The organism is Streptomyces sp. LX-29 (genome assembly GCF_029541745.1).
In the GTDB taxonomy this organism is placed as follows: Bacteria; Actinomycetota; Actinomycetes; order Streptomycetales; family Streptomycetaceae; genus Streptomyces.
Genome location: NZ_CP089746.1, coordinates 57672 through 980417 on the forward strand (window position 1 = coordinate 57672; position 922746 = coordinate 980417).

Sequence of the window (922746 nt, forward strand, 5' to 3'; positions counted from 1 at the left end):
CGCAAAAGGGGGCCCCGGCTGGAGAACCGGCCGACCACGCCATCGGCCGGTCCCGCGGCGGGCTGACCACGAAGATCCACCTCGCGGCCGACGGCGACTGCCGGCCCCTGGCCTTCGTCCTCACGGCCGGCCAGGCCGGCGATGCACCCGCCTTCGGCGAGGTCATGGCCCGTCTGCGCGTTCCCCGCCGACGTGGACGACCTCGCACCAGGCCGGACGTCGTCCTGGCCGACAAGGCGTACTCCTCACGTGCGATCCGCGAGCATCTACGCCAGCGCGGCATCCGGGCAGTGATCCCCACCCGGGCGGATCAGCGCGGCCACCGGCTGCGTCGCGGCAGACACGGTGGGAGGCCACCCGCTTTCGACCGTGACGCGTACAAGCAGCGCAATACCGTCGAGCGGTGCATCAACCGCCTGAAGCAGTGGCGAGGGATCGCCACCCGCTACGAGAAGACAGCGGTCATCTACCTGGCCGGACTCCACATCGCGGGCATCTTCCTCTGGTCCGCTCGGTGATCCAAACGAAACCGCCTAGGGTGACGGTGATCTCGCTGGTGGGTGTATCCCGGTGTCATGCGGTATCCCGATGGGGGTGGCCTGACCGCGTTGCAGCGGACTCAGCGGGAGCATGTGCGGTTTGAGGTTGCCGAGTTATTCGCGCAAGGGGTTGCGCCGCCGCAGGTCGCGCGACGGCTGCGGGTCTCGCGGAAGTCCGCGTATGCCTGGCACGCGCGCTGGCGGGACGGTGGCACGGAGGCTCTGTGTTCCAAGGGGCCGCCGGGGCCGCCCGGGGCGGCCGTCGCGGATGAAGCCAGGCTGGCGGGCCTGGCTGGCCTGCGAGCTGGAGAAGGGGCCGGCCGCGCATGGCTGGCGGAGGACCAGCGGTGGACGCTGACCCGGGTGGCCACCGATGATCGCGCGGCGCTTCCACGTCCGCTTCAGCCCGGCGCAGACCTGGCGCATCCTGCACCAGATGGGCTTCACCGTGCAGGTCCCGCAGCGGCGAGCCGCCGCTGCGGGACGAGGACGCGGTGGCCACGTGGATCAGGGAGACCTGGCCGCGGGTGGAGAGACGATGAGGGACCAGGACGCATAGCTGTGCTTCGCGGATGAGTCGGGGCAGGTGCTCCGGCCACCGAAAGCACGGACCTGGTCCCCGCGCGGCCACACGCCCTGCGTCACCGTCCGGGCCGGAGGCTCGGGACGTATCTCACTGGCTGGTCTGGTGTGCCGCAGGCCGGGCCGGCGCACCCGGCTCATCTTCCGGATGCTGGTGCACCACGGCCGCAAGGGCGAGCGGAAGGGGTTCCGAGAGAGGGACTTCGCCGCGTTGCTTGACGCAGCTCACCAGCAGCTTGGCGAGCTCATCGTGGACCTCAACCCGGCCGAGGGCGTGTGGGCACACCTGAAGGACAGCCTGGGAAGCCTGGCCTCGTGCAGCCTCGACGAACTCGCCGCACTGGCCCGCACACGCCCGAAACGCATGCATTACAAGCCCAGCCTACTGAACGGATTCATCGCCGAGACCGGACTCATCCCGACCCCGCCATGACGTCACCCCGAACCGAAAACCTCAGTAGCCAAGTCCGGCGCGGAGACGTACGAGGCCCGGATGACCGGAAAGATGAGGAGTCCAGCGACGGCCATGGAATACCTGGGATCCATTGACGAGCGGAAGGAAAGGGCTCGTGAGGTTTTCCGCCCAGCAGGGGTCCTTGCGTGCGCGCCACCCAGGTCGAGGCCGCGGGCCCTTCCGGCAAGGCTCACCGACCGGTACAGCCCTGAGCCGACGCCGGATCGTCCCCCGTCGGCGCGGCGAGGCGGCGCGTCCAACAGCCCTGTGCGCGGCACACGAGTTGCTGCGTGCGGCAAGCGGCACAGGCGCGGGATCACGGGGAGGGGGCGATGCCGTAGTCGGAGAGTCCCACGACGGAGTCAGGCCGGCAGGCGCCAGCTCGGTCCCTTCGGGTCGCCGAGCCACACGGTCTGGTCCCACTCGGTGACGGTCATCCCGAATGCCGTCTGATCAGGCGCGCCCTCCTTCTCCCATAGCGCAAGGGCGTCCTCGACCTGGTCCCACAACTGCAGTGGGCCGTCCTGGTGAACGGTCCAGCCGTCACCATGGGGCTCCGTCCATGCCTGCGAACCGGTCGCCACGTCGATGAGGGCGATGCCTTCTCCAGTTCGCACCAGCTCGGCCGAGGGGGCTGCCAGCTGCGCGACGAACTGGGCCGTCCAGTCGTCCAGCAGTTCCGGGCTGACGCGCGCGTTGCGGATGGTTCCGGGGTGCGGGTAGAAGGTGGGCCGGGGCGGGCGCTCGTGGGGGCGGGCAAGCATGTACGAGACCTTTTCACCGGTGAAGCGTCCGCGGGCGACCCCTTCCTCGTCGAGGACGAGGCGGATCAGGCCGGAGGCGAGCATCCAGCCGCTGATCGTGGTGACGATGCTGCCGCCGTCGCGGAGCTGCCACAGCCATGACGGCGGAATGGTGCGCACCGCGCAGGTCGCGATGACGCTGTCGTAGTCGGCACCGTCCTGGTATCCGCGCAGGCCGTCACCGGTGATGAGGTGGGGAGAGCAGCCGGCGGCTTGGAGCTGCCGTGCGGCGGTCGCGGCCAAGCCCTCGTCGTACTCCACGGAGCACACGGCTTCGTCGCCGAGCCGGTGACACAGGATGGCTGTGGAGTAGCCGGTTCCGGTGCCGATTTCGAGGACCTTGTCTCCCTCGCGGATGTCCGCGAGTTCGAGCATCCGCAGGACGAGGGACGGCAAAGTGCTGGAAGAGGTGGGGCGTCCCGAGAGAGGGCCGAGGGCGCTGCTTGCGCTGATGCCCTCGACCTGAGTCACCCACGTGGTGTTCGAATAAACCCGCCGGAGCCACTCGTCGTCGCCGAGCTGGTCGCGGTGGACGGGTTCCCACTGGGTGCCGTTCGGTCGAAAGACGGTGTCCCCCAGAAAAAGTTCGCGGGGCACGGCCTCGACGGCTGATCGCCAAGCTGGGTCGGTGAGCTGGCCGCCTTGGGCAAGCTCGTCGGCGAGGCCCTGGCGGAGAGAGGTGCTGCTGGTCATCGGCGGTCCCGGTCGGGGTGCTGAAGTTGGTCGGCGATGGCTGTGGTGATCTGGCTGGTGATCGGGGTAGGGAACCATGCGAACTGGCCGTTGGGGTTGCACTCGTAGAAGTGCCACATGCCGGAGGCGTCGAGCCCGAAGTCGAAGGCGCCGTACGTCAGGCCGAACGCCGCGAGGTAGTCGCGTACGCCCTTCGCCACGTCGGGTGGTGTGTTGATCAAGGCGTAGGAGAGGTCGTCGTAGTGCCGGCGCCAGTCCAGGCCGGGAGAGCCGTCGATCCGAACCGCGAACAGGCGGTCGCCGACGGCGGTGAGCCGGATGTCCGCGACCTTGTCGACCCGTTGCTGGAACAGGTGCATCGTCTTGTTGACCCCGGCGTCCAGGTCCTGTGCCGCTACTTCCTCGACCCAGACCGTCAGTCCGCGCCCTTGCGAGTCGGTGTAGTCGCTGTTGTACAGCGGCTTGTAGACAGCCGGCCCGTGCTGGGCCACGAATCGCCGGGCCTCGTCCACGTCGTTCGTCAGGAGCGTTGGCGGAACGCGCAGCCCGCACCGCGCAGCCGCAGCGAGCTGGGCAGGTTTGTACTCGGCGACTCGGTTGCGCCACGGATGGTTCACATAGTGCGCGCCTGGCAGCGCGGCCAGGATGCCGCCGAGCCCGTAGCGGGCCTGGTCTACACACCACAGGGCGTCACGGTCGTCGAGGCCAGTCGGTGCGGCGTAGGGACGTGGCCGCCGCCAGTACACCGAGCGCACCCTGTCCAACGCAGCAACCCGCGTCCCTGTGCGGATCTCGCCGGCAAGGCCGAAGTCGCCGACCTGTGCCCTCACGGTGACTGCGGCCGGAAAGTCCGCCGGGTCGAGCCGGACCACCGGCACTCCCCTGGCTCCAGTGACACCCGCCAGAGCTCCTCCGAGACGCGCACGTCAAGCTCGGAGCAGCCGGGGGTAGACGGCGGGTACGCGCAGTTCCAGGACGTCGATGGGAACGCCCGGTCCCTGCCGCTGCGTTCCCCCGAGCCCACGGTTCAGCCTGTCTCCACCTGCTCCGGTGTGGCCATGGTGCCGATCTCAACACATCGGCACCAGGCGATGTCCGCCGCGTCGATGAAGGGCTCGCGCCCGTCTCCGGCGGGAGTCGCGAGCGTGCCGGCGCGGACGTCCGAGAGGAAGAAGTCGGGGGCGTCGAAGTCCTGCGCGAACCAGCGGGGGCGCAGCACCGTCCACTCCAGGCCCGAGGCCCGGACGGCCGCCTCCGTCTCCGGTATGCCACCGTCGCCGGGGTCGATACCGCGCACCGAGAGCTGGACGATCCGGCGGACCTCGGCGGCCTTCGCCCGCGCCACGAACTCCGAGCGCTCGGGCGGGCCGAGCGTCTCGATGGGGACGAGGTAGACGGCCTGTACGCCGGAGAGCGCCCGGGTCTGGGTGGCAGGGTCGGCCCAGTCGAAGCGGATGGCCGTCGGAGCGGGAGGCGGCGCGGACGGTGTGGCCGAGGGCGTGCCTGCTCGATCTCATCGCAGCCGAGGTCGAGCACGATGAGCCGGGGCGGCAGGTGGTGCTGGACCGCTTTCTGGATCTCCTCCTGGATGCGGGCGCCGCGCTCGTGGTTCGCTCGCCCCGACAGCACCCCGCCGACCGGGTACCGGGCGCTCGCCGGCCCGGAGATCGGGCAGGTGCTGCGGTCGTTGCACGAGGGCCCGGCCCGCCCGTGGACGGTCGCTTCGCTGGCGCACGAGGCGGGCATGTCCCGTACCGCGTTCGCGCGCCGCTTCTCGGCCCTGGTCGGCAGGCCCCCGCTGACCTGTCTGACGGAGTGTCCTGGACCTATCTGACGGAGTGTCCTCGCCGCGAGAGTCAGGCTCCTGTGCCGCTGTCCCCGCTCGAACCGCTGTCGCCGCCGGACCAGCTGTCGCTGCCCGCCGTCTCGCTTGGTCCAGAGTCACCGCCGGATCCGCTGAAGGCGTCGGACCACCATGCGGAGGAGTCGCCGGCGACCGTGCCGACGCCGCAGTCTGCCAGCACCTCGCAGACCGGCTGATCGCCCAGGGCGCCGATGCCGTCCAGTGCCAGTGCCAGGGCGATGCCGCCACCGGCCTCGGCTGCCGCGCCGGTGGCGTACGGCGAACGGTCACGCCGGGCACCGTGCAGGACGTCCCGGCCAAGGGCGGTGGCGGGAACGGGGTCCGGAAGGACGGTGTCGCCGACCATGCGGCACAGCAGGCCGGCGAGGCACATCAAAACCACTACGGTCAGGCCGTACCACGCCATGGTTTTCGCGTCAGCGATCTCGCCGGCCCGGGCGAATCCCATGAACGTCACACCCGTCGCGAGGACCGCGAGCACCGGGTAGATCCTGGCGCACAGCCGGAGCAGGAGATGCCCGAGGCGGAGCCGCGTGCCCTGTGCGGTGTCGTGGGCCAGGCCTCGGTGGACCAGGGATTCGCCGATGGCCGCGATCTCCTGGTTGGCGATCAGTCGGCCGCGGAGATCCCCCAGGGTGACTGCGCCTGCGTGGCGCCCTGCTTCGGCGTGTTCGTCGGTGATCGCCCGTTCGGCCGGGGTCCGCGGCAGGCTGTCGGCGGTGAGACGGACCTTCCCCTGGGCGTCGACCCTCAGCAGTCCGTCCTGCTCCATGGTGAGCAGGGCGGTGTCGACGGTCCGCGGGGCGCCGCCCTGGAGCCAGGCGATCTCCAGGACCTCGCGCGAGGCCCCGCCCGCGGCGGGGCGGGTGCCCCAGTGCGCGGCGGTCGTCACCGCCGGGAGATCCGGGGCGGGGGTCGTACGGCGGGCGGCGCGGCGAGCGTGGGCCTCTGCCCGCCAGCCGTAGACGGCGCACACGACGGCCAGGGCGTAGCCCGGCAGGAGCAGGAAGTATCCGAAGGACATGGAGGATTCGTTTTCCCAGGTGGTGTGGAGAAATGAGTGCAGGGGACGTGGGGGAACCGGGTCGGCCGCGGCCTGTGGGGGCTACGGACATGCACCGAGCCGGCGCACCGCCGTCCCTCCGTAGGGAGAGCCCACCATGCGGCGTGGCGGTTCCGGCGGGCTTACCTCGGCCGGCCGGCAGGTGCCGGCGGGCCGACACCTGGCGCGAGGACGCTGCCGCGCACGTGCGGCTCCCACCCGCCCTCAGGACGGGGTACGACGGCGGGGCCGCGTCACTGGTGATGGACTGGTGCGGGTCGGCGGCCAGGGTGAAGCAGAAGCCGGTGAAGGGGCTGTCGCGCCTGGGAACCGCCCACCCTGGCGAGAGGCGCATCGTCCCGAGTCGCGGCGTTCCGTCGGTGCGCCGGCCGCAGCAGCGCCCCATAGAGTTGGCCGACGGAGCAAGGTGCAGCCGAGACAAGGGGGACGAGCGTGCCAGCGACCGGGACAGCCGGAGCAGCGGAGATCTCTGAGCGAGCAGTCGCTTCCGCTCCCCCGCCCGCGCGCGCACGCACGCTGGGCTCCCTGCTGTGGGCGGTGCTGATCCCGCTGGTGACCGTCGTGGGTGCGTTCCTCGCCCAGCTCCCCTGGCTCCTGTGGGCGGGGGCGGTCATCGCGCTCGTCGCGGGCGCGGCCGCGGCCATCGTGGCGGGCGGCGTCTGGCACCGGGCGGGCGCCGCGACCCTGGCGACCGTCGCCACCTTTGCGCTTGGGCTCTTTGCGGGACCCACTCTGTATGAGACGTACGCCAAGCGGTACGGCGAGAAGGTGGACGCCGTGGTGGCCGACACCGGGAGCCGGGCCAACCTCAAGGGGACCGAACTCGACGTATGCCGCGTGGTCGACACCTCGGGCACGGTCCAGGACCTGTCCAACCAACAGAACTGCCACGGCCAGTTCAAGCCGAGGCAGCACGTCATCCTGTTCGAAGACCCGCTCGGCGTCCTTGACCCGTGGGTCGAGGCCACGGACAACCGCGGCCTCGACACCGTCAGTCTGTCGGTCACCGGCGCCCTGTTCACCATCACCGCCGCGGGCGCTGTTCTCCGCGGGGATACGGCGGCGCTCGAACCAGGAAGTGACGGCGAAGAAGCTCCGCACATACGGCCCCCCGCGGCGATCGGAGGCGTAGGCCCCGGCGCGCCGCACCGTGGATGGGCACCTGTGACCGAGGCGGACGACCCGGCACGTGCGCCTCACCCACATGCCTCATCATCAACGCGCCCCCGACCGGCTCAGTCCGGGTACCGGCGTCCTCCGGCAGGTCCAGGACCTCGTCAGCAGCCGGGGTTGCCGTTCTTCGGAGCCCGCCCGTGGTGCTTGCACGTGTTGACGGTGTGGACGAGTGTTTCGGGGGTGGTGCTGTTGGAGGCGTAGTCGGCGTCGCCGGAGTAGGTGGCGGTGATGGTGTGGCTGCCGACGGTCAGGTGCCTGAGGGCCAGTCGGGCGGTGCTGCAGTTGCGGACGCTGGGCTTGAGCTCGGACGTGCCCGCGACGGTGCCGTCGACGGCGAAGGTGACGTTGCCGGTCGGGCGGGGTTCGCCCGGTCCCCCGGCACTGGCCCGGCTGGGCCAGCCGCGCCTTCCCCACGGTCGCTGTTCGGTGGCCACCGACGTTGTGAGCAGGGCCCTATGGCGGGGAGTACCGGTCTGCGATCATGCACCGATGGGAGCGGGAGGCGAGCACGCACGGCTGTGGACCGCGGTCGGCAGTCCGCAGGTGGAGCTGCTTGCTGCTCGATTCGAGCGCTTCGCGTTCGACCGACACAGCCACGAGCAGCTCTCCGTCGGCGTCATCGAACAGGGCGCGGAGGGGCTGCACATGGCCGGCGAGAAGGTCGTGGTGCCCGCCGGACAACTGGTGATCCTCAACCCCGGCCAGGTGCACACCGGCTTCGCCGCCGCGGAGTCCGGCTGGCGGTACCGGATGTTCTACTTCGACACCGCGATGGTCGACGAACTGGCCCGCGAGCACCTGGGGGTTCCGGACGTCTGGTTTCCGGAGACGGCCGTACGGGACGCAGGGCTGTTCGCCCGGCTGCGCCGCGTCCACCGGGAGCAGGAGCGCGCCGCCGATCCCCTCACCGCCGAGTCCCTGCTGCTCGGTGGCCTGGGCGCGGTGCTGCGGCGGCATGCCCGCACCGGCAGGGCGTCCGCCGCCAGGCCGCCGCGCGACGTGCGCCGCGGTCCGGATCTGGCCCGGCAGCTGCTGCACGACCGGTGGACCGAGCCCGTCACCGTCGCTGAGCTCAGCGCCGCCGCGGGCATGCCGCGGGCCACGCTCATCGCCGCCTTCCGCCAGGCGTACGGGCTGCCGCCGCACGCCTATCTGCTGCGGCTGCGCGCCAACCGGGCCCGCCGCCTCCTGCTGGCCGGGCAACGGCCGGCGGAGGTGGCGGGCGCCGCGGGCTTCGCCGACCAGGCGCACCTGACCCGGGTCTGCAAGCGGTACTTCGGGGTCACGCCGGGAGCCATCCGTCACTGAGCCCCTGAGCCCCTGCGTTCCGTGGAAGCTTCCGCGACTTTCGTTCAAGACCACGGCCGGTCACCACCGCAAGGCTGTGTGCCCGGTCGTACAGGCGAGAGACGAAAGGCGACTGGAACACATGATCTGGGCGATAGCGGTGTCCCCGCTCGTCATGGTGCTGGGAATCATCACCGGTCTGCGCCGGCCGGCGCACTGGGCGGCGGTCGCGGGCACCGCGCTGGCGGCGGTGCTGATCTGGTGGCTGCCGGACTTCACGCTGCCCGACGCGGCGCTGGCGACGGGGGCCAGGGCATCTGGTCTGCTGGTGCTCAACGCCGCCGCGGTGATGCTGCCCGGCGTCTACCTCAGCCAGGTGCTCACCCGTCGGGAGGTGCACCGATCGCTGCAGGATTGGGTGCGCGGGCTGCCGCTTCCCGGACCGGCGAAGATCGCCCTGGTGGTGGCGGGCATCGCGCCCACCGTGGAGGCGCTCACCGGCTTCGGGGTGTCGCTGCTGGTCACCGTGCCCGTGCTGCTCGCCCTGGCACCACCCCCGACCGCCCTGCGGCAGGCCATGCTCGGCATGAACATCATGCCGTGGGGCACCCTCGGCCTCGCCACCGTCATCGGTGCCGCGCTCACCGGCACGGAGACGGCCACCCTGGGCACCGCCACCGCGGTCGCCAGCGGCCTGGTCTTCCCGCTGGTGACGGTGTGGGCGGCGCTGCTGGCCGGCCCGCGGCGCCGGTTCCGTACCGCCGCCATGGCAGCGGTCGCGGGCGCCACGCTCTCGCTCGGGCTGCTGGCGCTCAACCTGATGGGCGTGGTCCAACCGGCGGGCGTCCTGGCGGGGTTGCTCACCACGACCATCGGACTGGCGCTCTGCGCCACCCGTCGATCCCGCTTCGGCGCGGAGACGGCCCGACTCCGGTCCGGCGCGGAGCCCACCGGTTCCCGCTTCGACGCGGCGCCCGCCGGTGGGCTGCTGCCGCCGCGTGCGGTCCTGCGCGCGTACGGCCTCGTCCTCGGCGGTATCGCGCTCACGCGCGCGGCGAAGGCCATCGGAGTCCCGACCGTGGAGCTGCACGCGGGTGGCGCGAGCTTCGCGCTGCTGTCCTCACCGGGCCTGCCCCTGCTGGCCGCCGCCCTGCTGCTGGACCGCGGCCGCCCGCACGGACCGGACGCCCGCGCCGCGCTGGCCCGCGTCGCTCGGCCGCTGCTCGCCCTGACCGGATTCGTCGCCCTCGGGCGGCTGATGGCGGACAGCGGCATGATCGGGGAGCTGGGTGCGGCGGTCGCCGGGGCGCCGCCGCTGGTCACCGCGCTGGCCGCGCCCGCGCTCGGCATGCTCAGCGGCTTCATCACCGGCTCGAACGTCGGCGGCAACGCGATGATGATGCCGCTTCAGGAGCGCCTCGCCGGGAGCGGCGCAGGGCTCGACACCTGGTTCGCGGCCCTGCAGAACAGCGCCGCGGGCCACGCCGTCTTCACCTCACTGCCGATGATCATGCTGATCCTGGCTGTGGCGGGCGACCGCGCGAAGACCGCGGACGTCTCAGAGCACACGCTCCTGCGCTTCGGCCTCCGCGTGGCGGCCGCCGTATACGCCACACTGGCGGCCACGGCGGTGGTCCTCGTCCTGTACGCCTGATCCCCGATTACCGACCACACCACCGGCCTGCCGTTCGCCGGCGGGCCGGCCGGTCGAGTTGCTCACCGACAGCACCGACCGCAGCGCCACCTGGGCCGCGCCGGTACGTGATTCCGCCGGGCGGGGGATCGTCGAGATCTCCCTCGTCGCGATCTTCCTCGTCGCGCCGGCGATCGTCCTCGGCACCCGGCCGGCGCGACGGCGCAGCCAGCACCTCGTCGAGGCGGCCAAGCGGCTGGGCATCCGGTTCCGACGCGGGTCCGGACGGTTACCCGCACGCACCCGACGGGACGCCGGACGCCCCGGCGGGCCCGTCACCCGCACGCCCGGGCAGCTGCCCCGGCCCCCTTTCAGCCCGGGCTGGATCGAGGTGTGGGCCTGGGCGTGCCGGGGGCATGGCCTTCCTGCTCCACTACGAGCCGGCCAGGGCCTACGAGCCACCCCGCTGCCATGGCTGCTGACCCGGCGGTTCCGCCACGCCCAGGAGCTGCTGGAGACCACCCCGACACCATCGACACCATCGCGACGGCCACCGGCATGGGCACCGCCACGACGCTGCGTCGCCACTTCGACCGCACGGTCGGCGTGCCTCCGGACACCTACCGTCGCACCTTCCGTTCGGGGAACCGCTCTGGCCTCGACGGCAGCGAGCAGCGCCCATGGCCCCGAGTCGACTGAGTCGACGTCAACGAACACCACGGGATCCCCGTGGGCTCCTTCGGCCACGCTGACCGACACCTGCCATGCTCGCCGCTGACGGGCATCGGGCCCCTTCCCCCTCGCGGGCTGTCGCCTGGGAGGGGGAAGGGGCCCGCATCACCTGTCTCTACTTCCTGTACTTGTAGCCCCAGTCCTGGAGGTACTCGTTGTCGTCACAGTAGGCGAACGAGGGCGTCCGCTCCTTCTGCCACGGACCGTAGTGCGTCCTCCAGGCGGACTTCGGCGACGTCTTGCTCACCGAACACCAGACCTTGGCCCGCACGTAGCCTCCGTGCTGGGTGAGGTCGTGGCAACCCACGAAGCTGTAGCCGCCCAACTTCAGGTGGCCCCATGGGTGTTCCACACAGTTCGGGGCCTTGGCCCGCTTGTCAGCCGTGCTCTCCGCGACGGCGTAGGACGGCGCGGTCGCTGGCGCGCCCTTGGGGTCGATCGTGGCGGCCTGGGCGGTGAAGGTGTTGCCACCCGTCTCGGCAGTGCCGGACTCCCCGGCCGGCACCGAGGTCGTCGCGGCCGGCGGCGCGGGCTGGTGGTGGTCTGCCTGTGCCGTGCCGGACAGGACGCCGACTCCCAGAACGGTGATGGTGGCGATGGTCGTGACAGTGCGTCGGACCTGCGAGGGATCCCCCTGATGGTGCGAATGGTCGTGTCGCCGCTTCGGCACGGTCTCCTGGCGCGCCGGAAGCCGATCGGGCGCGCCGGCACCGTCCTCGGCGGCAGCTGTCAGCCAGCCTGCCGGAGATACCGCCGGGCGTCGTTCGCACAGCCTCCACAGTGCTTAGCACTGAGTCCACGGGGTCGCCCCAGGGCCGTGGAGGGCTTGGTGCCGGTAGTCCCTCGGGGGCATGCCGTAGGCGGTGCGGAAGGCGCGCGTGAAGTCGGCGGCGCGGATGAAGCCCCAACGGGCGGCGATGGCGTGGATGGTGCTGGAGCACATCGCGGGGTCGGCGAGGTCCCGGCGGGCGCGTTCCAAGCGCTGCCGTCGAATCCAGGTCGCGATGGTCTCCTGCTCGGCCTGGAAGAGACGGTGCAGATAGCTGGTGGAGATGTTGTGCGCGGCGGCGATCGCACACGGGGTCAGCCGCGGGTCGTGCAGGTTCCGTTGGGCGTAGGCCCGAATGCGCAGCACCAGCGTTCGACTGCGGGATTCCGGCGGAAGGGAACGGTCGGCGTCCAGGACGTGGGCGAACAGTGCGGACAGCAGGTCGATCACGACCGTTCCCAGTCGGGGGCCGTCGCATGGCTGGTAGCAGCTGGTGTCCGCCGCCAGCTGGGTGAGGAACTGTACGAGCAGGGCACCGATCCCCTCCCGTCCGGACATCCCCTGGGCGAACAACCGGTCCACGCTGTTCCGCGGCAGGTGCAGCAGCGACTTGGGGATTTCGATGCCCAGGCCCGAGAACAGATCCGGACCGTTGGAGCAGTTGACCTCGAATGCCCGCGAGCTGTCGAAGACCCTTATCTCATAAGCCCCGTACACATCCTTCTGGTCACCCCAGGCGACTCGGTTGGTCCCCCGCAGAGGGAGTCCGATGTGGCAATGCTCGGGATCGGACTGGCGGACGAGCTTGGGGGTCCGGCGGAATCGAAGCGCCTGGTGGGTCGCGGGCCAGACATGAACGGCGCCCAGCTCCAGCACGCGTTGACGCGCCCGGAAATCCGCCCAGTGTTCGCTGTGAAGGTCCAGCGGTGCAGGGGAGGTTCGGCCGATGCGCTCGCACCAGAAGTCGAACCGGACCTCCGCGGGTAGATCGTCGGTACGGAACTCGGTCTCGGTCAGCATCCGGTCTTCTCCACCTCGTGGCCTCAATACTGTTTCGCCGCCCTGGATCAGGCGCCGAGTAGGCCTCGATTCTCGTTTCCAGACCTCGGGGTTCCGCCACGGGGTGGTTCACCCTCGGCACCACGATGACGACGTCCGATCCGATCTACGAGACCCTGCGCGCCCGGCTGGCGGAGATGTGGGGCGACGACGCCGGTCCCGACCCGAGCACCGCCGCCGACGTCGTCATGAAACCGGCCGAACTGCCGGACCCGCCGCGCCGTCTGATCGTGGGCAGCCGGTCGTTCGACATCGTCCAGGAGACGGACCGGGCCCGGCTCGAACAGTACCGGGCCGGGAAGCCCCTCAGCCGGGCACTGGGCTGACAGACCGCGGGAGCATACGGCTCGGCGTGAGATGACGACTCCGAGCGCGTCCTCTCAACGATCGCATCCGGAGCGAGGGCCATCCGGGCGAGGCGCACGGAGGGGAGGGCCAGAGCGTGCCGATGGCCACGCCTGTCCCCCAGCGACCGCCGCGGCCTCCGTCGGTCCGGCCACGACGATCGGCGGCGTTCAGCGCGGATTCACCCAGCTGGGGGCCAGGTCCCGGCGGCGTCGTGGTCGGCCGCTGTGGCGCCGAGGTGGGCGCGGAGTGATCACGTTGCCGTGACCCGGCTACCCGACCACAGCCGCGTCTGAGCGCTGCGGTTGGCCCGCGTGGCCAACCGGACGCCAAGAGCCGTGGCGGTAGCCGGCTTGCAGCCGAACCGGCAGCCGAGGCCAGTCCCGGCCCGCGTGACGAGGAGGAGTCCCACTTTGCGCGTTCTGAGGTCCCCAGGAGGTTGCGACGGCCGCGTACACCGCGTCGAGGGCCGCCTGGAGTGGGTAGGTCTCCGCGGTGTCGAGGAGCGCGGGGAGGGCCATGTGCGGCTGGGACATCGGCAGCGACGGGGCCGGCCTGCCTGCCGTGGACGCGGGCGACGACAAGCGAGCCACTTCAAACCTGCTGACCTGCGAGGCCCCTGGGGCTTGCTGGAGTCGGATGCCGGGACGACCGGCACGTCCGGTTCCGAGGGGCCGGGTCACGGCAACGTGACCCGGCTGCCCGACCTGGGAGGGCGTGCGCCGCGGTGTCGGCTCAGAGCTCCCGGCGCGAGGTCGCGGCCAGCGAGCCGAGGAGTGTGAGTGCGTCGCTGCTGGGTGAGTTCGGCTCCGCGTGGTAGACGACGAGTTCCTGGCCCGGGGCCGAGCGGACGTCGAAGGTCTGCATGGTCAGCGTCAGCGGCCCGACCTCGCGGTGCTCGAAGCGCTTGCGTTCCAGTGCCTTGCCCCGCACGTCGTGGCGGGCCCACATGTCGGCGAACTCCGGGCTGTGGTACAGCAGTTCGGTGAGCAGCTGCCGCAGCCGCCGGTCGTCAGGCGCCGCGCCGTAGCCGAGCCGAAAGCCTGCCACGGTGTTGCGCGCGACGTCGTACCAGTCGCGGTAGAAGGTGCGGGCCGCGGGGTCGGTGAACACGGCGTGCATGAGGTTGCGCGAGTGCGCCCAGCCGTGGAAGAGCGCGTCGGCGATCGTGTTGGAGGCGAGAACGTCGTACACGCGGTTGTAGACGATGGCCGGGTTGTGCGGCCAGGCTTCCATGAGCGCCAGCAGGCTCGGCTCGACCCGGTCTGCGACGGCGGGGGCACTGGTGCGTGCGTGGGGGCCGAGGCCGGCGAGCCGGAACAGGTGCAGCCGGCCGTCCTCGTCCAGCCGCAGCGCGGCGGCCAGGGCGTCGAGCACCTGCGCGGAGGGGGTGCGCTCCCGCCCCTGCTCCAGGCGTACGTAGTAGTCGGCGCTGACTCCGGCGAGGAGGGCCACCTCCTCGCGCCGAAGCCCCGGTACCCGGCGGTGCCCCGTAGAGGGGAGGTTCACCTGGGCCGGGGTGACGTGGGCGCGCCGGGCGGTGAGGTAGGCGCCGAGCTCTGAGCGTGCCATGCCGCCATGTTAGTCCGGGTCCGCCGCGCTTCCTGGGTGCGCTGCACCCATGAGGACGCCGCCTCTCCCTCAGGCGCTCCGGCTGGGACAGCCTCCAAGGCATGACCACACAACACCCGGAGAACACCAAGCCGGCCGACCGCAAGGTCGTCCTCGTCACCGGCGCCAGCAGCGGCATCGGCGCGGCCGTCGCCGCACGACTCGCGGCAGAGGGACACCAGGTGGTGGCCGGTGCACGCCGCACCGGCCACCTGCGGGCACTGGCGGAGAGCACGGCCGAGGCGGCCGCCCGCTCCGGCGGCGGCCTGCAGCCGGTACGGCTGGACGTGACGGACCGCGCGGACGTCGCGGCCTCCGTCCAGGCTGCCCGCGACCTCCACGGCCGCGTCGACGTCCTTGTCGCAAACGCCGGCGTCATGCCCCTGTCGCGGCTGGACTCCCTGCTCGTCGATGAGTGGGACCGGATGATCGACGTGAACGTCCGCGGCCTGCTGCACGGGATCGCCGCGGCCCTGCCCGTGTTCGCCGCGCAGGGCTCGGGGCACTTCGTCACGGTCGCGAGCATCGGGGCTCACCAGGTCGTGCCCACCGGAGCCGTCTACTGCGGCACGAAGTACGCGGCCTGGGCGATCACCGAGGGCCTGCGCCAGGAGTGCGACCCCTCGATCCGGGTCACGACCATCTCGCCTGGCGTGGTCGACTCCGAACTCGCCGACACCATCACCGATCCTGGCGCCGCCGAGGCCATGCGCGCCTACCGGGCCCACGCCATCGGGCCCGACACCATCGCCGGCGCCGTCTCGTACGCCCTCGCGCAGCCGGCCGACGTCGATGTCAACGAGATCGTCGTGCGACCCGTCCGCCAACGCTGAACCCACCGGAGGACCTCATGACCGCATCCCCGCCCCGCAGCCTGCCTCACCAGACGGACGGGGCTCGCGCGCCGGGCACCGTTCGCTGGGCACGGCCTGGTCCTGACGGTTACCCTCTCGGATCCACCACGACGAGCCACTGAGGTTTCGGTTCGGGGTGACGTCATGGCGGGGTCGGGATGAGTCTGGTCTCGGCGATGAATCCGTCTAGCTAGCCGTGCCCGAGGCCGGCGAGCAGCTGTCGCGCAGCGCGCTCCACCTCGCCTGAGCGGGGCCTGGCTGCCCAGCGAGCGCGCATTTACTGCGGTTGCCTGTTCCGGCCGGACTCCGGTTGGCCAAAAACGCGCCGCACACTCGCAATGCGCGCCGGGCGCGCCCCTGCACGACCCCTCGCCGGCTCTGGCCAATCGCGCATCACGGGCGCAGTGTTCTTGTCGCACAGCGGCCCGGCACGCGCGGGAACACAACTCTCAGGGCCACTGGAGCCCTCGTGAAGGGCTGTTCGCTGTTTCCTGAGGAGGGATCACGGGCAGGGCGCATCGCATCCGTTCTGGTCGGCCCAGGTGCTGGTGTGGTCAGGTGCCGTCGAGAGCGAAGTAGCGCAGGGCGGTGAACCGGGCCTCGATGGGGTTCAGCCGATGAGAAAGCGTCAGTTCGGGCTACTGCTAGGGCAGGCCCGTGGCCTGCATGTTTCTGTCTTCGGATCAGGTCGGCAGCCCTTGGCTGCCGTACTACGGAATGTGGAGGCATATGTGGCCAGGTTTCGGAACGATGTGCGAGTACGGTTTGTTCTCGGGCTGGCCGCGCTGCTGGCGCTATGCGTGCCCAGCGGGGCAGCGCAGGCAGCGCCGGCCTCGTGCCAGGGTGCCGGCGTCCCCGTCACCGGTCTCGTGTCGGCGACGATGCACGGCACCCTGTGCGTGCCCGCGGGTGGTACGGCCGACACGGTGATGGTGCTGGTGCCCGGCGCAACGTACAACCACACCTACTGGGACTTCCCGTACCAACCCGAGACGTACAACTTCCGCCAGGCCATGAATGATGCCGGCTACGCCACCTTCGTCGTGGACCGGCTCGGAACCGGCGCGAGCTCACGCCCGCCCAGCGCCCTGGTCACCGCGTCCGTCCAGGCCGAGGCCGTGCACCAGGTGATCCAGGCCCTGCGCGACGGCCGGGTCGGCGGCATGGTCTTCCGCAAGGCCATCCTCGGCGGCCATTCGCTCGGCTCGCTGATCAGCGTCATCGAAGCGGGCACCTACAACGACGCGGACGCCGTGGTGCTCACAGGCATCACCCACCGGATCGTCGCCCCGAAGGCCGTGGACCTCTTCACCTCGTCCCTCTACCCCGCAGCCCTGGACCCGGCATTCGCCGGAAAATCCTACGACCCGGGGTACCTGACCACCAGGCCCGGCACCCGGGGCGCCGACTTCTACGCCCCTGCGACCACCGACCCGGCGGTGCTCGCCACTGATGAGGCGACCAAGGACGTGTTCAGCACCGCCGAGACGCCCGACGGTCTCGGCGTGGCCGACCTCCTGCCGTACTCCCGCCAGATCCAGCACCCGGTCCTGCTCGCCGTCGGCGACCAGGACGGATTCTTCTGCGACTCCCTGAGCGGCAACTGCGCCAGCGCGGCGGCGCTCAAGACCCAGGAGGACCCGTACTTCGGGTCTGCGGCCTGCCTGCGCACGTACGTCGAGCCCGGTGCGGGCCACGACCTGAATCTGGCCACCAACACCGTCCCGTACCAGCGGGCGGTGCGGGACTGGGTCGACGCGTTCGTCGGAGCGGGACCCGAACCGGTCACGCCGCCCGCGAATGCCTGCGTCTAGGGCCGCATCGCGGGTGTGGGCCGGTCAGCGCGCGGACGCGGACCGCGCGAGCAGACGTGTCCGCTGTTGGATACCCAGGGCCCTGAATGCGGCGGGTACGGGAGATTTCCATCTAACGGCACGATCCCGCCGTCGAGATGCCGGGGAGGGGCGACACGTGGCTGGCGGGCGCGGTGAAGACGACATCGGCAGGCTCTGCGACCTCCCGGGCAAGGGCCGACGGTCCGGAGACCTGCGCGACGGCCCACAGCGTGACCGAACACTCGAATGCTCTCGCGAGCACCTGGCTGACCTGGCCGAGCAGTACGAACGTTGGCCGTTGAGGAACGCCGAGCTGTGGGCCGGGAAGATCACCCGCGTGATGTAGCAGCATCCCGAGGGGATCAGCGAGGAGGACCTGGCCGAGGAGACCAGCCTGAACCCGACCGAGATCGAGCTCGGGGTCTTGCGGCAGAACCTGGACTTCCTGCGTTGGGAGCAGCGGTTCGGCCAGAGCGATGGCCCGATGCCTCGGATGAGTGACCGGTCGTCGGCGTGACGACGATGAGAATGATGTTGGTCGTGGTCACGCGGCGGATGGCATCGGGGTGGGCACGGCCGGCGGCCGCGCTCGCTTCCGGGCCGGTTTGCGGGTGAGGCGGGGACGCCCAGGTGATGGCCCTGTCCTCCCGACGCTCCGGCGAAGTGACAAGTGGCTCAGAGTGACCGATCGTTGCCTTCGGCCTGGGGGTGGCAAGGTCGGCGTGGGCCGCTTCCACGGCTTCGGGATACGCCTGGCGCTTCTCGTGCTCGGCGCGTGCCCGGTAGATGCTGGCCAGGCCGGGGTTCTGGCCCGTGCGCTTGCCGGTGGGGTTGATCACCCTCCTCGCTGGAAGGGCGGTCTCACGCCTCGGGCGGCGCACCACTGCCATGGCGCTGCCGCTGGCGGTGTTTGCGCATGGACACCTGAGAGCCGCAGCCAGTACTGCAGTACAGCCCTCCCCCATTGCGGGTGCGGTCGAAGAAACCGAAATGGCATGGGGGGTTCCGGCACGCCTTGATGCGCCCCCAGTCGCTGCTCTGCGCAAACGTCGTCACCGCAGCCAGTACGGTTCCGAACACGCGCGGAACCCCCGCCTGCGGCGAGGCCAGCTCTACACCGCCGGCCGTGACCACCGTCGCCAGCGGGTAGAGCGAACCCACACGTCGCAGGTGCCGCTCGGCACGCAGCAGCGGCTCACCCAGACTTTCCTCATCGCCCGAGTGCGCGAGCAGCACAGTCACCAGGGCATCACGCAGCTCGCGCGCGACCGCGGCGTCAGCGTCGGTCACCACGGTTTCGCCACCGAACTCGTCGCGCTCCGCCAGCCACGCCGCGAACGAGTCCCCGTCCCCGAACAACTCTCGGCGACCCGATCCGTCCGCGCGCGTGTTCACGAACGCGAGAACGGTCTCCACCGTCGGCGTGACGGTGCGTGGGCTGGGTTTGGGGGATCCGGCTGCCGCAGTGATCATCCTCCCAGAGTACATCAGCGTGAGCGGTACTAATCCAGCTAGGAAGCAACCTCCCAGTCGATCTAGGTTGACTCGTTGCGAGCTAACCGCTTACGGTCGCAACATGAACGGAACATCCAACCCCCAGACCCACCTCCGCACATGGCTGATCACCGGCGCGACGTCCGGCATCGGCCGCGAACTGACGCTCCAGGCACTGGAGAACGGCGACACCGTCTCGGCCCTCGCCCGCGACACCTCCTCCCTGGACGAACTGGCACAAACGCACGGTGAGCGTCTGCTTCTCATCCAGGCGGACGTACGTGACGAGCGAGCCGTCCGGGACGCGGTGGAAGGCACGCTCGCACGGTTCGGTCGTATCGACGTGGTGGCCAACAACGCGGGATACGGACTGTTCGGAGCCGTTGAGGAGGCATCCGACACGCAGGTCCGTGCCGTGTTCGACACCAATGTCTTCGGAGTGCTCAACGTGCTCCGCGCGACGTTGCCGGTGCTCCGCGCCCAGCGGTCCGGGCACATCCTCCAGGGCTCGTCGGTCTACGGGCAGTCCGCCCATCCCGGCGTGGGTCTGCTGGCCGCCACCAAGCACGCCGTCGAGGGGCTGTCGGACGCGCTCGCGGCCGAGGTCGCACCGCTCGGCATCAAGGTCACGATCATCCAGCCCGGCCTGACCGCGACCCCCTTCCTTGCCAACCTCGATGTCGCGGACGGCCTGGGCGACTACGACCAGACCGTCCGCGAGGTTCAGAAAGGCATCGGAGAGCTGCCGGCATCCGCGTTCTCCGCCGCGGCACGGATCGCCGCAGGCATCCGGACCGCGGTCGACAGCCCCAACCCTCCGCTGCGCCTGGCCCTTGGCGCCTCCAGCGCGACGGGCATGCGCCCCGCTTTGGAGGCACGCATCGCAGACCTGGACAGCTGGCAGCGTGTGACCGACGCCGTCGACAGGTAGCAAGCCACGAATCCCGCCGGGAACATGGTCATGGCGGAGGCGGCCCGGCCCTCCTCACCGCCCGGCCATGACCAGTGGGTCTGGGTCGAAGCCACGGCAGGTGGCTTCGCCCCAGAAGAGCATCGAGACCGCCGCCACCAAGGTGACCGTTCGCCGGGTAGCAGTAGTTCTTGGAGGACGCGGACACCGTCCGTCCCGGCTGGGCACCAAAGTACCGTCCACGATGAGGCCTTGGTGCCGTCCCGACTTGCGTTTGCATGGTGCCAGGGCCAGCAGGGGACCGTGCCGGCTGATGATCCGGCCGACGGCCGCCGGGGAGATCCCGAACAGCGGAGCGAGCTGACGCATAGTGAGGTTGGTGCGGCAGTACATCGCCACCAGCAGCACCCTCTCCTCCAACGTCAGCGCCCAGGGACGGTCCGACCGGTCTGGGCTCAGAGCCCTCCCGCCATCACGGTGGACAGCCCGCACTAGACGCAGGAACTGGCGCGGGCGAAGACCGGTGAATACCTCGACGAGCTCACGGCGTTGAGCAGTGACGTCTTGCACGACCAGCTCAACACCGCACCCGATCTGGAGGTACGAGACAGTCTGGAGGGCCGCTCCGTCGCCACCCTCGCCCGCGAGCACGGCGTCAGCCGCGGCGCCATCCGGACCGCCGTCGCCGACCTCATGCCCGACCACACCGCCATCGAGGAGGACGCCCCCGCTTCAGAGCTGCCGGCCACCGTCGACACGCCGGGCAAGGTCGCCGACTTCCCCCTTGAGGGTAAGGTCGAGAGCTCTGCGGGGATGCCTGCACGACCCGCAGGCGAACACGACCGCCCGCTGGTTCAGGCATTCTCACTGCTCTTACGAAGCCCGCCACGGGTCGAGGCGATGTGCGCGCTCATCGACACCATCCGGCCGTGATCGTTCTCACCGATAACCGCTGTACTGATGTTCCCCGAGGTCGAAAGTCGACCGGGCGGGACCTGCCGAGCACCTGCTTCCGCCGCTTCCGGCGTTCTCAACTCCCCAGCTGGCGCCTGCGGAATTCCTCGGCCGGCAGTCCGCCGATCCCCCAGTCCTCCAGCTCGACCTCGTCGATGACCACGAAGGTCGTGGCCGGGTTCTTGTCGAGCACCTTCACCAGCAGATCGGTCACGCCCGCGATGATCTCGGCCTTCTGCCCGGGCGTGGCACCCTCTCGGGTGATCTTCACATTGACATAGGGCATGGCAGCTCAGTCCTCATCCTCAACCGTCTCGAAGTGGAAGACCTTCGAGACGATCTGCCACCGCCCCTCGACCCGCACCAGCGTCAGGAAGTCCCAGTACCGCCTCGGTCCCATCGAGCACTCCACCCGGGCCAGTGCCGTCACCGGCCCGGCGAATTCGACCGACACGATGCGGTCGCGCCGCGCCTCACCCCGCGCGGCCGGCGGTTCACGGCGGCGGACCACCGGGAAGTACTCGTCCATGCTCAGCCGTAGCAGTTCGCCGTCGCCCCCGCCCTCGGTCGCGGTGGCGTAGACGGCGCCGGGGTGGAAGACCCGGCCGAGCAGCTCCGTGTCCCCGTGGTAGAGACCGTCGAAGTACTGCCGGAGCACCTTGTCCACGTCGTGCTGTGCGGTCATCAAGAACGCCCCGTCACATGGCCGCCGTCCACGCGCAGGGCGTGGCCGGTGATGAACTCGGCGCCCGCGAGGTACACGACCGCGTCCGCGATCTCGGAGATCTCGTCCACACGGTTGAGCAGCGCCAGCCCGCCGAAGGAGTCCACGTCCGAGTCCCCGTGCAGCGGGGTCCGGATCACGCCCGGCGCCACCAGGTTGACGCGGATCCCGTCCGTCGCGAGTTCGGCGGCCAGGCTGGTGGTGAGCGTGTGCACGCCGCCCTTGCTGATGACCGGAGCCGACGCGGGGAAGCCGGCGATCGCGTGGTCGGCCAGCACCGTGCCGATGTTGACTATGCTTCCGCCGCGGCCCTGCTCCCGCATCCGGCGCACCACGGCCTGGGTGGTCAGGTAGGTCCCCTTGAGGTTGCCCGCCAGGTACCCGTCCAGCTCCTCCTCCGTCACGTCGGTGAACGGCTTCGGTGCGAACGTTCCGGCGTTGTTCACGAGGACGTCCACGCTCCCGAAGCGCTCCACGGCAGCCCGTACGAGTGCCTCGCCCGTCGCCGCGTCCTCGATGCTGCCCGCTACCTGGGCGACCCGCTCGCCGTGACCGAGCTGTGCGGCGGCCTTCGCGAGCCGGTCCTCGTCCCGCCCGTTGAGCACGACACCGGCGCCCCGGACCAGGAAGGCATGGGCGATCCCCAGCCCGATTCCGCTCGATGCCCCTGTGACCACCGCGGTGATGTTCGTCGACACTCCAACCACTCCTGATTCGCTGTCATCCATCCCGACACCACCGAACCTAGGGCTGACCGATCAATAACACCACGTTGGAATTTGAAGCCTGCAATAATCCACGGTTATGACTGTGGATTTGCGCGATCTTGAGCTCCTCGCCGCCACCGCCGACTCCGGCTCCCTCACCGCAGCAGCGGAACGCCTCTACGTCAGCCAGCCCGCGCTCAGCCAGCGCCTCACCCGCCTCGAGGACCGGCTCGGCATGCCGCTTTTCGACCGCACGGGCCGCAGGCTGGTCCCGAACGCCGCAGGCCGACGCCTGCTGGTGGCGGCGCATCACGTCCTGGACGAGCTGCGCTCGGCAACGCGCGACCTCCATGAGATGCGTGACGGCCGCAACCGCCGGGTGCGTTTCACCGCACAGTGCAGCACCACCTTCCAGTGGCTACCCCCGGTCATCCGTGCCTTCCGCGACCGGCACCCGGACGCTGAGGTCCGCATCGAATCCGTACCCGACGACGCGCCGGTCCCCGCGCTCCTTGCCGACCGCGTGGACGTCGCTCTGGTCACCAAGCCGGACCCGGAGATGGACCGGGTCAGCCTGACCCGCCTCTTCGATGACGAGATGGTGGCCGTGGTCCCCTCCGACCACCCCTGGGCCGCCCGCCCCCACCTCACAGCGAAGGACTTCACGGACGCCCACCTGATCCTGTACGACGCCTACGACCAGACCCGGATCCCCTCGATCCCGCTCCCCCTGCCGCCCCAGGCGCGGCCGGCCCGCATCACCACGATGCCCGTGATCACGGACCTGGTCATCGAGATGGTCGCCGGCGGCCAGGGCGCGACCATCCTCCCCAACTGGGCAGCCGCGCCGTACACGGACTCCCACGGCCTGGCGCTGATCCAGATCGACGCCACCCCCATGGCCCGCACCTGGTACCTGGCCACCCGCCAGGGCCCCCGCCCGCCCCACCTGCAGGCGTTCGTCGATGAACTGACCACCCACCTCACGCGTCCATAACCGAGCATCCGTCTCCGGAGGCCCGGGGGGGCGGACCGTGGAGAGTGCCGTACCGGACAGTTGGGGATCACGCAACAAGAGCGCTGCCACACGCCTGGGCTTCGTTCGCCAGCACCACGCCCTCCTGATCATCCACATCATCCCGGACAACCCGCTGAGCAAGCCCCGTACCCGCGCGCACCGCAGCGATGGTGGTGGTGAACTTCCCGGTGGTGATGCTGGTCGGCGCGGCGATGTTCACCTTGCCGCCCTCCAAACCGAAGCCGGTGTCACGGTCGGCTCAAGCGTTGCATCTGAGCCAGCAACCGTGCCTGTTCGAGCTTCAGCGCCTCGAAAGAGCTCCGCAGGTAGGCATCCAACTCCGCACGCGGGAAATTGCCAGCGATCGACACGTGATCGTCGACCTGGACGGAGTCGAACCCGTCTTCCTCCCAGCGCGCGACGATGGGCTCATAGCAGGCCACATGCGCGCACAACTCCTTCAGGGGCTCGGGCATGGTGTCCTCGCGCAACAGGTCGGCATGGGATACGACGGTCTCGACCATGCGCCGGTTGAGCGGCATGAAGACCGTTGACATCCACAAACGCCAGGTGGCGGCCTGCTCCGTAGTGGCAGGGGCCGATACCGTCCATACGGTCCCATACCGGGCTGCAAACTTTCGCCATGCTCGATCCGCAGCCTCCGACTGAGCGTAGAGCGGACCGTAGAGCTCACTGAGCTGGCGGTTGATCCGATCCAGATGATCCTTGCGGCGTGCCAGACGTAGATTCGTCAGGTAGGTCGCCCCGTAACCGAAGGCCGCCACGAACACCGTGACCACCAAAGGGACCACAACACTCAGCTGCACGAGCCACGACACTACCCATGGTTGAAGAGTTGCGTAGGTGAAACCTCAGCTTTGGCCCGGTCATCGCCACAGCATCTGGTCCGGCTCCACAAACTCGCCGCCGGATATCCTCCCGCTCTCTCCGAGCTGGCCAAACGCCCACGGCGTCCCCACGATGCCGGGCCGCGGCGATCCTGCGTGACGAGCTCACAGGAAAGGATTTGAGCGAGGCGGCGCCCCGTTGCTACTTTCGTGGTGGACCGTGAAGTCGTCGTTTGGAGGTGAGCCCCGTGAACACAGTCACCCATGGGTGCTCCCTCAACCCGTCACGGTCCGGCGGCTGACGTTCGGTGTCGCCAGGAGCGCCCGAGATCGAGGCACTCCAGGAGACTCCGATGAACACGAAGCCTTTCACATCTGGCCTGAGCGAGAACGCGGTGATGATCACGCGCGTCGCGGACAGGCAATGGCACGCACTGGATGACGACCTGGTGGTCGGCCGCGGGCTTGCGGAGCACCGGCCCGACGGACGCTTGTTCGTCAGCATCGACGCCTGGCACGACGCCACCTTCGACCGGCTCGCCGAGGCCATGCTGGCGGAACTGCCAGCGCCGCTCTACACGGTGGTCGATGAAGCCGACGTCGAGCTGACGGCCGGCTGGCGGCGGGCCGGTTTCACGATCCGGCGCCGCGAGTGGGAGTACGTCGTGCCGACCGACCCGCGGGTCACAGGGCTCGAAGCAGTCCTGCCGCCTTCGGGCGTGACGATCGTGCCCGCCGGCCAGGCGGACGAGAGTCTGCTGCGGGCGGTGGACCGCGCGATCCGTGACGAAGTCGAGGCCACCGTCGGGTGGCGGTCGATGCCCGCTGAGGTGATTCCCCGCCCCCAAGGCGACACCATCGTCGACCCGTCGAAGTACGCCGTGGCCGCGGCGCCGGACCGCTACCTGGGGCTGATCCGGGTGGTGACGGTGAACCGGCCGCGCATCGGACTGGTCGCGGTCCGGGCCGGCGAGCAGCGCCGCGGCATCGCGCGGGCGCTGCTGGCCCACGCGCTGGGGACGCTGCACCACTCCGGGTTCGCCGCGGCCTGGACCGAAGTCCACCAGTCCAACCAAGCAGCCTCGGCGCTGATCGAGGGCATCGGCGCCCGGCCGATGAGCAGCAACCTGGAACTGGTGCGATGACGAAGCACAAGAACGTCATCGAAGTCGAGGGCAAGGTCGTCGAGTGCCTGCGCAGCGCCATGTTCACCGTGGAGCTCGAGAACGGCCACCAAGTGCTCGCGCACATCAGCGGGAAGATCCGCAAGAACTACATCAAGATCATGCTGGAAGACCGGGTGCTGGTGGAGCTCCCGCCGTACGACCTGACGCGCGGCCGGATCGTGTTCCGGTACCGGAACTAACGGCGGTCGGCACCTTCCGCGATAGCTGATCCTGGGCCCCGGCCACGGCATTTCCGTGACCGGGGCCCCGATGACGGCTCGCACGGCCACGGCAGCCACCGCCCCCATCCGCGCCAGCAGGTCTTGACCGAGCCGAACCCCAGCTCCAGGGGCAGCCGTTGCCAGGCGACGTCGTTGTGAAGCACGTACAGGATGCCCGTCAGGCACAGCCGGTCCGGCACCAGCCGCAGGCCAGGAGCCTTCTCCGGCCAGGGCGGCAGCAGCGGCGCGACCAGCCCCCAGGTCACCGTCCACCATCCACGGCTGGGTAGTCACAGCATCCCGAACGGTCGAATCGTCACACCGGACACTGCCGAACAGGGCCGAACAGGGCCGAACAGGGCCGAACAGGACCGTTCAATAGATCGTGTTACGAGTTCCAAGGGGATGGCCCGCCTTGCTCCTCTTCGATGAAGATCACCCCCAGGTGGGGGCCGCGAGGAGGACTCTCTTGCGGAGCAGGTCGAAGCCGGCCCGGCCGAGCTGATGTCCTGCACCGAGGGCGGCTTGCGGGGTGCATCGTCGGGCGGGAATGCTTCGCGGAGCCTGCAGACGTACTGGCGGACGATGGTGGTGCCACCGGTGTAGCCGCGCTCGCGGAGCTCGACGAAGAGCCGGGCGGCGTACGTGTAGCCCTCGTTCCATCGCTGGTGGCGGTAGGGCGTGTAGGGGTCGATGATGCTGCTGCGGCGGGGCGAGGCGGCCGAGGGGGGCGGCACGGTGGAACCGGGTAGAAGCCGTCGGTGGTCCTTGGCGCCGGCGTCCGGGTGCCGCCGCCTGAGTACCGTGCGCACCCGGCGATTGAGTACCGGGGCGGGTGTGCCGGGCCGGCTGAGCGGCGTTGGATCGAGACATGCACACAACAGCCCACTCTCCGACGTCCCCGGCCCAGGTGTCGATGGAAAGGGACCGCTCCCGCTTCTGGTCCGTCCTGTGCGCCGTCTCCTTCCTGCCGGCGTTCCTGGGAGCTGGTCTGCTGGCCCTGTCCTCTGAGCAGGCGTCGCGATGCCTGACGTACGGGGAGGAGTGCAGCCCGGGACTGCCCGATTGGGTGTTCAACTGGGGCGTCGGCCTTGGCGTTGTCGCCTGCGTCATCGTCCTGGCCGTGCCGAACACACGGGTGCGGCAGGTGGCGCTCGCCGTCCAGGTCCTTGCGGAGTGCGCGGCATTGCTGGTGCCCCTCAGCCACTCCTGACCCGCTGCCGCGCAGTCGGTCGAGCACAGCCACCCCTTCGCCCTCCGTCACGGACCTGCACTAGCCAACCATGCCGGCTCCTGACCGGGTCCCTGAGAGTGGAGTCGTCCGGACCACGTCCTCCCGAAAGGAGTCCTCTCGCAGATGGCCCTCTGACGACGCCTCACCTGGTGCTGCGGCCATACGAGCCCGCCGACGAGCAGGCGGTGCTCGATCTCGTCAACGATGACAAACTGCCTGGTCAGCCCCCTGCGACTGCCTCGATGCTCTCCGACGCGCTCGCCGACCTCGGGGCCGAAGAGGTGATCCTCCTCTTGGACGACGAGGACGAAGCCACCGCCCAAGACCTACGCGACAGGGCAGCCGCAGACGCTCTCTACCGGCGGGCGGGCTTCATCCAGGTCGACCGCCTCTACGCCTACACCCGCTCGCTCAACGCGTCTCCCGGTCCGCGTCGGCAGGAAGAGGAACCACTCCAGCCCCGCGCGTGATGGCGCCCCCGTCCAGGTCGGAGATTTCCTCCAGCCAGACGAGATCAGCCTCGTGGCTGATCTCGTCTTCGGTGGTCAGGGAGCTCATGCCCTTTCCTCCTCGGCGAGCAGTCCGATGACATGGTGCTGGAGGACCCCGCCCTGCTGTCACCGCCTCACCGACGCGCCCGCACCGCGTCCTTGCCAGCGCTCGTCGCGATCGGCGTGTACGCCCGCAGTGCCGCCGACACCTTCTGGTCGTGGTTTCTACGCCTCGAAGGCCCACCGACCGCTCGCTGCTGCGACACTGCGGTCAATCGTCTTCGGCTTGGAGGAGCAACGCGAAGTGCGTGCCGTTCGTGCCGGCGACCAGCAGATCGAACGTGACCGGTGTCAGGCCGTTCACCCACGTCTCTTCACGGTTCGACCACCAGATGGCATCGGGCCCCAGCGCGGCGACGATCTCGACGGCAGTCTTCCGCGCGACGCTGGGATCCATGATGGTTCGGGGGGACCACGCGAGACTCACCGAGGCCGTCTCGGTCAGTAGCTCCACCGCGTCATCGTGGGTTTCGAGGGGGAAGATCGACAGGTCGACCCTCTGGAGATGCCCCATCGACCGGAGGGGCCGACCTTGGGTGTAGTAGGCGAACAGGTCACGGGCTTCCTCGTCCACGACCCGTTCGACGAACGCGCAGATCGCGCCGACGAACTCCGGCATGTCCGCACCCGGCGCCGTGAACGTCCCCGACGAGGCGAAGACGCGGCGCGGGTGCGTCAGCGAAGCGAGGAGCTGCTCAAGACGGCTGGCTATGTCGGACACAGCATCAGTATGCCTCTACTGGCTGTGCTTGATCACCCTGATATGTGACGCGCGGTATGCCCTGGTGAGGCTCAGGACTCCCCGCCCAGGATCGCCGACGATCTCGTCACGGAAGAACCACGAGCCGAAGGAGAAGATCGCGGCCGTCCGCAAGGAGCTACGCCCGTGGCGCTGCCGCTCCTCCAACTCCCCGTCTGAAAGGTGGCTTGGTCTCACATTCCGTGCCAGAGCCACAGCGGGTCACCACATACGCGATCACGAACGGCCTCGCGCCGCGCGGAGGACCCGCTTGTGAAGCAGGTCGACGTGCGCGCGGACGGGTGGGCCGATCCGTCCGCGCGGTGACCGCCTTCCCCATATGCCGCCCGGACCGGAAGGTCGCTGCCGGTCCGGGCGGCACGGTCACACGGGTCAGCCCTCGACGCCGTAGTACTGCGCCAGGAAGCCGGTCACCTCCGCCGCGTGCGGGCTCAGCTCGGGCAGATGGGTGGCCAGGGTCGTGCGTACGGCCGCCGTCAGCTCCGGCAGGCTGGTCGCCGACCCCTTGACGTACGGGTCGAGGCGGCGGACGAGCTCGTAGTTGCTCTCCACGTCCAGCTGCCGCATCGCCCGCTCTAGCGGCGGGGCCTCGGCCGCGGGTGCCGGCGGCAGCAGCCGGCTGACGAAGGTGACGCGGTGCATCACCCGCCAGCACGGCGGCTTGCGGTCCGACTGGCGCGCCTGGCGCAGCGCGGCCGCGTTCGGGTCGGTGGCGTTCTCCAGCCAGGCCGGGTCGACGACCTTGTGGAAGAACGTGTCGAAGTGCTCGGTGTCCTCGCCCAGGTAGAAGCTGAGGAACCGGTACGCGTCCACCTTCCCCGGCGCGTTGACGGGTTTGCCGTCGGCGTCGAAGACGGGCTTGCGATCGACGTCGTACCGCTGGACGTTGCCGGATGGCGAGCAGGTGACGTTCAGCCCGAACGAGCGGGTCGCCTGCTTGCCGCGGGCCCGGGTGACGGACATGCCGCCGCCGATGGACGCGTCCAGCTGGGCGTTGACGCCGACGCCCATGATGTCGAAGGAGGTCCCGACGGAGGCGCCCACCGAGCCGGACAGGGAGTACGAGCCGGACGTCGTCTCGCTGACGGCGTCGGTCGTCTCCGTCGTCTCGGCGAAGAACCCGCCGTCCGCCGTCCAGACGTAGGTGTTGACCAGGTCGCGACGCGAGAAGCCCTCACCGGTGGTGCTGCCGGCGGTGTCCCGCCCCTTGCCGGGCGCGGTGTCGCCGCCGATGGCGCCGCCCAGCACCCGGCCGGCCCGCTCCGCGGTGGGGTCGGGGGCGTGGGTCTCGGTGGAGACGGACTCGTAGTAGCCGCGCAGCTGCTGCTGCTCCCGCTGGATGCGGCGCTTGATGGCGTACGCCTCGCGCGGCTTGTAGTAGCTGTACTCGCCGTGGTCGCGGGCACCGGTGTAGTCCGGGTCGGTGACCTTGCCGTGCTCGTCGTATCCGACCGCGCCGTCGAGCGTGCCCTGCTTGGTGTAGCGGGGGTTGATGGGGAAGGGAACGACGTTCCAGTCCTTGGGGATGTCCGGGTTGGGCTGGATGCGGTAGGCGACCAGGGTGCCGCTGTGGGCGAGCCGCAGTGCGAAGACGTCGGCGGTCTGGGACTGGACGAGGGCGAAGCCGGTGTTGACGGGCACGTAGCGGCGGCCCAGCGCCGGGTTGAGGGGCTTGAGCGGGTCCTCCCAGCTCCCGGAGAGGTCGACCTTCATCGAGCGGGCGGTGTTCTCCCCCTGCGAGACGGCCGTCTCGTCGGCCCAGCTGTTGGAGAACTCCAGGCTGCCGCGCATGCCCACCGACACCTTGGCCTTCGCCATGGACTTGGCCACGCCGAAGCCCAGCGGCGCGGCGATCATCCACATGTCGACGTCGACCTCGTTGGAGAGGGCGAAGTCGAACGCGGCGTCGACGCTGCGCTCCTTCGCCGACGACAGCGAGTGGACGACCTGCTCGGCCTGGGTGAACTCCACCGACGCGATGCCGTCGTAGGTCGCGCTGTCGGGGTCGATCGTGTGGGGCGTGAGGTTCTCCGAGGGCACCGGCGGGGCGCCCTCCACATAGCCGACGAGCTGCGGGGCGAACTGCACCTGGCTGACCCATTCGCTGACCAGGTCGCCGACCTTGTAGCCGGTGACCAGGTGCCAGCGGCCGTCGCGCAGGTAGCCGTACGCCCGCTTGAGCACGCCGAAGGCCTCGCCCTTGACGGTGTACTGCATGTCGGCGTACTCGGCGACGGCCGGTGCGCCCGAGACCGTCTCGTGGAACGGCGTGCGCATCGCGGCGAGCGCCGAGCGGACCTGGGCGGTGTCGCTGGAGACGGGGGCGGTGGACAGAACGGCGGCGGGCCGGGCGGGGGCGGCGCGCAGCGCCAGGTGGTTGCCGCGCAGGCCCTCGTCGCGTACGAGGTCCGCCGTCTCGTCGGTGGACGCCCGGTCGAAGGACCAGTAGGCGATCAGGTCCTCCTTCTCGCCCCTGAGGCGGGTGAAGAGGTTGTCCAGGACCTGCTCCCGGGTGCGGGCGGTGCGCCAGATCCGTACCTCTTCGAGGACGCCGTGGAAGGGCTGGTCGGCCCGGCCTTCCGTGAGCCGGGCGCCGAGGGAGAGCTGGGCATCCCCGTAGTCCGTGAAGTCCGCGTCCTGGAGGTCCGCAGGCTCCAGCGGGTCGCAGGCCACCGAGACCCCGTTGCGGTAGAGGCGGAAGACGCTGCCGCGCGGGTCCGGGCTGGCCGTCCAGCGGGCCCCGCGCAGCCGGGCGGGGTGCGAACCGGTGGTGTCGGCCGCGGTGTTGCCCGCGTTCTCCTCGAACCGCCAGTGTGCCGTCAGCCCCCGGTCGCGCGCCGAGACGGGCGCGCCCAGCTGGGCCGCGTCGCGCGCCACGCCCCACAGCCGGGCAAGGAGGCGCGGGTGGCGGTGAGACGGTCGCCGACGGCGGCCACGATGCGGTAGCCGGGGGCCTCGCCCTCGGCGATCGCGGTGGGCGCGGGGACCGTGCTGACGCCGCCGCGGAACAGCATGGGCCGTCCCTTGCCGGAGCGGTCCGGCACCCCCGGCCCGCCGTCCGCGCGGGGCGCCGGTTCGGCGTACGGCCAGTAGCCCTGAAGGCCGGGCTCGCCGCCGGTCAGCCGCCGGTCCTTGTGCTCCGCGATCTGTGCGGCCGTGCGAGCCGTGCCCCACAGCCGGACCTCGTCCATGTCCACCCGCGCGTAGTCGGGCACCCACCCCGCGAAGGCGCTGCCGAAGCTGAACGGCCCGCTGCCGTGGTAGTGGTCCGTGGCGACCCGCCTGGCCACCTCGGTGCCGTCCTGGTAGATCACCTGCTCCCGGGTGGTCCTGTCGTGGACGCAGGCCCAGTGGTGCCAGTCGGTGTCGGTGTACTTCTCCTCGGTGTCGAGGTCGTCCCCGTAGAAGGCGAAGGTGAACGCCTTGTCCGCCCGGAAGCCGATGTGGAGGGAGCCGCGGGTGACGGCCTCGTGCGGGCCGTGGCCGACGACGTACTGGGGGCGCCTGTCGGACGCCTCCGGGCGCCGCGCCCAGAACTCCACCGTGAAGTCGGTGCCCGCCAGGTCGATGCCGTTCTCGGTGTAGGCCACGCCACGTGAGCCGTCGAAGGAGAGGGCGGGGGTCACGGCCGGGGCCGCGGGGGCGTGCAGCCCGAGGGTGAACGAGCTGCCGCCGGTGCCGGCGTGGACGACGCGGACGGCGCCGGGCACCCGCTCGGGGTTGACCCACGCCTCCAGGGTCAGGTCACCCGTCGCGGCGGCGCGGTCCAGCTGCGCGTCCATGGTCAGGACGTTCTGCCGGCCGTCGAAGGCGTACGCGCGGCCGGGTTTGTCCGCGCGCCAGCGGGGGCCGTGACCGGTGACGAGGTCGGGCACGGCGCCGAGCGGCACGTCCCGCGCCGTGCCCGGATCGACGACCAGGAGCCGGGAGCCGGCCGACAGCGGCACACCCGGCCGGTTGCTCTCGGCCTGCTGCGCGTAGTCGTACGCCCGGCCCGCCGTCCCGTTGACGGCGGCGGCGAAGGCGGCGGCCTCGCGCGGCAGCCGGCGCCAGATCTCGCTCTCCTCGCCGCGCCGGATCGTCAGCTCGCACAGCCCGGCATCGCCGATGTCCATGATCAGGATGTCCAGGCCGGCGAGGTCCGTGCCCGCGTCCCGGGCGGCGAACGTCAGCGCCGTGTCGTCGGGGCCCGCGAGCCGCCGGGTGCCGCGGGACACGAGGGTGTCGTAGTACGTGGCGAAGAACTGCCCGTTGGCGCCGCGGAAGTACAGCACGACGCTGCCGGTGGCGCTGTCGAGCAGGTACGGGCGGTCGGCACCGCGGGCGAACTCCAGCAGCGCGCCGGACGTGCTGAGGCCGGTGCGGTCGACGGCGAGCTGGGGCATGGGCAGGGCGATGTCGTCGGCGCCCTTGAGGCCGCCCGTCAGGCGGGCGAGCTCCTCGCGCCTGGCGTCGAGCTCCGCCTGGAGGCCGGCGAGTTCCCGCTGGAGGCCGGTCTCCTTCTCCCGGGCGGTCTCGGCGGCGCGCAGGCGGGTCTCGGCGGCCTGCAGGCGGTCGCGGAGGGTGTTGACGTCGGAGAAGTCCCTGCGGGGTTCGGCCTTCTCCAGCAGGACGAGGCCCTCGCCCGAGCGGATGACCGTGTCGTTGTCGTACTGCACGACCCGCTCGGTGCTGATCCGGTCGATGGCGCTGATCGTCCGCTCGCTGTGCGTGGCGACGATGGCGAACTGGCCGCCGCCCTGGTCGAAGAGGGCGAACTCGTTGCCGTCCCCCTTGTGCATCACCAGGTGGGCGCCGTCGTCCCGGCTCTGCCAGTAGACGTGGGCGTCGAAACCGACCCAGGCGCTGCGCAGCCGGTAGCCCGGGCGGCCGTAGTGGATCCCGCCGGTGGGGTTGAAGGCCCACAGTGCCGTGCGCGCGTCCTTGTCCGTGGTCCTGTTCAGCGGGGTCTCGCTGCGGGCGTCCGACGGCACGGACACGTACTGGTCCTTGCCGTCGCGCTGCAGCTTGAACCGCAGGCGGTAGACCCACGCCCGGAGGTCGGCGTCCAGCTCCGCCCGGAGCGCGTCGCACTCGCCACGCAGCGCGTCCGTGTCCGCCGTCTGCTGGGCCAGCCGCGCCAGTTCGGTCTCCTTGGCCGCGGCCTCCTGGTCGAGCCGCCGCACCTGCGCGTCCAGCTCGCTGATCGCCTCGACGTCCCCACTGGCCTCCGGCGCGGCGAGCACCGGCAGTGTCAGCTCGTCCGGCACCTGGGCGAGCCGACCGTCCCTGCCGACGCCGAAGTCGACGGCGGCGGCGTACGCCTCCTCGGTCGCCGCACCGGTCTTCGGGTCGGGGCCGGAGGTGGCGTACGACAGGAGCACGCGGGCCTGGCGCTTGGCCGGCTTGGGCTCCTGCCCGTAACCGACGGCCGTCGCCTCCTGCTGGTGGTAGAGAACGGCCGACAGACCGGAGACGACCCCGCGGCCGGCGACGGCGAAGCTGTCGCGGCGCACGCCCGGGTGGTCGCCGACGGGCGCCTGGGAGGTCACCCACTTCGGACCGCCGAGGAGTTCGCCGTGGCGGGCGTGGTCGGTCTGGTCGTGCAGGCGGGTGCCGGAGCCCTCGTCGAAGCGGTAGTAGGCGACGAGCCCGGGGTCGTCGCCGATGAGGCGGACGCCCTTGTCCCGCCCCAGCTCGTCGGGGGTCCTGGCACGGTTCCAGATCCGCACCTCGTCCAGCTCGGCGCGGGCCCCTTGGCCGAGGGCGCGGCCCAGCAGCAGGGCACCGGTGCCGGTGTAGTCGCCGCCGGTGGTGCGGCTGCCGGCCTCCTGGCCGTCACGGTAGACGGTCTGCCGGCGCGCCTTGCGGTCGTAGACGCAGGCCCAGTGGTGCCAGTCGGTGTCGTCGACCGGGCCGTCGGCGTTGAGGTCGTCGGCGTAGAAGGCGAAGGTGAAGCGGTCGTCCTCACGGAAACCTATGTGCAGGGACCCCAGCGGGCTGCCCGACTCGTCCCCGTGGCCGATCAGGAACTCCTGGCGGCCGGTCGCGGTGCGCCGCGCCCAGAACTCGACGGTGAAGTCGGAGCCGACGAGCGCGGGCCCCTCGGCCACGCGGACATGGGCGTCCCCTTCGCCGAACCGTAGCGCGGTCTCCGCGTGGCCTTCGGAGCTCGCCACGGGCACGAGCGGCTGTCCGGTGAACGGGCAGGTGCCGGGGGCGGGTTCGTAGACGGCGTCACGGTGGGCGGGGTCGGGGCTGGTCCATGCCTGGGTGCCCTGGAGGTTGAACAGCCCGTCGCGGCCCTGCTCGATGCTGAACGCGTCGATGCGGCCCGTGGCGTCGTTGTGCGCGAAGACCTGCCAGCGCTGCCGCCCGTGGACGACGGTGGGGACGAGGAGGGCCGTGAAGCGTCCGCCGGAGAGGTGACGGACGAAGGACAGCTTCTGGGTGGGTTCGTGGAAGGGGCGCCCCTCCATGTCGCTCGTGCCCAGGCTGTCCTTGGCCGAGTCGGGGCGGTTCTTGTGGCGGCTGCGCCGGTAGCGGGCCTCCAGGACGGGTTTCAGCTCCCCGCCGACGAGCAGGAACCGGTCGGCGAGCAGCGTGTCCGCCGCGAGGGAGACCTTCGCCCCCTGAGCATCGGTGACATAGTCCGTACGCTCCGGGTCGCCCGAGGAGGCACCGCCGGTCAGCTTGTGCACGGCGTCGGGGTGGCCGGCCGGGACGGACTGGCGCAGGACCACGATGTGCGTGCCGTCGGAGATCGCGTGGAACGGGGCCGAAGCGGTCAGCCGCGCCGTCGTGGACAGGAACGGGTCCACCTCGTCCTCGCCCAGCCGCTCCCCGGGTGCGGCCTCCACTCTGCCGCCGTTCTTGACGACCGGTAAGGCGGTGACGCCCGCGGCCGCGAAGCCCACGTCGGTGATCTCGGCGGGGAACCGGAGCGGGCGGGGGTTCTCCGACCAGTAGGCGGCGTCGAGTTCACCCTTGGTCTCGTCGTGCCGCGCCAGGTCCAGGACGGTGTAGACGACGCGCCGTCGGTCGTCCATGGCGAAGGCCACCACGGTGCCTTGGTGGCGCACGGTGGTGGTGTGAACGTAGAGGCGGTCGCTGTAGACCTTGAGCAGATGCTCCTCGCCGGACAAAACGTCTCCTGGAAAGGCCGGGAAATGAGCGGGTACGCCCCGCTGACCTGCGCCGCTTTCTCTCCGCGAGCGCACCGTCACACCATTCCCACCCCTCGGCAAGCGGTCAAGGTCCACATCGCGCCAGCGACTTGGCGATGGCCGGTTCAGCGCTCGGGCCGGTGCTGCGGTTTCGTCGACGGAACGCGTCCGCGGTCACGCACGAGACGGGCGGCGGTAAGTCCAGCGCCCGGGCCACCAGGTCCCGGGCCTGCGTGTCGCCCGGGCCGACAGGTTCCGGGCGAGCGTGTCGCCCCGTTGCCCCAGCGGAGCACCACCGTCGCCCTCGACCTCAAGGCGCTCGCGCGCCGAGTCTTCGATTGCCCGGATACCCGGCGGTGGGCTGGGTCCGAAGGGCATCGTTCGGCTGGACGTCGTCGGGGACGACGACCGAGGCCACTTCGGGGGTCAAACACGTAGGCGAACCGTGGCCCTCCAGCCTGCGGCGGAAGCCGGACCACCAAAGACGTTCCACACGCTCCGGCTACTGGCGCACACGCCGTAACTCCTATCCGTAAGAGCGTCCGCCTGTGGGTGGTGGCGCGCAGAAACGGTTGGGCGTATCCCATGCTCGGCGGTCTCGTCAGACTTCAGCCCGGCGTCAGCTGTAGTCAGCTCTCGATGGCCATCCGAACACCGAGCAGGACCAGCACAGTGCCGGAGACCTGCTCGAGGCGCTGGCGTACCTTTGCTCGAGAGATGATCTTCTTCATTCGGCCCACGAACCATACGTAGAGTCCGTAGTAACCGACCTCGAAGACGGCCCAGATGGCCGCCAGGCCGATCATGGTGGGCAGATGAGGGGCTCCTGCGGGCACGAACTGCGGAAGGAAGGACATCGCGAACACTGCGGCCTTGGGATTGGCGAGGTTCAGCAGCAGGCCCGAGCGGTACGAAGCCCAGCCCGAGCGGACTGCCTGTGCATCCTGGCTCCCCTCTTGTCCCTCGCCACGGACGTCCAGCAGCGTCTTGATACCGAAGGCGACCAGAGTCACGGCACCGGCGATCCGCATGATGTCGTACGCCAGCTGGGAGGCCGCGAGCAGTGCGGTGAGCCCGAGTGCGGCGACGACACCCCAAATGAAGACACCGGTCTCGTTGCCCAGCACGGTGAGGAAACCCGCACGCCGACTGCGCAGGGACTGCCGGATGATCAGCATTGTGCTCGGGCCGGGCGAGGCCGCGATCAGGGTGCAAGCGCCGAGAAAGGCGAGGAGAGTACTCAGCATGCGCCTCATCGTGGGCCCCGCTGTCGATCATGTCCATAGGCTCCCGGCCCGGAGGTTGGTGAGTGGGACTGTCGGATGCGGGCGCTGCGGGGCCGGGTATCCCAGCGGTGACTGAACCAGGCTTGGCGGATCAGGCTGCGGACGGTGATGACGGCGGCGGCCAAGGCGAGGAAGAAAGCCACGCATCGCTGGCGGTTCGGTGCAGCGGCGAAGCCGGAGGTTGGGCGACGACGGTCCGGTTATCGTCTCGGGGTGGCGAGTTGGTCCAGGGTGGCGGGCAGCAGAGTGTGGTCGGGCCTGTTCGCGGGGGCTGGCTCAGTGACCAGGGGTACGCCGTATCCGTCGGTTGGCGCCTGATGCCCTACCTGGCCCGAACTCCGGGCTGGCTCTTGCCCGCGCACTCGCCTCCAGCGGGGAACTTGGTGATCAGCCGTCGGCCGACAGACGCTCCAGCCTCAGGCCGACCATGCGATCGTCGACGGGGTCGACGATGGCGAGCAGGTGCAGGAGCAGGGGCTTGGCCATGCGCCCGTAATCGGGGAACGCCTGCCTCAGCGGGGTCGGGTGTCTCTAGGGCGTCGAAGGTGCGGGTGGCCAGGACGTCGGGCTTCCTGCCCTCCAAGACGATCAACAGCGGCGGGAACTTGGACTCGGTACGCGGGTAGCGGGCCCACCAGTCCAGTAGGGCCGCCTGGTGCCCGCAGCGCGCGGGCCGGCGGACGGCGCTATGTGATGCGGTAGCGGTCGTACGAGGCGACCTTGGTGATCAGGCGGCCCAGCGACATCGTGGCCCGGCCGACCTCCACGAACGCGTGCGGCAGATTCTGGTAGCGCATGTGCAGCACGGCGTCCGGGATGAGCAGGCCGCCCGCGCCGAAGGGATAGGCGGCGTTTAGGTGCTGCGGCGGGGTTCGACCCTTGTTCCTTGGTCATGCCGCCGTCTGCCCGGCGACACGGCTGCTGCGTCCAGCGGATATCGTGGGATCACCATGATCACGACCGGGGAGAACGCGTGACGAGCGCGAAGGATGACCACGCGAAGTTCCTGGATCGGGCCGAGCGACAGCAGCTGGTGGGCGGGCTACTGCTCACCATCGCAGCCAGCCTGGGGCTCTGGGTTTGCCTGGCTCCTGGCCGTGCCGTACGAGGTCGGTGACAACAAGTGCGAGGCGGTGCTTTTCGCTGAGCACCGCTGGCAGAACTGCGAGGACGCCCGCCCGTGGTGGGAGATGCTCGCCATCCTCGGGGCGTCCGTTCCCGTCGCGATCGTGGGCACGGCCCTGTGCGTCGCCGGCCACACCAACCTGGCGATCAGCCGCCACTGGCGGTCGGCCGCGTCCTTGGAGGCCGAGGCGGCGAAGGACAAGTCCACTCGGGAAGATTGAGACGCTGAAACACTGAGAGCCGACGTGCAGGCGTGCGGCCTGGGAACACGGGCACAGCGCCGACACGAGGCGACCTGGACCACCGGCATGGAATCCAGCAGACGGTGTCGTCCGGACGGCCACCCCGGCTGGCGGACACTGCCGGGCCAGGGTGTCCGCGCTGCTGCGGGCGGAGCCACCGTCGGGCAGGGACACGGAGGTGGTGCGTTGGACGAGCTCGGTGTAGCGGAGCCGCGCCGTCGCGCGGCGGTCTCGCAGCCACCGGGCCAGGGCCGGGAGCGCCTTGCCGCACGGTGCTATGGGGTTCAGGCGCCCGAACGCGACCTGGGCCTGGAATGATTGGTTCATGCGCGCAGCCCGGCTTCTCTCTCTCGTCCTCCTGCTGCAGAACCGGGGCAGGCTGACGGCTGGTGAGCTCGCTGAGGAACTGGGTGTCTCGGTGCGGACCATCTATCGGGACATCGACTCGCTGAGCGGCGCGGGCATTCCGGTCTACGGGGACGGCGGGCACGGTGGCGGTTACCAGCTGCTTGGCGGCTACCGGACCCGGCTCACCGGGCTGCACGCCGACGAGGCCGAGTCTCTGTTTCTGGCCGGGCTGCCGGGCGCTGCGGACGACCTGGGGCTGGGAGAGGTGCTGGCGGCGGCGCAGCTGAAACTGACCGCGGCGCTGCCGGCGCCGCTGCGGGACCGCGCGGGCCGGGTCCGTGAGCGGTTCCATCTCGACGCTCTCGGCTGGTACCGGGAACAGGACTCCCCGCCTGCTCTGGTGGCGCTCGCCGATGCGGTGTGGAACCAGCGGCGGATCCGCGTGCGCTACCGCCGCTGGGCCGAGCCGCAGGAGGTCGAGCGCGAGCTCGACCCCTACGGCCTGGTCCTCAAGGCGGGCGTCTGGTACCTCGTCGCAGCGGTGGACGGCGCTGTGCGGACGTACCGGGTGTCTTCGATCCTCCGCCTGGACGTCGGGGAGGTCGCTTTCGAGCGCCCCGAGGGGTTCGACCTGGCCGCCCACTGGCAGGAGTACCTCACCGTCTACGACGCCCGCAGGCTGCGGCTTCAGGCCTCCGTCCGGATTGCTCCAGCGCTGCTGTCCGCGCTGCCGGACCACCTGGACGCGGCACTGGTCCGCGCCGTCGAAGCCTCGGCAGGGCCGCCGGAGGCAGATGGCTGGGTGACGGCGACGGTGCCGCTGGAGTCGGTCGAGCTTGCGGTGCCCATACTGCTGTCACTGGGGTCGGACATCGAGGTGCTCGCCCCCGAGGAGCTGCGCCGCGGGATAGCGGAGACGGCAGCGGCCGTGCTCGACCGGTACGGACCAGGGGCCTCATCAGGCCGGGCGGGGGCCGGCGATCTCAGCAGCACTCCGGCGGACAGGGTCGCCAGCAGCGCAAGGGCGGCGAGGACCCCAAAGCCGTAGCGCGTGTCACTGTGGTCGGTGACCGTCGCGACCAGGAACATCACAGCGACCGTAGCCGCCAGCCCGCCACCGTTCGCCAGCCCGAAGACCCTGCCCACCGTGGCATCGTCGGCCGAGGCCATCAGCATGGTCCGGGAAGCGATCCGGGCCTGCCCGAAGAAGAACGCACCCAGCGGCACCCCGACGAGATAGCCGACGATCCCGAACTGGCTCTGCAGCAACAGGCCAACATCGCAGAGCAGAAAGCCCACGACGGCGATGCGAAGGTCAGGACTGCGTCTGCTGACGATCCGGTACGCACCGGTGGCCGCCAGGAAACCGAGGCATCCGAGAGCGTCCACCGCACCGAACGTCGCCGCCCCCAGATGGAGTTCACCGATGACGGCGGTGGGCAGCAGAGCATTGAACACCGTGACGACCACACTCCCCTGGGCGTAGAGCAGGATGAAGCGGCGCATCCGCAGCGAGCCGCGCGGAGCCGCCGCCGGCACCGACCCCCCGGCAGCGGTGTCCGTCCGCGCCCGGTCCGGGCGAGGCCCCACCGCGACGACGCAGAGCGCCGAGACGAGGAAGGTCCCCGCGTTGAACACCAGCAGCGGCACGGCACCGAACGCCTGGACGGACAGCCCGCCGATCGTCGCCGACAGCAGCATCCCCGCCTGGGTCCCCATCTCGTAGCGGGCGTTGAACCGCCGCAGCCGGTCCGCGGGGACCCGTTCCTTGATCAGCGCGGAGCTCGCCGGGAAGAACAGGGCACCGACCACGGCGAGCGCCAGATTGGCGCTGTAGATGCCGGGCCCCGGGGAGCCTCCGCAGGCCAGCCACAGCGGCAGTGCGAGGGCCAACGCCGCACTGGTGATATCGCAGCCGATCCACAGGGCCCGTCGGTCGAAGCGGTCGGCCAGCCGTCCGAAGAAGGGCGACAGCAGCGCCTGCGGCCCGGCGACGGCGATGAAGAGCCAGCCGACGGCCATCATGGTCCGCTGCTCCCTGATCATGATCAGGGCACCGACGATGAGCTGGACATTGTTGCCGAGCGCGGTGGCGAAAGCAGCGGGCACAAGCAGCCGCTCGGCCCGGCGGGAGTGGTGACTGAAGATCATGGCACCACTGTCCGGAGGTTCACTGACATCTTCTGTCAGTGAGGTGTCCGCACCGTGTCATCTTCTGTGTCGCCGCCTGCGGCGCCAGACCCCCGTTGTGCTCCTGAACCGTCGCCAGCATCTACCAGGCGCTCGCCGAGCACGCCAAGCGCGAGGCACACTCCGAAGCCGTCGAGGCGGCGCACGCAGACTTCGCTTCTCTCCGGGCCAGCGAACCCCCACGCCCGCGCACGGCGGCGACGGAGCCCGCGCGCTGACGCGGTATCGCGTCAGCAGCCGTGCCTGCTGGCCGGGCTGCTCCTGGACACGCTCGTCCACTGCGACAGGGACGCCTGCCGCAGCCGCACCGGGTACGGCCGTACTCGCCCGGACCGCTCAATGATCACGACTCGGCTGTCACTCCGCCGGTGACCAGGGAGCGGAGCGCAAGTGCGCGACGCTGCGCCGCTCACGGCCCTCCGGAGGTCCGCCAGCGGCCTTGCCCACCGCGACCATGGAGACGATCGCCCAGCCCGGGTTCGGATCCAACTCCTTGGTGAGCCCTTCCAGGTCGAAGGCCCGGAATTGGTGCGCGGCCAGTCCCATGGCCTGGGCCTGAACAGTCATGTGGGCGATGGCCTGGCCGAGGTCGTAGTCCGCGAACTCGGAGTAGAGCAGCTGCGTATCATCGACGTGCCGACGCGTCAGCGTGACGACGAGCAGGCCCGCATCCGTCGCCCAGCGGGCCGAGCTCGGCGCAAGGTGAGGGAGCACCCGGTCGTGCTCCGGCTCACCGGGCCTACCGATGAAGAAGCCCCACGGCTGGGAGTTCCCCGCCGACGGTGCCCACCGCGCGGCTTCCAGCAACAGCCCGAGGGCGTGGTCGTCGACAACCGCCGACGGATCGAACCGGTAGGGGCTGAAGCGCCCGGCAAGCAGTGGGTGTATGCCGCTGGGCGGCTCCTGAGAGTGGTGCATGTTCCGCTGCAACCGGCGACCGCGAGTGCGTATTCCGGCCGGTGCGAGCGCAGGCACCGCCCACGCCAGACGATCCACCAGAACGAAGAACAACAGGGGCCAAGCCCCCACATCGATCACGACTCGATACGCGCCCTGGGCAGGGTCTGACGGCTCTGGTGACCGGCCTGCGGGGCACACCCGGGCCGTCATGCCAGCGGCAACGAGTTGCGTTCGGGGAGGTGTCTGTCGGGGACGGGTGTCAGACGGCCCCGTATCGCCTGGCGGCGTGACGGATCTCGTGCAGGGCGTCCGGCCGCTCCAGCAGCATCGTGCCGACCTCGTGCTCCCCATGGTGAACGCGCAGCCGCGGACCGTCGGCGATCAGGCGCAGCTCCGACAAGGGGTGCCGCCACAACAAGGCTGAGCGTTCCCACATCTCCAGGCTCTTCGTGGTCACACGGAGTTGGTACTGAGGGCCCTCATGGGCCGCGGGCGGGGCATGCTCGGCGTACGGGGGCCGGACGGTGTAGGTGGCGACCACCGTCTCGCCGGGCTCCAGGACCTCGTTGCGGATGCCACGCCGACGGCCGATCTGCGCCCCGGTCCAGCCGGCGAACCCCGCAGTCGGCAAGGCCACCGCCGCCAGAGCCCACCACGGCAGGTCGACCTTCATGCCGGCCCCGACGACCGCCACTACCCCGAGGAGTGCCGTCAGGACAGCGACAGCCAGCTCAGCAGGGAGGATGCGCCGGACCACGCTTTCGTTCACGTCTCTGGCTCCACTCATTCTCGCCGCAAACGATACGTGACGACGTGCTGCACACCAGCTCCAGGGGCATATATCGGCACTTACATGGACTTCGCACCGTTCAGTAGGTACGGGAATCCGGCCGCGCGGTGACCTGCGTACTCGGCGAGCCGCTACCGTTCTTCCGCTCCCCAGGCGCCAGCAAGCCCCGCACGTAGTCCCGCATCCGCCACCGCAGATCCACCCGTGAGAACCGGCCGCCACCCGCGCGAACAACGACTCCGGCCCAGCGGCCCACCGACCGGCCTCATCCACCCCACCCATGCCCTCAACGAAACCGACCAGCTCAGGCAACGATTTCTGACTGAAGTACCGGGGGGTGTCCGGTGGGTCGCCGCGGGGACTGCGCTGGTACCCGCAGGACGCCTGAGGGTCCGAAGCGCACGGCCGCCTTGACCGGCCAGGCCGGTGCGGCCCCGTCGGACGCTCAGTCGCCCGCGGGACGGGGCCTCGCGTGCACCGCCTCGAGGACCAGCCCGAGCAGTCGGCCGGGCTGGGCGGCGTCCTCGACGCGCACCGTGGCCAGCGCGACCCCCACCACCAGCTGGATGAGGTCACCGGGGGCCAGATCGCCTCGGGCGGTCCCCGAGCGCTGAGCCCGGACGAGCAGTGCGGCGGCCGCGCCCTCGATCCGCCGATGGCAGTCCACGCCCAGCATCTCCGGTTCGTCGAGCAGCAGGGAACCGCCCAGCCCTTGGTTGACCCGGGCGTGCTCCAGGAAGGCGTGCAGCCACTCGGCGAGCGCCCGGTCGGCGGAGTCGGCGGTCAGCAGCCGCTCGGCATGGCCGCACAGCGTATCGATCCGGTCCCTGAGCACCGCCGCCAGCAGGGCCTGGCGGTGGGGGAAGTTCCGGTAGAGGGTGCCGGGCCCGACGCCCGCGCGCTGGGCGATCTCATTGAGCGACGCCTCGGGGCCGGACTCGGCGAAGACCGCACGGGCGGCGTCGATCAGGCGCTCGCGGTTGCGGCGCGCGTCCGAGCGGCGCGGCACCTCGGACCCGGGCCGGTTGTGCGCGGGCGTCATCGTGTCCTCCTCCCCCACCGCTCGGATCGCGGCGGGCCGGGGTAGCCAAACGGAGAGCTTCTCCGTATCGTATCGAAGTGGAAACGGAGAGGTTCTCCGGTACGTTCGTCCAGGGAGCATGTGATGACGCGCGACACACGGGGTGCGCCGGGCCGGGTCGGGATCTGGACCTTCGCCTTCGAAGGGCAGCCCGCCGGACGGGTCCACGAAGCCGCCGCGGAGATCGAGGAGTTGGGCTACGGAGCCATCTGGTACGGGGAGGCGTTCGGACGCGACACCGTGGGGCAGGGCTGGCTGCTGCTGTCGGCGACCCGGCGCATCGTGATCGCCTCGGGGATCGCCAACATCGCCTTCCGGGACCCGATCGCCATGGCGACCGCGGAGCGCACCCTCGGCGAGGCGTTCCCCGGCCGCTATCTGCTGGGACTGGGCGGCCACCGGGTCGACGACACGGTCCACCACCACGACGGCTACCCGATGCCGGCCCGGGGCAGGGCGGTGACCACCATGCGCGGATATCTGGACGCGATGGACGCGGTCCCGGCCCACGGCCCCGTCCCCGACCCGACGCCGCGCCGGGTACTGGCCGCACTGGGCCCCAAGATGCTGCGGCTCGCCGGCGAACGCACCTGGGGCGCCCACCCGTACTTCGTGTCGGTCGAACACACCGCCCGGGCCCGCGAGATCATGGGCCCGGACGCCTTCCTCGGCGTCGAGCAGGCCGTGGTCCTGGACACCGACCGCGCGCGGGCCCGCGAACTGGCCACCGCGCACGTCGCCGCGTACGTCTCCTCGGCACCCCACCAGGAGGCGAACGTGCGTCGCCTCGGCTTCGGCGACGACGACATCATCGGCGGCCCGAGCAGACGGCTGGTCGACGCCATCACCGCCTACGGAGACATCGACGCGGTGCGTGAACGCGTCCGGCACCATCTCGACGCCGGCGCCGACCACGTCTGCCTGCAGGTGCTGACCGCCGACCCGGCGGCGCTGCCGATGCCGCAGTGGCGGGAGCTGGCCCCGGCGCTGCTTCCGCGCGGCTGACGGTGACCTACCGGACGCCCCCTAGTCTAGGGGGTGTCCGGTGGGTCGCCATGGGAAGTGTGCGCTGGTACCCGGAGGACACCTGAGGTTCCGAAGCGCACGGCCGCCTCGACCGGCCAGGTCGGTGACGCCCCGTCGGCCACTCATTCGCCCGCGGAACGGGGCCCCGCGTGCACCGCCTCAAGGACCAGCCCGAGCAGTCGGCCGAGCTGGGCGACGTCCTCGACGCGCACCGTGGCCAGCGCGACCCCCACCACCAGTTGGATGAGGTCACCGGGGCCAGATCTGTGCGCCGTGGCCGCCGCCATGTCGCCCGACATCGGGGGGCCGGTGCCCACATGGACGTGCACGGGGGCGGCGCACCGGGCGGTGGCCAGCGCCGCGAGCTGCTTGGACGGCGAACCGGAGACGAGCCGGCGGGCGCCGGCCTACCCGAGCGGGTTCACCTGTGCCCCCGTCGCGCGCACCAGCCGGGAGACGCCGCTGCGGAAGGGGCGCCGGGGCCGCTTCCCCGGAGTTCCGTCGGCGGGGCAGTCGGCCCTCGCCGTAGAGGAGGACGATGCTGCGCTCGGCGAGCGCCGCGACCGCGCCGTCCGGGGCCTCGGCCGCCCGCTGACTGCCGCGGTGCACGGGGATGTGCCCCTCCCGGTGCAGGGCGCGACCGAGCGCCGGGACACGCCACATCCCCGCGGTGGCCAGCACCACCGGCCGCACGCCGAGCCGGTGGAGCGCGGCAAGCACGATCGCCGGATCCGCCAAGGAGGTGTGGTTCGCGACGATGATGCTGCCCGGGGGCGAACTCCCGCGCGGGCTTGGTGGTGACGGTCAGCCGACCGAAGGCCGGCACGACCCGCGTGGCGATGTTGCTGAGCATGAATGGTCCTCGGGCTCTCGTGCGAGCGCGGTCGCGCTGCCCTGGGACCTGACGTCTTCGCAGGTGAGAGCCGTCCTCCTGGCCGATGGTGCACTCAGTAGGATCTGCCCCCGTGACAGAGATCGATTACGGACGTTTCCATGAGCGGCTGGAGCAGGCGCGCGGCGCCTCGGTGTCGGGCGCGGCGGTCGCCGGCGGGCGATGGGAGCTGCTGCGCGCCTTCCAGGAGGAGTGGGGGTACCGGCCCACCGACGGGAACCGCTGGGAGCCGGAGATGCCGGACGCCCACAAGGCGTACGTCAGCGCTCTGAAGACCGCCGCCGAGGATTCGGCGGCCACCGGGTCGGAGGACGTGGACCGCTCGCTCGCGATACCCGCCGCGCTGGACGAGTGGTGGGACCTGCCGTTCAACTCCTTCGCGGACCGGCCGGAGGTCTACGAGACCAACCCGGTCTGGCCGCCCACCGTCCGCCCCGACCCCACTGGCTACGGCGTCTCCGGCGGACTGCCCGACGGCAACCCGTTCACCGGTCCGGGGGAGGACCTGCGCGTCTGCGTGTTCATGGCCGAGAACCAGTACTGCAACGAGTGGGGCTACCCCGCGGCCCACGCCCATCTCGCCGACCCGCAGGTGCTCGTCTCCGGGGTGGACGAGGAGGGCAAGCCGGCGTGGGTGCCCCAAAGCCACTCGATCTCCGAGTTCCTCCTCCAACTGGCCGTCACCCGGCTGCCCGCCGATTTCGGCTCGATCGTCGAGGAAACCGAGGTCGCACCGGAGGTGGTGGATCGACTGCGGTCGGCGCTGCGCCCGATGGGCTTCCTCCCCTGGCTCGAACTCGGCGCCCATACCGAGTACTTCGGCGGTCTCGACGTCATCGTCGCGCACAACACCGGCTACGGCGACTTCGAACTGGCCGCATACGGACGCACCGAGCGGGCGCTGGAGCGCCTCGCCGACACGCTCGGTCTCGACTGGTCCGAGGAGTACTGAGCCGCCCGCGGCGCCCGCGGCCGGCTGTCGCCGAAAGGCACGGGCCGGGACCGGCCGCACGCACGGCCCGGGTGCGGGGCCGCCGGCCGCGGGCGCCGCGAGGCCGGGCGCGTCCGGGTGGGAAAGACCGGGTGCCCCGGCGCGGCCGGGCTCTCTACACTCACCGTGCGCGCCGCCACGAAATCGCGGCACGCCGACGGCAGTTGGCGCAGGACGCGTCGAGGGGGTCAACCGTGCGAGGCCGCACCGCCGTCGTCGTCCCCTGCTCGCGGTACGACGTGACCCAGATCGCCAACCTCATGCTCGACGACCTCGACATCGGCAACCGTCGGCTGACCATCGCCGCACGTGTCCGCCCGCTCGACGACCTCACCCTGAAGCTACTGCTGGACTGGCTGGAGCACCGGCGAAACCGGTGGCCGAACACCGCGAACCTCCACCTACTGATCAACAACCAGACCGCCACGAAGACCAGCCGCGCCAGCAACCACTGGATCAGCGCCGCGATGCGCGGGCAGGACGCGACGCTGGAACGGCTCCGCGTCGACCGCCAACTCGAAGAGGCCCTGACCCACGGGCCCGATCCGCTCCACCTCGCCGAGGTGTTCGGGCTCGACGAGAAGACCGCGATGCGCTACGCGGACTCCGCACGGGCGCTGCTGCACCAGGCCGCTGAACAGCCACTTCAGTGAAGTCTGCTTGACCAGTCCACGCCTTCGCTGAGGATGAGCACGCCAGGCAGAGTCAGCATCCGGGACCGATCGGCGGGGACGATGTCAGGGCGAGGGCAGCGTTCCGCAGCTGGGCCGCCCACGTCTGCTGGTCAAGCCCCAACGTGTACTCGATGCAGCAATCGCATTGCGGGATCAGCGCCACGAACGATTGCTCCGCCGCGGTCTCGACCTCCGTCTCCCCCCACTCGTCCGTCACCAGGTCAGCGGGAGTTATCTCTCCATCGATGAGTCTCGCCGCCATCCGGCGCAGAGCGTGGCGCCGTGCCAGGCCCCGATCCGGCAACCCGATCCCGGACTCGGCAAGTGCTTGCTCGAACGCGTCGCGAATCTCGCGGGCATCCGCATTGCAAGGCCAACCGGCGAGCTCGCACAATGTCGGGGTGTCCAGTCCGGCTGCGAGCGCCTCGGCAGCGATCATCGGCAGATCCTCCGGGCGTATCTCATCCGCCTGATAACGGCACGCCACCTCACCCAGAGATGTGAGCCCACTCTGCATAGAGGTTTCCGGTTCTGGTGTCGTTCCTTCTGCTCTCATGACTCCTACGGTGTCAGCACGTTTCCAGGGAAGGCACCCAGGGGCGGGCCCGCTCGGCACCCACCCCGCGTGTTCGGCTGAAGCCGGGGGCCGAACCCACGAGAACACGACCGCCCATCCTCGAGTTCCCGCGAAAAGACCTTCAGTTTCCGCGAACTCGCGGGCCTCGACGGCCTCGGGGAACAACGAAACAGAGATGGCGCTCGATTTTGCGAGGGTGAGGGGGCTTTCGAAGGCGTCGTCGGCTTCGGACGCCGCGCTCCAGGACCGGCCGCGGGCGGCCGATAGCCGCTCCGCTGGGCAAGGTGCTCGCACACCCCGCCGTACTGGGGAAACGCGGCACCCGTCTCCCTCTCCAGCGGGGGCGGCCGGCGCGAATCCCGCTACCGCGGCCTCGCCAAGACCAGTCTCCAACGCCAGCTCTCGGGAGCAGCGATCAACCTCGCCCGCATCGACGCCCACCTGACCGGCACACCGCCAGCCCGCACCCGGACCAGCCACTTCGCTGATCGCCGACGCCGTCGCGAAGGGCGATCCCCCGTCCGGCACGGACGTGCCTCGCCTCGCCCACGCCGTCAAGATCACCACTGGCGGCTCCCTGCTGCGGTAGGCACGCACCGACGACGGTGATCCCGCCGCCCCCCCCTGTGCCATGACGACCTCGACCACCTGCTTGGGAGGACCCCATGACCTTCACCGCCCCCGTCTTCATCAGCACCGGTCGCGATGGCTACCTCGCCCGCCTCGACGACGACATCGAATGGTTGACCTCGCGCGGCGAGCGGGCCGGCGGCATGAGCTTCTTCCGGTTCCTCGACTCGGACATCCAGGCGATTGCATCGCTCCGCATGACGCACCAGCTCGGGGCACAGGTCACACGATGCGGATACCCAGCAGCGCAAGCGTGCCGGTACCGGGGAGCGCCCGTGCCCAGATCAGAAAGGTCAGGCAGCCGATGGCCGTGATCATCACAGCCGCGGAGGGCCAATTCATGTCGGGGTCGAACCTGATCATCCCTATTCCTTACGGTCTTTGGCCGATACACGGGCCCGGGCGTGGATCACCGCGTTCGGGTTCGGTGCCCGCAGTCCTCCAGCGAGTTGAACGCCTGGTGGACAGAGGCACAGCGCAGAGGGGCGACGAGGGTGAATTCGTTGGGCGGGCCGAGCATCGCGACGCCCATGTCATCAGCGGACGCGTCGCTGCCGCTGGGCGCGCGGGGTGGACCTGGCTCGCACCCGAGATGACCTTGTCGTAGCTGAAGGGTCCTGTGCCCCCACCGCGCTTGATGCCTGAGCATCGACGTGGTCTCCGTGAGGAGAGTGCCGGCCTTACCCGGGCCCGCGCAGGTTCGAACAAGCATCCCTCATGCAGGCTCCACCTGAGAGGACCTCGGTAGACCAGCAGCGCGCCGTCGGCCTGTCGCCACACCACTGACCAGGGCACTGGGACCCTGAGGTCCCGAAGCGGGGACTGCGCGGCTGTGGCTGAGCGCTTCGGTGGGCTCGAAACCGACCGAAGCGCTCAGGCACGTCTGCCCTGGGAGGCTTGCCGCCTTGCTCAGCCGTGCTCGGGCTCCACCGGGAGCCACAGTTCGGCGTCGGCCTCGGTCTTGTCCGGCGACAGGCGGGTGCGCAGGATCTCAGGTCCGGTGCGGCTGCGATACGGGTTCGACGGGAACCATTCGGTGAACACGTCGCGCCACAGGTCCTGGATGGCCTGCGGCACCGGGCCGGAGGTGGTGAAGACCGCCCAGGCGCCGGCCGGGACTGCCAAGGTGGTCATCCCCTCGGGGACCGCCGCGGAGGTGATCACGCCGTGGTAGTAGTCGAGTTCGGTGCCTTCGGCGCGGCTGGGGTCCAGGTCGTCGCAGACCGCGACGATGCCGTGCGGCTCCTGGTCCGACAGCTTCTCCAGGCGCTCCAGGACCCGCGGGTCGATCCCGCGGACGAAGTCCATGATCGCCTGGTTCGGCCCGGCATGCACCAGGGGTACCCGGGCCCTGAGGCCGACGACGGTGAAGTCCGCCTTGTCCACAACGCGGTATCGCATACTGCTGCTCCCTTCGATGGTGAGGCGGAAGGCCATCCGGGACTGGGAGCTGAGCGCGGCGCCGGTACGCCGGGCCTGGCCCGGTCCGATGCCGTGCATGGCGCGGAACGCCCGCGCGAACGCCTCGCCGGAGCCGTAGCCATAGCGCACCGCGATCTCCAGCAGCGTCTCGCGCCCCGCGAGTACCTCAGCGCCCGCGAGGGTGAGCCGACGCCGCCGGATGTACTCCGACAGCGGTATGCCCGCGAGCGCGGAGAACATCCGGCGCAGGTGGTACTCCGAGGTGGCCGCGATGCGAGCCAGCTCACCCACCTCGATGTCCTGGTCGAGATGGCGCTCGATGTGCTCCATGGCCCGGTTCAGCCGCTCCAGCATGTCCCGTCTCCTTCCTCTTGACGATCACCACGCTAGGCAGCGTCCACCATGCCCGACCCGACATCCTGTGCCCGATCCAGTCGGGTGCGCCCGGCAGCCCAGCAGGTCGAGCGGCCACCATGCACGGCCCAGGCCGCCTTACCTTAGGCGCGGAGGGCGTCGGCGCCCTGGGGAGTCACCGGCTCTCGGTCGAGGGCCTGCTGCTGCTCGTGGTCGCTCAAGGCGGGCTCCTGGCGGTGTAGCGGTCGGGTCCGCGACAGCACCGGACGCTTCCGGCCGCTGCCCTTGGCCCCCGCACGAGGCTGCGGTGGCTGTCCGAAGCCTCAAAAGGGGCCATCCGAAGGCCAGTTCACGCGCGCCCGCACTCGCGGCTGTGCCCGTTTCCGGAGGAGACGGTGCGGCGGGCGAAGCTCTCAGCCGCTCCTGCAGTGGACTGACCACGAAGCTACACAGGGCGGCAGATGGGAAGTGCCGCCCGCTGTCTCTGATCACACGTCGGGGCAGCGGGCGGACTGCACCCAGTGCGAGCCGGTGATGAACAAGATCCGTACCCCTCGGCTGGGTCTGGGGCGGGCCCGCCGCACTCCCGCCAGATGGGCGCGCGGTTTGCGGCTCGTGCTCAGACCAAGGTGGAGATGCAGAACGGGTGGCCGGCGGGGTCTAGCAGGACCCGCCACCGGTCGGGGTCCGGCTGGAATTCGGGCTTGACGGCACCCAGGGCGAGGAGCCGGGCTTGGGCAGCATCCAAGTCATCGACACCTATTTCGATGTGGGCCTGCTTTTCCTGGGAAGGGTCCGGCCAGGTGGGACGGCGGTAGTCGGCCAACCGGTTGAATCCCAGTCCGGCCGCGCCCTCCTGGCCGAGCAGGACAAAGTGGTCGGTGGAGAAGGCGGTGGGCAGGCCGAGGACCTCGCCGTAGAAGCGGGCCAGTTCAGCGGGGTCCGGGCAGTCGAAGGTGACGGCCGAGTAGCGGAATGTGGGTGCGGAGGTGTTGACCGTGTTCATGGAGAGGACGCTACGGCGGGACCAGGACAGATTCGGTCCTGGTCCTGTGGAACACTTCAACATGTGATCAGCGCATCCGCCCGCCTGCTGAAATTGCTCTCCTTGCTGGTCGCCCGACCGTTGTGGACCTGCGCTGAGCTGGCCGACCGGATGACGGTCACCGAGCGCACGGTGCGGCGGGACATCGCCAAGCTCCGGGAACTCGGCTACGCCGTCGAGTCCGAGCCTGGGCCATGGGGTGGTTATCGCCTCCGTGCCGGATCACGGGTGCCGCCGCTGATCCTCGATGACGAAGAAGCACTCGCCGTGGCTGTCGGGCTGCGCGAGGCGGCGCTGAGCGGAGCTCTCGGCGGCGATCAAGCCGCACTGTCGGCGCTGCTGAAACTGCGGCAGGTTCTGCCGCAGCGGATCGCGGACCGGCTGGGGGAGATGGACGCCGCTTTCGTACACACCCCCAGACCCGACGAGCCGCAGATCACGCCCGGCATGCTGCTGGAACTGGCCGCCGCATGCCGCCAGGGCGAGCGCGCCCGCCTGTCGTACCGCGACTGGGAAGGAAGAACCACGATCCGGGATGTCGACCCGTACCGCCTCGTCCACACCGGACGCCGGTGGTACTTCGTCGCCCGGGACGTGGCGCAGGGCCAATGGCGGACCTTTCGGGCCGACAGGGTCGACCGACTACAGCCGACCGGGCTCGCGGTGGAACTCATCGACCCGCCCGACCCGGCGCTGCTCGTCTCCCGCTCCGTCGCGACCGGCCCCTACCCGCTCTCTGCGACCATCCGCCTCCCGGTGTCCATGAACCAAGCACTGCGGCTGATCCCATCGACTGTCGGTACCCACCGTCCCGAAGGCCCCGACGCCACGATCGTCGACGTCGGCGGTCCCGACGCAGACGGGCTCGCCAGGTACCTCCTCAGCCTTGCCACACCCCTGCGAGTCCTGTCCCCGGAGGCTGTACGGCAAGCCCTGCTGCGCCGTACCCAGGAACTCTTCGAGGACAACGCGAATGGTCAACCCCGGTAGCGACGCTGCGTGAGCACGAGCTCCGAGCCGACAGGGCGAGAACAACGAGTTACTGATCGAAGAAACGCTGGGGGCTGTGGTGCCCCGAGCTCGCGGACTGTGACATACCGGTGGCCGCGACCATGGACCGGGTGGACCAGTGGGCGTTCTTCGGTGTCTCCTCAAGTGTCTTGACGATCAGCCGCTCGACATCCGCGTCGGGGTCTTCCGCGGGACGCCGGGCCGTGGTTCGTCACACAGGCCGTCCAGCCGGCGCTCAAGGAAGCGTCGACGCCAGGTGCGGACCGTGTCGGCCGTGATCCGAAACCGCCGAGCGACCTCCGCGATCGCATGACCGTCCGTGCACTCCAACACAATCCGTTACAGCCGCTCTCTCGCGGCCGCGGCCAGCATCCCGCCGGCCTCCTCATACGCCTCAGCGAACCGCAGACCCCACGCCGGGCCGTGCAGCAGCGCGAGATTGGTCGAGCAGTGCGCCACATCGAGATCCGCCGGGCCCCAGGAGGTCGCTGCCCAGTCGACGACGCCGGTGATCCGGTCATCTGCCGACCCTGGGGGTGGCACGTCGAACAGCACGTTGCCGGGTTGGAAGTCCCGGTGCAGGAAAGGCCTTTCATAGGGCGGCGCGGGCTTGCGGATCACGTCGATCGCCGCAGCCCATACCGCCGCGTCGGCGCCCTGTGGAGTCACGACGGTGTCGGCGGTCGTCAACGCCACATACTCTCTGGGCCGCTCGGCGGGTCGCAACGCATGGATTGCCACGAGTTGTCGGGCCAGCAGAGGAACGCGTGCTTCCAATCCCTCATCCTCGAAGACCGCCCGGCCTCCCAGATGCGTCATCAGGAGCGACGGATACTCGCAATGCGCGGCGGTAGGATCAACCGCGACCAGTACAGGAGCCGGCACGCTGGTCCCCGCGAGCAGGGTCAGGGCGCCGGCCTCCCTCTTCAGCCAGTCCTCGGCGTGCCCCACGTAGAACGGGTCGACGAAACTCCGCAGCACCAGGTGACGGGATCTCCCGTCCCGCGTGCCGATGGTCAACCTCCGCATTTCGGCAGTGATGCCGCCATGCAGCGCCTCGGTTCTGACGATCCGTTCGCCGATCTCGAGGTGCTGGCTCACCCAAGCCAGTGTCAACGGTCGGACAACCGCCACCTCATCGTGGTTGGTCATCGTGCCACCTCATCATCCGGACGGCGGCACGCGCCACCCATCGCGCACCCAACTGCCACCACTGGAGATCGCGCACGACGCCGATGCCCTCTTCTACCTCGACCTCGCCGTGCCCAGCGCCTGGCACCTTCTGGTAGACGCCCTGGACGGCAGCGACGAGGCCACCTGGTGGCTCCTTGCCGACGACCGACGGTCCTGGGCGGCCGCCGAGTGCGTCCCCGGCCAGACCGAATACGCGATCGATCAGTACGGACCACGCCGGCTGTGAAATGCAGTCCAGGCCACGTATGAGACATGAGCCTGTCAGAGCCAAATGGCACCCTGGGTGCGTGCTGATCGATGGATACGAGAACGATCCGCTCGTCGCAGCGGAGGAACTGCTGGCCCTGCCGGGGTTCTGGGCTGCCTACGTGCTGTGGATGTGCCAGACCGAGGAGACCGAACCGGATCCACTGTGGTTCGGTGCTGACGAGGCCGACACGGACGCAGCCTATGAAACCCTGACCGCCGAGGAGCGCTGGCCGGTCTTCCGTATCCCGTTCAGCGACGGCCACAGCGTGGTCATCGTGGGCCGCAACTTCGCCGAGGACCTGGGGACGGAGTACTTCGTCTCCCACCCCGAGTGAGATCGGCACGGCTACCTGGCCACCATCGACGGGCACCAAGCCGGCCCCGGCCTGTCCTGGAGGGAGCTCACGCACATCGCCCTCACACCCGACACCGAAGCTCCCGGGATCCACGCACCCCACGTCCGCCTGCTGCTCCTGCTTCCGACTCTCGGCGACAGGAACCTGCCTACCGACGCGGCCACGCTGATCGGCGACGCGCTGATCCAGGTGGGCATCGCTGAAGACAGGGCGCCCGTACTGGCAGATGCGCTTCTGCGCGACCACCCCCTGTGGGAGCCGGCTGAATGGGCCCTGCCCTCCCCCTCCCCGCTCTCTGGCACCCAGCAACACTTTCCCGGCATCCTGCACTGCGAAGAGCCCAGCAGCCCGCGATGCGGGATTCGCCTGGCCCAAGGAATCACCCGCGAACAGAGCGACCGGCTGGCCCGAGCGCTCGGCACCTGGCCCACGCCATGACCACGCGCTCCGAGCCGACCAGAACACATGACAGCCAGAAGCAAGCACCGGCGCGTTTACAGAACGCAGCGTCACCGACGGACTGTTCTCAACGGTGACCAACAAACACTGCTGACTCTCGGTTCTGGCACAGCCGGATACGGCCTGGGGGCGCCGCAGGCCGCTCTCGGGCACCCGGCACTATCTGCCCTCGTTCAGCGCGGCATGTCTGTGATCGCGGCGCGGGCGATCTTCTCGGCCTCCGACTTGCAGGTCGACACCGGGTGTTCGTCGCCGCCCAGGGCCACGTCCACCACAAGGTTGCTGTCGCGGACGTACAGGTGGCACTGCGCGGTGGGGTTGTTGTCGTCCGGAGGGCTCCAGTACGCCTCGTCACCGAAGCCGCGGCCCTTCGCGCGGGTTCCCTCGGCGGCGTCCTCGCGGAACTCCTCGCGCTGGAGCTCGGTCTCGTCGTCGTCATCACCGTCGCTGCGCTTCAGTTCCCAGCCGACGAAGGCGTGCACGTCGTCGATCAGGCCGGCGATCCTGACCTTCCGGGGATCGCTGAGTATCTCTCCCCAGGCGCACCCTCGTCGAGGCGCCTTTGTAACCCTTGTCGTCATGGTCGAGCGCCTTGTTCCTTGCGAGCAACGGCAGTTTGCCCGGCTCCCGCGGAGCAGATCGGCCACTTCGCGTACTTGTCGGGCTCGTCGGGGGCGCCCTCTGCCGTGTCCTTCGACGTGTCCGTCCCCGGCTATGAGCCCGCCTCGGGCGAGGCCGGATCGGCGTCGTCCTTCAGCGCGTACGCTCGGGCGCCGATGCCTGCGACGGCGAGGACGCACGCCGCCACCAGGGTGGTGACCTTTCCGGTACGCCGCGGGGTAGGGTCAGGGGGGCCGTGGGGCCGGGCGCCCGTCGCTGGGCGGCGATCATCCGTTGCACGGCGGGCGGCCACGGGGGGTCGGCGGCCGCGACCGGGCCGAGGAGCGCGAGGAACTGCTCTGGGGCGGGCCGTGCCCCCGGGTCCTTGGCCAGGCAAGGCCCGACGACCGTGCGCAGCCCCGGCGCCACGGCGGACAGGTCGGGTTCGGCGTGCACGACGTTGTAGAGGGTCCCGGCCATCGACGTGCCGGCGAAGGGGCTGTGTCCCGTCGCGGCCATCGCCAGAAGCGCACCAAGTGAGAACACGTCGCTGGCCGTGGTCAGTTCGCGGCTCTCGGCCTGTTCCGGTGACATGAAGGCGGGCGAGCCGACCACCCAGCCGGTCTGGGTCAGTTCGGTGGCCTCCGTACCCTCGGCGGCCCGCGCGATGCCGAAGTCGATGACGCGCACGCCGTCCTCGGCGAGCAGCACGTTGGACGGCTTGAGGTTGCGGTGGGCCAGGCCCACCCGGTGCACGTCGACCAGCGCCTGCGCGAGGCCCGCCGCGAGCAGCCGTACCGCCTCCTCGGGCAGCGGTCCCGAGGCGGCGAGTGCCTGGCTCAGCGTGGGCCCGGCCACGAACACCGAGGCCAGCCAAGGCGTTCGGGCCTCCGCGTCGGCGTCCATCACGGCAGCGGTGTAGGCGCCGGACACCTTCCGGGAGGCGGCGACCTCGCGCCGGAACCGGGCCCGGAACCCGTCGTCCTCGGCCAGTTCGGCGTGCACTTCCTTGACCGCGACGAGACGGCCGTCGGGGGCGACGGCAAGGAGGACACGTCCCATGCCGCCCTCGCCGAGCTCGGTCACTACCCGGAAGGGACCGATGTACGACGGGCGCGTCGGCGGCCCGGCCACCTCTGTTGCACGCATGTCGCCTCTGACTGATGAGCAGGTCGAGGCGTATGGGACGATCACCGAGGTGCCCACACGCCCGGAGCTGGAGCGGTTCTTCTTGGGTGGCGTACTTCGACGCCGCCGATCAGGCCGGCGTCGTGCAAGGAACAGCTGGCCTAGGAGGCGCTTTCTCACCTGACGGCAATCACACACAATGTGTGATCCAGAGAGATGGCCTTGGGGTTCGGCGGCCATCCCGTTCGGGTGGAGGGGGAAGATGCGATGCCACGTGGGATGACAACGCTGGCACTGGCCGTGGGGCTCATGCTGCCGTTAGGGCCCGCGCAGGCCACGGAGAGCACAGCCACGGCTGGAAGGGTGATGCGCGAGTTGCAGCCGCCGGAAGGCTACTCGTCGACAGCTGGCAACCTGCTGAGTAACGCGGGGCACGTCGTGGGCTGGGCCAGCGGAGAGAACGACATCCAGGTGAGGTGGGAGCCTGACGGTTCGGTCACCCGTTTGATGGCGCTGGACAGCAGCAGCTCTCCCAGTCCCAAGGCCATCAATGACGAGGGGATCATCGCGGGAGCGTCCCATACCCCCGAGGGCAAAAGCCACGCTGTGACCTGGGACGCCTCCGGTAAACCCAAGCGCCTGGAAGAGCCCGAGGGCTATCTGGAAAGCTGGGCCGAGCACATCAACAACCGGAACGTGGCAGTTGGAACGGCAACCCGCTACCACGACATCTGGGCTGTCCGCTGGGACCGTGACGGTAAGCCGACCTTCCTGGAACGGCCCCAGTACGCCATCGGCAGCCACGCGACCCGCATCAACGAGAACGGGGAGATCATCGGAGGCGCCCGCTTCGGCAGCGGACTCGGTGGAGCGGTGCGCTGGGACGCCAATGGCAAGGTCAAGTACCTGGCCATCGACACTCTTGCACAGCGTGCCGGGGCCTGGGACATCAACAACCGAGGAACCGTCGCCGGCGGCGCCTACGACCCCTCCACACACACCTGGCGCGCTGCGCGCGCGCTGCGCTGCTGCATCTTCCGTGTCATGCCGGGAGCGTCCGAGGACAGCGACCTCTACGACGTGAACAACCGCGATGTCTTCCTCGGCTCCCACAAGCGCGCCGACGGCGTCAGGGAGACGGTGCGATGGGAGAACGACCGCATGGTGACGATGAAACCCGTCCCCGGCACCACAAGCCACTCGGTGGCACCCATGCTCAATGACGCCGGCCTTGCCGTAGGGTCGTCCGACCAGCACGCCGCCGTTTGGGACGCCAGCGGGAACGCCACTTTGCTGCCCGATGAGAAGCCCGGCCAGATCCTGAAGCGCTCCTATGCGCTGGCGATCAACAACGCCGGGCAGATCCTCGGCACGGCTGACTACTGGGACGTCCCCAAACGTGCCGTCATCTGGAGCTGATTGGGCGGTTCATTCCTGATTTGTGGATCAGGTTCCGGGCCGGGTCGTGGTGGTTTCGCCGGTCAGTCGGCGGGTCATGAAGTTGATCACCGCGATGTGGATGACGGCTTCGAAGCGGGCGGGGAGGGCTGCGCAGTCTCGGGCCAGGCGGCGGTGGTTCATCAGCCAGCCGAAGGTTCGCTTGACGACCCGGCGGCGGGGCTGGACCGCGAATCCCCACAGCAAACGCATCCGTCTCCCCCACGGGCAGGAGATCACCGGCCCGGTTCCTGCTCCGATGACCGGCCAGGGACGGGCTCTGGTTCTACGAGTGCGAGGTGGCCTTCTGGGCCAGCCCTGGCTTTCGAGGATGGCGTCGAGAGCGGGGGCAGCATCCCGTTCGTCGAGGGGCGGGGACGGGGATCGACCTCACTGACGAGATCGCCCTGACCGCCGCACTGGGCCTCGAATGACGGCCCCGGGCTGATGCGGTGACAGACAGGCAGGGGAGGGAGGACGCCGGGTTATCTGCGGGTTGCGGTGTCGGAGGGCAGTTCGGCGAAGCGGTCGCGGTACTCGCTGGCGAAGCGGCCAAGGTGCGAGACGCCCCATCGGTAGGCGATCGTGCCGACAGGGTCGGTGGAGGCGAGGATGTCCTCACGAATCCGGTCGAGCCGCAGGTTGCGGACGTAGGACATGGGCGAAAGGCCGAGCCGGCCGCGGAATGTGGAGCTGAGGGTCCGCGGGCTGCAGCCTGCGGCCTCGGCGATGCCGCCGAGGCTGATGTGCTCGGCGAGGTTCGCTTCGATGAACGCGAGGGCTGCCCGCAAGGAGCGCGGGTAGCCGGGTTGCGGACCGTCGTGCAGCTCGCCGGTGTGCGAGTGCGGCTGGGCCAGGAGCAGGGCGGTGACAAGGCAACGCAGCTGGCTGCGTTGCAGCTCCGCGCGCTGGAACAGGGGGTCTCCCGAGTCGAGCTGTTCGAGGAGGGAACGGACCAGCAGCCGCACCGCCCGGCCCTTGGACTTGGCCAGGTCGAGGGCGAAATCGAAGCGCACGGTGGACACCGGCGGATGCCCGGTCAGCGCGGCGAATTCCTGGTCGACCAGGGCGGCGTCGATCCGCAGGCCCAGGAACCGCGTCCTCCGACTGCGCAGGGGCCGCAGTTCCTGGGTGTCGCCGGGGTTGGCGACTCCCGCCGTCGCCTCGTCGAGGGTCGCCCGCAGGCCGCCGCACGCTACCGAGATGGCACCGGAGACACCGATGTTGACGAAGTAGGAGCCGCGGTTGCGGCTCGCGGCCGAGGCGACGCGCACACCGAGTGGTGAGGCGAAGTAGCCCACCGCGAAGCCGTGCGCAGCGACGCCGCGCAGTTCGTGATCGCCTCCGCACAGCTCGCCCAGGGGTGATGTGGCGACCGAGCCGCCGAACAGACGGGTGGCGGCGTTGAGCAGGTCGGCGGGGTTCTGAGATCTGGTGATGAGGTGGTTGCGCAGCGGCGTCGGCACGATGGTGGGGTCACCTCCCTAGAGGCCCAGTGTCAGCCATGGCGGTCGGCGGGTTCCGTCGCGGGCGTACAGATCGAGCTGTACGCCACGGCTGTCTCCTGCGGACTGTCGCCGTCGAGCGAGGCGTCGGTGAAGCGCGCCCGGTCCGTCAGTGCCAGGTGGGCGCTCATCGTCCCCTCCGGGGGTAGAAGAGCAGGCCGGTGCAGCGCTCGGCCGGGCCGAGCGGCGGGTCGGTGGGCCCGGCCTCGGTGAAGACCTTCCCATCGGCCGGCCGTCGGCTGACGACGAGCCGGGTGCGCGGAGGTTCCACGGGCTCTCCACTCACATCGGCGGGGCCATGAACAGCCCCGGGTCCACGTCGTTGTGCGACGTGGCGGCGATGAACTCGTCCATCTCCTCGGCCGTGCCCCACTGATCCGCGTTGGCGGGATCGCGCAGGTCGAAGATGTGAGGGTGCCAGGTGTCCTCGTCCAGGATCTCCAGCTCGGTGGTGTACTCGACGGTGTTGCCGGCCCGGTCGAGGAAGTAGCTGAAGGAGTTGTCACCGGCCCGGTGCCGCCCCGGTCCCCACAGCCGCTCGATGCCCAGACGCCGCATCCGGCCCGTGCCGCGCATGAACTCGTCGATGCCGCGCATCTCGAAAGAGGCGTGGTGGAAGGCCGCGTGCGGCCCGCGCACGACGCCGAAGCTGTGGTGAAAGGCGTTGCACCGCAGAAACCACACGATCTCGCCACGGCCGCCCAGACACATCGTGTCCGAGAGACGGAACCCCAGGTGCTTGATGTACCAGGCAACCGTGGCCTCGGGGGTGGGAGAGTTCATCAGCACATGGGAGAGGCGCACCGGGATCGACTCGCGGGCCTCGACCTTGCGGTGCCGGCGGGCGGAGACGTCGGCGGAGACCTCGACCACACGGCCCTCGTGGTCGAAGAAGCGGACCGCGTAGCCGCCCCCGGGAGTCTCCAGCGATTTCGGCTCGTGGACTAACCGAACCCCCTGAGCGGTCAGTTGTGTGGCCAGGGTGTCGACATCGTCGGCGCCGACGGCACCGAAGGCTATGAGGTCGGTGCGCTTGTGGGCGTCCTCGCGCAACCGCACCACGTACTGCTCCGGGGAGCCTTCGGCCGCCAGAAACGAGACACCGGTGTCACCGGCGGTCTCCCTCAGCCCCCACAGCTCGGTGTAGAACCGGCGCTGCTCGGCGAAGTTGGGCATGGCGATGTCGATGTGCCGAAGGTGGGTGATCAGACTGCTGCTGCTCATGGTGCACTCCTTAAGCTGCGCTGGTCAGCTCAGTCGTTCGGTCAGCCAGTCGATGACGGTGGGCAGACGGGCCCCTCGCCCATGTGGCCGCCGGGGAACATCCGGGCCGTCTTGGGTCCCCCGTGCTCAAGGGCCAGGCAGAGGTCGGCCGCGGCGTTCTGCTGGTCGTCCTTGCCGTTGACCAGAAGCAGCGGGCAGCACGGCATGTCCAGGACGTCCTGGTCGAGCAGGGACAGCTCAGGGCAGCGGTCGACGCAGTCCTCGAAGGTGCTGCCGCCGAAGATGCGGGCCCTGGCCGGCATCAGGTCCATCAGGTCGTTGAAAGGGTTCTTACGCTGCTCCAGATGCTCGCGCAGCCGCTGCTGCGCTTGAGGCAGGCTTCGGGTTCGGGTTCGGGTTGGGGAAGTCGCAGCGGACATCTGTCTCTCCTTGTCCCTCGCGCGAACGGCAAGTCGGGCCGCTCATCGCGCCGGATGGTCACGCGGGCTCGGACATGAGCCGGTGGCAGGAATCGACCAGCGCATACGCCTCGTGGTGGCGCTGCGTTTGCTCCAGGCCGGCGATCGCCACCGAGGTCTCCACGAGCGTTCGGCAGCGCTGTGTGCGTCGGCTGACGAACGCTTGGAGCCCCGCGCCGACAGACTCGTGCCGGCCGAGTTCCTGGGCCAGCACGAGCCCGTCCTCGATGGCGAGGGCGGCGCCACTGGCCATCTGCGGTGCGGGCGCATGCGCGGCGTCACCGATGACCACGCCGTTGCCCCGGTTCCAGGCGCCCTCCAGGAGCGCCGTCAGCACTGGGCGGCGCACCACCGATGCCGACTCGGATACCAGGGAGCGGATCTCCTCCACCCGGCCCGGGAAGGTCTCCAGCAGTCGCCGCAGGCGCGGGGCGAGTTCGGCATCGGTCAGGACGCTCCGCTCCACTCCGTTCTCCGTCAGGAACACGTACGCCTGCCTGTCCGAGAGGGGCACGAGGCCGGCCGTGTGGGCCTTCCCGGCGAACTGATGGACCCCGGTGGCCCACAGCGGTCGGGGCACCAGAGCCCGCCAGACCATCTGCCCGTGGAAGTCGAGCGAGGTCTCAAGCCCCAGCAGGCCCCGCGTCGCCGAGCGGATCCCGTCAGCTCCCACCAGCAGGGCGACCCGCCTGTCCGTGCCGTCCGACAGCCGCACGTGGACCAGCTCCCCGTCCTGATCCACCGCGGCGACGTTCACTCCGTGGCGTACGACGACGCCGCACCGCTCGGCTTCCGCGTGCAGGATGCGGTGCAGTACGGGGCGCGCGATACCGACCATCGCCGGCCTCCGCGCACCGATCAGGCGCGGCAACCGAACCTCGCCCGCGGGCTCGCCGCTCACGTCCATGTGCGTGATCGTGCTCATGCCGTAGCCCTCGGTCAGACATGCGCCCGAAAGCCCCAGCTCGTCCAGCGCGCGCAGCGAAGGGCCGGTGAGGCACAACCCCCACCCGGAAGGCGCCTCCGGCGGGCCGACCTCGATGATCTCAACCTGCCATCCGCCACGTGCCAGGGCAGTGGCCGCTGTCAGGCCAGCCACCCCCGCACCCACGATCACGGCCGTCCGCGCACCGCGATAGCTCTCCATGTATGTACGCCTCCAGAGCGCCGATTTCTTCGACACCGTAGGGCGCGTCGGCGCTCAGCCTTGTCCGAATCGGGCGGCGGCCATCCACTGTCGGCAAGCGGTCATCCGAGAGGAACCCGGAGCCGATACTGCGCCGCCTCGTCGCCGGGCAGTCCCGCCCGTGCCGGCTCCGGGAGCACGGCGCGCACCGGTACCCGTGCTGGCCTCGACCTGTCAGATGGAGCTCGCGCGGCGCGTGGACCTCCGAGTGGCTGCCCCGTTGCGGCGTGGCCGTCTCCCCGCTCTTCAGGAGGTGAAGTGGTCCGATGAGATCCGGTCGTCCGAGGGCTTGGCACGCCCACCTGGCAGGGCGGGGTGACCGTGCAGGAGGTCGACGAGGCCGAAGCCCTCATGAAGGCCATCGGCGGGACCGACATGAGCACCTACCGCGACCGGTACCGCGAGGCGGTCGAGGAAGTCGTCGCCGCGAAGGCCGAAGGAAGGGTCCCGCCCGCCGCCGAGACCGACGTCCAGCCTGCCGGCGCGGTCTCGTCGGCAGCCATGGACTTGTCGATTATCGATAGGGCCCTCTAGTCTCGGGCATATCGAAAATCGATAGGGAGGGATGCGATGAACACGCGGCTCACGAGGACCCTGGCGTCAGCGACCTTTGCGCTGGCGGTGCTCAGCGGGCTCGCCTTCATCGGTACGGGGGTCACGCACATACTCGACGACGGGGCGGTCTGCGCACAGACGGGCTTCTGGAAAAATGCCTCACTGGCGGACAACCTGCCGGTCAGCACAGGCGTGGAGGCGTCCAGCAGCGCCGCGCGCCTCTGCCAGGACAGCCCCTCCACGGGGCAGCGTGCCGCCGACCTCGGCAGCGAACTGCCCTGGCTGCTGTTCGGCTCCCTCGCACTGCTGCTCTTCTCCCGCCTCCTCAAGGCCGTCCAGGAGAAGGGGCCGTTCACCGAGGACGTGTCGCAACGGCTCTGCGTCCTCGGGTGGTTCGTCGCCGTGGGCACGCCGCTGACCGGCCTCGTCGCCGGCTGGTCGCAGTCCTGGCTCGTCGGGAGCATGGCGCCGATGGTGAGTTCCGGGCCGACGGTCTCGGGGCCGCTGGTCCTCGTCCTCGCCGGCCTCGCCGCAGTGATCATGGGGAAGATCATGCGCGAGGGCGTGCGCATGCGAGAGGACCTCGAAGGGACCATCTGATGCCCGAAGAGGAGCTCCACGGAATCCGGATCCACCTCGACCGGATCCTGGCCGAGCGCGGCATGACGCTCACCGAGCTGTCCGCGCAGGTGGGCATCACCGTCGTCAACCTGTCCGTGCTCAAGAACGGGCGAGCCAAGGCCATCCGCTTCTCGACCCTGTCGAAGATCTGCGATGTCCTGCGGTGCCAGCCAGGGGACCTGATCACCCACGACCCCACCGAGCCCGCCTAGCTACTCATCCTCGGCGGGCCCACCGGCGAACGGCCAGGCCATTCCCCGACGGGTTCCGCCCTGCTGGCTCCCCGGCACCCTTTCCTGCGCCGCCCTGAGCCGTGCACCTCTCGGCTCCGGCGCCCGCTTCCCGGTCCGGCAGCGCCCGCTCCGGAGGTGGCCCGGTGCGCGCCTGGACTTCCCTGCTGCTGGTCGCCGCCGTGCCGATCGCAACCGAGGCGGCCGCGGTCGGCTGAGGCCGGCTCCTGGCAGTTGATCGTCTCGCGGACGCCATCCAGCTCTCGCCCAGGCCCCGTCCGGGCCGGCCCGAATCCAAGGGCGAGGGCGGTTGGTGGACCGGCGGCCCGTTCCCGGAGAGGGGAGGTCTGCGGCTGCTGGTCCGCCCGGCCCGAGTTACGCCTCCCGCTTCGTCCGTCCGTGCCCCTGGCCGGACGTACCCCCGGTTCTGACCGATCCCATCCCGGCCACGCAGGCCGGGGCGGGACCGCCCGGTGGCCGTGCATCGGCAAGGGCCGGCCACCTGCTCCTTCACCCTCCACCGCCGTGCGTCCACTCTCGAGTCGACCACCGACTTTCTGCGGTCAACCGACCAGATCCTGTCCCGCCCCGGCTGATGATGCAGAAGGCCACCCCACCTCGACTACGTCGGTGACGACATCAGCGCCGGCGAGGCCGTGAGGGCCGTCGGCCAGTCCGTCCACATCCTCGGCGGCAAGGGCCTCACCCGCGAGTTCGGCCTCGCCCGGCTGATCACGGCGGCCCGGGTGGCGCGCATGGCCCCCCGTTCAGCCCGGAGATGATCGCTGAACTACGTGTCGGACCAGACCCTGGGGTTGCCCAAGTCGTATTCCACCCGTTCGATCCTGTCGTCGTCGAGCTTCTCGGGCAGGGCCGCGACCTCCTCGATCCAGCGCCGCACCTCCGCCTCGAAGTCCAACCGGCCCACCTCGTGGTGCGCGGCCACGTAGCGCAGGTAGGGCGGCTTCTCGCTCCAGGTCTTCTGGAACAGGGCCGCCTTGCGGACGAAGAACTCGCAACCGACCGCGTTGGTGTGGAAGTTCATCTCCAGGTTCTGCGGGCGGTCCGGCCCGGTCACGGCCAGCGTGTCGACGAGGCGGAAGCTCTGCCGCATGTAGAGGTGGCGCTCGGTGCGCGGAATGGTCTCCCCGTCGTCGATCTGCGCGGCGCCGTGGGAGTACCCGGCGGCCGCGAAGGCGTCGAGGACCGCCTCGTGGAGCGGCGTCGCACCGATGCGCAGGGGGTCGCTGTCCGTGCGGCCCTCGATCCCGTTGGCCTCGACGAAGGTGTACGCCCTCAGACGCACCCCTTGGAGCTGCTTCCCCCGCACCTCGGACACCGGGCTCTCCCACCGGAGCCGGTACCGGAGCGGCACCCGCCTCTCCTGGCCCTTCTCGACGGTGAAGTGGCTGGTCACAGGGAAGTGTGCGAACGTGTCGCCCGACTCCGTGTCGACCACGTCGCGCTTGCCAACGGCGGGCGACGTGTTGGCGACGAGCTTCACATTGACGGTCCGAACCACCACGTCCCGATCGGGTGCGCGCAGCACGATCTCCCCGCGCAGCAGCCCTCCCGGCTGCAGCGCCTCGTCCGGTATGACGGTATCGATCTCCAGCGGAATCCCGGTCCCGCCGCTTCCCTTGCTGCCCAGCAGCCGTTTGAACACCATGCCCGCAGGCTAGCCGTTCGCACATCGTCAGTAATCGACCGCGCGGCGCGGGTCCCCTGGACCCGCCGTCCCACAGAACGTCGAGAAACCGATCGCCAGTCGGCTCGGGTGTGCTCAAGGACTGCCCTCTCCGCCCCTCCGTCCCCGCAGGAAGGCGGTGGGACCCCGTCCGGGCCGGAATGCGTTACGCCGTCCCGAACCGGGTTCCCACCGCCTTGACGCCCCGCCCTATAGCCCGCCGCTACCTGCTCAGACGTAGATGTACGGGAGGCTGTTGCTGACCCCGGCTGCCGTGGTCACGTTCACCGAGACCGTGCCGCTGCCGGCCGGAGTGACAGTTGTGATCAGGTTGTCGGAGACCACGGTGAAGCTCGTGGCCGGGTTCAGCCCGTAGGTCACCGCCGTGGCACCGGTGAACCCCGAACCGACGAGAAGCACGGTCTCACCGCCCGCCGACGAACCCGTGGACGGCACGACCGCGTTGAGTACGGGCGCGGGAACCGCCGTGTAGGTGTAGTTGACGGCGTTGCTGGTTCCGCTGGGAGCGGTGACGGTGACCGGGACGACACCGCTGCCGGCCGGGGCGACCGCCGTGATCAGGTTGTCGCTGATCACGGTGAAGCTCGTGGCCGGGTTCAGCCCGAAGGCCACCGCCGTGGCACCGGTGAACCCCGAACCCAGGAGGGCCACGGTGTCACCGCCGGCGGCCGAGCCTGACGGCGGGATGACCAGCGTCAGCACCGGGACGGAGATGTAGGTGTAGTTGACGGGGTTGCTGACACCGCTGAGCGCGATGACGGTGACCGGAACCACACCCACACCCGCCGGGACGACGGCCGTGATCAGGTTGTCGCTGATCACGGTGAAGCTCGTGGCCGGGTTCAGCCCGAAGACCACCGCCGTGGCACCGGTGAACCCCGAACCCGTGATCGTGACGGTGTTGCCGCCCGCCGCCGGGCCCGACGACGGCACGACCGCCGCGATGACCGGCGGTGGTACGGGATTGACGGCATAGTAGATGTACGGGAAGCCGTTGCTGGTCCCCCGAGGAGTAGTGACGGTGACCTGGACGACCCCCGACCCGGGCGGCGTGACCGCCGTGATCACGTGGTCCGAGACCACGGTGAAGCTCGTCGCCTGGTTCGCCCCGAACCTCACCGACGTGGCGCCGTTGAAGCCCGAGCCCAGGATCGCCACCGTGGTCCCGCCCGCGCCCGGGCCGGTGGCGGGAACAACGGCGACGATGATCGGCCGCCCCCCGGACGGGTGAGGGAAATGCGGGAAGGGAGGGTGGGGTCCCGGCGAGTGTCCGCCAAAGGGGGAGGTGTCGCTGGGTGCTGTCATGGCCGGGTCCTTCTTTCTTCGTGGTCCCAGGCACGGTCCACGGTCCGACCGGTCGTGGGCGGCGACGGAAGGCCAGAGCACAGCGGCTTGTGCGCAGCCGTCTGCTGCGCGACACCGACCACCGTGCGTGCCGAGAGAATGCCGGAGACTGCCGGAAAGTCGCATGAACACGGCAGTGCGGAAGGTGCTCATGCGCTCATGACGCCAGTGAACCCCTCAGGCCACGGCGACAACAGGCGCATCCCGTGCACATTCGTAGCGAATTGAGCACACAATCCGAAAGGCGGGCAACCTCCCGGCACGCGAGGGCGCGAAGAGGGTACACACACCGACTCTGCGCGCCCCCCGTACTGGCGTCGTGGCCGTCACGATGACGCTGCACCCCTCAGGCCGATAAGGGTCCTCCCGTGCCCACACGCGGTGGCGACCTCGACTGAAGGAGACAGGCTTCGGCTCGGGCAGTCGGGTGGCAGCAGACCCTTCTGGTGGAGTTTCGGAAGTATGCCGCAAGCTACCTCCACGGCTGCCGGGGTGGCTGTGAAGGACGGTCCACTCCTGGCATTGGGGGGTTTTCCCCAGTGAGAGCGGGAGAGTGGCTGCGTAGGATCGCGGTGAATGATCATCGACTCAACTCGTCCACACGGGGGACTTTCATGCGACGCCCGCAAAGGCGCCTTCTCACAGCGGCGGCTCTGGCTGCTCTCACCGTCAGCGGGCTGTCCGCGTGTTCGGCCCTCAACCAGAAGACCTTCGAGGACGACGCCAAGGTGCCTCAGAGAGTCACCTCGATTCGTCTCGACACCAGGAACGGACATGTGAAGGTGGACGCTTCGGCCGACGCCCCCACGATCTCCGTACACCGCAAGGTCAACTACCGTGGTGACAAGCCGAGTAGCATGTCCTTCCGCGTCAGGGACGGCGTCCTGGTGCTCTCCGGCTGCGGCAAGGACTGCGGCGTCGATTACGTCGTCAAAGTACCTGCCGGTCTTCCGGTGACGGGAGGAACGTCCAACGCCGGCCTCACACTGACCGATGTCGGCGCGGTCGATGTGCACACAAGCAACGGTGAGATCGCGGTGACCAACGCGACGGGCCCTGTGAAGCTGCGCACGTCCAACGGTGACGTCAACGTCAAGGATGTCAAGGGCGGCGGCATCGACGTGCAGACGTCGAACGGCGGGGTGACGATCCAGACGGCTACCCCGCAGGACATCAAGGCTCGCACGACCAGCGGCAACCTGACGGTCACCGTACCGCCTGCCAAGTACCAGATCTCGGCGAACGACTCCAACGGCGACAAGAACGTGGCGTTCACGAATGACCCGTCGGGCAAGTACCGCCTGGATCTGTCGACAACGAACGGTGACTTGACTGTGAAGTCGTCAGCCTAGTCAGTGAACCGGATGAGGCCGCCCGGCTACTTCGAGCAGGAACCGGCGAGTCAACCGCTGACGGACGATCCACTCCGTGGACTGCCCCCCACGACCAGCGTGAGCACCTCGAGAACCGGTCACACCAGCCGTTTGACCTGCGGCTTCAAGTTTACGCAGGCTCGGTGCGGTGCAGGACGCCGCGAGCCCAGCGATGGCCGGCCGGACAGGGGCTGAGTGCTGCCGAGCGGGCGTGGGTACTCAGACCCCGGTCGCCGCGTTCGAGCGAGGGGTGTCCGCCACCGGGCCGGGCACCCGGCCCGCCATCCGCCGGGCGTAGTCCCCGGCGACGGCGAGGACGAGGAAGCCCCAGGCCGCAGCGGGCAGGTACAGGTAGTTCACCCAGGCCGGCGGCTCGTCGTACTTTTCCTGGTCGCCGATCAAGTTCCCCGGAGGGTCGTCGACGAATCCGAAGATGTTGTTGAGCACGCCGTACAAGGTGATCAGGATGATCAGGACGGCGCCGACCCGCGCGATCCGGGTGACGGCCCGGGCGGGCACCGGACACCCGGCGGCGCCGGGGATCCAGCGCGGGAAGATCTCGCCCCAGGGGCGCACCAGGCCGACGGTGAGAAACGCGACCCCCATCATCACGCAGCTCAGCGCCACCATGTACACGATTTCCGGGGCGGTGTGGCCATCAGTGAACCCGACGGTCACCCGCCAGACGGAGGACGGCAGCAGGCTCAGCGGCGTGGCCCAGGCCGCCCACACCGCCCAACGGGCGGGGGGCAACACCTCGGGTCGGCCGGTGGTCGGGATCGTCATGACTGCTCCTCGGTGGGCCGGGCTGCTTCCTCGCTGCCTCCTCGGGAAGTGTCCCGGCCCCCAGGTGCTCGCCGCATCGCTCCGGCAGACGAGACCGGCTTAGGCAGTTTCGTTTGGATCAGCCGGTCGTTGGTCTGGGTGTGCCGTTGACTGACGCGCAGTGGGCGCGGATCGAGCCGTTGCTCCCGGACCGGACGCCGAGGCGCGGTGGTCGGTGGCGGGACCATCGGGAGGTGATCGACGCGATCGCCTTCAAGTTCCAGACCGGAACCCAGTGGGTGCACCTTCCGGAGAAGTACGGCAACTGGCGAGGCGTCTACAACCGGCTGCGTATGTGGGCCGTCGACGGCACCTGGGAGCGAGTGTTCACCGCTCTCATAGCCCAGGCCGACGCGGACGAGGACCTGAACTGGGCCGTCTCTGTGGACTCCACGATCGTGCGAGCACACCAGCACGCTGCCGGGGCCCGCAAAAGGGGGCCCCGGCTGGAGAACCGGCCGACCACGCCATCGGCCGGTCCCGCGGCGGGCTGACCACGAAGATCCACCTCGCGGCCGACGGCGACTGCCGGCCCCTGGCCTTCGTCCTCACGGCCGGCCAGGCCGGCGATGCACCCGCCTTCGGCGAGGTCATGGCCCGTCTGCGCGTTCCCCGCCGACGTGGACGACCTCGCACCAGGCCGGACGTCGTCCTGGCCGACAAGGCGTACTCCTCACGTGCGATCCGCGAGCATCTACGCCAGCGCGGCATCCGGGCAGTGATCCCCACCCGGGCGGATCAGCGCGGCCACCGGCTGCGTCGCGGCAGACACGGTGGGAGGCCACCCGCTTTCGACCGTGACGCGTACAAGCAGCGCAATACCGTCGAGCGGTGCATCAACCGCCTGAAGCAGTGGCGAGGGATCGCCACCCGCTACGAGAAGACAGCGGTCATCTACCTGGCCGGACTCCACATCGCGGGCATCTTCCTCTGGTCCGCTCGGTGATCCAAACGAAACCGCCTAGCTCTGGCGACCGATGCCGATCGGCCTGGAGTCGTACGCGATCACCGCGGCGCGGCGGGTTCCGGCCGCCGTCCGCCGTCGGCCCGGGGCCAGCGCGTGCGGCCACCACCTGCGTGGCCCGATGTCCAGGAACAGCGCGGCACCGGCCTGGGCCTGCAGCGCAGCGAAGACGCGCTTCCACGTACCGTCCCGCCGCGCGGCGGGCGTCCCGGCTTCTTGCCCGTCGACAACAAGGGCGCCCGCCTGGCCCGCTGCGCAACCGTCAGATCTCCACGTGCCACAGAGCAAGACCATCTCACCTTCACGATCCGCTTTCGATGCACGCCTCAGTGGGGTGAGTCGGCTGCTACCGGGGTGGGGCGCTCGGCGGTTGCGATTTGCATGGTGTCTGCGGCGGCTTCGGTCTTCGTGGTTCCAGTGCTGTCTGTGGTGGTTTCGGTGTCCACGGCACCGCTCGGCTCTGTAGTGGCGTGGCCAGGGCGGGTTCGCGGCAGTAGCGATACGGCCAGTACGGCCAGGGCGGCGACGAGCAGGGCGCTGATGCCGCTGACGATGTTCAGACCGTGGGTGAAGCCGGCGCGGGCGGGGTCGAGCAAGAGGTCATGCAGCCGGTCGGGGAGGCTGTCCGCCGTGGCCATGGCGTCGGGCAGGCTTGCGCGAGCGGACTCGGCCTCCGGCGCCGGGACCTCGCTGGGGACGGTGCCGGTCATCCGGTCGCGATAGACGGCGGTGCCCACGGTGCCGAGGACCGCGATGCCCAGCGACACGCCGAACTCGGTACTCGTCTCGGACATCGCGGCGGCCGAGCCCGCCTTCTCGGGCGGGGCCGCCCCGACGATCAGGTCGGTGCCCAGCACGAGCATGGGGCTGATGCCCAGGTAGACGATGACGAAGCCGGTCACGAGGACGGGCAGCCCGGAGGCGCTGTCGACCTGGGTGAGTATCAGGTAGCCGACCGCCGAGATCGCCAGCGAGGCCCCGATGACGTACGCGGCGGGCACCTTGCGGGCGAGTGCCGGAGTCAGGGCGGACGCCAGGATGAGCGCACCGGCGGCGGGCAGCAGCCATAGCCCCGCCTTGAGCGGCGAGAGCCCCTCGACCAGTTGCGTGTACTGGGTGATGAACAGGTAGACCCCGCCGATGGCGGCGATGCTGAGCAGCTGGATTCCCAGTGCGGCGCTGAACGAGCGGTTCCTGAACAGCGTGACGTCGAGCAGCGGACTGGCCAGCCTGGACTGCCGGTGCACGAACAGCACCCCAAGTACCAGACCACCGGTCAGGGTGGCCACAGGTAGCACCGCGAGGCCGGCCTTGGCCAGCTCCTTGATGCCGTAGATGATCGGCAGGATGGCGGCCAGGGACAGCACGACGCTGGTCGGGTCCAGTCGACCGGCCCGGGTGTCGCGGTACTCGGGAAGCAGCACCGGGGCGGTCACCAGCAGCAGGATCATCACCGGCAACCCCAGCAGGAAGACCGAACCCCACCAGAACGTCTGGAGCAGCAGCCCGCCCAGCACAGGTCCCAGCGCGACACCGGCCGAGAAGCAGGTCACCCAGACACCGATGGCCGTGCCGCGCTGCCTTGGGTCACGGAACATGTTGGTGATCAGCGCGAGGGTGGACGGCATCAGGGTCGCCCCGGCTATCCCGAGCAGCGCGCGAGCCGCGATCAGCATCTGGGGGCTGGTGGAGTAAGCGGCGAGCGCCGAAGCGACGCCGAACGCGGCCGCCCCGATCATGAGGAGTCTCCTGCGGCCGATCCGGTCGCCCAGCGTGCCCATGGTGACCAGGAAGCCGGCGATCATGAAGCCGTAGATGTCGGCGATCCAGAGCAGTTCGCTACCGCTTGGTTGGAGGGCGGCGCTCAGGTGCGGGACGGCCAGGTGCAGGACGGTGACGTCCATGGCGAGCAACAGGGTGGGGAGCGCGAGCACGGCCAGCCCGAGCCATTCTCGGGGCCCGGCCAGCTGTCGGGGGAGGGTCGTGTGGGGTGTTTCCGTTGACATGCCGCGTAAGCTAAACCCTCACGTCGGCGTCAGAGTCAACTCGCTTTTCGGGGAGCTTGTCATCACATGCGTATCGGAGCGTTGTCCCGACTGACCGGAGTCAGCGAACGGGCACTGCGGTACTACGAGGAGCAGGGGCTCCTGCGTCCGCTGCGACGGCCGAGCGGGTACCGCGAGTACACCGATGAGCACGTCCACACGGTGCGGAGCATCCGCACGCTGCTCGCCGCCGGTCTGGGCACCGCGACCATCGCCGACGTACTTCCCTGCATGGTCGACGAGGGCGGACGACTCGCGGCCGCCTGCCCCGACCTGCTGGTCGACCTGGCCAGGGAACGGGACCGCATCACCGCCGCCATGGACGAACTACGCGCGGCACGCGAGATGTTGGACGCCATCATCGCCACGCCCGTCCCCCCTGAGGCGGCCTCATCACTGGACTGCGACGAGGCAGTCGGCGCCGAGGTGGGTGCACCGCAGGCCCTGTCGTCCTGAGTCACCAACCCCTGAGTCACCGGTCCGTGAGTCACCGGTCCGTGAGCCGTTGGTGGAGAAAGATCGTTCCCCGATTCGTCAAAGATCGCTCCCCAACGGTCGAGGGGCGGGCACGCACAGGCAGCCTGCCCGCCGCCACGCCGAACAGCCCAAGCGGCCCGCTGGACGATCCGACGGCCGCCCTTCGCCGAGTGTCAGGCCAGCAGCCGTGCGAGCTCGGTCATTTCGGTCTCCGGGTCCACAACGGGCTGGATCACCAGCTCGTCGACCCCCGACTTCTCCAGCACGTTGATCCGCTCGATGACCTCGCCCCTGGTACCGACCAGGCCGAACTTGTCCACCAGGGAGGGCACGATGAGCTCGCGGTCCTCGGGGGCCAGCCGACCCAGGTAGTTGCGGTAGAGCGCCTGGTGAAGCCTGGGATCGGTGGGGGTGGTGCCGCGCAACCGGAGCAGACGGTCGACAGCCGCGGCCTCTTCTGGAGGGAGGGCCGCGCGGAAGGCGGGGTTCTCCGCGCCGAGGATCAGTGCGCTCAGTGCGATGTGCCCCATCGAGTCCTTGACCGGATCGCCGTAGCGGTCCTCGCCGTCGGCGAGGACATGCAGGGAGGACATGAGATACGAACGGGTCTTCTCGGCGCTGCCCGCGTCCCGCGCCGCCGCCCGCCGGGCCTGTCCGAGGGCGGACCAGGCCGCGGGGTCGTGCATCCCGAAGGAGATCACTCCCGCGCCGAGCCGGCCGGCGACCGCGGCAGCCTTCAGGCCGAACGCGGCCACGACGAACTCCACGGGATCCTCGGTGTTGACGTACGGCCCGACGTGCAGGAATCGCACCCTGCTGGACCGGGTCCCCTCGCGGTAGTCCGACTCACGGCCCGCGGTGAGATCCTGTAGGGCGGCCGTGAACGACTCCAGCTCCGCCATCTTCGTAGGCCGCATGCCGAGCGTACGGCGCGCCGTGTTTCCGGTGCCGACCCCGCAGACGATGCGGCCGGGGGCGAGGGCGTTGAGGCTGCTGACGGCCGCCGCCGCGGCGGGCGCGGAACGCAGTGCCGGTGAGGTGACACCGATGCCGAGCCTGATCCGGTGAGTGGCCTTGGCGCAGAGTGCGAGACTCACGAACGGATCGCCGTGGATCATCGGCGTGTCGTACACCCAGAAACTGTCGAAGCCGAGTTCCTCCGCGCGGGCGGCCAGGTGTTCCACACCCGGCCCCGCTGTCATGACGATGCCGGTCCGCATGGCGACTCTCCTCGCCGTCGAGTGAGGTGGCTGAACCACTCCAGTTACAGTTCGTCGTCCACAGTCAAGATCATGCTCCCCAGTGCGCTGGTGGGCCTACCGCAGCGGTTTCAGGATCGGGAAGGTGCCGCGCGAACACGGAGGAGCTTCGCGCGGAGGGCCCGCGGGTGGCGCAACAACCGGCCGCCGGTGAGGCGGCGTTGAGTCGGCTGGTCATCACCGGCGAAACGGTCGACGGGGTGCCGGCCGAGTCCGGGGTGGACACGAACGTGGCCTTCCCGCCCCGGCCCGTTTCCACACATCGGGTGCAGCCCCGGCGAGAGGTGCGGCGGGATCGGCCGAGCCATGCGGGGCCTCCGTACTCGGGCGGTAGTTCCCGGCCCTTGGTCGGCGGGTTGGGTGATCACCGCCCGGATCCGGCGCTGGCGCAGGCATGGCATGTGTGTGGGGTCAGGTGATCGACGTGTCCCCTAGTGCCTCGCTGATCTCGCGTAGCGCGTCCGCGGCCCGTGTGACCGTCTCGCGGTCGACGTCAGCCAGCAGTCGCTCGTAGTTGCGTAGGTGGTCGGCCATCGCGGAGTCGATGACGGCGGCGCCGTGCTCGGTGAGGCGGATGTACACGATCCGGCGGTCGCTGCCCTCCCTGACCCGCTCGACCAGACCTTTCGCCTCCATCTTGTCGATGCGGTTGGTGATGGCGCCGGAAGTCACCATGGCGGCCTTGAGGAAGGCGCCGGCGGTCAGTTGGTACGGCGGGCCGGAGCGCTTGAGCGTGGTGAGTACGTCGAACTCGCCGTAGTCCAGGCCGTGACGGGTGGCCGTCGCCTTGCAGCTCTTCTCGACCACGCGTGCCAGTCGCTGGATCCGGGCCAGTGCGTGGACCGGCCACAGGTGAGGGACCAGGTCGGGGCGTTCCTTCTCCCACTGTCCGACGATCGCGTCCACGGCATCGCTCATGACGGCTCCTTCCGGTTCATCTCAACGAACACAATCTCAATGTTAAGACACTTGACGCTGAGATGACAGCCGTGCTTTTATCTCAACGTTCAGATTGTTAACGCTGAAGGACTGGAGCCCTCGCCCCATGAACGTCGTACTCGACCCCACCGCCCAGGACCTCCTCTTCCGCGAGGCCCGCACCGCCAGCACCTTCACCCACGAGCCGGTGACCGAGGAGCAGGTGCGCGCCATCCACGACCTCGTCAAGTACGCCCCCACCGCCTACAACGCCAACCCTCTGCGCGTGATCCTCGTGCGGTCCCCCGAGGCCCGGCGGCGGCTGGCGGCACTGATGGACGAAGGGAACCGGGCCAAGACGGAAGCGGCGCCGCTCGTCGCGATCCTGGCCACCGACAACGAGTTCCACGAAGAACTCCCCTCGCTGCTCCCGCACTTCCCGCAGGCCGCAGAGATGGTCTTCGCCGAGCGCCCGGTGCGCGAGAAGACCGCGCTGCTCAACGGCGCGCTCCAGGCCGCGTACCTCCTCCTCGGCGTGCGCGCCGTGGGCCTGGCCGCAGGCCCGATGACCGGCTTCGACCACGACGGGCTCCAGAAGGAGTTCCTGGACGACGACCACACCCCGCTGATGGTCGTCAACATCGGCAAGCCGGGCGAGAACGCGTGGTATCCGCGCTCCCCGCGTCCCGCCTACGAGGACGTCGTCACCACCGTCTGAACCCCTCCCCCGCCTCCTGCTCCTGCTCCTGTGCTGATGGAGACCGCCATGTCCCTGCTCACCCGTACCAAGGCCGCTACGACGACCCCCTCCCCGGCGGCGTCCCCGCCTCCGGTCCTGTGGCTCGCACTGCTGGCCACGCCGATCGCCCTGAGCGCCAACAGCCCGGTGCTGATCCTCCCGGACATGGCGGCCGCGCTGAACGTCCGCACCGCCACGGTCACCTGGATCGTCACCGCCTTCGCCTGGGCGATGGCCGTCGGCACCCCGCTGATGGCGAACGTCCTTCGCCGCCGCGGCCTGCGCACCGCCCTGCACACCAGCGCCGCGGCCGTCGTGGCCGGCACGGTGCTGGTGGCCTTCTCCCCCTGGCTGCCGCTCGTGATGGGCGGCCGCGCAGCCCAGGCCGTGGGCGGCGCGGGGCTGGTGACCGTGGCGATGAGCCTGGCCGGCTCGGCCCGACGGATGGGCGTCATCACGGCCGGCTTCGGAGTCATGGGCGCGGTCGGTCCGCTGCTCGGCTCGCTCATCGCCGAGACCGTCTCCTGGCGTCTGTCGCTGTCCGTGTCCATGCTCGGGCTGCTGGCCGTCCCCGCGGTACTGCGCGGGGCGAACACCACGACCCCCACGACGCGAACGCCCTTCGACGCCCGTGGCGCCCTGCTGCTCGTCCTGACCGCGACGGCGCTGGTGTTCCTGCCGCGCTACCCGCTGGCGGCCCTGCCCGCCGCGCTCCTGGGAGCCGTACTCCTCGGCCTCCACGTACGCGCGGTCCCCCACGGCTTCGCGCCCCTCGCGGTGCTCCGCAGCCCGGTGTTCGCGATATCCGCCCTGCTCGCGATGGCCCTGTCGACCTCGTACTTCACCCTGCTGTTCACGATCCCCCAGCTGCTTCGCGACCGCACCGACTGGTCGACCCCGGCCATCGGCACGGGCCAGATGGCCGCCCTGCTCGTCGGCTCCCTGCTCTCCTGGCTCCTCGCGGCCGCATCCGCCCGGATGAACCGCCCCCGGGTCATCACGATCCTCCTCACCGTCGGTGCCCTGGCCCCGCTCACCACCCTCCTCACCCCCTGGGCCCGCCTGCTCCTCCTCGCCGCCTCCCTCGCGGTCTTCGCCACGACGGCCGGCAACGGAGTCCTCGCGTCCTACGCCACACAGGCCACTCCCGCCCCCGACCGCCCCACCACCATCGGCCTCTTCAACCTCGCCTACCAACTCGGCGGCGCCTTCGGACCGGCCCTCGCGGCCCTGCTGACCCTGGGGACATGAGCCCAGCCGGCGACGTGCCACGACGGCTGCAGACACCCCATCGCCCGCCCACACCACCACACGATCCGAGAAAGGCCGCCCGGCCCGCCACACGCGGGACGGACGGCCTTTCGCCCGTCCCACCACGACGGACCAGACGCTGAAACCGACCAAACGGCGAAGCAACCCACCCGCGACCCGGCGGCGTAGCCGAGGCCGACGGCCGACGAGGAGGCCGCGCAGCCACCGCGCCAGTCCCCGACTCTCCCTAGAGGGCGCAGAAGGCGTTGAGAGCGGCTTCCTGGGTGTGGGCTTGGCCGGGAGTGCCCCCTATGAGGTGGTTCTCGTTGTTGGCTTCGACCACCTGCTTGGCACCGTTGTCGCTGGTGATGTGGAAGCTGAAGTATCCGGGGACAGCGCCGTTGTGGTACCAGGCGGGGCGGCCGCAGGGAGTGTCGATGCGCATGAGGCCCAGGCCGTAGTGGGCCCCCGTACCGGTGGGAACGGTGGTCTTGAGCTCTGTCTGCTGGGCGGGTGGCAGCAGGGTGCCGTCGACGAGGGCGCGTTCGAAGGTGGCCAGGTCGTCGAGAGTGGAGACGATGGCACCGGCGGTCTGGGTGGCCTGGACGCTGGTGACGGTCATGTCCAGGATGAAGGGGCCGGCCAGGTAGTAGCCGCGCAGGTAGTTGCCGTAGAGATTGTTGTCCGTGGTGGGCAGGCTGGTGTCGGTCAGGCCGAGTCGGTCGAAGATCCGGGTCTTCATCTCAACCGCGGGCTCGTTACCGGTCACGGCCTTGATGATCATGCCGGCCAGTACGTAGTTGGTGTTGGTGTACTCCCACTTCTCTCCCGGCTGGGCGTTCGGCGGGCGCTTCCGAAGGGCGCCGTCGACCAGTTGTTGCGACGTCCAGTCGGGGTTGACGGTGTACCCGTCGATGTTCATCGTGTAGTCCGGCAGATTCGACGTCTGGTTGAGCAGTTGCCGGATGGTGATCTTCGAACCGTCGTGACCGTTGGCCTTGACGGCGTTGGGCAGCCACGTGGCAACTGTGTCGTCGAGGGAGAGAAGGCCGTCGGCCTCCAACAGGAGGACGGTGGCGGCGGTGAAGGACTTGCTGTTGCTGCCGATGCGGAACTTCGCCTTGGGATCCGCGGGCACCCGGGTGCCGCGGTCGCCCACGCCCGCCTGAACGTACTGGGTCTGGGCGCCGTCGCGGACCATGCCGATGATGCCGGGGTAGCCGTCGGCGACGCCTCTGTCGGCGCCCGCTTTGAGAATCACGGCTGCTTCCGGCACCGCAGCCGTGGCCGGGCTGAGACCGGCGCTCAGGCCGAGACCGCACGCCACGGCGACGATGCTTAACCGCCTGAACTTCATGACTCTCCTTCTGGAGTTGGGCAACGTAAGGGCCCATCGCGCCCTCAATCCGGCCTGGACATTCTCATGCCCTGGGCGATGGTCTGGGTGGTGATGTCTCCGTCATTCGCGTAGCGCCTGGGGGTGTCGAGAGGAAGAAGCCTCAGCAGCCACGGGCCTCGTGGCGCCGCAGGCCAGGTCGCCGCGGAGCCGCCGCGTGGGCAGCGGGGGTTCGGGACCCGCCGCCGCTGGGCTTCCCCGGCGTGTCTGCCGATGTGGCACCGGCTGGCCGGCTGTCGTACGGCGAGGGGCACCGCCGTCCCGGGGCTCAGATCAGCGGGCTGATCTGTTCCTGGATGTCGAGCAGGGCCCGGCCGTACAGCTCGCTCGCGACGGCGGGGTTGGTCATGGCGTGCCGGCTGGCGGTCTCCTGGTCGCGCCAGATGCGCTGCAAGGGGTTGGCCTCGGCGAAGCTCCCGGCGCCGTGGACGTTCAGCAGGATGTCCAGCGCCTCCCGCGAGCGGCGGGCGACCGTGGCGGTGTCCATACGCACGCGTGCCCGGTCGCGCAGTGGCATGTTCCGGCCGCTTGCCGCCCAGCCGTCGATGTCGTCCGCCGCGCGCATCAGGTGCAGCGCGGCGGTGTCGATCAGCTGGGCGGCCTCGGCGACCTGCATCTGGGTGGAGGACGCCTCGCGCGCCTGCTCGTAGAAGGTGTGTGACATGGGGCGTCCCTGCGCGAGCGACGCCATCACCAGCTCCAGGCCGCCGCGGGCCAGGCCCAGTTGCGGGCCTACGAGCACCGAGGAGAGCAGGGGTACGAACGCCGCGCGGTACAGGGTCTCATCCGTGAACTCGGTGGCGTACTCGCCCCGCAGCGCGCCGGTCACCGAAAGGATGCGGTGGGCGGGCACGAACACGTCCTCGGCCAGGAGGGTGTGGCTGCCGGTGCCGCGCATCCCGGCGGTGTGCCAGGTGTCCTCGACCGTCAGCTCGTCCATCGGCACCAAGGCCACGCCTCGGTCCGTCTGCTCGCCGTCCGCGCCGGTGACCGGCGTACCGAGAAGCGCCCACCGCGCGTGCAGACAGCCGGACGCGAAGGGCCACCGCCCGGTGATGACCTGTCCCGAGGCTGCCGCCCTGCTCGTTCCGCCCGGGGTCAGGACGGAACAGGCACGGGCGCCGGGGTCCTCCCCGTACACCTCCCGCTGCGCGCGTTCCGGGTAGAGGCCGATCATCCAGCCGCAGACATTGATCAGAGCGGTGGTCCAGGCGGTGGAACCGCAGCCGCGGCCGAGTTCGGCGGTCACCTCCAGGAGCGTACGAACGCTCGCCTGGTGGCCGCCGAGCCGTTCGGGGACCGTGATGACGAACAGGCCGGTGTCGGCGAGGACTTCGATGTTCTCCTCGGCGACCCGCCGGTCCTCCTCCGTGCGGGCGGCGTTGCGGCGCAGCAGCCCGACGAGCTCGGCGGCTCCTTCGATCAGCGCCTTGCTCTTCGCGTCGGTCGTCATGACGATGTCCTCCACGCCGCGTTACCGGGACAGCGCCTTGCCGTGCGCCGCACGGGCAGCATGGTCGATCACGGGCGAGTCGGAAAGGGCGCCCCTGGCGGCCGCTTCCCTGGTGGCCTCGGAACGGGCCCCGGGGCGGCGCGCTCTGTATGCGCCGGACGCCGATGGACGCTCGGACGCCGATGGACACTCGGGCGCGCGGCCCCTACGAGCGGCTGCCCGACCTGCGAGTCGTGCGGGAGACGCGCCGTCACGGCGACCGGGGCCGTCACCTTCGGCGGGTCGAGACCGGCACCGACTCCTACCACCTCGCCACCTCGCCGCCACCCGCACCCGCACCCGCACCCACACCCGCACCGAACAGCAGCGGGTGACCGCCTGTACCTGTCGGCCGGCCGGTCTCGGCGGCGGAGGATGGAACCCGATGAACTCCTCCAGCCGGCCTCGCTCCTGGTCGTGGCCCCCGCCACACGGATCTCACGCTCGGCGTTTCGGCCATCACCAGGCCAAGACCGCCCCTGTCGGCGCAAGGGTCCGTGGTCCCTGCGCCCTCCGCGCGTCGCTCTGTCCTGCGGATTCCACTCCGTCTCAAACACGTGTGTTCGAGAGTGCCGGTCGTGTCGTTGAGCCCAGTGCCGCTGAGCAACCCCAACCATCGGCTCAGAGGCGCGAGTTGAGCTCGGAGGAACCCGAGCATCCCTCATCCAAGACCGTCCTGCCCCCGGTGTCCCTGGCCGCGATCAGCGCCACGGGCGCCGCCTCAGACCCCCTTCAAGGAGAGACCACCAGTGCCCCACTCCTCCGCCGCCAGCTACTGGGAGTCCGTGTGGGCCGCCGGGCGCCGATACCGGCAGCTCGACGATGCCGAAATCGCACTGCTCACGCAGCATCTCGGCGCTGGCCATGGCCGGCCCGCCCTCGACATCGGCTGTGGTTCCGGCGAACTGTCTCACCACCTCCACCAGTACCTCGGCTACCGCGTCACCGGCATCGACTGCGCGCCCAGCGCCCTGGCGCTCGCGGCCTCCTGCGACCGCGACGAGTCCGAGCCCGGCCCGACCTGGCGGCTCATGGACTTCGCCACGGACGATGTCACCAAGCTCCCCGACCCGGCTTACACGGCCGTCACCTGCCGGCTGGTCTACACATTCATCGACGACAAGCCGGACTTCCTTGACCGCGTCCGGCGTGTCCTGGCTCCCGGCGGGACGTTCTGGGTCCTCACCGAGCTCGCCGGACGCTTCGACGACAACGATCCCCGCAAGAGCCTGGGCATCACCGACCACGACATCGAACTGCTCACCACCGGCTGGTCCAGCGTGACCACTGTCGACATCGACCGGCTCCGCTGCTTCGCCCTGCGGCCCTGACCCTGGCCTCGCGGCCTCCGGCCTCCGGGAGAGTGCGCGTGGACACCAGACAGCCCATCGCCCTGGCGACCGCCTGCCGGGTCCGCGCTGCTGGTCGATACGCGGTCGGTGGGTCGGCCAAGTGGCTTCCTGCCGAGGGCGCCGGAATCGTGGTCCCCGAGCACCGCGCCGACGACCACGACACCGGCAGCCTCCTCAGCCTGCTCAGCCACACCCGCACGCGGGTTGTCGTGGACGCCGAACGCTCCGCGTCGGCCACTTCGCAGGCCGGCCGCCTGAACCTCGATTCCGCCGACGACATCGTGCGCGCGGCAGTGATCCCCGAGGAATCACCCGTGTGTCACGGGTAGTTGTGCATGTCGCAGTGGTCAGAGTTCGGGGGCGAACCACACAGGAGAGTGCCTGCCAAGCGTATTCCGTGGTGTGGCCGTGGTTCTTGAGGATGAGACCGTCACGGTCGGCGAGGACGGCGTTCTTGCGGTCCACGGCGAGGAACTCCGGCTCCGGGGCCTGGCCTTCACCACCTGGTAGTGGGGCAGGCGGCGTCCGTGGAGCGGCTGCCGCGATGGTCGGGGCGTACGCGGGAGGGGGCGGTGTCGACGGGGCGGCGATGGTCGGGTTGGTGGGGATGGTCGGGGGTGAACTTCACCGCGACGGCGCGCTGAACCGCACACAGCGGATGCCGGTCGACCGGACCGGATCCCTGCCGGCCCCGCCCCCTTTGCCGACCTGGCTGGCCTAGGATCCGCAGACTGGAAAAGAAAGTTGTCACAGACCGGTCCGCTCAGGCGTGTAAAGAGTGAACGAGCGAGATCGTCGACGCAATGGAGCAAAAGATCTACATGCAGAGGGAATCCGCTGCCCCGGTGCCCGCCTCCGGCGGTCGGCACCGCAAGCCCAAGCAGATGCGGGTGGCCAGCCGCCGTGCCCGCGCCGCGGTCGTCGCCACCCCCATGGCGGTGGCGATGTTCTCCGGCACGTCGGCCTTCGCGGCCGACAAGGGCACCACCGCCAGACCCGTCAACTCCGCCGCGGACAAGAGCGCGGGCTCCGGCTCCGACGGGAGGATGGCCGCGAACCTCAACACCCGGGTGAACGACCCGCGTCTGGGCACGCATCTCAGCGGCGTCGTCCTGGACGCCAGCTCCGACAAGGTGGTCTGGGGGCACGATGCCTCGACCGCTCTCATGCCCGCCTCCAACACCAAGCTGTTGACCGCCACCGCCGCCCTGTCCGTCCTGGGCCCCGACCACCGCTTCACCACCAAGGTCACCTACCGCGACGGCACGCTCACCCTCGTCGGCGGCGGCGACCGGCTCCTGACCACGGCCGATCTGACCAGGCTCGCCCAGACCTCCGCGGCCAAGCTGAAGTCCCAGGGCGTCGGCGTCGTGAAGGTCCGCGTCGACGACAGCCTCTTCCCGGAGCCGACACCGGCAAAGGGCTGGAGGGGGGACTACTACCCGGGGGAAGTCGCCCCCGTGCGGGCGCTGGTCGTCGACGGGCGCAGCGTTCTGGATACCTCGGTCGACGCCGGGAAGACCTTCGCCAAGAAGCTCGCCGCCGCCGGTGTCGTCGTCAACGGCGATGTCACCCGCGGCCGGGCCGGCGCCTCCGACGTGTCGGTGGCCCTGCACCACTCCCCGAAGCTGTCGGAGTCCGTCCGGAAGATGCTCAAGCTCAGTGACAACAACATCGCCGAGACCCTGCTCCGGATGACCGCCCTCGGCACGGGCCGGCCTGCGACCTTCGAGGGCGGCACGGCGGCCGTGCGGCAGGTGCTCAAGGGCTACGGGGTACCGCTGACCAACGTCAAGCTGTACGACGGCAGCGGTCTGTCCCGCAGTGACCGCATCCCGGCCGCGACCCTCGCCGCCGTGTTGGATCTGACGCAGGATCACCCGCAGACCCTCCGGCCCGTCCTCGACGGACTTCCCGTCTCCGGGGAGGCTGGCAGCACCCTCGGTCCGGAGTGGGGCCGCTTCGACGATCCTCATTCCACGTGTGCCGTGGGCAAGGTCAGGGCCAAGACCGGCACGCTCAGCGGCGCCATATCCCTCAGCGGCGTGACGCGGGGCCAGGACGGCCGGTTGAAGGTGTTCGCTTTCGTGGAGAACGACGCCTCCGCCGCTCCGGCCGCCACCAAGGACGCACTGGACGGCCTCGCGGCGACGGTGAACGGCTGCTGGGCCTAACGGCTCCGGGCCTGAAAAACCTCCGGTAGGGTCGCCCACCGGGTCCAGGGACGGAGGTCGGCCTCCGCCCCTGGACCGGCTCGGGAGACCCGGGCTGGCGAAGGAACGAGGGCGCGAGGGCCGTGCGCTCCCCACCCGGGTGCACCTGGGCCGGTGGCGCACCGGCCTGCGGCAGCACACCGTCGGAGATACCGCTGCCGCACTGGGCGGACCGTCCCCGGCTCGAAGAGGCCCTCCAAGCCGTCCGGGTCACCGACCCCGGAGCCCCGGAGCCCGGTCTCGTACTCGCCGGCGGCGACCCCGTTGGGCGGAGGCCAGCTCCGCGAGGTGCGCGCTGACCACCGCCCAGGCCATCGCGGCGCTGCGCCGGGGCGGGGCAGGGCGGAGGCGTGCCCGGCGTGCGGCGCGGAGCGCCTCCTCACGCACCGTCAGTGCGGGTCGGCTCAGGGGCGTAGGCGGCGAGGAAGGTGCGGATGCCGCCGGCGGCGTAGCGGTCGAGGTCGGCCTCGCTGTGCTGGGCGCGGCCGTGGAACATGGCCTGGTTCACCGGGATCCACAGCAGCAGTCCGGCGAAGTGGTGGGCTGCCAGTATGGGATCGTCGGCTTTGAGCAGTCCTTGGTCGGTGAGGCGCTGGAAGGTGGCCGCCAGGGTGGCCAGGACGCGTTCGAAGCCCTGCTCGTACCAGGTCGCGCCCAGTTCGGGGAAGGCGTCGGCGTTGGCGATGATCAGGCGGCGTAGCTGGATCACCTCGGGCTGGGTGAGGGTTGCCAGGAACTGGCGGGCGAGACGGGTCAGGTTCTCGTCCAGGGCATCGGCTTCGGCTGGGATGTCGGCCACCAGGTCGACCATGGCGTCGATGCGGTCGGTGGTGGCCAGAACGATCTCGGCGAACAACTTCTCTTTGTCTGCGAAGTGCTTGTAGACGGTCTGCTTGGACACCGCGGCCAGCTTCGCGATGTCGTCCATGCTCGTCCCCGAGTACCCCTTGTTCAGGAACACGGTGGTCGCGGCATCCAGGATCTCCTGATGCTTGCGCGCTGACCGGCTGTCCATCCTCAGCTCCCTCTCTCTGTTCAATCCGCCGTCTCCCCGCCCGAAGAGAGTACTGGACTGACCAGTACCCATACGGGTACTGTACCGTCCAGTTCCAAGAGTCGCAGGGCTCTGCGCCGCGCATCGATGGGGGTTTCACATGGACAAGGTGTTCTCGGCCGACGGCACGACCATCGCCTTCGAGCAGCAGGGCTCGGGCCCTGTGGTGGTGCTCGTCGGCGGCGCGTTCATGACCCGCGACAGTTCCGCCGAACTCGCCGGTCTGCTGGCCGAGCGCTTCACGGTGATCACGTACGACCGCCGGGGCCGCGGCGACAGCGGGGACAGTCCTGCGTACGAGGTGCGGCGCGAGATCGAGGACCTCGACGCGCTGATCGAGGGCCCGGGCGGCGGATCGGCCATGGTTTTCGGCATGTCCTCGGGCGCCGTCCTCGCCCTGGAGGCCACCGCCTTCGGCAGCGCCGTATCGCGCCTCGCACTGTATGAGCCGCCGTTCGTCACCGACGACGGCCGGCCGCCGCTGCCCGCCGACTACGTGGAGCACCTGACGGAGCTCGTGGGCCACGAGGCGTACGGGGAGGCTGTCGCCTACTTCATGACGGCAGCGGTCGGCCTGCCCGACGAGGTCGTCGCCGGCATGCGGCAGGCCCCGTTCTGGGCGGGCATGGAAGCCGTCGCCCGCACCCTCCCCTACGACGGCCGGATCATGGGCGACACCATGTCCGGCCGCCCCCTGCCGGTCGACCGCTGGGCGTCCGTGACCGTGCCCGTCCTCGTCGGCAGCGGAGACGCGGGCGCGCCCCACATGCTGACCGGTGCTCGGGAACTCGCCGCGGCGGGCGACAACTTCACCCTCCGGGTGTTCCCGGGCGAGGAGCACGCCATCGACCCGAAGGTCCTGGCCCCGGCCCTCGCCGGCTTCTTCAGCGGGGAGCACACGGCATGAGCACGGCCTTCCCGAGCCTGGAGGACGTCCCGCGAGCCCTGCTCGGCACCACCGGATAGGGCCCCGAGGACTCCTACGCCCACGGATGCAGGGCAGCGTGCAGAAGGAGACGGCGGGAACGATTCCCACCGACCCCTTCCAGCGTGGCTCGGCGCTCTCCGCCTCGAACGTGCCGTGGCGATCAGGCCGTGCCCGCGGCGGCGCTACCAGTCGGTCAGGTCCACAAGGAGGTCGCAGTGCGGATCGTCCGCGGCCGGCCGGTGGCGCTCCTCTTCTTCAACGAGGGAGGGGATCGAGGCGATCAGCGCGGTAGGCGTGCAGGTCAGGCGGATGTCGGCGCCGATGATGCCTGGGCGGTCGGGACGCTGCACGTACAGGCGCATCAGGCCCTGGCGCATCCTCAGGAAGCCGATCAGGAAGGGGTTCTCGTCGTCGCCGGGGTCGGACAGGGCGCGCAGGACGGTGAGCGCCTGCCCCTGTTCGGGCTCCGGGTCCGGAGGGATGTTCTTCGGGTGGAGACGGATGAGCGTCATCCCCATGGCTTCGCCGATGTCGTCGCTGCTGTAGAACTGAGTCCTGGCCAGGACGGTACGCAGGACGCCGGGGATGAAGGCCGGGGCCACGGTGTCGTGGGGGATCTCGTAGAGGAAGGTGGCTCCGTCCTCCTCGTCACCGACGTGGACGGCGATCCGTACGGCACCGGGGGCGGGCAGGACACCGCGCAGGTGGCTGCCCTCGGCGACGGGTGCGTTCAGGTAGTACAGCAGCAGATGGCTGACGGCCGCCTGCTGCTCCACATCTTCGGTATCGGTCACTCGTTCATCCAAGCAGAGCACTTGTGGTGCGGTGGGTTACGGCAGAAGGCGTCGGTAACGCCAAAGGCTGCCAGCGCCTCGCCGGTGTGAAGGCTGCCAGCGCCTCGCCGGTGTGGTGGATCGACGACGAGCAGGCTGTTCGCGGCCGCTGGTCTGCCCTGGCTACCACCAGGCGCGAACACCTGCGCACCACTCGGTGACGGTGCGATCGACGTCCTGGCCATCGGCTCCTGTGCCCGCTGGTGACCATCAGCGGGCACGCCGTCCCCACGTGGGCATGGCGGAGCGGCCCGCCACAAGTTTGCCGTGGCGGGCCGTCCTGCCGCCCGCTAGGGGCGGTGCGGCTGTATCAGGCAGTCGCCGTGATGACCAGGCTTCCGCTTCCCAGGGCGGAGACGCTGGCTGACGCCCCTGGGGCCAGGGTGACGGTGGCGCTGCCGCCCGCCGACAGCACGATCGTGGCGTCGGTGTTGTTGGTCACGGAGGTGATCAGGTTGACCTGGACGCCGGTGTCGATCCCGACCCCGATGGGCAGCGCGAAGCCGGGAACGGTGACGGTGATGCCGCCGGTCAGCGTGAGGGTCACCGAACCGGAGGTGGCGACAGCGGTCTGCGCCACGGGGAGGGAGCTGGAGGTCGCTGCCACGGCCGCCGGACCGGCTGCCAGGCAGCCAACCGCTGTGATTGAGCACACCAGGAAGGCGACACCACGACGGCAGAACGTAGAAGACATGGCACTCCTTTCAGAGCAACTCACATGCGGAAACCGCTGTCCCGCAAGGCCCCTACCTAAGCAACCAATGGGATGTTGCGACAATCCGCATGCATTCGGGCGCGGGGGGCACCTGTGGGGCGCTCGGGCGTGCAGGGACAACTGAGCGTGCGCCAGCGTTGCCAACTCACGAAATGCGCTCCACTGGTGCCCGAAGTGCCTGTATCCGACCGTGATCTGCGGGTGGCCGCCGAAGTACCCCCGCTGAAGTACCCCTTGGCGAGGTGAGGTGCGACGACCACGTCCGCAGTCAGGTCGAAGGTGTCGACCCCGTCCGTCGTACGACGGCCGCTCCGCCCAAGCCTGCCGGTGGCTGGGAAGCCGGATCACCCACCTGGATCCAGACCGGCTTGATCCAGGCCAGCAGAGGGCCCCGATTACGGAAACCCCTCCGGTGGTTCAGTGCGAACTCGGCTGCCGCTCCTTCGAAGGCTCGCGGTGCACGCTGACGGAGTCGCCGGCGTTGCGGGGAGCCACGAACAGCGTGGCCAGCAGCGCGAGCGCCAACAGCGCCGCGCACAGGTAACTGGAGATCACGAGCCCACCCGTCATCGCCTCACGGGCGACTTCCGCGACCTTCGCGGTCTTCGGATCGTCCGCGAGAGAAGGAATCGCCGAGCCGGCGCTCTCCGTCACGGCCCCACTGATGCGCTCGGCAGCCTGTGCGGGGACACCGTCCTCGGTAAGGTCCTCCCGTAGGTCGGAGGCGAGCGTGCTGAAGAACAACGTGGTGAGGAACGCGATGCCGAGCGCGGACCCCAGTTCACGTGCCGCGCTCTGGATACCCGAGGCTTGTCCGGCTCGCTCGGGCGGCACCTCCGCCAAAACGATGTTGGTGACCTGGGCGGTGGCGAACCCCACCCCGATGCCATAGACACACAATGCGCTCGCGATCAGCCACCACACACCGCTGGTTGTCGCGATCAGCCCCAGCGCTACCATGCCAACGGTTTCCAGCACCAGGCCGATGCGCACCTGCGCAAGAGCCGAAACCTTCATGGCCATCTGGAAACTCGCGCCGCTCGACACGAGGCTGCCCACCGCGAGCGCACCCAGCGCGAGGCCCGCCTCGAACGAGCTGTAGCCCAGGGTGAACTGCAGCCAGAGCGGCAACACGGCGATGATGCCGAACTCGCCGAGACCGACCATCAACGTGACGAGGTTGCCGTTGCGGAACGAGGCGATGGAGAACAACTCCACGTCCATCAACGGCTCCTCCTTGCCGCGACTGAGCACCGCCTGCCGACGCCAGAACCCCCACAGGGTGACGGCCGACCCGACACATGAGACGAAGACAGGGGATGGGCCTCCGCTCCACGACAGTCCGCCGATGTCCAGCGGCTCGGTGGTGAGGAGCCAGCCATAGGTGCGGCCCTCGATCAGCGCGAACGCCAGCAGTCCGAGTCCGACCGCCGACAGGACGGCGCCGAGACCGTCCACCCGCCCCCGCCTACGGACCGAGGCGGGCAGGTAGACCATGACGCCTACCGCGATGAGCACCACCAAGGGGATGTTGATGCCGAAGGCCCAGCGCCAGGAGAGGTCCGCGAGCCGGCCACCCAGCACAGGGCCGACGGCCGCGGCGGCGCCGATGGTCGACCCCCAGACGGCAAACGCCTGACTTCGCGCCTTGCCCGAGAAGGTCGCGTTCACCAAGGCCAGCGACGCCGGAAGGATCATGGCTCCGGCGATGCCCTGCAGGGCGCGAGCCAGGATGAGCCCCCCTCCGGTCGGGGCGACCGCGGCCAGCAAGCTCGTCACGCCGAACAGGGCCAGGCCGACGATGAAGATCCTTCGGGCGCCGTGCAGATCGGACAGGCGCCCGGTGAGCAGGAGAAGCGCGGCGAACGCGATGGCGTAGGACTCCTGAATCCACTGAGCCTCGGCCGAGTCGATCTCCAACTCCTCGATGATCGGCGCGAGGATCACGTTGACAATGGTGATGTCCACGACGATCAAGGCCACACCCATGGACACAGCCATGAGACCTAACCACTGCCGCTTGGTGGGGGGTTGCTCACCCAAGACAGTACCTCCACTATGAAGTATCTTTATGGTGAAGGTAAAGCGGGCGGGGTAGGTTGTCAAACTCAAGGGATGAGGCACACCACCAGCGCGGATCGGACAGCGAGGCAAGGGTGATGAGAGAAGAGAAGCACGCAACCACGGAGGCTCAGCGCAACCGCCTTATGGACGGCCTGCGCGCCTTCGGCGCCAACTACACCGACTTCACTCAGCGATTCGCGACCTGGCTGGGGCTGCACTCCACCGACGCGGCGGCTCTCGCCGAGATCCTGTACGCGGAAGACCAGGGGAATCCCCTGTCCCCCGCCCGGCTCAGTCAGCGCGTCTCACTCTCATCAGGCGCCACGACCGCCCTACTCAACCGCCTCGAAGCGGCCGGACACATCGTGCGCAGCCGCGAACACACCGACCGCCGCATCGTGACACTCCGCAGCAGCCCCGAGATCAAACCACGGGCGGAAGAGTTCTTCGGCCCCTACACCCGACGCATGGCCACCGAAATGTCGCAATACAGCCGTCAACAACTCGAAGACTTCGAGGACTTCATCAACCACCTGCGTGGCACCATGGATTCGCTACTCGCCGACGAGTACCACGACCCCCGCCCGGGCAGCCCGACCAAGCACACCCGCGACTGAACCACGAACACCCGACACCACACCAACACGGTCGTGCCGCGGCACGTTGCGGATGGAATCACAGCGGGTGCGAGAACGTCGCGAGAACGTCAGGACCGGTGCGCCGCGGTGCACCGATGCACTGACGCACTGACGCACCGCATTACTGATCTTCTCGTAAGTTCGGTGGGTGTGGTGGGTGGATGGTCAGGCCGGTGTGGGCGAGGAAGGACCATGGCAGTTGTGGGTTGTGGTTGATGCGGTGGATGCCTTGTTCGGTGGCGTCGGCGACATCGGCGAGGTGGTCGCCGGCGAGGTTGGCGAGTTCACGTTTCTTGAGTGAGGACCACAGCAGCTCCACCGGGTTCAGCTCGGGAGCGTAGGCGGGTAATCGCTCCAGCGTGAGCCAGTCCTGGTCGGCGACCCAGGCGCGCATCGCCCGGCTCCAGTGGGCGGACAGGCCGTCCCAGACCAGGACCACCCGCTCGCCGCGGTAGAACACCTTCATCTGCTCCAGGACCTCGATGAGGGCGGTGGTGTCGTAGCTGCCGGGCTTGAGATGGAAGCACAGGCGGGCCCCTCGATCGGGGTCGGTGGAGTGGTATCCCAGGGCCCCGGCCATCGACGCCCGCTTCCAGTTCAACCGGTGCCGCAGCAGCGGGGTGCGACCTCGGGGTGCGTAGGTGCGGCGGATCTGAGGCAGCAGGGAGACGCCCGATTCGTCGAGGAACACGATCCAGGCACGTGTGTTCACGGCCCCTTTTTGATCCGCGGCCACTCGTGCGCGATCCAACGGGCGATCTCCGACTCGTCCCTCTCCACCGCCCGCCGCTCGGGCCGCTGCAGACTCCATCCGAGCCGGCCGGTCAGCAACCGCCACACCGACGCCCTCGACAGCACCACCCCCGTCACCCGCTCCACGACGTCACCGACTCGCTCCAGGGTCCACAGGTCGGCCTCGAAACCATGAGCCTGGGCACCCCGCTCCAACGCGGCCCGGACGGTCTCGACCTGGGCGTCGTCCAGCTTGGGCGGACGACCGGTGGCCGCACGCCGACGCAAGGCCGAAGCACCACCTTCCTCCCACGCCCGCCGCCATCGCCGCACGCTCTCCGCACACACCCCCACCGCCCGCGCGATCTCCGCATTCGAGACACCGTCCTCGAACAACTCGACCGCCCGAACACGACGTGCCTCCGCCAACTGAGGCCGCGACAAAGGAGGAAGGGAGGCACCGGCAGCCGAAGGTGAAGGTTGATAAGCCACCCCGACAGCCTCCCACCCACACCGCCACCACACCCACTGAACTTACGAAAAGATCAGTACTGATCTTCTCGTAAGTTCGGTGGGTGTGGTGGGTGGATGGTCAGGCCGGTGTGGGCGAGGAAGGACCATGGCAGTTGTGGGTTGTGGTTGATGCGGTGGATGCCTTGTTCGGTGGCGTCGGCGACATCGGCGAGGTGGTCGCCGGCGAGGTTGGCGAGTTCACGTTTCTTGAGTGAGGACCACAGCAGCTCCACCGGGTTCAGCTCGGGAGCGTAGGCGGGTAATCGCTCCAGCGTGAGCCAGTCCTGGTCGGCGACCCAGGCGCGCATCGCCCGGCTCCAGTGGGCGGACAGGCCGTCCCAGACCAGGACCACCCGCTCGCCGCGGTAGAACACCTTCATCTGCTCCAGGACCTCGATGAGGGCGGTGGTGTCGTAGCTGCCGGGCTTGAGATGGAAGCACAGGCGGGCCCCTCGATCGGGGTCGGTGGAGTGGTATCCCAGGGCCCCGGCCATCGACGCCCGCTTCCAGTTCAACCGGTGCCGCAGCAGCGGGGTGCGACCTCGGGGTGCGTAGGTGCGGCGGATCTGAGGCAGCAGGGAGACGCCCGATTCGTCGAGGAACACGATCCAGGCACGTGTGTTCACGGCCCCTTTTTGATCCGCGGCCACTCGTGCGCGATCCAACGGGCGATCTCCGACTCGTCCCTCTCCACCGCCCGCCGCTCGGGCCGCTGCAGACTCCATCCGAGCCGGCCGGTCAGCAACCGCCACACCGACGCCCTCGACAGCACCACCCCCGTCACCCGCTCCACGACGTCACCGACTCGCTCCAGGGTCCACAGGTCGGCCTCGAAACCATGAGCCTGGGCACCCCGCTCCAACGCGGCCCGGACGGTCTCGACCTGGGCGTCGTCCAGCTTGGGCGGACGACCGGTGGCCGCACGCCGACGCAAGGCCGAAGCACCACCTTCCTCCCACGCCCGCCGCCATCGCCGCACGCTCTCCGCACACACCCCCACCGCCCGCGCGATCTCCGCATTCGAGACACCGTCCTCGAACAACTCGACCGCCCGAACACGACGTGCCTCCGCCAACTGAGGCCGCGACAAAGGAGGAAGGGAGGCACCGGCAGCCGAAGGTGAAGGTTGATAAGCCACCCCGACAGCCTCCCACCCACACCGCCACCACACCCACTGAACTTACGAAAAGATCAGTACTGATCTTCTCGTAAGTTCGGTGGGTGTGGTGGGTGGATGGTCAGGCCGGTGTGGGCGAGGAAGGACCATGGCAGTTGTGGGTTGTGGTTGATGCGGTGGATGCCTTGTTCGGTGGCGTCGGCGACATCGGCGAGGTGGTCGCCGGCGAGGTTGGCGAGTTCACGTTTCTTGAGTGAGGACCACAGCAGCTCCACCGGGTTCAGCTCGGGAGCGTAGGCGGGTAATCGCTCCAGCGTGAGCCAGTCCTGGTCGGCGACCCAGGCGCGCATCGCCCGGCTCCAGTGGGCGGACAGGCCGTCCCAGACCAGGACCACCCGCTCGCCGCGGTAGAACACCTTCATCTGCTCCAGGACCTCGATGAGGGCGGTGGTGTCGTAGCTGCCGGGCTTGAGATGGAAGCACAGGCGGGCCCCTCGATCGGGGTCGGTGGAGTGGTATCCCAGGGCCCCGGCCATCGACGCCCGCTTCCAGTTCAACCGGTGCCGCAGCAGCGGGGTGCGACCTCGGGGTGCGTAGGTGCGGCGGATCTGAGGCAGCAGGGAGACGCCCGATTCGTCGAGGAACACGATCCAGGCACGTGTGTTCACGGCCCCTTTTTGATCCGCGGCCACTCGTGCGCGATCCAACGGGCGATCTCCGACTCGTCCCTCTCCACCGCCCGCCGCTCGGGCCGCTGCAGACTCCATCCGAGCCGGCCGGTCAGCAACCGCCACACCGACGCCCTCGACAGCACCACCCCCGTCACCCGCTCCACGACGTCACCGACTCGCTCCAGGGTCCACAGGTCGGCCTCGAAACCATGAGCCTGGGCACCCCGCTCCAACGCGGCCCGGACGGTCTCGACCTGGGCGTCGTCCAGCTTGGGCGGACGACCGGTGGCCGCACGCCGACGCAAGGCCGAAGCACCACCTTCCTCCCACGCCCGCCGCCATCGCCGCACGCTCTCCGCACACACCCCCACCGCCCGCGCGATCTCCGCATTCGAGACACCGTCCTCGAACAACTCGACCGCCCGAACACGACGTGCCTCCGCCAACTGAGGCCGCGACAAAGGAGGAAGGGAGGCACCGGCAGCCGAAGGTGAAGGTTGATAAGCCACCCCGACAGCCTCCCACCCACACCGCCACCACACCCACTGAACTTACGAAAAGATCAGTAGCGGTCCGTTAGCAGAACGCCAACCCGGTATTCGAAGCTGATTGCCGACAGGGCGCACGCCTGCGCTGTGTCCGGCTGAAGCAGTCCGATCCACGGGGGAGCGCCCATGCGCAAGAACCGCATCCGCACGACCGCCCTGGCCGCCATGACGGTGGCCGCCGTCTTGTCGCTGAGCGCCTGCGAGGACGGCACCGACTCCGCCGATGCCTCGTCCTCGCCCAGCGCGGCGCAGTCCGCGGACAAGGGACAGAAGACCGACGGCGGCTCGGGAGGCCACGCCGAGGGCTCCGGCTCCAAGAACACCCCGACAGGGGCGGAAGGCGGGAGTTCGACAGGTGGCGGCGCGTCCGGGAACAGCGGCGGCGCGACAGGCGACAACGGCGGCGCGACAGGCGACAGCGGGGGCGGTGACAAGAGCGGCTACGGGCAGGTCTGTGGCACCAACGACCTGACGTGGGGGGCCACATCAGAGAGCCAGGCCGGCGGCTACATCCTGATCTCGGTGAAGGCCAAGCCGGGCGTCACCTGCATGCTCCCGGCTGCGCTTCCGGTAGTGGCGTTCGGGTCCGACGGCACCGAAGCGGGGCCGGCCGAGCAGGCCGTCGGTGAGGAGGTGAAGCTGAGTGGCGCCACCACCGCCTATGCCGGGGTGAACCCCAAGACCACCAACACCGATGACGGCAAGGAGCTGAACCAGATCATTGTCGCGGTGAGCAGGGACGACCAGACCGACCCGGTCAGCCTGAACACCGGCAGCATCACCGTCGACAAGCCGATCGTCACCAACTGGCACACCAGGCCCCAGGACGCCGTTCCCGGTGACGGCGTGGACGGCCACTGACCACGGCGGCCCCGGAGCTTGTCGTACGACTTGGTGCCCAACACCCGCTCCGCACCCGGGGCGCGTATGCCACGCCAAGCAGCTGTGGCAGACGGTGGGTACCACCTGCGGAACATCGGCGGCCTGTGTGCCCCGTACGTCCCGGCCCGCTTGCCGGTCGAGAGATGAGGCGGTGTCCGACGGGTCGGGTGACAGGTCGACGGCCCGGCCGCGGAGGCAGCGGCCGGGCCGCGGTGTTCAGTCCATCGTGAGGACGACCTTGCCGCGGTTACTCCGCCGCTCCAGCCGCTGGTGGGCCCGGCTCGCCTCGGCGAGCGGGAAGGTGGCCTCCACCGGGACGCGGAAGGTGCCCTCGGCGACGCGTCGGGCGATCTCGTTCAGGTCATCGCCGGGCGCGTAGCCGTGCTCCAGCCGGTTCGTCAGCTGGAAGCCGTGGATGGTCACGTTCTTCGGGTAGAAGTCGAGGGTGTTCACCGTGCTCGGTTCCAGCGCCACGTTCGCGAGGGTCACGACCCGCCCCGCGTAGCCGACCTGCCGCAGACTCTGGGCGAACACCGCGCCTCCGACCGTGTCGAGTACGACGTCCGCGCCCTGCCCGGCCGTCAGCCGCAGCACCTCCTCCACCGCCGCCTCGCCCGGGTGCTCGGAGGTGTCGATGGTGTCCTGAGCACCCAGTTCGCTCGCCCAGGCGGTCTTGTCGGCCGAGCTCGCGAGCGCGATGACACGGGCTCCCGCGTCCACCGCGATCTGCACCGCCGCGCTGCCCACACCGCTGGCCGCCGCATGCACCACCACCGTCTCCCCCACGGTGACCCGCGCGACCCGCCGCAGGCACAGCCAGGCGGTCAGCCAGGCCACCGGCAGCGCCGCGGCCTCGGTCATCCCGACCCCGTCCGGCAGGACGGTCACCTGCGCCGCCGGCACCGCGGCGAGTTCCGCGTAGAAACCGGGCTCGTTCACCGGGCCCATGGCCATGACGCGCTGCCCGGCCGCGATCCCGCTCACACCCTCACCGACGGCGACCACCGTGCCGGCGGCCTCCAGTCCGGGGATCAGCGGAGGCCGGCCCGCCCGGTGGTAGCGGCCGGTGCGGGTCAGCACGTCCGCCCGGTTCACCCCCGCCGCCTCGATCCGCACCAGAACCTCACCGGGCCCCGCCACCGGGTCGGCCACCTCGACCGGCACCAGCACCTCAGGCCCACCGAACTCCTCGATCCGCACGGCACGCATAACGCTCCACCCCTCTTCATGACGCCGGCCGGGACATCCAGGCCGGAACACCGGTTCAACGGGTGTCACTCTCCGACACCGCATCAGGAGGTGTCAAGCGTTAAGATCGACGCATGAATCCGACGCGACCAGAAGCACCCGCGGACGGGGGCCCCGACCCTCTCCTCGCCTTTCCGTTCATCGGGGGCCGCGCCTGCCTGAACTTCGTCGCCACGCTCGGCAAACGGCACACCGATCGCATCGAACGTCTCCCCCTCCCCGAAGCACTCGCCCGCTGGTTCGACGAGGCCGGGCTCCTCCCCACGCCGCCCGAGGGATTGCCCGTCACCGATCAGGAACTGGCGGACGCCCGCCGACTGCGAGAGGCGATATTCGGGCTGCTCACCGCCGCGATGCGTCAGCGGACCCCGGAAGCGGCCGACCTGGATACCGTCAATGCCGCCGCCGCCCGGCCCGACCTCGTACCCCAACTCGTGTGTGCCGGCGAGGAGCCCGGCAGGATGTCCCTGCGCCGGCGGGCCGACCACGCGGTACCCGCCGCGCTCTCCACCATCGCGCGCGACGCCATGCTGCTGGTCGGCGGCCCCTTGATGGAGCGGGTCAAAGAGTGTGAGCGCCCGGAGTGCTCCCTGCTCTTCCTCGACGACTCCCAAGCCCGCCGCAGACGCTGGTGCTCCATGGAACGCTGCGGCAACCTCGCCAAGATCGCCGGCTACCGCTCCCGATCAGCGCGCCGGGGCTGACGCCACCTGGGAGGCTGAGCGGTCGACCCCGCCGCCGACCTCGCCGGCCCGGGGCCCTGGGGACGCGCCGTCGCGCACGGGCCGGTCACGCCGTACGGCGGCGTGGCGAGCGCGTAGCCGAGCAGGGAGTGGCGTCGCCCCGGATACGTGCACCCAGTCGCCGTCCACCAGGGCACGGGCATGGCGGCACCGCCCGCACGCGAGTCGCCGTCGCCGTCGCTTGGCGCAAGAACGACCCCAACCCCCTGGTGACACGCCTGCTGGCGACCGTCAGCCAAGGTCCGCCGGACAGTTCCCGATGTCCTGAGTCGGAGATTCGTCGCCGGTCTGGTGTGAGTCGTCCCTGAGCTGTCAGCCTCGGCGCGGTGCGCTTCGACGGCCCGGCCGCCCCGAAACCGCCGTCGCGCGAACTTCGCCCGGACTAGGCTCACTTGAGGTCACCACCGTGGTCGCCTGGACCTCGCGGAGCGCGCCGGAGCATCGTCCGCCGTGACGGGGGGCCACCCGTGCAGACGGGAGCCGCCGTGTACAACGTCGCCACGCTCGGCGTGTCGTTCATCGCCCTGGTCCTCTCGGCCCTCGCCGCCTGGCGGCAGCACCACCAGGCGCGGTCCCAGAGCGCGCTGACCACGATCCTGGAGGTGTACTTCCGCGACATCCGCGACATGGATTTCCAGCGCGACCAGACCTACGTCGTGACCCGTCTGGGAGCGGAGCACCCGCCGCCGGCGGAGGGCGGCATCGCGGCCCTCCCCGAACAGGCCCAACACGCCATCTGGAACGTCGCGTTCATGTACGAGAGTGTCGGCATGATGCACGCCCTGGACATGATGGACTCCCGTGTCGCGCTGGGCGTCTTCAACTTCCGGATCACCCAGGTGTGGGAGGCGATGGAGCCGTACATCATGGCGGAGCGCGCGGTCCGCCAGGCGCCCTTCCTGGCCTTCTTCGAGAACCTCTACCTCGAGGCGCGTGCCACACCACCGGAGGAGCTGTACCGCGAGCTGGGACTGCGCACCATCGGTGGCTTCACCCCCGGCGGCGGGTGAGCGCCGGCCTTCAGGCCCGCCGACGGCGGCCTACTCCTCTGAGTGAGGGGAAAGCCTGCTGAGAGGAGGTCGTTCTGGGCGGGGTCCGTCGCGGATGCCGGGGAGGGCGGTTGACAGGAGCTTCGATGCGATCGTGGACGCCTGGCGGCGGATGCCGCGCCGCGGAGATGGGCCACTGTGAGACGTACGCCCGGACGTCCTTGAACGCCGGATCGTGGACCGACAGCGCAGACAGAAGGTCCATCCGGGCCCCTGGACGTCACCATGCGTCGCACGATCCGGAGGGCGGCGTGCCGGTGGTGAACGAGTCGGTCGAGGAGACGGTCGCCGAGGCCCGCGTGACACTGGAGAGAGATGCCGGTCGGCTTGCGCCGATGCCGCGCGCGGTTGCGGCGTCCGCGCCCCCGAGAAGCCGGCCACGACCAGGTCAGGCGGACCCAGCAGGCGGGGAAGACCGTCGCCGCGGCGGCCGCCCGCAGACCGCGCCAGGGCACGCGCGCGGGCCCAGGCAGTCGCCGCACGGCCCCGGATCGACGCCTTCTTCATCGGATTGACGCGGCGGCGCCGGGGCAGGCGCGGAGCCGAGGAGTGGAGCCATGGGACACAACGCGGACGAGGCCGGCGCCTCCCAGGCCGACGCCTCCCGTCCTGAGCCGGACAGGAAGTCGCCCGCCGATGGGCCCACGGACCTGCCCAGGAAGGCGTGGCGGGGGGCGCTCAAACGCACCGTGAGGGAGTTCAGGGACGACAACCTCACCGACTGGGGCGCCGCGCTCACCTACTACGGGGTGCTCTCGATCTTCCCCGCCCTGCTGGCCCTGGTGTCCATCCTGGGCCTGCTGGGGACCTCCAGCATCCAGTCGCTGATCGACAACCTGAGCGGCGTGGCCCCGGGGGCCGCCCACGACATCCTCGACAGCATGCTCAAGCAGATCCAGGACAACCAGGGCGGCGCCGGCATCGCGCTGGTCATCGGCACCCTGATCGCGCTGTGGTCGGCGTCCGGATACATCGCGGCCTTCATGCGCGCTTCCAACGCGGTCTACGACATCGGGGAGGGGCGGCCGGTGTGGAAGACGCTGCCCACCCGGTTCGGCATCACGCTCGTCGTCGTGGTGCTCCTGGCGGCGATCGCGGTCGGCGTCGTCTTCACAGGCACCGTGGCCGAGAAGACCGGGCAGGTCCTGGGCGTCGGGGATACGGCCGTCGCCGTGTGGAACATCGCCAAATGGCCGGTGATGGTCATCCTGTTCAGCCTGATCATCGCCCTGCTGTACTGGGCGTCACCGAATGTCAAGCGCGGTTTCCGCTGGGTCACCCCCGGCAGCGTCCTCGCCGTACTCATCTGGATCATCGCCTCCGCCGGCTTCGCGCTGTACGTGGCGAACTTCGGCAGCTACAACAGGACCTACGGCAGCCTGGCCTCGGTGATCATCTTTCTGATCTGGCTGTGGATCTCCAATATCGCCATCCTGCTCGGCCTGGAATTCGACGCCGAACTCGAACGCGGCCGCGCCATCGACACCGGGCACCCGCCCGACGAGGAGCCGTATGCGGAGCCCCGCGACACCCGCAAACTCTGAACGCCCGCCGCGGGCACCGTCACGGCGGAGGTGCGGCCGGAGCAGCGATGAAGTCCCCAAGCTCGCCTAGACCTCCAAGCTCGGCTACACGCCGCTTGGTCCGGCCTTGGGCGCCGCGCCGCGGCGCCAGGCGGGGTTCAGCCGGATCTCGATGTCGTCGGACAGCGCTTCCGGCGCCGGGTCGGCGGTGACGCGCACCCGGATCGGACGGTCGGTGTCGGCCTCGGCGAACGACAGGGGCGGGCGGCCTTCCTGTAGGTGCTTGTCGCCCCATTGCATCAGCGACAGGAACACCGGCAGCAGGTCCTCGCCGGCCTCGGTCAGTCGGTACTCGTCGCGGGCCCGACTCCCCGGCTCCCGGTAGGGGACGGGCTCGACGATCTGCGCGGCCTTCAGCTGTTTGAGTGCCCGCGACACCGCGGGGGCCGAGGCCCCGATCCGATCCACGAAGTCCTCGAACCTGGTGGTGCCGTAGAAGCACTCGCGGACCACCAGGAACACCGTCTTGGTGCTGAGCAGGTCCAGCACCCGCCCCGCCGAGCATCCGTCGCCGATCGACCATGCGTCTCGGTCGCGCAGCCGTGCCTCGAACTTCATCGCCACCCCGTCATTGTAACTAACGATTGCGTTATCCAGCGGGGCGTGGTTCCATCTGACTAACGAAAGCGTTATCCAGGTGTGGTTGTCCAGATGGGGGTGGGTGCTTGTGGTCGCGGTAGCAGGCAGGGTGGTCGTGGTGACCGGGGGCCGGCGGGGACTCGGCGCGGCGCTGGTGGACGAGGTGCTGGCGCGCGGGGCGCGAAAGGTGTACTCGACCGCGCGCTCGGCGTACGTCGACCACCGTCCGGAGGTGGTCACCGCCGAACTGGAGGTCCGCTCGGCGGCGTCGGTCGCCGCCCTCGCTAAGGAAGCCTCCGATGTCGAGATCGTGTTCAACAACGCGGGAGCCCTGCTGCCGGCTCCGCTGCTGACGGGTGACTTCGAGCGCGTCACCGCGACGTTCGACGTCAACGTCTTCGGGCTGCTGCGGGTGGCACGCGCGTTCGCGCCGATCCTGGCCGCGAACGGCGGGGGCGCACTGGTGAACATGCACTCCGTGCTGTCCTGGCTGGCCGGCAGCGGCGCCTACGGGGCGTCCAAGGCGGCGGCGTGGTCCGTCACGAACTCGCTCCGACTCGAACTGGCGGGTCAGAACACCGAGGTCGTCGGCGTACACGCGGGGTTCATCGACACCGAGATGGTCTCCGCCTTCGAGCTTCCCAAGGCGACGCCGGCCGAGGTGGCCGCGCGGATCGTCGACGGCCTGGAGGCCGAGGCCGCGGAGGTGCTCACGGACGACGCCACAGTCGCCGCCAAGGCGGCGCTGTCCGGGCCCGTGGAGCACCTGACCTTCTCAGCCGCCCGTTGACACCCATCCCGACATTCGAGGAGTACCGAACCGCCATGCCCCTGTGGACCATTCACCACACGCCCGGGACCTTCACCGAGGCGGAGAAGCGTCGACTCGCCTCCGACATCGCCGACCACTACGAAAAGGTCGGGTTGCCCCGGTTCTACGTGGTCACGCTGTTCCACGAGACCCGGTCCGAGGACTTCTACGTCGGTGGGGAGGCCACCCCGGTCGGGGTCCGCATCACCATCGATCACATCGCCCGCCGCAACCCCGACCGGGAGAGCCGGCGTCGGACCGCCCAGTGGATCAATGGCATGCTGCGGCCTCACCTCGAACGGAGCGCGGGGCTGCACTGGGAGTTCCACATCGACGAGACCAGCGACGAGCTCTGGATGATCAACGGGATCGTGCCGCCCCCGGCAGGCTCCGACGCCGAGAAGCTCTGGGCTGAGAACAACTCGGCGGCCCCCTACTGATCACGCCGGCCGGTACGGGTGAGTCCCAGGACGCGGCTGAGGCTGCGCCCTGCGGAGGACGCGGCTACGGGGCCCGGAGACGTCGCCATGACAGCCTCCGGGCCCCGGGGCGGTCCGCCGCGCTGCGGCCGGGCCGGAACCCCGGCGCTCAGCCGCGCTGGGCGGCGTCGTAGACGGCCCGCGCGGTCTTGTCGAACGTCGGCCCGTACATCGGGGAGCTGCCGTTGCCCTCGCCGTGGCTGTTGACCGAGACCACGGTGCCCTTACCGGTGGCGGAGTCGAAGCCGGCCAGCCAGGGACCGCCGCTCGCGCCGCCGCCGAGGTCGCACGGGACGCGCTGCTCGCCCTCGGGGGCGCGCTGAGAGGTACCGGCGCAGTACAGCAGTTCCTCGCCCCGCTGGGGAGTGGTCCCCGGATAGCCGAAGGCGGTGACCCGCTCACCGGCCGGACGGCCGAAGGCGATGTTCTGTGCCCCCACCGCGTCGGTGAGCCGCTTCCCCTTGGCCGGGGTGGCGACGACCATCGCCGCCACGTCGTTGACGGTGTTCTCGGCCCAGGAGCGCGGTGTCATGGTCGCCTTGACGGCATAGCGACCGTACGGCGCCTTGCCCTTGGCGTAGCCGGGGACGAAGACGATGTCGCTGTAGGTGTTGGCGGGCGAGGAGCCGAGACGCGCGCAGTGGGCGGCCGTCATGATCACTGAGCGGTTTCCGCTGGTGACGGCGCTGGCCGTGCACCAGGTGTCCTGGCCCCTGGAGTTGACGAAGAAGAGCCGGCCGACGCTGGGGATGCCCTTGCCGGTCCAGGGCTTGCTGAGCGGTCCGGTCCGTCCCAGGTCGACGTCGCGGCCGACCTGCTTCATGCGCGCGGGCGTCCAGTGCGAGAGGGCGGCGGACTGCTCCGCCGCCGTGTAGGTGACCGTGGCGACCTGCCCGGTTCCGGCGGCGGCCGCCGCGGGTACGGCCGGGGCCAACAGGGGACCGGCCAGGGCCAGCAGGGCGGTGGCGAGACCGGAGACGGTGCGGCGCACGCCTCGGGACGGGCTGGGCGACATGGGTGTCCTCTCGGATGATCGGGATGGGGCCATCACCCGGAAGGATGCGATTCCGGCGAGTGGGGTGCATCCGCCGTCTGATCTTTCGTTGCCACGGCCAACTTGTTCGGCGTGATGTATGAAACCCGCCGCACCTCCGCCGCGTCCGGACACTCGCCACACCTCCGCCGCGTCCGGATCACCCGCCGCGGCGTTCGGTCCCGACCGGCGGGTGCCGTTCAGCGGGGAATCACCCAGCTCGGGGCCCAGGTCCCGGCGGCGTCGCGGTCGGCCGCCGTGGCGGCGAGGTGGGCGCGGAGGGTGGCCAGCGCCGGGTGGGGGTTGTCGCGGTGCCAGAGGAGTGAGTGCGGGTAGACGGGCGTCGGGTCGGTCACCGGGATGCGGCGCAGGCCGTGGTCGGCGGGCCAGACGAGGCGGGTGTGTTCGCCCATGAAGGTCGCCAGGGCCGGGGTGTCGGCGATGGTGTCGAGGAGCGCGTCGGAGCCGAAGTTGGGGCCGGTCGCCTCGATGGTGAGGCCGAACTCGGCGACGAGGTCGTCGTAGTAGGCGGCCCACTCGGTCCCGGGGACGATGCCGGGCATCCAGATCCGGTGCCCGGCGAGCTGGGCGACGGTCACCGACCGGGCGTCCGCCAGCGCGTGGGCGGGGCCGATGAGGAGCTGGAGCGGTTCGTCGAGCACCCGGATGGACTCGATGTCTTCGGGAAGGGGCCGACCGGGTGCGGCGACGGCGCGGAAGGAGGCGTCGATCTCACCGGCCCGGATGGCGGTGACGGCCGTTTCGATGTCGGACAGCATGACCACGTCGAGGTCGATCTCGGGGTGCGCGCGGTGGAAGCCGCGCATCAGGCCCGACGGCGCGACGCGCGAGGCGATCACGTCGACGCGCAGCGGGCGGTGGCCGGGGCGCACGGACGCGACCGCGCGCTCGGCGACGCGCAACAGCTCCCGGGCGTGGGGCAGGAACGCCTGCCCGTCGATGGTGAGCTCGGCGCCGCGCGGCGTGCGGGTGAACAGCCGCACGCCGAGGTGGCGTTCCAGGGCGGCGATGCGCTTGGAGACGGCCTGCTGGGTCACCGCCAGCTCGGCGGCGGCCTCCTGGAACTGCCCCGCGTCGGCGGCGACGACGAAGGTCCGGACGGCGTCGAAGTCCATAGCGACACCCTAGGGACACAACCGTTGGTTGTGGCCGGGTGGTCCTGCGGTTGTTTGATCCCCGGGCGTGGTGCTCGCTTTGATGCCTCCGATCGCGGATCGGTGGTGCGGGTGAGTGGCGAGAGGCGTCGGGCGTGAGGAACGGGCACCGGTTGGGGCGGCCATTCGGGTGGCTCTGGGCCGCGTACGGCACCAGCGCGCTCGGCACGTGGCTCGCCTTCGGGGCGTTCCCGCTGATCGCCATCCAGGTGCTGCACGCCGGACCGGCCGAGGTCGCCGCGCTCTCCTCCGTGGGGTCCGCGGTGGGCGCGGCCGTGGCGGTGCCGCTCGGCCCCTGGGTGGAGTTCCGCCGCAAGAGGTCCGTGCTGATCGGGATGGACCTGGTGCGGTGCGCGGCGCTGCTGACGATCCCCGCCGCGTACGCGCTCGGCGTGCTCACCTTCCTTCAGCTCCTGCTGGTCTCGGTCGTCGTCGCGGCGGCCGACATCACCTTCCGCGCCGCGTCCGGCGCGTACCTGAAGACTCTGCTGCCGGCCGAGGACCTGCTCGTCGCCAACGCCCGGTTCGAGTCCACGGCCTGGACGACCACGATCGTCGGACCGCCGCTGGGCGGCGCCGCGATCGGGTTCCTCGGCCCGGTGGCGACGGTGATGGCCGACGCGGTCAGCTACCTGCTCTCGGCCCTGGGCATCCGCGCGACGGGCGGGCACGAGCCGCGGCCCGAGCGCCGGGAGGCCGCGCGCATGCGGGCTGGGGACCTGCTCGACGGGTGGCGGTACATCCTCGCCGACGCGACGCTGCGTCCGCTGTTCTTCAACACCGCCTTGTTCAACGGCCTGGTCATGGCCACCCAGCCGCTGCTGGCCGTCCTGATGCTCGGCCAACTCGGGTTCGCGCCGTGGCAGTACGCCCTCGCCTTCGCCGCGCCCTCGATCGGCGGGCTGCTCGGTTCGCGGCTGGCCCGACCGCTCGTCACCCGGTTCGGGCAGCACCAGGTCCTGGTCGTGGCCGGGGCGCTGCGCGCGCTCTGGCCCATCGGCCTGGCCTTCCCGGGGCCGGGCACCGGAGGTCTGCTGCTGGTGATGGGCGTCGAGCTCGGGCTCATCCTCTGCTGCGGGATCTTCAACCCCGTCCACGCCACCTACCGCCTCGAACGCACCGCGACCACCCGGGTCGCCCGCGCGCTGACCGCATGGGCCGTGACGACCAAGGCCACGACCGCGCTGCTGACGGCGCTCTGGGGCGTGCTGGGCGGCCTTCTCGGCCCGCGTACGGCCATCGGCCTGGCCGGCGTGCTCCTGCTGGCGACCCCGCTGCTGCTCCCGCGCCGCGCGGCAGCGCCCCTCTCCGAGCCGGAGCCGGCACCGAGCCGCACCTGACGGGGCGCCGCCACGGCCGACACGGCCTTGCCGGCGGCTCCGGTGATGAGCTCCGGCTGTCCGTGTGCGCGCGTTCACCTCACCCGGTATCGTCCTAATACCGCACATTCCGCCCCGTACCGCTGTGGCGTTGTCGACCGGGTAGCCGTGGATTGGCAGAGGAGCGGGATCACATGGCAGAGCGCAGCATCAGTCCAAGCGGCCCGTCATCCGCCCCGGAGAGGGGCACAGCCCTGCGGACGAGCGCGGCACGCCGGTGCGTCCTACGGCGCTCCGGTCGCGTGCCCGGGGCGGCTGCCGCGGCCGCCGTGCTCCTGGCGGCGTTCGGCCTGACTCCGACGTTCGGACTGACATCGAGCAGTGCCGCATCACCACACAGCCACACCGCCGGGCACGGCCCGACCGCCCCGTCGCGGTTCGTGCCCGGTCCCTGCCCGAAGACGCCGGAGCCGATCGCCGCGCTGAACACCGCACGGTGCGGCTTCCTGGAAGTCCCGGAGAACCGCGCGCACCCTGGCAGTCGGACGATCCGGCTGGCCGTGGCGGTCATTCCCGCCGTGTCGGCGAAGCCCGCCGAGGACCCGGTGGTCTTCATGGCGGGCGGCCCCGGCGGCGACACGTTCGATGACATTCCCTTCCTGGTCGACTCCGGCCTGAACCGGGATCGCGCACTGATCATCATGGCCCAGCGCGGCAACCTCTACTCGCAGCCGAACCTCGCCTGTCCGGAGATGGACCGGTTCTACGCCGAGTCCGTGGGGCTCGGCTACGCCTCGCCGCAGGCGGAACGGCTCCTGCTGGACTCGGTGAAGCAGTGCCGGAACCGTCTGGCGGCCGACGGGATCGACCTGAGCGCCTACAACACCACGGAGAACGCCGCGGACTTCGCCGGCCTGCGCACGGCACTGGGCATCCCCCGGTGGAACGTCTACGGGTACTCCTACGGCAGCGACCTGGCCCTCACCTACCTGCGCGAGCATCCTCGGGGGATTCGCGCGGTGGCGATCGACTCGGTCACACCTCCGCAGGTCGCAACCCTGCCGTGGACCTGGAGCAGTGCCCGGGAGGGGATCGAGAACCTCCTTGAGGCGTGCGCGGCCGAGCCCCGCTGCAAGAGCCGCTATCCGGACCTCCGTCGCACCCTCACCGAGCAGGTGCGCAGGCTGGAAGCACAGCCCCTGACGCTGAACGCCCGGCCGCCACGCGGAGGAGACCCGGTGAAGGTCGTCCTCGACGGGGGCGCACTGCTGAACCTGCTGGTCGCCAACGCCATCCCGCCCCCCGACGTCCCCGCGGCGATCGAGGAGCTCGCCCACGGGCGTCCGGAGCGCTTCGCGCAGGCCCGCGCGGCCGGCTCGGTCCAGGTCGTCGGCGAGAACGCCCACGGCTTGACGGAGTCGGTGGCGTGCAGCGAGTGGGTGCCGGGCTCCACGCCGTCCGACGTGCTGAAGGCGGGGCGCCGGGCCTTCCCCGGGTGGCCGGACACGGTCCTGGCCCAGGCACCGCAGCTTCCGTTCCAGCACCAGGCGTGCCGCGTCTGGGACGTTCCGGACCGCACATCCCTCCAGCGGGTGGCCACCGTCAGCGCGGTGCCGACGCTCCTCGTCTCCGGGACATTCGACACGAAGACCGGAGCGAGCTGGGCGCGGGTCGCGGCCCGTACGCTGTCCCGCTCGACCTCCGTACAGGTCCCCGGCATCGGACACTGGGTGGTCCCGCAATCGCCTTGCGCGCAGCGCGTGCTGGCCTCGTTCCTCGCTCGCCCGACCGCGCCCGACACCGGTTGCGTGGCCGGTCTCACGCCGAAACCGTTCACGATCATTCCGAAGTGACCGGAGGTCAGATGGCACTCCACCACCCGCCCCGTCGTCGCGGCACCGGTTGGCTCCACGCCACGCCAGCCGCGGTGGCGACCGGAATCCTCGTCACCGGTCTGCTCGCGACGCCCGCACGCGCAGAACACGGCACCAGCACCTTCTCCGGAGCGGGAATCGGCACCGTCGCGCGGACGGTGGGCGATGCCCGCTTCGAGCCGGGCCCTTGCCCGAAGACGCCGGAGCCGATCCCCGCCCTCCAAGAAGCCCGCTGCGGCACGCTCACCGTGCCCGAGAACCGTGCCGAGCCCGAGGGTCGAACGATCACCCTCGGTGTCGCGATCGTGCCGGCGGCGGCCGCCACACCGAAACCCGACCCGATCGTGTGGTTCGCCGGTGGACCGGGCGACGACGCGGTCGGGGAGGCGCAGATGGCGATCGACGGCGGCCTGAACCGCGACCGGGACGTGATCTTCATGTCCCAGCGGGGGACGTACTCGGCCGACCCGGCGCTCACCTGCCGCAACATCGACGAGTTCAACGCACGCGTGGTCGGCCTCGTCTTCGGCGCACCGTCCACCGAGCGCCTGCACGTCGAGGCGACGCGCACCTGCCGCGAGCAGTTGGCGGACCGCGGTGTCGACCTCGGCGCCTACAACGACACCGAGAGCGCCGCCGACTACGCGGACCTGCGCGGAGCGCTGGGCGTCGACCAGTGGAACGTGTTCGGCATCTCCTACGGCACCCACCTGGCGCTCATCTACATGCGCCAACACCCCCAGGGCATCCGGTCCGTCGGCATCGACGGCATCCTGCCGCCGTCCACGGCGGGGTCGGCACTGGCCTGGAGCAGCGCCCGGCAGGGCTTCGACGGTCTCTTCCAGGCATGCGCGGAGCAGCCCGCGTGCGACCGCCGCTATCCGAACCTGTCCGCCACCTTCGACCGCCTCGTCCGTGAACTGGAAGCCCACCCCGTCACCACCACCGTCACGGTCCCCGGGCACCCGGAGCCGGTGAAGGTCGTCCTGGACGGCGGAGCCCTGGTGAACTGGATGACCTCCGCCACCCATGTGGCGCCGGGCGTGCCCCGTTCTCTCGACGAACTGGCCCACGGCAACCCGCAGCGGATCGCCGAGCAGTGGGCGGGCGGCAGGCTCAGCCCCCAGGCCTTCGGCAGGGTCGGCCACGGGCTCGCCTACGGCGTCTTCTGCAGTGAGTGGGTGCCGTACGAGAGCCAGGCCGAGGTGATCCGGGCCGGGCAGGAGGCGTTCCCGTCGTTCCCCCGCTCGGTACAGGCCCAGGCTCCGCAGCTCACCTTCCTCCGTCCGGACTGCGCCGTCTGGAACATCCCCGCGGCGCCGCCCTCAATCCGCGACGTCACACGGAGCGACATCCCCACCCTCGCCCTGTCGGGCGGCTTCGACTCCCAGACCGGGGCGGACAACGGCCCGTACGTCGCCCGTACGCTGAGCCACGCCACGGTCGTCACGGTCCCCTACGAGCCCCATGTGGTGTTCGCCACCTCACGGTGCGCCCAAGAGATCACCGCTTCCTTCTTCGACACTCCGACCGCCCCGAACACCGGATGCGTCACCGGCCTCAAGCCGCCCCAGTTCGAGATCGGGCCGTGAGCGCAGGGTTCACAGCAGTCGTTAGCAGCCCCAGCGCGCCTCCTGAACGGCGAGGGCGCGGCCGAAGGGGCGCGCTCTCACCTCGGTCCGCGCGGGGTCTTCAGCGGGGAGCCAGATCCTTGGTGACGACCCGAAGCAGGTCGGTCTCCGAGATCTTGGCCTCTTCCGACGTGAACACCAGGGTCGAGTGCTTGGGGTCGGCGGGTTTGTCCAGGGTGATGACCACGAACGGTTCGTAGAAGGAGCGATATTCGTTGGTCGCTCTCCAGAACTTCTGCTTGAACACCCGCGCCGGGCCAAGCGGGGTGCTCACCGTGCGAGCGGTCTTGTTCACCGCGGGTGGGATATCGGCGGCGGTCCGGTAGCGGGGGTGCATGCCGTTGTGCGGATTCTCGTTCCTCTCCTTCTCGACCTTGCAGGAGGTCGGAACCGAGTACCAGGAGTAGTAGACGTTCCAGTGTTCGTCGACGGCCCGCTGAGGCGGGACCCGGCATTCGGCCGGGGTGCCGGGGGCGGTCACCAGGGTGTGGCCCTTCTCGACGGCCACCCCGTCCGGCAGGGTGAGCCGAAGGCGTGGCACGCCGTCACCGCCGATGGAGTGCGGGGTGCCCGGGTCGGCCTCGCGGTCCCAGTCCGCTCCGAAGGACACGGGTGCCTCAGGCGCCTCGTCGTCGCCGTCCCCGGCACATCCGGAGAGGGCGGCCGTCATCCCGAGCGCCGCGACGCAGGCCAACCACCCCCGGCCACCCTTTCGTCGACGCCTCGTCTTCTCGCCCAACCGCATCCGTCCGCCCCCGTCCACCCGGCTCCTGATCGCCGGTTCAGTCACGTTTCGCCAGGGAGGGACGCGAGACGGCGAAGCCCGGTTCCGGAGACAGCTCGGCGGTAGCGTGGACGACCGCCTGCGCGGACCGAAATCAGCAGCCGAACGTGCGGCAGGTGGTGAGGAACTTACTCCCCGCCTTGCCGCTCTCCTTGCATCGCATTCCCAGCCATGAGCCGTCGGGGAACCGGATCCGGAAGTAGGGGTGGGTCTCGTCGACGGTGGCGACTTCGCAACCAGCCTGTCCGCCAGGGAAGTCCGCCACGATCTGCAGTTTCCGGGCTCGGCCCTTGAACCAGAACCACGAGGGCGCGGCCAGCAGACTGAGCCTGCGGCTGGAGGGGTGCAGGGCGAGCAGCCGTTCGGGGTCGGGCGCCTGGTGGTACCAGTTCAACAGCAACTGACCCGCGGTGCCGTTCCAGTCGCCGTCGAAGGTACGGTCCAGGCCCAGCTCCGCAATCGTGGCCTCGCGCCGCTTCCTCGCCTGCGCCCGCCACTTGTCCTCCCGCCACGCCTTCCGGGAGGCAGGGATGCCGTCGAGGATGGCGAGCAGCAGCAGAGGCGCGAGGAGCACTGCACCGCAGGCGAAGAGGACCTTCGGCACCGGCCGAAAGCGGCGCCGCAGCCGGCGCCGCTCCCGGCCCGCGAGGATCTCCTCCGGCGGCCGAGGTATCTCGCCCCATAACTCGCACCAGCCGATCGCGTTCGATCCGAAACCCACCAGCGCTTGCGCTTGTCCCCGGACACGTTGGGTCGCCATCGGCTCATGTTAGGGCTGCGGCGGGTCGCCAGTGACGGCGGACCCCGAGGACTACGGGATGCTGTTCGCGATGGCATCGACCATATGCACCTGCTCCCCGTGCGTTACGCCGCCGCGTGGCCTGCTCCCCCGTGCGTCACGCCGCCGGGTAGAGCACCTGGATGCCGTCGATGTCGTCCTGTGACAGCGTTCGACGGGGGCCTCCGTAGAAGGGCGCCATCACCGCCGCATTCACCTCGGAGTGGTCCAGGCCGAGGAGGTGGCCGATCTCGTGGAGCGCGACGGTCTCGGTGTCGATGGTCTGCCCGCTGCCCGTCAGGCTCCACTTCTCGGCCTCGTCGAAGTGCAGCGCTCCGGCGTTGGGCCCGCCGCACGGTGGAGGGAAGAAGGCATGGGCGAGAGTGTTGCCGACGCCGTCGAACGCGGATCCGTCGCCGTGGGAGCTGCTGGCCCATCCGACGGTGAAGTCCGCGTCGGAGGAGTCGCTCTCCTCGAAGGTCATTCCGGAGAGAACCGCTGCCCAGGTGTCGAAGGCCCTGCCGACCGCGCCGCGTTCGTCCTCGGCGGCGATGTCCTGGGTGCCGTTGAGGAACCGGTAGCGCATGCTGTCCTGTTCGTACTTGCAACCTCGCAGCACGAAATCGGCACTGGCGCCGCCCCGCATCTGGTCGACGCTCCGGGTGTCGGGCACTCCGCAGCGGGGCCTCTCCATCGCCTCGATGGTTGTCCGGTCCACCTCGCCGGTCTCCTCGATGCCGGCGAACCGCTGGAAGGTGGCCACCGCTTCGCTTGTCGTGGTGTCGAGCCGGCCCCGCTCCTCTGTGCCGCGGAGGTAGCCGTACCTCGAGAGATACTGCTGGACCTTGACGAGCTCGGGGTTCTCGTCGCCCACAGCGGCGCGCTCGAGCTCGATCCTGAACCGTTGCTCGGCCATTCCCGTCTCCCGTTCTCAGAATCTGCGCACGATGCCCTCAGCCCCGCTTTCCATCGTGCGCAGGTGGCCGGACATCCGCACCTCGGGCCGACCCTCCCTACAGGGTGCCGACCGCGGTCCTCTGCGGGGGCGGCCGCCCCGGAGCGCCGCGGCGGGTGGCAGAGTAGAAGTGATCACCGTCGCGCCACGGAAGGGACCGCCGGTATGGCCGTCATCCACCGCACCACCCTCACGCCGACGAAGCTGGAGCTGCTGACCACCTGGCTGCCCTCCCGCGCGTGGTACCGCGGCGACGGCGCTCCGGAGCTGGCCAGGGTCGGCGGCTTCCGGCTGGACGATCCACAGGGCGAGGTCGGCATCGAGTTCCTGGTGGCCACCGACACCTCCGGCGGCCACCCGGTCCACTACCAGGTGCCCCTGACCTACCGCGGCGCCCCGCTCGACGGGGCGGAGCACGCCCTGATCGGCACCATGGAGCACGGGGTGCTGGGGCCGCGCTGGGCCTACGACGGGGCCCACGACCCGGTGCTGGTCGCCGAGTTGCTGGCCCTGATGGAGGGCCGGGTCGAGGCCCAGGCGCAGAGCGCCAGCGACACCGTCGACCGACAGGTCACCCGCTCCTACACCGGCACGGTCCCGCTCGGCGACGGCATGGCCACCAGCGCCGCGGACGACCGGGAGGGCACCGAGCTACGTGCGCCGCGGGGTGTGACACTCCGACTGCAGCGCGTCCTCCAGCCCGCCCCGGACGGCCGGGACCACCTCCCGGAGGGTGCGACCGGCCAGGTCACCGGCCACTGGGCCCTGCCGGACGACACCCGGGTCCGTGGACTGTTCGCGGCCCTCCACACCGCCACGGCCGCCTCGTAGGGCTTTACGCGGCCACGCGTGGACGCCGGGCCGGCGAAGGAGACGACGCCGCCGGCTGCCGGTCACCGGTGCGGTGCCCTTGGCAGTCGAGGCGGTCAGGGCACGGAGATCAGCAGGTGGACGGCGAGTGCGGTGATCAGGGTGCTGGAGGCCATGGCGGTGACGAGCCGCCCGCGGTCTCCGGTCAACGCCCGGCCGAGCAGCGCTCCGCCACCGGCGAGCAGGAGTTGCCAGCTGGCGGATGCCGCGAAGGCCGCGACGACGAAGGCGGCTTGCTCCAGCGGGTTCGGATCCGCCGCGGTCTGGCCGCCGAGCACGAGCGCCGCGAAGTAGAGCACGGTCAGGGGGTTCGTCATCGTGATCCCCAGCAACCCCAGATAGGCCCGTGCGGGGCCGATACGGGCTGCCTCTGTCCGGGCCGCCGCCGTCCGGCGTTCGCGGTACCGGCTGATCGCGCCGGCACCGCTATGGACCGCCAGCGCGAAGAGCACCACGGCCGAGGCATAGCGCAGAGGAAGGGTGATCGGCTCGATGACGTGGGTGAGCCCGGAGCCGCCGAGCACGGCGAACAGGGCATAGAGGCCGTCGGCCGTGGCGACACCCAGCGCGGCGGCGGCGCCGATCCTCCACGACGTCCGGGCCGTGAGGGCCACCAGATACGTCGCGACCGCCCCCACTGGAACGGCGATGCCGTATCCGGCGAGGAGGCCCGCGACCAGGGCGGCGGTCACGAGCGCGCGGGCATCGGCCTCCGCGGTCGGCCGGGCTGCTGCTGGCCGCGCACCGATCGGTCGGCGGTGGTCGGCGGCAGGAAGGCGACGGTGGTGGTCATAGGCCGATCCTGTGGTGGCGCGGCACCCCAGGCAACTCGTTCTTCGAGGCGCCTGCCGAGCCGAAGCCCGTGCCGACCAGGCGGGCTCGGTCATCCCGGCAGCTCGATCATCTCCGCGGCTCGGTCATCTCGGCGGCTCGATCATCTCGCGCCGGCCAGAAAGGTGCGTCGGTACGCCGCCGGTGACACACCGATCGATGTTTGCAGATGGTGCCGCAGGGACGCCGCGGTCGCGAAGCCGACCTCGCCCGCGATGCGGTCCACGGAAAGGTCGGTGGACTCCAGGAGCCGGCGTGCCCGGTGCAGACGTTGTCCGATGAGCCAACGGCCCGGGCTCGTACCGGTCTCCTCCTGGAAGCGACGGGCGAAGGTGCGCGCACTCATGCGCGCGTGGCCCGCGAGGTCGGCGAGGCTGAGCGGCTGGTCCAGGCGCGCCATGGCCCACTCGCGTGTCGCGGCGGTGCCGGCGGCGGACGGTTCGGGGACAGGCTGTTCGATGTACTGGGCCTGCCCGCCGTCGCGCCACGGCGGTACGACGCACCGGCGGGCCACGCTGTTGGCGACCTCACTCCCGTGGTCCTTGCGGATGAGGTGCAGGCAGACGTCCACTCCGGAGGCCGCCCCGGCGGAGGTGAGCACATCGCCGTCGTCGACGAAGAGCACCTTCGGGTCGAGCGCCACCCGCGGGAACATGCGGCGGAAGGTGTCGGCCAGGGCCCAGTGGGTGGTGGCGGGGCGTCCGTCGAGCAACCCGGCGGCCGCGAGGACGAAGGCGCCGGTGCAGATGGACACCAGGCGGGCGCCCGGCCGGATCTGTGCGAGCGCGTCGGTGACCGCCGCCGGGAGCTCGGCGCGGATCAGGGACTTGGAGTACGGCGGGACGACGACCGTGTCGGCGGTGCGCAGGAGCTCCGTGCCGTGTTCGACGCTCACCGTGAAGTCGGAGTCGCTGCGCACCGGACGGCCGTCGACCGTACAGGTAAGGACCTCATATCGGCCGTCCGCGGAGCCGAAGACCCGCTGCGGGATGCCGAGTTCGAAGGGGTAGAACCCGTCGAGCGCCAGGACGACCACACGATGCATGGCAGGATCCTAGCGAAGGTTGACCATCGTGCCATTGTCGGGGCGTTGCCAAGATCGCAGGCTGGAGGCATGAGCGAACTCACCACCACCATGCGTGCCATCAGCCAGGATGTCCTCGGCGGACCCGAGGTCCTGAAGGAGGTCGAGCTGCCTGTTCCGACCCCGGGGCCGAACGAGGTGCTCGTGCGGGTGCACGCGGCCGGGCTCAACCCGACCGACTGGAAGCACCGGGCCCTCAAGCTGCTTCTGGGCGAGCCCCCGTATGTCCTGGGCTGGGACGTCTCCGGCGTCGTCGAGGCGGTGGGGGTCGGGGTCACCCTGTTCAAGCCGGGGGACGAGGTCTTCGGGATGCTTCCCTTCCCGTACGGCGCCGGCTCCCACGCCGAGTACGTCACCGCTCCCGCGCGTGCCCTGGTGCGCAAGCCCTCTTCCATCGACCACGTCGCGGCGGGCGCCCTTCCGCTCGTGGGGCTCACAGCCTGGCAGGCTCTCGTCGACACCGCCGATATCCAGGCCGGACAGCGCGTCCTCGTCCACGCCGCGGCCGGCGGCGTCGGGCACGTGGCCGTCCAGATCGCCAAGGCACGTGGCGCGTACGTCATCGGCACGGCGAGCGCGGCGAAGCACGACTACCTGCGCGACCTGGGCGCGGACGAGGTCATCGACTACCACACCACGGACGTCGCGGAGACGGTGCGCGACGTCGACGTCGTCCTGGACGCCCTCGGCGGCGAGACCCGCCTCCGCTCCCTGCGTACGCTCCGCCCCGGCGGCCTGCTCGTCTCGATCCTCCCCCACGGCGCGGAGGGACTCTCCGAGGAGGCCGACAGGCTCGGTGTCCGCGTGGAGCTCCTGCTCGTCGAGGCCGACCACGCGGGCATGACGGCCATCGCCGACCTCGTCGAGAGCGGCAGGCTCCGGCCGACCGTCGCGGGCACCTTCCCGCTCGCCGAGGCCGCCACGGCCCACGCGCTGGGCGAGACCGGACGCACCACGGGCAAACTGGTCCTCGTCGTCCGCTGAGGGGGCCTCAGACGGACGGGACCATCGGACGGGGCCGCGACCTGCGGGACGGGCCGGGACCAGGTCGGTGAAGGGCGCACCGGGTGTTCATCGTCGTCGCCTCGACCCGACCCTGGCCCCGTTGGTGATCCGCGACTGGTTAGCCTTCCGAGCCGGTAGCCGACGGCGGTACCTCGACGACGAAGAACAGGAAGCAGGTTTTACTCGAAAGGTCGTGGAAGCCGTCGGGGAACAGCTCACGGGCGGCCGGGTCGGGCTGCGGCTCGCTGATGACGGAAAGACGGAAGCCGGCGGTGGTGAAGGCATCGATCATCGCGTGCAACGGCCTGCGCCAGAACCTCATCGGGGCGGACTGCCCGTCGAACGTCCAGTCGAAGCTATAGCTGGTGGTCGCGAAGTAGTCAGGCCGAGGATCCTGGATCGTGTAGGCCACGAAGGGGTGGTCCACGGAGGCGATCAGCCGGCCGCCGGGCCTGATCACTCGCCGTATCTCGGCCAGCGTCGGTCCCCAGTCCTCCAGGTAGTGCAGCACCAGCGACGCGACCACGTCGTCGAACGCGCCGTCGGCGAACGGCAGACGGTCGCGCAGGTCGACCACGTGGAGGGCCACGTCGTCGCCCAGCCGCCGCCTGGCCAACGCGAGCATCCCGGCGCTGGCGTCGATGCCGGTGACGACCGCACCGCGGTCGCGCAGTGCGGCGGTCAGGGGGCCCGCGCCGCAACCGGCGTCCAGGATCCGACGGCCGGCCACGTCTCCGGCGAGGGCCACCATCGCGGGGCGCTCGTAGTACGCGTTCACGAGGTTGTTCTCGTTCTCCGCCGCGTACGCCTCGGCGAAACTGTCGTAGTCGTTCACCTGGTCCCGATCCGCGGACCGGGCGAAGCTCTCGGGCACATCGGTTACTTGGTCCATCGTCGCAGCCTAGGGCCGGCGCGATGGGTCCGCGTGACCGACTTACGCTGCGATCGTCCCTGAGCGCCGCGGCCGGCGAGCCCACCGCCAGAACCGCGGCAGTCAAGGCGGTCGGCCCACCGGCTTCGACCCGTCGCGCTACGTCCGCGGGAACGAGGTCAAGCGGACAATCAATCAGCTCAGGGGCTTCCGGGCCGTGGCAACCCGCTTCGACAAGCGGGCCTACATCTCTCACGGCACCGTGACCGTAGCCGCGGTCCGGGTCCGGGTCCGGCTCCGCTCGTGACTCGCCGGACAGTCCTCGGTCGACGCTACGAGGTCTCCCCCGCCACTCGGGCGAGTACCGCCTCGCGCAGGACGGCGAGGTCCACCTCCAGGGTCCTCAGCACATCGAGACCGCGGCCTTCTCCTGCTGCCAACAAGCCGAGCAGGATGTGTTCGGTGCCGAACTCCTGGTGGCCCAGCGCTTGCGCCTCGCGCAGGGTTTGCTCCAGGGCCTTCTTGGCGTCCGGGGTGTAGGCAGGCCGCGGGTACTGGAAGGCGCCGGGGCCGAACGTCTCGTCGGCTCGGCGCTGGATCTCCTCCACGTCGATGCCGATGGACGACAGCGCGTCCTTCGCGGGCTGTCCGCCGGCGGCGACGATTCCGGCGGCCTCCAGGATCCGCACGGTCTCCTCCCTGGCCCGCGCCAACTCGACGCCCTGCTCGCGCAGTACGTGCCGGGCCGTGCTCCGGTCGGCGCCGAGCAGGCCGAGCAGGATGTGCTCCGTACCGATGAAGTCGTGTCCGAGGGCGATCGCCTCATCCTGGGACAGCACCACAGCGCGCCTCGCGCGGTCGGTGAATAACTCGAACACCTCTACTCCTCCTTGCCCGTGGCTTTGCGCCTGCTCGCGTGCTTCTCATGCACCGACTGTCTGCTGACGTCCAGTGACGTGGCGATGCTCTGCCACGACCAGCCCTGATCGCGGGCGTTGTCGACGTGAACCCGCTCAAGCTCTTCCAGGAGACGGCGCAGCGCGACGACGGCCTGCAGTCCCACAGCAGGGTCCTTGTTGGTGACCTGGCCGGCCAGCGAGGCCGGCGTGTCCTCAGCTCCCATGCATGTCAGGTTTCCCTGACGGCATAACAGATGTCAAGGAATCCTGACAATGGCCGGCTACCGGATCACCCGACCCCGCGATGCCGCTCGTCGACATCAGGACGCGTGAGGTCGCTGGAGTCCTTGAAGGAGGAGGGCGATCAGGCGTCGGGGGTCGTAGCGGGGGTCGTTGTCGTATCCGATGCAGAGGTTGCCGATGCCGCGCATCAGCTCGTATGGCCGCGTGCCGGGCCTGATGTCGCCGGACTCGACCGCGGCGTCGAGCAGTTGGGCACAGACGGGCAGCAGGCGGTCGAGGAAGTAGGCGTGCAGCGCGGCGAAGCGCTCGTCGTCGGACTGCAGGGCGTCGGCGAGTCCGTGTTTGGTGGCGAGGAAGTCGACGAAGAGGTCGATCCACTGGCGCAGTGCCTCGAGTGGGGAGTCGGCACTGGCCAGCAGATTCGGGCCGGCCTCCGCGCACGCCTCGATCTGGTGGTGGTAGACGGCGGTGACGAGATCCGCCCGGGTCGGGAAGTGGCGGTAGATCGTGGCCATCCCGACGCCCGCCCGGGTCGCGATCTGGCGGATCGGCGCGTCGACGCCGGAGGTGACGAAGACCTCGGCGGCGGCGGTGAGTACCGTCTGCCGGTTGCGCTGGGCGTCGGCCCGCTTGCTTCGGGACGGCGACTGCCCTGCGGGGCCCTCGGCGGCCATCTCGTTCTCCTTCGACACCACTTGACAAAACGGAGCGCTGCTCCAGATATTAAGTGGAGCAGTGTTCCGTTTCAGCTTAGCCGACAACGGGACGCTCCCGACCGTCCTGTCCGCCCGCCGGTCGCAGGAGACCGGCGGGCGGCAGACGCCACCGAAGGGGAACCCACACGTGAGCACATCCACCGCCGCCAGCGTCGACGCCTGGGGCACGCCCGTCCCGGTCCTGTCCTTCAGCCCCGTAGTCCTCTCCGTGCCCACACGTCCCGTGGACCTCCAGATGCGCGTCTCCGCACCCGCGACCGGAGCCGACCTCCCCGTCATCCTCCTCTCCCACGGTCACGGCCCCTCGAACAACCTCTCCTCGCTCAACGGCTACGCGCCGCTCGCCGACTTCTGGGCCGCCCATGGATTCGTCGTCGTCCAGCCCACCCACCTCACCTCCAGGACACTGAGCCACCTGGTCGCCGACGCACCCGGCGCACCCGACTTCTGGCGCTCCCGCGCCGAGGACATGACCCACATCCTCGACCGGCTCGACATGATCGAGAGCACCGTGCCGCAGCTCGCGGGACGGATCGACCACACCAAGGTCGCCCTCGTCGGGCACTCGCTCGGCGGCTTCACCGCCGCCCTGCTGCTGGGCGCCGGGCTCACCGACCCCGACACCGGGAACGTGGTGCACCTCGTCGAGCCCCGGATCAAGGCCGGCGTACTGCTCGCCGCACCCGGTAGGGGCGGCGACGCCCTCAACGGGCCCATGGCCGAGCAGTGGCCGATCATCGGCGCCGTCGACTTCTCCACCATGACCACGCCCGCGCTCGTCGTCGCCGGTGACAAGGACGACTCCCGGCACTTCACGGACATGGGACCGGACTGGCACGCCGATCCCTACACCCTCGCCCCCGGACCCAAGACCCTGCTCACCCTGTTCGACGCGGAGCACGGACTCGGCGGGATCGCCGGGTACGACGCCGCCGAGACCACCGACGAGAACCCCGGGCGAGTCGCCGCCCTCGCCCGGCTCACCGCGGCCTACCTGCGCACCCGGCTTCACCCCGGCGCCCCCGCGTGGCAGGCCGCGTGCGAGGCACTGACGACCGGCCCTGACCCGGTAGGACGAGTCGAATCCAAGTAAGCCCCCCGCGGCCGTGCCCCTCATCGGGCTCGGTCGGGCGACCGGCCAGAACCCGCGCGATCAGGACCGTCCGCCGTGAGAGGTCAGCCGGGCATGACGGTCGGAAACTGCTCGTGCCTGTTCACCGGCATGCGGCCGGGGCCCGCGACAGGGCCCCGGCCTGGGAACCGGGCGATCGAGAGCTCCCAGGGCATCACGGTTCGATCGTCCAGCGCTGATATGCCTGGTCGGTGCAGACACTGATCTCCACGTCGCCGCCCTCCCAGGGCGGGGGCGTCAGGCACCGGTGCGTGGCCTCGTTGCGCAGGCGGACGGAACCGTCATAGTGGTCCGCGCCGCGCCCCTCGGGAATGCCCGCGTTGAACCGGGGCGTGGTTCGATGCGTACCCGCTGCGGCTGGCCGACGTCGAGGGCCAGCGCATCCTGTGGGAGCGCGCCGCTCGGAACCTGCGCTGGCTCGCGGTGCGCGCGTCCGTGCCCTGGCAAGAGGCCCCGAACAGCGCCGCGGACGGGCCGGTGACCCCTCCCGTGACGGCGCGGCGGAGGACATCCGCGCCTTCGATCGGTGCGGCCTGCCGCCGCTCCTCACCGGCCTCCGCGGCACTCGTCGACCGCCTGGGCGATCATCCGGTACAGCTCGACGCCCAGGTCCTTGCCGGCCAAGCGGAAGAGTTCGGGATAGAAGCCGGGAAAGGTGTTCTCGTCGACGATGACCGGCAGGCCCTGGTGAAGGATCATGTCGAAACCGATGATCTGCGCCCCCATCACGTTCTGAGCCCGCGAAGCCAGCTCCGCGTGGGCGGCCGGCACCTCGCACAGATCGACCTCGCCCCCCTCCCCGGCCAGGTCGTAGACCTTCGCCGCGCCGCCTCGCATCGCCGCCCAGCGCGAGGGCCGCTTGCGGTAGCCGTACATGATCTCGCCGCCCACCATCGCCACCGACACCCACTCGGCGAGGTCGTTGTCGTAGAACCGCTCCAGCAGCAGCGTCCCGTCGCCGACCCCCGGAGCGGTCGCGGCCAGGTAGCCGACAGCGTCCCGCAACGTGGCGAAATCCTCGATGAGCAGCACCCCCCGCCCGAAGTAGCCGAAGCGGGGTTTGAGCAGGGCGCGGCCCCACTCCGCGAGGACCGGCTCGGCCGCGCCCACGTTGTCCTGGTCCAACAGGACGGTGTCCGGTACGCGTACTCCGGCACGGTGCAGCAGCAGGTGGGCGCGGAACTTGTCGAGGCCGACGGCGAACATGTCGGGGTCGGCGACGACCCGGGTGTCCTGGCTGAGGGTCCGTAGCGCTTCGAGGTGATAGCTGCCGGGCCTGCGGTCGATCTGCGCGTGCCACACGTACAGGTCCAGCTCGTTGAGACAGATCTCGCCGTGGTGCACCCGACCGCCACGGATGCAGGTGCGGTCGATGTTCAACCCGTGGAAGAACTCCACATCCGCCATGTCGGCGAGGAGGTCGAGACATCGGTCCCGGGCTTCCGCTGGGACGGCGGCGCTGCGCGGCAGCCGCCGCACGGCCTCGGAGGTCCCGACGGGCCCACTGGCCAAATAGGTCCCCACCCGCAGCCCTCGAGCGACCATCGATTCCTCCACAGCTGTGCCGTAACAGACAGGGAGGGAGATCTCCTCCCCTGTCCACTCTCGGAGGGAACGGGGGTCCAGTCGACCGACCGCGCCGGACAGTCCCGGACGAAACGGTGCATTGATCGCCACGATCCGCCCCTCGGCTGCCGTGTGCTCACTCCTCCAGATGGCGTTGCAGGTTGATGTGACGGAACTGGTAGACGGCCCCGGTCTTGCGGAGCACTCCGCGTTGGCGGTGTGCGTCATCCAGGAAGGCCATCAGGTCGCCGGGGAGACGTTCGCGTACGAACAGGTAGCCCCGGGCCAAGGTGAACAGCCCCCAGGCCGTCCCTCCGAAACCGACTGCCAGTCCTATCGCCACACCCACTACGGGAGTGGCGACCACAGCCGCGGTACGGCCTGCCACCAGGTCCGCGACCAACCCCGCCACCGGCCCGGCGGCCAGGGCCCACAGGAGCATGATCCGCCACGCGGTCCCGCGGTCCCGGCTGAGGGACTCACCGGGGCCGCTGCCGGCGGTGACGTCCATGGCCTTGGGGCGCAGCCCGGTCATGAGGCCGACGGCGAAGCCGATGGCGAGTACGCAGACCAGGGCGAGTCGCAGTCCGGTGACGGGCCCGATGGCGAAGCCGGTCACCATCCCGGCCACCGTGCCGGGGACGAGCGTCGAGTGACGCCACGACCAGCGGATCCCGGCTGCGGGTTCCCGCCGCTGACCGGTGGCCAGGAGAGCCACCGGACCGACGGTGAGCCCTGCGCCCAATCCGGCGACCGGTCCGGCGACGCACCATGGAACGACGGCGACCAGGGCCCCCGCGCCGACGGACACCAGCAGCCGCAAGGGCGCGGCAGGCATGGCCCGGTAGAGCTCCCACCAGGCGATTTCCGTACTGCCGTCGAGATGGACCTTCATGTGCCGGGCCAGGAAGACGAAGACCCGTTCCGCCTCGACATCGGTCCAACGGCGGCCACGCTGGGGGGCCGGCCGATACGCGGTGCGTATGAAGGCGCGGAAGAGATGCCGCTCCACCGCCTCACGGGTGGCGAAGGTCAACAGCTCCCGCGGTTCGTCCCGCGGAGACGGGGCCCGGGATGAGGGCGCCTCGTCGGGGTGGTAGACCGCCCGGGCGAGAAAGACCCCCAGGGGCGTCGCGAGGGTTCGCGCCAAAGGACTGGTGCCGCCCAGCCTTTCGAGGACCGGCCCCCACCGTTCTTCGACGGCGGCGGACGCCGCCGTCGTGCGCGGTCCATGGCCCAGGGCGGTGGCGCGCAGATACTCCTCGACCTCTCCACTGTGGAGGGGGAGGAGTTCGAGCGTGGCCGCCTCCCCCAGGGGCGCGGACACCTCCAGCAGCGCGCGGTACTCGGCGGACCGACAGGAGAGCACCACCGGCTGGTCCAGGGGTAGCGACTCGTTCACAAGGACCATCGCCCGCCGGCGCTGTTCCGTGGGCAGCTCGTCGAAGCCGTCGAAGATCGGGATGATCATTCCCCGATTCAGCAGGGCGCGAGCGAGGCTCACCTCGCCGAACCCGGGCGGCGCCGGGTCGGCCAGGATCTCGTGATCACGCTCCAGCTGTCCGGCCATCCAGGCGTACAAGGTGTCGTCCCAGCCGTCTCCCGCGCCGGGACGGGGGTCCAGGCTCGCCACGGTGAAGAGCACGGGGACCCGGTCATCGGGCGCGCGCTGCTTGATCATGCCCAGCAGCAGCCGGATCAGCAACGTCGTCTTCCCCGAGCCCGGCTCTCCCAGCAGGACCAGGCGGCGGGTGGGGATCCGGCGCAGATAGGTCTCTGTGATCTCCTCTTCCTGGCCGGCGAGTCCCGCAGGGCCGGCGGGCCAGCCGGCGGGATCCGAAGGCGGACCGCCAGGCCATCGCCGCGCCGCGGCAACCAGTTCACTCCAAGGAACGGAGAGTTCCTGCGCGGCCGCGGCCCAGGACACCGCGGGCGGAATCGGTCGGACCAGCCGCTGGCGGCTGAGTTCGGCGTCCCACTGCTGCCGCACCGCACCGGCCAGTTCCTGAGCGGCCGACGGAAGCTCACGGCGCGCGCCCTCGATCCGGTCGCCGCTGAACGCCGCCCAGGTCAGGAAGGCTCCGGCGACCGTGGGCGGCAGGGCGGGGAGAGCGGCCGCCAGTTCACCGGCGCTGTACGCCAGACACACCGCCGCCACCAGGCCGCCAAGGGTGAGGAGGACATACAGGCGCCTGGTACGTGTCACGCGTTCCCGGACTCCGGCCCTGCGCCTCCCTCCGTCGGCTTCAGGCCGCACTCTCCACCTGGGCCAGGTCTTCATGGCCTGCCAACGACATACCGAATCCACGGACACGCGGCATGGCCGCCCGCGGCCCATCGTGTTCTCCGGAGGGGCTTCGCCGGGCGCGCTGAGCCCGAAGGTCCTGCTCAAGCGGCGGCGACGTCTGTTCGACCGGATGGGCTATCGTGCCTCCTCGACCTCGACTGTTCGCGAACGGGGGAAGAGGAGAAGGAGAAGATTCCAAGGTGTCCGATCTGGGGCGGCTTGTCGCCGGCCGGTATCTGCTGGTGGAGCGGGTAGGCAGCGGCGGCATGGGCACGGTGTGGCGCGCCGAGGACAGGTTGCTCGGCCGTCATGTCGCCGTGAAGAAGCTGCACATCCCACCGCACCTGCATGACGACGAGGTCCACACGCTCTACGAGCGCACCCGCCGCGAGGCCCGCAGCGCCGCACGGATCGCCCACCCCAATGTGATCGTGGTGCATGACGTCGTCGATGACGAGGGTCTGCCGTGCATCGTCATGGAGTACATCCCGTCGGTCACACTCGGTGATGTGCTGAAGCGGCAGGGCGCGCTGCCACCCGCTGAGGCCGCCCGGATCGGCTCTGCCATGGCCGCCGCCTTGCGGGCCGCCCACGATGCCGGGGTCCTGCACCGGGACGTCAAACCCGCCAACGTCCTGCTCGGTGACGACGGGCGGATCGTGCTCACCGACTTCGGCATCGCCATGGAGGCGGGAACGTCGTCGCTGACCAAGCCCGGCGAGCTGATCGGCTCCATCCACTACCTGGCGCCCGAACGCCTCAGACGCGGGAGCACCGAGCCCGGCCCCGCCTGCGACCTGTGGGCCCTCGGGGCCACCTTGTACCAGGCGGTCGAGGGGCGGCACCCGTTCCGCCGCGACACCCCGATCGAGCTCGCGTACGCCATCGTCACCGACTCCTACGAGCCCATGCGCAACGCCGGGGGTCTGACCCCGGTGGTCGAGGGGCTGCTCGTCAAGGAACCCGAGCAGCGCATGGACGTCCATGAGGTCGAACGCCTCCTGGACGAGGTGACCGAGACCCGGACCGGCCTCCTGACCTCCCCCACGCGGCCGGAACGCACCGGCGACCCCGCCGACACCGGACGGGGAGGAAACGGCAGGAGCCGCAGGGTGTTGTGGTCCGTCGCGGCGGCGGCACTGGCCGCCATCGTGGCGGGCGGCGCGATGTGGTGGCCCCGGGAAAGTGCCGACCGACCGAGCACGCAGGGGCGACCCGCGGAGAACGCCTCAGCCTCCGCTTCGCACAGCAGCCCGGCCCCGCCTCCGACGCTCCCCGTCGGATACCACCTCGAAAAGGAGGACCGCGGCTTCTCCTTCCCCGTACGAGACGGCTGGACCCGCAAGCGGATGCCCGGCGGTGAAGTCGTCTACATAGACCCGTCCGGCTTGGTGGGCGTGAGGGTCAACGTCGTCCACTTCGCGGGTTCCGACCCACTGCAGCACTGGCGCGACACCGAAGAGGACCAGACCCGCCGGGACAACGCCGGCTACGAACGGGTCAGGATGGCCGCAACCACCTTCCGAGGACGGCCGGCCGGGTACTGGGAGTTCACCTTCGACGGCAGGGCTCGGAAGTTCCGGGCCGCGGAGCTGGCTTTCGCCAGCGCCGACGGCACCCAGTACGTGGTCTACCTCTCCGCGCCGGATGCGCAATGGCATCAATATCGGCCGGTCTTCGACGCCACCGTCAACGGAGTCCACCTCAGTAAGGGGTCGTGACAGACCCGGTCCGGTGGGTGCGGATGGCCGGGTACGTGCTGCGCACCGGGATCCAGTGGGCGGGTGCCGACCGAAGCACTCCGGGCCGTCCGCCAGGCCGGCTGACGCCACGGGACGCGAGGGACGCCGGTCCGGCTCCGTAGAGGGGGTCGGGTCGGCGTCCGCCGGTCGGGCGCGTCAGAGGTCCCCGACATCACCGGCGAGCGCGGAGGCGATACGCGCATGGGACCGGGCCTCCTCGGTGCGCCCCTGGCGCTCCAGGGTGCGGCCCAGCATCAGCCGGGCGTAGTGCTCGACCGGGTCGCGCTCGACGATGATCCGCAACTCGCTCTCCGCGCGGCGCAGTTGGGCCGAGTGGTAGTAGGCGCGCGCCAGCAGCAGCCGCGGCCCCGTCTGCTCGGGTACCTCCTCGACCAGCCCGCGGAGCACCCGTGCCGCGGCGGCGTAGTCCCTGGCCTCGAAGAACAGCTGCGCCCGCTCCCAGCGCTCCGCCGGGGTCCCGTGGGTGTAGTAGGCGTCGCCGGGGGCGCCGTAGGTCGTGTTCACCGGTGACCTCCTTCGGCTCCGTCAACCACGGCCGACGGTTGGATATTTCCACTCCTCAGCGGTCGGGCGGCCACGCGGTCAGGCGGCCACGCAGCCACGAGGTCAGGCGGTCAGGAGGTCAGCGCCGCGAGCTCCGCGTTGGCGCGCTCGGTGACCAGGGCGAGGACGCGACCGGCGGCGGCCAGGTCCTGGGCGGGTATGCCGCCCCAGATGCGGGCGGTGACGGGAGCGGTCTCCGCGCCGACGACGGCGATCAGCTCGCGCCCCGCGTCCGTGGGGCGAAGGTGCGCGCCGTCCGCGATGAGCAGCCGCTTGGCCAGCAGCTCATCGAGAGTGGCGCGGATGTCGGCCGGGTCGGCCTTGAGGGAGCCGCGGACCTGGGCGACGAGGTCGTCCGACGTCTGCGGGGCGTCGGCGGTGACGGCGGCGCGCAGGGCGATCTGCTGCTGGAACGTGACGCCGTGTCGAGCCAGGACATGCTCCAGGACGCCGCGGGCGGCGTGGTGGGCCAGGCCGAGGGCGCGAGAGTCGGCGACGGGCGCGGCGGCGGAGGATGCGGTGGTGGTCATGGTGTTGCCTCCTGAGTGATCTCGTCGTTCGGTACGGATGGCGTGAGAGGCGCGTCGAGCAGGGTGGTCAACTCGTCGGTGAACGCGCGCGTCCGGGGGGCGTCGAGGCCGCCGAGCGGCTCCAGCAACTGCTGAAGCAGCTCCTGGACCACCTCGATGGCCTGCCGCGTGACGGTCTGGCCCCGCTCGGTGAGGGCGAGCTGTACGGCGCGCGGGTCGCGGGGATCGCGGGTGCGCTCGATCAAGCCGGCCGACTCCAGGGCGCGCGCCAGCTTCGAGACGTACAGCGCCTCCAGGCCGGTGTGGTCGGCGAGTCGGCGCTGACTGGGTCGCTCGCCGGCGCGCTGCATGCCGTGCAGCGACGCGACGAGCGAGTACTGCGCGTGGGTGAGGCCCAGCGGAGCCACCGCGCGGTCGACCGCGACGCGCCACTTGTTGGCGAGCCGCCATACCAGGAAGCCGGGCGTGGGGCCCGGTGAGCCCTTACTCATGGCAAATAGATTACATGGCTACTATGTCCATGGCTACTAAGTTCACGGTTACCAAGTACATGGCTGCTCAGAGAACCGCCGTGGAGAAGACCTCTGCGTCCGAGGCGACCGCGACCAGCGGCTTCGCCTCCGGGAGGGGGCCGCGGTTCGGCGCCGTTGACGGACGGCAGCGCACGTTCTGCGACCGGAGATCTGTCTCGGCCGGTCCGGAAGCCGACTGGACGTGGTCGGCGCCCGGGCCGCCCCGCCCAGCCGGCCGGCTCCTCAGCCGGTCGGGGCGAACTGGCCGGTGCCCACGACCTTGAGCAGAGCGAGGCGTTCGGCGGTGTCGCCCCCGATGGGCGGCGTGTACAGCACCACACGCTGGTCGCCCTCGGGTGCCCACAACGCCTGGCAGTCCAAGTCGACCGGGCCGATCAGCGGGTGCACGAGGCGCATGCGCGATGCCCTGCGGACCGCGACCTCGTGCAGCTCCCACAGGCTGGCGAACTCCTCGCTGGCCGCTCGCAGCCGCTCCACCAGGCGCGTCGCGGCGGGGTCGCCTCCGCGCCGGCCCACGGCCGCCCGCAGATCGGCCACGTGGAGCCGGCTGTAGTGGTCGTGCTCGTCGGCCGGATAGGCGGTGCGCTGGGCGGGGTCGGCGAACCAGCGCCAGACCACGTTACGACCGTGTTCGGACACCGAGCACACCCCGCCCAGCAGGGCCTCGGCCATCGCGTTCTGGGCCAGGACGTCGCCGAGGTCGCTGATCACCTGGACCGGTGTGGTCGGCAGCTGGTCCAGCAGGTGCAGCAGCCCCGGGCTGACGTGGTCGCCGCTGCCCCGGGCGGCCGGCGGACGGTGGCCGGCGAGGAGGTGAAGGTGGTCGCGTTCGTCGTCGGACAGGCGCAGGGCGCGCGCAAGGGCCGCGAGCATCTCCGGCGACGGCTGCGGGCCGCGAGCCTGTTCGAGGCGGATGTAGTAGTCGGCGGACATGCCGGCGAGCTGGGCGACCTCCTCGCGGCGGAGGCCCGGCGTGCGGCGCCGGGGGCCGGTCGGCAGCCCCACGTCCTGCGGGCGCACCCTCTGGCGGGAACGCCGCAGGAAGTCCGAGAATCCACCACGGTCGATCGTCATGATGATCATCATGCCTGAGGAGGCCGTGCTCAACCAGGGACTGCCGATCCCTGGATCGACAGGGCTCTGCCGATCCCGGCGCTGCGGCGGCACGGTTGGTCCGGGAGCACAGACGCCCCGACCACCGCGACAACAGACAACACCCGCAGGAGCACTCCATGGCCACCGTCACCGTCAACGGCGCTCAGGTCCACTACGAGCAGACCGGTTCGGGCCCCGCGCTCGTCCTGGTCCACGGCACCGGGTCGGCGGGGGCCGCCGTCAACTGGGGGCAGACGCTTCCCCGGTTCACCCCGCACCGCAGCGTGATCACCCCCGACCTGTCCGGGACGGACACCACCGTCGACGACGGTGCTCCGCTGACGGCCGAACGACTCGCCGCCCAGGTCATCGCCGTCATCGAGGCGACGGAGGGCGGACCGGTCGACCTGCTCGGCTTCTCCATGGGCTCCACCGTCGCCGCCACCGTCGCGGCCCTGCGACCTGACCTCGTTCGGCGGCTGATTCTGGCCGCCGGCTGGGCCCACACCGGCAGCGACGAGTACCTGACCAGCCTCTTCACCCTCTGGCAGAACCTGGGAGCCAGCGACCCGGCGTCCTTCGGCCGCGCCGTCGCGATGACCGGCTTCAGCCGCGGCTTCCTCAACACCATAGGTCGCGACCAGTTCGAGGCCCTGATCCCCAACATGCCGCCCACTCCGGGCACGCTGCGTCATATCGACTACGACCTGCGGGTGGACATCCGCTCCCTGATCCCCCGCATCGAGGCCCCCACACTCGTGATCGGCGGCAGCCAGGACATCACCGTCCCGGTGGAGCACAGCCGGGCCCTCCACGCCGCGATCAGCGGCAGCAGCTACGCCGAGATCGACGCGGGCCACGTGATGTTCTTCGAGCAGGAAGACGTCTTCGTCAAGCTGGTGACCGACTTCACCGAAGGCCCCTCCACGACATCCGCCGCGACCGACGCCTGAGCAGACACAGCTCCTGTCGGGGTACTTCGTCTGTCGCGGCGCCGCCGCGCCGGGAACATTCCGACGGACCACCGCGTTTGATCTTGGGTCTACCCCTTAACCGCGATGCGAGGAGTACCTTGCCCGATACCTCGTCCTCCGCCACCGTGACCCCTCTCCCGTCGCTCGCCGCCCAGGCAGAACACCTGATCGAGCTCGGGGTGCACGAGCTCGCGGGGATACCTGCCGACCAGCTGCGCGCCTTCGCGGCGAAGGCCGGGAGCCATGACGGCGACGCCCTGCTCGCCGTCCACCCGGACCGCGCCCCCGCCTCCGCCCTCGCACCGCTGCTCCGGCACGACGGCAAGCCCGGCTTCGTCGTCACCGACATGCCCGACGTCGACCGCTTCGACCCCTACACGGTGGAGGTCCCCGACGCCCCTCTCTATCTCGTCACCGACGTCGATCGTGGCGACCACATGGCCAACTGGAGCCCGGAGGAGGCGCTGCCCGCCCTCGCCCAGCAGGACCGCACCCCGCTGCTGCTCACCGAGGGCATCCACTGGGTGCTCCAACAGCCGGCCGTCCTGGAGCGTAACCACTGCTTCATGACCATCGGCTCCCGGCTGCGCAAGGCCAACGGTGCCCTGGACGCCCGTACTCCGGCGATCTGGATCAGCAACGGCACCGGGCGGGACGGCCGCGAGCGGCGCAATGCCCCGAAGGTCGGCTGGTGCTGGTGGGGCAACCGCCACACCTGGCTCGGCTTCGCCTCCGCGACGGGCCGAAGTCACTAGTAGTTCCACGGGTTCCCGTGGTTCCGCTGGTTCCGCAGAGGGGATGGCTTCGTCTCGGTCACCAAGGGAGGCGGGCGCACGACGCGTACGCCGCAGACCGGCGCGAGCCTCCTCCGCCGTGCTCGGGCGGGGCGGCGCGGCCGCCCCGCCACGGCGTCGTGCACGGCCGGGACCGTCCGAGGCGTGACTCGGCGCCCCGCTTCAGGGCAGCCCCGGGAGACGGAACACCGGCTGGGGCTGCCCTGAGAGCCGGTTACTTTCGCCAGAACAGATGGTGCGTCACGCCGCTCGGGCTGGGGACGACCTCCAGGTGGAACCGGTCGAGCAGCTCATCGGGGGACTCCCAGAGTCGTAGTCCGGACCCGAGCTTCAGCGGCGAGACCGCCACGTGCATGGTGTCGACGAGGTCCGCGTCGAGGAACTGCCGGATCGTGGTCACCCCGCCGCCGAGTCGGACGTCCTTGCCCTGCGCCGCCTCCCGCGCCAGCTCCAGGACCGTGGCCGGGTCTCCGTCGACGAAGTGGAACGTGGTGTCGGAGAGGGTGAACGAAGGACGCCTGTGGTGAGTCATGACGAAGACCGGGGTATGGAACGGGGGCTCGTCACCCCACCAGCCGCGCCACTCGTGGTCGTGCCAGGGCCCGCGCTGGGGCCCGAACTTGTTGCGGCCCATGATCTCGGCACCGATGTTGCGCGCGTAGTCTCGCGTGAAGTAGTCATCGAGGCCCCGGCTCCCCCCGGGATCGGTGCGCATGGGCCAGCTCGCCGTGGCGCCGGCCCAGGCGAACAGCCTCTCGGGATGGACGTGGCCGAACGGACGCTCAAGGCTCTGGTCCTCACCGGCACCGATGCCGTCACTTGAGACGTTGAAGTTCTGGACTCTCAGTAGCTGAGCCATGTGTTCCTCCTGCGTTGGCAATAACGATGATGAGACTCCCCGGTCCGGGCAAACTCATCGCTGCGTCCGTGGCCGGCCGGATTCAGGCCACCGTCGATCGCCGACTGACGCCCGCCCATGGACAGACGCTGCCTCTTGAAAGCTCGCAATGCCAGCGGCCACGACACGGCGAGTGAGTCCGTTCTGGCGCAGCACCCGCCAGGTGCTCGGGCTCAGCTCGGGAGGCGCCGCACGCCTCGCCCCCGAGCGGGCCGGTGCGGCGCTCTCGGCCCTCGTTGAACCTGGTCCACCGCGGCACCCTGGCGCGAGCCGGCTCCTGCGGGTCCTGCCGCTGGGGGGAACTTGACGCTTCGGCGCCGGTCCTAGACGATCCCAGACCGTGACGTCGAGTACCGATCAGGACCAGACCACCCCCCGCCGGACTCCTCCCACGGGCCGCCCGATCGTTCTGGTAACAGGTGCGGGCCGCACCGTCGGTATCGGCGCCGGCATCGCTCGCCGGCTGGCCGCGTCGGGCTGGGACGTCGCCTTCACCTACTGGACCCGCTACGACGACCGCATGACCTGGGGCAGAGAGCCCGGCGCGACCGAAGCGATCAGCCAAGCCCTGGCCGCACACGGTGCGTCCACCGCGGCGGTCGAGGCGGATCTCGCCGACCCGGAGACCCCGGCACGCGTCTTCGACGAGGTCCAACAACGACTGGGCGATGTCACCGCGCTGGTGATGTGCCACTGCGAGTCGGTCGACTCCGGTTTGCTCGACACCACCGTCGAGAGTTTCGACCGGCACTTCGCCGTCAACGCGCGCGCCACCTGGCTGCTCATCCGCGAGTTCGGACGCCGCTTCGCCGCAACCCCCGGAACCGGCCGGATCATCAGCCTCACCAGCGATCACACCGTCGGCAACCTGCCCTATGGGGCGAGCAAGGGGGCTCTGGACCGCATCACCCTGGCCGCCGCGCGCGAACTCGCCCATCTCGGCGTGACCGCCAACGTGATCAACCCCGGACCGGTCGACACCGGGTGGATGTCCGAGGAGATCCGCGAGCACTGCGTCCGCAGCACCCCGCTCGGCCGTCTGGGCACGCCGCAGGACACCGCCCACCTCGTGGACTTCCTGTGCTCCCGGAAAGGTGAATGGATCAACGGTCAGCTGCTGATGAGCAACGGCGGCATCGCATAGAGCACCACGTCCCGTCCCGCGATGACCTGGGCATGGATGGCAGCTCGGCGCCTGGTGACCGCATACTCGCCGGCCCAGCTGGACTGGCTGGCGCCGAGGGGTCTTCGCTTCAACGAGGAGAGCTTCTCGGCCCTGGAGTCGATCGGCGAGCCGACGCGGGAGCGCTGGAGGTCGGGAGGCCGTCGCCGAGGCGATGCGGAGCCAGACGCTCCAGCGGCGGGCGGACCGCCGTCGACGGGCAGGACCGCAGCCGGCGAGCGGGACCGCAGTTGGCGGGCGGAGTCCACCTGGGCGCGTACGGCTGGGTGGAGGACCTGTCGGCCGGGTCTTCCAGTGGGTGGGCCGGCGGGTGCGCGCCGGGCGGGGTGAGGCGTCCAGCGCCCTCGCGTTCGACGGAGCCGTACCGCCGAGGGGGGCGCGGTGAACGCGGGGCGGGGCCGCCCGCGCCATCGCCCGGGACGGGGCCGTACCGACGCGGGCGGGGTCGAGACGGCCGGGATCGAGGCGATCGGGGTCGAGGCGGTCGGGATCGACACCAAGGCGGAGCTGACGGTGATCGCCCTGACCGCCGACGAGACGGAGATCGTCGCGATGGACGGGTACGGACAGATGTTCCGATGGAACCGGCTGACCGGGCTACGCCTGGCCGGTCCGGTGCAGCTGCACGACCGGACCGTCTGGGGCATGGTGCTGACCCCCGACGACCGGGAGGTCGTCACCGGGGGCGCGGACGGCACGGTGGGGCGCTGGGACTGGCTGACCGGCGGCTCCGTGGGCGAGCGCTTCACGGCGCACCGAGGCCCCGTCCTCGGCCTGGCCCGAACCCGCGACGCCCACGAGCTGCTCACCGCGTCCCGGGACGGCACGGTCGGCCGCTGGGAGCGGACGACCGGCAGCCCGCTCGGCGAGCCGCTGCGCGGACATTTCGGAGCGGTGCGGGCGGTGGGCCTCACCCCTGACGAGGACGTGGTCGTCACGGCCGGCCAGGACGGCACCGTACGACGCTGGAACCGTACGGCCGGCACACCACTCGGCGAGCCGCTGCGCGGACACGACGGGCCGGTGCAGGCGCTCGCGGTCGGCCCCGACGGGCGGGACTTCGCCTCCGGCGGCATCGACGGCACCGTGCGCCGGTGGGACCGCGGTTCGGGCGGGCCCGTCGGGCCGCCGCTCGTGACGGGGGCGCCGGTGCGGTGCCTGCTGCTCACCGGGGACGGCGAGGTCACGGCGGCGTGTTCGAACGGGACCCTGCACCGCTGGGACCGGACGGGGCAGCTCATCGGTGCGGTGCTGCCCGCCCACAAGGCCGCGGTCTGGGCCATGACGGTGACGCGGAACGAGTCCGAGCTGCTGTCGGCGGGCTGGGACCAGCGGCTGCTGCGGTGGGAGCGGATCACCGGGGTGCCGCTGCGACCGGCCGGGGAGCCGACCCGGCTCGAGCTCGTGCCGCGGCTGGAGGTCCATGGCACCACACCGCTCTGAGCCGCTTTCCGACGCACCGTTCCGCCCCGCTTCGGGAGAGCCGATGCCGTCCCTCACCCTCGACGCCTCACCGTTGACGTTCCCCTGCGTCTCGGTCCGCCGGGACGGGGACGACGGGACGGGAGTCGAGGACGGGGACGGCCTCGTCGACGGGCGGCGTTGGCGCCGCCGGAGGTGTCGCCGCCCGAGGGCACGGGCTACCGGATGCGAGGGCGACGGCACGACGGCCGCTGTCGCCTTCGACGTATGCGAGGACGGCACCCTCGGCCTCGCCCCGGAGCGCGCGGGCACCGGCCGGGCGGAGCCGGCCTCGGACCTGCCGCTCCCCGGTGCACGGCTTCGCCGCGGGTGCCCTGACGGCACTCCTGGACCACCTGGAGGGGGATGGGGGCGCCCTCTACGAGCCGCGCTCGCAGGAGTCGGTGGTTCTGACGCGGCGTGACGGCGAGGCGACCGTTTCCGAGACCATCGCGCAGAGCGCCGAGCATGCCGAGGGGGTCGCCAGTCTCCGCCTCCCCGACGTGGAAGAGGGGCGCCGGCGCGCGGCCATGGCCCGCGCCTTCGCCGAGGCGGCCGCGAGCGTGCCGTACGACGCGGCACGTACGCTCACGTGGCCCCTTCCGGGCGGGGCGGTGGAGGGAGGGTCTGACGCGTTGTCGATCGGCTGCCGGCGCCCGCGCTAGCGGCTGACGCCCCATCACCGGCTCGGCGCGTCCGCGCCCGTGGCTCGTAGGCCGAGGCCCCGCCCCGTCACGCCCCGTGTCCGACGGCCGCCCCGTGGACAGGGATCGCGATCTCGCCGTCCCGCCTCACGGGATCATGGTTCAATGCCGTGCGTGACCCCGCAGACCCCGGCAGATTCGAGTAGCGCATGGTGGAGCCGCTAGGCCCCTCTGACCCCCAGCGCGTCGGTCCGTACCGGCTGGAAGGCCGGCTGGGCGCGGGTGGCATGGGGCAGGTCTTCCTCGGTACGTCGCCGGGCGGCCGGAAGGTCGCGGTGAAGGTCATCCGGCCGGAGCTGGCGGCCACCCCGCAGTTCCGGACGCGCTTCACCCGCGAGATCGACGCGGCGCGACGCGTCGGCGGCTTCCACACCGCCCAGGTCGTCGACGCCGACCCCGAGGCCGCGCCTCCCTGGCTGGTCACCGAGTTCATCCCGGGTCCCACGCTCCAGCAGGTCGTCACCGAGCGCGGCCCGCTCGCCCCCGATGTCGTGCTACGCCTCGGCGCGGGACTCGCCGAGGGGCTGGCCGCCATCCACGACTGCGGGCTGGTGCACCGGGACCTGAAGCCCGGCAACGTCATCCTCGCCGACGACGGCCCGCGCATCATCGACTTCGGCGTCGCCCACGCGCTCCATGCCGGGCCGTTGACCCGCCCGGGCGCGATCATCGGGACGTACGCCTACATGTCGCCGGAGCAGATACGATCCGCCCCGGTGACGCCCGCCGGCGACGTGTTCTCCCTCGGCTCGGTCCTGGCGTTCGCGGCGACCGGCCGCAGCCCGTTCGACGCCTCGACCGTCCCGGCGATCATCCACCGGGTCACCAGCGAACCACCCCGGCTGGACGGCCTGGTGGACGGCGGCGGTCTGCGTGCCCTGATCGACGCCTGCCTGGCCAAGGACCCCGCCGGGCGCCCGGCCGGCGCCGACATCCTGCGCCGGCTCTCGGTCACCGGGGGCACCGGGGGCACCGGGGGCACCGGGGCGGACACCCGCCCCGCCGACCAGCCGGCCAGGCCAACGGCGCGGCGCGGCCTGCTCATCGGCGGGATCGCGGCCGCCGCCGCGGCCGCGGTCTCCGTCCCCGCGTTCCTGCTCTGGCCGGACTCCCGGTCCAAGAAGGCCACGTCGAAGGGCGGCCCCGTCGCCTTACCCGGCAAGAGCTCCGCCAAGGGCGTCACCAAGGATCCCACCAAGCCGGTCGCTCGGCTCGCCGGCCACACCAGCCACATCGAGTGCCTCGCCTTCGGCCCGGACGGCCGGACCCTGGCCAGCGGCAGCATGGACAACACGGTGCGGCTCTGGGACGTCACCTCCGGCCGTACGGTCACCACGTTCACGGGCCACACCTCGACGATCCTGACGCTGGTCTACAGCCCGGACGGTAGGACGCTGTTCACCGGCAGCCTCGACCAGACCCTGCGGCGCTGGAACGTGCGCACCGGCGCGCCGATGGGCGTCATCGCCACGTACACCGGTCAGTTCGACGGTGTCACCGCCCTGGCGATCAGCCCGGACGGCACGACGCTCGCCGTGGGCCGTGACAGCGCCGGGTTGCAGCTCGTGGAGGCGTCGACCGGCCGCCCCGCCGCCACCCTCGACGGTCACACCGGGAGCATCCAGGGGCTGGCGTTCAGTCCGGACGGGCGGACCCTGGCCAGTGTGGCGTCCGACATCGACAGGGACGGAGTGCGGCTGTGGTCCGCCGACACCGGCCGCCTCGTCAGGACCTTCGCCGCCGGCCGGAAGAAGAACTACTCCTCGGTGATGTTCAGCCCGGACGGCAGGACCCTCGCCGCCGCCGGCCCCGGCGTACGGGTGTGGGACCTGGACACCGGACGTCTCACCGCGACGCTCACCGACCGCCACCCGTACATCGTCGCGGCGGCGTACCGTCCGGGGAAGCCGGGGCGGACCGGAAAGGCGTTGATCGCGGGCGCCGGGGGCAACGTCGAGCCGAAGCCCAGCGACACCACCGGCAAGACCGTCAGCCTCTGGGCCCCGTCGACCGGGCGTCTCGCCACCACCCTGACCGGCGTCATGCCGAAGTCCGACCTCACCACATCGGTCTCGGCGCTGGCGTTCAGCCCGGACGGCACGACCCTGGCGGCCGGGCTCAACCTGGCCGCCGCGTCGAAGGAGTCCGACACCTCGATCCAGCTGTGGAAGCTGGCCTAACGGACGCCCCACACCCCCTGGCCCCTGACCCCTGACCCCTGACCCCTGGTCCCTGACCCCTGGTCCCCTACTCGACTCTTCACTCCTCAACCGGACGGTATCGATGGACGCGTTACAGCCCGACGACCCTCGCTGGATAGGCCCCTACCGGCTGGAGGGCCGGCTGGGCGCGGGTGGCATGGGGCAGGTCTTCCTCGGTACGTCGCCGGGCGGCCGGAAGGTCGCGGTGAAGGTGATCCGACCGGAGCTGGCGGCCACCCCGCAGTTCCGGACGCGCTTCGCCCGCGAGATCGACGCGGCGCGCAGGGTGGGCGGCTTCCACACCGCCCAGGTCGTCGACGCCGACTCCGAGGCGGAATCCCCCTGGCTGGTCACGGCGTTCGTCGCCGGTCCGACCCTCCAGCAGGTGGTCGCCTCGCAGGGACCTCTCACCACCGATGCCGTGATGCGCCTGGGTGCCGGGCTGGCCGAGGGGCTGGCCGCCATCCACCGCTGCGGCCTGGTGCACCGGGATCTGAAGCCCGGCAACGTCATCCTCGCCGACGACGGCCCGCGCATCATCGACTTCGGCATCGCCCGTGCCGTGGACGCCAGTTCGCTCACGGCGACCGGGACGGTCATGGGCACCTACGCCTATATGTCGCCGGAGCAGATCCGCGCCGACCGGGCCGGACCGGCCAGCGACGTCTTCTCCCTCGGCTCGGTTCTTGTCTTCGCCGCCACCGGCCACAGCCCGTTCGACGCCCCCGACCTGCTGGAGGTCGTCGAGCGGATCCTGGACGAGCCACCGGTGCTGGACGGCCTCGACGAGGATCTGCGCGGCCCGCTGGCCGGGTGCCTGGCCAAGGACCCCGCGGAGCGGCCGCTCGTCACCGAGCTCCCGGCCCGGTTCGCGGGCCTGCCGTCGGATGGTGTGGCCGTCCGGCCTGCCGGGCCGGAGCCCGCAAGACCTGAGCCCGCCGAGCCGGAGGAGGTGACGCTTCCGGCTGCGGCGGGGCCGACGACGGGCGTGGCCGGCCCGGAGCGGGCAGGGCCCGCGGCGGCCCCGGAGCGGACGCTGCTCCTGGCTCCCGGCCCGGGGCAGCCGCCGCCCGCCCCGCCGACCATGCCGTATCCGCCCGCCGACGTCCCCGGACGGGCGGTCCCGACCGCGCCCGCCGCGCGCACGGGCCGGGTGTCACGCCGCGCGCTCATCGTCGGCGGGCTGGCGGCCGCCGCGGGCACGGCCGTCGGGGTCCCGCTGCTCCTGCGGGCGAAGGGCGACGGCTCGGACGACCCCGTTGTCAGGTCGGATACCTCTCCGGGCGGCGCGGCGGACGGGGTGGTGCTCAACGGCCTGTCCGGGGCCCGGACCCTTGCCTTCAGCCCGGACGCCAAGACGCTGTTCGCCGCCGGCGACGGCGGCACCGTCTGGCGCTGGGACGTCACCACCCGACGGGGCACCAGTACGCACATCGGCATCCCCGAGTACATCCAGCCCGTCCAGTTCAGCCCGGACCGCAGGCTCCTGGTCAGGGCGGAGAAGAACAAGGTCCTCCTGTGGGACGTGGCCTCGGGCCGCATGGTGAGGACCTTCCACGGGCCCCCGACGGGCAAGGCCCAGGAGGGCTTCGTCCACTCGCTGACCCTCAGCCCGGACGGCGGGACCATCGTCGCGAGCCTCTCGGAGGGCCTGTACGTGTGGGACACGGCCTCCGGCCGGAAGCGCGACGTGCACAAGGGCCGGTACAGCGGGCCGTTGGCGATCAGCCCGGACGGCAGGCTGCTGGTCACCGCGTACCCCGTGAGGCTGCGGGAGCTGCCGTCCTGCCGGGTCCTGGCCACCGTCGACGAGTACACCTCCCACCAGGCCGCGGTGTTCAGCCCGGACGGCCAGATCCTGGCCCTCGGGCAGCTGGACGGCACGGTCCGTCTGTGGAACGCCGCGACCCGTCAGGAGGTGGTCACCCTCAAGGGCCACAAGGGCACGGTCAACGCGCTCGCGTTCCACCCGAGCGGCCGTACCCTGGCCGGCGCGGGCAGGGACGGGACCGTGCGGCTGTGGGACACGGCCTCGGGGAAGTCCACCGCCACCTTCACCTGTCCCAACTCCCTTGAGGCGGTGGCGTTCAGCCCGGACGGCAAGATGCTCGCGGCGGGTCTGGGCAGTGGCACCGGCTTCTCCTCGAAGGACACCGTCCGCCTGTGGACGATCCCCTGAGACCAGTCCCGGAACCGTCCCCGGAGACCAGACTCGTCCACGGCGACGGACGGGCCGTTGAGCCGGAGGCGGGTGCTGCTCCGCAGATGGGCCTCGCCCTGGCTGCCGTCGCCGGTCAGTGGCCGTGGCCACCGCCGCCACCGCCACCGCCGTCGCCGTCGCCGTCGCCCACGATCGTCCACGGGCGCATCAGGTCGTCGTCTTCGTGTTCGAGAATGTGGCAGTGGTGGAGGTACGTCGCCGGGAGCTCGGTGCCGCTTCCGGGAATCGACGCGATCATATCCATCGGCGGGCTGAATTCATCGATGATGATTCTGGTCACCGTCTCCGGATAGGACTTGACCGTGTCCTTGTGGGACCGCGCTTCGTCCGGGTCCGGCGGAATCGGGGGCCCGGTGAGATAGTTCGCCAACACCGGCCTGTCCTCCGGTTTGCGGCCACCGTCAATCCACTTTTCGTAGTCCGCCTGGTAACCGGCCGCGTCGATCGGCTGTCTGTTCAGCACCTGGAAGTTGACGAGGTGGACATGCATCGGGTGGGCGTCGTGGTTGGGATTGATGTACTCCCAGATCTCGGTCGAGCCCGCCTTGATGAAGTCCTGGGACGGCTCCATGAACGGTACCGCGTTGAACGTCATGGTACCGAAGAGCTCGTGCTGGTACAGGACCCATTCCCGCCGACGGATGTGCGGTTTGGGCTCGATGGGTGCGACCGCCGGCAGCTTGAGTTTCTCGGGCGGCGTCGTCCCGTCCGCGCCCCCGGACAATCTTTTGGTGACCTGGAATTGCATGACGCCCGAGATTTCGGGTCCGCCGCCGCCGGGGTAGTGGACCGGTGCGTTGTAGTTCGTCAATATGACGTTCGTACCCATGGGCATCTGGCTGAAGTCGACGATCAGCTCGTACCGCTCGGCCGGCGAGATCAGGAAGTTCAGCATGCGCAACGGAGCACGGAGACCTCCGTCGGTGCCGATCAGCCAGAACGGCAGTGTGGGTTGAGGCAGTACCTCCCTGGGAACATCGAACCTCAGCCGCCAGAAACGCTCGTTGGAGGCGTTGAGAATGCGCAGCCGGTAGCGCCGCGGCTCGACGGCCAGGAAAGGGTACGCCTTGCCGTTGACGACCGGGGTGTCCTCGCCTTCCCTCTGGGTCATGGTGTAGGCGAGCGAGCCGTCCCGCTGGAAGGTCCGGTCCTGCAGGATGAGGGGGACCTCGAATTCGCCTCGCGGCAGGCCGAGCCGCTCGTCGGCGGGGTCGCGAACGAGATAGAGACCGGCAAGCCCCGCATAGACGTTGAGGCTGGTCATCCCCATGCCGTGATCGTGATACCAGAGCATGGACGCACGCTCGTGGTTGGTGTAGCCGCAGATCGCTTCGTTGGGTTTGACCCGGCTCGGGTCGAGGGTGGTGTAGGAGTCGGCATGGAAGCCGTCCGGGCTGAACGACTGCAGCGGCATGCCGTCGGACTGTGGTGCCGTGAAACCGCCATGCTGGTGCACCACGTTCCACACGTTGATATTCGGGGGGAAAGGCGGTTCGCTCTTGTAGGGAGGCGGAGCGATCGGGGTGAGCTGGGGGTCACCGTTGCGGATGGCGTCGATCACGAACTGGAACAGGTGGGTGGTCGGCAATTCATTGCGGTACTTGACGACCGTCGGATGGTCCTTGGTCACGCTGAGGGTGGGCCCGAGGTAGCCCATGCCGATGGCCTGGTGAGGATCGTGCGGGTTCTCAGCCCAGTAACCCCACACGGTTGCCGGCCCGAGATCGCGGTGGAAGCGCCACGAGCCCTGCCGCATGGTGATCTCGTAGTAGTCGGCGCCTGGATAGACGGAAGGATCCGGGATGGCTGTCAGCGGCCGGGGCAACGGGTCGACGTACTTCTCCAGCGGAGGAGTCTGCGGCACCGGGGTGTCCGCAGACCCTGTCCCGTGAGCCGGCGACGCGTATGCCCGCACTCCCAGAACACTCTGGGGAAGCACGGCCGCGCCGCCCATGGCACCGGCCATGAGGAATTTCCTTCGCTCAACCATCGTGTCCAGCCTTCCCACGCCTCACATGGCGTCCAAGGGATACAGGGCTGGTTCGGAACGTTGCTGTAGCACGCCGGTCCGGATCCGAGAAAGCCACTCATTGAGCCGATCTCGGCAGCAATTCGCCAGGCATGAGGAGGTCTGGCGCGGTGCGCGGCCTCCGATCAGGGGTGACGGCCGGCAAGGACACAGAACTCGTTCCCCTCTGGGTCGGCGAGTACGACCCAGCTCTCATCGCCTTGGCCGACGTCGGCGTATCGGGCACCCAGCTCCAGCAGGCGACGGACCTCTTCGTCTTGCTCCCTGTCAGTCGGGTTGACGTCGAGGTGGAGCCTGTTCTTGACGGTCTTGCCCTCGGGGACGCGCGCGAAGGTCAACGTCGGCGGCACCGGGCCGAGGCGGTTCCTGCCTTCAGGCACCACGGGGGATCCAATGGTGACGAGTCCATCGCCTTCGTCCTGCACCTCATAGTCGAGGACCGAGCACCAGAACCGGGCGAGACCGTGGGGATCGGCACAGTCGATCGCAAGCTCGGTGAACTTACTGGCCATGTCAGGACCTCTCAGTCAAGTAGCCGTCCGCCAAAGGCCGCACGCTGAATCGCAGGGTCTGATGGCTCGCTCCGCCAGCAGACGGTCCATCGGTGTCGGCGCTTCAGCACCCATGGCCGTGTCCTATCAGGATCACACCCACTTCCACGACCGGATATTCCGAGACGGAAGGCTGATGGCGCGTGGCTGAGGGCCCGGATGGACTACGAGCACGACGCGGCAGCGTGGTGGCCCATGAAGCCCAAGACGATCGCCTCGGTGGTCGCCAGCGGAACCACCCCGGACGGCTCCACCTCGTGGAGCTATCTCGCGCCGCTGCTGGCAGGCGAGCTCTGGCGTTGCCAAGGAGACCATTGACGGCGATCGCAAGGTCCTCCATCACCAGGAGGACGCCCTCTTCTCATGAGGGCGTCCTCCGGCAGTGGCCCTTCCGTCGTCCATCGCCTGCCCGGATGTCGGGTGTGCGAGGTCGAAGAGCGCACAAGCGGATCGGCGGGGCTTGCGCGGCGTCAGGTCATCAGCAGAAGTCGGGTGTTCGGCACCAGCTTTCGGTTCACACTGGTGCTCTGCACGAAGATCGTGAAGTCGTCGTTGTGGTCCGGCTTGACGCGAACTTCCACGTCCGGCAGGCCGAGCAGGGCTCGGGCCTCCGGGCCCGTGTACACCCGATCCGTCTTCTTCTCCAGCACCGCGATCTGCTTCCGCGCCTGGATCTTCTCCGACTTACTCAGCTGATAGAACGCACAACCGGTACGGTATGTGTGCCCGCACTCGACAACCCACTCGCGTATCGCCGCTTCGCGAGCCACCGGAATCAGCTGGTATTCCGACGGATTGGCCGGAGTGAGACCAGCCGCCTTGATGGTGTCCTTGTTGACCGCCTCCGCGCCCATCGAGAACACCGCTCGCGATCCCCGGATTCCCTGGGTGCGGCCCACCATGAATTTCTCGGTGGCCTGCTGGATGACCTGTCCGGCCTCCTCCAGACCCTGGGTGCTCGTGGCGTCCCATATGGCGATGTTGTCCTTCGGGAAACCACACTGCATGGCCTCGCGCTTGCCCATCTGGTCCGGCACAAGGACCGCCAGCGTCCAGTTGTCCTCCTGGGTCTGGAACATGTCGGCCACGGCCTGCACCAGCTCACGCGGGTCCCTGGTGGGGGCATCCGCGCAGCGATGACTCGCGTTCTCCTGCCCGTCGGTCAGCACGAACGTGAGAAAGCTGTGGTCACCGTACAGTTGAGCCGTCTGCGCCAGCTCCCGCTGCGATTTCAACGTGGCCGCCAGCAGAGCCGTCATTCCACCGACCCGGTACAGATGCTTCAGGGACGGCATTCGCAGCACGTCCTTGTCGTAGATGACGCACTCCACCTCCTGGGCGAAGACGTACACCGTAACGCGGGTTTCCTGGTCCAGTTCCTCCGACCGCCGCGCCAGATACGCAATCTGCTGGTCGGCTACCTCGATCACCTTGCGGCTCAGGTGTGACATGGACGAACTGGCATCCAACACAAGAGCAACGTGATTGATGTAGTTCTGGTTTCCGGACATGGCCGCTCCCCCTTCTCCGACTGGATGCTCCGATCTTCTCACCCACCACTGACAACCGATCTCGGATTCCAGGAGGGAGCGGCCCCACGGAGAAGACCGACCCGCGCCGGGGCAGTCCCGCACGTCATCGTCTCAGGCATGGGGCATCAGGCCCGTTCCCGCCTGTACGACGAGGTTGCTGGCCCGCAGGGAGGCGACCAGTTCGGGCGGGGCAGTGGAGACGGAGCCCGCGTCATAGGGCGGCTGAGGGGCGTACTCGACAACGAGTTGGACGGCCTGGGCGACCTCGTCTCCGGCGATGCGGCCGGCGAGTTGGAGGGCCAGGTCGATGCCGGCGGAGACGCCGGCGGCAGTCGCGTACTTGCCGTCGAAGACGACATGCTCCCTGCTGGGTACGGCGCCCAGGTCCGCGAGGTGGTCGAGGGCGATCCAGTGCGAGGCGGCGCGGCGCCCGTTCAGCAGACCTGCTGCCGCCAGCAGGAGGGAACCCGAGCAGACGGAGGTGGTCCATGTGGTGGCGGCATCCGCGGTGCGGAGCCAGTCGAGGAGGACGCGGTCGCCCAACACATCGGCGGTGCCCGGTCCACCGGGCACCAGCAGGATGTCGGGTGAGGTGACGTCGGACAGCGGCCGGTCCGCGGTGAGCGTGAGGTTGCCCAGATCGGTGCGGACCGAACCGGGCCGCGCGGCGGTGAAGACGACCTCGACACCCGGCACGCGGCCCAGGATCTCGTAGGGGCCGACGGCGTCCAGCGCGGTGAAGCGGTCGTAGAGCAGGATGGCTATCTGCATCAGGCAGTCCTTTGGTCGGTGACCGGTCGCAAGCGATGCCGGTCTTCCAGGCGTGGTGCGGACAGGGCGCGCAGGAACACCTGGCGCAGCATCTCCGAGGTGTCGTAGTCGGTGCCCCCGACGGCCGCCTCGATACGGTCGTCGGCTACGTGGTCGGGACTCATGTCACCTGCTCTTCATGCCGTAAGGGGTGTCGGTGCCGGGTCTGTCGTGCCGGGTCTCGCGCCGCGGGGCGAAGTGGGAACCGTCACGAGGCTGGACGTCGCAGGGATCCGACGGCGGATGCGGCGGTCGTGCCGGCGGCGATGGCGAGGGTCGGGCCGATATTCACGGTGGTCTGTTTGAGCCGGCGACGATCCCGACGCATCCGGGCGGCGCGTCGCCGCCGACGGTCCCGGTGGCGGTGACCGTCACCGCGGCGAACCCCGCGCCGCGCACGGCGAAGGTCGCGCCCATGGCGATCCCGCGCTGGTCGGATCGGGCCGGTCCAGCCCCGCGGTACCGATGACGACGAGGGCCGTGCCGGTGGTCGCGGTGCGGTGCCGGCGGCATGGCGTCGAGGACCGTGAGCACGGTCCCACGGTCGGTGGAACGACGCGCACGTTGCCGGCGAAGAGGCCGAGGCGGCTCCGTCTTGGAGGTGGAACGTCGCCGTGAGCAGCACGCCGAACAGGCCGGCGGCGGTGACCGGCAGAAGCGCCGTCGGTGCCGTCACCGGTAGGGACCGCGTCATGGCACGCGGCACGATCGGGTGCTGGTGCGGCGTTCGTGTCACGTCTGCGAGGACGGCGTCGACGTCGAGTCCGAGTCGTGTCGGCGACGGCCGTCCAGCCGTGTGCCGGTATGCCGGTCAGGGTGTGGACCAGCGCCGCGAGCGCGGTCGCGAGCGGGGCTGCGCCCGTGGGTCGAGGCGCTGCGAGCCGGTGCGTTCCGGCGGTGGCCGGACGGCGAGGGTGAGCGCGGCGATCAGGAGCGCGAGGGGAACGTTGATTCAGCGCACGGCGCGCCATCCTCCGTGCCCGCCCAGGCCACGCCCGAGTGGTGGACCGGCTCCGGCGGCCACGTCGATCGCATGGATACGGATGGCAATCGGCGTGTCGAGCTCGTTCGCCGGGTACGTCGGTGGCGGCAGCGCGAGCGTCGCCAGCTGGGGGCCCGTGCGGGCACGGTCACGAGTTCACCGGGCCCAGGTGGGCGTCCAGAACCGCCGCGACGATGCGATCGAGTGGGTCGCCACGAAGCGTACCGGCCGGCTGGGTGGCGTCGAGGGCGAGCTGCAGGCTGCCCCATGCCCACAGTTGGGCGACGCCGTGCAGGTTGGACCACAGGGCGGCGGCCGTCACCGCCGGCGGCGGGGTCGCGTCCGGCCCGCTGGACCGCCGCCGCGTGGTGTCGTCCTGGTCCTCCCCGCACCGGGCGACGAGGGCGACGATGCGCTCGAACAGCGGGATCGTCGACTCCCGCAGTCGCCGCTCGCCCGACGCGTGCTGCTCACTGTCGAGCAGGTCGTGCCGGAACATCAGCTCGAACATGCCGCGGCGCTCCAGCGCGTACCCGACGTACACCCGCGCGACGGCCTGCAACTGCGCCCGCGGCGACGTCGTGTCGGCGATCGCGGCACCGACCCGGGCCGCGAGGTCCTCGAAGCCGCGACGGGCGATCGCGGACAGCAGGGCGTGGTGCGTGGGGAAGTGCCGGCGAGGCGCCCCGTGCGACACCCCGGCCCTACGGGCGATCTCGCGCAGCCCCAGGGACGCGGAACCCTCGGCCAGCACGAGCTCCACGCCGACGTCGATCAACCGTTCCCGCAGGGAACTCTCACTCTCCATAGACACTGTCTACCAGACGCAGTAGACAGTGTCTACATGCAAGTGCACGTGCAACTCCCGCACCCGCCGGCACGCTGCGACGTCGGCGAGCGGCCGTCGTCGACGATCCTCAGCGCGGCGCGGTGCCGTCGGCCCCAAAGGGTCCACCGTGGCCGGGCACGACCAGATACGTGACGTGATCGACGTCTTCTATGAGGCACGCCAGAGGCCAGGAGGTCCGGGGCGGGGCGCGGGCGGGTAGGGGACCAACGCGGCCGAAGGGTCATCGTCAGCGGTGAGGATCCCTTTCCCGCGATAGAAGGTGTTCTCGTAGTCGATCCCCTGGTCCACCAGGAGAGCCGTCTCCATCTCCTGCGAGAACGGAGGCGGCTGACGGGTGATCCGGTACCCGGTCTCGATGATCTCGTCTGTCGGCTCGTTATGGTCGATGGCCTGGAATCCGTCCCGCGCGTCGGCCTGCCCGCTGATCAGCCAGGCGTAGCGAAGCCGCAGTACTCCTTCAGATGGGCAGGACCAACGGAACCGGGAGATGGCCAACATTCCGCTGACACTGTCCAGCCTGCTCCAGCCCCACCCGTTGGCCAGGAACACGATGTCGGTCGACTCCATCACGTTGACGACGGGGCCGAACCAGCTACCTATGAGACGTCTGTCCAGGGATATCACCACACCATCATCCCTGCTGGTCGAGCGGCGAGGCTCGGCCGGCGGGCGCGCCGGACTCCACGGCCGGAACCTCGGTCCGGCACCTGACGCTCCCCTGGCTGCCGCGCGGGCATGTTCGCGACGACGGTCTGGATATTCGGTCGGAGCACGGCGCGGGTCACATCGGCATCCGTGAGGCCGATGCCCTGATCGAGGGGCAGGCGCGCATTCCAGCCCCAGGCGAGGCCCCTCTCCTGCGCCTCGACAGCACCCCAATCGCCCTTGAATGTTCACTAATACCACGAAAGGACGAGTTCATTCTGGCGTGATTTCAGACACTCGGCGAGTGCCGCATTGAGATGATCTTCACATGGCGGCCGCACGGTAACGGTTCAACGACTGTGCGGAAAGGGCGAGATGGCGCGTCTGCCGGCCTGCGGCGTGTCAGATGGCCGGTTTCAGAAGTGGCTGGAATTCGACTGTACGTTATGCCGGTGCGTGAACCCGGAAGCTGGCTGAGTCGGGCCCGTAGGGGCCTGCTCTGCGCCTGCGTCTGCCTGTTGCTCGCCGTGGCGGGGCACGGAGCGGCCGGTGGGCACCTTCCCGGCGTCGGCGCGCTGCTGGTCGTTCTCACCGTGCTGACCGTGATGGGGACGGCGGCCTTCGGCGTGCGGCGGCCACGGTTCGACGTCAGTGTGCTGATGGTCGGCGGGGTGCAGTTCGCACTGCACCTCGTCTTGCACATCCTGTCGTCTGCCCGCCCCGGCGGGCACGTCGCCCACGGGGGCCATGGACCGGGCAAGGCCGGCCCGTCGGGTCCGCATCACACCTTGGCGCACCTGGCGCCCGCCCACCGCCCGTCCGGGCAGCTCGACTGGCTCGCGGCGCCGGACCTCGGCCGTCCGGGACTGGCGAACGCGACCGGCCGTGGTGTCGAGACCGCCGGGGCCGCCGCGCACTCGATGCCCGTCGCGATGACCGCGGGCCACGCGCTGGCCACCCTCGGGACCGCCGTGTGCCTGGTCTACGGCGAACGCGTACTGCGCCGCCTGGTGTCCCTGCTGTTCTCCGGCCTCCGCCGCGTCGACCCCGAGGTGGCGGTGGTCCCCACACCGCCACGGTCGCCGCTCGCGGCTCGCGACCTGCCTCTGCCCTTCGGTGTGCTGCTGGTCCGCAGCCTGCCGCTGCGCGGACCTCCCGTGCCGATGACGGTCTGATCGCCCGTTGACCCCGCGATCACGACACCCGCCCCACCGGGGGCGGGCTCACCCCCTCCCGTCATCGCAGCACGCGCCGCCGTCGCGGCGCGCAGCACCTGAGGATCACCACGCATGTCCACAACCACTGACCGAAGCACACGAAGACCACACCTCGACCTGCCGTCCGGTGGGCAGGACCCCGCCCCCGGACGTTCCTGGCAGGGCGTCCGCGCCCTGCTGGTCCGCCTGCACTTCTACGCCGGGGTGTTCGTCGCCCCCTTCCTCTTCGTGGCCGCCTTCACCGGCCTGCTCTACACCCTCGCGCCCCAGCTCGACCAGCTTCTCTACGGCGACAAACTCACCGTCGAGGCGGTGGGCGAGGCACCGCGGCCGCTGGCCGAGCAGATCGCCGCCGCCCGCGAGGCACACCCCGAGGGCACCTTGGCCTCCGTCGTCACCCCGTCGGAACCCGAGGACACCACCCGTGTGGTGCTGTCGGTCCCGGGACTGGGTGACAAACAGCGCACCGTCTTCGTCGACCCCTACACCGCCGACGTCCGCGGCGAGCTCACCACCTGGTGGGGCTCGACACCTGTGCGGACATGGCTCGACGACCTGCACCGCAACCTCCACCTCGGCGAGACGGGGCGGCTGTACTCGGAGGTCGCGGCAAGCTGGTTGTGGGTGGTCGTAGCCGGCGGACTCGTCCTGTGGCTCGGCCGCAGCCGCGGCCAGCGCGCCCGCTCCCTGCGAGGGGCGCTGCTCCCCGACCGGTCGGCACGCGGCGTGCGGCGCACCCGCGGCTGGCATGCCACCACCGGCCTCTGGCTCGCGCTCGGCCTGCTCTTCCTCAGCGCCACCGGCCTGACCTGGTCGAAGTACGCCGGTGAGCGGTTCGGCCAGGCCCTCGACGCCGTCCAGGGCCACGCCCCGGAGCTCGACACCCGACTGCCCGGCGCGACCCCTCCCGCCGAAGACACGCACGCCGGCCACGCCGGCCACGCGGGCCACGGTGCGGCCCACACCGAGAAGCAGGCCGATGCCGATCCCTCGGGCTTCGACGCGGCCCTCAGGGTGGCCCGGCAGGCCGGGCTCGGCGGAACCGTCGAGGTCACCCCGCCCGCCGACCCGTCCAGCGCGTGGACGGTGGCGCAGAAGGACAACCTCTGGCCCGTCCACTACGACCGCGTCGCGGTCGACACGGCCAAGGGCGAGGTCACCGCGCACACCCGATGGGCGGACTACCCGCTGCCCGCCAAGCTCACCAAGCTCGGCGTCCAAGGACACATGGGCGCCCTCTTCGGCATCCTCAACCAGATCGTCCTCGCGGCCACCGCGATCGGCCTCATGCTGATCACCTTCTGGGGCTACCGCATGTGGTGGCAGCGCCGCCCCACCCGCGCGGACCGCGCCGCGCCCTTCGGCAAGGCTCCGGCACGCGGCGCCTGGCGCCGCATCCCGCTGCCGGTGCTGATCCTCGGCGTTCCGGCCGTGGTCGCGCTCGGCTGGGCGCTTCCCGTACTCGGCGTCACCCTGGCCGGCTTCCTGCTGGCCGACCTCGGCGCCGGACTGGTCAAACGACTGCGCGCCGGGTAGCCGCAGAGCACGGCAGGCACGTGCCCCGCCGGCACACGGTCGCCCCCAGGGGGACCGTGATGTCGACGGGGCACGTGCATTGCTTCGCGGGTGGCGTCTCCGGGGCTCAGTCCGGCTTCGGCCGGGACCGCAGGTGTCGCATCTGGGCGTGGCTGAGGTCGTGTGCCCGTCGCATGTGGCGGGTGATCACCTCGAGTTCGTCCTCGGTGTGGTCGTCGAGGAGCGCCTGCCACGCCTGGCCGAGGTCGTCCCACACCGCGGTGACACGGGCGATGCGATCCGGCACCGGGCTGACCAGCACGCGACGGCGGTCCTGTGGGTCGGGGGCGCGGTGCACGTAGCCGCCCCGTTCGAGCCGGTCGACCAGTCGTGTGGCCGAGCCCGTGGTCAGGCCCGTCATGTCGGCGATCTGCTTGACCGTGAGCGGCCCGGGCTCCGCTGTCAGCAGGCTCAGACACTGCACGTCGGTGGGGTGCAGTCCGAGGTGGTCGGCGATGGCCTGGTTGAACAGCACATAGGCCGCCAGGTAGCGGCGGGACTCCCTGGACAACTCCTCGTACAGCCGGGCCCGGCGTGAGTCTGTCATCTGGATCACACTCCACATCGCTGCGCGGCGCAGCAATCTCCTCTAGTCTTCTGCGTGACGCAGTTAATGCGTAACACAGCGATAGTACCTTTCAGGAGGACCCATGCTCACCGTCGCCGTCACCGGAGCCACCGGCGCCCAGGGTGGGGCCACCGCCCGTGCCCTGCTGACAGCCGGGAACCGGGTGCGCGCGCTCACCCGCCACCCCGACTCCCCCGCCGCCGACGCCCTGCGCGGCCTCGGTGCCGAGGTGCGCCACGCCGACTTCGACGACCGCCCCTCGCTTGAGGCCGCTCTCCCCGGAGCGGACTCCCTCTTCGCGGTCACCACCCCGTTCGGCACCGACATCGCCACCGAGGTCCGGCAGGGCAAGGCCCTCGTCGATGCCGCGGTAGAGGCCCGTCTCGGGCACATCGTGTTCACCTCCGCCGCCCACGCGGACCGGGGCACCGGCATCCCGCATTACGAGAGCAAGCACCTGATCGAGCAGCACCTCCGGGCAGCCGGGGTGCCCTGGACAGTGATCGCCCCAGCGGCGTTCATGGACAACTACGCCAGCGGCTGGACCCTCGACGGGCTGCGCGACGGCACCTTCGCCTGGCCCATGCCCGCCGACCGGCCCCTCACGCTCATCCCCGCCTCGGACATCGGCGCGTTCGCCGCGCTGGTTCTCCAGCGCCGTGACGAGTTCGCCGGCCGCCGCATCGACATCGCCTCCGACGAGCGCACCCCCGGTCAGATGGCGGACATCCTCGCAGCCGCCATCGGCCGCCAGGTCGCCCATGAGGAGGTCCCCCTGACCTACGTCCGGACCCGGTCGGCCGACCTGGCAGCCATGTTCGAGTACTTCACCACCACCGGCCTCGACGTCGACGTCACCGGGCTGCGCCGCGACTACCCCGAAGTCGGCTGGCACACCTTCACCGACTGGGCCGTCGCCCAGGACTGGCCCGCCCTCCTGTCCACGGCGCCCGCGTGACAAGGCTCCAACCCTGACACTGCCGGGGGGACGGCCGTGGCCAGGGGTCCTGGTCTCGGATCACCGGTCTCGGATCAGGGGCGAAGGGGTGAGAAGTCCGCTTGGCGCCACAGGGCACGGGCCGCGGTGTTCTGGGCCCCGGCAGGGCTGTCCGCCGTGTCCCAGACCTGGGAGGTCGACGTCGGGCCGTCGAGGGGTGACCAACCGGGATCACCCGTGGTGGCGAAGCTGACCCAGGCTCCCATCATGCGCCGGGACAGCTCATGGTCTGCGGTACTGGGTGGGCCTCCGATGAGGAACTCGGCACTGTCGAGGGCGAGGTTGCCGAAGGCGAAGGGGATGTCAGCGCAGTGCCAGGCGCGTACCACTCCCTCGGGGCCCTTACGGTGGCGGGCGAAGCGGGAGGTGAAGGCTCGGCCACCGGCTTGGGCGTGCCGCTCCGCGAGCCGGTTGCTGTACTCGCTGAACAGCAGGTCGCCGAAGATCGCAAGATGGACGTCGAGGACAGGGGCGTCGGGCATCAGCGCCCGGTAGCCCGGCACCAGGTCAGCGGGGAGGCGGAAGTGCCGTACGAAGTCGGCCAGTTGTTCGTCGGTGGTGACCTTCGCACCGCTGCCGACGGCGTCCATCAGCCAGTACTCCTCGGTGGTGTGGGACACCAGGAGGTCCACCGCCTCTGAGGCTCCGGCGGCCGTCGCGGACAGGGGGTCGCCGGGCAGGATGTCTCCGTCGACGACCGGACCGTAGATCACGGGGTTGTAGTGGCGGGGCCCGGAACCCGAATCCTGCCGGTAGCTCTCGACGACCCGATCGGAGGCCATGACCAGTTCGTGCGGGGTCGCGGACGTCAGGTGCGCGGACGTGGCGGGGATACCGGCCGCCACGGCAACCCTCCGGGTGGTCTCAACCGCGAGCTCCCTCGAGTAGCAAGGGCCGACGGCGCTGTGGGCGATGACGCGGCGGAACAGCCCGCGCGCCCGTTCCATCACCATCAGGCAGGCGGCCGAGGTCGCCCCGGAGGACTGCCCCGCTACCGTGACATTGGCCGGATCGCCACCGAAGGCGGCGATGTTCTCGCGCACCCACTGCAACGCGGCGATCTGGTCGAGCAACCCCCGGTTCTCCGGGTACGGCGGCTCCGCGCCGGGCGGTATGTGACCGAAGCCCTCAAAACCAAGCCGGTAGTTGAACGTCACCATGACCAGCCCGGCACCAGCCAGGGCGGTGCCGTCGAAGTCGGGCTGCGCGGAAGAGCCGAAGGTGTAGGCACCACCATGGATCCAGACCAGCACCGGCAACGGGCCACTGTCGGATGCCGGAGCCCAGACGTTGAGCGTGAGGATGTCCTCGTCGCCGGGCGACCACGACGGCGCCCCGGGAAGCTGCGCCGACTGCGGGGCTACCGGTCCGAAGTCCCGGCACTCACGGACACCCTCCCACGCCTGCACCGGACGCGGCTCTCTGAACCGGTTGACCCCGAACGGCACGGCAGCATAGGGAATACCGAGGAACGCCACGACATCGGGGGCCGGCCGACGGCCTCGAACCAAACCGTCTTTCGTGCTGCGGACATCCACGGGCTTCCTCCATCGGACGGGACGCGCCGGCTGCCCGCATCGATCTCAACCCGAGCGTGCCGTCGAACTCGGCTCTCAGCCTGACAGGGATGCGGGGTCCAGCACCAACACCGGGATCCGCCCCATTGACGCACGTGAGATGTCAATCGGCTGAGGCCGGCCCTCTGGGTTCCACGTCGCGGTGGTCCGCTCGTCCGCTCAGCCGGTGCGACACATCTCGCCGCGTCACACGATCAGCGACAGAGCCGGTCGCCCGGCGGCCGGACTCCATCGAGCACATTCTCGATGCGGTCGCCGGGAAGACCGGGCGTCTGCCGCGTACCCCGCCATCGGCGGCTCAGGGCTCCTGGAGGCCGATGCCTCCAGGAGCCCTGAGCCGCGCTGAGGGTTACTTCGCCGTCCGCGAGGGCTTCCTCGTCGGCGCTTTCGCCGTGGACGTCGTCGGTCGGCCCGATCCGCGGGCGACCTTGCCGGTGGCGGCGCCGTTCGGGGTGCCCGCCGCGCCCCTCTTGGCTCCCTCGGATACCACCCGGCGGCGAGCACCACGCCCGCCGGCCGCGGAGGAGCTGTCGGGCGCTGCCGCGCCGGAGCCGGTCCGGCGGCCCGAGCCCCGTGCCCCTGTCCCTGTCCCGGTGGCGGCACCTGCGGCGTTCTCGGACCTGCCGCCGCCGTTTCGGCGTCGGCGGCCGGATCGCCTGCCGGGCTCGGCGTCGGTCTTCCGGCTCGGACGGGACGTCGTCGGTGTCGCCTGCCGGGGAACCTCGATGGTGATCGCCACACCGGAAGGCTCGCGGGCACCGGTGATGGTGGCCAGTTCCGCGTCACCGGACGTGACGCGGGCCGTCCTGGGGCGGATCCCCGCGTCCGACATGAGCCGGGTGACGTCTCGCTTCTGGTCGGGCAGGACCAGGGTGACCACGCTGCCGGAGCCGCCCGCGCGGGCGGTGCGGCCGCCCCGGTGGAGGTAGTCCTTGTGGTCGGTGGGGGGATCGACGTTCACGACGAGGTCGAGATCGTCGATGTGTATGCCCCGGGCCGCGACGTTCGTCGCCACCAACGCGGTGACCTGACCGTTCTTGAACTGGTCCAGGGTCCGGTTCCGCTGCGGCTGGGAGCGGCCTCCGTGCAGTGCCGCGGCGCGGACACCGACGGCCAGGAGCCGCTTGGCGAGCCGGTCAGCCGATCGCTTGGTGTCGAGGAAGAGGATGACCCGGCCGTCACGGGCCGCGATGCGCGTGGTGACGGCCTTCTTGTCGGTCTCGTTCAGGACGTGGAGCACGTGGTGCTCCATGGTGGTCACCGCCCCCGCGGACGGGTCCACGGAGTGGACGACGGGGTCGGTCAGGAACCGCTGCACCAGACGGTCGATGTTGCGGTCCAGGGTGGCGGAGAAGAGCATGCGCTGCCCGTCGGGCCGTACCTGCTGGATCAGCTTGGTGATCTGCGGCAGGAAGCCCATGTCGGTCATCTGGTCGGCTTCGTCCAGCACCGTGATGCGCACGCTGTCGAGTACGCAGTCCCCGCGTTCCACGAGGTCGTTGAGCCTGCCGGGGCTCGCCACGAGCACCTCGGCGCCGCGCCGGAGCGTGCTGGCCTGCTTCGTGATGGACAGCCCGCCGACCACGGTGGCCAGCCGGAGGTTCACCGCCGTGGCGTAGGGCGTCAGCGCGTCCGCCACCTGCTGGGCGAGTTCACGGGTGGGGACCAGGACAAGGGCGAGGGGTGCCTTCGGCTCCGCGCGCAGCCCGGCCGTGCGGGCCAGGAGCGCCAGCCCGAACGCGAGGGTCTTGCCGGAGCCGGTGCGCCCCCGTGCCAGCAGGTCACGGCCGGCGAGGGAGTTGGGCAGCGTGGCGGCCTGAATGGGGAAGGGGGTGCTCAGACCCTGCGCGGTGAGAGTCTTCAGCAGCCCTGCGGGCATGTCCAGACCGGCGAAGTCCTCGACGGCGGGAAGCGCGGGTGTCGTGCTTTCCGGCATGCGGAACTCCCTCGGCGACGAGTCGGGCGAGGGGGGCGAGGAGGTGCGTCGGGTCGGCTTCTGGGGCCTGCGGGACATGCGAGTATTGCCCTTCTGGAAACAGCACGAACCGGGGTCCGCACCCTGGCGGTGCGGACCCCGGTGGCGGATACGCGTCCGGCGATCAGGCGGGGACGATGTTCTCCGCCTGCGGGCCCTTCTGGCCCTGCGTGACGTCGAAGGAGACCCGCTGGCCCTCCTGGAGCTCACGGAAGCCCTGCGTCGCGATGTTCGAGTAGTGGGCGAAGACGTCGGGGCCGCCGCCGTCCTGCTGGATGAAGCCGAAACCCTTTTCGGCGTTGAACCACTTCACGGTTCCCTGTGCCATGATCTTCTCCTTCTGTAGGCAGAGGCCCCATCCGGAGATGCCGGAAACAAATAATGCGCCCGAAGGATGAACATTCCTGTCAGGCGCACATAGGTTCATGGGTACCACAACTGCAACGCCAAAAACGGTAGCACAACCCGACGGCGGCAGTCGACTCGACGCGCGTCGCCGTCATGTCATCGAAACACGTTTCCGCCGGTCAGCGGTGTTTCCACGGTGGCCTGCATGCGGAGGGCTGCGAAGGCTGTCCGCAGAGTGACGGCGGTGACGGCGTGATCCCGGATCGCTCCCGGCGTTGCGGGACCGCCGCCACGGCTGGGGCGGCCAGCGGGCCCTTGTCTTCGCGATCAGCTCAGGAGGATCCGCGATCGCGCCCGCTTACGGGCCCTCGTGCAGGCCGGCGTCGGCCGGGCCACAGGTGAAGCCGGTGAACAGGCGAAAGACGGCACCACCACGGCACGCCTCAACACCGTGGCGCCTACGGCACCACCACATCGACACTCTCGTCCTGTCCGTGGGGCCGCCGCGGCGGGGGTCCGCGGCGGCTGTGGCCACTCTGCCCCTCCCGGACGCCGCGCACATCGGTCATTCGACCGATGAGGACGCGCCGTCTTCTCGTCGGCCGACCACCGCACCTCAACCGTGCGCGCCGGCGGCCCCGGGGCGGCGACGGGCATGTCAGGCCGCGGTGACCGGGAGTGCGCCGGGCGCGGTGTCGCCCAGGTAGGCGCGGGCCAGGCGCAGGGAGTCCTCGAAGATGCGGTAGTCGGTGACCAGGCCGTCCCGGACTGTGATCTTGAGGACGAACTCGTCGTCCAGGGTCTGTCCGGAACGGTGGTAGCGGTAGGCGAAGCGGCCGGGGATCAGGACCGTGTCGCCGAGCTCGGCCATGCCGTGGATGTCGAAGGCGAGCGGTTCGGCGACGGTGAAGACGAGTTCGAGGAACTCCCGCAGGCTCGCGTGCCCACGCCGTTCGCCGGCCCAGGGCACCAGCGCGGGCTCCCCCGGCACGTACCAGTGGGCGTCCTCGTCGACCAGGGCCAGTATCCGGTCCAGGTCGTGGGTGGCGAACGCCGCGAAGAACGCGCGGACGGTCTCGGTGGAGGTCTCGGCGGTGGAGGTCTCGGTGGCGGCGGTCTCGGTGGAGGTCGCGGTGGCGGTGGCGGTGGCGGTGGCGGTGGCGGTCATGGTGGGCCTCGCTTGCTGGGCAGGAACGACGTGCCCGACCAGGCTGACAGCCCGACAGTGCGGCCATGCCCTGTGTGTGAAACTGGCTATGGCGTCCATGCCTGGGAGGCAAGAGTGGAATTGCGGCTGCTCCGCTACGCGGTCACGGTCGCGGACGAGGGGTCCGTCAGCGCGGCGGCCCGCCGCCTCCACATGACCCAGCCCACCCTCAGTCGCCAGCTGCGCGAGCTCGAGCGGCAGATGGACACCGTGCTGTTCGCCCGCGACGGCCGGACCCTCGTGCCCACCGCGGCCGGGACCGCCCTGGTGGACCGGGCGCGGCGCGTCCTGGCCGAGGCCGGCCGGCTACGGGAGGACGTGGACGCGGCGGCTCAGGGTCGCACCGGACGGCTGACCGTCACCTTCTCCGGGTCCGGCATCAACGGCCCGCTCGGCGCCGCCCTGGGTCGCCTCCACACCGATCTGCCCGACCTGGACCTGCGGCTGGTGGAGAGCTTCGACGACCACGCCATGTCGCAGGGTGTCCTGGACGGGCGCTACGACCTCGCGGTCCAGCGCCTGCCGTTGGCGAGCGGCGAACTGACCGCCACCGCCTGGTGGAGCGAACCGCTCTCCGTCTTCCTGCCCGCCGCGCACCCCCTCGCCCAGGGCCTGGCGCGACAGCCCGCCGACCTGACGGTCCTGGACGAGATCCCCTTGGTGCTCTGGCCCCGCGACGTCTCGCCGCGCTCCTACGACGAGATCATCGCCCTGTGCCACCGCGCGGGCGTCAGCCCGCGCGTCGCCGCCGAAGGTCGAACCGTCCAGACCCTGCTCGCCCTGGTCGCCGCCGGATTCGGCGCCGCCATCCTCACGGACTCACACCGCACTCTGCGCCGCACCGGCGTCACCCCGCGACTCCTCAACCACACGTCCTCCACCCTCTACCTCACCCACCGCACCGACAACGCCAACCCCTCCCTCGGCCGACTCCTCGACGCGCTCACCCTCAAGCCGGGCTGAGGCACGGCCGCGGCGGCTCCGGCCGTCCCTCGGGGCGGCTTTCTACGGCCTGCGCGCGGCCGGGGCGAACAGGCCCTCCGGGTCGTAGCCGGCCCGGATGCGTTCGAGCCGGTCCTCGTGCGAGCCGAAGACCGCGCCCCGCAGCTCGCTCGCGTCCTCGCCGAGTCCGGCGAAGTTGACGTACGTCCCGCCGCTCGAGAACGGCTTCATCGCGTCCCATGCCGAGCGCGCCCACCCGATCGCGGACTCGTCCAGCGCCGGGTCCCGCCAGCCCGCGTCGATGCTCACGTTGAAGCGCGCGGAGCGGTGCGCGAACGCGCTGTCGTCGTGCCCGACGCGGGCCACGGCGCCGCCCAGGGTGCGGATGACGACGAGGCTCTCCGGGGTCGGCCGCCGGGAGTCCCAGTCCAGCAGGGTCCTGATGGCCTCGTCGCTCAGCTCGTCCATGAAGTGCGACTTCATGAAGTAGCGTTCACCGTCGGGGAACCGCCAGGTGTTGGCGCTCTGGAGCGTGACGTAGGGCACGGTTCCGCTCAGGTCCATGAGCGGCGGGCCCAGTTCGCGCTGCGGCGCCAGGGCTGCGGTGGCACCGTCGCCCGATGGGCCCCCGTACACGGCCCCGATCATGACGCAGTTCGCTCTGTGCAGTTCCTGCGGGATCGCGGGGTCGGTGGGGACGCTCCAGAGCAGGAGTTCCGGCGTGACCGTCTCCGGCGCGGTGTACGTCGCGTCCCGCCAGGCCCGCAGGACGGACTCGGCGCGCTCGTACGGGTGGAGAACCAGCACCCCGGCCACCTCCGGGCCGAGCGGGTGGAGGTCGTACTCGAAGGACGTGACGACCCCGATGCCCCGGCCCCCGCCGCGCGCGGCCCAGAACAGCTCGGGCTCCTCCTCCCGGCTCGCCGTGCGCACCACGCCGTCCGCGGTGACGATCTCCAGCGAGCGGACGCTGTCACAGCTCAGGCCGAACGTCCGCATCACGAACCCGAAGCCGCCGCCGAGCGTGAGCCCGGCGATCCCGGTCGCCGAGATCTCCCCACCCGGCGTGGCCAGCCCGTGCACCTGGGTCTCGCGGTCGAGTTCTCCCCACGTCACGCCGGGCTGGGCACGCGCCGTACGAGCCGCGGGATCGACGTGCACACCCTTCATGCGCGACAGGTCGATCACCAGCCCGTCGTCGCACACCGCGCTCCCGGCCACCTGGTGCCCGCCTCCGCGGATGCTCACGACCGGCCGGTGCTCCCGCGCGGCGCGCACCGCCTCGACGACGTCGGCCGTTCCGGCACATCGGGCGATCACCGCGGGCCGGCGGTCGATCAACCCGTTCCACACCGTCCGCGCCTCGTCGTAGCGGGGGTGGCCGCTGTCGATCACCTCGCCGTGCAGCGAGGACCGCAGCCGCCCGGTCAGGGCCTGTTGGTGCGTCCCCGTCCGCTCGTCCGACATGGCCGTCACCTCTCCCCGCGCGGCCTCTCCCCGCGCGTAGGGCGTCGCGCTACCCCTCGTTCCACGCTAGGCCGGGCCGCCCACCCCCGCATCACGGCCGCCGAACGCGACCGGAGGGGGTCCCCCTTCGCGGGGGCCCACCAGGGTGGCCCAGCTCTTCCGCGGCACCAGTCGGTCGAATCCACGAGAGTGGCTCACGTTCCCTCCGGCCTGCCCGAAAGTGAGCGCCGAGCGGGCCGGAGGATGGCCGGGGCTACCGACGCCTACACGCTCCTACATGACGTAGAAGCCCCACCTCTGGTTCAGCTGGTTCAGGCCCAGGCAGTCCCACTGGAACACATTGGTCCCGTTCGCGGTCCCCGCGCCCGCCACGTCCAGGCACTTCCCGCTGTGCGCCGCCACGATGTTGTACGTGTAGCGACCGTTCTGCCATGCCTCATCGGTGAGGTACCACCGTTGGTTCCGCTGGGTGTCCGAGAGGCAGTCCCACTGGAACACATTGGTTCCGTTCGCGGTCCCCGCGCCGGCCACGTCGAGACACTTCCCGCTGTGCGCCGCCACGATGCGATAGGTTCCGCCGGATGCGGGCTCCAGATACCACTGCTGGTTGTACTGGGTGTTGGAGAGGCAGTCCCATTGGAACACGTCGGTTCCGTTCGCGGTCCCGGCGCCCGCCACGTCCAGACACTTCCCGCTGTGCCAGGCCCGTATCTGCAGCCGCTGGGCGGCCGCGCCTCTGTCGGTAGCGAGATCTGACGCTCTGACAGAGCCTCCCGTGCGGGACTCGGGCTCCGCTGTCCTGGTGGCAGCATGAGCGTTGGGGGCGAGCGACAGACCGATGCACAGTGCCGCAGTCAGACCAGCAGCACTCTTCTTGAGCGGGCTCAAGAAAACCTCCCTGGATCGTCGTTCAGCGGCTCGACCGAACCGGTCGGTTCAGTGGCAGGTGACATCTCACCGTGGGCGGCGTCCGCCGTGTTACCGAACGTCCTCATATGGCCGACCCGAGCAGCGGAATGTCCTGTTCCTAGACTGCGCGGCAGAGCGGGAAGGGCGGACTTCGCGGCAGCGCGCCCAGGTCCGCGCGCAGCGCCGCCCTGCTCACCCGCGGTCGCCCCCGGCGCTTCCCGCGGACCTCGTTTCGGGCCAGACCGAAACACGTCGCGCCCGACCCGAGTCGGCACGGACGCTGGCTCCGGTGGAAGGCCGCCGACGCGACCGGCTCCAACGGGCCCGCGCGGCCGGCTTCCAGCCGGATCCACGAACACGACGCGCTGAACCACTACCGCGTCGGTCAGGTGCCGGCGGGGGCGTTCGTTCCGCCGGGAGGGCCTCGGGGACGGACTCCTTCCCGTCCTCCGGGGACCGACAACCCACGACACGAAGAGAGGTGTCCGAGGATGAGGACCATGCGCGGTCTGGCTGACCGCATGCTGGACCGGCTCGTGCCGCGTGAGACGGCCGCAGCCGCGTCCTGCCCCTGCAACGACTGGTTCAGCCGTTGCGTGGGCGGTTCGTGCAGTTCCTACTCGAACTACACGCAGATGGTCTGCGTGTGCAACCTGAACGCGCGCGTGTTCGTGCGCTGCGGCTGTTAGTGAACCGTCGACGGCTGAACGATCGCACGTAGATCGCCGACGAAACCAAGAACCGACCCGCCCCGTACTGATGATCGGCCGTGATCCGGACTCGACGAGGTCCGGATCACGGTCTCTCCGTGGGAGGCCCAGTGGAACTCCTCTCCGCAGCATGCACCGTGGTGCTCGTTCTCGTGTTCGGAGCCGCTGTCGTGGGCAAGGTCCGTACCGCGGCCTCGCTCTCCGCGTTCACGGACGCCGTGGTCGTGCTGGGTCGAGTGCCCACCCGGCGGGCGGGGGCCGCGGCCAAGGGCGTCATCGCCCTGGAGGCGGCGACAGGGCTCCTGCTTCTCGTCCCGCCGCTCCGGGGCGCCGGACTGCTCCTGGCCACCGTCTTGTTGGCCGCCTTCACCGCCGTGGTCGCCCGCGCTCTGCGGTCCCGGGTGCCGGTGTCCTGTCGGTGCTTCGGAGGATCGGCCGGGCCCCTCGGTCCGCCCCAGCTCATCCGCAACGCCGTGTTGCTCCTTGTCGTGGTGGGCGCGGCCCCCGGGGTGCTGGACCCCGGCCGACTCGTCTGGCAGGCGCAGTTCACCGCCTGGCTCGCCGGTGCGGTGGCCGCGCTCGTCCTGGTGACCGGGGAAGAGCTGATCGCCTTGCTGCGACGGCCGACCGTTCACGCCACCCAAGCCACCGACCTCGCCTGAGGAGGCCCTCATGGTGTACCTGGCCTTGGCCCTCGCGGCTGTCGCCGCCCTGTGCGCGCTGGACCTGATGCTGACGCTCGCCGTGTTGCGCAGGCTTCGGGAAAAGGGCACCACCGGTTCGTCCCACACTCCACCCGACACGGAAGGGGGTGGCATCCCGAAGGGCTCCGCCGTGGGGACCTTCGAGACGCGGTGCGTCGAGGGCGCCCGGCTGACCGACGAGGATCTCGTGGACGGCGCGGTGGTGGGGTTCTTCTCTCCGATGTGTCCACCGTGCAGGCGCGCACTTCCCGCCTTCGTCGAGACGGCCACCGCGCTCCAGGGGGTCCGTCAGGTGATCGCCGTCGTCATCTCGGTGACGGGTCGGGCCGACGAGGAGGCCGAGGCCCTGGCGATCGTCGAACAGCTGGCGCCCTTCGCACGGGTCGTGCGGGAAGATGACACGGGCTCCTGCCTCTCCGCGTTCGGTGTGCGCGCGTTCCCGTCCCACTTCGAGGTGTCGGTCGCCGCGGGCGCACGGCCCACCGTCGCGGCCGTGGGTGACGAGGTGCTCGGCGGGCAGCCCGTCCGATCGGCATGACGCCCACCCCCGCCGGCCCGTTCGGAGACCAGCGCTTGAGCCGCTCCATACGGTTGGCGCTCGGGATCGCGTTCCGCGCGGCCCCCTGGGTTCTGGCAGGTCACCTGGCCGTGACCCTGATCTCGGCCGGCCTGCCCGTGGCGGTCACCTGGGTGGTCAAGAGCGTTCTGGACCGCCTCGCCGACGGCGCTGGCGTCCAGGAGATCACGTGGCCCGCGGTTCTCCTCGCCGTCGCCAGCGCGGTCGCGGCCCTCGCACCCCAGGTTCTGGGCTACCTCCAGGCCCGGATGACCCGGGCGACCAGCCTGCTGGCGCAGGAGCGGCTGCACACCGCGGTCGACACGTTCACCGGTCTGAGCCGCTTCGAGAACCCGGAGTTCCTCGACCGACTCAGACTGGCCCAGCAGGCGGGGGGACTCGCCCCGTTCCAGGTGGTCCAGGCCGTGGCGGGCATGACGCGCAGCGGTGTCCTGCTGGTCGGCTTCATCGTTTCCCTCGCCGTGCTCAATCCGTACCTGGCCGCCGTCGTCGGGCTCTCCGGCCTCCCCGTCCTCTGGGCCGAGATCGCCCTCAGCCGCCAACGCGCCCGGACCTACTGGGCCATCAGCCCCACCGAGCGCCGCGAGATCTTCTACGCGACGTTGCTCAGCAGTGTCGAGGCGGCGAAGGAGGTCAGGCTCTACGGCATCGGCGGGTTTCTCCGGGAGCGCATGCTGACCGAGCGCCGTACCGCCGACAGCCACCGAGAACGGTTGGAACGCAGGGAACTCCGCGTCCAGTCCCTCCTCCAGATCGCATCGGCCGTGCTCACCGGAGCGGCCTTGATCTGGGCGGTGCGCGCCGCCGCGCGGCAGGACATGACGGTCGGGGACGTCTCGATGCTGTTGGCCGCGATCCCCGCCGTGCAGGGCGGCATCGGCGGCCTGGCCCGTGAGGTGGGCCAGGCCCACCACTCCCTGGTGATGTTCCACCACTACGTGTCCGTGATCGGGCTCGGCCCCGACCTCCCCGCACCTCGTAACCCACGGGTCGCCCACCCCCTGCGCGACGCCATCGAGGTCGAGGACGTGTGGTTCCGTTACGGGGACGGGCTGCCCTGGGTGCTGCGGGGCGTCAACCTGCGAATCGAGGCGGGGAGGGCCCTCGCGCTCGTGGGTGTCAACGGCTCCGGGAAGTCCACCCTGGTCAAGCTGCTCTGCCGGTTCTACGACCCGACCCGGGGCCGGATCCTGTGGGACGGCACCGACCTGCGGGACATTCCACCCGGCGACCTCCGCGCGCGCATCGCCGCCACCTTTCAGGAACCCATGCGCTATGACCTCAGCGCGAGGGAGAACATCGGGGTCGGCGAGCTGGGCGCGCTTCAGGCGCCCGATCGGCAGGAGGAGGCGGCGAGGTTCGCCGGTGTCCACGAGGACATCACCCGGCTGCCGCGCGGCTACGAGACGCTGCTGAGCCGCAGCTTCTGGGACGACGACGAAGACGGCGTGGTGCTGTCGGGCGGGCAGTGGCAGCGCATGGGGATCGCGCGGCTCTTCCTGCGCGCCGACGCGGACCTGCTGGTCCTGGACGAACCCACATCGAGCCTCGACCCCGACGCCGAGTACGAGATCCACACTCGGCTACGGGCGCATCGCGCCGGGCGGACCAGCGTGCTGATCTCTCACCGGCTGGGCGCGATCAGGGACGCGGACACCATCGCGGTCCTGGAGGACGGCCGGATCACCGAACGCGGCGACCATCGCCGGCTCATGGCCCGACAGGGCACGTACCACCGGCTGTTCACGCGCCAGTCCCGCAACTACCGCGACGAGGTCACCTCGGTGCCGGGCACGACGGACCCATACGGTGACGAGACCGCAGTGGCCGGCGGCGGCCTTGGTGCCTGAGTCCGCACGCGCCCGGAAGGAGCCCTCGTGCCCGCCAGGTTGACCACTGCCGCAGCCGTCGCGGCCCCGATGGTGCTCACCGCGTTCCTGGTACGACGGACCTGCGTACTTCTCGACGTCAGCGGCCCCAGCATGCTGCCCACCTACCGCGACGGCGACCGACTGCTGGCGGTCAGGGCACCCAAACGGTTCATACGCCGAGGAGCGGTCGTGTCGATCCGGCTGCGCACAGGCCCGGTCCCCCACGACGTGGAAGGCACCATCGAGGGCCGCCCCGTGGCCACCTGCATGATCAAACGGGTCGTGGCGCTCCCCGGGGACGACGTGTCCCCTCATCTGCGCTCCACGGATCCGACGCACACCGTATTCGGGCCCATAGCCCGCGTCGTACCTCTTGGGCACGTGTTCGTGCTCGGTGACCACCGTGAGGTCAGCCACGACTCCCGGCACACCGGCCCGCTCCCCCTCGACCAGATCACCGGGGTGGTGCTGTGCAGGATCCGTCCGCCCCGTGGCGAGCCGGCCGACGAGACGGCACAAGACCGGTCGTAGTGGCCGAAGGTCTGGTCTCGCGGCCCCTGCCCCGAGGGCGGCCGGGACACGCGGCGCGGTGGAAATCAGATGCGCGGCCGGGGCGCCGGGCGGCACCATGAAGGGGATGGACGCACGACGTGAGACGCGGATCTCCAAGTACCTGTCCCGACATCTGCGGCACGATCCGGGGCGCATCGGCATCAGCCTCGACCCGCACGGCTGGGTGGACGTCGACGTCCTGATCGCCGCGGCGGCCGCGCACGGCTTCACCTTCAGCCACGCGGAGCTGATCCAGGTGGTCCGTGCCAATGACAAGCAGCGGTTCGCCGTGGTGGACGGCCGGATCCGCGCCAACCAGGGGCACACGGTTCCGGTCGACCTCGGACTGCCGACGGCGGTGCCGCCCGAGTACCTGTTCCATGGCACGGTAGCCCGGTATCTGCCGGCCATCCGGGCGGAGGGGCTACGGCCGATGCACCGGCACGCGGTGCATCTGTCGCCCGATCGGGAGACGGCCCTGCGGGTGGGGGCCCGGCGCGGCACAGCGGTGGTGCTGTCGGTCCACTCCGGGGCGATGCACCGCTCCGGACGGGAGTTCCGGCTCAGCGTCAACGGGGTGTGGCTGGTCGACCACGTACCGGCCTCGTTCCTCCGCTTCCCCGGCTGACGGCGGCCGGCGAAAGCCGCGCACGGCTCGGAGGACCGTCCGACGCCGGAGGCTTTCCCAGGCCCCGCTCTCCCGCTGGCGGAAGGCCGCGGTGCCGGTCAGCAGCCGCAGGCGCGGTCGGCGTCCGGGCCGGCGGTGCAGCAGGCTTCGTTCTGAGCCGCACCGCCGGCGAGGGTGTCGGCGTCGGCCTTGACGACGTAGACCTCCCAGGGCTCGCGACCGGGGCCGTGGACCCAGACCTTGTCCTGGAGCGCGTAACAGCAGGAGGTGTCGGTCTCCTCGAAGGTGGCCAGGCCGGCTTCCTTCAGGCGCGTGGTGGCGGCACTGACCTGGTCGGTGGTTTCGACCTCCACTCCGAGGTGGTCCAGGCGGGTGTCCTGCCCGGCCTCACCCTCGATGAGGACGAGCTTCAGCGGGGGCTCGACGATGGCGAAGTTGGCGTAGCCGGGCCGGCGCTTGGCCGGTTCGGTGCCGAAGAGCTTGGAGTAGAAGGCCACCGACGCCTCAAGGTCGGCGACGTGGAGAGCGAGCTGAACACGGGACATGCCGATCACCTCGGGTGCTGAATCGAAGTATTTCAATGCAAGCTTGCGTCCTGGATCGAAGAACGTCAAGATAGAAGAATGTCGAAACAGGATGCGATGCTCGTCCAGGGCGTCCCCGGCGGCTGCTGCCCCACGCTGGCGACCGCGCCTTTGGCCGAAGACAGGGCCGAGGACCTGGCCGGGGCCTTCAAGGCCCTGGGCGACCCGGTGCGGCTGCGACTGCTGTCGATGATCGCCTCCCGGGACGGCGGGGAGGTGTGCGTGTGCGAGCTGACCCCGGCCTTCGAGCTGTCCCAGCCGACGATCTCCCACCACCTCAAGCTGCTCCGCCACGCCGGCCTCATCGACGGCGAACGGCGCGGGACGTGGGTCTACTACCGCGTGGTGCCCGGAGCACTGGACCGGCTGGCCGACGTTCTGCGCACCCCGCAGAGCACCGGAGCAACGCCGTGAGCGCCCCGCTGGCCCGTCGCACCGCCGCCGAAGCGCTGGGAACCTGCCTGCTCGTCGCCATCGTGGTCGGCTCGGGCATCCAGGCCACCGAGCTGTCCCGCGACGTGGGCGTGCAGCTGCTGGCCAACTCGCTCGCGACGGTCTTCGGCCTCGGTGTGCTGATCGTTCTCCTCGGCCCCGTCTCCGGCGCCCACTTCAACCCCGCGGTCACCCTCGCCGCCTGGATCACCGGCCGCCGCGACGGTCGGGGCCCGGGTCCGCGCGAGGTCGCCGCGTACCTTCCCGCCCAGGTCGGCGGGGCGGTGGCCGGCGCGATGCTGGCGGACGCGATGTTCGCCCGACCTCTCGTCCACCTCTCCACCCATGACCGCTCCGCCGGCCACCTGTGGCTCGGCGAGCTCGTGGCGACCGCTGGCCTGGTCCTGGTCGTCTTCGGCCTGACCCGCACCGGCCGGGCCCACCTGGCGCCCGCCGCGGTGGCCTCCTTCATCGGCTCCGCGTACTGGTTCACCTCCTCCACCAGCTTCGCCAACCCCGCGGTGACCATCGGCCGGGCCTTCACCGACACCTTCGCCGGAATCGCCCCCGCCTCCGTCGCCCCCTTCATCGCGGCCCAGTTGGCCGGCGCCGCCATCGGCCTGGCCCTGACCGCCGTCGTCTTCGCCCGCCCGGCCCCCGCGGGGGCCCACGCCCCCAGCCCCGTCGGCGAAGCCCTGACCACTCCCTCCGCCCGCTGACCCACGCCTGGAGACCTCTGCCGTGAGCACCCCCACCGAGCGTCCGACCGTTCTCTTCGTCTGCGTCCACAACGCCGGACGCTCCCAGATGGGCGCCGCCTTCCTCACCCACCTCGGCGCCGGTCGCGTCGAGGTCCGCTCCGCCGGCTCCGCCCCCGCCCAGACGGTCAACCCGGCCGTCGTGGAGGCCATGCGCGAGGTCGGCGTCGACATCTCCGCCGAGGTCCCGAAGGTCCTCACGGTGGAGGCGGTGCGGTCCTCGGACGTGGTGATCACCATGGGCTGCGGAGACGCCTGCCCGTACTTCCCCGGCAAGCGCTATCTGGACTGGAAGCTCGAGGACCCCGCCGGCCAGGGCGTCGACGCCGTACGCCCCATCCGCGACGAGATCGAGAACCGTGTGCGCGACCTGCTCGCCGACCTGGGAGTCGAGGCCGCGGAGTAACGGCTGACCCCGCCGCGGGCATCACGAGCGCGGCGCATGAAAGTCGGCCCGGCGGGGCCGTTTCACCAAGGAAAGACCGAAGGAAGGTCACTCGGCCCACGGAAGCGGGATCTTGTCCTCACCCCCGGGCATCATCGCCTTGCCGCCGACGACCATGGCGACCAGCGCCTCCGCCGGACCGCCCACGGCCTTCAGCCGTCGCACCGCGCCGGCGGGCAGGATGACGGCCTGACCGGCCCAGGCCTGCTGTGTCCTGCCGTCCACCTCGACCTCGAACGCCCCCGACAGGGGCATCCACACCTGCTCACGGTCGATGACGTGTACCGGCGTGGCCGCGTCCGCGCCGAGTTCGACCCGCCAGGTGCTGAGCTCGGCGCTACCCTGACTGGGGGCCGCCAGGGCGAACATCGCACCTGCGGGGGTCCTGGTCGTCCGCTGCTCGCACTCACTGACCACGTACATGGCGCCTCCTATGTAAAGGATCTTTACTCGCACTGAGTAAAGTGACTTTATATGCGTGTGTCAAGATGAACCGGTGGAGACCCATGACCCCCTCGAGCGCACCGAACTCACCTTTCTCCTCGGGATGGCCTTCCAACTGGTCCTCTCCGAGTTCGTGAGCCGTGTCGACGCCGCGGGCTATGCCGACCTGCGGCCCATGCACGGCCTGGTCTTCCAGGTGCTGCACGGTTCCGGCGCGACCAGCAGCGAGCTGGCCGAGCGGCTCGGGGTCACCAAACAGGCCGCCGGCCAGATCATCGACGACCTGGAGAAGCGGGGCTATGTGGAACGACAGCCCCATCCCGCCGGCGGTCGTCGCAAGCTCGTCGTCCTGACGGACAAGGCCCTGGCGCACCTCGCCGTGGCCGGACGGATCCTGCACGACCTGGAGACGCAGCTGGCACAACGGCTCCAGGAAGCCGGACTCCAGTTGCCACGGGGTGAACTCGCGGCCCTCATCCGGACGTTGGCCGGCGACTCGATCCCACCTCTGCGCCCGTTCTGGTGAAGCGGAAGGGCGACGCGGCGGTGGAACGGAGTCGCCAGGGGCACACCGAACGGCGCCACGGCGGCCGGCCGTGAGCCGTCGTCACCGTCGGCCTGCACCTGTGGCGCCGCAACGCGCTGCTGAGCATCCTCTGCGGCACGGCCGTCCATGTGGCCCTGGCCAGCACGGTCTTCGCCCCCTGAGGCGCGCCCCGCCGTGCTCTTCGTTCTCCCCGCGACGTCAGGCGCCGCGGCGAGTCGTCATGCGCGGCGGCGCTTCGTCCTCGGGGGCGGTCCGTAGGCCAAGGCGAGAGCATTGCGTACCGCAACGCGTCCGACCGCCTGGAAGGCTCCTCGATGGGAATCGACCTCGTGGACACGCATGCCGCGCAACACGACCGCTACCGCCGCGGTGGTTTCCTCGCCCAGCTCCGCCAGCTCTTCGCGGATGCCCGTGACGAGCGCGGTCTGATACTCGGCCAACTCGGTTGCGCTGATGGATCCATGAGTGGTCAGGCGGGCGGCCACCTCGAACACGATTCCCTCCTCCCACGGCTCGAAGTCCACGGTGACCTCGGCGAAATCGGAGGGACAGCTCCTCTGACGTGCGTACACAGCGCGGACACCCCGAACGGGGTGGGGAGGGAACGTTCCGGCCCCTGAGTCCACGCGACCACGGGCGGCGGTCTGTCCGGCCTCTTCATCGCCGGCCTCATTCACCGCCGACCCCGTCCGACCTCGGCCGACCCCGTCCGACCTCGTCGACCTCGTTCATCGCCGGCCTCGTTCATCGTTCGGCCTCATGCCGTCTCCGGGCGAGATCACTTCGAGGACGGACCCCGGGTCTCCGCCGACGTGGCCTGCGCCAGCAGTCCGTCGACGAGGGCGCGGAGTCCCTGGGGGTAGGTGTCCTGCGCGACCACAGCCGCCCATCGGTGCCCGATGGCCGCCAGCCGTGGCACCTGGGACGGGTCGATGTTGCTGGGGACGGTGCCCACGGGGACGAATCGCCCGTCGTCGGGCCGGCGCCTGGAGTGGGCGCGGACGAGGATCTCGCCGACGGTGTAGTACCAGACGCTGCGGAAGACGACGATGGCCTGGTCGGGTGTGCATCCGTGGTCCATCGCTCCGGCCACGATGGTTTCGATCATCCACAGGGCCGACGCGTCGAGGCGGCCCACGAAACCGTCGGTCGTGAGGACCTCCGTGGCCCAGGGCCACGCCCTGAGGGCGTCGTGCATCGCGGTCGCGGCCGCGACGACGCGGTCCCCTGGCTCACTGGGCAGGTGGGGGCGGTCGAGCCGGGAGACATAGTCGTTGAGCAGGAGGACCAGCAGCTCCTCCTTGTCCCGTACGTGGTGGTACAGGGTCGTCGCCCCGATGCCGAGCTCGGCGGCCAGCCGACGGATGGTCAGCTTCTCCCATCCGTCGCGGTCGATGAGCTGGCGGGCCGCCACCAGGATCTGCTCGCGGGAGGTCAGGCGGGGCCGGCCGGTGCGGCGGGGCGAAGAGGCGGAGCGGGACATCGCCCCATCATGCTGCCCCGCCCTCCCCCGCCGCAAAACCGGCCGGGTTCCCACCCCTTGATCGACAGCCGCTGTCCTTCGCTGCTACTTTTGGAACGCGTTCGAAAAGTCCAGGCGCTCCCTCGGCATGTGCGGCGCCGGGACCTGGCCCCCCCTGTCCTGATGGGGCTGGAACGCGTGTTGACGGACGACGGAAGGTCACGGGCGGACGATGAAGACGGACCAGACGAAACCCGCCGATCCCATCGGCCTCGGGGCATTACTGCGCCCCGTCCGGCCGCGGCTGGGCACGGCGATCGGCCTCCAGGTCGTCGCGGCCTTGATCGCCGTGGTGCCGTTCGCCGCGGTGGCCGAACTGGCCGGAGTGCTCCTGGCGGACGGCCCGGTCGACGAGAACCGGGCATGGACGGTCGCCGCGATCGCGGCGGGCGCGCTGGTGGTGTGGCTGACGCTGACCACACTGGCGGGGGCGCTCGCCCATGCCGCGGACCTGGATTTCCAGTTGTCGGTGCGACGACGTCTGGTCGACCGGCTCGGCCGGGTGCCGCTGGGGTGGTTCACCGATCGGGGCGCGGGCGGTGTCGGGAAGGCGGTGCAGCACGACGTGGACACGATGCACCACCTGGTCGCGCATGCGCTGCTGAACCTCACCACGAGTGTGGTCACTCCACTGACGACGCTGGTCTACCTGTTCTGGGTGGACTGGCGAATGGCGCTGATCCTGCTGATCCCGATCGCGGTCGGCCTCGCGCTGTTCCTCCGGATGATGCTGACCATGGAGTCGCAGACGGCGGCCTTCGACGAGGCGCAGCAGCGCATCGTCGGCAGGGTCGTCGAATTCGTCGAGGGCATCGCGGTGGTGAAGATGTTCGGACAGGCCAGGCGCGCGCACCGACAGTACGGGCAGGCCGCCGACGACTTCGCGGAGTTCTTCCTCGCCTGGATCTCGAAGTCCTACCGGGCGAGCGCGGCCTCGGAACTGGCGATGAGCCCGGTCACCGTGCTGCTCACGGTCCTGACCGGCGGCACGGCGCTGGTGTCCGCCGGTCACCTGCCCGCGGTCGACCTGCTGCCGTTCGCGATCCTCGGACTCGGGCTGGCCGGACCCATGCAGGCGCTGCACTACTACAGCCACGATGTGGAGAAGGCGAGCGCCGCGGCCAAGCGGGTGGGTGCGCTGCTCGCGGCGCCGGAACTGGTGGTCCCCGCCGCTCCACGGCAGCCGCGGCTGGACGGCGGCGCCCGGGTGGAGCTGTCGGGTGTGGAGTTCGGCTACGACGCGGACCGGCCGGTGCTGAGCGACATCGACCTGGTGCTCGAGCCGGGCACCGTGACGGCGCTGGTGGGCACGTCGGGTTCGGGCAAGACGACCCTGGCGAAGCTGCTGCCCCGGTTCTTCGACCCGACCGCGGGCACCGTCACGATCGGCGGCGTCGACCTGCGTGACATCGCGCCGGACCGGTTGTACCGGCTGGTGTCGTTTGTGCTCCAGGACGTTCAACTGCTGGACGCCAGCGTGCGCGACAACATCCGCCTGGCCCGTCCCGACGCGGACGAGGAGACGGTGCGCCGCGCGGCTCGGGCGGCGGCCGTCGACGAGCGCGTGGAGGCGCTGCCCCGCGGCTACGACTCCATGGTCGGCCGTGATGTCCGCTTCTCCGGTGGTGAGGCACAACGGTTGTCCATCGCCCGGGCGATTCTCGCGGACACCCCGATCGTGGTGCTCGACGAGGCGACCGCCCATGCCGATCCCGAATCGGAGGCGCTGATCCAGGACGCGCTCTCCGAGTTGGCGGCCGGGCGGACCGTGCTCGTCGTCGCGCACCGGCTGGCCTCGGTGGTCGGCGTCGATCGCATCGTGGTGCTCGAACAGGGCCGGATGGTCGAGCAGGGCACCCACGAGGAGTTGCTCTCCGCCGGGGGACGGTACGCGCGGATGTGGCGGTTGCAGGAGCGGTCCGGGCTCGGGGACGCGGGCAATCACGGCGCCTACGCCGGAGCCGGCACGGCGAAGGGGGAAGCACGATGATCCGTCGACTGTTCACCGCGCTCGGCTCGCAGCACGACCGCGCGCTGCGCCGGTTGCTCGGCTGGTTCACCGCCGCCGCCTTGCTACAGGGAGTGGCCTTCGTCCTGCTCGTCCCGGTCCTGCGCGAACTGCTCGGCGACGAGCCGGAACGAGCCTGGCCGTGGGTGATCGCGCTCGCGGCGCTGTGGGCCGGTTACGCGGCGGTGAGCTATCCGGCGACCCTGGCCGGTTACCGGACCGGTGCGAACATGAGCCGCGACCTGCACCACCGTATCGGCGACAAGGTCGCGCAGCTTCCGCTGTCCTGGTTCACCGCCGATCGCGTCGGCGGACTCGGGCGCCTGGCCGCGCAGCGCGTGGTCGACATCATGGGGGTGCCGGCGCACCTGCTGCGGCAGTTGGTCGACGCCGTCGTCACCCCGCTGGTCGTGGTGCTGGCGATGTTCCTGTTCGACTGGCGGCTGGCCGTCTCGATGTCCGTCGCCGCGGTCGCGGTGGCGCTGGTGTACCGGGTGGCCGGCCGTGGCATGCAGGCTGCCGACCGGGACGCGGACCGTATCCACGCCGAGGCCGCCGGGCGGATCGTGGAGTTCGCCCGCGCCCAGCCGGTTCTGCGGGCCTTCGGCCGTACGGTGGAGGGCCATACCGCACTCGACGACGCGCTGGTCGCGCAGCACGCGGCCGGCCGCCGGATGCTCCGCGCGGGTATGCCCGGTGTCGTCGGGCTCGGTTTCATCGCACAGACGTCGTTCTTCGTACTGCTGGCTCTGGGCACCCGTCTCGCGCTCGACGGCTCGCTGGAGACGGCCGAACTGATCGCCCTGCTGGTGCTGGCGGCCCGGTTCGTCGAACCGGTCATGCTCACCGCCGAACTCGGTGGCGCGCTCCGTGTCGCCGAGAACGCGTTGACCGAGATCAACGAACTGCTCGCCACCGAGACACTCCCCGAACCGCGGGTGGCGCGGCGGGCGGACGGCGCCGACGTCGAACTCGACGACGTCCGCTTCGGCTACGACGGTTCAGCGGTGCTGGACGGACTGTCGATGCGGGTGCCGCAGGGTCGGATGACCGCGCTGGTCGGTCCGTCCGGCGCCGGCAAGACGACCGTGATCAAGCTGATCGCGCGGTTCTTCGACACCGACGCCGGCACGGTCCGGGTCGGCGGTGTGGACGTGTCCGAGATGCGGACCGAGGATCTCACGTCGGCCATCTCGGTGGTCTTCCAGGACGTCTACCTCTTCGACGGAACCATTCTCGAGAACGTGCGTCTCGGCAGGCCCGACGCCACCGACGCGGAGGTGTACGCCGCGGCCCGCACGGCGCGGGTCGACGTCATCGCCGATCGTCTGCCGGGTGGTTGGGACGCTCCGGTCGGGGAGGGCGGCAGCCGCCTCTCCGGCGGTGAGCGGCAACGCGTCTCGATCGCGCGCGCCTTGCTGAAGGACGCTCCGATCGTGCTGTTCGACGAGGCGACCGCCGCGCTGGACGCGGAGAACGAGCACGCCCTACAGGAGGCCATGGCGGCCTTGTCGCGGGACCGCACCGTTCTGGTGATCGCGCACCGGCTGCACACCTTGCGCGAGGCCGACCACATCGTGGTCCTCGACCAGGGGCGGGCCGTGGAAGAGGGCACCCACGACGAGTTGCTCGCTCGCGACGGTCGCTACGCCCGGTACTGGCGGGAGCGCCGCCGCGCCCACGGCTGGCGTCTGACCGGGCCGACGACGGTTCGCTGACCCGACGACAGATCACTCCGGGCGGTCGGATCCGGATCCGGATCCGACGGATTCCCGGACCTTCCTCGCCCCTCGTCGCCGCATGAGGTCCCGCACGGCGTGGACCGCGGCGACGCCCGGGGCGGCGGAAGCCGACCGGTGGCGATCGGCGGCGCCACCGGTCGTGCCGCCGCGCACGTGCGCGGGTCATCACACCTGCCCGCCATCCCTCTTCGCGCCGCCCCGCCCTCCTCCCGTGCCGCGAACAGACGCGAACAGACACGAACAGAAGCTCTTCGACTCTCGCGTTCGACAGAGGCGGGTCTGCGCGGCCCAATTTCAAAACATGTCCAAAAAGTCGGTCGGCGGCACCACCGCCGAGCAGAGACGGAGTACGCGATGACAGACAGTTCGGTGTCACGGCCAGGGTTCACCCTCGCGGCCGTGGCGGTGGTGCAGTTCCTGGTCTCGCTGGACCTCTCGGTCGTGAACGTGGGCCTCCCGCAGATCGCCGCCGGCCTCGGCTTCAGCGCGGTGGGCCTGACCTGGGTGATCCACGCCTACGCCCTCACCTTCGGGGGGCTGCTCCTCCTCGGCGGCAAGGCCGCCGACCGGTACGGCCGCAAACGCGTGCTGCTGCTCGGGCTCGGTCTGTTCGGCCTCGCCTCCCTCCTCGGCGGTTTCGCCCAGGAGCCCGGACACCTGGTGGCCGCCCGCGCCGCGCAGGGCGTCGGGGCCGCCGCGCTGGCGCCGGCCGCACTGGCCCTGCTGGCCGCGACGTTCCCCGCCGGAAAGGCCCGTGTCCGGGCCTTCGGCGTGTGGAGCGCGATGAACGCCGCCGGCGGCGCATTCGGCGTTCTGATCGGCGGACTGCTCACCGAGTACGCCAGCTGGCGCTGGGTGATGTTCGTGAACGTACCGATGGCCGCCGTCGCGCTGGCCCTGGTCTGGCGGGGTGTGGTCGCCGGGCCGCCGCCGGCCCGCCGCGGCCGACCCGACGTGGCGGGTGCCGTCCTGGCCACCGCCGGCATGACCCTGCTGGTCTTCGGCATCGTCCGCACCGACCAGCACGCGTGGACCTCGACGGTCACCGTGACGACCCTGGCGGCCGCCGTCGCGCTGCTGACCGCCTTCGTCCACGTCGAGCGGACCACCGGCCGCGAACCGCTGGTCCGACTCGGCCTGCTCGCCAACCGCTCGGTCGCCGGCGCCAACGCCTACAACCTGCTGGTCGGTGCCGCCATGGCCTCGGCCTTCTACTTCATGTCCCTCTACCTGCAACATGTGCTCGGGAACGGGCCGGCGCTGACCGGGGTCCAGTTCCTGCCCTTCGCCCTCGGTGTTGTCGCCGGCTCGGTGCTGGCCGTCAAACTCGGCTACCGCCTCGCTCCCCGAACCCTGCTGGTCGGTGGCGGACTGCTGACCGCGACGGGCTTCGCCTGGTTCAGCACGATCAGCCCCGACGGCGCCTTCGCCACCCACGTCCTGGGGCCCTCGATCGTCGCCAGCGTCGGCTTCGGTCTCTGTCTCGGACCGGTCGTCGCCACCGCCACCGCCGGCGTCGCACCCCAGGAGACCGGTACCGCCTCGGCCCTGCTCAACAGCTCCCGCCAGATCGGCGCCTCCCTCGGGCTCGCCGCCCTGGGCACCGCCGCCCACCACCGCACCGGCGAGCCGGCCACGCCCGAGACCCTGAACGACGGCTACGCACTCGGCTTTGCCCTCAGCGCCGCACTGCTGGTCTCCGCCGCCCTCGTCGCCCTCACCGTGCCGCGCCGCACCAGCCCGCCGTCCCAGGCCGAGCAGACCGAGCAGGCCGATGACGCAGACTCGCTCCCGGCGCGGAACTGACCGGCGGAGGCGGGCGTCCGACGAGGCGTCTCCGACAGCCACCCCGCCCCGTCCGAGCGACAGGCGGCGAGGCGGGGTACAGGATGGACGTCGCAGCCCAGGTATCGGACCCCGGGAGCAGGCCATGCCCACCTCCGCCCGCATCACCGTCATCGGGGTGGGCAACGCGTTCCGGCGGGACGACGGGGTGGGGCCCGCGGTCGTCGCCCGGCTGGAGGAACGCGCGGCCGACGGCGCCCTCCCCGCCGGAGTCCGGCTGGCGTGCCGCGACGGGGATCCCGGCCGGCTGATCGGCCTGTGGGAGGAGGCCGAGCTGGCTGTCGTCGTGGACGCGGCCCACACCGGCGCAGGGTGTCCGGGCCGGATCCACCGGTTGGAACCAGACGGACGCACGGCATGGGGCGCGGGCGCCGCGAGCAGTCACGGGCTCGGTCTGGGCGAGGCGATCGCGCTGGCACGCACCCTCGGCAGGATGCCCGGGCGACTGGTCGTCTACGCGGTCGAGGGGGCCGACACCTCCCTGGGCACGGGCCTGTCCCCCGCGGTCGCCGCGGCTGTCGGACCGCTCGCGGAACGCGTCAGGGAAGAGCTCGCCCTCCATCTCCCCGGGCCCTGACACACGCCCACCGCGGTGCGGCCGGGCACGGGTTCTCCCCGACGCCGGACCGGGCCCGGCCGCAAACCGCACCTCGGGCCGGGCCGGGCCGGGCCGGGCCGGAGGGGACAGCCGCTCGGCGCACTCCGCGTGCGCGCCGCGAGAAGTGTGGTCAGGCTGAGAAGCAGCATTCCCGGATCTTCGGAACGAGCGGGAGAGACGCCATGCCCTCCGCGACGGCACCGCCGGACGTCGGCCGCACCGGTTGTGTGCTGGACCGTGAAGGCATCGAGGCACTGGTGCGGGAGCTGCGCGCCCGGGGCCGGACGGTGATCGGGCCGACCCTGCGGGACGGTGCCATCGTGCTGGCCGAGCTGGACTCCGCCGACGCCCTGCCCTACGGGTGGGGCGTGGAGTTGGAGGCGGGCCGCTACCGTGTGAGGCGGCGGGACGACGCCGCGGCCTTCGCCCACAGCGCCGGCCCGCAGTCGTGGAAGAACTTCCTGCACCCCGAGCGGGTGCGCCAGTGGACCGCCGACCGCGGCGCGGACGGCGAGATGACGGTCCGTCCCGAGCGCCAGGAGCCCGTCTCGTTCGCCTTTCTCGGGGTGCGCCCCTGTGACCTGCGGGCCATCCAGATCCAGGACCGGGTCATGATCGGTGGCCGGCATCGGGACGCGACCTACCGGGAGCGCCGGACCGGCGCCTTCATCCTCGTGGTGGAGTGCACCGAACCGGGCGCCACCTGCTTCTGCGTCTCCATGGGCACCGGTCCGGCCGCCCAACCCGGTTACGACCTGGCGCTGACCGAGGTGGTGGACGAGGCCGGCCACCGCTTCCTGGCCCGCGCCGGGACCATGGAGGGTGCGGAGGTGCTCGCCCACCTGCCGCGGCGGCCCGCCGACGAGGCCACGTGTACGAGAGCCCGGGAGAGCGTGGCGGACGCCGCCGGACGGATGGGCCGCACCATGCCCGCGGTGAACCTCCAGACGCTCATGGCGGGCACTCTGGAGGCCGAACGCTGGGACGATGTCGCCGCCCGCTGCCTGACCTGCGGCAACTGCACCATGGCCTGCCCGACGTGCTTCTGCACCACCACGGAGGACGTCACCGACCTGACCGGCGACCACGCCGAACGCTGGCGCCGCTGGGAGTCCTGCTACGACCTGGACTTCACCCACCTGCCCGGCGGCTCGGTGCGCTCCTCCTCGCGCAGCCGCTACCGCCAGTGGCTCACCCACAAACTGGGCACCTGGCACGACCAGTTCGACAGCTCCGGCTGCGTGGGGTGCGGCCGCTGCATCGTGTGGTGCCCGGTCGGCATCGACATCACCGAGGAGGCGCACGCCCTGCACCGGGAGGCCCTCGACCGGCGGCCCGGAGGAAGGAACAGGGCGACGTGAAGCGCACCGGACTGCTCGCCGCCGTCCCCGAAGGCCCGCGCGGGCGGCTCATGGAGCTGAGCCGCGAGGTGTCCTTCCCCGCCGGCACGCGCATCTTCGAGGAGGGCGGAAAGGCCAACCGGTTCTGGGTGATCCGCAGCGGCAGCGTCAGCCTGGACATCCATGTGCCCGGGCGTCGGGCCGTGGTCGTGGAGACCCTGGGCCCGGGACGGCTGCTGGGCTGGTCCTGGGTGTGCCCGCCGCACGAGTGGCACCTGGGCGCGGAGGCGACGAGCCAGGTGCGGGCCTGGGAGTTCGACGCGGCCGAGGTCCTCTCCCTGTGCGAGCGCGACCCCGAGCTGGACCACGCGCTGCTCAGCTACGTCGTGGAGGTCATCGGTCGTCGGCTGCGCGCCGCCCGCACCCGGCTGCTGGACCTCTACGGCCCGTACGGGAGCGAACCGGAGCCGTGACCGTCCCCCTTCCCTACCGGGTGGTGAGCAACCGAGCCGAGACCTCGGACACCCGCACGATCGAGCTGTGCCCGGTCGGCGAGGCACTGCCGTCCTTCTCCCCGGGCCAGTTCGCCATGGTCTACGCGTTCGGGGTCGGCGAGATCCCGGTGTCCGTCGCCGGCCTGCGCGACGGCACCCTCACCCACACCGTCCGCAGGGTGGGCGCGGTCTCCCGCGCCCTGTGCGAGGCCGCCCCCGGGACGTGGGTGGGCGTGCGGGGCCCCTTCGGCACCGGCTGGGACCTGTCGGCCGCCGACGGAGGAGACCTGCTCGTGGTGGCGGGCGGCATCGGCCTGGCCCCGCTGCGGCCGCTGGTGCGGGCGGCGTTGTCCTCGCCGGGCGGCCGGGGACGGTTGAACGTCCTCATCGGCGCCCGTACCCCGGAGGACCTGCTGTACCGAGAGGAACTGGGCGGCTGGGGGCGGCCGTACTGCGGGGTGACGGTGGACCGGGCGGGGCCTGGGTGGAGCGGCCATGTCGGCGTGGTGACCACGCTCCTGGACCAGGCCGCGTTCTCCCCTCGGGAGACCACGGCCTTCGTCTGCGGACCCGAGGTCATGATCCGCGCCACCGCCCGCGAGCTGCTCCACCGCGGCGTCCCGGCGGAGCGCGTCCGCGTCTCCCTGGAGCGGAACATGCACTGCGCCACCGGCCACTGCGGCCACTGCCAGCTCGGTCCCCTGCTGCTGTGCCGAGACGGCCCGGTCGTCGGCTATGACCAGGCCGCGTCCCTGCTCGCGGTGCGGGAGCTCTGACATGGCCGATCCCCCACGCCCCCGACCCCGGCTCGGCGTGTTCAAGTTCGCCTCCTGCGACGGCTGTCAGCTCACCCTGCTGGACTGCGAGGACGAGCTGCTCCCGCTGGCGGCCGAGGTGGAGATCGCCCACTTCGTGGAGGCGTCGAGCGACATCCGCCCCGGACCGTACGACCTGTCGCTCGTCGAGGGCTCGGTCTCCACCCCCGAGCACCTCGAACGGGTCCGCCGGATCCGCGCCGACTCCCGCCACCTGGTGACCATCGGGGCCTGCGCGACGGCGGGCGGTGTGCAGGCCCTGCGCAACTTCGCCGACGTCGCCGAGTTCCAGGCGGTCGTCTACGCCGAACCCGAGTACATCCAGACCCTGGCCACCTCCACGCCCATCTCGGCCCATGTCCCCGTCGACTTCGAACTGCGCGGCTGCCCCATCGACCGCGGGCAGCTCCTGGAGGTGATCACCGCCTTCCTCGCCGGCCGTCGCCCCGACATCCCCGATCACAGCGTCTGCTTCGCCTGCAAGCGGCGCGGCACCGTGTGCCTCCCCGTGGCGCACGGCACCCCCTGTCTGGGACCCGTGACCCATGCCGGATGCGGAGCGCTGTGCCCGGCCTACGGACGCGGCTGCTACGGGTGCTTCGGGCCGTCGGGCTCGACCAACATGCCCGCGATGATCCCCCTGCTGCGCAGCGAGGGCATGAGCGACGAGGACGTCCGGCGGTTCCTGCACACCTTCAACGTCAACGACTTCGCCGCGATCGAGCCGAGCGAGGGGGAGGAGCGCTCATGACACACGGCGGTTCGCGCACGGTGCGCGTCGGCGCGCTCGCGCGCGTCGAGGGTGAAGGCGCGGTGCGGCTGCGGATCGACGACGGCACCGTCACCGAGGCCCGCTTGAGGATCTACGAACCGCCGCGCTTCTTCGAGGCCTTCCTCCGCGGACGACGGCACACCGAGACCCCGGACCTCACCTCGCGCGTGTGCGGCATCTGCCCGGTCGCCTATCAGACGAGCGCCTGCCAGGCGATCGAGGACGTCTGCGGCATCACGGTCGACGGACCACTGGCCGCGCTGCGGAGGCTGTTGTACTGCGGGGAGTGGATCGAGAGCCAGACCCTGCACATCCATCTGCTGCACGCACCCGACTTCCTCGGCTGCGACAGCGCCGTCGAGCTGGCCCGGAGCCACCGGGACGAGGTCGAACGGGGTCTGCGGCTGAAGCAGGCCGGCAACACCGTCATGGAGGTCCTCGGCGGACGGGCCATCCACCCGATCAACGTCCGGGTCGGCGGCTTCCACCACGTTCCCACCCCCGGTGAGCTGCGCCCGCTGGCCGAGCGCCTGCGACAGGCCCGCGACGACGCGCTGGCGACCGTGGCCTGGGTGGCCGGCTTCGACTTCCCCGACGCCGAGTGCGACGCCGACCTGTTCGCCCTGGCCGCACCGGACACCTACGCCATCGAGGCAGGAACCCCCACCGTGCTGCCCCATGGCGACGGGGCCGGCCCGCGCACGTTCCCCCTGGCCGACTTCCCCGCCCGCGTCGTCGAGGAGCAGGTGCCCCACTCCACCGCGCTCCAGGCCCGGCTGGACGGCGGACGGCACCTCACGGGCGCGCTGGCCCGGTACGCCATCAGCGGTCACCTGCTCCCCCCTGCCGTCCGTGAGGCCGCGACGTCCGCCGGACTCGCCGACCCCGCGTCCGGGGAGATCTGCCGCAACCCCTTCCGCAGCATCGTCGTACGGGCCGTCGAGGTCCTCTACGCCGTGGAGGAGGCGCTGCGTCTGATCGGCTCCTACGAGCGTCCGCCGCGCCCCGCCGTGGACGTCCGCCCCCGGCCCGGAACGGGCCACGGCGCCTCCGAGGCGCCCCGCGGCACCCTCTACCACCGCTACACGCTCGACCGCGAAGGGGTCGTCACCGACGCCTGCCTCGTCCCGCCCACGGCCCAGAACCAGGGCGCCATCGAGGAGGACCTGCGCCGGGTCGTCCAGGACCGGCTGGAACGGGGGGAGGCCACCGACGCCGAGCTGACCCGGCTGTGTGAACGCGCCGTCCGCAACCACGACCCCTGTATCTCCTGCTCGGCCCACTTCCTGGACCTGACCGTCGAACGGCGCCGCCGAGCGTGAGCGACCTGTGGCCACGCGGAGCCGGCCGGGCCGGGTCGTCGGGTCGGAGGGCCGCTCGGCTCTCCCCGGCACGCGGCGGTGGGCCGACCATGGTGGTGGAGGCACCGTGGAAGGAGGACATCGTGCATGGCGCCCCGCACATCGTGAGCGATGTGATGACACAGACCGTCGTCGCCGTCGGGCGCGACGCGACGTTCAAGGAGATCGTCGAGACCCTGGCACGGTGGAAGGTCAGTGCCCTGCCGGTGCTGGCGGGCGAGGGGAGGGTGATCGGCGTCGTCTCGGAGGCCGATCTGCTGCCCAAGGAGGGTTTCCGGGACGGCGACCCGACCCGCTACGAGCAGCTGAGCCGGCTTCCCGAACTCACCAAGGCGGGGGCGGTCACCGCCGGCGAGCTCATGAGCACCCCCGCCGTCACCGTGCACGCGAACGCGACGCTGGCGGAGACCGCGCGCGTCATGACCCACCGGCACATCAAGCGGCTTCCCGTGGTGGACGACGAGGGACGCCTGACGGGCATCGTCAGCCGCATCGATCTGCTGAAGGTCTTCCTGCGACCGGACGAGGAGATCGAGGAGGAGGTGCGCCGGGAGGTGGTCCGCGCTGTCTTCCCCGATCCGGAGCGGCCGATCCGGGTGACCGTGCGGGAGGGCGTGGTGACCCTGAGCGGCCAGATCGGCGACATCTCCCTCGTCCCCGTGGCGGCCCGCCTGATCCGCGCCGTGGAGGGCGTCGTGGACTTCGTGAACGAGATGACGGGCCCGGCTCCGGCGGAGGGGTCCCCACAGGACACCGAACAGCCGGCCTGAAAGCCTCGGCCGCCGTCCCCCGCCCGGTCGCCCGGCCTCGCGGCTCAGCTGTGCGGCACCACGGCGACCGGGCAGGCGACATGGTGGACGGCCGCGTGTGCCACCGGGCCGAGGCGGGACACCCGGTGTCGGCGACGGCCGACGACCAGCAGTGCGGCGTCCGCCGCCGCTCGTACGACCGCCTTGGCGGCGCTCTCCAGCCGCACGTCGTCGATCACCCGCACGTCGGCGAACCGCTCTCGCCAGGGGCGCAGCGCCTGGTCGAGCTCCTGTTGCGCCTCGTCCGCGAGCTCCTTGGACACGTCGGGGTCGACGCCCCAGGGCACGTACGCCTGGACGGGGAGGGCGCGGCCGTGCACCGCGCGCAGCGGCACGTCTCGCGCGGCGGCCGCGGCGAAGGCGAACTCCAGCAGCTCGTCGCAGGAGCCGCTCAGACCCACTCCGGCCACCACCTCCCCGCCGTCTGCCACGGGGCGTTCGCGGTCGGGCGTGCCGGCCCTCACCAGGACCACCGGCCGCTCCGCCCGCGCCACGATGTACATGCCGGTGTCCCCGAGGAAGAAGCTCTCCAGCGGTTCCAGGCCGCGTGAGCCGAGCACCGTCAGCTCCGAGTCCGAGGCGGCCCGCAGCACAGCGGCGGCGGCGTCCTCCTGCACCAGCTCCTCCTCGATGGCCAGGTCGGGCCAGCGCCGCCGCAGCTCCTGGTGCGCGTCGTGGACGATCCGCCTCGCCCAGTAGTTCTGGTCCCGCACGCTCTCGACGTCGGCGGCCGCCGCGAGGAGGACCCACGCGTGGAGCAGCCGCAGCCCCAGCCCGCGCCGTGCGGCCTCGACGGCCGCCCAGCGCGCGGCGGCCAGGCTCTCGGGGGAACCGTCCAGACCTACGGTGACGACTGGCTCCATGGCGACCGCCTCTCTCGTGTCTCCGCCCTTCGAGAAATACCCCACCTCGAAGGTCGTCGCATGCGGTCAGGCGTTCGGACCCGTGTCGTCCCTGCGGCAGGTGTGGCGACGGCGCCGATTTCCGCCGCATCTTCGTACTCCCATACGGCGGGCACCAGCGCCTCGGGCACGCGGCGGCCGATGCGGGCGGTGCGCTCGAAGACGAGGCCGCTGGCGCTCCAGGCGTTCAGCGTGCGCCACCCGTACACCATCGACTCGCCGATGAACACGTCGGCGGCCCCTCCCACCGCCCGCCGTGTCGCGCCGAGAGCGTGCACCATCGAGGTAAGGGGACGGGAGGGAGGAGTGGCGGCGATGAGGTCGTCGTCGCTGTCGCCCCGTCCCGCGAGACGCTCGCGGAGGAGGCCCGTGAACGCACGCTCTGAGGACGCGATGCCGACAAGGATCCTGCTCGAGGGACGCCCGGGTGTGGGCAAGACGACCGCCGTGCGGCGGCTCGCCGCCCTGCTGCGCACCCGCACGCCCGTCGGTTTCACGACGGAGGAGATCCGGGAGGGCACCGCCCGGGTGGGTTTCGCGCTGGAGACGCTGGACGGCAGGCGGGCCGTGCTCGCGCACGTCACCTTCCCCGGGCCGCCGCGTGTCGGCCGGTACGGTGTCGATCCACGCGTCATGGACGATCTGGCGCTGTCGGCCCTCGCCCCACTGTCGCGAAACCCCGCGCCCGGGGATCTCGCGCTCATCGACGAGCTGGGCCGGATGGAACTGTCCAGCTCCGCTTTCCGGGAGGCTGTGGGGGACCTGTTCACGGCCGGCATCGACGTCGTCGCCACCGTGCACGCCCACCACGACCCGTTCACCGACGCCCTCAAGCGGCGCGCGGGCGTCGAGCTGGTCCAGGTGACGGCGCGCAACCGGGACGCGCTGCCCGGGGAGCTCGCGGCACGGCTGGAGGCATAGCACCCCGCATCACGCCCCACGCCCCACGCCCACGCGTGAACGAGGGTGCCGGACCGATTCCCGAGGATCTCGACGTGGCGTGGCGGAACCCGACGCCGCCGGGCGCCCCTCGACCATCTCCATGAGGGCGAGGGCGACTTCCCCGACCCCGTCGGACGCGCATCCGCCTCGACCGTACCGGGAGGCGGCCACCGGCACCGGGCCGCGACGCGGAGGGGCGGACCGCTCGGGCGTAGGCTTCGCTCAGCACGGATCGGCGGGGGGCGGAGCACATGACGGCTGCGACGGCACAGAGGTGGGAGTCGTCCCTCGATTCGGTCGTGGTGTACGCGCAGGGCGCGGTCTGCCGGCGTCTGGCCCGGGGCAGCGTGCCGCCGGACGGCCGAGTGCGGGTGACGGGACTGCCCCGTTCGCTGGACATGGGCTCGCTGCGGGCCCGCCCCCTTGGCGCCCCCGAGGTGCGTGTCACCGAGGCCCGCGTGGACGTCGAGGCCGCGCCACTCGGCACCGGCACGCCCCACGCGGCGCGGCGCGAGGTCGAGCGGCTGCGCGACGAGTACGCGGCGGCGCTGGGGCGCCGGGACCGGCAGCTGAACCTCATCGAGGAGATCAGGGCGCTGCGGCCGGTCCCGCCGGCCCGCGGGCGTGAGGACCCGCACCGCCGCACCCCGGTCGACGCGTGGCTGGGACTCGCCGACTTCGTCGACGAGCGGCTGACACGGCTGCACGCACGCCTCGTCGAGCTGGAGGAGGCACTGCGTCGCGTCGAGCACGAGCTCGCCGTCGCCACGGACGGACTAGCCCGCGCTTCCACCGACGCACCGTCAGCGCATGTGGAGACCACGGTCTCCGCGCTGCTGACCCTCGACGGCGCCGGTGGCGCGGAGGTGGGCGTGGAGCTGGAGTACGGGGTGCCGGGCGCCGTCTGGGTGCCCGCCTACCGTCTCACCCACCGCCAGGGAGACGACAGCGGCCGTCTGGTGCTGCGCGCGGCGGTCGCCCAGCGCACCGGCGAGGACTGGACCGGCGTGCGCGTCGGCCTGGCCACCGCCGACCTGCGGCGCCGCTCCGACCTGCCGAGGCTCCGCTCGCTCCGGATCGGACGCCGGCAGCCCGCCCCCGCGCCCGCCGGCTGGCGCGAGCCCCCGGCGGGCCTCGCGGACCTGTTCTCGGGGTACGACGTGGCAGGCCCTCGCCCTGCTCCGACCGGCGCACCCGCGGTCGCCGGAGCCGACTACGCGGCCGTGGCCGCCGCGGGAGGCCCGGCGCCCGGCCCCTTTCCGCCGCCACCACCGCCGGTGCCACAGGGCTACGGCGGCCCGCCCGCCGCGCTCCCGGTTCCCGGCGGCACGGACGGCGTCTCCCCCGACGTCTTCGGCGGCGGCATGCCCGACCTCGCGCAGCCGGTCCGGTCACGACCGGCGGGCAGGCCGGGCGCCGGCAACAGGTCCTTCGCGGGGCCTCCCCCCGCCATGGCACCTGCCGCACCGGCCGCACCGGCCCCCATGGCACCTGCCTCACCGGCCGCACCCGCCCCCATAGCGCCCGCCGCACCTGCCCCCATGGCACCTGGCGTCATGGCGCCCTCCGCACCCGCCGCTCCCAGGGCGGCCGCGCCACCGCCACCGCCGCCCCCGACACCGGCGGCCGGTCCGCCACAGCCGAGCGGCGCCGAGCTCGACTACGCCGCCCTCGCCCTGTGCGGCCCCGACGAGCGGGGCGACCGCAGAGGTCGGCTGTTTCCCGACTCCCCCTTCGACGCGGTGGCGGCCGAGTACCGCCGCCGCGCCGAAGCGGTGGCCGCGCTGCCGCTGCCCGGGCACGCCGTGCGCCCCCGGGAGTCGGCGGGTTCCTTCGACCACCGCTTCGACGCCACCGCGCGGGCCGACATTCCGTCGGACGGCACGTGGCACACCCTCACCGTCGCCGAGATTCCGGTCGGTCTGCGCACCGAGTACCTCTGCGTGCCGTCCGTGGAGCAGACCGTGTACGCGACGTTGGTCCTCTCCAACCCCACCGACCAGGCGCTGTTGGCCGGCCCGGTGGAGGTCACCGTCGACGACGACTTCCTGCTGACCACCGCTCTGCCCACGCTCGCGCCCGGTGGTGTCCGTCGGGTGGGGCTGGGGCCGGCGGAGGGCGTCCGGGTCACCCGCCGTACGCATCTGCGCGAGTCGACCTCGGGCCTGCGCAACACCACCACCGTGCTGGACCACCGGGTCCATGTGGAGCTGGCCAACCGGCTGGCGAGGCCCGTCACCGTCGAGGTCCGCGAGCGGGTGCCGGTCACCTCCGAACCGGACGTCCGGATCGAGGAACGGGCCGACTGGACGGCACCCGAGGACGGCCCCGGGTCCGAGCACCACGCCCCGGGCACCCGCCTCTGGCGGATCGATCTGTCCGCCGGCGGCACCGCCGCCCTCGACGGCGGTTACGAGATCCGCATCCCGGCCGGCAAGGCCCTGGTCGGCGGCGACCGCAGGAGCTGACACACGCCATGTCCACGGCACCGAAGCCGATCGCCCTGCCCGTCACCGCCGTCACCTGTCTGGAGGATCGCGCCCACATCGAGCGCGCCGCCGTGCTCGACCTGGAGGCCGGGGTCCAGCGGCTGCGTCTGGGACCGGTCAGTGCGCTGGCCGTCGACCGTACCCTCCATGCCGAGTTGACCGCCGATCACCCGGCGACCGTGCTCGACGTACGGATCGTCCGCGGCTGGACGCCGCCCGGGCCGCCGTCGTCCACCGACGACGACTCCACCCCGCACCACCGCCTGCACACGCTCGAAGAGGAGCGGATCGCCCTGGGGCGGCGACGCGATCGGCTGCACTCCCGCCTCGACCTGCTCGGCCGCCTCGCCGCCGATCTGCTGCGGGAGATCGGCGAAGGCGCCGGCTCCGGGGAGTCCGAAAGCTCCCGCTGGGCCCGCGAACTGGACCGCGTGGACGACGAACGCGACACGTACGGCGAGCAACTCCGCGCCGTGGACGCCCGGCTGGCAGCCCTCGCCGCCGAACGGCACGAGGTCCAGCGGGCCGTGGACCTCTCCGAGGGGGAGCCCGCCGAGTTGGTCGGCCATGTCGAGCTGACCGTGGAGTCCGCCGTCGCGGGGCGGGTCGGGCTGCGCCTGAGCCACCTCATCCCGTGTGCGCTGTGGCGGCCCGCCTACCGGGCCGTGCTCGACGGGGACTCCCTGACGCTGGAGACCGACGCGATGGTCTGGCAGCGCACCGGCGAGGACTGGTCGGACGTCCGGCTGACGCTGTCCACGGCCCGGTCGGCGCTGGCCACGGATCCGCCGCGGCTGGGCGAGGACCGGCTGACGCTCGAGGACCGCTCCGCCGCGGAGCGCCGCACGGTCGACGTCGAGCTGCGCGAGGAGGAGATCGGGGGCCTCGGCCCGACCCCGGTGCTCGGCCTGCCGGGGGTGGACGACGGCGGCGAGACCCAGGTGCTGCACTCCCCCTCACCGGTCTCCGTGCCCGGGGACGGCCGCGCCCACCGGGTGCCGCTCTCCGCCTTCACCACGGCCGCGAGCAGCGAGTACGCCTGCTCACCCGAGCTGTCCCCGCTGGTCACCCAGGTGGCGCGGTTCGACAACCTGTCCGGCCACGCGCTGCTCGCCGGTCCCGTGGACCTGGTTCGCGGCGGTGGGTTCAGCGGCCGCGGCACGCTGGACTTCACCGCTCCCGGAGCACCTGTCGAGCTCGCCTTCGGCAGCCGCGACGACCACCGGGTGGTCCGGCATGCCGAGGAGTCCCGCGACCTCGCCGGAATCACCCAGCGGACCGTGGTCACCCGCACGGTCCGGCTCCACCTGTCCCGGTTCTCCGCCCCCGGGGAGCACGACGAACGGGTGGTCGTCCTGCGGGAGCGGATCCCGGTCTCCGAGATCTCGTCGGTGGAGGTACGCCTGCGCGAGGATGCCTGCTCCCCCGCGCCCGACCTGGTCGACGCCGAAGGCATCGTCCGCTGGGACGTGCCCCTCCCGCCCGGTAGCCGGCGCACGGTCACCCTGGTCTACGAGCTGTCGGCGAAAGGCACGGTCGTCGGGCTCTGAGTTCGGCGGTCCGCCGCGCACCGCCGCATCGCCGTCGGGAACGACCTCGACGGCGAGCATACGAACACCCGCTTCCGCTTCTCGCGTCGGCGGGTCGAGCATGATGATCGGACAAGGCCGCCGTCCTCTCGCGGCGCTCAGAGGCCGGAGGATTCGTCAACCGTGGAGCCGGCCCGAACGGGTGGAGACTTCGGGTCCCGGTTACGCGGCGTGCTCTGCGTGTTCTCGCCGCCGCGCGGTCCGCGGTGCGCGACCATACGGAAGCGGAATCAGGCACCATCATCGGCGTCGCGCGTGAGAAGGGTTCTCGCCGGCCGTCGGCTCCGCGTCGACCGCCGCGGGCCTGGCAGGCGTTTCCCGTCGGCGGGCGCCACGGCGCGCTGCGCGGGTCGCGGTGCCCGACACCGGCAACGCGCACAACCTCAAGAGCAGCGGCCCGCAGAAGGAAGCACCGAGACGGAAAGAGGACGGACGTGTCCGCCAGCGAAAGCGAGAATCCGGCAATCTCCTCCCCGACCCCCACACCGACTCGCCCCAAGACGAACCGGGACTGGTGGCCGAACCAGCTGGACCTTCAGGTTCTCCACCAGCACTCGTCCCGCTCCAATCCCCTGGGCGAGGACTTCGACTACGCGAAGGAGTTCGCGACCCTCGACCTCGATGCCCTGAAGCAGGACGTCTTCGCGGTGATGACCGCGTCCCAGGACTGGTGGCCGGCCGACTACGGTCACTACGGGCCGCTCTTCATCCGGATGAGTTGGCATGCCGCGGGCACGTACCGCATCGCCGACGGCCGGGGCGGGGGCGGCTCCGGTGCTCAGCGCTTCGCCCCCCTCAACAGTTGGCCGGACAACGCGAGCCTCGACAAGGCACGCCGTCTGCTCTGGCCGGTGAAGCGGAAGTACGGCCGGAAGATCTCCTGGGCCGATCTTCTGGTCTTCGCCGGCAACTGCGCCATGGAGTCGATGGGTTTCAAGACGTTCGGGTTCGGCTTCGGGCGGGAGGACATCTGGGAAGCCGAGGAGATCTTCTGGGGTCCCGAGGACACATGGCTCGGAGATGAGCGGTACAGCGACGACAGGGCGCTCGCCAGTCCTTTCGGCGCCGTGCAGATGGGCCTGATCTACGTCAACCCGGAGGGGCCCAACGGCAACCCGGATCCCCTGGCCGCCGCCAGGGACATTCGCGAGACGTTCGGGCGGATGGCGATGAACGACGAGGAGACGGTCGCGCTCATCGTCGGCGGCCATACGTTCGGCAAGTGTCACGGCGCGGTCGACCCCAGGTACGTCGGCCCGGAACCCGAGGCCAGCCCCCTGGAACAGCAGGGCCTCGGCTGGCGGAACACCTACGGCAGCGGCAAGGGCGCCGACGCGCTCACCAGTGGGCTCGAGGGCGCGTGGACCACCGAGCCGACGCGGTGGGACAACGGTTACCTGGACAACCTGTTCAGGTACGACTGGGAGCTGACGACGAGCCCCGCGGGTGCGAAGCAGTGGACTCCCACGGACCCGTCGGCCCAGGGCACCGTGCCTGACGCTCACGACCCGTCGAAGAGTCACGCTCCCATGATGCTGACGACGGACCTCGCGCTGCGGATGGACCCGATCTACGGGCCGATCGCCAGGAGGTTCCACGAGAACCCGGAAGAGCTCGCGCTGGCCTTCGCCAAGGCGTGGTACAAGCTGCTGCACCGCGACATGGGCCCCATCCCGCGGTACCTCGGTCCGTGGGTCCCCGAGCCGCAGCTGTGGCAGGACCCCGTACCCGCGGTCGATCACGAGCTGGTCGCGGACGAGGACATCGCCGACCTCAAGCGCAGGATCCTCGCCTCGGGGCTCTCCATCGCCCAGTTGGTCACCACCGCGTGGGCGGCGGCGGCCAGCTTCCGCGGCACCGACAAGCGCGGCGGGGCCAACGGAGCACGGATCCGGCTCGCGCCGCAGAAGGACTGGGAGGTCAACGACCTGCCCGAGGTCGTCGAGACCCTGCGGACCCTCGAACGGCTCCAGCAGGACTTCAACGGCTCGCAGGCCGGCGGAAAGAAGGTGTCCCTCGCCGACCTGATCGTCCTGGGCGGATGCGCGGCCGTCGAACAAGCCGCCAAGAACGCGGGCCACGACATCACCGTCCCGTTCGCCCCGGGGCGCACGGACGCCTCGCAGGAGCAGACCGACGTGGAGTCGTTCTCCGTGCTCGAACCCCGGGCGGACGGGTTCCGCAACTACCTTCGGGCGGGAGAGCAGCTGTCGCCGGAGACTCTCCTCCTGGACCGCGCCAACCTGTTGTCACTGACCGCTCCCGAGATGACGGTTCTGATCGGCGGCATGCGGGCCCTGAACACCGGCTTCCGGCGTTCCCCGCACGGCGCCCTCACCCATCGCCCGGAGGCGTTGACCAACGACTTCTTCGTCAACCTGCTCGACATGGGCACGACGTGGAAGGCGGCGACTTCGTCTGAGAACGTGTTCGAGGGTCGGGATCGCGCCACGGACGAGGTCAAGTGGACCGCCACCGCCGTGGACCTCGTCTTCGGTTCGCACTCACAGCTCCGAGCCGTCTCGGAGGTCTACGCGTCCGAGGACGCGGAAGAGAAGTTCGTGCGTGACTTCGTGGCCGCGTGGGACAAGGTCATGAACCTCGATCGGTTCGACCTCCGCTGAGCCCACTGTCCCGGTCGGCCGCGTATCGACCGACCGGGACATCCGCGGGGCATGAGGTCACGACGGCGAGGGGAGAGTGTGATCTGAATCACACCCCATCATGGGCGGGTGACAGACCGCGCAATAGATCACACCTTGTATCCCGTATGCCGGAAATCCGCCGTGCGATCGGTGAGAACGGATCCGGAAAGTCCCCGTCCCATACCCATCCGACGAACCGGACTCTGGTGCGTCCATGGGGGCTCTTCTAATCTGTTGCGCACTTCACGGGGACTCGGGGGGAGGAAGCGTGAATGTCGGCTCCTGTCAGGGATCATTCTCCGCGCGATGATGGAATCACTCAGACCCGGCAACGACTCCAAGAGGACCTGGCCCGGGTCAGAGAATCACTCCGCTCCCTGGTGAATCCGCCGGACCACCGGATACAGGGGCCGGTCATGTATGCCGTGGAGCATACCGGGCGCCTTCTCAGACCGACTCTCGTGCTGCTTTCCTCGTATTTCCTGGAGTCCGAAAGGAGCGGCTCCACGCACCAGCGCGTCATCGAGGGAGCCGCGGTCGTGGAGACGCTGCACATCGCCACGCTCTACCACGACGACCTGATCGACGAGGCGCAGGTGAGGCGTGGAAGACCCAGCGTCAACGCGAAATTCGGCGACGCCATCGCGCTGCTCGCCGGCGATTACCTCCTCGCGCGCTGCATGCAGACCGCGGCGTCGCTCGGCGCGTCCCGCATGACGGCCATGGCGGAGACGCTCGTCGACATGTGCGTGGGGCAGATGCTCGAATCGAGCCAGCTCTACGACCCCCTCCGCACCGAACAGGACTACTTCACCGCCATCTCGGGCAAGACCGCGCGCCTTCTGCGGACGGCAGCCACGATGGGAGCCCTGCAGTCGGGCACGAGCGGGGACGCCCAGCAGGCACTGGAGAGTTTCGGACACAACCTCGGCATGGCGTTCCAGATCTGGGACGACATTCTCGACATCTGTAGCCGGGAAACGGGAAAGCAGCCGGCGAAAGACATCATCAACGGCGTCTACACGCTCCCGGTGATCTATGCCGTCGAAGACGACCGGGACCGCCTGCTCGCGGCCCTGCGCGACCAGCCGCTTTCCACCGAGCGGTGCCAGGAGGTGATTTCCGTCGTACGGGAATCCGGCGCTATCAGCCGGGCCGCGGACGTGGCCCAACGCCATATCGTCGACGCCCTGTCCGCCATAGAATCCCATCCGGGAACCGCGCGACACGCCCCGTTCACCCGACAATGCCTGCGCGACCTCGTCGACACCTTCGCCTCCCAGCATCCCGCTCTCCGTGACCTCCGCGACACACCTTCCACAACAGACGCCCTGCCTTCGCCAACGCGCCAGAGAACGCGACATGTGACCGGACCGTGAACCGGCCAGGAGAGTTGACGGGTGAATTCCGGAGGGTGGTCAGTGTCAGGAATCCGAAGCGATTTCATCACCGATTACGACGATCTCGCCGACACATGGTGGGATCCTCGAGGACCGCTCGCCCCGCTGGGCTGGATCGCGCGTGCCCGCGCCGACTTCGTTCCGGTCGCCGACCACGACCGTGCGCGGCTGCTGGATATCGCCTGCGGGGGCGGGCTGTTCGGTCCCCACCTCGCGGGCAAGGGCTATCGCGTCTTCGGCGTGGATCTGTCGGCCCTGTCGCTGAGGGAGGCGACCCGCCACGGGTTCGACGCGGTCGCCAGGGCGGACATGGCCCGACTTCCGTTCGCCGACGAGTCGTTCGACGTCGTCACGGCGGGGCAGTGCCTCGAACACGTACCGGACCCCTTCGCGGTGGTGACGGAGGCGTGCCGGGTGCTGCGCCCCGGGGGCACGTTGGTCGTCGACACCATCGCGGACACCAGAGTGGCCCGGCTGGTCGCCATCACCCTCGCCGAGAACGCGCCCCTGCCCGGCAGACCTCCCCGCGGCACCCACGACCACCGGCTCTTCGTCAACCGAGAGCGGCTGACCCGCACCGCGAGGTCGCAGGGCGTGGAGCTGAGACTGTTCGGCCTGCGGCCGCACCTGCGTGACGGGCTCCGCTATCTGGCCAGACGACGCGAACGGGTTCGCATGATCCGCACCAGGTCCACCGGCGTTCTCTATCTCGGCGTGGGGGAGAAATGGTGACCGCCGCGGAACCGCCGGCCGCCGGGCGCGCCGTGCGCAACTGGCTGGTCGGCGCCCGACTGAAGACCCTGCCCGTCACCCTGGCGCCGATCCTGGTGGGCATGGGGACCGCCGCCTCGCTGGGGCGGATCAGCTGGTGGCGTACCGCCCTCACCCTGGTGTTCGCCCTGGGCTTCGTGCTCGGCACGAACTTCTTCAACGACTACAGCGACGGGGTGCGGGGGGCCGACGACCACCGGGTGGGCCCCGTCCGGCTGGTCGGCTCCGGGCTGGCCTCGCCCCGACAGGTCCTGCGCTCCGGCATCGTTCTGTATGGTGTCGCGGCCCTGGCCGCGGCGGTCATGGCCGTGACGATCTCCTGGTGGCTGTTGGCACTCGCGGTGGTGTGCGCGCTCGGCGGCTGGTTCTACACCGGCGGCTCCCGGCCCTACGGCTACCGCTCACTCGGCGACGTCAGCATCTTCCTCTTCCACGGTGTGATCGCCGTCTGCGCCACGGCCTACATCCAGCTCGGCCGGGTGCCCCTGCTCGCTCTGGGGGCGTCCGTGCCGATCGGACTGCTCGCCTGCGCGCTGCTGACGACGAACAATCTGCGCGACATACCGACCGACACGGCGGCAGGGAAGATCACCGTCGCCGTGCGTCTGGGCGACCGGCGCACCCGCGTGTACTACGTGCTCTGCGTCGCGGTGGCCTTCGCCTCCGCGCTGGCGCTCGCGGCCGGGCGGCCCTGGGTGCTGCTCGTGCTCGGCGCCGTCCCGTGCGCCGTCCTCCCGGTGCGCCGGGTTCTGGGCGGGGCGCGCGGAGGCGAGCTGATACCTGTGCTGGAGCACACATGTGTGCTTCTGCTGGTGTTCGGGGTCCTGTTGGCGACCGGTGTCGCGCTGTGACCGGCCGGGGAGGGGAAGCGCGGGAGACACCCGAACACGAGGTGCTGGTGATCGGTGCCGGATTCTCCGGGATCGGCGCGGCGATCGGGCTGCTGCGGGCCGGCATCGAGAACTTCCTGGTGTTGGACGAGCAGGACGACGTCGGCGGCTCATGGCACGCCAACCGGTATCCCGGGATCGCCGTGGACATCAGCGCCTTCTCCTACTCCTTCGCCTTCGAACCCTTCGCCTCCTGGTCGCGGGCCTTCCCTCCCGGCGAGGAGCTCAGGGCGTACGCGCACCACTGTGTCCGCGCGTACGGTCTGCGGCCCCGGCTCCGGCTGAACGCCCGGGTCGTGCGGGCCGAGTACCACGAGACGGAGCATGTCTGGGAGGTCTTCCTGGCGGACGGCACCTTGACGACCGCGCGGTTCGTCATCTGCGCCACCGGGTGGCTCACCAAGCCGAAGGCGCCTGACATCGAGGGGTTCGACCGGTTCGTGGGCACCGTCGTGCACACGGCGCGATGGGATCCTTCGCTGGATCTCACCGGGCGGCGCGTGGGAGTGATCGGCACCGGCGCCTCGGCGATCCAACTGGTGCCCGAGATCGCCCCGGTGGTGGAGCGGCTCCATGTGTACCAGCGCACGCCCACCTGGATCTTCCCGAAGCCCGATCTGCCGTTGCCCGAGGCGGTCCGCGCGTTGTTCGGGGCGGCCCCGTGGACCCAGCGCGCCATCCGGCTGCTCACGGACACCGTGACGGAACTCAGCTTCGTCATCGCCATGATCCATTACCGACGGTTCCCCTTCCTGGTGTGGGGCGGGGAGGCGTTCTCCCGGCTCTATCTGCGCACCCAGGTCAGAGGAGACCGCGACCTGATGGACAGGCTCGCGCCCCGCTATCGCCTCGGGTGCAAGCGGCCGTCGTTCGGCAAGGGGTACTGGCGCACCTTCACCCGTGACAACGTGCGGCTCGTCACCGAACCCATCGAGCGGATCACCGAGACCGGGATCGTGACGGCGGACGGCGGCGAGCAGCGGTTCGACGTGTTGATCCTCGCCACCGGGTTCCGCGTCCTGGACAACCTGCCGCCCTTCCCCCTGCACGGCCTGGACGGCCGGGAGCTGAGGGAGTTCTGGAGGACCGAGCGCTTCCAGACGTACGAGGGCAGTTCGGTCAAGAGCTTCCCGAACCTCTGGTTCATCGTCGGGCCGTACTCCTTCACCGGAGGGTCCTGGTTCGGCATGATCGACTACCAGGTCACCCATGCGCTGCGGGTGATCGGGGAGGCGCGGCGGCGGCGGGCCACGCAGGCCGTCGTCCGGCCCGAGAAGCACGACAGGTCCTTCCACCGGACGCTGCGTCGGCAGCGGAACACGGTCTTCTTCCACGACAGTTGCCGGACCGCGAACAGTTACTACTTCGACGAGCGCGGCGACGCACCCGCTGTCCGCCCGGCGTCGACCTATGAGGCGGCCTGGCGAGCCAGGCATTTCGACCTCGACGACTACCGCTACGACCGGGTCCGATCCGGAGCCGCCCCATGACCGGACCGGACCTGGCCCCTGGAGGCCGATGCCATGCGACTGGGTGAGGTGCGGGGCAGGGACCGCGCGCTCTGCGTTCTCTACGGGCTTTTCGCCCTCGGCGGCTGCCTCGTCATGGGAACGATGGCCGTCGTCTTCGTCGTACGCAACGCCGACGCCGGACCGCTCGGCGTCGTCGAGAACTTCCTGGACGACGCGACACGCACGTCGGCATCCCGGTTCATCTACGCGGACCTGGTGCTGATCTGGGCGGCGCTCGGGGCGTTCATGATCAGCGAGGCGCGGCGGTTCGGCATCCGGCATGTGTGGGCGTACATCGTCGGCGCCCCGGTGCTGGCGCTGATCGTGAGTTTCTCCGTCTTCATGTGCGTCCGCCAGGTGAAGATCGCGGCGTTGAACGGCGCGGGCGCCGCGTCCGGCCCCACGGCCACGACCACCGCCCCGGCGGCGACGCGAGGGACGCGGCGATGACTCCGCGGATCGCGCTCGCCCCACCCGTCGCGGCCGCCCCGGCCGCTGATCAGTCGCTCACCACGACGGAGGTGACCGTGTGAACGGCAGGATCGCTCTGGTGACCGGAGCGGCCGGCGGCATCGGAGCGGCCGTGGTCCGCCTGCTCGCCGAGGAGGGCACCACGGTGGTCGGCGTCGACCTGGACCCCGACCGGCTGTCCGCCATGGTCGACAAGCTCACCGCCGACGGACTGTCCGTACGAGGCCACGCGGCGGACGTCGCCTCGGCCGTCGACGTCGAGGGGGTGGTGGACACGGTGGAACGGGAGACGGGACCGGTCGACTACCTGGTGAACGCGGCCGGGGTGCTCCGGCTCGGCGAGGCCCGACACCTCAGCGACGAGGACTGGCACACGACCTTCGCGGTCAACACCACCGGCGTCTTCCTCATGTCCCGGGCGGTGACCAACCGCATGATCCCCCGCCGGCAGGGAGCTCTCGTCACCGTCGCGTCGAACGCCGCGGGCATCGCCCGTACCCGGATGGCCGCGTACGCCGCGTCCAAGGCCGCGGCGACCGCCTTCACCCGATGCCTCGGTCTGGAGGTCGCGCGGCACAACATCCGCTGCAACGTCGTCGCCCCCGGCTCCACCGACACCCCGATGCTGCACGGCATGCACCCCGACGGTGACACGGCCGCCGCCTCCGTCGCCGGCAGCCCGGCCGCCTTCCGGACCGGCATCCCGCTGGGCAGGGTGGCGCGTCCACGGGATGTCGCCCACGCCGTCCGCTTCCTGCTCTCCGAGGAGGCCGCCCAGGTCACCCTGCACGCGCTCACCGTCGACGGAGGGGCGACCCTCGGCGCCCCGATGTAGTCGCGCTCCCCCGACCCGGCCACCGCAGCCGGCACAGCACGAAAGGACCGACCATCACATGTCCGGCATACCTTCCATCGAGCCCTACCCCCTGCCCCTGCCGGACGACATCCCCGCGCCGGTCGTCGCCTGGCGGGCCGACCCGCGGCGTGCCGTGCTGCTCGTCCACGACATGCAGGAGTACTTCCTCAGGCCGTTCCCGCGCGACGCCTCACCCGGCGCCCCCCTCATCCGCAACACGGCACTGCTGCGGCAGCGCTGCGCCGGCCTCGGTGTCCCGGTCGCCTTCACCGCCCAGCCCGGCGGGATGACACCGCGGCAGCGGGGTCTGCTGGCCGACTTCTGGGGCGCCGGCATGCGCACGTCCCCGCAGGACAACCGGATCGTCGCGCCCCTCGAACCCGCCCCCGACGACTGGCGGCTCACCAAGTGGCGCTACAGCGCCTTCTTCCACACGGACCTGCTGGAGCGGATGCGGGCCACCGGCCGCGACCAACTCGTGCTGTGCGGCGTCTACGCGCACGTCGGTGTGCTCATGACCGCGGTGGACGCTTTCACCCACGACATCCAGCCGTTCCTGGTGGCCGACGCCGTCGCCGACTTCTCCGCCGACCACCACCGGCTCGCCCTGGAGTACGCCGCCCAGCGGTGCGCCGCCGTCGTCACCACGGTGTCCCTGTGCGACACCCTGGCCGCCGGGACGGCACAGGAGGCGCGGTGACCGGAAAACCCCCGCCCGCGGCGGGGACGGACGCCCCCGACGACACCCGTGACCCGCTGGCCCGCGTGCTGGACGGCTCCGCGCCCGCCTTCGCCCTGTTGCACCGCCCGCAGGCCACCACCCCGGACACCGTCGAGGTGCTGCTGGCCGAAACAGCCCACTGCGCCACCCTGTCGGACCTGCCGCAACCGGCGCACCCCTGCCCCCACGGCGGACCCGAACTGCTCGCCCTGATCCCGTACCGGCAGATCACCGAACGGGGGTTCACCGCCCACGACGACGGTGAGCCACTGATCGCGATGACGGTCACCCACCACCAGACCCTGCCGCTCGCCGAGATCCTCCCGCGGCTGCCGAACGAACCGGTCAAGATCGACCAGCACGGTTTCGACGTCTCCGACCAGGCGTACGCGGACATCGTGCGGCGCGTGATCGCCGAGGAGATCGGCGCCGGCCAGGGCTCGAACTTCGTGATCAAGCGCACCTTCACCGCGTGGCTGCCGGGCTTCTCGGCGGCCGGCGCCCTCTCGTTCTACCGTCGACTCCTGGAGCGGGAGAGGGGCGCCTACTGGACGTTCCTCGTGCACACCGGCGACCGCGTCCTGCTGGGCGCGACCCCCGAGCGGCACATCAGCGTGCGCGAGGGCACCGCGGTCATGAACCCGATCAGCGGCACGTACTGCTATCCCCCGGGCGGTCCCACGCTCGACGGCGTGCTCTCCTTCCTGACGGACCAGAAGGAAACCGACGAGCTGTACATGGTCGTCGACGAGGAACTGAAGATGATGGCCCGGATCTGCCGCTCCGGCGGACGCCTGATCGGCCCGTACCTCAAGGAGATGGCGCACCTCGCGCACACCGAGTACCTCATCGAGGGACACACCGACCGCGACGTGCGCGAGGTCCTTCGAGAGACGCTTCTCGCCCCGACGGTGACCGGATCGCCGCTGGAGAACGCCACCAGGGTGATCAGCCGTCACGAGCCGGCCGGACGCGGCTACTACAGCGGGGTCGCCGCCCTCGTCGGGAGGGACGCGGGCGGCAGTCGGACCCTCGACTCCGCCATCCTGATCCGCACGGCCGACATCACAGCCGACGGTCATCTGCGGATCGGTGTCGGGTCGACGCTGGTGCGCCACTCCGACCCCGAGGCCGAGGCGCGGGAGACCTGGGCGAAGGCCTCGGGGCTGCTCGCCGCGCACGCCGAGCCCGCGCACGCCGAGCCCGCGCCCACCCGCTTCGCCACCCACCCCGCCGTCAGGGCCGCGCTGGCGGGCCGCAACGCCCGCGTCGCGGGGTTCTGGCTGGACAGGCCGGACGACACAGACCGCGCCACGGCCGAGCTGGCGGGGCGCCGGGTCCTCGTGGTCGACGCCGAGGACTCCTTCACGGCCATGCTCGCGCACCAGGTCCGCTCCCTGGGCATGGCGGTGAGCGTGCGCCGGTTCGACGCGGGCTACGACACGGCGGCGTACGACCTGGTGGTCCTGGGGCCGGGGCCGGGCGACCCCGGCCGACGACGAGACCCCAAGATCGCGCGCCTGAGGTCGGCGGTGTGCCGGCTGCTGGCCGAGAGGCGCCCGTTCCTGGCCGTGTGTCTGAGCCACCAGGTGCTGTGCGCGCTGCTCGGCCTCTCTCTGGTCCGCCGCGGCATCCCCCACCAGGGCGTGCAGCGCGAGATCGACCTGTTCGGCCGGCGCGAGCGGGTGGCCTTCTACAACACGTACACGGCATGTGCGGGGCGGGACGTCATCGAGCACCCCGACGCCGGCCGGGTGACGCTGAGCAGGGACCCGGACAGCGGTGAGGTCCACGCCCTGCGCGCGCGGCGTCTGGCCTCGGTGCAGTTCCACGCGGAGTCCGTACTGACCCAGGGCGGCCCCCGGATCATCGGTTCGCTGCTCACCCAGGTGCTGCGCCCGCACGAGCCCTGTCCACCGGCACCGATCGGCGGCACCGGCCGAGAAGGGACACGCCCGGCGACATGACCCACGCACTCATCGCAGGCGGCGGCATCGGCGGCCTCGCCACCGCTCTCGCCCTCGCGCGAGGCGGTCACCACGTCACCGTCCTGGAACGCGAGGACGTCTTCGCCGAGATCGGCGCGGGCATCCAGCTCGCCCCGAACGCCTTCCACGCCCTGAACCTCCTGGGCCTGGGGCAGGAGGTACGCGCGCGGGCGGTGTTCGTCGACGAACTCCGGCTGATGGACGGCATGACCGGCGAGAAGCTCGTGGCCATGCCGCTCACCGAACGGTACCGGCGGCGCTTCGGCAACCCCTACGCCGTGGTGCACCGCCGTGACCTCCACACCCCGCTGCTCTCGGCATGCCGGGCCGACGACGGCATCGAACTCGTCGCCGGTGCGTCCGTGGACGGGTACGTCCAGGACGCGGCACGGGTGACCGTGACGACGGCGGACGGCCGGACGTTCGGCGGCGACCTGCTCGTGGGGGCCGACGGCATCCGCTCGACCGTCCGCGCGCGCCTGGTCGGCGACGGCGCCCCCCGGGTCTGCGGCCACACCATCTACCGCTCGGTGATACCGATCGAGAAGGTGCCGCGGCGGCTGCGGTGGAACGCGGTGACCCTGTGGGCCGGCCCCGCCTGGCACTTCGTCCACTACATCATCGGCGGCGGCAGGTATCTCAACCTCGCCGCGATCCTGGACGACGGCGCCCGCGAGCCCGTGTCGGGACGTCCGACGCGGCGGGATGTCGTCCGTGGCCGCTTCCCGGACCTGGGCGACACCGCCGGGTTGCTGCTGGGGTTGGGCGAGCAGTGGCGGCAGTGGGTGCTGTGCGACCGGGATCCGGTCGACATCTGGACCGACGGTCGGGTCGCGTTGATGGGCGACGCGGCCCACCCGATGCTCCAGTACGCCGCCCAGGGTGCGTGCCAGGCGCTGGAGGACGCCGTCGCCCTGGGCGACGTCCTCGCCGAGGCCGCCGCCGCCGACGACGTGGCGCGACGCCTGGAGACATACAACGCCGCGCGGCGCGAGCGGACCGCGCGGACCCAACTGCTGGCCAGGGAGATGGGCACACAGCTCTACCACCCCGCGGGAGGCAGGGCGCGGGAGCGCAACGCGATGCTGCGTTCGCTCACCGAGGACGACCTCTACGACAAGGTGTCCTGGCTGCACGGCGCCAAGGACTTCGCCCGGGCGGAACGTTGCTGACCGCACCGGCCGTCGGCCCGGCCGAGCGGGCACGCGGCGTCGGAACCACCGAACGGGCAGTCTCACCGCGAGAGAGGGATGGCACCTCATGGGCTCAGCCACGGACAGCCGCGTGGAGAAGTCGATCGCACGAGCCGCCGAGGCGTTGTTCGCGTCACAGCGCTCCTCCGGGTCCTGGCCGAACCGGCGGCCCACCTCCGTGATGGGGACGGCCGGTGCGCTGACCGCTCTCCACCTCGCCGACCGCGAGCGCTCTCAGGACCTCGTCGACGGGGGAGTCCAGTGGCTGCTGGGCGCCCAGAACGCCGACGGTGGCTGGGGCGGCAGCGTCGGCACCGCCACCCAGGTGGTGCCGACCGTGATCGCGGCCACCGCCCTGCGGATGGCCGCTCCGCACCGTACGGGAGAGTCCGTGCGGCGGGCCATGGACCTGGTGGCGTCACACGGCGGTGTGGAGGCACTCCCCGATCCGGGGATGACCCACGTCACCTCCGCGTTCCTCGCGCTGGCAGAGCTCAGGGACATGCGGGATCTGCGGCGCGTGCCGCTGGAGGTGTTCCTGCTGCCCCCATGGCTCTGGCGTAGGCGACTGTCCTTCAGCGTGCCCCTCCTCGTCGCGCTCGCGTTCATCCAGCGGCCCCACAGCCGGCCGAGAGGACTCCTGGGCATGCTGGCCCGGCCGGCCGGTCGGGCCGGGCTCCGCGCGCTCCAGCAGGTGGAGATCGCGGAGACCCGGCGGGGCGGCTACGGCGGGGACAACTGGCTGGCGTCGGCGGTGTGCGTCGGTCTGAGCCGCGCCGAGGAAGCCCCGCGCCGGGCGACCCTGGACGTGGTCGACTACCTTCGCTCGAACGTGCACGCGGACGGTTCCTGGCACCTCATCCAGGGCCTCGATCTGATCGGCAGCGCCTACGTCACGCGCGGCCTGGCGGAGGCCGGGTACGCCGACGACCCGCGACTGGTACGGGCGAGGACGTGGCTGCGCGGTTGCCAGCAGGACGAGGCGTCGCCGGTCTTCGACGCTCCCGCCGGCGGGTGGAGCTGGGAAGGTCCCCGCGGGTGGCCGAACTTCCTCGACACCGCGGTCGTGTTGTCCGCCCTCACGGCCGGCGGCGTCGAGGAGCCGGACGAGCAACTGCGTCACGGGCTGCGCTGGCTGGAGTCACGGCAGGACCGCAAGGGCTCCTGGGGGACCTTCATCCCCGACACCGCGTTCCCGAACGACGGCCCCTGTCCCTACGCGACCGCGCAGTGCGTCGACGTTCTGGCCGAGAACGGGACCCGCCGAGACGACCCCCGGATCCGCAGGGCCGTGAACTGGCTGCTCGCCCGGCAACGGACGGACGGCACATACGAGGCCCTGTGGTACCGGGGGCTCACCCCGGGGACCGCCATGGCGCTCGTGGCCTTCAGCCGCGTCGGCCTCGCCGACCACCCGGTGGCCAGGCGCGCCCGCGACGCCCTGGTGCGCGCCCAGCTCGGCGACGGGTCGTGGGGGCCCGGGAGGAAGGGCAGGTTGGGCGACGATCCCTCGACGGGAACCGTCGAGGAGACCGCGTGGGCCCTGCGCGCACTGCTCGCCTCCGGCATGCCGGCCGACGACCCGCGAGCGCGGCGAGCGGCGGACTGGATCGCGTCCGCGCAGCAGCCCGACGGCCTGTGGCGGCCGAGCCCGGTCCATATGTACATACGCGACCTGACGTACTACGTGGACGGTCTGATCGTCCAGGGACTCGCCCTGAAGGCCCTGGGGCGCTACCGGGCCGCGCTGGCCGGAGAACCGTCGGAAGGGCGGGAGGTCTCGTGACGAGGGGACACACGGCGCCCGGTTCCGCGACGGCGGACGTGGTGGTCTGCGGGTCCGGCGTCGCCGGTCTGGCCGCGGCCTGCGCTCTGGGCCGGCTCGGCCTGGACGTCACCCTGTTGGAGAAGAAGAAGCGGCAGCCTCCGGTCGCCAAGGGCGAGATCCTCCAGCCCGGTTCCCTGGACACCCTCCAGGAGTGGGGCGTACTCCCGGCCCTCGAAGCCAGAGGGGCGGTCCGCCTCAAGCGGCTCGTCGCCAGACAGGCCGACGGCGCCGAGCTGTTGGCGATGGACTTCGGAACGCTCCGCTGCGCGTGGCCCTGGATGCTGTCCCACGACCACACGACGATCCTGGAGTGCCTGGCGGAGTCGCTCGGCGCGTCGGTGCGCTGGCGGCGTGGGGTGCTGGTCAGAGACGTCCTCACGGACGCCCACGGCCGCGTCGTCGGCGTACGGGCCGCGGACGGTGCGCACGGGTACGACATCCGTGCCCGACTCGTGGTGGCCGCCGACGGGATGTCCTCGCGCCTGCGCCGGCTGGCCGGAATGACCGCCGATCCCGTCGCCTACGGTCACAAGCTGCTGACGCTCGAGCTCTCGGGCACGGCGGCGCGGGCCGACGAGGCATCCGCCTACCTCACCGAGCGTGGGCTGGTCCTGGTCTATCCGCTGCCTGACGGGCGGACGCGCGTCTACGTCCAGGTGAAGGCGGACGAGCTCAGGAAGGCGGACCACACGCGGCTCCAGCGGTGGTGCGACGAACTCCTCGCGGCGGTGCCCGCGCTCGACCCGCTCGCCGTGCTGGTGAAGGACAGCCTGGACCGACGACAGCTGCTGCCGGTCTGGCGGTACCGGGCCCCCTCTCTCGTACGGCCGGGGATCGTGCTGGTCGGTGAGGCGGCCCACGGTGTCCATCCCCTGGCGGCCCAGGGGATGAACACGGCCATCGGCGACGCCCGAGCGCTCGCGGCCCGACTGGCCACCGTCCACGTCCGGGAAGAGGCGACGCTCGACGACGCGATGCGTGCCTACGAGGCGGAACGCATGAGTCGGATCCGGGACATCCACTTCATGAGCCACGACGCCGCACGCCTGATGACCGGCACGTCACCGGGCGTCAGGATGCTGAACCGGCACCTGCTGGTCAGGACCGCCAAGAGCGCGCGTCTGCGCTACCTGACCACATACAACGTGTCGGGTGTCGGGATGCGTCCGCTGGGCGCGGTCGACCGGCTCGTCCAGCTCGGCGTCCTGCCCGCCCGCGGACGACTCCCCCGGCCCGGCCCTGCCCCGGAGTGACCCCCGGCGGGTGCGGTTCGTCGTCGGCTCACACCTCGGGGACCCCCGTCTCCTTCAGCTCGCCGTCGACCAGCCGCAGCCACCGGTTCACGCCGATCCCCTGGAGGAACCGCTCGTCGTGGCTGACCACCACGAAGGCCCCCTGGTAGGAGTTGAGGGCGCTCTCCAACTGGGCCGCGCTGACCAGGTCGAGGTTGTTCGTCGGCTCGTCCAGGAGCAGCAGGTGCGGGGCCGGCTCCGCGCACAGCACGCAGGCCAGGGTGGCGCGCAGCCGCTCGCCGCCGGAGAGCACCCCGACGGGCAGATGGGCGCGGGCGCCCCGGAAGAGGAAGCGGGCGAGCAGGTTCATCCGCTCGGCCTCCGGCCGCCCCGGGGCGCGCTCGGCGAGGTTCTCGGCGACCGTACGGTCCAGGTCCAGCAGGTCGAGGCGCTGCGAGAGGTAGGCGATGCGTCCGTCGGCCCGCTTGATCCCGCCGCTCACGGGGGCCAGGTCGCCGTTGAGCAGACGCAGCAGTGTGCTCTTCCCGGCACCGTTGGAGCCGGTCAGCGCGATGCGTTCGGGGCCCCGGATGGCCAGGTCGACACCGTGACCGGCGAACACGTCGCGGTCGCCGAGCCGGACGCGGAGCCGTTCGCCGAGGAACAGGTTGCGTCCGGCGGGCACGTGGGTGTCCGGCAGGTCCAGCGTGATGCGCTGCTCCTCGCGCAGTGCGCGCCCGGCCTCGTCCAGCCGGGCCTTCGCCTCGCTGACCCGGCCGGCGTGCACCTGCCCCGCCCGTCCCGCGGCCTGCTGCGCGCCCCGCTTCATGTTGCCGGCGAAGATGCGCGGCAGACCGGCGTTCTTCAGGTTGCGGGCGGCGTTGCTCTGCCGGCGTTCGGCGCGCTCGCGGGCCTGCTGCATCTCCCGCTTCTCTCGCTTCAGCTCCTGTTCGGCGCTGCGGACGTTCTTCTCGGCGACCTCCTGCTCGGCCCGCACGGCCTCCTCGTACTCGGTGAAGTTGCCGCCGTGGAAGCGGAGTTCGCCGCGGTCGAGTTCGGCGATGCGTTCCATGCGGTCGAGCAGGGCGCGATCGTGGCTGACCAGGAGCAGACAGCCGGTGAAGTCCTCCAGCGCGTCGTAGAGCCTGTGCCGGGCGTCGAGGTCGAGGTTGTTGGTGGGCTCGTCGAGCAGCAGCACATGGGGCCGCCTCAGCAACTGGGCGGCCAGGCCGAGGGAGATGACCTGGCCGCCGCTGAGCGTGGCCAGACCGCGGTCCAGGGCGAGGTCGGCCAGGCCAAGGCGGTCCAGCTGGGCACGGGTGCGTTCCTCGATGTCCCAGTCGTCGCCGATGGTCGCGAAGTGCCGCTCGTCGACGTCCCCGGACTCCACGGCGTCGATGGCCTGGATGATCGCGGCGACGCCCAGCACCTCGGCGACGGTGAGATCGCCGGCTAGGGGGAGGCTCTGCGGGAGGTAGCCGAGGGTGCCGGCCACCGAGATCGACCCCGTACCCGGCCGCAGTTCCCCGGCGATGAGCTTGAGCAGCGCGCTCTTGCCGGTGCCGTTGGGCGCGACGAGGCCGGTGCGGCCGGGGCCGAGGGTGAAGGACAGGTCCTGGAAGACGGGGGTGTCGTCGGGCCAGGTGAAGGACAGGTTCGAGCAGACGACGGAAGCGTCGGACATGGCGGTGACCTCGCGGGGAGGGGGCAGGGACGGCACGTGCGCCCCGGCGGCGGACAAGGGGAAGGACGGCACGACGGCGAGGCCACGTCGACGGTGCTTCCGCGCACCGGCCGGTGGCCTGTCGGGTCCGGGTATCACCCGGAGATGTCGTCGTCCACCACCATGTCTGGGCTCCTCAACAAACGATCATCGTCCGCACCAGTCTAACGGCAGGGGCGTCGGGCGGGCACACGCGGCCACGACGCCGACGCGGAAGCGGTCGCGACAGGCCACCCGCCGCCGATGGCCGTCCCGATGGTAGGTCAATCGGGTCGTAGGCGATGTGCGTCCAACAGACTGTCATAGCGAGGCAGTCGCGCAGAGCTGACCACTCCCCCCATAGCCCGTACGTAAAGTGACGCTCGGTCACACACGGTGTGTGGCTGCGGTGTGCTGCCGGTGCCCACGGCATGTCCGGCCATGGCCGCCCTTCCTGCTGAAACGAGGCATTCGTGAGCACAGACGAGGGCAAGCAGACCGGGCCGCGGAGTGGTCCGGTACCCGACAGGGCCTGGCCGCGGCCGGGGGCCTGGCTGCGGCTGGTGATGGCGGTCCTGGCCATGCTGGCGGCGCTGCCCCTGCCGACCGCCACCGCGTCCCCGACACGGGCGGCCGCCCCCGCGCCGAACGCCTACGTCGTCAACGCCGACTCGAACAACGTGTCGGTGGTCGACACGGCCACGAACACCGTCACCACCACCATCCCCGTCGGCACCACTCCCCTCAGCGTGGCCGTCACCCCCGACAACACCCGCGCCTATGTCACCAACGGCAACTCGAACAACGTGTCGGTGATCGACACGACCACGAACACCGTCATCGCCACCATCCCCGTCGGCGCCAACCCGGCCGATGTGGCCATCACTCCGAACGGTGCCCGCGCCTACGTCACCAACCAGGCCTCGAACAACGTGTCGGTGATCGACACGGCCACCAACACCGTCATCGCCACCATCCCCGTCGGCACCAACCCGTTCGGCGTGGCCATCACCCCGGACGGCACCCGCGCCTACGTCGCCAACCGCAACTCGACCACGGTGTCGGTGATCGACACAGCCACGAACACGGTCACGACCACCGTCGCCGTCGGCAGCGGCACGGTCGGCGTGGCCATCACCCCGGACGGCACCCGCGCCTACGTCACCAGCGAGGGCCCGGACACGGTGGCGGTGATCGACACGGCCACCAACACCGTCATCGCCACCATCCCCGTCGGCAGCAACCCGTTCGGCGTGGCCATCACCCCGGACGGCACCCGCGCCTACGTCACCAACAGCGGCTCGAACACGGTCTCGGTGATCGACACAGCCACGAACACGGTCACCACCACCATCCCCGTCGGTGCCCTCCCGGTCAGTGTGGCCATCACCCCCGACGGCACCCGCGCCTATGTCGCCAACGGCGGCTCGACCACGGTCTCGGTGATCGACACAGCCACGAACACGGTCACCACCACCATCCCCGTCGGCAGCGCCCCGTTCGACGTGGCCTTCGCCACGCCGCCGCCCCCTCCCTCCCTGACCCTCACCAAGATCCACAGCGGCGGCTTCAACCGCGGGCGGTCGGGCACCTACACGCTCACGGTCGGCAACAACGGCAGCGGTCCGACCGATGGCACCACCGTCACCGTCCAGGACACCCTGCCCAAGGGCCTCACTCCCACCGCGATCAGCGGCACCGGATGGGACTGCAGCCTGGCCACGCTGACCTGTACCCGCGACGACGCCCTCGCTCCCGGGGACAGCTACCCGCCGATCACGCTCACGGTCAAGGTGTCCTGTAAGGCCGCCCAGCAGGTCACGAACACGGCCACGGTCACCGGAGGCGGCAGCGCCCCCGACACCACCACGCACACCACCACGATCAGGCACGACAGGCGCTGCGAGAGGCCGCACCACGACGACGACCACCACGACCACCACGACAAGGACGACAAGCACGACCACGTCAGGAAGTAGCACCCCGGAGGGGTCGGCCTGGTGCATGCACAGGGGCGGCCGCCGTTCCCGGCGCGGGTCGGGAACGGCGCGGGTCGGGAACGGCGCGATAGCGGTACCCGGTGCTTCGGAAGCCGTCGGAGGGTCGCATTCCGCCCTTGATAACCTGGCGCGTGCCTGTCAAAGAAGGCGCTCAACTCGCTCAACCCAGGTATGCAATCGGGGGATTTGACGTATGAAGCCCAGTCGTGTCCGTGCTGTCGCCATGGCCGCAATCGCCGTGATCGCCCTCTCGGGAGTGACCGGCTGCGATGGCGGCAAGAAGCGCCGTTCCGGCGGATCGGGCGACGACTTCGCCGCATCCGGCGGGCTGGGGAACCCCGACGGGGTGTCCGGTGGCGGGGGCCAGACGGCCGGGGCCACGACCGGCGGCACCACGACGGACGGGACCACCACCGGCGGCACCACCACCGGCGGGGTCGCCACGACGCCGCCGACGGGTCCGCTGAGCACGACGCCGGCCAAGGACGACATCGCCATCACCGCCTGCGACTTCGACTTCGCGGGCGACCGGTCGTCCGCGACCATCACCATCACCAACGGCAACTCGCGGGGCCAGGCGAGCTACGACGGCACGGTCGAGATCGTCGACGGGAACGGCCAGTCCCTGGACGGCCTGCTCTTCGACGTGAGCGGTGTGCCCGCCGGTCAGTCCCGGACCAAGTCCCTGTCGGCCGAGATCAGCATCCGGCCGTCCTCCGCGCCCGCCACCTTCCGGTGCCAGCTGGGCCAGGTCTGGAAGGCGATCGCCCTCTGAGGGACGTGCGCCCGCCGACCGATCGCGCCGTCCGCGGCCGGGGCCCCGGCCCCCGGGACGGCGCGATCGGTCAGCCGCGTGTGTCGAGCGGGACGTGCAGCGAGAGGTGCGCGGACAGGGCGCGGAGGAAGTCCGGGGCGTCGAAGACCGCCCCGGCGGAGACGACGCCGGTGGTCCTGGTGCGGCCGGTGAGGACGCGGTCGACGGCCTCCACCGCGAGCGGCGCGCTGACGGCGTAGATGTCCTGTCCGGCGGCGACAAGGCGGCGTTCGGCGCCGCCGGAGCTGACGCGGACGTCGACGACGAAGGTCTGCGCGGAGCGGCCGAGTTCGTCGACGGCGGTCGGTGCCGAGGCGTCGGGAGCGAACAGGTCCCCGGCCGCCTTCGCGGTCATGTAGGTGCGCACCTCCGGGACGGCCAGGTGGCTGGGAACGGTGACGACGTCGGCCATGGTGAACTCTCCGATGACGCTCTGGGGGCCGAGCGGAGCGGGGAAGGGCCACTCCAGGGTCGGCAGGGCGTCGTCGTGGTACGCCAGCCGTCCGCCGGTGTAGCGGACACGGCGGCCGCCCCGTCGCCGCCCCGAGACCGCGCCCGCGGCGAGCGTTCCGGCGGTGGGGTGCCAACTGCTCAGGCCGTAGGCGATGTGCGCCTCGTCCGCGGCGGTCCAGTCGCCCATCGCGGTGGTGACCAGCAGGTCGCCGAGGCCGCCGAAGAAGGCCATCGCCGGGACCACCACGGCGCCCGCGGCGCGGGCGCGCTCCGCGAAGTGGGCGAACGTGTCGAGGTTCGCCTCGATCTCGGCCGCCACGTCGACATACGGGATGCCGGCGCGCAGTGCCGCCTCGACCAGCGGGGCGGCGGTCGTGGCGAACGGCCCGGCGCAGTTGATGACGGCGGCCGCGCCGTTCAGCGCGCGGTCGAGCGAGGCCGGATCGTCGACCGACGCCTGCCGCACCTCAAGCCCGGGTTGGTCCTGCGCCAGCGCCAGCAGCTTGTCCTGGTCACGACCGAGGAGCAGCGGGACGTACCCGCGCTCGCGCAACTCCGCGACCACGAACCGCCCGGTGTGCCCGTAGGCGCCGAACACCGCCACGTTCCGACCCGATCCCATGTCTGCTCCCGTTGTGCTCGAAGTGCTCTGCTGCGGAGATCCTGTCCCCGGCGGCCCCTCGGTGCCCAGTGTCTGGAACGACAGGACCCGTACAATTCCCGACATGAGCTCTGTCCCGCGCTCCGTCGCGGTCGCCGCTACCGACGGGATGCTGCACTTCGAGCTGGCTCTGGCCTACGAGGTCTTCGGCTCCGCCCCGGCCGCCCTGCCAGGCCCCTGGTACGACGTCAGGGTGTGCGGCACGCACGCCGTCCGGGTCGGCCGGTTCCTGCTGGAGCCGGACTGCGGGCTCGACCGACTGGCGCAGGCCGACACCGTGATCGTCCCCGCCCTGGCCGACGTCGACCGGGACCCGCCGGCCGACCTCGTCGCGGCGGTGCGCGCGGCCCACGAGTCGGGCGCGCGGGTGGTCTCCCTGTGCACGGGCGTGTTCGTGCTCGCCGCCGCCGGTCTGCTGGACGGGCTGCGCGCGACCACGCACTGGGCCCACACCGAGGAGCTGGCCGCGCGCTATCCCCGGGTGAACGTCGATCCGGACGTGCTCTACGTCGACAACGGCAGCGTGCTCACCTCCGCGGGCAAGGCCGCGGCGATGGACCTGTGCCTGCATCTGGTCCGCCGCGACCACGGCTCGGCGGTCGCCAACGTGGTCGCCCGCCGTCTGGTGGTGCCGCCCCACCGGGCCGGTGGCCAGGCCCAGTTCGTCACCACACCGGTGCCCGCCCAGGACGACCACCCCCTGGCCGAGCTGTTCCCCTGGGTGATGCGGCGGCTGGACCAACCGCTCACCGTGGAGGACCTGGCCCGCCAGGCGAACATCAGCTCGCGCCACCTGACCCGCCACTTCCGCTCGGTCACCGGCACCACCCCGCTGCAATGGCTGCTGACGCAGCGGATCCGCCGTGCGCAGGAGCTGCTGGAGAACACGGACGACAGCGTCGACACCATCGCCTCGGCCGCGGGCATGGGCACGGCGACGACCCTGCGCCGCCACTTCCAGCGCACCCTCGGCGTACCGCCGGACGCCTACCGCCGCACGTTCCGGGCGTGAGACCGCGGGTCCCCGCCCCGACGGCTCCCGGCCGTCTCAGCGGCCGGAGCCCCCGCGTCAGCCTTACGGACCCTTCCAGAGGGCGCCGGCGCCTCACCGACCGTAGTGTGAGGCTCGGAACGGAAGCCGGCTCGGGAGACTCGGGAGTACGGAGCCGCCCGCGGCCGTGCTGTCTGCCCACGTCGGTAGGGGCGGAGGCGCGATGCTGCTGCGACCCTGGGGTGTGTACAGCCCCCAGGAGGACTCCTACCTGCTACGAGACGCCCTTGAGCAGGTGTCCGTGCCGCCCGGGGCTCGGGTGCTGGACGTGTGCACCGGCACCGGGCTGATCGCCGTGACGGCCGCGCGGCTCGGCGCGGGCGACGTACGGGCCGTCGACATCTCCTACCGCGCCGTGCTGACAGCGCGCTGCAACGCCTGGCTCAACCGCGCGGCCGTCCGTGTCCGGCGCGCCGACTTCCGTGACCACGCCCCCGGAGAGCGGTTCGACCTGATCACGGCCAACCCGCCCTACGTCCCCTGCCCCGAGCGGAACGTCCGGCGCCCTCGCGGGGGAGGTTCCCGCGACGCCGGACCGGACGGACGCCGGTACCTCGACCGGCTGTGCGCCATGGCTCCGCTGCTGCTCAACGAGACCGGCGTGCTCCTCGTGGTGCACTCCTCCGTGGCCGAGCCGCTCCGCACGCTGCGCACCCTGACCGCCGGTGGCCTGACCGCGTCCGTCGTCGCGCGGCGCGCCCAGCCCTTCGGCCCGCTGCTCAGCGCCCGCGCCGCGTGGATGGAGGACTCCGGGCTCATCGACCCCGGCCAACGCCACGAGGAGCTGGTCGTCATCCGCGGTGCCCGCGCCGTGCAGCGTGTCGACGCACCCGACGCCCCTGGGTCCGCCACGGGCTGACGTCACTCCCCTGGCCTCTCTCGCCCCGGAAGGCCATGACCGCGCGGCTCACCCCGCCTCCGCCCGGGCGGTCGTTCCCCAGGCGTCCATCAGGGCCCGGCGCAGTCGCTTCACCTGTCTCCGGTCGGTTCCGATGACGGCGTAGCGCCAGGTTCGGCCGTCGGCGGGTGCGTCCTCGTACAGCACCACGCCCGCGCCGGACTCCCGGGACCAGGCCAGTCCCGCGTCCCGCAGCAGTCGCAGGGCCTCGGCGAAGCCGAGTGCGAACCGGCTCTCGTGCTGGGCGAGCAGCCAGGCGGGGCGGTCCAGACCGGCGGCGCGAGCCAACCGGACGGCCATGACCCGGGGCGTGGTGGTGGCGGTGCGGCGGACGTTGGCCTCGATGGCGTACAGCCGGCCGTTCGCGGCGAGGACCGCGTCGATCCCATACGGCCCGGTGTAGCCGTGCCCGGACAGGTACCGTCCGAGCGCACCGCCCCATCGTTCGAGCTCCACCGCGCGGAACCGGTCGGCGGCCGCCAGCGGGGAGAGGTAGCCCGTGTAGCGGCCGCCGGAGGTGCGCATCTCGCCGCTGAAGACCGGTCGTGGCCCGTCCGGTGTCGCCTCCATCTGCACGCTGAGGGACCGGATCGCGTCCATGCACTGTTCCACCACCCACACGGTCGCCCGCTCCCCCGGCGAGGGCACGGGGTCCGTATCGGACAGGACCGCCAGACCGTGGCCGCCCGCGGAGCGGTCCGGCTTGAGGACGACGCGATCGTGCTCGGCCAGCAGAGCACCCACCGTCGCCGGGAGGTCTTCGCCGCCGCAGACCCGCCCGGGAGGCAGGGGCATCCCGAGCCTGGCCGCCGTACAGCGGAAGGCCCCTTTCGTGTTGAGCAGGTAGGCCACCTCCAGCGCCGCCCGCGGCGCGCCACGCGGCCCGTACGGGGCGATCGGGACGGCCAGCCGTGCGGCGAGATCGACCGTGGAGCGGTCCAGGGCGAGGGGCAGCAGCTGGATCCCGGGGCGCGCGACGACGAGCTCCCGAAGTGTGTCCGTCGCTCCGGCCCGGTGCACCGCGTCGGCCAGCGTTCCACCCGGCACGGGCGGGACGTGGAGCAGGGTGAGGGATTCGGGCGCCATGCCGAGCAGGTCGCAGGCGTAAGCCTGGAACGCGGCGCTCAGCGGGACGGGCGTGACCAGGACATCGCCCGGTCGCATCAGCCAGATCTTGCGCGGCGCCTGTTCCGCCCACCGTTCGAGCACATCGCGCGCCGCCAGGTCCACGGCCAGGTCGGAGTGGAAGTTCGCATAGAGGATGAGCGGGTCGCGGTGCTGCTGCTCCACCCTTCGAGGTCTACGCCGGTGCGGGCGAGGGCGCATCCCGGCGGCGAGCGGCGCGGGCCCCTCCTCGGGCCTGCGTCGCGGTGCCCTCGCACGACGGCTCGGCGTACGCGACGACGGCTCGGCGTAGATGACGACGGCTCGGCGTGGGTCCCGCCCAGCGGACCGCACCCACCGGAGTCGGTCCATCGCCTGGCGGAGTTATCGCCCCGGGTGATCGGGGAATGCGACAGTGCATGCGCGCTTCCGCGGCGAACCCGCTGTCCACCATCGACGCCATCGAGGACGCCGAGGTCCTCGACCGGGTCGCGAGCCCCCTCCGCGCGGGCGTCCGGGCCCTCCCCCTGGGGCGCGCGCGGGAGCTGCTGCGCGGCCGTTGGCAGGGGCACCCGTTGCATCCGACGCTGGTGCAGGCGCCCATCGGGTCCTGGAGCTCCGCCGCGCTGCTCGACCTGACGCGCGGCAACGAACGCGCGGCCCGGCTGCTGATCGCGGTGGGCCTGGTGACGGCCGCTCCGGCGGCCGTGGCGGGCGCGACGGACTTCGCGGACCAGTTCCCGGAGCAGGAACGGGTCGGGGTGGTGCACGCGGCGGCCAACACCGCGGCCGTCGTCCTCTACACCGCCTCCCTCATCGTCCGGCTCAGAGGCGGGCGCGGAAGGCTGCTGGGCTTCGCCGGGCTCGCCGCGGCCACCGCCGGCGGATTCCTCGGCGGACACCTCACCTTCCGGCAGGCCGCCGGCGTCAACCACAGCGAGGCCGTACCGCACCTGGTCGACGCGGGCTGGCACGCGGTCGGCGGCCCCGAGGAGTTCCCTCGCGGCCACATGGTGCGACGGATGGTCGGAGAGGTCCCGGTGCTGATCGTGCGGGACGCCGAGGGCACGGGCGAACTCCACGCGCTCGCCGACCGGTGCTCCCACCTGTCCGGCCCCCTCTCCGAGGGCGAGGTCGTCGACGGCTGCGTGGTCTGCCCCTGGCACGGGAGCACCTTCCGACTGGCCGACGGCGCCTGCGTGGCCGGACCGGCCACCGCCCCGCAGCCCTCCTTCGAGGTCCGGCTCAACGACGGCCTCGTGGAGGTACGCCTGCCGCAGGCACGGTGATCGGGGCCGCCCCGGCCGCTCGTCGCCTCCGGCAGGCGCCCGGTTGCGCGCCGGGGACTCCGGTCGCAGGGTGGCCCTGAGAGGCAGCCGACGACGGGACGGGGCCACAGTCATGACCCGACGGGCGAACGCTCCGCGGAGCGCGCCGGGCGCGGCCGCGGGATGACGCCCATGGCCGACGCCGACCTCACGCCCGAACCCGCACCCGAATCCGCGCCCGTGACGGAGACCGGAGGCGGGCCGGTGCCGGCGCGGCCGGCTGCGGCGCGGCGGGTCTGGCAGGAGCCCGGCGGCCCGATGGTCATGGAGGGCCCGGTGGAGGTCGTCCTGGAGGACGGCACCGTGGTGCGCTCCGATCGCCCGGTGGTCGCCCTGTGCACCTGCCGGCGCAGCCTGCTGTACCCGTGGTGCGACACCAGCCACCGCGGACCTCGACGGGCGGCCGCGACGCGAGACCGCGCTCCACGGCCCGGGTCGCCGGGCGCCGAACCCTCCGGCGGCGGCCCGCGGGAACCTCGCGCCGGCGGTCACGGGGCGAGCGCCGACGGTCACGGGGGTGAGCGCCGACGGTCACAGGGGCGCGCGCAGTGAACAGCGCCCCTCCCGCCAGGCCCCGAGCACGTGACCGGCGAGCCGGTCCTCCAGCCACTGCGTGGCGGCGACCCCGAAGACGACGTCGGGAGCCAGTCGGGGTTCGCGGCGCAGCAGGTCGCCGATGACCTCATGGCGTACGAGCTGCTCGTGCACGGCGTCGGCCTCGACGTGCTCGGCGTAGAAGTGGACGGCGGCCGGGCCGGCGCCCAGCCGCCGCAGGGCCTCGACCATGCGCCGGGAGGCGGGCGGCGAGGTCATCTCCACCGTCGCGAAGTGGCCGACCAGGGCACCGCGCAGCTCCCGGTGGAGGCCCAGCAGCGACATCAGGTTCACCGTGGCGAGGGTGGGGGCGGGCGCGGCGTCCAGGTAGCCGCCGTAGCCGTCGTCCAGGTCGAGGTCCGCGAGCAGCGCGGCGAACAGGTCGGCGTGGATCCGCTCGGCGCGGCCCGCGCCGAACTCGTCGTACTCGACCGCGACCAGTGCGGCCTTGGCCCGGCCGGTGAGCCGTGGGATGGCCCAGGCGTGCGGGTCGGCCTCCTTGAGCTGGTACAGGGACCGGTGCGCCGCGTACTCCCGCAGCTGCCACCACTCTCCGGCGTCCCGCAGGTAGGCGCTGACGCCGCCGCCCCCGACGGGCTCTCGCAGCGCCGCCTCCACCGTGCTCGCGACGTCCCCGTCGCACGGCACGTCGGCCCTCAGTGCCGCGAGGAACCGCCGCTCCAGCACGCCGCGGAGCCGCAGCAGCTCCGCGTCCCACTCCCAGGCGTCGTCGACCCCCTCGAACCCGCGGTAGTGCAGCTCGTATCCCAGGTAGAGGGCCAGTTGGGCGTCCTCGCCGTAGGGCCGGGCGCGGGCGGCCGTCTCGTGCGGCAGCGACACCGCCCGACCGGGTTCCACGCCACGGCCCAGGACGTCCACCAGCGCGGCGGACACCTCTCCACGCGGCGTGGGCAGCCTCATCCCACGGCCTCCGCCGCGTGGCGCGGGCCTGTGGGCGCCCGGCGACGGGCGATCGCCTCAGGGCGACGCCGGCCGTGCTCGCCCGTCGGCCGGGCTCCGCGTCGTGGCGCCCGGATCACCAGCGGTACCAGCGCCCTCGCGCGCCGCCAGGACCAGCGGACCGGAAGAGGAACCCGAGAAGCCAGAGGGCCAGGACCGCCAGAGCGATCCACCACAGGACCTTGACCGCGAATCCGGCACCGAACAGGACCAGGATCAGCAGAAGCACGAGCAGCAGGGGAAGCATGGTCGCCACCTCCAGTCGGTCGGGCTGTACGCCTGCCCCCTGAGGCGGAAGTCATGGGGCCCCTTTCGGACGCGGCGGGCTCGCATGTGCCGGACATCCGGTCGGGTACCGAGTCGTACGCGCTCCGGCCGGGGAAGGCTCGGCGGCGGTTCCCGACGCTCGCGGACCCGCGACGTGCGCGCCGGGGCGAGCCGTCGGAAGTGGTCGTCGGGAAGCCTTGAGGGGTCGAACCCGTTCGTGCCTGGCTCCGCGCGCGCGGAGCCCCCACCACTATGCGGCCGGCGCGGGCGACCCGCCACTCGGGGACTCGTAGGCGCCGCGCCGGTGGGGGCCGGGGCTCCAGGACGGCCCGCCGACCGACCGGCCGGCGACGCCCCGTCAGACATCGGCCCTGCCCGGACCTCGCGGACGTCCCCACGCGTCGACCGAGACCGATCCGGGACGGTCACCGGTCCGCCCGCCCCGGGCCTCCGGCGGTCCGCCACCGGACCACCGGAGGGCTCGGAAGTTGAACCTTCAGGTGAAGTTACTCGTGGGCACGCAACAGAGAACACCGCCGCGTCACGAGGTAGATTCCCCTTAGAGGGGAAAAACGGGCATAACCGAAAACAACAGGGGTAGTCGACGCCAAGAGCCGGAGTCGGGCTCGTTCGGCGGAGGCCCTCACAGCGGCTCACGCCGACACCGTCGACACCCCCGCACAGCGGGAGAGAACCGTCGAGGACGAGCAGGTGATATCCGGCAGGCAGCCCATTCCGACATCACAGCGTATTCGAGAGAATCGAGAGAGGGGTCGGTCTGATGTCAACGGGGACACTCCTTGCCATCATCATCGCCGCGGTCGTGATCCTCGCCCTGATCGCCGTCGGGATCTACCTCGCCGTTCGCCGACGGCGTCTGCGCGAGCGGTTCGGCCCGGAGTACGAACGGACGGTCGAGGGCTCCGACAGCCGACTCGCGGCGGAGCGGAAGCTGAGCGCACGCGAGAAGCGCCATGACGAACTGGACATCAAGCCCTTGCCCGACGACGCACGCAACCGCTACGCACGCCAATGGCGCGACGTGCAGAACGACTTCGTGGACCACCCGGAGGGCGCCGTACACGACGCCGACATCCTCGTCGCCGCTCTGATGCACGAGCGCGGCTACCCCACCGAGAACTTCACCCAGCGACTCGAGGACCTGTCGGTCGAACACGGCCGCACCCTGGAGCACTACCGTGCCGCCCACGAGGTCAACGAACTGGGGATGCGCCACAAGGCCAGCACCGAGCAGTTGCGCGGCGCCATGGTCCACTACCGCGCCCTGTTCAACGAGTTGCTCTCCAACGGGGGCCAGACTCGACACGCCCCCGCCTGAACACCGACACCGACAGCCGGGAGGCGTCGACGCCTCCCTCCATGGCGGACGGAGGAAACATGCGACGCGACGACATACCCGAAACCAGCGAGGGCGGACTGTCGACCGAGGACCTGGCCGAACCCTCCCGCCGCGATGCCGACGCGGCACCGGAGACGCGGGAGGAGACGCCGACGGTGCCCGACTACGGCGCCGGGCAGACGACCGAGGCGGAATCCCCCGGAGCCGAGCTCCGCGAGGAGGACAAGCCACCCGAGGAGGAGTCACCGCGGCTGCTCACGCCCGAGGACGAGGAGTCCTTCCGCTCACGGTGGCAGGACATCCAGGCCCGGTTCGTCGACGACCCGCGTGACTCGGTACACGCCGCCGACGCTCTCGTCGCGGAGGTCATCCAGAGGCTGGCCGCGACCTTCTCCCAGCACAAGAAGGATCTGGAAGGCCAGTGGACCCAGGGTGAGGAGGTGAACACCGAGGACCTGCGGATGGCGCTGCGGCACTACCGCTCGTTCTTCAACCGCCTGCTCACGGTGCCATGACGCACCGCGACCGTGGCCGTGGGTCCCTTCTCCGGGACCTCCGAAGGACGTGGTCGGCGGCCTGCGTCCGCGGAGCGCCCGCCGCGCAGGCCGAACCCCGTCGCCGGACCTAAGCTGACAGGGGAAGGGCGGGTGTGCCTTCCGAAACACCACCCTCCCTCAGCGGCGGGGAGCACGCATGGCCATACGTCATCGGCTGGTTCACAGGAGCCCCGCACAGGTGTGGGCGGTGCTGGCGGACGGCTCGCGCTACGGCGACTGGGTCATCGGACCGTCGCAGTCCTCCCAGGTGGACGAGGAGTGGCCGCGGCTCGGCTCCCGCATCGAGTACGTCGTCGCCCTGGGCCCGTGGACGCTGACGGGTGAGACGATCGTCCGGCGCTGCGAGCCGGTGCGGGCACTCGAACTGGAGGCGGTCAGCGGATGGTTGGGCACGGCCCGCATCGCCATGGAGATCCGCTCATGGGGTGACGAGACCCTGGTGATCCTCGACGAGCACCCGCTGCGCGGCACCGGCGGCCGCCTGCACAACGTGGCGTTGGACGCCGTGCTGCAACTGCGCCACCGCTCCATGCTCGCCAGGTTCGCCGAGGTGGTGGAGTCCACGGGGCCGGGGGGCCGGGAGGGCCCGGACGGTCGCGCGGGCCGGGACGGGCGCACACCGTCGAGTCCCTGACGTCCCAGGACGGGAGTGAGCCATGCCGGACGCCGTGGTGATAGGAGCCGGCCCCAACGGGCTGGTGGCGGCCAACGTGTTGGCGGATGCCGGCTGGAGCGTGGAGGTGCTGGAGGCCCAGCCGGAACCGGGTGGGGCGGTGCGCAGCGACCGTGGCGTCCACCCCGACTACGTCAGCGACGTCTTCAGCTCCTTCTACCCGCTCGCCGCGGCCTCGCCCGTCCTCGCCGCGCTCGATCTGGAGGCGGAGGGCCTGCGGTGGAGTCACGCGCCGCGCGTGCTCGCCCACCCGCTGCCGGACGGCCGCTGTGCGGTGTTGGAGCACGACGTGCGGGACACCGCGGCCGGCCTGGACGGCTTCGCCGTCGGGGACGGCGAAGCCTGGGAGCGGCTGTGCGCGGTGTGGGACCGGGTGGGCGAGGACCTCATGGGTGCGCTCTTCACCCCGTTCCCCCCGGTGCGGGCGGCGGCCGGGCTGGCCGTGAGGCTCCGGGCGGCGGGTGGACTGCGGCTGGCTCGGATGCTGACGCTGCCGGTACGGCGCCTCGGTGAGGAGGAGTTCGCCGGCGTCGCCGGGCGGCTGCTGCTGGCCGGCAACGCCCTGCACTCCGACCTCGCCCCGGAGGCGGCGGGCAGCGGCGGCTTCGGCTGGCTGATGGCCATGCTCGGCCAGCGCGGCGGCTTCCCCGTCCCGCTGGGCGGCGCGCAGGAGCTCACGGCGGCGCTGGTGCGGCGCCTGGAGCGACGCGGCGGCGTGCTGCGCTGCGGGCAGCCGGTGACCGAGGTCGTGGTGCGCTCCGGTCGTGCCGTGGCGGTGCGGACGGCGGACGGCGAGACCGTCCCGGCGCGCCGGGCGGTGCTGGCGGCGGTGTCGGCTCCCACGCTGTACGGCCGGCTCGTCGCGGCCGGCCACCTGCCGGGACAGGTGCTGCGGGATCTGCGCAGGTTCCACTGGGACTTCGCCACCTTCAAAGTCGACTGGGCGCTGTCCGGCCCGGTCCCCTGGACCGCCCCGGAGGCGAGGGACGCCGGTACCGTCCACCTCTCCGACGGGGTCGACGGCCTCACCCGGTTCGCCGCGCAGCTCGCCATGGGGCAGGTGCCCGAGGAACCCTTCGCGGTGTTCGGCCAGATGACCACCGCGGACGCCTCGCGCTCTCCGCGGGGCACGGAGTCCGCCTGGGCCTACACCCACCTTCCGCAGCGGATCAGCGGCGACGCCGGCGAGGGCGGCATCACCGGGGAGTGGGAACTGCCGGAACAGGGGCGCCTGATGGCCGAACGGCTGGAGGACCAGGTGGAGCGGTACGCGCCCGGCTTCCGCTCACTGGTCCGAGCCCGCCGGGTGCTCGCCCCGTACACGTTGGAGGCGATGGACGCCAATCTGCACGGTGGAGCCATCAACGGCGGCACCTCCGCGCTCCACCAACAGCTCGTCTTCCGCCCCATCCCCGGCGCCGGGCGCCCCGAGACCCCGGTCAAGGCCCTCTACCTGGCCTCGGCCGGCGCCCACCCCGGCGGGGGCGTCCACGGCGCCCCGGGCGCCAACGCCGCCCGCGCCGCCCTGCGTCGGCGTCCCCACCCTCTCCCCCTCAGCCGCGTCCAGCGCGTGCTGACGGCCCGCGGCGCCATCGAGGGACGAAGCCGCCCGAGGTCCGGTGCGGGCGGTCGGGCATGAGGTCGGATCCCGTCCTCGGAGGTCGGGTCGCCGTCGTGACGGGCGCCGCCCGCGGAGTGGGAGAGGCCGTGGCGCGGACGCTTGCCGGGCGGGGGATGAGACTGGCGCTGCTGGGGCACGAGGAGGCCGAGTTGGAACGGGTCGCCGCCGGTCTGCCCGATGCCGTCGCGTGGCCCGTCGACGTCACCGCCGATCGCGCGATGGCCGACGTCGCCGACCGGGTGCGGGAGCGCTTCGGTCCCGTGTCCGTGGTGGTCGCGAACGCCGGGGTGGCGGCGGGCGGACCCTTCCTGCGGTGCGACCCGGCGATCTGGTCGCGGGTGGTGGAGGTGAACCTCGTGGGCAGCGCGGTGACCGCCCGCGTCTTCCTCCCGTCGCTGCTGGCCACCCGCGGCTACTACCTCCAGGTCGCCTCCCTGGCGGCCTTCGCGCCCGCGCCGATGATGACGGCGTACGGAGCCTCCAAGGCGGGTGTCGAGGCGTTCGCCCACGCTCTGAGGGCCGAACTCGCGCCCACCGGGGTCGGGGTCGGGGTGGCGTACTTCGGCTGGACGGACACGCAGATGATCGCGGCGGCCGATCGGGAGCCCGCCCTGAGGCTGCTGCACGACCGCATGCCCTGGCCGGCCGGCCGGACCTATCCGGTCCAGCGGGTGGCGGACCGCCTGGTACGCGGCATCGAACGCCGCGCGCCCGCCGTGTACGCCCAGCCGTGGCTGCGCGGCCTGCACCTGGTGCGGCCGGCCCTGCCCGCCATCGTGGCCCACGGCGCCCGGCGCGAACTGCGCCGCTGGGCCCCGGACGACGACGACCTCACGGCCACCGGTCTGCTGGGAAGGGGAGGAAGGGCCGACGAGGCGGCCCGCCGCGAGGCGTGACCGGCCGTGGCCGTAGCGCGTGCGTGGCTCGCGCCCGCGGCCGTGTCCTACACGCTCGTCAGGAGCTGGGGTGACAGGTTCTTCACCATGGTGTGGGTCCAGCGCGTCTGCCGCAGCGTCCGCACACGGTGGTGGGGAAGGGGTGGTCCTGCAGCAGCACCGGCCCGCGAGGCCCGGCTTTGAGGGAGTGGTCCGTGTCGTACAGCCGGGCGCCCTGGGCCGAGGTCAGGTAGGGGCCTTCCTGGGCCACCTTCGCCTGGTCCACACCGGTGGGCTGCCCGGTGGGGCTGACCGTGTCCGGCCCGTGCTGGTCGGGCTTGGGTGGCAGCGGCCCGCGGGCCCGGGTCGGTTCGTCCACCGACGGCGGCTCGGGGGCCGGGCGGCCCGGGAGGTCGCCGGACGTGGGGTGGGAGCGGGCCTTGTCCATCGTTCCTCCGTCACTCCTGGGTCGGCGACGCCACAGCCTTGACCGGCCGAGCACGGCTCGAAACGGGGCCGCCGGCGGCGTCCGCCCATCGGACGATCCCCTCGGGCGAACGGCGGGTGGTGGCGCCGGGTATCACCGCCGCGCCTACCCGCTGACTCGGTGTCCACTCTGTGGCGTAGCGGAGAGCGCGAACCGGTGGCGCCGCGGAGACCGGCAGCCTGCGGGGTCGCGGAGACCGCGAACCTGTGGCGTCCGCGTCCGTCGGGCGCGGGTTCACCGCGGGGATCGGTCGTCGACGGCCGTCATCGCGCGAGAAGGGTTGCCGATCGGGGGTGTCTCAGGATTCGGAGACCACCTTGACGGAGGCCAGTTCGGGATCCGCGGCGTCGGGGACGACCATGCCCGCCTCCACGCCCGAGCGCAGGTACCGCAGGACGGCCGTGTCGAGGCGTTCACCCGGAAGCGCCGCGGGAATGCCGGGCGGGTAGGGGGTCAGCATCTCGGCCGCGACGCGGCCGGCCGCGTCGGCCACCGGGATCTGCTCGGTGGGCCCGAAGAAGGCGTCGCGTGGCAGGGCGACCTGCTCCAGACGCAACTGCGGCGGATCCGGTACCTCCACCGTCGCCCCGGTGCGCAGCCGTGGCGCGTTGCGGGCGAGGTCTCGCAGGGCGCTGAGCAGGGTGTCGGCGGTCTCTGGGGAGTCGGCGTGGGTGAGCTGGGCGCTGATCCGGCGGTGATCGCAGACGTGCAGGTTCACCTGGTGCCGTTCGCGGAGCCAGTCGGCGGCGCGGTATCCGGTGACTCCCAGGGCGGAGATGTCGATGATGACCTGGAGCGGGTCCAGGTCGGCGGCGCGACCGGGGGCGCAGAACTCGTCGCGGCCGTGCACATGCATCCCGTCGATCTCCTCGACGCGGTCGCGCACGGTGCCGGCCAGGTCGAGGGCCGCGTCGTAGAGCCGCCGGCCGTCTTCGGCCATCTGCCGACGCCAGCCGTCGAGAGCGGCGTAGACGAGCACGGACGGGCTGGTGGTGCCGAGGAGGTCGGCGCAGGCCGCGAGCATGGGCACGGTGATCCGGTCCCCCTGGAGGTGGAAGACGGAGCTTTGCTCGAGCCCGGAACCCATCTTGTGCACGGAGGTGACGCAGACGTCCGCTCCGGCGTCCATGGCCCAGGTCGGAAGGTCGGGGTGGAACGGCAGATGAGCGCCCCACGCCTCGTCGACGATCAAAGGCCGGTCCCGACGATGGCAGAGCTCGGCGAGCGCGACCAGGTCGGCGCAGGTGCCGTAGGGGGTGGGGCTGGTGACCAGCGCTCCCCTGGCGTCGGGATGCTCGGCGAAGGCCGCCTCGAAGGCGTCCGGAGACGGTGGGTGCGCCAGATGCAGGTCCGGGTCCCAGGCGGGATCCACCCAGATGGGACGCACCCCCGAGAGGATCAGGCCCGAGACGACGGACTTGTGCGCGTCACGGCCGAGGAGAAGCTTCTCGTGCGGCCCGGCGACCGCGAGCATGGCCGCCTTGACGGACAGTGAGCTTCCACAGGTCGAGAAGAAGGTGTGCTCGGCGCCGCCGGCGTCAGCCATCAGCTCCTGTGCCCTCTCCAGCACATGGTGCGAGGAGGTGCGGTCGTCCAGACCGCTGGTCGCCAGTACGTCACTGGTGTACACCGCGTCGCCGAGGACGGCACGCGCACGGGGATCGGCGCCGCGCCCCTGCTTGTGACCGGGTGGGGTGAACGGGGTCTGACCGGAGCGGGCGTAGGCGACGAGAGCCTCCAGCACCGGTGCGTGAGACTGGTCCATGGAGGATCGGCTCCCCGGTGAGACGGCCGAGGAAACCCAAGCGTGGCCCACAAGGGTAAGGGCCCGTCACCGACCGGGCGGGTTGCCCGCCGCTCTGGCGGCGGGTGTCTCGGTCCGTCCGAGCCCGGCGGGGTGGGGGCCTCGGGCAGGGCACGGGACGATCTGAAGCGGGCCATCGGCATGGACGAGGAGCGCTGACAGCCGAGGGCAGGTCTGACAGCCGAGGGCCGGGATCCGCACACACTTTTGTCGAGGCGAAGCCGCAGTCTCCCCCGGGCAGTCCGTGTACTCCGTTCGCCTCGCACTCCGCACCCCTCGCAGGGAACGCCACATCGAAGGACCTGTGTTCGATCGGCCGTCAGTGCGACCTGGTTCTCCGGTGGGGCCTGCCGGGCTCTTGCCGATCACTCGGCGCGCCGCGGTCGCGGGACGCCGACAGCGCCGATGCCTCCCGAGTCCCCGCCCTCGCCCGCCTGCCGGAGCTCCTTCTCCATCAGCGTGAACGACTTGGGCGCCCCGCCTGGCTGCGGCTTGCCTTCCTTGTGACCCACGACGCGGTAACCGGCTTGCCGGTAATAGGTGTTGAGGCGCTCGTTGCCGGCCAGGCAGTCCAACCGCACCCGTGTCCGGCCCGCCGCGGCGACTCGACGTTCCGCGGCGCCCAGCAGCAGTCGCCCCGTCCCGGGCGCGGCGGTGCTCCGGTCGACCATGAGCCGGTGCACATACCCGGCGACGGGCGGTTGCGGACCCCAGGCGGCCTCGTCCTCCCACCACAGTTCCCAAGCGCCGGTGACGCGCCCGTCGGCCTCCGCCAGCCAGACCTCGCCTCGCCCCATGACCTTCCGGAAGTAGTCCTCGCCCAACTCTCCAGGCTGCCACTGCCCGGTGACGCCGCAGGCCAGCATCCAACGGGCCGCGTCATCGCGAAGGCGGACGAGGGTGGCCAGATCGGACTCGGTGGCCGGACGGACGCGTAGATCGTTCACCCGGAGATCCTCACACATCCGTCCGACGAACGACGCGCCAGGGCCCCTCGTCAACGATCTGCCGCCGCGCCGGCAGGGGCCTCGGTACGCCCCCCTCATCGCGGTGTGACGCCGCCCGGGTGCGAGGCTCACGATCGGGGGTGAGCCGGGCCATCGCCCGCGACGTCTCACCGGCCGCCTCCTGTCGACCCCGCCGCTGTCGCGCCCCGCCGCCCTCGCCCGAAGGTCCGTCTATCCGCAGGTCTTGACCATCTTCATGTTGGTGACCGCGCTCAACTCGATCACCACAGGGGTGTGTCGGCCGGGGCTCTTCAGCCGGAGTTCGCCGCCGTCGGCCGAGCGCAGCGTTCCGCAGCTGGGGCCGCCCGGGTGGCTCACCTTCAGGTAGGTCGCCTCCTTCTTGCCGGAGTCGGCTGGCGCCCACCAGGTGACGACGATGCCCGCGAGCAGCAGCGACAGGGCCACCGCGACCAGGTACTGCGCGCGGCGCAGCCGCCTGGCGGCGGCTATCGCCAGGGCGACCTGGTAGGCCGCGACGGATCCGTAGCGCCGGTGCACGGCGTTCAGCGTGGTCGCTCGGGGGCGGGTGCCGGCCTGGGCGGACAAGGCCTGCCACAGGCCGACGAGGGCGGCGAGCAGACCGCCGCCGATGAGCAGGGTGAGCGCGGCTCGCCATCCGATCGTCAGGGCGCTGGTGGTGTCCCGTCCTTTGATCACCACCCCGGTGGTGACCAGGGTGATGAAGGCGGTGAGACCGTTGCGCCAGGTCTCGGCACTGCTCCGCACGGCGTCCAGGGACCCTGCCGACAGGGCGGCGAAGGCGTCTCGCTCGGCGATGTCGAAGGTCGAGGGCCCACTGGACGGCCTGCGTGGACGGTAACGGGTCACGGCGTCACCGAAGTCGAGGGCGGCGCTCCCTCGGCGACCAGCTCCACTCGGAAGGTGACGCCGCACCCCGTCGTGCCCTCCGGCGCGTCGAGGTGGGGAACACCGCAGCCGCAGGTGACGTCGACGATCACCACGGGGGGCTCCGGCACGGCGCTACCCCAGCCTCCTCCCCCGCGGGTTCCGGCGAAGTCGCCGACCGCTGTCGGGACCTGCACATCATGGAGCTGTCCCGCGCAGCGGGGGCAGCGGCCCCACACCTTGGTGGTCAGGACGCCGTCGACGACGTCCACCTGGGCGTGCAGCAGGTTCTGCTCCAGGAGGTCGTAGGCCCGGTCGGTCCAGGTGAACTCCGAGGTGGGTTCCCACGGTTCGGCGGTGTTGTGGTCCGGTGCGGCCATGGTCGCGGTCGCTCTCCTCTGCTGTGCGGGGGTCGGTCTGCCACTAGAGTGGCACGGTGCGCGACCGCCTCGTCACCGCTCTTCGTGATCGTGTGGCGCGATACGACGAACAGGACGATCCGGCCGCCTTGTTCGAGGCCGCGGCCCTGGACGAGGCCGGCCGACTCCGCGAACTGATGCTGCGCGACGACGGATCGGGGCGGCAGGTCGTCTCTCTGGCCGCGCTGGACGCTCTCACCGCGTTCCACCGGGCCCGGCACCGCGCCAGGCCGGGCGAGAACGCCTACTCCGACTACGGCGTCACCTTACGGCTCTCGATCTTCAGGGCGCGGCTGTTTCCCGACATCGTGCCCGATGGCTTCGCCGAGACCCTCGCCGCCGCCCGGAGGCTGGCCACCGAAGCCGACGAGCGAGCGCGGCGGTCATGGGGGGAGTTCGAGCGAACCCGCGATCTCGGGCACATGGACCAAGCGGTGCACCTCCTCCGGTGCGCGGTGAACCTGGCGACAGACGGGGATGACATACCCGGCCTGACGCTGGCTCGACTGTCCGCGGCCCTCATGCTCCGTTTCCAGGCCACCGGGCACCAGGACGACCTCGACGAGGCGATCGAGACGCGCGAGATCTCGATCGCCGCGACGGCCGAAGGACACCCCGAACTCGGCCGCAGATACGTCCAGTTGGCCGACGCGTTGAGAGCGCGGCACGAGATCACCGGGGAGCGGCGGGATCTGGAGCGAGCGGTGGCGGCGGGGTGACGCGCTGTCGCGGCGACCTCGGCCGGCTCTCCCGCTCGGCCGCGCCGGATGGCCCTGGTGGCGTCGGTCCTGGGTCGTCACGCATCGCTGACGGGCTCCCGTGCCGAACTCCACGAGGCTGTCGATCTCGCGCGGGGCGCGGTCGGATCGGTGGATTTCGAGGCCGCGGAGTCACTCGGCGCCGTGACGCACCTGTCGGAGGAGCTGCGGGACTGGTACGACCGCGCACACGAGGTCGCCTACCTGGACCTGTCCGTCGAGTTGCTGCGCGGGGCGCTCGACGCGGCCTCTGGGGACACGATCACACGCGCCCAGGTGGAACTCGCGACGGCGCTCTTCTTCCGCCACGCCAGAACCGGCGACCTCGCGGACCTCGATCGCACCATCGAGCTGGAGCGACACGCCCTGGCGGCGACCGAGTCGACCGACCCCCCAGAGCCGCGGAGGCGGCGCCTGACGAACCTCTTCATCTCGCACCGGGTGCGCTACGAACGACTGGGCTCTCCGGAGGATCTCGACGAGGCCGTACGTCTCGGCACGGAGGCCGTGTCGGGCGGAGCCGAGGGGATCGCCCTGACACACCTCGGCATGGCCTTCCTCCAGCGGTACCAGCGTACGTTCGAGACGGCGGACTTCGACCGTGCTCTCCAGCTGACGACGCGGGCGGTCGCCGCCTGTCCCCCGGCCGCGCCCGACGCCGATCGTGCCGCGGCGCTGTCGCACCTCGCCCGGGTCCTGATCGCCCGGCTGCACGAGAGGTTCGATCCGGTCGAACTCGACAGGGTGATCGACCTGGCGCGCCAGGCCGTGGCGGCGTGTCCCGAGTCCCACCCCGATCACGTACGCCACAGGGGAGATCTCGCCTACGGCTTGCTGGGCCGCTACCGGCACGCCGGGGCACCGGACGACCTGGAAGAGTCGATCCGGATCCTCGAGTCGACGTTGGCCGTCGCGCCCGTCACGCATCCCTCCCGCCGGGCGCACCTCGCCATGCTCGCGGAGCGGCTCATCCAGCGCCCCGACCCGGGCACCGAGGACCTCGACCGCGCCGTGTCGCTGGCTCGACGGTCGGCGTCCCTACCGGGCGAGGACGCCTTGGCGGCCCGGTCCTGGCGGTGGCTCGGCGACGCGCTCCGGCGGCGCCACGCCGACCGCGGCGACCCCTCCGACCTCCAGGAAGCCATCGAGTGCTGGCAGCACGCCACCGCTCTGTCCACCGCGACGTTCACGGACCGCATCGAGTCCGCCACCTCCTGGGGTGCGGTGGCCGCCTTTCTCGGCGAGATGACGTCCGCCGCCGAGGGCTACGAGCGCGCGGTCCTCCTGCTGCCGCGGCTGGCCTGGCACGGGCTGCCCAGGACGGCCCGTGAGAAGCACCTGCTCGACTGGCCGGGGCTCGCCCCCACCGCGGCCGCCTGCCACATCCTGGCCGGTGCGCCGCGGCGGGCGGTGGAGATCCTGGAGCAGGGCCGGACGATCATCCAGGAGCAGCTTCTGCACACCCGCGGCGACCTGTCCCGGCTCGCGGAGCGCGACCCGGTGCTGGCCGACCGCCTGCTGCGGACACGCGAGCGCCTGGACGCCCTGAACCTGCCGCCGGGCACCGAGGCGGCGGAGGGGGCCGAGGGTCACCCGCTGGCCCCGCTGGGCAGGGAACGGCAGGCCCAGGAGCGGGCCGCGCTGTGCCGGGAGTGGGACGAAGGGCTCGCCGAGGCCCGCCGGCTGGAGGGGTTCGAGCACTTCCTCGCGCCGGTGCCGTACGCCGAGCTGAGCGCCGCGGCCGACGGCGGGCCGGTCGTCGTGCTCAATGTGAGTCACATCGCCTGCCACGCCCTGGTGATCCGTCCGGCGGAGCCCGTCGAGGTCGTCGAGCTGCCCGGGGTGACGACCGACGCTCTCGCCCGGCAGGCCCAGACGTTCCTCAACGTGCTGATCGCCCGCCGCCGGGGGAACCAGTCCTTCCTCCGTCGGGAGCGCGACCGGCACGCGGTCCACGATGTGCTGGAGTGGTTGTGGGAACACGTGGCGCGGCCCGTGCTCGACCGGCTGGGGTTCGTCGGCCGGGACGGCGCACCGCTGCCCCGCCTGTGGTGGTGCCCGACCGGACTGCTGGCGCTGCTGCCCCTGCACGCCGCCGGCCGGTATCCACGCCACCGCACGGCGCGACAGGAGGGGCGCGAGTCCGTCCCGGACCGTGTCGTCTGCTCGTACACCTCGACGCTCACCGCGCTGCGTCGCGCCCGGGAGGGTGCGGTCGGGGGTGCCTTCCGTGGTCTGCTGACCGTCGGCATGCCCGAGACTCCCGGTCGTTCCGCGCTGCCGGGGGTGGAGCGCGAGTGCGGCCGGCTCCGTACTCACGTTCCGGCGGCGACGGCGGCCAGTGATCTGCTCGGGGAGAAGGCGACGTGTGAGGCCGTACGACGAGGGCTGCACGAGCATTCCTGGGCGCACTTCGCCTGCCACGCGGAGCAGGACCTGATGGACCCCGCTCTCAGCGCGTTCCTCCTGTACGACGGTCGGCTCACCGCTGCCGAACTGCTGGGGCTGCGCCTGCCCTCGGCCGAACTGGCCTACCTCTCGGCGTGCGAGACGGCCGCCGGCGGGGTCAACCTCCCCGACGAGGTGCTGCACCTGGCCTCGACGTTGCGGTCCGCCGGATACCGTCATGTCGTCGCCACCATGTGGAGCATCCAGGACGGTTCCGCCCCGGACGTCGCCGCGGACTTCTACTCCGCGCTGACCCGCGCCGGCCGACCGAACGCCGACGGCGCCGCCCGCGCCCTGCATGAGGCGGTGACGGCACACCGCTCGCAGGACCCGACGGACCCCCTGCGGTGGGCGGCGTTCCTGCACGCCGGCCCGTGACCGGAACGGCCGACGGGGACGGCGGCGCGGCGGCGGGCGCGGATGGCCGGCGCCACACTCGTCCCCTCCTTCGTTTTCCAGGGCCTCGCACTCAAGTCACCGCGTCTGTGGTGTTTGTGACAGCACGTGAGGCAGATCACCCGGGAGGCGTGGACTCGGCACGTCGGGGTTCTCCCGGTCGGAGCACGGCCACACGTGCACGGCCGCACGAGCACGGTGGTCCGCGGGCCCGGCCGCACGAGCACGGCCGCCCCGCCGCCCCGCGGTCGCGACCGCACCGATCGAACTCCTCATCGACTCACGGGGACTCGTACTGCCACGATTGCCCCCATGACGCACATCTCCAAGGGCGCCAACATGCTGGTCCCGAACGAGCCTCTCCGGGTGGCGGTCTGCCGTCTCGCCCAGCCCGGCGCCCCTGTGGTGGATGCCTCCGTCCTGCTGCTCGACGCGGCCGGCAAGGTGCGGGGCGACGCCGATCTCGTCTTCTACAACCAGCCGTCGCACCCCTCGGGCACCGTGCGACACCTGGGCGGCGCCGAGGGCGGCGGGCAGCTCGCCGAGTGGTTGCAGCTCGACCTCGACCGCATCGAGCCCGCCGTGCGGCGGGTGCTGATCACCGGGTCCTGCGACGGTGGCACGTTCGGATCGGTGCCCGGCCTGTCCCTCCAGGCGTCGACGGTGGCGACCGGGGCGCCGGTCGTGACGTACGCGGTGCTCGACGCGTCGACCGAGACGGCGTTCGTGCTGGGCGAGTTCTACCGTCGCGACGGCGCCTGGAGGTTCCGTGCGGTGGGGCAGGGGTACGCCACCGGACTCGCCGGGCTCGCCACGGACTTCGGCATCGTGGTGGACGACGCGGCGCCGCAGGGCGGATCGCGGGACTCGGCGACCGGGGCGCCGGGCAGTGCGCAGGGGGCGCCCCCGCCGGTGCCGCGGTTCGCGATTCCGCCGTACGCGCCGCCGGGACACGCCGCCCCGCCACAGCACACGGCGCCACAGCAACACACTGCCCCACCACAGCAGACGATCCCGCAGTACGCCCCACCGGCACACGCCGCCCCACCACAGCACACGGCGCCGCAGCCGCACTACGCGCCACCGCCCTACGCACCGCCGCGACACACCCTCCCACCCCAGCACACAACGCCGCAGCAACACGTCGCCCCACCCCAGGCCGCGACGCCACACCACCAGCACCCCGTCCCGCCCCAGGGCACGACTGCGACGCGGCACCCCGTCCCGCCCCAGGACGCCCGGCCGGTCTCCTTCGGCCCCGAGTTCCCCGCGTATGTCCGCCGTGGTCGCGGCAACGACGTCCTCACCGTCGATGTGCCGCTGCCCGCGGGCCCGGTGCTCGTCGAGGCCTGGCACCAGGGCGACGGCTACTTCTGTGTGCACACCCTGGACCAGCGCAACAAGGACGACGAGCTGCTGTTCAACAGCACCCTCACGGACTTCCGCGGCCGTGCCCCGGTCGAGCAGCGCGGCGACCGTCCGCTGCGGCTGCACGTGGAGGGCGACAACGACTGGACCATCGTCGTCCAACCCATGTCCGCGGCCCGTGAACTGGGCACCGCGCTTCAAGGGTTCGGCCCCGAGGTGCTCACGTACAGCGGACCCGTCGCCGATCTCGATGTGCACTTCGCGGGCGACGAGGACGAGAGCGGCTGCTTCACCATCTACACCGCCCCGCCCGGCAACGTGCATGACGACAAGCGCGACCTCCTCGTCAACGAGATCGGCCCGCTGCGTCAGACCGCGCCGCTCACCGAGGGGCCGATGATCCTGATCCTGGACGCCGAGGGTCCCTGGACGCTCGGGGTGCGCCCGCTGGCCCTCCCCGACCCCGTGACCGCCCGGGCCACCGGCACCTACCAGGGCCGCGGCGACACCACGGTGACCCTCGTCAATCCGGCCCCCGGCCGGGCCGCGCTGCTCGAATACGAGATCCGGACCACCAACGGCTGGGGGTACCACGCGGAACTCCTCGACGAGTACGACGAGAAGGAGCCCTTCCTGGAGGCCCGTAACGACGGCGACCGCGGCCGTGTCGTCGTCTTCCGCGAGGGTGAGCCCGAGCTGCGGATACGGCTTTCCGGTGTCGCCGACTGGACCCTGCGGCTGCTCTCGCTGGACCAGGCCCCGCCGTTCACCGATCGCGCGGAGGGCCACGGCAGGGCCGTCTTCCGGTACGCCGGTCCGCCCACGCTGCTCACTCTGCAGCGCCTCACCTCCGGGGACGACTGGCTGACGGTGCACACCGTGCACCCCACAGGCAGGACGGCGATCTGCGCCCAGGCCGGTGCCCGCCGCCCGGTGCTCGGCCCGGTCTGGGTGACCGAGGCCGGTGAATGCCTGATCAGCGTGCGCACGACGCCGGAGACCGGCTGGCGGATCGGGCTGGAGCCGCTGAGCGGCGCCACGTCGTTCGACCGGAAGGTCTCGGGTCGTGGCTACTCCGTCGTCCGCTACACGGGAGCCGAGACGGACCAGTTGCTGGCGCACGACCCGCGCGGCGGTGCCGCCCTCGTGGTCGTCTGGCAACTCGACGGCCGGCTGCAGCCGGTCCGGCGCTTCGCGGCGTCCCCCGGCCTGTACCACCTCCCACCGGGCTTCCTGCAGATCAGGACGGGCACCACCTGGGCCCTGGAGCGCGACGGCTGACCTTCCGGGGCCCGCGGCGACAGGCCGGCGCTTGTTCCCGCGACTGCCGGACCGAGCGGTTCCGCGGCCCACTCCCTCGCTCCGCGGCGCGCCGCGGAGCGACCAGGACGCGGGAGAGGCCCGAGAGGGTTGCAAGGCCGGTCTACGATGGGCGAGTTTCATGATCAACCCCCCCCACAGGAGAGCACGTGATATCCCTGAAGCACACCGCCGCGCGCGCGACCGTTCTCAGACGAGGCACCGTCGTCGCGACCGTTCCCGTCGCCCTCGCCGCGCTGCTGGCGACCGCGGGGGCGACGGCGGCCGCGACGCCCGGCTCCGCCGGTGTCGGCGATCCCTACTTCCCGCTCGCCGGCAACGGCGGCTACCACGTCGCCCACTACGACCTGAACCTCCGTTACGAGCCGCGCAGCCACCACCTCGACGGCAAGGCGGTCCTCACCGCCCGCGCGACCCAGCGGCTCGCCCACTTCAACCTCGACCTGAAGGGGCTGAAGGTCACCGGCGTCACGGTCGACCACACCAAGGCGAGCTTCCGGCGCGACGGCCAGGAACTCGTCGTCACCCCGCGCGCCGCACTGCGCAAGGGCCACACGTTCCGCGTCGCCGTCACCTACCGGGGCGTCCCCAAGCCGGTCACCGACCCGGACGGCTCCAAGGAGGGGTGGCTCCGCACCGACGACGGGGCGTTCGTCGTCGGGGAACCGCAGGGCGCCATGGGCTGGTTCCCGGCGAACAACCACCCCAAGGACAAGTCCTCGTACGACTTCACCATCACCGTCCCCGAGGGACACACCGCCGTGGCCAACGGCGTCTACCGCGGCAAGCGCACCGCCCACGGCCGCAGCACCTTCCGCTGGCGCCAGTCCGAGCCGATGGCCGCCTACCTGGCCACCGCCACCGTCGGCAAGTTCAAGGTCGAACAGCACACCACCCGCGACGGCATCAAGATCTTCAACGCCGTCGACCCCCGCGAGGCCGCGGCCGCCGCGCCCGTGCTGAAGAAGCTGCCGTCCGTCCTGGAATGGGGAAGCGGGCTGTTCGGGCGCTACCCCTACCGTTCCGCGGGGTCCATCGTCGACCACGCGCCGGACGTCGGATACGCGCTGGAGACCCAGACGCGGCCCATCTACCCCTCGGCCCCGGATGTGAGCACCCTCGTCCACGAGAGCGCCCACCAGTGGTTCGGCAACTCGGTCTCCCTGACCAGTTGGAAGGACATCTGGCTCAACGAGGGCTTCGCCACCTACGCCGAATGGCTCTACAGCGAGCAGCACGGCGGCCCGAGGGCCCAGAAGTTCTTCGACGAGCTGTACGCCCGCCCCGCCGGCGACGAGCTGTGGGCCTTCCCGCCCGGTGCCCCCGGCAGCGGCGCGAAGATCTTCGAGACCCCGGTCTACGCCCGTGGCGCCATGGCGCTCCACCAGCTGCGCAAGGCCGTCGGCGACCGGGTGTTCTTCCGGATCGTGCGCGCCTGGGCCACCCAGCACCGCCACGGACACGGCACCACCGCCCAGTTCACCGCCCTGGCCGAACGCAAGTCCGGCAAGGACCTGGACAAGCTGTTCCGCACCTGGGTTCACACCTCGGGCAAGCCCGCGGTGGCCCCGAAGGGGTGACGGCGGACGCCGACACACCCGTGTCACCGCCCTCGCCACGGGTGGCGGCGGTGACACGGACCCGGGCATGCCCCAGGTCTGCCCACTGATGTGCTGACTCCGGCCGTTCGCGCGGTCTCTCACACGGGCCCGCCCCCGCGGCGCGGAGCGGCGCGCCCTCGTCCCTGCCCGTCGGCCGATCACCCGCTCTCCACCGCGCGGCCGAGTGTCGGCCGACACGGCAGGAGTTCCGCCCGGCGGGCGGGCGTCATGGCGTCTTCATAGCGACTTCATGGCGTCTTCAGATAGGTGTCGAGCGCGGCCGCGCCGGCCAGCATCGCCAGACCTCGCGCCGTCAGCCGGCCGCGCCACTCCCGCAACGTCGCCTGCAGCGGCTCCGGTCCGCCCGCCGTCCGGACCTGCTCCAGCACCCGCGCGATCTGCTCCAGCCCATGGCCGCCCCGCCGCAGTTGGTGCGCCAGCAGAACGTCACGCACGTCCACGGTGGTATAGACGCGGTAGCCGGTGTGCGGGTCGCGCCGCGGCACGATCAGCCCGGCTCGCTCCCACTTCCGCAGCGTCGCCGGCCGGATGCCGAGCCTGCGCGCCAGCGGCCCGATGAACGTCACGCCCGGCCCCACCTCAGGTGACGGCGCCAGGTCGCGCGGCGACCCCGGTTCGCCCAGCGCCCCTTCCACGGCCTCCAGCGTGCTCCGGTCCCCGGCCAGCTGCGCGTGGCTCTCGTCGATCAGTCGCAGCGCCTCCTCGGTCGCGCCGCCGTTCACGGCCCGCATGATCGCCCCCGCGGTCGCGTGGCCGTGCGCGGGTATCAACGCCAGGAAGGTCCGCAGGGCCGCCGCATGGCGCGGAGCGTAGACGCGGTAACCGTGTGGCGAGCGCTCGGCCGGCGGCAGAATCCCCGCCTCCTCGTAGTTGCGCACCGCCTGCGTGGACAGGCCGTGCTCACGCGCCAGATCGATGGGCCGCAACCGCATGTTGAAGCTCTGTCCTTGTCTGCAGGCGGAAAATGCCGCCGAAGTTTACATCGAGGGTTCAACGATACGGTTGAAGCCATGACGGCCTCGATACGGGATGCCGCCCGCCCCTTCACCGGCGGCGCCCTCACCGCGCTCCTGTCCCCCACCACCCGCCTGCTCGGCCTCGGCGAGCCCACCCATGGCGTCGAAGCCTTCCCCGAGCTGCGCAACGAACTCTTCCGTCACCTGGTCGCACACGAGGGCTACCGCTCGATCGTCATGGAGAGCGACTGCCTGGCGGCCCTGACCGCCGACGCGTACGTCGTCGACGGCATCGGCACCCTCGACGACGCGATGAGCCTCGGCTTCAGCCACGGCCTCGGCGCCTCGCCCGCCAACCGCGAGCTTCTGCGCTGGATGCGCGCCTACAACGAACAGCGCCCGCGGCACGAGCGGCTTCGCTTCTACGGATTCGACGGCCCTCTGGAGATGACCGGCGCCGCCAGCCCCCGCGCGGCCCTGACCGCACTGTACGACTACCTCGCCGCCCACCTCGACCTGCCCTGGAGTCTCGATACCCTCGACGGGTTGCTCGGCCCCGACGAGCGCTGGACCGACCCGGCCGCCCTGATGGACCCCACCCGGTCCGTCGGCCGCACCCCCGAGGCCGGGGAACTGCGCCTGATCACCGACGATCTGCGTGCGGTGTTCACCTCGCACGCCCCGCATCTGGCGAACGCCACCTCCCCCGACGACTTCTGGCGCGCCGATCTACAGGCCCGCACCGCCTCCGGGCTCCTTCGCTACCACTCCGGGCTGGCCGACACCGCGCCCACCCGGGTCGGCGCGCTCATGGGCCTGCGCGATGCGATGATGGCCGACAACCTCGACGCCATCGTCCACCGCGAGGCCCGTCGCGGCCCCACCCTCGCCTTCGCCCACAACGGCCACCTGCAACGTGACAAGAGTCGGACGCGGTTCGCCGACCTGCCGGTCGAGTGGTGGAGCGCGGGCGCCGTCATCGGCACCCGCCTGGGCGACCGGTACGCCTTCGCCGCCACCACCTTCGGTGCCCGCGGCTCCGACGTCCCCGACCCTGACACCCTCGAAGGGCGACTGTCCGCCCTGCCCCACGACCGCGCCGTCATCGACCCCGGCCGTCTCGCCGCGGCCCTCGACCGGCGGCCGACGCCCCGCGTCCCGGCCGACCACACCTACTCCGCCCTCGACCCGGCCACCCTCGACCAGTTCGACGCCATCGTCTTCGTCAGGGACATCTGAGGGTGGGGCACCGCCGCCTCGTCCTAGCAGGACCACGGCCCAGATGGGTCATCGCCATGTCCGTTGGTCGCAGGGTGCGTAACGTCGTCTCCGTCCGTCACGGCCTGCCCGCCGGCGCCTTTGATCGCGCTTCCACCTTGGCGGGGTCGAACTCGACGTACTCGACGACCGCGCCACCGGGGTGGCGGATCGTCAGATTCCGCCCGGTCGGGACGGTGTTGGGGCCGTCGAGCGTCTGGCCACCCTGGCGCGCCACCACCGTGAAGACGTCGTCGAGGTCCTCGACGATGACGGTGGCCTGCACATCGCGGAACGGAGCCAACGCCTGCTCGGTTCCCGCCACGAGCAGGAAGCCGCCGATCGCCGCCAGCTCGACGTCCCGATACATGAAGCGCAGCCCCGACTCGGCGCCGGTCAGGGCCTCGAAGGTCGGGAGAGCGACGTCCAGGTCGTCGACGTACACGCGGGCGTAGGTAGAGACAACTGCCATCAGGCCACCCCTTGATCATTTCGATGATCCCGAAATATGGAAATGATCGTATGCGGGGTTGGCTACGATGCCAAGCACCGATGGCCGACGGGGAGTGTGGGATGCGATCGCTGACTCAGCCGGAGACGGCGGACCTGGATCTGGTCTCCGTGCTACACGCACTCAGCGACCCGGTCCGGCTGGAACTGGTGTGCCTCATGGCATCCCACGGCGAGGTGTCGTGCAGCCCGGAAAGCGTCGACATCCCACGCTCCACGCTGTCCAACCACTGGCGCGTCCTGCGGGAGTCGGGTCTGACGTGGACGCGCTCCGAAGGCAAGGCGCGTTACATGACGTTGCGCCGCGATGATCTGGAGACACGCTTTCCCGGCGTGCTGACGGCCATCCTGGCCGCCGCCGGCTCGCCCGCGCGCGAGTGATCCGCCCACGCCTCCTCGGTACTCCGAGCGGGCGATCGGATCTCGCCGCCCGGTCCGTGACCACGACGCGGAGCGGGGTCCGCCTGATCCACTGCGGATCAGGCGGACCCCGCTCCACCCCATGGGACATCGGTACGGGTCAGCTGCCCAGCACCGTGCCGAACTCGCCGTTCGGGTCCGTGACTCCGAAGGACTTCGCGCTGAACGAGGTGGCGTGAGAGGTCGTCAGACCGCTCGCCGAGCCGCGCAGCACCCAGTCCGAGCCGTCCACGCCGGCCTTCGTCGCGCCGGCGAAGACGTCCTCGCCGCGCGCGGCGACAGCCACGTCCGCCTTGCCGTTGCCGTTGACGTCGATCACACGGACCGCGGAGCCGAACCAGTCATACGCCTCCGACGCCCCGGGCACACCACTGGTGGCCTGGTGGAATGCCTGGGCTCCGGTGCCGGTGAGGCCGCTCGCCGCTCCCTTGAACAGCACGACCTCGCCGGTCTGGGTGACGCCGTCGACGGTCTCGCCCGGGGCGCCGGCCACGACGTCGGCGTAGCCGTCGCCGGTGACGTCGCCGACGGCCACGGAGGCGCCGAGGCGGTCACCGTTCTCGTTGGCGCCGGGCACACCCGCGGTGTTCTGGTCGAGCTTGGCGGTGCGGTGGGCGGCGAGCCCGTCCGCGCTGCCGTACCGCACGTAGACGTAGCCCGCGGCGGTGTACGACCAGCCCTGGCCGGTGACCAGGTCGGTGTAACCGTCGTGGTTCACGTCGCCCGCGGCGGCGGAGAAGGTTACGTCGTCCTCGTCGCTGATGCCGGAGTTGGGCACCTGGAGGGTCTTCTCCCGGACCACCTTGCCGTCGGCGTCGGCGGCGTAGACGGCGGCGAACTGACAGCCGTAGCCGTCGCAGTCCTGCGGGCCCGTGGTCGCGAGCTGGACGCGGCCGGTGCCCCGGAAATCGCCCGCGGTCAGCGTCGTGTACTGGTCCTCCTGACCGCTGAGCACGGGCGTGGGCGTGGCGGTACGGGTGAAGCCGTTCCCGAACGTCCACAGATCGTGATCGGAGACCGCGGCGAGCTGCGCGCGGCCGTCGCCGTCGAAGTCGCCGACCGCGACCTGGTGGCCGAACCGCTTGGTCCATGCCTCGGGGTCGGAGGCGAGCGGGTTGCCGACCGCGACGCCGCCCTGGGTGAGGCCCTTCGCCCCGCCCCACAGGACGGTGACGCTGCCGGTGGTGCGAGAACCGGACAGCGTCTCCCCCTCGGCTCCGACCACGAGGTCGGTGTACCCGTCGCCGTCGAGGTCACCAGTGGCGTAGGAGCTGCCGAAGCGGTCCGCGTTCTCGGCGCCGCCCGGAACTCCGGACGAGTTCTGGGTGAGGGTCACCGAACGGGTGGGGGACACACCGTCGGCGGAGCCGTAGGTGACGGTCACCGAGCCGGCACCGGTGGAGCCACCGACGGTGGCCCCGGGGCTGGCCACGACGAGGTCGGCGATGCCGTCGCCGTTGAAGTCGCCGGGCTTGGCGGTGACCGCGCTCGCGGTAGGGGCGAGGGCCACAGACAGGCCGGCCGCCGCGGTGACGACGGTGATGGCGACAGCCGAAGTACGTATCCGCAAAACTGCTCCAGTCTCAGGGCGAAGAAGGAGCTGGGGGCTCGCTTCCGCCCGTACGACGCCCCAGGTGAAGGGATGGTTGCACGCCGGCGCACAGGCAGTGAACGTCACACCGGGCGGATGCGCCTGCTCACGGTCGGCCGGGCGGGGATCCGTGGGGACGGAAGCCGTGGACAAGGGATTCCCCGGGAGGAAGACCGTCACCGCACAGGTCGGCGCGCCGATGCCCGGGGCGGGCGATGACCGGGCCGGGGCCCGGTCATCGACGAGAACGGGCGTGCGCCGTCGCCATGACCGCCCACGCCCCGACGCCGGCGTTTCAGCCCGCGCGCAACGCTTCGAGCAGGCGCGCCAACGCTGCCTGGGTGTCTGCCAGGTCGTCCGAGGACGACGAGGAGGCCAACCACAGGGCCGCCTCGTTCATCGCCCCGGACAACAGGTGTGCCAGCGGGGCCACCGGCTGCGGAGCGATCACCCCTGATTCGACGAGGACGGTCAGGGCCTCGCCGAGGTGGCGGGCCGAGTTCGCCTCGTCCATCGACCGCCACTCACTCCACCCCAACACCGCGGGCCCGTCGACAAGCATGATCCGCTGAACGTCCGGAGCGGTGGTCGCGGCGAGGAACTCCTGACAGCCGACCGTCAACCGCAGCCACGGGTCGTCGTGAGCGTCCGCGGCCGCCGCCACCCGCTCGCCCACCTCCCGCTGCACCGTTTCCAGGACCGCGCGGAACACGGCGACCTTGGAGTCGAAGTGGTGGTAGAGCGCGCCCTTGGTGACCCCGGCCGCGCTGACGATCTGGGACAGGCCGACCGCGCCATACCCGTGCTCGGCGAAGAGGCGCCGCCCCTCCAGCAACAACGTCCGCCTGGTCTTCTCGCGCTGACGCGCCCTGACACCCTGTCGCACCGTCTCGCCTCGCCCACCTATTGGCATACCGATGGTATGTGAACTACCTTGTTCGCATACCGATGGTATGTGAAGGGTGGTTCCCATGAAACTGACCGGCTTCTATCCCGTGATCGGCACCGCGCGACTGAAGGAGTCCCACGACTTCTACACCCGACTGTTGGGCTTCGAGACCACCTTCGCGGCGGATTGGTACGTCAGCCTGCGCCGACCGGGAGAACCCTCGTACGAGCTCGCGCTCATCGACCCCACACACCCCACCCTGCCCGAGGGACATCGCGTCCCCGCTCGGGGGTTGCTCCTCAACTTCGAGGTCGAAGACGTGGACGCCGAGTGGGACCGGCTGGTCGTCCGCGAGGGACTGACGCCACACCTCGCGCTGCGCAGCGAGGACTTCGGGCAGCGTCACTTCATCGTCGCCGATCCGAACGGGATCCTCATCGACGTGATCACGCCCATCGAGCCGACAGCTGAATACGCCGACCAGTACCTCAACGCCTGAGGACCGAGCGCTTCAGTCGGTCGGGCAGGCCGACTGAAGCGCTCACCGAGCGGCGGCGCCCATGAGCTCCGGCGATGGGGGCCACGGGAAACGGGAGCCTCACACTCGTTCGCCGTTCGGTTTCCGCGCGCCTCCTCGGGCGCAGTATCGAGAGAGGGACAGAGCGGAGGGGGAGACCATGACCGTGATCGTCGGGCTCGTACACCACGGGAGGGTGCACCTGGGCGGGGACTCCGCGGGTGTCGCCGGACTCAGTATCGCCGTGCGCCGGGACCCGAAGATCTTCCGTAACGGTCCTTATGCCATGGGTTTCACCACCAGCTTCCGCATGGGCCAACTGCTGCACCACGCGTTCAAGGCGCCCAAGCCCAAGGGCGACCTGGACCGGTTCATGACCACCGTCTTCGTCGACAGGCTGCGCACCTGTCTCAAGGCCGGCGGCTGGTCGCGCAAGGACTCCGAGCAGGAGCAGGCCGGGACGTTCCTCGTCGGCATACACGGCCGCCTGTTCGCCGTCTACGACGACTACCAGATAGCCGAGCCCGCCGACGGATACACGGCCGTGGGATGCGGAGGCGAACTCGCCCTCGGGGCCCTGCACGCCACCGCGGGCCTGGGACTCAAGCCACGTGAGCGTCTGGCGCGGGCTCTCGCGGCGGCCGGCCACCACAGCGCCGGGGTCTGCGGGCCGTTCAGTTATGTCACCGCGCGAAAGCGCCCCTCCTGAGCCGGAGCGCCCTTCCCCCCTCCATGGCGGGTGCGCGGCGGAGCGCGGCGGACCGTAGGGTCGGCATGTGACGACGGAAGCGAACGCGAGTACGACCCGACCGCTGTACGGGTGCATGGGCCTGGGCGGCACATGGGGGCCCGAGCCCTATGGTGCCGCGGAGATCGGGGTCGCGGAGGCGGCGATCACCGCGGCGCTGGAGATCGGGATCACCACCTTCGACCACGCGGACATCTACCGCCACGGGAAGTCCGAGGCGGTCTTCGGTGAACTCCTGACCCGCGACTCCGGGCTGCGCGGGCGGATCACCCTTCAGACGAAGTGCGGGATCCGCCTGGCGGACGGTGAGCGCCCCGGCATCTACGACCTGCGCGGCAAGACCATCCTGCGCCGGGTCGAGGAGAGCCTGACCAGGCTGCGCACCGACGTGATCGACGTGTTGCTGCTGCACCGGCCGGACCCGCTCGCGGACCCCGACGACATCGCCGAGGCCCTGACCGCCCTGCACACCCAGGGCCTGGTGCGCCGGTTCGGTGTCTCCAACATGGGGGCGGCGCAGATCGCGGCGCTCCAGGCCCGGCTGCGGCTGCCGCTCGTCGCCAACCAGTTGGAGATGAGTCTGCGCCAACGCGACTGGGTCGAGGCCGCGGTCCTGCTGAACACCTCCGCGGGCGCGGCCAACGGCTTCCCCTTCGGCACCCTGGAGTACTGCCGCGACCACGGCGTACAGCTACAGGCCTGGGGCGCGCTGGCCCAGGGCCGATTCACCGGACTTCAGGAGTCACCCCAGGAGCGGGCGACCGCCGAGCTGGTCGCGGAGCTGGCCGCGGGCAAGCAGGTGACCCCGGAGACCGTGCTGCTGTGGTGGCTCCAGCGACACCCGGCCAGGATCGCGCCGGTGATCGGCACTGCCGACCCGGGGCGGATCCGGGCCTGCCGCCAGGCGGTCGACCAGCCGCCGGGGTTGGACCACGAGGAGTGGTACGCCCTCTGGCTCACCGCGCGCGGCAAGCCGCTCCCGTAGCCGGGTCAGCAGAGGAGCACCGCATTCGCGCTAGTGTGCGCCCGTGAGCCTTCATGTCGTCATAGGATTCGGGCCCGCCGGGGCGGCCACCGCTCGGCTGCTGGCCGAGCAGGGTCACCCGGTTCGGGTCATCACCACGTCGGGCCGAAGCCCGGAGCCCGGCATCGAGCATGTCGCCCTGGACGCGAGGGACAGCGGGCGACTGGTCGAGGCGGCGCGGGGCGCGGCCGCGATCTACAGCTGTGCCGCACCGCCCTACCCTCGCTGGGCGAGTGAGTGGCCGCCGCTGGCCTCGTCGGTCTGCGCGGCGGCCGAGGCGACCGGGGCCGTTCTGGTCATGCTGGGCAACCTCTACGGCTACGGCCCGGTGGACGGTCCCATGACGGAGAAGCTGCCGCTCGCGGCGACCGGCCCCAAGGGGAGAGTGCGCGCCGCCGTCTGGGAAGAGGCGCGCACGCTGCACGAGCAGGGGCGCGTCACGGCGGTCGAGGTGCGGGCCTCGGACTTCTTCGGGCCCGGCGTGACCGATGGCGGGCACCTGGCCGCACGGGTCATGCCACGACTGCTGCGCGGCAAGCCAGTCGCCACGCTCGGGGATCCGGACGCCCCGCACAGCTGGAGCTATCTGCCCGATGTGGCCAGGGCCCTGGTCGAGGTCGCGGGCGAGGAGCGGGCGTGGGGACGGGTCTGGCACGTCCCCACGGAACCCGCGCTGTCTCCCCGGGAGATGGTCGACCGTCTTGCAGCCCATTCCGGAACGGGGCCGGTCGCGGTGCGCAGGCTCTCGCCGGCCGTGCTGGGCGTCGCCTCGCTCTTCTCCCCGCTGATCCGCGAACTCAGGGAGATCCGCTACCAGTTCGACCGTCCGTTCGTGGTGGATTCACGAGCCTACGAAGCGGAGTTCGGGTCACGAGCCACTCCCCTCGACGAGCAGGTGAAGGCGACGGTGGACTGGTGGCGGGAGCGACTGGCCACCACGGGCTGACCTGCCCGCCAGGTCTGACGCACTGTCACTCTCCGCGTCGGGCGCCGCCCTCGCGCCGCCGGGTGGATCAGGCCAGCAGGCGCCCGCTGTGGGAGAGACGGCGCGCCGTGGCCAGGAGGGCATGGATCTGGGGGCCGACCTGCTCGATGTCGGTCACGGGTGTCTGGAACGGCAGCCGGACGTCGTGATGGGTGCGGGGGTATTCGAGGCGCAGGGTCATGCCGTACCGGTCCATCGCCACCGGGAGGGCGCGCAGCAGTCCACTGCCGGGATGGGGGCGGACGAGGCGCAGCAGCAGGGGCAGGAGTTCGCTGTGGTCGTCCATGAGGTGGGTCAGCATGTCCGCTTCGCTGGTCGCGATCGGGTCGAGTTCGGTGGCCTCCAGGGCGTGGAGGGTGACGTATGCGCGCCCCTGGGCGTCTTCGAGGACCGCCTGGCCGAACTCCACGCAGGCGCTCTCCGTGGCCTCCGCGCGATAGGTGTCGGTCAGCAGTCCGGTCACCGTGACGCGGGCGCGCAGGCGGTCGCGCACCGGCGTGGGGGCGATGTCGGTGAGCTCCAACCGGACCGGGACGCGGGGGGTCGTCGGGGCATCGACGCCCTCGGACGGCGCGCGCAGGTGGAAGTGTCCCATCGCCCCCATGCCGTCGAGTCGGCGCACTTCGGTGTGCGTGCCGTCACTCACCACGGTCATCGAATGGGCGGCGGCCAGGATCGACCGGACGCGTTCGGCGGCGGTCGGCGTTGCGGCACGGGCGGGGAAAGGACGCATCCGGGGACTCCAGGCGCGGGTAGGGAGACTGGACGGGGAGACCAACCATTACTTAGGTAAGCCTAACCTAATCCGAACGCCTCCGGGTGGGCCGGGCGCGTTCCGGTCCGGGGCGGCCACCGCGGTCGGCGTCAGCCATCGCCCGCCTCGCCGTACCGGCTGAGCAGTTCCGCGCCGATGCGGGCGAGGTGGTCCTGGACCGAGCGGGGTTCGAGAACGTCGACGAGGGCGCCCCAGCCCGCGAGTTGGCGGGCGAGGTCCAGTGGGGTGGGGGCGGCGACGCGGACCCGGAGCCGCTGCCCGCCGACCGGTCCCTCGGCGTGGCAGTGGCGTCCGAAGCGGTCGCGCAGGATCGGCAGATACCGCTCCTCGATCAGCACGGTCGCCCAGGTGCGGGCGCGCCGCTGCTCGATCTCCTCGACGACCTCCGCCCAGACGGCGGCCAGGGCCAGGTCCTCGGGGCGTTCGGCGGGCTGCTCGGTCGGCTCGGCCCGCAGGATCCGGTCCACCCGGAAGGTCCGCCGCCCGCGCTCGGTGCCGGCCAGGAGGTACCAGGTGCCGTCCTTGTCGATCAGGCCCCACGGGTCGACCAGCCGTACCGTCGACTCCTGGGCGCGACCGGCATAGCTCAGCCGAACCTTACGGCGACGGACCACGGCGCTCTGCAACAGTTCGACCGTCGCCGGCCGGGGCCGGTCGCGCTCACCCCATCGGACAGGGTCGATCACGGTCGCGTCGGTGGCGGCTTCCGCCTCCGCCCGGAAGGTGTGGGGCAGCGCCGCGAGCAGCTTGCGCAGCGCCGACTTGACCTCGTTGGACACCGCCGCGCCGGGGCCGACCAGGAGGAACAGGGCGCGCGCCTCGACCGCGGTCAGTCCGCTGAGGTCGGTCCTGGCACCGCCGACCAACGACCAGCCGCCCCCGCGGCCGGGCTGCGGATACACCGGCACCCCCGCCGCGGAGAGCGCCTCCAGGTCTCGGCGGGCCGTGGCCACCGAGACCTCGAGCTCGACAGCCAGCTCGGCGGCGGTCACCCGGCCCCGCTGCCGCATCAGCATCAGGACGGCCACCAGACGATCGGCGCGCATGACTCCGCATTCCCCCGTAAAAGTGCTCAGTAGATGAGCACTTTAGATCGGAGGATGGATGACGTCACCCACCGAGAGAGGGAGAACCACCCGATGCTGCGAGGACTCACCACCGTCAGCCTCTTCGCCGACGACGTCGCCGCTGCCGCCCGCTGGTACACCGAGGTACTCGGGGTCGAGCCGTACTTCACCCGCCCCCTCGGGGAGCAGGAGCTCGCCTACGTGGAGTTCCGCCTCGGGGACCACCAGCACGAACTGGGCATCATCGACAGCCGCTTCGCGCCCGGACCCCGCCCGCAGCACCCCGGCGGCGCGGTGACCTACTGGCACGTGGACGACGTCGAGGGCGCCTTCGAGCGACTGCTCTCCCTGGGCGCCACCGTGTACGAGAAGCCGATCGAGCGTGGGCCCGGCTTCGTCACCGCCTCCGTGGTCGACCCCTACGGGAACGTGCTCGGCGTCATGTACAACCAGCACTACCTGGACATGCTGAGCCGTTGACAACCGCGCCTCGCCGGCGGCGCGTTGCGAACCTAAGGGCCCTAGGTTATAACTAGACCTCCTAGAAATGATCTAGTGGCCCTAGGCCAACCGGGAGGGCGCATGGCGCGGGCGGGGTTGACGGCGGAGCGGGTGACCCTCGCGGGCGCCGAGTTGGCGGACGAGGTGGGGCTCGACCAGGTGACCATGTCTCAGGTGGCGCGGCGGCTCGGTGTGAAGGACGCGAGCCTCTACACACATGTGCGCGGTCTGGAGGATCTGCGCGGACGGATCGCGCTGCTGGCGGCGGACGAGAAGACCATCCGTATCGCGGAGGCGACCGCCGGGCGGGCGGGCAAGGACGCGCTGGTCGCGTTCGCCGACGCCTGGCGGGAGTACGCCCACCGGCATCCGGGCCGCTACGCGGCGACGCAGGCGTCGATCCGGATCGACCCCGAGCTGGCCGCGCAGGCTCCCGGACCACGGCGCGCGGTCGAGCTGACCTACGGCATGCTGCGCGGCTACGGACTGGCCGAGCCCGACCTGACCGACGCGGTCCGGTTGCTGCGCAGCGCGTTCCACGGGTTCGTCGCGCTGGAGGCCGCGGGAGGGTTCGCGCACGCGCGTTCGTCGCGGCACTCCTGGGTCCGCGCCCTCGACGCCCTGCACACCCTCCTGGAGCACTGGCCCCCGTCCCGAGAAGGAGAATCCTCATGACCGAGCCGACCACCGGCAGCCTGCGCGTGAACGGCGCCACCCTGCACTACGAAGTGCGGGGCCGGGGCCCGCTCCTGCTGCTGATCCCCGGAGGGGCGGGCGGCGCGGCCTCCTTCGACGGCATCGCCGACGACCTGGCCGCCGAGTACACGGTGGCGACCTACGACCCGCGCGGGATGTCCGGAAGCACGCTGGACGACTCCGAGGCCGAACAGCGTGTGGCGGAGCACGCCGACGACGCCTTCCGGATGCTGGACATGCTGTCGCCGGGTGAGCCCGCCCGGGTGTTCGGCGTCAGTTCGGGCGCGATCGCCGCCCTGCACCTGCTCACCACCCGTCCCGAGCGCGTCGAACGCCTCGTGGCGCACGAGCCGCCGGTGGTGGAGGTCCTGCCGGACGCCCACGAACACCGCGCGCTCCTCGCGCGCGTACAGGAGACGTTCCGCGCGCAGGGGCTCATGCCGGCGATGGCCGTGTTCGCCGAGGGGATGAGGAAGGACGGCGACACCACGGCCGGCGACACCACCGAGACCGAGCCGAAGGGCGAGATCGAGCTGCCGCCCCAGGCGGCGGCACGGGCCGAGCGGACGATGGCGAACCTGCCGTACTTCGTCGGCCGCATCGTGCCCGTCTTCATGGCCTACGCCCCGGACATCCACCGGCTGGAGGCGCTGTCGGACCGGCTCGTGCTCGCCGGCGGCCGGGAGTCCCACGGGGAGTTGCCGTACCGTCCGGCCGCTTTCCTGGCCGAGCGTCTCGGCACGGAGTTGCTCCACTTCCCCGGCGGACACACCGGCCTGACCACGCACCCCGCCGAGTTCGGCGAACTCCTTCGGAAGACCTTCCTCGCCTGAGCTCCGGTCCGGGATGCCCGGGTCACCGCTTCCACGCCCGACGAACCGCCGGCGGCCCGACCCTCTCCTCGGGAGGGCAGGCCGCCGACGACTCGCGGAGCGAAATTACAGCGCCCGTTCCAGACGGTCCGCCATCAGCTTGACGAACCGGGCCGGTTCCTTCGGCTGACCCCCCTCGGCGAGCACCGCCAGGCCGTGGAGGAGCTCGGCGGTCTCGGCGAGCTCCGTGCGGTCCTCGCGCTCCCGGTACGCCTGGTTGAGGCCCTTCACCAGCTCGTGCTCCGGATTGAGCTCCAGGATCCGCTTGGCGGTGGGCACCTCCTGTCCCATCGCCCGGTACATGTTCTCCAGGGCCGGGGTCAGGTCGTTCGCGTCGGAGACGACGCAGGCCGGGGAGACGGTGAGACGCGAGGACAGGCGCACCTCCTTGATGTCCTCCTCCAGTCGCTCCTTCATCCAGCCGAGCAGCCCCGCGTACTCCTCGGTCTGCTTCTCCCGCTCGCTGTCGGGGGTGTTCTCGTCCTTGGCGTCGAGGTCGATCTGGCCCTTGGCGACAGAACGCAGCTTCTTGCCCTCGTACTCGCCCACGGCGTCGGCCCACACCTCGTCGACCGCGTCGGTGAGCAGCAGCACCTCGATGCCGCGCTCCCGGAACGCCTCCATGTGCGGGGAGTTCTCGATGCTCTGCCGGGTGTCGCCGGTCAGGTAGTAGATGTCCTCCTGACCGTCCCCCATCCGCTCCACATACTGCTTGAGCGTGGTCGGCTCGGTGTCGTGGTGCGTGCTCGCGAACGACGCGACGGCGAGGATGGCGTCGCGGTTCTCCGAGTCGGTGACCAGTCCCTCCTTGAGGACGGTGCCGAACTCCCGCCAGAACGTGGCGTAGCGCTCCTGGTCCTTGGCCATCATCTCCTTGACCGTGGACAGGACCTTCTTCGTCAGCCGTCGCCGCATCATCTCGATGTGACGGTCCTGTTGGAGGATCTCGCGGGACACGTTGAGCGAGAGGTCCGCCGCGTCGACGACGCCCTTGACGAAGCGGAGGTACGGCGGCAGCAGCGCCTCGCACTCGTCCATGATGAACACGCGCTTGACGTACAGCTGCACGCCGCGGCCGACGTCCCGGGTGAACAGGTCATGGGGGGCGTGCGCGGGGAGGAACAGCAGGGCCTGGTACTCGAAGGTGCCCTCCGCCTGGAGTCGGATCGTCTCCAGGGGTTCGCGCCAGTCGTGGCCGATGTGCTTGTACAGCTCGTGGTACTCGTCGTCGGACACCTCGTCGCGCGGCCGCGCCCACAGCGCCTTCATGGAGTTGAGCGTCTCGGGTTCGGGCGCCTCGTCGCTCGTGTCGGCCGCGCCGGAATCCTCGGGCGCCATCCTGATGGGCCAGGTGATGAAGTCCGAGTACCGCTTGACGATCTCCCTGATCTTCCACGGAGAGGTGTAGTCGTGGAGCTGGTTCTCCGGGTCGGCGGGCTTGAGGTGGAGGGTCACCGAGCTGCCCTGCGGCGCGTCTTCGACCGTCTCCAGCGTGTATGTTCCCTCGCCTCGCGAGGTCCAGCGGGTGCCCTGGCTCTCGCCGGCGCGCCGGGTCACCAGGGTGACCTCGTCCGCCACCATGAAGCCGGAGTAGAAGCCGACGCCGAACTGGCCGATGAGCCCCTCCGCCCCGGCCGCGTCCTTGGCCTCCCGCAGCTCCTGGAGGAACTGGGCGGTGCCGGAGTTGGCGATCGTGCCGATGAGGCGCCCGACCTCGTCGTACGACATCCCGATGCCGTTGTCCCGCACGGTGAGCGTGCGAGCGTCCTTGTCGATGTCGATCTCGATGTGCGGATCGGACACGTCCGCGTCGAGCGAGTCGTCCCACAGCTTCTCGAGGCGCAGCTTGTCCAGTGCGTCCGAGGCGTTGGAGACGAGCTCCCGCAAGAAGACATCCTTGTTCGAGTAGACCGAGTGGATCATCAGCTGCAGCAGCTGACGGGCTTCCACCTGAAACTCGATCGTTTCAGTCGGCATGTTCGCGAATACCTCACAGGTCCTGTCGCCGGAACTGGTGGAAGCCACTGTAAAACACCACGTCAGAGCATTGGTCGGGTAATGGGAGCGGTGGCTGGATCCACACGGCGCGTCCGCGCTCGGGTCGGTCCGAGGACCGACCTCGTGCGCCCCCGGCGCCAGGGGTGATCCGGCCCGGCGGTGGCCGCCCGCCGGTGGCCGCCCGCCGGGACGACGAGCGGCCCTCGGTGCCGGTCTTCCCGGCCGCGGGCGGCCACGAGGGGAACCGGGACCCGCTGAGCTTCGTGGCTACGACAGCCGGTCGGCGACCACGGCTGCCGCTTCCGCGATCAGCTTGTTGTCCGGGGTGGCCTCCTTGGCGTCGCGGTACGAGAAGACCGTCATCACGAGGGGCGCGGCACCCGGGCGCCACACCACGGCCATGTCGTTGCGGGCCCCGTGGTAGGTGCCGGTCCCGGTCTTGTCGCCGACGACCCACCCCTTGGGCATCCCGGCCCGGATGGTCTCGTCTCCGGTGGTGTTCGTCCGCAGCCAGGCGATGAGCTGCGCGCGTTCGGCCTTGGGGAGTACGTCTCCGAGGGTGAAGGCGCGCAGGTTCTCGGTGAACGCGCGCGGCGTGGACGTGTCCCGCTTCTCGCCCGGGACCCAGCTGCTCAGCTCAGGTTCATCACGCACCATCTCGGTGACGTCGTCGCCGAGCTCGGCGAGCGTGGCGTCGAGCGCCTTCGGGCCTCCGAGCTCTTCGAGCAGCAGGTTGGCCGCGGTGTTGTCGCTGTAGCGGACGGCGGCGTCGCAGAGCGCGGTCAGGGTCATGCCGGTCGCCACGTGCTTCTCGCTGATCGGGGAGTTGGGGACCAGTGCGTCCTTGGAGTACCTGATGACCCGTTCCCTCTCGCTTCGGGAGAACTTCCGCAGTACGGCGCCGGCGACGAACGCCTTGAACGTGGAGTTGTAGGCGAACCGTTCGCCGTCGCGGAACGCCACCTCGCGCCCGGTGCCGGTGTCGACGGCGTACACCCCGAGGCGCGCGTGGTACTTCCGCTCCAGCGCTTTGAGTTCGTCGGCGTACGGTCGCTCGTCCCCGCTCGGCCGGGCCTTCGCGTGGGACGAGGACGCGGCGGGTGCCGAGCCGGGGGACTCGTCGTCCCGGCCGCAGGCCGCCAGCGGGGCGACGAGGACGAGCGCGGTGAGCGCGGCGAGAACGGTCCGCCGGGCGCGGGTGTGCTGCATGGGTCCGAACCTCCTGGTCATGGGGGCCATCGGGACCACCCTCGCCCTCGCCCGGCTATGCGGTCCAATGCGCTCAGACGCGTTTCCATGCCGAAGTGGCATAGTGTGTGGATCATGGATCTCGTCGGGGCGTGCCGCGCGTTCGTGAGTGTCAACCAGCACGGCAGTTTCACCGTCGGGGCCGCCGCCGCTCGGATGTCCCAGTCGGTGGCCAGCCGCCGCGTCGCCGCGTTGGAAGAGCGCTTCGGCGAGCCGCTGTTCGAGCGCACATCACGGCGGGCCGTGCTCACCCCGTTCGGCCGCGACATGCTGCCCGCGGCCCGGCAGCTCGTCCAGGCGGCCGATGTGCTGCTGCACGAGGCGGACGCCGCCAAGCGCAAGCCGTGGCGCCTCGCGGTGCCCGGTGTCTGCCCGACGGCCGGCCTCGCCCGCCTCGTCGCCGAGGCGCGCGGCCACGGCGTCACCCTCGACGTCCGCGTGGCGGCGCCGTCCCCACGCGCCGAGCTGCTGCACGCGCAGCAGGTGCGCGCCGCCCTGATCGCCGTGCCCCCGGACGAGGCCACCTGGTCCGTGCCGCTCGGCCTCGCTACCGCCCGGGACCCCGGCGTACGACGGGTCTACCTCGAGACGCTGCGGCTGGGCCGCGCCGACTCCGGCCCGGCCCGCCGTGTCTGGATCCAACCGGAAGACGATGTGCCGCACATCCGCGACCCGCTGACGCGGCTGCGCGACGCGGTGGGCCTGCGGCCGGCCCAGCTCGTCGCCGCGGCTGATCTGACGACCGCCGCAGCCGAGGTCCTCGGTACGGGCGACCTGTTGCTGTGCTCCCCCGCGCAGGCCGTGGAACTCGCCCTGCACTGGCGGCCCGTCGGTGAGACCACGCTCAGCCGGGGGTACGCCCTGGCCGCCGCAGCGGACGGCAATCCCCAGCACATCGAGGCGCGGCTGGGCGACGCCATAGCCCGCTGCCTCGGCGCGGACACCCGTCCGGGCGCCACGGGAGGGACGGCGGCATGAACACCGAGGCACTCCTTCGCGATCTGCGCGCGCGGCTCCACGACGGCGGCCTGCACGGCTGCCTGCTCGTACGGGATCTGCACACGGGGGAAGAGCTGGGGATCGAGCCGGACACCCAGCTGCCTTCCGCGTCCCTGGTGAAGGTCCCGCTCGCGCTGGCGACGGCGGAGCGCATCCGACGGGGCGAGGTGGACGGAGCGACCCCGGTCGAGGTGCAACCGGGGCGGATCACCACGCCCGGCCCGACCGGGCTGAGCCGGTTCCGCCATCCCGCCCGGATCGCGATCGACGACCTGCTGTACCTGAGCACCTGCCTGAGCGACGGTGCGGCCGCCGACGCACTGTTCGAGATCACCCCGCCCGCCCACGTCACCGACATCCTGCATGGGCTCGACCTCCGCGGCATCACCGTCCGGCACCGCACGCACGAGCTGTCCGACACTCCCGTGGAACGCTTCGACGCCGCTCAGGCCCATCTCGCCCACGCCCTCGCCATCGAGGCCGGCACGGGCGGCCGCGGGCACCGGGTGCCCCAACTCGACACCACCCGTGCCAACACCGGCAGCGCACGGGCCTGGGTCGACCTCCTTCAGGCCCTGTGGACTCCGTCGGCGATCCACCCCGACGTGGCCGAACAGGTACGTGGTCTCATGGCCCACAACGTCCTTCGGCACCGGCTCGCCCCGGACTTCAGCTCCGACGCCACGACCTGGTCCTCCAAGACCGGCACCCTCCTGAACCTGCGCCACGAGATCGGCGTCGTCGAGCACTCCGACGGCCAGACCTTCGCCATCGCCGTCCTGACCGAGTCACTCGTTCCGGCCAGCGTCCAGCCCGGCGCCGACGCCCTCATGGCGCAGGCCGCCCGCAGCCTGCGCGACCACCTGCGGCAGCTGTAGCCACCGGGAGCCGGGCTCGGCTCCCGCGGCCGGGAGGCGGGTCTGCGCCGCCGGGGGCGCCGCCCGCCGACTCGATGAGCCGGCACCGTGCGGACTCCACAGCGTGCCCCGAACGGTGCGGCCGCTCCGCCGTACGCCATGGTGCCGTACGGTGGAGCGGCCTCGTCGCCGGGATCGTACGGCTCCTCGTCAGCCGTCCGTCGGGCGGACGGTGTTCATGATCTTCTCGATCTCGGCGGAGGTCAGCGCGTTCGGCACGCCCTGGTCCGCGTAGATCACCCAGCCGTGCCGGGTGCCGTCGGGGAGCTCCTGCGCGATGCTGTGCACGATGGCGGTCGGCGGCACGCACGGGCTGGGCCGGTTGGTCACGGTGACCTTGGCGGTCGCGGTGTAGCCGTCGATGCCGTTCCGCTTCCACGGTCGGGCCTGGCCGACCTCCATCTTCGGCTTGTGTTCCGCACCGCCGTACGCGGCGAAGCCCCAGTTGCCGGCCCAGTTGCGGGCGTTCTCCTGGAGGGTGCCGTCCTTGCCGCCGCCGGTGGTGCCGACGGTGGCCAGCTGGCCCTTGCCCGCCTCACCGAGCGCCTTGGGGTTGGGGGACGACGCGCAGCCGCCTTCCCGGTAGTTGGCGGCGCCGGTCATGACGACGATCGGCTCGCCGGCCTTGTCGATGTACGAGAGGGAAGTGGCCTCGTCGAGGACCTTCCACTGCTCGGACGTGGCGGGGACGTCGTAGCGGAAGTGGTGCTCGGCCCGGGTCTGCGTCTGCCAGCCGGGGACCAGGGGCTGGTCACCGGTGGCGCCCGCAGGGGCGGAGGGCTTCGTCCCGCCCTCGGACGGAGCCTGGGAAGGAGCCGACGACGCGGCCGACGGCTGCTGGGACGTCGCGGCGTCGTCCGCCGGGCCGCCGGTGTCGTCGTTGCACCCGGCCAGGGTGAGGGTCATGCCGAGCGCGGCGGCCGCGAAGAGAGCCTTCTTCTGCTGCAGGTTTTCTGACCAAGACATGACCAAGACCTTAAGCGGTGCCCCTCCTTCCGCTTACCGGGGGCCTCCCCTCCTGGCCATCGACGGAGGCCGTCCGTCGTCGGGGAGCTGGGGCAGGGCCGCGGCCGCCACGTCGACACCCGGCCGGCCGGCCCTAACCTGGCGTCATGACGGATGACCTGAGTTTCCGGGTGGGTGACGTGCTGTCGATCGCCTGCCCGTTCACACCGACCCGGGTGGACCGGGGCTTGCATGGGGATCACCTGTCGTTGGCCTGGCCATGGTGGCGACCGGATCCCGCCAGTGAGTTCTACCACTGGAACGGGATCGTGGGACTGGGAATCGACGCGATCACCTGTGTCTGGAACGAAATGGAACTGTTCCGCACCGACCCGGCGCCGGAGCACCTGAAGTCGGGTGACGTGTGCCGCGTGGGTGTGCCACCGACCGTGGTGCATGTGACCGCCGTCGATCACTTCGACCCCCCGCTGGAGACGGGCTGGCTACCTCGTCCACACCTGTCCGTCGCGCTGCTTCGCCGGGGCCTGTCCTACCGCGAACTGCCCGACGACAGCCATCTCAACGGCACGGGCTACGAGATACATCCGGGTGACGGGACGCCGTTCACCTTCGACCTGCTCTTCCGACCGTACGCGTTCCTCCAGCCGGAGGACGAGGTCGCCGATGCCGCGGGCCGGGCCTGTCGCTTCGACGGCCCCTGGGACTGGTACGCCTTCGACGGCGAGGAGATCTCCGACGGCCCTGCGTGGCCGCTGGCGCTCCTCACCCGCTCTGGGAACGTGCGCACCCCGGCCACCGCCGCGGCGGTGGCCGCGGCCACCGCGACCGGTTCTCATCAGGAGGTGCTCCGGCACTGGACCGGCCTCACCGACGCCACCCCCACTCTCCTCGGCACAGTCGTCCCGAGACTGCGGTGACATGGGACGTCGGCGTGAGACGTCGACGTGAGACGTCGGCTTGGGACGTCGGCGTGGGAGGCCGTCGCCGCACCCGCACCGTTCTCCGAGTACCGTGAGGACGCGAACAGGGCGAGCGGGATGGCCGGGCGGTCAGCGGACGCGGCCGGGGAGGGGCGTGGCATGGGCGCGCTGCTCGACGGCCTCGCCGTCAACCCCGCCGCCCCTGCTGACCTGTTGCTGCGGCTGCTGCGGGAGGAGTACGAGAGCGCCTGGTACGTCCTGGCCTCCCGGCGTGCCTCCTTCCCCGAGGAGGTGACGGCCGCGATCGTCACCCACCCCCACCCGCGGGTCCGCGGCGCCCTGGCCCGCAACCCGTTCGTGGATCCCGAGGTGCGCGGGCTGCTCGTGGACGATCAGGAATGGCTCGTCCGGGCCCGCCTCGTCGGCAGGCCGGACAGGACGCGGCCCGTCCGCCCGCTGCCCGACTGGGTGATCGACCGGATGCTCACGACATACGACCACGACTTCCTGAGCGAGTTGCTGGTGTCCCGGCAGATCCCCTTTCGTCTGCGACGCTCGTACGGCACCCACCCCTTGGCCTCGATCCGGCAGATGGCCACCGGCATGTGGACCCTGCTGTCGGAGGACGAACGGGTGGCGTTGCTCAAGGATCCGCACCCGCGGGTGCGGGCGAGCGCGGAGAGCATGCTGGAGACCGACGACGCGGAGGCGATGGAGCGCCAGCTCGGGCCGCTGCCCGCGCCACGCAACCACGGGACCGGGCTGATCCTCGTCAACTACCGGCTCTCCAGGAACGTCGTCGACTGGCTGCTGCGCGACCCCCACCCCGACAACTCCTGGGTCCTCGCTCACAACCACAGCACTCCGCCGGACGTCGTCGCCGGACTGCTCGCACACCCCGATCCGAAGGTCAGGCTGGAGCTGGCCCACCGCGCCGACCTCGCCCCCGCGCTTGTGGAGACCCTCGCGCGCGACCTCGACCCGCGCGTGCGCACCGCGATCTCCCTACGGCCTGAACTGACCGAGGACGAGCGGGCGGCGATCGACTACACGGCGACCACCGATGAGGAGTTCGGGCCGATCGAACACCATGTCGTCGCGGCCCCCGATCCTGCCGTGTCCGCCGGGTACGCCCGCTCGCGTCACCCGCTGCTCCGACGCCGGGCCGCTCGGGACCCCGCGCTGCCCGCCGAGCTCGTCGTACGGCTCGCGCGGGACGACGACCTGGGCGTCCGGGTGCTGCTCGCCCACAACCACCCGTCGCCGCCGCCGGAGCTGTTGCTGCGCAGCTATCTGGAGCACCGGCGTCCCGCCCGTGATCTGCTCACCGAGCACCTGTGCTTCCCCGTCGCGGGCCTGGGCGCACGCTTCGCGGACGCGGACGCACCCGACGAGCGGCGCCTGGCCGTGCTCGACCCCGGTCTCGCCCCCGGCACCGCCGACCGGCTCACCCGCGACCCCGACCCGGCGATCCGCGCGGGGGCGGCCCGCCATCCCCGGCTGCCGGCCGGGCGGCTGCTCGCCCTCCTCGACGACGAAGAGCTGGGTGAACACGCCGCCGCCAACCCGGCTCTGTCCGTGACCGTGATGCGCGGTCTGCTCACCTCGACGGCGGTACCCAGCAAGAAGCGCTGAGGCTCGCGTAACGCCCCGGTCGGCGTCGGGTGTTCGCCGGCCGGATATTCCTTGATCCGTACGCCACCCGGGAGGTAGCGTCTCCCCGACGGCCACGGATGTGACGACGTCGACATGACCGCGCGAGGAGGTGAGCCCGTTGACCAGGACCGCGACCCACCACCCTGCCCGGGCCCTCCTGTCCGCCGCGTCGGTCTGACCGCGTCGCAGGAGCGCCCCTCACCCGGCACTCCTGAACGAAGGAAGCATGACCGTCACCCCTTTCCGGATCTCCGTGTCCGATGACATCCTGAACGACCTGCGCACCCGCCTGGAGCGCACCCTCTTCACGGCGGCGTCCGATGACGCCTACTGGGCGGCCGGAACCGACCCGGGCTATCTGCGTGAGCTGATCGCCTACTGGGCGGACGGCTTCGACTGGCGCCGGGCCGAAGCGGCCCTCAACACATATCCGCACTTCATCGCCGAGGTCGCCGGGCGCCCGGTGCACTTCGTCCATCTGCGGGGCGAGCGCCCCGACGGCGCATCGGCACCGCTGCCGCTGGTGATGACCCACGGCTGGCCGAGCAGCTTCGTGGAGATGCTCTCCGCCGCCGAGCGGCTCGCTGATCCGGCCGCGTACGGAGGTGACCCGCTGGACGCCTTCGACGTGGTGGTCCCCTCCCTTCCGGGCTTCCTCTACTCGGCACTCCCCAGGGGTCCGTTCACTCGTCGCGGGGTCGCCGGCATCTGGCACGAGCTGATGACGCGGACGCTCGGTTACCAGCGCTTCGGCGCCTTCGGCGGGGACATCGGGGGCGGGGTGACGCAGTGGCTCGGGGCCCTGTACCCGGGCGAGGTGGCCGGTGTCCACATCACCTCCGCGGTGGTCAACGCCGATTTCACCGAGCAACCGGCGACCGCCGAGGAGCGGACGTTCCTCGATGCGCTGACCGCCTACGACGTCGACGACGGCGGTTACAGCGAGATCATGTGCACCCGGCCGGACACCATCGCCGCGGCGCTGAGGGACTCCCCCGCCGGACTCGTCGCCTGGATCGTCGACAAGTACCGCGACTGGAGCGACTGCGACGGCGACCTGGAACGGCGCTGGAGCAAGGACGCCATCCTCACGGTGGCGACGCTGTACTGGGCCACCGGGAGCATCGGCTCCTCCTTCCGGCAGTACTACGACTACCACCTGAACGAGCCGGTGCCGGGCATCTCCGTGCCCGCCGCGGTCACGCTGAGCAACGAACCGGCCTTCGCCGATCTGCCGCGCAGCCTGATGGAACGGCTCTGCGGCGACCTGCGCCACTGGAGTACGCCGGGGCGCGGCGGGCACTTCATGGCGCACGAGGAGCCCGAGCAGGTCGCCGACGAGCTGCGGACCTTCTTCCGCCCGCTGCGGCGGCGTGGTTGATCCCGTGACCGAGGACGTGCGGTGACACGGCGGGCGCGGTCATCGCACGTCCAAGGAACGGGGCTGGACGGCGTCCGCCGCCCGTCACGCACGGGTTTGCCGTACGCGTAGCGCCTTCAGCCGCCGAGGGCCGCCTCGCCGAGAAACCGCGTCATCAGGTCGGCGACCGCGCCGGGCCGCTCCAGGCTCGGCAGGTGGCCGGCCCAGGACAGTTCCAGGTGGCGGGCGCCGGAGATCCGCTCCGGCAGGCGGGCCGCGATCTCGCGGAAGTCCGCCAGGTCGTGCGCGCCGGAAACGGCCAAGCAGGGTGCCTTGATCCGCGACAGGTCGACCCGCGTCTCTGCCGGGTCGAACTCCTCCTCCGCCGCCGACTGCACCTCGAAGGCGTGCCGCTGCATCCCGCGAACCCGCTCGCGGACCTCGCCATCGGCCTCCGGGCCGAGCCACGTCTCCACGTTCAGCTCGACGGCCCCCGTGAGATCGCCGGCTTCGAACAGCGCCTCCTCCTGCTCGTCGAAGGACCGCAGCGCGGCGCCGGGCACATGTCCGGGCGCCCCGGAGCAGAGCAGCATCAGGGCGGTGACCGCGTCCGGGCGGGTGGCCGCCACCTCCAGGGCGACTCTCCCCCCGTACGAGGCCCCGACCAGCGCGGCTCGCTCGATGCCCAGGTGGTCCAACAGGTCGGCGACGTCCTCGGCGTCGCTGTACGGGTGGTCCGCCACCGGTGAGTCACCGAAACCCCGGAAGTCGCACCGGACCACCCGGTAGCCGGCGTCGACCAACACCCGCCACTGTGGGTCCCACATGCGCCGGTCACACACCGACGAATGCAGCAGCACGAGGGTGGGACCGTCCCCTGATACGTCGTGAGAAAGAGTCATCCCGGCGGACGGTAGCGGACACCATGCCCCGAGGTCATCGGAATATCGGTGCCGCTCGACGCGGCCCCGGCCCTGGACTGGTTGGGCCCTGGTCGAGCATGCCCGCGGCCGTCGGACGAGCCACTCGGATCCGCCCCGCGCACAGTACGGAGCCCACTGGTCGTGTGGTGTCGGTGAGCCGCCTGGCCACACGGCTCACCGACGGGAGGTTCAGGACTCGTTGGCGCGCGCGTAGGTGAGGAAGGCGGCTCCGCTCTTCAGCACGGTGTGGTCCGTGAGTTCCCAGCGGCACGGGTCGAAAGCGGCCTTGTGGGAGAAGAGCGGTATGCCGGAGCCGATGGTCAGCGCCCCCACCTTGAGGATCAGCTGGTCGATCTCGGTGTACAGGGCACTCGCCAGCTCACCGCCGCCGATCAGCCAGATGTCCTTGCCCTCCTGCTGCTTCAGCTCCCGCACCTTCGCCACCGGATCACCGGCGACCAGTTCGACGGCCGGGTCCGGGCTCTCGGTGAGCGTCCGGGAGAAGACCAGGTGGCGCAGGTGGGGGTAGGCGTCGGTCATGCCGGCCTTGAGGCCGATCTCGTAGGTGCGCCGTCCTTCGAGGACGGTGTCGAAGCGGGTCCCCTCCGCCGTGACGTTCAGCGCCGCGCGGGCCGGGGCGGGCAGGGTCTCCGGGTACTCCGCCACGAGGTGCTGGATGTAGTCCTCGGAGATCGGCCAGAAGCCGTTCGGACCGGTGGGGTCGGCGCCGTCCGGCCCCGCGATGAAACCGTCGAGGGTGGTGGCGATGTAGTAGACGAGCTTGCGCACGGAGGGCCCTTCGTCGATCGAGTGTGAGGGAGCGGTCCGATGCGGCCGCATCGGGTGCCGAGCCGGTGGCCACGGACCGCTACATGATCATCGCACCTTTCCCTCGCGGCGGGGAGGCGCGCACGGGGGCATCCCGTGCCGGCGCGGCGCGGACGCCCGCGCGTGCGGGCCGCCGCACCACCTGCCATGGAACCGGTGGGCGGATAGGCGCCTCGGGTTCACCCACGGCGGTCGGCGGCGGGATCGGGCTCGGCGACGCGTGCGGCGGCCGGGACGACGCCGGGTCGGCTGTCGGTGCCGGATTGCGCGAGGAGTCGCCGGAGCCAGCGGGTACGGGCGTCGCGTGCGTCCCGGCTGAGGGCCGCCCGCGGTGCCAGGCCGTCGAACCCGTGGTAGGCGCCGGGCCATACATGCAACTCGGCCTGGCCGCCGGCCTGCCAGATGGCGTTCGCGTACGCCACGTCCTCGTCCCGGAACATCTCGGCCGACCCGACTTCGATATAGGCCGGGGGGAGTCCGGAGAGGTCCGTTGCGCGGGCGGGGGCCGCGTAGGGCGACAGGTCGGCGGCTCCGTAGCGGTCACCCAGCACCGCCTTCCACACCGTCGCGCTGGAGGTGAGGTCCCACACTCCGGTGCCCGTCATCTGATGGCTGGAGAAGGTGCGGCCGCGGTCGTCGAGCATCGGGCACAGCAGCAGCTGCCCCAGCGGCCGGGGACCGCCGCGGTCGCGGGCCAGCAGGGTCAGGGCCGCGGCGAGCCCGCCGCCGGCGCTCTTCCCTCCGATGATGACGCGGTCCGCGTCGATGCCGAGTTCGGCCGCGTGTCCTGCCGCCCAGACCAGTCCGGCGTAGCAGTCCTCCAGCGGTCCGGGGTACCGCGTCCCCGGCGCCAACCGGTACTCGACCGAGATGACGGCCAGTTCCAGCGGGAGGGCCCACTCGCGAAGGATCCGCGGCAGCACGGACCACGCGTTGCCCATGACCATCGCGCCCCCGTGCATGTAGTACAGCAGAGGCAGCGGTCCGACGAGCCCGGACGGCCGCGCGCTCACCAGGGTGACGTCCGGTTCGCCCGGCGGGCCCGGCACACGGATCTCCGCCACCTCGAAACGGCCGTCGGCGCGCAGGTCCTCGGCCGTCGGCCGGGGCCGGGTCGCGGCATCCCGCTCTTGCCGCGCCGCGAGGTTCTCCGCGGTGATCGGCTCCCTCGGCTCCTTCACCAAAGCCGCCAACGCGAGCTTCAGTTCGGGGTCGAACGGGGGCACCGCCCCCGGTGTCGGGACACCGCCCGACTCGGACGACTCACGGCGGACACTCATGACCAACCCCCCGGTCGGACGGCGGGACGCCAACCGGCAACCCGCTGGAACGGCAGCACGGCCGCACGCGCACCACCCGAGGAACGCTCGCCGGAGACCGGGACCCATACGGCACAGCCAATCACACCGCCGCGCGGGAACGGAGCGCCGACGAGGGGGCCACCCTCGGGTCACGGGCCGCCGCCCGGGCCCGGCGCCGACGTCCAGAGCTCCCACCGTCCCTGACTAGAGTCATACGTCATGGACATGGAGATACTCACCACGCTGCTGCCCAGGCTCGGCGACCGTCAGGGCGTGTGGCGGGCCGAGCGAGAGTTGACGGCGATCGGCCGCGCCGCCGTTCCGGAGCTGCTGGCGATCCGACGAGAGGGCCCGGGACATCTGCGTCGGCACGCGCTTCACGCGCTCGCCGTGCTCGGCGCCGGTGATGAGCTGTCAGTCCGCGACCAGGCGGCGCTGAGACGGCTGGTGGGTGTCAAGCTGCTCGCCGACCGACCCCTTGACGAGCACTGTCCGTTCATATGGATGGCGGTTCCGGCCGCGACCTACGAGGGAGTCTTCACCGCGCTGGATCTCCACGACCGCATTCCGGCGACGATGGCGATGGGCATGTCCGGTGTGGAGCACGCCGAGGTCACACTGGCAGGGCAGGACGGCGAGGAGGTGACCGCGTACCGGGCCTTCGTCACCCCGGAGTTCTCCGGCTGGCGGATGGTGTTCGGCCCACCAGTGTGGGGCTGCGCCGACAACGGGCTGCTGGCACGGGTCAGCGAGCACTGCGGGCAGGCCCACTACTACGCGCGCGACAGCTACGACGACGCGCACGCCTGGGCGATCGCCGAAGAGGGCCGGGTGATTCGGTCGCACAGCACATACGACGAACCGCGGTGGACCCACGAGCCCCTGCCGTGGGAGGAGCCGCAGACGGCCGACCCGCTCTGGGAGCCCGGGATGTACGAGCCCAACGCTTCCTGCGAGTGGAATGCCAACGAGGTCGCCGACCGGGTGACGGTCGATCCGGAGCGCATCAACGAGGACACCCCCATGACAGGCCACGGCTGGCTGGCGGTGACGGTGCCGGGGATCGGCCACGGGCCGTTCCCCGGGGCCCTGTCGATCTGACGAGCCTCAGCCCGAAGGGACACCCCCCTGACGAGGTGCCGGCGGACCGCACTCGCGCGGCCGCCGGGGCCGTCTCCTCCACGGCGCGCAGCCGCGCGGCCCTCCGGGCCCGGAGGGCCCGCCAACCGGTGGAGACCTCCGGGCCGGGCCGGCATGGCGCCATGCCGAGGCTCGACGGGCTCGGATGCTGATGGTCTCGCCCCTCATGCAGGAGAGACCATGGACGACCCCAGCGCTCACGAAGCCGGCCGATCGGCAGCCAAGGGCGCAGGCCATGACGGGCCGCCCGGTCAGCCGGGGGTCATCGGCATCGCGCTCGCCGCCGTGCTGGCGGCCGCACTCGCGCAGGGTTCCTGGGAGTGGTTCTCGACCTACATCGGGGTGACGTTGCTCGCCCTGATCTTCTCCTTCTACCGGCTGCCCAGGTGGATGCCCGGCCTCGGATCCGCGTACATGCGGAATCTGGCCGCGTACTCGTTGGTCGTCGGCCTGTGCGTGGCCATCGCGCTGGCCCCGGCGATGCAGCGCTGGGCGTGGCTGTTCCCGATGCCGGGCTCTCGTGAAGGGTGTCCTGAGCTGGGCGCGTACGAGGAGATCCGGGCGGAGGCCGAGCTGGCGGACCTGGCCGGCCGCGACCCCGCCGCCCTGGCTCGCGCGCAGCGGGTCCACAGCCACGAGGCCGTCGCCGACTGTCTGACGACCACGACGACGCGGTGGTTGCCGGTGTACGGGGTCGCGGCGGCCGTGCTGGTGGGTCTGGGCGCGTGGTCGCTCGCCCGGGCTCGGGCACGCAGGGAGACGACCGCGGCCAGCCGGAATCCTCCTCGGGTCTGAGCGGACGGGCCTGCGGACGGGTTCCGGGTTCCGGGGTGGTGCCACGGGAGCCGGGCACCGAGCCGCGGCCACCGGGATCCTCGTGCCGTGCCGCGGCTACCGGGACAGCAGGGTGAAGAACTCGCGGGGCCGGTGTTCGCGCTCGTCAGCGTCGACGATCACGCCCGCGTCATGGGCGGCGGAGAAGGCCGCCCGCAGGTCCTGCTCGGTCTCGAACCGCCCGGTCGTCACCACCACCGCTCCGTCGGTCGTGACCCAGCATTCGGCCGACAGGGCACCCGGCCTGGACCCCACGAACTCACAGGCCTTGTGCACGCGGTCGGTGAACTCCTCGACGTACTCGGGTCGCGGATAGTGGAAGGCGACGAACCCGAATGCCATACCGGCCAACTCCCTCTCATGTACGACGGCTGGGGATGACGTACAAACGAGGCTAGACCCGGACACACGATGCCCTGTAGACGGTGCGGGCGTGAGGAGAGGCACATCGAGGGATCAAGGCGGCGACTATGTCCCCGCGTTGAACGCCTCCGCGGTGACGTCCCGCTCGAGCTCGACGAGTCGGTATCCGTAGACACGTGGCGCTGTCACCCGGATGACCAGGCAGAACCGGTCTTGGGAGGGCAGGGTCCCGGCCAGCGAACGGTGGTCGCGTTTCAGGAAGTAGACGGCCGCGCGGTTGGTGTTGGCCATCTGGCCGCAGATGAGGAAGACGGGACGGGTCGCTCCGTGGGGGGTGAACTTGGCGACCAGGGCGTACTCCCGCTCGTCGCGGGCCAGTCGGTACTCGTGGTCTCCGACGACGAGCGCGATGGAGTCCGGCCCGCTGCTGAAGGGGCGGAACGTGACGCCGGGCAGGTGGGACGAGAGGTGGCCGGCCGAGCGCTCGTTGGCGGTCGGTCCGCCGATGCAGAACTCGGTGCGTGAGCTGGTGCTGCCGCGAGCCTGGTCCGCCGTCTCGCAGCTGATGCGCGCTCTGAGCTGTTCGGCGAGCGCCGCCGCTTCCAGCAGCGCATGGACGTCCTGGTGTGAGGTGACCCGGGGCGAGCTGTGATGGTGGCTCAGGACGATCAGGCATTCCTCGCCCGGGCTGACGCCGAAGAACGTCGCTCTCCTGCGCCATACGCGTGCCTGGCGCACACGCTGCCACAGCCATACGGACACTCCGCTGATCACACTGGTGATCAGGCCGATCAGGATGTTCGCCAACACCGGTGACCCACACCCCCCGATCTCCTACCGGCCTCCATTGATCACCGCTCGCTCCACCGAGCCGTCCTCGACGTGCCACTTCTTGAGGATCCGCGCGTACTCGCCGCTCGCTATGAGGCTGTCGAGGGCCTTCCGCACGGCGTCGCGCAGGACCGTGCCCGTCTTGACGACCGCTATGCCGTAGAAAGCGGCGTCGATCTGTTCGCCGGTGAGTTCGAGGGCGTCGCCGCCCGAGTGGGTGGCGGCGGTGTGGGCCGCGACCGGGAAGTCGTGGACGCAGGCAGCGGACCGGCCGTTGGCGACGTCGTTGTAGATCTCCGCCGACGCGTCGAACTCCCGGATCCTCAGCTTCTTGCGGACCTTGTTGTTCAGCCCGTCCAGGAGAGCATGGCCGAACGTGCCGCGCTGGACGGCGACCGTTCTCCCGGAGAGGTCGTCGAGCTTCTCGATGCCCTGCGGGTTGCCCTTGCGGACGACGAGCGTGGATCCGGAGCTGAAGTAGTCGATCATGTCGACACCGCTGCCGGTCTTCTTGCCCTCCTCGAGGCCCTCCTGACGTGCCCTGTTGTCGGTCATCGCCGACATGACCAGGTCGAAGCGGCCTGTCTGCAGTCCGGCGAGCAGGGTGTCGTAGACGGCGTCCTGGAAAACGAAGCGCACGCCCAGCACCCCGCCGAGGGCGTTGGCGAGATCGACGTCGACACCGACGACCTCGCCGTCCCTGACGAACTCCATGGGCGCGTAGGCGGTGTCCGAGCCGACGGTGATGATGCCCTTGTGGCGTATCTCCTGCGGCAGCTGGATGGAGGGGGTCACCACGGCGGAGGGGGCCTTGCCGGGTGCGGAGCCGCCGGACGGCTTCCCGGAGCCGCCGGGATCGGCCCCCGTACGCCGCCCGGCACCGCCCTCGTCCCCGCCCTCCGACCGCATCACCCAGGCCAGCGCCCCGCCGCCGGCCACGACCCCGACGGCGGACAGCCCGGCGAGGAGACGGCGCCGGCTCGGCCCGGGGGGCGTGGGCTCGCCGGAGACGTACGGCTGCCGCACCGGGGTGATGTCGTGCAGTCCCAGGGGCGGGGTGGCGGGAGCGGGACCGAACCGACCCGGGGGCGACGCGGCCGGCGCGGAGGGCGTGGTAGGCGCGGAGGGCGCAGTAGGCGCGGAGGGTGTGGGAGGGCCCGGGGGCAGCGGCGGCGTGGCGCCGTACGCCGGCGAGGACGGCGTGCCGCCCGTCCCCGCCGCGCCGCTCGGCGGCGGGCCGAAGGGGGCGCCGGCGGGCCCCTCGGCCGGGGGCGGCGACACCGACGGGTCCGGGGTCCGGGGATCGCCGAGCCGCTCGGACAGCCGGCGCAGCTGTGCGGCGACGGGCTCCGGCAACCAGTCGCCGTAGGGGCCCGGTGCGCCCACCCGCGCCACGAGGTCGGGCAGGGCGGGTCGCTGCTGGGGCTCCTTCGCCAGACAGTCCGCCGCCAGCTCTCTCAGGCCGTCGGTCGGGACGTCGTCGAGCCGCGGCTTCTCGTGCACGGTGCGGTACATGAGGACCTGCGATTCGGCGTTCCCGTACGGGCCGCTGCCCGTCGCCGCGAACACGATCACCCCGCCGAGCGCGAACACGTCCGCCGCGCCCGTGACCCGGGGGCCCGTCATGACGAGTTGTTCGGGGGCCATGAAGCCGGGGGTGCCGAGTGCGGTACCGGTCATCGTCAGCGCGGTGTCCGCGGCGGAGTGCGCGATGCCGAAGTCGATGACGCGCGGGCCCTCGGCGGTGAGCAGGATGTTCGACGGCTTGAGGTCGCGGTGCACCAGGCCGTGCGCGTGCACCCCTGCCAGGGCGTCCAGCAGGCCGGCCGTCAGCAGTCGCACCGTGCGCTCGGACAGCGGCCCGTGGTCGTGCACGGCGTCGGACAGCGCGACGCCCGGCACGAAGGTCGTCGCCATCCAGGGCACGTCGTCGTCCGGCGCGGCGTCGACCACCGGCGCCACGAACGGGCCGCCCACCCGTTGGGCGGCGGCCACCTCGCGGGCGAAACGGGCGCGGAAGCCCCGGTCGTCCGCGAGCTCGGAGCGCGCGGTCTTCACCGCCACCGTCCGCCCGTCCGCCGCACGGCCGAGGAAGACCCGCCCCATCCCGCCGCCGCCCAGCAGCCCGATGATCCGGAACGGGCCGATCTGTTGTGGATCGCCCTTCGCCAGCGGTCGCACCAATACCCCCACGCATCCCAGCAGTTCGTGTACTGCAGTATCCCGCACGCGCCCGAGCGATCCGACGCAGGTGAGATCGGCCTGGGCGGTGGAGGATCAGGGTCCGGCGCCGAAGGAACAGGCCCTCCACCCGCCGTGGGGCGAGTGGAGGGCCCGACGCCGACGGAGCCCGAACGAGCCGCGCAGGCGAGCCGTGCCTACGAGCTAGGCGTCAGCTCCAGCGCTGGCGCGGGACACCCGTGTCGGAAGCGGTGTAGACGACGTCGCTGGGCTGCAGGCCGAGGGTGCGCCCGGTGGCCTTGTTCTTCAGCCGCCAGCCCGCGGAGTCCTTGGTCTCGTACCACTTCTGGTAGTCGCCACCGTTGCAGTCAAGCACGTAGACGGCACCCGCCGCATTGCTGTCGAGGCACTTCCCGGTGAGCTGGTGCTTCATGGTGTAGCTGCCGTCGGACTGCTTGGTCTCGGTCCACTTCATGCTCGCGCCGCTGGCAGAGGTCGTACGGACCTTGCCGTTGAAGTACGCCAGGTACTCGCCGTTGCTCTTGTTCTTCCAGGTGACGGTCTGGCTCGCGGCGCTCGCCTGCCCCGTACCCACCACGGCCAGCGCCGGGGCGAGAACCGCGGCGACGGCGAATGTGCGCATCAGGCGCTTCTTCATGGAGTTCCCCCTGAAGGATCGAATGTCCAACCCGGCGACACCGACTGTCTCTCGGCAGGCGTACGACGAGTGACCGGTGCGCGGCGAGTCCACGCCGACGGCCGCTCGAAGCGAGCACCCGGCTCTCCACCACTCCTTGCCACAAGGGAGATCGAGCGTCGCGTACGAAGCCGTCGCCCATGTGACCGTGGCCGCCTCAGGCCGACAGCAGCCTTGATGCCCCGAATTGATCATTAAGGTCGGTGGCACGTTACCCCGGCGTGATCACGTCATGCAACGCCAACTCGTGGCGGCCCGACCGAACGACGGCGGCCGGGACGACCGGCGAACAGGCGCGTAGACACTGTCTACCGAAGGCTGGTAGACAGTGTCTATGAATCGCATGACACTCGACCGGCTCGTCACGCCAGCGCTGGACGCCCATCTCGGCCCGGTGCACGCATGACCGGAGCCGCACGACCGCACCTCGCACTCCTGGTCAGCGTGGCGGGCGCGGTGATCGTGGCGCTGGACGGCACGGTGTTGCTCGTGGCGCAGCCCAGCCTGCAACGCGATCTCGGCGCGACCGTGGCGCAGGTCCAGTGGACCAGTACGGGCTACCTGCTCGCGGTGGCCGCGTTCCTGGTCGTCGCGGGGCGCCTCGGCGACCGCTACGGGCACCTTCGGCTGTTGTTCGTCGGCGTCCTCGGCTTCGGCGCCGCCTCAGCCGGCATCGCGCTCGCGCCCCACATCGGCTGGGTCATCGGCCTGCGCGCCGTGCAGGGTGTGTTCGGCGCGCTCCTGCAGCCGGCGACCCTCGCGCTGCTGCGGCTGAGCTACCCACCGCACCGGCTCAGCACGCCGGTCGCCCTCCGCACCAGCGCGATCGCGGTGGCCGCGGGGGCCGGTCCGGTCCTCGGGGGTGTCCTCGTCGAGCAACTCGGCTGGCGTGCCGTGTTCTGGGTCAATCTCCCCCTCGCGCTGGTGATCGCCGCGCTCGCCCTCGCCGTCCGGGCGCCCATGCCCGAACGCGTCGGCACTCAACGGCCCGACCTCGCCGGCGCGACCCTGCTCGTGTCCTCGCTCGCCGTCCTGGTGCACACCCTGGCCGAGGTACCGTCCCGTGGCTGGGCAGCCCCGCCGACACTGCTCGGTCTGGTCGCCGTCGTCGGCCTCGCGGCGGCGCTCGTCGCGCACGAACGCCGCGCCGCCCAGCCGATCGTGCCGGCTGCCGTGGCCCGGTCCACATCGGTGACGGCATCCATGGTGCTCCTCCTGGTCACCGGTGGAGGCATGTTCGGAGCGCTGTTCCTCGCCAACTTCCTCCTCCAGGACCTCCTTCGGCTCGACCCGCTCGCCAGCGGCCTCCGGGTCCTTCCGCTCACCGCGCTCATGGTCCTCGGCGCACCCGCTGCCAGCGCCGCGCTGCGCAGGTACGGCCCGCGCCGTACCGCGATCGCCGGTACGCTCCTCGTCACCCTCGGCATCGCCGGCCTGTCCCGGCTCGACCAGACCAGCACCTGGGCGGTCACCGGTGTGACCTTCGCGGTGCTCGGTGCCGGGTTCGCCACCGTGATGGTCACCGCGACCGGGACGGTCGTCGGCGACGCGCCCCCCGAGTACGCCGGGGTGGTCGGTGGACTCAAACAGACCGCGATGAACATCGGACCGACACTCGGAATCGCCGTCGCTGCCAGCATGATGCACGGGACTCCGGCCGCGGTCGGCCCCCTGACGACGTCCGCCCCACCTTTGGAGCCCGCCTTGTTGGCCCTGGCCGGCCTCTCCGCGCTCGGCTTGCTCCCGGCCTCCCTGCTGCCCCCGGGGCCGGCCGCCGGCAGGACACGCGACACGACAGCCTCCGCCGATCCCGGGCCCCACCCGGTCGGGCCCCGAGAGAGGACAGGGGGCTCATGAGGGGCAGCACCCGCCCGGGCCCCGCGCACGGTCGTGATACTGGCCGTCATGACACGCACTCCCGACCAGTCGGCGGTCCCGTTCTCCCGGGTCAAGGTCCGCACCGGAGCCCTGGTCTTCTGCGGCGACGACGTCGCCCTGATCCGCCGCGACCGCGCCCACTCCATCCACTACACCCCGCCCGGCGGCAACGTCGAGGACGGCGAGGACCTCCGCCAGGCCCTGCGCCGGGAGCTCGCCGAGGAGCTCGACCTGGACATCGACCAGGCCGACGGCGGTGACCTGCTGTGGGTCGTGGACCAGCGCGTCACCCGCCCCGGCCCGACTCCACCACCGCGCAAGATCCACCTGCTCTACCGCCTCCACATCACCCCCGACCTCCGAGCGACCCTCGCCGAACGGGAGCTGGACGAACAGCCCGACGGCAGCCATGAGATCGGGGTCGTCGAGTGGGTGGACTACCGCAAGGCCACCGGGCTGCCGATCTTCCCGCCCATCGGAACCGCCCTGGCGGCGTTGGCCCACCCTCGCGCCGCCGTCACCGACGCGGCCTTGGACGCCGTCACCGACGAGAACTACACCTGGGTGTGACCACGGCCCAGCCGACAAGCTCTCTCGCTTCCGCCCACGCCGAGCCGGCACATGTTGCCAGAGCGGCAACAACAGTTGGCGCCCCCGGTAGGGAGGCGCAACCTGGTCCCGGCCCCAGCAACCGAGGACCAGGAGAGACCGCACGATGACCACCCACGAAAGCACCGGGACGGCACCGCGCCCTGGTGACGACGCTCCGCTGAACAACCGCGTCCACCACATTCGATCCGGCGAGTTGGACGGCTACGCCGCCATCAGCGGCGGCACCGTCGGCTCGCGGAAGCTCTGGATGGGTCTGGTGGAGAACCCGCCGTCGAGCGCGACGGACAACCACCATCACGGCGATTCGGAGGCGGGGATCTACGTGGTCAGCGGCCACCCCGTGTTCGTCTACCACGACGGCACTCGGGAGGTGCGACTCGCCGCCCGTCCGGGGGACTTCTTCCTCGTCCCACCGTTCGTCCCGCACCGCGAGGAGAACCCCGACCCGAACGAGCCCGCGGTCGTCGTGATCGCTCGGACCACGCAGGAGCCGATCAAGGTGTCCGTGCCCGAGCTGTACCGGCTCGAAGAGACGGACATGCGGTAGACGGCGAGTTCGCGTCCCTCAGCCGGCGCCCCGCCTCCGCCCGGCGCGCCCGTGCGGGGCGGCGCGTCGGGCCGGCGGAGGCAGGCGCCGGCAACCGGTTGCTCTCGCAGGGGTCGGGCCGTCACGATGATCATCGCCGCGCCCGGTGACGGCGCGGAATCGAACCGCCCACCCCCGAGGGGAACCGCTCCATGCCCGACCTGGCAGCCCACGCCGCCTCCGTCCTGGCCCCCGCGATACCCGCGGGCGGCACCCTCGCCGCGAGTGCCGCCGAGAAGGCCGCCACCTGGCCGCTGGCCGCTGTGGTCGCGGCGGCCAGCCTGTCCCTGTTCATGGTCGGCGTCTCGGTGGGCTCGCGACGTCTGCTGGGCATCCGGGTCGGGCTGCTGCGCACCTTCACGGCCGGACTGGCCGGGCTCGCCTCCTTCCATGTCTTCGGCGCGCTCATCGACGACAAGCGGAGTCTGGCGGCCCTGTCGACGGTCGGGGTGACGCTGTCGCTGCTGGCGGCGATGACCGTACTCGTCGTCATCGAGGTGGCGTTCCCCTCCGGCAGTTGGATCCGTCCGGTGCGCTGGCTGCGCCGGCTGCGCCGCCGCTTGGTCCGCGCCCGCCGTTACTCGCAGATCAGCCGCATCTTCATGCGCCACGACCTGGGCCGCTATGTGCGTGGGCGGGCCAGCCTGGACCGGGCGGCGCACCCGGACGAGGCGGGGCTGCACGCCGCTCGCTCGCTGCGGCTCGCGCTGGAGGAGTGCGGGGGTACGTTCATCAAGCTCGGCCAGGTGCTCTCCACCCGGCGCGATCTGCTGCCGCCGCACATCGTCGACGAGCTGAGCCGGCTGCAGAACGACGTGCCGCCGGCGCCCTGGCCCGAGGTCGAGGCGGTGCTCCTCGAGGAGCTGGGCGCGCCGGTCGACCAGGCCTTCGCCGAGTTCGACCGCGAGCCGCTGGCCGCCGCCTCCATCGCCCAGGTGCACCGGGCCCGGCTGCGGGACGGCACCACCGTGGCGGTGAAGGTGCAGCGGCCCGGGGTCCGCGAGTCCGTGGAGCGCGATCTCGACATCGTGCTGGCCATAGCGCAGGGTCTGCATGTCCGGGCCCGCGCCGTGCAGGCCTTCGGTCTGCGCGATCTGGCGGACGGCTTCGCCGTGGCGGTGCGCGAGGAGCTGGACTTCCGTATCGAGGCGCGGAACGCCGACGCGGTCGCGGCGGCCTGCGGCGGGCATGCGCCCGACGCCCGGGTGAAGGTGCCGCGAGTCCATCACCGGCTGTCCTCCGCCCGCGTCCTGGTCCAGGAGTGGCTGGACGGCGTCACCCTGGAGCGTGCCGGGGCGGTCGCCGACGAGCGCGGGCTGGACCGCGAGGAGCTGGCCCGCACCCTGCTGGGCGCGATGCTCCGGCAGATCATGCGCGACGGCGTCTTCCACGCCGACCCGCACCCCGGCAACATGCTGCTGCTCGCCGACGGGGCCCGCGTCGGCCTGCTGGACTTCGGCTCGGTGGGGCGGATCGACCCGGTGATGCGGGCCGCCATTCAGCATCTGCTGATGGCCGTGGACCGCGGTGACCCGGCTGGGATGTGCGACGCGCTGCTCGAGCTGCTCGGCCCGCGCGCGGACGGCCCCGGCGGCGAGGAGCCGGAGCTGGACACCCTGCTCCTGGAGCGGGAGTTGGGCCGCTTCATGGCTCGCCATCTGGGCGCGGCGGCCCATCCGGACGTCGAGATGTTCACCGCGCTGTTCCGGCTGCTCACCCACTTCGGTCTCACCGTCCCGCCGGAGGCCGCCGCGGTCTTCCGCGCACTGGCCACCCTGGAGGGCACGCTGACCCGCCTCTCCCCCGGCTTCAACCTGGTCGACGAGGCCCGCCGCACCGCCACCGAGCTGCTCACGGACCGGCTGTCCGGCGGGGACGGCGGGCCGGGCGGGGTGAGCGGCCGGATCGCCGCCCGCGCGGCCGAGTCGTACGCACGCTGGACGGGTGTCTCGGATCTGGGCGAGCCCACGGCGGACGGCGCCTCGCTCACCCGCACCGTGGCCCAGGAGATCCTGCCGCTGCTGCCCATGCTGCGCCGACTGCCACGCCGCGCCGAACGCATCAGCTCATCCGTGGAGCAGGGCCGCCTCGGTATGCGCGTCCGGGTTCTCGCCGACGAGCGGGACCGCCGCTATCTCTCGGGGCTCTTCCATCAGTTGTTGGTCGCGCTGATGGCGGTGGGCACCGGGATGATGGGGGTGATGATGCTGGTCTTCGGCACCGGACGCGGGCCGGACGTCACCGCGGACCTCGGTCTCTTCCCGATGCTCGGCTACAACCTGCTCGCGGTCAGCGCGGTCCTGACGCTGCGGGTGCTGTACACGGCGATGCGCCGATCGCCGTGACGGGTGACGTCGGCGCCACGCGGCGGCCGTCGGTCCGGCGGTCCCACGGCCGTGTGCCGGGGCCCGCTGGAACTCCGCGGGTGCTCCTCCCGGTCGGCCGCCCACCGGTGGGCTACCGCCGGCGTGGCGGGGTGGTCCCGACGCTGCCGTCCAGGGCGTCGAGCAGCGAGGAGTGTGCCTCGCCGACGGTGACGCGCTCGCCGGTGAGGTCGCCCACGTGACGCCAGTAGCGGTGCATGCTCGCGCTCCGGTCGAGTGCCGCGGTCCGGGCCAACGTACGCCGGAAGGACGGGGTGTCGCGCTCGCCTCGCGCACAGGCGTGCGCCACGACGTAGGCGTCGAGCAGGTCGGCGGGGTCCGCGCCCGCGAGGACGGCGTCGCAGAGCGCGCCGACCTCCCCGCGCAGCAACGTGTTCTGGTACGCGGCCACGCCGTCGGCACCTCGGCGCGCGAACGCCCGTTGCCGCAACGCCGGCTCGGAGACGACGCCGACCATGCCCGCGTACGCCACGACCTGTTCCGGAGTCGGATCGGGCGGCGGCGCCGGCACGCCCACCGCGAGGAACATCTCGAAGGCGTCCGCGGGCACCGCCGGAGTGAACGCGCGGCGCCAGAACTCCTCCAGCGCGCCACGCGCACCGCGGCCGTCGCTCACCGCGGCGAGCAGCTCCAGCCGCGCGGCGCGCTCCTCGACCGAGGCGGTCTCGATCGCTCGGAGCGACGCCCGCCGCCATGCCAGCGCCGCGAGGGACACATCGAGCGCGGCGCGTTCGGCGGCGACCGCGTCGGCGACGGACCGTTCGCCCGTGAGCGTCTCGGCGATCGCCCGCAGGCCGAGTCCGAGCGCCCGTAACCGCTTCACCAGGGTGAGCCGTTCCACCGCCGAGGGGTCGAACCGTCGGTGGCCGCCCGTGCTGCGCACCGGGGTGAGCACGCCCTCGTCGCAGTAGAAACGGACCGTCCGCACCGGTACGCCCGTGCGCCGCGCGAGCTCGCCGATGCTCAGTGTGGTGCTCCTCACCTTGAACCTCCACCCGGGTGGAACTCCTACCGTACGGCGCATGGACCCCCTCATGGAGCAGCCGGACACCGACCGACTCGCCGCCGGTCTCGTCGCGCAGACCACGGCGTTCGCCCAGGCCGTCGCCGGTGCCGACTGGAACGCGCACGTACCGACCTGCCCAAAGTGGCGGCTACGCGTGCTCGTCGCGCACGTCGGGCAGGAACTGCGCTGGTTCGCCGGCGTGGTCCGGACCCGGGAAGCCGCGCCCATCCCCGACCCGCACGACGCGACGCCCCCCGCCGACGGGGAACAGTGGCTGCGTGCCGGCGCCGACGACCTGGTCGCGGCCGTGCGGGCGACGGGCGTCGACACACCGGTGTGGACGTTCGCCGGGCCACGGCCGGCGAGGTTCTGGCTGCGGCGCGCGACGCACGAGACGACCGTGCACCGCGTCGACGCCGCCCTGCACGCCGCGGTGCCGTACGCGCTCCCCTCCGACCTCGCGGCCGACGCGATCGCCGAGGTGTTGGAGCTGCTCGCGCTGCCGGTCATCGAGTCACTGCGGCCGGGGCTGGCGAAGCTGCGCGGCCGCGGTGAGACGATGCGGCTCAGCGCCACCGACGCCGAGGGGCGGTCCTGGCTGGTCACCCGGACCCCGAGCGGTGTCAGGTGGCGCCCGGGGACCGGCCCGGCGGACGTCGAGGTGACGGGCACGGCGCAGGATCTGCTGCTCGTGCTGACCCGCCGCCTGCCGCCCGCGCGGGTCGCGGTCCACGGCGAGCTCGCGTTGCTCGACCACTGGCTGGAGCACGCCGCGCTCTAGCCGGCTTCTCCTTCTCCTGTCAGGGCGGCGCCACCCCGAAGGGTTCGGCGGCTCCACGCCGGCCGGCTTTCTCACCGACCACCGGCTGATCGACGAGTGCCGGATCCTCGTCCGCCACCTCAGACACGTGACCTGTCCGTGAGCCGGTCCATCTGCTTCTCGACCACCGCGTCGAGAGGGAACCTGGGTTTCCCCAGCGTGCCGCGGTCGCTGAAGTCCACGGTGAGGGCGCCCACCCGCACCATGATGTGGTGGTCGATCAGCACGGTGCGGTCCGGGCCCTTCATGCTCAGATCGAAGGCGACGGTCTCGTCACCGATCGCGGGGGCCTTCACCACGGTGACGCGGGAGTTGAGCTTCCCCTGGGGGGTGTCCCCTTTCAGGGCCTTACAGGTCCTGAGCCCCTCCCTGAGTCTCTGGAACTGCGCTGACGCCTCGGTGCCGCTGTACGAGGCCAGCCACGTCCGGGCGCCCCAGCGGTCGTTCTGCCACCAGAAGTCCTGGATCACGGATGTGGACGCGTCGTGTGCGACGAGCGCGTCGAACACCTCCTGGCAGTCCGGGCCCGCCACCACGGCCGGCGGCTCGTACCTGGAGACCGGCCCCTGCACGGGCGCGCTGTCGACCTGCGGCACTTCCTTCTCCCGTAGCAGGAGCGACTTCAACCGCGCGGCCGTCAGCGGGCGATGCCCCGAGGGTGACGGCGTCACGGACGGCGACCCCGTAGCCGGCGACGACCCCGTGGACGGCGCCCCCGCAGACGGGGTCACGGACGCCTCTTCCTTGTCCGTCCCCTTCGGGTCGTCGACCGGATCCTGCCCCGAACAGCCGGAGACCAGGAAGACGCCGGCAGCCACCACCACACTCGTCGCCTTCCAGCACCTTGTCCGCACTGCCACCGCCCCCTGCTCCGCTTCGTCTGAGGCTGCTGGGCGTACCCGGCCTCCTCACAGCCGTCTTCGGACTGGGATCTTCACCCAGGCATGGCCTTCACGCAATCGCGGTCAGAGCCATGGCGGGAGTGGGGCGGCGCGGCGCGGCGGGCTCAGCCGTTGACGAAGGTGAGGCTGGTCTCGTCGCGCCGTACGTCCGTTGCCCGTGCCGCACGCCGCCCGGCGCGCGGCACGGGCGCTCCGGCTTACGTCACTCGGCCAGGGCGTGGCGCAGGGCGGCGCCGAGTTCGGCGATCTGCCGCCGCGACACCTCGGCGGAGAGGATCGCCTGCGACCCGTGGAAGGTGCCGGCCCACTGGTGCAGTTCGACGGAGACCCCCGCCTGGAGCAGGCGCAGCGCGTAGTCGATGCCCTCGTCGCGGTTCGGGTCGAACTCCGCGGTGGCGACGTAGGCGGCGGGCAGGCCGGACAGGTCGGTGGCCCGCGCGGGGGCGGCGTACGGCGTGGCGGGGGCGGTACCCAGGTAGTGCCGCCACGACGCGGTGATCTTGTCGCGATGCATCCAGGGGGTGTCGGTGAAGTTCCGCGCCGACCATGTCTCCTGCCGGTCGTCGAGCTCGGGCTGGTTGAGCAGTTGGTAGTGGATCGTCGGCCCCTGCTCGTCACGCGCCCGCAAGGCCACCGCCGCCGCCAGGTTCGCGCCGGCGCTGTGGCCTCCGACCGCGATCCGCTCCGGGTCGACGCCGAGCTCGGCCGCGTGCTCGGCCGTCCAGGTCAGCACGGCGTAGGCATCGTCCATGGCGGCCGGGAACCGATGCTCCGGGGCCAGGCGGTAGCCCACCGAGACCACCACGGCGCCGGATTCCTCCGCGATCCGGGTGGCCCAGGGGTGCTCGGTGTTCAGGTCGCCCAGGACGAATCCGCCGCCGTGCAGCCAGACGACGGCGCCTCGCGCCTGCTGCGGGCGGTAGATCCGTATCGGCACGCCCGGATCGGCGGGCACCACACGGTCTTCGATCTCCATTCCCGTGGTGTCCGGAGGCGGCAGCTTGGCTGCCAGGTCGGCGAGGTTGGTGCGCTCGGTGACCGGGTCGGTCAGGTCGGCCCGGGGGAACAGGGGGATGAATGCTTCGAGTTCGGGATCCATGTCGGCCATCCTGACGGTCGTCGCCTCCGAGACCATCCGCCGACTGTCGCGCATCCGGCCGCGATCACGCGCCGGTCGGCGCATCGGTCGGCGCCTATCCTGGTGCCATGGAGGCCCTGGCCGAACGGCTGTCCCACCTGGATGCGCACGTCCACGGCGCGATCCGCGTCGTCGCGTTCTACGACACGCTGATGCGCCGACGGGTGGATCTCCCGGCGCTCGCCCGGGCCTCGGCGGGCCTCGCCGAGTGCGTGGCCGCGATCCGCCTCCACGGCACGGGGCGGGTGATCCGCTTCTCCCCGGACGGCAGGAACGCGTCCGCCTCGACGGCTCCCGCGTCCAGCACCGTGCCGATCACCCTGGACGAGGAGGAGATCGGCACGGTGTGGCTGGAGCGCCCCGGCCCGCCGAGTCCGCTCGACGACGTGCTCCTCGACCGGCTCGCCATCGCCGCCGCCGCGGTCGTCGAGCGGTACGGCCCCGCCCGGACCACCATGGCCGATCCCGCCCTGGTCGAACTGGCGATCAGCTCCGACAACGACGAGGCGGCCAGGGCTCGCGCGCTGCGCCTGCTGGGTTTCCCCGCCGACCTGCCGGTCCACGTCGTCGCCGTCCGCTCGCGCCTCCCGCTCGACCGGATCGGCGGTCTGATCTGCCCGGCCCGCCCGGTGAAGGCGGCACCGCTCGCCGACGTGGGCGTCATCCTGGCCACCACCCTCGACCCGACCCGGTTTCCCGAAGGGGTACGCGCGGGCATCGGCGCCGCCGAAAGCCCCGACCGGTCCTGGCGGGAGGCCCGCACCGCCCTCCGCTTCACCACCTCACGCCAGCCGGTCGTCCACTACACCGGACTGGGGGCGTTGGCGCTGCTCGCCCAGGTACCGAAGGACACCGCGCGGGACAACGCGGACGTGGCCGCGATCGCCCGCGTCGCCGAGAACGCGGAGGATCTGGCGACGCTGGACGCCTACTGCGCCACCGGCTCCCTACGCCGGGCCGCCGACCTCCTCCACCGGCACCACAGCAGCGTCGCCCGCCGGCTCGAACAGATCTCGAAGACCCTGGGCGTCGAACTCACCGAGCCCGCCGGACTGGTACGGGCCGGGCTCGCCCTCACCGCATGGCGGCTGCTCGACGACTGATCCGCCGCACGCGGTTCGGCTTCCGGGCACTTGGTTCGGTTTCGGCGCCTTCGTCCGGCGGGCGAGGTCGCCGCCGGTCCCGTGGCTTCCGCGGCGACGTCCTTCGGCGCACCGCGTGAACGTGATCCGCGTGCCGGCGGACCCGTTCGATGACTGCCCATTGCATCTCAGCCAGCGAAATAACCCAGCCAATCCCAAGATGATCCACTAAAACCCCTTGGATCGCCCGGGTGCAGTCATATAGTCATACCGGTAACCGATTCGATCATTTCTGGTCAGCGGGGCGGTCCCGGCATGGCTTCGCTCCGATGCCGCGCTCACCGCGGACCGGACGGTTTCCTTTTCGCCCGACTCATCTGGTGCACCTTCGGCTTTCGCTTCCGTTCAAGGGAGATCCGTATGTCCGACACCAAGCCCAACGCCGCCTTCGAGCTCCAGGACCTGGCCCTGGACCTCAGCGACCTCACCGTCACCTCGATGCGCGACACCGCAGCGCTCCCGGAGGGCGGCGCGTCGTGGGGCTCCTGCTCCTGCCAGGGCTCCTCCTCCTGCGCCAAGCCGCGGTTCGAGGACATGGGCGTCGACGCGGGCTGACCGCGCGCCCCGTCCCGTCCGCACAGCGAAGGAGACACCCATGCCCGACACCAGCGGCGAGACCCTGGGTTTCGAGCTCCAGGACCTCGATCTGGGCGAGTTGAGCGTGACCTCGATGCGGGACACGGTCGCCCTCCCCGAGGGCGGCGCCTCCAACGGGGGCAGCTCCTGTTCCTGCGGCTCGTCGTCCTGCGCGACCCCGCAGCTCCCGCACCTCCCGTACTGACGCACCTTCGTACCGACGACCCGGCCGCCCACGGGCACCGGGGCGGCGACTCGCGTCGCGCCCTCGGTGGTTCTTCCGAGGCGGCCGGTGCGCCAACCGGCGCGCGTGCCCGACACGCGCGCCGGCCGTAGGCGACCGATCCGGCGCCCGTCTCGGGCCGCACCCGCACGGCGGGGGTGCGGCCCGCGGCGGGTCCAGCACGAGGAAGGGACGGGCGTGTCCGACTCCGCCAGCGCCGACTCCCCTACCGCCGACTCCGGCGGCTACCGCGTGAATCCGGCGCCGTACGCGCTGGTGCGCGCCACGGTGCTCGCCTATCCGGCACAGGACCCGGCCGCCGCGACGTTCCGCGCGGCGCTCGACGACCTCGTCCGCGTGCACCGCGCGCTGCTGGACACCGCCGACCCGCTGTGCGACGCCCTCTACGCCAGTCGGTGCGACCACCCGCGGGACTTCCACCGCGACGTCGTCCTCCCGCTGCGCCGTGCCGTGCACAACGGACGGGACCCGCGCCCCGCCGTCCTGGAGCGACTCGGCGACCTCCCCACCCGGGTCCCCGCGTTGGCGTACTGGCTCGGCCGACGAGACCGCCACCGCGCGCTCGTGGCCGCGCTGGAGACCGCCGCGGAGCCCGCCCTGACCGCCGAGCGCGCAGCACTGGCCGACCTGTGCCGACAGCCCGCGCTCGGCCGAGCGGTCGCGCTCACCAGCGCCGACCTGTTGCGCGCCGTGGAACGGGCCAGCACCGGACGGGACGACCGGCGGGCGCGCAAGGAGGAGCCCACCGTGCTGCGCCACGCACTGCGGGCCAGCACCAAGACCAGCCCCCTGTCGTGGTTCACCGCCGTCGGCTGGGGGCCGCTGCCGCAACGGCCCCACGGGCCGCGGGTGGCGTCGTGGGGTGAGCACTCCCTGCTCGACGGCCCGCTGCGCGCGGTGGTCACGGTCAACCGCACCCTCACGGGCGCGCTCACCGCCGCGCTCCTGGACGCCCCACACCGTCGCGCCGCCCTCCCCCACCGCGTGACCAGTACCGCGCGGGTCGCGGACGGCCGGGCGGCGTACGCGCGCAGCCGGGCCGTCTTCGCCGGGGGTCGCTACCTCGTCTCCGAGGAGGACGAGGCGGAGGTGGCCTTCAGCGGCCCGCTGCGGCTGGTGACCGAGCGGGCGCGGGAGCCCCTGAGCCTGGACGCCCTGACCGACGCGCTCGCCGAGGCGCTGCCCGGCGCGGACGCCGGACGCGCGGCGGCCGCCTTCCTGGACCGCCTGGGCGAGGCCGGTCTGCTGGTGCCGGCGGACCCCGTCCCGCCGCAGGACGGCGACCCGCTGGCCCGGCTGGCCGCGTGGTTGCGCACCTTCGGCCCGCCCGCAGGCGAGGACGGGTCACCCGGAGGCGACGGCGGGGCACCCGGAAGCGGGGACGGGGCCCCCGGAGGCGAGGAGGGAGCGCCCGGAGGCGAGGACGGGCCACCCGGAAGGGAGGACGGAGCGACCGGAAGCGGGGACGGGGCGCTCGCGGACCGGCTCGACCACGCCGCGCGCCTGACGGCCGCCTTCGGCCCGGCGCCCGCGGCCGAGCGCGTCTCCCTCCTGTCCACGCTGTCGCGGCACTGGGGCGAGCTGCTGGCCGACGCCGGCCGCCCCACGCCAGCCGGCTCAGCCCCGCTGAACGTGCTGTCCGAGGACGTCGTCGCGCCCCGGCCGCTCGTGCTCGACGGCATGCTGGACGAGGCCGACCACGAGGCGCTGGCCGAGGTCACCGCCCTGGCCGAGCTGTTCGACCTGGGGCATCTGGTGCGCCGGATCGTCCGTGACCGCTTCGTCGAGCGGTACGGCGGCGGCGGATGCTGCCCGCACCCGTGGGAGTTCGGCGCCGACGTCGCGACGGCGTGGGAGGAGGCCGGGCGGATCGCGACCCTGCGCGCGGCGGACGCGGCGGGGCTGCCCACCGGTGTCACCGAACTGGCCGCCCTCCGCGCGGCGGTCGCCGACGCCGTCCGCGCCTCGCTCGCGGGCGACGAGCCACCGGACGGGCGGGCGGTCGAGCCGCCGGGCGGACAGCCGGACGGGCGGGCGGACGGATGGTCGGACGGGCGGTCTACGGGGGCGGACGCGCCGTCGGAAGGGCGGTCGGACGGGCGAGCGGACGCGCCGTCAGACGGGCGGTCGGTCGAGCCGCCGCGAGGGCCGTCGGCCGACACCGACGTCGTCCTGCCGCCCGACTGCGTCAAGGGGCTCGGCGAACGGCTTCCGCGCTGGGCCGTCGAACGCCCGGCCAGCTACGCCCACTTCCTCCAGCGCGATCCGGCCTCGGGCCTTCTGTGCGTGAACCACGTGTACGGCGGCTGGGGCCGGTTCACCAGCCGGTTCCTGGACGCACTCGAACCCGGCGCCGCGCGGGCGGTGGCCCGGCAGGTGCGTCGCGGCCTGGGACCGGACGCGCGGGCCGCGCAGATCCGCCCGGTGGGAGGGTTCAACGCCAACCTCCACCCGCTGCTGGTGCCGGACGAGATCGGTGCGGACCGGCGGTGGACGTCGCTCCGGGAGGCTGACGTCGAGCTGTACCACGACGAGGCCGCCGACCAGGTGAGGTTCCGGACGCGGGCCACCGGTGAGCCGCTCGACGTGCTCTACCCGGGCTTCCTGGCCCCGATCATGCTGCCGCGCAGAATCGGGGCGCACCTGTGCGACCAGCCGCACGGGGTGGTCGACTTCCGGTCCCTGGTCCCCAGGTACAGCGTCACGGCCCCCGGCGGCCAGGTGGTGCGCACGCCCCGGCTGCGCCACCGCCACATGGTCCTGCTGCGCCGCCGCTGGCTGCTGCCACAGCCGGTCGTGGGGGCGCTGACCGCCGAACTCACGGCCGCCCACGGGGTCCCGGCGGAGGTCGTGGCCCGCTGGCGGGCGCTGCTCACCCTCCCCGAGCAGATCTTCCTACACCCCGCGGCCACCGCCGTGAGCGGGCGCGCCACCGAGGACTTCCTCGCCGCACTACGCCGGCCCAAACCTCAGTTCGTGGACCTGGGAAACGCCCTCCACCTGCGCTGCCTGGGCCGATGGCTGGCCCGCCACCCCGACGGCGCCGTCCTGGAGGAGGCGCTGCCCGCGCCGGGCGGGTCCGTCGCGCCGACCCGGGCGGTGGAGCTCGTCGTGGAGACCTACCGGGCCGGACGGCCGTGACACCCCGCAACCAGGAAGGCGAGAGAGCCGCCGTGCCAGCAGCGCACCCCCACCGCGCCGTGTCCCGTGACGTCGTCGCGTACTACCACCATCCGATCAAGGCGCCGCTGCTCCGCGAGGCCGTGCTGCCACTCGCCGAGGAGTGGACGTCGCGGGGCCTGGCCGCCCACGTCGAGCGGCACTGGCTCCACGGCCCCCATCTGCGCCTGCGCCTGACGGGCGAGCCGAAGCAGGTGGGCGCCGCCGCCGAGGACGCCGCCCGGGAGCTGCGCGGGTGGGTGGAGGCGCACCCCTCGCACAGCGACCTCAGCGAGGCGGAACTGCTCGAACGGGCCGCGGAGACGGGGCGTGCCGAACTCGTCCCGCCGCCGTACGGGCCGATCGTGGCGGACAACACGGTGCGCACCGAGCCGGTCGACCTGTCCGCGCCGCGCGGGCTGCTCGGCGACGACGGACTGGCGCTCCGCGACGACCTGATGCGCCGGGGACTCGCGCCGCTGCGGGCGGGGGCGGAGTTCCTGGGCGCCCACGGCGACGGCGCCACGGCCCGGACGCAGCTCGTGGTGGCCGCGCTGGCCGCGCACGCCGCGGCCCATCCCGAGGGGCTGGCGGGCGGCCACTACTCGTACGTGTCGCACCTGGAGGACTTCCTGGTCCACGACGACCCGGACGGGCGGCTGCGCGAGGCGTTCGAACAGCGTTGGGAGAGCGCGGGCCAGGCGGTGACCACGCTGGTCGGCCGGATCGCCGACGGCGGGGCGCGGGACGGGGAGCGGGCGTGGGCCGCGTGGTCGGCGGCCGCCTGGCGCCTGGCGCGGAGCCGTCACGACGCCGGGGCCGACCTGCACGGGTTCCCGCTGGAGTACCGGGTGCGCGCGGCCGCCACCGGGGACCGGGCGGCGATGGAGCGCTGGAACCAGGACATCCGCACCCGCTACAGCGAGTTCCACCGACTGCTGCGCCGCTCCGACCCGCAGGGCACGATGTGGAGCCGCCCGGAGTACCTGATCTACCGGGCGTGCACCAACGCGCTGTACCGGCTGTTGGCGATCTGCGACGTGCGGCCGCTGGAGCGCTACCTCGCCGCGTTCCTGGTGGTGCGCACGGTGCCGGAGCTGACCGGCTGCGACTGGCGCACCGAGGTGGAGTCGGTCATCGACGCGGTGGAAGGCCGGTCGTGACGGCCGCCGACCCGATGACGCCGGAGGCCGGGGACCGGCCCGGCTCAGTCACGCCGGAGGCCCGGGACCGGACCGGCTCGGTGGTGTCGGAAGCCGGGGACCGGACCGGCTCGATGACGCCGGAAGCCCGAGACCGGACCGGCTCGATGACGCCAGAAGCCCGGAACGGGCCCGGCTCGGTCGTGTCGGAAGCCCGAGACCGACCCAACTCCATGACGCCAGAAGCCCGGAACCGGCCCAACTCGGTCACGCCAGAAGCCCGGGACCGGCCGGGCGCGCCCGCCGGCTGGCGGCTGCGCCCGGGAGTCGCCGTCACGCCGCTGCGCGACGGCCTGCACCTGCGCGGCCGGCGCGGCAGCGTGACCCTGGAGGGCAGCAGCGCGCTGCCCACGCTGTGGCGGGTACTCGAAGGGCCGCTGCGCGCGGGCGAGTCGGCGCGGGTGCTGGACGAGGCCGAGCCTGGGTCCGCCCTGCGGAAGGCCCTGGACACGGTGCTGGAGCAGTTGCGCGCCCACGACCTGCTGGTGGCGGTGGACGGCGAGGCCGCCCCGGACTGGCTGGCCGCGACCGGCGAGCGGCCCGCGCGGGCGGCGGCCGCGATCGCGGGGTCGCGCGGCGAGGTGGCCTCCGCCGCGCCCGACTGCCCGCTGGCCGAAGCCGCCGCGCGGGCCCTGGAGCACGGCGGAGCGGCCTACGACCGCTCCGTGGACCCGGACCTGCCCGCCGGCGGGATCCTGCTGCGGGCGGACGGGGCGGGCCCGGCGGTCGCCGCGGTGATCCGCGGCGGCACCGGATACATGACCGCTCCCGGCAGCCCGGAGCAGGCCCGCGCGGACGTGGCGGCACTGGCGGGCCGGCTGGAGTCGGGGGCCGCCCCGGCCTCCCCACGCGCCTTCGCCGCCCTGCTGGGCGGCTCCGCGGCACACCGGCTGCTGTGCGCCGTCGCCGGCCTGCCGGACCCGGCACACGAGGGGGACGACCCACGGCTGGTGGCCGGGCTGCCGGCGGTGCTGGTGGCGACCGCGCGGCCCTCACGCGCCGAGTACCGCACCTGGCTGGGGCCACAACGGCTGGACACCGACCGGCAGGTGACGCTCGCCCCCGCCGACACCCTGGCCACGGCGCTGAACCGCGTGGACGCGCTGAGCGACCCGCACGTCGGGGCGTTCCCCGAGCCGCTTCCCGGGACCTGGCCGCAGCTTCCCGTGCCGCTCGCCGCCTGCGACCTGCCGGACGGCACCCTCGTCGCGGGCGCGCCACGGCTGGACCTGGCACGCCTGGACGCCTTCTGTCGCGTGGCCGAACTCGGGTCGGGCGCGGCGTGCCTGGCGGTGGGCGCGGACCCCGGCCACGCCTGGGGCAGGGCGCTGCGCCGGGCCGCGGAACGCGCCGGTGCGCCCCTGTTCGGCGACGACCCGCTGCCCGCGGCCGACTGGTCCGGCCACCCCCAGGCCCGTCACTGGTGGACGACGCTGACCCGACGGCTGGGCGTCCGAGCCCGTCTGGAGGTCGTACGGGCGGTCGGGGACGAGGAGGTGTACCGCGCGATGGTGGTGTGTCAGGAGGGTGCCGGGCGAGCCGGCGGGCCGATGCGCGGGTGGGCCGTGGAGGCGACCGCGGGAGACGCCGCGGCGTTCGCGGCGCTCTCGGCCGTCACCACCGTCGTCGCGACGGACACGGGCACAGGGGTCGGGCAGGTCCGCGGCCCGGACGGCGCCACGGCGTCCTTGGCCGCCGCGGGGGCGCCCGTGGCCGCGTGGGAGGACAGCGGCTGGACGGCCGGGTGGCTGGCGGAGCTGGCCGGACGGGAGGCCGCGCTCCAGTCGGCGCTGCGCCGGCTGACCGGGCTGCGCGCCCACGCGGGCCCAACGGCCGCCGACCGTGGGCTGGCGGCGCTGCTGCACGCCTTCGGCTTCTGCGTCCTGAGCCCGGCGGGAGATGACCGATGACGCCGGCCGCGCGGTCCACGGTGGGCTCTTCGCCCCTACCAGGGTCTTTGCTGGGGTCGCTGCCCGTTCCGGTGCTCGCCGCCGACACGGCACTTCGGACATCGCGGGGCCGGGCGGTCGTGCTGCTGACGGAGTGGACGCAGGGAGTCGGCGAGGAGCTGAGCCGCCGTGCGCTGGACCATCCGGTGGCCTGGGTTCCGGTGCGCTTCGACGGGGCGGTGGCCGTGATCGGGCCGGCGCTGCGACCGGGCGCGGCGGCGTGCCTGGCGTGCGTCGAGTACCAGCGACTGGCCACGGCGGGCGGTCGGGTCCCCTGGCAGAGCCCGGGGCTGGCGCTGGCCGGCGTGCCCTCCCCCGCCCTCGCCGAGGCGATGGGCGCGCTGGCGATGGACCTGCTGGACGCCGTGGAGGGGGTGGAGGCGGCCCGGGCCGCTGAAGCGACCGAAGCACCGGGCGCCGCGGGGGCGGCGGAGACGGCGAAGTCGGCGGGAGCCCAGGAAAGCCCCCAGGAAAGCCCTCAGGAAAGCCCCCAGGAGAGCGCTCAGGAAAGCCCCCAGGAGAGCGCTCAGGAGACGACGGAGACGACAGGGGCGCAGGGGACGGCGAAGACGACGGAGACAGCGAGGGCCCAGGAGGCTACAGAGACGGCAGCAGCCCAGGAGACGGCAGGGGCGGGGCAGTCGGCGAGGGCCCAGGAGACGGCGAAGGCAACGGGCACGACGGAGACAGGGGCGGCGTCGGCGACGGTGTACGTGGTCCACCAGGGGCGGGGCACCTGGTCCACCCACCAGGTGCGCCCCGTCGGCGGCTGCGCGGTGTGCCGTCCGCTCCCTCCCGACTCCGCGGACACGGTGGCGCCCCTGCCCTCGGGTCCGCGGCCGCTGCCGGACCCGGCGGTACTACGGGGCGCCAACCCCCGCACCACCGGGCGGGAGTTGCGCACGGTCCTGTACGACGAGCGGTTCGGTCCGGTACGCGGACTGTTCCGGTCGGAGGATTCGGCGTTCTGCCTGACGACGGCGCTGGTGACGGACGGACGGCCGCTGGACGACGGCGGTTACGGGCGGAGCGGGGACTTCGCCGGCAGCGAGCGGGTGGCGCTCTTCGAGGCCGTCGAGCGGTACGCGGGGATGCGCCCGACCGGCCGGCGGACGGTGCTGCGCGCCTCCTTCGCCGCGCTGGGCCCGCAGCGGGCGGTGGACCCCGAGCGGCTCGGTCTGCCGGACCCCGCCCACCACGGGCATCCGGCGTCGCGGGCCGTGCCGTACACCCCGGACCTGGAGCTGGACTGGGTGCACGGCTGGTCGCTGACCCGGGGCCGCGCGGTCGCCGTACCCGAGCACGTGGCGTACTGGGACGTGCCCGGTGCCGGCCGGCCGCGCGTGGTCTACGAGTCCTCCAACGGCTGCGGACTGGGCAACAGCCCGGAAGAGGCCGCGCTGTACGGCCTGTTCGAGGTCGCCGAGCGAGACGCGTTCCTGATGGCCTGGTACGCCGGCACCCCGCTGCCCCGGGTCGCGCCACCGGAGGAGGACCGCGAGGTGACCCTGCTGGCGGACCGGGCGGCCCTCGCCGGCTACCGACTCATCCTGCTGGACGCGACGAACGACTTCGGGATTCCGGCGGTGGTGGCCGTCTGCCGCTACGAGGGCACCCACCCGGACGCGCCCCGGATGTTCCTGGCGGCCGGAGCCCACCACGACCCGCGCGCGGCGATCCGCTCCGCGGTAGCCGAGGTCGTCACCAACGTCCTGGAGTCCGCGCACCGGTCCTTCGCCGAGGGCCGTCCACGCGACCCCGACCGGCTGCGCCCGATGTTGGAGCAGCCGGAACTGGTGGTGTCCCTCGACGACCACGTAGGCGTCAACACCCTGCCCGAGGCGGCCCCCCGGCTGGAGTTCCTGTTCGCCGACACCCCCTGCCGCGACGTGGCCGACGCCTGGCCCCACGCCCCACAGCCGGTGACCGACCTCGGCGTCCTGCTGGAGGCGACGGTGGAGCGGCTGGCGGACGCGGGTCTGGAGGTCATCGCCGTCGACCAGAGCACGCGAGAGCTGCGCGAGCGGATCGGGCTCCACTGCGTCAAGGTCATCGTGCCCGGCTCACTGCCGATGACCTTCGGACACGTCAACCACCGCACCCGCGGGCTGCCGCGCCTGCTCGACGTGCCGTACCGGCTGGGCCGCACGAGCCGACCACTCCGCCCCGCGGACCTGACCGTCCACCCGCACCCCTTCCCCTGACACACCGCCGACGGGCCGCAGAGAGGCCACCAGTCAACCGTCTTCCATCCGACGAGGGCCGCACGTGACCACCGAGACCTGGCACAGCTACCACCTCTTCCTGCACTCCTCCACCGAGGACACCGACCGCTTCCTCACCGAGGACGTCGCCCCCCTTCTGGACGGCCTGGTGGCCTCCGGGGACGCCACCCGGTGGTTCTTCATCCGCTACGGCGAGGACGGCCCGCACCTGCGGATACGGGTGAGCGGGCTCGGCACCGGGGCCGCCGCCGAACTACCGGACGCCCTGGCGCGAGCGGCCGCGGAACGGCCCGCGGTGGCGGGCCCCTGGCCGACGCGCCACGGCGAGGTACGCGCCGTGGCGTACGTCCCCGAGACACACCGCTACGGCGGGCCACGGGCACTGCCCACGGCCGAGCGGGTCTTCACCCACTCCTCGCGGGTGGCGGTGGCGGCCCTGCGGGACCTCGACCGCCGTTCGGGAAGTGCGGGACGGCTCACCGTGGCGGCGGACCTGGCCCACGCCACCACGCACGCGCTGCGCATGGACCGGCTCACCGCCGGGCGGTGGCTACGGCGCCACGCGGCGGGGTGGCGCTGGGTCACCGAGGTGGAGTTGCTGCCGGCCGCCGCCGTGCACACCCGAGTCAACACCGTCTACGCCGCGCAGGGCCCAGCCCTCGAGCGCCGGGCGCGGGCACTCCGGGACGGGTTGGAGAACGGTGCGGGGGCACCGTGGCTGACGGAGTGGGTGCACCGGGTGCGCGAGGCCGACGAGGAGCTGCGGGAGTCCCTCACGGCGTCGGAGGCGGGGGCGGTACTGCCGTGGGTGTGGGCATCGCAGCTCCACATGCTGTTCAACCGACTGGGCGTCACCCCGGACGAGGAGCGCGCGGTGTGCCGGCTGGCGGCGCGGACGCTGCTGGAGGAGGGAGAGCCCGCAGACTTCTTCCCCGACGACCACCGAGCGCCGGACGTGTGGTACCTGGAGCACAGCAAGTTCCGGATCGGCCGCAACGAGGACACCGCCCTACGGCCGCTCCCCTCACAGCCGACGGCGGAGCGGGCGGACGCGGGGCCGCCAGCGGAGACTGAGGAGGCGGGCGCGGCGGAGGGGGTGGAAGAGGCGGGCACGGCCCCGGCGGGGATACCGCTGGCGCACGGCCCCCTGCCCGACGTACCGCTGCGCACCGTCCTGGCCGGCAGGGCGTCCTGGCGCGGCGCCCTCGGCGGGCCGCTGGACGCCCACACACTGGGCACGCTGCTGTGGAACGCCCTGTCCGAGAGCGGCCGCTCCACCCAACGCCTCACGGACGGCTCGGTGCGCCATCTCACCCACCGCCCCCATCCGAGCGCAGGGGCGCTGTACACGGCCCGCGTACGCCTCCTGGTCCTCGACGTGGCCGGCGTTCCCGCCGGGACCTATGACTGCGTACCCGAACAGCGGACCCTGCGCCCGATCGGGCCCGCGCCCGCCACACACCAGGTGACGCCGCTCTCGACGTACTTCTCCCGCCCTCCGCACGACCCGGACTGGATCGGCGTCGACGAGGCACCCGTCGTCCTCGGTCTGTACACGGACCTCGGGCTCCTGCGTCGGCGATACGGACTCCGCGCGCTCCGACTGGCGCTGCTGGAAACCGGGCACCTGGCCCAGACGGTGCTGCTGGTCGCCACGGCTCTGGGCCTGTCCGGAACACCACTGGGCGGTTTCCACGACGAGCCCGCGCAGGAACTGTTCGGCCTGGACGACCTGGACCAGCCCCTGCACTACCTGCTGCCCCTCGGGAGGCCCACACCACGGTGAACCCCCGTGCGTAGTTCGCGCAGTTCGGGGATGTGGTTGTAGAGGCTGCCCGGGGAGACGCCGAGGAGCTCGGCGTCCGAGGTGAGGGAACGGCCGGGGTCGGGCAGCGGGTCGGCGAAGGCATCACGTGCTGGACAGCCGATTCCGGAAGCCCGAAGAAAAACTCCCTTGCCAAATGGTCAAGAAGCGTTGACCATTGGGGGCATGCCTACCGATGATCTTCCCGAGACGTTCCACGTCACCACTGACGAGCAGCTGCGCGCCGTCTCCAATCTCACGCGTCACCGGATCATGGCCGTGCTCCGCTTCGAGCCCGCGACGATCACGCAGATCGCCGAGCGAGTGGGCCTCGCGAAGGGGAGTTCCAGCTACCACGTACGGCTGCTGGAGCGGGCCGGCCTGGTGAAGGTGGTGCGAACGCGGAAGGTCCGGGGGGTCACCGAGCGGTACTACGCCATGGCCGCGCGGTCGATCGTGCTGCCGGATCCGGGCGAGGGAGGCCCGGATGTGCTGATGCGGCATGCGGTGGCGGACCTGGAGGCGGCGCCGGCGGATGGCGAGCGGCATGTGCGGATGGCGCATCTGCGGCTCACCGAGGAGCAGTTCGCGGAGCTGGGGGCGCGGCTGCAGGCACTGGCGGACGAGTACCGGGAGCTGTCCGATCCGTCGCTGCCGGACGCGTCACTCGTCTTCGCACTGTTCCACCCGGCATCGCGCGAGCAGGCCGAAGGGGGCGCCAAGTGACCTCAGACGTTCGGAAGCTGCCGACCGGGTTCGGACGGCTGTGGACCGCGCAGACGGTGTCCTCGCTCGGTGACGGGGTGTCGCATGCCGCGCTGCCACTGCTCGCGTTGACGTTGACGCGGGATCCGATGGCGCTCGCCGTCGTCACGGCCGCCGGAACGCTGCCGTGGCTGCTCTTCGGGGTGCTCGGCGGTGCGCTGGTGGACCGCTGGGACCGTCGGCGCACGATGTGGGTCACGGACGCGGCGCGTGCGGTGCTGCTCGCGATACCGGCGGCAGCGGCCGCGCTCGACGTGCTGAGCATTCCCCTGCTCGCGGCCGTCGCCTTCCTCCTCGGCCTCGGCGGACTCTTCTTCGACACGGCCGCCACGGCCTATCTGCCGGATCTGCTCGGCCGCGACCCCGCGCTCCTGGAGCGCGCCAACTCCCGCCTGCGCGGCAGCCAGACCGCCGCGTCCGGCTTCGCCGGGCCGCCCGCGGGCAGTGCCCTGCTCGCGCTCGGGCGGGCGGTTCCGCTGCTCGCCGACGCGGTCTCGTTCGCGCTCTCCGCACTGCTCGTACGGTCGCTGCCCGCCGCACCCCGGCCCGCACCGCAGGCTCGTGAGTCGCTGCTGCGGCAGGCGCGGGCCGGCGCCTCGTACGTGTTCCGGGATCAGTTGCTGCTCGGGCTCGCGCTGCGTCCGGCGGTCGGGAACATCGCCTTCGTCGCCGTGGAGACCGTGCTCGCCCTCTTCGCACACGACCGTCTCGGTATCGACACCTTCGGCTTCGGCCTGCTCCTCACGGCGGAGGCCACCGGCGGTCTGCTCGGCGCGGGCATCGCCTCCTTCCTCGGCCGACGACTCGGCACCGGCACCGCGCTGACCTGCACGGCCGCAGTCGAGGGACTCGCCATCCTGGGCCTTGCCGCCGCTCCGAACCCGTACGTCGCCGGCCTCGCGCTCGCCGTCTGCGGGGCGGGCATGGGCGCCACGATGGTGCTCGCGCCCTCCCTCCGACAGGCGATCGTCCCCGCCCACCTGATGGGCCGGGTCGCCTCCACCTCCCGCATGCTCGCCATGTGCGCCGCCCCGTTCGGCGCCTTCCTCGGCGGCTGGCTGGCCACCACCTACGACGTACGCACCCCGCTCTACACGGCCGCCGGCCTCCTCCTCACCATGACCACCATCACCGCGACCATGACCAGCAACCGCCGGGTCGAGGCGGCGCTGCGTGCCGCCGCCCCGGCCGATGATCCAGATCACCCGGAATCCCGGGACCCCGTGCAGGAGCGTGCCATGTAGGGCTCCGCGAGGTCGTTGAGCCAGTTCGAGGAGCTGGCACCAGGAGGTGCGGCCTGTCGCCAGGGCGGCGACGAACGAGTGCGGCCAGCCCGGGATCATCAGGTGCTGGTCGCGGTCCCGGCGTCAACACGTTGCCGAGGGGCTGTCATGCAGCACGGGTCGTTGTGTTCGCCGTTTCTGAGCGGAAGCCGTGTCCGACCTCCGGTGCCAGACCGTGATAGTGGCGGAAGTTGTAGATGAGCGGGCTCCAGAGAGCGGGGTCGATGTGGTGCGTGCCCGGCACGACGATGCGTTCGTCGGCGTGGACGCGCAGCACGTCGCACTCGACGCTGAAGAAAAGACCCGCTCCGCCCGGCGTCAGTGCACGGGCCCGTGCCTCCAACTGCAGCGCGCACTCGGCGACCCGCGGCGGCTTCACGATATGGGAGTCGGCCGGGGTGAGCCCGGACGCGGCGAACTTGTCGGGCTCGTACCGGTACACCGCCTGCTTGCTCTCGGGCACCGGGTTGGCCCCGGTGAGCGGTGCCAGGCGCTCCACCTGCTCCCACAGCTCCGGCGAGGCAACGTTGATCACCAGCTCGGAGCGCACCGCGAGGTTGCGCGCGGTCTGGCTCTCACTGCCCAGGCCCAGGACGATGTGCTGTCCCAGCGCCCAGGCGGAGGAGATCGGGGCAAGGTTGAACGTGCCGTCGTCGTTCTCGGTGGTCAGCAGGACCACGGGCGTGCCGAAGTAGAGGATGCTCGGCCGGACCACTCGGTGGGCGTCAGTCGTCATGCCTCACACGCTAGGGGCGGGACGTTTCGATGTGCGTCGAAGCATCGGCTGGCGACAATGGTGCTGTGATCAGCCCCGATATCCACACCAAGGAACCGGACCTCGCCGCCCTGGCGGCGCTGCTGGCCGACCGCACCCGCGCCGCCTTCTGCCTCGCGCTGCTCGACGGCCGCGCATGGACAGCGACGGAACTGGCACAGCTCGCGGGGATCGCACGGTCCACAGCGACCAGCCACCTGAACCGGCTGGTGACCGGCGGCCTGCTGGCCGAGGAGCGCAAGGGCCGGCACCGCTATGTGCGCCTGGCGGACCCCGCCATCGCCGAGATGATCGAAGCCCTTGCCGCCCGGGCACCGCAACAGCTCGTCCCGGTCCGCTCGCTCGTTGCCGCCCGCCAGCACCGTGCCGTGGCCTTCGCCCGCATCTGCTACGACCATCTCGGCGGCTCCTTGTCCGTGGCGATCACCGACGCGATGACCGAACAGGGATTTCTGGACTGGGAGTTCGGCCCGGTCCTTACCCCCTCGGGCGCCGCATGGCTCACGGACACGGGCATCACCCAGGAAACGGCACCACACGTACGCACGTGCCTGGACTGGACGGAGCGGCGCTTGCATCTGGCGGGCGCGGTCGCCGCAGCCGTGTTCCACCATGCGGTTCAGGAGTCCTGGCTCGTGCCGGCCGGAGGCCGCGTCGTGCGGCTGACGGACCAGGGGCGCGACGCCTTCCGACGGCACCTGGGCCTGACTGACGAGGCACTCACGGCTCGCTGAGTCCTGTTTCCGTACCGCAACTCCTCACACCCGGTTCGACGTCGTACGCCGTACTCAGGCACTGGCGGTACAACCTCCGCGCACACACCCGGCCATGGTGCTCGTACTCAGACACATATGAGTACGTGGCGCGTGGTGTGGGTTCCGGCGTCCGGGTGAGGGTTGGCCTCATGAACGGCCTTTACGCTCTCAAGCCCTGGTACGCGGAACGACTCCGCGGCGTCCGCGCGGGTCTCGTCCGCCGTGAGGTGTCGCCCGACGCCCTCACCGTTGCCGGGGTGATCTGTGCGGTGGGCGCCGCGGTGACTCTGGCGGTCGCGCCCGCGCCCCTTGCCGCGCTGCCGGTCGCGGCGCTGCTCGCGGCACGGCTCGCCTTCGCCAATCTCGACGGGGCCCTGGCCCGGGAGACCGGGCGCACCAGCCGGCGTGGCGCGGTCGTCAACGAGTTGGGCGACCGGGCGGCGGACCTGGCGGTCATCGCGGGATTCGTCACGCTCGCGCCGCTGTGGCTGGTGGCGCTCGCCGGGCTCGCGGCCACGCTGCCGTCGTGGGTCTCGCTCGCGGGCGCGGCGGCCGGCGCCGCGCGGCGCAACGGCGGTCCGGTGGGCAAGACCGAGCGGTGTCTGCTGGTGGTGGTCGCCGCGGCGACGGGCTGGGCGGTCCCCGTGCTCATCGTGGTCGCGGCCGGCTCGGCGCTGACCGCGCTGGTGCGGCTGGGTTGGGTCTGGCGGGAGCTGGCATGAGCGCGGGCATGGTGATGGAGGAGGCCGTGGGAAGGGCCGTACCGCTGGTCGCCGGTGCGCTCGGCGCCGGCGGCATCGCGGTCGCGGCGCTGCCCTCCCGTCTGCGGATGCGGTCTGAGCTGCGCAAGCGTTGGCGCACCTGGGCGCTGACCGCGCCGGTCTTTCTCGGGGCACTGTTCTGCGGCGGTGCCGGGGCGTTCGTCCTGGCGGCGGCGCTCGGCGTGGTCGCGGTGAGCGAGTACGTACGGATGGCCGGCCTGCGGCGCGCGGACCACGCCGTGCTCGTGGTGGCCTCGGTGGTGCTTCCGGGGCTCGCGTGGCAGGCGCCGGGGGCGCTCGACCTGCGGGCGGCGGGGCTGCTGCTGCTCGTGGTCGCCTTGTCTCCGCTGCTGGCCGGGGACGTGGACTCCGGGTTCACCCGTGCCACGCGGACGGTGTTCGGTCTCCTGTGGGTCCCGCTGTCGCTGACCGGCCTGGTGGTGCTGGGTGACACGGCGGTGGCGGTGGGCCTGGCGGTGGCCCTCGGTGATGTCGGCGCGTGGTGTGGCGGGACGGCCCTGGGCCGCAGGGGACCGCTGGCGCGGCCGCTGTCGCCGCTGTCTCCGAACAAGACGTGGGCGGGCGTCGTGGGCGCGGCGGTGGTGACCGCGCTGGTGCTGCTGGGCGTCGGCGCCTTCTCGGTGGCGCTGTGGGCGGCCGTGCTGTTCGGCTGCGTCCTGGGCGACCTGCTCGAATCGATGGTCAAGCGGGAGTCGGGGGTGAAGGACGCCGGCCGCTGGCTGCCCGGTTTCGGGGGGCTGTTGGACCGTGTCGACTCTCTCCTGCCGGCGCTGCTGCTGGCGATGGTGGTGACGGTGTGACGCAGCGGAGGAAGACGATGGCGAGGGCCGTGTCGTATACGAAGTCGAACCGCGCCTCGCGTCGGGCCGCGGCGCGTCCGCGCGGCGGGTTCGCCGAGCTCGAAGCGCAGGCCGGAGGCGGGCCGCGGGGCGAGGCGGCCCGGCGCTCCGGGGCGGGTGCGCAGGGCCTCTTCGGCGCCTCCCCCGACGGTCTTGGTCCGGCCGCTCCCTGGACGGTGCGCCGCCGGGCCCGAGCGGCGGTGTCCCGTCGCCGGAAGGCGTTCGGGGGCGTCTCCGGCCGCGGCCGGAGAGCCCCTCGTACCCGGACCGACCATGTGGCGCGGACGGCTGGAGCCGGGTCGACGGTCCGGCGGTCGTGGAGGTCGTGGAGCCATCCCGAACGTCCGTGTCGGTCACCCCGGTCGGGTTCCTCGGCGTGGCCACGGCCGGCGTCCGCCGTGGGCGGTCCGGTCGGCGCCGGCGCGGCCGGCTCGGCGGCCACCGTTCGAAGGGGGAAGGGCGGTCCCGGCCTGCCGGGCGGGCCGGGGCGACGAGGCGCGGGGCAGGGGTGGTCCCGGGCCGCGGCCGGGTTGCGGCGGCTGCTGTGGCTGGTCGTCCTCTCCGTCTCCGGTGGGGTCCAGCGGCGCGGGCGGCTCCCGCGTGGGGGCTGTGTCGTCGTCGCCAACCACTCCTCGCATGCCGACACCCCCGCGTTGCTGGCCGCCCTCGACGCCGGTCACACTCCGGCCATCGGCGCGGCCGCCGACTACTGGTTCGACTCGCCCTGGCGGAGCCGGATCTGCCGGGTGTTCGCGGCGGGCTTCCCGGTCCGCAGGACCGGCGGTGGCATGACCGACCTGCTCAGCCGGGTCGACGAGCTGCGCGCCGGGCGCGCGGTCGTGCTCTTCCCCGAGGGGACCCGAGGCCAGGACGGCGAGCTGGGTTCCTTCCACCGCGGTGCCCTGACGCTCGCCGAGCGGGCGGGCGTCCCCGTCGTCCCCGTCGGCATCACCGGCACCGACCGGCTGCTGCCCAAGCACGGCAGACTGCGCCCGGCGCTGATACGGGTGCGGATCGGGACGCCGCTGCCGCCGGGGGCCACACCGCAGCAGGCACGCGCCGCTGTGGCGGCCCTGCGGGCCGACCCCGACACCGGGTCGGTGCGGGACTCGGCGCTCCGCCGCCGCGTCGCGGCGGTGGCCGTGGGACGCTGGGGGCTGCCGCTCGCCTTCGCCTGGGCCGTCGCCGAGGCGCTCAGCTGGCCGCTGATGCCGGAACTGCTGCTGGCCGTCGTGTGCGCGGCGGCCCCGCGCAGGGCGTTCACGCTGTCGCTGGCGGCACTCGCCGGCAGCCTGGTGGGCGGATTGCTCGCGCTCCACCTCGCCGCCCACGGGGTTCGCATGCCGGCCCCGCTCACCACCGACCGAATGCGAGCCGAGGTACGCCACGAGCTGTCCGTCGAGTCGGCGGCCGCGGTACGCCACCAACCGTGGAACGGCATTCCGTTCAAGGTCTACGCGGCCCAGGCGGGCCGCGCCGGAGTTCCGGCCACCACATGGCTGGCCGAGTCCGCACAGGCGCGCGGCACCCGCACCCTCACCGTCGGCCTGGCCTTCGGCGCCTTCGGAGCCGTGGCGCACCGTTTCCGCCGCCACTACCCGGTCTACCTGGCGCTGCTGGGTTGTGGGTTCGCCACCGGCCTGTCCCTGATCGTCGCCGGCTGGCGCTGACGACGGGACCCCGTGGCTGCTGGTACGGGGCCGGCGCGGACCGGTGGAGCGGACGGTGTCACGGCTCGACGTCCTGGGTGCTCCACACCTCCCACTCGGCGCGCGGCCGGCGCGGGGGGATTCCCAGGAGGGCCGTCGGCCACGTCACCGGCCTCACCGGCGGCGATTCGGGCCTACCGGCGAGCGTCTCCGTGCGCTTCGCGCCACATGGACCAGAGCGTCGGACCGCCCCCGGGTACCTGGATCTCGCCCCGCACGGTGAACCCGAACCGCTCGTAGAAGCCGATGTTGGACTGCTTCGACGATTCGAGGTGGGTCGGCAGTCCGGCCGCGTCCGCCTTGGCCAGGCCCGAGAGCAGCAGGGCAGCGCCGTGGCCGTTGCCCTGGGCTGCCGGGTCGGCGCCGAGCACCGCCAGATACCAGTGGGGTTCCTGCGGGGTCGCCTCGCCGACCAGTTCCAGCATTTCTCCCAGCCGGGCCACGTGCTCACCCAACAGCCCGTCGATGACGGCCAGCGTTTCCTCGTCCGGGTGCTGCTCGGCCGTGCCGGGCGGTGTCCAGAAGGCCGCTGCCGCGTCGGTGCGTTCACAGTGACCGAGTGGGCCGTACTTGTGCGTGAGCATGACGTCGAACCACTGGGCGAGACGGTCCGCACGCCCTTCTTCGTCAGGGAAGAACCACAGCATCATCGGGTCGTCCGCGAAAGCGCGGGCCAGGGTGCGTGTGATCTCGGGAGTGTCGCCGGTCTCGATCGACGTGGGTGCGTGAGGTGACTGCATGCGGTGAACGTAGCTTCCAAGATCTTTCCAGCGCATCGGTCGTTCTACCGATGAGTCAGGCCCCTGGGGGCGACCGTTACGGAGCACGGTCGGCGGCCGGATCTCGCCGGTCTCTGTTTGACGGCCGGATTTCGGGTAGCCGCAACACCGAGGCTGATATGGCAGACACACACGATGAGACCGGCGAGAAGACGACGGTCGGCGGCCCGTCCCCCGCGGCGCTGTTACGTGCGGGATGCGACCAGCTCACCGAGCTGACCGGAGTGCGACCCGAATCGGTGGTCCGTTTTCAACGGACCGATGACGGCTGGCTCCTGGAAGCGGAGGTGGTGGAGGTGGCTCGGGTGCCGGAGACGATGAGCCTGCTGGGACTCTACGAGATCACTCTCGACCCGGACGGGCTCCTCACCGGCTACCGCCGCGTCCGGCGTTACGAGCGCGCCCGTGGCGAGCGCCTCTGACCGGCCGGTCTCCGAGAGGGATGACACACCGACATGACCGTGGTGACCACAGAACGGACCGGTGGCGGAGGCGGCAGCAGCGGCCTCTACGACGTGCTGGAACTCGTCCTCGACCGTGGGCTGGTGATCGACGCGTTCATCCGCGTCTCCCTGGTCGGCATCGAGATCCTCAAGATCGACGTGCGCGTGGTGGTGGCGAGCGTCGACACCTACCTCCGGTTCGCCGAAGCCTGTAACCGGCTGGACCTGGAGGCCGGACCGCGCCAGCCCGCGGGGCTGCCCGACCTGGTGGGCGACGCCACCGAGAGCGGCGCGCGCGACAAGACCAAGGGTGCGCTGGCGGGCGCCGGACAGGCGGTCTCCCAGGCGACCCGCGGTATCACCGACACCCTGCGCGGCCGTGACCGGGAGCCGGAGGAGGCGACCGCCTCGGACGACACCGGCAGCCGCGCCGGCTCGCGCCGGGGCACCGCAAGGAAGTCGGGTGAGAGCGCATGAACACCTATGTCTACGGCATCGTGTCCGGCGGCCACCCCGAGCTGCCCTCCGGGCTCGCCGGGGTCGGCGACCCGCCCCGCCCGGTGCGTGGCGTCCGCGCGGGCGAGCTGACGGCGCTGGTCAGCGAGTGCCCGGAAGGTCTTCGGCCCCGGCGCCGGGACCTGCTGGCCCATCAGCGGGTGCTCACCGAGGTGGGCCAGACCCGCACGGTGCTGCCCCTGCGCTTCGGCAGCGTCTCGGCCGGTGAGGGGGACGTCCGTGAGGTGCTCGCCTCCCGCGCCGAGGACTACCGGGAACGGCTGCGGAGGCTGGACGGCCGCACCGAGTACAACGTCAAGGCGGCGCACCAGGAAGACCTGCTGCTGCGCCAGCTGCTCGACGAGGAGCCCGAACTGCGGGGCATGGCCGCGGCGAACCGGGCGGCGGGCGGCGGCTCGTACGAGGCACGGCTGCGGACCGGGGAACGTGTGGCCGAGACGGTCCGCGACCGCGAGGAGCGGGACGCCCGGTTGATCACGCAGACGCTGTCACCGCTGGCCGAGGAACACCGGATGGGGCCGGAGAGCGGCGGCTGGTTCGTCAACCTCTCGCTCCTGGTGCACCGGGACGACGCGGAGCCGCTGGCCGACGCGGTCGCCGGCCTGCGGAGCGCGCACCCCCGGCTCGACCTGCGGCTGAACGGGCCACTGCCGCCGTACAGCTTCGTGGAACCGTGATCATCTCGCTGGTCGGCTGGGTGCTGCGGCAGGTGGTCGCCGAGGCGGAGCGCGAGTACTACGACCCCGCGCGCGTCCGGCGGGAGCTGGCCGCGCTGGAGCGGCAGCTGGCCGAGGGCCTGATCGACGAGAAGGAGTTCGAGCGATGCGAGGACGCGCTGCTCGACCGCCTGGAGGAGGCGCACGCATGGACGCACGAGATCCGCTGACCGCCCCCCGCACCCCGCCCCACCGCCCCGATCCGGCCCCTGGGCCACGAGCCGGCGGCCGGCTCCGCCAACCTCGCCGACATCCTGGAGCGCGTGCTGGACAAGGGTGTCGTCATCGCCGGTGACATCCGCGTCAACCTGCTCGACATCGAACTGCTCACCGTCAAACTGCGGCTCGTCGTGGCCTCGGTCGACCGGGCGAAGGAGATGGGGATCGACTGGTGGGAGGACGACCCGGCCCTCTCCTCCCGCGCCGGGCGGCGCGCCCTGGACGCCGAGAACGCTCGGCTGCGCGCGCGGCTGGCGGAGCTGGAGGCCGGCGGCGGCGCCCGCGTCACGAGGGAGGACATGACCCGGTGAACACCATGGACCCACGACCGGAGGACGCCGCCGCGCCACGGCGGGAGGAACTGCGGTACGTCTACGCCATCACCCGCGACCACGACCCCGCGACCCCCTGGCCGGAGCCCCTGCGGGGTGTCGCGGGCGGCCCTGTCCTCGCCGTCCGGCACGCCGGCCTCTCCGCGCTGACCGGGCCGGTGCCGGCGGCCGAGTTCGGCGAGGCGCCCCTGCGCGCCCGGCTGGAGGATCTGCGCTGGCTGGAGGAGGTCGCCCGCGCCCACCAGCGGGTGGTGGACACCGCGGCCCGCACCGCCCGCTGCGTCGTGCCGCTGCGCCTGGCCACGGTCTGCCGTGACGAGCCGGGGGTGCGGCGCCTCATGGCCTCCGGCCGCGACCGCTTCACCGCCGCCCTGGACCGGTTGGACGGAAGGGTCGAATGGGGCGTCAAGGTGTACGCCGTGACCGGCGCCGACACGTCCGCGGAACAGATGACCGCCGGACCGTCGACGGGACGGCGGGAACCCCTCGAGCAGCGGGCGGAACCGGCACACAGCACGAGCCGTGGCACGGGCCGGGGCCGTCAGGCCACCGAGGAGCGATCCGGTCGGGAGTATCTCCGCAGGCGGAGTGCCGAGCGCAGGGCGCGCGACGAGCGGTGGCAGGCCACCCGGGACAGCGTGCGCCGGGTCTACGAGACGCTCACCCCCCTGGCCGATGCCACCCGTCTGCACACCCCGCAGGCCGCCGAGCTGTCGGGCGTGGTCGACCCCCACATGCTCAACGCCGCGTTCCTGGTGGACGGCACGGACAGCGCGGCGTTCGCCACCCGGGTCCGGGAGCTGGACGCGGGGCTCCCCGCCGTCCGGGTGGAGCTGACCGGCCCCTGGGCGCCCTACTCGTTCCTCTCCACCGGCCCCGCGGACCCGCCGCCTCCCCAGGCCCGGCCCGCAAGCGGCGGCGGTGCGGCGGCGCGATGACGACCGGCACCCTTCCCGAACAGCGGATCGCCCTGGTCGACCTGCTGGACCGACTGCTCGCGGGCGGTGTCGTCATCACCGGCGACCTCACCCTGCGTATCGCCGACGTGGACCTGGTGCGGATCGATCTGCGGGCCCTGGTCAGCTCGGTGAGCGCCGCGGTGCCGCCCCCCTGGGAGGAACCGTGAGCCGACGGCTGGAGCTGGACCAGGACACCGTCGAACGCGACCTGATGCGGCTGGTGCTGACCGTGGTGGAGCTACTACGTCAGCTGATGGAGCGTCAGGCGCTGCGCCGAGCGGACGCCGGCGACCTGACCGACGAACAGGAGGAGCGCGTCGGCCGCACCCTGATGCTGCTGGAGGACCGGATGGAGCGCCTGTGCGCCGACCACGGACTGCGGCGCTCGGACCTCAACCTCGACCTCGGGCCCCTGGGAACACTGCTGCCCCGGGAGCACGGAGCGGCCCCGCCCCGGGAGTGAGCGCGCGCACGGCCGAACACCGGGGCCGCGCCGCGCGAAGCGGCCGACGCGGGAGGAGGCGCCAGGGCTCGCCGCCGCCACGGCACCCCGCGGATCGGCCCGCACCAGACACCCTCGCCACTCCGGTCGGCTACGCCGACTACCTCGCCGGCTCGCCGCAGAGGTGGCCACGACCGCGACCTGTGCGCAGCGGACCAAGGGCGCGACACTGGACGCCTCACGGTCGCTCCGCAGCAGACGCTGCGGCTCGTAAGGCGGACAGCGAGGGCGAGGGGGAGAGAATGAATGAGGGGTTATCTCTGGTAGCGGCTATCGGTGCAATGTTCACACCGCGGTACGTGTTCGGAACGTACCCGCCGTCCATTCAGGCAGCCCGTGCGGTCCGCGGATCACTTCTGCTCTTCGTCACATTCTTCGCCGAAGGGCTGAGATGGCCTGACCTGGACAAGTCCTTCAGGAGTGCCTGGGTGACCGCAGGAGTCCTGGCGGTGGTGATTCCGCTGGCGTGCCTCCTTCTCATCGCCGCGGCACCGCCCGGGCGTCGCGCCTGGACGGCACGTTGCGCGATGCGACCGCTGGGCACGATAGTCCAGGCCGCGGTCTTGTTGGGCGCGCTGTGGTGGTCCGGAGAGGCACGGCGCGATCATGCCGTTGACGTACGGGCCGAACACGGGCTGCGTGGCGCGGCTGCGCACGCTGTTCCTCCAGTACGTCTCCGGGTCCTTCGGCCAGCCGCCGGCGGGCCAGCCGCCGTCACCGCACATGTAGATCGCCCCGCCCACCATGCTGTCCGCCAGGTCGGGTGAGGAGAGCAGTGCCAGCATGGCGGCGAGTTCGGGGCCGGGTTCGACCGACTTCCCCGCCGCGGCGCCGACCAGGTCCCGTACGATCGCGGCCAGCGCGGCATCGTTCTCCGTGTGCTGGATGGGCTGCTTGAGCAGCATCCGCAGAACGGGCGCGTTGAGCCGCTGCCCGCCGATGTCGACCGGCCGCCGCTCGGCGCGCTCCAGCAACCCCTGGACGGCGGCCCGCACCTGGGCGGCGGTACGACCGAGTCGGTAGGTGTCGTGGCGCCGGGCGGTCCACGCGGCCCAGGCGTCGAGCGCCTCCTCGGTGGGCCTGCCGGAGCGCTGGAACAGCTCGTACTGCGTGGCCGTCGGGTCCGTCGACGAGTCGATGACCATGCGGTCGGTGCGGCGCGGGAACATCTGGGTGTAGACGGCGCCCAGGTCGGCGCCGTAGGAGACGCCGTAGTAGGAGAGCTTGCGCTCGCCCAGGGCGGCTCGGATCACGTCCATGTCCCGGGCGACGTTGCGCGAGGAGGCGTGTGGCAGCAGCGCCTCGTTGTCCCCGTGCTCCCGGCAGCGCCGCGCCGTGTCCCGTGCGGCCCGCACCGACGCCTCGAAGTCCGCTCGGGCGGATGTCGACGGCCCGGGCGGGGTGGGCGGGGGTGCCGGGGCGCACCTGAGCGGGGAACTCTCCCCGAGGAACCGCGGGTCGAAGCCGATCAGGTCGAAGCCGTCCGCCGCCTCCTTCAGCGCGGGACGCAGCGCCAGGGTGGTGGCGAGCCCGCTGCCGCCGGGACCACCGGGGTTGGACAGCAGGATGCCGCGCCGGTGGGCCGTGTCGGCGGCCTTGACGCGAGAGATCGCGATCCGGATCGTACGGCCGCCGGGGGCGGAGTAGTCGAGCGGAACGGTCACCCGCGCGCACTCCGCGCCCGCGGCGTTCAGCTCCTTCTGCGCCTCCGGGCACCGCCCCCAGGCGAGCCGCTGGTGCTCGTAGGCCGACAGCGGCCCAGGTGTCCGGGAGGGTGCGGCCGGCGCGGGCGCGGCGCCGGTCAGCAAGCCGGCCAGGCTCAGGCCGATCGAGAGGGTGGACGTGAGGCCGCGCATCGTGCTCCTTGGATCGGGAGATCGAGAAGGAAGGGCTCACCCGACGCTAGGAGCGGGGACGGCGGCGGAACATCGGGCCACCTGGCCGATGTCCACGGGGGCTAACCCCCGGCCGGCGCCGGGGCCCGCGCCGCACTCGTCCTCGACGGACAGCGAGTCGACACCGCGCTGCCGCTCTCTCAGCGACGGGAGGTGGAGCGCGTGGGGGGAGCGATGCGCACCCGCTTCTCGGCGGGCGCGTTCTCGATGTCGTCGAGTTGCGCGATGATCGTGCCGCGCAGGTCGTCGTAGTCCTCGAAGGAGTAGTCGTTGAACAAGGTGTAGCCCGTCCACATCAGGTTGGCGCACACCCGTGCCGGCACCCGGCCGGTCTGGGCGCCCATGCCGACCAGCGCCACCGACGCGATGCTGCCCGGCGCCTCCTTGTTCTGCCGGTGGATCGCCTGGAACGCGGCGGCGCAGGCCAGCGCCACGTTCAGGGTCTCACTCACGTTCTGCGCGGAGCCCTCCATCGTCGGCGTCGATATCAGGAACCCCGGGTTGACCGCGCCGGACGGAACACAGACCGCGCTTCCCACCGGGAGCCTTCCGGCGAACCGGTCGCGGATCGCCCGCTGCACACGCAGTTGGATGCCCGCTCCGAGATGCCGCTTGATGGCGGCGTCGACCCCGCCGTCCATACGGCCGCGGGAGTTGGTCGGGGTGACCCAGGCGTCGACTTCCTCATCGAGGATCGAGCCCTTGCGGATCTCGATCTCGGGGGTGTCGGCGAACGCCGCCCGCCACGCCTCCACCACGCTCGTGTTGATGTCGGTCAGGACCACCCTCAGCGGCGCCTGCACCTGGTTCACGGTCATAATCCACTCCCAATCGAGAGACGTTTGCCTCCATCGCTCACGACGCTACCGCGCCCCACTGACAGAGCCGTTGCGGAGGCTGTTCGTGACCTCTCGTCACGATTGCCAGCCAACCCACCCGGTGCTAGCCTGCCGCCAGATTTCCGCGGGTCACGCATGGGGACCCCGCCACCGTCGACGAGAGTCCGCCGGCCCAAGTGAACGGCGCCTGGGGCGCCTTGCCACCGTTTTCAGGACTTTCGCATGGAAATCGACTACTCGCTGATCGTGCTCCACGCACGCTGTGACCCTTCGGAGTTCCTCCACCATGAGCGATGCCAACGCGCCCGCCACGCCCGACCCGAATGACCCGCTGGCCCTCGCCGAACTGTTCAAGGGCGGCGGTGAACCATGGCTTCCGCTGTTGAAGCCGGTCATCGAGGCGCAGCCGAACGCGGCCTCGTTCATCGGCGCGGGCCGCGGCCCGGAGGTCGTCCCCGTCCGCGAACTGACCTTCCAGGCGCTGAAGCCCCATCCACCGCACAAGTGGAAGGTCGTCATCTTCGGGCAGAACCCGTACCCGCGGCCGGAGAGCGCCACCGGCATCGCCATGTTCGACAACACCTTCCATGACTGGAAGGACAGCCAGTTCGGCAGGGTCGTCAGCATCCGCTGCATCATCAAGGCAGCGGCGATGTGGAAGTACGGCATTCCCAAGAAGACCCCGATCGCCGATATCCGTGCGCTGTTGAAGAAGCAGGACACCGTCCAACCGCCGGAGTGGTTCCAGGCGATGCTCACGCAGGGTGTGCTGCTGCTGAACGCGGCACTCACCGCCAGCAGTGACGCGGCGCGGGGAGACGACCGGCACACCGTGTTCTGGCGTCCGGTCGCCGAGCGGATCGTCGAGGAGATCCTCAAGGCCAAGCAGAACGCCGACGAGGAGGACCGGGGTGTCGTCTTCGCCTGGTGGGGGGCTCACGCGCGCCATCTGAAAAAGGTCGTCTGTCGACTCCAGGAGAAGTACCCCGACGTCGAGGTCCGGCATATCGACCACCCCAATCCCGCGGCGCAGGGTGATGTCTTCTGCGAGGGCGACCATTTCGGAATGGTGAACGAGGCCCTCGCCTCGCTGGGCGCCGACGAGATCGACTGGTTGCCGAGCAAGGGATGGAACAAGGTCGCGACGGAGTCCGGTAGGACGAACGGCGACATAGCCGATCGCATGGGAGCGTTTATCGCGTCCACCATGGAACTGCACCAGCTTTACCTCGAACGGCTCGCCAGCGTCAAAGACGAGGGGCTTGTCCTCCCCGCGATCACCGGCGTGTTCGACACCCCGCTCATGGAGTTCCGCGACGCCGTCACCCCGGTCGCCGAGCTGCTGTCCGGCCTCGACCGGCACGTCATGCTGTCGCACGAGTTCGGCAAGAGGCGGGCGGACGAATTGTCCGGCGACCTGTCCGCCGATGCGATCGCCGCGCTGTATCTCTATACCTGTGAGTCGGCTTTCTACCGGGAGATCAACGCCATTCTGCGCTCCCCGGACCGGAGCAAACTCGTCCCCTACCTGCCTTATCTGCGGCTGTTGTTCTCGGCGGTGTCCCAGCTTCCCGCTCGCACCGAGCCGTTGTGGCGTGGGGTGCCGCTGGATCTGCGTGCGCAGTACCCACTCGGGCGGACCGTGACCTGGTGGGGCGTTTCCTCGTGCACATCCAAGGTCGGCGTGGCGCGAGGGTTCCTCGGCGGCCGCGGCAAGCGGACGCTCTTCGAGGTGCGCCCCGTCCGTGCCGTGGGCATCCGCCGCTTCTCCGCGTTCACCGACGAGGAGGAGTTCATCCTCTCGCCGGGCACACAGCTCAAGGTGACGGGTGTCAGAGCCGAGCGCGGCGGCCTGTGCACGGTGCAGCTGACCGAACTGGAAGAGCAGACTCTCGTGTCCTGAGCAGGCGCCGGGACGACGGCTCACCGGGCTTCGCGCGGCGCTCCGCGACCGGGGCCCGGCCCTCCGTCAGGCGATCGAAGGAGAGCCCGTCTCCTCTCGGCCGGTCGGCATGCGGGACCAGAGGGTCCAGGGGAGGCGGCCTGATCGCTGGCATCGGCGCAACATGCCAGGGGGCACTACTTGCACTTAGTTCATGTACTGCTCTAGCTTCACCCTGTGCCGACAGTCGATCGTGGACGTGCCGAAGCGGCCCCGCCTTCCCGGGCGAGGCCCTTCGTCACCGTGGTGGCGGACCGGGCCCTCCCCCGGTCGCCGTCGTCAGTTGCTTCGTGCGCGCCACACCGCCAGGGAGGTCAGGAGCGTGAGAAGCGCCCCGACCGCCAGGACACCGCTGAGCGCCACGTGGTCGGCGACGAGTCCCCCGGCCAGGGCGCCGAGCGCGATGGCGAGGTTGAACACGGAGGTGTTCAGGGCGGTGGCCGCCTCGGTGGCCTCGGGGGCCGCCTTGAGGATCCACGTCTGGACGCTGACCGGAACACCGCCGAAGGCCAGTCCCCATACGAGCAACAGGGCCGTCCCGCCGATCGGGTCGCGGCCGACGATCGGGAAGGTCGCCAGGACGACGGTCAGCAGGGCGCTGATGGTGATGACGGCCGTGCGGATGTCGCGCCCCGCGGCCGCGCCGGCGAGGAAGTTGCCGATGATGCCGGCGATGCCGAAGCCGAGCAGAAGCGGCCCGACCGCGGCCTCGTCGATCCCGGAGAGGGTCCGCAGCGTCGGGCTGATGAAGGTGAAGGCCATGAAATGGCCGCTCACCAGGAGAAACGTGGCGATGACACCGGTGCGTACGACGGGGTTGCGGAACTGCTCCGGCAAGGCGCGAAGCCGTACGGCCTGGCTGGCGGGCATGGGGGGCAGCAGGACGAGCAGGGCGACGAGGATGAGCACGCCGAGTGCGCCCACCACCACGAACGCCGTGCGCCAGTCCGCGAGGTCTCCGATCAGCGTTCCGGCCGGCACGCCGAGCACGTTGGCGGCCGTCGCGCCGCCGAAGACGACCGAGGTGGCCCGGGGCACGGACCTCTCCGGGACCAGACGTACCGCGAGACCGGCGGCGAGCGCCCAGAAGCCGCCGATGCTGACCCCGACGAGGAAGCGCGACGCCAGCAGGACCGCGAAGTTCGGGGCCACCGCCGACAGCCCGTTGGCCAGCACCATCAGCACGACCAGGCCGAGCAGGACGACCCGCCGGTCCAGGTGCCGTATCGCCACCGGCAGGAGCGGCGCGGTGACGGAGGCGACGAGGCCGGGGACGGTCACCATCAACCCGGCCGTCCCCTCGGAGACGTCGAGCGATCCGGCGACGGCGGGGAGGAGGCCCACCGGCAGCGATTCGACGGTCACCAGCGCGAACGTCGCGAGCGCCACGGCCGCCACGGCGAGCCATCTCGTGAGAGGCACGTGGTCGACACCGGATCTGGTGGGTACTGCGGATTCAACGATGGTCACGGTGGTGTTCCCGTCGGCAGGTGCTCGGCTGACAGCGAGGTGGTGAGGTTGAGGACACCCCCCACACTGCGACGCACCACCAAGATCAACAAGGTGCTTCTCAGGGAACGTCTGTTTAGCCAGATTCAACGAACCACGGAGGGGCAGTGCTCGAACGGCTGGAGATCGAGGCGTTCCTGACGCTGGCCGAGGAACTCCACTTCGGCCGCACGGCCGACCGCCTGCATGTGACGACCGGCCGGATCAGCCAGACCATCAAGAAGCTGGAGCGGCGGATCGGGGCTCCGCTGTTCGAACGCAACAGCCGCCGGGTCCGTCTCACCCCGATCGGGCAGCGGCTCCACGACGATCTGCGGCCGGCGTGCCAGCAGATCGAGGCCGGGCTGAGGAAGGCGGCCGAGGCCGCGCGGGGCTCCCACAGCGTGCTGCGGGTCGGCTTCGTCGGCGCCGCGGCGGGACAACTCATGGCGCAGGCGGCCCAGTTGTTCGCCGAGCGCCATCCCGGCTGCCGGGCCCGACTCAGGGAACTGCAGATCGCCGACGGCTTCCCCCGGCTGCGCGCCGGCGACGTGGACCTGCTGATCGTCACCCGGCCGCACCAGGAACCCGGCATGGCCAACGGCCCGGTCCTGTTCTCCGAACCCCGGATGCTCGCCGTGTCCTCCCGGCACCCCCTGGCGCGCCGACGCACCGTCTCGCTGGAGGATCTCACCGCGGTCAGACTGCTCCAGGTGGCCCAGACCGTGCCCGGCTACTGGCGCACCGAGCGCACACCCGCGCTGACACCCGACGGACACCCCGTGGAGGTCGGCCCCGGCTTCGAGACCTTCCAGGAGGCGCTGACCCTTATCGGCGCCGACCAGGGCGCGTTCGTGGTGGGCGCCCAGGCCACCCGCTACTACGCCCGCTCCGACATCGCCTACATCCCCTTCAGCGACGCCCCTCCCCTGGAATGGATCCCCACCTGGCTGGCCACCAACACCACGACCACCATCCACTCCTTCAACCGGGCCGCCCAGGACGCGGCCTCCCGCGACGGCGAAGCGGTCGACGACATGGGCGTCTGACGGCTCGCCACGCCGGCGCCGAGCCCGATGAACCGCTACCGTCGGCCGGGTGGAGCTGCTGCTCATGGCCGACACCCATCTGCCCACACGTGCCAAGGCCCTGCCGCCCGAACTCCTCGACCGGGTGCCGCGCGCCGATGTCGTCATCCACGCCGGGGACTGGGTCGACACCGCCACACTGGACCTGCTCCAGACCCGCGCCCGGCGGCTGATCGGTGTCCACGGCAACAACGACGGTCCCGAGCTGCGGGCCCGGCTGCCGGAAGTGGCCTACGCGGAGCTCGACGGCCTACGGCTAGGAGTCGTGCATGAGACCGGCCCGGCCCAAGGGCGCGAGCGTCGCTGTGCCCAGCGCTTCCCCGACCTGGACGTGCTCGTCTTCGGCCACAGCCACATCCCGTGGGACTCCGTCGCGGACCAACGGCTGCGCCTGCTCAATCCGGGCTCGCCGACCGACCGGAGGCGCCAGCCGTACCGCACGTACATGACGGCGCGGGTGTCGGCAGCCCGGCTCGTCGAGGTGCGACTGCACCGGCTGCCCGAGCCCCCCGACTAAACCGTATAGCGGGCAGGGGGCCTTGCCGCAAGACCCCCATACGGGGCGAAAATCGCTCCTCGAAGCGGCCGGGGGTCCGCCGCGAGACGGGAGCGACATGCGTTTTCTGTTGTCCACGATCGGGTCACGTGGAGAGGTCCAGCCAGTCGTGGCGCTGGCCATGGAGTTGACGGCGAGGGGACAGGAGGTCGTGGTGTGTGCGCCCCCCGACTTCCGTGCCTGGGCCGAGTCCTGGGGGATCGCGTACGTGCCCGTCGGGCCCGAGCTGCGCGGCACCGCGAAGCAGAGCGCCGGAGCCGTCCCCACACCCGAACAGCGGCGTCAGATGATCGAGGGCACGATGGCCGCGCAGTTCGCGGCGGTCCGCGGGGCCGCCGAGGGGTGCGACGTCATCGTGGGAGGCGGAGCGCTGGCCGTCGCCGCCCACTCGGTCGCCGAGCACCGTGGCATCGGCTATGTCCACGCCGCGTTCGCCCCGATCACACTGCCGTCCGCGCACCACGCCCCGCCGGTCTTCGGGATGCTCGGACAGAAGCCGGCGGACGGGCCGGTCGACCACCGACGGCTCTGGGCCGAGGACGCCGAACGGTGGAACACCCTGTGGGGCGCGGCCCTCGGCGCGCAGCGTGGCGCCCTCGGGCTGCCGCCGCTCAAGGACGTGCGCGGCCACCTGTTCACCGACAGGCCGTGGCTGGCCGCGGACCCCACCCTGGCCCCCTGGCCCCGGCCGTCCGACCTGGACGTGCTCCAGACGGGAGCCTGGGTGCTCGCGGACAACCGCCCCCTGGCTCCCGAGCTCGAGACGTTTCTGGACGCCGGCGAGCCGCCCGTCTACTGCGGGTTCGGCAGTGCCCGCGCGCCCGAGAACATCGCCATGACGGTGATCGCCACGGCTCGCGCGCTGGGGCGGCGCGTCATCCTGTCGAGTGGCTGGGCCGGCCTGACCCCCGTGGACGACGAGCCCGACTGCCTGTCGATCGGCGAGGTGAACCAACGGGCGCTGTTCCCGCGGGTCGCCGCGGTGGTGCACCACGGCGGCGCCGGCACCACCACCGCCGCCGCGGCGGCGGGCACCCCGCAGGTGGTCGTTCCACGGATGTTCGACCAGTTCTACTTCGCCCACCGCGTCGAACACCTCGGCATCGGCAGCGCCCACCCCTCCAGCCCACCGACCGGCGACTCGCTGCTCGCCGCCCTCCGCCACGCCCTCGATCCCGAGGTGTCGCGGCGGGCTGGAACCATCGCCGGCGAGGTGCGCGCCGACGGCGCGGCGACCGCCGCCCGACGACTGATCGACATGCGCTGACAGGGCCTCCCGACCCGCCGGGCCGGTGCCCGCGCCCGGTCCGAGGAGGGCCGTCCGTAGGGCTGGGCGCCCTGCCCTCGCCGCGGACGTCTCATCTCCCGCTCGCCCGGAGCAGGCGCTCTCCCAGGGACGCCAGGTGGTCGACCAGGGCGGCGGGCCCGTGGACCTGGAAGTCGCAGTCCACCAGGGCGAGCCGGACGGCGAGCCACTCCAGGGAGTCGGAGGGGGTGGCCCGCAGGCGGCAGGAGTGGTCACCGGTCGGCTCGGGGGTGCCCAGCGACGCGGGCAGGCGTGCGGCCACGTAGAGGGCCGGGGCGGCGAAGGAGACGTCCAGGTGGTGTTCCGGGGCGAGGCGGGACATCGAGCGGCGCAGGTACTCCGCCGCGTCCTCGGCGGGCAGGGGTCGCGGGGTGAACCGTGCGCCGGTCGGGAACGGTTCGCCGACCCGGTCGACGCGGAACGTACGCCAGTCCTCGCGGTCGAGGTCGTAGGCGACGAGGTACCACCGGCGTCCGGTCGACACCAGCCGGTAGGGCTCGACCTGTCGGCGGCTCACGGTGCCGTCGCCGGCGCGGTAGGGGAAGCGCAGCAGTTCGTGTCCGGTGACCGCCGCCGCGATCGCGGTGAGGGTGTGCGGGTCGACCGTCGCCCCGTCTCCGCCGCCCACCGTCAGCGGCAGCGTCGCCGTCTGGAGCGCGGTGAGACGGTGCCGCAGCCGCGCGGGCAGCACCTGTTCCAGCTTGGCCAGGGCTCGTACCGACGCCTCCTCCACTCCCTCGACCGCGTGGCCCGCGCCGGCCCGCAGACCGACGGCGATGGCCACGGCCTCCTCGTCGTCGAGGACCAGCGGCGGCATGGCCTTCCCGGCGACCAGGCGGTATCCGCCCTCCGTGCCCATCGTCGCCTGCACCGGGTAGCCGAGCTCGCGCAGCCGTTCGATGTCGCGCCGAACGGTGCGCCGGCTGACGCCGAGCCGCTCGGCGAGCTCACCACCGGGCCACTCGCGCGGGGTCTGGAGGAGGGAGAGCAGGGTCAGCAGCCGTGCGGATGTGTCCGTCATGACACCAAGGATCGCGCGGATCTAGGACACGATCCGTCCTACATCGGACCTAACGTCATCGCCATGACTTCAGCAAGCCCCGTCGTGCCCGCACCCGCGCCCGTGACCGACCGGCGCCGTTGGTTCGCGCTCGCCATCGTGATGACCGCGGCGTTCATGGACCTGGTCGACGTCACGATCGTCAACATCGCCATCCCGAGCATCCAGGAGGACACCGGCGCCTCCTTCAGCGCCATCCAGTGGATCACCGCGGGGTACGCCCTGGCGTTCGCGGCCGGGCTGATCACCGGCGGCAGGCTCGGCGACATCCACGGCCGTAAGCGGATCTTCCTGCTCGGCATCGGCGGCTTCACGATCGCCTCCGCGCTGTGCGGCCTGGCCGCGGGCCCGGAGATGCTCGTCGGCGCCCGCATCCTGCAGGGCGCGATGGCCGCCCTGATGGTTCCGCAGGTGCTCTCGATCGTGCACGCCACCTTCCCGGCCCATGAGCGCGGCAAGGTCTTCGGCATGTTCGGCGCGATCGTCGGGCTCGGCTCGGTCTCCGGCCCGTTGCTGGGCGCCCTGCTCACCCAGTGGGACCTCTTCGGTCTCGCATGGCGACCGATCTTCCTGATCAACCTGCCGGTCGGCATAGCCGGCCTGCTGCTGGGGCGGAAGTACATCACCGAGTCCAAGGCGCCCTCGGCGCTGCGCCTCGACCTGGTCGGGGTGGCGCTGGTCACCCTGGGTCTGCTCATGCTGGTCTACCCGCTCACGCGCGGCCACGAGCTCGGCTGGCCGGCGTGGGGCTTCGTCTCGATGGCCGGCAGCCTGGTCGTCCTCGGCCTGTTCGTGGCGTACGAGCGGCACAAGACGCGCAAGGACGGCTCCGCGCTGGTGGAGCTCGGCCTGTTCCGGGTGAAGAGCTTCGCCGCCGGGATCGCGGTCCAGCTGGCGTTCGGCGTCGCGTGCGGCATCTTCTTCCTGGTCTGGACGCTCTACATGCAGATCGGTCTGGGCTGGAGCGCGCTGCGGGCCGGCCTGACCGGCATCCCGTTCTCCCTGGCGGTCTCGGTCGCGGCGGGCGTCTCGGTGCAGAAGCTGGTGCCGCGGTTCGGCCGGAAGGTCCTCCAGACGGGTGCGCTGGCCATGGTGTGCGGTCTGCTGCTGTACATCTGGGAGGCCGGACGGTACGGGACCGGCATCGACTCCTGGCAGATGGCCCTCCCGCTGCTCGTGATGGGGGCCGGGATGGGGCTGATCGTGGCGCCGCTGACGGACGCGGTGCTCTCGGAGGTGCCGCGCGAGCATGCGGGTTCGGCGTCCGGCCTCATCAACACCACCATGCAGATGGGCAACGCGCTGGGGCTGGCGCTGGTCTCGGTCGTCTTCCTGGCCGCGGTCGACGAGGGCGACATCACCGGCGGGCGGCAGGCGGCGGGAGACGCGTTCACCGAGGCGTTCCAGCACTCCCTGTGGTGGGTCATCGGGGTCCTCACGGTCATCTTCCTCCTGATGTCCGCGCTGCCCGCGCGGCCGAAGCAGCACCTGGAGGGCGCGGCCGACGGCCCGGGGAACCCGGCCGACGCCGCGGAGGGCACGGTCGACGCCCCGCGGCGGGCGGCCGGCGCCAGGGAGGCCGGCGACGAGACGCCGGCCGAGTCCCGGCAGGAGCCGGCTCTGGCCCCGTAGCCGGTATCGACTCCACCGCCCGCGGGCGGGGCACACCGCCCCGCCCGCGGGCGTACCGGCCCACCCCGGCCGCGGCGGTCTCGGGGTTACGGCGCCATCTCGTAGGCTCCCGCCAGTGCCTCGACGCGCTCCCAGACACGTGCCGAGCGGGCCTCGTCGACGACGGGCCGCCGGACCGCGCCCAGCGCCCAGCTCTGCTGCTCCGGGGTGGCGGAGTCCTTGCCGTGCAACTCGACGGCGTACGCGGAGAAGTCGCGGACGAGGACGGCGAACAGCTCGTCGAGCACGTCCCCTTCGAGGCCGGTCAGCTTGGCCTGCTCCAGGATCAGCTGGCCGTGCACGACCAGCGCGAAGAGCTGTCCGACGGCGAGCAGGAAGTCCAGGTCGCGGCTCTGCGCCTGGTCGGGGGCGGCGGTGGTGACGAAGTCGCAGAGGGCGTCCGCCTGCTCCCGGAAGCGGGCGACGTTGGGCACCTCGGCGTACGCGTCGAAGGCGGGGCGCCAGTCGTGGAAGCGGATGGAGCCCAGGCCGCGGGCGGGTCCCTGCTGGAAGAGGAAGGCGTCGTCGGCCGCGTCGAGGCGGGTCGGCACGGGCGCGTACTCGGCCGGGTTCAGCAGGTGGTTGCCCATGAACTTCAGGATCAGCGCGAGATTGACGTGGACCGTGCCCTCCAGCTTGGGCAGTCCCCGGATCTCGGTGGCCGCCTGGGCGAAGTAGGTGTCCTTCTCGAAGCCCTTGGCGGCGATGACGTCCCACATCAGGTCGATGACCTTCTCGCCCTCCGTGGTCACCTTCATCTTCGTCATGGGGTTGAAGAGGAGGTAGCGGCGGTCGTCGGGGCCGGCGGTGCGGAAGTAGTCGACGGCGCGGTCGCTGAACAGCTTCATTCCGACGAGGCGGACGTAGGCGTCGGTCAGCTCGCGGCGCACGTGCGGGAAGGCGGTGACCGGGCGGCCGTAGAGGATGCGGTGGTGCGCGTGGGTGACGGCCTCGTACATCGCGTGCTCGCATATGCCGATGGACGCGGTGCAGAGGTTGAACTTGCCGACGTTGACGGTGTTGAGGGCGGCGTCGAAGGCGGCGCGGCCGGTGTGCAGAACGTCCTCGGCGGCGACCGGGTAGTTCTCCAGGCGGAACTCGCTGACGTACTTCGACGAGTCGACCACGTTCTTCACCAGGTGGTACGCCTCGTGGCGGCTGTCGGCGGCGAAGAAGACATAGCCGTCCGGGCCCTCGATGTCGGTGCGGCGGCCGAAGACGGAGACGAGCCCGGCGGCGTTGCCGTTGCCGATGTAGTACTTGGAGCCGCTGGCCCGGAAGCCGCCGTCGCCGTCGGGCTCCAGCAGCATGTCGGTGGAGTAGATGTCGGCGCCGTGGGTCTTCTCGGACAGCCCGAAAGCGAACACCTCGCCCTGGGAGAGGAGCTCAGCGGCGCGGGCCCGAGCGGTGGCGTTCTCGCTCTGCCAGACCGGGCCGAGGCCCAGGATGGTGACCTGCCACGCGTACCAGTAGTCGAGTCCGTAGAAACCGAAGATCTCGTTGAGGGCGGCGATCCGGGCGGTGTCCCAGCGCTTGTCCTGCTGTCCGTCGGCGGCGGACGCCGGGGTGAGGAAGGTCGCGAACAGCCCTTCCTTGGCGGAGAAGGCGAGGAAGTCCGCCAGCCAGGCACGCGAGCGGTAGTCATCGATCAGCTTGCGCTTGCCGCGGTCCTCGAACCAGTCGACGGTGGCGCGCAGCAGCCTGCGGGTCTCGGGGTCGAAGTGGGCCGGGTCGTAGGTGCGCGGGTTGAACAGCAGCGGGTCGGACATGGAGGTTCCCTTTCCGGCATGAGGGTGCGGCTATGGGCATGAAGGGTTCGGGCAGGCCGGGGCCGTGCGACGCCGACCGGACGGAGAGGCGGCCCGCGAGCGCCGGTTCAGCGCTCCGGACGGAGCCGGTGGAGCGTGGCGAGTACGTCGTCGAGCCAGGCGAGCATCATCCGCTCGTAGGCGATGCCGCCGCGCAGCACGACGTGTTGGAGCTCCTGGCCGGCGGTGGGTGCCGGGGGTGCGTCGGGTCCGGTGAAGTCCCGTCGCTCCCCCGCGAGGTACTTCGCGAGCCGGTCGGTGTGCGTCTGGCGGTGCCGCTCGACCTCGCGGATCAACGCGGCCGGGTCGTCGAACGCCGCGCCGCGGATCTTCACGGCGAGGTCGTGCCGGACGCTCTCCAGCTCGATCGGCTCATGCAGCCACTCCGAGAGGGCGGCCCGCCCGAGGTCGGCGACGGAGTATTCCTTCTTGTCCGGCTTGCCCTGCTGCGGCACCTCACGGACATCGACCCAGCCGTCGCTCTCCATGCGCTTGAGAACGCGGTAGATCTGCTGATGGGTGGCGGTCCAGAAGTATCCGATGGACCGCTCGAACCGCCGGGCCAGCTCATAGCCGGAGCCCGGCTTCTCCAGCAGGGAGACGAGAATCGCGTGCTCGAGCGCCATGCCGCGATCCTTCTATGCAACTCGTTGCATAGACAAGAGGCCCCGCCCGGGTGAGACACGGCTCACCCCCGCTCGGGCGGGATCATGCCGCGGGGCCGGCCGACGCGCGCCAGCACGGCGCGCCGTCGGCCACGGCCACGGCCACGGCGAACGCGAACGGCCGCCGTGTCCGTGCCGGGCTAGCCGATGCCCGGAGCGGGTTCGGCGAGGAGGTCGTCGACGATCCGCAGCCGGGTCTCCGGAAAGTACTCCTCGACCGCGTCGCGCATCAGCGCCAGGCCCTCCGGGTCGGGGGTCGAGCAGCGCTCCCGCGTCTCGGCGTCGGGCCAGCGGGCGTAGGCGGCCCAGGTGCCGTCGTCCGCCTGGTGCAGGCGCGACCCGTAGCTGCCGCACTGGGCGTGGATCGCCCGGGTCACCCGGTGCCACCCGTCGACGAACTGCTCCTCCTTGCCCGGGCGCAGCCGCCACCGGTAGATCACTGCGAACATTCCCGAGTCCCCTTGTTCTCGGTGCGTGACCTGGTCGGTTCAGGCGCGCTCGGCGAGGGCGCGCTGCCAGACGGGGCTGTCGACGTAGTGGTTGTCGTAGAGCTCCGAGGAGTCCTTGATCTCCTGCGGGCTCGCCTCACCGCGCATCACCCGGCCGAGCAGCCGCAGATAGTCGAAGCGGGGCATGCCCGGGGTGAAGACGAAGAGGACGTCGGCCTCGGCGCCGGGGGCCGCCGCGAAGGCGTGCGGGGTGTGCGGCGGAACGAGCAGGAAGTCACCCGCTTCCAGGACTGTCAGCTCCTCGTCGAGCAGCACCTCGAGCGAGCCGCCGATCACGAAGAACATCTCCGAGGCCCGGGTGTGGAAGTGCGCCGGCGCACCGACCGCGCCCTTCGCGAAGGTGGAACGGTAGCTGGTGATCGGGCTGCCGGCGGTTCCGAAGTCGGCCAGCAGAGTCATCACGCTGCTCGGGTCGCTCGTGGTCTCGGCGTCAGCGGCGCGGGTCAGGATCGGGGCGAAGGTCTTCTGCGTGTTCATGATGATCATTCTAGGGAGAAAGTGACCACCCCATCGGGTGCAATGCGGGTGAGAACACATGGGTCAATCCGGCCCGCCGGCGCCCGGCTCGACGGGCGGGTGGCTCGACGGGCGGGTGGCTCGACGGGCGGGTGGCTCGACGGGCGGGTGGCTCGACGGGCGGGTGGCTCGACGGGCGGGTGGCCCACCCGCGGCCCACGGCTTCCCGCCCGTGTGATGCGGGCGGGTGGCATGGGAGGCCGCCGCATGGCGCGGAGCGTAGACGCGGTAGCCGTGTGGCGAGCGCTCGGCCGGCGGCAGAATCCCCGAAGGGTCACCCGCCCCCCTCCTCGGCCCTGACGGCGCGCATGCCACGGAGGACGATGCGCAGCCCCTGCTCGAAGCTCGCGTCGCCCGCCAGACCGAGGAGGTCGCCCGCCGCCCGTGCGGTGAGCGGGAAGCGTTCGGCGTCGATGCCGTCGGCGATCCGCTCGGGCGCGTACGGGTTGTCGTCGCCGTACGCGGCGCTGGAGTGGGCCTGTTCCTCGATGGTGTAGCCGATCGTGTAGTGCAGGACCGCGGTGAAGCCGTGCGCCGCCTCGCCGAGCGTGAAGCCCGCGTCCAGCAGGGTGCGCAGGTTCTGCTCCGACACCCCCTGCACAGCCGGGTGGTTCACATAGGTGCCGGCGAGGACCCGTGCTCCGTCGCGGTAGTTCAGCATCACCCGTCGCAGGTGCCTGGCCCAGTCGGCGAGCCGGTCGGCCCAGTCCAGGTCACCCCGGGGCGGCTCCAGCCGCTCGGCCGCCTCGACGTAGACGAGGGTGGCCATCGCGTCGAGCAACTGCTGCTTGTTCTTGATGTGCCAGTAGAGCGTGGGGGCTCGCACGCCGAGTTCCTGGGCGATCAGGCGCATGGTGAGGCCGTCCAGGCCGGCGTCGTTGAGCAGTCGCAGAGACGTCCGGGCGATCAGCTCAGAGTTGATCTTCATTCCACTCCCCCACTCTCTTCGACCACTTGACACTCTAACATCGTTAGAGGAAGTCTCTAACGGCGTTAGAGACATGCACGCCCTGAAGGAGGGGGACACGAATGACCGACCTGGACGCACGGGCGGATGTGGTGATCGCGGGGGCCGGACCGACCGGCCTGATGCTCGCCTGTGAACTGCGGTTGGCCGGCGTCGACGTGGTGGTGGTCGATCGGCTCGCCGAACGCGCCGGCGAGTCACGCGCCGGCGGGATGCACGCCCGGACCATGGAGGTACTGGACCAGCGGGGCGTCCTCGACCGCTTCCTGGCGGCCGGCACACCGCGCTCGATAGGCCACTTCTCCGGATTATGGCTGGACTTCGACCGGTTCGAGACCAGGCACCGCCAATCGCTGATGATTCTGCAGACCGCCATCGAGCGTCTCCTGGAGGAGTGGGCCACCGAGCTCGGCGTACGGGTGCGCTGGTCCGCCGAGGTGACCGGGATCCGCCAGGAGGGCGCCGGTGTCGAGGTCGAGCTGCGCACGCCCGAGGCGTCCCGCACGACACTGCGCGCCCAGTACCTCGTGGGCTGCGACGGCGGGCGCAGCGCGGTACGCAAGCTGGCGGGCATCGACTTCCCCGGCACCCCGGCGACGCTGAGCGCGATGCTCGGCGACGTCGAACTCGCCGAACCACCCGGGGAAACCGTGTTCATGCGGCGGCGCCCGGAGGGCGACTACTCGGTGATCGCCTTCGAGCCGGGCTGGTACCGGGTGATCACCTGTGAGTACGACCGGCTCCCCGACCGCGAGCGGCCGGTGACGCCCGAGCGGCTGCGGGAGTCGCTGCTCAGGGTGGCGGGCACCGACTTCGGCATGCACAACCCGCGTTGGGTCTCCCGGTTCGGCGACGCCGCACGGCAGGCCGAGCGGTATCGGGCGGGCCGGGTGCTGCTGGCGGGCGACGCGGCGCACATCCACTACCCCGCCGGCGGCCAGGGGCTGAACCTGGGGGTGCAGGACGCGGTCAATCTGGGCTGGAAGCTCGCCTCGGTGGTGCGCGGCCGGGCTCCGGAGTCCCTTCTGGACAGCTACCACGCCGAGCGTCACCCCGTGGCGGAGCGGGTACTGCACAACACCCGGGCGCAGTCGGCGCTCTCACGCCCGGGCGCGCAGACCGACGCACTGCGCGACGTGCTCGCGTCGCTCATCGAGTTCGACGACGTCAATCGGCATCTCGGCGGCATGATCACCGCGCTGGACATCCGGTATCCGTTCGGCGACGGCCACCCGCTGGTCGGCCGCCGGGTCCCCGACGTCGAGCTCAAGACCGCCGGTGGCGCCACGCGCGTCTTCGAGCTGCTGCACGCCGCCCGCCCCGTGCTGCTCGACCTCCGCGGCGACGGCGAGAGGGCGGGCGCCGTCGCGGGCCGGGCCGATCGGGGCGAGGTGGCGGACGCCGTCGCGGGCCGGGTCGATCGGGATGAGGTGAGGGACACCGTCGCGGGCTGGGCCGATCGCGTCGACCCGGTGACGGCCGAGTGCGGGGACGGCCGTTGGGCGGTCCCGTCCGTCGGCGAGGTGACCGCCCCGGCCGCGCTCCTCATCCGCCCCGACGGCCATGTCGCCTGGGTGGCGGCTGCCGAGGCCGCCCCTGACACCATCGCCCTCCGAACCGCCCTCGCCACCTGGTTCGGCCCACCCGCGGCCGCCAACCGGCCCACCCCTGAGGTCACCCGGTGACGTCAGCCCCCTGACGAAACCCGTGGAGGCCGGGCCGTGGCGCGCCCCCCTGACATCACCCCGCGGCGGGTGCGGGCGCGGTGGCGGTCAGGAGCCAGCCGGTGCCGCGGAGCCGAAGGGCGTCACCGGTCTCATACGGGCGGAGCCACTGGGTGAGGCGGCTGCGGGCGCGGTCCCTGGTGCCGGGGTCGGCCTGTCCCATGAGGTGTCGCACCGGGCCCGAGTCCAACAGGAAGGCGGTCGCGTCCTGCGCGTCACGGCCCCAGGTTCCGTGGGCCTCGACATGCTCGGCGCGCACGTCCCGGAAGCCGGCCCGGGCGAGCAGGTCGGTCGCGGTGCCCGGGTCGGCCAGGGAGAACATGCCCGGCTCGCCGGGCGCGCCGAAGCCCCGCAGCGGCAGGATGTCGCCGAGCGCGGCGAGGGCCTCCAGCCACTGGTTGCCCTCAGGCTCGGCGGCACTGAGGAAGGCGATGCGGCCGCCGGGCCGCAAGGCGGTCGCGATGTTGGTGAAGGCGGCGACCGGGTCGGCGAAGAACATGATGCCGAAGCGGCTGATCGCGATGTCGAAGCCGGCCGGGGGCAAGGGGTGGACCTGGGCGTCGCCGTGCGTGAAGGAGACGTTGGGGATGTTCTCCCGCGCGGCGCGGGCCCGAGCGCGCTCCAGCATGGGCGCGGAGAGGTCCAGACCCAGGGCCTGGCCCTGCCCGGCCGCACGGGCGGCCAGCCGGGTCGTCGCCCCGGCGCCGCAGCCGATGTCGAGGACGCGTTCGCCGGCCTGGATGGCGGCGGCGTCGAGCAGGGGCTGGTTGAATCCGGCGTTCACGGCGTCCCAGCGGTCCTGGTGGGCGGCCCAGTGGGCCCCTTCGTAGCCGTTCCATGCCTGCGCCTGGGTGGTGTTGGCGAAATCGCGCATGCGGAAGACCTCCTGCGGAGTAGGCGACGCCCTAGAATGGGCGGGTGCCCAAATAGTATGGGCGTATGCCCATACTGGCAACGCCCATAGTTCTGGAGGGATCTGATGTCACCGCGTGGAGTAGCCATTCCCGATCTGCGTGAGCGCCTGTTCGACGCCGCGGAGCGCGTCGTGGCCAGGGACGGCGCCGCCGCCCTGACCAGCAGGGCGGTCACCGACGAGGCGGGCTGCGCCAAGGGGGTGCTGCACACGCACTTCGCGGGGCTGGACATGTTCGTCGCCGAACTCGTCCTGGACCGCTTCGCCCGCACGGCAGCGCTGGCGCAAGCACTGCCGGGGCAGGCCGGCACGGGAGTGGTGGCCGAGAACCTCGCGACGGTGGCGTCGGCGGTGCTGACCCTGGACCCGGGCGTCGTGGGGTTGGCGGTGACCCGGCCGGGGGCCGCACAGCGGGTCCGCGAGGCCTGGCAGGCGGGCGCTCCGGGCTTCGGCCTGATCCAGGAGGCGATCCAGGGCTACCTGACCGCAGAGCAGCGGCTGGGGCGGGTGAGGCCGGGAGTGGACGCCGACTGCGTGGCGCTGGCCCTGGTGGGAACCCTGCACCATCTGCTGATGACCGGCTGGGCGGGCCTGCCGGACCCGGGGGCCCAGGTCGAGCGGCTCATCCACGCGCTCGTCGACGCACCCTGAGCGGACGCCAGACCCGAACCGCACACGCGAGGCCGCCCGCTCGGGCGGCACACGCAAGGCAGCCCCGCTCGGGTGGCACGCGCAAGGCCGCCCCGCTCGGGCGCACGCGGCGGCGACAGGTCGTTCACCGGCGAGAGCGCCAGAAGGGGGACGGAAACGTCAGCCGGACGGCGCCGTGGTCGCCGGAGCCCGGACCTCCAGGACGGTCGCCGTACCGGACACGGTTCGGTCCTCGTGCAGGGTGATCCGCCGCCCGACCTCGACATGGCTCCAATGGGCGGGGCCGTAAGCGCCGAAAGGATCCCCCTGGCCTGGGGCATGAAGATCAGTTAGCCTATTGCGAGACGGAACGGTTCGTCGCGTTGTCTCGGGGCGATGTGCGGGCGAGGTCCGCCGCACACCCGCGGCTCTCGACTCATACGCCATGTGTCGAAGGAGCGGGATTCCATGACCAGTGGCAAGTGTTGGTTCATCACCGGCGGCTCCCGTGGCCTGGGCCGCGCCTTCGCCGAGGCCGCGCTGGCCGCCGGGGAGCGTGTCGTCGTCGCGGCCCGCGATGTCGAGCCACTGGCCGAGTTGGCGGCCGCGCACCCGGACACGCTGGTACGGCTCACCCTGGACGTCTCCGATCGCCAAGCCGTGTTCGAGACGGTGGAACGGGCGGTGGCGGCCTTCGGTCGTCTCGATGTCGTCGTCAACAACGCCGGCGGCCTGTTGTACGGCATGGTGGAGGAGGCCACGGAGGAGCAGATCCGGAGCCACCTCGACGTCAACTTCTTCGGGGCCGTGTGGGTGGCTCAGGCCGTGGTCCCCCATCTGCGCGCCCAGGGCTCGGGACACATCCTCCAGGTCACCTCGATGGGCACCGGCGGCGGCATGGCCTCCGTCGGCTTCTACGGGGCGGGCAAGGCGGCACTCGACTCCGTCAGCGAGGCCCTCGCCATGGAGGTCGAGCAGTTCGGGATCAAGGTCACCATCGTGCAGATGGGCGGCTACTCCACCGGACTGTTCACCGCCGGCACCACGATGACCTCGTCCGACCCGATGTACGCGGCGCTACGCGCCCAGTTGGCGGAGATGTGGGGAGACGACGCCGGCCCCGACCCGAGCACCGCCGCCGAGGTCGTCATGGAGCTGGCCGCGCTGCCGGACCCGCCGCGCCGCCTGATCGTCGGCAGCCGATCGTTCGACCTCGTCCAGGAGATGGACCGGGCCCGCGTCGAGCAGTACCGGGCCTGGGAAACCCTCAGCCGCATGGTGCCGGGCTGACATCCCGTCGGAGCCTGCCGTCCAGCTCGAGCGGGCACCCCGCGGGGCGGGGGAACCGACTGGGCGCGCCCGCGCGCCTGGTCCGTGACTCCGTATCGGTCTCCGACGCCGGGAATAGCGGGCGCCCGCTCGGACTTGGCTTCAGACATGACCGCGACCCCTTTCAACCCGCGCGCGCTGCTCGCGGGGAGCCGACTCGGCGTCCTGGCGACCATCAAGTCCGACGGCCGCCCCCAGCTCTCCCCCGTCATGCCCTTCTACGACCAGGAAGCCGACGTCATCCACGTTTCGATGACCGAAGGGCGAGCCAAGACGGTGAACCTACGTCGGGACCCGCGAGCCACGCTGGAAGTCACCAGCCCCGACGGATGGGCCTGGGCCACCGCCGAAGGCATGGCGACGCTCACCGGGCCGGGAACCGACCCGAACGGCCCCGAGGTCGAGGCGTTGGTGCGCTACTACCGCCTCGCCGCCGGGGAGCACCCGGACTGGGAGGAGTACCGTTCGGTGATGGTCGCGGACCGCAGGGTGCTCATGACGATGACGGTGGACCACGTGTACGGCGCCAAGCTCCGCTGACAACGCGTCGGATATCCCTGCGGAGCCCTTGCTTCTCGTGCCCGCGCGCTCGCGGGCACGAGGCGTTCACGGTGGCGCCTCGACCTCCAACCAGCGGTGGCGACGCGCCCCGCGGTACTCCAGGGTCTGCCAGCCGAGGTCCCGCAGCGCGCGGGCGCATCGCTGGAGCTGCTCGTGCTGCTCGTAGACGGCCCCGCTGCCGGGTGGGCCGAGCCACTCCACGCGGACGGCCCCTTCGTCGCGGCTCACGCGGTAGCCGGTGGCCGTGCGCCGGCCGTCGGCCGCCACGACCGAGGCGGGGATCCGGGCCGCCTCCAGGGCCAGGGCGATGGCGCGCACAGGCCGCAGCCGCTCCCACTCGGCGGGCACCGACACCGACCTGCCGGCCTGCGGGTTCATCAGTGCTCGAATCTGCCGCAGCCCGGCCAGGGCCTGGTGTACGGCGGCCGCGCGAGCATCGGGGCTCTGGTCGGACGGGCTCTCGTCTCCGGTGGCCGCGTGGAAGCCCGGCAGGGTGTGGGTCATACGTCCTCCCGGGGGACGTGAGCCTGGGACTGGACAGGGCGGTCGGGTCTGCCGAGCCCCATGATGCCCTCCGGGTCTGACACCCGAGCCGAGCCGAATGGCGAGAGCGGGACCGCCCCATCCGAGCTGGGGCGATCCGTTGGGGCGATCCGCTCGGCGGCCGTTCGGGGGGCTCCACCCCTCGCTGCCCTCGTCGCCCCCGTTCGTCACGGCCGCCTGCCGTCGATCGTCGCGGCCCCGCCGTAGTTCGTCGGGCGCCCGCCGGCGTCGCGCGTGATCCTGCCGTCGATCGCCGTGGCCCCACCCCGGGCGCCACGCGTGGCCCCGTCGCCACGAGAAGCCGATTCACACCTTTCCTCATATGATCCGAAACCTATGGATAGATCCCCATGTCGAGCGGGGTCACGTCCCGTGCCGTCCCGCCGCTCCAGATCGAAGCAATCCGTGACGTCGGCTCTGTGAGGGAGATTCTTTTCGATGGCCACCAAGAAGCGGAGCGCTACGTCTCCCCCCGGACCGGACAAGCTGATCGAGTCGCTCAGGCGGTTCATCCGGACCCAGGGGCCCGGCTACCTCCAGGACCCGAACGTGTCATCGATCGGCATCGGCTACAAGGAGAAGAGAGGGCGGCGGAAGAAGGAGATCTCGCTCCAGTTCACGGTCGACCGAAAGGTGGCACCGGAGGGCATGCGGGCGCTGGGGACCACCCCACTCCCGGACTCGATCACCGTGGACGGCGTCGCGGTGCCGACCGATGTCATCGAACGCCGTTACGAGACCCACTTCGACGTGGTTCCGGAGCCGGAGATCCCGGACCGCAAGAAGCGTCTGGACCCGATCATGCCCGGCGCGAGCGTCGCGCACGTCAAGTCCTCGGCGGGGACCATCGGCGCCATCGTCTTCGACAAGAACGACGGAACGCCCTACATCCTGAGCAACTGGCACGTCCTGCACGGCCGGCGCGGCACGCTGGGCGACGACGTCGCCCAACCGGGCCCGCATGACGACAACCGGGTGACCCGCAACCGTGTCGGCACCGTGAAGCGGTCGCATCTGGGGATGGCGGGGGACTGTGCGGTGGCGACGATCGAGAACCGGGGCTTCGACCCCGAGATCCATGAACTCGGCGTCGTTCCCAAGGAGCTGGGCGAACCGGCGCTCGACGACAAGGTCGTCAAGAGCGGTCGCACCACCGGTGTCACCCACGGCATCGTGCGGCGTATCGAGACCCTCATCATGCTCGACTACGGGCCGGGGGTCGGCACGCAGACCATCGGCGGCTTCGAGGTCGGCGTGGACCCCGACAACCCGCCCGGGGACGGAGAGGTCAGCCTGGGCGGCGACTCGGGCTCGGTGTGGATGTTCAAGACGCGCGGCGGGAAGCCCAGCAACGTCATGGCGGGCCTCCACTTCGGCGGCGAGAGCGCCAACAGTCCCGACGAGCACGCGCTGGCCTGCATCCCCCGCTCGGTCTTCGAGAAGCTGGAGATCAGCCTGGCGCCCCCGGCGCTCGAAGCGGCCGAGGTCATCACCGGCTATGACCCGGACTTCCTGGTGAAGCGGATCGATCCCCCCAAGCTCAACGCGGCCATCGTGAACGACGCGGTCAAGGTCAACGGCTCCGAGATCATCCCGTATGTGCACTTCTCCCTGGCGCACAGCACCTCACGGCGCTTCGCGTTCTGGGTGGGCTGGAACATCGACGGTGGTTCGCTGAAGCGACTGAGCCGCAACGGCATCAAGTTCGTCAAGGACCAGCGTCTGCCGGCCGAAGTCCAGGTGGGCAACGAGGTGTACGGGGCCAGACGGCTCGACCGCGGACACATCGCACGCCGTGCCGACCTGTTGTGGGGCAGTCCGGCCGAAGCCAAGGTGGCCAACACCGATTCGTTCTTCTTCACCAACATCACCCCGCAGATGGAGGACTTCAACCAGAGCAACAAGGGCGGGCTGTGGGGGAAGCTGGAGGACGCCATCTTCGAGGACGTCGAGGTCGACGACCTGAAGGTCAGCGCGTTCGGCGGGCCCGTCTTCCAGGACGACGACCGCCTCTTCCGTGGGGTGCGGATCCCCCGGGAGTTCTGGAAGGTCATCGCGTTCTCCGAGCAGGGTGTGCTCAAGGCCAAGGCGTTCCTGCTCACACAGAACCTCAACCAGCTCGAAGCCCTGGAGCTGGACGAGTTCCTCGTCTTCCAGGTCAACCTGGGCGAGGTGGAGGCGCGCGGCCGGCTCCGCTTCCCCACCGTGCTGCACCAGGCGGACACCCTCGTGGTGCCCGAAGCGCTCGAGGACAGGGAGCCCCTCCGAAGTCTCGCCGACATCCAGTGGCACTGAAGAATCGATCCCGCACCCCGGGCGGCCGCGCCGGAACCGCGGTGGGACCTCGGAACTCACGGCGCGCCCGGGGAGCCGGCGGATGCCGGTTCCCCATGGGACCCGAGTGGCGACCCCGTGCGCGGCCGGGCGGGGTCTGCCCATCGCCTTGACTTCAACTTAACTTCATCTTTTACGGTGCTCACACCAGCGACCAACCACGCGAAGCGGGGAGCGGCACCATGACCACCCACCAGATGTCCGACACCGAGCTCGCCGGCCAGCCGGCCGCCTACTGGACCGGACTGGCCTACGAGGCCCTCATCGCGTTCACCCGGGCCCGACAGGCGGAACTCGGCTTCACCCAGCCCCAGTACTGGCTGCTGCGCAACCTGTCGCGAAACGACCTCTCCCCCGACGGCCACGGCATGACCCTCCCCGAACTCCAGCAGGCCATGAGCTCGTACCTCAGGCCCGAAGACGACCTGAAGTCCGAGGCGGACGTCCTCCTGGAGCGCGGCTGGCTCACCCGCGACGACGCGGGACGACTGTGGATCACCGAGCCGGGCGAGTCGGCCCGAGCCGACCTCAAGCGACACACCCCCGCCATCCGCGACCGCATCCACCAGGGCATCGACGACGCCGACTACGTCACCACCCTGCGGGTACTCCAGCGGATGATCCACAACACCGGCGACACCCCGGCCTGACCGGACCCGGACCGGCCAGGGGCGCGTCGCCACCGGGGAACGCGTGAGGCCCTCCCCGAACCACGGGGAGGGCCTCACGTCCTGGAGCGCCGAGCAGGCCTTGCACCTACATCTCTCGTTTGGAGACGAGCATCTTTCCTTAGACGACCGACGCATCGAACCCCGCCCCTCGGGGCGGCGTCGCAAGATCTACTGTACTACAGATCCGCTCCGCCGATCATCGGCTGATCGCCGGCCCGGGGCCTCTCGGACGCCGACCCGGGCGGCATCCGGCGTCATGCGCGGGTGCGAGGTGAGCCGGGGCCCGCTTATCGTCGGACTGGCGGACCGTGCAGATCCGCGCGTCATCGCTGAAGATCGCTCAGAACCGGATGAGTCAGTGCCTGCCGGCCTGCGCCCCGGCCCTCGCGCCGCGACGAAGGGTTTGATCATGCCTGCTTCCACCGCTCCTCCCGGCGGGGCGTCGCGCGCCGTGCGGATCTCCGCGCCGGGCGGCACACCGCTGCTGGTCGAGGTCGCCCGGCAGGAGCCGGGCCCGGGGTCCGTGCGGATCGCCGTGGAGGCGTGCGGGGTGTGCCACTCCGACCTGCTGATCAGCGCGGGGTTCCTGCCGGGGACGACGTACCCGGTCACGCCGGGCCACGAGATCGCCGGCCGGATCGACGCCCTGGGCGAGGGCGTCGAGGGCTGGCGGATCGGCGATCGGGTCGCGGTGGGCTGGTACGGCGGGAGTTGTGGGCGCTGTGACGCCTGTCGTGAGGGCGACGCCGTGCTGTGCCCCCAGGTGTCGATCCCGGGTGTGGCCTACCCGGGCGGCTACGCCGACTCGGTCGTGGTGCCCGCCATGGCCCTGGCGGCGATCCCCGACGAGCTGACCGCGGCCGAGGCCGCGCCGCTGGCCTGCGCGGGCGTCACCGTCTTCAACGCGCTGCGTCGCTCGGCCGCGCGTCCGGGTGACACGGTCGCCATCCTCGGCCTGGGCGGACTGGGCCATCTGGGCGTCCAGTTCGCCCATGCGATGGGCTTCCACACCGTCGCCGTCGCCCGTGGCCGGGAGAAGGAGGCGCTGGCGCACAGGCTCGGCGCCGCCCGGTACATCGACAGCACCGCCGGTGGCGTCGCCGAGGCCCTGCGGGCGCTGGGCGGGGCGAAGGTGGTCCTGGCGACCGTCACGGACGCCGCCGCGATGGGCGCCACCATCGACGGGCTCGGCCGCCGCGGTGAGCTCATCGTCGTCGGCGTCGCGCCCGAGCACCTCAAGGTCACCGCCTTCCAGTTGCTGACCGGGGACCGGAAGATCTACGGCCACTCGTCCGGTGCCGCCGTCGACACCCAGGACACCCTGCGCTTCGCCGCCCAGAGCGGGGTGCGCGCCTGGATCGAGGAGATGCCACTGGAGGAGACCGCCGCCGCGGTGGCCAGGATGACCAGCGGCCGGGCCCGCTTCCGCATGGTCCTCACCACCGGCCGTTGACCTCGGTCGTACGCCCCTCCGGCGGCGCGGTTCCGCGGCCGCGGTGGGGCCGGCGACACGGCGCCGGCCCCACTCAGGTCACCGCTCGCGGCGGTCGGGCCGTGCGGTCCTGAAGCGGGCCAGGTTCCCCTCGGTGGCCCATCGGTGGAAGCCCGCCTTCTCCAACACGCGGACCGATGCCGGGTTCGACAGCTCCACGCTGGCGACCACGGTGTGGACGTCCGACGCCGTGAGGGCGAAGTCCGCCAGAGCCCGGGTGGCCTCCGAGGCGTAGCCCCGGCCGCGGCGGGAGGCCCCGATGCCGTATCCGATCTCGACGGCTCCCTCGCTCGGCGGCCAGAACAGGCCGATCGAGCCGACCACCAGGCCGCTGTCACGCTCGATGATCAGTCGGTGGCCGTGTTCGCCCAGCCAGGCGGGGTGTTGCTCGAAGAGTCCCGCGATCACTCGGTCGCCTTCGGCGGGGAAGTCGTCCGCCCAGTGGGCCGACCCGGTGCCGTCGAGGACCGCGGCGATCTCGCCCGCGCTCCAGGGTCGGAGCACGAGGCGGTCGGTGGTCAGCGGACCGTGCGGTGTCGAAGCCGCGGACGCGGAAGACGCGGACGACGGAGATGCGGAAGACGGGCTCGACTCCGCGCCGGACGCCCCGCGCCCGCCCGGGCCGGGCCACGCCTACCGCGTGGTGTACGCCGCCCACGGTCCGAGGGCGAAACCATCGCCGTGCTTGCGCACTTCCAGCGCGCCCGCGCCGCCGAAGTGAGCGGGGACGACCAGTTCCCGCTCGGCCGCCGCCCGTTCGAGGATCCGGCGGCGGCTGGCTACCGCCTGCCGCGCGTCGAGGCAGAAACAACTGTTGCAGGAGGGGCGCAGGATCTGCACCGGGCTGTGCAGCAGATCGCCGACGAAGACCGCCCGATCAGTCCCGGACTCGAGCCGCAGGACACCGGATCCGGGGGTGTGACCGGGAGCGGACTCCAGGACGAGGTTCTCGTCGACGCGGTGGGCGCCGTCCCACAGCACCACCTGTCCGGAACGGTGCACCGGCGCGACGCTGTCCTCGTAGATCAGCCGGTCGTCCTCCCGCAGTCCGTCGCCATACGCGTTGTCCGGGCCGAAGTGGAAGTCGTCGGCGGCCGGGATGAGGTACTGGGCGTTGGGAAACGTCGGCACCCACTCGCCGTCGGCGTCGACGGTGTTCCAGCCGACGTGGTCCCCGTGGAGATGGGTGTTGACGACGACGTCGACGTCCTCCGGTCGTACGCCGGCCCGCGCCAGCCGGGCGAGGAAGTCGCCCTGCCGGTGATGGAAATGGGGCGAGTCGGGCCGCTCACGGCCGTTGCCCACGCCGGTGTCGACGAGGACGGTCCGTCCACCGCTGCGCAGCACCCAGGTCTGCAGCGCGGCCACCGCCGCGTCGCTGTCCGGATCCCAGTGCTCCGGCGCCAGCCAGTCCCTGTTGTCCTTCCACACTTCGGCCCCGGACTCCGGAACGATGTCGAGGGCCGGTGCGAACGGCCCTCCCCACTCGACGACTCGGGTGATCTCGACATCCCCCAGCACGATGCTCTGCACGCCTTCATTGATCATGCACTCGACCTTAGGGAAGGCCGGATGAGCCGCTCAATGCGTGATCCGGTCCGCTGAATACGCGTCCGTCTCATGGCCGATCCGATCGGGGATACCCTGGCCCGATGGATGTGGTGAGCGACGCGATCGCGGCCGTGCGCGTCGGACGACCGTCCTCGCACCGGGTGCGGGTGAGCGGAAGCTGGTGCACCCGGCTGGCCCCGTACGAGGGCGCGGGCTTCCATGTCGTGCTGGAGGGGAGCTGCTGGCTGCTCCCCGACGGCGGCGCCCCGGTCTCACTCGGCACCGGGGACGCGGTACTGCTGCCGCACGGCACCGGGCATGTGCTCGCCGACTCGCCGGCGGACGCCGCGACCGTGGAGCGGGCGGTGCCGTTCGAGCGCTGGGAGGGCGAGAGGTGGTCGCGCGAGCCCGGAGCCGTGCGCGGGGCGGTGGCGATGCTGTGCGGCAAGTACCGGTTGGATCGCAGTCGCGTCCACCCGCTCATGTCGGAGCTCCCGACGGTCGTCCACCTGCCGAACCGCATCGGCAGCCACCCCGAACTCCGCGCCGCCATCGACCTGCTGGGCCGTGAGCTGGACGAACGACGGCCCGGGTCGTGCGTCGTGGTCCCCAGCCTGCTCGACCTCTTCTTCGTCTACATGATCCGTGCCTGGATGCTCGAGGACGCCACCGGGTCCTGGCCGGCCGTCCTGGGCGATCCGGTGACGACCGCCGCGCTGCGGGCGATCCACTCGGAGCCGGCCGCGGCATGGACCAACGACCGTCTGGCCGCCGAGGCGGGCGTCTCGCGCCCCACTCTGGCCCGCCGGTTCACCACCCTGGTGGGCCGCCCTCCGATGGCGTACCTCGCCTGGTGGCGCCTCACCCTCGCCGCCGCCCAGCTCCGCGACACCACGGACCCGCTGGCGGCCATCGCGCGCCGGGTCGGCTACGGCACCCCGTACGCCTTCTCGCACGCCTTCAAGAGGGAGTTCGGGTCCGCCCCCGGGCAGTACCGGGCGGCGGCTTCCGGACGGCGGCCGGCGATCTGACGGCCACTCCTGTGGTCGCTCCCCACATGCGCCGTGGCGAGCGAGGTCCCGGCGGGCGGGCTTCCGCCGGGCGCGGTTCCAGCGAGTCGGCTGCCGCCGGGCGCACGCGGGGTCAGCCGCGCTGCCGTGGTCGAGCGGTAGCCGGCCATCGCGCCGGACACCGACTGTCGGGCCCCGTCGGGGCGACCGCGGATCCGGTCGCCCCGACGATGGGTGCGCGGGCCCGCCGGGCGTGCCCTCGCCGGATTCATGCGCCGGCCAGCAGCTCCTCCAGCGCCAGCGCCGTATCCGGATGGCGGCCCACCAGAGCCGCGCCCGACGGGCCGGGGTCCGGCGTCTCCCATGTCCCCTCGCAGCCCAGCAGATCCGCCACCGCGTCGCAGGTCGCGGGGTGGGCGGCGAGCAGGGCGACACCGCGGCGGCCGCCGTTCGGGTGCCGTGCCGGAACCACGGCGTCCGGCTGCGGCTGCGTGCGCCACGGGGGCACCCACTCGTCCAGGGCCGCGAGCCGGCCGGGGAAGACGCGCCCGGCCTCGCGGATGAGCAGCGGGGCCAGGTCGGCGCCGCCCGAGCGGAGGGTGGTGATCAGGGTGGGCAGCCACGGCAGGAGCACCGGGTCCGGCAGCCGTCCGAAGGCGTTCGACACCGCTTCCACGACGAAGTCGGTGAGGCTCGGGACGGGCTCCAGAGCGTGCAGGAAGCCGCTGAGGTAGCGCGGATAGGCGGGCACCACCAGGGGGTTTCCGAGCAGGTCGTCACACCTGGCTCGGAGGTCCGCCCGGGAGAGGTTCCCGAGGTGCACCTGGGCCGCCCACAGCAGCGCCGTCTTCGACGGGTCCTCCGGGTGCGACTGGGCGACGGCCAGCTCCAGCTGGGTCCGGTCGCAGCCCAGCGACAGCGCCAGGCCCTCCATGCTGAACAGGAAGCCCAGCATGGCTGCCACCTGCCGGACGGTGGCGTCGTCGTCGGTGAAGGCCGTCGGCAGCAGGGTGCAGTAGTGCGCGTACCCCGTCTTGACGAAGGACTCGATCCAGGCCGGCAGCACCGGCTCGCTGGTGCGGTAGTACGCCAGCAGCCTTCGCACCCGACGCAGCACCTCCGGCGCTCCGTCGACGGTGCGTTCGGCCGACAGCACCTCCAGGGCGTGCGTGCCCAGCTCGTCGGCGAGCCGGCGGCTACGCAGGTACAGCGTCGCGTCCTCCACGGCCTGGAGGACGGTCGCGGCGGTGGCCTGCGGGCCGTACGCCGTGCGGCGCAGCCGCTGTTCCAGGACCTGCTCGATGCTGACGCCCTCGTACCCGAGCTCGATCAGCGCACGCTGGTGGGTGCCCAGCGCCAGGTCCCAGGACTCCTGGATGGGGCGCTCCCCGAGGGACCGCTCGCCCATGATCGGCCGCGCGGCGCCCCGCGGCATCAGGTAGCGCAGCATCCACAGCACGTCGGAGCAGCGCTCCAGCTCGGGCTGGGAGGCGATGTCCAGCAGCGCCCGCCGCACGCCCCGCTGCTGGAGCTTCAGGTTGAGCGGAGCGAGCCGGTCGTGCACGTCCCGGGCCAGGGGCGGCAGGGCGTCGTAGCCGACCTGACCGATCCGGTCGCCGCCCATCATGATCTCCACCAGGCGGCGCACATCGCGCCGACCGGGGACGGTGTCCTTCTCGATGCAGGTGACGGCCGCGTCCTGGAAGTCGTACGGCGTGGGCTTGGCCCGATCCCGGACCCCCGCCAGCAGGATCGACGTCTCGAACACCGCGATGGCGTCGGCGGTGGAGGCGAGGTAGCCGTTGCGTCGCGCGGCGCGCACGATCTCCACCGACCAGCCGAGCAGTTCCGCCTCGTCCAGCCGGTCGAGGACGGGCGGCTGTTGGAGGAAGCCGGTCAGCTTGTCGGCGGGTGGCACCGCGGGCGCGGGGGCCGCCGCCGTCGCGGCCTTCTTGGGCTTGGTCTTCCTCGTGCCCGCCTGCCCCACCAGGCGGTACGGCTCGACGCACGTGCGCTTCAGGTTCTTCGCCCAGACCGTCGCGGCGATCGACACCGAGCCGGCGGCGAGGCCGAACTGCGCCTCGATGGCCGCGTGGCTGGACGGGATCAGACCGTGCTGCCAGGTGGTGGGGGTGCGCGGGCTGATCCGATAGGTGTCGGTGCCGTGGACGCCGAACTCGGCGACGCGGCTGGCCGCGTGGAAGGCCCCGCACACGTAGAGGCAGTCGGCGGGGTCGGCGCCGGTCGCGGCCAGGTGCTCGCGCATCCTGGTCCACATGAATCGCTCGCGGTCCTCGTCCACCCGCACCCGGTGCGGGTCGCCGGGCGCGAGGCGCCGGAAGAGGCTGCCGATCAGCAGCATGACCTGGCGGTAGGTGTCGTGGTCGCTGTCGCCGAGCGGCAGCTCGACGTACTGGTGCCACCACTCCGACCAGTGCCGCACCTTGCCGTGACGCAGCAGGTGCTCCTCCAGGTCGGCGAAGCGCGGCCGCAGGTCCCCGATCTCCACGCCGACCGCGTCGCCGTGCAGCGCGGTCTCCTCGGCGGGCGGCGCGGCGGTGTCCGGACCGGCCGTCGGCTCGGTGGTCTCCCGACCGCGCGCGTCCCACTGGAAGACGTGGTCCGAGGAGCGGTCGACGAGGACCAGTTCGACGCCCGGCGTGTCCAGGGCGTAGGCGATCGCCTGGTATTCGGCGGAGGCCTCGGTGATCGGGGCGACCACCGACAGCGGGGACCACTCGGCCGGGAAGCCGTCGACCTCGCTGGCGAACGCCTGCACCGCCACCGGGAGCCTGCAGTTGCGCAGCTCGGTGAGGAGCGGCGCCATGTCCTCGCACAGCTCCAGGTACACCACCTTGGGCTGCTTCTCCCTCAGGCGGCGGGCCATCGCGACCGCCGAGGCGGGCGAGTGGTGGCAGACGGGGAAGATCTCCAGGGGCTCGCGGACCGCGCGGTCGACGTCGTCGACGATGCCCAGGAGGATGCCCTCGAGGGCGTCGGGCCCGTCGGCGAAGGTCGCGGCGGCCTCCTGCAACTGCGCGCGCAGTCCGGCGAAGGTCCCCTCGTGGGTGCCGCTCATGACAGGGTGGCGATCGCGTCGCGGCCGCCCTCCAGGAACTCCGGCCAGGAGCCGCCCTCCTCCTTGCTGCGCGGCTCGACGACGCCGTGCAGGTACTTGTTGAGGATGGCCAGGTCCTCCGGCTCGCGCCGGGCCAGTGACCCGACGAGCGAGGAGGCCAGCGTGTGGGCGGTCAGAGTGCGCTCGCCGAAGAAGTTGCTGTGCAGGATGGCGTCCTCCAGCACGCCGATCTGCTCGGCGGTGGACAGCGCGGACTCCAGCTTCTCGTCGTCGCTGCCGGCCGCGGTCGCCGAGGCGCGCAGGTCGGCGAAGCTCTGGAGCAGCACGTCGAGCAGGGTCGGCGGCACGTCCAGCTCGATCTGGTGGCGGCGCAGCAGTTCCTCGGTGCGGAAGCGGACGATCTCCGCCTCGCTCTTCTTGTTCGTCACCACGGGGATGCGGACGAAGTTGAAGCGGCGCTTGAGCGCCGAGGACAGGTCGTTGACGCCCCGGTCGCGGCTGTTGGCGGTGGCGATGATCGAGAATCCGGGCTGGGCGAAGACGATGTTGTCGCTGTCCAGCTCGGGCACGGAGATGTACTTCTCGGAGAGAATCGAGATCAGCGCGTCCTGGACGTCGCTGGTCGAGCGGGTGAGCTCCTCGAAGCGGCCGATCGCGCCGGTCTCCATCGCGGTCATGATCGGCGAGGGGATCATCGACTCCCGCGACTGCCCCTTGGCGATGACCATGGACACGTTCCAGGAGTACTTGATGTGGTCCTCGGTGGTGCCCGCCGTGCCCTGCACGACCATCGTGGAGTTGCGGCAGATCGCGGCGGACAGCAGCTCGGCCAGCCAGCTCTTGCCGGTGCCGGGGTCGCCGATGAGCAGCAGGCCGCGGTCGGAGGCGAGCGTGACGATGGAGCGCTCGACGAAACTGCGGTCGCCGAACCACTTCTGCGAGATCTCCCGGTCGAGACCGTCGGAGCGCTCGGAGCCCAGGATGAACAGGCGGACCATCTTCGGGGACAGGCGCCAGGAGAAGGGCTTGGGGTTGTCGTCGATGGACTCCAGCCAGTCCAGCTCCTCGGCGTACTTGATCTCGGCGGGGGCGCGCAACAGGTCGGACATGTCAGGGCCTTTCTGGAACAGGTCTTTCAACAGGACTTAGGCGAGGAACGTCTTGAGTTCGTGGACGAGCTTGCGGATGTGGCCGGAGAGCACCGGCGTGCCGAGGTCCTTGAACCGCTCCCGGAACCACGGGTTGACGCTGCCGCGGCCGGAGCTGGTCACCGAGCCGACGGGGATGAACCTCGCTCCCGAGCGGTGAATGGCGGCCATGCTCTCGAACAGCGGCTCCGTCTGCCATTCGTAGAAGTCGGAGATCCACACCACGACGGTGTTGCGGGGCTCGGCGATCTTCGGCTGGGCGAGCGCCATGGCGACGGTGCCGTCGGTGCCACCCCCGAGGTTGGTGCGCAGCAGGGTCTCGAAGGGGTCGTGGACCCACGGGGTGAGGTCGAGCGCCTGTGTGTCGTACGCGATCAGGTGGACGTCCACCTTGGGCAGCCCGGCGAAGATCGACGCCAGGATGGTGCAGTTCACCATGGAGTCGACCATCGAGCCGGACTGGTCCACGACGACGATCAGCCGCTGGGGCGTGGTCTTGCGGACGGTGTGCCGGTAGTAGAGGCGGTCGACGTACAGCCGCTCCTCCTCCGGGCTCCAGTTGGTGAGGTTCTTCCAGATCGTGCGGTCGATGTCGAGGTTGCGGAACACCCGCTTGGGTGGGATGGAGCGGTCCAGGGCGCCTACCGTGGCCTTCTCCACCTGGGTGCGCAGCACTTCGGCGACCTCGTCGACGAAGCGGCGGATCAGGGCCTTGGCGTTGGCCAGGGCCACACCCGAGAGGTTGTTCTTGTCCCGCAGCAGCTGCTCGATCAGCGACATGCTCGGGGTCAGCCGCGCGGCGAGCTGGGGGTCGGCCAGCACCTCGCGCAGATGCATCCGCTTGACGAGGTCGGCCTCGAGGGCGCCGAGCTCCGGGCCGATCGCCGGGATCAGCCGGCTGAGGTCCGGTGTCGTGCCGCCACCGCCGGTGCCGGTCGGGCTGACGCCCGCTCCGGCCCCTCCCCCGGCGCGGCCGCCGCGCAGCTCGCCGGGCTTGCAGCCGAGCGCGCGCTCCAGCCAGCCGGCGTCGGACTGCCAGCGCGCCAGCTGTCCGGCGGTGACCGTGCCGGAGCCGGAGGCGAACACGTTGAGCAGCACCTTGGACACCAGCGCCGCGCGCCGTACCTCGGCGGCCCGGTCGCGGGCGCCGTCCTCGTCGGCCTCGGGCGCCATCAGGCCGTCGAACTCGGCGGCCAGCTCGGGGTGTCGCTGCACGATCGAGTCGACCGAGGCCTGCGGGTCCAGCAGCGCGGACGGCAGACCGATGTCCTCGACGACGGCGAGGCTCGCCGATTCCAGTGTGGCCTGCTCCTCGGGGTCGAAGAGGCGGGCGAGGAGTCTCCAGTACAGGGCCTGACGGCGGTTGTCGTGCGGGTCCACCTCGGGGTTGGCTGTCGTCGGCGCGGTCGCCGGTCCGGTGGTCTGCCCGGTGGTCCGTCCGATCGCCTGCCCGGCCGTCGGTTCGGCCGTCGGTTCGGTGCTGTGTTCCGTCGGTCGGGCCGTCGGCCCGGACGTCGAGTCGGTGGTGTGCTCGGTCATTTCCGCAGCAGCCTTCCGGCTCGCTCCCGCAGCACGGCCACGGCGTCGGTGGCGGCCTTCTCGGCCTTGACGCCCGCCTTGTCGGTGGTGCCGCCGGCCCACCCCCCGGCGTGGAGCGCGACGGTCTTCTTCCGCACGGTCGCCTCCACGGCCAGGGGCTGGACACGGAACGCCCCGGCGTCCCAGCGGAGCAGCCCGACGCACGCACCGGACGCCGCGACGGCCTCGGGGGTGAGCGGAGCGGCGGGGGGCATGCGGTCGGTGTCGACGACGAGCGGGTGTCCGGCGACGGTGAACGTCAGCGCGTCGTCGTCCTTCTGGGCGGTGTAGCCCTCCAGGAAGACGGGCACGGCGACGCGCGCCGGGTGCCGGTCGAGCGGCGCCGTCACCGCGTCGGTGGCGGTCGGCAGGGCGACCCGCGCGGTGGTGAAGGCGTCGGCGGGCTCACCCTGCCGAGCGTGCTCGTCGCTCCACAGCAGGTCGCCCTCGGCGGTGACCGGCATGTCGGCGAGGTCCATGGAGCGGCCTTCACCGACGGCCGCCAAGAGCGACATGTGCGGGCGGAGCAGCTGCCACAGCCCGGCTCCGACGACCGTGTCGGGCTTCGGCGCCGACACGCTGGCCCGCACCAGGCGCGGCGCGGCCCCGTCGGCGGGCTCGAACACCGCGTGGACCTGGGCCTGGACGGCGGTCGCGTGTTCCTGTACGTCGACGCCGAGGGGCAGCAGGCGGCCGGTGGCCGTACCGGTCGGGGGCGCGGCGGCCGCACCGGGCAGCGTCAGCAGCATCGCGCGCGACCACAGGTCGGCCCAGCGGCGGGCCGGCACACGCTCCAGGGTGACGCCCGGGCAGGACGCGGCGAGCTCGGCGGCGAAGCCGTCGAGGAGCGTCGCCAGACGTCGCAGGGCCGGGTCCGGAAGCATCGCGGAGACGACCTGCGCGGAGCCGGCGACCAGCTCGTGGTCGATGCCCTGCCACCCGGCGCGGGCCAGGTCGGAGAGCCAGGAGCGGGCCGCGGCCAGCACGTTCACCGCCGGCTCGCCACCGGCCGGTACGGCGGTCTCCTCGCCGCGCGTCCGACCTGTCGCCTCCGCGACCCGGGCCGTCAGCGCGTCGTGGACCGAGCCGAGCAGCGCGGTGCGGGCGGCGGCGAGCGCGACGAAGTGGTCCTCGCTCGCGGCTCCGGCCGCCGCCTTCTCGGCCGCCTCGGCGACCCTGGCGGCCAGCGGACTCCCCGCGACGGCGTGGGCGAGCTCGGTCAGGCCGGCCGCCTGGGCGGGCTGCGGGCGGAGCAGGCCGGCGACGAGAGCCTGGTCGAAGGCGTCGACGGCGGCCAGGGCCTCGTCGAGTCCGTCGACGGCTTCGGCGAACAGGTCGGCGCGCATCAGGCCACCGCCCTCGTCGGCGGGAACCACTGCATCTCCGGCAGCGGTGCGGTGGTCGGCGCCAGCTCCAGATAGGCCAGGTGGCGCAGGAACCGGCTGAAGACGGGCGCGGCGGCCTTGGTGTCTCCCTGGGGCGGACGCGTGCCGCTCATGGCGACGGCGATGGTCTGCGCGGTCGGCTCCCCGTCCGCGGGCTCGACCCGCAGATAGCGGGCGACCCGCTCCGCGCCGTACTGCAGCACCGCCTCGTTGATCAGGGCCCGGATGTGGTTGCAGAACGAGCCGCGCGCCCCGCCGCAGGGCCGGTTGTTGTTGGTGCTGCAGGCGAACGCGTACGTGCCGGCCGCCACCGAGGACACATAGACCCGCTCGATGTCCGAGCCGCTGGACACCACGCCCTGCAGGCGTCCGTCGGCCAACTCGACGAACGGGACCTTGGCGAGCTTCCGCGGCCGCGCGGGCGGTATCACGCGCGCCGTGCTCGACCTCTCCCAATATGACAACGCACCATCTCCAATGCACCAAGGGGAAGTCCACGCCAGATCGGCGGAACACGACTGAAGATAGAGGCGACCACTGACAACGCCGCCCGCCCACGCACAGCCGCACACCGGAGCCTGTCGAGCCTCCCCGACATGGGCCCGATGGAGGGGCGTCGGCCGTCGGGCGTGGGAGCGCGGTGGCCGTCGGTCGGTGGGGACGCGGTGCCGCGTCTCCACCAACCGACCAGCGGGACAGGGGTGGCTAGCGGTCCTGGGAGAGTGCCAGGAGTTCGGCGAAGGTTCCGCCGGCGTGGACGAGGTCGTCGTAGCGGCCCTGTTCGGTGATCCGGCCGTGTTCCATCACCACGATGTGGTCGGCGACCTTGGTGTTCTCGAGGCGGTGGGTGACCACGATGGTGATGCGGTCGGCCGCGATGGCCTTGATCCGCTCGAAGATGCCGTGCTCGCCCCGCGGGTCCATCTGGGATGTGGGCTCGTCGAGGATGAGCAGGGACGGCCGGCGGTACAGGGCCCGGGAGCAGGCCAGCCGCTGCCACTGCCCGCCGGAGAGTTCCGCGCCGCCGAAGATCTCCCGGGCGAGGAGGGTGTCGAGACCGGCGGGCAGGTCCTCGACGGCCTCGCGCATGCCGACGGCGTCGACCGCGTCCCACACGGGTCCGTCGTCGACGCCGCGGGGCTGGCCGAGGGTGACGTTCTCGCGGACCCGGAGCGGCCACTGGGCGAAGATCTGCGGGACCAGTCCGGTGCGGCTCCAGACGGTGGCCGGATCGGCGTCCGCGAGGTCCGTGTCGTTCCAGGTGACCCGGCCCTTGTCGGCGAGGTAGATGCCGGTGATGAGGCGGGTGAGGGTCGACTTTCCGGAGCCGTTCACACCGACGATCGCGAGGATCTCCCCGCGGCGCAGGGTCAACGAGACGCCGTCGACGGCCGGCCGGTCCTTGCCCGGGTACCGGTACCCGACCTCGTCCAGCCGGATCTCCTCCACCGGTGCGGCCACGGAGAGCGCGCCCCGCTCGGGGGCCCGTCGCGCGGCGTCGTCGAGGAACGCCCGCATGTCGGTCAGGTACAGACTGGTGTGGAAGAGCGCGGCGCCGTTGACGACGACCTGGGACAGGGCGGCGAGCGTCGTCTGGACGGCGACGACCGCCGTCGCCGCGAGGGCGAGCGCGATCCGACCCGTCATCGTGAGCCAGGCGAGCGCGGCCCACGTGGCGACGAGGAAGACTCCACTGACGAGGGACGAGACGAGGGCGATCCGCAGGGCGCGCGGGGCGGCGCCCAGGGTGCGCCGGTCGCAGCGGTCCGACAACGACCTGTACCAGAACAGCAGGTAGTCGGTCATGCCGTTGGCGCGGACCTCGTCGCCGTACTTGGGCGTCGTCGACCACCATCGCATCATCCCCCTGACGTTGCGGTCGGCGACGTTCGCGTAGTGGACCTCGTAGTCCACGCGGGCGGTGAGCACCGCGCCGACCCCGGCCGGGAGCACGGCGAGGAGCAGCAGCGGCAACAGCAGCGGGTTGAGCACCGAGAGGGCGCCGGAGGCCGTGACCATCCTGATGGAGGCCGACATGAAGCGCTGGGCGTCGGTGACCATCACATGGGTACGGACCACTCCCATCTCGGCGGCCTCCTGGCGGTCGGCGAAGCCGTCGACGGCGTACGCCGCGGCCTCGACCCGGCAGACCGCTTCCACCAGGGCGGTGTCCGTCTCGGTGGTCAGACGGGGCGTGATCCGTCGCTCGGCGTACATGGCCAGAGCCGCGACGGACCGGATGAGGCCGGCGGCGACGCCGACGACCAGGAGGGCGGGCAGCGCCTGATGCAGCCGATCGGCGGCCGTCCCGCCGCCGAAGACCGGGCGCATGGCACGGGCGGTCGCCGCCAGCAGGACGGCGGCCGCTACGCCGGTGACCAACTGGCATGCCAGGAGCAGCAGTACGGCCCGACGGTCGATGCGCCAGGCCATGCCGGCGATGCGACGCAGGACGCCCGGGAGTCGGGCGCACAGGGTTCGAAAGGAGGTCCCGCCGAGCGGGTTCACGGCGTACCCGCCGTGGTAGGTGAGCTCGGCCGGAAGCGGCGGGGGCGGGGCGCTGTCGGCCTGCTGTTCCTGTGTGTTCACGGAGGTCAACTGGTCTCCTTTGGCACGGAGTTGGGCGCGTCGGGGGCGGCATCCGGGTCAACGACGCGACCCTCGGTATCGAACACACGTGTTTGAGACGGGCCGGAATCCTCGTGACAGAGCGACGGGCGCGGGGTGCAGGGGCCACGGACCCTTGTGCGGCACGGCCCCGTCCGAGCGCGCTGATGGCCGAAACGCCGATGCCCACGGCCGCGGGACCGGGGGCGCGTAGGCGCGCGGTGGGCCCCGACGGGTGCGCGGCCGCGAGCCTCGGCGCGGGGGGCGGCGGATGCGGGGCGCGGATGCGGGGAGGGGCGGATGCGGGGAGGGGCAGCGGAGGCGGGGCGCCGGCGGATACGCGGGGCGGGCTGGCGGAGGCGCGGGGAGCGCTCGTGCGCCGCGCGGCCGGCGAATCCGCGAGGGTGCGCCTCGACACGAGGCGGGCGATGCGCGGGGAACGCTCATGCCCCGTACGACCGACGGATCCCCGACGGCGAACCTCAACACGGGGGGCGGGCGATGGGCGGGGAACGCCCACGCCCAGGCGCCGTGGGGGCTGACGGGTCCGCGACGGAAGCCTCGGCGTACAGGACGGGCGGCGGCGCGGGTGCTCGGCCGGTCGGGTCGGGGCCTCCCCGCCGGTCACCGTGCGGATCCGACGCGCACTCGGGGGTCCGACGCGGACTCAGGTGTCCGGGCGGACTCAGGTGTCCGGGCGGACTCAGGTGTCCGACGCCGCGTCGTGGCAGGCCCGGCGGCCCGGCGGCGTGCCGACGCTCCGCGCCGCGTCGCGGCGTTCGGAGGGTTCCGTCAGGGGCGGCGGAGCCTGACGGCCAGGAAGGACGGGCTGGTGTGGGTCTTCTCGTAGCGACGTGGATCGGCCAGTCGGGCCTTCTCGGTGGCGCGCGGCTCTGCCAGCTCCTCCAGCACGAAGCCGGCGCCCAGCAGTTCGCCGAGGAACTTCTCCAGCGTCATCCGCCAGTAGCTCAGCGCGAACCGACCGCCGAAGGGAAGCTCGACACGTTCGTCGGAGAAGTAGGAGCCGCCGAAGTAGGTCCAGTCACCGGTGGGGTGGGTCGTGGAGACGAGCAGGGTGCCGCCTGGTCGCAGCACGCGCCGGATCTCGGCCAGGAGCTGCTCGCGCGCGTCGATGTGGTGGTAGACGAGCGCCATCACGGCCAGGTCGAAGGACTGGTCCTCCAGGAAGGCCAGCGGTTCCTCCAGGTCGTGCCGGTGCAGGACGGCGCGGTCGCCGAGCCGCCGCTCCGCGGCGCGCAGCATGCTCTCGCTCCCGTCCACGCCGACGACCCACGCGGCGCCCAGCTCGAGGAGTTCGGCGGCGTAGTGGCCCGCCCCGCAGCCGAGATCCACCACCCGCAGCCCACTCACATCGCCGGCGAGCCTCAGCATGGCCGGCCGGTCGGTGTGGGCGTTGTAGGCGCTGTCCGTGGCCTGGGCGGCGAACCGCTCGCCCATCTCTCCGTGGTACGCGGTGTCGGCTCTCATCCGACCATCCTCACAGTCGGCTCCGCCACCTCACCAGACGTTTCCCGGTGCCGGCGTGCCGGGTCCGTGCCCGGTCGCGCACGCGGGCCCCCGGCGCCGCCCGCGCCGCCCTCCCGGTGAGACAGGTGCCGCCGCTTCGACGATCGGCGTGATCAGGCGGGTGGGCGCCGAGGCGCTGCTGGTGGTGTCAGCCTCTGGACGTGGGTGACGGTGCCGCGTCGGCATGCCTGCTGGACCGAAGGGTGGCGAGGCCGAAGGCCAGTCCTCCGGCGATGAACCAGGGGTTCCAGAGGGCCAGCGTCCAGGCCCGCTGGCTCTCGCTCACGGAGGTGTCCAGGTGCGTTGTGTCGGTCAGCAGCAACACCTCGACGCCGACGCCACGGGCCAGTAGGAGGGCGCTGGCGCTCCACCCCAGCCACCGTGCCAGCAGAGCGGGAACGCCCCGGAGCCTGGACCGGGCGAGCACCCATGCCAGCAGGGCGCCGAGGAGGCAGAGCGCACCCACACCCCACAATCCGACCACGACGAACCACAGCGGGCGCTCGGTGGCCAGCGGACCGGCGGAGACGCTCAGCCCCACATCACCGCCGACGGCCCAGTAGAAGTGCAACCCGGCGAACGCGGCCGCCCACAAGCATGCGATACGCCCCCACAGCGTGGACGGCTCCGCGCCCGTTTCCTCGGGAGCGCGTTTCACCGCCGGCCCTCGAGGGCGTCACGCCTGTCAGCGCACGGGCCGTCCGCTTCCTGTGGCAACACGATGAACGCGGTGCCCTTGGTCAGGTCGATGCTGGAGCGGGGCGGCGCACCGTCGGTCTCGTCGTCCCGCTGCAGCAGTTCCACCCGTCGCTGCTCCAGCCCCACCGTCTTGTTTCCGTTCACGACCGCCGTGAATTCATCGAAGGCGATGTTCGACAACGACCGCCCCGTGCGCCTGCGTACCCACGGGATCAAGCCCAGCCCCGTGAACCATCGCCACAGGCTCTCCGCCAAAGCGAAGAAGACCAGGAGACACACGAATGCCGAGAACGACATGGCCCACATCGCCACCGTTGCCCCCCGATTCCTCAACACAGTCGACGGTCCGGAAACGACAGAGGGAGCGACGTCGTTCCCATCGGACATGTGGACTGGGAGAGTCGTTCCCATCGGACATGTGGACGGGGAGAACTGGCAGAGCGCACGGAACCGCCCGCGAGCGCGCTCGTCGTCCCACCGCTAACGTGACGGGGTGTCTGATCATGAAACCTTCTGCCGCCGGGTTCCACTACCGGGCCACCTCCACACACCGGGTCGACACTCGCGGCCAGGAGCCCCACGAGCGCAAGTACCATGCCGGGCACCGCTGGTGGACCCTGCGCGAGCTGGTCGACAGCGATGACACCATCCACCCGTCGGGCCTCGCGGGGTTGGTGGCCGAGTTGGTCGCCGGACGTGTCCCCGCGCAGCCCGTACGGCTGCCCTGGCACCACTGACTCACGAGGTCACGACGACGGCGCGGCGAAGGGTCCAGAAGGGCACCGGATCACGGTCGCCACCACCCACCACGTCAGCGTGGACGGGATACCGCGGACGACGCGCTGCCCTAGCGACGGTAGAGGGCCTGGGCGCGCCGCAGATCCACGGGCGCGTCCTCCGGGAGGGAGAGGAAGTGCTCGACCTGCCACGTCTGGGTGGTGCGAGCCTGACGGTTGGTGGTCGTCACCCACGGCGGATAGACGCGGAATCCCCGTTTCCCACCGGTGCCGTCGCGGGAGACGATGTCCCGCTCGCGGAGCACCTCCCGCGGGAAGACGAACTGTCCGAAGCCGTCGCCGTCGTGGCTGCTGATGACGAACAGGTCCACGGCGTCGTCGACGTCGAAGGGCCGGATCGGCCCCTCGGCGGACCGCTGCCAGACGGTGACGAACTGGCCGACCTTGTTCGGGGTGGTCTTGCCCACCCGGAACCTGACCGAGAGGCCGTTCACCGTGAGCGCGTGAGCGGCGTACTCGGCGCCCTCCGCCTCCGGTACCGGGGGCGAACAGGCGAGGCCGGCCGGCTCGTACACCCGTGTCCTCGCCGCCGCCAGGTCCCCGTGGGCGGCCCACGGCTCGTTCGTCGTCACTCCCCCATCCTGCCATCGGGGAGACGGGCCGCCTCGCACCCCCTTCACATGGGGGCGGCCGGCGAGAGGGGTGGGTGTGCGCGGGGTCAGGGCCCGGCGGCGACGTCGGCGACCGGTGGCGGGGAGGTGGGGAGGCCGGGGTGGCCTGGGTGGGGGGTCAGGATGCGGCCGAGGATGTTCTCGACCTCGGTGCGGGTGGGCGGCCGGGTCGCGGCCAGGCCGCGGAGCGTGAGGCCGTTCATGGCGGCGGTCACGGTCTGGGCCGTGACGGGGTCGACGTACGCGAGGAGGAGGTTGGTGGTCGTCTCGGTGTACCGGTCGGCGATGGGACGGAGGGCAGACCGGCGCAGCGCCGCGAGGTAGAGCTCCAGCTGGACGACCTCCTGATCCCGATGAGGGCCGAAGCAGCCCATGAGCGCGTCGGTGAGGAGGACGGTGAGCTGGTGGGGGGTGAGCTCGGGCCGGTGGGCGGCCCACTCCTCGAGCGTGGCGGCGTAGCGGTGGTAGGCGCGCTCCAGAGCGGCCTTGATGAGGTCGTCCTTGGTGGCGAAGTGGTACGTCGTCGCCCCGAGGGGGACGCCGGCTTCCTCGGCGACCGCGCGGTGGGTCAGGCCCTCGATGCCCCGGTCCGCGATGACCCGCTCGGTGGCGGCGGCGATCTCCTCGATCCGCCGCGCGGGGTCGCGGCGGCGCCGTGCGGGCTTGTCGGCGGCCATCCTGAACACTCCCGGGCTTCCACGAACCGAATCAGTACTTACGTACTATACAGCGAGTGAGGCGCAGGCGGCGTCCGGGCCGCGACCCACCTATCCCGTGACACACACAGCCACCCCCGCCATCCTCTCAGCCACCACACGACACGGACACAGGGCGCGCAACCGACGCCTCACGGAGAGAAACGGGACCTATGTCCGTATTGCACAGCAGCCCTCTCCTGCTTACAGTACTTCTGTACTACACCGGGCCCGGGCAACAGCTCAGGCCGCACGCCACCCGCCCCGAGCATCGTCATCGGCCGGGGCGTCCGCTGGCTCGCTCCGCGCGCCGAGCGCGGCACCGGCACCGGCACCGGCACCGGCACCCATCGCACCGGACCCACCCGTCCCCCGAAGCACAAGGAGTCATCCGTGAAGAAGGAGTCACCCATGAAGATCGCAGTCCTGGGAACCGGCGGCGGCGCCCGCGCCCACATCGCCCGGCTCCACGAGCTCGGCCACGAGGTCGTCGTCGGCACGCGCGACCCGCAGGCCACTCTCGCCCGCACCGAGCCCGACATGATGGGCAACCCGCCCTTCGGCCAGTGGGTCGCCGATCACCCCGGGGTCGAGCTGCGCACCTTCGGTGACGCCGCCGCCGAGGGCGAGCTCGTCATCAGCGGCATCGACGGGATCAACGCGGTCGCCGCGCTCACCGCCATCGCCGACCGGCTGGCCGGCAAGACCCTCGTCGACTACGCCGTGCCCTTCGTCTACAACCCCGACATCGAGCACCCCTGGCCCACGCCCTGGGGCGTCATGCCCACCTTCGACCCCTGCGACAGCGACAGCCTCGGCGAACAGATCCAACGTGCCCTCCCGGACACCAAGGTCGTCAAGGGCTTCGTCACTCAGGAGCAGACGACCGTCGTCGATCCCCAGGCCGTCGCGGGCGGGGACCACACGATGTTCATCGCCGGGGACCACGCCGACGCCAAGCAGGCCGTGACCGCGCTCCTCCGCTCGTACGGCTGGACCGACATCCTCGACCTGGGCGGCATCGTCTCCGCACGTGGCATGGAGATGTACGCGCACCTGCACAGCGCCATCGGCTTCGCCCTCGGATTCGGCAGCCCTTTCGGCATCAAGGTGATGCGCTGAGGGGGCGGTGAGGGGCACGGAGGGAGACTGAGGGGGCGATTCCCGGTCGGCCAGGGGCGGTTCCGTCCCTGCCGACGGACGGGGAGCCTAACGGAGGGGCCTCTCGAGCCAGGCGACGTCCCAGTAGGTGCCGAACTTCCGGCCCACCTCGTGGTGGACGCCCGCCGGGCGGAAGCCGAAGCGCTGGTGCAGACGCATGGACGCCTCGTTGGGCTGGGTGATCACCGCGTAGGCGCGGTGCACGTCCTCCTCGGCCAGCGCCTCGAAGAGCGCCTGGTACAGCAGGCCGCCGAGGCCGCGTCCGGTGTGCTCCGGGGCGAGGTAGATGCTGGTCTCCACCGACGTCTCGTACGCCTGCTTGGGGCGCAGGGCGCTGCTGGTGGCGTACCCGAGGACCTGGCCCGCCTCCTCGGCGACCAGGAGTCGGTGTCGGCCGGTGGGAGGGTGGTCGGCCAGCCACCGCGCACGGTCCTCGACGTGGACGGGCTCCACGTCGAACGTGATCGGCGTATGGATCACGTAGTGGTTGTAGATGTCGGTGAGCTCCTTCAGGTGCTCCTCCGTCCCCGGCCGGATGCGTATGCCGGTGCCCACCTCGGTGTTCTGCCGCACGAGTCACTCCCTCCTCACAGGAGCGGGCACTGTACCCATCGCGTATTACGAGAGCGTTTCCCCTCTGGAGTGCCGCCGCGCTCCGGAGTACCGCCGCACCGGGTCGCCGCCCTTGGAGTCTCGCGAGCCCTGGAGTGTCGCGAGCCCTGGAGTGTCGCCGGATCCCCGCTCGCGCCGCCGCCCACTCGTAGGGAAGGGCCACTCATCGGCCACGAGCTCTGCGCCCCGTGGTGCCCCGTGGCGCCCGCCCTGCCGCCGCGGGTCCCTCGGGTACCGCCGCCACCGGCAGAAACGTCCAACGACCGCCTCGTCGGTCGTGGTGCGGCGCTTGCACGCTGCACCCATGGGGGGACTATACGAACCGCACATCTGCCGCGCATGCCAGCAGGGCCGCCCCACCGTCGCGCAGCGACGCACCGGTGCCATCCTCTGCGACCCCTGCTACCAGGACGCCCTGACGCTTGACGCCCACGACCGGGCGATCGCCGAGCGCGCTGACGCGCCACCGCCTCCGGCCCCGCCCCGCTGCCGCGACTGCGCGCGCCACCAGGACCGGTACGAGACCCGTTACGGGCACTGGGTGCTGTTGGAGCCCCGCGTCCTGCTCCCGATACCCCTCGTACCCGAAGGGCGGCGGTGGATCGTCTCGGGCGACGGGCGCGCCGAGAACCACGACACTCCGCCGCCGCCCGAGACGCGCTGTCGCATTCCGCACCGGCTCGTCTGTCCCGTGTGGCCGCGTCCCCGGCAACCCCTTCTCGCCGCCGTCTGGGACCTCAACCGCAGCCACCACCCCGGCGCCGGATAGCCGACACGCCGCGGCCAGGACCCTCGGTCACCCCCTCCGGTTCCACCCCTCAGTCGCCTTGCGGAAGGCCCTGATTCGCTTCTGTCAGTCGGTGTCGGTGGCGGCCAGCACCGCGATGCGGCGGCCGTCCGGGGTGAGTGCCACCACGCCGAAGTCGTTGATCTCGTTGTGGAACCAGGCGGAGTCCGCCTCGAACCGCAGCCAGGTGCAGGCCGACGCCAGCCGCTCGACCTCGTCGGGGTCGGCGTCCGGCCGGGCGCCGGCCAGCCCCGCCAGCGACCGCCAGGCCTTCAGGCGTCCATAGGCGCCGTGGACGCCCCCGCCGTAGATCGCGGTGTGTGAGGCGGTCGTGAACAGCAGATGCCACACCTCGCCGAGGGAGCAGGGGGCATAGCTGAAGCGGCCGTCCTCCCCCAGTCCCTCCAGACACTCCATCGGCAGCGAGGCGACCACGGCCGGCAGCGCCTCCGGGCTGACGGGGTGCTCCGTGGTGAAGACCGCCACGTCGTGACCACCCCAACCACCCTGCTCCGGCGGCCCTCCGATCGCCCCCGCGAGGCGCACCGTCGTGGCGTCGACCACCGGGTGCCCGGCCCCGGCCCGCCGAGCGGCGGCGTCGAGCGGCACCGGCGAGGACATCTGCGGACAGCCCCCACCGGCGCCGCCGTTGTAGTGGCGGCTGGGGAGGTAGGCGGAGATTCCGCGCTCCATGTCCGCGAGCCGGTCGGGCAACCAGGCCAGGCCGCCCCACGGGGCGCAGAAGTGGATGTTGCCGGACCGTCGGTAGATCTCCTGCGCGTCGACACCGCGCAGCAGCACCTCGTGGAACAGGCAGGCACGCAGTTCGTCCCACAACTGCCCACCGTCGTAGGAGAGGGCGGGGAGCAGGTCGTCCAGCGACTGGGCCTCGGCGAGGAGCGAGGCCAGCAGGCGGGGGCCGGTCGGTGAGCCGGCGTTGGTCCGGTGCGCCGCGCGGTACAGGCGCAGCAGCTGCTCGACGAAGGGCCGGCCGGGGCTGAGGGCAAGGATCCGCAGGGTGTTCGCCAACCGGTGGTCCAGGGTGTCGAGTCGCTTGCGGAGCTTCTCCCGTTCCCCCGTGAGGGCCTCGCCCCACTCCGCGATCCGCTCCGCCTCACCGGCCCGCGCCCAGTCCTTCGGCGCGTCCCACGGCGTCTCGTCTATCTCCGCGGCGTCCACTCGCTGCTCCCCGTCATAATGCGGTCTTCGTCGACGTCCATGATCCCGCACCTGCTCGGCCCGCCCTCGCCGACCCGGTTTTCGGCCGCCGGACCGACGCACCATCACGTCCGGGGACCTCGACGGCGAGACGAACAGCGAGGCGAGCCGCATCCCATGTGTTCTGTTTCCGGACCCGGAGCCGGGAAGATCGGCCCCAGTCCGATGTGATCACTTTCTCCTGTGGGAGGCCGATCGGTAGGCTGTGGGCCTGATTCGTCGGTGCCCCTGTCACCTGCGCTCTGCCCCTTCTACGGCGGAGCGGAGGCAGGCGCCGAGCGAGGCTGTGCTGTCGTTGCGAGAGTCAGGGGGGATGTAATGAGCAGCGCGCCTCTGCCGTCGCGCATCGGTCCGTACCTCGTCGAGCGCCGACTCGGCGCGGGCGGGATGGGGGAGGTGTACCTCGCCTACTCGGTCGCGGGTGAACCGGTTGCCGTGAAGGTGATCCGGCCCGACCGTACGGACCCCCACACGCGCGCCCGGTTTGAACGCGAGGCGGCGATCGCGCGCACGATCTCGGGTACGGGCCGTGTGGCCCGTTTCATCGAGGCGGACCCGTTCGCCGAGCAGCCCTGGCTGGCCATGGACTATGTCCCCGGCCGGCCGCTTTCCGACGTCGTGCGGGACCAGGGTCCGTTGTCCGCGCCGCTCGTGGCGAGCCTCGGCGCGCTGCTGGCTGAGGGACTTGCCGCTGTGCACGCCGCCGGTCTGGTGCACCGCGACCTGAAGGCGCAGAACGTCATCCTCGGCGACTTCGGTCCGGTGATCATCGACTTCGGCCTCGGCGCTTTCGTCGGAGCGTCCAAGGGAACGCTCACGCAGGCCGGCACGGTCATCGGCACGGTTCGCTGCATGCCGCCCGAGCAGGCCCTGGGCGAGGTGGACGTGACGCAGGCCGCTGACGTGTACGGCCTGGGCACCGTACTTCTGTACGCGGCGACCGAGCACTACCCGTACGACGGCGCCCGGTGGGAGGCAGTCGCCGCGCAGGTGGTCAACCCCGACATCGGCCCCGATCTGTCCGGGCTGCCCGATGAACTGGCCCCGATCGTGGCGGGCATGCTGGCGCACAAAGCGGACGACCGTCCCTCCCTGGAGGAGGTGACCCGGCAGTGTGCCGACCTCATGCGTCAGCTGGGTACGAGTCCGGCTCGTGCACGGCGCGCTCTGATCCAGGAGACGACGGCGAAGGACCATTCCACGATGGTGCTGCCGCAGCCTGACGGACCGATGCTGGACCGGCTCGACTCGCTGGAGAAACTGCTGCGCGAAGAGCCGGCGATCTCGGTTGAAAAGATCTTTGTCTCGGCACCTGGCAGTGAATCCGGTCCGGACTCACCTGCCGCGAGCGACACCGTGAGCCCACTTCCGCCCGTGTCCGTGCAGGTACCCGAGCCCGCGAGCGGAAGCCCGGCTGCGCCCACACCACAGAAGGGCCGCCCTCCCGCTTCCCGGAAGGTCGCCGAGGAGTTGCGCCAGCGCTACGCGGCGGGGCCCGCGCTCACCTGGTCGAGGCGCTGAACCGCTCTTCCACCCTTCTACCGGCGAGGCCGGTCCAGGGGCGATGGAAAGAGCGAGCGGCGTCGACCCTGGATTCGCCGGCGCCCGTCTCACCCCTCGGCCACCTCAAAGGTCGCCCTCCCACGACCACATTGCACATACGAGCACACAGTCCACAGAGGAGCACCACGTGACCACGGCGATGCAGCCCGAGGTTCCTGAAGGGCACGATGTCGATCCGGCGCAGTCGGCATACCCGGCCGGAGCCAGGCCGGTCTTCGCCCCCGGCGCCCAGGTGCGCATCCGCGACGAGCAGTGGCTCGTGAAGTCCGTCGCGGAGTCCCGTGACGGGCTCATGGTGGAGGTCAGCGGGGTCTCCTCGTTCGTCCGTGGCACGGACGCGGTCTTCTACTCTGGACTGGACCGGATCGAGGTGCTCGATCCGCGCAAGACCCGTCTCGTGCCCGACGAGACCTCCAAGCACGCCAAGGCCCGCCTCTATCTGGAGGCGGTCATCCGCAAGACCGCGCTGCCGCAGACCGAGCACGGCATCGCCCTTGCCGACTCCTTCCTCATGGACCGGCAGGAGCACCAGTTACGCCCCGCCGAGCTGGCGCTGTCCATGCGTAATCCGCAGCCCCGGCTGCTGATAGCCGACGTCGTCGGTCTGGGCAAGACGCTGGAGATCGGCATTACGCTCTCAGAGCTGATCCGGCGCGGCCGTGGTGAGCGCATCCTCGTGGTCACGCCCGCCCATGTGCTGGAGCAGTTCCAGCGTGAGCTGTGGACCCGCTTCTCCCTGCCGCTGGTGCGCCTGGACTCCACCGGCATCCAGCGCATCCAGCAGGAGTTACCAGCAGGCCGGAACCCGTTCGCCCACTTCAAGCGCGTCATCGTCTCAGTCGACACCCTCAAGTCGGCGACATACGCCCACCACCTGGAGAACATCACCTGGGACTCGGTGGTCATCGACGAGTCGCACAACCTCGTGAACAAGGGCACCCGCAACAACCGCCTCGCCCGCCGCCTCGCCGAGCAGACCGATGCGCTGATCCTGGCCTCCGCCACGCCGCACAACGGCGACGCCGAATCCTTCGCCGAGCTGATCCGGATGCTCGACCCGGCGGCCATCGCCGACCCCAAGAACTACAAGGTCGCCGACCTCGACCACCTCTACATCAGGCGCACCAAGACCGACCGCGAGGTACGCGACGGCCTCAAGGGCAAGCCCTGGGCCGAACGCGGCGACTCCCTGCCGGTGCCGGCTCCGGCGACACCGAAGGAGGTCGCCGTCCTGGAGAAGCTCGCGAGCGAGTGGACCCCGGGGGACCCGAGCCGTTCGTCGGTCTGCGCCGATCCGCTGGTCGGCTACAACTTCCTCAAGGCGTTCCTCTCCTCCCACGTCGCCCTGCGGAAATCCCTCGCCAACCGCCGTGCCTACCTGGACAATCCGAAGACCGGTACGGCGAAGGGCAAGGCCAAGGCCGCGGCGGACACTCCCGAGCGTCGCGCTGCTCTCGCCGCCGAGAGCAAGGCGCTCGCGGAGCTGGAGGCGCTGGTCGCGGACTTCACCGACCAGGACTCCGCCAAGCTCGACGCGCTCGTGCGCACGCTGAAGGACAGCCTCGGCGTCGGCCCGCGCTCCGAGTGCCGCGTCGTGATCTTCTCCGAGCGGGTTCACACCCTGGACTGGCTGGCCCAGGAGGTCCCGGCCCGGCTCGGCTTCAAGAAGAACGAGGTGAAGGCCGACGCGACGCGTCCCTGGAAGGCGTACGGCGGAGCCGTCGAGGTCATGCACGGCGACACCACCAACGACCAGCAACAGCAGGAGATCGTCGACCGCTTCGGACGGCTCGAAGAGCCGGTACGGCTGCTGTTCACCGGCGACATCGCCTCCGAGGGCGTCAACCTGCACCACCAATGCCACGACCTCATCCACTACGACCTGCCCTGGTCCCTCATACGCATCGAGCAGCGCAACGGACGCATCGACCGCTACGGGCAGGCGGTCAGCCCCGAGTTCCGTGCCCTCACTCTCACCGCCGACGTGCCCTGGCGGCGCGACGAGGAGAGCGGCGAGGTGCTCACGCTCGACGACCGGCTCGTCGGCGCCCGCCTGCTGCGGCGCGAGGCCCAGGCACACGAGATCGAGACCGGTGAGGGCAGCGCCGAGGCCGTCACCGGCCTCTACAACGACAAGAAGGAAGAGGACCGCCTCACTCGCGACCTCATCAAGGGCGGCACCGTCGAGCGCTCCATCAAGCAGTCCCAGCAGGAGTCAGGCGGGGTCCTCGCCAACCTCCTCGCCGGAGCCAACGCCCGGCTCGCCGACCCCACGGCCCCTCCCACCACCCTCGGCACGGCCCCGGTGCCCGAGGCCGACGTACCCCACGTCTTCACCGACACCAAGGCGTACTTCCACGCCGCGATGGACCTCATCTACCCGGAGGCCGAGCGCGCGGCCCTCGGCTGGAAGCCCGAGACGGCCCAGGGCCGGATCGAGTTCACTCCGCCCGACGACCTCCAGTACCGCTTCCGGGTGCTGCCGAAGTCGTACCTCGAGCAGGAGAAGATCCTCACCACGTCCAAGTACGACGGCACGCTGAGCATCACCTTCGACAAGCAGTACGCCGCCGACCGCCTGGAGGCCGCCCGCAACGCCAAGCAGGGCAAGACGGACCGGCCCACCTCCCAGTGGCCCAATGTCTCCTACGCCTCCGACATCCACCCCGTGCTCGACTGGGTGACGGACAAGGTTCTCGCCAAGCTCCAGTACGACGAGGCGTTCGTCCTCGCCTACCGGCCCGACACCGCCAAGGCCAAGCGGATCGACGCCGCCCTGCCCGAAGCCCTCACCGGCCCGGTCTACCTCCTCCAAGGCGTCTACTCAAACGCGGCGGGCAAGCCGACCGTCGTGGAGTGGATGGCCGTCACCGGGCTCGCCGCGGGCAGCCCTCGCGTATGGCGCATGGACTCGGCGTTCCTCACCGCCTGCGGTGTCGGCCCCGACATGCCCGGCCGCGCCCAGCCCGTCGCCCCCGACCTCCTCCAGGGACTCGTCCCCGCGGCCGTCGACGCGGCCGAGACCCACCTGCGCGAGCGCCGCGCCGACTACGACAAGCAGGTGGACTCCTACCTCGCTCCGTACGAGGACCGGGTGCAGATCTGGGAGCAGGGCGCCCTGATCGCCGTCGGCAACCAGCAGCGCCGCATCCAGCAGGTGTACGACACGGCCGCCCTACGCCGCGACCTCGTACGCCGCCTGCGAACCGACGGCGACCCGATGCTGCGGGTCCTCTGCGTCCTCGAACCCCTTCACCCCACCACCTCGTCCACCGCGCACGCCAAGGAGTCCGCACGATGAGCTACACCTACGACTCCTTCGCCAACCGCGGCGAATACCTCTCCGCCCACTACTTCAGCGAGGAGCTGGAGAACACCCTCAAGAAGGGCAAGGTGGGCGACGAGGGCCTGTTCACCCTGTGGACCGGCCGCGAGACCGACCCCCACGATCCCCAGCCCACCCCGCGCGAACTCCTGCCCGGGCTCCGCGGCGACTACCTGGCCACCGTGCGGCCCTTCCTGAGCTCCCGTGCCCAGCAGGAAGAACCCGGCAGCACCTACGACGACCCCACAGGCGAGTGGGCCGAGCACATCACCGCCTGGCACACCACTGTCCTGAAAGCCCTCGGCTACGGCGAGCGGCCCGATCCGATCATCGTGCACAACGCCGGCAAGGAGTACGAACTCCAGGTCGCATGGCACGGAGACGGCGTCGTCGCCCTCGACTGCGGCTGGACCGACTCCCTCGACGACGCCCTCGACCCCGACAAGGCCGGACAGCTCCTCCAGCCCCTCAAGACCACCGACGGCCTCCTCAAGGTTGGCGAGAAGCTGGCGGGCTGGCTCTTCCAGAGCGAACTCCACCAGCCCGGCGGCGACGCTCCCCGCTTCATCCTGCTGCTATGCGGTGGCGTACTCGTCCTCGCCGACCGCAAATCCTGGGCCGAAGGCCGCTACCTCGCCGCCAGCCTGGACGCGGCCCTCGCCCGCAACGACACGGCGAAGGCCGGCGAACTCTCGCTTCTCGCCGCCCTCTTCTCCCACGACATGCTCGCGCCCCGCCCCGACGGCAAGGGCCGACGCATCGACGACCTACTGAAGGCGTCCCGGGACAACGCCGTCGGCGTCAACTCCGAGCTGCGCAAGGGACTCCAGCAGTCGGTCGAGATCATCGCGAACGAAGTGCTCGCCCGCCTGCGCGAGGCGAAGGTCAAGCCACGGGAGATCGAGGACCTCACGAAGGGCCCGTTCGCCAAGCAGCTCACCCGTGAATCCCTGCGCTACCTCTACCGCATCCTCTTCCTCCTGTACGCGGAGGCCCGCCCCGAACTGGGCATCCTGCCCGCCGACGACTCCACCTACGAGGCCGGCTACTCGGTCGCCCGGTTGCGCGAGCTGGTCGCGCGCGAGCGAAAGCTGGTCGACGAGGGCAGCCGAGGCGGCTTCCACCTCTACGCCTCCCTCGACGTTCTCTTCAACAAGGTCAACTACGGCCATCGCCCGCACGGCACCGAAGCGGACGACGACAAGCCCGCCGCCAAGCGCAGCGAACAGCGAGGCCTCCGCTTCGAGCCGCTGCGCAGTGAGCTGTTCGATCCGAAGGCGATCACCCTCATCGGGAGCGGCGTCCTGGACCCTCGGTGGGACGAGGACGGGGACGAGCCTCCGCAGTGGCTGGACCTGCGGCTGCGCAATGAGGCGTTGCACCAGGTGCTGCGTCTGCTCACTATGAAGGAGGCTGGCCAGAGGGGCCGGCAGGGCGGCTTCATCTCCTACCGCAACCTCGGCATCAACCAGCTTGGCGCCGTCTACGAAGGTCTGATGTCGTACACCGGCATCATCAACGAGAAGCGGGAGCTGGCCGAGGTCGCCAAGCCCGGTGCCAAGCAGGCCGGCAAGCAGTACGGCGACCCCGAGAAGGGCTCCTGGCTCGTCCACGCCGACCGGCTGAACGACTACCCGAAGAACACGCACGTCGTGTACTCCGCCCAGGACACCGAACAGCACGGCCTGCGCGGCCCCAAGAAGTACCCCCCGGGCCGGTTCGTCTACCGCCTGGCCGGTCGCGACCGTGAGACCTCCGCCTCGTACTACACCCCCGAGTCCCTCACCGAGGTCACCGTCGAGCTAGCGCTCAAGCACCGCCTCGACCAGGAGAAGGACACCGACGGCAACACGGTACGGACCCGCGCGAGCGAACTCCTGCGCTACACCATCTGCGAACCGGCCCTCGGCTCCGGCGCGTTCCTCAACAAGGCAATCGACCTGGTCGCTGAGGAGTACCTCAAGCGCCGCCAGGAGGAGCTGGGCGCCAACCTGGACACGTCGAAGGCGCTGGAAGCGAAGCAGAAGGTGAAGGCGTACATCGCCCTTCACAACGCGTACGGGATCGACCTCAACGAGACGGGTGTCGAGCTCGCCGAGGTGTCGCTGTGGCTCAACACCATGCATCCCGGTATGCGTGCGCCGTGGTTCGGTCTGCACCTGCGGCGCGGTAACTCCCTGATCGGGGCGCGGCGTTGGGTGTACGAGGCCGATCGCATCAAGAAGGAGCGGACCATCGGTGCACAGACGCCGACCAAGCTGCCATTCCGGGCGACCGGGGACGGCGCTGAGCAGCCGCTGCCGGACGGGGCCGTGCACCAGTTCCTCCTGCCCACGCCTGGGTGGGGTGCGGTCGCGGGGGCGAGCGGCGATGCGAAGAAGCTGGTCGGGCAGCTTGCCGGATCGCAGGTGGACCAGCTGAAGGCCTGGAAGAAGGGCGTTCAGACCAAGCCCAAAACGACGGGCGGCAAGGCGAGCCAGCTCGCCCGGCTGCAGGCTGCAGCACGTCGTGTCGAGTTCCTGTGGAAGCTCGTCGCCAAGCGCATGGAGCTGAGCGAGCAGGAGATCGCCCGCACGATTGACGTGTGGGGAACTGACCGCTCGGAGGATGCGGAGGAGTATGCCTTCCTCCGCCACGACAAGCAGAACGCAGACCAGAGCCTGCCACTAACCAAGGAGCAGGTCTTCAAGGACCTCTTCGAGGCGGAGGGCTCCCCGTACTGGCGCCTCAAGCAGGTCATGGACGCGTGGTGCGCGCTGTGGTTCTGGCCGCTGGACAAGGTGGGCCTGCTGGACGGGACGGACGCGGAGTACGCCACGGCTCCGGTGGTTACGGCGGAGGCCGGGGCGGATTTGGACGCCCTGTTGTCGTCGGTGGCTGGGGTGGATGGGCCGGCCGTCGAGAGTAAGACGCCGCTGCCTGCGGCCGAACCCACGGCCGTGCCGCGATTCGTCGAGAGCCGGATGCTGTTCGCCATGGACGGTGACCAGATGTCCTTGGGGGAAGACGGGGTCGACGAGGAGCTGGCGGAGACGAGGGAGCTCAAGAAGGCTCGTACCCCTTCCGTACCCAAGAAGCCCGTTGTGCCTGTACCTCGGCGTGACGTCATCCCGCTTGCGGACCTGGACGACTGGATCGCCTTCCTGGAGTCCATGGTCGGCACGAAGGACCTTCAGCATGGGACGATCCTGTCGTCCCTCGAATCGCTTGAGGAGCTGAAGGCCCTCGAAGAACTGATCCAGACTCAGCCCGAGATGGACATGGACGATGCGCGGAAGGCGGTCGAAACCCGCTACCCCTGGATGCGGATCGTTCGTGACATCGCCGTGGAGCAGGGTTTCCTGCACTGGGAGCTGGACTTCGCGGGCATCTTTGACAGCGAGTCGGGTGGCTTCGACCTACAGGTGGGTAACCCGCCGTGGGTGCGGCCGCGCTGGAACGAGTCCCTGGTGTTGGCGGAACGCGAGCCGTGGTTCGAGCTGGAAGAGCAGGTCTCCACGTCGGTGAAGGAGAAGCGCCGGGATGACCTGCTGAAGTCTCAGGCTGTGGCCGCCTATGTACTGGGTGAGATCACGGACAACGTGGGGCAGGTCACTTTCTACGGAGCGCCGCAGGTGTATCCGTTGTTGGAGGGAACCCAGCCCGATCTGTATCGAGCCTTTATGTGTCAGGTATGGGACCACACGTCTGCGCGAGGCACGACCGGATTCCTGCACTCGGACACACACTTCGCCGGGGATAAGGAAGGTGCGCTGCGGAGTGCGGCGTATCGGCGGCTGCGGATCCATGGGGATTTCGTGAACGCCGGTCAGCGGTTCTTCCCTCTTCCCGTGGGCCACTCCACGCACTTCGGAGTGAATGTCTACGGTCGCCCACAGGAGATCGACTTCAGCCACCTCTCCTGGCTGGTCTCGGCCGATGCCTTGCGCTTGTCGGCGAACCATGACGGCTCAGGAGAGGCCCCGGGAATCCGCTATCAGAACGGGGAGTTCGACGAGCGTCCTCACCGGACGCGCGTCGTGCACGTCAACAGGGAACTGCTTACTGTCTGGAAGCGGCTGCTCGGTGACACGGGTCCGGCGGAGGAGGCACGCCTGCTCTTTCCCGTGAGTACGGCCGAGGCGTCCGCCATTGAGGCCCTGGCGAACTATCGACTGCGTCTCGCGGATTTCCAGCCGCAGATCGGCCGTGGCTACGACGAGAGTGGAGCAAAGAAGGATCGCCTGATCGACTACAACCGGCCGGACCCGAAGACGGGCGAGCCGTACGAACCCGACCGGTGGCGCCACGTGATCCTCAAAGGCACGCAGATCAGTGTCGCCACACCGGTGTTCAAGCGCCATGACGCCAACTCCAACGCGCCCTTCGGAGCCGACCTGGTCTCCCTGCCTTCGGACTTCGTGCCGGACACGGAGTACGTGCGAGTACCCGGCCGTGCGCAGGAGTACCTCAAGGCTCAGGATCGCTGGATCGACCACCAGGCGCTTGAACGCCTTCGCGCGGACGATAAGGCGCTGGCCCGTGCGCGGGCGCAGGTGGCCGAGGCGATGGGAGATGCCAAGCAGGAGGAGGTGGATGCTCTGCTCGTGGAGCGGGCCCGGAGACGGACCACGACGTTCTACCGCACAGCCTGGCGGCGACAGGTTGCGCCGAATACCGAACGAGCGTTGTACCCCGCGATTGTGCCTCCCGGCGTCACGCACATCGACGCCGTGCACAGCCTGGCAATGCCCGGGCGGCTTATGACCTCACTGGTGGCTGGGTTTTGGGCGGCATTGCCCGTGGACTACCTCCTCCGCTCCTCCGGCCGGGGGGACCTGCGGATCGCCGGAGCGAAGGCGATGCCCGCCCCGTCACCGCATCACCCCCTCGCCCCCGCCCTCCTCCTCCGCACCCTCCGTCTCAACTGCCTCACCACCGCCTACGCCGATCTCTGGCAGGACCTCTACGACCCCACCTGGCCGGCGTACGAACCCTGGGCCCTCAGCTGGCCAGGCATGAACACGGAACTTCACTCGGTGACCCCGACCTGGCAGCGCGACACCCCCCTCCGTACCGAGTACGCCCGTCGCGCCGCACTCGTCGAGATCGACGCCCTGGTCGCCGTCTGGCTCGGCATGGACGCAGACGCCCTGATCGCCGCGTACAAGGGCCGATTCCCCGTGCTCCAGAAGTACGAGGCGGCAAGTTGGTTCGACGCCGAGGGGTGGAAGCTGGCGAGCAATGGCCGAACCATCGGTCAGCGCCAGACCAAGGAAACCTGGACCCAGTTCGAGGCATACCGCGAAGCGGTCGGTGAGCCGTCCCCCGAAGGTGTGCTCCCCGCCGACCCCGACGCCACACCTCCCGCCGGCTACACCGCCCCCTTCTACAAAGCCAACCGTGAGCGTGAGATGCGGGAAGCCCACGCCTACTTCAAGCAGCGTCTCGACGAAGCCGTGAGCAAGGGGCTGTGGGACCCGGAGAAGATGGAGGTCCCGACCCCGTGAGGCCGACCCTCGGAGCGCAGGGACTCAAGGAGAGCCTGCTCCAGTACCTGTCCACGACGTACGGCCTCGCCGACGAGGGCGTCCGCAAGGCGCTGCACGCCTTCCTCGGGGACGAGACGACGGGTATGTTGCGCGGGCCGTACCTTCGCCTCCGTACTCCCTTCACGCCGGCTGGCGACGGCTGGCAGCAGCACCTGGACTGGGTGCGTACGGACGGCTGGACGCCATACGCGCACCAGGCCCGTGCCTTCGCACGGCTCACCTCGAAGGACGGGCACGTACCTCAGCCCACGCTGGTCACGACGGGTACGGGCTCCGGAAAGACCGAGTCGTTCCTCTACCCCGTTCTCGATCATTGCGCCCGCGAGCGCGCGGCCGGGAACAGCGGGGTCAAGGCGATCTTCCTCTATCCGATGAACGCCCTGGCCACCGACCAGGCGGCCCGCATCAACGGACTGCTCACCGACTACGACGAGTTAAGCGGCGTGCGTGCCGGCCTGTACATCGGGGACAAAGCGGCGACGCACTACGACCGGGTCTACACGCGCCGGCAGGACATGCGGCTGTCCCCGCCGGACATCCTGATCACCAACTACAAGATGCTCGATCTGCTCCTGCAGCGGGCCGCCGACGCACCGCTGTGGGACGACAGCGACATCCGCTATGTGGTCGTCGACGAGTTCCACACGTACGACGGCGCGCAGGGCACCGACGTCGCCATGCTGCTGCGTCGCCTCGCCATCGCCGTCGGCGCGAACCGGCCCGGCAAGCCGCTCGGCACGATCACTCCCGTCGCCACCTCCGCGACCCTCGCCTCCGGCACCGACGCCGACGGGGTGCGGCAGCTCCTCTCCGTGGCCGGCAACGTCTTCGGTGCCGAGTTCACCGAGGACGCGATCGTCGGTGAGAACCGGCTGACGATCGACGAGTTCATGCTCGACGAGTCGATCACGGACGCGAAGTTCCTGCCCGGCCAGGCCGCACCCCCCGAGGCACTGACCGCCCTGCCTGACCCGGCCTCCGGCCCGGAGGCGCTCGCGGACCTCGCCGAGGCCGTCACCGGACGCCGTACCACCGATCCGGTCGTCCTCGGCGCCGCGCTCAAGCGCAACCGACTGACGTATGCGGTGCTGAAGGCCTTCGACGGCACGGCGTGCACCTACGACGAGGTGCTCGACGTGATGCGCCGCAGTGGGGCGAAGAGCTGGGACGAGGCGATAACGACGCGGCCGCAGGTCGCGGCGGCGGCACTCGCCCGCTTCGTCGCCCTTCTGTCCGTGGCACGGGACCCGGAGGCGCCGGCCGCGATCAGCCGCCCCTTCGTCCAGGTAGAGGTGCACCAGTGGGCGCGGTCCGTCACCCGCATGCTGAGGGGCGTGCTGCCCTGGCCGAAGGCCGAGTTCGCCTGGGACACGGTCGGGGCGGAAAGCCGGCTACGTACGACGCCCAACACGACCACCTCTCGTGACACCAAGGTCTTCCTGCCCGCGGTGTACTGCCGCGAGTGCGGGCGCTCCGGCTGGTCGGTACTCGCCCCCGAGTCGGACCTGGAAGAGCTGAGCTTCGAGGCCCACAAGATTCGCCGGGCCACCGTCACGGCCAACAAGTCCAAGGTGCGCACCCTCGTGGCGGCCACGGACAACGAGGCTCGCGAGGGAAACGGCCGTACCGCCATGGACCAGGCGGCGCAGAGGTCGCTGACCACGGGTGGCGCGGGCGTTCTGATGGTTCTCGACGGTCACTCCCGCCGCCTGCGCCTGCCCGACCCCGAGGACGATTACGACGGCGAGGGCAACCCGCAGCCCGCAGGACCGGACTCGGTCTTCGTCCTCGTCCAGCTCGGGGACACCGCAGAGCGGGCCGCCAAGGACGACTGGTGCCCGGCGTGCGGCACGCACAACGCCATCCGCTTCCTCGGTACGGGCGCCGCCGCGCTCGCCGCCGCGTCCATCACCCAGCTCTTCACCGGCGGGGAGATGGACAAGCAGCAGCGTGAGACGAAGACGCTGATGTTCAACGACTCGGTGCAGGACGCCGCGCACCGGGCCGGTTTCGTCGCCTCGCGCTCGTACACCTTCTCCCTGCGGGCCCTGTTCACCAAGCACCTGAGCGAGCAGCGGTCCACCGCGCTGAACGACCTCGTCGCCGATGTCGTCATGTCCACCACCGACCGCGAGACGCTCGCCGCCGTCGTCCCGCCGGACCTGCACGACGACGCGGGAGTCGCGCGGCTGCTGTCAGGCAAGGGACGCGGCGGGGACAAGAGGACCTGGGACCTGATCGGGGAGCGGTTCGCGTTCGAGGCCGTGATGGAGTTCGGCCACCGTTCCCGCAACGGCCGTACCCTCGAACTGACTCGTACCGCTGCCGCCTGGGTGAGTGTCCCCGACGAGCGGGCCGCCGTCGCGATCGTACGTGCCGTCCACGAGGAGTCCACCCACCATGGGCTGGCCCTCACGGCACACGACGACGCCCGGTATCTGGCTTTCCTGCGCGGCCTGTTGGAGCGGCTGCGTACGCGGGGAGCGGTCGGACATCGGTGGCTGGACAAGTTCCTCGACGAGGCGGGCACGAGCCGCTACTTCATCTGGGGTGGTCGCCCGCGTGGCATGAAGGCCTTTCCCCGGGGGGTCTCCGCGCCGAGCTTCGTGCTCGCCCGGCCCAAGCAGAAGAGCGAGTTCGACTTCGCCGCCGGGCGCCTGTCCTGGTATCAGTCCTGGGCCCAGCGCTGCTTCGACATGACCCGCGAGCAGGCCGACGAGTTCTGGGTGCGGCTACTGCCCCGGCTCACCGATGCCGGGCTGCTCGCGGCGCGCACGCCGCGCGACACGGCCGTCCGCGTCTACGGCCTTCAGCCAGGCGCAGTCCGCCTGCAGCTGTTGTCCGACGTGCAGGTCAACGAGTCGTATGTGCGTTGCCCGAAGTGCTTCTGGGAGCAGACTGTCCATCCCTCGTTGCTGGTGCAGTACCACGGGCAGCCCTGTCAGTCGTACCGCTGTTCGTCCGGACGCCTGGTCGCGGGCGACCGGTGGCTGGAGACCGTGGACCGGCACGACCGGGACCGCGACTACCGCGAGGACTACTACCGCAGCCTGTACCGGCGAGCCGGCACCTATCAGGTCATCACCGCCGAACACACCGGTCTGCTCTCCAGGGGCAAGCGCGAGCGCGTCGAGGAGGCCTTCCGCAAGGGGGAGGGGTTCAACGACCCCAACGTGCTGTCCTGCACGCCCACCCTGGAGATGGGTATCGACATCGGCGACCTGTCCGCCGTCGTTCTCGGCGCCCTGCCGCGCCGTCCGGCGAACTACGCCCAGCAGGCGGGCCGGGCCGGGCGCCGTACCGGCAACGCCTTCCTCCTCACCATCCCCGACCGCTCCCGCCGCGACCTGTACTTCCTCGACCGGCCGCGGGACATGATCGACGGGCGGATCGTGCCGCCGGGCTCGTACCTGTCGGCCATCGAGATCCTGCGCCGCCAGTACACCGCCCATCTCCTCGATCTCGCGGCACGCGGCCGCCTGCTGCGCGAGGACGGCAAGCCGCTGGCCGCCTTGTCGCGCCGCGTGGACGAGCTCTTCGGCCCCTCCGGCTACCTCGCGGACTTCACCGAGGCCGCCCTCGCCCACGGCGAGGAGCTCGTCGCGGGCTTCCTCGCGCTGTTCCCGACCGGCGTGAGCGAGACCGCTCAGGAGGAACTGAAGCAGTACGCGGTCCGGGGCATCCGCAGCGCGATCGAGAAGGCCGAGCGGGGGTGGGAGCGCGAGAACCAGAAACTGCGCACCCGTATCCGTACCATCCGCTCGGCCATCGACGAGCTCAAGGAAGGCGACGACGAGCAGGCACGCACCAAGGCGGAACTGGAGGCCGAGCTGGGCGCCCTCTCGAAGCAGGGAGCCACGCGTCAGCGTCAGCCCGCCCAGACCGTGCTGTGCGACCTCGGTCTGCTGCCCAACTACGCCCTCATCGACGCCACGACCACCCTGGAGGCCACCGTCTACTGGCCCGAGGGCACCACATCCGAGGGGCGGGACAGCTACAAGTCGAAGCCGTTCTCCTACGGGCGGCCACGCAGCTTCGCCCTGTCCGAACTCGCCCCGGGCAACACCTTCTACGCCGAGGGCTACAAGCACCGGATCACCGGCATCGACATCGTCACCGGCCGGGACCAGGACTGGCGCCACTGGCGCTTCTGCCCCTCGTGCGGCTATGTCCGCACCGAGAACGCCGAGCACGACATCACCCCCTGCCCGCGCTGTGGGGAGGCGGGCATCGCCGACTCCGGCAGCCTGTGGCAGATCGTCCAGCCCAGCGTCGTCACCGCCCGCGACAAGCGCGAGGACGCCAGGATCGGCGACGAGAGCGACGACCGCGACCGCCGTTTCTACACCGTCATGGACATGGTCGACATCGCCCCCAAGGACTTCGCCCCGGGCAAGTCCTGGCGGCACACCAAGGAGATCTTCGGCGTCGACTACACCCGCCACGCCGTCATCCGCCGCGTCAACGCCGGACCGCTCAGCATCGGAGCCCAGGAGAACGACCAGCTCGCCGGGCGGCCCGTGCGCATCGCCCCGTTCCACGTGTGCACCGCCTGCGGAGCCGCGACCGCCGATGGACGGCCGGTCTTCGACGACGACCGCGACGCCGTCGACAACTCCGCCAACCGCCAGCGCGAAGTCAAGCACCACACCCCCTGGTGCCCGCTGCGACGCGGCAGACAGGACGTCTCCCAGGAACCCGTCCTGCTCGCCCACGAGCTGGAGACCGAAGCCCTGCGCATCCTGCTGCCCGCCGCGACCGTCCTGGTCGAGGAGCGGGTCCACTCCTTCCAAGCGGCCCTGCGCCTGGGCGTGGACGAAGCCTTCGGCGGCGACCCCCAGCACCTGGACACCACCCTCGCCACCATGCCGGACCGCGACACCGCGGAGAAGCGGCACTTCCTGGTCCTGTACGACCGCCTCCCCCACGGCACCGGCTACCTCGACCGGCTCACCGACCCGGCAGCCTTCCGGCAGGTACTCGAGGGCGCGCGCCGGCTTCTCGAGGAGTGCCCCTGCAACGGGGAGGCCGTGCCGGCATGCCACCGCTGCCTGTACCGCTACGCCGACGAACAGCACATCGACCGCGTCTCCCGCCAGGCCGCCCTGGAGATCCTCGACGAACTCCTGGGCACCGACACCGACGCCTGGAACACCAAACCGGTCGGCAACACCGACCAGATCGGCCTCAACGGACAGGTCGAGTCCGACCTCGAGGCGCGCTTCCTCAACGCCCTGCGTGGGTGGGCCGGCCCACGCGGCGACGCCGTCCTGGAGGAGAGCGGCGACAACAGCGCCTACCTGCGGCTCGACGAGGTCGGCACCGTCCACGGCTGGCGTCTGACCGCCCAGCGCAACGAGGGGTTCACCCGTACCGACTTCACCTTCGAACGCACCGAGGGCCCCAAGCAGAAGATCACCGTCTACCTCGACGGACACCGCTATCACGCCACTCGCCGGCACAACCGGCTCGCCGGTGACGCCGACAAACGCAACCGGCTCCGGGCCGAGGGGCGCATCGTCTTCCAGCTCACCTGGGACGACCTTGAAGCCTTCGAGCGGCAGACCGGCACGGCACAGGCTTCCTCAGGACGGGTGACGGCCGAGCCGGTGTGGCCGCCCTATCCGCACAGCGCCCAGGACATCGCCAAGCAGCTCCATGCCGAACGCGGTGGCGACGACCTCGTCACCACCGCGTTCGCCGATCCGATGACCATGCTCCTCGCCTACCTGCGCAGTCCGGACGACGCTGCCTGGGGCAGGCGGGCATCGGCCATGGTCGGTGGACTCCTCGGAACCGGCCAGGAGATCCTCGTCGGCAACGGCACCCCCGACCAGACCCGTCAGACGCTCGCCCTTCTCCTCGACGCCTGGGGCGGCACCGACGGCGTCGACCCAGACCCCGTCCAGGGCACCGGCACACTCAACCTGTTCCGGACCCGCGACCAGTCCGGTCTCCCCGTCGCCTTTCTGGTCGACGGAGCCACCGGCCACTGGTCCGCCCTGGTCTGCCTCGACGACACAGCACCCGACCAGCTCGGCACGCCCGAGCACAAGGCACGCTGGGGCTCCTGGCTTCAGTGGTCCAACATCCTGCAGTTCCTCGCCCACGACGGAGGCGACGGTGTCCAGCTGACCACGGCCACCGCGGCCACGTGCGACACCTCGGTCCTCAAGGCCTTCGGCGGCCCCGGCGAACTCGAATCCCTGGTCGTTCAGTTCGCCACCGGCACACCCGTGCAGCGGCACCCTGTAGTGGAGGCACCCGACGCCACTCCGCTCGAAGCGACGCTGCGGGACCTGCTGTGGGACGGGGAGATCCTCGGGTACCTCGACGAGGACGAACCCGACGCCCCCCTCACCCGTCTCGCCCACGCCCTGGCTGACGGCGGCAAGAAAGCCCCTGCCTACGGCTTCGAACTCGGCGAACGCGGCTGGCTCGCCGACTTCGCCTGGAACCACGGCGACCAGCGGATCGCCGTCATGGCCGAGCCGTACGACCACGAGGACGAGGAGAGCGACAAGACCTGGCGCGCCTACCGCGACGCCGGATTCACCATCCGCTCGGCCGACGACTGGCTCGCCGATCTCGACGCCCTGCTGACCGCGCTCCCCGACGCCACCCCCCGCCCCGACTCCGAAGAACAGGGTGCCGCACGATGACCGCACGCCTCAGCCTCTACCAGAAGGCCGAAAACGAGCTCTACAAGATGGAGTCGTCGGTCAAGACGAAGTTCTACGACTTCTGTCACCAATTCCGCCTCGACCCCGATCACCCCAGCCTCGACCTCAAGCCCCTCAAGGGCGACGGCCGGATCTTCCGCGCGAAGATCGACCGTTCGTACCGAGCGCTTCTCGCCCGGGCCGGCGTCGGCGCCGATGGCATCCCGCAGTGGCTGATCGTCGCCGTCCGCCACCGCAAGGACGTCTACGAGGAACTCACCGTCGCCATCAACCGGATCACCGGTGAGATCGAGTTCGTCGACCTCGGCGTCGTCGGTCAGAGCGTCCTCCAGCGTGCGGGGGTCCAGCTCACTCCGGCTCCGGACGAGCAGGCCGTGCCGGTCGAGCCCACGCCCGCACCCGTCGTGACGCCGGAACCGGTCATCACCGCGGAACTGCTCCTCGCCGGCTGCACCCCCGAGGACCTGCGCCGGCTCGGTGTCGCCGACGCGCTCATCGATCTCGCCCTCACCGTCACGACCGACGAGGAACTCGACCAGCTCATCGCCGGCGCCCCGCGTCTGACCGCCGAGGTCCTCACCGGCCTCGGCTCCGGCATGTCCGTGGACGAGGTCGAGCGTGAGATCACCCAGCCCGCCGCCACCGAACTCGAGCCGGGCTTCGAGGACGACATGGCGGCGGCCCTCACCCGCACCGCGGTCACCACGGTCGACGACGACATCCGCAACGTCCTCGCCGAGGGCGACTTCCGCGCATGGAAGGTCTACCTCCACCCCACACAGCGCAAGATCGTCGAACGGAACTACGGCGGCCCCGCCCGTGTCAGCGGCGGCCCCGGCACCGGCAAGACCATCGTCGCCCTGCACCGCGTCGCCCGTCTCGCCGCCGCCCTGCCGCCCGGCCACAACAAGCCGATCCTGCTGACCACGTACACCAAGAACCTCACCGCCGATCTACGCTCCCGGCTCACATCGCTCATGGACCCGGCACTGCTCGGGCGTATCGACATCAAGCACATCGACCAGCTCGCGCAGAGCGTCCTCAACGAGAACACCGCGCCCGGCTCGCAGCGGAGTCTGATCACCGACGACCGGGCCTTGGACGTACTGCGAGAAGTGCTCTTCGAGCACGACGAGCAGCGCTGGGACGCCGAGTTCCTCTTCGACGAATGGGAACAGATCGTCCTCGGCCAGTCCCTCGCTACCCGCCAGGACTACTTCAAGGCCCGCCGCGCCGGCATGGGGCGTGCCCTCACCCGCCCCGAACGAGCCGCCATCTGGAAGCTGCTCGACCAGTTCACCCTGCGCCTCAACGGCCTGGGCCGAGAGACCTGGGCCCAGGCCGCCGAACGGGCGGCCCGCTACGAAATGGAACGAGCCCGCAAGATCCAGATCCGTGCCGAGCGCAAGGCAGACATCGGCGGCGGCGACCTGGTTCACCTCGACGACAACAGCTCCGCAGTGCGCTACCTGCGTCATCGCTACCAGCACATCGTCGTCGACGAGGCCCAGGACCTCAGCCCCGCCCACTGGAAGATGCTGCGCGCCATGGTCGCGCCCGGCTCGGGCGACCTGTTCATCGCCAGCGACACTCATCAGCGGATCTACGACCGGCAGGTCACCCTCTCCACCGTCGGCGTCCACATCCGCGGTCGCTCCTCGAAGCTGACGCTCAGCTACCGCACCACCCAGGAGATCCTCGACCAGGCCGCCAAGGTCGTCCGCGGGGCCACCTACGACGACCTCGACGACGGCACCGACACCCTCGACGGCTACCACTCCCTGCTGCACGGCCCTGCCCCCGAGTACGTCGCCTGCGCCGACTGGGCCGACGAGATCGCCCAGCTCGCCAAGGCTCTCAGGCAGTGGCGCGCTGACATCACCGAGCCTGCCGCGGACGGCACCGTACGTGACCCCAGCGGCACCCTGGCCGTCTGCGTCGCCGACGGTGAGATGGCGGGCCGCGTCGCCACCGACCTGGAGATGAAGCACGGCATCACCACAGCCACCCTCACCAAGGACGGCCCGCAGGGTGCGGGAGAAGTCCACATCGGCACGATGCACCGGTTCAAGGGGCTCGAGTACCAGGCGCTCGCGATCATCGGTGCGAGCGACGGCATTCTTCCCCGCACCGCTGTCGTCGAGCAGTACGAGAAGACCGACCCCACGCGGTACGAACGCGAGCTCAAGAAGAGCCGCAGCCAGCTCTTCGTCGCCACCACCCGAGCCCGCGACGCGTTGCGCATCTCCTGGCACGGCAAGCCCAGCCCGTTCCTCCCCTTGTAGCTGACCGACCACGCGCAACACGTCGAGCACCCACCCCCAGCGCCCGAGTTCGGCGAAGGCGCGCTGGGCAGGAATGGAGCCTGGGACAGTACCTGGGCAACCCCCGGTCATCTTGAGGTACGGAGCGTCGGAAAGCGCCCTCGCCACCACCTCCTTCCACACTCCCTGCACACCTGTCCTCTGCGGCGGTCGTCTGCCGGACAGGCGAAAGGTGTTCCTTTTGACCATCTACTCTCAGCACGCCAGCCGCGGGAAGGCTCAGATCCTGGCGACGTTTCAGGGTCCGGACGGTGTCGTTTCCAAGACGGTGACGAGTCTTGGCGAGTCTCGCCTTGCGGTGCCGATCGTCGACGCTCTCAATCGGATCTCCGCCTTCGCTACCGTCCCTGTCAGCGTCCACGATCGCCGGGCAGGGCGTGTGGATTACTACCCGCGCAAGCACCTTGCGGCGCTGACCGACGCCGCTGTTCGATCCGAACTCCTCAGCGGCGCCCACAGTCTGTGGTACGAGTACGTCTGCCTGCGACTTCACCAGGGGCTCGCCGATCTGGAAAGTGCCTTGGTCGCTCTGCCCGACACGGTCAGCAGAGCGATCCGTTCTGAACTGACGGTAGAGGAGCGCGAGTTGCGCGCGGCACTCGACGACTTCTCGGGGACTTCCTCGGAGGATGATCCGGAGCTCGAACGCCACTGGGAGTTCGACCATCCCTTCGTGAAGTATGACGACGGAATGGACACGCTGAGCGATGAGACGCGTGAGCAGCTCGATCGTCGCGAGGCAGGGTTCACCGCGGAGGAGCGGGAGAAAGCTGTCGCCGACCTCCGGGTGCTGGTCACGGCGCACTCCCAGGATGGCTGCATATGGGCTGCGCTGGACGACCCCAGCTATCAGCTCTTTGCGGAGCCGTACGACTCTGACGGCTTCTACCTGACGGTCCAAGCGCCGGAACCCGGCGATGAGGACGCTTCGTGGAAGATCGAGATCGGGCGTTGGGAGCCGGACGATCCTGACGAAGAGTACGGAGATCACACCAGTGCAACAGGCAGCCCGGTGATCGACTGTGCTCTTCCTGCTGCACCGAGTGCCGACGAGATCGCCCACTTGTTGAAGTCCGTGGACGAGAAGCCGCTGCTGCTTGCCGAGTGGGCCGAGACGCCGTTGGGGAAGGTGCTCGCAGGGACGACCATGGTGGTGACCAAGCGCTACGACTCCTGATCGGGCGGCCGGCAAGGATGTCGTGATGCCAGCGCGACGGACCAGCAACGGCCGCCCTTCTTACGCCTCACTGGCGCTCCGTCCGCTGGGGCCATCCCGAGACGGGATGGCCCCAGCAGCGGCCTGGTGTGCGGCGCAACCGGTCAGCCTGGGGTTGTCCTAACGGAGGCTGGCGGACGTGTGGGACGACAACGCCTTCCCCTTCGTCCTGGCGGTCACCGCCCATACGGGTCGGAGGCGCACGCGGCGGGCGAGCGCCGCGCTGATCTTGTCGGCGGAGGACGGCTAGCACATGCCCAGGCGGCCCGCGGCGTGGACGGGGAGGTGTCCTCAGTCCACCGGGCCGCCGGCGACGTAGAGGACCTGGCCCGAGACGAATCCCGCCTCGGGGCTGATGAGGAAGGACGCGGCGTGGGCGATGTCCTCCGGCTGACCCACCCGGCCGACCGGGATGGACCGCTCCGCCCTGCGCCGGAACTCCTCGAAGTCGAGCCCGAGGCGCCGGGCCGAGGCCCTCGTCATGTCGCTCACGACGAATCCCGGTGCGATGGCGTTGGCCGTGACGCCGTGCGGTCCGAGTTGGAGGGCGAGGGACTTGGTGAACCCGATCAACCCGGCCTTGGTGCTGGCGTAGTCGACACGGTCGGCGTCGCTGACCGCCGAGATGCTCGACATGGTGACGATCCGTCCCCAGCCCGCCGCCGTCATATGCGGCGCGACCGCCCTCGTCACCAGGAACGGGCCGCTCAGGTTGACGCCCAGGACCGTCTTCCACTGCTGCGTGGACATCTCCACGAGGGGGGCGCGAGGGCCGATGCCGGCGTTGTTGACCAGCACCGTCGGCGGCCCCAGGGCCTCGGCGACCCGGGCGACGGCGGCGTTCACCGCCGTCTCGTCGGCGACGTCGGCGGCGACCGCGAGGGCCGAGCCGCCGGCGCCCGTGATGGCCGCCACGGTCGAGGCGCAGTCGGCCTCGTCCAGGTCGAGCACGCCGACGGCCAGGCCGTCCCGCGCGAGCCGTAGGGCCACCGCGGCGCCGATGCCGCGGGCCGCGCCGGTGACGATCGCCGTGCGGCGAGAGGGAGTCGTGTGTGTCATGGGTCGCAGTCCACGGCATCGAGCTCCCGCCGCCAACCGATGTAGCGTACGGCTTAATGATCAGCTTTGTGCTGGGCGTCGAGGACCTCGCGGACACACGGTTCGCCGTCTCACCGCTGTGCGACACCCTGCTCAGTCTGCGGGTGTTGCGGGAGCCGGGGCTGTCCCCCCTGCACCTGCTCTGGCACCGGTCCGTACTCGGCACGCTCGACACGCTCGACACCGGTCTGCTGATGTCGTTGGTCGCCCGGCGGCGCACCCTTCCCGACTTCCTGACCCCGCGGCCCGCGGACTTCGCCCCCCCGCTTCGCGGAAGAACTGGCTGTGGCCCGCCGGACGTCACCCGACCGGGTCCGGCATGACCTGCTGCTCACGCACGCGCCCGACCCGCCCCCGGCCGCCCTGCGCGACGCCACCGCCGACGACACCTCCGTCATCCGGCTCCGCGACGCCATCTGCGCGGCGCTGGAGCGCTACTGGGCGATCGCCATCGAGCCGTGGTGGCCGCGGATGCGGCTCGTTCTGGAAGCCGACATGACCTACCGCGCGCGGCGACTCGCCGTGGGCGGCGCCCGCCTGCTCCGCCGACATGCATCCCAACCTGCGCTGGCACGACGGTGTGTTGCGCATCGACAAGATGATCAGCAACCATCGCGTCGCGGCCTCCGGTCGCGGGCTGTTGCTGGTGCCGTCCGTGTTCGCGCACAAGCCCGCACCACCCCTCAGTCCGGAGGAGCCGCCGAGCCTGGTGTACCCCAGCCGGGGAGTGGCCACCCTGTGGAGCGCGGAGCCGGCCGTGGACACCACCGCCCTGGCGTCGCTGGTCGGCGCCCCCGGGCGAGGCTGCTGGCCCTGCTGGAAGAGCCGCTGCCGACAGTGGAGTTGGCCAGGCGCGTCGGGGTCACCCCGAGCGCCGTCTCCCAGCACCTACGCGTGCTGTACGCCACGGGACTGGTCACCCGGGCCCGCGACGGACGGCAGGTGCTGTACCGGCGCAGCGCTCTCGGCGACCAGCTGACGACCGGCGGCGGCGCCGTCCCCACGCCCTCCGCCGACGCCTGACCAGCCGCGACACCCCGCGACGCGCCTGGCGTGAACTGATCGAACGGCCCCCAGGGCCTGTTGTACTGCGCCCATGACAGCGGAGAAGCAGTGCACGGTGGTCCGTACCGGGCAGTACGAGGGCGTCCAGGGCGGCATGTTCGGAGTGGGCGTCAGCGCCCAGTCGGCCGGGGCGGAGCGGTTGTGCCTCCACCGACTGGTGATGCCCGCCGGCACTCGGGGCCGCCCGCATCTGCACGAGGGTCACGAGTCGGCCATCTTCATCCAGTCCGGGGAGGTCGAGGTGTGGCACGGGGAGGGCCTGACCGAGCACATGGTGCTACGCGCGGGCGACTACCTCCACATCCCCGCGGACACCCCCCACATGCCGGTCAACAACGGCACCGAGGAGATGGTGTGCCTGGTGGCCCGCACGGACCCGAACGAGCAGGAGGGGGTCCGACTGCTGGAGCTGCCGGCCTGGTTGGAGGCCCGGCTCGGTCCGCTGCTCGTCGGCGCCGGCTGAGCCCGTCGACGGCCGCCCGTCGTGGGCTGCCGCCGCCCGGTCGAGGGTTACCCACGACCGGTCCAGGCTTACCCACGACCGGGTCGGGCCGCGGGTCAGGCCGGCGGCACGCTGAGCATGACGTGGTAGCCGCCGGTGTCCTCGGGCTCGCCGACCGGGCGTCCCTCGGCTTCCACCCAGGCGTGGGCGCCGAACGGGGCGGTGCGCACGCCGGTGCACCAGGTGGGCCAGGAGCCGCGCATGCGGCACAGCAGGGCGGTGGCCAGGGAGCGTTGCAGACAGAACCGGCCGGAGCACAGGGTGCTGGCCGTGGTGACGTCCTGCCGTGCCCGGAGTGTCCGCGCGTGGTCGGCGGGGACGGCCCCGCGACGCACCACCCTGAGCACGGCGATGATCCGCCGGGGCGGGAGCCGTGCCAGCAGCCGCGCGATCGCCACGGCGATGTGGGCGACGAACCGGCGCGACAGGGGCAGGCGGGCCCTCCGGGCGTCGCGTGCCGCGGGGAGGCCGGTGTCACGCCCCAGCGCCGCTGGGAGACCGGCATTACGCCCTGGCGGGAGACCGGCGTCATGCTCCGGCGACAGGCCGGTGTCGCGCCCCGGCGGGAGACCGGTTTCGCGACACGGCGAGAGGTCGGCGTCGCGCTCCTGCGACAGGCCGACGTCACGCCCCAGCGGGATACCAGCGTCACGACTCGGCGAGAGGCCGGCGTCACTCCCCGGCGGCAGGCCGGTATCGCGGGATCGGTCGGCGTCGCCCGTTCGGCTCCCGTCGGCGGCGCGGCCGGCGTCCCGGGCTCGGTCGCGGCTCACGGCGTCACCAACCGGGCCTTGGTCAACTGGTCCACCAGGGCCGCGACATCGGCGGCGGCGCGTTCCCGGCCGACCGGGCGTGCCTCGACGAGCCGGTCGACGATCTGCTCGGCGGTGGCGCCGTCGATGAGCGCCTGGACGACGGCCGCGCCGGTGGCGTTCAACCTCCAGTACTTCCCTGAGCGTTGGTCCAGGAGCACCGCGCCGTCCTCGGTCGGGGTGTGGGACACGTCAGCGCGCAGTCGGCTCAACGGAATGCTCCTCGCGATGTGAAGGGTCCAGGTAGGCGGGGGTGGGGTGCGCGGCCAGGTCGCGCAGCCACGCCTCGGCGCACAGGGTGCTGTCCACGTCGGCGCCGTTGCCTTCGAGGAGTCCGGGGCTGTGCAGGAGGCGGCGCAGCCGGTCCGGGTCCACGACGCCCGCCGCGACCAGCCGGGAGTCGTCCGCCCAGCGGGCGAGGTCACGCCGGTGCACCCGCAGGCCGTGGTGCCATTCCTCGTTGCAGTGGTCCTTGGTGGTACGGCGCAGCAGCCGCTCCGGCACCAGACCGTCCAGCGCCACGCCCAGCAGCCGCTTGTACGACCAGGGGTCGCGGGCCTGGTGCGGCTGGACGGAGAGGCAGGCGGCCACCACGGCGTCGTCACAGAACGGGCTCTCCACCGGGAGCCCGACGGCCGCGGTGCCGTCCTGGAGCAGCCGGGCGATCCGCCCCGCCTCCTGCGCCTGGTAGGCCCAGGCGTGCCGGCCGCGGTCGCCGGCCAGCGGGCGGGCCCGCGCGGACGCGGACCTCAGCAGCCCGGCCACGGAGTCCACGGCCTGCTCGCTGGCCCAGGCCGGTAGCCGCGGCAGGATGCCCCACTCCTCCGGCAGGGACCAGTGCTCCGCGGACTGGCGCAGCCGGCCGCCGGCCGCCGCCAGCCAGCGGTCGTACGGTCGTCCGTCGATCAGCATCCGGGCGGTGGCGCCCAGCGGCCAGCGGTTCCCGGCCCGGTAGCCGGCCACATGGCGCAGCGCCAGCCACGGCCGGCGGCGCAGCAGGGCGTGGACGTACGGGGTGGGGGGCTCCAGGACGTGGTCACCTCCGTGCCCGCTGAGGCGCAGGTGCCGCGCCCCGTGGTCCCGTAACGCCTCGGTGAGGCGGTGCTGCTGCGCCCGCTCGCAGAGGCCGGCCCAGGGTTCGTCCGCGGCGTCCCGGCGCTCCCGCAGACCGCTGAAGTACGGGGGCAGGTCGGCGGAGGGGAAGACCAGGCTCTCGACCCCGGGCAACCGCTCGGCGGCGTATCGGGCGTAGTCCACGTCCTGGTTCCCGGGTCCGGACCACGCGAGGGTGACGGTGACGAGTCGGGCGCCGGCCTCCGCGGCCAGGAAGCACAGCGCGGAGGAGTCGAGTCCGCCGGAGAGGTCGGCACCGATCATCTGCCCGGGGCGGACCCGCGCCCGGACGGCGTCCCTCAGGGCCGCTCGAAGCGCCACGGCGCCGTGGCTCAGTGGGAGCTCGGCCGGCGGCGGCCGCCACCAGGTGGCCGTGCGGCCGCCGTCACGCTCCAGGTGCAGCGCGTCGCCGGGTGCGAGGGCGCGCACCCCGCGCCACATCGCGCCGCCGGACAGCGGGTGCGGCAGGCAGGGGACGGCGAGCCGGGCGGCGAGCTGGGCGGTGTCCACCTCGGCTCCGCTGAGCCAGGCGAGGGTGCGCGCCCGGTCGGCGGCGAGCGGCACGCCGTCGACGGTGGCCCAGAAGATCCGTCGGGTTCCGGTGGCGGTGCCTCTGAGGTATGCGGCGCCGTCGAGCGAGGCGATCACGTGGAAGCTGCCGGGAACGTCCCGAACGGCGGATTCGACGTCCGCGGCCGTGCGGGCCGCCTTCACCCGCGCGTCGAGCTCCGGGGCGGTGAGCGCGGTGGTGCCGGCGACGGCCACCCGGGTTCGGCCGGCGGAGCCGAGGACCATCCGCTCGTCGGGCCAGCAGCCCGACAGCCAGGGCCGCCCGGAAGGGTGGAGCAGCGTGCGGCAGGCGTGCCGGCGCAGCCGGGTCAGCAGGTCGGCCGGCGCGTCCCGGTCGGGGAGCACCACGAACCAGGGTCTCACTGTGTCGTCCATGAAGCCGTCTCCCCTCGGCACCTGTGCTGCGTCCGGCCCCGCCGCTGCCGGCGATGGCCGCTTCGCCCCCCCCCCCGCTGCCACGGCCGCGCCACCCCGGCGGCCGGCACCCGCGCGGTGGGCCTACGGCGATCGCGCGCGGCGGGTGTGCGGTGGGTGTGCGGGACCCGCTCTCCGCGACGGCGGAGCGCCGGCCCGCGCCCGGGTCAACGAGACGAAGGGCGCGGGCCGGCGCCGCCGGTCAGCTGGACGACCAGCGGTTCCAGAAGAGGCTGTAGAGCTCGCGGTCGCGGCCGCTCCAGCCCTGGGTCACCGCGGCGAAGTCACCCGCCTCGACCAGGAGCGGGGGTTCGTACAGGTCGTCGACCTCGATGCCTAACGTCTCACTCGGTGTGCGCATGTGGTCACCTCCGAAAGATTCAGGCGGCAATTCCGCCTAAGCGTGGGCCAATTGAGTCACGCGGAATGACACACTTTAGCGATGCATCGTTTTAAACCACCCGAAAGGGTGATAGCGAAGCACTCGCCAGGCGCATTGGCTCAATTCATCGATTCGGGCGCGTTCACCGACCCCCCGGGAACCCGGGAACCCGGGACCTCGGGGACCTTCGCGGCCCCCGCTCGGTGGCCACGGCACCGCGGGGCGGCTGCCACAAGGGACGCGTCCTCGGTGGCGGCGACGAACACGTTCCGCGTATGTAGAAGGGCATGCGGAAGGGCATGCGGAAGGGCGCCCGCCGCGGCCGTGTCGGCCGGGCGGGCGCCCTCCTCTGCTTCTTCGATTATCCGGCCTCAGTCAGGCGAGTGCGGCCGGCGGGGAGACCGTCAGGCCTCGCTCTTCTCGACGTCGGCACGGGCCGCCGCGGTCTCGCGCTGGAGGCGCGCCACCTTGCCGCGGACCACGAACCAGCCGCCCACCAGCGCCGCGACGATCAGCGGCAGGCACAGCACCGTGGTGCGGCCCGGGCCCTCGTCCGCGGCCATCAGGCCGAGCACGCCCGCCAGGAAGACCAGCGTGACGATCTGGGTGTACGGAGCGAACGGGAGACGGTAGCCGGGGCGGGATACCAGCCCGGCCTCCGAGCGGCGCCAGAACAGCAGCGAGCAGACCATGATCATGCCCCAGGTGCCGATGATGCCGATCGCGGCGAAGTTCAGCACGATCTCGAAGGCGTCGGCCGGGACCACGAAGTTCAGGCCCACACCCAGCACGCAGAAGAACGCGGTCAGCAGGATGCCGCCGTAGGGCACCTGGCCCTTGTTCATGCGGCCGGTGAACGCCGGGGCGGAGCCGGACATCGCCATCGAGCGCAGGATGCGGCCGGTGGAGTAGAGACCGGAGTTCAGGCTGGACAGGGCCGCGGTGAGGACCACCAGGTTCATGACGCCCGCGGCGTACGGGACGCCGATCTTGCCGAGCACCGTCACGAAGGGGCTCTCGTCGCCGGTGAAGGCGGTGTAGGGCAGCAGCAGCGCCAGCAGGATGACGGAGCCGACGTAGAACAGACCCACACGCCACATGATCGAGTTGACTGCCTTCGGCATGATCTTCTCGGGGTTCTTGGTCTCGCCCGCGGCGACACCGCACAGCTCGACCGAGGCGTAGGCGAAGACGACACCCTGGATGACCAGCAGCATCGGCATCAGACCGGCGGGGAAGATGCCGCCGTTGTCCATGATGTTCGACAGGCCCGGGGTGTGACCGCCGACCTCGTTCTGGCTGACCAGCAGGAAGATGCCGATCGCCATGAAGACCACCAGCGCGCCGACCTTGATGATCGCGAACCAGAACTCCATCTCGCCGAAGTACTTCACCGAGATCAGGTTCACGGCCAGCACGATCGCCAGCGCGATCAGGGCGAGCACCCACTGCGGGATGTCGCTGAACATCGACCAGTAGTGGGTGTAGGTCGCGACGGCGGTGATGTCCGCGATACCCGTGGTCGCCCAGTTCAGGAAGTAGAGCCACCCTGCGGTGAATGCGCCCTTCTCCCCCATGAACTCACGCGCATAGGAGACGAAGGCGCCCGAGGACGGGCGGTAGAGCACGAGCTCACCGAGCGCACGCACCACGAAGAACGCGAAGATGCCGCACACCGCGTACGCGATGAACAGCGACGGACCGGCATTGGCCAGACGGCCGCCCGCTCCGAGGAAGAGACCGGTACCGATCGCACCACCGATTGCGATCATGTTGACGTGCCGGGACTTCAGATCCTTGCTGTAGCCCTCATCACCGGCGTCCACATGCGAGGACGAGGAGGGGGGAACAGCCACCGGATCGGCCGCAGTGAGGGTGCGGTCACTCATGAAAAACATTGCCTTCGATCAGAGGGGCAGGACCGGGCCACGCCACCCTCCACCGCCGACGGGCGACATGGAGGGGAAAGAACGGCTCGGCACCCGGGCAGCGGCTGGTGACGGCCAGCGCCCGGAAAAGCGGGGCCGAAAATAGCACCGGGGCATGATCACCGGAACCGGCACATCCCGAACGGAAACCCGAACGGAAACCGGACCGGCACCCCGGACCATAACGGACCCTTCCGAAACGATCTGCATCGACAGTGCAGACCGATCGCGGGGAACCACATCAGGAACGGAACACGGGACATCCCTCGCCGCCGCTTCGGGACGTCACCGTCTCGGACGGACCGCGAGGGAACAGCACGGAAAGCGTCAGTCCGCTAAGGACCGCCGCCCCCTGCCGGAGTCCACCCGTCCGCCTCGCACACCGCGAGACGCGAGCGCCCCGCAGCGCACAGCCGCGCCACGGCGCACAGGCGCCCCGGAACACGGCCGGCACTCAGTGGATTCCATGCCGTGCATCGTGAAAGCGACGCCGGGACCCCGTCAAGACTTGACAAGCCCACCCGCACCCCACCCGTTCGGCGCCCGACGACACCTCCCGGACAGCCGGAATTAGCGATTCCCTTACGTGAAAGGGCGACCGGCCGATCGGTCCGCCTGCGCCGTCATGAGCAACAGCCCCCACACCCCTTACGCAAGTGACCAAGGCCACACTTTTTTGATCTTGTTTTGCCTGCGTAACCAGTTACCCGAGGCAACACATGGCCAATACAGCCGGGCCTCGAGAGGCGCCTTCGAAAGGCCCCGAAACACCAGAACTCATCCCACCTCCCGCAACCACCGCCACTCCCCCTCAAAGCCGCATCCCACCCCAAGAGGGGGAGCCTCCGGCCCCCTCTACTCCTCGCCCCGTCTCCCACCCACTGCCAGCCCCCGGGACCCGGCGCCAGACCTCGATGTCAGACCTCGATGTCAGACCCCGCTGAGACGATCGGCGTGACCATGCAATCGCGACCTGTAACCGGATCAGGCGCGGACCCGGGGGGATGAGGACATGGGTTTCTTCGACGGACCGACGGCGCCGGACGAGGCATACGACTTAGCCCCGGAGGCCCGGGTGGCCCGCGGCCGAGGTGGCTTGGAGCAGGGGGGCTACGGGTGGTTCAGCGCGGAGCGGCCGGAGGGCGCCTCGCCGCAGCCCGGATTGTCCGAGACCCGCACCCCTCTCGATGTCGACTCCGTGCACGAGGCGGCCGCGCGGGCCGTCGCCATAGGGCCCGGGCAGGAGCTCGACCCGGGACCGGGGGGCGAGACGGAAGAGAGGTCGGCGTTCGTGGGGCCGATGGCGCGCATGGTGCCCGGCATGTCCAAGCCCATGCCGTACGCGACCTATGTCGCCCTCGCGGTCGCGGACGAGTCCGCGTCGGAGGCGCGGTCGGACTGGGAGGGGATGGTCTGCGACGACTGGGCCGATCTCACTCTGGTCAACGCCCGGCTGAACGCGGGCGCCGACCCCGACCGCCTGCACACCGACCCCGACCGACTGGACATCGACCCCGACCGCCTGCACACCGACCCCGACCGACTGGAGAAGGACGACGACGCCGAGGGCGCGTGCGAGGAGGACCGCGCGGAGGATCGTGGGAATCGTGGGAGAGGGGAGGACCCGGGGAAAGAGGACTGCGAGGTGGCGGACTGTGGGGTGGAGACTCCGCTGCACCAGGCCGCGGCCCACGGTTCGGGTCCGGTGGTCGCCGCGCTGGCCCGGCGCACGGCGGACGTGGACGCGCGGGACGGCGACGGCTGCACCCCGCTGTGGCACGCCGTGTGCAGGGGCCGGGCGGACGTCGCGGCCCCGCTGCTGGCCGCCGGAGCCGACCCCTGGCGCCCAGTGATCGACGGTCGCTCGCCGGGGCACCTGGCGCTGACCACCCCGCTCGCCCCGCTGTTCGAGCACCTGCCGGGCGCCGTGCACCGCACGGCTCGGGAGCAAGCCGCGCAGCGCGAGGCCGATCGTCTCATCCAGATCTTCGAGGACGCCTGGCTCGAAGGGCTCGCCGCGGCCTTCGTCGCCGATCTCGACGAGGCGGAGACCGTGCGCCGCCTCGGTGCCGACCCCGACGCCTGCCCCGTGCCTGAAGGGCGCCGCTGGGTGCCGATGGAGCGCTGACGGACCGCCGTGGGCCGCCGGCGGCGCGGCAGTGGTCGCCGGCGGCCTCGGCGGCGGGCGCCCGAGCCCGGCTCCGCCGCGGGGGCCGGCCCGGCGCGGCGCGGACGGCCACGCCGACGGCGGGCTACTTCCAGGGGATGGTGAGCCAGGGACTCTCGGGATCGGTGGTCAGGACGCGGTGCGCGGCGAGCATGTCCTCGTACCAGGTGCCGAACTCCTCTTCGTCGAAGTGGAGGCAGCGCCCGAGGATGTAGGAGGCTGAGAACTCCTCCCACGAGCGGTAGTTGGTCTGGCCGGCGTACCCGGCGCGGGTGACGGCCTGCTCGGCCTCCTGGAGAGTGGCGTAGCGGGCGCCCAGGGCCCAGCGTGCCATCCCCGACGCCCGTCCGTAGTCCCATGCCTCCACGCTGGGCACGAACGCGTTCTCCGACAGGATGCCGTCCGCGCGGAAGCGCGCCTCGTACCGGGCGATGCGACCGATGAGCCGCTGCACCCCGGTGACCCTGGCCTCCGTCCGGGTGGCGTGGCCGGGTTCGGCGCCGGTGACCCCGTCGGGGGTGATCCGGGGCTCGGCGGCCTGGGCGGCGCGGTGGCGCAGCGTCTGTTCCGCCGCCTGTCGCCACAGGTCAACGTCGACATGGCCGGCGAAGTCCCGGGCGAGGGTGCGGCGGATCCCGAGGGCGTACTCCCACACGGGGCTGACCTGGTCGGCGTTGAGCAGGTCGCTCTGGGTCTGCTGCCACTCCTCGCGGCTGGTGATTCCCCACCACTCCTTCAGCCGGTCCCGCTCGCTGTGGTAGCCGCCGCCGTGGTAGGCCATGGCGTTCCACAGCTCGCCGTTCTTCACGAACAGCAGCGCGGCGCAGGCCAGCCCGTGGGCCACGGGGCCCTGGAGCGGGCCTCCCACATGGAGGGTGCGGAGCTCGCCGTGGGGGTGGTGGTGGGTCTGGGAGGCGTGGCGCCGCCAGTCCGCCCGTCGTTCGGGCGACGTGGGGAGGAACGCCTCACAGGGCGTTCCGGGGTTGACGGCCAGCCAGGGTGGGTCGCTCTCCTTCCAGGCACGCGCGTACCAGTCCAGGGAGCCTCCGTGGAAGACGAGTTCCGGGGTGGGCGGAGGCAGCATGCCCTCGGTGAAGACCGCCAGATACCGGGCCCCGGTCTGGGGGTGCCGGTGGGGGTTGAACGTGACGGTGTCGGGGTGGCTGTCGGCGTGGTCGCGCGTGTCGGCGAGGAACAGCGAGGTGCGGGCCAGGACAGCGAGGTATCCGGCCCAGTCGGACCGGTTCTTCGCCTCGAACAGCTTCGCCTCGACCGCGCTGGGCGCCTGCCACGGGCCGGCCGGCAGGGCGCTGCCGGCCGTCTCGGGTACGACCGCCGGCTTCCCTCTCCTCCACAGCCCCATGTCGCACACCCTATCGAGGCCGGTGGTGCCACGGATCGGCGCGGTGCGGGTCCGGCGCCCCGCCGCCCTCGGCGCGGAACGAGCCGACACGCGGAACGAGCCGACACGCGGAACGGCCCGGCGGAGCGTCACCGAACGACCCGTCGTGGACTCAGGAGTTGCCGCGGACGACGACGCTTCCCGCGGCCTTGTCGTGCAGGCACTGGTGGTAGGGCTCGTCGGTCAGATACCGCAGACCGCTGACGAGTCCCAGGACGGGAACGACGCAGGAGGCGACGACGCACACCCAACGCCACAGGGCCCGCCCGAGGGAGAGCCCGTCTCCGTTGTCCAGCCGGACCACGCGCAGACCGAAGCACCGCTTGCCGATCGTCGTGCCGAACCGCCACATCATGAGGGGCTCACAGGCCAGCCCGACCAGCAGGATCGGGGTGACGAGCAGGCCGGAGGTCATCCCCGCCCCGCGCGCCGTGAACAGCGTGAGGACCACGATCGACAGGTCGATGGCGCGAGCCGCCGCCCGCCCGACCGGGCCGGCCACCGGCAGCTCGGGCGGCCCGGAGCGCGCCGGGGCCAGGTAGGAGACGGTCTGCCAACCGGGGTAGCCGTAAGAGACGTGCGGCGCCGAATATCTGTCCACTCAGACGATCCAACAACAGGGCGCCGTCGCACCACAAACCGGGTCTGACGCCCCATCGCCGCTCCCCTCCGTGTCCCGGGTGGGCCGGGCCGGGGACCACCCGGCTCGGTGCGCGGTCCGGCGGACTTCCGCCCCACCGCCGACTTCTGTTCGCACCATGGCGCCGTCACCGGGGACGTGCTCACTCAGGGCATTCACTCGGTGGAGGGATCCACCGGGCCGTGGCCCCGAAGGCGCGGTAGGGTCCGGCGGCGTGACGACACCTCCCGCGATGCCGAACGATCGCGACATGGGCGCTCGGGATTCCACGCATCCGCGACCCGCGATCCCCCGCCAGGTCACCTCACCCGTGGTGTCGAGGGCGGTTCCCACACCGGGCGTTCCGTGTTTCGACCTCTCCTCCACGGCTCTCGCCCGGAGTTTCGAAGCACTGCGTCTGCTGAACTACTGAGGACCACCGCCTTACGGCATCGCCATCCGGCGTGCGGCACGCTCCCCGGAATTCCCTCGGGTACGCGACCGCCTTGCCTCTCCGTGCCCAGCGACGTCCGCACGCGGAGCGGGAGCCCGCTTCCTCGAGGAAGGGGGCTCCCGCCACGGGGTGGGCCAGGGGACTGAGCGAGGGCCTAGGGGACGGTGCAGACCACGCGCGCTCTCAGGGTGACATCGGAGGTGCCCGTGTTCTTGCCGCCGACCAGCCACACGTTGCCGCTGGCGTACGAGTCGGTGAAGAAGACGGTGGTGCCGGAGGTCGAGCCGCCACCCCCGGTGGGCACCGTACCGGCCGGGCACGTCACCTGGGCGAAGCGGAACTGGCCCGCGCTGACGGTCACCGGGTCTCCGACGTGCTGGGTGTGCGCGGCCGCCGCCGCCTCGACGGCGCGCGGTTTCGGTTCGGGTACGGGCTTGTCGTCGTTGCCCTGGGCAACGGCGGTGGCCGCGCCCGCGGTCAGTGCGACGGTGACCAGAACGGTGAGGATTCGGCTGCGCTTCATCTGGGACCTCCATGGATGCGGAATCTCCTCTTCCGAACGGTAGGGAGGGGCGCATGTCCCTGACAGGGCGCAAGGGAGTGCTGTCAGGGCGTGCGGTTGTCTGCCATCTCTGTGGCCATGGTGTAGAGATGCGCCGTACGAGCCCCCGCCCGGCGCGGCCCGTCCCCCGCCGGCAACACGGTGAAAAGGCACGTGTCGCGGGGCGCGGTCCGCGGGTCCCGATGCGAGGGTGTGGGCGATGGACACGCCGTTGATGACGATCAGTGAGAGCCCCGAAGACCCTTTCGCGGTGCGTCGGTCCGCGGTCGCCGTCCTCGACCACCGGGGAATGATCGTCGGCTGGAGCCCGCTGGCCACGCGACTGCTCGGCTACCCGCCCGCGGAGGTGCTCGGCCGCTCGGCGCTCGACGTCCTCATCGCCGAGGACGACCGTGCGGTCACCGGCCATGCCGTCGCGGAGTGCCTGGAGTCCGGGGGTTGGTTCGGCGTCCTGCCCCTCCGACGGCGCGACGGGGGCCACGTCGGGGTGGGGCTCCGGGCGCGCCGTGTGGTCCGGCCCGGCGGGCGCGAGGAGTGGTTCCTCGTGGGCGCCCCGTCGGACGAGGCGATCAGTTGGGAGATCGACCGCTCGCTGCTGGACGGACTCTTCAGGCGCTGCCCCATCGGCATCGCCGTGTACGCCCCGGATCTGACCATCCTGCGGGTCAACCGGACCATCGCGGGCTTCGGCGGTGTTCCCGCGGAGGCGATCCGGGGGATGCGCATGGGCGACTTCCTGGTCGCCCGGGACGCGCGGCCCGCGGAGCGCGACCTGCGGCGCGTCGTGGACACCGGGCGTCCGCTCATCTTCACCGAGCAGCCGTGCCGGCTGCTCACCGACCCGCCGGGGCACGATCGCATCGTCTCCGTCTCCGCATTCCGCATGGAGGATGCGGAGGGGCGGGTCCTCGGCGTCGCCCAGATGGTGGAGGACGTCACCGACCGGAGGCGGGCGCGGCGTCGGCTGGCCCTGCTGAACGAGGCCAGCGCCCGGATCGGCACCACTCTGGACGTGGTGCGCACCGCCGAGGAGCTGGCGGATGTGGCGGTGTCCGGCCTCGCCGACTGTGTGACCGTGGATCTGCTCGAGCCGGTCCTGCACGGCGAGGAACCGGGGTCCCACGGCTCCGGCGGCCTGCGCCGGGTCGCCGTGCACGGGGTGCGCCACCGCCCCCGACCCGCTCTGCACCGGGAGGAGGATCGGGTGGTCTTCGAGCCCGGCACGCCGCAGGCCCGCTGCCTCGACGAGGCCCACCCCGTGCTGGAGCCCTCGGCCGAGCCGCCGCCCGACTGGTTGGGCCTCGACGACACCCATGACCACGACGGCGCGGCCGGGTTGGGCGAGGGGCACGGCGCGCACTCGCACTCGCTGATGGCGGTGCCGCTGCGGGCCCGCGGGGTGACGCTCGGGGTCGTCAGCCTGTGGCGCACCCACCAGGTCCAGCCGTTCGAGCAGGACGATCTGAAGCTGGCCGAGGAGTTCGCCGCGCGCGCCGCCGTCTGCATCGACAACGCCCGCCGCTACACCCAGCAGCGCACGGCCGCGCTGTCCCTGCAGCGGAGCCTGCTGCCGGCCGAGGTGCCGGCGCACCCGGCGGTCGAGATCGCCCACCGCTACCTCCCGGCCGGGGCCGCGGACGCCGCCGGGGACTGGTTCGACGTGATCCCGCTGTCCGGGGCGCGGGTCGCCCTGATCGTCGGGGACGTGGTCGGCCACGGCGTTCCGGCCACCGCCACGATGGGCCGGCTGCGCACCGCCGTGCACGCGCTGGCCGGGCTCGACCTGGAGCCCGACGAGGTGCTCTCCCAACTCGACGACCTCGTCAGCCGTCTCGCCGCCGAGCGGGAGGCCCCGGACCCGGCCACCGGTGAGCAGATCATCGGCGCGACCTGCCTGTACGCCGTCTACGACCCGGTCTCCCGCCGCTGCGTGCTCGCCCGCGCCGGGCATCCCCCGCCCCTCGTCGTCTCCCCCGACGGACGGGTCGCCCTCGCCGAGCTGCCCGCCGGACCACCCCTCGGCCTGGGCGGGTTGCCGTTCGAGAGCACCGAGATCGAACTCGGCGAAGGCAGTCTGCTGGCCCTCTACACCGACGGGCTCCTCGAGGCGGGCCACCGCGATCTCGACGAGGGGCTGGACCTGCTGCGCGCCGCGCTCGTCCCTCCCACACGTGACCTCGAGGACATCTGCGACACGGTCACCCGGACCGTCCTGCCCGACCGCCCCTCGGACGACGTGGCCCTGCTCCTCGCCCGGACCCGCGTCCTGGCCCGGGAGAACGTCGTCACCTGGACCCTGGCCGCGGAGCCGACCGCCGCGCACCGGGCACGCCAGCTGACCGTCGCCCAGTTGGCCGACTGGGAGCTGCACGATCTGGCCTTCACCACCGAACTCATCGTCAGCGAACTGGTCACCAACGCCTACCGGTACGGGGCCGGCCCGGTGCGGCTGCGCCTGATCCGGGACACCGCCCTCATCTGCGAGGTGTCGGACCGCAGCGCCACCGCACCGCACCTGCGCCGGGCCCGCAGCACGGACGAGGGAGGTCGGGGTCTGTTCCTGGTCGCCCAGCTGACCGATCGCTGGGGCACCCGCTACACACATGAGGGCAAGACCATCTGGACCGAGCAGTCACAATGAGCGGTGCCGCCGCCGAGCGCGCGACGGGGGGCGCCTGCCCGCGCCGCGTACGGGTGACCGGGCCGGGAGCGCCGGCGTGCGGGCGCGGCGACGGCGCGCCCGCGACCCCGGCCCGCGACGCGCACCTCGGCCAGGGCGGCACACTCCCGGCGAGGTTGGTTACGCTCCCCGGATGAACCATGCGGAACGTGCCGTCGGGGCGGTCGTCGGATCGGCGGTGGGCGATGCGCTGGGCGCGCCGTTCGAGTTCGGCCTCCCCGGGGTCTTCTCCGGGCGATTCCCCGGCACCGGTCACGGCGGTGAGATGTGCGGCGGGGGCGGTTGGGACGCCGGCGAGGCGACCGACGACACCCAGATGGCCGTCCACCTGGGCGCATCGCTCCTGGAGTGCGACGGGCTGGACCCGGCGGACGTCTTCGCGCGCTTCCAGCGGTGGGCGGCCGCCGGCCCCAAGGACATCGGTCTGCAGACCGAGGACGTCCTCACCAACGGCGAGCCCTGGCACCGCGCCGCGGCGGCGCACTTCGCGGTGAACCCTCGTGCCGCCGGCAACGGCGCGCTGATGCGCGCCACCACCTCGGCGGTCTACTTCGCCGGACGGGGGCGGCAGGCGACCATGGACGCGGCCCGTCGGATCGCCGCGCTGACGCACGGCGACCGCGCGGCGTGGGAGGGCACCGCCGTCTACCACGAGTTGCTCCGGGCCGCGCTGGGCGGTGCCGACCCGCTCACCGCCCTCCCCGGCGCGCTGGAGCACGTCCATCCCGAGCACCGGGAGCGGTACGCCACCGTCCTGGCACCGCGCTGGACGCCGGACCAGGCCACCGAGTTCAACGGGGCCGTCTGGCCCTGCCTCGCCTCCGCGGTCTGGGCCCTGCGCACCACCTCCTCCTACGAGGGGGCGGTGCGCGCGGCCGTCGACCTCGGCGGGGACACCGACACCGTCGCGGCCGTCACCGGAGGTCTCGCCGGAGCGGTCTACGGCCCCGAGGCGATCCCCGCACGCTGGACGGATCCGCTGCATGTGCCGCTGCCGGGGGCCGGTGACCGTGTGTTGCGGCTTCCGGACCTGATCGACCTCGCCGAACGCCTGGCCCGGCCCCGGTAGGAGCGGCGCCGGCGCACCGGGCGCGGCGGTTCGGGACGCTCAAGCTCGGTGGGTGCTCCTCACGGCCCGGGGCGCTGCCGCTCGCGGTCCGGGCGCTCGGGCTCGGTGCGTGCCCCTCCCCGTCCGAGGCGCTCCGGCCCCGTAGGTGCCTCCCCCGAGGGCCGACAAATTCACGTGACACCACATCAGGCGGTCCCTAGTGTCGCGGATCATGGAACCACTCACCGAGACGGCTGTCCGCGCCTCCTTCGTCAACTGCTCGAAGGGAGAAGCCCGGCGGCTCAGCGTTCCGCGGGATCTGGCCGAGCGTCCCTGGGCCGATCTGGACTTCCTCGGCTGGCGCGATCCGGGCGCCCCCGACCGGGGCTACCTCGTCGCCGAACGGAACAACCGCCTCATCGGCATCACCCTGCGCGCCTCACAGGGTGTCCAGCGCAGCCTCGCCAAGACGACGGTCTGCTCGCTGTGTCTGACCCCGCACCCGGGGACGGGCGTGGCCCTGCTGGCGGCGCCCAAGGTGGGCGCAGCCGGACGACAGGGCAACACCTCCGGCGTCTACCTGTGCGCCGATCTGCAGTGCTCCCTCTATCTGAGGGGGAAGAAGCAGACCGGGGGCGAGCTGCGCTATGAGGAGACGCTCACGCTGGAGCAGAAGGTCGAGCGCCTCTTCGTCAAGCTCCACCAGTTCCTGACGAAGGTCGGCGTCGACTGACACCCGGGCGGTCGAGGGGGCGTCCGCCGAGCTTCTCCTCCATCCACGCCACCCCGTGCTCCACCACGTCGGCCGCTTCGAAGAGGTGGCTTTCGGCCGCGCCGACCGTGCCCACGCGGCCGATGCCGGCGGCGAGCATGTCCAGGGCGATGGCCTCGAACGGCCACTGTCCCTCCGGGACCACCCCCGAGTAGTCGAAGGCCCCGTCCTCGGAGTCGATGTCCCGGAAGCGGCGCCAGACCCGCTCGCCGTCCACGGTGATCGGCTGCTCGTACTCCACGTACCGCTTTCCGGGGGCCTCGGCGAGCGCCTCGGCGTGGTGGAGGAGGGTCAGCGCGTCCAGGGGAGCGCCGAGGAGGAGGACGCGGCCGCCCATGGCGACCAGCCGCGCCAGCGGACTGTCGGGACCGTGTGGATCGTCCCAGGGGTGCTCGTCCATCAGCGGGTGCGCGGCCGGCCCCAGGGCCGCGAAGCTGACGTCCGGGTGTCGGCTGCGCACGGCGCCCGGCCAGCGGCGCAGCGCCTCCGGGAGCCGACCGTTGTTGTGGTCGGCCTCGCTGAGCACGGGGTCGTAGGCCGGGAGCTGCTCGCGCAGCGCCTCCCGCCAGGGGCGCGGCCAGTCCGTGTGGTCGTAGGGCGGTGCGTCGTTCCACCCGCAGGTCACCATCAGGGTTCCCCGCTCGGTGACGACGTCGCGCAGCGCGTCGATGACCGTGGCGGGACCGCCGGCCACATACCCGAGCGCGGACATCCGGGTGTGGAACATCACGATGTCGCCCGCGGCGAGTCCCAGCGCGGACAGGTCGTCGGCGAGCCGACGGCGGGTCACCGGTCCGTCGGCCAGGCGGAGCAGGGCCATCTCGTCCATGCCGGCGAACCTATCCGCGGCACCCCGCCCGACGGCAACCGATTAACTCGGCCGCCGGGCCCGTCCCCGTGGACCGCGGACGCGGTCCTACGGGCGGGCCCCCGCACGGCATCGCCGCCTCAGTCGACGGTCAGCACGACCTTGCCCTGGACCCGGCCGGACGCGACCAGCTCGTGCGCCGCGGCGGCCTCGGCCAGCGGGAAGGTCTCGAAGACGTGCGGGCGGACGCGGCCCTCGTCGACGAGGGCGGCGATCGCCTCCAGCGCGGCGTAGTCGGGCTCGACGGAGACGCCCGCGAACCGTCGGCCCGCGGCCTCGACCCGGGCGGCGAGCTCCTGGTCCATGTGCTGCATGATGCTGACGAGCGTGCCGCCCGGGCGCAGGACCGACAGCGAGCGGTCGCCCTCGGAGTTGGAGTCGAAGACGATGTCGACGTCCTTGACCACCTCGGTGAAGTCGGTGGTGCGGTAGTCGATGACCTCGTCGGCCCCGAGCTCGCGCACGAAGTCGTGCCGGGCGGCGCTGGCCAGGGCGATCACATGGGCGCCGCGGGCCTTGGCGATCTGGATGGCGAAGTGGCCGACGCCACCGGCGGCGCGGTGCACCAGCACCCGGTCGCCCTCCCCCACGCCGGCCGCGTCGACCAGGCCCTGCCAGGCGGTGAGCGCGGCGAGGGGCAGCGCGGCGGCGTGCACATGGTCGAGGGTCGCGGGCTTGCGGGCCACCTGACGGCCGGGGACGGCCACGTACTCGGCGTATCCGGTGGCGGCGCGCGGGAAGAACGGCATCCCGAACACCTCGTCACCCGGCTTGAACCGGGCGCCGGGGCCGACCTCCTCGACGACACCGGAGATGTCCCAGCCGACACCGAACGGCGGCTCGCCGAGCAGCGGGTAGGCGCCGGACCGGACGGCCACGTCGACCGGGTTCACGGCGCTGGCCCGCACCCGCACCAGGACCTCGCCGCCGAGCGGGGTGGGGCGCTCCGTCTCCACGACCTCCAGGACCTCGGGACCGCCGAAGGACTTCTGCTTCACAGCACGCATCACACATCTCCTTGTCGGAGCCCGGGTGTTTCCCGGGCCTCGTTCGATGTGTTCAACCTTAGGAAGATCGAATGAGCTGCTGAATATCTCTCAGTCTCCGGAAGATGTCCCAGCGTCTTCGCTTCCGCGTCGCCCGGTGGGGACGCCGCCCGCCGTGCCGGGTGGCGCCCACGTCGCGCGGGCGGGGCCGGCCGTCATACCCCGTGCCGTCCGTTCCTCGCGCACAGGTCCTCCAGCACGAACGCCTTCTCCCGCTCCTGCAGGGTCCGTTCCGCCTCCAGCCGGTCGAGCAGCCGGGTCAGCAGCCCCGCGTCCTTCGGGGCGCCGAGGAACTCCAGGACCGCCCGGTGGAAGGCCTCCCGCAGGGTGGGGGGCATGGCGTCCGACGCGTCCAGGCAGATCCGCCGCGCGCCGTCGAACAGCTCCTGGACGGCCCCGGTGGCCGCGGAGGGCCGCGCGGCGGCCGGGGCGGACTCGCCCTCGGGGAAGAGCGGGCGCTCCCCCGGCTCGGCGTCACGGGCCCAGACCTCCCGGAAGCGCTGTGAGGTGAGCCCCTTGAGCAGTTCCTCGGCCGCGGGGTCCGGGGTGAGGACCGCGGCCATGTCGCCGGAGACCTCGAAGACGTCCTCCGCCGCGGCCGCGCGCTCCTCGCGGTTCTCCGGGGCGCGGAGGTAGTGGCGGGTGCGGTACGGGCGCACGTCGTCGTCGTAGTGGCGGCGGATGAAGGAGCCCTGGTGCTCCTGGCGGCAGTCGCCGCGGTTCAGCAGGCCGGACCTGCCGTGGTCGAGCTGTTCGAAGGAGGTGGCGAGCCCCTCCCGGCCGAGGTTGCCGCCCTGAGCGGTGAGCAGGTCCGCCCACTCCTCCCAGGCCGGACGGGTCGCCTGCCACGGCGTCTCACCGGTGGCCCACCGCTCGTACGCGGTCCAGCCCTGGCGTTGGAGCACCAGGTCCTCCACCCAGTCGGTGCCGGGCCACCCGGAGGTCGCGCCCGAGCTCATGCCCAGGCACCAGTCCGCTGGCGTGCCGGTCTTCCCGGAGGGCTTCGTCCGGCTCCAGACCAGCGACTTCAGATCCACCCGCACCGGCACCCAGTACGTTCCGTCCCGGGAGTCGCCGTTCTGGTCGCGGCCCGCCACATCCGGCGCCCACGGCTGCCGCGCCCGCGACGCCAGGTCCTCGTCGAGCTGTCGCACCTTGCCGGCTCGGGCGTACTCGGCGATGTCGCCCGGGCTGCTGAAGATCACCACGTCCGGTGGGGCGCCCGCCTGGAGCTGGGCGAGCAGGGTCTCGCGCAACGAGCGCGTGCCCTCGTAGACGTAAGGGCGGCCGGCGCGCTCGCCGAGCTCGGTCAGGGCGTTCTCGAAGGGCTTCTGCTCGCCGTCGGTCCAGGGTCCCAGGACGACCAGCTCCTCCGTCGTGCGGGAGCAGCCGCCGGCGGTCAGGGTGGTTGCGGCGAGCAGACACGCGGCGAGCACGGTCCTCACCCACAGGCGCATCGTCATGTTCGCGGGTACTTCCGTCGGGAGCGGGCGGGGGTGGGGTAGGGGCGCGCGTACAGGAACAGCGTCACGCCGCAGGTCAGGGCGCCCGCGGTGGCGCACGCCACCCCGATGCCCATGGTCAGCGACCAGCCCTCGGGATGGGCCGCGTCGATCTGTCGGGCGGCCGCAGCACCGGTGTTCTCGATCCTGCGGGGGGCGTCGCGGTCCGTGCGCACCTCCTGGAGGCCGGCGACCGTGGTGCGCACCCGCCGCTGGGCGGAGTGCTCCTGTGTGCCGCCGACGGCGAGGAGCAGGGGCAGCAGGAGCACCGGCACCGCCGCGACGGCCAGTTGAAGGCTGAGCAGCCGCAGCCGGTGGCAGAGGAAGACCAGCGTGCCGAGCGCGGTCACGGCGAAGACGACGGCGGCGCACAGCGTCGCGGCGGCGAAGGCGAGGGTGAGCGGGCTCCAGGCCGCCAGGTCGTCGACCTCGTCGCGCAGCTGGGCCTCCAGGCGCCCTATGCGCCCCAGAATGGTGCTGGGGTCGCCGTCCGTCGTGGCCCCGCCCGCTTCGGGCGCGCCGGCCGTGCCGGCCATGCCGGGGCGGGTTCCGCGTGGCGGGTCGCGCAGCATTCCGGCGGCGTAGTCCAGCCCGGCGTTGCGCAGCAGCGGGCTCGTCCGGTGGCGCTCCGCCCAGGCGATCTTCTCGCCGTAGCCGACGACCAACCCGGAGACCACGCGCAGCTCCTGCTCCTGCGCCCGGTTCAGGGCGCCGGACTGCGCGACCTGGTTGAGGCTCTGGGCGGCCTGGGTCAGCTGGAGCCGGTAGGTCTCGCCGAGCTCGACGAGGCCGTCCTCCTCGCGGAGGCGTCGTTCGGCCTCTGTCTGGGCGAGCTCCAGGGCGGTGCGGGCCTGGGCGAGCTGTACCAGGGCGGGGGTGAGGCGGTCCCTCAGCCGCTCGGTACGCCCGTGGACGTCGTGGAAGACCACGGTGCTCAGGACGAGGACGACGAGGGCGAGGGCGGGCAGCACGAACGTGCGGCGCCGGAGGAAGCCGGCGGTGGACGGTCCTTCGGCGGTGGGTCCGCGCCCGGCCGCGCGCCGCCAGAGCGCGCCCGGCAGCCGGCCCGACAGCCCGGTCGGCGGGGTCGCCGCGGCCGAGCGGATCGGTCGGGCGGATCGGCTGGGGCGCGCGGGACGCGCGCCGCGTCTGAAGGGCCGGCTCATCCACCGTCACCCGCCACCGGCTCGGGAGCCAGGTCGGGTTCCGGCGTCTGCCGCCGCCCTCCCGACTCCGGATCCTCCCGGGCGGGGTCCGGGGTCCGGCGCGCGGGCCGGAGGGCGGCGAGCCACGGCACCCGGCGGCGATCGCGGTAGTGGCGGAGGCCCAGGGGGCGGGTGCGGTAGGCGTTGTCGAGGAGCGCCTCGGCGAGGGCCGTGTGCCGCGGTTCTCCGGTACGGGGCACCTGCTTGGCGAGCAGGCGGTAGACGGCGGACAGCTGCTCGCGCAGCTCCCGCTCGGTGGCCGGCACGGAGGTGGCGGCGGGCAACGGGTCACGCAGTTCGGCCAGCGGCCCCTGTCCCTCGCCGGCGGCCACCACCAGGTCGAGCAGCCGCTCGTGCAACTCGGCGGTGAGCCGCTCGCGCGCCTGTCGGTCGGTCAACCCCTCGTGGCTGGCCAGCCGGTGCAGTCCGGCGTAGGCGCGGGCGATGGATCGCACCGTGGGCGGGCTGCCGTCGGCGCGCGGGCTGGCGTGGATGCGCACCATCGCGGTGCGGGCCGCCGTACGGTGCCGGGAGTCGGCGGGTACGCCGTCGAGCGAGGCCAGGGCGGCGTCGGGGTCGCCGCGGGCGAGGTGGATCCGGGCCAGCCCGAACGCGGCGCTGCCCTGGGCGTGGTTGCGCCGCCACACGGCGTCGTAGTACCGCATGGCCCGCTGTTCGTGCGCCTCGACGGCCGGGTCCGGGGGCTCCGCCGCCTCCGCCCCGCGGCCGGGTCGTCCGGCGCCGGACCGCGCGCCGCGCTCCTCGGCGGGGTGGGACTCCCCCGCCTCCGCCGCCGTCGACGACCGGCTGTCGGCCCGTGGCCGCCGGTCGGGGACGTCGGTCCGCTCGGTGGAGGGCTCCGCCCCTCGCGCGGGGGTCCCCGACCGCCCGGCAGGCGTCTCCGCCCGTCCGGTGACGGTCTCCGCCGGGGCGGCGGACTCGGCCGCTTCCGGGGAGCTCCCCGCCCGTCCGGTGGGGCGCTCGGCCCGTCCCGCGTCGGAGGTCCCCGCCCGCCCCTCGGAAGTCCCCTCCCGTGCCACGGAAGTCCACGCCGCTGCCGTGGAGGCCCCGTCCCGCCCCGCGGCAGGCTCGGCCCGTCGGTCACCGCCGGGGCCCCGGCCGGCCGGGGCCCAGGGGGCCTGGGGGCTCGCCGACGGGGGCGGCCCGCCGGGCGTGGTGGAACCGCGGGCCTCGGCCGCCAGGTACTCGTGGCAGTAGCCGAGCGCCAGTTTGGGCGCGTACTCGCCGGGGATCGCCTGGTACACCTCGTCGAACGCCGTCAGCGCCTGCTCCACCCTGCCGTGCGCGAGGTGCGTCAGGCCCTGGTGCCAGTCGAGCCGCCAGTCGTATGCGGCGCGGCCTTCGGCGGCGAGCAGCCGGTGGGCGCGCTGGTGCTCCAGCGAGGCGTTGACCAGCCGGGCGGCGGCGCGGCCGTCGTGCGGGGCGAGCTCCAACTGGAGGCGGCAGCGCAGGAGGTGCAGCTCGGGAGAGGGCAGCCACTCCTCGCTGAGCTGGAGCAGCCCGGCCGGGTCGTCGTACGAGGTGCGCTGGAGCTCCTTCCAGTTGGGGTCCTCGCGGTCGGGCTTGGGCACCGGGAGCGCGACCGCCGCCTCCGCCGGGCCCGGCACCGGCGCGCCGAGGCCGCTGCCCGTGTCGCGCCCCCGGCGCCAGCGGTCCAGGGACGGGGCCTTGCCGAGCTGGCCGTCCAGGGTGGTGGCGGCGGGGGTGAACAGCGGCGAGGGTTCGAACGCCTCCTCCCCGAGCCGCAGCGAGCGCAGCTCGCGCAGCACCCCACCCAGTTGGACGGCCATCTCCCGCGCGGAGGCGTAACGCCGTCTGGGGTCGTCGTCCGTGGCGCGCCGCAGCGCGTGGCGCAGCGAGCGGGTGCCGAGGTCGTCCGGCGGCTCCGGAATGCGGTCCAGGAGCTCCGTCAGGACGGCGCCGACGCCGAAGAGGTCGCCCGCGGTCGTCATGTCGCCCGTCGGTCCGCTCTCCGGTGGGCGGTGTGTGACGGGACCCGCCACGCCCGGCTCCCTCACCCCCGCGACGTCGATGAGTTTGATGCCCGTGCCGCAGTGCAGCACGTTGGTGAGGGAGAGGTCGCCGTAGACCAGTCCCTCCTGCTCGTGGAGGTAGCCGAGCGCGTCCAGCACGCGCAGGCCGTAGGCGACGATGAACTCCCGCACCCGGGGGCCGGCGAAGGGGGGCTCCTCCCGGGCGATCCGGTCGGCCACCCACTCCAGGGGCGCGCCGTCCGCGAACTCCATCACGATGAACTCGGCCGCGCGCGGCTGGTGACGGGCGTAGTTGATGACCCGGATGACGGCGGGGTGGTTGAGGCTGACCAGCCGTAACCGCTCCTGGTGCGCGCGCAGCACCGCGGCCGGGTCCTGGGGGTCGAGTATGCCCTTCAGGGCGACGGGCCGGTTCTCCAGCAGCAGGTCCCGGGCCAGGTACACCTGCCCGTGGCTGCCGCGCCCGATCGGTCCCACCACCGTGTACTGCTGGTGGAGGAGGTCTCCGGCGGCCAGTTGCCGGTCGGGGGACGCGGTGACCATCGCCTCCGGAGCGCGGACCGTCACCGCGGGCAGGTCGGTCAGGGCGTCCCCTGGCGGTTCCACCACGAACTCGTCCCATCCCCCCGGTCCGGATCGCACCTGCTGGGAGGTTTCGGCCTCCAGCAGGGCGGCCTCGATGTCGACGGCGAGCCGGTACAGGGCGTGCGGCAGGGCGGGGCGCCCGTACAGGGGTCCGCCGCGCCCCAGCCGCTGGAGCGTGCCGTGCAGGCGCGCCGCCTGCTCCCCGGTGGGCCGCTGGGGCTCGAGGTGGGCGCCCGGGGGTCCGGTCGGCGGCTGAGCGCCCCGGTGCTCGGTGCCCGCGAGGCCGCTGAGCCGCGCGGCGAGCCGCTCGGCCCGGCGGTCGGGCCAGTCGGGCTCCAGCAGTTCGTCGCAGACGCGGGCCAGCAGCGGGGACTCCGGGTCGCTGAAGACGAGGAGCAGCCGGCTGTGGCGGTGCGCGAGCAGGGCCCGCAGCAGGGCGACGACCTCGGCGTCGGCGGAGGCGGAGCGGTCGACGGCGAGCAGCGCGGCGATGAGCGGCGGGCTCTTCTCGGCGATCCGGGAGAGGAGTTCCCTCGGGGGTGCGGCCTCCAGCCCGATGCGGTCCGCGGCCTGGGCCGCGAGCTCCGCCACGGTCCGGTTGGTCGCGTCGGCGGCGAAGTCGATGCTGCCCGCGCGTGGTTCGCCGGCCAGCCCGCCGGAGGCCGACCGGGGGCTCTGTTCGCGGTCGGCGAGCGTCAGGGTGGACCGCACGGTGTGCAGCAGCGCGTGCTCGCCCTCACCGGCGAAGACGAGCTCCACCCGCTCGGTGTCGGGCGCGTCGCCCAGCCATCGCGTCAGTCTGCGGTGCAGCCCGGGCACCCGGCCCGACGCGGTGCGTTCGGCGGCGACGGCGATGTCGCGGGAGACGGCGCGGGCGCCGGTCACGCGTAACCCCAGACGTTCCAGGGGCAGGTACTTCAGCACGGTCTCCGTGGGGATCATGTACGCGTGCTCCCGGCGGACCGGCGCGTGCGGAGTGCCGAACTGGTGCGCCACGATGCCGATGACGCGGCGCGAGCGGCTGTGCACGACCGCGCTTCCGCTGTACCCGTGCCGTACGGCGTAGGGCGCTCCGTGCGTGTCCAGCTGGACCCACTCCGGGTTGGGAGCGGGTCCGCCGTGGCCCATCAGCCGGGCGTCCAGGTGCTCGCCGCCGGGGAGGTCCTCCGGGTAACCGGTGAAGTGCACCGGTTCGCCGTGTGCCGGGATCTGACGGTGCAGCACCGCGTGCGGCACGTCCGGTTCCCGGCTCAGCTTGAGCAGCGCGAGGTCGCCGCTGAAGTGCGGTGTGGGCGGGACGAGGTACTCGCGCAGCACCCGGGCGGGCAGCGGCGCGGGCGCGACCCGTCGGGAGAGCGGGGCCCGCGGCACGTCGACGTAGACCGTGTCCAGGGGGTCGCGCGAACCGTCCGCGGCGGGCCGGGAGAGCACCGAATGGGCGCAGGTCAGCACCAGGCCACCGGGGAGCAGCACGCCGGCGCCCAGCGGACGCTCCGCGCGGTCCTGCGCACGAAGCAGACAGACGCGCCAGCTCTCCTCGTATGACGCGAAGTTGGCAACGCGCACCGTCTCGCTCATACTGCCCCACGATAACTACCCAGGGGGGAGTACGCGATGGCTGAACGTGACGAAACCCGTGGCGAGGCCCGGGTCGAGGATGCGGTCGCCGGGCTCGCGGACGTGATCGGACAGGTCCGCGACGAACTGGAGGCGGCCCAGGCGTTGGGCGCCGGGCGCACGCTCAAGTTCGGGGTGGAGCGGGTGCATCTGGAGTTCGCGGTCCAGGTACGGCGCGAGACAGGGGGCAAGGCCGGGCTGCGGATCGGCGTGGTCACGGCGGGTGGGGGCGGGTCCGTCGCGCGGGAGGCCACGCACACCATCCAGATCGACCTGACCCCCCAGGGCCCAGACGGTAGTCCGCACGTCAGTGTGGGCGGGGTGTAGGCGCCGAGCGGGGCGTGGGGGCGACGGCCGTCCGCCACCCCCGCGTCGAGCCGCGGGGCGACGGGCGGCCGGCGGCTACGGCCGGGTGGCATCGCTTGCGGGGGTCTTCGGGGCGGTGGCAGGGTCGGACGTATGCAGACGATCTCCGTGCGGGTGCTGGACGTCTTGGACTGGGCGCTCTACCGCGCCGTCCGGCTCGCGGCCCTGGCGGACGCCCCGACCGCCTTCGCCTCCACGCTCGGCCGTGAGCTGGCGTTCTCGGAGGACCGGTGGCGGGAGCGCCTCGCGGGGCGCAACCAGTTCGTCGCCGAGGACGGCGGCGAGGTCTGCGGGCTGGTCGGCGTCGTCCCGGCCGACCCCGGCGTCGCCGAACTGGTGTCCCTGTGGGTGCGGCCCGCCGCGAGGGGGCGTGGGGTCGGCGACCTGCTGGTGCGTGAGGTGCTGCGCTGGGCAGGCGACCACGACGTCCCCACGGTGCGTCTGTGGGTGGCCGAGGGCAACGAGCCCGCCGAGCGTCTCTACGCCCGTCACGACTTCCGGCGGACGGGGACGGTACAGCCCGTGCGCCCCGGTGCGGACGCTCTGGAGTTCGCCATGACGCGGTCGGTGCCCGTCGACGGGGCCGGCTGACCCGCCCGGTGGGGCGAACGCGGGCGGTCTCAGCCGGTCGCGGTCGGCTCCGCGCAGGCGTCGGCGACGGCCCGCGTGTCCCAGTAGAACGGCCGGACCTCGGTGATCCGCCCGTCCTCGACGCGGATGGTCTGGAGGATCGGGAAGGAGAGTTCGCGACCGGTCGCCCGAGCACGGGCGTGGACCTGGGTGAGCACCACCGCGGTCTCGCCGGTGGCGAGGAACTCCTGCTTCACCATGTCGAACGACTCCCACGCCTCGCCCATCGCGAGGAAGAACCGCGCCATGCCCTGGTGCCCGCGCCAGGTGCCGCCGTAGGGCAGGGCGTCGGCCTGGTGGAGCACGACGTCCGGTGCGAAGAAGGGGGCCAGCAGGTCGAACGACGCCTTGCCGGGGCCTCCGGCGGCCAGGTACTCCGCCTCGGCCGCGTACATGCCGGTGAGGACGGTCACCGAGTCCGTGGGGGATGAAGGTCTCATGCCGCCAGTGTGGTCGGAGGGGACCGACCACGCTGGCGGCATTCGGACGTCGAGGTGCGGCACCGCCGGCACCCTCCCGACCGAACTCAGTCGGCCGGAGGCGGGGCGGTGGGGTCGACGGGGGTGAACGTGCCCAACCGCTGTTCGACGGCGGCGGCCGCCTGGAGGCAGAGGTCCTCCCGGTACATCCCGCCGATGATCTGAACCCCCTGGGGCAGCCCGTCGGCGACACCCACGGGCAGCGCCACGGACGGGGCGCCGACGAAGGTGCTCGCCCGGCACAGCCGTACGGCCCCCATGGTGCGGGCGTTGTCCTCGACGCTGCCGTGCATGGCGTCGGGGAAGGGGATCGGGTCGGTCGACACGGGGCCGAGGAGCAGCGGGTACCGCTCGAAGTGTCCGGCCCAGTCCCGCTGGATGCCCTGTCGGGCCGCGGTGAGCTGGAGATAGCCGTCGAGGCCGAGCGCCGGCTGCTCCCGCAGGGTGTGTTCGACGTGGCGTCGGCTGTCCTCGGTGAGCAGCTCCTTCAGTTGCGGCCAGGCGAGGCTGAACTCGGTGAATATCAGCCCCAGGTAGCCGTCGACGGCGTCGTCCAGCCGGGGGACCTCGACCTCGTGGACCTCGTAGCCGGCGTCCTCCAGCGTCGCGGCGGCCGTCTCGACGCCGGCGCGCACGGCGGGATCGACGCCGTGTCCGCCCGGGTCCATGACGACGCCGACGCGGATCGGACCCGCGGGCCGCGGGCCGTCCAGCGGCACCGGGACCGCGCGTGGGTCCTGCGGGTCGACTCCGGAGAGCGCCTCGTAGACGGCGCGCAGGTCGGCGACGGTGCGCGCGAGCGGCCCGTCCACCGGGAACAGTTGGGAGGAGAGCGTCGGGTCCTGCGGCCCGAGCCGGTGGTCCTGCGGGAACCTGCCGTAGCTGGGCTTGAGCGCGGTCACGCCGTTGAACGCGGCCGGCACGCGCAGCGAACCGCCCGAGTCGTTCCCGAGCCCGAGCGGGGCCATGCCGGTGGCGACCGCCACCCCGTCGCCGCCGCTGGTCCCGCCGGGGGTCCGGGCCGGGTCCCAGGGGTTGCGGGTCTCGCCGTAGAGGGTGCTGACGGTGTGCATGCCGGCGATCGTCATGTCGGGCAGGTTGGTCCGCCCGAGGGGGATCGCCCCGGCGGCGCGCAGCCGCCGTACCGGAGGGGCGTCGGCGGAGGGGACGAGCCCACGGAACCGGGGCACGCCGAAGGTGGTCGCCGATCCGGCGACATGAATGTTCTCCTTCACCGTGAACGGCACCCCTGCCAGCGGGCCGAGGCGCTCGCCGGCGGCGCGGCGCCGGTCGGTCTCCCGGGCGGCCTCGCGGGCGCTGTCGGCGAGGAGATTGGTGATCGCGTTCACCCGTGGGTTGACCACGGCGACGCGTGCGAGGTGCGCGTTGACGACGTCCAGCGCGCTGACGTCGCCGGCGGCGACGGCCCGGGCCAGTTCCGCCGCGCTCAGCTGCCACAATTCTGTATCCACAGTCGACTATGGATACAGACCTGTATCTGGATACGCAATCGAATATCGGATGGGGTGGAGGTTCGGATGACACCGAAGCGCATGACGCGGGAGGAGAGCCGGCGGCAGACGCGGGACCGCCTGCTGGAGGCCGCGGCCGAGCTGTTCGCCGAACGCGGCGTCAACGGAACGTCCGTCGAGCAGATCGCCGAGCGCGCCGGCTACAGCCGCGGGGCGTTCTACGGCAACTTCGAGGACAAGGACGAGGTGGTGCTGGAGCTGCTCGACCGGCGCACCCGGAGCGAGCTGCGCGAGGTGCGGGAGCTGGGCCGCGACGCGGAGTCGTTCGCGGACGTGTTGCAGGGGCTCCGGGCCTGGCACCGGGCCCGCGGCCGGCACGCCGCGGACTGGCTCGCCCTGCGTCTGGAGCTGTTCCTGCACGCGCGCCGCAACCCGGAGCTCCGGCAGCGGCTGGCGGAGCGTGAACTCCTCGCCCGCGGCGCCATCGCGGGCGGCATCGAGCAGGAGCTGGGCCGCCACGACGCCACGCCCCCCGCCGACCCCGCCTTCCTCGCGCTCATCGTGCACGCCCTGGAGGACGGCCTGCTGATCCAGCGGCAGCTGTGTCCCGACGAGATCGGTGACGAGGTGGTCGTCGACGCCGTCGAACTCCTCCTCAGATCATGGACCGCTTTGGCGGCGGACGACGCGCCCGACCGGCCCAGCCGAGGGTGAACACCTCGACGGCGCACACCCCACCCCGGCCCTCGCGTGCCACACGCGCTCGGGGATGATCGGGGTGGAAGGTGATCGAAGGTGAGCATGCGCACGGACAACCGCGGGCCGGCGGCGGCTGGAACGACTCGGCGGGAGGCCCGCGGCCGACCGAGGCTGTGGACGGTGCGGACGGTCCTGCTCTCCGCGGGTGTCCTCTTCTTCGAAGCGGCGCTGCTGGTGGTCGGCGTGACCTTCCTCGGCCTGGACGACGAGACGCCGATACCGCAGGACGACCCCGGTCTGCTGGTCGTCACGCTTCCCGTCCTGGCCTGCGTCGCCCTCCCCGCCGGGCTGCTGATGACGGTGACGGTGGTCCTGCCCGCGCTGGGTCTGGCCCGGCGACCGGGCGGGCGTCGGTGGGTCGTGCCGGCGGTCGCCGCGGCGGCGGCCCTGCCGCTCACCGTGCTGGTGAAGCGCTGGTGGGCCCTGTCCGTGACGCAGGCCCTGGTGTGCTGGTCGCTGCTCGCCCTGTGCGTCGCCACGGCGGCCGGCGCGGTCGCGCTGTCCCACCGCCACCTCCGTACGGGCCGCACCGCCTCCCTCCTCCGGCGGGGCTACGCGTACGGAAGCCTGGCCGTCCTGGCGGCCTGCGGGCTGGGTCTCGGGGCCCGGTCCGTGGGACTGATCGAGGAGTACCGTCCGCCCACCGTGGCCCGCCACGACCTGGTCGGCGCGTGGACCGACGACGAGGGCGGCCGGTTGCGCCTCGCCTCCGACGGCACGGCCGTCGCCGACCGCCTCCGGACCGAGGAGGAGGAGACCGTGGACGGTGCCTCCGACGCACGTCGGTGCACGGGAACCGGCACCTGGCTGTTCCAGTCGGCCACCGACCCGTGGGAGCAGTCGGTGCGGCTCGACATCGACGGCTGCGCCATGGAGTGGAACGTCGGCGGCACGGATCGGCGACCCGGGCTCAACCACGTCTACGGCGATCCGGACTCCCCGGACTGGTTCCGGCTCCGCCGCTGAACTCCCCCGCTCCGCCCGCGAGTCGCTCGACGCGCGGACGGCGGCGCACCCGGCGGCGGCCCGGGCTCCGCCGGTCACGCGGGGCGCCGCCCTCTGGCCGCGGAGCGCGGCGCCGGGGGACGATGGGGGCATGGCCAAGGGCGTGTTGTTCGACTTCTCCGGGACCCTGTTCCACATCGAGCCGGCACGGGAGTGGCTGCGCGCGGCGGCGGAGGAGGCCGGTCGCGTCCTCACGGAGGAGGAGCTCACGGCCTACGCCGAGCGGTTGGAGGCGGTCGGCGCCCAGCCCGGCGGGGTCCCGCCCCGGCGGCTGCCCGCCGAACTGGCCGAGCTGTGGCGGGAGCGCGACATGAGCGCCGGCCGACACCGCGCCGTCTATACCGCCCTCGCCCGAAGCGCCATGCCTCCCGCACCGGCGGCGTCGGCCCCCGTTCCGGATCTGACCGAGGCGCTGTACGAACGGCATCGCCGGCCGGCCGCCTGGCGGCCGTACCCGGACACCGCGAGCACCCTGACGGCCTTGCGCGGGCGCGGCGTCCCGGTCGCCGTCGTCAGCAACATCGGCTGGGACCCGCGCCCGGTCTTCCGCGCCCACGGCGTGTACCACCTCGTCGAGTCGTATGTGCTCTCGTACGAGCACGGGGTGGCGAAGCCCGACCCCGCGCTCTTCCAGGCGGCCTGCGACCGGCTCGGGCTGCCGCCGCACGAGGTGGTGATGGTCGGCGACAGCGCGCCGGCGGACGGCGGGGCCGCCGCCCTGGGCTGCGCGGTGCACCTGGTCGACGGCGTCCAGGTGGACCGGCGCCCGGACGCGTTGGCGGCGGTGCTCGATCTGGTGTGACCCGGCGCGCCGGCCGCGACGGCGCCGGGTCGCGCCATGGCGGCCTCGGCCGGGGCAGGTCGGGTCGGGGCAGGTCGGGTCGGGTCGGTTCGACCCCTGTCCGCCGCTCCCCCGCCCGGCCGGCCGTGCCCCGCGCGCGGGCGGTGGTCGTCCTACCCGGGGGCCGGGGCCTGGCGCGGCCGGCCCGGGTCATCGCGGTCGGCGGATGCCACCCGCACGGGGAGCAGGGCAGGGCGCTTGGCGGTGCGGTCGTCGCCGGAGGAGCGGCCGCGCACCCGTCTGACCAGCCAGGGGCCCAGGAAGGCGGCGGCCCAGCGCAGTTCGGCGACGGCCGCGTGCCGGCCGGTGGGGACCGGTGACTCCGGCGGAGGCAGCGGGTGCGTCCAGGAGTCGTCGCTGCCGGGCAGGGCCAGGGCGTGCGCGACGGCGGCGGCGATCCGCTGGTGGCCGAGCGGGCTGGCGTGCAGCCGGTCCGGGCTCCACAGGCGGGGGTCGCCGACGACGGGGTGGCGGTCGGTCGCGGCGAGGATGACGCCATGGCGCCGCGCGGCCCGGCGGATGCGTTCGTTGAGGGCGGTGACGCGGGAGCCGAGGGGGCGGGCGAGCGGGATCACCCTCCCGAGGTCGGGGAAGGTCACCGTGGCGACGTGGGCGCCCTGGGCGGTGAGCGCGGCGAACATCGCCTCCAGGTGGCCGGCGACGGCATCGGCGTCGAAGCGCGGGCGCAGCAGGTCGTTGACGCCGGCGACCACGGTGGCCAGGTCGGGGCGGAGGGCGAGGGCGGGCGCCAGTTGCTCGGCGTGCACCTGACCGGCCGTGCGACCGCGGACGGCGAGGTTGGCGTACCGCAGCTCGGGATGGTGGGTCGCCAGCTCGTCGGCGAGGCGGTCGGCCCATCCCCGCGGCCCGGTCGTGTCGTCGCCGTCGCCGAGGCCCTCCGTCTGGCTGTCGCCGAGCGCGACGTAGCGCAGATACCGCCGGTCAGTGTCGGGCATGGGCCGCCTGCCTCTCCGTCAGGAGCGCGGCCGTGCGCACGCACCAGTCGTGGTTTCCCCGCTCGAAGGCGAGGCCGCGCAGACAGGTCAGGTAGGGGCCGACGCGCTCGCCGTGGCGCAGGAACTCCTCCTCGGTGCGGTCGCCCCGCATGGTGTGCAGCAGCCGGCCGAGGAGCTCGATCTTGGCCTGGGCGAACGCGGCCCGCTCGGTGAGCTGCGCGATCACCGTCTCGACGGCGACGTGGTCGACGGCCTGGACCTTGACCATCAGGTCGTCGCGGATGAAGGAGGGCTTGGCGGCGCTCGCCGTGAAGCGCTCCAGCTCCTCCCGGCCCGCGCTCGTCACCGTGAAGAGGCGCTTGTTGGGCCGGGTGTCCTGGACGACCTCCCGGCCCGCGATCAGCCCGTCCCGCTCCAGTCGGGTCAGCTCCGCGTAGAGCTGCTGCGGGAGCGCGTGCCAGAAGTTCGCCACGCCGAGATCGAACGCCTTGGCCAGTTGGTACCCACTCAACTCCTCGTCCAGCAGGGCCGCCAGCACGGCGTGCCGCAAGGCCATCGGACCGCCTCCTCACTCGTCTGTGTCCGGCGCCTCTGTCCGGCGCCTCTGTCCATGGACACCTCCCGCATGATACTCAAGAAAGTGACTAGTCACATTCATGACTACGAGGAGCCCGACAGGGCACCCGAAGGAGGATCCCGTGACCACGGCACACCGCTTTCGCGCCGCAGTCCACGACCGCGACCTCGTCGCCCTCAAGGCCCTGTTCACCGAGGACATCCGCCTCTACAGCCCGGTGAGGTTCACGCCCTTCGAGGGGAGGCCCGCCGTGCTGGGCCTCTTCGGCGTCCTACTGCGCACCTTCGAGGACTTCCGCTACGTCGGAGAGCACTCCGGCACCTGCGAGACCGGCACCGACGGCACGCCGTCCGCGTCGGCGGCCCTCGTCTTCCGAACCGTCGTCGACGGGAGGCAGATTCACGGTGTGGACCTGCTGCACTTCGACGAGGACGCGAGGATCAAGGAGATCGCGGTGATGGTGCGCCCGCAGTCCGCCGTGCGGGCCCTGGGCGAGGCCGTCCTCGCCGGCCTGGTCGCCGACGGCCTCGCCCCGGCACCGGCGCCAGCGCCGGCGGAACGGTAGCGCGGCCTCGCATACACAAGCCCTGGGCGCTGCCCGGAAGGCGCGCTGAACCCGCGGTCGGCCGCGGGTTCAGCGGGTGCGTTCCACGCTCCACAGGGGCAGTCGGGCGAAGAAGGCCACGGCCTCCTCGCGCCAGTGCGGGCGCCAGGTGAGGGCTTCGGCACGGGCGGCCTCGGCGGTGCGGCGCATGTCGGCACGGAGTGCGGCGTCGACGCCGTGCCGCCGGGCGAGATCGCGGACGCGGTCGACGGTGTCGGGCGTGCACCGCGGGTCGCCCAGAGCGGTCTCCACCACGGCGCGCTCCGCACCGGTGGTGGCGGCCAGGATCGCGCGGACGGCATAACTTCGGCGCCCCGCGCGCAGATCGGCACCCACGGGCTTCCCGGTGGCCGCCGCGTCGCCGAAGAGGTCGAGGTAGTCGTCGCGCATCTGCCCGCAGATCCCCACCAGGGTCGCGTAGCGACGCAGCCGTCGATCGTGGCGGACCGGGTCCTCGCCGGCAGCCAGCAGGCCCAGCCGCAGCGGGGCGAGAACGGAGTACCGGGTCGACTTGTACTCGGTGACGGTGTGCAGCAGTTCCTCGTCGGGCAGCGGGTGGGCGTCGCGCTCCAGGTCGACGATCTGTCCCGTCACCGCTTCGGCGCCCGCGCTCAGCTGCACGTCCAGCATGGCCTGTCTCACCTCGGCCGGCACCGGGGCCTCCGCCAGTACGCGCAGCGACAGGAAGGCGGCGAGGTCCCCGGCCAGCAGTGCCAGGGCCAGCGCCGTCCGCTCGTCGTCCGGGAACTCCCGACGGTAGGCGTAGTACGTGGACGGACCGGCGCGGCGGGTGGGCGCGTCATCGATGATGTCGTCGTGGATGAGGCCGTGGGTCTGGAGCAGTTCGAGGCTCAGCGCCGCCTCCTCCAGCCCGGGCACCCGCTCCTCGGTCACCAGGCGTGCCGCCTCGTACAGCAGGGCGACGCGCATCCGCTTGCCCCCGCGGAGCGAGAGGTCCCGCAGCAACTCCAGACAGCGGGGGGTGAACCGGCTGAGCGGCGGGGTGTCGAGGCGGTCGGCCAGCGCGTCGAAGTACGCCGCGAAGCGGGCGTCGAACCGGGTTCGGTACCCGGCGGCCCGCTCCAGCGCGGCGGCCGCGATCGTGTCGTTCATGCGGGTAGCCTGCCAGCGGCCGCGTGCCCTCGGGCACGGGGGTCGAGGCCCGGACCCCTCGGGCACGGGGGCCGTGCGGTACGGCGCCCGGGTGCCGAGCCCGGGCGCGCACACGTCGGGTTTCAGGAGCGGTCGGGCCAGGCCGGCGAGGCATGACCGCCCCTCACCTCCCGGGCCGGCATTCGCCGCCAAAGCAAAAAGGATCCCTCCCCCTGAACAGGGGGAGGGATCCTCGATGGAGCGCCGAGCAGGCCTTGCACCTACATCTCTCGTTTGGAGACGAGCATCTTTCCTTAGACGACCGACGCATCAACCCCCGCCCCGCGGGGGCGGCGTTGCAAGATCTACTCTACCCCATGCCCGAGGTGCCGGACGCTCAGGCCAGTTCGGCCTGGTCGGCCGCCGCCGTGCCGTGGGCCCAGCCGTCGGCGTCGCGGCACCTGAGGCGGTGGGCGGTGGTGTCGGGGAACATCCGCGCGGCGGCGTCGGCCACCGCCACCTCGCGGGCGGCGAGTACGGGCAGCACGCCGCGCGGCGTGGCGCCGGACTCGTGCACGGCCTCCTCGGTGGCCTGCCGGGTGGCGGCGGCGAGACGCTCGCGGACGCGGCCCGCGTAGGCGATGAGGAAGGACTCGCGGAAGTGCCGGGTGCGGCGGGCGCGGCCGCGGGCGTGGTGCCGGTCGGCGTCCCGGTTCATCGCGGTCGTCGCCTGGAGGAGCAGCGAGGTGTAGAGGAGTTCGACGAGCTCCAGGTCGGCGTCGAAGCCGACCACCGTGGAGAAGCCCAGCTCGCTCGCCCAGACCGCCTGGCACCGGTTGGCCTCGGCCACGGCGTCGAGCAGCAGCGCCTTGGCCGATTCGTACGGGGCCTCGACGCCGATCCGGCAGGCGCCGGGGCCCTCCCCGGCGTCCGCGCCGAGGAGCGCCGCGTCGATGCTGTAGCGGGCCATGAGCTCCTGCGCCTTGGCGGACAGGGCCTCGGCCTCCTCGGGGTAGGAGGTGGACTCGGCCTTGGCGAGCAGGGCGCGGACCCGACCGAGCATGCGGGGTTCGGCTCCCGCCCGCGGTGCGGCCCGCCGCGCCAGGGGCTCGATCCGCGGCAGCCGCCCGATCGACCGCAGCGCGGCCAGGGCGCAGCCCGCCGTCTCGAACCGGCTCGCGCGGCGCTCGCGGCGGCCGAACGCCTCCAGGTACCCGTCGTCCCCGTCCCACCACACCCGCGCGTCGAGCTCGCCGAGCTGTGCGGTCCAGCGGGTGTCCGTACGGGCGGCGGGGGCCCGTCGCGCCTCGGCGGCGATCATGTCGACGACGAAGCGGGTCCGGTCGGCGACGCCTTCGCGCCGTACGATCCGTTCCAGGTCGGCCGGTTGCCAGCCGCCGTCCCAGCAGCGTCGCACCCGGCGCTCGGCGGCGGCGACCAGGGCACGGCTCACCGCCTCCCAGCCCGCGGGGGCGGCGGTGAGGGTGGAGGCACCGGCGTCGAGCGCGTCGTCGAGGCCGGCGTCCGGCGCGACGGTGACGGCGTGCAGGACGGCCTCCACCGTCTGCGCGGCCTCCGCCGGACGCTCTCCTCCACGCCCCTGCCCCCGCCGGCGCTGGCCTTCCCCACGCTCGCCCACGTCGCCTCTCTCCTGCCGTTCCCTGTCGCCGATGCGAGGACCATTGTCCCGCGCCCGTGTCCCGCGCCCGGTCGGCGGCCCCGGCCCGGCTCCGCACCGGCCTCCGCACGGCTGGCGGAATTTCCCGACCCTCGGGCGCGGCCCCGTACCCCGCCCACCGAAATCGGCAAGGGCGGGCGGACGGCGGCATTCGGGTGTTCTCGCGTTATTCCGGGACCCTTCCGACTTCCCTGAAACTCGACGCACAACATGCCCTGGCGCACCAAAGCCACAGCGATGAACTCGAACCCTTCCCCACCCTGCGACCGCGGCCGGAATAGCCGAGGACCACCCCCTTTCACGCCTTGCCGGGCCCGGAAATGGGACTCGTGGATTCGAGGCGCCTTCTAGTGGTGCTCGACACCTTTCCTGGAGGGTACAGCTAGGATTCTCGGGCTTCAGCACCCCCGTGAAAACCCTCCCTCACAGCTCGGAATGGAAGTAGGACTTCGGCACCTCACGCCGATTAATTCTTTGCCTACCCTGGCCACTGTTTTGCGGGAGCACCCATGAACACCGCTTTGGATTTCCCCGACTTTCTCATCGGCATCAGTCCCTTCGGCGAACCGGACGCCAGGCTCGTCGCGGCGTTCAGCAGTGCCGGGGGGCTCGGCGTGCTCGACCTCGGAACCGGGGACCGGCGGGCCCGGGGGGCGTTGGAGCAGGTCCGCCGCTGGACGGCGGGGCGTCGGTACGGGGTCCGGGTGGGCGCGGGCTGCCGGCTGACCCACGAGGACCTCACCGTGGGTCTCGCCGCGGACGAGAACGCCCCGGACACCGTGGTGCTCGGCGTGGACGCGGGGTGGTCGGCGCACGCCCTGATCGGCCGGCACCGGGTGCTGGCGGAGGTGACCGGCCTGGAGGAGGCGGTGGCGGCGGTACGGGCCGGGGTGGACGGCCTGATCGCCCGAGGCGGCGAGAGCGGCGGGCGCGTCGGGCGGCTGGGGACGTTCGTGCTCCTCCAACAGTTACTCGGCGCGGCCGAGGTGTCCGTCCCGGTCTGGGCCTGCGGCGGCATCGGCCCGCGGACCGCCGCGGCCGCCGTCGCCGGCGGGGCGGCCGGAGTCGTGGTGGACAGCCAGCTGGCGCTGCTCGCCGAGTCCGGCGTCGCCGCGGAGACGGCCGCCGCGCTCCGTTCCCTGGACGGCTCGGAGACGGTCGTCGTCGACGGTCGCCGCGGACTACGTCGGCGCGGCGCCCCGCCGACACGGGCCGCGACGAGCGCCGACGGCGTCCGGACGGACCCCGACGCGAAAGACCCCGCCGCGAAGGGCGACGCCCCGGAGGACCCCGCCGGGAAGGTCGTCGACGGCCCGAACGACACCGCCGCGCACGACGTCCACCCGCAGGACGACGCCGCGACGGCCGATCGGCCCGCCGCCCGGGAGGACGGGGAGGACCGGCTGCTGCCCGTGGGCCAGGACGGCTTCCTGGCCGCTCGTTTCGCCGCCCACTGGCACACCGTCGGCCGGACGGTCCAGGCCCTCACGGAGGCCGTCCGGGACTGCCGCCACACCGCGCCGGCCCAGGCGGCGCTGCGCCCCGGTGCGGCGATCTGCGACACGCTCGGGACCCGGCTGCCACTCGCCCAGGGCCCCATGACCCGGGTGAGCGACCAGGCGGGCTTCGCCTCCGCCGTGGCGGGGGAGGGCGCGCTGCCGTTCATCGCCTTGGCCCTGGCCGGCCCCGAGCAGTCGCGTGCGCTGCTGCGCGAGGCCGAGGCGGCACTGGCCGGGCGGCCCTGGGGGGTCGGGGTCCTCGGGTTCGCCCCGGAGGAGGTCCGAAGCGCGCAGCTCGAAGCCATCCGCGAGGTGCGCCCGAGCCACGCCGTCATCGCGGGCGGACGGCCCTCGCAGGCCAAGGCCCTGGAGCGGGACGGCATCACCACGTTCCTGCACGTCCCCTCGCCCGGGCTGTTGCGCCAGTTCCTGCGGGCCGGCGCCCGTCGGTTCGTCTTCGAAGGCGCCGAGTGCGGCGGGCACGTGGGTCCGCGCAACAGCTTCCCGCTGTGGGAGGCCCAGATGGCGGTGATCGAGGACTTCCTGGACGAGCAGGACGCCGGCACGGGAGCGAGCGCGGGCACCGGTCCGGGCGTGGGCACCGGCCCGTACGCCGACGCGGGCCCGGGTGGGGGCGCCGGGGCACCGGGCCGTATCGAGGTCTTCTTCGCCGGCGGCGTGCACGACGAGCGGTCGGCCGCCATGATCGCGGCGCTCGCGGCGCCGCTGACCCGACGCGGCGTCGCCGTCGGTCTGCTGATGGGAACCGCGTACCTGTTCACCGAGGAGGCCGTCGAGCACGGTGCCATCCAGCCGCTGTTCCAGCGTCAGGTGGTGGGGGCGCGGTGCACCACGCTGCTGGAGACCGCGCCCGGCCATGCCACCCGGTGCGTGCCCAACCCCTTCACCGAGGGCTTCCACGCCGTCAAGGAACGGCTGCACGCCCAGGGCGTGCCGGCCCGGCAGCGCTGGGAGGACCTGGAGCGGCTGAACGTGGGTCGGCTGCGGATCGCCAGCAAGGGCGTCGAGCGCGGCCCCGACGGCGAGCTGCTCCCGGTCGGCGAGGACCGCCAGCTCGACGAGGGCGTGTTCATGGCCGGTGACGTGGTGGCGCTGCGCTCGACCGTCACCACCGTCGACGCCCTGCACCGCTCGGTCACCTCGGGCGCCGCGGACCTCCTCGACCGGCGCGCCGCGGAGTTGCGCGAACTCCTGGGCGCGGACGCGACCCTCGACAGCGCCGAGCCGACGCCCCCGCGGCCATTGGACGTGGCGGTCATCGGCCTGGCCTGCATGTTCCCCAAGGCCCCCGACCTGGCCACCTTCTGGGCCAATGTGCTCGACGGCGTCGACGCGGTCACCGAGGTGCCGGCCGACCGATGGGACCCCGCGGTCCACTACCGCGCGCCCGACGGAGCGGGTGCCCGCGGCGGCGACGGCGCCACCACGGTCTCCCGCTGGGGCGGCTTCCTGCCCCGGATCCCCTTCGACCCGCTCCGCTTCGGCATCCCACCGGCCTCCCTGGGCAGCATCGAGCCGGTGCAGCTGCTCGCGCTAGAGGCGGCTCGGCGCGCCCTCGAGGACGCCGGGTACGGCGACCGCGAGGGTCGGGCGTTCGACCGGGCCCGCACCTCCGTGGTCTTCGGTGCCGAGGCGGGCAGCGACCTCTCCAACGCCCGCACGCTCCACGCGGTGCTCCCCTCCTATCTCGACACGGTCCCCCCGGGCCTGGCGGAGCAACTGCCTCCGCTCACCGAGGACTCCTTCCCCGGCATGCTGGCCAACGTCATCTCCGGCCGGATCGCCAACCGGCTCGACCTCGGCGGCGCCAACTACACCGTGGACGCGGCCTGCGCCTCCTCGCTGGCCGCCGTCGACGTCGCCTGCAAGGAGCTGGCCACCGGCACCAGCGACCTGGTGCTGTGCGGCGGCGCCGATCTGCACAACGGCATCACCGACTACGTGTACTTCTCCTCGGTGCACGCGCTCTCCGCGACCGGCCGGTGCCGCTCCTTCGACCAGGCGGCGGACGGGATCGCGCTCGGCGAGGGGGTGGCCTGCGCGGTGCTCAAGCGGCTGGCCGACGCCGAACGGGACGGCGACCGCGTCTACGCCGTGATCAAGGGCGTGGGCAGCTCCAGCGACGGCCGGTCGCTCGGGCTGACCGCGCCCCGGCCGGAGGGCCAGCGGTCCGCCCTGGAGCGGGCCTACCGCAACGCCGGCGTCTCGCCCGCCGACGTCGGCCTGATCGAAGCGCACGGCACGGGCACCGCCGTGGGCGACCGCACCGAACTGTCCGTCCTGGAGGCGGTGTTCACCGCGGCGGGGGCCACGCCTGCCGGTTGTGCGCTGGGGTCGGTCAAATCGCAGATCGGACACACCAAGTGCGCGGCGGGCCTGGCCGGCCTGGTGAAGACGGCGTTGGCGCTGCACACCGGCGTCAAGCCGCCCACGGTCCACCTCGAGCGCCCGAACTCCGCATGGGAGCGGGAGAGCAGCCCCTTCGTCTTCCACGCCGAACCCCGGCCCTGGGCGGCGCCGCCCGCCGAACGGGTCGCGGGGATCAGCGCGTTCGGCTTCGGCGGCACCAACTTCCATGTGGTCCTCAGCGCGCACGGGCGGGGCGCGCCCCCGGCGCACGGCCTGGACGCCTGGCCCGCCGAGCTCTTCGTCTTCCGGGGCGCCGACCGCGCCGCGGCCCTCCGCGGGGTCGACGAGATGCTCCGGCTGACCGCGGCGAACGACGCCGCCGGCCGGCCGTGGCGGCTGCGCGACCTCGCGCTGACGGCTTCGCGCCGCGCCGCGGCCGGCCACGGGCCGGCGCAGGTGGCCCTGGTCGCCGAGGACCTCGACGGCCTGGACCGGCGGCTGCGCCGGGCGCTGGCGGGTGAGGCCGAACCGGGGGCGGGAGTCCACCTGGCCGACCCGGAGGTGGCCGCCGGCGGGCGACCGGAGCCGGGCCGGCTCGCCTTCCTCTTCCCCGGCCAGGGGAGCCAGCGCACCGGGATGTTCGCCGACCTCTTCGTCGCCTTCCCCGAGCTCCACCGCTATCTCGAACTCGACCCCGCCCTCGCCGCGGTGCTCTATCCCCCCGCCGCCTTCGACAAGGCCGAGCGGGCACGGCAGCGGGAGCGCCTGACCGACACCCGGGCGGCGCAGCCGGCGCTGGGCGTCGTGGGCCTCGCCGCGTACTCCCTGCTGCGCGCCGCCGGTCTCGACCCGGACATGGGAGCCGGACACAGCTACGGGGAGCTGGTGGCGCTGTGCGCGGCGGGCGCCATGGACGCGCGCACCCTGCTTCGGCTCAGCGCCGAGCGGGCGGCGGCCGTCCACGACGCCGCCGCGGACGCCCCCGAGGGGCCCGGCACCATGGCCGCGGTGACGGCCGGGCACGAGGAGGTGGAGCGGGCGCTGAAGGAGACCGAGTGGGCCGACCGGGTCGTCGTGGCGAACCACAACGCCCCCGGGCAGACCGTGATCTCCGGGCCGGTGGCCGCGGTGGACGCCGCCGTGGGCGCGCTGCGCGCCGCCGGGCACTCGGCCCGGCGGATCGCGGTGGCCTGCGCCTTCCACAGCCCGTTGGTGGCCGCGGCCGGCGATCGCTTCGCGGCGGCGCTGGCGGGGTGGCCGCTGCGCGCCCCGGAGTTCCCGGTGTGGGCCAACCGTACGGCCGCCGAGCACGGCGCGGATCCGGAGTCGCTGCGCGCGGAGCTGGCCGCGCAGATCGGGGCGCCGGTCCGCTTCGCCGAGCAGATCGAGGACATGTACGACGCCGGCGCCCGGGTCTTCGTCGAGGTGGGGCCGGGCGCCGTGCTCACCCGGCTGGTCGGGGAGATCCTCGACGGCCGGCCGCATCGGGCCGTCGCCGTCGAACGGCGGGCGGCGGGCAGCGGCCTGGCCGGGCTGCTCGACGCCCTGGCCCGGCTCGCGGTCGCCGGCTTGCCCGTGCGCACCGACTGGATGTTCCGGGCTCGTGACGCGGTCGAGGCCGACGCCGCCGCGCCGCCGCGACGGCCGGGCTGGTCGGTCGACGGGCATCTGGTCCGCACCGCGGACGGCGCCGTGATCCCGGGCGCGCTGGCGCCGCCGCGGCGCGTCGCCGAACCGGTGGTGGCCGCGCCCCCGGCGGGCGGGCCGCAGCGGAGCACGGACGAGCTGCTCCTCGAGTTCCTGAGGACCAGCAGGGACCTGGTCGCCACCCAGCGCGACGTCCTGCTGAGCTACCTGGGCGCCGCGGCCGGCGGACGGATCCCGGCACCCCTCCCGCCCGTGCCGGCGCCGGGAGCGGCCGCGGTGGCCTTCGCCCCCGGGCTGCTCCCAGGCGTCGCCACGCCGCTCACGGCCGCCGTGGCGCCGACGGCACCGGCGACCGCCGCCCCGTTCGCGCCCTTCACTCCCTTCGCGCCCACGGCGGCACCGGAAGGCGCGGATCCCGTCCCGCGTCCCGGAGGCGCCCCGTCCCCGGCGGTCGCCGCCGCTCCGGCGGCCCTCACCGAGGCGGACGTGCTGCGGGTGGTGTCGGAGGTCATCAGCGAACGCACCGGCTACCCGGTGGACATGATCGAACCGGATCTGGACCTGGAGGCGGACCTGAGCGTCGACTCCATCAAGCGGGCCGAGATCGCGGGTGAGTTCGCGCGCCGGCTGGGCGTGGGCGGTGAGGGCGGCGCGGACGTTCCGGACGACGGGGAGCTGGAGGAGCTGGCCCGGGCCCGTACCGCGGCCGCCGCCGCGGCGTGGCTGTCCGGGCGACTCGCGGCCGGCGCGCCACCGGGCACCCATGACGGCGCGTCATCGGCCACCGCTCACGAGGGGGCACCGGCCACCGACCACGGGACGCTGATGCCACCGGCCACCGACCAGTGGGCGCCGCCGGCCGCCGACCACCCCGTGCCGCCGGCCGCCGATCCTCCAGGGGCGCGAGTCGCGCCCCTCGCATCGAACGCGTCGGTCGCGACCATCGCGACGGTCGCGTCGGTCACATCGGTCGTGTCCACCGCGTCAGCCGCGCCGGCCGCCTCGATCCCGGCGCACGCGTCGACCGCGGCGGCCCCACCCTCGACGCCGCCGGGTGACGCTCCTCGCCGGATGCGGCTCCACCCGGTGCCGCTCGGCGACCGCGCCGCGGACCCCGCCCGCCTGGCGGGCAGGCGCTTCGCGCTGCTGGGGGGCGGGGACGTCGCCCGCGCGCTGGTCGCGCGGCTCGCGGAGTTCGAGGCGGAGGCCGTGGCCCTGGAGGCGGGGCACCTGCTCACCGAGCGGGACGGCGCGGTGGACGGGGTGGTGCTCCTCTGCGCGCTGGCCGACACCGAACCCGGTGCCGACACCGACGCCGGCGTCGCCACCCACCCACCGGTCCTCCCCGAGGCCTTCCCCGTGCTCCAGGCCGCCCTGCGGCAGCGGCCGGGCCGGCTGCTGGCCGCCCGGACCGCCGACAACCCGCTCGACGTCCGCGCGGCCGGTCTGCACGGGCTGTTCCGCTCCGTGTCCAGGGAGTACCCGAAGACCCTCGCGAGAGTGGTGGACCTGCCCGGCCGCGCGTCGGCGGACACCCTCGCGGAGATGCTGCTGGCCGAGCTCTCGACCGAGGACGAGGACGCGCCGGTGGTGCTGCGGACCGGGGCGGGCCGGGCGGGACTGGAGCTGCGGGAGGAGCCGCTGGCGGGCCTGGCCGTCTCCGGCGCCGGCCCGGCCGGCGACGGAGCCGCGGAGGCCGCGGCCGTCGGGCTGGACCGCGACGCGGTGGTCGTGCTGGTCGGCGGGGCGCGGGGCATCACCGCCCAGTTCGCCCTCGCCCTCGCGTCCGCCGCGCGGTGCCGCGTCGAGCTGATCGGTCGCACCCCCGAGCCCGTCGGCCCCGAGGATCCGACCACCGCCGGGGCCGCCGACCAGGCGTCGCTGCGCGCGGTCCTGGCCGCGCGGGGCGGCCTGTCTCCGGCGGAGGTCCAGCGGGAGAGCGCACGCGTGCTGGCAGGACGCGAGGTCGCCGCCACCCTCGCCGAGTTGCGGGCGCGGACCGGCCGGGCGCGGTACCGCGCGGTGGACGTACGGGACGGTGACGCGGTGCGTCGGGCGGTGGCGGAGATCCACGCCGAGCACGGGCGGCTCGACGGCGTCGTCTACGGAGCGGGGGTGATCGAGGACCGGCTGCTCCTGGAGAAGTCCGCCGAGTCCTTCCGGCGGGTGTACGGCACCAAGGTGGACGGTGCCGCCGCGCTGCTGGACGCCCTGGAGGAGCGGGCCGTCCACCCGGCCTTCGTGGTGCTCTTCGGGAGCATCGCCGCCGTGCTCGGCAACCGGGGGCAGGCCGACTACGCGGCCGCCAACGACGCGTTGGAGGCGCTCGGCACGCGCTGGTCGCTCCGCACCGGCGGCCGGGCGCTGACCGTCCACTGGGGCCCGTGGGCGCCCGCCGCGGAACACGCGGGGATGGTCAGCCCGGAGCTGGGGCGCGCCTACGCCCGGCGCGGTGTCCGGCTCGTCGACCCGGAGGAGGGGACGCTCGCCCTGCTGCGCGAGCTCGCCTGGGGTGACGAGCGCTCCCGCTCCGTCGTCTACACCGCGTCGGGCTGGTGAGCCATGACGGACGAGCGGTTTCCGCCGATCGCCATCGTCGGGATGGCGGTGCTGCTGCCGGGCGCCCCCGACCTGGCGACGTACTGGCGGAACCTGGTGGCCGGCACGGACGCGATCAGCGAGGTGCCGGCCGGGCGGTGGGACGCGGACTTCTACCATCCGAACGGCGACCGGGGGCCCGACCGCGTGTACTGCCGGCGGGGCGGGTTCGTGGACGAGTTCGCCGCGGTGGACGTGACCCGGTTCGGCATCATGCCGGCGTCGGTGCCCGGCACCGAACCCGACCAGCTGATCGCGCTGGACGTGGCGGCCGCCGCCATCGCCGACGCGGGCGGCGAGGAGCGGCTGCCCGAGCGGCACCGGATCGGCGTGGTGCTGGGCCGGGGCGGCTACGCCGGGGCCGGGCTGGTGCGGCTGGACCAGCGGGTGCGCACCGCCCGTCAACTCGTCCGCACCCTCGGGGAGCTGATGCCCGATCTACGGCCGGACCAGTTGGAGCGGGTCCGGGCCGCCTTCACCGACCGGCTGGGCCCGGACAGCCCCGAGTCCGCCATCGGGCTGGTGCCCAACCTCGCCGCTTCCCGGATCGCCAACCGGCTCGATCTGCGCGGCCCCGCCTACACGGTGGACGCCGCCTGCGCCTCCTCACTGGTGGCGATCGACCAGGCGGCGGTGGAGCTCGCCGCCGGCCGTTGCGACGTCATGCTGGCCGGGGGCGTGCACCACTGCCACGACATCACCCTGTGGAGCGTCTTCACGCAGCTGCGGGCGCTCTCCCCGAGCCAGCGCATCCGCCCCTTCCACCGGGAGGCCGACGGCATCCTGATCGGCGAGGGCACGGGCGTGGTGGTCCTCAAGCGGCTGGCCGACGCGGAGCGGGACGGGGACGGGATCTACGCGGTCATCCGCGGCACCGGGGTCTCCAGCGACGGCCGCACCTCGAGCCTGGCCAACCCGGACCCGGGGGGTCAGGTGCTGGCGGTGCGGCAGGCGTGGCGTGCGGCCGGGCTGGACCCGCGCGAGCCGCGCTCCGTGGGGCTGGTGGAGGCGCACGGCACCGCGACCCCCGCCGGTGACGCGGCCGAACTCGCCACGCTCGCCGAGGTGTTCGGCCCCGGGAGCGAGCGGGACGACGGCGCGGCGGCCGTGCTCGGCTCGGTGAAGTCGATGATCGGCCACGCGATGCCGGCCGCCGGCGTGGCCAGCCTGGTCAAGGCGGCCCTGGCCGTGCACCACGGGATGCTGCTGCCGACGCTCCACTGCGATGACCCGCACCCCGCGTTGGCCGCCACGCGCTTCCGCACGCTCGACGCGGCGCGGCCGTGGGAGTGCGACGAGGGCCGGCCCGTACGTCGCGCGGCGGTGAACGCCTTCGGCTTCGGGGGGATCAACGCGCATGTGGTGCTGGAGCAGGCGCCCCAGCCGGCGCGCCGGGCGCGGTCGCGCCCGCTCGCCGTGTCCGAGCCGGAGCGGGTGCTGGCGCTGGCCGCCGAGACCGCCGACGAGCTCGCCGAGGTGCTGGCGGCGGACGACTCCACGGTGCTGGCCGCCCCGCGGGGCGACGGCCCGGTCCGGCTCGGCGTCGTGGCCCCCACCGGCCGGCGGCTGGCCCTGGCCCGGCGTATGGTGGCCGCCGGACTTCCGTGGCGCGGCCGCAACGACCTCTGGTTCGCCCCCGCTCCGCTGCTGGGCGGGGCCGCCCCCGGCGGGCTGGCCTTCGTCTTCCCGGGCCTGGAGGGCGAGTTCGAGCCCCGCGTGGACGGCGTCGCGGAGCACTTCCGGCTGCCGTCCGAAGCGGGCGTCGGCCGTGACGGGCGGGTGCGGGTCGGCGACGTGGGACGGCACGCGGTCGAGGTGTTCGCCGTCGGCCGGCTGCTGGACGGCGCTCTGCGGCGGATGGGGGTGACGCCGGACGCGGTGGCCGGGCACAGCGTCGGGGAGTGGAACGCGATGGCGATGGCCGGCATGTACGCGCGCGAGGCCGTCGACCGGTTCCTGGACACCCACCGGCCGGACGAACTCCGTGTGCCCGGTGTGGACTTCGCGGTGCTGGGCACCTCCGCCCGGCGGGTGCGGGCCGCGCTGCGGGAGCGGTCCGAGGAGCGGGTGGTGCTCTCCCACGACAACGCGCCCACCCAGGCGATCGTGTGCGGTCCGCGGGAGCCGGTGCGGGAGTTCGTCGCGTCGCTGCGTGCCGAGGGGGTGATCGCCCAGGTGCTGCCGTTCCAGTCGGGCTTCCACACGCCGATGCTGGCCCCCTATCTGGCCCCGATCGCCGCCCAGGCCGAACGGTTCGAGCTTTTCCCCCCCGAGGTGCCCGTCTGGTCGGGCACGACCGCCTCGCCCTTCCCCGAGTCCCCGGAGCGGGTGCGCGCGCTGTTCGTGCGGCACCTGCTGGAGCCGGTGCGCTTCCGGCCGTTGGTGGAGGCCATGTACGAGGCGGGCTTCCGGGTGTTCGTGCAGCTCGGCGCCGGTCAGCTGGCCGCGCTCATCGGCGACACGCTCGACGGCAGGGAGCACCTCGCGGTGGCCGCCACCTCGCCGCGCCGCGACGGCGTCGCCCAGCTGCGACGGGTGGCCACGGCCCTGTGGACGCACGGCGCCTCCGTCGACCCGACGCTGCCGCCCGTCGCCGCCCCGGGGCGCGCTCCGAGGCGGACCGCCGCGGCGGCGCGACCGCCGGCCCGGCTCTCCCTCGACAGCGCGCTGGTGTCCCTGGAGGAGCCCGAGCTGGCCGAGCTGCGCCGCGAGCTGGCCCCGGCCCGTACGGCCGCCGCCGAGGCCGCCACGCCGCCCGGACCGGCGGCCTCGACCGGGCGGGACGTCGCCTTCGATCCGGCCGCCCGGCTGGACGCGATGGCCGGGCGCTTCCCGCTGGCCGCCGAGCTCGGGGCGCTGCTGCGGGAGACCGCGGACAGCGCCGCGGAGCTGCTCACGGCGGGGGCGGCGCGCCGCTCCCCCGGTACCACCCTGCGGGTCTCCACGCAGACGATGCCGTACCTGTTGGACCACTGCTTCTTCCACCAGCGCCCCGGCTGGCCCGATCTGGAGGACCGCCGTCCGGTGGTGCCGGCCACCACCATCGTCCAGCACCTCATGGACGCGGCGGAGCGGGCCGTCCCGGGGACACGGGCGGTGGCGGTGCGCCACGCGCGCTTCAACCAGTGGGTGACCGCCGCCACCCCCGTCGACGTGCCCATCACCGTCCGGCCGTCGCCGGGCGCGCCCGGCAGTTACGACCTGGCCTTCGGGTCCCATGCGCAGGGCACGGTGGAGCTCGCCGCGGGGTATCCGCCGGCCCCGGCCCCGTGGTGCGCGGACCCGGCCACCGAGCGGGTCCCCGCCCACACGGCGAAGGAGCTGTACAGCGAGCGCTGGATGTTCCACGGCCCCGCCTTCCAAGGGGTCTCGGAGCTCACGGCGATCGGCGACCGGCACGTCCGCGGGGTGATCATCGCCCCGGCCGCGCCCGGTGCGCTGCTCGACAACGTCGGCCATCTGGTCGGCTACTGGATCGTCGCGGCGCGCACCGAGCGGACCTCGGTGCTCCCCGTCGGCCTGCGGCACGTCCGCGTCTTCGGTCCGCCGCCGCGCCCCGGCACCACGGTGCGGTGCCTGGTCCGGATCGCCTCGCTGACCGACACCGTGCTGGAGGCCGACGCCCAACTCGTCGTCGACGGCCGGGTCTGGGTGGAGCTCGCCGGCTGGCAGGACCGGCGCTTCGACAGCATGCCGGAGACCAAGGTGGTGGAGCGGTTCCCGGAGCGTCACACGCTGTCCCGACGGCAGCCGGGCGGATGGGTGCTGCTGCACGAGTGGTGGCGGGACGCCGCCTCCCGCGACCTGGTGATGCGCAACCACCTGGGGCGGGCGGAGCGGCTGGCGTTCGAGCGGCAGCCGCCGCGGGGGCGTCGGCAGTGGCTGTTGGGGCGGATCGCCGTCAAGGACGCCGTGCGGCAGTGGCTGTGGACCCGCGGGGAGGGGCCGGTCTTCCCCGCCGAGATCTGCGTCGAGAACGACGCGTCCGGGCGGCCGTACGTCACCGGGGTGCACGGCCGCCGGCTGCCGGCGCTGGACGTCACGCTGTCGCACCGCGCCGAGACGGGGGTGGCCCTGGTGCGGCCCGGTGCCCGGCCGGGGCGCGGTGGAGTCGGGATCGACGTCGAGCAGGTCGTCGAGCGTCCGGCGCAGGCCCGGACCGTCGCGCTGGGCCCGGCCGAGCGCGAGCTGCTCGCCGCGACGTGCGCGGAGCGGGGCGAGCCGGAGGATGTGTGGTTCACCCGGTTCTGGGCGGCGAAGGAGGCCGTGTCCAAGGCGGAGGGGACCGGACTGCGGGGCCGCCCCCGGGACTTCGCCGTCGTCGCCGCCGGCCCGGACGAGCTGCGGGTGGAGGTCGACGGCCGCTCGTACCGCGTGTGCTGCCGAGTCCTCGGCAACCCGGCGGGGCTCCCGGAGCGGGAGTACGTCGTGGCGTGGACGACGGAACCGGAGGAGGAGTAGCGAGGGCGTCCGCGCGCGGGGCCGTACCAGGCACACCAGACCCATGGAGAAGTCGGAAGGAGAGGACGCTGTGAACAGCAATCAGGTGCAGGCGCCGGGCCTCGATACCGAGGCCGGTGTGTTCGAGGAGGTCCTCGACATGCTCGAGGAGCTCCTCGGCGGGTACGCGTTCGACCGGGCGGAGATCACCATGGACACCGAGCTCTCCAACGATCTGGACCTGGAGAGCTTCGACCTGGTCACCCTCGGCGGCCTGTTGTCCGCGCGCTTCGGCGAGCGGGTGAACTTCGCCGAGTTCCTCGCCGAGATCGACCTCGAGCGCGTCATCCGGCTCACGGTCGGCGACGTCGTCGGCCGCGTCACATCCCGGCTGTCGGCCCCCGAGGAGTGCTGAGTCATGGCGGTCATCAGCGCCGAGGGCGTCGAGCTGAACGTGGAGCGGCTGGCGGCCCGCAGGGGGACCACGGACCCGCCGACCGTGGTCTTCATCCACGGCATGCTCATCGACACGCTCGTCAGCGGCTATCTCACCCTGGGGCCGACCCTCGCCGCCGCGGGGTTCGACGTGGTCATGTACGACCAGCGGGGACACGGCCGCAGTGAGCGGCTGCCCAGCGGGTACACGCTGGACGACTTCGTCGGGGACCTCGACGTCGTGCTCGACCGGCTGGCGGTGTCGGGGCCGGTGCATCTGGTCGGCCACTCCTTCGGCGGCACCATCGCCTTCCACTACGCCGCGCGCCGACCGGACCGGGTGGCCACCGTCTCGGTGATCGAGTCGGAGCCGGCGACCGACGGCTGGTCCCGCAAGATGGCGCTCGCCCTGCCGACCGCGGCGGTGGAGTTCGCCCGCGGCGACTTCCAGCAGTGGGTGAAGGAGGAGCACAGCGCCTACATGGCCCAGCGGGTGAAGGCCGCGTCGCACCTGCTGAACACCAGCACCGTGGCCCAGGACATCCCCGCCAGCCGGGTGCTGGACCAGGAGCACCTGCGGTCCCTGCGCTGCCCCGTCCTGGCCATCTACGGCAGCGAATCGGAGCTGGCGGACCAGGAGCCGTGGCTGAAGTCGCTCATCAGCACCTGCCGTACCGTCGTGGTGCCGGACCAGCAGCACTGGGTGCTGCTGGCCCATCCGAGGATGGTGTGCGACCTGATCATCGGCTGGGTCCGCGAGCACCACCGGGCCCGGCCGGGGGAGGGCGGCGGGCGGTGAGCGGCTTCCTGTTCGTGGTGCCGCCGCTGGTGGGCCATGTCAACCCCACGCTGGGCGTCGCGGCGGAGCTGGTCCGGCGCGGCCACCGGGTGGCCTGGGCGGGGCCGCCGCGGATCGTCGGCCCGCTGGTCGGCCGGGATGCGCGGGTGTTCCCGTGCGCCGGCAGGGCGCCGGACGACCCCGGGATGGCGCGGCCGCCGACCCTCCGCGGCGCCGCGGCGCTGAAGTATCTCTGGGAGCGCTATCTGGGGCCGCTGGCGGAGGAGATGGCGCCCGGCGTCCTACGGGCGGTGGAGGAGTTCCGGCCCGACGCGCTCGTCGTGGACCAGCAGGCCGTGGCCGGCGCGCTGGTGGCCGAGCGGATCGGTCTCCCCTGGGCCACCTCGGCGAGCACCTCCGGCGAGTTCACCTCGCTGGTGGGGCTGCCGAAGGTCGAGGGGTGGATCGCCGACTTCGTCGACGACCTGCGGAAGCGGATCGGCGACCCGCACGGCACCGGCGATCCGCGCCGGTCCGACCGACTGGTGCTGGTGTTCAGCGCCGAGGAGCTGATCGGCGCGGCCGAGCCCCTCGGCGAGCAGGTGCGGTGCGTCGGCCCGTCGATCGCGCCCCGCCCGTACGACGGGCACTTCCCCTGGGAGTGGCTGGACCCTGGGCGCGCCACCGTGCTGATCACCCTCGGGACCGCCAACACCGGCTCCGGGACGCGCTTCCTCACCGAGTGCGCCGCGATGGTCCGGGACCGCTCGGACCGGCTCCAGGGGGTCCTGGTCGACCCCTCGGGCTCGGTGCCCGGCGGCGACTCGCTGCTGGTGCGCCCCAGTGTTCCCCAACTGCCGCTGCTGGAGCGGTGCGCCGCGGTGGTCTGCCACGGCGGGCACAACACGACCTGCGAGGCGCTGTGGCACGGGCTGCCCCTGGTGGTCGCCCCGATCCGGGACGACCAGCCGGCCATCGCCACCCAGGTGGCCCGGGCCGGGGTGGGGGTGCGGGTGCGGTTCGGCCGGGTGACCGCCGAGCGGCTCGGCGCGGCCCTCGACGCCGTCCTCCAGGAGCCGGGCTACCGGGCCGCCGCCCGGCGCATGGCGCGTGCCCTGCGCGCCGCCGGCGGCCCGGCCGCCGCGGCGACGCACCTGGAGGAGTTGGTCGCCGCCGCATCGGTGGAGGGGAGCCGGCCACCGGGGACTTCACCACCACGGCTCACCGCCGGACAAGGAGGCGCACACGCATGAGCTTCTCTCTGCTCGAACTGGCCGACGGATTCCAGGCCTACGCCCACAGCGGCATGGAGGCGCGCTTCATCTACCAGGAGATCTTCGAGGACCACAGCTACGTGCTCCCGGAGCTCCCCAAGGCACCACTCATCGTGGATGTGGGGGCCAACATCGGCCTCTTCTGCATCTACGCCAAGCGCGCCTACCCCGAGGCCCGCGTCATGGCGTTCGAACCCGCGCCGGAGAGCCTGCGCGCCCTGCGGCTCAACCTGGAGCTGCACCGGCTGGACGAGGTCACGGTGCATCCGTTCTGCCTGGGGTCCGAGCGGAACGACCGGGCGAGCTTCGCCTACTACCCGCGGCTCCCGGGCAACTCCACCCTCTGCCCCGAGGAGCAGGTCCCCTTCAAGGCCAGGCTGTCCGAACTGCTGGGGAAGACCCTGACCACGTCACTGTTCACGCCCCGCCAGTTGACCGTCCGGGTGGAGCGGCTGTCCCACGTCCTGGCCGACACCGAGCCCACCGACGCCGACATCGACCTCGTCAAGGTGGACGTCGAGGGTGCCGAGCTGGACGTGCTCGGCGGGATCGACGACCGCGACTGGCCCAGGATCCGCAACCTCGTCGTAGAGGTCGCCGACACGTCCGGCAAGCTGTGCGCGATCGAGACCCTGCTGCACGACAGGGGCTTCACCGTGTCCAGCGCCCCCACCACCTTCATGGACCAGGGGCTTCCCTTCTACTACCTCACGGCGACGCGGGGGTGACCGGCTGTCGGCCGGGGGGCGGGGGTCGGCCGAACGGCGTTGCGGATCGCTTCGCCGTGCTCGCCGAGGTGGCTCAGGCGGGCGGGTCGATCCCGTCAGGGGACTCTGCCCGCAAGCGGGCGGTGCGCTGGTTGCCAGCCGAGGTGTTGGCGGGCCTTGGCATTGGACACGCGCATCGAGGTGTCGGCCATGAGGCAGGCGAGGTAGGGGGCGGCCAGTTTCAGCAGCGGGCGGGGTATCGACCTCGGGCGCGGGGTGGCGTGGCCGGCGGCCACGGTGTCGGCGAAGGTCCGCCAGGTGACGGGGGTGCCGTCGACGATGTTGTAGGCGTGGCCCGGCCTGCCGCGCTCGAGGGCCGCGACGGTGGCGCCCGCGGCGTCGTCGACGTGGATCCAGCAGTTGGTCCCGCCGCCGCCGGCCGGAATGCACGGCCGGCGTTTGCGCATCATGTCGGCGAACAGGTCGCTGAACGCGCCGGGGCCGTGGAAGAGCCCGTAGCGCAGCGCGATGCCTTCGATGCCGGCGGCGAAGACCTGCCGTTCGGTGGAGCGGCATCCGGCCGCCACGGAGTCGGCGTAGCTGCCCCGTGGTTCGCCGAAGGAGTCGGCTTCGGTGAGTACGCGGTCGCCGTGGTCGACATAGCCGTATCCGAGGATCATCGACTGGGTGACGAAGCGGCCGGCGCCCACGACTCGGGCGGCTGCGAGCAGGTTCGCGGTGCCGTCGCGCCGCAGCGCGTTGGTCGGGTCGTCGGCGCGCAGCCGCGGTGCGGCGCCGCGCAGCGCGGTCGCCTCGTGCAGCACCGCGTCGGCGGCCATGCCGTCGAGCGCGCGCAGCAGTTCCTCGCGCCGCATGACGTCGGCGGCCACCGGCTCGGCACCCAGGCTCCTGACCAGGTCGTGCTTGGTCGGGTCGCGGACGATGGCGGTCACCTGGTGACCGGCCCCGGTCAGGGCGCGGACGAGGGGCCGGCCGATTGCGCCGGTCGCACCGGCGAGCAGCACCCTCATGACCGCACCGCCCCGGTGCGGCGGGCGGCCACGAGGCCGAGTACGCCGATGGCGGTCACCGGCCAGCCGCCGGTGACGGGGAAGTAGATGACGCACAGCGGCACGCCGAGGCCCAGGAGGTACCAGCCGACCTGCGCGGGGAGGTGGCCGGTCGTACGGACGACGTGTCGGGACAGCGTGCCCAGGGCGAGGAGAGCGACGCCGGAGACCATCCACCAGACGCTGAACTCGCGTTCGAAGTAGTCGGCGGCCCCGGTGTCGACGACACTGCGGAAGAAGCCGTCGCGGACGATGGCGTTCCAGGCGTTGGGCTGGGCGAAGGCCCAGGCGAAGTGGAGTATCGCGGTGGCGATGATCAGCCGGGGTACCCAGCGGGCGAGCGCGTTCACCCGATGTCCTCCCCTTCGTGCGGGGCCAGGCGCAGGGCCAGGCCGTAGACGTCGCGCAGCTCGGGCACAGAGAGGGGCGGCACGACCTGCTGGGCGCCGACGAGGATCAGGTAGAGCAGCCGGGCCATGGGCTCGACGTCGGCTTCCGGCCCGCCGAGCTCGCGCCACAGGGTCCGCAGGTAGTCGACGCGCAACCGGTCCACCCGCTCCTGGAGCGCGCGGACTTCGGCGTCCTGCAACGCCCAGGCGCGGATGGCGATCTCGAGACCGTCGCTGTCGTCCTTGTCGTCGAGGACCAGGTCGAGCAGGCGCCGGATCCTGCGCGGGGCCGGGGCGCCGGCGCTCTCGGCGCCGGCGATGAACTGACTGGTGTGCTCCGCCTCGAAGTGCGCGAGCAGGTCCGCTTTGAAGCCCGCGATGCCCTTGAAGTGGTGGTAGAAGGACCCCTTGGTCAGATCGAGCTCGGCACACAACCGCTCGATGGTCAGCGCTCGCGCGCCGTCCTGGGCCAGCACCCCGAGTCCGGTCTGTAGCCAGTCGCGCTTACTTGCCATATCAACGACCGTACCATACTGAATGGTACGGTCAGATGAGTGGCGCGCCTTCTGGGCCGCTGACCCGCGCCCCGAGGGGACTCCCGTGCGCTAGACCAGCCACGCGCCGAACTCTCCGGAATCCTGCATCTCCTACGTGAGCCTGGGGTACGGCATCCGCTTCTTCCAGGACGGCGGCAGGGAACTGTGGCCCCGGCCCGGCGTCCGCTTCGTCGCCGTCACCGACCTCCCGTCGTGTCACGCGGTCTTCGCCTGGTCCGCCGCCCGTCCCCTCGCCCCGACCACCGCCGCGCTGCTCCGCCTGCTGCGCAGGTATGCGCGGCCCACGGACCTGGAAGCGCTCCGCGAGGCCAACAGGCGCTGGACGAGGCGCGCCCGAGGCGCAGCCGCGACTCCCACCCCGGGGACCGCCGTCGGTCGTTCGCCGTCCACCCTGGACACGCCGCACCGGACCTGAGCCCGGGGCATGGCCACGCCGTCCGCCGTGCGCGGACGGCGTGGCCGCCGCGTTCGGACGCCCGGCCCGGACCCGGGTTCAGGACTGACGCCTGCGGCCTGTCGCCGTCCGGGACGGGCCGCACGCCGCGGTGGGTCAGACGAGCAGGTCGATCCGCTCCCCCATGTCGCGTTCCTCCGCCCGGAGATAGGCGTTCCAGGTCAGGGCGAGGTCCTGCCAGGGCAGGCCGACGGGAGCGTAGACGGTGCGTTCCGACGGCTTGGTGCGGCCCGGGTGGCGGCCGGTGAGGACCTCGCCGAGCGTGGCGTCGGCGGCCGCGGCGTCCAGGCCGGCCGTGGCGAGGGCCCCTGTGGCAGCCGCCAGTTCGCGGTCGTCCACGACGAGCAGCGCGGAGGCGAGCAGGTTTCGGCGGAGAGCTCCCGCTTCCCCGGCTCGTCGGCGCCGAGGCTGGTGAGGTGCTGTCCCGGACGCGTGTCCGCCAGGTCCAGCAGCGGGGCGCGCGACCAGGTGGCCAGGAGAAGGACGTCGGCACGTGGGTGCCCAGGGCGGCGGCCAGGCCGGTGCGCCAGGCGGTGACGGTGGCGGAGTCGACCAGGGCGAGCAGCTCGCCGTCGTGGCCGCTGTGCAGGCAGATGACGCCGCGCAGGGCCGGCCGGGCGCCCGGGAACTTGGCGTTGACCTTCACCGTGTACGCGTCGACGCCGGGCAGGACTCCCGGCAGCAGGGCGGTGGCCGTGCCGGGGAACGGCAGGTCGGTGCGGACCCGTTGCCCGGCCGCCGGCGCGGCGGCGGTGCTACGGAATCCGTCGCGCAGCGCGGCAATGCAGGCTTCGGGTTCCAGGACGGCCAGCAGGTCGCTTCGCGTCAGTATGCGGGTCATGCACCCATGGTCCCCGGCCCGGCCGGGCCGCTTCGGCGGGAGGCACGCCCCAGAAGCGGACGGGACAGGAGCGGACGGGGCAGCACGACAAAGGCCCCTTCCCGACACGGGAAGGGGCCTTTCATGGAGCGCCGAGCAGGCCTTGCACCTACATCCCTCGTTTGGAGACGAGTATCTTTCCTTAGACGACCGACGCATCGAACCCCGCCCCGTGGGGCGGCGTCGTGAGACCTACTGTACTACAGATCCGCACTTGAGATCATGGCCCGGTGCTGACGCTCCACCTGGGCCCGCCGCAGTTCGCGGGCGATTTCGAGATCCATCTGACGGTCCGTGCCGACGCGGACGGTCGGACCGCCGACGACCGCGCCGCCACATCCCCCGGCCCGAACGACAGCGGCCCGGACAACGACGGCCCGGACGACGACCGCCTGGCGCTGCTGGCCGCGGAGCTCGGGTGGAAGTACGCCCGCATCGTGCTGGACCGGGGTCGGGTGCCGGCGCAGCCGATGGTCACCCTGCGGACGGCCGGGACCCTGGCCGCGGCGCGGGACGCGGCCGACGGGGCGGTCCGCCGGCTGCGGGAGGCGGGCCACCGGGTGGTGCGGACGAAGGTCGAGGCGGCGCCGTGGGCGCGCGGGGTGCCCGGCAGCGACGCCGAGGGCGCGGTGCTGGGCCCGCGCCACTACTTCGAGCACCACGTCAAGCTCGTGCTGGAGCCGGACGCCGACACCGCCGCGATCGTGGCGGTCGCCGACCGGCATGCGGCCCATCTGTCGCGCAATGCCCGCCGGATCCGGGAGGACGGGCGCGCGGAGCGCTTCGTCACCCAGCGCTGCCGGCTGGTCGGCCGGGACACGGCGGGCCGCCGGCTGGAGGCGCTCGTCTCGGAGCTGGGCGCCCTGGGCCATGAGATGGTCGCGATGGAGCGGGAGTTCGTGGTGTACGACAGCGACGAGTCGCTGGACGCGGGCTGGATACGGGAGCGGCACGAGGCCGACGGGGCGCACGACGGGTGTGCCGCCGGGGGGACTCGCGAGGAGGAGGCGGCGGCGCGATGACGGCGTGGGAGAAGTTCGGCTGGGGGCCGTGGGAGGCGGACGACACCGTCCCGCAGGAGGGGCCGGACGAGAAGGTCCGCGCACGCCAGGAGCTGCCGCGCACGCTGGTGCCGGTGGCGGGCGAGGGGGTGGCCCAGTCCCCCGTCTTCGACCCGGCGATGAAGCACTACGGGCGGGCCATGCGGCCGAGCGAGCCGCGGTTCGCGGACGACCGCACCGGCGACGGCTGGCAGGCGGCCCGTGAGCTCGCGGTGGACCATGTGCTGGCCGCTGTTGCGGGCGGCGCGTGGGCCGACCACCTGGTGCTGCGCGGCAGCGTCCTGCTGCGCGCCTGGTACGGCGCGGCCGCACGCGAGCCGGGCGACCTGGACTTCGTCGTCCAGCCGCAGGACTGGGAGCTGGCGGACCCCCGTACCGACCGCATGCTCGACGGTATCGCGCGGGCCGCCGAGGAACTGTCGCTGCGCGACGGCCTGGTGCGGCTCGACGCGGCCGGCGCCGTCAGCGACTCGATCTGGACCTACGACCGGGTGCCGGGCCGGCGCCTGGTGATCCCGTGGACGGCCGAGGGCCTGCCGGGCGGCAGCGTGCAGCTGGACTTCGTGTTCAACGAGCCGCTACCGGTCCCGGCCGAGCTCGCCGAGATCCCGCGCCGGGGCGGCGCGGGCGAGCCGATCCGGCTGCCGGCGGCCGGCCGGGCGCTCTCCCTCGCCTGGAAGATCATGTGGCTGGTCTCCGACAGCTACCCGGAGGGCAAGGACCTCTACGACGCCCTGCTGCTGGCCGAGGACCCGGCCACCGATCTCTCCCTCGGCCTGCTGCGGCAGGTGTTCACGGGCGTGGACTACGGCACCTTCGACCGGTTCCCCGTGCTGCCCGAGTTCGTCGCCTACTGCGCGTCGAACGCCGAGTGGTTCGAGTTCGCCAAGGACCACCCGCGGCTCGCGGGCGCGCCCGACAAGCGGTTCGACGGCCCGCCCGGAAAGGTCGTGGAGCGGCTCGCGGCCGCTCTCGCCCCCGTCTACGCGCTCGACGACGACGGCAGCGACGACTCCCCCGCGTATCGGCTGCGCGCCGCATGGTTCGCGTCGGGACTGTCGCCCTTCCGGGAGGCGCTGGCGTCGGGGGGCGCGGAGGGGCTCCAGCAGCTGCTGGTCGAGCGGCATTTCGGCGCGGCGGAGGCGATCGTCCTCACGCGTGAGCTGCTCGGCCGCCGGGAGTGCTCCCTGGAGCGCGCGGCCGGGGTCGTCGCGGAGTTCCGGGCCGGCCATCCCGACCCGCAGGTCCGCAAACGCGCCGGGTGGCTCGGCGACCCGGACGCGGCCTTCGTGGAGCTCCGGGACGGCACGGCACCCCAGCGCGACTGAGGCGGCGGCCGGGCGGGCCGGGGCCCCGGCCCGCCCGTGCACGCCCTCCGGCACCCGGCGTCGCGGCCACGCGAGCGGAACCCCCGCCGCCGTTCGGGACTCCGCATGGGCGGAACGGTGTTGATCGAAGGCGGCGGCGGACGACGCGCCGATCGCCGAGACGGCCGAGCTGCGGGCGAAGGCGCTCGGCTGACCATGCGTCACCCACGGGCCGCGGGCGACCGCCGTCGTCCGCGGCCCGTGGCACACGGCGCGAACGGCCCGGGGCCCTGCGGCGCGCTTCACTGGCGGCTCAGCGAGCGGCTGATGCCGGCGGCGATCGTGGTGGCCAGGATCCAGCCGGTGACGATGAGCCCGTAGGAGAGCCACTGGTACCAGCCCCGCGAGGCGAAGGCGGACTCCTGTCCGAAGCCGATGATGGGCAGCAGCAGGTCGAGCGTGTAGAAGAGCGGGTCGAAGTCGGGGGCCTCTTCCGGCTTCAGCGGTCGCGGATGGCGCCGCGCGAAGGCGAGGGTCCCGGTGAGCAGCAGGGCCAGCAGCCATCCGGCGGCGCGCATGGGGCGGAAGCCGTAGCCGACGGCGGCGTCCTGGAGGTACCCCCAGATCCTGGCGTAGGGCGGCAGGGTGCGGCGGTGGCGGCGGAGCTTGGCCAGTTGGACGGTGCGCGCGGCGGCCTCGTCACCGGCGGTGCGGTAGGCGAGGGTCAGCTGCTCGTAGGCGTACGGGACATAGCCGTCCGCGTCGCGCTCCAGCAGCGGCAGCCGCCGTGCGGCGGGGAGGTGGGGGACGAGGGTGCGGTAGCTGAGGCCGTCGGTCCTGATCCGACCGGACCAGACCTCCGGGGGCAGGTGCAGCACGTCGAGTTGGGAACGGCGCAGGGTCACCTTCCCCTGGATCGGCTCGGCGTCCCGCAGCCACAGTTCGCCGATGGTGCAACTGCTGGCGCGGAGCGCCTGTCCTCCGGGGTTGGACAGTCGGGCCCGGGTGAGGTCGAACTGGCCGGGAACGGTGGCGCCCCGGAGGTCGACGCGGCCGTCGACCCGTAGGTCCGCCCCGCGCAGGTCGGTGCCGACCGACAGGTTCTCGGCGTGCAGGGCGGTGCCGCCGGGCGCGTGCAGTCGGGCGCGGTCGAGGTTGACCTGCCCCTCGACGGTCGTGGCCTTGAGCCGGATCTGGCCGTGCGCGACGAGGTCGACGGCCCAGAGGTCCGCGCCGATCAGCGCGTGGTTGAGCCGCAGCACCGGCCCCTCGGCGGCTCCGGCGGTGGGGCCCGGCTCGTCCGCGTCGGCGGGCGCCTCCGGGTCGCCGAGCCGCGCCCCGTTGAGGAAGAGCGCCCCGGAGACCTGGGCCCCCGCGAGCCGGACGGGGCCGATGATCCGGCAGCAGTTGAGCCGCAGCACCCCGTCCACGCGCACCGCCCCGGCGTTCACCCCCGGCATCGCGGAGTCGCTGAACACCAGGACGCGCAGGTGCGCCCCGTAGAGATGGGGGGCGCGCTCGAAGTGGCAGGCGCGCAGCCGTATGGGGTGGTCGACCGTCCCGTAGCCGAGGTCCAGCCGGCCGGTGACGCGGGCCCCGGTCAGCTTCAGACCCGCTATCTCACCGTCCTGCCGGGGCCCGTCGAGAAGCAGCGCGCGTAACACCTCGGCGCGCACCGTCCGCCCGGGTCCCCAACCGGCCCCGGCCACAGGATCGTCGTCGGCGCCCTCCCGGAAGTCGACGGCCTCGCCGCGGGGGAAGGCGCGCCAGACGCGACGCTCGGCCGGCGAGAGGTCGTTGATCTCCACCGGCGGGATGGTGTCGCGCGAGTGTTCGTGGTGTCAACCGCGCGCCGGCGAGGACGGTTTGCCCGCGTCAGAGCGGGGGCCGCGGCGTGTTCACCGCGGCACGGACGGCGCGGCTGTTCACCGCGGCGCGGACGGAGTGGCTGTTCACTGCGGCACGGACGGAGTGGCTGTTCACCGCGGCGCGGACGGAGTGGCGCGGACGGCGCGACGGGAACGCCGCCGGCTGACGGCGTCAGCGCAGCGGCACGGTCGCCCAGGGGCTGTGCGGGTCGACCAGCAGGATCCGGTGGGCGAGCAGGACGCTGGTGTACCACGGCCCGAACTGCTCCTCGTCGAAGTGGAGACAGCGTCCGAGGATGTATCCGGCGGAGAAGTCCTCCCAGGACTCGTAGAAGTCCCGCACACTCACGCCGACCCGGCCGATGGCGGCGTGCATCTCCGGCTCCGTGGCGTAGCGCGCGCCCCTCCCCCAGCGTGCCATCTTCGAGGCGCGTCCGAGGTCCCAGGCGGCGACGGTCCGCACATGGCCGTCGGGCGGCAGCAGCCCGTCCGCGCGGAACCGGGCCTCGTACCGCATGACCTTGCCGACCAGGTCACGGGCGAAGGCCACGAACTCCTCCAGATCGGCCTCGCTGCGCGCCTGGACGCGGTCGCGGCAGACCGCTTCCACCCAGTCGCGCCACAGCACCGGGTCGACGCGTGGGTGGCCCAGCTCGCGGATGAGATCGTTGCGGGCCTCCAACACGAAGTCCCAGTACCAGGGGCTGACCTCGCGGGTGAGCAGTCGCTCCTGCACGTCCAGCCAGTCGTCGCGCCCCTCGACGCCCCAGGAGTCGACCAGCCGCTCCACCTCGTTGTGGTAGCCGGCGCCGTGCCAGTCCAGGGTGTTCCAGGCGTCGCCGTTGGCGTAGCAGAGGTGCGCCCCGCAGGCCAGGCCCAGCAGCATGTCTGGATCCTCCGGGGCCCCGGTGCGGCGGGTGACGACCCGGTCGCCGGTGCCGTCGGGCTCGTACAGGTCCTCGTGCAGGTCGCCCCAGACCTCCCGCTCCTCCTCGTCGGCGAGGAACCAGTGCTCGCACGGGGTGCCGCCGTTGACGACGAGGATCTCGCAGTCCTCGGGCCAGATGAGGGCGAGGCTGCCCAGCGTGATGAACTCGTAGACCACGTCGGGGTGCGGCCTGGGGAGCACGCCCTCCGTGTACACCTGGACGATCCTCCGCCCGTCGTCCAGGGCGGGGGCGTGCAGCGGGGCCTGGCTGTCGGTGCTCCGGGCGACGCTCAGGTCCACGGGCCGGTAGAGCCCCTCGGCGGCGAGGAGCCGCAGGTACGCGTATCTGGCGGTGTCGTCGTCCGCCTCGGTCCGCTCGGACAACGCGTAGAGCCGCTGCTCGAATTCGGTGGGCGCCGTCCAGGTGCCCCCGTCCTCGGGCAGGGCTATGAAGGGCAGTATCTCGTCGTGCTGTACGTCCTGTACATCCTCGCCGTGCATGATCAGAATGTATCGCGAGGCCCGGGGTGGGCCGGACGGCCCGCCGTGCGTGTGCCCGCGCACGCGGCCTGGTCACAGCCCGGTCCCGACCGGGGGGCACGGACGCACGGGGGTGCGGCATGACGACGACGGAACGGTCACCGCGGGGACGGGAGTCGACGCCGCCGGGTCCGCTGGTCGATGTCGACTGGCTGGCGGCGCGGCTGGGCTCGGCGGGGTTGGTGGTCTTCGACGCCTCGGTGGGCGCGCACCGCGGCGCGGGACGGCGGATCCCGGGGGCGCGCCCCTTCGACATCGACGGCGCGCTGTCCGACCACACGGGTCCGCTGCCCCACACGATGCCCGACGCCGCGCGGTTCACCGAGGAACTGCGCCGCCTGGGCCTCGACGACGCCGACACGGTGGTCGTCTACGACGGCGCCGGGATCTACTCCAGCGCCCGGGCGTGGTGGATGCTGCGGGCGATGGGCTGCGACCGGGCCGCGGTGCTCGACGGCGGCCTGCCCGCCTGGGCGGCGGCCGGGCTGCCGGTGGAGGACCGGCCGGCGGCGTACGCGGGGCGCCGCGGCGACTTCACCGCGCGGCCGCGCGCCGATCTGCTCGTCGACAGCGCCGAGGTGACGGCGGCTCTGGCCGCCCCGGACCGCGTGGTCGTCGACGCCCGCTCGCGGGAACGGTTCTCCGGCGCGGCGGCCGAGCCGCGGCCGGGGCTGCGCGGCGGCCATATGCCCGGGGCGGTGAACCTGCCCTTCGGCGAGGTCCTGCGGGACGGTCGGATGCTCCCGCCGCGGGAACTGCGCGCCGCCTTCGCCGCCCGCGCCGGGGACCGGGAGCGGCTGGTCCTCAGCTGTGGCTCCGGGGTCACCGCCTGCGTCCTGGCGCTCGGCGCCGAGCTGGCCGGCTACCGTGAAACGGCCGTCTACGACGGCTCGTGGAGCGACTGGGGACGGCCCGCCTCCGGGCTTCCGGTGGCGACCGGCGAGGCGCCCTGAGGGGACCGGCGACCGTCCACGGCCGCCGGGGCCGCGACGGCGGCGGGGGGCTGCCGGAGCGGCGTCGAAGGACGCCGTCGTGACCGTGGCGCGCCGGATCAGGGGCCGGGCTCGTCCCGGGCGCGCGGCCTGGCCCGCACATGCATCCGCTCGCCCTGACGGCCGAAGAGGCTGAGGAGCTCGACGGGCCCCTCGCCGGTGCTGCCGAACCAGTGCGGAAGGCGGGTGTCGAACTCGGCGACCTCGCCCGGTCCGAGGACCAGGTCGTGGTCGGCCAGCACCAGCCGCAGCCGTCCGGAGAGGACGTACAGCCACTCGTAGCCCTCGTGGGTGCAGGTCTCGGGCGTGTCGCGGGTGGCCGGCAGGACCATCTTGAAGCTCTGCAGCGGACCGGGCTGCCGGGTCAGCGGCAGCACGGTGTTGCCGTTCATGCGCCGGGGCGTGAGGCGGACGCGCGGGTCGCCGACCTCCGGGGCGCCGACGAGTTCGTCCAGCGGCACCTGGTGGGCCTGGGAGATGGGGAGCAGCAGCTCCAGGCTGGGGCGACGCTGGCCGGACTCCAGGCGGGACAGGGTGCTCTTGGAGATGCCGGTGGCCTCCGAGAGCTCCGCCAGGGTCACGCCGCGCTGGGCGCGCAGGCGCTTGAGGCGCGGACCGACCTCGGTGAGGGCCCGGGCGACGGCTGGTGAGTGTTCCACGCCGTCCATTGCAGCGCACCGCTCCCGGAAACGGCAACAGCGATTGCCGTTCCCGCACCGCCGGCACCAGCGGACGCCCGCCGGCCGCTCGACGCGGCACCCCGGCACAGCCGGCACCATCGGCACGCCAGCCGCTGGCACCCCCGCACAGCCGGCGCCATCGGCACACCCGCCGCACCCGCCGCTCGAACCCCGCTCCCCCCTGCGGCCGGCCCGCCCGGCCCGCTCGGCGCTCTCTCAGTAGCCGACGGTGAAGCGGCGCTGGACGAAGCGGGGCAGCTCCGCTTCGTCGACGAGGGCCACGGCGGCGTCCTCGGCGGAGATGCGGCTGCGACCGTCGGCGTCGAGGAGCAGTTGGTCGCCGCCGACGCGGAACCGCCCGGTGCGCTCGCCCGGGGCGATCTCCCCGGCAGGGCTGAAGTAGGTCCACAGCCGGTTGGACGTGCGGTACACGTCGAGCGCGTCTCGGTGGCCGCGCACCGCGGCCGCGTACTCCCTGGGCACTCCGATGGCGTCGAGGCTCTCCAGGAGGCGTTCCCCGGAGTCGGCGCCCACCAGTCCGGGTTCGAGTTCCAGGCTGCCGGCGCCGCCGATCACGATCAGCCGGGTCCTGGGGTGGCTCTCCAGCGCCTTGAGCAGCGCCCGCGCGGCGGTGGCGTAGACGGTGGGGTCGGCGATCGAACGCCGCACCGTGTCGGCGAGGTCGCGGGCGCCGTTGCCGGGCTGGAAGCCGCTGATCAGCACGTCCAGCCCGGGGAGGACCGCGGCGACCGAGGCGGCGTCCAGGACGTCGACGCTCTTCCAGACGATGTTCTCCCGCTGCTCCTCGACGCGGGTGGCGTCGCGGCTGAAGGCCGTGACGTGGTGCCCCCGGCCGAGGGCTTCGGTGACGACGCGGCTGCCGATGGTGCCCGTGGCGCCGATGACTCCGATGTGCATGGTTCTCCCCTGTTCCGCTGTACCGGTGTCCTGCCGGGTCCGCGCGACGGCGCGCACCGGCCCCCTGCCGCGGCCCGGTCTCGGGCCACTCCTTCACGGCGTGGCAAAACTATACACCGTGCAGTAAAGATACGAGTCTAGAAATCGAGACGCCGTGCAGACATGGCGCGTGGTCGGCTCGTTCGGGCGGCTGAGGGAAGGGCGTGGGGGCGCCGAGGCCAGGAGTCGGAGGGCAGGCTGGGTGGCCTTGTCCTGTCCGGGCGCACAGTATGGATGGCAGGTGGGTGATGAGATGTCCAGCGAAGGCGCCGCCGGACTTGGACTCCCGAGGTCACGGGCGGATCCCGTAGGCCCGGCGGATCCCGTAGGCCCGGTCGGCCCCGCCGACGCGGCGCCCCCACGGACCGGCCCGCGCCCCGAGACGCCGGAGGAGACCGTGACCGAACAGGGTCCCGTCTTCGCCGGCACCGCCCTGGCCGCCGTCTACGTCCCGGATGAGGAGGGCGGTGAGTTGCGGCTGGCGGGCACCGTCGGAGCCCCCGCGGAGCGGTACGGGCTCGCGTCGCGCTACGCCGTCGCCGGACGGTCCCCCGTCTCGGACGCCTTCCGCGCGGGGGGGCCGCTGTGGCTGACCGCCGCGGAGCTCGCCGTCTACCGGGAACCGACCCGGGACACCCTCCCGGCCGACGTCTCGCTGGGGGCGCTGCCGCTCGGCACCACCAACCCCGGCCTCGGCTGCCTGGTGGTGGTGGACGAGGCCACGGCGGGCGTCGACACGGAACGGCGCAACCTGATCGAGCTCTTCGCCGACCAGTTCGCCATGCTGCTTGAGACGAGCGGCGGCCCCGACGCCGTGCGGGCCCTGGCCCGTACGCGACCGTGCGCCCCCGCCTCCGCGGACCCCGCCTCGGGCGGCCTCCCCATCGGCTCCTTCACCCTGGCGCTGAGCACCGGGTGGATCGACGCGGACGCGGGTCTGCTCCGCCTAGTCGGGATCGCGACGGGGGAGTTCGATCACCGGGCGGAGATGCTGCTCGCCCGCACCGTCCCCGACGACCTCCCCGCGCTGATGTCCGTGGTCGAGCCGGGACAACTGGCGTCCGGCAGCCGAGAGCTGGAGTTCCGCGTCCGCCTGCCCGAGGGGGAGCTGCGCTGGCTGCGGCTGTACTGCCGGGTGCTGGCCGATGCCGCCGGGCGGCCGGAGCGGGTGCTGGGCGTGGTCGCCGACGCCTCGTGTCTGCGGCCTGGCGGGGACAAGGTCTCCCGGGTGCAGCGGCTCTCCGCCGCGCTGGCCAACACGGTGACCGTGCGGGACGTGAGCCGGGTGGTGGTCGAGGCGCTGCGCGCTCCGCTGGGCGCGGACCGGGTGGCGCTGGCCGAACTCGTGGGCGATCGCCTGGTGGTCACCGTCCTGGACCCGCCGACGCCCGGCGACTGGCCGGACGTCTGGCGGACGGAGTGGCACTCCGAGTGGCCCGACGCGCCGACCCGTGCCCTGCCCACACTGGAGGAGGCGCTGCACCACGGCGGGACACGCCTGTGGCCGGCGGGCGCCGCCCTCGAACCGGGGCTGGCCGGGGTGGGCCCAGGCGGTCTCGCCGTGCTGCCCCTCCCGGCGGACGGGCGGGTCGTCGGCGCGTGTCTGGTTGGCTGGGACGAGCCACACGACTTCAGCCCCGAGGAGCGGACGCTGCTGACCGCGACCGCGGGCCTGGTGGGTCAGGCACTCAAGCGCGCCCATGTGCTGGACGCCGAGCACGAGCTCACCACGATGCTCCAGCGCAGTCTGCTGCCGCGGCGGCTGCCCGAACTCGCCGGCGGGGTGGCCGTCGCCCGCTACCTCCCTGCCACGGTGGGGATGGAGGTGGGCGGCGACTGGTACGACGTCATCCCGCTGTCGGACAACCGGGTCGCGCTGGTGATCGGGGACGTCCAGGGGCACAGCGCCGTGGCCGCCACGATCATGGGCCAGATGCGGACCGCCATCCGGGCCTACGCGGTGGAGGGCCACCCGCCGGACGTGGTGGTCTCGCACACCAACCGGCTCCTGGTCGGCATGGAGACGGATCTCTTCGCCACCTGCTGCTACGTCGAGCTGGACATGGAGGAGGGCAACGCCTGGATCGTCCGCGCGGGCCATCTGCAACCCCTGATACGGCACCCGGACGGCGAGTGCGAGGAGGTGTCGACCGAGGGCGGGCCGCCGCTGGGGGTGCTCGCGGAGGCGGAGTTCCCCATCACCACGGTCGGGCTGGCCCCGGGCACGGTCCTGGCACTGCTGACGGACGGCCTGGTGGAGTCCGCCCGGCTGGACGTCGACGACGGCGTGGCGCGGATGCGCGAGCTGCTCGGCACCGCCGACCCCGGCGACGTCGGCCGGATGGCCGACGGGGTGGTCGGCGACGGGGGCCGCCGGGAGGACGACGTGGCGCTGCTGGTGCTGCGCTACGACGGGATGGAGGTGCGGCCGATCCGGGCGGGCTGGACCGTATGGCGGCTGCCGGACGCCGTGCTGCACGCGCGCCGCTTCGCCGCGCGCACGCTGCGCTCGTGGGGGCTCGCGGAGTCCGCGGACGTGGCCCTGCTCGTCGTCTCGGAGCTGGTCACCAACGCGCTGGTGCACACCCAGGGATCGGTGCGCCTGGACCTCACCCTGTCGGCGGACCGGCTGCGGGTGGCGGTCAGCGACACCTCGCCGCGAGCGCCCGCCAAACCGGTGATCGTCGATTGGGAGTCCACCGGCGGCCGGGGCATCCTGCTGGTCGAGGCCATGTCGTCCGGCTGGGGCTCGGTGCCGGTCAGCGGTGGCAAGCAGGTGTGGAGCGAGATCGTGGTGCCCCCGCACGAGACGCGGCGGGCCGACCCCGGGCCGAGGACGTCGGCGGATCGGGAGTGAGGAGGTGAGCGGCGTGTGGTCGACCGACGTGCGGTTCCCCGTGCGGCGGGCCGGGCTCCTCGCGGCCGCCGCGGCCCTGGCCCTCGCCCTCGCCGGGTGCGGGCAGGCCGCCCAGTCCGGCGGCGCCGCCGACGCGCCTCCCTCCGAGGAGGACGACCGGGTGACGATCGGTCTGCTGCTGCCCGACAGCCACACCGCCCGCTGGGAGGCGTTCGACCGGCCGCTGATGGAGAAGAAGATCGCGGAGCTCTGCCCCGACTGCTCGGTGGAGTACGCCAACGCCCAGGGGGATGTGGCCACCCAGCGGCAGCAGGTGGACACCATGATCACCAAGGGTGTGGATGTGATGGTCCTCGACCCCGTCGACCACAAGTCGCTCCGCTCCTCGGTCAAGCATGCCGCCGAGGCGGGCATCCCGGTCGTCTCCTACGACCGACTGGCCGACGGCCCCATCTCCGCCTACGTCTCCTTCGACGGCGACGACGTCGGCCGGCTCCAGGGCGAGGCCCTGCTGAAGGCCATGGGGGACAAGGCGGACGGCGGGCGGATCGTGATGATGAACGGCGATCCGAGCGATCCGAACTCCGCCTGGTTCCGGGACGGCGCGCTCTCCGTCCTCAAGGACCGGGTGAAGGTCGAGAAGGAGTACGACACGCCGCGTTGGAGCCCGGAGAACGCGCATCTCAACATGAACGGCGCCATCGCCGCACTGGGCCCCGACGCCATCGACGGCGTGTACTCCGCCAACGACGCGCTCGCCTCCGGCATCATCTCCTCCCTCAAGGCCGGCAACGTGAAGCGGCTTCCCCCGGTCACCGGCCAGGACGCCGAACTCACCGCCGTGCAGCGCATCGTCGAGGGCGAGCAGCCGATGACCGTCTACAAGCCGTTCAAGCCGGAGGCCGAGGCCGCGGCCGCGATGGCCGTCGCGCTGGGCCACGGCGAGTCGGCCGGCGACATCACCCGAGAACGGATCTCCACCCCCACCGCCAAGGATGTGCCGGCCGTGCTGCTCAAGCCGCTGGTCGTCACGGTCGACAACATCAAGGACACCGTCGTGAAGGACGGGATGTACACGATCGATCAGATCTGCACCGAGAAGTTCCTGGCGGCCTGCAAGAAGGCCGGACTCGTCACCTGATCAGAGGCGGAGGGAGGTGGGGTCATATGTCGTCCCCGCCCTTGCTGGCGTTGCGTGGCGTCTCCAAGCACTTCGGCGCCGTCCAGGCCCTCAGCGACGTCGACCTGGAGATCCACGCCGGCACGGTGGTCGCGCTGGTCGGCGACAACGGCGCCGGCAAGTCCACCCTGGTCAAGGTGATCGCGGGCGTCGACCCGGCGGACCGCGGCGCCGTGGAGTGGGAGGGCCGCTCGGTACAGATCAAGCGCCCGCACGACGCTCAGGCGCTCGGCATCGCCACCGTGTACCAGGATCTCGCGCTGTGCGACAACCTCGACGTGGTCGGCAACCTCTTCCTCGGCCGTGAGCTGCACCGCTTCGGCGTGCTGGACGAGGTCGAGATGGAACGCCGCACCCGTGAGCTGCTGGACTCGCTGTCGATCCACATCCACGACCTCCGCGTCCCCGTCGCCTCGCTCTCCGGCGGCCAGCGGCAGACGGTGGCGATCTCCCGCTCGCTCCTCAGCGGGCCCAAGGTACTGCTGCTGGACGAGCCCACCGCCTCGCTGGGCGTCCAGCAGACCACGCAGGTGCTGGGCGTCGTCGACCAGCTCCGCGACCGCGGTATCGGAGTGCTGCTCATCACCCACAGCATGGGCAACGTCAAGGCCGTCGCGGACGAGGTGGCGGTGTTGCGGCTGGGCCGCAACAACGGCCTGTTCGACGTGAACACCGCCTCTCAGGAACAGATCATCGCCTCCATCACCGGAGCCACCGGGGACGCCGTGACCAGCCGTTCCCCCGGGTCCGGGGAGGCGGGACGGTGAGCGGGCAGCACGGGCACAGGCTCGGACGACGGCTGAAGGCCGCCGTCGACGCCTATCAGCACCGGCTGGGCAGCGGAGAGCTCGGCTCGGTCCCCGTCGTCTTCGGCCTCGTGCTGATCTGGATCACCTTTCAGTCGCTGAACGGCAACTTCCTCTCGGCGCGCAACCTGTCCAACCTCAGCGTGGACATCGTGGGCATCGGTCTGATCGCCGTCGGCGTCGTGTTCGTGCTGCTGATCGGGGAGATCGACCTGTCGATCGGCTCCGTCAGCGGGCTCGCGGCGGCCCTGTTCGCGGTGCTGAACGTGGAGAACGGCATGCCGGAGTGGCTCGCCCTGATCGTCGCGGTGCTGTGCGGCGCCGCCGCCGGCGCCTTCCAGGGGTTCTTCTTCGCCAGGATCGGGGTGCCCGCGTTCGTGGTGACCCTGGCCGGGCTGCTGGCCTGGAACGGCCTGATGCTGTACGTGCTGGGCACCAGCGGCACCATCAACCTGGACGACGAGGGCCTGGTCGCCAAGCTGACCAGCTACTACTTCAGCGACGTCGCCGCGGCGTACGGGCTGGCCGCGTTCGGCGCCGCGGTCTACTTCCTCAGCGCCTACCAGGACCGGCGGCGACGCAAGGCCAACGAGATGCCGCACCCGCCGCTCGGCGAGATCTGGGTGCGCACGGGGGTGCTGGCGGTGATCGCCTTCGCCGCCGCCTATGTCCTCAACCGCTTCCAGGGGCTGCCCCTGGCCCTGCTGATCTTCCTGATCGCCACCGCCAGCCTGGACTTCCTCCTCCGCCGCACCTTCTACGGACGCACGGTCTACGCCGTGGGCGGCGGGGTGGAGGCGGCCCGCCGCGCCGGCGTCAGCGTCGTCGGGGTGCGGATCTCGGTGTTCATGATCTCCGGGACGATGGCCGCCTGCGGCGGGCTGATCCTGGCCTCGCGGATCACCTCCGCGAGTCAGACCTCCGGCTCCGGGATCCTGCTGATGAACGCGATCGCCGCCGCGGTGATCGGCGGCACCAGCCTCTTCGGCGGGCACGGCACCACCTGGTCCGCGCTGCTGGGGGTGCTGGTCATCCAGTCGATCGCCTCCGGCATGGCCCTCATCGGAGTACAGGCCGCCGTGCAGTTCATGATCACAGGCGGGGTGCTGCTGGCCGCCGTGGTGATCGACTCGCTGTCGAGACGCTCCCAGAAGGCCCATGGCAGGGCCTGAACCGCGCTATTCGGGGGTCTGCGCCGACTCCTCCGCGGTGATCCGGCCGGCCAACCGCTCGTAGCGCTGCCGCGCGGCCTGCGGGGTGCCGAGGCCGAGTCCGAAGGCGACCTCCGGCCAGGTCATGCCGCGCCCCCGCGCCATCCGGATCAGCCCGGCCTCCAGCTCGTCCATCTCACCGCGCGCCAGCGGCACCAGGCTCAGGGCGGCGGTGATGTCGGCCTGGTCCACCGCCGGCTCGCCCTCCTCCGCCAATGCCGCCCCGCTGAGCAGGAAGGAGACCAGACGGATCGCCTCGTGCGGCCCGAGGACATGCGGATGGACCTGTCGACGACGCTGCTCGTCGGTGGCCGCATGGCGCTCGGCGATCCGGAACAGCGAGGTGTGGACGCGGTGGGCGCGCGCCTGCTCCGGATCCGGGGCCGTGAAGGGGTCGGCGGACGCCTCGGGCGCGGACCTCTCAGGAATCGATGTCATGCCGACAGCATCCATGGGCACGTGATTGATTGTCAACTCTTCATTGCAAACGTTTCGTTCACTCCTCGGAGCGGCGCTCGGCGACGAACAGACTCTGGACGCCGCGCCCGATCGGCCCCTTCTCGTCGTGCAGCCGGGTGTCCGCCAGCCCGATACCGGCCGGGTCCACGCTGGTGCGGGCCTCCACGCACACCCACTCCCCCACCGGATGGCGGTGCAGATGGACCGACAGGTCGGCGTTGAGGAAGACGTGTCGGGTGAAGTCCAGCACGTTGCCGATGCCGCTGCCCGAGTCGGCGGCCGCCAGCACCCGGTCCAACGGCCGGGGCTCCTCGCCCGCGACGAGCGGCACCCGCATCCGCATCCAGCAGGTGCCCGGCCCGCGCTCGGTGAACGCGCCCTCGGTGAACCGGGCCTCCATGGCCGTGTGGTAGCCGACCTCCCACGCGACCGGGAAGAACGACCCGTCAACCCCCTCGCCCGGCGGCGGCACCTGGGGACCGGACAGGACCGCGGGCCCGGGCCCGCCGGCCTCCCTGATCCGCAGCGCCCGGGCGACCATGACCGGGGCGGCGGCGCCCTCCGGCGTCAGCGACGCCTCCACCGACTCCGTGTTCCGCCCCGTGCGCAGCACCTCGACGGCGACCGCCAGCGGACGGATCGGCACCGGGCGCAGGATCTCGTAGGTGATCCGGGCGAGGCGCATATCGGCGCGGGCCCCCGCGCGGTCCTCCACCGCCCTGCCGAGCAGGGCGGCGGGCGGGCCGGCGTGCTGGGCCCCGGGGTCCCACGGACCGCGGGTGCACTCGGTCGGCGCGTACCGGCCCTCGTCGATCCGCTCGAAGAACGCCCCGGGCCCACCCATGTCTCCCCCACTCCCGGCGGCCGGCGCCGCCGTGGATCACCACGCTACCCATGGGTGATCGCCCGAACCAGGGCCTGTCAGGACTGACACCGGTCACACCACACGGTGCGTCGGCCGGAGACGCGACGCGACCGCAACGGCGCGTCGCAGCGCGGGCATTCGGGTTCCGGGTCGTCACGGCGGCCGATCAGCCAGGTGCGCCGGGGCGGTACACGGCCGGTGGGCACGGCGGACTTCAGCACACGGCGCAACGAGGCGTGGAGCGTGCGGCACTCCTCCTCGCTCAGGTCGCGCGCGACCCGCGTCGGAGCCAGCCGCGCCCGCCACAGGATCTCGTCGCACAGCAGGTTGCCCAGGCCCGCGGTGACGGACTGGTCCATGAGGGTCGCTTTGATCGCCCCGCGCCGCCCGGCCAGCAGACCGGCGAACTCCACGCGCCCCACGTCGAGGGCGTCGGGGCCGAGACCCGCCAGGATCCGCTCGACCGCCGCGTCGTCCGCGGCCAGCTGGACCCCCTGGAGTTTGCGCTGGTCGCGGTAGCGCAGCTGACGCCCGTCATCGAGGCTGAGCAGAAGGCGGTCGTGGGCGGCCGGCGGGTCGTCGGCCGAGGCGCACAGCAGCTCGCCGGTCATGCCGAAGTGCCAGACGAGGGCGGGGCCGTCGGTCGGGGTGACCAGGCGCTTGCCGTGGCGCCACGGTTCGCCGAAGCGTCGGCCGCGCAGCCGGGCGCGCAGCCGGGCCCCGCTCACCCCGCGCAGCACGCCGGCGTCCCGCACCTGGATCCGCTCGACGCGCCGGCCTTGGCCGCAGGAGCGGAAGACGGCCAGGAAGCCCTCGACGTCCGGCAGCTCGGGCACGTCCTCCTCCTGTGTACGCCGGGCCCGTCGGCCCCTACGGCCCCTACCCGAGCACGGTAAACCCGCCGCGAGGCGGGTGCTCACCGACGCGACGCTCACGCCGGAGCTCAGTCGCGGCGCAGGTCCTTGATCCGGCGGATCTTGCCGACGGAGCGCTCCAGCGTCTCGGGGTCGACGACCGACACCTCGACCGCCACCCCCACGCCGTCCTTGACCCCCTTGGCGATCGCCGCCGCGGCCGCCTCCCGCCCCGACGTCCCGGCGTCCGGACGGGCCTCCACGACGACGGTCATGTGGTCCATCCGGCCGCGGCGGGTCAGCAGCAGCTGGAAGTGCGGAGCCACGCCCGGGGTGCGGAGCACGATCTCCTCGATCTGGCTGGGGAAGATGTTCACCCCGCGCAGGATGATCATGTCGTCGCTGCGGCCGGTGATCCGGTCGATACGACGGAAGGCGGGCCGGGCCGTGCCGGGCAGCAGCCGGGTGAGGTCGCGGGTGCGGTAGCGGATCACGGGCAGCGCCTCCTTGGTGAGAGAGGTGAAGACCAGCTCCCCGTGCGCCCCCTCGGGCAGCACCTCGCCGCCGATCGGGTCGACCACCTCGGGGTAGAAGTGGTCCTCCCACACATGCGGCCCGTCCTTGGTCTCCACGCACTCCTGCGCGACCCCGGGGCCGATCACCTCCGACAGCCCGTAGATGTCGACCGCGTGGATGTCCATGCGCTCCTCGATCTCGCGGCGCATCTCCTCGGTCCACGGCTCGGCGCCGAAGATGCCGACGCGCAGCGAGCTGGAGCGCGGGTCGACCCCCTGCCGCTCGAACTCGTCGAGGAGCGTGAGCATGTAGGACGGGGTGACCATGATGATCTCGGGCTTGAGGTCCTGGATGAGCTGTACCTGACGTTCCGTCATGCCGCCCGAGGCGGGGATCACCGTGCAGCCCGCGCGCTCGGCCCCGTAGTGCGCGCCGAGGCCGCCGGTGAACAGGCCGTAGCCGTAGGCGATGTGCACCTTGTGGCCGGGGCGGCCGCCGGCGGCGCGGAGGGAGCGGGCGGTGACGTCGGCCCATCTCGACAGGTCGCCGTCGGTGTAGCCCACGACGGTGGGCCGGCCGGTGGTGCCACTGGAGGCGTGCACGCGGCGGACGTCCGCCATGGGGACGGCGAACATGCCGAAGGGGTAGGTGTCCCGCAGATCGGCCTTGGTGGTGAAGGGGAAGCGGGCCAGGTCCTCCAGGGCGCGACAGTCCTCCGGTGCCACCCCGGCCTCGTCGAACTTCTTCCGGTACAGCTCGACGTTGTCGTACGCGTGCCGCAGGGTCGTTCGCAGCCGAGCCAGTTGATGCTCCCTCAGCTCGTCCCGCGTCATCCGCTCGGCGTCGTCCAACAGCGCCTCCGGGAGCGGCTCGCCCAGCCGAGGCCCCGGGGCCGCCGGCAGGGTGGGTTCGCTGGTCATCACGGCTCCTTCCGTACGACATCCACCGCAACTGAAGGCCGACCGACCATTCGGTTAGCGCGCGGCACGGCCAAGAAACCAAGCGGGCGCGCCGGCTGTCAAGAGTCGCGGTCCGCTACTCCGGCCGGACGAGCCGGGTCTGATAGCCGAAGATCACGGCCTGGACGCGGTCGCGCAGCTCCAGTTTCAGCAGCACCCGGCCGAGGTGGGTCTTCACCGTGGCCTCGGCGAGGTGCAGCGCGGCGGCGATCTCGGAGTTGGACCGTCCGCGGGCGACCTCGACGAGGACCTGGCGCTCGCGCGCCGTCAGCCGCCGCAGCCGCTCGTCCTCGACCGGCCCGTAGTCGCTGGGCAGGTGGTGGGCGAAGGTCTCCAGCAGCCGGCGGGTGATCCGCGGGGAGACCACCGCCTCGCCCGCGGCGACGCTCCGTATCGCGGCCAGCAGTTCCTCGGGCCGGGCGTTCTTCAGAAGGAAGCCCGAGGCGCCGGCCCTGAGCGCGGCGAAGGCGTAGGCGTCGAGGTCGAAGGTGGTGAGGATGAGCACCCGGGTGCGCGGGCAGTCCCGGACGATCCGTCCGGTCGCCTCGATGCCGTCGGTCCCGGGCATGCGCACATCCATCAGGACGAGGTCGGGCTGGAGCAGCCGGGCGAGCCGCAGGGCCTCCTCGCCGTCCCCGGCTTCGCCGATCGGGCGCAGGTCCGGCTGGTTCTCCAAGACCATGCCGAAGGCCATGCGCAGCAGGGGCTCGTCGTCGACGAGCAGGACGCCGATGGTCATGCTGTCCCCTCACAGGACGAGGTCTGGTACGGCGGGGTGGCCGGCCCCGCGGAGGGGGTCGGCCCCGGCACGGCGGACGGCGCCGGTTGCGGGCTCCCGCCTGGGCCGAGGGGCGGGGCCGAGCGCAGGTCCAGGCGGGCGAAGACGCGCCAGCCGGCGGTCGGCAGCGGCCCGGCCTCCACGGTGCCGCCGTACCCGGCCACCCGCTCGCGCATCCCGGGGATCCCGTGCCCGTGCCCGTCCGCGAGGGTGAGGGTGGGGGCGGGCACGGGGCGGCCGTTGCCGTCGTCAACGACCTCCACGGTGACGGCGTCGGCGGAGCAGCACACCCGGACCTCGGCGCGGGCGCCGGCGGGGGCGTGGCCGAGGGTGTTGGTGAGCGCCTCCTGTACGAGGCGGTAGACGGTGAGCTGCGCGGCGGCGGGGACAGCGGCGGCGTCGCCCGTCAGCCGAAGCCGGGTGGGCAGCCCGGCGGCACGCACCCGGCGCAGGAGGTCGTCGAGTCGGGCGAGCCCGGGGGCCGGGTGGCGCGACGCCTCCGGCTCGTCGGCGCGCAGCACGCCCAGGAAGCGACGCATGTCGGTGAGCGCCTGACGGCCGGTGTCGGCGATCTGCCGCACGGCGACGGTGACCCGGTCGGAGGCGGTGGGCTGGTCGTGGGGGTGGGACCGCGCGAGGCCCACGGCGGTGGCCCGGTCGGGAGTGCGGCGCCGCGCGACGTCGACGGCGTCGGCGAGGGCGACCATCACCGACAGACTGTGGCTCACGACGTCGTGCAGCTCGCGGGCGATGCGGGCACGTTCGTCGGCCACGGCGAGCCGGGCCCGCTGGTCGCGTTCCCGCTCCAGCCGGACCGCCCGGTCCTCCAGGGTGGCGAGGTAGGCGCGCCGGGTGCGGGTGTGCGCCCCGGCCAGCCCGGCGGCCAGCGCCAAGGCGGTCAGCCCGACCAGCGAGCCGAGGTACCGCCCGTCGGAGGACCAGCGCACGGACGCCAACACGATCCCCGTCTCGAGCACGGCGCCGGCCACCAGCGCGCGCCGGGGTTCACAGCGGGCGGCCACCGTGTACAGGGCGATGAGCAGCGCGACGTCGGCGGGCAGCTGGAAGTCGGCGAGCCACTGCACGAAGGCCGCCGCGGCGATCAGGGTGAACGCCGTCAGCGGCGCACGGCGCCGGATCAGCAGCGGCAGCACCAGCGCCGCCTGGAGCGCGAGTTGCCGCGCCTGGTCGGCCGGGTCATGGCGCGCGACGAAGGCGGCGGAGACGTAGAGCGCGACGACCAGCAGCCCGTCCACCGCCATGGGCGGGAGCCGGGTGCGGGCCCACGGCGGACGGAACGGCGGGCGCCACACGGCGGCCTGATGGGCTTCGGTCATGACGTGTCTTCCTCGGGCCGGCGGTGGTTCGGCCGATACCCGTGCCGGCACCGCGGACTGTCGCATGACGACCAGTCTGGGGTCCTCATCAGCCCGGAACATGCGCCGCTCGACGGAACTCCCGAGCGGCCGGAGTGCGCCCCCAGGTGGATGCCGTCCACCCGGAGCGGTACCCGGCGGGACGGCGGGATCGGCCCGCGGTATGGCCGGTGCCCTGCGCGACACCCGCGGCCGGCTCCGCCCGAAAGCCACGACGCGACCGGGCCGGCCCGCGCGGTCACCGGTGCCGAACGCGACACGCCGACCGGAGCCGCCCGGAGCACCGCCGGACACACACCCGCCAACGCGACCGGGTCGGCGCCAGGACGACGAGGCGGCCCGGGGCAGGGCCGGCGGGGGGGGTGCGACCGGGGGCGGACGGGTGGTCATACCGAGAGCTCACACGCGCGCCACCGGCGGCCGATGTGTCGGGCAGCGGTCGGCTCCTAGCGTCGTCGGCATGCCCAGGACTTCCATGACTCCAGCCGTCGCCCTGCTCTCCCTCGCCCTCGCGCTGCCCGCCGCGGCCCCGGCGTACGCGGCCCCGCCTTCCGCCGGAGCCCCGGCCTCGGTCGGCGCGGACACCCGCGGCGACCGCGACGTCCGCCTCCAACTGCCGCGCCCGACCGGGCCGTACGCCGTCGGCCGCGACACCCTCCACCTCGTCGACCGCGACCGCCGGGACCCGTGGGTGCCGACGGCGGGCTCCCGCGAGCTGATGGTCGGGATGTTCTACCCCGCGCTCCCCCGCGGCGGGCGACCGGCGCGTTACGCCACGGTGGAGGAGGCCCGGCTGCTCCTCGAGGCGTACGGGCTGGACGGCGTCTTCCCACCGGAGACGCTCAGCGCCACGGCCACGCACGGCCGCTTCGGCGCCCGGCCCGTACGCGGCCGCCATCCGCTGGTGGTGCTCTCCCCCGGTTGGGGAGCGTCCGCCTACACCCTCACCGGCCTGGCCGAGGACCTCGCCAGCCGTGGCTATGTGGTCGCCGCGGTGGACCACGCGTACGAGTCCGTGGGCAGCGCCTTCCCCGACGGCCGGACGCTGACCTGCGTCGCCTGCGACGCGGCGCGGACCGAGGAGGACCTGGTGGCGGCCACCGCCGGTCGGGGCGCGGACGTGTCCTTCGTCCTGGACCGGCTCACCGGCCCCCGCCCGGCCTGGCGGCACGCCGGGCTGATCGACCGCAAGCGGATCGGGATGGCCGGCCACTCGCTCGGCGGGGCGAGCGCGGCGGCGACGATGGCGGGTGACCGTCGAGTCCGCGCGGGCGTCAACGTCGACGGGGCCTTCCACGACGGTGTTCCCGTCGACGGCCTCGACGGCAGGCCGTTCATGATGTTCGGCACGGACGACGAGACGCACCGTCCGGGCGGCCGGGACCGGAGCTGGGACGAGGCGTGGGACCGGCTGGACGGCTGGCGCCGTTGGCTGACCGTGTCCGGGGCCGACCACTTCTTTTTCACCGACATCCCCGTGCTCCAGGAGGAGCTCGGCGCCTCGGGCGCGCAGCCACCGCTTCCCGGCCGACGGGCGATGGAGCTCACCCGCCGCTATGTGGCGGCCTTCTTCGACCTCCATCTGCGGGACCTGCCCCAGCCGTTGCTGGAGGGGCCGACCCCGGCCGAACCGGAGGTCAGGTTCAACGCCCCGTAGGCCCACCGCCGCACGGCGCGCCAGAGGACCAGTCCCGGCTGCGGCCTGTCGGGGTCGCTCAGGACCGTAGGACTCAGGCCGTAGGGGCCGGGCTGTAGAACTGCCGCGCCCAGCGCCGGTATTTCATGATGGGGCCGTCCCCCGCGGCGAGCCGCGGGCGTTCCAGATAGGTCTTGTGCTCCCAGATGGGGAAGTCCTTGCCCATGTCGTGCCAGGCCGCCCAGGCGAGCGGGCGCAGGGCCAGCGCGGCCAGGGCACGGGCGGCCCGGCCGCCCCGGGCGGTGGTGAACCGCGCGGTGGTGCTCATGCGCATCTCGACGCGGACCGGGTCGACCGGGGTGGGGCACAACCGGACCCGTAGCCGGAAGCCGGGCCGCTCGCTCTCGACCTCCGAGTAGATCGCGCCGAGCCCCTCGACGACCGTCCGCACCAGCGGCGCGGTCGAGGAGACCAGGGCCGAACGGCGGCCGGCGCCCGCGTGGATGCGGAACGTCGTCTCCATGCGGGCGCCGTCGAACCGCGGCTCCTCCACGACCTCCGCGGTCGTGCCGTGCACCGGGGAGAAGTGCCCGAAGTCGACGATGTTCTCGACCACGTCCTGCGGGTGCTCCACCAGCCTGCGCAGGCTGCAGTACGGAGCCGGGAAGTCCGCGGGCGGCGCCGGTTCGATCTCCCAGGTGGGCGCGACGCCCTGGGCGTGACGCCAGAGGAAGACCAGGCCGTCGACCTCCCGGCACTCCAGGGTCGACAGCCGGGCCTTCGGCGCCGCGGTGCCGTAGCCAGTGCGGACGCAGCTCCCCTCCGGGTCGAACCGGAAGTGGTGGAAGGGGCAGACGATGTCCTCGCCGTGGACCGTCCCGCCGTGGCCGAGGTGCGCGCCCAGGTGCGGGCAGAAGGGCCGGACCGCGCACGGCCGCCCGCTCGCCGTGCGGTAGAGCACCACGTCCTCGCCCATCAGCCGCCGGGTCAGGACGACGCCGCGGTCCAGCTCGGCGGTGGCCGCCAGGGCGAACCAGCCGTCCGGGTAGGGCAGGCGCGGAGTCCGCTGCGCCGGTGAGAGCCCCGGTGTGCCAGGCCGGCCGCCCCGTCGGCCCCACGTCCACGACGTCAACGTCACAGCGCACCTTTCGTCGCGTTTGCCGATCACCCCAGCCTGGCAGGTAGCGCGCCGCCCGTACACGGTGCCTCGCGGGGCGCGGGGCGCGCGGCCACGGTCCCGTGCGGCGCGCGCGTCGGCGTCGGGAGCCGTACGGTCGTACCGGATTGCTGCGGCCGGCGCACCCCGTGCGGGATCATGTGGGGCGTCCGACGGGGCGGTTGGCGGAGACAGTCGAGGGGTTGGTGCCGTGACCGGGGGGTTCGCAGAGCTGACGCCGGAGGACCCGCAGCGAGTGGGTCCGTTCCGCATCGTGGCGCGGCTCGGCTCGGGTGGCATGGGCCGGGTCTATCTGGGGCGCTCGCGGGGCGGACGGCCGGTGGCGGTGAAGGTCGTGCGCCCGGAGCTGGCCGAGGACGAGGAGTTCCGGCGCCGGTTCGCCCGGGAGGTGGCGGCGGCGCGCCAGGTCAACGGCGTCTTCACCGCGGGCGTCGTCGACGCCGACCCCGACGGCTCCCCCGCCTGGCTCGCCACCGCCTATGTACGGGGTGTGTCGCTGGACGCCGCGGTCGCCGAGCACGGGGCGTTCCCGGAGGGGCCAGTGCTGACCATGGGGGCGGGGCTCGCGGAGGCGCTGGAGGCGATCCACGCGGTCGGAGTGGTCCACCGGGATCTGAAGCCCTCCAACGTGCTGCTGGCCGCGGACGGGCCCCGGGTGATCGACTTCGGAATCTCGGTGGTCGACGAGGTGTCCTCGGTGACCAGAACCGGAATGATGGTGGGGACCCCGGGCTTCATGTCCCCGGAGCAGCTGACGGGCCGTCCGGTCGGCGCGCCCAGCGACGTCTTCTCGCTGGGCGCGGTGCTGGTGTTCGCCGCCACCGGCGTCGGCCCCTTCGGCGTCGGCTCGACCCACGGCGTGTTGTTCCGCACCGTCTACGAGGAGCCGGACCTGTCCGCGCTGCCAGCCGGGTTGGTCGAGGTGACGCGGCGGTGCCTGGCCAAGGACCCGGCGGGACGGCCCGGCGTGGACGCCCTGATGGACGAGTTCGCGCGCCGCGTCGGCGACGGGCGGACGGTCACAGAGCTCCTGTCGGACGGCGGCTGGCTGCCGCAGGCCGTGGCGCGCACCCTCACCCGGACGCCGACCCCGCCGTCGCTAATGGCTCAACAGCTCGACACGCCGGCCCGGGAGCCGCGGGCCGACGCCGCTTCGGGGCGGGCGGGGGACGCCACGCCTACGCCCGGGGACACCACACCTCCGCCCGGGGACACCACACCTCCGCCCAGGGACACCACATCTCCACCCGGGGGCGCCGCCCCTCCGCCTTTCGCGGCGCCTCCACCCGTGGACCCGCGCGGCACCGGCCCGGTGGGGTCGCCGCCCCCGTCGCCCGGACCGGCGGGTGCGAGCGACACGCCACTCCCGGGCGCCACACCGCGCCCCCATGCCACTCCGCGCCCCGACGTCACTCCGTCGCCCGACACCACTCCGTCGCCGGACGCCGCTCCGTTACTCGACGCCGCTCCGCCGCCCGACACCGCTGGCCCACCCGGCGTGGACGCCGCCGCGTTCCCGGCGTTCGGCCCGCCCGTTTCGCTGCCGGCGGGCACGCCGGGGATCCCGTCGTCGGCCCCACGGCCCATGGTGACCAGCCTCCCCGAGCCGTTCCGTCCGGGGCCGGCGCGGCCCCGGACGGTCGCCAGGCGCGTGCTGATACCACTCGGCGCGCTCGTCACGGTGGCGGCGATCTCGGTGGCGATCGTGTGGAGCGGGCGCGGCGGGGGTTCCGGCTCTTCTGGCCTGCCCACTCCCCCGACCCGGCAGACCGGGGACTCCGGCAAGGAGGCGGGCCAGGGTGCCGGCACCGGTACCGGCGCCGGGAAGCGGACGACGACCGTCACCATCGGGGTCAGCGTGCCGCTGACCGGGGATCTGGCCGCCTACGGCCAGGGCATCAAGAACTCCGTGGACCTGGCGGTCAAGGAGGCCAACAGGAAGAAGTCAGTGCCGGGCGTCACCTTCGCGATCAAGGCGCTGGACGACAAGGCGCAGCCGTCGACCGGGCAGCAGAACGCCACCGCTCTGGTGGCCGACGAGCGGGTGGTGGGGGTCGTCGGACCCCTGAACTCCAGCGTGGCCCAGTCCTCGCAGCCGGTGTTCGGCGAGGCGAATCTGGCCCAGGTCTCCCCGGCGGCCACCAATCCTCTGCTGACGCAGGGCGAGGAGTGGGTCGCGGGCGCCAAGAAGCGACCGTACGCCTCGTTCTTCCGCACGGCGACCACGGACGACCACCAGGGGTCCTACGCGGCGCGGTATCTGTACCGGAAGCTCACCCGGCCCAAGGTCTTCCTGATCGACGACGGGAAGACGTACGGCGCCGGGCTGGTGCAGACCTTCGAAGATCGGTTCAGGGCGCTCGGCGGCGACATCGTGGGCCGGGACCGGATCACCCCGGGCGACCGGGACTTCGCCGAGCTGGTGGCCAAGGTGAAGGGGTCCGGGGCCGAGGCCGTCTACTACGGCGGCGAGTACCCCGAGGCGGGCCCGCTGTCCCAGCAGCTCAAGAAGGCCGGCTTCGACAAGCCCCTGGTGGGCGGGGACGGCCTCTACTCCGACGAGTACATCAAGCTCGCCGGCTCCGACTCCGACGGCGACCTCAGCACCACCGCCGGCGTCCCGGCGGAACGGCTCGACACGGCCCGCCAGTTCGTCCGGATGTACGCGGACGGCGACTACGCGTACCCCTACGGCGCCTACGGCGGGTACGCGTACGACGCGACCTGGGCGATCATTCAGGCCGTCAAGGCCGTCGCCGAGGACCACAAGGGGAGGCTGCCGGCCAAGCCCCGCCCGGCGGTCGTCAAGGCGCTCCAGGATGTCTCCTTCTTCGGGGTCACCGGGGAGGTCGCCTTCGACGCCTACGGCGACACCACCGACCCGCGCCTCTCCGTGAACAGGGTCCAGGACGGAAAGTGGACCCTCGTGGACAGCGGCAGGGACGAGGACTGAGCCCGTCGCCCGCCCCCGTGGCGGGCGGCCTCCCGTCCCCCCGTCACCTCCGGGACGGCGGGACGGCGGGACGGCGGGACGGCGGAAGGCGATCGGCAGCGGAACAGGGTCGACCGGGAGAAGCCGGGCGGCCCCAGGCAGTGGCTCAGCCTCCGGCCGGCCGGACGGCCACCGGCAGTGGGGCCGCCGCCGGGCCGGGCGGCCCGTTTGCGGGGTGGGTCGCACCGCGTGAGACTGGAGGCCCGCGCCGGAGTCGCGCTGTGCGAGGACGGAGAGCGACATGCGGATCGCGTTCCTGGTGGCGCCCCAGGGCGTCGAGCAGATCGAGTTGACCGACCCCTGGCAGGCGGTGCTCGACGCGTCTCACACCCCGAAGCTGGTCTCCACCAAGCCGGGCCATATCCAGGCGTTCCACCACCTGGACAAGGCCGACACCTTCGTCGTCGACGAGGACCTCGACCATGCGCGGGCCGAGGACTTCGACGCCCTGATCCTGCCCGGCGGCGTGGCCAACCCGGACTTCCTGCGGCTCGACACCCGGGCGGTGGAGTTCGCCAAGGGCTTCTTCGCGGCGGGCAGGCCGGTGGCCGCGATCTGCCACGCCCCCTGGCTGCTGGTCGAGGCCGATGTGGTGCGCGGCCGGACGCTCACCTCCTGGCCCAGTCTGCGTACCGACATCCGTAACGCCGGCGGCACCTGGGTGGACGAGCGGGTCGTGGTCTGCACGGACGGACCCAACACGCTGATCACCAGCCGGCGTCCCGGCGATCTGAAGCCGTTCTGCGCGGCGTTCGGCGAGGAGTTCGCCAAGGACGCCCAGGAGCAGGAGGGCTGAGCGCCCGCTCGCTCAGCGGCCAGTTCCCACTCCGTCCGCGGCGCGTTCGGGTGCCGCGGGCTCCGCCGCCGGAGAGCGCGGCGCCGGTACGTCGAGCGGCGCGGGCACGGCGCGACGTGCCCACAGCGCCGCGCCCGCCAGCAGCGCGACGCCGGCGAGCAGCCACGGGGCCGCGCCGGGCGGCAGCACGCCGGCGGCCAGGGTGGCGAGGGCGCCGGCCAGCTGTAGGGCGAGGGACTGCACGGACAGCGCGGTGGCCCGGACGGTGGTGCCGACACGGCGGTGCAGCACCTCGTTCTGGTTGGGGCCGGCCGCCCCGAGCCCGAGGTAGACCAGCCCGTAGCCGAGGGCGGCGAGGGCCAGGGCGAGCGGCCCGCGCGTGGTGGCCGTCGCGGCGAGCAGCAGCGCCCCGGCCCCGGCCAGCCCCAGGCTCAGCAGCACCGCGCGCTCGCCGCCGCGCGCCAGCCGGGCGGCGAGGGGCGCGCGGTTGCTGCCGAGGGCGGTGCAGAGGAATCCGGCGCAGGCGAGGGCCGCGAAGAGCACGGCGCCCGACTCGGCCCCGCCGGTCAGCACGGCGGCGCGGCGCGGGGTGAGCAGCTCGACGACGGAGAGCGCCGCTCCCACCGCGCCTGCGCTCAGCAGCACCCGCCGCACCAGGGCGTCCCGCGCGCCCAGCCGTACCCCGTCCAGCATGGTGGCCGGCACCCCGCGCAGCACCTCGCGCAGCGAGGCCGGGGCGCGGGGCGGCTCGGTCAGGGCGGCCAGGACGTACGTCACGTAGCCCAGCACGACCGCCGCGCCGAGCAGCACGGGCACGGACAGCGGCAGCACCAGTCCGTCGGTGTGCGCGCTCAACCGGCCGCCGAGGTCCGGGCCCAGGCCGAGCAGCCAGGGCAGGCCGCCGCCGAGCAGCGTGCCGACGGCCAGCGCGGTCGCGGTGGCGGTGGAGCCGCGGGCGATGCCGGTGCGCAGTTCGGCGTCGGGGCCGGAGTGCGCCTGCACGGTGTCCACGTACCACGCCTCGGCGGGCCCGCTGGACAGGGCGCGTCCGGCGCCCAGCAGCACCATGGCAGTCAGCAGCACCCCCGCGGTCGTGCCCAGGGCGAGGAGGGTGAGGCCGACCAGGCTGAGCAGGCCCGCCGCGACCAGCACGACGCGGCGGCCGATGACATCGGACAGTCCGCCGGTGGGCAGCTCCAGACAGGCGACGGTGAGGGAGTAGACGGCGTAGAACCCGGCTATGGAGGTGAGGCCCACTCCGCGCTCGGTGAGCAGGAGGACCTGTGCCGGTAGATAGAGGCCCACCGGAAGCCAGTAGAGGAAGGTGACGACGGCGAACCGGCGCCGTGCGACTGCCGGGGTCATGAGGTCTCTCCGCATGGCGGGGATGCTATACGTGACGCTTCGTCAGCCTGGGGCCGAAGGAGGGACGACAGGTGAGCGACGGCCACCGACGTGGTATCCGACGGGATGGGAGCGGCCGTCGGCGCCGCCGTTGACGAGGGGTCAGGGTGAACGGGTCAGCGCTGTCGGGATGCGCCGCACTGGTGACGGGCGCGTCCAGCGGCATCGGGGCGGCCACCGCCCTCTCCCTGGCCGCCGAGGGCGCCTCGGTCGCGGTGGTCGCCCGCCGCACCGGCCGGCTCGAGGAGCTGGCGACCACCATCCGCGACGACGGCGGCAGCTGCCTCGTGCTCACCGCCGACCTGGAGGACGCGGCACGGGCGCGCCGGGCCGTCGCGGACGCGGCGGAGCGGTTCGGACGGCTGGACATCCTGGTGAACAACGCCGGCTACGCGGCGCCGAGCGCGATCGAGGAGGCCGACGCGCGGGACTGGGCGCGCATGGTCGGCCTCAACTTCACCGCCGTTCTCCACACGTCGCAGGCGGCGCTGCCCCATCTGCTGCGGGCCGCGGCCGACGGCCCCCGCCGGGTCGCCGACATCGTGAACGTCAGCTCGGCCGCGGGTCGCAGGGTGCTGCGCAACAACTCCGTCTACGCGGCGACCAAGCACGCCGTGGGCGCCTTCAGCGAGGGCCTGCGCCAGGAGGTGACCGGACGCAACGTGCGCGTGGGGCTGATCGAGCCCGGGCTGACCACGACCGAGTTGACGGCCGGCCGCGAGGTCGGCCCGGTCAGCGGCCTCGCGCGGGACTCCTGGCTGCACGCGGAGGACGTCGCACGCTCGATCACCTTCATGGTCACCCAGCCGGCGCGCGCCGCGGTCAACGAGATCCTGGTGCGACCCACGGCCCAGGAGCCGTGACCCGGGCCCCGAGACCCTCAGCCCTGAGAGCCCGGTCGAGAGAGCCCGACCCTGTGACACCGCCCCGAGAGCCCGCCTCATGCTCAGGCGTGACCCAGCCCATGGGCCAGGCAGTCGACCAGGCTGGCCGCGATCCGGCCGTCCGGGTCCAGGCGTGGGTTGAAGATGGTGACGTCGAGCCCCACGGCCCGGTCGCCGTCCAGGGCCGCGCGCAGCACGGTCTCCAGCTCGCGCCAGCTCAGCCCGTCGGGCAGCCGGTAGTCGACGGCGGGCATGACGGCGTCGTCCAGGACGTCGGCGTCCAGGTGCACCCAGAATCCGGCGCCGCCGGCGGCGCCCAGCCGGTCCACGGCCCTGCGCGCGGCTTCGGCCGCGCCCACGGCCCGCACCGTCGCCAGGTCCATCGCGCCCAGCCGGGGCGGCAGGGGCCGCATCCCGGCCGCGGCCGACTCCTCGGCGTCCCGGAAGCCGAGGGCGACGACGTCCTCCTCGCGCACCAGGGGCCGCCGGCCCTCCAGGTCGGTGAGCACGCGCGGCCCGTAGCCGGTCGCCAGCGCCAGGTCCATCGACGCGGCCTCGCCCGCGGGTTCGGCCGCGGGCTGGTAGAAGTCGGTGTGCCCGTCGAGGAAGAGCAGCCCGTAGCGGCCGGTGCGGCGCAGCGCCAGCAGGTTGCCGAGCAGGATGGAGCAGTCCCCGCCGAGGACGACCGGGAAGCCGTCCCGGGCCAGGACCTCGCCGACCGCGTCGGCGAGCACGAGGGAGTACGCGGCGATGGAGTGCGGGTTGAGCACCCCGGTCTCGGGGTCGCGCACGGGGTCGTAGGCGGGCACCGCGACCCGGGCCCCGATGTCCGCGCCCAGCCGCTCCCGCAGGCCCGCGCCGAGCAGCGCGGCCGGCAGCTCCGCCACGCCCCCGGGGCGCAGCCCCAGCACCGACGGAGCCTCGATGATCACCAACTGTCGCCGCACATCCGCTCAACGAGGCCACGGGAGCGCGGTTTCCGGCCACCCGGGTGGACGCCCTGGGTGGACACCACGGGTGGACGCCACGGCATGCACGCGCGGCGCCGCACTCGGCGCCGCGCTCGGCTCCCAGGTGACGGGGATCCGTCACGCCGCTACGGGGTGGCGGGCGGTCGGTCGCCGGTGCGCCGGGGCCCGCTGCCGGGCGTGTCGTCACCCGACGTACCGTCATGCCCTCGCCTCCCGGGCGCCGTACCCCCGCTCAGCGTGCCGTCGTTCGGCTGGGCGTCGCGGCGCTGGACCAGCAGGCTTCCGAGGGCCGTCCGCTCGTGCCGTACCGACCGTCCGGTGCGGACCGTGGTGATCAGACCGGCGCCGCGCAGCGCGGCGGCGTGGGCGGAGGCGGTGGCGTTGCTGACGCCCAGCCGTCGGGCCAGGGTGCTGGTGGTGTGGCCGTCGGCGAGGAGCAGCAGGATGTCGAGGCGGGTCCGGCCCAGCACCGCCGCCAGCGCCTCCTCGGTGTCGGCCGGGCCGGTGGGGGTGAGCGGCAGCCCGGGGCCCGCCGGACAGGTCAGACGGGGCGGCTGGTCGGGCAGCTCGGCCGGCAGGGGGTGGGCCGTCCAGTGGAACGTGGGCACCAACACCAGGCCGCGGCCGCGCAGGGCGATCTCCCGCGGGACGGGCGCCGCGATCTCCCAGACCCCCTCGTTCCATCGACTGTCGGGGACGAGCGCGGTGAGCGCGGCGCCGACCCCGTGTTCCGCCACGGTCAGGGCGTGGCGGGTGAACTCCCGCCGGTGCAGCTCCTGGACCAGCGGCCACACGGGGCGCAGCGCCGTCTCGAAGGCCGCGTGCTGGGCGCGCCGCACCAGCCGCCAGGCGTCGGCGTCCCCTCGGTGCAGATCGCGGATCCACCGTGGGGGCGGGGTCGGGTGCGGGGCGTAGACGCGCTCGATCTCGGCGCGGACGAGGGTGGGTGAGGTGGCGCGGACCGCGTCCAGCCCGTCGCGCAGGTCGTCGCTGAACTCGTCGAGGAACAGGGGTGGCCGCCCCGCGGGGACCAGGTCGCCCAGCGCCCCGGCGGCGGCGGGCAGGGACCGCAGGAGGCGCCGTCTCCACCGCCCGAAGAGCAGCTCCTCATCGGGGCGGCACATCGTCATCAGGGCCGTGTTCAGCTCCTGCAACGGGGCCGGGCGCGGCGCGAACCGGACCTTCGCGAAGTCGACGGCCGTGAAGTGGATCCGTATCACGACACTCTCCCCCGACCCCCTACTCTCCTCGGCACCGCCGCGCCATCGTTTCGGGCAGGGCCTGAACCCTCGTCCCCGCTCCCGGCGGACGCCAGCATTCGGCCCATGACTCCTTCCCTCACCTCCGGTGCGGCCCCGATGGGACGGCGCACCGTCGCCAAGTCTGCCGCACTGGCCGCCGCGACCCTGCTCACGGGTGGCGGCACCGCCTGGGCCCGGTCCTCCGCGGGCGACCCCGGACCCGCCCCGCACGGCGGCCTCGTCCTACGGCTTCCCGCGCCGACCGGGCCGCACCGGGTCGGCGTCACCAGCCTGCACCTGGTCGACGGCTCCCGAACCGATCCGTGGGACGACCGGATCACCGTGCGGGAGCTGATGGTGTCGGTCTTCTACCCGGCGCGGACCGTCCGGGGGCGCCGGCGGGCGCCCCAGCTGACGCCCGAGGCCGCGGTGTTGTTCGGACAGATCGACGTCCACGCGCGCCCGCCGCTCCCGGACGCGGGCGTCGACTGGGCGGCCACGCTCACCCACGCGTACGAGAACGCCCCGGCGCGACCCGTGCGGCGGCCGGTGCTGCTGTACAGCCCCGGCGGCGGCGATCCCCGTACCGTCGGCACCACGCTCGCCGAGGAGTTGGCGAGCCACGGCCACGTGGTGGTGACGATGGACCACCCCGGGGACTCGAGCGAGGTGGAGTTCCCGGCGGCGACGACGGAGCGCGCCAAGGTCCGCGCCACCGTGCTGTTCGGCCCGCCCACCCCCGCGCAGTTCCGCACGATGGTCGACACCCGGCTCGCGGACACCGCGTTCGTGCTGGACCGGCTCGCCGACCTGGCGGCAGGACGCAACCCCGATGCCGAGGGGCGGCCGCTGCCCCAGGGGCTCCCCCGCGCGCTGGACCTCCGACGGGTGGGCGTCTACGGCCACTCGGCGGGCGGCACCACCGCCGCCCAGGCGCTGTACGACGATCCCCGCATCGGCGCCGCGGTCGATCTGGAGGGCTATCTCGACCACCCCGCGGAGGCTCCCGGGCAACCGGGCGAGCTGTTCCCGGTGGCCCGTAACGGGGTGGACCGCCCGCTCCTGCTGCTGGGCACCGACGGATTCCGCGACGAGCGGTTCGATCGCTCCTGGTCCGCCATGCTCGCGCACCCGGGCGGGCACACCCGGCTGCGGCGCATCGACGACGCGACGCACTGGGTGTTCACCGACTACGCGGCCATGGTGCCCCGGTTGCAGGCCGCCGGGCTGATGACCGCCGAGGAGCGGAGAAGCATGATCGGTGCTATCGCCCCCGCACGGGCCGTACCCACAGTGCGGAACCAGGTGCGCGGGTTCTTCGCCCGACACCTGCCGCCGGCGCGCTGACCGGCCGGAGCCCGGGAGACCCGCGGCCGACTCCGGTGGCCGTTCGGGTCGGCTCGTGTCGCCATCCGGGTGGTGCCGCGGCCCGGTCCGCCGGTTCGGGCGGACCGGTGCGTCACATTTGGCGTTGGCGGACATGGCGCGGGTACGGCGGGACGGAGCGCGCGGTGATGTGGACAGGATGCGCTCGACGGCCGGAACGGGCCACACCGCCGACCGGTGCCGACCCGACTGGTGGCGACTCGTCCGGAGCCGCCCCGACCGGTGCCGACCCGGTACCTCTCACCGCCCCGTCCGACATCACCGCCCCGTCCGTCGTCGCCCCGTCCGGTGCCACGGAGCCCACCGCTCGGGAAGAGGACATCGGGGAGCGAGCCGCCTGGTGGTCGTCGGGTGGGGCGGCGGACGGCTGGGAGCGGGACATCGACGCGCTCTATCCCGCCGCGCCCGGGGCGGAGCTCACCTCGGAGTTGCTGGCGGCGTCCGGGCTGGCGAAGGCCGCGTTCACAGAGGCCGCGTTCACGGAGGCCGAGCTGCCGGAGGGCGGGCCGCCGGAGGACGCGGCCGTCGGCGGGACGTACGACCCGGAGCCCCGCCCCGGCGGGCGCGGGACGGACACCGCCCCCGGCGCGGACGGTTCGGCGGGCGACCCCGAGCCGGACGTCTCGCCGAACGGCTCGCTGGACCGGCGGATCCATGCCGCGCTGGTCGCGCCCGTACGCCATCTGCTGGACTCCGGGGGCCGGCGGTGGCGGCCGCGGCTGATGACGGCGGTGATCGAGGCGCTGGGCGGCGACGGGGTGCGGTTCGGCACGCTGCTGGCGGCGTGCGAGCTGCTGCACACCGGCTCGCTCATGATCGACGACATCCAGGACCGCGCCCCGCTCCGGCGCGGTCGACGGACCGCCCACACGGTCTACGGCACGGCGGCCACCATCACCGCCGGCACGGCCGCGTACTTCTGTCTGGACCGCGCCATCCGGCGCACACTGCCGCCCGACCCGCGGCTGCGCACCGCGGTGTACGAGATCTACCTGACCGCCCTGCGGGCCGCGCACGCCGGGCAGGCGCTGGACCTCCAGGGGCATCACGAGGAGATGGACCTCGCCGTGGAGCGCGGCGACGTCCGACCGCTGCTGCGGATGCTGGCGCTCACCCACCGGCTGAAGTCCGGGGCTCCGGTGCGCGCCCTGTTCGAGACGGCTGCCGTGGTGGGCGGGGCGACGGCCGGACAGCGAGCGGCGCTCGGGGCGCTGGGCGAGGCGGTCGGCATGGCCTACCAGATCACCGACGACGTGGCCGATCTGCGCGGGGTGGCGAACGAGGAGGGCGAGACCAAGCGGGTCGCCGAGGATCTGCACAACGCCAAGGTGACCTTCCCGCTCGCCTATGCCGTCACCCGCCTGCCCGGGCCCGAGGCCGCGGCCCTGTGGGAGCGGCTGCGGGGCGGTCCGGACGCCCGCGCCGTGCGGCGGATCGCGCGGACCATCGAGGCGTGCGGGGCGCTCGACCGGTGCGAGCAGCGGGCGGCGGGGCTGGTGGAGGAGGCATGGGCGGCGGTGGCGGAGGAACTGCCCGCCACCGCGGCGGCCCGGCGGCTGCGGCACCTCGCCGACGCCACGGTGCGCCGGCCGCGCGCGGGGTGAACTCCCGCGCCGCCCGCGGCGAGCTCGCGTGCCCTCCCCGCGGGGAAGCTTCCGCGCCGCCCGAGGTGAACGGGCGCGCCGAGCGCGTTCGAACCCCCGCGCCGCCCGAGACGAACGGGCCTGCCGAGCGCGCTTGAACCCCCGTACGGACCGAGGTGAACGGGCGCGCCGAGCGCGGTGGCCTCCGTGCCGACCGACGGATCGTCAGCCCTCGCTCACCAGCGCCTCCCCCCGGTCGTACGAGTTCGGTGGTGGACGCGGGGGGGGCGGCGAGTTCGAACAGCAACAGGGCACGGGTGCGGCCGAGGACGCCGGCGAGGGCGCGCGAGCACGGCCGGCTCCGGGGCGCCCACCGGGTGCCGATGCCGCGCAGCGGACAGCGCGGCGTGGGTCGCCATCCGCGTGAGCCCGCCCTCGTCGGCGCGGCGCGTCCGGGGGTCGCCGCAACGCCTTCGCCCGTCGCCGCGCGCGTCGCCACGGGTCGACGTACCCGCCTCGGGACGCATCCTTTGGTCGGTCACGGGCAGCCGGAAGACGGACGACCCGGCCCCGCCCGCCTTCCTAGCGTGGGGGCATGACGGCCGACACCGAACGGGCGCCCCTGCGGCGCGGGGCCGCGCGGTCCGAGGAGCGGGCGCTCGCGCCCGACCTCGCGCGCGGGATCATGCTGCTGCTCATCGTCCTCTCCAACACCGCGTTCCATCTCTGGGCCGCCCGCCGCGGGCCCTCCGGCTGGCATCCCGTGGACGGCTCCCGGGTCGACCACGCGGTCCAGTTCACCATGATCACCGTGCTGGACCTGCGGGTCTATCCGCTCTTCGCCTTCCTCTTCGGCTACGGGATGACACAGCTGTATCTGCGGCAGACCGCCGCGGGCGCCTCCGAGCGGGACGCGGTCGCCCTGTTGCGGCGCCGCAGCCTGTGGCTGATCGTCATCGGGCTGACCCACGCCGCGCTCCTGATGGGCGGTGACATCGTCGGCTACTACGGAGTGTTGAGCCTCGTCCTCGGCTGGCTCTTCCTCCGCCGCGGCGAGCGGGCGCTGCGCTGGTGGATCGGGATCGCGGTCGCGCAACTGCTGCTCATCACGGCGGAGCCGGTGGTCTCGGTCATGCTCCGGGGCGACTGGGCGGCGCTGGGCGAGGTCGGCGACGCCGGCGCGGAGCCGGGCTTCACCGCGTACGGGGCGCAGCAGGAGAGCTGGCTCGCCGCGGCCGGCACCCGGCTGTCCACCGGACTGTTCATCACCTTCGTCGGCGCGCCCCTTTCGCTGATCGGCGGCGGGACGCTGGTCTTCCTGCTCGGCTTCTGGGCGGCCCGTCGCCGGATTCTGGAGCGGCCCGGTCGGCATCTGCCGCTGCTGCGCCGCACCGCGCTCATCGGCATAGCCGTCGGCTGGCTCGGGGCGCTGCCCGCCGCGCTCGCCCATGTGGGGGCGCTCGACGTGCCGGACGACGCACAGAGCGAGGAGGGGGCGCTGACGGTCCTTCGCGACCTCACCGGCAACGCCGCCGGCATCGGCTATGTCGCCGCCATCGCGCTGTTCGTCCACTGGTGGACCACCCGGCCGCCGCGGCCGGGGCGGGGCGGCGCGGCCGCGGCGGTCGCACGCGGGGGCAGCTCGGGCGCCGCCCGCCGGGGCGAGGTGGCCGTCACCGCGATCGCGGCGGTCGGCAAGCGCTCGCTCTCCTGCTATCTCGCCCATTCGCTGATCTTCGCCCCGCTGCTCGCCGCCTGGGGGCTCGGCCTCGGTGAGCACCTGACCAGCGCCACGATGGCGCTGTTCGCCACGGGCGTCTGGCTGATCACCGTGTTCGGGGCGTACGCGCTGGAGCGCGCGGGGCGGCGCGGACCGGTGGAGGCGGTGCTGCGGCGACTGGTGTACGGGGGCCGAGGGCGGCGCGGGAACTGAGGACGCCGAACGGGACCTCGACGCATGTCGCGCGGCACGGTGGCCGCCGGGCCGGGGCAGACTGGTCGCGGGCCGCCCCGCCCGGCGGGCGCCGCCCGGTGCCGGCGGGACCGGCCCGCGAGGGAGACATCCGGTAGGACAGACCCCGGAAGGACGTAGCCATGACCACGGACGCCCCGCCCGGACCGCTGCGGGTGCTGGTCTTCGGCGGCGCGCTGCGCGCCGACTCCACCAACGCCAGACTCGCCTCGCTGGTGGCCCGTCTGGTGACCGCGGCCGGGGCCACCGTCGACCTCGCCACCATGCGCGACTTCGAGATGCCGGCCTACGACGGGGACGTGGAGGAGGCCCGGGGACTGCCGCAGGGCGCGCTCGCGCTGCGCGACCGACTGGAGGCGTGCAACGCCTTCGTGATCTCCTCGCCGGAGTACAACGCCTCGGTGCCCGGTGTGTTGAAGAACGCCATCGACTGGGTCTCGCGGGTCCGTCCGCAACCCTTCAAGAGCAAGCACGCGCTGCTCGTCTCCGCGTCCCCGTCCATGGTCGGCGGCAACCGCGGGCTGTGGGCGCTGCGGGTGCCGCTGGAGCACCTCGGCACCCGTGTGTACCCGGACATGTTCAGCCTGGCCAAGGCGCACCAGGGCTTCACCGAGGACGGCCGGCTGGCCGACGAGGGGCTGCAGGAGCGGCTGGCCGAGACCGTCTCCGGGTTTCTCAGCCTGGTCGAGGCCGACGCGCGCTATGTGTGTCTCCAGCGCCGGTGGTACGAGTTCCTCGGCGACCGTACCGAGGCTCCGGTCACCCAGCGGGCGGAGGACGGGTGACGGGCGGAGGACGGGTGGCGGGTGGAGGACGGGTGGCGGGTGGAGGACGGGTGGCGGCGGCCGCCTGCGGTGTGCCGGATAACCGGTCGCCCGGCCGGAGCCGGGACTGCTACGGTCGCCGCATGATCAAGCGCGCCGACCTGACGACGACGCCGGAGAGTGTCCCGGCGCGCTGACCGTTGTCCGAAGTCGAAGCCCCGGGGCGAGTGCCCCGGGGCTTCGCCGTGTGGTCACTCGCCCGACGATCCGCGAGGAGACCACCGTGTACGACCACCGCAAACTCGGCCGTGAGCTGGGCCTGTTCGACACCGACCCGCTGATGGGCGCGGGGCTGCCGTACTGGCTGCCCGACGGCGCGACCGTGCGGCACGCCCTGGAGGAGTTCATCCGCGGCGCCGAGCGCCGCGCGGGGTACCGGCACGTCGCCTCGCCGGTGCTGGCCAAGCGCGAGCTCTACGAGATCTCCGGGCACTGGTCCCACTACAGCGAGGACATGTTCCCCCCGATGGAGCTGGGTGGGGAGCGGTTCGTGCTGCGGCCGAGCCTGTGCCCCCACCATGCGCTGATCTACCGCTCCCGCGCGCACAGCTACCGCGAGCTGCCGCTGCGGATGGCGGAGTTGGGCGGCATGTACCGCTCCGAGCTCTCCGGGGTGCTCGGCGGGCTGACCCGGGTCCGGGCGATCCAGCTCAACGACGCACACATCTTCTGCACCGAGGAGCAGGTCGCCGACGAGGCGCGGGCGGCGCTGGAACTGATCGGCGGCGCCTACCGGGCCCTGGGCATCCGGCCGGCGCGCTATCGGCTCTCCCTCCCCGGCGCGGGCGGGAAGTACGTGGCCGACCCGGCGATGTGGCGGCGGGCCGCGGCGGTGCTCGCCGACGTGCTGGACGCGTCCGGCCTGGCGTACGAGGCCGTCGAGGGCGAGGCGGCGTTCTACGGTCCCAAGATCGATGTGCAGATCGCCGACGGGGCGGGACGTGAGTCCACCCTCTCCACCGTCCAGGTCGACTTCCACCAGCCCCGCCGGTTCGATCTGCGCTACATCGGCCCGGACGGCGGCCGACACCGGCCCGTCATGGTCCACCGCAGCGTCATCGGGAGCGTGGAGCGGGCCGTCGCCCACCTCGTCGAGCACCACGGTGGCGCCTTCCCCGCCTGGCTCGCCCCGACCCAACTGGTGGCCCTGCCCGTCTCGGAGGCCGAGCTGCCGGCCGCCACCGACCTGGTGCGGCGCTGCCTCGACCGGGGGCTGCGCGCGGAGCTGGCGGGGCCGGAGCAGGGCAGCCTGGGCGCCCGCGTCCGCGCCGCCCGGCTCGTGCCGTACCAGGCGGTGATCGGCGCCAGGGAGGTCGCGGACGACAGGGTCGCGCTGCGGCTGCGGGACGGCCGGCGACTGGACCCGCTGCCGGCGGACGAGGCGTCGGCCCGCATCCAGGCCATGGTCGACGGCTACGAGACCGCGCTGTGGGACGTCGACGCCCCGGCGTAGCGGGCGTGCTGCCACGGGCGGGCCACGAGGTCTCTCCCGACCCTCGTCATCGCCCTGGACCTGGACCTGGAGCTGGACCTGGACCGCGGTCGCCGGGCCGGTCGGCGTGGGTGGGGGCGGGCTGGGCGAAGCGGGTCACGTAGCGGCGCTGCCAGGGTGTCTCCACGGCACGCCGGTCGTAGTGCTGTCGCACATAGGCGACCGCCTCCTCCCGGGGGACGCCGTCGAGCACGGCGAGACAGGCCAGGGCGGTGCCGGTGCGTCCGACACCGCCGCCGCAGGCGACCTCGACGCGCTCGGTCCCGGCGCGCTCCCAGAGCTCGCGCAGGGCGTCGACCGCCTCCGCGCGGTCGGCGGGCAGCCGGAAGTCGGGCCAGCGGAGCCATCGGCTCTCCCACGCGACGGCGGGTGGCTCCTTGCCCAGCAGATAGAGGGCGAAGTCGGGCGTCGGGCCGGCGGGCAGCGGCTTCCGCAGCCCCCGGCCGCGTATGAGACGGCCGGAGGGCAGCGCCAGCACGCCCGTGGCCGTGGTCTCCCAGGTGGCGTTCATGGGCCAAGACTCACCCCACCATGACGCTCCGTAGGGCTCATTCCGCCGAGAGCGGAAGGGTCTCTCCGGTCTCCAGGAGTGTCTTGAGGTTGGAGAGGATCACGGGCCAGCCCTCGCTGACGCCCTTGAGCATCTCGCTGTCGGGCTCGAAGTCGTCGTGGACGACGGTCAGCTTGACGGCGGCGTTCCCCAGCGGCTCCAGCTCGAAGGCGACCTTGGAGATCCGCTCCTTGCGCAGCTCGGCGAGTCTCTCGTCGCTCCAGCCGAACATCTCGGCGATCTCGGGCTCGTAGGTGTGCCAGGTGTAGCAGAGCCGGCGCTGGGGCTCGGCCTCCAGGACCTTCTGCCCCCAGTCGTGGAACTCCCCGTTCGGGTTGATCTTCCACCGCACGGGCGACCCCGGTCGCCAGTCGGACTCCGGGCCGGTGCCCTCGAAGTAGCGGCGGATGACGGCGGGGTCGGTGAGGGCCTGCCACAGCCGCTCCGGGGTGGCGCGGATGACCGTCACATACACGAACTCCGACCTGCTGCTCATGGTGCTGTCCTCCAGGACGTGGCGCGGATCGCCCGGGGTACGCCCCGGGCGCGACCGCGGCGGTCGATCCGGTGGTCGGCGCCGCCGTCGACGGGCACGGGTCGAGGTCCTGTCTACTCGTGCCGCCGTGCGCTGTCTCGTGCCGCGCCGGGCGGCGCGCTCGGATACGTCCACCGGCCCCCGGTGGACCGGCGCGGCTCAGTCCTCGGGGAGCCCCGGGGCGGGCCAGGCCGCCAGTGTGCGCCCGCTGGTGAAACGGCGCGGCTCGCCGGTGACCGGGTCGGTGAACTCCAACGTGGTGGCCAGCAGCTGGAGCGGGGCGCTGAAGTCGTCCGGGGCCGGATCGGTGACCACCGGGTAGACCGGATCGCCGAGGATGGGCGTGCCCAGGGCGCTCATGTGCAGGCGCAGCTGGTGGGTGCGGCCGGTGATCGGACGGAGCCGGTAGCGGCCGAGGCCGGCGCGGTGCTCGATCAGCTCGATCCGGCTCTCGCTGTTGGGCGGTCCGGGGACCTCCTGCGCGGCGATCACTCCGCGCTCCTTGTGGATGCGGCTGCGCACGGTGCGCGGCAGGGCGAGCCCCGGGCGGTACGGCGCGATCGCCTCGTACTCCTTGCGCACCCCGCGGTCCTGGAAGAGCGACTGGTAGGCGGACCGGTGCTCGGGGCGGATCACGAACATCACCACGCCGGCGGTCAGCCGGTCCAGCCGGTGCGCGGGGCTGAGCTCGGGCAGCCGAAGGTCGCGGCGGAGCCGCACCAGGGCGGTCTCGGTGACATGGCTGCCCCGCGGGGTGGTGGACAGGAAGTGCGGCTTGTCCACGACGACGATGGCCTCGTCCCGGTGCAGGATCTCCAGCTCGTACGGGACCGGCACCTCCGCGGCGAGCGGCCGGTAGAACCACAGGAAGGCGCCCGGAGCGAAGGGCGCGTCGGGGGCCACGGGCCCCTCGGTGCCGACGATTCCGCCGTCGCGCAGCAGCGCGTCGATCCGCTCCCGGCCCAGGGCGGGGAGTCGGTCGACCAGGTGGTCACGGATCGTGGTCCAGGAGCCGTCGGCGGGCAGCCGCAGCCGGACCGGGTCGATCCCGTGCCGCTGCGGCAGCGGCGCCGGGGGAATCTTGGGCCTGCGTCTCACAGAACGCCACCCTACGGCGCGCGGCGGGCCGGCCGCCTCCGCGCTCAGCCGCGGGCCGCCCCGAGCAGCTCCGTCAGCCGGTCCAGGAAGGTCACCTGCGCGGCCACGACCTTGTCCCGGGCCTGGTCGAGGCCCCACCAGCGGACCCGGTCCAGCTCGGGGAACTCCTGGATCCGGCCCGAGCTCCGCGGCCACTCCATGGTGAAGGTGCCGGGCACCATCAGCTCCGGGTCGAGGTCTCCCTGCACCGCCCAGGCCGTGACGATCTTCCCGTTCCGCTGCCGGACCTCACCGAGCGGGAGGTAACGGCCCACCGGGGGCGGCAGCCCGATCTCCTCCTCGAACTCCCGACGCGCGGCCTCCTCGGCGCTCTCCTCCGTCGAGTCGTACTCCCCCTTGGGGACCGACCAGGCCCGCTCGTCCCGAGCCGCCCACAGGGGTCCGCCCATGTGTCCGAGGAGCACCTCGACGTCATCGCCCTCCGGACCCCGCCGGCGGAACAGCAGGATCCCGGCGCTTCGCTTCGCCGTCACCCGACCAAGTCAAGCAGCCGACGCCGCCCGACGCGGGCGGCGCCACGTTCCTTCACCGCCGGGTGTCCGGGCGGCTGCCGCGGAGCGGCCCGGGGCGTCACCCGCGCCGCACCAGGCCGCGGACGTACGCCGCCTGGCCGGCGTGCTGGAGGTCGTCGGAGATGACGCTGACCAGCCGGACGCCCAGGGTCACCGGCGGCGTCCACGCCTCGTCCACGACCCGGTCGAGGGCGTCGTCGTCCAGGCCGCGCACATAGTCGACCGTGCCCTCGTGGACGGCGTCGTAGTAGCCGAGGAGGAGATCGGGCGAGTCCACCCGGACGGCGGCCACGTCCCGGGCCCGGTGCCCGTATCCGGTGTCCTCCGCGGCGAAGGGCAGCGCGAGCCGGTCGTACCAGCCCTCGCCGGTCCAGATCTGCTCGCGCTCCGCGACATCGGCGATGTGATCGTCCTGAATGCGCGTCAGGTGCCACACCAGCCAGCCGATCGTGTTGGACCTGCCGTCCAGGCGCGTGGCCAGCTCGTCGGCCGTGAGCCCCTCGACGGCCTCGTGGACCGTCTCCCGCACGCGGGTGAAGGCGTCGACCAGAAGATCCGCACTGTTCATCGCCACGATGGTAGGGCCCCTCGCGCCGGTCTCGCGGGAGCGACGCCGCCGCTCACGGGGGAACGTCGTGCGGCCGCCGTGGGGCTCCGGTTCCGCGCGACGCCCGCGGCCGTTCAGGCCACGAGTCCCGCCCGCTTCGCCACGGACACGGTGGAGACCCGGTTGTTGGTGCCGAACTTCCGGTACACCTTCTCCAGATGACGGTTGACCGTGTGCGGGGAGATCGTGAGACGGCGCCCGATGGCGCGGGTGGTGAGCCCCTCCGCGAGCAGCCCGAGCACGGTGAGCTCGCGCGGGGTGAGTCCGAAGTCCTCGGGAGAAGGGGCCGATTCCGGCCCCCGCGGCGCGGACCCGCGCAGCCGGCGCAGCTCCCGCAGCTGTCTGTGGACCCCGAGCAGCAGTGGCTGGATGCGTGCCGCGAACGCCAGTTCACGCTCGCCGAAGTCCCGCTGGCTGCCGAAGACCACGATGCCCGCCCCGCGCGCCGCGGCATCGGGCAGGGGCAGTCCCATCTGGTACGTCGACCCGCAGTCGGCCCGCGCCTGGCTGCACCACACGGAGTCGCGCCAGGAGTCGCAGAGCTGGGTCACGGCCACCGGGCCGTGCTCTCCGGCGGCGAGGTAGGGCACCAGGGGGTGTTTCTGGCGCACGCGCCGCTGGACGACGTCGGCGAGCGTCTCGCCGAGGGACACGGGCGCCCATCCGTCGGCGTGTCCGGTCCGCTCGTCGACCCGGATCCCGGAGAGGATCACCAGGTTGTCGCAGTCGAGGGTCTCGTGCAGCCGCTCCGCGATCAGTTTCCACGCCGAGTCGGGGTCGTCGTGTTGGAGCACGGCGGCGACGATGTCGAGCATGCGCTCGTAATCCCGGATCAGAAGCTGAGCCATGGGTGCAGCGTGCCAAAGCGACGCGGGCCGTGCCGGAACAACGACGGGTTTCGGCCGTCGTCGGGCGCCCGTCGGCGGGGGCGCCGGTCGCGGGTACCCCCGTGACCCGCGTCGACGCCCCTGCCGTCCCTTCCATGATCCGGTCGGTGACCGACCACCGCCAATGGGAAGGTGTTCCTATGCGCCGGGGTGCGCCCACCGGGCGGTCGCGCCCCCGCGAGCCCCCGTCACGGCCGCTCCTCCGGCGACGTGACCGGGGCGTTTTCGAGCAGCACGGCGCGGAGCGCGGCGACCAGCGCCTCATCGACGCCCAGCAGGTCGGCGGCGTAGCCGCGTATCGATCCATGACGTTCCGCCAGATCGGCGAGGAAGATCCGCATCACCGCGGCCGGCGCCCGCCCGTAGTCGGGCCAGCGCGGCTCCCGGCCGGGGTGGGCGGCCTTCCAGTCGGCGACGAGGCGTTCGGTGGCGCGCTCGGTGAGCGTGAAGTCCTCCACGATGGTGTCCTCGTCCACGCCCAGCAGGGCGAGCACGAGGGCGGCGAGCAGGCCGGTGCGGTCCTTGCCGCTGGCGCAGTGGAACACCACCGGGCCGTCCTCGGCGGCGGCGATCACCTCCAGGGCCTGCCGCAGCTCCTCGACGCCGTCGTGGGCGACCTCGCCGAACTTCTCGGCGAGGAAGGGGCCGGCGTCCACGTCCGGGCCCAGGGCCGCCTGGTCGTAGGGCCGGTGCTCGATGCTGAGGTTGTGGTAGACGAGGCCGGGGTGCTCGGGCACCCGGCCCTTCGCCTCGATCTCCCACGGGTAGCGCAGGTCGATGACGGTGCGGATATCGAGTGCCAGGAAGCGTTCCCAGTCCGCGCCGCCCAGCTTGCTCAGCGAGTCGGACCGGTACAGTCGGCCCCAGCGGACCGCTTGGCCGTCGGCGGTGCGATAGCCGCCCAGGTCACGGAAGTTGTGCAGCCGCTCGAAGCTCAGGTGTCGGTTCACACCGCGGCACCCTACGACCGGATCGCCGAGGACACCGCAACCAAGATCACGGCCCGGAAGGCTTGCGTCAGTACACGTCGCGTACATACCGCTTGTCCGCGGCCAGTTGTTTGACGTACAGGGTCGCCGCCTCCTCGTCGAGCCCACCGTGGGCGACGGCGATGTCGCGGAGCGCCCGGTCCACGTCCTTGGCCATGCGGGAGGCGTCCCCGCAGACGTAGAAGTGCGCGCCGTCCTGGAGCCAGGACCACAGCAGGGGTCCGTGCTCACGCATCCGGTCCTGGACGTAGACCTTGGCGCGCTGGTCGCGGGAGAAGGCGGTGTCCAGTCGGGTGAGCACGCCCTCGTGGAGGTAGTCGGTCAGCTCCCGCTCGTAGGAGAAGTCGGTGGCCCGGTGCTGCTCGCCGAAGAAGAGCCAGTTGGGCGCGTGGTGGCCGCGGGCGCGGCGCTCGTCAAGGAAGCCGAGGAAGGGGGCCACCCCGGTGCCGGGGCCCACCATCACCATGGGCGTGGCCGGGTCGGCCGGGGGCCGGAAGTGCGCGGAGCGCTGCACGAAGACCGGCACGGGGGTGTCGGGGGCGGCGTCGGCGAGGAAGGGCGAGCACACCCCCTTGCGGGGGTGTCCGAGCGGGCTCTCGTACCGGACGACGGAGATCGTCAGGGACACCCGGTGCGGGGCGGTGAGCGGGCTGGACGATATGGAGTACAGCCGCGGCTGGAGCCGCCGGAGCACCTCGGTCCACTCGCCGGCGGTGGCGCGCACCGGATGCTCGATGACCGCGTCCACGGCCTGCCGGCCCCAGGACCACCGGGCCAGGTCGCCCTTGTTGTCGGGGCGCAGCAGCTTGCGCAGCTCCCGGTCGTGGGTGCGGTCGGCGAGGAAGCGCAGCAGGGCGGGGGTGAGCGCGGTGATGTCCAGGTGCCGGTGCAGGGCCTCACGGAAGGGGACATGGCCGAGGCCGTCCAGCGCCACCTCGGCCTCGGAGTCCAGTCCGGTGACGGCCAGCCACTCGGCCACCAGATCGGGACAGTTGACGGGGCGTACGCCGAGCGCGTCGCCCGCCTCGTAGATCAGCGGCGTCTCGCAGTCGCGCGTGTCGAAGGAGACGCGGCGCACCTCCTTGCCTGCTCCGGGGCGGCTGAGCAGCCGGTTCTCGGCGAGGCGGGCAATGACCGGGGCCTGCTTGGTGCCCAGGCCGGTCCGCGGGCCGGTGCCCAGGGCGGTTCCGGGGGCGGTGCCCGGGTCCTTGCCGAGGCCGGTGCCCGCGCCTGTTCCGGGGGCGGTGCCCGAGCCCGTTCCGGTTCCGACACCCGTGCCCGTTCCGGGGGCGTCGTCGGTGAGCGCGGCCAGGACCTGGTCGAGCCAGGCCAGCGCGGAGGGCTCGTAGTCGGGTTCGCAGTCGGTGCGCGGCGCCAGGCGCTCCGCCCCCAGCTCGCCCAGGCGCTGGTCCAGGCGGCGGCCGTGGCCGCAGAAGTCGTCGTAGGAGGAGTCGCCCAGCGCGAGCACCGCGTAGCGCAGACTGTCCAGCCGTGGGGTGTCGGGGGCGGACAGGGCGTCCCAGAAGTCGGAGCCGTTGTCGGGGGCGTCCCCGTCGCCGAAGGTGCTGGTGATCACCAGCAGATCGGCGGCCGTCGGCAGCGCGTGGGGGTCGGCGGCGTCCATGCCGAGCAGCTTCGCCCGGTGGCCGGTGGCGGCGAGCCGGTCGGCTGCCGCCACCGCGAACTCCTCGGCGTTGCCGGTCTGCGAGGCCCACAGCACGATCACCTCGCGGCCCGCGGCCGGCTCGGCCGGGTCGGCGGCCCGGTGGTCGGGGGCGGGCCGTGCGGCGCGCGAGTACAGCCCGGCCAGCACGCCGTTCACCCACAGCGTGTGCTCGGGGGTGAACGGAGCCACCGCCGGCAGTACGGGCACGCCGGGCGCGCCGGTGCCGAGCCCGGCCAGGAAGCCGGTCAGATAGCGCCGCTCGTGTTCGGCGAGCACCGGCGGGGGTCCCGTCTCCAGCCCGAGGGCCCCCGCGACGGCGGTGACCGGGGCCGGGTCGAGGGACGGGCCCCCGCCGGAGGTGGGGTCCGAGACCACGCCGGAGAGCGCCTCCGAGGCGGCGTTCGAGGTCGAGACCACCGCCACACCACGGGCCCCGGCCGCGGTCTCGGACTCGGGGGCCGTCCCGGGCGCCGTCGGCGGCGGCCCCGCGACCCGGCTCAGCGCGACCGCGCAGACCTTCAGTTCGGGCTGCAGGGAGATCGGATCCACCGCGTCGCTGGTGACCGCGTTGACGCAGCGGTACTCACCGAACAGGTCGTTCCAGTGGAACGGCGCGAAGCAGCACCCCGGCCGCACCCGGTCGGTCACCACCGCCGGCAGCACCGCCCGCCCGCGCCGCGAGGCGACCTCCACCGCGTCGCCCTCCGCGATGCCCAGGTCGCGCGCGTCCTGCGGGTGGAGCTCCACGAAGGGGCCCGGGTCGAGCCGGTTGAGCTTGGCGACCCTGCCGGTCTTGGTGAGGGTGTGCCACTGGTGCTGGAGCCGCCCGGTGTTGAGCACGAAGGGGAAGTCGTCGTCGGGCATCTCGGCCGCGGGGAGGTGCGGGCGAGCGTAGAAGACGGCGCGGCCGCTGGCGGTGGGGAAGACCGGCCCGCCGTCCCCGGACACATAGCGGACGGGGTTGCGGTCCGGGCCGTCGGCGGTCGCCGCGGGCCACTGCACGGGCGTGGTCCGCAGCCGCTCGTAGCTCACCCCGCGCAGGTCGTAGCCGGTCGTGGGGTTCCAGGCGCGCTTGATCTCCTCGAAGACCTCCTCGGCGCTGGCGTGGTCGAACCCCGTCTCGTACCCCATGGCGCGGGCCACTCGGGCGATGATCAGCCAGTCCGGCAGCGCCTCGCCGGGCGGGTCCACGGCCCGCTGGGCGAGGGTCAGGTTGCGTTCGCTGTTGATGAGGACGCCCTCGGCCTCCGCCCACAGCGCGGCGGGCAGCACGACGTCGGCGTAGGCGTTGGTCTCGGTCTCGGCGAAGGCGTCCTGGGTGACGACGAACTCCGCCTTCTCCAGCCCCTCGATCACGGTCCTGCGGTTGGCGACCGAGGCGACGGGGTTGGTGCAGATGATCCAGCACGCCTTGATGTCGCCGTCGGCCATGCGCCGGAACATCTCCACCGTGCCCTGCCCCGCCCCGTCCTCGCGGAGCGTGCCCGCGGGCAGCTGCCACAGCTCCTCGACGAAGGCGCGGTCCTCCGCCACCAGCACCGACCGCTGGCCCGGCAGCCCCGGCCCCATGTAGCCCATCTCGCGGCCGCCCATCGCGTTGGGCTGGCCGGTGAGCGAGAAGGGGCCGCTGCCGGGGCGGCAGATCGCTCCGGTGGCCAGGTGCAGGTTGACCAGCGCGTTGGTGTTCCAGGTGCCGTGGGTGGACTGGTTCAGCCCCATCGTCCAGCAGCTCATCCACTCGCCGGCGGCCCCGATCCACTCCGCCGCCCGGCGGATGTCCTCCTCCGGTATGCCGGTGAGCGCGGCGACGGTCGCCGGGGGGTAGTCGGCGAGGAACTCCGGCATCGCCTCCCATCCCTCGGTGTGCTCCGCGATGAAGTCGGGATCGGTGTCGCCGTTCGCCACCAGCAGCTGCAGCAGTCCGTTGAGCAGCGCCAGATCGGTGCCCGGCCGGATCTGGAGGAACAGGTCGGCCTTCTCGGCGGTGGCCGTGCGCCGGGGGTCGACGACGATCAGCTTCGCCCCGGCCCGCACCCGCTCCATGAGCCGCAGGAAGAGGATCGGGTGGCAGTCGGCCATGTTGGAGCCGATCACCAGGAAGACATCGGCCCGGTCGAAGTCCTGGTACGAGCCGGGCGGCCCGTCGGCGCCGAGCGACAGCTTGTAGCCGCTGCCGGCGCTGGCCATGCACAGCCGCGAGTTGGACTCGATCTGGTTGGTGCGGATGAACCCCTTGGCGAGCTTGTTCGCCAGGTACTGCGCCTCCAGGCTCAGCTGTCCCGACACATACAGCGCCACCGCGTCCGGGCCGTGCTCGTCGATGATCGCGCGGAACCGTCGGGCGGTCTCCTCGATCGCCGCGTCGACGCCCACGGTCTCGGGCTCGGCGCCGCGACGGGGCCGCGCCAGGGCGGACTCCAGTCGGCCCGGCGCGGCCAGCAGCTCGGCCGTCGTCGCTCCCTTGGTGCACAGTCGTCCGAAGTTGGCGGGGTGCTGCCGGTCCCCCGACGATCTGCGGACCCTGCGCCGCCCGTCCGCGCCGACCGCGACGTCGAGCACGATGCCGCAGCCCACCCCGCAGTACGAGCAGACCGTCCGCACCGCGCTCCCGCCGGTCTCCGCCTCCTGTCCGGGCACCCCGCGCCTCCCTGGTGAACAGCCTGATCGACCCTGCGCACCGACGGTACGAGCCGCCGGTTACACCGGTGTCACACGCGCTGATCATGGCTGGTTACACCGGTCACACAGCGGCCGGAGGCGCGGTGTGAGGGCGGGGCGTCGCAGGTCAGGGCGGGGGCGGCCGGGTCAGGGCCGGGTGTCCCGGTCCGAACGGGGCGGGAGGAGGGTGACGCGGAAGGCCCGCGGGGCGCCGATGTTCCCGGCCGGGTCGATGGTGCGGTACTCGATGGTGTGCGTCCCGTACTCCGGGGTGGCGTCGTCCCAGGGGACGACGCGCGGGGTGCCGAGCTTGCCGTAGACCAGGCCGTCGATCTCGGTGCCTGAGGGGGTGAACCGGAACGGGGCCTCGGCGTCGGTCGGCCAGCCGTAGTAGCTGTACCAGCCGTCCCCGTCGACCCGGAACTCGATGACGGCGGCTCCGGCGTGATCGTCGCGGGCGGTGAGCTTCATGGTGAACGGCCCGTCGTAGACGTACTCCACCGGTCGGCCCGGTGTGCGCACCGTGCGCAGCGGGTCGGACAGCTCATACCGGGCGGGGGCCGGGGTGGCGTCGACGGTCCAGGTGAGGGCGTGGTCGGTGCCGGGGATGCGGGCGGTGAGGGTGTGGTCGCCGGGGCGGAGCTTCAGGGTGGACAGGTCGAGGTCGCGGTCGTTGCCCGGGTTGGCGACGGGTCGACCGTCGAGGCTCCAGCGGACCGGGACGACGCGCCGGTCGGGGTGCGTGGTGTCCGCGTGGACGACGCCGGAGGCGCCGACGGGCGCGTCGGTGGCGGTGTGCCCGGTGAAGGCGGGTGCGGTGGTGACGGGCCGGGTGGTGACCGCGGTGTCGACGGTCCACCGGACGGTGCGGGTCAGCGCCGCCGAGCCGCGGACGGCGGGGTCGCGGACGAAGGGGGTGGGGTCGGTGACGGTGGCGGTGAGGGTGTGCCGGCCCGGGTCGAGGTCCAGGGTGCGCAGATCGAGGCCGCGGGCGTTGCGGGTGCCCGGGACCCGGTCGCCGTCCACGCGCCAGACGACGTCGAGTTCGCCGCCGACCGGGTGGAGCACGTCGACCCAGGCGATCCGGTCGGCGCCGAGCGGGGCGGCGTTGGGGGTGTGCTCCTGGACGAGGTCGACCCTGGCCGCCAGCGCCTGGGTCATGATCTCGCGTTCCACCTGGTCGAAGGCGTAGCCGAGGGTCTTCATCATGGAGTGCCGGCTGGGCCGCCAGACGCCCCTGGTGCTGTACAGGCCGCCCTCGTAGCGACCGATGCGGCCGCCGGACTCGCTCTCCTCGCCCAGCCAGCGCCACCACTTCCTGCGCTGCTCCCGCATCTCCGACGCGCTGAGCAGCGTGTGGTGGGCGGAGGAGGGCTCACCGCCGGCGTACGTCCCGCCGGGCACACCGCGCGCGTAGTAGTCGTACTCGTCCTGGAGCTTGCCGAGGGAGTGGCCGATCTCGTGCGGGGTGATCAGCGAGGAGAGCGCGTTGCCCCCGGAGGCGGTGGCGTGGGTGCCGCCCGCGCCACCGTAGGTCCGGCTGTTGGCGAGCGCGACGATCTGGCGGTTGCCGCCGGAGGTGCCGGGGACCAGGTCGGCCAGGGCGGTGGCGGCGGCGCTGTCCACGGTGAGCAGCCGTCGCACGCTGTCGGCGTCGCAGCCGCCCCAGAAGCCCATGTTCAACGGGGTGTCACGGCGTGGCGCGTCCAGCCCGGGGTCGCAGTCCACGCCCGAGTCGCGGGACGGCAGCTCCACCGCCCAGACGTTGACGTACGAGCGGTAGGAGGCGAACGGCTCGATGCTCCACAGCACGTTGAGGTGGCGGTCGACGTCGGCCCGGAAGTCGGGTATCTCGTCGGCCGTGTAGCCGTCGCCGAGCAGGATCAGGTTGAAGCGCTTGTCCGCAGGTCCGGTCCGCTGCACGGGCACCACGGTGGCCCCGTCGATCACGGTGGCCTTGTCGTTCGCGGTGGTCTTGTCGTTCGCGGTGGTCACGGCGGCCCCGTCGGTCGCCGTCGCGCCGTCGGTCGCGGTCGCCGGCCGCGGCTCGGGGCGGTTCCCCGCCGTGGGTGGGGCGGCGCCCAGCGCACAGGCGGCCAGGAGCACACCCGTCGCGGCCAGGAGCGTGGTGCGCCGCCTTCCGGTGGTGCGTCGGTCAGGAGTCGCCATGGTGGTGCACCCTCCCCCTCGCTACGACATGTGGTCGCGGTGGCGGGAGCGTACGGGGTGGACCAACGGGCCGTAAAGGGAGGCGTGTTGCTCAGCTGGCCGGTTCGCGGCGGGTGTCGTCGGTGGGTCGTACGGAGGCGGCCGGCGGCCGCTCGCGCAGCGCTCCGTAGGCGATGAAGTAGGCGGGCAGGCGGCGCAGCAGGGGCAGCGCGCCCAGGATCCGGGCGGCCCGCGGCGGCCGGTCCGGCTTGGTGAGCATGCGCGGGTCCTGCATCGGCGAGCGCCCGGCGAGGATCGGCTCGATGAGGCGGGCGTGGGCGAACCGCTGGAGCCCTTGGGTGGCCGCCGTGGTGGGCCAGCGACGGAGCTGGACGCGGCGGACGTCGCCGACCCGGACGGTGCCGGTGCGCAGCGGCTCGACGAGGTGACGGGCGGCGGCGACGGCGTCCTGGACGGCGAGGTTGATGCCGATGCCGAAGACGGGTGACATCGCGTGGGCGGCGTCGCCGATGCACAGCAGGCCGGGCCGGTACCAGCGGCCGAGCCGGTCGAGGCGGACGTCGAGCAGCCGCACCTCGTCCCAGGAGCGGAGGTGGTCGGTGCGCTCGGCCGCCCAGGGGGCGGCGGACGCGAACTGGGCCCGGAACCGGTCGAGTCCGGCGGCGCGGCGATCCGGATCGGTGCCCTTGGGGATCAGCGCGGCACACTGCCAGTAGTCGCCGCGGTCGATCATGGCCGTGAAGAAGCGGTCGCCGACGTTGCCGACCAGCCCCCGCGGGTCGCCCTCGCGCCGGGGCAGCCGGAACCACCAGGCGTCCATCGGGCAGGGGAACGCCCGCAGCCGCAGCTCCGGCAGGTCGCGCGCGAGCGAGCCGCGGCCGTCGCAGGCCACCGTGAGCGTCGCCCGCAGCTCGCCGGTGGTGCCGTCGGCGGTGCGGTAGCGGACGCCGGCGACCCGGCCCCGCTCGCGCAGGAAGCCGGTCGCCTCGGTGTTCATCCGCAGCCGGAAGGAGGGCTCCCGCCCGGCCTCGTCCGCGAGCAGGTCGAGCAGGTCCCACTGCGGGACCATCGCGATGTACGGGTACTTCCCCGGGAGCGTGCTCATGTCGGCGACGGTGAGCAGCCCGCGGCCGGGGCCGATCGGCAGCTGCACGGTGGTCACCCGGCGCTGCGGCAGCCGGGCGAAGCGCTCGGCGAGACCCAGGTCGTCGAGCAGGGCCAGGGTCGACGGGTGCACGGTGTCGCCCCGGAAGTCCCGCAGGAAGTCGCCGTGCTTCTCCAGGACGGTGACCTCCACCCCGGCGCGGGCCAGCAGCAGCGCGAGGACCATCCCGGCGGGGCCTCCGCCCACGACGCAGCAGCGGGTGTGTTCCATGGAGTCCGTCCCTCCGTCTCCGCGGCCCGTCCCCCGCCTTCCGTCCTCTTGTCATGCAAACACACCCCCACGTCAAGTGTGCGGCGCCGCGCTGCGCCGGTTGGCGGTACAGCGGATGCCGGGGGACGGGGCCCGGCGCAGCGTAAAGGCATGATCCTTCCCCCGCGCCGCAGGGGCCGCGCCGCAGTCGTGGCGGCCCTGTTCCTGACGTTCGCGGCCGCCGGTTGCTCCGACGCCGGCGACGCCGCCATCGGCACCATCAACTACCAGACGAAGCACCACCACGGGACCATCACCAATCCCACGACGGACGGATGTCACGCCCTGCACCCGGACGGCGCCCTGAAGGTGGAGAACGACACCTCCGCGGACATCCTGCTGTTCACGGACCCCGGGTGCCGACAGCCCAAGGGCACCGACGTCACCTATCTGGCGACGACCCTGAGCGACAACCCCGCGCCGGGCGCGGGGGCGTGGCACAGCTTCTCCATCGTCAAGTAGGCGCGCTGTCCGGATCGGTCCACCCAGGAGCTGCCACCCTGGCCGGGGCGCGGCCGCGGGCGCCGGTCGGCGGCCGGTGGGGGTTCAGTACCCGACGGTGAACCGGGTCCGGTGGTGCTCGGGCCGCTCGGCCTCGTCGAGCAGCGCCACCGCGAGGTCCTCCATGGAGATCGCCGACCGGCCCTCGGCGTCGACGACCAGTTCGTCGCCGCCGAGCCGGTAGGCCCCGGTGCGCTCACCGGGCTCCAGCAGCGCGGCCGGGCTCAGATAGGCCCAGTCCACCACGGTCTCGGCGCGGCAGACCGCCAGTTGGCCTTCGCAGGCGTCGGCGATGGGGCGCCAGGAGGCGGGGAAGTCGGGGGCGTCGACCACGGTGTCGCCGCCGGTGCCGGGCACGATCAGGCTGCCGGCGCCGCCGACGAGCAGCAGCCGGACGCCGGTTCTCGCCAGGCCGGCCAGCAGTCCCCGGGCGGTGGTGACCAGGTCGCCCTCGCGGCCCGGCACCGGTCGGGTCGCGCTGATCACCAGGTCCTGCCCGGCACTCAGCACGGCCACGTCCTCGGGGTCGGCGGCGTCGCCGGTCCGGGCCTCGGCGTCGGGGTGCAGCCGATCAAGACGGGCCGGGTCACGGGTGACGGCGGTGACCCGGTGGCCGCGGGACAGGGCCTCCGTCACCACGCGGCCGCCCACGTTTCCGGCGGCTCCGAAGACGGTGATGCGCATGGTTGTTCGCTCCTCATGGTCGGGGTCGGCCGGATCGACGGCCTGGAATGGACTGGTTGGAAGAATTCGGGGGAAGTCGGGGGAAGTCGGGGGAATATGAGGGATGGCAAGAGACGAACGGGATCGCCCGGGAGGGGGTCGACCGGGCTGGCGGTCGGGGCCGCCGATCAGTTGACGGACGAGGCCGGCTCGCGCTCGACCGGTGCGGCCGGGGCGCCCCCGGCCGACGCGCCCGGCTCACGCCCCGACACGGCGGTGATCCGCGCCCGTGTCACGGCGGTCGGGCGCCGCGCCCCGCCGCCACGGAGCTGCCCGGCGACGAGGGCGCCGAGGATGACCAGGCCGCCCACGGCCTGGAGAACGGTGAGTCGCTGGTCGAGCGCGAGCCAGCCGAGGACGGTGGCGACCAGCGGGCTGAGCAGGCCGAGGAAGGTGACGTTGGTGGGCGACAGCTCTCGGATGCCGCGGAACCACAGGGCGTAGGCGAGCGCGGAGCCGATGACGGCGAGGTAGGCGTAGCCCGCCAGGTTGCCCGCGGTCAGCGTGGAGGGCGGCGCGCCCTCCACCACCAGGGTGACGGGGAGCAGCAGCAGGCCGCCCGCGGTGAGCTGCCATCCGGTCGTCGCCAGGAGCGGCGCGGGCGACGGCCACCGCTTGCTGAGCACGACGCCGGTGGCCATCACCACCGCGCCGCCGACGGCGGCCGCGACGCCGAGGCCGTCCAGCCGCGCGTCGGCGCGGAGCACGAGCAGACTGACCCCGGCCACCCCCGCGATGCCCGCGATCGCCGTCCGCGCGGACATCCGCTCGCCGAGCAGGCCCGCGGCCAGCCCCGCCGCCAGCAGCGGCTGGATGGCGCCGATGGTGGCCGCGACCCCGCCGGGCAGCCGGTAGGCGGCGACGAACAGCAGCGCGAAGAAGACTCCGATGTTGAGGGCGCCGAGCACCAGCGCGCGCCACCACCAGTCCCCGCGCGGCAGTCGCCGGGTGACCAGCACGAGCACGAGACCCGCCGGCAGCGCCCGTACGGCCGCGGCCAGCAGCGGGCGTCCCGGAGGCAGGAGTTCGGTGGTGACGAGGTAGGTGGTGCCCCAGATCATGGGCGCCAGCGCGGTCACGAGGATGATCCCGAATCGATTTCTTAGCACTAAGGAAATGTATCTCATCGCTAAGGTATTTGGCTAGAGTGAGCGATGTGACAGACCACGTGGACCATGTGTTGGAGCAGTGGGGCAGAGAGCGCCCCGACCTGGATGTGTCGCCGATGGCGGTGCTGGGGCGCCTGAAACGACTCACCCGGCTGATCGACGCCGAGCTACGCAAGACGTTCGCCGCGCACGACCTGGACCCCGCCTCGTTCGACGTCCTGGCCACCCTGCGGCGCAGCGAGCCCCCGCACCGCCTCACCCCCGCGGAGCTGATGCGCTCGTCCATGGTGACCTCGGGCGCCATCACCCAGCGCCTCGACCGCCTCCAGGCCCGCGGCCTGGTGAGCCGCACCCCGAGCGCCGCGGACGGCCGGGTCGTCCATGTCGCGCTCACCGACGAGGGCCGCGCCCTCATCGACCGGGCCCTGCCGGACCACATCGAGACCGAGAACCGGCTGCTCGCCGCCCTCCCGAAGGGCGAGCGCGACGCGCTCGCCGACACCCTCCGAACCGTGCTGGAGTCGCTGGGCGACACAAGGGACTGAACCGAACCGGCCATGAGCCTGTGCCCGGGCCCCCGTGCGCGTGCCCCTTGAGGGTCGGGTCTCGCGCCCTTCGGATGGCCGGGGCACAGGCATGTGGTGAGAACGCACACGCCGTGGCCGGGGCACACGCGCGCGGCCGCGGCGGCACGGAGAACCCCACGGCTCGGAGGAGAGCCGCGGGGCGGGGGCGCAGGCGCTACGCGCGCGTCCGCGCGACGGTGCCCCGCCGCTCGAACTCCATGATCCGTTCCATGGTGGCCGCGACGTCGGCGCCGACCTCGCGCTCCAGCAGCCACAGCGCGCCGTCGATGCCGGAGCTCACGCCGCCGGTGCACACCAGATCGCCGTCGTCGACGACGCGGTTCGGCCGGACGTCGGCGCCCTTCCCCTTCAGGTAGTCCTGGGCGGCGTGGTGGGTGGTGCTGGGCCGCTTGCCGACGAGTCCGGCGGCCTCGAGCAGGATCACACCGGTGCAGACGCCGAAGAACGTCAGCCCGGGTCGGGCGGCGGCGGCCAGGGCGCGCGGGAGGTCACCCTTGTCGATCTCGGTCCAGACCCCGGTGCTGTTCCGCTGGCCGAAGCCACCGCCGGGCACGACCAGGACATCGGCCTCGGCCGGGTTCCAGGCGCCGGGCACGACCACCTCCATGCCGAACCGACCCTTGACCCGGCCGGGCCCGGAGCTGGTCACCAGGGTGGTCTGCACCGGCTTCCCCAGCTTGGCGGCCCCGCCGAAGACCTCCAACGGGCCGACGTAGTCCAGCTCCTCGACCCCTTCGAACAACACGATGTGCACCCGCAACGGATTGCTCGCATCCCGCTTGACCGCGCGGGCGGGCGCGGCGGCGGGCTCGGCGGCCCGCGCCGTCCCCGCCGCTGATCCCACCGCGAACACACCCGCGCCAGCCGCCGCGGTCCTGAGCAAGCCTCTACGTTCCATGAACCCGTTCCGTCCTCAGAGATTCCAATGTGCGAAGGGTCGACTCAGAGCGAGCCCACAGAGCCCTTCGAGTGATCGTCGGCGCACCCCGGACGCCGGTTCCCCGACGGAGCGGCGCCCACCCCGGTATGTCCGAAAACCGGCGGGTCGCACGGAGGTTCGTCTCAATCGCGATCATGAAACGCCCGCACCCGGCGGGAGCGCGGAGGTGCGGAGGGCGTCGGTCGCGCTCCCGTACGCGGGCGAGTGCGCCCGCACTCCCGCCGCCCCGGAAACGACGGCCCGCCGCCCGTTCGTCCGAACAGACGTAGCCCGGAGGGGGCGCGATCAGCGTTGGTCACGTGGGCGGGGAGGGGGCACATCCATGCGGCGGTGGATCCGCGTCCGGGCGACGCCGGCCTGCGTCGTCCTCGTCCTGGCGCTGCTGACCGGCGCGGTGGCCGCTTCCGGGGAGGAGCCCACCCCGGCGGGGGCTCCGTCGGCGGCCGCCGAGGGAGCCCGGGACGAGGGGCCTACGGCGTCCGGAGTGCCCGAGGCGTCCGGGGAGCCGACGTCCCCCGGCGGCAGGTCGGACCGCCGCGGTCCGACGCGGACGCCCGGCTCGACCTCGCCGACGCCACCGCCCCTGGGGGACCCCAGGCTGCGCCTGTCCGACAACCCGATCGAGGAGGGCTCCCCGGTCAGCGTGTCGGGTCAGGACTTCGACTGCGCGGAGGCGGACACGGAGTTGGCCGGCCCGCTCACGCTTACCGTGCCGGGCCGGGCGCCCCAGTCGCTGACGACCGACGACCTCGGATCGTTCGAGGCCCCGCTCCCCGAGGACCTGGCCCCCGGCACCCACACGCTGACGGCCGGTTGTGAGGCCGGGCCGGGCGGCAGCGCCAGCACCGTGCTGGAGGTCCTCCCCCGCGCCCGGCCCGGCCCCGCGCAGATCGCCTTGTCTCCCGACACCGGCTCGGAGGACACCCGGGTGGAGGTCTCCGGCACCGGATTCGACTGCGAGGGCGCGCTCTCCGTGCTGTGGGACGGGGCGGAGGTCCAGAACGCGACCCCGGACGGTGAGGGCGGGTTCGACGCGGGCTTTCGGGTGCCGGCCGGCGCCGGCGAGGGTGCCCATGAGGTCACCGCGCGATGCGGCGCCCCCGACGGCGTGGAGGCGTCCGAGATCTTCACGGTCACCCACCCCCACCCCACCCCTTCGCGCGACGCGACGACCGGTCCCGCACCCGAGACCACCGCACCGCCCGGCGACGCCACGCCGTCGGACGGTGAACGCGAGATCACCATCCATCTGGCCGGCTACCCCGCGGCCTGTCGGGACGGCAGCATCGTCATCGGCACCCGCACCCTCGACACCTGGCTGAACACGAGCTCATACGAGGGCGAAGCCGGCACCGGGCGCTGGGCCTTCATCGACCTGCATGCCAAGCTCCCGGCCGACCTGGAGGGCCGTCAGGAAGTGGCACTCTCCTGCCCGGGACGAGCCCCGGAGACCGCCGGAGCCATCGACCTTCCGCCGGCGGCGTACCTCAGCGTCTACGGGCTTTCGTGGGGGCCGGAACCGACGCGGGGCGGTCACGTGACTCCCACGCCGTCCGGCACCGGCCGCGGCAGCCCGTCCCCGAGCACGGCTCCCACCCCCGCCCCCACCGAATCGGGCTCCCACGTTCATGAGCCGAGCCCGCGCTCCTCCGGGAACGGTGGCTCCGACGACGAGGCGCCTGGCCTGGTGCGCGCCCTGCGGACGCCGTCGGACGTCTCCTGGGCGCTGAAGGACCTCGCGGGCTCCGTGGCGATGGCCGCCTGGTTCCTGCTGCTGGTGCTGCTGTTGGAGAAGGCGTTCCCCTCCCAGCTGGCGGACAACGCCATAGGGCGCTGGTCGCGGTTGCGCCAGGCCCGGCGGGGGGCCTCCGCCCGCCGGCCGCGGCCACCCCGCGCCGCGCGGCTGCCCGGCTGGTTGCGGATGGGGTGCTTCGCCCTGCTCGGCGGCACGCTGGTGGCCTGGGCCGACGTGGAGACCGGTTGGAACGCCGAGGCGGTGGTGAAGGTGCTCGGCGCGGCCGTGGGCGTGCTCATCACCCTCGTCACATACGAGAAGACGAAGGACACCCTGCTCCGGCCAGGGCGCGGCGGCGTCCGCGCCGAACTGCGCGTGGTCCCGGCGGGCATCGCACTCGCCCTCCTCCTGGCGGCGCTCTCCCGCGCCCTGGAGTTCCCCGTCCCCTACGTCTACGGCCTGGTGGCCGTCTACGTGGTGCTCAGCGGCACCCGTCAGGCGCCAGGTGACGGGCCACCTCCACCCCCTCCGGTCGCGCCGACAACGGCGCCGGACGGGAGGCCGCCGACCCGGGGCGGCTGGGCACCACCGACGGCTGGCGGGTCACCAGCTCCAGGCGGGTGGCCACCGGGTACGGGTGGCCGGGCAGCATCACCATCGGCCGACGGGTCGCCGGCTCCAGGCAGTTGGGGAGCCGCTCCAGTCGGCTGGGCACCACCGTCGGCCGGCGGGTCACCGGCTCCGGGCGGATGGGCACCACCACCGGCCGGCGGGGCACCGGCTCCGGGCGGGAGGCCACCGGCTCCAGGCGGCTGGGCGGCATTCCCAGCCGGCGGCGCACCGACTCCGGGCGGCTATGTCCCGACCCGGGTCAACCCCCTTCCGGGGCCGGCCGGTCCCCCACCGGGCCCGGTCGGGCCCGTGGCCGGGATCCCCAAGGGCCAGGCGGTCCTCCTCGGCGGGATCTGCGTCCTGGCCGCCGCGCTGGCCGTGTGGACCCTGGGGGCGTCCCGCGTCGAGGCGGCCCGTGACGCCTCGACCGGCAGCCCCTCGTATGTCCTCGCCTACACCCTGGGCCTGATCGTGATCGGCGGCGTCCAGGTCGTGGTCTTCGGGATGCTGCCGCTGTCCGGCATGGACGGCCACGCGCTCAAGACCTGGAACAGACCGGCTTGGTACGCGCTCTATCTGACCGCCCTGCTCTTCTTCTTCCATGTACTGATGCACACCGTCCATCCCGAGACCGAAGAGGGCCCCGCCGTCTCCGAGGATCTGCGCTGGCGGACGCTGGCCATCGCCACCGGGCTCTTCCTGGCAGCCTGGGCGTTCTCGCTCGCGCTGCGCCGGGCCGTGGCCCGCGCGGAGCGGCGGGCCGGCGTCGCTCCCCCGCCCACGCCCCCGCTCCCGCCTCAGCCGCCGCCCCCGAACGCGCCGCCACCGCCTCCGTCCTGGAGCGTGCGGCCCCCGTCCGGACGGGGGCCGAGGTGGTGAGCCGGACGCGCCACGAGGCGGTCCGGGCGCGCCCGGGAGTGGCCCGGGGGCGCCGCCGAGTGGTCCGGACGGGCGGAGGTGTGCTCGGGGCGCGGTGGAGGTTGCCGTTCGCGGCGCTGCTCTGCCTCCTGGCGATCGTCTCCGGCACCTCCCCCACCGGGGCGACGGCGGCCGCAGCCCCCGACCGCCCGGTGGTGGACACCACCCTGGGCGCGGTGCGCGGCCGTTCCCACGGCTCGTACGCCACCTACGAGGCCATCCCGTACGCCGCGCCGCCCATCGGGCCCGCGCGCTGGCGGCATCCGCGGCCGGCCCGGCCCTGGCGAGGCGTCCGCGACGCCGGCGCTCCCGGGCCGCGCTGCGCGCAGGTGGACCCGTTCAGCGGGGCGGCGGTCGGCTCCGAGGACTGTCTGTATCTGAACGTGACCGTGCCGACGGCCGGCGCGGTGCGCCCGGGGCGGCCCGCCCGCTTGGCCGACGGCACCGTGGACGGCGGCGACGGCGGGCGGGACACCACCCCCGCCCACGCCCTCACCTCCGCCGCGACTCTCTCCTCCGCCACCCCTCCCGCCTCACCCGGCAGGCCCGTGATGGTGTGGCTGCACGGCGGGGCCTTCCTGTGGGGCGCCGGCGGCGACTACCTCGCCGAGCGCCTCGCGGTCCAGGGCGACACGGTGGTCGTCACCGTCAACTTCCGGCTGGGTGTCTTCGGGTTCTTCGGCCACCCGGCGCTCGGCGGCGCTCCCGACGCGGGCCTCGCCGACCAGCAGGCGGCGTTGCGCTGGGTGCGGGCCAACGCGCGGCACTTCGGCGGGGATCCGAGTCGGGTGACCGTGTTCGGTGAGTCGTCGGGGGCGATGAGCGTCTGCGGGCAGTTGGTCTCGCCCGGCGCGGCGGGCCTGTTCCACCGGGCGATCCTGCAGAGCGGCTCGTGCCACACCGGCTTTCCACCGGGTGCCACGGCGCCGGACCGCCCCGCGTACGAGTCATGGGTGCCGCAGCGCCGGGTCAGCGAGGCGGGGGCGGCGGCCGCCCGTCGGCTGGGCTGTCCGGGCGCGGCGGCCGAGGCGCTGCGCTGTCTGCGCGCGCTGCCCACCCGCGAGCTGGCGACGGCAGGGCTGATGGACGAGTTCTCGCTGCCCGCCTACGGCAACGCGCTGTTCCCGGAGCGGCCCGATCGAGCCCTGGAGCGGGGCCGTTTCCAGCGGGTTCCGGTGATCCAGGGTGCCAACCACGACGAGATGCGGTACTTCGTCGGACTGAACTTCGCTGCGCACCCCATCAGAAGCGTGGACGACTACCGGGCCCGCTTGGCGGTGAGCTTCGGTCCCGCGGCCGAGGCCGTCGAGGCGCGCTATCCGGCGGCGGACCACCGGACGCCCGCGCTCGCCTGGTCGGCCGTGCTCACCGACCGGGGCTGGGCCTGCCCGGCCGTATGGACTCAGCGCGCGTTGGCCGTGCGGGTGCCCACGTACGGCTATGAGTTCAACGACGCGGACGCGCCGGTGCTGCCCGGCCTGCCGGCGGTGCCGGAGGTTCCGTACGGCGCGGCCCACGGTTTCGAGCTGCCGTATCTGTTCCCCGACGACCCGCCCTTCACCCCGGCACAGCGGGACCTCTCGGAGAGGATGATCGGCTACTGGACGCGCTTCGCGCACGCCGCCGACCCCAACGCGCCGGGTGCTCCGCCCTGGCCGCGCCTCCTCCCGCGCGGCCGCGCGGCGGTGGTCCAGTCGCTGGCGCCGGGGCCCGGCGGAATCGGCCCCGTGGACGCGGCCGCCGAACACCGCTGTGACTTCTGGCGACAGCAGGCACACGACCACCGCGCAGGCGGCCCGGAGGGCGGCTAGCGGGCGGGAGCGCGGTGGGAAGGGCGAGGGAGGGGCGGGACCGGGGGCGCCGGAGCTGGTGGGCCTCCACCGCCTACGGCTCCCGGGCGGCAGGCGCCCGTCGTCGTCCCTGGGAACGGTCGGCCGTCCCCGGGGCCGCACGACGTCAGACGGCCGTCCGTGGCCAGAGGGCCGCACGACCTCAGGGGGCCGCACGACCCCTCAGGGACCACACGACGTCAGGGTCCGCTGGACGTCAGGGGGCACACGACCCCAGGGGACCACACGACGTCAGGGAACGTACGACGTCAGGGAGCGGTCCGGCCGCCGCGCACGGCTCGTGCCAGGAAGCGGGGGCGGAACAGGGAGGCGGGGGGCCGGTCCATGCCGGCGACTCGCATGAGGGCGGCCGAGGTCTCCGCGTCCGACTCGGCGACCCTCGCCAGCCGCCGCAGGTAGGCCGCTCCGAGGCTGACACCGGGCAGGCGCGGCCCCGAGGCGCCGGTCAGCGGTGCGTCGCCGAGGGTGGCGAACCACCAGGCCGGGGCGGTGGCCCGGGTCGCCGCCCGGAAGTAGCGTCGCCACAGCCCCTGTACCCCGCCGCGCAGTTGTTCGTCCAACACGCGGGCCTGCGTGGCCGCGCTGGTCATCCCGGAGCCGTAGATCGGGTTGACGCTGCACATCGCGTCCCCGGTGACCAGGAAGCCCTCCGGAAAGCGGTCCAGGGAGTCGTAGCGGCGCCGGACCTGGGCCGGGTACTGCATGACGTGGATGTCGCCCACGCCGGTCGCCCGGGGCAGCACCTTCAGCAGGTACTCGGGTGCCAGCTGCTCCACGATGGCGGCGAACCGCTCCGGGTCCCCGGTCGGGCGGTCCGGGCCGTAGCCGTAGACGGTCAACGACCACTGCCCGTTCTCCCGGGCCACGAAGGCGAGGCCCAGCGGCCGGCCGGGCTCCGCGCCGACGCTGACGAGCCGGTCGTTGCCCAGGGCGTCCGGCGGCAGGTCGTACAGGCGGGTGGCGTAGCTGACGGCGACGTGCATGCGCTGTTCGGCGGGCTCCGGGTAGCCGAGGGCCCGCAGCCACGCCTGGGCCCGCCCGGAGCGTCCCGTGGCGTCGACGACGAGGTCCGCGGGGAGGTCCTCCCGCTCCGAGGCCCCGCTCCGGCCTACGGTGACCCCGGTCACCCGCCGTCCCGCGGCGGTGACCGGGTCCATCGCCTCCCAGCCGCGCCGCACCGAGACGTTGGGCAGCGCACGCACCCGCTCGGCGACGCGGTGTTCCAGCAGCGGACGGCTGAGGAGCACGGTCTCCCTGCCGATCTCGGTCTGCTTGAGCTGGTGGCCGTAGATGTACACCCGATGCTGGGTGAGGACGTTGGCCCGCACGGCGCCGTGCTCCGCGCACTCGGCGACGATCCCGGGGAAGAGCGAGTCGAATAAGTCCGAGGCCTTGAGCAGCAGGCCGTGCGGATGACGCCCCTGCGGGATGCCTCGTCGCGGGCCGTCGGTGCCGGACGCGTCGCGTTCCACCACCGTCACCCGTCGGAAGTGGTCCGCGAGCACCCGGGCGGTGAACAATCCGCTCATCCCGGCTCCGAGCACCACCGCGTGGTCCTGTGAAGTCGTCATGGTCCGTGCTCCTTCGGTAGTCGGTTCCCTGCGTGCCAAGGGGTCGCGCCGAGCCTCGGAGACGTCGTTTGGAGAAGGAGGGGGAAAGAAGTGGGAAGGGGCCGGGTCAGCTGCCCGGACCCGCGGGGGAAGGGGCCCGCCGGGGCGTCCGGCGTCCCGGTGGACGCGTGTGGGTCACCCGGACTCGGGGCCGGGTCACCGCCCGGACTCGCGTCGGGACCCGGGGCCCCGGCGTCGCCGCGACACGGGCCCGTACGACGGGCGTGGCGGTGCGCAGCCCGGAATCATCAGCTTACCCCCGTGATGTTCATGAGCAGATGATCGCTCATGGACCACAACCCGAACAACAGTGCGTCAACTGCACGGATATGCGCACCGGGTGGGGTCAACCGCTTCCCGGCGCCCGTCGGAACGTCGCCGAGGGGCTCGCCGACAACGCCGGTGGCGGGTGCTGGAGCACCCCTGAGTCGAGGGGGCTTCGAGGCCGAGGGAACCGTCACCCAGGAGCCCTCCGCTCCTCGCGACGCGACGTCCCGGATCCGCGGCGGAGTCAGGTGCCGAGTGGTGCGGGCAACAGGGCGCGCATGGTGGTGCGGACGGTGTCGAGGTCGACCGCCTCGGGGGCGACGCGCCATTGGGCGTGGAGTCCGATGACGACCCCGACCAGCAGCACCGCGACCGCTTCGGGAGTGGCCCCCGGGGGCAGAGCCTCGGCCGGGATCCAGCTCTGGGCGCCCTGCCGGAGCGCCGCGTGGAGCCGCGCGTAGTTCGCGCGGAGCGGCGAGTCGTCTTCCACCGCTTCGGCGAGCAGGGTGATGAACAGGCGTGTGTCGGGTCGGCGGATGAAGTCCATGAGCTGGTCGAGCGGATCGCCGGGCGGAGGCGTGAAGCGTCGCATGACGACCTGGAGTCGGTCGTCGACCACCGCTTCCAACAGGCCCAGCTTGTTGCCGAAGTGCCAGGGGATCGAGCCGCGGCTGATGTCGGCCCGCTCGGCGATGTCGATGAAGCTCGTCTGCCGGTAACCCTTCTCGGCAAAGAGCTCGGCGGCGGCCGCGATCAGGAGTCGGCGGCTCTCCTGGGTCCGTTCGATACGTCGCGTGGCCATGCGGTCCATCTAACCAGGTATGCCGAGCGACAGCGAAGATGCCGACTGGTATAGCCTGTGTTGACCAACACAGAACGGGGAGGTCCGCATGCGTGGGGCATGGAAGACCAGGGACGCACGGGACGCCGCGGGGCCGGCGAAGGCCCGGCCGACGACACGGGGGCTCGCATGAGGCTGGCGAAGTCCGCGCACCTCGCCCACCCGTGGCGGGTCCACGAGATCACGCGGGACTTCGCGGTCCAGGACGTCTGGTCGTTCCGCACGCCGGGCGCCGGGCCGGACGATTTCCCGGCGATGCTCACGGCGATCCGCTCGCACGGCCGTATCGATCAGCAGTCTCGGCCGGTGCGGGCGCTGTTCTCGCTGCGCTGGAAGCTCGGGGCACTCCTCGGGTGGGACAAGCCGTCGGCGGGCGTGGGTGGCCGGGTCGCCTCGCTCCGCGACCGCGTGCCCGGCGACCTGCGCGGCGCCTCGCCCGCACCGGACGACGGCGGCCCGGTCCTCACGGCGGTCTACCAGACCCCTGTGGAGTCCGTCCGCGAGCTGGCCAACAAGACCGTGCACACCGTGATGCACCTGGGCTGGGTGCGCGGCGCCGACGGCGACCACGAGCTGCGGATGGCCGTCCTGGTCAAGCCCAACGGAAGGCTCGGGCGGCTGTACATGGCCGCCATCGCGCCCTTCCGCCACCTCGTCGTCTACCCGGCGCTCACCCGGCAGTGGGAACGAGCCTGGCGCAACCGTGAAGGGATATCGCGATGAACACCGATATGCGGCTGCTGCGTTGGGCCGGCGCCCTCATGACCGTCCTGGGGACGGGGCACCTGGTCCTGCTGACGCTCACCCGCTGGGGGGACATCACCGACTGGGTCGACGAAGGGGCGTGGGCGGCCGTCCCGCTCTCGCTCGGGGACGCCCAGACCGTGGCCGACCTGGAGAGCAAGCTCGCCTTCTGGGGCGGCCCCGGCAGCTTCGGCGTGCCGCTGGTCCTGCTCGGCTGCCTCACCTGGCACCTCGCCGGACGCGGCGTGGCGATCCCGGCCGGCATCGGCTGGGGCGTCGTCGCGTGGTGCGCGGTCGGCGGCGTCCTTCTCGTTCCGTCGCCGTTCTTCGCCGGGATCGTCCCCGGCGTCCTCGTCATCGTGGCGGCGCGCCGAAACCGAACACCCGAACTGCCCGGCTGTCGGGGATGAGCGTCAGCCGGGGGCGGGGCGAGCGGCAGGGCTTCGATCGGTCCTCTAGTACTGCAACGGTGCTTGCCGTGACTGCTGGCCAGTTTGGTCGTTGGTTGCGTCATGGGTGGGGAACTTGCTGATGCCCGGTCGTGGGCTGGTGAACTGAGGGCCTTGCATGAGCGGTTCGTGCACCGTTTCTCCAGGTCAGAGCCGCGGGAGTCGGCTCTTGCCTATATGCAGGGGCTGATAGCTCCGCTGGAGCGGAAGAACGGATGGACGCTTGCCGAGGAGGCCGGGCATGCGGGTCCGGACCGGATCCACCGGCTGCTGAACCGAATCGACTGGAACGCCGATGAGGTCCTCGACGACGTGCGGGACTATGTCGTCGAGCATCTCGGCGACCCGGAAGCGGTGCTGATCGTGGACGACACGGGATTCCTGAAGAAGGGAGTCCGCTCGGCTGGGGTCCAGCGGCAGTACTCCGGAACCGCCGGCCGGACGGAGAACTCCCAGATCGGGGTGTTCCTCGCCTATGCCGGCGGCCGTGGCCGCACCTTGATCGACCGCCGCCTGTATCTGCCCACCTCCTGGACGGATGACCGTGAACGCTGCCGGGCCGCCGGCATCGAGGACACGGTCGCCTTCGAGACGAAGGTCGTCACCGCAAGGGCGATGGTCCGCCGGGCCATCGCGGAGAAGATCCCGTTCCGGTGGGTGACCGCGGACGCCGCCTACGGCTTCTCCAAAGGTTGGCGGACCGAGCTGGAGCGGGCCGATGTCTTCCACGTCATGGCCACGACCCGGCACGACACCGTCGTCACCCGCTGGGCCATGGACCACCCCGTCCACGACCTGTTTCCCGGTCTCCCGAGGCAGAAGTGGAAGCGCCGTTCCTGCGGCGACGGCGCCCACGGGCCACGGGTCTACGACTGGGCCAGGGTGGAGGTCCGTCCCTGGCACCGCGAAGACCGCCGGCATTGGGTGATCGCCCGCCGCAGCGTGAGCCGGCCGCAGGAGATCTCCTACTACATCGCCTACTGCCCCGCCGAGACCACACTCGACGAGCTCATCCGTGTCGCCGGCAGCCGGTGGGCAGTGGAGGAATGCTTCCAAAGCGCGAAGCAGGAATGCGGCCTGGACGACTACCAGGTCCGTCGCTACGACGGCTGGCACCGCCACATGACACTGGCCATGGCCGCCCACGCCTGCCTCACCGTCCTGCGGGCCCGCGAACTCGACACCGGGAAAGCAGAAACGGATCCTCCGACCTCGTCCCCCTCAGCCTTCCCGAGCTCAGACGCCTGATCCACCGCCTCACCCACCGCCACCCAGCACCCGTCGACCACGTGCTGCAGTGGTCACACTGGCGACGCAGACGACAACACCAAGCCCGCATCAGCCACTACAAACGACGCGGCCACACACCACCAGAAACTGCCAAACCCTCACAGCAAACACCGTTGCAGTACTAGGCGGCCCAGTGCGCCGGGCGGGTCAGGGTGCCCGGCAGCCTGGTGGCCGCGTCGCCCCTGGCCGCGTTGAGCTGGGGCTGGGTGAGGAAGATGCAGTCGGTGAGGTCGGCGCCGGACAGGTCGGCGTCCCGCAGGTCGGCACCGATGAGGTCGGCGAACCGAAGATCGGCGCCGGAGAGGTCGGCGGCGATGAGGTAGGCGCCGCGCAGACTGACGCCTCTGAGGTCGGCCCCCTTGAGCCTCGCGCCGATCAGATCCGCGCCCCTGCGGTCCTTCTTCTTGCGCCGTACGCCAGCCCGCGCGAGCTCGCTCGTGCGCAGCAGCAGCGTGTTGACGACCTGCCGGTGGGCCGCGACATCCAGCCCGCCGAGGGCCTCGGGGCTCTGGCGGGTGAGGCGCTCGGTCTCGTCGAGCACCCGTCGCACCTCGGCGTGGACCGGCCGGGCCGACTCCAGGGTCAGCGCCTCGGTCAAGTACCAGAGCAGCTCGTGGAGCTGTCGCACGACCGGGAAGACCGCGAACATCTCCCGGGCGCTCTCCGGCTCCTGCCGCCAGTCCCGCCCGCCGAAGGTGATCTGAGAGACCCTCTGTCCCGCCCCGAAGCAGTCGTAGACGGTGCAGCCGGGAAATCCCTCCTGCCGGAGGCGGGTATGGATGCCGCAGCGGAAGTCGGCGTCCAGGTTCCGGCAGGGCTTTCCGGCGTCCTTGGTGACGGCGAAGTCCGCGGAGGCCGTGAAGGGCAGGGCCACACAGCAGAGCCCGAAGCACTGCGCGCAGTCGCCCCGCAGGTCCGTCCGCCCCTGCTCGGGTCCCGCGTCATGACGTATCTCGGGCACGGTGTGTGGTTCCTCTTACCTGTCGCTCGATGCCTGCCGGGCCGGGACCCCGGCACCTGACCGGCCATTTTAGGCATCCGCCCGTCCGACGCCCGGCAAGAGCACGCGCTCCGGGCGGGGTCCGGGCCCGGTCGTCGCGTGTCCGGCCTCCGTCGTCGCGCACCCCGGGCCCCGTCATCGCGCGCCCGGCCCCGTCGTCACGTGTCCGGCCAGCCCCGTCGTGGCGCGCCCCGGGCCGTCCGCCGCGGCCTGGACCGACCGTCACCGGCACGTGCACCCCGCACCCGCTGCCGGGCACCGGGCACCCGCCACCGGGCGGAGTCCGCCGGCCCGGCCGGTCACCGCGGTCGGCCCCCATCCGACCACCGGGTCCCGACCACCGGGCCCCCATCGCCGGGTCCCGACCACCAGATCCCGATCTCCGGGTCCCGCTCACTGGGACTCGATTGCCGAGGCCCGATCACCGGGACCCGTTCACCAGGGCCCGGGACCCGTTCGCCGAGGCCCGGTCGCCGGGTACCCGGGCCTCGCGGACCAGCCGCCCAGAGCCTGCCCGGTCGCCGTGAGCCGTTCGCCGAGGCCCGTTCGCCGGGAGCCGCTCGCTGGGCCCGGGCGTCGCCGACCGGCCACCCAGGCCCGGCCCGGTCGCCGTGGCCCCCGGCCGGCCCCTTCGTCTCAACCCCCGACTCGCTGGTCCCCCACCGTCAGTGCCTCCAGCCCCGCGGGCAGCGGCCGCGCGTGCACCACGCCCAGCCGCTGCGTCGCGCGGGTCAGCGCCACGTACAGATCGCTGGTCCCGAGCTCGGCCGGCTCCACCACGATCACCGCGTCGAACTCCAGGCCCTTGGCCTGCCGGGGGTCGAGCAGCACCACCGGCTCGGTCAGGTCCGGGGTGGGGCCGGTGGACGCGCCCGGCAGGGCTGCCGACAGGGCCTCGTGCCGGTCGCGGGCGGCGATCACCGCGAGCCGGCCCACCGCGCGGTCCGCTCGATCCTCCGCCACGGCGTCGGCCACCGCGCGGGGCAGGTCGTCGGCGCGGCGCGCCCAGGGCCGTACGCCGGTGGCTCGGACCGAGGTCGGCGGCTCGAAGGAGCCGTCCACGGCGCGGAGCACTCCCGCCGCGATCTCCATGATCTCGGCCGGTGTGCGGTAGTTGACGCCGAGCCGGGTGTGCTCCCAGCGGTCGTCGACGTACGGCGTGAGGATCGCGTCCCAGGAGCCGCAGCCGCCGGGTTCCGCGGTCTGCGCCGGGTCGCCGACCAGGGTCATGGAACGGGTCGGGGTGCGGCGCATCAGCAGCCGCCACGCCATCGCGGACAGCTCCTGCGCCTCGTCCACGATGACGTGGCCGAAGGCCCAGGTGCGGTCGGCGGCGGCGCGTTCCGCGGCGCTTCGGTGGTCGGCCTCCTCGTGGCGCTCCGCGAGCGCTTCCGCGTCGATCAGATCGTGGGCGGCGAGCACCTCCGAATCCTCGTCGTCGCGGTCCTCGAACTCCTGGGTGCGGGAGCCGTAGGAGAGGTCGAGCACGCCCTGCGCGTAGGCGATCCGCTCCTGGCGCGCCGCCTCGGCGGCCACGCGGGCCGCCGCGTCGTCCTCCCCGAGGAGCTCGGCGGCCTCGTCCAGCAGCGGCACGTCGGCCGGGGTCCAGTCGCCGCCCACCCGACGGATCGCGGCGGCGTCGACCTCCGGGAGGTGGACGGGCTCGGCCAGGAAGTCCGCGACCAGTTGCCGGGGGGTGAGGACGGGCCACAGCTCGTCGATGGCGGCGTGCACCTCGGGGCTGTCCGCGACGGCCTTGCCGAGCTGGGCGATGTCGTCCGGGCCCAGCAGGTTCGGGCCGCCGTAGGGGTCGGCGCCCAGCCGGTCGGCCAGTTGGGCGGTGAGGGCGTCGATCAGGTGGAAGGCGAAGTACGGGCGGGCGAGGTTGTGCGGCAGCCGGGTCTCGCGGGCCCGCCGCCGTGCCCGCTCCGCCATCTCCGCGTCCAGCAGCAACGCGCCGTCCTCGTGGTCGATCGCGATGACCGGGTCGGGCAGGGACTGCCGGTCCGCCACGAACCGCGCCAGCACCTCGGCCATCTCGGCCCGGCCCTTGACCTCGGCCGCGCGGGGGGTGTCGGTGCCGCGCGCCGTGACGCCGGGGAAGAGCTCGCCGGGCGTGGCGAGCAGCACACCGGTCTCGCCGAGCGAGGGCAGCACCTCCGCGATGTAGCTCAGGAACGCCGGATTGGGCCCGACGATCAGCACCGCGCGGCGGGCCAGCAGTTCGCGGTGCGCGTAGAGCAGGTAGGCGGCGCGGTGCAGCGCGACGGCGGTCTTCCCGGTACCGGGACCGCCCTCGACGACCAGCACACCACGGTGCGGAGCACGGATGATCCGGTCCTGGTCGGCCTGGATGGTCCGCACGATGTCGTGCATCCGGCCGGTGCGCGCGGCGTCCAGCGCGGCGAACAGCACGGCGTCGGCGTCGGCGCCCTCGTGCCCGGTCCGTATGGTGTCGGAGAGGTCGAGGATCTCGTCGTGCAGGGCGGTGACCCGCTGCCCCACGGTGGTGATGTGACGCCGGCGGCGCAGTCCCATGGGGGTGTGGCCGGTGGCGAGGTAGAAGGGACGGGCGACCTCGGCCCGCCAGTCGACGACCAGCGGAGTGCGGTCGGCGTCGTCACGACGGATGCCGATACGGCCGATGTGGTGGTCGCGGCCGTCCTGGAAGGCCAGCCGGCCGAAGCACAGCCCACGCTCCCCGGCGTCGAAGGCGGCCAGCAGCCCGGACCGCTCGGCGACCAGCACATCGCGCTCCAGCCGCGCCTGGAGACCCGTCTCCTTGCGCGCAAGAGCCTCGGACACGGCCGTTTCGGCGCCGGCCCGGAGTTCGGCGAGACGCCCGTAGAGCAGGTCGATGAATTCCTGCTCACGACGCAATTCCTCGTTTGACAATTCGACTCCCGCTCGGATACGATGACTTCGTCGGGTTTTCTTATGTCTCGATAGCGGCGAGACATGGAAATCCCCAATATACGAGAGAAATCCCCCGGTCGGCAATCCGACCGGGGGATTTCTTTTTCCGTATGTCACCTTCGCCACGGACCGCGCGGGGCGAGCGCGCGGCGCAACAGCCCCAGCAGTGCCCGGGCGGCGGGGCTCGCCGGGCCGTCCGTGCGCCAGGTCAGAGCGATGCGCCCCCGCGGCCCGGGCTCGGTGATCCGCAGGGTGCGCAAGCCGAGCGCCGCGGCCGTTCCCGGCTCCAGCGCTGGGACGATGGCCACCCCCAGGCCACGGGCGGCGAGTTGGGTGAGCAGCGACGGGGCCGCCGCCTCGAAGGCGATACGGGGCCGAAAGCCGGCCTCCGTGCAGGCGCGTTCAAGGACACCGCGCAGCCCCGTGCCGCGCGGCAGGCTGATCAGCGGACGGTCGCGCAGGGCCGCCAGCGGGATGGCCCCGTCGGTGGCGACGGCGGTTTCGGTGACACTGACGGAGCCGAGAGCGGCCGCGACGGTTTTCGGGACGGCGCCGCTTTCCGGGGCATCGGCGCATTCCGGGGCGAGGGCGTTCCCGGGGGCGTGGGCTTTCCCCGGGGCTTGGGCGTTTTCTGGAGCGGTGGCGCTGAGGGCGGCGCTGACGGATTCGGCGACGGCGGACTCGGTGGTGACGGAGAAGTCCGCGAAGAGGAGCGGATCGTCGGGGGCGACGGCGGCGACCAGAGGCTGGTCCACCACGATCTGGGCGGAGGTGCCCGGCGGCGGGTGCTCGTCGACGAGTCCGAGGATGGCGATGTCGAGCTCACCGCGGCGCAGCGCGGCGAGCATCCGTTCTGAGGTGTCCTCGGTGAGCGCGATGTCGACCTGGGGGTGGTCGTCGTGGAACTCGGCCAGGACGGAGGCCACATCGAACTCGTGGGCGGCGGCGCCGGAGACCAGTCCGATGGTGACCTGACCGCGGAGCAGCCCGGTGAACGCGTCCACGGTCTGCCGCACGCCCTCAGCGGCCGCGAGCGCGGCTCGCGCGTACGGCAGGACGGCCTCGCCCACCTCCGTCGGGGTCACCGAACGGCCGGAGCGGTCGAGCAGGGGTTGTCCGAGCTCCCGCTCCAACTGCCGTATCTGCGCGCTCAGCCCGGGCTGCGCCAGGTGCAACCGGGCTGCGGCACGGGTGAAGTTGGCTTCCTCCACGACGGCGACGAAGTAGCGCAGCTGCCGAAGCTCCATAACTGATCATTCTAGTGGCGAGAACTACCGGCTCTTGGACTTATGGCGGCGCCGCACACACCCTGGAGAACATGGGGAAAGCGAAGGATGCCGAGGTCAGGGCCGCGATCGCGGCCGAACGCCAGGAGCTGGCCGATCTGTTGGACAGCCTGCCGGAGGAGAGCTGGGACGCGCCGTCGCTGTGCGCGGGGTGGCGGGTGCGGGAGGTGGCGGCTCATATGTCGCTCGGGTTCCGCTACTCGCTGCCGAGGGTGCTGCTGGAGCTGGCCAAGGCGCGCGGCGGACTGCACCGGATGACCGACCGGTGCGCCCGCAGGGACGCGGCGGCCCACTCGCCGCGGCAACTCGCCGGCTGGCTCCGGGACAACGCCCACCACCCCTGGACTCCCCCGGTCGGCGGCTTCGCGTCGGCGCTGGGCCACGACGTGGTGCACGGCCTGGACATCACGGTGCCGCTGGGCCTGGAACGCCGGGTCCCCGAGGACCGGCTGCGCGTTCTGCTGCGGAACGTCACCCCTTCGTCCGTCAGGTTCTTCGGCGCCGAACTCGACGGCGTCGAACTCCGCGCCGACGACCTGGACTGGTCCTTCGGCTCCGGCGCGCCCCTCGTCGGCGCCGCGCAGGACCTGTTGCTGCTCGCCTTCGGTCGCAGGCTCCCGGCGGGCCGCCTCAGCGGCGAGCCGGCCGACCGGTTCGCGCTGTCCCTCGGCTGAGGGGTCGGTCGCACCGGCGCAAAGGGACGGTCACGTCAGCGCGAGGGACGGTCGCCTCGACGCAAGGGACGGTCGCCTCCGCTGAGGGGACGGGCTCCTCGTCCCCTCACCTAGGCGCCGGCGCCTGGAGGCATGGGAGCGGAGTGCGCGAAGGTGCTGGGCGCGGGGCGGGCCGGTAGTGGAACGGGGCGCGATCCGCCCCTACCCGTGTGCGACCCGCCCCCTACCCGTACTACGTGAGAGCTACGCCGGAGGTGCACTCCGCGGCGGGACGCCGACCACACGGGCTGGATCTTAGTTTCGGTGCCGGAAGGACGATCGACGCCCGGCACGGAAGGATCCTTCGCCATGCCGCTCCGCCCGCACAGCGACCACCCGCTCCGCCCGCGCGACCAACGGCCGCTCCGCCCGCGGCGGAAACGGCTGACCCGGACCCTGCTCGCCGCGCTCGTCGCCGCGTCGGTGGTCCTGCCGGTGGCGGGCGCGGCCACGCCCGCGGACGTCCCGGCCCCCGCCCCCACGGCGCTCGGGCCGTTGCGGGACACGAGCCCGGTCGCGCTCGCCGGGCGGTACAAGGCCAGCCGGGCCGACATTCGGGCGGCCCAGCGGATGGCGGCCGAGCACGGGGACCACAGACGGGCCGCCGCGCTGCGGGCCATGGCGGACCCGGGGCGTCGTTTCCTCTTCTTCGACGGCCGGGACGGGGGCCGCGGCGTCGAGGTCTTCGGCGACCTGTCCTCGGCCGTGCGGATCGCCGTACTGGTCCCGGGTTCGGACACCAGTCTCGACCGCTACTGGCGTCTGCGGAGCGGCGCGAGGGCGCTGCTGCGGGAGTTGGGCGACGGATCGGCCGTCATCGCCTGGCTCGGGTACCGCACACCGAGCACGGTGAGCCCGGACGTGCTGACCACCGAGACGGCGGACGACGCCGTTCCCGCGCTGCGCTCCTTCGTCGCGGAGGTGCGGGCCGCGCGCCCCGCCGCCCGGATGTCGCTCCTGTGCCACTCCTACGGGTCGGTCGTCTGCGGCCGGGCCGCGTCCGAGGTGGATGTCGCGGACATCGTGCTCTATGGCAGCCCGGGAGTCGGTGCGGACACCGTCTCCGGCCTGCGTACGCGGGCCACCGTCTGGGCCGGCCGGGGCGGCGCCGACTGGATAGCCGACGTGCCGCACACCCGGCTGTGGACCCCCCTGGCCACCCTCGGGCTCGGGGCCGACCCGGTCTCTCCGGGGTTCGGAGCGCGCGTCTTCCCGAGCGGCGATGGCGGCCACAGCGACTATCTGACGCCCGGTTCGGTGGCGCTCGCCAACATCGCCCGGATCGCGTCCGGTCAGGCCCCGTCGGGGGAGGTCCGGCATGCGTGAGCTGATCCGCCGGATCGATGCCGCGACCCCACCCGGTCGCGACCGCGCGGTCGACGGGCTGCGCGCCTTCGCCATCCTCGGCGTGGTGCTGGGGCACTGGCTGGTGACGGCCCTGGTGGCCGACAGCGGCACGATACGCGGCGCCGGCCCGCTCCAGCGGATGCCCCAACTCGCCCCGGTCTCCTGGGTGTTCCAGACCCTGGCGGTCTTCTTCCTGGTGGGCGGGGAGGTCGCGGCGCGCGGCCACGCCGCGGCCCGGGCCGGCGGCGCGACCTACGGGCAGTGGGTCGGGGCCCGCATGGCGCGGCTGTTCCGGCCGGTCGCGGCCCTGCTGGTGGTGTGGGCCCTGGCGGGGGGCGCGATGCTCTCCTCCGGGGTGGAGTGGGGGACGGCGCGGACCCTGTGCAGGCTGGCGGTGGCCCCGCTCTGGTTCCTGCTGGTGTTCGCGGCGTTGACGGCGGCGACGCCGTTGGTGGCCAAGGTGCATCCGCTGTGGCCGCTGGCCGCGGTGCTCCATGTCGACCTGATCCGCTTCGGCGGCCTGGGCGGCCCCGACTGGCTGCCATGGGTCAACGAGGCTGCCGGCTGGATGGTGCCGTACTGCCTGGGCGCCGCCTGGGCGCGGGGCGCCCTGCGGTCCCGCAGGACGGGCTGGACACTGCTGTGCGGGGGTGTGGCCGCCACCGCCGTCCTGGTGCTGGGGGCCGGCTATCCCGCCGCGATGGTCGGCGTGCCCGGTGCCGAGGTCTCCAACCTCGCCCCGCCCACCCTGGCCGCCGTCTGCTTCGGTCTCGCGCAGTGCGGGGCGGCCCTGCTGCTGCTCGGTCCGCTGCGCCGGGTCCTGCGACGCCCCGCCGTCTGGGCGGCGGTGGCGTTGGTCAACCTGTCCGCCATGACGGTCTTCCTCTGGCACCAGACCGCGATGATGGCCGTGACCTCCCTCGGGCTGTTGGCGGGACGGCCGTTGCCCGGTCTGCACACCGTTCCCGACGGGGCCGCTTGGGTGATCACCCGGATAATCTGGCTGCCGGTGTTCGCGGTGGCGCTCCTCGCGTGCTGGGCCGCGTTTCACGCGTACGAGCAGGGCGGCAGGGGTCGGGGCGGCGGAAGCCTGGTGGTGTGCGGGCAACGGCCCGCACGGACGGCGGCGTGCCGATGCCCGAAGTCGACGAAGTGAAGAGGGAGGCCCCTGTGGCGCACGCGGAACGCGCGACGGATGGGGAAGGGCAGCGCGGGCCGAGGGCCGGCGAACGCCTGACGGCCGCCCTGCGGTCGGTGCCCCGCGCCCTGCGGGAGGACCTGTGGACGGTGGCCCGCGATCCGCTGCCCCGGTTTCGGTTGCTGGGGTGGTTGCCCCACGTGCACGTGGTGCTGTTCGCGGTGGGGATGCTCCTCCTCAACCTCGACCAGCGTCCCTCGACGGTCGAGCCTTCGGCAGCCGTGTGGCTCATCGTCGTGGTCCAGTCGGCGACCGTGGTCCTCGCCCTGGTCCGCCCGGTGCCCGCCTGGTGGCTGTCGACGATCGGGTTCTTCGTGACCGTGGCGGCGCAGCCGCACGGCGCTTCATGGCCCTCGAACGCGGCGGCTGTCGCGCTGCACACCATGATCCTGCTCCTCCTCTCGCTGCGGGTCCGGCTCCGGGTCGCCGTCGAGGCGCTGGCCCTCACCATCGCCTCGGGACTGGCCTCCGCCGCCGTCACCGTCCAGGCGCAGCATCAGAACGTCATGAGCTGCGCGGTGTTCTTCACGACGGCGGTGATCGTCGGCGCCTCGTTGCGCACCGGGCGGGTGGCTCGCAGGCGGCTGGTCGAGCAGGAGGTCCTCACCGCCGAGGAGCGGGCCCGGCGCACCCTGCTGGAGGAGCGCGGTCGCATCGCCCGTGAGCTGCACGACGTGGTCGCCCACCACATGTCGGTGATCTCCATTCAGGCGCAGGTCGCCCCGCACCTGGTGCGGGATCCGTCGGAGGAGCTGAAGGAGAATCTCGCCGGCATCCGCCAGAACGCCGTCGAGGCGCTCACCGAACTGCGCCGGGTGCTGGGCGTGCTGCGCTCCGAGGAGGCGTCCGCCGAGGGCGAGCGGCACACCCCGCAGCCCACCCTCGACCGGCTGGACGAGCTGATAGGGAACGTCCGCGGTGCTGGGCTCACGGTCACCGCCGAGACCACGGGCGCTCCGCGGGCGCTGTCGCCGGGGCTGGAGCTGTCGGCGTTCCGCATCGTCCAGGAGGCGCTCAGCAACGCGATGCGGCACGCACCCGGTTCCCAGGTGAAGGTCGCTCTCGCCTACCATCCCGCGGGGCTGACGGTGGGGGTGTCCAACACGGCGCCCGACCGGCCCGGCCCGCCCTCGACCGGCGCAGGGCACGGTCTCCTGGGCATGCGCGAGCGCGCCGCCCTGCTCGGCGGCGACCTCGCCACCGGCCCCACCCCGGACGGCGGCTACGAGGTGACCGCCTTCCTCCCCGCTCCCGCCCCCGCCGTCGCGGGGCGTTCCACCGACCCCGTGTGAGGCAGTCCATGACGTCCCCCATCCGCGTGCTGATCGCCGACGACCAGATGATGGTCCGTCAGGGGTTCACGGTGTTGCTCAACGCGGAGCCCGACATCGAGGTCGTCGGACAGGCCGTGGACGGCCTCGACGCCATCGCCCAGGTCGCCGAGCTGGCCCCGGACGTCGTCCTCATGGACATCCGCATGCCCCGCCTCGGCGGCATCGAGGCGACACAGCACATCACGTCCCCGGCCGACGCGGCCGTCAAGGTGCTCGTCCTGACCACCTTCGACCTGGACGAGTACGTGTACGAGGCGCTGCGCGCGGGCGCCTCCGGCTTCCTCCTCAAGGACGCCTCGGCCGCCGAGCTCGCCCAGGCCGTACGGGTGGTGGCCGCGGGTGAGGCACTGCTCGCCCCCACGGTCACCAAGCGCCTCATCGCCGAGTTCTCCCGGGTGACGGCCGCTCCCCGGGCCCCGCTCAAGCAGCGGGTGGGCGATCTGACCGACCGGGAGACCGAGGTCCTGTCGCTGATCGCCCAGGGCCTGTCCAACGCCGAGATCGCCACGCGCCTGGTGGTCGCGGAGCAGACCGTCAAGACCCATGTGAGCCGCATCCTGGTGAAGCTGGGCCTGCGCGACCGGACGCAGGCCGCGGTCTTCGCCTACGAGACGGGTCTGGTGCGCCCGGCCGGTTACTGAGGTCCGGCAGGCGTCCGAACAGCGCGGAGCGAGGATGAGCGGCATCGGGCTTCAGCCCCTCCGGCGCGGGTCCTCCGCGGTGTCGTCGGCCATGTTCCCTCGCCTGGCTCGCGCATGACTCCCCGGTACGGGACGAGCTGACAGCCTCTCACCGACCGCCCCGCCGGCGGCCGGCAACACGCGCGCCCCGCCCCTGCGGTGAGGCGTCGACGGCGTACCGACACAGCTTTCGGAATCCATCATTCCGTCCTGTTTTCCACCGTAGCCCCGGGCGTGGCATGATCACGCAATCGAACCGCTCATGGACGAGCTCCACGGGCGGTCGTCCTTCATCCCGTTGACGTGTGACACGGACCCATGCCCGCCTCCCCGGCGGCTCCTTGCGGCCCGTCCCCACCCCACGCCCCCGAGGATCCACGTTGCGCAAGCTACGCAAGATATCCAGACCCGCCGTGCTGCCCGCGCTCAGTGCCCTGGCGCTGCTCGCCGTCGGCTGCTCGGCCACCGGAGCGTCCGACACCACCGACGCCGGGCGGGCCGCCGACTCCCGGCCGACCGCTCCCGTGTCCGCGACGCCCGAGGCCCGCGACGCCCACGAGGCCGGACAGCTCGCGGTCGGCAAGGCTCCCACCGCGTCGGCCACCCCGACCGCCGTCGCGCGTCCGAGCGGCGGCGGACAGCCGGCCCGCAAGTCCGCGCTGAAGATCAGCTCGTTCGACCGGAAGAGCGGACGGGCCGTCATCTCCCGTCCCACGCGCCCCGCGTCGAAGGCCACCCCGAAGGCTGAGGCCGGGCAGACGCCCGCCGCGGGCTCCGGGGCGGACGACCAGAACGTGGCCGTCGGCGACGTCGTCGCCAGCGCGCCCACCCCCGGCGCCCCCGACGGCGTCCTCGCCGAGGTCACCCAGGTGCTCCGCACCACCGAGCAGGGCACCGAGGTGAAGACCGCCCCGGCCACCCTCAACGCGCTGCTGGGCAGTGCCAAGGCACGCGGACAGGTGCCCGTGGACCCGGCCTCCGTCGAGGTCGAACCGCTGGTCAAGGGCGTCAAGGTGTCCTGGACGGCAAACGGCGGCGTGCACTCCGGGCCGCAGGGCACCAAGGTGCCGCTGGGCAATCTGCGGCTGGACGTCGGCACCGGGATCGCCACCGCCGAGGACGCCCCGGTCTCCGCCAGCGCGTCGGTCTCCGGCTTCGTGCAGCTCGCCCCCGAGGTCGAGTTCTCCTACGACGGCTCCGGCGGCGCCGGCTCGCCGGGCGGCGCGTACCTGGGCCTGGCCGGCGACTGGTCCTCGCAGTGGCAGCTGAAGGGCCAGGCGGCGGCCCGCACCCCGGAGGGCAAGCCCCTGCGGATGCCGTTCGCCAAGCTGCACGCCGATCCGGTGATCCAGGTCGGCCCGGTCCCGGTCGTCGTCAATCTCGACCTCACCTGCTACCTGGCGGTGGACGCCGACGGCAAGGTCAGCGTCGACGTCAAGGAGGAGCTCAAGGGCGACTTCCGCGTCGGCGGCAGCTACAGCCGGGCCAAGGGCTGGAAGACCGTCAGCGAATCCGACATCAAGGCGTCCCCGGTGAAGGCCAGCGTGGCGGCGGCGGGCAAGGTCAAGGCCACGCTGGGCGCCGAGGCCACCGTCGGCCTGTACGGCGCGGCGGGCGTGACCGCCGAACTCGCCCCCTATCTGCGCGGTGAGGGCGAGGTCAGCGCCACCGGCTCCAGCGACGGCACCGGCTCCGCCGTGGGCCACTGGCTGGTCGCGGGCGGCGTCGACCTGTCCGGAGCGCTCCAGTTCCAGCTGAAGATCTTCGGTACGCCGATCTTCGAGAAGCGGATCCCACTCGGCTCCCTGCACCACGAGTGGAAGCTCGCGGAGGGTGGCGGGTCGGTCCGCACCAGCCCGACCAAGCGCGGTAGCTGACCGCCCGCGCAAGATCCCCACGGCCACCCGGCCGGCGGGCGTGCCCGGACCACCCGGGCACGCCCGCCGGCCCCGCCGCAGTGGTCCGCGGCGGGGGCGGCCGGGCGGTCAGCGGGTGGTGTAGCCGCCGTTGAGGAAGAGCGTCTGGCCGTTGGCCCACCAGCCGTCGGTCAGCAGATGGCGGACCCAGGGCACGATGTCCTCGATCTTCGTCAGGTCGCCGTTCATCGCCGACGACTTGTGGTACGCGACGGAGTCCTCGTCCTCGGCCGGGTAGAAGAACGGGGTGTCCATCGGCCCCGGCGCGATGCTGTTGACCGAGATGTTCCGACCGAACAGCTCCTTCGACAGCGCCCGGGTGAAGTGCTCCACCGGAGCCTTGCTGCCGGCGTAGGAGGAGTACAGCCCGGTGTAGGCGGCCAGCAGCGAGGTGACGATGGTGATGATCTTCCCACCGTCCTCCATACGCCGGGCCGCCTCGCGCATCACGAAGAACGCGGCCTTGGAGTTGACCGCGAACATGCGGTCGTACTCCTCTTCCGTGATCTCGGTCAGCGGCTTCTTCAGGACCATGCCGGCGGTGTTGATGCTGTAGTCCAGCTTCCCGAACCGGTTGAGGACCTCGTCGAAGACCCGCTCGACCTCGGCGACCCGGGTCAGGTCGCCCTGGATCGCGAACGCCTCCCCTGGGCCCGCGTTGATCCGCGCGACCACGTCCTCGGCCTTGGCCCGGGAGGAGTCGCTGTTGTAGTGCACCGCCACGAGGGCGCCCTCGGCCCCCAGGGTCGTACTGATCAGCCCGCCGAGGTTGCGCGACGCGCCGCCCACGAAGGCGACCTTGCCACTCAGCGTCCTGTCGGGGGTGTTGACCATGACAGCCTCCTTGCACATGCGTCCGACGGAGCGCGGCACCGGCGCACCGGATGCCGCGCCAGAGCCCACCCTCGCTGCCGCTGCCCCAGGGATCTTGAACGATCCGATCGCCACTGGAACAAACCGCTCACCGGTGGCCGGCCGGGGTGCCTCGACGCGGTCAGCGCTGCCCGTGGCCGTCCCGCAGCAGGCCCGGAGTGGTGCCGGTGTGGCGTCGCATCATCCGCGTCAGATGGCTCTGGTCGGCGAAACCGTGCTCCAGGGCGATGTCCGCGATCGGTCGGTTCGTGGTCAGCAGAGCCCGCCGGGCCCGCTCCAGCCGCAACTGCGTCACATATCGGTGCGGGGACTCCCCCACCGACGCCTTGAACGCCCGGGTGAAGTGCGAGGCACTGACCCCGGCGACCCCGGCGAGGTCCGCGAGCCGGATGCGGGAGGCCAGGTTGGCGTGGATGAAGTCCAGGACCTCGGCCAGCCGCCGCGGCGGCAGCCCGCCCTCGCGCTCCGGAGGGCCCGCCGTGCTCCCGCACGCCCGCATGACCAGGGCGGCCGCGGCCTGCACCAAGGACTCCGTATAGAGGGCGTCGGGCGCGCCGGGCCGCTCGAACTCGGTCACCAGTCGTTCGACCAGCATCGTCAGCAACGGATCGGTGAAGTGGAAGCGGGGCGCCAGCTCGAACCCGCCCTCCGCGCCCTCCTCCGCGGCCAGCTTCTCCAGCCACGCCGGTTCCATGGCCAGCAGCAACAGCTCGACATCGTCCTGCCACCGCGGCCGCGAGGCCCACCCCGCCGGGTTGACCAGCGCCTCCCCGGCGTGAAACCGCTCCCGGCAGGCCGTACCGTCGGCGGACCAGCGCAGATTCGCGGACCGTCCGGTATGGACCACCAGAACATGCCGCGTCGGCCCGGTGGGCGGCGGCACACCGTCCGCTGCGCCCGCCGCGCGCTCGACAGCCCGCTCCACCACCGCATGCCCCAGACGGTCACCGCTGCCCGACAGACATCGAAGATGTGGCTTGATGCGCGAACCACTCACACCGCCCATCTTCGCCCGCTCCCTCCCGGAACGCCTCCCGGCTCTTGTGGAACGCCATCCGGCTCTCCCGGAACGCCTCCCGGCTCCTGGAATGCTTCCCGGCTCTCGTGGAGCGCCATCCGGCTCTCCTGGAACGTCGTCTCGCCCGGACGGGCGCGGCCGCTCACCGGGCTCGGGTGATCATCTCGGCGAGGGCGGCGATGGGTGGCCACGACCACTGGCCGGCGCGCGCGACCAGGAAGCTGCGGCGGGTGCCGGCGAGCGGATCCAGCACCCGGAAGGCCACGCCCCGCCGTCCCCGCTCGATGCCGGACTCGGCGAGCAGCGCCACCCCGAGCCCCGCGCCGACCAGACTGTTGACCAGGTGCAGGCTGTCCACGCGGTGGGCGATCCGCGGCGCGAAGCCGGCGAACGCGCACACGCGCTGCACCAGCTCGTCGTCGTCGGTGCCGCGCGAGTTGGCGATCCAGCCGGTGGTGGCGAAGTCCGCCAGCCCGGACACGGCGATGGGTCGGTCGGCGTGCGGATGATCCGCAGGGACGGCGAGGTACAGCGGCTGCTCCTCGAACTGCCGGGCGCTGAGCTCGGGCGGCAGCGTGCGCGGCACCCGGCTGTAGTCGTAGACCACGCCGAGGTCGATGCCGCCGGAGCGCAGCAGCTCCACGGTGTGCTCCGGCTCGTGCTCGTTCACCTCCACCTCGACCCGCGGATGCCTGCGCCGCAGCCGGGACAGGGCGGGCAGCACCACCGGTTCGACCGCCGTGAAGAAGGTCGCCAGCCGGACCCGTCCGACGGGCTCCGCCTCGCCGTGCAGCTCCGCCCGGGCCTCCTCGACCGCGGCGAGGATGCCCACGGCGTGCTCGACCAGGCGCTCCCCCGCCGGCGTCAGCCGCACCCGGCGGCCGACCGGGGTGAGCAGCGGCACTCCGACCTCCTGCTCCAGCACGGCCAGGTGCTTGGAGACCGCCGACGTCCCGTACCCGGTGCCCTCCGCCACCGCGGCCATGGTGCCGAGCCGGTGCAGCTCGACCAGCAGTCGGAGCCGGCCCAGGTCCGGGAGCTGTCGCATCGCCTCTACCGCCACCCCGGCATCGTCCACCATCGGTGGACGATACGTCCACAACCAGCCCGTGGACAGAAATGGACGAGAAACGATCAAATGACCGGGTGACAGCCAGCACCGCCCCCGCCCCGAGCGCCTCCTCCCCGAGCGCCCCCTCCCCCAGCACCCCCGCGTCCGCCCCGGCGCGCCCGTCGCCGAAGGCGACGTCGGAGGTGTCGTCCCGAGGCGCCGCCCCGAAGCATCCCGGGAGCCACCGTGTGCCGGGGCCCGCGCTCCTCCTCGTCGCCATGGCCGTGCTGCACACCGGGGGCGCGCTGGCGACCGAGCTGTTCGGCTCCCTCGGCCCGGCCGGCACCACCTGGCTCCGTCTGTCCTTCGCCGCCGTGATGCTCCTCGCCTTCACCGGGCGGTCCCTGTGGCGCGTGGTACGGACGGCGTCCCGGGCCGACCTGCTGGCGACCTGTCTGCTGGGCGCGGTGAGCGCGGGCATGATGCTGCTGTTCTCCGAGGCCGCCGCCCGACTGCCGCTGGGCACCGCCACCGCCCTGGAGTTCCTGGGCCCGCTCGCCGTCGCCGTGGCGGCGTCACGGCGGCCCAGGGAGCTCGCCTGGCTCGGGCTGGCCGCCTCCGGGGTCCTGCTCCTCACCTCGCCCTGGGGCGGCGCCGCCAGCCTCGCCGGGGTCCTCTTCGGCCTGGGTTCCGCGGCCTGCTGGGCGCTCTACGTCATCGGCACCGCCCACGTGGGCAGCCGCTTCTCCGCCCAGCACGGGCTCGCCATCTCGCTGGCGGTCGCCACCGTGGTCGCCGCGCCGTTCGGCGCCCCCGGCGTCGTCACGGGCGTGACCTGGGAGACGGCCGCCGCCGCGGCGGGCATCGCCGTACTCATGCCGCTGGTGCCGTTCCTGCTGGAGATGATGGCTCTCCAGCGCATGGGGAAGACCGCCTACGGCACGCTGGCCGGGCTCGAACCGGCGGTGAGCATGCTGGCCGGTGTGGTCCTCATCGCCCAGACCCCCGACCTCCAGCAGCTCGCCGGCACCGTACTGGTGGTCGTCGCCGGCATCGGCGCCGCGCGCGCGGACGCGTCCCGGGCCTGAGCCCGCCGGCCCGGGCGTACCCCCGTCGAGCGTCGCGCCCACCGGGGCGGCGGCGTTTCTCCCCCGCTCCGCCGCCCCCTCGGCGCACCGGATCAGGCCGGCGCCGGCTCAGGTCAGCACCGGCTCAGCCCGGCGCCCGGCTCGTCTCAGCGCTGACTCACCCGAACCACACGCAGCTGTGGCGATGCCAGGATGTCCTTCTCGCAGAAGCGGGCGGTCACCATCCTGCCGGCCGAGAAGAGCTCGGTCTGGTCGCTGTAGTGCGGCGATCCGGGGTCGGCGGACTGGGAGTACGACAGCACGGTGCGGGCGATCGGGCACGGGCCGCCGTCGAAGCCCACGGCCTGGATGTAGCTGGATCCGAACGGCACCTCGGCATAACCGCCGCGCGCCGGGTCCCAGTCGGCATCGATCATGTTCCAGACGCCCAGCGCCTCCGGGCCGCCCCCGATCGGGATGCGCTTGCCGTTGCGCTCGACGAACTGGTGCCGGCCCAGCGGGGCGTCGAGTGCGATCTTCGCGGCACGCAGCTCGGCCACGGTGTCCGCCAGCGCGCGGGCGAAGGCGGGGTGTCCGGTGTTGAGCGTGTTCGGCGTGGTCAGCGGCTTGGCCGGATCGAAGGGCACACGCCACAGCTCCGCCTCCGGCACCTGCGCGACCAGGCGGCCGGCGAAGCGCTCGAAGAGCAGGGCGCCCTTGCTGCCCGTGCGCATGGTGCGGTCCCAGCGGGCCAGGACGCGGCACGCCGCGGAGACGTCGACGACCGTACCGTCGCTGCCGGTCGCCCGCCCGGCCGGCAGCTCGGCGCAGGCCGCCGCCGCGTCGCCGGCGGTCAGGGCACCGGTGGGTGAGCGGTCGGCGAACTGCTGCCGCTGAAGGTCGGCCACGGTCAGCCCGCCGCGCTTCGCCAGGGCCGAGACGTCCTCGACGGCGCCGCGCGTCCGCAGCGAGCGGCTGGTACCGGTGTCGCCGAAGATCCGCGGGTATCCGGTCAGCGGGCGGTCCGCGTTGGTCAGCCAGGGGCTGTCGTTGGAGTTCTCCGCGTACGGCGCGTCGACCAGGGTCGGCATCCTGGACGGGCCGAACACCCCGGGTTGCAGGGCGTCGGAGTCCCGGCCGAAGGCGCAGCCGCCGCGGGAGCCGTCGAGCACGGCGAGCCCCATGCCCGGGTACGTCTGGCGGCCGAGCGCGGTCGAGCAGCTCTCGGCGAGCGCGTCGGTGACCCGCGGCAGCACCTGCGACTGGGTGTAGAGGCTGTGCCCGCCGGAGTCGGCGGCGACGGTGTTCACCCACGGCAGGCCCTGGGTGCGGCTCAGGGTGCGCTGGATGTCCCGTACGCTCCGCGACGTGCCGAAGCCCAGCGAGGTGTCGGTGAACCGCAGTTGGGCCGCGTTGGGGTCGTTGAGCGCGTACGCCGAGCCCTTGGTCCACGGCAGCGGGAACTCCCTCCCCAGCCCGGTCACCACGGGCCCGTGCCGGGTCCACCACTGGGTGCGGGTGACCCGGGAGACGGTCCCGTCCTTCGCCCGTACGGGCACCGTGACGGTGCGCTCGGTCATCCGCTGCGCCTTGCCGTCCACCAGGTAGGCGCGCGGGTCGCCGGGGACGAGCTTCAGCTCGTGGAGGCTCAGCGGCACGCCCGTGGCGACGGTGTGGCTCCACGCGACGTCCGCGTTGTAGCCGATCTGGACGACGGGCGAGCCGAGCAGCGAGCCGCCGGAGACGTCGAGTTCGCCGGGGATGGTCTGCTGGGCCTGCCAGAAGCGACGGCCACCCTGCCAGGGGTAGTGGGGGTTGCCGAGCAGCAGTCCGCGCTTGCCGGCGGTGGTGGCGCCGGAGAAGGCGACGGCGTTGGAGCCCATGCCGGAGTTGCGGGCGGAGAGGACGGCACGGGCGGCGGCCGCGGGGTCCTCGGGGAGGGACGCGGTGCGCGCGGCGACGCCGGCGGGCGGCCGTGCGTCGGTGATGCCGTCCACCGCCAGGCCCTGACCGCTCAGCAGGATCAGGGCGTAGCCGCGCCGGGCCACGTCGACCGTGGTGATCGGGCGGACCCAGTCCTTGCCCCGGCACTTCGGATCATCGATCCTGTTTTTCGCCAGCCAGGCGTTGTAGCCGGCGGCCCAGCCGCGCATCAGCTCCTTGCTCTGCCGGGAGGGGCCGGCCGGCGCCGGCTGGGCGAGCATCTTCTCGACGGTCCGCGTGTCGCGTATGCCGGCGAAGAACAGGTCGCTGGAGAGGTTGGTGCCGGCGCTCGACAGCGACCCGTCGGTTCTGCCGTCGGCGCCGAAGTGGCGGGAGCGCTCCCCGCGTACGGTGACGAACCCGTCGGCGAGTGTGCAGATCTGGTCGGCGGCCTGGGCCCAGCCGGTGCCGAAGCCGAGGTTCGCGTAGTCCTTGGCGACGATGTGGGGAATGCCGTACTCGGTGTAGCGGATCACGGCGGACAGTCCGCCGCCGGACGCGCGCTCCCCGGCGCGGGCCGTGGCGTCGGCCGCGGTGGCCGGCAGCATCGAGGCCCCGGTCAGCACGGCGAGTCCGCCGACGGTCAGGGCGCGCAGACGATGACGTAAACGCAATTCGACTCCCCTCGGGAGAATCAGGAGAACACTTCATCCTTCTGACTGCGGCAAGAAGGACGCCGCGTGAGGGGAGGAGGTTGTCATGAGGGCGGCCGGGCAGACCGGTTCGGCCGGCGCGGCTGAGGTGCCCGGGCGGATCGTCGTCGACGACGGCGGGGCGGAGGAGCGCGGGGGCCGTCCGGTGGGCCGTGCGGGCGGCCCACCGGGATCGGCCTCTAGGTCAGTGGGAGCGCCTTGGCACCCGACAGCACCGGCACGAGGGCGTAGTTGCCGTCCCCGGCACCGCAGGACGGCCGGGTGTCGGCCGTGTCGGACACGTTCGTCCCCGCCGCGAACCGACCGTCACCGCTCGTCACCACCGTCGAGAAGTGGTTGGTGGCCGAACCGGAGTAGAACATGCACTGGTGCACGTTGACGTGGTGACCCGTGGTCAGGTCCAGTGCCTTGACGCCGGACAGCAGCGGTACCAGGGCGTAGTTGCCATCCCCGGCGCCGCACGACGGCCGGGTGTCGGCCGTGTCGGACACGTTCGTCCCCGCCGCGAACCGACCGTCGCTGCTCGTCACCACGGTGGTGAAGTGGTTGGCGGTCGAGCCGGAGTAGTACACGCACTGGTGCAGGTTGAGATAGCGCCCGGCGGTCACGTCGAGCGCCTTGGCAGCCGACAGCAGGGGAACGACGGTGTAGTTGCCGTCCCCGGCGCCGCAGGACGGCCGGGTGTCGGCCGTGTCGGACACGTTCGTCCCCGCCGCGAACCGACCGTCACCGCTCGTCACCACCGTCGAGAAGTGGTTGGTGGCCGAACCGGAGTAGTACATGCACTGGTGCAGGTTGAGATAGGTGACGGCCTGTTGTCGCGGCCCCTGGGCGTGGGCCGTCACCGGTGCGAGCAGTAGGGCGGTGGCGCCGGCCGCGGCGGCGAGCCACTTCCTGAGGTACCCCTTCGGGCGCACGGTGGTTCCCCCTCTCCGCTCCCTTCGGCAAGGAGCAGGGACAGGAGAGCACGGCGCGTCGCCCACGGGTCAACGCCGCCGACTAATCCACCCGATGGGGTGGGTCAGGAGCCTTGGGGCGCCTGCCTGCCGGCCCGCCACTCCGGCGCGAGCACCGACCAGACCTCCATGTCGTGCCGCTTCCCCCGGTAGGCGTAACTCTCGCGCAGCACGCCGTCCTTGGTCATCCCGAGTCGCCGGGCCACGGCGATGCTGGCCGCGTTCGCCGCCGAGACGTGCCACTCGACGCGGTGGATGCCGCGCTCCTCGACGGCCCAGTCGATGAGCAGGCGCACGGCCCTGGTGACCAGGCCCCTGCCGGCGGCCGACGGCTCCAGCCAGCAGCCCGCCTCGGCGTTGGCCTGCGGGACGTCCATGACCCGGAGGATGACTCCGCCGACCAGCTTGTCGCCGACCCAGATGCCGTGGATCCGCCCGGTGTCGGTCGCGGTCTTGTCCGCGTAGGACTGGAGGTACGCGCGGCTCGACTCCAGGTCCGTGACGATGTCCGGCAGCCCGACGTACTGCCCGATGTACTCCCGTCCCCGGTCCATGTGGGCGAGGAACTCATCGGCCCGCCACGGTTCGAGCGGGCGCAGCTCCGCACCGTCGTCGTCCAGGGATATCGCGTACATCCTCACCCTCCACGGTCGGTACCCGCACAGCTTCGCAAGTGATCTTCTCATGCGTACTTCGGCGCATCTTTTGCGCCGTCCGACCGCGGCGAACAGACTTCCCTCATGACCGTACGCGACGAATCACGAGAGTGATATGCGCCCCTTCGGGGTCCGCCGGCGGCTGACGGTCGGCGTGCCGACCCTGGCGGCGGTGCTCGCCCTGGGCAGCTACGGGCCGTGCCCGCCCCGCTCGGAGGGGACCGCCGCGGCCTCGCAGGGTGCGCGGCGGCCGTCAGAGCGGCAGGTCGTGGCCGCGCTGCGGGTCCAGGTGCTCCAGCGCCTCCCCCACGACCCACGGGCCTTCACCGAGGGGCTGGAGATGGCCAACGGCATGCTCTACGAGGGCACCGGCGGTCTCGCTCGTGGCGAGTCCGCCGTCACCGCCGGTCCCGTGGGGCGGCCGCCGGTCCGCAGGGCCGAGCTGCCGCCCCCGGTCTTCGGCGAGGGCATCACCGTCCTGGGGCGCACGCTGTGGCAGCTCACCTGGCGCGACGGCATCGCGGTCGAACGGGACGCCCACACCCTCGCCGAGCGCCGCCGCGTGACGTACACCGGGGAGGGCTGGGGGCTGTGCCACCGACGCCGCGACGGTCGGCTGGTGATGAGCGACGGGTCCGACCGGCTCGTCTTCCGCGATCCGAGCACCTTCGCCGTCACCGGCACGGTCGCCGTCACCGAGCACGGCCGGCCCGTGACCGGCCTGAACGAACTCGAGTGCGTCGACGGCGACACGGTCTACGCCAACATCGACCGGGCCGGCCGCCTCGTGCGCATCGACGGCGCCACCGGCGCGGTCACCGGCAGCGTCGACGCCTCACAGCTGCTCACTCCCGCGGAGAGCCGGGAAGCGGGCGACCTGAACGGCGTCGCGGCCGTGCCCGGGACCGATCAGTTCCTGCTCACCGGCAAGCGCTGGCCGAAGATGTTCCGGGTGCGGTTCGTCGACGTCGGTCCTCGGCTCGGTTCACCCGAAGGAGGGCCGCGCCTCCCACGGGTGGACACGCGGGCGGGGTGGGCGCGCCGGGGAGGTGGGCCGACGCCATGACGTGAGCGCCGGCCGGAGCGGGTCCTACAGCCCCTGCCAGGACGGCTTGGCGGCGTAGGTGGCGCGGAAGTAGTCGGCCAGCCGCAGCTTCGCGGCGGCCGCCTCGTCCACCACCACGGTGGCGTGCGGGTGCAGTTGGAGCGCGGAGGCCGGGCAGGCCGCGGCGACCGGGCCCTCGACCGACCGGGCCACGGCGTCGGCCTTGCCCGCGCCGGTGGCCAGCAGGACCAGGTGGCGCGAGTCCAGGATGGTGCCGATGCCCTGGGTGATGACGTGGTGCGGCACCTGGTCGATGTCGCCGTCGAAGAAGCGCGCGTTGTCCTGGCGGGTCCGCTCCGTCAGGGTCTTGATCCTGGTGCGCGAGGCGAGCGAGGAACAGGGCTCGTTGAAGCCGATGTGGCCGTCGGTGCCGATGCCGAGCAGCTGGAGGTCGACGCCGCCCGCCTCGCCCAGCGCCCGGTCGTACGCCTCGCAGGCCGCCTGCACGTCCTCGGCGTTGCCGTCGGGGCCCAGGAAGGACTCCTCGGTCAGCCCCAGCGGCTCCACGACCTGGCGCAGCACGGTCGACCGGTAGCTCTCGGGGTGCCCGGCCGGCAGCCCGACGTACTCGTCAAGCTGGCAGATCCGCGTCCGCGAGACGTCGACGGCGCCGGCCGCGACCTTGGCCGTCAGGGCCTCGTAGACGGGCAGCGGGGTGGAGCCGGTGGCGACACCGATCAGGGCGTCCGGCTTGCGGCGCACCAGGGCGGCCATGGCCTCCGCGATGAGCTCGCCGCCTGCCCTGGCGTCCGGAACGATGACAACTTCCACGCTTGGCCTGCCGTTTCTGGAAGTGGGGGTGGGTGGTTCTCGAGCGGTCGGGTGTGGGGGGCGGCCTCGGGCCCCGGGGCCCGAGGTCCGGGGGCGCCGGGGTCCGGGGATGCCGGGATGCCGGGGCGCCGAGGTCGCGGCCGAGCGGCGGGGGACCGTCTGTGGCGCCCCCGACCGCGCTGGGGCCCGCCCACACCGACGGGCCCCCGCGGCATGCTCCCGCTCAGCCCTCTTCGGAGAGGACCGCTTGTGCGGCGCGGCGTGCTTCGTCGGCGGTGTCGGTGGCGCGGGCGGCGGCTGCCGCGCGTTCGCATTGGGCGAGGGTGTGGTTGGCGAGGGTGGCGCGGACGTAGGGGATGGCGGTGGCGCCCATGGACAGGCTGGTGACGCCGAGGCCGGTCAGGACGCAGGCCAGGAGGGGGTCGGAGGCGGCTTCGCCGCAGACTCCGCAGCTCTTGCCTTCGGTGCGGGCGGCGTCGGCGGCCAGGGCGATGAGGTCCAGGAGGGCGGGTTGCCAGGGGTCCTGGAGGCGGGAGAGGGCGCCGACCTGGCGGTCGGCGGCGAAGGTGTACTGGGCGAGGTCGTTGGTGCCCAGGGAGAGGAACTCGACTTCCTGGAGGAGGGAGCGGGCGCGCAGGGCGGCGGAGGGGATCTCGACCATGGCGCCGAATTTGGCGTTGAGTCCGGCGGTGCGGCAGGCGTCGGCGAAGGCGCGGGCGTCGTGGCGGTCGGCGACCATGGGGGCCATGACGTCGAGGTGGACGGGGAGTCCTTCGGCGGCTTCGGCCAGGGCGGTGAGTTGGGTGGCCAGGATGTCGGGGTGGTCCAGGAGGGTGCGCAGGCCGCGGACGCCGAGTGCGGGGTTGGGTTCGTCGGTGGGGGTGAGGAAGTCCAGTGGTTTGTCGGCGCCGGCGTCCAGGACGCGTACCACCACGCGGCCTTCGGGGAAGGCTTCCAGGACGCTGCGGTAGGACTGGATCTGCTTGTCCCGGGAGGGGGCGTTCTTGCTGTCGTCGAGGAAGAGGAACTCGGTGCGGAACAGGCCCACGCCCTCCGCCCCGGCCTCCACCGCGGCCGGCACGTCTCCCGGGCCACCGATGTTGGCCAGCAGCGGCACCTTGTGACCATCGGACGTGGCACCGGGACCGCTGGAGGCGGCCAACGCCGCCCTGCGCTCCTCGGCGGCCTTGGCCAGCTCGGCGCGCTTGGCCCCGCTCGGCTCCACGAAGAGGTCGCCGGTGCTGCCGTCGACGGCGACGACGGTGCCCTCGGTGATCTCACTGGCACCCGGCAGGGCGACGACGGCGGGGACGCCCAGGGCGCGGGCGAGGATGGCGCTGTGGCTGGTCGGCCCGCCCTCCTCGGTGACGAAGCCCAGCACCAGCGTCGGGTCCAGCAGGGCGGTGTCCGCGGGCGCCAGGTCCCGCGCGATCAGCACATACGGCTCGTCGCTGTCCGGCACACCCGGCATCGGCACACCCAGCAGCCGCGCCACGATCCGGTTCCGCACATCGTCCAGGTCGGCCACGCGCTGCGCCATGTACTCCCCGGCGCCCGCGAGGAGTTCCCGGTATCGCGAGAACGCGTCGTAGACGCTCCGCTCGGCGGTGCCGCCGGCCGCGATCCGACGGTCCACGTCGGCCATCAGCTCGGGGTCCTGCGCCATCAGCGCCTGGGCCTCCAGGACCGCCTGGGCCTCGCCCCCGGCGAGGTTGCCGCGCGCCGTCAGGTCGGCGGCGGTCGCCTCCACGGCGTGGCGGGCGCGCTGCTGCTCACGCTCGGCCTCCTCCGCCGGAATCTCCTTGACCGGCGGCTCCAGGACGGCCGTTCCCATGTGCCGTACCTGACCGATCGCCACACCGTGGCTGACGCCGACGCCCCGCAGCGTTGTCTCCATGTCACCTGTCTCCGTGAGAAGCGACGGCACCGGCCGCCGCGATGTGTCGACCGCCGCCGCGGTCATCCCCATGCGAACAGCTTGTCGCCGGCCTGTACGTCGCCGTCCTCGGCCATGTCGCTCAGGGCCTCCGCGGTCGCCTCCAGGGCGATGACCGGACTGATCGGGGACTTGCCCGCCGCCTCGACCGCGGCCGGGTTCCAGCGGATCACGGGCTGGCCGCGCTCGACCGTGTCGCCCTTCTCGACCAGGACCTCGAACCCCTCGCCCTTGAGCTGGACGGTGTCGATGCCGAGGTGGGTGAGCACGCCGTGCCCCGCGGAGTCGAGGACCACGAAGGCGTGCGGGTGGACGGAGACGATGACGCCGTCCAGGGGCGCGACGGCCTCCGAGGGCTCGCGCAGCGGGTCGACGGCGGTGCCCGGGCCGACCATGGCCCCCGAGAACACGGGGTCGGGCACCGCGGCAAGGCCGACGGCGCGTCCGGTGAGCGGCGACGTCACGGTTGTCATGTGGGGGGCCTTCCTGTGTGAGGCAGGTCAGAGCGAAGGCAGCGTGTCTCGATGACCTTCGCCAGCGCGCGCAGCGCGTCCGGAATCCGCCGTGGGCGTTGTCACCGGGGCATGCCGGAGTGGCGGCGGATCGCCTTCTCGACCCTCGGAGCTCTCCGACGGGCCGCGTGCGCCGGCCGTCGGATCACCCCGTGGTCACCGGCCGTCGCTGCCGTCGACCGGTGAGGACGTTTGTAGCCGATCGACCGGCAAGAGGTCTACTCCAATCGACCGGGCGCCCCCACCGACGCCCGGCGCCCGCCACACCCACCCACCGACCATCCGACCACTAAAGCCCATCTGACCTGCGGTTTCTCTCGCCTGCGCGGCACGCCGGGGCGTGCCGCGCAGGCGAGCTCATTCTGAAGATTTCTTTCATAAGTCGAGCGTGCTACTGTCGGCACACCGCAGGTGGTTTAGACCACTAGTGGCCTCCTCGCGGCGTTCCCCGGACACCGCGGTGGGCGCCATCGGCGTCACCGTGCCGCGGCCCCGGAGTGGATCGTCACCTTCACGATGCGGCCGGACGCCTCGGCGACGAACAGCTCGCGCCGTGGATCGTGGTCGCCGAAGCCCAGCGGCACGCGCACGCTGCTGGGCATACGCAGGCCGGAGACGAGGACACAGGAACGACCGGTGGTCGGGTCCACCCGGATGAGTTCGCCGTCGCGGAAGGACGTGACGACCAGGTCGCCGTCGACGTGGGCGAGGTCGTCGAGGAGCTTCGCGTCCAGGGGGTTGCGGCTGAGCTCGGTGACCGTGGTGTGCGCCGCCGGGTCCTTCAACGGGATGCGGACGACCGGTGAGGAGGTGCTGGTGATGACGCTCGCGTACAGGTCGTCGCCGACGATCTCCAGCCCGTTGGCCCCGAAGACGTTCGCCGCCCGTGTCCACCGCTCGTCCTTGGTGCCGTCGGGCCGGATCTTCAGCACGCCGGTGCTCAACTCGCGGCTCAGGTAGAAGTTGCCGTCGGCGTCGATCGCCAGACCGTTGATGCCGGACAGCCCCGTGACGACCTTCACCGGCTCGGGCCGGGCGGACGTCGGGTCGAAGCGCATGATGCCGGAGCCCAGGCCCGAGGTCAGCGGGTTCACACCGTAGTTGACGTACATCATCCCGTCCGGGCCGCGCCGCAGCCCGCCGGGGCCGTTCACCGGGAACGACGCCCTGAGGGTCCCGTCGGGTGCGTACCCCTCGACCCGGTGTCGGGTGATGTGCGAGACCCAGAGCGTGCCGCGCCCGTCGAACTCCAGGTTCTCGCGCCAGTCCAGGAGCGGCACGCCCCCCTTCCGGAACACCTCGACGCTCGTACGCTCCGCGCACGGCCGCAGCTCCGTGGCCGCGGAGGGGTTCGAGCTCCGCACCTCGGACGCCGCCACCGGCGCGTGCGCGCCGCCTGCCAGCAGCACCGATAACAGCCCCACCGCCGTGGCCGCCGCACGTCTGTGCCTCGTCATGTCACTGCCTCCCCGTCTCTCACTCCTGTCGCGCGCCAAGTATGCGCACGTGACAGGCGGTTGGGGAAAGGGCGACTTCTACGGAGCGTCGGTGACCGTGGCCTCGGCGAAGGGCGTCGCCGTCCCGGAGGGCCCCGCCGTGGACGGTTTCACCGTGCCGGAGGGTTTCCCCCTGCCGGAGGGTTCGACCGTGTCGGCGGGTTCCACCGTGCCGGAGGGCTCCACCGTGTCGGCGGGTTCCACCGTGCCGGAGGGCTCCACCGTCCACGAGGGCTGCACCGCGGTGGAGGGGGTCCACGTCCCGGACGGTGTCCACGTCCCGGACGGGACCCCGGAAGGAGTCCACGTGGTCGGATCGATGCCCGGGGTGGTCGACGACGGGTTCGGCGTCTCGGTGGGTTCCCTGTCCTTCGTGGAGCTCGGGCCCGGGGTCTGCGTCACGGCGGGCGGCGGCGTGGGCGGCACGGCGGGTGGCGTGTCCCGGTCGCCGGGCAGTGTCTGGACGACCAGGGCCACGGCCGCTCCCACCATCGCGAGGACCGCCGCGGCGGCCACCGGCACCGCCGCCCGGCGCACCCGGGCCTGTCGCCGCCCCCGCCGCACGGCGTCCGCCACATCCACCCCCGGCGCCCCGGCGCCCGGCTCCAGGCCACGCAGCGAGGAGAGCAGCCGGACCGCTTCCTGTTCCAGTTCCTCGTCGTGCACGTCCACTACCCCTCCCCCAGCGCCGACGCGGACGCCGGCAGCTGGTCGCCGAGCTGCGCACGCAGCCGTGTGAGACCGCGGGCGGACTGGCTCTTCACGTTTCCCTCCGAACAACCGAGGATCCCGGCCACCTCTGCCACCGGGAGATCACACAGGAAGCGCAGCACGAGCACGGCGCGCTGCCGCGCCGGGATGCGTGACAGCGCCGTGTGCACGACGGCGCGCGTTTCGATGTCGGGCCCGCCGGCCGCCGGTGGCAGACCCGGTGTCTCGTGCGGGGCCCCCGACAGCCGCACCCGCGCCCAGCCGAGCCGCTGCTCGTTGAGGAAGCACCGGACGAGCATGGTGTGCACATAGCGGTCCAGGTCGTCGGCCGCGCGGGCGCGCCGCCAGTGGACGTACAGCCGGGTGAGCGTGGTCTGCACGATGTCGTCGGCACGATGGGGGTCCTTGCAGAGGAGATGTGCGATGCGACGGAGCGCGGGCAGCCGCGCGGAGACGTACTCCGTGTACGCCCGTTCGTCCTCGGTCCGGTCCGCCGATCCGGTGCCGATCATGTTCCCGCCCTCACGTTCCCCCATGCCCGCCGTTCTCGTCCACATCCGTGTGCACCCCGGGCACCTGCCATATCCACATGCCTCCGATCCACCGCCCCGGCGCCCCCAACAGCCGCTCTACGGTGACACGCAGCACCTGGTCACCGGGTTGCGGAGCGAGCACCACCACTCCGGCCCGCCAGAAGCGGAGGTCCTGCCACAGGGCGTGCCGCTGAGCGGGGCCGATCTCCGGGACCTGTCCGGTGCGGAGGGCCTCTTCCAGGAGGTCGGCGGTGGGCCGGTTCACCGGACCGTAGATGCCGATGCGGTCGGGGCCGTACGGACCGTTGAAGTAGCCGCCGGGGATCGGGAAGCCGAGGTCGGCCTTGGCCTGCCAGTGCAGGGCCTCGGCACGACCGGGGCCGGGCAGCGGCACCGGGACGAGGCTGTAGCCCTTCGGCAGGAAGTCGCGCCAGGTGCCGTCGGCGACGAAGGAGGGGACCGCGCGTCGGTCGACGGTCGTCATCGGCGTGGGCGCGATCGGGAGGAGCGCGGCGACGACCGCCGCCCATCCCACGGCCCGCCACACCCGCACACCGGCGATCGTGCGCCCGGTGCCGGTGGGCCGCCCGGCACCGCCAAGTCGCTCGCCACGGGGGCGCTCCCCACCGGAGTCCGCGGCGCCGGAGTCCGCACCTCCGGAGTCCGCGGCCCCGGTGGGACGTTCGGCGTCGCCGATGGCGTGTTCCGCGTCGCCGGTGGCACGTTTCGCGTCGCCGGTGTGTTCCTCGTCGGCGGTGGCACGTTCCGCGGCGACGGCGGGCTCCTGCGCGGCGGGTCCCACCGGCGCGGGTCGACGGTCCGGCCCGGTGAGGCGGTCGCAGGCGAGGGCCAGGAGGATGCCCGCCGCGGGCACGGCCACCATCGCCATCCGTGATTCGATCACCGACTCGAACAGCGGCAGGTCGGCGAACAGCCGCCACGGGCCCGGCAGTTCACCCTCCGTTCCCGGCATGGGGATGGTGCGCCCCAGCGACAGCACCGACGCCCCGACGGCGACCACGGCCAGGCCCCGCACCCGCGGGTCCCGCCACAGCCGGACCACCACCGCGAGGACGACGACCACCAGCGGCCAGCCGAAGAAGGCGTTCTGCTCGGTGCGGTTGAGGGCGAGGGCGTCGGCGGTCGCCTCGTCGCCCGCCAGGGAGCGGCCAGCGAACTCCACCAGCGCGCGCGGCGGGTTGCCGTTCGGACCGTGCAACACGCTGGCGTAGCTCTGCTCGCCGAAGAACTGCCAGCCGAGGGGGTAGCAGAGCAGCAGAAGGGCGACGCCCATGGCGAGGGCGAGCCCGCGCGACAGCGGTCGCAGGACCGCGAGCGCGACGGCCGGCCGCGCGGCCGCGTAGCCCACCGCGAAGAGCAACAGGCCCATGGCGGCCAGCAGCAGCGCCTCCTCGCCGAGGAAGACCTGGTACGTCAGGAGCAGCCCGAGGATCACGCCGTCCCGAAGGGTGCCACGACGCCCCGTCCGCTCCCGGCCCGCCGCGCCGGGGTGCGGGCCACACAGCCGGAGCAGCCGGTCGACGATCAGCGGCATCACGAACAGCACCGCGAAGTTCGGGTGTGCGTTGGCGTGCGAGATCATCGGGGGCGCGAAGGCGCAGAGCGCCCCGCCGAGCGCGGCGGCGCGACGTGACCGCACGAACCACTTGACCAACAGCCAGTACCAGGCGGCCGCGGTACCGGCCAGGCCGCCGGTGAGCACCAGCGCCCAGGTGACGCCCGGGCCGAGGAGCGCGGTGACGGGAGCCAGCGGAACCGACAGCCCCAACATGGTGGTGTTCGCCATCAGGTTCACGCCGAGCGGCATGTTCTGCAGCGTGGTGAAGAACGGGTCGTTCAGCTCGAAGACGTTCTTCGCGGTCACCGCGAAGAACCACTCCCACTGGTTCTGGTCGTGCCCGCTGTCGGCGAGGTAGCCGCGGTCGAGGTCCGCCCACAGCCCCTTGTAGAGCCATACGGAGAGCAGCACGTAGCCGAGCAGCACGACCCGGTCGGCGGGCCGCACCCGCCGCAGGGCGCCCCCGGCCCGCAGCCGCAGGACCTCGAACAGCACCCGGCCGTAGTCCAGCGGCCGCACCTTGGACCCCGTCTGGTGCGCCCAGCGCACCGGCACTTCGGCCACCGGCCATCCGGCCTCGTGGAACATCCGCAGGATCTCCACGTCGATGCTCCAGCCGTCGACCCGGGAACGCCCCAGGGCCGCGCGCGCACGGTCGCCGTCGAAGAGCTTGAAGCCGCACTGCGTGTCCCGTATCCCGGGGACGGCGACGGCCCGTATGACCCGGTTGCCGGCCCGGCCCAGGAGCTGTCGCAGCGGATGCTGGCGCACCTCGATGTCGGCGCCCGGGTGGGCCCGGGAGCCGATGGCGGCGGCCCAGCCGGCGTCGAGCCGGTCGTGCAGCGACGCCAACTCCTCGATGGGGGTGGCCAGGTCGGCGTCGGTCACCAGGACCCGGCGGCCACGGGAGGCGAGCACTCCCATGCGCACCGCGTGTCCCTTGCCGTGGTTGCGCGCGAAGGAGGCCGACGGTGCGGCGGTCGACGGCGGGCACAGCAGTCGGATGCGCGGCTCGGACGCGGCCGCCTCGCGGACGACGGCCCCGGTGGCGTCCGTGGATCCGTCGTCGACGACGACGACCTCCCAGTCGGCGTGGCGACCGGGCGAGGCGCGTAGATAGCGGCAGATCGCGTCGAGGGTCCGGGGCAGCCGGTGCTCCTCGTTGTACGCGGGCACCACGACCGTCAGGTCGACGGTGCCGGACGTCGGCGGACCGTGGCCGGCTGGGGCGGAAGACATGTGCAACACGCATCGGTGACCGCCTCGGGCCGGCGAAGCGTTGCGTGTTCTAGGTCACACCGCCGTGACCGGCGTCGGCGGGCCCGGCGGACCGGTGTCCGCACCCGCCGGCTTCAGGGTCGGCGGGCTGTCCCCTCCGTTCGACGGGAGGGGAGAATTCCCCATACTGAGAGATATGTCAGCAAGCACGGGTGGCGGCATCGACCGTCGTCGCACCCCGTGCTGTGGGAGGCATGATGAGTCAGCAGCCGGTCCTGCTGCCGTACGCCGACCCGGCCTTCGTGGCGGACCCGTTCCCGTTCTACCGACAGCTGCGTGAGGAGGGCCCCGTTCGGCGCGCCGTCATCGCGGGCGGGCTGGACGCCTGGCTGGTCACGCGCTACGAGGACGGCATCGCGGCCCTCTCCGACCCGAGGCTGAGCAGCGACGTCCGCGACGCCGCGGACCCGCGTCTCATGGAGCGGCTGCCCACGACCGAGCGTCCGTCGCTCATGAGCAACATGTTGCGCTCCGACCCACCCGACCACACCCGCCTGCGACGCCTGGTCTCGAAGGCGTTCACCGTGCGTCGGATCGCCGATCTGCGGCCCCGCATCCAGGAGATCACCGACCGGTTGCTCGACGCGGTGGTGCCGGCCGGCCGGGCCGATCTCGTGGCCGACTTCGCGCTGCCCCTCCCGGTGACCGTGATCAGCGGACTGCTCGGCGTGCCCGTGGAGGACCGGCACGACTTCCAGCGGTGGACCGACGACATGCTGCTCCGCGGGCCGGAGATACCGGACCCGGCGACGGTGGACGCGGCGTGGCGGCAGATGCGGGGCTATCTGACCGCGCTCCTGGCGGCCAAGCGCGCCCGCCCCCGGGACGACCTCCTCAGCGCGTTGATCGCGGCCCGCGACGAGGAGCAGCGGCTGACCGAGGACGAGCTGATCGCCACGGCGCTGCTGTTGTTGGTGGCCGGATACGTCACCACGGTCGGCCTGATCGGCGGCGGCATCGCCGCGCTGCTGGCCGATCCCCGGCAGCTGGCGCTGTTGCGCGACGATCCGGAGCTGTTGCCGGGGGCCGTCGAGGAGTTGCTCCGCTATGACGGGCCGATCAGTCCGGGCATCGCCCGGTTCGCCCGTGAGGACGTCGAGATCGCGGGCGTGACCATCCCTCGCGGCGCCACCGTGCTGGTGGCCTCCGCGATCGCGGACCGCGACCCGGACCGCTTCTCCGATCCGGAACACCTGGACGTGACGCGGCAGGACTACGGCCATCTCGCCTTCGGGCACGGCGTGCACTACTGCCTGGGGGCGCCGCTGGCCCGGCTGGAGGGCCAGATCGCCATCGGGACGGCGCTGCGGCGCCTCCCCGGCCTGGCCCTGGCCGTGCCGCCGAGCGAGCTGCGGTGGCGGGCCGGCGGTCTGCGCAATCCCCTTCGGCTGCCCGTCACCTTCGTCCCGAGCGGGCGCGTCCCCTGACGGCCGCCGGGCCCGGGGAGAACGGCGAGCTGACGGCCACCGGGCCCCGAGGGAAGGGGAACAGCGAGCCGACGGCCGCAGGCCCGGGGGCGTGCGACGTCCACGGGTCACACCGCGGCCGGCGGCGGCCTACAGCACGTCGCTGGCCGAGTCGGCGATCTTGCGGCGTGCGGTGCGGGCCGCGGGCACGACGGAGACGGCACCGGCGGCCACCAGCGCGGCGGCACCGACCAGGAGCAGGGTGCCGAGGGCGGGCGGTTCGGCGATCCCCGCGCCCATACCGCTGGAACGGCCCTGGAGGTCGATGAGCCACTCGGCGGCGAAGACCCCGAGGACCGTGCCGGTCACGGCGGCGGCCAGGGCGACGAAGACGGTGGCCGCGGCGATCACCGCGGTGATCTGACGTGGGGTCAGCCCGATGGCCTTGAGCGCCAGCAGGTCGCGCCCGTACTCCCGCGCCCCGGCGCTGATCGTCGTCGACAGCTCGGCCAGCCCGATCAGCACCAGGACCGCGATCAGACCGATGATGACGCCGCGCACGCCGTGCAGCTGGTCCGCGGGGTTCGCGATCTCCCGTAGCTCCAGCCGCCCGTCGGAGGCGTCGGCCAGGGCGTCGCGCACCGCCGCCGGGTCGGCGCCGTGGTCCAGGACCAGGTGGTAGAAGTCCGGGCGGAGCGCGTCGCCGCCCTCACGCAGGGTATCCAGGCCGGTGGAGATCACCCGGCCGCCCTCGGCGGGCTCGATGGTCCGGCCGACGATGTGGAGGACGTGCGGCTTCCCGGCGACCGTCATCCGGACCCAGTCGCCGACGCGGGCGTCCAGCAGGTCGAACAGCCCCTGACCGGCCACCGCCTCGTTCGGTCCCCGGGCGGTCCGCCCCTCGACCACCGAGAACGGATAGGGCTGCCGGGCCGTGCCCAGTCCGCGCAGGGTGATCGTCCCGGTCTGGCCGGGGACCAGCGCCTGGACCTCGGACCCCGGGAAGGCGGTGACGTCCTCGCGGGTGGCGAGCACGTCGCGCAGCCGCGCGTCGTCGAGGCTGTCGGAGCGCGCGGTCAGCGCGGCGGGCAGGCCCACCGTCTCGGGGTGGGCGGTGAAGCGGTCCAGGGTCGACCAGGTGCCGAGGGCGACCGTGATCAGCAGCAGCGGCACGGCGAGCCGGCCCACCGCGGCGACGGAGCGCAGCGGACGGTGGAAGGCCCCGCGCCAGCCCAGCACCAGCGCGGGCGGGACCCGGAGGCCGAGCGCCCGGCGGGCCGTGCCGGACATCCGACGGCTGCGCGCGACGGCCGCGCGGGCGATCGGCACCGGTGGGACCCGGCCCGCCCGCCAGGCGGCGAGGCAGGTCGCGGTGGCGATGAAGACCACCGCGCCGCCGGAGATGGCGAGTGGCGCCCAGGTGTGCGCGGGGTGGTGCTGCCAGACGGCCATCGCCTCCCCGATCCGGCCGGGGAGGCGGGCGCCGAGGGCCTCGATGAGCACCGCTCCGGTGGCCACGCCCACGAGCGCGAGGCCGAGGTGCTGGGCCAGGAACATGCGGACCACCTGGCCCGGGGTGAACCCGATGGCCTTGAGCACCGAGATGTCCCGCAGGTGTCCGCGGACGCGGCTGCTGATGGCGCCGCCCACGGCCAGCGCGGCGGCGAGCAGCGCGCCGAGGCCGAACAGGGCGAGCAGCCGGGCCAGCAGCTGGTTGTCTCCGCCGGCCTCGCTCCGGGCCTGCCGCCAGGTGGAGACCCCGGTGATCCGGTCGGCGCCCAGTCCGGTGACCGCCCGTTGCACCACGTAGTCGGTGTCGCCGGCTTCGGCGAGGCGCAGACCGATGGTCTGGCCGCGCTGGTCCTCCGCGGCGTCGGCGGCGGCGAGGGTCGCGGGCAGCACCCAGGCCACGCCCGGACGGTCGCCCGCGCGGTACTGCACCTCGGCGGTGTTCGCGACGCCCACCACGCGCAGCGGCCGGGCGAAGCCGCGCAGCCGGACCAGGTCCCCGGGCTCGGCCCACAGCGCGCGGGCCGCGGAGCCCTCCAGGACGACCCCGCCGCCGTGGCCCGCGTCGCGGCCCGGCTCCAGCCAGCGGCCGGAGCCGAGCTGTGGTCCGGCCGTGGCGGGCCGATCGGCCGTGGCGCGCAGCTCCAGGGCCACCCCGGAGCCGCCACGCTCGGGGCCGGCGACGGTGCGCAGGGTACGGAACGGGCCGGAGGCGCCGCTCACCTCGTCCAGGTCGGCCAGCGTGCCGGCGGGGGCGTCGGACCGCGCGTGGATCCACACGTGCGCGCCGGAGGACTGGGTGAAGACCCGCTGCCAGGGGTCTGCCGCATAGCTGAACAGCGCGCTGGCCAGCAGCAGCGAGACGGCGATCCCGACATTGGCCAGCACGATGAAGACGGCCGCGCCGCGATGTGCCCTGAGGTCGGCCTGCACCCACCGTGCCGATGCCCGCACGGCCCGGTCAGCCCTTGAGTCGCAGGACGTCGGCCACACCGGCCGGGCGGCGGGCGGCGTCGTCGGCGAGCGCGGCGTCGTCGACGACCCGACCGTCGAAGAAGCTGATCACCCGGTCCGCGGCGCTGGCGACCCGGGCGTCGTGCGTGACCAGCAGGATGGTCTGGCCGCGCTGGTGGAAGCGGGAGAGCAGCCGGAGCACCTCCCGGGTGCCCTTGCTGTCGAGGCTGCCGGCCGGCTCGTCGGCCAGCAGCAGGCTGGGGCTGTTGACCAGGGCGCGGGCCAGGGCGACGCGCTGCTGCTCGCCGCCGGAGAGCTCGCCCGGGGTGCTGTGTTCCCTGCCCTCCAGGCCGAGCTCCGCGAGCAGCTCCTCGCGATGCGCCCGGGCCTGCTTCGGGGAGCTCCCGGCCAGCAGCGCGGGCAGCTCGACGTTGTCGGCGACGGTGAGGTTGGAGACCAGGTTGAAGAACTGGAAGACGATGCCGATGTGCTTGCGGCGCAGCATGGCCCAGCGCGCCTCGCTGAAGGAGTCGACCTGGCGGCCGTCGAGCCGGATGGATCCGCTGTCGGGCCGGTCGAGGCCGCCGAGCAGGTGGAGCAGGGTGGACTTGCCCGCGCCGGAGGGGCCGGTGACGGCGACGAACTCGCCGCGCTCGACGCTCAGGTCGACGCCGCGCACCGCATGGACCGGGGCGGCGCCCTCCGGGCGGTAGGTCTTGACCAGACCCGTCGCCCGCACGATGGCGCCGGACTGCTCGTCCCGGCTCATTCCAGCTCCTCCTGACAGCGCTCCAACCAGTCGAGGTCCGCCTGCAGGTGCAGCATGGCGCCCTCGATCAGCAGTTGAGCGACCCGGTTGTCCCGGTCCTCGGTCGTCGCGAGCTTCGACAGCTCGCGCATGGTGTTGAGGTAGTGGCGCCGCTGTTTGTTGATCAGAGTGATCGGGTTGGCGGCCCCGGTGTGCGGGGCGAGGGCGAGTTTCATGAAGAACTCGTCCCGTACCCGCGGCTCGGCGGTCGACTCCTCGAACCACGCGTCCACGGCCTCGCGTCCCGCCGCGGTGATCCGGTAGATGCGCTTGTTCGGTCGGTCCGACTGCTCGACGTCCTCGCCCTCGATCAGGCCCGACTTCTCCAGCCTGGAGAGGGTGACATAGATCTGGCCGACGTTCGGCTGAGGGTACGCGGAGCCCAGGAGCTTCTCAAGAGCCTGCTTGAGTTCGTAGCCATGTGCGGGACCGCTCACCAACAGTGCCAGGAGTGGCAGCCGCACGCTCTCCCTCTTCCCCGCCGCGATACTTGTCCGTTATATGAGCTCGTCCGGGTGTGAACCAGATCGCCCTCGTATCTTCCTGCACCGTCTAGTATCCCGCATGCCTAACAGGTATACAGGGACAGGATGCCGGGCCAGTCCCGTCTGCGCCGGTGCAAGGAGGAACCTATGCGGTGGAAGCGTGCCGCGGGTGGAGCCCTCCTTGTCTGCCTCCTGTTGTTGGCGGGACACGCGAGCGCGGGCCTGAGGGCCGGAGGCGAGCCGGGCGCCGCCGACGGCCGCGGACCGCTCACCCTGGTGACCGGCGGCGACCTCACCGGCTATCTCCGCGGTGTGCTCGACGGCTGGAACAAGCGGCACCCGCGGGAGAAGGTGACGCTGGTCGAACTGCCGGATGCCGCCGACGAGGTGCGGGCCCAGCTCGTGACCGAGCTGCGATCGGGCAGTGACCGCTTCGATGTGCTCAACATCGACGTGGCGTGGACCTCGGAGTTCGCGGCCGCGGGCTGGATCGCCCCGGTGGACGGCCGGCGGTTCCCGCTGGATCGGCTGCTGCCCCCGGTGGTGGACACCGCCACGTTCAAGGGGCGGCTGTACGCGGTCCCCTATGTGACCAACGCCGGGCTGCTCTACTACCGCAAGGACGTCCTCGATCGGGAGGGCGAGCGACCCCCGCAGACCTGGGCCGAGTTGGAGCGACTGGCGAAGACCGTCGCCCCCAAGCACGGCTTGGACGGCTACGCGGGACAGTTCCTGCCCTACGAGGGGTTGACCGCCAACGTCGTCGAGGCCGTGCAGTCGGCGGGCGGCACGATGCTCGGCGACGAGGGGGCTCGGGTCACCGTCGACTCCCCCGCCGCCCGCGAGGGCCTGGGCTTCCTGCTCGACGGCGTACGCGAGGGGTGGATCCCCCGACGGGCGCTGACCTTCAAGGAGGAGGAGTCCCGCCGGGCGTTCCAGAACGGCGAGCTGCTGTTCCTGCGGAACTGGCCGTACGCGTACCCGATGGCCAACGCCGACTCGTCGGCGGTGGCGGGGAAGTTCGGCGCGGTGCCGCTACCGGGCCCCGACGGGCCCGGCTCCAGCGTGCTAGGCGGCTCCAATCTGGCGGTGAACGCGCACTCGCGACACCAGAGGTCGGCCACCGAGCTGATGGCCTACCTGACCAGTGAGCAGGTGCAGCGCCAGGTGCTGACCAAGGGATCACTTCCGCCGGTTTGGGCGGATTTGTACAACGATCCGCAGCTGATCCGGACGTTCCCGTACCTGCCGACGCTCAAGCGGAGCCTGTTGACGGCCAAGCCGCGCCCCAAGAGCGCCCGCTACGACCAGGTGAGCCTGGCCACCCAGGCCGTGGTCCATCAGGCGCTGATCGGGCGCCAGGACCCCCGTGAGGCCGTCGCCCGCCTGACGCGGGAGCTCCAGGCCGTCGTCCGCCGCGGCTGATCGGCCGACACCCACCCCTCTCGCTACTTACTTGTTAAGTAGCTTATGGCGATCTTCAAGCCGGCTTTGCGCCCCCATAAATCCGTCAAATTCGGACACCTCGCTGCGATTTTCGGCAGTTTCGTTGACACCCAAATGACACGCCTACTTAACATGCATGCATAACAGCGAACTGCATGCCCCGCAGGTGTGCTCAAGCAAGAACAGGTTCAGGGCAGATGCTCACAGCCACGGTGGGGAACGGCTCTTCCGCCGACCCCTCGCCGGTCGTCACGACCGGTCTCCCGCACAGCACGGCGCAGCGCTGGTGGCGCGATGCGGTGATCTACCAGGTGTACGTCCGCAGCTTCCTCGACAGCACGGGCGACGGCATCGGCGATCTGGCCGGTGTCCGCACCGGACTCCCGTATCTGAAGAAGCTCGGGGTCGACGGCGTCTGGCTCAGCCCCTTCTACCCGTCCCCGCAGCACGACCACGGCTACGACGTCGCCGACTACTGCGACGTGGACCCGGTCTACGGAGATCTCGCCGAGTTCGACGGGCTGGTGGCCGACGCCCACCGGCTGGGGCTGAAGGTCCTCCTGGACATCGTCCCCAACCACTGCTCCAGCGAGCACCCGTGGTTCCGGGCCGCGCTGGCGGAGGGGCCGGGCGGCACCTCCCGGTCGCTCTTCCACTTCGCCGACGGCCGCGGCACCGACGGCGAACTGCCCCCGAACAACTGGCGGGCCATGTTCGGCGGCCCGGCGTGGAGTCGGGTCACCGAGCCGGACGGCACCCCGGGCCAGTGGTACCTGCACATGTTCACCCCGGAACAGCCCGACCTGAACTGGCGCAACCCGGTCGTGGGCGACATGTTCGAGAAGGTCCTGCGGTTCTGGCTGGACCGCGGCGTGGACGGCTTCCGGATCGATGTGGCCGCGGGGCTGTACAAGCACCCCGAGCTGCCGGACTCGCCCGACCCCGAGGCCGACGAGCGCACCCGCGACTCCGTCAACCCGCTCGCCTGGAACCAGCCCGAGGTCCACCAGGTGTGGCGCGACTGGCGCGCGCTGTGCGAGGAGTACACCGCCCTGGACGGCCGCGACCGGCTGCTGGTCGGCGAGGTGTCCGTGCGCACCCCGCGCGAGCAGGCCGCCTACGTCCGGCCCGACGAGCTCCACCAGGCGTTCTTCTTCCACCTGCTGACCGCGCGCTGGGACATCGACGTCTTCCGGACGGTCATCTCCGAGGCGCTGACCGACATCGCGGAGACCGGCTCCACCGTCACCTGGGTGCTCAACAACCACGACCAGGTGCGGACCGTCACCCGGTACGCGACCGAGCCGGGCGGCGGGCCCGGGGCCGTCTCCGAGGCGACGTCCGGGGGAGAGCACGGCCCGGCCCGCGCCCGCGCCGCCGCCCTGCTGATGCTGGCCCTCCCCGGTGCCGCCTACGTCTACCAGGGCGAGGAGCTGGGTCTGCCCGAGGTGGTGGACCTGCCGGACGACGTCCTCACCGACCCGATCTTCCACCGGACGGGCAGCCGCCGGGGCGTCCGGGACGGCTGCCGGGTGCCGCTGCCCTGGTCCGGCCACGCCTCCCCGTTCGGTTTCACCAAGGACGCCGAGGCCGCCAGGCCGTGGCTGCCGCAGCCCGAGTGGTTCGCCGAGCACTCGACCGAGCGCGCCGTCGCGGACACCCGCTCCTTCTGGCACCTGTACCGCGAGGGGCTGCACCTGCGTCGCAGCCTCCCGCAGCTCGGCGAGGGCACCCTGCGCTGGTTGGACTCCCCGCCGCAGGTCCTGGCCTTCGTCCGCGGCGACGGGCTGGTGTGCGCGATCAACTTCGGCACCGACCCGGTCCCGGCACCCGTCCCCGGCGCCCCGCTGCTGGCCAGCGGCGACTGCCCGGAAGGCACCCTCCCCGGCTCCACCGCCGCCTGGTGGATCACCGCCTCCGACCCCCGATAGCTCCACCGAAGGGAACCACCATGAGACACACCGCGGCACGACGCGTACGCATCGCCACCTCCGGCGCGGCCGTCCTGGGCCTGGCCCTCACCGCGACCGCCTGCGGCGGCGGGGACTCCTCGGGGGGCGGCAAGAAGTCGCTGTCCGGACAGTCGGTCACCGTCGCCGGCGTCTGGACCGGCGTGGAGCAGGAGAACTTCAAGAAGGTCCTGGCGGGCTTCACCGAGAAGACCGGCGCGAAGGTCACCTTCGTCTCCACCGGCGACAACGTCTCCACCGTCATCGGCAGCAAGATCGAGGGCGGCAACGCCCCCGACGTGGTGATGGTGCCGCAGGTCGGCGTGCTCCATCAGTTCGCCGAGAAGGACTGGCTGGTCCCGCTCTCCAAGGAGATCGCCACCGACGCCGGCGTCAACTTCGCACCGGTCTGGAAGGAGTACGGAACGGTCGACGACACCTACTACGGCCTGTACTTCAAGGCCTCGCACAAGTCGACGGTCTGGTACAACCCGGAGGCGTTCGCCCAGGCCGGGGTCGAGCCCGCCAAGAGCTACGACGCGATGCTGAAGGCGGGCCGGACCCTGTCCGACTCCGGCGTGCCCGCGTTCTCCGTCGCGGGCGAGGCCGGCTGGCCGCTCACCGACTGGTTCGAGAACGTCTACCTCTCCCAGGCGGGCCCCGAGAACTACGACAAGCTCGCCGCCCACAAGATCCCGTGGACCGACCCCACCGTCGTCAAGGCGCTCACCACACTCGGCGAGCTCTTCGGTGACAAGGACCTGGTCGCCGGGGGCGGAGCGGGGGCGCTGCGCACCGACTTCCCCGAGTCCGTGGAGCAGGTCTTCGGACCCGACCCCAAGGCGGGCATGGTCTACGAGGGCGACTTCGTCGGCGGCCTGGTCAAGGACCAGCTGAAGAAGAAGGTCGGCGAGGACGCCAAGTTCTTCCCCTTCCCGGCGGTCGACGGGGGCAAGCCGCCGGTCGTCAGCGGTGGTGACGCCGCCGTCGTGCTCAAGGCCGGAAAGCACCAGAAGGCCGCAATGGAGCTGGTGAAGTACCTGGCCTCCGCGGACGCGGCCGGGATCTGGGCCAAGGCGGGCGGCTTCATCTCCCCCAACATGAGCGTCCACATGGGCAACTACCAGGACGAGACCACCCGGGCCACCGCCCAGTCGCTGGTCGACGCCGGTGACTCCGTGCGGTTCGACATGTCCGACCAGGCCCCCGCGGCCTTCGGCGGCACCCAGGGCGCGGGCGAGTGGAAGCTGCTCCAGGACTTCCTGCGCGACCCGTCCGACCCGGAGGCCACGGCCCGCAAGCTCGAGGCCGCCGCGGCCAAGGCGTACCGGAAGTAAGGCCGAGGTCCGTAAGCCATGTCTGTGACCACCTCTGAGGTGCGGCCCGCGAAGGCGGGCCGCACCCCCCCCCCCCCCCCCCCCGCCCCCCCCCCCCCCCCGCCCGACCCCCCGCCGGCCTCCCGCCGCACCACCCCCGCCCGGCGCGCCGTCCGGCGGCGGCGGCTCATCGCCGCGGTCTTCCTGCTCCCGGCGCTGCTGCTGCTGGGCGCGCTGGTCCTCTACCCGATCATCTTCTCGGTCATCCGCAGCCTGTTCGACGCGTCCGGCGACACCTTCGTCGGCACCGACAACTACCACGAGATATTCCAGGACCCGGCGACGCTGCGGGCCATCCGCAACAGCGCCATCTGGGTCGTCTTCGCCCCCGCGCTGCTGACCGGCCTGGGCCTGATCCTCGCCGTGCTCACCGAGAAGGTGCGCTGGAAGACCGCCTTCAAGCTGCTGATGTTCATGCCGATGGCGATCTCCTTCCTCGCCGCGGGCATCATCTTCCGGCTCGCCTACGAGCAGGACCCGGAGCGCGGTGTGCTCAACGCCGTGGCCGTCGGCGTCCACGACAGCTTCGAGGACGTCTCCGGCTATCCGACCGCCAAGGCCCGCCTCGGCGACAAGGCGCTGGACAAGCGCGAGGACGGCGCGTACCGCACGGCCGACCGCACCAGCCCCGGCCACACGGTCAACCTCGGCCTGGTGGGCGTCCCGCCGAAGGAGCTGCCCGGCGACGCCGTACCCGCCGCCAAGGCGGCCGCGGCCCGCGTCGGCGCCGACCAGTTGGGGGGCGTGGTCTACCTCGACTTCACCCTCGGCGGCGGCGGAAAGCCCGGCACGGTGGACGCGACCGAGCGCGGACTGCCGAAGATGGCGGTCGAGGCGGTCGACCCCCGGGGCGAGGTGGTGGCCACGACCACCACCGGCCCGGACGGTTCCTACCGCTTCGACGGTCTGGAGGCCGGCTCCTACGCCGTGCAGCTGCCCGCGAAGAACTTCGCCCCGCCGTACGAGGGCATCGCCTGGCTGGGGCCCGCGCTGATCACCCCCGCCATCATCGGCGCCTACACCTGGATCTGGACCGGCTTCGCCATGGTCCTCATCGGGGCCGGGCTCGCGGCCATGCCCCGTGATGTCCTGGAGGCGGCCCGCATGGACGGCGCCAACGAGTGGCAGATCTTCCGGAAGATCACCGTGCCCCTGCTCGCCCCCGTGCTCGGCGTGGTCTTCGTGACCATGGTGATCAACGTGATGAAGGTCTTCGACCTGGTCTACATCATCGCCCCGGGACCGGTGCAGCAGGACGCCAACGTCCTGGCCATGCAGATGTGGCTGGTCTCCTTCGGCGGCGGCAACAACCAGGGCCTCGGCAGCGCCCTCGGCGTCCTGCTGCTGCTCCTGGTGGTCCCCGCCATGGCCCTCAACATCCGACGTTTCCGCAGGAGCCAGTCATGACGAGCACCACCCAGGGCGCCGCCCCGCGGCGCGGCCGGCCCGGGAGCCGCCTGGTGAGGCGACTCAACAGCGGTCTGGTGCAGGCGTTTCTGCTCCTCATCGGACTGATCTGGGTCACCCCGGTGGCCGGGCTGTTCCTCTCCTCGCTGCGCTCCGAGGAGGCGAACGCCGGCAGCGGCTGGTGGAAGGCGCTCAGCGCGCCGAGCCAGCTGTCGTTCGACAACTACACGGCGCTCCTGGAGAACTCCGGCATCACCGCGGCCTTCTGGAACACCGTGCTGATCTCGGTCCCCACCACCGTGGCGGTGGTGGCGATCGCGGCGCTGGCCGGATACGCCTTCGCCTGGCTGGAGTTCCCCGGCCGCGACTGGATCTTCCTGCTGGTGGTCGCCATGCTGGTGGTGCCCATCCAGATCGGTCTGCTGCCGGTGGCGAAGATGTTCGGCACGCTCGGGCTCTTCGGCTCCATCCCCGGAGTGGTGCTCTTCCACGTCGCCTACGGACTGCCGTTCGCCATCTTCCTGCTCCGCAACTACTTCGCGGAGATCCCCAAGGAGATGCTGGAGGCGGCCCGCATGGACGGCGGCGGGGAGTGGCGGATCTTCTCGCGACTGGTCCTTCCGCTCGGCAAGCCCGCCATCGCCAGCCTGGCCATCTTCCAGTTCCTGTGGGTGTGGAACGACATGCTGGTCGCGCTGATCTTCGCGGACAGCGAGTCGCAGCCGCTGACGGTGGCCCTCCAGTCGGAGATGCGGCAGTTCGGCAGCAACATCGGGGTGCTCGCGCCGGGCGCGTTCCTCTCGCTGGTGGTTCCGCTGGTCGTGTTCTTCGCCTTCCAGCGCCACTTCGTCCAGGGTGTGATGGCCGGCTCGGTGAAGTGACACGCCGATCCGATGGCATGACATCGGGAGTGACATCGGCAGACGGGTGTGCCGGCAGGCGCCGCCGAGGCGGTGTGTGCCGGCACACCCGTTGGTGTGCCGTGCGCTCATCCCGCTCGCTCCCGCTCACCACGGCGCGTGCCGCGCGTCCCGCCGGGGCTCAGACCGTCATGGCCTCCTGGATCCAGCGCCGCACCCGGTACGGCAACCACCAGACCAGCTCGCCGACCTCGCCGACCAGGCGCTCCGAGCGCAGGTCGGCGAGGATCTCCGGGTCCACCCGGTGGGCGGGCACGCCGTCCTCCAGGAGGGCGATCGCCTCCTGGTACTCGGGTTCCGCGACCGTGAACCGGCGGAGGTCGCCCCAGCGGCGGTCGCGGATCTGGACGAAGCCCGGCCCCTGACGCCACAGGCACTTGCACAGGTAGTGGCGGTGGCGCCACTCCGCGAGGGCCTCGGTCGCGGCGGCCGGACCGGCCAGGTCCTGGGGTGGTTGCAGATGGTTCAGCGCCCGCCATCCGTCCGGGTCCGCGTCGGCGAGCGTCAGCCGCCACTCGACCAGCACCGCCCGCGCCGTCAGGTCGCGGACCAGACACAGGGCGCGCACCGCACGGGCGGCGGCGACCGGGTCGGCCGCGGCGACCGCCAGATCCACGGCCTTCGGGAGCCGCACTCTGCGGGCGCCCAGCTCCCACAGCCGGGTGACCTCCTCGGCGGGCCGACCGCCGATCGAGAGCTCACCGAGGTCCATGCCCGGCAGGCGGCAGGCGTCGATGTCGTAGTCGCGCCAGGCGAGGACCGACAGCGGACGGTCCGGGGCGTCGGCGTCCGCCGTCGGCGGGGTGGTCGTGCTGCTCATCCGGGGTCGCTCCTCCTGCTTCCGACGGGGTGACGATCAGGGTGGCGTTCCGGCCGTTGCGAACGGGGGAACACGGCGGTCGGACGGTCAGGCCCGGCCGGCCGGCTCGGGTGTCCGGGGCGCGGGGGCGGCGTGCTCGTGGCGCATGTAGTAGAGCCGGAGCAGGTCCTCGTTGACCGCGGCGGGCGCGATGTGCACGTACTGCCCGGCGTCGGTGAACACCAGCCCGAGCGCCAGCCACTCGTCCAACAGGGCGGCCACCTCCGGCTCCTCGACGTCCCGCCCGGGCAGCCGGTCGCGCAGCTTGCGGGTCAGCGGGGTGAGCGCGTGCGGCTGGTCCAGCAGCCGGAACGCCGCCAGGTGCAGCGGCTCGGTCAGCTCCCGCACCCCCCAGTCGAACTTCCGCCGGCGGCTGACCAGGACGACGCGGTCGCCGAGGTCGGAGTGGGTGAGCCGGCTGTCGACGTTGTACTTCTTCCACTCCGTGAGCGCGTCGCTGAGCGCGTTCGCGGTGTCCTCGCCGATGCCGCGCTCCGGCGCCTCGAAGACATACGCGAGGTCGTACAGCTCATCCTCCGGAAGGTCGTAGGTGAAGCGGTAGTGCTTCTCGGGCCGCAGGTCGGAGAAGCCGAGTTCGGGCCGGTCGAAGTACGGGCTGAAGCGTTCGATGGCGATCCGCGCGGACCGGTCGACCGGTGGGTTCAGATGCTCCAGGGCGGGGATCTGGGCGATGACCGGCTCGTAGTCGGCGTCCGTCTCCCCCGGGAAGCCGTGCAGGTAGTTCCAGGCGACGGACAGGCCCGTCTCCGCGCCGTCGCGCAGCATCCGCACGTTCTGGCAGCCGCTGACGCCCTTGTCCATCAGGCCCAGGACACGGCTGTTGAGGCTCTCGATGCCGGGCTGGACGTAGATCAGGCCGGCCTCGGCGAGGGTGCGCAGCTGGGCGCGGCGCATGTTCGCCTTGATCTCGATGTGCAGCCGCAGGTCGTGGCCGCTGTCGATGATCCGCGGCAGGACCGTGGTCAGGTAGCCCATGTCGAGGATGTTGTCGACGACGTACATGTCCAGGATCTTGTGTCGCCGGGAGAGCTCCATGATCTCTTCGTAGAAGGTGTCCGGGCTCTTGCTGCGGAACTGCATGAACGAGCCGTTGAGACCGCAGAAGGTGCAGTGGTGCTTCTCCCCCCACCAGCAGCCGCGGGCACCCTCCACCACCAGCTTCGGCTCCACCCAGGCGCGGGCCGTGGAGGCGGCGAGCCGCTCGAAGTAGCCGGTGTAGTCGGGCGGCAGGATGGCGGCGGGCGGCAGCGGTCTGGTGCTCATCGGGTTGACGACGCTGGCGCCGTCGGGGCCGCGGTGGCACAGCCCCGGCACGGCGTCGAGCGTGCCGCCGTCGCGGAGCGCGGTGAGCAGCGCGGGGAAGGCGGCCTCGCCCTCGCCGCGGATCACATGGTCCACGAAGGGGAAGTTGCGGTGTGCGGCGGCCCCCTGCTCCGCGTCGCAGTTGGCACCGCCGAAGACCGTCACGATGTGCGGGGCCAGCCGCTTGATCTCCCTGGCCGCGGCCAGCGCGGCGGTGTTCTGCTGGAAGGTGGAGGTGAACCCGACGACGTCCGGGGCGGCGGCGACGATCCGTTCGGCCGCCTCCCGCACGAAGCGCGGCACCGTCCGATGCAGTTGGAGTGTCTTCTCCAGCCGCGACGGGCGCAGCTTGTCCGACATCGCCGCCGCGAACTCCGCCACCCGCCACTCCGGGTCGTCGTACAGCGCGGAGGAGAAGACCCAGTCCCCGCAGCCCAGGAAGTAGGAGGAGAGCGCGTAGTACTCGTAGTCCGCGCTGGTGAAGGGGGTACGGGCGGTGATCCAGTCGGTGAACTCCAGATTGGCGTGCAGCACGTCGGCGTGCGCGCCGGGCACGCGTTCGTCGACGCTGCGCTTGAGGATGCCGAGCGCCAGGGACGGCAGATCGATGGGAGACCAGGGCATGTTGACCAGCAGGACGCGCATGACGGCTCCTCGGCGGGAGGTACGGAGAAGGGCGGGAGTAACGGCGCGGGGTCGTGACCGGTCGGCCCGGTGGTCGGACCGGGCCGACCGGAGAGGAGTCACTCCTCCTCGCTGTCCTCCGCGTTACGGAACGGGACGGTGACGCTGATCATCACGCCCGGCTTCCGGTTCTCCTCGTCGCCCATCAGCGGGTCGTTCTGGATGATGTCCTTCTGCACGGCTGCTACCCCCTCTCCACAGGTCGGCCGGCGGTGCCGGCGTCGGTGGTGCGTTCGTCGGGAGGACCGTCGGTGCGGCCACCGCTCGTCGGTGGCACGGTCACCGATGACGCCGGTGGCGTGGCCGCTCCCGTCGCCCCCGCGCCCTCGGCTGCGGGTGGTCGGGTGCTCCTCGCGCCGTGGGCCCCGCGCAGCCCTCGGCCGAGGAAGGTCATCGCGCGGCGCAGCACCGCGATGTGCTCGCCGCCGAGGTAGCCGTCGTGACCGGTGTCCAGCCACATCGCCTCGTGCGGGACGCCGGCCGCGGTGAGCGCCGACAGATAGCTCCGGATCTGTCCGGGTGGGCACTTGGCGTCCCGGGTGCCCGCCACCACCAGCAGCGGCGCGCGGACGCGGGCCGCGTACCGGAGGGGCGAGCTGCGGGCGTAGCGCTCGGGCACCTCCTCGGGCGTGCCCCCGAACAGCGCCTCGTCCAGGGCGCGCAGGGCGGGGGTGCCGAGGCGGTGCGCCAGCGCGCAGTCGGCCACCGGCTTGACCGCCACCCCGGCCTGCCAGAGGTCCGGGCGGGTGCCCAGGGCGAGCAGCACCAGGTAGCCGCCCCAGGAGGTGCCCCACAGTCCCACCGCGTCGGGTCGGACCAGCCCGCGGCGGAGCACCTCGGCGCGGACCGCGGCGAGGTCGGCGACCTGGGTGAGCCCCACGCCTTCCCGGTAGGCGCCGCGCCAGCGCGGCCCGTAGCCGGTGGACCCCCGGTAGTTGACGCGCGCGACCGCGTATCCGGACGCGACCAGCGAGTGCGCCATCGGGTCGTAGGCGTCCCGGTCGTGGTCGGCGGGCCCGCCGTGCACCAGGAAGACCAGGGGCGGCCGCGACCCGTCGGTGTCGGGCAGACCGAGCAGGGTGTGCACCGGCCCGTCGGCGCCCTCGGTCCACAGCTCGGTGTGCCGGCCCGGCACCCGTCCGGCCGGGGTGCCGACGGTCGGCAGCCGGGTCCGGCCGGTGGAGCACAGCCGGGGCGGGGTGGCCGAGTCGGTCCAGAGGTAGTGGACCTCGTCATCGCCGCGCGGTGCGGCGTCCAGCACGGTGCCGGCCGGCACCGGGATCGGCACCCGGGTACGCCGGAGGAGGTCGACGGCGAACAGCCGGCTGCGGCCCCATCGGTCCTGGCGGACCAGCACCCGTCCGCCGTCCGGGTACCAGCGGGCGGTGATCTCGGTGTCGAACGCGCACCAGGCGTGGGTCTCCGGACCGGCGCCGGGACTCCAGGTGGCGAGGGTGTAACCGTCGCCGTGCTCACGGACGAGCAGCAGTTCGGACGTGGGCCGGCGGGTCGGCCGGGATGGGGCGCGGTGGGGCGACGACGCGGGGGCGGGACGGCCACCCGAGGCCGGGTCGCCCGACCGCCGAGCGCCGGCCGGGGCGAAGCCGAGGGCCCAGATCCGGCCGCGCCGGCCGGAGAGCCGCGCCAGCGGGGTGCCGTCGGTCCGGTACACCGTGACCGCCCGCGGTCCGGCCGCGGTGGTGGAGACGGCGATCAGCTCGCCGTTCGCGGAGAGCCCGGCGAGGACGGCGGGGCCGGCGACCCGCAGCACCCGGCGGGCGGAGCGACCCGGTACGCCCAGATACACGCTCAGGCCCTCGGCGTCGCCCAGGCCGACGGCGACCGTGCCGTCGGCGGCCGAGGCCAGGCCGCGCGGGGTGCCCGGGGGTACGCCCAGCAGGGCCGGCCGGTCCGGTCCGCCCCGGAACGGCTGGCGGCGCCAGCCGCCGACGCCGTCGCGGTCCTCGTCGAACCACCAGATGGCGGCGTCGGCTCCGATGGCGCAGTGCAACGTGCCGTACGGCCGGTCGGTGACCTGGCGGGCGCGGCCGGTCCGGCCGTCCCAGGCGAAGATCTCGCACCGTCCGCCCGCGTCGCCGGTGAGGGTCATGAGCGCCGGATCGGTGGGACAGACCTCGGGGAGCTCGGCCCGGTAGATCGCGAACCGGGGCCCGTCGCCGCCGGTCGCCCCCGTGGCGGAGGCCGGGGCGCTCACGCGGACCTGCCCGGTAGGGAGCCGGCGAGGGCCGCCCGGGTGGTCCACGCGGCGACCGCGGCCAGCAGCACCGCGCAGCCGGCGCTGGTCGCGGCCGGGCCGAAGCCGTCGGCGCACGCCCCGGCCATGATGGGCGCGAGCGCCGCGGCGGCGCCGGCGGCGGTGGCGAGGGCCGCGCCGGTGCGGGCCTGAAGGTGCGGCGGTGTCACCGCCACGGCGTGCGCCTGGAGCACCACGGTGACGACCGCGGTCAGCAGCGACAGCGCGCCGAACAGCACCCCGTACGCCCAGAGTCGGTCGGTCAGGGCGAGGCCCGCCGCGATCGGCACCATGAGCCAGGACACCGCCACCAGGCCGGCGGCCGGGGAGAGTCTGCGCGCCAGCCGGGGAGCGGCCAACGACCCGACCAGCCCGGCCCCGCCCGCACAGGAGAGCGCCAGTCCCAGGGCCGAGGCGTGTGTTCCGTCGCCGCCGACGCGGAAGACGACGCTGTAGTAGAGGCCGCCCAGGGCGCCGCCCACGGCCGTGGTCCACAGCAACACCAGCCGGAGGAACGGGGTGTCGAGGGCCAGCCGTACTCCCGCGCCGACCTCGGTGGCGGTGGCGCGCCACGCGGTCCGGGGTGGCCCCGCCGACGCCTCCGTTCCGACGCCCGGACTCGGAGCGGGGCTCGGGTCGGGGACGGGGACGGGGGACGGGCCGGGGACGGGGGCGGTCGGGTCGGGGGCGGGGGCGGGGGCGGGGGTCAGATCGGATCGCATGCGGCGTACGCACACCGCGGCGACGAGATACGACACGGCGTCCGCCAGGAACGGCAGCCAGCGGAACCACTGGTAGAGCCAGCCGCCGAGGACCGGGCCGGCCACCACGGCACCCTGTTCGCCGGCCTGGAGTCGGGAGACCACCCGGGGGTAGTCGGCCCGGGGGGCGACGGCCGCCACCGTGCCGCTGGCGGCGGCCTCCTGACAGGAGGTCGCGAAGCGCTCCACCACGAGCGCGGTGAGCACATGGGCCCAGACGACGTGCCCCAGGGCGGCCGCCGCGGCGACCGACCCCATCGCCATGGCGGACACGGTGGCCGACCAGACCATCACCCGCTTCCGGGCGCCGCGGTCCGCCAGCACCGCGGCGTAGGGGGCCAGGAGGAGCCCGGCCCCCAGGGAGGCCCCGGTGATCAGTCCGATCGCGGCCGGTGACTGCCCGAGCGACAGCAGGAAGACGGGCAGCACCAGCCCGGAGATCTGCGTGCCCAGGGCGTCGGAGGTGTTCGCCCACCAGTACAGCCGCACATCCCTGCCGGAGGCGGGCCGCGGCGGCGTCGCCGCGACGGAACCGTCCTCGCCCACCGTGGAAAGGGCCGTGGAGTCGCCGGACTCCCCCTTCCCTCCCGCAGCGGCGGCCATCACCGGCTCCGGTGCGACACCCGCTTCTCGGGAGGTGTGGGTGGTGGACCAGCCGCCGTGCTCCGCGGCAGGCACATCGGGGATAAGGCTCCGCGTCTGCGTGCGCCGCTTCTTCGTTCCACTCCGGCCCCCTGTCGAGCGCATCCCCCGCGAGAATCACGAAGATCGGCGATCGTCGGTGATACAGCGGTGAAGGAAATGTGCGTCAAGTGAAACTCCGGCGGAGTCTAGCCAGGGGGTAACCCGCCCACAAGACTCCGCGCACACGCCGCGGCGGGGACCGCGCACAGCCGACCGCACACCGCTGCGGCGGGCCGCGCGCAACCGGCCGCACACCGCCGGGCGCCACGCGCACCCGTCACCCCCGTGCCCCCGACCCGTCAGCGGCTCGGGGGCACGGCCGGTGACTCCGCTAGGCCCGGAACGCCTCCGGCCGCTCCGGCGATGCGGCGGCCAGGGCCTCGGTGACGCCCTCGACTCCGGCCCGCAGGCCGTAGACGGGGGTGTCGGGCTGCTGGCGCCAGGACTCGTCGATGCCGCCGGAGTCCACCGAGTCGAAGCCGAGTTCGTCGATGAGGTCGCGAACCGCCTGCTTGGCCGTCTCGTCGTCTCCGGCGACCGGCAGCGCGATGCGCTCCGGGTCCCCCTTGGGGCGCGGCCTCTCCAGGATGTCCTGGGCGTAGGTGCCGTTGAACGCCTTGACGACGGGGTGGCCGAGGTGCCGCTCGGTCCAGCGGCTCTCCGTCAGCCCCTCCTCGATCGCGGCGATCCTGCCGTCACGCTCCTTGGGGTAGTAGTTGCCGGTGTCGATGACGGCGACGCCGTCCGCGGCCCCGTCGAGCAGCCCCTTCGGAAGGTCGGGGATGTTCTTCAGCGGGATCGTGACCACCACGATCCGCGCCCCGTGCGCCGCCTCGGCCACGGTGACGGGGGTGGCGCCGGTCTCCTCGGCGAGCGCGCTCAGGGTCTGCGGGCCCCGCGAGTTGGCCACGGCCACATCGTGGCCGAGCGCGGTGAGACGCCGGGTCAGATTGCCGCCGATGTTGCCTGCGCCGATGATGCCGATCTTCATGAGGTGTCGGTCCTTCCCGAGCTCTCGGTGATGTCGCGTCCGGGGGCGCGCCGTCCCGGCCACATGATCGACAACATCCCGGCCCGACTCCTTGTTCCCGCCGCTCCCCCTTCTTACGGCCGCCCTCGGATCTGACGCTCCGCGCCCGCTCGGACCGTCCGGCCGCCCTGGCCGTCGCCGACCCGCGGCCGGACGACACCGGCTACGCGCTCCACGTCGACCGAACCGCCACCGTCGATCTCCGGCAGCGGCACGACGTTGCTGGTGGCGCGGAAGGCGGCACCGACCGGCCCGGAGGGTCTGACGGCACCCGGGCCGGTCGGACCCTCTCGATGCCCCTTCCGGCCCTGGGGTCGGGACGCCCCGGGGTGGATGCTGAGGGAGAGGCGGATCGGGAACCCCTCGACCACGGCGGGCGATCGTTCGGACGGCTGCCGCCCGCGCGGGGTGCACGACCTGTCGGGCAGGGCCCAGACCGAGGAGGCGACGACGTGATCACAAGGTCCGGAGTCTTCGGCGCGATGTCGGAGGAGTACTACGGGCGGCTGACGGCGCTGGCCCACGAGGTGTCGTTCCCCGTGGGAGAGCGGATCTTCGAGGAGGGTGGCGACGCCGACCGCTTCTGGATCGTCCGCACCGGAACGGTCGCGCTCGACCTGCGCATTCCCGGCCGACGCGCCGCGGTCGTCGAGACCGTCGGGCCGGGCGAGCTGCTGGGCTGGTCCTGGCTGATCCCGCCCCGCCGCTGGCATCTGGGAGCGGAGGCGAGCACGCCGGTACGCGCCCACGCGTTCGACGCGGCGGAGGTCCGCGCCCTGTGCGCGAAGGATCCCGGGTTGGACCACGCGGTGTCCACCCACGCGGCCGCGGTGGTCGCGCGCCGGCTCAGGGCCTCCCGGACCCGGCTGCTGGACCTGCTCACCGAGCACGGCGGTCCGGGCGGGATGCCGCGATGGGTGGTGCCGTGAGCCGCGCCGCGGACCACGGTGGTCTGCCGCGCCGCGGCACCACGATGGTCTGCCGCGCCGCGGCACCACGGTGGCCTCCGGCCGGCCGATGAGCGGTCTCCGCCCCTCGATGAAGGGGTCTTCGATACCGATGGGGGCGACAGGGCCGCCCTGACCACCCATCAGCCCTCCTGGTCGGAGCGCGGGGTTTCCCCTTCCGGGTCCCCTCCCGGGTCCCCTTCCGGGCCGGCTGGGCCGTCGGCGCACCGGGTGATCGCCAGAACGGCCATGTCGTCGTCGCGCGGCCCGCCGGTCCAGTGCTCCACGTCGCTCACCAGGGTCTCGATCAGCTCCTCCGGCCGCTGGAACGGGCCCCGGCCGGAGAGCCGGGACGGCGGATCGTAGAAGGTCCCGGTGCGGTCACGGGCCTCCGTCACGCCGTCGGTGACCAGGAGGAGCGTGGCCTCGGCCGGGAACGGCCAGGTCTGCGGGGCCGCCTGCGGCACGCCCAGGACACTCATGCCCAGCGGAAGGCCCGGCTCGCGCGGCTCCAGGGTCGTCAGGGCACGCCCCGCCAGGAGATAGGGCGCGGGATGGCCGCAGTTCAGCAGGGACACCCGATCGGCGCCGGCTGGGATCTCACCGAGCAGCGCCGTGACGAAGCCCTCCATCTGGATGAGGCGCTCGCTCCGTGCCGCCTCCCGTACCAGTGCGCGCTCCAGGTGTTCGGCCAGCACCGTCAGGTCGGGCGCCCGCTCCGCGGCCTCGCGGAAGGTGCCGAGCAGCACCGAGACCACGCTGACCGCCCCCAGGCCCTTGCCCCGCACGTCCGCGATCATCAACCGGGTGCCGTACGGCGTGTCGTGCACGGCGTACGCGTCGCCACCGATCAACGCCTCGATCTGCGCGGCCTTGTAGACGGCCGCGACGGCCAGCGGGCCGACCCGCGCCGGCGGCACCGGCAGCAGCGCCCGCTGAGCGGCCTCCGCGACGGAGCGCACCACCTCCAGGCGGCGCCCATAGCGGGCGATCACCCGGTTCACCCCGATGCCCACGAGTGCGGTGAACACCGCGTTGGCCAGGGTGAGCGTGCCGACGATGTGGCCGACGTAGCCGTCCTTGACCGCCAGGGCCAGCTCGATGACGACGACGGCGACCCCCGTCAGGATCGTGTGCCGGAGCGAGAACAGCGCCCCCGCCAGCACCACGGCGGCGGCCAGCATCGGGTCGCCCCAGTACTCGCGCGGCGACAGCGCGTTCCAGACGGTCCCGCACACGATCAGCGCGGCGGGCGCGAACGAGACGTACCGGGGCCACCGCGTGACGAGTGGATCCATCCGCACCCCGCTCTACCGTGTGGGCCGTCGCCTGCGGCCGATGTCGAAATCCGCCGAACAGTGATCATATGCACCCATGCCGGGGAGCTCGGGGAGTGCATCGCCCGACCCTGACATCCGCTCCGAACGGCGCCGGTTTCCACGAAACACCAGTGCCATCAGCGATCTAGCTTGCTAGGATGCTAGCATCGCCTCATGGGCGATGAGGAAGTCAAACAGTTCAACGTGTACCTGCCGATCGGGCTGATCAAGCAGGTCAAGTACCGCGCCATCGAGTCGGGCATGTCGTTGTCGGCGTTGGTCGCCGAAGCACTGCGGGCCTACCTCGACGACGCCCATGGCGAAGAGCAGCAGTCGACCGAGAAGGAGAACTGACATGGCAACCGAGGGGCTCGAGGCCGTATTCCTGACCACCCACAACTGGGGCAAGGCGGCGAAGTTCTTCCAGACGCTGGGCTACGAGTTGGAGTTCTCGACCGACCACAACTCCGGCCAGCTCCGCAACGGCGACGGGCCGTACATCTTCATCGCCGAGGTCCCCGAGGACCAGGAGCCCGAGACGCGGCTCGTACTGAAGGTGCCGGACGCGGAGGCGTTCCGTCCCGACCCGGCCGTCGAGGTCGTCACGCCGTTCGAGGACACCCATTACGGGACCAGGGAGATGACCGTCCGCGACCCCGACGGGCGACTGTGGAGCCTTCAGTCTCCCGCCGGAAACTGACCACGACGCACCAGACGAAACAGACCACACAGGGGTAAACACCATGGCACACGAGCAGACCGAGGCGCCGGACAACACCGCGGTGCGGACCGCCCTCTGGCGGGCCACGCACGTTCAGGTCGACTCACCGCCGCATGTGCTCGAAGACGAGATCGGCCTGCGGCTGGCGGCTCCCGAGGAGGACTGGCGCCGCCGCCCCGACACGGACCCGCGCACCACCGGGGGATTCCGGGCGGCCATCGTGGCCCGCGCCCGCCTCATCGAGGACCTGATCGCCGAGCAGGCGGACCGCGGCGTCACCCAGTACGTCATCCTGGGAGCCGGCCTGGACACCTTCGCCCAGCGCAGGCCGGAGATCGCCTCCCGGCTCCGGGTCTTCGAGATCGACCAGCCCGGCCCGCAGGCGTGGAAGCGCAGGCGTCTGGTCGAACTCGGCTACGGCATCCCCGACTGGCTGCACCTGGTGCCGGTCGACTTCGAGGCGAGCGAGGACTGGCTGCAGCAGCTGACCGCCGCCGGCTTCGACCCCGACCAGCCGGCGGTCATCGTCTCCACCGGCGTCACCATGTACCTCACCGAGGACGCCACCGCGGCCACCCTGCGCCAGATCGCCGGGTTGGCGCCCGGCTCGACGCTCGCCATGACCTTCCTGCTGCCGATCGACCTCGTCGACGAGGCGGATCGCCCCGGCCTGCGGGCGAGCGAAGCGGGCGCGCGGGCCTCCGGAACGCCGTTCATCAGCTTCTACACCCCGCCCGAGATGCTGGCGCTGGCCCGCGAAGCCGGCTTCGACGACGTTCGACACGTGTCGGGGAAGTCGCTCGCCGACCGCTACTTCGCCGACCGCACCGACGGCCTCCGCCCCTCGAGCGGAGAGGACCTGCTGCTGGCCACCACCTGATCACAGGGGCGGCGACAGGCGGGCGCGTTCTCAGCCGATGGGCCGATAGAAAGGTCCGTCGGGCGCGAAGTTGCGTGAGCACACCGTGACGTCACGACCCTGGAGATAGGCCAGCATCCAGGTGCCGAACGTCATGTCGTGTTCCTCGTACGTCCCTTCGTCATGCTCGACGACACCCACGCGCCAGTCCCCACCCTCGGTGGCGGGTATCCGGAAGAACACCGTCTCACCCGGGGGAACTGCTCCCCCACGGGAGCAGTTCCCCCGGGGCGGATCCCACCGGGTGCGGCGGCGCGAGCTCTTCGGGGACGTGGGCCCAGGCCTCGATGTCCGCCGTGATGCCGCGTCCGAGGTTGCCGTGCGGGGCGCCCGGATGCCCGAACCACAGCTGGTCGTTGACGACGACGGGCCCGTAGGCGTCCACGAAGGCGCGGTAGTCCGCGGGGAACCGCACGCCGAGCTCGGACTCCAGCGCGCGCCACGGCGCGGGGTCCGACCAGTGGAACCGGGGATCGCCGAGCAGTGCGGTGATCTCGGCCAAGGCGGTCATACGTCCCCCATGATCGTTGGTGTGGTCCGGCGCCGAGGGTACCGGCCGATACGGCATGGACCCCGCCGGCGACGCCGCACGTGATCACGGCGGCCCGGTGGTTCAGTCCCCCGGGACCGCCGCGGGCCGACCCGCCTCCGCCGGTGCGTCCGCGAGGCCGAGGCGGAGGTGCTCGACGTGGTGGACGGCCTGGTCGAGCAGTTCCGCGACGTGGTCGTCGTAGAGGGCGTAGATCACCGAGCGGCCCTGGCGGGTGCCGGTGACCAGCCCCAGGTTGCGCAGCAGCCGCAGTTGGTGGGAGCAGGCGGACTGCTCCATGCCGACCTCGGCGGCCAGCTCGGTGGCGGCGAGGGGACCCTCGCGCAGGCGCGCCAGGATCAGCAGCCGGGACGGGGTGGACAGGGCCTGGAGGGTGGTGGCGACCTGTTGCGCGGTGTGCGGCGTCAGGCGGGTGCGCGGCGCTGCACTGTCCGCGGTCCGGGGTTTCGCTCCATGGCCCATGCCGCCATCCTACGGAGCCCCATACATGAATAGATGTTCATGCAATCCTGTATGGTGCCGTCGTCGGATCCCGCCGTGCGCGAAGGGCTGCTCTCACCATGGCCACCACCCCGTTCACCCGCACCCGGCCGACCGCCGCGCGGCCCGTCGCCCTCCGTCGGCGGACGCGGGTCTTCGACCTGCCGGAGGCCAGATGGGCCGCGGCGGCGACCGCCCTGTTCCTGACCGCCCTGCCGCCGCACCTGCTCGGCGCACCCGTCTGGGTATGGGCCCCGCTCTACGCGCTCACCTACCTCGCGGGCGGCTGGGAGCCGGGGTGGGAGGGCCTGAAGGCCCTCAGGGACAGGACCCTCGACGTGGACCTGTTGATGGTCGTGGCCGCCCTGGGCGCGGCGGCGATCGGGCAGGTGCTGGACGGCGCCCTGCTGATCGTCATCTTCGCCACCTCCGGCGCGCTGGAGGCGGTCGCCACCGCCCGCACCGCGGACTCCGTCCGCGGGCTGCTCGATCTGGCGCCGGCCACCGCGTCCCGGCTGGCGGACGACGGCAGCGAGGAGGTGGTCCCCACCGGGCGGCTGCGGATCGGCGACACGGTGCTCGTACGGCCGGGCGAGCGGATCGGCGCCGACGGCCGCGTCCTAGACGGCGGCAGCGACGTCGACCAGGCGACCATCACCGGCGAACCGCTGCCGGTGGCCAAGCGGTCCGGGGACGAGGTCTTCGCCGGAACCGTGAACGGCTCCGGCGCCCTGTGGATCAAGGTGGAGCGCGACCCCGCCGACTCGGTGCTCGCCCGGATCGTGGCCATGGTCGAGGAGGCGTCCGCGACCAAGGCCCCCACGCAGTTGTTCATCGAGAAGGTCGAGCAGCGCTACAGCCTCGGCATGGTGGCCGCGACCCTCGCCCTGTTCATCGTGCCCCTGCTGTGCGGCGCCGACCTCCACTCCACGCTGCTGCGGGCGATGACCTTCATGATCGTCGCCTCGCCGTGTGCGGTGGTGCTCGCCACCATGCCCCCGCTGCTGTCGGCGATGGCGAACGCCGGCCGCCACGGCGTGCTGGTCAAGTCCGCCGTGGTCATGGAGCGCCTCGCGCAGGTGAACCACGTGGCCCTGGACAAGACCGGCACGCTCACCGAGGGCGCCCCGCAGGTCACCGAGGTCCGCCCGCTTCCCGTCCCCGGCCTCCCGGAGGACGAGCTGCTGGCGCTGGCCGCGGCCGCCGAGCACCCCAGCGAACACCCGCTCGCCCGGGCGGTGGTGGACGCCGCCCGCGCCCGCGGCCTGGACGTCCCGGTCGCCTCCGACTTCGTCTCGACCCCCGGCAGCGGGGTGACCGCCACCGTCATGGGCCACACGGTGACGGTCGGCAGCCCCACCACGCTGCTGCCGGACCGCGCCGACCACCGCGCCGCCGCACGGGCGGTGGCCCGCCTGGAGGACGAGGGTCGCACCGCCGTCCTGGTCACGGTGGACGGTGCCCCGGCCGGCGTGATCGGCATCGCCGACCGGCTGCGGGATGAGGCCGCCGCCGCGGTCGGCGCCCTGACCGAACTGACCGGTGCCGGCCCGCTGCTGGTCACCGGCGACAATCCGCGGGCGGCCGCCCGCCTCGCCGGCGAGGTCGGCATCACGGAGGTGCGCGCCGGACTGCTGCCCCAGGACAAGGTCGCCGCCGTACGCGAACTGGAGGCGAACGGCCGCAGGGTCCTCATGGTCGGCGACGGCGTCAACGACGCCCCCGCGCTGGCCGCCGCGCACACCGGCATCGCCCTGGGCCGCGTCGGGTCCGACCTCGCCCTGGAGACCGCCGACGCCGTGGTGGTCCGCGACGAACTCGCCACCATCCCCGCCGTCGTCCGGCTGTCCCGCCGCGCCCGCACGCTGGTGGTGCAGAACCTCGTCATCGCCGGCGCGTTCATCACCGGTCTGGTCGTCTGGGACCTGGCCGGCACCCTGCCGCTGCCGCTCGGCGTCGCCGGACACGAGGGCTCCACCGTCATCGTGGGACTCAACGGCCTGCGCCTGCTCACCGATTCCGCGTGGCGCGGCTCCGGACCCCGCTCGGCGCCGTAGGCCCCGAGGTCCTTCGCGGCCGACGACGCGGACGCGGGCTCACACCCCGGCCCTCGTCATCAGCTCCACCAGGGGTCGCGTCAGGCCCCGGACGCCCGTTCCGCGCAGCGGCCCGGGCGGGCGTACACGATCACCGTGATGCCGTGTGCCCGTCCGCTGGCGCACTCCTCGTAGTGCGACGCCAGCACCGCGCGCTTGGCCCGGCCCTCGGCCGTGTCGTCCGTGGACCGGTAGCGGACGTCGCGCAGCACGACGATCCGGTCGGCGGACAGCATCCGGGCGGGCAGGCGCGCGGCGGTGAACTCGATCCCGTGCAGGGTGCCCGAGGCGGTCGGGGTCTGATCGAGCGCCAGGTCGTTCAGTCCCCGGTAGTGGTCGGGGTGGGACAGCAGCGACTCGCGGCGGTCGGTCGGCATGAAGAGCACGCCGTCGCCGGGCGCGGCCAGTTCCCGTACGACGCGGGCGGCGCCGGCCGGGTCGTCGAGATGACCCTGAGGGCTGCGCAGTTGCGACCATGTGGGCAGCAGCGCGGCGAGCACCGCCACGGCCGCGGCGCACGCGCAGACCACGGCCGGCCGGCCGCGTCGCCTCGCGCTACGGGCCAGCCAGTCGACGCCGGCGCCCAGCGCCAGGGCGAGCCCGAGGTAGGAGTAGACGACGTAACGGTGCGCGTAGAGCGGGTGGACCACCGCCGAGAGCATCAGCAGGGCCGACGGCAGGACCAGCAGCGGCAGCGCCACGGTCCACAGTCGGACCGGGCCGCGGCGGGCGGGTCCGGGCGCGGCGGCGCACCCGGCGGCCACCACCGTCAGCACGGCCAACCGCACCATCTCGAACGGCTCCGCGGGCTTGATCCACGACACCGCGTCGGACTGGTGCTCGCTGATGACCACCAGCGGGACCAAGGGGACCAGCACACAGCCGGCCGCCACCCCCCACGCCCGCCGGACCGCGCCCGGCACCCGGGCCAGCGACAGCGTGACGCCATGGGCGACGACGGCCAGCACCGCGAACTCGTGCAGCAGACAGGCGACCACGGCGACCGCCGCGTAACCCGCCCAGGCCCCCTTGTCCCGCCGGTCGACCGCGCGGAGCAACAGGTACGTGCACCAGGCGACGGTCGCGCACACCAGCGCGTACGACCGCCCCTCCTGCGCGAACTGCTGGGTGGTGGGGATCAGCGGGAAGGCCAGCCCGGCCGCCAGGCCGACCCCCGGGCCGGCCAGCCGCCGGCCGATCAGCGCGACCGCTCCGGCCGCCGCCGTCATCGCCAGCACCGAGGGCAGCCGCAGTGCCGCAAGCCCGCCGTCCCAGACCGCGTACACGGCGTGCATCAGCAGGTAGTACAGGCCGTGCACCGCGTCGATGTTCCCCAGCACCTGCCAGATCTCGGCCAGGTCGCGATGGGCCATCTGATAGGTCGTCGACTCGTCACGTCCCATACTCCCCTGGTGACGGACGCCCCACAGCCCGAGGCCGAGCATCAGCGCCATGGGGGCCAGGACGACGGCCGCCGTGCGGATCGGCCGGCCCGGTGGGCGCGCGGCCGACCGGAACGGGAGCGGGCCCGGGCTCGCCGCGGCGGGCACGGCCGGCGGCCCGCCGGTCGTGGTGCGGGCGGCCGTCAGTCGACGGGCCATGACGGCGGCCGTGGCCGTGGACGGGTGGACCCTGTCCTCGCGCGGCGCCCAGCCGCCCCGGTACTTCCTGCCCAGGCGGGACGCCTCCACGGCCCCCGCCCACTGAGCGTCGCCGCTCAACTCGTTCACTCGTTCCCCCTGTGCTGGTCAGGCACCGACGTCAGCAGCGCCGCCACGTTCTCTCGGTCGAGCCCGTCCGCGCCGGCCCGGTCCGTCCAGGTCGCGGCATCGGTGAGCCGGCGGCGACCGCCTCCGGCCGCGCCATCGAGCGCCACGCGAAGGCGCCCGGCCCGGGCGGGGCTCAAGCGCCGGTCTGGTCTGCCGGAATGGTCTGAGGATGGGTGGCGTCACCGCCGCGGCGGTCGTTGCGGTACCCGACCACCACACCCTTTCACTCATTAGATCGCGAATTGATCACGTGAGCGAACGACGTACGGGTCAAGGGGGATGGTGTCGCGTCAGGCCGGGCCGACCGGGCGGCCGCGGCGAGGTCGGGCCGCCGTGCCGTCGACGCCGGTTCGGCGCCCACACGCACGAAGGACCGACGCCCGCGCGCACGAAGGACCGACGCCCGCGCATCACACCACCGCCACGCTCACCGAACTCCGCGCGGGGGAAAAGCGGGTGCGTCCTCGCCGACCGGCTCGCAGGCTGGAGCCCATGGACTCCCGACACGACGACGCCCCCGACCCACGCGCGGCCGCTCCCCGCACGGAGGGCGGGGCGACGAACTGGATCACCACCGCCATCGAGCCCTGGATCCTGCGCGGCGCACTCGACGTGGAGCGCACCGCGCACGGCGTGCTGCCGCACCGGCTGCCGGCAGCGGCCCGCGAACAGGTCCCCGACGCGTCCCTCGCCATGGCCGAGGCGCAGCCGTCCGGCGTGCGGCTGGCCTTCCGCACCCGGGCGACCGCCGTGGAGCTGGACGCGCTCCCCACGAAGATCGTCTACGCGGGCGCCCCGGCGCCTCTCGAGGGCGTGTACGACCTGCTCGTCGACGGCCGGCTGGCCGGCCGTTCCGGCATCGCCGGCGGCAACCTCCGCACCGTCGACATGGCCACCCAGTCCTCGATCGTCCGTCCCGGCCCACCCGGCACCGTCCGGTTCACCGAACTGCCCGCCCGCATGAAGGACATCGAGATCTGGCTGCCGCACAGGGAGATCACCGAGCTGATCGCCCTGCGCACCGACGCCCCCGTCGAGGCCCTGTCACGCCGCGGCCGCCGGGTCTGGCTGCACCACGGCAGTTCGATCAGCCACGGCTCCAACGCGGCCGGCCCGACCACCACCTGGCCGGCGATCGCCGCCGTCCGTGGTGGGGTCGACCTGATCAATCTGGGCCTGAACGGCAACGCCCTGCTCGACCAGTTCACCGCCCGCGCCATGCGGGACACCCCCGCGGACCTGATCAGCGTCAAAATCGGCATCAACCTGGTCAACACCGACCTGATGCGGCTGCGCGCCTTCGGGCCCGCGGTCGACGGCTTCCTCGACACCCTTCGGGAGGGTCACCCCCGCACGCCGCTGCTGGTCGTCTCCCCGATCCTCTGCCCGCTCCAGCAGGACACCCCGGGCCCGCTCGCCGTCGACCTCAGCGGTCCGACCCCGCGATTCCGGGCCCTCGGCGATCCGGCGGACCGCGCCGCCGGGCGGCTGACGCTCAACGTCATCCGTGCCGAGCTGTCCCGTATCACCGCGCGACGGGCGACCGAGGACCCGCACCTGCACTACCTCGACGGCCGCTCGCTCTACGGGGAACCGGACCACGCCGAGCTGCCGCTGGCGGACGGTCTCCATCCGGACCCCCTCGGGCATCAGCGCATCGGCGAGCGCTTCGCCCGGTGCGCCTTCGCGGACGGCGGCCCCTTCGCCCTCCCAGAGGACTGAACGGCCGCCGAGGGGACCGCCCGGCCATCGGTTCGGTACGGCGGACGCGCGCGGCGGCGGAGCCACAGGGCGGTGCGCGCGGTGCCGGATACTGGAGGCATGAACCGCACCACCTCCGCTCCACCACCGGCCACGGCCTCGTCCGCCTACCCGGTGTCCGACGTCGCCGCCTATCTGAGCGGGTGGTGGACGGTGGAGCGCGCCGTGGTCGATCTGGCCTCGGGCGCGAGCGGTCGCTTCCACGGCACGGCGGAGTTCCGCCCGTCCGACGACGGCTCGTGTGTCCTGCACATCGAGGAGGGCGAGCTGACGTGGGCGGGGACGACGCGCCGGGCGAGCCGGACCCTCCGACTGCTCCCCCGCCCGGACGGCACCGCGGAGGTGGCCTTCGCCGACGGTCGGCCCTTCCACGTGCTCGACCTGCGGGGCGGCCACTGGGCCGCCCGGCACCTGTGCTCGGCCGATCGGTACGACGGCGACTTCACCGCCGTCTCGCCCGACGAATGGCGTCTGCGCTGGCATGCCGTCGGCCCCTCCAAGAACCAGCGGATGGAGTCCACCTATCGCCGCCGAGGCCGCGGTGTGCCCGCCTGACCGCGCCGCCGACGGGGCTCGCGGTTGCGACGCCCACGGTTCGGTCACAGGGTGGAACGTGTAGCCCCCGACCGAGGAAAGCGAGGCGACGACCGTGCCTCGATCGTCAGACGGGCTCCGGGTGGTGGTCGTCGGGGCCACGGGCAACGTGGGTACCAGCGTCGTCCGTGAGCTGGGCCGGGACCCGGCCGTCGGATCGATCGTGGGCATCGCCCGCCGGCGGCCCCGCTGGCACCCGCCGAAGACCACCTGGGTGAGCGCGGACATCGGGTCCGACCCCGGCGTCGACTTCGTCGCCCACTTCCGCGGCGCCGACGCCGTCGTCCACCTCGCCTGGCTGCTCCAACCCAGCCGCGACCCCCTGGTGACCTGGCGAACCAACGTACTCGGCAGCTACAAGGTGTTCGCGGCCGTCGCCGCGGCCGGGGTGAGCACCCTCGTCCACGCCTCCTCCGTGGGCGCCTACTCCCCGGGACCCAAGAACCGTACGGTCGACGAGTCGTGGCCCACCCACGGCTGGCCCGAGGCGTCCTACTGCCGGGAGAAGTCCTACCTGGAGCGGGCCCTGGACACCTACGAGTTGCACCACCCCGGGATCCGGGTCGTGCGGATGCGTCCCGCGTTCCTGTTCAAGAAGGAGTCCGCGACCGAACAGTGCCGGCTCTTCGCGGGCCCCCTGGTGCCCGGACGTCTGGTCCGTCCCGGCCTGCTGCCCGTCGTCCCGGACCTGCCCGGACTCGTCTTCCAGGCCCTGCACACGGACGACGCCGCCCGCGCCTACCGGCTCGCCGTCACCCGCCCCGTCCAGGGCGCGTTCAACCTGGCCGCCGACCCTCCCGTGACCGCGGACGTCCTGGCCGAGCTGCTCGCGGCGCGTCCGGTACGGCTGCCGGCCCGACCGGTGCGTGCCGCGCTCACCGCGGCCTGGCTGCTCCGCGCCGTCCCCACCTCGCCGTACCTGTTCGACGCCGTGCTGCGGCTGCCGCTCATGGACACCGGGCGGGCCCGGGACGAGCTGGGCTGGCAGCCCGAACACTCCTCCGTGGAAGCCCTTCGGGATCTGCTGGCCGGTCTGCGTGAGAGTGCCGCCGTCGACACCCCACCGCTGGTCGCCGGCCCCCGGTACTGACGACGATCCGCGGCGGCCCAGCCCCGCCACGGCCACCGGCACGCGGTCCTTCCGCGGGCCTCGACGTGGACCGTCTGGAGGGCTTCGCAGCGCGGCCGGCTCACCCGGCTACGGCTCCGCTGCCGCCTCCCTGGCCGGGGAGGGTCTGGTGCACGATGACGTTCCCGCCCTGGACCGCGAAGACCTGTCCGCCGTCCTTGGCCACGTTGTTCTGCACCCAGGTGCGCTCCGCGGCGGGCAGTCGCTCCCGGATCTCGTCGACCAGCTCGCGCAGTTCGTCGGCGGCCTCCGGGTGCTGGTCCAGCAGCGACTCCAGCTCCAGCAACCACAGCGGGAGCAGGGTCTGGCGCACCCGCTCGGCGTCGTCCGCCCGTGCGACCAGCGCCGCGTTGTTGTCCAACTGGGCCTCGATGGCGGACTGTCCGTCCTCGCCCCGGCGGCGGAACAGTCGCGTCACCCCGCCGCGCGCGGCCAGCCAGGAGTCGGTGGCCATGGACCCGACCACCGTGGTGCCGCCGGCCAGTATCAGTTCCTCCAGCATCGTCTCCCCCGCCCTACGCTCTCTCGACGCTCTCCGGTACGGACATTGTCCCTCGCAAGATCGAATCCTCGCACTCCGGCCCCCGGTGTCGCGGCAGCGACGCCGAGGACGCGCCGCCGCCCGCCGACGGCGGGCGGCGCGATCGGGTCAGGGCGCGAGGCGGTCCAACTCCTCGCCGATCGCCTCGCGCACGGCGTGGTGCCGGGGGCCGAGCGCATGCCGTTCGTCGGTCCAGTTCTCGCGCGGATAGAGCCACACCGGCAGGCCGACGCGTTCGGCCGGCTCCCAGGAGAACCGCGGCCACACGTGCGCGTGCAGGAACGGGTCGGCGTTGCCCAGGATCTCCAGGTTGACCCGCCGGAAGTCGGGGTCCAGCCGCGTGCAGGCACGCTCGACGGCCTCGCCCAGCCGGTCCATGTCGGCGAGGAAGGCCAGCCGCTTCCGTCGGGGAAGCTCCGACAGTCGGTGGACGGTGGGGTCGTCGACCAGCAGCACCGAGTATCCGGGGAGGAACTGGACGTCCCCGATCACCGCGAATCCCGCTTCCAACCTCCGCAGCACCGAGGGGTTCTCACCCCGGAGCGCGCTGCCGATCCGGTCCTTCCGCCAGTCTTTCGTCATGGTGGGGGACTGTACACACCGACGTTCCACGGTTTGCCTTCGCAGGCACCGGCCCCACCGAGGAGGAGCGGCTCGACTGGACCGCGCGCCGGTCGTCGCGTGTCCCAACTCACCATCCGAATGGTGAACTCGGCTCTCCACGGCCCGCGTCGCCCTCTACGCTGAGCCCTGCAGCTGGTTCGCCCCGTCCGCCAGGCGGGACGCGTCGTAAGAGGGAACCCGGTGGAAGTCCGGGACTGCCCCGCAGCGGTGAGCGGGAACGACCGCCGTCATACGCACTGGGCCCGGCCGGGCCTGGGAAGCGACGGCCAGTAGGAGCCTCGTACGACACGAGGCGTGCCCGCGAGTCCGAAGACCTGCCACTGCCCGCGTGCGAACGGTCGTGCGCGGACATCCCGGTGACCTCGAGGGCGGGTCGGCGTACACACCAGGCGGACGATCGCGCCACGCCGCGCGGGGTCGAGCCGTCCGGTTCCGTCACCCCTTCGCGTCCTCGTCCCGTCGCCGGGATCTCAGGGAAGCATCTCGCGAAGGAGATTTCCGTGACAGCGAAGCCCGCAGCCGTGGCAGCACGGGCCACCGTGTACGGCTACCCCCGGCAGGGCCGGAACCGGGAGCTGAAGAAGGCCGTCGAGGGCTACTGGAAGGGTCGCGTCACCGCCGACGCCCTCCGGGCCACCGCCGCCGAACTGCGCCGCTCCCACTGGCGGGAGCTGGCCGGGGCCGGCATCCACGAGGTTCCGACCGGCGACTTCTCGTACTACGACCACGTCCTGGACACCAGCGTCATGGTCGGCGCCATCCCCGACCGTCACCGCGCCGCCGTGGCGGCGGACGACCTGGACGGCTACTTCGCCATGGCCCGCGGCACCCAGGATGTGGCGCCGCTGGAGATGACCAAGTGGTTCGACACCAACTACCACTATCTGGTGCCGGAGTTGGGCACCGACACGGTGTTCGCGGCAGGCGCCTCCCGGCAGGTCGCCGAGTTCCGGGAGGCGCTCGCCCTGGGCCTCACCGCCCGGCCCGTGCTCGTCGGCCCGGTGACCTATCTGCTGCTCGCCAAGCCGGCGCCGGGCGTGGCCGCGGACTTCGAGCCGCTGACGCTCCTCGACCGACTGCTCCCGGTCTACGCCGAGGTCCTCGCCGAACTGCGGGCCGCGGGAGCCGAGTGGGCGCAGCTCGACGAGCCCGCCCTGGTCCAGGACCGCACGCCGGCCGAGCTGAACGCCGCCGCACGCGCCTACCGCGACCTCGGGGCGCTCCCCGACCGGCCGAAGCTGCTGGTCGCCTCGTACTTCGACCGGCTCGGAGAGGCGCTGCCGGTGCTGGCCAAGACCCCCGTGGAGGGGCTCGCCCTCGACTTCACGGAGGCCGCGGCCGGCAACCTGGACGCGCTCGCCGCCGTGGGCGGGCTGCCCGGGAAGCGGCTGGTCGCCGGCGTCGTCAACGGCCGCAACATCTGGGTCAACGACCTGGAGAAGTCGCTCGCCACCCTCGGCACCCTGCTCGGCCTGGCCGACCGGGTCGACGTGGCCGCCTCCTGCTCGCTGCTCCACGTGCCCCTGGACGCGGCCGTGGAACGGGACATCGATCCGCAGATCCTGCGCTGGCTCGCCTTCGCCCGGCAGAAGAGCGCCGAGGTCGTCACCCTGGCCAAGGGCCTGGCCCACGGCGTGGGCGCCGTCTCCGCCGAACTGGCCGCCAACCGGGCGGACCTGGCGTCGCGCGCCGGCTCGCCCATCACCCGGGACCCCGTCGTCCGGGCCCGCACCGGCGCCGTCGAGGAGGCCGACGCCCGCCGGTCCCAGCCGTACGCCGAGCGGGCGGCCGCGCAACGCGCCCACCTCCGGCTGCCGCTGCTGCCGACCACCACCATCGGCTCCTTCCCGCAGACGGACGAGGTGCGCACCGCGCGGGCGGCCCTGCGGGCGGCCCGGATCGACACGGCCGCGTACGAGGAGCGCATCGAGGCCGAGATCCGGGAGGTGATCTCCTTCCAGGAGAAGGCGGGCCTGGACGTCCTGGTGCACGGCGAGGCCGAACGCAACGACATGGTGCAGTACTTCGCCGAGCAGCTCACCGGCTACCTCGCCACTCAGCACGGCTGGGTCCAGTCCTACGGCACCCGGTACGTCCGCCCGCCGATCCTCGCCGGTGACATCTCGCGGCCCGAACCGATGACGGTGCGCTGGACGACATACGCCCAGTCGCTGACCGACCGGCCGGTCAAGGGCATGCTCACCGGCCCCGTGACCATGCTCGCCTGGTCCTTCGTCCGCGACGACCAGCCGCGCGCCGAGACCGCGCGGCAGGTCGCCCTCGCCCTGCGCGACGAGGTCGACGCCCTTGAGGCCGCCGGGACGTCGGTGATCCAGGTGGACGAGCCGGCGCTGCGCGAGACCCTGCCGCTGCGCGCCGCCGACCGCCCGGCGTACCTGGCGTGGGCGACGGAGGCGTTCCGGCTGACGACCGGCGGGGTGCGCCCGGACACCCAGATCCACACCCATATGTGCTACGCCGAGTTCGGCGACATCGTCCAGGCCATCGACGACCTCGACGCCGACGTCATCAGCCTGGAGGCCGCCCGTTCCCATATGCAGGTCGCCCGCGAGCTGGCCGCCCACGGCTACCCGCGCGAGGCCGGACCCGGCGTGTACGACATCCACTCGCCACGCGTCCCGAGCGCGGAGGAGGCCGCCGCCCTGCTGCGCACCGGGCTGCGGGCCATCCCGGCCGAGCGACTGTGGGTGAACCCCGACTGCGGCCTGAAGACCCGCGGCTGGACGGAGACCCGTACGTCCCTGGAGAACCTGTTCGCGGCGGCCCGCACGGTCCGTACGGAGCTGTCCGGGACCTGACGGCACCGCGCGGAACGGGACCGGCGGCCGCGGAGGAGCCGGGAGGTTCGTAACCGCCGGGGGCACCGCAGGGGCCGGGAGGTTCGTGGCCACCACCAGCTGGCCACCGCAGGGGCCGGGAGGGCGCGCCGCGCGTCCTCCCGGCTACGGCCGGGGGGTCGGCGCCAGGATCATGCCCACCAGGTGGTCCAGCGCCCCGCCCGAGCGGGGGTCCTCCAACCGCGCCTCGGGGGCGACCTCGGGCGAGGTCCGGCGCAGTTCCAGCCAGCCGAGGTAGGCGGCGTAGGAGGCCAGAGCGCGGTGACGGGCGTCCGGGGAGGCGAAGCCCAGGTCGCCGAAGATCTCGGTCAGGAAGTCGAGGCGGGTGCGGTTGACCCGGGCCACCACAGCGGCGACGGCCGGGTGGGACGCCTGGGCGACCAGCGCCGGTTCGAGGCCGGCGATCTCCTCGCTGCCCAGCGCCTCGGCGAAGAGTGCGCGGGCCCGCACCTGGGGGTCGGTCACGTCGCGGAGGGCGGCGATGACGTCGGTCGTCGCGCGGCGCTCCCAGGTCTCCAACGCGGCCACGAGCAGGGCGTCGCGGTTCTCGAAGTGCCAGTAGAAGCTGCCGCGGGTGACGTCGAGTTCCCGGGCGAGCGCGTCCACCGCCACCGCGGCGACCCCGCCCCGGGCCAGCGCGCCGAGCGCCGCCATCGTCCAGTCGTCCCTGCTGACTCTCCCCTTGGCCATGTTCCATACAGTACTGTACGGATCATCCATACAGGCATGTACGGAAAGCGGGGAGGCAACGCGATGAACCTCAGGGCGATCGCAGGCGGCGGCAAGGCGGTCGGTACGGGCACGGCGGACGCGACCGACGCGCCGGACACGGCGGACACGGAGTCCGGGGTCGCCCCGGACCGGACCGTGCGCGTCGCCACGACGGCGGCCACCGGCGCACTGCTCGCGGCGGGGGCGCTGCACGTGGTGTGGGTGTTCTCGCCGTGGCCGCTGAAGTCGTGGGGCGACTTCGCGGCGACGCTCGTAGGAGTCGACGAGTCACAACGCCCGTCCGGTCCGGAGACGCTCGCGGTGGCGGGGGTGCTGGGCACCGCCGCGGGGCTGGTCCTGACCGGATCCCGCCCGACGTCGAACCGATGGGCCGGCTCCTGGCCGGTACGCGCCGGAATGTGGACGGTCGCCGGCGTCCTCGGCGCCCGCGGTCTCGGCGGCTTCGCCGTCTCGGGCCTCAGCCTGGGCGACGCGCCCGCCGTGTTCCGACACTGGGACCTGCGCCTCTACTCCCCGATCTGCGTCACCCTCGGCGGGCTCACCGGATACGTGGCGCTGCGCACCCGACGCCGCCGCCGCGCCGCCTGACCGGCGAGGGGACGAGGGGACGAGGGGACGAGGGCATCATCCCCTGGCCCCCTCGGCCTCGGCCTCAGCCGAGGAAGGAGCGGTCGCCGCGGCGAAACGCGCTTGCCCGAGCGCCCGTGATCCGCTTGGGTCGGGGTCTGTGACTTCCCTGGATGACCTCATACGTCCGAACCGGTATCCGCGTTCGTCCCGCTACGACCCCGCCTGGCTGCTCGAACTGGACATGGGGCCGAACCCGTTGTGGCTGTTGGAGGACCTCGCTCGGGACCTCGAGCTGCGCCCGGGCATGCGGGTGCTCGACCTCGGCTCCGGCAAGGGCGCCACCTCGGTGTTCCTGGCCCGCGAGTTCGGCGTCCAGGTCGTCGCCGCCGACTGGTGGATCACCGCGGAGGAGGCGGCTGCCGTCTTCGCCGAGGCCGGCGTGGGCGACCGCGTGGAGGCGGTGCGAACGGAGGCGCACGTCCTGCCGTTCGAAGCGGAGAGCTTCGACGCCGTCGTGAGCATCGACGCGTTCGAGTACTTCGGCACGGCGGACGGCTACCTGCCCTACCTCGCGCGGTTCCTGCGCCCGGGTGGGCAACTGGGCATCGCGACCCCCGCGATGACCCGCGAGGTACGCGAGCTCGGGGCGATCCCCCCGCACGTCAAGGCGGTCGTCGGCTGGGAGGCGATCGCCTGGCACACGGCGGAGTGGTGGCGCTTCCAATGGGAGATCACCGAGCTGGTGACGGTCACCTCCGCCCGACTCCAGGAGGACGGCTGGCGGGACTGGCTGCTGTGGAGCCGGGCCTGCGCCGACCACCGACCGGACGGCCGGGCCTCGAACCAACCCGTGATCGACATGCTCACCGCGGACGGCGGTGAGTTCCTCGGCTTCGCGCTGGTGACCGCGCGCAAGAACTGAGCCGTGGGACGCGCACCCTCACATCGGGGACGCGCACCTCGCATCAAGGACGCGCACCCGCACGTCGAGGACGCCCCCTCACATCCGGTGCCCGCACCCTCACATCCGGGACAGCCGGGAACTAACCTGCTGTCCGTGGATACGGCGGGCTTGGTCCTCAGCGTGGTCGGCACGGTCGCCGGGGTCGTCGGCGCGTACTTCGCCTATGTGGCGGTGCGCCATCAGCTGACGCGGCGTCGGCACCGACCGACGCCGCCCCCGTCCGCCCCACCCACGTCCGCCCCTCCGGCGCCGGCACCGAACCCGCCGGCCGCCTCCACCTCCGCGCCGACCGGCGCCGGCACCCCGCGCTATGACGTGTTCGTCTCCTACGACCGTGAGGATGCCGACTGGGTGCGCCCCTTCGCCGAGCGGCTCCGCGAGCAGGGGCTCGACGTCGCCTACGACGAGGTCGTGAGCCGGCCGGGCGGAGTCCGGGTGCACACCGTCGAGACCGCGATCCGCGAGGCGGCCCACGGACTGCTGGTGTTCAGCCCGGCGTCGATGGCGAGCGGCTGGGTGCGGCAGGAGTACGCCGCCCTGATGCAGCCGTCGATCGAGACCGGGCGGCTGTTCATCCCCGTGGTGATCGGGGACGTCGAGCTGCCCGGGTTCGCCGCCACCCGCTACTGCGCGGACTTCCGCGGCGTGAGCGAGGACCTCCAGGCGCGGCGGATCGACGAGATCGCGTCGGCGCTGCGCGGCGACCGTCGATGAGCCGGACGGCGGCGACCGTCATGAGCCGGACGGCTCCGAAAAGAGCCGCACGCCGCGCGCACCACGCCCACGGCCTCTACTCGCGCCCCACGCCCGCCGGACCCGCGGCATCGGGCTGCGAGCCGGGCTTCTCCAGCGCGGCCTGCTCGGCACGCTGCCTCGCCCCGTCGATCAGTTCCAGGGCCCGCTGCATCGGCAGGTACTGGAGCAGGGACTCCGCGTCACCGCTGACGATCTGCGGCACCTTCATGTGCCGAAGTTCCGCGAGGAACATCTGCATGGCGATGGCGTCCCGGCCGAGAACCTCGATCCTGCGTTCCAGCTCCGCGACGTTCAGCAGCCGGCGCTGCCGCTCGGCTTCCAGCTCGATACGGTGGATATCCGCCTTGATCATGGCGTTCTTCTTCTGTTCCACCAGTTCCTGGGTGCGGATCTGTTCCGCGGACACTCTCTTGCGCGCCTGGTCCAGGTCCCCGTCGAGGGACTCGAACTCGCCCAGGTTGGTGCTGGCCGCCTCCACTCCCCAGGCGGCGAGGGCGTTGCGGACCTGCGCCGCGAGGTCGGTGCGGATGCTGGCGTACAGGGTGAGGAACTCCTCCACCGTGGACTCGGCGGCGATGCCGTTGAAGTACGTGTCGACGGCGCCGCCCAGCACCCGCTCCACGAACCGCTGCACCGGAGCGGGGTTGTTCACCAGACCCCCCACCCCGGACGTCGAGGAGTCGCCGAACTCGCTGACGAGTCGGGGAGCGGCCGTCTCGGGGATGTTGAGCGTCTGTCTGAGCTCCACCTGGAGCCGGTGCCCCTGCACGTTGACGACGATGCGGTCGAGCGCGGCGTCGTAGTTGTCCGCCTGGCCGCCGGCCTTGTTGCTCCAGTCCAGGATGAGCAGCCGGGTCGGGATGAGCACGACCCGGACGAACCAGGGGTTGAGCGCGCAGACGGAGCCCTCGCCGAGCGTCTCCTCCTGCACGCCCCGCCAGCCTCCGTTCTCCAGGAAGGCCCAGGGCAGCCGGAAGCTGCTGTGCCCTTTCACCAGCGGGCCGACCCGGCGCTCCCCCCGTTCGGGCTCGGCGCCGTCGAGGGTGATCACGACTCCGGCGTGGCCGACGGGGATCGCGATCTCCTTGAGGTGGCCGGCGCGGAGGCCGCCCTCGCCGTGGTCGGCGCTGTCCACGCTCTGCCTGGTGATCACCTGGAAGAGGTGGGGGTTGATGTCGTAGGAGGTGCCGCCGGCGAGGATCGCCAGCTGCCGGCCCTGCTCGCCGCCGCCGTCCAGGAACGCCGCGCCGTCCTGGAAGTTGTCGCACTCCACATACCGCCCGAAGGGGCGGTCGGGCGGCCGGATGGCGCCGTCCTTGGCGATGACCAGTCCGATCGTCCCCGGCTCGATGTAGGTCCGGGGCACGATGTCGATCTGGAACAGGGCGGTGTTGATGTAGTACGAGGCGTCGCCGGACAGTACGGCGAGCTGCCGGCCCTGCTCGCCGCCGCCCAGCAGGAAGGCCACGCCGTCCTGGAAGTTGTCGCACTCCACGTACTGGCCGAGCGTCCGACGGCGGCCGCGCTTGGCTCCGTCGGTGGCGAGGACCAGTCCGATCTTTCCGGCCGGGATGTGGGTCCGCGGCTCGAACCGGACGCCGTGCAGGAAGGGCATGAGCCAGTAGGGGCGGCCGGGGAGGAGGGTGCGCGCCTGGATGCCGCGGGACGCGTACGGGGTGATGCGTTTGAACCGCTGGTCCGCCCGGGCGAACCCGAACCTTCGGTAGACGATGCCGACGTGTTCGGCGGGCACCACGCACAGCCCCGTCCAGGAGCCCAGTTTGCCTGCGCCGTACCCGACGAGGGCGCCGGTCCGCTGCGTTCGACGCCCGGACGGGCCCCGCTCCGCCTGACCCGCCCCGTAGCCGACGAGAGCGACCAACGCCGCAACCCCGACGGCCAGTAGGAACCACAGAATCCACGTCACCGGACGCGTCCCTCCTCCCGAAGCCGGAGATGCACGGCGAGCACCGTCTCCGTCCATTGGTCGTACCAGTCCACGTACCGTTCGCTCTGCGGGTTGCGCAGCGTCGGGAAGAACCCGTGGCCCCCGGACCGACGGACGAAGTCCTGGTACGTGGGCACGGCGTCAGCCGCGGAACCGCGCCAGCCGTACGCCACGGACAGGGCCATGAAGTCGGCGTGGCGGCCGCCTCCGAGCAGGGCGCGCCGCGCCTGCGCGCGGAATCCGTGGGTCTCGTCCGAGAACCGCGCCCAGAGGCCGTCGATCTCGGACAGCAGGGCGTCGGGCAGCCGCCTTCCGTCGGCTCGACGCAGCCAGCCGGTGTCGAGTCTGCCGACCGACTCCAGGAGCAGCGTCGTCGTCAGCAGGTCGGCGTGCTCGAACTCCCGCTCCGCGAGCAGGGCTTCCAGCCTGCTCAGCGATGTGCGGCCGCGCACGGCCGGCGCCAGGGCCGCCCGGGCCGGCCCCCGGGCCCGCGCTGCCGGTGGCGGCGGCATGACCGGCGCGCCGACGGGCGACCGGTCGACGCCGGCGCTCCGCGGGTGGAGGCGGCGTAGCAGGCGTAACTCCTCGGGCCCGGGCAGTTGGCCGTTCCTGGCGTCGAAGTACCAGCTGCTGGCGAGCAGATAGTTGCGGTCCCCGCGCAGCAGGATGGGGAAGAACTCCCTGCTGTGGCGCTGACCTTCGAGGATCTCGCGGGTGACGTCCTCGGACTCCTCGGCCTCCGGCGACATCAGGACGACGACCGCGAGGGCGTGCCGGAGTCGCTGTCTGATCGTCCAGAGGTAGTCGTCACCCCAGGTGAGATCGCCGAGGGACCACGCGGGCAGATCCGCTCGGGCCAGGTGGTCCACCAGCCCTTCACCGTAACCGGCGTCGGCGCGGGCGTAGCAGACGACGAACGAGGCGGGCGTCGGCTCGGTCGGGCTCCGACGGCTCGGCGGTCGTACGAGATCGAGGAGTTCCCGCTCCGGGTGGCCGGTGCGGACCCGCTCCTCGCCGCGCAGCACACGGGCCAGTTCGGCGGCCTTCTCGTTGAACGCGTCTCCGCTGAGCTTGCGGAAGTCCATCCACACGCGGGTCGCGGCGAAGGGCGGGATGTCGGCGTCGCCGCACAGCACGGGGATCAGTCGCATGCCGTGACCGGTCGACGCCTGCACCAGCGCCGCGTACTCCTGCCGCGCCCAGGCTTCGGTCATGGTGAGCGGGCCCACGATCTGGATCCCGTGCCGGGATCCGCGCATCGCCGCCTCGAGCTGGTGCACCACGACGTCGCCCGGCCGCAGGCTGCATCGGTCGAAGAAGACGCGCACACCGTCCGACCGGAGTCGATCGGCGAGCAGGGCAGCCCAGTCGGCGTCGGCTTCCGCGTAAGAGATGAACACGTCGTACACCGCGTTGCCCCCGTCAGTAACGCTCGGCCGATGCGCCGTAGCGCAAGGATACGAGCGGGGGGCGCGCGAGTCAGGGGGGCGTACGGCATCGACCTCGACGACGATCGGTCGTCGTGACCGTACGCTCCCCGCGCTCGACCGCGCGGCGGCCCGCCGGACGCCTCGGACGGACCGCGACGGCACGCCGCCGGGAGCCGCGGACGTGTGGCGGCTGGGGACGTGCGGGATCAGGGTGCCGGTTCGAGGCCCCAGGCGACGGCCCGTCCCGCCGCGGCCGCACGGTTGGGGACGTCGAGTTTGGCGAGAATGTGCTCGATGTGGGTGGCGACCGTGCGCGGGCTGAGGAAGAGACGGTTCGCGATCTCACGGTTGGTCCGCCCCTGGGTGAGCTCCGCCAGCACCTCCAACTCGCGCGGGGAGAGGGCCGAGGGGCGGGCCACGGCGCGGCACACCACGACGGTCCCGGCGCCCTGGCGGGTCAGGCGCAGTTCGAGGGGCCGCTGTCGGTACGGCACCAGCACGGTGGTCGGGAGCGCCTGCCGGGCTGCGGTGCGCCGCACCAGGGCCACCAGCGGGGAGCCGGCGTCGGTGAGTCCGGGCAGCGGCTCGCCGCTCACCGCGACCGGGGCGGCGTCCTCGTCGTCCGGCACGAGCACGGCGCAGGAGCAGGCCCCGGCCTCCTCGGACCCGCCGGCACCGCCGGTTCCGCCGGCGGAACCGGCCCCGAGCAGCGGGTCGGTGACGGCCGCGAGACACTCGCCCAGCAAGGTCATCACGGCCCGGACGGCCGGCTGGTCGCACCGTGCCCGCGTGGTGCTGACGTTGAGGATGCCCACGTATCTGCCGTCCGCGGCGAACAGACACTGCGCCACTCCGTCCTCGACTCCCAGAGGTTCGAGGACGGAGTGGAACCCCGTGGAGGTCCGCCGCACCGGGCCGGGCACGTCGTGCCACCAGCGGGCGGTGTCCGCCGAGTGTCGGATGAGCGTGAAGCCGGGGTCGTCGTGCAGCCGGTTCTCGATGTACCGGGTGGCCTCGGCCGGGTAGCTGCCGGCCAGGGTGAGGTGTCGCCGCCGCAGCGGATCCCAGCGGGAGAGCGACGCGTGGTCGTAGTCGATCACCCCGGAGAGCGCCGTGAGCACGGTGTCCGCGCCGCCGCTCCCCTTGACGACGTGGCGCGCCGCGTCACGCACGTGCAGGGCCGCGCCCAGCACATCCGCCGTGCTCTGCTTCACTGTCACCCGTCCAGCATGACCACCCGATATCCGCAGGTCAAACGGCGGGCTCGGCGTGCACGACGTCGTCACCGAAGGGAAGTTCCAACAGCTCCTCCGAAGGCTGGAATCCGAAGCGCCGGTAGAGCGGGGTGCTGCGCTCCGACGGCCAGACGATCAAGCCCTCCAGGCCGGTGCTGCGTGAATGCTGCCTCAGCGCCTCGAGGAGCGCCGAGCCGGCTCCCTTGTTCCGTTGCGACGGCATGACGAAGAAGTTCGTGACATAGCCGACCGGGTTGTTGTCCTCATAGGGCTCCGGCATCCGCTCCACCAGACAGAGGAAGACGTGACCGCGGATGTCGCCGTCGCTCTCCGCGACCCAGGCCAACCAGTGGCCATCGCTGAGCCGCTCGCGGATCCAGTGCTCAGCCTCTTCCAGGTCCCGAGCGGGAGCCGGCGGTCGCCCTTCGTAGTCCTCCTGCTTGAAGGTCCAACGCAGTTCGGCCAAGGTCCGGGCATCGGCGGGCCGGGCCGGACGCACGATGAAATCTGTGGTCATGGGGGCGAGCCTCGCTCCCGCGGCACGGAGAGGCAAACCGATTTCCTCCCTCTCCTCAGCGAACGCCGCGCGTCCGCGCTGACGTTACGGCGCCCCTCCGAGCCCGGCGCCGATAAGGTCGCGTGACGGTCAGCGCTCAGGGGAGAGGGTTACGGATGAACCGGGTCGCGGTGTTCTCGGCCGGCTCATGGGGCACGACGTTCGCGGCGGTGCTCACCGACGCCGGCAACGACGTCGTCCTCCACGGACGCCGCCAGGAGGTCGTCGACGAGATCAACACCCGACACCAGAACTCCCCCTACCTACCGGACGTTTCCCTCCCCCACTCGCTCCGCGCGACCACCGAGGTTGGCGAGGCACTGGACGGCGCGGACTACATGGTGGTGTCGATCCCCGCTCAGTCGCTGCGCGACAACCTCGCCAGGTGGGCGCCCTTGATCGGCGAACGCACGGTGGTCGTCAGTCTGATGAAGGGCATCGAGACCCACAGCGGCCTGCGGATGAGTGAGGTCATCACCGAGGTCACCGGAGTTCCCGCCGACCGTGTCGCGGTGGTCTCGGGTCCGAACCTGGCCCGGGAGATCGCCGCCCGCAGCCCCGCCGCCTCCGTGGTCGCCTCCCACGACGCGACCACCGCCAAAGCCCTCCAGGAAGCCTGCTTCACCCCGTACTTCCGCCCCTACACCAACACCGACGTGGTGGGCTGCGAGCTCGGCGGTGCGGTGAAGAACGTCATCGCCCTCGCCGTCGGACTCGCCGCCGGAATGGGACTGGGCGACAACGCCCGAGCGATGCTGATCACCCGCGGCCTCGCGGAGACCGCCAGGCTCGGCGAAGCCCTGGGCGCCAACCCGCTCACCCTCTCCGGACTCGCCGGCGTCGGCGATCTGATCGCCACCTGCACCTCACCGCTCTCCCGCAACCGCACCTTCGGCGAGCACCTCGGCCAGGGCATGACCGTCACGGAAGCGGCCGCCGCCACCCGCCAGACCGCCGAAGGCGTGAAGTCGTCCCAGTCCATCCTGGAACTCGCCCAGCGGCACGGAGTGGAGATGCCCATCACCGAAGTCGTCGTCGCGGTACTCGGCGGCACCGTCGATCTCCGCGAGGCCACCGGCATGCTGATGGCACGGGCCCCCAAACCGGAACGCTACGGCCACTGACGACCAGCGACCTTGCCCACCTCCAGGTTGCCCTTCCAGTCCTCGGCGAAGTCCTGCCAGGCCGGGGGTTCTGTCCTGATCCGATCAGGAAGGAAAACATTCTCACCTGTTGCTCGTCGAGTTGTGAAGCCTCAGCCGCTCTGGATGCGGCGGGCCACAGCCATGAGCTCCTCCAGAGTGGCGGGCGTCCGGTTCAGTTCCGCCATGTGTCCCGGCTTGAGGCCCGCGGGTCCGATCGCTGCGTGCGCGAATCCCTCGTACAACCTTTGCTCTCGGTCACGGGTCTTCTTGATCGCTCAACCACCGTGTACCGCCGGGACGAGGTCGCCTCTGGTCGGCACGGGCGGCTCCCCCTTCTCGATGTATGTACCAAGCAGGAAGACTCAGCGTGTCCCAGCACCTTCGCCAAACCCTGGCCATCGCCGCTGTCGCGGCCCTGACGGGCGGGCTGCTCACCGTCACGGCCGGCTCCGCCATCGCCGCCGGATCCAACGTGCCCGGCGACTTCAACGGCGACGGCTACCGCGACATCGCGGTTGCCGCCCCCGGGGCGTCTGTGGCCGGCAAGTCCGCCGCCGGGCAGGTCGTCATCCTGTGGGGCGGCACCACCGACCCCAACAACACCCGGCGTACCGTCATCAGCCAGGACAGCCCCGGCGTCCCGGGTGGAGCCGAGGCCGGTGACCGCTTCGGCGACGCCATCGTGGCGCAGGACTTCGACGGCGACGGCTACGCCGACCTCGCCGTCGGCACCCCCGGCGAGGACCTCGGCACCGACACCGACGGCGGCACGGTCGCCATCCTGTGGGGCTCCGACGCCGGCCTGACCAGCGGGGTGACGGTCGCTGACCCGGCGCCCGCCTCCCACGACAAGTTCGGCCGGGTCCTCGCCGCCCTGGTCGACAGCGACCAGAAGCCCGACCTGGCCATCGGCTCGGACATTCCGACGATCGACGTCTACCGCGGCGGCTTCACCAAGGCGGGCGGCCACGGCGGCGGCTACCGCTTCGTACCACCGGCCTCGGTCACGGGCGCCCCCACGACCATCGCCTCCGGCAACTTCGGCGGCGAGGACCTGATCGCCGACATCGTCGTCACCGGCGCCAGCACGTACTACGCGCTCGGCTCCGCCACCGGCCTGCACCCCGCCAGCACCGTCAAGCTGCCCACCAGCACCTCCGTCGCGATCGGCGACTTCGACAACAACTACTACGAGGACATCGCGCTCGGCGCCCCGAACGAGGGCGGCGGCGCCGTCCGCGTCTTCCACAGCGACGCGACGGGCCCGTCCGCCACCGTCTCGTACACCGTGACGCAGGATTCCTCCAATATTCCGGGCACGAGTGAACCCGGCGACCGCTTCGGCGCCTCCCTGGAGGTCGCGGCGTCTCACGGGTACGGCTCCCAGATCCTTGCCATCGGCGCCCCCGGCGAGAGCCTGGGCAGCGCCACCGGCACCGGGGCGGTCACCCTCGTTTTCGGCGGCGAGAAGGGCTTCGACGCCATCGGGGCCGACAGCAGCACCTCCACCAGGTTCTTCGCCCAGAGCACCCCCAACGTTCCGGGCAACGACGAGACCGGCGACCACTTCGGCAGCTCCCTCCACCTGGCCGACACCCACAATGACCTGGAATGGGACCTGCTCGTCGGCGTTCCCGACGAGAACGCGGGCGACGGGGCGGCCGTCTACTTCCGTGGCAGCAACGGCCCCAGCGCCACCGGCACGCCCGGTATCAGCGCCTCCGGCACCAGTGTTTCCACCTCGGGCTCCCCGCTGTTCGGCGTGCGCCTCGCCGGCTGAGGCCGAGCGCGGCGGTCATGCAGTGGAAGACATATGGCGAGCGGTAGATCTACTCCAACCCATGGGTGAATCTGTGTCTGGGCCAAGGCCCCCTCGCCAGGTACTGACGGCTGAGCCAGTCGGGACGACGTGCCGGTGGCGGCGCTGATCGCGGCCATGGCCGCTCTGCCGCGGCTGTGTGCGCGGGGACCGTCGGTGCGGCCGCCGCGTCGGCGACGTCGGCGACGTTGTCGAGGAACTGGCCGCGCAGGTCCTCAGCGAGTTCCCGATCTTGCTCCATAGTCTCAGCCTCGACCAGGGGGCTACGCCCTGTGAGTCACCGCCGTCCGCGCCGTGCACCGCCAGTTCCTCGCCCGCTGCCAGCCGCTCGACGGAACCCAGGGCACCCCGGCGGCCCCGGCCCAGCGCAAGGCCCGCCGCGAGTACGCGGACCGCGACAGCGGCCTCGCCCCAACCTGACCACGCTTGTCACAGGAAACGTCCTGATATTCCCCTTTGTGGTCCGGGCGTAGGGAGACCGCGTTCACCCAACGCAGAGCCGGGCCACCCCCTCGGCGGAAGGAGTCCAGTGACGGACATCGAGAAGAACACGGCGAGCGTGGAGGGGTCGGAGTTGCTCAGCGGGCAGGGCCCGAGTCGCCGTGCGCGGACGGTGCCCATGTGCACCGGCGGGGCGATCGGGTGTGCGCGGCCGTCGTGGATGGGGCCGGCCACCGCGAGGAGGTAGTCGACTTCGCCAGGCACGCACCGTCTGTGATCACCCTCATGGGGATGGCCATGGGCGGGCTTGTCGGCCTGACCGCTGCCGGACGGATGGCCGACGCCTACGACCGCCCGCCGCACATGTCCGCTGTCTACGCCTCCATGGAGCCGGGCCGCCCCACGGGCATCCACTGGATCGGCGACTGCCGGGCGTACGGCTGGGACGGCGAGACGCTCACCCAGTGGAGCACGGACCGACCATGGGGCAGTGGCTGCACTGGAACGGCGGCGTCCCCATCGAGTACGCAGGCCCACCGCCTGACCTCGCACAACAACCCGTCAATACCCCGTCGACGTCAGGCCGTACCAAGCGCTGGGGCTCTTCACCGTGGCTCCGGCAGGTGGCACGGCTGTCTGCCCGTCGAAACTCCCTGAGAACTCCCTGGGACGTCAACGATCAACTTCAGCTGGTCAGTTCATCGTGCACGACGTCGCCGCCGACGGCGGTGAACACCACCGGCATGGTGGGGATGCCGTGCGGGTCGGCGGTCAGCAGGTCGCCCGCGAGGACGCACAGGTCGGCGACCTTGCCCACCTCCAGGGTGCCCTTCCAGTCCTCGGCGAAGTCCTGCCAGGCGGCGTCGGAGGTGTAGGTGCGGATCGCCTCGGCGAGCCGGATGCGCTGGTCGGGGCCGCTGACGCGGCCGCTGGCCTTGGACTCTCGGAGCATCATGGTGGAGAGGCCCTGCCGCCAGTCGGGGAGCGTGACGGGGGCGTCGGAGCCGCTGGTGACGGTGACGCCGGCGTCGAGCGCGTCCCGGTACGGCCACTCGTAGCCGGCCCGCTCCGGGCCGACGAACTCCTCCTCCAGGTCGGCGACCGTCCACTTGATGGTGGGGTTCATGTTGACGCCGAAGCCGTGGGCGGCCAGCTTGCGCATGCTGTCGGCGCTGAGGAAGTCGCCGTGGATGACGTAGTGCCGGGGGTCGGTCCGTGGGTGTGCCGCGGCCGCGGCGGCGAAGGCGTCGACCACCGTGTCGATGGCCCGGTCCCCGGTGACGTGGACGCCGGCCTGGTAGCCGGCGGCATGCGTGAAGCGGATCATCTCGCTGATCTGGGCGACGCGCTCCTCGTCGGTGTCTCCGCCGACGCACAGGGCGCCGCAGCCGCCGCCGATGTACGGCTCGTGCATCCAGGCGGTCCTGTTGACCGGGATGCCGTCGGCGAACAGCTTGACGCCGAGGATGGCGAGGCGACGGGGGTCGGGGGACGCGGGCTCGTCCAGGGCGGTCAGCGTCTTGACGAACTCCTCGGCCGTCCCGGTCATCCCGCTCGGAAGCAGCAGCACGCCGACCCGCGCGGTCAACTCGCCGGCGGCCAGCAGCCGCCGGTAGACGTCGAGGGTGCTGTGGGCGAGGGCGCCGCGCATCAGGGTGTCGCCGCCGGGCCCGAGGCCGGGCTCGGTGTAGCTGGTGATGCCCAGCTTGGCCAGGGTGCGCAGCGTGGCCCGGATGGCGTCGGCCCGCACCTCCGGGGAGAGGGCGGGCAGCGCCCCGTGGACGAGGTCCTGTGCGCCCTCCTGGAACAGGCCGGTGGGCTCGCCCGCCGCGTCGGTGACGATGACCCCGCCGGGCGGCACGGGGGTGTTCCGGTCGACTCCGGCCCGGTCCAGCGCCGCGGAGTTGACCCAGGTGGCGTGGCCGGTGGCGGAGTAGAGGAGGACGGGGTGGTGCGGGCTGACGGCGTCGAGGTCCTGGCGGGTGGGCAGCCGGGAGGAGTCGGCGACGCATTCGGCGAGGTATCCCGCGTCCCACCCGTGTCCGCTGATCCACTCCCCCGCCCGGGTCGTCTCCGCCGCCTTGCGCACGGCCTCGGCCACGTCGGCTATGGACCGTACGGTGGGGTAGGCGACGTCGACGGAGAGCGGGGGCTGGGTCAGCCCGAACGCGCAGCCGTGCAGGTGCGAGTCGTTGATGCCGGGCAGGAGGGTTCCGCCCTTCAGGTCGACGACCCGGGTCGCGGGGCCGGCGTGCGCCATGACCTCCGCCCGGTCGCCGACCGCGCTCACGAGGCCGTCGCTGACCGCCAGGGCGGAGGCCACGGAGAAGCGGGAGTCGACGGTCAGGACCGAGCCGTTGACGAAGACGATGTCTGCTGGGGTGGCGGACAAGGCGGTGCCCTTCTCTCGAAGCGTCATTGCGGCCGCGCGGCGTATCCACGGGAGCCGCAGTCACTCTGCGCCCTCCCGAGGACCGGGCACATCGGTCATCCAACCGAGGGGGGCTCCGGCAGCGTCCGGCACCGGCATGACGAGAGGAGAGAGGAGAGGAGAGGAGAGGAGACGGCACGAGACGCGCCCCGCACCGAGCTGCCCGTCGTCGACGGGTCGATGGCTCCGACGGGCCTGATCCGATCGCCGGGCGTCACCCTGCCCGGGCGCCGCAGCCGATCGCCGGGCGTCACCCTGCCCGGGCGCCGTGAAAGGCCCGCCCGGGCAGGAGCCGGCGGCCGCCTTGGGCGGCCCGCGACGGCCGTCGCCTCAGGCCGCTCAGACCGCTCGGAGCGCTCAGACCGCCCGGACCGCTCAGACCGCCCGGACCGCTCAGACCGCTCGGAGCGCGCCGGGGCGCCGGCCGGTGAGGCGGTCGAGCGCCGCGGCGGCCGCGTCGTCGGCGGGCAGGTGGACCACAAGCCGCTGGTCGTCGTCGGTGGGCAGGTCGAGTGTCTCGTACGCCAGGCGCAGTTCACCCGTCTCCGGATGGACCACCCGCATGAGCCCGCTCGACGTCGGCAGCCCCGGGAGCGTCTCGAGCCGCCCGGCGAACTCCGCTCCGCACGAGACGGTCAACTCGTCCATCAGCGCCCCCACATGGACGTCGGTCCGGCCCGGACCCTGCTTGAGGATCGCGACCTGCTCGTCGGCGACGCGGTCCCAGTCCGGGTAGGCCGTGCGGGCCCGCGGATCGGTGAAGACGAAGCGAGCGAGGTTCGGTCGGCTGCCGTCCAGGGCTCCCAGCGGTCCGACCAGCCGCCGGTAGCCGTCCGTGTAGGCCAGGATCTCGCTCAGCCGGTTCAGCAGGACGGCGGGCGCCGGTTCCAGCCGGTCGAGCAGCGCCCGTACGGTGGGCCTGACGTCCCGGTTCGGCTCGGTCCCACCCGTGCAGCTGAAGCTCGCGTCGGCGCCCTTGGACAGGCGGTGCAGATGGACCCGCTCGCCGCTGGTGAGGCGCAGCGCGTCCGCCAGGGCGGACAGCACCTGAGTCGACGGCCGCCGGTCACGCCCCTGTTCCAGCCGGGTGAGGTACTCGACGCTGACCCCGGCGAGCGTCGCCAGCTCCGAGCGGCGCAGTCCGGGCGTGCGGCGGCGCGCCCCGGCGGGCAGTCCCACCTCGGCCGGCGTGACGGCCTCACGGCGCAGTCGCAGGAAGAGGCCCAGCTCGTTGTCGCTCACGCGCCGAACGTAGCACCCCCGTCGGGCGCGAGGGTGGCCCTGCCACTACCACTCTCCGCCCGGCCTCCCCGTCACCTCCGCCCGCCCGGCAGGGTGGGTGCACGGCCCCGCCTCGGGGGCCGGCAACCCCTCCCTTCCGTATGAGGAGCACTTTCATGTCCCGTGAGCAGCTGAACCTCGCCGTGATCGTCGGCAGTGTCCGAGAGGGCCGCTTCGGGCCCGTGGTCGCGAACTGGTTCGTCGAACAGGCCGAACGGCATGGCGAGTTCGAGGTGGATCTGATCGATCTGGCGGACCTCGACATCCCGCTGGAACTGCCGTCCGTGCCCCCGGCGATGCAGCCGGACCTGCCGCGCCCGGACGGGATGTCCGCGCTGACCCGCCGCCTTGAGGCCGCCGACGCGGTCGTCGTCGTGACGCCCGACTACAACCGCAGCTTCCCGGCCTCGTTGAAGGCCGCCATCGACTGGCACTACACGGAGTGGCAGGCCAAGCCGATCGGCTTCGTCGGGTACAGCGGTGCCAGCGGCGGCCTGCTGGCCATCGAGCAGTTGCGGCAGGTCTTCAACGAGTTGCAGGCCCACACCGTCCGCGACTACGTCTCCTTCCCCCGCTACTACCTGCTCTTCTCCCCCGACGGCAGGCTCCTCGACCCGGAAGGCCCGGAGGGCGCCGCCAAGGAGATGCTCAACCAACTGCTGTGGTGGGGCTCGGTGCTGCACGACGCGCGCCGCGACCGCCCCTCCGTCGCAAGCCGGTGACCTCGCGGAGACCGGCTACGGGGCTCCGGTCGAACGGGCCGCGTCGACTCCGTCCAGCGCTTCGGCGAGCAGGGTCGCCAGCACCGTCTTGGTGACGGCGGCGAGGTAGCCGTAGTCCAGCGTCGACGGCGCGTCGGACGTCCGGTGGTAGTGCGGGTTCCCCTCTCCCTCGTAGGCGCCGACCGTGATGTCGCTGTGTGCCTCGAAGGGCATGTAGTCGCTGGCGTAGATGGGGCCGAGTTTGACCGGCAGCGATGTGTAGGCCGCGGCGGCCTGCGCCATCACCGCGCCGAGGGCGTGCGAGGCGGCGTCGTTGCCCGGTACGGCGTTGCCGATGTCGCGCTCCACCGTCACCGAGCCGTCCGCCGGCGGCCGGCCGACCATGTCCAGATTGATGACCCGGTAGACGTCGGAGTCCGCGGCGTGGAGCTCGGCGGCGTAGGCGGTGGACCCCCACAACCCCTGTTCCTCTCCGGAGAAGGCCACGAAGCGGACCGTGGTGGAGAGGTCGACCGGGGCGAGCAGCCGGGCGACTTCGAGGACGGCCGCGACGCCGCTTCCGTTGTCGTCGGCTCCGGGGGCCCGTGCGGTCGCGTCGGCCAGGTCCTCCATCCGGCAGTCGTAGTGGGCGCACACGATGATCTCGGGTTCGCCGTCTCCGGTCCCCGGCTTGGTGCAGACGATGTTGTGCGCGCCGTGCCCGGCGTGGGACCAGGGCCGTCGATCCACGTCCGGATATCCCACCGCCGTGAACCGGTCCGATATCAGCGCGGCGGCCCCCTTGAGGTGGGGCGAGTCGGTGTGCCTCGTGTGGAACGACGCGAGTGCCTCGACCGTGTCCCGCAGGGCCACCGGAGAGACCGCTTCGACATGTGTCGCCGTGAACTCGTCCGTCGGCACGCCGGCCCCCGTGCGTTCCCGCGGCGCGACCATGACGGCCGCGCTCGGCGGTCGACGCTTGTCGGGGACGGGGAACGACCGCCCCTCGGTGCTGTCGGGTCGCCGTGACGGCCGCCCGTCGCCGTCGTGTGCGTCGTTCCGGTCGATCCGGCTACGGGGACACATCGCGCAGCCCCACGTTGTTGTCGAACCGAACGAGCCGGTCGGCGGGGACCGGTCCGCCAAGGGTCGCGGTGATCGCCGGGTCCGGGGCGCCGTGCACGACCGCCGCCAGGAACGCGTGGTCCGCCGGGCGCGGCGTCCACGCCACGGGGCCGACGCGCACCGCGCCGCCGGCCGGAACCGCCTGGTCGATCGTCAGCGCGCCGATCGACTGGAAGTGGGTCGGCCAGAGCATCCCGGAGCGGCGGTCGCACCGGAACACCTCGAGTCGGAACGCTCCGGGCGCGGCCGCGTGGGTTCCCCGGTTGTGTACGCGCACGTAGACGTGGTTCGGTCGGTCGTCGACGGGAGTCTGGTGGCCCAGTGCGGGGTCGTCGCCCGTACCGGGGTCGTCGTTGCGGACCCAGATGTCGGGAGAGGTCAGGTGGGGGCGGGCGCTCGGCAGGGCCCCGGTGTCCGTGGGGTTGTCGGCGATGTAGACGTCCACCGGCCGCCACGCCCACAGTCCCTGGCCGGTGAAGGCCTCGTCCATCACCTTGCTGAACAGCCCACCGGTGAGCGTGGTGTCCGCCGTGACGCAGCCCTGGGCCATGCTGGCGGCGTGCGCCGCGCCCGAGGAGACGTCGTCCGGCACGATGAGCAACATCTCCAGCATCGTTCTGATCATGGCGTCGGCCGCCTCGATCCGTTCGGCCGGATCGGACGAGTCGCCTCCCATTCCCAGATAGCACCGCCACAGCGCCGTGCCGAGCATCGAGTTGCGGAGATCGCGGCTGTAGGTGTTGAAGCGCTCGTCGTCGAACCGCTCGGTGCGGTCGAGCCGACGTTCCCTGCTCCACTGGTTGGTGGCGTTGTTGTCGAAGGGGAAGGTCTCGGTACGACGGTTTCCGGCGGGGTTGAACCTGTCCCGGTAGATGGCGGGCAGCGCGTCGCAGACGCTGTGCTCGTACGACCGCGACCCGCCGTGCTCCGCGCCGAGCCACTGGAACACGCCGTGGGTGTACTCGTGGACGATGACGCCGAAGTCGGCGGCGTCCGGCGCGCCGCCCTCCCCGAAGCGGATCAGCGGAGGGGTCCGTGTGCCGAGCCACTCGCTGTTGTCCCCGCCGTCGAGCGCCTGGGCGTCGACCTCGACCTTCGTCATGTTGGCGTTCAGCGTGGCGTTCCCCAGGCCGCGGAGGTAGCGCGCCGCGGAGTCGAGCCAGTAGTAGGCGTTCACGCTCAGGAAGCCGCGATTGCTGGGATACGTCGGGTAGGTGAAGCTGGGTGCGGTTTCCCGCGGCTGAGCGAAGCTGGGGGTGTCCACGTCCTCGCACCGGAACCACTGCCCGTCGAGTCGGAACTCTCCACCGTCCGCGGGAGCGATCTCGGCTTGGACGTCGTGACGGAAGGCGTCGAGCGTCGCCGCGCTGGAGCCTCCGTGCAACGTGCCGTCGTTCGACTCGGTCACCGGGTCGGGCGAGAAGACCTTGAGGGTCGCCGCCACGTATCTGCCCGCGATGGTGATCCAGAGCAGTTCGCCGGAGACGGCGTCCACGACGACGTGAAAGTGCTCGAAGGGTCCGGTGGTCTCCACGAGGAACTCCCGAACGAGGCGCAGGGCGCCGTCGGGCCGCTCACCCCGGTTCAGCAGCGCGATCGAGGCGGTGGGACAGTCGGTCTCCGGCAGGGCGGGTCTGGAATCGTCGCGGAGATAGACGAGTTCGTCCTTGATGACCTCCGCGGTGCCGTAGTCCTCTTCGAAGGCCGCGAGGGCGACCTCTCGGAGGACGTCGAGGGAGCGGGCGGCAGCCGGATCGGGCGCGCCCGTCATATCGAGCTCCCCGCCGTGGTCGACCTCGATGACGCCGGCCTGCCTCACATCGGCCACCGCCTGCACGGTGGCTCCCGACACGGGGAGGTCGTGGTGGAACTGCTGGTAGCGGATCCTCAGCGTCGCCGCGCCCTCACTCGCGTCCACCTCGCGCAGGTCGATGCGGTCGGACCTCAGCTCGCCCGTGCGCTCCGCCATGAACCGCTCGATGGCCTCCCTGGCACTCGACGCGCGTGCCAGCGTGGCTCCGGGATCGACATACCTTCGGAGCACACCGTCGTCATCGGTGTGCTCCCCCGCGTCGGGAACGATCCGCAGCGGCTTGTCGGCTTCGGGGCCCGGCTGGTTCCGCTGCTGAACGCCGTGATCCTGGGCCATGGTGATGCCCTCCTCAACCCGCGTGGAGGGGAGATTCTCGTCATGAACGCGGCTGGTATGGCTGGCGCGGCCGGGGCGGGCCGGCCCGCGGCCGCCCGAGCGCCCCGAAGAGACCGCTCACAGAAGCGCAATACGCCCATAAGCATGGTAACGCGACGCGGGTCAACTGGCGCTCCAGGCGCGCCAGGTCGACGTGTCCGTACGTCGATGGAGTGACCTCGCGGCGCTGTCGACGCCCTGTCGTGTGCTCGGGTTGACGACAATGCCGCGTCGGACAGCACACGACGGCCGGGAGGGGTACCGGTGACACGACAAGCCAGGGGATCAGGCGGTGTGCCTCCCCAGCGCGGTCGGCGTAACCGCTGGCGGGAGGCGCGCCAGCGCGGGGCGGTGTGGATGCTGGCGGCCGCGGCGGTGCTCTACAACGCCTGGATCCTGGAGGTCGTCGTGCCGACCTACCTGGACTCCCGGCACTCCTACGTCAGTGAGCTGTACGCCGCCGATCAGCCCTACCGGTGGCTGTTCGGCAACCTGGAGCTGGTGTGCGCGGCGCTGATCTGCGTCGCGGCACTCGTCTGCCGCGATCTCTTCGGCCGCCATGCGGCCGCCGGCGCCGGGTGGTGGGCGCTGGCCGGCTTCGGGGCGGCCTCGGTCGCCGACGTGCTCCTCCCGATGTCCTGCGCCCCCTCCGTGCGGCCCGACTGCCAGCCGTTGCACCCCTGGCACACCCTCACCAGCGCGCTGGTGCACCTCTGCCTGTTCGCGTCGCTGGCCCTGCTCAGCTGGTGGTCGCCGCGGCACGCGAGCCGGCCCGGGGCCGCGCACATCGCCTGGTGGGGGCCGCGACTGCTGGTCTGTGCGCTGGTGTCGTCGCTGCTCACCGTCGGCCCGCTGCTGGGCCACCCCGGCTGGCACGGCGTCCCGCAGCGCGCCCATCTGCTGGTGGTCGGCGCCTGGCTGCTGCTGTTGGCCTACGCCGCCCACACCGCGCTCCAGGCCCCAGCCCCGGCCGTACGCACTCCCGTCACGGCCCATGGCACCGTGTCCCGCGTCCACGCCCCGCCACGATCGGCGCACGATCGAACCGCCACCCGCAACCGCTGACCCGAGCCGGGGTCGGGGGCTTGGCGCGGGGCCGGCGCGGGCCACGGGCCGGGGCCGGGAACCCGAGGCCCGGTGCCCGGTGCACGGGCCCTACGCGCCGGGTTCGGGCCCGAAGCCCGGGGCGCAGGGTGAGCCCCGGGCCAGGGTGAGCCCGGGCCAGGGTGAGCCGGGCCTACGGTGAGAGGAGCGTCGTGGCAGCCGTCGCCCTGTCCGCCCTGCTGGCCGTCCTGACCGCGGCGGCGAACGCGACCGCCACCGTGCTCCAGCGGGTCGCCGCCCTGACGGTGCCTCCGGGCCAGACGTTCAGCCTCCGCGGCGTCCGGCGCCTGCTGCGCAGCCCGGCCTGGAGCGCCAGCATCGCGGTGATCGTGCTGGCCGCCGGCGGGCAGGCGACGGCCCTCGCCCTGGGCTCCCTCACCCTCGTCCAGCCCATCCTCGTCGCCGAACTGCCCCTCACCCTGATCATCGCCCGTGTCTTCATCGGCACTCCGATGCCCCGCGGCGGCTGGCGGGCCTGCGCTCTCACCGCTGTGGGGCTGGCCCTCGCCCTCACCGCGGCCGCGCCGGCCGAGGGAGACCGCCCCGTCACCGCCGCCACATGGACGATCACCCTCATCGGCACCGGCGCGGCCATCGCCCTCTGCACGGCCGGCGCGCTGCGCCGACGCCACGGCCCGACCCGCGCCGCCCTCTTCGCCACGGCCTCCGCCATCAGCTACGCCCTGACGGCCGCCCTGATGAAGGAGTCCACCCACCGCTTCGGCGAGGCCGGCGCCCCGGGGCTGCTGACGGCCTGGCAGACGTACGGCTGTGTCCTGGCGGGCGCCGCGGCGCTGTTCCTGCTCGCCAACGCGATGGGCTCCGGCCCGCTCATCGCCGCGCAACCCGCCCTGACCCTGGGCGAGGCGGGATTCAGCCTCCTGCTCGGCGCGGTCCTCTTCGGAGACCGCGTTCGCACCGGATGGTGGATCCTGCCCGAAGCCGCGGGCACCGCCCTCACCGCCGTCGGCGTCCTCTTCCTGGCACGCCTGAGCGACGAGCACCCCTGACCGCCGGCCGGAGCGCTCCGCCCCGGGGCCGTGGATCCCCCTGCCGGCCGCCCACAGGGCGTGCACCGGCGGCTGATAGGCGATGCGACTCATGGGGTAGGCCACACCATATGACCCAATTCGGATACACCGTGATGACCGAGCAGGCGAGTCCGGTCGACCTGGTGGCCCACGCCGTCCGGGCCGAGGAGAGCGGTTTCGACTTCGCCGTGGCCTCGGACCACTACTTTCCCTGGCTCGACACCCAGGGCCACTCGCCCTACGTGTGGGCCGTGCTGGGAGCGGTCGCCCAGGCGACGTCACGGCTGCCGCTGATGACCTGTGTGACCTGCCCGACCTTCCGCTACCACCCGGCGGTCGTGGCGCAGAAGGCCGCCACCGTCCAGTTGTTGTCCGGCGGACGCTTCCGACTCGGCCTCGGGTCGGGGGAGAACCTGAACGAGCACATCGTGGGCGGTGGCTGGCCACCCGCCGACGTGCGATTGGACCGGCTCGACGAGGCCGTCCAGATCATCCGCGCGTTGTTCCAGGGCGGTCACGTCAACCACCGCGGCGAACACTTCCAGGTGGAGTCGGCGAAGCTGTGGGACCTGCCGGACCCGCCGCCTCCCATCGGGATCGCGGTCTCCGGCGAGAGGTCGTGCGCGCTCGCCGGTCGCCTGGCCGATCTGGTGATCGCGGTCGAGCCGCAGGCGGAGCTGCTCCACGCGTTCGACCGGCACGGCGGCACCGGCAAGCCGCGCGTCGGGCAGTTGCCCGTGTGTTACGACCGCGACCGCGAGGCGGCGGTGCGGCGGGCGCACGAGCAGTTCCGCTGGTTCGGCGGCGGCTGGAAGGTCAACGCGGAGCTGCCCGGACCGTCCGCCTTCGCCGCCGCCACCGAGTACGTCCGCGAGCAGGACGTGGCGGAGTCCATCCCCTGCGGGGACGACGTCGGCCGCTTCGTGGACGCGGTCAGGCCCTACCTCGAGGCCGGCTTCACCGAGATCGCCCTGGTGCAGATCGGCGGCGCCTCCCAGCTCCCCTTCCTGGAGTGGGCGGAGAAGGAGCTGCTCCCGGCGCTGCGCGCGCTGTGACATACGGGCACTCTTGCGACGGGAACGCCGGGAGCAGAGGGTGGATACGTGACAGACACCCCCGTGTTCCTGGAAGGGGATGCGACATGATCAGGCTGAAGGGGCGCGCCAAGCGGGGGAAGGGCGAGCCCGAGGAGAGCGTCGGCAAGGCCGCGCGCGACGAGTCCCCGGAGGGACGGGGCCGCGAGGAGCAGGCCCGCGAGGGGGCGAACGTGGCTGCCGAGGAGGCGGCGAAGCTCGCCCGTGGGGAGCGTCCGGACCAGAGCTCCGGGCACATGTAGCGAGCAGGACAGCTCCGGGCACGTGGAGCGAGCGCGACGGGAAGTGCGGCGCGGCCGGCATGTGCGCGCCCGTGTGGAGGGCGGGCTCCGGCGCACGACACACGCCCGCCGAGGGCCGACGACCGCGCAACGAGCGGGCCGCGTCGACCGTGCGGCCCGCTCGGACGCCGGGCAGGTCGTGCGGTCCACGCGGACGGGTGCCGCGCCACCCAGGTCGTGTCGGCTGACCGCCCGCTGTCCGGCGGATCGTGTGATTGATCGTGTACCGGAGCGCCTGATCGCCTACCGGAGCGCTACCGACCTCGCCGACGGGTCTCAGTGGGCGTAGACCTTCTCCACGAACTCGGCGATCTGCTCTTCGCTGAGGTTCTGCGCCAGGTCCGCCTCGGTGATGATGCCGACGAGGCGCTTGTTCTCGATGACCGGCAGTCGTTTGATGCGGTGGCTCTCCATCTCGTTCAGGACCTCTTCGACGTCGGCGTTGGCGTCGATCCAGCGGGGGGTGCCCTCACAGAGGTCGCCCGCGGTGAGCTCGGAGGGCGACCGTGCGTCCGCCACGCACTTCACGACGATGTCGCGGTCGGTGACGATGCCGCACAGCCGCTCGTTCTCGTCGGCCACCGGCAGGGCGCCCACGTCCAGGTCCCGCATCTTCTGAGCCGCGTCGGTGAGCGTGGTGTCGCGGGGTATCCACGCCGCACCCGAGTGCATGATGTCCTTCGCCAGGGTCATGATCTGCCTCCCTCACAGTGAGGTCGCGTGTGGTGGCACTCTTCATCGTCACCTTCCCGACGGCTTCCCGCGATCGGAACACCATCCCTGCCTTCGACGTCCGTCTCGCCGCCGGCCGGCCGCCCATGGGCATGCGGCCGCCGACATACGCGACCGACCGCGGGGAGCGCGTTTGCGACCGGTGCCGCGGAACGTGAAACTGGAAGCCCGTGCGGGGAGTTGCCCCTCATGACGCCCCTGCGGGCACAAGCCGCCTACCGGCTCCGGAAGGAGGCATCATGAGGGCTCTGACATGGCACGGCCGCCGCGATGTGCGCGTGGACACCGTGCCGGATCCATCGATCGAGGAGCCGACGGACGCCATCGTGAGGATCACCTCCAGTGGCATCTGCGGCTCCGATCTGCATCTCTACGAGGTGCTCGGCCCGTTCCTCGAAGAGGGCGACATCCTCGGGCACGAGCCGATGGGCGTCGTGGAGACGGTGGGCTCCCAGGTGACCGAGCTGAGCGCCGGCGACCGCGTCGTGGTCCCGTTCAACATCTCCTGCGGCACCTGCTACATGTGCGAGGCCGGCCTGCAATCCCAGTGCGAGACCACGCAGGTCCGGCAGCGCGGCATGGGCGCGTCCCTCTTCGGCTACACCAAGCTCTACGGCGAGGTGCCCGGCGGGCAGGCCGAGTACCTGCGGGTGCCCTTCGCGAACACCCTGCCGATCAAGGTGCCGGAGGGCCCGCCGGACGAGCGGTTCGTCTACCTCTCCGATGTGCTGCCCACCGCCTGGCAGGCCGTGGAGTACGCGGCCGTCCCGCCCGGCGGCAGCCTGGCCGTGCTCGGCCTCGGTCCCATCGGCGACATGGCGTGCCGGGTGGCGCTGCACCGCGGCGCCGGGAAGGTCTTCGGGGTCGACCTCGTCCCCGAGCGGCTGGAGCGGGCCGCCGCACGCGGTGTGCGGGTGGTGGACCTCCGCGAGCACGAGTCCGACGTGGGCGACGTCATCCGCGAGATGACGGACGGCCGCGGGCCGGACTCGGTCATCGACGCGGTGGGCCTGGAGGCCCATGGCGCGCCGGCGGCGGCGCTGGCCCAGCGGCTGGCCGGCATGCTGCCGGGCACGATGGCCGAGAAGGTCATGACCCGGGCCGGCGTGGACCGTCTGGCGGCGCTCCTGACCGCCATCGACGTGGTGCGCCGCGGTGGCACCATCTCGCTGAGCGGGGTCTACGGCGGCATGACCGACCCGCTTCCGCTGATGACCATGTTCGACAAGCAGATCCAGCTGCGGATGGGCCAGGCCAACGTCCGGCACTGGGTGGACGACATCATGCCGCTGCTGGCCGACGGCGACCCGCTGGGCGTGGAGGGCTTCGCGACCCACAAGGTGTCCCTGGAGGACGCGCCCTGGGCGTACCGGGCCTTCCAGGCCAAGGAGGACGGCATGGTGAAGGTCCTCCTCCAGCCCTGAGGCGCGCCCCTCGACGCCCCGAGGGCGCCTGCCACCTCGACCGCTCGCGGGGATCGCTCACGGTCACGGCTCGGCTCGACTCGGCTCGGCTCGGCTCGTACGCGGGGGTCAGCTCGCATATCCGCGCCGCGCCCGGCGCCCCGTCACGGGCCGGGCCGGGCCGGCTTGCGGCCGCTCGGCCGCTCGGCACAGTGGGTCGCCCGCGCCCGTCCGTGAGCCGCCGTCAGTTCGGCTGCTCTCTCGGGGTGGTGTGCCGGGCGCTGTCCTCGACGCCCGGGTCGGGCGCTATCGGAAGGCCGGCAGATTGCGCGCGACCCACTCTCCGAAGGGCCTGGCCGGGCGGCGCAGGACGCGCTCCACGTCGGGGCTGGTCTCCCGCTCGGCGGGGAGCGGGAGCCCGAGAACGTCCAGGGTGCCGTCGATGACCTCCTCCGGCATGAACCGCGCCATGTGGGCGTGGGCGTCCTCGCGCGACAGTTCCACGAAGGTCACCTTCTCGCCCAGGGCGTCGGAGACCACCGCGGCCTGCCCACGCGGGCTGATCGCCTCGGGTCCGGTCAGCTCGTACGTACGGCCCGCGTGGCCGTCCTCGCGCAGCGCGGCCGCGGCGACCGCCGCGATGTCCGCGGGGTCGACGACGGGCAGCGCCACATCGCCGAACGGGGCGAAGATCATGCGCTGGGTGCGGACCGACTCGGCCCAGGCGAAGGCGTTGGAGGCGAAGCCGCCCGGTCGCAGGATGGTGACGTCCAACCCGGACGCCCGCACGGCCGCCTCGAACTCGCGCAGACGGGCGTGGGAGAGAGCCTCGGGGCGGGTGGAGTTGAGCTGCGAGGAGAGCAGCACGAGCCGCTTGACCCCGGCGTCCGCGGCCGCGTCCACCAGGGCGGTGGGGCTCTCCCCGTGGCTGTTGAGCTCGCCTCCCAGCAGGATGAAGAAGGCGTCGGCGCCTTCGAGGACCGGCCGCATGCTCAGCGAGTCCCCGACGTCGGCCTGGGCGTGTCGGACGCCGGTCGGAAGTCCCGTGCGCCGCGGACGCCGCGAGACGGCCACGACCTCCTCGCCCGCCTCGGCCAGCAGCGGCACCAGCGTCTGCCCGACATTGCCGGTCGCACCCGTCACCACGATCATCACGAACCCCCTGAGTTAGTTAGTTGACTGACTTAGAACGACCGTAACACACCCCGATGGCGCTGCCTATAGTTGGTTGGGTGACTGACTCACCGAAGCCACGGGCGCGAGCGGCCGACAAGCGCCGACGGCTCACCACCGCGGCCGCCCGGGTCCTCCATGAGCAGGGCGTCGAACGGACCACCCTCGCCGACATCGCGCGCGTGGCCGACGTCCCCGTGGGAAACGTCTACTACTACTTCAAGACGAAGGACGAGTTGGTCCAGGCCGCCCTCTCCGAGCACAGTGCCAACCTGGAGGAACTCACCCGCGAGCTGGACCGGTTGCCCAACCCGCGTGACCGCCTCAAGGCCCTGATCGTGGCCTGGGTCGACCAGCGGGACATCGCCGCCCGCTACGGCTGCCCCACCGGCACCCTGGCCGTCGAACTCGACAAGCGCGCGGACGGGACCCTCGACGCCGAGGTCGGCACGGTGATCCGGCGGCTGCTGGACTGGGCCGGGGACCAGTTCCGCGCCCTGGGCCTGCCCGATCCCGAGGACCTCGCCGTCACCCTCGTCTCCGCCTACCAGGGCATGTCGCTCCTGGCCAACGCCCTGCGCGACCCGGACATCATGATCCGCGAGGGAGCCCGCCTGGCCCGCTGGCTCGACTCCCTCCGAGCCCCCTGACCCGACCCGGTGACCCGGCTCTTCCGCGCCGCCCTGCCGCTCCCCCGGATGGGGCGGATCCTGCGGGCCGAGCGGGTGGAAGATGACGCGACGGCCGGCGACGACCTCCCGCCAACGGGAATGCGATCGAACGTGAGAGCTTTCGTTCTCCGGAGGGTCGGTGAGGTCGGCGTCATCGACAAGCCGATCCCCGAACCCGGCCCCAATGACGTGGTCGTGCGCACCACGGCGGCCATGGTGTGCACCACCGATGTGCACACCATGAGAGGCGCGATTCCGGTCGCCCCGAATGTGACGCTGGGGCATGAGGCGGTCGGTGTCGTCCATGCGCTGGGCTCGGCCGTCGAGGGACTGGTCGAGGGCCAGCGCGTCGCGGCGGCCGGGATCACGCCCTGCTTCCAGTGCGACTCCTGCCAGCGCGGGTTCTCCTCGCAGTGCCACGGGCGGATGCTGGGAGGGGCCAGATTCACCGTTCAGGGGGACGGGAACCTGGCCGAGTACTTTCTCGTCAACAACGCCCAGGCCAACCTCGCGCCGATTCCCGAAACGCTCTCCGACCACCTCGCGTTGTACGCCACCGACATGCTCTCCACGGGGTTCGTCGCCGCCGAACACGCGGAGCTCGAACTGGGCGAGACCGTCGCGATCTTCGCCCAAGGCGCGGTGGGGCTGTCGGCGACGATCGGCTGCCGGCTGCGCGGCGCGGGCTTCGTGATCGCCGTCGAGTCGATTCCCGCCCGCCAGGAACTCGCCCGCCGTTTCGGCGCCGACGTGGTCGTCGACCACACGCGGTGCGATCCGGTTCGACGGATCCTTGAGCTGACGGACGGCCAGGGGGTCGATGCCGCCATCGAGGCGCTGGGCACCCCGCAGACCTGGGAGGCGACCTTCCGGGTCACCAAGCCGGGAGGTCGCATCTCCAATGTCGGCTACCACGGGGAGGTGCCCGAGCCGCTCAGGATCCCCCTGGAGCCGTTCGGCTACGGCATGTCGGACAAGCAGATCTACGGTGGGTTCAACCGCGGAGGCCGCGGGTGGCTTCGGCGGATCTTCCGGCTGCTGGAGACGGGGAAGGTCGATCCCACGCCGATGACCACGCACGAGTTCAGCTTCGACGAGATCGAACGGGCCTTCCAGATGATGGCGTCGAAGCACGGCGGAATCATCAAGCCGCTGATTCGCTTCGACGCGGCCCGGGCGTAGGCACAAGCGTACCCATAGGCGTAGGCACTGGCGTAAGCACAGACGTAGGCACAGGCGTAGGTACTCGTCCTCTTCTTCTCCCCCATGCGGCACATTCCCCGGTGCGGCGAAGGTCACCCGGTGTCCCCCGCGCGGATCGGGTACGCGCATCTCCTGCCGTACCAGCTCTCCCGCCGCATCGACGGACGGCACGGAGGAGCGCCCCACCGTGCCGGGTGGGCCGACAGGAAGGATGGACCCGCTTATGGAGGACGTGCTGCGTCCGCTCATCGTCGGCGGCGTCTCGGTCGCGATCACCCTGATCGTCGGCTGGGCGGCCGACCGTCTGCTGCGCCGGGCCGACGCCCGGCACCCCGAGACGCCGCTGTGGGGGCTGCTGCGCCGCTGTGGGCCGCCGCTGCGGGCCGTGGTCTGCTCGGCGGTGCTGCGCGGCTCGTACGACAAGGCGCGCGTCGCCCAGGACCACGCCGTGGGCATCAGCCGGGCCCTGACCCTGGTGCTGATCGCCGCCACCGCCTGGCTCGCGGTGCGTGTCTCGGCGGCCGTGGTGGAGTCCACGTACTCCCGCTACGCGGCCGGTGCCCGTGATCCGGCCCGGGTGCGCCGGGTGCGGACGCAGGTGACGTTGATCCAGCGGGTGGTGACCGCCGTGGTCGGGGTGGTGGCCGGGTCGGCCATGCTGCTGACCTTTCCCCCGATGCGCGCCATCGGCACGTCCATGCTGGCCTCCGCCGGGATCGTCGGCATCGTCGCCGGAATCGCCGCCCAGACCACGCTCGGAAACATGTTCGCCGGGCTGTCGATCGCGTTCGGCGACATGGTGCGGATCGGTGACACGGTGGTGGTGGACGGCGAGTGGGGCACCGTCGAGGAGATCACCCTGACCTTCCTGTCCGTGCGGACCTGGGACGAGCGGCGGATCACCATGCCGGTGTCGTACTTCACCAGCAAGCCCTTCGAGAACTGGTCTCGGGGCGGCACACGCAAGACCGGCACGGTCTTCCTCCACCTCGACCACGCCGCGCCCGTCGAGGCGATGCGCGAGAAGCTCCACGAGATCGTCCGCGCCTCCGAGGCATGGGACGGCCGAGACTGGGGGCTCGCCGTCACCGACACCACGCCCAGCACCATCCAGGTGCGCGCGCTGGTCACGGCGAGGGACGCCGACGACGCCTGGAACCTGCGCTGCGAGGTGCGGGAGGAGCTGATCCGCTGGCTGCGCCGGGAGCACCCGTACGCCCTGCCACGCCTCGCCACGGCGCCCGCTCCCCGCCGGGCGGCGGTGGAGCCCGCTTCCCAGCGGGTCGACGCCTCCCGGCGGGCTGAGGCTTCCCAGCGGGCCGACGCTTCCCGGGCCGACGCGAAGGCCGCGCCCGCTTCCCGGCGGGCCGAGGCGGAGTCCTCACCCGCCGAACCGGCGTAGTCCAGGCGCCCGCGCCGGGCGGGACCGCTCGCGAGCCATGTGCGGCGGCCCCGTCGTGCGCCGGGGACCCGGTGCTCCCGGCGGGCTCCCCGGCCTCAGGCCACCGCCCTTTGGGCGGTGTGCCAGGGCACGAAGGCGTTCGTCAGCCCGGCGAGGGCGGTACGCAGCTCGGGGTGGTGGCGCAGCAGCACGGTGACCATGGTGTTGTCGTCGATCCAGGCCATGCCGGCCGTGGAGTACACCTCGGGGGTGTAGTACTCGGTGAAGAAGCGGTCGCTGTTCAGCCGGCGTGAGGCCATCAGGACGAAGATGCGGAACGCGGTGTCGCTGAAGGCGAATCCGGCGGGGAGTGCCTCCGCGTACATCCCCACCGTCAGGTCGACCTGTTCGATGTCGCCGTCGTAGAGCCGCTCGATCTCCTCGGCCCACGCCGGGTTGTCCGTCAGTTCCTCGAAGCTCTCGGCCGGCTTCAGCCTCAGCAGCCTCCGGAACTCGTTGTAGCGGGGGACGCCCAGCTCCCTGGTGCGCAGGATGTCGGTGGCGGCGAGGTCCTGCAGATGCCCGTCCGGGCGCTCGAACTCCTGGAGGAACCTCGGGAAGTTGTGCAGGGTGACCAGTCCGGGGTGAAGCGTGCCGAAGCTGTAGAGCAGGTCGGCCGTGGACGTGGTCTCCAGGACCTTCAGCGCCGAGGGGCCGGCGAGGTCGCGGAGGGTGCAGTGGCGCAGCGTGGAGTCGTCGGAGGCGGAGCGCAGGTGCCACTCGTCGCGGATGAGCGGATGCATGCGGTAGACGGCCACGAACTCCTCGGTGAGGGAGTAGGGGACGCCGTAGTGGTCCGTCCCGCCGCCGGCGATGCCGCTGACGACCTCGCTCCCGCTGATCCGTCCGAAGAGCTTGTGGACGCGCTCGCCGGCGAGACCCCACCAGTTGGCGCGCAGGGCCGTGACGGTGGTGGGGTGGCTGATCACCGCTGGGGTCCACTCCACGGTGTGGATCTTTGCGAGGAGCGCGGCGTTGACGAGCCGGGCGCGCTGGAACAGCTCCTCGTCGCCCCAGGAGGGGTACGCGGCGTGCAGGTGGTCGCAGATCGCGTTGTGCTCCCGGGCGAACAGGTCGTGCATCATGGCGAGGCCCAGCCAGAAGCCGGGAACCCGCGAGGGGTCGCGGGAGGGGTCCGAGGGGACCGGGGTCCGTTCGCCGTCCCACAGGTGCAGCCTGCCCAGCTCGCCGGTGCGCATCCGGCGCTGCTCCGCCTCGTTCGTCCCGTAGATCTGCGACGCGTCCCACCAGTGGGAGGAGACGTTGACACGGGTGTCGGGCGTCCCGGCGGGCGCCTGCGGGTCCCGGGTCGGGTCGTCCGGGGTCCGCATGATGCGCATCGGGCGCTCCGGCCATGGGTCGTCCTCCACCAGGGGCACCTCCCAGGGCCGCTCCGTGGGGCTCGTCCCGTGGCTGAACCAGTCACGAATCATGAACTGCAACCAGGCGGCGACCAGCGAGTTGACCGATTCGGCGGGGATCAGCTCGTCGCGGGTGAGCAGGGCCCGGCTGACCTCTCGGGGGTTCGGGCTGGAGAGCACGGCCTCGGGGGTGGTCGGCGCGACCCTGTCCAGCGGGATGTTCCGTCCGAAGCGGGTGCCCGCCATGCCCATGCGCGGATCGTCGAGATCGTTGTGGCTGCCGTCGGCGGTCCGGTCGACCCGGTGGCTCTCGGACGGCGGCGCGGGATCGGGGAGGTCGACGGACGGCAGCAGGCCGGTGTCGTGGAGGTTCTTCTGCCGGAGCCTGACCCGCAGGCCGAGGAGCGTCAGCAGGCCGAGAACCACCGGCAGTCTGTCCCAGCCGATGCGCCGGTCGACGAGGGCGGCGGCCTCGGTGACGATCCGCCAGGGCAGGGAGGTCCGGTATCCGGATCCGGTGCCTCGTGTGACACGTCGTCGCGTGCTGCTCATCGCGGTACTCCTTCTTTCACTCCTTCGTCCACTCCTTCTCCGACGCGCCCTCCGTCGAGCGCGGAGACGGAACCAGGTGGCGAGCACGTGGGGAGACGGAAACCATGTGGGCGAAGAGCGCGACGGAAACCCTCGCGGATCGCCTGGCAGAGGAGCGAACCCCCGAAAACACCCCCAACAGCACACTAGGCCGATGGCTGCCCGCTCGCACATCGAGGCCATGACCGGGGCGGCGACGCGCGTCGAGCCCGCGAGCCGGCGGCCCCGCGGCGGACCGCGGGGCTCGCTTCACACGACGGTCGGTACGTCAGCTCCGGTTCACCCTCCCCGTCCGTACCGCACCCGCGCTGGCCGCCACCACCAGGGCGATCGCCAGGCACTGCGAGGCCGACAGCGTCTGTCCCAGCACCAGGAAGCCGGCCAGCGCCGCGACGGCCGGGGCCAGGCTCATCAGGACCGCGAAGGTCGACGCGGGCAGGCGACGCAGAGCCAGCAGCTCCAGCGTGTACGGCAGCCCCGACGACAGCAGCGCCACGGCCAGCCCGAGACCCAGCACCTCCGGCTCCAGCAGCGTGGTGCCCGCGGAGCCGACACCCAGCGGCAGGCTCACCAGCGCCGCCACCCCCATCGCCAGGGCCAGCCCGTCCAGCCGCGGAAAGCGGGCGCCGGCCCGGGAGTTGCAGACGATGTACGCCGCGCACATGACGCCCGCGCCGAGTGCGAAGCCGGCGCCCGCCGGGTTGAGCTGGTCGAAGCCGTCCTGCCCGAGCAGGAAGACGCCGGCGAGCGCCAGCCCGGCCCAGGCCAGGCTCACCGCCCGGCGCGCGGTGGCGACGGACAGCAGGAGCGGGCCGAGCACCTCCAGGGTCACCGCCGGGCCGAGCGGGATCCGGTCGATCGCCTGGTAGAAGAGGATGTTCATGCCGCCGAGGGCCAGCCCGAAGGCGCCGACGACGGCCCAGTCGGCACGGCTGTGGCCGCGCAGCCGGGGGCGGCACACGGCCAGCAGCAGCACGGCCGCGATCGTCACCCGCAGCGCCACCACTCCGAGGGCCTCGACGCGCGGGAAGAGCAGCGCGGCGACCGCCGAGCCGAACTGCACCGACAGGGTGCCGGCCAGCATCAGCCCGATGCCGGTGAGGCTGCCGACGCTGGCGGGCGCGGTTGACCTCTGGATACGAACGGCCGTCGACGTGCCCCGCGCCGCCGGTGCGCCCTGCGCGGTCGCGGTCGCCGCTCCCGCGGGCGCCGCCTGGGTCCTCATCTGTGTCATGCCTCCACGCTAGGAAGTCGCCGACTCCGCGTGAAATGCCGACTGACGCGCGATTATGCTTGCCAGGCATGACCATGGAGCTGCGTCATCTGCGGGCCTTCCTCGCCATCGCCGAGGAGGGCACGATCACGCACGCCGCGGCTCGGCTGCACACCGGCCAGCCCGCCCTCTCCCGTACGCTGCGCCAGTTGGAGAGTCATCTCGGGGTACGGCTGGTCGACCGCTCCACGCACCACCTGGAGCTCACTGAGGCGGGCCGGACGTTCCGCGACAAGGCCGCCGCGGCGTTGGCCGCCGTGGACGCGGCCCTCGACCCCCGCTCACTGACGGCCCCGCCGCTGCGCCTCGGGCACCCCTGGGCGGCGCTCGGGGGACACACCATCCCGCTGCTGCGCCGCTGGGACGAGGAGCACCCCAACGTGCCGTTGGAGCTGCGCCGCATCGACGACCGGGCGGCCGGGCTCACCCAGGGCAAGGTCGACGTCGCGCTGCTGCGCGGAGAGGTGACGGCGCCGGGTCTGGTCACGGAGCCGCTGCTGGAGGAGGAGCGGGTGGCCGTGGTGCCCGCGGGCAGCGAGCTCGCCGACCGCGCCACCCTCACGCTGGCGGACCTCGCGGCGTGGCCCATCGCCCTGAACACGGTGGCGGGCACGACCACGTTGGACCTCTGGCCCACCGCCGCACGCCCCACCACGACCCTGGAGGTCACCAACACGGACGAGTGGCTGACGGCCATCGCCGTGGGGCGGGCCGTGGGCATCTCCACCTCGGCGACGCCCCGTCTGCACACCCACCCCTCGATCGCCTACCGTCCGCTGACCGACGCCCCGCCGGTGCCGGTGCTCCTGGCCTGGCAGCGCGGCACCCCGGCCCACCCGGCGATCCCCGCTCTGGTCCGCCTGGCCCGCGAGGTCGTGGCGAACCGTTAGTGCTGTGACCACGAGCCTTCGCCGGGTTGCTGGGCCGGTGATCAAAAGGAGGGGTGTCTCCTTCCGGTCGCGGTACGGTCCTGCCATGTCCAGATCAGCCGATATCGGCCTCTCTCAGCCCCCCGTCACCGCCGATGACCTCGACCTTGCCGTGCAGCTCGCTGTGACGGTCCTTCGCGAGGCGCCCCCAGCCGCTTGGGAAGGCAAGGCCGGTACGCTGGAATGGGACTGCTGGGAAACCGTCGAGCACCTCAGCGACGACCTCTTCGCCTACGCTGCGCAACTGGGCCCCAAAGCACCCCCCTTGGATGGCGAGGTGCCCTTCGTGTGGGAGAGCCGACGGCCCGGCGGCCCAGCGAACGTCGTTCACGCGAACCGCAAGGCGGGGCCCGCCGGCCTGCTGCAGGTCCTGGAAGCGAGCGGCGCGCTGCTGGTCGCCATGGTGCGCACGACGCCTCCGCAGACCCGCGCTCACCACGTCTTCGGCGTCTCGGACCCCGAGGGCTTCGCCGCGATGGGGATCGTGGAGACCCTGGTGCACACGCACGACCTGGCCCACGGGCTCGGTCTCGCATGGAGCCCGCCTGCCGATCTGTGCTCTCGGGTGCTCGCCCGGCTGTTTCCGGACGCGCCGTCGTCCACGGATCCCTGGCCCACCCTCTTGTGGGCCACCGGACGCGCCGAACTACCCGGACACCCTCGTCTCGCCACATGGCGCTGGGACGGCACGCCCCGGACATAGGCTCAGGCGTCTCCGCCGCAAAGGGGAGGTTCGGTCGAGCCTCTTACGGCGCAAGGCCGCGTGACGTGCGGGGCCGAGCCTCGTTCACGGCGTGGAAGATCACTGACTGGCCACCTGTGCCCAGGAAGGAACGATGATGCGTCTTCGCCATCCTCTTGCCGTCGCTCTCGGCGGACTGACCCTCGCCGTCACCATGGCGGGTTCGGCCGTCGCCGCGACCGGGACGTTCCACTGGTTCGGCCCCGAGGGGCAGCCGTACTACGTCGAGAACCTGCCGGACAACCGATGCCTCGACATGTCTCAGGAGGCCCGCGGCGCGCAGAACCGGACGAGCGGGCCGGTGGTCGTCTACGCGCAGAAGCAGTGCAAGGGCCAGGCGACCCGGCTCGCCCCCGGAAAGTCGGCACCTGCCGACGCGCCCTTCGCCAGCCTCCGTCTGAGCCCGCGCTAGGCGGTCCACGGCGGTCGCGGTCCGCGCTCCCGGATCGGGGCGTGAACGGTCGGGTCGGGTTCGGCGGCGCACGCGGACCGACCCGACCCGGGCCAGCCCGGCCCGGCCCGGCCCGGCCCGGTGCTGAGATATGTCCCGGCTGCCGGGATCGAGCACCGGTGGGACCGCTGGGCGAGTGACGGCTCGCCCTGGCCCCCAGCCAGTGGTGGACGGAGAAGTCGCCCTTCTCCAGGGTCTCCAGCGCCCCCTCGGACCACGGTCACGCCAATGCGCGGAAGCCGCCCTGGTGGAAGACGAGTGGGCCGGCGTCCGCGCGGTGGGCGAACTCCTCGACGCGGCCGAGGAAGAGCACGTGGTCTCCCCCGTCGTACTCCGCCCACGGCGAGCAGGCGAGGGTGGCCAGCGAGCCGGCGAGGCGGGGGGCGAGTCCGGGGGCCGAGGGCTCCCAGTGGGGGGTCACCGGGGCGGGGGCGCGGCCCGCGAAGTGGAGGGCGAGGTCGTGCTGCGCCTCGTGGAGCACGTTCACGGTGAAGGGTCGGCCACCGAGGTGGCGGGCCGCCTTGCTGTCCCGGTGGAGGGAGACGAGTACCAGCGCCGGGTCCAGCGACACCGCGGTGAAGGCGTTGACGGTGGCGCCGTGCGGGACGCCACCGGCGTCACAGGTGACGACTGTGACACCGGTGGCGAAGTGCCCGAGGCACGTCCGCAGGCGGCGCGGATCGATCGACACGGTCACGTCCAGCCCCGGGCGGGCCGGTCGAACCAGACATGGGCGTGGCCGGTGCCGATGCCGTTCTCGTAGCCGCCGTAGCGGCGGCCGGGAGCGGCGCACCGCGGCCCGCCGACCGCGCCGGCCAGCATCAGGTAGTGCCCGAACCGCGCCTCGGGGGCGAACGGTCGGTACTCGGGCATCGTCTCGATCACCCGGTCGTGCCGCCCCGCCTCCAGCCAGGCGATCCGCTGCTCGTCGGCCTCCCGTGCCTCGGGGGTGACGATGTGCGCGGGGTCGCCCGCCATCCGGTTCCGCAGCTCGGCCAGCGGCCAGAAGCGGTGCGAGAGGCCGCCGGAGGCGAGCAGCAGCACCTTGCGGTCGAGGCCGCCGATCGCCTCGCCGAGGATCTCGCCGATGCGGAGGAAGTCCTCGGTGGTGGCCGTCTGGCAGACGGAGACCGAGACCCAGGGCGTGTCCGCCCGCCCGAGGTAGGTCCAGAGGTTGAGCGTCGCGTAGTGGATCGGCAGATACGGATCGTCGTTCGCCTGGAACCACACCTTCCGTTCCGCCGCCAGGGCGGCGACCGCCTGGGCCAACTCGGGGTCTCCGGCCAGGTCGTACGGCAGCCGGCTGATCGCGGCCGGCATCTCGTCGGAGGTGAACAGGCCCTCGCGGCGTGGATGGGCGGTGATCACCGCCTCGGTCGTCGTCGCCCAGTGCGAGTCGAAGACCACCACCGTGTCGTGGTCGACCGTGTCGATCACTTCGTGCCGGAGCCGCTTCAGCCCGGTCACGAGCGTGAAGTCACGGCCGCCGTTCGCCTCGATCCGGGCCGGCTCGGGGAACATGATGACCGGCGCGTGCGAGACCAGGCCCGCGCCCACGATCTCACCCATGGACGAACCTCCTTTGCGGTCAGGGGGCGGTTACCGGGATTACGGGACGAGCAGCAGCTTTCCGGTGGTGCGCCGGGACGCCAGGTCCGTGTGCGCGCGGTACGCCTCGGCGAGGGGGTAGACGCCGCCGATGGTGGCCTTGAGCGAGCCGTCGAGGATGCCCTGGAACACCTCGCCCGCCCGCCACTCGAACTCCTCGACCGTGGACCGGAAGTGCTCCAGGTACGGGCGCGTCAGGGTGAGCGAACCGCCCCACAGCAGCCGCATCACGTCGACGGGCGGCACCGCGCCGCTGGCGCCGCCGTAGAGGACGAGCGTGCCGCGGGTGCGCAGCGATTCCAGGCTGGCGTCGAAGGTGGCGGCGCCCACGCCGTCGTACACGGCGTGCATGCCCTCGCCGTCGGTGAGGCGGCGGGCCTCGGCGGCCAGACCGTCGGTCTCGGTGTAGCGGATGACCGCGTCCACGCCGTTGGCGCGGGCGAGCCTCTCCTTCTCCTCGGTGGAGACGGTGCCGATGACGCGCACGCCGCGCCGCTTGAGCATCTGGGTGAGCAGCAGCCCGACCCCGCCGGCGGCGGCGTGCACCAGCACGGTGTCGCCCTCGCTCGCCCGGTACGAGTCGTTGGCCAGGTAGTGGGCGGTCATGCCCTGGACGAGCACGCCGCCGGCGGTCGCCAGGTCGATCCCGTCGGGGACGAGGATCGCCTTCTCCTCGGGGACGAGCACTCGGGTGGCGTAGCTGCCGAGGACGGTGGTCCAGGCGACGCGGTCGCCGACCGTGAAGCGGGTGACGCCGGGGCCGACGGCCAGGACGGTGCCGGAGCCCTCCTCGCCGGGGATCGACGGTAGGGGCAGCGGATAGCGGCCCTCGCGGCGGTAGAGGTCGATGAAGTTGACGCCGGCCGCGGCGAGCGCCACGAGGATCTGGCCTTCGCCGGGCTGCCCGGGGTCGGGCTTCTCGACGTACGTCTGGACCTCGGGTCCGCCGGTCTCCCGGATCTCGATGGCGTGCATCAGTGGGCTCCGTTCAGGGGGGTGAGTTCGACGTCGTAGGCGCGCGCCCAGTCGTCGAGCCGGACGGTGGACTCGACGAGGATCCGCTCGAATTCGGACAGGCTGCCCGTGGTGGTCTTGTCGGCGAGCCGGCGCGCCGCGGCCGCGTCGAGGTACGCGCTCAGGGGTGCCGCGTCGTCGCCCGCCGCGGCGGTGAGGCCGGTGATGAGGGCGCGGTCGTAGGCGGGGTCCTGGATCGACGGGTAGGCGGCCTTCTTGCGCCGTAGGACCGACTCCGGCAGCAGGTCGGCGGCGGCCGCGCGGAGCAGGGCCTTCTCCTCGCCGCTGTAGGTCTTCATCTCCCAGGGGATGTTGAAGACGTACTCGACCAGGCGGTGGTCGCAGAACGGCACCCGGCCCTCCAGTCCGCTGGCCATGCCCATGCGGTCCTTCTTGTCGAGGAGGATGGGCAGCCAGCGGGTGAGGGTGAGGTAGCCGAGCTCGCGGGTGCGACGGTCCGCGGCGTTCTCGGTGTCCGCACCGTCCAGGTGGGGGACTTCGGCGAGCGCGGTGCGGTAGAGGTCGGCCTCGTACTCCGCGAGGTCGATCCCGTCCACGAACCACGGGTGGAACAGGGACCGCGGGTCCAGGCCGCGGTGGGCTCCCAACTTGAGCCAGGGGAAGGTCTCGGCCTTGCGCGCCTCCGGGTCGGAGAACCACAGATAGCCGCCGAAGACCTCGTCGGCGCCTTCGCCGGACAGCGCCACCGTCGCGTGTTCCCGCACCGCGGCGAACAGCAGGTACAGCGACACGTCCAGGTCGGCGAAGTTGAACGGCAGGTCCCAGGCGCCGAGGACGGCCTTGCGCACGGCCGGGTCGAGAAGCCGGGTCCGGTCCAGGGTGATCATGTGGTGGTCGCTGCCGACGTGTCGGGCGACCTCTCGGGCGTACGGACCGTCCGGGGTGGGCCGGATGGCGTCGGCCTTGAAGTTCTCGGTGTGGCCGGTGAAGTCCACGGAGAAGGTGGCGAGCCGGCCGCCGTCGGCGGCGCGGGCACGGGCGGCGAGGGCGGTGACGGTGCTGGAGTCGAGGCCGCCGGAGAGCAGCGAGACCAGCGGCACGTCCGCGATCATCTGCCGGGGGAGGATGTCGTCGAGCAGTGCGCGGATGGTGGCGACGGTCGTCTTCAGGTCGTCGGTGTGCGGGCGGGACTCCAGCGCCCAGTAGCGCCGCTCGACGATCCCGTCGCGGCCGACCCGTACCAGGTGGCCGGGCTTGACCTCGCGCATGCCGCGGAACGGCACCCGGCCGGGGGTGCGCAGGAAGAGCAGCGCGTCGCACAGCTCCTCGGGGCCGGCGGCGGCCTCGGCCAGCGGGTTGGCGAGGATCGCCTTGGGTTCGGAGCCGAAGAGGACGCCGTCGGGGGTGGGGTGGTAGAAGAGCGGCTTGACACCCAGCCGGTCCCGGACGAGCAGCAGCTCCTCGCGGGCGGTGTCCCAGATGGCGAGGGAGTACATGCCGTTGAGGCGGTGGACGAAGTCCACGCCCCACTCCAGGTAGGCGCGCAGGGCCACCTCCGTGTCGCTGCGGGTGGCGAACCGGTGCCCCAGGAGGGCGAGTTCCTCGCGCAGCTCGCGGAAGTTGTAGATCTCGCCGCCGTACGAGACGACGGCGCGCGGCCGGTCCCCGGGGCCGCGCTCCGGGGTGCGCATCGGCTGCGTGCCGTGCTCCAGGTCGATGATGGACAGCCGGCGGTGGCCCAGGGCCACGTGGTCGTCCAGCCAGACGCCCGCCGCGTCCGGTCCGCGGGCGGCGAGGGTGTCGGCCATGGCCGTGACGGTGTGGTGTTCGTCGGTGAGGTCGCGGGTGAAGGCGACCCATCCGGTGATGCCGCACATGGTGTGTGCTCCGTTCTCTCGGAAGGTGCGGTCGAGTCGCGGGCGCTCAGTCGGCGCGGTCGAGGTCCTGCCAGGGGCCGCGGCGCCAGCCGTCGATGTCGTAGTCGTCGAGGCAGTCCTGGACCAGCGACTCGTAGCGGGCGAGGCTGCCGCGGCTGGTCGCCCAGCGGAGCGCGTCGAGCCGGACCTGCTCGCCGTTGCCCGAGTAGTTGCGCTCGTACAGCTCGTGGCGGCCGCCGAACTCGGTGCCGATGGCGTCCCACACCAGCTTGAGCAGCTTGATCCGGTCGTGGGCGCTGGTGTCGGCGCCCCGGTAGAAGCGGTCGATGAGCGGCCGGAGTTCGGGGTTGTCCAGGTCGCGGCCACTGGACGGCACCGCGAGGGGCGCCCCGCCGAGGGTGGTCTCGAAGAGCTCGTGGACGCGGTCCCAGATCTGCGCGTTGTACATGCGCATCGCGGAGGCGTGTTCCAGCCGGGGGACGACCGTGCCGCCGCTGCCCGGTTCCGGGTCGTACGCCATCGCCGAGGTGAGCGCCCAGACCATGTCGCGCATGGTGATGATCTCGCCGACGGCGGCCTGCACCCCGCGGAACTCGTCGGTGCCGTTCGCCCGGGTGCCCCGGGAGAGCAGCCCGGCCATGAGCTCCAGCTTCACGCTCAGCCGGGTTCCGGACTGGAAGTTGTAGAGGTTCGGGAAGCCGGAGGTGGCGTAGAAGCCGGTGGCCCGCTCGATGTCGCGGTAGACGAGGACGTCCTCCCAGGGGATCAGCGCCTCGTCGAGCAGCAGCACACTGTCGTTCTCGTCGAAGCGGCTGCTGAGCGGCGCGTCGAACGGGGTGGTGGCGTGGCTGCCGTAGGGGGTGCGGCAGATCAGCTTGACGCCCGGGTTGTCCATGCGGACGAAGAAGACCAGGGCGAAGGCCTCGGCTTTGCCGGGGGCGAGGGCGGCGGAGCCGACGGGGGCGACGAATCCGGCGTTGGTGAGGGCGGAGCCCGTCGCGAGCATCTTCGCGCCGCTGACCACCACGCCGGCGTCCGTCTCGCGCACCGCGTGCACGAAGACGTCCTCCATGTCGTGGATGGCCCGCTTGCGGTCGACGGGCGGGTTGATGATGACGTGGTTGAGGTAGAGCGCCTTGCTCGCGAACTCCCGGTACCAGGCGGTGGCGTTGTCCGCGTACGGCCCGTAGTAGTCGGCGTTGACGCCGAGGCCGGCCATGAAGGACGCCTTGTACTCGGGCGTACGGCCGAGGAATCCGTAGCTCATCCGCGCCCAGGTGGCGATGGCCTCCCGGGCCTCGACCAGTTCGGCGGCGGACCGGCTCGGTTTGAAGAACCGGTGGGTACGGATGCCGGTCGCCTCGTCGGTGCCGGTGAGGACGTCGGCGGTGGCGGGGTCGTGCAGCGCGTCGTAGAGGCGGGCGATGGACAGGGCGGAGTTACGGAAGGCGGGGTGACGGGTGACGTCCTTGATCCGCTCGCCGCCCAGATAGACATGACGGCCGTCGCGGAGGCTCTCCAGATAGTCGTCGCCCGTCATCAGCCGATTGGTGGTGGTGTCGGTCATCGGACCAGCCCGGGGTTGTCCAGCGCCGGGGTGCCGAGCACCTGCACGCGGCGCAGATGCCGGGGGGCGCCGCTGGTGAAGGCGTTGCGGCCGTGCAGCAGCGTGTAGTTGTCGGTGACGACCAGGTCGCCGGTGCGCCAGCTGTGCGCGTAGAGGTGTGCGGGGTCGTACAGCGCGGCGCGCAGGGTCCGGTGCGCCTCCGCCATCTCGTCGTCGGGCAGGCCGGTGAACCGGAGGTCCGGGTGGTTGACGAAGTCGGCGTCGTCGGCGGACGTGGGCTCGTTGTAGCGGATCACGGGGGTGCCGGTGACGGGGTGGGCGGTGACGAGGGGGGAGGTGGTGACGCTGTCGTAGAACTCCATCTCGCGGTGGTACGTGCCGGTCACCGCGGACCACGTGGCGACGGTCTCCGGGTCGGTGTCGCGGAGTACGGCGGGCGTGTTCGAGAACGTCGTCTCGCCACCGTTGTCGACGCCGGGCGCCTGCACACACTGGAAGACCTGGAACTCGGGTATCTGCTCGCGGTACATGCCGTCCCAGTGCATCGGCATGTAGCTGGAGTCGAAGATGTGGTCCTCCGGTCGCTCCTTCTCGATCAGGTCGAGGACGGTGCCGAAGGGCCAGACGCTGAGCTCGCCCCACTGCTCGCTGTACGCGGCGAGCTCCTGCGGGGTGTCGAAGCCGTCGAAGCCGCGGAGCAGCAGGATGTGGTGCTCGCGGACGAGATCCCGCAGGGTGGCGACGGGGAGCTCGCTCACCCGCGCGCCGGGGCGCGGGGCGTGGATGGCCACGCCGAAGGGCTCGATGGGGGTGGTCTCGATGGGGGTGGTCTCGATGGGGGTGGTCTCGATGTCGTGGGGGGTGTCCGTCATGGTGCTTCCTGTCGTGGGGAGGTGGTGAGAGGTGAGGGCGGGGTGGCGGTGGTTGGGCCGGCCGAACCCGTCGGGCTCCTATGCGCGGGACCTGTTCCCCGTCTCGCTCCGCGTCGGGGCGTCGTCGGCCCGCTCCAGGACGTAGTGGGTGGCCCGGCCCGCCGTGTACACCGGCTGGGCGCCCGCCTCCTCGGCCTCGGCGCGCTTCATCAGGGTGTAGCCGCCGGGGGTCTCCACCGCGACGCCGTGCCAGGGCGTCAGCCAGGCGTCGGGGGTGTCGGCGAGGAGGATGCCTATCTTGTCCGTGGCGCACGGCTGGGGGTGGATCGACAGCCGGACGGCGGTGGGGAAGAGCTCGTCGAGCAGCCGGCCCCAGGCGCGGCTGCGCTGGATGACCTGGTAGGCGAGGTCCCGGCACCTGCGCTGGAGGGCGGACCGGGTGCCGGTCCAGGACGGCCCGGAGAGGTCCTCCAGCATGAACCGGGTGATACCCCGGTACATGCTGAGGGGCGCGCCACCGGCCCGTACCTCCTCGCGCAGTTCCTCAAGGCTCGGGGCGTAGCCGGCGGACAGCATGGCCCGCATGTCCTGGTGCCCGGCGCCCCGGTAGACGTCGTCGAGGGTGAACTGCTCGAGGTGGGGCCCGCCGATGCGCCCGATGAGGGCGTTGATGCCCTCGGCGTACCCGGAGACGTCCTCGTCGCGGACGCCGAGCAGGTCGTTGAAGACCCGCCCGTCGGAGCAGATCCTGATGACCGCGCCGGGCGGGTAGATCTCGGCGATGCGCTCGCAGAGCGTGTTGAGGAACCGCAGCGCGAGTTCCTCGGCCAGGTCGGGCAGGGTGCCGAGGACCTTGGCCGGGTTCGGGGACTTGGTGGGAAAGGCCGGCAGGACGAACTCGACGCGTCGGCCGCTCTCCATGGTGCCGCGCACCGCGTCCAGGTGATACCTGACGCAGCGCAGGCACACCCTGCCCGTGCAGCCGCCGTCCCGCAGCCTGCGTTGGTGGGTCAGGACCTCCCGGATCACCTCGACGGCGGCCAGTTCGATATCGGGTGCGGTCAGATCGGACACCGCGCCTCCCTTCGTGGACTGGGATCCACGGTCGTCGGCGCGCGCATACGAAACGCACAATCCGCATCCGGCGGAAGCTGTGCGCCGGGGCGGAGTCCGGTGGGTGCGGCGCGAACTCCCAGCGGGACGGGACCGCGCGTCCCCCACCGGACCGCGTTCCGCGCGGGGCCGCGTTCCGCGCGGGGCCGCCGCCGTAACCGGGCGGTCCAGGCCACGGCCCACCGGGGTGACAACCCGCGGGGGACAGAGGTCAAGGCCCCGCGGGGGACTTGAGGCAAGGGCCCCGCGGGGAGCAAGGGGCGACCGCCCACTGGAGCGACCGCCCGCCGGGCCGACCGCCCCCTGGAGCGCCAGCCCACTGGAGCGAGAGCCCGCTGGGGCGAGCCCGGGTCACCGCCTCGCCGCGGGAGCCCCCTCGGCCGTCCTGGGGGCCGGCACCCCCACCGCGCTCAGTTCCAGCTCCGCGCGTTCCGCCCAGAAGGGCATCCCCAGGGCCCGGAAACCGGCCAACGCCTCCCGCACATGCCCGGCGCCCCTCCCCTCATCACCCATCGCCCTGTACGCCCTGCCCAGCCAGTAGGCCGCGAGCGTCTCGCCTCGCCTCTCCCCCAGCTCCGCGAAGATCGTCGCCGCCTCTCCGAGCGACGCCAGCGCCCGGGGCGCCTGGTCCGGCCCCAGGTCCACATGCATGCGGCCCAGCGTCAGCAGCGCATAGGCCTCGCCGGGCCGGTGCCGCACCATGCGGTACTCGGCCAGCGCCCGGTGCAGATGGCGCGCCGCCCGGCCGAACCGGCCGTGCCTCAGCTCCGCGACGGCCAGCAGTTGCAGCACGTCCGCGAGGGCGAGCGGATGGGCGAGCCGCTCGACCGTCTCCAGGACCGGCCCCAGTGCCTCGATCGCCTCGGCCTGCCGGTCCTGGCAGACGAGCGCGTACCCGAGGCTGCGCATCGCGAGGACCCACCCGTGCCGGTCGCCGAGGGCGTCGAGCGCGGCGGCGGCCGACGCGGCGTCCGCGTGGGCGAGTTCGGCCATGCCCCGGTCGCTGATGGCGAAGGCGCGGTGGGTGCGCAGCCGGGCCGCGTGGTGCGCCTCACCCAGCTCGTCCAACTGCTCGATGGCGAAAGCCCACTGGTTGGCGGCCTCGTGCACCCGGCCGCGGACGGCGGACGCCCGGGCCAGGGAGCCCTGCGCGACGGCGACGGCGACGGCGTCACCGGCGGTCGCGGCCCGCTCGTGCTCGGCCCGGACCACCCGCTCCCACTCGTCCCACCAGTTACGCAGGTGGCAGACCTCCTCCAGGGCCAGTGCCAGGGCGAACGACTCCGGCCCGTACCCGGCGTCCGCCGCCCACTCGGCCGCCGTGACAAGGCCGGCGCGCTCGCCCTCCAGCCAGCCGACGGGGTCGGTCGTACCGCCGCGTACGACGTCGACCGGGACCCCACGGATGAGCTGGTCGGCTGCGGCCCGGATGCGGGAGAGCCAGCCGTCGAGGACGCGGGCGACCGCCGCGTGCCGCCAGGGCGCGGACTCCTCGGCCGTGGCGCGCCGCGCCGCGTGGGCGTGCAGCAGGTCGTGCAGGCGGTAGCGGGGCCGGCCCTGCACATCGGTGCCGACGACCTGCACGAGGTGGGCGTCGAGCAGCGCGTCGATCGAGCGGTCGGCCTCGGGGGCGTCCAGCAGCGCGGACAGGACCCATCCCGGGAACTCCGGTGAGGGGAGCATGCCGAGAGCGCGGAAGGCGCGGGCGGCGGCGGGCGCCAGGCCGCGGTAGCCGGCGGCGAGGCAGGCCGCGACGGCGTTCTCCCCGTCGCTCGGCCCGTCGAGTCGGTCCGCGAGCCGTTCGAGTGTCAGGTCCGGGCTGCCGGCGAGCCGGGCCGCGGCGACCCGCAGGGCCAGGGGCAGCCCGGCGCAGGCCGCCAGGACGCGTGCGGCGGCGTCCGGTTCCGCGTCGAGTCGCGGGCAGTCGTCCACGATCCGGCGCAGCAGCGTGCGCGCCTCCTCCTCGCCGAACGGTCCGACGGCGACGACCCGCGCGCCGTCGAACCGGTCCGGGCGGGCACGGCTGGTGATCAGGACCGCGCAGCCGGGGATGCCCGGCAGCAGCGGGCGGACCTGTTCCTCGTGCGCCGCGTCGTCGAGCAGCACCAGCACCTTGCGGTCGCCCAGCAGGGAGCGGAACATCCCGGCCCGGTCCACCGTCGCCTCCGGTATGGAGGACCCGGCGACGCCCAGGCTGGTCAGCAGGTCGGCGAGCACCTCGCCGGGGGTACGCCGGGGGCCGCGCGCGCCGTCCAGGCGGAGGAACAGCCGGCCGTCGGGGAAGGCGTGCCGCAGCAGATGGGCGACGCGGGTGGCCAGGGTGGTCTTGCCGACGCCGGGTGGTCCGGTGAGTACCACGACGGGGCCGGCGGGGGGCGGCGGTTCGCCGGCGGCGGTCGGGGACAGGGGTTCGGCAGCGGGCTCCAGCAGGGCGGCGACCCGCGAGGTCAGCAGGTCACGGCCGACGAAGTCGGCGATGTCGGGAGGGAGTTGGTCGACGGTCCGCCAGACGGCGGCGGGTCTCGCGGGATGCACGGGCTCGGGCGGACCGCCGAGGGCGGGGTCGCGGGTGAGGACCGCGCGGTGCAGTCGGCGGAGCTCCTCGCCCGGTTCGAGTCCCAACTCGTCGCGCAGGGCGGCGCGGGCGAGGGCGTACGACTTGAGCGCGTCGCCGGGACGGCGGCAGCGGTACTGAGCGAGCATCAGCTTGGCCCACAGGGACTCGCGCAACGGATGCCGGTCGGTCTGCTCGCGCAACAGCCCTATCGCCTCCCGGTGTTCCCCGAGCGCGAGGCGCGCCTCGGCGTACTCCTCGAACGCGACCATCCGCGCCTCCTCCAGGCGGGCGGCCTCGATGCGCAGGGCGTCGTGGTGCGTCACCCGGTCGAAGGCGCCGTCGCGCCACAGCTCCAGCGCCTCGCGCAGTCGGGCGGCGGAGGTGCGGTGCTCGCCCTCGGCCAGCGCGGCGCGGCCCTGGGCGACGAGTTCCTCGAAGCGGTGCGCGTCCAGTTCGCCCTGCCGCACGAGCAGCCGGTAGCCGCCGTGGCCGAGGCTCAACCGACCCTCGTCGGCGCCCGTGTGCAGGGCCCGGCGGAGGCCGGCGACGTAACTGCGGAGGTTGGCCTGGGCGGAGGCGGGCGGGGCCTCTCCCCAGATGGCGTCGCAGAGGCGCTCCCCGGACACTGCGGCGTTGGCGTTGAGGATCAGCGTGGCGAGCAGGGTCCGCTGCTTCGGCCCACCGAGCGGTAGCACACGGCCGTCCGCGACCGCCTCGACGGGGCCCAGCACCTTGAACTCGATGCGCGGAAGGTCCACCCGCGCCACCCCTTTGTCGTACACCTTCGAAACATGGTCAGGCGGACCACCCTATGGGTCGGCGCCGCCCCTTGCGCGGCCCGCTTCCCGAGACCGACCCACGGTGCTCCCAGACCGCCGCGCACGAGGCCGCCCGAGTCGCCGCAGGCGCGGCGGGCGGTGTGGAGGAGCAGGCGTGTCCGCGCCCGTTCCACGGCGCGTGGATCGGCCAGTTGACTTCAAGTGTGGTTCAACTTTTAGCGTCGTCGGCGACGAAAGGAACTCGACTGTGACGACACTGGTTACGGGCGCCACCGGGAACACCGGCCGGCATGTTGTGGCGGAGCTGCTTCGCCGAGGAGAGCACGTTCGGGCACTGACCCGGAATCCGGCCGCGGCCGCGGGAAGGCTTCCCGCCGAGGTGGAGCTGGTGGCCGGCACACACACCGCGCCGGAGGAGCTGGACGCCGCCCTCAAGGGCGTCAGCCGGTTGCACATCACGGTGACGGCGGGGCTCGCCGAGGTCGGGCCCGAACTGGTGCGGCGGGCGGTCGGCGCGGGTGTGCGGCGCATCACCGTGGTGTGGGGTGGCTGGGTGGGACCGGTCGAGCAGGCCGTGGCGGAGTCGGGTGTGGAGTGGACCCGCCTGGAACCGCAGGAGTTCATGTCCAACACCTTGACCTGGATCGAATCGGTGCGCACGGAGGGGATCGTGCGGGAGCCGTACGACTTTCCCAGCGCCCTCGTGCACGAGGCCGACATAGGCGAGGTGGCGGCGGTCTCACTGCTCGACGACGGCCATGCGGGGCGCGCCTACAACCTCACCGGGCCCGAGTCGCTGACCCCGAGTGAGCGGATCGCCCTCCTGTCTCAGGCGATCGGCCGCGAGGTCGCCCTCGTGCCGATCACCCACGAACAGGCCGTCGACAGGCTGATGGCGACCGGCGTGTCCCGGGCGGACGCCGACTACGTCGTCGGCTGGTACGCCACTCCCAGCGAGGACGCCACGACCGTCGTCGACACCGTCGAGCGGGTGACCGGCCACCCGGCGCGCACGTTCGCGCAGTGGGTGGCCGCACACGCGGAACGCTTCCAGGCGCCCGCGGGTTAAGGCGGGCCCTACCGCGACGGTGCCTGCGGTGACCGCGGGCACCGTCGCGCCACGAGCCCCTTGACCGGGCCGTCCCGCCTGGTCCCCATGGCCTTGATGCCCCCGTCGCCGTAGCGCCCCGGACGCCGGGGGTGAGGGCAGCCCCCGGTCGACGAGCCGGCTGGCAGGATGCCGGTCATGGGGAACGGGGACAGCGAACAGGACGAAGCCCCGGCGGACTTGAGGGCATCCGTCCCCCCGCGCGACGCGGGGCCGGCGGAGCCCGACGAGCCGGCTCGGGCGGGGTGGTCGGGCGGGGCGAGGTCGCCCGAGGGGGCGGGACGGCGGCTGCGCGCCGCCGGACGCGCCGTCGCCCGCCGCTGGCGCGACCCACGACTGAGGTGGCCCAAGCGGATCGCCCTCGGGCTGGCCCTCACCCTGACGGTGCCGGTGATCAGCGCCGGGATCGCGCTGCGACTGCTGTACGCGGGCGACTACCAGCCGGGCACGCTGACCCGCGGCAGGGACGCGGCCTGGCTCGGACACGCCTGGCTGGACGGCCGCAAGGACGAACGGGACCTGACCGCCCTGGCGCGGCGGGTCCGGGGCACCGGCATCCGCGACCTGTATGTGCACGCCGGCCCCTTGGAACACGACGGCTCCCTCCCGGCCGCCCGCTATCGCGGCTCCGACTGGTTCCTGGCGGCGGTCCGCCGGGAGCTGCCGGGCGTACGGGTCCAGGCGTGGCTCGGTGACGTGCTGGCCACCGAGGGCCCGGAGGGACTGCGGCTGACGGACCGGCACACCCGACGGCGGGTGGTGGCGTCCACCCGGCGGATTCTGGACGCCGGCTTCGACGGGGTCCACTTCGATCTGGAACCCCTCCACTCCGGCGATCGGGACTATCTGTCCCTCCTGGAGGAGGTGCGGGCGATCACTCGCGCCCGCGAGGTGCCGCTGTCCGTGGCGGCCCACATGATCGACCCGCTGCCGTCCCTGCACGAGGTCGGGGGATTCCTCACCGGCCACCCGAAGTGGTGGTCCCAGGCGTACTTCGGCCAGGTCGCCCGCCGGGTCGACCAGATCGCGGTGATGTCGTACGACACGGCGATGCCACTGGAGAGCCTGTACGGCGGGTACGTGGCCCGGCAGACCACGCTCGCCCTGGAAGCGACCCCGCGCTCCACCGACCTGCTGATGGGCCTGCCCGCCTTCCACACGGACGACCCGGGCCACCACGCGTCGGCGGAGACGGTGCGGGCGGCGGTGCGTGGTGTCCGGCTGGGGCTGGGGCGGGGGGACCCGACGCGGCAGCGGTTCGGCGTCGCGCTGTACGTGGACTACGCCGCCACGGACGGCGACTGGGACACCTACCGGGACAACTGGGGCTGCCGCACCGGCGCGCGGCGCGCATGAGGCACTCCTCCAGAGGGCGGGAGGCCGACCGGGCGGGGGGCCGCACGCGGGGCCTCCCACCGGTCGTCGGTCGACGGCTCGTCACACACACCCTCCCCCGGTCCGCGCGCCTACCGCCCGCGCAGCACCTCCCCCAGGCGGCGTGCGCCCTCGGTCAGTTCGGCGTGGTCGGGGGTGGCCGCGAAGGAGAGCCGCAGGTGTGCCGCGGGGGGCTCGGTGGCGTGGTAGCGGAGACCGGCGCTGACGGCGACGCCGTGGTTCCGGGCGGCGTCGGCGAGCGCCGAGTCGTCCCAGCCGGCCGGGAGCCGGAGCCACAGGTGCAGCCCGCCCGTGGGCGGGGTGAGGGAGGCACCGGGGATCTCGCGGGTCAGCGCGGCGGCCAGTCGTCCGCACCGCTCCCGCAGCGCCGCGCCGAGGGTGCGGACATGCCGCTCCCACGAAGGGGAGCTGAGCATCTCCAACGCCGCTTCCTGGAGTGGCCGCGAGACGAAGAAGTCGTCGACCAGCCGGATCGCACGCATCCGTTCCATCACCGGTCCACGGGCCACCAGCGCCCCGATCCGCAGGCTGGGGGCCGCGGGCTTGGTGAGCGAGGTCAGGTAGACCACCGCGCCGTCGCGGTCGTCGGCCATCAGCGGGCGCGGCACGGGGCCGCCGTGTCCCAGGTGCCGGGCGAAGTCGTCCTCGATCACGAAGGCGCCCGAGGCCCGGGCCACGTCCAGCACCTGACGGCGGCGTTCGGGCGCCAGCACGGTGCCGGTCGGGTTGTGGAAGGTGGGCTGGCAGTACAGCAGCCGGGCGCCGGTCATCGCGAACGCGTCGGCCAGCAGGTCCGGACGCAGCCCGTCGGCGTCGAGCGGCACCGGCACCGGGCGCAGTCCCGCGGCCCGTGCGGCGGCGAGCGCGCCCGGGTAGCCGGGTGACTCCACCAGGACCGGGCTGCCCGGCGCGGCGATGGCTCGGAACGCGATCGACAGGGCGCTCTGTCCGCCCGCCGTGATGAGCACGTCGTCCGGCGTCGCGCCGCCGCCGGCGATTCCGGCGAACACCGCCCGCAGCGCCGGCAGGCCGCCGGCCGGGGCGCGGTCCCAGGCGTCCGGGCGTCGCGCCGCCCGCGCGAGCGCGGCGCTCAGGGCGCGGGTCGGCTGCAGCGACGCGTGCACATAGCCGCCGTCCAGTCGGATCGCCCCCTCGGGCAGGGGGCTGGGGCTCTCCGCGATCGGCTGGGTGTCGACCGCGCGGTCGGTGAGCGCGACGGTCTGCCAGGCGGTGTCGACGACATCGTTCTCCGGCCGGGCGCGCGGCGCCACGTAGGTGCCGCTGCCCGGACGGGTCACCACGGCGCCCTCCGCGGCCAGCACGGCGATCGCGCGCGCCACCGTCACCGGGCTGACCCGGTACTGCTGGACCAACTCCCGGCTGCTCGGCAGCCGGTCACCGGGCGAGAGCCGATCGAGGAGCGCGCGCAGACTGTTCGTCAGTTCCACGGAAGTGCTACTGTCAGACATGAAGAATGAGAATAGCGCTACTGAGTTCATCGGGGAAGCACTTCACCGGAACCTCACCGACCTTCGCGCCGACACCCCCGGGTGTGAGCACGTCGTGCACTTCAACAACGCCGGCTGCGGGCTGATGGCCCGTCCCGTCCTCGACACCGTGCTGGACCACCTGAACCTGGAGGCCCGGATCGGCGGTTACGAGGCCGCGGCCGCCCAGGCCGAGCAGGTGCGCGCCTTCTACACGGAGATCGCCGCGCTGATCAACACCACGCCGGACAACATCGCCTTCGCCGGCAGCGCCACCCACGCCTATGCCAACGCCCTGTCCGCGATTCCCTTCGAGGCCGGCGACACCATCCTCACCACCCGCGACGACTTCATCTCCAACCAGATCGCCTTCCTGTCGCTGCGTAAGCGGTTCGGGGTGCGCATCGTGCACGCGCCGGACGCGCCGGAGGGCGGCGTGGACGTGGCCGCCATGGCGGCCCTCATGCGGTCACTCCAGCCGCGCCTGGTGACCGCGACCCATGTGCCCACCAACTCCGGCCTCATCCAGCCGATCTCCGAGATAGGCCGGCACTGCCGCGAGCTGGATCTGCTCTACCTCGTCGACGCCTGTCAGTCGGTGGGCCAACTCCCCCTCGACGTCGACGAGATCGGCTGCGACATGCTCACCGCGACCTGCCGGAAGTTCCTCCGCGGCCCCCGCGCCTCGGGCTTCCTCTACGTCTCCGACCGGGTGCTGCAGGCCGGCTACGAACCGCTGTTCATCGACATGCACGGCGCGCGGTGGACGGCACCCGACCGGTACCAACCCGTCGCGTCCGCGGCCCGTTTCGAGGAGTGGGAGTTCCCGTACGCCACCGTGCTCGGCTGCGCGGCGGCGGTCCGCTACGCCCGGGCGGTGGGCATCGACGCCATCGCGCACCGCACCCCGGCGCTCGCGCGGCGACTCCGCGACCGGCTCCAGACCGTGCCCGGCGTGCGGCTCCTCGACCGGGGCCCCCGCCTCGCGGCGCTGGTCACCTTCGCCGTCGAGGGCTGGCGGCCTCAGGAGTTCAAGGCGGCCGTGGACGCCTTCGGTATCAACTCCGCCCTGAGCTTCCGGGAGTTCGCCCAGTACGACTTCGGCGACAAGGACGTGGACTGGTGCCTGCGGCTGTCGCCGCACTACTACAACACCGAGGACGAGGTGGACCGGGTCGCCGACGCCGTCGCGGAGCTGGTGCGGCGCTCTCCGGGCACCCGGCAGGCGGTGCGATGACGATCACGCGACGCCACGCCGGGGACCCGGGACCCGGCGCGTCCGCGGTGGCCGGACCACCCACCGCGGACCCCACGACGACCCCGGTCGTCGAACCGCACGACGCCACGCGGGACAGCCTGTGGCGCAACCGCGACTTCCGCCGGTTCTGGCTCGGCGAGACCCTGTCCCTGCTGGGCTCGCAGGTGACGAACCTGGCGCTGCCGCTGACCGCGATCAGCGCCTTCGACGCCACCGACGAGCAGGTCGGCGTCCTGCGCTTCCTGCAACTGGTGCCGTTCCTCGGACTGGCCCTGGTGTTCGGGGTGTGGGTCGACCGGGCCCGCAGGCGACGGGTGATGCTCGGCGCCAACCTCGCCCGCCTGGTGCTGCTCACCCTCGTGCCGGTGCTGTACTGGCTGGACGCCCTCAGCATGGGGTCGCTGCTGGTCATCGCCTGTGCCGTCGGGGTGGCCACGGTGCTGTTCGACGTCAGCTGGATGTCCTACGTACCCACCCTGGTGCGCGAGCCGAAGCACTATGTGGAGGCCAGCGCCAAGATGAGCGTCAGCTCCTCGGCCGCCGACGTGGCCGGCCCGGGACTGGCCGGCGCCCTGGTCAGCGCGGTCACCGCGCCCGTGGCGCTGATCGTGGACGCCTTCTCCTACCTGGTGTCGGTCGTCTCGCTGCTGCTCATCCGCACCCCCGAACCCCGGCCGGAGCCACCAGCCGAGCGTCGGAGGCTGTCGGTCGAGCTTCGCGACGGTCTGCGCTGGGTGTGGAAGAACCCCGTGCTGCGCTCGCTCGCGCTGATCGGGTTCTGCTGCAACTTCTCCATGATCACCGTCTGGACCATGTTCCTGCTGTACGGCACCCGCGATCTGCACTTCGCCTCCACCACCCTCGGCACGATCTTCGCGGTCGCCTCCGTGGGCGGCCTGATCGGCGCGGTGCTCTCCCGGCGGATCATCCGACGCTTCCGGCTCGGCCGGGTCTATCTCGTGGCCCAGTCGGCGCTGCTGCTCGGCCCGCTGCTGATCGTGGCGGCCACGGGCCCCCGACCGGTGATGGTGGGGATGTGCGTGCTGTCCTTCTTCGTCACCTACCTGGGACTCGGCGTCGCGGGAGTCATCATCGTCAGCCTGCGCCAGACCAGCACCCCGCAGTCGATGATGGGCCGGATGACCGCCGTCTTCCGCACCCTGCTCTTCGGCGGGAGCGCGCTCGGCGGGCTCTTCGCCGGCCTGCTGTCCGGACGGATCGGAGCCGAGGGCGCGCTCACGGTGGCGGCGTGGGGTTCCGCCGCGGTGGTGATCGTCCTCCTGCTGTCTCCGGTGAGCCGGCTGCGTGAACTGCCGGCTCCCGTCACCGAGCCGACGCCGGAGGCGGCCAAGGGCTGAGGTCGGCGCACCGACCGCCACGGGCGGCGGACCCGGGATACGGAACCCGGTGTCCGCCGTCCCGGCATGTGTCGGGAGGGCGGACACCGGGACGGCCGACACCCGGACGGCCGACACCGGGACCGCCGACACCGGGACCGCCGACACCGGGACGGCCGACACCGACACGGCCGACATCAGGACGGCCGAACCGCGACGGCCGTCGACGAGCCGGGCCTTCCGCGACATCGGGCGGCCCCGTGACGCGGCGGGCGGCTCCAGCGCGTCAGCCGTGCGGGACGACGGCGACGGGGCAGCGCGCGTGATGGAGGGCGGCGTGGGCGACGTGGCCGACATACGGAACGAGCGGGGGGCGATGCGTGGCCCGGCCGACCACCAGCAGCCCGGCGCGGGCGGCCGAGCCCAGCAGGACCTCCGCCGCGCTGCCGATCTCCACATGCTCGGTGACGGCGACGTCGGGGAACTTCTCCCGCCACGGCCGGACCGCTTCCGCGAGTGCGCCACGCTCATACGGTTCGAGGCCGCCGGCCTCGTCGAGGAGCCGCAGGGACTGCGGGCTGTAGGCGAACACCGGCGGCAGGCTCCAGGCCCGCACCGCGCGCAGCGGCGCCCGCCGCGCCGCCGCCGTGGCGAAGGCGAACTCCAGCACCGGCCCGGCCGACTCCGCCGTGTCCTGGACACCGACCACCACCTCCTCCGGGTCCGGCGCGCCCGCGGCGTCGCTCGGGCTGCGCACCAGCACGACCGGCGCCTTGGCCTGTGCGAGCACCCGCAGCCCGACGGAGCCGAGCAGGAATCCGAGCGCGGCGCCGTGCCCCCGGGAGCCGAGCACCACCATCTCCGCGCCCTCACTCCGTGCCACGAGGGCGGGCACCGGCTCCTGCGAGATCCGCTCGGTGGAGACCGCCACCCCAGGGTGATGGCTCGTCAGATCTGCCTGGGTCTCCTCCAGGAGGCCCCGCGCCGGCTCGTCGCCCGCCTCGTCCGCGCCGTCCGCCCGGGGCCCGCCGGTCGGCTGGGGCGGCCTCGTCCACGCGTACACCAGGCGCACCGGCGCCTCGCGCCGGCGCGCCTCCCGGCCCGCCCAATCGGCGGCCGCCCGGCTCTCGGGCGATCCGTCCAGACCCACGATGATGGGACGTGTCATGGGATGTCTCCTCCTCCAGATCCCTACCGCTCCGGTGTGACGGCCACGACCGCCGCCGTCGCCGCACGACTCCAGGTTTCCGCGTCCGGCGCCACGGCCCCAGAGGCCGATCGGCCCTCTCCCTGCCGATCGGCCTCCTACCCGGCCAGCCCGGTGACGCACCACTTTCGACGGCGCGTCCACCCGGCGCGACCGCCGGAGCCCGCGGCCCCATCGCTAGGGATCCGGCGGTCGACGGACCTCGCCCGTGCCCAGTGTGATCACTCCCCGGGCTCGCATGGGCTCCTCGCCGCGCCGGGAGAGGAGGACCACGTCCTGGACCACGGCCGACAGCGCGCCGAGCCGGGCGGCGCACTCGGCGGCCAGACGCCGTGGGTCCCGGGTGCGGCCGAGGGACAGATGGGGGGTGAAGTGGCCGCCACGCCCGTGGCAGAGCGGGAACCGCAGCCCCAGGGCCCGGTGCAGACGGGTCCACGGGGCCAGGCCCGCCGCGGCCGGATCGAGCCACACCGTCGCGTCATGCCGGTGCCGGAAGTACCGCACGCCGGACAGGCGTACCGGGAACGCCGCGCTCTCCGCCGCCCCGGCGGCGAGCAGGGGCACGGCCCGCGCGAACTCCTCCTCCGGCACGAAGCCGAACAGCAGGTTCACATGCGGGGGCCACCGCCGTACCTGCGGATCGTGCTCCCACCGGATGTCCTGGATCGCCGGCCAGAGCTCCCGCGGCGGCAGCCACGCGACCGCCGTGCGGGCCGTCGGCGCCTCCTCGAGCACGTCCACCGGCTCGGCCCCGCCACCCATCGGATCCTCGTCCACACCACCATGGTCCGGACCGCGGCCGACGGCCACCACCCGCGCGGCGTCCGGCACCCCGGAGTCCGCCGACCACCGCGGCGAGCCGGACACAGGACGGCGCTGAGCGCGGCGCCCGCCCGGCCGATGAGGAGGAACGGCGGGCAGGGGTCACCGCGATTCCCGGGCGTCCTCCGCCGCCTCCCGGACGTCCGGGTGCGGATCGTCGGCGAGATCGTCCAGCAGCTCGCCGACCCCGGGAGTGGACCAGCCGACGACCGCCCAGACCAGTTGCTCGCGCACCGTCGGGTCCGGGTGGGCGGCGAGCCGGCGCAACGGGGCGAGCGGGCCCCGTCGACGCATCCCGAACCAGTGCAACGCCTCCCGCAGCACGGCGGCGTCGCCGGGGTCGCCGGCCGCCGCGACCCTGGCGAGCAGCACCCTGGCGGGTGGCGGCGGACCGTCCAGCGGATGCGGCAACCGCTCGCGCAGGCGCCGCGCCCCGTAGCCGCCGCGCACCCGGCACCCGAAGCAGGTGCAGGGGCGCGTTCCGTGCGCGTCCGGCAGATAGCGCCAGCCCGCGACCTGCGACACGGTGCGGACCCGGTGCACCTCACGCGGCCGGATCGCCCGAGGCACGAACACCTCCCACCCGCGCGGGTCCTCCAGCGCCGCGACCCGTCGCACCGCCTCCGCCGCCGAAACCGCGGCCTGGGCGCCCCGCGCGCGGTCCCTGTAGTGCCCCACCAGCACGGGCTGGGCGTCGTCCAGTCGTACGTGGACGCCCACGAGCCCGCCCCGGCTGCCGAACCGGGCCAGCTCACGCACCCATTGGTGGGTGAGGGTGTACGACGGCAGCACCGGGAAGCAGTACACGCCGCGCGCGCCGTCCTGCCCGCTACCGGCCGCGCGGATCCCGGACCGCCGGACGCGCGGCGCGTTCGCCGCCGACGTCATGTGCACGAACATCGCCATGGCCGGGATGCTAGTGATCGATGGCAGGGGGTCACCACGGGCGTGAAGGCGGCTCCACGGGCTCAAGGCGGCACCGGCGCCGGACCGGCGACTCTCGGCGCTCCACCGGCCCGCTCGCCGCCCGAGCCGTGGCTGTCCGAAAGCCGGCTTGCCCTCCGGGCGTCGGGCCTGGTGGGCTGATCGCCGTGTCTGTGGACGAGGACGAGTCTTTCGCCCCCGGTGCCGGGAGCGTGGACCGGTCTCCCGGCCCCCGCGGCCGGAGCCTGGTCACGCTGGACGACTACCGCGTGGCGGCGCGGCCGCTGGTCGAGCCCTCGGCATGGGACTACGTCGACGGCGGCAGCGGCGACGAGACGACCCTGCGCGAGAACGAGGCCGGGTACCGTCGCTACCGGCTCCGCCCGCGCGTCCTCGTCGACGTCTCCCACTGCGATCCGCGCACCACGCTGCTCGGCTGCCCGGTCGCCCTGCCCGTCGGCGTCGCCCCGACCGGCTTTCAGGGGCTGGTCTCACCCGAGGGGGAGCTGGCCTGTGCCCGCGCCGCGGGAGAGGTGGGCGCGCTGATGGTGGTCAGTACGTACGCGACCGCGCGGCTCGAGGACATCGCCCGGGTGGCGCGGGGACCGCTGTGGCTGCAGCTGTACGTCTTCCGGGACCGGGCCACCAGCGAGGACCTGGTCAGGCGGGCCGAGGCGGCCGGGTACCGGGCGCTCGTGGTCACCGTGGACGCCCCGGTCCAGGGGCGCCGGGTGCGGGACCTGCGCAACGCCTTCGCGCTGCCCCCGGGTCTGGCGGCGGCCAACTTCCCCCAGGCCCCGTCCGAACACCCTTCGGCCGAGCTGGGCGAGCGGGTGGCGCAGCGCGTCGACCCCGCCCTCACCTGGGACGATCTGGCCTGGCTGAGTTCGCTGACCCGGTTGCCGATCGTTCTGAAGGGCGTGCTGACCGCCGAGGACGCGGCGCGCGCCGCGGAGCTCGGGGTGGCCGCGATCGTGGTGTCCAACCACGGCGGTCGCCAACTGGACGGCTCGGTCACCCCACTCGACGCGCTGCCCGAGGTGGTCGCCGCCGTCGCGGGACGCTGTGAGGTCCTGGTCGACGGGGGCGTCCGCCGCGGCTCGGATGTGCTGGTCGCCCTGGCGCTGGGTGCCCGCGCGGTGCTGGTGGGGCGGCCCGTGCTGTGGGGCCTGGCCGTCTCGGGGGCCGAAGGCGCGCGCGAGGTGCTGTCGATCCTGCGCGCCGAGCTGGAGACGGCCATGGCGCTCAGCGGCCGCCCCGACCTCGCCTCGGTGGACGCGAACCTGCTGCACCCGGCGCCTCGCCCCCCGTACCACCCGCTCTAGTGGATCGGGCTAGCGGATCGGGCCAAGCGGACCGGCCCACAGCGCCATCGCCCCAACGGCCAGCGGATCAGTCGGGCCTGAGGGTGACGAGGTCTGAGAATGACGAAAGGCGAGGGATTCCCCACTCCTCGCCATGTTAAACATATAGCACGACGGGGGGCTTGCCGCAAGGCCCCCGTCGTCCCGCAGAATTGCCGGCCAAAGCCAGGATCTGCGGAAATCGGGAGTCGCTCAGTGCGTGTGGTGTTGTCGACGTATGGGTCGCGTGGGGACGTCGAACCTCTGGTCGGACTCGCGGTGCGGTTGCGGGAACTCGGCGCGGAGGTACGGGTGTGCGCGCCGCCGGACGAGGACTTCGCGCGGCGGTTGGCCGGTGTCGGCGTACCGCTGGTGGCGGTCGGCCCGTCGGCACGCGCGCTGACGAAGGCGGCGCCGTCGCCGTCATCCCTGCCGCGACGCGCGGCCGAGTTGATCGCCGGTCAGTTCGACGCGGTCACCGCGGCGGCCGAGGGCTGCGACGTGGTGGTGGCGACCGGCATGATGCCCGCCGCGGCCGGAGCGCGGTCGGTGGCCGAGAGCCTGGGCGTCCGCTCCGTGTCCGTGACCTTCCAGCAGCTCACCTTGCCGTCGCCGCACCACCCGCCGCTGGCCTATCCGGGCCGGCCGTTCCCGCCGGGGGTGACCGACAACCGGGTGCTGTGGGACCTGGACGCCCGGAGCGTCGACGCGCTGTTCGGCGAGGCGCTCAACACGAACCGGGAGTCGATCGGCCTGCCGCCGGTGGACTCCGTCCGCGACCACGTCATCGGCGACCGACCGTGGCTGGCGACGGACCCGGTCCTGGACCCGTGGCGGAAGACGCCGGACCTCGACGTCGTCCAGACCGGCGCGTGGATCCTGCCCGACGAACGCCCGCTCCCGGCCGAGCTGGTGGCGTTCCTGGAGGCCGGCGCGCCACCGGTGTACGTGGGCTTCGGCAGCATGCCCATGCACGCGTCCACGGACATCGCCCAGGTGGCCGTCGAGGCGGTCCGCGCGCGGGGCCGCCGCGCGGTGGTGGCCCGCGGCTGGGCCGACCTGGCCCTGACCGACGGCCGGCACGACTGCTTCGTCGTCGGCGAGGTCAACCAGCAGGCGCTGTTCGGCCGGGTGGCCGCCGTCGTGCACCACGGCGGCGCGGGCACCACGACCACGGCCACCCGGGCCGGGGTGCCTCAGGTGGTGGTGCCCCAGGCGACGGACCAGCCGTACTGGGCCGGCCGGGTGGCCGACCTGGGCATCGGCGCGGCGCACGACGGTCCGACCCCGACCTTCGACTCCCTGTCGGCCGCCCTCGGGACGGCCCTGGCCCCCGAGGCCGGCGCACGAGCGCGCGCCGTGGCCGGCACGATCCGGACCGACGGGGCGGCGGTGGCCGCGAGGCTGCTCCTCGACATGGCCCGCTGAGCCGGAACCTCCCCAGCGACCGCCGTATTCGCCGTAGATTCGGAGCTGTTGACGTGAACTCCCTGACCACCAGCGTTTTCGATCTTTCCGACCGCCTCTCCCCCAAGGCCGACCCCACGCTGATCGACGGCGACGAGCGGCACTTCGCGGCCATCGCTGAGTGCCTGGAGCAGTCGATCGCCGACCTGTCCGACCGCCTCGACGCCGCGCGCAGGGCGCCCGGCGGCATAGGCCGGCAGGCGATGGATCGGGACATGGAGATCCACCGGTTGACCGCTCGCCTGCGCACGCTGCGTCGCTTCGGTCTGGACCTGTGCCTCGGGCGCATGGTCGGCGCGGACCACCCCGAGCCCGTGTACGTCGGTCGCCTCGGCCTCACGGACAGCGCGGGTCGTCGGCTGCTGCTCGACTGGCGCTCCCCCGCTGCTGAACCGTTCTTCGGAGCCACCCACGCCCACCCGATGGGCCTGGCGAGCCGCCGCAGGTATCGCTGGGCCGGCGGCCGGATCAGCGACTACTGGGACGAGGTGTTCACCTCGGACGGGTTCGTCGGGCACGCCGCGCTCGACGACCAGTCCGCCTTCATCGCCAGCCTGAGCGGCAGCCGGTCGCCACGGATGCGAGATGTGCTCGGCACCATCCAGGCCGACCAGGACGCCGTCATCCGCGCGGGGTCCCGCGGCGCCCTCGTGGTCGACGGCGGCCCGGGGACGGGGAAGACCGTCGTCGCCCTGCACCGCTCCGCCTACCTCCTCTACTCCGACCCTCGTCTCGGTCACCGCCGGGGCGGCGTGCTGTTCGTCGGTCCGCACCAGCCCTATCTGGGCTACGTCGCCGACGTCCTCCCCAGCCTCGGAGAGGAGGGTGTGCGGACCTGCACCCTGCGGGACCTCGTCCCCGAGGGAGCCACGGCGGTGATCGAGGCCGACCCGGAGGTGGCCCGGCTGAAGTCGTCCGCGGACCTGGTGAAGGCGATCGAGACGGCCGTCAGGTTCTACGAGGAGCCGCCCACCGAGGGGATGACGGTCACGACCCACTGGTCCGACATCCGGCTGAGCGCCGACGACTGGGCCACGGCGTTCGCAGCGGCGGAACCCGGTACTCCGCACAACGAGGCGCGCGACCAGGTCTGGGAGGAGCTGCTCACCCTCCTGGTGGACAAGCACGAGGACGACGCCACGGCGGACGACGGCGAGGTCTCGGTCGATCTGCTCCGCAGGTCGCTGACGCGGAACAGGGAGCTGCTGACGGCCTTCAACCGGGCGTGGCCGCTGCTCGAAGCGGCCGACCTCGTCGGAGACCTGTGGTCGGTCCCCGCCTACCTGCGGCTGTGCGCTCCGTGGCTCGACCGCGAGGACGTGCGGAAGCTGCAGCGCGCGGACGCCCAGTCCTGGACGGTGTCCGACCTGCCGCTCCTGGACGCGGCACGCCAGCGGCTCGGCGACCCGGAGGCGGCCCGTCGCGGGCGCCGGCACCAGGCGATCCTCGCCGCCCAGCGCGAGCGCATGACGCAGGTCGTCGACAACCTGATCGAGGCCGCGGCCGACTCCGGCGCCGACGGTGACGACGGGGAGGGCCTGGTGACGATGTTGCGCGGCCAGGACGCCCGGGTGAGCCTGGTCGACGAGGCGGAGCTGCCGACGACCGACCCGGACCTGCTCCGCGGCCCGTTCGCGCACATCGTCGTGGACGAGGCTCAGGAACTGACCGACGCGGAGTGGCAGATGCTGCTGCTGCGGTGCCCCTCCCGGAGCTTCACCATCGTCGGTGACCGCGCCCAGGCCCGGCACGGGTTCACGGAGTCGTGGCGGGAACGGCTTGAGCGGATCGGGCTCGACCGGATCAACCTCGCCTCCCTGAGCATCAACTACCGGACGCCGGAAGAGATCATGGCGGAGGCCGAGCCGGTCATCCGGGCCGCGCTCCCGGACGCCAACGTGCCGACCTCCATCCGCCGCGGCGACGTCCCCGTCGTCCACGGATCCACCTCGGAGCTGAGTTCCATCCTGGACACCTGGCTCGCGGCGCATGCCGAGGGGACCGCCTGCGTCATCGGCGATCCCACCTTCCGGTCGACGTCCCGCGTCCGGTCGCTGACCCCGGAGCTGTCGAAGGGGCTCGAGTTCGATCTGGTCGTCCTCATCGACCCGGAGACGTTCGGCACGGGGGTCGAAGGAGCGGTCGACCGCTATGTCGCGATGACCCGTGCGACCCGGCAACTCGTGATCCTCACCAGCTCCTGACGTCGTCGGCCGGACGAACGCCCGCTCCGTCCGAGGGTGTCGACCGGTCAGCCGGGAGGCCGATCACCCTCTCCTCCGCACGGGGTAGTGGGAGATCCGCGGTTCCCGCCCCGGGTCGATGTGCGGAGAGAGCGCCGACAGAAGACTGGCGTCATGGACACATCGACACCTCCGAAGAGGCCGGCGGCGGCCGCGGCGGCCGCCGCGATCTGGGCCGCGGTCTTCGCCGCCTTCCATGTCTACTGGGCGCTGGGCGGCGGCTTCGGGCTGGGGGACGGTAGCGTCTCGGAGCAGGGCGTCTCCGGGGGCTTCCTCGTCTACGACCTGGTCGTGGCGGTGATGTGCCTGGTCGGGGCCGGTGTGTCCCTGGAACTGGGCCGCGGGGTGGGCCGCCCGCTCCTGCCCCGGTGGATGCTGCTCACGGCGGCGTGGACCGCGGCGGCCCTGCTGCTCGCGCGTGGCGGGATCGGGGTGATCGACGACCTGCTGCGCACGACCGGTGTGCTGACGAACGGCGTGAGCGGACTGACGCTCGAGCAGGTGTACGGAGACCCGGACCCGTCCGCCTACACGATGTGGTCCATGCGCGCCGTCGACCTGTACTTCCTCCTCGGCGGTGCGCTGTTCACCGCCGCGCTGCACGGCTTCCACCGACCGCGGAAGCGGAGCTCCACCGACGCGGAGCCGAAGGTCGGCCAGGCGGCCGCGCCTGGTGCGCGCGGGGTCAGTCGGAGGGCGGCAGCAGGGGCCCCAGGGGGCCGAGGTCGAGATTGAGGTCCTGCATGGTCAGGCCGTAGCGGGAGCACAGGTCGCTCATGCGGTCGTGCAGGACCATCAGCGTCATCCCCAGGCGCTCCTCCTGTTCCTCGGTCAGGTCGCCCTGGTCGACCCGGTGGAGGGCCTGGCGCTCCATGAGCTGGCGCAGCAGCTCGACCAGGGTGAGGACGAGCCTGATCAGGTCCCGTTCGACCGTGTCGGGGTCGGTGGTGATCCGGCGGGCACGGCCGCGGTCCGGGTCGGAGCCGGCGGCCGGGACGTCCTGGGGCGCGGCGGGCAGCAGCCGGAAGGCGCGGGCCGCGGCCTCGGCCACCTCGTCCAGCCGCTGTCCGGGGCTGAGCGGGTCGGTGGGGCCGCCCTCCCGGCGGGGCGGGCCCGTGTCGTCGTCCTGGGCGGCGTGGCCCCTGCCGTTCTCCTGGCCGGGCGGGCGGTTGCCGTGGTCGTCGCGGTCAGCCGTCATGGCGTCCTCGCGGTGACACGGTTCCGCTCCATGGGGACGGGGTCTTCGGGCCGATGGAGACGATCAGGGCGCGCAGCGAGATCCGTACCAGATCGATGTCGGCCACGGAGAGCACCACATCGCCCGTGATCACGGCACCACCGCTGAGCAGCCGGTCCAGCAGGTCGATCAGGGCCACCTGGCGGTTGGGGAGCGGTTCGGAGGCCACGGGGCCGGCGGGCCGCGGGCTGGTGGCCCCGGACCCGGTGGCAACCGGCGCGGGGGTCCCGAGCTCGACACGGTCCGGCGCCGGAGGGCCGTTCTCCGGAGCGCCGTTCACGGAGCCGCCTCCTCGCCCGGGGGTTCCTCGCCGGAGGGCTCCTCGTCTGGGGGTTCCTCGCCGGAGGGCTCCTCGTCTGGGGATTCCTCGCCGGAGGGCTCCTCGTCTGGGGGTTCCTCGCCGGAGGGCTCCTCGTCTGGGGGTTCCTCGCCGGGGGGCTCCTCCGCGGCCGGCGGCGCGGCGAACGAGTACGGGGCCCAGGGGCCGGTGATCTCGACCCGGACGCCGGGGAGCCCCTCGGCCGCCCGTGCCACCTCGGCGCGGAACCGCTCCGCGCGGTCACGCGCCACGAGGTAGGCGTCGTTCACCACGTTCACGCCCGGGCCGCCGGCCAGCTCGCCCTGCTGGGCGCGGTGCCGCGTCCGGTCGGCGGCGTGCCTCCGTCCGACCTCCTCGACCCGCTCGGCCGCCTGCCGCGCCGCCCGGAAGCTCTCGTCGCGCGAGCGTCGTTGCGCGCTCCGGCCCCGCAGATAGGCGCGGCCGGGGCTGAGGCCGCCCGCGGGTTCGGGCTCCGGGGTCGCGGCGGCGTCCGCCGACGGATCGACGTACACCTTCACCCCCCACTCGACATGCGCGGCCAGCCGGGACAGCTGCTCCAGGAAGGCCGTGCGTCCCGCGTCGAGTACCTCGGCCACGCGGACGTCGTCGAGGTACACCGTCGCCAGCCGCAACGGCAGCACCGAGGTCCGGGCGGCCAGCGCCTCGACCACCGCGTGGTGCGCCCGGGCGACCGCCTCCAGCCAGGCCAGGTCCTCCAGGTGCCGCTTCAACGCCTCCTCGCTGAAGTCCCGGGCCGGCACCGGGCTGACCGCCGCCACCAGTTCGTCGTCTCCCGGGGTCCGCGTCAGGCGGACCGGGGCCCCGACGACGCCCTCGACACCGGTCAGCGCCCCGCTCAGCCCTTCGGCGTTTCGGGCCACGGCGTAGGCGTAGGTGACGGTGTCAGTCATCGTCCCCGTCGTCCGTCCCGGGGCGCCGGCGCGGCCTGGACGACGTCCGCCCGGTGGTCTTCCGCGTCGAGGTCGTCCTGCGGTCCGAGGCCGTCTTGCCACTCACCGTCGTTCTGCGCGGCGAGGCGGTCTTCCTGGCCGGGGAGGTCCTCTCGGCAGGGGAGGCGGTCCGCTCGGCCGCGGAGGCGCCGCCGCTCCTGGAGGCCGGCTCCCGGGCCGTGGACTTCCGCCGTGGCACGGCCGTCTCCTCCTCGTCCCTGTCCGCCTCGACCGCGGAGGCCGCGGAGACGTCCGCGTCCGCCGGCGGAAGCGCGGCGCTCCTCCGCAGCGCGTCGAGCTCCGCACGCAGCCGCTTGTTCTCGTCGGCCAGCGCGTGGTCGTCTCTGGGGGCGCGGGAGGACAGTGAGGGGTCGTGCTCCCACCAGTCGATGCCCATCTCCTTCGCCTTGTCGACGGAGGCGACCAGCAACCGCAGTTTGATGGTGAGGAGTTCGATGTCGAGCAGGTTGATCTGGATGTCGCCGGCGATGACGATGCCCTTGTCGAGCACCCGCTCCAGGATGTCGGCGAGGTTCGCGGAGCTGCCCTGGCCATAGGTCGGCTGGCCGTAGCGCGGCGTGGCCCGGGACGGGAGGGCGCCGGGCCGGCCGGCGAGGGGTTCGGTCACGGCGGCCACCTCGACTCCCGCTCGGGCGGCGCCCCTCGCCAGTACGCCCTGACCTCCTCCAGCCAGTTCAGGAGTTCGTCCTCACGCCGCTCGAAGGTCTCCTCGTCGATCTCCCCCGCCAGGAGAGCCTTCTCCAGGCGGGCGAGTTCCTCCTCCGCCGGTGCGGGGTCGTAGTACTTCGCCTCCGCCGCGTCCACGACGCGGCCCATCACCCAGGCCGCTCCCCGCACCGGGGCCAGCGGGAGGGTGAGAAGCTGAGTGATGACACCCACAAGAGCTCCTTCACACGAAGCTGTACGGAGGCAGCGGGCCCCGCAGCCGGAGGGAGAAGTCGTCCCCGAGCTGGTTCGCCAGGCTCAACTGCGCGGTGAGGAACAGCTCTTCCTTGTCGCGCTCCACCAGGAAGGAGATGGAGAGCAGGTCGTCCCCGGTGGGCGAGGAGGACACGTCGTCCCGGGAGAACGGACGGAGCGCCTCGACCACGCCGGCGGCCAGCGCGCCGTGGCGCGCCTCGACCTCCTGGGCCACCAGTTCGCCGAGCGCCAGGGGCGCGCCCGGGCCGGCCTCTCCGCTGCGGATCGCCTCGTTGAGCTCCCGGGCCTCGTCCGAGTCCTGGAGGATCTCGCGGAGCAGGGCGTCCTCGTCCTGGGCCACCCTCAGGTGGTACTCGGCGCACCCGTCCAACTCCCGCAACCGCGTCTCGTACTCCTCAGCCCGTTCCTCCAGCGCGGCCCGTACGGCGTCGTCGTCCGGCGCGGTGAGTCCGAAGCGCAGCGGGAGGATGGTGCCGTCGGACATCAGCCGGTCCTGCACCTCCTGGTGGGCGCTCAGGTCACGCCTCCTGGGGCGCAGGTCCTCGGGGGCGTCGCTGACCACCGCGCGCAGCTGTCCCGCGCTGATGGCGCGCGGGCGTCCGGGGGGATCGCCGACGCCCTTGAGGTCGCCGAGACGCAGCGGATGGTCCTCACCGGTGATGGAGTAGACATAGACGGCCACGGCTCACTCCTCCTTCTCGCGGCGCGAGGTCCGCCGTGTGGGGCGCCGCCGCCTCTCTTCGCCCTCTTCGTCGTCCCGGCTCGCCCGCCTCCTGACCTTCTCCTCCTCGCCCTCTTCCTCGCTGTCGCGCTTCCGGCCGCCGCTCAGGGTGTCCGCCACCGACTCCACCGCACCCGTCAGCGCGCCCTTGACCTTGCCCTCGGATCCGCTCTCGGTCACCTCGCCGACGATGTCCGTCAGCTGGGTCGGCGCCTTGCGGCCGGTTTCGAGGTCGAGCCGGTTGCACGCCTCCGCGAACCGGAGATAGGTGTCCACGCTGGCCACCACGACCCGGGCATCGATCTTCAGGATCTCGATACCGACGAGCGACACGCGCGCGAAGACGTCGATGACGAGTCCCCGGTCGAGAATCAGATCCAAGATGTCGTAGAGGCTTCCGGTGGCGCCGCCCTGGATCGCGCCGCCGCCTGCGCCTTGCGGCACCACGGTCATGATGTCTCCCTTCGACGCCCAACCGCCGTGCCGGCGGCTGCCGTTGCTAGTTGCGTCGGTCTATCTGTCCACGGGTGTAGCGCCGGGTCCGCTCGTAGGCCACCAGATCCCCGCTCTCGTCCAGGCTCACCCGGTAGCTGGCCATCACGCTGGTGGTGTCGGGAACGCGCTCCACCTCGACGACCTCCACGGTGGCCTCCCAGCCCTCGTCGGTGGGTTTGAGGGCCGAGACCGAGTCGGGGGAACGTCCGAGCAGCTCCCGCAGTTGGGCGATCGCGGCCCGCATGGCCGCGCCCGTCGACACTCTGCGTTCGGCACGACGCGCGGGCTGCTCCGCCCGCCGCGCACGTGCCCCGGTGCCACCGGACCGATGTCCGGCGGTACCACTCGTCGACGCGCGCCTGTCGTCATCCGCGCGTTCTCCCCTGGCTGCCGACATTTCCTCTCTCCGGACCGGCAGGAATTTCCGATCGACTTTCCTCACTGCCTTTCTCAGCATAGGCACATACCCGCGGAACATGGCGAAATATGTAGCCGCATGGATGCGCTCGATGACGCACGGTGTCCATCGCTTCCTGCGTATGCGCGCGGGCGGAAGGCGGCACAGACTTGAAATGCTCACTGTCCGGAAATTCTCGCGACCCCAGCCAGCCGAAGGGACCACGATGAACGACTCAGCCAAGATCGCCCTCGCGGCCGCGGTGGCCGGCGGGTACCTGCTCGGCCGCGCGAAAAAGGGACGGCTCGCGTTCAGTGTGGCGACGTACATTGCCGGCCGTCGGTTCGGTCTCCAACCGCAGCAACTGCTCACCGAGGGACTTCGCAAGCTGAAGGACGTGCCGCAGGTCGCCGATCTTCAGGACCAGGTGCGCGGTGAACTGATGGACGCCGGCCGGCAGGCGGTGGCGGCGGCCACCGACCGCAAGCTGGGTGAGCTGGCCGAAGTGCTCCGCGACCGAACTCAGCGCATAGGAAAGGAAGCCGAGGAGGAAGAAGAGGAACCCGAGGAAGCCGAGGAAGCCGAGGAGCCGGAAGAGGAGTACGAGGAAGAGGAACCCGAAGAGGAGTACGAGGAGGAAGAGGAGCCGGAGGAAGAGGAGCGAGGAGAGGAAGAACCCGAGGAAGAACCCGAGGAGGAGGAAGAAGAGGAAGAGGAGGAGGAAGAGCCCAGGGAAGAGGAGCCCGAGGAAGAGGAGCCCGAGGAAGAGGAAGAGAAGGAAGAGGAGCCTCGGCGACAGCGGCGTCGGCCCGCCAAGAAGGCCCCGGCCGCGAGGAAGCCCGCCGAAGAGAAGGCCCCGCGAAAGCGGTCGGCACCACGGAAGGCGGCGAAGAAGCCACCGCCGGCCAAGAAGGCCCCGGCCAAGAAGACGACCGCGAAGAAGACGACCGCGAAAAAGGCCCCGGCCAAGAAGGCACCGGCGAAGAAGGCGCCGGCGGAGAAGGCGGCGGCGAAGAAGGCCCCGGCCAAGAAGACCGCCGGGAAGAAGGCGGCCGCGAAGGCCCCGGCGAAGAAGACGACCGCGAAGAAGGCGACGGCGAAGAAGACAGCCGCGAAGAAGACGACCGCGGAGAAAGCGGCCGCGAAGAAGACGACGGCACGGAAGGCCTCGGCCAAGAAGACCGCCCCCCGGAAGACCACCGCGAAGCGGGCGACGGCCAAGAAGACGACGGCCAAGAAGGCTCCGGCGAAGAAGACGACCGCGCGGCGGAGGTAGACCATGGCCAGGACAGGACGCGACACTGGCAACGGGGAAGCCTCGGGCTTCGACCTTTTGCGCGAGGAGTTGGGGAAGTACCTCGGGGCTCAGATGGAGAACCTCGCGGAACGCGCCGGAGACAAGCTCACGGACGTCACCGACCAGCTCTTCGACATCGCCGACACCGGTGGGGCCCTACCCCGGATACTCCAGGGGGAGTCGCCCCTCAAAGCCCTGGTGAGCGAGAAGGCGAAGGACGTCAAGGACAACCTGGTGGAGAAGGCCAAGGAGACCTTCGGCGGCGGGGGCGGACGTAAGTCCGGGAGCCCCAAGGTGACGAACATCGTCGAAGTGCTCGACGTCGGGGTGCCGGTCCGCTTCGCCTACGACCACTGGACCCAGTACGAGCGGTTCAGCAGCTTCACCAAGGGCGTGCGCAGCGTCTCCAAGAACGACGAGGGCACCAGCGACTGGAAGGTGAAGGTCGGCCCCTCGACCCGCGGTTGGCAGGCCACCGTCCAGGAGCAGGTGCCGGACGAGCGCATCGTGTGGACCTCCGAGGGAGGTAAGGGATCCACACGAGGCTGCGTCAGCTTCCATGAGCTCACCGCGGATCTCACACGCATCGTCCTCGTCGTCGAGTACTACCCCTCCGGGTTCTTCGAGAAGACCGGCAACCTCTGGCGCGCCCAGGGCCGCCGCCTGCGCCTGGACTTCAAGCACTTCCAGCGCTACGTCAGCCTGACCGACGAGGAGCCGGAGGGATGGCGAGGAGAGATCCGGGACGGCGAAGTGGTCCGCACCCACGAAGAGGCGATGGAAGAAGAAGAGGAAGGGGAAGAGCAGGAGACCGGGCGCGGCGACGAGGAGGCAGAGGGCGAGGAGTGGGAGGAGGAGGAAGAAGCACCCGAAGACGAGGAGTCGTGGGCCGAGGGCGAGGACGAGGACGAGGACGAGGACGAGAGCGAGGACGAGAGCGAGGGCCAGGGCGACCGGTACGAGGACGAGGAGGAGTACGAAGAGGACGGCGAATACGCCCGCGAAGCCTGACGACACCGGACCACCGGCACACCACGATCACGGCACCGCCGTCACCGCCTCCGGCCCCGCGCACGGCCACCGTCCGGCCCCGCGCACGGCCGCCGTCGCCCGCCCGAGCAACCGGGGCCGGACGACGGCGCCCCGGTCGCACCGCGTATCAGCGCTCGCGACGTCCTCCGGGAGGGCCGGCGGGCGGGGACGGCGGTGCGCCTTTCGTCTTCTCGTCCTCGGGCTTTCCCGCCTTCCGCGGCGTCGACGGCGTCAGCGGGGCACCTGGCATGAGGCTCTCCGGAGAGGTCGGCGCCGGTTCCTCGGCACGGTGCTTGTTTTTGGACTGATTCGCTCTTTTCTGTCCCATATGACGAATCTACTCGTGATCGCGCGAGGGTTCCTGATTCCGGCGGCCGCGAGGCCGTCAGACAGGGCAGCCGGTCCCGGTGACGGGGTTGGCGCAGGTGTTGGTGCCGGGGCCTCCGTCGTTGACGTTGACGCCGGGGCCGCCGTTGAGGCTGTCGTCGCCGTCACCGCCGAAGAGGTCGTCGTTGCCCTCGCCGCCGAACAGGTCGTCGTCACCCGCCTCACCGAGGAGATCGTCGTCGCCGGCGTTGCCGAAGAGGTCGTCGTCGCCGTCGCCGCCCGAGACGGTGTCGTCGCCACCACCGCCGAAGAGGTCGTCGTCGCCGTCATCGCCGTTGACGCTGTCGCCGCCGTCACCGCCGTAGACGCTGTCGTCGCCGTCACCGCCGTTGAGGGTGTCGCCGCCGTCACCGCCGTTGAGGCTGTCATGGCCGGCGTCACCGGAGAGGACGTCGCTGCCGGCGCTGCCGTCGAGGCTGTCATGGCCGGCGTCACCGGAGAGGACGTCGTTACCGTCGCTGCCGAAGAGGGCGTCGTCGGCTTTGCCGCCGGAGAGGCTGTCGTTACCGACTCCGCCGTCGATGCTGTCGCGGCCGTCGCGGCCACCACGGCCGTCACCGCCGTGGCCGCCGTAGCTGCCGTCCCCGTCGCCGCCGCCGAATATGCGGTCACCGCCGGCACTGCCGAAGAGGCTGTCGTCGCCGGCGTCGCCGCAGATGACGTCGTTACCGCCCAGACCGTCGACGCGGTCGTTCCCACCCAGCGCGACGATCACGTCATCACCCGCGGTGCCCACGAGGATGTCGTCACCCTTCGTACCGACGATCGTCGCGGCCAGGCCCGCGCAGGTCGGGGTGGCGGGTATGGCGTTCGGCAGGTGGGAGGCGGCGGGGACCACGGCGGATGCGGGGCCGGCGGCTATGAGCCCCGCGGTCGCCAGGGCCAGCAAGGGCAGCAGCAGGCCACCGACACGGCGCGCCCCGCGGCGGGCGCCGAGAGCCATGACCGACCCGGAATCCCCACCGTGGGCATGCCGGCCGGCCCGACCTGTGCGGGCGTACCGGTCGGGCCGGCGAACGATCAGATCCATTTCCATCGACGTGCACCCTCCGAAACGGGACAACACTCACCCGTACAGCAGGCCACGCCCCGGTTCTTCCCGCCCGTCCCCTTCTCACGGCCGACGCACCGCACCCGCCCCTGTCGCAGGTCAGGCCAGGGAACCCCAGCGAAAGAACCACTCCCCCGGCCGTCCCCCACTCAGTCCGCGCCCCGTAGGCGCGTCCGCACCACCCGCTCGTTCCGGTCGTCCCCGCAGGACCCGGAACGCGTGGAGCAGCGGTTTCAGCTCGCCGGTCCTCTCCGGGTCAGGCGGGGATGCCTCCGTCGGTCAGGGAACGACGGCGGACCGAGATCAGCCAGTTCTCCACGCGGGTGGTGTCGGGCTGTTCCGGGAGGGGGCTCGCGGCCATTGCCCGCTCCAGACGGGTGGACAGCTCCTCGCGCCAGGCGCGGACCTCGTCCCAGGACAGTTCGCCGCGGCGTACGGCCAGCAGCCGCTCGCGGTACGGGCCGACGTCGATGCGCACGGTGCCGCTCTCCAGCAGCACGGCACCGCTGAGCATCAGGCGGAGCATATGCATGACGTGCTTCCAGCGCGGCTCGCCCTCGCGCGCCCGACGGTTCTCCGCCTTGGCGAACTGGGAAGCGGCGTACCGCGCGTACGTCGTGTGCGCCCGGCGGGAGAGGAACGCCGGGGTGAGGTCCCGCAGCTCGACACCGAGCGCGGAGCGCTCTTCGACGAGCGGGCTGTGCAGGACCTCGAGGATGTTGGGGTTGGCGGAGAGCGCGAGTGCGCAGAATCGCTCCACCTCCCAACTGAACTGCTCGGGCAGCGGGCCTTCCACATGGGTGGGCGGTTTGGCCATGCGCCAGAAATCGGCCGCGGGGGCGACGTACACGCCGCGGCGGTCGACGTCCGAGGCGGCCGTGGACAGCCCGAACGCGCGCGATCCCACGACCACCGACAGGATGGTGTGCCGCTTCACCAGGTCATGCGCCTCTGACATGCGGCTCATTCTCATCAGACCGCCGCCGTCGACCAAATGATTTCCCGAAGCCGCCCAGCCCGGCACGCCCGCCCGCGCGGTCAGCCCCGGTCGCCCAGGTCCAGACGGTCGATCAGCCCGGCGTCGGTGAAGGCGGCGACCAGTTCGTCACGGCCCTCGGTGAAATGCGTCCAGCTGTCGTAGTGGACGGGAACCACCCGGCGGGCACCGAGGATCCGGGCGGCCTCGGCGGCCTGCGCGCTGTCGAGGACGATCAGCGCGCCGTCGAAGAGGACGGGGACCCGAGGAGCGCCGGCGAACAGGATGGCGGTGTCCACCGGGCCGAACCGTTCGGCTGTCTCCTTGACCGCGTCGAGCGAGGCGTTGTCGCCGCTCACGTAGACCGTGGGCAGGCCCTCCCCGGTCAGGACGAATCCGACGACCTGACCGGTGATCGGTTCGACCTCCTCACGGGCGCCGGGCCCGTGGACGGCGGGCACGCCCGTGACGGTGATCGTGCCGCCGCCGGGGCGGTCCAGCTCGATCGACTCCCAGTCGGCCAGCCCCCTGGCCCCCGCCCCCAGGCGCTGCCCGCCCCCGGGCGTGGTCAGCGTCAGCGGGACGTCGGCGAGCAGCGCCCGGCCGGAGTCGTCCAGGTTGTCGGGGTGCTCGTCGTGGGAGAGCAGGACCACGTCTATGCGACCGAGGTCGGCCGGCGAGGCGGAGGCGGGTGCCGTCTTGGTCAGCTGGCCGCCCGGCACCCGGTAGTCGCGGGGCGCGTCGAAGGTCGGGTCGGTCAGGAAGCGCAGACCTCCGTACTCGACAAGGGCGGTCGGGCCGCCGAAGACGCGGACGGGGATCGGCTCAGTGGACGTACGGGTATCAGCCATGGAAGACCTCACGGATAGGAAGGTAGTTATCCGTGAAGGACGATAGTGATGTCTCACGGATGAGCGCAAGACGTACCATGACATCCATGAGCGAGACCCCGACCCCCGAATCCGCGCCACCCCCCGCTCCGGGGGCCGAGGAACACCTCGCTCTCGACTTCGTCAACAGCGCCCTCGCGCTGCCCGGAGGGCACTTCATCGACCTCCTCGGCACCCCCGAGGCCACGAATCGGTGGCTCACCGAACGCGGCCTCGCGCCGGCTGACGCCGGGGTGCGGGAGATGTGCGCGGCGCAGCTGCGCTCGCTGCGCGAGCACCTCAGGTCGTTGTTCGCCGCCCGCGTCGCCGGGCTGCCCGCCCTGCCCGCGGCGCTGTCCGCCGTCAACGACGCGCTGAGCAAGGCCCCCTCGGCCGCCCTGCTGTACTGGGACGAGAGGAACGGCCCCTACCGGGCGGTCCCGTGCCCCACCCACGAGATCCTCGACCGCGCTCTCGCGACCCTCGCGGCCAGCGCGGCCGACCTCCTCACCGGCCCCGACGCCGACCGCCTCATCGGCTGCGGCTCCACGCCCTGTACCCGCTACCTGCTGCGCCACGGTCGCCGCCACTGGTGCTCGACCCGCTGCGGCGACCGCGCCCGCGCCGCCCGCGCCTACGCACGACGCACCCAGCCGGAAGCGGACTGACGAACCCCCGGGCCCGACCTCATCGCGAGGCGGCGCCGGGGCGAGGCTCACCCCACGTACGTGAATTCGTCGGCCGAGCCGGTGGCGGGGGCAGACGGAAGCGGGGCCGTCTGGGGCCGTCCCGAGCGGCATGCCGTTTTTCGGAGTAATGAGCGAAGCGGCCGGCTCCGTCGTGTCAGCCTGTGGTCCTGGGCGACCGCGGTCGCGTCGGAAGGCCGTGCCAGAAGGCCGGGCGTCCCACGCGTGCGTGCGGCTGGATCAGCGGATCCGCCGCGCCCACGGGGCGCGCTTCGCCACCCACGATCCACGAACAGTCTGGCGAACGGGGGCCGTATGCGGCGCAGGAACGAGCATCGGCGCATCAGGCGCTCATGATGGCCGGGCACCGGGAGGAGCCGCCGCGCAGGCCCGACCTCGCACGTCTGGACGCCGAGCTTCATCAGGTCAGCGAGCGGCTCACCGAGCTGTCCGCCGCCAAGGACAGGCTTCAGGGGCTGCTGGACGCGGTCATGGCCATCAGCAGTGAGCTGGAGCTGTCCACGGTGCTGCACCGCATCGTCACCACCGCCATGAACCTGGTCGGTGCCCGCTACGGCGCGCTGGGTGTGCTGGCCGAGTCCGGCGAGCATCTGGAGCAGTTCATCACCGCCGGCCTGTCCGAGCGGGAGCGAGCCGCTCTGGCCGGCGTGGACTTCCCCCGCGGCCTGGGCGTGCTGGGACATCTGATCCGCCACCCGGAACCGCTGCGGATCGACGACATCGCCACCCACCCGGCCTCGGCCGGATTTCCCCCCGGCCACCCGCACCTCCGCACGCTCCTCGGAGCGGCGATCAGCGTCCGCGGCGAAATCTACGGCGACCTCTACCTGTCCGAGCGACGCGACGGACGGCCCTTCGAGCGCAAGGACCAGGATCTCCTCGTCGCCCTCGCCGGCGCCGCCGGCATCGCGATCGAGAACGCCCGCCTGTTCGGAGAACTCCGGGACAGCGCCGAGACCTTCCAACGCCTGCTGCTGCCCGCGCTGCCCGACCTCAGTCCGCTCACGGCGGCGGCCGTCTACCAGCCCGCCGCCGAGCCCAGCGCGCTCGGCGGCGACTGGTACGACGCCGTCTGCCTGCCCGACGGCACGACGGGCGTCGCCATCGGCGACGTGGGCGGCCACGACCTCCACGCGGCCGCCGCCATGGCCTCCACCCGCAGCATGCTCCGGGCCCTGCTCTTCGATCTGCGCACACCGCCCAGCGCGATCCTCAACCAGCTCGACCGCACCCTGAACGCCACCGTCGAAGGACCGTTCACCACCACCTGCCTGGCTCTCCTCGAACCCACTGAAGGCGGCTGGACGCTGCGCTGGAGCACCGCGGGCCATCTGCCACCGCTCCTGATCGTCCCTGGTCGGGAGGTGGAGTACCTGCACGCCGATCCCGGCCTGCCGCTCGGGGTGGACACCGCCCAGCCTCGCCCCGATCACACCCGCACCCTGCCCGGGGGCGCCACCATCGTCTTCTTCACCGACGGTCTCGTCGAGCACGCCGACCGCACCCTCGACGACGGACTGGCCGCGCTCACCGAACTCGCCGTCGCCCACGCCGCGTTGCCGCCGCAGGAGTTCGTCCAGGCCCTGGCCGACCACCACCCCAGCGACGGCCACGACGACATGGCCATCCTCGCCCTACGCCTCCCGCCCAGCCGGGGTTGAACGGGAACGCCGAAGGGTGCGGCGCCACACCGATCCGCGGGCGGGTGGCCGGCGCAGGAGGTTCGGGGCGGGTCGGCGGCTCGCCGCCCCCGCACACCACGAGGAGGGAGAGCGCCGCCGCATCGCATCCCCCACACCCGGCCGGATCTGATCCATGGCCGGATATCGCCCCATGTGACAGGTTGGCCGGTTATATAACCGTGGTGTTGCTGGGGAGTTAACAAGCGGGACATGATCACTGCTCGTATCGACCTGATCACTCATCCAGGAGACGAGAAGTGATACGCGGAACCGCTCTCCGTGCCCTCACCGCCGTCGCCGCGACCGCGGCGCTCGCCCTGCTCCCCCCTCAGGGAGCCCAGGCGGCCGCCCCGGACACGACCGCCCCGGCGACCGGTGCCCCTGCCGGCACTGTCACCACGATCGACGCGGACGACGACAACCCCTTCCGCTGGATGGAACTGGACGGCCTGCGGGCCGACTTCCAGTTCATGTGTCCCGCGGGCCACTGCGTGGGCTTCTGGTCCCTGGTCCTGACGGACGACGTCGCGCGGCAGAAGTTCGCGGACGGCACGTTCTTCGTCTACGCCCCGGCCACGGGTGAGTTCAGCTTCTTCCTCGACACGGACATCGCCGTGCGCACGGTCGACCACCCCGGCCGGGTCCGCCTGGTCGACACCGAGTTCATGCGTTCCCACCCGCGCGTCGAGGTCCGCTACGGCGACCCCGACCACCCGGACCGGGCCCGCGTCGTCGCCTCGGCGACGACCCTGATGTAGCGAGCCACCGACCCCACCCGACCTTCGCGACCAGCCCCGCCGGGCGGGCGACCGCGTCGCGAGGAAAGGCCCCGAGCGGCAGTGGGGGGTCGCGATGGCGACCGGGGACAGGCCCGGTACCCGGCCGCGCCGCCCGTGCCCGCCGGCACGATCCGGCGCAAACCCCTCCACTGCGTTGCGCTCTCACATGCCCTCGTTCACGCGTTTCACCACAAGGGAGTCATTGATCTTCATGTCCGAATACCGGAGAATTCTCGCCTTCGCCACCGTGGGTGCGGTCATATGCACCTCCGGATTCCTGCCGTCGGTCAGCCAGGCCGCCGACAACCGCGACGGGGAAACGGAGAAATCCTACGCCGCAACGCACGGCCTGACGGCGGATGAAGTCGAGAACATCAACGCACTGAACGAAAGCGCCCTGACTCTGGGTCGACCCGGCAAGCCTCCGGTGGGATTACCTCCGAGCGCCAGCGCGTCCCCGGCCGCCGACGACAGGGTGACCCCTCCCGCCGAGCCGCTCGACCGGATGCCTGACGCGTACCGGGCCTACGGAGGCAGGGCCACCACGGTCGTCAACAACTACATACGCAAGTGGCAACAGGTCTACAGTCACCGCGACGGCAAGAAGCAGCAAATGACCCAGGAGCAGCGAGAAAAGCTGTCCTACGGCTGCGTCGGCGTCACCTGGGCCAATACGGGCCCCTACCCGGCGAACAAACTGGCGTTCGCGTACTTCGACGAGAAGAAGTACAAGAACGACCTGGAGAACACCAGCCCCCGACCCAACGAAACGCGCGCGGAGTTCGAGGGCCGCATCGCCAAGGAAAGCTTCGACGAGGAGAAGGGTTTCAAGCGGGCACGTGATGTGGCGTCCGTCATGAACAAGGCCCTGGAGAACGCCCACACCGAGGGGGCCTACATCGACAACCTCAAGACGGAGCTCACGAACAACAACGACGCTCTGCTCCACGAGGACAGCCGCTCGAATTTCTACTCGGCGCTGAGGAACACACCGTCCTTCAGGGAAAGGGATGGCGGCAACAACGACCCCTCCAAGATGAAGGCGGTGATCTACTCGAAGCACTTCTGGAGCGGGCAGGACCAGTGGGGCTCCTCTGACAAGAGGAAGTACGGCGACCCGGAAGGCTTCCGTCCCAACCCGGGCACCGGCCTGGTCGACATGTCGAAGGACAGGAACATTCCGCGCGGTCCCGCCAATCCCGGCGACCGTTGGGTCAATTTCGACTACGGCTGGTTCGGGGCACAGACAGAGGCGGACGCCGACAAAACCGTGTGGACCCACGGCGACCACTATCACGCGCCCAACAGCGACCTGGGCCCCATGCACGTGTACGAGAGCAAGTTCCGGAACTGGTCTGCCGGGTACGCGGACTTCGACCGCGGAACGTACATGATCGCGTTCATACCCAAGAGCTGGAACACCGCCCCCGCCAAGGTGACGCAGGGCTGGCCGTAACAGAACCGGGGAGGAGGGCCGGGTCGCCCGACCCTCCTCCCATCCCCCGCCGGACACGCGAGCCACGCGTCCGGCGGGGCTCGGCCGGGCGGGCGCTCTGAGTGGAGCGGCGGGTCAGCCACCCACCTGTGCGGCGAACGCTTCGTACGCCCGCTCGTCGAAGAGAACGAAGCGGACCTTCTCCACCCTCGTCTCCGTCTGCCGCACCGTCTCGACCGCGATGCGGGCCGCGTCCTCCATGGGCCACCGGTAGACGCCCGTGGAGATGGCCGGGAACGCCACGGTCCGCGCGCCCAGCTCGTCCGCGACGCGCAGGGATTCCCGGTAGCAGGAGGCCAGCAGCGACTCGTCGCCGCCGGAAGCATGGAACACCGGGCCGACGGTGTGGATGACCCACCGGGCGGGGAGGCGACCTGCGGTGGTGGCCACGGCCTGGCCGGTCGGGAGGCCCTTGCCGTAGCGGGAGGCGCGCAGGTCGCGGCAGGCGTCGAGGATGTCCGGGCCGCCCGCGCGGTGAATGGCGCCGTCGACGCCACCGCCGCCGAGGAGGGACGAGTTCGCCGCGTTGACGACGGCGTCGACATGCTGCTTCGTGATGTCGCCCTGGATCAGTTCGATGGTGGCCATGGGGTCATCAAAGCAGTCGGCTGTCGGCTGCGGGGCGGAGCGGCCGCGGGGCGGCCGACGTGTCCGGGAGGGCGTTCGGGCCCGGGTGCCCCGGTCGGCCGCGGGCACGGCCGGACGACCGAACAGCCCCGACGCCTCGTCAGTCGACGGAAGACCCCTCGTCAGTCGCCGGAAACGGAGAGCGCCTGGACCGGGCAGGCCCGGACCGCCTCGCGGACCATGGGGTCGTCGGCGCTGTCCTCGTGGCCGGGGACCAGGGCGGAGTATCCGTCGTCGTCCTGGGTGAAGACCGCGGGTGCGGTCAGCGCGCACAGACCGCTGCCGATACAGACCTCGTGATTGATCGTGACTCGCATGGCCCATTGCTCCCAGCTGATTCGGCGGGTTTTCGGGGTCGGGTGATGCGAGCGCAAGGTACCCGCGCGCCGATCGACCGACACCCGCTTCGCGCTTTCCTGACTCGAACGACCTAAAGGGAAAGCAGGGCGGCGGGACCACACGAGTGGACAAGGAATCCGTTCGGGGAGACACTCCGGCCCGGATCGCGGCTGGGCGGCGATCCGGGCCGGTGCGCTGCTCCGAGGGCGGGGTTACTGCACCTCGATACCGACCTTCAGGCCGTCGAAGTCATAGCTGTTGTCGTCGACCGCGAATTCGCTGCGACCGCCACCCTGGCTGGCCCAGGGGGTCACGGCGGCCACACCCGAGGTGGGTCCGTCCACCACCGTCACGGAGAGGCGGAAGTCGAGCAGCGGGGCGGATATCGGCCAGGCCCGACTGTCGAGGAACAGCCGGTACTTGTCGGGGTCGTATCCGTTGTCATCGGTGGCGACGGGCGATTCGCCGCCACCCTCGCTGGCCCAGGGGGAGTACTGGACGGGTCCGTAGTGACCGTTTCCGTCCATGGCCTGCGCGCCGATGCGGAAGTCCGTCCGGCCCAGCTGACTGCCCGGGGTGGTGTTCAGGTCGATGAGCACGGCGTCGGGGTCGTAGCCGTTGGCGTCGCCGGCCCACGGGGAGACGCTGTTCCCGAATTTCGCGTACCTGGTGAACTGTTCGGCGCCGAACTGCGTTCTACCGCGGTCGTCGGAGAGCTGGATTCCCACTCTGAAGCTGGGCAGTTCCGCCGTCGAGGCGGAGGCCGGAGTGGCGGTCAGGGAAAGGGCGACCGCCCCGGCGGCGGCCGATAGCGCCGTCCACATTCGCTTGCGCATCATTCCTCCTGATCATGGGGGATGGAACGCTTCGTTGTGTGTCGCTATGTCGCTGCAAATCGAGCAATTAGCACCCGTTGCGGCCATCACGATATGGAGCACCACTCTTGGTGCGCTACGGACATTCAAGCCACCGATGGTCGATTTGCCGCCGCCATATCCGCGCCCGCACCCCGCCCGCACCCGACCGGTGCCGCACACCTTCTGGTGGACCTCCACCCACGGCGCACGCCCACCGCGTCGGTCACCGGGAGGCGTCGGATGCCCTCGGGCGGCTCGCCCGCCGCGGACAGGTCCCCGTCCACGGCGTCACCAGGGGGGCGCGCGAAATCACCAGGGGGGGCGCGCGGTGAATCGGAGACATCAGATCGGATGACCTGTATGCCGGACCGTGCACAGAGCACCCCACTCTTCGCTTGGCTGGGGAGGGAGAGCACCGCGCCCCCCGCGTCCTCCCCGCCTCGCCGGATCGGGAATCGCGCTGCGGAGGCCTGCCCGAGGGCGCGGTGGCGGCCGACGACGGGAAGGACCCGAGGCAGGTGGACCAGCAGGACCCCTGGGCCGAGCAGGCGGTGCGTGACGATCTGGCGGGGGTGCTCCCCGTCGACTACGCGGCCTTCCACTCCCAGCACCATCGCGCGTATCTGCGCTATGCGTATCTGCAGTTAGGCAGCCGTGAGCGGGCCGCCCAGACCGTCGAGGACGTGTTCACCCATCTGCTGCGGGTCTGGGGCCACGTCCTGCGCCAGCCCAGCGCCGAGGCGTACGCGTGGGCGGCGCTGAAGGAGGCGGTCATACGTCGGCTGGAGGCGCTGGACCGGCCCGTCGCGCTGGTGGAGACGGCCGCCTTCGCGGCGCTGCGGGAGTCGAGTCGGACCCGTCTGGAGCTGCTGGAGTCACGCCTCGGCCTCTACACGGCCATCGCCAAACTGCCCGAACGCCACTACGACGTGATCGTGCTCGTTTTCGTGCTCGGCTATCCCCAGCAGAAGGCCGCCCAGATGATGGGCGTCTCCTACGCCACCGTGCGCTCGCATGTGCGCGGCGCACGGCGTCGGCTGGCCCGGGAGCTCGGGTTCGCCTGGCCCCCCGGTGAGTCCCCCGGTGAGCCCTCCGGAGAGTCCACCGCAGAGGAGATGGGGAAGTGAGCGAGATGGCCCGGAGGTTCGACGCGACGGGGATCGACGAGGCGCTGCGGAACGCCCTGGTGCTCACCGAGGAGTTCGCCGACTACGACGAGTACGCCGCACGCCGCCGTATCGCCTACCGCGTGGTGCGCGACCGGCCGTCCCCGCCGGCGTGTCGTACCCGCCCGGCCGCCCGGGGCCGCGTCGGCGGGGCGCGGTCCGGTGGGGCGGCCGCCGTGCCGGAGGACCCGCTGCTGTTGGACACCTCCGGTCATGAGCGGGCCGCGCGGGCGTTGGACGCGTCGGCGTCGCGGCTGTTGCGCGACCCCTCCGCCATGGCGGCCGCCACGGGTCGGTTCGCGGGGGCGATGGGCCCGGAGGGGGCGCTGGTCCTCGGCTGCGCGTTGTTGCTGGCGCGCCGGGAGGACGCCGCGCAGTTCTGGTGGCAGTACGCGGCCGGGGCGGGGTCCCGGGCGGCGGCACGCTTCATGTACCTGCTCCACCTCAAGCGGTCCGAGGTCCGAGCGGCCCGCCACTGGCAGGCGCAGGCGACCGCTCCTCAGGGGCGGGACCGCGGCGCCGCCGGCCGGCCCGACGACGACCAGGCCGCAGACGACGGCCTGACACCGCGTCAACCGGCGGGCCCCCGACCCGAACACGACGCACCGGCGTCGCGCCACCCCGCACCGGGCCCGGCCGGCCCCGGAGTCGCCGAGCGGGGCCGCACCGGGCGCGACGCGGAGGGCGACGGCACCGCACGCCCCGCACGCCCCGCGGACGACGGAGGCGCACGCTCCGCCGCGGCGGCCGCGCCCGGCGAGGACGTGCCGGCCGAACCCGGTCCGGACGGCCTGCCGGGGCGGCCCCGAGCACTGGAGGAGTCCCTTCGCGCGGGGACCGTCTGGGCCTCGCCGCCGATCTCGCCCCACGACCTCGGGGCCGTCGGCGACCCGCTCCGGTCGGAGGCGGGGGCGCCGGCGCACTGCCACGGCGCGCGGGCCGACGCCCTGTGCCCGGCGCTGGCCGCGGCGGTCGGGCGGCTGACCGTCGAGGAGGACGCCGACCTGGGCGAGGTGGTGCTGCCCGGGCCGCGGTTCGTCGCCCAGTTGCGCTGCTGCGCCGCTCTGTTGGCGCGGCGGTCCCGGGCGACGGCGCGGCCGCACTCGCCGCACCGTGGCGGGGAGGCCGGTCCCCCGGATCGGTATGCGAGCCCACCGCCCGGCCCTCCGGGGCGGTGGTCCCCGCTGCCGCTGCGCGCCCCCTCGCTCACCCACGCCGCGCAGCAGGTGCCCCGCGGGCGCCCCGCGCCGGGCGTGCTGGAGCCCGTGCACCGGGCGCTGCGCGTGCTGGAGGTCATCGGGCGCTACTCGGGCGGGGTGAGCGGCGCTCAGATCGCCCACGAGACCGGGCTGACCGAACAGGCGCTGGCTCGGGCCATACAGCTGCTGCTGCGCGAGGGCTTCGCGCTCCGGGTCGCCACCGGCTACCTGCCGGGACCCACCCTGCGGCTGCTGGGCACCGGGGGCGGGGCGGACGCGGGGCACCGGCAGCTCCGGCACACGCTGGCCGTGCTACGGGACACGGTGGGCGCGGCGGTGTACGTCAGCCGGTACGCCGACGGCGAGGTCGCCGTGGAGCAGTACGCGGACGGGCCCGGCACGCCCAGGGTCAACGAGTGGGTCGACTTCCGGGCCGCCGCGCACGCCAGCGCCGTGGGGAAGTGCCTGCTCACGCAGTTGGACTACGACGGTCGGATGGATCATCTCGCCCGACACCGGGCGGCCCGCCTCACCTCCCGTACGATCACCAGCCACCAGCGGCTCTTCCAGGCGCTGGACAGCCGGCCGCCCGCCGCTCCCGTGTTGGACCTCCAGGAGTACGCCCTCGGGACGGTCTGTGCCGCCGTACCGATCGGGACCGGGCCCGCGGCCTCCTGTGTGGCGCTGTCGTTGCCCGCCGAGCACGCCGCCCGGCTTCCGCGCGCCGCGGAGACGCTGCGCGGGCAGGCCGCGACGGTGTTGCTCAGCCTGTTGCTCAGCGGGGCGCGCGAGGAGGACCCGAGTCTCGGCGCCGCCTCCCCGGGGGTGGCGGACAGACCGCTGCTCACCCCCGCCCGGCTGCTGGTCACGGCCGCTTGACGGGGCACGGCGGCGAGAGGGGCGGAGTACGGCCGCGGGCCCCGGGCTCAGGCCGCGGGAGGGTGCGGCCTCGGCCCGGCGGGGGCCGCGGGGAGGTAGGCGAGCCCGTGAGCGCCCGCCTCGCCGGCGTGGTCCACGCCGAGTGTGGTGACCACCTGGAGTCGGTGGAGGTCGACGACCGTCACGGTGCTGGACATGACGTTGGCCACGAAGCCCAGGGTGCCGTCCGGGGAGGAGGTGATGGTGAGGGGGAAGCGCCCCACCGTCACCTGGCCGACCGGTTCGAGGGTGTCGGGGGCGAAGACGGTCAGCACCCCGTCGGTGTGGGTGCCCAGGGCGCCGCCCGGCCCCTCGGCCATCCGCAGCTCGCCGGCGAGCACCGCGCCGGTGGCCGTGGTGTGGACGGGGAAGACCACTCCCTCGGTGGGCAGTGTCCGCACCACGCGCCCGGTGGCGGTCTCGATGACGCGCAGTCCGGGCCGCGGCCCCGGCTCCCCGGCGAGGTGGGCTCGGAAGTCCCCCTTCGGCGCGGCGACATAGACGTGGCGGCCGTCGGGTGAGACGTCCAGCCCCTCGCTGCCGGGGACCTCGACCCGGCCGGCGAACCGGTCGTTCTCCAGGTCGACGACGGAGACGTACGGGGCCTCCTTGTTGGTGGCGTAGCCGAGCCGGCCGTCCGGGGTGATGGCGAACCAGTGCGGGCCCGGCGCCATGGTCGGGATCCGACCGATCCGGCGCCGGGTGCGCGTGTCGAGGATCAGTACGCCGCCCGGCTCGGTGTCGGTGGCCTCGACGCTGACGTAGAGCCGGTTCCGCGCGCGGTCCAGGGCCAGGCCGTGCGGCGCGTGATCCGGGCCGAGGTCGACGACGTCGACCAGTCGGCGGGTGTCGGGGTCGACCACGCTCAGCTGTCGGGCGCGACCGCGGTGGTCGTGGTAGTACCCGGACACATAGGTGCTGACGACGTACAGCAGCCGCCGGTCCGGGTCGAAACACGCCTCGTGCGGCTCGGCGGGCAGACGCAGCGTCTGCTCCCGCCGGTAGGTGTGGGCGTCGAAGAAGGTGAGGGTCGGGCCGCTCTGGCTGACCACGGCCAGCGCGTCGCGGTCGCTCGTGCGGTCGTCCGCGCTGTCGCCCGCGTGGGCGTTCGGCGCCTGGTCGTCGGCTTGGCGGGTCGTCTGGGGTTTCGCCTGGTCGGAGTCCATGGCGCGCATCCTCGCCAGGCGCCGCGGAGGGCTCCAGTGCGGCGCGTGCAAGGCGTCCTTGCACCGAGGGAAAAGATCCTGGTCGCGGTGTCCCCGGCGGCCCGCGGGAGGTCCGTCGGCATGACGGGGATCACACCGGCGGTATGGTTCCCGCGAGCCGTACGGCGCCGACTCCGCGGCGCCGGTTCCCCCCGGCCGGCTCGCCGAGTGGGTCCTACAGCCCTATCTCCCAGGGGTACGGCGGGAGCGTCCGCGCGCGGCTGCACACCTCCAGCGCGTGGTCGAGGAGCGCGGCGAGCGGGTGGACGCGTCCGCCGTCGAGGCTGGCGAGCAGCCGGGCCCCGTGGTGCACACAGGCGGTGGTCTCCCTACCGCGGCTGTCCAGGATGGTGACGACGTCCGCCGGGCCCTCGCACGGCGTCGGATCCTTGTGGTGAGCGGCTCGGCAACGCGTCGTCGTCACGGGCATGTCGACGTCCCCCGTCCTTCAGATGACCGGCGCCTGCCGCCGGCGGCACATCGCTCCGAAGGCATGTTCGCCGCCACGCGCGCGGCCAACCCGCCCTTGGTGAAGCCATGGCGGGAACTTGTCGCCGGATCTACCTTCGCGACGGGGGCGCCTCGGGGTGGTGGGCGGTCTCCGGCGTCCGCGGCGCGGGCGCCCAGGCACTGACGCCCAGCCTGCCGGTGGTGCCGAGGTCGATCACGACGGGCACGGTCTGCCGCTTCGCGCCCCCGCCGGGGGTGACGTCCAGATAGCGTCCGTCGACCGGTGTCCTCGTGACGTCGTCCCTGGTGTTCCGCCAGACCAGTTTGGCCACCGCCCGGTCGCCGGGGCGCAGTGTCACGGCTCGTGGGCCCGGGTCGAAGCCGTCGATGGTGGCGATGGGCGACGCTCCGCGCCGGATCTCGACCGCCGCCAGCCGTCGCTTCTCGTCCCGGACGCGGACGGTGGGGTAGCCGTTCAGGGTGTAGGGGCGAGTGCCGCAGTTGAGCACCCTCACCCCCATCACCCGCAGGCCCATCGCGGCCTCTCCCTCGTCGGTGTAGACGAGGACGCCCGACTTCGGGCAGGCGGTCGTGGGGAAGGAGGGCGGGGCGGAGGGGGTGGCGACGGAGAGGTCCGAGGGCAGGCGTGCCCCGGGGCTCCCACCCGGGGCGTGCGCCGCGTCCGCGGCCCGCTCCGAGCCGCATCCGGCGAGCAGCCCGACCACCATCAGCGCGCCTCCGAGCAGGGCGAGTCGTGCCCGAGGCACACCGACCGAACCCTCATTCATTCGAACATGCTCTCACGGTGGCTTCGGCTGCCCGGAGAGCCGGCCCCCGCACGCCGCCCCTCGGCCAAGCGGGTGCGTTGTTCGAGTGATTGTGTGATCTGAATACCCGTCGACGGGAGTGTCGCGGCGTGCCCGTACGCCGCCGGTGCCCAGCCTGTCAGCAAACCAATGGGCTGCTGAGAAGCCGAAAACAGATGAGGTCGACGCTATGAGAGCGATCCTTGGTCGGCTGCGGGGCCGCCCCTGGGCCACCATCGCCGGCTGTGTCGTCGTCGCCGCCTCGGCGCCGGCGCTGGCACTCGGGCTGGGGCCGGGGGGCGCCGCGCCGGAGGGCGCCGTGGTGGTCAGTGCGGCGCCACTGCCGGGCGGGTTGGGCCCGTGCGTGCCGGGGACCTGCCCCGACCCGTACCCCGGGGTGGGCAACGGGCCCATGGTGGGCCGGGACAGGGGCGTCAACGTCTTCGCGGGCGGCGACTTCCTCGTCCGTGGGCACGCGGCCGGGGCCGAGGGGAAGCTCGTGGTGCTCGGCGACTTCGATCTGAACAAGGCGGCCGGTGACAGCGCCGTCTACCAGGTCGGTGCGGTGGACGTGGGCTCCCGGGTCCCGCCCCCGGAGGGCTCGGACTTCCTCTCCATCGGTGGCGATGTGACGGTGGCCGGCGGGCAGCGGCTGCTCGCGGACGGCGGGGTGGTACGGCCCGCGGGCACCACCACCGGCACCGTCGCGGGCACGGCCGTGCGGGACCCGAACGCGATCGCCCCGTACGCCGCGCTCCGTGACCAGCTGAGCGAGGCCAGCCGGTGCTACGCGCGGGACGGCGACGGGCCGCGACCGGCGACCGGCACCGCGGTCAACACTGGTGAGGCGACGGTCCTCACCGGCGACGGCAGCTCCTCGCTCCAGGTCTTCAACGTCGACTTCGACCTGGTCGGGCCGGGTGGGCGAGAGCAGGGCGTGCGGTTCGCCGGCATCCCCGCGGACGCCACCATCCTGGTCAACGTCCTCGGCTCCAACCGGGTGATCAACACCTCCAGTGGGGGCGTCGACGACACCGCCGACCCGCTCAACGGCTATCGCGACCGACTGTTGTGGAACTTTCCCGACGCCACCGGCGTGGAGCTGCGGGGCACCGGCCAGTTCCAGGGCAGTCTCCTGATCGGCGAGCGGCGCTCCCAGACGACGGTCTCGCTGCCCGGCGTCAACGGCCGCTTCTTCACCACCGGCTCGGTCACCCACACCAGCGCGGCGACCGACGGCGGGGGCCAGGGGTTCCACGCGTACCCCTTCAACGGCGACCTGCCCGACTGCGGCGGCGTGGGGCCGAACACCGGACGGGTCGGCATCGTCCAGACCGACGCCGTCGACGGCAGTCCGCTGCCCGGGGCGGAGTTCGAGCTGTGGCGGGAGACCAACGACGAGCCCGGCCTGCAGACGGGGGACGACGCCTCCGACACCCTGGTGGGCGAGGTCTGCTCCACCGGCCCGGACGGCGGCTGCGCCCGCACGGTGGAGCCGGGCACGTACTACTGGCGCGAGATCGCCGCGCCGCACGGCTACGACCTCCCCGAGGACCCCGTCTTCGGGCCGCTCACCCTCACCGAGGACAACGTCGAACAGGGCGTCGCCGTCACCGCCGGCAACTCCCGCTCGCCGGAACCCCCCGGTCCGACCGGCACGCTCCGGGTCGTCAAGACGGACGCGGTGAGTGGTCGGCACCTTCACGGGGCCGCCTTCGAGCTGTGGCGGGAGAGCAACAATGTCCCGGGGCCGCAGACCACCGGCTCCCCGGCCGACACCCGCGTCGGCCCCGCCTGCGCCACGGACGCGGACGGGCACTGCGCCTTCTCCGAGCTGCCGCTCGGCAGCTACTACCTCAAGGAGGCCGCGGTTCCGCCGGGGTATGTGCTGCCCGGTCAGCCGGTGACCGGCCCGTACCCGCTGACCGAGGAGAACGCCGAGGACGGCGTCACCGCCGTGATCCCCAACGAGCGGACCGGGGCCGGCACGGCCCAGGACGGCGGGGACGACGAGGAGGATGAGGACGACACGGATGACAGGGACGGCTGACGTGAGGCGCGCTCGCCGGCGCGCCGTGACAGCCACGCACCGGGTCCTCGGGTCACCCGGCCGGTGGGCCCGGTTCCGCGTGGGAGAGCACGAGTGTGCCGTCCGGCCCGGGGGCGACGACCGTGCCGAAGTCGGAGCTGACGTGGTTCAGCGTCGTGCGCAGCCAGGTCGTGTCCTCGGGCGTCGCGTACCGCAGCCGCAGCCGGTGGGCCTGGAGGGGCACCATCCGTAGCGCGGTGAGCCGGCCGGTCTCCGGGGACAGCGCGGCGAGGTAGGCCAGCCGCAGGTCGTCGCGGTACCGCGCATAGCCGCTGATGCCCTCGTAGTCGTCGATGAAGTCGCCGCACCCGTAGAGGACGAGCTTGCCGCGGTAGACCTCCATCGGGCGGGGGTGGTGCGAGGAGTGGCCGTGCACCAGGTCGACGCCGGCGTCGACGAGGGTGTGGGCGAAGTGGATCTGGGTGCGGGGGATCTCATAGCCCCAGTTGGAGCCCCAGTGCACCGAGGCGACGGCGAGGTCGCCCGGCCGCCTCACCGCGCGCAGCCGGTCGGCGAGGGCGGTGGCGGCCGCGGTGGTCAGCTCGGGCACGACATGGACGCCGGGCCGCTCGTCGGTCGCGGCCCAGGTGTGCGGGATCCCGCTGGAGGGCACCCCGAAGGCCAGGACGAGGACCCGACCGCCGCCGGCGACGGGGACGGCGGTGGGGCGCCGGGCCTGCTCCGCGTCCCGTCCGGCGCCGGCGACCCGCAGCCCCGCCTCCGCCAGGGTGTGCAGCGTCTCCTCCAGGCCCCGGCGACCGAAGTCCAGGACGTGGTTGTTGGCCAAAACGCAGACGTCGGGGCGGACGACGGTGAGCGCGGGGAGGTTGTCGGGGTGCATCCGGTAGTGGATGCCCTTCGCCGGCGCGAACGTGTCGCAACGGGTCACGCTGGTCTCCAGGTTCACCACCCGCACGTCGGGCGCCGCGGCCTCCAGCGCCGGCAGGGCGTCCCCCCAGGGCCAGGTGAAGTCGGCCGGCCACGGCATCGGACCGTTCTCCTCCGCCGCCAGTCGGACGTAGGTGCGGGCGTCGCGGACGTACCCCTCGCGCAGGGCCGGGTCGCCGGGGTGCGGAAGTATCTGGTCGACGCCCCGGCCCAGCATCACATCGCCGCACAAGAACAGCGTCACCTGGTCGCCGGGCACCCTTCCACGCTACGCCGTCCGCCCCGCGCGGGGCGGCGCGGAGGCTTTCAGTGCTCCGCGCCGCGGTTGAGCAGGATCAGCACGCCGCAGGTCAGCACCGCCAGCGCCGCGCCGGCGGCCAGCAGGGCGGTCACCGGGAAGGCCGCGGACAGCAGGGCGAGGGCGTAGGGGGTGAACATGCCGAGGTACGCGAGCGTCCAGAACAGCGCGGTGAGCCGGGCCAACCGCTCCGGCGGGGCGAGCGCGGCCACCTCGGTGAGCCCGTAGGTCAGGGCCAGTCCGTAGCCGGCCCCCAGGACCGCGGCGGCCGCGAGGGCCAGGGCCGGCTGCTCGGCCGCGGCGGCGGGCACCGCGAGCGCGAAGCCCGCGGCGATGACCAGCAGCCCGCTGACGGCGGTGGCCAGCCGGTGCCGGGCGGCGACGCGCCGGGCCAGCGGCTGGACCAGCAGCCCGGCACCGGGCACCACGGCGGTGGCGATACCCGCGTACACCGTCTGCCACCCCGTCAGACCGTCGTCGACCAGCCCGGGGAGGGTGGCGAAGCCGACGGTCGGCCCGGCGAACACCCAGGGGGCGAGCGGGAGTATCGCCCGCCGGTAGCGGGCCCGGGGGTACGGCGCCGCGCCGCGAGGGGCCGTCGGGGCACCGGACGTGGGCCGGGGCCGTCCGGATTCCGGCGCGCCGAAGGCAGCCGCGCCGGCGGCGGACGCGAGCACCAGGTGCGGGAGGTAGGCGGTGAGCATCGGGTGCGGCGCCCACTGGGCGATCAGCGAGGCGACCAGCCCGCCCGAGGCGAAGCCCGCGGAGACGAAGAGCCCGGCCCGCTTGGCGGCCGCGGCCGGTGCGAGGGCGGCGTAGGGCGGCGAGGAGAGCTCCTTGACCCAGGCGCTGCCCGCCGCCAGCAGGGCGCCCGCGCCGACACCGGTGAGGAAGCGGCCGGGCAGCAGCCACCAGGTGGCGGTGGTGCCCGCCATCAGCAGCATGGTGGAGAGGAGGTTGACGCCCAGGGCGGTGAGGGCCACCGGCCGGCGGCCGTGCCGGTCGGCGAGCGGGCCGCCGATCAACAGCCCGGGGACCAGCCCGACCACGTAGACGGCGAACAGGCCGGTCACGGTGGCCTCGGACAGCCCCATCTCGGAGCGGTAGGCGCCGAGCAGGGCGGAGAACTGGTTGGCGCTCCAGCCGGAGGCCGTCATCATCCATGCCGCGCGCAGTCCGAAGCGGCGCGACGGGCGCGCGGCGGGCGCATCGCCCCCGGCGGGCGCGGCGGCGGTCGGCGCGGTGGCACCGGACACGGTGGCGGTGGGCGCGGCGGCGGTCGGCGCGGTGGCACCGGACACGGCGGCGGTGGGCCCGGCGGCGGTGGGCGCGGTGGTGATCTGGGGTTCGGCCTCGGCGGGACGTCGTCCGTCGCCCGTGGGGTGCTCGACGGTTGGGCTCATGCCGGCAGTTGTACGGACGGCCGGCGGCCGGCGCCGCCCCCGTTCACGATTTCTGAACTCCGCTGCCGGACGGATGTGCGATCTGTCTATCGTGACCCGTATGGACCTGCGCTTGCTGTCGTCCTTCCTGGCGGTGGTCGAGGAGGGGCACTTCGGGCGGGCCGCCGCGCGGCTCTTCCTCTCCCCGCCCGCCGTCACCCAGCACGTCCAACGGCTGGAGAGCGAGCTCGGGACCCGGCTGGTCCACCGCAACCCCGTCTCCCCCACCCCGGCCGGCGCGCGGCTGGTGGGCCACACACGCACGCTGCTGGCCGCCGCCAACGCCGCGATGGACGACATGGTCGAGGCGGTGCGGGAGGAGAAGGCGGGGGGCGGACGACCGCTGCGGGTGGGCATCATGGGCCACGGCTCGGCGGAGCTGACGCCGGCCTCGATCAGCGCCTACCGGCGCGCGCGGCCGGACGTCCGCGTCGAGCTGCGTCAGCTGAACTTCACCGAGCACGTCAGCGCGCTGGTCGAGGACCGGGTGGACGTGGCGTTCGTCCGGCCCGGGCCGGACGACGAGCGGATCGCCGCCGATGTGCTGACCACCGAACAGCGCATCGTGGCGGTGCCGGAGTCGTCGCCGATCGCGGACGCCCGGGGGCACGGGGTGACCGTGGCGGACATCGCGGAGCTGCCGTTCTTCCGGCTGCCCCGCCATACGCCGCGCCCCTTCACGGACTACCTGTACTTCAACCAGGAGGCCCGGCGGCGCGGCACGGACTACGCGGTGACTCCGCAGGAAGTGCTGACGGGCGTGGTCAACGGGCGCGTCGCCGGCTCCGGGCTGAAGTCCTTCGCCCGCTACTACGCCTGGCCCGGGGCGGTGTTCGTCCCGGTGCTCGACGCGCCCTGGCAGAGCAGCTACCTGGCCGTCCGGGCGCGGGACGGCAACCCGGAGGTGCATGTCTTCCGCGCCCTGACGATCGCCCTCGCCCGGGAGTTGGGCCCGCGGATCAGCCACGCCGGCTGAGCCCCGAGCGGCGAGCGCCGGGCATGGTACGGCGGACCGGCATGGTACGGCGGACCCGCGGATGGCGAACCGGCCGTGCGGCCCCGGCCACGCCGCTCGCGGAGCCGACGCTCCCCGCCGCACGGGGCAGCCGCCCCGTGCGGCGGACGCCGCTCAGGCCAGGTAGCCGCCGTCGATGGTGAGCACGGTGCCGGTGACGAACGAGGCCCCGGGGCCGGCCAGGAACACGATGCCCGCCGCTATCTCCTCCGGGCGACCGAAGCGGCCCATGGCGTTCATCGCGCGCTGGGAGTCCGCGGTGGGACCGTCCTCCGGGTTCATGTCCGTCCCCACGGACCCCGACTGGACGACGTTGACCGTGATGCCGCGCGGGGCGAGGTCGCGCGCCGCGCCCTTGCTGTAGCCGACGATCGCGGCCTTGGTCGCGGCGTAGTCGGCGACCCCCGGGAAGCCCGTGCGGGAGGCGAGGTTGGAGCCGACCGTGACGATCCGGCCGCCCTCTCCGAGCACGGTGGCCGCGGCCCGTACGGCGGCCACCACTCCGCCCACGTTGACGGCGAGTTGCCGCTCGAAGGCGCTGACGTCGGCGTCCGGGTCGTCGACCGGGCCGTTGACGGCGACGCCCGCGTTGTTCACCAGGATGTCCAGCCGCCCGAAGTCGGCCGCCACGGTCCGCACCAGCTCGGCGACCTGGTCGGTGTCGGCCTGGTCGGCCCGGTACGCGGCCGCGCGCACGCCCTTGGCCTCGATATCGCGCACCACCGCGGCGGCCTTGTCCGCCGAGGCCGCGTAGCCGATCGCCACCTGCGCGCCCTCGTCGGCCAGGGCACGCGCGGTCGCCGCGCCGATGCCCCGCGAACCGCCGGTGACCAGGGCGACCTTGCCCTTCAGCGTCTCACCCATGGGGGTTCTCCGTTCCCTCGGTTTTGGACTGAGCGTTACGTAATCACGCACCGGAAACGTATCACACCGATCGGTCCAAAACTCGGGGCGGCGGAGCGCGGAATCCCCGACAGCCGATGGCCGGTGGCCGCCAGTCATTTCCTGTGGCCGACGGTCGGTGGCCGACGGGGTGGCTGGCTCGCGTCGGTGACGCGCTCCGGTCCGTCAGTCGCCGGAGACGGGTGACAGCGCGGCGCGCAGGGCGAGCGCCTTGGCCAGCCCGTCGGCGACCATGGGGTTGGCGCGGGCGCCCTCGTCCAGGGCCTCGTAGCGCGCGATCGCCTCGGCGACGGCGGCATGAGCCGGCCCGGGCCGGTCGAGGGCGGCCAGATGGTCACCGAGCTCGACCAGCGCCGCGGCCAGGTCGGCGGCGAAGGCATCGGGGCGCTCGGCGGTCAGCCGGCGGCGCAGCGCCACCGCCTCCGCGAGCGCGTCCAGGGCCTCCAGCGGCCGGCCCGCCGCCCTGACCGCCGCGGCATGGCCGGTGAGCGCGGCCGCGAGCAGCGCCGCGTAGGCGTCCGGGTGCCTGTCGGCGAGGCTCCGGTACGCGGCCACCGCCTCGGCGCCGGCCACCACCGCCTCCTCGGCCCGGTCCAGGGCCAGCAGCGCGTTGCCCTCGTTGGACAGTGCGGAAGCCAGGTACGGCGCGTAGCTCAGCGGGTCCTCCTCGGCGAGGCGCCGGCGGAGCACGGCGGCTTCGTGCGCGGCGGCATGGGCCTCGACCGGCCGCTCGTCCGCCAGCAGGTCCACCGAGAGGTTGTTCAGCGCGGTGGCCAGGTCCGGTGTGAAGACGTCGGGCCGGGCGGCGGCCAGCCGGCGCCGGATCTCGACGGACTCGACGCTGGCCGCCAGCGACTCCCGTACCCGGCTCAGGCTCCACAACGGGCTGCCGAGGTTGCTCAGCGCCGTGGCGAGGTGGTGTTCGAACGCCTCGGGGCGCGTCTCGGCCAGCCTCCGGTACGCGTCGACCGAGCCGGCCATCACCGTCAACGCCTCATCGAGCCGGCCCAGTTCCAGCAGCGGGATCCCGTGGTTGGTGAGGGCGGCCGCCAGGTCGGGGAGGTACTCGTCCGGGCGGGCCGCGGCCAGCCTTCGGTAGATCGCCGACGCCTCACCGGTGACCGCCAACGCCTCTTCGTACCGGCCCAGCCTGGTGAGCCACAGTCCGGAGTTGTCCAGCGCGGCGGCGAGGTCGGGCACCAGCGGATCCTCCTCCGCGGAGGAGGCCGCCGCACCGGTTCCCGTGCCCACGACCGTTCCCTCGCCTGTTTCCGCGTCCGTCTCCGAGCCCGTCTCCGACCCCGTCGCCGTTCCGCCGTCCGGTCGCGCCGTGACCATGGCGCGGTAGAGCGCGACGGCCTCCTCACAGGCCGTCAGCGCCGGCTCGTGGCGGCCGAGGGCCGCCAGCGTCGTGCCGAGGGTGTTGAGGGCGTGCGCCAGGTCGGCCGCGTATCCGCCGGCGCCGGTGGACCCCGACGGCGAGGTCGCCGGACCGGTCGCGGCGAGCAGGCGGTAGGCGGCCACGGCCTCCTCCGCCGCGCTCCGGGCCTCCTCGCGGTGGCCGAGGTCCGACAGGGCATAGCAGAGGTTCGCGAGGGCGTGCGCCAGATCGGGATCCGGCTCGCCGGGGCGGTCCGCGGCGGCCCGGCGGTAGTGGTCGACGGCCCGTCGGGTCTCGGCGAGCGCCTCCTCCCGACGTCCGGTGGCGTTCAGTCGCCAGCCCAGGTCCGTGTGGAGCCGGGCGCGCGTGGCGGAGTCCTCTGCGGCTTCGAGTCGGTGCGCGGTGAGCCTGCCCACGACGGCGAGCCCCGCCGCGTCGAGGTCGACGTGCCGGCGCCCCGGCAGGTGCGGCTCGATCGACTCCAGCAGTCCGAACTCGATGTCCGGGCCGCTCGCCAGGGTGGTCAGGGCGTCCCCGCCGGCCTCCACCGCGAGCCGGGGATCGCGGTGCAACAGCGGGTAGAGGTGGCCGCGGCCCACGTGCGGCCAGCGGGCGGCGGCCGCCGCCAGTGCCGAGACCGTGCGGGGCAGCCAGTTCGGGGCGGTCCCGTCGGGCGTCCGGGCCAACAGCGCCACCGTGGTCTCGGCGGCCCAGTCCCGAGCCGGGTACTCGGCGTCGTGTCCGGGCAGGGTCAGTGCCAGGAAGTCCTCGGCGAGTCGATCGGGGTAGAGCGGTTCGAAGACGACTCCGGAGGCGGTCGGCGGATAGCAGACGGCGTGGTCGGCCAGGACCTGCTCCACGTCCTGCCCGGGCAGCAGCCGCCGGGTCAGCTCCGCTCCGGCGGCACGGGGCAGGGCGCCCGTGAGGGCGGCGACGAACACGGTCCGGTTCATGACCTCGGGCGGTGTGCGGTACGGCCGCGGTGCCGGTCCGCCGCCGGAGCGGCCGGAACGACCGCCGTCGTCGGCTGGGTCGGGGAGCAGATGCCGCCCGTCCCCCGGCAGGGTCGCCCAGTGCAGGTGTTCCCGGTCGAGGAGGTAGAGCGTCAGCCCGGCGACGTCGGTGGGCGGGCGGCGTCCGCGGTGCCGGGCGTCCACCGCCACCAGGGCGGCCATGAGCACCGCGAGGGTGAGCCCGAGGTCGGGGTGGTGGAGCGGCCCGGGCGGCTCGATCGCGGACGGCTCGGGGACGCCGTACAGGGCGGCGAAGCCGTCGCGGGCGGCGGTGAACAGCTCGGCGCGCGCCCCGTCGGCGTCCGGCACCGGCTCCAGCCGCCGGGAGGAGGCGCCCGCGTAGAGGGGCTCCAACGCGGCGCGCAGCGCCGGCCACATGGTGTCGGTGCGGGCCAGCAGCAGCACGCGCGCGGGGGTCGTCGCGCGGTGCAGCAGTGCGTTGCTGAGCAGCCAGGTCAGGTGGGATGGCGGCCAGCGGTCCGCGTAGTCGACGATCAGCAGAATCCCGGCCGCGTCGTCCGCGCGGAGGTCCTGGCTCCCCGGAGGCGGGTGGATCGGTCCCATCCCCTGCACCGCGAAGGCCACCAGCCAGCCCTCCGCGGCGGCCGCGGCGGCCGTCTCGTGGGCCAGCCGCGTCTTGCCCTGGCCGCCGGGCCCGTAGAGCCATCGGACGGCCAGCCGAGGCCCGGTCTCCCGCCACGCGCGCAGGTCGTCGAGCTCCTCCGTGCGCCCGGTGAACGGCACCACGGCGTTGCGGGCGTTGAGCATCCGGCTCGGTAACTCCCGTAGCCACGGCATCGGCGCCCGCCCGGGCGGGTCCCAGGCCAGGAGCAGGTAGACCGGTACGCCGTCACCGAAGACATGCAGGTCGGCGCCGACGACGCCATAGCCGAAGCCGGCCTGGACCTGGACGTGCTGCGCCGCCGGGGGAACGCTCGCCCGGTGCCCGTCGAAACCCTCGTGTTCCTCCCGTCCCTCGTCACCCTCGTGACCCTCGCGCTCTTGGTCCATGCGGCTCACGGCCCCAGGTGGGGGAAGGCCAGCCGTGCCGCGAGCTCCACCGCGACGTCCGTCGCCAGGGGGCCGGTCAGCTCGTCGAAGGGCAGGGAGTCCCGGGGCGGCACGCGGAAGGGGGCCCTTCCGGGGCGCAGGACGTCGAGGGCCGGTGCCACCCGCCCCGGAGCCGGCAGTTCGACGTCGCAGAGGGTGCGGACCGCCCGACCGACCTGGTCGGCGAGCACCTGCACGTCGGGGGTGGTGGGGAGGTGCAGCGGCAGCCAGACGGAGCGCTGCCCGCTGTAGCACACGGCGACACCCACGAGGGGGCGTTCGATGCCGTACGACTCCACCCAGACGGCCGCGTCGGAGAAGCGCACGCTCAGGCTGTGGGCGGGGATCGCGAGGGCTCCGCGGCAGAAGCGGTGGAGTTGGTTCATCAAGGTTCCCCGGGCGCGTGGGTCGAACCGCTGGGCCTCGCCGACGGGCACCAGGTGGAGCCCGAGCACCGGGCCCTCCTCCTCGATCTCCGGCTCCGTCAGACCCGGTTGCCAGAGGGGCTGGACCGGGTCGACCAGTGGCGCCCAGGCGGGGCCGAGGCTCCAGGTGCGCCGCGGCGGCGCGGGCACCGGGACCCCCTGGTGCAGATGCATGTCGCCCTTGAGGACGCCGAACGCCGCGCCACCCTGCGCGATCACCTGCTGGGTGTCGGACGCGGGGGGCGGGGCCGGTGGCGCGGGAGCCGCGACCCGGGCCGTCGGGACGACCGGGTCGGCTGGGGCCGCGTCCGCCTCGGCCCCCGCGTCCGCCTCAACCTCCGCGTCCCGCTCGGCCGCCTCCGCTCCTTCCGGTGGTGGCCCGGTCAGCCGCGTCACCAGCGCGACCGCGAAGGCAGCCGCGTGCGCGGCGGCGACGGGCTGCCAGGTCGCGTCCTCCGTCGGGCGCTTGAGCCCGTCGGCCTTGTCGCTGATCCCGCGGACGGTGAGGACGGGCAGGGAGCGGTTGAGATGCCCGGCGTGGGAGACCCCGGCGCTCTCCATCTCGATCGCCGCGGCGTCGTTGTAGGTGCGGCGTAACTGCTCGGCGAGCGGCGTGCTGCGGGAGTTCAGGACCACGTCACCGGCGGCGATGGGTTTGAAGTGCACCTGGGGCGGCGGCCGTCGGCCGGGCGGGAGGCGGTCGGTCCAGGCTCCGGTACGGGCGAGGTGACGGGCGAGCTGGTCGAGTTCGTGCGGGGCCTCCCAGGCCCGGGGACGCGCGTGGAAGCCGTCGTCCTCGTCCTTGCCGCCGTGGTAGGCGTAGATCTTGGTGGCGACCACGACGTCGCCCAGCTCGATGTCGTTCTTCAACCCTCCCGCGACGCCGCTGAACAGCAGCGCCCGCGGCCGGAAGGTGGCGATCGCGCGCTCGGTCAGCACCGCGGCGCCGGGGCCGCCCTCTCCGGTCACCGCGAGGGCGATGTCGACGCCCGCCCCGCCGTCGGCCGCGGCCAACCGCCCGACCTCGAACAGGGTGCCGGCGGGGTGGGACCGCGTGCGCAGCCCGGTCAGATGGGCGCGAACGGCCTGGTACTCCAGGTCGAGGGCGGTCAGCACCACCACGGTGGCGGGGGCGTCAGTGCTCACGGAGGTTCCTCACTGTCGGCCGTCCGAGACTACTCCGAACGGGTGGCCCAGATCACATCGACGGCTCTTCTTCCTTCGGTCCCTCCGTTCCGGCCTTCCTTCGTTCCTTGCTCCGTTCCGGCCTTCCTTCGTTCCTTGCTCCGTTCCTCCGGCGATATTCGCGTGCCGGGCCCGAGCGTGCGCGCATAGCCTCGGGCCCATGGCCCATCCTTCTCCGCACCCGATCGTCCCCGAAGACTTCACCGCGCCACGGGAGCTGACGACCCGTGACTTCCGGCTCGAGCCCCTGGGGCCGCGGCACAACGAGGCCGACCACGCCGCGTGGACCTCCGGCATCGAGCACATCCGGACCACACCCGGCTTCGAGGGCCGCGGCTGGCCGCCCCCGGGCGGGATGTCGGAGGCGGACAACCTCCGTGACCTGGAGCGGCACGCGGACGACTTCGCCCGGAGGTCCGGCTTCACCTACACCGTGCTGGAGACCACGCCCGAGGGCGGCGAGGACGTGGTCGGGTGTGTGTACATCTACCCGTCGCGCAACGATCCCGGACACATCGAGGTGCGGTCCTGGGTCCGGGCCGACCGGGCCGCGCTGGACCGGCCCCTGTACGAGGCCGTGCGCGACTGGTTGGCATCGCGGTGGCCGTTCCCGGAGGTCCGGTACCCCGGTCGTTGACTCGCGCCGGTACGCCACCCGCGCACATCGGGCGCGAGGCTCCTCACGGCAGGCGACGCTAGAGCAGGCCCAGTTCACGGGCCGTACGGACCGCGTCGCCACGCCGCCGCACGCCCAGCTTCCGGTAGATGCTCTTCAGGTGGGTCTTCACCGTGTTCACCGACACCCGCAGCTCGGTCGCGATCTCGTCGGTGGAGAGCATCTGGGCCGCCTGCCGCAGGACGTCCCGCTCGCGCCGGCTGAGCGACTCCACGACCACCGGCTGCCCGCCCTCCTCCGGGGTGGTCACGCCTCCGTCCGGGGTCGCCAGCCAGCGGTGGGCGCGGGCGAGTTCGGGCTCGGCGCGCAGCAGCTCCGACAGCCAGCCGTCCACCTCCCGGAACGGCCGGCGGAGCCGCTCGGGCCGGGCCAGCTCCATGGCGCTGGACAGCAGCCGACGCGCGCTCCTTCCGTCCCCGGACCGGGCCGCGACCTGCGCGCGCAGCAGCAGGATGCGGGTGCGGGTGGCCGCGGGCGTGCTGACCGCGCACGGCAGCGACGCCAGGACGTCCGCCGCCTGCCGCTCCCGGTCCGCCGCCAGCAGGGCCTGGGCCAGGGCCAGTTCGTGGTCCGTACGGTGCGAGGCGACCGTCGCCAGCGTGGTCAGCGCCGCCGAGGCGTCGCCGTGCGCCAGATGGGCCGCGGCCTCCGCGGTGGCCAGCGCGTCCGCCTCCCACCCGGAGACCAGGCCCTCCGGCAGCGGGCGCGGACCGGATCGCCGGAGGTGGGCGGATGCCGGCCCGTGGGCCCGTGACGGCCCATAGCCGGGTGTCGGCCTGTGACCTGGTGACGTCCCATGGCCGGGTGGGGAACCGTGGGCGGATGCCGAACCATGGGCAGGCGGCCGCCCGTGGCCGGACGCCCGTACCTGGTCTGAGGCCGGTTCCCCGTCGGACGCCGGTCCCCTGTCAGACGCCGCCGGTCCCCTGCCGGGCGGCGGTTCCGTGGCGGGTGACGGCCGACGGCTGGGGGCCGGTCCCTGGTCGTGCGCCTGCCGGTGGTCGGGTGTCGATCCCCGGCCCGACGCCGACCCGTAACCGGGTGCCGGCCCGTACCCGAGGGCGTGGCGCGCCACGGCCGCTCGCGCGTCGCGCAGCGTCCTCAGTGCGCCTTCCCACGCACCCTCGGCCACCGCGAGCCGGGCGGCGACGACGGCGGCCGTGACGGCCACCACGGGGTCGTGGCGCAGCCCGGGCCGCGTGACGGCACACGCCAGGTGGGTGCGGGCGGCGGGCAGGTCGTCGTGTTCCGTGGCGGCCGCGCACAGGACCAGCTCCCCCAGGCCCGCACGGCCACTGGGCGGAACTCCCGCGCGCTCCGCGGCGGCCAGGGACTGGCGCGCGTGCGCCTCCGCGCGTCGTATCCGACCACTGAGCAGCTCGGCCATGGCCAGCCGCTCCAGACACTCGGGGCGCGGGGACTCCGCCCGCAACGCCTCGCACGCCGCCACCGCCTCGGCGAGCGTGGCCTGTGCCTCGTCCAGACGCCCGGCGCGCAGTTGCGCGTACCCCAGCCCGGAACGCAGCATCGCGGGGAGTTCGGGGTGTTCCTCCACCAGTCGCGACGGCAGTCGCCGTAGTGACCGCAGGGCGTGGTCCGCCGCGTGCCCGATCGGGTCGGGACCCGCCCCGGCGCCCCGGGCGTCCGCGAGGGGCCCGCCGCCGACGGCGTTCCCACCGCGGCGCCCGCCGTCCCTGCCGATGGCCGATTCCGCCGCCAGGTCCGATTCCGCCGCCACAGCCGGTTCCACCCCCGCGGCCCGTTCCGGCCCCACAGCCGGTTCCCTCTCGGCGGCCGATTCCGCCTCGACGCCCGATTCCGCCTCGACGCCCGGTTCCGGCGCGTCGACCGGAGCGGCCGTCGGGGGCGGCGTCCCGTCCGGGCGGTGGTCCGCGCCAGCTGCCGCGAGGTCGCCCGCGCCGGCGCTCCGCGCGCGGTCCGCCCGGCCCGCGCCGTTGAGCGGGGCCGCGCCGGCGGCGGCCGAGCCGGCCAGGCCGCCTCCCGGGGCCATGCCCTCCGCATGCCGGGCCGCCGCCCCCCTGCCCTCCGTGGCGCCGAAGCCGGGACCAGCGCCCACAGCATCCGCCGCTCCGGGCATCGCTCCGGATCGGCCGACCAGGTCGCCCACACAGCCTGCGCCATCGAGCGCGTCGTCTCCGGCCCCCACAGCGTCAGCCGTGTCGGTCGAAGCCGCCGGGCGGGTCGCGACATCCACCGTGCCGCCACCGCCCGCGACCACCACCGCCCCACCACCGCCGGCCGAGCCCGCGACATCGCCAGCCGAAACCACACCTCCGGCCGCGGCGCCGTCGACCTCCGCGCCCTCCCAGACGCCCGCGCCTCGCGGCGCGCCCGCGCCTCGCCGCGCGACCGCCGTGTCTCGGCCGTCAGCGGCACCCGTCGCCGCGTCACCCGTGCCGCCCGGCACGGTGGGAGGCGAGGAGGCACGATGCCGGGGCGCACGGCCGCCGCGCGGGCTGTCGCCGCCGGGCGGGCTGTCGACGCCGTCGGGCGCCCCGTACCCGGCGGCAGCGGCGCGCCGGTCCGCCGGTCCGGTCCCGGTGCGGACGTCGCCCGTGCCGCCCGCGACAGGGGTCCCGTCGATCTCCGCCGCCCCGCCCTGGACTCCCCCGCCCCTCACCCGCTCCGCCGTGCCCACGGCTCCCCGCTCGCCGCTCGCGGACTCGGCCTCCGCCGTCGCCATCGTCGTCGGAACGGCCGGGAAGGCGAGGCCGGCGGCGCGCAGGCAGGCCACCACGTCCGCGCCCGGCACCACATCCGCGCCCGGCACCGGGTCGCACCCGGGAGACCCGGGCTCCGGCCCTGGGACGCTCGATACGGCCAGGGCGTCGACGTTCGCCGTCCCGTCCGCTCCGGCCCCACCGCTCACCACGGTCGTCCGGGGCGGCCGGGACGCGCGGGGAGCTCGGGCGGCACCGTCCACGGTGGTGGCCCGGGGGGCGTCGTCGCCCCAACCGGTCAGGCCACCGGCCAGCGTCTTCAGGAAGTCGTGGGTGAAGGCCGACGCCGGGTCGGGCAGGGGGTCGGGGCAGCGAGCGAGAGCGGCGTGGCAGCCGGCGGCGTCGTGGCGGGCGAGCCGGCGGGCGGCGGTGACGAGGGCGGGGGCGGCGCCGGGGAGGCCGTCGGGCATGGCGTCGAACACGGCGCTGAACCGTTCCGCCTCCGGGCCGGTCAGCAGCCGCCCGATCGACAGGCTGCCGACGAGCTCTCCCGCGGCGAAGTCCCAGTCACCGGCCGTGGCCGCCTGGGCGATGGCGTCGGCGCGCCGGCCGGCGGCGGCGAGCCAGCGGGCGGCGCGGCGGCGCAGCTCGACCTCCAGGCCGCGGTGGCCCGAGCGCAGCCGGGCCCTGAGCACCTCGGCGAGGACCGGGTTGAGCCGGTACCAGGGCTGCGAGTCGATCCGTTCGACGAAGGCGTTGTCGCGGTGCAGTCGGGCCAGGACGCGGGCGGCGTCGTCGCGGCCGGTGAGCGCGTCGGCGAGGTCCGGGTGGACGCGCTCGACGACGCTGACGCGCAGCAGCAGATCGCGGGTGGCGGCGGGCTGCGCCCGTACCACCTCGGCGAGCAGGTAGTCGGCGATCGCGGTGCGTTCGGCGGCGAAGTCGCGGACGAACGCGGCCGGTTCGGGCGCGTGTTGCATCGCCAGGGCGCACAGCCGGAGCCCGGCCGCCCAGCCGTCGGTGCGCGCGATGAGGGCGCGGGCCTCGGCCGCGGCGACCTCGAGGCCGTGTCCGCGCAGCAGTTCCCGTGTCTCGTCCTCGCCGAACCTCAGGTCGGCCGTGCGGAGCTCGGTGATGTCGCCGGCCGCGCGGTAGCGGTGCAGGGGCAGCGGCGGGTCGCTCCTGCCGGTCACGACCAGGCGGAGCCGCGGGGCGGCGTGCCGGAGGAGGAAGTGCAGGGCGTCGGCGGTCGATGGCGCGGCGGTCGCGTCGAACTCGTCCAGGATGAGCACGAGCGGGTCGGGGCAGGCGGCGAGCTGCGCCGCGAGGCGCGCCAGCAGGGGCCGGCCGGGCACGCCGGTGCGGGGCGCGACGAGGTCGGTGGGCAGGGGCACGCCCTGGCGGCGCAGCGCCCGCAGCAGATAGGCCCAGAAGGCGCCCGGCGGCTCGCCCGCGTCCACCGTCAGCCAGCCGACCCGCAGGCCGGCGGGGGCCTGACCGGCCCAGTGCGCGGCCAGCACGGTCTTCCCCGATCCGGGCGGGCCCGTGATGAGGGTCAGCGGGCCCTGTGCCCCGGCGGAGAGGCGGGCGCACAGCCCCGGCCTCCGTACGAAGACCCGCGGCGGCGGTGGGATCGTCAGCCGTGCGACGAGCAGCGGGCCGGGGCCGGTGCCGGGCACCGTCCCCGCCCGCTCGGGTCGCGGGGTCGCGGGAGCTGCTGTGCGCATGGCTGTCACCGGGGTTTCACGGCAGGACGTGGGGGCCGCCCGTGCGCTTTCGCCCGGAACCTCCACTCAACCGCCGATCATCGAAGATCACCACCCGGGCCGGCCGCCGCCGGGGCGTGCGCCGGGCCGGAATGACGGCCGGGGCCCGTACGGCCGCGAGGGTCGCCGGAGCACGGCCGCGGGGTCGGGTCGCCGGGGGCCCGGCCGCGGTCGCGGCGACCGGCCGCACGGGGCGCGGGGGTCCCGAGACGTGGCCGCGATCGTGACGCCCGGCGCATGGCCGCGGGGGTCGCCGAGGCGTGGCCGCGGTCGCGGCGGCCAGCCGCACGGGGCGCGGGCAGGCGAAGCCGACGCCCCCTCATATGCCGTGAGCAAGCGCAGAGTTCATCAACCCTAGTCCATTACCGGCGGGTGAACCCGCTCCGCTGGTGGTCCTGGCGCGGTCTCCGCCACTCTGGTCGGACGGCGTGGTCAGGTCCATCGACGTGCCCGCCCAGGGCGCGGGGCGGAAAGGCGGTGACGCGGCGGCGTGCGGCGGCGGTCTGGAGAACGGTCTCGGGAGCAGTCTGGAGAACGGCCTGGAGAACGGTCCGGGGATGGGGCCCGGGATGAGGTCGGGGAGCGGGCCGGCGGACGGATGCGGCGGCTGTTCGCGCGGCCGCGGGCGACCGGCCCGGTGGTCTCCGAGAGCGAGCGGGCGCTCTTCGGCGGGGCGCTCCGGTACGACCTGGGCTTCACCGGGCACGACTACGCCACCCTCGACACGACCCTGCCGTCGGCGATGCGTGCGCTGCCCCGGCTGGTGGCCTGCACGGTGCGGCTGGCGTGGGAGACGGACCGCAGGGCGCTGCTGACCGTGGGGGCGTGCCAGCTCGGCCAGGGCGTCAGCCAGGCCCTCCGGCTGCTGGCGGTCAACACGGCCCTGGGGGCGCTGCTGGCGGGCGGCGATCCGGAGCACCGGCTCCGGACGGCGCTGCCGGCGCTGGTCGCGGTGGCCCTGATCTCGGCCGTCGGCGCCGTGCTCGGTTCGGCGTCGACCGCGGCGGCCGGTCGGCTGGAGCCGAAGATCGACCGGCTGGCCACCGAGCGCTATCTCCACGCGGCCGTCCATGTGGAGCTGGAGGCGGCCGAGGACGGCGAGTTCCGGCGACTGATCGACGCGGCCCAGGCCGGCGCCGGCGCCGCCCGCCATATGCTCGGCGCCTGCGTGAACACCGTGCACGGGGTGCTCACCATGGTCGCCACCGCCGGGGTGCTGACGGTGCTCCACCCGCTGCTGCTGCCCATGCTCCTGCTCATCGCCGCGCCGCGCGGCTGGGGCGCCATGCGGGTGGCCCAGCGCCGCTACGCGTCGGTGATGAACTGGTTGGAGCACGTCCGGGCGGGACGTCTGATCGGCAGCATGCTCACCTCTCGGCAAGCGGCCTGCGAGGTACGGGTGCACGGAGTGGGCGGCTTCCTGCTGGGCCACTACCGGGTCATGGCGGAGACCGCGGAGGACGAGCAGACCCGGCTGGCCCGCGAGAAGGCCCTCACCGAGCTGTTGGCCGCGGCGCTGTCCGGGCTCGCCACGCTGGTCACCTACGCGGCGTTGGCCGCCCTGATCGTCGCCGGGCACGTGGAGATCGCCGCCGCCGGCACCGCCGTGCTGGCCATCCGCTCCGGCTCCTCGACCCTGGGTTCGCTGGTGATGAGCCTGAACCGGCTGCACGAGGAGGGGCTGTACGTCCACGACCTGGACCGGTTCCTGCGCGAGGCGGCCGTCCGCGCCATCCCCGACGGCGGCGCGGACCTGCCGGCCGTCCCGGAGGAGATCGTCTTCGAGAACGTCAGCTTCACCTACCCGGGCCGGGACGTCCCGGCGTTGCGCGAGGTGTCGCTGACCATCCGCACCGGCACGGTCACCGCCCTGGTGGGGGAGAACGGCGGCGGCAAGAGCACGCTGGTCAAACTGCTGGCCGGGCTGCATCTGCCGCAGTCGGGCCGGATCCTGTGGGATGGCCTGGACCTGACCACCGCCGACCGGCAGCAGGTGTTCGCCCGCACCGGCATCCTGACCCAGGACTTCCAGCGCTGGCCCTTCACCGCGGGCACCAACATCCGCATCGGGCGACCGGAGCGCGCCCCCGAGGAGGGAGACGCGGAGGGCTCGCTGGAGTCCGTGGCCGCGTTCTCCGGGGCGGACGCGGTCATCGCGCAGCTGCCGCGCGGGTTGGACACGCTGCTCGCCCGGCAGATGCGCGGCGGGGTGGAGCTGTCCGGCGGACAGTGGCAGAAGCTCGGGCTGAGCCGCTCGGTCTACCGCGGCGCCCCGCTGATCGTGGTGGACGAGCCGACCTCCGCGCTGGATCCGGAGGCGGAGATCACCTGCTTCGAGAAGATCCGTTCACTGGCGGGGCCCGACCGCGCGGTGGTGCTGGTCACCCATCGGATGGCCGCCGTCCAGCACGCCGACGTCATCCATGTGCTGCACGGCGGGCGGCTGGTGGAACAGGGCTCACACAGCGAACTGCTCGCCCGCGCGGGCCGCTACGCCTCGATGTTCCGCCGACAGGCCAGCCAGTACGGTGCCGCCCCCGCGACACCGCCCCGGCCCGGTGACGGCCGCGGGCCGCGCGGCGGCGGCCCCCGCCCCGGGTCCGGAGGCGAACCCGGTGGCGACCACGGCACGGGCGACGACTCGGGCGGCGCGACGGTCGCCCCACCGTGACACCACGCCGCGGGGGCTGCGGCGCGCCCGGTCGTGGAGCTCCGCCAGGTCGTACGGGCTCCGCCCCGGTCGTACGAGCCCGCCCCGGTCGTAGAGCAGAGCTCCGCCCGGTCGTACGGGCTCCGCCCCGGTCGTACCGGCTCCGGTCAACCGAGTCGCTCGGTGCGGCACGCCACGAGCTCGCCCGCCGCGAAGCCGCACACGCGGGCCGACCGTGCGCCCAGGGCGCCGGGGCCGGGGACGGTGAGGTCGACATGCCCGTCGACGACGTCGGCCGAGGCCCGCGGCCGCTGGTCGAGGTAGAGGTCCACGCGGTCCAGGTGGTCGGTGCGCAGCTGGATCCGTAGGGCGCCGTCGGCCTGGGAGACCTCGGCGATGTCCAGCCGGTACGCCGTCCGGGTCCGCAGCAGGGCGGCCGCGCGGTCGAGCAGGTCGACGTTGTCCTCCAGCAGGTCCCGACGGGTCATGTGGTGGCGCTCGTCGGGGATCACGCCGAGGTCCTCCACCGGGGTGCCGGCGAGAGCGCCGACGCGCAGGGTGCGCCGCATCGAGACCCGCATGCCGGCGTCCTTGGGCAGCGGCGCGTAGGGCGGCTCCCCGTTCATCAGCATCAGCAGGGTCTCGTGGGTCCAGACGTTGGCGCCGCCGGCTCCGGTGTTGTCGTCGGTCCCCAGCACCGGCCCGATCCCGTGGTCCTGGAAGCCCGCGGCGAAGATGTCGGTCGCGGAGTAGCAGCGCGCGTTGGTGATGAGCACCACGGGGCCGAAGTACTGCTGGCCGAGGGCGTTGGCGGAGCTCTCGGGGGTGATCGGGAAGGCGCTGGAGAAGGGTGTGCCGATCTCGACGGCCTGTTCCATCGACGGCACCCACGGACCGAGGTTGATGCCTTCGCTGCTCTGGTTCATGCGGCAGATCCGCAGGTTGAGCGGGGTGTTGATGAACTGCACGGGCTCGGGGGTGATCCGGCGCGGGGTCAGCGTCTGGAGGAGCTGCTCGGCGGCGATGACGTTTCCGCCGCCGTTGTCGCGGAGGTCGACGATGAGGCCGTCCTGCGGCAGCAGGCCGATCAGCCGGACGAACTCCTTCACGAAGGCGTCGGGGTTGGCGACCATGAAGGTGAAGATGCGGATGTGGCCGACGGTCCCGCCGGACGAGGTGGGCATCGCGCGGGCCGTGAACACCCGCGGCATGGTGCTCTCCACCTCTCCCGAGCGCAGGTGGGGCAGCGGCTGCCGGGCGCGTGCGGACTCCTCCTGCGCCATGACATGGGGCGCGAACAGGAAGAGCTTGGCCCGGTTGGTCTCGTCGGACTCCAGGTCCAGCCCCAGGGAGAGCGCGGCGGCACCACGATCTCCGACAGCGGCCTGTTTCCCGGCGGCGGCCCGGCCCTCGGCGGCTGCCTCGTCCGCGGCCGCGCGCGCCTCCAGGCCCGGAGCCCCGGCCGCGGCGGCCCCGTCGTCGCCGTCGAAGGCCGGGAGGTTGTCCACGACCCGCCAGTTCTCGCGCAGTTCGTGTGGGTCGCCGTCGGGGTCCGTATAGCTGACGGTCACCCACTCCTCGAACGGCTGGAGGTGGACGCTGAGCGGTCGGACCGTGAGCGACTGGACGCCCCGGCTGTGCCGGGCGGGGTTGTTGCTGCCCGCGTACCGCGCCGCGTTGAGGCCGACCGCCGCCTCGATGGGGATGCCGCTCCAGTGGGTGATCTCGGCGCCGCGCCGGAAGCCGGGGGCGGTGAAGTTCTTCAGGACATGGGTCACCAGGTAGCGGGAGCGGCGGCCCCGGCCCTCGCCCTCACCCTCGACCTCGACGTACTCCTCGATCTGGAACGGGAGGTAGGCGATCTTGCCCGCGAAGGGGGCCGGCAGGATGTAGTTGGTGTGCAGGTCCCGGACCGAGTGGAAGATCTCGGTGAGTTCGGCGTGGAACATCCACTCCTCGCCCATGGTCTCCGGGGTCTGCCGCTCCAGACGTCGGCGCAGTACCCTCAGCCGCTGCACCGGGTTGACGGCGTGCATCGCGATCTTCAGTGGAAGGTGGACGTAGTTCTGCTCGAAGAGGATCAGCGCCTGGTCCACCAGGAGCCGGCGCTCCTCCAGCGTCAGCATGCCCGCGCCCCTGAGGAACTCGGACAGCGGCACCGAGCCGGCCAGGTGTTCCCGCACCGGCTCCGACGCCTCCGCGATGAACCGGGGCGGGGAGTCGTCGGCCGAGACGGAGCCCTGCGTCATGGATGCCTCCCACTGTCGGACGTGCCGCGCCACGCTCAGTGTTCGGCCGGATCGCACGGTCGGACAGCGCCCGCGCGACACGTTCACCCGACCGGGCGCCCAGGACCCCCCGTACGCCCGGGGACGGCGGTCACGGGACGTAACGTCGACGCATGGGACTGGGAGTGTTCTTCGCGATCTGCGCCGCCGTGTGCATGGGTGCCGCGACGGTGATGCAGGCGATGGGCACGCGGATGGCGGTGGCCGACGCCGCGGACGGCCGGGAGGTCTCCGGGGTGGGGACGCTGCTGCGGGCGGTGCGGTGCTGGCCCTTCATCGCCGGCGTGGGCCTGGACATGCTGGGCTTCGCCGGCGAGTTGGTGTCGCTGCGGCTGCTGCCCATCTTCGTCGTCGAGGCGGCGCTCGCCTCGTCGCTGGCGGTCACCGCGGTGGTCGCGGCGTGGCTGCTGCGGGTCCGGCTGCGCCGGGCCGAGTGGGTGGCGGTGGCGACGGTCTGCTGCGGGCTGGCGCTGCTGGCCGTCGCGGCCGGACGGGAGGGCAGCAGCGACGGCGACGAGCTGCTGCGGCTGGCGACGCTGTGCGCCTCGATCGGGCTGGCGGTGGCCGGCGCGGCCGTGCAGCACCTGGTGCGGCGTCACCGGGCCGCGGTGCTGGGCCTCGTCGCCGGGCTGAGCTTCGGTCTGGTCGCCATCAGCGTACGGATGCTGCCGGGTTTCGACGTCGTCGAGCTGCTGACCGGGCCTACGGCGTACGCGGTGGTCATCTCCGGCATCAGCGGCTTCGTCTTCCTGGTCGACGCCTTGCAGGCCGGTTCGGTCACCGCCGCGACGGCGGCGATGGTGATCGGTGAAAGCCTCGGACCTGCGGTGTTCGGGGTGGTCTGGCTGGGCGACTCGACGCGGCAGGGCTGGGCTCCGGTGGCCGTGCTGGGCTTTGCGCTGTCGATCGTCAGCGCCTTGGCGCTGGCCCGGTTCGGCGAGGCCGAACAGCACGCCGAGCCCTCCTGAGGGGCGGAACCCGCTGGCCCGCGGGGTGGTCGCGCGGAGCACGCGGCGGCCGCGCCCGGGCGGCCGAGGGGGCCGGGCCGGGCGCGCGGTTCGACTACGACCGGTGCCGTACCCGTGGCCGATTGACGCGGCGCCCGGGGCGCTGTCCAGTGAAGGAGCCACCACGGCGCCCTTCCCGTCCCAGTGGCGACGGACGGAACTCACGGGACAGAACTCGAGGAGGCCATCATGACCTGCACCCGTTGCGGAGCCCCGGTCATCCAAGGACCCAACGGCGGCTGGAGCTGCAACAACTGCGGGGCAACCGGGTGACCGACCATGGCTAGGGGGCGGGACGCTTGGCACGGCTCGGCTGCACGCGCTTGGGCTCACCCGGCATCTTCGGGTAGTCGGGCGGATAGGGCAGGTCCTCCAGGCCGTGGTCCCGCTCGTCGCGATCGGCCATCTCCAGCAGCCCTTCCAGCGAGAACGCGTGGTCCTCCATGTCGGCGTGCACGTCGCCCCGTTCGGCGAAGCGCCCCGGCATGGAGGCCAGATGGAAGTCGGCGGGCTCGACGGAGTCGAGCTCGTCCCAGGTCAGCGGGGCGGAGACGGTGGCGCCCGGGCGGGCGCGGAGCGAGTAGGCGGAGGCGATGGTGCGGTCGCGCGCGGTCTGATTGTAGTCGACGAAGATCCGTTCGCCGCGCTGCTCCTTCCACCAGGCGATGGTGACCCTGCCCTCCATCCGCCGCTCCAGCTCCCGCCCGAGCGCGATCGCCGCGCGGCGTACCCCGGTGAAGGTCCAGCGCGGCTCAAGGGGCACGAAGACATGCAGTCCCCGGCCGCCGGAGGTCTTGGGCCAGCCGCGGAGCCCCAGGCCGTCGAGGATGGCGCGCAGCTCGTGGGCGGCGCGCACGGCGTCGGTGAAGTCGGTGCCCGGCTGCGGGTCCAGGTCGATGCGCAGCTCGTCGGGGTGGTCGGGGCGCTCGCTGCGCACCGGCCAGGGGTGGAAGGTCAGACAGCCCAGGTTGACCGCCCACAGCACGGAGGCGATGCCGGTGGGGCACAGCTCGTCGGCGGTGCGGCCGCTGGGGAAGGAGATGGTGGTGGTCCGCAGCCAGTCCGGGTGCTTCGGGGGCACCCGCTTCTGGAAGAAGGACTCGCCCTCGATCCCGTCGGGAAAGCGCTCCAGCGTGGTCGGCCGATTGAACACGGCGCGCAGCGCGCCGGGGGCGACGGCGAGGTAGTACCGCGCGACGTCGAGCTTGGTGTGGCCCGCTTGCGGGTAATACACCTTGTCCGGGTTGGACAGTCGTACGGCCTGGCCGTCGGCGTCCAGCTCCACCGCCTCGCCCATGCTCGCTACCGTAGGCGCCCGGGTGGGGCCCCGCACATCGGACGCCGCGCCGCGACGACCGGCGGCACCTCGCCTCGGGCTCGGGCTCGGCCTCCGGCGGTCAGGGGCCGGCAGCAGGCCGCGGGCCTCAGAGCCCCGGGCGTCGGTGGCGGCCCGCCGGGGGACGCCGGGGCGGGTCGTCGCGGCGGACACATCGGGCACGGCGCGCCGCCGCGCGGGAGAATCGGGGCATGGACCTCCCGGTCATGCCGCCCGTGAAGCCGATGCTGGCGACGCCCGTCGCCGAGATCCCGCCGGGCATGCAGTACGAGGCCAAGTGGGACGGCTTCCGCGCCATCGTGCACCGCGACCACGACGAGATCGTCATCGGCAGCCGTACCGGCAAGCCGCTCACCCGCTACTTTCCCGAGCTGCTGGAGCCGCTGCGCGGGCAGCTCCCGGAGCGGTGCGTGGTGGACGGCGAGATCGTGATCGCGCACGCCGGGCGGCTCGACTTCGACCTGCTCAGCGAGCGCATCCATCCGGCCGACTCCCGGGTCCGGATGCTCGCCGAGCGCACCCCCGCCGACTTCGTCGCCTTCGATCTGCTGGCGCTGGACGACCAGGCGCTGCTGAGCGTGGCGCAGTCCGAGCGGCGCGCCACCCTGGAGCGGCTGCTGCGCCGGGCCGCCCCGCCGGTGCACCTGGCGCCCGCCACCACCGACATCGCCGTGGCGCGGGAGTGGTTCGCGCGGTACGAGGGGGCCGGGTTGGACGGCGTCATCGCCAAGCCGCTGGACCGGCCCTACCGGCCCGGCGCCCGCGCGATGTACAAGATCAAGCACACCCGGACCGCGGACTGCGTGGTCGCCGGGTACCGCTTCCACAAGAGTGGACCGGTGGTCGGCTCGCTGCTGCTGGGGCTGTACGACGACGCCGGGCGGCTCCAGCACGTCGGCGTCTGCGCCGCCTTCCCGATGCGCCAGCGGCATGCGCTGGTCGCCGAGCTGGAGCCGCTGCGGATGGAGTCGCCCGCCGGCCACCCGTGGGCGGCGTGGACGGACGAGGTCGCCCACGAGTCCGCCCGGCTGCCGGGGGCGCCGAGCCGCTGGACCGGCACCAAGGACCTGGCGTGGGTGCCGCTGCGCTGCGAGCGGGTGTGCGAGGTGGGCTACGACCATATGCAGGGCGACCGGTTCCGGCACACCACCCAGTTCCACCGCTGGCGCCCCGACCGCGAGCCGCGCGGCTGCACCTACGCGCAGTTGGAGGAGCCGGTGCGGTACGACCTGAACGCCATCCTCGGCGGCTCCGCGTGATCGTCGTCGGGACCTCGGGCTGGCAGTACCGGGACTGGCGCGGGGTGCTGTATCCGGAGGGCTGCCCGCAGCGGCTGTGGCTGGAGACGTACGCCGACGCCTTCGCCTCCGTGGAGAGCAACAACGCCTTCTACCGGCTGCCCTCCGTCGAGCAGTTCGCCGGCTGGCGGGACCGCACCCCCGAGGGGTTCGTGATGGCGGTCAAGGCCAGCCGGTACCTGACCCACATCAAGCGGCTGCGGGACCCGGAGGAGCCGGTCGAGCGGCTGCTGTCCCACGCCGAGGGGCTCGGCGACCGGCTCGGCCCCGTCCTGCTCCAGCTGCCGCCCACGCTGCGCGCCGACGCCGGGCTGCTCGACACCTGCCTGGACTGCTTCCCGTCCGGCGTCCGCGTCGCCGTGGAGCCGCGCCACGACTCGTGGTGGACCGGGGAGGTGCGCGCGATCCTGGAGCGGCACGGGGCGGCGCTGTGCTGGGCCGATCAGCAGGCCCGCCCGGCCACGCCGCTGTGGTCCACCACCGACTGGGGCTATCTGCGCTTCCACCACGGCCGCGCCCAGCCCTGGCCGCGCTACGGGCGCCAGTCGTTGACCACCTGGGTGCGACGGGTGGCCGATGCCTGGCCCGACGGGGCCGAGGTGTACGCGTACTTCAACAACGACCCCGGTGGGGCGGCCGTGCTGGACGCCTGCGCGTTCGCCCGGATCGCGGCCGGGCTGGGCCGGACGGTGACCCGCACCCCCGAGCTCTCGTGAACCGGTCGCGGCGGTCGCCCGGACGCCTCCGGGGACGCGACCGGTCGGTGCGGCCACGCGGTGGCGTCCGTGCGCCGAAGGTCGCGACGGAGGACGGCGGAAGGCGACTTCGGTCGGCGGCCGCGCGCCCGATGGCCGACGCGCCGCACCACCGCACCGCGTCAGCCTGGGTCCATGACATCGACACCGATCGGCCGCCGCTCCCTGCTCGCGGGCGGCGCGGCCCTCGCCACCACCGTGTACACCGGCGGCGACGCGGTGGCGCGTACGCCCACTCCGCGCCCCGGCACCCGGGTCGCGGCGGCGCGGCCCGCCGCCCCGCTCACCTACAAGGGCGTCAACTTCGACACCGACCGTGAGGTCTGGCGGACGGAGTACGTGCGCCGGGAGATCAGGGCCATCCGGGAGCGGTTGCACTGCAACGCGATCCTGCTGCTCGGCTCCGACCTCGACCGGCTGCTGGAGAGCGCGCGGATCGCGGCCGCGCACGGGCTGTTCGTGTGGTTCGAGCCGCGGCAGTTCGACCAGGACGCGGAGCGAACCCTCGCGTTCCTCTCCGCGGTGGCGCGCGCCGCCGAGCGGCTGCGTGTCCGTCACGCCGGCGTCGGCCTCTCGGTCGGCTGCGAACTGAGCATCTTCATGTCCGGGCTGGTGCCCGGCCGGGACTGGCAGGAGCGCGCCGCGGCGCTGGGGCGCCCGGAGTCGGCCGGCTTCCAGGAGCGGCTGAACGCCTTCCTGAGCCGGGCCTCGGCGACCGTGCGGCCGCTGTTCGGAGGGCGGCTCACGTACACCTCCGGGGAGTGGGAGGACGTCGCCTGGAACGGCTTCGACGTGGTGGGGGTGGATCTGTACCGGGACGCGGACAACCGGGCCGGGTACGCGGCGAAGGTGCGCGACCTGCACCGGCACGGCAAGCCCGTCGTGATCACCGAGTTCGGCTGCTGCACCTTCACCGGGGCACGGGACCAGGGCGGTTCGGGCTTCCTGGCCGTGGACTGGGAGCGGAACCCGCCGGTCGTCAAGGACGGCTATGTGCGCGACGAGCGGGAACAGGCCGCGGAGATAGCGGAGTTGCTGGACCTCTACGAGGCCGAGGGGGTGCACGGGGCATTCGTCTACCACTTCATCGCCCCCGACTCGCCGTACTCCCCGGACCGCCGGCACGATCTGGACATCGCCAGCTTCGCGCTGGTCAGGACCTTTCCCTCGGGGACGTCGCGCGGGTACGCGGAGACCGGGCAGTGGGAGCCGAAGCAGTCCTTCCACGCGGTGGCCCGGCGCTTCCGGTGAACCGCCGGCTAGCTAGCGCGCCCCGAAGAGCTGGGTCCAGTAGGTGCCGGCGCGGCCGCCGCTGGCGTAGCCGACGCCGATGTGGGTGAAGTCGGGCTTCAGGATGTTGGCGCGGTGCCCGGGGCTGTCCATCCAGCCCCGCACCACCTCGGCCGCGCCGCGCTGGCCGCAGGCGATGTTCTCCCCGATGCCCCGGTGGGGGCAGCCGGCGGCGGCCGCCCGGTCCCAGGGTTCGCGCCCTTCGGGGGTGGTGTGGGAGTAGAAGTCGCGGGCCACCATGTCGTCGCTGTGCGCCTGGGCGGCGACCGCCAGGAGCGGGTCGGCCGCCAGCGGGGCCAGGCCGGCCGCGGCCCGCTCGGCGTTGGTCAGCGCCGCCACCTCGGCCGTGAGTCGGGCCAGTCCGGCGGGGGTGAAGGGGGCGGCCCACAGGGCGGTCCAGTAGACGTTCCCGTCGGCGGCGGTGGCCCGGCCGAGGCCGGTGTGGACGACCGCGGGGTCGTGCGCCGCCGCCCCGCGCTCCCGGTCCGCGAGGCAGTAGTCGAGGAACTCGGCGGGGGTGCGCGGCCCGGAGACCAGGTGCTCGGCGATGGTCAGCACCCGGTAGCCGCTCGCCGTGATCCGCTGATGCAGGGAGACCCCGTCCCGCCCCTCCCCGGCGAGCGCCCGCTGGGCCGCCATCGCCTCGGCGTGCGCCCGCGCGGCGGCCGCCAGCCGCCCGTCCGGCGTCACGGGCGGCGCGCCGGCCCGGGCCCGGGCCGCGTTGACGAGCCCCACGAAGTCGTCGGCGGCCCCGAAGGCGTCGGCGACGGGTGCCCCGGGCCGCGGCCAGGGCGACGGGGCGGCGCCGGGGAAGGGCGGCGGAGCGGTCGTACGGGCGGCGCCGAGGCCCGCCGCGGGCGGCACCGGGCCGCGCGGCGGCGGGGTGGTGGGCGCGGCGCCGTCGTCCTCGACGTCGACGCCGAAGTCGCGGGCGAGGCCGGCCAGCCCGTCCGCGTAGCCCTGACCGAGGGCACGCAGCTTCCACCCGGCGCCGCGGCGGTAGATCTCGGCGAGGAGGAGCACGGTCTCGTGGTTCGGGCGCGGCGGGGTGAAACGTCCGATGCGCGCGCCCCGTGCGGTGGTGACGCTGAGCGCGGGCACCGGCAGCCGGCCGAGCGGGGTGCCGGGCGCGGCGGGCGAGACGACGACGGTGACCCGGCTGGCGCCCGCCCGCAGCCGGAGCGGGTGCACGGTGAGGGTGTCGCCGTGCAGCCGGGCCCCGGGGGCGGAGGGCTGGTTGAAGAAGACGAAGTCGGCGTCGCCGGCGACCCGGCCGTCCTCGCCGGTGATGAGCAGGGAGAGGTCGAAGGGGCCGGGGACGCGCAGGGAGACGCCGTCTTCGGGCAGCGGCATGTTGCCGCCGGAGACCAGTTCCGTCATGTGCACCCCTCGCCGCTCGGCTCGTCTGCCGGGGCAACGCGCCCGCGCGGCGAGGGGTTCCGCGGGCAGCGGCCGTCAGCGGATGTGGGTGCCGGACAGCGAGCGGGCGATGACCAGGCGCTGGATCTCGCTGGTGCCCTCGAAGATGGTGAAGATGGCGGCGTCGCGGTGCATGCGCTCCACCGGGTACTCGCGGGTGAAGCCGTTTCCGCCGAGGATCTGCACCGCCTGGGCGGTGACCGACTTCGCGGTCTCTCCGGCGAAGAGTTTCGACATCGAGCCCTCGGCGGCGGTGAAGGGCTTTCCGGTGGCGGCCATCCAGGAGGCGCGCCAGACCAGCAGCCGGGCCGCGTCGATCTGGGTGCGCATGTCGGCGAGCTGGAAGGCGACGCCCTGGTTGTCGATGATGGGGCGGCCGAACTGGACGCGGGTCTGGGCGTATTCCAGCGCCACCTCGTAGGCGGCGCGGGCGACGCCGACGGCCTGCGCCCCCACCGCCGGGCGGGACGCCTCGAAGGTGGCCATGGCCGCGTTCCTGATCCGCTCGCCGCCGCTGCGGGCCCGCTCGCGGGCCTTGGCGAGGCGCTCGTCGAGCCTCTCCTTGCCGCCGAGCAGGCAGTGGCCGGGGACCCGCACCTGGTCGAGCACCACCTCGGCGGTGTGGGAGGCGCGGATGCCGTGCTTCTTGAACTTCTGCCCCTGGGAGAGGCCGGGGGTGCCGGGCGGCACGACGAAGGAGGCGTGGCCGCGGGCGCCCAGCGCGGGGTCGACGGAGGCGATGACGACGTGGATGTCGGCGATGCCGCCGTTGGTGGCCCAGGTCTTGGTGCCGTTCAGCACCCATTCGTCCTTGGCCTCGTCGTAGACGGCGCGCGTGCGCATCGCGGAGACGTCGGATCCGGCGTCCGGTTCGGAGGAGCAGAACGCGGCGACCTTCACCTCGTCGGCGCCGCCGAACATCGGCGGGACCCAGGTGCCGATCTGTTCCTCGGTGCCGTTGGCGAAGACGGCGACGGCGGCCAGGTTCGTCCCGACGATGGACAGCGCGATCCCCGCGTCGCCCCAGAAGAGCTCCTCCATGGTCATCGGGATGCCGAGTCCGGTGGTGTCGAAGAACTGCTGGGCGAAGAAGTCCAGCGAGTAGAGCCCGATCTTGGCCGCCTCCTGGATGATCGGCCAGGGCGTCTCCTCGCGCTCGTCCCACTCGGCGGCGGCGGGACGCATCACGTCCGCCGCGAAGCCGTGGATCCAGTCCCGCACGGCCTTCTGGTCGTCGTTGAGCTCGAACGAGAACTCGGCCATGACCCCTCCCCTGTTGTTACTGGCGGTAACCCGCAGTTTGTTACTGTCCAGTAGCGAATGTCAACTCCCCCCGTCACGGGAACCCTGCGGGCGGCCCGGGTGTTACGTTGCGCAGGCTCACGGAACAGCAGGGCGGGGAGGCACCTCACACATGGAGATCAGCCATCGGGACGACCAGCGGCAGGCGGCCCAGCGACGGCGCAGGGAGCTGCTGGAGGCGGCCGACCGCGTCGTGCTGCGCGACGGCCCGGACGCCTCGATGAACGCCATCGCCGCCGAGGCGGGGATCACCAAGCCGATCCTCTACCGGCACTTCGGCGACAAGGGCGGCCTGTACCGGGCGCTCGCCGAGCGGCACACCGACGCCCTGCTCTCCGCGCTGCGCACCGCGCTGGACGCCCCCAGCGAGCGCCGGGAGCGGGTCGAGGCCACCCTGGACACCTACCTCGCCGCCATCGAGGCGCGCCCCCAGGTCTACCGCTTCCTGATGCACCCCGCCGACGGCGACCAGCACATCGAGCCCGACCCGGGCTTCGACGTCGGCCGGCACTCCACGCCGCTGCTGCGCCGCATGGGCGAGGAACTGGCCGAGGTGATCATCGAGCGGGTCGACCTCGGCTCGGACGGGGCCGAGCTGGCCCGGGCCTGGGGCCACGGGATCGTCGGCATGATGTACGCCGCGGGTGACTGGTGGCTGCGCGAGCGCCCCTTCCCCCGCGCCCAGTTGGTGCGCCACCTCACGGACCTGCTCTGGGGCCGCCTGGCACAGGCCGGCGACCGCGACGGCGGCCCGGGCTTCTGACCCGGAACCCATCCCGCCGCAACGGCGGGAAACCACGACACCGAGGACCCGGCCGAACACGCCTCCACCACGGCCGGCACACGCCCAAGCCCTCCACGGCCCGCAGGCCCGCGCGCGGATGCGGGCCGCAGGCCGTACCGCGGGCCGCAGGCCGTAGCGCAGGCCCTACCGCGCGTCGGAGGAGGCCCAAGGCGCGCGCCGAACCGCGCGCTCGGCCCGCCGCAGGCGCAAGCCGGTGAGCCGGTCGAGGAACAGGCCGCCGTCGAGGTGGTCGCACTCGTGCTGGAGGCAGCGGGCGAAGAAGCCGGTGCCCTCGACCCGCACCGGCCGACCGGTGACGGTCGCGCCCTCGACCACCGCGCGGTCCAGGCGCGGGGTGCCCGCCTCGACCCCGGGCAGGGAGAGACAGCCCTCCGGGCCGCGGATGCTCACGCCGTCGGCCTCGACCAGCCGCGGGTTGACGATGTGCCCCAGGTGCCGCCGGTCCTCGTCGTCGGGGCAGTCGTAGACGAAGACCCGCAGGCCCACGCCGATCTGGTTGGCGGCGAGCCCCACACCGTTGGCCGCGTACATCGTCGCGTACATGTCCTCGACCAGCTCCGCCAGCGCCGCGTCGAAGGTCTCGACCTCCGCGCAGGGGGTGCGCAGCACCGGATCTCCGAGCAGTCGCATGGGGCGTACGCGCCCGGAGCTGCCGGGAATCGTGCCGTTTCGCATGCCCGTAAGCCTACGGTCCGCGGAGCTGTCCCAGGTCCCGGGATTCGGGTCGGCGGCCGGATCTCGATAGGCTGATCCATGACCGATGCCTCCCGGCTGGCGATTCGGCACGGAGGGGGCGCACACACCGGACGGCCCAGGGGGCGGGCGCGGCGCCGGACGCAAGGAGGATCTAGGACGATGGCAGGCAACTCGGGTCCGCTGTCGCCGCGGGCCAAGCTGGCCGTGACGGCGGGCAAGGCTGCGGCGGCGGTATCGCGCGCCGCGGGCCGCGGCAGCGGATCGGTGATCGGGGGCAAGGTGTCCCTACGGCTCGACCCCGATCTACTGGGGCGGCTGGCTCAACACCTGGACGTGGTCCTGGTCTCCGCGACCAACGGAAAGACCACGACCACCCGGCTGATCGCCGAGGCGCTGCGCGCCGCGGGACCGGTGGTCTCCAACGCGCTGGGCGCCAACATGCCCGCCGGCATCACCTCGGCCCTGGCCGGGGGTTCCGACGCCCGGTACGGCGTGATCGAGGTGGACGAGAAGTACCTCGCCGGAGTGGCGCGCGATGTGGAGCCGAAGGCGATCGCACTGCTCAACCTCTCCCGTGACCAGCTCGACCGGGCCGCCGAGACGCGGATGCTCGCCGAGAAGTGGCGGGAGGGCCTCTCCGGCACCAAGGCCGTGGTGGTGGCGAACGCGGACGACCCGCTGATCGTGTGGGCCGCCTCCTCGTCCGCGAACGTGGTGTGGGTCGCGGCCGGCCAGGAGTGGAAGGACGACGCCTGGTCCTGCCCGTCCTGCGGCGGTGTGCTGCAGCGCCCGGGCAACGACTGGGGCTGCGCGGAGTGCGGTTTCCGCCGCCCCCAGCCGACCTGGGTGCTCAACGGCGACTACGTGCTGGACCCGCAGGGCTCGGCGTGGCCGATCCACCTCCAGCTCCCGGGCCGTGCCAACAAGGCCAACGCCGCCAGCTCGGCGGCGGTCGCCGCGGTCTTCGGCGTGCCGCCGCAGGTGGCGCTGGAGCGGATGTACCAGGTGCAGGCGGTGGCCGGCCGGTACGACGTGGTGGAGTTCCAGGGCCGCCAGCTGCGGCTGCTGCTGGCGAAGAACCCCGCCGGCTGGCTGGAGACCTTCTCCCTGATCGACGGTCCGCCCACGCCGGTTCTGCTGTCGGTGAACGCGCGCGGCGCCGACGGCACCGACACGTCCTGGCTCTGGGACGTGGACTACACCCGGCTCGCCGGGCACCCGATCATGGTCATCGGCGACCGCAAGCTGGACCTCGCGGTCCGGCTGGAGGTCGCGGGTCTCGACTTCCGCGTCTGCGAGAGCGTGGACGAGGCCGTCGGCCTCGCGCCGCCCGGCCGGATCGAGGTCATCGCCAACTACACCGCCTTCCAGGACCTGCGTCGTCGTGTCGGCAACTGACCCGTACATAGACCCGTATCGAGTGGATCCGAACCGAGTACGGAGAAGGAATCGGAACATGAGCCAGAACAGTCTGCGCCTGGTGTGGGTCTACCCGGACCTGCTGAGCACGTACGGAGACCAGGGCAATGTGCTGGTCGTGGAGCGTCGGGCGCGCCAGCGAGGGCTGGACGTCTCCCGCGTGGACGTCCGCTCGGACCAGGCGATCCCCACGTCCGGGGACATCTACCTGGTCGGCGGGGGCGAGGACCGGCCGCAGCGGCTGGCCGCCGAGCGGCTGCGCCGCGACGGCGGGCTGAACCGCGCGGTGGCCAACGGCGCCATCGTCTTCTCGGTGTGCGCCGGCTACCAGATCCTGGGCCACGAGTTCATCAACGACCTCGGGCAGCGGGAGCCGGGCCTGGGCCTGCTGGACGTGGTGAGCACCCGCGGCGAGGGCGCGCGCTGCGTCGGCGACGTGCTGGCCGACATCGACGAGCGGCTCGGTCTGCCGCCGCTGACCGGCTTCGAGAACCACCAGGGCGTCACCCACCTCGGCCCGACCGCCCGCCCGTTCGCGCGGGTGCGGTACGGCAACGGCAACGGCACCGGCGACGGCTTCGAAGGCGCGTACAACGACACCGTCTTCGGCACCTACATGCACGGCCCGGTGCTGGCCCGCAACCCGCTGATCGCGGACCTGCTGCTGAAGCTGGCGCTGGACGTCAACGCGCTGCCGCCGGTCAACGACCAGTGGTACGACGCGCTCCGCGCGGAGCGCATCGCGGCGGCCAGCCAGGCGTCCGCCTGACGGCACGGGGCCCGCACCGAAGGAGTTCGGTGCGGGCCCCGTCCAAATTCTGGTCACGGTCCGCAAGGGGGCCATGCGTGTGCCTTAGGGTAACGGGGATCCGACCGGACGACGGGGTCCGGAATCCGTCCGGTTGACCGGAGTCCGTCCGGTTCGATTTGCAGAGGTATCTCGGTCACATGCGTATTGGAGTCCTCACGTCCGGCGGTGACTGCCCCGGTCTCAACGCCGTCATCAGGTCGGTCGTGCACCGCGCGGTCGTCGATCACGGGGACGAGGTCATCGGCTTCCACGATGGCTGGCGCGGCCTGCTGGAGTGCGACTACCGCAAGCTCGACCTGGACGCCGTCGGCGGCATTCTGGCCCGCGGCGGCACCATCCTGGGCTCCTCCCGGGTACAGCCCGCGCATCTGCGGGACGGCGTGGAGCGGGCCAGGGGTCACGTCCGGGACCTGGGTCTGGACGCCGTCATCCCGATCGGCGGCGAGGGCACCCTGAAGGCGGCCCGGCTGCTGTCGGACGCGGGGCTGCCCATCGTGGGCGTGCCCAAGACCATCGACAACGACATCGCCGTCACCGATGTGACCTTCGGCTTCGACACGGCCGTCGGCGTGGCCACCGAGGCCCTGGACCGCCTCAAGACCACCGCCGAGTCGCACCAGCGGGTGCTGATCGTGGAGGTCATGGGCCGGCACACCGGCTGGATCGCGCTGCACTCGGGCATGGCGGCCGGCGCGCACGCGATCGTGGTGCCGGAGCGGCCGTTCGACATCGACGAGCTGACCCGGGTGGTCGGGGCGCGCTTCGAGGCGGGCAAGAAGTTCGCGATCGTGGTCGCCGCCGAGGGCGCCAAGCCGCGCGAGGGCAGCATGGAGTTCGACACCGGCGGCACCGACGTCTACGGCCATGAGCGGTTCGCCGGAATCGCCCGCCAGCTCTCGGTGGAGCTGGAGCGCCGCCTGGGCAAGGAGGCACGGCCGGTGATCCTGGGCCATGTGCAGCGCGGCGGCACCCCCACCGCGTACGACCGGGTGCTGGCCACCCGGTTCGGCTGGCACGCGGTGGAGGCCGCGCACCGCGGCGAGTTCGGGATGATGACCGCGCTGCGCGGCACCGACATCACGCTGGTGCCGCTGGCCGAGGCGGTCGAGTCGCTCAAGACGGTGCCCGCCGAGCGGTACACCGAGGCGGAGTGCGTGCTCTGACCCCGCCACCGCGAGCCGCCGTCACCCCGTGTGATATGTCGTGACGCGCCGTTAATCCGCTGAACCGCCCCCGGCCGAAGCCCCGGCCGGGGGCGGTTCTACTCTGGTGCGGGCGTAATCGCCGCAAATCAGCAGAACAGGCGGCGCCCGACCATGCAGGCAGAAGCGGCGGCCGAAGGAAGCAGGGACTCGGATGGAACACGGCGGCGGGCACGGCGGCGGGCACGGCGGCATGGAGATGGACCTGCCGCCGTTCACCCTGTCGCGGGGGCTGGAGTTCGGCGGTGACACCTTCTTCCTGATCAGCTGTGCGGTGGGGCTGGCGCTCTACGGCTGGGCGGTGTACCGGCTGCGGAGCCGCGGCGACGAGTGGCCGATCGGGCGCACGATCTCCTACACCCTGGGTGTGCTCAGCGTCGCGCTGGTCATGTGCACCAAGCTCAACGACTACGGCATGGTCATGTTCAGCGTGCACATGGTGCAGCACATGGTGATCAGCATGCTGTCGCCCATCCTGATCCTGCTCGGTGCGCCGGTGACGCTGACCCTGCGCGCCCTGCCGGCCGCCGGGCGCGGCCGCCGCGGTCCGCGCGAGGTGCTGGTCTCGGTGCTGCACAGCCGCTACATGCGGGTCATCACCCACCCGGCCTTCACCATCCCGATGTTCATCGCGAGCCTGTACGCGCTCTACTTCACCCCGCTGTTCGACACGCTGATGGAGACCAAGGTCGGGCACATCGGAATGATGGTGCACTTCCTCGCCGTCGGCCTGGTCTTCTTCTGGCCGATCATGGGCGTGGACCCGGGTCCACACCGCCCCGGCTATGTGATGCGGATGCTGGAGCTCTTCGCCGGAATGCCCTTCCACGCCTTCTTCGGCATCGCGCTGATGATGGCCTCGGAGCCGATGGTCGGCACCTACAAGAACCCGCCGTCCTCGCTGGGCATCGACGCGCTGTCCGACCAGAACACCGCCGGCGGCATCGCCTGGGCCTTCAGTGAGATCCCCACCGTCGCGGTGCTGATCGCGCTGGTCTACCAGTGGTACCGGTCCGAGCAGCGCCAGGCCAAGCGCAAGGACCGCACCGCCGAGCGGGACGGCGACCGCGAGCTGGCGGCGTACAACGCGTACCTCGCCTCGCTCCAGACCCGCGGCCGGTGACCGGACGCTAGCGGGACGGGTCACGGCGGGGGAACATGGTGCTCCTGCCCGTGGTCCGGGCGGCGAGCCGCCGGGCCTCGTCGAGGAGGTTGCCGGATGCCGATGTCCGGATCCGCGAAAACGATGGCCGTGTGCACGGTGGGGGGACTGGTCGCGGTGACGGCCTACACCGTGACGCTCGGGAGCAACGGCTGGCTGTGGTTCGGCTGGGTGGTCGTGGCCCTGCTGACGGCGGGCGTGCTGGCGACCCGGGCCTGAGCCCACGGGGCACCCGAAGAGGAACGACGCACGAAGGGGCGTACGCGGTGGAACCGCGTACGCCCCTTCATACGTGGCGCGCCCGCCCCGCGGGGGGCGTGACGGGCCGGGGTCACCACGGGGGTCGGTCGGTCGCCCGAGTCGGGTGGGCGGGGTGTCGGCTCGGGTCGGTCGGGTCTCGGCTCGGCTCGGCTCGGCTCAACTCGGCTCGGGGGGTGAGGTCAGTCGGGCAGCGCCGCGGAGGGGGCCGCCTCGCCCGACGGGGCGTCGCCCGCCGGGGCGTCAGCCGTCGGGCACTCGCCGACCGGTGGATCCGCGGCCGGCACCACATCGCCGGAGGATCCGGCCGGCGCCTCGCCGACCGGTGGGGCGGTACGGGCCGCGTCGGCGGCGGCCCCGTGGGCCGGAGTCGCGGCCGCCCCCGTGCGGCGGGCGGCGAACCAGGCGGCGGCCGGCTCGGTGTAGCGGGCGGTGAGCGGTCCGATGACGACCAGGATCAGCACATAGGCGGTGGCCAGCGGGCCGAGGGAGTCCTCGATGCCGGAACTCACCGCGAGCCCGGCGATGACGATGGAGAACTCGCCCCGCGCCACCAGGGTGCCGCCCGCGCGCCACCGCCCCTTGACCCCGACCCCGGCCCGCCGGGCCGCCCAGTAGCCCGTGACGATCTTGGTGCCCGCGGTGACGAACGCGAGGGCGAGGGCGGGCAGCAGCACCGGCGGGATGCTCGCCGGGTCCGTGTGCAGGCCGAAGAAGACGAAGAACACCGCGGCGAACAGGTCCCGCAAGGGGCTGAGCAGCGTGTGGGCGCCCTCGGCCACCTCGCCGGAGAGCGCGATGCCGACGAGGAACGCGCCGACCGCCGCGGAGACCTGGAGCTGCTGGGCGATGCCGGCGACCAGCAGGGTCAGGCCCAGGACCACGAGCAGCAGCTTCTCCGGGTCGTCGCTGGAGACGAAGCGGGAGATGAGTCGCCCGTACCGGACGGCGACGAACAGCACCAGGCCCGCGACGCCGAGCGCGATGGCCAGGGTGACGCTGCCGGCGGCGAGGCCGACCCCCGCGAGCAGGGCGGTGACGATGGGCAGGTAGACCGCCATCGCCAGGTCCTCCAGGACCAGGACGCTCAGGATCACCGGTGTCTCGCGGTTGCCGACGCGTCCCAGGTCGCCGAGGACCTTGGCGATGACGCCCGAGGAGGAGATCCAGGTGACTCCGGCCAGCACCACGGCCGCCACCGGCCCCCAGCCCATCAGCAGCGCGGCCGCCGCGCCCGGCAGCGCGTTGAGGGTGAAGTCGACCAGCCCGGCCGGGTACTGGGTCCTGAGGTTGGAGACCAGATCGCTGGCGGTGTACTCCAGTCCGAGCATCAGCAGCAGGAGGATCACGCCGATCTCGGCGCCGATCGCCACGAACTCCTCGCTCGTGCCCAGGGGCAGCAGGCCGCCCGTGCCGAAGGCCAGACCGGCCAGCAGGTAGAGCGGAATGGGGGAGAACTGGAAGCGGCCGGCCACCCGACCCAGCAGTCCCAGCCCGAGAATGATCGCGCCGAACTCGATGAGGAAGATCGCGGAGTGCATCCGTCACTCCCGTCCGAGGATCGTCGCGGCCGCCTCGATGCCCTCCCGGGTGCCGACGACGATCAGCGTGTCGCCGCCGGCGAGCCGGAAGTCCGGCGCCGGGGAGGGGGTGGCCTCGGCCCGGCGCAGCACCGCCACCACCGAGGCGCCGGTCTCGGTGCGCAGACGCGTCTCCCCCAGCACCCGACCGTTCCAGTGGGAGTGCGCCGAGAGTTCGATCCGCTCGGCCACCAGCCCCAGATCGGTGGTGTGCAGCACGTTCGGGCTGTGGTGGGCCGGCATCAGCGCGTCGATCAGGGCGGCCGACTCCCCACCCGTCAGGCGCAGCGACTGGGCGCAGGCGTCCGGGTCGTCGGAGCGGTAGACGCTCACCGTGCGGGCGCCGTCGCGGTGCGCGATCACCGACAGATGGCGGTGCTCACGCGTGGTGAGGTCATATTGGACACCGATGCCGGGCAGGGGTGTGGCACTCATCCGCGGAGCGGGCACGGCCCGTCCTCCTTCGCGTCGATTCACATTCGCTACGTCGATCTCTTCGCCGACCTTCTCGCCGAAGGCGCGCCCCGCCCCGTCGCGAGGGCGGACACGCGGCGCCGCGGGGTGTGATCACCCGCGGCGAACCAGCCATGGTGCCATCTGGGAGCCGGGCGCGACATGGGTGCCAGCACGGATGGACAGGGCCTCGCGGACGGGTCAAGCTGGTCCGGGGAGACAGGTCTCTCCGCAGGTCATAGGCGTGATCACGACGGTTTCCGCGGGGCCTGCGGCGGGTCCGGGACGGTGGCCCGGGGCCCGTGCGCGACGGAACGGCGAACGTGGGGACGGCCCACCGAAGGAGGCGGGACCATGTCGCTGTTCTGGCGGATCTTCCTGCTCAACGCGGCGGTGCTGGTGGCGGCCGCGATGCTGCTGCTCGGGCCGGTGACGGTCTCGACCCCGGTGCTGGCGGGCGAGGCCCTGGTGATCGTAGCCGGGCTGGCCGCGATGCTCGTCGCCAACGCGGTGATCCTGCGGCTCGGCCTCGCGCCGCTGCACCGGCTGACCCGCGCCATGGCCGCCGTCGACCTGCTGCGCCCCGGTGCCCGGCCCGCCGTCACCGGTCCCGGTGAGATGGCCGCGCTGACCGCGACGTTCAACGCCATGCTGGACCGGCTGGAGAGCGAGCGCGCCACCAGCAGCGCCCGTGTGCTGTCCGCCCAGGAGGCCGAGCGACGGCGCATCGCCCGCGAGTTGCACGACGAGGTCGGCCAGACCCTCACCGCGGTGCTGCTCCAGCTCAAGCACGCCGCCGCCCAGGCGCCCGACCCGCTTCGGGAGGACCTGCGCCAGGCGCAGGAGACGACCCGCGCCAGCCTCGACGAGCTGCGCCGCATCGCGCGGCGGTTGCGCCCCGGCGTGCTCGAGGAGCTGGGCCTGCTCAGCGCACTGCGGGCGCTCGCCGCGGAGTTCGGCACGCCCGGCCTGACCGTGCGGCACCGGCTCGACCCCGATGTGCCACCGCTGGCCGCGGAGACCGAGCTGGTGCTGTACCGCGTCGCCCAGGAGGGTCTCACCAACGCCGCGCGGCACGCGGGTGCCGACCGGGTGACGCTGCGGCTGCGGACCGCGCCTCGGGGCGGGGTGGAACTCCTGGTCCTGGACGACGGCAAGGGCCTGGGTCCGGCCCCCGAGGGCGCCGGCATCCGCGGCATGCGCGAGCGCGCCCTGCTCATCGGGGCGACCCTGACCGTGGGCGACGCTCCGGACGGCGGCGCCGAGGTGCGGCTCCTGGTGCCAGCCGCGGCGGCGGACCCGAACCCCCGCCCCGGGGACGGCCGTCGGGCGTCCTTCGCCCCGGGAGAGGCCCCGTGACCACCCCATCGGACGGAACACCGCAGGCACCCACCGTTCGGGGGCCGGCCGTGCGGGGGCGGACGGCACAGGCGCCGGCCGCGCCGGCACCCGTCCGTATCCTGCTCGCCGACGACCACGCCCTGGTGCGTCGTGGCGTCCGGCTCATCCTGGACGACGAGCCCGACCTCACCGTCGTCGCGGAGGCCGACGACGGCGCGCGGGCCGTGGAGCTGGCCCGCACGGAGGGCGTCGACCTGGCCATCCTCGATATCGCCATGCCTCGGATGACCGGCCTCCAGGCCGCGCGCGAACTCTCCCGCCGTCGCCCGGAGCTGCGCATCCTGATCCTGACGATGTACGACAACGAGCAGTACTTCTTCGAGGCGCTCAGGGCCGGGGCCAGCGGATACGTGCTGAAGTCGGTCGCCGACCGGGACCTGGTGGAGGCGTGCCGGGCCGCCATGCGCGATGAGCCGTTCGTCTATCCGGGGGCCGTCACCGCCCTGGTGCGCGACTACCTCGACCGCCTCCGCCAGGGCGATCCGCTCCCCGCGCGGACCATCACCGACCGCGAGGAGGAGATCCTCAAGCTGGTCGCCGAGGGCCACACCTCGAAGGAGATCGCCGAGCTCCTGTTCATCAGCGCCAAGACGGTCGAGCGCCATCGCGCCAACCTGCTCCAGAAGCTGGGTCTCAAGGACCGTCTGGAGCTCACCCGTTACGCCATCCGGGCCGGGCTGATCGAGCCCTGATCCGGGCGGGGCGGGCGGGGTCGGCGGCGGCCGACACGGGCCTGATCGGCGGTGGTTACAGCCGGCGACTCCGGCGCCTACACTGACGCTCTCCGACAGGCCCTTCGACCTGGCGCGACGCAGCTTCTGAGCCGATTCGGTACCTAGTGGGGAGCGAACTCGTGTTCTACCTTCTGCTGAAGTACGTGTTCCTGGGTCCGCTGCTGAGGCTCGTGTTCCGACCTCGGATCGAGGGTCTGGAACACCTCCCGGCGGAGGGACCGGCGATCATCGCCGGCAACCACCTCTCGTTCTCCGATCACTTTCTGATGCCGGCGATCGCGCCACGGCGGATCACCTTCCTGGCGAAGTCCGAGTACTTCACCGGGAGCGGTCTCAAGGGCCGGCTGACCGCCGCCTTCTTCCGCGGCGCGGGACAGATCCCGGTCGACCGCAGCGGCGGCACCGCCTCCCAGGCGGCGCTGCGCTCCGGTCTGGCGGTGCTGGCCAAGGGCAGACTGCTGGGCATCTATCCGGAGGGCACCCGCTCGCACGACGGACGGCTGTACAAGGGGCGCACCGGGGTGGCCGCGATGGCGCTCGCGGCGGGGGCGCCGGTGGTGCCCTGCGCCATGGTGGGCACCTTCGAGATCCAGCCGCCCGGGCGCCTGGTGCCGCGGGTGCGCCGGGTGACGATCCGCTTCGGGGAGCCGCTGGACTTCTCGCGGTACGCGGGGATGGAGCGGGAGCGCGCGGTGCTGCGCGCCATCACCGACGAGATCATGTACGAGATCCTGCGACTCTCCGAACAGGAGTACGTCGACCGCTACGCCTCCGAGGTCAAGGCCGAACAGGCCGCCGCCACCCGGCACTTCCCGCGCGTGCGGCAGCGGGACCACGGGGCCGGCTCCGCGGGCGCGGAGGAGCACGCCGGTTCCGAGGCCGCGTAGGGGGCGCCGCGGCCCGGTAAATCCCTCGCGTCGTGATCATCCTGTCCGTAGCCTCTCAACCGATATGACGGAGGTTGAGACATGAGCGCGCGACTGCGCGGCATCGCCCAGGAGACCGAGCGCATCGTCGCGGCGGGTGGCTATCGGGCACGGGGCGGACGCGAGGTGCGGCTCGCGGAACAGATCGCCCACGCAGCCGACGGGACGCGGTTGTACGGGCCGGGACCGGTGGAGTGCGCGCCGCGCGCGGAGTGGACCACCGGGTTCGAGGTGACGGCGGAGAGCAGCCTGGAGGCGGCGCGCCGGCTGGTGACGGAGGACGCGGCGAGCCCGGTGGCGGTGCTCAACTTCGCCTCCGCGCGCAACCCGGGCGGTGGCTTCCTCAACGGGGCGCAGGCTCAGGAGGAGGCGCTGTGCCGGGCCTCGGCGCTGTACACGTGTGTGCGGCGGGCGCCGGAGTTCTACGCCGCGCACCGCGCGGACCCCAGCCCCTTCTACAGCGACCGGGTCATCCACTCCCCCGCCGTCCCGGTCTTCCGCGACGACCGGGGCGCGCTGCTGGACGAGCCGTACGCGGTGGGCTTCCTGACCTCCCCGGCGCCGAACGCGGGGGTGATCGCACGGCGTGACCCGGCGGCGGTACGGCGGGTTCCGGCCGCGCTGGCGGCGCGCGCCGAGCGGGTGCTGGAGGTGGCGGCCGCGCACGGATATCCGCGGCTGGTGCTGGGCGCCTGGGGCTGCGGGGTCTTCGGGAACGACCCGGCACAGGTGGCCGCCGCGTTCCGGGCCCATCTGACCGGCTCCGGCCGGTTCGCCGGCCACTTCGAGCGGGTGGTGTTCGGGGTGTTGGACCGCCGGGCGGACTCCCCGACCCGGGCGGCGTTCGCCAAGGCGTTCTCCTGACGGTGCGTCGGGTGCCGACGGGGCACCGGTGACGCCGGGGCCGATGTCCGGATGACAAGGGGCGGCGCCCCGTTCCCCTCCGTGTGGGGAACGGGGCGCCGCCGTCTGTGTGGGCGTCAGCTCACCGCGTCACTTGGTGGCGGGCTTCGGGGTGGCGTGCGGGGCGCACGTCACGTCCTTGGAGTCCACCTTGCCCTTGAGCAGGTAGGCGTCGACACGGTCGTTGATGCAGGGGTTGACCAGACCGGTCACACCGTGCGAGCCGGCGTTCTTCTCGGTGATCAAGCGCGAGCCCTTGATCCGCTTGTGCAGCTCGACGGCGCCCTCGTACGGGGTGGCGGCGTCACGCGTGGCCTGGACGATCAGGATCGGCTTGATGTTCTTGCCGGCCTTGACCTCCAGCGGGGTGTGCTGCTTGGCACCCCAGGTGGCGCACGGCAGGTTCATCCAGGCGTTCGACCAGGTCAGGAACGGGTACTTCTTGTGGAGCTCGGTGTTGTCCCGGTCCCACTTCTTCCAGCTGGTGGGCCACTTGGCGTCGGCGCACTCGACCGCGGTGTACACCGCGTTGCTGTTCTCCGAGGCGATGTTGCCCGCGAGGTCGGTCATGTCGGGGGCGGCGGCCTCGATCAGCGGCTTCTCGTCACCGGCGAGGTAGGCGCTCCACGCCTCGGCGACGGTGGTCCAGGCCGAGTCGTAGTAGGGCGCGCTCTGGAAGAAGCCGAGCAGCTCGGCCGGGCCGACCACGCCGCCGATGGGCTTCTTCTTGGCGGTCGCGCGCAGCTTCTCCCACTGCTTCTGGACCTTGGCCGGGGTGTTGCCGATGTGGTAGGCGGCGTCGTTCTTGGCGAGCCACTTCTTCCAGTCGTTCCAGCGCATCTCGAAGGCGACGTCCTGGTCCAGGTTGGCCTGGTACCAGATCTTCTCCTTGGAGGGGTTGACCACGCTGTCGACGATCAGCCGGCGCACATGGGTCGGGAACAGCGTCGCGTAGACGCCGCCGATGTAGGTGCCGTAGGAGACGCCGAGGTAGTTGAGCTTCTTGTCACCGAGCGCGGCGCGGATGACGTCGATGTCGCGGGCGGTGTTCGGCGTGGTCATGTGCGGCAGCATCCAGCCGCTGCGCTTCTTGCAGCCGTCCGCGTACTGGCGGGCCAGCTTGCGCTGGACGCTCTTGTCGGCCTCGCTGTCCGGCACCGGGTCGAGCTTGGGCGCCTTGACGAAGTCCTGCGGGTCGACGCAGGAGATCGGCGTGGAGTGGCCGACACCGCGCGGGTCGAAGCCGACGAAGTCGTAGGCCTCGGCGGTCTTGGTCCACAGCGGGTTCTTGGTCGTGACCCGCTTCGGGAACCGCATGCCGGAGCCGCCGGGGCCGCCCGGGTTGTAGATGAGCGAGCCCTGGCGCTGCGCCTTCGTACCGGTGGCACGGGCGCGGTCGACCGCGATCTTGATCTTGCGGCCGTCGGGCTTGGCGTAGTCCAGCGGGACGGTCACCCAGCCACACTGGATCGGCTTCTCCAGGGCCCAGTCGGCCGGGCAGTCCTGCCACTTGACGCCCGCCTTGGCGGCCCGCTCAGCGGCGATCTTCACGCCCTTGGCCTCGGCGGCACCGCCCGGCACGGACTGGGCCGTGCCGGCGCTCGCGTTCGCCGAGGGAGCGGCCAGCGCCCCCGCTATCAGCACGCCGGTCACGACGGTGCCGGCCGTGCCGAACATCGCAGTACGTCTCACGTGGAGATTTCCCCCTCCATGGTGCGCCGCTCAAGGCGACGAAATCACGTGGTTGCACGAGGATCCTCGCGCCTCTGATATCCCTCAGTACAGGTCAAACAGGGATTTCTTTACCAAGCTGTGAGCTCGAACGCCTGGTTGAGCAGCCCGCGCAGCGCCAGCGCGTCCGGCGCGACCGCGGTGACCAGCAGCGCCGGCCCGGCCAGCGGGGTCACCACGGCGGTCTCCCCGAGCGGCACGACGGCGGGCGGCCGGTCCGCCAAGGCCGGGTCGACGACGAGCAATTGTCCCACGGCCCGGTGGCCGCCGAGCACCGCGCCGCCGTCCCAGCCGGGCACCCCGGGACCGTACCGCAGTTCCTGGTCGAGCAGGGGACGCCCCCCGTGGTGGACGGTCAGCCGGCTGGCCAGCCGCCCCGGTTCCTCGCCGGACCGGCCCAGCACCTGCTCCTCGCGGAGCACGAGACGGGCGGTGGGGGCGAGTTCGACCCGGGTGGTCAGCCGCAGGTCGCTGCCTCGCGCGGAGATCAGCGGTTCGGGGAGCCAACGTAGCGCAGCGCCGTCGCCCACGGACAGCCGGGTGTCGTAGCCGGCGGGGTCGGGGCACCGGCCGGGCAGCGCGATCGTGGCCGCGGTGGTGGTGAAGCGCAGCGCGGCGCCGGGCTCGACGGTCGCGGCGAGCTCCAGCCGGTCACCGCCCAGCGGCGCGCTCATGGCCCCGACCAGGCTCACCCGGGCCTCGCGTCCCCGGGCACCGGTCCGCCGGAGCGCGAACGGCGCCTGGCCGGCCAGCGTCGGCAGCCGGGTGCCGCCGCGTCCGTCGGGCGCGGCGACCACCCGGGCGGCGGCCCGCACGCCCGGCCCGGCCGTGCTCCCGAGCGGGGTGGAGGCCCCGGGCGCGAGGGTCGTCACGCGGCGGCCGCCCAGTCGGCCAGCCGCTCGCGGACCCAGTCCGCGATCGGCTTGACGCCGTCCTCGGCGACCAGCGAGGTGAAGGCCACCGGAAGGGGGCCGCGCTGGTCCCGCGCGTCGCGGGCCATCCGCTCCAGGTCGGAGCCGACGTACGGAGCCAGATCGGTCTTGTTGACCACGAGCAGGTCGGCGGTGGTGACGCCGGGTCCGCCCTTGCGGGGGATGTCGTCGCCGCCCGCGACGTCGATGACGAAGATCTGGGCGTCCACGAGCCCCTTGGAGAAGGTGGCGGTGAGGTTGTCGCCGCCGGACTCGACCAGCACGAGGTCGAGCGGGCCGACGGCGTCCTCCAGCTCCTCCACCGCCTCGAGGTTGGCCGAGATGTCGTCGCGGATGGCCGTGTGCGGGCAGGCTCCGGTCTCCACCGCCGTGATGCGCTCCGGCGGCAGCACCGCGTTGCGCAGCAGGAACTCCGCGTCCTCGCGGGTGTAGATGTCGTTGGTGACCACCGCGATCCGGAGTTCGTCGCGCAGCGCGCGGCAGAGCGCGGCGACGGTGGCGGTCTTGCCGGAGCCCACGGGGCCGCCCAGGCCCACCCGCAGCGCGCGCCGGCTGCCGTCCTGCCGCCGCGGGTCGGCGGCGCTGTAGGTGTGCCGGTGGGGATAGGTCTCGGCGTGGTCGAGATGCATGACGGCTCCAGGGTGGGGGTGTCACGGCCGGCGGCGCGCCGGCCGCGGGTCATGAGGCGAAGAGGCGTACGGGCCAGGTGGCGTGCCACTCGGCGGCGATGTCCAGCAGCGGGGCGGAGGCGGCGGGCAGCGCGCCGGTGCCCTCGTGCCGGGCCCGCTCGGCGGCTTCCGCCGCCCGCGCGGCGACGTCGTCCAGGTCGCCGGCGAGCCGGGCGAGGACCGCGGTGGCGTCGAACGGGTCCAGGCTCAGCAGCCGTACGACGGCGGTGGCCGGCCCGCTGACCGACTCGTACCCCGCCGCGTGGGCGGCGTCGGTCGGGTCCAGGCCCGCCGCCCGCGCGGCGAGCCCGAGCACCACGGGCTGGTGGGCTCCGCGCGGGCGGGCGGCGAGCAGGGCGTCCAGCTCCGGGGACGGCCAGGCCGCCCGTACCGCACGCGCCATCTGTCGGCCCAGCCGTCGCGCGGTCGCCCGCAGCGCGGGGCTGGGGGTGCGCGCGTCGGCGGCGTCGTCCAGCAGCAGCGGGTCGAGCCCGGCGGCGGCCGCGGCGGCCAGCCCGGCCGCGGTCAGCCCGGCGGTGTGCAGCCGGCCCCGGCAGAACACCTCCAGGCTCGCCGGGTCGTGGACGCGGCCCGCTCGGACCGCCGCCTCGGCGCCGCCGGAGTGCGCGTGGCCGCCGGCCGGGAAGCGGCCGTCCGCCAGCACCAGCAGCGCGGCGCGGCGCTGCGCCGCCGTGGGACGGCCGGCGGCCTCGGGTGGGGTGCTCATCGATGGCCGGCCGGTCAGAACAGGAAGTAGCGCTGGGCCAGGGGCAGTTCCGTGGCGGGTGCGGATTCGACCGGGTCGCCGTCGATGGTGACCGTGAAGGAGTCGGGGTCCACCGCGACGTGCGGCAGGGCATCGTTCTCCCGCATGTCCGCCTTGGTGACGCCGCGCGTGGAGCGGATGGCCACGAAGCGTTTGCCGAGGCCCAGTCGCTCCACCAGCCCGTCGTCAAGCGCGCCCTGGGTCACGAAGTTGACGGAGTTGCTCGCCGGGGCGCGGCCGACGGCGCCGAACATCGGGCGGGACAGCACCGGTTGCGGGGTGGGGATGGACGCGTTGGCGTCGCCCATCTGCGCGTAGGCGATCTGCCCGCCCTTGATGACCAGCCGCGGCTTGACACCGAAGAAGGCCGGGTCCCACAGCACCAGGTCGGCGAGCTTGCCGGGTTCGACGGAGCCGATCTCGTCGTCGAGCCCCTGGGCCACGGCCGGGTTGATGGTGTACTTGGCGACATAGCGCCGCGCCCGGCGGTTGTCGGCGGCGCCGTCACCGGGCAGCGCGCCGCGCCGCCGCTTCATGGCGTGCGCGGTCTGCCAGGTGCGCAGCACGACCTCGCCGATCCGCCCCATCGCCTGGGAGTCGGAGGAGATGATCGAGATCGCGCCCAGGTCGTGCAGCACGTCCTCGGCGGCGATGGTGCTCGGGCGGATCCTCGACTCGGCGAAAGCGAGGTCCTCGGGGACGGCGGGGTTGAGGTGGTGACAGACCATCAGCATGTCGAGGTGCTCCTCGACGGTGTTGACGGTGTGCGGCCGGGTGGGGTTGGTGGAGCTGGGCAGCACATGGGGCAGCGAGACCACGGTGATGATGTCCGGCGCGTGCCCGCCGCCGGCTCCCTCGGTGTGGTACGCGTGGAGGGTGCGCCCGGCGACGGCGGCGAGGGTGTCGCCGACGAAGCCCGCCTCGTTGAGCGTGTCGGTGTGGATGGCCAGCTGTGCCCCGCTCTCCTCGCACACCGTCAGACAGGCGTCGATGACGGCCGGGGTGGCGCCCCAGTCCTCGTGGATCTTGAAGCCGAGGGCACCGCCGCGCAGCTGGGCGTGCATCGACTCCCGCGACACGGTGTTGCCCTTGCCGAGCAGTCCGACGTTGACCGGGTACGCCTCCATCGCCTCGAACATCCGGGCGAGGTGCCAGGCGCCGGGGGTGATGGTGGTGGCCTTGCTGCCCTCGGCGGGTCCGGTGCCGCCGCCGACGAGGGTGGTGATGCCCGCCGCCAGCGCCTCCTCGGCCAGCTGGGGGCAGATGAAGTGCACATGGGCGTCGATGGCGCCGGCGGTGAGGATGCTGCCGTTGCCCGCGATGACCTCGGTCTCGGGTCCGATGACGAGGTCGGGGTGGACGCCGTCCATGGTGTCGGGGTTGCCGGCCTTCCCGAGGGCGGTGATCCGGCCGTCGCGCAGCCCGACGTCGGCCTTGACGATCCCCCAGTGGTCCAGCACCACGACGCCGGTGATCACGGTGTCCGGGGCACCGTCGGCGCGGCCGGCCCGGGACTGGCCCATCGACTCGCGGATCACCTTGCCGCCCCCGAAGACCGCCTCGTCCCCGGCCCGGCCGGGTCCGCCGCAGCGGTCCTCCTCGATCTCGACGAACAGGTCGGTGTCGGCCAGTCGGACGCGGTCGCCGACCGTCGGGCCGAAGAGGTCCGCGTAGGCGGCACGGCTGAGCTCAGTCATGGTCCACCGCCGCCGTGTCCGTGTTCGTGTCCGCCGCCGGCTCCGACTCCGCCGCGGCGTCCATGTCCGCCGCCGTGTCCGTGTCCGTGTTCGTGTCCGCCGCCGGCTCCGGACCCGCCGCCCTGTCCGCGCGTACGCCGGCCGCCGAAGCGCCCTCCGCGGGCGCGCCGGGGCCGTCGAGGGGGCCCGCGGTCTCGCCGCGCAGGCCGGGCACCACGCGGAGGCCCGCCAGCGGCACGAGTTCGACCTCGACCGGGATGCCCGGCTCGAAGCGCACCGCGGTCCCGGCCGCGATGTGCAACCGTCTGCCGTGGGCCGCGGCGCGGTCGAAGGCGAGCCCGGGGTTGGCCTCGGCGAAGTGGTAGTGGGAGCCGACCTGCACCGGTCGGTCGGCCGCGTTGAGCACGGTGAGGCGGGTGACGGGCCGACCCTCGTTCAGCCGCACCGGCTCCTCGGCGTAGTGGATCTCTCCGGGGATCATCGGGGTGTCCCTCCGTCAGGCGATCGGCTCGTGGACCGTCACGAGCTTGGTGCCATCCGGGAAGGTGGCCTCGACCTGCACGTCGTGGATCATCTCGGGTATGCCCTCCATGACCTCGTCGCGGGTGAGCACCTTGCGTCCGGAGTCCATCAACTCGGCCACCGTACGCCCGTCGCGGGCACCCTCCAGGATGTGCGAGGTGATGAGCGCGACCGCCTCCGGGTGGTTGAGCCGTACGCCACGGGCGCGCCGTTTCTCGGCCACGTCGGCCGCCACGTGGACGAGCAACCGCTCCTGTTCGTGCCTGGTCAACTGCACGCGCCCCACCTCACCTGTCCGCCGCGTACGCCCTTTCAGGCAGGCTAGTTGGGCGGCGTTTCGGGGGCGTTAACGCGATCTCCGCTGATGGTCAAGCAGTCGTATACAAGGACACATGTTCTCCCCAAGGGTCTCCCCGGTCCCGGATTCCGCTCGCCCTTCATGACCGTCACCGAGGGAGATCTCGCAGGTAGATGACGGTTCCGCCATCCGCCGTCTCCGGTTGCCGGGGCCACCCGTCCGGTATTCGCTCTTGACGAGTGGCGAACAACCGTAAATCCTCATGTCCGCATCAATATCGCTCCGCACCAACCCCCCCCCACGATCACTACGGAGCCCATCTGTGTTTCGCATACCTTCCTGGCGCCACGCCACGCTCGCCGCGGGCACCTGCACCGCGCTGACCGCCCTGGTGATGGGCGGCGCATGGGGCGCCCAGGCGACCACCTCCGACACGGCCGCCCCGCGCGCCCGGGCCGCCGCCCCGGACATCGACGTCGCCGCGGTCCAGGCGCACCTGAGCGAGCTTCAGACCGTCGCCGACAACAACGGCGGCAACCGCGCCCACGGCCGCCCCGGCTACAAGGCCTCCGTGGACCTGCTGAAGTCCCGACTGGACGCGGCCGGATTCACCACGACCGTGCAGGAGTTCGACCACTCCGGGGCCAAGGGCTACAACCTGATCGCCGACTGGCCCGGCGGCGGCGTCGACCAGGTCGTGATGGCCGGCGCCCATCTCGACTCGGTGCGCGGCGGGGCCGGCATCAACGACAACGGCTCCGGCTCCGCCGCCCTCTGGGAGGTGGCGCTGGCCGTCGCCAAGGCCGACCTCAAGCCCACCAAGCACCTGCGCTTCGCCTGGTGGGGTGCCGAGGAGGACGGGATGATCGGCTCGACGCACTACGTCGAGAACCTGAACCGCACGGACCTCGGCAAGCTCGACGCCTACCTCAACTTCGACATGGTGGGCTCGCCCAACCCCGGCTACTTCGTCTACGACGACGATCCGGAGCTGGAGCGGACCTTCACCGACTGGTACCAGACCAAGAACATCGTCACGGAGCCGGAGACCGAGGGCGACGGCCGCTCCGACCACGCCCCGTTCAAGGACGCGGGGGTGCGCGTCGGCGGCGTCTTCAGCGGCGCCGAGGCGGAGAAGAGCGCCGCGCAGGCGAAGAAGTGGGGCGGCAAGGCGGGCGAGTCCTTCGACCCCTGCTACCACTCGTCCTGCGACGGCAAGGCGAACATCGACGCCACCGCGCTGGACACCAACAGCGACGCCATCGCGCACGCCATCTGGAAGCTCAGCTCCTGAGCCCGCGGGGGCCGGGCCGCGACGGCCCGGCCCCGCCGGCCACCCCTTTCACACGTCCCGGCCCGAACGCCCCTCGGCGTTCGGGCCGCGGTGTTCCGCGGCGATGCCGAAGCGCCGCCGTTCGCGGGGAGCGGACGACGTCGGACGCACGGCCGAGACGGTGCTGATCACCTGCTCCTCCGGCTCAGCCGCCTCTCCCTCGAGTCGTTGCAGGTCAGCGGCGGACACCAGAGCCACGAGGGGGCGCCCGTGGCGCGTCACCACCACCCGCTCACCGCCGTAGACGACGCGATTGATCAGTTCCGCGAGCTCTGCCCGGGCTTGCGTCACCGAAATCTCGTAGGCCATGCTCGCCATCATACCGGCCCGTACGTCCTGTACATTTTTTACAGACGGCCTCCCGGCCACGGAGGCCCGTATGAGAGGTGCCGCAGCCATGGACCATCCCACCCCGACCGCGCGCCACGTCCTGCCCGAGCTCACCGAACGCACCGGCACGGGCGTCCGCACCCTGGACCCCTACTCCAAGCTCCTCTCGGAGCGCATCGTCTTCATCGGCACCCCCATCGACGACACCTGCGCCAACGACGTGATCGCGCAACTGATGCACCTGGAGTACGCCGCCCCCGACCGGGACATCTCGCTCTACATCAACTCCCCCGGCGGCTCGTTCAGCGCGATGACGGCGATCTACGACGCCATGCACTTCGTCTCCTGCGACATCGAGACGGTCTGCCTGGGCCAGGCCGCCTCGGCCGCCTCGGTGCTGCTGGCCGCCGGCACGCCGGGCAAGCGGCTGACACTGCCCCACGCCCGGATCCTCATCCACCAGCCGGCGCTCGCCGAGCCGGCGCGGGGCACGACCTCGGACCTGGTCCTCCAGGCGGCGGAGCTGCTGCGCACCCGGGAGACGCTGGAGGAGATGCTGGCGCGGCACACCGGGCAGGACCCGGCCCGGGTCCAAGCGGACCTCGATCGCGACACGATCTTCGACGCGCCCGCGGCGGTGACGTACGGCCTGGTGGACCAGATCACCGCCAGCCGCAAGCCCCCCACCCCGCCGACCCGGGGGCGGTGAGCCCGTGATCCCCGAGCTGCCCCCGCTGCCCGCGCTGACCCGCGCGGAGGCGGACCTGATCGACCACTATCTGGGCGCGGTGGACCTCCTGGGCCGGATCAATCCGGCGCGCGGCGACCGCACCTACGCGGCGTTGCGCGCGGCGCAGGCCCTGGCCACCAGGTCCGCGGCGCTGAGGGACGCACTGACCCTGATGCATCAGCGCGGCGAAGACCGACTGCACGCGCACACCCTGGCGCGCGCCCTGCGGGTGCTGGACGGCGAACGGCGCACGGGTCGGGTGACCGTCCCGCCGGAGTGATCACTCTGCGACCGCCCCGCGCTCCGCCGCGCCGGGCGGCGACCTCCGGCCCCGTTGAGCCGTTCGGGGGACACCCGACTACGCCGCCACGGGGCGGGAGAGTTGCGCATGGTGCGTACTCGCGAGCCGGAAGATGACACTCCGCCGCTGGTACGGGCATCCGCACGGCAACCCGGATCCCAGCCAAGAGCCCTGTGTCCACCCGAATGGCCCATACGTGATGAGGCTCACATAACACCGTTTCATCTCGGTATCGGCGGCGGTCGTGCGTGACGATCCCTGGGACGACAAGCCCCCGCCGCCGCGGCGGGGCGGTCCGGGCGGACGCCGAGTCCCGCCGCCGCACCGGGCGTCTGGTCGACACCGTGGATCGGCGGGAGTGGAGGACCCAGGCACATCGGGGCGGCCCGCCGCAGGGCCCGCCCCTTGGGGTGAAGCCGCCGTGGCGGCCGGGCATCTTCGCCTGCCCGAACCCGACAGGACTCCCCTCACAGGCGGCTGACGAAGGGCTGCGCCATGAACGCGCGCAAACGTGTCCCCGCTCTCCTCTCCCGTGCCCGCACCGCCTCGGCCCTCGCCATCGCCACCGTCGGCGGCAGCGTGCTCGTACCCGGGTTCACCGGTGAGGCCGAGGCGCGCAGCGCCTCCGCACGAGCGCTGCAGATCGCCGCCTCGAAGAAGGGTTCGCCGTACCAGTACGGGGCCGCCGGGCCGTACCGGTTCGACTGTTCCGGACTGACCCACTACTCCTTCGGGAAGGTCGGCAAGCGGCTGCCGCGCACCGCGGCCGGGCAGTACAACCACACCCGCCATGTGCGCGCCGCCTCCCGGCAACCCGGCGACCTGGTCTTCTTCCACTCCGGCGGGCGCGTCTACCACGTGGGCATCTACGCGGGCACGGGCCGCGTCTGGCACTCCCCCAAGTCCGGCGAGGTGGTCCGCAAGGAGAGGATCTGGACTCGCAGCGTCCTCTACGGGCGGGTGCGCTGACCCTCACCCTCACCCGTCGACGGACCCTGAGGGCAACGAGTTCTGCGTCGAGCGCGGCGTGTCCGAGCTCGGGCCGGACGAGTCCTGACCTCAGGAGCGGGGGCCCGGCGCCGCGGCCCGGGGAGCGGGCCCCGGCCGCCGTGTCCGGGCGGCGGGGCGGGAGTTCGGCGATGGCCTGCCGTGGCCCGCCGTCGACGGCATCATGGTGTGCGACGGGACACCGCTGGGGGCCTCTTAGATGAGCGAACAGTTCCAGTCCGACCGGACCTACGACAATGTGTACTTCGTCTTCATCGACACCGCCGGATACTCCTCGATAGTGCTCGCCAACCCGCGGGACCAGGCGGCCCGCGCCTTCGACCTGCTGCGGGAGCGGGTGCGGTCGCGGATGGCCCAACTGGCCGCGCAGTACCGGTGCAGCCGCAGCGACCTGTGGTCGTGGCGGGGCGACGGCGGGTTCTTCGCGATCCATGACGAGAGCGAGAGCGTCGCGCGCGACGTGGCGCTGGAGACGGCGCGAACCCTGCTGACCCTGGATCTGCCGCATCTGCGGGACGAATTCGCCCAGACCGGCGTCCGCGGTGAGCTGCATCTGCGGATGGCCGTGCACAAGGGCACCATCCAGCACACCGGGGAGGGGAAGACCGGGGCCATCCACTCCCCGGACATCAATCTGGCGGCGCATCTGGAGAAGGCGACCCCGCGCGACTGCCTGGCGGTCTCCGAGGACGTCTACCGCACGGCGGGGCCGTTCGCCGAGCTGTTCGAGGCGGTCGGCAGGCACGAGGGCAAGCTGGTCTATCTGCTGTCCGCCGACGGCGGCGCCGGCGGGGCCCGCAAGGCGTGGCTGGCCACCCGGGGGCTCACCGACAGCACGGTGGTGCACGCCTATCCGGAGCGCCCCAGCTCGTGGGAGAAGGCCAGGCTGCTGGACGCGGCGACGACGGAGGTGCTCGACATGGGCACCGCGCTGCGCGCCTCGTCCAGTCGGCTGGTCACCACCGAGCGCCCGGCCCACTTCCGCGACGCCGTGCTGGGGTTCCTACGCCGGGGCGGCGTCTACCGCTGCTTCCTGCTGGACCCGGTCTCGGACACCGCGACCACGCTGGCGCGTCAGCACCGGGAGGACATGACACGGAAGATCAAGGACTCGTTGGAGCGGTTCGGCCGTTTCAAGGAGCGCTACGGCACGGAGGCGGAGCGGCTGGAGGTCTACCAGACCGACGCCTTCCCCGGCTTCTCCGCGCTCGCGGTCGACATGGACGACCGCAACGGGCTGATCCTCTACTCCGCGTATCTGACGGGGACCAGCCCCTACGGGGTGATCGAGCGCGGCGACATGCCGCACTACCTGATCAGCCCGGCCGCCGGCCGGGTCTTCCAACGCATCCGCGAACTGGCGCAGGTACGCGGCACGGAGGGCAATGTGCAGCGGGTGCTGTGACCCGCGAGCCGCGGCGCCCGGCCCCGGACCGGCGGGTGACGCGCGAGGCCCGGCGGGTGACACGCCAGCCCCGGCGGGTGACGCGCGAGGCCGGCTGTACGACCCGCGACGCCCGCTGCTGAACGGTTTCAGCGCACCGACGCGGTCCACGGCATCGCGATCCACACGGTCTTGCCGCCCTCCGGAGTCGGGGTGACGAAGAGACTGCCACCGGACTCCGCGGTGAGACATCGGATGATGACCATGCCCCGGCCGTTGTCCTGCTGGACGGCGGCCGGCATGCGCTTGGGCCATCGGGGGTGGCTGTCGGTGACGCCGATGCGCAGCCGCTCGTCCCGATCGAGGCGGACGTCGACGGTGAAGACCGGCGACTGGCCCGAGGTGTGCTGGACGGCGTTGGTCGCGAGCTCGGAGACGATCAGCCGCACCGTTTCGGCGGCTTCCGCGCTCGCGGGCAGACCCCATTCGGTCAGCACGCTCGTCACGTATTTTCGGGCCTCGGCGACCGAGGCGGGGGAGCTCGGCAGAGTGACGGATGCTTCCTGGTGGTCAGCCATGGCGACCTGTCCCTTTCCCACCGGGGCCGGTCCACGCCACGTCGCGCGTCCCACGGGCGACGTCGGAAAAGCCGAGACCGGCCTCGGACGGCTCTATTCGTCAGAGTGCCACCGATGCCGCCGCGTCGTAGGCGATCCACCAAGATATGCATATATCTGTCGCTCGAAGCGGTGAACTCTACGACGGAAGAGCGTATTTACCCGCCACACTGACCCATCGGCTTCGACGCGGTCCCGGTGGGGCGGCGGCGAGGCCGTCGGAGGGTCGGGAGCGGACGGTCGAGTCGGAGGGAGTCGCATGCGATACGGTCCCGCGGTGCGCCGGAGGAAGCTCGGCGCCGAGCTTCGCCGACTGCGCGATCTGGCCGGACTGACGAGCGGTGAGGCCGCGCACCGCGTGGGGTGGCACCAGTCGAAGATCAGCCGCCTGGAGACCGGGCACAGCGGGGCGAAGTCGGCCGATGTGGTGCGGCTGCTGGATGTCTACGGCGTGGCCGACCCCGAGCTGCGGGCACTGCTGGAGGCGCTGTGCGGCGGGGGCGCCGAGGACCCGGAGGGCTCACGGCGGGGCTGGTGGTACGCGTACCGGGACCTGCTGCCGCCCGCGTACCGCGACTTCATCAGCCTGGAGGCGGAGGCGGCACGGGCCCGCTCCCTGGAGACGACGGTGGTGCCGGGGCTGTTGCAGACCGCGGGCTATGCGCGAGCCGTCACCCGCGCGGCGCTCCCGGAGCTGCCCGCCTCCCAGGTGGAGGCGCTGGTGGAGGTGCGGATCGCGCGCCAGTCGGTGCTGCGTGGCGCCCGACCGCTACGGCTGCACGTGGTGCTGGACGAGGCGGTGTTGCGGCGCGCGGTGGGCGGCAGGGAGGTGATGGCGGGGCAGCTGCGGCACCTTCTGACGATGGGGGAACTGGGGCAGGTGCGCCTTCAGGTGCTGCCGTTCTCCCGGGGGATGCCGATCGGCATCACCGGTCCTTTCATCATCTTCTCTTTTCCGCGTATTTCTGACCTGGATGTGGTTGTTCTCGACCACTTGACGAGTAGCCTCTACTTGGAGCGGAAAGAAGACCTCCGGATGTACGCCAGCGCATTCGAGACGCTGTGCGCGAACGCCCTGCCTTATGAGGACTCGTTGCATTTCATCGCCGCCATCGGCGAAGGAGCGTGAGGGGACACCATGACCACCCTGTCCCGGTCCAGTACTTCCCGCCTGCCGTTCGCCAGCCGGCCGTCCATGAGTTCGGCGGCCCGGCGTTCGACCCTTGAATGTTCCATCGTGAATCACCGGTCCGAAAGTCCGGTCCCGGGCGCCGCGCAATGGCGGCGCAGCAGTTACAGCGTCGGAATGAACAACTGCGTCGAGACGACCGTCACCGTCACCGGTCGGCTCGCCGTTCGGGATTCCAAACGCGCCGCGGGTCCCATGCTCGAATTCTCGCCATCCGCCTGGTCCACCTTCCTCACCGGACTGCGCAAGCCGGCGGGTACCGCGGCGCGCTGAGCACCCTCAGCCGACCGGCGCGTGGGCCGCGACCACCGCGACGGCCTCGGCCACCTGCGCGTCCGTCAGGTCCGCGCGCGCCGTCAGCCGCAGCCGGGAGATGCCGTCCGGCACCGACGGCGGGCGGAAACACCCGACCACCAGCCCCGCCGTCCGGCAGTCGGCCGCCCAGCGCACCGCCTGCTCGGGCCCCGGCGCGCGGACCGAGACCACCGAGGCGTCCGGTCTGACCGCGGCGAGACCCGCCGCGGTCAGGCCCTGGTGCAGCGCCGCCGCCACGGCGCGGGCGCGGGCCGCGCGCTCCGGCTCGCGGCGGAGCAGCCGCAGGCTCGCCAGGGCCGCGCCGGCGGCCGCCGGGTTGAGCCCGGTGTCGAAGATGAACGTACGGGCGGCGTTGACCAGGTGCTCGATGACCCGGGCCGGCCCGAGGACCGCACCGCCCTGACTGCCCAGCGACTTGGACAGGGTGACGGTGGCGACCACGTCCGGCACGCCGGCCAGTCCGGCCGCGTGCAGGGCGCCGCGCCCGCCCTCACCCAGCACGCCGAGGCCGTGCGCGTCGTCCACCAGCAGCGCCGCTCCCCCGCCTCGGCAGGCGTCGGCGAGGTCGGCCAGCGGGGCGGCGTCGCCGTCGACGGAGAACACCGAGTCGGTGACGACCAGCGCCGTGCCGTCGTGTCCGGCCAGCACCTTGCGGACGGCCTCGGGGTCGGCGTGCGGAGCGACCTCGGTGCGGGCGCGGGCGAGCCGGCAGCCGTCGATGAGCGAGGCGTGGTTGCCCGCATCGGAGACGATGAGCGCGCCGGGCCCGTCGGGTGCGGCCACCGCCGGTCCGCTCAGCGCCGTGACGGCGGCCAGGTTGGCGGCGTAGCCGGAGGACAGCACCAGCGCCGCCTCGAAGCCGCAGAAGGCGGCGAGTTCCGCCTCCAGCTCCGCGTGCAGTTCGGTGGAGCCGGTGACCAGCCGGGAGCCGGTCGATCCGGCGCCCCAGCGGCCGGCCGCCGCGGCGGCGGCCGCGGTGACCTCCGGATGGCGGGCGAGCCCGAGGTAGTCGTTGCTCGCCAGGTCCAGCAGCGGGGAGTCGGCCGGGCGGGGGCGCACCGCACGGACCAGCCCCGCGCGGTGGCGGCGCTCTCGCTCCGCGTCGAGCCAGCCGAACGGGTCCGGGTGAGGGTGCTGGGGCATCGGCCGTCCTTCGCCTTCCGTGCGACGCGGGCCAAGGGCCGCTGTTGTATGCAGTCCATAGAACGTAGCGGTGACGGCGCGTGGGCAGGGTGTGGCAATACACACACCTCGAACGGGCTGAGTTGTGCGATGTCTACCTTGGCCGTAGGCGGTGCCGTAGGACAGGATCATCGCCATGGACCTGCTGAACACCCTGGTGGACAAGGGACTGCGGCGCGAGTCGCCGACCCGCGAAGAGGCACTCGCCGTCCTGGCGACGTCCGACGACGACCTGCTCGACGTGGTGGCGGCGGCCGGCAAGGTGCGCCGCGCCTGGTTCGGGCGTCGGGTGAAGCTCAACTATCTGGTGAACCTCAAGTCCGGGCTGTGCCCCGAGGACTGCTCGTACTGCTCCCAGCGGCTCGGCTCCAAGGCCGAGATCCTCAAGTACACCTGGCTCAAGGCCGACGAGGCGGCGGCCGCGGCGAAGGCGGGGGTCGCCGGGGGCGCCAAGCGGGTGTGCCTGGTGGCGAGCGGACGCGGTCCGACCGACCGGGACGTGGAGCGGGTCTCGAAGACCATCGCCGCCATCAAGGAGGAGAACGAGGAGATCGAGGTCTGCGCCTGTCTCGGCCTGCTGTCCGAGGGACAGGCGGAGCGGCTGCGCGACGCGGGTGCGGACGCGTACAACCACAACCTCAACACCTCAGAGGCGACATACGGGGACATCACCACCACCCACACCTACGCGGACCGCGTCTCCACGGTGCAGCAGGCCCAGGCCGCGGGCATGTCGGCCTGCTCCGGGCTGATCGCGGGCATGGGCGAGACGGACGAGGACCTGGTCGACGTGGTCTTCTCGCTGCGCGAGCTGGACCCGGACTCGGTGCCGGTGAACTTCCTCATCCCCTTCGAGGGCACCCCGCTGGCCAAGGAGTGGAACCTCACCCCGCAGCGCTGCCTGCGCATCCTGGCCATGGTGCGGTTCGTCTGCCCGGATGTGGAGGTGCGGCTGGCCGGCGGGCGCGAGGTCCATCTGCGGTCGATGCAGCCGCTGGCGCTCCACCTGGCCAACTCGATCTTCCTCGGCGACTACCTCACCAGCGAGGGCCAGGCCGGCAAGGACGACCTGGCGATGATCGCTGACGCCGGCTTCGAGGTGGAGGGCGCCGACACCACCACGCTGCCCGCGCACCGCGCCGACGCGCTCGCGGCCGCCGCGGGCGGCTGCGGCTCGCACGCCGGAGGCGGCTGCGGAAGCCACGAGTCGAGCGGCTGCGGCGGGCACGAGGAGACCGGCGGCTGTGGGCCGTGCGGCGGCGGTGCGGATGTGGCACCGTCCCAGGCCGACCCGGGTCAGGCCCGTACGGACCTGGTCGCCGTCCGCCGCCGCGGCGCCGGCACGGACCTGGCGCCCAATGCCTGAGCCGCTCACCGCGAGCGAGTTGCTCGCCCTGGACCGGCAGCACGTCTGGCACCCCTACGGCCCGATGCCGGGACGTCAGGACCCGCTGATCGTGGAGTCCGCGGCCGGCGTCCGGCTGCGGCTCGCCGAACCGGTGGAGGGCCACCACGAGCTCGTCGACGGGATGTCCTCGTGGTGGTCGGCCCTGCACGGCTACAACCACCCGGTGCTCAACGAGGCGGCGCGCGGCCAGCTGGACAAGATGAGCCATGTGATGTTCGGCGGGCTCACCCATGAGCCCGCCGTCCGGCTCGCCACCCGACTGGTGGAGATCACCCCCGAGCCGCTGCGGCACGTCTTCCTGTCCGACTCCGGCTCGGTGTCGGTGGAGGTCGGGCTGAAGATGTGCCTCCAGTACTGGCGCTCGCTGGGCCGGCCGGGCAAGCAGCGCATGCTGACCTGGCGCGCCGGCTACCACGGCGACACCTGGCAGCCGATGGCGCTGTGCGACCCGGACGGCGGCATGCACGACCTGTGGTCCGGGGCGCTGCCCCGGCACATCTTCGCGGACGCGCCGCCGACCGGCTTCGACGCCGAGCCCGACCCGGCCTACGTGGCGCATCTGCGGGAACTGATAGCCCGACACGCCGACGAGCTGGCCGCGGTGATCGTGGAGCCGGTGGTGCAGAACGCCGGCGGCATGCGCTTCCACTCCCCCGGCTATCTGCGGGCGCTGCGCGCGGCGTGCGACGAGCACGACGTGCTGCTGGTGTTCGACGAGATCGCCACCGGCTTCGGGCGCACCGGCGCGCTCTTCGCCGCGGACCACGCCGGGGTCTCCCCCGACGTGATGTGCCTGGGCAAGGCGCTCACCGGCGGGTATCTGACCATGGCGGCCACGCTGTGCACCGAGCGGGTGGCGGAGGGGATCTCGCGGGGCGAGGTGCCCGTGCTGGCCCACGGGCCGACCTTCATGGGCAACCCGCTGGCCGCCGCGGTGGCCAACGCCTCCCTCGACCTGCTGCTGTCCCAGGACTGGGCCGGCGAGGTCAAGCGCATCGAGGCCGGACTGCGGGACGGGCTGGCCCCGGCGCTGGAGCTGCCCGGAGTCCGGGACGTACGGGTGTTGGGCGCCATCGGCGTCGTGCAGCTGGACCGGCCCCTCGACACGGCGACCATGGCGGCGGCGTCGCGAGCGGCCTTCCGCGAGGGCGTGTGGCTGCGGCCGTTCCGCGATCTGCTCTACACGATGCCGCCGTTCGTCACCGACGACGAGGATCTGGCGCGGATCTGCACGGCGGTGCGCGCGGCGGCCGCGGCGGCCTGACGACGCACCGCGGTCGGCGGACGAGAGCCACGGAAGAAAAGGGCGAAGAAGAGACATGTCGATACTGGTCGTCACGGGGACGAACACCGAGGTCGGCAAGACCGTGGTGACCGCGGCGCTGGCCGCGGCGGCGCTGGCGCGGGGCCGCTCGGTGGCCGTGCTCAAGCCCGCTCAGACCGGGGTCGCCGAGGGCGAGCCGGGCGACGTGGCCGAGGTGGCGCGGCTCGCCGGCCCGGTCACCGGCCGGGAGCTGGCCCGGTTCCCGGAGCCGCTGGCACCGAACACGGCGGCCCGGCGGGCCGGGCTGGCCCCGGTGCGGCCCCACGAGGTGGAGCGCGCGGCGCGGGAGCTCGCCGCCGACCACGACCTGGTGCTGGTCGAGGGCGCGGGCGGGCTGCTGGTGCGGATGGACGACGCCGGCGCCACGCTCGCGGACGTGGCCGGGCTGCTGGACGCGCCGGTGCTGGTCGTCGCCCAGGCGGGGCTGGGCACGCTCAACATCGCCGAGCTGACGGCGGAGGCGCTCAGGTCGCGCGGGCTCACCTGCCACGGCCTGGTCATCGGCAGCTGGCCGGACTCCCCCGGCCTGGCCGACCGCTGCAACCTCGCCGACTTCCCCAAGGTCACCGGCGCCCCGCTGCTGGGCGCGCTCCCCGAGGGCGCCGGCGCGCTGTCGCCCGCCGACTTCCGCGCCGCCGCGAGCGGTTGGCTGGCCCCGGAGCTGGCCGGCACCTGGGACGCGGCACGGTTCGCGGCCGACCATCGCTGAGCCGGGCCCAGGGGCGGCGGCGCGTCACCCCTTGGGGGCAGAAGGGGCCACGCCGCCAGGGCTCAACCACCCGCCACGGGGGCACAATCGCGGTAACCGCAGCCGTCGGGAAGGGGTACCGCGATGCCCGTGCTCAGCCGCAAGCCCCCGCGTGACGCCGTCCACCATCCGCTCTTCGCCCGCTGCTACGCGAGAGTCGGCGCGCTCGCGGACCGGCGCGCCGGGGTCGCCGAGGTGCGGCGGGAGCTGCTGGCGGGACTGTCCGGGCGGGTGATCGAGATCGGCGCCGGCTCCGGGCTGAACTTCCCGCACTACCCCGGCACGGTCTCCGAGGTGGTCGCCATCGAGCCCGAGCGGCATCTGCGACAACTGGCCGTCCAGGCCGGGGTGCGGGCCCAGGTGCCGGTGGACGTGGTGCCGGGCACGGCGGAGGCGCTGCCGGTCAAGAGCGAGGCGTTCGACGCCGCCGTCGTCTCACTGGTGCTGTGCTCCGTCCGGGATCCCGGGCGCGCCCTCGCCGAGCTGCTGCGGGTGCTGCGCCCCGGCGGCGAGCTGCGCTTCTTCGAACACGGACGGGCGGAGGGCCGGGCGCTGGCACTGACCCAGCGCGCCCTGGACCGTACGGTGTGGCCGCTGCTGTTCGGCGGCTGCCACACGGCGCGGGAGCCGCTGGCGCTCATCGAGGCGGCCGGCTTCGAGGTGACCGACCACCGACGGCTGCGGGTCCCGCCGGGCCGGGTGACGCTGCCCTCGTCCCCGTGCGTGCTCGGGGTGGCGCATCGGTCCGGATGACCATAGCGGTCGGGACGACCACGACGGCCCGGAGATCACGTCGCTCCGGACGACGCCGGCGGCCCGGACGACCATGACGCTCACCGCGACCACCTCGCTCCGGACCACCACGTCGGCCCGGCCGGGCGACGCGCCGCGGAGGAGGGCGCCGCCTGAGCGGATCTGGTGAATACGGCTGCGGTTCGGCAGCGCCCTGAAGGGGCGCGGGGCCGTGACGTGTGCGGCTCCGCCGCGCGGGCGCGACCAGCCACAACGGGCCCGCAGGCGAACGACGGCCCGTTACGACACTTCCCGCAGAGCGCTCAGCGGCTCCAGGAGCGCAGTTCGGCCGCGATCAGCCGCACGTCGACCGCGCCGTCCCGGACCAGCCGGGCGAGGTCGCGGACGCGTTCGGGGGTGGCGGTGACCCGCACCCCGCTGGCGACGAGGTAGCCGTAGGCGACGGCGCAGGCGAAGAGCGCGTTGGACCGCTCCAGGGCGGGCACCAGCAGCAGGAGTTGCAGCAGCGCGGCGGCGCGGGTCTGGGGGTCGCCGTAGATGGGCGTGCCGAAGATCTCGGCCTCGTGCCGACTCACGGCGGCGACGAGGGCGCCGTAGTCCGTGACCGCGGGGTCGCCGGGGGTGTGGCGCTCCGCGATCATGAGTAGCCAGGCGAGGTCGATCCGCAGGTTCAAGGGCGGTCGTCGCCCTGCCGCCCGAACTCCTCCGCGAACACCGTGCGGTACTGCTCCATGAAGTCGGCGGCGGCCTCCACGAAGGTCTGTCCCGCCTCGCCGGCGTCCTTGCGGACCAGTTCTTCGATGTAGCGGTTCACGCTCACGCCGCGCTGGAGCGCGCGCTCCCGCGCGGCCTCCGCGGTGGCCTCGTCCACCCGGACGTTCAGCTGCGTCTTCCCCATGCCTCGAAGCTAGCGCCGAAGCGCTAGCACCGGCAAGGGCCAGCCGGCGCCGGCGGTTCACCCGTATGCCCTCGCTGGGCGTCGCCCGCGCAGGCGCGCCGGCTCCGCGCGGGCGCCGTCGTCGATGGACGGCGCACAACGGTGGCCGGTCGGGCGTACCCGCGCCTAGTCTCGGCACATACACGCTCATCGACACGGGGAGGCGTGGTGTCCACAGCGGAGGAGGGCAGGACGCGTCGGTCGGGCACCGCCGCCCGCGCCGCGGCCCTGACCAAGGCGTACGGCAGCGGCGAGACGGCCGTGGTGGCGCTGGACGCGGTGGACGTGGAGATCGCGCGAGGCCGGTTCACGGCGGTGATGGGCCCCTCCGGCTCGGGCAAGTCCACGCTGATGCACTGCCTGGCGGGGCTGGACACGGTCTCCTCGGGCCGGGTCTGGCTGGGCGACACCGAGATCACCGGGCTGAACGACCGGGAGCTGACGCGGCTGCGCCGGGACCGGGTGGGCTTCGTCTTCCAGGCGTTCAACCTGCTGCCCACCCTCACCGCGGCCGAGAACATCACGCTGCCGATGGACATCGCGGGCCGCAGGCCCGATCCGCGCTGGCTGGACAAGGTCATCGACACCCTCGGGCTGCGGGACCGGCTGGGGCACCGGCCCAGCCAGCTCTCCGGCGGCCAGCAGCAGCGCGTCGCCTGCGCCCGCGCGCTCGCCTCCCGCCCCGAGCTGATCTTCGCGGACGAGCCCACCGGCAACCTCGACTCGCGCTCCGGCCTCGATGTGCTGCGCTTCCTGCGGGAGGCGGTGGACGAGCTGGGCCAGACCGTGGTCATGGTGACCCACGACCCGAGCGCCGCGGCCCATGCGGACCTGGTGCTCTTCCTCGGCGACGGCCGCATCGTGGATCAGATGCCGAACCCGACGGCCGAGGCCGTGCTGGAGCGCCTGCGGCTGTTCACCGGTCGCTACGCGCCGGCGGACGCCACCCCGAGCGGCTCGGCGCCCGGCACCGGTCCCGGGCCGTACGACGCCGACGCCGCGCCGTATGACGCCGACCCCGGCGCGTCCCCCGGCGACGCCCGCCGCGGCGCGCTCGACCCCGACCTCGACCCCGACGGCAGAGGCTGAGCGTCGCCATGCTCCGGGCCACGCTGCGCGGCTTCATCGCCCACAAGGGCCGGCTGCTGCTGTCGGCGCTGGCGGTGCTGCTGTCGGTGGCCTTCGTCACCGGAAGCCTGATCTTCTCCGACACCGTCAACCGCACCTTCGACCGACTGTTCGCCTCGACCTCCTCGGACGTGTCGATCGAGCCGAGGTCGGAGTTCGCGGAGAACGAGGGCTACGGCACCGGTCGGATCGCCACCCTCCCGGCCTCGCTGGTGGACCGCGTGGCGAAGGTGGACGGCGTCGCCAAGGCCCATATCGATGTGACCGCCGAGCGGATCACCGTCGTCGACCGCCGCAACCGGGAGATCGGCGCCCATGCCAACGCACCCACGCTCGCCAGCGACTGGTACCCCACCGACCGCAGCCCGGTGCGGCTGACCGAGGGGCACGCCCCGCACGGCGACGGGCAGGCGCTGATCGACGCGGACACCGCCGAGCGCACCGGGCTGGGGATCGGCGACCGGCTCCGGGTCCTCGCCGGCCCCGGCGCCTTTCCGGTGCGGATCGTGGGCATCGCCACGTTCACCGGCACCAACCCCGGCGCGGCGCTGGTCTTCCTGGACCCGCGGACGGCGCAGCCCAGGCTGCTGGGCAGCGCGGACGCCGCCACCTCCATCGAGACCCAAGCGGCCCCCGGCGTCTCGGACGAGGAGCTCAAGCGGAGGATCGCCGAGGCCCTCGGCGACGGGGACCGGTACGACCTGCGGACCGGCGCCGAGCAGGCGCAGTCCGACGCGGAGCGGTTCGGCCGGTTCCTGGACATCGTCAAGTACGTGATGCTGGGCTTCGCCGGGGTGGCCGTGCTGGTGGGCACCTTCCTGATCGTCAACACCTTCTCGATGCTGATCGCGCAGCGCACCAGGGAGCTGGGCCTGCTGCGGGCGCTCGGCGCCGATCGCCGCCAGGTGCGCCGGTCGGTGCTGACCGAGGCGCTGCTGCTCGGGGTGGTCGGCGCCACGCTGGGGCTGGGGGCCGGGATCGGGCTGGCGATCGCGCTGATCCGGCTGCTGGGGCTGCTGGGGATGAACCTGGACGCGGCGGACCCGGCGATCCGCTGGAGCACTCCGGTGATCGCGTATGCGGTGGGCCTCGGGGTGACCTTCGTGGCCGCGTATCTGCCGTCGCGGCGCGCCGCGCGGGTCTCGCCGATGGCGGCGCTGGCCGATGTGGAGGTCGCGGGGGTGGGCCGGCCGCTGCGCGTTCGCGCGGTGGCCGGGCTGCTGGCCGGGGTGGCGGGCGGGGCGGCGCTGGGGGCTTGCATGGCCAGTGGGCGGACCCAGAGCGCGGCCGCGCTGCTGGGCGCCGGCGTGGCACTGACCCTGGTCGCGATGGTGATCGCCGGCCCGCTGCTGGTCCGGCCGCTGGTACGGGTGCTGGGCGGCGTCTTCCCGCGGCTGTACGGCCCGGTGGGGCGGCTGAGCCAGCGCAACGCGCTGCGCAATCCGCGACGCACCGGCGCGACGGCCGCCGCGCTGATGGTGGGATTGGCGCTGGTCACCGGACTGGCGGTGGCGGGCACCTCGATGAATCGTTCCTTCGACCAGCAGATCGACAAGACGCTGGGGGCCGACCTGGTGGCGCAGAGCACCACCTTCGGCCCGTTCCCGCAGGAGGTCACCGACCGGGCGCGCACCACGCCGGGCATCGGCACGTTCGTGCGCCAGCGCTATGTCCCGCTCAAGCTCGCCCTGCCGGACGGGGAGAGCGTCACCACCACCGGCGTCGCCTTCGACCGGGGGTTCGACGAGGTGGTCTCGCTCGACTACGCCGCGGGGAACACCGCGTCGGCCATGGGGCCCGGCCGGATCGGCATGGAACACAAGTTCGCGCGGGACCACGGGATCGAGGTGGGCGACCGGATCCGGGCCGCGTTCAGCGACCGCCGCACCGTCACGCTCACGGTCGGCGCGCTGGCCGCGTCGGAGTCGGGCAACGGCTTCGGCGCCGAGGGCGGCATCGTGATGGGCCTGGCCACGGCCGCGAAGTACCTGCCCGGCAGCCAGGACTCGGGGCTGTACGTCAACGCCGCCCCCGGGACCGACGTCGAGCGGCTGCGGAACGACCTGGAGCGGAGGCTGGAGCCCTTCCCCCAGATGAAGGTCCGCAACCAGGCGGACTACAAGGAGCTGATCCACGATCGGATCGCGGTGCTGCTCTACCTCGTCTACGCGCTGCTGGGCCTGGCGATCATCATCGCGGTGCTGGGCGTGGTCAACACGCTCGCTCTCTCGGTGATCGAGCGCACCCGGGAGATCGGGCTGCTCCGCGCGATCGGTCTTTCCCGACTCCAGACGCGCCGGATGATCCGGCTGGAGTCGGTGATCATCGCGGTCTTCGGCGCGGTGCTGGGGTTGGGCCTCGGACTGGCCTGGGGTGTGGTGATGCAGCACGTGCTCGCCCTGGAGGGCATGAAAGCTCTGGCCATCCCCTGGCCGACGGTGGTCGCCGTGCTCATCGGCTCGATCGTCATCGGCCTGGTCGCGGCGCTGCTCCCGGCGCTGCGCGCATCCCGTATGAACATGCTCTCCGCCATCGCCCACGAGTGACGGACCACACGTCCGGCGGAGCGGGACGGCCGGGGGACTCCGGGTACGGAATCCGGGTACGGAATCCGGGTACGGAATCCGACGCGGGCCTCGCGTACGGCTCGAACGGCTGGTGATTGGCCGGTTTGACGCGGAAACCGGAGTCCAACTCCGCTACGTTCGCGAGAGCGATGACCATGGCCCGGACCCAAGGAGGACGCATGTTACGGCCGTTCCGCTTCGGAGTCATCATGATCAGCCCGGCGCCGCGCGCGGCCTGGCGCGAGAAGTGCCGCCGGGCCGAGCGGCTCGGGTACGACGTGCTGCTGGTCCCCGACCACCTGGGCATGCCCGCGCCGTTTCCCGCCCTGGTCGCCGCGGGCGAGGCGACGGAACGGCCCCGCCTGGGCACCTTCGTGCTCAACGCGGGGTTCTGGAACCCGGCGCTTCTGGCCCGCGAGGTAGCCGACACGGACGCCCTCACCGACGGGCGGCTGGAGCTCGGACTGGGCACCGGGTACGTCAAGGCCGAGCACGACACCGCCGGACTGCCCTTCGGCTCCCCGCGCGAGCGCGTGGACCATCTGGAGCACGTCGTCACCGAGGTGGACCGGCTGCTGCGCGACCCCGAACACCAGCCGCGCCACGCCCAGACCCCGCGCCCACCGCTGGCCCTCGGCGGCAACGGCGACCGGCTGCTGCGGCTGGCCGCGCGCCACGCCGACGTCGTCGCCTTCACCGGAGCAGAGCAGGCGCCCGGCGAGCCCGCCGGCACCCTCCGCCTGGCCAGCGCGCACACGCTCCAGGCGCGCGTGGCGGCCTACCACCGCTTCGCCTCCGAGGTCGGCCGCACCACGCCGGCCGAGCTGAACTATCTGGTGCAGATGGTCGAGATCACCGACGACCGCCGCGCCGCGGTGCGCTCCTACGCCCCGCCCGGACCGACGCTCGTGCCCGTGCTCACCGAGGACGAGCTGCTGGACCACCCCGCGGTGCTGGTCGGCAGCGTCAAGGAGATGGCCGAGCAACTGCGCGCCCACCGCGAGCGGTACGGCTTCTCTTACTTCGTGGTGCTGGACCCCTTCATGGAGCCCTTCGCCGAGGTGATCGAGGAGCTGCGCGGGGAGTGAACCGGAGCGGCGACGCCGGCCCGCCGGGGCGCGCCCCGGGCCGCTGGGCGGACGCGGACCGTGGGCGCAGACACGGACCGCGGACACGGGCGCACGCGCGGATCGTCTCCTCGCCCCGGGCCGCGGCGCGCGCGGGCCGTCCCGTCGGGGCCCGGTTATCCCGTCGACCGCGCGTCGTGCGCGGTGGTGGGATGACACCGTGAACGAGCTACGGATACGGGCGGCGGTGCGCGCGGACCTCGACGACGTCCTCGCCTTCTGGAAGCGGGCGGCCGAGGGCACGAGCATCAGCGACGACCGGGACGGGGTCGCCCGGCTCCTGGCCCGCGACCCCGGCTCGCTGCTGCTGGCGCTGCGCGGCGAGGAACTGACCGGGACGGTCATCGCCGGTTTCGACGGCTGGCGCTGCCACCTCTACCGGCTCGCCGTCTCCCCCGACCACCGGCGGCAGGGAGTGGCCTCCGCGCTGCTCAGGGCGGCCGAGGAGCGTTTCGTCGCACTGGGCGGGCGGCGCGGGGACGCGATGGTGCTGGACCGTAACGAGACGGCACGGCACGCCTGGCGCGCGGCGGGGTACGAGCCCGAGCCGCAGTGGAGCCGCTGGGTCAAGCCCCTGCCGACCCGACCGGAGGCGTGATCACCCTCCGACGGCGCTATTTTGCCGATCCTTTACCATAGGGAGTTCACGCGGCCACCGGGCCGACGTGGTGGGCGCGGCGAGAGCCGCCGCGCCGAGTGTGGTGAAAGGTGTGAGCGTCCGCCCATGGGCGAGCCTCCCAGTAGTCGACCTGGTCGACATCGCGCGTTCCCTCCCTCCCTGTCCGACCATGGGACGCAGGAGAACCGATGACCGAGCTGATCCTCCTGGCGGTCGCCCTGCTGCTGACGCTCGCCTGTGCCGTCTTCGTCGCGGCGGAGTTCTCGCTGACCACCGTCGACCGCGCGGATCTCGAACGCGCCGCGGAGCGCGGCGAGCGCGGCGCGGACAGCGCCCTGCGCGCGGCGCGCGGGCTGACCTTCCAGCTGTCCGGCGCCCAGCTCGGCATCACCGTCACCGGCCTGATCATCGGCATGATCTCCAAGCCGTCGATCGCCACCCTGCTCACCGGGCCGGTGCGGGCGCTGGGCCTGCCGGAGTCCACCGCCTCCTCCGTCGCCCTGGTGCTGGGCACCGTCGTCTCCACCGTGGTGCTCATGGTCGTGGGTGAGCTGGTGCCCAAGAACTGGGCGATCTCCCGGCCGCTGCCGGTCGCCAAGCGGGTGGCGGGCGCCCAGCGCGCCTTCAGCGCCGCCTTCCGCCCGCTGATCCGGCACCTCAACAACACCGCCAACCGCACCGTCACCAGGATGGGCCTGGAGCCCACCGAGGAGCTGGCCTCCGCGCGGGGACCGCAGGAGCTGGTCGCGCTCGCGCGGCACTCCGCCAAGGAGGGCGCGCTGGAGGCCGACACCGCCGAGCTGTTCGTCCGCACCCTGGGGCTCAGCGAGCTGACGGCCTCGAACGTGATGACCCCGCGCGTGCAGGTCGTGGCGCTGGAGGCGCAGACCACCGCCGAGGACGTCGCCAACGCCACCCGCGCCACCGGCCTGTCCCGCTTCCCCGTCTACCGCAGCAGCCTGGACACCGTCATCGGCGTGGCCCACATCAAGGACGTGCTCGCCGTGCCGGCCGAGCGGCGCCCGCGGTACCCGATCACCGAGCTGCTGCGCGAACCGCTGCTGGTGCCCGCCTCGCTGACCGTGGACCGGCTGCTGGACCAGCTGTCCACCAAGCGCAACATGGCCGTCGTCATCGACGAGTACGGCGGCACGGCGGGCGTGGTGACGCTGGAGGACATCGTCGAGGAGGTCGTCGGCGAGGTGCGGGACGAGCACGACCCGCACGAGACCCCGGATCTGGCCCCGGCCGGCACCGACCGGGGCGGGTGCCGGCTGTACGACGCCGACGGCGCGGCCCGTACCGACCAGCTGGAGGCGATCGGCCTGCGCGCCCCGGAAGGCCCGTACGAGACGCTCGCCGGCCTCATCGCCACCGAGCTCGGCCGCATACCGGCCGTCGGGGACGTCCTGGAGGTGGCCGGCTGGCGGATCGAGGTGCTGGACGCCTCCGGCCGCCGTGCCGCCGGGGTCCGGCTGCGTGGCCCGCACCCGTCCACGGGCCGGGAGCACGACGACGTGGCCGGTCACGAGCGCCGCTCGCGTCGGGGCAGGCGCGAGGCGCGGACCGGGCGCCGCGACCGCGCGGGACACGACCCGCGGGGCGAGGGTCATGAGGGGGAGGCCGGACGATGACGCTGCTGCAACTGCTGATCGGGCTGCTCACCCTGGTCGTCAACGCGTTCTTCGTCGGCGCGGAGTTCGCGCTGGTCTCGGTGCGGCGCAGCCAGATCGAGCCGCACGCGGAGCGGGGCGAGCGCCGGGCGCACAGCGTGCTGTGGGGCATGCAGCACGTCTCCGCGGTGTTGGCGGCGGCCCAGCTCGGCATCACGCTGTGCACCCTGGTGCTGGGTATCGTCGCCGAGCCCGCCATGGCGCATCTGCTGGAGCCCGTCTTCCACGCGGTGGGGCTGCCGCACGGGCTGATCCACCCCGTCTCGTTCGTGATCGCGCTGTCTCTGGCCACCTATCTGCACATGCTCTTCGGCGAGATGGTGCCCAAGAACGTGGCGCTGGCCGAGCCGGTGCGCACCGCGCTGGTGCTGGGCCCCCCGCTGGTCACGCTCGCCCGGGCGCTGCGTCCGGTGATCTTCACGGTCAACGCCTTCGCCAACAGCATCCTGAAGCTGCTGCGCGTCGAGCCCAAGGACGAGGTCGCGGCGACCTACTCCGACGACCAGCTGGCCCGGGTGGTCGCGGACTCCAGTGCGGCCGGACTGCTGGACGACCGTGCCACCGAGCGGCTGCGGGACGCCCTGGACCTCGGCCGCCGACCGGTGCGGGACGTGGTGCTGCCCGTGGAGCGCGTGGTCTCCGCGCCGCTGGGCGTGACCCCGGAGGGGCTGGAGCAGCTGACCGCGAAGTACGGCTTCTCCCGCTTCCCCGTCGTCGACGACGCCGGCCGCATCCTGGGCTATCTGCATGTGAAGGACGCCCTCGACGCCCGCCCGCGCGACGTCCCGTTCACCCTCCGCCAGCTGCGCCGCATCGCGCGGGCGCGGGCGACGACACCGCTGGACGACGTGCTCACCGCGATGCGGAAGAGCCGCACCCACCTGGCGGCCGTGGTCGACGAGGACGGCCGGCTGGCCGGGCTCGTCACCATGGAGGACCTGCTGCGGGAACTGGTCGCCTGATCACGGCCCCGCGCGCCTCGGCGCGCTTCGGGGCGTCCGACGGCACCCCTCGGCCGAGGTCGCGGCCAGCGGGCGAGGTCGCGGCCAGCGGGCGAGGTCGCGGCCAGCGGGCGCGATGTCGGGCGCCGGGGCCCGGGAGCCCCCTCCTGGGCCCCGGCCGGGAGCCGTCCGCCGGCGTGCCGGCAGCCCGGCCCAGGACGGGGCGTTCCGCGCCGCCTGCGCCGAGGAGTCGTCGCCGGCGCGTCGGCAGCCGTCGGAGCCGGGTCCCGCCTCCCGCCGTCAGCAGCCGTCAGGGCCGCCGGGTCCCGCCTCCCGCGCGGCGCGCTGCGCCTCGTGGGCGAGGATGCATGCCTGCCAGCGGGCCAGGGCCTCCGCCCGGCCGCCGCCCTCCGCCTCGGCGACGGCCAGCAGCGTGTCGGCGGCCATCGCGGCCAGACGGACCGCGATGCGGCACACATCGCGCGCTTCGAGCGGCGCGAGCAGGGTTACGGCGGCCTCTCCGTCGTCGGCGAGCGCGGTGGCGACCACTGCCATCGTCGTTCGATCACACTCATAGGCGTCCACGCTGATCAGGCTGCCCGCCGGGCGGCTTCCGGAACCCCGCGGCGCCCGACGGCGGCGGTTCCGGCCCGGGTACGGCGGGGTACGGCCGCGGGGGACGCCCGGGAGACGGCGGCCTGCGCCCGCCCGGTCAGACCGCCCCGTCAGGCGGTGCCCTCGCTCGGCGGCAGCCCGGCTCCCCTCGGCGCTCCGCCGGGCTTGTGCGCACCGCCCGACGCACCCGTTCCCGGCGTACCCGCGCCCGGCAGCCGGGTGGTGGTGGGGTCGTAGCGGAAGACGGCGTACTCGATGCCGCCGATGACCTTCGCCCGATGGGTCCGCCGGTACAGCTCGGGCGGCCGGAAGATGTTGTCGTCGTAGACGTCCGCGCCCGGCTCCAGGTTCCACATCACCGTCGTGCCGTTGCGCGTACCGCCCTCGAAGTAGATATGGGTCATCACCATGGGGCTCATGATGCGCGCCCCGGGCGCCCCCCGCAGCCGGGCACCGCAGGCGATCGGGACTCCGGCGAAGCCCGCCCACGGAGCGTGTCCGGATTGGTACGATGAGCTCATCGTCGCCGTCTCGGCTCATCGCGAGGCGGGGCGCGCAATCCTTGACGACGTCCTGGGGGGCACGTTGTCCGTGGAGATCGAACGGAAGTTCCTGCTGGCCGCTCCGCCCGATCCCGGGCATCCCGTGCTGAGCGCCGCGCGGCGGGTGCAGTTGGAGCAGATCTATCTCAGCGTGGGCCCGGCCGGGGAGGAGCGGATCCGGCACTGGCGCTGCGGCGGCACCGAGCGGTTCTTCCACACGTTGCTCACGCCGCTGCGACCAGGGGTGCGCACCATCGACGAGCGGGAGATCGGCCCCGAGGCGTATGCGCGGCTCCGTCGGCGGGGAGATCCGTGCCGGCAGCCGGTCGTCAAGGAGAGATGGCTCTTCGACTGGCGGGGGCGGCTGTTCGAGCTCGACATCATCCACGAGCCCGCGACCCGCGCCTGCCGCATCCTCGAGGTCCAGCTCGACAAGGAGCGGCAGCAGGTGGCCCTGCCCGAGTTTCTGCTGATCGACAGGGAGGTCACCGGCCATCCGGCCTTCTCCAACGCCGACATCGCGCGGGGCTGAGGCCATGGCGACCTCCTCGAACCCCTCGTCGCTCGCGGCCCTGGACGCGCATTTCGCCGCCCTCGCGGACGCGCACGCCCAGGGCCGCGCGGGCTCGCTCGCCGCCGCCCTCGCCCCCCTGTCGGACAGGGCATCGGTGTGCGCCATGCTGCGCGCCCTGTTACGGGACGAGCGCCGCCTCGCCGCGGTGGCGGAGCGCTCGTACGCCCACCCCAACGGCTTCTCCAAGATCGTCCTCGCCTCGGGTCCGGCGCACCGACTGCGACTGCACATCTGGTGGCGGCGCGAGGGGCCAGACGGCGACGAGGCCCCCAATGTGCACAACCACCGCTGGGACTTCGCCTCGACACTGATCTCGGGCGGCTACCGCTACCAGCAGTTCACGCCCCTGCCCGCCCGCTCCTCGTCCGCCCCGCGGGCGGAGGCGGCGCCCGCGCGCGAGTTCCACGCCTACAGCTACGCCTCCGCGGACGACTCCTCCTCGTACTCCCTGGTCCCGGTCGGCGTTCAGCGGCTGGAGTGCGTCTTCGACGCCCATATGGCGGCGGGCACCGGCTACGAACTCTCCGCCGACGTCCTGCACCGGGTGATCGGCGACCGCCGCGCCACCACCGCCAGCCTGGTCTTCCAGGGCCGCGACCGCCGCTCGACGGTGGACGTCTACGCCGAGCGTGCGCTCGCCCACGGCGCGGCGATCGCGCTCCGCAGGCGGTCCCCCGGGGAGTTGGCGGAGGAGCTGACCCGGCTGCTGGGTCAGCTCGCCGGGGGCGGTGAGCCCCCGGAGCGACGCACGTCACCCCGGCAGCGCTCACTCGATGCCCACGCGCCCGAGTGCCTCGCGCCCGAAGACGACATGCCCGAGGACCGCGCGTCCGAAGACCGTGCCTCCGAAGACCACGCGTCCGCGCCCCCCGCACGCCGGAATCCCCCACCGCCCCAGGAGCTCGCCCTGTGACCACCGGAGTCGATCTGATCCTGCTGGCGCCCGAGGGCGACCGGGTGGTGCTGCGGGCCGAGGGCTCCCGCCTCGTCTGCCTCCGGCTGGAGCTCGCCGGACTCCCCGACGACACCGGCCGGCGCCCCGACGACGGGATCGACACCCTGGTGGAGCGCACGGCCGCCCGCGAGTTCGGGGTGGACGTCGCGTTCATGGGCCTGCTGGCCTACGAGCACACCGGGGACACCGGGCGGCTGGTGGCCGCCGCGGTGCTGAGACCCGAGCGGCTGGCACTGCCCCACGACGCGCGCTGGCGCACGCTGAGCGTCGCGGAGGTCTGCAACCGGGGAGCCGACATCGAGCACGCGGCACACCTGGTCACCGCGGTGCGCTGGCACCGTGCGGCCAGCGGGGCCGCCGAGCTCAGCACCGCCATACGACGCGCCTTCGACACCTCCATCGCCTACCTCGACAGCCACCTGTCGACGGAGGACGGCCGCTGGGGGTGGAACCAGTGGCAGGACGGCAGGAGCATCGGCATCCTGTCCACCGCGGAGGCGGTGCTCGCCCACATCCACGCCGGGGCGCAGGGCGAGTTCGTCAGCCGCCCGGCACAGACCCTGGCCGCGGAGCAGAACCCCGACGGCGGCTGGCGGGTGCGCAGTTCGCTCATCGGCGGGATGAGCAGCCTGTCGATCACCGAGTCCACGGCCGCCTGCCTGACCGCCCTCCGGGAGGCGGGCTGGTCGCACACCGACTCCGTCGTGACCAAGGGCATCGCCTGGTTGGAGGAGCAACAGCGGCCGGACGGCGGCTGGGCCTCCTCCGCCGAGGACAGCCAGTCCATGGTCTTCCCCACCACGGCGGCGATCCGGGCGCTGGCGGGCTTCCACCGGGTCGACTCGGTCTCCAGGGGCGTGTCCTGGCTGCGGCACGCGCAGTGTCCGGACGGCGGTTGGGGAGCCTCGGCGCGGGCGACGGACAGCGCGCGGCCGTCGTCCCCCGCGTACACCGGCTACGCGATCGTGGCGCTGCTCGCGGCCCGCTCCCCCGAAACGGACACGGCGGTCGTCGCCGGCTGCGACTATCTGGTGGAGACGTTCGACGCGCTCCGGGAGGAGCCGTGGGAGTCCACGACGGCCAACACCCCGGTCGATCCCGGGCGGTCGATCCGCATGGACTACCGCCACTTCGCCACACCATGGGCGCTGACGGCGCTGAGCCTGGCCGGGCACGACCTGGACGAGGCCGTGGTGCTGGACGGCGTGCGTCGACTCCTCGCACTCCAACAGCCCAACGGCACCTGGAGGTGCAGCGTGACCGCTCCCGACTCACCACCGGTGTGGGCGACACACGACGCCGTCCTCGCCCTGCGCACGGTGCTGCGGGCCAGCACCCGCACGCTGGTGCCGGTCGCCGTCGACCAGTACGTCCAGCAGGACCGCCGCGTCATGCAGGCATATCTGGGCCGGGTCGTCGCCCAGCCGTCCGACGGCGCGGCGGCGGGCGGCCGCATCGGACGCGTCGGCGCGGTGTGGCTGTCGGCCCTGACCGTGGCCGTGACGATGCTCGGGCTCTGGCAGGGGGGCGTGTTCGAGCAGTTGCAGTCGAGTTCGGGAATGCGCCAGGTGCTGGCGGCCGCCGCGAGCATCATGCTTCCTGTGGCGGGCGCCACCGTGCCCGCCGTTCTGATCGAGGAACACCGCCTGAGGCGCGGACGGCGCTCGGCGGACCGACGACAGGACGGGGACTGAGATGGCTTCCACCGGCTCGTCGGCGGGCGGGGCGGCCGACCGACACCGGCGCGACGTGGAGCGCGAACTGGCCGTCGCGCGGCACGCCGCGCGGAGCGCCGGAAAGGCCCTGCGCGATCAGTTCGGGTCCCGGCTGATCAGTGCCGCCAAGGGCCCCCATGACGTGCAGTTGCGGGCCGACGTCACCGCGCAGGACATCATCGCCCGGCAACTGCGGGCGGAGTTCCCCCACTACGGGGTGGTGGCGGAGGAGGAGCCGTACACCCGGTGGCCGGACACCCCGCTCACCTGGGCGGTGGACCCCCTCGACGGCACCAACAACTTCGGCTTCGGCATCGCCCACTGCGCGATCGCCATCAGCCTCTTCGACCGGGAGCGGGTCGTCCTCGCGCTGGTCTTCGATCCCCTGCTCGACCGCGAGTGCTTCGCCGTCGACGCCGCGGGCACCGTCGGCGGTGGCGACCGCGCCCGGCCGCCGGCCCCGCCCGCCGGAGGCGTCCCCCTGCGGCAGGCGGTGATCTCCCTCGTCACCAACTACTCCGACGGGGGCCACGCCTGGTTCCGCCACGCGGACGCCCTGGCCGCCGAGCGGTGCCGGCGAGCGGTGAACCTGTGGGCGCCCGCCCTGGACCTGGCGCTGGTGGCCGAAGGAGTGCTGGACGGCATGGTCTGCCACGGGGGCTATCTCCTGGACGTGTGCGGCGGGCTGTTCCTGGTCCAGGCCGCGGGCGGCTGCGTGCTGGACCCGCACGGCCACCCGACGACGGCGGAGCGGTCGCGACACGACGAGCCGATCTCCTTCGTGGCGGCCCGGAGCCCGGAGCTGGCCCATGAGCTGCTGGACGCCGGATTCCTGGCCGGGTGAGGGCCGCCCCATCCCGCCGCCTCACGACCGCGACCCGGCCCGGCGAAGCACGGGCCGGCGAGCGAGCCGGCTACGCAACGCACTCCAACTCCGCACGCACCGGCGAGTGAGCCGAAGGGCGCGCGGCTGCCGAAAGGGAGCGCGCGGAGCCTGTGAGGAACGAACAGGCGAGCACGGTCGACTGTCGGCAGTCGCTTAACAACACCTAACACAATGAGGCCGGTACGGTCCGCCGTGATTTCCTGAGCTCGAACATCGAACCTCCTGGTGCGTGGTGACGGTTCGATGCTCCCGGGCGGGGCAGCCGCGATCGCCCCCCCCTGGTATCCGTTCCGGGGGTGGCACTGGTGCCGCCCCTGGGGCCGCCGGGGATGTGCGCTACTTCTTCAGGACGTTGACTTCCGGGTAGGCCGCGGACGGCCGGTCGAGGAGCGGGCTCGGGGTGCCGCGCAGGTGCCGGTCGACGAACGCGTTCACGTACGCACGGGTGAGCGCGGTCGAGCGGGTGCCGTGCAGGCTGCCGTAGGCGCCGTGGATCCGGTCCGGCGGGATCTGGTCGGTCATCCCGAACCGGTCCACGATCCAGGGGGCGTCCGTGAACGTCAGGTGGCCGCCTTCGGGCACGTCGAGCCAGCGCTTCCAGCCCGTCAGCCGCTGCCAGTTCTTGTTCCAGTTCTCCGCGTCATCGCCGGACCGCTGTGCGCCGAAGAGCATCACGGGCTTCTTCAGCCCGCCGGCGGGCAGGTCGATGGGGAAGTTGCCGTCGAGGTTGACGGCGGCGTCCACGCGCTTGTCGCTGCGCACGGCCTCCACCGCGCTCGCGCCGCCGATGGAGTGGCCGACCACGGCGATCCGGCCGCGGTCCACGGCGAGCGGGCTGCCGGGGGCGGTCAGCCGGTCGAGGACGAAGGAGAAGTCCTTCGCCCGGTTCCGCACGACGGCGGCCATGTCCGGCTTCGCGCAGATCTCACAGGTCTCGATGCGCCCGCCGGGGAACTCGACCGGGGCTTCGTAGGTGTGGTCGACCGCCGCCACCGCGTACCCGCGCGACGCGAGGTCCTCGCCGAGCGCGGTGAGTGTCAGCCGGCTCATCCCGAAGCCCGGCGAAAGGACCACCAGAGGCCGGGCCTTGCGGGCCGGCTCGGCGCCCAGGGTCGCGTTCGTACGGATGCCGGCGAGGTCCTCCATGCCGACCACCGCCTTGGACAGCTCCTTCGACGCGTAAGGGGCGTTCCGGTCGCCCTGATGCCGCGCCGGGTACCAGAGCGAGACCATGAGCTGCCGCTTCCCGGCGGCGGGCTTCCAGGGGTCGGGGCGCGAGGTGTCGACGAGGTGCAGGGTCTTCGTCCCGACGGGCGACTTGCCCGTGGGCGCCGGCACCTCGGCCGGGGTTCCGGGCGCCGCCGGCCCGGGGGCCCGTTCCGCCGCCGCGGCCACGGCGGGCATCTGGGGCGCGGCGAAGGCCACGAGGAGCGCGGCGGCCACGAAGGACCGCCGCGATGTCTTCCGCGATTTCCACAACATGATCATCACGTTATGCGGCCGTGACACTCCTGCCATCCGCCTCAGGTCGGAGATGATCAACTTCGTACGGCGGCCTCCTCCGGCACTTCGCGAGGGGTGATGACGCTCTCCGAAAAGCGGTTCTGGCCGCGATTCCGTGAAAGCGGTGATCACGGCTAGGAGGAGCTTGACCCGGCATACGTGGCCTTCGACGACGCCCGAGCTCCAGGGCAGGGTCAGGCCGGCTGTGACGGCGTCGAAGTCCTGGCGGAGGGAACTGGCGAAGGACCTCAGGGGCGGGAGGTCGCTCTTCTCGGCCTGCCGAATCCACTCGCTGCGCGGAGGTCAGCTGGGCCGGGATGCGATCTGCTGACGGGCAGGACCCCAGACTTCCTCGAACTCCTCGGAGGTAGGTTGCTCGGGGGCGTGGCCTTCCCATTCCGAGATGGGCAGCTCGGCTGTGATCCCGAACCTGCTGTCGTACTCATCGAGGCGGCCTGTGTCGCAGGCCCGCTGCCCCTCGGCGAGGGAGGCGGCCGCGATCGGGGTCAGCTCAGGCCCTTCGAGTTCGACCTGCCGGATCACCCAGCCTTCGGCGTCGACCTCGAAGTAGAACCAGGTGTCTTCCTCCTCCCAGTAGCAGCGCATCCATGTCGTCACCAGGCCATGATGCCGGGCCAGATGTGCTGCCTCGCCTGTCTCACGGCCGCTTCATACGTGCAGCCGATATCCACGACCCAGCGGTAGGTGCCCGTTCCGGCGCCGATCCACGGCGACATCCCCATACTGAACGGAACGCTCAACTACCGCCCCGAGCACGGCAACCAGGACCGATCCACCTCATTGTGTCAGGTGTTGTAAGGCGCCCGGAGGCGAACCGAGCCCTCAAGAAACGGACCAACATACCGACGGGTATGATCACCGGGCCATGCAGATGAACGCCACCCACACCAGCTTCGTCGCGGTCGGCGACTCGTTCACCGAGGGGATGTCCGACGGGCTTCCGGACGGCGGTTACCGCGGCTGGGCGGACCTGCTCGCCGCGCGCCTCGCGGTGCGTAGCCCCGGCTTCCGCTATGCCAACCTCGCGGTGCGCGGCAAGCTCATCGGGCAGATCGTCGATGAGCAGACGGCGCCGGCCGCCGCGATGGGCGCCGATCTCGTGACCTTGGTCGGCGGGCTGAACGACGTGCTGCGCCCGAAGTGCGACGTGGCGCGGGTGTGCGCCCTGCTGGAGGAGGCCGTCGAGCGGCTCGCCCCCAGCTGCCGCCAGTTGGTGCTGATGCGCAGCCCGGGCCGGCGCGGGCCGGTCTTCGAGCGGTTTCGGCCCCGGATGGAGACGCTGTTCTCGCACATCGACACGCTCGCCGGACGGCACGGGGCGGTCGTGGTGGATCTCTTCGCCTCCGAGGCGTTGGGGGACCCGCGGATGTGGGCGGACGACCGGCTGCATCTGAACGCCGAGGGGCACCGGCGGGTCGCCGAGGCGGTGTGGCAGGCGCTGGGCCATGAGCCGGTGGAGGACTGGGACGCTCCGCTGCCCCTGGCCGCGCCGGCGAGCTGGGGTGCCCGCCGCGGCGCCGACCTGCGGTTCGCCCGTCTACACCTGGCGCCCTGGATAGGCCGTCGGCTGACCGGCCGCTCCTCGGGCGACGGACGGGAGCCGAAGCGGGCCGAGCTGCTGCCGTACGAGATGTGAGTGTCGCCCGGCGTCGCGCCAGACGCCGAGGCGGCATGGCGCGGGGCTCGGTGGGGGCCCCGGATCCGCCGCCCGGCCGGACACCGGAGCGAGACCGCGCCGCGGGACCAACCGGACAGCGGAGCGAGACCGCGCCGCGGGACCAATCCGGACAGCCGGATCGACGCGGCGCCGCGGGACCGCCCGGACGCCGGGGCCAGGCCGCCCCGCGGACCAACCGGACACCGGAGCGGCGCGCCGGGCGGGTGCCGGCCGTAGGGCACACCCGCGCCCGCGGGCTTTCGTAGTAAGACACAAATCGGGGCGGGGCGCTGGCCTGCGTAAACCGCCAGTAGACTCTGGTCACGTGACTGCTGCTCTGTCTGCGAAGCCCCGCATCCCGAACGTCCTGGCCAACCGCTACGCCTCCGCGGAGCTGGCCGTCCTGTGGTCCCCCGAGTACAAGGTGACGCTGGAGCGGCGGCTGTGGCTCGCCGTGCTGCGCGCCCAGAAGGACCTGGGGATCGAGGTGCCGGACGCCGCGCTCGCCGACTACGAGCGGGTCCTGGAGGACGTCGACCTGGCCTCGATCGCCGAGCGCGAGAAGGTCACCCGGCATGACGTCAAGGCCCGGATCGAGGAGTTCAACGCCCTCGCCGGCCATGAGCACGTGCACAAGGGCATGACCTCCCGCGACCTGACCGAGAACGTCGAGCAGCTTCAGATCCGGCTCTCCCTGGAGCTGGCGCGCGACCGCACGGTGGCGGTGCTGGCCCGGCTGGCCAAGCTGGCCGGCGAGCACGCCGAGCTGGTCATGGCGGGCCGCTCGCACAATGTCGCCGCGCAGGCCACGACCCTCGGCAAGCGCTTCGCGACCGCGACGGACGAGCTGCTGGTGGCCTACGGCCGACTGACCGACCTGCTGGACCGCTACCCGCTGCGCGGCATCAAGGGCCCCGTCGGCACCGCGCAGGACATGCTGGACCTGCTGGGCGGCGACGCGGAGAAGCTGGCCGAGCTGGAGCGGCGGATCGCCGCGCACCTCGGCTTCGGGCACGCCTTCACCTCCGTCGGCCAGGTCTACCCGCGCTCGCTCGACTACGACGCGGTCACGGCCCTGGTGCAGCTGGCCGCCGCGCCCTCCTCGCTCGCCAAGACCATCCGGCTGATGGCCGGGCACGAGCTGGTCACCGAGGGCTTCAAGCCCGGCCAGGTCGGCTCCTCGGCGATGCCGCACAAGATGAACACCCGCTCCTGCGAGCGCGTGAACGGCCTGGCGGTCATCCTGCGCGGCTACGCCTCGATGACCGGTGAGCTGGCGGGCGACCAGTGGAACGAGGGCGACGTCTCCTGCTCGGTGGTGCGCCGGGTCGCGCTGCCTGACGCGTTCTTCGCCTTCGACGGCCTGCTGGAGACCTTCCTGACCGTGCTGGACGAGTTCGGCGCCTTCCCCGCCGTCGTCGCCCGCGAGCTGGACCGCTACCTCCCCTTCCTCGCCACCACCAAGGTGCTGATGGGCGCGGTGCGCGCCGGGGTGGGCCGCGAGGAGGCGCACGAGGCGATCAAGGAGCACGCGGTCGCCGCCGCGCTGGCCATGCGCGAGCAGGGTGCCGAGCGCAACGACCTGCTGGACAAGCTCGCCGCCGACGCCCGTATCCCGCTGGACCGGGCGGCGCTGGACGCGCTGATGGCCGACAAGCTGTCCTTCACCGGCGCCGCGGCCGACCAGGTCGCCGCCGTGGTCGCCCGCGTCGAGGAGATCGTCAAGCAGCACCCGGAGGCGGCCGGCTACACGCCGGGGGCGATCCTCTGACCACCTCCTTCACGCCCGAGGAGCTGGAGGCCGCCCGCGACCGCGTCGTTCCCGACGTGGTCGCGGACGGGCTCCACGTCCTCTTCTGCGGTATCAACCCGGGGTTGGTGTCGGCGGCCACGGGCCACCACTTCGCCCGACCGGGCAACCGCTTCTGGCCGGTGCTGCACGCCTCCGGCTTCACCCCGCGCCGGCTCGCCCCCGCCGAGCAGGGCGAGCTGCTCCGCTACGGCCTCGGGATCACCAATGTGGTGTCCCGTTCCACCGCGCGCGCCGACGAGCTGACCGCCGAGGAGTACCGGGAGGGCGGGCGGCTGCTCGCCGAGAAGGTGCTCCGGCTGCGGCCGCGCTGGCTCGCGGTGGCCGGTGTCACCGCCTACCGCGCGGCCTTCGGTGACAAGCGCGCACAGATAGGCCCGCAGGAGCGGACCATAGGCGCCACCCGCATCTGGGCCCTGCCGAACCCCAGTGGTCTCAACGCCCACTGGACGCTCGAGAGGATGGCCGAGGAGTACGGGCGGCTGCGGGCGGCGGCGTTCGCCGACGACTGACGCGCCCACCAGGCCCCGCCGGCACCCGTTCATCGCCGACACCCGCTCGAAACGCCACCGCCGCCGCTCGTCCACGCCACCCCCGCGCGAAGCGCCACCTGCCCCTCGTCGCTGACGCCTCCGCGGCCCCCTTCGCTGGCGCCGCCGCCGGCCCCTTCTCCGGCCCCTTCGCCCGCGAAGCGCCACCTTCCCCCCTTCACCGGCGCCGCCGGCCCCTTCTCTGACGCCTCCGCCGCCCCCCTTCGCCGGTGCCGCCGGTGCCGCTCGTCGCCACCGACCCCGCCAGGCACGACCGGCCCCCTCATCAGCGCACGTCGCCCTCGCCTATCGCCGCCACCAGCTGGATCGGCAGCTCGCGGTCGCCCTGGCCCACTCCCACCGCCACCCAGCGCCCGTCCACCCGCCAGGCGTGCACCCGGCCGACGTAGGAGCAGAGGGAATCCAGCGGGGGCGGGACCGGCTCGCCGAGGGCGGAGCGCTCCAGATGATCGGTGAGGTCGACGGCCTCCGGCTCGCCCCACCGCCGCGACAGCGCCTGGAGCACGCATCGCAGCTCGGCGTCGAACTCCTCGTCCACCTCGGCTATGCGTGCCAGGTCCGCGTCCCAGAAGTCCTCACTGACCCGGAGGTCGGCGATGTGGAACCCGGGTCCGCTCTCGACCAACGGTCCGCTCACGCGGAGGTCCGGGAACGGTCGGGCGCGCAGCTCGTCGATGGCGGCCAGGTGCCGGGCGATGTCCGTCATGCCGTCAGTAAAGCCGGGGGGTCTGACAATTGGCGTCCTCGACCGACCACCGTCCGTCCCACCGTGGGGCGTCCCCCGTGCGCGACCTGCGCCGTCTGACCAAGGGCCGCCCGTCACCGGGGCGTCAGGCGTCGCGGCGTTCCAGCACGCGCCAACCGGCCCAGACCGCCGCCGCCGTCCACAGGGCGAGCACGCCCAGCCCGGACCAGGCACCCAGGCCGCCCTCGGGGGCGGCGTGCAGGACCTGCTGTCCGGCCCGGTCGGGCAGGAACCGGGTCGTCGCTCCCTCGCCCAGCACCGGGGACAGGAAGCAGACCACCGGGACGAGCACCCCGATCGCGCCGACGGTGCTGCGCAGCGCCGCCGCGACGCCCGCGGCCAGCAGGGTCAGCAGGGTGAGGTAGAGCCCGCAGCCGAGGGCGGCGCGCAGCGCTCCCGGCGCGCCGAGCCCGACGCCGTGCTCGCCGAGCAGCGCCTGCCCGCCGAGCAGTGCGACGAAGCCGGTGACCAGTCCGGTGGCGAGGGAGAGCCCGCCGACGACGGCCAGTTTGCCGCCGTACCAGAGTCCGCGCCGGGGAACGGCGGCCAGCCAGACGCGGATCCCCCCGTCCGCGTACTCCCCGGCGACCGCCAGCACGCCGAAGCAGATGGCGGCGATCTGCCCGAAGTTGAGGCCGAAGAAGGAGGCGAAGACGGGGTCGAAGTCCGCCGCCTCGAGCTCGGCCTCCCCGTAGGTGCCGCACGCCAGCATCGTGCCGCCGACCGTCGCGGCCAGGCCGCCGACCAGGGCGAGCGGCAGGGAGCGCAGGGTGCGGACCTTCATCCACTCGGAGTGGACGACCGCTCTGATCGAGGCGCGTCCCGCACGGCTCTCGCCGAGGTGGTCCGTGGGGTGCGTGAGGACCTGCTCCCGGGTGTCCTGGGACATGTGCTCAGACCTTCCGTGTCGTGGCTGCCGCGGCCGGTGCCGCGTACTCCGTCTCGCCCGCGGTGAGCCGCAGGTAGGCCTCCTCCAGCGATCCCCCCTCGCCGGTGAGTTCGAGGATCGGGATGCCGTGCCGCGCGGCGAGCGCGCCGATGTCGCCGGCCTCGGCGCCGTCCACGGCCCAGCGGCCGGTACCGTCCGGCACCGCGGTGTATCCCGCGCGGGTCAGCTCCTCGCGCAGCCGCTCGGGCTCCGCGGAGCGGACCAGCACCCGCCGCTCGCCGTGCTCCCGGATGAAGCCCTCCAGGGACGTGTCGGCGAGCAGCCGGCCGCGGCCCAGGACGACCAGGTGGTCGGCGACCCGCGCGGTCTCCGCCATCAGATGGCTGGAGACCAGGACCGTGCGGCCCTCGTCGGCCAGCCGCGTCATCAGCGTGCGGATCCAGATGACGCCCTCGGGGTCGAGCCCGTTGGTCGGCTCGTCCAGCATCACCACCGGCGGGTCGCCGAGGAGGGCCGCGGCGATGCCCAGCCGCTGCCGCATGCCCAGCGAGAAGGTGCGAACGCGCCGCCCGGCCACTGCGGTCAGGCCCGTCTCGGCCAGCACCTCGTCCACCCGACGCGACGGCAGCCGGTTGCCGAGGGCCAGACAGCGCAGGTGGTCGCGGGCGGTGCGGCCGCCGTGGATGGCGCCCGCGTCCAGCAGCGCGCCGACGTGGCGGAGCGGCTCGGCCAGTTCGCGGTAGGCGCGGCCGCCGACGGTCGCCGTGCCGGAGGTCGGCCGGTCCAGGCCGACCACCGCCCGCATGGTGGTGGACTTGCCCGCACCGTTGGGGCCGAGGAATCCGGTGACCAGGCCCGGCCGGACGCTGAAGGTGAGGCCGTCCACCGCGCGGACGGAGCCGTACTCCTTGGTGAGTTCGTGGATGTCGATCGCTGTCATGTCGTCAACGGTGCCGCGCGGCGGGGGTGCCGGACCTCCCCCGGGGGCGGGTTCGCCCTCCCCCGGGCGCGGGTTCCGCCTCCCCCGCGCGGGGGAGGCCGGGCGGACCGCGCGGTGACAGCATGACGGGGTGACGACGATCTTGAGCCCGGTGCGCGCGCTGGTGCTTCCGCTGACCCGCGCGGTCCTGTACACCCGGTGGCTGCACCTGCTCAGCGGGGCGGTGCCGGCCGCGGTCTGCTCGCTGGTCTACCCCGGCCTCTCCGGCCTGACCACGGGCGGGGCGCTGTGGTTGCTGGTGCTGCCGGTGCCGTTTCTGGTGGGGTGGGCCATGATGCCGGGTGCGCGGCTCGCGGAGGGCCTTCAGGCGCGCCTGCTGCTCCTGTCCGGCACGCACGCGCGGGGCGGCCCGCGCGGGGCGGCGGGTGAGCCGGTCGCCGTCGCCCGGATCGCCGCCGCCCCCGCGGCCTCCTGGGGCGATCGTTGGCTCACCGCGTTGTGGCTGGTGCTGCGGCTGGAAGTGGGCTGTGTGACCGCCCTGTTGTGCATGTGGCTTCCGGGGCTCGCCGGGGCGCTGCTGGGCGCGGCGACCGGCGATCCGGCCGGGGACGCCGGCGACGGCCTTCCGATGCCGCGGCCCAGCGGCCACACCGTCTGGTACGCGCTGCTCGCGCCGCTTCCTCTGGTCGCCCTGGCGGCGTACGTCGTCGGCGCCGGAGCCCTGATGACGGCCGTCGCCACCCGTCTCCTGGGGCCGACCGCCACCGAGCGGCTGGCCGCCTTGGAAGAGCGCACCGAGCGTCTGCTGGAACACAATCGGCTCGCCCGCGAGCTGCACGACTCGATCGGGCACGCCCTGACCGTCGCCGTCGTGCAGGCGGGTGCCGCGCGGGCCGCCGGCTCCGCCGAGTTCACGGACCGGGCGCTGTCGGCCATCGAGGAGACCGGACGGCAGGCCCTGGAGGACCTGGAGCGCGTGCTGCGGCTACTGCGCGAGGATCCGGCGGAGCGCCCCGCCGACCGTCCCGGCATCGTCGACGCGGACCGACTCCTGGAGTCCGCCCGCGCCGCCGGCTCACCCCTCGACGCGCACGTCACCGGGGACCTCGCCGCACTCCCCGGCCCGGTCTCCCGCGAGGGCTATCGCATCCTCCAGGAGGCGCTCGCCAACGTCCTGCGCCATGCCGGTCCGGTGCCGGTGACCGTACGCGTCGCCGCCGACGACCGCACCGGTGCGCTGGAGCTCGACATCCGCAACCCCCTTCCCCGCGACGGGGCCCCGGCCGCGCTCCGCACCGCCGGTTCCGGCAGCGGTCTGCGCGGCATCCGCGAACGCGCGGCCCTCCTCGGCGGCGAGGCCGCGACCGGGCCGCACGAGGGCGAGTGGCGGGTCCTGGTCCGGCTGCCCGCGGACGCGTAGGCGTCGGCCGGGCCGATCCCCGGCTTAAGGTGATCACGTGCCGATATCCGTTCTCCTCGTCGACGACGAACAGCTCGTGCGCGCCGGGCTGGCCGCCATCCTCAGCGCGCAACCGGACATCGACGTGGTGGGCGAGGCCGCCGACGGGGCGGCGGTGCTGCCGCTCGTCCGCGAGCTGCGTCCGGACGTGGTGGCGATGGACGTGCGGATGCCGCTGCTGGACGGCATCGAGGCGACCCGCGCGGTGCTGCGCACGATCCCGGACCCGCCGAAGATCCTGGTGATCACGACCTTCGAGAACGACGAGTACGTCTACGAGGCGCTCCGCGCGGGGGCCGACGGCTTCCTGCTCAAGCGGGCCCGGCCCGCCGAGATCGTGCACGCGGTGCGGCTGGTCGCCGAGGGCGACTCGCTGCTGTTCCCCGCCGCCGTACGGGAGCTGGCGGCCGGCCGCGCGAACGCGGGCGCCCGGGAGACGATGGCGCGGGCCGCGCTGACCGACCGCGAGGCGGAGGTGCTGCGGCTGATGACGCGCGGGATGTCCAACGCGGAGATCGCGCGGACCCTGCTGTTGGGCACCGAGACGGTCAAGACGCATGTCAGCGCGGTGCTGAGCAAGTTGGGAGCCCGGGACCGCACCCAGGCGGTGATCGCGGCGTACGAGTCCGGATTCGTCACCCCCGGCTGAGCTCGGACGGGGTACCGCCCCTCGCCGCTCCCCTGGGCACCGGATACGATCCGGCACACACGCACAGGTAGGGAGGCCGACGTGGGGCGGCTCACCGGCGGGGATCCGTCGCTGCTCCGGCGGATCAACTCCGCCGTGGTCCTGCATGCCCTCCGTGCGGCCACGGCCCCCCGACCCGGCTCCGGCCGGCGCACCCCCGGCTCCGCCACCCTCACCGACCTGGCCCGTTCCACCGGGCTGTCCCGGCCGACGGTCGAGGGCGTGGTGGAGGGCCTGATGGCCGGCGGTCTGGCCGCGGAGGCGGCACCCGAGGACGACGGCGTACGCCGCCAGGGCCGTCCCGCCCGCCGCTTCCGGTTCCGCGCGGAGGCCGGGCATCTGCTCGGCATCGAGATCGGCCCGCACCGGGTGGCCGCCCTGCTCTCCGACCTCGACGGCCGGGTGCTGGGCTCGGCGGTGCGCGAGGTCGCCCAGAGCGCGCCGGCCGACGAGCGCCTGCGGCGGGTCCGGGACGCCGTCACCGATCTGCTGGCCCGCACCGGGGTCACCCGGGACGGACTGCGCGCCGTGGGCGTCGGCACTCCCGGCATCATCGAGGCGGACGGCACCGTACGGCTGGGCACCGCGCTCCCCGGCTGGACCGGGCTGGCGCTCGGCGAGCGCCTCGGCCGCTCCTTCCGCTGCCCGGTACTGGTGGAGAACGACGCCAACGCCGCGGCCGTCGCCGAGCACTGGAAGGGCGCGGCGGTCGGCTCCGACGACGTGGTCTTCGTCCTGGCCGGGCTGAGCCCGGGCGCCGGCTCGCTCATCGGCGGGCGGCTGCACCGCGGCTTCGGCGGCGCGGCCGGGGAGATCGGTGCGCTCCATCTGCTGGGCCGCGAGGCGACGCCGGAACAGATGCTGTCCACCACCGGCGAGCCGCTCCTGCCCCTCGACGAGGCCCAGGTGGTGCGGGTCTTCGCGCTGGCCCGCAAGGGCGATCCGCGGGCCCGTGCCGCGGTGGACCGCTTCATCCAGCGGCTCGTCCACGACGTCGCCGCGCTCGTCCTCGCGCTCGATCCGGAGGTGGTCGTCGTCGGCGGCTGGGCAGCCGGGTTGGACGGCGTGTTGGACCCGCTGCGCGAACAGCTCGCCCGGTACTGTCTGCGCCCGCCCCAGGTGGCCCAGTCGCTGCTCGGCGAGGCCGCCGTCGCCACGGGGGCGCTGCGGCTGGCCCTCGACCATGTCGAGGAGGCGCTCTTCGCGGTGGAGAGCACGGTGACCGCCCGCCGCTCGATGCGCTGAGGCCCCACGCGGTGCCGCGGCCTCCTTACCGCGCTCTCCCCTTGCGGCTCTGCCGTACGACGCCCTACGCCGCGTGGCGGCCGGCGGCGGCCGCACCCCGTGACCGTCAGGCTCGGGACGTCCACTGAACACCGGCCGGCGCCTGGGCTCCTGACGGCCCGTCGGGCATGGGCGTGAGGTCGTCGTACGCGCGGCGTCGGTGCGGGGCGTGGGCGTCGGACGCGCGGTGTCGAGCGGGCCGGGGCACGGCCGGAAGGTGGTCTTCCGGCCGTGCCTCGTCGGACGGACGGTGTGTCAGCCGGCCAGGAGGTGGACGCCCGCGCCCGCGTCGCCGAAGGTCAGCCGGCAGGTGTCGGCGCGGTAGGTCGCGATGGCGACGGCCGCGGTACGGCCCTCCGCGACATAGCGGGTGGTGACGAGCAGGACCGGGGCACCGGGGAGGCGGTCGAGCTGCCGGGCGTCGTCCGCGCGGGCGGAGCCGAGCTCCACGGACTGCTCCTGGCCCTCCAGCTCGAGCCGGCGGAGCTCGCGCAGCACGGTGCGGGCGCGGGCCGCGCCGCTGGGGGCGTCGATGGCGCTGAGGCCGGGCACGGACTCCGCCGGGATGTAGACGAGTTCGGCCGCGAGCGGCTGGCCGTGTGACATCCGGCTGCGCCGTACGACGTGCACCGGGGTGTCCTGGGCGACGCCCAGCAGCCTGGCGACGGCCGCGGGCGGCGCGGCCTCCTCGCACTCGACCGGCTCCCAGGTGTCGGTGGCGTCGTCGGCCCCGGGCCAGCTGTGCTCCGGGTCGCCGACCGCCACGCCCACCCGGGGCGGCGCGACGGTGGTGCCGACACCGCGACGACGCTGCAACCGGCCTTCCAGCTCCAGCTGTTCCAGGGCCTGCCGGAGCGTCGCGCGGGCGACACCGAAGCGGGCGGCGAGCTCGCGCTCGTTGGGCAGGATCTCGCCCACGGCGAACTCCGAGTCGAGCGCGTCGCTGAGCACGGTCTTCAGGTGCCAGTACTTCGGCTCCGGCACCGATTCGAGCTGCGTGGTCCCCACCCTGTCCTCCGCGATCGCCGAGTGTCCCCCGGGGACGGGCGTCCCCGCGAAGATATGCGCGCTTCTTTATTAAAGGTTGTTTCAGTATGTATGACTGCGACGATAGGGCGGCGTTCACCCTTGGTCAAGACCAATCCCCGGCCGTGCCGTCGTCGGCACCCGCCGGTCAGCCCCTCGCTCACGCCCACGCACGCCCACGCACGCGGGGCCTCGCCTCGGCCTCGCGCGACCGTCCACGCGCCGCCGCGTCCGCCCTCCACCGAAGCCGCCGGCGGGCGCCCCCTCACCACTCTCCCCGACCCGTGTGAACTGCGGAACAACGGAGTATGGGTTCCGGCGCCCGTGCGGGTCAGCGGGCGAGCACCACCGTGATCGAGGCGTCGGGGCAGCCCGCCCCGAGCCGCTGGAGCGCGGCCGCCTCGCCGTCGTCGACCGCCAGCCGCCAGCGGGTCTTCACCACCGTCCACTCGGTGACATACCGACAGAGGGCCTCGTCGTCCGGCGGCAGCCACTCGTCGGGGTCCTGATCGGCCTTCTTCCGGTTCTCGGAGGCCGTCACCGCCACCAGGGAGCGCGGATCGCCCAGGTCGTTGGCGTACTCCTGCCGCTCCTGCGCGCTCCAGGCGGAGGCCCCGCTGTCCCACGCCTCCGCGAGCGGCACCATGTGGTCGATGTCGAGGCCGCTCGCGTTGGTCTGGTCGACGTCGTCGTAGTAGGAGTGCCACTCCCCGCCGGTGAGCACGCACCGTCCCCCGACCGCGGGCGCCACGGTCGCCTCCTCGATCAGCACCTCGTTGCGGGTGTTGCAGCCGTCGCGGTCGGCGTCCACCCAGTGCCGGAACGCGTCGCGTGTGTACCCCGTGCGGTCCTCGTCGGCGACGGACAGCGCCGCGATCGCCTCGCGCAGCGTGGTGGTCACGGTGGCGCCCGGCGCCGCCCACGCCGGCACGGCCGAAAGGGCCAGCCCCGTACCCGCGGTGGCGACCGCGGCCCATGTGGCGATCGTGCGCTCCAGTCCCATGGCTGTCCTCTCCTCGAAGGATCAGCACAGGCGTAACCGGGTTTATAGGATTAAACGCCGATATGAGATAAAGATCGCCTGGGTGGAGCACCCTGGCCAAGGGCAGCGCGCGTCGGTCGTATCCGGCGGCCGCGACGCTTCGGCAGCCCGCCGCACCGCGCCCCTCGTGGCCTCCCTACGCTGTCGGAACCGAGAAGGAAGATCGGAAGGCCAGAGGCGGGGAAGCGGGGAGTTCATGGATCAGATCACGGTGGTCACCGGCGGGGGCCGTGGCATCGGGGCGGCCGTCGCGCTGCGGCTGGCCCGCACGGGGCACAGCATCGCCATCGGGTACGAGCGGGCCCGGGAACGGGCCGAGGAGACCGCGGCCGTGGTGCGCGCGGAAGGGGTGCGGTGCCTGACGGTCCAGGTGGACACCAGCGTCGCGGAGCAGGTCGAGGCCCTGTTCGACACGGTGAAGGCGGAGTTGGGGACGATCACGGGGCTGGTCAACAACGCCGGAATCACCGGACCGCTGGGTCGCTTCACCGACGCCTCGCCCGAGGTGATGCGCCGTGTCGTCGACGTCAACGTGACCGGCGCCCTGCTCTGTGCGCGTCGCGCGGCGCGTGAGATGTCCACCCGGCTGGGCGGCCGCGGCGGGGCCATCGTCAACATCTCCTCCGGCGCCGCGACCACCGGCAGCCCGGGTGAGTATGTGCACTACGCGGCCAGCAAGGCGGCGGTGGACGCGATGACGGTGGGGCTGTCGAAGGAGCTGGCGCAGGAGGGCATCCGGGTCAACTCGGTGCAGCCCGGCATGGTCGTCACCGAGATCCACGCCGCCATGGGCGACCCGGAGCGGCCCTGGCGAAACCCGGACCGGGTGCCGATGCGCCGGCCCGGCGAACCCGAGGAGATCGCCGGAGCGGTCGCCTGGCTGCTCTCCCCGGAGGCGTCGTACACCTCCGGCGCCGTGCTGCGGGTGGCCGGCGGCCTGTGACCCGGTCCGCGGCCACCGGCCGCGGACCACGCCGCTACTCCAGCACCCCGGCCAGCTTCTCCGGGTTGCGCACGATGTACACGCAGGCGATGGCGCCGTCCGCGACATCGAGGCTGAACGCCATGTCGGGGCGGCCGTCGACGGAGAGCACCACCGCCAACTGCCCGTTGAGCTCGGTGAGGGAGAGTTCGGCGCCCGGCATCCGCGCCGCGGCGCCGGCCAGGAAACGGCCGACGTGGTCGGCGGTCTCCAGCACCCGCAACGGCGCCTGCGCCTTGCCGCCGCCGTCGCCGATCAGGCGGACGCCGGGGGCGAGCAGCGCCAGCAGCCGGCCGAGGTCGCCCCCGGCGGCCGCGTCGATGAACTGCTCGGTGAGGGCGCGCCGCTCCGCCGGGTCCACGGAGTACCGCGGCCTGCGCTCGTCCACATGGCGCCGGGCCCGGGCGGCCAGTTGACGCACCGCCGGCTCACCGCGGTCCAGGGCGGCGGCGATCTCCCCGTACGGCAGGCCGAACGCCTCCCGCAGCACGAACACCGCGCGCTCCAGCGGCGAGAGCGACTCCATGACGACCAGCACGGCGAAGGAGACCGACTCGGCCAGCATCGCGCGCTCCGCGGTGTCCGGCACCGCCTCCCCGAAGCCGGTCACCAGCGGCTCGGGAAGCCACGGCCCCACATACGCCTCGCGCCGCGACCGCGACTGCCGCAGCCGGTCGATGGCGAGTCGGGTGGTGATCCGCACGAGGTAGCCGCGCGGTTCGCGGACCTCCGCACGGTCCGCTCCGGCCCAACGCAGCCAGGCCTCCTGGACGACGTCCTCCGCGTCGACCACGCTGCCCAGCATCCGGTACGCCACCCCGATCAGCAGGGTGCGGTGTTCCTGGAAGACCGCGGTCGGCGTCGCGGTGTCGGTGGGGTCGTCGCCCAGGTGGGCTGGGGAAGCGCTGTCGGCCGCGGTGGAGGTCACCGGCCCATCCCAGCCGACAACCCGCGCGGTGTCCAGCGCCCGCTACGCCGGAACGGCCGACGACGCGGTCACCGGCTCCTCAGTCGCCTCAGCGGCCCGCTCGGGCACCGGCGCGGCGGCCGGCTCCGAGGGCGACGCGTCGGCCAACTCCGAGGACGGCCCAGCGGCCGGCGCTGCGGCCGGCTCGGGTATCGACGCAGCCGCAGGATGACGGGCCGACACGGCGGCCGGCTCCGAGGGCGCCTCAGCGGCTGGTCGGGCGGCCCGCTCGGGGGCCTGGTCGGGGGCCCGGTCGGGGCCCTGCTTCAGGGCCCTCCCGCGGCCCGGCTCCGGGGGCGACGCGGCGGCCGACCCAGGGGCCGGCACGGCGGCCGGAGTCCGCAGGGCCGCCGGCAGCGGGAGGGCGTGCAGCACCTCCAGACGGGAGACCGCGCGGGTGAGCACCACATACAACCGGTGCAGTCCGCGGGGTTCGGCCGCGACGATCTCGGCCGGCTCCACGACGATGACATGGTCGTACTCCAGGCCCTTGGCGAGCGACGCGGGCAGCGCGGTGACGCGGCCGTCCGCATCCGACGGGCCGGCCGGGGTCCCGGTGTCGATGCCCTCGGCCCGCAGCACCTCGCGCAGCGCTTCCAGTGCGGCGTCGGCGGCGATCACGGCGATGGAGCCCTCGCGCTCCAGGGCGGCGCGCACGGCCGCCGCGACCCCGGGGGCGAGGCGGGCGGCGGGCAGCGCCGCGATGCGCAGCTCACCGTCGCCACGCGAGGAGCGGGCCGGTGGGACGTCCACGTCCAGCGCGGTCAGCAGCCGGTTGGCCAGCGCGACGACGGCGGCGGGCACCCGGAATCCCGTGGTGAGCGGCGCGACGGTGGCCTCCGGCTTGCCCATGTGAGCGAGGTGGGTCGGCCAGTCGCGGGCGGCCCAAGGGGTGGTGCCCTGCGCCAGGTCGCCCAGGACGGTGAGCGAACCGAAGCCGCTGCGGCGGGCGATGGCGCGGCACTGCATCGGGGAGAGATCCTGCGCCTCGTCGACGACCACATGGCCGTACCCGTCGGGGCGCTCGATGAGCCCCGCCACCTCGTCGATCAGCACCAGGTCGGCGGGGGCCCAGTGCGCGCTCCGGTAGGAGCGGGGCGGCCTGCGCCAGCGGATCGCGGTCTGCTCCGGTTCGGTGAGCAGTCCGTCCGCGGCCCGCGCCAGGACCGTCGGATCGGTCAGCAGGGTGGCCACCAGCTCTTCCGGGCGCACGGCGGGCCACACCTCGTCCAGAAGGGCGCCGATCGCCTTGGCCCGCCCGATGCGACGCAGCCAGGCGGCGGGCGGCGGTCCGGCGCGACGCTCGGCCTGACGCTGTATCAGCGCCACCACGCGGGAGCGCACCCGCTCGCGCCCCACGGCGTACGGCGGGGTCTGGGCGAGCACCTCGTCGACGACCTGGCGCAGCTCCTCGACGTCGAGGCGCCAGCGGTAGGAGCCGTCGGGGACGGCGAGCGGCTCGCCGGGGGCGCGCACCCTGCCGTACAGCGCTCGACGCAGCACCTCGGCCATCGCCGCGCCGTGTTTGATCCGGGCGGCGGCCGGCTCGTCGGGGGCGGAGACGGCGACGCGCTCGCGCGCGATGAGGTCCTCGACGGTGCACTGCCGGACGTCGGCCTCGCCGAGCGCCGGCAGCACCTGCGAGATGTACCGCAGGAAGGCGCGGTTGGGACCGATGACGAGCATGCCGCCGCGCTGGATGCGCTGGGGGTGGGTGTAGAGCAGATACGCGGCGCGGTGCAGGCCGACGGCGGTCTTGCCGGTTCCGGGGGCGCCCTGGACGCAGACGGAGGCGGCCAGTTCGCGCCGCACGAGGTCGTCCTGCTCGGGCTGGATGGTCGCGACGATGTCGCGCATCGGGCCGACGCGCGGGCGCTCGATCTCGGCGGCGACGATGCGGCTGGCGTCGGTGGGCCCGGGCCGCGCGCCCTCCGCCTCCGCCACGGGCGGCCGGCCGCCGAGGTGCTCGTCCTCCAGGCTGGTCAGGTCCGCGGCCTCGCCCCGACCGAGCGGGGCCCAGCCGAAGCGGCGGCGCACCGCGACGCCGTACGGCTCTCGAAGTCCCGCCTGGTAGAAGGTGCGGGAGACCGGTGCGCGCCAGTCCACGACCAGCGGCGGGGCGGCCGGGTGGGGCGCGATGCGGCGCCGGCCGATGTAGTAGCGCTGGCCCTGGTGGTCGCCCGCGGCGGGCTCGTCGACGAAGTCGAGGCGACCGAAGAAGGGCGGGCTGTCCGGCTCCTCGGCCAGCTCCTTGGCGTGGCTGCGCAGATAGCGGCCGAGGGCCTCCGCGCTGGCTCCGCTGCCGGCGACGTCCTCACCGGAGACGACCCGCTCACCGGCGGCCTCGACCATACGGGTCATGGCCGCCCGGCAGGTGTCGACGTAGGTCCGCTCCGCGCCCAGCGCGTCGTCGAGTGCGTCCGAGGTCATGCCTCATCTCCTTGTCGGCTTGCGGGTCTCGGTTCAGCGGAGGTCGGCGAGGCCGTCGCCGAGCAGCCCGAAGGCGTGCTCCGCGGCGGCCACCGCGGCCGGGTGCGCCTGAGCCGCCGTCATGCCGCCGTCGGCGACGCACCGCCAGTTGTCGAGGGCGAGGATCCGCTGGGCGGTGACGATCTGCCCGGCGGCCAGCCGCGCGGTGAGCTCGGCGTGCGCGCCGCCGGGCAGCACCTCGCGCAGCGCGCCGGCCAGCGCCTCCTCCGAACGGGTCGTGTACGCGTGGAGGCGGGCGACCAGGCTTGGCGTGGAGTACAGCAGCTGATGGAACGCCAGCACCTGGGGGTGGTCGCAGAGACCGGTGACGGGGTCGCGGGCGTCGAGGGCCGCGAGGAAGTGTCGGCGCAGCGCGTCCAGCGGCGCCTCTCCGGCCGGCCGCCCCCGCACCACCCGGGCGGCCTCGTCTTCGTGATCGGCGAAGCGGTGCAGCACCAGGTCCTCTTTGCTGGGGAAGTACCGGAAGAGCGTGGGCTTGGAGACCTCGGCGGCCGCCGCCACCTCGGCCACGGACACATGGTCGTAGCCCGCGTCGAGGAAGAGGGTGATCGCTGTGTCGGAGATCGTCTCGATCGTTCGCCGGCGCTTGCGCTCGCGCAGACCGGGCTGAGGCTTCGTCATGCGACAACGGTACGCCCATTTTCGTTATCCGGTCAATGTTTTTACTCGGTTACAAAAATCCGACGCGTGCGGGCGTTCATCGAATGTTCGACCGCGGGGCATCTCGTACCGATAGCAACGTGCCCACGAACGACGGAAGGATCTTCATGGCTATCGGACCGGAATCCGGGAGAGCGGTCGACCGGCGGGCGGTGCTGCGGGGCTCCGCCGCCGCGTCCGCGGCGATGGCGCTGCCGACGGCGGCGCTGACGGGACTCGGCGCCGCCCCCGCGCAGGCGCTGTCCGGGCGGCCGCGTGCCGGCTGGGGTGTCCAGGTGGGCGACGTCACCACCTCCTCGGGCCTGGTGTGGGTGCGCTCCGACCGCCTGGCCCGCATGGTCGTGGAGACCTCCGCGACCGGGTCCTTCGCCCGCCCGCGGCGCTGGCGCGGCCCGCTGCTGGGCCCCGGCACGGACTTCACCGGCACCACGGCGCTGCGCGGGCTGACCCCGGGCGCCCAGGTCCACTACCGGGTGCTGCTCGCCGACCCGGACGATCCCCGACGCACCGGCGAGCCGGTGTACGGCACCTTCCGCACCGCGCCCGCGGGGCGTCGGCACGGGGTGCGCTTCGTGTGGTCGGGAGACCTGGCGGGGCAGGGCTGGGGCATCAATCCGGACCTGGGCGGCTACCGCGTCTTCGAGGAGATGCGCCGGCTGGACCCCGACTTCTTCCTGTGCAGCGGCGACAACGTCTACGCCGACGGGCCGATCGCGGCGACCGTCGCCCTGCCGGACGGCACCACCTGGCGCAACATCACCACCGAGGAGAAGTCCAAGGTCGCCGAGACCCTGGACGAGTACCGCGGCAACTTCCGCTACAACCTGTTGGACGCCAACCTCCGCGCCTTCAACGCCCAGGTGCCCTCGATCGTGCAGTGGGACGACCACGAGGTCGTCAACAACTGGTATCCGGGCGAGATCCTCACCGATCCGCGCTACACCGAGAAGCGGGTGGACGTGCTGGCCGCGCGGGCCCGCCGTGCCTTCAGCGAGTACTTCCCCGTCCCCTCGCTCCGCCCGGACCGCCATGGCCGGATGTACCGGGTGGTGCGGCACGGCCCGCTGCTGGACGTGTTCGCCCTGGACATGCGCACCCACCGCAACGCCAACTCGCCGGGCCGACAGTCCGAGGACGCCCAGGGCATCCTGGGTGCCGAGCAGTCGGCCTGGCTCAAGCGGGAGCTGTCGCGCTCCCGCGCGGTGTGGAAGGTGATCGCCTCCGACATGCCGCTGGGCCTGGTGGTGACGGACGGCCCGACGGACGTCGAGGCGGTCGCGCAGGGCGACCCGGGCGCCCCGCTCGGCCGGGAGCTCCAGATCGCCGAGGTGCTGCGGCACATCAAGCACCGGCGGATCACCGGCACGGTATGGCTCACCGCCGACGTCCACTACACCTCCGCCCAGCACTACGACCCCGCGCGGGCGGCGTTCCAGGACTTCGCGCCCTTCTGGGAGTTCGTCACCGGGCCGCTGAACGCCGGCTCGTTCCCCGCGGTGAAGCTGGACCGGACCTTCGGCCCCGAGCAGCCCTTCGTCAAGGCGCCGGACCGGGCCAACGTCTCCCCCGCCGAGGGCTTCCAGTTCTACGGCGAGGTGGAGATCGACGGCGACAGCGGCGAGCTGACGGTCCGCCTGCGCGAGGTGGGCGGCGGGGTACTCTTCCGCAAGGTGCTCCAGCCCGGCCGGGTCGGCCAGTAGGGCAAGCCCGCGCGGCCGCGGCGAAGCGGGATGTGGTTGACGAGCGTACGAAACCGGGCGTTAGGGGCGTAGGAGCCTCTTTTACTCACCGGACACAGAGCGTTCGTGATCACGCAACACCGCTCGGCGAGGGTGTGGGCATGACTCATGTGACTCCCGCGCACTCCCGTCGCCACCACCACTGGCGGCGTGATCTCGTCGAGCTCGCCGCCCTCTTCACGGCGGTGGCGGTCGCCGACACGATCGCCAACACCATCGCACACGGCCCCGACGGTCGGGCGCTGCTCCTGCTGTCGGCCGTGACCCTGCTGGCCACCGCCGGGTTCCACACCTGGTGGGCCCGGCGGCACAGCCATGCGCCGCCGGGCCTCGCGACATCCGCGCCCGATACCGCCGCCGGGGCCCACGCCCCGGCCCCCGCGGCCGTACCGGGCACCGAGAGCGGCACCGCGGTCTGGCGGATGCGGACGACCGTACGGGACGAGCCGGGCAGCCTCGCCACGCTGTGTGGTGCGCTCGCCCGGCACGGCGTCGACATCCTGACCCTCCAGGCCCATCCGCTGGCCGACGGGACGGTGGACGAGTTCCTGCTGCGCGCCCCCGGTGCCCTGTCGCCGGCCGAGCTGACGCGTGCCGTCACGGCCGGCGGCGGCAGCTCCACCTGGGTCGAGCGGGCCGACGCCCATGACCTGGTCGACACCCCGACCCGCGTGCTGAACCTGGCCACCCGCACCGCGCTGGACGCCGCCGAGCTCCCACTGGCGCTGCGTCAGCTGCTCGGTCGCTGCACCATCCGCACGCTCCCCGCCGCCTCGCTGGCCGGACGGCCGCTGGCCGAACCGCTGCCGGTCGAGGGCGTGCTGGAGGAGACCGTGATGCGGTTGCGCGACCCCGCGGGCGGCGCGCTCACCATCGAGCGACCGTACCTGCCCTTCACCCCGACCGAGTTCGCCCGCGCCCGCGCGCTGGTCGAGCTGGACGCGCGACTCGGCCCCCGCGTGCCGCCTCGGCACGATGTGTTGACGCTGCCCGAGGGGAACGAGATCACCGTGCGCCGCGCGGGCCCCGGCGACCTCGCGGCCGCCCGCGCGATGCACGAGCGTTGCTCGACCGCCACCCTGGAGCAGCGCTACCACGGCCCGGTGGGCGACGCGGACCGCTATCTGAACCATCTGCTGAGCCCGCGCCACGGCCGCACCCTGGCCGCCTACACCGCCTCCGGGCGGCTGACCGCCCTCGGCCATCTGCTCTGGGACGGGGACGAGACCGAGGTCGCGCTGCTGGTCGAGGACGCGTGGCAGCGCCGCGGCATCGGCTCCGAGCTGCTGCGGCGGCTGGTGGCCATGGCCGCGGAGACCGAGTGCGCGAGCGTCTACGCGGTCACCCGCTCGGCCAACACCGGCATGGTGGCGACCATGCGCGGCCTGGGGCTTCCCCTGGACTACCAGATCGAGGGGGGCACCCTCGTCATCACCGCCCGGATCGCCGCGACCCCGGCGCCCGCGCCGGCTCCCGTGTCCCCGCCGCGCGGGCACCGGCCGTAGCCGCGCCGACCGAACACCGCGCCGACCGCGGCCGGGAACTCCGAAGCCGCGCGGGGCGGCGCCGGGCGACACCGGCGCCGCCCCGCGCGGCGTCCGACGCCCGCTCACCGGACACCTCGCCGCCGACACGACCGGAGGACCCGTCAGGTGTGCCGACCGTCCCCCGCGGCACCCGTCCGCCCCGTCGGCCACGCATGTCCCGGTGGTGATGACGCGGCGGCCCCGGCCGTACGAGGATGACCACATGTCCGATATCAAGAACGCTCCGCTGCCCCGTCAGGTCGCCGACGCCTATGTCGACGCCCTCGTCGAACTCGACCCGATCACCGGCACCTACCTCGGGGTTCCCGAGAGCTCGCGGCGGCTGCCCGACTACTCCCCCGCGGGCCAGGAGGCCCTCGCCGAGCTGGCGCGCGCCACGCTGGACCGGCTGGCCGAGGCCGAGGCGCGACCGGGGGCGGACAGCGACGCCGAGCGGCGCTGCGCGCGGCTGCTGCGCGAGCGGCTCACCGCCGAACTGGCCGTCCACGAGGCGCGCGAGCCGCTCCGCGCGGTCAGCAATCTGCACTCCCCGCTGCACTCGGTGCGGTCCATCTTCACGGTGACCCCGACCGACACCGAAGAGGACTGGGCGGCCATCGCGGAGCGGCTGCGCGCCGTGCCGGCCGCGCTGGCGGGTTATCGGGCCTCCCTCGCCGAGGGCCTGGAGCGGGGACTGCCGGCCGGGCCGCGGCAGGTGTCCACCGTCATCGGCCAGTTGGCGGAGTGGATCGGCACCGAGCGCGGCTGGTTCGCCGACTTCGTGGCCCCCGGCCCCGAGGCGCTGCGCACCGAGCTGGACGCGGCGGCGAAGGTGGCCACGGCCGCGCTGGTGGAGATCCGGGACTGGCTGCGCGACGTGTACGGGCCGGGGATCGAGGGGGCTCCGGAGGTCGTCGGCCGCGAGCGGTACGCCCGCTGGGCCCGCCTGTGGAACGGCACCGACATGGACCTGGACGAGGCGTACGCGTACGGCTGGGCCGAATACCACCGCATCCACGCCGAGATGCGCGCCGAGGCGGAGAAGATCCTGCCCGGCGCCACGCCGTGGGAGGCGCTGCGCCACCTGGACGAGCACGGCGAGGCCATCGAGGGCGTCGAGGAGACGCGGGTGTGGCTGCAGAACCTCATGGACGAGGCCATCGAGCAGCTCGACGGCACGCACTTCGAGCTCGCGGAGCGGGTGAAGCGTGTCGAGTCGATGATCGCCCCGCCGGGCTCCGCCGCGGCGCCGTACTACACCCAGCCGTCCGAGGACTTCTCGCGACCCGGGCGGACCTGGCTGCCCACCATGGGCGAGACCCGCTTTCCCGTCTACGACCTGGTCTCCACCTGGTACCACGAGGGCGTTCCGGGCCACCACCTCCAGCTGGCGCAGTGGACCCATGTCGCCGATCAGCTCTCCCGCTACCAGGCGACCGTCGGCATGGTCAGCGCCAACGCCGAGGGCTGGGCGCTCTACGCGGAGCGGCTCATGGACGAGCTGGGCTACCTCACCGACGCCGAGCGGCGGCTGGGTTACCTCGACGCCCAGATGATGCGCGCGGTGCGCGTGATCATCGACATCGGCATGCACCTGGAGCTGGAGATCCCGGCCGACTCGCCGTACCACCCGGGTGAGCGGTGGACGCCGGAGCTGGCGCAGGAGTTCTTCGGGGCGCACAGCGGCCGCCCGGCGGACTTCGTGGAGAGCGAGCTGGTCCGCTACCTCGGCATGCCCGGGCAGGCCATCGGCTACAAGCTGGGTGAGCGCGCCTGGCTGGCGGGGCGGGAGGCGGCCCGCCAGCGACACGGCGACGCCTTCGACGCCAAGAAGTGGCACATGGCCGCCCTCTCGCAGGGCTCGCTGGGCCTGGACGACCTGGTGGCGGAGCTGTCGGCACTCTGACCGCCTGACCGCGCGGGGCGGGCCGCGGTCGCGACCGAGAGGCAACGACTCCAGCCCCTCCGCGCAGGGTGGACCCGAGGCCACCGGCCCTCCGCGCGGGGGCACACCCGAGACCACCGGCCCTCCGCGCGGGGCGGACCCGGGGCCACCCGCCTACGGGCTCCTCCGCGCGGGCGGGCCCGCGGGAAACCGGCTTCGGAGCCCCTCCGCGCGGGGCGGAATGCCTACCGGCTCCTCCGCGCGGGGCGGGCGACCGCGGGGCCGCCGGCTCAACCCCGGAAGCTCCGCGGCGCCGATCTCTGCCCCTGTATCCGTCCGAGCCCCTGTCTCCGCCCCGAGCTATATGCGCCAGCCGCGGATGCGGTCGGCGCACTCGTACACGTCGACCCGGTACTCCTTGATGTCGCGCGTCAGGTCGACGATCGCGCCGTACGGCGGGTCTATGCCCTCGCCCGCCGCGGCCATGTAGGCGACCACGACCATGCAGGCGTAGAGGCTGCTCCGCGCGGGCAGCGGTTGCAGCCGCACCAGGGTGTGCATCAGCGCGGCGGCGCGCCAGGCGGCGTCCGGTTCGTGGTCGAACTTCGCCACGTCGAAGGCGTGCCGGGAGACGGCCGCGGCCAGCGCCGTGTAGTCGTGCACGGCGGGCTCTTCGTAAAGCTTCTGCTCCTGTACGCCCAGGAGCCAGGGGATGTCGATATGGAGGGCCATCAGGCGGCCGCGCCACGGTCCGCGGGCGGGGGCACTTCCTCGGGGAAGGCCGCGTCGAACTCCTCGATGTGCTCGTTCCAGAACTTCACCGCGTGCTGGACGAAGATGCGCCGCTGCTGTTCACGGACGGAGAGATCGTGCACGTATGCCTTGATGCTCTTGCCGTCCGCGGCCGCGGCCTCGCGGATGGCCGCGAGTTCCTCGTCGGTGAACTCGATGTTCAGTGCTGGCATACCGGCCACGGTACCGGATCGGTACCGGGGCCGGGGGCGCCGTGATGGATCCCGCCGACGGCCCGCGGGCGACCCGCCTCAGCCCAGGACGAGCTTGCGGCGGACCGCCGAGCCGGCGCGGTCCTTCACCACCTCCAGCTGGGCGGGGATACGGCGGCGGAGGTCGGCGACATGGCTGACGATGCCCACCGCGCGGTCCCGCTCGCGGAGCGAGTCGAGCACGTCGAGGACCTCGTCCAGGGTCTGCTCGTCCAGACTGCCGAAGCCCTCGTCGATGAAGAGCGTGTCGAGGCGGGCGCCGCCGGCCTCGTCGGTGACGACGTCGGCGAGGCCGAGCGCCAGCGCGAGAGACGCGAAGAAGGTCTCGCCGCCGGAGAGGGTGGCGGTGTCCCGCTCGCGACCGGTCCAGGAGTCGATGACGTGCAGGCCGAGGCCGGCGCGGCGGGTCCCGGTGCGCTCGTCGGAGTGGACGAGGGTGTAGCGCCCGGAGGACATGTACTGGAGGCGGGCGCTGGCTGCCGCGGCGACCTGCTCCAGCCGGGCGGCCAGCACATACGACTCCAGTCGCATCTTGCGCTCGTTGTCGGCCGAGGTGCCGGCGGCCAGGGCGGCCAGCCGGGCGACCCGGTCGTACTCCGCGCGGAGCGGGGCGAGCCGCCGCGCGTCGGTCGCGGCCTGCTCGGAGAGCCGGTCGAGATCGGCGCGGCGGGTGCGGGCCGCGTCGTCGGCGGCGGAGGCCGCCCGCAGCCGCAAGGTGGCGTCCTCCAGCGCTGCCTGCGCGGTGTCCAGGGCGGCCGGCGGCGCCTGGGCCGCCGCCGCGAGCTGCGGGTCGTCCAGTTCGGCGGCGACGGCGGCCGACTCGCTGTGCCACCGGTCGAGGTGGTCCTGGAGCGCGCGCTGCCGGTGGTCGGGCAGCACCGCGTCGGCCGCGCGCTGCGGGGTGTCGAAGCCGGCCCGATAGGCGGCGTCGGCGAGCCGCGCGTCGGAGTCCTTGAGCCGCAGCGCGGCCGACTCCGTGGCGCGCGCCGCGTCCGCGGCGCCGGCGAGGAGTGCCACCCGGCGCTCCAGCTCCCGGGCGTGGTCGGCCACGCTGGCGGCGGCGCCCCGGGCCTGCGCGACCTGGTCCTCCAGATCGGCCCGCTCGCGGGCCAGCACGTCGCGCCGGGAGGCGCGGGCGGCGGCGCCGCGCTCGGCGTCCCGCAACTGCTCGAGCCGACGGCCGTGCTCCGCCTCGGCGTGGTCGAGGGCCTCGCGAGCGGCGTGCGCGTCGGCTCCGGCCTCCCGCGCGGTGGCGAAGGCGGCGCGCAGCTCTTCGAGGGCGTGGGCGAGTTCAGCGGTGGGGGTGTCGGCGGCCTCCGCGCGGGCGGCGGCCATCGCCTCGCGCAGCTCGCGCAGCCGCTCCTCGGCCGCCTTGCGGGCGGCGTCGGCGCGCTCGGAGTCGGCCAGCGCGGCCTCCTCGGCGGCACGGTCGACATGATCTTCGGCCGTGCGGGCCGGCCGGGGGTGGTCCGCGGAGCCGCAGACGGCGCAGGGCTCCCCGGGGAGCAGCCCGCCCGCGAGTTCGGCGGCGATCCCGCGCAGTCGGCGCTCCTTGAGGTCCAGCCAGCGCTCCCGCGCGGTGGCGGCCTCCCGGCGGGCGCGCAGCGAACCGTCCTCGGCCGCGTCCACCTCGGCTTCCAGCGCGTCCCGCCGCAGGGCCGCCGCCAGCTGTCGCTCGGCGGTGCCCAGCTGGGCGCCGAGCTGCTCGGCCTGGACGGCGGCGGCCTGGGCGACCTCGACACGGCGCTGGTGGGCCAGGCGGGCGGACTCCCAGCCGGCCAGCCAGTCGGCGGCCTCCTGGGCGGCTTCCTCGTCGGCGCGGGCCTCCCGGTCCAGCTCCGCGGCCTCCACGGCGATCTCGGCGGCGCGTCGCTCCGCCCGGCGCGCGACGGCCAGCCGACCGAGCTCCTCACGCAGCTGCCGCTCCATGGTGGTGAGCTGCTCGGCGGGGGCGTCGGCGAGCCGCGGCGGCAGGAGGTCGCGGGCGGCGTGCTCGGCGGCGGCGGCCGCCTGGTGGTCGCGCTCGGTGCCGGCGTGCAGCTCCAGGGCCGGGGCGACGGACTCGGCCGCACGCGCCCGCTCCAGCCGGGCCCGGACCTGGTCCACCTCGGCCCGGTGCGCGTCGAGTTCGGCGGCGCGACGGCGGGCCTCCGCGTGCCGGCGCTGGAGCCGGTCCAGCTCCCGTACGGCCTCCAGTGCGGCGGCCGCTCGGTCATGGGCGGTCTCGGCGGTGCGCACCGCCGCGGCGGCGATGTCCGTGCGCTCGCGCGCGCCGCTGCGGGCGATGGCGGCCCATTCCAGTACGGCGGCGGCGAACCCGGGCTCACCGGGGGCAGGCGCGGTCCGCTCCACGGCGCTCGCGGCACGCGCCGCGCGGGCCGTCGGCCGCTCCGCGCGGGAGCGGGCGCGGGACCCGGTGCGCTGGCCGGGGACGGCCGGCGGCGCGCCGCCCGCGTCGAGGAGCGTGAGGCCGCGCAGGTCGGCGCTGTCCCCGGCGGCCTGCGCCATCCGGTGGGCGAGCGCGAGCAGCCGCTCGTCGCCGCCGACGACCCGCTGCTGCGCGGTGCGCCGGGCCTCGGCCAGGTGGTCCTCCACGGCGGCGAAGCGGCCGGTGTCGAAGAGTCGGCCCAGCAGCTTGCCGCGCGCCTCGGCGTCCGCGCGCAGAAAGCGCGCGAAGTCGCCCTGGGGCAACAGCACCACCTGGCAGAACTGCTCCCTGTTCATGCCCAGCAGCTGCTCGATCTCCAGGCCGATCTCCTGGTGGGAGCGGCTGAGCCCGACCCACTCGCCGTCCGCGGAGCGTTCCCGCAGCTCGCTGTGGGCGCGCTGGGTGGTGAAGCCGTCGGCGCCCTTGGTGGACTTCCGGGACCTCTTGGGGCGGGGCTGCTGGGGCCTGCGGGTGATCTCCAGCCGGCGGCCGCCGACGGTCAGCTCGAGGACCACCTCGGTGAGGGTGTACGGGTCCGCGTGGTCGCTGCGCAGGGTCAGCCCGGCGCCCTGCCGGGCGCCGGGCACCCCGCCGTAGAGCCCGAAGCAGACCGCGTCCAGCACGGAGGTCTTGCCCGCCCCGGTGGGGCCGTGCAGCAGGAAGAGCCCGGCGGCGGCGAGCTCGTCGAAGTCGATCTCCTCGGTGCCGCCGAACGGCCCGAAGGCGGTGACGGACATCCGGTGCAGCCTCATCGGGTGCCCTCCCGCAGCGTCTCCGCGGTGCGCACCGCGTCCAGGGCGCCGGTCAACACGGCGCGCTCGGCGGCGTCCGGGCCCTGGCCGCCGCGCACATGCGCCACGAAGTCCTCGGCGATCTGCTGGTCGGTGCGGCCGCGCAGCCGCCGCGCGTAGGAGCCGGCGGTCTCCTCGGGCGGCCGCTCCGGGTCGAAGGCGATGCTCACCGCGTGCGGGAAGCGGGCGGCGAGCCGGGCCATCGGCTCGTGCGGCCGGACCGGGTCGGTGAGGGTGGCCTCCACCCACGCCTCACGGTGCTCCTCCAGCTCCGGGTCGACGAGCAGCTCCTCCAGCCTCCCGCGCAGCCGGGCGAGCGGCCGGGGCACCGGACAGTCGACGCGCTCCGCGGCGACCGCCCCGTCCGCGCCCAGGTCGACCAGCCACATGGTCTTGCGGTGCGTCGCCTCGGAGAAGGAGTAGGCGAGCGGGGAGCCGGAGTAGCGCACCCGCTCGGTGATCGCCTGGCAGCCGTGCAGATGGCCGAGGGCGACGTAGTCGACGCCGTCGAAGACCTCCGCCGGGACGGAGGCCACACCGCCCACGGTGATGTCCCGCTCGCTGTCGCTGGGGGCGCCGCCGACGACGAAGGCGTGCGCCAGCACGACGGACCGGGTGCCGGCCGGCCGCTCGGCGAGGTCGGCGCGCACCCGCTCCATGGCGGCGCCCAGCACCGCGGCGTGGCTGCTCCGCGCGGCCCCCAGCTTCTGCCGCACCAGCGCCGGCTCCAGGTAGGGCAGCCCGTAGAAGGCGACCTCTCCGTGCGCGTCGCGCAGCAGCACCGGCGTGCCGCACTCCACGGGGTCGGTGCGCAGATGGATGCCGGCCCGCTCGATCAGCCCGGCGCCGACGCCCAGGCGGCGGGCCGAGTCGTGGTTTCCGGAGATCAACACCGTGGGCACGCCCAGGCGCGCCAGCCGGTGCAGCGCGTCGTCGAAGAGCTCCACCGCCGCGAGCGGCGGCACCGCGCGGTCGTACACGTCGCCCGCGACGAGCACCGCGTCCACGCCTCGCTCACGCACCGTGGCCACGAGGTGGTCGACGAACTCCCGCTGGGCCTCCAGCAGGCCGATCCGGTGGAACGACCTCCCCAGGTGCCAGTCGGAGGTATGCAGAATCCTCACAGCACCCCTCCGACCTGCATCTTCATCGCTCCTCCGGCTCCCCGACCGACACGGAGCCAGCATGGGCGCCGCTGTCAGCACCGCACCACGTTAGCGTCGACCGGCACCGTGTCCCTCACCGACCTCGGTTTTGTCACGACGGTCGCCGTGTCGGGTCGAAGCCCAACTCGTGCGGATCGGCGAGGACTTCCACCGCGCCACGGTGCCGGCCGGAGGCTGTCGCCGAACGACGAGACGATCAGCCCGGACCGGCCGAACCCTCTCGTGCGCGGGCGCCGAGGATCCCGGCGGTGAAGCTCGCCAGCCGCCTCCGCAGCTCCTCGCGCGGAACGCGCTTCTCGCCGGCCAGGTGTTCGACGAGATCGGCTCGGGTGGCGGCGAGCAGGGCGTGGGCGGTGAAGTCGCTGTCGGGCAGCCCGGGAATGCGTTCCAGCATGCCCCGGAGCAGCGCGTGCCATCGCTCGTAGTGCTCCGTGCGGTAGGGGCTGTCGCTGCCCGCCTGCTCCAGCGCCAGCGCGAGGTGGCGGTTGTCGAGCTTGAAGCAGAGAACGGCGTCGAGCAGGGCCGGTACGCGCTGGAGCGGCGGGGTCGCGGGCCCCAGCGGGGGCGGCCCCGCCTCGACGGCGTCCCTGACGGGTTCGAGTCGTGCCGCGTACAGCGCGTGGATCAACCCGGTGCGATCGCCGAAGGCGCGGAAGAGCGTGCCCTTGCCGACGCCGGCCGCCGCCGCGATGTCGGCCATGGTGACGTCCTGGGGGCTCTGGCACTCGGCGAAGAGCGTGTCGGCGGCCGCGAGGACGGCCACCCGGTTGCGCGCCGCGTCCTTGCGTGGCTTGCGCTCGGTCATCGGCTGGCGCTCGGTCATCGGCTTCCTCCCGTTCATCTGCTTCCCCCCGTTGCGATCCGGACCCGCGGTCCGTATCGTCCACAAAGCGGACCGTGGGTCCGCATCATATCCGGGACGGAGACACTCATGCCCGCACACGCCTCGCCGGCAGATCTGTACCGGCACAGCCTGCGCCTCTTGCTGGAAAAGGACATCCCCGCCTGGGTCGGCCTGTGGGCCGAGCACGGTGTCATGGAGTTCCCCTTCGCTCCCCCGGGCTGGCCAGAGCGCCTGGAGGGCCGCGCGGCCATCGCCGACTACATGCGCCCCTACCCCGACCACATCGACCTGCGCGACTTCCCCGACCTGCGGATTCACCAGACCACCGACCCGGGGACCATCGTGGTCGAGACGCGCGGCGTGGGCCGCATGGTGGAGACCGGCGAGCCCTTCGACATGACCTACGTCGCTGTCGTGTCCGTCGAGGACGGACGCCTCACCTCCTACCGCGACTACTGGAACCCCCTCGCCGTCCCCGCGCCCGCCGCGGACTTCGCCAGGAGCAACGCCCGATGACCGCCTCCACCGGCACCACGCTCGTCATCGGCGCCACCGGCACCACCGGCAGCCGGACCGCCGCGCGGCTCGTCGCCGCCGGCCATCACGTCAAGGCCGCCAGCCGCCGTGCCACACCGCTCCCGGGCACCGAGCCGGTCCGCTTCGACTGGTACGACCCCGCCACCTTCAGCGACGCCCTCACCGGAGCCGACCGCGTCTCGCTCGTCCCGCCGCCGGGCGATCCGGACCCGGCCGCCGTCATGCTGCCCTTCCTTCGGCAGGCCCGCGCCGCGGGTGTGCACCGCGCGGTGCTCCTGAGCTCCTCGGCCATCCCCTCGGGCGGCCCCGCCGTGGGGGCGGTACACCAGGCCCTGCCCGACCTGTTCGACCAGTGGGCCGTCCTGCGGCCCTCGTGGTTCATGCAGAACTTCATGGGCACGCACGCCCACGCCCTCAGCATCCGCGACGAGGGCGTCATCCTGACCGCGACCGGGAGCGGCCGGGTCGGATTCGTCGACGCCGACGACATCGCCGCCGTGGCCGTCCACGCCCTGACCGACGACCTCGCGCCCAACACCGACCTGGTCCTCACAGGGCCCGAGGCGCTCCGCCACGACGACATCGCCGCGATCGTCACACAGGTCACCGGCCGCCCCGTGGTCCACCGCAACCTGACCTACGAGGCCCTGTGCGACCGCCTGGCCGCGGCGATACCGCTGGAGTTCGCCACGATGCTGGCCGACATGGACCGCGCCATCGCCGAAGGAGCCGAGGACCGCACCACCGACACCGTCCGACGCCTCACCGGCCGCCCGCCGAACAGCTTCCGGACGGTCGTCGAAAGGGAGCTGGCGTCCGGCGCGTGACGCGCCCGGACACCGCGCCCGGGTCCGGACCGCGGGGACGTCCCGCTCGTCGGGGCCGCGGGACGCCGAGGCGCCGGCTCAGGCGTCCCCGTACGCCTCGCCGCCCAGCTCCAGGGTGGCCGTGCCGGCGGTGGTGTCGGCCAGCCAGCCGCGGAAGGCGTCGAGGTCCGCCTCGGGCAGCCCGACCTCGATGGTGACGGCCTCCGCGTAGCGCACCTCGCGCACCGCGCGGCCGGTGGCCCTCAGGTCGTTCTCCAGCTTGCCGGCCCGCTGGTGGTCGACGGTGACGGTGGCCAGCCGGAACCGCTGTCGGGTGATCGTGCCCAGGGTGTCCAGCGCCTCGCCTACGGCGCCGCCATAGGCGCGGATCAGCCCGCCGGCGCCCAGCTTGACCCCACCGTAGTAGCGGGTGACCACGGCGACGACGTAGCGGACCTCGCGGCGCAGCAGCATCTGGAGCATCGGCACTCCGGCGGTGCCGCCCGGCTCGCCGTCGTCGCTGGCCTTCTGGACGCCGCCGTCGGCGCCGATGACGTACGCGAAGCAGTTGTGGGTGGCGGTGGGGTGCTCGGCGCGGACCCGCCGCACGAACTCCTGCGCCTCCTGCTCGGTCGCGGCGGGCGCGAGCGCACAGATGAAGCGGGACTTGTTGATCTCGATCTCGTGCACGCCCGCGCGCGGGACCGTCTGGTACTGCTCCTGCATCAGGCCACCCTACGTGCCGGAGGCCGGAACTCCGGATCCGGTCGCCCGGTGGGGGAATGGTCCGGGCGGGGCCCCGGTTGAGCTGGTCATGTACGGAGACCCAGCAACGATCCGCGAGATCCTCCAGAACACCGGCGACACCTGGGCGGTGGTCGGCCTCTCCACCAACCAGCGGCGGGCCGCCTACGGCGTGGCCGGTGTGCTCCAGCGCCACGGCAAGCGCATCGTGCCGGTGCACCCCACGGCGGAGACCGTGCACGGCGAGCGGGGGTACCGCTCGTTGCAGGAGATCCCCTTTCCCATTGACGTGGTCGACGTGTTCGTCAACAGCGACCTGGCGGGTGCGGTGGCCGACGAGGCGGTGGCGATCGGCGCCAAGGCGGTGTGGTTCCAGCTCGGGGTGGTCGACGAGGAGGCGTGGCACCGCACCCGGGACGCCGGGCTGGCCATGGTGATGGACCGATGCCCGGCGATCGAGCTGCCGCGCCTGGGCTGAGCCGCGACGGCCGGCGCGGGGGATGCGCTAGCGTCGGTCCATGATCCCCATACGAGCCGCGCTGCCCGCCGACGCCGCCGAACTGGTCCGTCTGCGCCGGCTGATGTTCGCGGAGATGAACGGGCGGGACGAGCCCGGCGCTTGGGAGCGATCGGCCCGAGAGATCGCGTTCCGCCAGCTGTCGGAGGACGGCCCGTGTCTCGGCGGGTTCGTGGTGGAGGGCGACCCGCGCGACGGCGGCGCCCACCTGGCCGCCTGCGCGATCGGCCGGGTGGAGCAGCGGCTGCCCGCGCCCGGCCATCCGACCGGGCGGTTCGCCTTCGTCTTCACGGTCTGCACCGATCCTCGCTATCGGGGCCTCGGCTACGCGCGGGCGACGACCAAGGCCCTGCTGGACTGGTTCGCGGGCCACGGTGTCACCCGCGTCGACCTGCACGCCTCGGAGGAGTCGGAGCGGCTCTACCGGAGCCTCGGCTTCGCGGAGCATTCCATCGCGCTGTCACTGGACCTCACCCGGCGCGGGCTGGAGCGGGCGGGCTGACGCCGGCGGGAGCCGAGGCGGGGCCGGAGCCGAGGCGGGGCCGAGGCGGGGCCGAGGCGGGGCCGGAGCCGAGGCGGGGCCGAGGCGGGGCCGAGGCGGGGCCGAGGCGGGGCCGGAGCCGAGGCGGGAGGGGGCGGGGCGGAAGCCGAGGCGGGGTGGGAGCGAGGCGGGGCAGTGGCCCCGCCCGTCAGGCCGCCAGACCCTCCAGCACCGTGGCGCCGGGGAGTTCGGCGAGCGCCTTGCCCGGCACGATGATCTTGCCGCGCCGACTGCCGCTGCCGATCAGGACGTACGGCGCGTCGGCGACCGCCGCGTCCACCAGCAGCGGCCAGTCGGCGGGCAGGCCGATGGGGGTGATGCCGCCGAACTCCATGCCGGTCTCCCCCGTCGCGGTCTCCATGGGCGCGAACGACGCCTTGCGCGCGCCGAAGTGACGACGCACCACGCCGTTGACGTCCGCCCGGGTGTGGGCGAGGACCAGGCAGGCGGCGAGTGTCACCTCCCCGCCCCGCTTGGCGGCGACCACGACGCAGTTGGCGGACTGCTCCAGCAGCCAGGAGCCGTAGTTGGCCACGAGGACGGCGGTGTCGGCCTTGTCCGGGTCGGTGTCGACGTACCGCACCTCGGTCACCGGGACACCGCCGCTCCAGCCACGGAGCGCCTCCGCGACGGGGGCGGTGAGCAGGTCGAGGCAGTCGATGGCGGGCCGGACGTCGGTGAAGGCTTCCATGGGCGTTCTCATGGCCGCCAAGCTACCGGCCGCGGCCCGGGGCGCGGAGTGCCGTCTCAGGGTGCGGGAGCCGCCGCGCGGGCCGAGGCGCACGTGACGCCGGCCGTACGGCGCCGTCGCGCGGGGCGGTAGCGGTACGGCGCCGTCACGCGGGGCGGGCGGCCGTACAGCGCCGTCACGCTGGGCAGACGGCCGTACAGCGCCGTCACGCTGGGCAGACGGCCGTACAGCGCCATCGCGCTGGGCAGACGGCTGTACGACGCCATCGCGCTGGGCAGACGGCTGTACGACGCCGTCGCGCGGGGCGGTAGCGGTACAGCGCCATCGCGCTGGGCAGACGGCCGTACGGCACCATCGCGCGGGCGTCCATCGGTGCCGCCGCCCACCGAGGCGTGCGCGCGACCGCGCGGGCCCGGTTCGGCGCCCGGCCCGACCGAGCCTGGGGCCGAGTCCCCGACCGCGCGTTGGGCCGACTTCCGCCCGCGCGTTGGGCCGGGGTCCCAGCCGCGTATGGGGCCAGGGTCCTGCCCGCGCGGGGCGCCCGCCTCAGCACGCGGTGACGGCGGCCCACCCAGCGGCCCGCACCGAGGATGAGCCCCCGCCGCGCCTCAGCGGTCGCCGGCGGGGACGCCGTCTCCCCGCGCGGGTGCGGTGGGGCGCGGGCCGGTGCCGACGTCCCCGAAGGCCGCGGCCTCGCCGGACTCCTCCAGCTCGGCGAGCGCCAGCAGCTGGTCGGCGGTCATCCCGGCCGGGATCGGCACCGGCGGCGGGGTGCGCAGCGGCGGCTGCCAGCCCGCCTCCGGGTCCCAGCGGCGCACGATCTTGGCGGGCGCGCCGGCGACGACCGCGTGGTCGGGGATCTCTCCGCGCACGATCGCGCCCGCCGCGACAACGACGTTGCGGCCCAGCCGGGCGCCGGGCAGTATCACCGCCCCCGCGCCCAACCAGCTGCCGGTGCCGATGCTGACGGGGGCGCTGCGCGGCCACTGTCTGCCGATGGGCTGGGTGGGGTCGTCGTAGGAGTGATTGTCGGAGGTCACGTAGACGTAGGGGCCGCAGTAGACGTCGTTGGCGATGACCACCTCCTGGGACGCCACGACATGGCTGCCGCGCCCGAGGACGACGCCGTCGCCTATCCGTATCACCGGATCGGGGCCGAGCTCGTGGTCGGGCACGAAGCCGGCGGTGAGGGTGACCTGTTCCCCGATGATGCAGAAGTCGCCCAGTTCGATCCAGCGTTCGCCGAAGACGGTGCCGAGCGGGAAGGCGAGCCGGGTCCCCACGCCGATCCGGCCGAAGCGGTACGGGCCGGGTCGTTCGGCGGTCACCGCGCCCGCGTCACGCAGCCAGCGCCAGCCGCGGTGGACCGCGCGGGAGACCAGGCGGCGCCGCGCGGCCGCGAGGGATGAGAACACGTTCTGGTTCTTCGGCACCCGCACACCGTATCCCCACCCACCTGCCCGACCGCGGCCAGGACGGGTGGTTGACCTGCGTCCCGAGCATGGTCAGGCTGGGGCCGGGCCCGGCGCGGCCCGATCACGGAGCTGACGGAGGCGGGAGTCCGATGAGCGGCGACGCGGTGGTGGTGGGTGGCGGGCTGGCCGGGATGCTGGCGGCGGCCGCGCTGTTAGGGCACATGGACACGGTCACCGTCGTCGAGCGTGACCGCTATCCGGCGGAACCCGCCTTCCGCAAGGGCGTTCCCCAGGGCAGGCATCTGCACGTCCTCCTCACCGGCGGTCAACGTGCCCTGGAAGAGCTGCTGCCCGGCATGGTCGGCGAGCTGAGGGCAGCGGGGGCGCACCGGCTGCTGATACCGCGCGATCTGCTGACGCGCAGCCGGAACGGCTGGCAGCGCCGCTACCACGAGGAGCGGCACTCGATGATCACCTGCACTCGCCCGGTGCTGGACGCGACCGTGCGGAGCCGGGTGCTGGCCGCCGCGGCGCGCTCCCGCACGCGCGTGGAGGTGGTGCAGGCCAGCGAGGCCGTCGGGCTGCTGGGCGGTCCCGAGCGGGTCACCGGCGTCCGGATCCGTTCCCGCGCGGGCGGGCCAAGCCGGCACGGCGCCCCGGAGGCGGCGGTGGGAGTGTCGGGGGACGTCCTCGGGGAGCGGGGTCGCCGGGGCGCCGGCGGCGCGGAGGAGCGGGAGCTGCCCGCCACGCTCGTCGTGGACGCCTCCGGACGCGGCTCGCGCGCGCCGCGGTGGTTCGCGGAGCTGGGGCGGCCGGCGCCGCGCGAGGAGATCATCGACGCCGGGATCGGCTACACCACGCAGGCGTTCCGACCCGTCGAGCCGCTCGACGCGGCCGTGGCACTGCAACCGGAACCGGGGTTCCCGCGCGGGGCGGCGTGGTTTCCGGTCGAGGACGGAATCTGGCTGTTGACGCTGTCCGGGGTGCGCGGCCAGCACCCGCCCACCGGCGTCGGGGCGGATGGCATGGCGGCGGTGCTGGACTACGTCGGGGCCTACGGCGAACCTCATCTGCACGACCACCTGAAGACCGCCGAGCCGGTCTCCCCGCCGTTCGGCTTCTTCGACACCGCCAATCGGCGCCGCTTCTACCAGGCGCCCGGGGGCGTCCCGGAGGGCTTCATCGCGGTCTCGGACGCCGCCTGCACCTTCAACCCGATCTACGGACAGGGCATGTCGGTCGCGGCGCTGAGCGCCGTCGCGCTGAGCCGACTGCTCCGGTCCCGGAGCGGCCCGCGCCCGGACCGGCCCGGCTTCGCCGCGGCGGCACAGCGGGCCGTCGCGCGGTCCGGCGACACCGCCTGGCTGACCGCCGTCGGGGCGGACCGACCGTTCGCCGCGGACGCCGACGCCACCCCGCCGAGCGCCGCCGAACGGCTCGCGACCTGGTACTTCGGCCGACTCGCGGACCGCGCGGTGATCGACCGTACCGTCGGGGCCGCGTTCCGTGACATCACCTATCTGACCGCGTCGCCGAGCCGGCTGCTGGCCCCCGCGGTCGCGCTGCGCACCGTGGCTCTGCCGCGCCGCCGGGGGCTCGTCGGCCCGCCACCGCGGGTGGAGGGGACGCCCCGCTGAACCGGCGCCCGATGTGCGCGCACCCCGCCTGACCTGCGGAGATATAAGAAGAAGCCGCCGAGCGGGGCCGGCGGGGGTAACCTGTCAAGGGTTAACAGTGGTGTCCACCCGGCACAGGAGGCGCCCCATGCCGAATCCGGGATCCCCATCCGACGTCGCGCACGCCCCGCGGCCGCTCGTAGCCGTCCAGGACTTCCTCAACTCGCTGCACGTCGGTCGCGGCACGGACGAGCTGACCGACCCCGCCCAGGCGCCCCACTGGCTGGAATCCATCGGGCTGCGGCTCGACCGGCAGGGCGCACCGGCCCGACAGGCGATGCTCCCCGCCGAGCTGACCACCCTGGCCTCACTCCGTACGGCGTTGCGCGAGCTGGTGCTCGCCGACGAGGACGCGACCGACCGGAGCCATGCCGCGGTCTGGATCGAGCAGCTGGCCGCCGCGACCCGCTACATCGTCCGCACCGACCACGAGGGGCGGATCCGCTTCGAGCCGGTCGGCACCCGCGTCGAGCGGCTGGTCGGTCACCTGCTGACGCTGGTGCACGACGCCCAGCGGGACGGGAGCTGGGAGCGGTTGAAGATCTGCCGCAACCCCGCTTGCGCCTGGGTCTTCTACGACTACTCCCGCAACCACTCCGCGATCTGGTGCTCGATGGGGATGTGCGGCAACCGGCACAAGGTCAACCGGCACCGCGAGCGCAAGCGGGCCAACGCGTCCACCACCACCATCCAGCTCGCCTGAGCCACCGCGCGGCCCGGCGCCCGGCCGGCCCCTCCCGGGTCACCCCGCCGGGGCGGAGCCCGACGCGCGCACGCCCGGCACCACCACCGGCGCTCCGTCCGCGGACGCGGTGAGGATCTCCGCCTCGATGCCGTAGAGCTCCCGCACCAGGGCGGCGTCGACGATCTCGCGGGGCGGGCCGGCGGCGACGACGCGACCGTCCCGCATGGCGACCACGGAGTCGGCGTAGCGCGCGGCGGCGGCAAGGTCGTGCAGGACCATGACGATCGTCCTGCCCTCCGCGGCGATCTCCCGGACCAGGTCGAGGACTTCGACGGCGTGACCGATGTCGAGCGCGCTGGTCGGCTCGTCCAGCAGCAGGACGGGGGTCTCCTGGGCGAGCGCCATCGCCAACCAGCAGCGCTGCCGCTGGCCGCCGGAGAGCTGGTCCAGCCGGCGGTCGCCGAGCGCGGTGACGCCGGTGGCCCTGAGCGCCCGGTCCACCGCCCGCTCGTCATCCGGCGACCACTGGCGGAACAGCCCCTGGTGCGGATGGCGTCCGTACCGCACCAGCCCGGCCACGGTGACCGCCTCGGGGGCCTGCGGGGACTGCGGGAGGAGGGCGATGCGGTGGGCGGCGGCGCGCTGGTTCAGCCGCCAGACGTCGGCGTCGCCGGCGAACACCCGCCCGGAGTCGGGCTGGTGAAGACGCGCCATGCAGCGCAGCAGCGTCGACTTCCCGCAGCCGTTGGGGCCCACGACCGCGACCACCTGGCCGGACGGCACGACGAGATCGACGCCCCGGACGGCCTGATGGCCGGGATAGCCGGCGGTGAGCTGCTCGACGCGGAGTTCCACGGTGGCGGGCCTTTCCGAAGGGGGACGAGGGCGGTTGGACAGCGTGCGCGCCGGAGTTTCCGAGGGTTCGCGGCGACAAGTGTGGAGCAACCCTTGCCCAGAGGGCATAAGGTAAGGCTAACCTTACCCATTGCGGCGGAACTGTGAAGCGTTCGCGAACAGCCCGTCGTACCCTGACCACTTGACGCCGGAGCCGTTGATGACCCTGCTCAACCCCTTCCGCCCGACCACCGCGCGCCGCGCGGCGCGGACCCTCGCGGCCCTCGGAGCCGCGGTGCTCCTGGTGTCGGGGTGTGGCTCCGACTCGGACTCGGACGCGTCGGACGGCGGAGGCAAGGACGGCGCGAAGACGCGCACGGTGAAGGACGCCACCGGCAGGCCGGTGGAGGTGCCGGTGGCGCCCAAGCGGATCGTGACGCTCACTCAGGAGGACCTGGACGCCGTCCTGGCGCTGGACGTCGAGCCGGTCGGCATCACCAACGGCCAGGGGCTCAGCGAGCCGCCCGAGTACCTCGCCGACAAGGTCAAGGACGTCGAGGTGGTCGGCAATCTGCTGCAGCCGGTGATGGACAAGGTCATCAAGGCCAAGCCGGACCTGATCCTCGCCGGCGACATGCAGGACGAGCAGGTGCTCAAGCAACTGCGCGAGATCACCCCGGCGACGCTGGTCACCATGGCGCCCGCGGACGACTGGAAGCTCTCCTTCCGCGGCGTGGCCAACGCCGTGAACAAGCTGGACCAGGCCAACAAGGTCATCTCCGACTACGAGGCCGACGCCAAGGCGGCGGGCGCGAAGCTGGGTGCCGACAAGGGCGCCGAGGTCAGCATCGTGCGCTGGAACCCCGACGGCCCGAGCTGGATGGAGAAGAAGCAGTTCGCCAGCGGGGTCGCCCTGGACATGGGCCTCAAGCGGCCCAAGGCCCAGAACAAGGACGGCAACGCGCACACCCCGCCGCTCAGCCTGGAGAAGATCAACGAGATCGACGGCGACTGGCTGTTCCTCTCCACCCTGACCTCGGACGGCGAGAAGGCCCTGAAGGACGTTCAGGAGAAGCCCGCCTACAAGGAGTTGACCGCGGTGAAGGAGGGCCACGCCGTGACCGTCGACGGCTCCGTCTGGTCGACCCGCGGCGGGCCGCTGGCCAGCCGGGTCGTGATGGAGGACATCACCAAGGCGCTCACGAAGTCCTGACGACGCGTACGGGCATGTACGGACGCGTACCGACCGGCAAGCCCTGACGGCACCCCGCCCGCACAACTGTCCGCACGCCCGCCAGCACTCCTGACGGCACGTCCGGCACCTGCCGGCGGCGGCCGACCGGGGCAGCGCCCCGACCGGGCACGTCGGCAACCCGCAGACCGGCACGTCCAACCGTACGTCCAGCATGACCTGACGGTGCGTCCCGACGGCACCGCCCCGACGATCAACCGCCGACGGATCGGGCGGCCGCGAAGTCCGCGGCCGTCCACGCCATCCCCACCGCGCCGTCGATCAGCGCCCGTTCCGCCGCGGCCCCCAGGGCGGCCGCGGCGAACTCCGGCTCGTGCGGGCCGCAGGCCCCACCGGTGATGTCCAGGACCGGGTGGATGGACGGCACGGCGTGCGAGACGTTGCCCATGTCCGTGCAGGCGAACGGCTCCCGGGCCTCCGGCTCGGGCCGGCCCAGCGCACGGGCGTTGGCCCGCCACAGGGTGGTGAGGGCGGGGTCGGAGCGGAAGTCCAGGTAGTCGGGCTCGGGACGGGTGAGGGTGACCTCGCAGCCCGTCGCCAGCGCGCCCGCGCGGAAGCAGGCTTCGACCCGCTCGCGCAGTTCGCGCAGGTCCTCGGCGGCCAGGGCGCGGATCTCGTACTCGGCGGTGGCCCGGTCCGGGATCGCATTCGGAGCGGTGCCCGCGCTCGTGGTGACTCCGTGCACCCGCCAGTGCGGGGGCAGTTGCTGGCGCAGCAGGCCGAGGGCGACCTGGGCGACCGTCAGGGCGTCGGCGGCGTTGCGGCCCTCGTGCGGGTTGAGGCTGGGGTGCGCGGCGCGGCCGGTGTACGCCACGGAGAGGGTGCCGAGCGCGAACGAGCGGAAGTCGGCGACGTCGAAGGGGCAGGGGTGCACCATCATCGCCGCGTCCACCCTCTCGAAAGCGCCGGCCTCCAACAGCAGGGCCTTGCCCGCGCCGCGCTCCTCCGCCGGGGTGCCCAGCACCCTTACGGTCAGGCCGAGTTCGTCCACATAGGGGGCGAGGCCCAGGGCGGCGCCCACGCCCGCGGCCGCGATCAGGTTGTGGCCACAGGCGTGACCGAGGCCCGGCAACGCGTCGTACTCGCAGGCGATGGCGACGGTGACCGGCCCGCTTCCCACGGTGGCGCCGAACGCGGTCTCCAGGCCGTACGCCGGTGCCGTCACGGCGAAGCCCTGGGCGGCGAGCAGTTCGGCGCACCAGGCCGCCGCGCGGTGCTCGGCGAAGGCCACCTCGGGATGCGCGTGGATGCGGCGACTGAGGTCCAGCAGCGCGGGCCGGTGCACGGCCACCCGGTCCCGTATCGCGTCCTTGAGCGTGCTGGGCGCGGTGGGCGGTGCGGCGGGTTTCGCGACGACGCCACCGCCGCTCTCCGTGGCCTCGACGGCCGTGGCCCGCTCGACTCCGGTCATGACTGGTCCCCTTCAACGGATGGATCGGTCGGCTCGCGGAGGGGCGGTCGCACCCTCGCGGCATAGCGCAAGATAACTTAGGCTTACCTAAGTTTGCGTCACCGATGTGTCCGGTGTCGCAGACCGTTCTCGTCCACCGGGAGTTCCCACACATGCGTCTTCCGCTGCTTGCCGCACAGGCCGGAGTCCTGTACGCCCAGCAACTCGATCCGGACAGCACCGCGCTCAACACCGCGGACTGCGTGGAGCTCCAAGGCCCCCTGGACGAAGCGCTGTTCGAGCAGGCGCTGCGGCGCACCACCGCCGAGGCCCAGACCCTGTCCCTGCGCGTCGCCGACGACGGAGGCACCCCCGTCCAGTTGGTCGTGCCGGACCCGGAGTGGCGGCTGCACCGGCTCGACGTGCGCGACGCCGACCGACCGTCGGAGGCCGCCGAGGCGTGGATGCGGGCCGACCTGGCCCGCCCGGTCGACCTCACCGGCGGAACGGACCTGGTGACGCAGGCACTCATCCGGGTCGCCGACGACCGCCACTGGTGGTACCAGCGCGTCCACCACTTCGCCGTCGACGCCTACGCGCTCCAACTGCTGGGGCGCAGGACGGCCGAGGTCTACACCGCGCTCGCCGCCGGTCGGGAGCCCGCCGAGAGCTCGTTCGCGGCGCTGAGCGACCTGACCGCCGAGGAGACGGCGTACCTGGGCGGTGAACAGTGCACGGCCGACTGGGAGTTCTGGCGCGACCGCCTGGCGGACCGCCCCGAGCCGGCCACCCTGGCCCCCGCGCTCGCCCCGGCCCGGCACCGGTTGGACACCCCCGGGGCGGACGGCGAGGACTCCCCCGACCCGGGTCGCCCCGAGGGCGCCGCCCGGCGTGGTGCCCCGGCGGACGGTCAGCCACCGCACGGGACCCGACCCCACGGCGCCGGAACGACCGAACCGGCCGGAACCACCGCGTCGGTCGCTGTGGTCCCGGCCGTTCGGGGGCCGCGGCACCACGCCCCCCGGCGTAGAGCCCTCACCCTGCCCGCCGGCACGCTGGCGCGCCTGGAGGAGGCGGCCCGCGCCGCGAAGGCGACCTGGGCGGAGCTGCTCATCGCGGCCACCGCCGGCTATGTGCACCGGATCACCGGCAGCCAGGACGTGGTGCTCGGGCTGCCGCTGTCCAACCGGCGCGGCCCGGCGGCCCTGCGCACGCCGGCCATGACGGTGAACGTGCTCCCGCTGCGCCTCTCCGTGCGGCCCCAGGACACCGCGGCGGAACTGCTGCGCCGGGTGGTGCTGGAGGTGCGCGCGGTCCGCCGCCATCAGCGCTACCCGCAGGCCGACCTTCGGCGCGACCTCGGTCTCACCGCCGCGGACCAGATGCTGACCGGGCCCATGGTCAACATCAAGCCCTTCGAGGGCGACCTCGACTTCGGCGGACTGACCGGCACGGTGCGCAACCTCGCCGCCGGACCGGTCGAGGACCTGTCCGTCACCGTCTCGCCCACCGGGGACGGCGGCCTGCGGCTGGGCCTGGACGCCAACCCGGCCCGCTATGACGACGCCGCGCTCGCCGCCCATGAACACGGGCTGCTGGCCTACCTCGACGGTCTGTCCGCGCTGCTGCGCGACGCGCCGCACCGGCCGGTGGGCGGGGTGGACCTGCTCGACCCGCCCGCCGTTCACCAGGCCACCACCGGACGGAGCGAGCCCCCGACCGGACGGACGCTGCCTGAGCTGCTGGCGGAGCAGGCCGCCCGCACGCCCGAGGCGACGGCCGTCCACAGCGGCGCCGACCGGCTCACCTTCGCCGAGCTGGACGCGGCCGCCAACCGGCTCGCGCACCACCTGAGGGGGCTCGGCGTGCGCGCCGAGACGCCCGTCGCGCTCGCCCTGCCGCGCGGCGTGGACACGGTGGTGGCGCTGTTCGGCGTGTTGCGGGCGGGCGGTGTCTGCCAGCCGCTGGACCTGGAACACCCCGCCGCCCGCACGGAGGCCGTGCTGGCCGACGCCCGACCCGGCTGCGTGGTCGGCACCACCGAGGCTCTGGCCGGGCTGCCGCAGCACTCCCTGCCCACCGTCGCCCTGGACGCCCCGGACACCCGGGCCGCGCTCGCCGACCGCCCGGCCACCCCACCGCACCCGGCACCCGCCCCGGAGCAGGCCGCCTACATCATCCACACCTCCGGTTCCACCGGCCGCCCCAAGGGCGTCGTCGTCAGCCACGCCTCCCTGGCCAATCTGCACGCGGGGCACGGCACCGACCACATCGCGCCCGCGCTCGCCCGCACCGGTCGGGACCGGCTACGGATCGCTCACACCGCCTCCTTCGCCTTCGACGCCTCCTGGGACCCGCTGCTGTGGATGGTCCACGGGCACGAGCTGCACCTGCTCGACGACGCGGCCTACCGCGACCCGGCCGCGCTCGCCCGGTACGTCGACGAGCAGCGCGTGGACTATCTGGACACCACCCCCTCCTACACCGAGGCGCTCCTCGCCGAGGGCCTGCTGGACGACGACCGACACCGCCCCGCCGTGCTGGTCGTCGGCGGTGAGGCCGTGCCCGCGCCGCTGTGGGAACGGCTGGCCGGGACACCCGGACTCCACCCCGTCAACCTGTACGGCCCCACCGAGACCACCGTGGACGCCTACTACTGGCTGCCGGCCTCGGTGCCCGGCACGGAACCGGACGCCGCGCGCGACGGTCGCGCGGCCACCCCTGACCCCGCTGACCCCGCTGACACCGACCCGACGCACACCGCCGAAGCGGATCCCCAAGCGCCCGGCCGGGTGACCGGGCGCCCCGTGCGCGGCTCCCGCGTGTATGTGCTCGACTCCTCCCTCCGTCCCACGCTCCCCGGGTTCGTCGGAGAGCTGTATGTGGCCGGGGCCTGTCTGGCCCGCGGCTATCTCCACCGCGCGGGGCAGACCGCCGAACGGTTCACCGCCGACCCGTTCGGCGCCCTGCACGGCGATCCCGGCGGCCGGATGTACCGCACCGGCGACCTGGTCCGACGGCGTGTCGACGGCACCCTGGAGTTCCTCGGCCGCGCCGACGACCAGGTCAAGATCCGCGGCTTCCGGATCGAACTCGGCGAGATCCAGGCCCGGCTGGCCGCCCATCCGGCCGTGGCCCAGGCCGCCGTGATCGCCCGTGACACCCCGCACGGCAAGCGGCTGCTCGCCTATGCGGTGCCCGTCCTCGACCCCGCCACGGAAACCGGCACACCCGTCACGGACACCGGCACACCGGCCACGGACACCGAAGCGCCCACCTCGGACGTCGGCGCCCTCGGCCACCCCACCGACACCCGCGTCCCCCTCCCGGGCACCGACGGCCTCGCCCTCGCCACGGACACCGGCGCGTCGGCCGGCGGCGCCGGGCGGCCCCCCGCCGGGCAGACCGCCGGGAGCGCCCGCCCGGCCGTCACCCCTGCGGCGCTGCGCGCCCATCTCGCCGAGACGCTGCCGGCGCACATGGTGCCGGCCACCGTCACGCTGCTCAACGCGCTGCCGCGCACCGCCAACGACAAGCTCGACGTCCGCGCGCTGCCGGACCCGGCCCCGGACTCCCCCGCCGGGAGCCGAGCGACGGGCGCCACCAAAGACGCGGCCGCCGCGCCGCGCTCCCCGCACGTGGACATCCTCCGCGGGCTGTTCGCCGATGTCCTGGACCTGGAGCAGACCCCCTCGGCCGACGCCGGCTTCTTCGACCTGGGCGGCCACTCGCTGCTCGCCGGACGGCTGGCCGCCCGCATACGGGAGTCCTTCGACACCCCGATCGGTATCGCCGACGTCTTCCGGCACGCCACTCCGGACGCGCTCGCGACCCTGCTGCGCGACCGCGGCCGCGCCGGAGCCGGCGCCGACGCGGCCGGCTCGGCCCCCACCGCGGACGGCGGCGAGGCTCCCGTGCTCGTGCCCGTCCCCCGCACCGAACGACTCCCCCTCTCCCCCGCCCAGAAGCGGCTCTGGTTCCTGCACCGACTCGAAGGCCCCAGCCCCACCTACAACATCCCCCTCGTCCTCTCCCTCACCGGGCCCCTCGACCGTGACGCGCTGCGGCTCGCCCTGCACCGCCTCACGGAGCGTCACGAGTCACTACGAACCGTATACCCGACCACTGACAACGCCGACGGAAACGAGCCCTACCAGCGGATCCTCTCCCCGGAGCAGGCCCGACCGACGCTTCACGACGCCCCGCCCGGAGCCACCCTCGCCGACGCCGTGCGGTACTGCTTCGACCTGGCCGCCGAACCCCCGCTACGCGCCACGCTGTTCAGCGACTCCGCCGAGCGGCACACGCTGCTCCTGCTGCTGCACCACATCGCCGGCGACGGAGCCTCCACCACCCCGCTCGCCCGCGACCTGGCCGCCTTCTACAGCGCGCGCGACCTCGCGCCGCTCGCCGTTCAGTACGTCGACCACACCGCGTGGCAGGAACGTCTCCTCGGCCCAGCGGACGCGCCCACTCCGCTGGCCAAGGCCCAGTCGGCGCACTGGAAGCAGGCCCTGGCCGGCCTGCCCGACCAGCTGGAGCTGCCCACCGACCGGCCCCGCCCGGCCGTCGCCTCGTACGCCGGCGACACCGTGCCGTTCCACCTGGACGCGGCGACGACCGCGGCGCTGAGCCGACTCGCGCGCGCCACGGGCACCAGCGTCTTCATGGCGGTGCAGGCCGGCCTCGCCACGCTGCTCACCCGGCACGGCTGCGGCACCGACATCCCGATCGGCACCCCGGTCGCGGGCCGCGCCGACGACGCCACCGCCGACCTCGTCGGCTTCTTCACCAACACGCTCGTGCTGCGCACCGACACCTCCGGCGCCCCCGCGTTCCGCGATCTGCTCGGCCGGGTGCGCGCCGCCACCCTGGCCGCGTACGAGAACGACGCGCTGCCCTTCGACCGACTGGTGGAGGAGCTCAACCCGCCGCGCTCGCTGGGCCGTCACCCGCTGTTCCAGGTGATGCTCGCCTGGCAGTCGCTGCCGGACGCGGAGTTCACGATGGGGCCTGCGGACGGTCCCCCGCTGACGGCGCGCATGGCGGCCGTCCCGTCCGGCACGGCGAAGTTCGACCTCACCCTCAACGCCGGGGAGCGGTCCGACGGGACGATCGCCGGATTCCTGGAGTTCCGCACCGACCTGTTCGAGCGCGCCACCGCCCAGGGCCTCGCCGAGCGGCTGACCCGGCTGCTCACCGCCGCCGCGGCCGCCCCCGACACCCCGATCGGGCGGCTGCCGCTGCTCGGCGCGGAGGAGCGGCGGAACGTCCTGGTCGACGCCAACACGCCCCGCCCCACGAAGCTTTCCGCGCCCGCCACGAGCACGGCCACGACCGACACCGCCGACACCGCCGCCCGCGCGAGCGCGGACTCCGAGCCGGCGTCCGAGCCGGCCTCCGCCCCGGACGCCGCGCCTCCGGCCCCGCCCACAACGCTCGCCGCGCGGTACGCCGAAGCCGCTCGCCTCCACCCCGAGCGCACCGCCGTGACCTGCGGCGAGGAGGCGATGAGTTACGCGGAGCTGTCCGCGCGGGCGCACCGTCTGGCCAGGCTGCTGGCCGCCCGCGGCATCGGCCCCGGATCCATCGTGGCGCTCGCGCTGCCCCGGTCACCGGACCTCGTCACGGGGCTGCTCGCGGTCTCCCTCTCCGGCGCCGCCTATCTGCCGCTGGACCCGGACTACCCGTCCGACCGGCTGGCGTACATGCTCGACGACGCCGCCCCGGCCGCCGTCGTCACCGACACCGCGACCGCGCCCCGGCTGCCCGCCGCCGCCCATGCGCTGCCCCTGGTCACCGTGGACGCCACGGATGTCTCGGGGTTCGCCGACGGGCCGCTCTCCCAGGACGAGCGCACCCGCCCGCTGCTCCCGCGGGACGCCGCGTACGTCATCTACACCTCGGGCTCCACCGGCCGGCCCAAGGGCGTCGTCGTCACCCATCACAACGTGACCCGGCTGCTGTCCGCCACCGACCACTGGTTCGGCTTCGGCCCCGACGACGTGTGGACGCTGTTCCACTCCTACGCCTTCGACTTCTCGGTGTGGGAGCTGTGGGGCGCGCTGCTGTACGGCGGCCGGGTCGTCGTCGTGCCGCACCTGGTCAGCCGCGACCCGGCCGCGTTCCTGGAGCTGCTGGCGACCGAACGGGTCACCGTGCTCAACCAGACACCGTCCGCGTTCTACCAGCTCAGTGCCGCCGACCGGGAGCGCCCGGGCAGCGGGCTCGCGCTGCGCTACGTCGTCTTCGGCGGCGAGGCGCTGGAGCTGGGCCGGCTCGCCGACTGGTACGAGCGGCACCGGGACGACGCGCCGACGCTGGTGAACATGTACGGCATCACCGAGACCACCGTGCATGTGTCGTACATCGCCCTGGACGAGGCCACGGCCGCCGCCGCGTCGTCCAGCACCATCGGCGTGACCATCCCGGACCTGCGGGTCTACGTCCTGGGCGACCACCTGGAGCCGGTGCCGCCGGGGGTGACCGGCGAGATGTACGTGGCCGGCGAGGGCCTGGCGCGCGGCTACCTGGGGCGGCACGCGCTCACCGCGGAGCGCTTCGTCGCCGATCCCTTCGCGCACCTCTTCGGCGAGCGCGGGGCGCGGATGTACCGCTCCGGGGACCTCGCCAGGCGGCGCGCCGACGGCGCTCTGGAGTACTTCGGCCGTGCCGACCACCAGGTCAAGATCCGCGGCTTCCGGATCGAGCTGGGCGAGATCGAGGCGGTGCTGGCCGAGCACCCGGACGTGGCGGACGCCGCCGTCGTCGTCCGCGAGGACACCCCCGGCGACAAGCGGCTGGTCGGCTACGCGGTGCCGGCGCGCGAGACCACGCCGGCGGCGCTGCGCGAGCACGCGGCCGCCGAACTGCCCGTACACATGGTGCCGTCGGCCGTCGTCCTGCTGGACCGGCTGCCGCTGACCGCCAACGGCAAGCTGGACCGCAGGGCGCTGCCCGCGCCCGACTTCGGTGCCGCCGTCACCGCCGACGGTCGACCTCCGCGCGGTCCGCGCGAGGAGCAGCTGTGCGCGATCTTCGCCGATGTGTTGGGCGTGCCCCGGGTCGGGGTGACGGACAACTTCTTCGACCTGGGCGGGCATTCGCTGCTGGCGGTGCGGCTCGCCGCGCGGGCGCGCGCCGCCCTCGGGGCGGAGATCTCCATCTCCACCGTCTTCCAGGCCCCGACGGTCGCCGCGCTGGCCGAGGCGGTCGACGCGGAGCTCAACGGCGAGCGGGCGACGGATCCGCTCGACGTGCTGCTGCCGCTGCGGCCGGCCCGCGCGGGCGACCGGGCACCGCTGTACTGCGTCCACCCGGCGGGCGGACTGAGCTGGTGCTACGCCGGACTGATCCGCCATCTGCCGGCCGATGTGCCGATCTACGGGATCCAGGCGCAGGGCGTGGGCCCGGCCACCGCGGACAAGCCGCTGCCGGGCACCCTGGAGGAGCTCGCCGGGCACTACGTCGACCGGATACGCGAGGTGCAGCCGACCGGCCCGTACCGGCTGCTGGGCTGGTCCACGGGCGGCATCATCGCGCAGGCCATGGCCACCCGGCTGCGTGACCTGGGCGCGGAGGTCGAGCTCCTCGCCATCCTCGACGCCTACCCCGCCGAGGGCTTCCGCGACCTTCCGGTGCCCGACCGCGCGGAGGCGATGGAATCCCTGCTGGCCATGGGCGGCTACGGGCTCGAGAGCCTGGAGGGCAAGCCCCTGGAGGCCGAGCACGTGGTGGAGGTGCTGCGCCGCGAGGGCTCCCCGCTGGCCAGCCTGGACGCGGCCACCATCGAGGCGCTCGGCGAGATCTACCTCAACACCAACCACCTGGTGCGGGGCTTCGACCACCGCGTCTTCGACGGGGACGTGCTCTTCTTCCGGGCCACCGTCGACACCATCGACGACACCCTCACCCCCGAGACATGGGCCCCCTATGTCTCCGGCCGGATACGGAACACGAACGTGGCCTGCTCGCACAAGGACATGACACTGCCCGAGCCGATCGCGCACATCGCCGCCGTGATCGCCGACCACCTGACCGGACTGGAGCGGGACCGATGAGACTCGCGGGACCGATGAGACCGCGCACCGTCGTCGTCCTCGTCTACACGGCCGCGATGTGCATGAACGGCCTGGACTCGACGATCGTCAATCCGGCGCTGTTCACCATCGCCGGCGACCTGGACCAGCCGGTCTCGGCCGCCAACACGGTCGAGACGGCGTTCCTCGTCGCCCTCGCGGTGGCGCTGCCGGTCGCCGGCTGGCTCGGCGACCGGTACGGCACCAAGCGGGTCTTCCTCGGCGCGCTGGCGGCCTTCACCGCGGCCTCCGCGGCCTGCGGGCTGGCCCAGGACCTGACCACCCTGGTGGGGGCGCGCGCCGTGCAGGGGCTGGCGGGCGGGCTGCTCACCCCGGTGGGCATGACGCTGCTGTTCCGGGCCGTGCCGCCGCACGAGCGGATCTCGCTGTCCAAGGTGCTGATCGTGCCGACGGCGTTGATGCCGGCACTCGGCCCGCCGCTCGGCGGCTTCCTCACCGAACACCTCTCCTGGCACTGGCTGTTCTTCGTCAACGTGCCGATCGGACTGGCCGCGGTGGTCCTGGGCGCGGTGGGGCTGCGCGAGCACGTGGAGGGGACCGCCGGCCCGTTCGACCGGACCGGCTTCTGGCTGGCCACCCCGGCGCTCGGGCTGCTCACCTACGCCCTCGGGTTCGGCCCGTCGCGAGGCTGGACGCAGCCGGGCGTGGCGGCCTGCGGCCTCCTCGGCGTCGCGCTGCTGAGCGCGGCCGCCGTCCACCAGTGGCGGGTGCCGGAGCCGCTGCTGCGGGTACGGCTGCTGGCGGACCGGGTGTTCGGCGCGGCGACGGCCCTGGCGCTGCTCACCTCGGCCGGGCTGATGGGTGTGCTCTTCGTCTTCCCGCTGCTGTACCAGGCGGCGCTGGGGGCGTCGGCGCTCGACGCCGGACTGAGCGTCTTCCCGGAGGCCGTCGGGCTGATGCTGGCCTCCCAGGTGGTGGACCGGCTGCTGCCCCGGCTGGGCCCGCGCCGGCTGGCCGTGCCCGCCCTGCTGCTGGCGGCCGGCGTCTTCGCCGCGCTGGCCGCCCCCGGGGTGGCGGAGCAAGCGTGGACCGTGCGGGCGTTGATGTTCGCCGTGGGCCTGGTGCTGGGCACGGCGGTGCTCACGGTGCAGATCGCCGGATTCGCCGACGTCTCGCCAGCCGACACCGGTCAGGCGATGGGCCTGTTCACCATCGTCCGCACGCTGGGCGGGGCGTTCGGCATCGCCGCCTGCGCCGCCGTGATCGGCGGGCACGGGGACGGCGCCGTCGACCCGGGCCCCTTCCGTACGGCGATCTGGGTCACCGCCGGCCTGGTCGCGCTGGGCGCGCTCGCGGCGCTGCGGCTGCCCGTCGCCGCGCCGGAGCCGCCGCCCTTCGAGGATGAGGGCGAGGGCGCGAGCGCGGACGAGGGCGCGGAGGAGGGCGGGAGGCCGGTCGAGGCGCGCAGCCCGGCCGCGGCACACGGCTTGGGAGAACCAGACGGTCCAGACGAGGCAGACGGTCCGGGGAACGGCGGTGGGCCGCCCGAGCACACGTCGGTGACGTCCGCCTGACGGTGGTCCCCCCGCCGTGGCAGGGGATCGACCCGAACGACGCGGGGGGGGCTGGCCCGTGCGGCGGCCGGTCCTGCTGTACAGCCCCGATCCACCCGAACGACGCCAGGAGGGGCTGGGGCGGCCGGGACTCCCGGCCGCCCCAGCCGGCCCCAGCCGGCCCCGGTCGGGCCCCATCGAGAGCCTCGGCAGTGCGATCAAGGCGGTCCACACCGCCGGGCCGCCCTGCCGCTCCGCGCGCCATCGCTCCGTTGAGCCGCGCGAGGCGACCGCGCGGTGCTTCACCGCGGACCGGCGCACCACGGAGGGCGCGGAGGCCGCCCGGGAACGTGCCGACGACATGCCTTCGAGGGTGCGCCGGAACGCGCGGCGGAGGAGACCACCCCGGTCTTCCTCCCGTACCGCGGCCTGGTCAGGCGGCTGTCCGCCGTCCCCTGACACGCCTCCCCGGCCGGAGGGCACGCCCTCCGGTCCGATCGACGGCTGCCGGCGATAGGACAGTTGCTAAGCGGCTGCGCCGAGTCGCCTGCTAAGCGGCTGCTACGAGCTGCCCAACAGCCCGGCCAGTCCGCTGGCGAGGCCGCCGCGCCAGCACGCGTAGTCGTGCCCGCCGTTGAACTCCTCGTAGGTCAGGTCGTATCCGCGCTCGCGCAGGACGTCGCGCAGCCGACGGTTCTGCGCGAGCAGCATCCACTCCTGGAGCCCCACCTCCAGGTGGAAGCGGACCGGCAGCCGCTCGCAGGCCGCGTAGCGGCCGGTCAGCCACTCCCCGCCGCTCTCGGACGCCTCGTCGTCCGGCCACCAGAAGGAGCCGGACTGCGCGAGCACGTTGCCGAACCGCTCGGGCCTGCGGTACGCGGCGAACGCGGCGGTGAGTCCGCCGGCGCTCTGGCCGGCGATCACCGTGCGCTCCGGGTCCTCGTCCGCGGCGTGCTGCCGGGCCGCCCAGGGCAGCAGGCGGTCGGCGAGCCAGTCGACGAACGCGTCGGAGCAGGAGAGGTCCTCGTGGCGACGGCCCATGGAATCCACCAGAAGGGTGACGGTGGGGGGAATACGGCCGTCGGCGAGGAGGTTGTCGAGGGTGTCGCCCACGCCGAGCACCGGCCCCCACATCTCGCCGTCCAGCAGCACCACCACCGGGTAGGGTCCGCCGTCCGCCCGGTGGCCGGCGGGCAGATGGACGGTGACCCGCCGCCCGTCCAACTCCTCGTCCCTGTGGGTGCCGCGGGCCGGGTCGGCGCGGCGTGCCGTCCAGGGCTGTGGAGGCGCCTCGTCCAGCGCCATCACGGACGCGGGGTGGCGCCCGTCGCGCGCCGGAAGCGGCGGGTCGGAGTTGAAGGGATCGGGCAGGGCCAGGTCCAGGACGCGTCGCCAGGACGCCCGGTCGGCGCGGAGCGCCTCCTCGCGCGGACCGTGGGAGACGTAGAACTGGTAGGAGGCGCGGTGGTCGGCGCGCAGCCGGTGGCCGATCGCCCAGACGCCGGTGCCGGGCAGCCGCGTCATCAGGTGGGGCACCAGGTCGCCCGCGTGCCGGTCCTTGTCCGTGACGGTGTGCAGCAGCGCCAGCACGTCGCCGGCCGGGCGGTCCGGGTCGTCCCGCCAGAGGAACGTGACCAGCCGGCGGGCCGGATCGCCGTCGGGATCGGGCTCCACGAGCGGGGTTCCGGTGGTCTCGACGTGCCGCCAGAACTCCTCCTCCGCGCGGGGTGTTCCGGTGCGTACGGCGTCGGCCAGGGCGCGCAGCGCGGGGCTCAGCACAGGGCTCGGCACGGAGTCTCCTTCACAGGGGGACGGGGACGGGGAGGGGGTGAGTTTCGGGGGTCAGTCGCGAGGGGAGGCGTCAGGCGCGGTCGGAGCGGCCAACGCGGGTGGGAGGGTCAGACGCGGGTGGCGGCGGAGCGGCCGAGGAGCACCCACAGCAGGAACGGTCCGCCCAGTACGGTCGTGACCACGCCCACCGGGATCTCCACCCCGTCGAACGCGATCCGGCCCAGGGTGTCGGCGAGCACCACGAGCGTGGCGCCGACCAGCATCGAGCCGATGACCGGCACCCGAAGCGGGCCGGCCAACCGCGAGGCGATCACGGGCGAGGCCAGGGCGACGAACCCGACCGGACCGCAGATGCCGACGGCCAGGCCGGCGAGCGCGACGGCCAGGGCGAGACAGATGGTGCGGGTGCGGCCCGGGTTGACGCCGAGGGAGGCGGAGGTGGCGTCGTCGAACCGCAGCACGCCCAGGTTGCGCGCGACCGCCAGGGTGAGCGGCACGAGCACGGCGAGCCCGATGAGGACGGGCCCGGCGACGCCGTAGCCGCGGCCGTTGAGGCTGCCGGAGGTCCATACGTAGAGGGAGCTGGCCGAGTTGAGGGAGCGGCGGGAGAGAACGACCTGGGTGGCGGCCGAGGCGAGCGCCGACATCGCCATGCCGACCACGAGCACCCGGTAGCCGCGCTGGCCGAGTCCGCCGGAGACGGTGGTGACCACGAGCACGGCCGCCAGCGCGCCCAGCGGACCCGCCCACCAGGCGCCGAAGGTCCCGCTCGCGCTGAGCGAGACCGACAGCAGGACGGCCGCCGTGGCGCCGTCGTTGACGCCCAGCAGTTCCGGGGTGGCGAGCCGGTTGCGGGCCAGGGTCTGGGTGAGGCAGCCCGCGAGCCCCAGGGCGGCTCCGGCCGCCAGCCCCGCCACGATCCGCCCCAGCCGGAACTCCTGCACCAGCAGCACGTCGAAGTGGTCCCCGTAGCCGAAGACGGCCCGGAACGTCCGGCTCACGCTCATATCGCTCTGGCCGGCGTACGCGGAGAGCACCACGGTCGCGGTGAGCAGCGCGGCCAGCATCAGCACGGCGACGGCGGCCCGGCGCGGCACCAGGAGCGACAGCGGGCCGCGCCGCAGCAGCAGGCTGTCCGGCGGTCGAACGGCATCGGGCGTCTCCCGAGCGGGCACGGCACCGCCGGACGCCTGAACAGCGCGCGCCCCAACCCCGGGTGTCGCGCCTCCAAGTGCCTCGGTCCCAGACGCCTCGGTCCCGGGCGCCTCGACACAGGACGTCGCCCCAACCACGGGCGTCACCAGACCCGGTACCGCAGCGTCGGGCTTCGCCTCGGCTCCAGGCGCTTCGACTCCAGGCGCCCCCGCCCCGGACGCCTCCACCCCGGACGCCTTCACGACCGCCGCCGTGGCGGCCGGTCGCCCCCGGCGCGCCGGGAGGGACCGCCCCGGCTGGAACCGTGCCGGGAGGCACCGCGCCGTGAGGCGACGGAGCGCCGTGGGACGACCGCCGCCCGCGGGGCCGTCCTCCGTCGCCGGCTCGGTCAGCCCCAGGGCGGCGAACTGGCGGGAGCGGACGATGCCGATGAGGACGGGGGCGCCGATGAGGGCGACGATGACGGAGACGGGGGCCTCGAACGGCCGGGAGACGACGCGAGCGAGGATGTCCGCGGTGGTCAGCACGCCGGCGCCGATCAGCCCGGAGAGCAGGAGGCGGGCGCTCAGCCGGGGGCCGGCGACCGCGCGGGCGAGGAATCCGGCGAGCAGCCCGAGGAAGGAGATGGGCCCGGCCAGCGCCACGGCGGCGGCGGTGAGCAGGGTGACGCCGACGGCCACCACCGTCCGGATGACCGGCGGCCGGTGCCCCAGCCCGCGGGCGAGGTCGTCACCGAGGGCGAGGGCGGAGAGCGGGCGCGCCACCAGCAGGGCGACCAGGAACCCGGCGACGAGCACCGGGGCGAGCCGCTTCAGCTCGCCGAACCCCTCGACGCCGGCGAGCGAGCCGAGCACCCAGAAGCGGAACCTGTCATAGGTCTCCGCGGAGTTGACCACGATCACGCTGGTGAGGCCGCCGAAGGTGGCGCCGAGCGCGGAGCCCGCGAGCACCAGCCGCATCGGCGAGCCGCCACCGCGGCCGGCGATGAGCAGCACCAGCCCGCTGGCGACGACGGCGCCGCCGAACGCGCAGACCAGATAGGCGTATCCGGTCTCGGCGCCGAGGAAGGCGATGCCCGCCACCACGCCGAGCGAGGCGCCCGCGTTGACGCCGAGCAGCCCGGTCTCGGCGAGCGGGTTGCGGGTGACGGCCTGGAGCAGACAGCCCGCGACGCCGAGCGCGGCACCCACCAGCAGCGCGGTCAGGGTGCGGGGCAGCCGCAGATCGCCGACGACCAGGTCGAGTCGGGCGTCGGCGCGAGCACCACCGCGATCCAACAGGTAGGCCATCACCTGCCCGGGGCCGACCTCGCCGGCCCCTATGGAGAGCGACAGCGCGGTGAGGACCAGGACGGTGGCGGTGAGCGCGAGGGTGGCGACCCGTACGGTGCGGGCCCCGGCGCCACCGCGCGGGCCTTCGTCCGGTCCCCCGGCCGGGCCTTCGTCCGCGATCTCCGGGGCGGCGGCTCGCCCTGGGACGGGGACGTCCAAGGCGGCGCTGGCCGCCGGGGCGGCGCGGTCATCCGGCTGCCCGTCCTGAGTCTTCGGGCCCACTCGCGGCAAGGTCATAAGGTAAGGCTAGCCTAACCATCAGCCCAGCTCACCCCATGCGCATCCGTGATCTTCTATCAATCGAGGTCGATACACCGTCAAAAATTAAACAGGAGACGGACATTCACGAAACAAGGCGCGCCCCGTAGCGACACTGTGCAATCCAAGGCTGTTAAGTTAGGCTTACCTAACTATCACGGGGAGGTTTCTCATGCCTGGGCATATACCGGACGGCCAAGGGGAGTTCGCGGGCCGGATCGCCCTCGTCACCGGCGCCGGCCAGGGCATCGGCGAGGCCGTGGCCCATGCGCTCGCCACCCTGGGCGCGCGCGTCGCCGCCACCGACCGGTCTCCGGACGGGATCGCCGCGCTGGCCGAGTCCTGGGCGAAGGAACGCGCGGCGAGCGGTGCGTCCGGCACCATCACCGCCTACGAACTCGACGTCACCGACGGGGCGGCCGTCGAGGCCACCGTCGAGACCGTCGAACGCGAACTGGGCCCCGTGGACACCCTGGTGAACGTCGCCGGAATCCTCCGCACCGCCGAGGCCGTCGAACTCACCGACCAGGACTGGGCGGACTCCTTCGCGGTCAACACCACGGGGGTCTTCCACACCTCCCGCGCGGTCGCCGCCAGGATGGCGACCCGGCGCTCCGGATGCATCGTCACCGTCGGCTCCAACGCGGCCGGCGTCCCCCGCACCGGCATGGCCGCTTACGCCGCGTCCAAGGCGGCCGCCACCATGTTCACCAAGTGCCTCGGCCTTGAGCTCGCCCGTAGCGGGGTGCGGTGCAACGTGGTCGCCCCCGGCTCGACCGACACCCCGATGCAGCGTCAGCTGTGGACCGGTCCGCAGTCGTCGCGCCGGGTCGTCGACGGCGACCCGGCGAGTTATCGCACCGGCATCCCGCTGGGACGGCTGGCGCAACCGCAGGACATCGCGGACGCCGTCGTCTTCCTCGCCTCCGACCGGGCCCGGCACATCACCATGCAGGACCTGTACGTCGACGGCGGCGCCACCCTGCGCTGACGGCACCGCCCGGCACCGCCCCGGGCTGCACGGCCCGCGTATGGCCCCGTATGGCCCGCGCATGGCCCTCACGCGGCCCCCGTACGGCCCTCGCACAGCCCCGTAGAGCGACCCCGACCACGACCGCGCGGCGGCGCGGGGGAACGGCGCACGCGCGCACCGGCGCGAGCTCGCGCCGTCTCCCCGCCCGCCCCCCCCGCCTCCCTCCGTCCCTTCCACCCCCGCCGACGCTTCCCGCGTACGCAACCGAGAATTGGAGCCCCCGTGTCGACGGCACCCGATGTCGCCACGCACGTCCCGACGGCCCACCCGGCACACCCCGCCGTGGGCGCGGCCACCGGCCTGCTCGACGCCTACACTCCGGGCGCGCGTTTCCTCGCCACCCCCACCAGGACCCTCCTCGCCCACGGCGTCCACACCGACGTCCCGCACGACGAGAGACCGTTGCCGCGGCGCGTCGCCGCGGCGCTCCGGGCCGCCGGCGCCGCGGGGCTGCCCTCGCCGGTCGTCATCGGCGCGGTGCCCTTCGACCAGAGCGCGCCGGCCGCGCTCGCCGTCCCCGCCACGCTCAGCAGCGCTCCGCCGCTCACCGCCGACCCGCTGATCGCGTTGCCCGCCACCACGGCCCCCGCGACCGACTGGGAGATCCGTCCGGTGCCGGCCCCCGAGGAGTACGGGGCGGGGGTCGCCGCGGCGGTGCGGCGGATGCGCGACGGGGAGTTCCGCAAGGTGGTGCTCGCCCGGACCCTCGAACTGCGCGCCCGCGGCCCGCGCGGACCGCTGGACGCCCCCGGCGGCCCGCTCGACGCCCCGCGCGACCCGCTGGAGGTCTCGCGCGGCTCCGTGGACGTGCCCGCGATGGTGCAGCGGCTGGCCCGCCGCGACCCCTCGGGGCACACCTTCGCGCTGCCTGTCGGCGCCGGGCGGACCCTGCTGGGGGCCAGTCCCGAACTGCTGGTCGCCCGGCGTGGCGACCGCGTGATCGCCAACCCGCTGGCCGGGTCCGCACCGCGCAGCACCGACCTCGCCGAGGACGTGCGGCGCGCCGCCGCGCTCCTGGAGTCGGCGAAGGACCTGCACGAGCACGCGGTCGTGGTGGATGCCGTCCGCGCGGCCCTCGCCCCGCACTGCGCGGCGCTGGACGTGCCCGCGCGGCCCACCCTGGTGCGCACCGCGACGATGTGGCACCTGTCCACCACCGTGACCGGAACCCTGGCTGCCCCGCGGGCCTCCGCCCTGGAGTTGGCCTGTGCGCTGCACCCCACGCCCGCCGTGTGCGGCACTCCGACGGCGACCGCGCGGGAGGTGATCCGCGAGACCGAACCGTTCGACCGGGGCTTCTTCACCGGGATGGTCGGCTGGGGCGACGCCTCCGGGGACGGCGAGTGGGTCGTCACGATCCGCTGTGCGGAGGCGGACCCCGAGGAGGGCGTGATGCGGCTGTACGCGGGCGCCGGGGTGGTGGCCGCCTCGCGGCCGGAGGACGAGACGGCCGAGACCGGCGCCAAGTTCCGCACCTTCCTGGACGCCGTGGGGGCGGAGGCGCACGCCGTGACCGCGGCGGAGACCGGCGTTCCGGCCGGCGCGACGGGGGTGGCCCGATGAGCTACCAGACCCCGACCTGGCCGGCCGAGTTCGCCGAGCGCTACCGCGCGGCCGGCTGGTGGCGCGGCGAGACGTTCGGACAGCTGCTGCGTGACCGCGCGGAGGCCCACCCCGACCGGATCGCGATCATCGATCCCCTGCGCGACCTCCGCTGGACCTACGGTGAGTTGGACCTCCGCGCGGACCGCCTCGCGGCCGGCTTCGCGGCCCGCGGCATCGCCCCCGGCGACAAGGTCGTGGTGCAGCTGCCGAACGTGGCCGAGTTCTTCGAGGTCGTCTTCGCCCTGTTCCGGATCGGCGCACTTCCGGTCTTCGCGCTCCCCGCGCACCGCGAGACGGAGATCGGCTACTTCTGCTCGTTCACCGAGGCGGCCGCGTACGTCATCTGGGCGGAGGACCGCGACCGCCCGGGCGACCGGTACGACTCGTTCGACTACCGGGGGCTGGCCGCGACGGTGCGGGACCAGGTGCCCACCCTGCGGCATGTCTTCGTCGCGGGCGACGGCGACCCCGGCGCGTTCGAAGCGCTGGCCGACGTGGCCGCCGACCCGGTGCCGTCGACCGGTCCGGCCCCCGGCGACCTGGCCTTCCTCCAGCTGTCCGGCGGCAGCACCGGCGTACCCAAGCTCATCCCGCGCACCCACGACGACTACATCTACTCGCTGCGCGGCTCCAACGAGATCTGCGGCGTCGACGAGCACAGCGTCTTCCTGTGTGTGCTCCCGGCCTCGCACAACTTCCCGCTCAGCTCCCCGGGCACGCTGGGCGCGCTGTACGCGGGCGCCCGGGTGGTGCTGTGCCCGCGGCCCGACCCGGAGACGGCCTTCCGGCTCATCGAGCGCGAGCGGGTCACCCTCACCGGGCTGGTGCCGCCGTTGGCGCTGCTGTGGACGGAGGCCGGCCGGCAGACCTCGTACGACCTGAGCAGCCTCCAGGTGCTGCTGGTGGGTGGGGCGAAGTTCAGCGAGGAGGCGGCGCGGCGGGTGCGCCCCTCGCTCGGCTGCACCCTCCAGCAGGTCTTCGGGATGGCCGAGGGGCTGGTCAACTACACCCGGCTGGACGACCCCGTGGAGACCATCGTCACCACCCAGGGCCGACCGATCTCCCCCGACGACGAGATCAGGATCGTCGACGACGAGGACGTCGAGGTGCCGGACGGCACGACCGGGCACCTGCTCACCCGCGGCCCGTACACCATCCGCGGCTACTGGATGGCCCCCGAGCACAACGCGCGGGCCTTCACCGAGGACGGCTTCTACCGCACCGGCGACATCGTGCGGCGCACCGAGACCGGGCACCTGGTGGTCGAGGGGCGGGCCAAGGACCAGATCAACCGCGGTGGCGAGAAGATCGCCGCCGAGGAGGTGGAGAACCACATCCTGGCCCACCCGGCGGTGCACGACGCCAACGTCGTGGCCGTACCCGACCCGTATCTGGGCGAACGCACCTGCGCCTATGTGATCCTGCGGGCCGACGCGGAGCCGGTGAAGCCGATCGCGATCAAGAAGTTCGTCCGCCAACGGGGTCTGGCCGCCTACAAGGTGCCCGACCGCGTGGAGTTCGTCGACGCCTTCCCGCAGACCGGGGTGGGGAAGGTGTCCAAGAAGGATCTGCGCGCCGCCGCGCGGACGCCCGATCCCCGGTGAGTCCCTTCACCTCCAACCCACCCGCTGTTCGAACGGAATACCCCACCATGGCCCTGCCCGCCATCGCCCCCTACCCCATGCCGTCGCCGGCCGAGCTGCCGGAGAACCGCGTCTCCTGGACCGTCGACGCGTCCCGCGCGGTGCTGCTGATCCACGATCTGCAGAACTACTTCCTCTCGGCGTTCACCGCCGACGCCTCGCCCGTCCCCGAACTCCTCGACCACGTCAGCCGCTTGAAGAAGGAGGCGGAGCGGCTGGGCGTGCCGGTCGTCTACACGGCGCAGCCGGGCGGCCAGACTCCGGTCGAGCGGGGGCTCCAGCAGGACTTCTGGGGGCCGGGGCTGCCGGCGGACCCGACGGCCTCGGCGATCGCGGAGCAGGTGGCGCCGGGTCCGGACGACACCGTGCTGACCAAGTGGAAGTACAGCGCCTTCGTCCGCACCGATCTGCTGGAGCAGCTCCACGAGCGGGGCCGCGACCAGCTCGTCATCACCGGCGTCTACGCCCACATCGGCGTGCTGATGACCGCCTGCGACGCGTGGATGCGGGACATCCAGGCGTTCGTGGTCGCCGACGCCGTGGCGGACTTCTCGGCGCGCGACCACCGCATGGCGCTGGAGTGGGCGGCCGGCAGGTGCGCCGTCGTCACCACCACCGACACGGTCTTCAAGGAGGACTGACCCCATGACGCTCACCCTGGAGCAACTGCGCGCCGACGTCGCCGACGTGCTGGGCGAGGAGCCCGCCGACATCCCCGACGACGAGAACCTCGTCGACTACGGCCTGGACTCGGTGCGGTTGATGACCCTCGTGGAGCGCTGGCGCCGCGACCACGGCGTCACGGTCGACCTCGCCGACCTGATGGAGCGGCCGGCGCTGGAGGAGTGGGGTCGGCTGCTGGGGGCCGCTGGATGACCTCGGTCCCCGGGCTGGCCGCCGGGCGGGCCGGGGGCGGCACCGGCTCCCCGGCCGCCGCACCCGCGCTGCCGCTGACCCTCGCGCAGTCCGCGCTGTGGCGCCGGCCCGGGCCGCCGCCCGGCAGCCCGGCGCGCGCCCTCGCCGACGTCACGGTGATCGACGGCCCGCTGGATCCGCCGCTGTTCGCCGCGGCGCTGCGGCGGGCCGTGTCCGAGGCGGACGCGCTGCGGGTGCGGATCGCGCCCGGCGCGGACGGCCTGCGCCAGGCGCCGATGGCGGACTGGCGGCGCGCCGCCCGGGCCGACGGCTCTCCTCCGCCCGGCGACGGTCCGGAAGGCCGCCCCCGGCCCCCGGCCGGAAGCCGGGGCGGCCCGCCGTCCGGAGCGTCCCGGCCGCCCGGCGGCCGGGACGGCTGGCGTTGTGTCGACCTCCGCGCGGAGCCCGATCCGGAGGCGGCCGCCGAGGCGTGGCAGGCGGCCTGGCTCGCGGAACCGTTCGACGTGGCGCGCGGGCCGCTGTTCGGGCACGCGCTGCTGCGCACCGCGGACCGGCGCTGGCACTGGTGCCAGCGCGCCCATCACGCGGTCACCGACGGCATAGGGCGCTCACTCCTGGCGGCGCGCGCCGCCGCCGTCTACAGCGCGCTGGTACGGGGCCGGCATCCGGGTCCCAGCCCGTTCACCCCGCTGCGGGAGCTGGTCGCGGCGGACATCGCCTACCGGGCCTCGCCGGAGTACACCGCCGATCTGGCGTACTGGCGGCGGGCCTTGGAAGGCGTGTCCCGGCGCCCGCGCGGCGTTCCCCGACGGCCGCGCGGCGGGCCGGGGCGCTCCGTGGCGCTCCGCCGCGCCACCTCTCTGTCAGCGACTGCCGCGGATCGGCTGCGGCAGACCGCGCGGTCGCTGGGCGTCGGCTGGCCCGACCTGGTGATCGCCACGGAGGCCCTCTACGCCGCGCGGACGGACGGCGTCGAGGAGGTCGTCCTGGGGCTGTCGCTCCCGGCTCGCACGGGACACACCCGCCACTCCCCCGGCCGCACCGCGCGCGTGCTGCCGCTGCGGCTGTCCGTGACCCCGGCCACCACGCTGGCGCAGCTGGCCCGGGAGGTCGTCCGGCGCGGCTCGGAGGCGCGCCGCCACCAGCTGTGCCACCCCGAGGACATCCGGCGCGCGGTGCGGTGGCCGGACGGTGCCCCGCTGGTCGGCACGGTGGTCCGGGTGCTGCCGTCCGGAGCCGGCCCGTCCTTCGCGGCCGCCTCCGCGCGGGTGCGCAACCTGTCCCGCGGCCCGGTCGAGGACCTGGCCCTGGGGGTCTACGACCACGTCGACGGCGAGCCGCTGCGGATCGAGCTGGACGGCGACGCGGAGCTGCACGGGGAGGAGGCGCTGGAGGCCCGGCTGGCGCGGTTCGCCGCGCTGCTGGAGGCGGTGGCCGCCTGCGATCCGCACGCGCCGCTGGCGGCGCTTCCGATGCTGACGCCCCGTGAGCGACCGTGGGTCCTGCTGGAGTTCAACGACACGGCGCACCTGGTGCCGCCGACGACCGCCATCGGCCCCACGGAGAGCCTGGCCGTCCGTACGCCGGAGGCCGTCGCGCTGGTCGACGGCGCCACGACGCTCACCTACGGCGAACTCCACGCCCGCGCCAACCGACTCGCCCGGCATCTGCGGGGCCAGGGGGTGCGCGCCGGCACCACCGTCGCCGTCGCGCTGCCGCTCTCACCCGTGTGGGTGGTTTCGCTACTCGCCGTCCTCAAAGCGGGCGCCGCGTTCACACCGTTTCCCGCGCGGGGCTGTGCGCATGTGCTGGCGGACGACGGCCGGTGGGAGGAGGTGCGCGCGCTCGGGCTGCCGTCGACCGACCCCCGGTCCGTCGAGCTCTCCGCCTACCCGGCGATCGTGCCGCCGCGCCCGCTCACCCCGCACCATCCGGCGCTGCTGCTGCGCGAGCCGCCCGGGGCTCCGGGCGGCGGAGCGGATTTGATCATTCCGCATGGCGCGCTCGACCAGCGCATACGGCAGTGGCAGCGGGAACGGCCACTCCGCGCGGGAGAACGGGTGGCCCTGGCGGCACCGACGGCACGCCCCCACCGCCCCGCGGACGAGCCGAACTCCGTTGATGGGAAAGCCCGTTGGGGCGCAGCTGCCTCCGACCAAGGACGCGTCGCCACCGGCGGGCCGGCGCTGGACGACCGGCGCGGTCTCGTCGCCCGCACCTGGGGCGCGGGCGGCCCCGCCGGACCGCAAACCTCCGGGCACCTCGAAGAGATCCTTCTCACGCTGAAGGCCCTGCGGGCGGGCGCCTGCCTCGTCCTCGGCGCCCCCGCCGCGGCGCTTCCGGAGGCCGACGGACGCGCCCCGCTGGACGGCCCCTGGGGGCCGCCCTGGAACACCCGGCTGTACATCCTCGACGCCGCCCTCCAGCCGTGCCCGCCGGGCGTGGTGGGGGATGTGTACGTCGCGGGAGACCGGCTCGCCTCGGGTTACGCGCGCCGCGCCGCGCTCACCGCCCTGCGCTTCGTGGCCGATCCCTACGGCCCGCCCGGCGGTCGGATGCACCGCACCGGCGAACGCGCGCGCTGGACCGGCGACGGCGCTGTCCAGCGCGTTCGCACTGCTGAGCGCCTTGTCGGCGACTCCGGGGAGCACTAAGGTCACAGGGCCTTGGTGCACGGGAAACCGGTGAAGAACCGGTGCGGCCCTCGCCACTGTGATCGGGAAAGTCCGGCTCCATCCCCCCGGGGGAAGCCACTGGGACGCCGAGGGAGACCTCGGCGCCTGGGAAGGCGGAGTCCGGACGCCTCACCCGTCAGCCAGGAGACCGGCCAGGGCGCGTTGTCCATCCACGAGGTGCTGGAGAGGTCTCCCGACACATGCACATAGCCGAGGGTTATCTGCCACCAGGGCACGCGGCCGCCTGGGCCGCCGCGTCCGCCCCGTTCGTCATCCACGGCGTGCGCTCCCTGACCCGCGAGGTCAAGGCCCACCCCGAATCCACCCTGCTGCTCGGCGCGTCCGGCGCCTTCACCTTCGTCCTCTCCGCGCTCAAGATCCCATCGGTGACGGGGAGCTGCTCCCACCCCACCGGTACCGGGCTCGGCGCGATCCTGTTCCGACCACCGGTGATGGCGGTGCTCGGCACCATCACCCTGCTCTTCCAGGCGTTGCTGCTGGCCCACGGCGGGCTGACCACGCTCGGCGCCAACGTCTTCTCCATGGCCGTCGTCGGCCCCTGGGCCGGATACGGCGTGTACTGGCTGCTCCGGCGTTTCGAACTGCCGCTGATGGTCTGCGTGTTCTTCGGGGCCTTCATGGCCGACCTGATCACGTACTGCGTCACCACCGTCCAGCTGGCCCTCGCCTTCCCCGACCCGAGCAGTGGATTCGCCGGCGCGCTGGCCAAGTTCGGCGGCATCTTCGCGGTCACCCAGATCCCGCTCGCGGTCAGCGAGGGGCTGCTCACCGTGCTCGTGATGCGGCTTCTGGTGCAGTCCAGCAAGGGCGAGCTCACCCGGCTCGGCGTGCTGCTCCAGAGCGGTGCCGCGGGCCGGGACGGAGCGGCCGGCAAGGGTGACAAGGGCGACAAGGGCGAGACGAAGGAGGCCATGGCCTGATGAGCCGTAACGCCAAGATCAATTCGCTGCTGCTGCTCGTCGTCGCCGCCCTGGCCGTCCTCCCGATCGCCCTCGGCATGGGCGACCACAAGGAGGAGCCGTTCACCGGGGCCGACGCCCAGGCGGAGACCGCGATCACCGAGAACAAGCCGGACTACGAGCCGTGGTTCACCCCGCTGTACGAGCCGCCGTCCGCCGAGATCGAGTCAGCGCTGTTCGCGCTCCAGGCCGCGATCGGCGCCGGCGTCGTGGCGTTCTACTTCGGACTGCGCAAGGGACGCCGGCAGGGCGAGGCCCGCGCGGCCGAGGCCGCCGCCGGGGACTCCCTCACCGAAGCCCGCGCGGAGGCGGTCACCGCCACCGCCGGGGCCTCGCACGGAGCGGCCGCGGGCGCCGGCAAGGCCGAGGCCGAGGCCACCGCGCCCGGCAGCGCCGAGCCCGCGGCCGGCGAGCGGCCCGAAGCCGCGCGCCCCTAGCGGCGCCCGATGCTGCCGATCGACGCGGCGGCGCACAGCAGTCGCTGGCGCCGCCGCCATCCTGTGGACAAGGCCGTCCTGGGCATGGGCCTGACCTTCTGCGCGGTGGGCCTGCCGCCGTGGCCGGGCGGCCCGCTGGTGGCCGCGGCCACCCTCGCCCTGCTGCTGGGTCCGGCCGGCGTGGAACCGCGCCAGCTGTGGCGGGCGTTCCGGGTGCCGCTGGGCTTCTGCGTCACCGGCGCACTCCCGCTGCTGTTCGCGGTGGGCGGCGGGGACGGCTGGGTCTCGCTCGCCCCGGACGGGCCGCGGCACGCCGCCGAGCTGCTGCTGCGCACCTCCGCCGCCTCCCTGGGCGTCCTGCTGTTCGCCTTCACCACGCCCGTCTCGGACGTCCTGCCGCGGCTGGTGCGGGCGGGGGTGCCCGCGCCCGTGGTGGACGTCGCGCTGGTGATGTACCGCATCACCTTCCTGCTGCTGGACTCCATGCAGCAGGTGCGCGAGGCGCAGGCCGCGCGGCTGGGCCACACCACCCGCGCCGCCACCTGGCGGTCGCTGGCTGGCCTGGGGGCGACGGTCTTCGTCCGCGCCTTCGACCGGGCCGGTCGGATGCAGGCGGGCCTCGCGGGGCGCGGCTACGACGGCACCCTGCGCGTCCTGCTGCCCACCGCGCGGATCTCCGGCCGCTTCCTCGCCGCGACCGCCGCGCTACTGACCGGGCTGATCGCGCTCACGCTCGTACTCGAAAGGTTCGTCGCATGACCGGCACGACCGATCCCGTGACCCCGAAGCCCGTCGTGGAGCTCGTCCGCGCGGGATACGCCTACGAGGACGGCCCGGCCGTGCTGGAGGACGTCGACTTCACCGTCCCCGAAGGCCGCACCATGGCCCTGCTGGGCCGCAACGGCAGCGGCAAGACCACGCTGATGCGGCTGCTCAGCGGCGGACTCCAGTGCCGCTCCGGGCAACTGCTGCTGGACGGCACCCCGGTGACGTACGACCGCAAGGGGCTGACCCGGCTGCGCACCACCGTGCAACTGGTGGTGCAGGACCCGGACGACCAGCTGTTCGCCGCCTCGGTGAGCCAGGACGTGTCCTTCGGCCCGATGAACCTGGGGCTGTCGGAGGCCGAGGTCGCCGAGCGGGTCGAGGAGTCCCTGGAGGCGCTGGACATCACCGCGCTGCGGGACCGGCCCACACATCTGCTGTCCTACGGGCAGCGCAAGCGGGCCGCGATCGCGGGCGCGGTGGCGATGCGGCCCCGGCTGCTGATCCTGGACGAGCCCACCGCGGGGCTCGACCCGCACGGCCAGGAGCGGCTGCTGGACGTCCTCGGCGGGCTCCAGCGCTCCGGCACCACCGTGCTGATGGCCACCCACGACGTGGACCTCGCGCTGCGCTGGGCGGACGACGTGGCCGTGCTGACCCCGGCCGGGCTGCGCACCGGCCCGACCGGGGAGGTCCTCGCCGACCAGGAGCTGCTGGAGGCGGCCCGGCTGTGCAGGCCATGGGGCACCGCGGTGGCCGCGGTGCTGCGCGCCCACGGCCTGCTCGACGCGGCGGAGGCCGGCCCCCGCACGCCGGAGGAGCTGGGCGACTGGGTCGCCCGGCGGCCTACAGCTCCGTCCAGGTGAAGGCGACCTTGTCGCCCGCCTTGATCCGGAACTGGCAGCCGCCCACGGGGGTCGCGGTGCCGTTCACGGCGATGTTCCAGTAGGCCTCGTTACCGCCGTTCTTGCCCGCGATGGTGGAGACGAAGTAGTCGTCGAAGGACGGGTACCAGACGCCGTCCCAGGTGAAGCCCTTCTTCTTGGCGGCGTCGTCGAGGGCGGCGGTCGGGGTGGCGCCCGGCTTCGGGTTGGCGCCGTTGTTGGTGCCGTCGCACCTGTGGGTGCCGCCGGAGGCGGTGGTGACGGTGTGCCCGGTGGTCTTGATGGAGCCGTTGAAAATCGTCGAGTTGTTCGGGCCCTTGACCGTCAGCGTGACGGTGATCGGGGCGTTGACGGCCGTTCTCGCCGACGCCGGGGCGGACGATGCCGGGGCGGACTGCGCCTGGGCCTGGGCGGAGGCGGCGGTGAGGGCGAGGCCGAGCACGGCGGTGACGACGGCGGCGCGGCGGGTGCGGATCTGACGCATGGACGGTGCCTTCCTGGGGTTTCGTGTGGGTCGGTGACCGCGGAGCGGTCTGGGGAGCGGTGGTCTTGGTGCTCAGCCGCGGTCGCGGCGGGCGCGGGCGAGGGTGACGGCGGTGGCACCGGTCAGCAGCAGGGCCGCGGAGCCCACGGCGTACGGCAGGGCCGCCGAGCCGGTGTCGGCGAGGCTGCCGCCGCCCCCGGTCCCGCCGGTGGCGTCCCCGGACCCGCCGCCGGTGGTGCCGCCGGTGCCCGTGCCGCCCGTGCTCGCCGTGCCGCCGGAGGCACCACCCGTCGTGCCGCCGCCGGTGGTGCCGCCCGAGGAGTCGTCGGACGGGCTCGGGGTGGGCGTGGGGTCGGTGGAGCCGGAGGTGCCGGCGTCGGTGCCGGACCCGTCGCCGCCCCCGTCGGTGGAGCCGGAGGTGCCGCCCCCGTTCCCGCCGGAGTCACCGCCCGTACCGCCGCCGTCGGTGCCGCCACCGTTCGTGCCGCCCCCGTCGGTGCCGCCGCCGTTCGTGCCACCGTTCGTGCCGCCCGAGGTGTCGCCTCCCGGCGCGCAGGCGATCGGCTCCAGCACGTCGGCGCCCTTGGTGCCGTCGACCTGGGCGAGGGAGACCGCCGCCAGCGCCGGGACCGCCTGGGCGGTGGCGCGCAGCTCGCTGCCGTCGATCTTGGGTTCGAGGTAGCCGACCGCGCCGCGGTCGGCGGCCGGGGCCGAGCAGCCCAGCTGACGGCTCCGCAACCAGGCGATGCCCTTCCCCGCGGCCTCGATCCGGCCGCCGGCGACCAGCGCCTGCACATCCAGGGCGGTGGTGTTGGAGTTGCCGGTGCCGGCGCCGAAGCTGTTGTCGCCGAAGCCGCCATCGGGGAGCTGCTGCTTCTCCAGCCAGTCCAGCGCGGGCTTGGCGTCCGCGGTGCGGCCGGCGCCCAGCAGCGCCTGGACGGCCAGACCGGTGCTGTCCGTGTGGGACCTGCACTTGGCCGGGTCGGACTTGAAGAACAGCGGAAAGCCGCCGTCCGCGCAGCGCGAGGCGGCGAGGAAGTCGACCGCCTTGGCGGGCAGGCCGCCGGTGCGCTGGAGGGCGAGGATCGCCAGCGACTGGGTGAACTGGTTGGACATGTCGCCGCCGGGCAGGTCGTCGGTGAAGCGGCCGTTGTCCTGCAGCCGGCCCGACAGCGTCGCCACCAGGTCGACGCCGCCGAACTTCCTGGGGTCCCGCCCCTCGATGACGGCGACCAGGGCGAGCTTGGCGGTGCCGCCGGCGAAGACCTTGCCGGGGGTGCCCCGGGTGACGTACGCCTCGGCGTTGTCCGCGAGCCAGTCGGTGGCCTTGGCCGCGGTCGCCCTGCCGGTGCCGGTGGCCGCGATGCCCATGACGATGTCGGCGGTCAGGCCGTGGTCGCCCTTGGCGTGGGCGCCGTCGGTGAGCTTGGAACCCATCCAGGTGGCGGCCGCGTTGGCCGGGGAGGTGAGGCCGGCTCCGGTCGGGGAGCCGATGCCGACTCCGGTCGGGGAGCCGATGCCGGCTCCGGTCGGGGCGGCCGGGTCAGCCTGTGCGGCCCCCGGCAGCAGCAGGGCCGTCACCAGCGCGGCCGCGGGCAGGGCGGCCGCCGTTCTCAGCCGGGTGGACAGGGGCATGCGTGAGCTCCTTGTTCAGGTGTTCTCCGGCCCGGCCCCGGGCCGGGTCGGACGCCGGGGTGGGCGGGGCGGAGGCGGGGGTGACGGTGACCGGGGCGCCGAAGGCGGCGCGACGGGCCGCGCGACGCAGCACCGCCAACACGGCGGGGCCGAGGGTGACGATGGCGATCAGATTGGTGATCGCACGTCCGGTGTCCCAACCGAAGGTGGACGTGACGAGGGTGAAGACGGCGAACCGGTGCAGGTTCTCCAGGACCGGGGCGCCGGGTTCGAAGGACAGCTGGGTGTCGGGCCCGGCGGTGAACGGCCAGAACCACATGTTGAGCAGGAAGCCGTAGGCGTAGGCGACCAGCACCCCGTAGGCGGCGAGCATGGCGATCTCGGCCCGGCCGGTGGGGCGCCGCGGCAGCAGTCCGGCGCCCAGCCCGATCCAGCCGGCGGCGATCATCTGGAACGGCAGCCAGGGGCCGACCCCGGCGGTCAGCAGCGCGGAGGCGAACAGCGAGGTGGCGCCCAGCACGAAGCCGAAGCCGGGCCCGAAGACCCGGCCCGCCAGCACCAGCAGGAAGAAGACCGTCTCGATGCCCGCCGTCCCCGCGCCCAGGGGCCGCAGCCCGGCGTTGACCGCGGACAGCACCCCGAGCATGGCCAACGCCTTGGTGTCGATACCACCCGAGGACATCTCGGCCAGGACGACGGCCAACAGCACCGGCATGGTCAACACGAAGATCAGCGCGGCGTCGGAGGTGTGCGCCGTCGCCTCGGGGCCGGGCGCCGCGAAGAGCGGCCAGAAGAACATCGCCAGCCCGGCGACGCTGGCCAGCGCCAGCACGAGGGCGGTACGCCCCCCGACGCGCAACACGGGCACCCGCGCGGCGCGCTCCGCCACCGCGCGGCCGCGCCCCGCCGCCGCGCCGTCCACCTGCGGCAGCGGGCAGTCCGATTCCGCGTCCGCGCCCCTCTCCCGCTCCGGCACCGCGCGGTCCGGCGACGCGGCTGCACGATGGAGCCCCGGTGTCGCGCGGTCCGACCCAGGCACTTTGTGGTCCGGCCTCAACGCCTCACGGTCCAACCCCCGCACCGCGCGGTACGACCCGGGCACCTCGTGGTCCGGCCTCAACGCCTCATGGTCCAAGCCCCGCACCGCGCGGTACGACCCGGACGCCTCACGGTCCAGCCCCGCCACCGAGCCGTCCAGCCCCTCCACCGAGCCGTCTGGCCCCGCCACCCGGCCGTCCGGCGGCACGGACTCCGCGCGGTCGCGCGGTCGGTCGTTCGGAGCGCCTCTCCGAGGCTCGCCGTCACGACCGTGTGGCTCGGCGGCGGCCTCGCCTTCTCCGGCGACCTGGGAGCCGCGGGTCTCGCTCATACGGGCGCCTCCAGCGCGTCGCGCACCTGCTCGACGGTGAGCCACTCCTGGGGGCTGAGCACCTTGGCCACCTGGGGGGCGAAGGCCGGGGAGGCGACGACGACGTCGGGGGTGGCGCCGTCGGCGACGATCTCGCCCTCGGCCAGCACCACCACCCGATCGGCGGCCCGCGCGGTGAACTCCACGTCATGGGTGGCGACCACCACGGCCCGCCCCTCGGCGGCCAGTCGGCGTACGAGCGCGGTGAACGCCTCCTTGGCGTGGTAGTCCAGCCCCCTGGTCGGCTCGTCCAGCAGCACCACCCCGGGAGCGGCGGTCAGTTGGACCGCCAGCACCAGGGCCAGCCGCTGGCCCTCCGACAGGTCGCGCGGGTGGCGGTCGCCGGGGATGCCCGGGGCCAGCGCGTCCAGCAGCCCGCGGCAGGCCCCGGAGGCGGCCCGCGACTCGGCGTCGGCCTGAGCGCACTCGGCGGCCACCGTCTCCAGGTAGAGCAGGTCACTCGCGGTCTGCGGCACCAGTCCCACCAGCGAGCGGGCGACCCGGGCGGACACCTCTCCGGGGTCCTTCCCCGCCACGTCCACCCGGCCGGAACGGCGCGGTCCGGAGCCCTGGAGCGCCCACAGCAGGGACGACTTGCCGGAGCCGTTGCGCCCCATGAGGGCGGTGACCTCGCCGCGGCGTAGCCGCAGGTCCACCTCCCGTACGGCGACGGTGTCGCCGTAGGCCACCACGAGCCGCCGCGCGGTGAGCGCCGGCTCCCCGGGCGGGGCGGGCGCCGGCCGCGGCGGAGCGTCGGCGAGCCGTGCGCGCAGCCCGGCCGCCCGGCGACGGGCGTCGCGCACGGACAGCGGCAGCGGCTCCCAGCCGGCGAGCCGGCCGAGGCGCACCACCGGGGGCGCGACGTCGGACTCGCGCATCAGCTCGGCCGGTTCGCCCTCGCGGATCCGCCCGTCGACGCCGACCTGCACGAGTCGGTCGGCGTACTGGAGCACCCGCTCCATGCGGTGCTCGGCGACCAGGACGGTGGTGCCCAGGTCGTGCACCAGTCGGGTGATGGCGGCGAGCACCTCCTCGGCGGCCGTGGGGTCGAGCGCCGAGGTGGGCTCGTCCAGCACCAGCACGCGCGGATGGGCGGTGAGCACGGCCCCGATGGCGACCCGCTGCTGCTGCCCGCCGGAGAGGGTGCGGAGCGGACGGTGCCGCAGCTCGGCGATGCCCAGCAGGTCCAGGGTCTCCTCGACGCGCTTGCGCATGGTCTCCGGCGGAATCGCCAACTGCTCCATGGCGTAGGCGAGCTCCTCCTCGACCGTGTCGGTGACGAACCCGGCCAGCGGGTCCTGGCCGACCACGCCGACCAGGTGCGCGAACTCCTGCGGCGGCCGGTCCTCGGTGCCGATGCCGTCGACGCTGACCCGGCCCCGCAGATGGCCGCCGGTGAAGTGCGGCACCAGTCCGTTGACCGCGCCCAGCAGCGTGGACTTGCCCGCTCCGGTCCGTCCGGTGACCAGGCACAGCTCGCCCTCGCCGATGTGCAGGTCCACTTCGCGCAGCGCGGGGCGCACGGCTCCGGTGTAGCTGAAGGTCACCTGGTCGAAGCGGATCACGCGACGGTCTCCCGGAGGTTCTGGCGGTCGTGGGGGTGCTGGGGGTCGTGGGGGTTCTGGCGGTCGTGGGGGTGCCGGCGGTCGTCGTGGGGGTGCTGAGGGCCGTCGGGAAGCCGGCGGTCGTCCCGCCCGGTCCCGGTGGGGCTCGGCAGCGGGCGGGGCGGGGCGGGCGTCAGCCAGGCGGGCAGCGCGCCCAGCAGCACCGCCAGCGCGGGCAGCGGCTCCACCTCGGGCCAGGTCAGCGGTGACAGCGAGGGGTAGAGGGAGGCGGCGTCGGTGCGCGAGACGACGTACATCAGGACGGCCGCGGCGATGCCGGAGGCAGCGGTGAGCCACTCGGCGGCGCGCCAGGGATCCGGCCGGTAGCTGGAGCGGCTGACCCGTCGGCCGCCGAGGGCGAACCCGCAGCCGGCAAGCGCCAGCCCGGCCAGCAGCAGCGGGGTGCCGAGGTACGGCGGGGTGCTGGCGCCCATCGCCCCGTACAGCCCGGCGCACACGCCCAGCAGGCCGCAGACGACCAGCGTGCCGGTGAGCCGTCGGGCGCGCGGTGCGGTGCGTCCGGTGCGGCCGTACCCGTGCGAGGCCATGGCGGCTGCCAGGGCCAGCGAGCGGTTCATCGCGTCCTCCAGGACGGGGATCACGATGCCGCGCAGCGCGCCGACACCCTTGCCCTGCCCGCCCCTCAGCAGTCGTGCCCGGCGCACCCGTTGGACGCTCTCGACGAGCTGGGGCGCCACGGTGAGGGTGATGACGACGGCGGTGCCGACCTCGTAGAGCGCGCCGGGCAGGGCCTTGAGCATCCGCTTGGGATTGGCCAGGGCGTTGGCCGCGCCCACGCAGATCACCATGGTGGCCAGCCTCAGTCCGTCGTAGAGCCCGCCCAGCAGCTGTTCGGCGGCGACCGGGCCGAACAGCCGGATGCCGGCGGCCCAGTGGGGCAGTGGGATCTCGGGCAGGGTGAAGAGGACGGTGTCCCCCTGCCCGCCGCCGAAGACGATCCTGAAGACCACCCGCATGACGACGATGAAGGCGCCGAGCAGCAGATACATCCGGAAGGCCAGGGCCCAGGGCGCGTCGGTGCGGCGCTGGGCCACCACCAGCGCCGCCACCGCGAGGATCATCAGCAGCAGCACCGGGTTGGCGGTGCGGCCGGCGGTGGCGGCCAGCCCGAGCGCCCAGAGCCACCAGGCACCGGGGTGGACCGCCCGGGGCAGGGGGCGGAGCCGTGCGATCACCGGGTGCGGTCCTGCGTGCCCGCCGCGCGGCGGCGCCAGGCGGTGACGCCCGCGAAGGCGGCCAGGGCGGCCGCGGCGCCGGCTCCGAGCAGGGTTCCGGTGGGGATGTCGCTGTCGTGGGCGGCGGTCTCCACCGGCTGCTCCTCGCCGCCGGTCCAGTCGGCGGCCTCGGTCGGGCTGGGCGGCGCCTTGGGGTCGGACGGGGCGGCCGGGCCCGCGGCGGAGGGGGAGCCGCTCGGGCGCGCCCGGCCCGCCGGTCCCTCCTCGTCGGCCTGCCGCTCGCCCCCGTCGCGGGCGGCGTCCGGGTCGTCGGCGTCGGCGTCGTCGGTCTGGTCCTGATCACCGGAGGCGGGTCGCCGGTCGGGCCGCTCGTCTCCGGTCCGCGGCGCGTCCTCGGCGCCTCCGTCGCCGCCCCGGCCCGCGCCGTTGCCCGGGTCCGTGCCCGGAGCCGGGCCCGGGTCCACACCGTCGCCCTGACCGGAGCCGGAACCCCCGCCGCCGGGCTGGGGCTTGGAGGGCGGTGCGGGCGGGGTGGACGGGGCGGGCCGCCGGGGCGCGACGCGGGGCTCGGCCGCCTCGTCCGCCTCCCGGTCGAGCGAGAACGACCATCCTTCGAAGCTGCCGGTGGGCGGGGTGCGGTAGGTGGCGCCGTACTGGCTGTAGCTCCACCGGCCGCCGTTGGGCGCGTGCCAGTACGACCAGTAGGCCCGGGTCGGCGGGGTGTCGATGCACGGCTCGCTCTCCGGCCCCGGCTTGTTCTCCAGCCGGCAGATGAATGCCTCGCCCCACCGGTTGGTGCCGGTGACGTGGATGCCCGCGGCCTTCAGGGCTGCCAGCCCGGTGGCCTGGCGGCCCACCGCGCAGCGCACGATGGTGGTGCCGCCCAGCTCGCGGAAGTCGACGACGACGGTGACGCCGTTCGCGTCGGGGCAGAAACCGGGCCGTCCGCGGCTGGTGTCCACGGCGGCGGCGCTTCCGGCCGCCGCGAGCCCCCACCCGGCCACGGCGAACAGCAGCGCGAGCACGGCGAGGTACGCGCGTAACGCACGGGCCATCTGAGGGAGCCCTTCGGTCCGGGGCCCGAGTCGAGGCGTCCCCGCGCGCCCTCGCCGCGACGACGCGGAACCGAGGGGCTCAAGGCTCCACGCTGCAGACCGTGACAGTGGGAAGCGGTGCACGTATCGCGCCGGGCGGTCCGACTCGCGGCGAAGAGGCTCTCCGCCGCTCACGGTTGCAGGTCAGTGCCGGATTCCCACCGGCTTTCCCCAGTCGCGTACGCATGAAGTTGTATCGCCCGTATGGTCGGGCTGCGAACGAGTGTACGCCCGCCGCGTCCGGGCCGGAATCCCCTTTCCGGCCCGGATGGTGACGGTTCGTCAGTCGATTTGGCCAGTGTCGGTCGAGTCGGTGTCGGTCGAGTCGGTGTCGGTCGAGTCGGTGTCGGTCGAGTCGGTGTCGAGCGCCGGCACGGGGCGCGGCCGACCGTCCGCGTCGATCGCGACGAACGCCAACTCGGCGGTGGCCACCTCGGCTACCGGCCCGGAGGTGTTCCAGCGCTCGGCGGTGACCCGTACGACCACCACCATCGAGGTGCGTCCGGCGCGGAGCAGTTCGGCGTGGATGGTGAGCAGGTCGCCGGCCCGGACCGGAGCGAGGAAGCTCATCCGGTTCACCGACACCGTGACCGCGGGGCCGTCGGCGTGGCGGCCGGCCGCGGCGGCGGCCGCGTCGTCGATGAGCTTCATCACGACCCCGCCGTGGATGGTGCCGTAGAGGTTGGTGTCGTGCTCGCTCATGATGTGGGCGAGCGTGACCCGGGAGTCGGCAGGCGCCTTGTGGGCCCGGCCGACCGTGGTGGTGCGGCCCATTGAGGGAGCCTCAGCTTTCGATGGGAGACCCGCGGCCCTGAGCCGCGAGCCACCGACAGGTGGTGTGGCCCGCGAGCTACCGGCGGGTCGTGGGCCCGGGAATCCGCGTCCGGGAGTGGTCGGCCCTCGGGAGGGCGCCGTCCCCGTCGAGGTCGTCGACGGGGTCGTCCCCGTCGACGACGTCAACGGCGACCGGGATCCCGCCGAACCCGACGGCCCGCCCCGCCACTTGGCCGCAGTCCTGCCGGGGGTGGTCGTACACGGTGGCCTGGGGCACGGAACTCTCCTTCGCGAGTCACGGTCACCCGGGACCGGACGAGGGCGCGAAGGGACGGCGGGACACGGCACCCGCTCCGGGTGCGCCCGCCGCACCGCCGACCCGTCCCTCGATGGTCGCCGAGATCCGCCACGCGCCCATCCGGCGCGCGGGCAGTGGCAGGTCTTCGGACTCGCGGGCACGCCTCGTGTCGTACGAGGCTCCTACTGGCCGTCGCTTCCCAGACCCGGCCGGGCCCAGTGCGTATGACGGCGGTCGTTCCCACTCACCGCTGCGGGGCAGTCCCGGACTTCCACCGGGTTCCCTCTTACGACGCGTCCCGCCTGGCGGACGGGGCGAACCAGCTGCACGGGCAACGTAATCACAGCGGGCGGCGGACGGAAAGGCGTTCCTGATGCGGAGATCACATACCGGCCGCCCCGCAGGTCGCATACGGTGCCGTCAACCGAGGTGGCAAGGGTGAGGAGACGGCAGTGGCAGACGAGACGACGGTGACCGACGGGGCGCTGATCGCGGCCCTGGGCGAGGCGGAGCCGCGGGTGGACCCGCGGGCGTACACGGCGCCGACGTCGGTGGTGATCGGCGACGTCACCCTGGCCGCGGGCAGCAGCGTCTGGTACCACGCGGTGCTCCGGGCCGACTGCGGCCCGATCGTGCTGGGCGCCGACAGCAATATTCAGGACAACTGCACCGTTCACGTCGATCCGGGCTTTCCGGTCACCGTCGGCGAGCGGGTGACCGTCGGGCACAACGTGGTGCTGCACGGGTGCACCGTCGAGGACGACGTGCTGGTCGGCATGGGCGCGACCGTCCTCAACGGGGCCAGGATCGGCGCCGGGTCCCTGATCGCCGCCCAGGCGCTGGTCCCCCAGGGCATGGTGGTGCCGCCGGGCTCCCTGGTGGCCGGAGTGCCCGCCCGGGTCAAGCGCGAGCTGACCGCGGAGGAGCGGGAGCACATCAAGATCAACGCCCAGATGTACCTCGGACTCGCCACGACCCACAGGGAGAAGCTGCGCCGGCGCCCGGCGTGACCGACCGCCCGGCCCGACCCACCCGACGGCCCGCTACCGACAGCCCTTGCCGACACTCCTGACCGACGCCTCCGGCCGGCGCCCGTGACCGGCCCCCAGGAGGCCCCGGACCGGCCACGGCGGGCGACCGGACCGCGCCACGCCAGGCCCGTCGCCGACACCCGGCGACGGAGCGGGGCGGCCGGCTCGCACGCGCCGACTCGGAGCGGGAAGCCCGGGTCGCACGCACGCGCTCGGAGCGGGGCGGCCGCGCAGCCCGCGCACCGGCGTCGGGCGCGGCTACCGTCCGGCCACGGCCGGTGCTTCGGCGGCTCTCCGCCGGGAGCCACGCCCCCTCCGCGGCCGCGGCCACGGCGGTGTCCCGCCCACGAACGGTGGGCGGCCGGCGGGGCCGGGTGACCCGCACGCGCGCGACGGCCGCCGTCGACGTCCGGGACCAGGTGCCGGCGGACTCGGACTCCGGGACGACCCGCACGGAGCGGCGAAGGGCGACGGAGGCGAGCGGACACCCCACCGCACGCCGGTGTGGGGGCGCGAGCGGACACCGGGCTCCGGAATCGCCCACACACCGGCGGGCGGCGGCCGTGTGCGGGCACGGACGGCAGCCGCGCCATCGGCGCGGCCATCAACAGGAACGAGGATCCGCCCGCATACCGGCGGGGCGGCGCGAGACGTCGGGCCTGGGGCGCCGCGGGCGCCCCGCTCCGTACCACGCGGCCCGACCCCGCGTCGGCGGCGAGCCCGCCCAGCCGGTCGCGGCCGGCCGCGGCCGGGGCGGCCTCGTCGGGCCGGCGGTCCAACCGGCGGCGACCGCCGGGACTTCGGGCGCTCGGCACCGCCCCCCTCCCCGCGCGAGCCGCGCGGCGGGGCGGACGTCGGGTGCGGGAGAACGCGCGAGCGCCGTGGCTACGGTCCGTAGCCACGGCGCTCGGGGTGCCGGGGTGCCGGGCGTTGCCCGGCCCGGTGGTCCGTGGCCGGTCGGCCACGGGCGGGGCGGTGGGTCAGTCGCGGGCCGGCACGGGCGCCGGCTCGACGTCCGCGGCGGCCGGGGTGGCCGCCGCCTCCGCCGCTTCCGCCGCGGTCTTCTTCGCCCGGCGCTTCATCATCACCATCGAGCCGAGGCCGAAGAGGACGGCGGCCACGAGGCCGAGCCAGGAGAACTTCTTCAACCAGTCCTCGGCCACCTTGCCGACGGAGTAGATGACGGCGACGGTGCCGCCCGCCCAGACGATGCCGCCCAGGACGTTGGCGATGGCGAACTTCCAGTACGGCATGCGCAGCACGCCGGCCAGCGGGCCCGCGAAGATCCGCAGCAGGGCGACGAAGCGGCCGAAGAAGACGGCCCACATGCCCCACTTCTGGAACGACCGCTCGGCAGTCGCCACGTGCGCGGCGCTGAAGTGCTTGGGGAACTTTCGCCCGAGCCAGTTCAGCAGCGGCTGGCCGCCCTTGCGGCCGATGAGGTAGCCGATGGAGTCGCCGACGATCGCTCCGGTGATCGCGCAGGCGGCGAGGATGTACGGGTTGATGTGGTCCTGCGAGGACGCGAGCAGCGTCGCCGTCACAAGGATGATCTCGCCGGGCAGCGGGATGCCCAGGCTCTCCAGTCCGATGACCAGGCCCACGATCACATACACGCTGACCGCGGGCACGGACTCGAGCCATGCCTCGATATGCAACGCCGGTTCCTCCCCGTTTGGTGTTTCCTGCCCCGTGCGCACCCCCGCCTGGGGACACGCCGGGGAAGCCTACTCGATCGGGGTGGACGGCCGAGCCACGCCACGCAGCCGCAGGTCACACGCGTACCCGCGGGCACTCAGGGTGAGGTTGGGCCGGTCAGAGGGCCCGAGGGTGGCGCGGATCGGGAGGCCGAAGAGATGGGAGAGGGTTCGCCGGAGATCGGGAGACGAGGGCGCGAGGACGCCCCGCCGGGGGCCGGCGCTCGCGCGCCCTCCCCCACCCTCGGCGCCTCCCTAGCCCTGGGCCTTCTTGTCGGCCTCGGCGTTCTTGGCCTTGATGCGGGCGGTTTCCTTGCGCACCTCCGCCTGGGTGGCGCGCTCCTTCTGCAGCCACTCGGGGCTCTCGCTCTTCAGCGCCTCGATCTGGTCCGTGGTGAGGGCCTCGGTGACCCCGCCCCGGGCGAGGCCCGAGATGGAGATGCCGAGCTTCGCGGCGACCACGGGTCGGGGGTGCGGGCCGTTGCGCCGCAGCTCGCGCAGCCACTCCGGCGGGTCGGTCTGGAGCCGGTTCAGCTCGTCGCGCGAGACGACACCCTCCCGGAACTCGGCGGGGGTGGCCTCGAGGTACACACCCAGCTTCTTCGCCGCGGTCGCGGGCTTCATGGTCTGGGCGTTCTGGTGCGACGTCATGGTTCAAGGATATCGAGCGTGTGCACGCTCCCCGACCACGCCCGGTAGCCTGGCCTGGTGACAGGCTCGGAAGCATCCCCTTCGTTCCGGCTCGCGTACGTCCCGGGTGCGACCCCCGCCAAGTGGGTGCGGATCTGGAACGAGCGACTGCCCGACGTCCCGCTGCACCTCGTCTCGGCGCCCGCAGCCGAGGCGCCCGGCATGCTCCGCCGTGGCGAAGCCGACGCGGGCCTCGTGCGGCTTCCCATGGACCGCACCGGCCTGCACGCGATCCCCCTCTACACCGAGACCACGGTGGTCGTGATCCCCAAGGACCACCTGGTGGCGGCGGTCGACGAGGTGTCCATCGCGGATCTCGCCGACGACGTCGTGTTCCACCCCCTGGACGACACCCTCGACTGGGAGCACCCGCCGGGACGGCCCGCGATCGAGCGCCCCGCCACGACGGCGGACGCCATCGAGCTGGTGGCGGCGGGGGTGGGACTGCTCCTCGTGCCGCAGTCGCTGGCCCGCCTGCACCACCGCAGGGACCTCACGTACCGCCCGGTCACGGACGCCCCCCAGTCGCGCGTCGCCCTGTCGTGGATCGAGGACGAGACCACCGACCTGGTCGAGGAGTTCATCGGCATCGTCCGTGGGCGCACCGTCAACAGTTCGCGGGGCCGCCGTCCCGCCCCGGCGCAGTCGAAGGAGAAGCGCCCCGAGGTCGGCGGCTCACGGGGGAAGGGCGCGACGGGCAAGACCGCGTCCGGTCGGGCCGCGGGCGGTCGGACGGCGGGCAGGTCGGCGCGGAGTGGCTCCGGCGCCGCCGGCAGGGGCGGCGGCTCGGGCAAGAGCGGCGGCTCGGGCCGCACCCAGGCCGCCCGGCGCGGCAAGCCCCGCCGCCGGTCGTAGTCCGGGCGGCGGGGGCGGCCGATCGACGCCGCTCAGGGGCGGAGCGTAGGAAACGCGGAACGCCGGGAACGCGGAACGTCGGGAGTCAGGAGTTCGGGCGCAGCGTCCACACGATGGACATCTCACCGGTCACGGCACCGTCCTCGCGGGTGATGGCGATGTTGACCGGGAACTCCGGGCGCTCGCCCGCGTCGAGCTCGGCGACGACGTCGGCGGCCGGGCGGCCCAGCTCGGCGGTGGCGGTGACCGGCCCCTTGGCGAGCTTCTTGTAGCCGATCTCGGCGCGCACGGCCAGCGGCACGGCACGCGAGAGCTGGTCGCTGAAGGCGGCGAGCACGATCGCGCCGCTCGCGGACTCGGCCAGGGTGAACATGGCGCCGGCGTGCGGCCCGGCCACGTGGTTGTGGAAGTCGGGCTGGTCCGGCAGACGCAGCACGGCGCGCTCGGCCGAGGTCTCCAGGAACTCCAGGTTCAGGGTGCGCACCATGGGCACCGTGGCGGCGAGCAGCTCGCCGATCTGCGGCTGGGTCGTAGTCATGGCAGGAAAGTTACCAGCGGGTAGCACCCTGCGGAAGAGTCGGCTCCCACGCCGGCTCCACGCTGGAAACGGTGGAAGGGGCTCGGAGACGGGGGCCGGCCGTAGCAGCGGCCGACCGCCCCCTCTAAGGTGGACGCCCATGTGGCCAGGACAGCAGCCGACCGGCGGCGAGCAGAACCCACAGGACCAGAACCCCCCACAACAGCCGGGCTACCCACAGCCCGGCCCGTACCAGCAGCCGGGCTACCAGCAACCGGGCTACGCCCAGCCGAACCCCTACGCGCACACCGGGCAGCAGCCCACGGGATACCCGCAGACCGGACAGCAGCCGGGTCAGCAACCCGGCTACCCGCACACCGGACAACAGCCGGGATACCCGCAGGCCGGACAGCAGCAGCCCCAGCCGTACCCGGCGCAGCCGAACCCGTACCAGCAGCCGAACCCCTATCAGCAGCCGGGCTACACGCCGCCGCTGGGGCAGCAGCCGGTGACCCCGCCGCCGGGCTGGCACGCCCCCACCGGGCCGAACGGCGCCCCGGAGCCGTCGGGCGACGCGAAGAAGAAGCGCACGGCCACCATCGCGATCGTGACGGCGGTCGCCGTGGTCGCGGCAGCCGTGGTCACCGCCGTCGCCGTGCTGGGCAAGGACGGCGACGACGCGAAGACCGAGGCTCAGGACGGCGAGAAGACCAGCGCCTCACCGTCCTCGCAGCCGGAGAAGACGCCGGCACCCGGCGGGGGCGGCGGCGGAGAGGACGCGGAGGACCTTCCCGAGGACAATCCGCGGCGCGGCGGCGCCACGGTCAAGCCGGTGGTCCCCGGCTGGCAGACCGTCGTGAACACCAAGCGGCGCAACGCCTTCGACGTACCCGCCGGTTGGAAGGTCATGGGCGCCAGCTGGTCCAGCGGGTTCGAGACCGACGACGGCAAGGCGCTGGTCGCCATGTCCTCACCCGCCAAGTTCACCCCCGAGTGGTGCACGGTCACCAAGGAGGGCGGCTACAAGGACACCACCGCGCTGGCGGGCACGGGCACCAAGGGCGCCCAGGGCGCCAAGAGCGAGGCCGAGGCCGCCGAGAACGAGGCCGAGAACTGGGTGTACGCCGCGTTCGACCAGAAGCAGACCGGCAAGCGCACGGTGACCGACGCCAAGCCGTTCACCAGCGACCACGGGCTCAAGGGCTACACCTCGTCGGCCACCGTCACCGGCGTGAAGAAGAAGACCAAGTGCGACAGCGACGGCAAGGCGTTCACCGTCACCTACACCGACAGCAACGGCGACTTCGCGACCTGGGTGCTGTATGCCGCCAAGGGCGTCAAGGGTGAGCTGCCGGACGCCACCATCAAGAAGATCATGAGCTCCCTCCGTCCCCTGAAGTCCACCGACTGAGCCCTCGCCGTTGACATCCGCCACCCCGCCTCGCCCGTGTCCCTCCCGCCCGTCGCGCCTGCCGTCCTGGGCCGGCCGCAACTACACCCTGCTGACGGCGGCCGCCGTGGTCACCGGGCTCGGCAACGCCGGTGCCCTGGTCGCGGCCGCGTTCGCGGTGCTGGAGGCGGGCGGTGACGGCGGCGACGTCGGGATCGTCGCCGCGGCCCGCACCGCCCCGCTGCTGCTCTTCCTCCTGATAGGCGGGGCGCTGGCGGACCGGCTGCCGCGGCACCGGGTGATGGTCGCGACGAACGTGCTCAGCTGTGTCTCCCAGGCGGCCTTCGCCGTCCTGGTGCTGGCCGGCGAGGCGCGGCTGTGGCACATGGTCCTGCTCTCCGCGCTCGGCGGCACCGGCCAGGCGTTCTTCTCGCCCGCGGCCGAGGGGATGCTGTACGCCAGCGTCACCGGTGAGCAGGCCGGACGGGCCTTCGCCTACTTCCGGATGGGCGTGCACGGCTCGCAGATCGGGGGCGCGGCGCTGGGCGGGGCGCTCATCGCGGCCTTCGGGCCGGGCTGGGTGCTGGCGCTGGACGCGGTCGCCTTCGCCGCCGCGGCCGGGCTGCGCGCCTTCCTCGACGTCTCGGGGTCGGCCCGCCGCGAAGCGGGCGGCCCTGGGCTGCTGCGGGACCTGCGCGAGGGGTGGCGGGAGTTCACCGGGCGGCCCTGGCTGTGGGGCATCGTGGTGCAGTTCTCGGTGGTGAACGCCGTGGTGGCCGCGGCCGACGCGGTGTACGGCCCGCTGGTCGCCGAGGAGCGGTTGGGCGGGGCCCGCCCCTGGGGGCGGGCGCTGGCCGCGTTCGGCGCGGGCACCGTGCTCGGCGGGCTGCTGATGACCCGTTGGAAGCCCCGACGGATGCTGCTCGCCGGCACGCTGTGCGTCTTCCCCTTCGCGCTCCCCTCGGCGGCGCTCGCCGTCCCGGTGCCGGTACCGGTCCTGGCCGCGGCGATGTTCGTCGCCGGCGTCTCGATCGAGGTCTTCGGCGTCTCCTGGATGACCGCCATGCACCAGGAGATCCCGGAGGACAAGCTCTCCCGGCTGTCCGCCTACGACTGGTTCGGCTCGGTCGCCCTGGTCCCGCTCGCCACCGCGCTGGCCGGCCCGGCCGAGAGCGCCTTCGGACGCACGGCGGCCCTGTGGGGCTGTGCCGGTCTGATCGTCGTCCTCACCGCCGCGGTCCTCGCGGTGCCGGACGTACGACGGCTGACGCGCCGTGACGCCCCGGGGGACGATCCGCCGAAGGCCGCGGGCGCCGACGGCCTCCCGGACACCCTGGGCGAGCTCCCGGAGCCCGGCGACTCCCCCGCCGCCCCACCCAGCCGCGCTGATCTTCCCCCACCCAGCCGCGCTGATATGCCCCCACCCAGCCGCCCTGATCTCCCCCCGGTCGCCGACCCGGCCTGAGCCACCCGTTCACGGCCCGGCTCCCCTTGTCGCGGCGACGCGACCGCGCGACGGCGGCGCCGTAGGGGTGACGGCGCCGCCCGTCCTCGGGCACGCCCCGTCGGGTGCCCCGTCGGAACGGGCCGCCTCACGTCGGTCGTACCGCCGGCGGCGCCCGGGGCCCCCGGTGCCCGGGGCGCCCCGCCGGACGGTTCCCTCAACCGATGCCGAACGCCCCGCCCGGGGGTTCGGGCGAGGGCACCGCGTCGGCGTCCCGGACCACGGCCGCGCCTCGGGCGAAGCGGGTCAGCGACGGGCCGTGCTCGACGCGAGCGGGGAAGGCGTCGGCCGCGGACCTGCGGGCGAGCACGTCGATGGGCAGCTCGGCGGCGGAGGCGACCAGCACGGCGTTGCCGAAGCGACGACCCCGCAACATGCCCGGCTCGGCGATCAGGCAGACCTCGGGGAAGACGGCCGCGAAGGTGGCCAGCTGGGAGCGGAGGAAGGCGAACGGGGCGCTGTCGGCGAGGTTGGCCGCGTAGTGGCCGCCCGGCCGCAGCACCCGCGCCACCGCGCGCCCGTACTCCACGGAGGTCAGGTGCGCGGGCACCCGCGAGCCGCCGAAGACATCGCCGACGACCACGTCGACGGAGGCGGCCGGCGCCGCCTCCAAGGCGGCCCGCGCGTCCGCCGTGCGCAGCGCGATCCCGGAGTCCGGCGGCAGCGGCAGGTGCTCCGCGACCAGCCCCAGCAGCGCACCGTCGTACTCGACCACCTCCTGCCGCGACCCCGGTCGGGTGGCCGCGACGTAGCGCGGCAGGGTGAGCGCCCCGCCGCCGAGGTGCAGCACGTCCAGCGACGCCCCCGGGTCGGCGACGGCGTCCAGCAGGTACGCCAGCCGGCGCGCGTACTCGAACTCGAGGTGGGTGGGGTCGTCCAGGTCCACGTACGACTGCGGGGCGCCCTCCACGGTGAGCAGCCAGGCCCGCTCGCGGTCCACGTCGGGCATCAACTTGGCGGTGCCGCCGGCCACGGCGCGGCTCACGGGTATCGACTCGTCCACGCCCACCATTGTGACGCCGGACGGACGGGCCGTAACCGCCCGTCCGTCCGGCGTCTCCAGGCCGCGCCCGCGCGGGGCGCGGCAGGGTGTCTAGTCGACGGTCATGACCGTCCCGGCACCCACGGTGCGGCCGCCTTCGCGGATGGCGAAGCCGAGGCCGGGCTCCAAGGGGAGCTCGCGGCCGAGCTCGACGGTCATGGAGACCGTGTCGCCGGGCGCGGCCACGGCCGTCCGCCCGAGGTCGACGTCGCCGACGACATCGGCCGTGCGGATGTAGAACTGCGGTCGGTAGCCGGTGGACAGCGGCGTCCGGCGGCCGCCTTCCGCCGTGGACAGGACGTAGACACGGGCCGTGAAGCGGCGGCGCGGCACGACGCTGCCGGGCGCCGCCACGACGTGGCCGCGGCGCACCGCGTCCCGCTGCACCCCGCGCAGCAGCAGCGCCACGTTGTCGCCCGCCTCGGCGAGCTCCATCGGCTTGCCGAAGGTCTCCACGCCGGTGACGACGCTGGCGAGGCCGGCCCCCAGCACCTCGACCCGGTCGCCGACCTGCACCGTGCCGCGCTCGACGGCGCCGGTGACGACCGTGCCGCGGCCGCTGATGGTGAGGACGTTCTCCACCGGCATCAGGAACGGCGCGTCGGTATAGCGCACCGGCGTCGGCACATAGGTGTCGACGGCGTCGAGGAGCGCCTCGACGGCCCCGGTCCAGCGCGGGTCCCCGTCGAGCGCGCGCAGCCCGGAGACCCGAACCACCGGCACGTGGTCGCCGTCGTAACCGTGGGCGGTCAGCAGCTCGCGCACCTCCAGCTCCACGAGGTCGGTGAGCTCGGAGTCGCCCGCGTCCGCCTTGTTGAGCGCGACGACGATGTGGTCGACGCCGACCTGGCGGGCGAGCAGCACGTGCTCGGCGGTCTGCGGCATGACGCCGTCGAGGGCGGAGACGACGAGGATGGCCCCGTCGAGTTGGGCGGCTCCGGTCACCATGTTCTTGATGAAGTCGGCGTGGCCGGGCATGTCGACGTGCGCGTAGTGCCGGGTGTCGGTCTCGTACTCGACGTGCGAGAGGTTGATGGTGATGCCGCGGGCGGCCTCCTCGGGCGCCCGGTCGATGCGGTCGAAGGGGACGTAGGTGCCGCCGGTGCCGCGCTCGCTGAGGACCTTGGTGATGGCGGCGGTCAGCGTGGTCTTGCCGTGGTCGACATGGCCCATGGTGCCGATGTTCAGGTGCGGCTTGGTGCGCACGTAACCCTGCTTGGACATAGTGGGACGTTCCTTCCTCGGAACGGAGGTTTCTCAGCGCGGACCCCAGGGCCTGACCGACCCTCCCCCTGTGGGGTCCGTCGGGACTGTCCGAGGAGGGTCAGCTTCGGGCGCCGCTATCGGGGCAGACCGGAAGAAGGAGGGCAGCCTTCGGCGCGCCCGCGACCGCGGACGTCTGCGCAAGGAAGGCATACCGGAACATGTCGGCGATCATCTCGCGGCCCGAAGCCGCCGTCGAATGGTTTTCGCGCGGTGAACGGCCGCCCCGCCGACGTCCCTTGGCCGCGCCTCGGACGTCTCGGGCCACCCTCCGACGCGACGGGATGGGGCCTGGGATGTCCGCGTTCTGTCCCAGCCCGCGGCCGGTGGGGCCGGCGCCCCCGCCGCAGGGGTTACGCTCCCTCGGTGTTCGAATCCGCGTCGCCGCATCCCGCCCTACGGTGCGCCCGGGCGCTGCTGTCGCCCTGGGCGCGGCTCGGCCTGCTCATCGCGCTGCTGGCGACGGCCGGCGCCGCGGTGCTGGTCTGGGAGCCGCAGCGGCTGATCGCCGACGGCTGGCCGGAGCGGCTCTCGGGCGGCACGGCGGTGGCGCTGTTCGCCCTCGCGTACGGGGTCTGTACGGCGGCCCTGGTGCCGCGGCCGCTGCTGAACCTGGCGGCCGGCGCGCTCTTCGGCACCCAGGCGGGGCTGCCGGGCGCCGTGGTCGGCACCGTCCTGGGAGCCGGCATCGCCTTCGGCCTCGGCCGGCTGCTGGGGCAGGACGCGCTGCGCCCGCTGCTGCGCGGCCGCTGGCTGACCGCGGCCGACCGCCAGCTGTCCCGACACGGCTTCCGCTCGATGCTGGCGCTGCGCCTCTTCCCCGGGGTGCCCTTCGCGGCCGCCAACTACTGCGCCGCGGTGTCCCGGATGGGCTGGCTGCCGTTTCTGCTGGCGACGGGGTTGGGCAGCGTGCCCAACACCGCCGCGTACGTGATAGCCGGAAGCCGCGCCGCCACCCCCACCTCGCCGGTCTTCCTGGCCGCGCTCGCCTTCATCGCCCTGACCGGCGCGGGCGCGCTGGCGGTGGCCTGGCGCAAGCGGGAGCGCCTCCGGCGCGGGCACCAGCCTGACGGACCGGGCCCGTCCGGGCCGCCTGAGGAGGGGAACCTTCGGGCCCCTGAGGACCGGGACCTTCGGGCCGCCTGAGCAGCCGGCCCTCCAGACCGCCTGAAGACCTGGCGCCTCCGGGTCGACTGGCGGCCCGGCCCCTCCGCGCCGTCAGAGGACCCGACACCTCCTGCGCCGCCTGAGGAGCCGGCCCCGGATCGCCTGAGGACCAGGCCCGTCCGGGCCGTCAGAGGATCCGGCCCGCCCCGATGACCGGGGTCCCGGCTCCTCCGGACCGACGGGACCGGCTCCTCCAGGCCGGGTCCCTTGAGCCGCGCCGGGTTCGGCGCCGTCGGACGACGACCACCGCGCGACGCGCCGTCGCGGTGGAGGCCCGTGCGGCACACACCGAGACACACCGCCGCCGGCCGGGCAGACCATCGACCGCGAGCCGGGGTTCGGCGGATCTTCACCAGGGACCGTGGGGGGCCTCGGCGGATCTTCGCCGGAGACCGTGGGGGGCCTCGGCGGATCATCGCCAGGGACCGCGGGGTGGTCCGGCACCGCCGGGCGGTCGCGTCGTGGTGCCCGCCGACGCGGCGGAGGAGACCCCACCGCCACAGGGGAGCCCGCCGCCGTGGTGGATCGGTCGGACGGCGAAGGTCCGGCGGAATGATGGGGCCGCCGCCACCCCTCCGCTCCCATGCACCGCCGGGCAGGCCCTATCCGCGTTCCGGCGTGGCCTCCGCGCGGGCCTCCAGCAGCGGCCCCAGCACCGCCGTACCCGGGCCGGTGCGCCCGCCAGGGCCCGGCAGCTGGGTGGTGTCGGCCAGGGTGAGCGGCTCACCGCAGTGCGCGCAGGCGGGAACCATCGCGGTGTCGCGACCGCAGCCGTGGTGGTGGATCCGGGCCGGTGGGCCGGCCTCGCCCGCGTACCAGCGGTCGCCCCAGTTCATGAGCGCCAGCAGCACGGGGTAGAGCTCCTCACCCTTGGCGGTCGCGCGGTAGTGCTCGCGCGGCGGCCGCTCCTGGTAGCGCTCGCGCACCAGCACCCCCTCCTCCACCAGCCGGGAGAGCCTGGCCGACAGCACCTTGCGGGAGATCCCCAGGTCGCGGGCGAGGTCGTCGAAGCGGCCGACTCCCAGCAGCACGTCGCGCATGATCAGCGCCGTCCAGGCGTCGCCGAAGAGGTCGGTGGCGCGGGCGATGGAACAGGCCACGTCGGCGAGCGGAGTGCGGGTCATGCCCCGACCGTACCCGAGTTCCCCGAGGGAACCCACGGTGTTAGGTTTCCTCGGGGAACCCATGCCCCAGCCCCGGCACGAGGGAGAAGACGATGGCCACCGCTCCGCACATCGAGCTCGACTCACGCTCACCAGAGGCTGTCGACGGGCGCCAGATCAGGGCGGTCAGCTTCCAGGACGTGCGGCTGGAGTACGTCGGCCGCACCCTCAGGACCCTGGACATGGCGGCGGCCGGCCGCCGCGCCATCGTGGTGGGCGGCGGGCGCGGCCTGCTCCCGGCCGGCCTGGCGCGACTCGGCTTCGAGGTGCTCTCCGTCGACCCCTCCGCCACCGCGACCGCGATGGCACGGGAGGCGAGCGAGCGCGAGGGCCTGGGAGTGACCACGCGGACCGCGCCGGCGGAGGAGCTGGGCGACGTCCCGGACGCGGGCTTCGACCTGGCGTACTACGCCGACACCTTGGAGATCACCGCCGATCTCGACCGGGTGATCGCGGAGGCCGCACGCGTGCTCAAGCCCGGTGGGGTGCTCGTCTACGACACCGTCAACCGGACCCCGCTGTCACGGCTGGTCTACCTCGGCGCCTTCCAGTCGCTGCCGATGACCCGGATCATGCCGCCCGGGCGCTACGCGGCGGCGCGGCTGCGGCCGCCGGCCGAGGTGACGGCGACGCTGGAGCGCCACGGCCTGCGCAACGAGGACGTCTGCGACTTCAAGCCGAAGAACCCGCCGAGCCTGGTGAAGGCCGTGCTGGCCCGGCGGCGCGGTCGGATCACCGACGAGGAGATCCCCCCGATCGTCGACTTCGTCCTGGCCCCCGGTACCCGCCCCTTGGTGACCTACCTCGGCTACGCGCGCAGGGTGTGACCACTCCACCACTCTCCGCGCGCCGTCCGCGCGCGGTACCCGCCCCCGCGATCGGGACCTTCTGACAGACGCGTCACCCAAGGACGCTACGCTGCCCCCCGACCGGTTGACGATTCCGTCGCCGGCCCGCCGACGGCGGAGCCTATAGCTGACGCACCGTCAGCTCGATCACCCTTGGATAGCGTAGAACTCGATGTCTTGGTTCGAATCATTCATCCTCGGACTCGTCCAGGGGTTGACCGAATTCCTGCCGATCTCCTCCAGCGCCCATCTACGGCTCACCGCGGCCTTCTCGGGCTGGGAGGACCCGGGTGCCGCCTTCACCGCGATCACGCAGATCGGCACCGAGGCCGCGGTGTTGATCTACTTCCGCAAGGACATCGCGCGCATCATCTCGGCGTGGTTCCGCTCGTTGGTCGACAAGCGGATGCGCCGGGACCAGGACGCCAAGATGGGCTGGCTGGTGATCGTCGGCTCCATACCGATCGGCGTGCTCGGCGTCACCTTGAAGGACCAGATCGAGGGCCCGTTCCGCAATCTCAACCTGACCGCGACCATGCTGGTCGTCATGGGTCTGGTGCTGGGCTTCGCGGACCGGATGGCCGCCCGCGACGAGACCGGTGGCCGGCACCGCGCCCCCCAGCAGCGCAAGACCCTCAACGAGCTGAGCGTCAAGGACGGCCTGACGTACGGCGTCTGCCAGGCGATGGCACTGATCCCCGGCGTCTCCCGGTCCGGCGCGACGATCAGCGGCGGTCTCCTCATGGGCTACACCCGCGAGGCGGCGGCCCGTTACTCCTTCCTCCTCGCCATCCCGGCGGTGCTGGCCTCGGGCCTGTTCGAGCTGAAGGACGCGTCCGAGGGCGGCCATGTCTCCTGGGGGCCGACCATCTTCGCGACGATCATCGCGTTCTTCGTCGGATACGCGGTGATCGCCTGGTTCATGAAGTTCATCACCACCAAGAGCTTCATGCCGTTCGTCATCTACCGCGTGGCGCTCGGCCTGCTGATCTTCGCCCTGGTCGGCTTCGGCGTGCTGAGCCCGCACGCCGGCGAGTCCGGGGGCTGACCCCGGTCGAAGCCCCCAAGGCCGCTCGTCGAGCGCCTCGCCGGACCGCGCACGGTTCCGGCGGGGCGCTCCTCGCGTCTCAGGCCCGGGTCCAGCCGCGGACGTAGGCGATGTCCAACTGCGCGCGGCTGCCGGGCGCCGCGCGGTCGCCGTTGAGAGCGGCCTCGTTCTGGATGATCCAGTTCATGGGCCGGTCGGGGACGCCGGTGGTGGCGCTGCCGACGAGCTCGCCGTCGAGGAGGAAACGGACCTCGCCGGGCTTCCACTCGATGACGCTGGTGTGCCAGTCGGTCCAACGGCGGCCGGTGTCGAAGCCGACGTGCGGGCCGCAGTCGGCGGGGTGGGCGAAGGCGTGGATGGTCCCGGTCCACTCCAACTCGGGAAAGTCGATCTCGCTGCACCCGTCGTTGACCGCCGGCCACAGCAGGTGGGCGCTCTTGTAGCCGGGCGCGACCCTGGAGACGCGGAAGCGTTCCTCGTAGCGGCCGTAGGTCATGCCCATGAGCTTCTTGGGCACGACCGTCGCGGAGTGGACGGGGCCGAGGATCCCGCGCCACATGCGGATGTGCATCTGCCCACCGGAGATCCACACCGTGCTGGCCGGGTCGTACCGCCCGCCGACGGGGTAGCCGCGCTGGGTGGCGGTGTCCGGCCAGCCGGCCGGGTAGGCCCACCAGTCGGCACGGGTGGCCCCGGTGAGGCCGCCGCAGTAGGCGCGCGGGGTGTCGACGTAGTGGTCACAGTCGCTGAAGGAACCGATCGGCACCGGCGTGGTGAAGTCGTCGCTGAACAGCAGCCGCCAGTCGTCCGACGTTCCGTGGGTCGGGGTGGCGGTGACGGCGGGCAGCGTCAGGGTGAGCAGGAGCAGAAGAAGACCGCGTCGGCGCGTGCGACACCTCCCTCCGGGGCGCCCGCCGCGGGGTGGTTCCGCGGAGGGGGAGGCCGATGGGAGGGAAGGGGAGGAAGCACAAGGGGAGGAAGAAGGGGAAGGGGAAAAGGGTGAGGGGGAAGGCATGCTGGTCTTGTACTCGCGCCTCATTCCCGTGAGGCGCCTGTGACCGGTGAAGCGCTGGACCTTCCCTCGGTCGGCCCAAGGACGGATCCTCGTCGGAGCACGACACGGCCCGGTGGGCCGTACGGACGGTCCACCGGGCCTTCGCGGGCATCGGGGCGGGGGCCTTCGTCTCCAGGGGCGCCGCGGTCCCGCTTCCGCCGGGGTCCTACTCGCCGGCGCCCTGGGCGGTCTGCCAGTCGGCGTACCGGACCCGGGCGATCTCGCTCACCTCGCCCACCGTCCCCCACTCGTCCTTGCCGAGCCGGCTGAGCGGGCGCATGCGGCCCACCTCGGGGTGACCGTCGTTCATGACCTCCTCGGAGACCACGGCGTGCACGACCCGGCCGAAGACCACGATGCCGTCGCCCAGCCGCACGGTGCTGTGCAGCTCGCACTCCAGCGCCACCGGCGAGGCCGCCACGCGCGGGGGCTTGACCCGCAGGCTGGGCTCGCGCGCCACCCCGACCGCGTCGAACTCGCTGACGCCCCGCGGGAAGTCGGTCCCGGTCAGGTTGATCTGCTCGAAGAGGTGCTCCGGCGCCAGGTTGACGACGAACTCCCCGGTCTCCTCGATGTTGCGCAGCGAGTCCTTGCGCCCCACGGAGGTGAACTGCACCACGGGCGGAGCCACGGAGGAGATGGTGAAGAAGGAGTGGGGTGCCAGGTTGTCGGTGCCGTCCGCAGAAGTGCTGGAGACCCAGGCGATGGGACGGGGCACCACGGTCGCCGTGAGCAGCCGGTAGAAGCTGTGGCGGTCGGTGCGGGCGGGATCGAAGTCGATACGCATGCTGCACAGTATCCACAGCGGTCGCGATCGCCCCAGGGCGGACCAGGGTCGGACCAGCGGGGTCGGACCAGCGGGGTCGGACCAGGTCGGACCAGGTCGACCACCGGGATCGGTCGGGCCGCGGTCGGACCGGCCGAGCTCGCTCGGTCCGGGGGCGGCGCGCGCCGGTCTCGCCCGCACCCTGGGCGTGATCGCCCTGTTGATCCACACTGGTGCTCAGGGGCAGCACGAGGGAGGCGCGGCGTGCGGGAGTCGGTCGGTCGAGGGGATCGCCGGAGGCGCTGGCTCGCCGACCGGTGGCTGCGCGGTGGGGCCGCGCTCCTGGCGGGGGCGCTGCCCGCGCTGGCGTTCCCCGAACCGTCGCTGTGGTGGCCGGCCTACGGCGCGCTGGTGCCGTGGCTGCTCCTGGTGCGCGTGGCCGAGACGGGGCGGCGGGCGGCGCTGGACGGCTGGCTGGGCGGCGCCGGCTTCATGCTCGCCATGCACCACTGGCTGCTGCCGAGCCTCCATGTCTTCCTCTTCGTCCTGGCCGCGCTGCTGGGGTTGCTGTGGGCGCCCTGGGGCTGGCTGGTGCGCCGGCTGCTGGGCGGCGTACCGGGGCCGGGCCGGGTGGCGGCGGCGCTGGTGCTGGTGCCGTCCGGCTGGCTGCTGGTGGAGCTCGTGCGGTCCTGGGAGTACCTGGGCGGGCCCTGGGGGCTGCTCGGCGCCAGCCAGTGGCAGGTGGCCCCCGCGCTGCGGGTGGCCTCCGTCGGCGGGGTGTGGCTGCTGAGCCTGCTGATCGTGGCGGTGAACACGGCGCTGGCCGCGCTGATCGCCGTCCCCGCGCCGCGCACCGCCGCCGTGGCCGTCACCGGTGTCGCGGTGTGCGGGGCGACGGTGGGCTCGGTGTGGCTCTGGGCGCCGGTGCCCGAGCGCGCCGGGACGATGCGGGTGGCGGTGGTGCAGCCGGGGGTGAACCCGCCGTACCAGCAGCGCTTCGACCGCGGCGCCGAGCTGACCCGGGGGCTGGCCGGGCGTGATCTGGACCTGGTCGTCTGGGGCGAGAGCAGCGTCGGCCACGATCTGGTGACCCGGCCCGACCTCCAGCGGCGGCTGGCCGGTCTCTCCCGTGAGGTGGGGGCTGAGCTGCTGGTGAACGTGGACGCGCGCCGTTCCGACCGGCCCGGGATCTTCAAGAGCTCGGTGCTGGTGGGGCCGGCCGGGGCGACCGGCCAGCGCTACGACAAGATGCGCCTGGTGCCGTTCGGCGAGTACGTCCCGTTCCGCTCGCTCCTCGGCTGGGCCACCTCGGTGGGCAAGGCGGCGAACGAGGACCGCCGGCGCGGCGAGGCGCCGACGGTGATGACGCTCCCCGGCGGGCTGCGGCTGGGGCCGCTGGTCTGCTTCGAGTCGGCGTTCCCCGACATGAGCCGGCGACTGGCGCGGGACGGCGCCCAACTGCTCATCGCGCAGTCGGCGACCTCCACCTTCCAGGACAGCTGGGCGCCCGAGCAGCACGCCTCACTCGCCGCGCTGCGCTCCGCCGAGACCTGGCGGCCGATGGTGCACGCCACGCTCACCGGCCAGAGCGCGGTGTTCGGGCCGCGCGGCGAACCGGTCGGCGAGCGGTTGGGCACCGACCGCAGCGCGGCCGCCGTCTACACCGTCCCGCTCGCCCGTGGCTCCAGCCCCTATCTCCGGTTCGGCGACTGGCCGGTGCACGGGGCGCTCATCGCCGTGGGCGTGTTCTGCGCGGCGGAGGGGGCACGGGCCCTCCGGCGGCGCCCCCGCCCCTAGGCGGTTTCGTTTGGATCACCGAGCGGACCAGAGGAAGATGCCCGCGATGTGGAGTCCGGCCAGGTAGATGACCGCTGTCTTCTCGTAGCGGGTGGCGATCCCTCGCCACTGCTTCAGGCGGTTGATGCACCGCTCGACGGTATTGCGCTGCTTGTACGCGTCACGGTCGAAAGCGGGTGGCCTCCCACCGTGTCTGCCGCGACGCAGCCGGTGGCCGCGCTGATCCGCCCGGGTGGGGATCACTGCCCGGATGCCGCGCTGGCGTAGATGCTCGCGGATCGCACGTGAGGAGTACGCCTTGTCGGCCAGGACGACGTCCGGCCTGGTGCGAGGTCGTCCACGTCGGCGGGGAACGCGCAGACGGGCCATGACCTCGCCGAAGGCGGGTGCATCGCCGGCCTGGCCGGCCGTGAGGACGAAGGCCAGGGGCCGGCAGTCGCCGTCGGCCGCGAGGTGGATCTTCGTGGTCAGCCCGCCGCGGGACCGGCCGATGGCGTGGTCGGCCGGTTCTCCAGCCGGGGCCCCCTTTTGCGGGCCCCGGCAGCGTGCTGGTGTGCTCGCACGATCGTGGAGTCCACAGAGACGGCCCAGTTCAGGTCCTCGTCCGCGTCGGCCTGGGCTATGAGAGCGGTGAACACTCGCTCCCAGGTGCCGTCGACGGCCCACATACGCAGCCGGTTGTAGACGCCTCGCCAGTTGCCGTACTTCTCCGGAAGGTGCACCCACTGGGTTCCGGTCTGGAACTTGAAGGCGATCGCGTCGATCACCTCCCGATGGTCCCGCCACCGACCACCGCGCCTCGGCGTCCGGTCCGGGAGCAACGGCTCGATCCGCGCCCACTGCGCGTCAGTCAACGGCACACCCAGACCAACGACCGGCTGATCCAAACGAAACTGCCTAGCCCGCGCCCCGTACGCGCACCTCTGCCGCGCCGTCCCTCCGCCCGGTACGCGTACCTCTGCCGCGCCGTCCCTCGACCGCGTCCCGTACGCGTCAGCCGTGCCGGGCTGCCGTTCCTAGACCGCGCGGTCCAGGGCGTCGCGGATGATCCGCTCGCACAGCTCGTGGGTGAGCAGCGCGTCGCCGGCGTCCAGGACCTTGCCCGCGCGGACGGCGTCGAGGAAGCTCAGGACGATCTGCTCGACGCCGCGCTGACGGGCGACCGACACCCAGTCGCCGCGGCGGCGCACGGTCGGCTGACCCTTGTGGTCGATGACCTCGGCGAGGTTGAGGACCTGCCGCTTGGTGTCCTTCCCGGCGACCTCCAGGATCTCCTCGTTGGAACCGCTCATCCGGTTCATCGTGCCCAGCGCGGTGAAGCCGTCGCCGGACAGCTGGAGCACGACGTGGTGCATCAGCCCGTCGCGGACGCGGGCGCGCACGTCGATGTGGTCGACGGGGCCGGGGACGAGGAAGCGCAGCGTGTCGACGACGTGGATGAAGTCGTCGAGGACCAGGGTGCGCGGGTCCTCGGGCAGGCCGACCCGGTTCTTCTGCATGAGGATCAGATCGCGCGGGTGCTCCTGGCACTGGGCGTAGCCGGGGGCGAAGCGCCGGTTGAAGCCGACCATGAGGCTCACCCCGCGCTCGCGCGCCGAGCGCACCAGCCGCTCGCTCTCCGCGAGCTCGTAGGCGAGCGGCTTGTCGACGTACGTCGCCACCCCGGCCTCGATCAGCCGGGACACGATCTGGGCGTGGGCGGCGGTCGGGGCGTGGACGAAGGCCGCGTCGAGGCCGGCCGCGATCAGCGTGTCGAGGTCGGTGTGGCGGTGGGCCTCGGGGATGCGGTAGGTGTCGCCGACCCGGTGCAGGGTCTGTGGGCTACGGGTCGTCAGGTGCGGCTCCAGCCCGGGCCGGGCAGCCAGCACCGGCAGGTACGCCTTCTGCGCGATGTCGCCCAGTCCGATGATGCCGACCTTCACGACGGTCTCCTCCGGTGTTGCGTGTCCGCGCGGATCGACCGGCGCGGGTGGGTGTCAGCGGGGTGTGCCGGTGCGGCGCGCCACTCGCGTCGCCGGCGTCCCCGCAGGATACGTGGGGCCGGGCGGAGTCCAGTCGGCGATCCCGTCCAGACCGCGCAGCGCCACGGCCGGGCCCAGCCGCCCGGCCAGGGCGACGGCGGCGGCGCGCAGGGCGACCGCGGGTGCGGCCGTGAGCATCGCCAGCCGGCCGACCCGGGCGGAGCGGCGCACCACGTCCATGGTGCGCGGGAGCCGATCGCGGGTGTAGGCGGGCAGCGCCGCGGACGGCGGCGCCGCTCCGTCGCCGAGGTGGTGGGCGAGGACGACGGCGTCTTCGACGGCCTGGTTGCCGCCTTGGCCGAGGTTGGGCGTCATGGGGTGGGCGGCGTCGCCGAGCAGCGCGGTGCGGCCCCGGTGGTAGGCGGGCAGCGGGGTGGTCATGGACCGTACGTCGTGCCGGAGCACCGCCTGGGGTTCGACCGCGGCGAGGATGTCGGGGATGGGCTGGTGCCAGCCGCCGAACAGCCGCAGCAGTTCGGCCCGCTCGTCGTCGTGGGCGCGGGCCCGGGGCGGGGCGACGGCCGCGGCGTAGGCGTAGACGCGGCCGTCCTTCAGCGGCTGGCTGCCCCACAGTCGGCCGCGGCCCCAGGTCTCGTGCGGCGCGAAGGGCCGGGCGGGGGCGGGGACCACCATCCGCCAGGTGGTGAATCCGGCGTAGACGGGGCCGGGGTGGTCGGGGAAGAGGGCCCGGCGCACCGCGGAGTTGATGCCGTCCGCGCCCACCACCAGCTCGGCCTCCAGCTCGCCGTCGGCAGTGGTCACACGGGCCGGTCGGTCCGCGGCCCCCGGGTCGGCCAGCTGAGCGGCGACCCCGGTGCGGACGGCCCCGTCGGGCAGCCGTGCGGCGAGCAGGCCGGCCAGCGTGGCGCGGTGCAGCAGCACCAGGGCCCCGCCGAACCGGGCGGTGGCCGCCGCGCTGTCGGTGCGGGAGAGCCAGCGGCCGCCGGGGGTGCGCACCCCTCCGGAGCCCTGCCAGGCGGCCAGCGCGCGGACCTCGTCGCCGACGCCGATGGTGTCCAGGGCGCGCTGGGCGTTGGCGGCGAGCGAGATGCCGGCACCGACCGGCTCCAGGGTGGCGGCGCGCTCCAGGACCGTGACCTGCCAGCCCTGGTGGTGCAGGGCCGCGGCCGCGGTGAGCCCTCCGATTCCGGCGCCGATGACGACGACACGGGGCGTACCCATGATCCCTCCCAAGGAAAGAAACTACAGGTGTAGTGACTGCGACGTTACTACAGCTGTAGTGCGGCCGATAGGTTGGGGCCATGAGCGCTGAACGAGACGCCGGCACGCACGGCGAAGCCGCCGGAGCGAAGCCCCGTACGCACGGCAAGGCCGCAGGAGCGGAGCCCCGTACGGACAGCGAAGCCGCCGGGGCGGAGCTCCGTACACATGGCGAGTCCCCCGGGGCGGAGCTCCGCACGCACCGCGAAGCCGCCGGGCCGGAAGCCCGTACGCACGGCGAGGCTTCTGGGACGGGGCCCCGTACGGACAGCAAGGCCGCGGGAGCGGAGCCCCGTACGCACGGCGAGGCTTCTGGGACGGGGCCCCGTACGCACCGCGAGGCCGCGGGAGCGGAGCCCCGTACGCACAGCGAGGCTTCTGGGACGGGGCCCCGTACGCACCGCGAGGCCGCGGGAGCGGAGCCCCGTACGCACCGCGAAGCCGCCGGGCCGGAAGCCCGTACATACGGCGAGGCCGCGGGAGCGGAGCCCCGCACGGACGGCGAGGCCCCCGGGGCGGAGCTCCGTACGCACCGCGAAGCCGCCGAGCCGGAAGCCCGTACGCACGGCGAAGCCGGGGTGGAATCCCGCCCCCACGACGGCCCCGCCGCGCCCCCGCCCGCCCCGGGGCGGACCGCATCCGCCGCCCGCGAGGACGGCGCGCGGGCCGGATCCGCCGGTGGCCGGGCCCGGGCGCAGGGCGGCTCCCGGGCCGACCTGATCGCCGACACCGCCATCGACCTGCTCGCCGCGACGGGGCTACGCGGCCTGACCCACCGCGCGGTGGACGAGGCGGCCGGCCTGCCACAGGGCTCCACCTCCAACCACGCACGCACCCGTGCCGCGCTGTTGGCCGCGGCGGTACGACGGCTGGCCGAGCGGGAGGCGCGGGTGCTGACCCCCGCCGAGTTGCCGGCACCGGACGGCGGCCTGCCCGCGGTCGTCGATGCGCTGGCGCTGGCGCTCCACCGCTATCTGACGGACCATCGGCATCTGCTGGTCGCCCGGTACGAGCTGGCGCTGGAGGCGACCCGCAGACCTGAACTGAGGGAGATCTACGACGCCTCCGGGCGCGCCTTTCGGGAGCCGCTTCTGGAGCTGATGGCGGCAGCTGGCTCCAGCGCCCCCGAGCGCCATGTGCTGTCCCTGGTCGCCTGGTGCGACGGCATCATGTTCTCCTGCTCGGCGGGCGCCTACCACGCCGAGACGCCCACTCTGCGAGAACTCAGGGACGGATTCGAGGAGTTGCTGCGCGGGATGCTGGGACGCTGACGAGCGGTCCGCGCTCGGCCAACTGCCGTGCGCGGCGCGATATTTCCTGGCGTCGAGGGCGCGCGCCCGAGCAAGATGACCGCCATGACGACTACCGAACGACAGGTGCCGCCGCTCCAGGCCGACGAGCGCACCATGTTGGAGAGTTGGCTCGACTTCCACCGGCTGACCCTCGCCACCAAGTGCGAGGGCCTCGACGAGGCTCAGCTACGCCAGACCTCCGCTCCGCCCTCCGAGCTGTCGTTGCTCGGCCTGGTCCGCCATATGACGGACGTCGAGCGGCACTGGTTCCGCCGGGTGCTCGACGGGCAGGACGCCAAGCCGCTCTACTGGAGCGACGCGGACCAGGACGGCGACTTCCATCTGACCGAGGCGGACACCGTCGAGGCGGGATTCGCCGCCTGGCGGGCCGAGATCGCCGCCGCCCGCACGGCGGCCGACGGGCGCAGCCTCAACGACATCGGGAAGGGGCGGTGGCGTGACCAGGAGTGCAGCCTGCGCTGGATCTACGTCCACATGATCGAGGAGTACGCGCGCCACAACGGCCACGCGGACCTGCTGCGCGAGCGCATCGACGGCTCCACCGGAGCCTGACCGCACCCCGGGCGTCATCCGGCCACCGTCGTCGCGGGGCCGTCATCGCTTGGCCGCCGCCACGGGGCCGTCGCCACGGGGCCGCCGCCACGGGGCCGTCATCGCGGGGCCGTCATCGCGGCAGAACCCCGCGACGGACCCCACGACGGGCCCCGCGACGGCGGGCCCCCCGCACTCAGCCCTGCGGCGGGGCGGCCTCTCCCCCGGCCTGGCGCCGGGAGGCGCCGCCGGTCGCCTCGCCCAGCCGCAGCGCCAGCCGCTCGATGGCGGACCGGACCCCCTCGCTGTACGGGTCTTCGCCCAGCGCGTCGGAGGCTTGGCGGGCCATCGCCAACTGGCTGCGAGCCGCCTCCTCCTGGCCGAGCTTCACATAGTCCGCGGCGAGGTTGAGGTGGAGCGAGGGGTAGAAGGCCCGCACGGCCGGGGCCCCGGGGTGGCGCCGCGTCCGCTCGTCGGTGAGCGCGTCGGCGGCCGCCAGCGCCAGCAGGTCCCACATCAGCTCGTCGGCGGGGTCGTCCTGGGTATCGGCCATGTAGTGGGCGAGGGTGCAGCGGTGGAGCGGGTCGCCGTCCTCCCCGATCTCCTCCCACAGCAGGGCGAACCGGTTGCGCGCCTCCTCCCGGTCGCCGCCCCGGTGCAGCATGATCACCTGCCCGATCCGGGTCATCATGGCGTCGTCCGCCGCCTGGCCCCGCGCTTCGTCCATCACCGATCTCCCACCTGATCTCTCCCCGTCCGCCGCCCGGCGGTCGCACCGGCGCCGCCCGTGGTGCCGACACAGCCAGTCAGAGCGTCCCGGCCCCGTCCCGCGCGGCGCAGCGCCGCGCGGGGCCGGCGATGTCCCCCGGACGGCGGTCGGGGGCATCGCCGGGGTGGCTCAGGCGCCGATGTTCGGAATCCGCCAGTCGATGGGCTCGTGGCCCTGGGTCGCGATCGCGGCGTTGATCTGGGTGAAGGGGCGGGAGCCGAAGAACTTCTTGGCCGACAGCGGCGAGGGGTGCGCGCCCTTGACCACCACGTGCCGCTCCTCGTCGATCAACGGCAGCTTCTTCTGGGCGTAGTTGCCCCACAGCACGAAGACGGCCGGGTCGGGGCGGGAGGCCACCGCGCGGATCACCGCGTCGGTGAACTTCTCCCAGCCCTTGCCCTTGTGGGAGTTGGCCTCGCCGCCCCGGACCGTCAGCACCGCGTTGAGCAGCAGCACGCCCTGCACCGCCCACGGCATGAGGTAGCCGTTGTCGGGGACGGGGTGGCCGAGCTCCTCGTGCATCTCCTTGTAGATGTTGCGCAGCGAGGGCGGGGTCTTGACGCCCGGCCGCACCGAGAAGCACAGCCCGTGCCCCTGCCCCTCGCCGTGGTACGGGTCCTGCCCGAGGATGAGCACCTTGACCTGGTCGTACGGGGTGGCCTCCAGCGCGGCGAAGACCTGGTCCCGCGGCGGGTAGACCGGGCCCTTGGCACGCTCCTCCTCGACGAAGTCGGTCAGCTCCTTGAAGTAGGGCTTGTCCAGCTCCTCGCCGAGGACGGCCTGCCAGGACTCGGGCAGCGTGTAGGTCACTTGGGTGTTCCTCCGGTACGTACGGCTGTGATGGCTATGAACGTACCGGGGACCACTGACAGCGCACCCGGGAGGGGGCTCAGCCGGTGCCGGCGTTGAGGAAGATGCCCCCGTCGACCACCAGCGTCTGACCGGTGATCCAGGCGGCCTGGTCGGAGGTGAGGAAGGCGGCGGCGCCGCCGATGTCCTCCGGCACCCCGAGCCGCCCCAGGGGGTAGGCCGCGGCCGCCTCCTCCTCCCGGCCCTCGTAGAGCGCCTGGGCGAACTTGGTCTTCACCACGGCCGGGGCGATGGCGTTGACCCGCACGCCGGGCGCGAACTCGTGCGCGAGCTGCACCGTCAGGTTGATCATCGCGGCCTTGCTGACCCCGTAGGCGCCGATGAAGGGTGAGGGGGAGAGTCCGGCCACGGAGGCTATGTTGACGATCGCCCCGCCGTGCTCGTGCTGCCACGCCTGCCAGGTCCGCTGGGCGAAGCCGAGCGCGGAGACCACGTTGGTCTCGAAGACCTTGCGGGCGACCGCCAGGTCGAGCTCGGCCAGCGGCCCGAACACCGGATTGGTGCCGGCGTTGTTGACCAGGAAGTCGACCCGCCCGAACGCCTCCATGGTGCGCTCCACGGCGACCGCCTGGTGGGCCTCGTCGTGCGCCTTGCCGGCCACGCCGATCACGCGGTCCGCGCCGAGCCGCTCCACCGCCTCCTTCAGCGCCTCCTCGTTGCGGCCGGTGATGCACACCCGGTCGCCACGGGCCACCAGGGCCTCGGCGACCCCGTATCCGATGCCGCGGCTGGCGCCCGTGACGAGCGCGACCTTCCCGCTGTCCGCGCGGGCCGTCCCGCCGTCCTGCTGTGCCATCTGGGTTCCCCTCGTCGCTGCTGCCGGGTGGATCGGGGTCAGTCGAGCGGGCCGCCGGCCACGTACAGCACCTGTCCGGAGACGAAGCCGGCCGCGTCCCCGGTGAAGAAGGCGATGGCGTTGGCGATGTCCTCGGGCCGGCCGACGCGCTGCACCGGGATCTGGCTGGCGGCCGCGGCCTGGAAGTCCTCGAAGCCCATGCCGACCCGGGCCGCGGTGGCGGCGGTCATGTCGGTGGCGATGAAGCCCGGGGCGACCGCGTTGGCCGTGATGCCGAACTTGCCCAGCTCGATGGCGAGGGTCTTGGTGAAGCCCTGGAGGCCGGCCTTGGCGGCGGAGTAGTTCGCCTGCCCCCGGTTGCCCAGCGCCGAGCTGCTGGAGAGGTTGACGATGCGGCCGAAGCCCGCGTCCACCATGTGCTTCTGGCAGGCCCGGGCCATCAGGAAGGCGCCGCGCAGATGGACGTTGATCACGGTGTCCCAGTCGCTGTCGGCCATCTTGAACAGCAGGTTGTCGCGGAGCACGCCCGCGTTGTTGACCAGCACGGTGGGCGCGCCGAGCGTCTCGGCCACCCGCCCGACCGCGGCCTCCACCTGGGCCGCGTCGGAGACGTCCGCGCCGACCGCGATGGCCTTGCCGCCCACCGCGGTCACCTTCTCGACGGTCTCGGCGCAGGCCGCCGGGTCGAGGTCGAGGACGGCGACGGCGCGGCCCTCCTGGGCCAGTCGTACGGCGGTGGCCGCGCCGATGCCGCGGGCACCGCCCGTCACGATGGCGACGCGCTGCTCGGTGGTGGACATGCGGGTTCTCCTCGCCTAGGTGTCGATCGCCTCGATGGCGGCTCACCGCCCGCGCCGTCCGGTGGGGGTGGCCGGCCGGCGCGCATGGGTGAGCAACCGCTTAGTCGCTTCAGCAGACGAGACGCTAGGACCCTCACCACGGCATGTCAACGCCCCACCGCCTGACACTCCCGACAGACCGGCAGGTCAGCGCAGCGGCAGGGGTGTCGCCCCGGCCGCCGGGGCACGGTCGGGGGCCCGATGCCGCCCGGCCGCCGAGGCACCGGGCGGAGGCCGTCCGAGCCGACGGGAGGCCGCCCGGGTCGCCGAGAGACCGCCCGGGTCACCGGAAGGCCGCCCGGGTCAGCGAGAGGCCGCGCCCGGGTCAGCGCACCAGCAGGTCCAGCAGCCGCTCGACCTCCGCCTCCGCGTCCGTGGTCAGCCCGGTGTGCACCGGCCCGGGCTGGACGATGGTGCTCCGCGGGGCCACCAGCCAGCGGAACCGCCGCCCGGCGTCGTCACCCGCCGCCTGCCCGGCGTGGACACCCCCACGGCACACGCCCTCGACGGCGTGCAGCGCGGCCCGGACCCCGGCCACGTCCACCGTGGGGTCCAGCGCCAGCAGCCTGGCCTCGTCCAGATGGGTCCGGGCGGCGACGAAGGCCGTCGCCCGGCAGTAGACGACGACGCCGGCGTTGATCTGTTCGCCGCGCTCGACCCGTGGGATCACGCGCAGCAGTGCGTACTCGAAGACGTCTCGTCCGTTGTACAGGCCGCTCACTTCACTGCCTTCCGGTGGGGCCAGGCGGTGAGCCACTCAGGCGCGCGCGAGGAGGTGTCCTGGGCGGGGATGCCGACGGTGATGCGGTCGCCGATGGTCGCGGCGCGCTCCAGCAGCACCTCGACGTATGCGCGGCGCACGGCGTCCGGGCCGTCGAAGCCCGGCTCGTCGGCCAGCCACTCGTCGGGGACGTCGGCGGCGACCTCGGTGAGCAGTTCCTCGGTGATCCGCGGGGCCAACTCCGCGGCCGCCGCCGCGACGTCGGGGGCGAACGGCGCCAGCGCGTGGTCGGAGGCGTCGTACGGCTTGGCGGCGGCGGCCTGCGCGCCGCGCCAGCTGTGGTGCCAGATCATGGTCGCGCCGTGGTCGATGAGCCACAGCTGGCCGTGCCAGACCAGCATGTTCGGGTTGCGCCAGGAGCGGTCGACGTTGTTGATGAGCGCGTCGAACCACACCACGCGCCCGGCCTCCTTCGACCCCACCACGAAGGCCAGCGGGTCGAAGCCGAGCGAACCGGGCAGGTAGTCCATGCCGAGGTTCAGCCCGCCGCTCGCCTTCAGCAGCTCCTGCACCTCCTGGTCCGGCTCGGCGAGACCGATCACCGGGTCCAACCGCATCCCGACCAGCTCCGGCACGCGCAGCCCCAGCCGGCGCCCGAGCTGCCCGCAGACGACCTCGGCGACCAGGGTCTTGCGCCCCTGCCCGGCGCCGATGAACTTCATGACGTAGGTCCCGAGATCGTCGGCCTCGACGATGCCGGGGAGCGAGCCACCCTCACGCAGCGGCGTGACATAGCGGGTTGCGGTGACTTTGGTCAACATTTCTCCAGGCTATACGCAAGGGATCCCTGGAAATCCACGGATGGGGTCCGTGCCGAACGGCCCGGGGAATCGCTTCCGCCTCAGCTCTTCCGCTCGGCGAGGGCGCGGGGGTTGTTCGGCTGCCGGACCTGGTCGCGATTCCAGGGGGTGTCTCCGGGCTCTTCCGCGCCGTAGGCCGTCGTCAGGCCACCCAGTGCGTGCGGCCCGCGGGCGTCGTGTGCGACGGGACGCCCTCCAGCGCTGCGGCGAGGCGTTCCGCGGCCTTGTCGTACACATGCGTGGGGAGGGTGTACGGGAGGCGCAGCCGGTGTTCGTGGGTGCCCGGGTCCACTCCGAATCGGGCCCCGCCCTCGATGCGGATCCCGTAGCCGAGGGCACGGTCGGCGAGGTCCGAGGCGCCTGGATGACCGAGGTCGACCCAGAGGGACAGGCCGCCCCGTGGGACGCTCCAGACCCATTCCGGCAGGTGGCGGTTGAGGGCGGCGGCAAGAGCGTCGCGTTGGGTCCGCAGGCGCTCTCTCCGCCGAGGGAGCACGTCGTCCAAGCGGTCCAGCAGCGCAAGGGCCACGAGTTGGTCGAGCACCGAACCGGCCATGTCCACCGTCATCCGCAGGGCGGCGAGTTCGGTGGCGAGCTGAGAGGTGGTCCGCACCCAGCCGACCCGCAGGCCGCCCCAACAGCTCTTGCTCAGGGAGCCGATGGTGATGACCTGACCGCCCTGGCTGGGGTGGGCGAGTGAGGCGAAGGGAGCCGGAGGTGGGACGTCGAGGGCGATGTCGGCGATGGTCTCGTCGATCACCAGCCAGGTGTCGGTGTGGCGCGCTGCGCGCAGGACGTCCACGCGCTGTTCGTCCGGCATGAGGTTGCCGGTGGGATTGTGGAAGTCGGGGATCAGATAGGCCAGGCGCGGTGTCGTCTGGCGCAACGTCGATTCGATGAGGTCGGTGTCCCAGCCGGTCTCCGTCACGGGCACCGAGGCGATCCGCAGCCGCGCCCTGCGGAGGGCGTCCAGGCCGTTGGTGTACGAGGGGTTCTCGGCCATGACCCGGTCACCGGGCCGGCCCAGCAGGGCGAGTACGAGGGCGAGCGCGTGCTGCGCACCGGAGGTGATCAGGATCTGGTCGGGCAGCGTGGGCAGGCCCCGGCGGGTGAAGCGGTCGGCGACCGCGGCGCGCAGGTCGGGCAGACCGTACGGGTGGTAGCCGGGCGCGACCGTGTGGCGGGGCAGTTGCGCGGCAGCCTGTGTGAGCGCTTCGGCGACCGCCCCTTCGGGGGCCGCGGGGGAGGCGAGCCCGAGGTCGATGGTGGCCTGCTCGTCGGACGGGAGTGAGGCGATGCTGGTGGGGCGCTGCCCGTCCGGGAGCGAGGTCCAGGTGCCGGCCCCCCGGCGGCTGTGCGCGTAGCCGCTCTCCCGCAGCAGGTCGTACGCGGCCGTCACGGTGGCCCGGCTGACGCCGAGCGCTGACGCGAGTTCACGCTCCGCCGGCAGCCGCATGTGCAGGGCGATCCGGCCGTTCAGTACCAGGGAGCGCACCGCTCGGGCCAGTTCGCGGTAGCCGAGTCGGGTGTCGGGCAGGCCGGTGATCAACGCGGCGAGCTGTCGACCGCTCAGAGTGCGGTCCACGGTGTGGACTGGGCGCCCACCTGCCATACCAATCCCTCCCCATTGGCCCTGCTTACCTGGCCAATGAGCCTACAGACTCCGGGTTGGAGGCAATTGGCCCGGGAAGCACCCCGGAGACCGAGAGACGGAGGGTGACCGACATGTCTCGATACATCACCGATCGCGAGGAGCGCGAGATTCAACGACGCCACGAGGAGCGCGTCGTCGACCCCGTGCCCGCAGGTGTCCGGCTCCGGGAGCTGTTCGCGGCCGCGGGACGGCACATCCACGGCCGACATCCGGAGAGGAGACGGCACCTTGCGGCGCGACGGAGTAGGAGGCAGGTGTGACGACGGAGCGCGGACGCGTCGTGGTGGGAGTCAGTGGCTCACTGGCCAGCCTCGCAGCTCTGCGGCGCGGCGTGCTGGAGGCCCGTCGTGATGGCAGGACGCTTGTGGCGGTGGTGGCCTGGGAGCCGCCGGAGGGCGAGATCCTGTACGCGAAGCAGCCCGACCCTTCGTGGGCCAGGATGTGGGAGGACGAGGCCCGGCAGCGGCTGGGCCTGGCCTTCGACGAGGCGCTCGGCGGGGTCCCGGCGGACCTCCGAGTCGTACAACGCGTGGTCAGAGGAAAGCCCGAGTCAGCCCTGCGCACGATCGCACACCGCCCGAACGACCTGCTGGTCGTCGGCGTGTCGCGAGGCGTCGGGCTCCGGGCGTGGATCCACCGGAGCCCGGTGCGTCGGCTCGTCCAGGCCAAGGCGGACTGCCCCGTGCTGACCGTCCCCGGGCCACATCTGCTGCCGAGCGAAGCCCGGACCCTCCGCCGCGTGGAGTACCCGGAGTTCACGTCACAGGCCGCCGGTCGGGATCAAGCAGCGGCATGAGCTGTCCGGATCGCCGCCGAGCCGGGGGCGGAGCAGTGCGGTCCCCATGCCGGGACGCGATCCAGCCCTCGCTCCTCACCCGTGCCGGGTGCGGCGCACCCGCTTGACGCACCGCCTCCGGTTCAGCCCTCCGTGACCACCGGATACGGGACGAATGTGCCGCTGTTCTCGTCGATCTTCAGGGGGCGTCCGAGGGGCGGTGCGGCGCGTTGGGGGCAGTCGAGGCGTTCGCAGACGCGGCAGCCCATGCCGAGGGGAGTGGAGGCGGAGGGGCTGTCGAGGGACCCAGCCCGGCGCGGCCAGGGCCGGGACGCTCAGAAGCAGGGCCGCCGGCACACCACGCACCGACTTGGCGCCCCAGCCGCAGGATGAGCCCGCCGGCGACGAGCACCACAGCCAGCTCGCGGCGAGCTCGGAGTAGAGGCGGCCGGCACACGGGAGCACAGGCACGCGGAAGCACAGGCACGCGGAAGCCCGCGAACGCGGCCGCGCGGGAGCAGCGAAGCACGAGTGCACGACCGGAGCACGGGATTGCGCCGGATCGCACAAACGGTGGCGACGGCTGAGCACCCCTCCACCGGCGTGCGTATGGCTGGCTGAAAACGTCCCGGAACACCTGGATCACCCGGGCATCTCGGCCAGGAAGGCAGCAGACCATGACTGACTCCCCCAGGATCGGACGGATCACCACCCGCCGCGCCGTGGTCACCGCGGTGAGCGCGGCCGGGCTGGCCGCCGCGCTCACCGCCTGCGGCGACGACGGCGAGTCGGACAGCGGCTCCTACGGCGGCGGCACGGACGCGACCCGGCAGACCGGCGGCGAACAGCCCGCCGCGAGCGGCGGCTCGGCCGGCGGCGGCGGCTCGGCCGGCGGCGGCGGCTCGGCCGGCGGCGGCGGCTCGGCCGGCGGCGGCGCCGAGCTGGCCAGGACGGGCGACATCCCCGAGGGTGGCGGGATGATCTTCAAGGACGAGAAGGTCGTGGTCACCCAGCCCACGGCGGGCGAGTTCAAGGCGTTCTCCGCGGTCTGCACCCATCAGGGGTGCACCGTCGGCGATGTCTCCGGCGGAACGATCAACTGCCTCTGCCACAAGAGCAGTTTCGACATCGCGGACGGCAGCGTGAAGGGCGGCCCGGCGCCGCGACCGTTGCCGGAGGCGCGGATCACCGTGAAGGGCGAGAGCATCACCCTGGCGTGATCATCACCTTGACGTGATCATCGTCTTGGCGTGAATCACGCGGTCCCGTCGGCGTCCGGCCGCCGCCGCCAACAGGCGCTGATCCGCGCCGCCGTGGTGACGGTGGCCACCAGCGCCAGCGTGTGTCGGACCATCGCCGGGGCGTAGTCGACCGGCACCCCGGCGATGGCGTCCCGCGGGACGACGGCGGTGTAGCCGAGGTTGACGGCGTCGAAGACGGTGTTGGGGATCGCGACGTTGGCCGACACCCCGGCGACGACCACGGTGCGACAGCCGAGGTTGCGCAGCAACGCGTCCACCTCGGTGCCGGCCAGCGGCGACAGCCCGTGCAGCCGGCGCACCACGAGATCGGCGTCGGCGACCCGCAGCGGCGGGGCGACCTCGACCGCCGCCGTGTCGATGAGCTGCTGGACCGGCAGCCGGGCGGCGGCGCGGAACAGCCGGGCGTTGCGACTGGCGCCGCGGCCGTCGGGGCGCCGTTCGGCCACCGCGTGCACCACCTGGACCCCCGCCCGGTGCGCCGCCGCGACCAGGTGGGCGACCCGGTCCAGCACCCCGGAGTCGCGGGCCGCGGCGGCGAGTTCGGGCAACGCGCCGTCCGGGCCGACGACGCCACGCTGGCACTCCACGGTGAGCAGCGCGCAGCTCTCCGGGGCGAGCAACGCGGCGAGCGGTTCCGGTGCGGCGGGATCCATACGGCCTCCCCTGCGACGTCCCGGCGCGGAGGCTAGCCGCCGTTGCGCCCACCCGGAAGAGCGGAGACGATAGATATCTGATAGACCGTCAGATGTTGGGCGTGGCCCGCCCGGGGTCGGCGTCCGGCGGCCGGCGAGCGGGAGGTGTCGGGAGCGTGACCACGACCCAGCGGCGGGGTCGCCGCGCCATGATGACGCCCCAGGAGATCGACGCCTTCCTCGGCGGACAGCGCACCTGTCGGGTGGCGACCTCCGGTCCCGACGGGCGGCCGCACCTCTCGCCCCTGTGGTTCGCCTGGGACGGCACCGCGCTGTGGCTCTACTCCCTCGTGCGCAGCCGCCGCTGGGCCGACCTGCGTCGCGACCCGCGCGTCGCCGTGCTCGTCGACGACGGCGAGGAGTACGGGGAGCTGCGCGGGGCCGAGCTCAGCGGCCTCGCGCGACGGGTGGGAGAGGCCCCCCGGGTCGGCGCGCCCTGCCTGGAGCTCGACACCCCCGAGCGGCTGTTCGCCCAGAAGTACCTCGGCGGCGACACCATGCCACACGACGGCCGCCACGCCTGGCTGCGACTGACCCCCGACGCCATCGCCTCCTGGGACTTCCGCAAGCTCCCGCGCCGTGTACGGCCGTGACCCGCCGCCGGACCCGATCCGCTCTCCCCGCGCCGCTCCGCCGGCCGAGATCCGGTCCGCCGACCTCGCACCGATCCACCGAGACTCCGAGCCGATCCGCCGACCTCGCACCGATCCGCCGGGGCCCCGAGCCGGTCCGCCGGCCCGATACCGGTCCGCTGTCCCCGAGCCGATCCGCCGGGGCCCCGAGCCGCCTCCCTTATCCCCCGATCCGCTCCCCCGTCGCCCGCAGCACGTCCACCGCGGCCCGGATCGAGGGGCGGCGGTCGGCGTCCGCCCGCCAGATCGCGTAGATGTGGCGGCGCATGGTCTGGTGGCGCACCGGCACCACCCGCACGCCCTCGGGGACCGGGCCGCGGCCCAGTCGGGGCGCTACGGCGACGCCGAGTCCGGCGGCGATCAGCGCCATCTGCGTGGGGTGTTCCTCGGCGGTGTGGCTGATGCGCGGCTCGATGCCCTTGCCGCGCAGGGTGAACATCAGCCAGTCGTAACAGAACCCGTTCGGCCACGAGATCCAGTCGTCCTGGGCGAACTCCTCCAGATCGACCTCGGGCCGGTCGGCCAGCGGATGGTCCGCGGGCATGGCCACGTCCGCGGGGTCGTCCAACAGTGCCGCCTTGACCAGGCCACCGGGCATGGGCAGCGGCTTGTTGTACCAGTCCAGGACGACCGCGACGTCGATGTCGCCGCGCACCACGGCGGTCACGGCGGCGTCGGGCTCCATCTCCTGCAGCCGGACCCGCAGCTGGGGATGGTCGGCGCGCACCGTCTTCAGCGTCTCCGGCAGCAGGCCGCGGGCCGCCGTGGGGAAGGCGCCGAGGATCAGCTCGCCGACCGCCTGGCCGCGCTGCGCCTCCAGATCCGACTGGGCGAGCTCGACCTGGGAGAGAATGCGCGCGGCATGGTCGGCGAGCAGCCGCCCGGCGTCGGTGAGCCGCACCCCTCTGCCGTTCTTGGCGAGAAGCTGCTGGCCGGTCTCCCGCTCCAGCTTGGACAGCTGCTGGGATACGGCGGAGGTGGTCACGTGGAGCCCCTCGGCCGCACCGCTCACGGAGCCGTGGCGGGCCACGGCGTGGAGGGTCCGTAGGCGATCCAGGTTCATCATGTAAGAAATGCTACGCGATAACTGGTATCAATTCTCGCTTGTTCTAAGACATTCCAACCGCCAGGGTAGACGTCATGAGCACCGCGACCGCCCCTGGGACCACAGCAGCCCCCGCCTCCCCCTCTTCCGCCTCCTCCACCTCCCTCGCGGCTCCGGTCCCTCCGGTCGCTCCCACTCCCGGGCGCCGCCCCCGCCTCGACTGGCGGATCCGCTTCGGTGTGCTCGCCCTGATCTGGGGATTCAGCTTTCTGTTCATCAAGGTGGGCACCGAGGCGTTCGCGCCGCTGTACGTGACGCTGGGGCGGATGGTGTTCGGCACCGCCGTGCTCGCCGTGGTGCTGGTGGTGAAGCGGGAGCGGCTGCCGCGCGGGGCGCGCACCTGGGCGCACCTGGCCGTCGCCGCCTTCTTCCTGAACGCCCTGCCCTTCTCGCTCTTCGCCTACGCCGAGCTGACGATCTCCTCGACGCTCGCGGGCATCTGCAACGCCACCTCGCCGCTGTGGGGCATGGTGCTGGCCGTGGTCGCGGTCTCCGACGACCGCCCGACCCGACGCCGGGTGGCCGGTCTCGGGCTCGGCTTCGTCGGGGTACTGATCGTGCTCGGTGCCTGGCAGGGCTTCTCCGGGCAGGACCCGGCGGGCACCGTCATGGCGCTGGTCGCCTCGCTCAGCTACGCGGTGGGCTGGCTGTACGTGCGCCGCACGCTGACCGGCACCGGCGACTCGAACCTGGCGATGTCCGGCGCCCAGCTGACGCTCGGCACCGCACAGCTCGCCGTCGTCGCCCCGCTGTTCGCCCCGGAGCCGGACTCCTTCCCGCTGCTGCCGCTGCTGTCCGTGGTCGCCCTCGGCGCGCTCGGCACCGGCCTCGCCTTCCTCCTCCAGTACGGGCTGGTCGCGGAGGTCGGCCCGACCACCGCGTTGATGGTCACCTACTTCATCCCGGTCATCGCCACCGCCGCCGGCGTGGCCCTCCTCGGCGAGCACCTCAGCTGGAACACCCCGGTCGGCGCGCTGATCGTGTTGGCGGGTGCCGCGCTGACCCAGACCCGCCCGCGATCCAAGGCCCCACGGGCGGCCACCGAGACCGCCTGACCCCGCCCGGCGCCCCGCCTCATCGGCCGGGGCGCCGGGCCACGCGCGCCCCTCGCCGAAGAGCCCCTCGCGCGACACGGACCGATCACCGTCGCCGAGCTCAGCCGAAGCGCCCCACCGACGCCCGTCCGCGCGGGCCCGCCACCGCCTCCGCCACCGCGTCCGCCAGCGCCTCGATGTCGTCGCCGAGACCCAGCGGGGAGACGGTCACCCGGACACCCGGCGGCGAGTCCAGGCGGAAGCGCGCGCCGGGCGCGACCGCCCAGCCCGACTGGAGCAGCCGCGCGACGGCGCCGGTCTCGTCGGGGACCGGCACCCACACGTTCATCCCGCTGCGCCCGTGCGCGGCGATCCGTCGCGCACGCAACGCGGTGACCAGGGCGTCCCGCCGAGCCCCGTAGGAGGCGGCGACCGCTGCGGGGTCCACGGCGCCGGCGCGCCACAGCCGCACCACCGCCTCCTGGAGCAGATGGCTGACCCAGCCCGGACCGAGCCGCTGCCGACCGGACACCCGGTCGACGGTGATCTCGTCACCGGTCAGCACCGCGAGCCGCAGATCCGGCCCGTACGCCTTGGCGACGGAGCGGACGAACGCCCAGTGCTCGGTGCCGCCCGCCAGGGGGTGCAGGGACAGGTCCACGATGCCGTGGCCGTGGTCGTCCTCGACCAGCAGGGTGCCGGGGTGGGCGGCCAGGACGGCGCGCAGCTCACGGGCGCGCGCCGCGCCGACCGACGCCCCGGTCGGGTTCTGCGCGCGGGAGGTGACCAGCAGCGCCCGCGCCCCCCGCTCAAGCGCGCCCTCGACCGCCTCCGGCAGCGGTCCTTCGTCGTCCACCGCGACCGGGATCGGCCGCAGCCCGAGCGCCGGGATCAGGTCGAGCAGGCTGCCCCAGCCGGGATCCTCCACCGCGACGGCGTCCCCGGGCCGCAGATGGGCGGCGAGCACCCGCTCGATCGCGTCGAGCGCGCCGGAGGTGACGGCGAGCGGACCCGCCGGCACGCCGTCGGCGTCCAGCCCGGCCCGGGCCAGCCGGTCCAGCTCCGGCACCACCGGCGCCGCCCCGTACAGCACCGGGTCCGCCGCGGCGCGCGCCGCGGCCGCCACGAACGCCTCGGCGAGCGGAGGCAGCAGCGCCGGGTCGGGGTTGCCGCCGGCGACGTCCCGCACCCCCTCGGGGGGCTCCACCCGGATCTCCTCGCGCCAGGTGCTCGCCGGGCGCGAGCGCACCCGACTCCCCCGACGCCCGGCGGTCTCGATCACCCCGCGCTCGCGGAGGGTGCGATAGGCGGCCGCGACGGTATTGGGATTGACCCCCAGCTCCGTGGCCAACTCCCGCATGGGTGGCAGTGGTTGGCCGGGGAGCAGCCCGCCCGAGCCCACCCCGCGCTCCACGCTCGCCGCGATCTCGGCTGCGCGACGCCCTTCGATCCGATACTCTCCTAGCACAAAAGATATTATGCACTAGTGCAATAAGGAGCGCAATGAGCGACACCAGCACCGCCGCCGGCTACGCACCGACCGAGCGGACCGTGCCCACCCGCGCCCGTGAGCGCGCGTCGTACGACCGCGAGCTGGTGCATGCGATTCTCGACGCGGAGTACGTCTGTCACCTCGGCTTCGTGCGCGACGGGGCGCCGGTCGTGCTGCCGACCCTCTACGGCCGCGTCGGTGAGCGACTCTATGTGCACGGCTCGACCGGCTCCCGTCCGCTGCGGACGGCCGGGCGGAGCGAGCAGGGCATGCCGGTGTGTCTGACCGTCACCCATGTCGACGGCCTGGTCCTGGCGCGGTCCGCCTTCCACCACTCCATCAACTACCGCTGTGTGGTCGTGCACGGCCTCGCCCACCCGGTGACCGACGAGGCCGAGCAGCGCGCCGCCCTGGACGCGCTGGTCGACCACGTGCTGCCGGGGCGGGCGGCCGACTCCCGCCCGGCCAACGCCAAGGAGCTCGCCGCCACCGCGGTGCTCCGCATCGACCTCGACGAGGTCTCCGCCAAGATCCGCACCGGCGGCCCCAACGACGATCCGGAGGACCTCGCGCTGCCGCACTGGAGCGGCGTACTGCCGGTCGCGCGGACCTACGGCACCCCGCTGCCCGCCGACGACCTGGCACCCGGGATTCCGGTGCCCGGATACGTCACCGGTCGGCGCTGACGCCCCCGGCGCCCCACGCCCCGGCGCCCCAGCCCGCAGAGACGGGGAGGCCGGTGACACGGAGGCGCCGCGCTCCGGAAGCCCGGCCGCGCGGAGGCGTGGTGGTGTCAGCCGGCCGGCATCGGAGCCGGCCGGGTGGAGTCCTCCTCGGCCGTCACCTTGCGGGCCGTCAGACCACCGGCCACCAGGCCCCCGACCCCCGGGGCCTCGGCCGCCGAGTCCTCGGCCGGCCGAACCGCCACCCCCGACTCCCCGGCGACCGGGGCGCCCTGGAGCTCCGACTCCCGGTCCCGGACCGGGGTGGACGCCCGGGCCTCGGTCACCGCCAGGCCCGCGACCGCCGCCAGCAGCACGGCGGTGCCGAGCACGGTCGCGGCGGTCAGGTGCTCGCCCAACAGCGTCACCGCGATCACGGCGGCCGTGACCGGCTCGATCAGGGTGATGACGGTGGCGGTGGTCCCGCGTATCGCGGTGAGACCCGCGAAGTACAGCCCGTAGGCGAGCGCGGTGGGAATCGCGGCGATGTAGACCATCAGCGCGATCGTGCGGCCGAGGTCCTGCTCCTGCGGCAGCAGCCCCTCGGCGAGGGCGAACGGGAACACGCTCACCGTGCACACGGCGAACGAGGTCAACGCCGTGGCGTAGGGATCGGCGGCCCGGCCCGCCCGGCCCAGGCAGCGGTTGTAGACGGTCATGGTGGAGTAGCCGGCCGCCGACAGCAGGGCGAGGGCGACGCCGACCGGCCGTACCGCCCCCGTCCCCTCGCTGCCGAGGACCAGCACGGCCAGCCCGGTGAGCGCGCCGGCGACCGCCAGCACCCCGCCGGCGCCGAGTCGCTCGCCCAGGAGCAGCCGGCCGCACAGCGCCACCAGCACCGGCGCCGCGCCGAGGGTGACGACGGTGGCGACCGCCAGCCCGGTCGCCTCGACGGCCCAGAAGTACGCCGCCTGGAAGACGGTCAGGCCGAGGCCGGTGACCAGGATCCGGTTGACGCGGCGCAGGGGCGACTCGACCGGACGCGACTCGACCGGACGCGGGGCGGCGGCCGGGGACCCGGCGGCGAGCCGGGCGCGCAGCGCCCGCGCGGCGAGGAGCAGCAGCAGGCCGCCCAGGGTGCGCCAGAAGGTCAGCGCGAGCGGCCCGAGCCCGCTGCCGCCGTACAGCAGCGCGGCGGCGGCGCCGGCGGTGCCCCAGGTGGTGGCGGCGATGGTGACGTAGAGCATCCCCCTGCCCACGGACAGGGCAGGGGTGTGGGAAGTGCGCACGAGGAGTTCTCCCGCGGAAGACGTGAAGGAAGGTCGTCATTCCGTGTGCGGGCAGTGCCCCAGCCGACGCTGTTCCGACTCCCGGCCGCTCATGGACCGTCGAGGTCCCGGCGGCTCATGGGCCGTCGATCGGACACCGTACGGACACCTCGACCGACGGCTCCGGGGAGCGTGCCCCGGACCCGGTGGGTGTGCTGCGCACGGTGGCGCCTGCCCGCGTTACGCGGCGGGAGGGGGAAGAACGGTCTGCTGCTGCGGCATGCAGATCACTCTAGCCCACGGCCCTTTCGCCGGCCCGGCCTGCGGGATCGCCGGCCCGGCCTGCGGGATCGTCGTGGCCGGCGCCGGCCTCCGCGGGGACGGCCGCGGGCGCGCGCTCCGCCGGAGTCGGCCAGGACCCGGCCACCGGCTCCGGGGACGGCTTCTTGGGTGTGGAGGTCTGCGCGATGAAGGCGCCGGCGAGCACCACGACCCCGCCGGCGATCTGTGCGAGGCCCAGCTTCTCGCCGAGCAGGACCCAGGCGAGGACACAGGCGACGACCGCCTCCAGGTACGCCACCACGCCGGCGATCTGCGGCGACAGCTGCCGGACGGCCTTCACCCCGGTGAGGTAGGCGACGACGGTCGCCACCAGCACGATCCAGGCGAGCAGCAGCACCGCGGGCACCCGGACGCCGTCCATGTCGGCGCGGCCGGCCAGCGTGGACCAGTCGAGGTTCCAGGGGCGGGCCACCGCGGTGAGCGCGACGGCGCCGATGAGCATTCCGTAGGCGAGGACGCCGAGCGGGTCCGCCGCGTCCTCGCCCTCCCCGCCCAGGTCGGCGAGGACGAAGTAGCTGGCCTGGCAGCAGGCCGCGGCCAGGCCGAGCACCAACCCGAGGGTGTCGAAGCGCAGTCCGGACCACACCTCGACCACGCAGGCGAGGCCGCCGACCGCGAGGACGACGCCGACGGCGGCGGCGCGGCTGACCGGGCGGCGCTGGACGAACCGCACCCAGCCGAGCAGGAGCGCCGGGCCCAGGTACTCCACCAGCAGCGCGACGCCGACGGGGATGCGCGAGATGGCCGCGAAGTAGCAGGCCTGGACGCCGGCGACGGCCAGCAGCCCGAAGCCGGCGAGCAGCGCGGGGCGACGGCGCGGCAGATCGCGGTGGCGCCAGGCGACGGGGAGCAGCACCAGCGCGGCACCGACCACCCGTAGCCAGGTGACATGGAGCGGTTCCAGGCCAGCCTCGATCAGCGGCTTGGCCGCGACACCCGATCCACCGAACGCGAGTGCCGAGACCAGGGCGAGACCCAGGCCGGCACTTCTCCCCTGAGACGCTTGCATCGCGCCATCATGTCAGTTTCACGTCAGTAGCGTCACCCCGTTGACTGCTGGCAGGTCGGCCCGTCCAACGCCTCCACCAGCACGTCCGGGTCCACGCCCGCCCGCCGCAGCACCTCGGCGGCGCGGCACTCGCCGTCCCGGGCGAGCAGCGCCAGCAGATCCAGCCCCTCGGCGCGCCCGGCGCCGCGCCCCCGGGCGCGGGCCCACGCGCCGTCCATGGCCGAGGCCGCGGCCGGCGACCATCCGGGGCAGCCGGCCTCCCGGTCCCCGAGTCGTACGATCGGCACCGCGCCGGAGTCCTCCACGGTGCCGCTCCAGCGCAGGCCGTAGCCGATGGTCCGCTGGACGAGATAGCCGAGCAGTCGGGCCACCTGAGACGGCCCTCCGTCGAAGGCGTCCCGCACCTCCGGGTCGGCCTCCAGCAGGCCGTGCAGCAGATGCGCCGTGTCGATATGTCGGTCGCCGTCACGGAAGGCCCGCCGTCGGGCGCTCGCGACCACCGCCGCCAACTCGACGCTGAGCTCGGGCTCCTGGGCGCGCCTGGCCGGCGCGACGGAGAAGGGTGGGCGACTTTGCACCCTCCCACCCCATCAGTCCCATCAGCCCGAGGCATCCCCGCCAGGACGCATTTGCTCCTCCCACCGTGGTTGCGCAACCGCGAGCGTCGCCTCCTCCTCAAGGAGGAGACGACCTCTACGGCCTCACGACGCCGGGCGCCTCACCGCACCGTGACCTCCGCGGTGCGCTGCCCCGCCGTGAAGACGTGACGGCCGCGCTCGACCCGTGGGGCGTCGGCCCCGTCGAGGTCGCCCGGGGTGACCGCGAGGGCGCGGGCGGGGACGGTGAGGGTGACCGTGCGGGACTGGCCCGGGGTGAGGTGGACCCTGGTGAAGGCGGCGAGCTTCCGGGGCGGGGCCAGCACGTCGCTGACGGGGCGGGAGACATGGACCGGGACCACGAGGTCACCCGCCCGGGAGCCGTCGTTGGAGACAGTGACCTTCAGTCGGACCGGGGCGCCGGGGCGTACGGAGGCGCGCTCGGCGGTCACGGCGTCGACGGCGTAGTCGGTGTAGGAGAGCCCGGCGCCGAAGGCGTACGCCGCGTCATAGGCGGACTCCGCTCCCCCGTTGGTGCCGGGGAGCTGCTGGTAGTACATCGGCTCGTTGCCCACCCGCCTGGGCCAGGAGACCGGCAGCCGACCGCTCGGGTTGACCTTGCCGAACAGCACGTCGGCCACCGCGTGCCCGCCCTCCGTGCCCGGCAGCCAGGACATCAGCAGCCCGCCGGTGCCCGCCGCGTCGCCGAGCGCCAGCGGGCGGCCCGCCAGGACGACGACCACGACCGGCCGTCCGGCGTCGGCGACCCGCTTGACCAGCGCCTGCTGCGCGGCGGAGAGCTCCGGGCGCGGGGTGTCCGCCCCGCCCTCGGCGCCCGGGCGTTCGCCCACGACCACCACCGTGACGTCCGCGTCGGTCGCCTCGCGCGCGGCGTCCTCGGCGGACTCGGCGTGCACCACCCGCGCGGCCGCGGGCGCCGCCGCCCTGATGCCCTCCAGGACCGTGGTGCCGGGCAGTTCGACGCCCTCCGGCACCCCCTGCCAGCCGATGGTCCAGCCGCCCACCTGGCCGTTGATGTCGTCCGCGTACGACCCGGCCACCACGATCTTCTTCGCGGAGTCGGCGATCGGCAGCGTGTCCCTGCCCTGGTGCGCCGTGTTGCGCAGCAGCACCTGGGAGTCGGCCGCGGCGCGCCGGGCCAGGTCCTTGTCGGCGCCGAGCACCGCCGCGTCGGCCTCGGCGGGGTCGACGTACGGGTCCTCGAAGAGGCCGAGTTCGAACTTCAGCCGCAGCACCCGACCGGCGGCCTCGTCGACGCGCCGCGGGGAGACCAGCCCGCGGTCCACCGCGGTCCGCAGCCCCTCGCTGAAGCCCTTGGCGTCGAAGGGCTCCATGGCCATGTCGACCCCGGCGTTGACGGCCAGCGCGATGGCCTCCGGATAGTCGGCCGCGATCTTGTACTTGGTCTGGAGGGCCCGTACGTCCTCCCAGTCGGAGACCGTGACGCCGGTGAAGCCCCACCGCTCGCGCAGCACCGTGGTGAGGAGGTGGCGCGAGGAGGTGGCCGGGACGCCGTTGAGCGCTCCCGAGTTGACCATCACCGTCCTGGCCCCCGCCTCGACGGCCCTGCGGTAGGGCGGCAGCAGGGTGTCCTGGAGGTAGCGCGGGGAGACGTCGGCGGGCACTCGGTCATGGCCGTTGGAGGGCTCGGAGTAGCCGGCGAAGTGCTTGACGGTGGCGGCGACCCGTTTGGCGCCGCGGGCGGTCTCGATGCCCTCGACGCCGGCCGCGGCGAGCTCGCCGGCCAGCAGCGGGTCTTCGCCGTAGGTCTCGTAGTAGCGGCCCCAGCGCTGGTCGCGGGCGAGGTCGGCGACGGGCGAGAAGTTCCAGTCGATGCCGGTGGCGGCGACGGCGCGGGCGGTGGACGCGCTCGTCTCCCGCACGGTCCTCGGGTCCCAGGTGGCGCCGAGGCCGATCTGGTGCGGGAAGACGGTGGCGCCCAGCACGTTGTTGTGGCCGTGGACCGCGTCCACGCCGTAGAGCACCGGGATGTGCAGCCGCGAGTTCCGCACGGCGTAGCGCTGGACCGCGTTGACCATCGCCGCCCAGTCGGCGGGCGTGTTGCGCGACGGCCCCATCCCGCCGCCGGAGAGCACGGAGCCGACGGCGTGGTCGTCCAGCACGGTCTTCATGCAGGCTTCGTCGAGCTCGCCGCCGCTCCACTCGCAGTCGCCCTGCATGCGGATCACGGCGATCTGGTCCATCTGGCCGATCTTCTCGTCCAGCGTCATCCGGCCCAGCAGGTCCCGCACCCGCTCGGCCACGGGGGCGCCGGCGTCGAGATAGCGGGGCGCGCCGGCCCGGGCGGGTCCGGCGGGGGCGAGGGCGACCCCGGCCGCGCAGGCGGTGACCAGCGCGAAGACGAGGGCGGGGTGGCGACGTCCGGCCGCGGTCGCGCGGCGGGCGGTCACGGTTCTCCAGCGGGCGGGCAGGGACACACGTACAGACATGAGAGCGCTCTCCGATCTGCTGTGAGACCCCGGAGTCTGGCCGTGACCTGATGGACGGTCAAGAAGGCGGTGACCCACGGGGCGCCCGTGGACCACCGCCTCGCGTGTGCCGGGCGAGCCTCCGGCGGGGTCCCGCCACGCCGTCGGTCCGACGCCGTGGCGGGCGCCGCCGACCCGCCGGACCGGGGCCGCCGAACGGCTCGGGGAAGCGCCCGGGTCGGAGGCGGCCCTCGGCGCTTCCCGTCCTCGGCGCTCAGTCCTCCTCGGCGCTCAGTCCTCCTCGGCGAGGATCAGATAGAGCCGCTTGCGGGCGTCGTTGATGGCCGCGATCGCCTGCTGCCGCTGCTCCGGGGTGCCGGTCTTCCAGACCTGCGTGAACGCCTCCATCAGCCCGAACCCGGCCTGGCGGATCTCCTGCATCGCCTCCCAGTCGACACCCCGGCCGGCCTCCTGCCACGGGGCCTCGGGTCCCGCCTCGGCCTCGGAGCGACCGGTCTCGGTGAGCGCGAACAGCTTCTTGCCGCCCTCGCTCTCGCTGCTGATCAGCCCCTCGTCCTCCAGGAGCTGCAGGGTGGGGTAGACCGAGCCGGGGCTCGGCTTCCACGCGCCGCCGCTGCGCTCGGCGATCTCCTGGATCATCTCGTAGCCGTGCATCGGCCGGTCCCGCAGCAGCGCCAGGATCGAGGCCCGCACATCGCCGCGCCGGGCGCGGCCGCGCGGACCGCCCCAACCGCGGCCGCCGAACGGAGGACCGCCGAAGGGCGGCCCGAACGGACCGAAGGCGGCCCGCTCTCCCTGGAAGTCGCCCCAGCCGGGCCCGCAGTGCTCGTGCCCGTGGTGCCTCCCACGTGAACGCATCCTTACGCTCCTTCCATCGTTGATCTATCCCGATAACTCAACGATATATCGGATAGCTGCTACCGACAAGGCTTCCGACACCGCCCGCCCTCGAAGCGACCGGACCGATCAGGAATCGAGAAGCGCCGGCGACCGGGCCACGCCTAGCCTCGCCGTCATGGACCTCACCGTTCCGTACGGCGTTCACGACCGGGCGCTCCGCGACCGCGCGCTCCGCGATCCCGCGGGCGAACCGATCCGCTTCGAGGGGCTCCGCTGAGCCGTCCGACGCGGCAGCGTCGGACGTACGCTCGAAGCTGATCAGATCGAGCCAGGCGAGGCCGTGGCAGCCCGCGCACGCAGCCCCGCCCCACAGAGAGGGAGACAGAGATGAGCACGGCCACGAGGACGGACCCGCAGTCGCCCGCGTCGCACCTCGCCGACAGCCACGATCTGATCCGCGTGCACGGCGCGCGCGAGAACAACCTCAAGGACGTCAGCATCGAGATCCCGAAGCGCCGACTGACGGTGTTCACCGGTGTGTCCGGCTCGGGCAAGAGCTCGCTGGTCTTCGACACGATCGCGGCGGAGTCCCAGCGGCTGATCAACGAGACCTACAGCGCCTTCGTCCAGGGCTTCATGCCGCCGCTGGCGCGGCCGGAGGTCGACGTGCTCGACGGGCTGACCACCGCGATCATCGTCGACCAGCAGCGCATGGGCGCCGATCCCCGCTCCACGGTCGGCACCGTCACCGACGCCAACGCGATGCTGCGCATCCTCTTCAGCCGGCTCGGCACGCCGCACATCGGCCCGCCCAGCGCGTACGCCTTCAATGTCGCCTCGGTCCGGGCGAGCGGCGCGATCACCGTCGAGCGCGGCGCCAAGACCAAGGCCCAGAAAGCCACGTTCCAGCGCACCGGCGGCATGTGCACCCGCTGCGAGGGCCGGGGCGCGGTCTCCGACATCGACCTCACCCAGCTCTACGACGACTCCAGGTCGATCGCCGAGGGGGCCTTCACCATCCCCGGCTGGAAGTCGGACAACGTGTGGACCGTGGGAATCTACGCCGAGTCGGGGTTCCTCGACCCGCGCAAGCCGATCCGCGAGTTCACCAGGAGGGAGATGCAGGACTTCCTCTACCGTGAGCCGACCAAGGTGAAGGTCAACGGCGTCAACCTCACCTACGAAGGGCTGATCCCCAAGATCCAGAAGTCGTTCCTGTCCAAGGACAAGGAGGCGATGCAGCCCCACATCCGGGCCTTCGTGGAGCGGGCGGTCACCTTCACCACCTGCCCCGAGTGCGACGGCACCCGGCTCAACGAGGGGGCCCGGTCCTCGAAGATCAAGCGGAAGAGCATCGCCGACGCCTGCGCGATGGAGATCAGAGACCTGGCCGAGTGGGTCCGCGGCATCACGGACCCGTCGGTGGCGCCGCTGCTCACCGCGCTCCAGCGGACGCTCGACTCGTTCGTGGAGATCGGCCTCGGCTATCTCTCGCTCGACCGCCCCTCGGGCACGCTCTCGGGCGGCGAGGCGCAGCGCGTCAAGATGATCCGCCACCTCGGCTCCTCGCTCACCGACGTCACCTACGTCTTCGACGAGCCCACCATCGGCCTGCACCCCCATGACATCCAGCGGATGAACGACCTGCTGCTGCGGCTGCGCGACAAGGGCAACACGGTGCTCGTCGTGGAGCACAAGCCGGAGGTGATCGCGATCGCCGACCACGTCGTCGACCTCGGCCCCGGCGCCGGCACGGCGGGCGGCACCGTCTGCTTCGAGGGCACCGTCGAGGGGCTGCGGGCCGGTGGCACCATCACCGGTCGCCATCTCGACGACCGGGCCGCTCTCAAGGCGACGGTGCGGAAGCCCACCGGCACCCTGCCGATCCGCGGGGCGACGACGCACAACCTGCGCGGCGTCGACGTCGACATCCCGCTCGGCGTGCTGACCGTCATCACCGGAGTCGCCGGCTCCGGCAAGAGCTCGCTGGTGCACGGCTCGATCCCCACCGGCGAGGGTGTGGTCTCCGTCGACCAGGGCCCCATCCGCGGCTCCCGGCGGAGCAACCCGGCGACGTACACCGGACTGCTCGACCCGATCCGCAAGGCGTTCGCGAAGGCCAACGGCGTGAAGCCGGCGCTGTTCAGCGCCAACTCCGAGGGCGCCTGCCCCACCTGCAACGGCGCCGGCGTCATCTACACCGACCTGGCGATGATGGCCGGCGTCGCCAGCACCTGCGAGGACTGTGAGGGAAAGCGGTTCGAGGCGTCGGTGCTCGACCACCACCTCGGCGGCCGCGACATCAGCGAGGTGCTCGCGATGTCGGTGACCGAGGCCGAGGAGTTCTTCGGCGCCGGAGAGGCCCGCACTCCGGCCGCGCACCGCATCCTGGAGCGGCTCGCCGACGTCGGGCTCGGCTACCTCAGCCTGGGCCAGCCGCTCACCACGCTGTCCGGCGGCGAGCGGCAACGGCTCAAGCTGGCCACCCACATGGCCGAGAAGGGCGGCGTCTACGTCCTCGACGAGCCGACCACCGGCCTGCATCTCGCCGACGTCGAGCATCTGCTCGCCCTGCTCGACCGGCTCGTCGACTCCGGCAAGTCGGTCATCGTCATCGAGCACCACCAGGCGGTCATGGCGCACGCCGACTGGATCGTCGACCTCGGCCCCGGCGCCGGCCACGACGGTGGCCGGATCGTCTTCGAGGGCACACCCGCCGACCTCGCCGCCGCCCGCTCCACCCTCACCGGCGAGCATCTCGCGGCCTACGTCGGCGGCTGACCGCGGTCTGGCGAACACCCCGGGCTCTCGCGGCGTCGGGCGTCTCTCGGGGGGCCGTCGGAAGCGTCGGCCGGCGCTCCCGGCGACCCGCCGCCCGCGCCCGCTCGGCGTGCCCGCGCGGCGCCCGGCGATGCCCGCGCGGCGCACCGCGGTCGACGACGCACCATTGACGCGCGGCGACACGGTCGGGAGGCAGGGGCCGCGGCTCCTGCTGACGGGTGCTGCCCCGCTGGCGCGTCCTGTCCTGCTGACGGGTCATGCCCCGCCGACGCGTCCTGCCCTGCTGACGTCCTGCCCCGCTGGCGCGTCCTGCTGACGCGTCCTGCTCTGCTGACGCGGCGGCCCCCGGCCCGCCGAGCACGGGCCACGGCCGGGGGATTGGCCGTGGCCGCACGTTCACCGGCTCGCTACGGTCACGCCATGCGCTTGCGAATCGTCGACGCCTTCACCGACCGCCCCTTCTCCGGCAACCCCGCCGGCGTGCTCCTGTTCGACCGGGACGCCTTCCCCGACGACGCCTGGATGCGGCAGGTGGCCGCGGAGGTCAACCTCTCCGAGACCGCCTTCGCCCATCCGCTCCCGGCCGGCGGGGAGGCCGACTGGGCGCTTCGCTGGTTCACCCCGACCACCGAGGTGGACATGTGCGGACACGCCACGCTCGCCACCGCGCACGTCCTGCGCGCCACCGCGCACGTCCTGCGCGCCACCGGCGCGGCCGACGGCACCGTGCGCTTCGCCACCCGCGGCGGGGTGCTGTCCGCGACACCGGCCGCCGACGGCGCGATCACCCTGGACTTCCCGACCTCCGCGCTGACGCCGGTGGACGCGCCCGAAGGGCTGGCGGAGGCACTGGGCGCCAAGCCCCTCGGCGTCCACGACACCAGCGAGCACATCGGCGATCTGCTGGTCGAGCTGGCCGACGAGCGGAGCGTGCGCGAGCTGGCCCCGGACATCCGGGCCATCGGCCGGGCCTCCCGACGGGGCGTCATCGCCACCGCCCCGGCCGCCGACCCGGCGCGCGGCTACGACTACGTCTCGCGCTGCTTCTTCCCGAACGTCGGGATCGACGAGGACCCCGTCACCGGCAGCGCCCACACCGCGCTGGCCCCCTTCTGGTCCGCCCGGCTCGGCCGCGAGGAGCTGACCGGCCTCCAGGCGTCCGCCCGTGGCGGCCTGGTGCGGACCACGCTGCGCGGCGACCGCACGCTGCTCAGCGGCTTCGCGACGACCGTCATCGACGGCGAACTGCTCGCCTAGCACGGCGGCCGGCTCCCTTGCCGGCCCCCGCGGGGTCCGCGGGGCGCCGGCTCAGGCCGTGGGCAGCCAGCCGACCTTGCCGGCCAGCAGCGCGTATCCGACGAACGCGACGATGTCGATCAGCGCGTGCGCGGCGACGAGCGGCCCGACCCGCCCCCAGCGGCGGTAGAGCAGCACGAAGATCACGCCCATCGCCATGTTGCCGAAGAATCCGCCGATGCCCTGGTAGAGGTGGTACGAGCCGCGCAGCACCGAGCTGGCCAGCAGCGCGGCCATCGGCGTCCAGCCGAGCTGACCGAGCCGGCGCAGCAGGTAGCCGACGACGATCACTTCTTCCAGCACGGCGTTCTGCACCGCGGAGGCGATCAGTACCGGGATCTTCCACCACACGTCCGGCAGCGCCTCGGGCACCACGGTCAGATTGCCCCCGGCCGCCCGCGCCCCGAGGTACAGCAGCAGCCCGGTGCCGCCGATGCCGGCCGCGATCACGGCGCCCCAGCCCAGGTCGAAGCCCGGCCGCCGGCGGTCGAAGCCGATCGCCCGCAGCCCGGTGCCCTCGCGGAGCAGCAGATGGGCGACGAGGACGACCGGCACCAGCGCGGTACTGATCCCGAAGAGCTGCCAGGCCAGGTCGAGCCAGGGGCGGCCCGGCGCCGCCGAGCCGTTGAGCGTGGCCGCCTTGTCCTTCAGCCCGCCCGGCGCCGTCACCGAGCCGATGAAGCTGATCAGCGCGGAGATCCCGCTCGCGCCGAGCGACAGGGCCAACACGAGCAACAGCTCGGTGCGCCACATCCGCCGCGTCGACCGCTCCGTCGTGGCCCCGCCGGGCGCGGAAGCCGCCGCCGCGCGCGTTCTCGCCTGCACTGTCCGCCCTCGCCTTTCCGTGTCCCGCCCCGCGCCCTAGCTTGCCCGACGCCCACCCTCCGCACGACACGGGGGCGACCCCGGAGCGGATGAGGCCACCCGGGCCACCCCCGCGCCGGCGAGAACCACCCGGACCAGCGGAAGGCCCCGCCACGCCGACGAGAGGCCCGACGTCACGGCCCGGCGGTGCCGTCAGTCGGAGAAGCCGACCGGCCAGGTGTGGACCGGCTCCTCGGTCCGGGCCAGTGCGCAGTAGCGGCGCGTCATCGCCGCGAGGGCGGCCTCCCGGTCCATGCCGGCGTCCCGCGCCTGGTGGTAGGTGGCCGCCTGCCAGGAGGCACCGTTGGCACGCAGTCGGCAGCGCTCCTCGATCACTCCGAGGTAGCGGTCGCGGTCGGCGGGTTCGACGCCCCAGGCGTCGAGCCCGGCCGCGGCCAGCGGCAGCAGTTCGTCCCGCACCAGCCGTACGGCCGGGACCCGGGGCAGGGACGGGAAGCGTCCGGAGCGGGGCCAGCGCAGCACGGCGTCGATGCCGTCCCGGCAGGCCGCGTCGAAGTTCTCGGCCGCGGCCTCGAAGGGCATGCGGCTCCAGACCGGGCGGGGCTCCTCGACCAGGGCCCGCACCAGGCCGTAGTAGAACGCGACGTTGGCGATCACGTCGGTGACGGTGGGGCCCGCAGGCAGCACCCGGTTCTCGACCCGCAGGTGGGGTACGCCGTCCGCGACCCCGTAGACGGGGCGGTTCCAGCGGTAGACGGTGCCGTTGTGCAGCGTCAGCTCGTACAGCTGGGGCACTCCGCCCTCGTCCAGGACGCGCAGCGGCTCCTCTTCCTGGTCGGTGCGCAGCAGGGGTGGGAAGTAGCGCAGGTTCTCCTCGAAGAGCTCGGCGGGGCGGCTGATCCAGCGCTCGCCGAACCAGGTGCGCGGACGCATCCCCTGCGACGCGAACTCCGGCTGGCGGAAGTCGGTGGACTGTAGGAACAGCGGGGGGCGGGACTCCCGCCAGACCTCGTGGCCGAAGATGAAGGGCGAGTTGGCGCCGACCGCTATCTGCACCGCGGCCACCGCCTGGGCGGCGTTCCACACGGCCGCGAACCGCGCCGGTGTCACCTGGAGGTGCAGTTGCACGGAGGTGCAGGCGGCCTCGGGCGCGATCGAGCCGGAGGAGTAGACGAACCGCTCCACGCCCTCGACGTCGATGACGAAGTCCTCGCCCCGGGCCGCCAGCATCTGCTCGTTGAGCATTTTGTAGCGCTCGTCGCAGGACAGGTTGGAGGATCCCAGATCGTCGGCGACGAGGGTGGGCAGAATACCGATCATCACGATCTGGGAGGACACCTCTCTGGCTTTGCGGTCGGCATATGCAAGGCCGGTCCGCAGCTCCTCGGCGAGCTGGTCGAGCACTCGGCCGGACAGCCGGTGCGGGACGATGTTCACTTCAAGATTGCACTGCCCGAGTTCGGTCTGGAAATCCTGGCTCGCGATGCGTTCGAGAACCTGCGCGTTCATCATCCTCGGCATCCCGTCGGAACCCGCGAGATTCAGCTCGATCTCCAGCCCCATGAGATTCTGCGGGCGGTCGAATCGCTTCTCGTCCAGGAGCCTGTGCAACGCTCTCATACAGTCCCGGAGTTTCGCGCGCTGCCACTGTCGGTCGGACAGGTCGAACCCACTGGACACGACCTTCTCGCCCATCGAAGCGTCCTCCTCGAAGTAGGGCTTCGGCGGCACCAGCCGCCGGTACCACGGTCGATGATGCCCAGGCAATGTGATCGATAGCGCCCCGCGGCACGGCTGCGACCGGTAGGCTCTTGCCGAACGCCACGGTGGCGCACCGGGGCGTGCCGAGGGAGGCGAAGCGGTGCGGCGTAAATGCCCCGAAAAGGCCGTGATGTACCGGCGGGAATATGCGGAATACGCCGCACGGAACCGGCCTACCGCTTAACGGACAAAATACGAGGTCGCACCCGCACATAAGGAACAGATTTAGCTAAACACCCTCGCCGCGCGGTCCGGAAAACCCCTTGTTCTTAATGCTCGGAAGCGCTAGGCGAAACATCGCGGGAACACGTGTCGTATAAACTTGCCATTGGAGGCGGAGAGTTGACGCCCGGCCATCGGCCCCGGCCCACCTCTGACCCCACACGCGCACGCGCCGTCCCTGTGCGACACGCCCAGCACCACCGTTTCTCCGAAGCGAGAGGCAACCCATCATGCCGCTGCATGTTCCCCCGGCTCCCACGCCCGCACTGCGCAGCGTCCTCACGGCCCTCGGTTCCCCCACCGCCGTCCGCGAGGCGCGTACCCCCGCACTTCGTTCGTTAACCGCTCCCTTCACCGCCGAAAGCCCGCTTCCCGTCCACGTCCTGGACACCATCACCGCGCCCGGCGTCCCCTCCCGCACCCGGCTGACCGGCTGGCGCTTCCTCATCCGTGGCGGCGGCCGGGCGGTCGCCGCGGCCGAGGCGGTCCCCACCGCCGACGGCTGGGCCTTCTCGCACTTCTGCGAGGGTCCGTATGTGACCTCGACCGAACAGGCCCTGAGCCAGGCCGAGTCGCTGCCCGCCCTGCACCAGCCCCGACTGCTCTTCCTGCCCGAGCTCTACATGCTCACGCTGTGGCTGCACGCCGAGCCCGCCACCGAACCGACCGTCGAGCCCGAGCAGGGGCGGCCGGCCCCCGCCGATCTGCTGGTGCCGCTCGCCCCCGCCCCGCCCGGTATCGCCGCCCATCGGGCGCTGCGCGTGGCCGAGTTGCTGCCCCGGCTCACCCTTCGACTCACCCGCACCACTCCCACCCCCCCGCTGCTCGGCTCGCCCGCCTGAGCCGGTCCGGAGCGCGGCCGCGCACTGGAGACCCTGAACTGAAGACCGTGAACCGAGGACCCATGAGCTGAAGACCGCCAACTCAGGACCCATGAGCTGAAGACCGTGAACTCAGGACCCCGATCCGAGGACCGGGAACCGAGAACCGGGAACCGAGGACCGTCGACCGAAGATCATGAGGAGGCGTCGGCGACCCGGCGCACCACCCACGCAGGGAGCGCCCCGCGACAGCGCCGTCGCGGGGCGCTCTGCCGTCGCGGCGCACGCCCCCCATGCCCCCTATGCGCCAGCCGGCCGATATGCGCCCCATCCGCTCGGGCTAGTCATCCAGGGCCATGGGGAACCATCCAAAGTGACGGTGGGGGGTCATTGAACCCCCCGCCCGAGTGACGCGTCTTTATCGGGTGAGTACCTCTGCCGCGAAATCCCTGCGGAGTCACGTCCGTAGGGCAACACTGGGAGCACGACGACCGATCTGACTACGGGGGGCGGCCATGAACGCCGCATCGAGCCGCGGGAAACTTACACACCAGCGAAAGAACGCATCCATGTGCCAGCACCAGCCAGCGTGCCCGTCAGCCGACTCCGCCGACCGGGAGGCCGCCCATCGGGTGGCGCACTTCCCGGAACAGGGCTGGAGCCTGCTGTGCAACGGCGTCCTGCAGTTCGAGGACACCGGTGAGCTGCTGCCGGACGGGCAGATCATCGCCCCGCACCGGCCGCTGGGCACTGGGCACATCGCCACCGCCGCGTAGGGTCACCACCCGGCGAGCGAGCCGCCACGCGGGGGCGGACCACCCGACGCGTGAGCCGCAGGGCGCGCGGCTGCCGAGAGAGAGCGTGGAGGCCGCGAGGAACGAGCGGTCGAGGACGGTCGACCGTCGGCAGCCGCTCACAGCGCCCGGAGACGAACCGAGCCCGAGAACCAAAGGGGGCCGGCCCGGCGGAGTCCGCCGAACCGGCCCCGACGCATGCGCGCCTAGAGGCGGGAGTGCGTCGATCAGCCCTCGTACTCGTCCAGCGGCGGGCAGGAGCAGACCAGGTTACGGTCGCCGAAGGCACCGTCGATGCGGCGCACCGGCGGCCAGTACTTGTCCGCGGCCGAGACGCCGGCCGGGAAGACCGCCTCCTCGCGGCTGTACGCGTGGTTCCAGTCGCCGCCGAGGGCGGCCGCGGTGTGCGGCGCGTTCCGCAGCGGGTTGTCGTCCTTCGACCACTCCCCCGAGCCGACCTTCTCGATCTCCTCACGGATGGCGATCATCGTCTCGCAGAACCGGTCCAGCTCGGCGAGGTCCTCGCTCTCCGTGGGCTCGATCATCAGCGTGCCGGCGACCGGGAACGACATGGTCGGCGCGTGGAAGCCGTAGTCGATCAGGCGCTTGGCCACGTCGTCGACGGTGACGCCGGTGGCCTTGGTGAGCGGACGCAGGTCGATGATGCACTCGTGCGCGACCAGCCCGCCGGGGCCGGTGTACAGCACCGGGTAGTGCGGCTCCAGCCGCTTGGCGATGTAGTTGGCGCTCAGCACCGCGACCTGGGTGGCGCGCCGCAGCCCCTCGCCGCCCATCAGGCGGACGTACGCCCACGAGATCGGCAGGATGCCGGCCGAGCCCCACGGTGCGGCCGAGATCGGGCCGACGCCGGTCTCCGGGCCCGCGGTGGGCTGCAGCGGGTGGTTGGGCAGGTACGGCGCCAGGTGCGCGCGTACCGCGACCGGGCCGACACCGGGGCCGCCGCCGCCGTGCGGGATGCAGAAGGTCTTGTGCAGGTTCAGGTGTGAGACGTCGCCGCCGAACGAGCCCGGGCCGGCGAGCCCGACCAGGGCGTTGAGGTTGGCCCCGTCCACGTACACCTGGCCGCCCGCCTCGTGCACGGCGTCGCAGATCTCGGTGATGTGCTCCTCGAACACGCCGTGCGTGGAGGGGTAGGTGACCATCAGCACCGCCAGCTCCTCGCGGTGCTTCTCGATCTTGGCGCGCAGGTCCTCGGTGTCGACCTCGCCGTCCTCGCCGGTCTTGACGACGACGACCTTCATCCCCGCCATCACGGCGCTGGCCGCGTTGGTGCCGTGCGCCGACGACGGGATGAGGCAGATGGTGCGCTGCGTGTCGCCGTTGGCCCGGTGGTAGGCCCGCACGGCCAGCAGGCCCGCGAGCTCGCCCTGCGAGCCGGCGTTCGGCTGGATCGAGACCTTGTCGTAGCCGGTGATCTCGGCGAGCCGCTCCTCCAGCTCGCGGATCAGCGTCACATAGCCCGCCGCCTGCTCGATCGGCGCGAAGGGGTGCAGGCCGCCGAACTCCGGCCAGGTGACCGGCTCCATCTCGGTGGTCGCGTTCAGCTTCATGGTGCAGGAGCCGAGCGGGATCATGCCGCGGTCCAGCGCGTAGTCGCGGTCGGCGAGGCGGCGCAGGTAGCGCAGCATCGCGGTCTCGGAACGGTGCTGGTGGAAGACCGGGTGGGTCAGGTACGCGTCGGTGCGCAGCAGGTTCGCCGGCAGGCTCTCGTCGGTGGCCGCGTCCAGCTCGTCGATGACGGGGAGCGCGTCGCCCAGGCCGAAGGCCGTCCAGACCGCCGCCAGTTCGGTGCGGCCGGTGGTCTCGTCGCAGGACAGGCCGACGTGGTCGGCGTCGGTGAGCCGCAGGTTGACCCCGAGGTCGCGGGCCGCGGCGACGACCTCGGCGGCCCGGCCCGGCACCCGCACGGTGACGGTGTCGAAGAACGCGCCGTGGACGACCTCGACGCCGGCCGCGCGCAGCCCGGCGGCGAGCACCGCGGCGTAGCGGTGGGTGCGCCGGGCGATGGCCGCGAGGCCGTCCGGGCCGTGGTACACGGCGTACATACCGGCCATCACGGCCAGGAGTACCTGCGCGGTGCAGATGTTGCTGGTGGCCTTCTCGCGGCGGATGTGCTGCTCGCGGGTCTGCAGGGCCAGGCGGTACGCCTTGTCGCCGTCCGCGTCGACGGAGACGCCGACCAGGCGGCCGGGCAGGCTGCGGGCGTAGGCGTCGCGCACGGCCATGAAGCCGGCGTGCGGGCCGCCGAAGCCCATCGGGACGCCGAAGCGCTGGCTGGAGCCGACCGCGATGTCCGCGCCCAGCTCACCCGGGGACGTCAGCAGGGTCAGGGCGAGCAGGTCCGCGGCGACCGTGACGACGGCGCCGAGCTCGTGGGCCCGCTCGATCACGGCGCGCGGGTCCCGGACCACGCCGGAGGCACCCGGGTACTGGAGCAGCACGCCGAACACACCGCGCTCGGCGACCTCGGCGGGGATGCCCTCGGAGAGGTCGGCGACGACCACCTCGACTCCGGTGGGTTCCGCGCGGGTCTGGATGACCGCGATGGTCTGCGGCAGACAGTCGGCGTCGACGAGGAATACCCCGTCCTTGACCTTGCCGACGCGCCGGGACAGCGACATGGCCTCGGCGGCCGCGGTGCCCTCGTCCAGCAGCGAGGCGCCGGAGGTGGGCAGGCCGGTCAGGTCGGCGACGACGGTCTGGAAGTTGAGCAGCGCCTCCAGGCGGCCCTGGGAGATCTCCGGCTGGTACGGGGTGTACGCGGTGTACCAGGCCGGGTTCTCCATGACGTTGCGCAGGATCACCGGCGGCGTGAACGTGCCGTGGTAGCCCAGGCCGATCATGGAGGAGAGCACCTGGTTGCCGTCGGCGAGGGTGCGCAGCTCGGCGAGGACGTCGGCCTCGCTGCGGGCGGCCGGCAGACCCAGCGCCTCGGCGTTCTTGATCACGTCCGGAACGGCGGTGTCGGTGAGCTCGTCGAGGGAGCCGAAGCCCACCTGCGCGAGCATCTTGGCCTGCGCCTCGCCATCGGGTCCGATGTGACGCCGAGCGAAGGGCGTGCCCTGCTCCAGCGCGGCGAGGGAGATGCGGTTGGCAGTCATCTGCGGGGGCCTCCTGGTCGATGCGACCTGCGAGGGGCACCACGGCGCGGGTACCCGGATGGCCTCCCCCTCTGTCATCTCAACCTGAGAGCTTCACCGGCCCGCGCTGCCGCACACGAACCGGCTTTCACCGTCGGTGAGGAGGGGTCCCGAAGCCATGCGCTCCGTGGCCCACCCTGCTTTCCAGAGTGACCTCACCCGCGCGGTACATGTGCCTGAGAGATTCCGGGGAGGATTTGCTCCTTCGGCGCCGCCGACGATCTCCAACGAGCTCGACAGAGGGCTCTCCCGCACGGGGTCTGCAGCCGTTAGCCAGCCTACCAGCGCATCTGCCCGTCGAACCGGTGTGCAATCGGCCTCACACCGCGCTCAAGTGGCCATGTCCGGCGTTGTGGCTTTTCGTAGGTGCCGGGGGCATTTCCGTCAGTTGGAGGGACCGTGCAGACCGACATCGACCCCCGGCAGCTGATCGGGCGCAAGGCATTCGACCGCGACGGCGCGAAGATCGGGACCGTGGACGAGGTCTACCTCGACGACGCGACCGGCGAACCGCAGTGGGCGGCGGTTCGCACCGGCATCTTCAGCCGGGACGTCTTCGTACCGCTGGAGCCGAGCGAGGTCGCCTCGGACGGCCTCCGCGTCCCCTTCGAGCGGCGCATGATCAAGGACGCCCCGGACTTCGGCGTGGGGCGCCACCTCTCCCCGGAACAGGAGCTCCAGCTCTACCACCACTACGGACTGGACGCGGCCTCCGGCCAGGCCATCGAGGGCGAACCGGGCGGCCCCGCCGAGGGCTGACCCGGCCCGTCCGGCCATCCAGCGGATTCAGCGGGTCCGACGGGTTCGGCGGATCCGGCGGGCCCGGCCGCCCCTGTTGTCGGGTCAGGTGCAAACCCGCGGGTCAGCTCGAAGCCGAGGGGCCGGCCTGCGCGGCGCCGAGCGGCCCCGGTGCCGCGCCGTCCGCGGCGGAACGCCGTCGCTCCGGCCCCCCGCCGGGGTGACCCGACCGCGCTTGTACGGGGGTGTCCGCGTGCTCCGTCGCGGCGAGGTCCGCGGCGGAGGGGACCAACGGGAGCGGCTCGCCCGGCTCCAGGTCCGGGTCGTCGACAGCGAAGGTGCGCACCCGGCCGGGCGCCGACCAGGGCTTTTCGAAGCGGACGGTGACGCGACCGACGCCGCTGCCCTGCACCCAGCCCGACCCGTACTCCGCGTGCCGCACGTCCAGACCGGGGAGCCAGCGCCGGGGCGGGGTCTCCTCGGCGCCTTGAAGGCGCTCCCCCGCCGCTCCATGGCCCGCCGCGGGGCCGACCGGTCTCCCGGTCCCGCCGGCGTCGCGCGGGGCGCTCACAGAGGCGCCAGGGGGGCCGGAAGCGCTGGCAGCGTGCGCCGACCCCGGGCCGGTGCCGGCGAGAGCCGGCTGATCCGCCTGCCCCGCCTCGGCCGCCGCGACGGCCCCGGTGTCCCCGGCGGCCCCGGCAGACGCGATGGCCCCGGCGGCCTCGGTGGCCTGCGCGGCATGGGCGGCCTGGGCGAAGAGGTCCTCCTGGGTGTAGTCGGCGAGGCCGCTGACGCCGACCCCCAGCAGCCGCACCCCCGCGGTGGTGTCGACCTGCTCGATCAGCCGCGCCGCCGCCTCCCGCACCACCGCCGGGTCGTCCGTGGGCCCGCGCAGCGTCTCGGAGCGGGTGAGGGTGGAGAAGTCATAGCTCCGCACCTTGATCACGACGGTCCGGCCGGAGCGGCCTGCTCCACGCAGTCGCTCCACACACCGGTCGGCCAGCCGGGCCAGCTCCAGCTCGATCCGCACCCGGTCGGTGACGTCGACGTCGAAGGTGTCCTCCACCGAGACGGACTTGGTGTCCCGCTCGGCGACCACCGGACGGTCGTCCCGGCCGTTCGCCATCGCGTACAGCGACGCGCCGTGCGCCTTGCCCAGCAGTCGCACCAGCTCCGCCTCGCCCGCCTCGCGCGTCTCGGCGACGGTGTGGATCCCCACCCGGCGAAGCGCCTCCGCGGTCGCCGGGCCCACCCCGGGCAGGGTGCGCACCGTCATGGGTCCGAGCAGCTCCCACTCGGTCCCCGGCTCGATCACCACCAGGCCGTCCGGCTTGGCCTGCTCCGAGGCGATCTTGGCCAGCATCTTCGAGCCCGCGAGCCCCACCGAGCCGGTCAGGCCGGTGGCGGCGTGGATGTCGGCGCGCAGCCGCTCGCCCACGGCCCGGGCGGACGCCGTGTCGGCCACGGCCGCGTCCCCCGCCTCCAGGTCCACGAACGCCTCGTCCAGGCTGAGCGGCTCCACCAGCGGGGAGAGCCGGCCGAGCAACCCCATCACGATGTCGCTCACCTGGCGGTAGACCGTGAAGCGCGGGGTGAGGTAGGCGGCGTTGGGGCAGAGCCGACGGGCCTGGGCCATGGCCATCGCCGAGTGCACCCCGAAGACCCGCGCCTCATACGAGGCGGTGGCCACCACACCGCGCGGTCCCAGCCCTCCGACGATCACCGGCTTTCCGCGCAGGCTCGGCTTGGCCGCCTGCTCCGCCGAAGCGTAGAAGGCGTCCATGTCCAGATGCAGGATCGTGGGCGCATCCCTCACACCTCAGATGCTGCCGCATGCCACTGACATTCGAACGCAGGCGGCCTCCGGGCGCGTGCGCCGGCGGCGCGCCGAGTGGCCGGAGTGACCCGGGAGCGAGAGCCGGAGCGGGGCCGCCTGGGGCGCCGCAGGTGTGTCGCACGGCCCTGCGCGGTCTTCGCGCGGGGCGCGTCAGCCCGCGCGGTTGCGGCGCCGCGCGAGTTCGTCGGCGGGGTTGGGGCGCACCAGCGTCTCGCCCGTGTCCGCCCGCTCGCCGTGCAGCTGGGAGAGGGCCGCCTCCACATCGCGCCAGACGACGCCGACCGCGATCCCGAAGACGCCCTGGCCACCCTGGAGCAGCTCGACGACCTCGTCCGGGGAGGTGCACTCGTAGACGGTGGCGCCATCGCTCATCAGCGTCATGCGCGCCAGGTCGTCCAGCCCTCGGGTGCGCAGGTGCTGGACGGCGGTGCGGATGTTCTGCAGCGAGACCCCGGTGTCCAGCAACCTCTTGACGATCTTGAGGACGACGACATCCCGGAAGCTGTAGAGCCGCTGGGTCCCCGACCCGTACGCGGGGCGCACGCTCGGCTCCACGAGTCCGGTGCGCGCCCAGTAGTCCAACTGGCGGTAGGTGATACCCGCCGCCGCACAGGCGGTCGGTCCGCGGTATCCGATCAGATCGGAGGAGCCTTCCGGGTCCGCGGCGCGCTGCGCCGTGACCCGATGTCGGGGCGTCGATTCCGCCGCCGCGCCCCTGCCGAGCGGATACGGACCGCCGGCCGCCGTGCCGTCGCCGGTGCTTCTCACGCCGACCTCCGTCCTTGACCTGCCCTGTCGACGGTAGGCAGTCGCCCGGGGTGCGTCAACGATCGCCACACTCGGCACGCCGAGTGATAATCACCCTGAGAGTGGTTTCCCGTGACCGGTGCGCGGGAAGGGCTGACCGAATGCGCTGACGCCTACCGAGCGACGACCGCCGCCGGGCTCACTGGCTGCTGGTTCCGAAGTCCTCCGGCGAGATCTGGTCGAGGAACTCGCGGAACTTCTCCACCTCGTCCTCCTGCTCGTCCGGAATGGCGATGCCCGCGTCGTCGAGCACCCCGTCGCTGCCGTAGATCGGCGTCCCGGTGCGCAGCGCCAGCGCTATGGCGTCGGACGGCCGGGCGCTGACCTCGACTCCGCTGGCGAACACCAGCTCCGCGTAGAAGACGCCCTCGCGCAGGTCGGTGATCCTGACCTCGGTGAGCCGCTGACCCACCGCCTCGAGCACGTCCTTGAACAGATCATGGGTCAGCGGGCGCGCGGGCGCCATCCCCTGCTGAGCGAAGGCGATCGCGGTCGCCTCGCCTGGACCGATCCAGATAGGGAGGTAACGATCGCCTCCCACTTCACGCAGAAGCACGATCGGCTGGTTTGAGGGCATTTCCACCCGGACACCCACGACGTCGAGCTCGTTCACACAGCAACCCTAGGACGTGCCCGGCCGGTTTGGATAGTCGGGCCCGCATTCGGTCAGCTCGGCCGGGCCCGGAGGGCGCACTGGACCAGGGCCGCGTGCAGCCGGACCGACAGCGCGGCGATTTCCCTGGCGGTGGCCTCCGCATGGGCCCTGGTCTGCGGATTCCGGTGCAGACGCAGCGGCGCGACCACCTGTTCGACCAGCCCGGCCTCACGTTCGGCCGCCGCCTTCACCGCGCGCAGATGGCGCGGCTCCAGACCGAAACGGCCGAGATCCGCCACCAGCTTGGCGACCGTCACCGCGTCGGCGTCATACGCCCCGTCCACGGCGGGGCCGATCAGGCCGTACGACTCCCACTCGGCCAGCTCGCCCTCGCCCACCTCGGCGGCGGCCAGCAGCTCGGCGCGGCCCACCCGGGCCGCGGTGCGGCCGTCGGACGAGGCCCCGGCCTCCCCGCTCAGCCCGTCGATCACATCGAGCAGCTCGCCCGACGGGGCCGGGGAGACCACCGGGTAGGGCACCCCCTCGCCCCGCGCCAGGGCGTCGAGATGCTCCCGGATGACCTTCAGCGGCAGATAGTGGTCACGCTGCATGCGCAGGATGTAACCGAGCCGCTCCACGTCCTCCGGGCTGAACTTGCGGTATCCGGACGGCGTCCGCTGCGGCTCCACCAGCCCCTCCGCCTCCAGGAAGCGGATCTTGGAGATGGTGACCTCGGGAAACTCGTCCCGCAGCTGATTGAGCACCGTGCCGATGCTCATCAGCCGACGGGCCGAGGCGGCGGTGCCCGATCCGGCACCGCCCGGTGATGAGTGCAGCATGGACGCCTTACCTCGGATGCCGTTGACCTCAGATGCCGACGCCCCGCTGGCTCGCGAAGAAGACCAGCCGGTACTTACCGATCTGCACCTCGTCGCCGTTGTGCAGCTGGACCGCGTCGATCGCCTCCCGGTTGACGTACGTCCCGTTGAGGCTGCCGACGTCGGCGACGGTGAACAGACCGTCCGCGCCACGACGGAACTCCACATGACGCCGCGAGACGGTCACGTCGTCCAGGAAGATGTCGCTCTGCGGGTGACGACCTGCCGTGGTCAGGTCGCCGTCCAGCAGGAAGCGGCTACCCGAGTTCGGACCCCGGCGCACCACCAGCAGGGCGGAGCCCGACGGCAGCGCCTCCACCGCGGCCTGCGCCTCCGGAGAGAGCGCCGGCAGCGGCGTCTGGCCGGTGACCTCGGAGTCGTACGCCTCCAGGCCGGAGATCGAAATGGTGGAGGTGGTCTCCGACGCGCGCTCGGGGGTGACCCCTCCGCGCAGCGGCGCGCCGCAGTTGGAGCAGAAGCGGCTCGTCTCCGCGTTCCGATTGCCGCAGCGGGTGCAGACGGCCACGCCGTATCCCGCGCCGGGCGCGGCCGGACCTCCGGAGCCTATGGGAGCGGCCCCGGCAGCACCGCCGGCCTGGCCCCCGATCTGATCGCGGAACAGCGGTCGCTGCTCCTCATGGGCGCCGCCCTCCGCGGAGCCCGCGGCACGGTGACGGGCGGTGCCGCTGGCACCGTCCTGGCGTGCGCTCTTGCCGAACAATTTCCCGAACAACTTCACGGGCGATTCCCCTTGACCGAAACAGACCCGCCCGTAAGGCAGGACAAAACCTCGATGTAACCCTCGATGCACACACCGGCCGACCCGGACACCTGTACAACGTCCGTGACCGTCAGACAGTTTCCACCACGCACCACCGATCCGGTGCGCCGACCCCCCACTACCGTGCGCCCGGGACCCATGATCGCCATCCTCTCCTGCCTCACTCCGATGACGACCGAGCGTAGTCAGGGCGATTCGCCGGCCGCAAGGCATCCACGACGATCTTCTGAGACCGTTCCACATCCACGCTGGCCTGCTCCTTTTCCAGAGTCTGCACCACGCCTCCCGGGATGTTCAGCGCGGGCTCCAGGTCCTCGGGCTTGCCGATGACCTTGAACACGTACGGTTGCGTCACTTTCCGTCCATCGATCTCCACGCCGCCGTCGGCGTCCGCGAAGTAGCTGTCCGCGACCACTCGTACGTCGTTGACCTGGATCGCCTCGGCTCCGGCGGCGCGGAGCTCCTGGATGGCGTCCAGCAACATGTCGGCCTCCACCGCCCCGGAGCGGTCGTCGATGGTGACCTCGATGCCCGGCCCCTGGGCGCCCACGGTGCCCGCGAGGATGCCGAGCTGCTGCTCCTTCTGGCGCGTCTGCTTACGGGCTTCCTCCGCCTGGTCGGTGCTGGTCTCCAGCTCGCGCTTCTGGTCCTCCAGCCGCGTCTTCTCCGCCTCCAGTCGCTGGGTGCGGTTGTCCAGCTCGTCGAGGATGCGCACCAGGTCCTCCTGGCGCGCACCACGCAGCACACTGCTCTCGCTGGTGGACCGTACCTGAATGGCGAGCCCCAGACCGAGCACGAACAGCAGTGCGGCGGCGGTGAGTTGGGCACGGGAGAGCCGTGGCGGCCACAACCCCTGGACGAGCCGCTGGCGGCCGGTCATGGGGGGCGTCGGGGTCGGGCGGGGTCCGCCGGGAGCGGCGCCCGGCGGCGAGCCCTCCGGCTCCTCCGGTGGCTCGCTCGGCGACCCGATGCCCTCACCGGGCCCATCGTCCCTACTCGTCCCGTTTCCGGGGGTCTTGCCCTTCCGGGCGCTCGGCTCCTCGCGCGCGCTCTCGGCCGCGCGCTCCGGCCCCTCCGGCTTTCCGTCGCCGCCGCCGGCAGCGGGTGCTTCGGGGCGCTCGTCGGGACGCCCGTCGGAATGCCGTTCGGGGCGCTGGTCGGGGCGCTCGTCCTTCTCCGGGGTGTCGTCTCCGCTCATCGGCCTCACGCCCGGAAGACGTGCCGGCGGATCGCGGCAGCGTTGGAGAAGATGCGGATGCCGAGGACCACCACGACGCCGGTGGACAACTGGGCGCCGACGCCGAGTTTGTCGCCGAGGAAGACGATCAGCGCCGCCACCACCACGTTCGACAGGAACGACACCACGAAGACCTTGTCGTCGAAGATCCCGTCCAGCATCGCCCTGAGGCCGCCGAACACCGCGTCCAGTGCCGCGACGACGGCGATCGGCAGATAGGGCTCGACCACCGTCGGCACCACCGGGCGGACCACCAGCCCGACGACGACTCCCACGATGAGGCCCAAAACGGCGATCACGATGTGCCTGTGCCCTTCCCTGTGTCGGAGCCGCCCTTCCCGGCGGCACCGCCGATCGGCTCTGCGGTACGTACGATCAGACTCGGCGCGACCGGCAGCCGGACCTCGTCCTGGGCGGAAATGCTCGCGCGGATCCCGTAGTTCTCCCGCAACACGTGCAGGTACTGACCGTCGGCACTGTCCTGGAAAGCGGTGCTCAGCCGCTCACCGTCCCCCACCGCGAGCACCGTATACGGTGGCACCAGTGGTTTGTTGTCGACCAGTATGGCGTCACCGGCGGCCCTGATCGCCGACAGCGAGGTCAGCCGCTGTCCGTTGATCGCGATGGCCTCCGCCCCCGACTCCCACAAACCGTTGACGACCCGTTGCATATCGCGGTCGCGCACCCGGCCGGTGTCGGAGAAACCGGTGCTCTCGCGCGGTCCCCCGCCGCCCTGATCGGCCTGTTTCGCGTCGTTGATGACCAGTTTGACCCCGCGGCCGGTCACCTCGGTGGCACCGGCCAGCAGCGCCACCACCTCGCTCTTCTCCCGGCTGGGCTCGTCCAGCGCCTTGCGCTGCATCTCCCCGACCTCGTCGCGGAGCGCGTCGACGCTGTCCTCCAGCGCGTCGACGTCGGAGGTCTCCGTCTCGATCCGGTTCACCAGTTCCTGACGCTCCTTGGCGAGCGTCGGAGCCGATATCCGCGCCTGGACCGCGCCGATGGTGACGATGCCCGCCGCCAGCACCAGCCCCGCGGCCAGCGCGAGCTTGGCCTGCAGGGTACGGGGCAGACCCCGCTCACCCGCGGCCGAGCGCCGTGCCGCCGCCTCGGCGTAGCCGTCGTCGAGACTGTGGTCCATCACATTGGTCAGCAGCGACATGGAGGCGTCGGGGCGCGGGCGCGCGTATGGCGAGGCGGTGCTCCGATCGGGGGGCTGCTGCGACATGCCGCACATCGTCGCACGTCGGGGCCGCCGTCTCCCAATGGCCCCACCGGCGCGCCGGATCCACCCGCTGGAAGACGCCGCCCGGTCGCCCGGGCCCGGCCCGCGGTCGCCCCCTCGACCGCGCCCGCCCCTCCGGCCCCCTCACGGGCTCCGCGCACGGCTGCCACGGCGCCTCGCCACCGAGGCGGGAGTGGCGCACGGGGCCGGCGGGACGCCGCCGGCCCCGATGCCCGGCATCAACGACCGGCGCCCTCCACCACTCGCGCCCACTCGTCCAGCAGCGCCTTCGCCGAGGCGTCGTCCGGGCCCTCGGCCCACAGGTGCGTGACCGCCTCGGAGGGGTCGGGCAGCACCATCACCCAGCGGCCGTCAGCCTCGACCACCCGCACCCCGTCGGTGGTGTCCACCGACCGGTCCCCCGCCGCCTCCACGACATGCCGCATCACCAGGCCCTTGACCGCCCAGGGCGTCGCCAGGCTGCGCCGCAGCACATGGGCCCGCGGAATGCGGTCGTCGATCTGGCTCAGCGTCAGCTGCGTACGGGCCACCAGGCCGACCAGCCGGGCGAAGGCGGCGGCCCCGTCGAAGACGCTGCTGAACTCAGGAACGATGAAGCCACCGCGCCCGTCCCCGCCGAAGATGGTGTTCTCCGATCGCGCCACCCGGGTCAGATCGTCGGCCGCCGTCGTCGTCCACTCCACCTGGGTGCCGTGGTACGCGGCCACCTGCTCGGCGATGCGGGTCGTGGTGACGGGCAGCGCCACCCGGCCGCTGCGCCGCTCGGCGGCGATCAGATCGAGCATGACCAGCAGGGCCCGGTCGTCCTCCACGATCCGGCCCCGCTCGTCGACCAGGGAGATCCGCTCGCCCACCGGGTCGAAGCGCACTCCGAAGGCCGCGCGGGCGGAGGCGACGATCTCGCCCAGCCGCACCAGCCCGGAGCGCCGGGCCTCGGCGGTCTCCGTGGGTCGCGATTCGTCCAGGCCCGGGTTGATGGTGAGCACGTCGACGCCGAGCCGGCCGAGCAGGCTGGGCAGCACCAGCCCGGCGCTGCCGTTCGAGGCGTCCACCACGACCTTGAGCCCCGACTCGGCGATGCCCGTGGTGTCCATGGCCCGCAGCAGGGTGCCGGTGTAGGAATCGAAGACGCTCGCCGGGAAGCTCAGGTCGCCGATCTCCCCGGGAAAGGCCCGGCGGTACTCCTGACGTGCGAAGACCCGGTCCAGCTTGCGCTGGCCACCGGCCGACAGATCCGCGCCCCGCTCGTCGAAGAACATGATGTCGACGGAGTCGGGGATGCCGGGAGAGGTACGGATCATGATGCCGCCGGCGCTGCCGCGCGCGGTCTGCTGGCGGGCCACGGGCAGCGGCACGTTCTCCAGGTCACGCACATCGATGGCGCTGGCCTGGAGGGCGGAGATCACCGCCCGCTTGAGCGCTCGCGCGCCGCGCGAGTGGTCGCGCGCCGTGGTGACGGTGGCGCCCTTCTTCAGGGTGGTCGCATACGCCCCGGCCAGCCGCACCGCCAGCTCCGGGGTGATCTCCACATTCAGGATCCCGGAGACGCCACGCGCGCCGAACAGCTGCGCCTGGCTGCGGGACTCCCAGATGACGGAGGTGTTGACGAACGCGCCCGCCTCGATGGTCTTGAACGGATAGACCCGGACGTTGCCCTGGACGATCGATTCTTCACCGACGAGGCACTCATCGCCGATGACGGCGCCGTCCTCGATCCGCGCGGCCCGCATGATGTCGGTGTTCTTACCGATCACACAGCCGCGGAGATTGCAGTGCTGCCCGATGTAGACGTTGTCGTGCACGACGGCCTTGTGCAGAAACGCGCCGCTCTTCACGACGACGTTGGAGCCCACCACCGTGTGCTCGCGGATCTCGACGTCCCCTTCGACCTTGGCGTAGTCACCGATGTAGAGGGGGCCGCGGAGCACGGCCTCAGGGTGCACCTCGGCCCCTTCGGCGACCCAGACACCCGGAGAGATCTCGAAGCCGTCGATTTCGACGTCGACTTTTCCCTCGAGCACATCGGCCTGAGCCTTCACATAGCTCTCGTGGGTGCCCACGTCTTCCCAGTAGCCCTCGGCGACATAGCCGTAGACGGGCTTGCCCTCCTTCATGAGCTGGGGGAAGACATCGCCGGACCAGTCCACGGGAACGTCGGCCTCGACATAGTTGAAGACCTCGGGCTCCATGACATAGATGCCCGTATTGACGGTGTCCGAGAAGACCTGGCCCCAGGTGGGCTTCTCCAGGAAACGCTCGACCCGGCCCTGCTCGTCGACGATGGTGATGCCGAACTCCAGCGGATTGGGCACACGCGTCAGACAGACGGTGACCAGCGCGCCCTTCTCCTTGTGGAAATTGATCAGCTGGGTGAGGTCGAAGTCCGTGAGAGCATCCCCGGAGATAACGAGAAAGGCGTCGTCCTTCAACGCCTCTTCCGCGTTCTTCACACTGCCGGCGGTGCCGAGCGGCTTCTCCTCGTTGGCATAGGTGAGCTCCATGCCGAGCTCTTCGCCGTCCCCGAAATAGTTCTTCACGAGGGAGGCGAGAAACTGGACGGTCACCACGGTCTCCGTCAGACCGTGCCGCTTGAGCAGCCTCAGGACATGCTCCATGATCGGTCGGTTCGCGACCGGCAGCAGCGGTTTGGGCATGCTCGAGGTCATGGGGCGAAGGCGGGTGCCCTCGCCCCCTGCCATCACGACGGCCTTCATGTCGGAAGCGTCCTCCTCGCAGAGACGACGGTCATGCCGACTTCCCCGCCCGGACAAGGCCCGTGATGACCGTGAGGGGGATCAGGGCCTCTACCGCGCCACTACGGTGCGCTCAGTCGGCCGGTGGGGTCCGCCTTCAGCAGACGACGGACCTGAACCACATACAGGATTCCTGCCCACCAATAGAGGGTTGTACCCCATCCGGCGAACGCCCATCCGAAAATCGCCGCGAGAGAGTGAAACCAGCCGTCTCCGTCGCTCAACAGGAGCAATGGGAACGCGTACATCAGGTTGAAGGTGGCGGCCTTGCCCAGGAAGTTCACCTGCGGCGGCGGATAGCCGTGCCGGCGGAGGATGCCCACCATGACCAGCAACACCAGGTCGCGAACGAGCAGGATGGCGGTCAGCCAGAGCGGCAGGATGCCCCGCCAGGTCAGCCCCACCAGCGTCGACAGAATGTAAAGCCGGTCGGCGGCGGGGTCGAGAATGCGGCCGAGACTGCTGACCTGGTTCCAGCGGCGGGCGAGCTTACCGTCGAGATAGTCAGTGACACCGCTGAACGCGAGGAGAAGCAGGGCCCAGGCATCGCAGTTCGGGCCGCCGAACTCGGGCCAGAGGATCAGCCACAGGAAAAGCGGCACACCGACCAGGCGCGCCATGCTGAGGATGTTCGGGATGGTGAGGACGCGGTCGGTCTGGACGCGCGTCTCCTGGACCTCCACCCGGGGGCCTCCTGTGGAATGGTGCCAATGATGCCCCATGACTTTACCTGTGCGGTCCACCGGACCGCACCGGGCCCCCGGTGAAGCCGGGACCGTGGCTATGGATCAAAAGCCGGGGCCCGAGGGGTGTGTCATCGAGCGGACAACAAAAAGACCCTGGCGGGAACGGAGTTCCCGCCAGGGTCTGAATAATTGTTCGGCGGCGTCCTACTCTCCCACAGGGTCCCCCCTGCAGTACCATCGGCGCTGAAAGGCTTAGCTTCCGGGTTCGGTATGTAACCGGGCGTTTCCCTAACGCTATAACCACCGAAACACTATGAAACACATCAACCGGATATACCTGGTTGTGGCTTCAGAACCAACACAGTGGACGCGAGCAACTGAGGACAAGCCCTCGGCCTATTAGTACCGGTCAACTCCACCAGTTACCTGGCTTCCATATCCGGCCTATCAACCCAGTCGTCTACTGGGAGCCTTACCCCATCAAGTGGGTGGGAGTCCTCATCTCGAAGCAGGCTTCCCGCTTAGATGCTTTCAGCGGTTATCCCTCCCGAACGTAGCCAACCAGCCATGCCCTTGGCAGAACAACTGGCACACCAGAGGTTCGTCCGTCCCGGTCCTCTCGTACTAGGGACAGCCCTTCTCAAGACTCCTACGCGCACAGCGGATAGGGACCGAACTGTCTCACGACGTTCTAAACCCAGCTCGCGTACCGCTTTAATGGGCGAACAGCCCAACCCTTGGGACCGACTCCAGCCCCAGGATGCGACGAGCCGACATCGAGGTGCCAAACCATCCCGTCGATATGGACTCTTGGGGAAGATCAGCCTGTTATCCCCGGGGTACCTTTTATCCGTTGAGCGACGGCGCTTCCACAAGCCACCGCCGGATCACTAGTCCCGACTTTCGTCCCTGCTCGACCCGTCGGTCTCACAGTCAAGCTCCCTTGTGCACTTACACTCAACACCTGATTGCCAACCAGGCTGAGGGAACCTTTGGGCGCCTCCGTTACTCTTTAGGAGGCAACCGCCCCAGTTAAACTACCCACCAGACACTGTCCCTGATCCGGATCACGGACCGAGGTTAGACATCCAGCACGACCAGAGTGGTATTTCAACGATGACTCCACGAACACTGGCGTGCCCGCTTCACAGTCTCCCACCTATCCTACACAAGCCGAACCGAACACCAATATCAAGCTATAGTAAAGGTCCCGGGGTCTTTCCGTCCTGCTGCGCGAAACGAGCATCTTTACTCGTAATGCAATTTCACCGGGCCTATGGTTGAGACAGTCGAGAAGTCGTTACGCCATTCGTGCAGGTCGGAACTTACCCGACAAGGAATTTCGCTACCTTAGGATGGTTATAGTTACCACCGCCGTTTACTGGCGCTTAAGTTCTCAGCTTCGCCCCGTCGAAACAGAGCTAACCGGTCCCCTTAACGTTCCAGCACCGGGCAGGCGTCAGTCCGTATACATCGCCTTACGGCTTCGCACGGACCTGTGTTTTTAGTAAACAGTCGCTTCTCGCTGGTCTCTGCGGCCACCACCAGCTCAGGAAGCAAGTTCCCTCACCAGCAATGGCCCCCCTTCTCCCGAAGTTACGGGGGCATTTTGCCGAGTTCCTTAACCATAGTTCACCCGAACGCCTCGGTATTCTCTACCTGACCACCTGAGTCGGTTTAGGGTACGGGCCGCCATGAAACTCGCTAGAGGCTTTTCTCGACAGCATAGGATCATCCACTTCACCACAATCGGCTCGGCATCAGGTCTCAGCCTTACATGTGCGACGGATTTACCTACCGCACGGCCTACACCCTTACCCCGGGACAACCACCGCCCGGGCTGGACTACCTTCCTGCGTCACCCCATCACTCACCTACTACAAGTCTGGTTCGTCGGCTCCACCACTCCCCTTCACCCGAAGGATCCAGGACGGCTTCACGGACTTAGCATCGCCTGATTCGATGTTTGGCGCTTCAAAGCGGGTACCGGAATATCAACCGGTTGTCCATCGACTACGCCTGTCGGCCTCGCCTTAGGTCCCGACTTACCCTGGGCAGATCAGCTTGACCCAGGAACCCTTAGTCAATCGGCGCACACGTTTCCCACGTGTGAATCGCTACTCATGCCTGCATTCTCACTCGTGAACCGTCCACAACTCGTTTCCACGGCTGCTTCACCCGGCACACGACGCTCCCCTACCCATCCCAGCAGACGTTGGTCCTCACGCTGGAATGACATGACTTCGGCGGTACGCTTGAGCCCCGCTACATTGTCGGCGCGGAATCACTTGACCAGTGAGCTATTACGCACTCTTTCAAGGGTGGCTGCTTCTAAGCCAACCTCCTGGTTGTCTCTGCGACTCCACATCCTTTCCCACTTAGCGCACGCTTAGGGGCCTTAGTCGATGTTCTGGGCTGTTTCCCTCTCGACCATGGAGCTTATCCCCCACAGTCTCACTGCCGCGCTCTCACTTACCGGCATTCGGAGTTTGGCTAAGGTCAGTAACCCGGTAGGGCCCATCGCCTATCCAGTGCTCTACCTCCGGCAAGAAACACACGACGCTGCACCTAAATGCATTTCGGGGAGAACCAGCTATCACGGAGTTTGATTGGCCTTTCACCCCTAACCACAGGTCATCCCCCAGGTTTTCAACCCTGGTGGGTTCGGTCCTCCACGAAGTCTTACCTCCGCTTCAACCTGCCCATGGCTAGATCACTCCGCTTCGGGTCTTGGGCGCGCTACTCAATCGCCCTATTCGGACTCGCTTTCGCTACGGCTTCCCCACACGGGTTAACCTCGCAACACACCGCAAACTCGCAGGCTCATTCTTCAAAAGGCACGCAGTCACGACCGTGCTCCGAAGAACACGGCGACGCTCCCACGGCTTGTAGGCACACGGTTTCAGGTACTATTTCACTCCGCTCCCGCGGTACTTTTCACCATTCCCTCACGGTACTATCCGCTATCGGTCACCAGGGAATATTTAGGCTTAGCGGGTGGTCCCGCCAGATTCACACGGGATTTCTCGGGCCCCGTGCTACTTGGGAAATGAGCAAGCAAGCCGCAAAGATTTCAGCTACGGGGGTCTTACCCTCTACGCCGGGCCTTTCGCATGCCCTTCGCCTATCCATGCGGTTTCTGACTCGCCCAACAGCCGGCAGACTGCTGAAGCTCACTCCCACAACCCCGCATGCGCAACCCCTGCCGGGTATCACACACATACGGTTTAGCCTCATCCGGTTTCGCTCGCCACTACTCCCGGAATCACGGTTGTTTTCTCTTCCTGCGGGTACTGAGATGTTTCACTTCCCCGCGTTCCCTCCACATACCCTATGTGTTCAGGTATGGGTGACAGCCCATGACGACTGCCGGGTTTCCCCATTCGGACACCCCCGGATCAAAGCTCGGTTGACAGCTCCCCGGGGCCTATCGTGGCCTCCCACGTCCTTCATCGGTTCCTGGTGCCAAGGCATCCACCGTGCGCCCTTAAAAACTTGGCCACAGATGCTCGCGTCCACTGTGCAGTTCTCAAGCAACAACCAGCCACCCGTCACACACCACTCAAAGATGATGCTTCACCGGGGCCGGCACCCGAAGGAACAAGCTCTACGCTCGCACCCTCAGACACCCAACAGCGTGCCCGACACTCCCAGCCACCATGCACCGTGTTCCACGCCGAAGCAGTACTAACAGTCACAGCAGACCAAGTGTGCCGAGTAGTCAACGTTCCACCCATGAGCTAACCGTGCGAGACATTCGCTCGCAGTCGGCCATGTGCTCCTTAGAAAGGAGGTGATCCAGCCGCACCTTCCGGTACGGCTACCTTGTTACGACTTCGTCCCAATCGCCAGTCCCACCTTCGACGATTCCCTCCCACAAGGGGTTGGGCCACCGGCTTCGGGTGTTACCGACTTTCGTGACGTGACGGGCGGTGTGTACAAGGCCCGGGAACGTATTCACCGCAGCAATGCTGATCTGCGATTACTAGCGACTCCGACTTCATGGGGTCGAGTTGCAGACCCCAATCCGAACTGAGACCGGCTTTTTGAGATTCGCTCCACCTCGCGGTATCGCAGCTCATTGTACCGGCCATTGTAGCACGTGTGCAGCCCAAGACATAAGGGGCATGATGACTTGACGTCGTCCCCACCTTCCTCCGAGTTGACCCCGGCAGTCTCCTGTGAGTCCCCATCACCCCGAAGGGCATGCTGGCAACACAGAACAAGGGTTGCGCTCGTTGCGGGACTTAACCCAACATCTCACGACACGAGCTGACGACAGCCATGCACCACCTGTACACCGACCACAAGGGGGGCTACATCTCTGCAGCTTTCCGGTGTATGTCAAGCCTTGGTAAGGTTCTTCGCGTTGCGTCGAATTAAGCCACATGCTCCGCCGCTTGTGCGGGCCCCCGTCAATTCCTTTGAGTTTTAGCCTTGCGGCCGTACTCCCCAGGCGGGGAACTTAATGCGTTAGCTGCGGCACGGACAACGTGGAATGTCGCCCACACCTAGTTCCCAACGTTTACGGCGTGGACTACCAGGGTATCTAATCCTGTTCGCTCCCCACGCTTTCGCTCCTCAGCGTCAGTATCGGCCCAGAGATCCGCCTTCGCCACCGGTGTTCCTCCTGATATCTGCGCATTTCACCGCTACACCAGGAATTCCGATCTCCCCTACCGAACTCTAGCCTGCCCGTATCGAATGCAGACCCGGGGTTAAGCCCCGGGCTTTCACATCCGACGTGACAAGCCGCCTACGAGCTCTTTACGCCCAATAATTCCGGACAACGCTCGCGCCCTACGTATTACCGCGGCTGCTGGCACGTAGTTAGCCGGCGCTTCTTCTGCAGGTACCGTCACTTTCGCTTCTTCCCTGCTGAAAGAGGTTTACAACCCGAAGGCCGTCATCCCTCACGCGGCGTCGCTGCATCAGGCTTTCGCCCATTGTGCAATATTCCCCACTGCTGCCTCCCGTAGGAGTCTGGGCCGTGTCTCAGTCCCAGTGTGGCCGGTCGCCCTCTCAGGCCGGCTACCCGTCGTCGCCTTGGTAGGCCATCACCCCACCAACAAGCTGATAGGCCGCGGGCTCATCCTGCACCGCCGGAGCTTTCCACCACCAACCATGCGGTCAGTGGTCGTATCCGGTATTAGACCCCGTTTCCAGGGCTTGTCCCAGAGTGCAGGGCAGATTGCCCACGTGTTACTCACCCGTTCGCCACTAATCCCCCACCGAAGCGGGTTCATCGTTCGACTTGCATGTGTTAAGCACGCCGCCAGCGTTCGTCCTGAGCCAGGATCAAACTCTCCGTGAATGTTTTCCCGTTAATCGGGTGCACACTCGCGTTGAGCGGAACAGGTAGGAGGAATAGTCCCACCCGTTCACAGCGTCCTCGCTGTGTTTTTTCTTCAAAGGAACCTCGTCATCGGGCCGTGATGGCCCTTCGACGGGGTATCAACATATCTGGCGTTGACTTTTGGCACGCTGTTGAGTTCTCAAGGAACGGACGCTTCCTTCGGTCCCACTGTACTGATTAGATCCAGTACCGGGCCCTCCGGGCGCTTCCCTTCGGTGTTTCACACTCTATCAGGGCTTTTCCCTCGCTCTTCACCACTCTCATCTGCAGGCATGCAGAAGTGGATCTGAGATTCGGATCTTGCATCTGAATGAGCGCCGCTCCCGTAGCCACCGCATCGAGTGCGGTGTCGCTTCCGGGGCAGGCATCTGACAGTACAGCTCTCGCTGAGTCGAGGCAAATCGAATCCGCCGCTTGCGGGCTGTCGAGAGACGACACTTCATGCGGAATCCGCAGTTCCTATGACTTACGCTTCTGGACAGTACGCCGTCCGGGACACGGAGTGACGGCCACGAGATCGATCTCCACCCCTGGGAGGCCTCCCATGACCACCGTGACGTCCCCGATCGCCGGACGCGCCATCGGACTCGCGGCAGTGCCCGACCCGGTGTTCTCCGGCGCGATGGTGGGCCCCGGCACCGCGATCGACCCGGTGCGCGAGCCGTCCGAGGCGGTGGCCCCCGTCGACGGCATCGTGGTCTCGCTCCACACGCACGCGTTCGTCGTCGTCGACCCGGAGGGTCACGGCGTCCTCACGCACCTGGGCATCGACACCGTGCAGCTCAACGGCGAGGGCTTCGAGCTGCTGGTGCACAAGGGCGACACGGTGACCCGGGGCCAGGCCCTCGTCCGCTGGAACCCGGCCGCGGTCGAGGCGGCCGGCAAGTCCCCGATCTCCCCGGTCGTCGCGCTGGAGGCCACCGCCGAGGTCCTCGGCGACCTCCGTGAGGACGGCGATGTGAAGCCCGGGGACACTCTCTTCACCTGGCGTTGAGCCGCGCGCCGGGCTGACGGCGAGTACGACATCCACCGCGGCGGCGCGGGCGCGATCCGCCGCAACGACCGGAGACGGGTGACATGGAGACAACGCTGCGGGGCGTCGGTGTGAGCCACGGTGTGGCGATCGGCGAGGTGCGGCATATGGGGACGGCCGTCCTGGAGCCGCCCGCGAAGCAGATTCCGGCGGATGAGGCACCGCGCGAGCAGGGGCGGGCGCGTAAGGCCGTCGAAGCGGTCGCGGCCGACCTCATCGCCCGTGGCAACCTGGCGGGCGGCGAGGCGCAGCACGTCCTGGAGGCCCAGGCCCTGATGGCCCAGGACCCGGAGCTGATGGCCGACGTCGAGCGTCGTGTCACCGTGGGCAGCACCGCCGAGCGCGCGGTGTACGACGCCTTCGCCGCGTACCGGGCGCTGCTGGCCGGTGCCGGAGAGTACCTGGCCGGGCGGGTCGCGGACCTGGACGATGTGCGGAACCGGATCGTGGCGCGGCTGCTGGGTGTGCCGATGCCGGGTGTGCCGGACAGCGACGAGCCGTATGTGCTGATCGCGCGGGACCTGGCGCCCGCGGACACCGCCCTGCTGGACCCGACGCTGGTGCTGGGCTTCGTCACCGAGGAGGGCGGGCCGACCAGCCACAGCGCCATCCTCGCCCGCGCCCTGGGCGTCCCCGCCGTCGTCGCCCTGCCGGGTGCCAGTGAGATCACCGAGGGCACCGTCGTCGCCGTCGACGGCAGCACCGGCGACCTCTTCGTGGAGCCGAGCGGGGCCAAGCGCGCCGAGCTGGCCAAGGCCGCCGAGGAGCGCAGGGCGGCGTTGGCCGCCTCCAGCGGTCCCGGTGCCACGTCCGATGGTCACAAGGTGCCGCTGCTGGCCAACATCGGTGGCCCGGGAGACGTGCCGGCCGCGGTGGAGGCCGGGGCGGAGGGCGTGGGCCTGTTCCGCACCGAGTTCCTCTTCCTCGACGACAGCAAGAACGCCCCCTCCCGGGACAAGCAGATCCAGTCCTACCGCAGCGTCCTGGAAGCCTTCCCCGAAGGCCGCGTGGTGGTACGCGTCCTGGACGCCGGCGCCGACAAACCACTGGACTTCCTCACCCCCACCGACGAACCCAACCCCGCACTCGGCGTCCGCGGCCTGCGCACCCTCCTGGACCACCCCGACATCCTGGCCACCCAACTCACCGCCCTGGCCGAAGCCGCCGAAGGACTCCCCGTCCACCTCGACGTCATGGCCCCCATGGTCGCCGACCGCCACGACGCCCGCGCCTTCGCCGACGCCTGCCGCACCGCCGGACTCAACGCCAAATTCGGCGCCATGGTCGAGATCCCCTCCGCCGCCCTGCGCGCCCGCTCCCTCCTCCAGGAAGTCGAGTTCCTCTCCCTGGGCACCAACGACCTCGCCCAGTACACCTTCGCCGCCGACCGCCAGGTCGGCGCCCTCTCCCGCCTCCAGGACCCCTGGCAACCCGCCCTCCTGGACCTCATCGCCCTGGCCGCCGACGCCGCCCGCACCGAAGGCAAGAGCTGCGGAGTCTGCGGCGAAGCCGCCTCCGACCCCCTCCTGGCCTGCGTCCTGACCGGCCTCGGCGTCACCAGCCTGTCCATGGGCGCCACCGCCATCCCCTACGTCCGCGCCACCCTCGCCAACCACACCCTCGCCCAATGCGAACGCGCGGCAGCCGCCGCCCGCGCCACCGACACCGCCGACGAAGCACGCCGCGCCGCACAAGCGGTCCTCTCCGGGGAGTGAGCCCGGCCGTCTGACGGGTCACGACCACGGTCGTCCGGGGGCGTGTCCCCGCACCAGGGGTGCGGGGACACGCCCCCGCGTCGTCTCACTCCTCTCCCCCGGACTCCCGCTCGTCCCGCTCCTCTTTCTCTCCCGCTTCCGGTGCCCGGTCCGGCTCGGCGCGCTCCTCGGGGCGGGGCAGGAGGAAGCCCGCGGCGTACTCCACCCCGTGCTCGGGCGGGATGGGCTCTCCGGTGTCGGCGTCCGTGCAGTAGGCCGTGAAGACCTCGCCCTCGGAGAGGGGGCGCAGCCAGCCGGCGTGCAGCACCCAGCCGCGGACCCGGTCCGGCTCGCCGGGGACGGTGGAGCGCAGCACGATGCCGCCGGGGCTGTCGGTGGCGATGGCCACCGACAGCACGGTGCTGAAGACGGCGGCCTCGGCCTCGACCAGTCGCGGTGAGGCGTCCGCCGGGTGCTCGACGTGGAGGACGGCGTTGAGCGGGCCGCCGGCCGCGGGGACGCTGCACACGTAGTGGTGCACGCCGGGCCCCGCCGCCGCGAGGAGCTCGCGCAGGGCCGCGGAGGCACGGCGGAAGGCGGCGTCGGCGGCGTCCGCCCCACAGTCGGCGCAGTCGCCGAGGCGGGACAGCAGCGCCGTGGCGTACTCCGCGGTGGCCTGTTGCTCCGCCGCCTCGATGAGTCGGGAGACGAGGAGCTCGACGGGCTGGCCGGCGTAGGGCACGGTGGGGCCGGCGGCGGCGAGCTCGGCGACATAGCGGGTGCGGCTGTCGGGGTGGTCCGGGTCGAGCCCGGCGTCCTCGCAGAACTCCTCGTACTCGACGGGGTCGAACAGGGCGACGGTGATGTGCACCTGCCGGGCGGCGAGCTCGCGGAGCAGCCCGTCCATCTGGCGGAGGTAGACGGCGTGGTCGGTGAAGCCGAACGTCGCGTACCGCCGCATGGCGGCGAAGTCCTCGGCGTCGGTCAGCAGGCCCACGGTGCTGGGCACCTCGCGACGCAGTGCGCGCCGCGAGGTGCCCGGCCTTCGGGACCGGCCGGGTGGTTGCGGACCGTGATGATGTTCGCCGCCGTTCCTGGTGTGTGCCATGGCTCCCCCTCAGCGTCGGTCGACCAATGCTCACTCACCGTAATCGAGGGCACTGACAACGCAGGGTGACCGTGGCGCGGCGCCGGGGCCCGGCGGCCGAGTGGGCTGTTCGACCGGGGCCCGGTCGTCGGGCCCCGGTCGAACGGCGGGGTTCAGTCGGCGGCGCGCTCCCGGGCGATGCGCTCGTAGAAGCGCACCAGCTCCATGTCGTCGACGGAGCCGGGGTTGACCGCCTTGTCCAGCGGGGTGCCCTGCATCAGCCGCTTGACGGGCACCTCGATGCGCTTGCCGGTGAGGGTGTGCGGCACGCCCGGCACCTCGATGATCTCGTCCGGGACGTGCCGTGGGGAGAGCTGCTCGCGGATGGTGCGCTTGATGCGGTCGCGCAGCTCGTCGTCGAGGGAGACGCCCGGGGCGAGGTGGACGAAGAGCGGCATCCAGTAGCCCCCGTCGGGCTGTTCGACGCCCAGGACGAGGGACTCGCGGATCTCGGGGAGGCGCTCGACGACCTCGTAGATGTCGGCCGAGCCCATGCGGACGCCCTGCCGGTTGAGGGTGGAGTCGGAGCGTCCGTGGATGACGACGCTGCCGCGCGAGGTGAGGGTGATCCAGTCGCCGTGCCGCCAGACGCCCGGGAACATCTCGAAGTAGCTGTCGCGGTAGCGGCTGCCGTCGGGGTCGTTCCAGAAGTGGATCGGCATGGAGGGCATGGGGCGGGTGACGACCAGCTCGCCGACCTCGTCGACCAGCGGCTTTCCCTGGGGGTCCCAGGCCTGGAGGTCGACGCCCAGCGCGGGCGCCTGGAGCTCGCCGATGTGGACCGGGAGGGTGGGCACGGCACCGGCGAAGCAGCTGCACACGTCGGTGCCGCCGCTGACGGAGGCGATCCACATGTCCCCGCTGGTCGCCACGAACTCGTCGTGGAGCCAGCGGAACCCGTCGGGCGGGAGCGGCGAGCCGGTGGTGGCGACGCAGCGCACGCGCGAGAGGTCGAAGTCGCGCCCCGGGTGCACGCCGGCCTTGCGGCAGGCCATCACATAGGCGGCGGAGGTGCCGTAGAGGGTCGCGCCGGTGCGCTCGGCGATCCGCCACTGGGCACCGGTGTCGGGGTGGCCGGGGCTGCCGTCGTAGAGCACGACGGTGGCGCCGACGAGCAGGCCGGAGACGAGGAAGTTCCACATCATCCAGCCGGTGGAGGTGTACCAGAAGAAGCGGTCGCCCGGCGCGAGGTCGCAGTGGAGGCCCAGCTGCTTGAGGTGTTCCAGCAGGATGCCGCCCTGCGACTGGACGATGGCCTTCGGCAGCCCGGTGGTGCCGGAGGAGTAGAGCACCCACAGCGGGTGGTCGAAGGGCACCTGCTCGTAGACCGGCGCCGCCTTCTCGGCCGTCACCGCGGCCCAGTCGAGCGCGCCGTCGGGGGCGGGGGTGCCCAACAGCGGGATGTGGACGACCGCGCGGAGCGTGGGCAGCTCGCGGCGCAGCTCGGCGACGGTCTCCGTACGGTCGTGCTCCTTGCCGCCGTAGCGGTAGCCGTCGACGGTGAACAGCACGACGGGCTCGACCTGCTGGAAGCGGTCCAGAACGCTGCGTGCGCCGAAGTCGGGGGCGCAGGAGGTCCACACGGCGCCGACGGCCGCGGTGGCCAGCAGCGCGACGGTGGCCTGGGGGATGTTGGGGAGGTAGCCGCTGACCCGGTCGCCGGGGCCCACCCCGAGGCGGCGCAGCTGCGCGGCGACCGCGCCGACCTGGTCGCGCAGCTCGGCCCAGCTGACCGGCACCGGCTCATGGGTCTCGTCGACGCACAGCAGTGCCGGGGTGTCGGCGCGGTCCGGGTCGTCGGCGGTGCGCAGCGCGTGCTCGGCGTAGTTGAGGGTGGCGCCGGGGAACCAGGTCGCCCCCGGCATCTCGGCACCGGCCAGCGCCGTCTCGTAGGGATGGGTGAGCCGCACTTCGAACCACTCCGCGACGGCCTGCCAGAACCGGTCGAGTTCCTCCACCGACCAGCGGTGCAGCGCGGCGTAGTCGGCGGCCGGGCCCTCCAGGCCGGTGAGACCGCCCAGGGTGCCCGGCCCGCCCTGCCCGCTCGCCCCGGACCCCGCGGCCGGGGCGCCGTGCCGCTCGGCCGCCCACTGCTGGAAGCGGGTGAGCTGGGCGCGGGCGATCCGGTCCGGGCCGGGCTGCCAGAGAGGCTCCGGTTGCTGGGCGGGCTGCGGTGCGGCGGTCGTCATCTTCGGCTCCCGGACTGGACGGCGGTACGCGTCGTGGGCGGCACCGCGCCATGTGCGGGGTGTGCTGCTGACGCGGCTCAGCCAGACGATGCCATGCGATCACCGCACACACCAGGGCCGCCGCCACACAGGGAGACATGGCGCGATGTGCGCTACCCGTGGGTGAACGGGAGCTGAACGGTGCACGGTCCGCCCTTCGGCAATGGCAGGCTGAGCAGCATGGATGCGCGTGACCTGGTTCGGACGGTGAGGTCTGTTGGGACGGCTCAAGGACTGCGTTCGGTGCGCTCGGCGTGGCGGCGCAGCCGCGCCGACGCGGTCGGACTACCGCCTCACGGCCCGGAGCGCGCCCGGGTTCCGGGGGTGGCGCTGACGGCGGAGCCCGCGCCGGGTGGCGGGGTGGTGCGATTCGCGCGGTCGACGCTGCGGGTGCGGGTGGCCGCGGGCGGCGCCGTCTTCTGCGGCTGGGACGGCGCCGGCCCCGAACCCTCGTACGCCCTCGCGGGTCCCTGCCCGGACGCGGACGAGCGGGCCGTTCTGGAGCCCGACACCGACGGGGGCTGGCGGGTCGTCTCCGAGCGGGTCACGGTGGTCGTCTCCCGGCTCGGCGCGGTCGAGGTCCGCACTCCCGGCGGCGTGGTGCTCCGCCGCGACCTGCCGCCGCGATGGTGGGAGCCGGCCGGGGACGTCCCGGCGGGCCGGACGGGTCGATCCGTCGGGCGGGCGAACCGGCCGACCGACCGGGCGGAGGCGGCGACCGCGCGTGGGGGCGTGTCGGCCGGGCGCGCGGAGGGCACGACGACCGGCGCGGGCCGCGCGGCCGGGGCCGCCGACGGCGCGACGGAACAGGCGACGGTGCGCCGCCGGCATCCGGTCGCGGTGGGGGACGGCCGCCGCGCGGGAGAGGCCCGCGTGGGGGAGGCCATAGAGAGCCGCGACCGCGCGGAAGGCGACGGAACACGGAGGCACCACGCGGAAGCGGACGAGGCGCGGGGCGACCGTCCGGGGGCCGTCGGGCGTACGGCTGTCGCCCATGACGACCGCGCGGGGAGCGTGGTGGACCCCGGTGCCGTGCCCGACGACCGCGCGGGGGCTACCACCGGATCCGACGCCGGTCACGCCCCGGCGTCCGCCGAAACCGACGCGTCCGCCGAAACCGGTGAGGCCGCCGAAACCGGTGCGAGCTCCGACGTCGGGGCTGCCGTCGAGGGCGGGGCCGGGCGGGCGCGTTGGGTGCAGCGGTCCGAGGTGGCGGCGGACGCACGGTTCTTCGGGCTGGGCGGACGGTCGCGGGGGCCGCGGCTGCGCGACGGGTCGTACCGGCTCTGGAACACGGACCCGGGCGGCAGCTTCGAGCCGGGTGACGATCCGCTGTACCTGACGATGCCGGTGCAGCTGGTGGTGGCGGACGCGGGCACCCATCTGGTCTTCCACGACAACAGCTGGGACGGCGTGGTCACCCTGCGCGAGGGTGAGGAGGGCGCGGGTTCGGGCCACGACCGTCCGGGCGCCTGTCAGGTGCGCATGGACGGCGGGCCGCTGCGCTACTGGGTGATCGTGGGCACCCCGGCGCGGGTGCTGCACGGCTGGACGGCGCTGACCGGCGCGCCGGCGGTCCCTCCGGGCTGGGCGCTGGGCTACCACCACGCGCGCTGGGGGTTCGGCGACGAGCGCGAGGTGCGGCGGGTGGTGGCGGGCTATCGGGAGCGCGACCTGCCGCTGTCGGCGCTGCACCTGGACATCGACCACTACCGCGGTCACCGCGTGTTCACCGTCGACACCGAGCGGTTCCCGGATCTGCCGGGGCTGGCGGCGGAGCTGCGCGCCGAGGGGGTGCAGCTGGTGTCGATCATCGACCCGGCGGTGAAGCTGGAGCCGGGCAACGAGACGTACGACGCCGGAGTGGCGGCGGACGCGTTCGTGCGGGACGCGCGCGGCCGCGTGGTGCGCGGCGTGGTGTGGCCGGGTGAGGCGGTCTTCCCCGACTTCACCGATCCGCGGGTGCGCACATGGTGGGGCGGGCTGTATCCGGAGCGGCTGGCTCAGGGGTTCTCCGGCTTCTGGCACGACATGAACGAGCCGGTGTCGTTCGCGGCCTTCGGCGACCCGACGCTGCCCCGCTCGGCCCGGCACGCGTTGGAGGGGCACGGCGGCGACCACCGCGAGGCGCACAACGTGTACGCGTTGGCGATGGCCCGCGCCGGGTACGAGGCGCTGCGCGAGCTGCGTCCGGCGGAGCGCCCGTTCCTGTTCTCCCGCTCCGGTTGGGCGGGCATGCAGCGCTACGGCGGCAGTTGGTCCGGGGACGTGGCGACCGGCTGGGCGGGGTTGCGCGCCTCGCTGGCGCTGGTGCTGGGGCTGGGACTGTGCGGAGTGCCGTACTCCGGGCCGGATGTCGGCGGGTTCACCGGCTCGCCCTCTCCTGAGCTGTATCTGCGCTGGTTCCAGCTGGCCTCGTACCTGCCGCTGTTCCGTACCCACTCGGCGGTCTTCGCGGGGCGGCGCGAGCCGTGGGAGTTCGGTCCGCGGGTGCTGGAGCACGCGACCGCGGCGCTGCGCGAGCGCCGACGGCTGCTGCCGTACTTCGTCACCCTCGCGCACGTGGCGCGGCGCACCGGGGCCCCGTACGCCCGCCCGGTGTGGTGGCGGTGGCCGCAGGACCGGGCGTTGCGGGACTGCGAGGACGCGTTCCTGCTCGGCGACTCGCTGTTGGTGGCGCCGGTGCTGGAGGAGGGCGTGGAGCGGCGTGCGGTGCGGTTGCCGCGCGGCCGCTGGTACGACACGGCGACCGGCCGCGCGTACGAGGGTCCGGGCCGGGTGTGGCTGGACGCCCCGCTGGCGCGGGTCCCGGTGCTGGCCCGCGCCGGTTCCGTGGTGCCGGTGGCGGGGCCGGACGGCGGGGTCGAGCTGGAGGTGTGGACACCTGCCCCGGGGCGCACCGGCGGCGGGATGCTGATCACGGATTCCGGCGACGGCTGGGAGCCGCCGACCGTCGCCCGCTTCACCACCCGGCTGCGGGGCGGTGACGTGGTGGTGGAGCAGCAGGGGTCACAGGAGGTGACGTACCCCTTCCGCGTGCGCGGCTAGCCGGTGGCCCGCGCGGAGCGAGGTCTCGGGGCCGGGTGAGGTGAGGGGGCGGACGTGTCGGGCGGCGATGTCGGTGCCCCGTGCTATCCAGGTTCGTATGACGGAGACGACCCACCGCGACTACTCGGAACTGCTGTGCGACATCGACGAGTTCGCCGGTCGCCTGGACCCGCGGGAGCGGCTCGCCGCCCTCTACGGCCTGATCGCCCCGCTGCTGGATCGCGCGGAGCGGGAGGACGAGGAGATCAGCGACGAACCCGCGTTGTCGAGCGCGGGGGTGGTGCGGGCGCTCCGCGCGGCGGCCGCCGGGGAGCCGACCGACGCCGACGCGCTCTATGAGGCACTGATCATTTTGGGCCTGGCGTTCTCCGAGGATCAGGACCGGGAGCGGGGCCTGGTGGCCCAGTCGGCGTTCGCGGCGGCGGGTTGGCTACGCCTGCGGACCGGACGGGACCTGCGTGCGGGCGACCTCGCGGACGACGAGGATCCGGTCCCGGCGTACGCTCCGTCGCCGTTCACGCGGATCGTCGACGTCCTGGCCTGGACTCGATCGGGGCAGCTGTACGCGTTCTGGGAGGACGCCCCCGCCCATCCCGAGCTGTGCGACCTGCCGGCCGCGACCCGCGAGCTGAGGGCGATACGCCGGGAGATCGCCGGCTGAGGCGGTCGGCGGCGGCTAGCCGCGCGGGAAGAGGGAGCGGTAGGAGACGGGGAAGTCGAAGTAGGTGTCGGGGAAGGGCTCGGGCTTGTAGGTGAAGTGCCACCACTCCTCGGGCAGGTTCACGAAGCCCTGCCGCTCCAGGGTGCTTTTGAGCAGCGTCCGGTGGGCGCGCTGCTCGCCCTGGACGCGCGGGTCGTCGGTGTGCGCGAGGGTGTCGAAGCAGTCGTAGCCGGTGCCGGTGTCCACGGAGTTGTCGGGGAACCGCTCGGCGCGCGGGGCGTGGCAGGGGCGGAGCGGTTCGCCGGGGATGTACGGCCGGGTGGGCTTGGCCGGGAGCCTCACGAGGGTGAGGTCGACCGTGGAGCCACGGCTGTGCCCCGACTTCTCCGCGATGTAGCCGTCCAGGAACAACCTCGACTTGTCGACCCGCGGATAGAACTCCGCCTTCATGCGCTGGTCGTCCAGGTCCTTCGCCCAGCGCACGAAGTGGTCGACGGCGCGTTGCGGGCGGTAGCAGTCGTAGACCTTGAGGGAGTAGCCGCGGCGCAGCAGCTCGCGCTGCGCCCGGTGCAGCGCCTCGGCGGCGGGGCGGGTGAGGATGCACACCGGCTGTCGGTAGCCGTCCACCGGCACCCCCATGAAGTTGTGCGGGGTGACGTACCTGATGTCCTGGAGGATGGTCGGGTCGGTGGACCGCAGGGCCACGAACCCGTCGGGGGCCTTCGGCTCCGACTCGGCCCGGCCCGGGGCGGTGGCTGCGGAAGGCACGGAAGGTGCAGAAGGTGAGGACCCCGCCGACGCCGCGGAGCGCGAGGGCACCGCCGACGCCGCCGACGGGACAGCCGTCACGGTGGTGAGGGCCGTGACGGCCGTGGCGCAGAGGGCGGCGCCCGCGACGGTCAGGCCGCGGAGCCGGTACGGCCGAGAGGAGAGCCGGATGGACAGCCAGGAGGAGGGTCGTCTCATGACCCCTTCCCTACCCAACGAGCCGAACGGTTGACCGGCTGCTACGGCCGCCGGCTGCCGCCGCCGGCTTGACCGGCGCCGTCGGGCGACGGTGGCACCGACGGGGCCCTACGGGCGACGGCGGGAGGGGTGACCGGTCGATCGGAGCCACCCCCGTGAGCCCCGGTCAACCGGTCACGCTCATGTGGACGCACGAGGCCCGTCGCTGGTTGCCCCCTGTTCGCTCCTCGCCGGCCTTCGTACACTCGTCATCTTCTGACGGCTCGTCAGACGACGGGAGGTCCACTGTGCCGAAGGGGCGGAAGCCGGTGGTGCCGGGGTGGTTCGCCGAGGACGCGACGGGCTTCCGGCTGCTGGGGACGCGATGCCGGCGGTGCGCGGCGGTCTTCTTCCCGCGCGAGGACGCCTTCTGCCGTAACCCGGACTGCGGGGCCGCGGCGCCGGAGGAGGTGCCGCTCTCCCGGCGAGGGCGGGTGTGGTCGTACACCGACGGGCGCTACCGACCGCCCGCGCCGTACCCGTGGCAGGCCGGCCGGCCCTGGGAGCCGTACACGCTGCTCGCGGTGGAGCTGGCCGCCGAGGGGATGGTGGTCCTCGGTCAGGGGGTGCCGGGGCTGGAGACGGGCCGACTGTCCGTCGGCATGGAGGTGGAGCTCGTCCCCGGCGTCCTCCGCGAGGACGCCGACCACGACTGGACCACCTGGCACTGGCGTCCGACGCGTGAGCCGCGTCCGCCGACGCGGCCGCGGACCCGGACGCAGGCCGGAGGCGAGCCGCGGGCCGGAGGCGAGGCGCGGGCCGGAGGCGAGGCGCGGGCCGAGGGGCCCGTCGAGCCGCCCGTCGCGCCGCGGGCGGACGACCTCCTCCGGACCGCCCCGGCGGCCACGCCCACCCCGCCGCGCCCGGACGGGGAGACCGAGCCCGGGACGGGCGCACGGGCCGCGCCCGAGGAGGGCGCACGGAGCGGGTCCGAGGAGAGCTCACGGAGCCGGCCTGCGGCAGGCATACGGATCGGATCCGAGGAGGGCGTGGGAAGCACTCGGGGGCGGGTCGGCGACGCCGACGGGGCCGACCGGGCCGACCGGGCCGACCGGGCTGACGGCCGCGGGGAGGTCGTGGTGCTCGGTGTCGGCATGCACCCCTGGGGCAAGTGGGGGCGGCCGTTCGCCGAGTACGGCGTCGTGGCGGCGCGGGCGGCGCTCGCCGACGCCGGACTCGACTGGTCCGCCATCCCGTCCGTCATCGGTGCGCAGACCGTGCGCGGCGGCTATCCCGGACACGTGGCGGGCGCCACCTTCGCGCGAGCGCTGGGCTGGCAGGGGGCACGGGTCGCCAGTGTGTACGCGGCCTGCGCCTCCGGCGCCCAGGCCATCGCCGCCGCCAGCGCGCAGTTGCTGTCCGGGCTGGCCGACGTGGTGCTGGTGGTCGGCGCGGACGCCGCGCCCAAGGGCTTCTTCGCACCCGCCGGAGGGGATCGCCCCGAGGACCCGGACTGGCTGCGCTTCCGGATCCTCGGCGCGACCAACCCGGCCTACTTCGCGCTCTACGCGCGGCGGCGGATGGCCGTGTACGGCGATACGCCGGCGGACTTCGCACGCGTCAAGGTCAAGAACGCGGCCGCGGGGGCGACCAACCCCTACGCGCGCTACCGCCGGCGCGTGACCGCTGAGGAGGTCGCCGGCTCCCCCGTCGTCGCCGACCCGCTGCGGCTGCTGGACGTCTGCGCCACCTCCGACGGGGCCGCGGCGCTGGTGCTGGCCACCGCGGACTTCGCCCGGAGGCACGGCGTGGCACGCCCGGTCCGTATCCGCGCGGTCTCCACCGTCACCCCGCGCTATCCGCGTACCGAGCTCGACCTGCCGGACCTCGCCACCGACTCGACCACGGCCACGACCCCCGCCGGTCCGCCGCCCGACGCCCCGGCGGTGGCCCCTGCCCTCGCGCCCGCGCGGGCCGGCGCCGCGCCCACGCCCCCCGTTGCCATGGGCGCGGGGCCCGACAGCGGGGCCGTGGAGTCCGTCCGCTCGTCCGCGCGGTCGCCGGAGGGCTTCCGGGCCTCCCTCGTCCGGGCCGCCTACGAAGAGGCCGGTCTGGGCCCCGAGGACCTGTCGCTGGCGGAGGTCTACGACCTCTCCACCGCCCTGGAACTGGAGTGGTACGAGGCCCTGGGGCTGTGTGCCCCGGGCGAGGGCGCGCGGCTGCTGCACAGCGGCGCGACGGCCCTGGGCGGCCGCGTCCCGGTCAACACCAGTGGGGGGCTGGCCTCCTTCGGGGAGGCGGTGCCCGCCCAGGCCATCGCCCAGGTCTGCGAGCTCACCCGACAGCTGCGGGGCGCGGCGGGCGAACGGCAGGTGGCCGGCGCCCGGGTCGGGCTCAGCGCGTGTCAGGGGCTGTTCGGCCACGGCGCGGCGGTCGTCGTGGCGGTCTAGCGCGGCACCCACGGCCTGCCGGGAGCCGTGGGCGCCCGGGGGACGGCCGACGTGGGGGGGCATCGCGGTCCCGGGCGGAGCGGGCGAGAGGAGGGCGCAGCCCCGCCCGCGCGGTGGCCGCGCGCGGGGTACGCGACACGCTCCGGCGAACGCTCCCGTGCGCACCGCCGGCGCTGCGGAAAGCCGCGTGAACTCCGCGTGAACCCTCTCCCGTGACCGGCCGTGAGAGGCCATCCTGCTTCCGTGCGCTCCTGGACGGAAGATCTTCGCTTCGCCTACCAGCCCGTCGTGAACCTCACGACAGCGTCGGTCACCGCGCTGGAGATCCTCGCCCGGCCGGAGTCCGGGGACGTCCTCGCCCGAGCACGCCGGGACCCGGAGCTGGACGCCGAACTCGCCGCGCTGGCGGTGCGCGCCGCGGCCCGGCAGGAGACGCTGCTGCCGCTCCATGTGAACGTCTTCGCGACGACCGTCGCCGAACTGCCCCGACTGCGGCCGTTGAGCCAGGCCGTGGAGGAGACCGGGCGCCGACCCTGGGAGATCACGCTCGACGTCGGTCCGCCCTTCACCCCGGTCCCGGCCGAGGAGTTGCTGGCGGCCGTGCGGGGGCTGCGTGCCGCCGGCTACCGCATCAGCGCCGACGGCGTCGGCGACGGCGACCTGCCGTTGCGGCTGCTCACCGGGCTCGCCCCGGACCTGGTCAAGCTCGACCCCTCGGTCATCGCCGGGCTGCCCCGGGATCCCGGGTGCCGCGCCGTCGTCGCCGCGGTGCGGCGGCTGTGCGACGGCTTCGGCGGACTGCTCGCGGCGGAGGGGGTGGAGACCGAACGGCAGTACGCCGCCGTCCGCGACGCGGGCGCGCAGCTCGCCCAGGGCGACCTCTTCGCACCCCCGGCGCGCCGTCCCGTCACCGATGTCTTCCAGCCGGCCGTCCCCACCCGCGTGGCGGCCGTGCCCGACCCCGCCGGGCCGCGCATCGCGCAGTTCGTCCAGCCCGCCGCGCTGCTCCCGCTGACCGCGTCGGCGGGGCAGGTGCACGCACTGCTCACCGGCTCGCCCGGCATCTCCAGCGTGGTGCTCGTCGACCCCGACGGGCAGCCGACGCGCGCGGTGCACCGTGACCGCTTCCTGTTGTCCCTGTCCAGCAGGTACGGCCACGCGCTCTACGCCGACCGGCCCGCCACCCGGCTGGCCGACTCGCCCCGAACGGTGCCGCTGCACGCCACGGCCTGGGAGGTCCTCGACGTCGTGGCCGCCGATGAACGGGCCCGCACCGGCGACGACGTGGCGGTGGTCGACCCGGCGGGCCACTGCGTGGGCGTGGTGCACCTCGCCGACATCGTGCGGGCGCTGGCCGAATCCCGGGTCGAGGAGGCGGTGCGGCTCAATCCGCTGACCCGGCTGCCCGGTTCGGACACCGTCAACGCGGAGGTCGACCGGCGCATCGCGGACGGTCACGGCTTCGCGCTGAGCTGGCTGGACGTGGACGGCTTCAAACAGGTCAACGACGGGGCCGGGTTCGCCGCCGGGGACGAGCTCATCCGGGCCGTGGGACGTGCCCTCAGCGAGGCCGCGGCCGGTCACCGCGCGGCCCGGGTCGGCCACATCGGCGGGGACGACTTCCTGGTGCTGACGGACACCTCGGGTTTCGAGGGCCCGGACCGGACCGAACAGACCGACCGGGCTGAACAGACCGATCGCGTCGACCGGGCCGACCGGACCGAACAGACCGATCGCGTCGATGGGACCGGCCGGGCCGACCGGGCCGACGTGTCTGACGTGCCTGCCGAGACGGCAACCCGTGCCCGCGCGAACGGCGACGCGCACGCCGACGGCGACCTGCCCACGCGGCCCGGCGCGTACGGCGGTGTCGGTGGGCTCGCCGCCATCGCCGCGCGGGTGCTGGACGGGCCCTGGTCGGCCGGCGGGCTCCCGGTCACCCTGTCCCTCGCCACCCTGGTGTGCCCGCCGGGGAGCGTGGCGGACCATCATGAGGCCGCGGCCTGCCTGGCCCCGCTGAAGAAGAGCGCCAAGTCGCTGACCGGTACGAGCTGGGTCCTGGCACGCCCCGGCTCGTCCCGTCAGGAGGTGCGGCGCGGGCCGGCCGGCGGCGTACCCGGTCCGAGCACCACCCCGTCCCCGACGACCACCCCCGCCGCGCCTTCGGTCGCCTCCCCCGCCCCCTCGGCCGCCACCTCCCCGTCCGCCTCCGCCACCTCCCTGTTCCCCTCCGCCACGTCCCCGTCCGCCTTCGCCGCGTTCCCACCTGCCCCCGGCACGCCACAGGACCCCGGCCCGCCACAGGACCGCAGGGACGCCGCTCCGGTGGTGCCGGTTCCGGCCGTCGAGCCCGCCGAGCGCCTTGAACGGACCGGGGCCGTCAGGCCGACGGGGCCGAGCCGTCCGACGGACGCGCCGTGCCGGGCCCACGCGCCCGGTTGAGACGGGACGCTCGACCGGTCCCGTGAGACGGAGACGCCGGTTTGCCGTCGACGTCCTTGACGCCCCCACACCGCCGGACAACACTTCTCGGTTGTCAGTCGGCATCGCCGCGCGCGGGCCCGTCCGTGCCGCCGGCGGTCATTCGGCCGTCCTCCTCTCACCGGCGACCCCGTGGCCCGCGCACGCTCGCACACGACCAGCACGGAGCGCCGGGACGACGCACCCGGGCGAAGGTCCAAGGAGCCGTCATGAGCCAGTCCACGCGCACGGGTCGGACCGCCGGCCACGTCGCCGCGATCGACCAGGGCACCACCTCGAGCCGCTGCATCATCTTCGACCGGGACGGCGGGATCGTCGCCGTCGACCAGCGTGAGCACCGCCAGATCTTCCCCAAGCCGGGCTGGGTGGAGCACGACGCCACCGAGATCTGGTCCAAGGTGCGGGCCGTGGTGGCCGGCGCGCTGGCGAAGGCGGGGCTGCGGGCCGACGAGCTGGCCGCGCTGGGCATCACCAACCAGCGGGAGACGACCGTCCTGTGGGACCGGTCGACGGGCAAGCCGGTGCACAACGCGATCGTCTGGCAGGACACCCGTACCGCGGCGCTCTGCGCGGAGCTAGCGGGCCGGGACGGTCAGGACCGCTTCCGGGAGGCCACCGGGCTGCCGCTGGCGAGCTACTTCTCCGGCCCGAAGATCGCCTGGCTGCTGGAGCACGTGCCGGGGCTGCGACGCCGCGCCGAACTGGGCGAGATCGCCTTCGGCACCATCGACTCCTGGTTGATCTGGAACCTCACCGGGGGTCCCGACGGCGGGGTGCACGTCACCGACGTGACCAACGCCGGCCGCACCCTGCTGATGGACCTGGAGACCCTCCAGTGGGACGCCTCGATCCTCGCCGCCCTGCACATCCCGGAGACCGTGCTCCCGGAGATCCGGTCCTCCGCCGAGGTGTACGGCACGGCGGTGGGGCCGCTCGCCGGCGTGCCGGTGGCCGCCGCGCTCGGCGACCAGCAGGCCGCCGTCTTCGGGCAGACCTGCTACGGGGTCGGCGAGGCCAAGAACACCTATGGCACCGGCAGTTTCCTGTTGCTGAACACCGGCAAGCGGCCGGTCCCCTCCACCCACGGGCTGCTGACCACCCTGGGCTACCAGCTCGACGGCGACGCCCCCGTGTACTGCCTGGAGGGTTCGATCGCGATCACGGGGGCGCTGGTGCAGTGGTTCCGCGACCAGTTGGGCATCATCCGGTCCGCCGACGAGATCGAGTCGCTCGCGGCGAGCGTGGACGACAACGGCGGCGCGTACGTCGTCCCGGCGTTCTCCGGGCTCTTCGCCCCGTACTGGCGCGCGGACGCGCGGGGCGTGATCACCGGGCTGACGCGGTACGTCACCAGGGCGCATCTGGCGCGGGCCGTACTGGAGGCCACCAGTTGGCAGACGCGCGAGGTCGTCGACGCGATGTACGAGGACTCCGGGGTGCGGATCACCTCGCTGAAGGTCGACGGCGGCATGACCGCCAACGGGCTGTTGATGCAGCATCAGGCCGATGTGCTGGGTGTACCGGTGATCCGTCCGGTGGTCGCCGAGACCACTTGTCTCGGCGCCGCGTACGCGGCCGGACTGGCCACCGGCGTCTGGCGGGACCTCGACGAGCTCCGGTCGCACTGGCGGCGCGCGGCGGAGTGGACGCCGCGGATGCCGGCCGAGGCGCGTGAGCGGGAGTACCGCAACTGGCGCCGGGCGGTGGAGCGGTCCTTCGGCTGGCAGGAGGAAGGGGCGTGACCGTGGGCGGCCGCGCGCCCGCGTAGGACCGCGGCCCGTACCCCGGACGGCGGGGTACGGGCCGTGTGACCCCCGGACGGCGATCCCTGCCGGGTTGCCGGCCCGGACGGCGAACTGAGCCTCGTGGCCGGTGTGACGCCCGGACGGCGATCCCAGCCCGTGGCCGGCGCGACACCGAACGGCATCCCGGCCCGTGGCCGGCGCGACGTTTCCGCGGCGCGGCGCCGCGCGGTCAGCGCCTCGTCGCGGACACCATCATGGCGTGCTCGACCACCGATATGAGCACCTCCTTGACCGACTCCCGCGCGCGGGCGTCGCACATGACGACCGGGGTGACCGGGTCGAGGTCCAGCGCGTCGCGCACCGCCTGCTCGGGGTAGCGGTCGGCGCCCTCGAAGCAGTTGACGGCGACCGTGAACGCGATGCCGCGCCGCTCGAAGTAGTCGACGGCGGCGAAGCAGTCCTCCAGGCGTCGGGTGTCCGCCAGGACCACCGCGCCCAGGGCACCGGTCGCCAGCTCGTCCCACAGGAACCAGAAACGATCCTGCCCGGGCGTGCCGAAGAGGTAGAGGACGAGGTCCTCGCGCAGCGTGATGCGCCCGAAGTCCATGGCGACGGTGGTGGTGCGCTTGCCCTCCACCCCGACGGTGTCGTCGAAGGGGCGGCTCGCCTCGGTGAGCAGCTCCTCCGTGCGCAGCGGCTTGATCTCGCTCACCGCGCCCACCAGGGTCGTCTTCCCGGCCCCGAACCCACCCGCCACCAGGATCTTCAGCGTGACCGGTTCGACGACCGGAGCACGGCCCGCCCAGTCAGAGTGCCCGTAGACCATTGATCACCTCGCGCAGAATCCTCTCGTCCGGCAGTTCCGCCGGAGGAACGGGCCGGGACACGCGCACCAGCTCCGCGTGTAACAGATCGCCGATGAGCACGCGGACCACCCCGACGGGCAGGTCGAGCTCGGCGGCCAGTTCGGCGACGGACAGGGGGGTGTCCCGGCTGAGATCGACGATGTCGATGTGCTCCGGGGACAGGGTCTGGTCGGCGACGGACCGGGTGTCCACCCGGTCCGCGACGACGACGGCGATCAGGTCGAGCTTGCCCTCCGCGGCACTGCGGGTGCGGCCCCGCGTCATCGCGTACGGCCGCACCACCGGTCCCGCCGCGTCGTCGAACCAGCCCTCCGCGGTCTCCGTCATGTCACCTCGTCATCCGCCGGCGCGGGTGGGCGTGCCCAGGTGCGCCCCCACCCGCTTGACCAGCAGCGTCATCTCGTATGCGACCTGTCCGACGTCGGAGTCGGCGTCGGCCAGCACGGCCAGACAACTGCCGTCGCCCGCGGCCGTGACGAACAGGAAGGCGTCGTCGAGCTCGACGATGGTCTGCCGGACCCGGCCGACGTCGAAGTGCCGGCCGACGCCCTTGGCCAGGCTGTGGAAGCCCGACGCGACGGCGGCCAGGTGCTCACCGTCCTCCCGGGACAGGTCGCGCGAGCCGCCGGTGGGCAGCCCGTCGCCGGACAGCACCAGCGCCTTGCGGATGCTGCCCACGCGCCCGACCAGCTCGTCGAGCAACCAGTTCAACTCGCCCGTCGCCGCCGGTGTGTTGCGTGCCGCTGCGTTCGGTGCGGTCATCGACCGTCCCCCTCGTAGTTCGTTCCAGGTGCCGTCTGATCCCGGCCGCCGGGTCTGGCGGCGGTGTCCCGGCTACCGCCGGGTGTCGCCCCCTGCCGGCGTCCGCGCTGCCAGCCCCGTTGGAGCGAGGCCATGGTGGCCCGCGCCTGTTCCGCATCGCGTTCGGGATCGGTCTCGGCAGGGTATCGCTCCGCCTCGGTCCGTGTGGCGGGGGCGTTCTTCAACTGCGGTGCGAGGTTGGCCTGTCGTATCCGCCGGGGCAGCCCCTCCGGCGTCCTGCGCGGGAGGGCCAGGGTGGACTCGTCCGGCAGGGTGGGGTGGTCCGGCCGCGGACGGACCGGCTCCGGTGCCGCGGGGCGCCCGGCGCCCGGGCCCTGGCGCGGCACCGACGGGCCGGAGGCCGGCGGGGCGGGCTGGCCCGCGTGCGGATCCCAGCCGCGCTGTCGGGGCAGCGGGACGGGGTCGTGGCCGGCAGGGTCGTGGCCGGTGTCCGACGCCCCGGGGTGCGCTCCGGACCAGCCGGCGTCGCCGGCTGCGCCGCCGCCGTGGCCGTAGCCGCCCTGGGCCCCCTGGGGGCCGTTCGGGAGTCCGGCGCCGCCTCCGTGGGCCGCGCGGGGTGCGTTCCCGGGCGCCCCGGCGCCCTGGTCGGGCGCGCCGACCCCGCGGGCGTCGGCGCCGCGGGCGTCGCCGTCCCGGTGGTCGATGCCGCGGGCGTCGACGCCGCCGTTCCCCGGGGCGTCCTCGGCCGGGCCGCGGGCGTGGCGGCCGACGGGTCGGCCGTGGTCGGAGACCAGGACCGGCGGCACACGGCGCGGCAGGGGCGGCGCGGGCTCGGCGGGCCCGCCGGAGCCCGAACCCTCGGGCGAGGGGCGACGCTCGGCGGCGGGCGCCTGGACGGATCGCATCGGCGGGGTGGACGAGGCGGACGGCGGCGGGAGCTCGGGCGACAGGGGCCGCGCCGGGGGCGAGGACTGCGCCGGGGGCATGCCGGTCAGGCCGCGGCTGCGGAACAGGCCGCCCTCCTCCTCGTCGTCCTCCAGGTCCGCCGGATCGGGTGCGCCGTGCGCCCCGGGGAGCGGGTGCGGCCGGGCCGCCAGGTCGAACCGGGAGGCCGGCGCCCCCCGCTCGGCCGGCCCGTCCGCGTCCCACCCGTCCAGCCGCGCGGGGGTGGGCGCCGCCCGGTCCGGGCGGCCGGCGGGGTCGTCGACGCTCTGCAGCCCGATGGACGCGGCGCTGCCGCCCGACGCCCCGGCCAGGGCCTCGAAGATGCCGCCGTCGTCGGGCGTCGGGCCCTCCTCGCCGTCGCCGTCCGGATCGGTGCCGGTCAGCAGCGTGGCCGGGATGAGCACGACCGCGGTGGTGCCCCCGTACGGGGACGGCTGGAGCGAGACCCGTACGCCCTGCCGCTGGGCCAGCCGGCTGACCACGAACAGTCCGAGCCGGTCGGTGTCGGAGAGCTCGAAGTCGGGGGTCTCGGCGAGTCGCAGATTGGCCTCCAGCAGCGCGTCGCCCGCCATGCCGAGGCCCCGGTCGTGGATCTCCAGGGTGAAGCCGTTGGCGACGCGCTCGCCGTGGACCTGCACGACGGTGTGCGGCGGGGAGAACACGGTGGCGTTCTCCAGGAGTTCGGCGATGAGGTGGGTGAGGTCGGCGACGGCGGGGCCGTTGACGGCCAGCCGCGGCAGCCGGCGCACCTCGATGCGCTCGTAGTCCTCGACCTCGGCGACGGCGGCGCGCACCACGTCCATCAGCTGGATGGGTTTGCGCCACTGTCGGGAGGGGGCCGCTCCGGAGAGGATGACCAGCCCCTCGGCGTGCCGCCGCATGCGGGTGGTCATGTGGTCCAGGCGGAACAGGTCGGCGAGCTCGTCGGTGTCCTCGGTGCGCCGCTCCATCTCGTCCAGCAGCGTCAGCTGGCGGTGCAGCAGCACCTGGCTGCGGCGGGCGAGGTTGACGAAGACCTCGGAGACGCCGTGGCGCATGTCGGCCTGTTTGACGGCGGCCTCGACCGCCGCCCGCTGCAGGGTGTTGAGGGCCTGGCCGACCTGACCCATCTCGTCCGAGCCGTACTCCAGGCGGGGCGCCTCGGTCTCCACGTCGACCTGCTCGCCGGCCCCGAGCCTGCGCATGACGCTGGGCAGTCGGACACTGGCCACCTCGTGGGCGTCCTTGCGCAGCCGGTTCAGGTCGCGGACCAGGTTACGGCCGATGCGGACCGAGACGAAGATCGAGGCGACCAGGGCGAGGAAGCCGGCGATGCCGGCGATACCGGCCTGGAGCAGCACGCTCTCGGCCTCCGGCTCGACGCGGTCCTTGAAGCGGTCGGTGGCCTCGCTGTTGAGCCGGTCGTAGTCGTCCAGCACCGGCTTGGCGGCGGCCTCCCAGCGATCCTGGTCCATGACCTTCAGCACGCGCGAGGCGCCGCCGGTGAGGATCTTGTCCTCGGCGATGCGCAGCGCCTCGGGGGCGGCCGTGTTGCGCCGGTAGTCCTGGAAGACCTTCTGTTCCGAGACCGGCAGGATCGGCATGTTGGTGGCGTAGAGCAGATTGCGCTCGGCGATGAGGTCGGAGATCGCCCGCATGTCGCGCCCGGTCATCTTCTTGGCGGTGAGGGCGCCCATGAACAGCGCGTCCTCGCGGGAGAGGGCCTCGCGGGCGCGGATCATGGCGACCAGGGCGCGCCCCTGCTTGTCCAGGTCGGCATCGGGCACCGAGTGCAGCGAGCTGCGGAAGGTGTAGCAGAGGTCGACCAGCTTGTTGTACGCGTCGTACGCGGCCAGGCTGGTGATGGTACGGTCCTCGACCTTGCGGCGCAGGGTGTCCAGGCCGTCGGCGCCTTCGAGGATCGCGGCGAGCTGGGCCCTGGACTCGCCACTCATCTTGTCGCGGATGTCGCCGTCGGAGGCGTTGGCGCGCAGCTTGACCATGACCTGGTTGGTCTCCCGCTGCCGCGCGTGCAGCACCGGGAGCGCGTCGGCCTGCTCGGGGTCCGCGAGCCGGATGAGCGTCTGGCGGCGCTCCTTCTGGAGGGCGTGCACCGCGTCCTCGACGGGATAGCCCACGTCGTCGACGATGTCCGCGGCGTCCAGCAGTTGCATCGCCTCGCGGCCGGTGATCACTGTGGCGAAGGCCCACAGGGCCGTCAGCGAGACGAGCGGCACCAGCAACAGCGCCACGATCTTCCGGCGGATGGACTTCCCGCGAAAGCGCATGGCCTCCCCAACGTCAACCCCGAAACACGGGTGTGCAGTTCCGACAACAAGCGGCGTGAGCCTACTACCGGTAATTGACCAACTCGAAGGCTGTGTCCGGTTCATGACGGACCGTAGACTTCGCGCTTGATCACCAAGTGTCCGGGGATTCTCCGACTTACCCCCTGCGATTCCCGGGGTCGGTGGCCGGTTCCTGCGCGTTTCGCGCAGCCCACTTCTGGCCGGAATTCCCCTCCCTCCGGGAACCTTCCGCCCCTGAAGTTCGTGCCTCCGGGAGGGAGACTGTGGGGAATAGGACCCATGTCCCGCCTTGTGCGGCGGCGGGAACGGGGTGGGCCCGAGCGGCCACAGGAAGGGGTACGGAGGCCATGGGCAAGGATCGCGACATCCCAGGGGAGGTTCCGGCCGACGTCGCGGTGGGCAGGCTCCGGCCATTGTGGGTCGAGGAACCCGCCCGCCGGCGGCGGCTGGCGGACCCGGTGCGTACGGCGGCGGTCCGCGCGGTCGTCATCATCGCGGTGACGCTGGTGCAGGCGATGATCGCGGCGCTGTGCACCCTCGCGGGGGCGTGGCTCGCCTTCCCGGCGGTGCTGTTGACGGTGGCCGGCACGATCGCTTCCACCTGGGGCGTGTTGGACGTGTGGGTCACCCGCCAGGTGTGGAACCAGCGCCACGGCGTGGAGTCCCGGCCCAGCAGCACGGCGCGGGCGCGGCGGCGCGAGCGCCGTCGGCAGCGCGCCGCGGAGCGGGCCGCCGCGCGGGCGGCCAGGCGCAGAGCGACCGCCCGCGCGGAGTGGCCGGAGGCGGCCGCGGTCACGGATCGCGCAGGGGAGCGCCGGCACGTGTCGAACCCGCGCCAGGAGACCGACCGGAGCCTTACCACGACCTCTTGACGCGCATCAGGCACGGCTCCAGAGTTATCGACCGTCGCCTTTCTCCTTCGCATTCCGACCCGCCGGCCGGCGACGCAAGCTCCCTTATAACGCCTTATAAGGAGTGAGCCATGCCGCATGAAGTCCGCGTCGTCATCATCGGTGCCGGGATCGTCGGCTGCTCGCTGGCCGACGAACTGACCGCCCGCGGCTGGCGCGACGTCACGGTCCTGGAGCAGGGGCCGCTGCCCCGGCCCGGTGACGGCGCCTCGCTCGCCCCCGGCGGCTCCACCTCGCACGCCCCCGGCCTCGTCTTCCAGACCAACGTCTCCAAGACGCTCACCGAGTTCGCCGCGTACACCGTGCGCAAGCTCTCCTCGCTGACCGTGGGCGGGCTGCCGGCCTTCCACCGGGTCGGCGGTCTGGAGGTGGCCACCACCGAGGAGCGCTGGGCGGATCTGCACCGCAAGGCGGGGCTCGCCGCGTCCTGGGGCGTACGGGGTGAGCTGGTCGACCCCGAGCGGTGCGCCGCGTTGTGGCCGCTGCTCGACGCCGGGGAGGTGCTCGGCGGCTTCCACACGCCGGACGACGGGCTGGCCCGGGTCCAGGCCGCGGCCTTCGCCCAACGGGCGCGGGCCGTCGGACGCGGCGCCCGGTTCCTGGGCCGGCACCCCGTCACCGGGATCGCGCAGCGCGGCGGCCGGGTCACCGGGGTCCACACCGACCGGGGCGACCTCCCCGCCGACATCGTGGTCTGCGCGGCCGGCCTCTGGGGGCCGGTGATCGGCGCGATGGCCGGGGTGGGCGTGCCGCTGCTGCCGCTGGCGCACCAGTACGCGAAGACCGCCCCGCTGCCCGCGCTGCGCGGGGTGCACGACCCGCGGGTCGAGGCCCGCCGGCCCATCCTGCGCCACCAGGACCGCGACCTGTACTTCCGCGAGCACGTCGACCGGCTCGGCATCGGCTCCTACGCCCACCGGCCCATGCCGGTGGACCCCTTCGCCCTCCCCCGGTACGGGGAGGGTGACGCGTCCGCCACCGCGCCCTCCGTGCTGCCCTTCACCCCGGAGGACTTCGGGCCGAGCTGGGAGGAGAGCGTCCGGCTGCTGCCGGGCCTGCGCGACAGCGAGGTCGCCGAGGGGTTCAACGGCGTGTTCTCCTTCACCCCCGACGGTCTGCCGCTGCTCGGCGAGTCGCGCGAGCTGCGCGGTTTCTGGCTGGCCGAGGCGGTGTGGATCACCCACTCGGCGGGCGTCGCGAAGGCCGTCGCCGAGTGGTTGACCGACGGCCGGCCGGGGACCGACGTCCACGAGCTGGACCTGCACCGCTTCGAGGGCGTCCAGCGCTCTCCCGCGTATGTCGCCGAACGCGCCACCCAGAGCTTCATCGAGGTCTACGACGTCATCCACCCGCTCCAGCCGATGGAGCGGCCCCGCCCGCTGCGGGTCAGCCCCTTCCACGCCCGCCAGCGGGAGCTGGGCGGGTACTTCCTGGAGGCGGCGGGCTGGGAGCGGCCGCAGTGGTACGAGGCGAACGCGCCGCTCGCCAAGGGCGTCGAGCCGCCCGCGCGGGACGCGTGGGCGGCCCGCCACTGGTCGCCGATCTGCGCCGCGGAGGCGCGGGCGACGCGCGAGCGGGTGGCGCTGTACGACATGACGTCGCTGAAGCGGCTGGCGGTCACCGGTCCCGGCGCGCTCGACTTCCTCCAGCGCATGACCACCAACCAGCTGGCGAAGCCGCCCGGTTCGGTGACCTACACGCTGCTGCTGGACGCCGCCGGGGGCGTGCGCAGCGACCTGACCGTCGCCCGGCTCGGCGAGGACCGCTTCCAGGTGGGCTGCAACGGCGAGGCCGACCTGGACTGGCTGCTGCGGCACGCGCCCGAGGACGTCTCGGTCCGCGACATCACCCCGGGCACCTGCTGCATCGGGGTGTGGGGGCCGCTCGCCCGCGATCTGATCGCCCCGCTGACCCGCGACGACTTCTCGCACGGGGGCTTCGGCTACTTCACCGCCAAGCGGGCGCACATCGGGCACGTCCCGGTGACGGCGCTGCGGCTGAGTTACGTCGGCGAGCTGGGGTGGGAGCTGTACGCCGACGCCGACCTGGGGCTGCGGCTGTGGGACACGCTGTGGGAGGCGGGGCAGCGGCACGGCGTGGTCGCCGCCGGCCGCGGCGCCTTCAACAGCCTGCGGCTGGAGAAGGGCTACCGCGCCTGGGGCCGGGACCTGACCGCCGAACACACCCCGTACGAGGCCGGGCTGGGCTTCGCGGTCCGGATGGGCAAGGGCGACTTCACGGGCCGCTCGGCGCTCGCGGCGCTCGGCGGGCCGCCGGCCGCGCGTCGGACCCTGGCCTGCCTCACGCTCGACGACCCCGCGGCGATCGTGCTGGGCAAGGAGCCGGTGTACGTGGGCGGCACGGCCGTGGGCCATGTGACCAGCGCGGAGTACGGGTACACGATCGGCCGGACGATCGCCTACGCCTGGCTGCCCGCGCGGGCGGCGGTGCCCGGCAGCGCCGTCCACCTCGAGTACTTCGGCGAGAAGGTGCCGGCGACGGTGGCCGCCGAGCCGCTGTTCGACCCGCGCGGTGCGCGCATGCGCCGCTGACCTCGGCGGCCCCGACGCACGACGTTCGATCCGGCACCTCCCGGCCCCGCCCCGCGCGGGGCGCGTTCGGATACGCCACCGACCCTGGAGGCCAGCTTGTCCCCCACCTATGACGTGATCGTGCTCGGTCTGGGCGGCATGGGCGGTGCCGCCGCCTACCACCTCGCCGCGCGGGGCGCCCGGGTGTTGGGGCTGGAGCGGTTCGGCCCGGTGCACCGGCACGGCTCCAGCCACGGCGGTTCCCGGATCATCCGCCAGGCGTACTTCGAGGACCCGGCGTATGTGCCGCTGTTGCTGCGCTCCTACGAGCTGTTCGAGCGGCTGGAGCGGGACACCGGGCGCGAGGTGGCCACGCTGTGCGGCGGGGTGATGGCCGGCAGGCCGGACAGCCGGACCGTGGCGGGCAGCCTGCGCTCCGCCCGCCGCTGGGACCTGCCGCACGAGGTGTTGGACGCCAAGGAGATCCGCCGCCGCTTCCCCACCATGGCCCCGGCCGACGACGAGGTGGCGCTCTACGAGGAGCGGGCCGGCCTGGTGCGGCCGGAGCAGACGGTGGCGGCCCACGTCCAGCTCGCGCTGCGGCACGGGGCCGAGCTGCGCTTCCAGGAGCCGGTGACCCGCTGGGAGGCGCTGCCCGGCCACCGGGGGGTGCGCGTGCACACCGCCGAGAACAGCTACACCGCGGGCCATCTGGTGGTCTGCCCGGGCGCCTGGGCTCCCCGGCTGCTGGCCGGGCTGGGTCTGCCGATCACCGTCGAGCGGCAGGTCATGTACTGGTTCCAGCCCGAGGGCGGCGTGGCTCCCTTCGAGCCCGGACGCCACCCCGTCTACATCTGGGAGGACGCGGACGGGGTGCAGATCTACGGATTCCCGGCGATCGACGGCCCGCGCGGGGGCGCGAAGGTGGCCTTCTTCCGCAAGGGCGGCACCCCGTGCACCCCGGAGACCATCGACCGCGCGGTGCACGACCACGAGGTGGCGGCCATGGCCGCCCAGGTGGGCCGCCCGCTGCCCACCCTGCCCGGCACCTTCCTCAAGGCCGCCACCTGCATGTACAGCACCACCCCCGACGAGCACTTCGGGATCGGCCCGCACCCGGAACACCCCGGTTCCACCACGGTCGCCTGCGGCTTCTCCGGGCACGGGTTCAAGTTCGTACCGGTGGTCGGGGAGATCCTCGCCGACCTGGCGCTGGACGGCGCGACGGCGCACCCCATCGAGCTCTTCGATCCGCGGCGGCCCGTCGCCGCGCCCGCCTGACGAAGGTGGTCCGTCATGACACAGGCTCCGGAATCCCCCAGTCTGCTGGCCACGCTCCCCGGCCACTGGTACACCGATCCCGTCGTCTTCGAGCGGGAACAGGCCGACGTCTTCGAGGCGTTGTGGTTCTGTGCGGCGCGCGGGGCGGAGCTGGACCGGGCGGGTGCCTTCCGTACCGTCGCGGTGGGCCGCGAGAGCGTGCTGATCGTCCGGCACCGGGACGGCGGGCTGCGCGCCTTTCTCAACGTGTGCCGGCACCGCGGGGCCCGGCTGTGCGTCGAAGAGGCCGGGGCGGTGCGCGGCAGCCTGCGCTGCCCGTATCACGCCTGGACCTACGACCTGGACGGGCGGCTGATCGCGGCGCCCAACCTGCGGAAGATGCCGGACATCGACCGCGAGGAGCGCGGGCTGGTGCGGGTGCGGCTGCGCGAGTGGCTGGGCTACGCCTGGGTGTGCCTGGCGGCCGAGCCGCCCTCCTTCGAGGAGACGGTGGTCGGGGCGGTCACCGAGCGGCTCGGGGACCCCGAGGCGATCGCTCGCTACGGCGTCGAGTCGCTGGCCCTGGGGCGTCGGATCCGCTATGAGGTGCGGGCCAATTGGAAGTTGATCGTCGAGAACTTCATGGAGTGCTACCACTGCGCGGCGATCCACCCCGAGCTGACCCGGGTGCTGCCGGAGTTCGCGGAGGGCTTCGCGGCCCAGTACCACGTCGGGCACGGCGCCGCGTTCGCCTCGGGCGCGCGGGGCTTCACCGTCGACGGCGGCCCGGGCTTCGGCCGGCTCGCCGGCGTCGCCGACGAGCAGGACCGCCGCTACTTCGCGGCCACCATCCGGCCGCAGGTCCTTCTGAACCTGGTGCCCGACCATGTGATCGTGCTGCGGATGACCCCGCTCGCCGTGGACCGCACGGTGGTGGACTGCGACTGGCTCTACGCCCCGGAGGTCGTCGCCTCGGGGCGGGACCTGACGGCGTCGGTGGAGCTGTTCCACCGGGTCAACGCCCAGGACTTCGCGGCCTGCGAGCGCACCCAGCCGGGGATGGGCTCACGGGCCTACCGCGAGGGCGGGGTGCTGGTGCCCAGCGAGCACCACATCCGGGGGTTCCACGCCTGGGTGGCGGGACGGTTGGCGGGGCCGGGCGGCCCGGACGGCGACCGGGCGGGTGCGCGGGGCGACGCGGCGAGGGCGGGCGGCGGTCCGCCGGACGCGGGTGGTGGTCCGCCGGGGGCGGACGGCGGGCCGCCGGGGGCGCGGAGCGGCCCTGCGCGTGCCCAGGGCGGCACGGCGGGTGCGCATGGCTGAGCGGGACGGCGGCACGGGGGACGCGTCGGCCGACGCCTCGCTCGCGGAGTTCGGCTATCGGCCCGAACTCAAGCGCACTCTGGGGAGCTTCCACACCTTCGCGGCCGGCATCAGCTACATCTCCATCCTCACCGGCACCTTCCAGCTCTTCTACTTCGGCTTCGGGCAGGGCGGGGCCGCGTACTGGTGGTCGTGGCCGGTGGTGTTCGCCGGGCAGCTGCTGGTGGCGCTGTGCTTCGCCGAGCTGGCGGCCCGCTACCCGGTGGCGGGGTCGGTCTACAACTGGGCGAAGCGGCTGGGCAACCCGCACGTGGGCTGGCTGGCCGGGTGGATGATGCTGGTCGCCTCGATCGTGTCGCTGGCCGCGGTCGCGCTCGCCTACCAGATGACGCTGCCGCGGATCTCGTCGTCCTTCCAGATCGTCGGAGACGGCGGGGGGCGCTACGACGCGGCCACCAACGCCGTGCTGCTGGCCTCCGTGCTCATCCTCTTCACCACGCTGGTCACCGCCTTCGGGGTGCGGCTGACGGCCCGTATCAACACCGCGGGGGTCTTCGTCGAGCTGATCGCCACCGTGCTGCTGATCGTGCTGCTGGCCGCGCACGCGGTACGCGGACCGGACGTGGTACTGGACACCGGGGGTACCGGCACCGGGCAGGACCTGGGCTATCCGGGCGCCTTCCTGACGGCCGCGCTGGCGTCCGCATACGTCATGTACGGCTTCGACACGGCGGCGTCCCTGGGCGAGGAGTCGCTGGACCCCGCGCGCAACGCGCCACGGGCGATCCTGCGGGCGCTCGTCGCCTCCTTCGTGCTGGGCGGGCTGGTGCTGCTGCTGGCGTTGATGAGCGTGGGCAGCCTGGACGCCGAGGAGCTGTCCTCGGACGGACTGCAGTACATCGTGCTGGACGTGCTGGGCCCGACGGCCGGCAAGGCGATGCTGTGGTGCGTGGCGATCGCGGTGACGGTGTGCGCGCTGGCGGTGCACACCGCGGCCGTCCGGCTGGCGTTCGCGATGGCCCGCGACACCAACCTGCCCGCCGCACCGCAGCTGGCCCGGGTCAGCCCCCGGTTCCGCACGCCGGTGCTGCCGGCGGTGGTGGTCGGGGTGCTGGCGCTCGCCGTGCTGGCGGTCAACATCCGCCAGCCGCAGATCTTCTCGGTGGTCACCAGCATCGGCATCATCATGATCTACCTGGCCTATCTGCTGGTGACCGTGCCGATGCTGGTGGCCAGGGTGCGCGGCCGGTGGCGGGCGGAACCGCCGGGCGAGGGCCACGGGACGGCGGGCGCGCGGCGGTTCACGCTGGGGCGGTACGGCCTGCCGGTCAACGTGCTGGCGGTGGTGTGGGGCGCGGCCATGACCCTGAACCTGGCCTGGCCGCGCTCGGCGGTCTACAACGCCGCGCCCCCGCACCACTGGTACCTGCGCTGGGGCGCGTTCCTCTTCGTCGGCACCGTCGCCCTGGGCGGCTTCGCCTACTACTGGTGCGTCCAGCGGCACCGCACGGGCGTCCTGGCGGAGCACGCCGCCGAGTCCGCCCACGCGGACCGCCGGGACCCGTAGGACGCGTAGGACGCGCACGACGCGTGGGTGCCGGGGGCCGCGTGGGCCCCGGAAGCCGCATGGGCCCGGGGAGCCGCGTGGGTCCCGAGAGTCCGCGGCACCGCCACCGCTAGGAGGCCGGGGCGGCCGGGGCGGCCGGGGCCGCTTCCGGGCGGCGGTACATCCGGGTGGCGGTGATCTGCCCGTGGACCTGCTGCTCGCCGTCGGCCTCCGGGGTCGGCAGGCCGGGGCGCAGATGCTCCTCCACGCTGATGTACTTCAGCCCGGCCCGCAGGTCCGCGTCGTTCCGCAACCGGATGACCAGCGGGAACTCGGCCAGCGCGGTGGTGTCGAAGAGTCCGGTGGTGTAGAGCAGCTGCACGCCCAGCGCGTCGGCGACCGCCCGCTGAAGCTCCAGCAGATAGGTGGCGTTGGCGCGGCCGATGGGGTTGTCGAGGAACAGCGTGCCCGCGTGCCGCTGCTTGTCGCGGCCCCGGTCGTTGCTGCGCAGCGCCGCCATGGTGCAGTACAGCGCGATCGCCGCGGTGAGCAGCTGGCCGCCGGAGAACACGTCGCCCATCTGGCCGACGGGCACCCGCTCGGCCCGCAGCACCGCGTCCGGCTTGAGGATCTCCACCGCCACGCCGCGCGGCTGGAGGGCCGCCTGGACGCCGCGCAGCAGCAGGGTCATGCCGTCGCGACGCAGGTCGGAGTTCTTCTTCACGGCCGAGCGGGTCGCCTCGTCGATGACCTCGCCGAGGCGCTCGGTCAGCGTGGCCTGGTCCGGGTCCTCGAAGCGGATGCGGAGGAACTCCTGCCCGGACCACTCGCCGAGCCCCTCCGGCAGCCGGGACAGCCGCTGCGCGGAGCGCAGGGTGGCCAGGCAGGACTCGACCAGTCCGCGCAGCCGGTCGACGATGCTCTCGCGGTTGCGCTCCAGCTGGGCCAGCTCGTCGGTGAGCACCCGCAGCCGGGGCGCGAACGCCTCCGACCAGGCGCGCGCGTGGTCGGGCAGCGCGGCGGCGGGGAGTTCGCGGATCTGCTGCCGGGCGGGGGTGCGCACCTGCTCGAAGCGGGTGGAGTTGGCGTGCCGCACGAGCACGTCGCTCGCCTCCCGTACGGCCGCCTCCGCCTGGGACAGGTCGCCGGCGCAGCCGCGCAGCGAGCGCCGCGCCTCGGCGGCCGCCTGCCGGGCCTCGGCGAGCGAGCCGGTGTACGGCTCCGGCCGCTCCGCCGCCTCGTCCTCCTGCTGGTGGTCCCGGAGCAGGTCGCGCAGCATGGCCGCGGTCTCGTCGAAGCCGCCGGCCGCGTCCTCGGCCGCGTGGTGGGCGCGCTGCAGCTCGCCGTGGGCGGTGCGGGCGGCCTCCAAGGCGTCGGTACGGGCGGCGAGTGCGCCGTTGGCGGTGCGCAGCAGCTCCTTGGCGCGGTCGGCGTCGCCCGGAACCATGTCCTCGGGGAGCTCGGTGTGCGCCTCCTCGCCGTCGGCGGGGGCCAGCCGCTCGGCCTCGCCGCGCAGTCGACCCAGCTGCTCACTGGCGGTCGAGGCGCGCGACTCCAGCATGTGCACCAGCGACTCGGCGCGCGCGGCCGCCGCCTGCCGGGACGGCCCGTCGGCGCCGTCGGGGCCCTCCAGGAGCTGGGCGGCGCGGGTGCGGACCTTGTTGGTGAGCCGGTCCAACTCGGCCAGCGCGGCGCTCTCGTCGCTCTCCGCGCGGGCCTGCTCGGCGCGCAGGTCGGCGCCGACGCCGACCTTCTCGTACACCTGGGAGGCCGCGCGGTATGCCTCGCGCAGCGCCGGCAGCGAGGCGCTGGGACGCTTCGCCGGCTCCTCGCCGAGATCGTCCGGGGCACCGGCGATCTCGGCACGCTCGGCGCGCAGCGCGCGGGCGGTGCGGTGCGCGTCGTCGGCCGCGCGCTGGGCGGCGCGGCGGTCCTCGTCGGCCGCGCGGGCGCGGTCCACACAGGCCGCCGCCCGCTCCTCGTACTCGGCGGCATCGTCGGCGAGCTCGCGCAACCGCGTCTGCCAGGCGGCGCGCTCCCGCAGCCGGAAGGCGAGGCCGGCCAGAGCGTCGGCCGCGCGGCGGGCCCGCTGGGCGGCCTCCTGCCGTTCGTCGCGCACCCGCGCGGACTCGGCCGCGGCCTCGTCGGCCTCGACCCGGGCGGTACGCGCCACCGTCAGCCGCTGGTGGGCGGCGTCGGCGGCCGCACGGGCGGCCTCGGCGGTCGTGGCCAGTTCGGCGAGCCGGCCCGGCGGGCAGCCCTGCCGCCAGGAGGACAGCCGCGCGGCCAGCGCCCGGTCCCCGCCCAGCCGGGCGGCCAGCGCGCGGATCTCCTCGTCCCGGGCGGTGGCGCGGGCGCGCAGCGCGTGCCGCTCGTCGTCCGCCGCCCGCTCGTCGTGCATCGCCGGGTTCGGCGGCACCAGGAACACCCCGGAGTCCCCCGCCTCCGACCCCGGCACGGGCGCCAGCAGGGCCGCCGCCGTGCCCACCGCCACCGCCGACCGCGGCAGCAGCGACGCCCCGCCGAGCACCTCGCGGGCGCGCGCGTGGGTGTCCGGATCGGTGATGATCACACCGTCCACCAGCTCGGGGCGCGCGGCGAGCACCGCCGCGTGGTCGGCCGGGTCGACGGCCTGGGCGAGGTAACGCCAGCCGGGCAGCGCGGGGATGCCGTGCTCGCCCAGGTACTCCACGGCCGCCAGCACGTCGGCGCTCGGCGGCAGCAGCCCGCCGTCGCCCAGCGCCCCGAGGATCCGCGCGTCGTCCGCCGCGGCGGTGCGCAGCTCGAACAGCTGACGCTCCGCCGACGCCACGCTCTCGTCCAGCAGCTCCCGCAGCGCGTCGGCGTTGCGGTCCAACTCCTCGGCGGTCAGCGGCCCCTCCGCGCGGGGCGGGCCCGCCGGGCGCGGGTCGCGTGAGGCGGAGCCGGCGCGGTGTCCGCCGCTGGCCGCGGCTGCGGTGGCGCCGCCCGCGGGGGCGGCCTGGTCGGCTGCCGTGCCGCCCGCGGGCTCGGCGCCGTCGGCGTCGTCCGGGCAGGCCTCGCCCGGCAGGTCCTGGTCGGCCGGGTGCGTGGCGGAGGCGGTCACGCCGCCGGAAGTGGGCAAGCCCTCGGAGGCGGGCGAGCCGTCGGAGGCGGCGGTCCGCGGGCCGGTGGCCCCGGGGCCGGCCTCGACGGTCGTCGTGGGCTCCTCGCCCGAGCCCGCGTCCTCGACACGGGCGGTGACCTCACCGGGCGGGCGGGCCTCGGCGGGGAGGGCGGCACGCCCCCGAGAACGCTCGGCGGGCGCCTCCGTGAGCTCGGCGGGGGCCGCGTCGGCGGCGGCCCCGTCGACGCGGACGGTGATCCGTCCGCCGGGCCGGGACTCGGCGGCCTGGGGGCGCCGGGAGTCACCCGGCCGCCCCGCGCGGGGGCCCGGGAGCTCGACGGCGACCGGGGCCGCCGCCTGAGGCAGGCCCAACAGCTCGACCAGGCGCTGTTCGGCGCCCAGGGACTCGGCGGCGCGCCGCTCGGCCTCGTGGGCGGTCTCGGCGGCCTGGGCCGCGTCCACGGCGCGGGCCGCGGCGAGTTCGGCGCGGGAGTGCTCGGCCGCGGCCTCGCGGGCCTGCTCGGCACCGAGTCGGGCGGTCTCGCGGGCGCTGTCCCAGGCGGCGACGGCGGTCTTCTCCGCGTCGCTGGCGGCCAGGGCCGCCCGCGCGGGGTCGGCGTCGGGGGCGGAGTCGTCGAGCCAGCCCGCGCGGACCGCCTCCGCGGTCTCCTGGGCGACCTCGGCGAGCCGCTGGCGCAGGTGATCGGCCTCGCTGCGGGCGCGCTGGGCGTCGGTGGCGGCCTGGGTGGCGTCGCGGTGCGCGGCCTCGCCGGTCTGCTGGAGGACCGCGGAGCGCTCCTCCTCCTCGTTGGCGAGCCGCTCGCCGTCCGCTGCGGCGGCGTGCAGGGCGCGCACCAGGTCGGCGGCGGCCTCGGCACGGGCGGCGAGGGCGGGGGCGGCGTCGCGCTCGGCCTCGCGGATGGCGACGGCGACCCGCGCGGAGCGGTCGGCGGCGGCGCGGTGGCGCAGCACGGTCTCGGCGGCCTGCCAGGCGGAGTGCAGGGTGCGGGCGTCGTTGAGCTCGCGGCGCTGCGCGGCGGCGCCCTTCTCCGCCGCGGCCAGCGCCAGCGAGGCGTGGCGGTAGGCGATCTCGGCGGCGATCAGCGAGGCGCGGCCGCGGGACCGCTCGGCCTCGGTGACGGCGTCCGCGGCGGCGGCCACCTGCTCGGCCAACTCGACGGCGCGGCCGCGCTCCTCGGCGCCGCGGGCGGAGAGCCGGCGGGCCAGCGTGCGGGTGCGGCGCTCGGCTCCCGCGTGCACCCCGCGGGCCTCTTCGCGCTGGTCGGCGGCGGTCGCGATACGGGTCAGCAGGTCCAGCGAGCCGGCGGTGAAGTCGCGCTCGGCGGTCAGTTCGGCGCGCCGGCCGAGCTTGTGCGCGAAGCCGTGGACGAGGTCGGCGAGCCCGTCGGTGTCGCGGGTGTCGGTGACCGCGCGGAGCAGCAGGTCGGTGAAGTCGGAGTCGTTCTTGACCGCGAACAGGCCGGCGGCCTCGCCCTCGTCGGCGTTCATCTCACGCTGGTAGCGGAAGAGCTCCGGGTCCAGGCCCAGCTCGCCGAGGTGCTCGTTCCAGCGCTCGTGGATCTCGATCCAGACCACGTCCAGGTGCGGATACGCCTTGCTCGCCTCGGTGATGGCGTCGCGGAAGCCCTTCATGGTGCGGCGGCGGCCGCGGGCGGTGGAGGCGCCCTCGACGGCGGGGCGCACCGCGGCGGACTCGGCGACCGGCAGCGAGTCGAGGCTCAGCCCCGGGCCCGGCCGGAAGGAGTACCAGGCCTCGGCGAACTTCCGCGGGTCGTTCGAGACCTGTCGGCCGCGCCACTCGCTGACCTTGCCGACCACGACCGTCTCGCCGGTGACGGTGTGCTGCCACTCCAGGGCGACGTGCCCGCAGTCGTCGGCGAGGAGGAACTTGCGCAGCACGCCGGAGCTGGCGCCGCCCAGGGTGTTGCGGTGGCCCGGCAGCATCACCGAGAAGATCAGCTTGAGCAGCACGGACTTGCCGCCGCCGTTCTCCAGGAAGAGCACGCCGGCGGGGGCGGGGCGGCGCGGCGGGCCGACCGGCTCCTCCTCGAAGAACTCCGCCTGCGCGGGCGCCGGGCTGGGCACCGGCGCGCCGACTCCGCGAAGGTCCAGCACGGTGTCGGCGTAGCGCGCACCGGCGGGCCCGATGGAGTAGAGGCGGACCCGGGACAGCTCGTACATGGCGGCGGACTCTCGTTGTCGTGGTCGTAACGGGCAATCACTGAACGTGCGGTGTGCCGGGGCGCGGCCCGGCGGTGCCCGCGCGGAGTGCCCCGCGCGGGCACCGGCTCAGGAGTGGAAGGGCAGGCCGGCGTCGGCGACCAGGTCGAGGTCGTCGCTTTCGTCGGGCGGCAGCAGGGTGGCGCTGCCGTCGCCGACCGGCACCACTCCGAGCTCCAGGAGCTCCGCCATGGCGGCGCTGCCCGCCATGTCGCGGACCTGGAGCTGGTACCGCGCGGTGGTGCGGAAGGCGCCGCCGGCGTCGTCGCCGGTGCGCTGGAGGAAGCCGGAGTCGACGAGGAAGGCCACCGCCTTGCCGACGATGCCGGTGGTCGAACCGGCCAGCCGCCGGGCGTCCTTGGTGGCACCGGTGGCGCTGCGCCGCGCGTACACCCGCCAGGCCGCCTCCAGGCCGGGGGCGTCGGAGGCCGGGTCGGTGTTCTCGCCCTCCGCCTCGGCGCGCTCCTCCAGGCGGCGGCAGGCCTGGCGGACGAAGGCGTCCACGCCGTTGACCGTGATCCGGCCGATGTATCCGTCGTCGGCGAGGTCCTCGGGACGGGGGAAGGCCATGGCGGCGACCGCGAGGTGGGCCAGGCCGTGCAGGAAGCGGTCGGCGGAGTCGGCGGCGGTGCGACGCGCGTAGTCACCCATCCGTACGGCGAAGACGGAGTCCTCGGCGGCGGTGACGGCCATCCCCGCGCGGGTGGAGACCTCCAGCACCACGAGGCCCAGCCCGGCGGCGATCGCGTCGGCGAGGCGCGCGAAGGCCGGGTCGTCCCGGTGCCGGCGCAGCAGCTCGGCGTATTCGACATCCCGCGCGGGCAGCAGCTTCGGCTGGAGCCCGAAGGCGACCAGCCGCGCGGCGTCCGCCGCGTCCGCGGGGGTCACCGCGCTCGGCGCCGCGTGGTGCGCCTCCGCCGCACGGGGCGGCTGGGCCGGCTGTGCGGTGTCGTCGGCGTCGTACGGGTTCATGCGGGGAGCTCCTGGGGGCGGGCGAAGACAGGGGTTGCGGCCGGTGCGGCACCGTCGGCCCACGCCGTCCACGGGGCTCGGCGGCGCGATGGGACGGGATGGCCGCCCCGGCCGGAGGCCGCCGGGTGCGCGCGGTGTGTCCTGGTCAAGACGCCTCCGTGCGGTCGGCGGCCATGGCGGCCGCGTCCAGCAGGGCGGTGCCGACGATGAGGTCGGCGCCGCCGAACTCCGGGTCGTCGAGCTCGGTGCCGTCGTCGACGGCGAAGAGCAGCCGGGGCTCGCCCTGGCGGTAGGCGGTGCCGACCGGGGGGCTGGCGGCGTGCACGGCCAGCAGGGCGAGCAGGTAGGGCAGCTCCGGGTCGGTGCGCCGGGCCTCGGCCAGCAGCCCGGAGAGCCGGCGCGGGGCGTCGGGCGGCAGATCGAGCAGGTCCATGGCGGCGGCCAGCTGCTCCTCGCTGAACCGGCTGTCGTCGGGGGTGGCGATCAGGTCCGGCTCCGGCATCTCGGCGCCCAGGTGGGCGCGCTCGACCGGCGGGGTGAGCAGCAGGTCGACCAGGTCGCCGACGCGCACCGAGGCGGGGGTGCGCAGCCCGGTGCCGCGCGCGAAGAAGGCGTCGGTCACCCGGATCGCCTGCTCGACGGGGAGCGGCAGCACGGGGGCGACCAGCTGCCCGTACAGATCGAGGCCCGCGCGGGCGGCCGGGGCGGCGAACGCCTGCCGGTCCTGCTCCGCGCGGAACAGCGGTCCGGCCTCCAGCAGCCGGGACTGGAGCTGGGTGTGGCGCCGGATGCAGTCCTTGACGATGTCCACGAGCTCGGCGGCGCGCCGCTTGTTCTCGGGTCCCTCGGCCTCGTCCCGGGCCTTGCGGATGTTGGTCAGGATCGCGTTCTCGTGGCGGTAGCGGTCGGCGACGTGCTCCAGCGCCTCGGCGATCATGTCGGGCACGCCGCGCAGCCAGTCCACGGCGCGCACGTTGCGCCGGGTGGCGTCGAGCGTGCGGCGCAGCGTCTCCGAGTACTGCACCGTGCGGTAGCGGGCCTGCTCGGCGGCGAGCTGGGCGTCGGCGAGGCGGCCGCGGCTGATCAGCACCTCCAGCTTCACCTCGGCGGCGATCTGGGCGCTGGTGACGTCGGTGTCCAGCGCGCCGACCAGGACGTTGACGGCCTCGTCGGTGGTGCGCAGATAGACCCCGCCGCCCGGGCCGGGCACTTCCTCGATCAGCTTGAAGTCGTAGTCGCGGCGGACGTAACCGCCGTCGGCGTCGAAGGTGCCGTAGACCGCGCGGAAGCCGCGGTCCACGCTGCCGACGTTGATCAGGTTCTCCAGCACCCAGCGGGCGACCCGCTCGTGCTCGGCGGCGGGCCGCTCGGGCGTCTGGGCGGCGACCCGCGGCACCAGGCGGGTGACTATCTGCTCGTGGTCGGCGCCGGTGTCGAAGTCCATGTTCAGCGTGACCAGGTCGATGGCGGCCAGCGCGACCTCCGCCATCGCGTAGACCCCGAACTCACCCGCGAGGTTGGCCTTGCGCACGTCGAGGTCGTGCAGGGGCGCGGTGCACGCGAGCGCGCGCAGCCGACGCGCCAGGCCCTCGTCGGCGGCCGGGCCCGGGGCAGCACGGAACTGCCCGTTGAGCTGGGGCGCAGCGGCCCCCGGGGGTGCAGAAGTCACGTCGCACAGCGTAGGCGGTCGCACCGACAACGGACGAAACGGCACGGCTCCGCCGGGCGCCCCGCGGGTCAGTGTGTGGCGCCGCCCACAGCCCGGATGTCCGAGGTCCGGGCGACGGCGGCGGCCGTGATCGCCCGCAGGCCCTCGGCGACGGCCGCCACCGGAAGCGATGGCTCCGGTCGGTCGGTGACCTGGTCCGGAGCATACGGGACGTGGACGAAGCCGCCGCGCAGCGCCGGCCGCTCGGTGGCGATCAGATGCATCAGCCCGTAGAAGACGTGGTTGCAGACGAAGGTGCCGGCGGTCTGGGAGACGGCGGCGGGGAGCCCCGCCGCGCGGACGGCCGCGACGCACGCCTTCACCGGGAGGGCGGCGAAGTAGGCGGCCGGCCCGCCCGGCACGATCGGCCGGTCGATGGGCTGTGCGCCCGCGTTGTCGGGGATGCGGGCGTCGTCGAGATTGATGGCGACCCGCTCCACGGTGATGCCGGGACGCCCGCCGGCCTGCCCGACACACAGCACCACCAGCGGGTCCTCCGCCTCGACGGCCGCGACGAGCGTCTCCCGCGCCGCCCCGAAGACGCAGGGCAGCTCGACGGCGGCGAAGGAGACGCCGGGCAGCGGTCGTGCCGTCGCGGCGCGGACCGCCTCCCAGGAGGGGTTGGTCCGCTCGCCGTCGAAGGGTTCGAATCCGGTCAGCAGGACGCGGGTCATCTGCGGCTCCTCGGGGGCGTGGACCGCGCGGTCAGAAGGCGAACGCGGCCATGATCACGATGTTGCAGCCGAGCAGCGCCACCGCGGTGGGCAGCTGGGCCTTGATCGGGCCGTACTGGTCCTTCAGCTCCAGCAGGGCCGCCGGGACGATGTTGAAGTTGGCCGCCATGGGGGTCACGAGCGTGCCACAGAAGCCGGCCAGCATGCCGATCGCCAGCACCGCGGCGGGGGTGCCGTCGAAGTGCTCGACCAGCACGGGCCAGCCGACGGCGGCGGTCATCACGGGGAAGGCGGCGAAGGCGTTGCCCATGATCACGGTGAACAGCGCCATGCCCACGCAGTAGACGACGACGGCGATGTACAGCGAGTCGTCCGGGAGCACCTTGGTGGTGAGCTTGCCGACCTGGGTGCCCACTCCCGCGACGGAGAAGATCGAGCCGAGGGTGGCGAGCATCTGCGGGAGCAGCATCGCCCAGCCCATGGCCTCCAGCATGGAGCGGCCGGCGTGCACCGGGGTGCTGACGCGCCGTTCGCGCAGCATGACCATGCCGACCCCGAGGGCGACGACCGCTCCGATGCCGAGCCCCAGGATGGTCTCGCTCCCCTTCTGGAGGATCGGTTCGCCGCCGATCGACAGCTCCTTGACGCCGACGGCGCAGGCCATGGCGACGACCGGGATGGTGAGGGCGGGCACGAAGAGCCGGTTCCCCAGGCGGGCCGCGCTCGCGGCGCGCTGCCGCGGGGTGGTGGTGCGCACCTCGCCGCGCCCGGTGAAGCCGAAGCCGGCCAGAGCTGCCATGGCCAGTACGGCGACGCCGAGGGGTTCGGCCGGGGCCCGCTTCTCGGCGACCCAGCTGCTGTAGACGAAGCCGGCGCCCAGCAGCCCCCAGAAGGCCGCGGTGCCGTACCGCTTGGGGTTGGTGCGGTCGGCGGCCATCTGGGCCGCCATCACCAGGAAGATGGCTCCCACCAGCCAGAAGAACCACTCTGCCTTGATCACTTGATGACCTCCGGGGCGTCGTCGGCGGTGCGGACGGGGCCGGCATCGGCGGCCAGGAGCTCGCGCTCCAGCTGCCGGTCCAGCCGCAGCAGCCGGTAGCCGTGGACGGCCAGGGCGCAGACCGCGGTGGGGATCGCCCACAGGGCGAGGTGCAGGGGCTCCAGGTGGGTGTCGTACGTGGTGTTGACGAAGCCGGTGATCAGCAGGATCGAGCCGACCGCCAGGAAGACGTCCTCACCGAAGAAGAGTCCGACGTTGTCCGCGCTGGCGGAGAAGGACCTGATCTTCTCCCTGGCCTTGTCGGGCAGCGGCCCGAAGCGGCGCTCCGCGGCGCCCTCGGCCATGGGGGCGACCAGCGGACGCACGGTCTGCGCCGGGCCGCCGACGCTCACCAGGCCGACGGCCGCGGTGATCTGGCGCAGGGCGAGGTAGAGGGTGAGGAAGCGGCCGGTGGTGAGCTTGGCGAAGCGGGCGATGAGGGTGCGGGCCTGCTCCTGGAGGCCGTAGCGCTCCAACAGGCCGATGACGGGCAGGGTGATGGCGAAGATGGTCACCGCACGGCTCGACGCGAAGCCGTTGCCGAAGGCCGCGAGCACTTCGCGGGGCGACAGGCCGCCGAGCAGTCCGGTGGCGATACCCGCCACTCCCACCACCAACAGGGGATTGCGTCTCGTGGCGAAGCCGACGACGACCACGAGCACGCCGAGGAGAACGATCATGCGTCCGCCTTCCAGGCAGGACCTCACGGAGGGGTGAGGAGGCTGCGACGGAGGCTAGGCGATTGTTCAACGATCCGACAAGAGGTTGATCCGGGTTCTCTTTTCGGCGTCTCGGCGGCCACCACGCGGCGGCTCCCGCTCCCCGCGGAGCCGCCCCTACGGGGCGATACGCTCCGCGTACGCCCCCGACAACTGCCGCCGGGAGTCCTCCAGATAGGCGGCGAGCAGCCGCTCCGCCTCGGCCGCGTCACCCGCCTGGAGCGCCTCCAGGATCTGTCGGTTCCGGGTGAGATACGGCGCGTGGAAGCGACGCGGGTCGTCCATCACATGGAAGACCAGACGCAGTTCGGCGAGGACGCCGCGCATCAGCTCGTCGGTGCGCGCGCTGCCGGCCAGCGCCACCACCGCCTGGTGGAAGCGGATGTTGGCGGTGGACAGCTCCTGCCACTCCCGCGCCGCCGCGGCCCGCTCGCCCGCGACGACCGCCGCCTCCACCGCCTCCAGCGCGTACGGCGGCCGCCCCAGGCCGCGGACCGCCCCGCACTCCACGAGGAGGCGCACCCGGTAGATGTCGAGGATGTCCTCGACCGTGACGACCCGCACGAAGACCCCGCGGTTCAGCTGGTGCACCAGCAGCCGCTCGTGCGTGAGCAGCCGGAACGCCTCGCGCAGGGTGTTACGGGAGACGCCCAGCGCGCCCCCGATGCTGTCCTCGGACAGTCGGGTGCCGGGCGGGAAGAAGCCCTCCGCGATCCGGTCGCGCAGGATGTCGGCGACCCGCTCGGCGGTGCTGGTGCGGCCGAGCAGCGCCCGGTCGTCCGCGAGCCCCGACACCGCCACCGCCTCGGCCAGCCGCTGTTCGGTCCCGTTCGTCACGCTTTCTCCCTTTTCACCCGTCGCCGCTTTCACCTGTCGCCGCCGCGTTCCGCTCCGCGTCGAAGCGTCAATGCCCCGAAGCGTCGAAGTCCCGATGCGTCGATGCCCGAAGCAGGGGAAGTACAGCCGAGATATCAGACCGAAACAACATCCCTCTTGTCGGATCGTTCAACAATCTCTACGTTAGGCCGACATGACCACCATGGAAACGAGCACGGCCGCGCGCGGCGCAGACCTGGTGATCGACCTCAACGCCGACCTCGGCGAGGGCTTCGGCCGCTGGCGGTTGACCGACGACGACGCCCTGCTCTCCATCGTCTCCAGCGCCAACGTCGCCTGCGGCTTCCACGGCGGCGACCCCTCGACGATGCGGCGGGTCTGCGAGCTGGCCGCCGAGCGCGGCGTGGCCATCGGCGCGCAGGTCTCCTACCGCGACCTGGCCGGCTTCGGACGGCGCGCCATGGACGTGCCGCCGCGCGAGCTGGCCGACGAGATCGCGTACCAGATCGGCGCCCTGGAGGTGTTCGCCCGCGCCGCCGGATCGCGCGTGCGCTACGTCAAGCCGCACGGGGCGCTCTACAACCGCGCGGTCCACGACGAGGAGCAGGCCGCCGCCGTCGCCGAGGGCGTACGGCTGGCCGCCGCCGAGCCGCTGCCGGTGCTCGGGCTGCCCGGCTCCCGGCTGCACCACGCCGCCCGCGCCGCCGGGCTTCCGGTGGTCACCGAGGCCTTCGCCGACCGCGCGTACACCGCCGCCGCGACCCTCGTACCGCGCGGCACACCGGGCGCCGTGGTCAGCGACCCCGACACCGTGGTCTCGCGCGCCCTGGCGATCGCCCGCGACCGCGCGGTGGACTCGATCGAGGGCGACCGACTGTCGGTGAAGGTGCGGTCCCTGTGCCTGCACGGCGACACCCCCGGCGCCGCCGCCCTCGCGCGGCGCGTCCGGGACGAGCTGGCGACCGCGGGCGTTCGGGTGGAGGCGTTCGCGTGACCGGCGCGGCCCCCGGGCGCGGTACGCCGACGTCCACGGCCTCTGCCGTACGCGAGACCGCCGCCGTAGGCAAGGCCCGCGCGGCATGCGTGACCGTAGGCGACACCCCGGCCGCAGGCGACGCCCCCGCCGTAGACGACGCCCGCGCGGCATCCGAGGCCCCCGCCGTAGGCGACGCCCACGCGGTAGGAGAGGCCCGCGCGGCATGCGAGACCGTAGGCGACGCCCGCGCGGTCCGCGACGCCCGGCCGTCCGTGGGCGCCCGTACGGTGCCCGGCGGCCCGGGGGACCGCGCGACGAACGCGGAGGCGGTCGCATCCCCACCACCCCCGTGCGGTGCGCCGGAGATCCGGGTGCGCGGTCTGCCGGTCGGCGAGCACGCGCTGCTGCTGGAGGTGGAACCGGCCGAGGGGGCGGACGGCCCCGAGGCGGCCGAGGCGCTCCACGCCGAAGTGCTGCGCCGCGCGGAGGCGCGTGAACTGCCGCCCGTGCGTGTCGTCGTCCCAGCGGCGCGCACCGTGCTGCTCGACGGGGTCGCGGAGCCGGCCCGGCTCGCCGCCGAGGTGGCCGAGTGGCGGGTCCCGCCGCTCGCCCGCGACCACGGCCCCACTCTGGAGATCCCGGTCCGCTACGACGGCCCGGACCTGGCCGACGTCGCCGCGGTGTGGGGGGTGGCGCCCGAGGAGGTGGCACGGATCCACGCGGCCACCGAATTCCGGGTCGCCTTCTGTGGCTTCGCGCCGGGCTTCGGATACCTCACCGGCCTCCCGCGCGAGCTCCATGTGCCGCGCCGGGCCACGCCCAGGACCCGGGTGCCGGCCGGCTCGGTCGCCCTGGCCGGCCCGTACACCGGTGTCTATCCGCGCTCGTCCCCCGGCGGCTGGCAACTGATCGGCACCACGGACGCGGTGCTGTGGGACACCGCGCGGACCCCTGCGGCCCTCCTCTCCCCCGGCACCCGCGTGCGCTTCGTGCCGCGCGGGGACGCCGATGTCCCCAGGAACGCCGAAGGTCGCGAGGACGCCGAAGCCCCCGAGGACACCGAAGGCCGCGAGGCCACCGGAGACCCGGAGGAGGCGGCCGACGCCGCGCGGGGCCTCGGGACGGAGCCGCGGAGGACCCGGAAGGGAGCGCGGGCGAAGTGACGGACAGCGCCTTCGCGGTGGTGCGGGCGGGTGCCCTGACCACCGTCCAGGACCTGGGCCGGGCCGGCCACGCGCACCTGGGCGTGCCGCGTTCCGGCGCGCTCGACCTGCCCGCGCACCGGCTGGCCAACCGGCTGGTCGGAAACTGCGAGCGGGCCGCCACCCTGGAGACCACGCTGACCGGCTGTGCGCTACGGGTGCGCCGCGCGGTCACGGCGGCCGTCACCGGCGCCGCCTGCGCGGTCACCGTCGACGGCCGCCCCGCGCCGTGGGGCGCGGCGTTCCGGGTGCCCGCCGGCGCGGTGCTGGAGGCGGGCCCGGCCATCCACGGGGTGCGCGGCTATCTCGCGTTCGACGGCGGGATCGACGTGGAACCGGTGCTGGGCAGCCGCGCCACCGATCTGCTCTCCGGTCTGGGGCCCGCTCCCCTGGCCGACGGCGCCGTACTGCGGCTCGGCGCCGCCCACGGCCCGCCGCCGGCGGTGGACGCGGCCGCCGGCGCCGGACCGGCGCCGGAGCTGGTGCTCCCGGTGCTCCTCGGGCCGCGCGACGACTGGTTCACCGCGCGGGGCCTGCGCACCCTGGCGACCGGGGACTTCCGCGTCTCGGCGGCCAGCAACCGCATCGGGCTGCGCACCGAGGGACCGGCGCTGGAGCGTGCCCGGGACGGGGAGCTGCCCAGCGAGGGCATGGTGCTGGGCGCGCTCCAGGTGCCACCCGACGGCCGCCCGGTGCTGTTCCTCGCCGACCATCCGACGACCGGTGGCTACCCGGTGGTCGGTGTCGTCCCCGAGCCCTGGCTCGCGGCCGCGGCGCAGGCGGTGCCCGGCACCCCGCTCCGTTTCGTCCCGCGTCGCCCAGGTGGCCGATGAGCCGGTCACCCGGGGGCCGCTGAGCCGGTCGTCCGGGGGCCGCTGAGCCGGTCGTCCGGAGGGCCGCTGAGCCGTCGTCCGGGCGGCGCGGGACAGGTCCCAGCGGGGGCGGCGGCCATCCGAGGTGCCCGTCCAGGCAATGTCCGAGGTGCCCGTCCAGCCGCGCGCACGGGTCCCGCAGCGCCTTGTCGGACGCTTGTCGGGCGCCGGCGTGGCCGCGGTCGGCGGCCTGGCGCGGGCAGCGCTCGGCTTCGGTGCGGCGGCCGCGGTCCATGTGCGGGCTACGAGGGCGACGGCCGCGGACACGTCGCCCCGCGCGGCGGCAGCGCGGACGTACGGCGACCCGCGCGCGGCCCCGGAACGGACGTACGGCCACCCGCAGCCCCGGAACGGACGTACGGCCACCCGCGCGGCGGCGGTGCGCGGGTATCGGCTGCCGCACGGCCCGGTCGGAGCCCCGCGCGGCCGGATCCGAGCCGGAGCCCAACGGCTGGACCCGGCTCGGAAAACCGGCCCGGGCCGGAGCCCTGCCTGCCCGGATCCGGCCCGGAGCACACCCCCGGCCGGGCCCGGGTGGGAAAGCCGGCCCGCCCGGATCGGAACGCCGCTCGCCCCGGGTCAGAGCGGCGGTGGGCCGTAGCCACCGCCGCCCGGGGTGCGGATGACCAGGACGTCGCCCGCGGCGCACTCCGCCGCGGCGCGGCCGGCCAGACTCTCGATGGTGCCGTCGGCCCGCTCGATGCCGTTGGCGCCCAGCTCGCCGGGGCAGCCACCCGCCATGCCGTACGGCGGCACCCGGCGGTGGCCGGTCAGCAGCGCGACCGTCATGGGCTCCAGGAAGCGGATGCGCCGGGTGACGCCGCAGCCGCCGTGCCAGCGGCCGCGGCCGCCGCTGCCCGCGCGGATCGCGAAGTCCGCCACCCTCACCGGATAGCGCCACTCCAGCACCTCGGGGTCGGTCAGCCGCGAGTTGGTCATATGGGTCTGTACGGCGTCCGCGCCGTCGAAGCCCTCGCCCGCCCCGGACCCGCTGGCCACGGTCTCGTAGTACTGCACGCGGTCGTTGCCGAAGGTGACGTTGTTCATGGTGCCGGACCCCTCGGCCTGGATGCCGAGCGCCGCGTAGAGCGCGCCGGTGACCGCCTGGGAGGTCTCGACGTTGCCGGCGACGGTGGCGGCGGGGTAGGCGGGCGCGAGCATCGAGCCCTCGGGGACGCGGATCTCCAGCGGCTTCAGGCAGCCGCTGTTGAGGGGGATGTCCTCCGCGATCAGAGTGCGGAAGACGTAGAGCACCGCCGCCATGACCACGGAGGAGGGCGCGTTGGCGTTGCCCTCCTGCTGCGCGGAGGTGCCGGCGAAGTCCAGTACCGCAGACCGCGCGGCGGGGTCCACGCGCAGGGCGACCTGGATGACCGCGCCGTCGTCGGTCTCGTAGCGGTACGAGCCGTCGCGCAACGCCGTGATGACACGACGCACGGACTCCTCGGCGTTGTCCTGGACGTGCCGCATATAGGCGTGCACCACGTCCAGGCCGAACTGTTCGACCATGCGGTGCAGTTCGCGGATGCCCTTCTCGTTCGCGGCGATCTGGGCCCGCAGGTCGGCCAGGTTGGCGTCGGGCGCGCGGGAGGGGTACGGGCCCGCGGTGAGCAGGGCGCGGGTCTCCTCCTCGCGCAGCCTGCCGTCCCGCACCAGCAGCCAGTTGTCGAAGAGCACGCCTTCCTCCTCGATGGTGCGGCTGAAGGCGGGCATGGAGCCGGGGGTGACGCCGCCGATCTCGGCGTGGTGCCCGCGCGAGGCGACGAGGAACAACAGTCGGTCGCCGCCGTCGTCCTCGGCGTCGTCGAAGACGGGGGTGACGACGGTGACGTCGGGCAGGTGGGTGCCGCCGTGGTAGGGGTCGTTGATGGCGTACACGTCGCCCGGCCGCATGGCGTCCCGGTTGCGGCGCAGCACCTCTTTGATGGACTCCCCCATCGAGCCCAGGTGCACGGGGATGTGGGGGGCGTTGGCGATCAGGTTGCCGTCCGCGTCGAAGAGGGCGCAGGAGAAGTCAAGGCGTTCCTTGATGTTGACGGAGTGGGCGGTGTTCTCCAGCCGCACGCCCATCTGCTCGGCGATGGCCATGAAGAGGCTGTTGAAGACCTCCAGCAGCACCGGGTCGACATCGGTGCCGACCGCCGTGGTGCGCGGCCGGGGGCGCGCCCGCGCGAGCAGCAGATGGCCCCGGTCGCCTACGGTGGCCCGCCAGCCCGGGTCGACGACGGTGGTGGCGTTCTCCTCCGCGATGATCGCGGGTCCGGTGACGGTGTCACCGGGGCGCAGCGCGGAGCGCTCGTGGAGCAGGGTCTCCTGCCAGCGAGACTCGCTGAACATGCGGACGCCCCCGGCGGGGCGCGGCTGCCCCTCGCGCGGCGGCAGGTCGACGGCGTAGCCCTCGGCGTCGGAGGCCGCGCCGACGGCCTCGACCGAGACCGCCTCGGCGACCAGCGGCTTGTCCATGGTGAAGGCGTAGCGGGCGCGGTGCGCGCGGACGAACTCCTCGCCCATGGCGGTGGCGTCGGCCAGCGCCACGGGGATGGCGGAGTCGGTGCCGGCGTAGCGCAGGTGGACCCGCGCGGCGGTGCTGATCGACTCCTCGGGGACGCCGTCGGCGAGCAGCTCCGCGCGGGTGCGCTCGGCGAGTCCGGTGCAGACCTCGCGCACGCGCGGAAGGGCCTCCGCGTCGCCCAGTTCGGCCTCCACGGCCTGCTCGCGCATGGCGGTGGCGTCGGCGACCCCGATGCCGTACGCGGAGAGCACACCGGCGAGCGGCGGCACGATGACGGTGTCGACCCCGAGCGCGTCGGCGACCGCGCAGGCGTGCTGACCGCCGGCACCGCCGAAGCTGGTGAGGGCGTAGCGGGTGATGTCGTGGCCGCGCTGCACGGAGATCTTCTTGACGGCGTTGGCCATGTTGAGCACGGCGATGTCGAGGAAGCCGGCGGCCACCTCCTCGGGCCCGCGGCGGTCGCCGGTGGCGGCCGTGATCTCGTCGGCGAGTCGGGCGAAGCGGTCCTGGACGGTGTCGGCGTCCAGCGGCTGGTCGCCGTCCGGCCCGAAGACGGCGGGGAAGTGGGCGGGCTGGATCCGCCCGAGCATCACATTGGCGTCGGTCAGGGTGAGCGGACCGCCGCGCCGGTAGCAGGCGGGGCCGGGGTCGGCGCCGGCCGAGTCGGGTCCCACGCGGTAGCGACGGCCGTCGAAGTGGAGCACCGATCCGCCGCCCGCCGCGACGGTGTGGATGTTCATCATGGGGGCGCGCATCCGCACGCCCGCGACCTCGGTGCCGAAGACCCGCTCGAACTCGCCCGCGTAGTGCGCGACGTCGGTGGAGGTGCCGCCCATGTCGAAGCCGATCACCCGGTCGTGTCCGGCCTCCCCGGAGGACCGGGCCATGCCGACGACGCCGCCGGCCGGCCCGGACAGCACCGCGTCCTTGCCGCGGAAGTGCGCGGCCTCCCGCAGCCCGCCGTTGGACTGCATGAACATCAGCCGGATGCCGGGCAGTTCGGCCGCCACGTCCTCGACGTAGCGGCGCAGGATGGGCGAGAGGTAGGCGTCCACGACGGTGGTGTCCCCGCGCGGTACGAGCTTCATCAGCGGGCTGACCTCGTGGGAGCAGCTCACCTGGGTGAACCCGGCCTCACGGGCGGCCGCTCCGACCGCTCGTTCGTGCGCGGCGTGCCGATAGCCGTGCAGCAGCACCACCGCCGCGCTGCGGAACCCGTCGTCGTGGGCCCTGCGCAGGTCCCGGGCGACCGCGTCCAGGTCCAGCGGCCGTACGACGCCGCCGTGGGCGTCCACTCGCTCCGGCACCTCGATCACCCGGTCGTACAGCGCCTCGGGCAGCAGGATCCGCCGGTCGAACAGGCGCGGCCGGTTCTGGTACGCGATGCGCAGCGCGTCCCGGAAGCCCTCGGTGATGACGAGCACGGTGGGGGTTCCCTTGCGCTCCAGCAGGGCGTTGGTGGCCACCGTGGTGCCCATCTTGACCACGGCCACGCGATCGGCCGGCACGGGTTCGTCGGGGCCGAGGCCCAGGGTCCGGCGGATGCCGGCGACGGCCGCGTCCCGGTAGCGCTCGGGATGGTGCGACAGCAGCTTCCGGGTGACGAGCCGTCCGTCCGGCCGGCGCCCCACCACATCGGTGAAGGTGCCGCCGCGATCGATCCAGAACTCCCAGCGCTCCGTTGTCACCTCGCCATTGTCGCAGCGGAATGTCCAGATATGGGATGACGGCGGCGGGCGGCGGTGCGGGGACCGGCGGGGCGAGGGTGTCGGGGATCGGGCCGCGGGACCCGGGCGACGCGGGCGACGCGGGTGAGGCGGGCGACGCGGGTGAGGCGACGGCACGCCGACGGCGGACGCCGGCCCGACCCTGAGCCACGGCGGACGCCGACCCGGCCCTGAGGTACGACGGACGCCGACCCGGCCCTGAGGTACGACGGGACGCCGACCCGGCCCTGAGCCACAGCGGACGCCGACTCGGCCCTGAGGTACGACGGGACGCCGACCCTTCCGCCGGCACGCCTCTACGCCGCGACGGGGTCAGCCCTCCGCGGCCGTGGCGTGGGCCCCGGCTCGCCGGGGCCCCGGGAGGCCCGGGGCGGGCCGGGCGACGGTGAGGTCGTACGAGCGGGCGCGCTCCACGGCCGCGAGAGCCTCCTCCGTCGCGCGCAGGACCCGGTCGTCGAGGAGGTGATCGGTGCGCAGCAGGCGGTGGCGGGCCTCCGCGACGGCGAGGGAGAGCAGCCCCGGCAGCAGGTCGACGCAGCGGTCGAGGACCCAGCGGGTGCCACGGGTGGCCAGCCACCAGGCGCTGGCCGCCGGACTGGGCGCCGGCCTTTCGGGCGTCAGGGACGGGGCCGGCCCGGTGGCCAGCCCGCGGGCGGCGAGGGCGGCGTGGAACTCCCGCGCGAGCAGCCGGTGACCGAGCTCGCTCGGGTGCAGCCGATCCACGCTCCACACCGCGCGGTCCGCCACCCATGGGAAGCGGGCCACGTGCACATGCACCGCGCCGTGCGCGGCGGACAGCGCGTGCACCACGGTGTTCACCGCCGCCATCCGCCGGCCCAGCGGACGGGCGAGCGGGGCGGGCAGCCCGAGTATCCGGCCCGGGTCGGGCAGACACGCGGTGAGCACCACGCTGCCGTCCGCGCGGAGCGAGCCGATCGTCCGGTCCAGGGACTCGGCCACCCGCCGGATGTCGAAGGCCGCGCGTAACGTGTCGTTGCCGCCCACCACCACCGACGCCAGATCCGGCCGCAGCCGGCGCGCCGCGGCCAGCTGCGGACCTGCCACGTCGGCGGCGAGCGCACCGCTCCGGGACAGGTTGACCAGCTCCACCGCGGACGGCGGCCCGGCCAGCCCCTCGGTCAGCAGCGCCGCCCATCCGCGCCAACCGCCCCCGGCCGCCGGATCACCGAGCCCCTCGGTGAGGGAGTCTCCCAGCGCCGCATACCGCAGCGCCGGTGGATCGCCGACGCAGGCCACTCCGCGCGGGGGCGCGTCGACCACGACGGGACGCGCGTTCATCTCGCGTCCTCCATGGTCGGTCGTCGCTTCGCCGCCGCGCCCCGCGCGGTCCGCGTCACCGGGAGCGGCGTGGCCGGAGGAGCCGTGGCACCCGGGACTTCTGGCACCGCCGGGAACTTCGGGACCGTGGGGACCTCTGGCACCGCCGGGAACTTCGGGACGGTGGGGACCTCCGGCACCGCCGGGGCCTTTGGGGCCTCTGGGGCGAGCACAGGGGGCGTGCCTCGCGTCGTCGGTCCACGTCCGACGCCGGAGGCGGGAGCCGCGGGCTCGCCGCCACGGCCGTCGTCGACGGCTATGAGCCGGGCACCGCGCGGGGCGGCTGCGGCACTCTCCACGCCCGCGTCGCTCCCTTCCCGCACCCCTGCCACGGACTCCCCGGACGCCCCGGACGCCCCGGCCTTCGCGGTCACCACGCCCGCCGAGTCCCGCCCGTACGCGGGGCCCGCGTCACCCGCGTCACCCACGGCATCCGCGGCATCCGCGAGGCACGCGGCGGGCGGCGGGGCCGGGGCGCCCCCATGGACAGGCGGGGCGTCGTGGGCGTCGAGGAAGGCCGCGACCGCCTCGGGCCAGCCGAAGCGTTCGGCGCGGCCGCGGGCGGCGCGCCGACGTTCGGTGGCGGGACGGGCCAGAAGGCGTTCGACGGCGTCGGCGAAGGCGTGGCCGTCGTCGGAGGCGATCTCACCCGCCGGGCCCACGACGTCGGGGAGGGCGGACAGGGCGCTGACGACCACGGGGGTGCCACAGGCCAGGGCCTCCAGGGCGGCCAGGCCAAAGGTTTCCGCGGGGCCCGGAGCGAGAACGACGTCCGCGCTGGCCTGGAGCTCGGCGAGGGCGCCCCGGTCGGCGAGGTGACCGAGGAACCGCACCGGCAGGTGTTCCGCGCGGGCTCGCGCCTCGAGCCGGGCGCGGAGCGGCCCATCACCCGCGACCACCAGGAAGGGGTCGAGCCCTCGCCGAACCAGCTCGGCGAGCGAGTCCAGGGCGCGTCCCGGCCGCTTCTCCGGAGACAGGCGCGAGCACATGGCGAGGAGCACCGACGCTCCCCGCGCGTGCCGGGCGCGCAGGAGCGCACTGGTGCGCGCCGGGTGGAAATGGTCGAGGTCGACGCCCAGTGGGGCGCGTACGACATTGCGCGCGCCGATCCGATCGAACTCCCGCTCGGCCCACGCCGTGGTGCACACGATCCGCGAATACGCCAGCGAGGTGCGGGTGTTGAGCCGGTCGGCGACGCGCCGGGCCGCCGCTTCCGGTACCCCCCAGGTGCGCAGCACCGCGTCGGCGCTCTCGTGCGACACCATCACCGCCGGGACGCGGGCCCGTCTGGCCCACTCCCCCGTCCACCGCAGGGTGGTGCGGTCGGACACCTCCAGCCGATCGGGAGCGAGCGACTCCAACAGCCGGGCCAGCCGCCGTCGATCGGTCAGCACGCGATACCCGCCGGTGCCGGGGATCACGGGGCCGGGGACCGTGATCACCCGGCCCTGGGCGGTGTAGCCGTCGGAAGAGCGCTCGCCCGGCACGATCAGCACGGGCTCGTGGCCGGCCGCCCGGTAGCCCGCGCCCAGCTCGCGCAGGGCCGTGCGGAGGCCGCCGGAGGCAGGGCTGACGAAGTTGGCCAGCCGCACGATGCGCAGCGGCCGCGCCGATCGGCGACCGTCACCGCGCACGTCCGCCCTGGGCGCGCCACTGTCACCGCGCCCCTCCGCGCGGGGCGCCGCGCCGTCGACACCGCGCACGACCGCGCGGGACGGGCCTTCGCCACCGCCCACGTCCACGCGGGGCGCGTCACCGTCACCGCGCACGACCGCGCGGGGCGCGCCGTCGAGAGCGGGCAGGCTCGGGACGCTCCCGCTGCCGCCGCCCGGCGCACCACCCGGCACTCCGCCGACACCGAGACCGACACCGACACCGAGACCGACTTCACGAGAGGGCACGCGCCCACCGCCGGCCCGCGTGCTCATGCCGCCACCGCCGTGCGCGACGCCAGTACCTCGGCCAGGTGGTCGATCAGTTGGTCGCCCACCGCGCGCCAGGTGCGGCCGGCGACCGCCGCCCGGCCCTGATGGGCCAGTCGCACGCGCAGCGCCGGGTCGGCCGCGAGCACCGACACCGCCTCGCGCAACGCGACGGCGTCACCCGGCGGCACGAGCAGGCCGGTCCGCCCGTGGTCGACCAGGTCCAGCGGGCCGCCCACCGCCGGGGCGACCACGGGCACGCCGCTGGCCTGCGCCTCCTGGACGGTCTGGCAGAAGGTCTCCTGCGCCCCGGTGTGCGCGAAGACATCCAGTGAGGCGAAGACACGGGCCAGCTCCCCACCGGTGCGACGACCCAGGAAGCGCGCGCGGGGCATCGCGGCGCGCAGCGCGGGCTCGTCGGGCCCATCCCCGACGATCACCACCCGTACGCCCGGCAGCTCGCTCACCGGGGCGAGCAGGTGCACGCTCTTCTCCGGCGCGAGCCTGCCGACGTAGCCGACGAGCAGCTCGCCGCCCGGCGCCAGGCCGCGGCGCAGCCCGAGGTCGCGACGGAGCGGGTGGAACCGCACGCTGTCCACCCCGCGCGGCCACAGCGCCACGCGCGGCACGCCGTGTTCCTCCAGGTCGCGGGCGGCCGCGGTGGACGGCGCGAGAGTGCGATCGGCCGCGGTGTGCACCGCGCGTATCCGCCGCCAGGCCGCGGCCTCGCCGGCACCGAGGTACGTACGGGCGTAGCCGCCCAGGTCGGTCTGGTAGACGGCGACGGCGGGCAGCCGCAGCCGCAGGGCCGCGCTCATCCCGCGCGCGCCGAGGACGAAGGGGCTGGCCAGGTGGACGATCTCGGTGCCGTGCGCCGTGAGCGCGGTGGCCAGCCGGCGGCTGGGGAGGGCCACGCGCACCTGGGGGTAGCCGGGAAGTGGAAGGGACGGGATGCGGACGACGGGGAAGTCGTGGGCGACGTCGGCGTCGGTCGGCGCGTCCTGGGGGCCGGCCGGGGCGATGACGAGGGGGTGGTGGCCGCGCCGGTGCAGGTGCCGGGCGGTCTGCAACGCGCAGTGGGCCACCCCGTTGACGTCGGGAGGGAAGGATTCGGTCACGATGGCGACACGCATACCCGTGTTCTCGGCGTACCAGGGATAGCCCCGGCGGCGGGGAGCTTGCGCGGCGTGAAACGTCCCATGAGCGTTCGGCGCCCGCCCGGCGGGCACGCTACGGGTAACGCCCCCGGGCGCACGCGAGCGGTTTCCCCGCCGTACGCGGGTAAGGCCCCGCGGACGAAAGGCGACGCCCGGGCACCCGCCCATCGGGGCCGGTCGGCGACCGCCTCAGCGCAACGCCTCGATCAGCGCCGCCGCCCAACCGAAGCTTCTCCGGTCTCGGGCCTCGGGCCTGCGGTCTCCGGCCTCTGGACCCCGAGCCTCGGGTCTCCGGCACCCGCGAATGGATCCCCCGGGAATTGGATCCCCCGGTCTCGGATATCGGGTCTCGGACACCGGCCCTCGGATCCACTGCTTGCGGGCTGACGTCTCGACCCCGCAGCTCAGGACTCGGTGCTCGGGCCTCGGCGCTCGGGCCTCGGATCCACAGCCTCGGGCTGCGTCCCCGGTCTCACGGCTCAGGGCTCGGGGCTGGGGCCTCGGGCCTCGACGCTCGGGCCTCGGGTCAGACCGACGTGGTGTCGGGGCCGAAGCGGCTGCGGACCGCGGTCTGGACCTCGGCCTCCTCGGCCGGGTCGGTGGCCAGCCGGCGGAGCTGGGTGACCACGCGGTCGTCGGCGGTGGCGGCATGGCGGGCGGCGAGTTCGCGGGTGCTCTCCTCGCAGTCCCACAGGCACTCGACGGCGAAGCCGGCGGCGAAGGAGGGATCGGTGGCGGCCAGCGCGTGGGCGGCGCGGCCGCGCAGATGGGAGGAGGAGGTCTCGCGGTAGATGTGCCGCAGCACGGGAGCGGCGCAGCCGATGGCGAGGCGGCCGGCGCCGTCGACGAGCGGCCACAGCGCGCGGGCGTCGGGGCCCTCGGCGCGCACGGTCCGGCGCAGTGCGGCGAGCACGAGGCCCGCGTCGTACTGTCCGCCGCGGCAGGCGAGCATCTCCGCGGCCGCCTCGCCGAGGGCGTCCGGCCGGGGCGCCCAGACACGGGCCCGGTCCAGGGCCGCGACGCTGCGCATCCGGGAGAAGGCGGCGAGGGCGGCCTCGGCGACCAGTGGCGAGGTCGGGCCGATGACCAGCGACGACACATCGAGGGCGAGGTCGTCGCCCCGCTGTCGCAGGGGCTCGGCGGCCGACTCCGGCGCGGAGCCGGGGACGACGGTGCGGGCGGGCCGCACGGGGACGAAGCCGGTGACGGCGGCCTCGATCAGGTCGAGGACCTCGGGGTCGCCGGTCTCCGCCAGGTGGCGCAGGGCTGCCGCGCGGGCGGCGTCCGGGGCGCCCGCGGCGGCGGCGAGCAGTTCGGGGCGGTCCTCGGGGCCGGCGACGGCGGCCAGGCAGCGCGCCGCGGCGTCGTGTCGGCGCGCGCCGGGGAGCGCGTCGAGCGCGTCCTGCTCCCCTTGGGCCCACCGCAGCACGTCGCGAACGCTCCAGCCCGGGCGTGGGCCGGTGGGCCGCAGCTGGCGCTGCCAGCGGTCGAAGGCGCCGCGCTCCTGGGCGGCGCGCACCCGGGCACCGAGCCGCGGATCGTCCGCCCACAGCCGCCAGGGCCGGGGCTCGTACGCGCCGCGCACCGCGGCGGCGAGCTCGGCGTCGCCCTCGGGTGAGGCGGGGAACCGGCCCAGGATCGCCGGGGCGAGACCGCGCAGCCCGCCGTCGTCGTCGCGGAGCGCCAGCTCGTCCAGCGCCCAGGTCCAGTTGGTCCCGGAGGCCGCGTAGCGGCGGAGCAGCAGCAGGGCGTCGTCCCGCCCGTAGGAGGCGAGGTGTCCGAGGACGGACAGGGCCAGGCCGGTGCGTTCCTCCGCGTCGTCCAGGAGATCGTCGGGGTGAAAAAGGTGCTGTTCGATTTCGCCGAGGTCACATTGGAGATCCAGGCAGAGGCGCGCGTAGTAGAGCGAGCGGTTCTCGACCTGCCAGTCGCGGCGAGGATCACGCAGCACACAGTGGTGCAGTGCCGCGAGCGCCTCGGCCCGCGGCGCCGCGAGGGCGTGCAGGGTCCCGTCGCCACGGCCTCTCTGCAGGAGGCCGAGCAGCGTGCCGCTGGGCGCTATGTCTGGATCGAACATGAGGTCAGCATCCGGTGCGGGGTATTGGGGTGGCAACGGGATTTCCGTCGACCGCCATTCTTGCCGGTGTCCGGCCGTGGTATGCCCGATGAACGGCATGGCTGCGGTTTTCCCGAGGCGCCGCAGCCTACCGGAAGGGGCCGCTCCGCAGGTGCGTGACCGATATGCCAAAAAGAGGCCGATGGCATATGCCAGAAGCACCACCGTATCGGGTATTGCGGAATCCCTTACGTGATGTCGCAGCCTGTGCAACAGTCGTAACCGGTCCTGTCCCATCGGACCAGCCGGCGCCGCGCCTGTATCGGAGTACGTCATGCCGTCCCCTCGATCTGCGGACCATCCCGCCGCCCAGCCCCCGGAACGGGGCAGGGTCGACGCGCTCATCTCGCAGACTCGGCGGCTGCGCGGAGGCGTCGACGCCGTCCGCCGCTCCACCGCGACCATGGGCGTCGACCGCATGGACGACCCGCGGCTGCGCTGGCAGCGGGCCCTGTGTGACCTCGCGGTGCACCACCTCGACGACCTGGGTCGGCACCTCGGGCAGTTACGCGAAGGGCTCCCGACGGAGCTGACCGAGGATGGGTCGGACGCCGAACCGGGCCGGGACGGAGCCTGGGATCTCACGGCGCCGACGGCCGAGCCGGACCGGCTCGCGGAGCCGGGCGCGCCGCTCGGCCGGGTCGGCAGCGCCGAGTGGAACTTCCTCACCGACGAGGTGGCCTGGTCCGAGGAGCTGTGCCGGATGTTCGGCCGCTCCCCCGAGGAGGGCGGACTCACCCTCGACGAGCTCCCCAGCTCGCTGCACCCCGACGACCAGCCCCTCCTCACCGACCTGGTCACCGGCTGCCTGGTGGACGGCAAGCCCATCGACGGCGAGTTCCGGATCGTGCGCCCCGACGGGCTGGTGCGCATGGTGCACATGGTGGGCGAGCCCGTGCTCGACGCCGACGACTGCACCGCCTCCATGTGGGCCGTGCTGCGGGACGTCAGCGAACTGCGCCGAAGCCAGCGGGCGTTGCGCGAGACCCGTGACTCGCTGCAGCGCCAGCGGCACATCGTGCGCACCGAGCACCGGCTTGCGGTCGAGCTGCAGGAGGCCGTGCTCCCGCCGTGGCGCGGCTCCCTGCGGTTCCCGCACGGCGACGCCCCCGCGCTGGATCTCGCCGCCCACTACCTCCCGTCCGCCACCGGCGCCCTGATCGGCGGCGACTGGTATGACGCGCTGCACCTGGCCGACGGGCGGACCCTGCTCTCCGTCGGCGACCTCACCGGCCATGGCGTGGCCGCGACGACCGGCATGGCGATGCTGCTGGGGGCGCTGCGCGGGATGGCGATGGCCGGCGTCGAACCGGGCGCCCTGATGGGCCACCTCAACCGGCTGCTGGACTCCTCCCAGCCCGCCCTCGGCAGCGCCCTCTGCGGGGCCTACGAGGCGACGACGCGCACCTTCACCTGGGCCCAGGCGGGACACCCCGCCCCGCTGCTCTTCCGCGGCGGGACGGGGCGCGCCCTACAGCCACCGGAGGGCGTGCTGCTCGGTGCCACCTCCGGTGCCGTCTACGCCCAGACCAGCGAGCAGCTGGAACCGGGCGACCTGCTGGTGCTGCGCACCGACGGGCTCACACCCCACGGTGCGGATCGGGACGCGGACGCGGGCACCGAGCGGCTGCTGGAGCTCGCGCCACGGCTCACCGCGGCACGGAGTGCCCAGGAGTGCGTCCGCGCGGTGGCGGAGGCGTTCGCCGACAAGCAGCGCGAGGACGACGCATGTGTGTTGATCGCCAGGGTGACCTCGTAGCCGTCACCTCGTCATAGCGGTCACCTCGTAGGAGCGGTCACCTCATAGCCGTCACCTCATAGCGAGCACCGCGGACCGTCGTGACCCCGTGCCGGGGACATGGTGGCCGTGGACATGGTGACCCCGCGACCGTCACCCGAGCCGTCACCCAAGCCGGGACCGATCCCGTACACCGTGATGGATCTCGTACACGTTGACGGATCCCGTCACCGTGGCTGCTGCCATGACGTCCCGGACTCATACGGCGTGGTTGGTCACGGCGTGGTTGATCACGGTCTAGTTGATCAAGGTCTGGTTGATCCGCGTCGATGTGGTCGAGTCGATGTGGTCGATGTGGCAGACCCCGTTGGCCGACGTCCCGGCGCCAGCGCCGGGACGCGGGCTACACGGTCGCGCTACCGCCCTTGTTGAGCCCCTTGGGCTTGGACGGCATCGCCTGCGAGATCTCCTCACGCAGCTCCCTGATCCGCTCGTTGCCGGCGTACTGGCCGGTGAGTCGGTACATCTCCCGCAGCCGGTCCCACGTCCGGTGCGAGGAGTTGTCCCGGATCGAGAGGAGCGCCATCCGCGCGTAGGTGTCGGCCTGCTCCGGGTCGTCGTCGATGAAGCACGCCGAGGCGATGGAGATGTGGTCGAAGATGGTGGACCGCTGGCGGCCCTTCTCCCGCATGTCCAGGGCCTCCTTGGCGTGCCGCTGGGCGATGACCGCGGCGCCGGCATCGTGCTCCGCCAGGGTGCGGTAGACCAGCCCCTGCATGCCGTGCAGATCGGCCTCGTTGAACAGCTGCATCCAGCTCGGCGGGGGCACGTCGCCGCGGTCGGAGACGAACAGCTCCTCCGCCTCGCCCAGGGTGCGACGCACCGCCTGGCCGTGGCCCATGGACGCCTGCGCCCATGCCTCGATGGTGCAGAACATGGCGCGGGTGCGCGGCAGTGTCTCCTCGCCCGCGCCGGACTTCGCCAGCTGCATCAGGTCCAGGGCCTCCTGGGGCCGGCCCAGATGGACCATCTGCCGGGCGCAGCGGGACAGCGCCTCGCTGGCCCGTGGCCGGTCGCCGCCCTCGCGGGCCGCGTGCGCGGCGATGATGAAGTACTTCTGGGCGGTCGGCTCCAGGCCCACGTCGTGGGACATCCAGCCCGCCAGCACGGCGAGGTTGGCCGCCACCCCCCACAGCCTGCGCTGCAGGTGCTCGGGGTGGCGGTACGAGAGCATGCCGCCCACCTCGTTGAGCTGGCCCACGACGGCCTTGCGCTGGAGTCCGCCGCCGCGCTGGGCGTCCCAGGCGCGGAAGATCTCGACGGAGGTCTCCAGCGCGACGACCTCGTCGGAGCCGACGGGCGCCGCCTCGTAGCGGTCGTAGCCGGCCTGGTCGAGGGAGAGGGGGTCGGTGGTCCGTGGGGCGTCGGTGGCGAGGTTGGGGTCGGTGCGCAGCCAGTCCTGCATGGCGTTGCTGATGGCGGATCCAGCGGCGAGCGCGGCGCCCGCGCCCACCAAGCCGCGTCGGTTGAACATAAGGTCCATTCCCGTGAATTCGGTGAGGACCGCGGCGATACGATCCGACGCGTAGGGCAGTCCGTCGCCGGACTTTCCCCGCCCCACGCGTCCATGTCGCCCGAAGCCGAGATCCTCGATGGTCACGACACGACCGAGACGCTCGGTGAACAGGGCTGCCAAGACCTTCGGCACGGGGTCGCGCGGCGTCTCGCCGGTGTCGATCCAGCGCCGGACCCGAGAGGTGTCGGTCGCCAGTTGCGGATGGCCCATGGCCGCCGCCTTCCGGTTCACGAGCCTCGCGAGTTCGCCCTTGGACCATCCGGCGAGGCCGAACAGGTCCGCAAGTCGGGTGTTGGGTTCCCTCGTCACGTCAAGCCCCCAGGTTCCTCGGCTGTCTTGACACTAACGGGGTCCCGGCAGCCACCGCGAGCATTCGCCAGGGTTCGCCAGGGTCCGCCAGATGGTGTGCCACCCGCGGGTGGGTGTGGTGTAGGAACGCGCCATCCCGGCCCGGCGGACGGACCGCATTCCCCAGGGTGCGGCGCGCCCACCGGGGCCGGGACGGCGCACGCGATTCGTCGGAACACGAAGGGATCTGTATTGCCCATGTACGCAGCATCGTCCTCCGTGTCCGCCCCATCCCGGCCGTACCGCCAGCACCCCGGCGGCGGGCCGTATCTCGACCCCACCCACGGCGGACGGGCGCGGCGGGCCCAGGGCCTCATCCCTCAACCGCTCAGCGGGAGACTCGACTTGTCCGGCCCTCAAGGCGCTCAACTGCGCACAGCGATCGCGGCCGTGCACCGGATCTGCCCCGAGTTCAACCCCGTTCAGGTGCTGCGGCGCACCGGGCGGTCCGTACTGTTGATCGGGACGACCGGACGGATCACCGCGGTCGCCAAGTGCCTGCTGGACCACTCGCCCGCCTGGGCGGTCCGGTTCCAGCAGGAAATAGCGACATACCGCACGTTCGTCCGGCACCGCCCGCCGGTGCGGGTGCCACGACTGATCGCTGCGGATCCGGACAACTGCACGCTGGTCATCGAGCGGACGCCGGGCCGGGTCGCGGCGCTCCAGCGGCATCCGGTGGAGACGCCACCGCGGACGGACGTCCGCGCGGCGCTCGGCGCCATCCGTCGGGTCAACCTCTGGCGGCCCCCGGCCGGCCACTTCGAGGCTCCGCTCGACTACGCCGCCCGGCTGGCCCGCTACCACGAACTGGGGCTGCTCACCGACCGGGACATGGGCGACCTGCAGAAGCTGCTGCACGGGCTGGCCCACGCGCCCGGGCGGCAGAGCCCCTGGGAGTTCTGTCATGGCGACGCCCTGTTAAACAACATCCTGCTCTCCCCCGCAGGAGCGGTGCTGGTCGACTGGGACCACGCGGGCTGGTACCTCCCGGGGTACGACCTGGCGACCCTGTGGACGGTGCTCGGGGACGCTCCGGGGGCGCGGCGGGAGATCAGCAGTCTGGCGCAGGCCTCGGGCCCTGCGTCGCGGGACGCCTTCCTGGTCAACCTGATGCTGGTGCTGACCCGGGAGATCCGCACCTACGAGAGCGCGGTGCACCGCACGATGACCGACCCGGCCCCCGCGGCCGGCGTCGGGGCCGGCGAGGAGCAGCGGCTGTTGCTGCGCCGGCTGCACGACGACTGCGCGATGGCGCGCCGCGCCGTGCGGGCGGCGGTCGGCACCCGCTGATCCCGCCCGGCCCGTCCGCTTCCCCAGGGGCGCGTCGCCGGTTCGCTCCGGCCCAAAGCCGGGGCCGGAGCGCCGCTCCCGACGGGTTCACCGGTCTGGACCGGTGACGCGCCGCAGGCCCGAGGGCTCGCACCGGAAAGACCCCGGTGCGAGCCCTCGACGCGTTCTCACCGGGCGTACGCATGTCGTTGACGGAACGTTCGGCAGCGGCTACCTCTAAGGTCGTTCGGCCCCGCACGCCCCGCCCCCACGCTCGGCCTGTCCTGAAGGAGGCTGCATTGCGAGGATCCGTTCCGGCCCGAACATCCCTCTCGGGTGGCCGTCGCCGTGGCTCCCGGCCGCGCGCCATGGTGGCCGTCGCCTCCGCCGCGCTGCTGACGGGCCTGGTCTGCGCGCCGTCCGCCACCTCGGCCGCGTCCGCCACCCCCCGCGCCACCCCCGACACGCTCCAGGAGGCGTTCGCCGCGGCCGCGGAGGAGTACCGCGTCCCGCAGAGCGTGCTGCTGGGCGTGGCGTATCTGGAGTCCCGCTGGGACGGCCACCGGGGCGCGCCCAGCGTCACCGGCGGATACGGCCCGATGCACCTCACGGACGCGCGCACCGCCCTCGCCGAGACCCCGCACCACAGCCATGGCACCGAGGACCCGCGCGGGGACGCGGCCCGCCCGGCGAGACCGCCCGCGGCCGAAGTGCCGCCGCCCGGGGAACTCCCGCCCCGGCTGCGCACCCTGGACCGCGCGGCGCGGCTGACCGGGCTGCCCGCCGATGCGCTGCGCCGGGACGAGACGGCCAATGTGCGCGGCGGCGCGGCCCTGCTCGCCGCCACCCAGCGGGAGCTGGGGCTGCCGCTGAGCCGGGACCCGGCCGACTGGTACGGGGCGGTGGCGGGCTACTCCGGCGCCGACGACGCCGCCACCGCGGCGGTCTTCGCGGACGACGTGTTCGCGGTGATCCGCGCGGGCGAGCGGCGCACCACCGAGGCGGGCGAGCGGATGGTGCTGGAGGCCGTGCCCGCGGTGGACCCGCAGCGGGAGCAGTTGTCCGCGCTCGACCTTCGGGTGCCGCGCCGGGACCCGCGCACCGAGTGTCCGCTGAGCGTGGCGTGCGAGTGGATCCCGGCGCCGTACCAGGAGTTCGGCGACGGCGACTACGGCAACCACGACAAGGGCGACCGCCCGGTCTCCCAGCAGGTGGACTACATCATCGTCCATGACACCGAGGGCTCCTGGGACACCGCCATCCGCCTGGTCCAGGACCCCACCTACGTGTCCTGGCACTACACGCTGCGCTCGGCGGACGGGCATGTGGCCCAGCACGTGCCGACCAGGGACGTCCCCTGGCACGCGGGCAACTGGTATGTGAACGCCAAGTCGGTGGGGCTGGAGCACGAGGGCTTCCTGGCCGCGCCGGACGCCTGGTACACGGAGGCGATGTACCGCTCGTCGGCCCGGCTGGTGCGCTATCTGGCCTGGAAGTACGACATCCCGCTGGACCGCCAGCACATCCTGGGCCACGACAACGTCCCCGGCACGCTGGCCACGACCATCCGCGGCATGCACACCGACCCCGGCCCCTACTGGGACTGGCAGCACTACTTCACTCTGCTGGGCGCCCCGTTCCAGCGCACCGCGGGCCGCTGGGGCGGGCTGGTCACCATCCGCCCCGACTACGCGAGCCACCAACCCGTCTACACGGGGTGCGGGAAGCCGGGGGTGCCGTGCACGGCGCACGGGTCGGGGGCGGTGCGGCTGCACACCGCGCCCAGCGCGGACGCCCCGCTGGTGAAGGACATCGGGCTGCGCCCCGACGGCGGCGCCTCGACGACCGGAGTGAACGACACCGGCGCCCGCGCCTCCACCGGGCAGCGATACGCGGTCGCGGACCGCGCGGGCGAGTGGACGGCGGTGTGGTACCTGGGACAGAAGGCGTGGTTCCACAACCCGCCGCGGCGGCCGACGGCGGTGGACGCCCGCGGGCTGGTGGTGACGCCCAAGGAGGGCCGGGCCGAGGTGCCCGTCTACGGGCGGGCCTACCCGGAGCCGGCCGCCTATCCGAAGGGGGTGCCCGTGCAGCCGGTCTCACCGCTGCCGTACAAGCTGCTGGCGGGCCAGTCCTACGCGTTGGGGCTGCGCACCCAGGGCGAGTACCTCTGGGCGACCACCTTCGACCCGGCCGGGCACGCGGTGGTCCGCGGCCAGGAGACGTACTACCAGATCCAGTTCGGGCACCGGGTGGCGTTCGTCAAGGCGGCCGATGTGGATGTGCGCCGCTCGGACCGCTAGCGCGTCCCCGGTCCGGGTCCGCGCGCTCAGCGGACCCGGGCCGGGCTCCGGGCGGGCTCAGCTCTGCTGGAACATCTCCGCGGGCAGCGGCTTGAGCAGCCGGTAGAGGTCGTCGGTGATCGGCCGGTCCCAGCTGGCGATGGTGACGAGCACGCCGTCGCTGCGGTCGAACTGGGCGCAGGAGATGCGGCTCTCGGAGAGCTTGACACGGCGCACGATGAGCAGGTTGTCCTCGTGCATCACCGGGGTGTCCTCGACGTCCAGCACCTGGACCGGTTCGTCGTTGCCGAGCGCCGCCAGCAGCTGGGTGACCTCGAACGGCACCTGTCCCTCGGCCAGCTCGCGGACCGGCGAGCCCTCCGGCAGATTGCCGATGATCATCGCGGGGCCGCGGCCGCCGAACAGGTCGTAGCGCAGGAACACGCCCTGGCAGCTGCCGTCCGGCGCGGGCAGCAGGCCGGCCCCCAGATCGCCGGGCCAGTCGCCCGGGTCCATGGCCAGGACGTCGAAGTCCGGGCCGGTGGGTGTGGCGGCGCTGCGGCGGCGGAGGAACGACATGCGGACCATGGTACGTGGCCGAGGCCGCCCTCCGCGCCCAAGGGAGGCCGGGGTGACGACCCCGCGACGACGGGGGCGCACAGCGCGGCCGGCCCGCCGACGGACGGCCGCGCGCCGGCCGGTTCCCGTGGGGCTCCGGGATGTCGGAGACGCCTCCCGGGACGGGTGGGCCGGCTGGGCCGTCCCGGTACGCGAGTGCCGGGCGAGGCCCGCCGGGGCTCCCGGAGGGCGGCCGGCCCTCTCGAACGCTCGCGCCCCCCGAGGCAGCCTCCCTCCGCGCCGGGCGGCGGGGCCCGTCGGCGTGGCCCCGAGGCGGCTGAGCGGCCCTGGTGACGTCGGCTGTGGTGCGGCGGCGCCTTGAAGGGGCAGGGGCTGTGGGGGATGTGCGACTGCCGTCGCGTAGGGCGCCACCAGCCACGACCGGCCCGCAGGCGATCGACGACCCGTCGCGGCACGTCCCGCGGAGCGCTCAGCGCCCTCCGGGTGCGCCGTCGGGCGGTTGAAGGCCGGTGCCGATGGCCCTGGCGAGCCCGGGGCGGTCGGTGCCGACCTTGCGGAAGACGGCGGACAGCAGCCGGGCGACCTCGCGCTCGGCCAGGCCGAGCTCGTCCGCGATCCGGGCGTCGGTCCAGCCCGCGGCGGCCCGCTCGGCGACGGCCTGCTCCTGCCGGGTCAGGGCGCCGGTGGCGTCGACGCGCAGCCGCAGCGAACGCAGCCCGATCGCCGAGAGCTCGTCGCGGGCCCGCGCGGCGAGGGTGTCGGCGCCGCACTGGAGGGCGCCGCGCAGCCCGCGGTGCAGCCGGTCGCCGGCCTCCTGTGGCAGGCCGATGCGGCGTAGCGCGGCACCGTGGTCGACGAGGGCGTGTGCCAGGTCGTAGGCGGCGGGCGACCGCTCCAGGTGGCTGACGGCCTCGGCGAGGAGCGTCATCCGCTCGCTCCCGGTGGCCACGGAGGCGGCGGCGTGCAGCGCCTGTCCGGTCGCGGAGGGCGTGCCGAACTGGCGGGCCCGGCGGACGGCGTCGGCCGCGGTCTCCACGGCCGCGGCCGGGTCGGTGAGCGCCAGGGCGCGGGCGAGCTGCGGCTGCCAGGGGCAGAAGGCGGGGTTGCGCCAGCCTCGCGCGTCGAGACGGCGGCCGGCCGCGGCGAGCTGCTGCCGGGCCTCCCGGTGCAGTCCGGTGGCCAGCAGCAGTTCGCCGTGGGCGGCCTGGGCGTCGGGGTACACGACGGCCTTGGGCACGCTCTGCCCGTAGTCGTACTCGACGGCCACCCGCTGGGCGTCCTCGGTGCGTCCCTGGCCGATGAGGGTCAGCACCAGGGTGCCGACGGCGGCCCACTCGGCGGGTGTGGAGGCTCCGACGCGCGCGGAGATCCGCAGACCCTCGCGGACCAGCTCCTCGGCCTCGCCCAGGCGGCCGCGTCGGTAGCGGACGTAGCCGAGCAGGGTGAGTCCGAAGGACAGGTGGGAGCCGCGCCAGCCCTTGCGCTCACACTCGGCGATGCCCTGGTGGAACAGCTCCTCGGCGCGGCCGGGCTGGTCGCAGTACATGAAGGTGAGGGCGACGAGGACGGGCACCTCGAAGCCCCAGTTGTCGTCGGTCCAGTCGAGTCCGTCGCCGAGGGCGGCCTCCGCGTACCGCAGTGCGGAGTCGGCGCTCTCGCCGCGCACGACCGCGTCCCAGGCGCGGAGTCCCAGCAGGTACCGCTCGGCCAGGCCGCGGCCGCTGAGGTGTTCGACCAGTCGGGCGAGCCGCCGGGAGCGGGCCGGGGAGTCCGCCTCGTCGGCCCGGAAGGCGTTCCACATGAACTGTTCGGCCTGCATACGCAGCCGGGTGCGGGCGCTGGTGGCGGCCCGGGCCTCGGCGGCGACGATCCGCGCGGCCTCCTCCATGTGACCGCTGTGCCCGTACGCCTGCGCGAGACGGACGGTGATGGCGTCGCGCAGGGCGGAGTCGAGGACCGGCTCCTCCAGCGCGGCCTTCAGGTAGTTGACGGTGATGGCCGGCTCGGTGAGCAGCGCGGAGCAGCCCAGTTCGAAGAGGACGGCGGCGCGCTCCTCCATGGCCGGCGGTTCGCGCAGGGCGCGGGCGAGGCAGCGGCGGGCGGCGTCCGGGGCGCCGGCCCGTAGGTACTCGCGGGCGGCCTCGCGCAGCTGCTGGACGACCCACGGATCGGCCTCGGGATGCATCTCCAGCACATGCCGTCCGGCGGCCGCGGCACCCAGCCCCGCGCCGATGGCGGCCGTGGCGGCCTGACCGTGCATCGCGACGCGCAGGCTGCCGGGGATGGCGCGGTAGACCGCGGTGGCGACGAGGGGATGGAAGAACTCCAGCCGCTCTTCGAAGGGCTTGCCGGCTCCGGTCGGGGCGGGCGCGAGGATGCGCGCGTCGCGCAGCCGGGCCACGAGGTCCGGGGTGTCCCCGCTGCTGATCGCGGCGACGGCGGTGGCCAGGGTCGGCGTGGCCTCGGCGCCGAGGACGGCGACGGCCCAGGCCAGGCGCACCGCGGAGGTGCCGAGCCGCTCCAGCCGCTCGATGAGGCCGCTGTCCTTGGCCATGGAGACCATCTGGCGCAGCTCCGCGGCGCTCGACGAGCCGGGCTTGAGCTCGCGGTCGTAGACCTTGGCGGCGAGCTCGACGACTTCGAAGGGGTTGCCGCCGGTGACCGCCCAGCACTCGCGGCAGAACGCCTCGTCGGCCTCGTCGCCGATGGCGTCGCGGACGATGCGGCCGACGGCGCCGGGCGTCAGCGGGGCGAGCAGGTGGGGTCGGGAGCCCTGGCGCTCGGCGAGCCTGCGGAAGGCGGCGGCGTCGGCGGAGAGGTCCTCCGGGCGGTAGCCGACGACCAGCAGCATGGGTAGGTCCTCGGCGCGGGGCGCGAAGCCGGTGAGCCAGTCCAGGGACTCGGTGTCGGCCCAGTGGGCGTCGTCCAGGATCATCACGACCGGGGCGCGCTGCACCGCGAAGCGGGTCACGAGCCAGTCCAGGCCGTCGCGCACGCCCTGCGGGTCGGGCGCGCCGCCGTCCTTGGGCACCACCAGCCCCACGGCGGGCGCGACGATGTCGTACCAGCTGCCGAGGATGGCGCGGTGCTGCTCCTCGGTGGCGGCGGCGAGCACGGGCTGGACGAGCTGGCGCACGACGTGGAAGGCCAGCCCCTGCTCGTGCTCTCCGCCGCGGGCGGTCAGCACCGTGCAGCCGCGTGCGACGGCGCTGCGGCGGACCTCGGCGAGCAGCGCGGTCTTGCCGACGCCGGCCGGTCCGGCGAAGGCGATCACTCCGCCCGCGCGCCGTCCCGAGGCGTCGTCCGGGGCGCCGCACAGACCGGTCAACGCGCGTTCCATCGCGTCGATCTCCGCTTCGCGCTCCACTAACCTCCGGCCCGGCCGGATCCTGTTCCCCATGCCCTCGGTCACCTCTACGCCCCTTCCACAGGTAACGCTGAGCGTAGTAGCACTGGACTCTCCGTAGCAGCCGAAGGGGGAACTTCGCCGGGCATGGGCCAATGGCACACGCCACTTCGACATTCGCCCTATCGGCCACTTCACTGATCACGGACGATGGCTCAAACGGATCCGGAGGGGGCGTCAGCTCCCCGGCTCCGTACGGCAGATGGTGCGGGTGGGGACGGTGGGACATGACGGAAACCAGTACGGTGCGGCCTCGCGCCCGGGGGCGAACGCTCGCCGAGCGCGCCGCGCTCTTCGACATACCGGTCTCCACGGCGGTCAGCCCCGACGCCGAGGCCGCCAGGCGGCACACGATCCGGTGGCTGCGGCGGTACGGGGTGTTCGACAAGGCCGCGGCGGCGGAGTACGACGCGCTGCGCCTGGACCGGCTGTCGGCGCTGTTCTACCCGCGGGCCAGGGGCGCCGCGCTGGATCTTGCCAACGACCTCAACGGCTGGTTCTTCGTCTTCGACGACCAGTTCGACGGCGAGCTGGGGTGCTGCCCGGACGCCGTCTCCCGCCTGGTGGACAGCGTGGTGCGGGTGACCGGGGAGCCGCCCGGCCGGGGCCCCGACGGCGGCGCGAACCCGCTCGTCGCCAGCTTCCGCGACCTGTGGCGGCGCATCAACTCCGGGGTGTCGCAGGGGTGGCGGGACCGCTTCCGGAGCCACTGGCTCGGCTATCTGCTCGCCCACAAGCGGGAGGCGCGGGACCGCCGCGCCCAGTCGCCGCGCTCCCTGCGCTCGCTGCTGGCCGTCAAGCGGCACTCCGTGGGCGTCCAGCCCTGCCTCGATCTGCATGAACGGTTCGCCGGCTGCACGCTGCCGCCCGCGCTGCACGCGGGCTGGCCGCTCGCCGAGATGCGACAGGCCACCGACGACGTGGTGATCTTCATCAACGACATCGTCTCCCTGGACAAGGAGTTGGCCGCCGGGGACGTGCACAACAG

774 protein-coding genes, 1 tRNA gene, 3 rRNA genes, 24 pseudogenes and 5 riboswitches (2 of these 807 running past the window's edge) are annotated in these 922746 nt (G+C 72.7%); of the genes and pseudogenes, 393 read left to right on the forward strand and 409 right to left on the reverse strand.

Annotated elements, in window-relative coordinates; genetic code table 11:
* From LRS74_RS00255 to LRS74_RS00270, 4 genes and pseudogenes are all read left to right on the forward strand, one after another.
* Positions 1 to 518 (forward strand): IS5 family transposase gene (locus LRS74_RS00255; protein ID WP_277738995.1). Its coding sequence is split into 2 segments (ribosomal slippage): positions 1 to 7 and positions 7 to 518, totalling 873 coding nucleotides (it extends 354 nt beyond the left edge of the window); the frame shifts between segments, so codons are not numbered across the junction.
* 57 nt (positions 519 to 575) lie between these two features.
* A pseudogene (locus tag LRS74_RS00260) lies at positions 576 to 743 on the forward strand (helix-turn-helix domain-containing protein); the annotation flags it as partial.
* Positions 744 to 912: 169 nt separating this feature from the next.
* Complete coding sequence (locus LRS74_RS00265) at positions 913 to 1098, forward strand: winged helix-turn-helix domain-containing protein (protein ID WP_277739005.1); 186 nt, start codon at positions 913 to 915, stop codon at positions 1096 to 1098.
* Between the two features lie 171 nt (positions 1099 to 1269).
* Positions 1270 to 1554 (forward strand): hypothetical protein, encoded by a 285-nt coding sequence (locus LRS74_RS00270; protein ID WP_277739006.1) that lies wholly within the window; start codon positions 1270 to 1272, stop codon positions 1552 to 1554.
* Between the two features lie 383 nt (positions 1555 to 1937).
* On the opposite strand, the gene tgmC is transcribed toward LRS74_RS00270, so the two are convergent.
* The 3 genes and pseudogenes from tgmC to LRS74_RS00285 form a co-directional block, all read right to left on the reverse strand.
* Positions 1938 to 3071, reverse strand: coding sequence for an ATP-grasp peptide maturase system methyltransferase (gene tgmC / locus LRS74_RS00275; RefSeq protein WP_277739007.1), 1134 nt, complete (start codon positions 3069 to 3071; stop codon positions 1938 to 1940).
* Entirely contained in the window at positions 3068 to 3949 is an 882-nt protein-coding gene (tgmB, locus tag LRS74_RS00280; RefSeq protein WP_277739008.1) for an ATP-grasp ribosomal peptide maturase, read from the reverse strand. Before tgmB ends, tgmC begins: the two co-directional genes overlap by 4 nt.
* A gap of 149 nt (positions 3950 to 4098) precedes the next feature.
* Positions 4099 to 4539, reverse strand: a pseudogene (locus tag LRS74_RS00285) (NAD(P)H-binding protein); the annotation flags it as partial.
* A gap of 69 nt (positions 4540 to 4608) precedes the next feature.
* Between LRS74_RS00285 and LRS74_RS00290 the strand changes: the two are divergent.
* Positions 4609 to 4905, forward strand: coding sequence for an AraC family transcriptional regulator (locus LRS74_RS00290; protein WP_277739009.1), 297 nt, complete (start codon positions 4609 to 4611; stop codon positions 4903 to 4905).
* A gap of 22 nt (positions 4906 to 4927) precedes the next feature.
* On the opposite strand, the gene LRS74_RS00295 is transcribed toward LRS74_RS00290, so the two are convergent.
* Entirely contained in the window at positions 4928 to 5959 is a 1032-nt protein-coding gene (locus tag LRS74_RS00295) for a TIGR04222 domain-containing membrane protein (protein ID WP_277739010.1), read from the reverse strand.
* Between the two features lie 1316 nt (positions 5960 to 7275).
* Positions 7276 to 7608 (reverse strand): Ig-like domain-containing protein, encoded by a 333-nt coding sequence (locus LRS74_RS00300; protein ID WP_277739011.1) that lies wholly within the window; start codon positions 7606 to 7608, stop codon positions 7276 to 7278.
* A 55-nt stretch (positions 7609 to 7663) separates the two neighbouring features.
* Here LRS74_RS00300 and LRS74_RS00305 point away from each other — a divergent pair, with 55 nt between their 5' ends.
* The 3 genes and pseudogenes from LRS74_RS00305 to LRS74_RS00315 form a co-directional block, all read left to right on the forward strand.
* On the forward strand, positions 7664 to 8482 hold the full coding sequence (locus tag LRS74_RS00305; RefSeq protein ID WP_277739012.1) for an AraC family transcriptional regulator: 819 nt from the start codon (positions 7664 to 7666) through the stop codon (positions 8480 to 8482).
* Between the two features lie 121 nt (positions 8483 to 8603).
* Positions 8604 to 10115, forward strand: coding sequence for an L-lactate permease (locus tag LRS74_RS00310; RefSeq protein ID WP_277739013.1), 1512 nt, complete (start codon positions 8604 to 8606; stop codon positions 10113 to 10115).
* A 439-nt stretch (positions 10116 to 10554) separates the two neighbouring features.
* Positions 10555 to 10793 (forward strand): annotated as a pseudogene (locus tag LRS74_RS00315) (helix-turn-helix domain-containing protein); the annotation flags it as partial.
* Between the two features lie 148 nt (positions 10794 to 10941).
* Here the strand turns inward: LRS74_RS00315 and LRS74_RS00320 are convergent.
* Together LRS74_RS00320 and LRS74_RS00325 are read right to left on the reverse strand one after the other, a co-directional pair.
* The gene (locus tag LRS74_RS00320; RefSeq protein WP_277739014.1) at positions 10942 to 11496 is read right to left on the reverse strand and encodes a hypothetical protein; all 555 of its coding nucleotides are present in this window, start codon (positions 11494 to 11496) and stop codon (positions 10942 to 10944) included.
* Positions 11497 to 11610: 114 nt separating this feature from the next.
* Positions 11611 to 12615 (reverse strand): helix-turn-helix domain-containing protein, encoded by a 1005-nt coding sequence (locus tag LRS74_RS00325; protein ID WP_277739015.1) that lies wholly within the window; start codon positions 12613 to 12615, stop codon positions 11611 to 11613.
* Between the two features lie 125 nt (positions 12616 to 12740).
* Here LRS74_RS00325 and LRS74_RS00330 point away from each other — a divergent pair, with 125 nt between their 5' ends.
* The gene (locus LRS74_RS00330; RefSeq protein ID WP_277739016.1) at positions 12741 to 12980 is read left to right on the forward strand and encodes a hypothetical protein; all 240 of its coding nucleotides are present in this window, start codon (positions 12741 to 12743) and stop codon (positions 12978 to 12980) included.
* Between the two features lie 754 nt (positions 12981 to 13734).
* On the opposite strand, the gene LRS74_RS00335 is transcribed toward LRS74_RS00330, so the two are convergent.
* The gene (locus tag LRS74_RS00335) at positions 13735 to 14571 is read right to left on the reverse strand and encodes a helix-turn-helix transcriptional regulator (protein ID WP_277739017.1); all 837 of its coding nucleotides are present in this window, start codon (positions 14569 to 14571) and stop codon (positions 13735 to 13737) included.
* A gap of 101 nt (positions 14572 to 14672) precedes the next feature.
* Between LRS74_RS00335 and LRS74_RS00340 the strand changes: the two genes are divergently transcribed.
* Together LRS74_RS00340 and LRS74_RS00345 are read left to right on the forward strand one after the other, a co-directional pair.
* Complete coding sequence (locus tag LRS74_RS00340; RefSeq protein WP_277739018.1) at positions 14673 to 15443, forward strand: SDR family oxidoreductase; 771 nt, start codon at positions 14673 to 14675, stop codon at positions 15441 to 15443.
* Positions 15444 to 16345: 902 nt separating this feature from the next.
* Positions 16346 to 17278 carry an alpha/beta fold hydrolase gene (locus LRS74_RS00345; protein WP_277739019.1) on the forward strand — a complete coding sequence of 311 codons (933 nt, stop codon included), beginning with the start codon at positions 16346 to 16348 and terminating at the stop codon, positions 17276 to 17278.
* An 882-nt stretch (positions 17279 to 18160) separates the two neighbouring features.
* Here LRS74_RS00345 and LRS74_RS00350 read toward each other — a convergent pair.
* Complete coding sequence (locus tag LRS74_RS00350) at positions 18161 to 18772, reverse strand: CGNR zinc finger domain-containing protein (protein ID WP_277739020.1); 612 nt, start codon at positions 18770 to 18772, stop codon at positions 18161 to 18163.
* 103 nt (positions 18773 to 18875) lie between these two features.
* Here LRS74_RS00350 and LRS74_RS00355 point away from each other — a divergent pair, with 103 nt between their 5' ends.
* Entirely contained in the window at positions 18876 to 19724 is an 849-nt protein-coding gene (locus LRS74_RS00355) for an SDR family NAD(P)-dependent oxidoreductase (protein ID WP_277739021.1), read from the forward strand.
* Positions 19725 to 19887: 163 nt separating this feature from the next.
* On the opposite strand, the pseudogene LRS74_RS00360 reads toward LRS74_RS00355, so the two are convergent.
* Positions 19888 to 20273: pseudogene (locus LRS74_RS00360) on the reverse strand (transposase family protein); the annotation flags it as partial.
* Here LRS74_RS00360 and LRS74_RS00365 point away from each other — a divergent pair.
* The gene (locus LRS74_RS00365) at positions 20253 to 20636 is read left to right on the forward strand and encodes a hypothetical protein (protein WP_277739022.1); all 384 of its coding nucleotides are present in this window, start codon (positions 20253 to 20255) and stop codon (positions 20634 to 20636) included. The pseudogene LRS74_RS00360 and the gene LRS74_RS00365 overlap by 21 nt on opposite strands.
* 97 nt (positions 20637 to 20733) lie before the next feature.
* On the opposite strand, the gene LRS74_RS00370 is transcribed toward LRS74_RS00365, so the two are convergent.
* Genes LRS74_RS00370 through LRS74_RS00380 form a run of 3 tightly spaced genes read right to left on the reverse strand, consistent with a single transcriptional unit; the run spans position 20734 to position 22079 of the window.
* On the reverse strand, positions 20734 to 20943 hold the full coding sequence (locus LRS74_RS00370; RefSeq protein WP_277739023.1) for a 4-oxalocrotonate tautomerase family protein: 210 nt from the start codon (positions 20941 to 20943) through the stop codon (positions 20734 to 20736).
* A gap of 6 nt (positions 20944 to 20949) precedes the next feature.
* Positions 20950 to 21342, reverse strand: coding sequence for a nuclear transport factor 2 family protein (locus LRS74_RS00375; protein WP_277739024.1), 393 nt, complete (start codon positions 21340 to 21342; stop codon positions 20950 to 20952).
* Entirely contained in the window at positions 21342 to 22079 is a 738-nt protein-coding gene (locus tag LRS74_RS00380) for an SDR family oxidoreductase (RefSeq protein WP_277739025.1), read from the reverse strand. Before LRS74_RS00380 ends, LRS74_RS00375 begins: the two co-directional genes overlap by 1 nt.
* Positions 22080 to 22185: 106 nt before the next feature.
* On the opposite strand from LRS74_RS00380, the gene LRS74_RS00385 reads away from it, so the two are divergent.
* On the forward strand, positions 22186 to 23085 hold the full coding sequence (locus LRS74_RS00385) for a LysR family transcriptional regulator (RefSeq protein ID WP_277739026.1): 900 nt from the start codon (positions 22186 to 22188) through the stop codon (positions 23083 to 23085).
* 67 nt (positions 23086 to 23152) lie between these two features.
* On the opposite strand, the gene LRS74_RS00390 is transcribed toward LRS74_RS00385, so the two are convergent.
* Positions 23153 to 23326, reverse strand: coding sequence for a hypothetical protein (locus LRS74_RS00390; RefSeq protein WP_277739027.1), 174 nt, complete (start codon positions 23324 to 23326; stop codon positions 23153 to 23155).
* Between the two features lie 28 nt (positions 23327 to 23354).
* Positions 23355 to 23933, reverse strand: coding sequence for a hypothetical protein (locus tag LRS74_RS00395; protein ID WP_277739028.1), 579 nt, complete (start codon positions 23931 to 23933; stop codon positions 23355 to 23357).
* Positions 23934 to 24307: 374 nt separating this feature from the next.
* Between LRS74_RS00395 and LRS74_RS00400 the strand changes: the two genes are divergently transcribed.
* A complete protein-coding gene (locus LRS74_RS00400; protein ID WP_277739029.1) occupies positions 24308 to 25099 on the forward strand; it encodes a GNAT family N-acetyltransferase in 792 nt (263 codons plus the stop codon).
* Positions 25096 to 25320: a translation initiation factor IF-1 gene (gene infA / locus LRS74_RS00405; protein WP_069759925.1), complete on the forward strand. Its 225-nt coding sequence runs from the start codon at positions 25096 to 25098 to the stop codon at positions 25318 to 25320. Before LRS74_RS00400 ends, infA begins: the two co-directional genes overlap by 4 nt.
* Here the strand turns inward: infA and LRS74_RS00410 are convergent.
* Positions 25317 to 25595, reverse strand: a complete 279-nt coding sequence (locus tag LRS74_RS00410; protein WP_277744548.1) for a transposase — start codon at positions 25593 to 25595, stop codon at positions 25317 to 25319. The two genes, infA and LRS74_RS00410, sit on opposite strands and share 4 nt — an antisense overlap.
* A 617-nt stretch (positions 25596 to 26212) precedes the next feature.
* Here LRS74_RS00410 and LRS74_RS00415 point away from each other — a divergent pair.
* Together LRS74_RS00415 and LRS74_RS00420 are read left to right on the forward strand one after the other, a co-directional pair.
* Complete coding sequence (locus LRS74_RS00415; RefSeq protein WP_277739030.1) at positions 26213 to 26554, forward strand: hypothetical protein; 342 nt, start codon at positions 26213 to 26215, stop codon at positions 26552 to 26554.
* A gap of 170 nt (positions 26555 to 26724) precedes the next feature.
* The gene (locus tag LRS74_RS00420) at positions 26725 to 27045 is read left to right on the forward strand and encodes a hypothetical protein (protein ID WP_277739031.1); all 321 of its coding nucleotides are present in this window, start codon (positions 26725 to 26727) and stop codon (positions 27043 to 27045) included.
* Positions 27046 to 27337: 292 nt separating this feature from the next.
* On the opposite strand, the gene LRS74_RS00425 is transcribed toward LRS74_RS00420, so the two are convergent.
* The 6 genes and pseudogenes from LRS74_RS00425 to LRS74_RS00450 form a co-directional block, all read right to left on the reverse strand.
* A complete protein-coding gene (locus tag LRS74_RS00425) occupies positions 27338 to 27847 on the reverse strand; it encodes a hypothetical protein (RefSeq protein WP_277739032.1) in 510 nt (169 codons plus the stop codon).
* 411 nt (positions 27848 to 28258) lie between these two features.
* Positions 28259 to 30763, reverse strand: coding sequence for a LamG-like jellyroll fold domain-containing protein (locus tag LRS74_RS00430; RefSeq protein ID WP_277739033.1), 2505 nt, complete (start codon positions 30761 to 30763; stop codon positions 28259 to 28261).
* Positions 30706 to 35010: a LamG domain-containing protein gene (locus LRS74_RS00435; protein WP_277739034.1), complete on the reverse strand. Its 4305-nt coding sequence runs from the start codon at positions 35008 to 35010 to the stop codon at positions 30706 to 30708. Before LRS74_RS00435 ends, LRS74_RS00430 begins: the two co-directional genes overlap by 58 nt.
* A 650-nt stretch (positions 35011 to 35660) precedes the next feature.
* Positions 35661 to 36278 (reverse strand): LysE family translocator, encoded by a 618-nt coding sequence (locus LRS74_RS00440; RefSeq protein WP_277739035.1) that lies wholly within the window; start codon positions 36276 to 36278, stop codon positions 35661 to 35663.
* An 89-nt stretch (positions 36279 to 36367) separates the two neighbouring features.
* A pseudogene (locus LRS74_RS00445) lies at positions 36368 to 36451 on the reverse strand (IS5/IS1182 family transposase); the annotation flags it as partial.
* A 552-nt stretch (positions 36452 to 37003) separates the two neighbouring features.
* A pseudogene (locus LRS74_RS00450) lies at positions 37004 to 37144 on the reverse strand (replication-relaxation family protein); the annotation flags it as partial.
* Between the two features lie 162 nt (positions 37145 to 37306).
* Here LRS74_RS00450 and LRS74_RS00455 point away from each other — a divergent pair.
* Together LRS74_RS00455 and LRS74_RS00460 are read left to right on the forward strand one after the other, a co-directional pair.
* Entirely contained in the window at positions 37307 to 37663 is a 357-nt protein-coding gene (locus LRS74_RS00455) for a hypothetical protein (RefSeq protein ID WP_277739036.1), read from the forward strand.
* 346 nt (positions 37664 to 38009) lie between these two features.
* On the forward strand, positions 38010 to 39080 hold the full coding sequence (locus LRS74_RS00460; protein ID WP_277739037.1) for a WYL domain-containing protein: 1071 nt from the start codon (positions 38010 to 38012) through the stop codon (positions 39078 to 39080).
* Positions 39081 to 39163: 83 nt separating this feature from the next.
* Here LRS74_RS00460 and LRS74_RS00465 read toward each other — a convergent pair.
* The 4 genes and pseudogenes from LRS74_RS00465 to LRS74_RS00480 form a co-directional block, all read right to left on the reverse strand.
* Positions 39164 to 40183: pseudogene (locus LRS74_RS00465) on the reverse strand (MFS transporter); the annotation flags it as partial.
* Between the two features lie 396 nt (positions 40184 to 40579).
* Positions 40580 to 41140 carry a nitroreductase family protein gene (locus LRS74_RS00470; RefSeq protein WP_277739038.1) on the reverse strand — a complete coding sequence of 187 codons (561 nt, stop codon included), beginning with the start codon at positions 41138 to 41140 and terminating at the stop codon, positions 40580 to 40582.
* 241 nt (positions 41141 to 41381) lie between these two features.
* The gene (locus LRS74_RS00475) at positions 41382 to 41891 is read right to left on the reverse strand and encodes a hypothetical protein (protein ID WP_277739039.1); all 510 of its coding nucleotides are present in this window, start codon (positions 41889 to 41891) and stop codon (positions 41382 to 41384) included.
* Between the two features lie 466 nt (positions 41892 to 42357).
* Complete coding sequence (locus tag LRS74_RS00480; RefSeq protein ID WP_277739040.1) at positions 42358 to 42954, reverse strand: TetR/AcrR family transcriptional regulator; 597 nt, start codon at positions 42952 to 42954, stop codon at positions 42358 to 42360.
* Between the two features lie 123 nt (positions 42955 to 43077).
* On the opposite strand from LRS74_RS00480, the gene LRS74_RS00485 reads away from it, so the two are divergent.
* Positions 43078 to 43998 carry a TIGR03620 family F420-dependent LLM class oxidoreductase gene (locus LRS74_RS00485; protein WP_277739041.1) on the forward strand — a complete coding sequence of 307 codons (921 nt, stop codon included), beginning with the start codon at positions 43078 to 43080 and terminating at the stop codon, positions 43996 to 43998.
* 143 nt (positions 43999 to 44141) lie between these two features.
* Here the strand turns inward: LRS74_RS00485 and LRS74_RS00490 are convergent, their stop codons facing one another.
* Positions 44142 to 44348, reverse strand: a complete 207-nt coding sequence (locus LRS74_RS00490; protein WP_277745045.1) for a hypothetical protein — start codon at positions 44346 to 44348, stop codon at positions 44142 to 44144.
* Positions 44269 to 44739, reverse strand: coding sequence for a hypothetical protein (locus LRS74_RS00495; RefSeq protein ID WP_277739042.1), 471 nt, complete (start codon positions 44737 to 44739; stop codon positions 44269 to 44271). The genes LRS74_RS00490 and LRS74_RS00495 overlap by 80 nt, the downstream gene beginning before the upstream one ends.
* 245 nt (positions 44740 to 44984) lie before the next feature.
* Here LRS74_RS00495 and LRS74_RS00500 point away from each other — a divergent pair, with 245 nt between their 5' ends.
* Together LRS74_RS00500 and LRS74_RS00505 are read left to right on the forward strand one after the other, a co-directional pair.
* The gene (locus tag LRS74_RS00500; RefSeq protein WP_277739043.1) at positions 44985 to 45863 is read left to right on the forward strand and encodes a hypothetical protein; all 879 of its coding nucleotides are present in this window, start codon (positions 44985 to 44987) and stop codon (positions 45861 to 45863) included.
* A 233-nt stretch (positions 45864 to 46096) separates the two neighbouring features.
* On the forward strand, positions 46097 to 46555 hold the full coding sequence (locus tag LRS74_RS00505) for a hypothetical protein (RefSeq protein ID WP_277739044.1): 459 nt from the start codon (positions 46097 to 46099) through the stop codon (positions 46553 to 46555).
* Between the two features lie 52 nt (positions 46556 to 46607).
* Here LRS74_RS00505 and LRS74_RS00510 read toward each other — a convergent pair whose 3' ends face one another.
* The 4 genes from LRS74_RS00510 to LRS74_RS00525 form a co-directional block, all read right to left on the reverse strand.
* Entirely contained in the window at positions 46608 to 47015 is a 408-nt protein-coding gene (locus LRS74_RS00510) for a hypothetical protein (protein WP_277739045.1), read from the reverse strand.
* A gap of 990 nt (positions 47016 to 48005) precedes the next feature.
* Complete coding sequence (locus tag LRS74_RS00515; protein ID WP_277739046.1) at positions 48006 to 48146, reverse strand: hypothetical protein; 141 nt, start codon at positions 48144 to 48146, stop codon at positions 48006 to 48008.
* A 546-nt stretch (positions 48147 to 48692) separates the two neighbouring features.
* Positions 48693 to 49559 carry an AraC family transcriptional regulator gene (locus LRS74_RS00520; protein WP_277739047.1) on the reverse strand — a complete coding sequence of 289 codons (867 nt, stop codon included), beginning with the start codon at positions 49557 to 49559 and terminating at the stop codon, positions 48693 to 48695.
* A gap of 619 nt (positions 49560 to 50178) precedes the next feature.
* A complete protein-coding gene (locus tag LRS74_RS00525; protein WP_277739048.1) occupies positions 50179 to 50565 on the reverse strand; it encodes a VOC family protein in 387 nt (128 codons plus the stop codon).
* A gap of 63 nt (positions 50566 to 50628) precedes the next feature.
* On the opposite strand from LRS74_RS00525, the gene LRS74_RS00530 reads away from it, so the two are divergent.
* A complete protein-coding gene (locus LRS74_RS00530; RefSeq protein ID WP_277739049.1) occupies positions 50629 to 51594 on the forward strand; it encodes a YafY family protein in 966 nt (321 codons plus the stop codon).
* Positions 51595 to 51771: 177 nt separating this feature from the next.
* Here LRS74_RS00530 and LRS74_RS00535 read toward each other — a convergent pair whose 3' ends face one another.
* Both LRS74_RS00535 and LRS74_RS00540 read right to left on the reverse strand, forming a co-directional pair.
* Positions 51772 to 51948, reverse strand: a complete 177-nt coding sequence (locus LRS74_RS00535; protein ID WP_277739050.1) for a helix-turn-helix domain-containing protein — start codon at positions 51946 to 51948, stop codon at positions 51772 to 51774.
* Positions 51949 to 51957: 9 nt separating this feature from the next.
* A pseudogene (locus LRS74_RS00540) lies at positions 51958 to 52767 on the reverse strand (aminoglycoside phosphotransferase family protein); the annotation flags it as partial.
* 1 nt (position 52768) lies between these two features.
* Between LRS74_RS00540 and LRS74_RS00545 the strand changes: the two are divergent.
* Together LRS74_RS00545 and LRS74_RS00550 are read left to right on the forward strand one after the other, a co-directional pair.
* Entirely contained in the window at positions 52769 to 53035 is a 267-nt protein-coding gene (locus tag LRS74_RS00545; RefSeq protein ID WP_277739051.1) for a hypothetical protein, read from the forward strand.
* Between the two features lie 61 nt (positions 53036 to 53096).
* On the forward strand, positions 53097 to 53393 hold the full coding sequence (locus LRS74_RS00550; protein WP_277739052.1) for a hypothetical protein: 297 nt from the start codon (positions 53097 to 53099) through the stop codon (positions 53391 to 53393).
* Between the two features lie 653 nt (positions 53394 to 54046).
* On the opposite strand, the gene LRS74_RS00555 is transcribed toward LRS74_RS00550, so the two are convergent.
* Both LRS74_RS00555 and LRS74_RS00560 read right to left on the reverse strand, forming a co-directional pair.
* Positions 54047 to 54454 (reverse strand): hypothetical protein, encoded by a 408-nt coding sequence (locus LRS74_RS00555; protein WP_277739053.1) that lies wholly within the window; start codon positions 54452 to 54454, stop codon positions 54047 to 54049.
* A 172-nt stretch (positions 54455 to 54626) separates the two neighbouring features.
* Positions 54627 to 55622 (reverse strand): serine/threonine-protein kinase, encoded by a 996-nt coding sequence (locus tag LRS74_RS00560; protein WP_277739054.1) that lies wholly within the window; start codon positions 55620 to 55622, stop codon positions 54627 to 54629.
* A 345-nt stretch (positions 55623 to 55967) separates the two neighbouring features.
* On the opposite strand from LRS74_RS00560, the gene LRS74_RS00565 reads away from it, so the two are divergent.
* Positions 55968 to 57020, forward strand: coding sequence for a hypothetical protein (locus LRS74_RS00565; RefSeq protein WP_277739055.1), 1053 nt, complete (start codon positions 55968 to 55970; stop codon positions 57018 to 57020).
* 27 nt (positions 57021 to 57047) lie between these two features.
* Here LRS74_RS00565 and LRS74_RS00570 read toward each other — a convergent pair.
* The 7 genes and pseudogenes from LRS74_RS00570 to LRS74_RS00600 all read right to left on the reverse strand — a co-directional run.
* Positions 57048 to 57236: pseudogene (locus tag LRS74_RS00570) on the reverse strand (IS5/IS1182 family transposase); the annotation flags it as partial.
* 287 nt (positions 57237 to 57523) lie between these two features.
* Complete coding sequence (locus LRS74_RS00575; protein WP_277739056.1) at positions 57524 to 58504, reverse strand: AraC family transcriptional regulator; 981 nt, start codon at positions 58502 to 58504, stop codon at positions 57524 to 57526.
* Between the two features lie 32 nt (positions 58505 to 58536).
* The gene (locus LRS74_RS00580; protein WP_277739057.1) at positions 58537 to 58674 is read right to left on the reverse strand and encodes a hypothetical protein; all 138 of its coding nucleotides are present in this window, start codon (positions 58672 to 58674) and stop codon (positions 58537 to 58539) included.
* On the reverse strand, positions 58671 to 58814 hold the full coding sequence (locus tag LRS74_RS00585) for a hypothetical protein (protein ID WP_277739058.1): 144 nt from the start codon (positions 58812 to 58814) through the stop codon (positions 58671 to 58673). The genes LRS74_RS00580 and LRS74_RS00585 overlap by 4 nt, the downstream gene beginning before the upstream one ends.
* Positions 58815 to 58825: 11 nt before the next feature.
* Positions 58826 to 59767, reverse strand: a complete 942-nt coding sequence (locus LRS74_RS00590; RefSeq protein WP_277739059.1) for a VOC family protein — start codon at positions 59765 to 59767, stop codon at positions 58826 to 58828.
* A gap of 41 nt (positions 59768 to 59808) precedes the next feature.
* Positions 59809 to 60186 carry a hypothetical protein gene (locus LRS74_RS00595; RefSeq protein ID WP_277739060.1) on the reverse strand — a complete coding sequence of 126 codons (378 nt, stop codon included), beginning with the start codon at positions 60184 to 60186 and terminating at the stop codon, positions 59809 to 59811.
* Between the two features lie 58 nt (positions 60187 to 60244).
* On the reverse strand, positions 60245 to 61372 hold the full coding sequence (locus tag LRS74_RS00600) for an FAD-dependent monooxygenase (RefSeq protein ID WP_277739061.1): 1128 nt from the start codon (positions 61370 to 61372) through the stop codon (positions 60245 to 60247).
* 360 nt (positions 61373 to 61732) lie between these two features.
* Here LRS74_RS00600 and LRS74_RS00605 point away from each other — a divergent pair, with 360 nt between their 5' ends.
* The 4 genes and pseudogenes from LRS74_RS00605 to LRS74_RS00620 all read left to right on the forward strand — a co-directional run.
* Positions 61733 to 61945, forward strand: coding sequence for a hypothetical protein (locus LRS74_RS00605; protein ID WP_277739062.1), 213 nt, complete (start codon positions 61733 to 61735; stop codon positions 61943 to 61945).
* A 36-nt stretch (positions 61946 to 61981) separates the two neighbouring features.
* Positions 61982 to 62566 carry a DUF2975 domain-containing protein gene (locus tag LRS74_RS00610; protein ID WP_277739063.1) on the forward strand — a complete coding sequence of 195 codons (585 nt, stop codon included), beginning with the start codon at positions 61982 to 61984 and terminating at the stop codon, positions 62564 to 62566.
* A complete protein-coding gene (locus LRS74_RS00615) occupies positions 62566 to 62799 on the forward strand; it encodes a helix-turn-helix transcriptional regulator (RefSeq protein ID WP_277739064.1) in 234 nt (77 codons plus the stop codon). The genes LRS74_RS00610 and LRS74_RS00615 overlap by 1 nt, the downstream gene beginning before the upstream one ends.
* Positions 62800 to 63406: 607 nt before the next feature.
* Positions 63407 to 63599 (forward strand): annotated as a pseudogene (locus tag LRS74_RS00620) (acyl-CoA dehydrogenase); the annotation flags it as partial.
* 8 nt (positions 63600 to 63607) lie between these two features.
* Here LRS74_RS00620 and LRS74_RS00625 read toward each other — a convergent pair.
* Both LRS74_RS00625 and LRS74_RS00630 read right to left on the reverse strand, forming a co-directional pair.
* Positions 63608 to 64486, reverse strand: coding sequence for a sporulation protein (locus tag LRS74_RS00625; RefSeq protein ID WP_277739065.1), 879 nt, complete (start codon positions 64484 to 64486; stop codon positions 63608 to 63610).
* A 249-nt stretch (positions 64487 to 64735) separates the two neighbouring features.
* Entirely contained in the window at positions 64736 to 65830 is a 1095-nt protein-coding gene (locus LRS74_RS00630) for an IPT/TIG domain-containing protein (RefSeq protein ID WP_277739066.1), read from the reverse strand.
* 653 nt (positions 65831 to 66483) lie between these two features.
* On the opposite strand from LRS74_RS00630, the gene LRS74_RS00635 reads away from it, so the two are divergent.
* The gene (locus LRS74_RS00635) at positions 66484 to 67221 is read left to right on the forward strand and encodes a DUF4097 family beta strand repeat-containing protein (protein ID WP_277739067.1); all 738 of its coding nucleotides are present in this window, start codon (positions 66484 to 66486) and stop codon (positions 67219 to 67221) included.
* Between the two features lie 240 nt (positions 67222 to 67461).
* Here LRS74_RS00635 and LRS74_RS00640 read toward each other — a convergent pair whose 3' ends face one another.
* Positions 67462 to 68028, reverse strand: a complete 567-nt coding sequence (locus tag LRS74_RS00640; RefSeq protein WP_277739068.1) for a hypothetical protein — start codon at positions 68026 to 68028, stop codon at positions 67462 to 67464.
* A 113-nt stretch (positions 68029 to 68141) separates the two neighbouring features.
* On the opposite strand from LRS74_RS00640, the gene LRS74_RS00645 reads away from it, so the two are divergent.
* Positions 68142 to 69013, forward strand: a protein-coding gene (locus LRS74_RS00645) for an IS5 family transposase (RefSeq protein WP_277738995.1) whose coding sequence is annotated in 2 segments (ribosomal slippage) — positions 68142 to 68502 and positions 68502 to 69013 — 873 coding nt in all. Because the reading frame shifts where the segments join, the coding sequence is not laid out codon by codon here.
* A gap of 344 nt (positions 69014 to 69357) precedes the next feature.
* Here the strand turns inward: LRS74_RS00645 and LRS74_RS00650 are convergent.
* Positions 69358 to 71037, reverse strand: a complete 1680-nt coding sequence (locus tag LRS74_RS00650) for an MFS transporter (RefSeq protein ID WP_277739069.1) — start codon at positions 71035 to 71037, stop codon at positions 69358 to 69360.
* Between the two features lie 66 nt (positions 71038 to 71103).
* Between LRS74_RS00650 and LRS74_RS00655 the strand changes: the two genes are divergently transcribed.
* Positions 71104 to 71532: a MerR family transcriptional regulator gene (locus LRS74_RS00655; protein ID WP_277739070.1), complete on the forward strand. Its 429-nt coding sequence runs from the start codon at positions 71104 to 71106 to the stop codon at positions 71530 to 71532.
* A 194-nt stretch (positions 71533 to 71726) separates the two neighbouring features.
* Here LRS74_RS00655 and LRS74_RS00660 read toward each other — a convergent pair whose 3' ends face one another.
* Positions 71727 to 72773, reverse strand: coding sequence for an LLM class flavin-dependent oxidoreductase (locus tag LRS74_RS00660; protein ID WP_277739071.1), 1047 nt, complete (start codon positions 72771 to 72773; stop codon positions 71727 to 71729).
* A 450-nt stretch (positions 72774 to 73223) separates the two neighbouring features.
* Positions 73224 to 73730, reverse strand: coding sequence for a MarR family transcriptional regulator (locus LRS74_RS00665; RefSeq protein ID WP_277739072.1), 507 nt, complete (start codon positions 73728 to 73730; stop codon positions 73224 to 73226).
* Positions 73731 to 73857: 127 nt separating this feature from the next.
* On the opposite strand from LRS74_RS00665, the gene LRS74_RS00670 reads away from it, so the two are divergent.
* Together LRS74_RS00670 and LRS74_RS00675 are read left to right on the forward strand one after the other, a co-directional pair.
* Positions 73858 to 74448, forward strand: a complete 591-nt coding sequence (locus tag LRS74_RS00670; protein WP_277739073.1) for a malonic semialdehyde reductase — start codon at positions 73858 to 73860, stop codon at positions 74446 to 74448.
* 48 nt (positions 74449 to 74496) lie between these two features.
* A complete protein-coding gene (locus LRS74_RS00675) occupies positions 74497 to 75720 on the forward strand; it encodes an MFS transporter (protein WP_277739074.1) in 1224 nt (407 codons plus the stop codon).
* Positions 75721 to 75967: 247 nt separating this feature from the next.
* On the opposite strand, the gene LRS74_RS00680 is transcribed toward LRS74_RS00675, so the two are convergent.
* Together LRS74_RS00680 and LRS74_RS00685 are read right to left on the reverse strand one after the other, a co-directional pair.
* Positions 75968 to 77077, reverse strand: coding sequence for a serine hydrolase domain-containing protein (locus tag LRS74_RS00680; RefSeq protein WP_277739075.1), 1110 nt, complete (start codon positions 77075 to 77077; stop codon positions 75968 to 75970).
* Positions 77078 to 77384: 307 nt separating this feature from the next.
* The gene (locus tag LRS74_RS00685) at positions 77385 to 78569 is read right to left on the reverse strand and encodes an acyl-CoA dehydrogenase family protein (protein ID WP_277739076.1); all 1185 of its coding nucleotides are present in this window, start codon (positions 78567 to 78569) and stop codon (positions 77385 to 77387) included.
* A 182-nt stretch (positions 78570 to 78751) separates the two neighbouring features.
* Here LRS74_RS00685 and LRS74_RS00690 point away from each other — a divergent pair, with 182 nt between their 5' ends.
* From LRS74_RS00690 to dacB, 4 genes are all read left to right on the forward strand, one after another.
* Positions 78752 to 78943: a hypothetical protein gene (locus LRS74_RS00690; RefSeq protein WP_277739077.1), complete on the forward strand. Its 192-nt coding sequence runs from the start codon at positions 78752 to 78754 to the stop codon at positions 78941 to 78943.
* Positions 78944 to 79357: 414 nt separating this feature from the next.
* Complete coding sequence (locus tag LRS74_RS00695; protein WP_277739078.1) at positions 79358 to 79939, forward strand: class I SAM-dependent methyltransferase; 582 nt, start codon at positions 79358 to 79360, stop codon at positions 79937 to 79939.
* A gap of 38 nt (positions 79940 to 79977) precedes the next feature.
* The gene (locus LRS74_RS00700; protein WP_277739079.1) at positions 79978 to 80289 is read left to right on the forward strand and encodes a hypothetical protein; all 312 of its coding nucleotides are present in this window, start codon (positions 79978 to 79980) and stop codon (positions 80287 to 80289) included.
* Between the two features lie 474 nt (positions 80290 to 80763).
* Positions 80764 to 82134: a D-alanyl-D-alanine carboxypeptidase/D-alanyl-D-alanine-endopeptidase gene (gene dacB, locus LRS74_RS00705; RefSeq protein WP_277739080.1), complete on the forward strand. Its 1371-nt coding sequence runs from the start codon at positions 80764 to 80766 to the stop codon at positions 82132 to 82134.
* Positions 82135 to 82552: 418 nt separating this feature from the next.
* Here dacB and LRS74_RS00710 read toward each other — a convergent pair whose 3' ends face one another.
* The gene (locus LRS74_RS00710) at positions 82553 to 83188 is read right to left on the reverse strand and encodes a TetR/AcrR family transcriptional regulator (RefSeq protein WP_277739081.1); all 636 of its coding nucleotides are present in this window, start codon (positions 83186 to 83188) and stop codon (positions 82553 to 82555) included.
* Between the two features lie 139 nt (positions 83189 to 83327).
* Here LRS74_RS00710 and LRS74_RS00715 point away from each other — a divergent pair, with 139 nt between their 5' ends.
* The gene (locus LRS74_RS00715; RefSeq protein ID WP_277739082.1) at positions 83328 to 84134 is read left to right on the forward strand and encodes an alpha/beta hydrolase; all 807 of its coding nucleotides are present in this window, start codon (positions 83328 to 83330) and stop codon (positions 84132 to 84134) included.
* A 203-nt stretch (positions 84135 to 84337) separates the two neighbouring features.
* Here the strand turns inward: LRS74_RS00715 and LRS74_RS00720 are convergent, their stop codons facing one another.
* From LRS74_RS00720 to LRS74_RS00730, 3 genes are all read right to left on the reverse strand, one after another.
* Positions 84338 to 84949, reverse strand: coding sequence for a hypothetical protein (locus LRS74_RS00720; protein WP_277739083.1), 612 nt, complete (start codon positions 84947 to 84949; stop codon positions 84338 to 84340).
* A 349-nt stretch (positions 84950 to 85298) separates the two neighbouring features.
* Positions 85299 to 85568 carry a hypothetical protein gene (locus LRS74_RS00725; RefSeq protein WP_277739084.1) on the reverse strand — a complete coding sequence of 90 codons (270 nt, stop codon included), beginning with the start codon at positions 85566 to 85568 and terminating at the stop codon, positions 85299 to 85301.
* A gap of 552 nt (positions 85569 to 86120) precedes the next feature.
* Positions 86121 to 87704, reverse strand: a complete 1584-nt coding sequence (locus LRS74_RS00730; protein WP_277739085.1) for an MFS transporter — start codon at positions 87702 to 87704, stop codon at positions 86121 to 86123.
* Between the two features lie 158 nt (positions 87705 to 87862).
* Here LRS74_RS00730 and LRS74_RS00735 point away from each other — a divergent pair, with 158 nt between their 5' ends.
* Positions 87863 to 88384, forward strand: a complete 522-nt coding sequence (locus LRS74_RS00735; RefSeq protein WP_277739086.1) for a MarR family transcriptional regulator — start codon at positions 87863 to 87865, stop codon at positions 88382 to 88384.
* 142 nt (positions 88385 to 88526) lie between these two features.
* Here the strand turns inward: LRS74_RS00735 and LRS74_RS00740 are convergent, their stop codons facing one another.
* The 6 genes from LRS74_RS00740 to LRS74_RS00765 all read right to left on the reverse strand — a co-directional run bounded on the left by LRS74_RS00740 (position 88527) and on the right by LRS74_RS00765 (position 91743).
* Complete coding sequence (locus LRS74_RS00740; protein ID WP_277739087.1) at positions 88527 to 89117, reverse strand: IS630 family transposase; 591 nt, start codon at positions 89115 to 89117, stop codon at positions 88527 to 88529.
* A complete protein-coding gene (locus tag LRS74_RS00745) occupies positions 89114 to 89425 on the reverse strand; it encodes a winged helix-turn-helix domain-containing protein (protein ID WP_277739088.1) in 312 nt (103 codons plus the stop codon). Before LRS74_RS00745 ends, LRS74_RS00740 begins: the two co-directional genes overlap by 4 nt.
* 257 nt (positions 89426 to 89682) lie before the next feature.
* Complete coding sequence (locus LRS74_RS00750; RefSeq protein WP_277739089.1) at positions 89683 to 90276, reverse strand: IS630 family transposase; 594 nt, start codon at positions 90274 to 90276, stop codon at positions 89683 to 89685.
* Complete coding sequence (locus LRS74_RS00755; protein WP_277739088.1) at positions 90273 to 90584, reverse strand: winged helix-turn-helix domain-containing protein; 312 nt, start codon at positions 90582 to 90584, stop codon at positions 90273 to 90275. The genes LRS74_RS00750 and LRS74_RS00755 overlap by 4 nt, the downstream gene beginning before the upstream one ends.
* A gap of 257 nt (positions 90585 to 90841) precedes the next feature.
* Complete coding sequence (locus LRS74_RS00760) at positions 90842 to 91435, reverse strand: IS630 family transposase (protein ID WP_277739089.1); 594 nt, start codon at positions 91433 to 91435, stop codon at positions 90842 to 90844.
* A complete protein-coding gene (locus tag LRS74_RS00765) occupies positions 91432 to 91743 on the reverse strand; it encodes a winged helix-turn-helix domain-containing protein (RefSeq protein ID WP_277739088.1) in 312 nt (103 codons plus the stop codon). The genes LRS74_RS00760 and LRS74_RS00765 overlap by 4 nt, the downstream gene beginning before the upstream one ends.
* A 369-nt stretch (positions 91744 to 92112) precedes the next feature.
* On the opposite strand from LRS74_RS00765, the gene LRS74_RS00770 reads away from it, so the two are divergent.
* A complete protein-coding gene (locus LRS74_RS00770; RefSeq protein ID WP_277739090.1) occupies positions 92113 to 92847 on the forward strand; it encodes a DUF4232 domain-containing protein in 735 nt (244 codons plus the stop codon).
* A 237-nt stretch (positions 92848 to 93084) separates the two neighbouring features.
* Here LRS74_RS00770 and LRS74_RS00775 read toward each other — a convergent pair whose 3' ends face one another.
* Positions 93085 to 94077 carry a zinc-binding alcohol dehydrogenase family protein gene (locus LRS74_RS00775; protein WP_277739091.1) on the reverse strand — a complete coding sequence of 331 codons (993 nt, stop codon included), beginning with the start codon at positions 94075 to 94077 and terminating at the stop codon, positions 93085 to 93087.
* A 113-nt stretch (positions 94078 to 94190) separates the two neighbouring features.
* Here LRS74_RS00775 and LRS74_RS00780 point away from each other — a divergent pair, with 113 nt between their 5' ends.
* From LRS74_RS00780 to LRS74_RS00790, 3 genes are all read left to right on the forward strand, one after another.
* Entirely contained in the window at positions 94191 to 94820 is a 630-nt protein-coding gene (locus LRS74_RS00780) for an ABATE domain-containing protein (RefSeq protein WP_277739092.1), read from the forward strand.
* 506 nt (positions 94821 to 95326) lie between these two features.
* Positions 95327 to 95869: a hypothetical protein gene (locus tag LRS74_RS00785; protein WP_277739093.1), complete on the forward strand. Its 543-nt coding sequence runs from the start codon at positions 95327 to 95329 to the stop codon at positions 95867 to 95869.
* A 596-nt stretch (positions 95870 to 96465) separates the two neighbouring features.
* Positions 96466 to 97452 (forward strand): YihY/virulence factor BrkB family protein, encoded by a 987-nt coding sequence (locus LRS74_RS00790; protein WP_277739094.1) that lies wholly within the window; start codon positions 96466 to 96468, stop codon positions 97450 to 97452.
* A gap of 84 nt (positions 97453 to 97536) precedes the next feature.
* Here the strand turns inward: LRS74_RS00790 and LRS74_RS00795 are convergent, their stop codons facing one another.
* Positions 97537 to 98049 (reverse strand): helix-turn-helix domain-containing protein, encoded by a 513-nt coding sequence (locus LRS74_RS00795; RefSeq protein WP_277744549.1) that lies wholly within the window; start codon positions 98047 to 98049, stop codon positions 97537 to 97539.
* Between the two features lie 85 nt (positions 98050 to 98134).
* On the opposite strand from LRS74_RS00795, the gene LRS74_RS00800 reads away from it, so the two are divergent.
* Both LRS74_RS00800 and LRS74_RS00805 read left to right on the forward strand, forming a co-directional pair.
* Positions 98135 to 98860, forward strand: coding sequence for an SDR family oxidoreductase (locus LRS74_RS00800; RefSeq protein ID WP_277739095.1), 726 nt, complete (start codon positions 98135 to 98137; stop codon positions 98858 to 98860).
* A gap of 35 nt (positions 98861 to 98895) precedes the next feature.
* The gene (locus tag LRS74_RS00805; protein ID WP_277739096.1) at positions 98896 to 99321 is read left to right on the forward strand and encodes a tautomerase family protein; all 426 of its coding nucleotides are present in this window, start codon (positions 98896 to 98898) and stop codon (positions 99319 to 99321) included.
* Positions 99322 to 99469: 148 nt separating this feature from the next.
* Here the strand turns inward: LRS74_RS00805 and LRS74_RS00810 are convergent, their stop codons facing one another.
* Entirely contained in the window at positions 99470 to 100375 is a 906-nt protein-coding gene (locus LRS74_RS00810) for a peptidase (RefSeq protein WP_277739097.1), read from the reverse strand.
* Positions 100376 to 100593: 218 nt separating this feature from the next.
* On the reverse strand, positions 100594 to 101529 hold the full coding sequence (locus LRS74_RS00815; protein ID WP_277739098.1) for a LysR family transcriptional regulator: 936 nt from the start codon (positions 101527 to 101529) through the stop codon (positions 100594 to 100596).
* Between the two features lie 134 nt (positions 101530 to 101663).
* Between LRS74_RS00815 and LRS74_RS00820 the strand changes: the two genes are divergently transcribed.
* The 3 genes from LRS74_RS00820 to LRS74_RS00830 all read left to right on the forward strand — a co-directional run bounded on the left by LRS74_RS00820 (position 101664) and on the right by LRS74_RS00830 (position 106353).
* A complete protein-coding gene (locus LRS74_RS00820) occupies positions 101664 to 102908 on the forward strand; it encodes an MFS transporter (protein WP_277739099.1) in 1245 nt (414 codons plus the stop codon).
* Positions 102909 to 103327: 419 nt separating this feature from the next.
* Entirely contained in the window at positions 103328 to 104740 is a 1413-nt protein-coding gene (locus tag LRS74_RS00825; protein ID WP_277739100.1) for an alpha/beta fold hydrolase, read from the forward strand.
* Positions 104741 to 104751: 11 nt separating this feature from the next.
* A complete protein-coding gene (locus LRS74_RS00830; protein ID WP_277739101.1) occupies positions 104752 to 106353 on the forward strand; it encodes an alpha/beta fold hydrolase in 1602 nt (533 codons plus the stop codon).
* A 100-nt stretch (positions 106354 to 106453) separates the two neighbouring features.
* Here LRS74_RS00830 and LRS74_RS00835 read toward each other — a convergent pair whose 3' ends face one another.
* The 3 genes from LRS74_RS00835 to LRS74_RS00845 all read right to left on the reverse strand — a co-directional run bounded on the left by LRS74_RS00835 (position 106454) and on the right by LRS74_RS00845 (position 108870).
* Positions 106454 to 107086 (reverse strand): hypothetical protein, encoded by a 633-nt coding sequence (locus LRS74_RS00835; protein WP_277739102.1) that lies wholly within the window; start codon positions 107084 to 107086, stop codon positions 106454 to 106456.
* A 184-nt stretch (positions 107087 to 107270) separates the two neighbouring features.
* Positions 107271 to 107936 (reverse strand): hypothetical protein, encoded by a 666-nt coding sequence (locus LRS74_RS00840; RefSeq protein WP_277739103.1) that lies wholly within the window; start codon positions 107934 to 107936, stop codon positions 107271 to 107273.
* Positions 107937 to 108072: 136 nt separating this feature from the next.
* Positions 108073 to 108870 carry a matrixin family metalloprotease gene (locus tag LRS74_RS00845; RefSeq protein ID WP_277739104.1) on the reverse strand — a complete coding sequence of 266 codons (798 nt, stop codon included), beginning with the start codon at positions 108868 to 108870 and terminating at the stop codon, positions 108073 to 108075.
* Positions 108871 to 109074: 204 nt separating this feature from the next.
* Here LRS74_RS00845 and LRS74_RS00850 point away from each other — a divergent pair, with 204 nt between their 5' ends.
* A complete protein-coding gene (locus tag LRS74_RS00850; RefSeq protein WP_277739105.1) occupies positions 109075 to 109740 on the forward strand; it encodes a 1,4-alpha-glucan branching protein in 666 nt (221 codons plus the stop codon).
* Positions 109741 to 109835: 95 nt separating this feature from the next.
* On the opposite strand, the gene LRS74_RS00855 is transcribed toward LRS74_RS00850, so the two are convergent.
* On the reverse strand, positions 109836 to 110471 hold the full coding sequence (locus tag LRS74_RS00855; RefSeq protein ID WP_277739106.1) for a LysE family transporter: 636 nt from the start codon (positions 110469 to 110471) through the stop codon (positions 109836 to 109838).
* Between the two features lie 242 nt (positions 110472 to 110713).
* On the reverse strand, positions 110714 to 111655 hold the full coding sequence (locus LRS74_RS00860) for a helix-turn-helix domain-containing protein (protein WP_277739107.1): 942 nt from the start codon (positions 111653 to 111655) through the stop codon (positions 110714 to 110716).
* A 69-nt stretch (positions 111656 to 111724) separates the two neighbouring features.
* On the opposite strand from LRS74_RS00860, the gene LRS74_RS00865 reads away from it, so the two are divergent.
* Positions 111725 to 112678: an NADP-dependent oxidoreductase gene (locus LRS74_RS00865; protein ID WP_277739108.1), complete on the forward strand. Its 954-nt coding sequence runs from the start codon at positions 111725 to 111727 to the stop codon at positions 112676 to 112678.
* Between the two features lie 139 nt (positions 112679 to 112817).
* Here LRS74_RS00865 and LRS74_RS00870 read toward each other — a convergent pair whose 3' ends face one another.
* The gene (locus LRS74_RS00870) at positions 112818 to 113591 is read right to left on the reverse strand and encodes a class I SAM-dependent methyltransferase (protein ID WP_277739109.1); all 774 of its coding nucleotides are present in this window, start codon (positions 113589 to 113591) and stop codon (positions 112818 to 112820) included.
* 58 nt (positions 113592 to 113649) lie between these two features.
* On the opposite strand from LRS74_RS00870, the pseudogene LRS74_RS00875 reads away from it, so the two are divergent.
* Positions 113650 to 113877: pseudogene (locus LRS74_RS00875) on the forward strand (IS5/IS1182 family transposase); the annotation flags it as partial.
* A 25-nt stretch (positions 113878 to 113902) separates the two neighbouring features.
* Here the strand turns inward: LRS74_RS00875 and LRS74_RS00880 are convergent.
* The 4 genes and pseudogenes from LRS74_RS00880 to LRS74_RS00895 form a co-directional block, all read right to left on the reverse strand.
* Positions 113903 to 114259 (reverse strand): Clp protease N-terminal domain-containing protein, encoded by a 357-nt coding sequence (locus tag LRS74_RS00880; RefSeq protein WP_347178187.1) that lies wholly within the window; start codon positions 114257 to 114259, stop codon positions 113903 to 113905.
* Positions 114260 to 114448 (reverse strand): annotated as a pseudogene (locus tag LRS74_RS00885) (Clp protease N-terminal domain-containing protein); the annotation flags it as partial.
* A gap of 2 nt (positions 114449 to 114450) precedes the next feature.
* On the reverse strand, positions 114451 to 114693 hold the full coding sequence (locus LRS74_RS00890; RefSeq protein ID WP_277739110.1) for a hypothetical protein: 243 nt from the start codon (positions 114691 to 114693) through the stop codon (positions 114451 to 114453).
* Between the two features lie 96 nt (positions 114694 to 114789).
* The gene (locus LRS74_RS00895; RefSeq protein ID WP_277744551.1) at positions 114790 to 115386 is read right to left on the reverse strand and encodes a TetR/AcrR family transcriptional regulator; all 597 of its coding nucleotides are present in this window, start codon (positions 115384 to 115386) and stop codon (positions 114790 to 114792) included.
* Positions 115387 to 115555: 169 nt separating this feature from the next.
* Between LRS74_RS00895 and LRS74_RS00900 the strand changes: the two genes are divergently transcribed.
* Entirely contained in the window at positions 115556 to 116521 is a 966-nt protein-coding gene (locus LRS74_RS00900) for an alpha/beta fold hydrolase (protein ID WP_277739111.1), read from the forward strand.
* 585 nt (positions 116522 to 117106) lie between these two features.
* Here the strand turns inward: LRS74_RS00900 and LRS74_RS00905 are convergent.
* Entirely contained in the window at positions 117107 to 118105 is a 999-nt protein-coding gene (locus LRS74_RS00905; RefSeq protein ID WP_277739112.1) for a hypothetical protein, read from the reverse strand.
* Between the two features lie 157 nt (positions 118106 to 118262).
* Complete coding sequence (locus tag LRS74_RS00910) at positions 118263 to 120332, reverse strand: NACHT domain-containing protein (RefSeq protein ID WP_277739113.1); 2070 nt, start codon at positions 120330 to 120332, stop codon at positions 118263 to 118265.
* A 281-nt stretch (positions 120333 to 120613) separates the two neighbouring features.
* Between LRS74_RS00910 and LRS74_RS00915 the strand changes: the two genes are divergently transcribed.
* Entirely contained in the window at positions 120614 to 122134 is a 1521-nt protein-coding gene (locus LRS74_RS00915) for a serine/threonine-protein kinase (protein ID WP_277739114.1), read from the forward strand.
* A 177-nt stretch (positions 122135 to 122311) separates the two neighbouring features.
* Here LRS74_RS00915 and LRS74_RS00920 read toward each other — a convergent pair whose 3' ends face one another.
* From LRS74_RS00920 to LRS74_RS00935, 4 genes are all read right to left on the reverse strand, one after another.
* Complete coding sequence (locus LRS74_RS00920; RefSeq protein ID WP_277739115.1) at positions 122312 to 122680, reverse strand: tetratricopeptide repeat protein; 369 nt, start codon at positions 122678 to 122680, stop codon at positions 122312 to 122314.
* Between the two features lie 110 nt (positions 122681 to 122790).
* Entirely contained in the window at positions 122791 to 123249 is a 459-nt protein-coding gene (locus LRS74_RS00925) for a MarR family transcriptional regulator (RefSeq protein WP_277739116.1), read from the reverse strand.
* Positions 123246 to 123740 carry a MarR family transcriptional regulator gene (locus LRS74_RS00930; RefSeq protein WP_277739117.1) on the reverse strand — a complete coding sequence of 165 codons (495 nt, stop codon included), beginning with the start codon at positions 123738 to 123740 and terminating at the stop codon, positions 123246 to 123248. Before LRS74_RS00930 ends, LRS74_RS00925 begins: the two co-directional genes overlap by 4 nt.
* A 264-nt stretch (positions 123741 to 124004) precedes the next feature.
* Positions 124005 to 124865, reverse strand: a complete 861-nt coding sequence (locus tag LRS74_RS00935) for a helix-turn-helix transcriptional regulator (RefSeq protein ID WP_277744552.1) — start codon at positions 124863 to 124865, stop codon at positions 124005 to 124007.
* Positions 124866 to 125014: 149 nt separating this feature from the next.
* On the opposite strand from LRS74_RS00935, the gene LRS74_RS00940 reads away from it, so the two are divergent.
* Both LRS74_RS00940 and LRS74_RS00945 read left to right on the forward strand, forming a co-directional pair.
* Positions 125015 to 125830 carry an alpha/beta hydrolase gene (locus LRS74_RS00940; protein WP_277739118.1) on the forward strand — a complete coding sequence of 272 codons (816 nt, stop codon included), beginning with the start codon at positions 125015 to 125017 and terminating at the stop codon, positions 125828 to 125830.
* 119 nt (positions 125831 to 125949) lie between these two features.
* Positions 125950 to 126606 carry a DUF5701 family protein gene (locus tag LRS74_RS00945; RefSeq protein ID WP_277739119.1) on the forward strand — a complete coding sequence of 219 codons (657 nt, stop codon included), beginning with the start codon at positions 125950 to 125952 and terminating at the stop codon, positions 126604 to 126606.
* A gap of 253 nt (positions 126607 to 126859) precedes the next feature.
* On the opposite strand, the gene LRS74_RS00950 is transcribed toward LRS74_RS00945, so the two are convergent.
* Positions 126860 to 127504, reverse strand: coding sequence for a dihydrofolate reductase family protein (locus LRS74_RS00950; RefSeq protein WP_277739120.1), 645 nt, complete (start codon positions 127502 to 127504; stop codon positions 126860 to 126862).
* Positions 127505 to 127883: 379 nt separating this feature from the next.
* Here LRS74_RS00950 and LRS74_RS00955 point away from each other — a divergent pair, with 379 nt between their 5' ends.
* The 5 genes from LRS74_RS00955 to LRS74_RS00975 all read left to right on the forward strand — a co-directional run bounded on the left by LRS74_RS00955 (position 127884) and on the right by LRS74_RS00975 (position 135271).
* Positions 127884 to 128687, forward strand: coding sequence for an SDR family oxidoreductase (locus LRS74_RS00955; RefSeq protein WP_277739121.1), 804 nt, complete (start codon positions 127884 to 127886; stop codon positions 128685 to 128687).
* A 420-nt stretch (positions 128688 to 129107) separates the two neighbouring features.
* Positions 129108 to 130169: a WD40 repeat domain-containing protein gene (locus LRS74_RS00960; protein WP_277739122.1), complete on the forward strand. Its 1062-nt coding sequence runs from the start codon at positions 129108 to 129110 to the stop codon at positions 130167 to 130169.
* 329 nt (positions 130170 to 130498) lie between these two features.
* Positions 130499 to 130852 (forward strand): hypothetical protein, encoded by a 354-nt coding sequence (locus LRS74_RS00965; RefSeq protein ID WP_277739123.1) that lies wholly within the window; start codon positions 130499 to 130501, stop codon positions 130850 to 130852.
* 188 nt (positions 130853 to 131040) lie between these two features.
* Entirely contained in the window at positions 131041 to 133071 is a 2031-nt protein-coding gene (locus tag LRS74_RS00970) for a serine/threonine-protein kinase (RefSeq protein WP_277739124.1), read from the forward strand.
* 103 nt (positions 133072 to 133174) lie between these two features.
* Positions 133175 to 135271, forward strand: a complete 2097-nt coding sequence (locus LRS74_RS00975) for a serine/threonine-protein kinase (RefSeq protein WP_277739125.1) — start codon at positions 133175 to 133177, stop codon at positions 135269 to 135271.
* Between the two features lie 115 nt (positions 135272 to 135386).
* Here LRS74_RS00975 and LRS74_RS00980 read toward each other — a convergent pair whose 3' ends face one another.
* Both LRS74_RS00980 and LRS74_RS00985 read right to left on the reverse strand, forming a co-directional pair.
* A complete protein-coding gene (locus tag LRS74_RS00980) occupies positions 135387 to 137279 on the reverse strand; it encodes a multicopper oxidase domain-containing protein (protein WP_277739126.1) in 1893 nt (630 codons plus the stop codon).
* A 188-nt stretch (positions 137280 to 137467) separates the two neighbouring features.
* Complete coding sequence (locus LRS74_RS00985) at positions 137468 to 137854, reverse strand: VOC family protein (protein ID WP_277739127.1); 387 nt, start codon at positions 137852 to 137854, stop codon at positions 137468 to 137470.
* 234 nt (positions 137855 to 138088) lie between these two features.
* Between LRS74_RS00985 and LRS74_RS00990 the strand changes: the two genes are divergently transcribed.
* On the forward strand, positions 138089 to 138211 hold the full coding sequence (locus tag LRS74_RS00990) for a hypothetical protein (RefSeq protein WP_277739128.1): 123 nt from the start codon (positions 138089 to 138091) through the stop codon (positions 138209 to 138211).
* A 152-nt stretch (positions 138212 to 138363) separates the two neighbouring features.
* Here the strand turns inward: LRS74_RS00990 and LRS74_RS00995 are convergent, their stop codons facing one another.
* The 6 genes from LRS74_RS00995 to LRS74_RS01020 form a co-directional block, all read right to left on the reverse strand.
* Positions 138364 to 139404, reverse strand: coding sequence for a vWA domain-containing protein (locus LRS74_RS00995; protein WP_277739129.1), 1041 nt, complete (start codon positions 139402 to 139404; stop codon positions 138364 to 138366).
* Between the two features lie 132 nt (positions 139405 to 139536).
* Positions 139537 to 140196 carry a DJ-1/PfpI family protein gene (locus LRS74_RS01000; RefSeq protein ID WP_277739130.1) on the reverse strand — a complete coding sequence of 220 codons (660 nt, stop codon included), beginning with the start codon at positions 140194 to 140196 and terminating at the stop codon, positions 139537 to 139539.
* Positions 140196 to 140360, reverse strand: coding sequence for a hypothetical protein (locus LRS74_RS01005; RefSeq protein WP_277739131.1), 165 nt, complete (start codon positions 140358 to 140360; stop codon positions 140196 to 140198). The genes LRS74_RS01000 and LRS74_RS01005 overlap by 1 nt, the downstream gene beginning before the upstream one ends.
* A 163-nt stretch (positions 140361 to 140523) precedes the next feature.
* A complete protein-coding gene (locus tag LRS74_RS01010; RefSeq protein ID WP_277739132.1) occupies positions 140524 to 140769 on the reverse strand; it encodes a hypothetical protein in 246 nt (81 codons plus the stop codon).
* A gap of 596 nt (positions 140770 to 141365) precedes the next feature.
* A complete protein-coding gene (locus LRS74_RS01015) occupies positions 141366 to 142025 on the reverse strand; it encodes a TetR/AcrR family transcriptional regulator (protein WP_277739133.1) in 660 nt (219 codons plus the stop codon).
* A gap of 189 nt (positions 142026 to 142214) precedes the next feature.
* A complete protein-coding gene (locus tag LRS74_RS01020) occupies positions 142215 to 142691 on the reverse strand; it encodes a hypothetical protein (protein WP_277739134.1) in 477 nt (158 codons plus the stop codon).
* A 467-nt stretch (positions 142692 to 143158) separates the two neighbouring features.
* Here LRS74_RS01020 and LRS74_RS01025 point away from each other — a divergent pair, with 467 nt between their 5' ends.
* Both LRS74_RS01025 and LRS74_RS01030 read left to right on the forward strand, forming a co-directional pair.
* The gene (locus LRS74_RS01025; RefSeq protein ID WP_277739135.1) at positions 143159 to 143887 is read left to right on the forward strand and encodes a hypothetical protein; all 729 of its coding nucleotides are present in this window, start codon (positions 143159 to 143161) and stop codon (positions 143885 to 143887) included.
* Between the two features lie 114 nt (positions 143888 to 144001).
* Complete coding sequence (locus tag LRS74_RS01030; protein WP_277739136.1) at positions 144002 to 145465, forward strand: PepSY domain-containing protein; 1464 nt, start codon at positions 144002 to 144004, stop codon at positions 145463 to 145465.
* A 106-nt stretch (positions 145466 to 145571) separates the two neighbouring features.
* On the opposite strand, the gene LRS74_RS01035 is transcribed toward LRS74_RS01030, so the two are convergent.
* Entirely contained in the window at positions 145572 to 146051 is a 480-nt protein-coding gene (locus LRS74_RS01035) for a MarR family transcriptional regulator (RefSeq protein ID WP_277739137.1), read from the reverse strand.
* 103 nt (positions 146052 to 146154) lie between these two features.
* On the opposite strand from LRS74_RS01035, the gene LRS74_RS01040 reads away from it, so the two are divergent.
* Entirely contained in the window at positions 146155 to 147030 is an 876-nt protein-coding gene (locus LRS74_RS01040) for an NmrA/HSCARG family protein (RefSeq protein ID WP_277739138.1), read from the forward strand.
* Between the two features lie 74 nt (positions 147031 to 147104).
* On the opposite strand, the gene LRS74_RS01045 is transcribed toward LRS74_RS01040, so the two are convergent.
* The 4 genes from LRS74_RS01045 to LRS74_RS01060 all read right to left on the reverse strand — a co-directional run bounded on the left by LRS74_RS01045 (position 147105) and on the right by LRS74_RS01060 (position 152137).
* Positions 147105 to 148607 carry a carboxylesterase family protein gene (locus LRS74_RS01045; protein ID WP_277739139.1) on the reverse strand — a complete coding sequence of 501 codons (1503 nt, stop codon included), beginning with the start codon at positions 148605 to 148607 and terminating at the stop codon, positions 147105 to 147107.
* Positions 148608 to 148995: 388 nt separating this feature from the next.
* Positions 148996 to 150660 carry a DEAD/DEAH box helicase gene (locus tag LRS74_RS01050; protein ID WP_277739140.1) on the reverse strand — a complete coding sequence of 555 codons (1665 nt, stop codon included), beginning with the start codon at positions 150658 to 150660 and terminating at the stop codon, positions 148996 to 148998.
* 85 nt (positions 150661 to 150745) lie between these two features.
* On the reverse strand, positions 150746 to 150949 hold the full coding sequence (locus tag LRS74_RS01055; RefSeq protein ID WP_023544341.1) for a cold-shock protein: 204 nt from the start codon (positions 150947 to 150949) through the stop codon (positions 150746 to 150748).
* A gap of 678 nt (positions 150950 to 151627) precedes the next feature.
* A complete protein-coding gene (locus tag LRS74_RS01060) occupies positions 151628 to 152137 on the reverse strand; it encodes a nuclear transport factor 2 family protein (protein ID WP_277739141.1) in 510 nt (169 codons plus the stop codon).
* 114 nt (positions 152138 to 152251) lie between these two features.
* On the opposite strand from LRS74_RS01060, the gene LRS74_RS01065 reads away from it, so the two are divergent.
* The gene (locus LRS74_RS01065; RefSeq protein ID WP_277739142.1) at positions 152252 to 153139 is read left to right on the forward strand and encodes a LysR family transcriptional regulator; all 888 of its coding nucleotides are present in this window, start codon (positions 152252 to 152254) and stop codon (positions 153137 to 153139) included.
* Between the two features lie 42 nt (positions 153140 to 153181).
* Here LRS74_RS01065 and LRS74_RS01070 read toward each other — a convergent pair whose 3' ends face one another.
* On the reverse strand, positions 153182 to 154585 hold the full coding sequence (locus LRS74_RS01070; RefSeq protein WP_277739143.1) for an FAD-binding oxidoreductase: 1404 nt from the start codon (positions 154583 to 154585) through the stop codon (positions 153182 to 153184).
* Between the two features lie 273 nt (positions 154586 to 154858).
* Positions 154859 to 155473: an RICIN domain-containing protein gene (locus LRS74_RS01075; RefSeq protein ID WP_277739144.1), complete on the reverse strand. Its 615-nt coding sequence runs from the start codon at positions 155471 to 155473 to the stop codon at positions 154859 to 154861.
* A 521-nt stretch (positions 155474 to 155994) separates the two neighbouring features.
* Between LRS74_RS01075 and LRS74_RS01080 the strand changes: the two genes are divergently transcribed.
* The 6 genes from LRS74_RS01080 (at position 155995) to LRS74_RS01105 (ending at position 160536) form a co-directional block, all read left to right on the forward strand.
* Positions 155995 to 156183, forward strand: coding sequence for a hypothetical protein (locus tag LRS74_RS01080; RefSeq protein ID WP_277739145.1), 189 nt, complete (start codon positions 155995 to 155997; stop codon positions 156181 to 156183).
* A gap of 119 nt (positions 156184 to 156302) precedes the next feature.
* A complete protein-coding gene (locus tag LRS74_RS01085) occupies positions 156303 to 156866 on the forward strand; it encodes a MauE/DoxX family redox-associated membrane protein (RefSeq protein WP_277739146.1) in 564 nt (187 codons plus the stop codon).
* 10 nt (positions 156867 to 156876) lie between these two features.
* The gene (locus tag LRS74_RS01090) at positions 156877 to 157446 is read left to right on the forward strand and encodes a hypothetical protein (RefSeq protein WP_277739147.1); all 570 of its coding nucleotides are present in this window, start codon (positions 156877 to 156879) and stop codon (positions 157444 to 157446) included.
* A 35-nt stretch (positions 157447 to 157481) separates the two neighbouring features.
* Positions 157482 to 159335, forward strand: a complete 1854-nt coding sequence (locus tag LRS74_RS01095; RefSeq protein ID WP_277739148.1) for an ABC transporter ATP-binding protein — start codon at positions 157482 to 157484, stop codon at positions 159333 to 159335.
* 27 nt (positions 159336 to 159362) lie between these two features.
* Complete coding sequence (locus tag LRS74_RS01100; RefSeq protein ID WP_277739149.1) at positions 159363 to 159887, forward strand: S26 family signal peptidase; 525 nt, start codon at positions 159363 to 159365, stop codon at positions 159885 to 159887.
* 106 nt (positions 159888 to 159993) lie between these two features.
* Positions 159994 to 160536 (forward strand): RNA 2'-phosphotransferase, encoded by a 543-nt coding sequence (locus LRS74_RS01105; protein WP_277739150.1) that lies wholly within the window; start codon positions 159994 to 159996, stop codon positions 160534 to 160536.
* Between the two features lie 98 nt (positions 160537 to 160634).
* Here the strand turns inward: LRS74_RS01105 and LRS74_RS01110 are convergent, their stop codons facing one another.
* Entirely contained in the window at positions 160635 to 161081 is a 447-nt protein-coding gene (locus tag LRS74_RS01110; protein ID WP_277739151.1) for an ArsI/CadI family heavy metal resistance metalloenzyme, read from the reverse strand.
* A 78-nt stretch (positions 161082 to 161159) separates the two neighbouring features.
* On the opposite strand from LRS74_RS01110, the gene LRS74_RS01115 reads away from it, so the two are divergent.
* From LRS74_RS01115 to LRS74_RS01125, 3 genes are read left to right on the forward strand one after another with little or no spacing between them, the layout of a single operon-like run.
* Positions 161160 to 161534, forward strand: coding sequence for a metalloregulator ArsR/SmtB family transcription factor (locus LRS74_RS01115; RefSeq protein ID WP_277739152.1), 375 nt, complete (start codon positions 161160 to 161162; stop codon positions 161532 to 161534).
* A complete protein-coding gene (locus LRS74_RS01120; RefSeq protein WP_277739153.1) occupies positions 161531 to 162271 on the forward strand; it encodes an MIP/aquaporin family protein in 741 nt (246 codons plus the stop codon). Before LRS74_RS01115 ends, LRS74_RS01120 begins: the two co-directional genes overlap by 4 nt.
* Before the next feature lie 22 nt (positions 162272 to 162293).
* A complete protein-coding gene (locus LRS74_RS01125) occupies positions 162294 to 162716 on the forward strand; it encodes an arsenate reductase ArsC (RefSeq protein ID WP_277739154.1) in 423 nt (140 codons plus the stop codon).
* Between the two features lie 87 nt (positions 162717 to 162803).
* Here LRS74_RS01125 and LRS74_RS01130 read toward each other — a convergent pair whose 3' ends face one another.
* Positions 162804 to 163178 carry a cupin domain-containing protein gene (locus tag LRS74_RS01130; RefSeq protein ID WP_277739155.1) on the reverse strand — a complete coding sequence of 125 codons (375 nt, stop codon included), beginning with the start codon at positions 163176 to 163178 and terminating at the stop codon, positions 162804 to 162806.
* Between the two features lie 73 nt (positions 163179 to 163251).
* On the opposite strand from LRS74_RS01130, the gene LRS74_RS01135 reads away from it, so the two are divergent.
* Together LRS74_RS01135 and LRS74_RS01140 are read left to right on the forward strand one after the other, a co-directional pair.
* Positions 163252 to 163725 (forward strand): MarR family transcriptional regulator, encoded by a 474-nt coding sequence (locus LRS74_RS01135; RefSeq protein WP_277739156.1) that lies wholly within the window; start codon positions 163252 to 163254, stop codon positions 163723 to 163725.
* Positions 163726 to 163805: 80 nt separating this feature from the next.
* A pseudogene (locus LRS74_RS01140) lies at positions 163806 to 163907 on the forward strand (branched-chain amino acid ABC transporter); the annotation flags it as partial.
* A 57-nt stretch (positions 163908 to 163964) separates the two neighbouring features.
* Here the strand turns inward: LRS74_RS01140 and LRS74_RS01145 are convergent.
* Complete coding sequence (locus LRS74_RS01145) at positions 163965 to 164423, reverse strand: hypothetical protein (RefSeq protein ID WP_277739157.1); 459 nt, start codon at positions 164421 to 164423, stop codon at positions 163965 to 163967.
* 101 nt (positions 164424 to 164524) lie between these two features.
* The gene (locus tag LRS74_RS01150; RefSeq protein ID WP_277739158.1) at positions 164525 to 165229 is read right to left on the reverse strand and encodes a TetR/AcrR family transcriptional regulator; all 705 of its coding nucleotides are present in this window, start codon (positions 165227 to 165229) and stop codon (positions 164525 to 164527) included.
* Positions 165230 to 165440: 211 nt separating this feature from the next.
* On the opposite strand from LRS74_RS01150, the gene LRS74_RS01155 reads away from it, so the two are divergent.
* From LRS74_RS01155 to LRS74_RS01200, 10 genes are all read left to right on the forward strand, one after another.
* Entirely contained in the window at positions 165441 to 167258 is a 1818-nt protein-coding gene (locus LRS74_RS01155; RefSeq protein WP_277739159.1) for an ABC transporter ATP-binding protein, read from the forward strand.
* The gene (locus tag LRS74_RS01160; protein ID WP_277739160.1) at positions 167255 to 168994 is read left to right on the forward strand and encodes an ABC transporter ATP-binding protein; all 1740 of its coding nucleotides are present in this window, start codon (positions 167255 to 167257) and stop codon (positions 168992 to 168994) included. Before LRS74_RS01155 ends, LRS74_RS01160 begins: the two co-directional genes overlap by 4 nt.
* A 378-nt stretch (positions 168995 to 169372) precedes the next feature.
* Complete coding sequence (locus tag LRS74_RS01165) at positions 169373 to 170824, forward strand: MFS transporter (RefSeq protein WP_277739161.1); 1452 nt, start codon at positions 169373 to 169375, stop codon at positions 170822 to 170824.
* Between the two features lie 124 nt (positions 170825 to 170948).
* Positions 170949 to 171440 carry a hydrogenase maturation protease gene (locus LRS74_RS01170; protein ID WP_277739162.1) on the forward strand — a complete coding sequence of 164 codons (492 nt, stop codon included), beginning with the start codon at positions 170949 to 170951 and terminating at the stop codon, positions 171438 to 171440.
* A gap of 203 nt (positions 171441 to 171643) precedes the next feature.
* The gene (locus LRS74_RS01175) at positions 171644 to 172822 is read left to right on the forward strand and encodes a 4Fe-4S dicluster domain-containing protein (RefSeq protein ID WP_277739163.1); all 1179 of its coding nucleotides are present in this window, start codon (positions 171644 to 171646) and stop codon (positions 172820 to 172822) included.
* Positions 172819 to 173274 (forward strand): cyclic nucleotide-binding domain-containing protein, encoded by a 456-nt coding sequence (locus tag LRS74_RS01180; RefSeq protein ID WP_277739164.1) that lies wholly within the window; start codon positions 172819 to 172821, stop codon positions 173272 to 173274. Before LRS74_RS01175 ends, LRS74_RS01180 begins: the two co-directional genes overlap by 4 nt.
* Positions 173271 to 174071, forward strand: a complete 801-nt coding sequence (locus tag LRS74_RS01185) for an FAD/NAD(P)-binding protein (protein WP_277739165.1) — start codon at positions 173271 to 173273, stop codon at positions 174069 to 174071. Before LRS74_RS01180 ends, LRS74_RS01185 begins: the two co-directional genes overlap by 4 nt.
* Position 174072: 1 nt before the next feature.
* Complete coding sequence (locus LRS74_RS01190) at positions 174073 to 174861, forward strand: oxidoreductase (RefSeq protein ID WP_277739166.1); 789 nt, start codon at positions 174073 to 174075, stop codon at positions 174859 to 174861.
* Positions 174858 to 176204 (forward strand): nickel-dependent hydrogenase large subunit, encoded by a 1347-nt coding sequence (locus LRS74_RS01195; RefSeq protein WP_277739167.1) that lies wholly within the window; start codon positions 174858 to 174860, stop codon positions 176202 to 176204. The genes LRS74_RS01190 and LRS74_RS01195 overlap by 4 nt, the downstream gene beginning before the upstream one ends.
* 122 nt (positions 176205 to 176326) lie before the next feature.
* Positions 176327 to 177013 carry a CBS domain-containing protein gene (locus LRS74_RS01200; protein ID WP_277744553.1) on the forward strand — a complete coding sequence of 229 codons (687 nt, stop codon included), beginning with the start codon at positions 176327 to 176329 and terminating at the stop codon, positions 177011 to 177013.
* A 44-nt stretch (positions 177014 to 177057) separates the two neighbouring features.
* On the opposite strand, the gene LRS74_RS01205 is transcribed toward LRS74_RS01200, so the two are convergent.
* On the reverse strand, positions 177058 to 177915 hold the full coding sequence (locus tag LRS74_RS01205) for a universal stress protein (RefSeq protein ID WP_277739168.1): 858 nt from the start codon (positions 177913 to 177915) through the stop codon (positions 177058 to 177060).
* 408 nt (positions 177916 to 178323) lie between these two features.
* Here LRS74_RS01205 and LRS74_RS01210 point away from each other — a divergent pair, with 408 nt between their 5' ends.
* The 15 genes from LRS74_RS01210 to LRS74_RS01280 all read left to right on the forward strand — a co-directional run bounded on the left by LRS74_RS01210 (position 178324) and on the right by LRS74_RS01280 (position 198501).
* Entirely contained in the window at positions 178324 to 178875 is a 552-nt protein-coding gene (locus LRS74_RS01210) for a nucleoside-triphosphatase (RefSeq protein WP_277739169.1), read from the forward strand.
* 272 nt (positions 178876 to 179147) lie between these two features.
* Positions 179148 to 181364 carry a DUF4139 domain-containing protein gene (locus LRS74_RS01215; protein WP_277739170.1) on the forward strand — a complete coding sequence of 739 codons (2217 nt, stop codon included), beginning with the start codon at positions 179148 to 179150 and terminating at the stop codon, positions 181362 to 181364.
* Between the two features lie 8 nt (positions 181365 to 181372).
* Positions 181373 to 182935: a DUF4139 domain-containing protein gene (locus tag LRS74_RS01220; protein ID WP_277739171.1), complete on the forward strand. Its 1563-nt coding sequence runs from the start codon at positions 181373 to 181375 to the stop codon at positions 182933 to 182935.
* Between the two features lie 473 nt (positions 182936 to 183408).
* On the forward strand, positions 183409 to 185598 hold the full coding sequence (gene katG, locus LRS74_RS01225; RefSeq protein ID WP_277739172.1) for a catalase/peroxidase HPI: 2190 nt from the start codon (positions 183409 to 183411) through the stop codon (positions 185596 to 185598).
* A gap of 293 nt (positions 185599 to 185891) precedes the next feature.
* Complete coding sequence (locus LRS74_RS01230; RefSeq protein WP_277739173.1) at positions 185892 to 186998, forward strand: polyprenyl synthetase family protein; 1107 nt, start codon at positions 185892 to 185894, stop codon at positions 186996 to 186998.
* 42 nt (positions 186999 to 187040) lie between these two features.
* A complete protein-coding gene (gene ubiG, locus LRS74_RS01235) occupies positions 187041 to 187751 on the forward strand; it encodes a bifunctional 2-polyprenyl-6-hydroxyphenol methylase/3-demethylubiquinol 3-O-methyltransferase UbiG (RefSeq protein ID WP_277739174.1) in 711 nt (236 codons plus the stop codon).
* A complete protein-coding gene (locus LRS74_RS01240; protein ID WP_277739175.1) occupies positions 187745 to 188641 on the forward strand; it encodes a 1,4-dihydroxy-2-naphthoate polyprenyltransferase in 897 nt (298 codons plus the stop codon). The genes ubiG and LRS74_RS01240 overlap by 7 nt, the downstream gene beginning before the upstream one ends.
* Positions 188638 to 190170, forward strand: coding sequence for an NAD(P)/FAD-dependent oxidoreductase (locus LRS74_RS01245; protein ID WP_277739176.1), 1533 nt, complete (start codon positions 188638 to 188640; stop codon positions 190168 to 190170). The genes LRS74_RS01240 and LRS74_RS01245 overlap by 4 nt, the downstream gene beginning before the upstream one ends.
* A gap of 33 nt (positions 190171 to 190203) precedes the next feature.
* Positions 190204 to 190641, forward strand: a complete 438-nt coding sequence (locus tag LRS74_RS01250) for a DUF2834 domain-containing protein (RefSeq protein ID WP_277739177.1) — start codon at positions 190204 to 190206, stop codon at positions 190639 to 190641.
* Between the two features lie 79 nt (positions 190642 to 190720).
* Positions 190721 to 191497, forward strand: coding sequence for a 2,3-dihydro-2,3-dihydroxybenzoate dehydrogenase (locus LRS74_RS01255; protein WP_277739178.1), 777 nt, complete (start codon positions 190721 to 190723; stop codon positions 191495 to 191497).
* A 58-nt stretch (positions 191498 to 191555) separates the two neighbouring features.
* Positions 191556 to 192218 carry an isochorismatase family protein gene (locus LRS74_RS01260; RefSeq protein WP_277739179.1) on the forward strand — a complete coding sequence of 221 codons (663 nt, stop codon included), beginning with the start codon at positions 191556 to 191558 and terminating at the stop codon, positions 192216 to 192218.
* Positions 192215 to 194206, forward strand: coding sequence for an anthranilate synthase family protein (locus LRS74_RS01265; RefSeq protein WP_277739180.1), 1992 nt, complete (start codon positions 192215 to 192217; stop codon positions 194204 to 194206). The genes LRS74_RS01260 and LRS74_RS01265 overlap by 4 nt, the downstream gene beginning before the upstream one ends.
* On the forward strand, positions 194203 to 195399 hold the full coding sequence (locus tag LRS74_RS01270; protein WP_277739181.1) for a 3-hydroxybenzoate 6-monooxygenase: 1197 nt from the start codon (positions 194203 to 194205) through the stop codon (positions 195397 to 195399). Before LRS74_RS01265 ends, LRS74_RS01270 begins: the two co-directional genes overlap by 4 nt.
* A gap of 88 nt (positions 195400 to 195487) precedes the next feature.
* Positions 195488 to 197206, forward strand: coding sequence for a prenyltransferase/squalene oxidase repeat-containing protein (locus LRS74_RS01275; protein ID WP_277739182.1), 1719 nt, complete (start codon positions 195488 to 195490; stop codon positions 197204 to 197206).
* Complete coding sequence (locus LRS74_RS01280) at positions 197203 to 198501, forward strand: NAD(P)/FAD-dependent oxidoreductase (protein WP_277739183.1); 1299 nt, start codon at positions 197203 to 197205, stop codon at positions 198499 to 198501. Before LRS74_RS01275 ends, LRS74_RS01280 begins: the two co-directional genes overlap by 4 nt.
* 28 nt (positions 198502 to 198529) lie before the next feature.
* Here the strand turns inward: LRS74_RS01280 and LRS74_RS01285 are convergent, their stop codons facing one another.
* Positions 198530 to 200164 carry an ABC-F family ATP-binding cassette domain-containing protein gene (locus LRS74_RS01285; protein WP_277739184.1) on the reverse strand — a complete coding sequence of 545 codons (1635 nt, stop codon included), beginning with the start codon at positions 200162 to 200164 and terminating at the stop codon, positions 198530 to 198532.
* A gap of 491 nt (positions 200165 to 200655) precedes the next feature.
* Between LRS74_RS01285 and LRS74_RS01290 the strand changes: the two genes are divergently transcribed.
* Together LRS74_RS01290 and LRS74_RS01295 are read left to right on the forward strand one after the other, a co-directional pair.
* On the forward strand, positions 200656 to 202161 hold the full coding sequence (locus LRS74_RS01290) for a beta-propeller fold lactonase family protein (RefSeq protein WP_277739185.1): 1506 nt from the start codon (positions 200656 to 200658) through the stop codon (positions 202159 to 202161).
* A 244-nt stretch (positions 202162 to 202405) separates the two neighbouring features.
* Positions 202406 to 202957 carry a hypothetical protein gene (locus LRS74_RS01295; RefSeq protein ID WP_277739186.1) on the forward strand — a complete coding sequence of 184 codons (552 nt, stop codon included), beginning with the start codon at positions 202406 to 202408 and terminating at the stop codon, positions 202955 to 202957.
* A 70-nt stretch (positions 202958 to 203027) separates the two neighbouring features.
* Here the strand turns inward: LRS74_RS01295 and LRS74_RS01300 are convergent, their stop codons facing one another.
* Entirely contained in the window at positions 203028 to 204071 is a 1044-nt protein-coding gene (locus LRS74_RS01300; protein WP_277739187.1) for a saccharopine dehydrogenase NADP-binding domain-containing protein, read from the reverse strand.
* 103 nt (positions 204072 to 204174) lie between these two features.
* On the opposite strand from LRS74_RS01300, the gene LRS74_RS01305 reads away from it, so the two are divergent.
* Positions 204175 to 205122 (forward strand): helix-turn-helix domain-containing protein, encoded by a 948-nt coding sequence (locus LRS74_RS01305; RefSeq protein WP_277739188.1) that lies wholly within the window; start codon positions 204175 to 204177, stop codon positions 205120 to 205122.
* Positions 205123 to 205324: 202 nt separating this feature from the next.
* The gene (locus LRS74_RS01310; RefSeq protein ID WP_277739189.1) at positions 205325 to 206020 is read left to right on the forward strand and encodes a HemK2/MTQ2 family protein methyltransferase; all 696 of its coding nucleotides are present in this window, start codon (positions 205325 to 205327) and stop codon (positions 206018 to 206020) included.
* Between the two features lie 48 nt (positions 206021 to 206068).
* Here LRS74_RS01310 and LRS74_RS01315 read toward each other — a convergent pair whose 3' ends face one another.
* A complete protein-coding gene (locus LRS74_RS01315; RefSeq protein WP_277739190.1) occupies positions 206069 to 207349 on the reverse strand; it encodes a peptide ligase PGM1-related protein in 1281 nt (426 codons plus the stop codon).
* Between the two features lie 233 nt (positions 207350 to 207582).
* Between LRS74_RS01315 and LRS74_RS01320 the strand changes: the two genes are divergently transcribed.
* Positions 207583 to 208452 carry a Rieske (2Fe-2S) protein gene (locus LRS74_RS01320; RefSeq protein WP_277739191.1) on the forward strand — a complete coding sequence of 290 codons (870 nt, stop codon included), beginning with the start codon at positions 207583 to 207585 and terminating at the stop codon, positions 208450 to 208452.
* Between the two features lie 297 nt (positions 208453 to 208749).
* Complete coding sequence (locus tag LRS74_RS01325; protein WP_277744554.1) at positions 208750 to 209043, forward strand: CDGSH iron-sulfur domain-containing protein; 294 nt, start codon at positions 208750 to 208752, stop codon at positions 209041 to 209043.
* Here LRS74_RS01325 and LRS74_RS01330 read toward each other — a convergent pair.
* Together LRS74_RS01330 and LRS74_RS01335 are read right to left on the reverse strand one after the other, a co-directional pair.
* Positions 209023 to 210006: an iron-containing redox enzyme family protein gene (locus LRS74_RS01330; RefSeq protein ID WP_277739192.1), complete on the reverse strand. Its 984-nt coding sequence runs from the start codon at positions 210004 to 210006 to the stop codon at positions 209023 to 209025. The genes LRS74_RS01325 and LRS74_RS01330 overlap by 21 nt on opposite strands.
* A gap of 115 nt (positions 210007 to 210121) precedes the next feature.
* Positions 210122 to 210292 carry a hydrophobic protein gene (locus tag LRS74_RS01335; protein WP_277739193.1) on the reverse strand — a complete coding sequence of 57 codons (171 nt, stop codon included), beginning with the start codon at positions 210290 to 210292 and terminating at the stop codon, positions 210122 to 210124.
* Between the two features lie 801 nt (positions 210293 to 211093).
* Between LRS74_RS01335 and LRS74_RS01340 the strand changes: the two genes are divergently transcribed.
* From LRS74_RS01340 to LRS74_RS01360, 5 genes are all read left to right on the forward strand, one after another.
* Entirely contained in the window at positions 211094 to 211651 is a 558-nt protein-coding gene (locus LRS74_RS01340; RefSeq protein ID WP_277739194.1) for a hypothetical protein, read from the forward strand.
* Positions 211652 to 211710: 59 nt separating this feature from the next.
* Positions 211711 to 212187, forward strand: a complete 477-nt coding sequence (locus tag LRS74_RS01345) for a hypothetical protein (protein WP_277739195.1) — start codon at positions 211711 to 211713, stop codon at positions 212185 to 212187.
* 178 nt (positions 212188 to 212365) lie between these two features.
* Positions 212366 to 212863: an SRPBCC family protein gene (locus LRS74_RS01350; RefSeq protein WP_277739196.1), complete on the forward strand. Its 498-nt coding sequence runs from the start codon at positions 212366 to 212368 to the stop codon at positions 212861 to 212863.
* 22 nt (positions 212864 to 212885) lie between these two features.
* Positions 212886 to 214541 carry an NAD(P)/FAD-dependent oxidoreductase gene (locus tag LRS74_RS01355; protein WP_277739197.1) on the forward strand — a complete coding sequence of 552 codons (1656 nt, stop codon included), beginning with the start codon at positions 212886 to 212888 and terminating at the stop codon, positions 214539 to 214541.
* Positions 214538 to 215419: an SDR family oxidoreductase gene (locus LRS74_RS01360; protein WP_277739198.1), complete on the forward strand. Its 882-nt coding sequence runs from the start codon at positions 214538 to 214540 to the stop codon at positions 215417 to 215419. The genes LRS74_RS01355 and LRS74_RS01360 overlap by 4 nt, the downstream gene beginning before the upstream one ends.
* A 142-nt stretch (positions 215420 to 215561) precedes the next feature.
* Here LRS74_RS01360 and LRS74_RS01365 read toward each other — a convergent pair.
* From LRS74_RS01365 to LRS74_RS01385, 5 genes and pseudogenes are all read right to left on the reverse strand, one after another.
* Positions 215562 to 215846, reverse strand: a pseudogene (locus tag LRS74_RS01365) (catalase HPII); the annotation flags it as partial.
* Between the two features lie 337 nt (positions 215847 to 216183).
* Positions 216184 to 217650, reverse strand: a complete 1467-nt coding sequence (locus LRS74_RS01370) for an ornithine decarboxylase (protein ID WP_277739199.1) — start codon at positions 217648 to 217650, stop codon at positions 216184 to 216186.
* Positions 217651 to 218054: 404 nt separating this feature from the next.
* Entirely contained in the window at positions 218055 to 218654 is a 600-nt protein-coding gene (locus LRS74_RS01375) for a GNAT family N-acetyltransferase (protein ID WP_277739200.1), read from the reverse strand.
* Between the two features lie 213 nt (positions 218655 to 218867).
* On the reverse strand, positions 218868 to 219524 hold the full coding sequence (locus LRS74_RS01380; protein WP_277739201.1) for a hypothetical protein: 657 nt from the start codon (positions 219522 to 219524) through the stop codon (positions 218868 to 218870).
* A complete protein-coding gene (locus tag LRS74_RS01385) occupies positions 219521 to 219922 on the reverse strand; it encodes a hypothetical protein (protein WP_277739202.1) in 402 nt (133 codons plus the stop codon). Before LRS74_RS01385 ends, LRS74_RS01380 begins: the two co-directional genes overlap by 4 nt.
* 56 nt (positions 219923 to 219978) lie before the next feature.
* Here LRS74_RS01385 and LRS74_RS01390 point away from each other — a divergent pair, with 56 nt between their 5' ends.
* From LRS74_RS01390 to LRS74_RS01405, 4 genes are all read left to right on the forward strand, one after another.
* Positions 219979 to 220680 carry a hypothetical protein gene (locus LRS74_RS01390; RefSeq protein WP_277739203.1) on the forward strand — a complete coding sequence of 234 codons (702 nt, stop codon included), beginning with the start codon at positions 219979 to 219981 and terminating at the stop codon, positions 220678 to 220680.
* A 183-nt stretch (positions 220681 to 220863) separates the two neighbouring features.
* Positions 220864 to 223545, forward strand: a complete 2682-nt coding sequence (locus LRS74_RS01395; protein ID WP_277739204.1) for a CHAT domain-containing protein — start codon at positions 220864 to 220866, stop codon at positions 223543 to 223545.
* A 330-nt stretch (positions 223546 to 223875) separates the two neighbouring features.
* Positions 223876 to 226212: a TerD family protein gene (locus LRS74_RS01400; protein WP_277739205.1), complete on the forward strand. Its 2337-nt coding sequence runs from the start codon at positions 223876 to 223878 to the stop codon at positions 226210 to 226212.
* 188 nt (positions 226213 to 226400) lie between these two features.
* Positions 226401 to 227831 (forward strand): M1 family metallopeptidase, encoded by a 1431-nt coding sequence (locus LRS74_RS01405; RefSeq protein ID WP_277739206.1) that lies wholly within the window; start codon positions 226401 to 226403, stop codon positions 227829 to 227831.
* A gap of 269 nt (positions 227832 to 228100) precedes the next feature.
* Here the strand turns inward: LRS74_RS01405 and LRS74_RS01410 are convergent, their stop codons facing one another.
* Complete coding sequence (locus tag LRS74_RS01410; RefSeq protein WP_277739207.1) at positions 228101 to 228805, reverse strand: MerR family DNA-binding transcriptional regulator; 705 nt, start codon at positions 228803 to 228805, stop codon at positions 228101 to 228103.
* Positions 228806 to 228883: 78 nt separating this feature from the next.
* Between LRS74_RS01410 and LRS74_RS01415 the strand changes: the two genes are divergently transcribed.
* Positions 228884 to 230068 carry an erythromycin esterase family protein gene (locus tag LRS74_RS01415; RefSeq protein WP_277739208.1) on the forward strand — a complete coding sequence of 395 codons (1185 nt, stop codon included), beginning with the start codon at positions 228884 to 228886 and terminating at the stop codon, positions 230066 to 230068.
* A 97-nt stretch (positions 230069 to 230165) separates the two neighbouring features.
* On the opposite strand, the gene LRS74_RS01420 is transcribed toward LRS74_RS01415, so the two are convergent.
* Complete coding sequence (locus LRS74_RS01420) at positions 230166 to 230558, reverse strand: hypothetical protein (RefSeq protein WP_277739209.1); 393 nt, start codon at positions 230556 to 230558, stop codon at positions 230166 to 230168.
* A 101-nt stretch (positions 230559 to 230659) separates the two neighbouring features.
* Between LRS74_RS01420 and LRS74_RS01425 the strand changes: the two genes are divergently transcribed.
* A complete protein-coding gene (locus tag LRS74_RS01425) occupies positions 230660 to 230977 on the forward strand; it encodes a helix-turn-helix domain-containing protein (protein WP_277739210.1) in 318 nt (105 codons plus the stop codon).
* A gap of 139 nt (positions 230978 to 231116) precedes the next feature.
* On the opposite strand, the gene LRS74_RS01430 is transcribed toward LRS74_RS01425, so the two are convergent.
* Complete coding sequence (locus LRS74_RS01430) at positions 231117 to 232586, reverse strand: FG-GAP and VCBS repeat-containing protein (RefSeq protein ID WP_277739211.1); 1470 nt, start codon at positions 232584 to 232586, stop codon at positions 231117 to 231119.
* A 316-nt stretch (positions 232587 to 232902) separates the two neighbouring features.
* A complete protein-coding gene (locus tag LRS74_RS01435; RefSeq protein WP_277739212.1) occupies positions 232903 to 233493 on the reverse strand; it encodes a TetR/AcrR family transcriptional regulator in 591 nt (196 codons plus the stop codon).
* Positions 233494 to 233578: 85 nt separating this feature from the next.
* Here LRS74_RS01435 and LRS74_RS01440 point away from each other — a divergent pair, with 85 nt between their 5' ends.
* From LRS74_RS01440 to LRS74_RS01455, 4 genes are all read left to right on the forward strand, one after another.
* The gene (locus tag LRS74_RS01440) at positions 233579 to 233995 is read left to right on the forward strand and encodes a VOC family protein (RefSeq protein ID WP_277739213.1); all 417 of its coding nucleotides are present in this window, start codon (positions 233579 to 233581) and stop codon (positions 233993 to 233995) included.
* Between the two features lie 178 nt (positions 233996 to 234173).
* Positions 234174 to 234722 carry a hypothetical protein gene (locus LRS74_RS01445; protein ID WP_277739214.1) on the forward strand — a complete coding sequence of 183 codons (549 nt, stop codon included), beginning with the start codon at positions 234174 to 234176 and terminating at the stop codon, positions 234720 to 234722.
* Positions 234723 to 234789: 67 nt separating this feature from the next.
* Complete coding sequence (locus LRS74_RS01450; RefSeq protein ID WP_277739215.1) at positions 234790 to 235746, forward strand: aldo/keto reductase; 957 nt, start codon at positions 234790 to 234792, stop codon at positions 235744 to 235746.
* Between the two features lie 43 nt (positions 235747 to 235789).
* On the forward strand, positions 235790 to 236731 hold the full coding sequence (locus tag LRS74_RS01455; RefSeq protein WP_277739216.1) for an NAD-dependent epimerase/dehydratase family protein: 942 nt from the start codon (positions 235790 to 235792) through the stop codon (positions 236729 to 236731).
* 67 nt (positions 236732 to 236798) lie between these two features.
* On the opposite strand, the gene LRS74_RS01460 is transcribed toward LRS74_RS01455, so the two are convergent.
* Both LRS74_RS01460 and LRS74_RS01465 read right to left on the reverse strand, forming a co-directional pair.
* Positions 236799 to 237503, reverse strand: coding sequence for a DUF2470 domain-containing protein (locus LRS74_RS01460; RefSeq protein ID WP_277739217.1), 705 nt, complete (start codon positions 237501 to 237503; stop codon positions 236799 to 236801).
* Between the two features lie 131 nt (positions 237504 to 237634).
* Complete coding sequence (locus tag LRS74_RS01465; protein ID WP_277739218.1) at positions 237635 to 238591, reverse strand: WYL domain-containing protein; 957 nt, start codon at positions 238589 to 238591, stop codon at positions 237635 to 237637.
* Between the two features lie 54 nt (positions 238592 to 238645).
* On the opposite strand from LRS74_RS01465, the gene LRS74_RS01470 reads away from it, so the two are divergent.
* From LRS74_RS01470 to LRS74_RS01480, 3 genes are all read left to right on the forward strand, one after another.
* Positions 238646 to 239092 (forward strand): VOC family protein, encoded by a 447-nt coding sequence (locus tag LRS74_RS01470; RefSeq protein ID WP_347178081.1) that lies wholly within the window; start codon positions 238646 to 238648, stop codon positions 239090 to 239092.
* 102 nt (positions 239093 to 239194) lie between these two features.
* Positions 239195 to 239788, forward strand: a complete 594-nt coding sequence (locus LRS74_RS01475) for a TetR/AcrR family transcriptional regulator (protein ID WP_277739219.1) — start codon at positions 239195 to 239197, stop codon at positions 239786 to 239788.
* A complete protein-coding gene (locus LRS74_RS01480) occupies positions 239785 to 240642 on the forward strand; it encodes an alpha/beta hydrolase (protein ID WP_277739220.1) in 858 nt (285 codons plus the stop codon). The genes LRS74_RS01475 and LRS74_RS01480 overlap by 4 nt, the downstream gene beginning before the upstream one ends.
* A 105-nt stretch (positions 240643 to 240747) precedes the next feature.
* Here LRS74_RS01480 and htpG read toward each other — a convergent pair whose 3' ends face one another.
* A complete protein-coding gene (gene htpG / locus LRS74_RS01485) occupies positions 240748 to 242658 on the reverse strand; it encodes a molecular chaperone HtpG (RefSeq protein WP_277739221.1) in 1911 nt (636 codons plus the stop codon).
* Between the two features lie 288 nt (positions 242659 to 242946).
* Positions 242947 to 243888, reverse strand: a complete 942-nt coding sequence (gene bla / locus LRS74_RS01490) for a class A beta-lactamase (RefSeq protein ID WP_277739222.1) — start codon at positions 243886 to 243888, stop codon at positions 242947 to 242949.
* Between the two features lie 114 nt (positions 243889 to 244002).
* Here bla and LRS74_RS01495 point away from each other — a divergent pair, with 114 nt between their 5' ends.
* Both LRS74_RS01495 and LRS74_RS01500 read left to right on the forward strand, forming a co-directional pair.
* Positions 244003 to 244905, forward strand: a complete 903-nt coding sequence (locus LRS74_RS01495; protein WP_277739223.1) for a LysR family transcriptional regulator — start codon at positions 244003 to 244005, stop codon at positions 244903 to 244905.
* Complete coding sequence (locus LRS74_RS01500; RefSeq protein ID WP_277739224.1) at positions 244902 to 245804, forward strand: serine hydrolase; 903 nt, start codon at positions 244902 to 244904, stop codon at positions 245802 to 245804. The genes LRS74_RS01495 and LRS74_RS01500 overlap by 4 nt, the downstream gene beginning before the upstream one ends.
* A 189-nt stretch (positions 245805 to 245993) precedes the next feature.
* Here LRS74_RS01500 and LRS74_RS01505 read toward each other — a convergent pair whose 3' ends face one another.
* Positions 245994 to 246809, reverse strand: coding sequence for a hypothetical protein (locus LRS74_RS01505; protein WP_277739225.1), 816 nt, complete (start codon positions 246807 to 246809; stop codon positions 245994 to 245996).
* Positions 246810 to 246955: 146 nt separating this feature from the next.
* Between LRS74_RS01505 and LRS74_RS01510 the strand changes: the two genes are divergently transcribed.
* From LRS74_RS01510 to LRS74_RS01520, 3 genes are all read left to right on the forward strand, one after another.
* Positions 246956 to 247726, forward strand: coding sequence for a hypothetical protein (locus LRS74_RS01510; RefSeq protein WP_277739226.1), 771 nt, complete (start codon positions 246956 to 246958; stop codon positions 247724 to 247726).
* A 162-nt stretch (positions 247727 to 247888) separates the two neighbouring features.
* Positions 247889 to 249364, forward strand: coding sequence for a translation initiation factor 2 (locus LRS74_RS01515; protein WP_277739227.1), 1476 nt, complete (start codon positions 247889 to 247891; stop codon positions 249362 to 249364).
* A 247-nt stretch (positions 249365 to 249611) separates the two neighbouring features.
* Positions 249612 to 250766, forward strand: coding sequence for an epoxide hydrolase family protein (locus LRS74_RS01520; RefSeq protein ID WP_277739228.1), 1155 nt, complete (start codon positions 249612 to 249614; stop codon positions 250764 to 250766).
* 116 nt (positions 250767 to 250882) lie between these two features.
* Here the strand turns inward: LRS74_RS01520 and LRS74_RS01525 are convergent, their stop codons facing one another.
* From LRS74_RS01525 to LRS74_RS01535, 3 genes are all read right to left on the reverse strand, one after another.
* Complete coding sequence (locus LRS74_RS01525) at positions 250883 to 251647, reverse strand: alpha/beta hydrolase (RefSeq protein ID WP_277739229.1); 765 nt, start codon at positions 251645 to 251647, stop codon at positions 250883 to 250885.
* Positions 251648 to 251857: 210 nt separating this feature from the next.
* A complete protein-coding gene (locus tag LRS74_RS01530; protein ID WP_277739230.1) occupies positions 251858 to 252457 on the reverse strand; it encodes a dihydrofolate reductase family protein in 600 nt (199 codons plus the stop codon).
* Positions 252458 to 252675: 218 nt separating this feature from the next.
* A complete protein-coding gene (locus tag LRS74_RS01535; RefSeq protein ID WP_277739231.1) occupies positions 252676 to 253776 on the reverse strand; it encodes an alpha/beta hydrolase fold domain-containing protein in 1101 nt (366 codons plus the stop codon).
* Between the two features lie 240 nt (positions 253777 to 254016).
* Between LRS74_RS01535 and LRS74_RS01540 the strand changes: the two genes are divergently transcribed.
* Complete coding sequence (locus LRS74_RS01540; RefSeq protein ID WP_277739232.1) at positions 254017 to 254898, forward strand: hypothetical protein; 882 nt, start codon at positions 254017 to 254019, stop codon at positions 254896 to 254898.
* A gap of 219 nt (positions 254899 to 255117) precedes the next feature.
* Positions 255118 to 255732 carry a hypothetical protein gene (locus LRS74_RS01545; protein WP_277739233.1) on the forward strand — a complete coding sequence of 205 codons (615 nt, stop codon included), beginning with the start codon at positions 255118 to 255120 and terminating at the stop codon, positions 255730 to 255732.
* Between the two features lie 96 nt (positions 255733 to 255828).
* Here the strand turns inward: LRS74_RS01545 and LRS74_RS01550 are convergent, their stop codons facing one another.
* The 4 genes from LRS74_RS01550 to LRS74_RS01565 all read right to left on the reverse strand — a co-directional run bounded on the left by LRS74_RS01550 (position 255829) and on the right by LRS74_RS01565 (position 259789).
* Complete coding sequence (locus LRS74_RS01550; RefSeq protein ID WP_277739234.1) at positions 255829 to 256113, reverse strand: antibiotic biosynthesis monooxygenase; 285 nt, start codon at positions 256111 to 256113, stop codon at positions 255829 to 255831.
* Positions 256114 to 256239: 126 nt separating this feature from the next.
* Positions 256240 to 256944 carry a hypothetical protein gene (locus tag LRS74_RS01555; protein ID WP_277739235.1) on the reverse strand — a complete coding sequence of 235 codons (705 nt, stop codon included), beginning with the start codon at positions 256942 to 256944 and terminating at the stop codon, positions 256240 to 256242.
* Positions 256945 to 256968: 24 nt separating this feature from the next.
* Positions 256969 to 259158 carry a bifunctional serine/threonine-protein kinase/transporter substrate-binding domain-containing protein gene (locus LRS74_RS01560; RefSeq protein ID WP_277739236.1) on the reverse strand — a complete coding sequence of 730 codons (2190 nt, stop codon included), beginning with the start codon at positions 259156 to 259158 and terminating at the stop codon, positions 256969 to 256971.
* Positions 259159 to 259357: 199 nt separating this feature from the next.
* Positions 259358 to 259789 (reverse strand): RICIN domain-containing protein, encoded by a 432-nt coding sequence (locus LRS74_RS01565; RefSeq protein ID WP_277739237.1) that lies wholly within the window; start codon positions 259787 to 259789, stop codon positions 259358 to 259360.
* A gap of 456 nt (positions 259790 to 260245) precedes the next feature.
* Between LRS74_RS01565 and LRS74_RS01570 the strand changes: the two genes are divergently transcribed.
* The 4 genes from LRS74_RS01570 (at position 260246) to LRS74_RS01585 (ending at position 265264) form a co-directional block, all read left to right on the forward strand.
* Entirely contained in the window at positions 260246 to 261700 is a 1455-nt protein-coding gene (locus tag LRS74_RS01570; RefSeq protein WP_277739238.1) for an MFS transporter, read from the forward strand.
* Positions 261701 to 261748: 48 nt separating this feature from the next.
* On the forward strand, positions 261749 to 262291 hold the full coding sequence (locus tag LRS74_RS01575) for an NUDIX hydrolase (RefSeq protein WP_277739239.1): 543 nt from the start codon (positions 261749 to 261751) through the stop codon (positions 262289 to 262291).
* Positions 262292 to 262436: 145 nt separating this feature from the next.
* Positions 262437 to 262880, forward strand: a complete 444-nt coding sequence (locus tag LRS74_RS01580) for a cupin domain-containing protein (protein WP_277739240.1) — start codon at positions 262437 to 262439, stop codon at positions 262878 to 262880.
* Positions 262881 to 263071: 191 nt separating this feature from the next.
* Entirely contained in the window at positions 263072 to 265264 is a 2193-nt protein-coding gene (locus tag LRS74_RS01585) for an AarF/ABC1/UbiB kinase family protein (protein WP_277739241.1), read from the forward strand.
* Between the two features lie 112 nt (positions 265265 to 265376).
* On the opposite strand, the gene LRS74_RS01590 is transcribed toward LRS74_RS01585, so the two are convergent.
* Complete coding sequence (locus LRS74_RS01590; RefSeq protein WP_277739242.1) at positions 265377 to 266285, reverse strand: MerR family transcriptional regulator; 909 nt, start codon at positions 266283 to 266285, stop codon at positions 265377 to 265379.
* A 40-nt stretch (positions 266286 to 266325) separates the two neighbouring features.
* Between LRS74_RS01590 and LRS74_RS01595 the strand changes: the two genes are divergently transcribed.
* Entirely contained in the window at positions 266326 to 267090 is a 765-nt protein-coding gene (locus tag LRS74_RS01595) for a maleylpyruvate isomerase family mycothiol-dependent enzyme (protein WP_277739243.1), read from the forward strand.
* Between the two features lie 119 nt (positions 267091 to 267209).
* Here LRS74_RS01595 and LRS74_RS01600 read toward each other — a convergent pair whose 3' ends face one another.
* Positions 267210 to 267953 carry a hypothetical protein gene (locus LRS74_RS01600; protein WP_277739244.1) on the reverse strand — a complete coding sequence of 248 codons (744 nt, stop codon included), beginning with the start codon at positions 267951 to 267953 and terminating at the stop codon, positions 267210 to 267212.
* Between the two features lie 280 nt (positions 267954 to 268233).
* Positions 268234 to 269130: an alpha/beta hydrolase gene (locus LRS74_RS01605; protein ID WP_277739245.1), complete on the reverse strand. Its 897-nt coding sequence runs from the start codon at positions 269128 to 269130 to the stop codon at positions 268234 to 268236.
* Between the two features lie 107 nt (positions 269131 to 269237).
* On the opposite strand from LRS74_RS01605, the gene LRS74_RS01610 reads away from it, so the two are divergent.
* The 10 genes from LRS74_RS01610 to LRS74_RS01655 all read left to right on the forward strand — a co-directional run bounded on the left by LRS74_RS01610 (position 269238) and on the right by LRS74_RS01655 (position 283479).
* The gene (locus tag LRS74_RS01610) at positions 269238 to 270272 is read left to right on the forward strand and encodes a helix-turn-helix domain-containing protein (protein ID WP_277739246.1); all 1035 of its coding nucleotides are present in this window, start codon (positions 269238 to 269240) and stop codon (positions 270270 to 270272) included.
* A 399-nt stretch (positions 270273 to 270671) separates the two neighbouring features.
* Positions 270672 to 270866: a thiazolylpeptide-type bacteriocin gene (locus tag LRS74_RS01615; RefSeq protein WP_277739247.1), complete on the forward strand. Its 195-nt coding sequence runs from the start codon at positions 270672 to 270674 to the stop codon at positions 270864 to 270866.
* Positions 270867 to 270906: 40 nt separating this feature from the next.
* Complete coding sequence (locus LRS74_RS01620) at positions 270907 to 271092, forward strand: thiazolylpeptide-type bacteriocin (RefSeq protein ID WP_277739248.1); 186 nt, start codon at positions 270907 to 270909, stop codon at positions 271090 to 271092.
* 216 nt (positions 271093 to 271308) lie between these two features.
* Positions 271309 to 274272 carry a lantibiotic dehydratase gene (locus LRS74_RS01625; RefSeq protein WP_277739249.1) on the forward strand — a complete coding sequence of 988 codons (2964 nt, stop codon included), beginning with the start codon at positions 271309 to 271311 and terminating at the stop codon, positions 274270 to 274272.
* Positions 274273 to 274304: 32 nt separating this feature from the next.
* Positions 274305 to 275453: a lantibiotic dehydratase C-terminal domain-containing protein gene (locus tag LRS74_RS01630; RefSeq protein ID WP_277739250.1), complete on the forward strand. Its 1149-nt coding sequence runs from the start codon at positions 274305 to 274307 to the stop codon at positions 275451 to 275453.
* Between the two features lie 212 nt (positions 275454 to 275665).
* Positions 275666 to 277402 (forward strand): hypothetical protein, encoded by a 1737-nt coding sequence (locus LRS74_RS01635; protein WP_277739251.1) that lies wholly within the window; start codon positions 275666 to 275668, stop codon positions 277400 to 277402.
* The gene (locus tag LRS74_RS01640) at positions 277399 to 279645 is read left to right on the forward strand and encodes a TOMM precursor leader peptide-binding protein (RefSeq protein WP_277739252.1); all 2247 of its coding nucleotides are present in this window, start codon (positions 277399 to 277401) and stop codon (positions 279643 to 279645) included. The genes LRS74_RS01635 and LRS74_RS01640 overlap by 4 nt, the downstream gene beginning before the upstream one ends.
* Before the next feature lie 64 nt (positions 279646 to 279709).
* Entirely contained in the window at positions 279710 to 281452 is a 1743-nt protein-coding gene (locus LRS74_RS01645) for a thiopeptide-type bacteriocin biosynthesis protein (protein WP_277739253.1), read from the forward strand.
* A 204-nt stretch (positions 281453 to 281656) separates the two neighbouring features.
* Positions 281657 to 282196: a winged helix-turn-helix domain-containing protein gene (locus LRS74_RS01650; protein ID WP_277739254.1), complete on the forward strand. Its 540-nt coding sequence runs from the start codon at positions 281657 to 281659 to the stop codon at positions 282194 to 282196.
* Positions 282193 to 283479, forward strand: coding sequence for an MFS transporter (locus LRS74_RS01655; protein ID WP_277739255.1), 1287 nt, complete (start codon positions 282193 to 282195; stop codon positions 283477 to 283479). Before LRS74_RS01650 ends, LRS74_RS01655 begins: the two co-directional genes overlap by 4 nt.
* Before the next feature lie 145 nt (positions 283480 to 283624).
* On the opposite strand, the gene LRS74_RS01660 is transcribed toward LRS74_RS01655, so the two are convergent.
* A complete protein-coding gene (locus LRS74_RS01660; protein WP_277739256.1) occupies positions 283625 to 284254 on the reverse strand; it encodes a flavin reductase family protein in 630 nt (209 codons plus the stop codon).
* A gap of 29 nt (positions 284255 to 284283) precedes the next feature.
* On the opposite strand from LRS74_RS01660, the gene LRS74_RS01665 reads away from it, so the two are divergent.
* The 4 genes from LRS74_RS01665 (at position 284284) to LRS74_RS01680 (ending at position 288339) form a co-directional block, all read left to right on the forward strand.
* Complete coding sequence (locus tag LRS74_RS01665) at positions 284284 to 285027, forward strand: helix-turn-helix domain-containing protein (protein WP_277739257.1); 744 nt, start codon at positions 284284 to 284286, stop codon at positions 285025 to 285027.
* A 170-nt stretch (positions 285028 to 285197) separates the two neighbouring features.
* Positions 285198 to 285770 carry a CDP-alcohol phosphatidyltransferase family protein gene (locus LRS74_RS01670; protein ID WP_277739258.1) on the forward strand — a complete coding sequence of 191 codons (573 nt, stop codon included), beginning with the start codon at positions 285198 to 285200 and terminating at the stop codon, positions 285768 to 285770.
* Positions 285767 to 286630: a phosphatidate cytidylyltransferase gene (locus LRS74_RS01675; protein WP_277739259.1), complete on the forward strand. Its 864-nt coding sequence runs from the start codon at positions 285767 to 285769 to the stop codon at positions 286628 to 286630. The genes LRS74_RS01670 and LRS74_RS01675 overlap by 4 nt, the downstream gene beginning before the upstream one ends.
* 509 nt (positions 286631 to 287139) lie before the next feature.
* Positions 287140 to 288339, forward strand: coding sequence for a lysophospholipid acyltransferase family protein (locus tag LRS74_RS01680; protein ID WP_347178188.1), 1200 nt, complete (start codon positions 287140 to 287142; stop codon positions 288337 to 288339).
* A 173-nt stretch (positions 288340 to 288512) separates the two neighbouring features.
* On the opposite strand, the gene LRS74_RS01685 is transcribed toward LRS74_RS01680, so the two are convergent.
* Positions 288513 to 289118 carry a GNAT family N-acetyltransferase gene (locus LRS74_RS01685; protein ID WP_277739261.1) on the reverse strand — a complete coding sequence of 202 codons (606 nt, stop codon included), beginning with the start codon at positions 289116 to 289118 and terminating at the stop codon, positions 288513 to 288515.
* Between the two features lie 158 nt (positions 289119 to 289276).
* On the opposite strand from LRS74_RS01685, the gene LRS74_RS01690 reads away from it, so the two are divergent.
* The 8 genes from LRS74_RS01690 to LRS74_RS01725 are packed head-to-tail and all read left to right on the forward strand — an operon-like array spanning position 289277 to position 292805.
* Complete coding sequence (locus LRS74_RS01690) at positions 289277 to 289579, forward strand: gas vesicle protein (protein WP_277739262.1); 303 nt, start codon at positions 289277 to 289279, stop codon at positions 289577 to 289579.
* Between the two features lie 33 nt (positions 289580 to 289612).
* Positions 289613 to 290077, forward strand: coding sequence for a gas vesicle protein GvpJ (gene gvpJ / locus LRS74_RS01695; RefSeq protein ID WP_277739263.1), 465 nt, complete (start codon positions 289613 to 289615; stop codon positions 290075 to 290077).
* A complete protein-coding gene (locus LRS74_RS01700) occupies positions 290074 to 290793 on the forward strand; it encodes a GvpL/GvpF family gas vesicle protein (protein ID WP_277739264.1) in 720 nt (239 codons plus the stop codon). The genes gvpJ (LRS74_RS01695) and LRS74_RS01700 overlap by 4 nt, the downstream gene beginning before the upstream one ends.
* 2 nt (positions 290794 to 290795) lie before the next feature.
* Positions 290796 to 291002 (forward strand): gas vesicle protein GvpG, encoded by a 207-nt coding sequence (locus tag LRS74_RS01705; RefSeq protein WP_277744556.1) that lies wholly within the window; start codon positions 290796 to 290798, stop codon positions 291000 to 291002.
* Positions 291003 to 291032: 30 nt separating this feature from the next.
* Positions 291033 to 291362, forward strand: a complete 330-nt coding sequence (locus LRS74_RS01710) for a gas vesicle protein (protein ID WP_277744557.1) — start codon at positions 291033 to 291035, stop codon at positions 291360 to 291362.
* Positions 291363 to 291367: 5 nt separating this feature from the next.
* Positions 291368 to 292321: a GvpL/GvpF family gas vesicle protein gene (locus LRS74_RS01715; protein ID WP_277744558.1), complete on the forward strand. Its 954-nt coding sequence runs from the start codon at positions 291368 to 291370 to the stop codon at positions 292319 to 292321.
* Positions 292318 to 292509 carry a gas vesicle protein gene (locus LRS74_RS01720; protein ID WP_277739265.1) on the forward strand — a complete coding sequence of 64 codons (192 nt, stop codon included), beginning with the start codon at positions 292318 to 292320 and terminating at the stop codon, positions 292507 to 292509. The genes LRS74_RS01715 and LRS74_RS01720 overlap by 4 nt, the downstream gene beginning before the upstream one ends.
* On the forward strand, positions 292506 to 292805 hold the full coding sequence (locus tag LRS74_RS01725; protein WP_277739266.1) for a gas vesicle protein K: 300 nt from the start codon (positions 292506 to 292508) through the stop codon (positions 292803 to 292805). The genes LRS74_RS01720 and LRS74_RS01725 overlap by 4 nt, the downstream gene beginning before the upstream one ends.
* A 389-nt stretch (positions 292806 to 293194) precedes the next feature.
* On the opposite strand, the gene LRS74_RS01730 is transcribed toward LRS74_RS01725, so the two are convergent.
* Together LRS74_RS01730 and LRS74_RS01735 are read right to left on the reverse strand one after the other, a co-directional pair.
* On the reverse strand, positions 293195 to 294700 hold the full coding sequence (locus LRS74_RS01730; RefSeq protein ID WP_277739267.1) for an alpha/beta fold hydrolase: 1506 nt from the start codon (positions 294698 to 294700) through the stop codon (positions 293195 to 293197).
* Positions 294701 to 294879: 179 nt separating this feature from the next.
* Positions 294880 to 295557: a macro domain-containing protein gene (locus LRS74_RS01735; protein ID WP_277739268.1), complete on the reverse strand. Its 678-nt coding sequence runs from the start codon at positions 295555 to 295557 to the stop codon at positions 294880 to 294882.
* Positions 295558 to 295864: 307 nt separating this feature from the next.
* Between LRS74_RS01735 and LRS74_RS01740 the strand changes: the two genes are divergently transcribed.
* A complete protein-coding gene (locus LRS74_RS01740; protein ID WP_277739269.1) occupies positions 295865 to 297481 on the forward strand; it encodes an ADP-ribosyltransferase domain-containing protein in 1617 nt (538 codons plus the stop codon).
* A gap of 318 nt (positions 297482 to 297799) precedes the next feature.
* Here the strand turns inward: LRS74_RS01740 and LRS74_RS01745 are convergent, their stop codons facing one another.
* A complete protein-coding gene (locus tag LRS74_RS01745; RefSeq protein ID WP_277739270.1) occupies positions 297800 to 298942 on the reverse strand; it encodes an MFS transporter in 1143 nt (380 codons plus the stop codon).
* A 194-nt stretch (positions 298943 to 299136) separates the two neighbouring features.
* On the opposite strand from LRS74_RS01745, the gene LRS74_RS01750 reads away from it, so the two are divergent.
* The 3 genes from LRS74_RS01750 to LRS74_RS01760 all read left to right on the forward strand — a co-directional run bounded on the left by LRS74_RS01750 (position 299137) and on the right by LRS74_RS01760 (position 301919).
* On the forward strand, positions 299137 to 300057 hold the full coding sequence (locus LRS74_RS01750) for a LysR family transcriptional regulator (RefSeq protein WP_277739271.1): 921 nt from the start codon (positions 299137 to 299139) through the stop codon (positions 300055 to 300057).
* A gap of 49 nt (positions 300058 to 300106) precedes the next feature.
* On the forward strand, positions 300107 to 300613 hold the full coding sequence (locus LRS74_RS01755) for a metallophosphoesterase (RefSeq protein WP_277739272.1): 507 nt from the start codon (positions 300107 to 300109) through the stop codon (positions 300611 to 300613).
* A 97-nt stretch (positions 300614 to 300710) separates the two neighbouring features.
* Positions 300711 to 301919, forward strand: a complete 1209-nt coding sequence (locus LRS74_RS01760; RefSeq protein WP_277739273.1) for a glycosyltransferase — start codon at positions 300711 to 300713, stop codon at positions 301917 to 301919.
* Positions 301920 to 302010: 91 nt separating this feature from the next.
* On the opposite strand, the gene LRS74_RS01765 is transcribed toward LRS74_RS01760, so the two are convergent.
* Complete coding sequence (locus LRS74_RS01765) at positions 302011 to 302979, reverse strand: YafY family protein (RefSeq protein ID WP_277739274.1); 969 nt, start codon at positions 302977 to 302979, stop codon at positions 302011 to 302013.
* Between the two features lie 63 nt (positions 302980 to 303042).
* Between LRS74_RS01765 and LRS74_RS01770 the strand changes: the two genes are divergently transcribed.
* Positions 303043 to 304650, forward strand: coding sequence for an MFS transporter (locus LRS74_RS01770; protein ID WP_277739275.1), 1608 nt, complete (start codon positions 303043 to 303045; stop codon positions 304648 to 304650).
* 86 nt (positions 304651 to 304736) lie between these two features.
* On the opposite strand, the gene LRS74_RS01775 is transcribed toward LRS74_RS01770, so the two are convergent.
* The 5 genes from LRS74_RS01775 to LRS74_RS01795 form a co-directional block, all read right to left on the reverse strand.
* Complete coding sequence (locus LRS74_RS01775) at positions 304737 to 306458, reverse strand: acyl-CoA dehydrogenase family protein (RefSeq protein WP_277739276.1); 1722 nt, start codon at positions 306456 to 306458, stop codon at positions 304737 to 304739.
* 107 nt (positions 306459 to 306565) lie between these two features.
* The gene (locus LRS74_RS01780; protein ID WP_277739277.1) at positions 306566 to 307123 is read right to left on the reverse strand and encodes a PadR family transcriptional regulator; all 558 of its coding nucleotides are present in this window, start codon (positions 307121 to 307123) and stop codon (positions 306566 to 306568) included.
* Between the two features lie 179 nt (positions 307124 to 307302).
* Positions 307303 to 307611, reverse strand: a complete 309-nt coding sequence (locus LRS74_RS01785; protein WP_277739278.1) for an antibiotic biosynthesis monooxygenase — start codon at positions 307609 to 307611, stop codon at positions 307303 to 307305.
* Positions 307612 to 307650: 39 nt separating this feature from the next.
* Entirely contained in the window at positions 307651 to 308148 is a 498-nt protein-coding gene (locus LRS74_RS01790; protein WP_277739279.1) for a cupin domain-containing protein, read from the reverse strand.
* Positions 308149 to 308461: 313 nt separating this feature from the next.
* On the reverse strand, positions 308462 to 309115 hold the full coding sequence (locus LRS74_RS01795) for a TetR/AcrR family transcriptional regulator C-terminal domain-containing protein (RefSeq protein ID WP_277739280.1): 654 nt from the start codon (positions 309113 to 309115) through the stop codon (positions 308462 to 308464).
* A gap of 101 nt (positions 309116 to 309216) precedes the next feature.
* On the opposite strand from LRS74_RS01795, the gene LRS74_RS01800 reads away from it, so the two are divergent.
* Entirely contained in the window at positions 309217 to 310839 is a 1623-nt protein-coding gene (locus LRS74_RS01800; protein ID WP_277739281.1) for an FAD-dependent monooxygenase, read from the forward strand.
* Positions 310840 to 310894: 55 nt separating this feature from the next.
* On the opposite strand, the gene LRS74_RS01805 is transcribed toward LRS74_RS01800, so the two are convergent.
* Positions 310895 to 311752, reverse strand: coding sequence for a class I SAM-dependent methyltransferase (locus LRS74_RS01805; RefSeq protein ID WP_277739282.1), 858 nt, complete (start codon positions 311750 to 311752; stop codon positions 310895 to 310897).
* A 105-nt stretch (positions 311753 to 311857) separates the two neighbouring features.
* On the opposite strand from LRS74_RS01805, the gene LRS74_RS01810 reads away from it, so the two are divergent.
* The 3 genes from LRS74_RS01810 to LRS74_RS01820 all read left to right on the forward strand — a co-directional run bounded on the left by LRS74_RS01810 (position 311858) and on the right by LRS74_RS01820 (position 314290).
* On the forward strand, positions 311858 to 312442 hold the full coding sequence (locus LRS74_RS01810; RefSeq protein ID WP_277739283.1) for a TetR/AcrR family transcriptional regulator: 585 nt from the start codon (positions 311858 to 311860) through the stop codon (positions 312440 to 312442).
* A 447-nt stretch (positions 312443 to 312889) separates the two neighbouring features.
* Positions 312890 to 313711 (forward strand): SDR family NAD(P)-dependent oxidoreductase, encoded by an 822-nt coding sequence (locus LRS74_RS01815; RefSeq protein ID WP_277739284.1) that lies wholly within the window; start codon positions 312890 to 312892, stop codon positions 313709 to 313711.
* 147 nt (positions 313712 to 313858) lie between these two features.
* On the forward strand, positions 313859 to 314290 hold the full coding sequence (locus LRS74_RS01820; protein WP_277739285.1) for a PPOX class F420-dependent oxidoreductase: 432 nt from the start codon (positions 313859 to 313861) through the stop codon (positions 314288 to 314290).
* Between the two features lie 66 nt (positions 314291 to 314356).
* On the opposite strand, the gene LRS74_RS01825 is transcribed toward LRS74_RS01820, so the two are convergent.
* Positions 314357 to 314815, reverse strand: coding sequence for a hypothetical protein (locus tag LRS74_RS01825; RefSeq protein WP_277739286.1), 459 nt, complete (start codon positions 314813 to 314815; stop codon positions 314357 to 314359).
* A gap of 477 nt (positions 314816 to 315292) precedes the next feature.
* On the opposite strand from LRS74_RS01825, the gene LRS74_RS01830 reads away from it, so the two are divergent.
* The 3 genes from LRS74_RS01830 to LRS74_RS01840 all read left to right on the forward strand — a co-directional run bounded on the left by LRS74_RS01830 (position 315293) and on the right by LRS74_RS01840 (position 319312).
* Positions 315293 to 317149, forward strand: coding sequence for a DNA/RNA non-specific endonuclease (locus LRS74_RS01830; RefSeq protein WP_277739287.1), 1857 nt, complete (start codon positions 315293 to 315295; stop codon positions 317147 to 317149).
* A gap of 221 nt (positions 317150 to 317370) precedes the next feature.
* The gene (locus LRS74_RS01835) at positions 317371 to 317838 is read left to right on the forward strand and encodes a MarR family winged helix-turn-helix transcriptional regulator (RefSeq protein WP_277739288.1); all 468 of its coding nucleotides are present in this window, start codon (positions 317371 to 317373) and stop codon (positions 317836 to 317838) included.
* A gap of 430 nt (positions 317839 to 318268) precedes the next feature.
* Positions 318269 to 319312: an alcohol dehydrogenase catalytic domain-containing protein gene (locus LRS74_RS01840; protein WP_277739289.1), complete on the forward strand. Its 1044-nt coding sequence runs from the start codon at positions 318269 to 318271 to the stop codon at positions 319310 to 319312.
* Positions 319313 to 319390: 78 nt separating this feature from the next.
* Here the strand turns inward: LRS74_RS01840 and LRS74_RS01845 are convergent, their stop codons facing one another.
* Positions 319391 to 319855: a GNAT family N-acetyltransferase gene (locus tag LRS74_RS01845; RefSeq protein WP_277739290.1), complete on the reverse strand. Its 465-nt coding sequence runs from the start codon at positions 319853 to 319855 to the stop codon at positions 319391 to 319393.
* Positions 319856 to 319984: 129 nt separating this feature from the next.
* On the reverse strand, positions 319985 to 320899 hold the full coding sequence (locus LRS74_RS01850; protein WP_277739291.1) for an MBL fold metallo-hydrolase: 915 nt from the start codon (positions 320897 to 320899) through the stop codon (positions 319985 to 319987).
* 104 nt (positions 320900 to 321003) lie between these two features.
* Between LRS74_RS01850 and LRS74_RS01855 the strand changes: the two genes are divergently transcribed.
* Positions 321004 to 321933 carry an AraC family transcriptional regulator gene (locus LRS74_RS01855; protein WP_277739292.1) on the forward strand — a complete coding sequence of 310 codons (930 nt, stop codon included), beginning with the start codon at positions 321004 to 321006 and terminating at the stop codon, positions 321931 to 321933.
* A 247-nt stretch (positions 321934 to 322180) separates the two neighbouring features.
* On the opposite strand, the gene LRS74_RS01860 is transcribed toward LRS74_RS01855, so the two are convergent.
* From LRS74_RS01860 to LRS74_RS01900, 9 genes are all read right to left on the reverse strand, one after another.
* Positions 322181 to 324991 carry a DUF5682 family protein gene (locus LRS74_RS01860; RefSeq protein WP_277739293.1) on the reverse strand — a complete coding sequence of 937 codons (2811 nt, stop codon included), beginning with the start codon at positions 324989 to 324991 and terminating at the stop codon, positions 322181 to 322183.
* Entirely contained in the window at positions 324988 to 326100 is a 1113-nt protein-coding gene (locus LRS74_RS01865; protein ID WP_277739294.1) for an AAA family ATPase, read from the reverse strand. Before LRS74_RS01865 ends, LRS74_RS01860 begins: the two co-directional genes overlap by 4 nt.
* A gap of 36 nt (positions 326101 to 326136) precedes the next feature.
* Complete coding sequence (locus tag LRS74_RS01870; protein WP_277739295.1) at positions 326137 to 327678, reverse strand: VWA domain-containing protein; 1542 nt, start codon at positions 327676 to 327678, stop codon at positions 326137 to 326139.
* Entirely contained in the window at positions 327675 to 329093 is a 1419-nt protein-coding gene (locus LRS74_RS01875) for a hypothetical protein (RefSeq protein ID WP_277739296.1), read from the reverse strand. The genes LRS74_RS01870 and LRS74_RS01875 overlap by 4 nt, the downstream gene beginning before the upstream one ends.
* The gene (locus LRS74_RS01880; protein ID WP_277739297.1) at positions 329063 to 329533 is read right to left on the reverse strand and encodes a hypothetical protein; all 471 of its coding nucleotides are present in this window, start codon (positions 329531 to 329533) and stop codon (positions 329063 to 329065) included. Before LRS74_RS01880 ends, LRS74_RS01875 begins: the two co-directional genes overlap by 31 nt.
* A 274-nt stretch (positions 329534 to 329807) precedes the next feature.
* On the reverse strand, positions 329808 to 331700 hold the full coding sequence (locus LRS74_RS01885) for an ATP-binding cassette domain-containing protein (RefSeq protein WP_277739298.1): 1893 nt from the start codon (positions 331698 to 331700) through the stop codon (positions 329808 to 329810).
* An 801-nt stretch (positions 331701 to 332501) separates the two neighbouring features.
* Positions 332502 to 333197 (reverse strand): methyltransferase domain-containing protein, encoded by a 696-nt coding sequence (locus tag LRS74_RS01890; RefSeq protein ID WP_277739299.1) that lies wholly within the window; start codon positions 333195 to 333197, stop codon positions 332502 to 332504.
* A 187-nt stretch (positions 333198 to 333384) separates the two neighbouring features.
* Positions 333385 to 333894, reverse strand: a complete 510-nt coding sequence (locus tag LRS74_RS01895) for a DUF3995 domain-containing protein (RefSeq protein WP_277739300.1) — start codon at positions 333892 to 333894, stop codon at positions 333385 to 333387.
* Positions 333891 to 334241, reverse strand: a complete 351-nt coding sequence (locus tag LRS74_RS01900) for a DUF6191 domain-containing protein (protein WP_277744559.1) — start codon at positions 334239 to 334241, stop codon at positions 333891 to 333893. Before LRS74_RS01900 ends, LRS74_RS01895 begins: the two co-directional genes overlap by 4 nt.
* A 197-nt stretch (positions 334242 to 334438) precedes the next feature.
* On the opposite strand from LRS74_RS01900, the gene LRS74_RS01905 reads away from it, so the two are divergent.
* Positions 334439 to 334672 (forward strand): hypothetical protein, encoded by a 234-nt coding sequence (locus tag LRS74_RS01905; RefSeq protein ID WP_277739301.1) that lies wholly within the window; start codon positions 334439 to 334441, stop codon positions 334670 to 334672.
* Positions 334673 to 334782: 110 nt separating this feature from the next.
* Here the strand turns inward: LRS74_RS01905 and LRS74_RS01910 are convergent, their stop codons facing one another.
* Both LRS74_RS01910 and LRS74_RS01915 read right to left on the reverse strand, forming a co-directional pair.
* Complete coding sequence (locus LRS74_RS01910) at positions 334783 to 335304, reverse strand: MepB family protein (RefSeq protein ID WP_277739302.1); 522 nt, start codon at positions 335302 to 335304, stop codon at positions 334783 to 334785.
* Between the two features lie 86 nt (positions 335305 to 335390).
* Complete coding sequence (locus LRS74_RS01915; RefSeq protein WP_277739303.1) at positions 335391 to 336020, reverse strand: TetR family transcriptional regulator; 630 nt, start codon at positions 336018 to 336020, stop codon at positions 335391 to 335393.
* A 429-nt stretch (positions 336021 to 336449) separates the two neighbouring features.
* Here LRS74_RS01915 and LRS74_RS01920 point away from each other — a divergent pair, with 429 nt between their 5' ends.
* Complete coding sequence (locus tag LRS74_RS01920) at positions 336450 to 337160, forward strand: NAD(P)-binding domain-containing protein (protein ID WP_277739304.1); 711 nt, start codon at positions 336450 to 336452, stop codon at positions 337158 to 337160.
* A gap of 87 nt (positions 337161 to 337247) precedes the next feature.
* On the opposite strand, the gene LRS74_RS01925 is transcribed toward LRS74_RS01920, so the two are convergent.
* Positions 337248 to 337772, reverse strand: coding sequence for a GNAT family N-acetyltransferase (locus LRS74_RS01925; RefSeq protein ID WP_277739305.1), 525 nt, complete (start codon positions 337770 to 337772; stop codon positions 337248 to 337250).
* A 343-nt stretch (positions 337773 to 338115) separates the two neighbouring features.
* Between LRS74_RS01925 and LRS74_RS01930 the strand changes: the two genes are divergently transcribed.
* Positions 338116 to 338580, forward strand: coding sequence for a DUF6083 domain-containing protein (locus LRS74_RS01930; RefSeq protein WP_277739306.1), 465 nt, complete (start codon positions 338116 to 338118; stop codon positions 338578 to 338580).
* A gap of 84 nt (positions 338581 to 338664) precedes the next feature.
* Here the strand turns inward: LRS74_RS01930 and LRS74_RS01935 are convergent, their stop codons facing one another.
* Entirely contained in the window at positions 338665 to 339777 is a 1113-nt protein-coding gene (locus LRS74_RS01935; RefSeq protein ID WP_277739307.1) for a DUF6183 family protein, read from the reverse strand.
* A gap of 357 nt (positions 339778 to 340134) precedes the next feature.
* On the opposite strand from LRS74_RS01935, the gene LRS74_RS01940 reads away from it, so the two are divergent.
* The 6 genes from LRS74_RS01940 (at position 340135) to LRS74_RS01965 (ending at position 360419) form a co-directional block, all read left to right on the forward strand.
* Positions 340135 to 341337 carry a serine/threonine-protein kinase gene (locus LRS74_RS01940; protein WP_277739308.1) on the forward strand — a complete coding sequence of 401 codons (1203 nt, stop codon included), beginning with the start codon at positions 340135 to 340137 and terminating at the stop codon, positions 341335 to 341337.
* A gap of 169 nt (positions 341338 to 341506) precedes the next feature.
* On the forward strand, positions 341507 to 344680 hold the full coding sequence (locus LRS74_RS01945) for a DEAD/DEAH box helicase (protein WP_277739309.1): 3174 nt from the start codon (positions 341507 to 341509) through the stop codon (positions 344678 to 344680).
* Positions 344677 to 350193, forward strand: coding sequence for a hypothetical protein (locus LRS74_RS01950; RefSeq protein WP_277739310.1), 5517 nt, complete (start codon positions 344677 to 344679; stop codon positions 350191 to 350193). Before LRS74_RS01945 ends, LRS74_RS01950 begins: the two co-directional genes overlap by 4 nt.
* The gene (locus LRS74_RS01955) at positions 350190 to 356897 is read left to right on the forward strand and encodes a DEAD/DEAH box helicase (RefSeq protein ID WP_277739311.1); all 6708 of its coding nucleotides are present in this window, start codon (positions 350190 to 350192) and stop codon (positions 356895 to 356897) included. The genes LRS74_RS01950 and LRS74_RS01955 overlap by 4 nt, the downstream gene beginning before the upstream one ends.
* Complete coding sequence (locus LRS74_RS01960) at positions 356894 to 359203, forward strand: UvrD-helicase domain-containing protein (protein WP_277739312.1); 2310 nt, start codon at positions 356894 to 356896, stop codon at positions 359201 to 359203. The genes LRS74_RS01955 and LRS74_RS01960 overlap by 4 nt, the downstream gene beginning before the upstream one ends.
* Before the next feature lie 211 nt (positions 359204 to 359414).
* Positions 359415 to 360419 carry a hypothetical protein gene (locus tag LRS74_RS01965; protein WP_277739313.1) on the forward strand — a complete coding sequence of 335 codons (1005 nt, stop codon included), beginning with the start codon at positions 359415 to 359417 and terminating at the stop codon, positions 360417 to 360419.
* A 330-nt stretch (positions 360420 to 360749) separates the two neighbouring features.
* Here the strand turns inward: LRS74_RS01965 and LRS74_RS01970 are convergent, their stop codons facing one another.
* Positions 360750 to 361517, reverse strand: a complete 768-nt coding sequence (locus tag LRS74_RS01970) for an SDR family NAD(P)-dependent oxidoreductase (protein ID WP_277739314.1) — start codon at positions 361515 to 361517, stop codon at positions 360750 to 360752.
* 56 nt (positions 361518 to 361573) lie between these two features.
* Here LRS74_RS01970 and LRS74_RS33570 point away from each other — a divergent pair, with 56 nt between their 5' ends.
* The 3 genes from LRS74_RS33570 to LRS74_RS01980 all read left to right on the forward strand — a co-directional run bounded on the left by LRS74_RS33570 (position 361574) and on the right by LRS74_RS01980 (position 363084).
* Entirely contained in the window at positions 361574 to 361879 is a 306-nt protein-coding gene (locus tag LRS74_RS33570) for a hypothetical protein (RefSeq protein ID WP_347178082.1), read from the forward strand.
* Between the two features lie 415 nt (positions 361880 to 362294).
* Complete coding sequence (locus LRS74_RS33575; protein ID WP_347178083.1) at positions 362295 to 362579, forward strand: metalloregulator ArsR/SmtB family transcription factor; 285 nt, start codon at positions 362295 to 362297, stop codon at positions 362577 to 362579.
* 73 nt (positions 362580 to 362652) lie between these two features.
* On the forward strand, positions 362653 to 363084 hold the full coding sequence (locus LRS74_RS01980; RefSeq protein WP_277739315.1) for a cupin domain-containing protein: 432 nt from the start codon (positions 362653 to 362655) through the stop codon (positions 363082 to 363084).
* A 95-nt stretch (positions 363085 to 363179) separates the two neighbouring features.
* Here the strand turns inward: LRS74_RS01980 and LRS74_RS01985 are convergent, their stop codons facing one another.
* The 5 genes from LRS74_RS01985 to LRS74_RS02005 all read right to left on the reverse strand — a co-directional run bounded on the left by LRS74_RS01985 (position 363180) and on the right by LRS74_RS02005 (position 368303).
* Positions 363180 to 363608, reverse strand: a complete 429-nt coding sequence (locus LRS74_RS01985; RefSeq protein ID WP_347178189.1) for a lasso peptide biosynthesis B2 protein — start codon at positions 363606 to 363608, stop codon at positions 363180 to 363182.
* A gap of 284 nt (positions 363609 to 363892) precedes the next feature.
* Complete coding sequence (locus LRS74_RS01990) at positions 363893 to 364147, reverse strand: lasso peptide biosynthesis PqqD family chaperone (protein WP_277739316.1); 255 nt, start codon at positions 364145 to 364147, stop codon at positions 363893 to 363895.
* Entirely contained in the window at positions 364128 to 365993 is a 1866-nt protein-coding gene (locus LRS74_RS01995) for an asparagine synthase-related protein (protein ID WP_277739317.1), read from the reverse strand. Before LRS74_RS01995 ends, LRS74_RS01990 begins: the two co-directional genes overlap by 20 nt.
* 241 nt (positions 365994 to 366234) lie before the next feature.
* Entirely contained in the window at positions 366235 to 366393 is a 159-nt protein-coding gene (locus LRS74_RS02000) for a lasso RiPP family leader peptide-containing protein (RefSeq protein WP_144384142.1), read from the reverse strand.
* Between the two features lie 425 nt (positions 366394 to 366818).
* Positions 366819 to 368303: an amino acid permease gene (locus LRS74_RS02005; RefSeq protein ID WP_277739318.1), complete on the reverse strand. Its 1485-nt coding sequence runs from the start codon at positions 368301 to 368303 to the stop codon at positions 366819 to 366821.
* A 1051-nt stretch (positions 368304 to 369354) separates the two neighbouring features.
* Here LRS74_RS02005 and LRS74_RS02010 point away from each other — a divergent pair.
* Positions 369355 to 370470, forward strand: a complete 1116-nt coding sequence (locus LRS74_RS02010) for an ankyrin repeat domain-containing protein (RefSeq protein ID WP_277739319.1) — start codon at positions 369355 to 369357, stop codon at positions 370468 to 370470.
* 124 nt (positions 370471 to 370594) lie between these two features.
* Here the strand turns inward: LRS74_RS02010 and LRS74_RS02015 are convergent, their stop codons facing one another.
* From LRS74_RS02015 to LRS74_RS02025, 3 genes are all read right to left on the reverse strand, one after another.
* Positions 370595 to 371872: a DUF1266 domain-containing protein gene (locus tag LRS74_RS02015; protein WP_277739320.1), complete on the reverse strand. Its 1278-nt coding sequence runs from the start codon at positions 371870 to 371872 to the stop codon at positions 370595 to 370597.
* A 151-nt stretch (positions 371873 to 372023) separates the two neighbouring features.
* Positions 372024 to 372512: an RDD family protein gene (locus LRS74_RS02020; RefSeq protein WP_277739321.1), complete on the reverse strand. Its 489-nt coding sequence runs from the start codon at positions 372510 to 372512 to the stop codon at positions 372024 to 372026.
* Between the two features lie 626 nt (positions 372513 to 373138).
* Positions 373139 to 373507 carry a hypothetical protein gene (locus tag LRS74_RS02025; RefSeq protein ID WP_277739322.1) on the reverse strand — a complete coding sequence of 123 codons (369 nt, stop codon included), beginning with the start codon at positions 373505 to 373507 and terminating at the stop codon, positions 373139 to 373141.
* 238 nt (positions 373508 to 373745) lie between these two features.
* On the opposite strand from LRS74_RS02025, the gene LRS74_RS02030 reads away from it, so the two are divergent.
* The 3 genes from LRS74_RS02030 to LRS74_RS02040 all read left to right on the forward strand — a co-directional run bounded on the left by LRS74_RS02030 (position 373746) and on the right by LRS74_RS02040 (position 378007).
* Complete coding sequence (locus tag LRS74_RS02030; protein ID WP_277739323.1) at positions 373746 to 376187, forward strand: SpoIIE family protein phosphatase; 2442 nt, start codon at positions 373746 to 373748, stop codon at positions 376185 to 376187.
* Positions 376188 to 376359: 172 nt separating this feature from the next.
* Positions 376360 to 377295, forward strand: coding sequence for an ADP-ribosylglycohydrolase family protein (locus tag LRS74_RS02035; RefSeq protein WP_277739324.1), 936 nt, complete (start codon positions 376360 to 376362; stop codon positions 377293 to 377295).
* A 211-nt stretch (positions 377296 to 377506) separates the two neighbouring features.
* Positions 377507 to 378007, forward strand: a complete 501-nt coding sequence (locus LRS74_RS02040) for an FBP domain-containing protein (RefSeq protein WP_277739325.1) — start codon at positions 377507 to 377509, stop codon at positions 378005 to 378007.
* Here LRS74_RS02040 and aac(3) read toward each other — a convergent pair.
* The 5 genes from aac(3) to LRS74_RS02065 form a co-directional block, all read right to left on the reverse strand.
* Entirely contained in the window at positions 377967 to 378875 is a 909-nt protein-coding gene (aac(3), locus tag LRS74_RS02045) for an aminoglycoside 3-N-acetyltransferase (RefSeq protein ID WP_277739326.1), read from the reverse strand. The genes LRS74_RS02040 and aac(3) overlap by 41 nt on opposite strands.
* Before the next feature lie 119 nt (positions 378876 to 378994).
* The gene (locus LRS74_RS02050) at positions 378995 to 379921 is read right to left on the reverse strand and encodes an NADP-dependent oxidoreductase (RefSeq protein ID WP_277739327.1); all 927 of its coding nucleotides are present in this window, start codon (positions 379919 to 379921) and stop codon (positions 378995 to 378997) included.
* Positions 379922 to 380115: 194 nt separating this feature from the next.
* The gene (locus LRS74_RS02055; RefSeq protein WP_277739328.1) at positions 380116 to 381423 is read right to left on the reverse strand and encodes an extracellular solute-binding protein; all 1308 of its coding nucleotides are present in this window, start codon (positions 381421 to 381423) and stop codon (positions 380116 to 380118) included.
* On the reverse strand, positions 381420 to 382628 hold the full coding sequence (locus LRS74_RS02060; RefSeq protein ID WP_277739329.1) for a hypothetical protein: 1209 nt from the start codon (positions 382626 to 382628) through the stop codon (positions 381420 to 381422). Before LRS74_RS02060 ends, LRS74_RS02055 begins: the two co-directional genes overlap by 4 nt.
* A complete protein-coding gene (locus tag LRS74_RS02065) occupies positions 382625 to 386845 on the reverse strand; it encodes a tetratricopeptide repeat protein (protein ID WP_277739330.1) in 4221 nt (1406 codons plus the stop codon). Before LRS74_RS02065 ends, LRS74_RS02060 begins: the two co-directional genes overlap by 4 nt.
* 36 nt (positions 386846 to 386881) lie before the next feature.
* Between LRS74_RS02065 and LRS74_RS02070 the strand changes: the two genes are divergently transcribed.
* Together LRS74_RS02070 and LRS74_RS02075 are read left to right on the forward strand one after the other, a co-directional pair.
* The gene (locus LRS74_RS02070) at positions 386882 to 387211 is read left to right on the forward strand and encodes a trypco2 family protein (RefSeq protein ID WP_277739331.1); all 330 of its coding nucleotides are present in this window, start codon (positions 386882 to 386884) and stop codon (positions 387209 to 387211) included.
* A 132-nt stretch (positions 387212 to 387343) separates the two neighbouring features.
* Positions 387344 to 387841, forward strand: a complete 498-nt coding sequence (locus LRS74_RS02075) for a GNAT family N-acetyltransferase (protein ID WP_277739332.1) — start codon at positions 387344 to 387346, stop codon at positions 387839 to 387841.
* Between the two features lie 29 nt (positions 387842 to 387870).
* On the opposite strand, the gene LRS74_RS02080 is transcribed toward LRS74_RS02075, so the two are convergent.
* Together LRS74_RS02080 and LRS74_RS02085 are read right to left on the reverse strand one after the other, a co-directional pair.
* Positions 387871 to 388320, reverse strand: coding sequence for a nuclear transport factor 2 family protein (locus LRS74_RS02080; RefSeq protein WP_277739333.1), 450 nt, complete (start codon positions 388318 to 388320; stop codon positions 387871 to 387873).
* A gap of 86 nt (positions 388321 to 388406) precedes the next feature.
* Positions 388407 to 389831 carry an amidase gene (locus tag LRS74_RS02085; RefSeq protein ID WP_277739334.1) on the reverse strand — a complete coding sequence of 475 codons (1425 nt, stop codon included), beginning with the start codon at positions 389829 to 389831 and terminating at the stop codon, positions 388407 to 388409.
* A 66-nt stretch (positions 389832 to 389897) separates the two neighbouring features.
* On the opposite strand from LRS74_RS02085, the gene LRS74_RS02090 reads away from it, so the two are divergent.
* From LRS74_RS02090 to LRS74_RS02100, 3 genes are all read left to right on the forward strand, one after another.
* A complete protein-coding gene (locus tag LRS74_RS02090; RefSeq protein ID WP_277739335.1) occupies positions 389898 to 390545 on the forward strand; it encodes a TetR/AcrR family transcriptional regulator in 648 nt (215 codons plus the stop codon).
* A gap of 81 nt (positions 390546 to 390626) precedes the next feature.
* A complete protein-coding gene (locus LRS74_RS02095) occupies positions 390627 to 391556 on the forward strand; it encodes a hypothetical protein (protein ID WP_277739336.1) in 930 nt (309 codons plus the stop codon).
* Positions 391557 to 391686: 130 nt separating this feature from the next.
* Positions 391687 to 392397 (forward strand): HAD-IA family hydrolase, encoded by a 711-nt coding sequence (locus tag LRS74_RS02100; RefSeq protein ID WP_277739337.1) that lies wholly within the window; start codon positions 391687 to 391689, stop codon positions 392395 to 392397.
* 152 nt (positions 392398 to 392549) lie between these two features.
* Here LRS74_RS02100 and LRS74_RS02105 read toward each other — a convergent pair whose 3' ends face one another.
* Complete coding sequence (locus LRS74_RS02105) at positions 392550 to 393392, reverse strand: SGNH/GDSL hydrolase family protein (RefSeq protein ID WP_277739338.1); 843 nt, start codon at positions 393390 to 393392, stop codon at positions 392550 to 392552.
* On the reverse strand, positions 393379 to 393948 hold the full coding sequence (locus LRS74_RS02110; RefSeq protein ID WP_277739339.1) for a PadR family transcriptional regulator: 570 nt from the start codon (positions 393946 to 393948) through the stop codon (positions 393379 to 393381). The genes LRS74_RS02105 and LRS74_RS02110 overlap by 14 nt, the downstream gene beginning before the upstream one ends.
* Before the next feature lie 142 nt (positions 393949 to 394090).
* Here LRS74_RS02110 and LRS74_RS02115 point away from each other — a divergent pair, with 142 nt between their 5' ends.
* Positions 394091 to 394534 carry a nuclear transport factor 2 family protein gene (locus tag LRS74_RS02115; RefSeq protein ID WP_277739340.1) on the forward strand — a complete coding sequence of 148 codons (444 nt, stop codon included), beginning with the start codon at positions 394091 to 394093 and terminating at the stop codon, positions 394532 to 394534.
* Positions 394535 to 394603: 69 nt separating this feature from the next.
* On the opposite strand, the gene LRS74_RS02120 is transcribed toward LRS74_RS02115, so the two are convergent.
* Together LRS74_RS02120 and LRS74_RS02125 are read right to left on the reverse strand one after the other, a co-directional pair.
* A complete protein-coding gene (locus LRS74_RS02120) occupies positions 394604 to 395686 on the reverse strand; it encodes a polyprenyl synthetase family protein (RefSeq protein WP_277739341.1) in 1083 nt (360 codons plus the stop codon).
* A gap of 376 nt (positions 395687 to 396062) precedes the next feature.
* Entirely contained in the window at positions 396063 to 397226 is a 1164-nt protein-coding gene (locus LRS74_RS02125) for a DUF2786 domain-containing protein (RefSeq protein ID WP_277744561.1), read from the reverse strand.
* A gap of 626 nt (positions 397227 to 397852) precedes the next feature.
* Between LRS74_RS02125 and LRS74_RS02130 the strand changes: the two genes are divergently transcribed.
* From LRS74_RS02130 to LRS74_RS02155, 6 genes are all read left to right on the forward strand, one after another.
* Entirely contained in the window at positions 397853 to 405418 is a 7566-nt protein-coding gene (locus tag LRS74_RS02130; protein ID WP_277739342.1) for a type I polyketide synthase, read from the forward strand.
* A 3-nt stretch (positions 405419 to 405421) separates the two neighbouring features.
* Positions 405422 to 409918 (forward strand): beta-ketoacyl synthase N-terminal-like domain-containing protein, encoded by a 4497-nt coding sequence (locus LRS74_RS02135; RefSeq protein WP_277739343.1) that lies wholly within the window; start codon positions 405422 to 405424, stop codon positions 409916 to 409918.
* Positions 409919 to 409988: 70 nt separating this feature from the next.
* Positions 409989 to 410312: an acyl carrier protein gene (locus LRS74_RS02140; protein WP_277739344.1), complete on the forward strand. Its 324-nt coding sequence runs from the start codon at positions 409989 to 409991 to the stop codon at positions 410310 to 410312.
* A gap of 3 nt (positions 410313 to 410315) precedes the next feature.
* Positions 410316 to 411131: an alpha/beta hydrolase gene (locus LRS74_RS02145; protein ID WP_277739345.1), complete on the forward strand. Its 816-nt coding sequence runs from the start codon at positions 410316 to 410318 to the stop codon at positions 411129 to 411131.
* On the forward strand, positions 411128 to 412363 hold the full coding sequence (locus LRS74_RS02150; RefSeq protein WP_277739346.1) for a nucleotide disphospho-sugar-binding domain-containing protein: 1236 nt from the start codon (positions 411128 to 411130) through the stop codon (positions 412361 to 412363). The genes LRS74_RS02145 and LRS74_RS02150 overlap by 4 nt, the downstream gene beginning before the upstream one ends.
* Positions 412360 to 413112 carry an FkbM family methyltransferase gene (locus tag LRS74_RS02155; RefSeq protein WP_277739347.1) on the forward strand — a complete coding sequence of 251 codons (753 nt, stop codon included), beginning with the start codon at positions 412360 to 412362 and terminating at the stop codon, positions 413110 to 413112. Before LRS74_RS02150 ends, LRS74_RS02155 begins: the two co-directional genes overlap by 4 nt.
* Positions 413113 to 413207: 95 nt before the next feature.
* Here the strand turns inward: LRS74_RS02155 and LRS74_RS02160 are convergent, their stop codons facing one another.
* From LRS74_RS02160 to LRS74_RS02170, 3 genes are read right to left on the reverse strand one after another with little or no spacing between them, the layout of a single operon-like run.
* Complete coding sequence (locus LRS74_RS02160; protein WP_277739348.1) at positions 413208 to 414122, reverse strand: NAD(P)-dependent oxidoreductase; 915 nt, start codon at positions 414120 to 414122, stop codon at positions 413208 to 413210.
* Entirely contained in the window at positions 414119 to 414511 is a 393-nt protein-coding gene (locus LRS74_RS02165; protein WP_277739349.1) for a DUF6463 family protein, read from the reverse strand. The genes LRS74_RS02160 and LRS74_RS02165 overlap by 4 nt, the downstream gene beginning before the upstream one ends.
* Entirely contained in the window at positions 414508 to 415065 is a 558-nt protein-coding gene (locus LRS74_RS02170) for a TetR/AcrR family transcriptional regulator (RefSeq protein ID WP_277739350.1), read from the reverse strand. Before LRS74_RS02170 ends, LRS74_RS02165 begins: the two co-directional genes overlap by 4 nt.
* 136 nt (positions 415066 to 415201) lie before the next feature.
* Here LRS74_RS02170 and LRS74_RS02175 point away from each other — a divergent pair, with 136 nt between their 5' ends.
* On the forward strand, positions 415202 to 415522 hold the full coding sequence (locus LRS74_RS02175) for a hypothetical protein (protein ID WP_277739351.1): 321 nt from the start codon (positions 415202 to 415204) through the stop codon (positions 415520 to 415522).
* 135 nt (positions 415523 to 415657) lie between these two features.
* On the opposite strand, the pseudogene LRS74_RS02180 reads toward LRS74_RS02175, so the two are convergent.
* Both LRS74_RS02180 and LRS74_RS02185 read right to left on the reverse strand, forming a co-directional pair.
* Positions 415658 to 416402: pseudogene (locus tag LRS74_RS02180) on the reverse strand (ornithine cyclodeaminase family protein).
* Between the two features lie 124 nt (positions 416403 to 416526).
* Positions 416527 to 416598 (reverse strand) — tRNA-OTHER (locus LRS74_RS02185).
* A 73-nt stretch (positions 416599 to 416671) separates the two neighbouring features.
* On the opposite strand from LRS74_RS02185, the gene LRS74_RS02190 reads away from it, so the two are divergent.
* Together LRS74_RS02190 and LRS74_RS02195 are read left to right on the forward strand one after the other, a co-directional pair.
* Positions 416672 to 417463 (forward strand): hypothetical protein, encoded by a 792-nt coding sequence (locus LRS74_RS02190; protein WP_277739352.1) that lies wholly within the window; start codon positions 416672 to 416674, stop codon positions 417461 to 417463.
* The gene (locus LRS74_RS02195) at positions 417460 to 418830 is read left to right on the forward strand and encodes a nucleotidyl transferase AbiEii/AbiGii toxin family protein (protein ID WP_277739353.1); all 1371 of its coding nucleotides are present in this window, start codon (positions 417460 to 417462) and stop codon (positions 418828 to 418830) included. The genes LRS74_RS02190 and LRS74_RS02195 overlap by 4 nt, the downstream gene beginning before the upstream one ends.
* 281 nt (positions 418831 to 419111) lie before the next feature.
* On the opposite strand, the gene LRS74_RS02200 is transcribed toward LRS74_RS02195, so the two are convergent.
* Positions 419112 to 420617: a membrane-associated oxidoreductase gene (locus tag LRS74_RS02200; protein WP_277739354.1), complete on the reverse strand. Its 1506-nt coding sequence runs from the start codon at positions 420615 to 420617 to the stop codon at positions 419112 to 419114.
* 86 nt (positions 420618 to 420703) lie between these two features.
* Between LRS74_RS02200 and LRS74_RS02205 the strand changes: the two genes are divergently transcribed.
* Positions 420704 to 420844 carry a hypothetical protein gene (locus tag LRS74_RS02205; RefSeq protein WP_277739355.1) on the forward strand — a complete coding sequence of 47 codons (141 nt, stop codon included), beginning with the start codon at positions 420704 to 420706 and terminating at the stop codon, positions 420842 to 420844.
* Between the two features lie 5 nt (positions 420845 to 420849).
* Here the strand turns inward: LRS74_RS02205 and LRS74_RS02210 are convergent, their stop codons facing one another.
* Positions 420850 to 422106, reverse strand: a complete 1257-nt coding sequence (locus LRS74_RS02210; RefSeq protein WP_277739356.1) for a DUF1266 domain-containing protein — start codon at positions 422104 to 422106, stop codon at positions 420850 to 420852.
* Between the two features lie 119 nt (positions 422107 to 422225).
* Here LRS74_RS02210 and LRS74_RS02215 point away from each other — a divergent pair, with 119 nt between their 5' ends.
* Complete coding sequence (locus LRS74_RS02215; RefSeq protein WP_277739357.1) at positions 422226 to 423098, forward strand: sulfurtransferase; 873 nt, start codon at positions 422226 to 422228, stop codon at positions 423096 to 423098.
* A 98-nt stretch (positions 423099 to 423196) separates the two neighbouring features.
* Here the strand turns inward: LRS74_RS02215 and LRS74_RS02220 are convergent, their stop codons facing one another.
* Together LRS74_RS02220 and LRS74_RS02225 are read right to left on the reverse strand one after the other, a co-directional pair.
* Entirely contained in the window at positions 423197 to 423805 is a 609-nt protein-coding gene (locus LRS74_RS02220) for an XRE family transcriptional regulator (protein ID WP_277739358.1), read from the reverse strand.
* Positions 423806 to 424033: 228 nt separating this feature from the next.
* Positions 424034 to 424735 carry an NAD(P)H-binding protein gene (locus tag LRS74_RS02225; RefSeq protein WP_277739359.1) on the reverse strand — a complete coding sequence of 234 codons (702 nt, stop codon included), beginning with the start codon at positions 424733 to 424735 and terminating at the stop codon, positions 424034 to 424036.
* 436 nt (positions 424736 to 425171) lie between these two features.
* Here LRS74_RS02225 and LRS74_RS02230 point away from each other — a divergent pair, with 436 nt between their 5' ends.
* Genes LRS74_RS02230 through LRS74_RS02245 form a run of 4 tightly spaced genes read left to right on the forward strand, consistent with a single transcriptional unit; the run spans position 425172 to position 430789 of the window.
* Complete coding sequence (locus LRS74_RS02230; RefSeq protein WP_347178084.1) at positions 425172 to 427631, forward strand: SpoIIE family protein phosphatase; 2460 nt, start codon at positions 425172 to 425174, stop codon at positions 427629 to 427631.
* A 13-nt stretch (positions 427632 to 427644) separates the two neighbouring features.
* Complete coding sequence (locus tag LRS74_RS02235; RefSeq protein ID WP_277739361.1) at positions 427645 to 428772, forward strand: substrate-binding domain-containing protein; 1128 nt, start codon at positions 427645 to 427647, stop codon at positions 428770 to 428772.
* Between the two features lie 26 nt (positions 428773 to 428798).
* The gene (locus LRS74_RS02240; RefSeq protein ID WP_277739362.1) at positions 428799 to 429578 is read left to right on the forward strand and encodes an ATP-binding cassette domain-containing protein; all 780 of its coding nucleotides are present in this window, start codon (positions 428799 to 428801) and stop codon (positions 429576 to 429578) included.
* Positions 429575 to 430789: a sugar ABC transporter permease gene (locus tag LRS74_RS02245; RefSeq protein WP_277739363.1), complete on the forward strand. Its 1215-nt coding sequence runs from the start codon at positions 429575 to 429577 to the stop codon at positions 430787 to 430789. Before LRS74_RS02240 ends, LRS74_RS02245 begins: the two co-directional genes overlap by 4 nt.
* A 6-nt stretch (positions 430790 to 430795) precedes the next feature.
* On the opposite strand, the gene LRS74_RS02250 is transcribed toward LRS74_RS02245, so the two are convergent.
* From LRS74_RS02250 to LRS74_RS02275, 6 genes are all read right to left on the reverse strand, one after another.
* A complete protein-coding gene (locus LRS74_RS02250; RefSeq protein ID WP_277739364.1) occupies positions 430796 to 431266 on the reverse strand; it encodes a DNA-binding protein in 471 nt (156 codons plus the stop codon).
* A 58-nt stretch (positions 431267 to 431324) separates the two neighbouring features.
* Entirely contained in the window at positions 431325 to 432131 is an 807-nt protein-coding gene (locus tag LRS74_RS02255; RefSeq protein ID WP_277739365.1) for a thioesterase family protein, read from the reverse strand.
* Positions 432132 to 432208: 77 nt separating this feature from the next.
* Positions 432209 to 432988, reverse strand: coding sequence for a DNA-formamidopyrimidine glycosylase family protein (locus LRS74_RS02260; protein ID WP_277739366.1), 780 nt, complete (start codon positions 432986 to 432988; stop codon positions 432209 to 432211).
* A 107-nt stretch (positions 432989 to 433095) separates the two neighbouring features.
* The gene (paaK, locus tag LRS74_RS02265) at positions 433096 to 434442 is read right to left on the reverse strand and encodes a phenylacetate--CoA ligase PaaK (protein WP_277739367.1); all 1347 of its coding nucleotides are present in this window, start codon (positions 434440 to 434442) and stop codon (positions 433096 to 433098) included.
* 115 nt (positions 434443 to 434557) lie between these two features.
* Positions 434558 to 435220, reverse strand: a complete 663-nt coding sequence (locus tag LRS74_RS02270; protein WP_277739368.1) for a response regulator transcription factor — start codon at positions 435218 to 435220, stop codon at positions 434558 to 434560.
* Complete coding sequence (locus tag LRS74_RS02275) at positions 435217 to 436596, reverse strand: ATP-binding protein (protein ID WP_277739369.1); 1380 nt, start codon at positions 436594 to 436596, stop codon at positions 435217 to 435219. The genes LRS74_RS02270 and LRS74_RS02275 overlap by 4 nt, the downstream gene beginning before the upstream one ends.
* A gap of 499 nt (positions 436597 to 437095) precedes the next feature.
* Here LRS74_RS02275 and LRS74_RS02280 point away from each other — a divergent pair, with 499 nt between their 5' ends.
* Positions 437096 to 438292, forward strand: a complete 1197-nt coding sequence (locus tag LRS74_RS02280) for an alpha/beta hydrolase (protein ID WP_277739370.1) — start codon at positions 437096 to 437098, stop codon at positions 438290 to 438292.
* A gap of 73 nt (positions 438293 to 438365) precedes the next feature.
* On the opposite strand, the gene LRS74_RS02285 is transcribed toward LRS74_RS02280, so the two are convergent.
* Positions 438366 to 439403 (reverse strand): Rieske 2Fe-2S domain-containing protein, encoded by a 1038-nt coding sequence (locus LRS74_RS02285; RefSeq protein ID WP_277739371.1) that lies wholly within the window; start codon positions 439401 to 439403, stop codon positions 438366 to 438368.
* 235 nt (positions 439404 to 439638) lie between these two features.
* On the opposite strand from LRS74_RS02285, the gene LRS74_RS02290 reads away from it, so the two are divergent.
* The gene (locus LRS74_RS02290) at positions 439639 to 442401 is read left to right on the forward strand and encodes an ABC transporter substrate-binding protein (RefSeq protein ID WP_277739372.1); all 2763 of its coding nucleotides are present in this window, start codon (positions 439639 to 439641) and stop codon (positions 442399 to 442401) included.
* A gap of 280 nt (positions 442402 to 442681) precedes the next feature.
* Positions 442682 to 443236, forward strand: a complete 555-nt coding sequence (locus tag LRS74_RS02295) for a type 1 glutamine amidotransferase domain-containing protein (protein WP_277739373.1) — start codon at positions 442682 to 442684, stop codon at positions 443234 to 443236.
* Positions 443237 to 443248: 12 nt separating this feature from the next.
* Here LRS74_RS02295 and LRS74_RS02300 read toward each other — a convergent pair whose 3' ends face one another.
* Complete coding sequence (locus LRS74_RS02300) at positions 443249 to 444601, reverse strand: MFS transporter (protein WP_277739374.1); 1353 nt, start codon at positions 444599 to 444601, stop codon at positions 443249 to 443251.
* A 146-nt stretch (positions 444602 to 444747) separates the two neighbouring features.
* Between LRS74_RS02300 and LRS74_RS02305 the strand changes: the two genes are divergently transcribed.
* The gene (locus tag LRS74_RS02305) at positions 444748 to 445503 is read left to right on the forward strand and encodes an SDR family NAD(P)-dependent oxidoreductase (protein WP_277739375.1); all 756 of its coding nucleotides are present in this window, start codon (positions 444748 to 444750) and stop codon (positions 445501 to 445503) included.
* A gap of 83 nt (positions 445504 to 445586) precedes the next feature.
* Here the strand turns inward: LRS74_RS02305 and LRS74_RS02310 are convergent, their stop codons facing one another.
* Entirely contained in the window at positions 445587 to 446471 is an 885-nt protein-coding gene (locus LRS74_RS02310) for an arginase family protein (protein ID WP_277739376.1), read from the reverse strand.
* Positions 446472 to 446620: 149 nt separating this feature from the next.
* On the reverse strand, positions 446621 to 447715 hold the full coding sequence (locus LRS74_RS02315; RefSeq protein WP_277739377.1) for a winged helix-turn-helix domain-containing protein: 1095 nt from the start codon (positions 447713 to 447715) through the stop codon (positions 446621 to 446623).
* Between the two features lie 105 nt (positions 447716 to 447820).
* Between LRS74_RS02315 and LRS74_RS02320 the strand changes: the two genes are divergently transcribed.
* The 5 genes from LRS74_RS02320 (at position 447821) to thrS (ending at position 454954) form a co-directional block, all read left to right on the forward strand.
* The gene (locus tag LRS74_RS02320) at positions 447821 to 449083 is read left to right on the forward strand and encodes an alpha/beta hydrolase (RefSeq protein ID WP_277739378.1); all 1263 of its coding nucleotides are present in this window, start codon (positions 447821 to 447823) and stop codon (positions 449081 to 449083) included.
* A 167-nt stretch (positions 449084 to 449250) separates the two neighbouring features.
* Positions 449251 to 450726, forward strand: a complete 1476-nt coding sequence (locus tag LRS74_RS02325; protein ID WP_277744562.1) for a polyprenyl synthetase family protein — start codon at positions 449251 to 449253, stop codon at positions 450724 to 450726.
* A gap of 574 nt (positions 450727 to 451300) precedes the next feature.
* The gene (locus LRS74_RS02335) at positions 451301 to 452638 is read left to right on the forward strand and encodes a DUF418 domain-containing protein (protein ID WP_277739379.1); all 1338 of its coding nucleotides are present in this window, start codon (positions 451301 to 451303) and stop codon (positions 452636 to 452638) included.
* A 161-nt stretch (positions 452639 to 452799) separates the two neighbouring features.
* Entirely contained in the window at positions 452800 to 453462 is a 663-nt protein-coding gene (locus LRS74_RS02340) for an NAD(P)H-dependent oxidoreductase (RefSeq protein ID WP_277739380.1), read from the forward strand.
* A 244-nt stretch (positions 453463 to 453706) separates the two neighbouring features.
* The gene (gene thrS / locus LRS74_RS02345) at positions 453707 to 454954 is read left to right on the forward strand and encodes a threonine--tRNA ligase (protein ID WP_347178190.1); all 1248 of its coding nucleotides are present in this window, start codon (positions 453707 to 453709) and stop codon (positions 454952 to 454954) included.
* Between the two features lie 46 nt (positions 454955 to 455000).
* On the opposite strand, the gene LRS74_RS02350 is transcribed toward thrS, so the two are convergent.
* The 10 genes from LRS74_RS02350 to LRS74_RS02395 all read right to left on the reverse strand — a co-directional run bounded on the left by LRS74_RS02350 (position 455001) and on the right by LRS74_RS02395 (position 468099).
* Positions 455001 to 455504: a protein-tyrosine phosphatase family protein gene (locus LRS74_RS02350; RefSeq protein WP_277739382.1), complete on the reverse strand. Its 504-nt coding sequence runs from the start codon at positions 455502 to 455504 to the stop codon at positions 455001 to 455003.
* A 37-nt stretch (positions 455505 to 455541) separates the two neighbouring features.
* Positions 455542 to 456039, reverse strand: coding sequence for an SRPBCC family protein (locus tag LRS74_RS02355; protein WP_277739383.1), 498 nt, complete (start codon positions 456037 to 456039; stop codon positions 455542 to 455544).
* Between the two features lie 198 nt (positions 456040 to 456237).
* Entirely contained in the window at positions 456238 to 457176 is a 939-nt protein-coding gene (locus LRS74_RS02360) for a pseudouridine synthase (RefSeq protein ID WP_277739384.1), read from the reverse strand.
* 44 nt (positions 457177 to 457220) lie between these two features.
* On the reverse strand, positions 457221 to 457709 hold the full coding sequence (locus tag LRS74_RS02365) for an NUDIX domain-containing protein (RefSeq protein WP_277739385.1): 489 nt from the start codon (positions 457707 to 457709) through the stop codon (positions 457221 to 457223).
* A gap of 97 nt (positions 457710 to 457806) precedes the next feature.
* A complete protein-coding gene (locus LRS74_RS02370; protein WP_277739386.1) occupies positions 457807 to 458316 on the reverse strand; it encodes a DUF664 domain-containing protein in 510 nt (169 codons plus the stop codon).
* Positions 458317 to 458429: 113 nt separating this feature from the next.
* Positions 458430 to 459203, reverse strand: a complete 774-nt coding sequence (locus LRS74_RS02375; protein ID WP_277739387.1) for a helix-turn-helix transcriptional regulator — start codon at positions 459201 to 459203, stop codon at positions 458430 to 458432.
* A gap of 227 nt (positions 459204 to 459430) precedes the next feature.
* Positions 459431 to 460192, reverse strand: coding sequence for a tyrosine-protein phosphatase (locus LRS74_RS02380; protein WP_277739388.1), 762 nt, complete (start codon positions 460190 to 460192; stop codon positions 459431 to 459433).
* Between the two features lie 67 nt (positions 460193 to 460259).
* Entirely contained in the window at positions 460260 to 464534 is a 4275-nt protein-coding gene (locus tag LRS74_RS02385; protein WP_277739389.1) for a bifunctional nitrate reductase/sulfite reductase flavoprotein subunit alpha, read from the reverse strand.
* A gap of 168 nt (positions 464535 to 464702) precedes the next feature.
* Positions 464703 to 466724 carry a M64 family metallopeptidase gene (locus LRS74_RS02390; RefSeq protein ID WP_277739390.1) on the reverse strand — a complete coding sequence of 674 codons (2022 nt, stop codon included), beginning with the start codon at positions 466722 to 466724 and terminating at the stop codon, positions 464703 to 464705.
* A gap of 91 nt (positions 466725 to 466815) precedes the next feature.
* Positions 466816 to 468099, reverse strand: a complete 1284-nt coding sequence (locus LRS74_RS02395) for an FAD-dependent oxidoreductase (RefSeq protein WP_277739391.1) — start codon at positions 468097 to 468099, stop codon at positions 466816 to 466818.
* Positions 468100 to 468249: 150 nt separating this feature from the next.
* On the opposite strand from LRS74_RS02395, the gene LRS74_RS02400 reads away from it, so the two are divergent.
* Positions 468250 to 468600, forward strand: coding sequence for a hypothetical protein (locus LRS74_RS02400; protein WP_277739392.1), 351 nt, complete (start codon positions 468250 to 468252; stop codon positions 468598 to 468600).
* Positions 468601 to 468684: 84 nt separating this feature from the next.
* Here LRS74_RS02400 and LRS74_RS02405 read toward each other — a convergent pair whose 3' ends face one another.
* Together LRS74_RS02405 and LRS74_RS02410 are read right to left on the reverse strand one after the other, a co-directional pair.
* The gene (locus tag LRS74_RS02405) at positions 468685 to 469323 is read right to left on the reverse strand and encodes an NAD(P)H-binding protein (RefSeq protein ID WP_277739393.1); all 639 of its coding nucleotides are present in this window, start codon (positions 469321 to 469323) and stop codon (positions 468685 to 468687) included.
* A 167-nt stretch (positions 469324 to 469490) separates the two neighbouring features.
* Positions 469491 to 470471, reverse strand: a complete 981-nt coding sequence (locus tag LRS74_RS02410; protein ID WP_277739394.1) for an EamA family transporter — start codon at positions 470469 to 470471, stop codon at positions 469491 to 469493.
* A 47-nt stretch (positions 470472 to 470518) separates the two neighbouring features.
* On the opposite strand from LRS74_RS02410, the gene LRS74_RS02415 reads away from it, so the two are divergent.
* Complete coding sequence (locus tag LRS74_RS02415; protein ID WP_277739395.1) at positions 470519 to 471016, forward strand: MarR family transcriptional regulator; 498 nt, start codon at positions 470519 to 470521, stop codon at positions 471014 to 471016.
* 196 nt (positions 471017 to 471212) lie between these two features.
* Here LRS74_RS02415 and LRS74_RS02420 read toward each other — a convergent pair whose 3' ends face one another.
* Positions 471213 to 471956 carry a DJ-1/PfpI family protein gene (locus LRS74_RS02420; protein ID WP_277739396.1) on the reverse strand — a complete coding sequence of 248 codons (744 nt, stop codon included), beginning with the start codon at positions 471954 to 471956 and terminating at the stop codon, positions 471213 to 471215.
* A gap of 364 nt (positions 471957 to 472320) precedes the next feature.
* On the opposite strand from LRS74_RS02420, the gene LRS74_RS02425 reads away from it, so the two are divergent.
* A complete protein-coding gene (locus LRS74_RS02425) occupies positions 472321 to 475224 on the forward strand; it encodes an FGLLP motif-containing membrane protein (protein ID WP_277739397.1) in 2904 nt (967 codons plus the stop codon).
* 101 nt (positions 475225 to 475325) lie between these two features.
* Positions 475326 to 477074 (forward strand): carboxylesterase family protein, encoded by a 1749-nt coding sequence (locus LRS74_RS02430; protein WP_277739398.1) that lies wholly within the window; start codon positions 475326 to 475328, stop codon positions 477072 to 477074.
* Between the two features lie 287 nt (positions 477075 to 477361).
* On the opposite strand, the gene LRS74_RS02435 is transcribed toward LRS74_RS02430, so the two are convergent.
* Together LRS74_RS02435 and LRS74_RS02440 are read right to left on the reverse strand one after the other, a co-directional pair.
* Positions 477362 to 478684: an FAD-dependent monooxygenase gene (locus tag LRS74_RS02435; protein ID WP_277739399.1), complete on the reverse strand. Its 1323-nt coding sequence runs from the start codon at positions 478682 to 478684 to the stop codon at positions 477362 to 477364.
* 550 nt (positions 478685 to 479234) lie between these two features.
* Positions 479235 to 479792, reverse strand: a complete 558-nt coding sequence (locus LRS74_RS02440) for a TetR/AcrR family transcriptional regulator (RefSeq protein WP_277739400.1) — start codon at positions 479790 to 479792, stop codon at positions 479235 to 479237.
* A gap of 168 nt (positions 479793 to 479960) precedes the next feature.
* Here LRS74_RS02440 and LRS74_RS02445 point away from each other — a divergent pair, with 168 nt between their 5' ends.
* From LRS74_RS02445 to LRS74_RS02455, 3 genes are all read left to right on the forward strand, one after another.
* On the forward strand, positions 479961 to 480554 hold the full coding sequence (locus LRS74_RS02445) for a DUF2867 domain-containing protein (protein WP_277739401.1): 594 nt from the start codon (positions 479961 to 479963) through the stop codon (positions 480552 to 480554).
* Entirely contained in the window at positions 480551 to 480985 is a 435-nt protein-coding gene (locus LRS74_RS02450; RefSeq protein WP_277739402.1) for a DUF6463 family protein, read from the forward strand. The genes LRS74_RS02445 and LRS74_RS02450 overlap by 4 nt, the downstream gene beginning before the upstream one ends.
* Before the next feature lie 102 nt (positions 480986 to 481087).
* Positions 481088 to 482272 (forward strand): IS701 family transposase, encoded by a 1185-nt coding sequence (locus tag LRS74_RS02455; protein WP_277739403.1) that lies wholly within the window; start codon positions 481088 to 481090, stop codon positions 482270 to 482272.
* A 163-nt stretch (positions 482273 to 482435) separates the two neighbouring features.
* Here LRS74_RS02455 and LRS74_RS02460 read toward each other — a convergent pair whose 3' ends face one another.
* The 3 genes from LRS74_RS02460 to LRS74_RS02470 all read right to left on the reverse strand — a co-directional run bounded on the left by LRS74_RS02460 (position 482436) and on the right by LRS74_RS02470 (position 487477).
* Positions 482436 to 483266: a pentapeptide repeat-containing protein gene (locus tag LRS74_RS02460; RefSeq protein WP_277744563.1), complete on the reverse strand. Its 831-nt coding sequence runs from the start codon at positions 483264 to 483266 to the stop codon at positions 482436 to 482438.
* 684 nt (positions 483267 to 483950) lie between these two features.
* Complete coding sequence (locus tag LRS74_RS02465; protein ID WP_277744564.1) at positions 483951 to 486194, reverse strand: ATP-binding domain-containing protein; 2244 nt, start codon at positions 486192 to 486194, stop codon at positions 483951 to 483953.
* 149 nt (positions 486195 to 486343) lie between these two features.
* The gene (locus LRS74_RS02470) at positions 486344 to 487477 is read right to left on the reverse strand and encodes a LysR family transcriptional regulator (RefSeq protein WP_277739404.1); all 1134 of its coding nucleotides are present in this window, start codon (positions 487475 to 487477) and stop codon (positions 486344 to 486346) included.
* 71 nt (positions 487478 to 487548) lie between these two features.
* Here LRS74_RS02470 and LRS74_RS02475 point away from each other — a divergent pair, with 71 nt between their 5' ends.
* From LRS74_RS02475 to LRS74_RS02500, 6 genes are all read left to right on the forward strand, one after another.
* The gene (locus tag LRS74_RS02475; protein WP_277739405.1) at positions 487549 to 488190 is read left to right on the forward strand and encodes a maleylpyruvate isomerase family mycothiol-dependent enzyme; all 642 of its coding nucleotides are present in this window, start codon (positions 487549 to 487551) and stop codon (positions 488188 to 488190) included.
* Between the two features lie 348 nt (positions 488191 to 488538).
* The gene (locus LRS74_RS02480; protein WP_277739406.1) at positions 488539 to 489555 is read left to right on the forward strand and encodes an alpha/beta hydrolase; all 1017 of its coding nucleotides are present in this window, start codon (positions 488539 to 488541) and stop codon (positions 489553 to 489555) included.
* Positions 489548 to 490732 (forward strand): acyltransferase, encoded by a 1185-nt coding sequence (locus LRS74_RS02485; RefSeq protein ID WP_277739407.1) that lies wholly within the window; start codon positions 489548 to 489550, stop codon positions 490730 to 490732. The genes LRS74_RS02480 and LRS74_RS02485 overlap by 8 nt, the downstream gene beginning before the upstream one ends.
* 14 nt (positions 490733 to 490746) lie before the next feature.
* Positions 490747 to 492066: a sensor histidine kinase gene (locus tag LRS74_RS02490; protein WP_277739408.1), complete on the forward strand. Its 1320-nt coding sequence runs from the start codon at positions 490747 to 490749 to the stop codon at positions 492064 to 492066.
* 8 nt (positions 492067 to 492074) lie between these two features.
* Complete coding sequence (locus LRS74_RS02495; protein ID WP_277739409.1) at positions 492075 to 492749, forward strand: response regulator transcription factor; 675 nt, start codon at positions 492075 to 492077, stop codon at positions 492747 to 492749.
* Positions 492750 to 493168: 419 nt separating this feature from the next.
* Complete coding sequence (locus tag LRS74_RS02500) at positions 493169 to 494665, forward strand: hypothetical protein (RefSeq protein WP_277739410.1); 1497 nt, start codon at positions 493169 to 493171, stop codon at positions 494663 to 494665.
* A 108-nt stretch (positions 494666 to 494773) separates the two neighbouring features.
* Here LRS74_RS02500 and LRS74_RS02505 read toward each other — a convergent pair whose 3' ends face one another.
* The 3 genes from LRS74_RS02505 to LRS74_RS02515 form a co-directional block, all read right to left on the reverse strand.
* Complete coding sequence (locus LRS74_RS02505) at positions 494774 to 495538, reverse strand: SDR family oxidoreductase (protein ID WP_277739411.1); 765 nt, start codon at positions 495536 to 495538, stop codon at positions 494774 to 494776.
* Positions 495539 to 495698: 160 nt separating this feature from the next.
* A complete protein-coding gene (locus tag LRS74_RS02510) occupies positions 495699 to 496424 on the reverse strand; it encodes an AraC family transcriptional regulator (protein WP_277739412.1) in 726 nt (241 codons plus the stop codon).
* Between the two features lie 313 nt (positions 496425 to 496737).
* Entirely contained in the window at positions 496738 to 497676 is a 939-nt protein-coding gene (locus tag LRS74_RS02515; RefSeq protein WP_277739413.1) for a LysR family transcriptional regulator, read from the reverse strand.
* Positions 497677 to 497894: 218 nt separating this feature from the next.
* On the opposite strand from LRS74_RS02515, the gene LRS74_RS02520 reads away from it, so the two are divergent.
* On the forward strand, positions 497895 to 498734 hold the full coding sequence (locus LRS74_RS02520; protein WP_277739414.1) for an EamA family transporter: 840 nt from the start codon (positions 497895 to 497897) through the stop codon (positions 498732 to 498734).
* A gap of 146 nt (positions 498735 to 498880) precedes the next feature.
* Here the strand turns inward: LRS74_RS02520 and LRS74_RS02525 are convergent, their stop codons facing one another.
* From LRS74_RS02525 to LRS74_RS02535, 3 genes are all read right to left on the reverse strand, one after another.
* Positions 498881 to 501310 carry a penicillin acylase family protein gene (locus LRS74_RS02525; RefSeq protein ID WP_277739415.1) on the reverse strand — a complete coding sequence of 810 codons (2430 nt, stop codon included), beginning with the start codon at positions 501308 to 501310 and terminating at the stop codon, positions 498881 to 498883.
* 218 nt (positions 501311 to 501528) lie between these two features.
* Positions 501529 to 502266, reverse strand: coding sequence for a hypothetical protein (locus LRS74_RS02530; RefSeq protein WP_277739416.1), 738 nt, complete (start codon positions 502264 to 502266; stop codon positions 501529 to 501531).
* Between the two features lie 104 nt (positions 502267 to 502370).
* Entirely contained in the window at positions 502371 to 502940 is a 570-nt protein-coding gene (locus LRS74_RS02535) for a GNAT family protein (protein ID WP_277739417.1), read from the reverse strand.
* A gap of 136 nt (positions 502941 to 503076) precedes the next feature.
* On the opposite strand from LRS74_RS02535, the gene LRS74_RS02540 reads away from it, so the two are divergent.
* Entirely contained in the window at positions 503077 to 504027 is a 951-nt protein-coding gene (locus LRS74_RS02540) for a glutaminyl-peptide cyclotransferase (protein ID WP_277739418.1), read from the forward strand.
* Positions 504028 to 504051: 24 nt separating this feature from the next.
* On the opposite strand, the gene nagB is transcribed toward LRS74_RS02540, so the two are convergent.
* The 7 genes from nagB to LRS74_RS02575 form a co-directional block, all read right to left on the reverse strand.
* Complete coding sequence (gene nagB, locus LRS74_RS02545) at positions 504052 to 504837, reverse strand: glucosamine-6-phosphate deaminase (RefSeq protein WP_277739419.1); 786 nt, start codon at positions 504835 to 504837, stop codon at positions 504052 to 504054.
* A gap of 223 nt (positions 504838 to 505060) precedes the next feature.
* Entirely contained in the window at positions 505061 to 506734 is a 1674-nt protein-coding gene (gene ptsP / locus LRS74_RS02550) for a phosphoenolpyruvate--protein phosphotransferase (protein WP_277739420.1), read from the reverse strand.
* Between the two features lie 62 nt (positions 506735 to 506796).
* On the reverse strand, positions 506797 to 507246 hold the full coding sequence (locus LRS74_RS02555) for a PTS glucose transporter subunit IIA (protein WP_277739421.1): 450 nt from the start codon (positions 507244 to 507246) through the stop codon (positions 506797 to 506799).
* 515 nt (positions 507247 to 507761) lie between these two features.
* Complete coding sequence (locus LRS74_RS02560; protein ID WP_277739422.1) at positions 507762 to 508742, reverse strand: hypothetical protein; 981 nt, start codon at positions 508740 to 508742, stop codon at positions 507762 to 507764.
* Positions 508743 to 508820: 78 nt separating this feature from the next.
* A complete protein-coding gene (locus LRS74_RS02565; protein ID WP_277739423.1) occupies positions 508821 to 509453 on the reverse strand; it encodes a hypothetical protein in 633 nt (210 codons plus the stop codon).
* A complete protein-coding gene (locus tag LRS74_RS02570) occupies positions 509453 to 510028 on the reverse strand; it encodes a SigE family RNA polymerase sigma factor (protein WP_277739424.1) in 576 nt (191 codons plus the stop codon). The genes LRS74_RS02565 and LRS74_RS02570 overlap by 1 nt, the downstream gene beginning before the upstream one ends.
* Positions 510015 to 512843, reverse strand: coding sequence for a dolichyl-phosphate beta-glucosyltransferase (locus tag LRS74_RS02575; protein WP_277739425.1), 2829 nt, complete (start codon positions 512841 to 512843; stop codon positions 510015 to 510017). Before LRS74_RS02575 ends, LRS74_RS02570 begins: the two co-directional genes overlap by 14 nt.
* 236 nt (positions 512844 to 513079) lie before the next feature.
* Here LRS74_RS02575 and LRS74_RS02580 point away from each other — a divergent pair, with 236 nt between their 5' ends.
* Positions 513080 to 514309 (forward strand): cytochrome P450, encoded by a 1230-nt coding sequence (locus LRS74_RS02580; protein ID WP_277739426.1) that lies wholly within the window; start codon positions 513080 to 513082, stop codon positions 514307 to 514309.
* Between the two features lie 129 nt (positions 514310 to 514438).
* On the opposite strand, the gene LRS74_RS02585 is transcribed toward LRS74_RS02580, so the two are convergent.
* The 3 genes from LRS74_RS02585 to LRS74_RS02595 are packed head-to-tail and all read right to left on the reverse strand — an operon-like array spanning position 514439 to position 518023.
* On the reverse strand, positions 514439 to 516751 hold the full coding sequence (locus LRS74_RS02585; RefSeq protein ID WP_277739427.1) for an FtsX-like permease family protein: 2313 nt from the start codon (positions 516749 to 516751) through the stop codon (positions 514439 to 514441).
* Between the two features lie 7 nt (positions 516752 to 516758).
* Positions 516759 to 517520: an ABC transporter ATP-binding protein gene (locus LRS74_RS02590; RefSeq protein WP_277739428.1), complete on the reverse strand. Its 762-nt coding sequence runs from the start codon at positions 517518 to 517520 to the stop codon at positions 516759 to 516761.
* Complete coding sequence (locus tag LRS74_RS02595; protein ID WP_277739429.1) at positions 517517 to 518023, reverse strand: PadR family transcriptional regulator; 507 nt, start codon at positions 518021 to 518023, stop codon at positions 517517 to 517519. Before LRS74_RS02595 ends, LRS74_RS02590 begins: the two co-directional genes overlap by 4 nt.
* A gap of 168 nt (positions 518024 to 518191) precedes the next feature.
* Here LRS74_RS02595 and LRS74_RS02600 point away from each other — a divergent pair, with 168 nt between their 5' ends.
* From LRS74_RS02600 to LRS74_RS02620, 5 genes are all read left to right on the forward strand, one after another.
* Complete coding sequence (locus tag LRS74_RS02600) at positions 518192 to 519469, forward strand: ABC transporter substrate-binding protein (protein ID WP_277739430.1); 1278 nt, start codon at positions 518192 to 518194, stop codon at positions 519467 to 519469.
* A 218-nt stretch (positions 519470 to 519687) separates the two neighbouring features.
* Positions 519688 to 521421 carry a glycoside hydrolase family 13 protein gene (locus tag LRS74_RS02605; protein WP_277739431.1) on the forward strand — a complete coding sequence of 578 codons (1734 nt, stop codon included), beginning with the start codon at positions 519688 to 519690 and terminating at the stop codon, positions 521419 to 521421.
* A 20-nt stretch (positions 521422 to 521441) separates the two neighbouring features.
* Positions 521442 to 522776: an ABC transporter substrate-binding protein gene (locus LRS74_RS02610; protein ID WP_277739432.1), complete on the forward strand. Its 1335-nt coding sequence runs from the start codon at positions 521442 to 521444 to the stop codon at positions 522774 to 522776.
* An 18-nt stretch (positions 522777 to 522794) separates the two neighbouring features.
* Complete coding sequence (locus tag LRS74_RS02615) at positions 522795 to 524222, forward strand: ABC transporter permease subunit (RefSeq protein ID WP_277739433.1); 1428 nt, start codon at positions 522795 to 522797, stop codon at positions 524220 to 524222.
* Complete coding sequence (locus LRS74_RS02620) at positions 524219 to 525103, forward strand: carbohydrate ABC transporter permease (RefSeq protein WP_277739434.1); 885 nt, start codon at positions 524219 to 524221, stop codon at positions 525101 to 525103. The genes LRS74_RS02615 and LRS74_RS02620 overlap by 4 nt, the downstream gene beginning before the upstream one ends.
* A gap of 160 nt (positions 525104 to 525263) precedes the next feature.
* Here LRS74_RS02620 and LRS74_RS02625 read toward each other — a convergent pair whose 3' ends face one another.
* From LRS74_RS02625 to LRS74_RS33580, 5 genes are all read right to left on the reverse strand, one after another.
* Positions 525264 to 525962, reverse strand: a complete 699-nt coding sequence (locus tag LRS74_RS02625; protein ID WP_277739435.1) for a DUF5825 family protein — start codon at positions 525960 to 525962, stop codon at positions 525264 to 525266.
* An 87-nt stretch (positions 525963 to 526049) separates the two neighbouring features.
* On the reverse strand, positions 526050 to 527969 hold the full coding sequence (locus LRS74_RS02630) for a RiPP maturation radical SAM C-methyltransferase (protein ID WP_277739436.1): 1920 nt from the start codon (positions 527967 to 527969) through the stop codon (positions 526050 to 526052).
* Positions 527970 to 528192: 223 nt separating this feature from the next.
* Positions 528193 to 530118, reverse strand: coding sequence for an alpha/beta fold hydrolase (locus LRS74_RS02635; protein ID WP_277744565.1), 1926 nt, complete (start codon positions 530116 to 530118; stop codon positions 528193 to 528195).
* A 101-nt stretch (positions 530119 to 530219) separates the two neighbouring features.
* The gene (locus tag LRS74_RS02640; protein WP_277739437.1) at positions 530220 to 531701 is read right to left on the reverse strand and encodes an MFS transporter; all 1482 of its coding nucleotides are present in this window, start codon (positions 531699 to 531701) and stop codon (positions 530220 to 530222) included.
* Between the two features lie 337 nt (positions 531702 to 532038).
* The gene (locus LRS74_RS33580) at positions 532039 to 533151 is read right to left on the reverse strand and encodes an NAD(P)-binding domain-containing protein (protein ID WP_347178089.1); all 1113 of its coding nucleotides are present in this window, start codon (positions 533149 to 533151) and stop codon (positions 532039 to 532041) included.
* A 41-nt stretch (positions 533152 to 533192) separates the two neighbouring features.
* Here LRS74_RS33580 and LRS74_RS02650 point away from each other — a divergent pair, with 41 nt between their 5' ends.
* Positions 533193 to 533666 carry a cyclic nucleotide-binding domain-containing protein gene (locus LRS74_RS02650; protein ID WP_277744566.1) on the forward strand — a complete coding sequence of 158 codons (474 nt, stop codon included), beginning with the start codon at positions 533193 to 533195 and terminating at the stop codon, positions 533664 to 533666.
* A gap of 161 nt (positions 533667 to 533827) precedes the next feature.
* On the opposite strand, the gene LRS74_RS02655 is transcribed toward LRS74_RS02650, so the two are convergent.
* Positions 533828 to 534982: a PP2C family protein-serine/threonine phosphatase gene (locus LRS74_RS02655; protein WP_277739439.1), complete on the reverse strand. Its 1155-nt coding sequence runs from the start codon at positions 534980 to 534982 to the stop codon at positions 533828 to 533830.
* Positions 534983 to 535177: 195 nt separating this feature from the next.
* Here LRS74_RS02655 and LRS74_RS02660 point away from each other — a divergent pair, with 195 nt between their 5' ends.
* Genes LRS74_RS02660 through LRS74_RS02670 form a run of 3 tightly spaced genes read left to right on the forward strand, consistent with a single transcriptional unit; the run spans position 535178 to position 536604 of the window.
* The gene (locus LRS74_RS02660; RefSeq protein ID WP_144386213.1) at positions 535178 to 535357 is read left to right on the forward strand and encodes a CopG family transcriptional regulator; all 180 of its coding nucleotides are present in this window, start codon (positions 535178 to 535180) and stop codon (positions 535355 to 535357) included.
* A 1-nt stretch (position 535358) separates the two neighbouring features.
* Positions 535359 to 535703, forward strand: a complete 345-nt coding sequence (locus tag LRS74_RS02665) for a VOC family protein (protein WP_277739440.1) — start codon at positions 535359 to 535361, stop codon at positions 535701 to 535703.
* A 43-nt stretch (positions 535704 to 535746) separates the two neighbouring features.
* Positions 535747 to 536604 carry a class I SAM-dependent methyltransferase gene (locus tag LRS74_RS02670; protein ID WP_277739441.1) on the forward strand — a complete coding sequence of 286 codons (858 nt, stop codon included), beginning with the start codon at positions 535747 to 535749 and terminating at the stop codon, positions 536602 to 536604.
* 30 nt (positions 536605 to 536634) lie between these two features.
* Here LRS74_RS02670 and LRS74_RS02675 read toward each other — a convergent pair whose 3' ends face one another.
* From LRS74_RS02675 to LRS74_RS02685, 3 genes are all read right to left on the reverse strand, one after another.
* Positions 536635 to 536826, reverse strand: a complete 192-nt coding sequence (locus tag LRS74_RS02675) for a hypothetical protein (protein WP_277739442.1) — start codon at positions 536824 to 536826, stop codon at positions 536635 to 536637.
* A 4-nt stretch (positions 536827 to 536830) separates the two neighbouring features.
* On the reverse strand, positions 536831 to 537154 hold the full coding sequence (locus LRS74_RS02680; protein ID WP_277739443.1) for a hypothetical protein: 324 nt from the start codon (positions 537152 to 537154) through the stop codon (positions 536831 to 536833).
* 102 nt (positions 537155 to 537256) lie between these two features.
* A complete protein-coding gene (locus LRS74_RS02685) occupies positions 537257 to 537655 on the reverse strand; it encodes a metalloregulator ArsR/SmtB family transcription factor (RefSeq protein ID WP_277739444.1) in 399 nt (132 codons plus the stop codon).
* Between the two features lie 98 nt (positions 537656 to 537753).
* On the opposite strand from LRS74_RS02685, the gene LRS74_RS02690 reads away from it, so the two are divergent.
* Entirely contained in the window at positions 537754 to 539730 is a 1977-nt protein-coding gene (locus tag LRS74_RS02690; RefSeq protein ID WP_277739445.1) for a heavy metal translocating P-type ATPase, read from the forward strand.
* Positions 539731 to 539810: 80 nt separating this feature from the next.
* On the opposite strand, the gene LRS74_RS02695 is transcribed toward LRS74_RS02690, so the two are convergent.
* Positions 539811 to 541499: a glycosyltransferase family 39 protein gene (locus LRS74_RS02695; protein ID WP_277739446.1), complete on the reverse strand. Its 1689-nt coding sequence runs from the start codon at positions 541497 to 541499 to the stop codon at positions 539811 to 539813.
* Between the two features lie 531 nt (positions 541500 to 542030).
* Here LRS74_RS02695 and LRS74_RS02700 point away from each other — a divergent pair.
* The 3 genes from LRS74_RS02700 to LRS74_RS02710 all read left to right on the forward strand — a co-directional run bounded on the left by LRS74_RS02700 (position 542031) and on the right by LRS74_RS02710 (position 544983).
* The gene (locus LRS74_RS02700) at positions 542031 to 543260 is read left to right on the forward strand and encodes a GDSL-type esterase/lipase family protein (protein WP_277739447.1); all 1230 of its coding nucleotides are present in this window, start codon (positions 542031 to 542033) and stop codon (positions 543258 to 543260) included.
* A gap of 99 nt (positions 543261 to 543359) precedes the next feature.
* Positions 543360 to 543854: a DUF6314 family protein gene (locus tag LRS74_RS02705; protein WP_277739448.1), complete on the forward strand. Its 495-nt coding sequence runs from the start codon at positions 543360 to 543362 to the stop codon at positions 543852 to 543854.
* Between the two features lie 94 nt (positions 543855 to 543948).
* Complete coding sequence (locus tag LRS74_RS02710; protein ID WP_277739449.1) at positions 543949 to 544983, forward strand: NAD-dependent epimerase/dehydratase family protein; 1035 nt, start codon at positions 543949 to 543951, stop codon at positions 544981 to 544983.
* Between the two features lie 100 nt (positions 544984 to 545083).
* Here LRS74_RS02710 and LRS74_RS02715 read toward each other — a convergent pair whose 3' ends face one another.
* Positions 545084 to 545524 (reverse strand): hypothetical protein, encoded by a 441-nt coding sequence (locus LRS74_RS02715; RefSeq protein WP_277739450.1) that lies wholly within the window; start codon positions 545522 to 545524, stop codon positions 545084 to 545086.
* A 147-nt stretch (positions 545525 to 545671) separates the two neighbouring features.
* The gene (locus LRS74_RS02720) at positions 545672 to 546145 is read right to left on the reverse strand and encodes a diadenosine tetraphosphate hydrolase (protein WP_277739451.1); all 474 of its coding nucleotides are present in this window, start codon (positions 546143 to 546145) and stop codon (positions 545672 to 545674) included.
* A 158-nt stretch (positions 546146 to 546303) separates the two neighbouring features.
* A riboswitch (cobalamin riboswitch) is annotated at positions 546304 to 546524 on the forward strand.
* 163 nt (positions 546525 to 546687) lie between these two features.
* Between LRS74_RS02720 and metE the strand changes: the two genes are divergently transcribed.
* Positions 546688 to 549006 carry a 5-methyltetrahydropteroyltriglutamate--homocysteine S-methyltransferase gene (gene metE, locus LRS74_RS02725; RefSeq protein ID WP_277739452.1) on the forward strand — a complete coding sequence of 773 codons (2319 nt, stop codon included), beginning with the start codon at positions 546688 to 546690 and terminating at the stop codon, positions 549004 to 549006.
* 144 nt (positions 549007 to 549150) lie between these two features.
* Here the strand turns inward: metE and LRS74_RS02730 are convergent, their stop codons facing one another.
* Entirely contained in the window at positions 549151 to 549735 is a 585-nt protein-coding gene (locus LRS74_RS02730; RefSeq protein WP_277739453.1) for a TetR/AcrR family transcriptional regulator, read from the reverse strand.
* A gap of 63 nt (positions 549736 to 549798) precedes the next feature.
* Here LRS74_RS02730 and LRS74_RS02735 point away from each other — a divergent pair, with 63 nt between their 5' ends.
* From LRS74_RS02735 to LRS74_RS02745, 3 genes are all read left to right on the forward strand, one after another.
* Complete coding sequence (locus LRS74_RS02735) at positions 549799 to 550365, forward strand: DUF3995 domain-containing protein (RefSeq protein WP_277739454.1); 567 nt, start codon at positions 549799 to 549801, stop codon at positions 550363 to 550365.
* Positions 550366 to 550504: 139 nt separating this feature from the next.
* Positions 550505 to 551269, forward strand: a complete 765-nt coding sequence (locus LRS74_RS02740) for a methyltransferase domain-containing protein (protein ID WP_277739455.1) — start codon at positions 550505 to 550507, stop codon at positions 551267 to 551269.
* Between the two features lie 135 nt (positions 551270 to 551404).
* Positions 551405 to 552025: a toll/interleukin-1 receptor domain-containing protein gene (locus LRS74_RS02745; protein WP_277739456.1), complete on the forward strand. Its 621-nt coding sequence runs from the start codon at positions 551405 to 551407 to the stop codon at positions 552023 to 552025.
* A 76-nt stretch (positions 552026 to 552101) separates the two neighbouring features.
* On the opposite strand, the gene LRS74_RS02750 is transcribed toward LRS74_RS02745, so the two are convergent.
* From LRS74_RS02750 to LRS74_RS02765, 4 genes are all read right to left on the reverse strand, one after another.
* Positions 552102 to 553994, reverse strand: coding sequence for an SPFH domain-containing protein (locus LRS74_RS02750; RefSeq protein ID WP_277739457.1), 1893 nt, complete (start codon positions 553992 to 553994; stop codon positions 552102 to 552104).
* The gene (locus tag LRS74_RS02755; RefSeq protein WP_277739458.1) at positions 553991 to 555415 is read right to left on the reverse strand and encodes a TIR domain-containing protein; all 1425 of its coding nucleotides are present in this window, start codon (positions 555413 to 555415) and stop codon (positions 553991 to 553993) included. The genes LRS74_RS02750 and LRS74_RS02755 overlap by 4 nt, the downstream gene beginning before the upstream one ends.
* 236 nt (positions 555416 to 555651) lie before the next feature.
* On the reverse strand, positions 555652 to 556665 hold the full coding sequence (locus tag LRS74_RS02760; protein ID WP_277739459.1) for a helix-turn-helix transcriptional regulator: 1014 nt from the start codon (positions 556663 to 556665) through the stop codon (positions 555652 to 555654).
* A 31-nt stretch (positions 556666 to 556696) separates the two neighbouring features.
* Positions 556697 to 557197, reverse strand: coding sequence for a GNAT family N-acetyltransferase (locus tag LRS74_RS02765; RefSeq protein ID WP_277739460.1), 501 nt, complete (start codon positions 557195 to 557197; stop codon positions 556697 to 556699).
* A 155-nt stretch (positions 557198 to 557352) separates the two neighbouring features.
* Between LRS74_RS02765 and LRS74_RS02770 the strand changes: the two genes are divergently transcribed.
* From LRS74_RS02770 to LRS74_RS02780, 3 genes are all read left to right on the forward strand, one after another.
* A complete protein-coding gene (locus tag LRS74_RS02770) occupies positions 557353 to 558360 on the forward strand; it encodes an NAD(P)H-dependent glycerol-3-phosphate dehydrogenase (RefSeq protein ID WP_277739461.1) in 1008 nt (335 codons plus the stop codon).
* Between the two features lie 388 nt (positions 558361 to 558748).
* The gene (locus tag LRS74_RS02775) at positions 558749 to 560161 is read left to right on the forward strand and encodes an FG-GAP and VCBS repeat-containing protein (RefSeq protein ID WP_277739462.1); all 1413 of its coding nucleotides are present in this window, start codon (positions 558749 to 558751) and stop codon (positions 560159 to 560161) included.
* A 333-nt stretch (positions 560162 to 560494) separates the two neighbouring features.
* Positions 560495 to 560620 carry a hypothetical protein gene (locus LRS74_RS02780; RefSeq protein ID WP_277739463.1) on the forward strand — a complete coding sequence of 42 codons (126 nt, stop codon included), beginning with the start codon at positions 560495 to 560497 and terminating at the stop codon, positions 560618 to 560620.
* Between the two features lie 706 nt (positions 560621 to 561326).
* On the opposite strand, the gene LRS74_RS02785 is transcribed toward LRS74_RS02780, so the two are convergent.
* Both LRS74_RS02785 and LRS74_RS02790 read right to left on the reverse strand, forming a co-directional pair.
* Positions 561327 to 563033 (reverse strand): amidohydrolase, encoded by a 1707-nt coding sequence (locus LRS74_RS02785; RefSeq protein ID WP_277739464.1) that lies wholly within the window; start codon positions 563031 to 563033, stop codon positions 561327 to 561329.
* A gap of 432 nt (positions 563034 to 563465) precedes the next feature.
* Complete coding sequence (locus LRS74_RS02790; RefSeq protein ID WP_277739465.1) at positions 563466 to 564314, reverse strand: helix-turn-helix transcriptional regulator; 849 nt, start codon at positions 564312 to 564314, stop codon at positions 563466 to 563468.
* A 155-nt stretch (positions 564315 to 564469) separates the two neighbouring features.
* Between LRS74_RS02790 and LRS74_RS02795 the strand changes: the two genes are divergently transcribed.
* Entirely contained in the window at positions 564470 to 565075 is a 606-nt protein-coding gene (locus LRS74_RS02795; protein WP_277739466.1) for an NAD(P)H-dependent oxidoreductase, read from the forward strand.
* Between the two features lie 15 nt (positions 565076 to 565090).
* Here the strand turns inward: LRS74_RS02795 and LRS74_RS02800 are convergent, their stop codons facing one another.
* Positions 565091 to 565975 carry a M20/M25/M40 family metallo-hydrolase gene (locus LRS74_RS02800; protein WP_277739467.1) on the reverse strand — a complete coding sequence of 295 codons (885 nt, stop codon included), beginning with the start codon at positions 565973 to 565975 and terminating at the stop codon, positions 565091 to 565093.
* Between the two features lie 151 nt (positions 565976 to 566126).
* Positions 566127 to 568328: a hypothetical protein gene (locus LRS74_RS02805; RefSeq protein WP_277739468.1), complete on the reverse strand. Its 2202-nt coding sequence runs from the start codon at positions 568326 to 568328 to the stop codon at positions 566127 to 566129.
* 333 nt (positions 568329 to 568661) lie between these two features.
* Here LRS74_RS02805 and LRS74_RS02810 point away from each other — a divergent pair, with 333 nt between their 5' ends.
* From LRS74_RS02810 to LRS74_RS02825, 4 genes are all read left to right on the forward strand, one after another.
* On the forward strand, positions 568662 to 569432 hold the full coding sequence (locus LRS74_RS02810) for a DUF998 domain-containing protein (RefSeq protein WP_277739469.1): 771 nt from the start codon (positions 568662 to 568664) through the stop codon (positions 569430 to 569432).
* A gap of 191 nt (positions 569433 to 569623) precedes the next feature.
* Positions 569624 to 570481 (forward strand): DMT family transporter, encoded by an 858-nt coding sequence (locus LRS74_RS02815; RefSeq protein WP_277739470.1) that lies wholly within the window; start codon positions 569624 to 569626, stop codon positions 570479 to 570481.
* A gap of 110 nt (positions 570482 to 570591) precedes the next feature.
* Positions 570592 to 571557 (forward strand): LLM class F420-dependent oxidoreductase, encoded by a 966-nt coding sequence (locus LRS74_RS02820; RefSeq protein WP_277739471.1) that lies wholly within the window; start codon positions 570592 to 570594, stop codon positions 571555 to 571557.
* An 86-nt stretch (positions 571558 to 571643) separates the two neighbouring features.
* The gene (locus LRS74_RS02825) at positions 571644 to 571838 is read left to right on the forward strand and encodes a CsbD family protein (RefSeq protein WP_277739472.1); all 195 of its coding nucleotides are present in this window, start codon (positions 571644 to 571646) and stop codon (positions 571836 to 571838) included.
* 315 nt (positions 571839 to 572153) lie between these two features.
* Here the strand turns inward: LRS74_RS02825 and LRS74_RS02830 are convergent, their stop codons facing one another.
* Positions 572154 to 572570, reverse strand: a complete 417-nt coding sequence (locus LRS74_RS02830) for a CBS domain-containing protein (RefSeq protein WP_277739473.1) — start codon at positions 572568 to 572570, stop codon at positions 572154 to 572156.
* Positions 572571 to 572848: 278 nt separating this feature from the next.
* On the opposite strand from LRS74_RS02830, the gene LRS74_RS02835 reads away from it, so the two are divergent.
* On the forward strand, positions 572849 to 574033 hold the full coding sequence (locus LRS74_RS02835) for a zinc-dependent alcohol dehydrogenase (RefSeq protein ID WP_277739474.1): 1185 nt from the start codon (positions 572849 to 572851) through the stop codon (positions 574031 to 574033).
* A gap of 285 nt (positions 574034 to 574318) precedes the next feature.
* Here the strand turns inward: LRS74_RS02835 and LRS74_RS02840 are convergent, their stop codons facing one another.
* On the reverse strand, positions 574319 to 575164 hold the full coding sequence (locus tag LRS74_RS02840; protein ID WP_277739475.1) for an NAD(P)H-binding protein: 846 nt from the start codon (positions 575162 to 575164) through the stop codon (positions 574319 to 574321).
* Between the two features lie 80 nt (positions 575165 to 575244).
* On the opposite strand from LRS74_RS02840, the gene LRS74_RS02845 reads away from it, so the two are divergent.
* From LRS74_RS02845 to LRS74_RS02855, 3 genes are all read left to right on the forward strand, one after another.
* Positions 575245 to 575835, forward strand: a complete 591-nt coding sequence (locus tag LRS74_RS02845) for a TetR/AcrR family transcriptional regulator (protein ID WP_277739476.1) — start codon at positions 575245 to 575247, stop codon at positions 575833 to 575835.
* Positions 575836 to 575967: 132 nt separating this feature from the next.
* Positions 575968 to 577038, forward strand: a complete 1071-nt coding sequence (locus LRS74_RS02850; protein ID WP_277739477.1) for an alcohol dehydrogenase catalytic domain-containing protein — start codon at positions 575968 to 575970, stop codon at positions 577036 to 577038.
* A 244-nt stretch (positions 577039 to 577282) separates the two neighbouring features.
* Positions 577283 to 578461, forward strand: coding sequence for a mechanosensitive ion channel domain-containing protein (locus LRS74_RS02855; protein WP_277739478.1), 1179 nt, complete (start codon positions 577283 to 577285; stop codon positions 578459 to 578461).
* A gap of 95 nt (positions 578462 to 578556) precedes the next feature.
* Here LRS74_RS02855 and LRS74_RS02860 read toward each other — a convergent pair whose 3' ends face one another.
* Both LRS74_RS02860 and LRS74_RS02865 read right to left on the reverse strand, forming a co-directional pair.
* Positions 578557 to 580413, reverse strand: a complete 1857-nt coding sequence (locus LRS74_RS02860) for a peroxidase family protein (protein ID WP_277739480.1) — start codon at positions 580411 to 580413, stop codon at positions 578557 to 578559.
* Between the two features lie 307 nt (positions 580414 to 580720).
* Positions 580721 to 581686, reverse strand: coding sequence for an EamA family transporter (locus LRS74_RS02865; protein WP_277739481.1), 966 nt, complete (start codon positions 581684 to 581686; stop codon positions 580721 to 580723).
* A gap of 68 nt (positions 581687 to 581754) precedes the next feature.
* Here LRS74_RS02865 and LRS74_RS02870 point away from each other — a divergent pair, with 68 nt between their 5' ends.
* The 3 genes from LRS74_RS02870 (at position 581755) to LRS74_RS02880 (ending at position 583808) form a co-directional block, all read left to right on the forward strand.
* Positions 581755 to 582615 (forward strand): LysR family transcriptional regulator, encoded by an 861-nt coding sequence (locus tag LRS74_RS02870; RefSeq protein ID WP_277739482.1) that lies wholly within the window; start codon positions 581755 to 581757, stop codon positions 582613 to 582615.
* Positions 582616 to 582700: 85 nt separating this feature from the next.
* Positions 582701 to 583357: a maleylpyruvate isomerase N-terminal domain-containing protein gene (locus tag LRS74_RS02875; protein WP_277739483.1), complete on the forward strand. Its 657-nt coding sequence runs from the start codon at positions 582701 to 582703 to the stop codon at positions 583355 to 583357.
* A 133-nt stretch (positions 583358 to 583490) separates the two neighbouring features.
* A complete protein-coding gene (locus LRS74_RS02880; RefSeq protein ID WP_277739484.1) occupies positions 583491 to 583808 on the forward strand; it encodes a hypothetical protein in 318 nt (105 codons plus the stop codon).
* Between the two features lie 259 nt (positions 583809 to 584067).
* Here LRS74_RS02880 and LRS74_RS02885 read toward each other — a convergent pair whose 3' ends face one another.
* The 8 genes from LRS74_RS02885 to LRS74_RS02920 form a co-directional block, all read right to left on the reverse strand.
* Positions 584068 to 584538, reverse strand: coding sequence for a flavin reductase family protein (locus tag LRS74_RS02885; protein ID WP_277739485.1), 471 nt, complete (start codon positions 584536 to 584538; stop codon positions 584068 to 584070).
* A 2-nt stretch (positions 584539 to 584540) separates the two neighbouring features.
* The gene (locus LRS74_RS02890; RefSeq protein ID WP_277739486.1) at positions 584541 to 585416 is read right to left on the reverse strand and encodes a catechol 1,2-dioxygenase; all 876 of its coding nucleotides are present in this window, start codon (positions 585414 to 585416) and stop codon (positions 584541 to 584543) included.
* Positions 585417 to 585455: 39 nt separating this feature from the next.
* Positions 585456 to 586430 (reverse strand): quinone oxidoreductase, encoded by a 975-nt coding sequence (locus LRS74_RS02895; RefSeq protein WP_277739487.1) that lies wholly within the window; start codon positions 586428 to 586430, stop codon positions 585456 to 585458.
* Positions 586430 to 588307 carry an asparagine synthase (glutamine-hydrolyzing) gene (gene asnB, locus LRS74_RS02900; protein WP_277739488.1) on the reverse strand — a complete coding sequence of 626 codons (1878 nt, stop codon included), beginning with the start codon at positions 588305 to 588307 and terminating at the stop codon, positions 586430 to 586432. Before asnB ends, LRS74_RS02895 begins: the two co-directional genes overlap by 1 nt.
* 46 nt (positions 588308 to 588353) lie before the next feature.
* Positions 588354 to 589874 carry a 4-hydroxyphenylacetate 3-hydroxylase family protein gene (locus LRS74_RS02905; protein ID WP_277739489.1) on the reverse strand — a complete coding sequence of 507 codons (1521 nt, stop codon included), beginning with the start codon at positions 589872 to 589874 and terminating at the stop codon, positions 588354 to 588356.
* Positions 589871 to 590746, reverse strand: coding sequence for a TauD/TfdA family dioxygenase (locus tag LRS74_RS02910; RefSeq protein WP_277739490.1), 876 nt, complete (start codon positions 590744 to 590746; stop codon positions 589871 to 589873). Before LRS74_RS02910 ends, LRS74_RS02905 begins: the two co-directional genes overlap by 4 nt.
* Positions 590747 to 590824: 78 nt before the next feature.
* Complete coding sequence (locus tag LRS74_RS02915; RefSeq protein ID WP_277739491.1) at positions 590825 to 591820, reverse strand: isocyanide synthase family protein; 996 nt, start codon at positions 591818 to 591820, stop codon at positions 590825 to 590827.
* A gap of 390 nt (positions 591821 to 592210) precedes the next feature.
* Positions 592211 to 595198 carry a BTAD domain-containing putative transcriptional regulator gene (locus tag LRS74_RS02920; protein ID WP_277739492.1) on the reverse strand — a complete coding sequence of 996 codons (2988 nt, stop codon included), beginning with the start codon at positions 595196 to 595198 and terminating at the stop codon, positions 592211 to 592213.
* A 244-nt stretch (positions 595199 to 595442) separates the two neighbouring features.
* On the opposite strand from LRS74_RS02920, the gene LRS74_RS02925 reads away from it, so the two are divergent.
* The gene (locus LRS74_RS02925; protein WP_277739493.1) at positions 595443 to 596264 is read left to right on the forward strand and encodes an NmrA family NAD(P)-binding protein; all 822 of its coding nucleotides are present in this window, start codon (positions 595443 to 595445) and stop codon (positions 596262 to 596264) included.
* A gap of 177 nt (positions 596265 to 596441) precedes the next feature.
* Positions 596442 to 597659, forward strand: coding sequence for a hypothetical protein (locus LRS74_RS02930; RefSeq protein WP_277739494.1), 1218 nt, complete (start codon positions 596442 to 596444; stop codon positions 597657 to 597659).
* Positions 597660 to 597769: 110 nt separating this feature from the next.
* Here LRS74_RS02930 and LRS74_RS02935 read toward each other — a convergent pair whose 3' ends face one another.
* Positions 597770 to 599167 (reverse strand): PLP-dependent aminotransferase family protein, encoded by a 1398-nt coding sequence (locus tag LRS74_RS02935; protein ID WP_277739495.1) that lies wholly within the window; start codon positions 599165 to 599167, stop codon positions 597770 to 597772.
* Between LRS74_RS02935 and LRS74_RS02940 the strand changes: the two genes are divergently transcribed.
* Entirely contained in the window at positions 599166 to 600422 is a 1257-nt protein-coding gene (locus LRS74_RS02940; protein WP_277739496.1) for an aminotransferase class V-fold PLP-dependent enzyme, read from the forward strand. The two genes, LRS74_RS02935 and LRS74_RS02940, sit on opposite strands and share 2 nt — an antisense overlap.
* On the forward strand, positions 600419 to 601801 hold the full coding sequence (locus LRS74_RS02945) for an MFS transporter (RefSeq protein ID WP_277739497.1): 1383 nt from the start codon (positions 600419 to 600421) through the stop codon (positions 601799 to 601801). Before LRS74_RS02940 ends, LRS74_RS02945 begins: the two co-directional genes overlap by 4 nt.
* A gap of 265 nt (positions 601802 to 602066) precedes the next feature.
* On the opposite strand, the gene LRS74_RS02950 is transcribed toward LRS74_RS02945, so the two are convergent.
* The 3 genes from LRS74_RS02950 to LRS74_RS02960 form a co-directional block, all read right to left on the reverse strand.
* Positions 602067 to 602948, reverse strand: coding sequence for a universal stress protein (locus LRS74_RS02950; RefSeq protein WP_277739498.1), 882 nt, complete (start codon positions 602946 to 602948; stop codon positions 602067 to 602069).
* A 216-nt stretch (positions 602949 to 603164) separates the two neighbouring features.
* The gene (locus LRS74_RS02955; protein ID WP_277739499.1) at positions 603165 to 603764 is read right to left on the reverse strand and encodes a 2'-5' RNA ligase family protein; all 600 of its coding nucleotides are present in this window, start codon (positions 603762 to 603764) and stop codon (positions 603165 to 603167) included.
* A 147-nt stretch (positions 603765 to 603911) separates the two neighbouring features.
* Complete coding sequence (locus tag LRS74_RS02960; protein WP_277739500.1) at positions 603912 to 604715, reverse strand: HEAT repeat domain-containing protein; 804 nt, start codon at positions 604713 to 604715, stop codon at positions 603912 to 603914.
* 185 nt (positions 604716 to 604900) lie between these two features.
* On the opposite strand from LRS74_RS02960, the gene LRS74_RS02965 reads away from it, so the two are divergent.
* The 4 genes from LRS74_RS02965 (at position 604901) to LRS74_RS02980 (ending at position 610521) form a co-directional block, all read left to right on the forward strand.
* Complete coding sequence (locus LRS74_RS02965) at positions 604901 to 606058, forward strand: alpha-hydroxy acid oxidase (protein WP_277739501.1); 1158 nt, start codon at positions 604901 to 604903, stop codon at positions 606056 to 606058.
* 240 nt (positions 606059 to 606298) lie between these two features.
* Entirely contained in the window at positions 606299 to 607504 is a 1206-nt protein-coding gene (locus LRS74_RS02970) for a glycosyltransferase (RefSeq protein WP_277744567.1), read from the forward strand.
* A 53-nt stretch (positions 607505 to 607557) separates the two neighbouring features.
* Positions 607558 to 609747: an RNA polymerase recycling motor ATPase HelR gene (gene helR, locus LRS74_RS02975; protein WP_277739502.1), complete on the forward strand. Its 2190-nt coding sequence runs from the start codon at positions 607558 to 607560 to the stop codon at positions 609745 to 609747.
* A 153-nt stretch (positions 609748 to 609900) separates the two neighbouring features.
* The gene (locus LRS74_RS02980) at positions 609901 to 610521 is read left to right on the forward strand and encodes a DUF3995 domain-containing protein (RefSeq protein WP_277739503.1); all 621 of its coding nucleotides are present in this window, start codon (positions 609901 to 609903) and stop codon (positions 610519 to 610521) included.
* Here LRS74_RS02980 and LRS74_RS02985 read toward each other — a convergent pair.
* The 8 genes and pseudogenes from LRS74_RS02985 to LRS74_RS03020 form a co-directional block, all read right to left on the reverse strand.
* The gene (locus tag LRS74_RS02985; protein WP_277739504.1) at positions 610472 to 610984 is read right to left on the reverse strand and encodes a gas vesicle protein K; all 513 of its coding nucleotides are present in this window, start codon (positions 610982 to 610984) and stop codon (positions 610472 to 610474) included. The genes LRS74_RS02980 and LRS74_RS02985 overlap by 50 nt on opposite strands.
* A complete protein-coding gene (locus LRS74_RS02990; protein ID WP_277744568.1) occupies positions 610974 to 611192 on the reverse strand; it encodes a gas vesicle protein in 219 nt (72 codons plus the stop codon). The genes LRS74_RS02985 and LRS74_RS02990 overlap by 11 nt, the downstream gene beginning before the upstream one ends.
* A 107-nt stretch (positions 611193 to 611299) precedes the next feature.
* The gene (locus LRS74_RS02995; RefSeq protein WP_277739505.1) at positions 611300 to 612253 is read right to left on the reverse strand and encodes a GvpL/GvpF family gas vesicle protein; all 954 of its coding nucleotides are present in this window, start codon (positions 612251 to 612253) and stop codon (positions 611300 to 611302) included.
* 322 nt (positions 612254 to 612575) lie between these two features.
* A pseudogene (locus LRS74_RS03000) lies at positions 612576 to 612920 on the reverse strand (gas vesicle protein); the annotation flags it as partial.
* Positions 612917 to 613192, reverse strand: a complete 276-nt coding sequence (locus LRS74_RS03005) for a gas vesicle protein GvpG (protein WP_277739506.1) — start codon at positions 613190 to 613192, stop codon at positions 612917 to 612919. The pseudogene LRS74_RS03000 and the gene LRS74_RS03005, both read right to left, overlap by 4 nt.
* Positions 613193 to 613202: 10 nt before the next feature.
* Positions 613203 to 613916, reverse strand: a complete 714-nt coding sequence (locus tag LRS74_RS03010; RefSeq protein ID WP_277739507.1) for a GvpL/GvpF family gas vesicle protein — start codon at positions 613914 to 613916, stop codon at positions 613203 to 613205.
* Between the two features lie 3 nt (positions 613917 to 613919).
* The gene (gene gvpJ, locus LRS74_RS03015) at positions 613920 to 614408 is read right to left on the reverse strand and encodes a gas vesicle protein GvpJ (RefSeq protein ID WP_277739508.1); all 489 of its coding nucleotides are present in this window, start codon (positions 614406 to 614408) and stop codon (positions 613920 to 613922) included.
* Between the two features lie 46 nt (positions 614409 to 614454).
* Positions 614455 to 614847 (reverse strand): gas vesicle protein, encoded by a 393-nt coding sequence (locus tag LRS74_RS03020; protein ID WP_277739509.1) that lies wholly within the window; start codon positions 614845 to 614847, stop codon positions 614455 to 614457.
* A gap of 226 nt (positions 614848 to 615073) precedes the next feature.
* Here LRS74_RS03020 and LRS74_RS03025 point away from each other — a divergent pair, with 226 nt between their 5' ends.
* Together LRS74_RS03025 and LRS74_RS03030 are read left to right on the forward strand one after the other, a co-directional pair.
* Entirely contained in the window at positions 615074 to 616123 is a 1050-nt protein-coding gene (locus tag LRS74_RS03025; protein ID WP_277739510.1) for a histone protein, read from the forward strand.
* Positions 616124 to 616126: 3 nt separating this feature from the next.
* On the forward strand, positions 616127 to 617155 hold the full coding sequence (locus tag LRS74_RS03030; RefSeq protein WP_277739511.1) for an SRPBCC family protein: 1029 nt from the start codon (positions 616127 to 616129) through the stop codon (positions 617153 to 617155).
* A 406-nt stretch (positions 617156 to 617561) separates the two neighbouring features.
* On the opposite strand, the gene LRS74_RS03035 is transcribed toward LRS74_RS03030, so the two are convergent.
* From LRS74_RS03035 to LRS74_RS03045, 3 genes are all read right to left on the reverse strand, one after another.
* Positions 617562 to 618506, reverse strand: coding sequence for a calcium-binding protein (locus LRS74_RS03035; RefSeq protein ID WP_277739512.1), 945 nt, complete (start codon positions 618504 to 618506; stop codon positions 617562 to 617564).
* A gap of 364 nt (positions 618507 to 618870) precedes the next feature.
* Positions 618871 to 619572: a nucleotidyltransferase domain-containing protein gene (locus LRS74_RS03040; protein WP_277739513.1), complete on the reverse strand. Its 702-nt coding sequence runs from the start codon at positions 619570 to 619572 to the stop codon at positions 618871 to 618873.
* An 80-nt stretch (positions 619573 to 619652) separates the two neighbouring features.
* Complete coding sequence (locus LRS74_RS03045; RefSeq protein ID WP_277744569.1) at positions 619653 to 620441, reverse strand: MBL fold metallo-hydrolase; 789 nt, start codon at positions 620439 to 620441, stop codon at positions 619653 to 619655.
* Positions 620442 to 620527: 86 nt separating this feature from the next.
* Between LRS74_RS03045 and LRS74_RS03050 the strand changes: the two genes are divergently transcribed.
* The 4 genes from LRS74_RS03050 to LRS74_RS03065 all read left to right on the forward strand — a co-directional run bounded on the left by LRS74_RS03050 (position 620528) and on the right by LRS74_RS03065 (position 625083).
* On the forward strand, positions 620528 to 621127 hold the full coding sequence (locus LRS74_RS03050; protein ID WP_277739514.1) for an ABATE domain-containing protein: 600 nt from the start codon (positions 620528 to 620530) through the stop codon (positions 621125 to 621127).
* Positions 621128 to 621501: 374 nt separating this feature from the next.
* Positions 621502 to 622827: a GAF domain-containing SpoIIE family protein phosphatase gene (locus tag LRS74_RS03055; protein ID WP_277744571.1), complete on the forward strand. Its 1326-nt coding sequence runs from the start codon at positions 621502 to 621504 to the stop codon at positions 622825 to 622827.
* A gap of 278 nt (positions 622828 to 623105) precedes the next feature.
* Positions 623106 to 623606 carry a hypothetical protein gene (locus tag LRS74_RS03060; RefSeq protein ID WP_277739515.1) on the forward strand — a complete coding sequence of 167 codons (501 nt, stop codon included), beginning with the start codon at positions 623106 to 623108 and terminating at the stop codon, positions 623604 to 623606.
* A 232-nt stretch (positions 623607 to 623838) separates the two neighbouring features.
* Positions 623839 to 625083 (forward strand): protein-glutamine gamma-glutamyltransferase, encoded by a 1245-nt coding sequence (locus LRS74_RS03065; protein WP_277744572.1) that lies wholly within the window; start codon positions 623839 to 623841, stop codon positions 625081 to 625083.
* A 114-nt stretch (positions 625084 to 625197) separates the two neighbouring features.
* On the opposite strand, the gene LRS74_RS03070 is transcribed toward LRS74_RS03065, so the two are convergent.
* From LRS74_RS03070 to LRS74_RS03080, 3 genes are all read right to left on the reverse strand, one after another.
* Entirely contained in the window at positions 625198 to 625710 is a 513-nt protein-coding gene (locus LRS74_RS03070) for an O-acetyl-ADP-ribose deacetylase (protein WP_277739516.1), read from the reverse strand.
* Positions 625711 to 625871: 161 nt separating this feature from the next.
* Positions 625872 to 626066 (reverse strand): ferredoxin, encoded by a 195-nt coding sequence (locus LRS74_RS03075; protein WP_277739517.1) that lies wholly within the window; start codon positions 626064 to 626066, stop codon positions 625872 to 625874.
* Positions 626067 to 626300: 234 nt separating this feature from the next.
* Entirely contained in the window at positions 626301 to 626927 is a 627-nt protein-coding gene (locus LRS74_RS03080) for a hypothetical protein (protein ID WP_277739518.1), read from the reverse strand.
* A 536-nt stretch (positions 626928 to 627463) separates the two neighbouring features.
* On the opposite strand from LRS74_RS03080, the gene LRS74_RS03085 reads away from it, so the two are divergent.
* Positions 627464 to 628072: a sigma-70 family RNA polymerase sigma factor gene (locus LRS74_RS03085; RefSeq protein WP_277739519.1), complete on the forward strand. Its 609-nt coding sequence runs from the start codon at positions 627464 to 627466 to the stop codon at positions 628070 to 628072.
* Positions 628073 to 629337: 1265 nt separating this feature from the next.
* Positions 629338 to 630087, forward strand: a pseudogene (locus tag LRS74_RS03090) (IclR family transcriptional regulator C-terminal domain-containing protein); the annotation flags it as partial.
* Between the two features lie 149 nt (positions 630088 to 630236).
* On the opposite strand, the gene LRS74_RS03095 reads toward LRS74_RS03090, so the two are convergent.
* The 3 genes from LRS74_RS03095 to LRS74_RS03105 form a co-directional block, all read right to left on the reverse strand.
* Positions 630237 to 631394, reverse strand: a complete 1158-nt coding sequence (locus tag LRS74_RS03095; RefSeq protein WP_277739520.1) for a YncE family protein — start codon at positions 631392 to 631394, stop codon at positions 630237 to 630239.
* A 214-nt stretch (positions 631395 to 631608) separates the two neighbouring features.
* A complete protein-coding gene (locus LRS74_RS03100) occupies positions 631609 to 631863 on the reverse strand; it encodes a hypothetical protein (RefSeq protein WP_277739521.1) in 255 nt (84 codons plus the stop codon).
* Between the two features lie 130 nt (positions 631864 to 631993).
* Complete coding sequence (locus LRS74_RS03105; RefSeq protein WP_277739522.1) at positions 631994 to 632671, reverse strand: DUF4232 domain-containing protein; 678 nt, start codon at positions 632669 to 632671, stop codon at positions 631994 to 631996.
* 208 nt (positions 632672 to 632879) lie between these two features.
* On the opposite strand from LRS74_RS03105, the gene LRS74_RS03110 reads away from it, so the two are divergent.
* On the forward strand, positions 632880 to 634739 hold the full coding sequence (locus tag LRS74_RS03110) for a choice-of-anchor A family protein (protein ID WP_277739523.1): 1860 nt from the start codon (positions 632880 to 632882) through the stop codon (positions 634737 to 634739).
* Between the two features lie 52 nt (positions 634740 to 634791).
* On the opposite strand, the gene LRS74_RS03115 is transcribed toward LRS74_RS03110, so the two are convergent.
* The gene (locus tag LRS74_RS03115; protein WP_277739524.1) at positions 634792 to 635925 is read right to left on the reverse strand and encodes a CapA family protein; all 1134 of its coding nucleotides are present in this window, start codon (positions 635923 to 635925) and stop codon (positions 634792 to 634794) included.
* Between the two features lie 47 nt (positions 635926 to 635972).
* A complete protein-coding gene (locus LRS74_RS03120) occupies positions 635973 to 637367 on the reverse strand; it encodes an MFS transporter (RefSeq protein ID WP_277739525.1) in 1395 nt (464 codons plus the stop codon).
* Between the two features lie 100 nt (positions 637368 to 637467).
* Here LRS74_RS03120 and LRS74_RS03125 point away from each other — a divergent pair, with 100 nt between their 5' ends.
* The gene (locus LRS74_RS03125) at positions 637468 to 638382 is read left to right on the forward strand and encodes a LysR family transcriptional regulator (protein ID WP_277739526.1); all 915 of its coding nucleotides are present in this window, start codon (positions 637468 to 637470) and stop codon (positions 638380 to 638382) included.
* A 153-nt stretch (positions 638383 to 638535) separates the two neighbouring features.
* Here the strand turns inward: LRS74_RS03125 and LRS74_RS03130 are convergent, their stop codons facing one another.
* The 3 genes from LRS74_RS03130 to LRS74_RS03140 all read right to left on the reverse strand — a co-directional run bounded on the left by LRS74_RS03130 (position 638536) and on the right by LRS74_RS03140 (position 644339).
* Entirely contained in the window at positions 638536 to 639285 is a 750-nt protein-coding gene (locus LRS74_RS03130) for an SDR family oxidoreductase (RefSeq protein WP_277739527.1), read from the reverse strand.
* Between the two features lie 204 nt (positions 639286 to 639489).
* A complete protein-coding gene (locus tag LRS74_RS03135) occupies positions 639490 to 642729 on the reverse strand; it encodes a tetratricopeptide repeat protein (protein WP_277739528.1) in 3240 nt (1079 codons plus the stop codon).
* A 5-nt stretch (positions 642730 to 642734) separates the two neighbouring features.
* Positions 642735 to 644339 (reverse strand): 5'-methylthioadenosine/S-adenosylhomocysteine nucleosidase, encoded by a 1605-nt coding sequence (locus tag LRS74_RS03140; protein ID WP_277739529.1) that lies wholly within the window; start codon positions 644337 to 644339, stop codon positions 642735 to 642737.
* A 199-nt stretch (positions 644340 to 644538) separates the two neighbouring features.
* Here LRS74_RS03140 and LRS74_RS03145 point away from each other — a divergent pair, with 199 nt between their 5' ends.
* Positions 644539 to 645015, forward strand: a complete 477-nt coding sequence (locus LRS74_RS03145) for an N-acetyltransferase (protein WP_277739530.1) — start codon at positions 644539 to 644541, stop codon at positions 645013 to 645015.
* A 58-nt stretch (positions 645016 to 645073) separates the two neighbouring features.
* On the opposite strand, the gene LRS74_RS03150 is transcribed toward LRS74_RS03145, so the two are convergent.
* Positions 645074 to 649462 carry a LuxR C-terminal-related transcriptional regulator gene (locus LRS74_RS03150; RefSeq protein WP_277739531.1) on the reverse strand — a complete coding sequence of 1463 codons (4389 nt, stop codon included), beginning with the start codon at positions 649460 to 649462 and terminating at the stop codon, positions 645074 to 645076.
* A 637-nt stretch (positions 649463 to 650099) separates the two neighbouring features.
* On the opposite strand from LRS74_RS03150, the gene LRS74_RS03155 reads away from it, so the two are divergent.
* The gene (locus tag LRS74_RS03155) at positions 650100 to 652172 is read left to right on the forward strand and encodes an ABC transporter ATP-binding protein (RefSeq protein ID WP_277739532.1); all 2073 of its coding nucleotides are present in this window, start codon (positions 650100 to 650102) and stop codon (positions 652170 to 652172) included.
* 146 nt (positions 652173 to 652318) lie between these two features.
* On the opposite strand, the gene LRS74_RS03160 is transcribed toward LRS74_RS03155, so the two are convergent.
* Positions 652319 to 654400 carry a S41 family peptidase gene (locus LRS74_RS03160; protein WP_277739533.1) on the reverse strand — a complete coding sequence of 694 codons (2082 nt, stop codon included), beginning with the start codon at positions 654398 to 654400 and terminating at the stop codon, positions 652319 to 652321.
* 152 nt (positions 654401 to 654552) lie between these two features.
* On the opposite strand from LRS74_RS03160, the gene LRS74_RS03165 reads away from it, so the two are divergent.
* On the forward strand, positions 654553 to 655407 hold the full coding sequence (locus tag LRS74_RS03165) for a hypothetical protein (RefSeq protein WP_277739534.1): 855 nt from the start codon (positions 654553 to 654555) through the stop codon (positions 655405 to 655407).
* Between the two features lie 322 nt (positions 655408 to 655729).
* Here LRS74_RS03165 and ligD read toward each other — a convergent pair whose 3' ends face one another.
* Positions 655730 to 656743 (reverse strand): non-homologous end-joining DNA ligase, encoded by a 1014-nt coding sequence (gene ligD / locus LRS74_RS03170; protein WP_277739535.1) that lies wholly within the window; start codon positions 656741 to 656743, stop codon positions 655730 to 655732.
* Positions 656744 to 656973: 230 nt separating this feature from the next.
* Between ligD and LRS74_RS03175 the strand changes: the two genes are divergently transcribed.
* The 3 genes from LRS74_RS03175 (at position 656974) to LRS74_RS03185 (ending at position 660086) form a co-directional block, all read left to right on the forward strand.
* Positions 656974 to 658041 (forward strand): ATP-dependent DNA ligase, encoded by a 1068-nt coding sequence (locus LRS74_RS03175; RefSeq protein ID WP_277739536.1) that lies wholly within the window; start codon positions 656974 to 656976, stop codon positions 658039 to 658041.
* Complete coding sequence (locus LRS74_RS03180; protein ID WP_277739537.1) at positions 658038 to 658796, forward strand: DUF72 domain-containing protein; 759 nt, start codon at positions 658038 to 658040, stop codon at positions 658794 to 658796. The genes LRS74_RS03175 and LRS74_RS03180 overlap by 4 nt, the downstream gene beginning before the upstream one ends.
* 174 nt (positions 658797 to 658970) lie before the next feature.
* The gene (locus tag LRS74_RS03185; protein ID WP_277739538.1) at positions 658971 to 660086 is read left to right on the forward strand and encodes an abortive infection protein; all 1116 of its coding nucleotides are present in this window, start codon (positions 658971 to 658973) and stop codon (positions 660084 to 660086) included.
* Between the two features lie 12 nt (positions 660087 to 660098).
* Here the strand turns inward: LRS74_RS03185 and LRS74_RS03190 are convergent, their stop codons facing one another.
* Complete coding sequence (locus LRS74_RS03190) at positions 660099 to 661505, reverse strand: CAP domain-containing protein (protein WP_277739539.1); 1407 nt, start codon at positions 661503 to 661505, stop codon at positions 660099 to 660101.
* Positions 661506 to 661580: 75 nt separating this feature from the next.
* The gene (locus LRS74_RS03195) at positions 661581 to 662807 is read right to left on the reverse strand and encodes an acyl-CoA dehydrogenase family protein (RefSeq protein WP_277739540.1); all 1227 of its coding nucleotides are present in this window, start codon (positions 662805 to 662807) and stop codon (positions 661581 to 661583) included.
* 151 nt (positions 662808 to 662958) lie between these two features.
* Between LRS74_RS03195 and LRS74_RS03200 the strand changes: the two genes are divergently transcribed.
* Positions 662959 to 663609, forward strand: coding sequence for a TetR family transcriptional regulator (locus LRS74_RS03200; protein ID WP_277739541.1), 651 nt, complete (start codon positions 662959 to 662961; stop codon positions 663607 to 663609).
* A 165-nt stretch (positions 663610 to 663774) separates the two neighbouring features.
* Here the strand turns inward: LRS74_RS03200 and def are convergent, their stop codons facing one another.
* Positions 663775 to 664326: a peptide deformylase gene (gene def, locus LRS74_RS03205; protein WP_144387089.1), complete on the reverse strand. Its 552-nt coding sequence runs from the start codon at positions 664324 to 664326 to the stop codon at positions 663775 to 663777.
* 180 nt (positions 664327 to 664506) lie between these two features.
* On the opposite strand from def, the gene LRS74_RS03210 reads away from it, so the two are divergent.
* The 5 genes from LRS74_RS03210 to LRS74_RS03230 all read left to right on the forward strand — a co-directional run bounded on the left by LRS74_RS03210 (position 664507) and on the right by LRS74_RS03230 (position 669160).
* Positions 664507 to 665745 (forward strand): MurT ligase domain-containing protein, encoded by a 1239-nt coding sequence (locus LRS74_RS03210; protein ID WP_277739542.1) that lies wholly within the window; start codon positions 664507 to 664509, stop codon positions 665743 to 665745.
* 58 nt (positions 665746 to 665803) lie between these two features.
* A complete protein-coding gene (locus tag LRS74_RS03215; RefSeq protein WP_144387087.1) occupies positions 665804 to 666535 on the forward strand; it encodes a glutamine amidotransferase in 732 nt (243 codons plus the stop codon).
* A gap of 179 nt (positions 666536 to 666714) precedes the next feature.
* Complete coding sequence (locus LRS74_RS03220) at positions 666715 to 667740, forward strand: 6-phosphofructokinase (RefSeq protein ID WP_144387086.1); 1026 nt, start codon at positions 666715 to 666717, stop codon at positions 667738 to 667740.
* A gap of 193 nt (positions 667741 to 667933) precedes the next feature.
* Positions 667934 to 668902: a cytochrome c oxidase assembly protein gene (locus tag LRS74_RS03225; protein WP_277739543.1), complete on the forward strand. Its 969-nt coding sequence runs from the start codon at positions 667934 to 667936 to the stop codon at positions 668900 to 668902.
* 96 nt (positions 668903 to 668998) lie between these two features.
* A complete protein-coding gene (locus LRS74_RS03230; RefSeq protein ID WP_277745046.1) occupies positions 668999 to 669160 on the forward strand; it encodes a hypothetical protein in 162 nt (53 codons plus the stop codon).
* 221 nt (positions 669161 to 669381) lie between these two features.
* On the opposite strand, the gene LRS74_RS03235 is transcribed toward LRS74_RS03230, so the two are convergent.
* Positions 669382 to 670740 (reverse strand): cation:proton antiporter, encoded by a 1359-nt coding sequence (locus LRS74_RS03235; RefSeq protein WP_277739544.1) that lies wholly within the window; start codon positions 670738 to 670740, stop codon positions 669382 to 669384.
* A gap of 3 nt (positions 670741 to 670743) precedes the next feature.
* On the reverse strand, positions 670744 to 671214 hold the full coding sequence (locus LRS74_RS03240) for a TrkA C-terminal domain-containing protein (protein WP_277739545.1): 471 nt from the start codon (positions 671212 to 671214) through the stop codon (positions 670744 to 670746).
* Positions 671215 to 671586: 372 nt separating this feature from the next.
* Here LRS74_RS03240 and LRS74_RS03245 point away from each other — a divergent pair, with 372 nt between their 5' ends.
* The 4 genes from LRS74_RS03245 (at position 671587) to LRS74_RS03260 (ending at position 675157) form a co-directional block, all read left to right on the forward strand.
* Positions 671587 to 672591, forward strand: coding sequence for a HAMP domain-containing sensor histidine kinase (locus tag LRS74_RS03245; RefSeq protein ID WP_277739546.1), 1005 nt, complete (start codon positions 671587 to 671589; stop codon positions 672589 to 672591).
* A gap of 50 nt (positions 672592 to 672641) precedes the next feature.
* Positions 672642 to 673325, forward strand: coding sequence for a response regulator transcription factor (locus tag LRS74_RS03250; protein ID WP_277744573.1), 684 nt, complete (start codon positions 672642 to 672644; stop codon positions 673323 to 673325).
* A 161-nt stretch (positions 673326 to 673486) separates the two neighbouring features.
* Complete coding sequence (locus LRS74_RS03255) at positions 673487 to 674254, forward strand: lysophospholipid acyltransferase family protein (RefSeq protein WP_277739547.1); 768 nt, start codon at positions 673487 to 673489, stop codon at positions 674252 to 674254.
* 81 nt (positions 674255 to 674335) lie between these two features.
* Positions 674336 to 675157: a TIGR02452 family protein gene (locus LRS74_RS03260; RefSeq protein ID WP_277739548.1), complete on the forward strand. Its 822-nt coding sequence runs from the start codon at positions 674336 to 674338 to the stop codon at positions 675155 to 675157.
* 129 nt (positions 675158 to 675286) lie between these two features.
* Here LRS74_RS03260 and LRS74_RS03265 read toward each other — a convergent pair whose 3' ends face one another.
* From LRS74_RS03265 to LRS74_RS03295, 7 genes and pseudogenes are all read right to left on the reverse strand, one after another.
* Positions 675287 to 676873 (reverse strand): alpha/beta hydrolase, encoded by a 1587-nt coding sequence (locus tag LRS74_RS03265; RefSeq protein WP_277744574.1) that lies wholly within the window; start codon positions 676871 to 676873, stop codon positions 675287 to 675289.
* Positions 676874 to 676998: 125 nt separating this feature from the next.
* Positions 676999 to 677799, reverse strand: coding sequence for an urease accessory protein UreD (locus LRS74_RS03270; protein WP_277739549.1), 801 nt, complete (start codon positions 677797 to 677799; stop codon positions 676999 to 677001).
* A complete protein-coding gene (gene ureG / locus LRS74_RS03275) occupies positions 677796 to 678488 on the reverse strand; it encodes an urease accessory protein UreG (RefSeq protein ID WP_277739550.1) in 693 nt (230 codons plus the stop codon). The genes LRS74_RS03270 and ureG overlap by 4 nt, the downstream gene beginning before the upstream one ends.
* A gap of 49 nt (positions 678489 to 678537) precedes the next feature.
* Positions 678538 to 679254 carry an urease accessory UreF family protein gene (locus LRS74_RS03280; protein ID WP_277739551.1) on the reverse strand — a complete coding sequence of 239 codons (717 nt, stop codon included), beginning with the start codon at positions 679252 to 679254 and terminating at the stop codon, positions 678538 to 678540.
* 14 nt (positions 679255 to 679268) lie between these two features.
* Positions 679269 to 680990 carry an urease subunit alpha gene (locus LRS74_RS03285; RefSeq protein WP_277739552.1) on the reverse strand — a complete coding sequence of 574 codons (1722 nt, stop codon included), beginning with the start codon at positions 680988 to 680990 and terminating at the stop codon, positions 679269 to 679271.
* A gap of 172 nt (positions 680991 to 681162) precedes the next feature.
* Positions 681163 to 681471 (reverse strand): annotated as a pseudogene (locus LRS74_RS33585) (urease subunit beta); the annotation flags it as partial.
* Positions 681472 to 681486: 15 nt separating this feature from the next.
* Complete coding sequence (locus LRS74_RS03295; RefSeq protein ID WP_144387079.1) at positions 681487 to 681789, reverse strand: urease subunit gamma; 303 nt, start codon at positions 681787 to 681789, stop codon at positions 681487 to 681489.
* Positions 681790 to 682132: 343 nt separating this feature from the next.
* Here LRS74_RS03295 and LRS74_RS03300 point away from each other — a divergent pair, with 343 nt between their 5' ends.
* Positions 682133 to 683104 carry a M28 family metallopeptidase gene (locus tag LRS74_RS03300; protein ID WP_277739554.1) on the forward strand — a complete coding sequence of 324 codons (972 nt, stop codon included), beginning with the start codon at positions 682133 to 682135 and terminating at the stop codon, positions 683102 to 683104.
* A 48-nt stretch (positions 683105 to 683152) separates the two neighbouring features.
* On the opposite strand, the gene LRS74_RS03305 is transcribed toward LRS74_RS03300, so the two are convergent.
* Positions 683153 to 683452 (reverse strand): type II toxin-antitoxin system Phd/YefM family antitoxin, encoded by a 300-nt coding sequence (locus tag LRS74_RS03305; protein WP_277739555.1) that lies wholly within the window; start codon positions 683450 to 683452, stop codon positions 683153 to 683155.
* A gap of 70 nt (positions 683453 to 683522) precedes the next feature.
* Here LRS74_RS03305 and LRS74_RS03310 point away from each other — a divergent pair, with 70 nt between their 5' ends.
* The 4 genes from LRS74_RS03310 (at position 683523) to LRS74_RS03325 (ending at position 686917) form a co-directional block, all read left to right on the forward strand.
* Positions 683523 to 684182, forward strand: coding sequence for an ATP-dependent Clp protease proteolytic subunit (locus LRS74_RS03310; RefSeq protein ID WP_277739556.1), 660 nt, complete (start codon positions 683523 to 683525; stop codon positions 684180 to 684182).
* Between the two features lie 4 nt (positions 684183 to 684186).
* Positions 684187 to 684483 (forward strand): hypothetical protein, encoded by a 297-nt coding sequence (locus tag LRS74_RS03315; RefSeq protein ID WP_277739557.1) that lies wholly within the window; start codon positions 684187 to 684189, stop codon positions 684481 to 684483.
* Between the two features lie 516 nt (positions 684484 to 684999).
* Positions 685000 to 685473: a C40 family peptidase gene (locus tag LRS74_RS03320; RefSeq protein ID WP_277739558.1), complete on the forward strand. Its 474-nt coding sequence runs from the start codon at positions 685000 to 685002 to the stop codon at positions 685471 to 685473.
* 238 nt (positions 685474 to 685711) lie between these two features.
* Complete coding sequence (locus tag LRS74_RS03325; RefSeq protein ID WP_277739559.1) at positions 685712 to 686917, forward strand: hypothetical protein; 1206 nt, start codon at positions 685712 to 685714, stop codon at positions 686915 to 686917.
* Between the two features lie 128 nt (positions 686918 to 687045).
* Here the strand turns inward: LRS74_RS03325 and LRS74_RS03330 are convergent, their stop codons facing one another.
* Entirely contained in the window at positions 687046 to 687474 is a 429-nt protein-coding gene (locus LRS74_RS03330; protein WP_277739560.1) for an ATP-binding protein, read from the reverse strand.
* 298 nt (positions 687475 to 687772) lie between these two features.
* On the opposite strand from LRS74_RS03330, the gene LRS74_RS03335 reads away from it, so the two are divergent.
* Together LRS74_RS03335 and LRS74_RS33590 are read left to right on the forward strand one after the other, a co-directional pair.
* On the forward strand, positions 687773 to 688642 hold the full coding sequence (locus LRS74_RS03335) for a helix-turn-helix transcriptional regulator (protein WP_277739561.1): 870 nt from the start codon (positions 687773 to 687775) through the stop codon (positions 688640 to 688642).
* Between the two features lie 9 nt (positions 688643 to 688651).
* Complete coding sequence (locus tag LRS74_RS33590) at positions 688652 to 688975, forward strand: DUF397 domain-containing protein (protein WP_347178090.1); 324 nt, start codon at positions 688652 to 688654, stop codon at positions 688973 to 688975.
* 6 nt (positions 688976 to 688981) lie between these two features.
* On the opposite strand, the gene LRS74_RS03345 is transcribed toward LRS74_RS33590, so the two are convergent.
* A complete protein-coding gene (locus tag LRS74_RS03345) occupies positions 688982 to 690160 on the reverse strand; it encodes an 8-amino-7-oxononanoate synthase (protein WP_277739562.1) in 1179 nt (392 codons plus the stop codon).
* Between the two features lie 175 nt (positions 690161 to 690335).
* Here LRS74_RS03345 and bioB point away from each other — a divergent pair, with 175 nt between their 5' ends.
* From bioB to LRS74_RS03365, 4 genes are all read left to right on the forward strand, one after another.
* Complete coding sequence (gene bioB, locus LRS74_RS03350; protein ID WP_277739563.1) at positions 690336 to 691565, forward strand: biotin synthase BioB; 1230 nt, start codon at positions 690336 to 690338, stop codon at positions 691563 to 691565.
* Positions 691558 to 692871 carry an adenosylmethionine--8-amino-7-oxononanoate transaminase gene (locus LRS74_RS03355; RefSeq protein WP_277739564.1) on the forward strand — a complete coding sequence of 438 codons (1314 nt, stop codon included), beginning with the start codon at positions 691558 to 691560 and terminating at the stop codon, positions 692869 to 692871. The genes bioB and LRS74_RS03355 overlap by 8 nt, the downstream gene beginning before the upstream one ends.
* A 55-nt stretch (positions 692872 to 692926) precedes the next feature.
* A complete protein-coding gene (gene bioD / locus LRS74_RS03360; RefSeq protein WP_277739565.1) occupies positions 692927 to 693640 on the forward strand; it encodes a dethiobiotin synthase in 714 nt (237 codons plus the stop codon).
* Between the two features lie 123 nt (positions 693641 to 693763).
* Positions 693764 to 694432: a class I SAM-dependent methyltransferase gene (locus LRS74_RS03365; protein WP_277739566.1), complete on the forward strand. Its 669-nt coding sequence runs from the start codon at positions 693764 to 693766 to the stop codon at positions 694430 to 694432.
* 302 nt (positions 694433 to 694734) lie between these two features.
* On the opposite strand, the gene LRS74_RS03370 is transcribed toward LRS74_RS03365, so the two are convergent.
* Positions 694735 to 695106: a fic family toxin-antitoxin system, toxin component gene (locus LRS74_RS03370; protein WP_144387065.1), complete on the reverse strand. Its 372-nt coding sequence runs from the start codon at positions 695104 to 695106 to the stop codon at positions 694735 to 694737.
* Complete coding sequence (locus LRS74_RS03375; protein ID WP_277739567.1) at positions 695103 to 695330, reverse strand: antitoxin; 228 nt, start codon at positions 695328 to 695330, stop codon at positions 695103 to 695105. Before LRS74_RS03375 ends, LRS74_RS03370 begins: the two co-directional genes overlap by 4 nt.
* Before the next feature lie 207 nt (positions 695331 to 695537).
* Here LRS74_RS03375 and LRS74_RS03380 point away from each other — a divergent pair, with 207 nt between their 5' ends.
* From LRS74_RS03380 to LRS74_RS03405, 6 genes are all read left to right on the forward strand, one after another.
* Complete coding sequence (locus tag LRS74_RS03380; RefSeq protein WP_277739568.1) at positions 695538 to 696458, forward strand: ABC transporter ATP-binding protein; 921 nt, start codon at positions 695538 to 695540, stop codon at positions 696456 to 696458.
* 8 nt (positions 696459 to 696466) lie between these two features.
* A complete protein-coding gene (locus LRS74_RS03385) occupies positions 696467 to 699043 on the forward strand; it encodes an FtsX-like permease family protein (protein ID WP_277739569.1) in 2577 nt (858 codons plus the stop codon).
* A 200-nt stretch (positions 699044 to 699243) separates the two neighbouring features.
* On the forward strand, positions 699244 to 700152 hold the full coding sequence (locus LRS74_RS03390) for an LLM class F420-dependent oxidoreductase (RefSeq protein WP_277739570.1): 909 nt from the start codon (positions 699244 to 699246) through the stop codon (positions 700150 to 700152).
* A gap of 199 nt (positions 700153 to 700351) precedes the next feature.
* Complete coding sequence (locus LRS74_RS03395; RefSeq protein WP_277739571.1) at positions 700352 to 700789, forward strand: GNAT family N-acetyltransferase; 438 nt, start codon at positions 700352 to 700354, stop codon at positions 700787 to 700789.
* A 209-nt stretch (positions 700790 to 700998) separates the two neighbouring features.
* Entirely contained in the window at positions 700999 to 702444 is a 1446-nt protein-coding gene (locus tag LRS74_RS03400) for a hemolysin family protein (protein ID WP_277739572.1), read from the forward strand.
* On the forward strand, positions 702441 to 703445 hold the full coding sequence (locus tag LRS74_RS03405; protein ID WP_277739573.1) for a hemolysin family protein: 1005 nt from the start codon (positions 702441 to 702443) through the stop codon (positions 703443 to 703445). The genes LRS74_RS03400 and LRS74_RS03405 overlap by 4 nt, the downstream gene beginning before the upstream one ends.
* A gap of 279 nt (positions 703446 to 703724) precedes the next feature.
* Here the strand turns inward: LRS74_RS03405 and LRS74_RS03410 are convergent, their stop codons facing one another.
* Together LRS74_RS03410 and LRS74_RS03415 are read right to left on the reverse strand one after the other, a co-directional pair.
* Positions 703725 to 703979, reverse strand: a complete 255-nt coding sequence (locus LRS74_RS03410; RefSeq protein ID WP_277739574.1) for a hypothetical protein — start codon at positions 703977 to 703979, stop codon at positions 703725 to 703727.
* Positions 703980 to 704149: 170 nt separating this feature from the next.
* A complete protein-coding gene (locus LRS74_RS03415) occupies positions 704150 to 704449 on the reverse strand; it encodes a hypothetical protein (RefSeq protein ID WP_277739575.1) in 300 nt (99 codons plus the stop codon).
* 181 nt (positions 704450 to 704630) lie between these two features.
* Between LRS74_RS03415 and LRS74_RS03420 the strand changes: the two genes are divergently transcribed.
* From LRS74_RS03420 to LRS74_RS03435, 4 genes are read left to right on the forward strand one after another with little or no spacing between them, the layout of a single operon-like run.
* A complete protein-coding gene (locus LRS74_RS03420) occupies positions 704631 to 705113 on the forward strand; it encodes a hypothetical protein (protein ID WP_277739576.1) in 483 nt (160 codons plus the stop codon).
* Positions 705114 to 705117: 4 nt separating this feature from the next.
* Positions 705118 to 706068, forward strand: coding sequence for a hypothetical protein (locus tag LRS74_RS03425; protein WP_277739577.1), 951 nt, complete (start codon positions 705118 to 705120; stop codon positions 706066 to 706068).
* Positions 706065 to 707804 (forward strand): prenyltransferase/squalene oxidase repeat-containing protein, encoded by a 1740-nt coding sequence (locus LRS74_RS03430; protein ID WP_277739578.1) that lies wholly within the window; start codon positions 706065 to 706067, stop codon positions 707802 to 707804. The genes LRS74_RS03425 and LRS74_RS03430 overlap by 4 nt, the downstream gene beginning before the upstream one ends.
* Before the next feature lies 1 nt (position 707805).
* The gene (locus LRS74_RS03435; RefSeq protein ID WP_277739579.1) at positions 707806 to 708669 is read left to right on the forward strand and encodes an inositol monophosphatase; all 864 of its coding nucleotides are present in this window, start codon (positions 707806 to 707808) and stop codon (positions 708667 to 708669) included.
* A 378-nt stretch (positions 708670 to 709047) separates the two neighbouring features.
* On the opposite strand, the gene LRS74_RS03440 is transcribed toward LRS74_RS03435, so the two are convergent.
* Complete coding sequence (locus LRS74_RS03440; protein WP_277739580.1) at positions 709048 to 710193, reverse strand: dienelactone hydrolase family protein; 1146 nt, start codon at positions 710191 to 710193, stop codon at positions 709048 to 709050.
* 324 nt (positions 710194 to 710517) lie between these two features.
* Positions 710518 to 710820, reverse strand: coding sequence for a hypothetical protein (locus LRS74_RS03445; RefSeq protein ID WP_277744576.1), 303 nt, complete (start codon positions 710818 to 710820; stop codon positions 710518 to 710520).
* A 280-nt stretch (positions 710821 to 711100) separates the two neighbouring features.
* On the opposite strand from LRS74_RS03445, the gene LRS74_RS03450 reads away from it, so the two are divergent.
* The 3 genes from LRS74_RS03450 to mug all read left to right on the forward strand — a co-directional run bounded on the left by LRS74_RS03450 (position 711101) and on the right by mug (position 714214).
* Positions 711101 to 711871 (forward strand): SGNH/GDSL hydrolase family protein, encoded by a 771-nt coding sequence (locus LRS74_RS03450; RefSeq protein ID WP_277739581.1) that lies wholly within the window; start codon positions 711101 to 711103, stop codon positions 711869 to 711871.
* 346 nt (positions 711872 to 712217) lie between these two features.
* Positions 712218 to 713663, forward strand: a complete 1446-nt coding sequence (gene purB / locus LRS74_RS03455; protein ID WP_277739582.1) for an adenylosuccinate lyase — start codon at positions 712218 to 712220, stop codon at positions 713661 to 713663.
* Between the two features lie 56 nt (positions 713664 to 713719).
* Positions 713720 to 714214 carry a G/U mismatch-specific DNA glycosylase gene (gene mug / locus LRS74_RS03460; RefSeq protein WP_277739583.1) on the forward strand — a complete coding sequence of 165 codons (495 nt, stop codon included), beginning with the start codon at positions 713720 to 713722 and terminating at the stop codon, positions 714212 to 714214.
* 304 nt (positions 714215 to 714518) lie between these two features.
* On the opposite strand, the gene LRS74_RS03465 is transcribed toward mug, so the two are convergent.
* The 3 genes from LRS74_RS03465 to LRS74_RS03475 all read right to left on the reverse strand — a co-directional run bounded on the left by LRS74_RS03465 (position 714519) and on the right by LRS74_RS03475 (position 716827).
* Positions 714519 to 714959 (reverse strand): hypothetical protein, encoded by a 441-nt coding sequence (locus tag LRS74_RS03465; RefSeq protein ID WP_277739584.1) that lies wholly within the window; start codon positions 714957 to 714959, stop codon positions 714519 to 714521.
* Between the two features lie 124 nt (positions 714960 to 715083).
* Positions 715084 to 715887 (reverse strand): ABC transporter permease subunit, encoded by an 804-nt coding sequence (locus tag LRS74_RS03470; protein WP_277739585.1) that lies wholly within the window; start codon positions 715885 to 715887, stop codon positions 715084 to 715086.
* A 4-nt stretch (positions 715888 to 715891) separates the two neighbouring features.
* A complete protein-coding gene (locus LRS74_RS03475; RefSeq protein ID WP_277739586.1) occupies positions 715892 to 716827 on the reverse strand; it encodes an ATP-binding cassette domain-containing protein in 936 nt (311 codons plus the stop codon).
* 151 nt (positions 716828 to 716978) lie between these two features.
* On the opposite strand from LRS74_RS03475, the gene LRS74_RS03480 reads away from it, so the two are divergent.
* From LRS74_RS03480 to LRS74_RS03490, 3 genes are all read left to right on the forward strand, one after another.
* Entirely contained in the window at positions 716979 to 718247 is a 1269-nt protein-coding gene (locus LRS74_RS03480) for a histidine kinase (RefSeq protein WP_277744577.1), read from the forward strand.
* A 37-nt stretch (positions 718248 to 718284) separates the two neighbouring features.
* Positions 718285 to 718935: a response regulator transcription factor gene (locus LRS74_RS03485; protein ID WP_277739587.1), complete on the forward strand. Its 651-nt coding sequence runs from the start codon at positions 718285 to 718287 to the stop codon at positions 718933 to 718935.
* An 81-nt stretch (positions 718936 to 719016) separates the two neighbouring features.
* The gene (locus LRS74_RS03490; RefSeq protein WP_277739588.1) at positions 719017 to 720219 is read left to right on the forward strand and encodes an ROK family transcriptional regulator; all 1203 of its coding nucleotides are present in this window, start codon (positions 719017 to 719019) and stop codon (positions 720217 to 720219) included.
* A 294-nt stretch (positions 720220 to 720513) separates the two neighbouring features.
* Here the strand turns inward: LRS74_RS03490 and LRS74_RS03495 are convergent, their stop codons facing one another.
* Together LRS74_RS03495 and LRS74_RS03500 are read right to left on the reverse strand one after the other, a co-directional pair.
* Entirely contained in the window at positions 720514 to 721266 is a 753-nt protein-coding gene (locus LRS74_RS03495; RefSeq protein WP_277739589.1) for a GntR family transcriptional regulator, read from the reverse strand.
* 349 nt (positions 721267 to 721615) lie between these two features.
* Complete coding sequence (locus LRS74_RS03500; RefSeq protein WP_277739590.1) at positions 721616 to 722287, reverse strand: HNH endonuclease family protein; 672 nt, start codon at positions 722285 to 722287, stop codon at positions 721616 to 721618.
* A gap of 235 nt (positions 722288 to 722522) precedes the next feature.
* Between LRS74_RS03500 and LRS74_RS03505 the strand changes: the two genes are divergently transcribed.
* Entirely contained in the window at positions 722523 to 723269 is a 747-nt protein-coding gene (locus LRS74_RS03505; RefSeq protein ID WP_277739591.1) for an SDR family oxidoreductase, read from the forward strand.
* 34 nt (positions 723270 to 723303) lie between these two features.
* Here the strand turns inward: LRS74_RS03505 and LRS74_RS03510 are convergent, their stop codons facing one another.
* The 3 genes and pseudogenes from LRS74_RS03510 to LRS74_RS03520 all read right to left on the reverse strand — a co-directional run bounded on the left by LRS74_RS03510 (position 723304) and on the right by LRS74_RS03520 (position 727386).
* Positions 723304 to 724197: an RNA polymerase sigma-70 factor gene (locus LRS74_RS03510; RefSeq protein WP_277744578.1), complete on the reverse strand. Its 894-nt coding sequence runs from the start codon at positions 724195 to 724197 to the stop codon at positions 723304 to 723306.
* 429 nt (positions 724198 to 724626) lie between these two features.
* Positions 724627 to 726705: pseudogene (locus tag LRS74_RS03515) on the reverse strand (AAA family ATPase); the annotation flags it as partial.
* Between the two features lie 33 nt (positions 726706 to 726738).
* Complete coding sequence (locus tag LRS74_RS03520; RefSeq protein ID WP_277739592.1) at positions 726739 to 727386, reverse strand: TetR/AcrR family transcriptional regulator; 648 nt, start codon at positions 727384 to 727386, stop codon at positions 726739 to 726741.
* Between the two features lie 146 nt (positions 727387 to 727532).
* Between LRS74_RS03520 and LRS74_RS03525 the strand changes: the two genes are divergently transcribed.
* The 3 genes from LRS74_RS03525 to LRS74_RS03535 all read left to right on the forward strand — a co-directional run bounded on the left by LRS74_RS03525 (position 727533) and on the right by LRS74_RS03535 (position 732596).
* The gene (locus LRS74_RS03525) at positions 727533 to 729125 is read left to right on the forward strand and encodes an alkaline phosphatase D family protein (protein WP_277739594.1); all 1593 of its coding nucleotides are present in this window, start codon (positions 727533 to 727535) and stop codon (positions 729123 to 729125) included.
* Positions 729126 to 729265: 140 nt separating this feature from the next.
* Positions 729266 to 730669, forward strand: coding sequence for a GNAT family N-acetyltransferase (locus tag LRS74_RS03530; RefSeq protein ID WP_277739595.1), 1404 nt, complete (start codon positions 729266 to 729268; stop codon positions 730667 to 730669).
* Between the two features lie 244 nt (positions 730670 to 730913).
* Entirely contained in the window at positions 730914 to 732596 is a 1683-nt protein-coding gene (locus LRS74_RS03535) for a DUF885 domain-containing protein (protein WP_277739596.1), read from the forward strand.
* Between the two features lie 339 nt (positions 732597 to 732935).
* Here the strand turns inward: LRS74_RS03535 and LRS74_RS03540 are convergent, their stop codons facing one another.
* From LRS74_RS03540 to LRS74_RS03560, 5 genes are all read right to left on the reverse strand, one after another.
* Positions 732936 to 733307 (reverse strand): toxin Doc, encoded by a 372-nt coding sequence (locus LRS74_RS03540; RefSeq protein ID WP_144385640.1) that lies wholly within the window; start codon positions 733305 to 733307, stop codon positions 732936 to 732938.
* Complete coding sequence (locus LRS74_RS03545) at positions 733307 to 733540, reverse strand: hypothetical protein (RefSeq protein ID WP_186319224.1); 234 nt, start codon at positions 733538 to 733540, stop codon at positions 733307 to 733309. Before LRS74_RS03545 ends, LRS74_RS03540 begins: the two co-directional genes overlap by 1 nt.
* 78 nt (positions 733541 to 733618) lie before the next feature.
* Positions 733619 to 736759, reverse strand: a complete 3141-nt coding sequence (locus LRS74_RS03550; protein WP_277739597.1) for an SMC family ATPase — start codon at positions 736757 to 736759, stop codon at positions 733619 to 733621.
* Positions 736756 to 737922, reverse strand: a complete 1167-nt coding sequence (locus tag LRS74_RS03555; RefSeq protein ID WP_277739598.1) for an exonuclease SbcCD subunit D — start codon at positions 737920 to 737922, stop codon at positions 736756 to 736758. Before LRS74_RS03555 ends, LRS74_RS03550 begins: the two co-directional genes overlap by 4 nt.
* A 238-nt stretch (positions 737923 to 738160) precedes the next feature.
* The gene (locus LRS74_RS03560; protein ID WP_277744579.1) at positions 738161 to 738769 is read right to left on the reverse strand and encodes a TetR/AcrR family transcriptional regulator; all 609 of its coding nucleotides are present in this window, start codon (positions 738767 to 738769) and stop codon (positions 738161 to 738163) included.
* Between the two features lie 126 nt (positions 738770 to 738895).
* Between LRS74_RS03560 and LRS74_RS03565 the strand changes: the two genes are divergently transcribed.
* Positions 738896 to 739324 carry a nuclear transport factor 2 family protein gene (locus LRS74_RS03565; RefSeq protein WP_277739599.1) on the forward strand — a complete coding sequence of 143 codons (429 nt, stop codon included), beginning with the start codon at positions 738896 to 738898 and terminating at the stop codon, positions 739322 to 739324.
* Positions 739321 to 740172: an NAD(P)H-binding protein gene (locus LRS74_RS03570; RefSeq protein ID WP_277739600.1), complete on the forward strand. Its 852-nt coding sequence runs from the start codon at positions 739321 to 739323 to the stop codon at positions 740170 to 740172. The genes LRS74_RS03565 and LRS74_RS03570 overlap by 4 nt, the downstream gene beginning before the upstream one ends.
* Before the next feature lie 78 nt (positions 740173 to 740250).
* Here LRS74_RS03570 and LRS74_RS03575 read toward each other — a convergent pair whose 3' ends face one another.
* Positions 740251 to 740877, reverse strand: coding sequence for a YigZ family protein (locus tag LRS74_RS03575; protein WP_277739601.1), 627 nt, complete (start codon positions 740875 to 740877; stop codon positions 740251 to 740253).
* A gap of 88 nt (positions 740878 to 740965) precedes the next feature.
* Here LRS74_RS03575 and LRS74_RS03580 point away from each other — a divergent pair, with 88 nt between their 5' ends.
* Both LRS74_RS03580 and LRS74_RS03585 read left to right on the forward strand, forming a co-directional pair.
* Positions 740966 to 741373, forward strand: coding sequence for a CoA-binding protein (locus LRS74_RS03580; RefSeq protein WP_277739602.1), 408 nt, complete (start codon positions 740966 to 740968; stop codon positions 741371 to 741373).
* 40 nt (positions 741374 to 741413) lie between these two features.
* Positions 741414 to 741914: a GNAT family N-acetyltransferase gene (locus LRS74_RS03585; RefSeq protein WP_277739603.1), complete on the forward strand. Its 501-nt coding sequence runs from the start codon at positions 741414 to 741416 to the stop codon at positions 741912 to 741914.
* Between the two features lie 187 nt (positions 741915 to 742101).
* Here the strand turns inward: LRS74_RS03585 and LRS74_RS03590 are convergent, their stop codons facing one another.
* The 3 genes from LRS74_RS03590 to LRS74_RS03600 form a co-directional block, all read right to left on the reverse strand.
* On the reverse strand, positions 742102 to 742656 hold the full coding sequence (locus LRS74_RS03590) for a YbaK/EbsC family protein (RefSeq protein ID WP_277739604.1): 555 nt from the start codon (positions 742654 to 742656) through the stop codon (positions 742102 to 742104).
* 44 nt (positions 742657 to 742700) lie between these two features.
* Positions 742701 to 742910 carry a hypothetical protein gene (locus LRS74_RS03595; protein WP_277739605.1) on the reverse strand — a complete coding sequence of 70 codons (210 nt, stop codon included), beginning with the start codon at positions 742908 to 742910 and terminating at the stop codon, positions 742701 to 742703.
* A 342-nt stretch (positions 742911 to 743252) separates the two neighbouring features.
* The gene (locus LRS74_RS03600) at positions 743253 to 744077 is read right to left on the reverse strand and encodes an acyltransferase (RefSeq protein ID WP_277739606.1); all 825 of its coding nucleotides are present in this window, start codon (positions 744075 to 744077) and stop codon (positions 743253 to 743255) included.
* 131 nt (positions 744078 to 744208) lie between these two features.
* On the opposite strand from LRS74_RS03600, the gene LRS74_RS03605 reads away from it, so the two are divergent.
* Both LRS74_RS03605 and LRS74_RS03610 read left to right on the forward strand, forming a co-directional pair.
* Positions 744209 to 745696, forward strand: a complete 1488-nt coding sequence (locus tag LRS74_RS03605) for a hydroxylase (RefSeq protein ID WP_277739607.1) — start codon at positions 744209 to 744211, stop codon at positions 745694 to 745696.
* A 127-nt stretch (positions 745697 to 745823) separates the two neighbouring features.
* Positions 745824 to 746438, forward strand: coding sequence for a CGNR zinc finger domain-containing protein (locus LRS74_RS03610; protein WP_277739608.1), 615 nt, complete (start codon positions 745824 to 745826; stop codon positions 746436 to 746438).
* A 39-nt stretch (positions 746439 to 746477) separates the two neighbouring features.
* On the opposite strand, the gene LRS74_RS03615 is transcribed toward LRS74_RS03610, so the two are convergent.
* Positions 746478 to 747275, reverse strand: coding sequence for an ABC transporter ATP-binding protein (locus tag LRS74_RS03615; protein ID WP_277739609.1), 798 nt, complete (start codon positions 747273 to 747275; stop codon positions 746478 to 746480).
* Positions 747276 to 747474: 199 nt separating this feature from the next.
* Between LRS74_RS03615 and LRS74_RS03620 the strand changes: the two genes are divergently transcribed.
* Positions 747475 to 748467, forward strand: coding sequence for an ABC transporter substrate-binding protein (locus LRS74_RS03620; protein ID WP_277744580.1), 993 nt, complete (start codon positions 747475 to 747477; stop codon positions 748465 to 748467).
* 232 nt (positions 748468 to 748699) lie between these two features.
* Here the strand turns inward: LRS74_RS03620 and LRS74_RS03625 are convergent, their stop codons facing one another.
* Complete coding sequence (locus tag LRS74_RS03625; protein ID WP_277739610.1) at positions 748700 to 749917, reverse strand: amidohydrolase; 1218 nt, start codon at positions 749915 to 749917, stop codon at positions 748700 to 748702.
* Positions 749918 to 750069: 152 nt separating this feature from the next.
* Between LRS74_RS03625 and LRS74_RS03630 the strand changes: the two genes are divergently transcribed.
* Both LRS74_RS03630 and LRS74_RS03635 read left to right on the forward strand, forming a co-directional pair.
* A complete protein-coding gene (locus tag LRS74_RS03630; protein ID WP_277739611.1) occupies positions 750070 to 757956 on the forward strand; it encodes a non-ribosomal peptide synthetase in 7887 nt (2628 codons plus the stop codon).
* A 14-nt stretch (positions 757957 to 757970) separates the two neighbouring features.
* On the forward strand, positions 757971 to 759509 hold the full coding sequence (locus LRS74_RS03635) for a DHA2 family efflux MFS transporter permease subunit (RefSeq protein ID WP_277739612.1): 1539 nt from the start codon (positions 757971 to 757973) through the stop codon (positions 759507 to 759509).
* A gap of 540 nt (positions 759510 to 760049) precedes the next feature.
* Here LRS74_RS03635 and fes read toward each other — a convergent pair.
* On the reverse strand, positions 760050 to 761279 hold the full coding sequence (gene fes / locus LRS74_RS03640; RefSeq protein ID WP_277739613.1) for an enterochelin esterase: 1230 nt from the start codon (positions 761277 to 761279) through the stop codon (positions 760050 to 760052).
* A 107-nt stretch (positions 761280 to 761386) separates the two neighbouring features.
* Positions 761387 to 764002: a Fe(3+)-hydroxamate ABC transporter permease FhuB gene (gene fhuB / locus LRS74_RS03645; protein WP_277739614.1), complete on the reverse strand. Its 2616-nt coding sequence runs from the start codon at positions 764000 to 764002 to the stop codon at positions 761387 to 761389.
* A 193-nt stretch (positions 764003 to 764195) separates the two neighbouring features.
* On the opposite strand from fhuB, the gene LRS74_RS03650 reads away from it, so the two are divergent.
* From LRS74_RS03650 to LRS74_RS03695, 10 genes and pseudogenes are all read left to right on the forward strand, one after another.
* On the forward strand, positions 764196 to 765014 hold the full coding sequence (locus tag LRS74_RS03650; RefSeq protein ID WP_277739615.1) for a 2,3-dihydro-2,3-dihydroxybenzoate dehydrogenase: 819 nt from the start codon (positions 764196 to 764198) through the stop codon (positions 765012 to 765014).
* A gap of 264 nt (positions 765015 to 765278) precedes the next feature.
* Positions 765279 to 766556, forward strand: a pseudogene (locus tag LRS74_RS03655) (isochorismate synthase); the annotation flags it as partial.
* A 59-nt stretch (positions 766557 to 766615) separates the two neighbouring features.
* On the forward strand, positions 766616 to 768265 hold the full coding sequence (locus LRS74_RS03660; protein WP_277739617.1) for a (2,3-dihydroxybenzoyl)adenylate synthase: 1650 nt from the start codon (positions 766616 to 766618) through the stop codon (positions 768263 to 768265).
* A 47-nt stretch (positions 768266 to 768312) separates the two neighbouring features.
* Entirely contained in the window at positions 768313 to 768945 is a 633-nt protein-coding gene (locus tag LRS74_RS03665; protein ID WP_277739618.1) for an isochorismatase family protein, read from the forward strand.
* Between the two features lie 4 nt (positions 768946 to 768949).
* Positions 768950 to 769180, forward strand: a complete 231-nt coding sequence (locus LRS74_RS03670) for a phosphopantetheine-binding protein (protein WP_277739619.1) — start codon at positions 768950 to 768952, stop codon at positions 769178 to 769180.
* Positions 769177 to 771834, forward strand: coding sequence for a condensation domain-containing protein (locus tag LRS74_RS03675; RefSeq protein WP_277739620.1), 2658 nt, complete (start codon positions 769177 to 769179; stop codon positions 771832 to 771834). The genes LRS74_RS03670 and LRS74_RS03675 overlap by 4 nt, the downstream gene beginning before the upstream one ends.
* A riboswitch (cobalamin riboswitch) is annotated at positions 771831 to 772027 on the forward strand. Its footprint overlaps the gene before it by 4 nt.
* Positions 772028 to 772055: 28 nt before the next feature.
* Positions 772056 to 772796 carry an energy-coupling factor ABC transporter permease gene (locus LRS74_RS03680; RefSeq protein WP_277739621.1) on the forward strand — a complete coding sequence of 247 codons (741 nt, stop codon included), beginning with the start codon at positions 772056 to 772058 and terminating at the stop codon, positions 772794 to 772796.
* Positions 772796 to 773272: an energy-coupling factor ABC transporter substrate-binding protein gene (locus LRS74_RS03685; RefSeq protein WP_277739622.1), complete on the forward strand. Its 477-nt coding sequence runs from the start codon at positions 772796 to 772798 to the stop codon at positions 773270 to 773272. The genes LRS74_RS03680 and LRS74_RS03685 overlap by 1 nt, the downstream gene beginning before the upstream one ends.
* Positions 773273 to 773281: 9 nt before the next feature.
* On the forward strand, positions 773282 to 774031 hold the full coding sequence (cbiQ, locus tag LRS74_RS03690; RefSeq protein ID WP_277739623.1) for a cobalt ECF transporter T component CbiQ: 750 nt from the start codon (positions 773282 to 773284) through the stop codon (positions 774029 to 774031).
* Positions 774028 to 774903: an ATP-binding cassette domain-containing protein gene (locus LRS74_RS03695; RefSeq protein ID WP_277739624.1), complete on the forward strand. Its 876-nt coding sequence runs from the start codon at positions 774028 to 774030 to the stop codon at positions 774901 to 774903. The genes cbiQ and LRS74_RS03695 overlap by 4 nt, the downstream gene beginning before the upstream one ends.
* On the opposite strand, the gene LRS74_RS03700 is transcribed toward LRS74_RS03695, so the two are convergent.
* The 8 genes from LRS74_RS03700 to LRS74_RS03735 all read right to left on the reverse strand — a co-directional run bounded on the left by LRS74_RS03700 (position 774884) and on the right by LRS74_RS03735 (position 783393).
* Positions 774884 to 775405 carry a DUF4430 domain-containing protein gene (locus LRS74_RS03700; protein ID WP_277739625.1) on the reverse strand — a complete coding sequence of 174 codons (522 nt, stop codon included), beginning with the start codon at positions 775403 to 775405 and terminating at the stop codon, positions 774884 to 774886. The genes LRS74_RS03695 and LRS74_RS03700 overlap by 20 nt on opposite strands.
* A gap of 72 nt (positions 775406 to 775477) precedes the next feature.
* A complete protein-coding gene (locus LRS74_RS03705; RefSeq protein ID WP_277739626.1) occupies positions 775478 to 777040 on the reverse strand; it encodes a prenyltransferase/squalene oxidase repeat-containing protein in 1563 nt (520 codons plus the stop codon).
* Entirely contained in the window at positions 776949 to 778409 is a 1461-nt protein-coding gene (locus LRS74_RS03710; protein WP_347178091.1) for an ECF transporter S component, read from the reverse strand. Before LRS74_RS03710 ends, LRS74_RS03705 begins: the two co-directional genes overlap by 92 nt.
* Positions 778406 to 780013, reverse strand: a complete 1608-nt coding sequence (locus tag LRS74_RS03715; protein ID WP_277739627.1) for an ABC transporter ATP-binding protein — start codon at positions 780011 to 780013, stop codon at positions 778406 to 778408. The genes LRS74_RS03710 and LRS74_RS03715 overlap by 4 nt, the downstream gene beginning before the upstream one ends.
* Complete coding sequence (locus LRS74_RS03720) at positions 780010 to 781248, reverse strand: energy-coupling factor transporter transmembrane component T (RefSeq protein WP_277739628.1); 1239 nt, start codon at positions 781246 to 781248, stop codon at positions 780010 to 780012. The genes LRS74_RS03715 and LRS74_RS03720 overlap by 4 nt, the downstream gene beginning before the upstream one ends.
* Entirely contained in the window at positions 781245 to 782303 is a 1059-nt protein-coding gene (locus LRS74_RS03725) for a hypothetical protein (RefSeq protein ID WP_277739629.1), read from the reverse strand. Before LRS74_RS03725 ends, LRS74_RS03720 begins: the two co-directional genes overlap by 4 nt.
* Before the next feature lie 116 nt (positions 782304 to 782419).
* A riboswitch (cobalamin riboswitch) is annotated at positions 782420 to 782561 on the reverse strand.
* 63 nt (positions 782562 to 782624) lie between these two features.
* Entirely contained in the window at positions 782625 to 783116 is a 492-nt protein-coding gene (locus LRS74_RS03730; RefSeq protein ID WP_277739630.1) for an acyl-CoA thioesterase, read from the reverse strand.
* Between the two features lie 76 nt (positions 783117 to 783192).
* Positions 783193 to 783393: a hypothetical protein gene (locus LRS74_RS03735; protein ID WP_277739631.1), complete on the reverse strand. Its 201-nt coding sequence runs from the start codon at positions 783391 to 783393 to the stop codon at positions 783193 to 783195.
* Positions 783394 to 783532: 139 nt separating this feature from the next.
* Positions 783533 to 783753: riboswitch (cobalamin riboswitch) on the reverse strand.
* A 131-nt stretch (positions 783754 to 783884) separates the two neighbouring features.
* On the opposite strand from LRS74_RS03735, the gene LRS74_RS03740 reads away from it, so the two are divergent.
* A complete protein-coding gene (locus LRS74_RS03740) occupies positions 783885 to 784424 on the forward strand; it encodes a gamma carbonic anhydrase family protein (RefSeq protein ID WP_277744582.1) in 540 nt (179 codons plus the stop codon).
* A gap of 1001 nt (positions 784425 to 785425) precedes the next feature.
* Here the strand turns inward: LRS74_RS03740 and LRS74_RS03745 are convergent.
* Together LRS74_RS03745 and LRS74_RS03750 are read right to left on the reverse strand one after the other, a co-directional pair.
* The gene (locus tag LRS74_RS03745) at positions 785426 to 786103 is read right to left on the reverse strand and encodes a DedA family protein (protein ID WP_277739632.1); all 678 of its coding nucleotides are present in this window, start codon (positions 786101 to 786103) and stop codon (positions 785426 to 785428) included.
* A gap of 294 nt (positions 786104 to 786397) precedes the next feature.
* Positions 786398 to 786793: a DUF5997 family protein gene (locus LRS74_RS03750; protein WP_277739633.1), complete on the reverse strand. Its 396-nt coding sequence runs from the start codon at positions 786791 to 786793 to the stop codon at positions 786398 to 786400.
* 57 nt (positions 786794 to 786850) lie between these two features.
* Here LRS74_RS03750 and LRS74_RS03755 point away from each other — a divergent pair, with 57 nt between their 5' ends.
* Positions 786851 to 787687 (forward strand): LysR family substrate-binding domain-containing protein, encoded by an 837-nt coding sequence (locus LRS74_RS03755; protein WP_277739634.1) that lies wholly within the window; start codon positions 786851 to 786853, stop codon positions 787685 to 787687.
* Positions 787688 to 787772: 85 nt separating this feature from the next.
* Here the strand turns inward: LRS74_RS03755 and LRS74_RS03760 are convergent, their stop codons facing one another.
* Positions 787773 to 788225, reverse strand: a complete 453-nt coding sequence (locus LRS74_RS03760) for a DUF4442 domain-containing protein (RefSeq protein WP_277739635.1) — start codon at positions 788223 to 788225, stop codon at positions 787773 to 787775.
* A 139-nt stretch (positions 788226 to 788364) separates the two neighbouring features.
* Here LRS74_RS03760 and LRS74_RS03765 point away from each other — a divergent pair, with 139 nt between their 5' ends.
* On the forward strand, positions 788365 to 789615 hold the full coding sequence (locus LRS74_RS03765; protein WP_277739636.1) for a hypothetical protein: 1251 nt from the start codon (positions 788365 to 788367) through the stop codon (positions 789613 to 789615).
* Between the two features lie 10 nt (positions 789616 to 789625).
* Positions 789626 to 791059: an MFS transporter gene (locus LRS74_RS03770; protein ID WP_277739637.1), complete on the forward strand. Its 1434-nt coding sequence runs from the start codon at positions 789626 to 789628 to the stop codon at positions 791057 to 791059.
* Positions 791060 to 791255: 196 nt separating this feature from the next.
* On the opposite strand, the gene LRS74_RS03775 is transcribed toward LRS74_RS03770, so the two are convergent.
* Together LRS74_RS03775 and tuf are read right to left on the reverse strand one after the other, a co-directional pair.
* Positions 791256 to 792101 (reverse strand): fused MFS/spermidine synthase, encoded by an 846-nt coding sequence (locus LRS74_RS03775; RefSeq protein ID WP_277739638.1) that lies wholly within the window; start codon positions 792099 to 792101, stop codon positions 791256 to 791258.
* Positions 792102 to 792191: 90 nt separating this feature from the next.
* Positions 792192 to 793364, reverse strand: coding sequence for an elongation factor Tu (gene tuf, locus LRS74_RS03780; protein WP_277739639.1), 1173 nt, complete (start codon positions 793362 to 793364; stop codon positions 792192 to 792194).
* 405 nt (positions 793365 to 793769) lie between these two features.
* On the opposite strand from tuf, the gene LRS74_RS03785 reads away from it, so the two are divergent.
* Entirely contained in the window at positions 793770 to 794549 is a 780-nt protein-coding gene (locus LRS74_RS03785; protein ID WP_277739640.1) for a TVP38/TMEM64 family protein, read from the forward strand.
* 623 nt (positions 794550 to 795172) lie between these two features.
* Here LRS74_RS03785 and LRS74_RS03790 read toward each other — a convergent pair.
* Complete coding sequence (locus LRS74_RS03790; protein ID WP_277739641.1) at positions 795173 to 795694, reverse strand: helix-turn-helix domain-containing protein; 522 nt, start codon at positions 795692 to 795694, stop codon at positions 795173 to 795175.
* Between the two features lie 92 nt (positions 795695 to 795786).
* Here LRS74_RS03790 and LRS74_RS03795 point away from each other — a divergent pair, with 92 nt between their 5' ends.
* Together LRS74_RS03795 and LRS74_RS03800 are read left to right on the forward strand one after the other, a co-directional pair.
* Positions 795787 to 796560 (forward strand): methyltransferase domain-containing protein, encoded by a 774-nt coding sequence (locus tag LRS74_RS03795; RefSeq protein ID WP_277739642.1) that lies wholly within the window; start codon positions 795787 to 795789, stop codon positions 796558 to 796560.
* Positions 796561 to 796753: 193 nt separating this feature from the next.
* The gene (locus LRS74_RS03800; RefSeq protein ID WP_277739643.1) at positions 796754 to 797629 is read left to right on the forward strand and encodes an undecaprenyl-diphosphate phosphatase; all 876 of its coding nucleotides are present in this window, start codon (positions 796754 to 796756) and stop codon (positions 797627 to 797629) included.
* A gap of 79 nt (positions 797630 to 797708) precedes the next feature.
* Here the strand turns inward: LRS74_RS03800 and LRS74_RS03805 are convergent, their stop codons facing one another.
* Positions 797709 to 798395, reverse strand: a complete 687-nt coding sequence (locus LRS74_RS03805) for a glycoside hydrolase family 16 protein (protein WP_186319240.1) — start codon at positions 798393 to 798395, stop codon at positions 797709 to 797711.
* A 454-nt stretch (positions 798396 to 798849) separates the two neighbouring features.
* Entirely contained in the window at positions 798850 to 799470 is a 621-nt protein-coding gene (locus LRS74_RS03810; RefSeq protein ID WP_277739644.1) for a flavin reductase family protein, read from the reverse strand.
* A gap of 243 nt (positions 799471 to 799713) precedes the next feature.
* Here LRS74_RS03810 and lnt point away from each other — a divergent pair, with 243 nt between their 5' ends.
* A complete protein-coding gene (gene lnt, locus LRS74_RS03815) occupies positions 799714 to 801246 on the forward strand; it encodes an apolipoprotein N-acyltransferase (protein ID WP_277739645.1) in 1533 nt (510 codons plus the stop codon).
* A 15-nt stretch (positions 801247 to 801261) separates the two neighbouring features.
* On the opposite strand, the gene LRS74_RS03820 is transcribed toward lnt, so the two are convergent.
* From LRS74_RS03820 to LRS74_RS03830, 3 genes are all read right to left on the reverse strand, one after another.
* A protein-coding gene (locus tag LRS74_RS03820; RefSeq protein ID WP_277738995.1) for an IS5 family transposase occupies positions 801262 to 802133 on the reverse strand; the annotation gives its coding sequence in 2 pieces (ribosomal slippage) (positions 801262 to 801773 and positions 801773 to 802133; 873 coding nt in all).
* 129 nt (positions 802134 to 802262) lie between these two features.
* Entirely contained in the window at positions 802263 to 803168 is a 906-nt protein-coding gene (locus LRS74_RS03825) for a Gfo/Idh/MocA family oxidoreductase (protein WP_277739646.1), read from the reverse strand.
* A 54-nt stretch (positions 803169 to 803222) separates the two neighbouring features.
* Entirely contained in the window at positions 803223 to 804449 is a 1227-nt protein-coding gene (locus LRS74_RS03830; protein WP_277739647.1) for an FAD-dependent monooxygenase, read from the reverse strand.
* A gap of 755 nt (positions 804450 to 805204) precedes the next feature.
* Between LRS74_RS03830 and LRS74_RS03835 the strand changes: the two genes are divergently transcribed.
* Together LRS74_RS03835 and LRS74_RS03840 are read left to right on the forward strand one after the other, a co-directional pair.
* Entirely contained in the window at positions 805205 to 805759 is a 555-nt protein-coding gene (locus LRS74_RS03835; protein ID WP_144385849.1) for a TetR/AcrR family transcriptional regulator, read from the forward strand.
* Between the two features lie 84 nt (positions 805760 to 805843).
* Entirely contained in the window at positions 805844 to 806353 is a 510-nt protein-coding gene (locus tag LRS74_RS03840) for a DinB family protein (protein ID WP_277739648.1), read from the forward strand.
* Positions 806354 to 806528: 175 nt separating this feature from the next.
* On the opposite strand, the gene LRS74_RS03845 is transcribed toward LRS74_RS03840, so the two are convergent.
* From LRS74_RS03845 to LRS74_RS03875, 7 genes are all read right to left on the reverse strand, one after another.
* A complete protein-coding gene (locus LRS74_RS03845; RefSeq protein ID WP_277739649.1) occupies positions 806529 to 807059 on the reverse strand; it encodes a hypothetical protein in 531 nt (176 codons plus the stop codon).
* A 171-nt stretch (positions 807060 to 807230) separates the two neighbouring features.
* Positions 807231 to 807911 carry a uracil-DNA glycosylase gene (locus tag LRS74_RS03850; RefSeq protein WP_144385805.1) on the reverse strand — a complete coding sequence of 227 codons (681 nt, stop codon included), beginning with the start codon at positions 807909 to 807911 and terminating at the stop codon, positions 807231 to 807233.
* A gap of 79 nt (positions 807912 to 807990) precedes the next feature.
* Complete coding sequence (locus tag LRS74_RS03855; RefSeq protein ID WP_277739650.1) at positions 807991 to 808767, reverse strand: SDR family oxidoreductase; 777 nt, start codon at positions 808765 to 808767, stop codon at positions 807991 to 807993.
* A gap of 38 nt (positions 808768 to 808805) precedes the next feature.
* On the reverse strand, positions 808806 to 809567 hold the full coding sequence (gene fabG, locus LRS74_RS03860; RefSeq protein ID WP_277739651.1) for a 3-oxoacyl-ACP reductase FabG: 762 nt from the start codon (positions 809565 to 809567) through the stop codon (positions 808806 to 808808).
* A gap of 364 nt (positions 809568 to 809931) precedes the next feature.
* A complete protein-coding gene (locus LRS74_RS03865) occupies positions 809932 to 810327 on the reverse strand; it encodes a DUF3037 domain-containing protein (protein ID WP_277739652.1) in 396 nt (131 codons plus the stop codon).
* Positions 810324 to 811148, reverse strand: a complete 825-nt coding sequence (locus LRS74_RS03870) for a HipA family kinase (protein WP_277739653.1) — start codon at positions 811146 to 811148, stop codon at positions 810324 to 810326. The genes LRS74_RS03865 and LRS74_RS03870 overlap by 4 nt, the downstream gene beginning before the upstream one ends.
* A gap of 181 nt (positions 811149 to 811329) precedes the next feature.
* Positions 811330 to 812772 carry a PLP-dependent aminotransferase family protein gene (locus tag LRS74_RS03875; protein ID WP_347178092.1) on the reverse strand — a complete coding sequence of 481 codons (1443 nt, stop codon included), beginning with the start codon at positions 812770 to 812772 and terminating at the stop codon, positions 811330 to 811332.
* Between the two features lie 325 nt (positions 812773 to 813097).
* On the opposite strand from LRS74_RS03875, the gene LRS74_RS03880 reads away from it, so the two are divergent.
* A complete protein-coding gene (locus LRS74_RS03880; protein ID WP_277739655.1) occupies positions 813098 to 813637 on the forward strand; it encodes a universal stress protein in 540 nt (179 codons plus the stop codon).
* A 122-nt stretch (positions 813638 to 813759) separates the two neighbouring features.
* Here the strand turns inward: LRS74_RS03880 and LRS74_RS03885 are convergent.
* Positions 813760 to 813918 (reverse strand): annotated as a pseudogene (locus tag LRS74_RS03885) (short-chain fatty acyl-CoA regulator family protein); the annotation flags it as partial.
* 375 nt (positions 813919 to 814293) lie between these two features.
* Here LRS74_RS03885 and LRS74_RS03890 point away from each other — a divergent pair.
* On the forward strand, positions 814294 to 814836 hold the full coding sequence (locus tag LRS74_RS03890; protein WP_277739656.1) for a Rieske (2Fe-2S) protein: 543 nt from the start codon (positions 814294 to 814296) through the stop codon (positions 814834 to 814836).
* 35 nt (positions 814837 to 814871) lie between these two features.
* On the opposite strand, the gene LRS74_RS03895 is transcribed toward LRS74_RS03890, so the two are convergent.
* Entirely contained in the window at positions 814872 to 815531 is a 660-nt protein-coding gene (locus tag LRS74_RS03895; RefSeq protein ID WP_277739657.1) for a cysteine hydrolase, read from the reverse strand.
* 155 nt (positions 815532 to 815686) lie between these two features.
* On the opposite strand from LRS74_RS03895, the gene LRS74_RS03900 reads away from it, so the two are divergent.
* Entirely contained in the window at positions 815687 to 816163 is a 477-nt protein-coding gene (locus LRS74_RS03900; protein WP_277739658.1) for a pyridoxamine 5'-phosphate oxidase family protein, read from the forward strand.
* Between the two features lie 199 nt (positions 816164 to 816362).
* On the opposite strand, the gene LRS74_RS03905 is transcribed toward LRS74_RS03900, so the two are convergent.
* Positions 816363 to 817268: a LysR family transcriptional regulator gene (locus tag LRS74_RS03905; RefSeq protein WP_277739659.1), complete on the reverse strand. Its 906-nt coding sequence runs from the start codon at positions 817266 to 817268 to the stop codon at positions 816363 to 816365.
* A 74-nt stretch (positions 817269 to 817342) separates the two neighbouring features.
* On the opposite strand from LRS74_RS03905, the gene LRS74_RS03910 reads away from it, so the two are divergent.
* Complete coding sequence (locus LRS74_RS03910) at positions 817343 to 818362, forward strand: DMT family transporter (RefSeq protein ID WP_277739660.1); 1020 nt, start codon at positions 817343 to 817345, stop codon at positions 818360 to 818362.
* A gap of 100 nt (positions 818363 to 818462) precedes the next feature.
* Here LRS74_RS03910 and LRS74_RS03915 read toward each other — a convergent pair whose 3' ends face one another.
* Positions 818463 to 819809, reverse strand: coding sequence for an aminotransferase class I/II-fold pyridoxal phosphate-dependent enzyme (locus LRS74_RS03915; protein WP_277739661.1), 1347 nt, complete (start codon positions 819807 to 819809; stop codon positions 818463 to 818465).
* A gap of 35 nt (positions 819810 to 819844) precedes the next feature.
* On the opposite strand from LRS74_RS03915, the gene LRS74_RS03920 reads away from it, so the two are divergent.
* Complete coding sequence (locus tag LRS74_RS03920) at positions 819845 to 820519, forward strand: pyridoxamine 5'-phosphate oxidase family protein (protein ID WP_277739662.1); 675 nt, start codon at positions 819845 to 819847, stop codon at positions 820517 to 820519.
* 107 nt (positions 820520 to 820626) lie between these two features.
* On the opposite strand, the gene LRS74_RS03925 is transcribed toward LRS74_RS03920, so the two are convergent.
* The 5 genes from LRS74_RS03925 to LRS74_RS03945 form a co-directional block, all read right to left on the reverse strand.
* Entirely contained in the window at positions 820627 to 821742 is a 1116-nt protein-coding gene (locus LRS74_RS03925) for an EamA family transporter (RefSeq protein WP_277744583.1), read from the reverse strand.
* A 313-nt stretch (positions 821743 to 822055) separates the two neighbouring features.
* Complete coding sequence (locus tag LRS74_RS03930; protein ID WP_277739663.1) at positions 822056 to 823114, reverse strand: DMT family transporter; 1059 nt, start codon at positions 823112 to 823114, stop codon at positions 822056 to 822058.
* 32 nt (positions 823115 to 823146) lie between these two features.
* Positions 823147 to 823692 carry a Clp protease N-terminal domain-containing protein gene (locus LRS74_RS03935; protein WP_277739664.1) on the reverse strand — a complete coding sequence of 182 codons (546 nt, stop codon included), beginning with the start codon at positions 823690 to 823692 and terminating at the stop codon, positions 823147 to 823149.
* Positions 823693 to 823832: 140 nt separating this feature from the next.
* Complete coding sequence (locus LRS74_RS03940; RefSeq protein ID WP_277739665.1) at positions 823833 to 826181, reverse strand: glycoside hydrolase family 3 N-terminal domain-containing protein; 2349 nt, start codon at positions 826179 to 826181, stop codon at positions 823833 to 823835.
* 270 nt (positions 826182 to 826451) lie between these two features.
* The gene (locus LRS74_RS03945) at positions 826452 to 827039 is read right to left on the reverse strand and encodes a PadR family transcriptional regulator (protein WP_277739666.1); all 588 of its coding nucleotides are present in this window, start codon (positions 827037 to 827039) and stop codon (positions 826452 to 826454) included.
* Positions 827040 to 827408: 369 nt separating this feature from the next.
* Between LRS74_RS03945 and LRS74_RS03950 the strand changes: the two genes are divergently transcribed.
* Together LRS74_RS03950 and LRS74_RS03955 are read left to right on the forward strand one after the other, a co-directional pair.
* Positions 827409 to 829802 carry an excinuclease ABC subunit UvrA gene (locus LRS74_RS03950; protein WP_277739667.1) on the forward strand — a complete coding sequence of 798 codons (2394 nt, stop codon included), beginning with the start codon at positions 827409 to 827411 and terminating at the stop codon, positions 829800 to 829802.
* A 420-nt stretch (positions 829803 to 830222) separates the two neighbouring features.
* Positions 830223 to 831059 (forward strand): PhzF family phenazine biosynthesis protein, encoded by an 837-nt coding sequence (locus LRS74_RS03955; RefSeq protein ID WP_277739668.1) that lies wholly within the window; start codon positions 830223 to 830225, stop codon positions 831057 to 831059.
* 51 nt (positions 831060 to 831110) lie between these two features.
* Here LRS74_RS03955 and LRS74_RS03960 read toward each other — a convergent pair whose 3' ends face one another.
* Both LRS74_RS03960 and LRS74_RS03965 read right to left on the reverse strand, forming a co-directional pair.
* Entirely contained in the window at positions 831111 to 831851 is a 741-nt protein-coding gene (locus tag LRS74_RS03960) for a CPBP family intramembrane glutamic endopeptidase (protein ID WP_277744584.1), read from the reverse strand.
* 264 nt (positions 831852 to 832115) lie between these two features.
* Positions 832116 to 833618 carry a glutamate-cysteine ligase family protein gene (locus LRS74_RS03965; protein ID WP_277739669.1) on the reverse strand — a complete coding sequence of 501 codons (1503 nt, stop codon included), beginning with the start codon at positions 833616 to 833618 and terminating at the stop codon, positions 832116 to 832118.
* A 518-nt stretch (positions 833619 to 834136) separates the two neighbouring features.
* Here LRS74_RS03965 and LRS74_RS03970 point away from each other — a divergent pair.
* Entirely contained in the window at positions 834137 to 834748 is a 612-nt protein-coding gene (locus LRS74_RS03970) for a hypothetical protein (protein ID WP_277739670.1), read from the forward strand.
* Positions 834749 to 835296: 548 nt separating this feature from the next.
* Positions 835297 to 835503, forward strand: a complete 207-nt coding sequence (locus LRS74_RS03975; RefSeq protein ID WP_277739671.1) for a DUF5999 family protein — start codon at positions 835297 to 835299, stop codon at positions 835501 to 835503.
* 245 nt (positions 835504 to 835748) lie between these two features.
* Here LRS74_RS03975 and gcvP read toward each other — a convergent pair whose 3' ends face one another.
* Complete coding sequence (gene gcvP / locus LRS74_RS03980; protein WP_277739672.1) at positions 835749 to 838643, reverse strand: aminomethyl-transferring glycine dehydrogenase; 2895 nt, start codon at positions 838641 to 838643, stop codon at positions 835749 to 835751.
* A 193-nt stretch (positions 838644 to 838836) separates the two neighbouring features.
* A riboswitch (glycine riboswitch) is annotated at positions 838837 to 838944 on the reverse strand.
* Positions 838945 to 839081: 137 nt separating this feature from the next.
* On the opposite strand from gcvP, the gene LRS74_RS03985 reads away from it, so the two are divergent.
* A complete protein-coding gene (locus LRS74_RS03985) occupies positions 839082 to 839441 on the forward strand; it encodes a PRC-barrel domain-containing protein (protein ID WP_277739673.1) in 360 nt (119 codons plus the stop codon).
* 103 nt (positions 839442 to 839544) lie between these two features.
* On the opposite strand, the gene LRS74_RS03990 is transcribed toward LRS74_RS03985, so the two are convergent.
* From LRS74_RS03990 to LRS74_RS04050, 13 genes are all read right to left on the reverse strand, one after another.
* Positions 839545 to 841236, reverse strand: coding sequence for a DNA polymerase IV (locus tag LRS74_RS03990; RefSeq protein WP_277739674.1), 1692 nt, complete (start codon positions 841234 to 841236; stop codon positions 839545 to 839547).
* A gap of 171 nt (positions 841237 to 841407) precedes the next feature.
* Entirely contained in the window at positions 841408 to 842025 is a 618-nt protein-coding gene (locus LRS74_RS03995; protein WP_277739675.1) for a MerR family transcriptional regulator, read from the reverse strand.
* Positions 842026 to 842203: 178 nt separating this feature from the next.
* Positions 842204 to 842677 carry a bifunctional nuclease family protein gene (locus LRS74_RS04000; protein ID WP_144385830.1) on the reverse strand — a complete coding sequence of 158 codons (474 nt, stop codon included), beginning with the start codon at positions 842675 to 842677 and terminating at the stop codon, positions 842204 to 842206.
* A 53-nt stretch (positions 842678 to 842730) separates the two neighbouring features.
* Positions 842731 to 843498, reverse strand: a complete 768-nt coding sequence (locus tag LRS74_RS04005) for a MerR family transcriptional regulator (RefSeq protein ID WP_277739676.1) — start codon at positions 843496 to 843498, stop codon at positions 842731 to 842733.
* Positions 843499 to 843526: 28 nt separating this feature from the next.
* Positions 843527 to 844417, reverse strand: coding sequence for an FHA domain-containing protein (locus tag LRS74_RS04010; protein ID WP_277744585.1), 891 nt, complete (start codon positions 844415 to 844417; stop codon positions 843527 to 843529).
* 61 nt (positions 844418 to 844478) lie between these two features.
* The gene (locus tag LRS74_RS04015; protein ID WP_277739677.1) at positions 844479 to 845516 is read right to left on the reverse strand and encodes a DUF881 domain-containing protein; all 1038 of its coding nucleotides are present in this window, start codon (positions 845514 to 845516) and stop codon (positions 844479 to 844481) included.
* Positions 845517 to 845521: 5 nt separating this feature from the next.
* The gene (locus LRS74_RS04020; RefSeq protein WP_003984969.1) at positions 845522 to 845854 is read right to left on the reverse strand and encodes a small basic family protein; all 333 of its coding nucleotides are present in this window, start codon (positions 845852 to 845854) and stop codon (positions 845522 to 845524) included.
* Positions 845851 to 846783 (reverse strand): DUF881 domain-containing protein, encoded by a 933-nt coding sequence (locus tag LRS74_RS04025; protein ID WP_277739678.1) that lies wholly within the window; start codon positions 846781 to 846783, stop codon positions 845851 to 845853. The genes LRS74_RS04020 and LRS74_RS04025 overlap by 4 nt, the downstream gene beginning before the upstream one ends.
* Before the next feature lie 236 nt (positions 846784 to 847019).
* Positions 847020 to 849515, reverse strand: coding sequence for a mannose-1-phosphate guanyltransferase (locus tag LRS74_RS04030; RefSeq protein WP_277739679.1), 2496 nt, complete (start codon positions 849513 to 849515; stop codon positions 847020 to 847022).
* A 101-nt stretch (positions 849516 to 849616) separates the two neighbouring features.
* The gene (locus LRS74_RS04035) at positions 849617 to 850237 is read right to left on the reverse strand and encodes a CDP-alcohol phosphatidyltransferase family protein (protein ID WP_277739680.1); all 621 of its coding nucleotides are present in this window, start codon (positions 850235 to 850237) and stop codon (positions 849617 to 849619) included.
* A gap of 194 nt (positions 850238 to 850431) precedes the next feature.
* Positions 850432 to 850548, reverse strand: a 5S ribosomal RNA gene (gene rrf, locus LRS74_RS04040).
* A gap of 71 nt (positions 850549 to 850619) precedes the next feature.
* Positions 850620 to 853741: ribosomal RNA gene (locus LRS74_RS04045) — 23S ribosomal RNA — on the reverse strand.
* A 285-nt stretch (positions 853742 to 854026) separates the two neighbouring features.
* Positions 854027 to 855554 (reverse strand): 16S ribosomal RNA (locus tag LRS74_RS04050).
* The 16S, 23S and 5S rRNA genes sit together here, the layout of an rRNA operon.
* 586 nt (positions 855555 to 856140) lie before the next feature.
* On the opposite strand from LRS74_RS04050, the gene LRS74_RS04055 reads away from it, so the two are divergent.
* A complete protein-coding gene (locus LRS74_RS04055) occupies positions 856141 to 856590 on the forward strand; it encodes a PTS glucose transporter subunit IIA (RefSeq protein ID WP_277739681.1) in 450 nt (149 codons plus the stop codon).
* Between the two features lie 83 nt (positions 856591 to 856673).
* On the forward strand, positions 856674 to 858344 hold the full coding sequence (ptsP, locus tag LRS74_RS04060; protein ID WP_277739682.1) for a phosphoenolpyruvate--protein phosphotransferase: 1671 nt from the start codon (positions 856674 to 856676) through the stop codon (positions 858342 to 858344).
* A gap of 85 nt (positions 858345 to 858429) precedes the next feature.
* On the opposite strand, the gene LRS74_RS04065 is transcribed toward ptsP (LRS74_RS04060), so the two are convergent.
* Together LRS74_RS04065 and LRS74_RS04070 are read right to left on the reverse strand one after the other, a co-directional pair.
* Complete coding sequence (locus LRS74_RS04065; RefSeq protein WP_277739683.1) at positions 858430 to 859431, reverse strand: hypothetical protein; 1002 nt, start codon at positions 859429 to 859431, stop codon at positions 858430 to 858432.
* A 152-nt stretch (positions 859432 to 859583) separates the two neighbouring features.
* Positions 859584 to 861659, reverse strand: a complete 2076-nt coding sequence (locus LRS74_RS04070; RefSeq protein ID WP_277739684.1) for an acetoacetate--CoA ligase — start codon at positions 861657 to 861659, stop codon at positions 859584 to 859586.
* Positions 861660 to 861878: 219 nt separating this feature from the next.
* Here LRS74_RS04070 and LRS74_RS04075 point away from each other — a divergent pair, with 219 nt between their 5' ends.
* Together LRS74_RS04075 and LRS74_RS04080 are read left to right on the forward strand one after the other, a co-directional pair.
* Positions 861879 to 864746, forward strand: coding sequence for a glycoside hydrolase family 31 protein (locus LRS74_RS04075; protein ID WP_277739685.1), 2868 nt, complete (start codon positions 861879 to 861881; stop codon positions 864744 to 864746).
* A gap of 97 nt (positions 864747 to 864843) precedes the next feature.
* Positions 864844 to 865407, forward strand: a complete 564-nt coding sequence (locus LRS74_RS04080) for a hypothetical protein (RefSeq protein WP_277739686.1) — start codon at positions 864844 to 864846, stop codon at positions 865405 to 865407.
* A 15-nt stretch (positions 865408 to 865422) separates the two neighbouring features.
* On the opposite strand, the gene LRS74_RS04085 is transcribed toward LRS74_RS04080, so the two are convergent.
* On the reverse strand, positions 865423 to 866373 hold the full coding sequence (locus LRS74_RS04085; protein ID WP_347178094.1) for a M15 family metallopeptidase: 951 nt from the start codon (positions 866371 to 866373) through the stop codon (positions 865423 to 865425).
* Between the two features lie 308 nt (positions 866374 to 866681).
* Between LRS74_RS04085 and LRS74_RS04090 the strand changes: the two are divergent.
* The 4 genes and pseudogenes from LRS74_RS04090 to glpK form a co-directional block, all read left to right on the forward strand.
* Positions 866682 to 867089 (forward strand): annotated as a pseudogene (locus LRS74_RS04090) (zinc ribbon domain-containing protein); the annotation flags it as partial.
* Positions 867090 to 867488: 399 nt separating this feature from the next.
* The gene (locus LRS74_RS04095; protein ID WP_347178191.1) at positions 867489 to 868802 is read left to right on the forward strand and encodes a lipid-transfer protein; all 1314 of its coding nucleotides are present in this window, start codon (positions 867489 to 867491) and stop codon (positions 868800 to 868802) included.
* Positions 868803 to 869045: 243 nt separating this feature from the next.
* Positions 869046 to 870440 (forward strand): annotated as a pseudogene (locus LRS74_RS04100) (GGDEF domain-containing protein); the annotation flags it as partial.
* A 1052-nt stretch (positions 870441 to 871492) separates the two neighbouring features.
* Positions 871493 to 873025, forward strand: a complete 1533-nt coding sequence (gene glpK, locus LRS74_RS04105) for a glycerol kinase GlpK (protein ID WP_277739687.1) — start codon at positions 871493 to 871495, stop codon at positions 873023 to 873025.
* Between the two features lie 232 nt (positions 873026 to 873257).
* On the opposite strand, the gene LRS74_RS04110 is transcribed toward glpK, so the two are convergent.
* From LRS74_RS04110 to LRS74_RS04125, 4 genes are read right to left on the reverse strand one after another with little or no spacing between them, the layout of a single operon-like run.
* Positions 873258 to 873854, reverse strand: a complete 597-nt coding sequence (locus tag LRS74_RS04110) for an ATP/GTP-binding protein (RefSeq protein WP_277739688.1) — start codon at positions 873852 to 873854, stop codon at positions 873258 to 873260.
* A complete protein-coding gene (locus LRS74_RS04115; protein ID WP_144382674.1) occupies positions 873835 to 874221 on the reverse strand; it encodes a DUF742 domain-containing protein in 387 nt (128 codons plus the stop codon). The genes LRS74_RS04110 and LRS74_RS04115 overlap by 20 nt, the downstream gene beginning before the upstream one ends.
* A 9-nt stretch (positions 874222 to 874230) precedes the next feature.
* The gene (locus tag LRS74_RS04120) at positions 874231 to 874656 is read right to left on the reverse strand and encodes a roadblock/LC7 domain-containing protein (protein ID WP_144382673.1); all 426 of its coding nucleotides are present in this window, start codon (positions 874654 to 874656) and stop codon (positions 874231 to 874233) included.
* Positions 874653 to 877868 (reverse strand): nitrate- and nitrite sensing domain-containing protein, encoded by a 3216-nt coding sequence (locus LRS74_RS04125; protein ID WP_277739689.1) that lies wholly within the window; start codon positions 877866 to 877868, stop codon positions 874653 to 874655. Before LRS74_RS04125 ends, LRS74_RS04120 begins: the two co-directional genes overlap by 4 nt.
* Positions 877869 to 878236: 368 nt before the next feature.
* On the opposite strand from LRS74_RS04125, the gene LRS74_RS04130 reads away from it, so the two are divergent.
* From LRS74_RS04130 to LRS74_RS04150, 5 genes are all read left to right on the forward strand, one after another.
* On the forward strand, positions 878237 to 878761 hold the full coding sequence (locus LRS74_RS04130; RefSeq protein WP_347178095.1) for a hypothetical protein: 525 nt from the start codon (positions 878237 to 878239) through the stop codon (positions 878759 to 878761).
* Between the two features lie 110 nt (positions 878762 to 878871).
* On the forward strand, positions 878872 to 881352 hold the full coding sequence (locus tag LRS74_RS04135) for an FAD-dependent oxidoreductase (RefSeq protein WP_277739691.1): 2481 nt from the start codon (positions 878872 to 878874) through the stop codon (positions 881350 to 881352).
* A gap of 96 nt (positions 881353 to 881448) precedes the next feature.
* Positions 881449 to 882612: an N-methyl-L-tryptophan oxidase gene (gene solA, locus LRS74_RS04140; protein ID WP_277739692.1), complete on the forward strand. Its 1164-nt coding sequence runs from the start codon at positions 881449 to 881451 to the stop codon at positions 882610 to 882612.
* A gap of 15 nt (positions 882613 to 882627) precedes the next feature.
* Positions 882628 to 883914 carry an aromatic ring-hydroxylating dioxygenase subunit alpha gene (locus LRS74_RS04145; RefSeq protein ID WP_277739693.1) on the forward strand — a complete coding sequence of 429 codons (1287 nt, stop codon included), beginning with the start codon at positions 882628 to 882630 and terminating at the stop codon, positions 883912 to 883914.
* Complete coding sequence (locus LRS74_RS04150) at positions 883907 to 885481, forward strand: APC family permease (protein WP_277739694.1); 1575 nt, start codon at positions 883907 to 883909, stop codon at positions 885479 to 885481. The genes LRS74_RS04145 and LRS74_RS04150 overlap by 8 nt, the downstream gene beginning before the upstream one ends.
* Positions 885482 to 885590: 109 nt before the next feature.
* Here LRS74_RS04150 and LRS74_RS04155 read toward each other — a convergent pair whose 3' ends face one another.
* From LRS74_RS04155 to LRS74_RS04185, 7 genes are all read right to left on the reverse strand, one after another.
* The gene (locus LRS74_RS04155; protein WP_277739695.1) at positions 885591 to 890747 is read right to left on the reverse strand and encodes a hypothetical protein; all 5157 of its coding nucleotides are present in this window, start codon (positions 890745 to 890747) and stop codon (positions 885591 to 885593) included.
* 108 nt (positions 890748 to 890855) lie between these two features.
* On the reverse strand, positions 890856 to 891758 hold the full coding sequence (locus LRS74_RS04160; RefSeq protein WP_277739696.1) for a hypothetical protein: 903 nt from the start codon (positions 891756 to 891758) through the stop codon (positions 890856 to 890858).
* A gap of 145 nt (positions 891759 to 891903) precedes the next feature.
* Positions 891904 to 893427 (reverse strand): hypothetical protein, encoded by a 1524-nt coding sequence (locus tag LRS74_RS04165; RefSeq protein ID WP_277739697.1) that lies wholly within the window; start codon positions 893425 to 893427, stop codon positions 891904 to 891906.
* A 68-nt stretch (positions 893428 to 893495) separates the two neighbouring features.
* Positions 893496 to 894140: a pyroglutamyl-peptidase I gene (gene pcp / locus LRS74_RS04170; RefSeq protein WP_277739698.1), complete on the reverse strand. Its 645-nt coding sequence runs from the start codon at positions 894138 to 894140 to the stop codon at positions 893496 to 893498.
* Positions 894141 to 894171: 31 nt separating this feature from the next.
* Positions 894172 to 895140: a DUF979 domain-containing protein gene (locus LRS74_RS04175; RefSeq protein ID WP_277739699.1), complete on the reverse strand. Its 969-nt coding sequence runs from the start codon at positions 895138 to 895140 to the stop codon at positions 894172 to 894174.
* Positions 895137 to 895859 carry a DUF969 domain-containing protein gene (locus tag LRS74_RS04180; protein WP_277739700.1) on the reverse strand — a complete coding sequence of 241 codons (723 nt, stop codon included), beginning with the start codon at positions 895857 to 895859 and terminating at the stop codon, positions 895137 to 895139. Before LRS74_RS04180 ends, LRS74_RS04175 begins: the two co-directional genes overlap by 4 nt.
* Before the next feature lie 156 nt (positions 895860 to 896015).
* A complete protein-coding gene (locus tag LRS74_RS04185) occupies positions 896016 to 896735 on the reverse strand; it encodes a GntR family transcriptional regulator (protein WP_277739701.1) in 720 nt (239 codons plus the stop codon).
* Between the two features lie 193 nt (positions 896736 to 896928).
* Between LRS74_RS04185 and LRS74_RS04190 the strand changes: the two genes are divergently transcribed.
* The 3 genes from LRS74_RS04190 to LRS74_RS04200 all read left to right on the forward strand — a co-directional run bounded on the left by LRS74_RS04190 (position 896929) and on the right by LRS74_RS04200 (position 899746).
* Positions 896929 to 897729 carry a 5-oxoprolinase subunit PxpA gene (locus LRS74_RS04190; RefSeq protein WP_277739702.1) on the forward strand — a complete coding sequence of 267 codons (801 nt, stop codon included), beginning with the start codon at positions 896929 to 896931 and terminating at the stop codon, positions 897727 to 897729.
* Between the two features lie 353 nt (positions 897730 to 898082).
* Complete coding sequence (pxpB, locus tag LRS74_RS04195) at positions 898083 to 898874, forward strand: 5-oxoprolinase subunit PxpB (RefSeq protein ID WP_277744588.1); 792 nt, start codon at positions 898083 to 898085, stop codon at positions 898872 to 898874.
* Positions 898871 to 899746 (forward strand): biotin-dependent carboxyltransferase family protein, encoded by an 876-nt coding sequence (locus tag LRS74_RS04200; RefSeq protein ID WP_277739703.1) that lies wholly within the window; start codon positions 898871 to 898873, stop codon positions 899744 to 899746. Before pxpB ends, LRS74_RS04200 begins: the two co-directional genes overlap by 4 nt.
* A 618-nt stretch (positions 899747 to 900364) precedes the next feature.
* Here the strand turns inward: LRS74_RS04200 and LRS74_RS04205 are convergent.
* The 5 genes and pseudogenes from LRS74_RS04205 to LRS74_RS04225 form a co-directional block, all read right to left on the reverse strand.
* Complete coding sequence (locus LRS74_RS04205) at positions 900365 to 903985, reverse strand: hydantoinase B/oxoprolinase family protein (protein WP_277739704.1); 3621 nt, start codon at positions 903983 to 903985, stop codon at positions 900365 to 900367.
* A gap of 351 nt (positions 903986 to 904336) precedes the next feature.
* Positions 904337 to 905323: an SGNH/GDSL hydrolase family protein gene (locus LRS74_RS04210; protein WP_277739705.1), complete on the reverse strand. Its 987-nt coding sequence runs from the start codon at positions 905321 to 905323 to the stop codon at positions 904337 to 904339.
* Between the two features lie 530 nt (positions 905324 to 905853).
* A pseudogene (locus tag LRS74_RS04215) lies at positions 905854 to 906996 on the reverse strand (glycosyltransferase); the annotation flags it as partial.
* A gap of 290 nt (positions 906997 to 907286) precedes the next feature.
* A complete protein-coding gene (locus tag LRS74_RS04220) occupies positions 907287 to 908417 on the reverse strand; it encodes a glycosyltransferase family 1 protein (protein ID WP_277739706.1) in 1131 nt (376 codons plus the stop codon).
* A 550-nt stretch (positions 908418 to 908967) separates the two neighbouring features.
* Entirely contained in the window at positions 908968 to 910518 is a 1551-nt protein-coding gene (locus LRS74_RS04225; RefSeq protein WP_277739707.1) for a HEAT repeat domain-containing protein, read from the reverse strand.
* A 313-nt stretch (positions 910519 to 910831) separates the two neighbouring features.
* Between LRS74_RS04225 and LRS74_RS04230 the strand changes: the two genes are divergently transcribed.
* Positions 910832 to 912316, forward strand: a complete 1485-nt coding sequence (locus LRS74_RS04230; protein WP_277739708.1) for a SpoIIE family protein phosphatase — start codon at positions 910832 to 910834, stop codon at positions 912314 to 912316.
* A gap of 382 nt (positions 912317 to 912698) precedes the next feature.
* On the opposite strand, the gene LRS74_RS04235 is transcribed toward LRS74_RS04230, so the two are convergent.
* Positions 912699 to 914180, reverse strand: coding sequence for a hypothetical protein (locus LRS74_RS04235; RefSeq protein ID WP_277739709.1), 1482 nt, complete (start codon positions 914178 to 914180; stop codon positions 912699 to 912701).
* 237 nt (positions 914181 to 914417) lie between these two features.
* Between LRS74_RS04235 and LRS74_RS04240 the strand changes: the two genes are divergently transcribed.
* Positions 914418 to 915512, forward strand: a complete 1095-nt coding sequence (locus LRS74_RS04240) for an aminoglycoside phosphotransferase family protein (protein ID WP_277739710.1) — start codon at positions 914418 to 914420, stop codon at positions 915510 to 915512.
* 347 nt (positions 915513 to 915859) lie between these two features.
* Positions 915860 to 917794, forward strand: coding sequence for an N-acetylmuramoyl-L-alanine amidase (locus LRS74_RS04245; protein WP_277744589.1), 1935 nt, complete (start codon positions 915860 to 915862; stop codon positions 917792 to 917794).
* 57 nt (positions 917795 to 917851) lie between these two features.
* Here LRS74_RS04245 and LRS74_RS04250 read toward each other — a convergent pair whose 3' ends face one another.
* Both LRS74_RS04250 and LRS74_RS04255 read right to left on the reverse strand, forming a co-directional pair.
* Positions 917852 to 918352 (reverse strand): hypothetical protein, encoded by a 501-nt coding sequence (locus tag LRS74_RS04250; protein WP_277739711.1) that lies wholly within the window; start codon positions 918350 to 918352, stop codon positions 917852 to 917854.
* 469 nt (positions 918353 to 918821) lie between these two features.
* Entirely contained in the window at positions 918822 to 921752 is a 2931-nt protein-coding gene (locus tag LRS74_RS04255) for an AAA family ATPase (RefSeq protein WP_277744590.1), read from the reverse strand.
* 233 nt (positions 921753 to 921985) lie between these two features.
* Between LRS74_RS04255 and LRS74_RS04260 the strand changes: the two genes are divergently transcribed.
* Positions 921986 to 922746 carry the 5' portion of an isoafricanol synthase gene (locus LRS74_RS04260; RefSeq protein WP_277739712.1) on the forward strand. 322 nt of this gene lie beyond the right edge of the window, so only the first 761 of its 1083 coding nucleotides appear in the window; it begins with the start codon at positions 921986 to 921988; its stop codon lies beyond the right edge, outside the window.

Bases quoted from the DNA above. Each gene is read 5' to 3' on its own strand.
- LRS74_RS00655 (WP_277739070.1), top strand. From the start codon at position 71,104: ATGCGTATCGGAGCGTTGTCCCGACTGACCGGAGTCAGCGAACGGGCA.
- LRS74_RS01465 (WP_277739218.1), bottom strand. From the start codon at position 238,591: ATGCGCGCCGATCGTCTGGTGGCCGTCCTGATGCTGATGCGGCAGCGG.
- LRS74_RS00270 (WP_277739006.1), top strand. From the start codon at position 1,270: ATGCTGGTGCACCACGGCCGCAAGGGCGAGCGGAAGGGGTTCCGAGAG.
- LRS74_RS01785 (WP_277739278.1), bottom strand. From the start codon at position 307,611: ATGTTCGCAGTGATCTACCGGTGGCGGCTGCGCCCGGGCAAGGAGGAG.
- LRS74_RS03500 (WP_277739590.1), bottom strand. From the start codon at position 722,287: ATGGGACTGGAGCGCACGATCGCCACATGGGCCGCGGTCGCCACCGCG.
- LRS74_RS01475 (WP_277739219.1), top strand. From the start codon at position 239,195: ATGGCGCGGGCGGGGTTGACGGCGGAGCGGGTGACCCTCGCGGGCGCC.
- LRS74_RS01660 (WP_277739256.1), bottom strand. From the start codon at position 284,254: ATGACGACTGACGCCCACCGAGTGGTCCGGCCGAGCATCCTCTACTTC.
- LRS74_RS01640 (WP_277739252.1), top strand. From the start codon at position 277,399: ATGACGCCGGCCGCGCGGTCCACGGTGGGCTCTTCGCCCCTACCAGGG.
- LRS74_RS02890 (WP_277739486.1), bottom strand. From the start codon at position 585,416: ATGGGTGAGATCGTGGGCGCGGGCCTGGTCTCGCACGCGCCGGTCATC.
- LRS74_RS00640 (WP_277739068.1), bottom strand. From the start codon at position 68,028: ATGACGATCCCGACCACCGGCCGACCCGAGGTGTTGCCCCCCGCCCGT.
- tgmC (WP_277739007.1), bottom strand. From the start codon at position 3,071: ATGACCAGCAGCACCTCTCTCCGCCAGGGCCTCGCCGACGAGCTTGCC.
- ptsP (WP_277739420.1), bottom strand. From the start codon at position 506,734: ATGGAGACAACGCTGCGGGGCGTCGGCGTCAGCCACGGTGTGGCGATC.
- LRS74_RS03220 (WP_144387086.1), top strand. From the start codon at position 666,715: ATGCGTATTGGAGTCCTCACGTCCGGCGGTGACTGCCCCGGTCTCAAC.
- LRS74_RS01760 (WP_277739273.1), top strand. From the start codon at position 300,711: ATGCGTTTTCTGTTGTCCACGATCGGGTCACGTGGAGAGGTCCAGCCA.
- infA (WP_069759925.1), top strand. From the start codon at position 25,096: ATGACGAAGCACAAGAACGTCATCGAAGTCGAGGGCAAGGTCGTCGAG.
- LRS74_RS03080 (WP_277739518.1), bottom strand. From the start codon at position 626,927: ATGATGCGCAAGCGAATGTGGACGGCGCTATCGGCCGCCGCCGGGGCG.
- LRS74_RS00470 (WP_277739038.1), bottom strand. From the start codon at position 41,140: ATGCACCACTCTCAGGAGCCGCCCAGCGGCATACACCCACTGCTTGCC.
- LRS74_RS02395 (WP_277739391.1), bottom strand. From the start codon at position 468,099: ATGGAACACACCCGCTGCTGCGTCGTGGGCGGAGGCCCCGCCGGGATG.
- LRS74_RS02730 (WP_277739453.1), bottom strand. From the start codon at position 549,735: ATGGCCAAGGGGAGAGTCAGCAGGGACGACTGGACGATGGCGGCGCTC.
- LRS74_RS03895 (WP_277739657.1), bottom strand. From the start codon at position 815,531: ATGGATCCCGCCGCACCGGAACCGCTCGCCGCGTTGCTCGCCCCGGAG.
- LRS74_RS01130 (WP_277739155.1), bottom strand. From the start codon at position 163,178: ATGTACGTGGTCAGTGAGTGCGAGCAGCGGACGACCAGGACCCCCGCA.
- LRS74_RS03320 (WP_277739558.1), top strand. From the start codon at position 685,000: ATGAACGCGCGCAAACGTGTCCCCGCTCTCCTCTCCCGTGCCCGCACC.
- LRS74_RS03790 (WP_277739641.1), bottom strand. From the start codon at position 795,694: ATGACCCGCACTCCGCTCGCCGACGTGGCCTGTTCCATCGCCCGCGCC.
- LRS74_RS02615 (WP_277739433.1), top strand. From the start codon at position 522,795: ATGTCTGTGACCACCTCTGAGGTGCGGCCCGCGAAGGCGGGCCGCACC.
- LRS74_RS01480 (WP_277739220.1), top strand. From the start codon at position 239,785: ATGACCGAGCCGACCACCGGCAGCCTGCGCGTGAACGGCGCCACCCTG.
- LRS74_RS00560 (WP_277739054.1), bottom strand. From the start codon at position 55,622: ATGCGTGCAACAGAGGTGGCCGGGCCGCCGACGCGCCCGTCGTACATC.
- LRS74_RS02720 (WP_277739451.1), bottom strand. From the start codon at position 546,145: ATGACGAAAGACTGGCGGAAGGACCGGATCGGCAGCGCGCTCCGGGGT.
- LRS74_RS04115 (WP_144382674.1), bottom strand. From the start codon at position 874,221: ATGACGGAGACCGCGGAGGGCTGGTTCGACGACGCGGCGGGACCGGTG.
- LRS74_RS02480 (WP_277739406.1), top strand. From the start codon at position 488,539: ATGCCGCTCCGCCCGCACAGCGACCACCCGCTCCGCCCGCGCGACCAA.
- LRS74_RS04250 (WP_277739711.1), bottom strand. From the start codon at position 918,352: ATGTCGTTCCTCCGCCGCCGCAGCGCCGCCACACCCACCGGCCCGGAC.
- LRS74_RS01915 (WP_277739303.1), bottom strand. From the start codon at position 336,020: ATGGCCGCCGACAAGCCCGCACGGCGCCGCCGCGACCCCGCGCGGCGG.
- LRS74_RS03545 (WP_186319224.1), bottom strand. From the start codon at position 733,540: ATGCCAGCACTGAACATCGAGTTCACCGACGAGGAACTCGCGGCCATC.
- LRS74_RS01150 (WP_277739158.1), bottom strand. From the start codon at position 165,229: ATGTCCCGCTCCGCCTCTTCGCCCCGCCGCACCGGCCGGCCCCGCCTG.
- LRS74_RS03970 (WP_277739670.1), top strand. From the start codon at position 834,137: ATGCCGCTGCATGTTCCCCCGGCTCCCACGCCCGCACTGCGCAGCGTC.
- LRS74_RS02580 (WP_277739426.1), top strand. From the start codon at position 513,080: ATGAGTCAGCAGCCGGTCCTGCTGCCGTACGCCGACCCGGCCTTCGTG.
- LRS74_RS02635 (WP_277744565.1), bottom strand. From the start codon at position 530,118: ATGACCCTCACCGGCGACGCGGGCGGACGGTGCGAGATCTTCGCCTGG.
- LRS74_RS02805 (WP_277739468.1), bottom strand. From the start codon at position 568,328: ATGGCCCAGGATCACGGCGTTCAGCAGCGGAACCAGCCGGGCCCCGAA.
- LRS74_RS01855 (WP_277739292.1), top strand. From the start codon at position 321,004: ATGGATGTGGTGAGCGACGCGATCGCGGCCGTGCGCGTCGGACGACCG.
- LRS74_RS01305 (WP_277739188.1), top strand. From the start codon at position 204,175: ATGAGCTCTGTCCCGCGCTCCGTCGCGGTCGCCGCTACCGACGGGATG.
- LRS74_RS00715 (WP_277739082.1), top strand. From the start codon at position 83,328: ATGGACAAGGTGTTCTCGGCCGACGGCACGACCATCGCCTTCGAGCAG.
- LRS74_RS00870 (WP_277739109.1), bottom strand. From the start codon at position 113,591: ATGGACCAAGTAACCGATGTGCCCGAGAGCTTCGCCCGGTCCGCGGAT.
- LRS74_RS03260 (WP_277739548.1), top strand. From the start codon at position 674,336: ATGAGCGCGCGACTGCGCGGCATCGCCCAGGAGACCGAGCGCATCGTC.
- LRS74_RS00600 (WP_277739061.1), bottom strand. From the start codon at position 61,372: ATGGAGAGCTATCGCGGTGCGCGGACGGCCGTGATCGTGGGTGCGGGG.
- LRS74_RS02485 (WP_277739407.1), top strand. From the start codon at position 489,548: ATGCGTGAGCTGATCCGCCGGATCGATGCCGCGACCCCACCCGGTCGC.
- LRS74_RS01820 (WP_277739285.1), top strand. From the start codon at position 313,859: ATGACCGCGACCCCTTTCAACCCGCGCGCGCTGCTCGCGGGGAGCCGA.
- LRS74_RS00350 (WP_277739020.1), bottom strand. From the start codon at position 18,772: ATGATCACTGCGGCAGCCGGATCCCCCAAACCCAGCCCACGCACCGTC.
- LRS74_RS03160 (WP_277739533.1), bottom strand. From the start codon at position 654,400: ATGACGCAGGGCTCCGTCTCGGCCGACGACTCCCCGCCCCGGTTCATC.
- LRS74_RS01050 (WP_277739140.1), bottom strand. From the start codon at position 150,660: ATGTCCCGCAGGCCCCAGAAGCCGACCCGACGCACCTCCTCGCCCCCC.
- LRS74_RS03330 (WP_277739560.1), bottom strand. From the start codon at position 687,474: ATGGCTGACCACCAGGAAGCATCCGTCACTCTGCCGAGCTCCCCCGCC.
- LRS74_RS02425 (WP_277739397.1), top strand. From the start codon at position 472,321: ATGCGGCGGTGGATCCGCGTCCGGGCGACGCCGGCCTGCGTCGTCCTC.
- LRS74_RS01155 (WP_277739159.1), top strand. From the start codon at position 165,441: ATGAAGACGGACCAGACGAAACCCGCCGATCCCATCGGCCTCGGGGCA.
- LRS74_RS04230 (WP_277739708.1), top strand. From the start codon at position 910,832: ATGCCGTCCCCTCGATCTGCGGACCATCCCGCCGCCCAGCCCCCGGAA.
- fhuB (WP_277739614.1), bottom strand. From the start codon at position 764,002: ATGACCTTGCCGCGAGTGGGCCCGAAGACTCAGGACGGGCAGCCGGAT.
- LRS74_RS01170 (WP_277739162.1), top strand. From the start codon at position 170,949: ATGCCCACCTCCGCCCGCATCACCGTCATCGGGGTGGGCAACGCGTTC.
- LRS74_RS01400 (WP_277739205.1), top strand. From the start codon at position 223,876: ATGACGCACATCTCCAAGGGCGCCAACATGCTGGTCCCGAACGAGCCT.
- LRS74_RS02665 (WP_277739440.1), top strand. From the start codon at position 535,359: ATGGCAACCGAGGGGCTCGAGGCCGTATTCCTGACCACCCACAACTGG.
- LRS74_RS00460 (WP_277739037.1), top strand. From the start codon at position 38,010: ATGCGCGCAGCCCGGCTTCTCTCTCTCGTCCTCCTGCTGCAGAACCGG.
- LRS74_RS04055 (WP_277739681.1), top strand. From the start codon at position 856,141: ATGACCACCGTGACGTCCCCGATCGCCGGACGCGCCATCGGACTCGCG.
- LRS74_RS00950 (WP_277739120.1), bottom strand. From the start codon at position 127,504: ATGGCTCAGCTACTGAGAGTCCAGAACTTCAACGTCTCAAGTGACGGC.
- LRS74_RS01190 (WP_277739166.1), top strand. From the start codon at position 174,073: ATGGCCGATCCCCCACGCCCCCGACCCCGGCTCGGCGTGTTCAAGTTC.
- LRS74_RS02570 (WP_277739424.1), bottom strand. From the start codon at position 510,028: ATGGGGGAACGTGAGGGCGGGAACATGATCGGCACCGGATCGGCGGAC.
- LRS74_RS04210 (WP_277739705.1), bottom strand. From the start codon at position 905,323: ATGAACGCGCGTCCCGTCGTGGTCGACGCGCCCCCGCGCGGAGTGGCC.
- LRS74_RS01370 (WP_277739199.1), bottom strand. From the start codon at position 217,650: ATGGACCAGTCTCACGCACCGGTGCTGGAGGCTCTCGTCGCCTACGCC.
- LRS74_RS02405 (WP_277739393.1), bottom strand. From the start codon at position 469,323: ATGCGCATCACCGTCTTCGGAGCCGCCGGAAACGTGGGCGGCCGCGTG.
- LRS74_RS03435 (WP_277739579.1), top strand. From the start codon at position 707,806: ATGGCTTCCACCGGCTCGTCGGCGGGCGGGGCGGCCGACCGACACCGG.
- LRS74_RS03650 (WP_277739615.1), top strand. From the start codon at position 764,196: ATGCCTGGGCATATACCGGACGGCCAAGGGGAGTTCGCGGGCCGGATC.
- LRS74_RS04130 (WP_347178095.1), top strand. From the start codon at position 878,237: ATGGGCAAGGATCGCGACATCCCAGGGGAGGTTCCGGCCGACGTCGCG.
- LRS74_RS01540 (WP_277739232.1), top strand. From the start codon at position 254,017: ATGGACATGGAGATACTCACCACGCTGCTGCCCAGGCTCGGCGACCGT.
- LRS74_RS01565 (WP_277739237.1), bottom strand. From the start codon at position 259,789: ATGCGCACATTCGCCGTCGCCGCGGTTCTCGCCCCGGCGCTGGCCGTG.
- LRS74_RS02170 (WP_277739350.1), bottom strand. From the start codon at position 415,065: ATGGCAAGTAAGCGCGACTGGCTACAGACCGGACTCGGGGTGCTGGCC.
- LRS74_RS00625 (WP_277739065.1), bottom strand. From the start codon at position 64,486: ATGGTGTTCAAACGGCTGCTGGGCAGCAAGGGAAGCGGCGGGACCGGG.
- LRS74_RS02945 (WP_277739497.1), top strand. From the start codon at position 600,419: ATGACGATCACGCGACGCCACGCCGGGGACCCGGGACCCGGCGCGTCC.
- LRS74_RS02575 (WP_277739425.1), bottom strand. From the start codon at position 512,843: ATGTCTTCCGCCCCAGCCGGCCACGGTCCGCCGACGTCCGGCACCGTC.
- LRS74_RS03505 (WP_277739591.1), top strand. From the start codon at position 722,523: ATGGATCAGATCACGGTGGTCACCGGCGGGGGCCGTGGCATCGGGGCG.
- LRS74_RS03175 (WP_277739536.1), top strand. From the start codon at position 656,974: ATGGACCTCCCGGTCATGCCGCCCGTGAAGCCGATGCTGGCGACGCCC.
- LRS74_RS01260 (WP_277739179.1), top strand. From the start codon at position 191,556: ATGTCCGGCATACCTTCCATCGAGCCCTACCCCCTGCCCCTGCCGGAC.
- LRS74_RS04015 (WP_277739677.1), bottom strand. From the start codon at position 845,516: ATGAGCGGAGACGACACCCCGGAGAAGGACGAGCGCCCCGACCAGCGC.
- LRS74_RS02895 (WP_277739487.1), bottom strand. From the start codon at position 586,430: ATGCACGCCATCGAGATCCGGGAGACCGGCGGACCCGAGGTCCAGACG.
- LRS74_RS02620 (WP_277739434.1), top strand. From the start codon at position 524,219: ATGACGAGCACCACCCAGGGCGCCGCCCCGCGGCGCGGCCGGCCCGGG.
- LRS74_RS02160 (WP_277739348.1), bottom strand. From the start codon at position 414,122: ATGAGGGTGCTGCTCGCCGGTGCGACCGGCGCAATCGGCCGGCCCCTC.
- LRS74_RS01275 (WP_277739182.1), top strand. From the start codon at position 195,488: ATGGGCTCAGCCACGGACAGCCGCGTGGAGAAGTCGATCGCACGAGCC.
- LRS74_RS01840 (WP_277739289.1), top strand. From the start codon at position 318,269: ATGCCTGCTTCCACCGCTCCTCCCGGCGGGGCGTCGCGCGCCGTGCGG.
- LRS74_RS00990 (WP_277739128.1), top strand. From the start codon at position 138,089: ATGAAGCCCAAGACGATCGCCTCGGTGGTCGCCAGCGGAACCACCCCG.
- LRS74_RS02505 (WP_277739411.1), bottom strand. From the start codon at position 495,538: ATGGTCAACACCCCCGACAGGACGCTGAGTGGCAAGGTCGCCTTCGTG.
- LRS74_RS03245 (WP_277739546.1), top strand. From the start codon at position 671,587: ATGTCGCTGTTCTGGCGGATCTTCCTGCTCAACGCGGCGGTGCTGGTG.
- LRS74_RS01340 (WP_277739194.1), top strand. From the start codon at position 211,094: ATGTCAACGGGGACACTCCTTGCCATCATCATCGCCGCGGTCGTGATC.
- LRS74_RS03070 (WP_277739516.1), bottom strand. From the start codon at position 625,710: ATGGCCACCATCGAACTGATCCAGGGCGACATCACGAAGCAGCATGTC.
- LRS74_RS04070 (WP_277739684.1), bottom strand. From the start codon at position 861,659: ATGACGACCGCCGCACCGCAGCCCGCCCAGCAACCGGAGCCTCTCTGG.
- LRS74_RS00340 (WP_277739018.1), top strand. From the start codon at position 14,673: ATGACCACACAACACCCGGAGAACACCAAGCCGGCCGACCGCAAGGTC.
- LRS74_RS03725 (WP_277739629.1), bottom strand. From the start codon at position 782,303: ATGGCCCGTGCGTTACGCGCGTACCTCGCCGTGCTCGCGCTGCTGTTC.
- LRS74_RS02130 (WP_277739342.1), top strand. From the start codon at position 397,853: ATGAACACCGCTTTGGATTTCCCCGACTTTCTCATCGGCATCAGTCCC.
- LRS74_RS03595 (WP_277739605.1), bottom strand. From the start codon at position 742,910: ATGGCGTCGTACAGCCGTCTGCCCAGCGCGATGGCGCTGTACGGCCGT.
- LRS74_RS01500 (WP_277739224.1), top strand. From the start codon at position 244,902: ATGAACACCGAGGCACTCCTTCGCGATCTGCGCGCGCGGCTCCACGAC.
- LRS74_RS01285 (WP_277739184.1), bottom strand. From the start codon at position 200,164: ATGTCCGACGCTTCCGTCGTCTGCTCGAACCTGTCCTTCACCTGGCCC.
- LRS74_RS03040 (WP_277739513.1), bottom strand. From the start codon at position 619,572: ATGTCAGAGGCGCATGACCTGGTGAAGCGGCACACCATCCTGTCGGTG.
- LRS74_RS01330 (WP_277739192.1), bottom strand. From the start codon at position 210,006: ATGAGGCTGCCCACGCCGCGTGGAGAGGTGTCCGCCGCGCTGGTGGAC.
- LRS74_RS00635 (WP_277739067.1), top strand. From the start codon at position 66,484: ATGCGACGCCCGCAAAGGCGCCTTCTCACAGCGGCGGCTCTGGCTGCT.
- LRS74_RS03525 (WP_277739594.1), top strand. From the start codon at position 727,533: ATGGCTATCGGACCGGAATCCGGGAGAGCGGTCGACCGGCGGGCGGTG.
- LRS74_RS00385 (WP_277739026.1), top strand. From the start codon at position 22,186: ATGACTGTGGATTTGCGCGATCTTGAGCTCCTCGCCGCCACCGCCGAC.
- ureG (WP_277739550.1), bottom strand. From the start codon at position 678,488: ATGCATCTCGACCACGCCGAGACCTATCCCCACCGGCACACCTACAGC.
- LRS74_RS02120 (WP_277739341.1), bottom strand. From the start codon at position 395,686: ATGAACGACACGATCGCGGCCGCCGCGCTGGAGCGGGCCGCCGGGTAC.
- htpG (WP_277739221.1), bottom strand. From the start codon at position 242,658: ATGCCGACTGAAACGATCGAGTTTCAGGTGGAAGCCCGTCAGCTGCTG.
- LRS74_RS02860 (WP_277739480.1), bottom strand. From the start codon at position 580,413: ATGAGCAGCACGCGACGACGTGTCACACGAGGCACCGGATCCGGATAC.
- LRS74_RS02865 (WP_277739481.1), bottom strand. From the start codon at position 581,686: ATGACACAGATGAGGACCCAGGCGGCGCCCGCGGGAGCGGCGACCGCG.
- LRS74_RS03050 (WP_277739514.1), top strand. From the start codon at position 620,528: ATGAGCGAGACCCCGACCCCCGAATCCGCGCCACCCCCCGCTCCGGGG.
- LRS74_RS01620 (WP_277739248.1), top strand. From the start codon at position 270,907: ATGCCCGACACCAGCGGCGAGACCCTGGGTTTCGAGCTCCAGGACCTC.
- LRS74_RS01890 (WP_277739299.1), bottom strand. From the start codon at position 333,197: ATGAGAGCCGACACCGCGTACCACGGAGAGATGGGCGAGCGGTTCGCC.
- LRS74_RS02035 (WP_277739324.1), top strand. From the start codon at position 376,360: ATGAACCATGCGGAACGTGCCGTCGGGGCGGTCGTCGGATCGGCGGTG.
- LRS74_RS04085 (WP_347178094.1), bottom strand. From the start codon at position 866,373: ATGAGACGACCCTCCTCCTGGCTGTCCATCCGGCTCTCCTCTCGGCCG.
- LRS74_RS02715 (WP_277739450.1), bottom strand. From the start codon at position 545,524: ATGCTGGAGGAACTGATACTGGCCGGCGGCACCACGGTGGTCGGGTCC.
- LRS74_RS02055 (WP_277739328.1), bottom strand. From the start codon at position 381,423: ATGACGATGCGCCTGTGGGTGAGGACCGTGCTCGCCGCGTGTCTGCTC.
- LRS74_RS00790 (WP_277739094.1), top strand. From the start codon at position 96,466: ATGGGACACAACGCGGACGAGGCCGGCGCCTCCCAGGCCGACGCCTCC.
- LRS74_RS03675 (WP_277739620.1), top strand. From the start codon at position 769,177: ATGACCTCGGTCCCCGGGCTGGCCGCCGGGCGGGCCGGGGGCGGCACC.
- LRS74_RS01900 (WP_277744559.1), bottom strand. From the start codon at position 334,241: ATGTGGGCCATGTCGTTCTCGGCATTCGTGTGTCTCCTGGTCTTCTTC.
- LRS74_RS01510 (WP_277739226.1), top strand. From the start codon at position 246,956: ATGACGGATGACCTGAGTTTCCGGGTGGGTGACGTGCTGTCGATCGCC.
- LRS74_RS01685 (WP_277739261.1), bottom strand. From the start codon at position 289,118: ATGCAGTCACCTCACGCACCCACGTCGATCGAGACCGGCGACACTCCC.
- LRS74_RS03605 (WP_277739607.1), top strand. From the start codon at position 744,209: ATGAGCGGCGACGCGGTGGTGGTGGGTGGCGGGCTGGCCGGGATGCTG.
- LRS74_RS02250 (WP_277739364.1), bottom strand. From the start codon at position 431,266: ATGACATCGATTCCTGAGAGGTCCGCGCCCGAGGCGTCCGCCGACCCC.
- LRS74_RS03130 (WP_277739527.1), bottom strand. From the start codon at position 639,285: ATGGGTGAGACGCTGAAGGGCAAGGTCGCCCTGGTCACCGGCGGTTCG.
- LRS74_RS00355 (WP_277739021.1), top strand. From the start codon at position 18,876: ATGAACGGAACATCCAACCCCCAGACCCACCTCCGCACATGGCTGATC.
- LRS74_RS01850 (WP_277739291.1), bottom strand. From the start codon at position 320,899: ATGATCAATGAAGGCGTGCAGAGCATCGTGCTGGGGGATGTCGAGATC.
- LRS74_RS01610 (WP_277739246.1), top strand. From the start codon at position 269,238: ATGGAGGCCCTGGCCGAACGGCTGTCCCACCTGGATGCGCACGTCCAC.
- LRS74_RS03075 (WP_277739517.1), bottom strand. From the start codon at position 626,066: ATGCGAGTCACGATCAATCACGAGGTCTGTATCGGCAGCGGTCTGTGC.
- LRS74_RS01545 (WP_277739233.1), top strand. From the start codon at position 255,118: ATGGACGACCCCAGCGCTCACGAAGCCGGCCGATCGGCAGCCAAGGGC.
- glpK (WP_277739687.1), top strand. From the start codon at position 871,493: ATGAGCCAGTCCACGCGCACGGGTCGGACCGCCGGCCACGTCGCCGCG.
- LRS74_RS03475 (WP_277739586.1), bottom strand. From the start codon at position 716,827: ATGACAGCGATCGACATCCACGAACTCACCAAGGAGTACGGCTCCGTC.
- LRS74_RS01810 (WP_277739283.1), top strand. From the start codon at position 311,858: ATGTCACCGCGTGGAGTAGCCATTCCCGATCTGCGTGAGCGCCTGTTC.
- LRS74_RS00305 (WP_277739012.1), top strand. From the start codon at position 7,664: ATGGGAGCGGGAGGCGAGCACGCACGGCTGTGGACCGCGGTCGGCAGT.
- LRS74_RS03845 (WP_277739649.1), bottom strand. From the start codon at position 807,059: ATGGACGAAGCGCGGGGCCAGGCGGCGGACGACGCCATGATGACCCGG.
- LRS74_RS02040 (WP_277739325.1), top strand. From the start codon at position 377,507: ATGGAACCACTCACCGAGACGGCTGTCCGCGCCTCCTTCGTCAACTGC.
- LRS74_RS00615 (WP_277739064.1), top strand. From the start codon at position 62,566: ATGCCCGAAGAGGAGCTCCACGGAATCCGGATCCACCTCGACCGGATC.
- LRS74_RS00590 (WP_277739059.1), bottom strand. From the start codon at position 59,767: ATGAGCAGCAGCAGTCTGATCACCCACCTTCGGCACATCGACATCGCC.
- LRS74_RS00660 (WP_277739071.1), bottom strand. From the start codon at position 72,773: ATGCGGACCGGCATCGTCATGACAGCGGGGCCGGGTGTGGAACACCTG.
- LRS74_RS01930 (WP_277739306.1), top strand. From the start codon at position 338,116: ATGGGGGGACTATACGAACCGCACATCTGCCGCGCATGCCAGCAGGGC.
- LRS74_RS02825 (WP_277739472.1), top strand. From the start codon at position 571,644: ATGATCAGGCTGAAGGGGCGCGCCAAGCGGGGGAAGGGCGAGCCCGAG.
- LRS74_RS02195 (WP_277739353.1), top strand. From the start codon at position 417,460: ATGACGGCGTGGGAGAAGTTCGGCTGGGGGCCGTGGGAGGCGGACGAC.
- LRS74_RS00665 (WP_277739072.1), bottom strand. From the start codon at position 73,730: ATGAGCGATGCCGTGGACGCGATCGTCGGACAGTGGGAGAAGGAACGC.
- LRS74_RS00610 (WP_277739063.1), top strand. From the start codon at position 61,982: ATGAACACGCGGCTCACGAGGACCCTGGCGTCAGCGACCTTTGCGCTG.
- LRS74_RS03685 (WP_277739622.1), top strand. From the start codon at position 772,796: ATGAGCCGTAACGCCAAGATCAATTCGCTGCTGCTGCTCGTCGTCGCC.
- LRS74_RS00515 (WP_277739046.1), bottom strand. From the start codon at position 48,146: ATGATCAGGTTCGACCCCGACATGAATTGGCCCTCCGCGGCTGTGATG.
- LRS74_RS00595 (WP_277739060.1), bottom strand. From the start codon at position 60,186: ATGTCCGCTGCGACTTCCCCAACCCGAACCCGAACCCGAAGCCTGCCT.
- LRS74_RS01270 (WP_277739181.1), top strand. From the start codon at position 194,203: ATGACCCACGCACTCATCGCAGGCGGCGGCATCGGCGGCCTCGCCACC.
- LRS74_RS01410 (WP_277739207.1), bottom strand. From the start codon at position 228,805: ATGCGGTTGCGGCCCATCGATCTGGCGCGTGAGCACGGCCTGTCCACG.
- LRS74_RS01345 (WP_277739195.1), top strand. From the start codon at position 211,711: ATGCGACGCGACGACATACCCGAAACCAGCGAGGGCGGACTGTCGACC.
- LRS74_RS03955 (WP_277739668.1), top strand. From the start codon at position 830,223: ATGCGCTTGCGAATCGTCGACGCCTTCACCGACCGCCCCTTCTCCGGC.
- LRS74_RS03230 (WP_277745046.1), top strand. From the start codon at position 668,999: ATGCCGATGTCCGGATCCGCGAAAACGATGGCCGTGTGCACGGTGGGG.
- LRS74_RS02005 (WP_277739318.1), bottom strand. From the start codon at position 368,303: ATGAGTGACCGCACCCTCACTGCGGCCGATCCGGTGGCTGTTCCCCCC.
- LRS74_RS03345 (WP_277739562.1), bottom strand. From the start codon at position 690,160: ATGCCCCAGCACCCTCACCCGGACCCGTTCGGCTGGCTCGACGCGGAG.
- LRS74_RS02470 (WP_277739404.1), bottom strand. From the start codon at position 487,477: ATGGAGCTTCGGCAGCTGCGCTACTTCGTCGCCGTCGTGGAGGAAGCC.
- LRS74_RS01115 (WP_277739152.1), top strand. From the start codon at position 161,160: ATGTCGAAACAGGATGCGATGCTCGTCCAGGGCGTCCCCGGCGGCTGC.
- LRS74_RS02870 (WP_277739482.1), top strand. From the start codon at position 581,755: ATGACCATGGAGCTGCGTCATCTGCGGGCCTTCCTCGCCATCGCCGAG.
- LRS74_RS03965 (WP_277739669.1), bottom strand. From the start codon at position 833,618: ATGGGCGAGAAGGTCGTGTCCAGTGGGTTCGACCTGTCCGACCGACAG.
- LRS74_RS01320 (WP_277739191.1), top strand. From the start codon at position 207,583: ATGCGCGCTTCCGCGGCGAACCCGCTGTCCACCATCGACGCCATCGAG.
- LRS74_RS00995 (WP_277739129.1), bottom strand. From the start codon at position 139,404: ATGTCCGGAAACCAGAACTACATCAATCACGTTGCTCTTGTGTTGGAT.
- LRS74_RS00670 (WP_277739073.1), top strand. From the start codon at position 73,858: ATGAACGTCGTACTCGACCCCACCGCCCAGGACCTCCTCTTCCGCGAG.
- LRS74_RS03680 (WP_277739621.1), top strand. From the start codon at position 772,056: ATGCACATAGCCGAGGGTTATCTGCCACCAGGGCACGCGGCCGCCTGG.
- LRS74_RS00335 (WP_277739017.1), bottom strand. From the start codon at position 14,571: ATGGCACGCTCAGAGCTCGGCGCCTACCTCACCGCCCGGCGCGCCCAC.
- LRS74_RS02050 (WP_277739327.1), bottom strand. From the start codon at position 379,921: ATGCGTGCTGTGAAGCAGAAGTCCTTCGGCGGTCCCGAGGTCCTGGAG.
- LRS74_RS01240 (WP_277739175.1), top strand. From the start codon at position 187,745: ATGGTGACCGCCGCGGAACCGCCGGCCGCCGGGCGCGCCGTGCGCAAC.
- LRS74_RS02455 (WP_277739403.1), top strand. From the start codon at position 481,088: ATGGGTGGGGAACTTGCTGATGCCCGGTCGTGGGCTGGTGAACTGAGG.
- LRS74_RS02735 (WP_277739454.1), top strand. From the start codon at position 549,799: ATGAACCTCAGGGCGATCGCAGGCGGCGGCAAGGCGGTCGGTACGGGC.
- LRS74_RS01035 (WP_277739137.1), bottom strand. From the start codon at position 146,051: ATGACAGACTCACGCCGGGCCCGGCTGTACGAGGAGTTGTCCAGGGAG.
- LRS74_RS02610 (WP_277739432.1), top strand. From the start codon at position 521,442: ATGAGACACACCGCGGCACGACGCGTACGCATCGCCACCTCCGGCGCG.
- LRS74_RS01165 (WP_277739161.1), top strand. From the start codon at position 169,373: ATGACAGACAGTTCGGTGTCACGGCCAGGGTTCACCCTCGCGGCCGTG.
- LRS74_RS02655 (WP_277739439.1), bottom strand. From the start codon at position 534,982: ATGGATCCACTCGTCACGCGGTGGCCCCGGTACGTCTCGTTCGCGCCC.
- LRS74_RS03560 (WP_277744579.1), bottom strand. From the start codon at position 738,769: ATGACCGAGCGCAAGCCACGCAAGGACGCGGCGCGCAACCGGGTGGCC.
- LRS74_RS02080 (WP_277739333.1), bottom strand. From the start codon at position 388,320: ATGAGACCTTCATCCCCCACGGACTCGGTGACCGTCCTCACCGGCATG.
- LRS74_RS02110 (WP_277739339.1), bottom strand. From the start codon at position 393,948: ATGGCCTTGCGGCACGCCGTGCTGGCGGCCCTGCTGGACGAGGAGTTG.
- LRS74_RS01940 (WP_277739308.1), top strand. From the start codon at position 340,135: ATGAGCAGCGCGCCTCTGCCGTCGCGCATCGGTCCGTACCTCGTCGAG.
- LRS74_RS03580 (WP_277739602.1), top strand. From the start codon at position 740,966: ATGTACGGAGACCCAGCAACGATCCGCGAGATCCTCCAGAACACCGGC.
- LRS74_RS03055 (WP_277744571.1), top strand. From the start codon at position 621,502: ATGGCCGGGCACCGGGAGGAGCCGCCGCGCAGGCCCGACCTCGCACGT.
- LRS74_RS33570 (WP_347178082.1), top strand. From the start codon at position 361,574: ATGATCAGCTTTGTGCTGGGCGTCGAGGACCTCGCGGACACACGGTTC.
- LRS74_RS03150 (WP_277739531.1), bottom strand. From the start codon at position 649,462: ATGCGCACAGCAGCTCCCGCGACCCCGCGACCCGAGCGGGCGGGGACG.
- LRS74_RS02255 (WP_277739365.1), bottom strand. From the start codon at position 432,131: ATGGGTGGGCCCGGGGCGTTCTTCGAGCGGATCGACGAGGGCCGGTAC.
- LRS74_RS02960 (WP_277739500.1), bottom strand. From the start codon at position 604,715: ATGGCGATGTTCGTGCACATGACGTCGGCGGCGAACGCGCCGCGCGTC.
- LRS74_RS03960 (WP_277744584.1), bottom strand. From the start codon at position 831,851: ATGTGGCGCACCGAGCTGTTGCTCGTGTTGGCCCTGTCGCTCGGCGCG.
- LRS74_RS00935 (WP_277744552.1), bottom strand. From the start codon at position 124,865: ATGATCATCATGACGATCGACCGTGGTGGATTCTCGGACTTCCTGCGG.
- LRS74_RS01415 (WP_277739208.1), top strand. From the start codon at position 228,884: ATGACGGCCTCGATACGGGATGCCGCCCGCCCCTTCACCGGCGGCGCC.
- LRS74_RS01790 (WP_277739279.1), bottom strand. From the start codon at position 308,148: ATGAACACGCAGAAGACCTTCGCCCCGATCCTGACCCGCGCCGCTGAC.
- LRS74_RS04075 (WP_277739685.1), top strand. From the start codon at position 861,879: ATGGATGCGCGTGACCTGGTTCGGACGGTGAGGTCTGTTGGGACGGCT.
- LRS74_RS01505 (WP_277739225.1), bottom strand. From the start codon at position 246,809: ATGTCTTGGTCAGAAAACCTGCAGCAGAAGAAGGCTCTCTTCGCGGCC.
- LRS74_RS01445 (WP_277739214.1), top strand. From the start codon at position 234,174: ATGACCGTGATCGTCGGGCTCGTACACCACGGGAGGGTGCACCTGGGC.
- LRS74_RS03730 (WP_277739630.1), bottom strand. From the start codon at position 783,116: ATGGGCCGCACCACCACGGTCGGCCGGGCCCACAAGGCGCCTGCCGAC.
- LRS74_RS02935 (WP_277739495.1), bottom strand. From the start codon at position 599,167: ATGTCTGACAGTAGCACTTCCGTGGAACTGACGAACAGTCTGCGCGCG.
- LRS74_RS00520 (WP_277739047.1), bottom strand. From the start codon at position 49,559: ATGCTGGAGCGGCTGAACCGGGCCATGGAGCACATCGAGCGCCATCTC.
- LRS74_RS01325 (WP_277744554.1), top strand. From the start codon at position 208,750: ATGGTCATGGAGGGCCCGGTGGAGGTCGTCCTGGAGGACGGCACCGTG.
- LRS74_RS03280 (WP_277739551.1), bottom strand. From the start codon at position 679,254: ATGAGCACCCCACCCGAGGCCGCCGGCCGTCCCACGGCGGCGCAGCGC.
- LRS74_RS03930 (WP_277739663.1), bottom strand. From the start codon at position 823,114: ATGCAAGCGTCTCAGGGGAGAAGTGCCGGCCTGGGTCTCGCCCTGGTC.
- LRS74_RS02220 (WP_277739358.1), bottom strand. From the start codon at position 423,805: ATGGACGGCGTGGAACACTCACCAGCCGTCGCCCGGGCCCTCACCGAG.
- LRS74_RS03450 (WP_277739581.1), top strand. From the start codon at position 711,101: ATGCAGATGAACGCCACCCACACCAGCTTCGTCGCGGTCGGCGACTCG.
- LRS74_RS03810 (WP_277739644.1), bottom strand. From the start codon at position 799,470: ATGCGTATCGACTTCGATCCCGCCCGCACCGACCGCCACAGCTTCTAC.
- LRS74_RS00850 (WP_277739105.1), top strand. From the start codon at position 109,075: ATGGCCGTCATCCACCGCACCACCCTCACGCCGACGAAGCTGGAGCTG.
- LRS74_RS00780 (WP_277739092.1), top strand. From the start codon at position 94,191: ATGAATCCGACGCGACCAGAAGCACCCGCGGACGGGGGCCCCGACCCT.
- LRS74_RS02835 (WP_277739474.1), top strand. From the start codon at position 572,849: ATGAGGGCTCTGACATGGCACGGCCGCCGCGATGTGCGCGTGGACACC.
- LRS74_RS01355 (WP_277739197.1), top strand. From the start codon at position 212,886: ATGCCGGACGCCGTGGTGATAGGAGCCGGCCCCAACGGGCTGGTGGCG.
- LRS74_RS01920 (WP_277739304.1), top strand. From the start codon at position 336,450: ATGAAGATCGCAGTCCTGGGAACCGGCGGCGGCGCCCGCGCCCACATC.
- LRS74_RS00310 (WP_277739013.1), top strand. From the start codon at position 8,604: ATGATCTGGGCGATAGCGGTGTCCCCGCTCGTCATGGTGCTGGGAATC.
- LRS74_RS01215 (WP_277739170.1), top strand. From the start codon at position 179,148: ATGACGGCTGCGACGGCACAGAGGTGGGAGTCGTCCCTCGATTCGGTC.
- LRS74_RS03840 (WP_277739648.1), top strand. From the start codon at position 805,844: ATGACGACTACCGAACGACAGGTGCCGCCGCTCCAGGCCGACGAGCGC.
- LRS74_RS02000 (WP_144384142.1), bottom strand. From the start codon at position 366,393: ATGCGCACACCGAGTGAGACGTTAGGCATCGAGGTCGACGACCTGTAC.
- LRS74_RS04145 (WP_277739693.1), top strand. From the start codon at position 882,628: ATGACACAGGCTCCGGAATCCCCCAGTCTGCTGGCCACGCTCCCCGGC.
- paaK (WP_277739367.1), bottom strand. From the start codon at position 434,442: ATGACCAGCGAACCCACCCTGCCGGCGGCCCCGGGGCCTCGGCTGGGC.
- LRS74_RS04220 (WP_277739706.1), bottom strand. From the start codon at position 908,417: ATGCGTGTCGCCATCGTGACCGAATCCTTCCCTCCCGACGTCAACGGG.
- LRS74_RS03550 (WP_277739597.1), bottom strand. From the start codon at position 736,759: ATGAGGCTGCACCGGATGTCCGTCACCGCCTTCGGGCCGTTCGGCGGC.
- asnB (WP_277739488.1), bottom strand. From the start codon at position 588,307: ATGTGCGGCATCACCGGATGGGTCGCCTTCACCCGCGACCTCACCGAC.
- LRS74_RS00565 (WP_277739055.1), top strand. From the start codon at position 55,968: ATGCGCGAGTTGCAGCCGCCGGAAGGCTACTCGTCGACAGCTGGCAAC.
- LRS74_RS02950 (WP_277739498.1), bottom strand. From the start codon at position 602,948: ATGACACGTCCCATCATCGTGGGTCTGGACGGATCGCCCGAGAGCCGG.
- LRS74_RS01635 (WP_277739251.1), top strand. From the start codon at position 275,666: ATGACGCCAGAAGCCCGGAACCGGCCCAACTCGGTCACGCCAGAAGCC.
- LRS74_RS03065 (WP_277744572.1), top strand. From the start codon at position 623,839: ATGTCCGAATACCGGAGAATTCTCGCCTTCGCCACCGTGGGTGCGGTC.
- LRS74_RS02450 (WP_277739402.1), top strand. From the start codon at position 480,551: ATGAACACCGATATGCGGCTGCTGCGTTGGGCCGGCGCCCTCATGACC.
- LRS74_RS01595 (WP_277739243.1), top strand. From the start codon at position 266,326: ATGGACCCCCTCATGGAGCAGCCGGACACCGACCGACTCGCCGCCGGT.
- LRS74_RS02350 (WP_277739382.1), bottom strand. From the start codon at position 455,504: ATGAACGCCACCTGGGAGACCACGGCCACGGGCGTGCTGGCGCTGCCC.
- LRS74_RS00330 (WP_277739016.1), top strand. From the start codon at position 12,741: ATGACGACGTCCGATCCGATCTACGAGACCCTGCGCGCCCGGCTGGCG.
- LRS74_RS02445 (WP_277739401.1), top strand. From the start codon at position 479,961: ATGAGGCTGGCGAAGTCCGCGCACCTCGCCCACCCGTGGCGGGTCCAC.
- LRS74_RS04190 (WP_277739702.1), top strand. From the start codon at position 896,929: ATGACCACCATGGAAACGAGCACGGCCGCGCGCGGCGCAGACCTGGTG.
- LRS74_RS03190 (WP_277739539.1), bottom strand. From the start codon at position 661,505: ATGACGGAACTGGTCTCCGGCGGCAACATGCCGCTGCCCGAAGACGGC.
- LRS74_RS04150 (WP_277739694.1), top strand. From the start codon at position 883,907: ATGGCTGAGCGGGACGGCGGCACGGGGGACGCGTCGGCCGACGCCTCG.
- LRS74_RS02995 (WP_277739505.1), bottom strand. From the start codon at position 612,253: ATGACTGACACCGTCACCTACGCCTACGCCGTGGCCCGAAACGCCGAA.
- LRS74_RS01960 (WP_277739312.1), top strand. From the start codon at position 356,894: ATGACCGCACGCCTCAGCCTCTACCAGAAGGCCGAAAACGAGCTCTAC.
- LRS74_RS01195 (WP_277739167.1), top strand. From the start codon at position 174,858: ATGACACACGGCGGTTCGCGCACGGTGCGCGTCGGCGCGCTCGCGCGC.
- LRS74_RS02840 (WP_277739475.1), bottom strand. From the start codon at position 575,164: ATGATCGTGGTGACGGGTGCGACCGGCAATGTCGGGCAGACGCTGGTG.
- LRS74_RS03425 (WP_277739577.1), top strand. From the start codon at position 705,118: ATGGCGACCTCCTCGAACCCCTCGTCGCTCGCGGCCCTGGACGCGCAT.
- LRS74_RS03870 (WP_277739653.1), bottom strand. From the start codon at position 811,148: ATGTTGACCAAAGTCACCGCAACCCGCTATGTCACGCCGCTGCGTGAG.
- LRS74_RS03575 (WP_277739601.1), bottom strand. From the start codon at position 740,877: ATGCAGGAGCAGTACCAGACGGTCCCGCGCGCGGGCGTGCACGAGATC.
- LRS74_RS03045 (WP_277744569.1), bottom strand. From the start codon at position 620,441: ATGGCTGATACCCGTACGTCCACTGAGCCGATCCCCGTCCGCGTCTTC.
- LRS74_RS02940 (WP_277739496.1), top strand. From the start codon at position 599,166: ATGAAGAATGAGAATAGCGCTACTGAGTTCATCGGGGAAGCACTTCAC.
- LRS74_RS00525 (WP_277739048.1), bottom strand. From the start codon at position 50,565: ATGAACACGGTCAACACCTCCGCACCCACATTCCGCTACTCGGCCGTC.
- LRS74_RS03670 (WP_277739619.1), top strand. From the start codon at position 768,950: ATGACGCTCACCCTGGAGCAACTGCGCGCCGACGTCGCCGACGTGCTG.
- LRS74_RS02320 (WP_277739378.1), top strand. From the start codon at position 447,821: ATGACTCCTTCCCTCACCTCCGGTGCGGCCCCGATGGGACGGCGCACC.
- LRS74_RS02240 (WP_277739362.1), top strand. From the start codon at position 428,799: ATGTCGTCCCCGCCCTTGCTGGCGTTGCGTGGCGTCTCCAAGCACTTC.
- LRS74_RS02700 (WP_277739447.1), top strand. From the start codon at position 542,031: ATGGACTCCCGACACGACGACGCCCCCGACCCACGCGCGGCCGCTCCC.
- LRS74_RS00970 (WP_277739124.1), top strand. From the start codon at position 131,041: ATGGTGGAGCCGCTAGGCCCCTCTGACCCCCAGCGCGTCGGTCCGTAC.
- LRS74_RS03660 (WP_277739617.1), top strand. From the start codon at position 766,616: ATGAGCTACCAGACCCCGACCTGGCCGGCCGAGTTCGCCGAGCGCTAC.
- LRS74_RS00840 (WP_277739103.1), bottom strand. From the start codon at position 107,936: ATGGCGACCCAACGTGTCCGGGGACAAGCGCAAGCGCTGGTGGGTTTC.
- LRS74_RS00770 (WP_277739090.1), top strand. From the start codon at position 92,113: ATGCGCAAGAACCGCATCCGCACGACCGCCCTGGCCGCCATGACGGTG.
- LRS74_RS02515 (WP_277739413.1), bottom strand. From the start codon at position 497,676: ATGGTGGACGATGCCGGGGTGGCGGTAGAGGCGATGCGACAGCTCCCG.
- LRS74_RS03240 (WP_277739545.1), bottom strand. From the start codon at position 671,214: ATGAGTGCCACACCCCTGCCCGGCATCGGTGTCCAATATGACCTCACC.
- LRS74_RS02880 (WP_277739484.1), top strand. From the start codon at position 583,491: ATGATGCGTCTTCGCCATCCTCTTGCCGTCGCTCTCGGCGGACTGACC.
- LRS74_RS03020 (WP_277739509.1), bottom strand. From the start codon at position 614,847: ATGTCGGCAGCCAGGGGAGAACGCGCGGATGACGACAGGCGCGCGTCG.
- LRS74_RS00290 (WP_277739009.1), top strand. From the start codon at position 4,609: ATGAGCCGGGGCGGCAGGTGGTGCTGGACCGCTTTCTGGATCTCCTCC.
- LRS74_RS03215 (WP_144387087.1), top strand. From the start codon at position 665,804: ATGAGCCAGAACAGTCTGCGCCTGGTGTGGGTCTACCCGGACCTGCTG.
- LRS74_RS00510 (WP_277739045.1), bottom strand. From the start codon at position 47,015: ATGATCGCTGCCGAGGCGCTCGCAGCCGGACTGGACACCCCGACATTG.
- LRS74_RS00400 (WP_277739029.1), top strand. From the start codon at position 24,308: ATGAACACGAAGCCTTTCACATCTGGCCTGAGCGAGAACGCGGTGATG.
- LRS74_RS00865 (WP_277739108.1), top strand. From the start codon at position 111,725: ATGAGCGAACTCACCACCACCATGCGTGCCATCAGCCAGGATGTCCTC.
- LRS74_RS03920 (WP_277739662.1), top strand. From the start codon at position 819,845: ATGAGCGACACCAGCACCGCCGCCGGCTACGCACCGACCGAGCGGACC.
- LRS74_RS03235 (WP_277739544.1), bottom strand. From the start codon at position 670,740: ATGCACTCCGCGATCTTCCTCATCGAGTTCGGCGCGATCATTCTCGGG.
- LRS74_RS02930 (WP_277739494.1), top strand. From the start codon at position 596,442: ATGGGGAACGGGGACAGCGAACAGGACGAAGCCCCGGCGGACTTGAGG.
- LRS74_RS03390 (WP_277739570.1), top strand. From the start codon at position 699,244: ATGTTACGGCCGTTCCGCTTCGGAGTCATCATGATCAGCCCGGCGCCG.
- LRS74_RS00370 (WP_277739023.1), bottom strand. From the start codon at position 20,943: ATGCCCTATGTCAATGTGAAGATCACCCGAGAGGGTGCCACGCCCGGG.
- LRS74_RS03520 (WP_277739592.1), bottom strand. From the start codon at position 727,386: ATGACGAAGCCTCAGCCCGGTCTGCGCGAGCGCAAGCGCCGGCGAACG.
- LRS74_RS00985 (WP_277739127.1), bottom strand. From the start codon at position 137,854: ATGGCCAGTAAGTTCACCGAGCTTGCGATCGACTGTGCCGATCCCCAC.
- LRS74_RS01005 (WP_277739131.1), bottom strand. From the start codon at position 140,360: ATGAGTCCCGACCACGTAGCCGACGACCGTATCGAGGCGGCCGTCGGG.
- LRS74_RS01800 (WP_277739281.1), top strand. From the start codon at position 309,217: ATGACCGACCTGGACGCACGGGCGGATGTGGTGATCGCGGGGGCCGGA.
- LRS74_RS03620 (WP_277744580.1), top strand. From the start codon at position 747,475: ATGACCCTGCTCAACCCCTTCCGCCCGACCACCGCGCGCCGCGCGGCG.
- LRS74_RS03925 (WP_277744583.1), bottom strand. From the start codon at position 821,742: ATGCTCTACGTCACCATCGCCGCCACCACCTGGGGCACCGCCGGCGCC.
- LRS74_RS02670 (WP_277739441.1), top strand. From the start codon at position 535,747: ATGGCACACGAGCAGACCGAGGCGCCGGACAACACCGCGGTGCGGACC.
- LRS74_RS03385 (WP_277739569.1), top strand. From the start codon at position 696,467: ATGCTCCGGGCCACGCTGCGCGGCTTCATCGCCCACAAGGGCCGGCTG.
- LRS74_RS01740 (WP_277739269.1), top strand. From the start codon at position 295,865: ATGAGCGATGCCAACGCGCCCGCCACGCCCGACCCGAATGACCCGCTG.
- LRS74_RS02135 (WP_277739343.1), top strand. From the start codon at position 405,422: ATGACGGACGAGCGGTTTCCGCCGATCGCCATCGTCGGGATGGCGGTG.
- LRS74_RS00485 (WP_277739041.1), top strand. From the start codon at position 43,078: ATGACGCGCGACACACGGGGTGCGCCGGGCCGGGTCGGGATCTGGACC.
- LRS74_RS02555 (WP_277739421.1), bottom strand. From the start codon at position 507,246: ATGACAACCGTGACGTCGCCGCTCACCGGACGCGCCGTCGGCCTTGCC.
- LRS74_RS01690 (WP_277739262.1), top strand. From the start codon at position 289,277: ATGGCAGACACACACGATGAGACCGGCGAGAAGACGACGGTCGGCGGC.
- LRS74_RS03305 (WP_277739555.1), bottom strand. From the start codon at position 683,452: ATGGCCTACGAGATTTCGGTGACGCAAGCCCGGGCAGAGCTCGCGGAA.
- LRS74_RS02145 (WP_277739345.1), top strand. From the start codon at position 410,316: ATGGCGGTCATCAGCGCCGAGGGCGTCGAGCTGAACGTGGAGCGGCTG.
- LRS74_RS03310 (WP_277739556.1), top strand. From the start codon at position 683,523: ATGAGAGGTGCCGCAGCCATGGACCATCCCACCCCGACCGCGCGCCAC.
- LRS74_RS02590 (WP_277739428.1), bottom strand. From the start codon at position 517,520: ATGAGCCGGGACGAGCAGTCCGGCGCCATCGTGCGGGCGACGGGTCTG.
- LRS74_RS03400 (WP_277739572.1), top strand. From the start codon at position 700,999: ATGACCGAGCTGATCCTCCTGGCGGTCGCCCTGCTGCTGACGCTCGCC.
- LRS74_RS01765 (WP_277739274.1), bottom strand. From the start codon at position 302,979: ATGACGGACACATCCGCACGGCTGCTGACCCTGCTCTCCCTCCTCCAG.
- tuf (WP_277739639.1), bottom strand. From the start codon at position 793,364: ATGTCCAAGCAGGGTTACGTGCGCACCAAGCCGCACCTGAACATCGGC.
- LRS74_RS01825 (WP_277739286.1), bottom strand. From the start codon at position 314,815: ATGACCCACACCCTGCCGGGCTTCCACGCGGCCACCGGAGACGAGAGC.
- LRS74_RS03125 (WP_277739526.1), top strand. From the start codon at position 637,468: ATGGACCTGCGCTTGCTGTCGTCCTTCCTGGCGGTGGTCGAGGAGGGG.
- LRS74_RS03750 (WP_277739633.1), bottom strand. From the start codon at position 786,793: ATGACGTCGCACCAGAACGCCCAGACCATGAAGCCCGCGACCGCGGCG.
- LRS74_RS02875 (WP_277739483.1), top strand. From the start codon at position 582,701: ATGTCCAGATCAGCCGATATCGGCCTCTCTCAGCCCCCCGTCACCGCC.
- LRS74_RS01025 (WP_277739135.1), top strand. From the start codon at position 143,159: ATGCCGGTGCGTGAACCCGGAAGCTGGCTGAGTCGGGCCCGTAGGGGC.
- LRS74_RS00775 (WP_277739091.1), bottom strand. From the start codon at position 94,077: ATGCGTGCCGTGCGGATCGAGGAGTTCGGTGGGCCTGAGGTGCTGGTG.
- LRS74_RS02830 (WP_277739473.1), bottom strand. From the start codon at position 572,570: ATGACCCTGGCGAAGGACATCATGCACTCGGGTGCGGCGTGGATACCC.
- LRS74_RS02795 (WP_277739466.1), top strand. From the start codon at position 564,470: ATGTCCCGTGAGCAGCTGAACCTCGCCGTGATCGTCGGCAGTGTCCGA.
- LRS74_RS00675 (WP_277739074.1), top strand. From the start codon at position 74,497: ATGTCCCTGCTCACCCGTACCAAGGCCGCTACGACGACCCCCTCCCCG.
- LRS74_RS02980 (WP_277739503.1), top strand. From the start codon at position 609,901: ATGGACACATCGACACCTCCGAAGAGGCCGGCGGCGGCCGCGGCGGCC.
- gvpJ (WP_277739263.1), top strand. From the start codon at position 289,613: ATGACCGTGGTGACCACAGAACGGACCGGTGGCGGAGGCGGCAGCAGC.
- LRS74_RS00650 (WP_277739069.1), bottom strand. From the start codon at position 71,037: ATGTCAACGGAAACACCCCACACGACCCTCCCCCGACAGCTGGCCGGG.
- LRS74_RS02105 (WP_277739338.1), bottom strand. From the start codon at position 393,392: ATGCCCGACACTGACCGGCGGTATCTGCGCTACGTCGCGCTCGGCGAC.
- LRS74_RS02985 (WP_277739504.1), bottom strand. From the start codon at position 610,984: ATGACGGCTGACCGCGACGACCACGGCAACCGCCCGCCCGGCCAGGAG.
- LRS74_RS01905 (WP_277739301.1), top strand. From the start codon at position 334,439: ATGAAACCTTCTGCCGCCGGGTTCCACTACCGGGCCACCTCCACACAC.
- LRS74_RS00455 (WP_277739036.1), top strand. From the start codon at position 37,307: ATGACCACGCGAAGTTCCTGGATCGGGCCGAGCGACAGCAGCTGGTGG.
- LRS74_RS02625 (WP_277739435.1), bottom strand. From the start codon at position 525,962: ATGAGCAGCACGACCACCCCGCCGACGGCGGACGCCGACGCCCCGGAC.
- LRS74_RS03630 (WP_277739611.1), top strand. From the start codon at position 750,070: ATGCGTCTTCCGCTGCTTGCCGCACAGGCCGGAGTCCTGTACGCCCAG.
- bioD (WP_277739565.1), top strand. From the start codon at position 692,927: ATGTCGATACTGGTCGTCACGGGGACGAACACCGAGGTCGGCAAGACC.
- LRS74_RS03355 (WP_277739564.1), top strand. From the start codon at position 691,558: ATGCCTGAGCCGCTCACCGCGAGCGAGTTGCTCGCCCTGGACCGGCAG.
- LRS74_RS00630 (WP_277739066.1), bottom strand. From the start codon at position 65,830: ATGACAGCACCCAGCGACACCTCCCCCTTTGGCGGACACTCGCCGGGA.
- LRS74_RS01220 (WP_277739171.1), top strand. From the start codon at position 181,373: ATGTCCACGGCACCGAAGCCGATCGCCCTGCCCGTCACCGCCGTCACC.
- LRS74_RS03665 (WP_277739618.1), top strand. From the start codon at position 768,313: ATGGCCCTGCCCGCCATCGCCCCCTACCCCATGCCGTCGCCGGCCGAG.
- LRS74_RS04240 (WP_277739710.1), top strand. From the start codon at position 914,418: ATGTACGCAGCATCGTCCTCCGTGTCCGCCCCATCCCGGCCGTACCGC.
- gcvP (WP_277739672.1), bottom strand. From the start codon at position 838,643: ATGACTGCCAACCGCATCTCCCTCGCCGCGCTGGAGCAGGGCACGCCC.
- LRS74_RS01515 (WP_277739227.1), top strand. From the start codon at position 247,889: ATGGGCGCGCTGCTCGACGGCCTCGCCGTCAACCCCGCCGCCCCTGCT.
- LRS74_RS01650 (WP_277739254.1), top strand. From the start codon at position 281,657: ATGCCTACCGATGATCTTCCCGAGACGTTCCACGTCACCACTGACGAG.
- LRS74_RS00895 (WP_277744551.1), bottom strand. From the start codon at position 115,386: ATGGCCGCCGAGGGCCCCGCAGGGCAGTCGCCGTCCCGAAGCAAGCGG.
- LRS74_RS00925 (WP_277739116.1), bottom strand. From the start codon at position 123,249: ATGACCACCACCGCATCCTCCGCCGCCGCGCCCGTCGCCGACTCTCGC.
- LRS74_RS00730 (WP_277739085.1), bottom strand. From the start codon at position 87,704: ATGGCTGTGTCCATGGGTGTGGCCTTGATCGTCGTGGACATCACCATT.
- LRS74_RS00795 (WP_277744549.1), bottom strand. From the start codon at position 98,049: ATGAAGTTCGAGGCACGGCTGCGCGACCGAGACGCATGGTCGATCGGC.
- LRS74_RS01525 (WP_277739229.1), bottom strand. From the start codon at position 251,647: ATGACTCTTTCTCACGACGTATCAGGGGACGGTCCCACCCTCGTGCTG.
- LRS74_RS00930 (WP_277739117.1), bottom strand. From the start codon at position 123,740: ATGAGTAAGGGCTCACCGGGCCCCACGCCCGGCTTCCTGGTATGGCGG.
- LRS74_RS00810 (WP_277739097.1), bottom strand. From the start codon at position 100,375: ATGTCGCCCAGCCCGTCCCGAGGCGTGCGCCGCACCGTCTCCGGTCTC.
- LRS74_RS02025 (WP_277739322.1), bottom strand. From the start codon at position 373,507: ATGAAGCGCAGCCGAATCCTCACCGTTCTGGTCACCGTCGCACTGACC.
- LRS74_RS03565 (WP_277739599.1), top strand. From the start codon at position 738,896: ATGCCCGCACACGCCTCGCCGGCAGATCTGTACCGGCACAGCCTGCGC.
- LRS74_RS02420 (WP_277739396.1), bottom strand. From the start codon at position 471,956: ATGGAACGTAGAGGCTTGCTCAGGACCGCGGCGGCTGGCGCGGGTGTG.
- LRS74_RS03795 (WP_277739642.1), top strand. From the start codon at position 795,787: ATGGCCACCGCTCCGCACATCGAGCTCGACTCACGCTCACCAGAGGCT.
- LRS74_RS03530 (WP_277739595.1), top strand. From the start codon at position 729,266: ATGACTCATGTGACTCCCGCGCACTCCCGTCGCCACCACCACTGGCGG.
- LRS74_RS03375 (WP_277739567.1), bottom strand. From the start codon at position 695,330: ATGGGGAAGACGCAGCTGAACGTCCGGGTGGACGAGGCCACCGCGGAG.
- LRS74_RS04005 (WP_277739676.1), bottom strand. From the start codon at position 843,498: ATGCTGCACTCATCACCGGGCGGTGCCGGATCGGGCACCGCCGCCTCG.
- ptsP (WP_277739682.1), top strand. From the start codon at position 856,674: ATGGAGACAACGCTGCGGGGCGTCGGTGTGAGCCACGGTGTGGCGATC.
- LRS74_RS01230 (WP_277739173.1), top strand. From the start codon at position 185,892: ATGTCGGCTCCTGTCAGGGATCATTCTCCGCGCGATGATGGAATCACT.
- LRS74_RS01000 (WP_277739130.1), bottom strand. From the start codon at position 140,196: ATGCAGATAGCCATCCTGCTCTACGACCGCTTCACCGCGCTGGACGCC.
- LRS74_RS03035 (WP_277739512.1), bottom strand. From the start codon at position 618,506: ATGGCTCTCGGCGCCCGCCGCGGGGCGCGCCGTGTCGGTGGCCTGCTG.
- LRS74_RS02280 (WP_277739370.1), top strand. From the start codon at position 437,096: ATGCCCAGGACTTCCATGACTCCAGCCGTCGCCCTGCTCTCCCTCGCC.
- LRS74_RS02535 (WP_277739417.1), bottom strand. From the start codon at position 502,940: ATGTACGCGATATCCCTGGACGACGACGGTGCGGAGCTGCGCCCGCTC.
- LRS74_RS04080 (WP_277739686.1), top strand. From the start codon at position 864,844: ATGACGGAGACGACCCACCGCGACTACTCGGAACTGCTGTGCGACATC.
- LRS74_RS00295 (WP_277739010.1), bottom strand. From the start codon at position 5,959: ATGTCCTTCGGATACTTCCTGCTCCTGCCGGGCTACGCCCTGGCCGTC.
- LRS74_RS03195 (WP_277739540.1), bottom strand. From the start codon at position 662,807: ATGGCCGAGTTCTCGTTCGAGCTCAACGACGACCAGAAGGCCGTGCGG.
- LRS74_RS02060 (WP_277739329.1), bottom strand. From the start codon at position 382,628: ATGAGCCGGCCCTTCAGACGCGGCGCGCGTCCCGCGCGCCCCAGCCGA.
- LRS74_RS03095 (WP_277739520.1), bottom strand. From the start codon at position 631,394: ATGGACTCCGACCAGGCGAAACCCCAGACGACCCGCCAAGCCGACGAC.
- LRS74_RS03540 (WP_144385640.1), bottom strand. From the start codon at position 733,307: ATGGCCCTCCATATCGACATCCCCTGGCTCCTGGGCGTACAGGAGCAG.
- LRS74_RS01770 (WP_277739275.1), top strand. From the start codon at position 303,043: ATGACTTCAGCAAGCCCCGTCGTGCCCGCACCCGCGCCCGTGACCGAC.
- LRS74_RS02215 (WP_277739357.1), top strand. From the start codon at position 422,226: ATGACGACGACGGAACGGTCACCGCGGGGACGGGAGTCGACGCCGCCG.
- LRS74_RS03940 (WP_277739665.1), bottom strand. From the start codon at position 826,181: ATGTCTGTACGTGTGTCCCTGCCCGCCCGCTGGAGAACCGTGACCGCC.
- LRS74_RS03410 (WP_277739574.1), bottom strand. From the start codon at position 703,979: ATGGCAGTGGTCGCCACCGCGCTCGCCGACGACGGAGAGGCCGCCGTA.
- LRS74_RS01775 (WP_277739276.1), bottom strand. From the start codon at position 306,458: ATGTCCGACCCGCTGCTGTTCAACCCGCGCACCTACGACCCGGCCCAC.
- LRS74_RS02495 (WP_277739409.1), top strand. From the start codon at position 492,075: ATGACGTCCCCCATCCGCGTGCTGATCGCCGACGACCAGATGATGGTC.
- LRS74_RS01375 (WP_277739200.1), bottom strand. From the start codon at position 218,654: ATGTGTGAGGATCTCCGGGTGAACGATCTACGCGTCCGTCCGGCCACC.
- LRS74_RS02600 (WP_277739430.1), top strand. From the start codon at position 518,192: ATGCGGTGGAAGCGTGCCGCGGGTGGAGCCCTCCTTGTCTGCCTCCTG.
- LRS74_RS03610 (WP_277739608.1), top strand. From the start codon at position 745,824: ATGCCGAATCCGGGATCCCCATCCGACGTCGCGCACGCCCCGCGGCCG.
- LRS74_RS04065 (WP_277739683.1), bottom strand. From the start codon at position 859,431: ATGGCACACACCAGGAACGGCGGCGAACATCATCACGGTCCGCAACCA.
- LRS74_RS02340 (WP_277739380.1), top strand. From the start codon at position 452,800: ATGACCACGGACGCCCCGCCCGGACCGCTGCGGGTGCTGGTCTTCGGC.
- LRS74_RS00860 (WP_277739107.1), bottom strand. From the start codon at position 111,655: ATGCATCGTGTGGTCGTCCTGGCGCTCGACGGGTTCTACCCCTTCGAA.
- LRS74_RS01830 (WP_277739287.1), top strand. From the start codon at position 315,293: ATGGCCACCAAGAAGCGGAGCGCTACGTCTCCCCCCGGACCGGACAAG.
- LRS74_RS02390 (WP_277739390.1), bottom strand. From the start codon at position 466,724: ATGGCGACTCCTGACCGACGCACCACCGGAAGGCGGCGCACCACGCTC.
- LRS74_RS02300 (WP_277739374.1), bottom strand. From the start codon at position 444,601: ATGACCCCGGCAGTCGCACGGCGCCGGTTCGCCGTCGTCACCTTCCTC.
- LRS74_RS02820 (WP_277739471.1), top strand. From the start codon at position 570,592: ATGACCCAATTCGGATACACCGTGATGACCGAGCAGGCGAGTCCGGTC.
- LRS74_RS03465 (WP_277739584.1), bottom strand. From the start codon at position 714,959: ATGACGGACATCGCCCGGCACCTGGCCGCCATCGACGAGCTGCGCGCC.
- LRS74_RS03415 (WP_277739575.1), bottom strand. From the start codon at position 704,449: ATGGTGATGACCCATATCTACTTCGAGGGCGGTACGCGCAACGGCACG.
- LRS74_RS02475 (WP_277739405.1), top strand. From the start codon at position 487,549: ATGGGGAAAGCGAAGGATGCCGAGGTCAGGGCCGCGATCGCGGCCGAA.
- LRS74_RS01070 (WP_277739143.1), bottom strand. From the start codon at position 154,585: ATGTCGGACGAGCGGACGGGGACGCACCAACAGGCCCTGACCGGGCGG.
- LRS74_RS02705 (WP_277739448.1), top strand. From the start codon at position 543,360: ATGAACCGCACCACCTCCGCTCCACCACCGGCCACGGCCTCGTCCGCC.
- LRS74_RS01385 (WP_277739202.1), bottom strand. From the start codon at position 219,922: ATGGCCGCACCGGACCACAACACCGCCGAACCGTGGGAACCCACCTCG.
- LRS74_RS01665 (WP_277739257.1), top strand. From the start codon at position 284,284: ATGTGCGTCGAAGCATCGGCTGGCGACAATGGTGCTGTGATCAGCCCC.
- LRS74_RS01795 (WP_277739280.1), bottom strand. From the start codon at position 309,115: ATGAAGATCAACTCTGAGCTGATCGCCCGGACGTCTCTGCGACTGCTC.
- dacB (WP_277739080.1), top strand. From the start codon at position 80,764: ATGGAGCAAAAGATCTACATGCAGAGGGAATCCGCTGCCCCGGTGCCC.
- LRS74_RS01040 (WP_277739138.1), top strand. From the start codon at position 146,155: ATGCTCACCGTCGCCGTCACCGGAGCCACCGGCGCCCAGGGTGGGGCC.
- LRS74_RS03890 (WP_277739656.1), top strand. From the start codon at position 814,294: ATGACTGACTCCCCCAGGATCGGACGGATCACCACCCGCCGCGCCGTG.
- LRS74_RS03405 (WP_277739573.1), top strand. From the start codon at position 702,441: ATGACGCTGCTGCAACTGCTGATCGGGCTGCTCACCCTGGTCGTCAAC.
- LRS74_RS03440 (WP_277739580.1), bottom strand. From the start codon at position 710,193: ATGTTGTGGAAATCGCGGAAGACATCGCGGCGGTCCTTCGTGGCCGCC.
- LRS74_RS00940 (WP_277739118.1), top strand. From the start codon at position 125,015: ATGGCCACCGTCACCGTCAACGGCGCTCAGGTCCACTACGAGCAGACC.
- LRS74_RS00710 (WP_277739081.1), bottom strand. From the start codon at position 83,188: ATGGACAGCCGGTCAGCGCGCAAGCATCAGGAGATCCTGGATGCCGCG.
- LRS74_RS00845 (WP_277739104.1), bottom strand. From the start codon at position 108,870: ATGGCCGAGCAACGGTTCAGGATCGAGCTCGAGCGCGCCGCTGTGGGC.
- LRS74_RS01700 (WP_277739264.1), top strand. From the start codon at position 290,074: ATGAACACCTATGTCTACGGCATCGTGTCCGGCGGCCACCCCGAGCTG.
- LRS74_RS01055 (WP_023544341.1), bottom strand. From the start codon at position 150,949: ATGGCACAGGGAACCGTGAAGTGGTTCAACGCCGAAAAGGGTTTCGGC.
- LRS74_RS01580 (WP_277739240.1), top strand. From the start codon at position 262,437: ATGACCACCCACGAAAGCACCGGGACGGCACCGCGCCCTGGTGACGAC.
- LRS74_RS03535 (WP_277739596.1), top strand. From the start codon at position 730,914: ATGTCCGATATCAAGAACGCTCCGCTGCCCCGTCAGGTCGCCGACGCC.
- bla (WP_277739222.1), bottom strand. From the start codon at position 243,888: ATGCAGCACACCCGCGCCCGGCGGACCGTTCTCGCCGCGCTCACCGCG.
- LRS74_RS02400 (WP_277739392.1), top strand. From the start codon at position 468,250: ATGATCCTTCCCCCGCGCCGCAGGGGCCGCGCCGCAGTCGTGGCGGCC.
- LRS74_RS02270 (WP_277739368.1), bottom strand. From the start codon at position 435,220: ATGACCATCGGCGTCCTGCTCGTCGACGACGAGCCCCTGCTGCGCATG.
- LRS74_RS03470 (WP_277739585.1), bottom strand. From the start codon at position 715,887: ATGTCCCAGGACACCCGGGAGCAGGTCCTCACGCACCCCACGGACCAC.
- LRS74_RS01520 (WP_277739228.1), top strand. From the start codon at position 249,612: ATGACCGTCACCCCTTTCCGGATCTCCGTGTCCGATGACATCCTGAAC.
- LRS74_RS03225 (WP_277739543.1), top strand. From the start codon at position 667,934: ATGGAACACGGCGGCGGGCACGGCGGCGGGCACGGCGGCATGGAGATG.
- LRS74_RS01870 (WP_277739295.1), bottom strand. From the start codon at position 327,678: ATGACCGAGCACACCACCGACTCGACGTCCGGGCCGACGGCCCGACCG.
- LRS74_RS03590 (WP_277739604.1), bottom strand. From the start codon at position 742,656: ATGAGAACGCCCATGGAAGCCTTCACCGACGTCCGGCCCGCCATCGAC.
- LRS74_RS02075 (WP_277739332.1), top strand. From the start codon at position 387,344: ATGCAGACGATCTCCGTGCGGGTGCTGGACGTCTTGGACTGGGCGCTC.
- LRS74_RS03110 (WP_277739523.1), top strand. From the start codon at position 632,880: ATGAGAGCGATCCTTGGTCGGCTGCGGGGCCGCCCCTGGGCCACCATC.
- LRS74_RS03265 (WP_277744574.1), bottom strand. From the start codon at position 676,873: ATGTTCGGCACGGCCGGCACCGTCGTGACCGGCGTGCTGATAGCGGGG.
- def (WP_144387089.1), bottom strand. From the start codon at position 664,326: ATGCGAAACGGCACGATTCCCGGCAGCTCCGGGCGCGTACGCCCCATG.
- LRS74_RS01675 (WP_277739259.1), top strand. From the start codon at position 285,767: ATGAGCGCGGGCATGGTGATGGAGGAGGCCGTGGGAAGGGCCGTACCG.
- LRS74_RS04160 (WP_277739696.1), bottom strand. From the start codon at position 891,758: ATGAACCCGTACGACGCCGACGACACCGCACAGCCGGCCCAGCCGCCC.
- LRS74_RS02905 (WP_277739489.1), bottom strand. From the start codon at position 589,874: ATGACCGACACCACCACCAATCGGCTGATGACGGGCGACGACTATCTG.
- LRS74_RS01420 (WP_277739209.1), bottom strand. From the start codon at position 230,558: ATGGCAGTTGTCTCTACCTACGCCCGCGTGTACGTCGACGACCTGGAC.
- LRS74_RS03905 (WP_277739659.1), bottom strand. From the start codon at position 817,268: ATGATGAACCTGGATCGCCTACGGACCCTCCACGCCGTGGCCCGCCAC.
- LRS74_RS02375 (WP_277739387.1), bottom strand. From the start codon at position 459,203: ATGGCTCAGCTTCTGATCCGGGATTACGAGCGCATGCTCGACATCGTC.
- LRS74_RS03335 (WP_277739561.1), top strand. From the start codon at position 687,773: ATGCGATACGGTCCCGCGGTGCGCCGGAGGAAGCTCGGCGCCGAGCTT.
- LRS74_RS00690 (WP_277739077.1), top strand. From the start codon at position 78,752: ATGGACACTCGGGCGCGCGGCCCCTACGAGCGGCTGCCCGACCTGCGA.
- LRS74_RS00890 (WP_277739110.1), bottom strand. From the start codon at position 114,693: ATGGGAGCTGAGGACACGCCGGCCTCGCTGGCCGGCCAGGTCACCAAC.
- LRS74_RS02910 (WP_277739490.1), bottom strand. From the start codon at position 590,746: ATGACGGACACCCCCCACGACATCGAGACCACCCCCATCGAGACCACC.
- LRS74_RS01980 (WP_277739315.1), top strand. From the start codon at position 362,653: ATGACAGCGGAGAAGCAGTGCACGGTGGTCCGTACCGGGCAGTACGAG.
- LRS74_RS00680 (WP_277739075.1), bottom strand. From the start codon at position 77,077: ATGAAGTTCAGGCGGTTAAGCATCGTCGCCGTGGCGTGCGGTCTCGGC.
- LRS74_RS01470 (WP_347178081.1), top strand. From the start codon at position 238,646: ATGGATGACGTCACCCACCGAGAGAGGGAGAACCACCCGATGCTGCGA.
- LRS74_RS01105 (WP_277739150.1), top strand. From the start codon at position 159,994: ATGGACGCACGACGTGAGACGCGGATCTCCAAGTACCTGTCCCGACAT.
- LRS74_RS00805 (WP_277739096.1), top strand. From the start codon at position 98,896: ATGCCCCTGTGGACCATTCACCACACGCCCGGGACCTTCACCGAGGCG.
- LRS74_RS02770 (WP_277739461.1), top strand. From the start codon at position 557,353: ATGAACCGGGTCGCGGTGTTCTCGGCCGGCTCATGGGGCACGACGTTC.
- LRS74_RS00415 (WP_277739030.1), top strand. From the start codon at position 26,213: ATGCACACAACAGCCCACTCTCCGACGTCCCCGGCCCAGGTGTCGATG.
- LRS74_RS03570 (WP_277739600.1), top strand. From the start codon at position 739,321: ATGACCGCCTCCACCGGCACCACGCTCGTCATCGGCGCCACCGGCACC.
- LRS74_RS01730 (WP_277739267.1), bottom strand. From the start codon at position 294,700: ATGCGCGGCCTCACGTCCACCCTCTCGATCGGCCTGAGCCTGGCCGGC.
- LRS74_RS01720 (WP_277739265.1), top strand. From the start codon at position 292,318: ATGACGACCGGCACCCTTCCCGAACAGCGGATCGCCCTGGTCGACCTG.
- pcp (WP_277739698.1), bottom strand. From the start codon at position 894,140: ATGACCCGCGTCCTGCTGACCGGATTCGAACCCTTCGACGGCGAGCGG.
- LRS74_RS04255 (WP_277744590.1), bottom strand. From the start codon at position 921,752: ATGGGGAACAGGATCCGGCCGGGCCGGAGGTTAGTGGAGCGCGAAGCG.
- LRS74_RS03135 (WP_277739528.1), bottom strand. From the start codon at position 642,729: ATGGACCAAGAGCGCGAGGGTCACGAGGGTGACGAGGGACGGGAGGAA.
- LRS74_RS02325 (WP_277744562.1), top strand. From the start codon at position 449,251: ATGTGGACAGGATGCGCTCGACGGCCGGAACGGGCCACACCGCCGACC.
- LRS74_RS02090 (WP_277739335.1), top strand. From the start codon at position 389,898: ATGACACCGAAGCGCATGACGCGGGAGGAGAGCCGGCGGCAGACGCGG.
- LRS74_RS02065 (WP_277739330.1), bottom strand. From the start codon at position 386,845: ATGAGCGAGACGGTGCGCGTTGCCAACTTCGCGTCATACGAGGAGAGC.
- LRS74_RS00375 (WP_277739024.1), bottom strand. From the start codon at position 21,342: ATGACCGCACAGCACGACGTGGACAAGGTGCTCCGGCAGTACTTCGAC.
- LRS74_RS01425 (WP_277739210.1), top strand. From the start codon at position 230,660: ATGCGATCGCTGACTCAGCCGGAGACGGCGGACCTGGATCTGGTCTCC.
- LRS74_RS01550 (WP_277739234.1), bottom strand. From the start codon at position 256,113: ATGGCATTCGGGTTCGTCGCCTTCCACTATCCGCGACCCGAGTACGTC.
- LRS74_RS03700 (WP_277739625.1), bottom strand. From the start codon at position 775,405: ATGCGTCAGATCCGCACCCGCCGCGCCGCCGTCGTCACCGCCGTGCTC.
- LRS74_RS00830 (WP_277739101.1), top strand. From the start codon at position 104,752: ATGGCACTCCACCACCCGCCCCGTCGTCGCGGCACCGGTTGGCTCCAC.
- LRS74_RS03325 (WP_277739559.1), top strand. From the start codon at position 685,712: ATGAGCGAACAGTTCCAGTCCGACCGGACCTACGACAATGTGTACTTC.
- LRS74_RS02560 (WP_277739422.1), bottom strand. From the start codon at position 508,742: ATGACGAGGCACAGACGTGCGGCGGCCACGGCGGTGGGGCTGTTATCG.
- LRS74_RS00905 (WP_277739112.1), bottom strand. From the start codon at position 118,105: ATGGTCGCTCGAGGGCTGCGGGTGGGGACCTATTTGGCCAGTGGGCCC.
- LRS74_RS03585 (WP_277739603.1), top strand. From the start codon at position 741,414: ATGATCCCCATACGAGCCGCGCTGCCCGCCGACGCCGCCGAACTGGTC.
- LRS74_RS02015 (WP_277739320.1), bottom strand. From the start codon at position 371,872: ATGGGGCTGTGGAGGAGAGGGAAGCCGGCGGTCGTACCCGAGACGGCC.
- LRS74_RS00975 (WP_277739125.1), top strand. From the start codon at position 133,175: ATGGACGCGTTACAGCCCGACGACCCTCGCTGGATAGGCCCCTACCGG.
- LRS74_RS01670 (WP_277739258.1), top strand. From the start codon at position 285,198: ATGAACGGCCTTTACGCTCTCAAGCCCTGGTACGCGGAACGACTCCGC.
- LRS74_RS02295 (WP_277739373.1), top strand. From the start codon at position 442,682: ATGCGGATCGCGTTCCTGGTGGCGCCCCAGGGCGTCGAGCAGATCGAG.
- LRS74_RS04225 (WP_277739707.1), bottom strand. From the start codon at position 910,518: ATGTTCGATCCAGACATAGCGCCCAGCGGCACGCTGCTCGGCCTCCTG.
- LRS74_RS03210 (WP_277739542.1), top strand. From the start codon at position 664,507: ATGGCAGGCAACTCGGGTCCGCTGTCGCCGCGGGCCAAGCTGGCCGTG.
- LRS74_RS03445 (WP_277744576.1), bottom strand. From the start codon at position 710,820: ATGCGCTGCTACTGGGAGGAGGAAGACACCTGGTTCTACTTCGAGGTC.
- LRS74_RS01860 (WP_277739293.1), bottom strand. From the start codon at position 324,991: ATGAGCGGCACCCACGAGGGGACCTTCGCCGGACTGCGCGCGCAGTTG.
- LRS74_RS01575 (WP_277739239.1), top strand. From the start codon at position 261,749: ATGACACGCACTCCCGACCAGTCGGCGGTCCCGTTCTCCCGGGTCAAG.
- LRS74_RS00325 (WP_277739015.1), bottom strand. From the start codon at position 12,615: ATGCTGACCGAGACCGAGTTCCGTACCGACGATCTACCCGCGGAGGTC.
- LRS74_RS03945 (WP_277739666.1), bottom strand. From the start codon at position 827,039: ATGCGTTCACGTGGGAGGCACCACGGGCACGAGCACTGCGGGCCCGGC.
- LRS74_RS01350 (WP_277739196.1), top strand. From the start codon at position 212,366: ATGGCCATACGTCATCGGCTGGTTCACAGGAGCCCCGCACAGGTGTGG.
- LRS74_RS01335 (WP_277739193.1), bottom strand. From the start codon at position 210,292: ATGCTTCCCCTGCTGCTCGTGCTTCTGCTGATCCTGGTCCTGTTCGGT.
- LRS74_RS01605 (WP_277739245.1), bottom strand. From the start codon at position 269,130: ATGGATCCCGAACTCGAAGCATTCATCCCCCTGTTCCCCCGGGCCGAC.
- LRS74_RS04245 (WP_277744589.1), top strand. From the start codon at position 915,860: ATGGTGGCCGTCGCCTCCGCCGCGCTGCTGACGGGCCTGGTCTGCGCG.
- LRS74_RS01535 (WP_277739231.1), bottom strand. From the start codon at position 253,776: ATGAGTGTCCGCCGTGAGTCGTCCGAGTCGGGCGGTGTCCCGACACCG.
- LRS74_RS02275 (WP_277739369.1), bottom strand. From the start codon at position 436,596: ATGACCGAAGCCCATCAGGCCGCCGTGTGGCGCCCGCCGTTCCGTCCG.
- LRS74_RS02335 (WP_277739379.1), top strand. From the start codon at position 451,301: ATGACGGCCGACACCGAACGGGCGCCCCTGCGGCGCGGGGCCGCGCGG.
- LRS74_RS00685 (WP_277739076.1), bottom strand. From the start codon at position 78,569: ATGACGACCGACGCGAAGAGCAAGGCGCTGATCGAAGGAGCCGCCGAG.
- LRS74_RS03800 (WP_277739643.1), top strand. From the start codon at position 796,754: ATGTCTTGGTTCGAATCATTCATCCTCGGACTCGTCCAGGGGTTGACC.
- LRS74_RS01460 (WP_277739217.1), bottom strand. From the start codon at position 237,503: ATGCGTCCTTTCCCCGCCCGTGCCGCAACGCCGACCGCCGCCGAACGC.
- LRS74_RS02030 (WP_277739323.1), top strand. From the start codon at position 373,746: ATGGACACGCCGTTGATGACGATCAGTGAGAGCCCCGAAGACCCTTTC.
- LRS74_RS03365 (WP_277739566.1), top strand. From the start codon at position 693,764: ATGCCCGTGCTCAGCCGCAAGCCCCCGCGTGACGCCGTCCACCATCCG.
- gvpJ (WP_277739508.1), bottom strand. From the start codon at position 614,408: ATGACCGTGGTGCCGCAAGGCGCAGGCGGCGGCGCGATCCAGGGCGGC.
- LRS74_RS02100 (WP_277739337.1), top strand. From the start codon at position 391,687: ATGGCCAAGGGCGTGTTGTTCGACTTCTCCGGGACCCTGTTCCACATC.
- LRS74_RS03855 (WP_277739650.1), bottom strand. From the start codon at position 808,767: ATGGCACAGCAGGACGGCGGGACGGCCCGCGCGGACAGCGGGAAGGTC.
- LRS74_RS00815 (WP_277739098.1), bottom strand. From the start codon at position 101,529: ATGGACTTCGACGCCGTCCGGACCTTCGTCGTCGCCGCCGACGCGGGG.
- LRS74_RS02010 (WP_277739319.1), top strand. From the start codon at position 369,355: ATGGGTTTCTTCGACGGACCGACGGCGCCGGACGAGGCATACGACTTA.
- LRS74_RS02210 (WP_277739356.1), bottom strand. From the start codon at position 422,106: ATGCACGGCGAGGATGTACAGGACGTACAGCACGACGAGATACTGCCC.
- LRS74_RS00555 (WP_277739053.1), bottom strand. From the start codon at position 54,454: ATGACGACAAGGGTTACAAAGGCGCCTCGACGAGGGTGCGCCTGGGGA.
- LRS74_RS03830 (WP_277739647.1), bottom strand. From the start codon at position 804,449: ATGGGTACGCCCCGTGTCGTCGTCATCGGCGCCGGAATCGGAGGGCTC.
- LRS74_RS03145 (WP_277739530.1), top strand. From the start codon at position 644,539: ATGGCCCATCCTTCTCCGCACCCGATCGTCCCCGAAGACTTCACCGCG.
- LRS74_RS01160 (WP_277739160.1), top strand. From the start codon at position 167,255: ATGATCCGTCGACTGTTCACCGCGCTCGGCTCGCAGCACGACCGCGCG.
- LRS74_RS01970 (WP_277739314.1), bottom strand. From the start codon at position 361,517: ATGACACACACGACTCCCTCTCGCCGCACGGCGATCGTCACCGGCGCG.
- LRS74_RS01030 (WP_277739136.1), top strand. From the start codon at position 144,002: ATGTCCACAACCACTGACCGAAGCACACGAAGACCACACCTCGACCTG.
- LRS74_RS04155 (WP_277739695.1), bottom strand. From the start codon at position 890,747: ATGTACGAGCTGTCCCGGGTCCGCCTCTACTCCATCGGGCCCGCCGGT.
- LRS74_RS01205 (WP_277739168.1), bottom strand. From the start codon at position 177,915: ATGGAGCCAGTCGTCACCGTAGGTCTGGACGGTTCCCCCGAGAGCCTG.
- LRS74_RS01715 (WP_277744558.1), top strand. From the start codon at position 291,368: ATGGACCCACGACCGGAGGACGCCGCCGCGCCACGGCGGGAGGAACTG.
- LRS74_RS03025 (WP_277739510.1), top strand. From the start codon at position 615,074: ATGAACGACTCAGCCAAGATCGCCCTCGCGGCCGCGGTGGCCGGCGGG.
- LRS74_RS00480 (WP_277739040.1), bottom strand. From the start codon at position 42,954: ATGACGCCCGCGCACAACCGGCCCGGGTCCGAGGTGCCGCGCCGCTCG.
- LRS74_RS00735 (WP_277739086.1), top strand. From the start codon at position 87,863: ATGAGAGAAGAGAAGCACGCAACCACGGAGGCTCAGCGCAACCGCCTT.
- LRS74_RS01060 (WP_277739141.1), bottom strand. From the start codon at position 152,137: ATGACCGCCACCGCCACCGCCACCGCCACCGCCACCGCGACCTCCACC.
- LRS74_RS02225 (WP_277739359.1), bottom strand. From the start codon at position 424,735: ATGCACATCGGAGTCATCGGCGCCACGGGCACCATCGGCAGCCGCGTC.
- LRS74_RS02540 (WP_277739418.1), top strand. From the start codon at position 503,077: ATGCGCCCCTTCGGGGTCCGCCGGCGGCTGACGGTCGGCGTGCCGACC.
- LRS74_RS03030 (WP_277739511.1), top strand. From the start codon at position 616,127: ATGGCCAGGACAGGACGCGACACTGGCAACGGGGAAGCCTCGGGCTTC.
- LRS74_RS03765 (WP_277739636.1), top strand. From the start codon at position 788,365: ATGTGGCCAGGACAGCAGCCGACCGGCGGCGAGCAGAACCCACAGGAC.
- LRS74_RS03165 (WP_277739534.1), top strand. From the start codon at position 654,553: ATGGGACTGGGAGTGTTCTTCGCGATCTGCGCCGCCGTGTGCATGGGT.
- LRS74_RS03100 (WP_277739521.1), bottom strand. From the start codon at position 631,863: ATGCCCGTGACGACGACGCGTTGCCGAGCCGCTCACCACAAGGATCCG.
- LRS74_RS02680 (WP_277739443.1), bottom strand. From the start codon at position 537,154: ATGACCGCCTTGGCCGAGATCACCGCACTGCTCGGCGATCCCCGGTTC.
- LRS74_RS01110 (WP_277739151.1), bottom strand. From the start codon at position 161,081: ATGTCCCGTGTTCAGCTCGCTCTCCACGTCGCCGACCTTGAGGCGTCG.
- LRS74_RS00580 (WP_277739057.1), bottom strand. From the start codon at position 58,674: ATGAGCGCCCACCTGGCACTGACGGACCGGGCGCGCTTCACCGACGCC.
- LRS74_RS01615 (WP_277739247.1), top strand. From the start codon at position 270,672: ATGTCCGACACCAAGCCCAACGCCGCCTTCGAGCTCCAGGACCTGGCC.
- LRS74_RS02435 (WP_277739399.1), bottom strand. From the start codon at position 478,684: ATGACGACTTCACAGGACCACGCGGTGGTGCTCGGAGCCGGGATGAGC.
- LRS74_RS01250 (WP_277739177.1), top strand. From the start codon at position 190,204: ATGCGACTGGGTGAGGTGCGGGGCAGGGACCGCGCGCTCTGCGTTCTC.
- LRS74_RS02630 (WP_277739436.1), bottom strand. From the start codon at position 527,969: ATGCGCGTCCTGCTGGTCAACATGCCCTGGTCTCCCATCGATCTGCCG.
- LRS74_RS01495 (WP_277739223.1), top strand. From the start codon at position 244,003: ATGGATCTCGTCGGGGCGTGCCGCGCGTTCGTGAGTGTCAACCAGCAC.
- LRS74_RS02440 (WP_277739400.1), bottom strand. From the start codon at position 479,792: ATGGCCACGCGACGTATCGAACGGACCCAGGAGAGCCGCCGACTCCTG.
- LRS74_RS01805 (WP_277739282.1), bottom strand. From the start codon at position 311,752: ATGCGCGATTTCGCCAACACCACCCAGGCGCAGGCATGGAACGGCTAC.
- LRS74_RS04025 (WP_277739678.1), bottom strand. From the start codon at position 846,783: ATGTCGCAGCAGCCCCCCGATCGGAGCACCGCCTCGCCATACGCGCGC.
- fabG (WP_277739651.1), bottom strand. From the start codon at position 809,567: ATGTCCACCACCGAGCAGCGCGTCGCCATCGTGACGGGCGGTGCCCGC.
- ligD (WP_277739535.1), bottom strand. From the start codon at position 656,743: ATGGGCGAGGCGGTGGAGCTGGACGCCGACGGCCAGGCCGTACGACTG.
- LRS74_RS01310 (WP_277739189.1), top strand. From the start codon at position 205,325: ATGCTGCTGCGACCCTGGGGTGTGTACAGCCCCCAGGAGGACTCCTAC.
- LRS74_RS04030 (WP_277739679.1), bottom strand. From the start codon at position 849,515: ATGAAGGCCGTCGTGATGGCAGGGGGCGAGGGCACCCGCCTTCGCCCC.
- cbiQ (WP_277739623.1), top strand. From the start codon at position 773,282: ATGCTGCCGATCGACGCGGCGGCGCACAGCAGTCGCTGGCGCCGCCGC.
- LRS74_RS00265 (WP_277739005.1), top strand. From the start codon at position 913: ATGATCGCGCGGCGCTTCCACGTCCGCTTCAGCCCGGCGCAGACCTGG.
- LRS74_RS01360 (WP_277739198.1), top strand. From the start codon at position 214,538: ATGAGGTCGGATCCCGTCCTCGGAGGTCGGGTCGCCGTCGTGACGGGC.
- LRS74_RS01440 (WP_277739213.1), top strand. From the start codon at position 233,579: ATGAAACTGACCGGCTTCTATCCCGTGATCGGCACCGCGCGACTGAAG.
- LRS74_RS03695 (WP_277739624.1), top strand. From the start codon at position 774,028: ATGACCGGCACGACCGATCCCGTGACCCCGAAGCCCGTCGTGGAGCTC.
- LRS74_RS01570 (WP_277739238.1), top strand. From the start codon at position 260,246: ATGACCGGAGCCGCACGACCGCACCTCGCACTCCTGGTCAGCGTGGCG.
- LRS74_RS01175 (WP_277739163.1), top strand. From the start codon at position 171,644: ATGCCCTCCGCGACGGCACCGCCGGACGTCGGCCGCACCGGTTGTGTG.
- LRS74_RS01780 (WP_277739277.1), bottom strand. From the start codon at position 307,123: ATGGCGCTCGAGCACGCGATTCTCGTCTCCCTGCTGGAGAAGCCGGGC.
- LRS74_RS02765 (WP_277739460.1), bottom strand. From the start codon at position 557,197: ATGACCACAGATTTCATCGTGCGTCCGGCCCGGCCCGCCGATGCCCGG.
- LRS74_RS02605 (WP_277739431.1), top strand. From the start codon at position 519,688: ATGCTCACAGCCACGGTGGGGAACGGCTCTTCCGCCGACCCCTCGCCG.
- LRS74_RS00980 (WP_277739126.1), bottom strand. From the start codon at position 137,279: ATGGCCGGTGCCATGGGCGGCGCGGCCGTGCTTCCCCAGAGTGTTCTG.
- LRS74_RS03910 (WP_277739660.1), top strand. From the start codon at position 817,343: ATGAGCACCGCGACCGCCCCTGGGACCACAGCAGCCCCCGCCTCCCCC.
- LRS74_RS03710 (WP_347178091.1), bottom strand. From the start codon at position 778,409: ATGAGCGAGACCCGCGGCTCCCAGGTCGCCGGAGAAGGCGAGGCCGCC.
- LRS74_RS02155 (WP_277739347.1), top strand. From the start codon at position 412,360: ATGAGCTTCTCTCTGCTCGAACTGGCCGACGGATTCCAGGCCTACGCC.
- LRS74_RS04135 (WP_277739691.1), top strand. From the start codon at position 878,872: ATGCCGCATGAAGTCCGCGTCGTCATCATCGGTGCCGGGATCGTCGGC.
- bioB (WP_277739563.1), top strand. From the start codon at position 690,336: ATGGACCTGCTGAACACCCTGGTGGACAAGGGACTGCGGCGCGAGTCG.
- LRS74_RS03705 (WP_277739626.1), bottom strand. From the start codon at position 777,040: ATGCCCCTGTCCACCCGGCTGAGAACGGCGGCCGCCCTGCCCGCGGCC.
- LRS74_RS01950 (WP_277739310.1), top strand. From the start codon at position 344,677: ATGAGCTACACCTACGACTCCTTCGCCAACCGCGGCGAATACCTCTCC.
- LRS74_RS04180 (WP_277739700.1), bottom strand. From the start codon at position 895,859: ATGATCGTTCTCCTCGGCGTGCTCGTGGTCGTCGTCGGCTTCGCCACG.
- LRS74_RS03200 (WP_277739541.1), top strand. From the start codon at position 662,959: ATGGAGATCAGCCATCGGGACGACCAGCGGCAGGCGGCCCAGCGACGG.
- LRS74_RS01835 (WP_277739288.1), top strand. From the start codon at position 317,371: ATGACCACCCACCAGATGTCCGACACCGAGCTCGCCGGCCAGCCGGCC.
- LRS74_RS03185 (WP_277739538.1), top strand. From the start codon at position 658,971: ATGACATCGACACCGATCGGCCGCCGCTCCCTGCTCGCGGGCGGCGCG.
- LRS74_RS03120 (WP_277739525.1), bottom strand. From the start codon at position 637,367: ATGAGCCCAACCGTCGAGCACCCCACGGGCGACGGACGACGTCCCGCC.
- LRS74_RS01080 (WP_277739145.1), top strand. From the start codon at position 155,995: ATGCGCGGTCTGGCTGACCGCATGCTGGACCGGCTCGTGCCGCGTGAG.
- LRS74_RS03285 (WP_277739552.1), bottom strand. From the start codon at position 680,990: ATGACTGAGCTCAGCCGTGCCGCCTACGCGGACCTCTTCGGCCCGACG.
- LRS74_RS01295 (WP_277739186.1), top strand. From the start codon at position 202,406: ATGGCCGCAATCGCCGTGATCGCCCTCTCGGGAGTGACCGGCTGCGAT.
- LRS74_RS00345 (WP_277739019.1), top strand. From the start codon at position 16,346: ATGCACGGCACCCTGTGCGTGCCCGCGGGTGGTACGGCCGACACGGTG.
- LRS74_RS01300 (WP_277739187.1), bottom strand. From the start codon at position 204,071: ATGGGATCGGGTCGGAACGTGGCGGTGTTCGGCGCCTACGGGCACACC.
- LRS74_RS03635 (WP_277739612.1), top strand. From the start codon at position 757,971: ATGAGACCGCGCACCGTCGTCGTCCTCGTCTACACGGCCGCGATGTGC.
- LRS74_RS01865 (WP_277739294.1), bottom strand. From the start codon at position 326,100: ATGTCCGACCTGTTGCGCGCCCCCGCCGAGATCAAGTACGCCGAGGAG.
- LRS74_RS00440 (WP_277739035.1), bottom strand. From the start codon at position 36,278: ATGCTGAGTACTCTCCTCGCCTTTCTCGGCGCTTGCACCCTGATCGCG.
- LRS74_RS03975 (WP_277739671.1), top strand. From the start codon at position 835,297: ATGTGCCAGCACCAGCCAGCGTGCCCGTCAGCCGACTCCGCCGACCGG.
- LRS74_RS01015 (WP_277739133.1), bottom strand. From the start codon at position 142,025: ATGGAGAGTGAGAGTTCCCTGCGGGAACGGTTGATCGACGTCGGCGTG.
- LRS74_RS01090 (WP_277739147.1), top strand. From the start codon at position 156,877: ATGGTGTACCTGGCCTTGGCCCTCGCGGCTGTCGCCGCCCTGTGCGCG.
- LRS74_RS01815 (WP_277739284.1), top strand. From the start codon at position 312,890: ATGACCAGTGGCAAGTGTTGGTTCATCACCGGCGGCTCCCGTGGCCTG.
- LRS74_RS02355 (WP_277739383.1), bottom strand. From the start codon at position 456,039: ATGAGCAGCAGGTCGGAGTTCGTGTATGTGACGGTCATCCGCGCCACC.
- LRS74_RS02370 (WP_277739386.1), bottom strand. From the start codon at position 458,316: ATGAACAGTGCGGATCTTCTGGTCGACGCCTTCACCCGCGTGCGGGAG.
- LRS74_RS02070 (WP_277739331.1), top strand. From the start codon at position 386,882: ATGGCTGAACGTGACGAAACCCGTGGCGAGGCCCGGGTCGAGGATGCG.
- LRS74_RS03950 (WP_277739667.1), top strand. From the start codon at position 827,409: ATGAGCACGGCCACGAGGACGGACCCGCAGTCGCCCGCGTCGCACCTC.
- LRS74_RS03625 (WP_277739610.1), bottom strand. From the start codon at position 749,917: ATGACCGGAGTCGAGCGGGCCACGGCCGTCGAGGCCACGGAGAGCGGC.
- LRS74_RS04125 (WP_277739689.1), bottom strand. From the start codon at position 877,868: ATGCGCTTTCGCGGGAAGTCCATCCGCCGGAAGATCGTGGCGCTGTTG.
- LRS74_RS03760 (WP_277739635.1), bottom strand. From the start codon at position 788,225: ATGACTACGACCCAGCCGCAGATCGGCGAGCTGCTCGCCGCCACGGTG.
- LRS74_RS03155 (WP_277739532.1), top strand. From the start codon at position 650,100: ATGCGGCGGCTGTTCGCGCGGCCGCGGGCGACCGGCCCGGTGGTCTCC.
- LRS74_RS04120 (WP_144382673.1), bottom strand. From the start codon at position 874,656: ATGACCGCACCGAACGCAGCGGCACGCAACACACCGGCGGCGACGGGC.
- LRS74_RS02855 (WP_277739478.1), top strand. From the start codon at position 577,283: ATGGAGGACGTGCTGCGTCCGCTCATCGTCGGCGGCGTCTCGGTCGCG.
- LRS74_RS01995 (WP_277739317.1), bottom strand. From the start codon at position 365,993: ATGGACGACACAGTGAGACCCTGGTTCGTGGTGCTCCCCGACCGGGAC.
- LRS74_RS02690 (WP_277739445.1), top strand. From the start codon at position 537,754: ATGGCCACCACCCCGTTCACCCGCACCCGGCCGACCGCCGCGCGGCCC.
- LRS74_RS02685 (WP_277739444.1), bottom strand. From the start codon at position 537,655: ATGGGCCATGGAGCGAAACCCCGGACCGCGGACAGTGCAGCGCCGCGC.
- LRS74_RS03105 (WP_277739522.1), bottom strand. From the start codon at position 632,671: ATGAATGAGGGTTCGGTCGGTGTGCCTCGGGCACGACTCGCCCTGCTC.
- LRS74_RS33590 (WP_347178090.1), top strand. From the start codon at position 688,652: ATGACCACCCTGTCCCGGTCCAGTACTTCCCGCCTGCCGTTCGCCAGC.
- LRS74_RS01735 (WP_277739268.1), bottom strand. From the start codon at position 295,557: ATGACCGTGAACCAGGTGCAGGCGCCGCTGAGGGTGGTCCTGACCGAC.
- LRS74_RS04110 (WP_277739688.1), bottom strand. From the start codon at position 873,854: ATGGTCTACGGGCACTCTGACTGGGCGGGCCGTGCTCCGGTCGTCGAA.
- LRS74_RS02660 (WP_144386213.1), top strand. From the start codon at position 535,178: ATGGGCGATGAGGAAGTCAAACAGTTCAACGTGTACCTGCCGATCGGG.
- LRS74_RS01585 (WP_277739241.1), top strand. From the start codon at position 263,072: ATGCCCGACCTGGCAGCCCACGCCGCCTCCGTCCTGGCCCCCGCGATA.